The organism is Aureibaculum sp. 2308TA14-22 (genome assembly GCF_040538665.1).
In the GTDB taxonomy this organism is placed as follows: Bacteria; Bacteroidota; Bacteroidia; order Flavobacteriales; family Flavobacteriaceae; genus Aureibaculum.
Window position 1 is genome coordinate 2,101,274 of the sequence record NZ_JBEWXT010000001.1, and the last position, 922,746, is coordinate 3,024,019.

The window sequence follows — 922,746 nt, forward strand, 5'->3', positions numbered from 1 at the left end:
TTACAGAATGCTTTCCAAATCCCGATGATGAATATGATAAAGTATGGTATAATAAAGTACCGTTTTTAGATGTTCCAAACGGAGATGTAATTGCCTTTGGTGAAAAAACGGAATTTGGAAACCAAGTAGTTTATTTAAGTCATGAAGGTGACGACTTTCATGGACAAATTCTTGGCGAAAACTTTATTGACTTTATGAATAAATGGACTCAATTAGGTTGTGTAGGAACAGAGGATTGGCAATTTGAACCATTTTATGATTATGAAAAAAAGATCATGTTATCTAACAAAACAACGCTGGACAGGTGGATAAAATGGCTAGAAAAATAAACGCTTTACAACACTGTATATAGCAAATAGGGCGTTCAATGGTTTACGAAAGTTCAGCACTATTTACCAACACCGCCAAATCGTTGATTTGGCTTTTAAGAATGAATAAATTAAAAACAAAATACAACGTTTTGGCTCAGTACAAACTTGAAAGTTCATCGCTTTCAACTGCCCTACTTGCCATATACTAAACGTTAATCGAAATCTCAAAAAACTGCTAAAAACGATACCCTAAAGAAGCCCCTAGCCTTGGTACTATTTCAGTTGCATAATTTTCATTAGACTGATAAACATTTCTTCCGGCACCTCCAAAAACTTCAAAAGCAAAACCGCCTTTGCTAACAAACTTACCGCCAATAGAAATACCAAAAGCAACATTAGTTGAAGTTTCATCTCTATTTATACTAATATTTGGATCTGGCACATAATCATAAACGTAGTTATCATAATCGTCTTGAACATTAAACATTCCGAATGCTTCTAAAAAGAAACCCCATGCATATTTGCTCGAAAAATAACGTCTATAAAAAGGCGTAAAAGCAAATTTCTCTTCATAAATAGGTCCATCTTCAAAGTCACGATCATTGTCTCTATCTTGCAAATTAAAAAGAAATGAAGCTCCAATAGATGATTCTTCATTAATTAAATACTCGTAAGAAAAGTCAGCTGATTTAAAAACAATAAGATTAAACGCATTGGCTTTTAATTCATGCTTTTTTACTAGTGCATCATCATCATTTTGAGCAAAAGTAATTACGGATAATAATAAAAAAGTAACAAGAATTAGATTCTTCATAGAATGATTTTTAGGATAAGTATTTAATGTATCAAAAGTTATACCAATATAAGGTTGATTTATATTAACTGCATAGAAGATACAGTAATAAAAAAAGGTTGCTTATTATTTATATCTTTAATAGATAATGTCTTTAAGTTATCCTTCATTTAACAACATAAAAGCACCATTAGTTAGTATCTTTTTACCTTTTAAAGTTTCACTATTCAGTATTTCAGCATATGCTTCTGTTTGTTCACCTACCTTCAATTTTATTTTTTCAAAGACATATCCGTTATCCACTTTTTCATTTAATACCAAAGCATAAAAATCATTTCCAATTTCACCAACGGCCTCAATGGGTAAGGCCATACTTTTTTGAGCTTCAATAATAACTTGAGCTTCAGCAAACATACCAACAATTAAATTAGCATCTTCATTTTCTAAGTGGGCATGTACTTTTACCGTTCTGTTGGCCTCGTCAACGGTGGTACCTACCAAATGCACGTCGGCTTTAAACGTTTTATCTGAAGCTTCCGGAATTTTATACAACACCAATTGCTCCTTTTTTATTTTTAAAATGTCCTTTTCAAAAATAGTCAATTCTAAATGTAAATGTTGAGTATCCACTATTTCCAAGATATGATCAGCAGGTGAAACATACATCCCGTTACTTACATTTACCTTTGAAACCTTACCGCCGATTGGTGCATAAATATTGATTTGAGAAGTGAAATTTCCCTCCTCAACTGATTTAGGATTAATATTCATCATTCTTAATTTTTGTCGCAACCCACTCGATTGTGCCATTGCACTTTTATACGTACTCTCAGCTTGTAGGTAATTTTTTTGAGAAGTGATTCTCTCATCGAACAAGGTTTTTTGCCTTTCGTATTCAGATTTTAAATAATTGAGTTGTTCCATTATTTCGGCATATTGTTGCTGTGGTTCAACAAATTCGGTGTTTTCCAACGTTACCAACAATTGTCCTTTTTTTACTTTATCACCAACTAACAGCGGGGTTCTTTTTATGTATCCGCCTAAAAAAGTACTGACTTTTGCCCTATTTTGGGGCGGAACATCAATCATTCCATTTACTTTGATACTTTTATTAAAATCTTGTTCTGTAAATGTACCCAATTCCATTTTTTCCGATTCAAATTGTGCTTTGGTGACCATAATTTTATTATCATCAGAAATTGTTGCCTCATCATTTGCTTGTTTTTCTGAATTTCCGCAGGCCGCGTACAAGAGTGTAATTAATACTATATAGAGATTCTTCATTTTCGTTATTTTTATAAGGTTAAATAATTAATAGCAATCACCGTTTGGTTGTATTTATTGAGGTTATCTAAATACGTCAGCTGAATAGCTGTTGCCGCTTCTATGCTCTGTATGTATTGAAAGAAATCGATTTCACCATGTTTAAAACTCTTTTCGGCGGTTTTGATAATTTCTTGTGAGAGTTGTTTTCCTTGACTTTCGTAATACACAACAGCCTCATTATATTGATTCAATTTTGCCATTAGTTTTTGATATTTTGCAGATAGTTTGGCTTTAAAATCCATTTGCTCTTCCTTAATAATATCCTGAGCTATTTTAGAAGCTTTAATTTTAGATGCTTTCCCTCCAAATACCAAAGGCATTTTAATACCAAATTGATAACCTATCATTTGCTGATTTAAGGAACTATTTGAGCCTTGAAAATACTCTACGCTCAAATCGGGCAATAAACTTTGTTTTTCTCTTTGATGTAAAACTTTATAATAAGAATCAGCATTTTTATAAAAATCCAAGCCAACATTTTTATCAATGGAAATATTTTGCAACGTTAGCTTTTTCAAAGGTTGATTAACTACTGAAAGACTATCTACCTGTACAACAGCTTTTAAATCTTCATTTAACAAAATAACCTCTTGTTTTGCCTGTTTTAAGGCCATTTCTATCTGTTTTTGTTTCGATGTTGCCGTTATCATTTCCAAGTAATTGGTTTCTCCTAATTCAAATCTTCGTTTGGATGCGTTGGCAAAATTGGAGTATAAACTATCTAAAAAATGATAGGTTTTGGCTTTGTTCTTTGCATAAACAACATTGTAGTATGACAAATATACATTGCGTTTTAGCGTTTCCAATTTGATATTATAATTGGATTGCTGCATCTTATAATCAGCTTTATTTACCTTTTTATCGGCAAAATAAACCGTGGGAAACTTAAAATCCTGCTGTACACCAAAAACCCGTAATGGCAAGTTATTTGTCCCAAGGTTACTTTCATCATAGTTATAAAAAACCGATGTTTTATCAAAATCAAAAGCACTACCGATAAGTGCATCACTTTTCTCAACCATCATGGAAAATGCTTTTAGCTCAGCATTATTTTCTGTAGCTAAAGCAACTGCTCTATCAATAGTTAACGGCTCTTGCTGTGCCGATATGCCTATTGAAAGCATCAATAAAATTACTGTTGCTATTCCTTTTTTATTCATTTTTATTTCTTTTTTATCTTCAAACCAAGCGTATAAAATCGGCAAAACAACTAAAGTTAATAGGGTTGCCGTTATTAATCCGCCAATGACAACCGTGGCCAATGGCCGTTGAACTTCCGCACCTGCATTTGTAGAAATTGCCATGGGCAAAAAGCCTAAAGCTGCCGCCGAGGCTGTTAATAAAACGGGACGTAATCGTTCTGTTGTACCTCGAATGATACGTTCTTTAATATCTGAAACTCCTTGTATTTTCAAATCTTTAAAATGTTCTATCAATACAATTCCATTAAGTACAGCTATTCCGAAAAGGGCAATAAAACCGACACCTGCCGAAATACTAAAAGGCATATCTCTAATCCACAATAATAATACGCCACCTACCGCAGCAAGTGGAATTGCAGAATAGACCAACAATGCTTCCTTTACAGAACTAAATGCAAAATAGAGTAATACAAAAATGAGTAATAGAGCTATGGGTACTGCAACTTTTAATCGAGCCTTAGCACTCTGTAAATTTTCAAACTGACCACCATAAGTAATGGTATAACCAGCCGGTAATTTTAGGCTTTGATCAATAATCGCTCTGACATCATCAACAACCGATTGTAAATCTTTATTTCTAACATTTATACCAACTACTACACGCCTTTTTGTATCGTCTCTAGATATTTTAGCTGGTCCCTTAGAATAGTTGATTTCAGCCAGTTCGCTCAACGGAATTTTTTGACCACTAGGTATATCAACATATAAACTTCGTAGATTTTCTAATTCTTTACGATAATCAGCATCTAGACGTAATACCAAATCAAATCGTTTTTCGCCTTCAAAAACACTACCCAACGCTTCACCTGCAAAACCCATAGAGATTACCTGATTCAAATCTGCTATGTTTAATCCATATCTGGCAATTTTGGTTCTATTAAAATTAACACTCATTTGAGGTAATCCTTCTATTTTTTCCACAATGATATCAGAGGCTCCTTCCACATCAGAAATTAAACTTTTAATTTCATCGGCCTTGGTGGCTAAAATTTCTAAATCTTCACCAAATATTTTAATGGCCACATCTGCCCTAACACCAGTAATTAATTCATTAAATCGCATTTCGATAGGTTGTGTAAATTCTAATTCCATTCCTGGTATTACAGCCAAGGCTTCCTTAAATTTATCTGCCAACTCATCTTTGCTTGATGCTGATGTCCATTGCTTTTTAGGTTTTAATTTGATAATGACATCACTTTCTTCCATTGACATGGGATCTGTAGGTACTTCGGCAGCACCAATTCTACTGACTACCTGATCTACTTCAGGGAATTCATCCAATAAAATTTGCTCAATTTTTGTAGTGATTTCTATGGTCTTACTTAACGATGTTCCAGTTTTTAAAACGGGTTGTATTACAAAATCGCCTTCATCCAACGTTGGTACAAACTCTCCTCCCATTCTACTAAATATCCAACCGCTTAGAATTAACAGGAGTACCGAAAAACCAATGACTACTTTCTTATGAAAAAGTGCCCAACTAATAATTGGTTGGTATAAACTCGTCAAAAACTTCATCAATCTAACCGAGATATTCTTATCATTTTGTGTGCTAGGTTTTAAAAATAACGAAGCAATTACTGGGACATAAGTCAAACAAAATAACATAGCTCCAATTAAGGCAAAACTAAAAGTCAATGCCATGGGTCTAAACATTTTTCCTTCTACGCTACTTAATGATAGAATCGGAATAAATACAATCAGAATTATCAGTTGTCCGAAAATGGCAGAATTCATCATTTTTGATGCTCCATTATAAGTAACTTGATCTATTTCGGCCTGTCTTTCCTTTTTGGTCAAGTATAAAATCTCTTTACGTTGCGAGGTAATACGAAAAGCAATAAATTCCACAATTATTACCGAACCATCAATGATAATCCCGAAATCAATGGCTCCCAAACTCATGAGGTTGGCATCGATACCAAAAACATGCATCAATGAAATGGCAAATAGCAAACTCAGCGGAATTACAGAAGCCACGACCAAACCTGAACGCCAATTACCCAATAAGAGCACGACCACAAATATTACGATTAGCGAACCTAAAATGAGGTTTTCAGCTACTGTAAATGTGGTTTTACCAATCAGTTCGCTACGTTCCAAAAACCCGTTGATATAAACCCCTTCAGGTAAACTCTTTTGAATGGAAGCTACTCGTTTTTTAACGGCATCAATGATTTCGTTTGAGTTGCCATCTTTTAGCATCATTATCTGTCCCAATACTTTTTCGCCTTCTCCATTGCCAGTAATAGCTCCAAATCTGGTGGCACTACCAAAACCTACTTTGGCAATATCTTTTATATAAATGGGATTGGTATGCGTATTTTTAACTACAATATTTTCAATATCTTCCAGAGATTTCACCAAGCCCTCACCACGAATAAAAAAGGCTTGATTAGACTTTTCTATATAACCACCGCCGGCAACACTATTGTTTTTTTCCAATGCCTTATAAATATCGGCAATAGCAATATTCATAGCGTTTAATTTAGTGGGATTTATAGCCACCTCATACTGTTTTAGATAACCGCCCCATGTATTTACCTCCACCACTCCTAGAATTCCCGAAAGTTGCCTTTTTACAATCCAATCTTGAATGGTTCGCAGTTCTGTCGGAGAATATTGAGATTCAAAACCTGGTTTTACATCTAAAATGTATTGATAAATTTCGCCCAAACCCGTTGTAATTGGACCCATTTCAGGACTACCAAAACCATCAGGAATTTTCTCCAAAGCCGATTTAATCTTCTCCGCAATTAACTGTCTTGGCAAATAGGTACCCATATTATCTTCAAAAACAATGGTAACGACAGATAAACCAAATTTTGAAATGGAGCGTATCTCAATTACACCAGGCAAATTTGCCATTTCCAATTCTACAGGATACGTTATGAATTGCTCTACATCTTGTGTAGATAAATTTCTGGAAGTAGTTATTACCTGTACTTGATTATTAGTAATATCAGGCACAGCACCAATTGGTATTTTAGTCAATGACAAGATGCCAAAGCCAATAATAAATACTATAAAAAGTAGGATAATCAACTTATTGTTTAAGCTGAACTTGATAATTCTGTTTAACATAATTTATAAATAAAGTAAGGCAAGCTATGATAAAATAGCTTTAAAATAAATGACTTAAATCAATATTAAATTATGCGTGTTTTGGGGGTTGAAAAACAGAAGGTTTTTCAAAAGTAGATATAGAATCTTTATAAAAAAAGTTTAAAGGAATGGCAACAAAAGGGGTAAAGTCTAAATTAAAATTGGATGCGACAAAATTAAATGGCGAATTAATGTGTTGACTATTATTACTCCCATCTTTAAAGGGTAAACTATCATGTTCCTCATGTTCATTTCCGTTCGGCATATCATCTCCACTATAATGTTCTACCAAAAATTCTACAAAAGAATCACCATACGTTTTTTGATGGTATTCCGCATGTTCTAGCAATACCTTTAATTTAGAGACATCTTCAATACTAATATTAAAACTCTGAAAAAGGATTAATCCTGAAAATATTATGGCAACTAGTTTTGTCATTACTTACAAAGTTACGAATTTTTATAAAAAGGGTGTGTAACAAGTTTAACAAAACAATCTCAAAAACTCGCCCTCAATTGCACTGTGCCCGTATGTATAGCATTAGCAGTTTCAGATTTTCTACCTAAATAGTTAATGTTCAAATCTAAATAAGAAGTAATTCTTTTTTGTAAACTTAAATTCCAAGTATAATTTGTACCAGGTTGCAAACCTTCTAACATTTGATAGGCAACAGGTGAATTTAGATTACCATCAAAAGTGTTTAACACTAATTTGACAGATGAGTTAATGGAATATTTTTGGTTTTTGGCAAAAATAAAATTAGCCCCAAAATTATGTGACATTAGGGTTTCTAAACTCCCTAATTGATTGTCTTTGTTCTTAAAATGATACAATACTTCTAATCGCGAATTTTTACTATATAAATAAGATATTTTAGGATTTACCTCTACATTATCTAAGGTGTAATTACGACTTGTAAATCGTTCAGATGCACTTTTGTTTTCCGTAAGTGCCGTTTTAAAATCAAACAACCAAAACTTTCCAAATTTGTGGTTAAAAAGCAATTGATGCGATTGTGAGTTTTGCTCTTGATCGCCAATAGAAAAAGCATTTTTATTTTTGGTGTTTATATAGGTATAGGTTGTTGAATATTTTTGTTTACCTCGGTTAAAAAACAGGCTGTTTTTTAAATTCAAGGTCAAAGACAAAACATCATCATTAATATTAAACGGATTGAGTTCAAAATTTACTCCTTCTCTTCTCTTTTTGTTGTCAATCAGCACAAAAGACTGATTTGTAAAGTGTGAAAGCACTTTTTTAAACCCTTTTTGATTGCTCCAATTTGCTGGATAAATCGTTAGACTTTGACTAAACTTATTACGATGTGTTTTTACAAAATTGATAGTGGGCAACAATACACGCACATAGTTAGCTTCATCTTGAAATTGTGCAGTTTCAAATTCATCTAATTCTTGTATGCCGTTATTGTTGTAATCGTTCCAAGTATAAAAACCTAATCCAGTATCTACTTGTATATAACTGAACTCTTGTTGTGGCAAATTGCCCGAATTGGTTTCGTAAACCGTCTGCAAGGTAACCGCATTTTTAAACAATTGTTGACGGTAGGATAATCTAGAATTTAATGATTCTTCTTTAGTCGAATTAGAAGTAGTGTTCTTATGCTTTACCGTTCTATAATTTACAAACAGAGATAAATTTGAATTTGCTTTTTGAATTAATTGCGATCTCAAAAAATAGGTGTTAGCATTATTTACACGAGCCAATGTATTATTCTGTACACTATCCGTAGTTCTATAATTATAACCAAATTCTGCATATACTTTAGCAGTATCACCCACTCCAACATAGACTTCTGATTCTATATACTTATGACTTAAACTAGAAAGTGTATTGGTCAATTTATCGTTACGTTTATTACTTTCACTGTTCAATTTTGCTCCAATCCAACTTTTCTTAAAATGATGTTTTACATTCGTATAGCCTCTAAAAAATTGTGTCTTTGCAACATCAGAATCATTATTTAAGTAACTTCCGTTAATGTTAATTTTGGTGTTGTTTAATCTTAAATTACCTAAAAAATTATGCTTTATGCCATTATAGTTTTTACTAAAATTAAGCCAATCAAAACCGTATTCCATTTTTCCTTTTTCAGGATTAACATAACTTAACCCAACCCTTAAAAACTGTTGATTCCCTAGAGGATTTACCAGATCCCAATCACGGGCAAATTCAATGTTTCTAAAACGCTCTATGGTTTTAAAATCCTGTTGAATAAATTCATAATCTACCGAGCTTTTCAATTGCCATTTTTTATCCGATAACAATTGCCTCCAATTCAGTTTTGCAGCTACTCCTTTATTGTCATTGTCGTCAATAGACGAAAACAGGTTTTTATCACTTACACTATATGCTACTTCCGAATTAAGGCTTGTCTTTTTATTCGGATTGTAGCTCATGTTTATCATAGCAATTTGTAATTTTTCGGGAGCAACCAATTGTATAACCGGCTCATAATCTCCTTGTAAAACACCATTTATTGGAGCAACATATTCATAAACCCTTCCTGAAGCAATCGTTGTTTGAATTTGGTAGTTACCATTATTTGAACCTACATAGGTAAACCTAACATTGAACAAATTATCGTTTTCATCGTTTGAAAACTCAAAAACTTCCTCACCATTTTGGATTTCCTTTTTATACAATATTTTGTGTTCTTCATAAGTATCAGCATAAGCTGAAGACACATTCATTTTCGTAATATCATCTCCAGCAAGTGAAAGAGTTTCTTTTTGGCTATTGCTTAAATCTTGCTGTAAAGTCTGATTTTTAGCATCATTTTCATTGTAAAAATTGAAGCCAATGTTAAATTTTTCCGTTTTATACTCCGCTCCGTTATACGTTACAAATCGTGTGTAATTTCTGTCTGCTTGCTGATACTCTACCGTTATTCTCATACTTGCCGTTATGGGATAGGTGGGCATAAACGTAATTTCAGCGGTGTTGTAATCGATAATGTAATCATTACTTTCTCCACGTTGCAACAATACACCGTTAACAAAAACTCGCTCAGAGCCAGAAATCAAAAGCACATACTGCTCAGCCAATGATTGCGGATTGGCTCCCGTAATTTTATAAGGCCCTTGATTTCCCTCTTGTCCTAAAAATTGATTTTGACTGAATTGCCCCCTAACTAATGCTCCAGATGCAAAAACATTTACATCGTTTTCATCATTTTCTAAATTAACATCCACTCGTAGTCCAGCTACTTTTTTTGTAAACCGTAAAAATTGACTTTCTGTATTTTGCAAATTAATATCTCCCGCTTTTACACTCCAGTTATCACTGAACAATTCAATAAAAACACGATCAAACTCGTCCAAACGCTGAGTGTATCCATTTTCTTGCAAAGGAATATTACTGTCTGTAATTGAAGCCCTTAACTGGACTTTATCGGACAATCGTCCCGAAATTTGTAAATCCAAATTAGAGTTTACCGTAGCATCTTGATTGTTACCAACGGTAACTCCTCTAGATATGCTTCCGCTTGTATTTAAGCCCTCAAAAGGGCTAAAAATTTTGTTTTGAGTTCGACTCTTAGAACTATACAATCTCGATAAATCGGTAGAACGGGGAACTATTAAACTTTTATCAAAAACACTATAAGTTTTGGTTAAAAACGGTGGCAAAGATTTATATTCAATTGTGATATTTGGATATTTCTCGGCATCTAAAACTAGAATAGATTTAGAGAAATCAACTTTATAATTTGTGCTGTCTATTTGTTGTTTTAAGTCATTAAAAACCTTGAAATTGTAAGGGCTAATGCTAACGGAGTCAATTTGTATGGTATCAGAAACAACCTGAAAGGATTTAGTTTTAAAGCGGTTAGTGCCTTCTTGAGCACATAAAGAAACTGACAAAAAAACAAAAAATATGAAAACCCATTTCTTCATCAATTACTCAAACGTTTTATGCCTAAAAATAGTTTATTAAAAGAGGGATTGTTGCTCTGGCGGATTTTCATGCTCCAATAACCAACGTTTTCGCCATAGACCACCAGCGTATCCTGTTAGTGAACCGTCTGAACCAATTACACGATGGCAGGGTACAACTATCCACAATGGATTTTTTCCGTTTGCCGATGCTACAGCTCTAATAGCTTTAACATCACCCAAAGCTTCACTTTGTTTTAGATATGAACGTGTAGATCCGTAAGGGATTTGTTGTAAACTTTGCCAAACTTGCTTTTGAAAATCAGTTCCCTGCGGATTTAATTTTAGGTTAAAAGAGGTTCGTTTCTTCTTAAAATACTCATCCAGTTGGGTAACACAATCTTGTAAACATTTTGGAATTTCGGTTGAGCTATTTTCATCTCCATCAATTACTGTTATTGATGATATACCCGAGTTGTCACCAACAATTCTGGCCAAACCAATAGGTGTTTTGTAATATGTTATGCTATCAAATTCCAAAGACTTGTTTTGAGTTTTCTGTAGTTGTATTGGCAATTTCTTCAGGGCTTAAGTTATAAATAGTTGCCAGTTTTTCCAAGACATTTATTATATAACTACTTTCGTTGCGTTTACCACGATATGGAACTGGTGCCAAATACGGAGAATCTGTTTCCAAAACAATATGTTTTAAGTCAATTTGGTTTAAAAATTGATCAATTTTTCCATTTTTAAAAGTTACCACGCCTCCAATTCCTAATTTCATATTAAAAGAAATCGCTTTTTGGGCTTGTTCCAAAGTTCCTGTAAAACAATGAAAAATTCCATGTAGCTTATCATCATTAACTTCTTCCAGCACTTCAAAAATTTCGTCAAAAGATTCCCTACAGTGTATGACAATTGGTAATTCTTTCTCTTTTGCCCATTCAATCTGAGTTTTAAAAGCATCTTGCTGTTGTTGTAAAAAAGATCTATCCCAATACAAATCGATACCTATTTCACCAACGGCATAAAAACTCCTTTTGTCAAGCCATTTTTTAACTAAAGCTAATTCTTCCTTATAATTTTCTTTAACACTTGTAGGATGCAAACCCATCATCAAAAACACATTTTCAGGGTAATTTTGCTCCAATTGAAACATGGCATCATTATAACCAGAGTCAATAGCGGGGATAAAAAAACGAGAAACACCCAAATCTAAAGCACGTTTCATCATTTTTGCACGGTCTTCGTTAAATTGTTCAGAGTATAAATGGGTATGTGTATCGGTAATTATCATTTACAAATTTTAAGATTGCAAAGATATGATGTTATATTAGTTTTTTATAGCTTAGCACTCTATTTAAAAACATAAGATGAAAATATATCATAATAATCGTTGTAGCAAAAGTAGATGTGGGTTAGAAATTTTAAATAATTCAAAGCAAAATTTTAAAGTGGTTGAATACATTAAAAACCCCTTATCGGAAAAGGAAATCAAGGACATCTTGAAAAAATTAGGCTTTACTCCTATTCAACTGGTAAGAAAGAATGAAGCCATTTGGAAAGAGAATTACAAAGGTAAAGAGCTTTCTGACAATGAAATTATTAAAGCAATGGTTACGCACCCAAAATTGATTGAACGTCCAATTGTCGTTAAAGGAGACAAAGCCGTTATTGGCAGACCACCAGAAAATATTAGTAATTTACTAAAATAAAAAACTGCAAAACAAACTACCCAAAAACCACTATTTTTTATTTTATTTTAAACACTTAGCTTTGTAAACAAAGGGAATTGCGTTGAAAAAAATAGTCTTATTTCTTGTTACCGTTGCGTTTACCTTATCGTTGTATGGACAAAAATCTAACCAGACAATAACAATTACAGGTAAAATAATTGATGCGACAACGAGCAATCCCATAGAATTTGCTACCATATCCTTTAGGAAAGATTCATTATTTTTTGGTACAACCACAGATAAAAAAGGAAAATTTTCGATAAGTATTCCTCCAAATTCCTATACCATAAAAGCAGAATTTTTATCTTATGACCCATATGTTTTAAAGGATAAGTCGTTAACTGAATCAATAGATTTTGGTACTATTGTACTATTCTATTCTTCAAAAATTTTAAATGAGGTTGAACTTATTGGTCAACAGCGACTAACCGAATTTAAAGTTGATAGAAAAATATATAGAGCGTCGCAAGATGCTTCTAATTATGGAGGTAATGCCATAGATGTTTTAAATAATACACCCTCGGTTACCGTTGACCAAAATGGAAATGTGAATATGAGGGGAGCATCAGCCACAATACTTGTTGATGGCAGGCCACTTTTTGGTTTAGGCAACGGGTCAGATTTGTTAAGTGCCATGCCTTCAAATAACATAGATAAGGTAGAAATTATAACTCGTTCAGCCAAATATAGTGCTGAAGGTGGCGGAGGTATTCTAAACATTATCACAAAAAAAGGAAAAGGCAAAGGGCTTAGTGGTTCTATTGATGTACATGGCGGAATACCAGAAAATAATGGCGGTTCTGTATTTTTAAATAAAAGTACCAATCATATCAATTTGTTCAGTACAATCAGTTTTAATAATGGAAAGAAAATAAAATATACTGATATTGACCAAACCCATTTTGATAATTCAGAAAACATTTTAGGCTTTTTTGAGCAAAAAAGAAAAGATGAAAATCAACGAAATACGTTCTTGTTTAATATTGGCAGTGATTTTTATTTAAATAAGAACAACACCATTACTGCCTCTTTTTTAGTTAACAATCATAACAAAGATTATGTTTCAGATTTAGATCTAGATGATTTTGACTCACAAAGATCAATGAAACAATCGGCTAAAAGAAATGTAAAAGACAAAGATGATATTTCAAAGATTGAAGGGTTGTTAAACTATACCAATAAGTTAAACAAGAAGGGAGAAAAACTGTCTTTTGATTTTAAATACAGTACCACTATCTCAGATAATGAAGCTAGTATTCTTGAAAATATTTCTTTTCCCAATTCAGAAACTATTGAGCAAAAAGTAGTTAAAAATCAGAACCTAGATGATTATTTATTGCAGTTAGATTATACCTTGCCTTTTTCATTGGAAAAGATGCTGGAACTAGGATATAAAAGCACGTTCCGTTTCTATAAAAATGATTATAATGTCTCTGAATTCAACCCTAACAGTGGTAATTTTATAACTATTGGTGGGTTTACAGACCTAGTAAATTACGATGAAAAAGTGCATGCACTATATGCACAATATACTGCAACCCATGGTAGTTTTTCGTATGCATTAGGCTTACGTTCAGAACTTTCTGATGTTGCAATTGGTACTAACACTAATAACAACAATGCTAAAAATTATACCGACTTTTTTCCATCGGTATCGCTTGGATATGAATTCAAAAATAAAAGCTATTTATCATTAAATTATAGTAGGTCAGTTGATAGACCTGAAATTTATCAAATCAATCCCTTTATTTCTTTAAATGACGAACGTTATCAATCGGTTGGTAATCCAAATCTAAATCCCTATTACACTAATTTCTTTGAATTATTGTATGACATTAGTTTTAAAAAATTATTAATAACATCTTCGTTATATACAACGCATGCTGAAAATCAATTTTTACCCATTTTGCAAAGTGCTGGAGTAAATGCTAATGGTTTAGAAATTTTTACTAGAACACCCATAAATAGCGGTAATAAGATTAGTATGGGTATTGATGTGGACATAACTTACACTCCATTCAAAGGATTGAGATTAAATACATATGTTAGTCCATATAGAGAAGAAACTACAAATGCTTTAGACGATGCCTATAATGTTTCAAATACGGTTTGGTATGCAGAAGCTTCGGCATTAGTAACACTAAATAACGGTCTACGCTTTAGGGCTCAACATTATTACCAATCACCATTAATAGATGGTTTAGCAAAATATAAAACCATAAATTTTACAAACTTGATGGTTAGTGTACCTATTTTTAAAAAGAAAGCCATGCTTACGTTTAAAGTTTCTGATGTTTTCAATACCAAAAATTTTACTACTAGGTCTCTGGAAGCTATGAGTAATACTCTAAGAAATGCTCGGTTTGAAAGGCAATTTTCATTGGCGTTTACCTATCAATTTAAACAAAAAAGAAAAAGTAAAAAAGATAGAAGTAAAGATATAAACAAAGATGAGCTAGAGGATAAACAAGATATAAAAATGTAAAACCATAAATTTTTTTAATAAAAAAAGGTTGACTTTTGTCAACCTCATTTATTTCCACTTATAATTTATGAAAAATTATTCTTTATTCCTTTTAGCTTCACGCTTTAACTTTATACTTTCCATTATTGACCCAAAAAGCCAGTAAGGAACGATAAAAGCTAACGAAAAAATCAACAACCAAAACCCCATTGTAAAAACGCCCAAGAAAATTAAAAATCCTATAAATTGTTGAAATTCCATAGTTACATATTTATTCTGCGTCAAAAATAATAATTTTTTTGATTATTTACGTCTGATATTTATAAATTCTTAATTTTTTTAGATTAATTTTAAGAACAAATTAAACCTTTTTCATTTATAGATGTCATAGTATATGCAAAAACCTTAAAGAAATAGAAAAAAGGAAAATGGACTTTAAAAAAAATTTTTCGATGTTATTGCTCGTAATTGTATTTACTATGAGCAATTCTTTATATGCCCAAAAAGAAAATGCTGAAAGCAATCATCTCACTTATTTAAATGACGAGCAAAAGCAATTGTTAAAAGAGCAGCAAGAATTACTAGATAAAACTAGAGCTATTTTTAAGCAAAACTTGACTGAAAAACAATTGACAATCTTAAAAAATAAAAGCATTAGCAAAGAAAAAAGAACAGCTTTGCTTAAAAAATCCCTATCTAAAGAACAATTAGGAATCATCACTACAAATCGAAATTTACTAAAACATAAAAAAAATAGATTTAAAAAATCTCTGACAAAAAAGCAAAAATTAAGATTGCGAAAGTTTATAAATAAAAGAAATATAAATGACAGAAGGCGATTAGTGAGAAGGTTAAGAAGACTCATCCGTGATAATATGGATAGATAGTTTTGAATATAGATTATATGAAAAAAATTCTAGTTGTAATTACTTTTATTTTCATAAATCAGCTATTGTTTTCGCAAGAAAATTCTGTAGCTGATGAAGAAATTGATGAAATAATTGATAATTTAATTACTCTTGACGATGACTATTTAATTGATTTAATTAACGAATTTAACCATTATCAAATACTTATTGCATCGGTTGATTTTAATGATAAAACTTATTTTTTAGGTCGTGATTTAGGTCTAAAGCAGTTTAATGTAACATCACAGCTTATGTATAAAAATTCCAACGGAATTTATGCAGGAGCCGCAGGTGCATATTATGATAAATTTGACCCAAAATGGGATTTAACAATACTAGCCATTGGCTATGGAAAATATTTTGGAAAACTACGTAACATAAAAGGAGAATTAGGATACAGTAGATATATTTTTTCAGATTCAGAATCTAATGATTTTGAAAATAGCATTGACGGAAGTTTTAGTATTACTAACAAAAATGATAATTATGGAGCGTTGCTTGACGCTTCGTATTTATTTGGAAAAAGAACAGGCTTTCAAACTACTGCCTCTTTTTATGGCAATATAAAGTTGTTTGATTTGAATACTTCATCAGATGCTAAAGTAGTATTTGTACCTTCCATTTCTTTTATTCTTGCTAGTGAAAATATTGATACTTCACGTATTGATAGATTGGGTATTGACGTACCCTATATAAATAGGGTCGTTAATTCTTTCGAAGAATTTAGCTTACGGAATATTCAATTAAACTTACCACTTCAATTAGAATTTGATAATTTTCTTTTAGAAGCGGGTTATAATTTTAATTTTCCTAGTGCTTTTGAGTTTGAAAGGGAGGTTGAAAATACTTCTTTTTTAAATGTTGGTTTTACTTACATCTTTGACCTTAACTAGCAACAACTTATCATTTTTTTTTGAAAAATGTTTTACAAGTTCTACATTTTTCTATTCCTTCAACATTAATAGGCTAAATTAAATTGTGTTAAAGAAATCTAAAAATTAACAGTCGTTAACATAAAATAGTATTTACCCTAGTTTTAAGTGTTTATTTTTGTCAGAAATTATAAAGGAAATCTCAGAGCCACTATGCAACAATTAAAAAATATTATTTTACTGACAATTTTATCCTGTATAACTTTTACGCTCAATGCCCAAAAATTTGAAATTACGGGCAACGTAATCGACCAAGAAACCAATCAACCCTTAGAATATGCAACAATTGTTTTAAGACCAACTAACGGAGACCCAGTTGATGGTGGACTTACCGATGCAAATGGAAACTTTAAAATAGATGTAAAAAAAGGCACTTATAATATCTCAGTAGAATTTATTTCTTTTGAGTCATATAAACTACCCAATAAAGAAATAAATAAAGACACAAATTTAGGTAAAATCGTATTAAATGCGGCTGCCGAAGCATTAGATGAAGTTGAGGTCATCGCTGAAAAAACTACAGTTGAAATTAAACTAGATAAAAAAATATACAATGTTGGTAAAGATTTAACAGTAAGAGGTGGTACAGTTAGTGATGTTTTAGATAACGTCCCTTCTGTTTCAGTAGATGTTGAGGGAAATGTAGCGTTACGCGGAAATGATAACGTCACAATATTAATTAATGGTAAACCTTCAGGGCTGGTGGGTTTAAATTCTACAGACGCTTTACGTCAACTACCGGCAGACGCCATTGAAAAAGTAGAAGTAATTACCTCGCCATCAGCAAGATATAATGCAGAAGGAACTGGTGGAATTTTAAATATCATTTTAAGAAGAAGTAAATTACAAGGTCTTAACGGAGCCATTACAACAAACCTTGGGTATCCTTTTCAAGCAGGTATTTCAGGAAATATTAATTATAGAACTGGTGACTTTAACTTTTTTAACACTACAAGTTATAGCTATAGAGAATCCCCAGGTTTATCAATAACTGAGACACAATATTTTAATAAAATTTTTGATGATAATGGCAATTTGATATCTGACAATCCTGATACTTTCTTAAATGAAAGACGTGAAACCGAACGAAAAGGAAACAGTTTTAATACCAATTTTGGTTTAGAATATTATATAAATAAATCTACTTCATTAACTGCGGCAATTCTTTTCGGTAATAGAGATAGTGATAGCGAAACTAATAATAATATTAAAGAATATAATGCCAATGGTAATTTAGTAAGAGAATCTTTTCGTTTTGACCCTGAAAATGATACGGATAAAACTACACAATTTTCATTAAACTTTGATAAGCAATTCAAAACAGATGGTCATAAATTAACTGCAGATTTTCAAATAGAAAATGATTCAGAAGATGAAAACTCTATCATAACAGAAAATGGAATAGTTGATGAGAGGGTTCGTACTTATGAGGTTCAAAAAGAAGTATTGCTAATGTCTGATTATGTTTTACCTATTGGAGAAAATAGTCAATTTGAGTTTGGTTACCGTGGTGAATTCAATGATTTGGATACCGAATATCAATTAGATACTGTAAATGCTACTGGTGATTTTAGCAGAGATGATAATGTAAGTAATAATTTAATTTATAAGGAAAATGTCAATGCATTATACACCCAGTACGGAAGTAAAATAAAAGACAAGTTTTCGTATTTATTAGGTTTGCGTTTTGAAGCTACTGACGTTACGATAGATCAAAGAACAAGTAACAACTACGCAAATCAAAATTATTCAGGTTTTTTTCCAACTGTAAATTTAGGTTATGAACTCAACGAAAAACAGAGTTTGACCTTTGGTTATAATAGACGGATTAGAAGACCAAGATCTCGTTTTATAAATCCATTCCCGTCAAGAAGTAGTGCTACAAATTTATTTCAAGGAAACCCAGGTTTAACACCAAGTTATTCAAACACAGTTGATTTGGGTTACTTAAATAGGTTTGGAAAATTGACGTTAAACTCTTCAATATATTATCAAAAGGCAACTGATATTTTTACCTTTATTAGTGAAGATTCTGGTGAAACCGCCAATGTAAACGGTACCGAAATTCCAATAATTAGAAGAACGCCAATTAATTTAGCTACTAACAATAGGTTCGGTTTTGAATTTACACTTACCTACAGACCTACGAGAAAATGGAATATGAACGGTAATTTTAATTTATTTAATTCTGAAACCATTGGGAAGTACAAGGGTGTTGATTATGGTGCCGAAAATCTGAGTTGGTTTATCAGATTTAATAATAAAGTTACTCTACCAGCAAATATTGATTGGCAAACACGTTTATTCTATATGGGGCCAAGTGAAGATGCTCAAAACAAAAGAAAAGGTATGTTTTCAACCAGTATGGCCTTCAGCAAAGATATCTTTAAAGAAAAAGCTTCTGTAACTTTTAATATTAGTGATTTATTCAATACGCGTAAACGTGCCATGGAATCTTTTACTCCCACTTTTAGAAGCGATAGTGAATTCCAATGGAGACAACGCAGTTTTAATTTAGCGTTTACCTATAGATTCAATCAGAAGAAGAAAAGACAACAACGTGAACGTGGCTTTGATGATGATGATGGTGAAGGTTTTGGTGATTAAATTATAAAACAAAAAAATCAAAAGGTTAGTATTTACTAACCTTTTTTTATGCTTTTGAGATACATATTTCGTACCTTTGTTTAACAAATAAACAATCATTTACTATGAATTTTAGAATAGAAAAAGACACTATGGGCGAGGTAAAAGTACCTGCCGATAAGTATTGGGGAGCACAGACAGAACGCTCAAGAAATAATTTTAAAATTGGTGCTTCAGGCTCTATGCCCTTAGAAATAGTTTATGGTTTTGCCTATCTTAAAAAAGCCGCAGCACATACCAATTGTGAATTGGGTGTACTTACGGAAGAAAAACGTGATTTGATTTCCAAGGTATGCGATGAAATTCTAGCTGGAAAACATGATGACCAGTTTCCTCTGGTAATTTGGCAAACGGGTTCGGGTACGCAAAGTAACATGAACGTTAATGAGGTAATTGCAAATAGAGCCCATGAACTAGCAGGTAAAGAAATAGGCGAAGGTGAGAAAACCATTCAACCTAATGACGATGTAAACAAATCACAATCCTCAAACGATACTTTCCCAACAGGAATGCACATTGCTTGTTATAAAATGATTGTTGAAACCACAATCCCTGGTGTTGAACAATTGAGAGATACCTTAGATAAAAAAGCTAAAGACTTTGCTGATGTGGTTAAAATAGGTCGTACTCATTTAATGGATGCTACACCTTTAACCGTAGGTCAAGAATTTTCTGGTTACGTATCCCAACTAAACCATGGATTAAAAGCATTAAAAAATACACTGGCACATCTTTCTGAACTCGCTTTGGGCGGAACGGCCGTGGGCACGGGATTGAATACGCCAAAAGGTTACGACGTATTAGTTGCTAAAAAGATTGCAGAATTTACGGGACTACCCTTCGTTACGGCTGAAAATAAATTTGAAGCCTTGGCTGCCCATGATGCTTTGGTAGAAACACATGGAGCATTGAAACAATTGGCGGTATCTTTAAATAAAATTGCCAATGATATTAGATTAATGGCTTCTGGACCTCGATCAGGAATAGGCGAATTGATAATTCCTGCTAACGAACCAGGAAGTTCTATTATGCCAGGAAAGGTAAACCCAACGCAAGCAGAGGCCTTGACCATGGTTTGTGCACAAGTTATAGGCAATGATGTTGCCGTTACGGTAGGTGGTACTCAAGGGCATTACGAACTGAATGTTTTTAAACCTGTTATGGCATCTAATGTGTTACAATCCGCCAGACTATTGGGTGATGCCTGTGCTTCGTTCAATGAAAATTGTGCAACCGGTATCGAACCAAACAAACCCAGAATAAAAGAGTTGGTAGATAATTCTTTAATGCTTATAACCGCTTTAAACACCAAAATTGGCTACTATAAAGCTGCTCAAATTGCCAACACTGCTCATACATCAGGTACAACTTTAAAAGAGGAAGCTATCCGTTTAGGATATGTTACCGCTGAGCAATATGACGAATGGGTAAAACCTGAAGATATGACTAGTGGGCTTTAATTAGATATGAGATATGGGACGTGAGATTTTAGATATTTCTCATGTTTAAAATCTAAAAGAAATGTGCAATCAATTCAATAAAAAGTTTTTAGACGAAGCTGCAAAAGCTCAATCGGACAGTGAAAACCTAACCGATCATGAAATTTTTATGAATGAGGCCATACAATTAGCCATTGATGGAATGAACGCCAATGAAGGAGGCCCTTTTGGTTGCGTTGTTGTTAAGGAAGGTAAAATAATTGGCAGAGGAAATAATAAAGTTACTTCAACTAATGACCCGACTGCCCATGCAGAAGTTACAGCTATAAGAGATGCTTGTAAACACTTGAATTCTTTTCAATTAGAAGGCTGTACTATTTATACGTCTTGTGAACCATGCCCTATGTGCTTGGGTGCTATTTATTGGGCCAGACCCGATAAAGTTTATTTTGGATGTAAACACACGGACGCTGCCAAAATAGGATTTGACGATGCGTTTATTTATAAAGAAATTAATCTGGAATATGATAAACGCAGTATTGAATTTCAACAAATTTCTTGTGAAAATGCCTTAGAAGCCTTTAAAAAATGGTCAGAAAAAGAAGATAAAACATCTTATTGATTACGGTTTTGCCTCTCACGTTGTTTTTGCAATTGTTTGTTAGCCCAAGGTATATTCCAAATATAATGGTCGGTATTTTTACTAACATCGAACTTATAGAACTCTGCCTTATTATAATTGTCGGCCAAATCCTCATAAGAAAAATGCCTTCCAAAATTTCTTAAATTTAAGTTTATCCTTTGCTGATGGATAGATGCCTCAAATATGTCATCTACAATCATAAACTTATAGCCCGTTAATCGTAAAGGACTGACTTTTCCGTCATTCTGCTGATAATTGAGAGAACTAGTTGCAAAAATACTTTTAGGTACCGCAGTATCCTCCTCAACTGTTTTCTCTTGAGAAAAAATAGTAAAAGAAAACAGGAAACAAGCAATTACAAATATATTTCGCATAATTCAAAGGTTAATTATACTCAAATATAAGAATATTTATTGAAAGTCTAAATGGTTGTTTCCTTTACTGAATAGCTCAATATTATTAAGATAATTTTCATACTCTATCAACTTTGATAGAGTATATTTATCTTTTTTATGAGGTTTGATACGTTTTTTTCTTTTTTTGTTATGACGAAAGGCATCGTCATTTTCTGAATCGTAGTTTTTATTCATGTTTAGCGTATTTTCAATAAATAACGTAAACAAAAGTGGAATTATTACATTAACAACAGCATTAAAACAAATATCTATCTTCAATAATTTTTAAATGATGCAACAAATGACCAGAAATAATATACCCTAAAGCATTGACTGATATTGTCTTACCACTAGCATTTCCAGTTTTGACCAAATCAGATTCGTCAAAGCTTTTATAAAGCAAAATTGTAGAAGCCCTAACAGATTTTAGTTCATTTAGTAAATCCGTAAAAGGTCTTTTATTGGCACGCGAATGTGCAACATAATCATTCTCATTAAAGCTAGGCAACGTAGTTATATCGTTTCTTGCAAAGGTCAAAGCCCTGTAGCAAAATACACGCTCCGCATCGATTATGTGCTGAATCAACTCTTTGATTGTCCATTTGCCCTCGGCGTAACGGTATAATTGTTTTTCTTCTAATACATTCGAGAATAAAATAAGAGCTTGCTCTAAACTGTTTTCCAAATGTGTTATAATGGACTTAAGATCAGAACCTAATATTTCTATATAAGGCTTAAAATAAGGTGGAAATTCGTTTTCGGTCAAATAGGTTTGCATTTTTCAATTATCTTTACGGTAAATATACCAATTATGCCCACATTGATTACCAATATTAAAGAATTGCTTCAAATCAGGGACAGTTCTGTACTAAAGGTTTCAGGTAAAGAAATGAAATCTTTGCCAACCCTAAAAAATGCTTTTTTGATTATTGAAGACGACGTAATCAAAGATTTTGGAAAGATGGAAGATCTTAACGGTGTTGTGGTAAATGAAATAATAGATGCTAAAGATAAAATGGTGTTGCCCGCTTGGTGCGATAGCCATACACATATTGTTTATGCTGGGAATAGAGAAGGAGAGTTTGTAGATCGCATTAATGGATTGAGCTATCAAGAAATAGCGGCAAAAGGAGGTGGTATACTAAATTCCGCCAAAAAACTGCAAGAAACAAGTGAGAAAGAATTGTATAAACAATCTGCCATACGATTAGAAGAAATTATGGCATTGGGTACTGGTGCTATTGAAATAAAATCAGGTTATGGGCTGACCATTGAAGCCGAAATTAAAATGCTACGGGTTATTAAAAAACTGGCAGAAAATTATCCTATAACCATAAAAGCGACTTTTTTAGGGGCTCATGCTTTTCCCGAAGAATATAAAAACGACAAAGACGGTTATATCAATTTGATAATCGATAAAATGCTACCTCTAATAGCCGAAGAAAACTTAGCAGCCTTTGTAGATGTATTTTGCGAAAAAGGGTATTTCTCAGTTGCCCAAACAGAAAAAATCTTAAATGCAGCTAAAACCTATGGATTGACTCCTAAAATACATGTGAATCAGTTTAACAGCATTGGCGGTGTTCAGTTAGGTGTAAAATACAATGCATTGTCAGTAGATCATCTTGAAGTGATGAACACTAAAGATATTGAGGCATTAAAAAATACCAATACGATGCCAGTGGCACTTCCTTCCTGCTCTTTCTTTTTAGGTATTCCCTATTCTCCAGTAAGGGAAATAATAGATTCTGGATTACCTTTGGCCTTGGCCACCGATTACAATCCAGGTTCAACACCAAGCGGCAACATGAATTTTGTAGTCAGTTCAGCCTGTATTAAAATGAAAATGACACCCGAGGAAGCTATAAATGCAGCTACAATTAATGCAGCTTATGCTATGAATTTATCTAAAACCCACGGTAGCGTTGCTATAGGGAAAAAAGCCAATTTGATTATTACTAAAGAAATACCCTCTTATGGTTTTTTACCTTATGCCTTTGGAAGCAATTTGATTGACACAGTAATTATTGATGGTAAAAAAGTATGACTAATTGGTGATAAAACTAATAGATTTTATCAAAAAATAGTATTAATTTCGTTCGTAGAAAAAATAATTGTATTATCAAATATTTGTATATCATTTGAAAATAAAAATACACTTTTTGCTTCTATTACTATTTCCGGTGTTCTTATCCGCTCAAAGCAACAACTCTGCTTCAAAACTATCTTTTACTGGTGATTTTAGATTTAGAATTGAACAGGATTGGGAATCTCGTAAATCTAATGGTTCTTACCGTGAAGATAGAACCCGTATGCGATATAGAGCACGTTTTGGTGTCTTATATCGTTATAGTAATTGGTTATCATCTGGAATAAGAATTAGAACTGGAGACCCAAAAAAACAGCAAGACCCCCAACTAACCCTTGGTGATGGTTTTAAAGAATTTGGTACTTTACCCATTGCTTTTGAGAAAATTTATGCCAATTTCAACTATAAATGGTTTTCTACTTGGATTGGAAAAAATACGTTTCCTTTTGAAAAACAGAATGAGTTATTTTGGAGTGATAATGTCTTTCCAGAAGGCATTTCCCTATCTGGAAAATTTAATTTTAAAAGCGACTTATTAAACTCTTTACAAATAAATACTGGTCACTTTATTTTAGCAACTCAAGGAAAATCTCTTAGTGCCGATAGCTATTTTCAGGGAATTCAGCTAGTTTCAACTCACTTAGGAAATAGAATCAAATTATTTCCTTCTTTTTATAATTTTAATAAAATACCAAATATCCCTGATGGTAACGAGACCTTTTTCATAGATTATGCTATTGCTCATATTGGAACGAAAATTGAGTTGTTAAGACAACCTAAAATTACTGCATGTTTTGATTACTATTATAATGTTAAAAACTATAGTAATAATGATTCCATTCCGCAGCAATTAAAAAATGAAAAGCAAGGATTAGTATCAAATGTTAGTATAGGAAATTTAGCTAAAAAAGGGGATTGGAAATTACAATTAACTCATAATTATCTAGAAAAATTTGCTGCCGTTGATTTTCTTGCTCAGAATGACTGGGCCAGATGGGATTATTCTTCGCAAGGATCTCCCGACGGTAGGTTAACTAACTTTAAAGGTTTTGAAATAGCAGGTGGTTACGCTTTTGAAAAAAATATAAACCTCAAAATTAGGTATTTTATCGTTAATCAAATTTTACCTTTAGGTATAAAAAAAGAAACTGGTAACCGAATCAGGTTAGATTTTAATATAAGCTTTTAGATATCCAAAGATTATATATGGTTTTAATAATGAAAGAATTCCGAAAGCTTTCATAACAACAAAAATTATTTCAAATTACAAAGCAATTGTCTAAATGATTAGAAAAATATTCTACCTTTCCTTTTTTCTTTTTATAACTAGTTATGTTTTTGCTCAAACACCTCAAAAAACAGTTATTGCTGTTAATGGTGATGGTGTATATTCTATACTTCGTAAAAATGGTTTTGAACCAACTAAATACTTTAAAGAATTTATTAAACTAAATAAGAAAAACCTAAAATCGAATAACGGTTTACTTATTGGTAAAACGTATATACTTCCTTTTAAGGAGAAAGACAATACAACCAAGTTAGAACTACCTGAAATAAAGGACAACACACCTCTTGAAACTATAAAAAAACCTACTGATTCCGTTAAACCGCTCGAAAAATTTTACGACCCTATTTTTGGTAAAGACCATAATCCTATTGTTATAAAAGATAGAAAACTAAAGGGTGCGGTTTATTATCTTATTTCAGGACATGGCGGGCCTGACCCTGGTGCTACGGAAACATATAACGGTAACCTAATTGCTGAAGACGAATATGCTTATGACGTTACTTTACGTTTAGCTCGATTACTAATTACTAACGGAGCAACGGTTTACCTAATTATAAAAGATAAAAATGATGGAATTCGGAACGATAGGATATTAGAAGTGGATAATGATGAATTCTGTTATCCCAACGATGCCATTCCTCTAAGTCAAAAATTAAGATTACGACAACGTACAAAAGCGGTAAATAATTTATATTTAAAACATAAAGGAGTGTATCAAAGATTAATTGTAACACATGTTGATAGCCGAAACAAAGGTAAAAATATTGATGTATTTTTCTATCATGACAGTAAAAGCAAAAGCGGAAAACGGCTAGCCGAAAACATACTTAATTCCTTTAAAGAAAAATACTCTGAACATCAACCAAATAGAGTATATGCGGGTTCAATTAGCTCAAGAGGTTTATATTTAATAAAAAGTACCTATCCGCCAATGGTATATATTGAACTGGGTAATATAAAAAACAAAAAAGACCAAAAACGAATTCTTCAATATAAAAATAGAGAGGCACTAGCGGAATGGATTCATAATGGGCTATTGGTTGATTTTGATGAGCGGAAAAAATAAATTTCTTTCCGGATTACTTAAAGATTTATTTAAATGAAAAGTAAGTCTTTATTTTTCAACAATTTCCAATTCAAAAATTAAATCAGTATCTGGTGGTATAGGGCCTTTGCCTTGAGTACCATATCCTAAATGAGAAGGTATAAACAACATCACTTTATCACCTATATCCATTTTTCGCAGCCCTTCTTTAAAACCAGGTATTAATTCTGCATCGGGGCTATAATCCATCTCTTTGGGGTTGTACCCGCCTCTAGCTTCAAATCTTGGGTCGTATTTTAGAAAAAGTTCAGCAATTTCTTTTTTATTGGTAGTAAATAATTCACCAGTAGTAAAATAACCTGAATAAAAAACATTTACTACAGATCCGGTTTTTGGTTTATTATTCTCTCTGTCATTGATATAATAAATTTTTAATCCAGAATCTAAACTATCTGCTTTGGCTTCATAAGTTTCTTTTAGCTGCAGAAATTCTGCCTTGGCTTTTTTTGCCATTTTATCCTTAATTTCTGCTTCTTTCTCTAGTTCTTTAAAGTAATTGCCAAAAATACGTGGAGCATTAAATTTTTTAGACGCATCCCCAATTCTAATAATTTCAATTCTGTTCATTCTATCTCCTTTCTTTATCGAGTCAACAACATGTTGTCCTATTATAGTATTACCAAAAACAGAATGCACTCCGTCTAAGTTAGGTGTAGGGCGTTGTGTAATAAAAAACTGACTTCCGTTAGTATCAAATCCACCATTAGCCATTGATACAACTCCTTTTTTACTATGCGTCAATATTAAATCATCGTTTTCATTTACAGGAAATTCATCTTCAAATTGATAGCCAGGTCCACCTGCTCCTGTACCTTGAGGATCACCTCCTTGAATTATATAATTAGGAACAACGCGGTGAAATAGTAACCCATTATAAAAAGGTTTTTGCTTAAATCGTTTCGCAACGTAAGGATTAGTGCCTTCGGCCAACGAAACAAAATTAGCAACTGTTATTGGGGCATTTTTATACTCTAATTGCACCAAAATAGTTCCTTTGTCGGTATTTATCTCGGCATACAAGCCATCCTTTAATTCAGGATATTTATTTTGTTTACAACTTACAATTAAAAGGGAAGTAACAATAAACAGTACTTTAAAAACCTTCATTATGTCTTATTCGTTAGCAGGACTTATTTTATGTAAGGTAACCGTACAAATTAACGGTTCGTTAGATTTAATTTTTTGATAACCTGAGTATCCATATGCCTTGTGAGATGGAAATAAAAAAGTAACCGTTTCACCTTCTTTTATTAATTTTAGTCCATCTTGTAATCCAGTTATAAGCTCTTGTTTATCTACTAGATAATTTTTTTCTCCTAACTCTTCTTTTGTATAAATAACCTCATTATTTATATCTTTAATTTCATAAGTAAAAATTACTTCATCTCCAGTTTTTGGCAATTCTGACACTTCAGAATTTTTAGTATTGTAATAGTACCAAAATCCACTTTCTGAAGAAATATAATTTTTTGAAGTATCTGATTCCATTAAAGCTTTAAGAGCTTTCTCTTCAACTTTATTGATAATTTTGTTACGTTCTATAGATTCTTGTAAAAAAGAAGAAGTTTTTTGAACTACTGGTTTTCTAGGTTGTGGAGTTGTACAGGATATTAACAAAACAACTAAACTAATTCCAGACAAAAAGGAAAAATTATTTTTTATTTTAGTAAACATAAGAATTTTCTAATTCGTTTTTATAAGTTGGTAAAATCTCTAAAAATTGTTTTACGGTATTTTGCAAAGTAACTTCACTCCTACCACCAGCTGCATTTAAATGACCTCCACCGTTAAAGTGGTTACGAGCAAAATCATTAACTGAAAAGTCTCCTTTAGATCGTAATGACATCTTAATAATACCTTGCTTTTGATCTTCAATAAATATAACTGCAAAAACTACACCTTCAACAGACAAACCATAATTTACAAAACCTTCGGTATCTCCTTTTTTAAAGTTATAGCTGTTTAACTCTTTTTGAGAAATGGTAATATAAGCCGTTCTATATTTATGCAATACTTTTAAATTATTCAGTGCCGTACCTAATAGTTGCAAACGATTAAAAGAGTTTGTATCATATAAGCGATTATGTATTCTGGTATGATCTATACCAACATCCATTAATTTGGCTACAATAAGGTGCGTGACACTCGAAGTTGCTGCATATTTAAAAGAACCCGTATCTGTAACAATACCTGTGTAAATGCATGATGCAATATCATTATCAATACTTTCCAAAGCTTCTAATTTATCTAAAAAATGGTAAATCATTTCGCAAGTAGATGCTATAGAGGGGTCAGAATAAGTGAATTTTGCGTAATCATCTGGTTGTTCATGGTGATCGATCATTATGAATATTGGATTAATATTTTCCAATATGTTTTGCATCTGACTCCCCACTCTATGTAACGCATTAAAGTCTAAAGTAAATACAATCTCAGCATCTTGTAATATCGTTGAAGCCTCATCTACATTCTCATCAAAAACAATAATTTTATCTTGATTTGGTAACCATTTTAAAAAATCGGGACAATCATTTGGAGAAACAATCGAGACTTTATGATTCATTTTTGCTAAATAATGGTATAATGCCAAACTAGAACCATAAGCATCTCCGTCAGGATTTCTATGTGAAACGATAACTATTTTTTTTGGTTCTGCTAATAGCCGCTTTACCGCTTGTATATCTTTAATTTCCATTGTATGCGAATATACGATAATTTGGTATTTGGTTTAATCTAAATTTTAGATTTTATGATATTAACAAGTAAAAACAAAAAGTAAAAATGAGTTCGTTATTTTTAATAAAACTACTACTTTTGCACTTCATTAAAAGAAAATTTAAAAATGACTACAAACAGAACATTTACAATGCTTAAACCTGATTCCGTTGAAAAAGGTAATATTGGAGCAATTTTAGAAAAAATAAATGCTGCCGGTTTTAGAATAGTGGCTATGAAGTTAACACAAATGACTGAGAGCGATGCTAAAGCATTTTATGCAGTTCATAAAGAAAGACCTTTTTACGGTGATTTAGTTGAGTATATGACACGTGGTCCTATAGTTGCTGCTATTTTAGAAAAAACGAATGCAGTTGAAGATTTTAGAGCATTAATTGGAGCTACTAACCCTGAAGAAGCTGCTGAAGGTACTATAAGAAAATTATTTGCTACCTCTATTAGCGAAAATGCTGTACATGGTAGTGATAGTGACGAAAATGCTGCTATTGAAGGTGCTTTTCATTTTTCAGGAAGAGAAATGTATTAAATCCCTCCGCCTCCCGATAGCTATCGGGACGGCACTTCCCCTTAAAAAAGGGAGGAATTATAGATGAACACATTTAATATAGTAGAGCTAAACTTATCTTAAGTTTACTGAAATAAAAAAATGCCTCGAATTTCGAGGCATTTTTATTTTCCACTTATTGCATTAAATACTATTAATACTTAATTGCTTTTTTACTGAGTTCTGTACCGTTTTCAAAAGTTGTATTTAAAATAAGTACAGTACCTTTTCTAATATTCTGTGTATTAATTCTAAATTCACTTTCATTAGGTAGCATGTTCACTAACATTCTACCTGTAATATCATACATCTTTAATTCGCTTATTATTGATTTTGATTTAACTAATAATGCATTGTTTTCATTCACAATAACAAAATCGTTATGTAACTCTAAATCATCAACACCTAATGTAGACTTAGTAAATTGAAGTGTAAACCTTTCTCCGTATTCTCCATCAGAGGGTACAGTAAACATATAATCTCCTTGTTTTAAATCATGTGTTACATTCAGCTCATGGTCAACTAAATAAATATCATTATCTCTTAACACACCTTCAAAACGGTCAATACTTATAGTATAATTTACATCAGTTTCTTCAATATAGGTTTGGAATACCAACGGTACTTTTTTATCAAGGTCAAAATTGCCCAATGCTTGGATACCATATTTTAAAGTGTCTATTTTAGAATATAAATTCACCCATCCCTGGCTTATTTTAACACCGTCGTAACCCCAATCTACCCCATCAGTTGCAGTTGGAATAAACGCTACCAATATTTGACTGGCAGCACCACCTTTACTGCTCATTGCATTTAACCATACCCTATCTTTTTCATCTTCAGTAGCCTTTGTGCTTTTGGTATCTGTACCTCTAAATACTTGGGTACCAGCTTGAGTTCTCTCACGCATATCATCTGTAAAGGTTATTATACTGGCCGATGGTCTTGTTTGAATCATAAAACCTTGACCTGAAGCAATAATATTAGTAGGAGCATTAGCACCTGAGGGAGAAGGAGTGCCTACACCTCCACTTAAATTATATAAGGCATAATCATCACTGGTATATTGCTCTCCTGTTGTACTTCCGTTGTTAGGGGTTCTATGAGACCAAAACCAAAGAGAACCTGTTACCGATGCGATATTGTTCGAATTTAATATAAACTTATCTGCATTAATTGCTGAAGGATAAGGATTGCCTACTAAATTCAAATCGTCGAAGATATTTGCGTTTGGGTTATAGTGAATATGGGGGCTTCCAATTAAATCAACCGTAGTGGTATTAGGTACACCTGTAAAGGAAATTGTTGCAGTTCCTGGGTAACTTCCTGCCACTGGTCCTTGAGAAATATAGCCTTTACCAGGAATCATAATCTCCCCAGCTGCTGCTATCCATTCCCCTTTGGCTTCACTACCTCCGTTTGGGATATCATTATCTGCAGCCTGATTCCAGTAATATAACCTATCCTGATTATAAACACCTGGGGCAAAAACCGAAGATATGTTCTGACCAGCTACTGGAGAAGACCAATAGGTGTAGTCTTGCACATTATTTAAAGAAGTAGTGGTCTCTAGTTTAGTAATAGTTCCTGAAATTGTAACCGCATCACCTCCAAAATTATCTGGATCTAATGTATTAACCGTATATAAGCTTTCCTGATCTCCAATAACAACCGTTCCTGTATTCGTAAAACTTCTGTTTACTTCTACGTAATCGGTGGTACCATTATCCATATTAAGAGTACCCGTAACAGTTAAATCACAGGCTGAAATAGAGCCGTTCGAACCAGTATTGGTATATATACCACTAACAACCACCACTCTAGTTTTATCGGGTACGCCATTACTCCAAGAAGTTGTCCAAGTTGTAGTACCTGATTCTTGTGTTCCTAAAGCCATATTTGATTGACTATCAGCATTATTAACTTCTGCTAAGGATAATTCAAGATAATCATTAACTAACAATCCGCCAACACCACCAATTGTTACATCAAAAGTTCTTGTTGGCAATTCTGTAGTTCCGCAGCCTTTGATAAAGGCTTTATCCTGACCCCATGCTTGAGGAGTTCCACCAGATGGAACCATACCCATAATATCTATTCTTTCATTATAACAATTACCACCCGTTGAGGTAGATATTAAAATTACATCGTTCCCTGTAAACGTACATACATTTGTGGGTTGTACTATGGCTCCGCCTAAATTAGCAGGTAATGTTGCAGATGGGTTTCTATATAATCTTACTTGACCAGAGGTCATGGCATCTATGGGTATAAATTGTTGTGGTGGCAGTGTCTCAATATTACCATCAATAGTAGCGTTGGTATCTGTATATAAACATAGGTAATAAACGCCACCAGTTACAGGCAATGCAGATATATTTTTTACTTCAATCCATTGGTCATTAGCACCTGTACCCTCATAATACTGTGTAATAAGCAGTTGACCACTTGTAGCCACATCAGTAGCATTACCAGTAATATCAAAGTTATATGGATTTTTACCATTGGTAGTGTTGTTACTAATACTAATTTCAGCAACTTTTATACCTACAGTACTAGGATCGAAGCGAACCGTAAAGGTAGTGGTTGCATTTGGTGCTATTGGTGTGGTTGGGTTAGCAGTAACTGTAAAATCAGCAGCATCTGCTCCCGTAATATTAACTATTGGTGCTAAACTAGTTAAAACCAAATCATCAGTACCTGTATTTTCAATGGTAAATGTTCTTGAAAAACCACCCACTGTATTAATATCTACATCTCCAAAATCTGTACCATTAGTTAAGCTGGCAGCACTACCATCCGTAATAGGTTGGCCAAGACCACTCACTTCCATATCTGGTTCCGCCGGTGTTCCAACACCTTCTACTTCATAGAAAAAATCATATGTATCATCTGCAGCATCTATCAATATAAAAGAAGCGATATCTATTGGTGGAGGACTTGCGGGAGAAGTCGGTGCAAAAACAACATTAAATGTTACTGAATTACCGGCAGGTATTGTTAACGGAAAAGTTATTGCACCCAATGATACTGAAAAATCAGTACTACCAAAACCACTAGATATATTATCTATTATTAAATCAGCTGTTCCATCATTTTCAATTGTAAATTGTCTTGTAACACTTTCAACGTTAGCTACTGCCGTGCCAAAATGTGTATTGTCTCCAGGACTAGGGTTTGTTGATCCATTGATAATTTCCAAAGAATCATCTCCTGTTACTTTTATACTCGGGCTTGCTGCACCACCTGTACCTATTATCTCAAAGAAGTAACTTGTTGTCGGTCCAAATGGTGATGGAGCTGATCTAAATTCAACAATAGCAGTTTTAGGACCGCTTGTAATAGGATTGAAATTTACTACAAAAGATGATGTTGCCCCAATACCATTAACCGTAGATGGACCAGGTGAAAAGCTGGCAGAAAATTCGCTTGCATTAGCTCCAGTTATGTTTTGAAGAGCCAAGAATTGAGTCCCCCCTACTGTACTTGTAAATATAAATGTATTTTGTTGAGTACCACTAATTGCAACTGTTCCAAAATCAGTACCTTGTGCGGGCAGTGGAGTGTTTGCTGTCGGAAGAGCAGTAGTAGTAGTAATTGGTAACGCTGGGCTACCACCACTTATAGTTCCTTGTGCAGAAATAGTTCCTATTGCAATAACAGCAAAAAGAAGTGTACATAGTAATTTTTTCATCATTTTTTTATTAGTGTTAGCGTCTTTAGAGACTTTTTCTTAATCAGCAAATATACTAATTATAGAGCAATACTATATAAGCTTAACGCTTTTTATTAACATTTTATTTAACTTTTCGTTTAAAAGTTTAACTATTTTTTCTTTTCCATAACTTAATTCTTCTCGTAAAACCGAAGAAGTAAGCTTTACAACTAAAATACCGTTTCTAAATTTAAGATCGTTTGTGTAACTCACTACGCCACTACCCATTACATCTGCCCAAGCATCTTTAATCAATACTAAGTCAATGCCTTTTTGCAATTTATTTTCTCGCAAAACATCTGCCATTACCTCTTTTATGGATAGAAATTCGTTATTTCTTCTGTTACTCATAACCTAGTTTAAATCAAACATTTTATAAGGTTGATTGGTCTTTTTTATAACATTCTCAGTTCTTTCGGCATGGGTGTCGGTAATAAATATTTGTCCGAAATTTTTGTCGTTGACCAAATCTACAATTTTTGACACTCTATTTTCGTCTAATTTATCAAAAATATCATCCAAAAGCAAAATTGGTGTTTTTTTGGACTGTAATTGTATTAAATCAAATTGTGCCAACTTCATCGCGATTAAATATGTTTTTTGTTGTCCTTGAGATCCAAACTTCTTTATAGGATAACCTTCTATTGAATATAACAAGTCATCACGGTGTATTCCCACTGATGTATATTGCAAAACCCTATCTTTTTCTATGTTTTTTTGTAATAATTCTTCAAAATCTGTGTTTTTCAACTGGCTTTTATAGTCAAAACTTACATTTTCATCGTCATTACTTATATTCTTATGCCTTTTTTCGAATATAGGAGCAAAATCTTCTGCAAACTGTTTTCTTTTCTGATAAATTTTATCACCAAAAGTTATTAACTGTTTATTGTAAACATCAATATTTAAAGCATCAAAAGTATGATTTGATGCAAAGTACTTTAACAATGCGTTTCGTTGTGATAGTACTTTATTATAGGCTATTAAGTCTTGCAGGTAGTTTTTGTCTGATTGTGCAATAACACTGTCCATAAATTTTCGCCTAACATCACTACCCTCGCTAATTAAGTTAGTATCATTGGGAGAAATAATTACAACAGGAATCAACCCGATATGCTCAGAAAGTTTTTCATATTCCTTTCCGTTACGTTTAACAATCTTTTTTTGTCCCTTTTTTAAACTACAATTGATTAGTTCCTCTCTTTTATCAAGATTAAAAGCACCTTCAACAACAAAAAATTCTTTGTCGTGTTTAATATTCTGGACTGCAATAGAATTAAAATACCCTTTTGTAAAAGCCAAATGGTATATCGCATCCAAAACATTGGTTTTACCTACTCCATTGTTCCCTACAAAGCAATTTATTTTAGTGTCAAACTCAAATGCTTCCGCCTCAAAATTCTTATAATTTACTAGGCTGATTTTCTTTAGATACATGCTTTATTTACCGTTCGTTGCAAAAAAACGAAATTTACATCAATAATAAGAATATTATATCATAAAAAATTATATTTTTGCACCCACAAATTTTGACATAAAAATGGCAACATATAAGAAAAAAGGAGGCAAGGCTAATAAAGATAGAATCTCTAAAATTGAAGAAGAAAGTACAACAGCTGAAGTGTTTAATACTTTAGATGAAACAGCTTCTAGATCTGAAAAGTGGGTAGAAAAAAATAGTAAGCCACTTATGATTGGTTTAGTGACGGTTGCGGCTGTTATTTTAGGATATTTGGCGTATAACAAGTTTGTTAAAGAACCAAAAGGTATTGAAGCTGCTAATGAATTGGCATATCCAAAGAGCTTTTTTGACCAAGCTGAGTCAGGTTCAGCTACTGTTGTTGTTGACTCTCTATATAATTTGGCCCTAAACGGTGCAGATGGGAGATACGGATTATTGGACATTATTGATAATTACGGCAGTACAGACGCAGGTAATTTAGCAAAATACATGGCAGGTATTTCTTATTTAAAAACCAGTGATTATGAAAACGCTATTGAACTTTTGAGCGATTTTTCTACGGATGATGAAATTTTAGGTGCTATTGCCGAGGGCAATATAGGTGATGCTTTTTCACAAATAAACCAACCTGAAGATGCTATGCAACATTACATTAAAGCTGCCGATTTTAAAAGCAACGAATTCACCTCATCCTTATATTTGTTTAAAGCTGGGAATATTGCTATGGATTTAGGAAACTATTCAAAAGCAGAAGAATTATTTACCAAAATTAAAAATGAATATCCAAATTCTGACGAAGGGACCAAGATTGATATTTATTTGAACAGAGCAAGGCTATCTGCTCAAAATTAAGCCTTTATGGCAACTACAAACTTATCCGATTACGATAAATCGACTCTTAGCAATGCTAAAAGTTTAAAGTTTGGTATTGTCGTTTCTGAGTGGAATACTTCAATTACTGAAAATCTTTATCAAGGAGCAGTTACTACATTATTGGATAACGGAGCGTTAGCAAAAAACATCACCCGACTAAATGTTCCTGGTAGTTATGAGCTTGTTTATGGCAGTAAACACCTCTTAAAAAAAGGACAATTCGATGTCATAATTGCCATTGGATGTGTAATACAAGGCGAAACCAAACATTTCGATTTTGTTTGCGAGGCGGTTTCACAAGGTATTAAAGATTTGAATATTCAGTTTGATATTCCTACTATTTTTTGCGTGTTAACCGACAATACACTCCAACAATCTATTGATAGGTCTGGTGGAAAATACGGCAACAAAGGTGTGGAATGTGCTGTTGCAGCTATTAAAATGGCAACATTAGCATAGCTTTAACAGGTTATTTCTCAAATATTTTTTGATTGCCCCTAATAATTTCTGTAAATTTGGGTTTGGTTTAGTTTTTGGTGTTATTAAGCTAAAATTTAATTAAAATAGTATTAGTTATGGGATTTATAAAACGAACGCACAAAAAATTTGATTACACTCCCAGATATTATAAAGGTGAGGGTAATCCATACAAAATAGAACATAAATTTGACGAATTTAGGACTACGGTTGGTAAAAAAAGTCTAAAAGCAAAATTTAATCATGCTATAGAAGAATCAAAAAGCTCAAAAGGTGTAAATAAAACAATAGTAATAACAATAGCTATTTTAGTATTTATTTTTCTTTATATCATTGATTTTGATTTGTCCATTTTTCAATTGAAATAAATGTCAGACATCATTCAACTACTTCCAGATCATGTTGCCAATCAGATTGCTGCCGGCGAAGTGGTTCAACGCCCTGCTTCGGTTGTAAAAGAATTGCTAGAAAATGCTATTGATGCAGATGCTACTGAAATAAAATTACTCATTAAAGATGCAGGGAAAACCTTAGTCCAGGTTATCGATGATGGCAAAGGCATGAGTACCACCGATGCCAGATTATCTTTTGAACGCCACGCCACTTCAAAAATAAGAACTGCTGAAGACCTGTTCAACTTGAATACCAAAGGTTTTAGGGGCGAAGCATTGGCGTCTATCGCCGCCATTGCCCATGTGGAGGTAAAAACCAAACAATCTAACCAAGAATTAGGTACGCACCTAAAAATTGAAGGCAGTACAATTCAAAACCAAGATGTAATTGCCACACCAACGGGTACCAGCATTGCTGTTAAAAATTTATTTTTTAATATTCCCGCACGTAGAAATTTTTTAAAATCCAACTCCGTAGAGTTGCGACATATTAAGGATGAATTTTATCGCGTAGCCCTTACACACCCTTCCATTGCATTCGATTTTTACAGTAATGACAATGAGGTTCTCAACTTAAATAATAGTAATTTACGACAACGTATTGTTGCGGTATTCGGAAAAAAGATAAACGAAAAATTAGTCCCCATTCAAGAACACACGGATATTATAACTATTGATGGATTTGTATCAAAACCAGAATTTGCAAAGAAAAAAAGAGGTGAACAGTTCTTTTTTGTAAATAACCGATTTATAAAAAATGGGTATTTACACCATGCCGTGCTAAATGCTTTTGACCAATTATTACCGGCTGGGCATCATCCCTCCTATTTTCTATATTTAAGTGTACCGCCCAATACCATTGATATAAACATACACCCAACAAAAACAGAAATAAAATTTGACAATGAGCAGGCACTTTATGCTATTTTACGCTCAACCATAAAACATAGTTTAGGACAATATAATGTAGCTCCAGTTTTAGATTTTAATAGAGATGAAACGCTGGATGTCCCGTATTCGTTTAAGGACAAAACATCGGTTGCCACACCAAAAATAAAAGTGAACCCAAGTTTTAACCCTTTTGAAAGTGAGATTGGTTCAAAATCCTTTCAAAAACCAAAAGTTGCCCAATGGGAATCTTTATATGCTGGAACTGAAACTGCAGTTGATGTTCAACAAATTGAAGTTGAAGCTGAGATAGTAAATCAGGAATTATTTGATGATTCGGAAAATGAAATAAAATCCAAAACACATCAAGTTCATAAAAAATATATTTTAAGCGTTATTAAATCGGGGGTGGTCTATATCAATCAAAACCTAGCACACCAGCGTATTTTATATGAAGAATTATTGACCAAAATGACAGTTGAAGATACTTCTAGCCAACAACTGCTGTTTCCGTTAACATTGGTGTTTAATAAAGAAGATATTGCATTCTGCAAAGAAATAAAACTTGAACTAGAAAGCGTAGGGTTTCAATTTGCTTCTATAGAAAATGACACCGTTACCCTGAACGGTATTCCAGTAAATGTAAATCAAAACAATGTACAAGGCCTATTTGAAGAACTGTTTGAAGACATAAAAAATGAAATACCCGATTCCAGTTTTAGCCAATTGGATACTATTGCCAAAAGCTTGGCCAAAAGTTTAGCCATAAAAAATGGAACTAAATTGAACAACAAAGAACAGGAAGAGCTTTTAGAGCAATTATTTTCTTGTAAAGAGCCCAACCAATCGCCTTTTGGTAAAAAAACATTTATTACACTTACTTCTGAAGAAATTCAACTTAAATTTGACAATTAATTTACTTTACAATTACTTATAATGGGAAGAATTACCGATGCCGTAAAACATTTATTGATTATTAATGTAATATTTTATGCGGTTACATTTCTTATACCAAACATGGAGGATAAAATGTTTGAGTGGTTTGCTTTATTTTACCCTACCAGCCCATTTTTTAAACCATGGCAATTTGTTACACACATGTTTATGCACGGTGGGCTCATGCACATTATTTTTAATATGTATGCATTGTGGGCTTTTGGCTCTCCACTAGAGCAATTATGGGGTAGAAATAAATTCTTTTTCTTTTACTTTTCAGCAGGCTTAGGAGCTGCTTTGGTTTACACTCTATCAAATTATTTTTTATTAGATTATAATGCTGTGGCAGTCGGAGCATCTGGAGCAGTTTATGGAGTACTTGTAGCGTTTGCAATGAATTTTCCTAATTCCAAACTCGCTTTAATATTTTTTCCGGTACCCATAGCTGCTAAGTATTTTATTCCAATCATCCTTTTTGGTGATTTGTTTTTTGGTTTTACTAATTATTCTGTCGGAAATATTGCTCACTTTGCCCATATAGGTGGTGCATTGTTCGGTTTTTTAATTGCGTTTTACTGGAAAAACAACCAGTTTAAACGGTGGGACAAGTAAGGTTAGAGGTTAGAGGTTAGAGGTTAGAGGTTAGAGGTTAGAGGTTAGAGGTTAGAGGTTAGAGGTTAGAGGTTAGAGGTTAGAGGTTAGAAAAATAAAAAATTGAATAATTTAAAAGATAAAATAGTATACAAATTTAAAACGGCAACTATTGCTGAGCAAATTATTTATGCAACTATTATAGTTTTTATTGTAACGTTGCTATTTAGAGCGTTTTCTACCTTAATGCAATGGAACGATAATTTGTTTGTCAATTGGTTTGCTTTACCTGCACAGTTTGACGAGTTTTTAACAAAGCCTTGGTCCATAATTACCTATGGGTTTTTACATGCAGATTTTTTTCATATTTTATTTAATTTGTTGATATTATACTATATCGGGAATCTGTTTTTAGACTTTTTTTCAAAACGCGATTTTCTGATTTATTATTTATCCGGAATTGTGGTTGGTGGAATTATTTATTTAACCAGCTATAATTTTTTTCCAGCATTAAAAGGTAGCAATTCAATTCTATTAGGTGCTTCGGCGGGTGTAACCGCTATTTTAGTGGGTTTAGCAACTAAAATACCCAATTACGCTATCAACTTTAGGTTTATTGGTGCTATTAAATTGTGGTATATTGCGGTAGCCATGATTCTCAGAGATTTAATTTTACTACCTTTTGAAAATACTGGTGGGCATTTAGCTCACTTAGGTGGTGCTTTAATTGGTTTTTTATTGACCAATCAGGTTAATAAAGGCAAAAGTTTTAGTAATTTATTTGGTTTTATTTTTAAATCAAAAAAGGAAAAACCACTTAAGACTGTTTATAAAAATCCGCAAGCTCAAAAAAGTACAAAATCATCAGATCAACAACAGAAAATTGATGCTATTTTAGACAAGATAAGTAAATCGGGCTATGAAACATTGAGCAAAGAGGAGAAGGATTTTCTTTTTACCGTTGGCAAAAAATAACTTAGTAATTTAAATAGTGAAAAAACTATCCTTTTTTAATAAAATTTTATTTACCCTAAATACACTCTTTGTTCTAGGGTTGGTTTTTTCCTTTTTTTTACCAAGACTCTCTCCAAATGATTTTGGAGTAATCTCATTATTCAGCTTAATAGTACCTATACTTATTATCGGCAACGTTTTTTTTGTGTTGTACTGGATTTTAATTGGGTTTAAAAAACAATTTTTACAATCTTTTTTAATTTTGATTTTAAGCTATTTTTTTATTCCTCAACTGTATAAGTTCAACAGTAACAGCTCCCAAGAAAGTGATGACTCAATTAGTATAATGAGCTTTAATGTTAGAAAATTCAATAGGTATAAATGGATTAAAACGGATAGCCTAGAAGCAAAAATTAAAGATTTGATTAAAAATGAAAATCCTGATATTTTAGCTTTGCAAGAATATAGAAAAGTTAAAGATTTTAAATTAAACTATCCTTATTTTAGCAATCCACCTACTGAGAATTATAGTGATTCCATTAGAAGAAATAGACATAGGGTAAGTTTAGCCATATATTCTAAATATCCAATTATTAATCAAGGAATTTTAAATTATGCCGAATTATTATCAAGTGCTATGTTTGTTGATGTAGTAAAAAATAAAGACACATTAAGAGTTTATACTTTCCATATGGCTTCTTTAGGTATTATTCCTGATGCCGATTATTTTGGACATGATGATTCTGAAAAATTAGTCAAAGAAGTACGAAAATCTTTTAAAATACAGCAACAACAAATTGACACATTGAATAATCATATAAAAAATTGCAACTATAAAGTGATATTGGCTGGTGATTTAAACAACACTTCATATTCTTGGGCTTATAAAAATGTAAAAAACGAATTACAAGATTCCTTTTTAGAGGCCGGTACGGGTTTTGGTACCACCTATAAGTTTAAAAGATTCCCCTTACGAATAGACTATATTTTTGCCGATAAAAATTTCAAAATTACTTCTCATAAAAATTATGACGTAGAACTCTCAGATCATTTCCCTATAAAGGCCACATTAAAGCTCAAAAAGTAAGTTACCTTATAAAATCATAATCCCGCTCTACCTTACAAATTCTCACTTTAAAGTGCTTGTACCATAATGACCTACCCTTGTTCCTGGCTACCATATGTTCAGTATTCATTTTCCAATTTTTAATAGCCTCTAAACTTTCCCAATACGAAACCGTTATGCCTACATCTTCTCTGACTGATTCTACTCCTAAAAATCCAGGTTGTTGTTCCGCCAAGTCTACCATTTTTTCTGACATGGCTGCATAACCATTGTCATTTTCTGTTTTTAATGAAGTAAAAATCACAGCGTAATATGGTGGTTGTGGGGTTTTTGCTATCATAATTGTAGTATATATTTTTGCTCTGAAAGTTGTAAATCATTACTTATAAAATCTTCAACAAATTGAAAATTAACATTCTTAATTATTTTTAATGAAGCCTTATTATCTATAGCAACATTAGCAATTATTTTTTTTAAACCCATCGATTTACAATAATCAATCAATCCATCAAAAACTTCAGTTCCATATCCATAGCCCCAATATTCTTCTAAAAAACGATACCCTATTTCATCATCGTTATTCTCATCTTTTACTAAAGCTACAGTCCCAATAAAGGCGTTATCATGTCTTCTGACAATAGCATATATCCAAAAATTATTATCTTTTTTATCGTAAAATTCAATCAATTTAGGGAGTTCTTCTTTATTTTCTTGATAGGTCATGGCCTTACCTCTAACATATCTCATTACATTTATGTTAGATTGCATTGCATGAAAAGGCTCAAAATCTTCGGGTATAAGTTTTCTAACCAACAGCCTTTTTGTAGTATAAATGATTGACACTTTTTCGTTAAATCTTTTTAAATGAAAAACCCAATGGTTAAATCATTAACAATTATATTTCCTAACTTTGCACCTTGTAAAGATACGGTAATGCCAATAGATAAAAAAGTTGCTTTTTACACACTGGGATGCAAACTAAATTTTTCTGAAACCTCTACCATAGCAAGAGGTTTTCAGGATAAGGGTTTTGAACGTGTTGATTTTAACCAAAAAGCGGATATTTATGTCATAAACACCTGCTCTGTTACAGATAATGCTGACAAACGTTTTAAAACCATAGTTAAATCGGCATTAAAACAAAATGATGAGGCTTTTTTAATTGCTATTGGTTGTTATGCTCAATTAAAACCCGAAGAATTGGCAAAAGTAGACGGTGTTGACTTGGTGTTGGGTGCTACCGAAAAATTCAAGGTAACCGATTATATCAATAACCTTTCTAAAAATGATAAGGGTGAAGTTCACTCTTGTGAAATTTCCGATGCTAATTTTTACGAAGGTTCCTACTCTATTGGTGATAGAACAAGAGCTTTTTTAAAAGTACAAGATGGTTGTGATTATAAATGTACCTATTGTACCATTCCACTAGCTCGGGGTATTTCCAGAAGTGATACTTTAGAAAACGTACTACAAAATGCAAAAGAAATTTCAGAACGCGGAATCAAAGAAATTGTTCTGACCGGAGTTAACATTGGTGATTATGGCAAAGGTGAATTCGGCAATAAAAAACATGAACATACATTTTTTGATTTAGTCCAAGCATTGGATAAAGTAGATGGTATTTATCGTTTACGGATTTCATCCATTGAACCCAATTTATTAAAGGATAAAACCATTAATTTTGTAGCCAATTCTGAAAGTTTTGTTCCACATTTTCATATTCCGCTACAAAGTGGAAGTGATGATTTGTTGAAAAAAATGAAACGCCGTTATTTACGAAAAACCTATACGGACAGAGTTCAAAAAATTAAAGAAGTAATGCCCAATGCCTGTATTGGTGTTGATGTCATTGTAGGTTTTCCTGGGGAAACCGACGCCCATTTTTTAGAAACTTATAATTATTTAAACGAGCTGGACATATCATACCTGCACGTATTCACATATTCGGAAAGACCAAATACCGAAGCAGTTTTAATGGAAGGTGTTGTACCCAAAAACATTCGTCATAAACGTAGCAAAATGCTACGTGGGTTATCGGTTAAAAAGCGTAGGGCGTTTTACGAAAGCCAATTGGGAAATGAGTTGACCGTATTGTTCGAAAACGATAATAAAGAAGGTTATATTTATGGCTTTACCGAAAATTACGTAAAAGTAAAAACGCCTTGGAATCCGGAATTGGTAAATACGCTACACGAGATAACGCTAACTGATATTGATGAAGACGGAGTTGTTCGATTTGGTTTTGTAAAACAGCCTGTATTTGCATCATGATAGAAAAAAAACAACTCTATTTTGTACCCGGTTTAGCTGCTAGTCCAGATATTTTTGAATACTTGAGTTTACCAGAAGATCAATATGATATACATCACTTAGATTGGTTAGTCCCCGAAACTAAAGACGAAGATATTCGACATTATTCACAACGGATGTGCGAAAGAATTAAACATAAAAATCCTGTTTTATTAGGTGTTTCATTTGGGGGTGTTGTGGTGCAAGAAATGAGCAAATTGATTGACACAGAAAAAGTTATTATTATTTCTAGTGTAAAATCTAAGGAAGAAATCCCAAAACGTTTTAAATTGGCAAAAGCAACTAAAGCTTATAAACTATTGCCTACAAAAGCGGTTTCCAATATAGAAAGCTGGGCAAAATACGCTTTTGGAGATACAGTCAAAAAACGAGTAGAACTCTATAAAAAATACCTTTCCATGCGAGATGGTGATTATTTACCTTGGGCAATTCACAACGTGTTAAACTGGCAACAAGAAAAACCACTGCCCAATATCGTTCATATACATGGTGATAATGATGGGGTTTTTCCTATTAAACATGTAAAAGATTGTAAAGTAATCGAGGGCGGAACACATACAATGATTTTAAATAAAGCAAGACCAATCTCCAAATTGTTAACCGAAGTAATTTAGTATCTTTCTACTATGAAAATTGAAAAAACATTTATAAACGATTTATTGATTATTACACCTACGGTTTTTACAGACGAAAGAGGTTATTTTTTTGAGAGTTATAATAAGAAAGGTCTTGAGAACTATGTTAATGAAGAGTTTGTTCAAGACAATGAGTCTTTATCTCAAAAAGGAGTTTTAAGAGGTTTGCATTTTCAAAACCCTCCTTATACGCAAGCAAAACTGATTCGGGTTTTTGCTGGAAGTGTTTTAGATGTATCTGTCGATTTAAGAAAGAATTCACCAACTTATGGTCAACACTTTAAATGTATATTGTCTGCTGATAATAAAGTACAACTTTATGTTCCCAAGGGTTTTGCTCATGGATTTGTAGTTTTGGAAGAAAACACAATATTTTGTTACAAATGCTCTGATTATTATAATAAAGATTCAGAAAGAGCAATTTTATGGAACGATGATACGTTAAATATTGATTGGCAAATTAAAAACCCTATTATTTCTGAAAAAGATAAAAGTGCAGAAAATTTTGCTAATTTTGTTACACCTTTTTAATAATCCCCAATATTATGAACAAGCCATTACGCATATTAGTTATATTAAGTGTTATCATTATTAGTGGTATTTTAATAAACGCTACTCAACAAGATAGTGAAAATGAAACTGAAAATGCATCAGAAACTAAGATTAAAAATGATAAAGTAACAAGCGACTCTTATACTATCAAGGCGATTAAAATTCCCGAAAATCTGGAATTTGCTGGAGAAAGTGTCCCATTACACAAGCCGCATATAAAAGAACAAGTTGACCGAGAGTTTTTGGTAAATACGTATTGGCAATCTAACGGATTGCTATGGATAAAACGTTCGCACAAATATTTTCCTATAATAGAGCCCATTTTAAAAGAAAAAGGTTTACCTGATGATTTTAAATATATAGCCGTAATTGAAAGTAATCTAATGAATGTAACTTCTCCTGCTGGTGCTAAAGGCTTTTGGCAACAATTAAGTGGGGCTGCAAGGGAAAATGGATTAGAGGTTAACAGTAATGTTGATGAGCGATACCACTTAGAAAAAACAACACGTGCAGCTTGTGATTATTTATTAGACGCAAAAAAGACATATGGCACTTGGGCATTGGCTGCAGCTGCATACCATTCTGGAAAAGGAAATATTAATAAATATTTGAGAGAACAAATGGTAGATAGTTATTACGACCTACTTTCTGGACCTAATACTGAGCGTTATTTACCAAGAATTTTAGCTGCTAAGTATATTTTAAGCAATCCTGAAAAATATGGGTTTGAATTCGATGAGTCAGATTTATATACTTACCCTGAACATACAACTGTAAAAGTGGATACACCTATTACAAATATCGCTCAATTTGCAAAAGACCACAATACAAATTACAGAGAGTTGAAAATTTTAAACCCTTGGTTACGCGAAAACAAATTAAACAATAAGTCTCGTAAGGTTTATTATATTGATATACCGAAATAATCAGTGATCGGAAGCCTTTGGGTGGTAATTGGTAATAAAAGACCTCACGAGTTTTAAATCCTTTGAGGTCTTATGATAAGATTTCACTTTTAACTTTTTCAAAATCGGTCATGATTTCTTTTACAATTTCAGCTGCGGGTTTTATATCGTGTATCAATCCCGCTATTTGACCAATTTCCAGTTCACCTTCATCTAAATCACCTTCAAACATTCCTTTTTTAGCTCTGGCCCTGCCTAACAACGCTTTTAGTTCATCAATAGAAGGATTATTCTGATATAACTCTTGAACATCATCATAAAACTTATTTTTTAACAAACGAACCGGAGCCAATTCTTTTAAAGTCAACTGGGTGTCACCTTCTTTGGCTTCAACTACCTTTTGTTTAAAATTAATATGCGAAGACGCCTCATTGCTTGCTACAAACCTGCTTCCAATTTGTACACCGTCAGCACCCAACACCATAGCTGCCAACATACTTCGGCCAGTGGCAATGCCACCAGCAGCAATTAATGGAATATTGATTTTCTCTTTTACCATTGGTATTAACGTAAACGTAGTCGTTTCATCACGACCATTATGTCCACCAGCTTCAAAACCTTCAGCTACGATAGCGTCAACTCCTGCTTCTTGTGCCTTTAACGCAAATTTCACAGAACTTACTACATGTACAACGGTTATTCCGTTTTCCTTTAAAAAAGAAGTATGGGTTTTAGGATTTCCAGCCGAAGTAAAAACGATTTTGACGCCTTCTTCTATAATAATTTGTAGCAGTTTTTCAATATCAGGATAGAGCATCGGTACATTTACACCAAATGGTTTATCCGTTGCTTTTTTACATTTTTGTATATGCTCTTTAAGCACTTCAGGATACATGGACCCCGCACCTATCAAACCTAACCCACCAGAATTGCTAACGGCAGAGGCCAGTCTCCAACCACTCGCCCAGACCATACCTGCTTGAATTAACGGGTATTTTATAGAAAAAAGTTTTGTGATTTTGTTTTGCATTATAATTATTTTGAAGCAAATTTCAATGGTATATTATATTCTGTTTGCACTTTTCTATTCATATGTATCCGTGGATTCCAATAAGGTAAATTTCTAAAAAATGAAATAATTTGTTGTTCAAATTTCTTTGGGACTTTTTCGGAAATTGTAATCTCATTTATACTACCATCAAAATCAATAATGAAATCAACATATATTTTACCTTTAACATCATAACTTATTTTTGACACTAAATCACGTTTTATTAATGCAATAAATTTTTTATTACCACCTTTAAAAGTTGGTTTTTTGCAAATAATTGTGTCATTAAGCGATTTACCGTTTTCGTCCCAAACCTGGTATTTTAATATGTCATTATTTTTTGCATAAACTCTACTAGCAAGTTTTCCATTGTGGTGATAGTAATTCCAAACCCCTTCTTTTTTACCATTCTTGTAAATCCCTTTATGGGATATTGCACCATCTTTAAACCAAAAAACAGCCACACCATCCTTAAGCCCATTCTTATTGTAATTAGTTACCGCAGTAACAATCCCAGATTTAGAGAAATTTTGAAATTGGCCTTGAGGCACTTTTAAGTCTTTCGTTTTATAAAAACCTTTTCTTACTGGAAAACCTCCTCGTTTATAGATTGTCATCTCCCAAATGCTATCTCTTTTTACAATAATTCTTATGTTCCTTGCATTTTCAGCGGTAGTAACATTATTTTTTCCATCCAGAAAATTAACTATTGAATCTTGGGCATATATAGTTTTAGAAAAAAAAATGATTAATAGAAGTAAAATAATTCTCATAATTTCAAAATTTAAGAAATAACCCCAGAACCCAACAGCTCATCATCTTGATACCAAGCTACAAACTGGCCTTCGGTAATTGCTGACTGTTTATTTTCAAACTCCACATATAATCCACCTTTTACCTTGTGTAAAGTTGCTTTTTCCAATTCTTGTCTATATCTAATTCTTGCTTTAACTTGCATTTTCTCTCCGTTAGCTAACATTAAGTCTTCACGAATCCAGTGAATTTCATCATTAGCTACAAATAATACATTTCTGTATAGTCCTTTATGGTTTTTACCTTCTCCGGCATAAATAACATTTTCTTCAACATCCGTTTCTATGACAAAAAGAGGTTCAACGGTACCCCCTACTCCCAACCCTTTACGTTGACCTTTGGTAAAATAATGTGCCCCTTGATGTTTACCAACTACTTTTCCATCATTTATATTATATTGAAATTTCTCTGCTTTAAAAGCGAGCTCTTCTACTTTATTCTCAAATTTAAGTTGAGATTTTACATAAACATCAGAATCATCAGGAATCTGAATAATTACACCTTCTTTTGGTTGTAACTTTTGTTGTAAAAATTCTGGCAAACGCACTTTGCCTATAAAACATAAACCTTGTGAATCTTTTTTCTCAGCAGTTATCAAATCTAAATCCGTAGCAATTTGTCTAACCTCAGGTTTTGTTAATTCCCCAATTGGAAAAAGTGTTTTTGCTAATTGTTGTTGAGACAATTGACATAAAAAATAGGATTGGTCTTTATTATTGTCTTTACCTGCTAGCAGTTGATATATTTCTTTTTCGTTTTCTTTTACAATCCCTTTACGACAATAATGACCGGTTGCCACAAAATCAGCACCCAACTCCAAAGCTATTTTTAAAAAAACATCAAATTTAATTTCTCTATTACAAAGCACATCTGGGTTCGGTGTTCTCCCTAATTTATATTCACGAAACATATAGTCAACAATACGTTCCTTGTATTCAACACTCAAATCTACAACCTGAAAAGGAATTCCTAACTTATCGGCGACAAGCATAGCGTCATTACTATCTTCCAACCATGGACATTCATTAGAAATGGTAACAGAATCATCATGCCAATTTTTCATAAACAATCCTATAACTTCATAGCCTTGCTCTTTTAATAAAAATGCTGCAACACTTGAATCTACTCCTCCAGAAAGCCCTACTACTACTCTTTTCATTATTATTTTTTCTACAGGCAAAGATATGAATAGACTAGCAGATAAAAAACATATTTAAAAAGGTTGGTTTAATGACCAAACTTGTAGCTATGATTTGCTAAAAAAACGTTAAAATTTCAATTTTGTTTAACTATTTAAATAAAAGATTAAACATTATTTGTATATTTGTCAAAACTTTAAAACATAAACAATGAAAAAACTATCGAAATTATTTACTGGATTATTAATCTTATTCCTTGCATTCTCATTTGTATCATGTGATGACGATGACGATCCAAAACAACCAGAAATTAAAACAATTACTGATTTTGTCAAAGCAAACGAAGCCAACTATGGTCTTTTGCTTGAAGCTTTGACCAAAGCTGACGGAGGATTAGCAACTGTATTAGATGGTGCCGGACCATATACTGTTTTTGCTCCTAACGATGCTGCGTTTACAGCATTTCTCTCGGCAAATGGATTTGCAAATATAGATGCTGTACCATCTGATGTTCTATCTCAAATTCTATTGAACCACGTTGTATCGGGTGCTGTAAGATCTACAGATTTAGCAACTGGGTATATTGAAACATTATCTACAGCTGCTCCTGGATCTAACAAACTAAATATGCATGTTAATATTGAGGGTGGTGTTACACTTAATGGTGTTTCAAAAGTAACTGCTGCAGATAATATTTTAGAAAATGGTGTAGTACATTTGGTTGATGCAGTTATAGGTTTACCAACAATAGTAACTTTTGCTACGGCTGATCCGAATTTTTCAACATTGGTTGCTGCTCTAACTCGAGCTGATCAACCTGATTTTGTTTCAATTTTATCAACTCCTGATGGATCTGACCCTGCTCCTTTCACAGTGTTTGCTCCAACTAATGATGCCTTTGGAAGTTTACTAACTGAATTAGAAGCATCTGGGCTTGACGATATTGATAAGGAGACGTTAACAGCTACATTAAATCATCATGTAGTTGGTGGTGCAAATGTTTTATCAACATCTTTAAGTGATAACATGACTGTTGGAACTCTTGGTGGAGACATAACAGCAAACATCACTGGAGGTGCAACACTTACTGATGCCAACGACAGAGTAAGTAATATAGTAGCAGTTGATGTACAAGCTGCAAATGGAGTTATTCATGCAATAGATAAAGTAATATTACCTCCATTAAATTAAAAAGAAGTTTGGTTGGTTAGTTTTTGAAAGGCTTAATTGCAACTGCAATTAGGCCTTTTTCTTTTGATTTTATTGACCTTCCTTTTTCAGTTTTTTTGGGCGTGGCTTCTTTTTATTAGGCTGTTCTGTACTTACCAATTCTCCGTCAACGTAATTTTCCCAAGTACCTACCTTCTTATCGTCCTTAAACTCTCCTTTTGTTGTTAGTTCTCCCGTTTTTCTATTGTAGTAAACGGCTTTACCGTTTAACATACCATTTTTATAGTGAAAGTGTTGGTATAAATGGCCTTTTATAGAATATTTTCTGTAAACACTATCTAACTTACCATTTTTATAGTATCCAACTTCTGTTGGCTTTCCAGAATTATAAAAAGTTTTATAATCGCCTTCCAATTTACCATCAACATAGTTTTCTTCTGACATAATAGTCTTACCATCTTCATGGTAAAATTGCCACTTCCCCACTCTATTTTTACCTTTCATTTTTCCTTTGCTAAGCAACAATCCATTATCATTGTAAAAACTAACATCCGCAACACCACCTTTGCTTTTATATTCTTTTATAACATTAGGATACTCAGATTGAGCGGCGGAATAGTATTTAAAAATACCTACTTCTTTACCATGTTCAAAAGTACCTTGGTATCGTATTCTGTCGTTACTATAATACTTTTTCCAAATACCATGTCTCTTACCGTTTTCATCTAATTGATTAACGTCATTTTGCGAAAATGAGTAATGAGAACTCAAAATTGCTAAAATCAAAAAAACATAGGGTAGTTTTATTTTTTTCATAAATACTGTTGTTTTTATAACATCATACAAATAATGTTCCAAGTTTTTATATCAATTTAACGTAACATTCATCAATAAATTATAGGGCTTTATAAAGATTTCAGAAAAGCTCTATACAAAAAAAAAGTTAATAATTATAATATTTTTATATTTTTTCTGTTAAAATACATCCAAATGCAACGGTGAAAAAACATTTTAATACACTAAAGTAGTTTATGAACGCAGTAAAAAATATGAACAAATATTCTTTAATAAAAGAGCTAAATATAATCCCAAATACAAATAGAGAAAGTCTTAAGAAGCTATCAAAATTAATACTTACGGATCAATCTTTATTTGAATCTTTGGTAGAAATATCTTTTGATTACGATAACGATATTTCTCTTAAAGCTATTGCTACTTTAGAGTTAGTTGTAGAACAGCGTCTAGATTGGATTGCTTATAATTTATCCTATTTTACAAAAAATATTTCTCGGGTAAAAGATGAAAATGCTATTAAGTCTGTCTCTAAAATATGTAATTTAATAGCTCAAGAATACACTTCAAAGTATGATTCGCCAATTAAATTGATTTTAACCTACGAGCAATTATCAGAAATAATTGAAACATGTTTTGATTGGATGTTAAAAGACTACAAAGCATCTATTAAAACCAATGCCATGGACACACTGTTCCACATTGGTAAAAAAATTGGATGGATTCACTATGAGATAAAACTGATAATCGATAAAAACATTTCAGCTGAAAGTTCAAGTTATGCATCAAAAGCTAAAAAGGTATTGGAAATGATCGAAAAAACTAGTGTAGCTTAGAAAACTTCTTAAAACCTTTTCAGTTCATCCGTTTTCATTTATTTTTACAGTCTAATTAAGACTAAATGAACTTAAATGAATTGAATGCAGTATCACCTATTGATGGTAGGTATCGTAATAAAATTTCAAATTTAGCTCCTTTTTTTTCAGAAGAAGCTCTCATAAAATATCGTGTAAAAGTAGAAATTGAATATTTTATTGCTTTGACGGAAATTCCTTTGCCACAGTTAAAGGATTACGATAAAAATACCAATGTAGCTTTACGTAATATTTATACTGATTTTTCTTCGATAGATGCTCAAAAAATCAAGGATATTGAAAAAGTTACCAACCATGACGTAAAAGCCGTTGAATATTTCATTAAAGAAAAATTTGATGATTTAGGTTTAGAGCAATTTAAGGAATTTATTCATTTTGGTTTAACCTCTCAAGACATTAATAATACTGCAATTCCATTATCAATTAATGATGCTTTTGATAACGTTTATTATCCAGAACTAGCTAAACTAATTGAAAAATTAAGAACTTTGGCAGGTGATTGGTCAGAAATTTCCATGCTAGCACGCACACACGGTCAACCGGCATCACCTACACGATTAGGTAAAGAAATCATGGTTTTTGTTGAGCGTGTTGAACAACAAGTAAACCAATTACAAAATATACCCTATGCCGCTAAATTTGGTGGAGCTACGGGAAATTTTAATGCTCACAAAGTTGCATATTCAGATATAGATTGGAAAAATTTTGGTTCTAATTTTGTTGAAAAAGTTTTAGGGTTACATCATTCCTTTCCTACCACTCAAATTGAACACTACGATCATATTGCTGGTATTTTTGATGCCTTAAAACGAATAAATACAATTATAATTGATTTAGATAGAGATATTTGGACATATATTTCTATGAATTATTTTAAACAAAAAATAAAGAAAGGTGAGGTAGGTTCTTCTGCCATGCCACATAAAGTAAATCCTATTGACTTTGAAAATTCAGAGGGAAATTTAGGAATGGCCAATGCCATTTTTGAACATTTATCGGCTAAGTTACCTATTTCGAGATTACAACGTGACTTGACCGACTCAACGGTATTACGTAACGTAGGTGTACCCTTTGCTCATACACTAATTGGTTTTTCTTCTACCTTAAAAGGACTGAATAAGTTATTGCTTAACAAAGAAAAATTTGAAGAAGATTTAGAAGAAAATTGGGCGGTGGTTGCTGAAGCCATTCAAACCATTTTAAGACGAGAGAATTACCCAAACCCTTATGAAGCCTTAAAAGGGCTGACAAGAACCAATACTAAAATCAACCAAAAAACTATGGCCGATTTTATTGATGGTTTGGATGTTAATGATACTATAAAAGATGAGTTAAAAACGATTTCTCCTTCTAATTATACTGGAATTTAATGCGATATTTAATTCTTATACTTAGTTCTATATTCTTTTTTTCATGTACTGAACAAGGAGATATTAATCAGTTTAAAACAGGGACATTTAAAACTCATTTAGACGATACAGACATTAATTCTGTAGCTTACAGAAATGATTCCATTCAAATAGAAACGTATAATAATGTAAAAGATACGTTTGCCATCAAGTGGACTTCAAATTTTGAATATGAGTTGTTAAAATTAAACCCAAAAACACAATTAGACAGTACGCCTTTTATAGTTAAAATAACAGGAATTAAGGAAAATTCTTATTCCTTTTTAGCTCATTTTAAGGGTTCAAATTTTAAGCAAAAAGGTAAGGCAGTTAAACTTGAAGATTAAAAACTAGGAATATGGCATCAGGATTTTTTGCTTTGTTAGATGATATTGCCGCATTAATGGATGATGTAGCTGTAATGGGTAAAGTCGCTACGAAAAAAACAGCTGGAATTTTAGGTGATGACTTGGCCGTTAATGCAGAAAAAGCATCAGGGTTCATATCGTCAAGAGAGATTCCCGTGCTGTGGGCAATTACAAAAGGATCTTTTTTGAATAAGCTGATTATCTTGCCTATTGCATTTTTATTAAGTGCATTTTTACCTTGGGCAGTAACGTTGATATTGGTTTTAGGTGGTGTTTATTTAGCATACGAAGGGGCTGAAAAAATATATGAGTATTTTGTTCCACATCATCATGAAACGGAAAAAACTGAAAACAAAGAATTAACCAAAGAAGAAATTTTAGCACTCGAAAAAACAAAGGTAAAATCGGCTATAATAACCGATTTTATTTTATCAATTGAGATTGTCATTATTGCATTGGGAACTGTACTTGACCAACCGCTTTTGACCCAAATAATGGTGGTTTCTTTAGTTGCTATAATTGCAACCATCGGTGTTTATGGCATTGTAGCACTTTTAGTTAGAATGGATGATTTAGGTTTCAGACTTGTAAAATTGAGCAACAATAAAAAAAACCTGACCCATTATACAGGTACATTTTTAATTAATGCCTTGCCAGTAATCATTAAGGCATTAGCCGTTATTGGCACCATTGCTTTACTATTGGTTTCAGGAGGTATTTTTGTGCATTACGTAGATTTTCTTCATCATATTTCAGAAGATTATTTGTCTGAAATACCAGCAATACTAAAAGAATTTGTTTTTGGATTGATAATTGGAGCCGTGGCACTATTTTTCATGAAATTGTTTAAAGGTATTTGGAAAACAATAAAAAAATAAACTCTTTGGTGGGTTTTTACTATATTTGTGCAAGTGAAAAATAAGGTTTTACATAGTGTTTTTTCTGTAATTCTTACGACAATTGTACTGTTGCCATTTGCATTGCAAACATTGCATGCTTTTGAACAACACGAACATGTTTATTGTGGTGCAGAAAATGAAAAACACTTTCACCAAGATGAAATTGATTGTCATTTCAATCACCTAATCATTACTTACAGTTCTTTTGATTTTGATGATGATTTTACTATTATTGAACCCTTAGATTATCTTCAAATTTTTGATGACTATCATCAAACTTATTTTAATCCATCTCAAAGCTCGAAATCTTCAAGAGCACCTCCATATTTTATTGTTTAATTAGTTATTTATCAACGTTTTAATAAGCAATAAAATTTACAAAAATGAAAATTTATATTTCTATATTTATGGTATGCTGTGGCTTAATTTTAAATGCACAACGTACCTTGTCAGGAAAAATAACTGACACCAATAACCAACCTTTAATCGGTGCCGACATTTATGCTCCTGAATTACATAAAGGTACCGTCACCGACATGGATGGCAACTACACTTTTAAAAATTTACCTAAAGGAAATGTCACCATTGTCTTTTCATATATAGGATTCAATACTAAATCGGAAACATTAAAAATTTCTGAAAAAGAAATGGTTTTGAATGTAGTTTTGGAAGAATCCCCGTTTAAAATGGACGAAGTTATACTATCCACGCCATTTAACAAATTACAAAGTGAAAATGTAATGAAAGTAGAACATAAAAACATACAACAGTTGCAGCGTTCTGGGGCGGTTTCGTTGGTTGAAGGAATTTCAAATGTTGCTGGTGTATCACAAATTTCAACGGGCATTGGCATTGGCAAACCTGTAATTAGAGGCTTGAGTGGTAATCGGGTTTTGGTATATACTCAAGGTGTTAGATTGGAGAATCAACAATTTGGCGGCGAACACGGACTTGGATTAAACGATAATGGCATTGAAAGTGTAGAAGTAATTAAAGGACCTGCTTCGCTTTTATATGGATCTGATGCGTTGGGAGGTGTGCTTTATTTTATTCCTGAAAAATATGCTAATGCACATACTACTACAGCAACAGTTGATCAAAAATATTTTACCAATACTATAGGTAGCAACACCTCTTTTACATTAAAATCATCTGCAGAAAATATAAAATTTATAGCATCTATGGGCTATAATTCGCATCATGATTATAAAATTCCTGATGGAAAACGTGTTACCAACTCTCGCTTTAACGAGTTTGATGTAAAGTCCGCATTCGGCTTTGAGCTAAAAAATTTCAGCTCTGATAATCGTTTTAACCTGACTACATCGAGTATTGGAATATCGGAAGAAATTGGTGCTCAAAATACTAATATTACACCACAAAATCCTTTTCAGCGGATAGATAATTATATTGTGAGTTCACATAATCATATTTACTTTAATGATTCTAATTTAGATATCCATTTGGGTTATACCGCAAATAACAGAAAGGAATTTGAAGAGCATCACGACCATGATGAGGAGGAAGAACATGAAGAAGAAGAGCATCACGAAGACGAGCACAATGAGGCTTCATTACACATGAAATTGAAGACGTTTACTTATGATGTACAATACCACTTACCTACCCTTGGAAAATTTGAAGGCATTTTAGGTGTACAAGGTTTAACTCAAAGTAATACCAATTTTGGCGAAGAGTTATTAATACCTGATGCCAGTGTTAACGATTTGGGTGTATTTGCAACGGTAAGCACAAAATGGGATACTCATTTTTTACAAGGCGGTATTCGTTTTGACATACGTAATATAACAACTGAAGATCATTTGGTTGAACATCATGAAGAGGAAGAACATGAAGAAGAGGAGGAAGAGCATGAAGAACACGAACATGCCTTTGAAGCTATTGATAAATCTTACAAAAGTTTTACCGCTTCATTGGGTTACAAAACTACGTTGTTTAAAAAAGTAGAAACTCGATTAAACCTAGCCACAGGCTTCCGAGCCCCAAATTTGGCAGAGCTTACCTCTAATGGAGTTCATCATGGTACCAATAGATTTGAAATGGGAAATTCCAATTTAAAAAATGAACAAAACTATCAAATAGATTTAGCTTTTGAATATCAAAATGAGCATATAGAATTTTTTGCTAACGGATTTTTAAATGTGGTTAAGGATTATATCTTTTTAACACCAACAGGAATCACTATTGATAATGTTGAAGCTTACACATATGTACAAGACAACTCTAAACTATATGGTAGTGAATTTGGGTTCCATTTACATCCACACCCACTAGATTGGCTACATTTAGAGAGCAGTTTTGAAATGGTTATTGGCAAACAAGACAATGGCGATTATTTACCGTTAATTCCCGCAAATCAGTTTAACAATACTTTACGTGCAGAGTTTAATAGTAAAGAATGGTTGAAAAATGGATATGTATCTGTAAAACTGGAAAGTGTGTTTAGTCAAAACAATATTGGCCAGTTTGAAACTAAATCTGATGGTTATCAATTACTACACTTAGGCTTGGGTGGAGACATTAAACTCAACAAGACAAAATTTAATCTCAGCTTTACCCTTAATAATGCTTTAGATACGGAGTATATTTCGCATTTATCACGTTTAAAAAGTGAGGGTATATCTAATATTGGCAGAACGGCAATGTTGGGGCTAAAGTTTAATATATAAGTTTAAAAAACTTTATCTATTAAATAAATATATAGCAAATATACCGAATTCGGTATATTTGCTTGTTGGCATTAATTAGACAGAATGAACCCATTTCGGAAAATAAAAGAGATGTTTCAGCAAAATATTGCTCTTAACGAAATAATGGAGGACATGAAAGACCTAGATGAAGTTCTTCTTGAAAAACGCCTTGAAATATTTAAGGAAAAAGTTACTCCTGAATTTTCTAAAATTGGACTAACTAACTGGAATGGTAAGTATTTGTGGTATAGTGATTTTAATGAAGATGGAGTAAAACATGTGATTGAATACAATGTTTTCAAATTTTACGGTGGCTCATTTTCCTATGGTAATTGTTTCTCTTCGGTTCCAACAATTTCGGGAAAGAAACTTGTAAATCACCGAACTGACAAATCGACCAAAATTCACTTCTTCAAGCGACTTGATGGATGGCAAAGAAGTATGGAAAGTAATAGTCGAAAAAATCCTGATAAAATAAGCACTATCAATGAGCAGAAATTCAGGAACTCCCTCAATGATGTGATTGTTCGAAATTTGCCAAAGCTAAAAATGTGGTTTGAAAACTTCGAAACTCTTGAGCAAAATATAGACGGACTAGAAAAAGATGTGGAAAATCCGCCTTACGAAATAGGTCAAAGAATTATATCGTGCGAGTACATTTTAAGCTTTCTAAACAAGCAAAAAGAAGATTTAGAAACTGCTGAATTATGGCTCAAAAGGCATTTCAATAAGGACTTAAACAGTGAAGAAGAAATCGCATTACTAACAAAAAGAATAAAAAACTAATGCCAACAAAACCTAAACTGCATTAAAACGCAGCTTAGCCAAACCGTTATACCAAACAAAAAAATCCCGGATTGCTCCGGGATTTCTGCATTAATTACTAATACTAACTCAATTATAATAACTCGAAACTAATGCGTTGGCGGAATTAATACATGATTAATTACATGGATAATTCCATTTGTAGCTTCTATATTGGCAACGGTAACCGTAACCGCGTCATTTAAAATTACTTTACCATCTTTCATTTGTACCGTAATATCTCCACCCTGTTGGGTTTTTACCGTGTGCTTTTCAACTAATTCAGCTCCTGTATATTTGCCAGCAATAACATGGTACAACAATACTTCTTTTAACGCATCCCCTTCAGGAATTGCATCTAATGCTGCAAAAGCTTCGTTTGTTGGAGCAAATACAGTAAATGGCCCATCACCTTGTAAGGTCTCTACCAAATCAGCCGCTTTTAATGCATCAACTAAAGTTGAGAAATTAGGATCTCCTACTGCTATTTCTACAATTGATTTTGGTTGCATGCTTGGCGGAATTAATACACCGTCAATTACATGTACTATACCATTTGAAGCCATAACATCTGCTGTTGTAACTGTGACATTTCCATTAAGTACAACATTATCATGAATCCATTCGATGGTAACTTCTTCACCTTGCACAGTAGTAACCGTTTGTTTTTCTAACAACTCAGCACCTGTGTATTTTCCTGCAGCAACATGGTACAATAACACTTCTTTAAGAGCTTCGCCTTCAGGTATAGCATCTAAAGCGTCAAACGCATGGTTTGTAGGTGCAAACACTGTAAATGGTCCATCACCTTGTAACGTTTCAACTAAACCAGCGGCAGATAATGCTCCAACTAAAGTTGAGAAATCAGGACTTCCAGTTGCAATATCAACTATAGAAGGCAACTGCATGCTTGGCGGAATTAACACACCATCTATTACATGAATTACACCATTAGATGCCATAATATCAGCTACAGTAACCTTTACCATTCCATTTAACACTACAGTATCATCATCAAACTCAATAGTTACTTCTTCTCCTTGAACCGTTGTTACTGTTGTTCTTTCGAATAAATCATCAGCAGTCAATTTTCCAGAAGCAACATGGTACAATAATACTTCTTTCAACGCATCTCCTTCAGGAATTGCATCTAAAGCAGCAAATGCGTCATTTGTAGGTGCAAATACTGTAAATGGTCCGTCGCCTTGTAATGTTTCAACTAAATCAGCAGCACTTAATGCTCCAACTAAAGTTGAAAAATCAGGATTTCCAACAGCTATTTCTACAATAGATTTTAATTGCATACTTGGCGGAATTAACACATTGTCAATTACGTGCACAACACCATTTGAAGCTAATATATCAGCAGTTGTAACTGTAACCATTCCGTTTAATACTACCTTATCTTCCATCCACTCAATGGTCACTTCTTCACCTTGAGCTGTCATTACAGTTTCTTTCTTTAACAAGTCAGCTCCTAAATATCTACCAGATACTACATGGTATAGTAATACTTCTTTTAAGGCATCTCCTTCAGGAATTGCATCTAGAGCTAAGAAAGCATCATTTGTAGGTGCAAATACTGTGAAAGGCCCATCACCTTGCAACGTTTCAACCAAACCTGCTGATGTTAAAGCACCAACTAACAGAGAAAAATTATCGTCGCTTGTTGCAATATCAACTATAGATGGCAAGTTTAAATAACTTGGCGGAATCAATACACTCTCAATTACATGTATCATTCCATTTTTTGCTCTAATATTTGATTGGATTACTTTTACCATATCATTGATAACTATTTCGTTATCAGAATTTAAAGTAATTTTAATATCTTCTCCTTGAAGCGATGTTACCATTTCTTCTTTCAAGAGTTTTTGAGATCTTTTTTTACCACTAGTTACATGGTACAATAAAATTTGCTTTAAAATTTCACCTTGAGGAACAGATTCTAAAGCCGCAAACGCATCATTTGTAGGTGCAAAAACCGTAAAAGGTCCGTCACCATTCAATGCATCAACTAAATCAGCATCACTCAGTACTTTAACTAAAGTGGTAAATCTATCGTCATTAACTACAATATCTACAATAGTTTGACCCGGAGTTGTAACGCTTGTTAAATTAGCAGTCCAATCTCCAACGCTTCTTCCGTTGCTTGATATTAGTCTAAAGCGTCCTTTTAAATTACCATCTTCATCAGCCATACCATAGCCTCTTACATAACCATCAGCCGTTTTTACGATAAGATAAACATATCCATCACTGATCCATGCACCTCTTGCGGGAGCTATACTTCCGTCAGCAAGGACAAGATTTCCTCTAAAAATGGCAAATAATGAATGATATAAGGTAAAATTTAGTTTTAATTCACCTTCAATCATAGCACCTTTATCGGCACCGTCAGTTACTTCACCTTTAAAGTCGTAGCGTCTTCTTTCTACTGTAACGCTACTAGATTTCTCGTTGGTGTTTTCTGATTTGTTCAAAGACGGAGTATCACCATTAATTTTGGCATCAGTTAATTCGCCAGCAATGGTTTCTTCAGTCATTTTTTCTATTTCATCAAAGCTGATGATTGGAGACTCTTCAAATACACCCTCATTAAGTGGAGCTTCAATTGTCCCTAGGTCGTCGGTACAAGAACCGAATGCAATAATTAATGTTAGCAACATAACAGTTTTTAATGCTGCTTTTCCGATTAGTTTTTTCATTTACGTTAGATTTAATTAAATGATTAAAATAAATTTGTTTAACTTTTAGCATGAATTATTAAACAAATATATGTTTATTTATTCTATTAAATAGTTAAACAGAAAGTAAATTAACATAATTTTAACATAATTTCGCATGATGCCACGCTTTAAATGAAGAAATAGCTCAAAAAACAAGGGGTTTTTGTCACAGAATGTGAGCTTATCAAGTTATAAAGATCAAAAATTAATGTTTAATTATTATTAAAAATAATGAAACAAAATTAAATCAAAGATAAATTTAATGAAGAATATACATCATCACTTTACTTTTAGCAACAGTTTCCTTCCATTCACTTTCAGGATTGCTATCTTTAGTGATACCTCCGCCAACATAAATTTCAATTTGGTCATTTAATAGCTGCATGCATCTTAAGTTTACATACAAGTTTGAAGTTTTGTTTAGGTTCAACTCTCCTAAAAATCCTGTATAAAACTGTCGACTATACTTTTCGTTTTGTAGAATAAAATCTTTAGCCTCCTGCTTAGGCACTCCGCAAACCGCGGGAGTGGGGTGCAATAAATTGATAATTTTGTTTAGTGTAAAGTTTTTAGTTAATTTTCCAGAAATATCTGTACGCAGATGTAGTAAACTTCCTGCTTTTACGGTATAAGGTATAGAAACCTCAACGTCAATAGCTAACTGGTGTAAAATGAAATCTGTTACCAGCTGTTGTTCTTCCACTTCTTTTGGCTTCCAAACCACTTTACTATCAGCACCATAAATCTGTGTACCCGCCAATGCCATTGTAGAAAAGGTATTGTTAGTTACGTTTAATAAAGTTTCTGGAGTGGCACCTAGCCACAGGCCTACCTTAGGGTGAAACCAACAATACACAAAGGCATGTTTATAATTTAGAAGTAATTTTTTGAAGCCCTCAATAACATCGAACTTTTTTGGCATTATCGTTTCCTTCCTAGAAAGGACAACCTTTTTAAAATTATTCTTTTCTAAGAATTTGATCCCTTCTTTAACTAAATCTATATGTTTAGCCTTGGAATCTTCTGAACTTGATTCTAGTATAGTCTCATTCCTTTTATCTTCAATGAAACTTTTAATGATTTCAGCATTAAACCGTGCTGATTCTGAAAACGGAAATAAAATTGAAGGTTCTCTATTGTCAAAAGGAGCAAATACAAATCCTGATTCCTGATAGTCTTTGGCGTAAAAAAGTGTATCCGTTTTTTGAAAAATTGCCTTGATGAAATCACTTTTAGGGTGTCTATACACTACAAATGGCAATTCACTCTTTAAAGCATCTTCAGCTTTTTTTAAAATAATTGCCAAAGTACTATTTACATCCATACTACTTGATTGTATTTAAAATTTCGTTTTTAATCAATTCAAAATCTGACCAAATTAATTCGTGTCCACCATCTTTTATGGTTACCTTTTTAAATTTTTCAACGTCTATTTTATTTTGTAAAAATATAGAATTTTGATAAGGCACTATCCAGTCTTTATCTCCATGGATATTTATTATTGGTGATGGGCTATCATTCCACAAATCTTCATAATTAGACAAATCAGTCAAATGTGAATATTTCTCTTTTGCTGCTGCTTGAACTTTTTTAGGCAACAACCATCTTGTCAACTTCCAATCATAAATTTTCAGTCCCCAAAATATTGGTTCTAAATCTGCATCTACTGCACTAGCTAAAGACACTTTATACTTGTACTTTTTTTGTGATGCTAAAATAATCGGCCCTCCATATGAATAACCTACCAGCACAACTTTTTCTGTGGGAATATTTTTAATAGCATCATGTAAAACACCTATTTCAAAATCAATTGACCCTTGCACATTACCTGTGTTTTCTATTCCATACCCTATTCTATCATAACTCAATATATTCGCTTTAGTATTTAACAAACTGTCTTTTAAATACCTTTTATAATCCAATAAACTCCCTGGAGAACCATGCACAAAAACTAAAGTTGGTAGAATGGTATCAATTTCTTGTTGCATTGCCACAACACGATAATTAAAACCTTTATAATCATTGTGAATTATTTTTGATTGTAAATTAGTAGCAGTTAATTCTTCTAAAACATTTTTATCGGATTTGGGACTAAAAAAAACATGAGCTGCAATTAGTAACCCTAAAAAAAGAATTGTTAAGATGATACCAATAATTTTAAAAATCTTTCGGATTCTTTTCGGCATCATTACTTATTTCTGGTCAAGACAATAACGGTAAGTTTACATACAGAAATCAACTTTTCCTGTTCGTCAACTATTTTAATTTCCCACAATTGGGTGGTTCTACCTTTATGTATTGGTCTTGCAATGGCTGTTACTAGACCTTCCCGTATTCCGCGAATATGATTTGCAGCTATTTCTAATCCGCGAATTTCTTGTTTCTCCGTATTAATAGAAAAATGAGCCGCAGTACTGCCCACGCTTTCCGCCAAAGCCACTGAAGCCCCACCGTGCAATAACCCAGCTGGCTGGTGTACTTTGGCATTAACTGGCATTGTTGCTACCAAATAATCTTCTCCAATATCGGTGTAAATAATGTTCAACGTTTCCATCAACGTGTTTTTTGTCCGATCATTTAATTTTTCCAATAAAGCAGCTTTATCCATAATTATATGTTAATAGCGTCAAAAGTACTAAAAACTTTATCATTTATTTCTTGCAAATACATAACTTTGCACCAGATTAGAATGACTATGATTTACAAGATTAGATTGATATTAGATACAGAAGAAGATGTTGTTAGAGATATTGCCATAGGGTTTAACGATTCTTTAGAAGATCTGCACAATGCCATTACCAATGCTTTTGGTTTTGATGGTACAGAAATGGCTGCTTTTTACCTTACTGATGATGATTGGAATCAAGGCGAAGAAATTCCACTTTTTGACATGACCGAATCTGAAGCAAATATTTCCATGCAAGGCTTTATACTTAGGGACATTTTAACCGAAGACAAGAACAAACTGATTTATGTTTATGATTTCTTTTCTATGTGGACATTTTTTGTTGAACTGATTAGCATTGAAGAAGATACTCGTCAAATTGAATTACCTAGCTTATTACTTTCAGTAGGTTTAGTACCTAATGAAGCTCCTGATAAGGAATTTGTCAGCGAAGATATTTCTAGTGGTAATGACGATGATTATAATACCCTTGAAAATTTTGATGATTTTGACTTCGACAACTTTGATGAGTTGATGAATTAAATTCTACCTTGACACTACTTTTGAGCAAGAGAACATATTAATTATTTTTTTAGATAATTTTATTTTTTCTGTTACGAAATTAAATTTCGTTCGTCTTATTTTGTATAACCAAACAATCACAATCTTGGAAACTATCTTATCCCTTAAAAATTTAGATAAAAAATTTGGTAGCGTACATGCCGTAAACAACCTCTCTTTTGATATTGAAAAAGGTAACGTTTATGGCATTTTAGGCCCGAATGGAAGTGGAAAATCAACCACCCTAGGTATTATTTTAAATGTTGTAAATAAAACCTCTGGAGATTTCTCTTGGTTTGACGGAAACGTTTCTACACATGATGCTTTAAAAAGAGTAGGTGCTATTATTGAGCGACCTAATTTTTATCCGTACATGACGGCGGTTCAAAACTTGAAGCTCATTTGCAAAATTAAAGGAGTTTCTTATGATAAAATAGATGAAAAGCTAAAAGTTGTAAACTTATTTGAGCGTAGAGATAGTAAATTCAAAACCTACTCTTTAGGGATGAAACAAAGATTAGCCATTGCCTCCGCCCTACTAAATGATCCTGAGATTCTAATTTTAGATGAACCTACAAACGGTTTAGACCCGCAGGGAATTCATGAAATCAGAAAAATTATAAAAGAAATTGCGAGTAATGGTACCACTATTTTACTGGCTTCACATTTATTAGATGAAGTTGAAAAAGTATGTTCACATGTGGTTGTAATTCGTAATGGAATAAAACTATATTCCGGTGCCGTTGATGGTATAACCGCAACAAATGGTTATTTTGAATTGAATATAGATAGCGGCTCTGACGGGCTAGCTAAATTGCTTCAAGAGCATCCAGCAATCTCTGATGTTAAAGAAGAAGATGGTAAGTTTATTGCTACTTTAGAAAGTGAATTATCCGCTTCAGAAATAAATGCATATTTGTTTAAAAATGGCATAACGCTATCACATTTAGTGAAACGTATGCCAAGTTTAGAGCAACAATTTTTAACCCTTACCAACAACAACTAACCCACAAGCTACCACAACATGTTACGACTTTTAAATATAGAATTTCATAAATTAAAACACAATAGAGCCAGTAGGGTACTTACTATCATCTATTTTGCATTGCTTACTTCTATTGCATTAATAGCAGCCATAAAATTTGATATTGGCCCAATAAAATTTCATTTAGCAGAACAAGGTATTTTTAACTTTCCATACATATGGCACTTTAATACCTTTATGGCCTCTATCTTTAAATTCTTTTTACTATTGGTAATTGTTTCTATGATGGCAAATGAATATAGTAACAAAACCTTAAAACAAAATTTAATAGACGGCCTCAGTAAAAAAGAATTTATACTTTCTAAATTTTATACAGTAATTGTATTCGCAGCAATTTCAACGCTTTTTGTATTTGTGGTTTCGTTAATTTTAGGATTAATATATTCTGATTTTAATGAAATGAGTATCATATTTTCTGATTTAGAATATCTTTTTGCCTTCTTTGTAAAACTTACTGCTTTTTTTGCCTTTGGTTTATTTATGGGTATTTTAGTAAAACGCTCTGCTTTTGCCGTTGGAGGTATTTTAGTATGGTTTTTTGTAGAAAGTATCTTCAAAGGATTTTTGTTCTGGAAATTTAATAAAGATAAATTCGCATCAAATGATGCTGTTGATAGTAATTCTTTATCAAGCATTGGTGTTAACGACATTATGCAATTTTTCCCGTTAGAATCTATGTCAAATTTGTTAAAACAACCTTTTACTAGACTAAATGCTGTACAAAGTGTTGGAAAACAAATTGGAGAAAACTTTGCACAAGATTTTTCAGTACACTGGCAAGACCTTGTTATTTCATCAGCTTGGATATTTATATTTATCTACTGCTCTTATGCGTTGTTAAAGAAAAGAGATTTGTAAAATAGCTAGACTTAACTTATTTTAATTAAGTATTAAGAAAGTTGTGAGAGACAAAGTGTGAGAAAGAAATTAAGAAGTTAATCTTTAAATAAGGCTTCCAGCCATCCTTTAAGTAGATTAGGCCAAGTTTCGGCTGCAACATTTCCTTTACGTAAACCATAACCATGACCACCTTCGTTTCGAAAATGTAAATCAACTGGCACTTTTGCATCTCTTAATGCACCAGTCATTACCAATGCACTATTACCATAAACATCATCAGCCGTTGAAAATATAAAAAAGGGAGGTGTGTCTTTGGTAATTGTCAATTCTGGTGTAATGCTTTTATCTTTTCCTTTGTCTAAATAGGCAGGATAAATTAATACAGTAAAATCTGGTCTGCTTGAAAAAGTATCAATTTCATCAATTTTCTTATACGTATCTTCTGTAAATCGTGTTGAAGCTCTAGCACATAAACTACCACCAGCAGAGAACCCCATTACACCAATAGTGTCAGCATTTAAATTAAATTCTTTGGCCTTACTTCTTACCAATTTAATAGCTCGTTGAATATCATTCAACGCTCCTTCTTGTTTATTCGGAACACGATAATGCAATACAAATGCGGTATAACCCAACGTATTTAGCCACTCGGCTATTTCATATCCTTCTAAATCAGCCGCGAGAATATTATAGCCTCCTCCCGGGCAAACAATGATTCCAATTCCATTATTTTTGGAGTCTCCTGGCTTAAAAACCTTTAAAGAAGGATTGGTTACATCTGTTAACCGTAATACATTCCCAGTTGTATTATCAGATATTGTTGGTTTATTTTTTTTCTCCTTTTCGCCTGGCACTACATCTGGCCACAGATAAATAACTTCATTAGTTTGTGCTTGTATGAAAAGCGTTGAAATTAATAATAAAAATAAAAGTAAAAAAGGTCTCATAAGTAGATTCGTTAAAAAAATCACTGTTCTTTCAAAATTAAGCTAATTTTATAAAATGAACTCTCCTTCTGACACAAAAAATGGGCATTGCTTATAAAACAATACCCATTTATTAACTAACTAACTCAAATAATTATGATACAAATATAATACGGAATTTTACAGGTTAATGTTAAAATCCTATTAAACAATTGTATGTTTATGTTAATTATTGTTAACTTTTTATGATAACGCTTAATAAAATAGTAATTCATCAAATGATACCGTTTAGTTCATTATTTTTGTATTATGCAATTTGAATTAAAATCAGAATTTAAGCCAACTGGAGATCAACCTGAAGCTATCCGAGAAATTACAGATTCTATTGCTTCTGGCGAAAAGTACCAAACTTTGTTAGGTGTTACAGGTTCTGGTAAAACGTTTACTGTAGCCAATGTGGTTGAAAGTATTCAACGACCTACTTTAGTATTGGCTCACAACAAGACGTTGGCAGCTCAATTATATTCTGAATTCAAACATTTTTTTCCTAATAACGCGGTTGAGTATTTTGTTTCGTATTACGATTATTACCAACCCGAAGCTTATATCCCTTCAAGTGGTTTGTACATCGAAAAAGACCTGTCCATAAACGATGATATTGAACGTTTACGATTGAGTACAACATCCTCTTTATTATCAGGACGTAGAGATGTTTTGGTGGTGGCTTCAGTATCTTGTCTGTATGGTATTGGGAATCCGATAGAGTTTAAAAAGAACGTTATCCATATAGAAGTTGACCAAAAAATTGCACGTACAAAATTCTTACATCAATTAGTTACCAGTTTATATTCCAGAACAGAGTTTGAGATTAAAAGCGGAACCTTTAAAGTAAAAGGAGATACCATTACTATTTTTCCTTCTTATGGAGATTATGGCTATCGTGTTCATTTTTTTGGTGATGAAATCGAAGAAATGGAAAGCTTTGATATTGTTAATAATCAGGTGCTGGAAAAGTTTGACAAACTCACTATATATCCTGCTAACCTATTTGTTACCTCACCAGATGTATTGCAAAATGCCATTCATCAAATCCAAGAAGATATGGTGAAACAAGTTGATTATTTTAAAGAAATTGGCAAACATCTAGAAGCAAAACGATTAAAAGAACGTACGGAGTTTGATTTGGAAATGATTCGTGAATTAGGCTATTGCAGCGGTATTGAGAATTACTCGCGTTACCTTGATGGAAGGCAACCCGGCACAAGACCTTTCTGTTTGTTAGATTATTTTCCAAATGATTATTTAATGGTAGTTGACGAAAGCCATGTTACCATTCCGCAAACCCATGCCATGTATGGTGGCGACCGTTCCAGAAAAGAAAATTTGGTGGAATACGGATTCAGATTACCGGCCGCGATGGATAACCGCCCCTTAAAATTTGAAGAATTTGAAGCCATTCAAAATCAGGTGATTTATGTTAGTGCCACGCCAGCAGATTATGAATTGCAAAAAACGGAAGGTGTTTTTGTAGAACAGGTTATCCGTCCAACGGGATTATTGGACCCTGAAATTGAAATACGACCTAGCTTAAATCAGATTGATGATTTAATTGAAGAAATTCAACAACGTGTAGAAAAAGATGAGCGTACTTTAGTAACGACATTGACTAAACGCATGGCTGAGGAACTGACCAAGTACCTAAGTAGAATTCACATTCGTTGCCGATATATTCATAGTGATGTAGATACCTTGGAGCGTGTAGAAATTATGCAACACCTGCGTAAAGGATTGTTTGATGTTTTGGTCGGTGTAAACTTGTTACGTGAAGGATTAGATTTACCTGAAGTGTCATTAGTTGCCATTTTAGACGCCGATAAAGAAGGTTTTTTACGAAGCCACAGATCATTGACACAAACCGTAGGTAGGGCAGCGAGAAACATTAACGGAAGGGCTATTATGTATGCTGATAAGGTTACAAGAAGTATGCAGTTAACCATTGATGAAACCAATAGAAGACGAGAAAAACAAATTGCATACAATACCGAACATAATATTACACCAAAACAAATTAAAAAGAGTTTAGACGATAGTTTAAGTAAAAGTAATATCAGTTCTTTCCATTACGATGCTGCCGCCACGAAAGCCGCTGAAGAAGATTTGGAATACCTACCAAAACCTGAAATTGAAAAACGAATTAGAGACCGCCAAAAACAAATGGAAAAAGCGGCAAAAGCCTTGGACTTTTTAGTTGCGGCTCAGTTGAGGGATGAGATAAAGGTATTGAAAGAGCAGTTGTAATAGAAGCAAAACTTAACCAATATGTACTCAAGTTTAAGAACAACTGCTTTCTTCTTTTTATTATTCCTGACCTACAATTTATCCGCCCAAGACAACAAGGTTAAAGAAATAAAACACAAAGAATATTTTGACAACAGAAAAATTAAAGCCGAAGGTATAAAAAACGAGCTCGGTGTCCCTAATGGAACATGGACGTATTACAGAAAAGATGGATCTATCGATTCAGAAATAACCTTTAATAAAGAAGGTAATCCCGAAGGTCCATTTACAATGTATTTTAGAAATGGTAATGTTCAAACTAAAAGTTCTTATTCTGGTAAAGGTTTCTACGAAATGGATGGCGATTATGAAGACTATTTTGCAAACAGCCAACTACGATCAAAAGGAAAATACAAAAATAATAAGCCTGTTGGTAAATGGACAAATTATTGGGAAAATGGACAAATAGAATCATTGTCTTATTATAACGAAGATGGGGTTATCCGAAAAAACACCTCGTACTTTAAGAATGGTCAACTGAGAATGGATGCTGATTATAATGAGAAAGGTGATTTTACAGGCAAGATAACCATATACTATGATAATGGAGAAAAGCATATAGAAGAAAGTTTTGATAAAGATGGTAATAAAACTGGGAAATATGCCTCGTTTTATAAAAACGGAAGATTAATGGAGCTCGGCGAATATGCTGGAACGGATTACTTTCAGCGTAAAGGAACATGGAAAAGCTTTTATGAGAACGGAAAAGTAAAAAGGGAAATTACCTACGATGAGGAAGGAAACATAATAGGCGAAATAAAATATTATGATGAAAAAGGAAATCTTTTATCATCAAAAAAGAAATGATAATAAAAGTGTCATAACCCCTTATACTCCCCCAACCCTTTGGTAAATTTTTCCGGGTCAGCGGCTAGATGATAACGTGGGTCATCTATGTCTTCTACAATTACTTCACGGAATTTTGGACTTGATTTATAAAGCAATTCTTTACAATCTTCACTTAAATGTTTAAGTTTGATTTGTTTTCCTGCACCTTCATATTTGCTTACCAAGTTAAATACAGCCTCCAAAGCAGAATGGTCAGCTACACGAGATTCTACAAAGTCAATTTCTACTTTGTCAGGGTCGTTCTTAACATCAAATTTCTCGTTAAACGCAGTTATAGATCCAAAAAATAAAGGCCCCCAAATTTCATACACTTTGGTACCGTCTTCTTTCATTCGCTTTCTCGCACGAATACGTTTGGCGTTCTCCCATGAAAAGGCCAACGCACTAACAATTACACCTGCTATAACGGCAATAGCCAAATCAAATATTACGGTAAGCCCAGATACTAAGATAAGTACCAACAGATCGGTTAATGGAATTTTGTTGATGATCCTAAAACTGGACCACGCAAATGTACCAATAACCACCATAAACATTACGCCAACCAAAGCTGCAATAGGCACTTGTTCAATCAAGCCTGATGCAAAAAGAATAAATGCCAATAAAGCCAACGCTGCAACAATTCCTGACAATCTTCCTCTACCTCCTCCTTTAATATTGATGATAGATTGACCAATCATAGCACAACCGCCCATACCACCAAAAAAACCAGTTACGATATTTGCACCACCTTGTGCCAAACACTCACGGTTTGAGTTTCCTCTAGTTTCGGTCAATTCATCAACCAAATTTAAAGTCATTAACGATTCTATCAATCCAATTGCCGCTAAAATCAATGCATAAGGACCAATAAATTTTATAGTTTCCCAGGTAAAAGGTACTTTATCAAAAATAGCTGTTTGAAATTCAGGCAAGCCACCTTTTAACCCTTCTCCACCTCCATCACGAATAAAACTACCAACGGTTGCTACGTCTAAATTTCCAAAAATTGCAATACCGGAAACCACTAAAATAGCAATCAATGCTTCTGGTAATTTTTTAGTGAGTTTTGGCAGACCGAACATAATAGCCATAGTCAGAGCAACTAAACCTATCATTATATAAAGGCTTGAACCTTGCATCCATACCTTTTCACTATCTACAGTTTCTTTAAACATACCTAATTGCGACAAGAAAATAACTATTGCCAACCCATTAACAAAACCCATCATTACGGGGTGCGGAATCAACCTAACAAATTTTCCAAGTTTAAAAACCCCCGCCATCATCTGTATAATTCCCATTAAGATAACTGTGGCAAAAAGGTAATACAGCCCCAGTTGTTCATCCGGACTGCCCATGGCGTTACCTTCAGCAACCAAACTTACCATTACCACCGCTAATGCACCGGTAGCACCAGAAATCATACCGGGCCTTCCGCCAAAAACTGCGGTAATTAAACCGATCATAAATGCCGCGTACAAACCCACTAACGGATCAACACCCGCCACAAAAGCAAAGGCCACCGCTTCGGGTACCAAAGCCAAGGCCACAGTAAGTCCGCTTAAAATATCATTTTTGGCATTTGCTGCCCTTTTTCTAATAAATTCGGTCATTGGTTTTATTTTGAAGCGGCAAAAATACAGTTAATCTAAAGAAACGCAAGTCGATATCCTATTAATTTGTTTATATTTGGATTTACAAAACATTAATAGAGATGAAAAAATTAGTACTTCTTTTGATTCTCAACCCAATTTATTTTTTTGCACAAGTAAGTGATTTTATACACGTTGACCAGTTTGGTTATAAGCCTAATCACACGAAAGTGGCTGTAATTAGCAATCCGCAAACGGGTTTTAATTCCGGTCAAAATTTCACACCTAGTTCCAGTTTAGAAATTAGAAATGCAACTACAAATGCTATTGTTTTTACTGGAAGTCCAGTTAGTTGGAACGATGGTGTAACGCACAATCAATCTGGTGATAAAGGTTGGTGGTTTGATTTTAGTTCAGTTACCCAAACAGGCGACTTTTATGTTTATGATGTTGTAAATGATGAACGTTCCGCCATTTTTTCTATAAATAATACTGTCTATAACGAGGTATTAAAAGCTGCCACCAAAATGTTTTATTATAATAGATGTGGTATTGAAAAAATTACACCTCACGTATTAAATGGTTTCGCAGATGCCACTTCTTTCACACAAGATAATCAAGCAAGAGATGTCTATCAGCAATCCAATGCCGCGACCGCCAAAGACATGAGCGGCGGATGGTATGACGCTGGAGATTACAATAAATACGTAACTTTTGCAGAAAGACCTGTTCATAATCTTTTATGGGCCTATAGAGACAATTCTACTGTTTTTGGGGATAATTGGAATATTCCCGAATCGGGTAATGGTATTCCTGATATTTTAGATGAAATTAAATGGGAAACGGATTGGTTGTTAAAAATGGTTAATAATGATGGAACGGTTCACATTAAAATAGGCAGTAGAAATTATCAGGAAAACGAAGGTACACCACCAAGTGTAAACACCGATTTACGCTATTATGCACCGGTCTGTACCTCGGCGGCCATTGCGGCATCGGGAATGTTGGCACATACCGCTAAGGTTTTTTCTCAATTTTCCGGTTTAAACGGTTATGCCCTGACCTTGCAAGACAAAGCCGAACTGGCCTGGGCATCGGTATTGCCAAATTTGCAAAACAACACCTTACAAGATAATTGTGATGACGGCTCGGTAAAATCGGGAGATGCGGATCAGACCGCTCCAGACCAAAAGAAAATGGCCATTACGGCCGCCATTTACCTATTTGATTTGACAGGAGACAATCAATACCATCAATATATAAAAGACCATATTAACGATAGCGATGTAATCAACAACAACCAATGGAGCAATTATAATTTAATTCATGTAGATGCTTTATTGTACTACACTACTTTGGCTAGTGCCGATGCTTCTTTAAAAAATACGATTATCAATTCGGCCACTACCGATGCCAATAATAATTGGAACAACTATTTCGAGTTCAACGAACTGGACCTCTACCGTGCTTATGCCAATGATTGGACCTACCATTGGGGGAGTAACAACGAGAAAGCTAATTTTGGCAACCTGAATCTTGTTTTCAATAAATATGGAATTAATAGTTCGGAAAGCAACAGTTACAAGTTAAGAGCCAAAGAACATTTACATTATTTTCATGGTGTAAACCCTTTGAGTCTTGTTTACTTAAGTAATATGAGCAGTTATGGAGCTGAAAAAAGTGCCAACCAAATTTATCATACTTGGTTTGCTGATGGTTCGGTTTGGGACGATGCGGTAACCTCAACTTATGGCCCGGCTCCGGGTTTTGTGCCAGGCGGTGCCAACTCAACTTATGTGGCTGACACATCTTTGAGTCCTCCTTACAACCAACCACATCAAAAAAGTTATTTGGATTTTAATTCCATTGCCAATGCCTCTTGGGAAATTACAGAACCTGGAATTTATTATCAGGCCACTTATGTGCGTTTATTAGCTCAAATTATAAATTTAGATCAGGTTACCTTGGCAGTAAGCGATTTTGAAGCTGATATCTTAAAATATAGTTTAGTGCCAAATCCAAGTACTGATTTGGTAAAAATAGCAACAGATAAAACAAAAAGTATTACACTTTCTATCTACAATTTACAAGGTCAACTCATAAAAGAGCCATTTGCTACCACCACGAATAAAAACTTAAATTTGGATTTTCTTTCAGAGGGTATTTATTTTTTGAAAGTCAAAAACGATTCACAAACCTTTAGTTTAAAATTCTTAAAAAAATAATGAAACAACTTTTACTTTCAACCCTATTTTTATGCTTTGCAATTATCTCTTACTGTCAAGAAAAAAAAGATTTTACTACGATTTTTGAAAAAAGTAATGGCTTAGAAACGGCGACATATGACCAAACGATTGAATATTATACAGATTTAGCAAATGTTTTTCCCGAAATTCAATTGCAAGCTATTGGAGAAACCGACTCTGGTGAACCTCTGCACATTGTCACATTAAATCCTGACAAGGAATTTGATTTTGGCAACATTCGAAAAAACAAACGCATTTTATTGATAAATAACGGTATTCATCCAGGGGAAAGTGATGGTATTGACGCAACCATGATGTTATATAGAGATATTGCTCAGGGCAAAATTGAAGCTCCTAAGAATACAGTTTTAGTTACTATACCCATTTATAACGTTGGTGGTAGCCTCAATAGAAATTCACATAGCCGAACCAATCAAAACGGTCCAAAAGCTTATGGATTTAGAGGTAATGCACGTAATTTTGATTTGAATCGTGATTTTATAAAAAGTGATACTAAAAATGCAAGAACTTTCGCCAAAATTTTCCACTTAGTGCAACCCGATGTTTTTATAGACAATCACGTTAGTAATGGTGCCGATTATCAATATACACTAACACACCTATTCACCCAACACAACAAATTGGGAGGCAGTTTGGGTGAATATATTCATACAGAAATGATGCCTAAGCTCGAAGAAGAGTTGACCAAAAAGAAATGGGATATAACTCCTTATGTAAATGTATTTAATAGCACTCCAGATAAAGGATTCTCTCAATTTATGGACGGCCCAAGATATTCTACAGGTTATACAACACTTTTTAATACGTTAGGGATGATGGTAGAAACCCACATGCTAAAACCTTATAAACAACGTGTTGAAGGCACTTATGAACTAATGAAAAGTATGATAGAAATTACGGAAAAAGATGGTAATAAAATTACCATGCTCCGTAAAGACTATTATAAAAATATTTTAAAAGAAAAAATGTATCCATTAAATTGGACAATCGATACAACTAAAAATTCCATATTAAACTTTAAGGGATACATGGGCGAGATGATTCCTAGTGAAATTACTGGAAAACCAAGACTAAAATACAACAGATCCAAACCATTTACCAAAAAAGTAGCGTATCAAAATTATTTTAAGCCAACTCTAGAAATTTCAATACCTAAGGGATATGTTATTCCACAAGGTTGGCACAATGTGATTGAGCTTCTAAAGCTAAATAATATTGAAATGACAACCATTAAAAATGATACTACTTTTACCGTAGATACTTACCGTATTGCAGATTATCAAACAAGAAAATCGGCTTACGAAGGACATTATCAGCATTTTAATACAAAAGTAACATCACAAAAAAAGAAACTATCATTTAGAGCAGGAGATTTTTTAGTCTCTACTAACCAATCAGGTATTAGATACTTGTTAGAAACGTTGGAACCACAAGCTCCAGACTCTTTCTTTAATTGGAATTTTTTCGATACTATTTTACAACGTAAAGAAGGCTTTTCACCTTATGTTTGGGAAGATTTAGCAAAAGAACTCTTAGATAAAAATCCAAAACTTAAAAAATCTTTCGAAGATAAAAAATCAAACGACAACGGTTTTGCTAATAATTGGTATGCTCAATTAAGTTGGATTCACAAGCAAAGCGAGCATTATGAAAAAGCACATTTGGTGTATCCAGTGTATAGACTCAATTAGCTATTTATTTATTAAAATAGCAATTTAATATTTGCATAGGTATTTTGTAAAGCGTTTTCAACATTGGGTTTAGTAAGCCATTCTACCTTAGTAATGCCTTCCTCTTGTTGAGGATGGAGTTTGCCTTCAAAATCGGTTCTCATTTTAAACCAGTAGGAAGTTTTCAGTACATACTTTTTCTTGTACTTATAAATATGATAAGTAGTTTCTAAAGGTTTTATAATTTTTAAATTCTTTATTCCCGTTTCCTCTTCTACTTCTCTAATTGCAGCTTCTTCAATAGATTCGTCTTTTTCAATTTTACCTTTGGGTAAATCCCATTTGCCATTTCTAAATATAAAAAGAGTTTCTTTTTTTTCATTAAAAACCTTTCCTCCTGCAGCTTCAATTATTTTAAATTGATTAGAAAAATGCTGCCACAAACTTTTAAAATCATCGTCATATAAATAAACAGATTCTATTAAACCTTGCTCCATTTTATTAATAATTGATAATAGGTCAACCTCACCAATAGGATAAAAATAGGGTTCAACTTCATGTTTTAAATCTGATACCAAATGAATGGGAAGATTGTTGAAAAATACGGTCTTCATGAAATAAATTGTATTAAAATAATTGTTTAGCTTTGCCTTTATGATTTTTGAAAAAAACAAAGCAAAAGAAACCGCTGAGTTCCTATTACAAATTAAGGCAATTAAACTCAGTCCAAAAAACCCTTTCACATGGGCATCTGGATGGAAATCTCCCATTTATTGTGACAATAGAGTTGCACTTTCTCACGTGCAGGTCAGGACTTTTATTAGAGAAATTCTTTCAAAAATAATAGATCAAAAGTATGGAAAACCTGATGCAATTGCTGGCGTGGCTACTGGAGCAATTGCCATTGGAGCCTTAGTGGCACAAGAATTGGGGTTACCTTTTATATATGTACGCCCTGAACCAAAAAAACATGGCAGACAAAATCAAATAGAAGGTCAAATTGAAAAACATCAATCGGTTGTAGTGGTTGAAGATTTGATTAGTACTGGTGGTAGCAGTCTGAAAGCAGTAGAAGCACTTAGAGATCAAGAAATTAAGGTAAAAGGAATGGTTGCTATTTTTACTTATGGTTTTAAAGTAGCTGTTGAAAATTTTGCCGCAGCAAATGTAGAGCTTACAACGATAAGCGATTATGATACCTTAATTGAGCAGGCAGTTGCTAGAGAATATGTACCTGAAGAAGATCAATTTACATTACAGAAGTGGAGATTGAATCCCAGTGAATGGGAAGGTTAATTTCCATAGAAAAACAAACTAAAATAAGTTATGAATTTAGAAACCAATAAAGTAACGGTAAAAAAATCACAAAAAGAGATGTTTGAATTTTTGAGTAACGTTGAAAATTTTGAGCAAATTATGCCAGAAAATACGGACAAATTTGAAGCTAAAGAAGATTCTTTTTTGTTTGCATTAAAAGGGATGCCAGAAATTCGTCTTAAAATTGAAGAGACCACACCTAGTGAAAAAATAGTGTTAGGCTCAACCAGTGATAAATTTCCATTTACCTTAACAGGTAATATTATTAGTATAGATGATGATAATAGCGAGGTACAATTATTATTTGATGGCAAATTCAACCCTATGATGGCTATGATGATTAAAAACCCTATTCAAAAATTTATCAGTACATTAAGTGAAAATATTGAAAAACTCTAGTGTATTAATGGTTAAATTGGTTGACTAATATTTTGCTATGGCCTTTTTCTTTAGACAAGGCAAAATTTGCAAGCATAGTTTAATCTAAGGTTAATAATTTTAACGAGGTATAAAGGAAAAAAATAGTAAAATAAGTTAATGAATTTACCCATTGACACACTACGCAAATTTAATTTCCTTTAATCCAAATTCTTTTAGGCTCTCATCCTCCAATTCAACTACTAAATTACCTGCCATTGATGTGCCTACAATTTTGCCCAAAAATTCCTTTTTATCTGCACTCTTAAACATAGAGGGAATCCCTTTTTTATATAAAATAGCTTCGTATTGTTGCTTAATTTTCTTAAACTCTTGTTTTCTCACAGCAATGATTTGATATTGAATTTCCAATAAGATTTTCTCTAGCAACTCATCCTTATCAATAATTCTATTTAATATCTTTTTCAATGAGGTTGCCTGAGTTAAATGTTTTTCAAATTTGACTTGGTTAATATTTAAACCTACTCCTACAATTGCATAATTAACATTTGAATTTTTTAACACACATTCAATTAAAATACCACATATCTTTTTGCCTGCTGACAAAATGTCGTTAGGCCATTTTACGAATAATCTATCAGGAATATAATATCGCAATACATTATAAATAGCAATTGAAATACAGTAATTCAACATGTGTTCGTGAGCGACATTAAGGTTTCCGAACTTAATCAACACACTAAATGTTAGGTTTTTACCTTTTTCTGAAGTCCATTTGTTATCACCCTGTCCCTTACCTTTTAACTGCTCATCAGCAATTACTACGGTTGCATTTTCTATGTCAGTTTTTTTAATTAGATCTCTTAAATAAGAGTTTGTAGAATCTATGGCACTAAGTTTGACTATCTTCATATTATAATTGCAAATATAACACATCAATAATGATAAAATTAATACATTTGCAACAAAATCATAAAGGTAGTTAATGGCGAAAAACAAAGTAAGTACTGATCAGTTAATTTCTGAAATAATAAATGGTATAGATAAAGTTAAAGGCTTAAATGTTAATATTTTAGACTTAAGAGATATTGAAAATACAGTTTGTGATTATTTTATAGTTTGTGAAGGAGGCTCAAACACCCAAGTAAATGCAATTTCTGGCTCAATACAAAAAACAGTCAGTAAAGCATTAAAAGAAAATCCATGGCATACTGAAGGTGAAACTAATGCAGAATGGATTTTATTAGATTATATAAATGTAGTTGTTCATATTTTTCAGAAACATATCAGAGAATTTTATGACATTGAAAGTTTGTGGGGTGATGCAAAAATTACCACATTAGGAGCGTAATAGTAAACAATAACAATTTAGAACACATCGATGAGTAAGGATAATAAAAAAAATAATAACAAACCTTTTAAGGAGTTTAAGTTTAAATTCAATTTTTATTGGATTTATGGTATTTTATTTGCTTTAATAATTGGCTATCAATTCTTTAACAGTTCAGAGTTAGCTACAAGCAAATTAACTGAAAATGAATTTAATGAAATATTAAAGCAAAATGATGTTGAAAAGGTTGTAATCGTAAATAATGATGTAGCTCAGATTTTTATTAAAGAAGAATCTTTGCAAAAAGAGAAATATAACCAAAAGACTAAAAGCCCATTTTATAATTCAAAAGACCCATTATATGTTTATGACTTTGGCGATTTGCAAAATTTTGAAAAAGACTTAGGTAGTTATAAGAAAGAATATAACTTAGATTTTGATTCAAACAATAAAACAGAAACCAGTATTTGGGATGGTCTTTTTATGTGGCTGCCGTTCATATTTATAATAGCCATTTGGATTTTTATTATGAGACGTATGTCTGGATCTGGTGGCGGTGGCGGACCCGGCGGACAAATTTTTAATATTGGGAAATCAAAAGCCAAGTTATTTGACCAAGACCAAAAAGTACAAACTTCATTTAAAGATGTTGCTGGATTAGAAGGTGCAAAAGAAGAAGTTCAAGAAATTGTAGATTTCCTAAAAAACCCTGATAAATATACTAAGCTAGGCGGTAAAATTCCTAAAGGAGCATTATTAGTAGGCCCTCCTGGAACTGGAAAAACCTTATTAGCTAAAGCTGTTGCTGGTGAAGCAAAAGTGCCGTTCTTTTCATTGTCGGGTTCAGATTTTGTAGAAATGTTTGTAGGTGTTGGAGCTTCTCGTGTAAGAGATTTGTTTAAACAAGCAGCTCAAAAATCACCCTCAATAATTTTTATTGATGAAATTGATGCCATTGGTAGAGCTAGAGGGAAAAACAATTTTACAGGCGGAAATGATGAACGCGAAAATACCTTAAATCAGCTACTGACTGAAATGGATGGGTTTGGCACAGATACAAATGTTATAGTGCTAGCTGCTACAAACCGTGCTGATGTTTTAGATAAAGCCCTCATGCGTGCGGGTAGATTTGACAGACAAATCTATGTGGACTTACCAGATATGAACGAGCGTAAAGAAATTTTTGAAGTACATATTAGGCCTCTAAAAATGGACAAAGATGTTGATGTTGAATTTTTGGCAAAACAAACGCCGGGGTTTTCAGGTGCAGATATAGCTAATGTATGTAATGAAGCTGCGTTAGTTGCCGCTAGACAAGATAAAAAAGCAGTACATCATCAAGATTTCCTAGATGCCGTTGATAGAATTGTAGGTGGGTTAGAAAAGAAAAATAAAATCATTACCCAAAAAGAAAAGAAAACCATTGCTTATCATGAAGCGGGTCACGCCACAGTTAGCTGGACACTAGAACATGCTGCTCCTTTGGTAAAAGTAACTATCGTACCAAGAGGGCAATCACTAGGTGCTGCTTGGTATTTACCGGAAGAGAGAATGATTGTTCAAACTGAGCAAATGTTAGATGAAATGTGTGCAACCTTAGGTGGTAGAGCTGCAGAACAATTAATTTTTGGAAAAATTTCTACTGGTGCGTTGAGTGATCTTGAAAAAATCACCAAACAGGCTAGAGCAATGATTACGGTTTATGGACTAAGTGATAAGTTAGGAAACATAACATATTACGACTCTTCTGGGCAATCTGATTACAATTTTTCAAAACCCTACAGTGAAGAAACAGCTGTGTTAATTGATAAAGAAATATCCGAATTAATTGAAACACAGTACAAAAGAGCGATTAAAATCCTTACAGAACACAAAGAGGAATTAACCACCTTAGCAGAACTTCTATTAGAGAAAGAAGTTATTTTCAGTGATGATTTGGTGAAAATATTTGGCGAAAGACCTTTTGTAAAAGAGCCTTTGGCTGTAAAAAAAGCTGATGAGAAATCAGAAAAAAAAGTAACCAAAGAAGTTAAAGAAGAAATAAAAGACGAAAAAGATGTGAACAATGAGGGCGAGATTTCAACAGAATTAGCCTAATCTTTTCTTAAATATATATTTTTGAGAAACTCTCATAGTAAATGAATCTTTTTAAAAAAATTTTTAGCTCGGTCCCCGAAGATAATACTAAAACTACAGTTTTAGAAATGCATTCTTTAGACGAAACTTTTGTACAAAACTTTATCGATAAGGGCGGTAAATTTCTGTACTGTACCAATCAAGAAGAAGTTAATCAACATTTATCTGATATTATTAAAGAAAACAACTGGGAAAAAGTAGTTTGTTTTAATAATGATTTAAAGAAAATTTTGACAATTGTCGATTCGGATAACACATCAACTGTCATTGAGCAATATCCATTTTTCACCTATTGTGAACACTTACTTGCTGATGAGGGAAGTATATTATTTTCTTCTGAACAAGTACGCTATCACAAAATTGTGGACTTACCCGATTATTTTATCGTTTTTGCGAAAACCAGTCAAATGGTAAAAGATAAAAGTGAAGGGTTAATGGGTATTAGACAGACTTATGAAAAAAACTTCCCTACGAACATCAGTTCAATAAAAAGTTATGTACCAGAAAAAGTTGATGATGATTTTTTAAGCTTCGGTAATAATAATGCAAAAAACTTATATTTGCTGTTGTTAGAAGATTTGTAAAATGCGAGAAATCCTTATCAGGGCTTTATCAGGAATTATTTATGTAGCTATTATTATTGGAAGTATTCTTTACTCCAAAGAGTCTTTCTATCTCGTCTTTTTTATATTAATGCTTTTATGCCTTTATGAATTTAAAAACCTAATACATCTTAGTTATAAATGGACGTTTGTAGTAGCAACATTAATCTATGTAAATTATATAGATGTTCCTAGTTTAGACTATAAATATTTGCATTTTTTTCTAATTATAAGTTTATTCGTCCCAGTAATTTATCAATTATTCAAATCTAAAATCACCTTAACTTCTAGTAAATTAGGGCATTATTTTTTAGCGTTAGCCTATATAGCGTTACCTTTTGCAATGTTAATTCAAATTCCTTTTATTAACGGTAACTATCATCCTGAAATTATTATCAGTATTTTTATATTAATTTGGGTTAGCGATACTTTTGCCTATTTGGTAGGAAGTAATTTTGGTAAAACCAAGCTCTACGAAAAAGTATCACCCAACAAAACAGTTGAAGGAGCTCTGGGAGGCTTAGTGGCTGCTTTAATTGCCGGGTATATAATTTCATTATATTTGACAGAAATTGCTTTATTACATTGGATAATAATTGCTTTTATAGTATTTTGTTTTGGTCTTTTGGGCGATTTAATTGAGTCTAAATTTAAAAGAGAAGCAGGCGTAAAAGACAGTAGCAATTTTATACCCGGGCATGGCGGATTTTTAGATCGGTTAGATAGTATTATTTTTGCTGCACCTTTTGTTTACGTATATTTACACATCATTACTTAATTAATCTAAAATGTTTCATAAAGAAGGATATAAGATAATAATACTCTCAATGCTTATTTTTGCTGGGGTTGTTTTATTGGTAGATAACCTTGTACATATTGAATGGCTAAGAACCTCAATTATGGTGCTGTTTCTTATTTTATTTGTGCTTATCCTTCAATTTTTCAGAAACCCAAAAAGACTAACCGTAGAAAATGACAAACAAATAATTGCACCTGTTGACGGCAAAGTTGTAGTTATTGAAGAAGTTGAGGAGCCTGAATTTTTTAAGGATAAACGTAGGCAGATTTCGATATTTATGTCACCTTTAAATGTACACGTAACGCGATACCCTATTGGTGGTAAAATAGTTTTTAGCAAATACCATCCGGGTAAATATTTGGTAGCATGGCATCCAAAATCCTCAACGGAAAATGAGAGAACAACAGTTGTTGTAGAAAACAGTGCGGTAGGCAAGGTATTACATCGGCAAATAGCCGGAGCAATGGCCAAGCGGATTGTCAATTACGCTGTGGAAAATGATAACGCTACACAGGGAGCCGATTCTGGATTTATTAAGTTTGGGTCTAGAGTAGATGTATTTATACCTTTAGATATGAAAATAAATGTATCAATAAACGATAAAGTAAAAGGAGGTGAAACCGTAATAGCCGAATATGTCTAAACTTGATGATAGATTTAAAACCGCTTTTGATATTGCCTCAGTAATGACGCAAAGAATTCCGCCCGATATTATGTTAAAATTCTATGCATATTACAAGCAGGCAACAAAAGGCGAAAATTACAAACAACCTACTGGAGGTATTCCTTTAAAAAATGCTTTTAAACTTAACGCATGGCTTCAAATTAAAAATTTAAGCACCGATGAAGCCAAAGAAAAATATATTGAATTAGTTGAAGAAATTACAAATCAAAAAATAAATTAACATGAACTTTATTAAAAAAATAATAATTGTATCTCTAGGATTACTTTTAAGTTTCAATGCTATTTCCTGCAAAAAAGAAATTGAAAAAGCACCAGCCAAATTCTCCGTTGAAGCTAAAACCATTACTGTAAACTGGACTGGTTATAAAACTACAGATAAAGTACCTGTAAATGGTGTTTTTCAAGAAATTGTAATTAATAATGTAAAAAACGATACTTCTGCGGTAGGTGCATTAAGCGGTACAACTTTTGACATTCCTGTGAGCAGTTTGTTTTCTAAAGACCCAACTAGAGATTCTAAACTCAAAGAACTCTTTTTTGGGGTTATGGATGCTACCATATCGTTAACGGGTACGTTAAATTTAAATACTGACGGTACTGGAAATGTAGATTTAAAAATGAATGGTGTTCAACACAAAGTACCTGTAACATATATTGCTAGTGGTCAATTGGTTGAATTAGAAGGCACATTAAATTTAGAAGATTTTAAAGCAGAATCTGCTTTAGCCTCAATAAGTGAAGCTTGTTTTGATTTACATAAAGGTGCAGATGGCGTGAGTAAAACTTGGAGCGAAGTTGGCATTAGTGCTGCAGTGTATTTAAAGAAGGAGTAAATTTATTATTTATAGGATAAGGAAAAAGCAGCTCAAATGAGCTGCTTTCTTTATTTAAGCTTTATTTTTTACCCTTCAGGCTTAATCACTTTCCAAATTAAGGCACCTACAACACCTCCAATAATTGGAGCTACAATAAACAGCCACAATTGTGTTAAAGCTTCTCCTTGTACAAATAAGGCAGGACCAATACTACGTGCTGGGTTTACCGAAGTACCGGTAATTGGTATGCCAACTATGTGTATCATAGTCAACGCTAAACCTATGGCAATACCTGCAAATTTTCCATTCGCATTTTTGTGAGTTACACCAAAAATCACTAATAAAAAGATTGCGGTTAACACTACTTCTGCAATAAAAGCAGATTGCATGCCATATCCATTGGGCGAACTTGTTCCATATCCGTTTTGGCCTAATCCGTTGGCAGCAATATCATAATCTGCATGCCCTCCAGCAATTAAAAACAACACCCCTGCACCTAAAACAGCACCAATAATTTGGAAGACTATATAGCCCCCAGCGTCTTTGGCATTAATTTTTCCAGCAAATAGCATCCCAACCGTAATAGCAGGATTAATATGACATCCAGATACAGGGCCAATAGCATAGACCATTGCTAATACAGCAATACCAAATGCAAACGAAATTCCTAAAAAGCCGACGTCTCCACCAGCAATAACTGCACTACCACAGCCAATAAAAACAAGGACAAATGTCCCGAACATTTCTGCTAAATAATTTTTCATAATGTATAAAGTTTGGTTAATAATCAAGTTACAAGGTAGTCAAAAAAAGTTATGCTTTAAAAATTCATCTAATTTCAGTACCTTTGCACAAAGATTAATTATGAAATTATTATTGCTAACATTAGGCTTATTAGCCATTGCTTTTGCAGGAATTGCTATTAAAATTTGGGCAAAAAAGGATGGTAAATTTGCAGGCACTTGTGCAAGTCAGAACCCCATGTTAAATAAAAACGGCGATTCTTGCGGTTTTTGTGGTAAAACACCAGATCAGTTTGATACCTGCACTGAACCTCAACATAACTAATGCTAACTTTTTTATATGTAATTTTTATGTTGAGTGTGCTCACTCAACTATGTTTCTTTTACATATTTAACAAATTTTCTTTCTCCAAACCTCAAAAACCAACTTCGTTACAACCTAGTGTTTCTATACTAATTTGTGCTAGGAACGAAGCAAAAAACTTAAAACGAAACTTAAAAAAAGTACTGACTCAAAATTATCCTGATTTTGAAGTTATCGTTATAAACGATGCGTCTACAGATGGTACTTCTGCCCTACTACAAAAATATCAAACAACATTTTCACACTTAAAAGTTGTTGAAATTGAAGCTTCAAAAAATTATTCGGGAAATAAAAAAAATGCAATAACTAAAGGCGTAAAGGCTTCAAAATGCGATTGCCTTTTATTTACTGATGCCGATTGCATGCCTATTTCAGAATATTGGATATCAGAAATGACCTCTCATTTTTCTGATACCGAAAAAATTGTATTAGGTTATGGTGCGTATCAAAAAATCAAGAATTCTTTTTTAAATAAACTAATCCGTTTTGAAACATTAATAACCGTAGTTCAGTACTTTTCTTATACTAAAATAGGCCTTCCGTATATGGGTGTTGGCAGAAATTTGGCCTATAAAAAAGAGCTGTTCAACAAAGTTAATGGTCTAGAAAATCATATACATATCAAATCTGGTGATGATGATTTATTTATTAATCAAGTAGCCAACAAACAAAATACCGCCATTTGTTTTACCAAAAACAGCTTTACGGTTTCAAAGCCAAAAATCACCTTTAAAAATTGGATAAAACAGAAAAGAAGACATATTACCACCGCCAATTATTATAGTCCCATTCACAAATTTTTGCTAGGAATCTATTATTTATCTCAGGTCTCATTTTGGGTGTTGGCAATATTTCTCTTGGCATTTTCGTTAATTGGGCAAATGGATTCCGATAGCTATCGGGAGATTGTAATTGCATTAATTCTAATACGACTTTTAGTACACTATATTATTATTGGCAGAGCCGCACAAAAGCTAAATGAAAGAGATTTGATTTTATGGTTTCCTTTATTAGATATATATTTAGTTTTTATTCAATTTGGCATATTCATTGCAAACTTATTTAGAAAACCCAATACTTGGTAAAAAAAACAGAAAATATAATTGATAGCATAAATAAAGCTAAACAAGGTGATGAAACTTCATACACCTTTTTGTTGAACATTTTTTGGAAGGATATTTATCGGTTTATTTTAAACAAAACCAGTGATGAAAACGAAGCAGAAGATTTAACTATCAGAACTTTTGCAAAAGCCTTTGACAAAATTGACACATTCGATGAAAATTACGAGTTTAAAACGTGGTTAATATCAATTGGAAACAATTTATACATAGACCAGTTACGTAAGAAGAAGACTGAGACTATTTCTTTGCATAAAAAAAATTTAGAGGCACATAAAATTGAAGACGAAGAACCTACACCCGATGATTTATTGATTATTGAGCAAAATTTAGCCGAATTATTAGCATATATAAAACAGTTAAAACCTCATTACCAAGAAATTATAAACCTTCGTTTTTTTCAAGAAATGAGCTATAAAGAAATGGTGGAAGAGCTTGACGAACCCATGAGCAATATAAAAGTAAAATTATTAAGAGCAAAAAAATTATTGGCTGAAATAATCAATGCTTCTAAATGATATTATGGTCGGTTTGTAATTGTTCTTAAAATGGCCTATCGAAGGTTTATCGTAAAATTTGAAATAAGAGAACCGTTAAAAATTTTAGGCTGTTTGAGCTTCCAATGACCTTTAATTTAGCAGGATTTATAGAGCGAGTTCCTAAAATTTAGGTTCCGAATAATAAATTTAGATAAAGTTTCGTCAGCCTAGACTTTTTTGTTTCTTTTTTGGTCGATGAAAAAAAGAAAAAGATCTATCAAAACACGAATTTGTATTAAATCTTAAAATTTTTTTTTTGGAATAGGATAGTAATTTTGAATAAACTCGTTAATCAAAAAGTCCCAATATACAACAACTAAAAAAAAATTACTACTTTCACAAAACCTAACCACCACTTCATGAAAAAAAATTGGATCAAACAATTAGGTCCTGGTTTACTTTTTGCTGGTGCAGCAATAGGCGTTTCACATTTAGTGCAGTCAACACGAGCGGGTGCGGATTTCGGCTTTGGCTTGTTATGGGCGGTTTTGCTTGTCAATCTTTTTAAATATCCTTTTTTTCAGTATGGTCCACGTTATGCAACCGCTACAGGCGAAAGTTTAATTGATGGTTATAAAAGGCTCGGCAAGGGTGTTTTAACCGGTTATTATCTGCTCACTTTTGCCACCATGTTTACCATACAAGCTGCTGTTACCATTGTTACTGCAGGTTTAGCAGCAAATTTATTTGGAATAACCCCAGACACCACTATTTGGAGCATCATTATTACGCTAATTTGCTTAACCACACTGCTAATTGGTAAATACAAACTACTGGATAATTTAATTAAAGTGATTATTGTTATTCTTACGTTAAGTACTTTAATTGCTGTTGGTGTAGCTATATTCAATACCGAAAAAACCATTGAGCTAACACAAATATTCCCCGAGGGAGCATTAGAAATTGGTTTTCTAATTACATTTTTAGGATGGATGCCTGCACCTTTGGATATTGCCACTTGGCACTCTCTGTGGGCATTGGAAAAACGTAAAGACGGTAAAAAGGAATTTGACACTAAGCAATCTTTATTCGATTTTAATATTGGTTTTGTTGGCACGACCATTTTAGCATTTTGTTTTGTTGGCCTTGGTGCCTTAGTTATGTACCAATCTGGCAATGAATTTAGTAGTAGTGCTGGCGTATTTGCCCAACAAATTATCAGTTTATATACAGACACCTTAGGCTCACAGACAGCAATCTTTATAGGTATTGCCGCTTTTACAACCATGTTAAGTACAACATTAACTTGTCTAGATGCATCACCACGTGCTATGGCTAAATCTTCAGAATTATTATTTAATAAAAATACAAAACTCAATTATAATTTTTGGATAGCGTTATTATCAGCTGGTACTATGATTATCTTGTTTTATTTTGTTTCTAACATGATAACCATGGTTAAAATAGCTACTGTCTTATCTTTTTTAACCGCTCCGTTTTATGCCATTGCCAATTTTATGCTAATTTCGGGCAAACACACTCCAAAAGAGTGGCGTCCGTCAATGGTAATGAAAGTGCTGAGCTATATGGGTATTATATTCTTAATTGGATTTAGTGTGTGGTATCTGATGAATTTGTAACTTTGCAATGAAATAAATTAAGGAAAAGAAAATGTCTGAAGAATCTGTAATATTTCCTATAAAAAAACCCAAATGGTTACGTGTCAAATTACCTACTGGAAAAAAATATACGGAACTAAGAGGTTTAGTTGAAAAATACGATTTACATACTATATGTACAAGCGGTAGCTGCCCAAATATGGGCGAGTGTTGGGGTGAAGGCACAGCAACGTTTATGATTTTAGGAAACGTTTGTACTCGATCCTGTGGATTTTGTGGTGTAAAAACAGGAAGACCCGATACAGTTGACTGGGAAGAGCCTGAAAAAGTAGCCCGTTCCATAAAACTCATGCAAATAAAGCATGCCGTAATTACTTCCGTGGATAGAGACGATTTAAAAGATGGTGGCTCAATTATTTGGGCAGAAACCATAAATGCTATTCGCAGAGCAAATCCAGAAACTACGTTGGAGACTTTGATTCCTGATTTTCAGTTAATCCATAAAAATATCGATAGAATTGTAGAAGTAGCTCCGGAAGTAGTCTCTCATAATGTGGAAACCGTAAGACGTTTAACCAGAGAAGTACGTATTCAAGCAAAGTACGATAGAAGTTTAGCCGTGCTGAAATACCTAAAAGATAGTGGGATTAATAGAACCAAGTCCGGCATAATGCTCGGCTTAGGCGAAAAAGAAGATGAAGTTTTCCAAACTATGACCGATTTAAGAAATAACAAGGTTGATGTTGTTACTATTGGTCAATACTTACAACCAAGTAAAATGCACTTGCCTGTAAAAGAATTTATTACGCCAGACCAATTTAAAAAATATGAAGAGTTTGGCCTAGATTTAGGTTTTAGACATGTTGAAAGTGGTGCTTTGGTACGATCTTCATACAAAGCTCAAAAGCATATTTTGTGAATTTTTAACAACTTTTAACCCTTCATTAACCTATCTCACACAATTTTGGCACAACATTTGCCGTTATAGTAGTGTAAACAAAGTAATTTGTTTCATTGTATAAATTATTTGAGTTAGTTAAAATAAAGCGTCCTAGGAGTAGGACGCTTTTTTATTTGTCCTTATTTAGCTTAACCATATAAACAAACCCAACCAAATTATAGGCAAACTTTCTACGAAAAATGCACTATAATACTTGTTTTGATCTTCAGTAGTTTTCATCAAAAAAAGCAAGGTCAATACTGCCATAAAAAAATGAATGCGTAATTGTTCCGGTTGGATAGGTGTTTTTAAAAATTCCAAACCTAAAAAAAGCATCAAAAAAAACAATCCTAATATCTTCGCCTTTAAAATACCAAATGTCTGCGGTAAGGTTTTTAATTCTTCTTTATCGTAAGCAACATCCCTTATATCAAAAGGAATGGTGATTACTACCACGAATAAAAAGCGTTGAATCAACGTAACAATTTCATTAAAATCTATAGATATTTTGTGTTGAATTAACGGCAGTATAACCGTTACTCCAGCCCAAGAAATGGCAATTAAAAACAACTTTACGAAAGCGATATAACGTAAAGATAGATTATGTTTTTTTATACCAAATGGGCTTACATAAAACAGTGTAACTAAACCAAAGGGCATTACCCAATATAATGTTGTATATCTAAATCTAAAAATTAATAAAAAAGCAATAAGAGCACAAAAAACCGTAAATAATACTAAAATAAATTTATTCTTTTTTATAAATTCAAAAAACCAAGGTTGCACTTCATCAACTCTAAAAATGCGGATTAAATTATATGAAGCTATTGTTGAAAACAAACAAAATAATGGAATTAAATTGCTATTTATATCATACGATAATAATGTAATTTTCGCCAAACAAAACACAGCCAATGCCACATGAATATTACTAAAAATGTAAAAATCTAAAATACGCTTTAATAATGGCATTAGGCTAAAGTGCTAAAATGTAATTTATGCTAATAAATAGTACAATTCTAACATCAAAAATACCTCTTTTTTCGTTACTTTTGATGCTTACTAATTCGTAGATAGCTACATTAAATAATTTATTAAAATGAAAACGGATTCTTTTACTTTAAGACATCTTGGACCTCGTGAACATGATGTTCCTCAAATGCTCAACACTATTAGTGTTAAAAGCATAGATGAATTGATTGATAATACAATTCCAAATCATATAAAATTAAATAAATCGCTAAATTTACCTTCGCCCATGAGCGAATATGAATTTAGCAGTTATATTCAGAATCTTTCTAAAAAAAATAAGGAATTCAAATCGTATATCGGATTGGGTTATCATCCTACAATATTGCCAGCCGTTATTCAGCGTAACATTTTTGAAAATCCGAGTTGGTACACTTCTTATACGCCTTATCAAGCGGAAATATCTCAAGGCAGATTAGAAGCCTTATTGAATTACCAAACTGTAATTTCTGACCTTACGGGAATGGATATGGCAAATTCTTCATTGTTAGATGAAGGAACAGCCGCGGCCGAAGCTATGATTATGTTGTACAACAATCGTTCAAGAGCCCAAAAGAAAACTGATGCTCTTCAGTTTTTTGTCTCTGATGATGTATTACCGCAAACCGTTTCCATTCTAAAAACACGTTCAGAACCGTTGGGAATTGAATTAATTTACGGCCATCATGAAGAAGCAACATTTTCGTCAAATGTATTTGGTGCCATTGTTCAATATCCTACAAAGAATGGGCAGATTTATGATTATTCCAATTTTATTGAAAATGCCAATCAACAAGACATTAAAGTTATTATAGCTGCTGATTTATTGAGTTTAGCTGTTTTAAAATCGCCAGGTGAAATGGGAGCATCCATTACCGTAGGTACTTCACAACGTTTTGGAGTTCCTATGGGTTATGGCGGGCCACATGCTGGGTATTTTGCAACTAAAGAAGAATATAAAAGATCAATCCCTGGGCGTATTATTGGTGTGACTATTGATGCTGATGGCAACCGTGCTTTACGGATGGCACTACAAACCAGAGAGCAACATATTAAACGTGAAAAAGCAACATCTAATATTTGTACTGCACAAGTTTTATTGGCTGTTATGGCAGGTATGTATGCAGTATATCATGGTGCTGAAGGCTTAAAATACATTGCCAATAAAGTCCACAGTTTAACTACCATCTTAAATGATGAAGTTAAAAAATTAGGCTTAGCCCAAGAAAATACGGCATTTTTTGATACGCTAAAAATAAAGGTGAGTAATACCAATGCTGTTAAAAAAATTGCTGAGGCGTCAGAAATCAACTTTTTATACATAGACCATACTACTATTAGTGTTTCACTAAATGAAACTACTACCATTGCGGATGTTGACCAAATCATTTCAATTTTAGCTGAAGCTGAAAATGCAGAACATAAAGACTGTGCTAATTATGTGGAATTGAATTCAATTCCTGATGATATTAAACGTACTTCAGAATTTATGACACATGAGGTTTTTGAAAATTACCATTCGGAAACAGAAATGATGCGTTATATTAAAAGATTAGAAAATAAAGATATTTCGTTGACGGATTCTATGATTTCTTTGGGTTCGTGTACTATGAAGCTGAATGCCGCTTCTGAAATGTTACCCTTAAGTTCTAGTAGCTGGAATAGCATTCATCCGTTTGTGCCTATAGAACAAGCACAAGGTTATCAAGAAATGCTTACTGATTTAGAACATTCTTTAAATATTATTACAGGTTTTGCAGCCACTTCATTACAGCCTAATTCGGGTGCTCAAGGTGAGTATGCAGGCCTAATGGTTATAAGAGCCTACCACACTTCTCGTGGTGAATCACATAGGCATATTTGTTTAATTCCTGCTTCTGCACACGGTACAAATCCCGCTTCTGCGGTAATGGCAGGTATGAAAGTGGTAGTTACCAAAACGTCAGAAGACGGTAATATAGATGTGGATGATCTTCGTGAAAAAGCTGAATTGCACAAAGATAACCTCGCGGCGTTAATGGTTACCTATCCATCTACACATGGTGTTTTTGAAAGTGCCATTAAAGATATTACTGAAATCATCCATAATAATGGCGGACAGGTGTATATGGACGGTGCCAATATGAACGCACAGGTAGGGTTGACCAATCCGGCAACCATTGGTGCAGATGTTTGTCATTTGAACCTGCATAAGACCTTTGCCATTCCACATGGCGGTGGGGGACCAGGTGTTGGCCCTATTTGCGTAGCTAAACATTTAGCTCCATTTTTGCCTACCAATCCTATTGTTAAAACTGGTGGTGAACATGCCATAACGGGAATTTCAGCCGCTCCTTGGGGTTCTGCGTTGGTAGATTTAATTTCGTATGGTTATATTAAAATGTTAGGTGCTCAGGGTTTAACTAAAGCTACCGAATATGCCATTTTAAATGCCAATTATTTAAAAAGTAAATTAGAGAAGCATTTTAAAATTTTATATACGGGAGAAAAAGGTTTTGCCGCCCACGAAATGATTGTTGATTTTAGAGAGTTTAAAGCTAAAGGCATAGAAGTAACAGATATTGCGAAACGTTTAATGGATTACGGCTTCCATGCTCCTACCCTTTCGTTTCCTGTTGCTGGTACCTTAATGATTGAACCTACCGAAAGTGAAAGCAAACAAGAATTAGATCGTTTTTGTGATGCCATGATTTCTATTAAAGCTGAAATTGATGGGTATGAAGAAGGAACCGACTCCGTATTAAAAAACGCACCACATACACAAGCGATGCTGACTACTGATGATTGGCAGTTTAGCTATACCCGAAAAGAAGCTGCGTTTCCGTTACCGTATATTTCAGAAGCCAAATTTTGGCCACCTGTACGACGAGTTGATGATGCGTATGGTGATAGGAATTTAGTGTGTAGCTGTAACCCTATTGAGGATTATATGGAGGTTTAAATTTTTTAATTTTATGAAAATAAATAATGTACAACTATTGCGGATATAACCGCAATGCGGTTATGCAGTTGTTGTGTTTAATTTCGACCAACCCAAAGAATGAGTAATATTAGTCCAAATAGTCTTTTCCATTTCACGCCTAAACTGGAATATTTGACTGAAATTTTCAAAAGAGGATTTCAACCCAGATATTGTTTCGAAGACTTAAAATTAAACGACTCTCGTTCGATTCGTGGATTCAATTTTGGAATTCCAATGACCTGTTTCTGTGACATTTCTTTAGGACAAATCAGCAATCATATAAATACCTACGGCAACTATGGAATAGGAATGAAAAAAGAATGGGGAATAAAAAAAAGACTGAATCCTATAATTTATTTAAACAAAGATTCATATGTAGCAGAACCATTGAGCATTATAGCCGAAAACGCACTCAAATTGAATGAACTTAAAGATGAAAACGTGAGAAAAATAGGTGGAGATATTATGAACAGTTGGGTTTCTCTCTTAATGTACTCAAAGCCCTACTCTGGAAACTTTAAACATCAAGGCAAAGAACATAAAGATGTGAAGTTTTATAATGAAAGAGAATGGAGGTACATACCTACAAAAGAAGAAAAAGCTGCACCTCACGGTACTTTGAGTAAAGAAAAAATGGACAACCCAAAGGAATTGGAAAAAGCGAATGAAAAATTAAAGAACTATCGTTTGCGTTTTAAAGAAGATAATGTTAAATATATTTTCGTAAAAGAGGAAAGCGAAATTCATAAAATGGTTAAAGAATTAAGGACAATTAAAAGTTCGATTTATGATAATAAAACAATCGATATATTGACATCGAAAATATTGACAACAAAACAAATATTTGAAGACTTTTAAAAAACCACATACAACATTGGCTATAAGTAATTGCTTGTTCTCGCCTACTTCTGAAAATCCTCGCGGATTTTCAGCTTGGTGTGTACTTGCAAAGTTAAGTGCTAACCCACGCAACTGCTCATAGCCGAGACCGTTGGAATTCATTCAGCTATCGCTGACTAAAGTGGCTCGAACATCAAATTTTTTTCAAAAATCCGCTGCACGAGACGGATAATGGCTATCGCACTTCCGTGCGACTTAACGCCTCATTATCTTCCACTTTTTTGTATCTTCGCTCTCAAAGCAGAACTGCGTTTAGCAGGTCATTGTAACACATTTAAAACAAACTCATTAATAGAATGAATATTGAACAAAAAAATTAAAATATCACGCTCGGATTTAATTGCTAAATGTGACCAATATCTGAATGGAGAAATCGTAGAAAATGATTTTGAAAATTATGCTTGGGAATTAATCACAGAAGATTATTTTGATTGGGATGATGAAATTATATCTGATATTGTTTATCAATGGGATAGTCCTGAACTTAATTTTCCAATTACTAAAAAGAATATCCAACTTTGGAAACATCAATTGGAAACTGGCGAAGACTTATTGAAGGATTATAATTTATGGGATGTGCATATTGACTTACAAAAAGAAATTTGTGAAAAATATAAATCCAAATGGAATCCGATAAATAAAAAATTAAAAATTGGTATTGGTTCTGACCTGAATTTTAACCCAATTCACGGATTAAGACGTCCCAAAGAAGAAGGAACAACAGGGTGGTATATTTGGGCTGGAGAATATTCGGAATGTGATGATTTTTTTAAACCAATATATGCGGAGCATTTGCTTCAAATTAGACCTGATTTAATAAAATATTTCGGTCTTGACATTGGTTATCGTTTCTTAATTGACAAGAAAGGGTGTGAAGATGTATGGTTTGACGGAAAACTAAAAACAATTTAAAAAAACGCTGCACTACAAGCTAAATAAATAATAGAGAATTCCAGTCTGCTTATGAAAGTATAATAATATTCTATTCAGTTTTTATTTGCTAAATTCGTCGTTAAATCAGGTAACTAAACCCATACATTAAGTTTAAAAAATTATGAAAAAAACACTATCCCTTATTATACTCGTTTTTTGTTTACAAAGTTGCACCCTACAATCTGAATATTCTAAAAATGATGCTCTTGTTCAGTCTTTTGAATGCCTAAAAATTAAACAGGAGCTGGGTGAAGTCAGTAATTTAAGAAATCCTTATTTAATGAAATTGGGCGAAGTATTGAGAAAAGATTCAATACCTAATAAAAGTCTTACGGATAAAATTACAATGATGTCAACTAAAATAGACCAAACAATTACGAGTAGTAAAAAACGTATTGTAGCTTTAAAATCGAAACATAAAGACACGCGTTTTTTTGATGCAACTTTAGAATATCTAGAATTAAACGAGAAATTAGAAGCTAAGAATACATTACTATTTAGCAGCTTCATTAATCCCAATAGAGATAGAGATAAAGAGATGCTATTGGGTCAAGAAGTTGGTACATTAACGCAACAGGTAATGAATGAACAGGCAGCATACAAAAAAAAGGAATCTGAATTTCATAATGACTACGCTATTGTTCAACGCGAAGTAGATTCTATTATTAGTGTCATTAGGAATTAATAATTATTTCAATGGCTAAAATGAAAGCTTATCAATATGAATATAGAATAAATGCCTTCAAAAAAATCCAATTCCACAAAGTCCAATTTACATCCTCGAAACAAAAACCGAGAACGTTATGATTTAAAGGTATTGGTTAACTCAAACCCTGAATTGGCAGCTTTTGTTAAACCCAATAAATATGGCGATGATTCTATAGATTTCTCAAACCCCAAGGCTATAAAAATATTAAATAGGGCATTATTGCATCACTATTACGACATTAAAAATTGGAATTTTCCAGATGAAAATTTATGCCCACCCATTCCTGGAAGAGCAGATTATATTCACCATATGGCCGATTTATTATGTGAGCATAATTTTGGGAAAATCCCTACTGGAAATAAAATCACCTGTTTGGATATTGGTATTGGGGCAAGTTGTATTTACCCCATTTTAGGAGCTACCGAATACGGTTGGAATTTTATAGGGTCTGATATTGATTCAAAATCAATAGCATCTTCACAACAGATAATTGATGCTAACCTTTCACTCAAAGGCAAAGTTTCTTTTAGGTTACAAGAAAACCCTAAGGATGTTTTTTATGGAATACTGACCCGAGAAGATAAAATAGACATCTCTATTTGTAATCCTCCTTTTCATGCCTCTATCGAAGATGCTCGACGTGGCACACAACGGAAAGTCAAAAATTTATCGGGTAAAAAAGTAAAAACACCACAACTCAATTTTGCTGGAATTTATAATGAATTGGTTTGTGATGGCGGTGAATCTAAGTTTATTACCAATATGGTTAGAGAAAGTAAAAAATTTGGTAAAAACTGTTATTGGTTTTCAACATTGGTCTCCAAACAATCTAATCTCAACCAAATATACAAAGCATTGGACGGCTTTAACGCAATTGAAGTTAAAACTATCCCAATGGGTACAGGTAACAAATCAAGTCGAATTGTGGCTTGGACTTTTTTATCTAAATTGGAACAAAAAGAGTGGAAATTAACCAGGTGGGCTTCATCAAAAAGTTTAGCAAAAAAATAACGTGGTATCAGGCTCATAATGCCTATCTGCAAAGCACTAAAAATAAAATCCACTGTTTCTTTTAGAACTACATCTAAAATAGTATTTTTGTAATTGCGTTTGTAAATTTTACTTTTAAAGAAAATGAAGGAAATAACAAAAGAGACCTACATCAATTGGTACAAAGATATGCTGTTTTGGCGAAAGTTTGAAGATAAACTGGCCGCCGTTTATATACAGCAAAAAGTCAGAGGCTTTTTACACTTATATAACGGTCAAGAAGCAGTATTGGCGGGTGCACTGCACGCCATGGACCTGACCAAAGATAAAATGATAACCGCATATCGAAATCATGTGCAGCCTATTGGCATGGGAGAAGACCCTAAACGGGTTATGGCGGAACTATATGGTAAACAAACCGGAACTTCTCATGGCTTGGGTGGTTCTATGCATATTTTTTCAAAGGAACATCGTTTTTACGGAGGACATGGCATTGTAGGTGGTCAAATACCACTAGGTGCTGGAATTGCTTTTGGTGATAAATACAAAGGAAGTGATGCCGTCACGCTAACTTGTTTTGGTGATGGGGCTGCACGACAAGGTTCTCTGCACGAAACTTTTAACTTGGCCATGCTTTGGAAATTACCAGTTGTATTTGTCTGTGAAAATAATGGTTATGCCATGGGAACCAGTGTAGAACGGACTGCAAACCATACAGAAATTTATAAGTTAGGGTTAGGCTATGATATGCCTAGCAAGCCAGTTGACGGAATGAACCCTGTAAAAGTGGCAGAAGCTATGTACGAAGCTATTGAACATGCCCGAAAAGATGGGCCTTACTTTTTAGAAGTTAAAACGTACAGGTACAGGGGACACTCTATGAGTGATGCCCAACATTACAGAACTAAAGATGAAGTTGCTGAATACAAAAAATTAGACCCCATAACTCAAATATTGGATATTATCAAAAAAGAAAAATACGCTACCGATGACGAAATAAAGGCTATCGATAAAGAGGTTAAAGAAAAAGTAGCAGAATGCGAAAAATTTGCGGAAGAATCTCCATATCCGGATAAGCAATTATTGTACGATGTGGTTTACGAGCAAGAAGATTATCCATTTTTGAAACATAGATTATAAAAATTAAATTGGTAATAGAAAACTAGTACTAGAATAAAGTTTTAAAATAAAATTTATGGCAGAAATTATTAACATGCCCCGTTTGAGCGATACCATGGAAGAGGGTGTTGTAGCAAAATGGTTAAAAAAAGTTGGAGACACGGTTAACGAAGGTGATATTCTTGCAGAAATTGAAACCGATAAGGCTACAATGGAGTTTGAATCTTTCCATGAAGGTACATTGTTACACATTGGCATTCAAGAGGGTGAGACTTCTAAAGTAGATACTTTATTGGCTATTATTGGCGAACAAGGTGAGGATATTTCCGATTTATTGAAAGGTGCTAAAGAAGAGGCTCCTAAAGAGGATGAAAAGGAAGCTGCTAAAGAAGAAAAAACAGAAACCAAAGAAGAAGCTAAGTCTAGTGCTAGTGCCGATATTCCTGATGGTGTAGAAATTATTACCATGCCACGTTTAAGTGATACTATGACTGAGGGGACAGTGGCTACATGGCTTAAAAAAGAAGGTGATGTCGTTAAAGAGGGTGATATTTTAGCAGAAATAGAAACTGACAAAGCCACTATGGAGTTTGAATCTTTTTATGAAGGTACATTACTTCATATTGGTATCAATGAAGGAGAAACCGCAGAAGTTGATAGTGTTTTAGCGGTTGTTGGAGAAAAAGGAACTGATATTAGCGGATTAGTAAAATCTATTAAAGAAGGTGCTTTTTCAAAATCCGAGGATAAAACAGAGGATAAACCTGCTCCTAAAAAAGAAACAGCCAAGAGCGAATCGCAATCTGTTCAAAAAACAGAAACTGCTCCAGTTCAAGAAGCTAATGTTACCACAACCGAATCAGGTGGGCGTATTTTGGCTTCGCCTTTAGCTAAAAAAATAGCACAAGAAAAAGGTATAAATTTAGCTCAAGTAAAAGGTTCCGGAACTGGTGGCCGTATCGTAAAAAGCGACGTAGAAAACTTTACACCAAGTCAAGGTGGATCATCTGCAATGCCTTTTGTACCTAGTGGACAAGAGAGTTTTGAAGAAGTACCAAACTCTCAAATGCGTAAAGTTATTGCCCGTAGATTGGGTGAATCTAAATTTACGGCACCACATTACTATTTAAACGTTGAGTTTAATATGGATAATGCCATTGCTTTTAGACAGCAGTTTAATTCTGTACCTGACACCAAAATTTCTTATAATGATATGGTTGTTAAGGCAGTGGCATTAGCGTTAAAAGAACACCCGCAAGTAAATTCACAATGGTTTGATGATAAAATGAAAATCAATCATCATGTGCATATTGGTGTTGCTGTTGCTGTTGAAGACGGTTTACTAGTCCCTGTTCTAAAATTTGCTAATGAACAAAGTTTACAGCAAATTGGGGCTAAAGTGAAAGAGTATGCCGGAAAAGCTAGAAATAAAAAACTAACACCTCAAGAAATGGAAGGTAGTACTTTTACGGTTTCAAATTTGGGAATGTTCGGCATAACCGATTTTACCTCGATTATAAATCAACCGAATTCGGCAATTTTATCCGTTGGTGCCATTGTTCAAAAGCCCATTGTAAAAGAAGGTCAAATTGTAGTTGGCAATACCATGAAATTGACATTAGCCTGCGACCATAGAACTGTTGATGGTGCAACTGGTGCTGAATTTTTATTGACATTGAAAGGATATATCGAAAATCCTGTTACGATGTTGGTTTAAAAAAGTAGGCGGTAAAAAGATGATAGTGAAAAAGCCTGAAGTTTTCAACTTCAGGCTTTTTCAGTAAATTATAGCACAGAACTTTCTATTTCAATATCTGCATGTTCCCAAGCCTTTCCAAATTCCTCTTTTATTTTTTTGGCTTCTTCTATTTTACCTTGGGCTTTTAGGCTTTTATACAAACCTGTTAGCGACCATCCGTTTTGTCTTAAAACAGCCAAGTCTTCCTTATAGATTTTTTCTGCTTCTTTAAATTTTTCTGCTTTTAACAATATAGCTCCCAAATTTTGGCGGGTGGGTATATGCCAAGCAGCAGGTTCTGTATAGGTCAAACCATCTTCAAAAGCCACAGCGTTTTCAAGATGTTCTATTGCTTTTGAAAGGTTTCCTTTAAGAGCAGCCAGTTCTCCTGCCACAACTTCATAAGCTATATTGGCGGCATGGATGGATGCATTATTGGCAGTAGCCACCAATGTTTCCAGTTCTGGATCCTTTTTAAGCTCGGCAATAGCCTCCAATTCTTCCTGAGCATCTTTTATATTTCCTTTTCTAATAAAAGCAATTCCCCTAGCATAATGTTGTATCAAACTCAAATGTTTAATTTTTGGATTTGGAGTTGGAATGGTTAAAATTTCATTCCATTTTCCAAATCGCGTATAGGCTAATAAAGGAGTAGCCGCAAAATCTTGTAAAAAAGTTAGTGTCTCTAACTCGCCTGTAGGCACTTTTTCAGCAGTCTTTTTGGCAGCATCAATGGCAATGTCGCTATCACCTAGCAAACTTGCAGAAGACCATAAAAAATGAATATTATGAGGATAATACCCCAGAGGATATATTCCTTGAGCAAAACATTGAGAAATATAATCTTCGTCCGCTAATATAGCAGCTTGATTCACTTTAACGGCATCCAAATATCTTCCTACTCTAATATAAATATGTGAAGGCATATGCACGATATGTCCCGCTCCAGGCATTAACGAGGCTAGTTTATCAGCACTGGCAACTCCCATATCCGGATAAGGCAGTTCTACCATGTGAATATAGTAGTGATGTCCTCCAGGATTCTCTGGTTCAAGTTGCATCGCTTTTTCAAGAGCAAGCTTAGCCTCTTTTATATTTGGAGACGGATTTCCATCTTTATCCCAATAATTCCATGGCACGGTATTCATTACCGAAGCAGCATATAAAATTTGAATGTTAGCATCTTCAGGATATAGTTGAACTACTTTTGCCATGGCGTTCATATAATCCATATTGAGTTCTGCTACATCCTTTGTTAAGTCTTCACTGTATCTTGCCGAAAGGGCTTTAATTAAGGCCTGCTCCTTGGCAGTTGCCTTAGATGAGAATTGTTTTGCTTTAACCATTGCTTCATTGATTTTATTCAATCTCTCTTCATCTGGTTGTGGATCATTAATATTTGGTCCTAAAGCAAATGCTTGCCCCCAATAATTTATAGCCACATCAGGAGCCAATCTAGCTGCTTCCAAAAACGAACGGTGTCCTTCAGCATGGTTAAAAGCATAGCTTAATTTTATACCTTGATTAAAAAAGGCTTGTACTCTTTCATTTTTGGTACTGATAGTAAAATTAAGGTTTCCCAAATTTTCAAACAACGGTGATATCTGCCTAGTAGTGTCTATGTCTGTCAGTAAATATTTAGTTGACGTACATTTAATAAAATTAAAGCCCGTTTTGGGTGGAGCATCAGAGGTAATTCCGGCAAAGGTGCTACTTAAAAAATAGGCGATCGGCAATAGTACAATGCCTAATAAAATAAGATTAGTTTTAGTTTTCATTTGTTTGTTTTTATTAGTTTTATTGGTTAAACGGAATATCCCTTCAAACCATTTTGGTCGGCTTAATAATTGCAAATGGGCCTTTCACAATTTTAAAACTAGTTTTTATTTACTTTTTTTCAGCCTTCTTTAGCGGAGAATGGTGTTCATGAACTATTTTCCATCCATTTTCAGTTTTCAAAAACAAAAGTGTAATCTGGTCATTAACTACCACAAGATCTTCTCCAAATTTTAATTGGAAATCTGAATGAAAGGTAACATTGGCTACATCTCCATAAACTGCAATTTGCAAATCCTTTGCGTCGAAATTTACAACTTCGGTTACTGCACCAAAAACTTCACGTTCGTAAGCTTCGTTGGCCTCACCGTCATTTCTCAGTTCCCCATTTTTAAATTCTGTAAACTTTGGACTATAGGCGTGAAAGGAAATAAGTTTATCGATATCACCTTCTTTAAGACTTTGTGCAATTGCATCAAATGTCTCCATTATTTCTTGTTTTGCTTCTGGAAACTCGTCATTTAACAGATCGATTTTAACTTCAGTGACTTCTTCTTTTTGTTCCTGGTGCTCTTTTTGTTTACATCCCGTAATTAAAATTCCAATAATCATAATTAATGCAAATGTTAGTTTTGTTTTCATAATTTTTTTGTTGGTATGGTTAGTAAAAAATTCTTTTCTAAAAATAAACTTAATATTTTATCTTTCAATGAGTTAATTAACTAATAATTAACAGACAAAATCATATAGGACGAGTTCACATAATAAATGTCCCAATCCCTTATATAATTTATCAGATAAAATTTAAATTCTCAATTTACCTTGCAATTAATATGAAGTCAAGAGGGTTTTCCCCCATTTTAAAAAGGGGTTTTTCCCTTTTTTTAAATAAGTAGCAAAAAATAAAGCCTGAAATTTTTAATTTCAGGCTTTATTTATGTGCAAGTTCACATTTTTATTTATTCAGTCATTTCTATCTTTTCTGCAGGTACTTTCTCCACATCAACTAAGTTAAGTCCGTCATACTTCACTAAAAATATACCTTTATTTATAAAACCTCTATTCCCATTTTTAGTATATAAAAATTTACTTGAAATTCTTTCAGATGCACCTCCAGAAAACGCACTGTTAACCATGGAAAAAGTAGCCATACGAGCCAATGCATCATAAGTTATATCAAAACCTTTAAAAGCATATTCTGAAGGCTCAAGGTGATTTTTAGCCTTATAACTTTTAATAAATTGTTGAACATTATTATTATTTTCATCAATGAAATTTTCCGTTGCATAGTGTAAATTAACTCTTGCTAAATGTTGATTTTCAGCCTTTTCAAAGTTGCCATTGAGGTTCACATTATGATGTAGTGCAAAAAGTGTAATATTGATTTTTTCAGGCATAGCCCCTAAATTCTGGACAACATCATTCGTAACTGATGGGTCATCAGACAATAAAATTACCCAATTCTCTTTATTATCAAGTATACTTCTTTTAAAGAAATCAGGTCTGATATAACCTTTTTCAGGACTTAATATTTTTAATTTCCCTAAAGAATCTATCTTTCTTAATTCACCTATTTGCTTCGTGTATTGCAATTGATTTTCTTTGATATCGTCTTTTATAACAACCAAATTTTCATCTTTAAAATTCTCTTTAACATAATCTAACACTTTCTGAGACAACTCTTCTTCTGAAGGGGTGTCTTGTATCGTATTTTTAGAAGCAAAAACACTATGGTCTTTGGATGAAAGTGGAGAAATAATCGCAGTATTCTGACTACCTAAACTTTGCGATACAAATTTTACATTATTTAAAAATAGAGGTCCAATTACGGCATCAACATCATTAAATTGATTGGTTTTTATAATTTTGGAAACTTCAGTCAGTTTACTTTTCGTATCAAAAACTTTGGCGGAAATAGAGACCCCTTGTTTTTTTAATGAGTCTAAAGCCATTTCTGCTCCTAAATAAAAATCGGTTACAATATTTAAGGTTCTATCGGTATCAAAATCCAAACTGCTTTTTCCGGTAGTGAACGGTAGTAGAATGGCTACTTTTAAATTGTTGTTCAAGGAAAAGTTTTCGCTAAAACTTTGACTACTGTCAAGTGTCAATACTTTGGGGATTCTAATGACTTCACCTACTTTAACTCCATTCTTTAATTCAGGATTATTCAATACCAATTGTTCTTGAGAAATTTCAAACTTTTGGCTTAAACTAAAAAGGGTTTCTCCTTTTTCAATTTGGTGGGTTATACTATCATCATTTATCGCATCGGGAATTTCTTTTCTGTTGGGTACATTAATTATAGTATCAGCCTTTAGCCCCTCTTTAATCTTAGGATTCATCTTTTCCAACTCTTCGACTGAAATACCGTAACGTCTGGAAATCATATATTTGGTTTCCTTAGGTTTGACCAAATAGGGTTTTACTGTTTTATCTTCCGCTTTAACTTCTTTAACTTTAACTTTATAGCCTCTTCTTACAGGTATTTTAATTACTTGCCCTGCTTTTAAATCACCTACTCTTAGCACTTCGTTGTGTTTTCTAAGTACACGTTTAGAAGCTCCATATTCTTTTCTAAATCTAAAATAGTTTTCCTGTGGTAAAACTTTATGATATAAAAACCCATCCAACACATAATCACCATCTTCAATATTAGGTATAGCCTTATAAGCACTGTTTGGTACTATAACTACTTGATCTATACTTACCTCATTATTCTTAATATCTGGGTTTAGTTTTAAAAAATCGGCTTTTGAAATGCTAAATTTTTGAGTAATACTAAATACAGTTTCTCCCTTTTTAACTTGATGGGTTATGTATTTTTTTTCTTGAGAAAAAACACTTGCTGCTACTAAAAAAAATAACAGTATCGTTAATTTTATTTTATTCATTTTCAATTAATTAAATCCATTTTAATTTGAGGGTTTACTCCCACTCAATTGTTGCTGGTGGTTTAGAACTAATATCATATACTACTCTGTTTACCCCTCTTACACCATTTATAATTTTATTTGACGTTTCCTGCAAAAACTCATAAGGTAAATTTACCCAATCAGCAGTCATGCCATCAGTTGATGAAACGGCTCTCAAAGCTACAACTTTTTCATAAGTACGCTCATCTCCCATTACGCCTACTGAATTAACAGGTAACAACATTGCTCCTGCCTGCCAAACACCATTATATAAATTCCATTTTTTTAGACCATCTACAAAAATAGCATCTACTTCTTGTAATATCCTTACTTTCTCGGCTGTAATATCACCTAGAATCCTAATTCCCAACCCTGGGCCCGGAAAAGGGTGTCTGCCCAATAATTCAGCATCAATTCCCATAGACGTTCCAACTCTCCTAACTTCATCTTTAAAAATCATCCGTAAAGGTTCTACGATTTTTAATTTCATAAAATCTGGCAAACCGCCTACATTATGATGACTCTTAATAGTGGCAGATGGGCCACCGCTCACAGAAACCGATTCAATTACATCAGGATAAATAGTACCTTGTGCTAACCATTTTACATCTTTAATATGATGTGCTTCGTCATCAAAAACTTCAATAAATGTACCACCAATGGCTTTACGTTTTAATTCAGGTTCCGAAATTCCCTCAAGAGCTTTCAAAAAACGTGCCGAAGCATCTACGCCCTTAACGTTTAAACCCATATGCTCATACTGGTTTAATACGTTTTCAAATTCATTCTTACGCAACAAACCATTATTAACAAAAATACAATATAAATTTTTGCCAATGGCTTTATCTAAAAGTACCGCAGCAACTGTGGAATCTACACCTCCAGATAAGCCCAATACAACTTTATCATCTCCTAATTGTTCTTTTAGTCTATCCACAGTGGAGTCCACAAAAGAATCAGGCGTCCAACTCTGAGCCACCTTAGCAATTTTAACTAAAAAATTTTCTAATATCTGTTTACCATCTTTAGTATGATATACTTCAGGATGAAATTGAATGGCATAAGTATCTTCTTCTTCAATCTTATATGCTGCATAAACCACATCTTCAGTACTTGCAATATTTTTATAACCCTTTGGCAACTCTAAAATAGTATCAGAATGGCTCATCCAAACTTGACTACCTTCATTTACATTGGTGAAAAAATCTTCATTATGATCTAGGTAAGAAAGTTTTGCCCTTCCGTACTCTCTGGTATTTGACGCACCGACTTTACCACCATAAAAGTGCACTAGATATTGAGCCCCATAACAAATACCCAACAAAGGTTTTCTCCCTTTTATTTTTGATAAATCAGGTTGAGGAGCATCTTCAGCATTTACCGAACACGGACTACCGGATAAAATAACAGCTTTGTAATCGTCAGCATTAAAATTGGTACTATTATATGGGAAAATTTCGCAAAATATATTTAGCTCTCTAATGCGACGAGCAATGAGTTGGGTTACTTGTGAACCAAAATCTAGAATTAGGACTTTTTCTTGCATCTGCAAAAATAAAATTTAATTCTTAAAATTTCAGCTGCTTTCATTATTTGTTTATAAATTGTTCAAAATATACTTGTATGGTTTTAGATCGTTTTCGACTAAAGCATAAATTATAGCATTATGACCTCAAAAATTTATTTTATTTTAAGATTAGTGGTTGCATTTATTTTAGTTCAAACATTATACTTTAAATTTTCAGCACATCCGGATAGTGTTCATATATTTAGCACATTAGGACTTGAACCTTACGGCAGAATTGGAATTGGAATATTAGAATTAATTGCGGCAATTTTATTATTTATTCCAAAAACAGTTTGGATGGGTGCCTTATTATCATTGGGTATTATTTCAGGTGCTATATTCTCTCACCTCACAGAATTAGGCATTGAAGTAAATGGAGATGGTGGCAAAGTTTTTTATATGGCAATTATTGTCTTTGTTTTATCTGCTATCATTTTGCTAAAAAACAGAAAAAACATACCATTTATTAATAAAAAAGTGTAAATGGTTGATTTTCATTAATTTGCTCAATATTATTTAATATATTTGAGCTCTATCTAACTATTTTTCTAACTATCATTTTTTTAACCTTGCTATTATTCCGTATAACTTTTAGCGGAACAATGCTTAAAATTGCTATGTATGATTACAGAATTAGAAAAAAAAGTTCACAAAAACACTTTACTTATTGACGATTTACTTACAAAGTATTTTGTTAAGAATTTAGGAAGAAATGATTCAAAAACCATAACTACTCTTAATGCAAATGGTAAATTTTCCTTTGTTCAAAAAGTAAAACTATTTAGCGATTTGGTTACTATGCCTAAACTAGATAAGGCTAAATTTAAAGTCTATGCCAAAATAAATAACGATTTAGTTAGCAATGATATTTTGGACCCCAATTACTTTGATAGCATACGCAACTACCATCCCTTTTTAATGAATACCTATTTAACCGGATTAGAGGTACTCACATTAAAAGAGAAATTGCTCTTCTCAATCGACCTATTTTCTAATGATATTGTTAAGCTAACAAAAATCTATACAGAAAAACCTCAACTTTATTACCAAAAAAAGACAAAAAACATATTTTCTAGATAACTTTGGCTGAATGAAGCAAGAAGTTAGAAAAGCCGTAATGGCTATAATAGTAAACGACGAAAAAAAAGTTTTAATTGGTTCCTCTCCTAGAGATGGTGGTTATAAGTTTCCGCAAGGCGGTTTAGATAAAGGCGAATATTTTATTGATGGTATTATCAGGGAATTGAAAGAAGAGTTGGCTATTGGTATAACCGAAAAAGATATTTTACAAAGCTATACCGAAACTGTAGGTTATGTTTACCCTAATGAGGATAAATATATTTTTAAAAGACAAGAATTAAATATTGTTAAAGTACAATTTAACGATAAAATGAAACTTAAGCCTCAAGATGATGAGTTTGAAGATTTGATTTGGATTTTACCATCAGAGTTATCCAATTACAATACCTATTTTAGAGCTGAAGCTTATCAGAAAGCTTTAAAAATTTGCGGACTACTTTAAACTATTATTTTATTTCAATTTTTTCACCTAAAAAATGAGGCTCTACACCTAATAGTAAGTCAACAAAAACTTTTACTCTAGCCAAATATTCTCTTAACATCACTTTTGTTCCAGATTGCCCTCCAACATCTTTTGCATTAAAACCTATAGCTTTAATTCCATTTTTTTCGGCAAGATAAATAGCTCTTTCGTTATGAAATTTTTGAGAAATAAAAGTAACTTCAGTTAATCCGAAGATTTCCTTGGCTCTAACTACAGAATCTAAGGTTCTAAACCCAGCGTAGTCCAAAAATATTTTTTCAGCTGGAATTCCTCCTGCTATCAAATCGTTTTTAAAATCTGTTGGTTCATCGTTATCTACTGTGCAGTTATCGCCACTGACTAAAATAAATTTAATTTTTCCAGCTTTATATAATGCCACAGCGGCATCAACTCTATATTGATAGAATAAATTAATACGTCCATTTTTTAACAGCTTAGAAGTACCCAATACTAAACCAACCTTATTCGAATTTATAGTTGAAGTATCATCAAATATTTTATCTTTTGATGTACTTACAACACTATAATTAGCAATAAAAATCATCAATAATGGGATAATGACAATAGCCAATAGTACGTATTTAAAACGCTTTTTCACTACAATTGAATTATTGTAAATTTCCCTTGTAATGGATGAAGTTTTTCCATCAATGTTGGAATCAAATTATCCCCATAAGCTAAATACAATTCAGAAAAGTTACGTTGCCGTTCTTCCAAGCTTTGGTTGGGAAATAGTTCGTCCTGAAGATTTTTTACACGATCTACTTCATCCTTTAGTTTTCTTTTTTGGGCTTTTAACAATCGTTTTTCCAACTTGTCCAAACCTTTTAATTGTTTTACCTCTTGAGCTTTTACGGCACCAATAAAAGATTTATCTGTTTTATTTGCCAATACTGCTAAATCTTTAAACTGTGCCTCTAGATGGCTGCGTTGTTCGGAAAAATCAATCTTAATTTCTGAGATTTCCTTGATTTTTTTATTAACTAACTCATTTTGATTTAAAAATAACTCGTCAATAGTAACATTTAACTTTTCAGCTTTTTTACACTGTTTTTCTGAAATTATCAAAGCAGAATTTCGCAATAATAAAATAGGAAATGGAACTTTCACTGAATTAAAATAATCTTTGAGTTCTAACCAATATGCCAACTCGCCGCCACCACCTATATAACACAAATTGGGCAATATAACTTCTTGGTATAATGGTCTCATAATTACATTAGGACTAAACCTTTCAGGCATCTCCTTGAGATGTTTTAGCAATTCATCTTTACCCCAAGATATGTTAGTATCCACTACTTTGTAAACTCCATCTTCAAAAACAATACGTTCCCTAATCTCATTAGTTAGGTAAAACAAATTAATTTCACGTGGATTTACTTGAATATTATAATTCTTTTGAAGTTCTTCTATACTTTTCGATACTTTTTTAAAACTGGTTTGATGTAAAAGTTCATCTCCTACAAAAGGAATAAATAACTCTTTTAATTTTTTATCATCTCCATCAATAATTACCAAACCAGATTCGCTAAATAATTTATTGGTCAAATATCTAGTAGCCTCTGTTAAAGTATCATGTTTCAAATATGCCTCTTTAAACAACTGTATCAAATAATTAGCATTTTTTGAGGCATCTAACGTTTTTTCAAAAACAGCGGCAACATCTTCTAAACCTTTTGTAGATAAACGCCCTACTCCGCCTTTACTATCTCTATTCCAACTTATTTTCTGACCTTTAAAATTGAAATAATTAATTTCGTCAAAATCATGATCTTCGGTTGCCATCCAATAAATAGGAACAAAGTTATCATTAGGAAATTCTTCTTTTAATTGTTTGCAAAGATTAATCGTTGATATAATTTTATACAAAAAGTATAGCGGGCCTGTAAATAAATTGAGTTGATGACCCGTTGTGACGGTAAACGTATTTTCCTTTTTGAGAAGCTGTATATTTCGCTTTGTTAACTCAGAAGCTTCAACATTTTGATATTGATTTTCTAAAGAGTTGACTAAAACAGTTCTCGACTCTGCTGTAACTGACAACCGTTTTGTTTCGATTTGCTTTTTAAAACCCGAAATATTAGGAAAGTTTGAATAGAACGATTTAATCTTATCCTTTTCATCAAGATAATCACAAATAATATCAGAAAAATAGCCTGTTTTGGAAAAAGGAATCTGAGTAGTACAATCGTCTTCTATCATGTGATAAAAGTAATGAAAAGATTCAAGATTTAAAATTTAAGACTTAAAAAAGAAAACCCCTCTGTCCTTCGGACACCTCCCTTTGAATCCCGATAGCTATCGCGAGGAGAAGAACCATTTTATTTACCATTTACGTTGGAGATTGGCTCTCCGTACAAATCAAAATCACCAGCCTCTGTTATTTTTACGTTAACAAACTGTCCGAGTTGCACATAATGTTTAGTGGCATCAACAATAACGTCGTTATCAACATCGGGTGAATCAAATTCAGTTCTACCAAAAAAGTAATTTCCTTCCTTTCTATCAAAAATACATTTAAACGTTTTACCTACTTTTTCTTGATTCAGTTCAAAAGAAATTTGACTTTGAATTTCCATTATTTCAGCAACGCGTTGTTCTTTAATCGTATCCGGAATGTCATCAACCAAAGTGGCAGCATGTGTATTTTCTTCATGCGAATAGGCAAATGCCCCTAGCCTGTCAAAACGAGTTGCGATAACCCAATCTTTCAGTTCTTCAAAAATTTCTTCGGTCTCGCCGGGATATCCCACAATCAAAGTAGTTCTAATAGCCATTTCGGGGACAGCAGTTCTAAATTGTTTTATAAGATTTGTAGTCTTTTCGTGCGTAGTACCGCGACGCATGGATTTTAATATCTCCGTATTAATATGCTGTAATGGTATGTCTAAATAATTACAAACTTTAGGTTCATTTTTCATTACCTCAAGCACATCTAAGGGAAAACCCGTTGGAAACGCATAATGTAAACGAATCCATTCTATGCCCTTAACTTTTGCCAGTTCTTTAAGCAAATCTGCCAAAGCCCTTTTTTTGTAAATATCCAATCCATAATAGGTTAAATCTTGAGCAATTAAAATCAGTTCTTTAATACCTTTTTCGGCTAAACTTTCGGCTTCTTTTACCAAATTCTCAATGGGAGTAGAAATATGTTTACCACGCATTAACGGAATGGCACAAAAGGAACAAGGCCTATCACAGCCTTCGGCAATTTTTAAATAGGCATAATGCTTGGGTGTGGTGGTTAAGCGTTCGCCAATCAATTCGTGCTTATAATCGGCTTCTAAAACTTTTAATAAATTGGGCAAGTCGTGCGTGCCAAAATACGCATCAACATCAGATATTTCCTTCTCTAGATCGGGCTTATAACGCTCACTTAAACAACCGGTTACAAAAACCTTGTCCACCTCACCCTTTTCTTTTTTATGTGCATAATGCAAAATTGTATTGATGGATTCCTCTTTGGCTTTTCCGATAAATCCACAAGTATTTATGACCACAATATTGCCATCATCATTTTCATCTTCATGAACCACTTCTTTACCATTAGCTTGCAATTGCCCCATCAATACTTCAGAGTCATAAACGTTTTTAGAGCAGCCTAAAGTAACAACATTGATTTTATTTTGCTTGGTAGATTTTGTACGCATTTAGCTTTATTATTTATTGCAAAAATAGGCTATTATGCTTTAAATAAGTCCTTTTTCTTTGGCAATGCGAATAAGGTCTTCGTCATTTCCTTTTTTAACATCGAGTAGTTTTCTCAAATGACTTTTTTTCTTTTCAATAGAACTCAAAGACAGATTAATATATTGATCTAAATCTTTAGTTTTAATACCTTGTTCCAAATGCATTAAGATTTTAATATCATTATCGTCAAATTGATCCTTTTCTTTACGGAGATTGATATTATTCAGGTATTTAACTACAGTATTGCTGTAAAATGGAGGGTTTCTCAAAATGGTCTTAAAACCAGAAATAAACTCAGCGGGATTGCTATCGTTTTTAATTAATAATCCGTCAGGGTTAATCTTTGTTAATATATTATGGATACTAAGGCTATCGTTATTTAAGGTTAAAATAACCACTTTCGCCTTTGAGAAGTTCTTTTTTGCATATAAAGCTAAATCTTCCCCTGATTTATAGTTCCCATCTAATGAGGGTGGTAAATTCATATCAAAATAAAAAAGATCGTATACTTTTTCGGATACGGCCTGTTTCATTTTAGTAATGGCCTCTTCACAATCAGAAGCAATGTCAATCTGTATATTAAAATCTTCAAGATCGGCATAATTAAACATACTTTTATAAGCTTCGATAATCATTGGATTATCGTCCACTATTAATGTGTTTATTAGCTTTTTCATTACAGTAAAAGAGGAAAAGGGTATCTAACAAAGTTAGTAAATTATTATTAGATAATAGTATATGGTATGTTAACTACTATTGAAGTTCCTTTTTTCAGTTCAGAATTAAATGCTACGTTGCCATTTAGACGTTCCACTCTAGATTTAATATTTTTAATTCCTATTCCGTCTTTTTTGGCATTTGTATTAAAGCCTATTCCATCGTCAATTATTGTTAGGTGTATGGAATTATCGTCACTTTTTAATATAACTTTTACGTTATTTGCCTTAGCATATTTATTTATATTTTGAACTGCTTCTTGAACAATGCGGTAAATATTCATTTTTATATCTCCAGGTATTTCTTGCCAATTTGTATCAGTATCTGACAACAACTCATAATTATAGCCATTGGTTTTACTTTTTTGAATCAAAAGATCTTCAATTAGTTGTGTATAACCTACATCAGCATCAATGGCATTGGCATGTAACTCATGCGAGACGCTTCTTATTTCGTCAATAACATTAGAAAGACCTTCAATGAATTCTTCTCTTTTTGAAACAGCGTCAGGGTTATTTTGAGGATTTAGAACCGCTAAGTTCATTTTAATTCCGTATAAATTACCCAATACTCCGTCATGCAGTTCTTCGGACATTCTTTTTTTCTCATTTCGCTTACCTTCGTCGAGTTTGTATTGTTGCGTAAGCATTAAATTATAGATTTCTTCATTGGCTTGTTGCTGTTCTTTTTCTAATTTTAACCTGATATTTTTTAGCCGCTGGTCTCTAATTATATAAATTAAAACACCTAGTAATAAAGCTATTGAACTTATAATCAGAATGCGTTTTTTTTGTTCGGTCAGCACTTCTTTTTCCTCAGCCAATGCTTCGTTTTCCTCTATAAACTCATCAGTTTCAAAACGGATACGAGCAAATTTATTTCTGATAGCTCTTTCTTCTTTTAATAATTCATCATTTAGGGCTATATAGCGTTGTGTATATGTATCACTATTGTTTTTATCCAATTTTGATAATAATAATAATAAGGAAGCCAAAAGGTCTCTATAATTTTTTGACCGTTCTGCCAAGTCTTTAGCTTCATTTGCTAATTGTAAAGCTTTTATGGAATCATTATACGTGGCATAATATTCTGCCAAATGCAATTTATTAATGGTTTTTCCTGAAATATCCCCAATGCTATCTCTGAGCTGTAAAGATTCATGAAATAATTCACTTATGCCTATAGTATCCTTTAATTTAAACTTACTATAAGCTAAATTGTCCAACAACATGGCGTATAGCTCAGTATTCTTTTCTTTTAAGCTATCTGTTTTTAGGGCTTGTATATAATTGTTTATAGCTTTATCATGTTGATTGTTATTTTTATAAACTACACCTATATTATTTAAGGTATTGGGTTTGAAAGTATTTTTGATTGTTATTTTGGCTTCATATTCTAATGCTTTGTTATGATAAAATAATGCTTTATCATATTCTTGTAGCTCATTAAATACAATACCCAAGTTGTTATAACATTTATATAACTGTCTGTTTTTCTCCAAGGGCTTTAATAATTCAATGGCTTTTATAGCTGTCACTTCGCTACCTGTATAATCTCTAAGATCAGATTGAATAATGGCCATGTTCATTAGCATTCTACCAGAACGATAATCATCACTTCTCTCCTTATAAACCTTATGGGCTTGATAATAATAATAGTAGGCACTGTCTTTAACATTTTCTTTATTAAAAAAATTTCCCAGATCCCAATAATTAAAGGCAAGTGTTTTTGAATCTCCTAATTTAAAAGATAATTGAGTAGATAGATTATTCACTTTTCGAAACGATAAAGAATCATTTAACCTGTAATAGTTCAAAGCTATTTCTGAAAAATAAGTATTTCTAAGTGTGTCTATACTTTCTAAAAGTGTATTTTTTAATGCTTTCTCTAAATATAATTTCCTTTTTTGGATTGAAAGTTTATTATCACTTGAATAATTAATCCAAATATTTATACTATCCTTATTTTTTGTAGAATTATCTTGACCTAGAAAATTATCCCTAGGAAATGTAATAATTGAAAAGCCAATTAAAAATGTAATATAAAGATTTAAATATTTCAATCTATTTGACAATTTGATTATGCTCTACAAAGCTATCCAATAAAATCAAAAAACCCTAAGCAAATTACTTAAGGTTTTATTATAAATTTGAAAAAGTATCATTTTTTAATCATCATCCCTCTCATCAACTTCATTTCCTTGATCTCCAGTATCAGCAGAAGTTTTTACATCAAATTCTGTTTGCTCGGCTTGTGCGGCTTCATCTAATGTTGCATCTGCATCACAAGAGTAAAAAGCAACTGATAATAGTAATAGTGCAAAAATGTTTTTTAAGTTCTTCATAGTTTCTATTTTTTTAGTAGGTTATAATTAATTTTTTATTTAAGCTCGTAAATAGTGTCTTTACAAGCATTTTATTTAACTAGTTGAATTGATTTTGAAGCTTCAAATTCTGTAACAAAACTACGCTGAGACACAACCTAAAGCTAATAATTTAGCAAGGTTATAGTAGATGATAGGCAAAGAGAAGTGTATTACCCACACATGATAGTAAGTGGAAAAATTAAATTCTTAATTTAATGACAATAGTGCATTTTTAGAAATAGATTTTTCTAAAACAACGACATTTTCTTTATACGTTTTTGAAAATGGAATGGCAAAACTATTTTGCTTAATGGTGCATTTAGATTTACCAAAGTGGATTCTAGATACGTATTTTTGGTTTACAATATAGCTATTGTGGATTCTAGTAAAATTTTCAGGTAATATACCTTCAAAAAACTTAAGTGTCTTATAAGCACTAATTGTAGTGCCATCATCCATAAAGAAATCTGTGGATGTATTGTCAGCTTTTAAAAATAGAATTTCGTCCATTTCAATAAATCGGTAGTCTTTATATGACTTTAAGCATAATTTATTGGAAGGTTGTTTAGGCTCTAATTTTAGCCTAGCTACAGATTTACGCAACTCAAAATCATTTATGGGTTTTAAAATATAATCGTAAAAATTATTTTTCATACAGTTGTACGCTTCATCTTTTGTTGCTGACAAAGCGATAATATGAGGCATATCAGTAAGGTATTTGTACAATTCGTTTACAAAACTAAAGGCATTCGTACAATTATCTTTGCTGTAATCTACATCAATAAAAACAATATCTGGTGTATATTCTAAAATAGTATCAAGCGATTGGTTATAACATTCTGAAGCACCTACACATGCAAAATCTACTGTATTATCAAAAAAACTCTGTATTTTTTTGATTGTCGATTTGTTATTCTCTATTATAGAATATCTATTTTGCATAATCCCTTAATTTAGTTGCACTAAATTACGTAGTTAATTTATTTTTTCTTAGGTATTTAACCACAAAATATGCATTAAAAAACCACAAATTTTTACGGTTTAAACCGTAAAAATTTGTGGTTTTTTTTCGAAAGAATTGCGGTTTTTTATTAAATAAAGTCCTAAGTATATCGTTATATTTGTATCAGAATTGAAACAGCAAGTGTAGCTAAACACATTATGTATAATTTAGCCCCAAACCCAATGATCTACTTTCCTAAATTTCCACTTATTACTAAGGAAGTAAGATTTTTTCATAGCAAGAATTTTACTATAAATCATTGGGAAGGGCTTTTTATTACTTATTTAGAAAGAGGTGTTTTATAATTTTTGCGAAAAATAATCACTTTAATCAATTTGTTTTAATAAGGGAGTTAATGTGATAGAGGTTCGAAAGAGCCTCTATTATTTTAAATCTATGAAAATCCATTGTTACTTTTAAAATTTATGAAAAACAAATCATCTCAATTACTTGTAGTAGGATTGTTATTAGTACTGTTAGGAGCTGTCTTAAAAATTTTTAAAATGGAAATATACTCCAACACTATCCTAATTGTTGGTTTAGTCTTAGAAATTTTGGCTGGAGTATTGTTTTTCTACAATCGCGTAACGCCTAAAAGACGATAAACAAGTACTTTTTTAAAAAAATATACTTATTCCATTTCGTTAATCAGATATTAATCAAGTTATTTTTATACGTTAAACCTTTTGTTTTGAGTTATGTCTAACAATAAGTTAATATAAAACTCCATGAGACATCTTTTAACTCTTCTCTTGCTCTCGATGATTACAGCTTCATGTTCTTTAAACGACAATACTATTATCGAAGAAAATAATAATGAAATTTATTTTCCACCACTATCTGGTAATGAATGGGAAGCGGTGAGCCCTTCTTCATTAAATTGGAATACAACTGAATTAGAGGAATTATACACCTATCTAGAACTGAAAAACACAAAGGGATTTATCATTTTAAAAGATGGGAAAATTGCAGTTGAAAAGTATTTTAATGGTCATAGTCAAAACACTAGTTGGAGATGGTTCTCAGCTGTAAAAAGTTTAACGGCTACTGCAATTGGTATTGCTCAAGATGAAGAATTTATAAATATAAACAATAGAACCTCTGACTATTTAGGAAGTAATTGGTCCATATTAACAAAAGAAAAACAAGATTTAATTACTGTCAAAAATCACCTATCAATGACCACCGGTCTGAAAAACACTCCGAATAATATTTTAGCCTGGACATGTATAGCTCCACTATGCATGAGCTACAATTATGATGCTGGGACTAAATGGCAGTACCATCAAGGTGCATTTTCACAATTACAGAGAATATTGAGTCTGAATACAGGAAAGAATTTTAAAGTATACATAAAAGAAAAAATACTTGACAAAACTGGTATTTCTGGAAGCTGGGAAACATTTTTAGATGTAAATATTTTTTCTAGCAGTACACGAGGAATGGCTCGTTTTGGTCTTTTGGCACTAAATAAAGGTAAATGGGAAGAAAAGATAATAGTTAGTGAAGATTATTTTAATGAAATGACAAATACTTCTCAAAACCTCAATAAAGCTTATGGATATTTATGGTGGTTGAATGGGAAGGAGAGTTATAAAACACCACAATCAGAACAAATATATGCCGGAAAATTAATTCCAAACGCCCCAAATGATTTATTAGCAGCTCTAGGGGCTAACGATCAAAAAATTTACGTAATCCCGAGTAAAAATATGGTTGTTATTCGTTGTGGCGAAAGTGCTGAAAATGCCGAACTGGCCACATCAAGTTTTGACAATGAACTTTGGGGCAGACTAAATTCAGTAACTAATTGAATAAATTTCTTTGCTAATTTCTATTTGAAGAAACTATCTACAAATTCAACTTTATTAAAAACTTGTAAGTCATCAACTTTTTCTCCCACACCGATATATTTAACAGGGATTTTAAATTGATCTGAAATACCAATAACCACACCCCCTTTTGCCGTGCCATCTAATTTAGTAACTGCTAATGAAGTAACTTCCGTAGCTTTTGTAAACTGCTTGGCTTGCTCAAATGCATTCTGACCTGTAGAACCGTCTAAAACCAACAATACATCATGTGGAGCATCATCTATAACCTTCTGCATAACACGTTTAATTTTTGTGAGTTCATTCATTAAATTCACTTTGTTGTGTAAACGTCCGGCAGTATCAATAATTACCACATCTGCATTTTGGTTTACTGCTGACTGTACCGTATCAAAAGCTACAGAGGCAGGGTCACTACCCATTTTTTGCTTTACAATGGGCACTTCTACTCTATCCGCCCAAACTTGCAATTGGTCTATTGCGGCAGCCCTAAACGTATCACCAGCACCCAAAACTACTTTTAACCCTTGCTTTTTAAATTGAGCTGCCAGTTTGCCAATGGTAGTAGTTTTCCCTACACCATTTACACCAACCACCATTAAAACATAGGGTTTTTTATCTGATGGGATAGTAAATTCGGTTTCGTTACCTAAGTTAGTTTCAGATAAAAGACCTGCTATTTCCTCTCTTAGAATTTGGTTTAGTTCGTCTGTGCCCAAATACTTATCTTTGGCAACGCGGGCTTCAATTCTATCGATTACCTTTAGCGTTGTAGCTACGCCTACATCAGAAGAAACTAATACTTCTTCTAAATTATCTAATACATCGTCATCAACTTTAGATTTTCCTGCTACAGCTTTAGAGAGTTTGGAGAAAAAGGTAGTTTTGCTTTTCTCTAAGCCTTTATCTAAGGTCTCCTTTTTTTCTTTCGAAAATATTTTTTTGAACAAACTCATTTCTAAAGTTATTAGTTATTCTGTAAACAAATATAAAAAACAAAAGCTACTTCCATAGACTATGAAAGTAGCTTCATTAAAATTTATAAAAACGATTATTTTTTATTGAAAAAATCGTTTACTTGAGATGGATCCATTATTGACTCAACAAAAGAATATGCTCCAGTTTTTGGAGATTTTACCATTTTAACCGCTTTTGTTAACCTTTTTGAGCCTGTTTGTAACGATGCTACTGATTTCTTTGCCATTATTTTATCTCTTTATGTATAGTCATTTTCTTTAAGATAGGATTGAATTTCTTCAATTCCATTCTATCAGGAGTATTTTTTTTATTCTTAGTAGTTATATATCTAGAAGTGCCCGGTTTACCACTTTCTTTGTGTTCGGTACATTCTAATATAACTTGAATTCTATTACCTTTACCTTTTGCCATTGTATTCTATTTTTTCAAAAAGCCATTAGCTCTGGCCTCTTTAATTACGGCAGAAATGCCCTTTTTATTGATGTTTTTTAAAGCTGATGCAGATACTTTTAATGTAATCCATTTATCTTCTTCAGGAATATAAAAACGCTTTTTCATTAAATTAGCGTCAAATTTTCTTTTGGTCTTGTTCATGGAGTGTGAAACATTGTTTCCTACCATGGCTTTTTTTCCTGTTAACTCACAAACTCTTGACATTTTCTAAACTTTTAACTATGTTATTCTAAACGAGGTGCAAAAATAATAAATTAATTGAATTTACAAACAAAAATTTAAGTGTTTTTCAATAAGAATATTCTTAATAATTCCAATGCCTTTGTCGAAGCTCTTTCAATTACCTTTTCACGCGGTTGACCAAAATTAAATTCTTCTGTATTAATTTCATTCGGTGTTAAAATGCTTATAAAAACAACTCCTACAGATTTATCCGTTTTATCGGTTGTTGGCCCAGCGTTACCAGTAACAGCTATTGCATAATCGGTTTTATACAATTGTTGAATTCCTTTGGCCATTTCTTCAGCTACATCGGCACTTACCACAGAATGCTCATCAATGGTTCGTTTTGATACTTTTAAAATATCCGTTTTAATCTGCTCGTTATAACTGACCACGGATCCTATAAAATAGTTAGACGCTCCAGATACCGAAGCAATCATTTTAGCAATACTCCCTCCCGTGCAACTTTCGGCTGTTGCTATAGTCTGATTTTTAGCAACTAATAATTTCCCTATCAACGTTTCTATTGATTCTTCTCCTTCAAAACCTACAAAAATATCCTTAACGTAACTTATCAATTCATTTTCTAGCCTCAACATTTCACTCTTAAGGAGTTTTTTATCAAATCCTTTAGCAGTTAAGCGTAATCTGACTTTGCCTAAATTAGGTAAATAGGCCAACTTGATGTTTTCAGGCAATCTGTCTTCCCACTCATCCAATCTTTCAGCAATTGCACTTTCGCCTAAACCATAGGTCAATAAAGTTCTATGCAATATATATGGACGATTATATTTTTGCTGCAAATAAGGTATCACATCCTTTGAAATCAACGCTTTCATTTCGTAAGGTACCCCTGGCAACGAAATAAATACTTTATTCTTTTTTTCGAATAACATTCCTGGAGCAGTCCCAAACTTATTATTTAATACCGTTGCCTTTGAAGGGACGAAAGCTTGTTTACGGTTAACATCGGAAATTGGTGTAGTTATGTATTTGGCAAATAAATTTTCAATGTGTTTTAAAACCTCATCATTTTGAATTAAAGAATCATTAAAATATTCGCAGAAAATATGTTTGGTAATATCGTCTTTTGTAGGTCCAAGTCCTCCAGTAACTATAATTATATCAGCATTTTCTTCTGCTTCTTTTAACGATTTTAATATATGATCCCTATCATCTTGTACCGAAGTAATCTGAAAAACGGAAACACCAATTTTATTCAATTCTTGGGCAATAAATGCAGAGTTGGTGTCTACAATTTGTCCAATAAGTATCTCATCTCCGATCGTAATTATTTCTGCATTCAAATTGAAGTTCTTTATTGTGAACAGCAAATATAATCAAGTGTTTTTAAAAGGTAAGACCCTAGACTTTGCAACTATTTACATATATTTACGCCAAAATCTTATATAGTATGCAAAAAATAGCTCTTTTTTCTTTCTTTTTACTTATCTCTTTGTCTTGTAATGCTCAAACTGAAGTTGATAAAGTTAACGAAACGGTTTCAAAAAACGATATTGAAGGCCACATTTATTTTTTGGCTTCAGATGAATTAAAAGGTAGGGAAACTGGTACGCCAGAAATAGATATAGCAGCGTCTTACTTGGCAAATTCTTTTAGAAGATATGGTGTTAAGCCAGCTGGTAATGGTAGTTATTATCAAAATGTAGAACTTGAAAAAATAAGCAAGGCAAAAAATTTGTCCATTAGCTTAAACGGTACAACTTCTGACAAATTAATTCCTGTTGAAGTAGCCAATACCAGCTTTAGCGGAGAAGCCATTTATCTTAATTACGGGTTTGAAGATGATTATAAAAATAAGAATGTTAAAGGTAAATTAGTAATAGTTAAAACAGGTTCTGCCGAAAAAGACGATGCAAGATCGGCATTGGGATTTGGTAGAGAAAAAAGAAAAATAGCAGCTAAAAATGGTGCTATTGGACTAATTGAATTAAGCAGTGCAAATGATGGCATTTGGAATAGATATGCAGCTTTTTTAGGTAGAGAAAAAATAGGGCTTAAAAGTGATGATAAAAAGTTTAGTCATTTATGGTTACAAGATACTAGCGGAAATATTTCAAAATTAATAAATAGTTCTAAAAAAATTACAGGAAAATTAAATATATCTGGTATTGTTAAAAAAGCAATTCCTTCTAAAAATGTAGTAGGAATGGTAGAAGGTACCGATCCTAAATTAAAAGATGAATTTGTTATTTACTCCGCTCATTATGATCATATAGGCATTGGCAAACCCAACGCCAAAAATGATTCAATCTACAATGGAGCTAGAGATAATGCTGTGGGTACAGTTACGGTATTGAGTGCTGCTGAAAATATTGCAAAATATCCCACAAAAAGATCTGCGTTGTTTATATTGTTTACTGCTGAAGAAAAAGGATTGCTAGGTAGTAAATGGTATGTGGAGCATCCCGTAATCCCTTTAGAGCAAATGGTGTATTGTTTTAACAGTGATAATGGTGGTTATAACGATACTTCAATAGCAACCATTGTGGGATTGAACAGAACTACCGTAGGCGACCATATTAAAAAAGCCGCTTCAGATTTTGGCTTAACTGCGATTGATGACCCAGCTGGTGAACAAGGCTTGTTTGATCGTTCCGATAATGTAAATTTTGCAAAAAAGGGGATTCCCGCTCCGACATTTAGCCTAGGTTTTACGGCTTTTGATGCCGAAATAGGCAAATACTACCATCAGGCAGCTGATAACCCAGACAATTTGGATTATGATTATTTAGAACAATTCTTTAAATCGTATGTAATGGCTTGTCGATTAATTGCCAATGACCCTAAAACCCCTTTTTGGACAGAAGGCGATAAGTATTATGAGGTTGGTAAAAAATTGTATAACAAAAAGTAGGTTTTAATTTTTTTTGTAAAAAGGCTTGTTCTTGGATTACCTAACCTTTACAGATGACAATATATTTATCAAAAAATATTGAACATGACGCTATAAGTTATGATAAAGCTAATCAGAACCAATTCTCAAAACAAAGATTTTATTAAATTGGTAAAACTGCTTGATGCCGATTTGGCTATACGGGATGGTGACGATCATGATTTCTATAATCAATTCAATAAATTGGACAATATAAAACATGCAGTTGTATTATACGAAAATGAAATACCTTTAGGTTGTGGAGCAATAAAAGAATTTGAGTCAGGATTGGCCGAAGTGAAGCGAATGTTTACTTTACATAAAGCAAGAGGAAAAGGAATTGCAAGTCAAATTTTAAATGAATTGGAAAATTGGGCAACAGAATTAAGTTTTAAAAAACTAATTTTAGAAACAGGGGTAAACCAACCAGAAGCTATTGCTTTATATAAGAAGTGTGGTTTTAAAAGAATACCAAACTACGGCCAATATACCGGAATTGAGAATAGTTTTTGTTTTGAGAAAGTCCTGACTGCCAATTGAAGATTTATTTTCTCGGATGATATTTCTCTACTACTTCTTTTAAAAAAGTTTTATCTACATGCATATAAATTTCAGTTGTGGTAATGCTTTCATGCCCCAACATTTGTTGAATGGAACGTAAATCGGCCCCGTTCTCCAGTAAATGTGTAGCAAAGGAGTGTCTAAATGTATGCGGGCTTACGGTTTTGCCCAATTCAGCTTTAATCGCTAAATCTTTTATGATTATAAAAATCATGTTTCGAGTTAGTTGTTTCCCTCTTCTGTTAAGGAATAATGTATCTTCATAACCCTTTTTTATGTTAACATGGTTTCTGATTTGTTGAACATAGATATTGATATATTTCTGCGTTTCTCTATTTATTGGCACAAAACGTTCTTTGTTGCCTTTTCCTGTTACTTTAATAAAACCTTCAGCAAAAAACAGATCGGACAGTTGTAGTGTAATCAGCTCTGTAACACGCAAACCACAACTGTACAAGGTTTCCAACATAGCTCGGTTGCGTTCGCCTTCTGGCGTACTTAAATCAATTTGATTAATTAATAGGTCAATTTCTTCAATAGCCAATGTATCTGGTAATTTTCTACCAATTTTCGGAGTTTCTAAAATCTGTGTTGGGTTATCTTTTCTGTAATTTTCAAAAATTAAATAATCGAAAAAGCTACGCAAGCCTGAGATAATTCTTGATTGACTTCTGGCATTCACCTCTTTGGAAATATGATAAATAAATTGTTGAATAATTTCATCATTAATTGTTTTGGGCGAAGTTTTAATCTGGTTTTCTTCCAAAAAAAGAATAAGTTTTTTAACATCTCTAACATAATTTTCAACTGAATTCGAAGATAAGCCACGTTCAATTTTTAAGTACAATTGATAATCATGTAAAGCGTTTTGCCAAGTCATACTTAGGTGATGGTTTTTTTATATCTTGCAATATTAAATTAAAAAAAATAAAACGAGTGAAAATCATAATTATTAACGGACCAAATTTAAACCTACTCGGCAAACGCGAACCTACAATTTACGGCAATGCTTCTTTTGAGGAATATTTTAAAAGTTTACAAAAAAAATATTCTAAAGTTCAGCTTGACTATTTTCAATCGAATATTGAAGGAGAGCTAATTGACAAATTACACGAAGTAGGTTTTGATTATGATGGCATCATTTTAAATGCGGCTGCTTATACACATACCTCTGTTGGTATTGGCGATTCCGTAAAAGCTATTGAAAGTTCTGTCGTTGAAGTGCATATTTCAAATGTACATGCTCGTGAAGAGTTTAGGCATCGTTCTTACATTTCAGCAAATGCAACTGGTATTATTGTTGGTTTTGGATTGAAAGGGTATGAATTGGCTTTACAAAGCTTTATAAAATAAATGTAAAGAATTTTACACTTTCTTAATTACGCTCGTTACAATTCCCCAGATTAAAAAATCATTGTCTTCGGTAACTTTAATAGGCTTGTAATTAGGGTTTTCCGGTTGAAGCCAAACACAATTATTTTCTACTTTTAAACGCTTTACGGTAAATTCGCCATCAATAAAACAAACCGCAATTTTATTATGTTGGGGTTCTAAGCTTCTGTCAACCACTAAAAGATCATTGTTATCCAATCCGGCACCAATCATAGATTGTCCACTGACACGGGCAAAAAAAGTAGCTTCTTTATTCTTGATAAGTTCTTTGTCCAAACTAATGCGTTGCTCCTTAAAATCGTCAGCAGGTGAAGGGAAACCAGCTGAAACAGTAGCATCAACAAGGATAGCTCCTGTATTGTCAAAAGCATCGGGAGTATAAAAAATTAAATTTGGAGATGTATATAAACTCATTTTATTTAAGGTAAGAGCAATTAAAATATAATTGCATCCACTAAAGCAAATATATGTGTTTTTTTGTAGTACTGATGTGTTGATATAAGATTTAACACGAAATCTAAAATCATACCCTTACCCTTTAAAATTCTAACTTCTAATTATTATCTTTGCATCTCTAAAAATGATGTAAGCAAATGTTTTCAAATTTAAGCGATAAATTAGATAAAGCCATTCATGTTTTAAAAGGACATGGGCAAATTACCGAAATAAATGTAGCAGAAACACTAAAAGAAGTCCGTAGGGCTTTATTAGATGCCGATGTTAACTATAAAATTGCCAAAGATTTTACCAAACGTGTTAAGGAAAAAGCACTAGGGCAAAATGTATTGACAACCTTAAACCCAGGCCAATTACTCGTAAAGATTGTAAAAGATGAGTTAACCGAGTTAATGGGCGGTGAAACCGTAGGTATTAATTTAGGAGGTTCGCCTACCGTAATTTTAATGTCGGGTTTACAAGGTTCAGGTAAAACTACTTTCTCTGGTAAGTTGGCCAATTATCTGAAAACTAAAAAATCGAAACATGTATTGTTGGTAGGTTGTGATGTTTACAGACCCGCCGCTATTAATCAATTAAGGGTAGTTGGCGAGCAAATTGGGGTTGAAGTTTATGCCGAAGAAGGTAACCAAAATCCTGTTGAAATTTCTCAAAATGCAATAAAACACGCCAAAGCAAACAGCAAAAACGTAGTTATTATAGATACCGCTGGTCGTTTGGCTGTTGATGATGCCATGATGACTGAAATTTCTAACATCCATAAAGCGGTAAACCCACAAGAAACATTATTTGTAGTAGATTCAATGACAGGTCAAGATGCGGTCAACACTGCGAAAGCCTTTAACGATGTATTGAATTTTGAAGGAGTTATCTTAACCAAATTAGATGGGGATACTCGTGGTGGTGCAGCATTATCTATAAAATCGGTTGTTGATAAACCAATTAAGTTTATTGGTACTGGCGAGAAAATGGAGGCTATTGATGTTTTCCATCCCGATAGGATGGCCGAGCGTATTTTGGGCATGGGCGATGTGGTTTCTTTGGTGGAAAGGGCTCAAGAACAATATGACGAAGAAGAGGCTAGGAAAATTCAAAAGAAAATAGCAAAAAATCAATTCGGATTTGATGATTTCTTAAAACAGATTCAACAAATTAAGAAAATGGGAAATATGAAAGATTTGGTGGGTATGATTCCCGGTGTTGGCAAAGCCATGAAAGATATTGATATTGATGATGATGCTTTTAAAGGAATTGAAGCTATTATTCATTCCATGACTCCAGGCGAAAGAAGTACACCGGCAACGATTAATGCAAGTAGAAAAAAGCGTATTGCTAAAGGTTCGGGAACTTCGGTTCAAGAAGTAAATCAATTGATGAAGCAGTTTAACCAAATGAGCAAAATGATGAAAATGATGCAAGGTGGTGGAGGCAAGAAGATGATGCAAATGATGAAAGGAATGCGATAAAAATGATTTGAGACTTAAGATGTTAGACTTGAGACTCAATAAAATTTAATATCTAACGTCAAATATCTTACTCTTTGTATTATGACAATTCTTGACGGAAAAAAGACATCAGCCGATTTAAAATCGGAAATTGCCGAAGCGGTAAAACAATTAAAAACACAGGGTAAAAAAACGCCACATTTAGCAGCGGTTTTAGTTGGTAATGATGGTGCTAGTATGACTTATGTCGGTGCCAAGGTTAAGGCCTGTGAATTGGTTGGGTTTAATTCTACTTTAATTGAACTGCCTGAAGAAACCTCAGAAGAAAAGTTATTACAAGAAATTGAAAAGCTCAATACCAATGATGATATTGACGGATTTATTGTGCAATTACCGCTACCAAAACACATTGACGAACAAAAAGTGATAATGGCAGTAAACCCCGATAAAGATGTAGATGGTTTTCATCCGACCAATGTTGGAAAAATGACTTTAGATTTACCTTCTTTTTTACCCGCTACGCCTTTCGGAATTCTAGAATTATTAGAACGTTATCAAGTTGAAACCTCAGGAAAAAATGTTGTTGTTATTGGTAGAAGCCATATTGTAGGAAGGCCAATGAGTATTTTAATGAGTCAAAAGCGTAAAGCTGGAAATGCTACAGTAACTGTTGCCCATAGCCGAACTAAAAATCTAAAAGAATTGACTTTGAAAGCTGATATTATAGTAGCAGCGTTAGGCATTGCCGAATTTTTGACTGGAGATATGGTCAAGCAAGATGCAGTTATTGTCGATGTGGGAATTACTAGAGTTGATGATGCAACAAAGAAGAGAGGTTATAAATTGGCGGGCGATGTGCATTTTGAAAGTGTGAGTAAAAAAGCGAGTTTTATAACACCAGTCCCAGGTGGTGTTGGACCAATGACTATTGCCATGTTATTAAAAAACACATTACTAGCTTGCAAGAATAAAAGTTAAAAAACAGATTTTATTCTAGTGAATTCCAGATGTCAAGATACATTTTCCAATCTTGATTCTCTTTTTTCCAAACAATTACATACTTTCCCTTAAAAGCTGTAGTTGTATCATTTTTGGCATTCTTAGAGCTTCCTTCATAGTAGCCGTAATCATAAGCATAACCATCAATTACGTTTATTTCTTTTGGCGTGGCTTTATGAGATATTATTTTTATGTGTTTAGGTAATTTCCATCTTTTTTTAATGGCATCATAACCCTCAATAATATCCGATTTTTCAGGGAATATTTTACCGTCTTTGCTGTAAAAAGAAGTTAGTTTATCAATATCGCCATCTATATAAGCTTTAGAAAACGCCTTACTGCTCTTTAATATGGCACTTACATCTTCACCTTTACCAACATACTCTTGTCCATAAACGGAAGCAGTTAACAATAATAATAGAAATACAGTTTTAATTCTTAGCGACATAGTGAATTTAAGAATTAATTTAATAATGTAAGGAGTGTGATTAGTATTACAACAATTACTTTTACTAGAATCATAATATTTTAATTTTCAATAAAATTACAAATTATGATGTTTGAATAGTATTGCAAAAAAACAATTAGCAAAAATTTAACCTTTACTTTAACATAAGCAGAGCTTATTTGGCAAAAAGTTGACTTAAATCTTTAAAAGCTTTAAATTCTAGTGCGTTACCCGCAGGATCTAAAAAGAACATGGTGGATTGCTCACCTACTTCACCTTCAAACCTAACATAAGGTTCTATGATAAATTTAACATTTTTTGCTTTTAGTTTATTTGCAAAATCTTGAAAAGTATCCCAATCTAAAACAACACCATAATGTGGTACGGGCACGTTCTTGCCATCTACAGCATTGGTATGCAAATCTTTTTCCGATTTTGGTTTGTAATGGATTACCAACTGATGCCCAAAGAAGTTGAAATCTACCCAATGGTTACTACTTCTGCCTTCTTCACATTCCAGGGTTTCATTGTAAAATTTTCTGCATTCCGCTAAATTATGAACGGGAATGGCAACGTGAAATGGTTGTACTTTTGTCATGATTATATTTTTAAGATTCTCTATTTACTAAATTCATTGAAAATGCGGGATTACAAATGGCTAAATATTCGCAAGGTACATCAAAAGGATTTGAGTATTGTACTCTCGTATTTTTATTTATTTTTATGGATTGCCCCGCTTCTAAAACTATTTTCTCACCTTCAATTATAAATTGTTTTTCGCCTTTAATAATATAAGTATATTCATCAAATTTTGGAGTTTGAAAAGGCTCTGACCAATTTGGAGGAGCTATCATGTGGGCAATGCTGATATTGGAGTTGCCATCGGTTGCTAAACCAAAATGTTCTTCGATAAGTTTACCATCATCTGTTGGAACAACAAATGGTGATTTTTGTATACTGTATTTTTTACTCATTTTTAATATATCGTTTTATTATTCATTGAACAGCTGTATTGTGTAGGTCAGCAATTCAGTTCCGCCAGTTTTTCCGTGCCCAGGAATAACATATTCTATATCAGGCAACTCTTTTTTAATCTTTGCAACTGTATTAGACCACTCTGTAATGTTTGCATCTCCCAAATATCCTTTTTTTGCTCCAACTGTTTTTAATAAACAACCTCCAAAGAGTACTTTTTCACTTGGTATATAGCTCACAATATTATCTTTTGTATGTCCTTCACCGAAAAAGAGATTCTTCACTTTTTTGCCGTTGAGTTCTAAATCTTGGTCAAAATCTAAACTAACTTTAGGGATTTCTGAGTTTTGCTCTTTTGCTAATTCTATGGTTTTTTTAGAAGCATAAGATGGGATGTTACTTTTATGAAATTCGGTTAATCCACCAAGGCAATCATCATGAAAATGCGTTGCCACAACCCCTTTAACGTTGACTTTTTTGTTATTTTTTAACCAATCAATTAATTCTTTAGAAGTTACATCATTAGTTGGAGTGTCAAAAACCATAGCTTCGTCACCATTAATAAATAGCATGCCGTTACAAGCTACATTACCAAAATCTTCGGTTTTTAAATAAGAGATATGAACAAAAGTGTTTTCGGTTAATTGTTTAATGATAAGGTTTTCTGTTTTATAGACTTCCTTCTTCTGTTGAGACTTACAGGAAACTAAGGCAAAAAGAACCAAAATGCTTATTAGGTATTTAATTTTCATGGAGATGTATTAATAAGCATTAAAAATAGCAAATCCTTTACGAATTCATTAATTTTGTCAACTAATTTATTTTTGATGACCATCCAAGAAATCACAAGCAAGGCAATTAAAGCCGGATTACAAGAAATTTATAATGTTGCTATTGAGAATGTGGAGTTTCAAGCGACCCGAAAAGACTTTGAGGGCGACATAACCGTTGTGGTTTTTACATTTTTAAAGACTATTAAGGGCAACCCAGTTGAAATTGGTACCAAATTGGGCGAATACCTGACCAAAAATGTAAAGGAAATTACAAAATACAATGTACTAAAAGGCTTTTTAAATTTGGTGTTGAGCGATGCTTATTTTCTTGAAAATTTTTCAACTATTTATAAAATAGAAAATTTTGGAATTGCTCCGGTACAACCTGAAGAAAAATCGATTATGGTGGAATATTCCTCACCTAATACAAATAAACCTTTGCACCTTGGGCACATCCGAAATAATCTGCTGGGTTACTCTGTTGCAGAGATTATCAAGGCATCGGGTAAAAAAGTGTATAAAACTCAAATTATTAACGATCGCGGTATTCATATTTGTAAAAGCATGTTGGCTTGGCAAAAGTGGGGTAATGGTGAATCTCCTGAAAGCACAGGCTTAAAAGGCGATAAACTGGTCGGTAATTATTATGTGAAATTTGACCAAGAATACAAGAAGGAGATTGTTGATTTAATCTCGAAAGGCTACACCGAAGATGATGCAAAAAAACAAGCTCCACTTCTGCTTGAAGCCCAAGAGATGCTTCAAAAATGGGAAGCTGGAGATGAAGATGTAGTGAGTTTATGGAAAACTATGAACCAATGGGTATATGATGGTTTTGAACAAACCTACACAGCTTTGGGTGTTGATTTTGATAAAAATTATTACGAAAGCAATACCTATTTATTAGGTAAAGATATAGTTGCCGACGGTTTAAAGAAAGGCATATTCCTTAAAAAGGAAGACGGCTCGGTATGGATAGATTTGACCGATGAAGGGTTGGATGAAAAAATAGTGTTACGATCGGACGGAACGGCTGTGTATATAACGCAAGATATTGGCACGGCGATTCAACGAATAAAAGATTATCCGGATGTCGGTGGATTGGTCTATACCGTTGGTAACGAACAAGATTACCATTTTAAAGTACTGTTTTTGATCTTGAAAAAACTAGGTTTTGATTGGGCAAAAAACCTTTATCATTTAAGTTACGGAATGGTTGATTTGCCTTCGGGCAAGATGAAATCGCGTGAAGGTACGGTTGTTGATGCCGATGATTTACTAATTGATATGACCAATACCGCACGGGAAATTTCAGAGGAGTTGGGTAAATTGGAAGGCTATACAGATGGTGAAAAAGAAGCCTTATTTAAAATCATAGGTTTAGGGGCATTAAAATACCATATCCTAAAAGTGGACCCTAAAAAACGTATTTTGTTCGACCCAAAGGAGTCAATTGATTTTCAAGGAAATACTGGACCATTTATTCAATATACCTATGCTAGAATCCAATCCATTTTACGCAAGGCAAATTTCGACCATGATGACATGTCGAGCAGAATCGAGACACCTTTAAACGACAAAGAAAAATCGGTTCTAAAACAATTGTCTTTATTTCCAGAAGTTGTACAACAAGCGGCGGATAATTACAGTCCCGCAATTATTGCCAATTACGTTTACGATTTGGTAAAAGAGTACAATTCTTTTTATCAGAGCATTCCTATTTTGGCTGCTGAAGACAAAAATGAAAAACACTTTAGGGTACAACTTTCTAACAAAACGGGAGAAGTCATCAAAAACGCTTTTGGCTTATTAGGAATTGAAGTACCAAAGCGGATGTAACTAGAGTGATTGAATTAATGTTTTTCTGATCTTTATTAGAAAAATACTATCTTTAGAGGGTGTAGTATTAACTTTAATAAAAACATTATGAAGAACGTATTATTTTTACTCGTTTGCACTTTCTTATCCTTTAGTAGTAACGCACAAAGTTTTATTGGTGCTTGGCAAACCACAACCACTTCTGAAGACGGTGAACAAATAAAAAATGTTGTCATTTTTTCAGAAGGGTATCAAGTATTAACAGCATTTAATGCTAAGACAGGAAAATTTATAATGACCAATGGAGGCTCATGGAAACTAGAAGGAGATACTATGACAGAAAAAGTAGAATTTGACACAAATAATCCTGAACGTGTTGGAACTGAAGTAAGCTTTAAAGTTTACAACAAGGATTCTATTATGGGTATTGTTGGTGATAAAGCAATATGGAATAGAATTGATAAAGGTGACCCAGGGAAACTTCAAGGTGCATGGTTAATGTCGGGTAGAATTAGAGATGGTAAAACACAATCACGAGATACTAATAGACCAAGAAAAACTATGAAAATTTTGTCTGGCACTCGTTTTCAATGGATAGCTTACAACACAGAAACAAAACAATTCATGGGAACAGGCGGTGGAACTTATACAACCATAGATGGGAAATATACCGAAAATATAAAATTCTTTTCAAGAGATGACACCAGGGTAGGTGCTAGTTTAGAATTTGATTTTAGTATGAAAGATGGTAAATGGCATCATTCAGGTTTATCTAGTAAAGGAGACCCAATTCATGAAATATGGAGTTTAAGAGAATAGTATTTTCTTGTTACCTATTTATCTTTCCAAAAACACTATCCTATCCATTCCAGAAACCCTACCTTTGTCAGCTTATAAAATTCTATGACATTTAAAGACTTAGGCTTAATTGAGCCAATTTTAAAAGCCTTGAACCAAAAAGGCTATACAAACCCAACACCAATACAAGAACAAGCTATACCCATTCTACTGAAAGGAAAAGACCTTATGGGTTGTGCACAAACGGGTACAGGTAAAACGGCCGCGTTCGCTATTCCAATTTTACAACATATTTATAATAAGAAGCAACAAGGTAGCGATAATAAAAAAATCAAAGCCCTAATAGTTACTCCTACACGTGAGTTGGCCATACAAATTTTTGATAATTTTAAAATTTATGGTAAAAATACGGGCATTAAATGCAATGTGATTTTTGGTGGTGTAAAACAAGGTAAACAAACGGCTGCTCTAAGGCAAGGTGTTGATGTTTTGGTAGCTACTCCAGGCCGATTATTAGACTTGATGAACCAAGGTTTTATCAGCTTACGCGATATTGAGTATTTTGTATTAGATGAAGCCGACCAGATGTTGGATATGGGCTTTATTCACGATATTAAAAAGATATTGGCAAAATTGCCACACCAACGGCAATCACTTTTCTTTTCGGCTACTATGCCCAAAAGTATTGTGGACTTATCTAGAAAAATATTAGGTGATTTTGATACCGTTACGATAAAACCTGAACAAGCAACCGCTGAAAGAGTTGAACAGGCCATTTACTTTGTCCATAAAAAAGCAAAAATAAAATTGTTAATTCATTTGCTGGAAACGCAATCCATAGATTCTACGTTGGTTTTTTCAAGAACCAAGCACGGTGCTAATAAGATTGTAAAATTGCTTGATAGAGCGGGAATAAATGCTGCTGCAATTCACGGTAACAAATCGCAAGGAGCTAGAGTAAAAGCTTTAGAAGGTTTTAAAGATGGTCAAATTAAAGTTTTGGTGGCCACGGATATTGCTGCTAGAGGAATTGATATAGACGAATTGGCTTTGGTAGTTAACTATGACTTGCCAAATATTTCAGAAACATATGTGCATAGAATTGGCAGAACAGGGCGTGCTAAAGCTAGTGGCGTTGCTGTCTCTTTTTGCGATAAAGACGAAAGGGCTCATTTACGCGATATTGAAAAATTAATTAGACAGAAAATACCCGTAATTGCCGAGCATCCTTTTGTAGATTTTGTGGATAATAATCCGCAAAACGAAGAGAGGTCAAGGATGCATAATCGACCGAGAAACTCTTCTAACAGAAATAGGAACAATAGGAATAGAAACAATAATAAGGGCAATAATAACAATCATAAAAAAAGGAGTCAATCAAATTCTAGGAATAGATAAAAGGCGACAAATCAATTATGCAAATTTTTGATTTTAATAAAAATAGTGATATATCAGATTGGAAAATAACCAACGATGTGGTTATGGGTGGAGAATCCGAAGGGCATTTTATACTGAACGAAAACGGTCATGGTGTTTTTAAAGGCAATGTATCTTTGGAAAATGGTGGTGGATTCTCATCTGTTAGTTATCAATTCGAACCTATTAGAGTTAAACAGTATTCAAAAATCATTCTTAGCCTCAAAGGTGATGGCAAAATGTATCAATTTCGGGTAAAGGTTGACAGAACACAACGTCATTCATATAATTATAAATTTGTAACTAACGGCAATTGGCAAACTTTTGAAATTCCGCTAGCAAAATTTTACCCCATATTTAGAGGTAGAAAATTGGACTTACTCAACTTTTCTGAAAACATTATTTCGGAAATTACATTTTTAATTGCCAACAAAAGCGAACAATCGTTTGAATTACAAATTGCAAATATCAGTTTGGAATAATTGGCTATATTTACCTCAACAATCATTTAGCAAAATCAACTCACGTGAAAAAATCACTACTTTTACTACTCATGTTTTCCATTTTTTCTAATAATTCCGTTAAGGCTCAAGACTGGCCTAATCTTAACAAATATAAAAAAGACAACGCCTTTTTAGGAAATCCACACCAAGATGAAAATCGAATCGTGTTCATGGGTAATTCCATTACTGAAGGCTGGTTACAGTTAGATTCTACTTTTTTTGAGAATAAAAACTATATCAATAGAGGTATTGGCGGACAAACGACACCGCAAATGTTGCTTCGATTTAGAGCCGATGTTATCAATTTAAAACCAAAGGTTGTTGTAATTTTGGCAGGCACTAACGATATTGCTGGCAATACTGGCCCAATGAGTTTGGAAATGATTATGGATAATATTATTTCTATGTGCGAATTGGCATCTGCAAACAATATTAAAGTAGTCTTGTCTTCGGTACTTCCTGCTTTTGATTATCCTTGGCGAAAAGGTCTAAAGCCTAACGAAAAAATCCCAGAACTGAATAGACTCATTAAACAATATGCGGATGATAACAATCATGTTTATTTAGATTATTTTTCAGCTATGGTCGATGATAAAAATGGATTGCAAAAAAAATACACTTATGATGGTGTACACCCCAATAAAGAGGGATATCAATTTATGGCTCCGCTGGCCAAAGCCGCTATTAAAAAATTATTAAATAATTAGTATTATGATCAAACAAATCTCTTTTTTTATTATCACATTGGTTTTCATTTCTTGTCAATCTACGGCACAACAGCAAGAAAAACAACTCACTAAAATTGCATTTGGCTCTTGCGGGCATGAAACGCATCCATTGCCCATTTTTGATGTAGTGGCAAAGCATAATCCTGATTATTTTATTTTTTTGGGAGATAATATTTATGGTGACACAAAAGATATGGACGTTCTAAAGGCAAAATATCAAAAACTTGCCGATAAACCTACCTATCAAAACCTTAAAAAAAACACTGAAATCTTAGCGACTTGGGACGATCATGACTATGGCTGGAATGATGCTGGGAGGCATTACCCATTTAAGAAAGAATCCAAAGAAATATTTTTAGAATTCTTTGAGGAGCCTAAAAATTCTGAGCGGAGAAACCATGAAGGAATTTACACTTCTTATATGAAAGAGATCGGCAATAAAAAAATGCAAATCATATTATTGGATAACAGAACGTTTAGAGATGATGTTAAAAGAAATTCTGGCGAGTTTAAAGATGATAATCGTTATTTTTATGGTCTTGATTATGCCCCATATAAAACAGCAGATTCTACATTTTTAGGTGAAGCACAGTGGGAGTGGCTAGAAAAAGAACTACAAAAGCCGGCAGATTTAAGAATTATAGGTTCTGGTTCTCAGTTTGGTATTGAATTTAATGGTTACGAAGCTTGGGCAAATTTTCCGAATGAGCAAAAACGGTTGCTAAGCCTTATAAAAAAACACAAAGCCAACGGCGTACTTTTTATAACTGGAGATGTGCATTATGCTGAAATATCTAAATTGAAAGAACCCGATTTGTATCCCATTTACGATGTTACGTCAAGCGGACTTTCCTCCACTTGGCATTTTGCAACACCTAACAAAAACAGAATTGAAGGACCAGTAATGGAAAATCACTTTGGACTCATTACTATTGACTGGGCAGCGAAAATTCCTGAAATAAAAATGGAAGTGTGGGATATTAACGACAATCAACGTTTTGAATATACCATTAATTTGGATGAGATAAGTTTTAAATAATGCTATTCACTCTAACAAAGTGGTCATTCATCTAATTATATAATGGATTAAATTTTCATTGATTATTTTTATCCCATAAATTAATCATTATGAAAACTAAAGCGTTCTATTCTTATTTTTTAATTGTTTGCATTGGATTTATGGGCTTGTCCTCTTGTGAGACAAAAACCAAAAAACTTGCTATTCCAATGAATTTGGAAAATCAACAAGTAATACCCAAACCTGTATCAGTTAAAGCCACAGGTAGTTCTTTTGAAATTACTAATAAAACCGCGGTAATTTATCAAAACGAGCAAACCAAACCTATTGCCAATTATTTAGCCGAAATGTTACGTCCCGTTACGGGCTTTGACATACCGGTTAATGTAATGGAATCAAAACCATCTTCTGATCACATATTTTTAACCTTGACGGACAGCATATCAACAGATCAAGGTTATGAATTGGAAACCAAAGAAAATGGTATCATAATCAAAGCAAATAAACCTGCTGGTATATTTTACGGAGTACAAACGTTGCGTCAATTGCTTCCAGCAAGCATAGAAAAAAATTCTAAAATTTCAGATACTTTATTTGTGGCTACGGGTACAATTAAAGACAGTCCATCGTACGGTTATCGTGGAATGATGTTGGATGTTGCCCGTCATTTTTTCGGGGTTGATGATGTAAAACGTGTAATTGATCTGCTATCTATTTATAAAATGAACCGCTTGCACATGCACCTTTCCGACGATCAGGGATGGCGTATTGAAATAAAGTCATGGCCAAAACTAACAGAAATTGGAGGTAGTAGCGAAGTTGGCGGTGGCGAAGGCGGCTTTTACACCCAAGAACAATATAAAGACATTGTTAAATATGCTCAAGATCGTTTTATCACTATAGTGCCTGAAATTGATATTCCTGGTCATACTAATGCGGCATTAGCATCATATCCTGAATTGAATTGCAATGGTAAAGCAACAAAATTATATCATGGTACCAAAGTGGGATTTAGCACATTATGTATAGATAAAGAAATTACTTATAAATTTATTGATGATGTTTTTGGTGAATTGGCTGCCATGACGCCAGGAGAATATATCCATATTGGAGGAGATGAATCGCATGTAACTCCCATGAAGGACTATATTCCGTTTATGAACAGAGCTCAGAAAATTGTTGAAAAGCATGGAAAAAAAGTAATTGGTTGGGATGAAATCGCTCATGCTGAATTATTACCTAATACCATAGTTCAGTATTGGAAAATAGGTGAAAATGCCCGAAAGGGTATTAAGCAAGGTGCTAAGGTGTTAATGTCTCCGGCCGAAAGAGCGTATTTAGATATAAAATATGATTCTATTACCGAATTGGGATTGACCTGGGCAGGACTTACAGAGGTAGATGATTCTTATGATTGGGCATTGGAAACGTTTGAAGAAGGTGTCTCAAAAGAAAATATTATCGGTATTGAAGCTCCGTTGTGGACAGAAACCGTTGAAACCATAGATGATATAGAATATTTGGTGTTCCCCAGAGTGATAGGATTGGCTGAAATAGGGTGGACACCAACTTCACAAAGAAGTTGGGAAGATTATAAGGTAAGATTAGGAAATCACAAAGACCGGTTGGAAGCTTTGGATGTAAACTATTATCCATCTAAACTTGTACCATGGAAATCAGTTACTGATTTACAAAAGCACACCATTACAAAGTAAATTTTAGCCAGAACAACACACTTTAAAAACGGAATTAAAAGCCAAGCTAAAATTTTTTTACTTGGCTTTTTTAGTTAGCACTTATTTTATGAAACAAATTTTAAAATATATTCTCCTCGGTATTCTATTGATTGGTTGTTCTGAAAACAATAAAAAAAAGGACTCAAAGGTACCATCAGATGCCAATTTTAAAGTGATTGCTTATGTTCATGGATGGAATAATATTTTAGAAACCCACAAAGAAAAAGCCAATCAAATTACCCATATTAACTATGCTTTTGCCAATATAAAAGATGGTAAGGTAGTTGAGGATAAAAGTTCTGATACAGAGACACTAAAAAAACTAAATGAATTAAAGCAAGTTAACCCTGCTTTAAAGATATTGGTTTCGGTTGGCGGTTGGTCGTGGTCCAAAAATTTTTCAGACGCCGCTCTTACTGAACAGTCTAGGGAAGTTTTTGCCAATAGTGCAATTGCTTTTATGCAAAGGCACAACATAGACGGTATTGACTTAGATTGGGAATATCCAGGTCAAATTGGTGATAATAATACCTTTAGATCAGAAGATAAAGAGAACTTTACAGCCATTCTTAAATTGATTCGTGAAAAATTAGAGGCCATAAGGCCCAATACCTACTTATTGACCATTGCAACGGGTGCAAATCAAAAATACCTTGACCACACCAATATGGCGGAAGCTCATCAATATTTGGATTTTATAAATATTATGACTTACGATTATTTTACTGGAGGAGGAAGTAAAACGGGGCATCACTCAAATTTATTTGCTTCATCATTTAACTCTAATGGGATTAGTTCAGCAAAGGCAGTTGAGCAACATGTAAATGCTGGTATTCCTATTGAAAAATTAGTATTAGGCGTTCCTTTTTATGGCAGATGGTGGAAAGGTGCAAATGATGAAAATAATGGATTGTATCAAGATTCTTCGGGCGAAAGAGGTGGATATAGTTTTAAAGAAATTGAAGAAAAATATATTAATACAAACGGATTCGAAACTTTTTGGGACGATTCGGCCAAAGCACCCTATTTATGGAATGCCACCGAAAAACAATTTGTAACCTATGAAGATGCAAAATCGTTAAAGCATAAGATTGACTATATAAAAGACAACAAGATGGGTGGTATTATGTTCTGGCAATTATTTGGCGATAGTGGCACTTTATTAAATATTATTTCGGATAATTTGAAATAGTATTTAACCTATAGTGCCTGTTTAATTGTTAATAAAACCAGATTTTTTTCAGCAGGATATTTGTTGTTATTTATTCGGCTTTAGAATACTCTTTATAAATAGCATCTTTAAATACTTCCCAATGGCCATCAGTCATACGGTCAGCGTTAAATAAACAAATACCCGCAGCTCCATTTATCATAGATTGTTCAATAGCATCAACCATTTCATTTGGTGTTAATCCATGATCTTCTGGATCGGGACGATCCGCTCTTTCACCTGGAAATGGAGTAATAAACAATCCACTATAAATAGGTTTTTTACCATTTACAGAGGCTACTTCTTCTTTAACCATTTCTCCTACCCATTTTGCATCTTTTAAATAAAAATCGTTATAATTCATAGGAAAAACAGCATCTAAATTCCACTTGTTCCACTCTTGCCTTACTAATTTCTTGGCAATGGTTGGTCCAGGGAAAACAGCTGCATTTATCTTTTTATTTTTGGCATGTACTACTTCGGCAAGTCTATTCACCATATTGGTAATCAAATCATACCGAAATTGCTTCCATTCTTGAATTTGTGAAGGATCTTCGGCTTCTTTTATATCAATATCCGTCTTTTCTTTAAAGTCAGTTACACATTCATCACAATAACAGTAATCATATTCTGGAAATTCTCTATCCATTACCAAATCATACTTTTCCCATAATCCTTCTGCCAAAATAACATCAGGAAAACGAATATAATCTAAATGAATACCATCAACCTCTTCAACATCTGCTACACTACCGTATAAATCTGCTAAAAACTTATAAACACTATCCTTACTCGGGCATAAAAATTTATAATGTGATGCATAAGCGGGTTTTTCAAAAGCAGATTCTCCTTTGCCATTAATAGCATACCATTCAGGCTTTAATTTAGGATTTTCTTGTTGAATCATAGTTGGTATCCAAGTATGGAACTCCAATCCAGCATCTTTTGCAATTTTACCGACACGTTTATATGTTGCCGGGTCATGCCCCCCATGATACATAAGACCATCTATACCGTGGTCTTTAAAACCTTTAAACTTGGTTGTCAATTCACCATCTGTCGCTTCACCTGGACCACCAGTCCATGCGTAAACAGGAATTTTAGTTTTGGGATCAACTGAATCTGGTTTGTCTTTACAGGACAACACCACTACAAATACTAAAAGAAGAGTGAGAATTTTATTCATTACAAAAGGTTGATTAAATTAAGTGCTAAAGATATAAAATTTAGGATAAACTTTTTTATTAAAAAAAAAGCAACCCTTTTTTTAAACTAGTATCTAATCTTTAAAACCAAACCATGAAACGACTTATAATAATTTGCCTTATAATAACAGGCCTGACTTCTTGTACGGATGAAGATGTTTATTTAAAAAATACAGAGTTAATAGGCAAATGGAAATTAATTGAACACTATTTAGACCCTGGTGATGGTAGTGGTACTTTTATGCCAGTTAACAGTAAAAAAACCATTGAATTCTCTAAAAAAGGCATAGTTAAATCTAATGGAACGCTTTGCACAATTAGTAGCGAAACTGGCAGAGTGAGTCTTGGAATTTTCAATGACAAAGATGGAACAATAACTCCAAAAATAGGTTGCAATTCTTCTGGATATAAAATAAATTACAAACTCGTTGATGGCAAACTACAATTATGGTATCTGTGTATTGAAGGCTGTGCCCAAAAATTTGAAAAAATTAGTAATTAATAATTATGTCAAAAATATTTCAAATACAGTTGTTCGTTTTTCTCTTTGGCATTGGGTTTAGCTTACATGCTCAAGAAAACACTAAAGAAACACCCATATTATCCAATCAATCTTTAAAAAAAATAAAAATTGGTTTGTTTTATTCATTAGATAAGAATTTGAGTGATAAAAGTCAATCTACTAGCAAATATGAAGGGTATGCTGCAGAATATAATAAGCACAATTACAGTTTAGGTACCGAAATTGAATACAAACCAAATTCAAAATTTTCTATCCAATCTGGACTAACTTATTCAATTAGAGATTTTACAGGCACTTTTTATTGTCATGTTTGTGATTTTATTGCAGCTCCTCAACCTGAGGATATAAATCAGCAATTTTTAGAAATACCGCTAACAGCCAAGTATTATTTTTTATCAAAAAAAGTTTTACTTTTTGCTGAAGCTGGCTTTATAAATCAATTTATCATAAAAAACAAACTGAACGAAAACAATTATAATGCAAATGCCAAGGCAGCATTAGGAGTTGGTTATCAATTTGACAATAGTTATAGTATTGAAATCTCTACTAACTATCAAAGTGGAATTTCTAATCTATACAAAAATTCAAATTTTAAACAACAACTTTTAGGATTTAAAGTTGGAATTAAAAAAGAATTGTAACCTAATTAAATTTATTACCTTAGGAGCATAAATATATTATCATATGCGTTTTTTTCTTTTACTTATTAGTGTTTTTTATTTTTCTGCTATTTCTGCTCAAGATTCAAGAACAAACTCTAACACTATTACATTTTATGCAAAAGATTCTGTAGTTATTACCGCAGACACTTATTTTATAGAAGGTATCCCTCCAACTGTTTTATTGTGCCATCAGGCTGGATATAGCCGTGGCGAATATATTGATACCGCAAAAAAGCTTAACGAATTAGGTTTCTCTTGTATGGCCATTGACCAACGTTCAGGCAAAGGCGTAAACGGGGTAATTAATCAAACGGCAATTGATGCGGATAGTAAACTAAGAAATGTGGGGTATGCTGGAGCAAAACAAGATGTTGAAGCTGCCATAGATTTTTTATATAATAGCAATGGTAATAAGCCAATAATTTTGGTGGGCAGCTCCTACTCCGCTTCATTAGCCTTATGGATAGGTAGTGAAAATGATAGAATTAAAGCCGTTGCCGCTTTTAGCCCTGGTGAATATTTAACAGGAACCAATTTAACAAAAACCATTAAATCTATAGAAGTGCCAATTTTTGTAACTTCTTCTAAAAGAGAAGTTAGGCCAGTAGAAAAGCTCGTTAGTAAAATTAAGCCTGATTTGGTAACCCAATTTAAGCCAGAAGTAAAAGGTTTTCATGGATCTAAAGCATTATGGAATAAAAATGAAGGCCATCAAAATTATTGGGATGCTTTTAAAGCTTTTTTATTAAAATACAAATAGAATTACAACAACTCTAACACTCTTTCTAAAGCCATACTCCTAGATGCCTTAATTAATAGGGTAGTATTTTTTACTTTAAGATTTGGGAAATGTTTTTTAAAATCATCAAAAGATTTAAAAAGTGTAATGTTTTTATCTGGACTAGAGCATTTATAAAAATTTTCACCAATTAGGTATGTCTTTTCCAAAGATAGCTCCCCAATCATATCAATAATAGCTTGATGTTCATATTCAGCCGTATCACCTAATTCGAACATATCTCCCAAAATTGCAATTTTAGATTTATCAGATAATCCAGATAAGTTTTCTAAAGCAACCTGCATACTTGATGGGTTTGCGTTATAAGCATCTAGAATAATTTTATTGGAATTTTGTAAAATAATTTGTGAGCGATTGTTAGTCGGTACATAATTTTCTATAGCATCTATACAATCCACCTCTTTTATATTAAAATAACTACCCATAGCCAAAGCAGCTGCAATATTATTAAAATTGTAAGATCCTATCAATTGGCTTTTAACAACTTTTTTATTGAATTCAACATGTACAAAAGGATTAGCTTCTATAAAATTTATTGGGAAGTCGGAATTGCTACCACCAAAAGTGACCTTCTTGATGTCTTTTGTTTTTTCTAATTGCAATGTATCATTTGTATTAACAAAAGCTTTTTTATTATGCTCTTGTAAATACCTATATAATTCAGACTTACCTTTTATTACGCCTTCTACACTACCAAAACCTTCTATATGGGCTTTACCAAAATTAGTAATATAGCCGTAATCTGGTTGTGCTATGCTGCTCAAAAATGCTATTTCTTTTATGTGATTGGCTCCCATTTCAACGATTCCAATCTCGGTTTCTGGTGTCATAGAGAGTAATGTTAATGGCACACCAATGTGATTATTTAAGTTCCCTCTTGTGGCAACGGTTTTATATTTTTTTGAAATTACGGCATTAATTAGCTCTTTGGTAGTCGTTTTACCATTGCTACCGGTAAGACCAATAATGGGAATATTAAGCTCATTTCTATGATAAGTCGATAATGCCTGCAAAGTTTTTAGTACATCTTCTACCAAAATAGTATTTGGTTGCGTTTGATAAGTAGCTTCATCAACGATAGCATAGGATGCTCCTTCACTTAAAGCCTTTTCAGCAAATTTATTGCCGTTAAAATTATCCCCTTTTAAGGCAAAAAAAAGGCATCCTTTTTCAATTGTACGTGTATCAGTTGAAACTAGGTAAGACTGTTTATAAAGTTGGTAGAGTTCTGAAATGTTCATTGGCTAAAACTAAAAAAAAACTCAATACAAAATGTATTGAGTTTTAATTATTTATTTAATTGATAACTTTATTATCTTCTTGGCTCTTTACGTCTTCTTTTATAAGACATTGCTCCTAACTTATCAGTGGCACATCTAAAGCCGATATAGTTGGTTGCCATATACTCTGGCAGATATCTACGTTGTGCAGGGTCTAACCAATAAGCTCTATCTTTCCAAGAACCTCCTTTGTAAACTCTAGACTCATTGCTAATCAACGTATTTCTCTTTTTGGTATCGTACTGCTGAATGATTAATCCGCTTTCACCAATTTGCTTAGGTGTTTGGGGTGAATTATACATTCTAGGTGCATTTTCCATATCTTCTTCATCTTGATAATAATTTCTAGTTGAAGCTAAGTCCCCATCATTAATAGCAATATTATCAGCTTTTTCATAATTAGGTCTCATAAAAGCATCACGCTTAGTAATTGGCACATATTTAATACTTCCAGGTAAATCTTTTGGAACGATCTTACCGTTATCTAATGTATCAAATTCTATACTGTTATAATCTACTACTACTACTTTACCTTCTTCATCAATTAAAGGTTTTTTAAATACATTCCCTCTAAAATAATTAAAGTCGTTTGCTTCGTTATCAACTATAGGTCTGTATACATCTGCTACCCATTCTGCAACGTTACCGGACATATCATATAAACCAAATGCATTAGCATCGTAAGATTTTACTTTGATCGTAATATCAGCCCCGTCATTACTCCAACCAGCTAAACCACTATAATCACCTTTACCTTGCTTAAAGTTAGCCAATTGATCGCCACCTCTTCTTCTAGACTCATCTCTAGTAGATGTTCCGTTCCAAGAGTATTTTTTTCTACCTCTAATAGTATTGTATTCTCTATTTTCAATTTCTGCTTTTGCAGCATACTCCCATTCAGCTTCAGTCGGTAATCTAAAACGTTGTGTTAACAAACCGTCAGATGTTTTTACATGACGACCTGTAAAACCTTGATCAGATTTTCTTGATCTTCTATCTCTTCTTGATGGTTTTGAATCATCATCACTTGCAGCATCATCTACATCAGAATTTCCAGCATTTTTATCCGCTTTTCTTTCTTTTCTACTTTTCTTTTTAACTCTATCATTTGGATCTGGCAAACCTCTTCCGTAAATATCTTCATTACCATCAAATAGTAAATCAGGATTTGCTAAATAGGTGCCCGTGTCAAATCTGTTTTTACCTTCTACAGTTACAGAATCCATATCAAACAAAGACTTTAAAACACCTTTGTCCATTAGTATTTTTTCATTAACTCTATCAGTTCTCCATTTACAGTATTCTGTAGCTTGTAACCAAGATACACCTACAACAGGATAATCAGAGTAAGATGGGTGACGCAAATACGCTTCAGACAACAACTCATTAAAACCAAGAGCATCTCTCCAAACCAATGTGTCTGGCAAAGCAGATTGATAGATTTTTCTGTAATTGTCATCAGCAGGAGGATATACCTTTTCTAGATATTGTAGATAAAACAAATATTCTAAGTTTGTAACCTCAGCTTCATCCATATAAAATGAACGTACTTGTTGTTTTGTCGGTGTAGTATTCCAGTCGAACATTACATCATCTTGCACACTACCCATGGTAAATGTACCGCCTTCAATAAGTACCATTCCTGGTGGTACTTTTTGACCAGAATAATTAGTGTTAGCCGTAAAGCCACCATAAGTTGGATCGTTAAATTTCCAACCTGTAAGTTCAGAATGTGTTCTGGACTTTTTGCCACAACCTATTAAAGTAGCTGCTGCTAGTACTGTTAACAAAACTTTGTTTCCGATATACCTTCTCATATTTAAACTTCTTAATTTATTTATTTTTGAGTTGAATCTTCGGCATTAGGGGTCTAATTTTTGGACACATTATGCCTATTAATGCTAGTATAACGATAGTTTTATTTCTTTATTATATGTTGTGTTATAAAAAATAGTGTTAATTCTGTTAAATTTACGGACACATAAAATAAACCCTTAATACAAGCTGTTTAATGTTTAATATTAATATTAACAAAATATAAAATAAGTATGTTTAACTTGCGTTCCGTTTAATATATTTATGAACTCGTTCCTTTTGAAAAAGTTTGCTACTCACTTAATATACCTATTATATATAGTTCCTTTCCTTGTTTATTCACAAAACACGGTTAGAAATACTATATCTGGACTAAAATCTTTTTCTACCGTAAAAAATTCTGCTCTCTCTCAAGGTACATGGTACAAATTTGCGATTGATACTACTGGTGTTTTTAAAATTGATAGATCATTTTTACAAAGCTTAGGTGTAAATACTAATGAAATTAATCCAAAGAATATCAAAATTTTTGGTAATGGCGGGCAATTATTACCACAATTAAATAGCGATTTTAGATACGATGGATTGCAAGAAAATGCCATTTTCGTAAAAGGCGAAGATGACAATAGTTTTGATAATAACGACTACATATTGTTTTATGGAGAAGGGGCACATAGTTGGGATATAGTTCCATCTCAACCTAATCAAAGTAGGCATATCAATAATATATATAGTGATAAAGCTTATTATTTTTTGACTGTTGACAACGGAGCAGGAAAACGTATTACCAATGCTACCGAAATTACTACTGCGGCTACACAAACCATTACAACCTATAACGATTACGATTTTATTGAAAATGACAATACAAATTTATTTGCTAACGGTCAACAATGGTTTGGTAAAGACTTAAGTTTTGAAAATACAACGACAAAAATATTTCAATTTGAGAATTTAGATACTACCGAACCTATATCAGTTAGAGTAAGAGGTGTAGCTATCTCTTCTACCTCATCTTCTTTTGAGGTCAAAATAAATGGTCAAAATTTAATGACTATTAATATCCCAGCAATTCCCTCAACACCAGGCAATCTGACTTTAGCAATTCCCCGAGAAGGTTTGCAAACTACAACTGTAGGCAGTATTCCTATTGAAGTTGAAATTACTTACAATAACAATAGTAACCCTTCCGCAAAAGGATACTTAGATTATGTAGAAATAATAGGTGTTAAAAAACTAACTGCTAATGGTAAACAGTTCGCTTTTAGAAATTTTGATGCTTTAAGCAACCCTTCAATTATAGAATATCAAATTGAAAACAACAATAACATATATCAAGTATGGAATGTTACCGACCATATCAATCCTCAGATTGTATTGAATCAATCTAGCTCTGGTCAGTTTAGTTTTAAATCGAATGGTGGTTCATTACAAGAATTTATTGTATTAAATGAAAATGATTACTACGAACCCGAAATTATTGACCAACCTAAAATCCCTAATCAAAATTTACACAACCTAAAAGATATTGATTATGTAATCATCACTCAAGATTTTTTAATGAATGAAGCGGAACGGTTGGCTACTTTTCATAGAAATAATCCCAATTTAACCGTTCAAGTTATCAATTTAGATCATATTTATAACGAGTTTGGTTCAGGTTCTCCTGATTTAACAAGTATTCGTGACTTTATAAGACATTTATATATTAATGCGTCAACTGATGAAACCAGAGTTAAGTATGTTTGCCTGTTTGGCGATGCATCTTATGATTTTAAAGACAGAATCAATGATAACAATAACATTGTCCCATCCTTTCAATCTTTTGAGAGTTTTGATTTAGCTCGATCTTACGTTACCGATGATTATTATGGCATGATGGATGAAGATGAAGGAAACTTAAGTAATACCGATAAACAGGATGTAGCCACTGGTAGGTTTCCAATATCTACTCTAGACGAGGCCAAAACAACCGTTGACAAAACATTAAATTACTACAACACCGAATCTTTTGGAGACTGGCGTAATAAAATCACTTTAGTAGCAGATGATCCAGACGTGGCTAGTGAATTTGTGTTACAAGAAACGGTAGAAAAATTAGCTGATACCATAAAAAATAGAAGACCTATCTATAATTTATCTAAAATTTATGCTGATTCTTATGTACAAGAAACTTCAGCTGGTGGCGAACGATATCCTGAGGTGAATGAAGCCATAAATAATGCTGTTGAAACAGGTTCATTGGTCATTAATTATTTTGGTCACGGAGGTGAAGACGGCTGGGCAAATGAGCGTATTTTAGAAGTATCTGGAATTAATTCTTGGAACAACCTCAATAAATTACCTTTATTCATAACTGTGACCTGCGAATTTTCGAAGTTTGACAATCCACTCAGGCCAACTGCGGGCGAATCCGTTTTTTTAAACCCCAACGGAGGTGCTATAAGTTTAATTACTACCACACGTGAAATTTTTATTAGTGTTGGACAGCGTTTTAATGATATATTAACTAAAAAACTGTTTGGATTTAATGGTGAAGATTTTACCATTGCTGAAGCATTGATGGCTATGAAAAATGACCCGTCAGCACCAAATAGCAGTCAGCGTTTATTTGTTTTTTATTTAGGTGACCCTGCAATGAAACTGGCTCGTCCAAAACCTAGTATTAAGCTTACTCAAATGAACGGACAAAACATCGCTTCAGCTACCGACACACTTAAAGCATTATCAAAAATAAGTTTAGAGGGTGTTATTACCGATGCAGCTGGGAATAGCTTGACCGATTTTAACGGAGAACTTTCCGCTACCATTTTTGACAAATCAGTTGACAGAATAACCTTAGACAACAATAACTTCGGCAACAAACTCACTTTTGACGCCATAGAAAGTAAAATTTTTAGAGGAAGAGCATCCGTAAAGAATGGTATATTTAATTTTGATTTTATTGTTCCAAAAGATATTAGAATAGCTTACGGTAAATCAAAAATAAGCTTATATGCCGATAATGATAATATTGATAAAGGAGGTGTAAATCAAGAAGTTGTAATTGGTGGTATAGACCAAAATGCACCTGAAGACAATATTGGTCCAACTGTTCAACTTTTTATGGATGACGAATCTTTTGTAGATGGAGGTAACACAAGTGAATCGCCGCATTTAATTGCTGTTTTAGAGGACAGTTCTGGTATCAATACTTCCATTACTGCAGTTGACCATGATATTGTAGCAATTTTAGATGGCGATCAGGCCAATCCGTTTATATTAAATGACTTTTACGAGACCGAGTTAGACGACTTTACCAAAGGGAAGGTGAAGTTTCCATTTCGCAATTTAGAACCAGGTCTGCACACCATAAATTTTAAAGTTTGGGATACATACAATAATTCATCAGAAGCTACGTTAAATTTTGTTGTAGTAGATAACAGCGATTTGGTATTGAGCAATGTTCTAAATTATCCTAATCCTTTTATAAATTATACAGAGTTTTGGTTTAATCATAACAAACCAAATGAACCGTTAGAAGTTCAAATTCAGATTTTTACAGTTTCTGGTAAACTAATTAAAACGATCAATCAAAATGTACAATCTGAAAATCTATCTCGTTCGATTTCATGGAATGGTTTAGATGACTTTGGTAATAAAATTGGAAAAGGGGTTTACATATACAAGCTCAATGTAAAATCGACACTAACAAATACTAAAAACGAAAAATTTGAAAAACTTGTCATTTTACAATAAAGTGAATACGTTCAAAACCCCTAACTCAACTATTCTAATGAAAAATTTTCTTTTACTAATCTTAGCTTTTTTGTGCGTTAACATTGCTACTGCACAAGAAGAACCTAATCCGATAACAACGGCCGCTCCGTTTTTAACGATAGTGCCTGATGCACGTGCTGGTGGTATGGGTGACATAGGCGTGGCTACCAAGCCCGATGCCAATTCTCAACATCACAACCCTGCAAAGTTTGCTTTTTCACAATCTCAATTTTCTGTAGGTGTTAATTACACGCCTTGGTTGCGTAACTTAACCAATGATGTTTTTGTGAGTAGTTTGGCGTTCTCAAATAAAATAAATGAGCAAAGTGCTTGGGGTGCTAGTTTAAAATATTTCTCGTTAGGCACAATTGATTTGACTGATACAGGTGGAAACCCAATAGGAACAGAAAACCCGAATGAATTATCTTTTGATGGGTCTTACTCGTTAAAATTAAATGAAACTTTTGCCTTAGCCGTGGGTGTACGTTATATACGTTCAGATTTTGCTTTAAAGGTTGAAAATTCTGACTTAAAAACAGTAAATACTTTTGCTGTTGATGTTGCCGGCTATTACCAATCAGAAGAAAAAAATTATGGTAATTTTAATGGTATTTGGAGAGGTGGATTTAACCTTTCTAACATTGGACCAAAAGTTACCTTAACAGAAGGTGGCAGAGAAAGTTTTATACCTACCAATTTAAAATTAGGAGGTGGTTTTGAATTTATATTAGATGATTTAAATTCGGTTACTGCTAATTTAGAGTTTAATAAATTATTGGTACCTACTCCACCGATAAGAGATGAACAAACTGGTGAAATTATAGATGGTAAAGATGATGATGTAGGTTTTTTACCTGGTATGTTCCAATCATTTGGAGATGCTCCAAATGGTTTTAGCGAAGAACTTAAGGAATTTACTTGGGCATTGGGTGCTGAATATATGTATGACAACACTTTAGGTTTACGCCTTGGTTACTTTAACGAAAATGACTTAAAAGGAGCTCGCAAATATTTTACGTTAGGAGCCGGATTCAAATTCAAAAGTTTAAATTTAGATCTCTCTTATTTAATAAACTCTTCAGATGTTAACAATCCGTTGGAAAATACCTTGCGTTTTTCATTAACTTTTAATTTTGGAGATTTATTTGATTATTAAGAATCAAACAAATAATATAATATCAAAAATCATTTTAGTATTTTAGCTAAAATGATTTTTTTATGCAAAAAATTCAAACTACAACTGAATATATTCTTTACAATACTGTTGATGAATTAGATAATGTTGCTAAAGATTTAATGGCTGAAGCAGTAAAGGCTAGAGAAAAGGCTTACGCTCCCTATTCAAACTTCAGTGTTGGTGCAGCTATTTTATTGGATAACAATACAATAGTTACAGGTAACAATCAAGAAAATGCAGCATTCCCTTCTGGTTTATGTGCCGAACGTGTTGCTATTTACAATGCTGGAGCAAATTACCCAAAAAATAAAATTAATACCATTGCTATTTCTGCAAGTTCTACCAAGCATAAAGTTAACAAGCCTGTTGGACCTTGTGGTGCATGCAGACAGAGCATAGCTGAATACGAAAACAAGCAAAAACAATCCATAGCCATTTATTTTATGGGAGAAGAAGGACAAATTGTTAAAGTAAATGCTTTAAAAGATTTGCTGCCTTTTGGATTTGATGAGAGTCTTCTCTAAAATACGGTTTCATAGTTATGCAAGACATTAAAAATAGAAAAGACATTCATTTTTTAATTAGTGAATTTTATAAAAAATTACTTTCAGATGATTTGGTACAACATTTTTTTGAGGATATTATTAAACAAGAGTATTTAGAAGAGCATATCGAAATTATTACCGATTTTTGGAATGGTATTTTATTCAATGTCCCAGATTACAAAAGAAATGCTATGCAGCCACATCTTATATTAAACCAAACCAAGCCTTTTAAAAATAAACATTTTAAAAGATGGTTACATCATTTTAACACCTCTATAGATGATAATTTCAAAGGCGAAAAAGCAGAAATGGCAAAAACAAGAGCGTTATCCATTGCAACAATTATGGAAATAAAAATGAATAAAAAATTTTCTTAATTTAAAAGAGAACTTCAGCCAATCAAATACTAAATCAGAAATTTTTTATTTACCTCACCCGAAACTGTCGAAAATGTCATTTTCGACCTCTCCGAAGGAGAGGTAAAATTGAAAATATCTTAATATTAAAAATAAAGAAATAGCTAATCTTTATTAATCAGGTTTATTAAGTTATCTTAGCTGGTGGAAAATATATAAGCCCCTACTATGAACTCAGTTATCACCGGAACCGGTAGTTACATTCCTAAAATAATAAAAAAGAATGCAGATTTTATTGATGAACGTTTTTATGACGCTAATAATGAACCTTTTGAAGCTTCTAATGCCGTTATAATCGAAAAGTTTAAAGCCATTACTGGTATTGAGGAACGACGTTATGTCAATGACAATATGGATTCTTCAACTATAGCAACCTATGCTGCTGAAAAAGCAATTGAAGATGCCAATATTGACCCCGAAGAATTAGACTTTATTATTCTAGCTCAAAATTTTGGAGACATAAAAAAGGAGACCATCCAGACAGATATTTTACCAAGTTTGGCGGCAAGGGTAAAGCACAATTTAAAAATAAAAAACCCTAACTGTGTTGCATATGATATCATCTTTGGATGTCCAGGATGGGTACAAGGTGTTATACAAGCTGATATTTTTATAAAAGCCGGTGAAGCAAAAAAATGTTTGGTTATTGGTTCAGAAACCTTATCAAGAGTATTGGATATGCACGACAGGGATTCAATGATCTATTCTGACGGTGCCGGAGCTTGCATAGTGGAAGCAAAAGAAAATAGTGATTCTAAGATTTTAAGTCATGCTTCGGCCTCCTATACTCTTGATGAAGCCAACTATTTATTTTTAGGAAAATCTAACATCCCCAATACCGATCCAGGTGTACGATATATAAAAATGCATGGTAGAAAAATCTATGAATTTGCCTTAAACAACGTACCAAATGCCATGAAAAAAGCATTGGATAAAGGTGGTGTCTCCATAAGTGAAGTTAAAAAAGTATTTATCCATCAAGCGAATGAAAAAATGGATGAAGCTATTATTAAACGCTTTTTTAGATTGTATAAAACTGCCGAACCTGAACATGTTATGCCTATGAGTATTCATAAATTGGGTAATAGTTCTGTGGCAACTGTACCTACACTATTCGACATGGTAATTAAAGGAAAGCTTGAAAATCATGAGTTGAAAAAAGGTGATGTTATTATTTTAGCATCGGTAGGTGCTGGAATGAATTGCAATGCGGTGGTTTATAAATACTAGACACTAGATTTTAGATATGAGACATTAGACTTTAACTACCCTGATCTATAAAATTACAACTTAGTATTATGTTAAAACTCTATATCATTGGGATTTGCATTTTAATTATTGCCATATTGGCTAATGCCATTATTGTGAAAATTGGATTAAAGTCTTGGTACGATTTTTTTGAACTACTGAATCAATTAGGTACTGAAGCTTTTTCTAAACTTTCTATCTTAGATTATTTATGGTTGTTTGTTGGTTACCCTTTTGTGTTAGGTTTGGGATATTTGATTGGTTTGAGAGTTTATAATTTTATTTTTTAGATTATGACGGAAAGAGAATGGGTAAAAAGCATTTGCGAAGATTTAGAAAAAGAACTGAAAATCTTTAATGATAATTTAAGGGTTAATGAGTCCAAAAAACTACCCTACTCCAGTGAAGTTCTGGAGTATAAGGACGATCAACCATTCAGGCAAAATTATTTAAAATATGAAACTGACTTTTTGGTTTATGAAGTTTTGGATGAATGTTTATGGAAACCTAGAGTTATTATAGAAGCGAAAATAAATAGTATTACTACACATGACGCAATTACTTATAGTCAGAAAGCTCAAACACATAAAAATGTTCACCCATATTTGCGATATGGAATCTTAATTGGAAATAGGAAACACCATCCATTACCGGGCAGATTGTTTAGACACGGACAACACTTTGATTTCATGCAGTCCTGGAAATCCTATGAAAGTGATAATAGTGAATGGCTACAATTAATAGAAATATTGAAGAGTGAAATCGAAGCAAGTTATGCATTAGAGGAAATAATCTTTAACTCTAGAGCAAAAAATAGAGTCAAATATACTTTATTACATAGACCTCTAAGGCTTCAGTAGAAATCTAAGTCTATTCCTCCAAGACCTCCTCAATCACCTTACCTGTATTGGTATTTGGAGAAGTAATTTCTTAATGGATAAGATTTTATATTTATCTCAAAATTAAGGCTTTTTTTACATTTAATATTATATTTTTGATAATTGATATGAGAATTAACGTTAATTCGTTTCCAACACCATAAAATTACAATTTGATCAACTATTTTAAATATATTGGCAAGTATTTTCTTATGCTAAAAGAGGTTTTTAAAAGGCCTCAAAAAGGTTCTATTTTTAGAGAATCTATATTTAAAGAAATAGAAGACTTAGGAATTAGCTCCATAGGAATCGTTGCCTTTATTTCCTTTTTTGTGGGTGGTGTAGTTGTTATTCAAACAGCGTTAAATTTAGACAACCCGTTAACGCCAAAATACCTTATTGGGTTTGCCTCAAGAGAGTCGTTAATTTTAGAATTTTCCCCTACGCTAATTTCAATAATACTGGCCGGTAAAGTAGGTTCGTATATAGCTTCAAGCATAGGGACTATGCGTGTCACAGAACAAATAGATGCTCTTGAAGTGATGGGTGTAAATTCGCTTAATTATTTGGTGCTACCTAAAATTATTGCCAATGTTTTCTTTTATCCCTTTGTGATTATTATCAGTATATCACTGGGTATTTTTGGCGGATGGGTTGCTGGTTATTTAACAGGTTTGGTAAGCTCAACAGATTATATAATGGGTATTAGAAGTGCTTTTGATCCATTCCATTTAGTATATTCTATGATTAAAACATCTGTTTTTGCTTTTGTAATTGCTTCTGTGCCTGCCTATCACGGATTTTACGTAAGTGGTGGTGCCATTGAAGTGGGTAAAGCTAGTACACGTGCCGTTGTGTGGACGAGTATTGTTATTATTGTATTAAATTACTTTTTAACACAAATGTTATTAGGAAAATGATTGAAGTAAAAAACTTATTTAAAGAATTTGACGGCACTCCTGTATTAAAAGGTATAGATGCCACCTTTGAAAACGGAAAAACTAGTTTGGTTATTGGAACGAGTGGTTCTGGTAAAACCGTTTTTTTAAAATGCATGTTGGGTTTACTTCATCCAGAAAAAGGAGATATTTGTTATGATGGAATCAATTATAAGGACATGGGTGATGATGAAAAACGCGATTTAAAAAAGGAAATTGGCATGGTTTTTCAAGGAAGTGCATTGTTTGATAGTTCTACCGTTGAAGAAAATGTTATGTTTCCATTAAAAATGTTTACCGAACAACGGTATGAAGAAAAATTAGAACGCGTTAATGAAGTACTAGCAAGAGTAAATTTAGAAAATGCCAACAAGAAGTTTCCTGCAGAACTTTCTGGAGGAATGCAAAAACGTGTAGCCATTGCAAGAGCAATTGTAATGAACCCTAAATACTTGTTTTGCGATGAACCTAATTCAGGATTAGACCCTAAAACTTCTACAGTAATTGATAATTTAATTCAAGAAATTACCAAAGAATATAATATCACCACCATCATCAATTCGCATGACATGAATTCGGTTATGGAAATTGGCGAAAAAATTATTTTAATGAAACATGGTGTTAAAGAATGGGAAGGTACAAGCAACGAAGTTTTTAAAACTGATAACAAATCGCTGGTAGATTTTGTATATTCTTCAAACCTGTTTAAAAAAGTAAGAGAAGCTCAATTGAAAGAAGGTGGTTTGTAAACTATTTTTTTTAGAATACAACACACCGTTTTACTCCCTAATAATCTTTAAGGTATCTAAAGCTAATCTCGTTTTCAGCCAAAGTTTCAATTTTGCTTCTTGTTGGTTTATTTCCTGTTGTTTCAGCTCTTTTTTCCATTCAATACTAAAAAAAGCGATGGAATCAATCTTAGAAAAATCTGTTACCACTTTTTTAGCATAACTCATTTTTTCAATACCTTCATAATTAATTTTTGCTTCTTCACTAACTGACTGAAAAGGGATTTGATCTTTATAAAATTTATTAAGCTCACTCTCGAGTAATCGTATTCTATCTTCCTTTTCCTTTATACTTTCATCACGTGAAGTAATAATTTTTTGGTTTTGAGAATATAGTTCTTGAAGATTTTTAACCTGTTCAATCATTTCGGTATCGTCCTGTTGTTGTATTTCAAGCTCCACATCTTCTAGACCTAGTTCAACCATCCTGTCTTTCCAAATATCTACTTTAGCATCAGACACAGAATTAAACAAAGGTAACGTGATTCTCCTATTAGCATAATCAATATTTTTATCATCCTCACCAATAATAGACACCCCATTTTCCTTTAGCTCAACCACGAAAGATTTTGCAGTCTTTTTAAATTCATTTTCTCTAAATAAGTTATAAAATGAAAATATACTACCTGCTAGTATAATAAAAGCAACAATTGATGCAAACTGACCGATGCGTTTACGTTTGGCGGAATTGATGTACTTTACCATCGGAAAACGTAAAAACTTAACGATAACAAATGTAGAAAGGGCTATAAAAATAGAATTGATAATAAATAGGAACATGGCTCCAAAAAAGTAGTTCAACTGCCAGGTTGCCAATCCATATCCCGCGGTACATAAAGGCGGCATCAAGGCCGTGGCAATAGCCACACCCGCTACGGTATTGGTCTGGGGCTTGGGTCGGCTCATAGCAACAATAAGTGCCAAGCCACCCGCAAGAGCTATAAATACGTCCCTCACATCTGGTCTTGTTCTAGCTAAAATTTCTGTAGTTGCATCTTGAAATAAAGGAATACTAAAAAACAGAAATGAAGTTAACAAACTCAACACCACCATAACACTTAAATTGACCATAGATTTCCGTAACGTATCAATATCGTTTATACCTATGGAAAGTCCAATACCCAAAATAGGCCCCATTAAAGGAGCTATTAGCATGGCACCGATAACAACAGCAGTTGAATTGGCATTTAATCCTATAGAGCATATAATGATAGAGAAAACCAAAATCCATGCAGTGTGTCCTTGCATGGAAATATTATCTTTTATCATCTGCACTGTCCCTTCTTTATTGGTGTCGTGCTTTATATTTAATAATTCAACAAGAAATTCCTTTACTCCACCCAAAAGACCGGTAGCCTGTTTTTTGGCTTCTTGCTTTTTTATCTCAAGATCAACTTCAACTTTATTATTTTCTTCCATGGGGTCAATGTTTTTTCTGCTGAAGCAGTTTTATACTAAATCATCACCAAACTTATCTTTTACCTCTGCAACTATTTGTTTTATGTCTTGTTCTTTATTTTTAGGATAAATCAATAATACATCATCCTTATCAACTACAATAAAATCATCAAGACCCTGAATGATAACGTGTTTGTTTTTTGCAGTACGTATCATGTTATTCGATGAATCCTTTAATATAGTATTAGCATTAACTATTGCATTTTGCCCTTCTTGTTTTTCAAGTTTATCATATAATGAGCTCCAAGTACCTAAATCGTTCCATCCAAATTCTACGGGCAAGGTGTAAATATTTTCTGCCTTTTGCATAATACCATAATCGATAGAAATATTTTCTGCCTTCTGGTAATTATCTTTTATAAAATCATCTTCAAAATCTGTATTATACGCTTTATTTCCTTCGCAAAACAACCTGCTCATTTCAGGCAAATAATACTCAAAAGCTTTACTTATACTTTTGACGCTCCATATAAATATTCCTGCATTCCAGACATAATCACCGCTTTCCAAAAATTTTGTAGCCGTTTCAAAATCAGGCTTTTCTGTAAAATTAATTACTTTTTTTATTTCTGCATCATCATTTTCAAATTTTATATAACCATAACCAGTATTAGGGTTACTTGGTTGAATACCCAGGGTCATTAGCATATCGTTATGCTCACAAGCATCAAATGCTGTTTGGATGTTATTGACAAACTCCTGTTCATCTTCTATCCAATGGTCTGAAGGTGCAACAACCATTACTGCATTAGGGTCTTTTTGCTTAATTTTTAATGCTGCATATAAAATACACGGAGCTGTATTTCGCATGGCAGGTTCTAACAATAATTGGTTTCCCGTACAATCTGGTAATTGTTGCAACACTAGTTCTTTGTATTTAGCGTTGGTGGCGATTAGAATGTTCTCTTCAGGGATTAATTTTGCAAGCCGTTTAAAAGTACGTTGCAATAGAGAGTCTCCTTTCCCAAGCATATCATGAAACTGTTTGGGAAACTGTGAAGTACTTACTGGCCAAAATCTTGAACCTACACCTCCTGCCATTATAACTGCGTAATAATTTTTCTGCTTCAAAATATATTTTTTAGTTTTCTATTTATTTTATTTTATCACAACCTCAACCTCTGCATTTTGATGAAATAAATATCGCTTTTTAGTTTTTATTTCAATGCATTCATATCTGGTTCTTCGTTTTTCAATCATTTCAAAAATACGATTATTATGGATAAATTTACTATTGGGCGATAATTCAAAAATATAATTTAAACCATTCTTTTCATCGAATTTTTTTAGAGCTAATGATAAGTAAACATCAGCATCTGTACTTGCCTTAGGGTTTTGTAAATAACGTGCCAAATACGGTAATATTTCTTTAGGATAAATATCTGGGGTAACAAAGGGCAACATTAAATGCTGAAAATTCATTTTCCATTCAATACCATGAGGTTTTACATGCCCATTCTTTTGATGTGTTACCAAGTGGGCGATTTCGTGAATTAATGTCAATAAAAAACGATAACGGTTCAAATCGTTATTAATAGTGATTTGGTATTGACCAGTTTTTAATTTCCTAAAATCGCCATGTTTTGTTTTTCTATTATTAACTATTTTGAGATGGCATGGATATTTTTTGAGCAAATCCAGCACCAAATTAACAGAATCTTGGGGAATATATTTTTCTAGGATTTCTCTTTCCTTCATTATTAGGGTGTAGAAGATGAAACTTGCAACACTTTGCCATTATAAAACTGATGTCCTGTTAAGGAAAAATTAGCAATATAATTTGCCATTTCTTCAGCAGTTATTGGTGCTTTATATCCCGGAAAAGCAGACTCCAACATTTTTGTTTGTACCGCACCTAAAGCTAAAGTATTAAACACAATTTTTTGCTCTTTATATTCTTCTGCCAACAATTCCATTAACGTAATTACCGCTCCTTTTGAGGAACTATATGCTGAAAGTCCAGGGAATTTCATACTCCCCTGAATACCGCCCATACTACTTATTGCCACCACATGGCTACCCGATTTCAAATAAGGCAACATTGTTTTAGTCAATCCAGCTACAGCAAAAACATTAACTTTATATACTTCTAAAAATTCTTTACTACTGGTTTCTGCAAATGGTTTATTAACCAAAGCTCCTGCGTTATGGATTAATACATCAACAAATTTCCAATTATCATTGACAAACTGCGAAACTTTTTTTAGTTGATTTTCATCGGAAATATCTACCCTAATTACGGAAATATTCTTATGTGTTTTTTGTAATGCTATTAAAGTTGAAGTATTTCTGGACAGTGCTAAAACATGATGCTCTTGTCCAGCCAAAATTTTCACCATTTCAAATCCGATGCCCCTACTCGCTCCAGTTATAATTATGTTTTTTTTTGCCATGTTATTAGATTCTAATCATTTGTCAATGAAACCAATAAAAATTTAATACTTTTAAGGTTCAAATATAATCATTAACTAACCAATCTCAATCATGAAGAATTTTCTAATCAGTTTTTGTCTTTTATTCAGTTTAACGCTAGTTGCACAAAGCACGTATTTGCATTGTGGGAAATTAATCGATACAAAAAATGGAAAAGTACTAAACGAAATGACAATTATTGTTACTGGAAACAAAATTACCGATGTAAAAACTGGATACATCAATCCCAAATCAAAAAAAGATAATACCATTGATTTAAAATCCAAAACTGTAATGCCTGGACTAATTGATATGCACGTACATCTTGAAGGTCAACTGAACCCAAAACGTTATATAGAACCTTTTATACTTAATGATGCAGATGTGGCATATAATGCTCAAGGATTTGCAAAATCAACTTTACTTGCGGGATTTACAACAGTTAGAGATCTTGGCGGGAGTGGGGTTAATGTTTCATTACGAAATGCTATCAACCAAGGTAAAATTGATGGACCACGTATCCTTACTGCTGAAAAATCATTGGCAACAACGGGTGGTCACGCTGACCCAACCAATGGTAGAAGAAAAGAACTCATGGGCAATCCAGGCCCTAAAGAAGGTGTTGTAAATAGTGTTGAAGACGCTAAAAAAGCAGTAAGACAGCGTTACAAAAATGGAGCGGATATGATTAAAATTACAGCGACAGGTGGTGTATTAAGTGTTGCTAAGAGTGGACAAAATCCACAATTTACTATTGAAGAAATCAAAGCGATTACCGAAACCGCTAAAGATTACGGAATGCACGTTGCAGCACATGCTCATGGCGACGAAGGTATGCAAAGAGCCATTTTAGGAGGTGTAAAAACCATAGAACACGGCACACTAATGAGCGAAGAAACTATGGAACTAATGAAAAAACATGATGCCTATTATGTACCGACTATTACTGCTGGAAAATCTGTTGAAGAAAAAGCAAAAATAAAAGGGTATTTTCCTGAAATTATTGTTCCAAAAGCGTTGGCTATTGGACCTAAAATTCAAAGTACATTTGGTAAAGCCTATAAAAAAGGCGTAGGCATTGCATTTGGTACCGATGCGGGTGTTTTTGACCATGGCGATAATGGAAAAGAGTTTGGCTATATGGTAGAAGCAGGTATGCCAGCAATGAATACCATACAGTCCGCTACTATTACCAATGCCAAAGTACTGGAAATGGAAAGCGAGATTGGTCAAATAGCTACTGGATTTATAGCCGATATTGTGGCTACAGATGATGACCCAACCAAAAACATCAACACCATGGAAAAGGTAAGTTTTGTGATGAAGGAAGGGAAGGTTTATAAAAAGTAATTTGCAGAGACCTCACAGGTTTTGGAAACCTGTGAGGTCTAACTTATAAACTAATTCTCTTCTTCCTCAAAAATAATATGTTGATATGCTCCAATATCTGGAGTAGTGGTTCTGCTCACCTTTAAAATATCAAAAGGAACTTGTAACGCTGTGTTAACGTCAGCATTTCCATTGGCATCAGAATCATCGCCAATGATAAATTCATTTTCGTTAACATCTTTAAAATCGAGATTGCCATTTTGTATGATATTCTGATATAAAGAAGTGTTGGTAAAATCAAATAACGGATTAGTTAACAATTCGTTATTGTTGGTATTAAATTTTAGCATACAGTTTTTTACGTTAAAATTGAATTCGGCACCATCAATTTTATCTAACAAAAACTCAACATCTTGATTACCATCGATAATACAATTGGTAAAATTTGCTGCTTTTAAATCTCTCGTTTCAATAATTTCATTATTTCCTTCATCAAAATAGGTAAAGAAATTATTAACCAAAACAGAAGGAAACTGCCTAAATCCACCATTCCAATAATTGGCAAAAGTACTGTGGGTAAAGTTATATTTTCCACCAATAGTACATGCTAAAGTAGATTGTCCGCTGTTGGCAACTACTAAATTTTCTCCCAAAATATTGGTTTCTCTGCCTAAAATACCGTAGTTGGACGTATTATAAATCTGTGTGTTTTTAATAGTCAATGTAGGGTTGGTATTCCCAACAGAATCAACCAGAACACCAATTATATTGTTTTTTATGGTAGTATAATTGATACTATTATTTTTGCTTCCCGCTCGTAACCAAATGGTACCCCATTGTCCTGAAACATCTTCAAATTCAGGTTCCAATCTATCATCTTCAAACAGAACTTCATTTTCAAATTCGCCGTTTACCTTTAAGGTCGCATTCTTTTCTACAATAATACCTGAATTATCGTGAAAGTATAAGGTTGCACCCGCATTAATAGTTAACGTAGTATTTTCAGCTACGCCTACATAGCCGTAAATCAAGTAAGGTTTTTTATTAGTGAATGTGGTGTTACCAGATAATGTTGTTCCCTTAACACCCAATAATTCCCCTTCGGAATTTTGTCCTAAAATAATCGTTTCATAAATAAAACTTCCGTCAGGTTGTTGAGCTCTGTCGGGTCTGATTAGATTGACATCCAATACCAACGCCTCTAATTTAACGTCTTGTTCATTGGCATTAGACTGAAAAACTATGGAATCTCTATAAAAGAAATCCGTATTTTTTAGTTGCTCAAAGTCAACAGTTGCTTCCACAAAAACATAAATGCTATCATTGGCTAGAATATCTATGTTTTCAAAAAAATTGCCAGGAATACCATCTACATTTAATCGGTAAAATGAATTGTCCCCTCTACCTAATTTAATTTGGGGAATGGTGATAGCCTCATCGCTTCTGTTATATACTTTAAAGCTTTGTGTGCTTGAACTAATATCGTCAAAAACGCGGTTTAGCAAAAGTGTATCTGCCGAAAATTCTAAATTACCTGTGCTTACAATTGTACCAAAATCTTTACGGCAAGATGTTATTCCTAACACTACGAATACAATAAGAATTGAGTACAATAATCGCATCATTGAGACTTTATAGGATATAACTTTATGAAATTGTATTTATTGCTTTTTATTGAGCTTAATCTCAAATAAAGTATTCCATTTTTTTCCAGTAACAAAAAGACGATCGTTTTCGGCATCATAGGCAATTCCGTTTAATACATTATCATCACCTTTTTGACCCACTTTTTCTTGCAAACCTTTTAAATCGGCAATACCCTCTAAAGCACCTGTTTTTGGATTAATCATTACAATGCTATTGCGTTGCCATACGTTTGCAAAAATATTTCCATTAATAAACTCTAGTTCATTTAATTCAGGAACGGCTCTATCAATCGTGTATGCTTCAATATGAGATTCTTCAGCCCCAGTTTCTGGATTTAAAAACCAAATCTTATCAGTGCCATCAGATTTTATTAACTTTTCAGAGTTATGTGTTAAACCCCAACCTTCTTTGCTTTGAGCGTAATGGAATTCTTTTTCTTTTTCAAAAGTTTCTAGATTAAAAACAAAACCTTTTCCGCCTTGCCAAGTTAACATATATATCTTATTGTTAAAAATTGTCATCCCTTCTCCAAACAGGCTTTTATCAATATCTATTTTTTGAAGTACTTTACCTGTTTTAAGTTCTACCTTTCTCAAAGTTGATTCTCCTCTTTGCCCAGTACTTTCATATAAAAACCCGTTATGGTATTCTAAGCCCTGTGTAAATGCATTTTCATCATGTGGATATTCATTTACAATCTCATAGGTATATATTTCAGGAGACTTTTCAGCAAAAAACAATACAGTATTGGTTAATTTTTTTTGACCTTCGGGATAAAAAACGGTTGCCGAAATAGCATTTGTACCTAATTTATGATTCGAAATATCAATATTTTCATTTGTGCTTAAGCGTACACCATTTAAATAATAGCGAACAGAATCAATTGGTTTATTATCTTTTTCTGAAACAGAAACCGTTAGCTTTTCATTGGTTTTTAAACTCTTTGGTGATGTTAATTGTAGCTTATACGAATTACCGCATGAACCTAAAAAGAAAGCCGTCAAAACCAGCGATATAATAATTTTATACTTTTTCATGTAAAATACTGTGTATTATGTTTGAATTTTCAAAAATAGTATTAAATTTGCACTCTCAAAATAGCAAAGCGATTTATTTAAACTAGCTATTTTAATTTAACATTTAAAAAACTTATAAGATGAAAAAAGGAATTCATCCAGAAAATTATAGAATGGTAGCTTTTAAAGACATGTCTAACGATGATGTTTTTTTAACAAAATCTACTGCCGATTCAAAAGAGACGTTAGAAGTAGATGGTGTTGAGTATCCTTTAATTAAATTGGAAATTTCAAGAACTTCTCACCCTTATTATACCGGTAAAGTTAAATTGGTTGATAGTGCTGGTAGAATTGACAAGTTCAAAAGTAAATACGATAAGTTCAAAAAGAAGAAATAAATTTTTGAATATAGAATTTATAAAAACCTCGAAATTAAATTTCGAGGTTTTTTTTGTTTAGTATTTTCATTCACTCTTTTTAAATTCTTGAATTTACTTAGTTTTAAACCTTAATACTAAATATCCAATAGTAGCAGATAGCAACGAGCCAATAAGGATACCAATTTTGGCAGAGTCTATATACTGTGGACTATTAGAAAAAGCCAAGCTAGCAATAAAAATTGCCATAGTAAACCCAATACCCGCTAAAAAAGAAACACCGACAATCTGCTGGTTGTTAATATCATTTGGCACTTGTATTAATTTCAATTTTTTTGCTAATAAAACCACAAATGAAATACCAATACTTTTACCTAACACCAAACAAATAACAATATTGATTATTAATGCATTTTCAAATGCTATGTCACTGTTTAAAATAACGCCAGCATTAGCTAAAGCAAATACAGGTACGATAAAGTAGGCCACCCAATCGTGTAGTTTGTGCTCTAAATGCTGGAGTGGTGATTGGTATTTATTTGTCCAATCTTCTAAATTATCAATCGCTTCAATTTGCTCGTTAGAAAGAATAGGTTTTTCTAATACACTCGCTTGTTTAATATCATCAGTGATTTCTTGAAGGTTATCTACAAAATCTTTTGTTTTAATTTTCTGCATTACAGGTACTGAAAATGCTAATAAAATTCCTGCTAACGTTGGGTGAACACCAGATTTTAAAAACAATACCCATATAATTGCCCCAAGACTAATCAGTATAAACTTAGAATAAAAACCTCTGTAGGACAAAAAATATAAAACTCCTAATAGCAAAGCGGCAACTATCAACATAACAATATTGATTCCAGAACTATAAAAAATAGCAATTACTAATACGGCAGCAATGTCATCAACAATGGCAAAAGCTGTTAAAAATACTTTAAGACTTAATGGAACCCTATTGCCCAATACATTTAATACAGCCAATGCAAAGGCAATATCCGTTGCCATTGGTATACCCCAACCTTTAATAGTTTCAGGGTTTTGATTTAGAATAAGATATAAAATTACAGGAATAACAACACCTCCAACCGCCCCAAACAGAGGAAAAGCTAATTTTTTAACTGAATTTAATTCACCTATAAGGAACTCTCTTTTAATTTCTAATCCTATTAAGAAAAAGAAAATGGCCATTAAACCATCGTTTACCCATAAAATAAGGGGTTTGCTTAGCTCAAAACTTTCGGAAGTAAAACCTAGTTTATATTGCCACAAAGCTTGATAATAACTACCAAACGAAGAGTTAGCCCAAACAAGAGCAATTATGGTAGCAAGCAACAACAAAATACCGCTAAAACTTTCAATTTTAACAAACTTTTGAAACGGAGTTAACAGTACTTTTTTAATCATTATTTTAGTTTCTTATATTTTTTTCATTTGCTGCTTCATCATTTTAATCTGCTCGTTTAACACTCCGTGTTTGTCTAATTTCTTAGCTTCAGCTATTAAGTTTGTAGCTTCACGTTTTCTTCTTTTGGTCATGGCTACACCAGCCAGTTGTAGTTTGGCCATAGCTACATCATGACTCATGGACAAACCTAATTTCAACGCTTTTTTAAAATATTTTTCTGCTTGCGTCAAGTTGGTTTGAGACACCAATATGCCATTTAAAAAATTATAATACCCTTCTTGTTTTTGAACCAAAGCTGCTGACGGATTCTTAATAAAACCTAACCACTTTTGCGTACCCGCAAAATCTTGTTTTCGTAATCGCAAAAAGGCTAGTAATATAAATTCGTTTTTAAAGTAGAAAAATATAAAAACCCCTGCTAAAAATAATAAGGCTATACCATTACCAATATGCTTTTCAGCAAACTGAAAAACAGCCCATACTACTATAGCTACGGCAATTACTAATTTTATATATTTATGAAACATGTTATGTTGTTTATTGATTAAATTAATGTTGTTTGCAAAATTACATAATCTATTGAATGATTGAAAGATTTAAGCTTAAAAGATTATTGACCACACGATAATGTTAAAATGTTCATAAAATGTTTACAATTAGCCATAACTATAAAAATAATACTAGTATTGCAATCGTTAAAAAATGCAATTATTATTGTGAGAGAAATAAAATGATATGCTTAAAAAAACACTAAAATATGTAATAATTAGCTTGTTAATTTTGGCTGTTTTATTCGGTCTTTTTTTAACATCTGTTTATCATGGCGTTTTTGGTCCTATTCATACAGTTGAAGAGTTAAAAGAGTTTAAAAACCAAACTGCTACTTTAGTTTTATCTGAAGAAGGTGAATTGTTAGGTAAATTTTTTGCTGAAAACAGAACCAATATTAAGTTTGAACAGTTACCTAAACATATAGTGGATGCATTGGTAGCAACCGAAGATGCCAGATACTTTGAACACGATGGTGTAGATTCTCGCAGTTTGTTTCGCGTACTTTTTAAAACTATCCTTTTTCAAGATAAAGGTTCAGGCGGGGGAAGTACTATAAATCAGCAATTGGTAAAGAATATGTATGGTCGCAAAAACCATGGGCCATTAAGTATGCTAGTCAATAAAAGTAAAGAGGCTTTTTTAGCCTATCGACTGGAGAAAATATACTCTAAAGAAGATATTCTGACTTTGTATTTGAATACTGTTCCTTTTGGGGAAAATGTTTTGGGTATTGAAGCCGCCTCAAGACGCTTTTTCAATAAACCAATTGAGGAAATAAAAATTGAAGAAGCAGCTATTTTGATAGGTATGCTAAAAGCTAACACCTACTATAATCCAAGAATTTACCCAGAAAATGCTGTACAACGTAGGAATGTCGTATTAACTCAACTAGAAAAATACGAGTACATTACTCCACAACTTAAAGATTCTCTACAACAAATTCCGTTACAACTCGATTATGCCAACTTAGCATCTGAAGGTCCAGCTAACTATTTTTTGGTACAGGTTAAAGATGAAGTGAAGAAAATTTTAAAAAGTTACAATGCCGCAAAAGGTACAGAATATACAGCTGATAATGATGGGCTAATTATTACTACAACACTTAATTTGCATTTACAAAATCAAGCTCTAAGTGCTTTTAAAAATCATTTGAGTGTAATGCAAAACCGCTTACAGAAACAATATCGCACTGGCAGCAGTCTTAAACAATTAAATGCTTTGGTAAGCAAAGAATTAAAACGTTTAAAATTGACTTCAAAAGCTAATGAAAAACAATCGAGGCAACTGTTTAGTTGGAATGGTTTTTACACAGACTCCATTTCTGTGCGTGATAGTTTAAGGCATTCACTTACTTTACTGCATGCCGGATTATTAGCTATGGATCCGCAAACAGGAGCAATAAAAACTTGGGTTGGAGGTATTGATTTTGGCACACAACCTTACGATCAAATTTTTGCACAACGCCAGGTAGCATCGACCTTTAAACCCATTCTTTATGCTACCGCTTTAGAGCAAGGCATAACACCTTGTTCATATTTAGATAATAAACCTTTGATTATTTCTGATTTTGACAATTGGCAACCCAATAATTATGACAATTCAACAGGTGGTAATTATTCCATGGTCGCAGCTTTGGCAAAATCAATGAACATCCCTACGGTAAATTTATTCTTGAACATACCCTTTGGCAATTTAGAAAACATATGGAAAGACTTCGGTTTTACTCAAGAATTGCCAAAAAAACCTTCTGTTGCATTGGGTACTGCCAATTCAAGTATCTATGAGTTAAGTAGGGCTTATAGTGCATTTGCCAACGGAGGTTACCTCGTTCAGCCAAATACTATTATAAGTATAAAAACTGCTGATGGTACGGTTATCTATAAAAATAGATTAATAAAACATATTGAAGAAGATAGAGTTATTGACCAAAATACTTCCGTATTACTCACATCAATGCTTCAAAAAGCAATAAATGAGGGCACAGGAACCTCTTTAAAAAATAAATACGGTATAACTATTCCCATTGCTGGAAAAACAGGAACATCTCAAGATTATGCCGATGCATGGTTTGCTGCCTATACACCAAAATTGGTTATAGTTACAAGAGTAGGTGCATCTTCACCAGGCATTAGATTCAATTCGGGTACAAACGGATCAGGCAGTAAATTAGCTTTACCTTTAGTTGGTAAAACACTAAGGTATGTACAAAAAAAATATTCTGCTCCATTTACACCGCTACCAGAACAATTTACAAATGCTCTTGATTGTGAAGATTACATGGAAGACTCAAAATTCAATTTATTTTTTGAAAACCTTTTTAACAAGAATAAAACTACTCTTGATAAAGAACAACGCAGAGCTGAACGAAAAGCAAAAAGACAGCAACGCAAGGCTGAGCGTAAAGCCAAAAGAAACAACAATTAAATTTTTATTGTATCTTTACTTTAAATATTCAATCTATTAAAAATAGATACTAAATCATTTTTTCAATTTTTCCCGCTTTGAAGTGGGAATAATAATGGTTTAGTTGTTTTATTAGTGTAGAATTAAATGCAATTTTTAATTTTAACCTAAAACAAAAAACATTATGATTAAAAAACTCCCCTTATTGATGGGCTTAATATGCTTATCTTTTAATGGTTTTTCTCAAGAAAATTCTAATAAGGTTTATTGGTACACCTCTCCTGATACAGAAGGGTACATCAGTTTTCAAAAATTGGATTCTAATGACAAACCTAATGCTGGCACTACATTAAACACTGTAGTAAAAGCAAATTTCGACAATGAAGTGTTAAACTTCAATTTAAGTACGGTTACTGAATCCAAAAAAATGGTATCAGCAACAGAGTTTAAGTTTAATGGAACTATAGATGCCAATATTGACCCTGTAAGTTTTACTGGAACAAAAATTAAAGCTGATAAAAAGAATATCTCTTTTTGGCACTTTAAAGGTGATTATGTTGATGAAATGGAAACAGATCCAGATTTTCAACGCTTTACTTTTGCAAAATATAATGCAACATTAAAATTACCAGCAAGAACAATTCCATCATTTAATTTATGGGCTATTGTTCCTAAATTACCTTTTGATAGAAAAGGAACATTCAGATTTAATGCTCTGGATGAAACCAAGTTATATGTAAAGAAAAACCAAACGGTTAATTATTTAGGTACTACCACAACTAGCATAAATGGTGAAAAAATGAAACTTCACAAATTTGTACATCAAGGTAAAGGTATGAAACCTGCATATTATTGGGTAAGCAATGATAGAGAATTGATGCAGGTATTGTTAGATGATAAATACACCTTTACGTTAAGTAATAAAGAAGCTGCACTTCAAACAGCTTTACTTACTAAAAGTGAAGATTAAAGTTGAAATTTTAACTACAATAAACCGAAGTAATTTAAAATGCTTCGGTTTTTTTATTTTTTAGAATTAATCCCTTTGTTATAAATTTGTACATTTCAGATATGAAAATCAAATCAATCTATATAATAATGCTAGTTTTTGCTTTGCTGCTCGTGCTGATTTTATCAAGTGAAACTACTTGGCGTCTATGTTCGGTTTGTGGAGTTCAAGATTTTGAACGCTCATTGTTCGGTAAAAAAGTAGAATTAATAAGTACACATGAAGTTGATGAATATGGCACTTATGCAAAATGGAAAAAAGAACACGGAAAAACATGTGACCATCAATGGAAAATTATAGATGAATCTTCTGAAAAAGTCCAAAAGCACCTCGAAAATTTAAACTAGATAAAAATAATTATCTTTAGTGCATAACTTTTACAAACTAAAATTATGCAACTGCACTTAACCTACAGTAAGAGCCTTCTAAAAATAATCAGTATTACTTTATTAGTGTTTTTTACCGCTTGTAAATCAGATACAAACAAAACCATATCAACCGATACTACCGATTTTCGGTTTGAAGAAATTACCATCACCAAATTGCAGGAGGGTTACAACAATAATAAGTTTACAATAACCGAGGTTACTCAAAGCTTTATAAACCAAATAGAGAAGATAGATGACAATGGCCCTCAATTAAATTCTGTTATACAAGTAAATCCTGATGCAATAACCATTGCAGAGCAATTAGACAAAGAACTGCAAGAAGGAAAATCTAGAGGAGCTTTACATGGTATTCCCGTACTATTAAAGGACAACATCGACACCCATGACAATATGTTCACCACAGCTGGATCAAGAGCTTTGCAAGACTCCAAACCTTTACAAGACAGCCATGTAGCAAAAAGTTTACGCGAAGCGGGTGCAGTAATCCTTGGAAAAGCAAACCTGAGCGAATGGGCCAATTTTAGAGGGGAAATGTCCTCAAGTGGATGGAGCGGTATTGGAGGACAAACCAAAAACCCATATATCTTGGACAGAAATCCATGTGGTTCCAGTTCAGGATCTGGTGTTGCAGTCTCGGCAAATCTGACCGTTTTGGCAATAGGTACTGAAACAAACGGCTCTATTGTTTGCCCATCGAACAACAACGGCGTTGTGGGTATTAAACCAACAGTTGGCTTGGTGAGTCGCTCAGGAATAATTCCCATTTCATTTACCCAAGACACAGCGGGGCCAATGGCAAGGACTGTAGCCGATGCTGTTATCTGTTTAGGTACGTTGACGGGAGTTGACCCTGACGACAGTAAAACATTGGCCAGCAAAAACAATATCAAAAACGATTATACTGAATTTTTAAACAAAGATGGTCTAGAAGGCAAAAAAATTGGTATTTATACCGCACCATTGGGAAGAAATTACAAAGTGGATACTATTTTTAATAAGGCTGTTGATTTTATTAAAAGCCAAGGTGCAGAAGTAGTTGAAATCGATAGAATATCAGATAACAATGTTGGCGGATTGTCTTTTCAAGTAATGCTGTACGAATATAAAGACGGACTGAACAATTACTTTAAGTCGTTGGGCAAAGATGCAAAAATCAAAAATTTGGAAGATTTGATTGCTTTCAATAAAAAAGATTCTATTGAAATGGAATTTTATAACCAACGTTACTTGGAAATGGCTTTGGAAAAAGAAGGATTGGATAGTGATGGTTACAAAGAAACCGTATCAAAAATGCTTGAAGGTGCTAGAAAAAAAGGTATTGACAAAGTGATGGACGAACATAATTTAGATGCCATCATTTCACCCACGGGTGGACCAGCCTGGAAAACGGATCATATTAATGGCGACTCTTTTGGACTGGGTAGTTCTTCACCAGCTGCCAGAGCCGGATATCCTAATATTACCGTGCCGATGGGTTTTGTGGATACTTTACCTGTAGGGATTTCCTTTTTTGGTAGGGCTTGGAGCGAACCTATCTTGATAGAAATTGCCTATGCCTATGAGCAAGGCACAAAGCATAGAAAAGCACCAGAGTTTCTTAAAAATTAAGTCAATGGATGTTATTAATATAAAAGAAAAATTTTCTATTTTTAACGACTTTTGGTCGCCAAAAATTATAGGTCAGCTCAATGGACAAGATGTGAAGTTGGCAAAACTAAAAGGAGAATTTGTTTGGCACAATCATAAAGACGAAGATGAATTGTTCTTTATTATTCAAGGTACACTGAAGATTGAATTTAGAGATAAGATAGTTACATTGAATGAAGGGGAAATGCTTATCATACCTAAAGGAACAGATCACAAACCCATTGCAAACGATGAAGTTTTAGTGTTACTTTTTGAACCGTCAACTGTAAAACATACTGGAGAGGTAAAACATAAATTGACTAAAGAAAAGTTTGATTTTATATAATTCAATTCTTCTAAAACACTACTTTCGCACAAAATTAGATTAATGATCGCTTTAGGAAAACACAATACACTTACCGTTACTGAAAAAACAGATGAGGGACTGACCTTAAGCGATGATAACAACGAAAAAGTGCTATTGCCAAATCAATATACTCCCGAAAAATGTGAAATAGGCTCTCAAATTGAAGTTTTTATATACCATGACAATGAGGGTAAAAAAATAGCAACCACTAAAAAACCAAAGATTCAGTTGTATCAGTTTGCGTCATTACAGGTAGTGGCAATGACAAAAGTAGGTGCTTTTTTAAATTGGGGACTTGATAAAGACCTCCTCGTTCCGTTCAGTGAGCAAAAGCAAGAAATGACCGAGGGCAAATGGTATATTGTACATTTGGATCTGGACGAAAATACAAACCGACTTTTTGCAAGCAGTTATGTGGAAAAACAACTACAAAATATAAACATTACGATTTCGGAAGGAGATAAAGTTAATCTGCTCATTTATCAGAAAACCGATCTGGGCTATGTGGTCATAATTAATAATGAACATAAAGGATTGGTTTATGAAAATGAGGTTTTCTCAAAAATAAACATAGGCAATAAGACAGAAGGTTATGTAAAAAAAATCCGTGAAGACAAGCATATAGATGTTTCTCTACAGCCTATTGGTTATAGAAATTTTAATGACTCCAATAGTAATCTTATTATGAAAATCCTTGCTAAAAATAACCGTTTTTTGCCCTTAACCGATAAAAGTTCTCCAGAAGAAATTTATGAAACCTTTGGAATAAGTAAAAAGGCATTTAAAAAAGCGATAGGTTTTTTGTATAAAAGACGTTTTATTACTTTAGGGAAAGATGGAATTTCATTAACCAAATAAATAATAACTTTACTCAACTTATTTCGTACCTTCAATCAAAACCTCTAAAATGTCAATGGCCGCTTTTGATATTTTTGTACCAGGGCCAAAAACACCTACTACTCCACTGTCAAATAAAAACTGATAATCTTTAGGCGGTATAACTCCACCTGCAATAACCATGATGTCTTCCCGTTCGTAATTTTTAAGCTCTTCCAAAACTTGGGGTACTAAGGTTTTATGGCCTGCTGCTAATGAAGAAATACCCAAAACATGTACGTCGTTTTCTATTGCTTGCTTGGCGACCTCTTTTGGTGTTTGGAATAACGGACCTATATCCACATCAAAACCCAAATCGGCAAAACTGGTCGCCACTACTTTCGCACCACGGTCATGTCCGTCCTGACCCATTTTAGCGACCATTATTCTAGGACGGCGACCATCCAACTCGGCAAATTCATCCGCCAAAGCCGTAGCTTTTTTAAAATGTTCGTCGTCTTGTATTGCTTTGCTGTACACTCCTGTTATTGAATTTATTTTTGCTTTGTATCTGCCAAAAACTTGTTCCAAGGCATTTGAAATCTCTCCTAAGGTGGCTCTATGTTCGGCAGCTTCTACCGCCAAAGCTAATAAATTTCCGTTACCTGTTTTGGCACAATCACTTAATTTTAAAAGTGCTTCATCAACTAACCCTTGATTTCTATTCTCTTTTACACTATTTATTCTATTAATTTGAGCATTACGTACAGCATCATTATCAACCTCTAATGTATCCAAACTATCCTCTTCTTTAAGCTGATATTTATTTACACCAACTATAATATCTTGACCGCTATCAATTCTAGCTTGCTTTTTTGCGGCAGCTTCCTCTATTCGCATTTTTGGAATGCCTTTTTCTATCGCTTTGGTCATTCCACCAAGCTCTTCCACTTCTTGAATCAACTGCCATGCTTTTTGGGCTATATCCTCAGTTAATCCTTCCACATAATAAGAGCCCGCCCAAGGGTCAACAGTTTTGGTAATATTGGTTTCTTCTTGAATATAAATTTGTGTATTCCGTGCAATTCTTGCTGAAAAATCCGTAGGTAAAGCAATAGCTTCATCTAAAGCGTTGGTATGTAAACTTTGGGTGCCACCAAAAGCGGCGGCCATGGCTTCAATGGCTGTTCTTGCCACATTATTAAAAGGATCTTGAGCGGTTAAACTCCAACCACTGGTTTGACAATGTGTTCGTAATGCCAATGATTTTTGGTTCTTGGGATTAAACTGTTTCACAATTTTAGCCCATAACATTCTACCTGCTCTTAATTTTGCTATTTCTTTAAAATGCTCCATACCTATTGCCCAGAAAAAAGACAATCTCGGGGCAAATGTATCAATATCCATTCCCGCTTTTAAGCCGGTTTTTATGTATTCCAATCCATCTGCCAAGGTATATGCCAATTCGATTTCAGGTGTTGCACCTGCCTCTTGCATGTGGTAACCCGAAATGGAAATTGAATTGAATTTTGGCATATTTTTACTGGTATATTCAAAAATATCAGCCACAATTTTCATGGAAGGTTGCGGTGGATAAATGTAGGTATTACGCACCATAAACTCCTTGAGAATATCATTTTGAATGGTACCTGCTAATTGTTCCGTACTTACCCCCTGCTCTTTTGCCGCCACAATATAAAATGCCAAAATAGGAAGTACCGCACCGTTCATGGTCATGGAAACGGACATCTTATCTAAGGGAATTTTGTCAAAGAGGATTTTCATATCTTCAACTGAATCAATTGCAACACCTGCTTTGCCCACATCGCCTTGTACACGTTCATGATCGGAATCGTACCCTCTGTGGGTAGCCAAATCAAAAGCTACAGAAAGCCCTTTTTGACCCGCTGCTAAATTTCTCCTGTAAAAAGCATTGCTTTCTTCTGCAGTTGAAAACCCAGCATATTGGCGAATGGTCCAAGGACGGCGAACATACATAGTTGAGTATGGGCCACGTAGGTAGGGTGGAATCCCGGCGGCAAAATTTTCGTGAGGAAAGTTTCCAGGTCGGAGCTCGGAGTTTTTAGTACTTAGTTTTATATGTTGAAGGCTTTTCCGTGACATTATTCGTTCTTTAACCGTTCTTGTTCTAATTTTTCAGCCAATCTTTTTTCAATTATTGGTTTTATAACCGTTTTTCTCGGTTTAATTTTTACAAAAGGATACAGTTCCAATTCGGTTTTCATTTTATCGGTTAGGTTTGGATGCTTATTTGTTCCCAATAATACAAGTTCGCCATTATCAAACTGCTGCTGTTCTTTTGTGGCACTTTCTTCTATTTTACGTTGAATTGTTCCGGCCTGTAACTGTTTTAAAAATCCACCGTTTTTTTCAATATCCTTAAATAAATCCAAAGCCTTTTCCGCAATTTGATTGGTCAAAGCTTCTATGTAATACGAACCGTCCGCAAATTGATTAGCTTGTTTAAAATGACTTTCCTCTTGTAAAATTAAGAGTTGATTTCGGGCTATACGTTCACCAAATTCGTTCTTTTTATGGTACAAACTATCATAAGAAACGTTAGAAATTACATCTGCCCCTCCCAAAATGGCACTCATACATTCAGTGGTAGTTCGTAACATATTTACATTATAATCATATAATGTTTTATTGCGTAAACTGGGTTTTACAAATAGGTTGGCATTCATAGTTCTTCCGTACTCTTTTGCAAGTAATTGCCAGAGGTATTGAAAAGCTCTTAATTTAGCAATTTCGAAGAAGTAGTTGCTGGAGACGGCGAAGTTGAAAACAATCGATTGAATAGATTGCTTCGCTTCGCTCGCAATGACGTTTAAATACTCATTGCCATGAGCCAAGGCATAGGCAACTTGTTGCACAATAGTAGCCCCAGCGTTTTGGTAATGACCAGCATCAACAGAAAGTACTCTAGTATTATCCGTTGCTATGCTAAGAATTTTTTCTAAAACCTTATGGTCTTCTTTAATACTTTTAAACCAATTGCCCGTTTTGGCAAGATTGCCGATAATGTCCAAGTTTAAAAAGACATTGAAGGATAAGCTTATTTCAACCAGTTCAAGTAAAAAATCTTCAGAAAGAAAATTGAGTTTGAAGTAGATTTGTAAAGAATCTTCACTATTGCCCTGAACAGTAAGTTCTTTTACTAATTGCCTTATGTTAAACGGCTTATTAGCTTCAAATTCAATTGAAGTTGCTCCACGACTTAGAGCGTCTTTTGCTAAAAAATTTGCTGTTTTTTCATCAGAAACAAAAATGGACTGGCAAATAGAAAATTGTTTTCTTTCGGAATCAATACTCAAAAATTCAGTATCATTTTTATGATAAAAAGGTTTTACCTTAATACCTTCATTAGATTCCCACACTAAGGCATCATTGTAATCAGCTCCTTTTAAATCTACTTGAATTTTTTGTTTCCATTGTTTGGAAGTTACAGATTCAAATTCATTAAACAAATCATCGTTCATGGCTATTCTTTTATAGAATCGAAATCAATAATATAGATATCTTCGTCCTTACGCTTCATTTTATACTCTTCACGGGCAAATTTTTCCAAAGAATCTGGATCCATTAAATTCTTGATTAACTTTTTATCCTTTTCAACCTCAGCATCGTAAAATTCATTGGCCTTTTCCAGTTTATTTATTTCTTGATTTAACTCTCTATGATTTAGATAAGAATTTTCATCAAGAAATACCATCCAAATTAAAAATAACAACAAAATAAGAATATATCTGTTACTGAAAAATTTAACCACTTTATGTTGTCTAAACTCTTTAAAGGTCATTTACTGTAATCTTTCATTGATTATGGTTCTCACAATATCTATGGCCACCGTATTGTATTTATTGTTGGGGATAATAATATCAGCGTATTCTTTCATGGGCTCGATAAATTGTTCGTGCATTGGTTTTAATGTAGTCTGATAACGTTGTAAAACCTCATCCATGTCTCTAGCCCTTTCCGTAATATCACGTTTTAAACGACGGATGAGTCGCTCATCAGAATCGGCATGAACAAAGACTTTAATGTCCATCATATCACGTAATTCTTTGTTAGTCAATATTAAAATCCCTTCGACGATTAGCACCTTACTTGGATGTGTTTTTATAGTATCCTTGGTTCTATTATGCCTTGCAAAAGAATAAACAGGCTGCAAAACGGTTTTCCCCTTTTTCAATTGTGATAAGTGATTTACCAATAAGTCAAAATCTATTGCTCTGGGGTGATCAAAATTTATTTTTGTACGCTCTTCAATAGTTAAACTATCGGTTTCCCGGTAATAGGAATCTTGAGAAATTACTGTTACATCCTCATTGGGCAATTCGTTGATAATCTGATTTACAACTGTTGTTTTTCCGCTTCCGGTACCACCGGCTATTCCAATTACAAGCATTAAATTCAGTATTTGATTAGTGCAAATTTAACCTAAAATGCATGATTTTACTTCTCAATTTTTAAAACTTCTTCTTCGGTAAATACTTTATTATTTGAATTTCCAAAGTTATTGGTAATATAATTCATTACATCAGCAATTTCTTTGTTAGATAAACCCATAGCGGTCATAGTTCCATTATAGATTTTACCGTTTACAGTAATTTCTCCCGATTGACCAAATTTTACCGCTCTAATGCTTTTTTCGCGATTTTTCATTAAATAATCTGACTTTGCTAAAGGCGGCGTAACTTTTTCCACACCTTTGCCATCTGGTAAATGGCAATTCATGCAAAAATCTTCATAAATAATTGCTCCTCTATCTATACTTTCTACAAATTCTTTACTCTTTTTATCTTGACTATAACCAAAACAAAAGTAGAAAAATAGTATGCTAGGAAATATGATTTTAATCATACTTTTGGAACAATTTTAACTATGCCTAAATTTTCAATGCCTACATAAATATAACCATCCGGTGCCTGTCTAACACTTCTTACACGCCCTAAACTTTCAAACATTTTTTCTCGCTTAACGACTTCATTGTTTTCTAATACCAATCTTTCTAAATATTGAAATTTTAATGATCCGACAAGTAAATTTCCTTTCCATTCGGGATATTTATCTGAAGAAACTATAGTAAAGCCGCTAGGTGCAATAGATGGTACCCAATAGAACAAAGGTTGCTCCATACCGGGTAATGCAGTATGATCAGTAAATGATGTGCCGCTATAGTTTACTCCATAGCTAATTTTTGGCCAACCGTAATTTAATCCCTTTTGGATGATATTGATTTCATCACCACCTTTTGGACCATGTTCATGTGTCCAAATTTCTCCAGTTTCAGGATGCTTATACATACCTTGTGGATTTCTATGACCATAGGAATAAATTGCCGTTTTAGCATTTGACTCATCTACAAATGGATTGTCTGTAGGGATAGTACCATCTTCATTCAGACGGTAAATTTTTCCGCCATCTCTTGTGATATCTTGTGGATTTTCATCACGATTACCTCTATCGCCTACAGAAAAATAAAGAAAACCATCATTGTCAAATGCTAATCTCGATCCGAAATGTTGTCCTTTAGTTGTATTAGGGGTGGCTTTGTACAAAAGCTTCTTGTAAGTAAGTGAGTTTCCTTCTAATTTCGCTCTCATTATAGCTGTATTGCCTCCATCTCCATCACCTTCTTGAGAAGCATATGAAAAATATATCCATCCATTTTCGTTATAGTTAGGATGAGCAATAACATCCAACAAACCACCTTGGCCTCTTTGATAAATTTCAGGAAGACCACTAATGATTGTTTTTTTACTATCTTTAAAATGAATCAATTCACCCGATTTTTCGGTAATCAAAATACTACCATCAGGTAAAAACGTCATCCCCCAAGGTATATCTAATTCTTGAACAATTAATTCGGTAGTGTAATTTGTATCGCCTGGTTCTTCAGCTTTAACTTCAGATTCTACTTGTTGTGCACAAGCAGAATAGTTAATAAATACAAAAATTAGAAATGAAAATTTATAAAACTTCATAATAAGTGTGTTAATGTTTAGAGGAACTAAAATTACAAATAAATCTGTATTGTAACTATTAATAAAAACTATATATTTGCACCTCAAATTTTTAGAGGATAAATTTTGATTATTTTTCTAGAAATTTATTGAAATTTTTACACTTCGGGGTGTAGCCCCTCGACTTCGCTCGGGATAAACTACACTACGAATTTATATTTTTCGGGGTGTAGCGTAGCCCGGTTATCGCGCCGCGTTTGGGACGCGGAGGTCGCAGGTTCGAATCCTGCCACCCCGACAAATAGGGTATTAAAATAAAATATATAATACCTAAATTAATGAAAGCCAGTAAAATACATTTTTGCTGGCTTTTTTTATTTCCATTTGAACGTATATCTCTTAGTGTCCTATTTCGTGCCCTATTTTTTTGGAAATAAATTCCTATATTTATAGTTCATAGCCCGTATTTGACTTTCGTGGCGATTTGGCTTTCGTTTAACTGATTTTTTAATTAAAAACGAAAGTAATGACAACTACACACACATTTAATGTCCATTTTTGGTTGAAAAAGTCTTCAATCAAAAAAGATGAGACCGTACCCGTCTATGCCCGTATTTGGGTAGATAGTACTCCTGTTGATGTAAGTACCAAGGAAGCTATTTTAGAAGTGCATTGGTGCACTTCAGCTAGCAGAGTAAAGAAAAGAGTGAAAAACGCCAAATGCTTCAATGAAACTCTGGATGATGTACATTCCAAAATTAAAAAAGCCTACAAACAACTCAAAGAGGAAGGTAAATTCATCACAGCACAAGCTGTAAAGCTTCGGTATTTAGGTAAAGATAAAGTTATTTCAACCTGCAAAGAACTTATAGATTATCATAAAAAAGAAGAATTAAAAAAATTAGCACCTGGAACTATAAAAAATTATAGTGCTACCGAAAAGTATATTGGAAGTTTTATCAAAAAAGAATTCAAATCGGATGATGTCCATTTGTGCCAAATAGATTATTCCTTTATCGTCAAATTTGAAAGTTATCTTCGTACCTGCCCACCCCTACGCAAATCCCAACCTCTGAACAATAATGGAATCATGAAACATCTGGAACGTTTGCAGAAGTTTACAACTCTGGCATTTAAACATGGTTGGATAAAATTAAACCCATTCACCATGTACGAATTAAAGTACGAAGAATTTGATTGTCCCTTTTTAGAACAATTTGAGCTAGATGCGATTTCCGTTATTCCAATATCAGATAAAAGTATGAATTTGGTAAGGGATATTTTTGTTTTCGCCTGTTATACTGGCTTATGTTATATAGAAGTAAAGAATTTAAAAAAACAGAGTATCGTTAATGGGATAGATGGAGAGCAATGGATTATGGTAAAACGTCAGAAATCTAAAATACCAGTAAAGTTGCCATTATTGGATGAAGCCAAAGAAACTTTAGAAAAATATTACGATTACCCATGCATTGAAAACAACTATTCACTTCTTAGGGTATTTAGTGATCAAAAAGTTAACAAATACCTTAAGAAAATGGCCAAACTATGCAACATTGATAAAAACCTGACCTTTCATGTGGCACGGCACACATTCGCAACTACAATAGCACTTTTAAATGGTGTTCCTATTGAAACTGTATCTAAGCTATTAGGTCATAAAAAACTATCGACAACTCAAAAATATGCTAGGGTCATTGAAAAGAAAATCAGTAAGGATATGCAACACCTAAAAACCAAGCTGAAAACTAATTCAAGAAAAAATTTGGAGTATAGAGAAACTGAATATGGGCATTTGAAAATAGTATAATAAAATTGTAATTTGCTGATAATATGGGAAAACAATTACTATTGGTTATCATATCTCTTTTTTGGGAACTACTAAATACTCTTAGCGACCAATTATTTTTCACTTAGGTTATAGCCTCATCTCCCTATTCCCATTTTTCTCCTTAATCTGAATTGATAATTTTTCAGAATCCCCTAACGTAAATTTTGGCATCACAATTACAAACTTATACGTTTGCCCATTCAAAAAAGTTTCCGGAAGATTATATCTATAGATAGGTTGTATTTGCAATTTCTGAAAAGAAGATTTTCTTCTTTTGTTCGTATTTACGCTATAAAAGTTAATGTAATCAACTTCAAAATCAATTCCAGATCTATTATTGATTTCAATTACCGCATACACTTCCGAACGGTCATACACCAACTTTTTAAGAGAAAATAATATTGCTTTACCATGTCTTGCTTTTTGAATGAGATGTTTTTTAGTCAACAGATACTTACTAAATTTTTCAAAATATTCCTTTCGATATTCATAGGGATTTTGAGTTTGAACTTTTAGCAATGAGTCTTGTGGTACTGCACCGTTTTTATTATTCTCAGTTTTAGGAATTTCATTCCCAATACTATTTGTTTTTGGAATAAAATAATTCAACTTTTTGAGTTCTTTATTATAAGTAATTATATATGAGAAAACAGAACCGTCATCTCCAATAACCAATAAATTACTTGCTGCACCAGGCTTCGCTTGTAATAATCCTAAATATTGTTCGGTTTCTGTGTTATAGGTAAATACAAAATTTCTTGAACCAGTTATACCTTGTTTTATTGGTGTTGGAAAAAACAGAGCCACACTCTTTTGGTCATTGGCATAAATGGTGTCCAACGGTTGTTGTGCTTTCATAGAAACAGAATAAGCAAGGAGTATTAATATCAGAAATGTTTTCATGCGAGTATAATTTTAATAAAATGGCTCAATGAGGCTTTAAAATAAGTTTATAGTTATTGATGATGGTTACTTTTATCTTTCGATTATGGCGTTGAAATACTTTCGATACACCACTTACTTGTGGTACGCCTGGGATATTTACTTCATCGATTAGTTCCCCTGCCACTTCCTTAGCGATTTCTCCCTTAAAACTGTTTTCTACATAAATGCCCTCGCTGCCATCCTGAAAATCGAATGCCCTTAGTTTGGTGGGTACATGATTGATATTTTCAATTTCAATCATTGCTCGGTTTGGCTGAAATTTTATGAAACCATAGATGAGTGAATTTCTGGAAACCAACTTTCCATTGATGGTGGCATCTTTGGTCAATCGCATCCGCAATCGATAATTCTTTTTGACGACTTGATTCCCATCTACTTCTACAAAAATGGCTTTATCCGTGTTGGTCTGCTTTTTGGTATTCTTGTTTTGTGCTGGACTTGATGCGAAAAACTGCTGGTGTTCCACTCCCATTCTTTTTGCCGAGACATATTTTTCTTGAATTAATTTCAAAGAATCTTTGGTAGTATCGACTGGAATACTTTTGGTTTTCGGTTGAGAGCTATTATAACTGTTTTGGGAATAATGTAGTTGTCCGTGACGGTAAATACTATCTATGATGCGTTGTTTATCCTTATCAATCAATTCAGGATCATAAGTACCGGTAGAGTCCAACAGGCGTTCGTCATAAATACTTGGAGCATTGGTCTGTCTTACTTCTTTTAAATCATTCAGAGCATCGAGTTTCGATTCATATTGTTTTTGTTCGTCTTTGAGTTCTGGAACTGGGACTTCGTTATTTTCTATGACCGATTCTTCATCTTCCTTAAATAATGTCATGGCATAGGCTATGATATACAGCAAAATACATACTAAAATCAAAACGAATACTATTTTCTTTTTGTTAAATTTCATTAGGATTAAATCTTTAAGTTTTCAAATTGTTTTTTATTTTGGACTTTCACTCTTTTTTAAGGTTTTTTCGAAAAAATTGGTGATTAACAACCCATGTGTATTGTTCGGAAAATTACGCTCTACATGAATTAAACTTCCAGTAGTGGTCAGTTCATATGAATCGATTACCGACCCTCGGTTAATTTCAAATAAAACAGTACACTGAAAACGGTAGGGTTCTTTTTGTAATTCTACCTTGGATTCAATTTGGATAACCCGTTGTACCAAAGAATATTGTAACAATCGGTTATATACCCCATCCGACTTTTTTTGCCGATAGATCGCATCTACGGTACTATCCCCCAACCAGATTGCTTTTGCCAAGTTCTTCTCATAGTTACTGGCATCTATATTATAGAAATAGGTATGGAACAATTCCAAATGGGCCTTGGCTTCTACTTCCAGGTTTTCTTTTTGGGAAACCAATTGCAAGGGAATGACTTGGCCATCGGTATTGACCATAAAGGCATTGTTTATGGATTGCTTATAGATATGGGCTACCATAAATATAGCTACGACCGCTATGCTGGCGGATCCGATCACCACCGACAGAACGATAAATCGGTTTTTTTTTAACAAAGTGTAAATATTTTTATAAGGTGTTCTCATTTTACTATTAATTATTTTTATCATCTTTTTTTGCCAAATGTGGCTTAGCCACCAGTAAAGAGTTTTAAGGTAAATGTGGTGGCCCGTCGGTACAATTTGAACTTTAACAGTACGATAAAACCTATCGAGCCAAACTCGATTAAGGGTGCAAAATATTGCTCCCCCCAATCCGTACCAAAGAGATTGCTCCAAAAGTTGGTGTTGATTTCCGTGTAGATGTTATTGACAAATACATTGACTAGAAAGAAAGCGGGAACCAACATATAGACCCCAGCATAGAGCTTAAAAAAGTTATAGGCCAATGCCCTAAACTTTTCAAAAACCGCCAAGCTGATAACCAAAGGAAAAAACGCTTGCATAATCCCTAACAGAAAAAAACGCTCTGCCAAAAACAAGGGATAAATAAACAAATCCAATAGCCACAGAAAAACGGCAATGATAAAGGACAATACCCGCAAACCAAAGAATGGTGTTACCAGAGCTTCATATAATAATGCCATGGCTTTCTTTGCAGCATCGATAATCCCAACTTCGGTTTCTATATCAATATCTTGCAACTGTAAGGGTAGTAACGCTGGAGCGGTATCGGTATACTGGCTTTCAATATTGACCAAAATGGAATCAAAAACACCCAATAGTTGAGTCGAGAAAATGACCAAAATTACAATGGCAAAATTCTTGGCAAGTTCTGCTGGGGTCAATCCCCAAGTATAACCATCTTTTGTTGCTACACCTTCATTGTATTTTTTAAGGATATTGACCAAAAAGAAAAGCACTGCCAAAGTTTTCATTCCTGCAATAGTATATTGAGAAAAGTCACTGCTTTTAATCGTGGTAAAAACAGCATCGATATATTCCAGTCCTATGCTTAATGATATCATGGCTATGGTTTAATGTTTGGCTTCTCTGTTATTGATTTTATCTTGCATTTCCCGAAAGGCAACAATCTCTCTATACAATCTGGTTTTTTGATTGATTTCGGCTACCATTTCATTGGATTGCTTTTCTTTAGCCTTTATCATTTCCAAGCGTTCTGCATCAGTCATTTTTAGGTTATCACTTGATAATATTTCACTAATAAACTTGACATCCTTTACGGCATTATCAATAATTGCGTTAAAGGAATTACTAATCCGTTCGATTTCTTCAGGTTTGATATAAGGAGAATCCAAAATAGCTCTCAAATCATCTTTTACCACATTAAACAAGCGTTCATTGTTCTTTGCTAATTCTTTTACAGCTTTTAGCTGTTTGATGACATTGCTTACCTTTTCTATATTTTCTTTTTGTTTCTTGAGAAACTCTACCGTCTTTATCAGTTTATCGGTTTGCTTTCCTGCTTCCGTCAAGGCTTTTCCTAATTGAACATAGTTGGTATGGTCGTAAACAGGCTCACCCTGGCACGCACCGCGTGCATTTTGTAAAAGGATGAATAATGTCGCTAAGAGGATTTTTTTAATTGTATTGTTCATGGTTTTTAATGTTAACAGGCATCGCCTGATTTGTTTATTATTTGTTATGTTTATAAAATCTGTAATACTAAAACAGTCAATGACGGTGCTGGAGAAATTTAGTGATGGCCTTTTCCATATCATTGGTCTCATTATAAATGTCCTTTATGGCCTCGTTTTCCACACCATCGGTCAGATAGGCGGCATAGACTTCTGGTGGTACTTCCAATCTGAAAATATTGCTCTCCTTCCCTATTTTGATAAAGATTTCTGTATACTTCCTATCGCCAGTTAGGTTGTTCCGAATGGACTTCAATTGGTTAAGATCATGTGAGGACAGATTTAACCTTTTTTGGAGTTCGCCGTAACCTTTTTCATTGTACAGACTGTATATGACCTGTGTATTCTCCAGAATACTAGCCGAAGTAGCATTGTTCGGTAATTGGTTGATGGATTGCAGGATAATACCAATTGCCCCATTTTGTTTACGGATGGCTTGGTAGTAATATTCAACACTTTCCAAAACATTTTCAAATTTGAGTTGTTTAGCAAATTCATCAAAAAGAATAATCCCTTTTTCGGCTTTATTTTGCCAAATGGTACGTTGGATGGCAGATTTAATCAGTTTCAGCATCACCGATAATATTTCTTTGTTGTCCTTGACTTCGTCCAGTTCAAATACTATTAGGCGTTTATCTTCAATTCTATAAGTCTGGTCTTTGTTTACATTGAAAAGAAAACTATACAATCCGTTACCTACATATTCAGACAGGATATGTAGGAAATCATTGAGATTCAAATGACGTTCGTGAATGTTAAGCGTCTTTAACAATACATTCTTTTGAGCTTCAACAAAAGCATATAGTGAAGCCAACGAATGGGTGTCTTTGACACTATTTTGATAGTAATATTGTAATACCTTTTTTAAGGCTACGGACTGTGCCTTGGATGCTTCTTTTCTAGAGGCCAACAGTTCCAACAAAAAGACAGCCAAATCTTCCAATCGATCCGGGGCCACAATACCGTTGGCACTTTTGGGCATATAAAATGGATTGATTCCCAAGTTTTTACCATGCTCATAACGAAGTATCACATGGTCATTGGGATAAAGTTTTGCAAATTTGGCGTAGGATCCGCCCAAGTCAATAATGACAACTCGTGTACCACTTTCGAAATACTGGCGTAAAATATTATTGGCTAAAAAAGATTTCCCTTCTCCAGTCGGAGCAAATATGGCAAAATTTCGTGCCTTGATACGTTTCTTTTGTTCATCCCAGACATCTTTGAGTACAGGAATGTTATGCTGCCTATCATTAAAAATGACACCAGTAGCATCTGATTGATAGTTGGTATTGTTTATATATAAACACAAGGCATGTTTTAAATCGGTTACATAGACATCTTCATTGGAAAAATTGGAAGCAAAACAACAATAGCTATTGACAAAATAATGTTTGCGTTCTTCACCTTTTGGATAATAGGGTATTATATCCAGTTCCTTAAACTCCGCTTTAATATTCGAGGCAATATTACCTAGCCTCTGCGGCTCGCAGGACCAGAAAATGATGTTGAGATGCCCTCTGATGATTTGTGAAGTTTCATCTTCATTGATTTGACTTAGGATATGTTCAATCTTTTTGAGAACTACGCGGTTTTGGGTGCCAAAATTGATGCTCTTCTTTAATTCTTCAATTTTCCTTTCGAGCAGTTTTCTCCATTTGTGTTTATCATCCAAATAGAGGATTTGATTGACAATATGATTTTCATCGATACCCAATCCCAAACCATCAATAAAACCTTGGTGGAATATAAAATCGTTGGAAGTAAACTTGTCATCGGGTTTGCTGCTTTGTACAGCATCTCCAAAACACAGTTCGCTATTAACTGCTAATACATCAAAATGGTTATTACCGATTTCAATATCCGAATTGTTCAATAAAATATCTGTATCAAAATCTTGATTAAAACCATTAAAATAGGTGTCGGTTAATGATAAGATTTCGTTTTGGTTTAATTGTAGCAAAGAAACCTTTCTGCTATTGTTTATAAAAGAAACGGTATCATTGACCGCTGATATAAAAGCTTGTACAGTATGGTCGAGTTCGGTATGGATGCTTTTTTCTACACTTCGAAAAGGATTGGTATATTTTGAAGCATTTAGAGCTTTGTTATATGGTAGTATAAAAAATAGATAGCAATTATGCTTTAGATATTCCCTTCCTTTAAAATAGTCATTGGTCGCTTTCTCCAAAAAGCTTTGATTTGGCAGCATTGCTGCTTTATAGTTACTTTTTTGGTAAATATCTTGTTTATGGACAACGGTGCTTGTTGGCAATGATTTAAAAGCTTGAAACCATGTGCCATGCAATTCTTCAAAGTCTTTTTCAGAAAGTGAATAAACTTCTGGGAGTGATGTTTTATAACATAGAATGACATTTCCATTATTAGCGAAAACGACATGACCTTGGATATCAATTATGGGATGGTATGCAGAGAGATTTATTTTTTTCATGCTTAGAACTATATTTATTTTCTAATAATTATCTTTTTACTAAATCCCTCGGTGAGGGAAAGACACGCTTTTTTATTGCTAATGGTTTTTGGGAATACTTTTTTGAAATAGAAATGAGAAGGATTATTGGTCAAATAGATCAAAGCGATGTACAAGACAATATTGAATATCAATGCTGTAAGAATCACAATGAAACCAAAAGAAAAAATGATAACCATAAACGAGCCGATAATAGATGTCATCATCAGGGCAAATAAGGAAATATTCAAACCCATAATCTCAGCTTGTTTTCTCATGTTTCTATAAACTTCAAATTTTCTCAAACTCACAGAGTTTTTTATTATTTAGATTAAAAATGTATTTTTAATTATATAAATGCATCTATGATGCCTAGACTACTATTCCTATTAAATAGGTGAAGATTCCTACAACTGCACCCGCAATAAGTACAAAGACCAATACACGGGTAATCCCTTTTTTTAAATCCGAATTCTCTCCAAAGAAATGTCCAGCATTAAAAAGAAAGCCTATTAGAAAAATAACACCTAAGATGATGGGGAAAATGGAACGGACGGTTTGAGAAACATCATTTACGGAATCTTCAATACCTCCAATTTGAGCAAAAATAGAAGTGGTGATAAAAAATGCTACTGTGGTCAATGCGATTGATTTTTTCATAAGAAATCTATTTTAAATTTTTACTTGATTTTGATATATGAAAAATAATGTATATTGCTATACAAAATACTGTTAATCAGTATTTTGTGAATAAAATAAAATCTAAAAGGGATTATATCCCTTTGATGTGAATTGGCATCAAATGGTATGAAAAATGAAAAGTGTTATGTTGATAACTGTAAAAAATTGGAAGGGTATAAGGCTAAAAAACGTCGTACTTCGACTTCGCTCAGCACAAGTTTTGTTGTTATTGGTTCTCAAAATGTGTTTTGTTTTTGGACAAAATGAAGGGTCTAAAAAAGTCATTGTTATTGATCCTGGACATGGTGGAAATGATTCTGGGGCAATTGGCATAAACAGTATTTTAGAAAAGGATGTGGTTTTGAATATTGCTAAGGAAATTATCAGACTTAACGAAACGCTCTTTGAGAGCGAGTTTGATATTTATTTGACACGATATAAAGACACGCTGATTTCTCTAGGAGATAGAACTAGGTTGGCAAGAACTTTAAAAGCGGACGTATTTCTATCTTTGCATTGCAATGCGTCTATGGTCATGTCTAAAGGAATGGAAGTTTATGTACATCATTCGGATAAGCCACTTACTAAAAGTTCAATTGGGTTGGGTTTGTCTGTCCTAAATGAAAGTACTGAAAAATTGGGCTTTAAAAAACGTGGTGTTAAGTTTGCCAATTTTCAGGTATTGAGAGAAACGGTTGCTTTTTGCCCATCAATACTTATTGAAACAGGGTTTTTAACTAATAATGATGAAGCAGATTATTTTCAAGAAACTAAAAATATTAGGGCAATGGCATTGTCCATTTTGATAGGAATGTATAATTATTTAAATATATAGAATTATGAAAGAGTTTTTAGTTGAAATTGTTGAACTTTTAAAAGAATTAATTTTATGTTTCTTCAAAGAAATAATGAGAATGAAATGATTAATCTAAGCTTCGGACTATTATCCTTTGATATTTTATCTGAATTATGTTGCAATCCGCATATCCGAGGTTCATCATATCAATGCTAAAATCCATAATTTATACTTTTAAAAATTGTTCAAATAAAACTTTTGCATAATACTTCCCATAGCGATTTACTAAATACTTACTGAACAAAATTGGCAATAAATAAAGAATACCAAATCCAATACTAATATTGAATGCTAATGTATTCGGAATGAAGCTTTTAAAAAAATAAAGGTTTAGTAATGATATCAATGCTGCTATTGAGCAACCACCTATCAAATTTCTTGTAAAACCGTATTCTATATTATGTTGTAACAATAAATGATTGTCTCTTGTAGCATTCCTAACTTGAGCTACAGCACTTATAATTGTTTTACGGGCTTCTAGCACGTTTTCAGCTTCTTCAATTTTAGTAAGGAGCTTAATATCAAAATTTTCTTCAATTTTTTTATGAATACTACTTTTTATCTTTTCTGCAAAGAAAGTGCCTGAATGAAGTAAGAAATTAGTTGTAGGCATATTTATTTCATCTTTAAAAAATACTTTTTGAAATAATTCCTTAGATACAAATCTGTTTATCTGGGTCATCAGATAAATTATGGCTACTGAAATAGTTATATCACTTACCCATTTGTATCCTTTAAGAAAATCTATAAAATCAATTATTTTCTCACTAAAACCAAAATAGTAAAGTGTTAATATTGGGATAGCACAAATTATAGTAGGAAATAACCTTGCCTTTATATAATATTCTGTTGTTTTCATTAATTAAATTTTAAGGTTGTTAAGGTATATCTGGAATTCTCCATCATCTCCCAGAATTAGCATCAATGCCGGCTGTCCAATAAGTTCGGCTTCTCTTATAAGTTCAGCAAATTGTATTTTATCATCTCCACTCATATTTAAACTACAGCGTCTGGGATGGCTATGCCATTCACCTAAATATTTCAAATTCTGATTAGTTATTTGACTAATCCTTTTCAATTCATCAGAAACACCATCGATACCTCTTATGAATAAAGTAGGCCTTTCAATACTATCCTTAGGGGACAAAATAGTGTGAGTAACGTATATTTTCTTGTAATAAGTGTCAACTGTTCCAATTAAAATACCACCTGTTTCATTAGGTAGCTTATTGTTCCTATGCTTTGAAATTATATTCAGCAGGCTAATTTCATTTATTAATACTGTCCAATCACTTATCGCTACTCTATGCCACTTATCAATGGCGAAATTGAAGTGTTTTACAGAATGAAATTCATCCAATCTCCAAATTTCAATATCAGCGGTACTACTCAATAATTTCTTTTTGAAATTTTTTGAAGCAATACCAGAAAAGATAGATAGATTTTCTTGTGGTATTTTTGAAGTTATATCTCTGCAACCTCTAGCGTAACGTATTTTATTAGTCTGTTCAAATTCTAAGTGACCTACCAAATCAGAGCTTTGCATTAACTCTTTATAATATTGAATTTCTAAAATATCAAGTGGAAAATCCCCTTTTTTATCTTCAGTAAGCATTACTAAATCAGTACCACTTGGATTTAGAAAGGAAGATAATTTTCTGGGACCTTCTATCTCATTTGCTAAATACCTTTCAGCTCCAATAGATGTTGACATATCCACTATTATATCTGATTGTTCTAATATAGTTTTGTCTAAACTAGAAATGTCGGAAGGGAATGCTTTAGAAAACTCATTATCACTTAGAAGCTCATTCGCCTGCTTAGATAGGACCTCTGCTTTATTTAGAGATGTGTGTTCTTGAATATTGGTTGATGCGTGTCTAATAAAGTTATGTGGAAGAAGAACATCCTTGTCAATTAAATTCCAACAACCAAAACCATTCCTAGCTAAATTCATAAAAAATTGAGACCCCAATGCTCCTAAACCTATCAATGATATTTTACTGTCGATACAGCTACTATTCTCTATACCACTATATTTTCTAGCCCACTCTACATCTAGGTCTGGTATTGGGTTAAGTATTTCAACTTTAATTGCTCTCAGTTTTTTTTCAGAAAAATTTTCACCGGTCTGATGAATGTTTTTAGTTCCCAAAATAGTAAACCCGTATAGATTTAATATTTCGCCTAACGTGCAATCTACTTTAAAGGAAATAAAGCTCGGTTCACTTTGGTCTCTATCTCTAACAATAGGAATTTGGACATTTATGAATAGTATTGCTTCCCAAAAATCTTGGGCTTTATTTAAGGTTAGTCCGAACTCACCTAATTCTAATATTTTTGGTTTTAGAAAATTCTTAAAACTTATTCCTTTAGAATTAAACAATTCAACCAAATCAAAAAGATTATCTACTCTTTGATGTACGACTCCATTTTCTATAGGAGTAATAGAAACAAAAACTTTATGAAAACCTTTTTTTACTGGATTATCAGTACTCTTGTAAAAATTACCAGATAACTTATCAAAAAACTTATGAGTATTATTACCCATAATCATACCTCCCTTACCTATAATAAATGGTTCTAAATGCTGGTCTTCTCGATGCAATGCATCGATTGCAGTTAGCTCTAACCAATTTTTTATTGATTGTAAAAAAAATGAGCCAGACCAATTATGCTTTAACTCTTCAAAAGATTCTTCAAAAAGACAAAGACTAACTGGTCGTTCATCTTTTGTAATATTGGTATGAGGTAAGCCTAAGGGAAAATCTTTTCTTAAAGCATAAACTTTGGGTAGATTCCGGTTATTTACTGAAGTAATTACTACTAAATTTTCTTCCTGTTGTATATCGTTTATGGGGTTATTAGGAATATCAGGAAGAATATTTAAATGTAATAATTCTTGTTGTCCATTCGCATTTGATACTCCTAATAATTTAATAGTATTATCAAAAGCAGAAATTGATGATACAATTTGCTTTGAATGGTCGTTTTTTAAATCATCGACTTTTAATTCTTCACTTGAAGGTTCGGTGTAATCTTGCTCCATATTTTTAACCTGCTCTAGATGGTTTTTTAGCTCCAGCACCTATTGCAGCTGTTGCCGCTCTTTTTATGGTTGCACCGTAATCATTAATTTCAAAAACTATAGCTTTTTTATGGTCATCATAAAACTTCTGGGTGTTTTCGAAATTAGTATTTCCAACAACATCAACATATTCATTTCTAGCCGGATAGTGTGGTGGATTATCTTTATCATCAACAACTAACTTGGATGTAGCAACAACTTTTGCACCAGTTAATTTATAATTTAAAATATCTAAAGAAGTTTGTTTTGGTTCTGAATTATCAATGTCTTTATCATCGTCTTTATACGGGGTGTCATTGAAAAAAGTCCAAGAACAATGGTGGGGTGTTTGAAAAATGTCCCATTCTAAAGCTTCTGTGTTTTTATTTTTCTCTGATTTCTCTTTTATCGTAGCCCATCTGTAATGGTCTGCATCTCCACCGTGAAGAATCCTACACGAATAATCAGTTCCATTGTTTTTATAGAATCTAGCTTGGTATACAACACTTGACATATTTCTATCTCCAATGGCATTGCTTTCGACAACGTCAGCTTTGAAGGGAGCGTGAATAAACAAATCAAATAGCTCAAAACTTATACCGTTTGCTTCTGATACGATATCTCCTGGTATATGTTGGGGAACGTTTGTGAAATTACCGTTATCGTCATATCCAATCAAAACCAACCTATTGCCGCGTTCATCCCTGGAACTATCATTATTTTTATAGAGATTTCTTCTACGCTTCACCTCTTTTCTAATTACTCCTGCATCGGAGTCATCAGATATTTCGCCATCGCCTAAAATATATTCGTTAACCCATAATTCGTCAATAATAATTTTCTCATCACTATCAACATATGAGCTCACTTTTCCAGTGTGAAAATGATTGCCAAAATTCTGACAATGGTCATTGTCGTGATGAGTTAAGATGAAAATATCTGTATATGACTTGTCATCTCTTTTTTCTAATTCTTCAACAAGGTCTTTTTTGACATCATATATGTCATCTTTCACTTCTCTAATTTTACAGTCGGTTATAATGTTAGCGTTGCCGACTTTAATTAAAGTGGTATCACCATTTCCAACGGGGTAATATTTTATTTTTTTCTTACTCATAATTTATTTTTTTAACAGTATTATTTACAATTTTTAAGCCATTTTTTTTATTAAACATATGACAGAATGGCTATTTAATATCATATTATTGTATAATTATAGCAGTCCACTTGGAGAATCCACCATAATCAACCTTCTAATTAGATTTCTCTAACATTGAAACCATACCACTAAGAACAATAATAGTGCAAGACTAAAGACGATAGCTTTTACTGCGTCACCTTTTACATTTACGCAATTATTCTTATGGCAAATACTAAACTCTCCTCTGGAGAAATTAATTGAATTCATATATGAATTTTTAAATTAAACAATCTCCATTCGGAGCTGTGGAGTTCCGCTCGTTACTTTCCATTACTATCTTTTCTGTTGCTCCTGATATATTCTTTGACGGTTATTGTTTTACCACCTACTTTTCTTTTGTGTTCTGGTATTCTGTTGAACTTTTTACCTGATGAATCTTTTGCCATAATTTTATCTTTAAAGTTGTAGGAATTTCCTTATATTTGATTCTCCCTTATTACTATTAATTTTAAATAATTTGTCTTACATAGTTATATGATTAATAGTATATATGGATATAGAAACCCATTTATTAGTTATTGCCGAGAAGGGAGAGTGCCTGTCTCAGGCTGAAAAATCAATAGCCTTGCTATATGAAACCTTTAAAAAATTCGTTTACAATGTTACCTATCAACATATTGGATTCGTATTACAAAGAGAAGAAGTTTCTTTGACCGTGACTTCAGAAGTCTTTTTGAAAATATGGAACTCTCCATTAGATTGGGACTTCGATAAGAAAAAGCACGACACGCAAGAAGACGGGTTCAAGGCATATCTTGCTACTATAGCCCATTTCAAATTAATGGAAGAACTTAGGAGAACCAAAGCTCTCAGAGAAGAAGAATTTAACATAATTGATGATGAGGACAGTGATTGGAAATGGGCTTTGAATGAGCATGAGTTTGATTATCTAGATAAGGAACTGGTAAAAAAACGAAATTTAGTCGATGAGTGTTTATTGGAATTCCCTGAGCGAAAAAGAGATATAATACGAATGTACTATTTGCTGTATGACGATCAAAAACGAATGACAAAGGAAAAAATAAGTCTTATGGAGGCGATTTTTGAAACTACTTGGCAAAACATTCGTCAAATCATATCAAGGTCAAAAAAGAAGGTAGAGGAATTATTAAAAGGTAAGTTATAAACTACAAAAAAATGGCATCTAACAAAAAGGACATCGGAAAGCTCTTGAGAAAGTATGGCTATGCTATGCCCAAAAATTCTGATGAAATTACATCTTTTGAAAAAAAATTTGGTGATAATTTTACCGTCCCCAATAAATGGCCAAAAATAGAGGCTATCATTTCTGAAGAGAAAGCTGTATATAAAATTATCCCTATTAAAAAAACTGAGAATAAGGCTATGAGAAATTTAGCAATGGCAGCACGGGATGGTAAGAAAATATCTAAAAAAGACAGGGAACAAATGGACAAGGATAAAAAAAATGCAAGGAAAAAGTGAGTTTATTTCCCGAAGTGATGTGGAGAATTTGAATGATTTGGCTAGTAGTATAGCCGATTACTACTTCCCAAATGGTCAAATCGACCCTATCGTAATCGCAGAAAAAAATAATATTTCATATAGCTTTGGAAATTATTCAGATTCCTTTGATGGCCTTCTAGAATGCGAAAATGAAGATTTTCACATTTTCATAAATTTAGACAGGCTAAAACAGGCATATTCTGAAAGAGCACGCTTTACATTTGGCCACGAGCTTGGTCATTATTTTATAGATAATCATAGAAACTCTTTATTAAAAGGCTTATCTCCCAGCCACTGTTCTCTGACTGGCTTCAAAAGCAAAAATAGAGCAGAAAGGCAGGCTGATTACTTTTCTTCTTGCCTGTTGATGCCCGAGACTGGATTTCGAAAATATTGCCACAGAAAGAAATTTGAATTTAGAATAATTGAAGAGCTTTCAAAAAAATATGGCACTAGTAAGTCTTCTACTTCACTTAGGTTTTGTGCAATAGGTAATCATCCTATTATGGTGGTGTACGCCTACGCTAATGAAATTAAATGGTATTGGTCATCCAATGATTTCAGGTTTCGTTGGCTTAAATTCGGAAAAGATAAATTACCTGAAGACACTGTCGCTGGTGAATATTTTACTCTTGATAGGAAAGTATCAGGAACCGAACCTATATTTGCAATGGATTGGTTTGATATTAAATTTTCGAAACAGGCAGACCTACCGTTCAAAGAGCATTGTCTCGCAAACGGGAAACACACCCTAAGCATTATATGGGAAGAGTAGTTTTATTCTTAAGTCCTTTTGTCCTTACTACCCTTATCAAACGCCACCAAATTAAACAACTGTCGCATTCGAGAACGCACGCGATTCCCATACCATTCTTCCAATTCTTGGGCATTCAAGTTGGTCGTAGCATGAGTGATTACTTTATGCGAAACCCATAAATCATATCGACTCAATAAAATTTCACCTATCACATTACAATCATTCCCATAATGTTTTAAATTTTGTTCTATCCCCAAATCATCAAAGCAAAAAGGTTTTGTATTGGTATAATTTTCGATAATTTGATGACCGTCTTTTTGATATTCAAATGAGATGTTTCTAGCGGAGTGCATTTGGTACTGCCTTTCTTTCGGGACAATGTGCCTAATCAAGCCCATCAACGATGTTTTACCACATCCAATTGGTCCAGTTAACAGAATTCCTTTATTGAGATTTATATCGTGCTTTTTACAATTTTCTTTATCTCTGATAATATAAATCAACAGCTTGTAAATAATTTTAAAATCTTCTTCATAAATTTTAAAATGTGAGCCAAATAATAACTTTCCTTTGACATCGAGATACGTTATGGTTTTAATCAAATCATAGTAAATTGTGTTGTCCTTGATTTCTCCAAGGACAAATTCTTTACCTTTTTCCGTTATTTTATAAGGGTTCTCCATAGTTCTTGTCAGTATTTATATTGAGGTTGTCCAATTTTTGTTCTGGTGCTTTTCTTGTTTTTTCTTTTTTTATTTCATCAGCTTTTATCATCCAGTTTTTTGCCGTTGCCTGCCAATCCACAATTTTTGTTTTGCCACCCACTTTCCAGCCAATACCTTGGTAGTGGTTGTAAAATTTTTTAGCTTCTAATGTTGACCAATTTTTTTTTGAAAAAAAATTAATAACTTCATTTTCATTTTTGGGTTGGTCAAGTTTATTCTTGTTTGTTTTATTTATTCCTGTTTTGATATGTTTATCTTCAGATACCACCACTTGTTCGTAGGTTGTCTCGATATTGGTATAGTTTGGATCTAAAGGCGATTCAGAGGTTGTCCCAAAATTGAACATCCTAATTTTACTTCCTCTAAAGGGGTTATGTGAAGGTTCATACAAGATGTATTTCCAATAACTAAGCTCTTTAATACAACGATGATACGTTGTTCTAGAACCTAATTTTGATAAATCCATAACCTCACCACGATTTATATAAAATGAGGGCTTAAAACGATAATTGTTCCAAATTTGAAATAGGGCCATATATAAACTAATATGGCTTGGATTTAAACGGTTATCCTTTGAGAATTGTTCCAGAATTCCATTGAGATGTTTGATATAATTGAGATCTTCCAAAGTTGACTAGAATTTATTATGAATTTTGTTTTGTTCCAATACTTTGTTGATTTCGGCATAGTCATAATACAGCACTCCACCGACTTTGGTATAGGGTAACGTACCATTAATTCTAAGGTTCTGTAAAGTACCAGGCGAAATACCTAATAATTCTCTAACTTCTGGAGATTTCAGCCATTTCTTAACGACTGGTCCAGATTGGTTTTCTAATAGTTTTTTAATTTCATCTAGTAATTGCATTTTGAAATCTAGAAGATCTTCTGTAGTAATAATTGTTGCTGTCATTTGTAAAACGATTTTTAAAACAAAGCCGCCTGTGTTTAATTTTTTAAAGGCGACCTTGCAATGATTTGACTTTCGTTCTGCAAATTTGAGTAGGTTTATTGGGCTTTTTTCACAAGTTGCACCCAACTTGGGTAATTTTTTTATTCATTTATTTTAGTGGAAAATAGTTCTATTTAGCCAATAGGATAGCGAATTTAGCTAACAATCACCGCTAAATTATATGATAACTTGTTCAATTTTTGAACTACCAACTTGGGTACAACTTGGGTGATTTATTCATCAATATCATCCATGCGTTTTTTTAATGAATTGCTTAAATTTTCTAAAAACTTCGTCCTGCCCGTTTTACGGTTTCTGATTTCTAAAAAAGTTCTGTAAAAATCACCCAATTCAACATTGAAGATTCTTTCTGTGATGGAAGCTATTTCTTTAATGTCAGCCGCTCCACTATTGATTGCTCCACTGCTATGTAATGCATAAATTAATTCTGTCAATGCAACCTTTGAGGAAGTCCATCGTAATCTTGATTTTTTATGTACGTCAAGTGGCGATAAGGCTTTCGGGTTCTTGATACCAAAAAGTCTATTTTGGAGATAGTTCGCCAATTTATCATAACCTTTTAGCTTTGCCAAAACAATATCATGGGAGGTGCAGAATTCAGGGGAACGAAAATATGAACCATTATTACCTAGGTTAATGCCGTTGTTGTTTGTTCTTGTATAATACAGTTCATCCAAATGGGTATTTCTTTCATTTACATATTGAATAAATTCAATATTACTGTTATAAAACCGATTGATTCTCTTGATTCTTGTGTTGATATGTTTTTTTTGACACCTGACCGATACCTTTGGGAATTTCACTTCTAATGAACGAATTTCACTAAAATAAACCAGTTTGCTCAATGGATTTATCTTGGTTTTTTTGAAAAAACGAATTTCTTCGCTTTCGTTTTTAAAACCGCATTTTAGAACCAAACGGTTCATTTCTGAAAGAATAGCGTTACAAGCAAGTATTGAAAAGTTAGCTTGATTTATAATCTGCGGTTGTTCATTTTTGATTTCTGATAATCGGGCATCAAATTTTTGGAGTAGTTTTTCGAATTTCATAGGCAATTGATTTGGGAGAATTATTCATATTCCAACAAATCTATATCCTGAAATTTCGGACAAGTGTTAAAAAAATGTGATTTAACAAAGATTTATGTGAAATACTTAATAAATTTTTAACAAAAATTGTGCCTAATTGCGGGCATTTAGCACTAAATTCAATTAATTTGATGCTATATTCTAACTTTTTTTTAAATAACATAAATTTTGATTTTAAAATCGATATCTATTCAGATTACATCTCTCTTTTTATTTTACTTTAATGAAGTAAGGCAATCTATCTAAGGGTACAACAGTTGTGATCGATTTCCCTCCCCTTATAACCTCCCCTTCATCAGATTTCCATTTTCCTTTAGGTAAATAGACAACCCTTTCTAAAGTATTTTTCTCTAAATGAGGAGCTACAAGAATATTATCTCCCAATACAAACTGGTCTTGTATGTTTTCAAATCCTTCATTTGGAAATACAAAATCCATAGTTCTAACAATTGGCATCCCCGTCGTGGTTGCTAATCTTGCAAGTTTCATAATTTCAGGAACAAACTGTTTTCTTAGTTCTACTGCTTTTTTAACAGCATCAAGGTGTTCTTTATCTAAAATACGCCAAGGTGCTACCGAAAATTGCATCATAGGCATAAGTGCATGTGTTTGTGCCGAACGCACCACCAAGTCTTGATCTACACTTGATGCATTTAAAAATGAATTAAACTCTCCACCCCCTATCATATCTGGGCAAGTGAAAGCATAACCTAATAAACCTTGCACCGTGATAGATGGAATAAGCTTTTTTAAATCGTACCAAGAATGCCCTTTATCACTTAAGCGTTGTGCTAAAGGTTGTCCTGCCATTTTCCACATAGCCCTGTATTCGTTAAGCCTAAAGCTTAATCCTATTTCTCCAAATAATTTTGTGTGTTCGTTAGGCGTTATGTTTCCTTTATAACTAACCAACCTTTCTGGATAGAAACTCGTATCTCCAGCATCTAATTTATACCCATCTACTCCATATTCATCTATTAACCATTGTAATTTTCCTTTAAACCAAGCCACATCAGTTGGGTTTGACAAATCGAGAACAGCACTCACCCCATTCCACCATCTTATCATTGCTGGTGTGCCTTGTGCTACCCATGGTTTGGCAGCCTGTTCTACATTTTTAGGATTTCTTAAAAAAGCGCCTTTTTTCTCTAAAGCGCGGTATTCCTCTGTATCGGGACTTACAAATGGACACACCCAAAGCATAACTTTAAAACCTAAATCGTGTAATTCTTTCATCATGGCTTTAGGGTCTGGAAATCGCCCATGGTGGAAATTCCATTTACCATAATCTTCTTGCCAATTATCATCTATCATTAAAACTCCTAGAGGCAGTCCGTTATCTATAATAGCATGTGCATATTCCAAAATGTCCTTTTGATTTTGGTCGTACATTAACTCTATCCAAGTGTTGTATTGTGGCTGTTTAAAAAGTAATTCGTCTGGCATTTTTCCATTCGCTGGGAAATATTGTTTTGCAGCCCACTGAAAAGCTTCTTTTAAGGTTTTTCCGCCTGTGCTAAATTTAATTTTGCCTTTTCTAACTTTTATGTTAACGGTGTTCTCTGTAATGTTAATAGCAAGCGGCTCTTCAGACCAAATAACCCTTCCTCTATTTGATAGCAATAAGGGTTGTATCTGATTACCTTTATTATTTCCATACATATCAAACATGTAACCAGGTTTAAAAGGCATCTGTATAGCATCATTAACCGCTCCTCCAAACCATTTTTCGTGTTCATTGATAGTTATTACTAAAGAGTCTGAACTCTTTTGGGCAAATACAAATGTATTAGTTAAACATAAAAAAAGAATGTTTATGTAATTTTTTTTTATGAATTTCATATTTAGTAACTATTAATAGTTTTTAATTTATTAAAAATTTTCACTGGAGCTTTAAACACCGTTCCGTGTCGAGTTCCTTTAGGAAAACATATCATTTATTTCTTCCCAATGTTTCCAATCTTTGGTTTTTTTAGCACCCATATGACCTTTTCTATACTTATCAAAATACAGAATCCATTCGTTATTTAGTTTCACAACAGAAGGTCCTTCAGCCCAATACTCTTCTGTAACCGTAAAAGGTTCTATCGGTTTACTGTATGGGCCTTCAGGTTTATTAGATTCAACAACCCTTAGGTTTTTAGCTGGAGGCCATCTGGTTTCGTCTTTAATTACCATTAGGTAATTATTCTTGTTTTTAACAATTGTTCCATCTATTACATTAAAACCTTTATCAAAAAATAGTTTGGTCTTGGTAAAAGTCTTAAAATCTTTTGTTGTAGTATAATACATGCGATGGTTATAGCCATTATCTCCAGATTGATCAGTTTCAGGAAAGCGTCCAGGAATGGTAGTTGACCAACAGATTATATATTGCTCCTTTTGATCATCATAAAACAACTCCGGTGCCCAACAATTCTTCGCTTCAGTTTCATGTTCCATGACAGGTATATATTGTTGAGTAGACCAATTAATAAGATCTTTAGAATTAGCATAACCAATGCCTTTTTCACCCCAACTTATTGTCCAAACCATATGAAACACGTTATCCGGCCCCATTATTATACAAGGGTCTCGCATAAGCTTATCTTGACCTATTTGAGGTTTTAAAAGAGGTTTATCATTATTTAATGCTTCCCATTTTAAGCCGTCTTCACTATACGCTAGGTGTAAACCATCTTCTCCGTTTCCTTTAAAATAAGAAAACAATAAAGCCTTTTTTTGATTGCTACAGCTTAAAAACAAGCATAGAAATATTAATAGTGGAACATTTTTCATCAATTTATTTCTGCGGTAATGTATAGTCTATCTTACTTCCTTTTTTCACTACTGGACGTATTACAAAACTGTAATGATACTCTTTAGCAGGCAAACGAAATGGTACATGGGGCACTGCTGCAATAGACCAACTATCGTCTCCTCCCACTCCCATTTGTTTATGATCTATATTGAGTGTAATAAAATCACGGTCTGGCAAGTCAGCTATATGGCCTCTACGATCTGAAAGATCTTTAGTGCTATATGGCCAAGCACTAACACTTAATGGTTCTGCACTTATAATCTCTAAACCTTTTCCTATTACATTGGTTAATGAAGCCCAACGTACTCCAGTATAATTATTACTTTCCTGAGGGCGTACATAATGAAAGAAATCGTTCTTTACAGATTTTTTGTAGCGACCAAATGCAGCACTGGTAAGTCTATCTGAATAATTTGCATGCGGTCCTCGCCCAAACCACTGCATGGTATCGTAAGTATCATCTAACTGTACTTGCATCCCAAAACGTGGAAGGTTTGGTAGTTTTTCGTTTGGGGACAAACTACTGTATACCAAAATATCTCCATTGCCATATACAGTATAGTTTAGCTCTAAAGTTCCCGTGGCTCCTTCTATTTTATCAGAAACAGGTAAATTATATATGGCTTGAATGCTGATATGTTTATCGTTTTGATCTTTAATATTAAAACTTTTAAGTGATAAATTTTCTGAAGCTAGTTTCCAATATCCTTGTCTTTTTGGCATATTAGAACCAATATCATTATCGGTTGGAGGCCTCCAAAAATTGGGTTGCAACTTCCGTTTTATTGTTTCTAACCCTTTTACTTTTAAGGATGATAAAAATCCATTTTCTTTATTAATGGTAGCTACTACATTTTTGGTTGCTATCTGTATTTCTGAATTGGATTCGTTTACATTTAATTTAGATATAGTATTCCATTTTTTCTGGTTTGGCTTTTCATAATAAGGTAATTCAAATTGCTCCCATGAGGTTTCATGTCCTACTTTAGCCCAAGAAAATGCTTTGTTTAATTTAAAACTAATGGTTATATAATAATTTGAACCTGGCTTTATTTTAGGCTTTTTAAAATCAATTTTTAAAGTTCCTTTTTCAAGTGGTGCTAATTTTGGTGCGGTAACAATACCTTTTTGTAATGTTGTTCCGTTTTCTTCTAATTTCCAATGCACATCGTATCTACTTAAATCTGCAAAATGATGACGATTTAAAATATTAAATGTTCCAGCCTCTAAATCTGCTGCTGAAATTTCAATAGGTTGATGCACTTTTTTAGCTTCCCAAGTGGCAGGTTTTGGGGTTTGATCAGGCGAAATAACCCCGTTATTATTGAAGTTACCACTATGTATTGGTTCTCCAAAATCGCCACCGTATGCCCAAAAGTCTTTTCCTTCTTTATTTTTAGCTACCAAAGCACCATCGGTCCAATCCCAAATAAAGGCACCAATAAAGCGTTTGTATTCTTTGATAGCTTTCCAAAATCCTTGAAAATCTCCCAACGAGTTTCCCATAGCATGTGCATACTCGCAGTAAATAACAGGTCTAATATCATTAGGGTCGTTAGCTAATTTCACCATATAATTAAGCCCATTATACATCCGACTTTTCATGCCCACATATTCAGGGTCTTTGCCTCTAATATTATCCCACCAATCATTTTGTGCACCCTCATAATGTACAATTCGTGTGGGGTCGTAATCTTTCATCCACGCACCCATGGCAGCGTGATTTGGCCCCATACCACTTTCATTTCCTAAAGACCAAAACACAATAGACGGATGGTTCTTGTCTCGCTCTACCATGCGGATTGCCCGTTCTAAAAACGAATATGCCCAAAGAGTGTTGTTAGTTAATTTTCCCGTAAGTCCGTGGGTTTCCAAATTGGCTTCATCTATTACATAAATGCCATATTCATCACATAGTTCATACCAATACGGATTATTAGGATAATGCGATGTACGTACAGCGTTGAAGTTAAATTGTTTCATCAGCAACACATCTTTTAGCATTATTTCTTTTGGGACTACTTTCCCTCTAAATTGGCTATGATCGTGCCTATTTACACCATACAACAACACGGGTTTTCCATTTACAAAAAACTCTCCATCACGCAGTTCAGTTTCTCTAAAACCAATTTTAGTGCTTCGTGTTTCTATTAGTTTTCCTGAAGCGTCTTTTAGATAAAAAACTAAAGTGTATAAATTAGGAAACTCAGCTGACCATTTTTTAGGGTTTTCAACTTCAGTTTCCATAAAGCCAAATTTAACCGTACCTCTTTGTGGATACCATTCATTAATAATTTTACCAACATTACTGGATAATTTATCGTTTAAAACGGCTGTTCCAGTGGCATCAAATAATTGTGCCTCTAAAGTCCAGTTTTTAGCTTCTTCTTTATTTTCGGCACTAATTTTTGGTCTAATACTCAACGTGGCATCTTTATAATTTTCATCTAAATCGGTGCGAACATTAAAATCGTAAATAAAGGTTTTTGGTACAGCTTCTAAATACACATCTCTATGTATTCCGCTTAATCTCCAATGGTCTTGATCTTCTAAATAAGAGCCATCACTCCACCTAAATACTTTTGCTGCCAATACGTTTTCGCCTTCCTTTAAATATGGTGTAATATCGAATTCTGCTGGTAATCGGCTACCTTGGCTATAGCCTACTTTCTCACCGTTAATCCATAAGTAAAAGGCTGAACTTACACCGCCAAAATGGATAATTATTTTATTATCCGACCAATTTGCAGGTAACGTAAACGTTGTTCGATAAGAACCAACAGGACTATCATTTTTAGGAATATAAGGTGGTTTAACCGGTACAAACGGATAGGTAACATTCGTATAAATAGCTTGCCCGTAACCATGTAATTCCCAATTGGCTGGTACAGGAATGTCATCCCAATTTGAGACATCAAAACTAGGATTCTCAAAACCCTGAATGCTTTGCTCTATTACAGGTGCAAAACTAAATTTCCAGTTGCCGTTGAGGCTTTTATATCTTGGACTTTCTACACGTTGACCCTTGAGTGCCATGGCTTCATCTGGAAAAGACACCGATGTAGCTCTTGCTGGTAGTTTATTAATCCCAACAACTAAAGGGTTTTCCCAATCGTTAATTGTTTGGGCTGATGCTATAAAAACCCCTAATAATATGTAACAAAAAAAAGTTGTAATTGTTCTAAGTTTAATCATTTTAATTTTCTTATTTTTATTTAAAAGCTTATCAGTAATTAATTATCTAAATGTACGCTCTATTTCTTCCAAAGAAACCCCTAAAGTAGCCTGAGCTATAGCATCTAATTTTGCCTTATAACCTTCAAAATGAAAGGTGTATTGTATATGTGTTATACTTTCATTGGGTTGAAGTGCCGCTGCTGGTGATGATGTTTCCAACTCGTAAAAAGGGCCTAACGGCTTTCCTCCATCTACAGAGCCATCGTTATAAGAGTTTACCACATCCCCTGCAAAAGGCTTATCTTGTATTTCCCATTTAGAGTTTACATAGTCGGTTACGCCCTCTGGTTTATTATACTTAACCAATGTAAGTGTACCATTTTCGGCATCATAGCTTCCTGCTATATCTTTTGCTCTTTGTGGCGAAAGCCCTATTTTACTTCTATGTTTTCCATCAGCTTTAAAATAGGCTACACCATCTTTTTCAATCAAGCGATCATCTGATAACTTTCCAAAAGACTCATAAACATTTACGGCTTTATCAACTGCTTCTATGAAAGGCAATACTACTGTAGTTGTTTGTGAATGTTTATACATTCCCAACATCCAAATAGACAATAACCCATTGTCTTTTTCCCAAGCTACTTGACTTACGTTTTTGAGTTTGTTTTCTGTTTTATAGCCTACACTTTTTAACCCTTCTATTGATTCTATACCTAAAACTTCTTTTGTTTCATCTTCTGAAACAACAGTTACAGTTCTATCAATTTGCATATTAAATGTAAAATCTGAATAGTTTTTCAAAGACGCCGTTTTTGTAAACGAAACTTTGTTCTCAGATTGTTCTACAATATCAAAAGGCTCTAAATCTATAAGTTTGGGTGTTTCCCATAATTCAAAGATAAAATCTTCATCTTTTTCAAAGAAAATAGAGTATTGACCGCCTTCTGGCCCTAACCAAAAGCGCTCTTCCCCACCGTAAACATTAATTTGCGGATTAATCTCTCCAGACTCATAATGCCCTTTATTAATCCAACCATAACTGGTTCCAGCCATACCATTTGCGGAGCTCGTCATAACACGCCCCTGAAGTCTTGGAGCAACGGCAATCATACTTTCCCCCGATTGTAATACAATCAAGTCTTTTTCATATTGCTTCATAAAATCAACATCTTCCTGAAAAGGTTCTGTTACTTTTACCGCTTCTGTAGTTTGAGTTTGTTTACTTTCTTTTTTTTCATTTTTACACCCTATTAGTAAGATTGAAAAACATAGTATAAAAATTGTTTTTTGTAGCGGATTTAAAATTGATGTCATCATTTTCGTTTGTTTGTTAATAATTCCTTTTATAAATTTAATTTGGCTTTACCCATTTTCCAAAACCTGGCTCTGCAAATTCCATAGGTGCATAGAAAATACTTTTTTGCTCCCATTCTTTTAAGATAGGTTGTAAAGCTAACTTAAATGCTTCATAGTCCTTATTATCTTCTTGTGTCCACCCCACTTCAGCATACGCCGCAATACGCGGAAATGTCATAAAATCCATATAACCACTCTTCGGTATCCATTCGCCCCACATTTGACAGCCCAGACCTTTTATACGATTGTGATATTTTTGATCTAATCCTTGAGGAATAGGATTAAAATTATAAGCTTTTTTTAATGGAATATTTTTATAGTCATAATCTAAATAGGTTTCTGAATGCAAGGAATTAACAATATCGTATCCATTCTCTGCAGCCGAGGTCATGAGTTTAATATCACCTCGCCAAAAGTGAATCACTGAAGATTTTGATAGTTCTTTCTCTGCGCCTGTATCTTTGTCTGACTGATAATCATGTACATTATGTCCTAAAATCTCATTCCAGCCCATCATGCGTCGTCCTTTAGATTCTAAATAATTAGAAATACGATTGGTGAAAACTACTTGTAAATCAGCAAAAGTCTTCAAATTATTTTCCTTCATATAGTTTTTTACAAAATCTGATTTCTGCCAATGGTCATATTTAGCCTCATCACCACCAATATGAATTACTTTTGATGGAAACAATGTAATAACTTCATCTAAAACATCGGTTAGAAAATTATAAACTCTAGGATCTGCAACGTTATAAACATCTTTACTAACACCAAACCAAATAGGTACGTCTATATCTTTACCCGATGTTCCTAACCATGGATAGGCAGCTATTGCTGCTGATGAGTGCCCTGGCATTTCTATTTCAGGTACTATTGTAATATGCCTTTTCTGTGCATATTTTACAATCTCTTTAATATCTTCTTGTGTATAAAACCCTGCATGAGATTCTCCGGATTGTATTGGACTGTTCCATTTTAAAGGTCCTACTTGCGTGCTAGGGCGTTTAGAACCTACTTGTGTTAGTTTTGGGTATTTCTTTATCTCTATACGCCAACCTTGATCATCTACTAAATGCCAATGAAAAACATTCATTTTTAAACGCGCCATTTCATCTAAAAGCTTTAGTACTTGAGCTTTTCCTTGAAAATAACGTCCTTCATCAAGCATAAATGCACGCCATCCAAAACGAGGAGTATCATCAATTTTGACGTACTGAACTTTCCCATCGGAAGAAATTAATTGCCTTAGGGTTTGTAATCCATAAAAAAGTCCTTGTTCGGTGGCAGAAATAATATCAATTCCTTGTTTACCCACATTAAGTTTATAAGCATCTTGAGCGTTTTTATTTTTATCTAATTTGAAACGAACTACTTGGTTTCCAGTGCTTTCTGATTGAACATGAGTTTGAAGCTTAAAATCGTCTTCAAACATGTTTACAGCGTAGTTTGTTAATTGAAATAGCTCGGTATGCGTTGTAACTATTGTAAGTGTATTTTTTAATTGTAATTGCCCTTGTTTTTCTTCAACCTTATTGGGCTGTGGAATAATTCTAACAGATTGCTGAGCTTGTACATATATAGTAAAAAGCCAAGTAAAAATTAACAAAAAAAGATGTTTATTCATAATTAAATACTATTTATAAGTTGATATTATTGAAATTTTATCACCTGCTTTTAAATTTTGTTTTTTAAATTTAAAAGTTAAAGCATTGCCATAACTAGAAATACTTCCTTTTAAAGAAACGCCATTTAATATTACTTCTACTTTTGATGGTTTGCCTTGAAGCATATCTAACTTTATTTTGTTTAAAGCTAAAGTTCCGTATGCTATTTTAATGGTATTTTGTTGTTTGTCTTGAGAGCTTTTTTGTGTAAATGTTCCCCAAGCTTGACCAGATATAAAAGCCGATTTAAAATCTTCAGGAGTTATTTTAGGTGCAAAACCTATTTCTCCCTTTGGCTCGTGCAATGTAAAACCTGATGCACTTATAAAAGCACCATAGCTAGACATGGCTCTAGTATAATGGTTGCCATATTCCACTTCATTATATGGATTTCTTTTATTTGGGGAATACCTTTTGTGGATGGCTTCAATCATGGTCATCCCTTCTTCTACCAATCCTTCTGCAATCATATGTGCTGCTGCTTGATAGGTAAAACCTGTCATATTTTCACTAAAATACCCAACTACCAATTTATCCCAATCACCATTCTCAATACCTGGTGCCTTTTCTGAGCCTCCTCTTGGAAAAGAACACATTACCGTTCCTGATTCGCCAGGGAGGGAATAAAAACGGACATTTTTAATACTAGCAGTATCGAGATATTTACCCATATCTTCATGATAATTATATTTGAAGATTGATTTAAGAGCTTTTTTAGTTTCATCTTTCGGCAACACACGAGGCAATCCTGCTTGCATTGCCCAAGATTGTCCTAATACCTGATCTATATGGCATCCTATATATGAGTTAGGAGTCCTTCTGTTTTCAGGATCTAAAATATTAATAAAGTACTCTCCATTAAAAAGTTCTTTGGTCATATTCTTTTTTCCTATGTCTGCAATTTTAGCACATTTTCTCTCAAATGATTTATCTTTCATTTCTTTTGCCATGGCTTCTCCGGCTCTTAAAGCAGCATTATACATGCTACTTGTCCAAGCTATTTTACCATACCACATCTTATCTAATGTATTGTATTGAATGCCTTCTAAAATACCATCAGGACTACCTGTTTTTTCAGCATCGTGGGCAATCATATACTGAATACTCTTTTTAATTTTTGGCCAATAGGCTTTCAACATATCCATATTAGGAGACGTTGTATGCTCACGATACATGCGTAGTACTGTACCTGCGTGTCCATCTATGGCATAATCGCGCCCGTCTTGACTACCATAGCCTGGGTATTCTACACTTCTATATTTTATGATTCCGTTATCTTCGTTATAAGAAAGTCCATAATCTATCTGTGTTCTCAACTGGCGAGCTAATCCTGGAAATACACGACCTAAAGCTTGCTCGTAATGAAATACGTGTGTACAAGTACCCTCGCCTAAATATACCCCTTCCATAGTATAAAAACGCCCTTCGTTACTAGGGTCATCAGAAAGATCATCAAAACGATAACAAGCTCTTGTTGCTAATGTACTGGTGTTTAAAAAAGTCCTGTTTAAAAACCAAGTTGGTAAGCTTGCATCATACCAAGTAGCGTTCCAAGTTTTAGTTGTTTCGAGGTATTTTTCTTGGTTTTCTAAAATAGTATTGGCAACATCTGTTGAGGAACTGAATTTTTTATTATAATAATATCTTAAATTTTCTTTATTTTTTAGATCATGTAAACCACTTTCTGGACGGTGCACATTGGGGAAATACCAAGACAATACAAATGTAATGCTTTGGCTTTCTCCGGGTTTTAAAACCATTTGTTTTCCTATGGCACCTACTAATTTATTTCCTAAATTAGTTTCTGCATTGTCTTTTTTAGAAAGACTTATTTCTGTTAAATTATAACTAATATCACTTGGTGCCTTTGCATTTCCCCATACATTTTCTCCTTCAAGCAATGTTAATGTCATGTTTCCATAATCTGGCAAATCTTTATCTTTTTCGGTTACTTCCGAAGATCCAATTATTTGAATGTAATCATTAGACTTTACAATAACGTTTTTATGTTTTCCTTTGGCTTGCAAATGTGTTTGAAAATTAGCCATATTTTGCAACCATCCCAAAAGTTCTACTTCTAATTCTTTTTTTGAATCATTTGTTAATGTATATTCCATAACTATTGCAGGAAAATCTGACGATTCATGGTCTGTAGGAATAAACGGTGAATACGCATTTAGTTTTGCCGATATTGGAAAATTAGCATCTTTATAAGTTACCTTGCCCACTGGGTATTCTCCTTTAAAAGAAATGTTTGAGAACCCATCTGAATTTAAAGTTCTTATTAAAGCATTTCGCATTCCTGGGAGCACTTCTTTAACTTTTACAGCAAAAGCTTGTTCAAACCGTTTATCCTGTAGCATTGGGTTTACATAAAACTTATCATCTCCTTTACCGTAATTAATACGCCCTGTATTAAAAATATCCCAATACCAAAGCTGTCCATCTCCACCCAGGTAGACTTGCCCCGTAGTAATACCACCTATGGGCATGCCTATATATTTTAGTTGTTCTCCTGTGTATATTTCTGATGTTGTCTCTTGTGCTTGTGCTAAAAATGAGCACAAAAAACTAATAAATAATAGATGCAACTTGCTTAGGTGTTTAGCTTTCATAAAAAAATATTTATTGGTATTTCGCATTATAAGTAATTTTATTTATTGTTTAATTGTTTTCCTTTACAATAAAAGTCACATTAGTAGTTTTACTAAACACTTTCTCTTTTTTAAATTTCACCTTGCCATAACCGTTCAATGTAAATGATTTTAAGGTAATGCTACCGTTTTCAACAGTAAGCGCTACTTTTTTCCCTTTGGTATTATTTTGAATTGTTAGTGTACCATATTGATAGCCATTTGACCAAAAGTATGTGCCAGCTTTGGCATTGAAATTGATAGTTTTGTCTACAGCAGAATAATTGAAACCTGTATAACCTAATATGCCTGCCCATGCTGCCATAGCTCTTGCATATCGATGTCCGTATTCGCCTTCGTTAAAAGGGTTTCTTTTGTAACCATCATAGCGATTTCGGATATCTTTAAATATTTGAAGTCCGTTTTCAGTTTGTCCCTCATATAGCATGTGCGCCGCGGTGCTATACTCGAAACCTGTCATGAGTTCTGTGTAATATGGAAACGGAAAATCAAGTAAGGTGCCTTCATTTGGATAAGATGCCATAACAAGTCCTGCTTCTTCACCCAGAGCAAAGCTTCTAAAGGTGTTAAAATGGTCATTAAAGTTGTCAATATAATTATACTTCATAATGCTTTTTAGGGTTGTTTGCACATGGTTTTCATTTAAAACATAACCCAAACCTGCGGTATGTGATAAATATTGCCCTACCAATTGATCTACCAAACAACCTTTGCCCAATTGTGCAATTTTAGAAGTCCCTTCAGGAATATGATGTTCATAAAATTCACCGTTAAAAATATTGGCATCTATCCATTTATTACCTTTATCAAATAAGGTTTTACACGTTTTTGCAAAAGCTTTATCGCCGATATGATTTGCCATTTTTTCTGAGGCCTTTAAAGCCCCTAAATACCAAGCCGCCATTTGCGGGTTAGGACCTCTGTAAGCAATATCCATAGTGTTGTGTTGCTCGCCTTCCATAACACCGTCTTTGTCTTTATCCCAAATTCCTGTCCATGCAAATGCCATGGATTTTTTTATGTTTGGCCACATCTCTTTGAGTTTGGCATCGTCGCCAGATAATTGCCAATCTCTATATATTTTGATGAGTGTTCCCATTTGCCCATCTGCCGCTCTACCTGTGTATTTTTTTGAATTCTCGATAGGTAATGTGACTCTGTAACTTTGACCACCATCATCGTTTACCGTATGTAAAAATTCTACTTCTCTAAATTTTGTAGAAAGGTCTCCAAAAACAAACGGAACGGTGGACTCGTAATTCCAAACATGAGAACAGGTTCCGAAACCCCACCCTGAAGATTTACTTGCTCCTATTTTGGTACCTTTTACACTGCCTGTTCCTTCGTAACCAAAAGGTAATCCGTCTGCAGTACGAAATACGGTTTGACTTCGAAGGTTATTCAAATTAAAAAGTCCTGCTTCTTTTAATACTTCTGGAATATCGCTATCAACTAACTTGCTTACAAAATTTACGGTTTCTTCCTCTAAATCATCAAATTTATTAGCCGTTTTTTCGGCTACATCCCAGGCATCTTTATATTGAGTGGTATAATAATTACCTACAATAGTATCTTTACCATAACCCCAACTATAACTTACTCCTGCATCCCACGCTTTTCTATTTGGAAAATGCCATGTGAGCATAAAAGTAACTTTTTTAGATTCACCTGGTTGCAAAGTCTGCTTCACCGCAAGAGTAGCTGGTGGTGTTTCTATCTTTCCTGCTTCTGTAACATTATGGCCATCCATAAAGGTGGTTTTACCGTCGCCATCAACTACTTTTCTGCTCTCTGGGTGATCGGTTAGTTCACCATCTTCAATAAAATCATCCCAAAACTCTCTAAAAGTCCAATTCCAACCTAATCTAGCCCAAGAGGTTCTGTAACTAACTTCTCCTTGAGAAAGTGTAGTTAAAGCCATAGTACCCCAGTTCACGTCTTTTTTATCAACACCATTGGAATACATATAAAGTCCTTTTATGTCGTTAGACTCCTTATAATCGTTATAATTATCTTTCGGTTTACCTGACCAACCATCTACTCCTATATAGTTAGGTACCATGCCTACAACAGAAGTTTCAATAGGTTTGTCTGTTTTATTTGTTATCACATACCGTAATATAGCTACTGGTATACCACTTTTATCTGCATCGCCCATTATCAAAGGATTAAAGGCTTCTAAACGAATGTCTAAAGGCACATCTTTATGCTGAAAATTAATTTGCGCTAAGGGATATGCTGCTGAAAATGTAGTTTCTTCAAAACGAGGGAAACCAGAATTTACTGCATCGGCACCCCAATCACCATAATATTCTTTAGTAGATACAGGACCTTCTAAAACTTTAATAGCAGCATCTTTATTTTGTTCTTTATAATACAAGGCAAAAAATGGTCCATTAGCTATGGTTGGGCCTACAAACTTAAAAGCAGGTAGGTAGCCTAAAGCACCACGGTTCATAATTTCCCAATCGCGTAAATCACCTCTACCACCTACAGATACGGTTCCTGTACCTATACCTCCTAAAGGCATAGCTACTTCCTCGATGTACTTGCCTTCGTAAGTCTTTAAAATAGGCCAATTGTTATTCCAATTTTGGGCTATTATTATTTGTGCAAAAAAACAAATGGTAAGGACTGTAAATGTTGTTTTTTTCATTATAATTCTATACTTGTTCTGCAAATCTATGGGTTGGCATAGGTTTACCTAGGGTTAAGTGATTGAGTATTTGTATTTCGAATTGTATACCCTCCTCTGAGCAGACACTTATAACGTCGTCCATGATATCCTTTAGGGTTCCCGAACTTGTTTCTGCCCTAATATTAACAATGATATTAGCAGATACATTACTAAAAGGTGTACCTTTTAAGCTGAGTTCGTGCTTTGTTCCTGTAAGGTTAGCTTGTAATTCTGATGTGCCACTTTTTAAAAAGGTTTTCATGTGTCCGATAGCTATGTTTTCATTTTGAAAAACAGCTTGTAACAACTCTAAAAGCCTTACATTAAAGTCTGCCCACGGAATAAGTTTTCCTTCCTTGTGATAAACAAAAAATTTGGCATTATACCAACCCATTTCAGCTTCACCTTCTGCATAGATATAATAATCTACTTGGGCTATTCGGGTGCCTGATTTTTTATCGTTTTGCAAATCTTCTAACCACGATTTTAAGCCTATATTTTGTAATGCGGAAATAAATTTAACAGGGTAATCTGGAAATTTTCCTTCCAAAAACAATCGAATAGTATTTTGTTGTTTTTCGTTTAAAACATCAATTTTATTAACAACTAAATAATCGGCCTCCTCCAATTGTTTCAAATAAATATAGCCTGAACCCGCTTTGGTATTTTCTTCGGAAGCCAGTATCTCCTGTAACTTTGCAGGATCAATAAGTATTGTTAGAGGTGTTAAATCAAAATAACGCTTATAATACGATTTTATGGGCTGTAATAAAGTAGCGGACAAATCAGTACAGCTACCAACGGGTTCTGCTAAAATAATATCGCAGTGTGCAGTATCTTTTAAATAGAGTGCGGCTTCCATCAATCCATCAAAATCGCAGCAAAAGCAGCTTCCTGCTATTTCTTGAACCGGCATTCCATTTGCAGATAATACATGGGTATCTACCAGTCCCTTGGCTTGATCGTTAGTAATTAAGCCCACACTTTTACCTTCTTGCTTTACAATGTGAGCAACGGCACTTAGGAGTGTTGTTTTTCCCGCTCCTAAAAATCCGCCTATAATGATGAGTTTCGTTTTCAATTAGATTATCCTATAACTATTTTCAAATTATCTCTTGCTTTTATTGCTTGTTTTTTAAATGATAAAAGGTATTGGTTCTCTGTACCTGTATTTTCCACTGGAATATTTTCACCATTTAATTGCAGGCTTACCGCTTTTTGAAGTGTTGAATCGCTATAAATTTCAATTTTCGAAAGCACCAATTTTCCATAGTTAACATTAATGGAATTGGTTTGCTTGCCGGCATTTCTTTTCTGTATAAATGTTCCCCAACCTTCGGCTGCTGTAAATGGTGCAGTAAAATTTTCAGGTGTTATTTGAGGGTTGAATTTTATATAGCCTGCTGGTCCGTGAAAATCAAACCCACATACCGCCAACAATACGCCGTAGCTTGCCATAGAGCGACTGTAATGATCGCTACATTCTATCTCGTTAAACGGATTTCGCTTTACGGCATTATAACGATCGTGTATTACTTTAGCAGTCGCTAATCCTTTTTCTAAAAGCCCTTCCCATATCATGTGTACCGCTACCTGGTATTCAAAGCCATTCATAGCTTCATCAAAATAAATACCTGGGCCACTCCAATGGTCTGGGTTTTCTTCTCGTTTTTCCATACCTGGTACTGCTTTTTCTGCACCGCCTTTTGGCCATGTACACATAACAGTAGCAGCTTCACCTTGAGCAGCATAAATTCGAGGGCCTTTAATAGCTTTATGCGCTTTTTGATAAGCAAAGGCATCTGGTGCAAAATTGTATTTCCAAATAGATGCTAAAGCACTTTTGGTTTCTTTTTGAGGTACAACACGATCTGGCAACCCTAATTGCAATGCAAAGCTTTGTCCCAACACTTGGTCTATATGGCAACCATCATTTGAGTTAATGGCTCTTGGATGGTTTTCATAATCTGGTTTATGGATAAAATATTCACCATTAAAAACTTCTTTTACAATATTTTCACGTCCTTTTTCAAGTAAGCCATCACAAATGCTTGCAAAAGCAGTATCGTTCATTTCTAATGCCATTTGTTTTCCTGCTGCTAGGGCACCTAAATATAACGAGCTAATCCAACCCATAGGTCCATACCAAGCGGCATCTAAGGTGTTAGTTTGTTTGCCTTCTAATAAGCCATCTTTATCTTTATCTTCATCAATAATAAACTGTACTGATTTTTTGATTTTCGCATAATTTGTTCTCAAAAAAGCATCGTTATTAGATAATTTGTGTTCGCGATACATACGCATAATGGTACCACAGTGCCCATCGTGTGCTACGTGCCTTCCATTTTCAGCTCTATAAGCATATTCTCCTGTATTATCTATAAACCCAATACCCGATGCTAAATCGGTTTGTTCTCTTAAATTACGTTCTGCTTCTGGAAAAATACGTGCCATACCTTGTGCATATTGCCATACATGTTGGCAAGTACCTGGGCAACATTCTACACCTTCCCATCCCCAAACACGCCCGTTGCTAAAGCGTTGTAAAGTGGCTGTTGCCATAGCGTTGATAGATATAAAGCTTCTATCGAGCAGCCAATAGGGTAAAGTTGAGTTATAGTAAGTTTTATTCCAAAGGCGTGTGCCTCCTGCTAATTCTTCGAAATTAGAGCATATGTAGTTAGCAACGTCATCTGCAGATGTAAAACGAGTACTATAATGCAGTTTTAAATTTTTTATATCAGAGACACCCATTAAATCTCGTTTATGATTTGGTTGATTATTAAGATGCGGAAAATACCACCCTAGTACAAAAGTTACTTCTTTTTCTTCTCCTGGCTTCAGTTTAAAACATTTCCCCAAGGCATTGGTTTGTACTTTATCTAAGGAACTTGCGTAGGATGTATTTTTGTTTTTTTCTTCTAATGCTGAAAAAATATGGGACATGCCACCTTTAGTATCAACATTAAAAGCGGTTTGCGTTTTTTTAGTATTGTAAAGACTCCACGACATAGAGCCATAACCATCTTGTTTGGATAATTGTGCTTGTCCTTCGGCTTCGTAAAACAATGTGGTACGGTTGTCTCTTTTTACCAAAGTAGCTTTTCTATTACCCAAACTTGTTTCTTTAGTATAAGGGCATACGGCGTTTTCTAACCAGCCTGCTAAATTTACTTTTACTTTTTTAGATGATGTATTTTTAACTTTATATGAAAGAATGGTAGCTGGGTTTGAAGATTTATCTAATTCTCCTGGAATAAAGGGTGAAAAAGCTTCTAATTGAACCTCAACTGGCAGATCATTGGCTTTATAAGTAATTTTAGAAATAGGGTATTCTCCTCTGAAACTAATATCGCTAAAACCTTCTTTAGAAATTTTTTTGATGATGATTTTCCCATTCTGCTCAACCTTAATGGCTGCTCCTTGTATTACAGGTCGGTCTTCGCGGTCAAACATTTTATCTGGATAGGCATAATGCCCACCTTGTTCCATTCTAATTAATAATTCGCTATCGGGGTTTCTATTGTATCGTGTGCGGAAAATATGCCAAAGCCATAATTTACCATCGCCTCCCATATACAGTTGCCCACAACCTATACCACCAACGGGCATGCCTATATATTTTAGTTCATTATTATTTGATGTAAATATGTCTGGCACACCTCTTTCATACAAGGATTTTATCCAGGCTTTAGATAGTTTTTTGTCTTCTGGAATGAGGTGTCCATTTTCGTCATAAGTGAAGGGACCTGCAAATACGGGCATTGTAGGTAAAGCAAAAGCCGAAAGCCCTAGTGCTGATTTTTTTATAAAATCTCGTCTTGAATTCTTTAGTTGCCCTATTTTTATTTGTTTATCGTTTGCCACACTATTTATTATTTTAATATAGGTATTATAAAACTATAAGTATTATTTTTTTGTGTTTCTTATATCATACATTTTATCACCTATAATCTTGCTTTTGTTAATAATTTCATTGTAAGGTGTATCGCAAACATCTACAAATCCTATTTGATAATTTTCGCCATCACCTCTACCTGTAAATGCATGCTCTTGATATTGAAACCAATGCGTTCCTACTACTTGTGGATTTTCAAGGGCACTAGCTACATAGTTGTAGTAAAGTAATGCACGTTGTTTTTGATTTAATGCACTGCGCAGCCCTGTATGTGGCATGCCCCGATCTAAGGCACCAAAATGAAATTCGCCTATAATAATTGGCAAATCATTAACAGTAGTATCAAACTTTATTTCTGAAACCGTATAATTATATCTGTTAAATGATAGTACATCACAATATTTACTTGCAATTTGTACTACTTGCTTTTGATGCACACTTACGTTTGGATAGCTATGAAAATCGAGCCTACTACCTAAATATAACTTATTGGGAGCTTCTTCTTTTAAAACTTTTTTTACGGTTTTATAGTATTTATGAACCATCAAAAAATTAAAGCTTTCAACATTTTTTTTGCTACCAGGGTAAAGCGATGCATCTGTAACTGTAGCAATATCTTCCCAAGTAGAAAATGAAGATTGCCACTCATTATTTAATTCTTGAATGGCAATATATTCATCTTTTAAAAAATCTATCCAAGCTTGTTTTTCATAGGTATCCTTTTTTGCTGCTATACATGTTATTGCTATACTTTCCCAACCATGTAATTCGTTATCTACAAAATAGCCAATACAGTATGGATCTTCTGTAGTTTTTTTGTAGTCTTTAAAAGCTGCTTTTAAATTTTTTTCAAAATCTGGATTACACATATTGGGCATTTTTAAATTCCCCAAACGTTCTGGCCATTTGTACCCTATATTTGTCGTATAAGGCGTTTTTTGCATCTGATAAACTTTAGGGTCTGACCAGTTTCCTATGGTATTAACTCCCCAAGCCTTTAGCCTTTGGTGCATGCGGTTATTTGAAATTTCTTGCCAATCTTTACCATATTTCCTATACAAATTAGCCTCTGCAAAATTATACGTTTTATATGCATTGCGTTGAGAATAAAATTTTGAAAAATAGTCGGTACTATCTGGCAAAGCTTCAAAATAATCTTCTCTTTCTTGTACTTGTGTAATTGTATTTGTATATCGTACACAATTAAGCCCTTGTGACCAAAATTGATGTCCTAAAGGTGTTATTAACCACCATTTATTTTCATGTTTTTTTGTGTAAAAATGCCCTGAAGCAAAAAACATAGGTCCTTTTTTATTGCCACCATAAATATCTAAATCTTTATTGGTTTGATAAGCTTCTAATGCTTTTTGTTCTTCCTTGTCAATATCTTGTAATTGGTTATCATTAAGTATTTTCCCTTTCCAAATTTTGTGTTTGTATTGTCCATATCTATCGACAAACGGAAAAAATTCACGCTTCTTAAAACGTGCCGTATCTTGCCAAATATTCCCACCACTTTTTATTTCTGTTATTTTGAATAGTCCCCTTTTAGCATTGTGAAGTAATTGTAATTTTATACTTTTAATATTCGTTTCGTTTAAATTTTCCCATAGCCAGAGATGACCATTAGGTAATCCATTCATCCCTTTTAATTGTTTGTAGGGATTATCTTCAGGCAAGCGAGTTCCTTTAAAATAAAGTCGTAAAGAATTTTCTTTTTTAGGCGCAATAAGACTAGCTCCGTTATTCCAAAAACTATTATCTAGTTGTCCTTTAATTTTTAATGGTGAATCCGATATGTTTTTAATCAGGATATCTATATACGTTTTACCCTTAAAATTTCTTTGTAAAGAATCTATAAGTAAAACAATACTATCCTTAGAGCTGTTTAAAGTTAATTTAGGGTTTTGATTACCATCAAATTTTTCAGAGACACCATTTTTAATAGTAAAATCGATACTTTCTTTTTTTTTGCATGCCAAAAAGAAAATAACAAACAAGAATAAAAGAGTATTTCTTTTCATTTTAGTTTAATGTCTAACTTTTATAAAACCAGTAATTGTTGAGTCAATAACTTTCACAAGAATATTTCTTAATCAAAAACAGCTATTTTAAATACAGATACCGGAATATTAATATTAGGTTTATCAAATAGAAATTTTAAAGAAGTTGTTTCTAGTTCTTCTTCAAAGTCTATTTTGTTAATTGTTTGGTAATTATCTTCGCATTGATAAACCAACTTATTTTTATCATCAAATATTTTATAACTTTTGACTACTGTGTCTATTTCTGAATTTTTATGAGTCAATAAAATAGACTCTAACGAATCATCAAAATTGGCATCAAAAAACAATTTAACCTGTTTTATTTTTTGAGTTTTCTTCCATCTACACACTACGTTTGGACTTTTGTCATTTAGATTGGATACCCAAGCATTAACATAACCGTTTGATGTTGGTCGTTGTTCTAAATTATTTATATTTTCTAAATTAAACTTATCAATTGGTGGTTCAATTTGCATCGCAATATTTTGACCAGCTGGTTTTCGGTCTGGAGTCCAAAAATCAAAAGCATCAATCCCTACATCATTTGGCGGGTCTTGTCTTCCAAAATTAGAAACAGCTTTATTAACTTTTTGCTTTACAGTTATAATACCAGGATATAATTCTTCAGATAATTGTACTTGAACATCTTCATTTTTCATAAAGCATAAATAAGTGTAACAATCTTTACTAAACCCCTCTTCTAAGGTAAAAGTGATGTCTTGAATACCTTTATCTAATTCAAATTTGCTAGCTTGTATATCAATATCTGGTGTAAAGTGCTTATTTGTACTACTCCCTTTTAATGCAATAGTTAATGTTGTGTCTTTTTCTGCTTTAACAGAGACACTTATCTTGTAGGTTTTATTCGCCTCAAACGGCAATAATTGAGCTGTATTGGTGTCTAATGTCTTCCATACATCTGATGGTTTAATATTATTAAGTTTTAATTCTGAAGTGGCGATTAATTTTGCTTGCCCAACAAGATCTTTATCATCAGCAAGGGTTAATCTTGGTATGCTTTGTCCATCTTTATTTAACACTAACTGTAATTGCTCAATGTTTTCTTTACTTGCAAGTTGACGAGGTGAATAATTATTTTGCAGACATAATGCAACTGCTTTACCAACTGCTTGCCCACCATGTGCACAAGTTAACATAACTCGAGATGACCCAAAAGCTACATGCGATGCGCTAATAATTCTACCTGCTAGAAATAAATTTTTAATGTCTTTGCTGTAGTAACATCTGAAAGGAATTGAATAGACTCCTTTACTATGCCATTGTGTACATGAGTTGTGCTTACTGTAAACCCCATCAGCTGGATGTAAATCCATTGCCCAACCACCAAAAGCTACTCGATCGTAATAGTCTCTTTGTTCTACAATATCTTTTTGAGTAAGCATAAAGTCACCTTCAAATCTTCGACTTTCTCTTTTACCTGGAATGGTTCCCACCCATTCTAATGTTAGATTTTCTGCTTCAGGATATTTTCCGCTATTCTTTACATAATCCCAAATACCATAAATTACTTTCCATAATTCAAATTTTATATCTTCAGATTGATGTATGGTATCTAATCTACCTCCATATTCAACCCACCAAAGTTTACATCCATGATCTCCTAACTGATAATTTTTAATTCGGGGTAATTCAGCTGCATCATTAATAGCAAATGATGGTGCAGTGTAGCTAACTGGTTTACCTAAATCTTTAGTGTAAAAATACAAGGAATGTCCTAATAAATTACCGTAATCTTCTATGTTAGGGGAAAACCCTTCATCAAACTCTTCTGGAGGTTCAGCACCCATTCTAAAAGATGCTCCAGATTGAAATGCTACTATTCCATCTCCTGATGCATCACAGAAAAAAGGAGCCTTTAATAAATAAGTAGTTGAATTTTGGCTACAAAATGCCTTGACACCTTTAATGTTTCTATCATCTATTTTTTGAGTTTCATAAACCGATGTGTTTAATAGTAAAGTAATATTTTCCTCTTGATAAACTTTTTCTAATAATACTGTATCAAAAATTAAAGGGTTTCCCTCTTTATTACGCTTAAGGTTATCCAATAATATTTCGTTAATTAAACCGCCTTCTCTAGACCATCTATTGTTATTCCCCATATGAGACGTAGCCCCTAAAGCCCATAATCTAACCTCACTTGAGGCATTTCCACCTAATACTGGCCTGTCTTGGACTAAAATCACTTTTAAATTGTCCCTAGCCGCTGTTACAGCAGTACAAACACCAGCTAACCCTCCACCAATAACAACAAGGTCAGTTTTAAGCTCTGAAAGTTTATTATCTCTTGCAACTTTAAATTCACTTTTTATCATTTTCTTTGGATTTACTGCTCTTGGTCAATGAACATTTTTAGGTTTATAAATTTTGGTTAAATTGATCGTAATTGTTCTTTAATTTTTTCCTGAACTAAACTTTATTTTTGGGTGAATGATTAGTGCTGCTAAGATAACAATGCTACCCATAACTAAAACAATGCCGTTGGATTCTTTTGCCATTATTCCTAAAATTAATATTAGTATGCCAACAGCCATTAGAGTTATAGCTAAAACTTTTATACCAAAGGTATTTTGCTCTGTTGATGCTTCTTCTTTATCTTCTTCTGTTATCTTAGAAGCTTTTTCTAAATACATTTTATAATCTTCACTCTCATCAATTTCTTTAAATTTGGCATACAACTCATAAACAAACAACAAAGCAAAAGGCAGAAGAGCTCCTAAAAGCATTTCGTTTGCTCTTGATAATTTTTCGCCCAACACCGGTTCGGCAAAAAGCATAAATGCTATATTAATAGTAAGACTTATTAAACTGATTCTTAAAATAGATCTTCCTGTATGCCTTTTTGAGAATAGAGCCCAAATTGGTGGCCCATATAGTGAACATCCTGTTACAGCTCCAATTGTTAATACCATATTTACTATCCCTCCTGCTGCTGGCACTAACAACGCAACCCCAATAGTGCCAATACCGAATAAAATAGTAGAGAGTTTTGCTACACCCATAGTTTGTTTAAGTGTAGCCTTGGGTTTTAAGGTTTTAAAAATATCATTAGTAATAACTGATGCTGCTAAATTTAAAGTTGTGTTTACAGAACTAGCTGTAGCAAATACCATACCTCCTAACATTAGTCCTAACATCCCTAATGGCAATACTTCTTTACAAACCAGTAAATAAGCTCCTTCATTTTCTAACCCCCCTAATGTTGGGCTTAAAACTTTATAGATCATAGGTGGTAACATCCAAATAAAAGGACTTAATAAATATAGCCATCCAAAAGTAAGCCCTACTTTTTTAGCACTTTTAGCATCTTTAACACTAGTATAGCGCTGTACATAAGCCCAATTACCACCAATAAAAATAGTATTATATATAGCAAAAGCTGCTATAAAACCCCAAGAGTACTCTGTTGTAGTCCAATCGAAAAAATTATCCGGTGCCTTATCAATAAAAGCATTTAACCCACCAACTTCCTGTAAGGATAAATATACCACAATGAATACAGCTGCTGTTAATATGACGAATTGTAAAACATCTGTTATAATTACTGCCCATAATCCCCCAACAACAGTATATAATAAAATAAGTAATCCTAAAACTATAACGCAAGCTGTAATAGAAAATCCAGTAGATACATTTATTATTTTAGCCACAGGATATAAAAATGCTCCAGAATATCCTAATGATAGTATAAGTATCAAATAGGTGTAAAATTTTTGGGTTTTATCCCCCAATCTGTTCCTTACAAATTCAGCCGCTGTTAAACTATTGGTCTTACGCCATTTAGGTGCTATTAAATAAGCCACAAAAAAACCTCCTAAACACATAGCCATTTGGATGGTAATAGCTACCCAACCTAGCTCATAAGCTATTGATCCCCAAACCACAAAAGTTCCTGCTGAAAAGAAACTCATAAATAACGATAAGCCACTTATAGACCAAGGTACTGAGCCTCCAGCAGCAAAATACGACTTCATGTCTGACCCCCTTTTTCTAAAGGCTAAACCAGCCATTACAATTAATAAGGAAAACACTATTATGGTGATATAATCTATGTTGCTCATAATTACTTTAATTTTAAATTTAAATTTTAACTAAACTTACGTTTAGACTTTTCTTTCTTTTAATAACGTAAATCCAAAATAGTACAGTAATAATAATGGTCGCAAATGCACCTCCAACATACGCAGTGTTATTATTTAAGTTAAACCCTTCTGGAGCTATTAAAATATAAGTACTACATACCATGGTCATTAATATTGCAGGCACTCCAGAAATCCAGTATGCCTTTCCTTTATAAATTAAAAAGACTGTAATAGTCCAAAGTACAACGGTAGCTAAGGTTTGATTGCTCCAAGCAAAATAGCGCCATATAATACCAAAATCTATTTGTGTAAGCGCAAAGGCAATTACAAAGAGAGGAATACTTAGATATAGTCTGTTTTTAATCTTTTTTTGATTGAATTTAAAAACATCTGCCAGAATTAACCGAGCCGATCTAAAGGCTGTATCACCAGAAGTAATAGGTGCTGCTACAATTCCTAATAAAGCCAATATTCCACCTATTTTTCCTAACATATTAAGTGATATTTCATTTGCTGCCCATGCTGCATTGTTATTGTTTTCAGCCATTGCTATATTCAAGCCTTCTACATTACCAAAAAATGTCATAGCAGCGGCGGCCCAAATAAGCGCTACAATACCTTCAGTAATCATAGTGCCATAAAATATTTTTCTTCCTAAATTTTCATTTTTCATACAACGTGCCATTAAGGGTGATTGTGTCGCATGAAATCCAGATATAGCACCACAAGCAATGGTAACAAATAATATAGGGAACAAGGGCGTTTCATCTGGGTTAGATGTCATATTAACTAAATTTTCAGGCACCAATTCTGGTATTTGGTAATTTCCAAAAAATAAAGCTATTATTAATCCAACTGCCATAAGTAACATGGCTATTCCAAATATTGGGTATAGCTTACTTATAAGTTTGTCAATAGGTAATAAGGTTGATAGTATATAATAGGCTAAAATAATGGCTACCCATGTCCAAACACTCCACATGTTATTGGTCATTCCATTAATTATTTTAGCTGGTCCCATTAAAAACACAGTTCCAACAAAAATTAAAAGTACGACTGTAAATACACGCATTATGTGTTTTACATTATTTCCTAAATATTCTCCTACAACCTCACTAATACTCAAACCATCATGACGTACAGACAACATACCTGAAAAATAATCGTGTACTCCACCTGCAAAAATACTTCCCAGTACAATCCATAAAAACGCAGATGGCCCAAACATAGCTCCTGCAATGGCTCCAAAAATTGGTCCTAATCCTGCTATATTTAGAAACTGAATTAAAAAGATACGCCATGTAGGTAAGGGCATGAAATCTATATCGTCTCTTAATTTTTCGGCAGGAGTAATACGCTCTTTTTCTACGCCAAATACTTTTTCTACAAATTTGCCATAAGTGAAATAAGCAACAATTAAGATGAAAATTGAAAGTAGAAATGAAATCATTTAGCGTTTTTTAAAAATTGTTTTATCAAGTAATTATAAACATACTCTTTATTTTTACTTGCTTTTATTAGATTAGACTTAACCTCTTTATTTATTTTTTTTGAGTCTTCTTGTAAATATTTTAAATATTGATTTAATTGATTTTTTGTCATACTATCCAAATAGTTTGACAAAATATATACTACATTAGGATTTGCTATTTTTATTTTTTCAATTAAGAGCGTTCTAGAATTGATATCAACATCTGGGAATAAACTATAAAGTTGATAAGATGTATTTTGATTTGATAAAAAATTATTTGGAATCTTTTTTAAGATATAATTTCGCGTAGCAGCATCATTTGTTTTAAATATATTTATTATTTGTGTTGCATCTCTTCCAAATTTTTCTTTATCTAATTGTTTTAACGCTTGTAATTGGTAGTCTTTGTAAGGTGAGTATAAAAAGTAATTATTAAGTGCTTCAGATTGAATTGATTCTAAATAGGTTTTTATTTTACGTTTAACTTCACCATGTACTATATGCCAAAGTGTATGGCATGAATACAATCCACCTTTAACAACTGATTCTTTTACTTCTTTTTTTGTAGCTCCAGAAACAGCATCAATACGACCAAATACTATATCTGGTTTAGATACTGGTACTTCATCTATTAAATCAGACATTTTTCGCCTCTTGAGTATGGAATTATCATCCAATAACAACTTATGAAGTTTTTCATAGTCTGCTTTTTCAAAAGGATCATGTTCAAACTTTGTGAGTGGATATGTGCCATCAATACCGTAACCTACATAATTACCCAATAAATTCCAGTAAATTTTAATCTTCGCTAATTTACATTCTCCATCTGCACATACTGGAGTTTCTATATCTGAGAAAAACAATCTTGGTTCTCCTTTGTTATTTGATAACAATCTAACCTGATGTGACATTGAAGTGTTATATGTAGTATCTAAAGACTTTATTAAAAACTCAAAAACAGGTTCATCTTTTGTTATTTCTCTCCATTCATCAGTCATATTAAAAAACATAGGATTATAGTCTTTTTTCGACTGAAACCCGATGAAAATTAATATTATGATAAATAAAGGTTTATACATTATTGCTGATCTTCTATTAAATCTAAATACTCTTGAAGGTGTTCTGTATATACCGCTCTTGGGTTTACATTATGCTTTTTACATATAACAGCAGCTAAACCTACTGCAGCACCCATTTGCCCTGTTGTAAGCATAACTCTTGGACCTCCTAAACCTATATGAGAGCAGCTAAAATTTCTACCAGCCATAAATAGGTTTTCTATATTCTTTGAATACAAACTTCTATAAGGGATATAATACTTTTCTGTGTCATAAAAAATAGCTTCTGACAGAAAATCTGGTTCATTACTATCTTTTAAGTTTCTTTGAAAATGAACATCTACCGCTCTAGATTCTTCAACTACTGCATCTTTAAATTTTGTGTTATTTTTTACATCATTAAAAGTGTAAACATGGTCACCTATTAATCTTCTAGACTCTCTTTTACCAACCAAATAAGACACCCATTGCAATTTATAATACTTATTCTCTTCTAATTTTTTTGCGTTAGCAAACGATCCGTAAATGGCACGAAGCATATGATCCCTTATGTCTTCAGCATCATGAATTTGATGCAAATCGTTTCTTGAAAACTCCCAATACCACTCACCTGCTATAGCTTTATGGTCTTTGGAGATGTCTTTAGCCCAAGGAAGTTCAGGAAATTTATGCTCTTTATCAGTTTTCTCATTTTGCCAAAGTACAGATGAGCCCATAACAAAATTATCAGCTTCTTCAGGACTCCAAAGTTCTCCCCATTCATCCCATGCTTCTCCATAGGTTGCTGCGCTTTCTCTTCCATAAGAGAACTCTGCTCCAGCCCAATACCCTATCCAGCCGTCGCCTGTAGAATCAACAAAATAAGGAGCTGTAAAACGAACGCGCTCTCCTGTTGATGTATGTTTAGCATCTACATGTTTTATAATGTTATTTTCTGATTTGGCATCATAAGCTCTCCACTCTAAAAAAAGATCTATATTTCTAAAGCTCTTCATGTTTTTGTCTCTTTTCTCTTGATCGTACTTAGCTTCAAACGAACCATTAGGATAATGTTTGGTATCTATCATTTTTAAAATACGCTCATATTTACCATGAATTCCTAGAGTGTGCACTCGTATTTCTTCGCTTGCATTACCACCCAATACGGGTCTATCATGAATCAAAGCTACTTTTAACCCTTGCTCTGCAGCAGAAATTGCAGCTGCACAACCTGCTAATCCACCTCCAGTAATTACTAAATCATATTCTTTTACAATTTCTGGCACAGTAGTTTCCCCAAGCTTTGTTTTTCTCCATGTGTTTAAGTTACTCTGAGAATTTGTTGGACTAATTTTAGATGTACTAAAATAAATGGCATCGCATCTACCATTAAACCCTGTTAAGTCTACTAATTGAATTTCTACTTGACTGGATTTTACATTAACTTTATCAACATATTCCCATGTCCAACCCGCAGTTTTACCTAAAGTTGTTTTTAATTTTTTACCGTTAACAATTAATTTGAATTGCCCTGGTGCTTCCCAATTTCCTGGAATCCAGTTTTTGGTTCTTGCCCAAACATGATATTCTCCAGGTGTATTGAAATTAACTTTTGTTATTGCATTGGCTACTCGTTCTCCCATACCATGAGCCATTAAATACGGTGATCCCATTTGCTCTACAAATTGAGGATCTACTACCCAACCTCCTTTTTCAATAAAACTTTCAGCTTCTATTAAAATATCTTGTTGCCCAATAGCCTGATTAAAAATCATAACGGTGCAAATAGTTAGTAAAAGTTTTATTTTTCTCATAGTTACGCTACTTTTAAAAGATAGTATTCGTTTATTTATTATTTACCCATTAACTTAAAAGTGATAGGTCCATTACCAAGAAATTCATCTTGGACTATTAATTTTAAATGTTCATTTTCTTGTTTGTATTCTACTTTTAGTTTAGAACCCAACATCTCAACTTTATTTACTTTATAAGTTGTACTGGAATCATGACCCAAAGTCGGAATAATAAGTTCGCCTTGAGCAGGATTTAAAACTATTACATATAAATTGTTATCTCTAGTTGTAAATCGCACATCGTTAGATTCGTACAGTGGTGCATCGACAGTACGCTCGTTAAAATGCAAACCTTCTTCGCTGGCTTTTTGTCCTTCTTCGCTGGTTTCGCTAGCGGCCACTTTGTGCCTAACCGGTTTTTTTCCATGTACGCTATAGCCATCACCATAAATTTTCCAAGGACGTGTTTTGTATATGGCTTCACCGTTAGTTTTTAACCAATTACCCACTTTTTTCATAACCACTTTTTGTTCTCGTACAATGGTTCCATCAGGGTACAATTCTACACTTACTAGAAGGTTTCCGTTTTTACTTACAGCTTCAATTAATGATTCTATAATGGTTCTTTCGTTATGCCTTTCTGGTTTATCCATTTTATAAAACCAGCCCGTAAATGTTAAGTTACCTTGCCATGGTTCTTTTCTTAATTTTTTGGCTAAACCACGCTCGATATCATTAATCACTCCATTTCCAACGCCTTTTACATTAATAACCGATTGTATTTTACCATGTTTCTTTAAACTTTTATTGTAAAAATTTGCCGTTACTTTTTTGCCGTATTCGCCATAGGGGAAGTTATAACCATCAAACCATAATAAATCTAAATCGTATTTATTTACAAGTTCCAGATGCCTTTTCATCCAGTTCTCCTTCATTTTTTCTTCCCATTCTGGTGTCCTTTTTTCTGGTGGTAATCCATATAAATCTGCTGGATCGTAGCCTTCCCACCATTTACCTTTTCCGTCTTCTTTGGTCATGTGTCCATCATAAGGAATTCCTTTTTTAGGACCTTCTTTATCTGCTCCAAAAGCGGGAAGCCACCAACCCATATAACGATCATCGTGCGAACTGGTACCGTAATAAAGTCCGTATTTACGTGCCGATTTCCCAAATTCTCCAACAATATCGCGTTTAGGTCCTATATTTACAGAATTCCACGGGTGATGTGAAGAATCAAAATTATCGAAATGGTCATGATGATTTGCCATAGACACAAAATATTTAGCACCCACTTCTTTAAAAAATACCATGAGCGAATCAGTATTTAAGTTTTTGGCTTTCCAACTGTGTATTACGTCTTTAAACCCTATTTCTGATGGATGTCCGTATTGCTGAACATGATATGGATAGGCGTTTGCGCCCCATGTTTCTCGTCCTACATCTTGCATGTACATGTTTCTGGCATACCAGCCTCCGCCAACAGCAGGTTTTGTTTGTGGTCCCCAATGCGTCCATATGCCAAATTTGGCATCTCTAAACCACTCAGGGCATTCAAATTGTTCTGCTATATCATCCCATTTCGGAATGTCGCTTTGAGCTTTACAAGAAAAAAAGCATCCTATTACTATAACTAAAGCTACTATGTTTTTCATAAATTCCTTTTTAATTTATTGAAAATGTTCCTGTTTTTTCAAAATACCCTAAGCCATAACTTACACTAATGATATCGGATTTTTTTACTTGTAAAATCCCATCTTCTTTTTTTATTTTTTTACATTTAAATTTTACCTGTCCCTTTAAATATTGAGAATAAGGGCCTTCTTCTATAAGCGTAACTGTTACTTTATCGCCTCCTGTTGATGTAACTTCAATATCTAAAGTGTCTGCCTTATTTTCATCAAAATTTATAGGTGCTTTTAATCTGATTTGAATGGTTTTTTTATCTTTTTTTGTAAGCTCTATTTGGGTATCATCATGAGCCAAATACGCCATACTTACATTGAATGCGGTATTGTGTTGCACCCAGCCTTCTGTCCAACCCAGATTTCCTATTTCTGGATGATTAGGGTAATGATTGGTTTTAGGTGAGCCATCAAAAACAAAACGAACTTCTTCTAATAAACCTACGCCACCATGATGAAAAGAATACCAACCTAGTTCTACACCTTCAATTTCTCTTGGGGCATCATAAGAAAAATGTCTACCCGTTGGGTTTCTACCAAAAGCATTATCAAAGTGCGACCAAGTGATTCTATCTAACTCCTGTTTTAAATCTTTATTTTTAATGACACTTTTAGCGGCAATAGCACTAGCAGGAAGACTTAAAATATTTCCTGTTTCATTCCATCCATTAGGTACCCAATCTCCATCATCCGTATATTTTCTAAAATCCCACATATTGTTAGAGCGACTAATAGCAATTTTTGCCCATTCTTCTGCTTTTTCAACCAACCCTTTTGGTGATCTTTTAGGATATTGATGATAGAAATAAGCGAAAGCTCGCATGGTAATATGCTCAGACATACGTTGTCCTTTGGTGGTTAATGGGTCTTTCCAATCTAAATTAGCGATCATCCATTCCATTTGATTGAATGCTGCGTTAAAATATTTATCGGCATCTAATGCATCTTGCTTTTTAGCGACTTCGTACATCATTAAATTAGGAATTACAGAATGACCAGGAGGTAACTCTCCCTTATTCGTTCCCATTTTTGTTTTTAATGCCAATAGGTTGTGCTCCGGACTTTGGTCGTAACGCGTAGATCCCTTAGATACTGTTGATTTTTCCCAATTATCTACTGTGTATTTATAAACTATATCAAAATTTTGTTGTGGTAACCATTCTTTTAAATAAGGAAATGCATATAAGAAATGAGCCAATTCTGCTTTTTGCATTTCATGATGTAGTTCTTCAGAAATCTTCACATCAGCATCCCAATGTATCATTTTCACAATATCTGGCGCATCGGCTTTATACGGCTCTAATTTTCCCCATTTACCTTTATATTCTTCTGGAAAGTTACTATTAGGCACATACTTTATTTTTTTATCCAATCGTTTGTACGCCTCTGGATTAGAAAGGTATTGAGCCACCAAAGTTTGCATGGACCAGTTAAAAAAATCACCATCTCTCCAAGCCCAAGAGAGGCTTCTTATTTTATCAGTCGTGCCTAAATAATGTCTTGCCCCTATCATAAAATCTACCATATTTTGATACGTAACACGCTCTAACCAATAAGGGCCTATTCTAAAAGGATAAGAAGAAAACGAATCGATAACAACTTCATACTCATCCGATGATAATGGGTTGAAATCTGAAAAATCTCCTAAATGATTATTTACTTTTCCTTGATATTCGTTCTTTTGTGTTTTGGTGTTTTTTATATAAAATGTTGTGTTATCTGGTATTAATGGTGATGTAAATCTTTTGGGTTTTCCTAGATTATACCCGCTTTGATTTACTATAATTTCTTTTACTGGTGTGGCATCTTTTGATACATATTCTTGACCGTATATTTCAAATTCATTGACTTTTACTTGTCCGTTATCACGAATTGCCAATCGAATTCTATCTGTTAAAACTGGCTTTTTAAACTCTATAGTTATTGTTTTATCTGTGTTGTTTACAGATTTTTTTAAGTCGTTATAATATCCATTAATAAAGGTTTGAAGTGCATATGATGCTACGGATTTACCATCTACATGCTCCATATTTAAAGTCACTTTCACGACTTCTGTGGCTCCCGGTAGCGTAACCAAAACCCATTTAAGCTCGTTGGTTTCTTTACTTACCCAACAACTTTTAATATTACCATCTATGGCTAGTTTAGTTGTTATATCATCATTTCCATTACTTGATGTTGCTTTCCCTACGAGAGAAAGATTGTTTTGTCCACACATTACGCTTCCTGACAACATCATTAAAAATATTATACAAATTTTCATAAGAGTTATTCTATAAATATTACTGGTTTATAATTACTGAGTGCTTTTTTCATAAAATCTAAAATAGTCATACTGTGCCATACTCTTTTCTTGATCGTCATCGTTCCAATTGGCAGCTATTGCAGTTAGCCAAATATTTATTTTATCATGCACAAATTTATTAGCTGGGTAATGAGCAACTTTTTGAAGTTTATCATCAACATAAAACTTGATTTCTTTTTCGTCCCACTCAAAAGCATAGGTGTGCCATTTACTAGCATCAAAATTTTGAAGAGAAGTAACATCTGTTGGTGGGGTTGGTAAACGCCCCCATTCTTTTCCTGTTTCATCCCAAACAATAACATGTTGCGTAAAGTTATTGAGTCCATTTTGTTCGGGCTCGCCTAAATGCTCTGTTGGATTTTCATAGCAATCTATTTCAGTGCGCCTTATCCCTGGATAGGTTGTACCCACCTCACCATTTTCAATAACTGCTGCCATCGCCCAAAAGGAATGATGCCAACCTTCATCTGTTTTACCATCGTTATCATCATCGATTCCATCTCCTAACCTTGAGCGCACCTCATAATAACCATACCTAAATTGTTTTTTAGAAACAATACCCGCTCCTGAAGCTTTCTTTCCTTGAATAGGCTCATCAAATACATTTAAATTTAAGGTTAGAACTCCATCTTTAACTTGTATATTTTCTTTAAGCTGAATACTTCTATGTTTATTATCGGTACGATAAGCCCATTTAGAGGTGTCTAAATCTTTATTAAATTCATCAGACCACACTAACTCATAACCATCTTTCGCCATAATACTTGTAACATCTGTAGTTGCTACAGTATTATTATTTTTTGACTTACAACCTGAAATAATTATGAATAAAAAAATCAATAAATGTTTCATGTATTCTTATTAGTGGTTTTTGTCTGTATCATTTCTATTCTTTTATTAATTTCATTAATATATTTACAACTTCATTTTAAATGAATGATCCTCTATTATTTTATAATCAGAAGCTCCTTGCTCTCCTATGGTTTTAATAAAAAAATCATATTGTTTTTTAGGGTTAAGATTTTCCACGATCAATGATTCTATTAACGAAGTAGTATAGGTAAGTTCAAATTCCTGACCTCCTTTTTTCTCCATTACTTTAATATTATATCCTGTGGCTTTAGCTACCGGATTTATAATAATTATAGCTCGCTTGGGTTGCCTAATTACTCCTATAACCTTCGGAAATGATAATTCGGATTCTTCGTTTGGGGTAACTGCTATTTCATGACTCCATTGACTGGGAAATCCCCATTGTGCTCTTCTTCTGAATTGATAATAGTAGGTTTGACCATTAGAAAGGTCAGGTATTTGGCAAACCCCTACATTTCCTAAAGAAAATGAATAATCATATTCACCAGGTCTAATTCCATATCGTACGTCATAGAGAAAGTCTGTCCGATCCACCGAGTATCCTATAAAAAAACTACCGTCAGCAGGAATCGTACTTCTAATTATTGGAGGAAAGACATCTCTACCAATGGTAACTTGTCGTATTTCTGAACTGGTTTCACCAAAATTATTCACAGCTATAAGTTGTATATTATAAGACTCTCCAAATTTTAATTCTGGTATTTCAATATAATCGTTAATGGTAAGATCAGTTTCCTTAGTTAATTCCTTTAATCCATATCTTGCTTTCCATGATGTAGCCAAATCAGACTTTTTAAATATGATACGAACGCCATTAGAGCCTCCATGAATTTTTAGAATATTTGGTTTTGAAGGTTTCTTCAAGTAAGTAATTGTATCATAAACGGTATAATACTGCGGGTCTAATAATGCTATTTTGATATATTGACCACCATACCGTGGAATCTGCCATTGTATTTTTTTTTGAAATTCCTTACTTCCTGGTTTCATATCAGGTAAACGTATCAGCTTTCCATCAGCCACACGTCCTTCATTATCTAAAACATACCATATAAGCGAATACCCCTTCATGTCATAAACAGGAAAGTCATTAACGTCTCTAGGGTCTAAAATCAAAGATGTAGTTATCTTTTGACCTGACATAAGAGGCTTTGTTGAATGATCCAACTCTTTAATTTTAAATGGAAGGTATTCTTTCCTCAAGTTAAAAAATGCAAGCTTTGGTCGTCTAAAAACATCCACGACACCCCACGTCCTGTTTTGACTTGGAGGTGTAGACCAGGTCGGGCTTGCTTGCCAAGAACTTCTATAGTCATTAAATGTCCAAAAAGAGGTTCCAATAACGTATGGCTTATGTCTTAATTCTTTTAAAAGAACATCGGCATTAATAATTCCTTTATTTAGATTCTCACTATTAAGTTCTTTTCCTAACTCTGAGATAAAAATGGGTTTATTCGGATAACGTTGATTAGTCATATCTGCTCGTTTTCCCCAATTACTATAAGAATTCACCATAATTACATCACAAAATTCTGCTGGATCATTCTCTTCAGTCGGAGCAGTATCGGAAACGTATAAAGCCAAACGCGTTGAATCTAATTTTTTTGCTTCTTCAATAGCCAATTTCACATATTCTCTTACTTTCAAATTACGCCGCTTACTTCCAATCTCATTGCCAACACACCAACCTATCACTGAAGGGTGATTGAATTTTTCATGTACCATTCTTTTAAGCCATTGTTTTGGGGTTGGATGATCTGGATCAACCATCGGATCAATTTGCCAAAGGGGGACTTCTTCAAAAGTCATAATCCCTTTCTCATCCATGTAATCCAAAAATGATTTGGGCAACGGCAAATGACTCAATCTTGCCATATTGGATCCTAAAGATTTCATTAAATCAATGTCTTCCTTTATTCTCCATAGAGGAAGAGTGTTTCCAGTGGTACGATCTTCAGGTACAAGATTAAAACCTACTGGACGAATAATTTCCCCATTAAGTTTAAGCTCTAACCCATTTACTTCAATTTGTCTAATACCAAAACGATCTTGTAAGCCGTGCTTTTTTAGCTTTGCATCAGGATTATATATCTGTACTTTAGAGGTATATAAATGTGGGTAATTAAAATGCCAAAGATGAACGTTTTTTTTAGAGATCTGAAAAGTCACAGCATGAAGCTTTGTTGTTCCAGCTTCAATTTCCAAGCTACCTTCAGAGTTTTTAGGAACCACCAATTTTTCTTTGTAGTAGAGTCCTACATTATAATTGATACTTCTATCAACATAATCTTTATTGACTATTGCAAATTTTACATTCACTTTTGCCGTTCCTTTTTCTATATTCGGGGTTGCTGTAATATGTTGATAATCTAAATAAACCTTATCGGTGATTTCAACACAAACAGGTCTTCTAATTCCTCCCCAATTCCATAATGCACCTCGTTTAAATGTGTTATCTACAAGTACTGTTATTTGATTAATAACTCCATATTGCACGAACTTGGTGATATCAAATTCAAATGGCAGGAAGCCCATATCATTTTCGCCAATTAATTGACCATTGAACCATATTTTAGCATCATTATAAACACTTTCAAATTTTAAGCGTAGTACCTTTCCTTTTAGATCGATTGGTATTTTTATCGATTTCTTATACCATGCTTTACCTGAGTAATCGGCATATTCATTTTTCAAGTCCCAGTTTCCCGGAACCAGTATGTCTTCCCATGTGCTGATATCAAATTTTTCTTTGAACCAATTCTCTCTTAGTCCTTTATTGTATCTATCAACTTTAAAATACCAATTCCCATCCAACGAAATGAATTCTGAGTTTAATTTGGTATCGAGAACTATCTGATTATTATCAGTTAATTTTGATTTATCTCTATTTTTCTTTTCTAAAGAAATAACTCCATATGCTAGAGATCCACCATGAATTAGTTGCAAAAACAGAAGAGTAAATATAATTGAGATGAGTTTTTTCATTTAATGTTTTTTCCTATTTATGGTGATTTTTAATATTTACTTATTTAGTTAATTTATTGTCCTCATTAAGATTCATTACCTCAACGCTTAGTTTATTAATAGTTTCTTCATTTCTTAAAAAGGTAGCATTCTTATATTCTTCGAAAGCATAAAAAATTTCTTTCAAATTTTCTAATAACCCTTTATCATTAATATTCACCATCCAATCATCCAACTTCTTAGGCATAAAATCCAGTTGGTCTTTCCATACTGGATTTAATGTCAAATTATTTATATCCGTTTAACTTTTATATCTAATCGCTTACCAAACACACCGTAACCATATTTTAAACTCAGATTAGAATCTCCCTCTAACTGAATTGTATTAGGTAACGTTGACGATTTAAGCGAAAACTTTAATGTTGATTTATATATTGAACTACCTGGTTCTGTTTCTTTCAATGTTATTGAACTAACAAACTCTTCCCCATTATACAGATCTACTTTCAAAGTAGTTCTTTGTTGATTATTTAAAGAAACTGGTGCTTTAAAAACAACATCATAGGATTTATCAAAAATTATTTCTTGCATATTTGTACCTGTATTGTCTTGAATCTCAAACTGCATATTATGTAATGAAGCATAGGCTAAACCTACATTAAAAGCTGCATTAAAATTCACCCAACCCTCTGGCCAGCGGAAATCGTCTTTTACACCATTTACATAATGTTCAGTAGCTGCAGATGAGCTTAAGGTTCCTCTAACCAATTCTAACCGTGCACATACATCTTTTTTATATTCTTTTGGCCACCCTCGTTCTACACCTTCATAATCTTGAACGCCTCTATTTGCTGAATGGGCACTTACCGGATTTCTTCCAAAAAGATTATCAAAATGTGAAACTGCCAATGTCTTTAAACGTTTACGTTTTTGTTTGTTTTCAACTATGTGAGACAGCTCATATGCTAAAGCTGGAAATGCAGCAATATTACCCGGTTCATTCCATCCTGGATGCGACTTTGGCAGCTTATTGCCATGTCTTGGAATAGACCAAAGGCTGTCATTATATTTCCTAAAATCCCACTTGTTATTAGATCTGCTAATAATAATGTCTGCATATTTATCTAAATATTCCTTAAGACTTTTTGGAGCTAATTCATTAAACTGATTGTAAAAAGTAGTTAAACTAGTGTACAGTTTATATTCACTCATTCTTTGTCCTTTGGTAGAAATTGGGTCATTCAGGTTTAAAGAATCAATAATCCAGTTTGTTTGATCTATAGCTGCTTGTAAATATCGCTGCTCATTCAAACCTTCACGCTTAGCTACTTCATACATTAATAAATTTGGTAAAATAGAATGTCCAGGTGTTTCTCTCCCTTTAAAAGATCCTATTTCGGTTTTTACATCAAACAAGTTGGTTTTCTTCCATTGTTCAATGGTAAAAGTTAATGCCTTTTTATAAAATGCTTCTGGTATATATTTTTTATAGGTTGGGTATCCGTAAAGAAAAAATGCGAACTGTTCTATGGTTTGATCATGAATTTTATTCCCTTTTGGGTCTCCTGATGGATCATGACTATCAGGATCTAAAAGATACCAACCTACTCCCCAATGAATTAATCTTATAATGTCTGGCACATCATCACCAATTAAAGTTTCTAAATCAGTATAATATTTCCTTGCTGTTTCTAAAGCTTCGTCATCGTTAGGTTCATCTGTAATCCTGAAATCTTTAGAAAGAACCCTCTTTTTATCAGTATCATAATTAATTTCTGGAACTATATTTTCAAAATAATTTGGATTTGACAAATACAACATTACCAACGATGGCATTTCAAAAGAGTAATATGTACCATCTCTCCATGGGCACCCACCATAAGCAGAATTGTGAGTTCCAATTACACTTCTTGAGTCAATCATAAACTGAAGTGCTGGTTTATAACTAGTATAAAACATTAAATATGGGGCGATGCGAAATATATCTGATTTTACACTTCCTATTTTGATAAAGTATTCTTTATTTGCATTTTTGGGTTGAAAATCTGAAAAATCACCAATGCTATTTTTGATAATGCCTTCATATAATTGCTTTTCATTATCAGAAGCGTGCAAAGTAAATTTTGTTCCATCACTCAAATCAGAGGTTGTAAAACGTTTCGGCCACTCACTATCAAAACCACTTTGGTTAAGGTATATTTTTATATCTACCTGATTTACTGCTAGAGTATCTTTTGTTTTATTACAACTAACCAAAAATATGATGATAATAAGCATCATATTCTTTTTCAAAAGCCGATTAAACATTAAGATTTTCATTTGAATTGTTCTATTTACCAATTTTATAATTATGGTTGGGCTTTATTTCAAAACTTGCATATCCACTAACTACTTCATAATCAAAAGCTACATCCTTATTTTCTGTAATGTCTTTAACTTTTAATTTATCCTTTGATGCCCAACTACCATTGTTTGTAATTGTACTAATACTTTCTCCGTCTGGATAAGTGAAAGTATAGGTTACAGACGTATTAGATACCGGATAAACTTTTGCTTTTAGGGGTTTGCCATCAGCTGTTCTTTCAACAATAACACCTTTACCTCCAATAAAAATGGGTGTTTTATCTAGTGGTATTTCAAAACCTTTCAATGTTTGGTTGCCTTCATATTTTTCTCCTGTCTCATAATCAAACCACACGCCCTTGGGTAGATACACATCCATTTTTCCAGATTTATGATTTTTTAATAATGGCGTAGCTAAAATAGATTCACCAATCATCCATTGATAATTTGGTATGCTTGCAACATTTGTGACATCCGGATAAGCAATTGTTAATGGCGTAAGTGTTGTTGGAAAACCTGAATGATAGCCTTCTAATGCGGCACTATACATATATGGTGTTAATTTATAGTGTACATCTATTGCTTTTTTAAATAAAGCTTTTTTTTCTTTAGGCCAATTTTTGGGATATGCCCCTACTGCTATTCCTGCTGTTAGTGATAATAACCATGTATGTCTAATATTTCTATCTACATCATTTACATTATGCATATTATGCACCCCAGCAACATCTGAATATACATTAGGAAAACCACTTGCTGCATATTGCATATAAGATATAGGTATTCTTTTTGTAATATCATTTACACCAGTGTCGTTAATTCTCAGGAGCGTACCTGGAGCAGTAAACTCTCCATTTCTTGCCATTACCCAACCGCCTTTATCTGCAATTTCTACAATGGGTTTGTTAAAAATCCCCGTTAATGAATCTAGTTGCATCATGGTATCTTCTTTTATACCATCTATACCCCATTTAGCATATTGCTGCTGATACCATTTTGCAGCACCAGGCATATCTCCATCTAAAAGATTTGATGGTACAATAGGAAAAACTCTTGATGTTTTTTCAACAATATCTCCTCTACTATCTAAAACTAAGAACTTGTTTTTCTTTGCTTCTGTTGTTAATTCATTGCCATAAAATGAATCAACTTTTAAATTTTTATCACGTTTTTTTGTCTTAGGAAAATAAGGCCCTCCTTCTGGGATAAAATTGGTTCTTAAGCCTATCATCCATTTCATATCATTGGCGTGCATCCAGTCTTTTAAAAGTTTGGGTTTTGGGAATTTTTTTCCCCATCTGCCAAAACTGGTTGTGGTACCGCCTTGATCCCAAAAACCGGAACCAGTAACTGCCCATTTTATGGGATAGTCGTTATCTCTAAAGTGTTGTAGTATTTCTTGAACCGTTTTTTGGTTTGTATTCCAACCTAAAGCATCCCAAGATTCCCAGCCTAATTCAAACAACCTTGATTTTGGTTTTACATCAGCATATCCTTTTTCTTCTCTAACTTGTTTATAGTTTTTGTATATAGACTTTAAGTCTCCAATAAAGTAGTAGAAACTAGCTGCTCCTGTTTTTGAAATATTCATAGTATATTCTTTCTCATCTAGAGTCACATTTTTTTCTCCTCTATCAAAGAATACACCAGCTAAATTATTTTTTGGAAATACAACAAACGAACTAGCCCAACGTTGACCTCCTCCATCATTAATTATATTATATGATTTATTTTTGTTTTCAAGTAAATTAAAAGATTCTCTAAACGCTCCCGCATCACCTAAACCATGTGCTACTGGCATTCCTCCCAATCGTAGACTAATATTTGTATCCAAATTTGTATTAGGTTTAACAGTAAACTTAGCAATACCTGCCTTAAAGCTTACTGTTACTTTTGCTGTTTCTCCTTTTGAATTAGCAACATCAAATAATACAACATTTTCCGATTTATTTCGATCTATAATAAATGAGGATATTATAGGATAGCCATTGATAAGCAATCCAGATGAGTCTACGGCAGATGCTAAAATATCTCCATTAGTGTTTTCAAATTGAAATTGAAATGTACTTGGGTTTATTTTTATAACGTGGTTGTCATCACCAATATATATAGCTTTTTTTTCTTTCTGAGCTTTACAGCTTAAATTAAAAAAGCTTAGACATATAATAGATAAAAAAAGGTATTTAATTATATTGAAATTCATTGTGTTTAATAAAAATTGTGTGCGGTCGATTTTTATAATCTAGTATTCAGAATAATTCATTTACTTTAAGCTATTTTATTAATTGATTATTGATCTATTTGTTAGGTATTGGCATAGAAGTTTCTTCATCATCTAGACCGTCATTCCAGAATAGCTCTGACATGCGAAAATCTTCTTGATTACCCGATGAACGTGAATAGTACCATTTACCATCTAAATCTCTCATAATTTCTGCTGCATGCCATGGATTGATGCGTTTTACCAAATCATCTGTAGTCCATAAAAAAGGGGATTTGCTTTTAAATATATCTTGCCCCCCATGAGGCCACGTTGGTCTTGCTGAAAGTGTTAAATAGTAATACTCGCCTCGTTTCACTACAAATGGCGATTCTACCCCAGGGTTTTCGGTATTTTCGTCAAAACAAATTTTTGGTCCTTCCCAATTTACCAAATCTTTACTGGTACTATAACCAACTACCCAATGCTTGTCGTCTTTTAACATACTGAAATACATAATCCATTGATTATTTATCTCATCACGAAATACCATAGGGTCTTTATTTTTTTGATTATTAGTATGCTCATTACTATAAGCAAATAGTGGTTCTTCTGAAGGGTACTCCCAATTATATAAATCTTTTGAGGTAGCATATCTAATTTGGCGTGGCACACCAATACTAGTATAATACATGTAATAAGTATTTTCATGTTCCACTATGTGCGGAGCCCAAATTTCTCTATCTCCGTCATTAAATGGTTCACGCTTTTCCCAACCACGTTGGGTTAATGAATCTGCTGTGAGATGAATAAATGTTTTATGCCCTCTTTCAATTCCGTATAAATGCCATTTTTTTTCTTCTGTGTTATATATAATGGCATGATCATAGGCATATGGCAACTTATATATGGTAAACATTTCGCCTAATGTAATAGAATCTGTAACTTCATTGTTAGTAGCTTCTATCTGTGCCGTTTTGCTGTCTTCTTTTTTTACATTGTTACATTGTATAAAAAGCGCTAAGAATAAGACATAAGAGCCTACTTTTAAAATTTCTTGTAATTTATATTTCATTTTATTCTAGTTTATATATTTTTAAATTATAATAAGATAAAAATCACAAACAATGCTAAATTTATAAATTCTACGCACCGTTTACTCTCTCATATACTTATATGCTATTGATTGATACAATTATTATTCTAATGCTTAAAACTTAGTCACCACGTTTAGTTTTAATCTTTATAACACCATTTCCTCCTCGAAGACCATAAAGACCGGCATCTGCATGCTTAAGAACTGTAACAGATTCAACCTGAATTGGATTTAAGGACAACACTTGACTTTTATTTGCATTAATTCCATCAATAACAAACAATGGTTCCGGAGAAGAAGGAACTCCAAACTCAGCTTCAATAAATAGGCTAGTACTATTACCATGTCCGTTAATCCTTATTATACCAGTACCATTGTTTCGATCCTGTATATATATTCCAGGTTGATTAGCTAAATAATCTAGCATGTTTAAATAATATTTTTTAATCTTATCTTTCTTCTTTTTTCTTTTAGAAGAGGCCTTGGTAATAAATTTTTCGATGTTTTCATTAGAATTCAAGTTTACTTTTTTAAAAATAATTACAACAGAATTATTATTTTGATAGGTTATCGCTTCAGTTCCAAAATAAGGTGATTTTGCAATAATTTTTTCAGGAGATTTTTTTGTTCTAATCTTAAAAAATCCATTTGAGTTTGTTTTTGCTTTTTTTTTCGAGTTAGTGTTATCAATAAAAATGAAAATCCCTTTCATTGGAATATTTAATGAATCTTTTACAAAACCTGAAATTATAATTTTCTTGTTTACATTTTGAGCTTTTACAGATAATGTCATTGTAAGAGCAATAAATACTACCGTTAAACTGAATATTTTTCTCATAGTTTTGAACTTTAATATATCTGCTGACAATTCATTAATGAATAAAATATTTTATTTTCTAAAAACTAGTTCATTTTTATCAGCTGAAAATAATCATCATTTTTTGCAACACCTATAACTTTTAAATTATCTGATAAATTAATCAGTTGTGCATTTGCAACATCTCCTTTAACATATAATCCACTTTTATAAGGCATTAAAGGTTTAAAATTTCCTTTTCCATCGCCCTCTAAATAGAAACCGTAGCCAGCATCTTGCCTTGGAGTTTCTACCTCAAACCCGTAAATATTTCCAAAAAGCAATAAATCCAAATTTCCATCTTGGTTAACATCTTCTGAAATAATCGATGTAATTGCTGTGGTTTGAGCTTGCATTGGCAATTGTTTTATAGTGAAATTTCCTTTACCATCATTCTCAAAATAACTTGTTGCAAATGTATTCGCTTCGTACTTTAAGGCTGCATCTATATTTTCTTTACCATAAACATCTATTAACTCAGCCGAAGCAAATTCATGGTAACTCTTAAATTTCTTCTTTATAAACGGCATTTGCTGAGAACTACAACTTCTACCTCTTAAAGGAAATAGTTTTCCTTCTTGATGATAACCCAACACTATATCTAATGTACCTGTGTTATCAAAATCTTTTGCATAAACTTCAAAAGGTTCATCTGGAGTAGACTGATACTTACTGTTTAAACCTAAATTCCCTGCTATTATGTCTATATCCCCGTCATTATCATAATCAGCAACATTTAAAGAAAACCACCAACCCGTTGCTTTTTCTAAGCCTAATTCGGTTGTAATATTTGTAAATATTCCTTTGTTATTTTTTAGTACACTAACTGGCATCCATTCTCCTACTAAAACAAGTTCCTTTACATTATCGCCATCTATATCGGTCCATTCTGCATCAGTAACCATTCCTATTTCATCAAGCACCTTAGCGTTAATATTAGTGAACTTAATGTTTCCATTTTCTGAGTCATTTCTTAACAATAAGCTTGTGCCCGAAAGAGGGTATTTTTCTGGGCTTTGACGCCCACCAACAAAAAGATCTTGATCTCCATCATTATCAAAATCATAAGGTTTTACAATAGAACCACTAACAGCTGGTACATTTTCAAATGGGTTTTCAGCCTTTTTGTATATTCCATTATTATTCGTGTACAATCTATCTTGATAATACTTGGATTCTACACCATATTCATTACTACCGCTCACTACATATAAATCTAAATCACCATCATTATCGGCATCAAAAAATGATGCTCCAACATCTTCGTATTGTTTTTCTTTTATAAATAATGATTCGTTGGAATTCTTGAACTGACCGCCCCTATTTTGAATGTATAGTGCTGCTGAGTATCCTTTAGCTCCACCAATAAAAATATCGTCTAAACCATCATTATTGATATCACCAACACTCATTGCTGGTCCTTCTTGAGACATTTTATGGGGTAACAGGCTTTCTTTTATAAAGTCATTATAATCGTTTTCTTCTTGCTTGTATCTTAACTCAATAGATTCTGTGATATCCTGAAACAAAACGTTTTTAGGAGAGTCATAATAATATTTATTATTTTCATTTGGATTATAGGTAATGGTCATCTCTTTATTAACCTCAATATCAAATAACGTCTGTGACTTACCATCTGGCCAAACAATGTTTATAGAATCTACTTTTTTAGAATCTCCAAGTCCAAAATGCAATGGAATTGCCATAGCAGATTGATAGCCCCTTGTATAATAATTTTCGGCAATAAAGGTTTCTTTGTTTGCAGTAACTATAACTCTAGTTCCTAATGCATCTTTATTATTAGACGTCCCTTGTAGTTTAATCGATAAAAAGGAATTCGATTCTTGATTATTACGATAGAGTATAGGAAAGTCATCTACATTGTTAACAATAATGTCTAAATCTCCATCATTATCAAAATCTGCATAAGCTGCACCGTTAGAAAAAGTAGCCGGTTGGGTTAGATTTAATTTTTCGAATACTAAATTTTTACTATTTAAATAAAAATAATTTTTCTTTTTTCTTGTTGGCATTTTACTCAATAGATCCTTCATATATTCTTCTTGATTAACACCTCCTTTTTTAATAGCTTCTTTCTCTTTCTTACGCATGTATATTAAAAAATCGTTGTTCCTTATATCTCTCTTAATTCCATTAGAAATAAATAAATCTCGAAAACCATCATTATCCATATCTAATAATAGCGGTGCCCAACTCCAATCTGTAGCTGCTACATTGGCAAGTTGCGCTATATCAGAAAAAAGAGGAACATTGGTATTGGGTTCAAGTCCATTATTTATTTGAAGTGCATTGTACATGTATTGAGAATGAAGTCCTAAATCTTCAATGGTATGAAATTGTTCAGGGTTCATGGCACTCATACTGGCTTTTTGACTATAATTATCTTCAGCCATCATATCAAGAGATACAATATCTAAGTAGCCATCATTATTTATATCTGCTATATCATTACCCATTGAAAACGTGGGAACATGCCCAAATGATTTCAATGAGGTTTCTTTAAAGCTACCATCTTGATTATTAAGGTATAGATGATCTTTTTCATAATAATCATTACTAGTGTATACATCTGGCCAACCATCATTATTTACATCTCCAATAGCTATACCTAACCCAAAACCGATATTATTACTAATAATTCCTGCTTCTTTTGTTACATCAATATATTTTCCGTTATCATTTCTATATAACTTTTCACCAATTTTATTTGATGTTTTTCTCATTACTTCAGAAATATTATCTGTATTGTATACATCAATATTATGATTGATTAAAAACATATCAAGGTCTCCATCTTTATCATAATCAAAAAAAGACGCTTGAGTAGAATTGTGTGGTAAATCTAATCCATATTCTTTAGCTTTATTTTCAAATAAAGGAATATTATTATCATCAACTCCAATATTTATAAGTAACTCATTTCTTAACGGATCATCTGATTTAAAACGTCCAGATTTAAGCAGATAAATGTCTTTTAAGCCATCATTGTTTATATCCACAACGGTTACTCCCGTGCAAAACCCACCATCTCCTTGGGCTTTTGCGGTTACACTTACATTCTTAAATTTTAAACCTCCTTTATTAAGAAATAATTTATTTGTACTTAAGTTACTTGTAAAATATATATCCTGTAAACCGTCATTATTAAAATCTGCAACAACTACGCCAGCTCCATTATAAAAATATTCATAATACAACCAATTCATGGTTGTAGACTCCTTTAAATTATTTTTAAAAATGAGACCCGTATCATCAATGGTTAAAGCAGAAAAGAGTTCATCGTCTTTTTCTTCTTTATATGTCTGTATCTCTGAACATGAGAAGAATATAAAAACAGAACACAAAGAAATAGATTTTAATATAAAAAAGGAAAACAACTTACTCATAACAAATACAATTTAATAAAATACCAACATTTACAATTAAAAATTAAATCTGTCAAAGGATTAATGTCACTTTTAAACACAAAAACACCCTCTTAATAAAACAAATAACTCAAGAGGGTGTTTACTAATACTAACTCAATTCAAAATTTATTTTTAATACCCTGGATTTTGAGTTAAATTTGGAGCCAATAGAATATCCTTATTAGGAATAGGGTACAAATACTGTCTATTGGCATCAAAGCCCATCTCAGCAATTTGACTTGCATATCCTGCATCCGCCAGTGGTTTAAAGTCTGCTATTCCATCTTCATCTAATTGAGGTGTCATCCCCCAAAACCAGAAACTTTCTATAAAAGCAGCATTACCACCATCGTTTGGATTAGCAAGTACATCGCCCGTTAACAAACCATAATAAGGACCATTCAATACTTTTTCGGCTATACGCCATCTTATTATATCCATATACCTTAGACCTTCCATAGCAAACTCAGCACGTCTTTCATTTCTTACCACATACCTAAGTTCTGCTTGATTTGTTGTAGTAACTGTAGGATTTGAATGTACTGAACTCGCATAAGCTCTATCTCTTACAGCATTGATCGCATCTAATACACTAGCATCGATTTGATTTAGCTCAATTTTTGCTTCGGCATAAATTAATAGCACATCCGCATATCTCATGAGGATTCTATTTCCATCTGGAAGACCATCTGTCCATTCTTCATCAATAAATTTTCTATACAACAACCCTTGATAATTAGAATGCGGCGTAAAACTTTTTGTGTTTTGATTTGGCCAATCTAAAGTATTGGTAAAGTAATTAAACGCTACAGGTCTAAAAGGGTGTGGTGTTATTTCGTATCCCATATGTCTAGTTCCATCTGAAACTAATCTGCCATCACCATCTTCTAACGATCCAAAGGCAACTATAGTAGCAGCACATCTAGGATCTCTATTTTTAAATGGATTCTTAGGGTCAAACAATGGTGATTCATCAATTGGTAAGCCATCAATACATTCATACGACGCCAACAAAGACCAAGTAGGACCAGTACCTGCCCAACCTCCATTAACTCCTCGAGGTCTCCATGGTTGTAATTGACCACGTGCTGCTGATTCTGTGGTACCTTTTGATTCATCTCTAGGAATGTAAAAAATAAGCTCATCTGAGGTTCTAGTAACCGATTTGAATAAATCTAAAAAATCTGGGTGCAAATCATAAACTCCTAAATCCATACAATCCTTAGCAGATTCTGCAGCTATTGCAAAATCTCCTACATATAAAGCAGCTCTAGCTTTCATTGCCATGGCAGCTCCTTTTGTGGCATATTGCAGTCCAGATCGAGTGGTAGGTAGCTTTTCTATAGCACTATCATAAAACGCATAAACTTTTTGTAATATTTCATCTTTACTAGTTCTACCTGCATTAAATGCTTCTTCTACCGACAATTGATTCTCAAAATATGGAACATCGCCAAAACGAGTAATCATATAAGTCCAGTAGTTTGCAAGATGAAAATCTGCTTCACCTAAAAATTGTTTGGCGTCAATTTCTGTAAGTATTCCTGATTGATTTAAAATTTGAGTTCTTACAGATAGTGTCCTTGCGATTGCTTTATATAAATGCGACCAATTAGTTGCTGAAGTACCATAATCTGCATCTACAGTACCAGCTTTTATAGCACTAAGGTCTTGTCTATAATTAGAATCATCATCTATTGAAAATCTAGGGTCTTCTAACTTGTACCAAGTTTCCCTATAACTCTCATTAAGTCCTTCTCTAAATTGTTGTGTACTTGTAAATGGAGCCGAAGTGGGTGCATCTCTAGGAGTTAAGTCTAATTCCGTACAAGAGACTAAGGCTAAAATAACCAAATTTAATACTAATAACTTATTAATAAATTTTCTCATTTTATATATTTTTAAAAATTAAGTTGTACTCCAAAAACTGCTGTTTTTGTTAGGTAATATGAACCTGCATTTGTTTGCTCTGGGTCTATCCCTTTCGGTAAATTATCAAATCTAAATAAATCAATTCCAGTAGCATAAACTCTTAATTTAGTCAACGGTAATTTATCCATAACATTTTGTGGTAAAGAGTAGCCTAATGTTAAACTTTTTATCTTTAGATAAGATCCGTTTTTTATCCAGAAATCTGAAAAACGGTAATTGTTAGAATTAGATCTTAGTGATGCTCTAGGGTATTTAGCATTTAAGTTCTCTTGGGGCGTATTATAAGTACTCCAAAAATTACCATCATACAATTGCGTTTGATTTTCTACTTGAGGGTCTGGCAAAAGAATATCTCTGGTAAAATTAAAATTCTTTTTTGCTACGCCTTGAAAAACTATACCCAAGTCAAAACCTTTATAACCCATATTAAGATTACCTCCATATGTGTAATGATCTAGTGAGCTTCCTAAAAAATCTCTATCAAAGCTATTTATAACTCCATCTGGTTCACCATCAGGGCCACTAATATCCTTGTACTTAATATCACCTGGACTTACAGCTGAACTTGTAACTGGTGAGTTATCAACCTCTTCTTGAGTCTGATAAATCCCATCTGAAACATATCCATAAAGACTTCTAAACTCATGACCTTCTTCAGAAAGCGTATTTCCAACGAAAAGTCTCTTATCGTTTATATCTCCTATGATAGATTTGTCATCAAACATAAAGAATCTAGCACCGTAAGTAAAATCTTCACTAATATTATCATTCCATGAAATAGAAGCTGACCAACCTTTAGTTTGCATACTACCAACATTTACTGTAGGATCATCAAACCCAACTAAATCTGGCACACTTAAACTTAACAACATATCTTCAGTATCTTTTATATAATACTCAGCTTCTATTCCAAGTCTTGAATCAAACAATCCAAGATCAACTGCGAAGTTTTTAGTAGTTGTTGTTTCCCATCTTATGTCTGGTGTTGTTAAAAATCGTTGAGATAAACCTCTTACTTGTTCGGCAGTTCCTCCTTGATCAATTAACACGTTACCAATTTGCAGTACCGTTAAATACAAATAGTTACCTAATCTATCATTTCCTAAACTACCATAAGATCCTTTTAACTTTAAATATGATATAGGTGAATTTAAAGATTCGAAAAAGTCTTCGTTAGAAACCGTCCAAGCAGCAGATACTGATGGAAATGTACCCCATCTGTATTCACTACCAAATCTAGAAGACCCGTCATGTCTAACTGCTGCACTCACATAATATTTATCTTTATAATTGTAATTAACTCTACCAAAACCTGAAACATAAGCTACTTCATTTACCGTAGGATCATCTCCCTTATTATCGAAAACACGATCTGTAGGAGCCTGACTTAAATAAGGGAAATCTGCACTTAAATACTGGTCGGCTCTTACTCGTAAATTTTCTCTTTTAGAAGTAAAGTCCTCATAACCAGCAACTACACTTACACTATGCTCTCCAAAAGTTTTATCGTAATTAATAAAGGCTTGTTTAGTATACGTATTCATATTATCCCTTCTCTCACTTAAACTTGGTTGAAAAACTTGGAATATATACTGCGGAGCTTGTAACTGATCAGGATCATCAAATGCCCAATAAGGTTGCGGTTTACTCCATGATTTGTTCTCAACAAAAGTGAAGTTTGGTGCTAAATTCAAGGTAATCTTTAAATCATCAATAGGTTTAAAAAATACACCTATTTTTGCGTTTAAATTGTATGAATTTGTATTACTAAAACTTCCAGAGAATAATCTTGCATTAGCATTACCTCCACCTCTCCCGCCAGCGATTCTTCCATCTTGATGAAACGCATTAAATATTGGGGCAGCAGTTGTATTACGAGTAGGATCAAGAATTGGATTATCATTTTCTACCAATCTAAAAGCAACATCAGCCGTAACTCCAATTCTGTCGCTTATCTTTATATCATTATTTAAACGTGCTGTGTAACGTGTCCATTCTCTAATAGCATACAATGCATCTTGGTTTTCATACCCAAGAGAGAAATTTGTCTTTACTTTATCAGATCCTCCTGAAATATTCACATTATGCCTAGTTCCAGTAGCTTGCTTCTTAATTAAAAGAGAACTCCAATCAGTATAAGGATACATATCCCTATCAACTAAGTGCTGACCAGCTTTATACGCATCAATAGTAGCTTGATTATAAACTGGAAATTCACCACCGTCAGGATTTCCAGCATCATTCCAACGCATCTCATTAATTATTTCCATGTATCTGTCTGGACCAACAAGTTCGCGTCTTTCTGAAGGTGAGTTTATAAAATATTCCCCACTGTAAGAAGCATTTAAAGTGCCAGATTTGGCTCGTTTTGTTGTTATAATGATAACCCCTGCTGCTGCACGAGACCCATAAATAGCCGCCGCTGCACCATCTTTAAGGACAGAAATACTTTCAACTTGGTCTGCTGGCACTACATCTATAGAACTAACAGGCACATCGTCAACCAAAATTAAAGGATCATTACTTCCTTGAAGCGTTGTGTTACCACGTATTCTAATAGTACTTGAACTTCCTGGAGCAGAACTACTTCTATTAACGGTAACACCAGCCACACTACCTTGAAGTGCATTTGAAATATTAGTAGAACTTCTTTGCAATATCTCTTCTCCTTTAACGATTTCAATAGAGCCTGTGATGTCCTTTTTAGATTGAGTACCATACCCTACAACTACAACTTCATCAAGTTGAGAAGCATCCTCTATGAGGGTGATATTAATAGTAGAATTGCTACCCACAGTAATGTATTGGCTTTTAAAGCCAATAAAACTTACCACCAGAATATCTCCTTCTGATGCATTTATGGAGTATTTTCCATCAAAATCCGTTTGTGTTCCGTTAGATGTCCCTTGAACTATTATGCTCGCACCAGGCAATGGCATATTATTCACATCAATTACGGTACCACTTACCGTTTTTTCCTGTGACCACAAGAAAGTGGTACAACAAATAAAAATCAAACAAAATAAATAGTTTTTTTTCATACAAGTTAGTTATTAATTAGTTCTCAAAACTAAGTTATACAGAAAACCAAATCCGAAAATGACAATCAAAAATTAACGGAAGCGTTACCGAAAGCGGTTTAATTTTTCGGAAGCGTTACCGAAAAAATTAAAGTCATCTAAGGAAAATACTAAAATATTCTCCATATAGCTATTAAATATGAACAATAGAAACATTTAATTTTTTAGATTCTCATTTCTTAACTTTATTTTTTTTTAATTAATTTTGCCAAAACTATTACGATTTCTAATAAATATTTGTGATTTTCCGAAAATTATCAGAAATAAAATTAATTTCCGAAAACTCTATTTTATTATTTTTTATAAAAAGTATTTAAAAAGAACTAAATGAAACATGTTACAATAAAAGATATAGCGAAAAAATTAAATGTTTCTATTTCTTCCGTATCTCGGGCTTTCAATGACAAATATGATATACGAAAAGAAACTAAAGAACTCATTTTAAAAACGGCAGAAGAAATGGGTTATTTTCCAAATCCGATAGCCAAAAAATTAAGCCAAAAAAAAACTTTTAACATTGGAGTGGTAGTCCCTGAATTTGTAAATGAATTTTATTCGGAAATTATTATCGCGATACAAGCGGTTTTTATATCAGAAGGATATCAAGTTTTGGTTATGCAGTCGGACGAAAATAAGGAACAGGAACTGACAAATGTCAAAACCTTGATTCAGAACATGATGGATGGTTTAATAATAGCACCAACAACTGACGGTGAAAATATGGATTATTATCTTAAGCAACAAAGTAATGGGTATCCTATTGTTTTTATGAACAGAGTAGGGAAATCACTTCCAGCTTCCAAAGTTGTTTTTGACAATCAAAAATGGAGTTTTTTTGTCACGGAACACCTTATATATCAAGGGCACAAAAAGATTTACCATTTGGCTGGTCATAAAAACTTATGTGTTTCTAATGAACGAATCAATGGGTTTATACGAGCATTAAAAAAGCACAAAATTTCAGAAGAAAATTATAAGATAATCGAAACAGGGTTATTATCTAATGAAGGAATAGCTACTGTTGAAGATTTGATCTATAATCATGATCTTCCAGATGCTTTATTCTGTGAAAATGACCTCGTGGCTATGGGGGCAATAAAAAAGCTGAAAGATAATGGCTACAGAGTTCCAGAAGACGTTGCTGTAATGGGCTTTACCGAAACCCGTATGGCGGAACTCGTAACTCCCCAGTTAAGTAGCGTTAGACAACCAACATATGACATGGGTAAAAAAGCTGCAGAGCTTCTTCTTAAACACATTGAAAATGAATCTTTGGAGCCGGAAACCATTATTATGAATGGAGAATTAAAAATTAGAGAATCCTCCGTTAAAAATACGGCTGATTCAAAGTAAATGAATATTCACTTTAGGTTATAGATTGCAAAATCAATTTGCATAAATATCAACCTTATTATTTAATATTAAAATATGTCATCACATTTAAAATCACACCCTCATCGTCGTTATAACATATTAACCGATGAGTGGGTTTTGGTGTCACCGCATAGAACCAAAAGACCATGGCAAGGAAAAACAGAAGATTCGAGCAAAAAGAAATTTATTGATTACGATAAAAAATGCTATCTCTGTCCAACTAATAGTAGAATGGGAGGTGATATTAATCCTGAATACAAAAACACCTATGTTTTTAAAAATGATTTTGGGGCTATTTTGGAAAATACACCACTCTTTGAGTTTAACGATGGTTTACTGAAAGCTGAAGGCGAAAAAGGAATTTGTAAAGTGATTTGCTTTTCCGCTAATCATTCGTTAACCATTCCTGATATGGAGCTAAATGATTTAGTTAAAGTAGTTGAAACTTGGCAGGATGAATTTATTGAACTAGGAAGCTCTTCTGAAATTAATTATGTTCAAATATTTGAAAACAAAGGTGCTATAATGGGATGTAGCAACCCGCATCCGCACGGCCAAATTTGGGCTCAATATTCTATTCCAACTGAGATTCAAAAAAAGACCAACTCACAAAAGGCGTATTTCCAGAAAAACGGAAATAGCTTGCTAGCCGATTATATAGCACAAGAATTGAAAGCGGGTGTGCGTATTGTTTCTCAAAATGAAAATTTTGTAACTTTAGTACCCTTTTGGGCGGTTTGGCCTTATGAGGCAATGATTGTACCCAAAAGGCAACGAACAAACATAATTGGGCTGACCCATAATGAAAAACTGGATTTTGCACAACAGTTAAAAGCATTGACCCAAAAATACGATGCCCTTTTTGACACCTCCTTTCCATATTCATCCGGGATACATCAAGCACCGACGGATAACAAAAATTATGATGAATGGCACTGGCACATGAGTTTTTACCCGCCATTGTTGAGATCTGCAACCGTAAAAAAATTTATGGTAGGTTACGAAATGTTTGCTATGCCGCAACGTGATATTACAGCTGAAATAGTAGCTAAAAAATTAAAATCATTATAAGATGAAAGAAAAAGAATCAAGTACAAACAATTGGGATTTAATTATAGATTCTCCAGGAAGAATCAATATTATCGGAGAACATACCGATTATAATAACGGTTTTGTATTGCCTACGGCAATTGATAAAAAAATTCAATTCAAATTCAATAAAAATGGTAGTCAAAACACCTGTAACATTCATAGTAATAATTTTGATGTAGGCTTTACTTTCGAACTAGATGCCGTAAGTAAAAGCGATAAACAATGGGAAAACTATATTCTAGGTGTTATTTACGAATTAGAACAGTTATCTGATAAGTTAAAAGGATTTGATTGTGTTTTGGATAGCAATATTCCAATAGGTTCAGGTGTTAGTTCTTCAGCAGCATTAGAATGTGGTTTGGCTTTTGGGTTGAATGAATTATTTAATCTTGGCCTATCCAAACTAACCATTGTTGAGTTATCGCAAAGAGCAGAACACAATTATGTAGGTACTAAATGTGGAATTATGGATCAGTTTGCATCTGTAATGAGCAAAAAAGATCATGTAATCCTATTAGATTGTCAATCCTTAGATTATCAATATGTCCCAATTAAAATAGAACCTTTTAAAATACTATTACTAAACACAAATGTCTCCCATAATTTGGCTTCTGGAGAATATAATATAAGAAGATCTCAATGTGAAGAAGGTGTAAAAATTATAAAACAAAAATATCCCAAAGTAAATTCTTTACGTGATATTTCCAATACTATGTTAGATGAGTTTAAAAACGAACTTTCTGATGTAATATTCAATAGATGTAAATACGTAGTTGAAGAAAAAGAACGTGTATTAAATGCCGTTGAGGCATTAAAAAATGGTCAACTCGATAAACTCGGCGAATATATGTATGAAACCCATGAAGGGTTACAAAACTTGTACGAAGTCAGCTGCCCCGAATTAGATTTTTTGGTTGACTTTTCTAAAAAATATGACGAAGTTATTGGTGCTAGAATGATGGGAGGCGGTTTTGGCGGATGTACTATAAACATTATCCATCAAGATGTCGTAGAAAATTTTATTGATCAAGCATCTAAGGCATACTTTGAAAAATTCAATATTAAACTGACTGCTTTCGAAGCTATGCCAAGTGGTGGAACTAGTGTTAGTTATAAAGTAACTCGTTAGTTTTTATGGGTCTCAAAATTTTCATTCAAAAATAGATTTCGCTTCAGCATGAATTTTTAAAAAATTAGAATCTAAGTTAGCTCCGTTAAATTCCTTAAACTCGGGCAAACTTTTCTTGATTTTTGGAAATTTAAATTGCACCCTTTTATCCTTACCATCCGCAAAAGTGACAAATTCTCCTTGCTTTAGTCGAAAAAAAGCATCTGCTCTTGTTTTGGCAACTTCCTTCTCCCCTTTTGTAACACGAGTGTCAAAATTGAGGTTGTAACCTTTATTGATACTTCTGGTCTCTTTTTTCACAATCTCAAAAAAACGTTCATAGTACTTTGCGGTATCTGGGTCATTTGCCTTTCCAAAAAACTGATAGGATAGATTACTTAAAATAGCACGGCTTGGTTTATCTCCATACATCATATCGTTCTGAATTTTATCTTGTAACACATAAAGGGTTACAATATCATAACTTCTTAAGGTTGCCGGAATACGGTGCATATTTAACAACCGAATGGTAGAGGCTTCTTCCAACAATACAAATGAAGGATTTTGATACCTTTCGCTCATCTGTTTGGTAATAGTGTGCATTATGGTAGCAATGACTGGGGACAAAGAAGCTTCTTTTTTGGGATTATTCACAATAGAGATTACCGCTGGATTTTGAGGATTGTTGACATCCAATGGGATATCATCAGCCGAAAGCACCATAAATATTTTTTTGGTGCTGATTTTTTTAAAAGCATTAGCCAAGGTACTTTTTACTCCCGCCGTTTGCCTGTCCGAACCTACCCCACTGATAAAAGCATCCGCCATAGCTTTGGCCGTTAAATCTGCTTTTAAGAAAGTGATAAGTACCTTGGTTTCTAAATGCTGGTATAAAGCGATTAAATGTGGGATGGTACAGTAGTCCTTATAATCTGTTTTGAGCCTCCATATCAAACCACCAATTAAGCCTTCCACGGCATCCTTAAAAAATCGAGAAGTACTGTTATTATCTGATTCCTTTAATTCCAACAAATTTTCTAACAAAACCTTTGAAATTTCATAGACACTTTCTTCATCTGGTAAATACCTTGGAGCAATGGGGTTCACTCTGTGGTAAATGGAATCAAATGAAACAATATAAAAATCAGTACTGCTTTTCTGAAATATAGGATATGCCATTTCGGTAATTTCAAAATTCTTATAGTCGTGCATGACCCCGCAAAAAGCATTTTTGCCAAAGTGTTGTAAAAAATTATAGACCACACTTTCGGTCTTACCACTCCCTGCCGCTCCAATAATAGAGACTCCCCTTCGGATATTGTCTAATACAAAACGTGAACCTTTTGTATTGAGTACCACCCTAAATTCTTCATTCTTACTCTTAGTGATGTCATCTTTGGCAAAAAAGACATACAACAAAACATTTAAGAACAAAAACGGAATAATTATATATAAAAGCATCTTCATAAATGAAGAGAAATCCAGAGCATAATACCCAATCAATGATATACCGATTATACATAGACACATCAGAAAAAAACCGTAACGTACAAATCTTATAATTAGATAAGATATACAGCATAGTGTTAAACCATATAAGATCAAGCTGTAGATTTCTTCCATAATTTACGTTCTGAAAAATTAGTCTTAAATTCCTATTGACCCTGAGTTTATCATCTTTCCAACGCCTTTTTTAAGCTTTATAAATGCTTTAAATGCCAGTTGCACTTTGTTGGTAGGTATGTTGGGAATATTAGCTCCTGATTTATAGAGCAATCTAAAAGCCATTTGTTTTTCGTTCGATGGTAAGCCCACAAGTGTGGCAAAAAACGTTTTGGGATCTTTTATAAACATATTTTTGGCTCTATAACTTTCTATAAAATTCCTATTATAGCCAAAGGTGGTGTCAAATCTTTTCTCCGCGGCTTTATAAAATTTTTCCCTATGAAATCCTTGTTTTACTTTTTTGCCATTTAAGATAGTTTCTGATTCTTTATATTTTGATCCTGGGGATAGGCTAAACGAATTGGTGTTGTCCTTTCTACTGACAATAATATGGATATGGCTTTGGTAACCTTCTTTTTGCACTCCTCTCACAATGCGTTTGCCCTGTTGTTGGTGTGGGGCTTCTTTTTCCAGTTGGGTGATTTTTCTTTCCAATTTTTTGATATTTCCTGTTGATGCCCCTTCTTGAATATCCCTTATTTTAGTTTTGAGCTGGAGTATTTTCGTAGCATAGGGTTGGTTCTCTTGAATCTTTTTGTCTTGTCCTTTATAAGTACGTTCATGCTCAAGCTTGGCATAGTATTTAATATCGTCCACCGTAATTTTTTGATCCCTATAAAAAGCATTCGCATAATCCTTCATGATTTCCCGAACATACTTTCGCAATAGTTCAGGGTTGTTATTTATATGTTTTAATTCTCGTTGGCTTGGACTGACCACCAAAGAATAAAATTTAGGATCCTTTTTGGAAAGCTTGGCCGTATTGCCATCGGTTTCGGCAATTACTTCTTCAGAACTTATATTGTCGTTGTACTGGTCAAAAAAATGTTCCTGAAGCTCTATGCTTTTATCCTGATTTTCCTTTTCCAGATAATTGACAAAATCACGGACACTTCCTTTATAGTTCATACCGGATTGTTGTTTGGTAATAGCGATATACATTTTCTATAAATTTTTTAACGTTCGTTTCAATTTTATAAGCTCTGCTTCGGTGACTTCCAATTTCAAATAGTTCTTGCCAAAATTGCTCTTAACTATTTTGACCTTATCTAGCACATTGGAAAAATCTTGTTTTACCAAATTCATTTTCTCGGTCAATCGTTCATATCTGATTTTGGGCACGGTGGCTTCTTCAATCCGTGTGTTTTGTAATTGTTTATCCATAGGATTATCTGCAAACTTTTTTTCAATGAGTATAGGTTCTTCCTTTGTTTGTGATAGGTTTTCTTCAAATAAGGACATGAGCATGGCCGTTGTCGGTTTGGTCTGTTCCTTTTCTATGCTCTTGATTATGGCGATAATCGCATCGGTCCGTTTTCTGTTTTTTACGATTTCCTCTACCATACTCCGTTCAAATCGATCAGCGGGCATAAAGCCGTGCCACTCAAAAAAATTAATGACGGTTTCCAAGGTTTCCGAATAGGATTTTGATACCTTTTTGGAAAATCGTTTGAACCTTGACAGGGTTTTTCTTTTTAACCGTACCGCTTTAAAGTCATCCATTTTTCAATCTGATCCTATGTGCATTGTGACAATTTTTTTCAATGTTTTCAAGGCTTTTCAAAGGAATTGTGACAATTTTTTAAATTATTCCGAACCTTAATTTATATCAAAACCTCCATTTTATATGGCTTTTCGAAGCAAAATAAAACTGTAGCGTTGCTTTAGCACGCTACCCTCTTGCTTCTCCATTCCGCCCCGAGTTCTCGGGGCAAAATTTTCAAACAACCGAATATCTTCGGTCGCTTTTTAAAGGTATTTTATTTACTTTAAAAATGAAAACGCGGAATGATTTGAAACAGTTCGGTTTGATAACAAATTGTAGGAATTAGTGAAAATCTACAAATAAAGACGTCAGGTTTTTCTATTTGAATGTGTTTATTTTTCAAAAAAAACAATAAAAAAGCCTCTGAATATTCAAAGGCTTTTTCTTGGTTCAAATCAAATTAGATGTTAAAAACGTATTGATAAGAATACAGATTTTTAATCGCTTCCTCTTCCAATACATCATTATAATTTAAATGATGTTCTTTGGCAAAGGTTTTAAGGTCATTCCCAAATTTACGTTCGATATCTTCCTTAGATTCCAATAGTAAACGTTGTTGGGTATTATCATCGAGGTTGTTGTAATTCAAGTAAATCATAACATAAATTTTGAATTATAACAAATCGTTATCAGCAAAACTAAAGTACTCTCCATTGGGTGTAATGATAATATGGTCTAAAACTTTAACATCCAATAATTGAGAAGCCTTTTTAATTTTTTGTGTTAACTTTTTATCCGCTTCACTTGGTTTTAAAGTACCACTTGGGTGGTTATGTGCCAATATAATCCCAACCGATAATGTTTTAAGCACAATGCCAAACAGAATTCTTATATCTACTAACGTTCCCGTTATTCCGCCATACGATAGCGGAAATATGCCCTTTATCTTATTGGAATTATTTAATAATAGAATTTTAAATGTCTCGTGCAGACCAATGGTTTTTCTGTCCCAATTTTTAAAAAGTAGCTGGGCAACTTCATCAGAACTATTTACTGATTTTGATTTTAAAGTTCCTACTTTTTCTCTATAACTTATCTGTATTTCATTAACTTTGTCTTTACTCATAGCTGAATGTTTATTTTGGAATTCGTGAATCTTCGATTTCATTGTTTTTCTTTTTTAGGATTAATAATGAAAAGAGGGTGCATCTTACCACAGTAACACCCTCTTTTATTTTTGGTTCTTACTTACTGGGCTTTTCGTTTAATAGTAAGATTTCATTGGCTATAATCTCCGTTACGTATCGTTTTTCATCTTTGGCTTCATAGCTTCTCGTCTTTAGTTTGCCTACGACACCAATTTCTTTACCTTTGTTTACAAACTTTGCGATAATGTCCGCAGTCTTGCCCCATGCTATGACCGTATGCCAATTGGTTTCCGTTTGTTTTTCTCCCTTGCTATTTTTGTAGTTCTCATTGGTTGCCAATGATAAGCGGGCAACTTTCTTGCCACTTTCAAGGTTCGTAATGGTTGGTTCTTGTCCAACATTTCCGATTAACTGTACATGATTTTTAATTGTGCTCATAATAAAAGATTTAAATGATTAATAATTCCCCTTTTTAATTTAAACCGAAATCAATTTTAAGGGGTGTTTGTATGATTTCTTTCGTGCAGAGCACAATAGATGAAGTGGGTTTTGTCAAGACTTTTAGAAAACAAATCAGGTGAGTCTGCGACGTAGTAAAATCCTTGGATTTTCAGGGAAGTAGAAACCTTATTTTTTTCTAAAACTTTGTATAGTCTTTACAAGTTCCATAACGGCATTAGCAATTCTTTTAAAGCCATTTGTGACGAGAGCGTTACCGACAGTTAAGCGAATAGAACAAATGGATTTAATTTAGAATTGGTTATGTCATGCCTGTTTTTCGCTGTCCCGAAAAACAATAAAGGCTTCATCTATTATAAACCCCTTAAAATTGTGAGCCAAATACTTAATTTTTAGGGACTCTCGACAAAGACTAAAGAAGGCTTTGTTGAGAATTTCGTTAAGAAAATAATGTGTTTCGCTTTCCGCTGAAAAGCGAACTTCCTTCTGAAGTTTATAAGGTTCGATATTCAATCCAATAATGAACACAGGAACAAAAAATATATTGAAGATTATAAACTTCAGAAGGATGTTTAAGACTTTTTTTATAGAGAAGCTCTTTGTCCGAAATGCTCCCGATAGCAATCGGGAGGAGCGACAATGTGCTGAACGAAATAGTATGGCTGTAGTATAATTAAAACTCCAGTTTTGAAAGGTTCTGGAGAAACCTTTTGCAATTTTTCTTTAAACCTTGGCATATATTTCATCAAACAATCTTTTATCCAATTTTTCTTGTTGTGAAAAGGTTTTTTTCAAGGTATTATGAAGCATCCAATTGAAAGCATTGTAACCTACCCATAAATTCGGTTTTGAGTAAATCGGAATTAGTTCGTTTTCAATTAGATCAATAACCTCACGTGATTTTTTTGATGGGTCTTCGTTCTTATCACTACATTCATATCGGAACAGTTTTGTGCTTTTAAGAATTTCCTTAACGAATGCCTTGGTGTCAATGATTTCAATTTCTTCCATTTCTTTAAATTTTCGAGTAACTTGGTAATATTCGTTATTTAAAAATTTATCGAACAATAGATTAAGGCTGGGCATTATCATATTGACACTATTTTTCGTATGTCTAATTGAGAAAGCTATTTCTGATTGTGATACATGAAGTCCATTTGTACATACTTCTCTATAAAACCCAAAATGTCCAGAAGTTTTTTCACTTCCATCGTAGGAGTTTTTAAAACGTAACATAGGTAAAATCTTATCCTGTGCATTCTTTAACGAGAACTGATTATCATTCTCGATTATAAAATCGGTTATAAATGACCTATCGTTTCTATTTATTGTACGTTTATAATATTTTAGATTCGCATCTATCAATAGCTGCTCGGCTTTATTGAAAAAGAGTTCATTTGGAATATGACCATACCTCTTTGATACCACATTAACAATCTTGCCATTGGAAATAATGGCATTTTCCATTCCTCTTCTCGGTGTGATTCCCGTAATACTTTGTAAAGATTTTATTTCCGATGGAACGAAAATCTCATCTTGTTGTAAATTTTGTAAATACATACTATTTGATTTATGGTCTGTCAATTAACAGACCTGATTAAAAAAAGAAAACCTACTCTTTCGAGCAGGTTTTCATTGTTCAAGAAATTTTAAAAATTAACTACAGTTCAAATTGTACAATCTGTTCTTCAATTTCAGATTTACGCTGTTCCAATGTGGACTGTAAATGAGTTGTTACCAACTTTATCAAATTCGTATTGGTCGTCTTGAATTCCAGATTACGGGAATCTTTAAGGAAAAACGAACCTGAACCATCCTGATTGTAATTGAACTTTGTAAGTTCGGTCAACGTTTGAGCTAGTCGTTCGCGATTTGCTGCCAAACCTTTCAATTTCTCTAATCTTTGGATTCGGTCATCCAAATTGATTGTTGGTTTTTTGGCAATAATTGCCTTTTCATGGACAACGGTTTTTCCGATAGCGTCATCAGTTAACTTCTTTTGTACTTCCTTCTTAACGGTTGCATTTTCTTTTTTTGCTGTTCCGTTTTGCTTTGCTAATTTTTGCATAATTAAAATTTTTAAAGATTAAACAATATTTGAGCATTACGCAAACGGAAGACAAAATTTTGGAGCGTAAAGGAAACGGGATAAATAGTGAGCAACGAACGGTTTATGCCGTCCCTTTTTCGAGAAATATTTTGCGACGTTTATATTTCGGTAATATTGTATATATACTATAACTTCTTACTCAAAAGACAATTATTTAAAAGTCAAATTTAATTTGTTTCCGAATGATGTCATTTAAAATCAATTGATTAGATTTGTCACTTAGAAAGCTTAAAACGCTCACTTTGATGTCTTAATTGATGTCCTATTTTTAAAATAGAGAAATAAAATACTGGTATATAAGGGAATAGGTTTTAATTTCGAATCCTGCCACCCCGACAAAAGAAAACTTTTCATTTTCAATGAAAAGTTTTTTTGTTTTATAAAGATTTTAAACGTGTTGAAAGAAGTAAGAACAAAAATAATCCTACCCATCCGAAAAAGATGTTTAGAGAATATTTATGGTATGTACATTTTAATCAATATCTCACTAAGTTTTTCTATTTGTAATTTTAGTATTGACCTAATTATCTAGTTGTCTTTAATTTTCGAATAAGTTGTAAAGTTTCTTTTATTATATTAGCTAGTCCTTTAAATCTTTATTCGCTAGAATTTCTTTTATCTTACAACTCTACTTTACTCATTATTATTTATTAAAAATCTTCTATTAATAACAAAAATGGAAAAGGTATATTGCTCCGTATCAAAAAACTATAAATTGATGTGCATAAGCATATTAGTGAATATTAGTAGTTGTTATAAAAGTCTCAAATTTGCCGAAACAACCATTTTTAAAATTTTAGCATTAAAAAAGGTATTTTGAAAATAAATCTGTAATATATACTCTTTATAAATAATGAAACATTGATAGTTTTTTTAAAACTTAAAAAAGATATAACCAAATGAAAATAAATTCAGTTAACTGGGATTTGATTATAGATTCTCCAGGAAGAATCAATATTATTGGAGAACATACCGACTATAATTATGGCTTTGTTCTGCCAACTGCTATTGATAAAAAAATTCAGTTTAAATTCAATAAAAATGGTAGTCAAAACACTTGTAATATACATAGTAATAATTTTAATGTAGGTTTTACTTTTGAACTGGACGCCGTAAGTAAAAGCGACAAACAATGGGAAAATTATATTTTAGGCGTTATTCATGAATTACAACAATTATCTGATAAATTAAAAGGATTTGATTGTGTGTTGGATAGTGATATTCCAGTTGGTTCAGGTGTTAGTTCTTCGGCAGCTTTAGAATGCGGTTTGGCATTTGGTTTGAATGAATTATTTAATCTAGAGTTGTCTAAACAAACCATTGTAGAATTATCACAAAGAGCGGAACACAATTATGTAGGTACTAAATGTGGAATTATGGACCAGTTCGCATCCGTAATGAGCAAAAAAGATCACATAATCCTTTTAGATTGCCAATCGTTGGATTATCAATATGTACCCATTAAAATAGAACCTTATAAAATACTGTTATTGAATACTAATGTCTCTCATAATTTGGCTTCGGGGGAATATAATGTTCGTAGGGGCCAATGTGAACAAGGAGTGGAAATCATTAAGCAAAAATATCCTAACGTAAATTCTTTACGCGATGTTTCCTGTTCAATGTTAGATGAATTTAAGACCGAACTTTCAGAAGTAATCTTTAATAGATGTAAATACGTAGTTGAAGAAAAAGAGCGTGTTTTACAAGCAGCTGAGGCATTAAAAAATGGTCAACTCAATAAACTCGGCGAATATATGTATAAAACCCATGATGGATTACAGCATCTTTATGAGGTAAGTTGCCCGGAATTAGATTTTTTAGTTGATTTTTCTAAAAATTATGATGAAGTTATCGGTGCTAGAATGATGGGCGGTGGTTTTGGTGGCTGTACCATTAACATTATACATCAAGATATTGTAGTTAATTTTGTTGAAGAAGCCTCAAAGGCGTATTACGATAAATTCGATATTAAACTTACCGCTTTTGAAGCTATGCCATGTGGTGGAACTTCAAATTACTTGTAAAAAAAATATTAGTTTCAAATTTTGTTCACAAAATCTTTATATATAGGCTTTGGTGAAATTTTTTAAGACGGTATTAATATAGTTAACGCAAATAAAGAAAAGAGCTTTAGCTTCATATAATTTTTTTGATTTAACATATCTTTTTAGAAAACCATAAGTACTACTCTCGGAAATTTAAAAAAGATGCTAACCAATTTGACAACAATAATTATAAATATATCAGTACTATTTTCATTATTATTAATTTTGTATTTTACTTTAAATTAATTATTGAATGATAATTACTTATAAATATCAAATACTATCAACTATAGCTTTAATTGCTATATTACTAATAATAGGTCAATTGATAAAATTAGCCATTAGAAAATTTACACTTCTAAAAGCTATAGACTTAAATAGAAGAAAAGTTATCTTAAATTTACACTATTTAATTTTATATATACTCTTTGCTGTTTTTATCGCTATTATTTGGGGTGTAAAACCTAGGGAATTTACTGTTTTTATATCTTCTATTTTAGCGGTATTGGGTGTTGGCTTTTTTGCACAATGGTCTATTTTATCTAACCTTACTGCTAGCGTTATATTGTTTTTTAGTCATCCTGTAAGAATTGGCCACAGAATAAGAATTATTAACAAAGATTATGATTGGGTAGGCACAGTAATGGACATTTCTGGATTTTTTGTTTTTATGAAAACCGACAAAGGGGAAAATATTACCATACCAAATTCTATTGTCTTACAGCACGGTATTGAAATTTTAGACGATACAGAAGATGATATTGGATAATATTTCTATTTTTGCCAACCAATTTCGGGGCGTAGCTTAGTCCGGTTAAAGTGCTGGTCTGGGGGACCAGAGATCGGAGGTTCGAATCCTCTCGCCCCGACTATTAAAGCCAAAGATTTTTTTCGATTTTTGGCTTTTTTATTTATCAAAAAATGCTAAAGCTGAAATACCTTCTTCATTAACATCCACTTTTCTCCCGGTTCTGCCATAGGAAGTGCTTGCTGATACTTCCACATTAATTCTTCCCATTTTTCATTTTCGGGATATTTGGCATCTATTGCTGCTTTCTTTTCAAAAGAAAAACTATCATCTACTTCCATAATCATAAACATACGATTGCCAACTCTATAGATTTGCATATCTAAAATGCCCGATTCTTTAATACTCTGAATTATCTCAGGCCATACTTCTTTGTGATAATTTTCATAAGCTTTTATTAGCTTTTCATCATCTACCAAATCTAATGCTAAACAGTGTCTTTTCATGTTAAATGATTTTATGCAACATTTTTAGTTTCGTGCTTTTTAAAAACAGTATAACCGTACCAAGCAATATAGATAAAACAAGCCAAAGGCAAGATAAAAGAGAAGTTTACCTCTGAAACCCCAGCTATCGTAGTATCTGCAACTCCGTTACCTCCAGCATCTATTATCATTCCTTGTAATTTTGGCATTAAGGCTCCACCTACAATAGCCATAATTAAACCTGCGGAACCCACTTTAGATTGATCTTCTGTTAAATCGCCCAATGCAATACCATATATGGTTGGAAACATTAATGACATAAAGAAAGATATAGATACCAAGCAATATAGACCTACAATTCCTTCTATAAACATTGTTCCAAGAGAGAATAATAATGAAAATATTGCAAAATACATTAGCAGTTTACCTGAACTTATAAAACGGAGCATATAAGTACCAATAGCACGACCAATGAAGAATATTATAAAAACAGCTATTTGGTAGTAACCTGCGGTAACGCTATCCATACCAATCGCTTCGGCATAATGATAAATGTAGGTCCAACACATAATTTGAGCTCCTACATATAAGATTTGAGCTAACACACCTAATACGTATTTTTTATTCCTTCCGAGTGTTTTAAAAGTATCTACAATACTAGGCATACTGCCTTCATCTTTTGATTGTGGCATTTTGCTAACTACGAATAGCACAAAAACACCAATTAAAACTAACCCTAAAATAACATATGGGTTTCTGATTACCATTAAATCTGAAGTTTTCACTAAAACCTTAGAAGCCTCATCCAATGCACTAAAATCATCTATATCGTCAGATTGTAAATTTTTCAATACAAATTGCTGTGCTACCAATACACCTGCAATCAACCCTACTGGATTAAAAGCTTGAGCCAAATTCAAACGTTGCGTCGCAGTTTCCTTTGCCCCCATTGCTAATATGTAGGGGTTTGCTGCCGTTTCTAAAAATGCCAATCCGAACGTTAAGACGTATAACCCTAAACAAAAAAATAAAAAACTTTCTGACTGTGCGGCTGGATAAAACAACAATGCCCCAGTGGCATACAATGCCAACCCAATTAAAATACCAACTTTATAGGAGTATTTACGCATAAACATCGCTGCTGGTAATGCCATGCAAAAATAGCCTCCATAAAATGCCATCTGCACCCAGGCTGCTTCAGAGTTAGTAAGCTCTAATACTTTTTGAAATGCCTTTACCATGGGGTCAGTAACGGCATTTGCAAATCCCCATAAAACAAATAAGGAAGTAACCAATATAAACGGAATAAGCATCTTTTTAGATACTACTGGTATTTTGTTTGTTGTACTCATAATTAGGTGTGGTTTTAAAATTGGGTGTAAAATGTTTTATTTTAATAGTTGATTTATTCAGTCAGTAACGATCTATCTAAATGAACATATCCGCCATCAACAAAAATAAACTGTCCGGTTGTATGCGATGATTTTTCTGATATTGTAAATAAACAAGTATTAGCTATTTCTAACGGAGTTGTCATTCTATGTCCTAAAGGGATTTTTTTTACAATCTCCTTTAATTTTTCTTCTCCATTTTCTAGGGTTTTAATCCAGGTATCATAGGCAGGTGTCCAACTTTCAGCAATTAGGATAGCATTAGAGCGTATTCCGAATTTAATCAAATCAACTGCCCACTCACGTGTAAGTCCGAGTACCCCACCTTTAGATGCCGCATAACCAGAAGTACCTCCTTGCCCTGTCAAAGCTACTTTAGAACCAATATTAAGAATATTTCCTTTTGATTTTTTTAAAAAAGGTAAAGCATATTTTACCACTAAAAAATAGCTTACCATATTCAGTTTTAATGAACTCATAAACTCCTCATAAGTAGCATCTAATCCTACCCCATCGTTCACACCCACATTGTTTATTACAACATCAATTCTGTTGTACTTTTCAGTAATGGCTTTTACAGCATTCTTAATTTCATTAGGTTTAGTAACATCAGTTTGGCAAAAAATAGCATCAATACCTTTGGCTTGAATTTCTTTAACATATTCAATGCCCCTTTCATTTCTATCAATAATGGCCGGTATGGCACCTTCATTGACCAATTGCTGTAAGATGGTCTCCCCGATACTTCCTTCCAAGCCTGCAGCTCCAGTTATTACAACAATTTTATTTTTTAAGTTTAAATTCATTCTGATTGTTTATTTGGTAATCTTTATCCACAAAAATTTTCTTACAAAATCACAAAGTCGTTTGTTGTTCAAAATTGTTTAAGGCCACCCTCATCCCATTATCCAAAATAGTATTGAGATGGTCAACAATTACTAACCGTATGCCTTTATATTTATTTAAGTCCTCCTCCCAAAAATCAACATTTGCCAAAACCTTTTTTGTAAGGTCTTCTATTTCTAAATCTCCTCTATCATGTAATTCCCAGAGATTGGTAAAAAAATCTAAAACTTTTTTATCATCCTTTAGAGCAATTTTTTCTCCACATCGATCTCCTTTGTAAAAAGCAATGAGTGCCGCTAAAGAAAATAACAACTTTTTTGGCAAAGCATTTTCTCTTTTAATAAATTCTACAACAGAAGGCAAAACCCTTGTTTTGTACTTGGCAACAGCATTTAAGGAAATACTCATCAATTCATGCTCCAAATAAGGGTTTTTGAACCTATCCAATACATCATTTGCAAATTGGTCTAATTCCTTTTTAGAAAAATCTAATGTAAGGCAAATTTCATTAAAAATGGCTTCCTTTAAAAATTTCCCCACACTTACATCCTCTAAACTCTCACGTACTTTATCAATTCCGGACAGATAACCTACAGGTACTAAGGTGGTATGTGCCCCATTTAAAATTCGCACTTTTAGTGTTCTATAATTTTGAAGATTAGTAACAAATTTTACGTTTAAATCAGTTTTATCAAAAGGTAATTCTTTTTTTATGCTTTCTGAGTCTTGAGTTTCAATTATCCAACTATGATATATTTCTCCTGCAACAACTAATCTATCGCGATACTGCAATTTATTTTCTATTTCAACTATTCTGTTTTTAGGATATCCAGAAACAATTCTATCTACCAAAGTATTGCAAAAAAGATTAGCTTTCAAAATCCAATTTTTAAATTTATCACCAAGCTCCCATAAATCAGCATACTCAAGAATATTCTTTTGTAATTCTTCACCATTATTTTCAATTAATTCACATGGCAAAATGATGAAGCCTTTTGATAAGTTTCCATTAAAACACTGAAATCTTTGGTGCATTAAAATTGTCAACTTAGCAGGAAATTCTTGGGGTGGTTTATCATTATACTTATCTTCAGGATTAAATTTTATTCCGGCTTCCGTAGTGTTAGAAACAATAAAACGAAGGTTTTCATTTTTAGCAATACTCAAGTATTTTTGCCATTCTGGGTATGGGTTTATGACCTCTTGTACGCAACCGATCACTTTTTTTTCTTCAACTAATTTCTCGTTTTTGATCCCTTCTAAAACCACCGTAAATAATCCGTCTTGCTGTCTTAATTCTTTATAATTTCCTTGCTCTGTGGGTTTTACAATTATTACCCCAGCATTAAAATCTGTCTTTTCGTTTAAAACCTGAACCATCCAATCTACAAAGCAACGTAAAAAGTTACCTCCGCCAAATTGTATTATTTTATTGGGGTAAGTATTCGCTTTTATTATTTCTCTGCTTAGATTTTTCATTTATAAAGAAACACCTCTTTTCCAAGGGATAAAATCATCTTGTCCTTTTAAATTTGCTTTGACCAACACTTCACCACTAGCCACTTTAATAATGTAATTCAGTATTTTTTCACCCATACTTTCAATTGTATCTTCACCTGTTATTACAGTACCCGCATTTATATCTATAATATCATTCATTTTTTTATATAATTCAGTGTTACTTGAAGTTTTTAAAACTGGTGCAATTGGATTACCCGTTGGCGTACCTAAACCCGTTGTAAAAACAATAATGTTACAACCAGATCCTGCCAAGCCCGTTGTGCTTTCAACATCATTTCCTGGTGTACATAACAAACTGAGCCCAGGTTTTGTTACTTTTTCTGCATAGTCTAACACATCTACAACTGGTGAAGTGCCTCCTTTTTTTGCCGCTCCGGCAGATTTCATGGTATCCGTAATCAAACCTTCTTTAATATTACCGGGTGATGGATTGTTTTCAAACCCAGAACCTACCGCAACTGCTGTCGCAGCATAAGAATCCATTATATAAGTAAACTTTTTAGCATTCTCTACAGTCTCACATCTATTAATCAATTCTTGCTCTACACCATTGAGTTCAGGAAATTCTGACAAAACAGCACTTCCGCCTAAAGCAACTAATACATCTGAAGTGTGGCCAAGGGCCGGATTTGCAGAAATGCCTGAAAAACCATCTGACGCACCACACTCTAAGCCCAAAATTAATTTACTTAAAGGTGCTGGTTTACGCTTAATTTTATTTGCTTCGGTTAAACCGATAAACGTTTGTTTTACCGCTTGTTCTATAAAACTGCGTTCACTTTTACTATTCTGTTGTTCTAAAAAATAAATAGATTTAGAAAAATGGGCATCTTTCTTTTTTATAGCATCTTGCAAAATAGAAATCTGTGCATTTTGGCAGCCCAAACTCAATATAGTTGCTCCTGCAACATTACTATTAGTAATATAGCCTGCCAGCAGATTACAAAGTGTATCAGAATCTTGACGAGTACCACCACAACCTCCATTATGCTTTAAAAACTTTATACCATCAACATTCTGGAATAATCTATTCCTTTTCAGCTCCTCTTTTGGAGTAACAATAGGGGTATTTAAAATAACTTCTGCTGATGCTCCATTCTTATATTGTTCAATTAAAACATGAGTATCTACAGTAAAATCTTTTTTAGTTTGATAGCCTAAAGCTTCTGCCAAGGCACTTTCAATAACATCTATATTTCTGTTTTCGCAAAAAACCAAAGGAATTACTAGCCAATAATTTGCGGTACCTACGCTTCCATCTTTTCTGTGATAACCATTAAAAATACTGCTTTTAAATTTAGAAATATCTGGTGCTTTCCATGAGTATTTTTTTTTGGAGTCTTGATATTCTTTAGAAGTATGTTTACAATTTATGGCGGTAATTGCCATTCCTTTTTCAATTGTCTGAGTAGCTTTACCAATTAAAACACCATACATAAAAATTTCATCGCCTACATTAAAGTCGTTCAGGGCAAACTTATGTTTAGATTTTATATCTTCTTTAAGAATTACTTCTTTATTGTTGATTGTCGCTTTATAACCTTTTTTTAAATCGGATATAGCTACTACAATATTATCATGGGGATCAATTTGGATATAATTTTTTGACATCTCTATTTGAAATTTACCATAGCCTTTATAACACCAGCTTCAGTATTCAGCCAACTATCAAAGTTAGAAATCATATCTAAATAATGAACATTATGAGTAATAAAAGAATCTGTGGGAAATTGATCTAATACATTGATTACATGTTTAAAATCCTCGGTAGTGGCATTTCTACTGCACATCAAAGTCATTTCTTTGGCATGTATGGCTGGGTGGTTATATGTTAATTCACCTTTAGATAAACCAACCAATACAAACCGACCTCCATGAGCCATATAACTTGGCCCGGTTTCTAATGCCTTTTTATTACCAGAAGCATCAAATACAACAGTAGCTAGCTCGCCATTGGTTATTTCCAAAACTTGTTTCACAGGGTTATCGCTTACATTTATAATATAATCTACACCAATTTTTTCTTTTGCATATTGTAATCTATTATTGTTCATATCTAAAACAATTACCTTGGCTCCTTCTATTTGTGCCAGTTTAGCAATACCAATACCAATTGGTCCACAACCAATTACTACAACATATTCTCCTTTTTTTAACTCTGCTCTTCTAATGGCGTGAGCACCAATAGCTAAGGGTTCTACTATTGCCATTTGATTGTCACTTAAATGATTGGCTGGCAATAAAATATCTACAGGAGCTGTAATTTGTTCTTGCATACCACCATCTGTATGTATGCCTAAGACTTTTATATTTGTACAGCAATTAGTTTTACCATTTCTGCAGGCAACGCAACTATTGCAACTGAGATAAGGCATAATTACAACTTTGTCTCCAGCTTTTATCCCTTTTTCATTTTTATCAATTTCCAAAACTTCAGTTGCTAACTCATGACCTAAAATTCTTGGATAGGTGAAAAAAGCCTGATTACCAGTATACGCATGTAAATCAGTACCGCAAATCCCCACCTTTTTTATTTGTAATAGTGCTTCGCCATCCTTTCTAATAGGGTTTTCTTTCTCTTTCAGTAAAAATTCCCCAGGTTTTTTACACACAATATATTTCATCTATAATTTAGTTTTTCTGAAATTGGCGTATTTGTTGCCTAAAAGTTTTACAAATTTAAAACAACAGCCTTATAAAGCCACCAAGCAATATACCAATACCGATACTTATTTTACCTTAAAAGTAACTATTCTTTAAAACAACCTTGAACCAATGCAAAACAAATTGATGTTTATGCATTGTAAGTTAACCATTTTGGAAAACAACGTCTTTAAATTAAACTGACAATAAAATCAAATATTAATTGATAAATTCAGTTTATGTATAGTAAAGTCTGTATTATGAAAAAATTACTTATCATTTCGGTTTTTGCTTTTGGTATAATATCATGCTCTTCAGAAAGTGATGACCCTATGGAGCCGCCAGTAAAAGATGTTACCTATAAAGATGATGTAAAAAGTATAATTGATAGTAAATGTATTAGTTGCCATGCCAGTACCCCTCAAAATGGTGCTCCAATGGCATTAGTTGCATCTGCACAGGTTAAAGAGGCCATTGAAAATAGAGATTTAATTGGTAGAATTACAAATGGTTCTATGCCCCCTGGGAATGAAAATTTAACAGCTGCTCAAATACAATTAATTGAAGATTGGGAAAAGAACAGTTTTAAATAAAACTACCTTCTAATAATTAAAATTTCATCGTCAGAAAACTCCATCCAAGCAAAATCGTAAACATAATGGTACATTTTTCCATGTTTGTTACTATTAAAATGTGTTATATATTTAAAATTAAATTTCTTTTTGGCCAAGACTAATCTCTTTATTTTTTTCTGATAATTATTTTTACCCAAAAGTTCTAATAAAATTGATCTGTTTCTATGTAAAATTTTATCAATTTCTTTTGCGTTAATTTTAGTAACCCTTCTTAAATTGGTATGATAATAATTTTTGCATTTTACAGAACAAAAAATTTTATCAGTTCTTCCAATTATTAATTTTTTACAAATTTTACACTTCATAACCTCTCAAAGGTATATATTTTAATTGAAAAAACATATAGTCGTTTTTAACGGTTAACAAACGGTTAATACATTTTTACAACCTACTTTTTAATCAAGTTTGCCTAAATTTACATTCCATCACCATTCCATTAACCATAAAAACTATTGCAATGGACGTACCTATTATTTACGAACCTTTAAAAAATGCCAAACGTATAAAAATTTATATTCCCTATGAGTTGCATGAGGTAAGGAAATCGTTTAAGCAACTAAATTCTACCTATTGGCATCCCAATCAAAAGTTATGGTCTATAGTTAATACTAAAGAGAACTTGGCTCATGTAAAAAAAATATTTAACGGTAACTTTAGTACAAGTGCTGAAAAACTACCTATACCTATTAAGGAAGTTGTTTTGAACGAGAAAGCTATTGATACACTTTTAGAACTAGAAAAAACGCTGACGTTAAAGCATTATGGACAATCAACCATAAGCAATTATAAAAAAATGTTTTCTGTTTTTTTAACAAAATTTATGCACCATGATCTTAAACAAATAAGTAAAGAACAGATAGAGCAGTTTATATTTGATCTTATAAAACAAAATAATATTAGCGAAAGTTATCAAAATCAGCTTATTAACGCAATAAAAGCATATTATGAGCATGTATTGGGTTTGCCAAGAGAGTATTACGATATAGAACGTCCTAAAAAAAGTAAAAGCATACCTAATGTTCTTAGCCAACAAGAAGTTTTAAGCATATTACAATATCATACCAATATAAAGCACAAAGCTATATTATGGACTATATATAGTGCAGGATTACGAATTTCAGAGTTAATTAATTTAAGAGTGGTTGACGTACATTCAGAAGAAGGCTATCTATTTATTAAAGATAGTAAAGGCAAAAAAGACCATAAAACCATTTTATCTGACAATTTGGTTGATTTATTAAGAAAGTATTATAGACTTTATAAGCCATCATACTGGTTATTTGAAGGGAAAACCGGTGGTAAATACAGTACTACCAGCGTTAGAGCAATATTTAGAAAGGCCGTTACTGAAACTAATTCAAACCCTTGGGCAACAGTACATACTTTACGGCATAGCTTTGCAACGCATTGTATAGAAAACAATGTAAACTTAAGGCATTTACAAAATATGTTAGGACACAATTCGCCTAAAACAACAGAGTTATATACCAAAACCATTCAAATAAACAATAAAAATATAAGTAGCCCACTAGATAGTTTACTTAAAAAATAATATATTGCAACTATAACGGATATAACCGCAATGCGGTTATACAGTTGTTGGCAACAAGCTAAAAAATGACCGTTTCAGAATTAAAAAATACAGCTAAAAAACATAAAAATGAAGGCGACTTTGTTAAGTCAATGGAACTGTATGAAGAACTCTGGAAACAAGAAAAAAACGAATGGAATGGTTATTTTCTCGCTCAATTATATCGCAAGTCAAACAATTTTCATAAAGCAAGAGATTTACACAATCAACTTGCCCAAACTTATCCAAACTTCAAACCTTTAAAAACCGACAAGCTTTGGTTGGATTACAGCGAAAAAATCAAAGATTGGGATAATCCTGATTTGGTTTCAGATGCAGAAGATATTTTGTCAAGAACAAATCAACACGATCAATACGAAGGAAATATTTATAGAAAAACTGTTTTAAGTACAGTTCGCTATTTGTGTTATAAAAATGACCATAATGAGGCATATAATTGGCTGCTAAAATTAGATCAATCTAAGATTAGTAATACTGGCTTCCTATATGACGGACAATGGTTTCCTGCTGATAGAAAAGTTTACTTTATTAGACTTGCTGATGTTTTAATAATTCTTGGAAAGTATATTGAATATATCGATGATTGTTTTGAAAAATTGGATTTTTCGCCTATAAAATTAAGACAATTTAAAAGCCATTTAATCGAGTCTATCACTTATGACGATTATATATCACGTGTAAAATTGGCAAGATATATAAAGAATTTTCAAGAAGAATTCGAGTTGCGTGAAAAAAAGAATTTAAAAAACATATATAACCCTAACAAGACTATTTCAGTAAGCGATTTAAGTCAATATTTATTTTGTCCAGTTAGTTATGCCATAAATGCAACTTACGAAATAGATGCAAATGACACTTGGGAAAAGGACGAATGGCTTGGAAATCGAAGAAATTTTAGTGACAGACATAGGATTTATAATCAACATAACGATTTCAAAAAAGCATTTGACGATTCTGACATTCTCATAAATGATGAACTTAAAAAGGATTTTGACAATTTATTTAACTCAAAATTAATAGTTGACAATGTTTCAAAAAGCTTACTTCAACTTTTTACAGACAGTCAAAAATCCATTGTTGGAGCACCAGATTATATATTAAAGAATAGTAATGGAAATAACATAGTTATAACAGAGAAATTTAGCAGTATTCATTCAGCTGATTCACAGACACCTTTTGACAGCGATTTAGTTAAACATTTTGCCTATTTGGAAAAATTTGACAAAATGGATTTAGATTTTGGTTACTTCATTACTTGGTATTGGGAATTAATTGACATTGAAACAAACACAGGAAGAATTAAAAAGAAAATAAAAATAACATCTTACAGAATTGTAAAAGTTGAGCGAAATAATACCAATTCTAATAAACTTAATAACGCCTTAAACCGAGTTAAAAGCCTAAAAACTACTAAATCAATGCAAATAGATGCGGACAGAATTTCTTACGCAAATAAATGTTTTAGTTGTAGCGTATTTAGTTATTGTAATCATAAAACTGGAAGATTCGACCAAATTAATTTACCTTACGAATTGACCGAAATAAAGGAAATAAAAAAAGTAGAACCAAAAAAACCTGACAACGGAATTGAAGATGATGATTTACCATTCTGACAAAGCCAGTTGCCAACAATGTATATAAAACATAGCTATTACAGGCTTTCCGAGAGGTTTGTATGTGTTTGCAAAGACCGCCAAATTTTTAAATTTGGCTTTTAGTAAAATAAAGATAAAAAGAAAATTTAAAAATTCGGCTCGTGTATAATCCGAAAAGTTAGCGTCTATTTACACGCTACGTTTCATATACGAGACCGTTGGCAAACATTAAACAGAACTATGCGGAAATTTGAAAATGTTGAATATACAAAGCCTTTTGAATTACTGCTTTTATTTACTTCAACATTACTTGTGTTTTCTGGAATGTTATTCTTGCTAAATAGAATTATGGATTTTGGATTGATAAAAGGAATTTTAGCGTTGGTTATAGCTGGACTTTTTTTCTACATTTTCAAAAAGAAGTTTATAGTAAAAATTTCAGATTTTGAATTAACATCAAATAGATTGGAATGGAATAATAAAAGTGTTGATTTTAAAAATTTGGAGTATTATAAAATTCATTGGATGAAAGGAGCTGGAATAAAATTTAAGCTCAAAAACGGAAAAAAATTACGAATAAGCTCGAATGATAATTTCTGCAATTCTGAACAGTTTGTGAGTTTATGCCAAAATATTGACTCAAAGCTCTTGACTTATAACAACGGACAAATAATAAGAAAGAAATCATTTTTTGAATCTAAACAAGGCTATTACTTTACAGTTATTATGTCTGTTTTGTTTATAATTGGAACTATTTTTAAATCGATTACAGACGAGAAATTTAATTTTGGAAATATTACATTAATTTTTGTTTCCTTAGCAATTGTATGGAGTGGAGTTAAATGGAAAAGAAAATAACGATTTGCCAACAACGTGTATAATCAATTGCTTGGTTATCGCCTACTTGGAAATTCCTTCGGAATTTCCTCTGGTTCGTTTCTTATTTACTAACTTAGTTCCTAACCAACGCAACTAACCATACACAACAACGTTGTGTGTAATTTGAGAAATGAAGAAAATAGATAATGAAATAGCAATTGAATTTTTAGACCACGTAGCTATTCGAGTTGTTGATATGGAAGCCTCTGCAATTTGGTACGAAAAAGTATTGGGACTAAAACGTTATCAATTACCTGAATGGGGAGACTTTCCAATCTTTTTACTTTCTGGAAAATCTGGAATTGCATTGTTTCCTGCGAATACAACTGACACTAAACTTGAACCAACTTCAAAAAATGTAAAAATTGACCATTTTGCATTTAATGTGACAAGTGAAAATTTTGAAAAAGCTAAAAAAAGATATACCAAATTGAATTTGGAATTTCACATCCAAGACCATCATTACTTTGATTCGATATACACAAAAGACCTTGATGGACATACTGTTGAATTAACGACTATTAAAGTGAATGAACGAGAATTTTATAAATAAAAAACTACACACAACAACGTGTATAATTAATTGCTTTGGCAAGTGCCTATTTGGAAAATTCCTTCGGAATTTTCTCGCGTTCGTTTTTGTTTACTAAATTAGTTGCTTAAACACGCAACTAACCATACACAATACCGTTGCCAGTAATTTGAGCGAACGAACAAGAATTGAACAATGAACAAGGAAAAATGCTACAAATGTGAACGAAAAGCGACTTCAAGAGAGCACGTTCCACCGATTTGCTTATTTCCTGAAATGAAGGACACAAATGGAATTAATTTTAGAAAAGATTTAATTACAGTTCCTTCCTGCGATATTCATAATTCGAAAAAATCAGACGATGACGAATTTCTTTTATTGTCTTTATCAGGTTTAATGAAAAATAATCCTGTTGGAAATTTTCATCAATTAACTAAAGCAAACAGGTCGTTAAAAAGAAAAAATAAGGATTTTATAGAAAAGCAAATTTTGAGAAATCACAAATATGCTAAAATCAAAACCACAGATGGAAAATTTCGACTGGTTTCAATAGGAAATCCGAATTCTGAAAGACTTATTAATTGTTTAGAGCATATCGCTTATGGACTTTTTTATCAAGAGTTTAAAGAAAGATTTGAAGGAGAAACAAAAATGGTATTGGAATTTATTGAGTATGCGGACGAAAATATGCAGACATTCAAAAAGTTTCTTAAAAAGAGTTTTGAGCTAGAAAATGAACTGAATAGAGGAATTAAAGGCGAGAATCCGAAAGTTTTTTACTATCAATTTCTTGACCCAGATAATTTTGGACTGATTGGCTTGCGAATGGTTTTTTATGAAACTGCTGAAACCTATGTGTCTTTTAAAGGAAAAAATGCGACAGAACCATTTGACTTGGGAATGAAATTTATGCAAGGTGGATTTAAAACAACATTTGAAGTCGGAGATGAAAAATTTGAATTTAATAAATAAAAAACTACTGGCAACAACGTGTATAGCTCATTGCGGCTGAATTCCTATCGGAATTCAACGCTTATTCGCTATCTTTGGGCAATGGCGGAAAGAATCCTGTGGATTTTTCCGCAACGAGCCATACACAAACTCGTTACCTGCAAGCTGAAAAATGAGAATCCGAAAAAACATACAGATAATAATGATTTTGCTTATTTGCTCTTGCAATGAGAAAGCGGAAAAGCAAAAACCTGAACTGAATTCTGAACCAAATATCGAATCTAAAGCTGAATTAAAGACAGAATCGGAATTAGATACTGATTATTCAATATCTGCTGAACTTTTTGCAAAAGACGTTTTGAAAGAAAACTTAAGAAAGCATACTTTCGATATCGCAGATTTAAAAAAGCCTGTACACGCCCAAATTTTTTATAATGTTGGACTACAAAAAATAGAAGCATATTCTAACAAGAATTATCCGAAAAACTCTGAACCTAATTATTACGAACATTTCACTCTTTTTGTTGCTACTTATCATAGTGAGATTAATGCACTAAAAACATTTGAATTATTAAAGCAAGTTTCTAAAAAGAGCTTTAGTGAATGGCAACAAATTGACAAGGAAGTTTCTCTTCGAGCAATTGCACTTAATGTCGGAACAAAACCAGGCGGAATGATAATCCAATCGGGAAGACAGATATTTAGTTTAGTTAAGACTTGCCGAGAAACACCAATTGGCGGAACTTGGAGTGATTACGAAAAGAAGTTTATTAAATATTTGACTAAACGTGGTGATGAAGAATTTAAGGTTTTGAATTCACATTGTGGAATGAATAAATACGAATTAAAAACAATAAAAGCCAGCAGGTAACACCGTGTATAATTCATTGCTAGTTCTAGCCTACTTGGAAATTCCTTCGGAATTTCCTCTGGTTCGTTTTTGTTTACTAATTTAGTTGCTGAAACACGCAACGAAATCATACACAAACACGTTGTGCGTCATTTGAGAAAACCGAAATGCTAAAGATATTTAAGCAAAATATTAAATCTGAATATCAGGAAAGATTAAAAAAATCGTTTCCAAAAGAATTGCATACGGACTTGAATGAAGTTTTGAAAATATTACCATTCGAAAATAATCAAGTCAAATTATGTGATGGACAAACTCACAAAGTTGACAATCTGATTCACGAATTGGAATTGAATATTGAATTTGACAACGAAACCCTAACAATTCCTTATAGACTTTACTTTAACGAACCAAATCCAGAATTGGAAAAGTCTTTGACTGACAAACAAAAAGACATTTTAAATTGTATTTATTTGCGTCATCACAATGGATATTTAAGAGAAAAACGACTGAATTTAATATCTGATAGTTCAGAAAAGTGGACTGTTCCATTTATAATCCATTTAATTGGCGAATACGTTTATGAATTGCTTCCGATTATTGACAAAAAAATAAACGAAAATACTTTGGATTATTACGCTGAATTTAGAGATGAAAACCCTAAATATTGGCAACAGACTGAAAGTAGAATGATAAGCTATTGGAATGAATATTATAGATACAAATTCCCGAAACTGAAAGAATATTTGGGATTTGAAATTGTTAACCGAATAAAAAAACGAACGCACAACAATGGCTATAAGTAATTGCTTGTTCTCGCCTACTTCTGAAAATCCTCGCGGATTTTCAGCTTGGTATGTACTTGCAAAGTTAACCGCTAAACCACGCAACTACTCATAGCCGAGACCGTTGGCAGTAATTGAAAATGAAGAATCAAGTAGTTAAAATAAATAAAACGGAATATAAGGAAGTTGTAGATGTTTGGGAAGCTTCAGTAAGAGCTACTCACCATTTCTTAAAAGATGGAGATATTGAATATTTCAAGCCTTTAATTCTAAACAAATACTTGGATGCAGTTGAGTTAAGATCTATAAGGAATAGAAACAATGAAATCATCGGATTCTCTGGTGTGGCTAATCATAATTTAGAAATGCTATTCATTCATCCTGATCATCGAGGGCAAGGAATTGGAAAAAGATTATTAGAATTTTCCATTAATGAAATGGAAGTTGATAAAGTAGATGTAAACGAAGATAATAAACAGGCCGTCGGATTTTATCTTCATAACGGTTTCAAAACCGTAAACCGATCAGAACTCGACTCTTTGGGAAAGCCCTATCCGATATTGCATATGGAATTAATAAAATAAAAACTACTGCCAACAATACCTATAATTAATTGCTGGGGATTTTCCTGCGGAAAATCCACGCATTATTACTATGTTTAGGTTGCAGCGGGAAATCCTGCGGATTTCTAAGGTCGTTACTAATCATAGCCGAGACGTTAGGCACAAGTAAGAAAAAAACCAATATGGTAAGAAGTACAATTAATCCAGAAACACTTTTTAATTCAACCCAATACGGGTTTTCACAAATTACAATTTCAACGCCTGGGAAAATAGTATTCATCTCTGGTCAAGTTGCATGGGATGAAAACCAGAATATCATTGGAGGAAATGATTTAGAAAAACAAACTCGAAAAGCAATTGATAATCTGAAAATTGCTATTGAATCCGTAGGTGGAACTATGGAAAATATTATGATGCTAAGAATTTATAAAGTGGATTACCAGAAAGAAGATGGACCAATTATCACTTCAATACTCAAAGAAAATTTTGGTACCAGAAATCCACCTGCGAGTACATGGGTTAGTGTAAAAGGACTTGCAAACGAGGGATTTATGATTGAAATAGAGGCTCAAGCTGTCATCTAAAAATTAAATATAGAGAAAGCACTTAAAGCAATATTCAATACGTAACGGGAGAAAGCAATTGTAAAATTGAAAGAAGCCTGTGCCTAACAAAGTGTATAGTTCATTGCTTCGGATTTTTATTGAACTATCGAAAATCCTCACGGATTTTCCCTCACCCCAACTTTTTTGCTAAATTAGTTGCTACGCAACTAACCATACACAAACCATTACCTGCAAGCAAAATGAACAAACTGAAAGCTAAAATAAAAACCGAGTTTTATTTCGTAAAATAAAGCGAAGCTTTCATTTTTTTTCGGTCTATTAATTAAATAGATTATTGAAAAATTGAAGTTGAAAAAATTTTATTTATCAACTAAAACCTAAAGCGTACTCAATAAAAAACCGAACAACTATTTGCTCGGCTTTAGTTTACTAAATAAGTAATTACTGTAGTTCGTATCTTACGCTTACACTGAAAATATGATCGGTAAGGTCTCTTGTACTATAAAACCCTCTTTTGCTTTCTTCTCTATAATTATTAAGGTAAATTATCTGTCCTATTTTTTTGCCCGCACTTTTTGCAATAATAGTTGCTCTAGCTTCAGCATCAGCAATAGCTTTTTTTGACATATCTTCCACTTGTTGAGAAGATAATGGTTTATAATGAACGTATTTCTCATTTATATTTACACCTGAAAAGCCGACTGATAACAATTCGATAAATTTTTCTTGAGAGGTAGTTTCATACTGATAAACCATTCCCTTTTTTCTGTAACCTAAGACTGTATAGGCTAAAGCATCTTCCTTTAATTTGGACACATCAACATTACTACTCTTTAATTTATCAAAATAGTCGCTTTTTATTTTATCGAAAGTAATGTTTTGGTCATAACTACTATAGGCTAAATCTTCTGATACAATAATTGTAGCTGAATATTTTTCTACTTCTCTTTCATATTCAACTTGCCCATTACTATCTATATAGGGTTTATCTATTTGAGCAAAAGAAAAGGAACTTACCATTACAAAAAGTAATGCTAAAAATTTTACATTGATTAATTGATTTGTTTTTACTGATTTCATTGTTTAGTGTTTTAATGTTATTATCTTTAATTCTTTTTGAGTAACTAATTTCTATACAAATGTGAGCAAAATGCTATCCTAATATAACACCTTATTAAGGGAAATATTTTACCCCTGTTTATTGGGGTTGTTTATCTGCTTTCTATTTAGTGTTAGTAAAGTTATTTCTGGCCTCATGCCTATTCTGCCTGGAAAACCTAACCAGCCCAAACCTCTATTTACGTATAAATATTGGTTTTTATGTTTGTACAGGCCTGCCCAATGCTTGTATTTATATTGTATTGGGCTCCATTTTTTATTTCTTAGGCTAAAGCCAGCTTGCATGCCGTGGGTATGACCCGATAAGGTTAAAGCAATATTCGTTTTATCGATTACCTCCTCCGTCCAATGAGAAGGATCATGAGACAATAATATTTTAAAAGAAATATTTTTTGTGTCTTTTAAAGCTTTTTCTAAATCTCCATATTGTTTAAAGGGCGGCTTCCCCCAATTTTCCACCCCAATAATTGCTATTTTATCTGAGTTTAATAAAATTATATCGGCACTGTTTAATAACAACTTAAAGTCAATTTTTTTAAAGAAGTATTTAATTGACTCAAAATTATCTTTTTTTTCTTTTGGTGTATTCCATTCGCTATAATCTCCATAATCATGATTTCCCAAAATGGCAAACTTTCCTTGTGCAGCCTTTAATTTTTTAAAAACGGTTGCCCAGCCTTTAAGCTCCCAAGCAAAATTATTTACCATATCTCCGGTAAAAAATATAATATCGGGTTCTAAATCGTTTATAAATTTTACAGCTCTTTCTAGGATGTGGTAACGTGAGTTAAAACTTCCAATGTGAACATCAGAAATCTGAACAATTTTTAAACCTGAAAAACTTTTCGGCAAATTTTCAAATGCTATGTTCTCCTTATAGACTTTAAACCTGTAAACCGCTTTAAAAATAGCGTACACAATCACTAAAAAGGGTAAGAGTCCGGCAAATAAACTTAACAGTACTATAGGGACAAACCACTTTGTATCTACCGCTAAAGAGTTTGTAAAATAAAGTATAGCAAATACTATTACAAACAATATTTTTGGTATAAAAGAAGATATAGTAAGTCCGTAAAGTGAAGAAATTAATAGTTGCTTTCTCCCAGGGTGTATAGCGTCCATTCTAACTTTTAAAATTAAAATTGCAGTTATCAACCCAATTGTAAACAACCAAAAAGCAATATAAACAGTACTTTTAATTGTAGCCGAGTTGATATAATCTATAATGGGTTGCAAACCAATAAAAGCCAATATATCAATAATTAATATACCTAGGCACAACAACAAAATGGTAAAAAAAGAATACGATCGCATTTTTAAGATTATTATAACAATATAATTTTTTTATGTAAAAATAGAGTGTTAAATTTAGATATTATTTAATGAAGTTCAACTTTTTAAAAGTCAGAAAAAAATGGAAGTAATTGTTCAATTCGTAAAAATGCCAACTAGTGAGACCATGGAAACTTTTGTAAGAGAGCGTTTAGAAAAATTAGAAAAAAAATATGATTGGATTATTAAAGCAGATGTATTTTACAAATTAGAAAATGACCCAACAGGGAAGGGTAAAATATGTGATATTAGATTAAGCCTACCCGGCCCAAGGATTTTTGCTACTTCGGATGAAAAAAGTTGGGAAGCTGCTACTGACGAAACTATTAGAGACATAGAAAAACAGCTTAAAAAACGTAAAAGTAATATGGCAACGCATTAGTGAATCCCTTATCTTTTTTAAACAAAAAAACGAAAAGCCAATTAACAAGTTAATTGGCTTTTTTTAGTATGTAATTTATTAATAACTTCATAATAAAAATTGATAAAAACTAACTTGAATAGCAGTAAAATTATTCTAAATTTGTCATTCTAAAATTAGAAACTAATGTCAGAAAACATAGAAAGATTAAAATGCTTAATAATAGGATCTGGACCTGCAGGTTATGCGGCAGCAATTTATGCAGCAAGAGCAGATTTAAAACCAGTTATATATACAGGTTTAGAACCTGGTGGACAATTGACAACGACCACTGAAGTTGATAACTACCCAGGTTATCCTGATGGTGTAGATGGCACTATGATGATGGAAGATTTTAAAAAGCAAGCTGAACGTTTTGATACAGACGTCAGATTTGGCCTAGCTACCAAAGTAGATTTTAGCGATGAAGAAGGTGGTATACATAAAGTTACTATTGATGGTTCTAAAGAAATTGAAGCAGAAAGTGTAATTATTTCTACAGGTGCAACGGCTAAGTATTTAGGTTTACCAAGTGAAGAACGATTAAAAGGTGGTGGTGTGTCCGCTTGTGCCACTTGTGATGGATTCTTTTACAAAGGGCAAGATGTAATAGTGGTTGGTGGCGGAGATACCGCGGCGGAAGAAGCTACTTTTTTGGCCAAATTATGTAAAAAAGTAACGCTGTTGGTTCGTCGTGATGAAATGAGAGCCTCTAAGGCAATGCAGCATCGGGTTAATAATACTGAAAATTTAGAGGTACTATATTTTACGGAATTGGATGAAGTTTTAGGAGATCAAGTTGTGGAAGGTGTTAGAATTGTTAATAATCAAACAGGCGAAAAGCGTGAAATTGAAGTGACCGGAGTATTTATTGCTATAGGACATAAACCAAATACAGAACTGTTTAAAGGTATTTTAGATATGGATGAATCTGGTTATTTAATTACTAAAGGGAAATCGACAAAAACTAAATTACCAGGTGTTTTTGCTGCAGGCGATGTACAAGATAAAGAGTACAGACAAGCCGTTACTGCTGCAGGTACCGGTTGTATGGCAGCTCTAGATGCTGAAAGGTATTTGGCCGCACTAGAAAATTAAGACTACCAATCAAAAATATAAAAAGGGGCTTTTCAAATTTGAAAAGCCCCTTTTTTCAACAAAAAATGGAAAAACAACGCGTTTGATTAGTTTATCTATATTTTTTACCCTCTAATACTACCACCAGAAGAGCTATTTTTTTGAACGTTTTCTGGATTGCCAGAATATCTAACATTACCCCCGCTACTAGCACTTGCATTCAATTTTCCTGTAACATTAACTGAGATATTGGCTCCGCTAGAAACATCGGCATTACAAGATTTTGCTACTAATTCTTTGGCTCTAATATTGCTACCACTTGATGCGTTTGCCATAAACCCACCAGTGGCACCTTTTAATCGTGCATCTGAACCACTACTTGTATTGCAAATTAAGTCAGATACATCTAACATTAACCTCACACCTGCCCCACTTGAAACCCTAACATCAAACTCATCTGCTGATATTGTATTTTCTGAACGTACATCTGCTCCGCTAGTCGCTTTAATCTTAATAAGATCAGTTGCGGTTAAGTACACTTTTTTTGACTTTGCACTCCAAATATTTTTTTCAGAATAAATACGCAGCACTCCATCTTCTACTTCTGTTATAATTAAGTCGTGCAAGTTTTCATCTGCCTCTAACGATAACGAAGTTTCACTTCCCATTGTCAATTGAACATCAATACCATGACTTACAGAAATTGCATCAAAATCTGATGTGATGGTTCTGTCTTGTTTAATAACATTTCTATTTCCTTTTACGCCATCGAACATACACGATGTTGTTATAAATAGAAGTAGTACTGCTGAAATTTTAAATACGTTTTTCATTTTTTTAGTTTTAAGTTTGTTAATTCTATTTTTTTATTTGATGCAATTTCTGTTGAAAATTGTTTCATTTCAAATTTTAAATACCGAATTGTATTTTTTATAGGATGAAATGTAACAATTAATAATTCTATTCGGTTTTATGGTCATAACTCAATACTCTTTTTAACAACCACTTATCGTTTTCAATTATCCAAAGATGTGTAAAATAAGCTATACCAGTTCTTTTATCGTCTTGGTAAAATCGATGTGTCCCCTTTTGAATTGCTCCATATAATTTTCCATCGTTTTCATTTAAAGGAAAAACCTCCAACGTTTCTTCTAATAATTCTCTGCGAAGTTTATTTGGCGATTTGCAGAGTCCATTTTTAGTGTTTTCTATAAAATTGTTTTTACCTTTTAAAACTCCGGACTTGTCATGGTAAAATTCAAGGTCTTCATGTATTAATAATGCTAGAGCCTTAAGGTTGCACGTATTAAAACTTGAATCAAAAATTAAACTGTCATTTACTTTTAATGTTTTATACAATTCAGAAGTCGTTTCTACTTATGCTACAATTGAAAGTGACATAAAAGTAAAAGTAAAGCATATTATAATTTTTTTCATAAGTCAATTATTTTATAATTACACCTTCATTATCTACCTTAATTTCAGCTTTTTCGCCATCGTCTTTAAATTCAATTTTAAGACTGTCCTTGTTAATGTCAATATTTACCTCATCTTTAACTTCAATAATTGTATCTTTCTCATCATCATTACTTTCAGATTTTGGTGGTGGACAATCCAAGCATTCCAATCCCTCATCGGTCATTTTAAAATAATGCTTAACCATATCCCTGCTGTATATATTGTTGGTGGTTTTAATATGTCTTAAAAATACCCTAGCCGACTCGTCAAAATAAACCACTTGCCCTTCGGGTATGTATAAGTTTATTTTTAAATCTTGATTTCTAAATGTATTTCTACTGTCTGTTAAAAAATAACTATTGAACAGTAAATTTTTACCCATTTGTTGATAGTTATAATCAATACGTTCAGCATTTTCTCTAGCTACTAAACGCGTTCTACCGTTTGCCCTTTTATAAATTTTAGTGTAAAACTCTGTACTATCCGATTTTCTAATTGATATATTTACATCGTTAGAGTAAAATTTAATTTCGTCATTAGCATCCAACACTTTTTTGAAAAATTGACGGTTGTTAAAATTGTTGTTATTTGATAAATCTTCATTATCGACCATTTTTATGGTTAGTGTATCTGAAGGCTGAATATATAGCTCGTTTTTCTCAATTGAAGAACCTTCGTGTGCAAATTCAGCCCCTTGTCTTATTCCTAAATAAATAACAGAGAACAATGCAATAATCCAAATAGCTAGTAAAACTAACTTCGTTGCTCTACTCAATATTTTAGTTTTATTAGATAGGATAAACAACCCTAAAACAAATAACATAAATAGTGGGATGCCTGCCAAAAGTAAAGCCAGTAAGGACATTACCCAAATTGGTGCAACCGTAACATTAATCAAATCTAAGTCACCATTAAAAATACCATCTACACCAATAAAACTTGCAGTGCCCGCAGTAAACAAACTGACAACCAATGCAATTAAGCCTATTACTGAACCCACAATAAACATTACACCAATAAACTTACCGATTACCATAAAAAAGGCTACGATTATTTTGCCTATGGTACTGATAAAATCTTGTAAGCCATTTCTAGCTCTACTTCCGCTCCTTCTTAGATCTTTTTTTTTTACAGCGTTTGAAACATTTTCGTAACCATCTTTAACGGCGTCAGATACGTTACCGGCAGCATCTTTTACGCGACCAGAAACGTCTTCAAATTCCTCTCTAATTTTCTTTTCAATATTAGAAATATTAACAGCCTCACCTTCCATTTGCAATTTGTCAGCAGTAGTTTTTGCCTCAGGTAACAATATCCATAAAATGATATATAATAAGGGGCCAAAACCTAAACCAAAAGTAGCTACTAGCCAAGCAATTCTAATCCAAATAGTATCTACATCAAAATAATGTGCAATACCAGATGATACACCACCAATAAATTTGTCGTCACCATCTCTGAACAATTTTTTCTTATTTGATCTGCTACTGTAATTTCTGCCCGAATCATCTGTAAACAGTTCTTCGTCAATCATATAATCCTCTGGCTGCCCCATTACAGCTATTACTTCATCAATATCAATTTCACTAATAACTTGACGCGGGTCTTTAACCCTTTCTGATAACAACTCACTAATTCGCGATTCTATATCATTAATAATTTCGTCTCTACCTTGTGGGTCGTCACTTAACGAACGACGGATAGCATCTAAATATCTTCTTAATTTTTGATAAGCCAGTTCATCAATATGAAAAAAGATTCCCCCTAAATTTATATTTATTGTCTTGTTCATTTTTTTGTTGATTTTTTACTAGTTACTGTATTAACAGCCAGGACAAGATCTGCCCAAGTTGTGCTTAATTCTTTTAAAAACAAAATGCCTGTTTCAGTTAATCCGTAATATTTTCTTGGAGGGCCAGATGTTGATTCTTCCCACCGATAGCTTAATAAACCTGCATTTTTCAATCTTGTTAATAGTGGGTAGATTGTACCCTCAACAACAAGCAATTTAGCATCTTTAAGGCTAGAAAGAATTTCATTGGTATAAGCATCTCCATCTTGTAATATGGACAAGATGCAAAACTCCAACACGCCTTTTCGCATTTGTGCTTTTGTATTTTCTATCTTCATTTTTATCTATTTAATTACTGATTACGATTAATATAAAATTAATCAGAAAAATGAGTAATGTTGTTAAAATTTGTATCATTTTTATTTAATTTAGGTTTGTTTGTTTTAGTTAATTTTATCTCTCTTTATAAAATTTATAGTTAAAGGATAATTATAAATTTCTCCCCTACTCGCTTTTATGGCGGCTACTATAATTAGTATGAATCTTATAAATGCTATTATAGCTATTAAGCTTCCTATGCTTAAAAAACCAAAAAGGTGGTCAAAATCAAAGTGAAAATTAAAATTGTCCATATGATCAAAATCATCTATATGCCTCAAATAATTAAAAAAAGAACCAAAAGCAAAAGGGAACATTATCATTCCTAAAATGAACAAATAAAGTGTATAACTTAAGTTAAAGTTTACGGCTTCTATTCCGTTTTCATCCAAATAATTGCTCTTATCTTTACTTATTGACCACATAATTACGGGACCAATAATACTTCCGAAAGGAAAAACAAAGCTTAAAAAAGCTGATAAATGAATTAAAAATCCTGTATTTTTTTCGTTTTGAGTTAACATAATTTTGACTTGTATAATACTTTCTTATGCAAATATATATATAAAAGATAATACTATGCAATACAAAGTACTGTATTTTAACATTTTTTTAACATTTTAGTTTCGCTTGATACAGGCTTGCGTTCTATTTAAAACCTTCTTTAATTGCTGTTTTTCAGCAACTTAAATGGTTTAAAATTGTAAATAAGCCTTAAAAATAATTAGAATATATAATTTCACTATCTTGCATTAAAATTTAGTAAATGTCAAAATTCACGGTAAAAAATTTAAATAAATTCTTGTTTTTTAAACTTCCATCTGCATACATTTCAGGTGTAAGGGTAAAGTCAATATCTGAAAATGAGGCAATTGTTACGGTAAAACATCGGTGGATTAATCAAAACCCATTTAAGTCATTGTATTGGGCAACTCAAGGTATGGCATCAGAATTGGCAACAGGTATATTAGTAATGAAACAAATTGACGAAAGCGGTAAAAAAATATCCATGCTTGTTACCAAACAGAATGGAACATTTACTAAAAAAGCAACAGGAAGAATAAACTTTATTTGTAAAGACGGTCATTTAATTAAGAAAGCCATTGATAAAACCATTGCTACTGGTGAAGGTGAAACACTAACAATGATGGCCGAGGGTTTTAATGAGAGCGGAGATTCCGTTTCAAAATTCGAATATGAATGGAGTATTAAGGTACGAGGTTAGAAGTACAAGGTACGAAGTAAAAAATTTGTAACTTAGTGATCTGTTACCAATAGAACATGAGAACAGAAAAACTACAAACTAACAAACCCAAAATATGAAACGAGCATTGTTTCCTGGATCTTTTGACCCCTTAACCCTAGGGCACTACGACATCATTGAACGTGGTGTTAAAGTTTTTGATGAAGTAGTTGTGGCTATTGGTATTAATGCCGAAAAAAAATATATGTTTTCTCTAGAAAAACGTAAACAATTTATTGAAGATGCCTTTAAAGAATTTCCGAAAGTAAAAGTGGTTACTTACAAAGGATTAACGGTTGACTTTTGCAAAGAAATAGATGCGAAATTTATATTGCGTGGCTTGCGTAACCCAGCAGATTTTGAATTTGAAAAAGCTATTGCACATACCAATAGAGATTTAGCACCTGTTGAAACAGTGTTTTTATTAACCTCAGCAAAAACATCATATATCTCCTCCTCTATCGTTAGAGACGTAATTAGAAATAATGGTGATTATAAAATATTGGTTCCTGAAAGTGTAAGGGTTGATTAATTTCAAACAATTTTAGGCAAAAACACCTCCGCCATCATACATCTGGCACTTCCTCCTCCACAAGTTTCAATAGTATCAATTGGGCTAGATAATATTTCGCAATGGGTATTGATTTTAGTAATCTGCTCAGTGGTCAAAGATTTGTGTGCAGCCTCACTCATTACCAAATATCTTTTTTCGTCATTTCCTTTTACTTGCAACATATTACCCGCAAAACTGGCAACTTGTTCTTCAGTAATTGCAATAACTTCTAAACCGTCCTCTTTTAACTGTTTTAGTACGTTTTTCCGTTCTTTTTTATCATCAATACAATCCAAGCAAATAATGGCAAAGGTTTCTGCCAAACACATCATTACATTGGTATGATAAATAGGAAGCCTTTCATTTTCAACAGTTTGGTATGCCGTAAAAATAATTGGAGTGTATTCAAAGTCTTCACAAAATTCAATAATCAATTCCTCATCTGCCCTCGGCGATAATGCACAATATGCTTTTCTATGCTTTCTGTCCAGAGCCAAACTGCCAGTACCTTCTAAAAAGATGTTTTCTTCTTCGGCAGCAGTATAATCTACAATATTATTAATGACATATCCTTCTTTTTCTATTATGTCAAAAATGTCTTCTCTACGTTCTGACCTTCTATTTTCGGCAAACATCGGATAAATGGCAACATCACCATTTTCATGAAAAGAAACCCAATTATTTGGAAAGATAGAATCTGGAGTATCTTGACTTTCAACATCTTGTACAACAATAATATGTAACCCTTTAGCTCTTAATTTCTCAACAAAAGCGTCAAATTCTTTTTGAGCTTCTTTATTTATTTCACTGTTTTTTAAATCAATATCTTCTTGAAAATAATTATTGACCGCAGTCTGTTCGTTCATCCTAAATTTTATCGGACGAACCATTAAAATAGTATTGGTAATCTGTTGCATTAACGTATTCATATTTTAAGGCTCAAATCTAATCTAAAATTCAATAATATTTTACATTTTTGGTGATTCTATTAAAAATATTGTAAATTCGTATTATATAGGAGGTTACACATTAGCTATGAAAAAAATATTTTTCTGCATTTTATTGCTTTGCATAACAATAGGTTTTGCTCAAAATTCAACTATTAAGAAACCTCATTATGATAAGATAAAAAAGAACATCGCTCAAAAAACCTCAAATCTTTATTACCCAAAATTGGTAGAAAAATTTAGCAATGCAGATACTACAATGACATTGGAGGAGAAAAGGCATCTGTATTATGGTTTTATCCATCAAAAAAATTACTCACCCTACACACGGTCTGATTATACAGACAGTTTAAGAATCACTTTAAAAAAGAAAAATTATAGTCCTGATGATTTAAAAAATATTGTAAAGTTTTCTGATTCCTTGTTAAGATATAATCCATTTAGTTTAAAGGCAATTAACTATAAAATTTATGCCGAAAAGCAAATGAATGATTCTATAAACCTTTTAAAAGATTATACGAAAATGAGAATTATCACCGATGCAATGTTAAGCTCAGGTGATGGTCACTCAAAAGAAACCGCTTATTATGTTATCAGTCCAACTCATGAATATAGTTTGTTAAATCTGTTAGGCTATAAATTTGGAGGCAAACAGAGCCTTACTGATCATTATGATTATTTGACCTTAGAAGAAAATGAATATGAAATCAAGGGCTTATATTTTGATATTAGTGCAAGTCTAAACCATATGAACAATCTTTTCAGTAAAAAAGAATGAAGTACATTGTTTTTATAACTCTTTTATTATTTTTTTCCTGTACCACTAATAACCCCAAACCCAACATAGAACCTGAACCAAAAACTGAGTATATTAGTGCAGTTGACTTATCCTCTTTACCTGAAATTGAATCAAAAAATATTACTTTTTACAACAATGACAATAACTCAGAAAGTGCTATTTCTATTCTTAAAAACAATGGAGTAAATACCGTTAGACTTAGAGTTTGGAACAATCCAGAGAACAAACATTCAAGTTTTGAAGAAGTAAAATCATTTTCTAACCAACTACATAATTCAGGATTAAAAGTTTGGCTTACCGTACATTATTCTGATACATGGGCCGATCCAGGAAATCAGAACCCATCAAAAAATTGGCAAAACATTACGTTTTCAGTACTAAAGGATAGTGTTTACCATTATACCCGCAGGATTATGACTGAAATAAAACCTGATGTTATACAAATTGGCAATGAAATAAATTCCGGATTACTTTTACCATATGGAGATATTAACACTAATAAAAATCAGTTTTTAGAAATTCTAGATATAGGTACTCAAGCAGTTCGAGACATTTCAGCGGATACAAAAATAATGATTCATTTTGCCGGAATTGAAAATGCTGATTGGTTTTTTCATCAAGTTAAAACAGTTGATTATGATTATATTGGCTTATCCTATTATCCTATTTGGCACAGTAAAAATTTGAATAATGTTAAGGCTACCCTCTCACAATTAAGTAAAAAATATCAAAAAGAAATTCTGATTGCTGAAACCGCCTATCCGTTTACGTTAGACTGGAACGATTGGACTAACAATATTGTTGGTTTGGAAGAACAAATTTTACCGCAATATCAAGCATCGCCACAAGGACAGAAAGAGTTTATACTCAAAATTAAAGAATTAATTATGGCAACAGAAAAAGGAATTGGCTTTTGTTATTGGGGCGGAGAACTTGTTGCATTCAATGGTAACGAAGCAAAAAATGGCTCTCCATGGGAGAATCAAGCTTTGTTTGATTTTGACAATAAAATATTACCGGTAGTATCGGCGTTTAAATTCTAATACCATATAATTCAAAGTTATGACTAAAATCTATTATAAAACTTTTTTCTTTATTGTTATTGTTTTCTTTAGTTCTTGTGCAGAATTACAACAAGTAGTTAATGAATTACCCAATGGCACTTTAACCAATGCCGATATTGCAAGTGGTTTACGACAAGCTTTGGATAAAGGAATAGATGAGCAAGTAAAAAAATTAACGCTAGAAGATGGTTTTTATAAAAATGATTTGGTTAAAATAGGTTTACCAAATGAACTGAAAAAAGTTGACAAAGCACTAAGAGATATAGGTTTAAGTAAGTTAGCTGATGAAGGGGTAAAAATACTCAACAGAGCTGCTGAAGACGCAGTAAGTGAAGCTACTCCTATTTTTGTAGATGCCGTAAAAGGAATAACATTTACAGATACCAAAAACATTTTATTGGGAGAAGATAATGCCGCTACAGAGTTTTTGAAATCCGGTACTTCAGATGCTTTATATAACAAGTTTGAACCCGTTATTAAAACTTCTTTTGACAAAGTTGGAGCAGATAAAATTTGGTCAGATTTAATTAACAAATACAATACTATTCCGTTTGTAAAAAAGGTAAATCCTGATTTAACAAATTATGTTACACAAGAAGCGTTAAATGGTGTTTATACGATGATTGCTGTTGAGGAAAAAGAAATTAGGACTAAAATTTCTTCTCGTACAACAGCTATTTTGCAAAAGGTATTTGCTTTGCAAGATTAATTGGTTTTAAGTGTAAATACACTTTTATTCTCTAAATTCTTTTAAAAAAACATTCCCACAATTTTCATTTGTCATTACATTTAGAGTTTGTACTTTTGACAAAACCAAATAGTACATGAGCAATACCAAATATGTTTTCGTAACGGGAGGCGTAACATCATCGTTGGGAAAAGGGATAATAGCCGCATCATTGGCAAAATTGTTGCAAGAAAGAGGCTACTCGGTAACCATACAAAAATTGGATCCGTATATAAACATTGACCCTGGAACATTAAATCCTTATGAACATGGCGAATGTTATGTTACAAATGATGGAGCCGAAACCGATCTAGATTTAGGACATTACGAAAGGTTTTTAAATATCCCTACCTCACAGGCCAATAATGTTACAACAGGTAGAATTTACCAATCGGTTATAGACAAGGAACGCCGTGGTGATTTCTTAGGTAAAACCGTACAGGTTATACCTCATATTACCGATGAAATTAAATCTAGAATTCAAATATTAGGAAATACCGGTGAATATGATATTATAATTACTGAAATTGGTGGTACTGTTGGTGATATTGAATCATTACCTTATATTGAAGCTGTACGTCAATTAGAATGGGAACTTGGCGATAATAATGCTGTGGTAATCCATTTAACTTTAGTTCCTTACTTATCTGCTGCGGGCGAATTGAAAACAAAACCTACGCAACACTCGGTAAAAATGTTAATGCAGAGTGGTATAAATCCTGATATTTTAGTATGCAGAACAGAGCACCATCTTTCTGAAGATATTAAAAGAAAATTAGCTCTTTTTTGTAATGTCAAACAAGAAGATGTAATAGAGTCAATTGATGCTAAAACTATATATGATGTACCTGTGTTCATGTCTAAAGAAGGGCTGGATAATGTAGTATTAAAAAAATTAAAGCTCTCTACAGATACACCACCAAACCTAAATCAATGGAATGAGTTTTTGCGTAAACATAAAAACCCAAAGCATACCGTTGAAATTGGTTTAGTAGGTAAATACGTTGAATTGCAGGATGCTTATAAATCAATATCTGAAGCTTTTATCCATGCAGGTTCTTCTCAAGAAATCAATGTGAATTTGCATTGGATTCATTCTGAAAGTCTTACTACAGAGAATGCCGCTCAAAAATTAAAAGGACTAGATGGTGTTTTAGTAGCACCTGGTTTTGGACTTAGAGGAGTTGAAGGAAAAATAAAAGCAATACAATACATAAGGGAAAATAATATTCCATTTTTAGGAATCTGTTTAGGCATGCAAATGGCTGTTATTGAATTTGCAAGAAATGTCTTAGGATTAGAAAATGCTAATTCTACTGAAATGGATAAAGAAACACCCCATCCTGTTATCGATTTAATGGAAGAACAAAAAAACATTTCTAATATGGGTGGTACCATGCGTTTAGGGGCGTGGGATTGTAAATTAGAAAAAGACACCAAAGTTTATGACGCCTACAAAACTGAAATGATAAGTGAACGTCACCGACATCGTTATGAATTTAATAATGATTATCTGGATGAAATTACTAAAGCTGGCATGATAATTTCAGGTGTTAATCCAGAAACAAAACTGGTTGAAACTATTGAAATACCAAACCATCCTTATTTTGTAGGTGTACAATATCATCCAGAATATAAAAGTACCGTTTTAAACCCACACCCATTATTTGTGGCTTTTGTAAAAGCATGTTTAGAGGTAAACTAATTTTAGTACAAAATCAATAGATATGAAAAGAAGCATAACATTTTTGCTCATAGTATTGACTATTATTATTGTGCTTTCAAGTTGTGAACGTGATGAAATTTGTATCGACCCGATTACTCCAAAATTAGTTATTACGTTTTATGATGTTGATGAATCCGAAACAAAAAAATCGGTAAACAACTTAGCTATTGAAATTCTAGATATAAATAAAAGTCTAGACACTATAGGAACTGATTCTATAGGAATTCCTTTAAATGTTTATGAAATAAAAACCACAATCGTATTAACTACTGATAGTAAAGATAACAACCTAATCAATAGAGACACTATCCGTGTAAATTATGAGGCAGAAGATGTATTTGTAGGCAGGTCATGTGGTTATAAATCCATTTTTAAAAATGTTAGTATTAACAGAGATTTTAATGATACCGATAAATGGATAAACAGTTTGGTTGTAAATCAAACCGAAATTGAAAATGAAACCGAAGCACATGTTACAATACTGCATTAACATACTGTTTTTACTTTGGGTTACGATTTCTTTTTCGCAAGGCATCGGCTCTGAACAAAAAGACACTATCTACTTGAATAAGTATGGGTTACGTGTAGGTGCAGATTTGTATAATCCTATTCATACGGCTTTTGATAATACTAGGAAAGGATTAGAAATTGTTGGTGATTATAGAATTTCTAAGAAATACTTTGTCGCTGCAGAGTTAGGCTATATGGACAATACTACCGATGAAGATTTTATCAATTTTACAACTAATGGTACTTACATTAAATTGGGTGTTGACTATAATGCTTACGAAAACTGGTTAGATATGGAAAACATGATTTACGTAGGTTTTCGTTACGGGTTCAGTACTTTTAGCCAGACCTTAAACTCATTCACTATAAATAATGATGTGTTTTATGACGACTTAAGAACTGTTGAAGAAGGGCAAAAGTTTAATGGCTTAAATGCCCAGTGGGGCGAGATAGTTTTGGGTGTAAAAGCAGAACTGTTTAACAATATCTATTTAGGATTTAGCTTTAGCGGAAAAAAAATAATCAGCTCAAAACAACCAGATAATTTTAAAAACTTATTTGTTCCAGGGTTTAATCGTGTGTTTTTAAATAATTCAGGATTTGGATTTAATTACACACTTTCCTACTTAATTCCGCTTTATAAAAAGGCGAAATAATAATTTTTATTTATTTTTACTACTCTAAAAAATATGTTATGCAAAATATACCAAGCGTAGATTTATCAGATTTCTTATCCAATAATCCAAAAAGAAAACAAAAATTTGTTGATGAAATTGGTAAAGCATATGAAGATATAGGCTTTGTTGCATTAAAAGGGCATTTTTTAAGCGACAGCTTGGTTGATGACTTATACGGTGAAATTAAAAAATTCTTCGCTCTTCCAACAGAAACTAAACGCAAGTATGAAATTGAAGGTATTGGTGGCCAACGTGGTTATGTTTCTTTTGGTAAGGAAAGTGCTAAAGGGAAAAAGGAAGGTGACTTAAAAGAGTTTTGGCATTTTGGCCAATATGTTGAAGACAATCCTAAATTGAAAGAAGAATACCCAGATAATGTATCCGTCAACGAATTACCTGAATTTAATAACGTTGGTAAGGAAACCTACAAAATGTTGGAGAAAACTGGTGTTTTTGTGCTAAGGGCATTGGCTCTATTCTTAGACTTAGATGAACATTATTTTGATGATTATGTTAAAAATGGCAATAGTATTTTAAGACCCATACATTACCCACCAATTACCAGTGAGCCCAAAGATGCAGTTAGAGCTGCAGCCCACGGTGACATTAATTTAATTACGCTGTTAATGGGAGCCCAAGGCCGTGGTTTACAAGTACAGAATCATAAAGGCGAGTGGTTAGATGCCATTGCTGAATCTGATGAATTGGTTATCAATGTTGGCGATATGCTCTCACGACATTCCAATAACCGGTTAAAATCCACCATACACCGTGTGGTAAATCCACCAAGGGAAAAATGGGGAACCTCACGCTATTCTATTCCGTTTTTTATGCATCCAATCAGTGAAATGCCATTAAACTGTCTAGAAAATTGCATTGACGATGAGCACCCTAAATTGTATGAAGATATTACTGCTGGTGAGTTTTTAAATGAACGTTTGATTGAATTAGGATTGATAAAAAAGTAGTAAGTATAAATTGCATGGATTTACAAGATCAATTAAAAAATTTATTTCCAGATCATAAACCTGAAAAAGTAGAAAAACCAAAAGAAAAAAGTGATATTTGGCTACAAGACGATCTCATTATTTGCAAATATGAAAAACGCAAAGGGAAGCCTATTACCATTTTAGAAGGTTATACTGGTGCAACCTCAGATTTTAAAAAACTGGCTAAAGAAATTAAAACTAAATTTAGTGTTGGCGGTAGTTTTAAAGATGATAAAATTATTATTCAAGGTGACCTAAGAGATAAGATTATGGAACTTTTAAAACAAAAAGGCTTTGCTGTGAAACGTGTAGGAGGTTAAATCAGTAAACAGTCTACAAAAATTATAAATACAATAGTTAAAACTTCTAAGATTGAACGTGAAATCTAAAACTGCAAACCCTAAGCCAATACCTCCCTCTGAGCTAATTTTAAATAAAGATGGTAGCGTATATCACCTTAACCTAAAACCTAAAAACATTGCTAATACAATCATTTTTGTTGGTGACCAGGATCGAGTTGCTAAAGTTGCCAAACATTTTGATACCATCACTTTTCAAACTCAAAAGCGAGAATTTAAAACTATCACAGGAGTTTATAAAGGGAAAAAATTATCTGTAATTTCGACTGGTATTGGTCCTGACAATATTGACATTGTACTCAATGAATTGGATGCTTTGGTAAATATTAACCTAAAAACCAGAACGATAAAAAAAGAGCATCTAAAACTTTCTATTGTACGTATTGGCACTTCTGGATCGTTACAGAGACATATTCCCGTAGATAGTTTTGTATTATCAACCTATGGATTAGGAATGGATGGTACTCTACATGCTTATGATTGTGAACATATTCTTGAAAATGACATTGAAGATGCTTTTATAAAACATACCAATTGGAGTAAAAGAAAAGCCAGACCCTATATTGTTAAAGGGAGTGCTACTTTAGAAAAAATAATATCAAGTAACACAACTTTTAATGGTTTTACAGCAACTGCAAATGGTTTTTATGGCCCACAGGGCAGGGTGCTCAGGTTAAAACTACAAGATCAAGAATTAAACTCAAAAATTGATAATTTTACATATAAAGACCTAAAAATAACCAATCTTGAAATGGAAACTGCGGCTATATATGGCTTGGCAAAATTATTAGGCCATGAAGCCCTCTCCATGAACGCCATTATTGCCAATAGAGCAAATGGCACTTTTAGCGAGAATCCAGCTGAAACGATTGAAAACCTAATTAAGTACACCCTAAATAAGTTAATTAAATTATGCAAAAAATAACCATTGGTGGTGTGCCGGAACATTTTAATTTACCTTGGCATTTGGCCATAGAAAATCACAAATTCAAAAATAAAGGTATTGATTTGCAATGGAAAGAATTTCCAGGTGGTACAGGTGCAATGTGTTCTGCTTTACGTGATGGGAGTATTGATGCTGCCGTTATTTTAACCGAAGGCATCATTAAAGATATTATAGCAGGCAATCCCAGTAAAATTGTAAAAGTGTATGTTAATTCTCCCTTATTATGGGGCATTCACGTTGCAAAAAGTTCTAATTTTTACTCCGTGGCAGCTCTTGAAAACGCTAGAATTGCAATTAGTAGGTACGGGTCAGGTTCACATTTAATGGCAAAAGTAAATGCAGTAAAGCAAGGTTTTAATATTGACCAATTAGAATATGTCCCAATTAAAAATTTGGATGGAGGTGTAAACGCACTAACCAATAGTAATGCCGATTATTTTATGTGGGAACATTTTATGACCAAACCCTATGTTGATAATGGTACTTTTAGAAGAATTGATAATATTGAAACTCCCTGGCCTTGTTTTGTAATTGCAGTTCGTAATAGTACATTAGAAGATGAATCAGAAGCTATAAAAACAATTATTAAAGTAATTAACAAACAACTCGACTATTTTGAAAACGCTCTGGAAAACGAGCAATTAATTAGGCTATTTTCTAAACGTTATCAACTTCAAATAGAGGATGTTAAAACATGGTTATCCTTGACAAAATGGAATAGAAAAAAAACTATTTCATCTAAATTAATTAATAGTATTCAAAATAAATTGACTGACTATGACGTTATTAAGGAGACAGTACCTGAAAAGGTATTAATTAAAAAAATGTTTTAATTTAGTTTAGTAACAACCAACGAATCTAGGTTATTTTTTAAAATAACCGCAAAGTGCAATCAACCAACCAATCTTTAAGTCATTTTAATATTAGTATTGAAATGACTTTTTTTATATATCATTGTTTCTATTTATAAATTGAAGACTTAAACAAATTAAAAGAACTAACGGTAAAATTTATTTATATAATTTCCGTTTTATTTTGGCAAAGTTATTGTAATCTAAAAAAATAAAACAAATACTGTTAAGGATTGGTAGGAAAATAACAATTTTGAAATCGCGAATCAATTCAAATTATATCTATATTTGTTGAACCCATTTTCTAAACTAAACGACTTATTTAAAATCAATAATCTTGTATTTCTTTTTTAATACAAACTAAAAAGAAATATCTATAGATAAAATATGAGTAAAAAAATAAAAATACTTTGTTTGTTGTTTGCATTTGCCAACTATGGTTTCAGCCAAACCGATACAGAAATCTATTTATTTGATTTTGTTCAAGGTGACAGCATTATTGTGCTTGATAACCCTGTAAATATTTCTGACAATAAAGGATATGATAACCAGCCTTCTTTTTTAAATGATGGTTCTGGCGTTTTATATTCCTCAACACGCAATGGGCAAACAGATATTGCACTTTATGATATAGAGAATAATGTAAATGTATGGCTGACGGAAACTGACGCCAGCGAGTACTCTCCTATTCAAACCCCTGATAAAAAATATTTTACGGCTATTAGATTAGAAAAAGATGGTAGTCAACTGCTTTGGAATTACAAATTCAATGGCAAAAAACAAGAAGTACTAATTGAGAATTTACGTGTGGGTTACCATGTCTGGATTTCTAAAAAAATGTTGGCTTCTTTTGTAATAGGTGATCCTTCTTCTTTAGAAGTTTCAAATCTAAAATATAAGATAAAGTACCCTATTGATAAAAATATTGGCAGATCTATCTTAAAAATACCCAATACAGAACTGTTAAGTATTATTAGCTTAGAACATGAAGATCCAGAAATTTATTCTATAGATCCGATAAACAGTGATAAAGAATATATTGCAGACCCCCTAGAAGGTGCACAAGATTTAGCTTGGACACCAGACGGAACTATGATTATGGGTAAAGGTGATAAATTATATAAATTAAAACCTGGTACCGATAAAACTTGGGTAGAATTTGCCTCATTATCAACCTATGGATTAAACGGTATTACAAGATTGGCTATCAGCCCTTTTGGAAATAAACTGGCTGTAGTAGTTGATGAAGCCGAAGCCTCTGAATAAAACCCTAACTACTTTAAACTGTTCATTTATCAACTATTCAAGAGAATTTTAATAAGTTTGCGGATAACTTTTTAACTAAAATTCTACTGATGAGATTATTTGTTTATACAGCTTTAATACTACTACTAATTGTACCAAGTGCCTGTGGCAAAAAAATAGTAAAGGACAAATGGCTAAAAAAGGAAGCACCCGCTGTATTTAAGGCACGTTTTGAAACCACAAAAGGTAATTTTGATATTGAAGCTCATCGCGAATGGTCACCTAAAGCCGTAGATAGATTATATCAACTGATTTCCACTGATTTTTATACCGATATTGCTTTGTATAGAGTTGTTCCTAATTTTGTGGTACAGTTCGGCATCCATGATAACGCCGATTTAAATAAAGCTTGGAGCAGTTATAAGGTACCAGACGAAGCTGTCAAAAAAAGTAATGCTGAAGGGACTATAGCATTTGCCAGAGGCGGAAAGGAAACTAGAGACACTCAGTTATTTATTAACTTAAAAAACAATGCTAGATTAGATTCTATATTTTATAGCGGAGTTACTGGATTTCCGGTAATTGCAGAAGTTACAAACGGAATGGATGTGGTAAAATCCTTTTATGATGTTTATGGAGAAAAACCTGGAAGAAAGCAGGACTCTATTCAAAAATCTGGTAATTCTTATTTAAAATCTACTTTTCCTAAATTAGATTATATAAAAAAAGCGTATATTGTCAAATAATTGTTTGCTAAAACAAACCCTTACAAAAATATCTTTAAAGTCTAGGCACGTTATAAAAGAACATTCCGCAGCTAAGAAAATTGTAAAATTTTCATAAAACTACGGAATGGGAATTAAATGCAATAAAATAACGTGCCTTCTTTAATAAAAGTATAATTTACTTCAAAAGGTTTTGTTATTTTACACTTTTTGTACTAAAATTCCCGTTTTTTGACTTTTTCGTAGAATATATGGTCTTATCGTCTTGAATAATTAGGGGATTCCTTGGTAATCATCACATCATGTGGATGGCTTTCGTTAATACCTGAAGCAGTAATTTTAACAAATTTTCCAGTAGTTTTTAGTGTCTCGATATCTTTAGCTCCACAATACCCCATCCCCGCTCGTAATCCACCAATAAATTGATGAATGCTTTCAAACAAATCACCTTTATAGGGTACACGACCTACAATTCCCTCGGGTACCAGCTTTTTAATATCATCTTCAACATCCTGAAAATAACGATCTTTACTTCCTTGCTTCATAGCTTCAACAGAACCCATACCTCGATAGGATTTAAACTTTCTACCTTCATAAATAATCGTTTCACCTGGAGACTCTTTTGTTCCCGCTAATAATGAACCTAACATAACCGTATCTGCACCAGCGGCAATCGCTTTAGGAATATCTCCCGTATAACGGATTCCACCATCCGCAATTACAGGTACGCCGCTTCCTTTTATAGCTTCGGCAACATCTAAAACAGCTGAAAATTGTGGAAAACCAACTCCAGCCACTACTCTTGTAGTACAAATAGAACCGGGCCCAATACCAACTTTAACAGCATCAGCACCAGCTTCTACCAAATATTTTGCAGCTTCGGGTGTTGCAATATTACCAACCACAACATCTATATCTCTAAATCTCTTTTTAATCTCTTTTAGTACAGTAACCACACCTTTGGTATGACCATGAGCGGTATCAATAATAAGAGCATCTACCCCTGCATTTATCAGTGCCTCAGCCCTATCAATAGCATCAGGTGTTACACCTATTGCCGCTGCTACACGCAACCTTCCATAGTTATCTTTGTTAGCAATAGGTTTCTGTGTTACTTTAGTTATATCTCTGAAAGTAATTAAGCCTTCTAATTTGTTTCCTTCTACAATTAAAAGCTTTTCAATTTTGTTTTGTTGTAATATTTTTTCAGCATCCTTTAAAGAAGTTCCTACTGGTGCAGTTACTAGATTTTCACTAGTCATAACTTCTACGATGGGTCTATCATTTTGATGCTCAAAGCGTAAATCTCTGTTGGTAACAATTCCTTTAAGCATTCCGTTATCATCTACAATAGGAATACCACCAATGCTATGCTCTCGCATATTATTTTTTGCATCAATTACTGTTGCGGTTAAAGGTAAAGTTACCGGATCTATAATCATTCCACTTTCGGCACGCTTCACTTTACGTACTTTGATGGCTTGTTGCTCTAAAGTCATATTTTTATGAAGTACCCCTATGCCTCCTTCGCGTGCCATGGCAATTGCCATTCTACTTTCGGTTACCGTATCCATAGCGGCGGACACAATTGGGACATTTATAGTAATATTTCTAGTGAATTTTGACTGTATATTTACTTCACGTGGTAGTACTTCTGAAAAGGCTGGGACTAAAAGGACGTCGTCATAGGTTAAACCTTCACCAACGATTTTTGAATTTTGAATACTCATGTGCAATTAAAATTAGATAACAATTAATTGCACGCGAATTTACAATTATTAATTGATTTGCTCTGTTAAAAACTTTATTAATTCTAGTAAATCCATAAAAATTACCAATTAATAATTTGCAAACCTTTATTTTTTAAAAAAGAATTGGTTTTACTAAAGTGATTATTACCAAACCAATAACCACGATTTGCACTTAACGGAGAAGGATGACCACTAGTTAAGATATGGTGTTTGCTTTTAGCAATTAATCTTGTTTTTTTCTTGGCAAAGCCACCCCATAATAAAAAAACAACATTTTCTTTTTGCTCCGAAATTTGTGAAATAACAGCATCTGTAAAAGTCTCCCAACCTTTATTTTGGTGCGAAGCTGCTTGATGGGCTCTAACAGTTAATGTTGCATTTAATAATAAAACACCTTGTTTAGCCCAACGCTCTAAATTGCCGTTTGGGGGAATTGCTAAACCCAAATCTGTTTCAATTTCCTTGAAGATATTTTGTAGTGATGGCGGTATTTGTATGTTTTCTTTTACAGAAAAACATAAACCATTAGCCTGCCCTACGCCATGATAGGGATCTTGACCAATAATTACCACTTTTAAATCGTGAAATGAACAATACTCAAAAGCTGCAAAAATGTCTTTTCCTTTAGGGTAGCACGTAAATTGTTTGTATTCAGATTTTACAAAAGAAACCAAGTTTTTAAAATACTCGGAATTAAATTCTTGCTCTAAAACTGGTTTCCAACTTTCAGCTATTTTTACATTCATACATTCAGTGTTAGACTATTTTTTAGTTACTTTTGTTTAGAACTGATTTAAACTTTTCACGTTTAAGCGAAAATTAGATCTTTTTTGACCAATTGAAGACTTTTTTGAGTTGCATAGCAGAGCTAAGTAAAGAAAAAAAGGCAAAAAGTGGGCGAAAAAGAATAATTTTTTTAGCAAATGGAAAAAGTTTAAATCAGTTCTTTACCAAAAATACAATTTTGAGCAGTAAAATTACCCATAAAACACTTAAAGATTTAGAGTTTGACGTTGTGTTGAACAGCATTGCAGCTTATTGTCATTCCGATTTAGGAAGGAAGACGGTATTGGAAATTACACCTATTCAAAATAAGTTAAAATTAACCGACCAATTACAACAAACAAACGAGTATTTAGCCTCATTTGAAAATGAAAACAGAATACCAAACCATCAGTTTGATGAAATTACAAAAGAAATTCATTTATTAGGTATAGAAAATAGTTTTTTAGAGCCTAATGCATTTCAGAAAATTGCTAAAATATCTGAATCCGTTATTGAATTACGCTCCTTTTTTAAAAAATTTGCTGAATATTTTCCTACACTTTTTGGAGCTTCACAAAAAATTGAGGACACAAAAATAATCCATGAGAGCATTCATAAAATAATCAATCGCTTTGGAGAAGTATCGGACGATGCCAGTAATGAACTCAAAAGTATTCGTAAAGAAATAAGCAAAGCAAAAGGTGAAATTGGTAATAGTTTTACCAAAGCTTTAAACCACTATGCTGCTAGTGATTATTTAGATGAAATTAGGGAATCTGTAATTGACAATCAACGGGTTTTGGCTGTGCAAGCCATGCATAGAAAAAAGGTAAAAGGTGCGTTGCTCGGTAATTCCAAAACTGGAAGTATTGTATATATTGCTCCTGAAGCAACTTTAAAGCTGAATAGAAAGTTACAGGATTTAATTTATGAGGAACAGCAAGAGGTAGTTCGAATTTTAAAACTACTAACCAACCAAATTAGACCTTATAATGGCGTGTTAGAATATTATCAAAATTACCTTAGTCATTTAGATGTGGTTGCGGCCAAGGCCAATTACGCACAAAAAATAGATGGACTACTTCCAAAAATTTCTAATGAAAAAAAGGTATTATTGAGAAATGCCTATCATCCTATACTATTAGAAAGTAACACAAAAAAGAATATCGACACTGTTCCTCAGACCTTAGAGCTTAATCAAAATCAACAAATTATTGTTATTTCGGGTCCCAACGCAGGCGGAAAAAGTATTACACTTAAAACGATAGGTCTATTGCAGGTTATGATGCAGTCGGCAATCCTAATTCCCGTTCACGAACGTAGTGAGGTGTATTTTTTCGATACCATCTTAACCGACATAGGTGACAATCAATCTATTGAAAATCAAATGAGTACTTATAGCTATCGCTTAAAAAACATGCGTAACTTCTTACGTAAGTGTAATGAAAATACATTGTTTTTAATTGATGAATTTGGTACAGGAAGTGACCCAGAATTGGGCGGTGCACTGGCCGAAATATTCTTAGAGGAATTTTACAATAAGAATGCCTTTGGTGTAATTACCACACATTACTCCAATTTAAAAGTGTTGGCCAATGAGCTGGAAAACGTTACCAATGCCAATATGCAATTTGACGAGAGAACATTAGAACCGTTATTTAAATTATTTATCGGCCAAGCCGGAAGCTCTTTTACGTTTGAAGTGGCTCAAAAAAATGGTATTCCGTTCCGTTTAATAAACAGGGCAAAAAAGAAAGTAGAAAGAGGTAAAATACGATTAGACAAAACAATATCTAAACTTCAAAAAGAGCGTAATAAATTACAAAGAACTTCAGAAAACTTAGAAAAAGAGCAAAACAGGGCAAAAACTCATACCGAGAATCTTTCCGAAAAAGAACAAAAAATTCAACAAAAACTGGAAAGTTTCCAAGAACTATATGATAATAACCAAAAAATGTTATCCATTGGCAGAAAAGTAAATGAAATGAGCAATAGATATTTTCAGACCAACAACAAGAAAAAACTACTTGCTGATTTCATGAAATGGATTTTAATTGAAAAAACTAAATATACCAAATTAAATAAGCCACAGAAAAAGACCAAAGTTCAGAAAAAAAAGGAAGTTGAGGCTAAAAAAACAATCGAGAAGAAGCTAAACGAAACAAAAAATGAAGTGTTAGTTGAAGTAAAAAAGATTAGAAAAAAGAAAGCGGCAATTGAAAAAAAGGAAGAGAAAGCAAAAGCAGATTACAAATTTAAAATTAATGACAGGGTAAGGTTACCCGATGGAAAATCAGTTGGTACTATCGATAAAATTGAAAAAAATATTGCTACCATCAACTACGGATTATTCACCACAAAAACAAATACCAATCAATTAGAGTTGGTTGAAGCTGCTAAAAAATAAAGCTATCTTGTTCAAAATTATACTCTTATAAAATTTTTGCTTACTTTTAACAAAACTAAATATTAACTAAAACTACATAACATGAAGAAATTTTTAGCATTATTGCTATTTCTTTTGTTTATTATTTTGGCATGGTTTAGCTGGAAATGGTACAAAGAAACCATGCTCTGTTGCGATAACGCTGTGCAAGTTGAAACAAAAGAAAATGTAACACCAGTGGTTGATGAGGTCAAATACGGCCCATTAGTCTATAATTGGAATTCTGACAAGCCAATAACAAATGACCTTTGGCCCAACAAGAAAAATGTAATACAATCAGCTGATGCTGAAGGTAAAATTTTAAGAATAGTTGGCCCATATTATAAAGACGAAACCAACAACACTTCCTTTAAAAATATTGGTTTAGCAAGGGCTAATGCTGTAAGAGAAATACTATCTGATTCCATTCCAATGGAAAGAATGGAAATTGACAGTAAATTGATTTCCAATGCTAAAGATGCTAAAACAGCTCCTTTTGGTGGTACTATTCTAGATTGGAAAGTAAGAAATGATAACATTAAGGAAATTGATAATAAAACGTTAATCTATTTCCCTTATAACTCTGCTAAAAAGCTGGAGAATGAAAACATTAACAATTACTTGAAAGATGTGGCCGAAAACCTTAAAGGAAATAAAAAAACAATAACGTTGACAGGACATACCGACAATAAAGGCAGACCTGGATATAACATGAGGCTAGGCTTGATAAGAGCCAAAGAAATAAAAAAGATTCTGGTAAAATTAGGAGTTGAAGATAACCGGATCTCTGTTGGAACAGAAGGTGAAAACAACCCTATCACATCAAACGATACCGAAGAAGGTAGGCAGAAAAACCGAAGGGTAGAGTTAGAAATTAAATAAATCAACAATTAAAAAAATAAAATTATGTTAGCATTACAAATAAATACTACAGCATGCGATGGTTCAGATATGTTTTGGCCATGGTTTTTATGGCTATTAGGAGCTTTTATATTAGGGTTACTTTTAGGTTGGTTACTATCAAAACTTTTCGGTGATGATAATGATACAATAGACTATTCAGCTAAAATAAAAAGCTTGGAAGCAGATTTAGCAGCTTGCCGTAAAGAAAAAAGTACACTGGCAGCAAGTGCGGCAGCCACTACTGCCTCATTAGCTGCAGCCGTAGTCCCTACTAAGGAGGATGATTCTGTTAAGGATGACTTGACCAAAGTAGAAGGTATTGGTCCAAAGATCAAAGGTTTACTAAATGACGATGGAATATGGAGCTTTGTACAATTGTCTGAAGCCGAAGTTAGTAGATTACAAAAGATTTTAGATAATGCTGGACCGCGTTATAGGGTTCACAATCCTAAAACTTGGCCAGCCCAATCTAAAATGGCCGCAGAAGGCAAATGGAAAGAACTTGAAAAATGGCAAGATGAATTAAAAGGAGGGTTGTAAAATTAAACTTTAAATAATTTAGTAAAGCTCCAATTTTTAATTGGAGCTTTTTTATTCTTGATATCATTTTATCTCTTAATTGCAAGAATAACTCTTATAAGATACTCCAATTGAATAAAAATTGGAACGTACTAATTAAAATTGCCCATTAATATTTGGGCATCCTTTAGCCCGTTGGGGGGTACAAAATAAATTGACCCCCAATGTTATTTGATGGTGACCATTATTATCTAATACAATATTTCCAAACTGTTTAGTATAAGTATAGGAAAATTGAAATCTTTTATAATCAAATCCAATAATTGGGGTTAGTTGTTTAAGGTTTTCTATTACATTTTCCTCCATACTATTCCTGTAAGATAATCCAGCCCAAATTTGTTTATAATCTCCAATTTTTTTATAAGCTTTTAGATTTATATCCATTGATAATTCACTAGTCCGTTCAATAAGTTGTAACATAATCGATGGTTCAAATTGCACACCGTTATTTCTCCCCCAATAGTAACCCAAAGTAAATAAATACCGCCTTAAATTTAAAGACTTATAATTGTAATTCTTGGACTTATTGGTTTGTAAAAGAACATTTTTTATGGTTAAATAAGAAAAGGCATCTATGTAATGATAACCAATACTAAAATCGGTATTATAATAAGAGTCAGATTTTATAATTTCTGAAAGAGCAACATCTGGGATTATAGATACAAAATCACTTCCATCAACGCTATTTTGCACAAAAGCACCAGTTAAGGCCAAAGATAATTGATTTAATGCTTGCTCTCTTCCAAAATTAACGTGATATGCATAAGTAATTGATATCCCCTTTTGAGCATGATAACCATTTTTGTCGTTAAATATAACCCCTCCTAAACCAACACTCTCACCTATCCTTTGATGATAACTTAATGTCTGCAATGCTGGAGATTCAGAAACTCCAGACCATTGTTGTCTATGTGTTAATCTTAGTTTTGCACAATTTCCTATACCAGCTGCAGAAGGGTGTAACAAAAATACATTATCTGATAAATAATCTGTATAAACTGGTAAGGTTCCTTGAGCCTTTACTAGCATAAAAGTAATACTAAAGACAAAACATAATAATTGAATTTTATAATTACTAATCATTTTCCTATCAAACTAAAATGTCCTTTTAATTGTTCTCTTGATTTTAACTGGATCACATACCAATAATCTGTATTTTCCATACGCTTTCCATTATACTTCCCATCCCAAATTAAATTACCTTGAATTAATTTTGACAACACTTTACCATATCTATCAAAAATAAAAATATATTCAACAGCGTTATCATTGTCAATTACTTCCCAATTATCATTTACACCATCATTATTTGGGCTAAAAAATTTAGGTATTGTTATAGGGTTGGTAGTAGTTTGACTAGTAGTTATGAAACTTATTTCTGAACAGTTTATTGCGTTACCAACCGAATTATAAGCATCAACTCTTACAAAATAATTAGTGCTTCTATTCCATTTACTTAAATAATTATAAACATTAACATTTCCTAAATCAACTTCGTCTAATACATCTGAAGCTCCAGCACTTGTGCCAATTGAAATTCGGTATCCATCAGCATCAGATACTAAATTCCAGCTTATTGAAGAATTTAATGAAACATTGGTTGATCCATTTGATGGAGATGTTACTTCAGCACAATTGGGAATGTTTTGATTTATTACTGTTGTAAAAGTGCTTTCTGTACAGTTTATTGCATCTCCAAATGAATTATACGCATCTATCCTTACAAAATAATCAGTATTTTCCTCCCATCTATTAGAATGTGTATAAACATTAAGATCACCAACATCAACAGCATCTAATACATCTGAAGCTCCAGCACTTGTGCCAATTGAAATTCGGTATCCATTGGCATTAGACACAGAATTCCATTCTATTGAGGAATTTAACGAAACATCAGTTGCACTATTTGATGGAGATGTTACGCTAGCACAATCAGGTAAAGCTTCACAGAGTAATTCAATTTCAGATTCTGTCAATTCTCTATTCCAATACCTAAACTCATCTAAAATACCATCAAAATAATACGCTGGTAGTGCTGAATGTCCGTCTTTTCTTCCAATACTACCAGGATTTGAAGTGTAATTTACTGCTCCACCTGAACCTTGGTAAGTTCCATTATCATTTTCACAATCTATATACAATTCCATATCTGTTGGACCATTAACTATACCAACAATATGATACCATCTATTGACTTCTAGTTGAGTAGTTCCGATTTTTGATCTTCTGTTGGAACCTGTAGTATTTCCAGTATTGTCTCCATAATTGATAGCTAAATACCCTGAAGATAAATTCATCCATACACCAGTATGATTGTTTTGGGCAAAATCTGTAGTAAAAATTACAGACTTTTCATTTGAAACATCATTAAAGTTTATCCAAAAAGAAAAACTAACAGGTAAATCTGGTTTTAAGCTTACATCATTAGGGAAATTTATATATTCATTGACACCATTGAAGCTATAGGCTTCATTAGCATTTCCAAACCTATCATTAGTTAAAGTTGCATTCGACACTCCGTGGAGCCCATTTCCACTTGCATCATTAGTATCGCCAGAAAATGGATAGTAAAGTAATAAATTATCGTTGATACTTTGAGAATATAGATTTCCCAAAACCATTAGAATAATGATATTAATAATATTTTTCATCGTCAATACAAAATAATCTTAAAAAGCGAAAATTTTAAATCATTAGCAAAAAATAACGCTATTATTCCTTATCATATCGCTCCATTTCCCTATCGTAGAATGAAGAAACCTGTTCTATAAGGTTGTTAACTTCATTGGTAAGATCTTCTTGATTTTCACCTCTTGCATCTTCCAACCATTCTATTTCATCGTTGACCAAATTAATTATAAACTGTGGATAGTCGGTATGGATTATAAAAATATCATCTGGAAAATCGGTATTATCGCCAAGTAAAAATTTTGGTAATTGCATATATTAATTTATTAAATTCATTATTTCCTTATACATTTTTTCACCAACATTGTCTCCGTACAAGTTTTTGGAAAAATCAGATTTTTTTAATTTAAACCCCTCAAAAGCGGTTAACATTTTTTTGGCATGACTTCCAACAATTTTAGCGAATCCGTTTTCGGTCAACTCAATCCATTCGGTTTCTTCTCTTGCAATGATACAATGTTTTTTATTAAAATAGGCTTCTTTTTGTAGTCCTCCGCTATCGGTTAACACCATTTTACAATTGTTTAACAGGGCTAACATATCAAAATACCCAACAGGATTAATCATAGTAATATTATATGATAAATTATATTTTTGTAAAATATTCTTTGTTCTTGGATGCAACGGCAAAACAACATTACAATCCACATTAATTCTTTCTAAACCTTCAAAAATAGATTTTAACTTTTTAACATCATCAGTATTTTCTTGTCGATGTATGGTTGCCAAAATGAAATTATCTCTTTGTAAGGATAATGAATGTATAATATTCGATTTTTCCTCTAATGTTTTACTATAAAATTCAACGGCATCTTTCATAATATCGCCCGAGTTCACAATTTTACAATCAATACTTGTAAAACCCTCCTTATTTAAATTGTCAACTGCTGTTTGGGTGGGGCATAATAACAAATCGGAAATTCTATCGGTTAAAATCCGATTGATTTCTTCGGGCATGCTCATATTAAATGATCGTAACCCGGCCTCAACATGTACTACTTTAATTCCCAGTTTTTTTGCTGCCAATGCACCCGCTATTGTGGAATTGGTATCACCGTAAACCACAATTAACGCGGGTTTTTCATCCAACAACACTTTTTCAATTTTTTCGAGCATCTGCCCGGTCATAGCCCCGTGGCCCATCCCATTGATATTTAGATTGTATTTGGGCTTGGGTATTTCCATCTCTTCAAAAAAAACAGCACTCATATTACTATCAAAGTGCTGACCCGTATGTACAATTACTTCTTCAAGTTCTTTATGATTTGCAATAATTCTGCTCAATACAGCTGCCTTAACAAATTGTGGTCTCGCTCCAAGTATGGTTACTATTTTTTGCATTAATCCAATTGATTTAAAATTTTTACTAAACTTTTCGTTAAATTTTTGCGATGGTATTTTTCAATATTCTTCGTTCTAGAATATAGCGACTTATCCTTAAAATTTGAATACAAATTGAGTATAGTTTTTTTCATATTCATTGCATCATTAAAATCAACTACCGCTCCTGAACTTGTTTGGTTTATTATATCTGCTAAATCTCCATCTTTTGGACCAATTGCAAAAATAGGACGTTTAGCTTGTAGGTACTCAAATATCTTACCTGTAATAATTCCTTTAGCACTTGGCACATTGTTTACTAGCAATAATAATACTTGAGCTTTGTTATGAAAATCAACAACTTCATTATGTGGTAAATAATCTATTATTTTGGTATTAGATTTTAAATTGTTATTTTCTATACTTGCTACAACTTCATTTGCCAACTTACCGACAAGAGTAAGTTGAAAGTCTTTTGCAAAAGATTCATTTTCATTGATTAATTCAGATAATACAGTAAATAAAACTTTCGGATTCCTATCGACATTTACCATACCCACATGAACCAAACTGAATTTATTATCCAGCTCAACTTCAGAAGTATTCAGTTCTCCATCATAACCATTCGTAATTACCTCAATGTTTTTATTATACTTTAAGAAATTATGTTTCATGGTATTACCCACTACCAAAACACAATCAGCTGTACTAACAACTTCTTCTTCCAATTGATTATGTTTTTTAATACTCTTTTGGGTTAAAGGTAATTTATGAAAATAATCGATGTCCGTCCATGGATCTCTAAAATCAGCAATCCATTTTAAGCTTAAACTCTTTTTTAATTGTAAACCTATTAAATGTAAACTATGAGGTGGACCAGTGGTGATAATTACATCAACGGGGTTGTCTTTAAGATAGTCGGTTAAATAATTCAAAGACGGTTTTATCCAATATTTACGAGCATCTGGTATAAAATAATTTGCCCTAACATATTGCAATACTTTACCAAAAAAAGAGGGGTTATCAGTTAAAAATCCTGCACTTGTTTTTTTGTTCTTATTGCCAAAAAAACTTAAAATGGTATTGGGTTCTTTGATAGGCTGCTTTAGGGCATCAACAGAAACTGGAATTTCATGTTGTAAAGTATAATCTTCAATGGCGTAATTAGCATTATCAACGGTATAGACAATAGGTTCAATACCAAATTCGGTTAAGTATTTTACAAACTTTAACCAACGTTGAACGCCCGAACCACCAGCTGGTGGCCAATAATATGTAATGATTAGGACTTTCAATTTTCTAAATTTTGATAAATTTGAATCAAACTGTTTGATGTTTTTTCCCAACAAAATTCATCATCAATAAATTTTTTCCCATTTCTACCAAAGTTATCACACAAAGGTTTATCGTTATACAATTCTAAAACTTTTGTTTTAAAATCATCTGTATCTTTTTCGACATGTACCAATCCACTTTTGGTCTTTTCAACGATATTTTTTTGAGCAATTGCATTACTTACCAAAACTGGTTTGGCAAAGCTCATATATTGAAATATTTTATTGGGATAGGCCACATCATGCTGTACATTTCTATACAAAGGGGAAATACCAATAGAAGAACTTAAAATATAGGATGGAAATAAAGAAACATCTTGCCATCCCTGAAAATCAACATATTGATTTACGCCAAGTTCTGTTACTTTTTGTTTTAATATTTCATCTGCAGAGCTTGATCCAACAATTACCAATTTAATATTCGATATCGTTGTTTTTATATCTGGAATAGCCTCAATTGCGGTTAATAAACCCCTCCGAATTCCCGTATCTCCCAAATATAAGATTACAAAATCATTCTTATATTTTGATATTATACTTTCATCTTTAATAAAATCCTGATAAAACGATTGATTTACTGTATTAGGAACGACTGCTATTTTATTATTATTTATTTTAGTTCTGCTTAGTATTTCTTCTTTAAAATCATTAGACACAGTAATAACTTTATCCGCACGTTGAATAAACTCTTCCTCTTTCTTTTTCCATTTTTTTGAAGAAATCAATATATTCCCTGGGAATTTCTTAACATGAGGATAGTGCTTCATAATTTCAGGCATATTGTCATGTAAATCTAACACTACCGGTAGATTTAAGCCTTTATTTGCTTTAAAAACTGCCCCTGCCACTCTCATATCATGAATGTGAATAGCTTCAATATTATTATCTTGCAAAAAATGGGAAATCTTTTTTGATAACATATTGGAATAAAAGGGAAAAGTATAAGCTAAAGCGGATAATTTATATGTCAGCTTGTTAGAAATATATCGTTTTACATAAAAACCATTTACGGTTTCACTATCTGGTCGGTTATCATCTTTATACTTCAGGCAAAATAAAAATACTTCGAAACCATTTTTTACTAAGGAAGTTGCCTCGTTTTCAACCCGGGGATCGGGTGGAAAAGTTTTGTCGAGTATCATCCCTATTCTCATTATTTAAATTGTTTTTCAGCGTAAACAGCGTAATAGCGAGGGGTAAATTTTCTTAGAATTGGTCTAAATCCTATCTTTTTTACCGGACTAGTCCATTTTTCAGTTTCTTTTATATTCCAACCTGCTTTTTGAAGCAACCAATCGAATTGCCAATCTTCAAATTCGTGATAATGTCGGTCCCATTCCTCAGTCTTCGACCTATAGGCTTTTGCAAACCATAAATTAAGAGGAATTGTTGCAACGATTTTCGACGAATTTAACGCTCTTAATACGTTAAAGGGAGCAATTAGATGTTCAAATATTTCAAAAGCTGTAACAGCGTCAACATTGTGTTTTTTAACTACCTCTGGTAGAATATCTAAATCCTCTCCTTCTGTATTTATAACCGTGTATCCATGCTTTTCCATAATTTCACTAAAAACATTTCTTGTTCCTAAATCAAGAATTGTGGCTGGTGCAGGGACTACTTTTTGTAAAAATTCTAATGTATGTGCGTATCTTTTATTATGATGACTCATTATTCTTTTTCTTTGTATCAACTAAAAACCATCCTACAGGGACTAATAACAATAGAGCATAAGAAATCAAAGTAATAGTATTTCCCTTTTTTACAATAGTTGGTTCAAATTTAAAAACAATTTCATTTTTTCCCGCTGGTATTACCATAGCTCTCAACACATAATTTGCTCTAAAGTGTGGCGTTAACTTACCATCAATATATGCATTCCAGCCATCTTTATAATAGATGTCTGAGAAAACAGCTACTTGTTTTCTATCGGTATTACTTTCATATTTTAAGACATTGGGCTGATACGCTATTAATTTTATAGAAGCTAAGCTATCTTTAGCAAAAGGAGCTTCTTTTAGCTGACTTCTAAATTTAGCATTAACAACAACTTTTTGTTTGGTATTTAAACTATCTAACGCCTTAATTTCTTCATCAGCCGAATTCACATATTCAACATCATTTACAAACCAGGCGTTACCATTAGCTTCTTCGTTTTGCTGTAATCTTTTGACACGATTGTTATCTTCAAAAATGATGTATTTAGTATTTAACATATTTAATACTTCAACATTATTTTTGGCAATCTGATATTCAAATAATTCTTGATAACGCCTCGGTTTTGCAGCATGATAGCCACCAATTGAATTATGAAAATAAGAAGTACTACCATCATTTATAGGGTTTACGGTATAATTGGCAACTCTGTAATAAGATTTATCCTTAAGAATTTCTTTATCAATATCAGAGGCCGTAAATGGGACTTCTTCTTGTTTTTTGGACACAAAATCATCAGCATTTACATAGCGTTTATCCACACCAACCAAATCAAACAAAATCAAAACAGCAAAGGAAATAATTACTACATTCTTATTGATTTTCCCTTTTAAAAACACCCATAAAAGTCCACTTGAAATTAAAACTAATAAAAAAGAACGTAAACTATCTTTAAAAAAAATTGACTTTCGGTCTTCAATTATCGCTTCCGAAAACCCAGGAATTTGCTGTTCTAAACCCGCATCTCTAAAACTTTCAAAACTAAATAAACTTGTTCCAAACAATGTAAATAACAAAGTGAGGCCTCCTACTCCGTACAGAGCATATTTTAAATGTTTTAACTTATCGACATGGTTATCCTTATCTTTTAAAAATTGATTTAAGGTGATAATAGCCAATAATGGAACTGCTAATTCAGCAATTACTTGTATTGATGATACTGCCCTAAATTTATTATACAGTGGCACATAGTCTATAAAAAAGTTAGTCAATGCCGGAAAATGTTTACCCCAACTCAACAACAACGAAAAAATAGTAGCCGCCAATAACCACTTTTTTAGATTTCCTTTGACAAGAAACAAGCCGAGCACAAATAAAAAAATCAATACTGCACCAATATAAAATGGAGCTTCAATTATAATTTGTTCTCCCCAATAGGTAGGTAAATTTTCAGAAAATTGTTTGGCTTGTTGTCTCCCTATTTTATCTTTTAAAAACAGATAGGTATTAGAGTCTTTACCCAAATTTTCACCACTTCCACCGCCATAAAACCTCGGAATTAAAAGACTAAAACTTTCCGCAATTCCATAACTGTATTGGGTAATATACTCCCTATCCAGTCCGGTAGTTATATGTTCTTTAGGCGTGCCGTCAGAATTAATGGTCAATTCACTTTTACTACGTGTACTGTGTGCGGCATACTCATTTGTGGCCAATAAACTGGTCGCGTTAACTCCAATTGCTAATATCGCGGCTCCAGCCAATATGAGTGTACTTTTTATAAAATGTGGGATGGTTTTTTGTTTAAGTGCATCTACTAAATAGACAATGCCTAAAATCAATATCATGAAAAGCAAATAATAGGTCATTTGGGGATGGCTGGCATTTACTTCAAATGCTAAAGCAAGAGCAGTTAATATAAATCCTGACAGGTATTTTCTTTTAAAAACCAGTAATATACCCGCCAAAACCATGGGCATATAAGCAATGGCATGGGCTTTAGCGTTGTGCCCAGCACCAAAAAGGCTAATAAAATAGGTCGAAAACCCAAAAGCCAATGCACCTAAAATAGCCAGCTTCCATTCCACTTTCAGTACGTATAAAAGCACAAAAAAACCTAGAAAGTATAAGAATAAATAGTCTGCTGGTCTGGGTAAGAATCGTAAGGCTAAATCAATTTTTTTAATGTAATTATGTGGATAATATGCACTAACATTATAGGCTGGCATTCCACCAAAAGCCCTATTTGTCCAATAAGGTTCTTTATTATTTTCTTTTCTATAATCAACTATTTCTTTAGACATACCTCTAAACTGGGCTATGTCACTTTGAAAAATTTTTTTCCCTTCTAACACAGGTGAAAAATAAGCCACAGAAGCAATAACAAATACTAAAATAGCGACAACAAAAGGGATAAGTTTATTATTCATTGTATAATTTTCTGTTATTGTTTTTATTCAACATCTTCATAATCAACATATTCTCCCACATCGCTATTGCTTTTCGAATTGGCATTTGGAGTTTTATCTATTACCGTCTCACCTTCCTTTACATTTTGGTTTTGAGATGCAGTTCTTCCCTGTTGTTCATTAAACTTTTTCTCTACATTTTGCATCATTTTATTCATAAAAATAGGAAAAACATACCTGCCTATAATTTTGAGAGCATAATAAATAGCCAAAATAATGAGTATTGTTCTTATAAAATTCATAATACCAGCTTCTTGCATAAATTAAAATCTAAAAAAAGATTTTTAAAATTTGTTCCCAAAAATAACAATTTGAACGCAACAAATACGTTAAGTAATACATAAATTGGTAATTTTTAGTATTAATACTCCCGTATGAGAAAATTCATCTTGTTTTTATTCTTAAGTTTATGCTTCCAAATAAGTTTTGCACAATATACTGAGGTAATAAATTCTAAACGACCAGGTTTTTCCGATAGCCCATATAGTGTAGGAACAGGAGTTTATCAAGTCGAGGCAGGATTTTTCTATAAAAACATTGGTAATTATTTATATTACGATCAAACTCTAGAAGAAACATTTAATTACAATAGCAAGGCATACGGAACAGACGTTATGCTAAGGACTAGTCAATTTTTTGAAAGATTAGAAATTAATCTGGATTTGTCTTTTGGTCATGAAAGTAGGAATTTCACACAGCCAAACGTTTATAGCGAATCTGCTCTAGGATTGAGTAAGTTTACTGTTGGAGCAAAATATCTAGTATATTCCCCCACATATACAGATAAATCAAAAGAAATACGTAGTTGGAAAAAAAGAAATAGTTATGACTGGAAAAGATTGATTCCTGCTGTAGGGGTTTACGCTGGTTTAAATACTAATCTTTTAAGTAAGTTACATAAAAACTCAGGTGGATTAAGCCCTAGATTTGCCTTATTTACACAAAACGATTTATCCAATAAATTTGTATTGATAACAAATTTTATAATGGATAAAACCTTCACAGATGAAGCGGAAAATTCCTATATTATTACTACAACATACTCATTAACAGAAAAAGTTTCTGTTTTTGCCGAAAACCAAGGCTTTTTAAGAAAAAATGTTCCTAATGATTTTCAGTATGGAATTGGAGGTGCCTATTTGTTAACTAAAAACATGCAAGTTGATGCTGCTTTTCGTTACATAAAAGATGAACGCGGAGATGATACCTATTTTTTTGGTGCTGGAGTTGCTTGGCGATTGGATAGGCATATAGACAAGTTTAATACGTTAGATTCTGAAGGTAAGGTTACGAAAAATAAAAAAGAAGGTGGTTTCTTTTCGAGGCTATTTAACAAGAAGGATAAAAAGCAACGCAAGGTTAAAAAAGTGAAGGCTAAAAAGAAAAAGGTAAAAAAGTTGAAGCCTAAACAAACTAAAGCTCAAAAACGTTTAGAAAAAGAGGCTAAAAAGAAAGCAAAAGAGGAGAAAAAACAGGAGAAAAAAGACGCTAAGAACTACAATAAAAATTATGACCCTGACAATAATTAACTTGTCGCTAATAAATTAATTATCTATTTCTTTTTTGTAGATTTGGGCTAATTAAAAGCCTATAATTATTCTCGGATGATAACCATAAAAAAAATTACTTCAAAAAGTGATTTAAAGAAATTCGTCAAGTTTCCATTTACTATTTTTAAAGACAATCCGTATTGGATACCTCCTATTATAAAGGACGAATTAGAAGGTTTTGATAAATCAAAAAACCCTGCTTTAGATAATGCCGAGGCTCACTTTTTTTTAGCTTATAAAAACAACACCATAGTTGGTAGAATTGCGGCTATTATAAATTTTGTTGAGGTTAACCAACAAGGATTAAAAAAAATGAGATTTGGTTGGTTTGATGTTATTGATGATATTGATGTAACTGAAGCTCTCTTAAATAAAGTAAACGAAATAGGCAAACAACACAATTTAGAATATATTGAAGGTCCATTGGGCTTTTCGAATTTGGATAAAGTTGGTGTTTTAAGCGAAGGGTTTGACCAATTGGGAAATATGATTACTTGGTACAGCCAACCTCATTACAAAGTCCATTTTGAGCAATTAGGCTATTTTAAAGAAAAAGAATTTATTGAAAGTATTTTTTCGTTTAATAATGTGAAAAATCCTGAAGTTTTTCAAAAAGCACAAGCCTTAATTAAAAGAAGATATGGATTAAAAGCTATCACTTTTACTAAGACCAAGCAGATTATGCCTTATGTTGATGAAATGTTTGACCTTTTTAATGCGACCTACGCTAAGCTACCTACTTTTGTTCCAATTTCTGAAAAACAAAAGGCTTACTTTAAGAAAAAATACATAAGCTTTATAAATCCTGAATACATAAAATTTGTTGCAGACAAAGAAGGTGAAATAATTGCTTTTTCTATTGTCATGCCAAGCTTCGCAAAAGCATTACAAAAAGCCAAAGGCAAACTATTTCCATTTGGATTATTCCATCTTTTAAATGCTAGAAAAAACAGCAAAGAAGTTCTATTTTATCTTATTGGTATACGTCCAGATTATCAAAATAAAGGAGTAACTGCTATTATTTTTGATGAATATTATAAAGTTTTTAAAGAAAAAGGTATAGAAGATTGTATTAGATCATCAGAATTAGAAGAAAACCACGCTATACATCAATTATGGAAAAATTTTGACCCAGTCATAAATAAGAGGAGAAGAACGTACAGAAAGGAAATTAAAAATTAGTATTTATATTTTGCTGGCAGTAAGTGCTAAAATAACACTATGCAACTTTTTTACACATCTAAAATAACCAAAGACTCCAATACTTTTACTTTTGATAAAACAGAGAGTAGGCACATTGTTAAGGTACTTCGTAAAAAACCAAATGACCAACTTTTTATAACTAACGGAAAAGGCGAATTATTTACTTCTGAAATTAGTATAGCTAATGATAAAAATTGTACTGTTAAAATTATCAATGTTGAAACTAGAGAAAAATCTTGGAATTACTATTTACATGTTGCCATAGCTCCCACTAAGAATATTGATAGGTTTGAATGGTTTTTAGAAAAAGCAACAGAAATTGGCATTGATGAAATAACTCCAATACTTTGCGACCACTCTGAAAGAAAAATAATTAAAATGGATCGGTTGACTAGAATTTTAGAGTCTGCAATGAAACAATCACTTAAGTTTCAGTTACCAAAATTGAATAGCTTGACTTCCTTTTCTGACCTTATTATGCATAATAATAGCGAAAATTTATTTATAGCTCACTGTGAAGATTCCGATAAAAAAACACTGAAACAACTATTAAAACCTCAACAAAATGCAACCATTTTAATTGGACCAGAAGGCGATTTTTCAAACGCTGAAATTGAAACCGCTATAGATAAAAACTTTAAGCCAATTTCGTTAGGTAAAAGTAGACTACGCACAGAAACTGCTGGGATTGTTAGTTTACAAACGGTTTCAGTAATTAATCAATAAAAAAAGCATCACAAATTTGTGATGCTTTTTAACTTATTCAAATATACATTCAGTAATAAAAACGAATGATAGCTAAGCTATCCTTAATTATTTTGCTCCTTTCACTTCAACTTGAAGTTCGATATTGTCATCAATTAATTTATCTTTTGCTAAATCCGTAATTCTAGTTGATCTATATTCAATACCCCATTCCGTTCTATCAATTGTAAATGGTTCACTTTTTAAAGTAACACCGCTATCACTAACAGATACTACAGCAGGAAATTCAATATTTTTCTTAATACTTTTTACAGTTAAGTTACCTTTCACAACAGTTTTACCATCTTTTTCTTCAACTCCAGTAATTGCAAAAGCACCGTTTGCATGGTTCTCAACATCGAAAAAGTCTCCACTTTTCAAATGTCCGGTTAATTTTCCATTTTTCTCAGGGTCCTCTAGGTCTAGAACAACGATAGAGTTCATATCAATAATAAAATTACCACCAACTAATTTACCTCCTTCTACAGAAAAATTACCTTCAGAAATTTTTATAGTACCATTATGTGTACCTGTTAATTTAGACCCTTTCCATGCTAAGGTAGAACCGTCAACATCAGCAGCGTAAGATACCGTCTTTGCTGTTGTTTTTGCAACCTCTTCAGCCTCGCTAGCTTCCGTCTTGTTTTTTGCATCTTTACATGCCACCATTGCCAATCCTATAAAAAGAATTGTAACCACCTTTAAAATTTGATTTTTCATTTTATTTTAGTTTAAATTTAGAAGTGCAAAAATACAAAAGAAACTCTGATATTCAATATTGTTTTATTAACATCATATTAAATAAAAAATTAATAGATTTGTAAATATACTTTTTCATTTCTATGTATAGGTTTTTATTTTTTCTTCTTTTTTTATGTGCTTCTGCACATTCCCAAGAAGTTGCTATTTTAAAATATAAAGGTGGTGGCGATTGGTATGCAAACCCTACGGCAGTACCAAATTTGATTGAATTCTGTAATACAAATATAAATACAATAATTACCGAAAAACCCGAAACGGTTGATGCTAATAGTTTAGATATTTTTAATTATCCTATACTTTTCATGACTGGGCATGGAAATGTTTTTTTTGATGACAACGATGTTCAAAACTTAAGAAATTACTTATCCTCAGGAGGATTTTTACATATTTCTGATAATTATGGATTGGATAAATTCGTTAGAACTGAATTGGAAAAACTTTTCCCTGAGTCTGAGCTCCAAGAAATACCCTACAACCATGCAATTTACAATCAAACGTACAAGTTTGAAAGTTTACCAAAAATTCATGAACATGATGGTAAAGCACCGCAAGGGTTTGGCTTATTTGTTGAAGGTAGATTAGTCCTTTTTTATGATTACGAAAGTGATTTGAGCGATGGCTGGGAAGATGAAGCCGTTCATAACAACCCTGCACCTAAAAGAGAAAAAGCTCTGCAAATGGGTGCAAATATTATTGAATATGTTTTTAAACATTAACACGAATGAACTCGTTGACAAAGTCCAGATTAACTTTGACAGTGGCGGGCTTTGGGTATTAAACATTACCTTAGCCATTATAATGTATGGCGTTGCTTTGGGCATTACTAGTGATGATTTTAAACGTCTGTTTAAAAACCCTAAAATTGTATTGGTTGGTATTTTTAGCCAGTTTGTACTTTTCCCTTTAATCACGTTTATTTTGGTCTCAATTATTAACCCTACACCCAGTATTGCGTTGGGTATGATTATGGTTGCGGCCTGTCCTGGTGGTAATATTTCAAATTTTATGACCCAATTAGCAGGAGGTAATGCGGCACTATCCGTCAGTTTGACGGCTTTTGCCACCTTGGTTGCTGTGTTAATGACTCCTATAAACCTAGCATTTTGGGGTAATTTATATGAGCCAACTTCACAAATATTGAGAACAGTCCAGTTAGATCCTTTTACATTGGCAAAATTAGTTACCTTAATTCTGGGTGTGCCTTTAATTTTAGGTATGTTAACACGAAAATACTATAAACAGTTAGCCTTTAAATTGGCGAAAATTTTAAGACCACTATCTATCGTTATATTTTTAATATTTATTATAATCGCATTTTCCCAAAACCTTGATGTTTTTACAGAATACATTCATTTTGTGTTACTTATTGTTATTTTTCATAATATTATGGGATATCTTGGCGGATTCTATTTTGCTAAAGCCATGCGTCTTAGCTATTATGATCAAAAAACGTTGGCCATAGAAACTGGTATTCAAAATTCCGGGTTGGGTCTGTTATTATATTTTAACTTTTTTGGAGACCTAGGTTTAGGCGGAATGGCTCTTTGTATTGCTTTTTGGGGTATTTGGGATATTGCCTCAGGATTGGGTCTGGCCTATTACTGGTCTTTAAAAACCGCTAAAATTACTTCTTAGTTTTGAAACGTATTTGGTATCAGTTAGTTAAAGTTTATATTAGCACAGGACTCTTCTTTTTCTATAAAAAAATAATAGTAAAAGGCAAAAAAAATATTCCCAAAAAAGGAGCAGTTTTACTGGTTGCTAATCATAAAAATGCTTTAATAGATCCCCTTTTAATTGCCACAACCACACCTAGAGATATTCATTTTTTAACCCGAGCCAGTGCCTTTAAAATAGGTTTTGTTAAATGGATTTTGTCAACGGTTAATATGTTGCCTATTTACAGGTTAAGAGATGGTAAAGAAACCTTAGCAAAAAACGAAGCCATTTTTAATCAATGTTTTGACTTATTAAACAAGCAGCGGTCTTTATTGATTTTCCCTGAAGGTACTCACGATATTAGGCGTTGGGTAAGGCCACTTAGCAAAGGCTTTACTAGGATTGCTTTTGGTGTTTTTGATAATTATCCTAATGTGCAATTACATATTATTCCCGTTGGCCTAAATTATACCCAAGCTGATAAATTTGCAGAAAGTGTTTCTATCTATTATGGAAAACCAGTATTAGCAAATGATTTTTATGATAAAAATGATTTTAACGGTTCAGCTCTTAAATTAAAAGATGTAGTTAGAGAAAAAATGCAAGAGCTGACTACTCATATAGCTATTGAAAATTACGACGAAACGATAAACAAATTAGGAAATGTAGATTTTTTGCAACCCGAACTTGTAAATAATCAAATAGTAAATTCTAAATTCCAAAAGACAAGTATTAAAAATGGTATCAGCCAAAACGGATCTTCATTTCTTTGGAAACTATTAAAAAACATAGTCGGCATAAACAGCATCCTACCTCTGTTAATCTACAAAGCTATTGAACCCAACATACAAGAAATAGAATTTGTGAGTACCACAAAATTTGCAGTTGGTATTACTGCCTTTCCACTATTTTATACACTACAAAGTTTGGTAATTAATTATTTTTTTGGAGGTTACTTTGCCCTACTCTATTTGGGGCTAAGTATTTTATCGGTATTAATTTTAGTTAAAACTAAATAAGCTTTCTAAAAATTAAGTTTCTTAAATTCTTGTATTTTAGTGTTCTCCAATTCTTTAAGATCGATACTAAATACTTTTGGTGAAGCTAATTTGGAAAAGTTACTTGGCACATAACCCCCTAAAATATATAGCTTATCTTTATGATAATACATTTCGGGAGACTTTAATCTTAAATTAATATGATATTTATTTAGTTGGTTAGTTAATGTGTTAAAAGTCAAGAACAAATTATCATCGAAAATATAAATCATAGTTCCGTCGGTAGTTAACCCAGGTCGTTCCATCCGCTCAAATAATTTACCAATCCTCTGCCACTTTCCAGATACTAAATCGAAAGATTCGATAGTATTCAAAACATTGTTTTTAAATCCTCCAAATAAATAAAAAGTGTTTTTAACCAATATACCCTTAGCTTCTTTTGCTACTGGCATATTATTTAATTCGTGCCAATATCCAGATTCAGGGTTATAGACATGTGCTTTATTTGTAAATATCTTACCGCCACTGGTTTTTACTTTTGTAGAGCCACCCAATACAATTAGTGTACTGTCGTAAACAAAAGAAGCTGCATTTATGGCTTGGTGCGGATTAGAATTATCTATTTTTATAGTATTGGTTTCAATATCAAACCGTTCAATCTTATCATCTAAATACTCTAATTTTCTGTTTCTTGATAATCGCTTACCTCCATGTACATATATTTTGCCCTCAAAATAATTTAAATTGTGATACGCACGCTCTCTAAATTCTAGTTCAGGGTATTCCCATGCATCTCTTTCAATATCATAAATTTTAATGCTCCCATCGTACTTTTCCCAAGAAGGATTAAGCCTCAGATTCTTCATAAGACCTCCGTTCTCCATACTTTCATCTGCCGCTCTTATCGCTATATTCTCAATATATGATTTATCCCCTCCAATGATATATATTTTACCATCTATTATAATAGAACCGAAGGAATGCACTGGGTCTTTTATTGAAGAAAGTTCTTCAAAATCCAAACTATATTTTAACTTTCGCTTAGCAGAAATATTAACTTCTTGAAGTTGTTCAGTATTCTTTTTGAGACGAATGGTTACTAAACTCTTATTAAATCGTGAAAGCGGGTATTTTTTAGTAAAGTATCCTACAAAGGAAAATGCAATAGTATCTGTATTCTTAAAAGTCTTTTTTGAATCGATAAGGAATTTTCCGAGCCTATCCGTGGTAGTACCCTTAGCTATACTTTTTACATAAACATTAACATTCTGAATAGGTTCGTTAGTGATTTCGTCTATAACAACACCTTTTATTTGTTGCCCATGAACGGTTAAACCAGCTAGCAAAAACACCAACAAAACGTTTTTCATAACTTTTAATCTTTATTGAAAATGCCAAAACTTAATACTTAATCGCTTTTTTACTAATCTCAGTACCGTTTTCAAAAGTTGTATTTAAAATAAGTACAGTACCTTTTCTAATGTTATGTGTGTTTATTCTAAACTCACTATCATTGGGTAACATATTTACCAATAATCTACCTGTAATGTCATATATCTTTAATTCACTTATTATCGTTTTTGATTTAACTAACAATGCATTGTCTTCATTAACTACAATAAAGTCATTATTTAACTCCAAGTCATCAACACCTAAAGTTGATTTGGCAAATTGTAATGTAAACCTATCATCGTAACTGCCCCAACTTGGTAACGTAAAGTTATAAGGCTCTTGTTTTAAATCATGAGTTACATTCAATTCATTATCAACTAAATAAATATCATTATCTTTTAACACACCTTCAAAACGGTCTATACTAATAGTATAATCTATAGAAGTATTATCTATATAAGAATTGAAAGCCAGTGGCACTTGTTTATCAGTAGTAAAACTGCTCAAGCCTTGAATACCATATTTTAAAGTGTCTATTTTCGAGTATAGGTTTATCCATCCTTCGCTAATTTTAATACCATCATATAGTCTATCAAAATTATCAGTGGCATTTTCAAAAAAGCCAATTAAAATTTGACTAAAGGCCCCACCTTCACTACTTTCAAAATTCAACCAAACTCTATCTTTTTCGGTTGCTGACTCTTTTTTGTTATCTGAACCTCTAAAAAACTGTGTGTTTAAGTCTTTTTCACGCATAGCATCAGTAAAAGTTAGGGTATCACTTACGGACGAAATGGCTCGCACCATAAAACCTTGACCCGATCCAATATAACGAGTTGGAACTGCACCAGTTGGATTCGATGGAGATGGAGAACCAGTGCCAATACCGCCTGCTAAATTATAAGAAGCATAATCATCACTTGTGTATTGTTCACCACTCGAGCTACCATTGTTAGGCGTATAATGCGTCCAAAACCAAATTGTACCTCCTACTGACAATTTATTAGTACTATAATCAAGTAATTCATGAGCATCAATGGCTGAAGGGTATGGATTTCCAACTAAATTTAAATCGTCCAATAAATTTGGATTATCATTAAAAACCAAATCGTTACTTCCAATAAGTTGAATTTTTCCAGTATTAGGTTTGCCGGAAAAAGTAATATCTGTTGTCGAAGGGTAACTAACTCCCGTGGTTGGTCCTTGAGAAATGTATCCTTTACCTGGCGTCATTACTGAATTAGATGCATTAATCCATTCACCTAGAACTTCACTACCTCCTGTACCGTTACTATTGGCTACGGATTGATCCCAATAATAAATACGCCCTTGGTTGTAATTTGATGGTGGAAAAACATTTATTGTATTTTCATTTTCTAGTGGCGAAGACCAATAAGTATAATCGCCATTGTTTGTTAATTGCGTTGTTGTTTCTGTTTTACCAATAACACCTATTATGCTTACCAAACTATCAGGGCTAAATTCATTAACGGTATATAAAGAGGCCTTATCTCCAAGTGTTAGGAGACCACCATTACCATTATCAACAATTAAACTATCAGACACTTCAATATAATTGGTGCTTGTGTTGTTAAAATCGACAATACTTTGTATTAGTAATTTACCTGCACTTAATGATCCATAAGTTTGATCATAACTACCAGCAATAATAGCACTTCTAGTTCTGTCGGAAGTTCCATTATCCCAAATACTTCCAAATGTCCAAGTAGTTGCACCTGTATTCTGCGTACCTAAAGCAATATTCATATCACTAAGTGCATTATCAACTTCAGATAATGCTAATTCTGTATAATTAGTTGCAGTAAAAACAGTAGAAGACTCCATGGAGTTAGTATAACCTTTTGCGAAACTTTTATTTTGACCCCAATTTGGTGGTGAACCACTAGAGGCTACAACTCCTACAATATCAACCATATTATCAAAACTAGTATTGTCATTAGTGCTTGAAATTAAAATAACATCATCACCATCAAAATTACAAACTTGGTCTGAAATTGTATGTGCCGAACCTAAATTCAGTGGCGGTGGCAGAGCTGCAGACGGGTTTTTAAACAATATTACCTCTCCGGGTAAAATTGGGTTATTTAACCCTGCACTCCCTACAATCTGAACGCTTTGATCTGGATTACTTATTTGGATAGTTCCGTCTATCGCTTTTGTCTCATCAAATAAAGCCAAATAATAATCACCTCCATTTATAGGATTTGAAGAAATGTTTTTAACCTCTACCCATTGGTCGTTGTTTGCCCCTTCATAATATTGTGTTATTAATAGCGAAGGAGTAGCGTTAGATGGCGGTACTATTGGGTACCTATAGAAACTTATAATTTCAATGCCCGATGTATTAATTATAAAACCACTTGATGTATCATTTGGGTAAGGATTACCGTCTTGGCCCAAATAAGAAATTGTAGCTCCGTTACCGGGATTTGCAGATAAATGAAATAAGATTTTATTTCCTTGTGTTTTAATGCTATCAATTGTTGAGGTTAAATCATTTAATGCTGAATCTTCAAGTCTAAAATCAACCGCATTGCCGTCAATTGACAAAGCCACAGCATCGGTATCAACCACCAACGTAGTGTCGTTTTGCATAAAAGCATCGGTAATAAGAGGGGTTTCTATTTCTTGAGGAAAAGTTTCGCCATACAAATCTCTGAGTACAAGAGGGGAAATTCTGTTGGCAAAGGTTTTGTAACCATCTATATAAGGAAAATGGCACGCATCACCCATCTGACCTATTCCTTGTGTAGACATAATTGAAATATTGCCATTTTCAAATGCCATCTGCCGTTGTGCCTCTTTTATTAAGTATAAGCCATCATAACAAGCTCCATTTCTTGTTTGAAAAATATAAATATGCTCTATATTAATATAATCACTTAACCAATTATTTTTTAATGTTGTGAATTTATTCTTATACTCGGCTACAGTTAAGGATGCTGACGCCCAAGGAGTAGCAGTAGCATTACTTTCGCCTTGAGCCCAAAAAACGGCTCTAACTTTATCTCCAAGACCAGTCTTATTAAGTCGATAATCTAATTTTTGATAAACATTGTAATAATTCGGATTTGAACTATTAAAATCTTTAGCGAAATACCTGATAGGCAATCCAGGTGCAGCTCCATTAAATATGGCCACGGGAACTTGTATTGAATCTAACAACGTTTTAGCCAACGTTAGGCCCCATTGTCCAGTATTTCCATTAGAGTCATTATCACCATCGCCTTGAGCTATATACCAATTATCGTTATTTATGAGATCAACGAGTGAATTAGCGTCAGATGCTTGAGCATATACCCTTATAAAAGGGCTTTGGTTACCATTAGCACTCCCTCCATATTGTTTTGCCTGGGCATTTGATTGTCCGTTGATAATAAACGCATCACCGGCCACCAAACTATCAACCGTATGTTCTATGGTTTCTACAATACCTGTTTTACCATATATTTCAACTTTGTAATTAGCTAATTCTGCCAAAATTGGAATTTCAAAATCAAATGGAGCGTTAATTCCAGAATAAACTAAAGGTTTAGAAATTGAATCTTGAAGTAAATTATTTCTATACAACTTTACTTTAAGAGAGTCATAAGGCGTTAAGGTGTTCTCTACATTACCATTAATAATAATATCTCCTTGATTTGTAACCAAATCTCTACCTATTAACTGTTTATTTATGGGTACAGTATCATACACCACCTGTGCATAACCTACACTACACAGTAATATAAATACCAATGATGAAAGTAATTTCATAGGAATTCTTTTTCATTTGGTGGAACCATCTTAGCAGAACAGTTCAACCTATTATTTTTATAGCAACTTTTTCTTGCTGTAAAGGTATTATAATAATAGCATATAGCAAAATCATAAATCTTTAAGCCTTAATTGGATACATCTATTATCTACAGGTTGCGTACTATTCGATAAATTTTATATATAGTATATGCTTATCCATTAGTAAAACAACTAAGTGATTAATAATCCTAGTTTTCCAATTTTTATTTGAAAATGGTCAAAGCAATTATTCATTAATAATCGCATCCTGAATAATCTGTTGAGCTTCGGTTCTGATGCTATTCTTTACCAAACCTGAATTGGTTGCACTGGGGTACACTCTATTGGATAAAAATACATAAACCAGTTCCGTTTCTGGGTCGGCCCAAGTATAAGTACCAGTATAACCACTGTGACCAAAACTTTTCGGAGATACACAACCACAGGTAGCTTTTTCTCTAGGATTTATTTGAGGCTTGTCAAAGCCTAAACCTCTACGGACATTATTTTTTGAGTAATACCGTTTGTTAAATTTTCTAACAGTTTCTGCTTTAAAATAGCGTTTACCTCCATAATATCCTTCTTGCATATACATCTGCATCATTTTGGCTACATCGTTAGAATTGGCAAATAAACCTGCATTACCGTTTACACCACCAAACATGGCAGCACCCTGGTCATGTACATAACCATGGAGCAATTGATTTCTAAAATATAAATCGCGTTCGGTTGGTACTATTATTTTTTTAGAAAATCTTTCTAAAGGTTTATAGGTTAATGTTGTTGCACCCAGAGGTTTGTAAAAAAACGAATTATTGGAAACGTCCATTGTCTGTTTATATTCCTTTTCAAAATAATCTTTAAACAAGTAAAAAATAAGACCACTATATTTATATCGTTTTCTATTCAACAAAGGGGCATTGGCTATGGCTTGATACATACTATCTTTATAGTCAGTTCTCAAGTATAATTTGTTAGCAACCTGAATAGAAAACTCTTTTGAAGGTTTGTGTCTGTAATATTTATTAGAAATTTTTTGGGTAGTACTGTCAATGGTTTTTAAATAATAAGGTATCCATGACCGTAAACGACCATAATGCGATAAGGCCTCTTTAACCGTTATGTCTTTTTTATCGGTAGTATCTAAAACCTTGAATAGTTTTCCGATTGGTGTATCCAACGTAATCTTACCTTCCTCTTCAGCTTTCATAACCAATGGCAAACCGCCTAAAATTTTAGTGATAGATGCGAGATCATACAAATGCGTATTCTGAACCCTAGTTTGTTTTTTATCTGTATGGTACCCAAAACTTTTTCTATATACCACCTTACCCTTTCTTGCAACCAATACCTGTAAACCAGGTGCCATTTTAGATTTTACTACTTGCTGAGCTAGAGAATCAACACGTTCTAATTTTTTCTTACTCATGCCCACACTTTCAGGTACTCCGTAAGACAATCTGTACAAATTAGAAGAGTTTAAGCCAGAGCCAGCAGCAAACTCATTATGTATTGAAACTGGAAGTCTTCCTTTTGTACTTAATGCCCCAAAAATTTGCTGTGCAGAAACATCTTGAGCTATTTTACTATTCTGATAAGAAACCAATACACTTTCAATATTGGTAAATGTTTTAATATCTAATAAGCTATAAGCACTTGCAAAAACATTTAAAATAACACGATTGTTTCTCGCAATTTCTTGTAGCCAAACTAATTCTTTATTTGAAAATTTAAAATCTTTCCAAGCACTTGCGTTCGATTTGTGATACCCTATAATTACGAGGTTGTACTTCTTTAATTTTTTGATGACATCATCGAGTTTTTTGCCAGAGACAACATCAACCTGCGTATAATCATTTAAGCGATTGATAAAAGTAGTATTATCATCGTCATCGCCTAATTTCACATAGGCAATTTTTGCTTGAGCCAAATCTTTTACAGGAAATACATCCAATTCGTTTTTTAATAATGTTGTTGCATTTTCAACCAGTTTATGATGCAACACCTCAGCATCTTGTCCATTTAAATCATCTTGTAAACCACTTAGCTGTATGGGCTCAGCATTTCTTAATCCTGCCCAATATTTTGCTTTTAAAATCTTTTTAACCGATTCATCCAATCGTGCTATTGTAATAGTACTATCTGCAACGGCTTGTTGTAACGCCACAAACGACCCTGGAATATCCTCGGGCATGGTAATAATATCATTCCCCGCTTTAACTACCTCCAAATTAATCTCAGCCGAACTGGAAAAATTGGCCGCACCTTTCATGTTTAAGGCATCCGTAAAGATCAGGCCTTTAAAACCCATTTTTTCCTTGAGCAAATCGGTTACAATATTTTTAGATAGCGACGAGGGTAATGCCGTATTGGGTTCCAATTCCGGCACACTTAAATGAGCCACCATTAGGCTAGCTAAGCCGTTTTTAAACAATTCTTTGTATGGGTATAACTCTACAGCGTTAAGTCGTTCCTTAGAAAAAGGAATTGAGGGTAAGGCTAAATGAGAATCAACATCAGTATCACCATGTCCAGGAAAATGCTTTGCATTGGCCAAAACATTTTGACTCTGCATACCTTTTGTAAAAGCAACGGCTTTAGAAGCTACATTTTTTGGATCTTCACCAAAAGAACGGTTACCGATTATCGGGTTGGCAGGATTTATATTTACATCCACCACAGGAGCAAAATTCACATGAATTCCTAAACGACTATGGTGTTTCCCTAACATTGCACCAAATTCCTCAATTAAACTTTCATCTTGAATGGCACCCAATGTCATGTTCCAAGGAAATCGGTAGGTATTGTCCAAACGCATGTCCAATCCCCATTCGCCATCAATAGCAACTAACAAAGGTATTTTAGCCTGACTTTGAAAATCATTGGTCATCTGAGCCTGTTTTTCAGGTGTACCTTGAAAAAACACGAGCCCACCCACATGATATTTTTGTATCAGAGCCGTTACATCGGCTTCATGTTTGGCATCTCTATTAGAATAAGCGGGAATCATAAACAATTGACCTATTTTTTCGTCAATGGTCATAGATTTCATGATGCTATCTACCCAAACATTTTGACCATACGTATCAAATTTATCTAAAGGATCTGTCTCTTGTGCGATACTAATAGTAGTTATAAAAAGAAAAATAACGGAGAGAATTCTGGTATTCATAGATGAATAGTATGTTTTATAATTAATGTGCTAAAAACTTTGCATGCCAACTTTTACTCGCTTGTACTTCCCAAGCGGATTGTAAATCTGCCTTAGAATTTATCATATTGTTAAAAACGATGGTGTCAGCATTTATTTTATTTTGTGCCGCATATTTTTTAAAATCGCTTAACGAAACGGTATTTATGTTTGTACCATCTTTAAAAGAAACATTCATTTTATTTAATAAATCAATAGCAAAGGCTTTTTCTATTTCTTTGATAATATGAACCGAACTATCTATGGAGCAACCTGAAACTTCATTTACGTTTTCGTCAACAGCTAAGATAACAAACTGATTGTATTCAATTTTAAACGAAGCCGTTAAATCATCACCATGGCGTTTCCAATTTTCAACAAAATTTCTTAGATAGTCGGAAATTTGTTCCACCTCGTGCTTGGTCAATGTTCTGTCTGCTTGATACACCCAAACTCTTGAAGTATTGGGCAATTCATTAAAATTTACATACATAAGCTTACTTTAAAATAATTTAGTGTTTAAACTGCGTAATTTAATGGCAGTCAATACTTTTTTGGTGTATAACGGAAAATCTGCATTTTGTATCCATGAGTAATAGCCTTTGTCTTTTTCTAACACATCGGCTACTTTTTTTCCTTTATACTTACCAAAGGTAAAAATTTCTTCGTCTTTTTCATTAAACATAATAAAACCTGCAAAATCAGCTCGTTTTTTATGCGAAGAAAACTCATGTAAAAACTTTACATCATTTTCTAAATCGTCATATTTATCTAATTGAGCTTTTAAAATTTCGTAGGTAGCAATGGTATCTGCCTCTGCCGAATGTGCATTTTCTAAATCCTTATCGCAATAATATTTATACGCTGCACTTAATGTACGTTGTTCTTTTTTATGATAAATAACTTGCACATCAACCCCTACTCTATTCTTCATATCAAAATCAATACCAACCCGTAAAAATTCTTCAGCTAATAGCGGAATATCAAACCGATTCGAGTTAAAACCAGCCAAATCACAACCTTCAATTAATTGATTAATTTCTTTGGCCAATTCTGCAAACGTGGGTTCGGTTACTACTTTTTCATTATCAATACCGTGTATGGCAACAACCTCAGCAGGTATTTCCATTTCAGGGTTTACCAACCAGGTTTTACTTTCTTTATTTCCGTTTGGGTGTACTTTTAAAATGGAAATTTCTACAATACGGTCTTTGGCAATGTTAATGCCTGTCGTCTCTAAATCAAAAAATACAATAGGTTTATTTAGTTTTAATTTCATAGTTATTTTTAAAAAACCAAAGATACAATTTGTATCAAGATATTTTATTATTTAACATTTTGTTTATTAGTAGATATTAACTAAATTTATTGGCTCTACGAGTCGCTAAATTTAGATTTAAAAGTGTTTAAGCTTCTCGCTGGTACAAAGTGAAAACCGAAACCCAAAAATGAATAAAGAAAGAGCAATTACATATAGTTTATTATCTCACATTAGAAATAATGGAACGTTGGCAAAAGGTCCAATTGATATTTTTATTCCTTTGATTAAGCGAACCCTATCTAAAATGAATATGGAAGGAATATTTAAAGGAAAAAGTATTTTAGAAATAAAAGCGGCAAGTGAAAAACTCTATCAAATTGATTTTCCTATCCCTGTCTTAAATAAAATACTGACACAAATTTGCAATGAAATAAATTCAGATGAAATGGAACATTTCATTTTATATCAAGATGGTTCCTTCGCTCTAAATCAATATTCTTTTACTGATTATGAGGATTTAATTGAAACTCAAACAAATGAAATCAATGAACTGGAAGATTTGTTTAAAGATTTTTGTAATTCTTCCGAGTTGGAGATTGAAAATAGTAATTCAATATTCAATTTTATTGAAAAAAATAAATTTACTCTTTCAAAATACATATCACATAGTCAAGAAACAAATGCAGCTGATTATACTAAAGAAGCACAATTCATAGATTTTTTTAAGAGATTCCCAACAATATATGACAGAATCAAAAACATCTATATAGGTTCAATTATAGCTGGGTATATAGAGTATAATTCCGATGATGCAAAAAGAGAGATAATATTACTTCTTGATACTAATTTTATAATTGGCTTGATCGATTTAAACACACCCGAATCAACACATACTTGTAATACTTTATTAAAAATTGCTCAACAACAAAATTTTAAAATTCGCATATTAAAAGATACAATTGAAGAAACTATTAATTTATTAGAGGCGAAAGCAGAATATTTTGACAAATCCTTTTTACAGAGAAAAATTAATGCAGAAGATGTTTATAATGCTTGTGAGAGAAGAAATTTATCAAGAACTGATTTAGAGCGTATAGCTGACAATTTGGAAAAAACAATAGCTGAATTAGGAATTACTATTTTACATAGCACAGATAAACTGAAAAGGGAGGCAAAATATACCGATTTATATAAAGTTTTCCAAGAAGTTCGGAATTCGAAAAAATCGGCTCTTCACGATGCTGCAGCAATTCTGTACGTAAGCAAACAACGTAAAAAGAGAATTAAAGAATTTGATAAAGTAAATGCTTGGTTTGTAAATAATTCATCTTCAGTAGTTGGTGATTCAATTTTTTTAAAAAATGGTTTTCAACCAGAAACAATTAAAGCAGATGATTTATTAAATATTTTATGGTTAAGTAACCCACAAGTTAACAAATCTATAGGCACAGACGATTTAGCGGAAATTGGTTTGACTTCAGCTATTTCATTAACTTTAAGCAAGGACTTACCAAAGTCAAAAATAATTCGAGACTTAGATGACAACATACACAAATACGCTAAAGAGGAAATTAGTGATACCGATATTATTAGAGTTGCAACACGAATTACAAATAAGCAACTAAAAAATATTGAAGAATTAAATTTACTGGCGACAAATGACAAAGAAGAATTTGTAAAAAGACTTCAAGATGAAGCGAATAGACAAAAAACAATTGAAGAAAAAAGAATTCGAAAATTAGAAGAAGTATTTAAAAATATTTCAGCAAGAACAGATGAGCTAGAAAAATCAAAGAATGAATTTCGAGAAAAATCAAAAAATATTGATTCACTTTTAAAAGAAAAGGAGTCCAAAGAGAGTGAGTTAGAAGAAAAACTACTTGTTGAACAGAATAAAAACAGAGAAATATTAAGGGATACTTGGTACTCGGAACAACTAACTAAGTGGAGAAGAAAAACATGGATTGAATTCTTTATTTTTGCCTTAATTTTCATTCTTGGTATTATTTATATTCTTTTTGAATCTAATTGGAATTTAAAACAAGCTATCGCCTATTTCAAAGTATTAAAAGCAAACATTATTGTAAGTGCTTTGATTTCTTTGATTCTATTTATTTGGAACTATTTTAACATCAAAACTCTTTATGCCAAATACAGGAGTCATTCTAACATTCAAAATTTCAAAAAAGGGCTGAAGATACCTGAAAAAATGAAGGAGTTGAAGAAAGCCAAATAGTTAACAGCGATAAGTGTAATCCTAATTTTATATTAAATAAACTAAAACTCCCTATCCGTATCAAAGCCCTCTAAATACTCAGCAACACGTTTTACAAACATACCACCTAAGGCACCGTTGACCACTCTATGATCATAAGAAGTTTTGTCTGGTCGAGCGGAGTCGAGACCTATTACAACGGGAATAGTGAATAACCTCTCGACTCCGCTCGAGGAGACACTCTGACTCCACTTAAGAAGACATACCTTAAGGAATGACAGAAGTACAGAAGTAACGTGTCTTGATTTTCGCCTTTTAATGTTGTCAGGTCGAGCCTTTCGGCTCACACTTAAGACAGGATTAAGTTGAGACCTCAGTCATTTAATTTATTATCCGAATGACTTTCATTTCTGCACTGAGCCAGTAACTGCAATAAATCGTAATCGCCATTAGCTAAAGCTAACTTCTTTTTACCGCTCCATTTTTTTATTTTCTTTTCAAAATAAATAGCCTGATTAACATCATTGAATTCTTGATGGAAAACAACTTCAACAGGTCTTCTCTTGTAAGTAAAGCTAGATTTATTTAATCCTAAGTTATGTTCATCTAATCTTCGAGATATGTCATTGGTTATACCTGTATACAATAAACCATCATTGCATTTTAGTATATAAACGTAGTATAAATTCATGATAAACCTCTCGACTCCGCTCGAGGAGACATTCTGTTAATTTTAAAACTCCCTATTCACATCAAAACTCTCCAAATATTCAGCAACACGTTTTACAAACATACCGCCTAAGGCACCATTGACCACTCTATGGTCATAAGAGTGAGATAAGAACATTTTATGACGTATGCCAATAAAATCGCCTTCTGAAGTTTCAATAACTGAAGGTACTTTGCGTATAGCACCTAAAGCTAAAATGGCTACCTGTGGTTGGTTTATAATGGGTGTACCCATAACACTACCAAAACCGCCTACATTGGTAACGGTATAGGTACCGCCTTGTGTGTCGTCTGGTTTTAATTGGCTGGTTCTGGCACGTTGTGCCAAATCGTTAACCGCTTTGGTCATGCCCATTAAATTCAATTGGTCGGCATTTTTAATTACGGGTACAATCAGGTTGCCATCCGCTAAGGCAGTTGCCATCCCTAAATTGATGTTTTTCTTTTTAATTACTTTGTCGCCATCCACCGAAATATTTATCATCGGGTAATCTTTAATGGCTTTGGCAACGGCTTCCATAAAAATTGGGGTAAACGTAATTTTTTCGCCTTCTCTTTTTTGGAAACTGTCTTTTATCTTGTTACGCCAATTGACAATTTTGGTAACGTCAACTTCAATAAAAGACTGTACATGAGCAGAAGTCTGTATTGAATTTACCATATGCTGAGCTACCAATTTGCCCATTCTGGTCATTTCTATGATTTCATCTTGTCCATTAACCGAAACTGGAGCTACAGGCGTTGTTTTTTGAGATTGAGCAGGTGTTTTGGCTTCAACTGGCTTGGTTTGTGTAGCTTGTTGAGGCATATTTCCTCTATTTGCTACATAAGCCAATATATCATTTTTAGTAACTCTATTATCTTTCCCTGTTCCTATTATGGCTTCTAATTCCGCCATAGAAATATTTTCCTTTTTAGCAATGGTTTTTACCAAAGGAGAGTAAAATTTACCCGAAGGAGAATTCCCAACCTCAGCAACAGGTTCATTTATAGCTGTAACTTCTGCAATCGAATTTTGAATCTCAATAACTTCTTGTGGTTCTTCAATTTTTGCTTCTTGTATAGGGACTTCAACTTTTGTATCTTCAACTACTCCATTTCCTGAAATTTCAATAATGGCCAGTGTTTCTCCAACTTTTACAACGGCATCTACATCATATAACTTTTCAACCAAAACGCCTTCTACTTCACTTGGCACTTCTGAGTCTACTTTGTCAGTAGCAATCTCTACAATGGCTTCATCTAACTCAATAGTATCCCCAACCTCTTTTAACCAAGAAGTGATGGTTGCTTCTGCAACACTTTCGCCCATTTTAGGCAATTTCAGTTCAAATTTAGCCATTGTTAGAATCTATTTAGAGTAGTGCAAAGGTATTAAATTGATAAATTAATACCCCCTTTTATGGTCAAAATTATTAAACTCCTAAGTTTTAAACCCAATCCTTGGGATTTTGCAATACGTTAAGCAATTTCTCTTCTTCGCTTCCCTTTTCAGGTTGATGGTTATATTTCCATTGCACATGAGGCGGCAAACTCATTAGAATACTTTCGATACGTCCGTTCGTTTTTAATCCGAACAAGGTGCCTTTATCATGTACTAAGTTAAACTCCACATAACGGCCACGACGAATTTCTTGCCAATTGCGTTGTGCTTCAGTGTAGGGTAATTCTTTTCTTTTTTCTACAATAGGCACATAGGCTTCTAAAAAACTATTGCCCACTTCGGTTACAAAATTGTACCAGTTTTGCATGGACATTCCGTCCGTTTTTTTACAATAATCGAAAAATAAACCTCCCAGACCTCTGGCTTCGTTACGGTGTGTATTGTAAAAATATTCATCGCAACGCTCTTTGTATTTTGGATAAAATTCAGGATTGTGGTTATCACAAGCTTGCTTACACACTCGATGAAAATGTTTGGCATCTTCTTCAAACAAATAATAAGGGGTTAGGTCTTGACCACCACCAAACCAACTATCCACGATTTCGCCTTGCTTATTGTACATTTCAAAATACCGCCAATTGGCATGTACCGTTGGCACAAATGGATTTTTAGGATGCAACACTAAGCTCAATCCACACGCAAAAAAGTCAGCTTCTTTAACGCCAAAATGCTGTTGCATGGTTTTTGGTAATTCGCCGTGGACCGCAGAAATATTTACACCTCCTTTTTCAAAAAAGTGACCATTTTCTATAACTCTAGTTCTTCCACCACCACCTTCAGGTCGTTTCCAAATATCTTCTTTGAACTTGGCTTTACCATCAACTTCTTCTAGCTTTGAGGTTATGGTATTTTGTAAGTTTTCTATGTAGTTGTAAAATTTATCTTTCATAATCATTTTTCTAATAAATCAACTCCAACTTCCGAGTTTGAACTATTTAAATCGACTGGCGTTATCCTTTTTTCATAAAATGTCCATTATGGGCTTCATATAACTCCATGTCTAAAGGTTGTTCACCAGGAGGGGTAAATTCTTTTATTAGCGTTTTAATCCACTTATATCCGCATTTTTTAGCTACACCAACACTAGGCAAATTATCTTTATGCGAAATAATTTGTAATGTTTCTAAACCTAATGTTTCAAAGGCATAATTTGACAAGGCCTTGACGGCTTTAGAAGTTAAACCTTGGCCCTCAACTTCATATCCAATACAATACGCAAACTCTCCTTGTTTTTTCTCCCAATCTAATTCTTTAATATAAATAACCCCAGCAAGTTCCCGTGTTTCTGAATGTTTCAATGTAAAAAGAAATTCTTCTTTATTCTCAAATTGTTTTACTTTTTTTTCTACAAAGAGTTTAGATAATGTAGGGCTTAAGTTTTCGGCTAAGGTATTTGGAAAGTAACGTTGTAATCGGTCTGCATTTGCCACCATAAAATTACAGATTTTCCAAGCGTCACCCGAATGTATCGGGTTAATTTCAAAACCGTCGAATTGATCAATCATAAAACATCAGTTTTATGATTAATACGTTCAACAGTACCGATAGAAGCCGCGGTAACCGAAAATGGTAACACTAAAATTACTCCAATAATGGGAATCATTAAAAATAACATAAAAACGATGCCGTTACCAATTGCCAACCCTTTATGTTGCTTTACAAAAGTTATACTATTACTATAGTTGTAGTGTCTCTCTAACGTATAATCCATATTTCCAAACCCAGCATAATAGGCTTGAATTAAAAATAACAAAGCCGTAGTAAAAATATTAAGTACAGGAATAAAACTTAACAATAAAATTGGAATGGTAAATAGTAATTCCTTTCCTAAATTCCGAACATTAATTCTTATACCTCGCCAAAGTTGATTGCTAAACGTTGTATTTCTATGATGATGTTTGTCTGATAAAGCCACTCCAGAAAAATGAGCTTCTATTTTTTCGGAAACAGGACTCATAAAAGGAGCGGACAATGCCATAATAATGTGTTTGTACAATATCAATCCCAACACAGCAATTGACAAACCACCTATAACACTGCTTATGGTTGTGAAAGTTTCTTTGCCCCATTCCCATCTCCAAATTTTCGCAATATAGTACCCAATATTATCTGATAATCCATAAGCTAAAAAACCGATAATTATAGCCGTAACAATGCTGATTACAATAGGAATAAAAAAATATTTCCATAGTTTTAGTTTGGAGATTAATCCGAAAGATTTGGTATAAGCTTGAATACTTTTAAAAACATTCTTAATCATGTATGAAGTAACTATTTTACAAAATCAATGGTCAAGTTTTTCAATATAGACTAAATTATTACTATTCTTTTTAATCTCCTCAGTTGAATACACGAGTTTGGCGTCTGCCACTTTTTCAATTAAAACATCAATAAATTGCTGTGTCTCTCTTTCATCATTTTGAATAAATATTTTTCTACCAACATGATTATTGTGCGAGTCCATTTCTCTTTCTAACGGCTCATTTGGCGAAAATTCTTCGTGCCAATCAGTTATTTTTTGGGCAAAGCGAATAGCCTTTCTTGTATTTCCTCTCCATCTTGAGCATTTTTTTGCAATTAAAATATTCCAGAGTGCATGTCTAAAAGCATTGGTAACATTATTTTTATGATGTAGTTTCCCATATAATTGGTCAGAAACTTTTACTGTTTGATAGGTTGCCAATAGAGTTGGAATAAAGTTTAATGGATGCCTAATAAATAATAGAATAAATGACCAAGCATTACCCTTATTTACTAATTTTATGAACTCTAATTTATCCATTAACTATTATATTCTTTAACAGCTTCAATGAAGGCTTTTGCATTATCTAACGGAATGTTAGGTAAAATTCCATGCCCCAAATTTACAATATATTTATCTTTACCAAACTCATTTATCATCTGGTGCACCATCTTTTTTATAGTAGCTGGTGGGGACAATAATCGTGATGGATCAAAATTACCTTGAAGCGTAATTCTTCCACCAGACAAGTAACGTGCGTTTTTTGCTGTGATTGTCCAATCAACCCCTAAGGCACTTGCATTAGATTTTGCCATTTCATGTAATGCAAACCAACACCCTTTACCAAATGCAATGACCGGAGCATCATCTTTTAATGCCTCTATTATTTGATTGATATATTGCCAAGAAAACTCTTGATAATCAGTGGGTGATAACATTCCACCCCAGGAATCAAAAATTTGAACTACATCAACACCTGCCTTTACTTTTGCTTTTAAATAAGCTATTGTAGTATCTGTAATTTTTTGCAATAGTTGGTGTGCAGCTAACGGTTGTGTAAAACAAAATGCTTTTGCTTTATCAAAGTTTTTACTCCCTTGACCTTGCACCACATAGCACAAAATTGTCCATGGAGAACCCGCAAAACCGATTAATGGAATATCATTATCCAACAATTCTTTGGTCGCTTTGATTGCTTTATATACATAATCCAATTCCACATTTACATCAGGTACAATAACTTCATCAACTCCCTTTTGGTCTCTCACCGGATTTGGTAAATAGGGTCCAAAATTCGGTTTCATTTCAACCTCAATATTCATAGCCTGTGGTATTACCAAAATATCACAAAACAAAATGGCAGCATCCATGCCATATCTTCTGATGGGCTGCACTGTGATTTCACTTGCCAATTCGGGTGTACGACATCTTGTAAAAAAATCGTATTTCTCGCGAATAGCTATAAATTCCGGTAAATATCTACCCGCCTGACGCATCATCCAAACAGGTGGACGGTCAACAGTTTCACCTTTTAAGGCTCTTAAAAATAAGTCGTTTTTTATCATTATTCTGCTTGAAGACTAAAACTTATCAGGTTTTGAAAACCCACCGTTTCATTCGGTTTATTTAAAATTATTTGCCACGCTTTCCATGGCTTTATCAATTGCTTTTTCTGTTTTTAATAGATTTTTTTCGCTTAAAGCTGATGACAAAAACCATGCTTCAAATTGCGAGGGAGGTAAAAATATACCATTTTTTACCATTTCCCAGAAAAATACAGCAAATTTTTTGGTATCGGATTGTTGTGCTTCTTCAAAATTAGTTACGTTGCCTTTCTTAAAAAAAGGATTAATCATTGAACCAAAACGATTTACTTCAATATCAACGTCGTATTTTTTTGCTTTCTCTTTTAAAAAGTTCTCTATTTTTTCAGCAACCTCATCAAATTTCTGATATGGGTTTTGTTTTTTCAATTCGGTTAACGTAGCAATTCCTGCAGCCATGGCGATAGGGTTACCGCTTAAGGTTCCTGCTTGATACATAGCACCCAAAGGAGCCACCATTTCCATAATTTCATTTCGTGCTCCATAAGCTCCTACCGGAAAACCACCACCAATTACCTTACCCAAACATGTAATATCAGCTTCGACACCTAATAATTCTTGGACTCCTCCAAATTTTGAACGGAAACCCGTCATTACTTCATCAGCAATCAGTAACGCATTTTTAGAGGCTAAATATTCTTTTAATTTAATTAAAAAATTATCTTGTGGTAACACCACACCCATATTCCCCGCAATAGGTTCAATAATTACACCGGCGATATCATCATGCTTTTCAAAATGTGCTTTAACACTATTTAAGTCATTATAATTAGCAATCAACGTATTTTTTACCGCCCCTTCGGGCACTCCTTTGCTTCTAGGCAGACTCAACGTAGCTAAACCTGAACCCGCAGCAACCAATAAAGCGTCAGAATGACCATGATAACAACCTGAAAATTTAATGATTTTATCTTTACCTGTATAAGCTCGTGCCAGACGCAAAGCACTTAAAACGGCCTCCGTCCCTGAGTTTACAAAACGCACTTTATCCATTCCAGGAAAAGCATTACAAACTATTTTAGCAAGTTTAATTTCGTTTTTGGTTGAAGCCCCAAAAGTATAGCCATTTTTTAAGGCTTTTTTAATTGCCTTTTCAACTTTTTTATGTCTGTGTCCCAAAATAATTGGGCCATAAGACAATACATAATCTATATAGTTATTACCATCAACATCCGTAATTTTTGTGCCTTTTGCCTTCTTGATAAATAGCGGATTACCGCCGACAGAAGCAAATGCCCTCACGGGTGAATTTACCCCACCAACTAAGTGCTTTTGTCCCTTTTTATATAGTTTTTCTGAATTTTTGTAATTCATTCTTTGTCAGTATTTTAACCCCGAAAGGATTTAGAACCCTTTCGGGGTTGTTCTTAGTTAAGTCTTTTAGCAGCCTCTTTTGCAAAATAGGTAATGATAATATCTGCTCCTGCTCTTTTCATGGACAATAAGCTTTCTAGCATTACGCTTTCTTCATCAATCCAACCTTTTTGCCCAGCAGCTTTTATCATGGCGTACTCGCCGCTTACATTATAACAGGCAATTGGCCTATCAAAATTATTCTTTAGATCGCGAATAATATCTAAATATGATAATGCTGGTTTTACCATTAATATATCTGCCCCTTCTGCATCATCAAAAGTGGCTTTTCGTATTGCTTCATCTCTATTAGCGGCATCCATCTGATAGCTTCTCCGATTTCCAAAACTTGGGGCGGAATCTGCTGCATCTCTGAAAGGACCATAATATGCCGATGCATATTTTACAGAATAGGCCATAATCGGTAAATCTGAGAATCCTGAATTATCAAGAGCTTCTCTAACCATAGCAACGGTACCATCCATCATTCCAGAAGGGGCAATCATATCAGCACCTGCCTTTGCATGTGATATGGATTGTTTGGCAATATTTACCAATGTGGCATCATTATCAACATCGTTATCCTTTAAAATTCCACAATGCCCATGAGAAGTATATTCGCAAAAACAAACATCAGTAATCACATATAAATCAGGATAATTCTTTTTGATAAAACGAACTGCCTTTTGAACAATACCATCATCGCTCCAAGTTTCTTTACCTTCATCATCTTTTTCTGATGGAATACCAAATAATAAAACTGCGGGAATATTAAGGTTAACTACCTCGTCTAACTCTTTTGAAACTCTATCTAAAGAAAAACGTTTAATTCCTGGCATGGAAACAATCTCTGTTTCGATATTTTCACCTTCTTCAATGAATAGCGGATAGATTAAATCATCAACCGATAATTTAGTTTCTCTTACCAACCTGCGAATGTTATCAGATTTTCGAAGTCTTCGTGTTCTATACATGTTACTGCGATTTTACAAAGTGTAAATTTGCCAATTCTATAACACTTTCTATTGTGGGTACTTGTGCAACTTTCACTTCTTTAAAATGTTTTCTTGCCTCTGATGCTGTGGTTTCTCCAATACAAAAAGCAATTCCAACTGGATCATTTCCTTGAATATAACTTTGAACAGTAGATGGACTGTAAAATAAAATTCCATCCGTATTGTCCCTAACCTTTTGTGGACTAAACATCGTTTTATACGCCTCCACTTCATTTACTTCTACATCATTTTCTGCTAAAAAATTTGGCAGCTCATCCAAACGCAAACTACTTGTAAAATAGGTAACCTCTTTCCTTTTTATATCTTCAAGTAAAAGTGGGGCTAATTTCTTTGCGTTTTTAGCCGTCAATTTTACGGAGCCAATTTTTTTCTCAACCAATGCTTTGGTTCTACGACCTACGCAGTAAATATTTTTAAATTGTAACTCGGACAAAGAAAAATTAGTTGCCAATGATTCCACTGTGTTCTTACTGGTAATTATTACATTTTCCAATTCACTTTTTAGTACTGGTTGCGGAATTCTACTAAACCTAATTTTAATAAAATCACTATCGGTAACACTAATATCTTCATGAACCAACTTGGACTGTGAAACTGTTAATTTTTTAGTAGAACAAATTTTGAACTTCTTTTCAAATTTATCGTAATTGGGCATCAACTTTTTACCCCCTCTTTTGATGATGATTTCAGCGGTATCTTCAGCCAAATACCTATGCTTCCTTAGTTTTACAGTCTTGTTTACTTCTTTCTTACTAGTTCCATCCTCACTTAAAATAATTCCTTTCAGGGTAATTTCTTCGTCGTTAATGTAACATAGTGCACCAATAGGAGCCGAACAGCCGCCTTCTAATATATTCAAAAACTTGCGCTCTACAGAGGTACAAATTTCCGTTTCCTCATGATTTAATTTTGCACAGGCTTCTTTAGTAAACTCATCTTCTTCAAGAGCTGTCATCATAATAGCTCCTTGTGCAGGAGCAGGAATCATCCAACTTAGGGTTACTATATTTTCTGGTTTTATACCAATACGCTTTAGCCCAGCAGCAGCGAAAATAGCTCCATTCCAATCTTCGTTATCCTTTACTTTTTGTAATCGTGTATTTATATTTCCGCGTAAACCTACTACTTTGTGAGATGGATACCGATATAACCATTGTGCTTTACGTCGTAAACTACCTGTTGCAATAATAGCATCTTTTTGAGCTAGAAATTCCTCATTGTCTTTAAAAACCAATACATCTTCTGAAGGGCCTCTTCTCAATACTGCAGCTTGAATAATACCTTCGGGCAGAATTGTTGGAACGTCTTTTAATGAATGTACCGCTATGTCAATTTCATGATTAAGCATGGCGATATCTAAATTACGCGTAAAAACTCCTGTAATTCCCATTTCATAAATGGGTTTATTCTGCACTAAATCTCCCGTGGCTTTAACCGGTATTAACTCCGTCTTATAACCTAAATATTCTAATTGTTCTTGTACGGTTTTTGCTTGCCACATCGCGAGTTCACTATCGCGTGTGCCTATTCTAATTACCTTCTCCATTATGATTCATTCAGTTGAAAAACCTTTGAAATTAGTGCAATACTTTCGTCGGAGGAGGAATCATTATCTTTTAAATGATTAGCAAATTGCTTCGTTATTTTCTGAACTATTCTATCCGACAACAATTGAGCTTGTTGTTCATTAAAATCAGATACTTTTTTACGTTGATAATCAATCTCTTCTAATTTAATCTCTTCCAATCGCGATTTTAAGGCTTTTATTGTTGGAGCAAATTTACGTGTTTCTAACCAAGCCTTAAATTCTTTTTTTACGTCTTCAATAATACCTTCGGCTATTGGAATTTGTGATTTTCTTCTTTTTAACGTACTATCAGTAATTTGCGAGAGATCATCTAAATGAACCAAATTCACATTTTTCAATTCAAGCACATCATTAGATACATTTTTAGGAATTGACAAATCTAAAATCAACAACGCCTTATCCTTAGAAAGGATATCTTTAGATACTGTTGGATGTTCAGCACCAGTAGCTACGATTAAAATATCAGTTTTTTTGATTTCGTTTCTCAAATCGGAATAATCAGCCACGGTAACATCAAACTTACCTGCTACTTCCAATGCCTTTTCTTTGGTTCTATTCACCAAAGTAATATTTTTATTATGTGTATGCTTTACAAGATTATCACAAGTATTCCTACCTATTTTACCTGTTCCAAATAACAATATATTCTTATTTGAAATTTGCTCGGTGGTGTTTAAGATAAATTGTACAGAAGCGAAAGACACAGAAGTTGCTCCCGAACTAATTTCTGTTTGTGTTTTTACCCGTTTACTTGCAATAATTACGTTATTTACCAAACGCTCTAAAAAAGCATTTAATAAATTTAAGTTTTTAGACGCTAATACACTTTTTTTTAACTGACCAATAATTTCAAAATCGCCCAAAATTTGACTTTCCAGCCCAGTTCCTACACGGAAAATATGGTTAATTGCATCATTATTTTTATAAATGAATGCCACTTTTTCAAATTCTTCAACTGTTCCGTTTGAATGTTTACAAAGCAATTTAATTAGTTGAAAAGGGTGTGCAACAAAGCCATAAATTTCGGTTCTATTACATGTAGAAATAACAATAATTTCATCAATACCGTCTTCTGAAGCTTCTTTTAATAAATTTAGCCTAGTTGATTCAGTTAAACTAAAACGACCCCGAATTTCGGCATTGGCTTTTTCGTAGCTCAAGCCGATACAATAAAAAGAATGATGTTTAGAGATGTTATAACGTTGCATAATCTTTAGGTCGGAAGCAAAAATAAAATTAGTAACTTAAAAAAAACAACGCCAAAAGGGTTTTTTATATCGCTATACGTTTTTTACTTGCTTTTAAAGTATCAAATTAACTATAAACCCTATATTTGCTAACATTATGATATTTCAATCTTATCAATTTAGAACAATTCTAAATAATAAAATTTTAACAGATGCCTAAAATTATGTTAAAAAATAACGCCAAAAGTTCTCTACAAAAAAATGAAGTTGAGTCTGGTATATTGTTGCTAAAATCTCAAAATGAAAGCAATGATATTCAAATAGTTACCCACCGAACAGACAGTAGTTATATTCAATTTCATTTCTGTTTAAAAGGAGCTTCAAAATTCTTATTTAACAATGGTAATTACAGTTTTGATGTAGCTGATGAAAATTCATTATTACTCTACAATCCTCAAACCGATTTACCCCTAAATTTAGAACTAGCCGCAAAATCTTGGGTTATATCACTATTTATATCCATAAAAAAATTCCATTCGCTATTTTCAGAAGAAGCAGATTTTATTCATTTTTTAACCGATGACAACAGGGGCAAAAAATACTACGATACTAAAGCGATATCTCCAGCAATATCTGTTGTCCTTAATCAAATGGTAAACTTTAACATAAATAGTTCAGTTGAAAAGTTGTATTTAAAAGGTAAAATATATGAATTACTGAGCCTATATTTTAATCATGGCGGAGAAGCAGACATTGAACAATGCCCTTTTTTAGTAGATGAACAAAATGTACTTAAAATCAGGAAAGCGAAAGACATTATTATTGCCAATATGACGGAACCTCCAAGTTTACAGGATCTGGCCAATGAGGTAGAACTCAATTTAAAAAAACTTAAAACAGGGTTTAAACAAATATATGGTGATTCCGTGTATAGCTTTTTGTTTGACTATAAGATGGAGGTAGCTCGTAAATTATTGGAAACCAATCAATACAATGTGAATGAGGTGGGTTTAAAAGTTGGTTATAGTACCTCCAGCCATTTTATAGCCGCTTTTAAGAAAAAATACGGGACGACACCGAAGAAGTATAAAAAATAGCCCTCCCGATAGCCATCAGGACTAAATCCTTCCACAAGGGAAGGACTTCTACTCAGACGTAAAAGAAAACGCCTAATGAAACAACTTACCCATAACGAAATAGACAACAAGCAACAGAAATTTCCGATAACCATTGTTTGTGATGCAATTAGAACACCCGAAAATATTGGAATGTGTTTTAGGATTGCAGAATCTTTTGGCGTTGAAAAGATATATATTCACGAGAATTCGATAGGTTTAGAAAACAGAAAAGTTAAAAAAACAGCAAGAAATACAATACATCAAATTGAACATGAAAGATATGGCGATTTTAACAAGCTGATATCAAACCTTAAAAATGACGGGGTTTTTATTGTTGGTCTTGAAATTACCGATAAGAGCAAAAAAATTCAAGATTTTGATTTTAAAAAATATCCTAGAACAGCTCTAATAGTAGGTAGTGAACGAAACGGAATTTCTGATGTAAACTTGTTAGACCAAAGTGTTGCCATCCCCATGTATGGAAAAAACTCTTCAATGAATGTAATTCACAGTTTAGCTATTGCACTTTATGAAATTACAAATCAATTAGATAAATTTTGAATATTACTCGTCATGCTGAACTCGTTTCAGCATCTCATTACCATTTGATGATTTCAATATTATTGAAAACGACCCTGAAATCGAAGATTCATGAATTCCATTGAAAAAGAACAGGAAATTAATAATGAATACCTGCAGAAATATCGTTATATTGATTAGGGTTCAATCGCTTTCTCTTTTTATACTTAATCAAATTCAATGCCTCCTTAACCAATTCATTATCAGTTTTAGTATCGTTTAACATGACGCCCCTGTTTGCCGTTATATAATAGGGCTTTGTTTTTATGCTAGTATCTTTCTTTTCAAAAGCAATATAATACAACCAATCTGTGTTGCCATAATCATTCAGATTTTTCAATTTGAAAAAATACACATCTATAGTTTTCTCATCAATTATTATCTTTTCTTTTTTAAAGAAAGAAATTTTATCTTTCTCTTTATCATAATAGGCAGTTGAAAATAACTTGGATTGAGCATATTTTTGTTGAAACTCTTCAGTTTCTAAAACTTTTGGCAATAGCTTGTTCACCTTCAGCTTATCAATCAAAACACTAATATTTTCTATTTTACCGATCGTTTTGTCGTTCAATTTTTTTGGTATGGATAACCTTTCGGACTTTAACAATACATAGTAATCGCTCAAGGCATTTACATCGTTACTTTCTAAAAGCTTAGAATAGAATTGTTTAATATTACTATCCTCTTTAAAAGGGTATAATAGATTAACATAATAGCCCAATAACGATTCAGTAGCGTTGGAATTGCTGTATGAATTTCGATCGGTAAGGCTTCGTTTTAATTCAATTTTAGCATCATTTAAAAGTTGTGCTTTGTATTTTTTATAAATTTTTGGTTTAATTAAACTACTATCTTTAAGTCTAGACAATAAGCTATAAATTGGTTTTTTATATTCTCTTATGCTAGAGTATTTTAAAAGCTCTGGAAACAATTTCTTTTTTAAACGTAAAGAATCTTTTTTATACGGGCTATCAAAAATAGTATTCATTGAATAATTACCTATTGGAAAATCTTTCTCCAATAAATCCAATACCAACTGATATGATTCACTGTTTTTCTTATCGATTAATGCTTTTATAATATCAATCTGCGTTTCCGGTTCGCTATATGATTCTATGTATAACTGCTTTAAAAATGGTGATGTTTTTTCACTTTTTAAGTCCGACAATTCACGTATAATATATCCTTTAGCATATTTTTCGTCTTTAGAGAATTTATATGTTTTTAACATAGAAATCATTGCATCAACATCTTTTTCTGTAAAATTTATCAGATAATGAGCATTGTCGGCAATGCTATCCTTATTTTTAAGTGCTTTAAAATAATCGCCAACTTTATTTTCAAAAACGTCCTTGCCTAAAAGTGTATCTAAAGGGATAAATGTATTGTAAAAAGTTTCAACGAATTTTGAGGAAGTGCTTAAACTGTCTTCCATAGTTTTCAGTTCAAACAATACTCCTTTTTTAAGTATGTTTTTTATTCTAACACGTTTTGCACTTAAACTGTCTTTTGCCAAAAAAGAATAGGTATAAAGCCCATTTTCCTTTTTCTTTTGTTTGTTTGTCAACTTAAATCTGTAGGCATATGATTTATCTACATCACTCCATAAACTATCAATATTGGCGAACATTTGTAAATCGTGATATTTAGTTCGCTTGATACTAATGTTCTCATTGGTTTTAGAACTGTATTGCGTAGTTTTTGTTTTTGCTTGGTAAGGTTTCTCTTTTACGCCTCCACCGTAAAAATTCATAGGAAATGGTGGTTTGGTATTTGTTTTTACCGTAAAGTAAAGAGCAGTATCCTGTACTTGTTTAAATTCATCTTTATAAATAATATCTTTTAGTGTAAATGAATTAAAATAATTAATACCACTGGTTGTATCCTTTCCAACATAACCCAATAAATAATAAATCTCGTCTTTAACAATACTTTTTAAGGCTAGCTTCACATTGCTTACAGAATCTAAAATAGCTTCAGATTGATAAGTAGCATATTTATTAGAAATATCTTTTCCGTGATCTTGTTTTAATTTTAAGTTTTTATAAAAAGCTTTGTGTATGTATTCTGCTTCAAACTGATCCTCTTCAATATAATTAACATCGTGCAATGGTACTTCTTGCAAAAAGTAATATCCGTTATCGTCATAGGCATGAATCAAGTTTTTACCTGCAATATCAAAACTTTCTGAACTGTAATTTTCCGGTATTTTAATCGAGTACTTTCCAAAACTTGGCGAAAACTCAATATGTTTATTTGAAATCGGTCGGAAAACGATCGAGTTAAAAACGGAATCGGCATGTTTTAAAGCATAGTCGCCTTTACCACCTAACTTAATGATTACTATTTCTAATGGTGTTTTGTATATATGGTATTTCTGATAGTCGTTCTTTTTGGTTTTGTTTAAAATGCTGATACCAGGATAAGGCGAGGTTAATAGTTCTTTTTTGATGATTTTTCCTGGAATGTCTTCATACAGTAAATGGTCGATGTCGTCCAAATCAATTTTAGTACTTCCGTTTGTATTTAGATAATCAAAAGTGTTCATTCTTGTTATTGCCAAATATCCGCCATTGGCCATATCGGTAGCAACATAATATTTTTGATTAAAAAAATTCAATTCTAATAACTTATCAAAACTTAGAATACTTAAAAAATTATCTGGGGTCGACTCTTTTTTTAATGTTGGCTCAACAAAAGTTGATTCCAATTTATTTTTCATTGTCGTTGCCACGGAAGTTCTTCTTGAGCTTAAGGGAGTAACGGTATATCCTTTTCTTCTCAGCATTTCTATTACTCCGTTTTCTCCAGGCAAATGTGCCGCACCTATACCCGTAAAAACAGATTTACGGTTCATTAGTGTGTCTAAAACGTTAACCATATTTTCATTCCGCTGGTATAACATGTATTTTCTAAAATGCTCGGTATTTGTAGCTTCACCAATAGAATCCAGTAAATCTAAATTTCTATCTCTATACGCATCTTCTGTAAGTGTATACATTGGTTTTGTTTCATACAGCTTTCGCAACCACGTGTCTTGTTGCTTTTTCATGGCATTGTAACTTGCCTTTGTAACCAAATAACGCGATTCGTTAAAATCTTCAAGACCCACGACTGGTTTATGATTCTTTTTACCCGCTTGATAGATAAACATATCTAAATATGTTTCTTCTTCAAAATTATCAGAACCCAGCTGCTTTCTGTACAGGTAATTATTAACCAATGAATTGTCTACACGTATAGCACTTCTAAGGGCTAGTTTTTGCGGAAAGGGCAATTCAAATAAAACGGCATAAAAATCCTTATTATAATAATTACGACCACCGTAATAAGACATTCCTGCATTTATCATTTCGTAACTATTTTCTAGCCATTCTGTGGGATCAGACTCTAAAGCCACAACTTCACTTTTTTCTAACGATTTGTAAAAAACATCGTCTAAACGAAAAGCAACTTTACTACTTACGTGCATGGTTCCATATAAATAAGAATCTTTTTCAAGGTTATTCCCTGATATTTTCCAAAGCAGGCTTTGATATTTTTGTTGTGCGGAAAGCACCGTAAAAGAAAACATTAAGGATATAAGAATGATTTTTTTCATGTATTTATTTTTTACAAACATATTGATTACTACAATCAATTAAACCCCTGTTTTAAGGGGGAAATTATTAATATGTTCTTTTAGAGCTATTTAGTCGGTTAAAAACTAATTTTTATAGTGTAATGCAATAAGGCATTATTAATAATACAACAACTGAAAGAGGTTAAATCCTAATAAAGCATAAATATATTTATTAAGCTGAAGATGGCAAATTCAAAATGAGTAAAATGTACCAATCAGTTAGTTAACGGTATTTTTTCAAAAATCTTTTTGATTTACACTTTTTAAGCGGAAATTTAACGAATAATTGTATTTTTGTAAGCCAATTTGTCATCAATGAAGAAAGGAATTTTATTAGTCAATCTTGGCTCTCCAGATAGTACCAAAGTAAAGGATGTTAGAAAATATTTGGATGAATTTTTAATGGACGAACGTGTTATTGACATTCCACGATGGAAAAGATACTTACTGATAAAAGGTATTATTTTAAATACGCGACCAAAAAAATCTGCCAAGGCCTATAAAAAAATTTGGTGGAAAGAAGGATCGCCCTTGGTGGTAATTTCAGAGCGTTTTGCTAAAAAAGTGGCCGAAAAACTCGATGTTCCGGTTGTTTTGGGAATGCGATACGGTTCTATGAGCATTGAAAAGGGTATTGCCGAACTAGAGCGTAAAGGTATTCAAGAAATTTTATTAGTACCGTTATACCCTCATTATGCTATGTCTTCATTTGAAACTGTAGTAGAAAAGGCTAAGGAAATCAATAGAAAAAACTATCCCACCATAAAAATGGATGTGCTACCTGCGTTTTACAATCATCCTAATTATATTGAAGTAATGAGCAGCAATCTGAAACAACATTTATCAGATTTCGATTACGACCATATTTTGTTTTCCTATCACGGTATTCCCGAAAGGCATATTTACAAATCAGATACTACAAATTCGCATTGTAAAATAGATGACTCTTGCTGTAATACAGGCTCAAAAGCACATAGAACCTGTTATAGACATCAATGTTTTGAAACCACAAAAGGTATTGTAAAAACTTTGGGGCTCAAAGAAGGAACGTACAGCGATTCTTTCCAGTCACGATTATTAAAAGACCCATGGCTAAAGCCTTACACCGATTTTGAATTGGAACGTTTGGCTAAAGAAGGCATTAAAAATCTCGCAGTAATTACACCTGCTTTTGTAGCGGACTGCCTAGAAACGCTAGAAGAAATTGCTATGGAAGGCGAACATCAGTTTAAAAGTGCTGGAGGTGAAAAATACAAACACATACCCTGTCTAAACGATAATGACGATTGGGTTGATGTAATGGTAAATTGGGTTAATGAATGGGTTGGTGAGCCGGTTACACTTTGACTGGAGATTAACGAATAACGAGTGTTGATTGATGAATTTTTCAACAATTTAAGAATTAATTACTTATGAAAACAAGCGATTTAGAAAATAGAGTTATTAATTTTTCGGTTCTTATTATTAACATTTGTGACAATCTTAAAACCAGTTATGCGTCTAATTATTATGGAAATCAACTGATTAGATCTTCTGGAGCATCTGCTCTAAATTACGGCGAAGCAAGGAGTGCCGAATCACCAAAAGATTTTGTTCATAAAATGGGAATTTGTTTAAAAGAACTAAGAGAGAGTTATAATTGTTTACGCATTATAGATAAAGCCAACCTTTATAAAGGGAATCAAAATAAAATGGAAGAAGTGTTGGATGAAAACAACCAATTGATTTCAATTTTTGTTACAAGCATAAAGACATCAAAAAACAATAATTCAAAAGTCAAAAATCGTTAATCGTTGTTCGTTAATCAAATTTTTAAAAAGTGAACTACCTCTACCTCAAATCATTACACATTATTTTTATAACCACATGGTTTGCAGGGCTGTTTTATATTATTAGATTATTTATTTACTACAAAGAAGCCGAAGATAAGCCTGAATTGGAACAGGGCATACTGCAAAAACAGTATAAACTGATGATAAAAAGGCTGTGGTACATTATAACTTGGCCCTCAGCAATCCTTACATTTATTTTTGCCTCTTGGTTACTTTACAATCAACCTATTTGGCTATCAACCACATGGATGTGGATTAAATTAGGTTTTGTATTATTGTTATATCTTTATCATTTTTCCTGCCAGCATATGGTCAATCAAGTTGAAAAAGGACATTTAAAATATTCAGCTTTTGGATTACGAATCTGGAACGAAGTGGCTACCATTCTACTTTTTGCTATCGTATTTTTAGTAGTGTTAAAAAATTCTTTGAGCTGGGTTTTTGGTACGTTAGGTATAATTGGCGTTTCTGTTTTATTAATGTTGGGAATTAAACTCTATAAAAGAATTAGAGATAAGAAAAATTGGGATAAAGAATAAGAAGACCAGTCATAAATTGACAGGAGAAAAAGACTATTATAATTAGTTGAATAATTTAAAATATTGATTCAATGCTTAAGTTAAAAAACCTGGTACTTGCTGTAATCGCTTTTGGTGTTATTTCTTGTAGTAATAAGAATACTAAAAAAGAGCCGCAATGGCAATCTCTTTTTAATGGTAAGGATTTAGAAGGTTGGGTGCCTAAATTTTATCATCACGATCTTGGAGATAATTACGCCAACACGTTTAGAGTAAAAGATGGTGCTATTCAAGTTAACTATGACGGCTATACCGAATTTAATGACCGTTATGGACACCTTTTTTTCAACAAATCGTTTTCATCGTATCATTTAAAGTTTGAATATCGTTTTACAGACCAATGGATGAAAGATGCAGCATCATATACCTATAGAAATAGTGGTGTTATGTTTCATTCTCAAGATCCTAAAACCATTTTAAAAGAGCAAAACTGGCCCATTTCTGTAGAATACCAAATCTTAGCTGAAGAAACAGAAGGAGTGAGCAGACCAACTGGTAATATGTGCTCACCTGGAACCGAAGTCTTTGTTGATGACAAAATGGATCCAAGGCATTGTGTGCAATCTACTTCTAAAACGTATAAATGGAATGAGTGGGTAAAAGGAGAGTTAATTGTTTATAGTGACTCCTTAGTGATACATAAAGTAAATGGAAAAGAGGTCTTAAAATATACTAAGCCCCAAATAGGTGGCGGAACAGCCAATGGTTTTGACCCTAAAATTAAAATTGATGGAAAACCCTTAACCGAAGGTTATATTGGTTTGCAAGCAGAAGGACAAGGAGTGGAGTTTAGAGAGATAAAAATAAAAGAGTTTTTGTGATGGACAAATAGTCAATCTAAACCTCTTTCTTTTTAAGTCTAATTTTCCGAACATATTCAACTAAAAAATAGACTAGCCCAACATAAATGATTATTCTTCTTCCCGGAAAATCTATATGCATTAGACTAAGAATTGCTACCACAATTACTAATATTGAAAGGGCGATGTCAAATATTTTCTTCATAATATTAAAAAATTATTATAATTCGTCTCTTTCTTTTCTTTTAAAAACAGCCTTTTTACAGCCTTAACCCTTAGTTTTTTATTTTTTGATGTTAAAAAATCACTATTTTTAATATCAAGTATTTTCTTCTTAAACTTTTCATTAACACTATCTAGGTAATCTCTTTGACGGTCGTGGTGTATTTCTAAATTCATAAAATAAAAATTAACAGTTTCCAACGGTTCTACCTATCATATAAGCTATTTCTCCTGCAAATAAAATTACAGCAACAGCTGATAGTATCACAACTGATCTTTTGTTCATTTTTGAAATTTTATATTCCATAATTCGGATTTAAATTTAAAACAAGATACAAAATTATTTTAATTTGGAATTTAATTATCGATTTTACCCCTGTTTCAAACTCCCCTCAAAAGGAATTCTATTTAAGATACTTCTCCCTAAGGTAATTTCATCGGCATATTCCAGTTCATTACCTACAGCAATTCCTCTGGCAATGGTAGAAACATTTATATCTAAATCTTCCAATTGCTTGTAAATATAAAAATTGGTAGTATCGCCTTCCATGGTTGGACTTAAGGCAAAAATAATTTCTTTAATTGTACCTTCTCGTACTTTAGATACCAAACTGTCAATAGTCAAATTTTGAGGGCCAACACCCTCAATTGGCGATATTTTTCCACCCAATACGTGATACATTCCTCTAAATTGAGCTGTACTTTCAATAGCCATCACATCACGTATATCTTCAACAACACAAATTACCGTTTCGTTCCTATTGTTATTGGCACAAATTTCACAAATCTCCATATCAGAAATATTATGACACCTTTTGCACAGCTTAACTTTCTCCGTTAAATGTTGTAAAGCCTCCGTTAAATAAGTTGTACGTTCTTTAGGTTGCTTTAGTAAATGTAGCACTAAACGAAGAGCTGTACGCTTACCAATTCCAGGTAATTGAGACACTTCATTTACAGCATTTTCCAATAGTTTTGAAGAAAAATTCATGGTGGCTAATTTATAAAAATTAAACTAGAAATTCTCAGTTCAAAACTCGAAACATCAAACTAAAAAAACCTTATATTCGTATTCTATAATTAAAACTAACTTATGCAACCTTTTCATATTCTCCTTTTAATTGCTGGCTACTTTGGTGTTTTAATTTTGATTTCTTTTCTTACAGGAAAGTCAGCTACCAATGAAACCTTTTTTAAAGCGAATAATAAATCGCCTTGGTACGTAGTGGCTTTTGGTATGATAGGAGCTTCACTGTCTGGCGTTACTTTTATTTCTGTACCAGGCATGATTGGCGGGCAACAGTTTGCATATATGCAGGGTGTTTTTGGTTTTTTAGTAGGCTATTTGCTTATTGCATTTATTTTACTTCCGCTATATTACAAAATGAACGTCACCTCTATTTATCAATATTTAGAACAACGTTTTGGTAAGGTAAGTTATAAAACAGGAGCATTTTTCTTTTTACTTTCTAGAGTTACGGGTGCATCTTTTCGATTATTTTTGGTCGCCCTAGCCATGCAATATATCGTATTTGAACAAATGGGCGTTCCATTTTGGCTGACAGTAGTCATTTCAATTGTGCTGATTTGGGTGTACACATTTAAAGGCGGTATTAAAACCATTGTGTGGACGGACACTCTGCAAACCTTAACGATGCTTTCTGCGGTTGGTTTGGCAATCTACCTCATTAACGATAAAATGGATTGGACCTATTTAGAGTTTTTACAAACCGATGCCTTTGCCGAAAAAGGAAGAATTTTCTTTTTTGACGACCCAAATAGTACTACTTACTTTTGGAAATATTTTATAGGCGGTATATTTATAACCATTGCCATGACAGGTTTAGACCAAGATATGATGCAGAAAAACCTCACCTGCAAAAACAATGGCGACGCTCAAAAGAACATGATTTCGATGTCCATATTACTGGTTATTGTTAATTTTTTCTTTTTATCGTTAGGTGCATTACTTTTCATTTATGCGGAAAATTTAGGTATCAGTATTCCCGAAGTAGATGGCAGAACCAGAACCGATTTGCTATTCCCAGAAATTGCCATGAATCAAGATTTAGGCACACCCCTAGCCGTTGTATTTATTATCGGATTGATTGCCGCTGCCTATTCAAGTGCAGATAGTGCTCTAACTTCATTGACCACATCAATATCCGTGGATTTTTTAGGTATTGAAAAGCGGCAAAAAGAGGAACAAATACCATTACGCAAAAAAGTACACGTTGGTGTATCACTTTTGTTGATTATTGTAGTAATCATTTTCAATTATCTTCCTGGTAATGTGGTAAGTAACCTTTTTAAATTCGCAACTTTTACCTATGGACCTTTGTTGGGCTTATTCGTTTTCGGTATCTTTACAAAACATCAAATTAAGGACAAGTATGCTTGGATAGTAGCAATATTAGCTATAACCATTAGTTTCGGACTGACCTACTTACCTGAAAGTGTTATTGGAAAATATCAATTTCATTGGGAAATTTTACCGCTTAACGGATTAATTACTTTTATAGGATTGTGGCTTATCCGAAAGAAAGAAATAGTAACTTCGTGATATGGAAAAAGATCTAAGTAATTACAGAGAAACATATAAAAAGGACGATTTACTTAAAAAAAATACTCCAGAAAACCCTATTGAATTATTTAGAGATTGGTTTTTGGTTGCCGATAACGATGATAGCGTACATGAAGCCAACGCCATGAATATTGCCACTATCGGTTTGGATGGTTTTCCTAAGAACAGAGTGGTATTGCTTAAAAAGTTTACTTGGGAAGGTTTTATTTTTTATACCAATTATAATTCTGAAAAAGGAAAAGCAATTTTAAATAATCCTAACATTTGTTTGTCTTTTTTTTGGCCTGGGCTTGAACGACAGATTATTATAAAGGGCAAAGCAGAGAAACTGGCTAAAAACCTATCCGACGGTTATTTTGAATCGCGACCAGATGGAAGCAAATTAGGTGCTTGGGCATCCGACCAAAGTGAAGTTGTAGCATCTCGAGAGGAACTGGACAAAGCATTAAAGACTTACGAAACCAAGTTCGAAGGCAAGCAAATTCCACGTCCTGAGCATTGGGGAGGTTTTTTGGTAAAGCCTGTAAGCATCGAATTTTGGCAAGGTCGCCCTAACCGTATGCATGATAGAATCAGATATACATTAGATAATGAATTTAATTGGAAAAAAGAACGATTAGCACCATAATTTACTTTTTTAATTTACGTTTTAATTGTACCTTAGCCATAAGGTAAATTAGTGTATCAATTATAAACATCACACCATAGTTAGGTCTTAAAATGAAAACACTCTATATTGTTCGTCACGCAAAATCTTCTTGGGAATATCCATCTACAAAAGATATAGACAGACCTCTTAAAGAAAGAGGCATAAATGATGCCTATTTAATTTCCAAAGTGTTACAAAAGAAGGTAAAATGTCCTGACGTTTTTTTATCGAGTTGTGCAAATAGAGCTTTGCATACAGGAATGATATTCAGCTATACCTTTAACTATCCATTGGCAAACTTACAAATCAGTAAAGCCTTATATAGTTTTAGTGATGGTTACCTTATCAAAACCGTAATGGCTTTGGACGACGGATTTAAATCTGCCATTGTTTTTAGCCATGACCATGGTATTAATACCTTTGTAAATAAATTTGGTAGCGAACCAATCAGTCATGTTCCTACTTGTGGTGTAATAGGTATTAAATTTGACACTAAACATTGGAAAAACATTAAAAAAGGAAAAACATTTTTAATAGAGTTTCCAAAATTTCATAAATAATAAAAATGCTTTTAGTTTGAAAATAAAAAAATATGCCGCTATCGATATTGGTTCAAATGCGGTTAGGTTATTGGTTGCCAATGTAATTGAAAAAGAAAATTCAACTGCACAATATAGAAAATCGTCTCTTGTGCGAGTACCGGTTAGACTGGGAGCCGATTCATTTACGGTCGGTACAATTTCCAAAAACAGTATCAATCGTATGATAAATACCATGAAAGCCTTTAAACTACTTATGGATGTTCATGGTGTCGAAAAATACAAAGCATGTGCAACTTCAGCCATGCGAGAGGCAGAAAACGGACAAGAAGTAGTTGAAAAAATACACAAGGAAACGGGCGTAAATATTGACATTATTAATGGTAAAACGGAAGCTGCCATAATTTCAGCGACAGATTTAAACGAACTGATTTTAGGTAAAAAGTCCTATTTATATGTTGACGTGGGAGGTGGTAGTACTGAAATTACATTATTTAGTAAAGGTAAAGTTATAGCTTCTAAGTCCTTTAAATTGGGTACGGTTAGACAAATTGATAAAGAAATCAATAAGAAAATTAAAATGTGGGTTGAAGAGCATAGTGCTGGTATATCAAAAATAGCTTTGATTGGTTCTGGTGGTAATATTAATAAAATATTTAAGATGTCAGGTAGACCTGAAGGTAAACCCCTTTCGTATATATACATGAAGGCTCATTATAAGTTTTTAAAACAAATGACCTATGAGCAAAGAATAACGGAGTTGGGTTTAAACCCTGACCGTGCTGATGTAATTATCCCTGCGAGTAAAATTTATTTGAATGCCATGAAATGGAGTGGAGCTTCAACTATTTTTGTTCCTAAAATAGGATTAGCAGATGGCATTATTAAGGCATTGCACTTAGGGAAACTAGAAGAATAATCTTATTTAATTCAATGCATACTTCCACAAAATCCGCAATCCTACAATTGCAATCAACACCGCAGTCATTCTTTTAATTATAAAAGGCGAAAGTTTTGAAATACTTAATCTTGATCCTATTTGCCCACCAATAAAAACCGTTATCATCAATATTAAAGCTAAATTTGCATCAAAAGTAAAATCAGTAATATTATAGTATGTTAGATATTGCCCTAATAATCCTGCAATAGAATTTACCAATATAAAAAAGCTAGAAGTAGCTGCTATTTTTTTTGGCGTATCCCAATGGGTTAAGTGTAATAATGGAGACAAAAACACGCCTCCTCCAATTCCAACCATTCCTGAAATAAACCCAATAAAACCTCCTAAAAAACTATTTTTTGATATAGAATTTTGCTTAATATTAGCCGAACTGTCTACCAAATATTTAGAAATCCACATTAAAACCGCTGCTACAACTAAGATAACTCCTAGTAAAATAAAGAAAAAAGTTTGGCTGATTTTCAAATATCCACCCAGAAAAGCCAGTGGAACACTCATCAACGTTAACGGAATAATCTTTCGCCACTGAAAATAACCCTTTCTTATATAGATAAATGTACCACCACTCACTACAACTATATTGCATAATAAGGCAATAGCTCTAAATTGGATAAAGCTCAATCCCGTTAAAGCTAAAATTGCCAAGTAACTTGAGCCACCTCCAAAGCCTACAGAAGCATAAAGCATTGCAACTATAAAAAACAGCACTATTATTTCCCAGTATTGAAAAAAAACTGTCGAAAGTTCAGAAAATTCAACCATACGTCTAATTAATGCCACAAATTAAAGATTATATATTTATATTGCTACATATTTCACAAATTATGGCCATAGAAAAACACAATAAATATTGGAAAGAGAACTTAAAATACCTTGCTATTCTTCTGTCTATATGGTTTTTAGTATCCTATGTTTTTGGAATTTTACTAGTTGACCAGTTAAACACCATTAGATTAGGTGGATTTAAACTTGGGTTCTGGTTTGCACAACAAGGATCAATTTATGTTTTTGTTGTCCTCATTTTTGTCTATGTACGATTAATGAACAAATTGGATAAAAAATATGGCTATAACGAGTAATCTCTAAAATCAACCAACCTATGGACGTACAAACTTGGACCTATATAATTGTCTTTGCAACTTTCGGGTTGTATATTGCAATTGCCATTTGGGCACGGGCTGGATCTACTAAAGAATTTTATGTGGCCGGAGGTGGCGTATCACCATTAGCCAATGGATTAGCAACTGCCGCGGATTGGATGTCGGCGGCATCTTTTTTAGGTATGGCTGGACTTATCTCTTTTAAGGGTTATGACGGTTCTGTTTACCTGATGGGTTGGACAGGAGGTTATGTTTTATTGGCTTTACTTTTAGCTCCATACCTACGAAAATTTGGAAAATTTACGGTTCCAGATTTTATTGGTGATCGTTATTATTCAAACATAGCAAGAACTGTAGCTGTATTTTGTGCATTGATAGTTTCTTTTACTTATGTAGCTGGCCAAATGCGAGGGGTTGGTTTAGTATTCTCTAGATTTTTAGAAGTAGACATTAATACAGGTGTTATTATCGGGATGATTATCGTATTGTTTTATGCTGTTTTGGGCGGTATGAAAGGGATTACCTATACCCAAGTGGCTCAATATTGTGTACTGATTTTTGCTTTTATGGTGCCTGCTATTTTTATTTCCATTCAAATGACTGGCAATCCGATTCCCCAATTTGGTATGGGCGACAAAATAACGGGCGAAGGTGTATATTTATTAGATAAACTCGACGGTCTTTCTACGGACTTAGGTTTTGCAGCCTATACTGACGGTTCAAAATCAATGATTGATGTCTTTTTTATAACCGCCGCATTGATGGTGGGTACTGCAGGATTACCGCACGTAATCGTTCGGTTTTTTACGGTACCTAAGGTAAAGGATGCCCGTAAATCTGCTGGGTATGCACTATTATTTATCGCAATTTTATACACTACCGCACCTGCTGTTTCTGTTTTTGCAAGAACCAATTTAATTGATACAGTAAGTGAAAAAGAATATGCTGAAATGCCCGCGTGGTTTTCTAAATGGGAAAAAACAGGACTAATTAACTGGGTTGATAAAAATAATGACGGTAAAATTCAATACTTAAATGGAGATGCTTATTTGAAAAATGATAAAGGGAAACCAGATTTTACCAAACCCAATCTAAAAACCAAAAATGAATTGAATGTTGACCCAGACATTATGGTATTGGCAAATCCTGAAATTGCAAAACTACCTAATTGGGTAATTGCTCTGGTTGCTGCTGGTGGCTTAGCAGCTGCACTTTCAACCGCTGCAGGATTGTTATTGGTAATTTCCACATCGGTTTCTCGCGATTTGATTAAAAAACAAATAAAACCGGATATTTCCGAAAAAGGAGAACTCATTGCTGCTCGGCTTTCGGCTGTGGTAGCTGTTGTTATTGCAGGTTATTTTGGCATTAATCCGCCTGATTTTGTCGCCGCAACCGTTGCTTTGGCCTTTGGTTTGGCAGCAGCCTCTTTTTTTCCTGCTATTATCCTTGGTATTTTTAATAAGCGTATGAACAAAGAAGGAGCCATTGCAGGCATGGTAGTAGGTATTTTATCAATGCTATTCTACATGTTAAAGTTTAAATTTCAATGGTTCGGTGGCGGAGCAGAAGCCGATTGGTGGTTTGGTATTTCACCCGAAGGATTCGGTACAGTAGCTATGCTGATTAATTTTACAGTATCAATTATAATTTCTAAATTTACTCCTCCACCTCCGACAGAAGTTCAAGAAATTGTAGAAAATATTAGAATTCCATCAGGTGCAGGAGAAGCTTCAGATCATTAAAAGATTTAATTTATGAGTAATTACAGTATCAAACATTTAGAAGAGTACTACCAAGTTTATAGAAAATCGGTTAGAGACCCCGAAAACTTTTGGGCAGAAATTGCCGAAGAACATTTTATGTGGCGTAAAAAATGGGACAATATACTGAGCTGGGATTTTTCTAAACCAGAAATAAAATGGTTTGAAGGTGCTAAGCTTAATATTACAGAAAATTGTATTGACAGACACTTGGCTACCAAGGGAGATAAAACTGCTATTCTCTTTGAGCCTAATAGTCCCAACGAAGAAGCACAGCACATAACCTACAAACGTTTGTACGAACGTGTAAATCAAATGGCTAATGTACTTAAAGATCACGGCATCCAAAAAGGCGACCGCGTTTGCATCTATTTACCGATGATACCAGAACTTGCCATTTCCTTATTGGCTTGTGCAAGAATAGGTGCTGTACATTCTGTAGTATTTGCGGGTTTTTCTTCTAATGCTTTATCGACTAGAATTAACGATAGTGACTGTAAAATGGTACTGACTTCTGATGGTTCTTATAGAGGTCCAAAAACCATCGATTTAAAAGGTATTGTTGACGTGGCTTTAGAAGACTGCCCCTCCGTTAAAGATGTTTTGGTAGTCAACAGAATTGACTCAGAAATTACGATGAGGGAGGGTCGTGACAAATGGTTACGACCTTTGTTAGATGAAGCTTCAACAGAATGCCCTGCAGAAATAATGGATGCAGAAGACCCTTTGTTTATTCTTTACACTTCAGGCTCTACTGGAATGCCTAAAGGTATGGTGCATACTACAGCTGGCTATATGGTTTATACCGCTTATACTTTTAAAAATGTATTTCAATACAAAGAAAATGATGTGTATTGGTGTACTGCGGATATTGGTTGGATTACTGGGCACAGTTATATTGTTTACGGTCCTTTAGCAAATGGGGCTACCACAGTCATGTTTGAAGGGGTACCCAGTTATCCTGATTTTGGGCGATTTTGGGAAATTGTTGCCAAACATAAAATCAATCAATTTTATACAGCCCCAACAGCCATCAGAGCCTTAGCGAAACAAAATTTAGAGTTTACCGAAAAACATGATTTATCTTCATTAAAAGTATTGGGTTCAGTTGGTGAACCTATCAATGAAGAAGCATGGCATTGGTATAATGATATTATTGGTAAAAAGAAAAGCCCTATAGTAGATACTTGGTGGCAAACGGAAACCGGAGGTATAATGATTACCCCATTACCTTATGTAACTCCCACAAAACCGACTTATGCCACCTTACCTTTTCCAGGAATTCAACCTGCGTTAATGGATGAAAATGGTGAAGAAATTAAAGGCAATCAAGTAGATGGTAGGTTATGTATAAAATTCCCGTGGCCATCTATGGCAAGAACTATTTGGGGCAACCATCAACGTTATAAAGAAACTTATTTTACAGCTTTTAAAGACAATTATTTTACAGGTGATGGTGCATTACGAGATGAAGTAGGATATTATAGAATTACTGGCCGCGTGGATGATGTTATCATTGTTTCTGGGCATAATTTAGGTACCGCTCCAATAGAAGATGCTGTTAATGAACATCCCGCTGTGGCTGAATCTGCTATTGTAGGTTTTCCACATGATATTAAGGGAAATGCCCTTTACGGATATGTTATCTTAAAAGAAACTGGTGAAAGTAGAGATCAGGATAATGTAAGAAAAGAGATCAATCAAATAATTACAGAACATATTGGCCCAATAGCTAAACTAGATAAAATTCAATTCACGAGTGGTTTACCCAAAACACGTTCGGGTAAAATTATGCGTAGAATTTTACGAAAAATTGCAAGTAGAGATATGAGTAATTTGGGAGATACCTCTACACTTTTAAATCCTGATGTAGTAAATGAAATTAAGGATAATGTGATTTAAAGACAATCATTAATATTATATTAATTATCTGATTTTCAAACTCTTTGATATTTGGTTTTAGATTTATCATTTGGTTTTCTACTTAAAAATTCGTAAATTGCGGGTTATGATAGCAATAGACAAAACAGAAAATCAGGATTTATTAAAAGAATCGGTTACTTATGTTGAGAACTTAGGTTTTGAAAACATTAAGGCTGATATTGAAGGTTACGAAACTCCAAAATCGTATTCTCAAAAAGGTACAGATTTTTCGGTTACCCCAGATATAGTAGGCGAAAAAGCAGGTAGAAAACATTATTTTGAGGTGAGTTTAAAATCGGCAGAACCTAATCAGTTAAAATCTAAATGGCGTTTTTTGGAGGTACTAACCCGAATGAAAGATAATCGTTTTAAAATTATCACTTACAGAGGTCATTACAAATTCACCGAAGAAATGTTACAGGACATTAATCTTGAGAAAAACCTGATTAAATTATAAAAATTTAACACCTAATTGCTATAAATACCCTGGTTTTTCGGAATATTTTTTATTAAACACATCACGATTTTTCGTTCAATTTTCCTTTCAGAAGCTTGTTTTGTTCCTTCATCAAATCCGTTAGATCTGTTAACAGCTGAATATCCTTTGGAGTAACAACTGTTTTGTCTTTGGTGTCTTGAGCTTTACTACGCAATCTGTTCATAAACTTCACTACGATAAAAACCGTAAATCCGATAATCATAAAATCTAAAAACGCTTCAAACAATGCACCATATCCTAGAGCAATTTGTTCTTGAATAACTTCGCCCGAGCTATCTGTTACCGCCTCCTTTAACACTAAAATTTTGTCACTAAAGTGAACTCCATTAGTTAGATAATTTAATGGTGGCATCAGCACTTTTTTTACCAACACATCAATTACTTTATTGAAAGAAGCTCCTATAATAACACCGATGGCCATATCCATCATATTTCCCTTTACAGCAAATTCTTTAAATTCCTTAAGTAAACCCATAATCTATCTTTTTTTGTAAGATGTAAAAATATTCTAATTAAAATAGATATAAAAACTCAATAACCAATAGTTATTCAAGATGTAGTAATAATTTCTATATCTTTGTGTATATACTCCATATAACAAACTTCAATAATGAAAAAATTCTTATCTCTATTTTTTATAATAATCATCGTTATTGCTTGTGGTAGAAAAGAAGAAGCAAACGAAATTGAAAAAGTAGATTGGAAAAAAAGAACTGCAACTATTAGTCAACAAGATTCGCTGATATTCGGAAGATCATACCTATCCGTATATTCACAAATCTATAGTTTTACCGAGCATAAAACGCATAACCTTACCGCTATGGTAAGTTTGAGAAATACCAGTTTTAATGATACCATTTATATTCTAAAAGCCGATTATTACCATACCAAAGGACAGCTAATAAGGACTTACATTAAACAACCTATTTACTTAGCACCTTTAGAAACTGTCGAAATTATTATTGACGAGACGGACATTGAAGGAGGTACGGGATCTAATTTTATTTTTGATTGGAACATTCCTAAAACTTCACCCGAACCGCTGTTCGAAGGCATAATGAGTTCTACCATGAGCCAACAGGGACTTTCTTTTACTACACAGGGAAAGCGTATCAAATAATTTTTAGTACAAATTTTTAAAAAAAGTACAAAAAATTTGTTTAGTTAGGATTCCTTACTATATTTGCAATAGCAATAGTGCTAAAATTTTAAAATCTATAATTATGAGTAAATCTATTTTCTATCATGCTGGCTGTCCTGTGTGCATTAGTGCAGAGCATGACATTATCGACCTAGTGGGTTCTTCTAACGTTGATATTGTTCATTTAGGCGACGAACCCGCAAAAATTGAGACCGCGGAAAACGCTGGTGTAAAGTCAGTACCAGCTCTGGTTACACCAAATGGTAACGTATTACACATTAATTTCGGAGCATCTATGGCAGATGTAAAAGGATAATTTTTTAATCAATAAAGTTAGGATTCCTAATTTATTAAGAATTCTGACTTCATTAAAATCAATACCATTAAATAATAAAGTATGAAAAAAATAACAAAAGTATTCGTATTGACAATGCTTTTAGGCATCACATTAAACTCTTGTGCCCAAAAAAGCCAATATAACAATGACAATTTCTCCATTCAAGGAGTAACGGTAACCCATCAAGAAGATTTAGGTCTAACCGTATGGAAAATTAACGTAAAAGGGTTGGCGGGAAAAACTACACCTACCCCTGCCGGCCAAATGGACGGAGCACCTGTTTTAGGCTATGTTTTTCCAACCTCGTTAAAATCAACAGATGTTGGTTTTGGAGAAACGGAAGGTATAGTTGCACTTGCCCTAACCTCTCATCCTGATTTTGACGATACGCCTTTATGGGATGAAAATACGGACAACATTTTTGATAACGATGGTGTTATCTGGCATCCGCATTGGGTAATTTTAATTGAAGATAAACGTGTTAAAGGTGGTCTAGCGGTTAAACAATTTAAAAAAGACGATAAAACGGTAGTATTACCACCTACAAATCCCGGAATGCCAATGTACATGGATTCTCCAGGTTATCCCGTAAAAAGTACCAACAATACAATAAGAGTAGTTGTTCCAGATTATCGTATCAACAATAAAACCAATTTTAACTATGATGGTGTTGCCGCATTTATGAAAGTGAACACCTCAAATTCCGAACTACCCTTGCTCGGTGTTTACGAGGTATATAGTGTGGCCAGTGGCGACCTATCATTGCCCTATACCGTAAAATAAGTACCTTTATCTTTTATGTAATAAAATTTAACGATTAGGATACTTGGTTAACAACATTAACAACTAAAACGCCTCAAGAAGGTTTTGAATTGGCCATAAAATTGGCAAGAATGGGCGTGAAATATACCCAGCCCGATATGGACAAACTCAAACAGGGCAGAAAACAATGCGATGATAACGCCGAATTTCTAATTGCTGCCTCGCACGTTATCGCCGTACATTATCAAACCGTCGCGGCGGCAAATAATTATTGGAAGACTTAATAAATTATGGAAGTATCTGTATGGGACACCTATGTAAAAAGAGATGATGGTAAACGTATGCATTTTGATATTTTAGTGCCATCTTCATTGAACGATAAAAACACAATTTTTGAATTTGGGATTGCTTATTTAAAAAGCAAACCTTTTGAAACTGGTATGCTAACAGCAAAAGAATGTAGGTTTTGCCATGTGGAAGAAGCACCAAAAGAGGTTGTAGATGCTATTTCTAAACAGGGGTTTTATATATTGGAAATGCAAAACTGCGATTAAGTTTATTTTATCAGAAACGTCCTAAATAAATTCGTTCATTTTTTCCATTGATGAAAAAACGAACCAAAAAAATCTAGGCTGACTAAAAAAACATAAGAAAAATACTACGGAAACCCCAGCCACCGATGAAAAGAACTCGGGCTGCATTATCAGTCCTCAAACAGCTTTTCATCGTCATCCAACGCTGCTTCCTTGATTTTTAATATTTTTTTAGATAGGCCATCTAGAACTCAATAATATCTGAAATATCCATAAAATAGTGGTATTCAAAAGTTTTTGTATAAATATATTAGGACGGAATTGGTTTATTATTTAATAAGGATTACTAACTTTGCGTGTTTAGGGTAGCTTACAACAATTACCCTAAGCAAGCAATTTTTTTATGGATAATAGCATTTTTAATACCATAGCCCAACAAGAGCACCTCAGCAATAAAATTGTAGTCGGGCTTGAACGTATTTCAGAAGCTTTTAAAACCTTGCTTTGGGATCAGGCCAAAGTACTGGGATTAAGCCCCATACAGATTCAAATTCTTATTTTTATCGCTTATCATAAGGAGGAACTTTGCAATGTCAGTCATTTGGCCAAAGAGTTTAATGTGACCAAACCGACCATAAGTGATGCGGTAAAAGTGCTGGAGAAAAAAAATCTTATTAAAAAAATCCCTTCAAGCACCGATAGCAGAAGTTATAGCATTTTACTTTCCGGTCATGGCAAAAAGGTTGTAAATACAACGCATTCGTTTGCCAATCCTATAAAAAATGAAGTAGAAAAAATTGAGGATACCGACTTAGAAGTGCTATATAATTCTCTGAGCAAGCTGATATACAATTTAAACAAAGTGGGTATTTTAAATGTGCAACGTACTTGTTATGCTTGTGTCTTTTATGAAAAGAAAAAAGAAAATCATTATTGCAATTTTTTAGAAAAACCATTGGCCAATAAAGAAATTAGGATTGATTGTCCCGAATTTGAAGCAAAATTAGTAGGTAGCACTTCTTGATTCATTTGCCATGTACATATTTTACTATATTTGTTAGAAATCTTTCCAAATGAAAAAATCTACTACCCGAAGAAAATTTATTAAAAAAACTGGATTTGTAAGTTTAGGTATTCCGTTGCTAGGTTCTCAAATAATATCATACGGTTCAAAAGCAGAAGAAAAAAAGACAGAAGAAAACAAAACTGCAAAAAAATTAAAAATCCTCATTTTAGGTGGTACTAGCTTTTTAGGACCACATCAAATAGCGTATGCCATTTCCAGAGGACATTCCATCTCTACTTTTACGCGTGGCAAAACTATACCGACAATTTATAGTGAATTGTTTAAAAATGTGGAGCAACTTATTGGAGATAGAGAGAATGACCTTAAAGCCTTAAAAAACAAAAAATGGGATGTGGTAATTGACAATTCGGGACATAAAGTAGAATGGACAAAAAAAACAGCTGAATTGTTAAAGGACAATGTGGGTACTTATGTATATATTTCTTCAACAGGTGTGTATTATCCGTACCTAAGTGATAACATTGACGAAGAGACCCAACTTTTGCTTAAAGAACCTGATGTTATAGAAAATGAAGATGAAAAATTGGAATATTGGTATGGTGTTATGAAAGCCAATTCTGAACTTGAAGCCATAAAAGCATTCGGTAAAGACAGATCATTAATTGTTAGGCCAACTTATATGATGGGACCGGCCGATAGAACAGATCGGTTTACTTATTGGCCAATACGACTTTCAAAAGGTGGTGAAGTTTTAGTGCCAGGGAAGCCAAACGACCCTGTTCAATATATTGATGTGAGGGATGCTGCAGAATGGACAATTAGGTTGATTGAGGAAAAACAAATGGGTGCTTACAATGCTGTTGGCCCAAAAAGCAAACAAACCATGACGGCATTTGTGAATGAGGCTAAAACAGCATTTGATGTAGAATCAACTTTAGTAAGTGTTGACGATTATGAATTTCTAAAAGAAAACGAAATACCTTATTTAGTACCATGGATTATGCCCGAAGGTAAAAATTATGGTTCATCAAGAGTAACAAACAAAAAGGCCTTAAAAGCAGGATTAACATTTAGACCCTTAAAAACTTCCATTAAAGATATTTATGAATGGTGGAACTCAGACGCACTAACTGACGAAAGAAGAAATAAACTGGAAGCTGATCCAAAAAGCTTATTGTTGCGAGAACAATCTGTTCTTGAAAAATGGAAAAAATTAAAAAAATAATTAGCTGAAACATACTTTACAATGAATAGCATTAAAATAAGTCTAGCATTTTTACTAGTTAGCACAACACTATTAGCTCAAGACCTTACTTTTGAGGAATACAACCCAAAATCAACTTTGGTTGTACCGGGCAAAATCATTAAAAAAGCGAAATTTAAGTTTATAGATGTACACGGACATCAATATAGAATGCCAGAGCAAGATTTAACGCCTGTTGTAGCCGCAATGGACACCTTGAATATGGGCATAATGGTCAATTTAAGTGGCCGAAGCGGAAAAGATTTGCAAAAATCAGTTGAAAATATCGCTTCAAATTTTCCTAATCGTTTTGTGGTTTTTGCCAATGTAAATTTTGACGGCGTGGGGAAAAAGGATTGGGCCAAAAATACGGTAGCTCAACTGAGACAAGATGTTAAAAACGGGGCAAAAGGATTGAAAATTTATAAAAGTTTAGGCTTACGTAATAAAGATACCGAAGGCAATAGAATTGCTATTGATGATGCCAGACTAGACCCCATTTGGGCGGTTTGTGGCGAATTGGGAATTCCTGTTTTAATTCATGCCGCAGACCCAAAATCGTTCTGGGATCCTTTTGATGGCGATAACGAACGATGGTTAGAACTAAAAACACGTCCAAGAAGAAAACGTGAAGCAAACGATCCAGCACCCTGGGAGCAAATTATAGGTGAACAGCACAATATGTTTAAAAAACATCCTAAAACAACTTTTATCAATGCCCATATGGGGTGGTTTGCCAATGATTTAGGTAAATTAGGACAATTGTTAGATGAAATGCCCAATATGAATGTAGGCATTGGTGCTATAATTGCTGAATTAGGACGTCAACCGCGTTTTGCAAAAGCCTTTTTTATCAAATACCAAGACCGAATTCTGTTTGGGAAAGACAGTTGGAAACCTGAGGAGTTCCCAACGTATTTTCGGGTGTTGGAATCTGATGATGAATATTTTCCGTACCATAAAAAATACCATGCTTTTTGGCCTATGTATGGATTAGATTTGCCTGATGATGTACTTAAAAAAGTATATTATAAAAATGCCTTACGGATTGTACCGGGGTTAGATAAAAGTTTGTTTGAATCCCGATAGTTATCTGGATAGTTTAATTACTGTTATTTAGAATTTCGATATCTCATTACTATTTTATGAGAATCAGTTGTTTTTTGATGATAATACATTATGCTTTTATCAACAGTTAGCGTAGGAGCTTCTACAAGATTTGCAATTTTTTTTGAAAACAAAACTTTTGGTACTGAAAATTCTAACGAGTCATCACTTCTCACAGCAACACACATTTCAAATACGGTGTTTTCAGTAATTTCACCTTTTAAATATCTTGTATAATACAATTCCAAATTATCACTACTTATACAAGGTGCATAATAAATATAATTTAAATTGTTAATGTTTTTTAAGATTGACTCAGAATTTGAAAGTGTAGTAAATTTCGAGGAATTATCTTTTTGTGCGACTCCAATTGTTGTTTCACAGGCTCCTTGACAGTTTTCTTTATCAAATCTAGCATTAATAAAATACAAATAGTCTCCGTCTAAACTTATTCCGTGATCCATAATTAGCCAACCAGGAGTATTTTTATTAAAGTCTCCATTTACTCTTTCAATATCACTAACTTTTCCGTTACTAAAAGTCCCACGAAATAGATTATTTAATTCTGCGGGGTAATTTCTGGTGGAAGTCCAATAAAAATTCCCATTCGCATCCATATCGGCCACCGCATCTAAGTGAGGTGCTACTGTTTGGTTTGTTCCTACTAACTCTCCTACATAAGTAAAGGTTGAATCATTAACTTTTTTTGCATAATAAAGTTTAGTGTTTTTACCATCATTCAAATTATTAAAGAATAGGTAATTTCCATCAGGTGACACAAATGGCTCCATAGCATCAAAGGATAAACCATTAATAGTTACCTCAATTTCAGAACTAAATGAAGGATATATCTTTGAGTTATCAATATCATTATCACTAGATGAGCAAGAAATAAATAACAATGATATACATATTATTTTAAATAAGGTTTTCATGGGTTACGCTTTGAATTATATTCAATAAAGTATAAACACATTACACTTGTGCATATTATATATCATTAATTTTGGAATAATTTTAAAAAAGAAAAAACCGAACTAAGTATAACTCAATTCGGGTTTCTCAAATAAAAACAGAAAAATTGCTATTCTATAACCGGCGGATATTTCGCCATAATTTCTGTTACAAATTCTTTTATACGTGCTTCTTTTTTAGAAATGTCTCTTGAAGATGCTAATGCACCTGTACCCATTCCTTGCCACGCCAATTCTTTTTTGTTGGCATCTATTAGGTCTATAAATAATGTTCCTTCTGTAGATCGGGAAACGTTATTGTTAAACGCCCCCATTCCAAAACCATAAGGACCAAAACCTCCATAATACCAAGGATACCAACCCATATAATTATTGTTATACACATTAATTTTTTCTCTTGACTTGGTAAAGATATTTACAAGCAAGTCTGGATTTTCAGATTTTGTAAAACCCTTAGCCAATAAATCGGCCTCAACGGCACGTAAAATTCTACGCTTATCCAAATCGGATATATCCACTTTATCAATTCCTTTTTTATAAAAAGCAAAGGTTTTGTATTGGTTAAAATCTACTTCTTTATCATAATCTGAAGAGACCCTGACCGAAGCACAAGAGGATACTAAAAAAAGTACCACAACCACAGAAAGTAATTTTACGTATTTCATAATTTTTTAATTTTTAATCTAACAATGTATCGTCAACCATATTAGGAAGTGTAACTTTTAAATTGGGTTCTGCTTCCATTGCTCGTTTAATGGCAAAAATGGCTTCTTCGTTTCTCGCCCAACTTCGTCTAGCAATACCATTGTTAACATCCCAAAATAGCATTGACTGTAAACGTTGTTCAGCTTCTTTACTACCATCAAGAACCATGCCGAAACCACCGTTTATAACCTCTCCCCAACCTACTCCACCTCCATTGTGTATGGAAATCCATGTAGCTCCTCTAAAACCATCACCTATCACATTCTGTATGGCCATATCCGCAGTAAACTGTGAACCATCGTAAATATTTGAGGTTTCTCTGAACGGGGAATCCGTACCTGAAACATCATGATGGTCTCTTCCTAAAACAACGGGTCCAATTTCATCATTTGCAATAGCATTATTGAATGCCTTGGCAATTTTAATACGTCCTTCGGCATCAGCGTATAAAATTCTGGCCTGTGAACCTACCACCAATTTATTTTCTTGTGCCCCTTTTATCCATTGAATATTATCTGCCATTTGTTGCTGTATTTCAGCCGGGGAATCTTGCATCATTTCTTCCAAAACTTCACAAGCAATTGCATCCGTTTTTGCTAAATCTTCAGGTTTGGCAGATACACACACCCAACGGAAAGGGCCAAATCCGTAATCGAAACACATGGGGCCCATAATGTCTTGAACGTAACTTTTATATTTAAAATCAATGCCGTTTTTAGCCATAATATCGGCTCCAGCTCTAGAAGCTTCCAATAAAAAAGCGTTGCCGTAATCGAAAAAATAAGTTCCTTTTGCGGTGTGCTTGTTAATAGCATCGGTTTGTCGTCGTAAACTTTCCTTTACTTTTTCTTTAAACAATTGAGGCCGATTTGCCATCATTTTATTAGCTTCCTCAAACGAAATACCAACGGGATAATAACCTCCAGCCCAAGGATTATGCAAAGAAGTTTGGTCAGAACCCAAATCAATATAAACATCTTCTTTATCAAATTTTTCCCAGACCTCAACTATATTTCCGTGATAAGCAATAGAAACCACTTCTTTATTTGTTTTTGCTTTTTGAACTCGCTGGACCAATGCGTCCAAATCATCAATAACTTCATCTACCCAACCTTGAGAATGTCTAGTTTGCACCGCTTTTAAATTCACTTCGGCACAAATCGTTATACATCCCGCAATATTACCTGCTTTGGGTTGTGCACCGCTCATTCCGCCAAGCCCAGAAGTAACAAATAAATGAGCCTCACCCCCTAGCCCCCTCTCCGAAGGAAAGGGGGAGTCAGGCTGCTCAATTTTTCTAATTGCATTTAGTATCGTAATTGTAGTTCCATGTACAATACCCTGTGGACCTATATACATAAAGCTACCCGCTGTCATTTGCCCATATTGGGTTACACCCAAGGCATTAAATTTTTCCCAATCGTCTGGTCTGGAGTAATTGGGAATCATCATACCATTTGTAACCACAACCCTAGGTGCATTTTTATGAGATGGGAATAACCCCATCGGATGGCCAGAATACATTGCCAAAGTCTGCTCATCGGTCATCTCAGCCAAATACTGCATGGTCAGTAGATATTGTGCCCAGTTTTGAAAAACAGCACCATTACCACCATAGGTAATTAGTTCATGTGGGTGTTGTGCTACAGCATAGTCCAAATTATTTTGGATCATGTGCATAATGGCTTTTGCTTGTAATGATTTTCCTGGATATTCTTCAATAGGCCTGGCATAAATCTTATAATCAGGGCGAAATCGGTACATATAAACTCTACCGTAAGTTTCTAATTCATTTTTAAATTCTGGCAACAACTCCGCATGAAATTTTGAATCGAAATAGCGTAGGGCGTTTTTTAAAGCTAATTTTTTCTCCTTATCGGATAAAATGTCCTTTCGTTTAGGAGCGTGATTTATTTCCGAATCGTAAGGCTTTGGGTTTGGTAATCGGGCAGGAATGCCTTGTAGTATTTGCTCTTTAAATGTCATTTCTTAATAGAATTTGTCTTTTTATCATAACCGTAAGGGCAATGACGGCAACCACTCTTACAGCAGTATCCTCTTTTTAAATGGTACTTTTCCGTAAAAACTTTGTATCCTTTTTCAGTCAGATAATAATCATCAGGTTCTAGTTCCTGTGGCTTTTCAAACATGATAAAATTTTATCGGATAAATTTACTATAATTATGCTAAAATAAATTTACTATTTTCGCCTTAATATGGATTTTAATTTAAATAGTAGAAATCAATCTGTTCAGTTTTCTTTATTGAAAGATATTGAACTAGTCATTAAACGAGAAGACGAAATCCATTCCTATATTTCAGGCAATAAATTCCGAAAACTCAAATACAATTTAATTGCCGCTAAAGAACAAAGTTTAAACACTTTGCTCACTTTTGGCGGAGCATATTCCAATCATATTGCAGCAACAGCTTCCGCAGGAGCAACATTCGGATTTAAAACTATTGGCATTATTAGAGGAGAAGAACTAGTTAATAAAATTGAAGCAAATCCCACCTTGTCTTTCGCAAAAAATTGTGGAATGCATTTCAAATTCGTTTCAAGAGGTTTATACCGAGAAAAAGAAAGTTCTGAATTTATAGACAGTTTAAAAAAAGAATTTGGCGATTTTTATCTGATTCCCGAAGGTGGTACCAACACATTAGCCATAAAAGGCTGTGAAGAAATTTTGACCGAAGAAGATAAATCCTTTGATTATATTTGCACATCGGTAGGTACGGGCGGAACTATCTCGGGCACCATAAATAGTGCAGAGAATCATCAGAAAATAATAGGGTTTTCAGCCTTAAAGGGTGATTTTTTAAATGATGAAATCACCAGATGGACCACCAAAAAAAATTGGGAGTTGAAAACCAATTATCATTTTGGAGGTTACGGTAAAACAAATACCGAATTGATTACGTTAATAAATAAATTTAAAAAAGAAACAAACGTTCCCCTAGATCCTATCTATACTGGAAAAATGCTTTATGGAATTGTTGACATGGTAAAAAACAAAGCATTTAAAAAAGGTAGTAAACTTCTTGTTGTCCACACAGGTGGTCTACAGGGTATAGAAGGAATGAACAAAGTATTGAAACAAAAAAATTATTTGCAATTAGTTTAAGATGAAGTATTTAAAACTATTTATAAGTATATGTATTATAAGTTTTTTGGTAAGTTGTGGTTCTCATAAAAGAACAAGTCAAAAATATCCAACTAAAGCACCGACAACTCCAAGAACAAAAGTTGCTAAAAAAACACCAACCCCAGTAAAAATTCAGAAAATTGACGAGGCTGATGTAATCCACGCTAATTTGATTCGCAAAAAACCCAATTTGAATAAAAATACACTTGCTTATATTGATGAGTATAACGATATTGCAATCTTAGAAATGATTGCCTATAAAATACCTGCCAGCATTACGTTGGCTCAAGGTATTTTAGAATCCAACAGCGGTAGAAGCCGACTTTCTGTTAAGGGCAACAATCATTTTGGAATAAAGTGCCATAGTAGTTGGACTGGAAAACGTATGTATCATGACGATGATGCCAGACAGGAATGTTTTAGAAAATATGAACATCCTCTGACTTCATTTAGAGACCATTCTTTATTTCTTTACGGAAGAAAACGGTACGCTGATTTATTTGAACTAAAAAAGAAAGATTATAAAGGCTGGTCTAAGGGGTTAAAAAAAGCGGGTTATGCTACTGACCCCAGATATCCCAAAAAATTAATTACACTTATTGAAACCTATGAACTAGATAAGTATGACGATTTTGATGAAAGTTTTTTATATAGTGGCAAAGTGATGAAGAAGAAAGAAAATAGTTCTAAGGCCAAATATGTGATAGTAGCAAAAGGTGATACATTGTACTCCTTGGCAAGAAACAACAATTTAACCGTTGATAAATTAAAGTGGCTAAACGGATTAAAAAACAATGAACTTTCTATTGGACAAAAAATTTATGTAGAATAGTACGAGTTTTCATTATAATAATGGTATGTCATTCCGACGTAGGAGGAATCTCAATAGTATGAGTACTTATCATAAAAAGATTCCTCGTTCCTCGGAATGACAACTAAGAATGATTTGTCAATTAAAAACAGAACCTAATCTTAATTATTCTTTAGAGCCTTGCCCTTTTCTTTCTTGTCTTTTTTTGCCTTTTTGATGCTGTCTCATTTTTTTATGCTTTCGTACTTTTTTCATTTTATGAGCCTTATGTTTTCTAGACTTTTTCCAAGTTTCATATTGACTATCATTTAAAATGCTTTTCATTTCTTTTTGATGAGCCAATGCTTTATCCAATCTTGTATTTTTTCTGGTAAAAAGATCATCTCCAGTTGGTTTTTCTCCCTTTTCACGTAAAGCCATTCTTTCTTTTCTTTTTGCTTCACGCTCAATAGCGTTCTCTTTATTCAACTTATAGATCTTTTTTTGTTGAGATTCATTTAATTCCAAGCCTAACGTCATTTTTTTAGTTTGCAACTCGGCAATTTGATCTGGGGTTAGTTTGGGTTTTTCAAATTCTCTTTTTTGGTTTTGGGCAAAAGTACCTACGGTCAGTAATGCCATTAACCCGCCAATTACTAATTTTTTACCCCTAAAAGTTTTACTTTCTTTAGATTGATTGTCTGTGTGTTTTAAAATTTTCATGATGTATATTTTTATTGTTTCGCTCTTTTGACCATAGCTATAAGACAAGGTTTAATTAAAGTTCTGATTTTAACAGTAGATTAACATTACTGTCCAAAATCCAAGGTGATTAAAAATTTGATTAGCTTAGCAATTCTCTATATTTTGTGCAATTACAGCTTTAAAAATTAGGTATTGTGCCATTAGGTAGGTTAACATGATAACTATTGGAAAAAATTCGTTTGTACTATAAAACTTATTTATAGCCAGTACGGAATCAGAAATAATAAAAAGTGAAGCTCCAACTACCATAAATAATGCAGATAAACTTTTATTATTCAGATAATTCAATAATGAAACATAGCCCATAATGGCTATGGTTATTCCATAGACTACAACAGGAATAAACAAATCGTTCAAATTATTCTTTAATAAATTTATAAGTACAAAAAACAAGATTAGAAATGGTATAGCAGCTACTGCTTTTGTTTTTAAAGAAGTCTTATTGAGCCAGCATAAGACAATTTTAATATAAATAATATGTGCTAGTAAAAATGAAATTAGCCCCAGAATAAAATAAATTTCTCCTTCAAATAATAGCAATACATCACCGAAAAATGAAAATACTAATGCACCAATATACCACCCATTAAAATTACGCTCCGAAACCAAATAGAGAAGCAACAAGGTTAACATTAACAGCGGTTTAAAAACGAATCGAAGTTGATTTAAGTGGAAAATAATTCCCGCCAAATCACATAATGAAACGATTACAAAAAGTGCCGTTACAATTTTGACCTTAGTATTGTTTTTAGCGGCACTCATTATAACATGGCTAAATAATCATCTTCAGAAATAATGGAAATTCCCAACGTTTCAGCCTTTGTTTTTTTGCTTGGCCCCATGTTATCACCTGCTATAACATAATTGGTCTTTTTGGAAATAGAGCTTGATACTTTACCACCGTTATCTTCTATAGATTTTTTGAGTTCGTTTCTACTCATTTTTGTAAAAACGCCTGAAACCACAAAAGTTTTCCCTCTCAATAGTTCGGTTTGGTTTTCCAATGCCTTGGCAGAAAGTTCCAATTGTACCCCATAACTTTTTAATCGGTTTACCAATTCTATATTTAGCGGGTTATTGGCAAAATCTATAATACTTTGGGCAATTCTATCTCCAATTTCATCAACCGCAATTAATTCTTCAAAAGATGCACTGAGTAAATTATCAATGTTTTTAAAATATTTGGCCAGCTTTTTTGCAACGGTCTCTCCTACAAATCGGATACCTAAGGCAAACAATACGCGTTCAAAAGGTATTTCTTTAGATTTTTCAATACCATTAACCATATTCTCGGCAGATTTTTCCGCCATCCTTTCCAATGGAATAATTTGCTCTACTTTTAATTCGTACAAATCGGCATAATTGGCAATCAGATCTTCCTTGAATAAGAGTTCAACGGTCTCCCCGCCCAAACCTTCAATATCCATCGCTTTTCTACTGATAAAATGTTGAATCCGACCCGTAATTTGTGTAGGGCAACCGTATTCGTTAGGACAATAGTGTTTGGCATCGCCCTCGGTTCTGATTAACTCCGTATTACATTCCGGACAATTTGTTGCATAAACAGTAGGTACCGAATCCTTTGGGCGTTTTGTTAAATCTACACCCATAACTTTAGGTATAATTTCTCCGCCTTTTTCCACAAAAACGGTATCATTTACTCGAATATCCAGTTTTTCAATTTGGTCAGCATTGTGTAACGAAGCACGTTTTACAATGGTTCCCGCCAACTCAACAGGTTCTAAATTAGCAACAGGAGTTATGGCTCCAGTTCTACCCACTTGATACGAAATACTATTCAACACCGTACTTTTTTGCTCCGCTTTAAATTTATAGGCTATGGCCCAACGCGGGGCTTTGGCGGTATAGCCTAATTCCTCTTGTTGATGTAGCGAATTTACTTTTATAACCACACCGTCCGTTTCGTAAGGCAAATTAAAACGCTCAGTGTCCCAATACTTAATATAGTCTAAAATCTCATCAACTGTTTTTGCAATTTTAATCGTTTCTGGAATTTTAAATCCAGCTTTTTTTGCATCTTTCAACACCTCGGCATGTGTTTTATAGGATAATCTTTCGCCAATAACATGATATAGCAAACAGTCCAACGGACGTTTGGCCACCTCTGCACTATCCTGCAATTTTAAACTACCACTAGCTGTATTTCTAGGATTCATATAAGGATCGTCTCCGGCTTCAACTCTGACTTCGTTCATTTTTGCAAATCCGTCTAATGGTAAAATTATTTCACCTCTGATTTCAAAATTCTCAATAAAATCGTGTTTTAATTGTAAAGGGATGGACTTTATGGTTTTAATATTTGTGGTAACATTGTCGCCTTGAAAACCATCCCCTCTAGTGACCGCCTTTTGCAATTGTCCGTTTTTATAGGTTAGGTTTATTGAGGCACCATCGTATTTAAGTTCGCAAGTATATTCAATGGCTTCTGTTCCTAGTATTTTTTGAACCCGTTTTTCCCAATCCAATAAATCTTCTTTAGAGTAACTGTTACTTAAAGAATACATTCTGTTTTTATGCGTAACCGTTTCAAAATTTTTGGTAACTGCTCCGCCAACACGCTGTGTGGGGGAATTGGCATCAAAAAATTCAGGATGTTTTTCTTCTAATTCTTGCAACGCTTTGAGTTTCATATCAAAGTCATAATCAGAAATTGTAGCATTATCTAATACATAATAGTTGTAATTATGTTGACGTAATTCTTCACGAAGTTGATTGATTTGCTCTTGTACGGATGCCATTTAGGGTGTTACTTTTAAAAGTTAAAAATAAGGAAATAAATTGGGAACGTTTACATCCAAAATTGGTTTTGAAATTATCCGTTTTTACCTGCCCGACAAGTTGGCGGGACGGTAAATAAACGGATGGCTTTTCATCATTGCTCAACAAAAGCCTAAATAGTAATGCTTCTGGGCATTGCTATTAAATTAAATAAGTATCTTGCAAAACCGCAATGCGGTTATACATATGTTGTGCTTAATTAAAGAATCAAAATGAATGGAATGGAATGGAATGGCCTGACTATCATAAAACTCTAGATAACCTGAGGTTTTCCGAGGGAGCAGAAAAATCACTTAAAGAAACAAGCAATTGGATTTTAGGAATCTCGGTTGGTCTTTGCTCATTACTTTTATTTAAATCAACAGATTTTGACCTAAATAAATATGACAACGCAACGGTTTTCTATAAGGTTTTATTGATATTTTCTATAGTTACAGTTTTCATTTCTGGATTTAGCAAATTTCTGATTTTAAATAGAGAATCCAAGCTGAATATTGGACTTGGATTGTTGCAAAGAAGGCTCTATGTGGACAAAAAGGATTTTACTGAAGATGAGTTTTTTCTTCATTGGAACGAAATATTGGCGAATTGGACAAAAGAACGTAATCGATTGAACTTCGTTGCACAATTTTCTAATTTCGCGAGTATTTTAACTTTGCTATTGTTTATTTCTTCAACAATTCTCGTTATCACTTTAATATAAAATGACTAAGCACAACAACGTATCCTATGAAAAGTACTAGTTACGAAAGTCCTCACGGACTTTCTATTCAGTTTATATTTGCTAAATTAGTTTATTAAACACACAACGAAACCATACACAAACACGTTGTAAAACATTATGAAGAAAATCTTGAACATAAAAAAACACTTCATCAAATTGATTTTAATATTAGTTTGTGGAATGAGTTATGGACAAGTTGAAATAAGAGGAAAAGTAATTTCTGAATTATCAAAAGAAACTCTTTGGTATGGTTATTCAATAAAGCCGAATATAAAAGAACATCCGAAAAGTAAACCTAATGAATCTGGAGAATTTATAATTGAATATTTAGAACCAAATAAAGAATATGATATTATAATTTCTGCTGTTGGATATGAAGATCAAATATTTAAAGTAAAAACGAATGAAAGTATAACTTATAAAAATTTTGAATTAAAAGTAAACTGTTTTTATAGTTCAGAAAAAGCTGAAAATGATTGAAAAAATGGAAAACCACAATTCTTATTAATTGGTTCAATTGCACCTATTGGAAACACTAAATCTGACAATAAGTTTGAGAAAAAACACAAAATTGAATATTATGATTTTGGTTGTGAAATTTCGAACTATGAATGTATTGAACTTTACAATCAGAAAATTGCGGAATTAATGGACAAAAAATATGGAAAGAAATGGAGAAAAAAAGCAAGAAAAGATATAATCGGAATTTAAAAAACGTTTTACAATATCGTATATAATTTATTGCTTTCTTCTAGCCTACTTACGAAAAATGACTAAAATAGAAACCTACATAGTTGATTCTTTTACAGACAAACCTTTTAAAGGAAATCCTGCTGGAGTTTGTGTTTTAGATCAAAAATTGACAGATGAACAAATGCAATCTATTGCAAAAGAATTGGGACTTTCTGAAACTGCATTTATAACTCTAATTGATAAACCTAACAAATATTCAATAAGGTACTTTTCTCCAGTAATGGAAATTCCTCTTTGTGGGCACGCAACACTTGCTTCTTCAAAAGTTCTTTTTGAAATTAATCCGACAATGACTGACATTCACTTTAAGAATATTCAGGATCTAGATTTAATGATTAAAAAATATCAAGAAAAAATTGAAATGGAATTCCCTGTTTATGACACAATTCCTCTAAATACCCCTAACGAATTATTAAAAGCACTAGGAATAGAAAAAATATCAAACAGTGAGTTTAATAAAGAAACAAACATTTTACTAATTGAGATAGAAAGCTGTCAATTGTTAAATAATCTATCTCCTAATTATGAGAAATTAAAAGCTTCTCATGATTCTATAAATGGAGTATTAGTTACTGCAATATCTGACAAAAATGACTTTGACTTTGAATCGCGATATTTTTGGCCTTGGAGCGGAACAAATGAAGACCCTGTAACAGGAGGAACTCATACATTTCTAGCAAAATATTGGGCTACAAGATTGAATAAAAAGAAAATGAATTCTTTTCAATGTTCTGAAAGAAGTGGTTTTATGGAAGTAGAATTAATAAGCGAGAGTAAATTGACAATAAAAAGTGAAGCTCAAATAATTCTAAAAGGAGAATTGAGAATATAAAAACCGTTACAAACAACGTATAAAATTCATTGCCAGTGATAGCCTAGAAGCATCGGAGCTCGCGGACTTTCTATCTGTGATTTATTTGCTAACTTTAGTACTTAAACTACGCAACTAAATCATACACAAACACGCTAGAATTAAATCAGCTAAAAATAAATACCAACAACTTATATGGCCAACAAACGAGAAAATTCAATAGAAATAAGTAAGACCGAGTTTCGAAAAATTGGCTACGAACTTATAGATACTATTTCTGATTTTTTTGAGGGTATTTCTGAAAAACCCGTAACAACCAGTAAATCTCCAAAGGAATTACAACATACTTTAGGCAAAGCCTCTTTACCTGAAAATGGATTGCCAGCGGAAGAATTATTAGCTTCCGCCTCAAAATTATTATTTGATAACTCTTTGTTTAACGGTCATCCCAAATTTTTTGGATTTATAACCTCTTCGGCAACTCCAATTGGAGCTTTGGCTGATTTATTAGCGTCTTCAGTTAACCCAAATGTCGGTGGGCAAATACTAAGCCCAATGGCCACCGAAATTGAGAAACAAACTATTAAATGGCTAGCAGAATTTATTGGAGTATCACCAACCTATGGAGGTGTTTTAGTTAGTGGTGGAAACATGGCAAATTTCACTGCCTTTTTAGCAGCAAGAACAGCTAAAGCTCCAAAAAGCATTAAAGAAGATGGTCTTTCAAACGCTTCAAAACAGTTAATAACCTATTGTTCAAAATCTACACATACATGGGTTGATAAAGCAGTTATTTTATTTGGGCATGGTAGCAATTCTATCCGTTGGATACCCACTGATGCATCAAATAAAATGGATAATCACGTTTTAAAGCAAACCATAAAAGAGGATTTAAAAAATGGTCATCAGCCATTCATGGTAGTAGGTACCGCTGGTGACGTAAGCACTGGGGTTGTAGATAACCTCAAAGCCATTGCTACTATTTGTAAAGCATATGATTTATGGTTCCATATAGACGGTGCTTATGGTGTTCCTGCGGCTATTATTCCAGAATTAAAAGAATTATTTGCTGGACTAAAAGAAGCCGATTCTATTGCACTAGATCCACATAAGTGGTTGTATAGTCCATTAGAAGCGGGGTGTACTTTGGTAAAAAATCCAAAGCATCTTATTGACACTTATAGTTCACACCCAGAATATTATAATTTCAGTTTAACTGAAGAAGGCGGATCTCTAAATTACTTCGAATATGGTCTTCAGAATTCTCGTGGTTTTAGAGCCTTAAAAGTATGGCTAGCATTACAACAAATTGGAAGTAATGGCTATATGAAACTTATTAGAGAAGATATAGAGCTATCAAAATACTTTTATAAATTGGCAGAAAAACATACGGAATTAGAGCCAATAACACAAAATTTAAGTATTGCTACATTTAGGTATATTCCAGAAAATCTTGAGGTTAATGGTAAAAAAAGAAAAGAATATTTGAATACTCTAAATGAGGAATTAGTAAATGGATTACAACAAGGTGGAGAGATGTTTTTATCTAATGCCATAGTAGATCAACAATATTGCCTCAGAACATGTATTGTAAATTTTAGAACTACAAAAAAGGATATAGAAGAATGTATTGATATTATAGTTAAAGAAGGTAGAAAAATACACCTATCACTTCGAGAATAATAGGAAAGGTTTTTATTAAAGGACTAGAACATATGATAAAAAGTAAGATTTATTTGGTCTCTGTAATTTTAATTACACTCTTGCTAACTGGTTATAGCGAAAAGAAACCCAAAATATTAATTATAGGTGATTCTATTTCAATAGGATATACTCCATTTGTAAAAGAACATTTTGGGGATAGGGCAATGATTTCCCATAACCCTGGAAATGCCCAACATACCGGAACTGGATTAGAAAAAATAACCGAGTGGATAGGAGCAGAACAATGGGATATTATCCAATTTAACTGGGGGCTTTGGGATTTGTGTTATCGTCATCCAGATTCTAAAGTGCAAGGCAACAGAGATAAGGTAAATGGGCAACTAACATATAGTGTTGTGGATTATACAGCCAATCTCGATTCTATCGTTTCCACTTTAAAGAAAAAAACCAAAGCCAAATTAATTTTTGTTACTACTTCTTATGTTCCTGAAAATGAAGCAGGCAGATTTAAGAGTGACGCCATAAAATATAATAATGCGGCAAAATCAATAATGAAAAAACATTCCATTATTGTAAATGATATTTATGAGCAGTCTAAACAAATTCACAAAGAATTTGGAAAAGGATCTGATAACGTGCATTATACCAAAGAAGGCTATCAAAAATTGGGTAAATTGGTTACTGATTTTTTAGAAACCGAAATAAACTAATCTCTTATCAACGGCATTGTAGAACACCTGAGTAAACCTTCCTGTTTAGCAATTTCCGCATAAGGCACTTCTTCGACAATGAATCCCTGTTGGCGTAACCACTTATTTAATCTGGTAAAATTGCGTTCGGAAACAATTACATTTTCTGAAATTGAAAATATATTACTGTTCATATTGTACATCTCTTCTTTGGTAATTTCAAAAATATTTTCAGTGCCAAAATAGTTGACCAACCAATTGTACTCTTCTTCAATTAAAAAACCGTTTTTATGCAAAATTGCTTTATTCTTACCAATGGGTTGAAAACAGCAATCTAAATGTAGGGCGTTTTCTTTTGCATTTGTATTTGATTTTCGCAGCTCAAAAGATTTTACCTTTTTGTGAGGAAATAATTCTTGCAGGGCTTCAACCGCGTAACTATTCGTTCTTGCCGTAATCAGGTCAGGATAATCATCACCTGTATAAACTCCAATAAAAATATAATCGTTCCAAGGCATTACATCGCCACCTTCAACATGCACTTTTTCAGGTAATTTGATAACATTTTTTGGATCAATTTGTTGAACAACATGTTCGATAGCTTCAATTTCTCTATCTCTATCAGGTAGAATATTAGATTTTATAAATTTATCTTCAATTACAAAAGCAATATCCCTGGCAAAAATTTGATTGTAATTTTCAATAGGTTTTGGTCTAAACACTTGTACATCGTATTTTTTTAAAACTTCTGCAACTGCTTCCATTTCGGTTACCATATCTTTAACTTTTGGATAAGTACCCGCCAAAATATGTTCTCTAGATTTTGGATCGTAAGCTTCTTCAAAAGTTGGTGCAGAGCCATTACTAAGGGCAGTACCGAGCACTACAGCCTTTAACCTAGAAGTCTCGTTTTGTATATTTAGTTTTAACATAAAAAAAATGTCATTTTTTCCAAAAGTATGGAAAAAATGACAGTATATAATGTTCTTAAAAAATTATCTTTTATTAAGTGGTACAAATGGTCTTGACGTCTCGCCAACGTATATTTGACGAGGTCTCCCGATAGGTTCTTTATTTAAACGCATTTCTCTCCACTGTGCAATCCAACCTGGCAAACGCCCTAGAGCAAACATAACCGTAAACATATCAGTCGGAATACCTAAAGCACGGTAAATAACACCTGAGTAAAAATCAACATTTGGATATAATTTTCTATCAACAAAATATTGATCTTCCAATGCTTCTTTTTCTAATCCTTTTGCAATATCAAGTACAGGATCTTCAATACCTAAATCATTTAAAATGGCGTCAGCAGCCTTTTTAATAATCTTAGCTCTTGGATCAAAATTCTTATAAACTCTATGTCCAAAGCCCATTAGGCGAAAAGGATCTTCTTTATCTTTTGCTTTGGCCATATATTTTTTGGTATCACCGCCATCTTCTCTAATAGCTTCTAACATTTCTATTACTGCTTGGTTGGCACCACCATGTAATGGACCCCAAAGGGCAGAAATTCCTGATGCTAATGAAACAAATAATCCAGCATGTGACGAACCTGCTATACGCACTGTACTTGTAGAACAATTCTGTTCGTGATCTGCATGTAAAATTAATAACTTATCTAAAGCCTCAACAACAATAGGGTTTAGAACATAATCTTCATTAGGCTGCCTGAACATCATTCGTAAGACATTTTCTACATAGCCTAAAGATGTGCTTCCATAATTTAGGGGAAGTCCCATTTTTTTACGCATAGTCCAAGCTACCAATACCGGAAATTTACCCAATATTCTTACAATTGCATTGTACATAGCCTCTTCAGACCTAACATCTACTGAAGTTGGGTTAAAAGCCGTTAACGCACTAGTTAATGAGGATAAAACTCCCATAGGGTGTGCCGACTTAGGAAAAGCATCTAAAATCTTTTTCACATCCTCATCAACAGTAGATTGTTTTTTAATATCATTATGAAATTTTTCTAATTCATCTACATTTGGTAATTCTCCAAAAATTAGTAAGTAAGCCACTTCTAAAAAATCTGCTTTTTCAGCCAACTCTTCAATGGAGTATCCTCTATAATGTAAAATTCCTTTTTCGCCATCTAAAAAAGTAATTGCACTTTCGCATGATCCAGTATTTTTAAACCCTGGATCTATAGTAATTACACCTCCTGTACTACCACGAAGCTTACTAATATCTATGGCTAGCTCTTCTTCTGTACCTTTTATTATAGGTAATTCATACGATTTTCCGTTTACTGCTAACGTTGCTTTTTCTGACATATGTTACTTGAATTTTTATTAAAAATAGAATAAGGCTAATTTACAAAAAATTACACATAATTCTTTAAGAAAAAGAAAATGAATTTTAAGAATTACACAAAAAAAAGCGATTACTTAAAGTAACCGCTTTCATTTTATTTATACGTTATATTATTTAACCTTAAATGCTTTTTCTTGGGGATAATAAGCTACGTCGCCTAGCTCTTCTTCAATACGTAATAGTTGATTGTATTTCGCCATACGGTCAGAACGTGAAGCAGAACCTGTCTTTATTTGACCACAATTTAAAGCTACAGCTAAATCTGCAATAGTATTGTCTTCAGTTTCACCTGAACGATGACTCATTACTGTTGTATAACCTGCATCTTTCGCCATATTAACGGCAGCTATAGTTTCGGTTAGCGATCCTATTTGATTTACTTTAATTAAAATGGAATTTGCTGTTCCGCTATCAATACCTCTACCTAATCTTTCAACATTGGTTACAAACAAATCATCACCGACCAATTGTACTTTATTACCAATTTTTTCAGTAAGCATTTTCCAACCATCCCAATCATTTTCGTCCATGCCATCTTCTATAGAAATTATAGGATACTTAGTTGATAATTCAGCTAAATATTCAGCCTGTTCTTGTGATGTTCTGACAACACCAGAATCACCTTCAAACTTTGTATAATCATATTTACCGTCAACATAAAATTCAGCTGCTGCACAATCTAGAGCAATCATAATTTCATCACCTAATTTATATCCAGCATTAGAAACTGCTTTTGCAATAGTGTCTAAAGCATCTTCCGTACCGCCCGCTAAATTTGGTGCAAAACCACCTTCATCACCCACAGCGGTACTTAGGTTTCTATCGTGTAATACCTTCTTCAAATTATGGAAAATCTCCGTTCCCATTTGTAAGGCATGAGCAATGCTTGTTGCTTTTACTGGCATTACCATAAATTCTTGAAAGGCTATTGGAGCATCAGAATGCGAACCTCCATTAATAATATTCATCATGGGCACAGGTAACGTTTTTGCAGAAACGCCTCCAACATAACGATACAATGGCATACCTAATTCATTAGCAGCAGCTTTTGCCACAGCCAAAGAAACACCCAGAATAGCGTTAGCTCCTAATTGAGATTTATTTGGCGTACCATCTAAATCTATCATTGTTTTGTCGATTAAAGCTTGTTCAAATACGGAAGCTCCTATTAACTCCTCAGCAATTTTGTCATTAACATTGGCAACAGCTTTTAAAACACCTTTACCCATATAATCATCACCTCCATCGCGTAACTCAACGGCTTCATGTTCTCCTGTTGATGCACCTGAAGGTACAGCCGCTCTACCTAGTATTCCACTTTCAGTAACTACATCAACTTCTACAGTAGGGTTTCCTCTTGAATCAAAAATTTGACGTGCGTGAATGTTAATTATAATGCTCATAATTTTATTATTTATTATTATTTTTTCTATGAATTAATGTAGTGTAAAGTTACGAAATTACTAGCGTTTACATATTAAAAAACACTAATTTATACGACAACGTTTTCGATAGAACTCTATGATAACCAACCTCAAAAGAGCCTAAGGGCAGTTAAGTCTAACTCTCAATCATTTCAAAAAACTGATCAAAAAGATATTCAGCATCATTAGGACCAGGACTGGCCTCTGGGTGATATTGAACAGAAAAACATTTTTTATCTTTTATCCGAATGCCCGCAACAGTATGATCGTTTAAATGCATATGTGTAATTTCTACATTGGCATTCTTTTCAGTTTCTTCTTTATTTATTGCAAATCCGTGATTTTGAGAAGTGATTTCTCCCTTGCCTGAAATAATGTTCTTTACCGGATGATTGATCCCTCTGTGTCCGTGGTGCATTTTATAAGTGCTAATTCCGTTTGCCAATGCAATAACCTGATGCCCCAAGCAAATTCCGAATAAAGGTAAGTTTTTGTCGATAATTTCTTTTGCAACTTGTTGGGCTTCAACTAATGGTTCTGGGTCACCCGGGCCATTTGACAAGAAATAACCATCAGGTTTAAAATTATTCATTTCTTCAAAAGTAGCATTATAAGGAAACACTTTAATGTATGCATCTCGCTTAGCTAAATTCCGTAAAATATTCTTTTTAATTCCAATATCTAAAGCCGAAATTTTATATTTAGCATTTTCTTTTCCAACAAAATAAGGCTCTTTTGTTGAAACTTTTGAAGCTAGTTCTAATCCGTCCATATCGGGTACTTCTGCCAACTGCCTTTTTAACTTATCTATATCATCAACTTCAGTAGAAATTATAGCATTCATCGCTCCATTTTCTCTAATATAGGTAACTAAAGCTCTTGTATCTACATCAGATATAGCAATTAGATTATGCTTTTGGAACCAATCTTTTAAAGAGCCGTTTGCATCTACACGAGAATAATCAAAACTAAAATTTCTACAAATTAAACCTGATATTTTTATACCTTCAGATTCAACCTCTTTATCGTTAACTCCATAGTTACCAATATGGGCGTTAGTTGCTACCATTAATTGACCATAATAAGAAGGGTCAGTAAAGATTTCTTGATAACCGGTCATGCCTGTGTTAAAACAGATTTCTCCAGTAGATGAACCTTCTATCCCTATAGATTTTCCTTCAAACACAGTTCCATCTGCTAATAAAACTATTGCCTTTTTTCTAGTTTGATACTTCATTTATTTGGTTTTTACAAAAATAATATAAAAAAAAGGATAAACTAAAGTTTAGTCTACCCTTTGTTATTAGAATTATTAACTAGTTATAAAGAATTATAATAATCAAATATTATCTTTAAATCTTTGTCTTTTTTATATGACAATTTGTTTTGCTTAACATACTTTTCTATACTCTCAGAATTAAGCTTCAAAAGACCTAAAACATTCTTTTTACTCAATTTAAATTTTCCAATTTTATTATCTTTTATTAAGTAATAAGTTTTTCTAACTATATATTTATCACTTGAAAAATCCTTGTATCCTTCTGGCTTAATCTTTTTAACCTCTGTACTGTAATCTTTTAAAAGAATAAATAAATCGTTGTCCCAAATAATTTCGAATATTTTATCGTCATTTGTTTTATTAAAGTGAAAACTTTTAAACCTTTTAGAATTTACTAAGATCTCAGAACCGTTTAAATCAAAACCAACTATAGAGTCTTTATCATTTTTATATTCAAAAAAATTATTTTTAATATTGAAATTAATATTCTTAATTTTATAATACTTATCATTCTTAGCATGTATCAAACCGTGATTATTCCATCCTTTAAATAAGTGATAGGATCCTGATATTTCTTTTGGAGTTTTCTCAATACTACCAACCAAACCACCCTCTTGTTGACTATTTTCAAGCTTTAAAGTATTAATTGCACTATTATCCCCTTGTGATAATATGTTAAGTGAAAAAGTAAAAGCTAAAACGTATAAAACATGTTTCATAACTATACAGGTTAAGATTATAACTATAAAGTTATTATACTCAGCATATTTATAAATCTAATTTAACATTTTTAACACGCTCTTAAAATGCAAAAAAAGGGCAAACTAAATTAGCTTGCCCTTTTTATTAATGTATTGTTAGTGCTTTATTCTTCCTCTTCAGCTTTAGAAGCTTTTTTATCTGCAACTGGTACAGGCGGAACAACATTGGCTTTTTTACCTCTTCTACTTCTTCTTGTAGTTTTCTTTTTGTTACCATTAGGATTATAAGTTGTATTATAATCAACTAACTCTACCATAGCCATATCAGCATTATCTCCTAAACGGTTACCTAATTTGATAATTCTTACATAACCTCCAGGTCTATCAGCTACTCTAGTAGCAACTTCTCTAAATAGTTCTGTTACCGCCTCTTTTTGTCTTAAGTAACTAAAAACTACCCTTCTGTTATGTGTAGTATCTGCTTTAGATTTAGTAATTAAAGGCTCAACAAACTGTCTTACTGCTTTAGCTTTGGCAACTGTAGTATTGATTCGCTTATGTTCAATTAACGAACAAGCCATGTTAGCCAACATTGCTTTTCTATGAGCAGTTTTTCTACTTAAATGGTTAAATTTCTTTCCGTGTCTCATCTCTTCTATCCTTATTCTTTGTCTAACTTATATTTACTTAAATCCATTCCAAAAGTTAGTCCTTTAACGTTCACCAACTCATCTAATTCGGTCAATGATTTTTTACCAAAGTTTCTAAACTTCATTAAGTCATTTTTATTGAATGATACTAAATCACCTAAAGTATCCACTTCAGCAGCTTTTAAACAATTTAATGCTCTTACTGAAAGATCCATATCAATCAATCTTGTTTTTAACAACTGTCTCATGTGAAGTGATTCTTCATCATAGGTTTCAGTTTGTGCAATTTCATCAGCTTCTAATGTAATACGCTCATCAGAGAATAACATAAAGTGATGTATTAAGATTTTTGCAGCTTCTGTCAAAGCATCTTTAGGATTAATAGAACCATCGGTAACAATATCAAAGATTAATTTTTCATAATCTGTCTTTTGTTCTACACGAAAGTTTTCAACTGCATATTTTACATTTTTAATAGGTGTAAAAATAGCATCAGTAAATATAGTTCCTAAAGGAGCATTTGATTTTTTATTCTCTTCAGATAACACGAAACCTCTACCTTTTTCAATGGTAAATTCTAAATCAAGTTTAACTGATTTTTCCATATTACAAATAACCAAATCAGGATTCAACACTTGGAAACCAGAAATGAAATTTTGAAAATCTCCGGCTGTTAATTGATCCTTTCCTGTTACAGTTACTGTTACAGTTTCATTTTCAGTCTCTTCAATTTGTTGTTTAAAACGTACTTGTTTTAAATTCAACACCATTTCAGTCACATCTTCTACCACACCTTTTACTGTAGAGAATTCATGCTCAACACCTTCAATTCTTAAAGATGTAATAGCATATCCTTCTAAAGAAGATAGTAAAACTCTACGTAATGCATTACCAACTGTTAAACCATAACCTGGTTCTAAAGGTCTGAATTCAAATCTACCTTCAAAATCAGTAGATTCAATCATTATTACTTTATCGGGTTTTTGAAAATTTAATATTGCCATAAGTTCAAATACTATCTTTAATTATTTAGAGTATAATTCTACAATAAATTGTTCATTAATATTTTCTGGAATTTGAATCCTTTCAGGTACAGTTACGAAAGTACCTTGCATTGTGTCTCCATTCCAGTTTAACCACTCATATACTGCACTATTATTAGCCAATGAATTTTCAATAGCTACCAAAGACTTAGATTTTTCTCTAACACCTACAACATCACCTTCTTTTAAAGAGTAAGAAGGTATGTTAACCAACTTACCGTTAACAGTGATATGCCTATGAGATACTAATTGACGAGCACCACTACGAGAAGGAGAAATACCCAATCTATAAACTACATTGTCTAAACGAGACTCACATAATTGTAATAAAATCTCACCAGTAATACCTCTACTTCTAGAAGCCTTTTCGAATAAATTTCTAAATTGACGCTCTAGAATTCCATAAGTATATTTTGCTTTTTGCTTTTCCATTAACTGGATAGCATATTCTGATTTTTTACCTCGACGACGGTTGTTACCGTGTTGTCCTGGAGGATAATTTCTTTTTTCGAATGATTTGTCATCTCCGAAAATTGACTCGCCGAATTTACGAGCGATTTTAGTTTTTGGTCCTGTATATCTTGCCATTTCTTTTGTTTTATAAAAGGGATTATGAATTAAGGCTTATCCTTCGATAATCTATATGTCCTTTTAATTGATTAAAATTTATTATTAACAGTTACTAAATTATATTTAGTGTTTTTATTTTATTTCTTAGTTGAAATAAATCCAACTTATACTCTACGTCTTTTTGGAGGACGACATCCATTATGAGGCAATGGAGTAACGTCAATAATTTCAGTTACTTCAATACCAGCATTATGTATAGTTCTGATAGCAGATTCTCTACCATTTCCTGGTCCCTTAACATAAACTTTCACTTTTCTTAATCCTGCTTCATGTGCTACTTTAGCACAATCTTCAGCTGCAGTTTGGGCAGCATAAGGAGTGTTCTTTTTAGAACCTCTAAAGCCTTGCTTACCTGCAGAAGACCAAGAAATAACGTCTCCTTTTTTATTAGTTAAAGAAATAATAATATTATTGAATGTAGCTTGAATATGAGCTTCGCCAATAGCATCAACTACAACTTTACGTTTTTTTGAACTTGTTTTTGCCATAATTAATTATAATTATTTAGTTGCTTTCTTTTTATTGGCAACAGTTTTTCTCTTACCTTTTCTCGTTCTAGAATTATTCTTAGTTCTTTGACCTCTTAACGGCAAACCAGATCTATGACGAATACCTCTATAACATCCAATATCCATTAAACGTTTAATGTTCAATTGAGTTTCAGAACGCAATTCACCTTCAATAGTATAAGTACCTACTTGCTCTCTAATTTTACTGATTTCATCATCAGTCCAATCTTGAACTTTAGTACTTTCATCTACTTTTGCATTTGCTAATATTTCTTTAGCTCTATTTCTTCCAACACCATAAATGTAAGTTAATGAAATAACTCCTCTTTTGTTTTTTGGTATGTCAATACCTGCTATTCTTGCCATAATTATCCTTGTCTTTGTTTAAATCTAGGATTCTTTTTATTGATTACATATAATCTACCTTTTCTGCGTACTATTTTACAGTCGGCACTTCTCTTTTTTACTGATGCTCTTACCTTCATCGTTATATTTTTAGTATCTGTAAGTTATTCGAGCCTTAGTTAAATCATAAGGACTCATTTCTAATTTTACTTTATCACCAGGCAACAATTTAATATAGTGCATACGCATTTTACCTGAAATGTGAGCGGTAACAATATGACCATTTTCTAGTTCAACGCGAAACATAGCATTAGATAATGCTTCTATAATTGTTCCGTCTTGTTCTATTGCTTGTTGTTTTGCCATGTTATGCTACTGATTTTCTATTAGTTCCTGTTTTCATTAAACCATCATAATGACGATTTAATAAATGTGAATTTATTTGTTGAATTGTATCTATAGCCACGCCAACCATAATTAATAATGATGTTCCTCCATAAAAGATTGCCCATCCTGGTTGCACACCTGCCTTTACTATAAAAGCTGGTAATATTGCTAATAGTGCTAAAAATATTGAACCTGGTAATGTTATTCTAGATAATATAGTATCTAAATAATCTGCTGTTTCCTTACCTGGTCTAATACCTGGTAAAAATCCACCGCTTCTTTTCAGGTCATCAGCCATCTTATTAGTAGGTATTGTAATTGCAGTATAGAAATAACTAAAAATTATTATTAAAATAGCAAAAACTACATTATACCAAAAACCAAACATATCTTGAAATTCTATTCCTATAGATTGAATCGTTGTATTTCCAGACTGAGCCAATAAACCTGGTACAAACATTAATGCCTGTGCAAATATAATAGGCATTACACCAGATGAATTTACTTTCAATGGAATATATTGTCTAGCACCCGCTGCATCTTGAACATTACCTGCAACGGTACGCCGTGCATATTGTACAGCTATACGCCTGACTGCGGTTACTAAAAATACACAGGCCAATATAGCTACCAACCATAAAATTACTTCTATTAACACCATTAATAATCCTCCATTAGATTGTGTTACTCTTGAGGTAAACTCTTGCATAAACATTGATGGCAACGTAGCAATAATACCAATCATAATTAATAATGAGATACCATTACCAATACCTTTATCTGTTATTCTTTCACCCAACCACATGGCAAATACAGTACCTGTAGTCAATAATAAAATTGAAGAAAACCAGAACATTGGCCCTCTACCCAATAAAAATGCACTCTCAGGAATACCCAAACTCGGTAAACTAGCAATGTAAGCTGGAGCTTGTATCAATAATATACCAATAGTTAACCAACGGGTAATTTGGTTTATCTTTTTACGTCCGCTCTCACCTTCTTTCTGTAATTTTTGTAGATACGGCACAGCAATACCCATTAACTGCACCACAATGGAAGCAGAAATATAGGGCATAATACCTAACGCCATTACAGATGCTTGAGCAAATGCCCCACCTGTAAAAGCGTTTAATAATCCTAGCAAATTATTATCAGCAGTTTTATTTGCAAGATTAGTTAATTGAGAACCATCAATACCTGGTAACGTTAATTGAGCAGCTAAACGATACACAACCATTAAACCAAGTGTTAAGATAATCTTATTTCTTAACTCTTCAATTTTCCAAATATCTTGTATGGTACTTATAAATTTTTTCATTTATTTCTTATAATGTTACTGCTTTTCCTCCTGCTTTTTCAATAGCTTCCTTTGCAGTTGCAGTAAATTTATGAACAGTAATATCTAATTTTGCTTTCAATTCTCCTCTACCTAATATCTTTACTAAATCATTTTTACCAACAACACCATTAGTAACTAAAGTTTCAAATGTAACAGTATCTTTAACACTACCATTATCTACCATTTCTTGTAGAGTATCTAAATTTAAAACTGCGTATTCTTTACGGTTAATATTAGTAAATCCAAATTTAGGTACACGACGTTGAATTGGCATTTGACCACCTTCAAAACCTATCTTTTTAGAATAACCTGAACGCGATTTAGCACCTTTATGACCTCTAGTAGCTGTACCTCCTTTTCCAGATCCTTGACCTCTACCTATTCTTTTCGCTTTACCTTTAACTGCACCTTTAGCAGGTCTTAAGTTATTTAATTCCATATCGTTATCTTATTTAACTTCTTCTACAGAAATTAAGTGTTTAACTTTGTTTACCATTCCAAGGATAGCTGGCGAAGCATCATGCTCTACCACTTGATCCAATTTACGTAACCCTAACGCCTCTAATGTTCTTTTTTGGTTTTGAGGTCGTCTGATTTTACTACGTATTTGTTTTACTTTAATTTTTTTCATCACCTCTTTACTTTATCCGTTAAAAACTTTATTTAAAGAAATTCCTCTTTCCTTGGCAATCGTATTTGCATCACGCATTTGTAATAAAGCATCAAAAGTTGCTTTTACTACATTATGAGGATTTGAAGAACCTTGAGATTTTGATAATACATCATGTACACCAACTGATTCCAATACCATACGTACAGCACCACCTGCAATTACTCCGGTACCATTTGTTGCAGGTTTTAAAAATACTTTAGCACCAGCATACTTACCTTTTTGTTCGTGAGGTATCGTATTTTTAATGATAGGTATTCTTATTAAATTTTTCTTAGCATCTTCAATGGCCTTTGCTATAGCAGAGGCAACATCTTTAGACTTTCCAAGACCATGACCTACAACACCATTTTCATTACCAACAACAACAATTGCTGAAAAACCAAATGTTCTACCACCTTTAGTTACTTTAGTAACCCTTTGTACTCCTACCAAATGGTCTTTTAAATCTAAACCACTTGGTTTTACGTGTTCAACGTTTCCGTATTTTTGATACATAATCTTTTATTAAAATTTTAGTCCTGCTTCTCTTGCTCCTTCTGCAAGAGCTTTAACTCTACCGTGATACAAATATCCATTTCTGTCAAAAGCAACAGTTTCTATGCCTGCTTTAGATGCCTTTTCCGCTAATGCTTTACCCACTGCGGTAGCCACTTCAACTTTTGTGCCTTTAGCAGCAACTTTTTTATCTCTTGACGATACAGCAACCAATGTGTTACCAGTAATATCATCTATTAATTGAGCATCAATCTCCTTATTGCTTCTATATACTGAAAGTCTAGGCTTTTCAGCAGTACCTGAAACAATCTTTCTAATTCTCTGCTTAATTCTTTGTCTTCTTTGTAGCTTTGATAATGCCATAATATCTATTTATTATGCAGATTTACCTGCTTTTCTTCTTAATTCTTCTCCTACAAATTTAATTCCTTTCCCTTTATATGGTTCTGGTTTACGATAAGAACGAATCTTAGCTGCAACCTGACCTACTAACTGCTTATCAAAAGAAGTCAGTTTTACAATTGGGTTTTTACCTTTTTCAGATACTGTCTCAACTTTAACTTCTGGAGCCAAATTCAATACAATATTGTGTGAGTAACCTAGTGCCAAATCCAACTTTTGACCTTGGTGGCTAGCTCTGTATCCTACACCGACTAATTCTAATTCTTTAGTCCATCCTTTAGAAACACCTTCTATCATATTGAACATAAGAGCTCGGTATAAACCATGCTTTGCTTTATCTTCTTTACTATCTGAAGAACGTGTAACCAAAATGTTTCCGTATTCAACTTTTACAGCTACATTAGAAACCTCTTGAGTTAATTCTCCTAATTTTCCTTTAACGGTAACTGTATTTTCTTTAATATCAACGGTAACCCCTTCAGGAATTACTACTGGATTATTTCCTATTCTTGACATTTCTTATCCTTTATTAGTAAACGTAACATAAAACTTCTCCACCAACATTTTCTTGTTTGGCTTTCTTGTTAGTCATAACTCCCTTAGAAGTTGAGACTATAGCAATACCAAGGCCATTTAAAACTCTTGGTAAATCAGAAGAACTTACATATTTACGTAAACCTGGTTTACTAATTCTTTCAATTTTCTTGATTACAGGTTGTTTTGAAATTTTATCATACTTCAAAGCAATCTTAATTGAATCTTGAACTTTATTTTCTTCGAACTTATAACTTAAAATATAACCTTGATCAAACAAGATTTTGGTCATTTCCTTTTTTAAGTTAGAAGCTGGTATTTCAACAACTCTTAGACCTGCATTGGCTGCATTTCTAATTCTAGTTAAATAATCTGCAATAGGATCTGTGTACATATATATTTAATTACGGTTTTGGTTTTTAACTCCCAGAAATTGGCGTTAAACCTGAAACCAATTTATAATTTTACCAACTTGCTTTTTTAACGCCCGGTATTAAACCTTGATTTGCCATTTCACGGAATGTTACACGCGAAATTCCAAAAGTTCTCATATACCCTTTTGGTCTTCCAGTTAATTTACAGCGATTGTGTAAACGCACAGGAGAAGCATTTTTTGGTAACTTTTGTAATGCCTCATAGTCTCCAGCTTCTTTTAAAGCTTTACGTTTCTCAGCATACTTAGCTACTGTTTTTCTTCTTTTTACCTCACGGGCTTTCATTGATTCTTTAGCCATCTCTTAATTTTTTTTAAAGGGTAAACCTAATTCAGTTAATAATGATTTCGCCTCTTTATCTGTATTGGCAGATGTTACAAAAGTAATATCCATACCACTGATTTTATTTACCTTATCAATATCTATTTCAGGAAAAATTATTTGTTCAACAACTCCTAAATTATAATTACCTCTACCATCAAAACCAGTTGATTTTATACCTCTAAAATCTCTTACACGTGGCAATGATGCAGTAACCAACCTATCTAAAAATTCGTACATTTTTTGATCACGCAACGTTACTTTAACACCAATTGGCATTCCCTTACGTAATTTAAATGATGCAACATCTTTTTTAGATAGTGTAGCAATAGCTTTTTGACCCGAAATATTTGTTACCTCTTCAAGAGCGTAATCAATTAATTTCTTGTCAGCTACAGCAGCACCTACTCCTTTACTAATTACAATTTTTTGTAATTTAGGAACTTGCATTACATTTTTGTAGCCGAATTCTTCGGTTAAAGCAGCTTTAATTCTGCTATTATATTCTTCTTTAAGTCTTGGTACGTATGCCATAACTAAATAATTTCTTTTGTTTTTTTAGAGATCCTCACTTTTTTGTCGCCCTCCATTTTATATCCAACTCTAGTGGTAGTTCCATTTTCAACTAACATTATGTTAGAAATATGAATTGGAGCTTCAAATTTTGAAATTCCACCCTGAGGATTTTGGGCACTAGGCTTAGTATGTTTAGACACCATATTTACACCTTCAACAATTGCTCTGTTCTTATCTTTAAGAATTTTAACAATTTTGCCTTCTTTACCTTTATCTTCTCCAGTTGTTACTCTAACTGTATCTCCTGTTTTTACTTTTATCTTTACCATCATCTATAAATTTAAAGCACTTCTGGTGCTAGTGATACAATTTTCATGAATTGTTTTTCACGAAGTTCTCTAGCTACTGGTCCAAAAACACGAGTACCTCTCATTTCTTCTGTCGGACTTAACAATACACATGCATTATCATCAAATCTTATATAAGAACCATCTTTACGACGTACTTCTTTTTTTGTTCGTACAACAACAGCTCTAGAAACCGTTCCTTTTTTTACTGTACCGTTAGGTGTAGCATGCTTTACCGAAACTACTATTTTATCGCCAACAGATGCGTAACGTCTTTTCGTTCCGCCCAACACTCTAATAACCAGTACTTCTTTTGCACCCGTATTGTCAGCTACTTTTAATCTTGATTCTTGTTGTAACATAATTATTTAGCTCTTTCTAAGATTTCTACTAATCTCCAACGTTTGGTTTTACTTAAAGGCCTTGTTTCCATTATCTTTACCGTATCACCTTCATTGCAGTCGTTTTTTTCGTCATGTGCAACATACTTCTTCGTTTTAATAACGAACTTTCCGTACATAGGGTGCTTGGCTTTTGATACTTCACTAACAACAATAGATTTCTCCATTTTGTTACTTGAAACAACTCCTATTCTTTCTTTTCTAAGATTTCTTTTTTCCATCTTGTAAATACGAATACAATTATTGTACTTCTCTTTTAGTTAATTCTGTGGCTAATCTTGCAACTGTTTTTCTTATATCTCTCAGTTGAATTGGGTTTTCTAAAGGCGAAATAGCATGTGCCATTTTCAAATCCGTATAGTTCTTTTTTACGTCAGCCAATTTCTCTTGTATATCTGCAACAGATAATTCTTTTATTTCTGATTGTTTCATAATAATAGTTTTAAGCTTCGTTTTCGTCGTAATCTCTGGCGATAACAAACTTTGTTCTTACCGGTAATTTTTGTGCTGCTAATCTCAATGCTTCTCTAGCAGTTTCGATTGGTACGCCACCAATTTCAAATAAAATTCTACCTGGTTTTACCACAGCTACAAAATATTCTGGAGCACCTTTACCTTTACCCATACGAACCTCTAAAGGTTTTTTGGTTATTGGCTTATCCGGAAAAATTTTGATCCAAATACTACCTTGCCTTTTCATGTAACGCGTTGCCGCAATACGAGCAGCTTCAATCTGACGCGATGTAAGCAAATCTTGATCTAAAGATTTTATACCAAACATACCGTTAGAAAGTCTATGACCTCTTTGGGCATTCCCTTTCATGTTCCCTTTTGCTTTCTGTACTTTACGGTATTTTGTTCTTTTTGGTTGTAACATTTCTTAAAACTTTAAAAAATTATTTTCTTCTTTGAGGTCTTCTTCCTCCACCTTTATTACCACCTTTACCTTGTTTTTTAGATAAACCAACTAAAGGAGATAATTCTCTTTTACCATATACTTCGCCTTTCATAATCCAAACCTTAACACCTATTCTACCATAAGTAGTATGTGCCTCAACTAAAGCGTAATCTATATCTGCTCTAAAAGTAGAAAGTGGAATTCTTCCTTCTTTATAACCTTCTGAACGTGCCATTTCAGCTCCATTTAGACGACCTGAAATTTGAACTTTTATACCTTCGGCATTCATTCTCATTGTAGCCGCAATAGCCATTTTTATAGCTCTTCTATAAGATATTCTATTTTCAATTTGACGTGCAATACTTGACGCTACTAAAAATGCATCTAGTTCAGGGCGTTTAATTTCAAAAATATTTATCTGTACTTCTTTACCAGTAATTTTTTTAAGCTCTTCCTTTAACTTATCAACTTCTTGACCACCTTTACCTATAATAATTCCAGGACGAGCAGTAGTAATTGTTACCGTAATTAATTTAAGAGTACGTTCTATAATTACTCTAGAAACACTAGCTTTAGATAACCTAGTATGTATATACTTTCTTATTTTATCATCTTCTGCAAGCTTATCGCCATAATCATTTCCACCATACCAGTTAGATTCCCATCCTCTGATAATTCCTAAACGATTTCCTATTGGATTAGTTTTTTGTCCCATATCTATTTACGAATTGCTTGTATTATTTTTTTCTCCTAATATCATAGTAACATGATTTGAACGTTTTCTTATTCTATGTGCACGACCTTGTGGAGCTGGTCTCAATCTCTTTAACATTGCGGCACTATCAACATAAATTTCCTTAACAAACAGGCCTGCATCCTCAATATTTGCATCTTCATTTTTTGCTTGCCAGTTAGCTATTGCAGATAATGTTAATTTCTCTAAATTTCTAGCAGCTTCTTTTGGGCTAAATTTTAAAATAGCTAATGCTTTTTCAACATCTACACCTCTTATTTGGTCAGCTACTAAACGCATTTTTCTTGGCGATGTAGGACAACCGTTTAATTTTGCAAAAAACTTAGTTTTGCGATCTTCTTTAAGCTGCTGTGCTCTTAATTTTTTTCGAACTCCCATTGCTTATTTTTTACCTTTATTCTTTGCACCTGCATGCCCTCTAAAAGAACGTGTTGGTGAAAATTCTCCTAATTTATGACCTACCATGTTTTCAGTAATATATACTGGTACAAATTGACGACCATTGTGTACACCTATTGTTTGTCCAACAAAATCAGGTGTAATCATTGATGCTCTTGACCATGTTTTGATTACTGATTTTTTACCAGAATCTATATTAGCTTGTACTTTCTTTTCCAATTTATGGAAAACGTAAGGTCCTTTTTTTAATGAACGTGCCATATCTTTCTCTTATTTTTTTCTACGTTCTATAATGTACTTATTACTCGCTTTTGTCTTAGAACGTGTTTTATATCCTTTTGCAGGAATACCATTTCTAGATCTAGGATGTCCACCTGCTGACTTACCTTCACCACCACCCATTGGATGATCAACCGGATTCATTACCACAGGTCTAGTTCTTGGTCTTCTACCTTTCCATCTTGTTCTACCTGCTTTACCTGAAACTTCTAATTGATGATCTGAATTAGAAACAACGCCAATGGTAGCTTTACAAGTAAGTAAAATCAATCTGATTTCACCAGATGGTAATTTAATTGTTGCATATTTACCTTCTCTTGCAATTAATTGAGCAAAAGAGCCTGCACTACGTGCAATAACCGCCCCTTGACCAGGGTGCAATTCTATACAAGAGATAACAGTACCTAAAGGTAAATCCTTTAAGGTTCTAGCATTGCCAACTTCTGGTGTTGCTTTATCTCCTGAAATTACTGTTTGTCCAACTTGTAATCCAGCCTGGGCAATTATATATCTTTTTTCACCATCAGCATAGTTCAACAACGCAATATATGCTGTACGATTCGGATCATATTCTATACTTTTTACAATAGCAGGAACACCGTCTTTATCTCTCTTAAAATCAATAATACGATATCTCTTTTTATGACCGCCGCCCATATAACGCATGGTCATTTTTCCTCCACTATTTCTACCACCCGATCTTTTTTGAGGTGCCAACAAGCTCTTTTCAGGCTTATCGGTTGTTAACGTTTCAAAAGTATTTAATACTTTATGACGTTGACCTGGCGTTACTGGTTTTAATTTTCTTAATGACATCTTTTTCGTCTTAAATATTGCTATAAAAATCTATGCTATCACCTTCGGCTAACTCAATAATAGCTTTTTTGTAAGCCCCTATTTTACCTGTAACAATCCCTTTTTTGGTAAACTTTGTATTACGTTTAACCGGATAGTTTAAAGTTCTTACATTGCTAACAGACACTCCATAAGTGCTTTCAATAGCATTTTTTATTTCTATCTTATTTGCACGCTTATCAACCTCAAATGTGAATCTATTATGCAACTCACTAAGGTCATTTGCTTTTTCTGTAATAATTGGTTTTATTAAAATGCTCATGTTATTACTTGCTAAGATTTGATTCAACTTCCTCAATACTACCTTCAGTAAGCACAATTTTATTTGCGTTTAACATATTGTAAGTATTTAATCTTGAAGCACTTACAACATTAGTGCCTTTTAAATTGCGAGAGGACAAATATACATTTTTATTTGAAGCATCCAACACAAACAAAGACTTTTTGTTATCAAGCTCTAAAGCACTTAAAATAGAAGTAAAATTCTTTGTCTTTGGAGTATCAAATTCAAAATTTTCCAATACAACAATGTTATTGTCTTTTGCTTTGATAGATAATGCAGATTGTCTAGCCAAACGTTTTAAATTTTTGTTCAATTTAAAACTATAGCTTCTAGGTCTAGGTCCAAAAATTCTACCCCCACCTCTAAAAATTGGAGATTTTATAGAGCCTGCACGTGCTGTACCTGTACCCTTTTGCTTTTTAATCTTTCTAGTACTACCTTTAATGTCAGCTCTTTCTTTAGCTTTGTGCGTACCTTGTCTCTGATTTGCTAAAAATTGCTTAACATCTAAATAAACAGCATGCTTATTTGGTTCTATAGCAAAAATTGAGTCTGAAAGCTCAACCTTTCTTCCAGTTTTTTTCCCGTTGATATCTATAACTTCTACTTTCATTATTTCTGAATAGTTATATAAGCGTTTTTGTGACCAGGCACAGCTCCTTTTACTACTAAAAGATTCTTTTCTGGAATTACTTTTAAAACTCTTAAATTTTGAACTTTCACTTTTTCTCCACCCATTCTTCCTGCCATTCTCATACCTTTAAATACTCTTGCAGGATAAGATGCTGCTCCGATAGAACCAGGAGCTCTAAGACGATTATGCTGACCGTGAGTTGCTTGTCCAACACCCGCAAAACCATGACGCTTTACAACACCTTGAAAACCTTTACCTTTTGAGGTTCCGGCAACATCAACAAATTCACCTTCTTTAAAGTGATCTACGGTGATTGAATCACCTAATTTGTACTCCTCATCAAAACCTTGAAATTCGGCAACGCGATTCTTAGCATTTGTACCAGCCTTTTTAAAGTGTCCTTTTAACGCTTTAGTTGTCTGCTTTTCTGCTTTGTCATCGAAACCTAGTTGTAAGGCTTCATAGCCGTCAACTTCTTTGGTTCTGACTTGGGTAACTACACATGGACCAGCTTCGATAACAGTACAAGGAATATTTTTCCCATTGTCATCAAAAATACTGGTCATTCCAATTTTTCTTCCTATTAACCCAGACATTTTACTTATTTATTAATTAATTATTGTTTTATTAACTTTTATTCAAAAAAATAGGGTCAAAAACACTTCAACCCTGAATGTATTTTTTTCCGTTTTTCCCTTGTCAACCGCTTGGGACATGTTTTCCTGCCTTTGCAGAAATGATAATTATACTTTTATCTCAACTTCAACACCACTTGGCAATTCTAACTTCATTAAAGCGTCAATTGTTTTTGATGATGAACTGTAAATATCTAATAATCTCTTATAAGAACTTAATTGAAATTGTTCTCTAGATTTTTTATTTACGTGAGGAGACCTCAATACAGTAAATATTTTTTTGTGTGTTGGTAATGGAATTGGTCCATTGATAACAGCACCAGTACTTTTTACCGTTTTAACGATTTTTTCAGCAGATTTATCTACTAAATTATGATCGTAAGACTTTAATTTTATTCTAATTTTTTGACTCATCTTTATCTATTTAGTAAATTAACCTTTTACATTTTTAATTACTTCCTCAGCAATATTCGATGGTGTTTCTGCGTAATGCGAAAATTCCATTGTAGAAGTTGCTCTACCTGATGACAATGTTCTCAAGGAAGTTACATAACCAAACATTTCCGATAACGGAACTTCTGCTTTTACTACTTTAGATCCAGCTCTATCAGACATATCACTAACTTGACCTCTTCTTCTGTTCAAGTCACCAACAATATCACCCATGTTTTCTTCAGGTGTTAACACCTCTAACTTCATGATAGGCTCCATCAACACAGCCCTAGCGGCTTTTGCAGCATCTTTATAACCGATTTTTGCAGCTAATTCAAACGATAAAGCATCAGAATCAACAGGGTGGAAAGAACCATCCTTAAGAGTTATTTTCATAGAATCCATTTCAAACCCGGCCAATGGACCGTTTTTCATAGCTTCTTTGAAACCTTTTTCTACTGATGGGATAAATTCCCTTGGAATATTACCACCTTTAATTTTGTTTTCAAACTCTAACCCTTGTTTACCTTCATCGGCAGGCTCCATTGTAAATACAATATCAGCAAATTTACCACGACCACCAGATTGTTTTTTATACACTTCTCTATGATCAGCCGATCTTGTTAAAGCTTCTTTATATTCAACCTGAGGTTGACCTTGGTTCACTTCAACCTTAAATTCTCTTTTAAGACGATCAACAATAATATCTAAGTGAAGTTCGCCCATACCAGAAATAATAGTCTGACCCGAAGCTTCGTCTGTTTTAACCGTAAATGTAGGGTCTTCTTCAGCTAACTTACTTAACGCCATTCCTAATTTATCAATATCAGCTTTAGTTTTAGGCTCAACCGCAATACCAATTACTGGATCTGGAAAATCCATACTTTCCAAAATAATTGGGTGTTTTTCATCTGTTAATGTATCACCTGTTTTAATATCTTTAAATCCAACTGCTGCACCAATATCTCCAGCTTCGATATAATCTAAAGCTGTTTGTTTATTTGCGTGCATTTGGTAAATACGCGAAATACGCTCTTTTTTACCTGAACGATTATTCAATATATATGAACCAGCATCTAAGCGACCAGAATATGCTCTAAAAAATGCTAAACGACCAACAAAAGGATCAGTAGCAATTTTAAAAGCCAATGCAGAAAAAGGTTCCTTCACATCAGGTTTTCTAGAAATTTCATTACCTGAATCAGGATCAGTACCAATAATTGCTTCTTTATCTATAGGAGAAGGCAAATAACGGCAAACTGCATCTAACAAAAATTGTACTCCTTTATTTTTAAAAGAAGATCCACATATCATAGGAATGATAGACATATCCATAACTGCTGCTCTTAATGCTGCGTGGATTTCATCTTCCGTAATTGAGTTCTCATCCTCAAAGAATTTTTCCAATAACTCTTCATCATATTCCGCAACAGCTTCAATCAAAGCAGCTCTATATTCATGCACTTCATCAGCCATTTCAGCAGGAATATCAACCACATCAAAAGTAGCTCCCATATTCTCTTCATGCCAAATAATAGCTCTATTTTTTACTAAATCAACTACACCTTTAAAATCAGCTTCATCACCTATTGGTAAAACGATAGGAACTGCGTTAGAACCTAACATTTCTTTAACCTGATTGTTAACCATCAAAAAGTTAGAACCCTGACGATCCATTTTGTTTACAAAACCAATTCTTGGAACTTTGTAATTGTCGGCTAATCTCCAGTTTGTTTCTGATTGTGGCTCAACACCATCAACTGCAGAAAATAAAAACACCAATCCGTCAAGTACTCTTAACGAACGGTTAACTTCAACTGTAAAATCAACGTGACCTGGTGTATCAATTATATTAAAATGGTATCCTTTAGTATCGTCTAATGACTCACCATTTTGTGTTGGAAAATTCCAAGTACAAGTAGTTGCTGCCGAAGTGATTGTAATACCTCTTTCAGCTTCTTGCTCCATCCAGTCCATAGTAGAAGCACCATCATGCACCTCACCAATTTTATGATTCACACCTGTGTAAAATAAAATACGCTCAGTTGTTGTAGTTTTACCTGCATCAATATGAGCTGCAATACCAATATTTCTTGTATATTTTAAATCTCTTTGTGCCATCTATTAAAATCTAAAGTGTGAAAATGCTTTATTTGCTTCTGCCATTTTGTGCACATCTGTTCTTTTCTTAACAGCCGCACCTTCTTCTTTAGCCGCAGCTAAAACCTCATTTGCCAAACGTTGAGCCATTGACTTTTCATTACGCTTTCTAGAATATGAAATCATCCATTTCATAGCCATAGAAACCTTTCTGTCCGGTCTAATTTGCATTGGTATTTGGAATGTAGCACCACCTACTCTTCTACTTCTTACTTCAACATGTGGCATAACATTAGATAACGCTTCCTTCCAAACTTCTAAAGCGGTTTTTTCTTCGTCTTGTTTTTTCTCCTCAACTATATCCATAGCATCATAAAAAACTTTAAAAGCTACTGACTTTTTACCGTCCTTCATTAAGTTGTTTACAAAACGAGTTACTAACTGATCGTTAAATTTAGGATCAGGTAATAAATGTCTTTTCTTTGCACTTCTTTTTCTCATTACTTCTTACATTAAAGTGTTTAAATTATTTTTTAGGACGTTTAGTTCCATATTTGGAACGGCGTTGCGTTCGTCCCTCAACCCCTGCAGTATCTAAAGCACCACGTACAACGTGATATTTAACTCCAGGTAAATCTTTTACTCTTCCACCTCTAACTAATACTATCGAGTGCTCTTGCAAATTGTGCCCCTCTCCAGGTATGTAAGCATTTACTTCATTACCGTTAGTTAACCTTACCCTTGCTACTTTACGCATAGCAGAATTTGGTTTTTTTGGTGTAGTAGTGTAAACACGTGTACATACGCCTCTTCTCTGTGGACAAGAATTTAATGCAGCCGATTTGTTCTTCTTAGTTATTTGGGTTCTTCCCTTGCGTACTAATTGCTGTATAGTTGGCATATAAATTAATTGTTATTTCTTATTAAAAATAAACCTCTTTTTTAAGAGTGTGCAAATGTATAAATAAAATCCGTTTCTACAAACAGGTCTTAGCTAAAATTTATCATCATTTTAAAAACATTTTTAATTTTACATTTTTTCAACAGTTTTAAGCTAATTTTGAGCTGTTTTGAAACAGAAATTTACACCATATATATACGTATTATTTTTGATACTTGTTTTTAATCAATCTTATGGTCAAAAAAAAGTGTTAAAAATTTCTACTATCGATAGCACATCTTCGTTTTTAATTAAGGATATTCAATATCAAAAAATTCATTTTACCGAAAATACCATTTCAAAAACATTAGATTCGGTTAAGCTTCAAATTGAAAGAATGGGCTTTATAAATTACAATCTCGACAGCCTTGTTAAAGATGATAGTTTACATATTGCCTATTTCAATTTAAGGAATCAAGTGCAAAAAATTAGAGTTTATTATGATAGGAACGAAATCGACCCAAGCGTGATTTTAATTAAAAACAGAAAAACGTCATTGAACTATTTTGAAGTTAAGCCAGACAACCTACCCTCTAAACTGCAATCCATAAGTAATGCACTTGAAAATGACGGCAATTCGTTCTCGGAAGTAGTTTTAAAAAACTTATCTGTGATAAACGACACCATAATTAAAGCCAATCTATTTATAAAAACATCAACTGTTAGAAAAATTGACAAAATTATTATCAATGGATACACCTCTTTTCCAAAAACTTATATCAAGCACTTTTTAAGATTAGAAAAAAACATAATTTTCAACAAAAAAAAGCTAGATAACTATTCAGATGCGATTAATGCATTACCTTTTGTTTCAGAAATAAAACCGCCCGAAGTACTTTTTACAAAAGATTCTACGATTGTTTATCTGTACCTAAAGAAAGAAAACACAAACAAGTTTGATGGATTGATTGGTTTTACCTCAAAAAAGATTGGAAAAGGAATTTCTTTAAATGGTTATTTGGACTTATCGTTAAACAACCTATTTGATTCTGGAGAATATTTTAATTTGCTTTGGAAAAATAACGGCAGCAATAGACAGGTATTTGATTTAGACATTTCATTTCCTTACATCTTTAATTCAAAAGTATCACCTAATATTGCCTTAAACATATACAAACAAGATTCTTCTTTTGTAAATACCCTGTTTAAATTCGCTTTACCATATAGTATTAATAATAGAAGTTCCGTTGGTTTAGTTCTGCATTCAGAAAGCTCCTCTAATCTTTTGACAATTGCCGATAGTAGTATTGAAGATTACAAAAACACTTTCTACGGACTTAGTTACAATTATACTGTTCCAAACAATCATCCATTTTTTAGAACAAAATTTAATTTATTCTCCGAAGCACTAACAGGTAAAAGAAAAAGTACTTTCAAAGTCAATCAAACAAAGTTTCATTTAAAAACTAATTTTCTGTGGAGTTTGAATTTTAAAAATCATATTTTTTTTCAAAATCAAAGTGGTTTAATTAATTCAGAAAAACTAATTGATAACGAATTATTAAGAATTGGGGGAGTAAATTCCATACGCGGATTTGATGAGGAGAGTATTTTGGCATCAATTTACAGCACTTTTAATATTGAATACAGATATAACACCAACAATAATTCCTATCTATATACAGTTTCAGATTTGGGATATATTGAAAATAAAAACCTATCTTCGCAAATCTATTCTTTAGGCTTAGGCTATGCCTTTACTTCAAAACTAGGGTTTATTAATTTAAGCTATGCTCTAGGAAAGTCTTCTGAAATTCCATTTAATTTTAACAACTCAAGGTTTCATTTAAAAATTGTTAACTTCTTTTAGTTCAAAAAAGATAACAAACCTTACATTTTTTAACAATTTATTATGATTTTTTTAAAAAAATAGTCATAAAAAATTGTTTTGTTAACATTTTTTTATGACTTTTGGCAAAATTTAATTCAAATAATTAAAATATGAAAACAAAGTTTAATGGAATTTTAACGCTATTACTGGCGTTGGTAGTGCAATTTACTTTTGCACAAGAAAAAACTGTCACAGGTACGGTTTCTGATGAAACAGGACCATTACCGGGTGTTAGTGTAGTAATTAAAGGTACAACTACAGGTACTGAAACTGATTTTGATGGTAATTACACCATTCAAACTAAAGAAGGTGATGTGCTTTCCTTTAGTTTTATTGGAATGGCTCCAAAAGAAGTTACAGTAGGTGCATCTAACACTATTAATGTAGTTTTAGAAGCAGACAATGTACTTGATGAAGTAGTTGTTACAGGTCTAGGTATTAGAAGAGAGAAAAAAGCCTTAGGGTATTCTCAACAATCTGTAGATGCCGAACAACTACAAAAAGGTAAAGACATTGACGTTAACAACGCATTAGCTGGTAAAGTGGCAGGTGTGCAAATTGTTGGTCAAGCTAGTACTGGTTTTAGAGACTCTCAAATTAAATTAAGAGGTGAATCTAATGTTCTTTACGTTGTTGATGGTGTTCAAGTGTATCAAGTTGGTGATATCAATACCAACGATATTGCAGATATGTCTGTACTAAAAGGTGGATCAGCAACAGCAATTTATGGTCCCGATGGGCGTAACGGTGTAATTATCATTACAACTAAAAAAGGGAAAAGTGGTAAGGCAACATTTACAGTAGACCATTCAACTATTGTAGGTAATGTTACTAATTTACCAGAATACCAAAATGAATATGGAGGTGGTTATAGCCAAACATTTAATACATTTAGCTATGACCCAGCAGTTGATCCAGCTGATTGGGCAAGTTTTGATGGAGACCCCTATCCTGATTTTTTCGCAGATGAATCTTGGGGTCCAAGATTAGATGGAACTCCAGTACGTCATTGGGACTCTTGGATACCAGGAACTCCTGAATTTGGAGAATTAAGAGCTTGGGAACCAACACCAAATGATGTTGAGACATTTTATAGAACAAGTATAACTAACAATACTTCATTAAGTTTTGCTAAAGGAGGAGATGGTTATAATATTAGGTCTGCAATTTCTCTTATTGATAAAGGAGGTATTATTACTAATTCTGATCAAAAGACAGTAAACCTTTCTTTAAATGCTAGTTATGACATTTCTGAAAAATTTACAGTTAATGTAAATGTTAACTACCAAGATAGAAAAACTAGAAATGACCCTGATCAAGGTTATGCCAACTTAGCTTCAAACATGAACCAATGGTGGCAAAGACAATTAGATTTTGATAGATTAAAAGACTATGAACGTGCAGGACAAATTGTTTCTTGGAACATTAGAGGCACAAGAGATGCTAGACCATTATATTGGGATATGCCAGGTTTTGAATCTGAAGAAAATTTAAAACATGAATATAAAAATTCAGCATATGGTAAAATTGGAGGTACTTATACCTTCAATGATAAATTTAATGTTGTTGCAGAGGTGAGATCTACTTTTCATAATTTTGCTAGAGATGATCGTGAAACAACTAAAAGTTTGTTAGACCCTGCTTCTTACGCAGAATATCAAAGAAGATTTAATAAAGAACATTATTTTTCAATGTTAAATTATACTGATAGCTTTTTAGATGGCGACTTAGATGTGGACGCAAGTTTGGGTGGAGAAATTGTAGTTTACGATTTTAAAGGTCTTAGTGCTTCAACCAATGGTAATTTAACCATACCTGAGTTTTATAACTTAGCTGGCTCTAAAGATCCTGTATCTGCAAGTACTAGTATATCACAAGGTGAAACTAGGGGTGCCTTTATAAAAGCGTCCTTTGGGTTTAAAGATATGTTGTATTTAGATGGATCTTACAGATTAGACTGGTCATCAACAGCAAACCCGGATGACAACAGGGTAGATACTTATGGAGTTTCTGCCAGTTTCTTGGTCAATAAGTTAATCCCACAAAATGACATTATGGGCTTCTTTAAGTTGAGGGCAGGTTATGCTCAGGCACCTTATTTCCCAGGTCCATACCAAATCTCTAGTGTTTACAATGTTGGTGGACTATACCAAGGAAATGGTACCTTATCAGTTGCTGGACTTCAGAACAACCCTAACCTTGTAGGCGGCGTTAGAAACGAATTAGAATTTGGAGCTGAATTTAAATTTATTAAAAATAGAATTGGACTAGATATTACTTACTTTAATAGAATCGATGAAGATTTACCAGTTTTTGTATCATTAGATGGTGCAACTGGTTATACAGGTATAACGGTTAACTCTGGTAAGAATACTTCAAATGGTATTGAAATAGGATTGAATGGATCTATTGTTAAAACAGATGACTTTACTTGGGATCTTGGTGTAAACTTTGCTACCTTAGAAAAATTTGTAGATGCGATTTACCCTGGTGTTGATTCTTATGATATTAGTACGTATACTTCTAGTATGAAATTGCAAGCTAGAGTTGGTGAAGAGTATGGTTTATTTTACGGTAGAGGTTTTGCTACACATACTGATGGTAGTATTATCTTCACATCTACTGATAATTTTGCTAGAGAGTCTAATAAAAGATTAGGTAGTTTATTACCAGACTACACTTATGGTATAACTTCTACAATCAGATATAAGAACGTAGATTTATTTGTTGGATTTGATGGACAAAAAGGAGGATTATATTATTCAAGAACTGAAAGATATATGGACCACTCTGGTTTATCAGCAAAAACTGCTGGATTAAATGATAAAGGTAATCCTTTAAGAGATCCTGTAGCTAACGGTGGTGGTGTGCACATAGTAGGTGTATTACAGACTGGAACAGATTCGAACGGTGTACCTATTTCTGACGGTACGGTAGTTGACAAATATGTTGACGCACAAGATCACTTTAACTTAGGTAACTTAGGTAACATTTACGAAAATAACGTACATGATGCTACTTACTTAAAGTTTAGAACGGCAAGGTTAAACTATAACTTTAACCCTGATTTAGTTTCAAAAATGGGATTAGAAGCAGTTCAATTATCAGTATTTGGTAATAACCTTTGGTTAATCGACTCTGATTTGAATTGGGTTGATCCATCGGAACTTGAAAAAAGAAGTGGTGTAAACTGGGCAGAAGCAGGACAGTTGCCACAGACCAGATCTTTTGGACTTAATGTAAAATTAACATTTTAAAAAAAACTGAAATGAATAAAAAAATTAAAAACATAGTATTGATTCTTTGTATTTCTTTTATTTACAGTTCATGTGAAACTGTAGATTTTGGAGATGTAAATAACAATCCTAATGGACCCACAGCTGCTGTAACTTCACAGTTATTGACGCAAGCACAGAGAACTATACCTACTGTTAGTACTAACATGCAAGGTATTCTGTTTACTCAGCAATTGACTGAAGGACAATATCCTGGAGATTCTAGGTATGCAACATTAACTAGAAGTTATAATGGATTCTTTACAGGTTCTATCCAAAATTTGAATAGAATTATAGAGCTTAATACAGACGAAGCCACTAAAGATCAAGCGGGAGCATTTGGTGATAACAACAACCAAATAGCGGTTGCTCATATTTTAAGAGCTTACATCTTGCAATATATGACGGACAAATGGGGTGGTTTACCTTACTCAGAAGGTTTTCAAGGTATTGATAATCCACAACCAGCATTTGATACTCAAGAAGAACTATATACTATTATGTTTGCAGACCTTGAAGCTGCAATGAGTATAATTGATGCTGGTAAATCGGGACCGGCAGGTGATTTACTTTTTGATGGAGACATGAACAGATGGTGGCTATTTGCCAACTCATTAAAAATGAATATGGCAATGCGTATTTCTCATGTTAATCCAACTTTAGCTAAATCTAAATTTGAAGAAGTAATAGCTTCTGGTGTTTATATCAGTTCTAATGCTCAGAATATAGAATTTAATTATGGAACTATTGATGCTGACGATAGCCCATGGCATGATAGATGGAAAACAAGAGAGGATTATATTCTTTCAGTTACTATGATGGAGACGTTGAGATCAAATCTTGACCCAAGATTATTTAAGTATGCTGAGCCTTCAACTAATGGAACTGCCTCTAACCCAATGTTTCCTGGTAATGCAGATGCAAAATATGTAGGTGCACCAAATGGAGAAGTAAATGGTAATGTACCAGATTACTCATTCCCTACTGCAACCGTAATTTATGATGTAGATTTCCCTACACCATTATATACAGCTGCTCAAATGAAATTTAATATGGCAGAAGCTGCACTTAACGGCTGGAACGTTGGCGGTGCTACCGCTAGTGATTTATATGAAGAAGGAATTGTAGCTTCTATGGAATATTGGAATGTAGATGCTGCAGACATAGCTAGTTATGTTGCTGCTCACGCTTATACTGATATGGATGATTTAGCCTATGAAAAATGGGTTGCATTATACTTAAATGGTTGGGAAGCATGGGCTGAGTGGAGAAGATTAGATTCTCCAGCGTTAACGCCTTCAGCAAATGCTGCTGATCCAAGAATTCCTGTAAGAGATTCTTATGATACTTCTGTAGAAGATAACAACCCTGCAAATTATGCAGCAATTATTGCAGCTCAAGGAGCAGATGACAATCACACTAAATTATGGTGGGATGTAAATTAAATCTAGTTTAATTTATTCTGTTAATTGTAAAATAATTAACTAACAAACTTTTTTAAAAGCTGCCAGAAATGGCAGCTTTTATATTTTCTTAAAAAACCTACGCAACCACCTACCATTACTAACATCTTACAATATAGATGTAATTGCTAAAATTTCAATTTTAACCTAATTTATGTTAAATAGTTGTTTTATTAACATAATTTTACCATTTTTGCGGCAATTAATTCAAATAATAGATAACATGAAAACAAAGTTTAGTGGAATTTTAACGCTATTACTAGCGTTTGTGGTGCAATTTACGTTTGCACAAGAAAGAACTATTTCCGGTACTGTAACCGACGAAACTGGCCCTTTACCAGGAGTAAACATTTTAATAAAAGGAACAGCTACAGGTACTGATACGGATTTTGATGGTAATTATGCCATTCAAGCAAAAACGGGTGATATACTTGTTTTTAGTTTTGTTGGTATGGCAAACAAAGAAGTTACAGTAGGTACTTCAAATACCATAAATGTAGTATTAGAATCTGACAATCTACTTGAAGAAGTTGTAGTTACCGCTTATGGTACTCAAACAAAAGAATCCTTAACCGGATCTATTGTTGAAATTGATTCTGAAGAATTTACGAAAGTAGCCTCAGGTAATGCTGTTACAGGTCTTACTGGTAAAATTGCCGGTGTACAAATATTTTCTAATTCAGGTCAACCTGGTACTGCACCAGTTGTGCGATTTAGAGGTATTGGATCATTAAATGGTTCATCTGCCCCATTATATGTGGTTGATGGTGTTCCTTTTACGGAATCAATTACAACGATTAACCCTAATGATATTGAGTCAATGTCATTTGTTAAAGACGCTTCGGCTGCTGCCCTATACGGTAACAGGGGTGCAAATGGTGTAGTAATTATTACTACTAAAAAAGGTAAGTCTGGTAGAATGAATGTTTCTTTAGACATTAAAACCAGTATGACTGATCTTGCAATAAAAGATTATGACGTTATGACTGGAGCTGGTGAGTATTTTGAGGCATATCACAAAATGTTAAAAACCAATGAAATCGTTTTAAATGGTCTTTCAGAGTCAGATGCAGGAATAAAAGCTTCAAATGATTTACTAGATGGAACATTAGGATTGATTTACAATCCTTACGGAGGAGACAGAACTAATTTAGTTAGTCCAAATGGGCAATTTAGAGGAGGTACTCCTTTATGGGAAGATGACTGGAGAGATTATCTTTTTGAAAGTTTTAGCGGTGTAAATACTGCCTATTTAAGTTTATCTGGTGGTAACGAAAATTCAAAATATTTTGTGTCATTAGGTCATGAAGACAATGAAGGTTACAATATTAATACTGGGTTTAAAAGATCTACGTTAAAAGCAAATGTAGAAACCTCTTTTACAGATAATATATCTGCTGGTGTACAAATGAATTATGCCAACCGTGAGCAAAAAGGAACTTTAACTAACAATATTACAGGTAACTTTGCTTGGGTAAGAGATATTGCTCCTATTTATCCTGTTTTTGCTAGAGATCATGCAACTGGAGAAATTGTAAGAGATGGTCAAGGTAATCCTGAATGGGATTGGGCAGATGTTACTTCTCCTAATGCCGTAGCAGGAAGACCTTTTAACGGATTCTCAAACCCACACGCACTACAAACTTTAAATGTTAACACTGATACTCGTGACAATTTTACTTCAAGAGTATTTGCTAAGGTTAATTTTTTAAAGGATTTTACGTTTACTTATAATTTAGGTTATGACTTAGCTACATTTAATTTAGTTGATTATACTAATAAAAAAGTAGGTAGTGCAAGTTCAACTGACATTGCTGGTAGGTTAAGAGAAAGATATGGTAGAGGGACTACGATAACAAACCAACAATTATTAAATTGGAAGAAAAATTTAGGTGATGTTCATAATGTGGAAATTTTATTAGGACATGAAGCAACTAATTATGATTTTAAGGATATAGATGTAAACTTAAGAAGACAATTCTTAGCTAACGATTTATCTCCAGATTTATTTGCCTTACCTGATGGTGCAGATGCCATTTTAGGTGATTATACTGAATATGACTTAGAAGGATTTTTTGCTAGGTTAATGTATGATTATGATGGTAGGTATTATATTAATGGTAGTGTAAGAAGAGATGGATCATCAGTATTTCACCCAGACAACAGATGGGGTACCTTTTATGGTGTAGGTTTGGCATGGAGAGTTTCACAAGAATCTTTCTTACAAGATGTATCTTGGTTAAATGAATTAAAGTTTAAATCAAGTTATGGTCAACAAGGTAATGACGTTGTTCGCTATCCAAATTCTGTTAACAGAAATTACTCTCCTTTCTTAGATCAATGGGGTGTAACTAAAAATGGTGATGACTTTGATATTGAAAAGACCGTCTTTGGTAATAAAGATTTAACTTGGGAAACTTCTACAAACTTTAATGTAGGTTTTGAAGCCCAATTCTTTAATAACCGTTTACGTATTGAATCTGAGTACTTTATAAGAGAAATATCAGATTTAATTCACAACAGAGAGTTACCACCTTCTACTGGTTTCCCTTCTGTTCCTGAAAACGTAATGGATATGGAAAATAGAGGTGTTGAAGCCTTAATCTCTTATCAAATTATAAGCAAAGAAGATTTATCTTGGTCTTTTGACTTGAATGCAACACATTACAAAAACGAAATTACTGCGTTTGTACCTGGTAAAGAAAACATTGATAATGGTAGGTACAGATGGACCTTAGGTGGTACGGCTTTTGACTATTATATGAGAGAATTTGTAGGTGTAGATCCTACCAATGGTAATGCTCAATGGAAAACCGATGTTGTAGCGGATCCTGATGGAGTACCTTACAACGGTGTTACTGATGACTATTCAGTAGCAACTCAATATTTACAAGAAACTGCTTTACCTGATGTTTATGGTGGTTTTTCAACAAATGTAGTGTACAAAAATTTTGATTTTGGTGTAGATTTTTCTTATCAAATTGGTGGTAAGGCTTATGATGCCATTTACAATGATGGTTTTGATGGTAGTATTGGAGGGAATTTTCATAGAGATTTTAGCAAAACTTGGACATTCGATAATCAAACTGCTACATTACCAAGAGTTGATGAAAACACAAATAACTGGAATCAATTCTCAACTTTATTCTTAGAAGATTCTGATTATTTAAGTTTAAATAATATTTCTATTGGATATACTTTACCTGAAGATGTTACTAAAAAAATACATTTATCTAAAGTAAGAATTTATGGAAATGCAAATAATTTAGCCCTTTGGACTAAATCTGGAAGACAAGGGTTTGACCCTAGACAACGTGTAGCGGGTGATAACAACGCTGTTAGATATGCAACACTTGAGACTTATACTTTAGGTATAAACATTAATTTTTAAAAAATGAAAAACATGAAAAAAATTCTTTTATTACTAGTTGTTACAGCGTTTATGGTAAGCTGTAATGAAGATTACTTAGATACAAGCCTTCAAAGTACTGTTACTGATGAAGATATAGCTAAATTAGCTGAAGAATCTCCTGAAGCATTATTAAACGTTGCTTCTTCTTTTGATGTAGGTACGGTGAATAGTTTAAGATCTTATAACTTGGCCGGTGATGGTGGACACTTCGATTTTGGACAGAAATCTGTTGATTTAATGATGGATTTAATGTCTAGTGATATGATTAATGATGGAAACGGATGGTGGTTTGACGATTATTATAAATATACTGGTCGCACACAAGACAGACGTGAAACTGAAATTGTTTGGAATTCTTATTATACCATTATAAAAGGAGCAAACCAAACTATTAGTTTAATTGGTAGCTTAGATGAAGCACAGCTTACTGAAGCTTTAACGCATGTATTGGCAAGATCAAAAATTATCAGAGGTATGTCGTATTTGCAATTGATACAAATTTATCAAAAAGGAAAGCCAGCATTGTCTGATCCTGGTGTGCCTATTGTAGATCCAACTGCCGATTTAATTAACGGCCCTGGGTTTGGTAGATTAACTGTGGGTGATGTTTACAATCAAATTGAGAGTGATTTAATGGAAGGTTATACAAATTTGGAAGGATATTCAAGACCTGACAAAACTTCAATTAATCAAAACATTGCTGCTGGTTTTTTAGCTAGATATTATTTGCTAAGAGAAGATTATACAAAAGCGATGACATATGCCATAGAAGCTCAGTCTGAGGGTACGGTAAATGCTAATGGATTGTTAGATGGTTTTCAATTTATAACCAATTCTGAATGGATTTGGGGAGCTGATATTAATGCAGATACTACATCTTATTACGCATCGTTCTTCGCTCAATTGCAATCGTATTCTCCTGTATTTGATTCAAATGCTGGTTATACACCTGGTTACACAGGGCAGTTAGGTCATCATAAAACTATAGATAAAAATTTATATGATGCCATTTCTCCTTCAGATATAAGGTACAATTGGTTTGGTCCAGATAATGGATATATCTTACAAGGAAATGCTACTCAAATTTACAATTACAAGTTTTTTGATGATACTTTCTTTGAAGCTGATTATGTGTATATGCGTGTTGCTGAATTTCATTTAATCGAAGCAGAAGCTAAAGCGGCTATGGGTGATGATGCAGGTGCTGCTCAAGCCTTGTATAATTTAATTTCAACAAGAGACCCTAATTATACGCTTTCTACGAATACTGGATCTGACTTAATGGATGAAATCAGAACGCACAGAAGAATTGAATTGTGGGGTGAAGGATTTGGTTTATTAGATATGAAACGTTGGGGAGTAGGTTTACTACGTGATTATGCGGGATCTACACATCCAAATACTCCTGGTTCTTATTTTAATTTACCAGCTGGTTCATCAATGTTTACTTTTCAAATTCCTGAAGATGAGATAAACGCAAATGATGCTATTACTGCAGCAGATCAAAATCAATAATAATTAGATTTTATTATTAAAAACCACCTCAAATGAGGTGGTTTTTTTATATCCAAATTATATACCTTTGTTATATGAAAGAATCTTCAAACATCTTTGGTATTCGAGCAGTAATTGAAGCTATAAATGCTGGGCAGACAATGCAAAAAGTATACATTCAAAAAGGGTTAAGTGGCAATCTCTTTTCTGAACTAAATACCTTAATAAAACAACATAATATTTCCACTAGCTATGTTCCTGTTGAAAAACTCAATCATCTTTCTAAAAATCAAAATCATCAAGGCATAGTTGGCAAAATTTCTGGTGTTGAATTTTATAGCCTTGAAGATATAATGGCTTCAAATTCTAAAAAAAATCCATTATATCTTTTGCTGGATCAAATTACAGATGTACGAAACTTTGGTGCTATTTTACGAACGGCAGAGTGTACTGGTGTGGACGCCATCATAATACCTAATCAAGGTAATGCTCCTTTAAATGCAGATGCCATTAAAACATCTGCTGGTGCGGCTTTTAAAATACCTATTTGTAAAGTAAATCATTTATTAGATGCTATTTATCACTTACAGGGTGAAGGAATAGAAATAGTCTGTATTACAGAAAAAACTGATAATACACTTTATCAAGTTGACTTTAATAAACCTATAGCGTTGATTATGGGATCTGAACACAAAGGCATCTCTCCTGCTGTGCTCAAAATAACTGATGCTAAAGCAAAATTGCCTCTATTAGGTGATATAGCTTCATTAAATGTTTCTGTAGCTTGCGGTGTGGCTTTATATGAAGTAGTTAGACAACGGATTAATTCTTAAATAATTAGGTAAAATATTACTCTTCTTCATCAAATAACTCTTCTTCAATAAAGTTATCATCTTCCCACTCGTATTTAATCGGTTGTGGCCCATGCTTTCTATAAATTATTGCCAATACTATTCCAACTAAAAAACCAGACAAATGGCCTTCCCATGAAATACCATCTTTTATAGGGAGAATATACCAAATCATACTACCGTAAAGAAAAATAACAATTAATGATACCGCAATTAAACGGTAATATTTTCGGATTAATCCGCTAAATAAGACAAAACTGAACAATAAATAAACGATGCCACTGGCACCAATATGGTAAGCAGGCCTGGCAATAATCCAAGTCAACAAGCCACTTAATAGTGCTCCATAAATCAGTACGTTAAAAGCTATTTTTCTGTAAAAGTAAAATAACGATGTCATTAATATAAAAAGTGGAATTGAATTGTTAAACAAATGTTTAACACCGCTATGGATAAAGGGTGAGAACAGAATGCCACGCAATCCTTTTAGTGTTTGTGGATACAGCCCATATTTGGTCAAGTATAAATTGTAACTCCCTTCAACCCAAAAGACAATCCATAAAAACAAAACAAAATACAATGGAATGGCAATTACCATTGTTGAAAATTTAAATTGCTTATGTTCTTCCTGTAAATCCATAATTGCGTTATCACAAATATATATCCATTTTTGCTTTTAAGTACATATTGTCATAAACTTGACTAGTATAAAATTAAATATTTGTGAGAATAAAAAAACAAACCAATTATGTTTTCTCTATTTTTGTATTATGAATGCCCCTTTAGCAGAACGTATACGTCCAAAAAAGCTTGCTGATTATATCAGTCAACAACATTTAGTGGGTGAAAAAGGAGCTTTAACTGCTCATATTAAAAGAGGTGTCATTCCGTCACTCATATTGTGGGGACCTCCCGGAATTGGAAAAACAACTCTGGCCAATATAATTGCAGAAGAGTCCAAACGCCCGTTTTACACGTTAAGTGCAATAAATTCTGGAGTTAAAGATGTAAGAGAAGTCATTGACAAAGCTAAACAAAGTGGCGGGTTATTTACTACTAAAAATCCTATCTTATTTATTGATGAAATTCACAGGTTTAGCAAATCGCAACAAGATTCGTTACTTGGAGCGGTTGAAAAAGGCTGGGTTACCTTAATAGGTGCCACTACGGAAAACCCCAGTTTTGAGGTAATCCCCGCACTACTCTCTCGCTGTCAGGTCTATATTTTGAATTCTTTTGATAAAGAAGATTTAATAGCTCTTTTAAACCGTGCAATTTCAGAAGATGAAATTATTTCAAAAAAGAAGATAAAATTAAAAGAAACTGACGCTTTATTACAACTTTCGGGTGGTGATGCTCGTAAGCTTTTAAATATTTTTGAGTTGATTGTTAGTGCAGAGGGTGATTCTGTTGTAATCAACAATGATAAAGTATTAGAAAAGGTTCAAAAGAATACGGTCCGTTATGACAAAACGGGCGAACAGCACTACGATATCATATCGGCGTTTATAAAATCCATACGAGGAAGTGATCCGAATGCAGCAGTCTATTGGTTAGCAAGGATGATAGAGGGTGGCGAAGATGTTAAATTTATTGCCAGAAGATTGGTCATATTAGCATCAGAGGATATTGGAAATGCCAACCCAAATGCTTTAATATTGGCAACATCAACTTTTCAAGCGGTTTCGGTAATTGGTAATCCTGAATCACGGATTATATTAAGTCAGTGTGCAGTATATTTAGCAAACTCGCCCAAAAGTAATGCTTCATATATGGCTATAGGTAATGCTCAACAATTGGTAAAACAAACTGGTGATTTATCAGTGCCTTTACATTTAAGAAATGCCCCAACAAAATTGATGAAAGATTTAGATTATGGTAAAAATTACCAATATGCACATAACTATGAAGATAATTTTATTGACCAAGAATTTTTACCTGATGAAATTAGAAACACAAAGCTCTATGAACCTGGAAATAATAGTAGAGAAAATAACTTTAGAGAATTTCTAAAAAAACGTTGGAAAGATAAATATAAATATTAAACTCATCCCAACCCTTCCCCAGGAGAGGAGCTAGTTTCATATTAACATTTAGAACTTAATTTCTAAAGGCTTTTTGAGCAAGGCACTTTGATCGTAATATTCTACAAACCAAGTCCCGTTTTCTTTGTAAACGATTCCGCTTTTGTCTTTTAGTAAAAACACCTCCTTTTTACTTGTATTTAATAATATATACACCACTTTTGGGCTACTATCTACCAATTGGTAACCCAAAGGATTAGCTTGAGCATACAATACATTTACTGGGTTAGTTGACTTATTTGGATCAGGTTGTTCTACTACCTCTTCAATTTCTTCCACTACTTCTATAACTTCTTCTACCGGCTCTGCTTCTTCTAATACTTCTATTACCTCTTCTTCTTCTTTAACTTCTTCTGCGGCATTTTTTACAGCATCAGCTGCAGCCTCCATTTTGGCTCGTTGTGCATCTTCATCAGAACTATCTGTTTTAGTTACCTCTTGAGAAGGTGATTTTGAATACTTATAATTTTGAGCTGTAACTGACTCAAACGCCTCACGTAAAGCTTCTTGATATCCCTTTTTATAATCCTTTAGTTTACTTCTTCCTTCTTGGCTTATCAATACTTTTTGATTTTTACAATTAATCAATTCAATAACTAATTTAGTTGTAAACATATTAGATTCATTATTAACCCTTGCAGTTAATGCTAAACATACGTTGTTAGATAAATCAGCTGGCCTTTCAACATTATCATAAATTGTTGTAAATCCTTCTTTTTCGAATAAGAATTTAGCTAAATCATTTAATTGGTATTGATTTTCAGACTTCAAAAAATCAAATTTGGAGGGTATTACAACATACTTGTATTCGTTCAACGATTGCCCAATAAGTGTATTTGAAATAAAAAATATAGTGATATAGAATAATGCTTTAATTTTCATAGTACATAATTTAAATGCTAAATATAAGGATTATTTTAGTCAAAAATTAAATTTGCCCCTAAGCCAACAGACACCTTTTTTGAATTGTACAAATTAGAATACCCCAAAAGATTATCCGCCGAAGCATAAAAGTTAAATTTACCAATCCGTGTAGAAAACCCTATACCAAAATTAGAAAATGAATAATTGTCAACCGAATAAGTAACCTTAGCTTGTAAAAAATTATTGATTCTTCTACTGTAAAACAATGTCGCAGCCAATTGTGGCAATTTAGGCCTAAATATGCTATAAAATTGGACACCAATTTCATTTTGATAGTCATATAAAGAAAATCCGTTATTAGCGTGGCAGTCTATTTCAGTTGAAATTCTTCTAATTTGTTTTCCAAATCCATAATTCAAACTAGCATTTAACTTTGCAGACATCCAAGAAATATAAGTTTTGTCATTTTCCCTTCTTTCAATTTGTTGATCAAAATCAACTACTAAATTCTCCCAATATGGTATAGGGTCGTTTTCAGGGAAAAGTAAGCCTATCCCTTCTAATGTATAATCACCCTTATTTGTATATGTAGTAACGTTTTTTGAATAGGAAACGAACCCTAAATCCAATAAACTTGCCGATACTTTTGTTTTCTCGCTCAGGCGATAAGTAAAACCGACATCCATTCCCAAACCCAAATTACCTCCAGAAAAAAAATTGGTCAACAGGCTCTTTCCCGAAAGACTAAATTGGTCATCCTTTAGCAGTCCTGATGATTGAAATTTATAATCTAAGTTTTGTAATTCATTTCTGTAAATATTATCAGCACCTAATGTGGTCGTAAAGTTTCCACTGTTTTTAAGTGATTGTGCATTGAAAATACCTGAATACAACTTTGCCCTAACACCAATATTTAATTGATTGCTTATTTTTCTTGAAATACCCGCGTGAAAAACACCAAAAGCTTGTCCCTTATAATTGAGTTGACTAATATCCGTATTAGTATTTAATAAAATGTTACCATTTACGTCAGTGTTACCTTGATAAAACAAAACAGCCAAATCTTTAGGGTAATAGCCTATAAAGTCTAATTCTTGATAAAACCCGAAACTTAAATAATCTATTCCATTTTGTAATTTATAACCAATATTAATAACGTCAATCTGCTCGTTAATGGTTATAAAATCGGTTGATTTCATTCTAAAAAGTTGATTCCGTAATTTATCATTAATATCAATGCCGTCATTTGCAAATAAGTCAGTTATCGTTAAATTAGTTGACCCTACATTAAAGTACAAACCTGATAACAACGGAATGCCAATATGTTTTTTATAATTTACCTCTGTGCCAGGGTTTAACAATAAAGATTGTGGAATATCACTATTTCCGTAAAGGAATTTTTTGTTTTGGGCATAACTTTCAGATACAATAAAACACAAAAAACAAACTATATATTTTTGAAACCGAATCAATTTATCTTAAATATAAAGTTGGCGAATGACTTTATTGCGAGTTTCATTTCAGTATTTTGCATTAACATACTTGAATCTGAACTGGGTTGTAAATTAATAGTTATTCTTAGTTTTTCGGAAAATTTCAATGACAATAGATCCAAGTCTTCAAAACTTTGAAGATGTATTTGGTTACTATTATTTGGAACGCTTACGATAAAGCTGTTCATTTCGACATCATCTGTATTTAAAAAAGAAAATTCAATATCAAAACCTCTATCAAACGAATTCTCAATTTGAAAGTTGATAGTTGTCTTTACCAAATTATCTTCAAAATATTTAGAATCAAAAATATCTATGGTACTTATGTCTGTTAATATCGGAATCTCAGCACTAGCGTCTGAATTCAAAAACTTGTTTTGGTCTACATTCAGATAAATAAAAGAAGTAGTAAAATTTTGATTGAGTTCAATATTTTTCGCCTGATCAAAATCAACATCACTGGCACATGACATTAAGCCAACAAAAACAAAAATATTTAATAAATAGGTTATATACCTTTTCACATTATCAGTATTATAAGATAAAGATAGTAGTTTTAGAGATACTTCTTAATTTCTAAAAGGTTGGTAATGTTTATAATACCCTTATTATTAGTATTATGATGCTCTTTAAAATGAATAGTTTTCATACCAACCTGTTGAGCACCTAAAATATCAGCTTCATAATTATCGCCAATCATTATACTATTTTTGGCTTCGGTTTCAGCTACTTCTAAAGCATGGTAAAATATTTTTGGATTTGGTTTTTTAACGCCAACACTTTCCGAAGTAATAACTTTGTCGAAAAAATGTAAAATTCCTGACGTACTCATTTTTTTAGTTTGTACTTCTTCAAAACCATTTGTAATAATATGCAACTTATATTTTGGTAGTAAGTAATTTAAAATTTCGGGTGTCCCATCAAAGAGGGAATTGTAGTTTGGTAAATTATCGATATATATCTTACTTAAATAATCTATATCGCTATCAGAAATTTTATATGATAACAAATCGAAAGTATCTTTTAAACGCTTATATCTTAGTATTTTTTTACTTACACGCTCTTCTCTATACAATTTCCAATACCTTAAATTAATGGGTTTGTAATGCATTAAAAACTCATTAATATTTACATTTACATTACGCTCTTCAAAAATAAATTCAAATGCTTTGGCTGAATTGGTTTCGAAATCCCAAAGGGTATGATCCAAATCGAAAAAAATATGTTTTATATGAGAATTCATATCTGGTTTTAAAAATCAAAGATAAAAATTTATACCATGGGCAAATCGACTGACAGTAATTGCTTCTTAAAAAGAAGATAATATGACAAAATGAATAAAAAGCCCATTGCCAACTTTGTAAAAAATTGTAATTGGAATAAATTATCTGTCAAAAAATAAATTAACAGCTGTAAAGTGAGCACGATAACTATTTTGTAATAAAGGTTTTTCTTTGTTTTAAAAGTAGATAAAATTTCCCTATCGTAATAGTGCAACATTGCAATCAGTAAAATATAGGAAAATAAAGTTGCAATGGCAGCCCATTTGTAACCGTATAATCCAACAAAAATAGTTGTTGTAATTATATTTATAACAGCTGCTGCAATAGCAATAAAACTTAATTTTTTATACTTACTTGAAAATTTTAAGCGTAATTCATAAAAATTTGAAAGCCCCTGAAAATAGGCAGCAAAGAAAATAAAAGGCAATATGGTATAACCTACCCTAAACTCCTTACCTAAAAAAAGTGTCGCTATATCTTTAGAAAAAATGCTCAGATAAATAATTACGGGCAATCCGTATATGATAAAGAATTTAATATATTTTCTGATTAATTGTACCGAACTATCAAAGTTTGTTTCTAATTGTTTTAACAGCAATGGGTTAATTGTATTAAAAAAAACCGTTACCAAAGCTACCACAGAAATTTGACCTAATTTATAAATCTGATCATAAATACCAACATCTCCTAAATTACCAAACCAAGCAATGATGTATCTATCACTTGTGGTTATGACCAGTAAACAGATATTTAAAATTAACCCCACAGCACCATAGCTTATCAATTCTTTTAATTTTCCTTTAGATATAAGCTGGTAATTTACGGCGACTTTTGCAGGGTTATAGGCAAATAAGAACAGTAAGACCAAAACATCAAGAACCACTAAACTAGATACCAATGCACTAATGTTATAATTTAGCCAAAAAACCATGATTAGTGCTATTGAAATACTCAAAAAAGCTCTTACCGTTTGAAAAATAGTATAAAATTTTGCCTTACCCTTTAACCTTATCAAAACCATGTAAAACAGAAATAATTGGTTTAAAAGTATTTGAAAAAACGAATAAAAAATTAGTTGTTTAACCAAGTAATTATTTGAAAATCCATACCATATCAATGCTATGAAAACCAAAACCAACATTGAAACGAAATACAACAACCCTAAATTAGAATATAAGTGTTTGAGCTTATTTTCCGATTCATATCTGGAATAGAACCTCCAAATGCATGAACCTATCCAGGAAAACAAAACCATGCCCAAATAGGTAAACGTTATGCTAATAATACCTAAAAAACCATAATCTTCTTTACCAAAATGACGCGTAAATATTGGTGTTTTTGCAAAACCAATTAACAAAGGCACAAATGAGCCTAAAAAATACCAGCTAAAATCTTTAAAAAAAGCCCTGTTATTTGTTTTTCTCCCTGTCATCTAAAGCTTTATTATAAAAACCAATTAAACGGTTTAACTCTAACTCCCATTTATATTTTTGTAAAGTAACTTTCCTTCCATTTTCGCTAAACTCATTATATTTTTGCTTGTTTGTTAGCAGATTTACCATTGCTTCGGCAATTTCATTTGGATTATCAGGGTTAACCGTTACACCGCAATTATCACCTTCAATGTAATTATTTATATGTCCAAAATTACTTCCAATGATGGGCAGTCCAAAGGCCATATATTCAAAAATTTTTATTGGCATTTTAATAGTTAATGCTTTTTTAGGCAACCAAGCTATCAATCCCACTTTACTTGAATTGTAAAAATTGCTAACCGCTTTGTAGTTTACAAAAGGAAACAATTGTACATTGTTTTTCAAATTATTGCTATCGATAAAATTTTGAAGTTTTTGCTTTAAATTTTCAGGAGAATATCTGCCGACAAAGACCAAGGTTATATTGGGAATGGTTTTTTTTGCAATTTTAATAGCTTCAATTATTTTCATAGCACCTCTAGATTCTGTTATACCACCGCAATAAATAAAATCGTATTTCCTTTCAGATAAATCAGTTTGATTGTAGTTTTTGTAAATATCCGTAAAATTATAAATTACCTCAGCCTTATGATTTCCTAATTTTTTTCTAAAATTATCTCTGACAATTTCTTCGTTCGAAATAACCAAATCATAGTTTTTGGCTTTTCTTTTTTCCCAATGATCAATATAACTGGCAAACAGACCTACTAGTTTTTTTATAATTCCTTTTGCTTCGGTAAATGAAACGAAATCTTGGGCGTAAGGTTCCCGTGCGTCGTAAAAAACAACCGGTTTTTGTGGCAGGTTTTTTAATTTTTTGCCAATTCTGTTTATCCAAAGATCGTGAAAATGGTAAACGTCGGCATTTAGTTTACCCGCTAATGTCAATAGTTTCTTATAATTGTTAAACGGGTTTACCCTTTTTATTAAAAAATTAAGGTATCGGTTTTTTGAGAAGGTCTTTACTTTTAGCATTTCATAATTGATGCCTTGTTTGGTAATACCCTTTTCGTTCCTGTCTCTGATTAATAAATAATGTACATCGTATCCTTTCTTTTTGAGTGGAACGGCCATTTTCCAATAGATCCTGTCATCGTATAAATCGTGCTTGTCCGCAAGAAAACAAATTTTAATAGCTGTTTTACCGATCATAAACGATACTTTTTATAATGGTAATACATTTCTTTTTTTGCTCCAAAACTTTTATAAAAAGAGACAATTTCAGGTATCATTGAACCTTCAAAGTCTAATATTATAGGTTGGTTTACATATTTTTCTATAACAAAATCCATCAAAAAAGACATTGCTTGTTTTTTTCTCCCTTCATCATTAAGTGCCGAAAATAAGTAGGTAATTCTGGAGTTGTCTTTTAAAAAAATAGCTCCACCAATTAATTTACCGCTTTTGTTTAAAACTTCATAAACAACTGTTTTGTCCAGTTCACGTGCCTTTGCCACCAACTTTTGCAGGGTTGCGTATTCATGTTCCGTTTTTTTTAAATCCGCTCCTTTGTTGTTTTTAAATAGCTCGATTAGTGCATTTACCGTAGCAGTGGTCTGTATAACCAATTCAAACTTTTGAGCTTGTTTTATACTGCTTTTCCTACCTTTGGAATACTCTTTTTGTAATGATCGATGATTTTCGGTATTTAGCGGCAGTATAAAGTTTTCCCTTAAGTTCACATGTTTACTGGAAAAATTGTTCCCTGAATTTAACATGATGTCGATCAACTTAAATTTTCGGGGTATTTTTTGAATAAAGCTCTCAATCAAATCAGGTTTAATTTTTTCCGTTGAAAATACACCCAACTGTTGTACCCAAGGAGTTAGGTAAATATAATCAACACCTAGTTTTCTACGTCTCGGCAGGGGCATAACCGCGGTGTAATCGTCAAGAGCTAAAACACCCCAATCATCGCAAACGGCATTTAAAAACCAACTGTACCCATAAATGCGGCTATTGATAGAATTAGAAACACAGTTATCGTATTTCGATATATCTATCCGGTTTTTAGTTAAATACCTAATCATGTAACTATGCTTTAAGTTATTGGGCTTAACTTTTTAAACATATCGATATAAATTTTTCTCCAACGCCTCCACCGGTATCTATTGCTTAAGGTGTCGTTATGAAAAAGGGTTATAAAAGTACCATCAACTTTCTTAACCTGCTTTGCTAAATCTATAATTATTTCGAATGATTTTTTGTTCGGTAGTTTTAAGTAATCTTTTAAAGTACCATCCATAACCGCAAATGGATATACTTTTAACGGGGTCTGTATTTCAAATTCTAAATCATAAAAATAAAAGGGTGTACACGTACTAGCCCTAAACCCGTAATGGGCAGCATAGCCCATGGTATAGTCTTCCTTTACCTCTAGATTTATTAAATTCTGATAGGTTTCGGGCAAATAAAACCGCAAATAATGTTGCCTTGATTTTTCAATCGGTCTATTTACTATTGCCTCTAATCGCGACTTTTCTTTTTTCAATTTATTTTCATCTTTAGATGTAAAATAAGAAGGGTGCAAACCAACATTGGCATAATCCGCTACCGATTTTATCAATGATCGGTAGCTCGAATTTCTTGAAGACGTATTTTTATCAAAGGTGGTATAGTCTCCAACCGAAAAGAAAAAAACCGTTTTAATACCATATTGTTTTTGCAAACTTATCAATTCATCAAAAGTGTCGAACGGATCTTTTTTGAACCCTAAAATCACCATGGCCCTATACCACAAATCCAATATCCTAAATTTCGATAAATCCCTTAAATAACCTGCAAACGACCTTATGAGCCCTTTATGCTTAAAGCAATAGGCCAAGTCAACATCAATGGTTGAAATAAATTCAAAATTTCTTCTCTCTAGCTTGGTTGTTGGGTATTTGTCCTTTATTATTTCTTTAAACTTATACGCCCAAATATCTATCAGAGGCTTGTGCAAAAATTGATGTTTGAACGCTAAACTTTCTTCTGCTGGATAACGCTCGTGTTCATCTCGGAGATGTGGTAAATATTCTTCGTATCTACTTAATAAATAAAAGGTTGCCGCAAAAATATCAAATTGTACTGTAGCCTCTTGTCTGGTTTGAAAAAAACACTCAACTCCGTCCCAATTTCCTAATTTAATTTCTACATCATTAATACCTTGCTCAAATAACAAATCAGTACTTCTGATAAATATTTCATTTCCCAGCGGCTGTTTTCCATAGGTAAGTTTTGGTCCCTCATGGGCAATAAAATCTTCAACTTTAGTTGTAAAATCTACTTTAATCTGTAAAATTCTCGTAAAAAAGTGCTTAAAGGTATATGTTAATCTCGGTGTTATTTTTTTAGAAAAAACTAGTAGCATTTTTTGGTTTTCAGTATTCAATTTAGCAATCTACTTGAGGTTTTATAACAAAATCACATCAAATTACTATCTGCAAAGCTAAAGTAATCTTTTTCGGTTATTATTAAATGATCTAGCACTTTTATATCTAAAGTTTTACCTGCTTCTTGTATTTTCTTTGTTAAGTCAATGTCAGCTTTGCTAGGTTTTAAATTACCAGATGGATGGTTATGGCTCAGAATTACGGCAACAGCAGATATTTCCAACGCTTTTTTAAATAACATTCTTACATCTACCAAAGTTCCCGTTATACCACCGCTGCTCAATTTGTTTTTATAGATTATTTTATTGGAATTGTTCAAATAGAGCAACCAAAATTCTTCGTGTTGTATATCTCCAATGATAGGTTGCATAATTTCAAAAACCGCTTTACTACTAGAAATTTTTGGTTTTACCAAGGCTTCTTCCAGCCTTCGTCTTCGTCCAAGCTCCAGTGCCGTAATGATCGTTATGGCTTTAGCCTCTCCAATTCCCTTAAATTGCATTAGGTCGTTTACGGACAATTTTCCTAGTTCGTTCAAATTATTGTTTGCGTAGGTCAATATGCGTTTGGAAAGATCAACCGCACTCTCTTGCCTGTTTCCTGAACCTATTAATATAGCGACCAATTCAGCATCAGATAATGAATCCCTACCCTTAATCAATAGTTTTTCCCTTGGCCTGTCGTCTTCTTTCCAACTTTTAATCGACGATGGTTTTTGTTCGCTGTTCATTAAATAAAATTTCTTTAAAGATATAAAAGAAAAAACAATACTTTTGTTACTTCTTTTAATATATTGGACAATGAGAATTATTATTGCAGGGGCTGGGGAAGTTGGATTTCATTTGGCTAAGTTACTTTCTTTCGAGGCTCATGATATTACACTTATCGATGAAAAAAGGGATCGATTAAATTATGCCGATCTACGTTTGGACATAAAGGTTCTTAAAGGGAATGCCACATCAATTAGAATTCTAAAACAAGCCGATGTAAAACATACGGACCTAGTTATTGCGGTAACTTCAAATGAAACCGTAAACATAACCATAAGTGTACTTGCCAAAAGGTTAGGTGCCAAACAAACTATTGCCAGGGTAAGCAATTCTGAATTTATAGATAACAAAAATGAAATCAATTTTTCTGAATTTGGTATTGATGAACTGATTTCCACCGAAGAATTGGCTACTTCAGAAATAAAAATGTTATTGAATCAGGCAGCTTTTAACCACATGCACGAGTTTGAAGATGGTCAATTAAGTTTGTTGGGCATTATATTATCTAAAACTGCACCCTTTGTGGGCATGTCGGTTAAAGAAGCGGCGGCAACCTTTCCCGAGGTTCATTTTATGCCAATTACCATACAAAAAAATAATTCGAATTCAAGTATTATTCCTAGGGGCGATACCGTATTTAAAAGTGGGGACCTTGCATTTTTCATAACGGTTAAAAAGGGTGTAAACGATCTGTACAAACTGACCGGAAAAACCAAAGAACCTGTAAAAAACGTTATGATTTTAGGCGGTAGTTCGGTTGGGAGAAGAACAGCAAAACAGCTATGCCACCAACACTTAAACGTAAAAATAATTGAAAAAAATAAAGACAGAGCATTAGAATTAGCCGACAGGTTACCAAATGCGTTAGTTGTGCACGGCGATGGTAGGGACGTTGAACTACTTCAAGAGGAAAGCATAAAAAACATGGATGTTTTCATTGGAGCAACTGATAGTTCAGAGGCAAATATTATGTCATGTCTCATCGCCAAATCAAAAGGAGTAAAGAAAACTATTGCATTGGCCGAAATTGTAGATTATTCTAAATTGTCGCACTCCATTGGCATACATAGTATTATCAACAAAAAATTATTGGCAGCAAACAGTATTTTCAAACATGTAAGAAAAGGGGATGTACTCGAAATTGCCACACTGAACAATCTTGATGTGGAAATTATGGAATTTAGGGTACGCAAAGGCTCTAAAATTACCACTAAGATCATACGTGATTTAAATTTTCCGAGAGAAGCCACTATTGGCGGTGTAATTAGAGACGGGGTTGGAATGATCGCTTTAGGTGATTTTCAAATTCAAGCCAATGACAAGGTGGTTGTTAGCTGTCTGTCCGATATTCTTAGCAAGGTCGAAAAGTTTTTCGCTTAAGAAAAGCTCCATCCGTAATTGAAAAAAACAATAACGACCCCTAAGGGAAGGTAAAATAAGGAAAATGAAAAGTGCCCTCTTTGTGAAATTATTTGGAAAAATTTAAGAATAGTAATGAAAAATTTAAACATAAAAATCATTTTTCAAATGATGGGGTTTCTCCTCATTTTTAATGGGCTTTTTATGTTGGTTTCAGCTGTTATAAGTTATTTCTATAAGGATGGAGCTACCCAAGGGATATTCTTTGCAGGTATAATCACAATATTGGCCGGTGTAATTTCTAGGTTTACCACCAAAAATTTCAAGAAAAAAATCAACAAGCAAGAGGGCTATATTATTGTTACTTTAGGTTGGGTTTTAATGTCACTTTCTGGCTCTTTGCCATATCTTTTTTCGGAATCCATTCCCTCATTTACCAATGCTTTTTTTGAAACAATTTCTGGCTATACTACAACAGGTGCTTCCATTTTAGATGATATAGAAAGTATGCCCGAAGGAATACTTTTTTGGAGAAGTACGACTCATTGGATTGGAGGTATGGGTATTATCGTATTGACCATTGCCGTTTTACCTTTATTGGGTATAGGTGGAATGCAACTTTTTGCAGCTGAAGCCCCTGGGCCTTCAGCTGACAAACTACATCCTAGAATTACTGACACCGCAAAACGGTTATGGTATATCTACTTAGGACTTACGGTTGCTGAAGCAGTACTATTAAAATTTGCAGGCATGAGTGTTTTTGATGCAGCTAATCATGCTATGAGTACGTTATCAACTGGAGGGTTTTCTACCAAAAATGCCAGTATTGCTCACTGGAACGATCAACCGATTATACAATACATAATAACTATTTTTATGATTATTGCAGGTACAAATTTTGTATTGAGTTATTTTGCATTTACGGGAAAAATAAAAAATATAATAAGAGACGAAGAATTTAAAACCTATATGTTTAACGTTATAGGAATAGGGCTTATAGTTGGTTTGATAGTTTATTTTAGAGCAGACGTATCCAAAGTTGCTACTGAAACCCAATTGATTGCTCACCCTATGGTTAATGGCGAGCTGGAAAGTGCTTTTAGACATGCTTTCTTTCAAGTAGCTGCTATTATTACCACTACAGGTTTCGTTACGGCAGATTTTACGGTTTGGACTCCCTTTTTAACTACGTTGTTTTTTATATTAATGTTTTTTGGAGCTTCTGCTGGTTCAACATCTGGTGGTGTTAAATTCGTTCGGCACATCATAATGATTAAAAATGGCATAATAGAGTTTAAGCGTTCTATGCACCCAAGTGCTATTATACCAGTTCGTTACAATGGTAAAACTGTATCGCAAGATATTGTTTTCAATATCATGGCCTTTTTTATTTTATACCTTATTTTATTTGCACTTGGTGCGATAGTGTTCGGTATTATGGGGCTAGATTTTGTTACTGCACTTGGTGGTTCTGCATCTTCCTTAGGTAATGTAGGCCCTGCATTTGGTCAATTGAGTCCTGTCAGCAATTTTAACGTTTTACCTACAGCTGGTAAATGGTGGTCTGCATTTTTAATGCTATTAGGAAGACTTGAATTATTTACAGTATTGATTTTATTTACTCCGTACTTTTGGAAAACAGGTAAGTTTTAAACAAAAAATCCACCTTAAATTAATAAGATGGATTTTATAAAATTGGGAAGGTTTTTATTGTGGGTTTTGCACCATATTAGGATTAGCATCTAGCTCTTCACGCGGTATCAACCACTCCCAACGTATATCGCCCGCCGGAATTTCCAAGTTATTATCTGCTAACGCCGCATTATGGTTTGCACCTGTTCTATCCAAGGGTAAATTCAGTCTTTTTAAATCTAAAAATCTAAAACCTTCACCCCAAAGTTCAATTCTTCTCTGAATCATAATCTCATCGATTAATGCTTGTCCTGTATTTGTTGACAAGGTATAGGCATCATCTCTGGTTGTAACCAAATCAAATAAAGCTTGAGCAGCTGCTCCATCATTTCCATTTCTTGCCTGAGCTTCAGCCTCTATTAAATACATTTCAGCAGCTCTCATATGTGGCACATCCATACTACTATCACCATTACTTGAAGCCAAAAACTTTTGATTGGTATACGGTCTTCTTTGATGAGCATCTAACAATGATTTACCAGATGGTAAATTCAAATGTTCTCCTGTAGGATCCCACAGACCTTTTCTTACATCGGTATCTGAAATCATATCGTATAACGTTGAGTTTATAGACCTAGGATTGCCACGAATAGCGGATGAGCTAAAGTTTCTAGAAATATAAGCACCATAAGTACCAAACCCATCATTCTGGTCTGATTGAACTTGACTGGCCCACATAAACTCGGGGTTACTTTCAGATGAACTTTGAAACCCTAAAGCATAGGTTGCTTGATCCATCAAACTAAAATCAGCTCTCGCTTCTTGAGCCATTTGAATAGCAGTAGTCCAATTGCCCATCGTTAAAGCTACTCTAGCTTTTACACCTTTTGCTACCGCTTGATTGATATGAGACTTATTAGCTCTTGATAACCCTTCTAAGGCAGTAATAGCAGCATCTAAATCATTGTTGATTTCTGTATACACCTCTTCAACCGTATTTCTAGCCAACTGTTCTTCAAGCTCACTTTTCTTATAAGGAACACCTAATTGAGAGTTTCCACCGCCCGGAACATATCTTCCTCCATAAGTTTGTACCAATTGATAGTGAGACCAAGCTCTATAAACCAATGCCTGACCCAAAATTTCATTTTTCTCTTCATCAGGACCTTCGGCATTTGCAATACCATTAATTAACACATTTGCATTCGCAATAATTATATAATAGGATCTCCAAGGGAATTCAGCATAAAAGTCTGTATCACTCCTACCTGCCGTCCATTTATACACTCTATTGTGCCATTGTTCTCTGTGAACTACTTGATCTTCACCTAGTAAATCCATATGAATATATATACCACCAATTCCACAGTTACCCTGAATTGAATTCCAACGGGTATATAATGATCTATGGATTCCGTTGACTACCGATTTTGCCGTGGCTGTGGTAGCTACAGCTTCGCTAGCGGCAACTTGATCGGTAGGAACCGTTTCTAAAAAATCTTCCTTACAAGAATTAAGAACAAAAATTCCTAATGCCAGTATCATAATAAACTTTACTTTTTTCATTCTTTTATAATTTTAAATTTAAACCAAATGAGACTATCCTTGAGGGAGTAAATACATTTGAGGTATTACCATTAAACTGTTGCTGAACATTAAGCCCTTTACGAGCATTAATAGAAAAAATATTTTCTGCAGTGGCATATAATCTTAAATAAGATAAGCCAATCTTTTCCGCTACATCAGCATTAAAGGTATAAGCAAGATTTGCTTGTCTTAAATTCAAGTTTGATGCGTCCGTTAACCATCTATCCGAAGTGGCATCCCACTGTGATGCAGAAGAAGCATCCATTCTTGGTACATTGGTAATATCTCCCGGTTGTTGCCAACGGTCTAAAATATCAATATGTTTTGCCTCGCCATAAGTTCCTGCACTCATAATTCCTGCATAATTTAAATCTAAGGTTTCACCACCTATCTGATATGTAAACAATGTTGACAAAGAGAAATTCTTATACTTAAATTCATTGGTTATAGCTCCTGTTAAATCAGGAATGGCAGAACCAGCATAATGAAATTTAGCATTACTGGAAGCGGTTGTTACCGCTACACCATCTACTGTTCTAACATTAGATGCTGTTGGATCATCGGCCACGTAAAGGCCTGCCCCGTCACTAGGATCAACACCATACCAATCTCTCAACCAATAATCAAATAAGCCTTTACCAACTTGCAGTTTTTTAGTACCGTTGATAATTTCTCCTTGTGGCAATTCTGTAAATTCATTTTGAATTGTAGCTGCGTTTATATTGATATTCCAAGAAAAATTTTCGCTCTTAATAATATCGGCTGACAAACTAACTTCAATACCTCTATTGAATAACGTACCAATATTTTGTAGTTTGCTATCCGCTCCGTCAGAAAAAGCAACCGGAACATTAAATATCAAGTTTTGTGACTCTTTATTGTAATATTCTACAGAACCCCTAATCCTATTGAACAAACCAAACTCTAACGCAACATCAAAATTTGCACTTGTTTCCCATTCTAAATCTGGTGCTCCTAAGCTAGATCTTATAATACCAGGTTCAGACTGATTATTATTATCTAAGGCAAAAGTTGCTTGTGCTGGGTAATAATCAGCTACTAAAACTCCTCCAACCGTTTTTAATATCCGACTGTTCCCTAATTCACCATAAGAAGCTCTTAATTTCAATTGATTTATCCATGATACATCACTTATAAAATTTTCTCTATCTATACTCCAAGAACCACCTAAAGACCAAAATGTACCCCACCTTTTTTCATCTGTAAAACGTGATGAACCGTCAGTACGGATAGAACTGCTTAAAAAATATTTATTATCATAATTATAGTTAAGTCTTCCAAAATAACTATCATCGGTAGCTTCATCTCGTTGAGATACAAGATCAGTTGTTTCTACAAAATTGATTAGCTCTAAATTTCCTGCAGCAATTTGCGTTCTACGGGTTCCATTCAAATCATCTATCTCTAATCGTTGACTTTCATGACCACCTAACACTTCAAAGTTATGTACCTCATTAAAAGTCTTTGTGTAATTTAATAATTGATTAAAACCAACTGTTCTGGTTCTAACAAATTGTCTAAACCCTAAACCAGTAGGTGCACCATCTCCAATTATTGTATTCCAGAAAAAGGTATTATAAAAATTATCTTCTTCATAACTTAGATTTGTTCTCAAGGTTAAGCCCTCAGCTAAAGTTATGTCAGCATAGGTTTTTAAATTGATATTTGTTATTTCATCAAAGTCAACATCTAATTGTCTTTCTAAAACAACATGTCTACCAGTACTTGCACCACTTGGTCTATTGTCGTTTAAATCAAATTTTCTGTTTCCGTTTTCATCGAGTACGAATGCCCCTGTAACTGGATCATGTTCGTAAATAGGATAAATAGGTCCCATTTGTCTCGTAAATCTAAAAGCATTTCTAAAGCTGGTGTTACCACCCAAATTACTTTGGTTACTATCCGACTTACCACCCGCAAAGTTACCTCCTACTTTTAACCATTTTTTTGCTTGATAATTTACATTGACCCTAGCCGTAAATCTTTCAAAATCAGATTTTGTTATATAACCTTCTTCATCTAAATAACCAAAAGATGCAAAATAATCAGCATTTTCAGTTCTTCCTTGATAACTAATGTCGGCTGTTCTTCTAATACCTGTTCTGGTTATAGCACCTTCCCAATCAAAATCATTATATAATAATGATGCATTTGGGTTTAATTGCCCGTTAGTTCCAACTATCTGATCATTTGGAACATTGTAAGGGTTATAACCTAATATCCCAAAAATACCATCACTAGCCGCTTGATTTGCTGCATCTAAATCAGCCTGGCTACTTACACCTGGTATTGCGGAAGTATTTCTTAAGGCTTCCCACATCACCGGATAATAATCATCGGCATCAATTCTGTCATATTCTGGAATAGATCTATCCACAATACTTGTTGATATATTTACCGAAAGTTCTCCTCTACCAGTTTTACCTTTCTTAGTGGTAACCAATACCACACCATTTGTTGCTTTGTTTCCATACAACGCTGTTGAAGAAGCATCTTTTAAAATGGTAATGTTATCAATATCATTAGGATTAATGCTTGATAAATTACCGTTGATAGGAATACCATCAACTACATACAATGGTGCGTTGGTTGCTGTAAAAGAACCAAAACCCCTAATTCTAATGCTTTGGCCCGCACCTGGTTGACCACTTGCCGTGGCAATAACTCCCGGAGAAGCACCTTCAATAGCAGTAGACAAGTTTGTAATTGACCTTTTTTCAATGTCTTCCGTTTTTATTTGAGTAACAGCACCCGTTAGTGCCTCTTTACTTGAAGTACCATACGCAACTACAACAACTTCTTCTAACAAATTATCAGATTTCATTATTACATTGATAGTGCTAGATGAACCAACGGCAACCTCTTGGGTAGCCATACCCACAAAGCTAAAAACAAGAATGTCTCCTGTATTTGCTTCAATGGAGTAGTTACCATCAAAATCGGTATCGGTACCAGATGTGGTACCCTTAATAATAATACTTACTCCTGGTAATGGGCCAGAATCATCCGTTACCTTACCAGTGATTGTTCTTTCTTGAGCATAAAGCAGGGAACCGCTAAACATTACAAGAAAGAAACATAAATTGTAAAACTTACATTTCATAAATTGAATATTTGAGTTAATAAAAATTTAAAGAATGCCAAACAAAAAAGAATCAGGAAAAACAATTAATTCAAATAATCTTCTTACACATGAAAACAAAGTTTAGTGGATTCTTTATTTTTTTAAGAAGTAAGTTATCCATCGACTTTATGTTCAGCATTCAGTGACAAATGAAGTTAAAATGTTAAATTTTGAAGGAAAGGCTTATAATATTTTTCTTAGCCGAAGTAGTATTACCTGAAATTTACTTTGAAAACTGAATTTGCTTTTTTTCGTTAACATTGTTAATGAATTGTGAAGGTGTAATTCCGGTTTCTTCTTTAAAAGCTTTGTTGAATGTAACTTTATTATTATAACCAACATCATAAGCTACATCGATAATATTTAAACTATTATTACTATCGCTCTTAAATATCTCTAAGGCTTCTTGAATTCTAAACTTATTAATCAGGTTAAAAAAGTTCATATTGAAGTGTTCGTTAATAACTTGAGAAGCACTATGCCTGTTCGTTCCCAACTGTTCTGACAGAATTTCTAGATTAATATTATTTATTTTATAGATTTTTTCTTCGTGTAATAATTTTAATAACTGTTCTTTTAACTCTTGCGACAAACTTTCTGTAAGTCCGGATTTTTTATATTTATTAAAAAACAATTCACCTTTATAGTTAAGATGTTTCTTATTAAAAATATCTGGTTGAACATAAGCTTTATAGCCTACAAATAATATAAAAACAGACATTGAAATTAATTGCGGATAAATCAAATAATTTACATAGGTAAATAAAGCCAAAATTGCTACATAGAATATATGCGAAAGCACATACGCTAAATTTAAAGTCGCAATATACCCTTTCCAATTGCTTATAGTTTCTCCATATAATTTGCTCTTCTTATCTTTAACATACATTCTGTAAATTAAAACTCCATAAATTAAAAGCGATAAGACTTTTATAATTAACAAAAATTTAAGCATTGTTGGATCAAAAGCTTTTTCTCTATTTAATAATAGATGTAATTTTTCATCGGACGAGAGCAGATAATACCTAGTAAAGTAAGCAAAAAAGAAAATAAACGGCAACAAATGAAGTGCGTCTTTAAGTTTAAATTTATAGCCTTTAGTTACTCGCTTAAAATAAAAGTATAGTAATGGACCATATAAAAAATTAAAAGTGATTGTGGCATGAGCCGAATGCGGAACCAAGAACATCACATTTGTAATAAAAATACATACATGTAGTATAAAAAGTGAGCCAAGTAGTATGAACAGACTTATCAGTAAATTGGCAATACGATCAGAATTTTTCTTAAAATTTAGTATTAAAGCTAAAAATATGCCTATTAACCCTACGTAAAAATATAAAACAAACCAGAAATTAAACATAGGTTTAAATTTCTTATCTAGAGTTTTAAATGCTTGCTCACCTCTTATTTTATCAAAGGAATTGTCATTAAGCACATTTATGTTATGAGACTTTTTTATATACTTTTCAAGATAATTGCTTGCTTTTTCCGCATTGTTTAAATGACTGTAGCTAATTGCTAATATTTTTAAGTCTTCTTTGGATAAATCTGAATCCGTATTTTTGATTCTACTATAGGTGTCAATTATTTTTTGAGCATTTTGTTCATTAGCGGATGCTTGATTATAACCAAAATATAAACTATCTATCAATTTTTTCTCTTTTAAAAAGCCAGAATTCTGATCTACAGAATTAGAAGAAAAACTACTGATATAAACGAACAAAAACAATATTTTAACCACCTTTACTATGGTCATAAGACAAGATCGATTATTTGAATTATTATTAGTTAGCTTAAAATTAGGCGTAAAAATTGCATTATCTGTTAATAGTTCGTTAAAAAAAGTCTTAAAACGTAAGTGCCGATAATATTTTACTACTTACATGAATTAGACTTACCTATTAATGTTAATTTCTTGTTTATAAGTTACAAATTCTTAAATAGTTGAACTGTAATTAATTAGTAATTTTAACGTTAAAGGAATAGTCAATCTCCCAATATTAAAAAATCATGATATTATTTTCCCGATTTTTAATTCCAAAAAACTATACGGGTTTAGCCATATATCCGTTTATTTTTTTAAAAAATAAATCATTATCCAATAACTGGGTACTAATTAATCATGAACGCATCCATTTAAAACAACAATTGGAGCTACTTTGGGTATTCTTTTTTATCTGGTACACTACTGAGTTCTTACTTCGATTAATTTGGTTAAGGAACTGGAACGAAGCTTACAAGAATATAAGTTTTGAAAAAGAAGCTTATGAAAACGAAGGGAATCCCAATTACCTCAACCAAAGAAAATTTTGGTCTTTTTTAAATTATTTATAGAAACGTAATTTTCTTATCACTTACAATTATAAAATTCTCAATACTTTAATCATTCGGCTTTATAATTAAATTAATCGTAAATTGCATGGTCAAAACGAATGGTTTAAAATGGAATTGATAAAAGCCTATACACCCAAAAATAAAATAAGAATTGTAACAGCTGCCTCATTATTTGACGGACATGATGCCGCTATAAATATAATGCGTAGGATTATTCAGGCTACTGGTGTAGAGGTAATCCATTTAGGTCATGATAGAAGCGTAGAAGAGGTAGTAAATACAGCTATACAAGAGGATGCTAATGCCATAGCAATGACTTCCTACCAAGGTGGACATAACGAGTACTTTAAATACATGTTCGATTTGCTCCAAGAAAAAAATGCTTCTCAAATTAAAATTTTCGGTGGAGGTGGTGGAGTTATTTTACCCGAAGAAATCAAGGAATTGATGGAATATGGAATTGCCCGAATCTATTCACCTGACGATGGTAGAAAAATGGGTCTTCAGGGCATGATTAACGATATGGTGGAGCAATGTGATGGAGGCCCCTCCCTAGCCCTCCCCAAAGGGGAGGGAATATTAGAACTCGTTAAAAGTAAAGATGTAAATACGATTGCCAGATTGATTACTTTGGCTGAAAATGATTATGATTCTTTCACAACTATTTTTTCCCCTTCGGGGAAATTAAAAGGGACCTGTCCTGTTCTCGGTATTACGGGTACTGGCGGTGCTGGGAAATCATCGTTGGTTGATGAATTGGTAAGGCGTTTTTTGTCCGATTTTGAGAATAAAACACTTGGAATAATTTCTGTTGATCCTTCTAAAAGAAAAACAGGCGGAGCATTATTGGGAGATAGAATTAGAATGAATTCCATTAAAAACGACCGCGTTTATATGCGTTCATTGGCAACACGGCAATCAAATTTATCACTATCCAAAAATGTTTCTGATGCAATTGACATATTAAAAATAGCTGAATTTGACCTCATTATTTTAGAGACTTCTGGTATTGGGCAATCGGGTACGGAAATTATTGAGCATTCTGATGTTGCTTTGTATGTAATGACTCCTGAATACGGTGCGGCAACCCAATTGGAAAAAATCGACATGATCGATTATGCGGATATAGTTGCCCTTAATAAATTTGATAAACGTGGAGCATTAGATGCTTTACGCGATGTAAAAAAACAATATCAGCGAAATCATAACCTTTGGGAAAGTAATCCCGAGTCTATGCCCGTTTTTGGCACAATTGCTTCTCAATTTAACGATCCGGGAACAAATTCTTTGTACAGAGCCATTATTGATAAGTTGAATGAAAAAACAGATATAAACCTAAAAAGCACATTTAAAATAACCGATGAAATGTCGGAAAAACAGTTCATTATTCCACCGAAACGGACACGTTATCTTTCTGAAATTACCGATACTAATCGCAATTATAATCAGTCGAGTATTGAACAAAAGGAAATTGCTCAAAAATTGTATGGTATTTATAAGACGGTTTGTTCTGTGTGCGATGTTAGTGCTTTGGATAACAATCAAGATTTTATTACGGAAAATGGTTTGGACGAAAACGTTCTATTAAAAATACCTCTCGACTCCGCTCGAGGTGACAACCATGTGGATTTATTACAACTTCTTTTAAAAGAATTTGTTCGAATTAAAAAAGAGCTAACGCCAAAAAATTGGGAAATAATCTTAGCTTGGGAAGCAAAAAAACAATCTTACAAAAATCCTGTTTATACTTTTAAAGTTCGTGATAAGGAAATAAAAATAGATACGTATTCTGAATCGTTGTCACATTTACAAATTCCAAAAATTGCCTTGCCAAAATATGAAGCTTGGGGAGATGTTTTGCTTTGGAATTTACAAGAAAATGTTCCAGGCGAATTTCCTTTTACTTCAGGTATTTATCCGTTTAAACGGACTGGCGAAGACCCTACACGGATGTTTGCTGGCGAAGGCGGCCCAGAACGTACTAACCGACGATTTCATTATGTGAGTTTAGATATGGAAGCTAAGCGTTTGTCTACTGCTTTTGATTCGGTTACCTTATATGGAAACGATCCTGATCTACGTCCTGATATATACGGAAAAATTGGTAATGCCGGTGTTTCCATTTGCTGTTTAGACGATGCCAAAAAACTGTATTCTGGCTTTGAATTGACCAACCCAATGACTTCGGTTTCCATGACTATTAACGGTCCAGCACCGATACTATTAGGGTTTTTTATGAACGCTGCTATTGATCAGGAATGTGAAAAATATATCAGAGCAGAAGGTTTAAAAAAGGAAGTTGAGAAAAAGATTAATGCCATTTACGAAAAGAAAGGTATTCAAAGACCTCAATATCAAGGAGAACTCCCTGAAGGTAACAGCGGATTAGGTTTATTGTTATTAGGTGTTACTGGAGATCAGGTTTTACAAGATGATATATACCAAAAAATTAAGTTAGATACTATTGCTAAAGTGCGAGGTACTGTCCAAGCAGATATTTTAAAAGAAGACCAAGCACAAAATACCTGTATTTTTTCAACGGAATTTGCATTGCGATTGATGGGTGATGTGCAGCAGTATTTTATTGAAAATAAAGTTCGGAATTTTTATTCTGTCTCTATTTCTGGTTATCATATTGCTGAAGCTGGTGCAAATCCTATCTCGCAATTGGCATTTACCTTGTCAAATGGTTTTACCTATGTAGAGTATTATTTATCTCGTGGAATGGACATTGACAAATTCGGACCAAATCTATCTTTCTTTTTCTCCAACGGCATTGACCCAGAATATGCTGTAATTGGTCGGGTTGCTCGTAAAATTTGGGCGAAAGCCATGAAATTAAAATATGGAGCTAACCCAAGAGCTCAAATGTTAAAATACCATATCCAAACTTCTGGGAGATCGTTGCATGCTCAAGAAATTGATTTTAATGATATAAGGACCACATTACAGGCATTGTATGCCATTTATGACAATTGCAATAGCCTTCATACCAATGCTTATGACGAGGCTATTACAACTCCAACAGAAGAATCGGTACGTAGAGCAATGGCTATTCAATTGATTATTAACAAGGAATTAGGCTTAACAAAAAATGAAAACCCTATTCAAGGTGCATTTATTATTGAGGAATTGACTGATTTAGTTGAAGAAGCCGTTTACGCTGAATTTGATAGAATTACTGATAGAGGTGGTGTTTTAGGAGCTATGGAAACCATGTATCAACGTTCTAAAATTCAAGAAGAAAGTTTGTATTACGAAACCTTGAAGCACAATGGTGATTTCCCAATTATTGGAGTAAATACATTTTTAAGCAGTAAAGGCTCTCCAACTATTTTACCTCAGGAAGTTATTAGAGCTACTGAAAAAGAAAAAAAATATCAAATTGAAGTAGTTAAAAACCTGAATAAGGGTAATGCTGACAAATCTGAAGTACAGCTTAAGCTACTACAAGAAAAAGCGATTAAAAACGAGAATATTTTTGAACAATTGATGGAAGCTACCAAAATTTGCTCTTTAGGTCAAATTACCCATGCTCTCTTTGAAGTTGGTGGAGAGTACCGCAGAAATATGTAGAAAAAAGAGTTTAGATAAATGAATGCTTTATTAAATTTTATTAGAGAAAAAGATCTTTCTGGTTTTGAACATCATCTATCAAAATCTGACGAACTAGTTAAAAATATCAATTCAATTAATAAAGAGTATTATTCTGATTGGTTCCCTGGGATTGGATTTACACTGTTACAAATTGTTTCCTTTGTTAATCCGCTATTCGCTAATTTTTTATTAGAAAAGGGGGCGAAGCACGATATATTTTCTGCGGCGGCACTAGGAAAGTTTGAACTAGCGAAAAAAATTGCAAAGAGGAACCCTTCATTATTAAATATACCAATAGGTGGTTTTTATCCTATTCAATTTGCAATGTCATCGCCAACTATTTTTGAGTTTTTTTTAGAAATAGGAGAGTCTCCAGAAAGAGTATTAACAAGATTAGGTTGGTTTGATTGGGAAGATAACGCTATAAATAATAATCTTTCAGAATGGAAAATAATTCATATGGCGGCCTTAGGACGAAGATATCATGACAATTTAGAAATTGCTCGAATTCTATTAAAACATGGAGCCAACTTAAGTGCTTCATCTTTGCCCTTTGGGGAGTCTGCACTCCATATAGCAGCAATTTATAACAATCCAGAATTTATCGATTTTATGATCTCAAATGGGGTTGACGTAGATATAAAGACTTTGGGAGTTAAACAAACTAAAAATCATAAAAATTTGTTTAACACATCTTATTTTGAGCCATTTATTTCATCATCGGAAAAAACACCACTTATGCTTGCGTCTGGTGAAGGGCAAATTAAAGCAGCTAAAGTTTTATTGAAGCTTGGAGCGGATCCAAATAAAAAAGATTCTCTAGGTTTTACATCTCTTCATTATGCTGCTGGAAATTTTTGGGAAGAACGTTTAGATATAGTTAAATTACTCATAAATCATGATGCTAATCCTTATGTAATTGACGTTGAGGGAAGAACCCCTTCTGACATTGCCCAATTAAAGAATTATAAGAATGTATCTAAATTTTTAGATAAACACTCTATTACTTGATAGTTAGTTGAGGCAAGACCATTGCGGTTTTTTTTAATGATACTCTTCTCACAGTTTTGGAATAATATAGGATAAATATATGAGTATAAGGTAATTGAAACCAGCCGTTGATAAAGATGAAACAATTCTATGTCCTACCTCAGCACGCTCTTAGCCAGTATTAAAATTTCATAACCTTATTCTGACGTTGTTATCAAAATTGTTATTTTTTGTAAATTACACCCTTTAAAATACCTTATAGATTTATCAATGGAAAAATTCAATGAATACCTAAATATAGCCCAAGAGAAAATAGTCTTTTTTGCACCTAAAATTTTATTGGCACTTGCCATATTGTGGATAGGGTTTAAAATCATAAAAAAATTAGTTAAACTATTTGAATTAGCTCTTGAAAAAAGCGGAATGTCAGCCAATATTCGGCCATTTTTAATGTCAATAGTAAGTGTAGCTTTAAAAATATTATTACTAATAGTTGTGGCTGGTATTGTCGGATTAGAACTCACAATTTTTGCCACTATTATTGCGGCATCGGTATTTGCTATTGGAATGTCATTACAAGGTAGTTTGGGGAATTTTGCATCTGGGCTTATTGTATTATCCTTAAAACCTTACAAGGTTGGTGATTGGATTCAAATTGACGACAAATTTGGCAAAGTTGAAGAAATTGGTGTTTTTAATACCATAATTATTTCACCAGGTAATAAAACGTTGATTATCCCTAATTCAAAAATAACCGATGATGTGGTTACCAATTATTCAGAAAAAGGAATGATTCGATTGGAAATTGACGTAACCATGCCTTATGAAGAGAGTTTCCCTAAAATTAAAAAGATTATCAGTGATGCTTTATCAACTATCCCGCTTATTTTAAAAGACCCTCAACCCGAAATAGGTATTGAAAACTTTGATAGCCATACCGTACAAATAGCTGTTAGGCCTTATACTAAACCCGATGATTATTGGGAAGTTATTTTTTCTGCACATGAGCATATAAAAAAGGCATTTAGTGAACATAAAATCAAAGTTGCTTACTCTGAAGGTGTTGAGTTTGGTTCTATTGGTGAGTAGCTTTTTTAGCTGATCTTTCTTTTTCTAGAGCTACTTTTAACCAATATAATAACAGTAAGCAAACTAACGTTAATACTGTCATTATATACCAGGTATTTTCATAACCAACGTTATCCACAAATTGCAGTCCCATATTATGTCCAAAAATATGAGCAATAGAAAAAGAAACTGTGTACAAACCCATATACTCCCCTTGCTTACCTCCTTTGGCTCGTTGCATTACAAAGGTATTTGAAAAAGGAAACAATATCATCTCTCCTAAGGTCATTAAAACCATACCTATAACAACAATACCAACCCAAGCACTTAAATTTAATACTAGAAGACTGGCTCCCATCAAAATAACACCAAAAATCATTAATGCTACAATATTCAAATTGCCCTCTTCTAGTTTTTTAATTACTGGCATCTCTAGCACAAAAATTAAAAAGCCATTTAAACCCATCAACAATCCTATATGATATTCTGATAATTGCTGCACATCTTTATAGTAAAGTGGAATGGTAGAAAAATACTGTAAGAATACAAATCCGAACAATACCATAGCCGCGAAAAAAATAAAAAATAATTTATCGCTATACACCGATTTAGGATTTTCTACAATCAGATTATCCAAAATTCTTGAAGCTCTAGGTTGCAATACAATTACTAATAAAATTGCCGCTAAGATACATGTAATACCGTCAATCCAAAAAAGAAAACCATAACCAATTTTTGTTATAATTAATCCGCCAATTGCTGGGCCTCCTGAAAACCCTAAGTTAATGGCCAATCGAATTAGCGTAACTGAACGTGCTTTGTTTTCAGGTTTGCTATATGCATTTAACGCAACAAACATAGCCGGTCTAAAGGTATCTGCAACCAACATTACCAAAAACACACCTAAACAAATGGTGTAAAAAGTGGTTAAATATTGCAATCCAATAAACAGAAATCCAGTACCTATTAAACTAAATAGCATTACTTTGTAATAACCTATGCTATCTGTAAGTTTACCGCCTATCCAAGAACCAATTACAGAACCCAGCCCAAAAGCAGTCATCACCCAACCTACTTTACTCAATGTAAAGCCCATATGTTTGGTTAAGTACAAAGACAAAAACGGTATAACCATTGTACCTGCTCTGTTTATAAAAGTTATGAGTGCCAGCCACCAAACCTCTGTTGACAAACCATTAAAAGTGCCAATGTATGGTTGTACAATTTTTCTGTTAATGTAGGTTAGTAGATTCATTTCTTTTTTCTAAATCAAAAAACCCGGCAAATTGCCGGGTTTTTTATAGTATGATTTTTATACCAATCAATTTATAACACACCCGACTTGTTCGTAATCGAACAAATTAACTGGACATATTTAATTGTGGTATACATTATTCTTTGTTTGTGATTCGTCAAAACTACAAAATATTTTTAATAATTATTACCTTTACATCGAATTACAACTTTTATGCAAAGATTCATTTTATTATTTCTACTGTCAATTTCATTAGTCGCTTGTTCTCAAAAAAAGGTAATTTTTGATGATTATGTTGCTTCTATAAAAGATTATCAGCACAAAATGAACAGGGAATTTTCAGACCCAGAAGAGTCTCCTTTGACGGAAGAAGATAGAAAGAAATTTAAGAACTTAGATTTTTTCCCAATTGATTCTACTTATAAAGTGACGGCAAATTTTGTAAGAACCCCCAATGAAAAAGCTTTTGAAATGCCCACTACTACTTCTAGCACCAACATAGAAGTTAAATATGCCGAGGCTCACTTTACCTTAATGGGTAAAAAATTAAAATTGAGCATTTACCAAAGTCAATCGCTTAAATTTGAAGAACAATATAAAAATTATCTTTTTTTACCGTTTACGGATATAACAAATGGTGAAGAAACCTACGGTGGAGGACGTTATATTGATCTTGAAATCCCTGAGGGAAAAACCATCATAATAGATTTTAACAAGGCTTACAATCCCTATTGCACCTATAACCCAAGTTACTCCTGCCCTATTCCGCCCGAAGAAAACGATTTGGCTATTGCCATAAAAGCGGGTGTGAAAAATTATAAAAAATAGCTTATGGACATTAAAGAAGATATTTTAGAAAGCTATATTAGGATTTTCCCCTATATACACAACACCCCTGTTATTACTTCTAAAACTATGGATAGAATGGCTGGTGCTGAATTATTCTTCAAATGCGAAAATTTTCAGAAAATGGGTGCTTTTAAAATGCGAGGAGCAACCAATGCTATTTTGCAATTATCGCCCGAGCAAAAGCAAAAAGGTGTTGTTACCCACTCCTCCGGCAATTTTGCTCAAGCCTTGGCTTTGGCAGCTAAAAACTTGGGAGTAAAATCGTATATCGTTATGCCTAATAATGCTCCAGAAGTAAAAAAAAGTGCCGTTAGGGGTTATGGCGGAGAAATAACGGAATGTGAGCCAACTTTAGAAGCTAGAGAAACTACAGCTGCAAAAATTCAGCAAGAAAAAGGGGCAACTTTTGTTCACCCATTTAATGATTTTAATGTTGTTTTAGGTAATGCTTCGGCAGGAAAAGAATTATTAGAAACACATCCTGATTTAGATTTTATCATTTCACCTGTTGGCGGTGGCGGCTTGGTTTCAGGTACGGCATTAAGTGCTTTGGCTTTTGGAAACAACTGTAAAGTAATTGGTGCTGAACCTTTTGCGGTTGATGATGCTTACCGATCTATGGAAAGTGGTAAAATAGAACATAATGCGACAACTGACACCATTGGTGACGGACTTAAAACTTCCTTGGGAGATATTACGTTTAACCTCATCAATAACCATGTTGAAAAGATAATTAGGGTTACCGAAGAAGAAATTGTAGAAGCTATGCGGTTGATTTGGGAACGTATGAAAATTATTGTAGAACCTTCAAGTGCGGTAGCCTTGGCCGCGGTTTTAAATTCAAAGTCAGAATTTGCAACTAAAAAAGTTGGGATTATACTTTCTGGCGGTAATGTTGATTTGCAGCAATTGCCTTTTTAAGATATCGATTAAAACTTCAATTCATCTTCATCATCGCCTCCAAATAATTATTAGTAGTTAAATATTCTTTTTTGATAGCTCGTAAATGTTTTAAAATTTCTGTTCTTAAAGGGTAATTTGACTTCAGGCAATCTTTCATATTGGTATCATACACAAAAAGTGCTAAATACCAATTGCCCTTTCTTTTTACCGGAGTGTCGTCAAAAACAGGATCAAATCCATTATTCTCTAAAGCGGAATTGGCAAAAAAAGGTAGTAAATTAATCGATTTATTTGGTATTTCAACCTCATAAAAAGATAGAAAAAATTCCTGACCATTCACATGTATAGGCACATTGTACTCAACAGTCTGATGGTTTAACGAATATTTTGTGTTTATAAAATTATAGAATTCATTAGCATTTTTAGGGTCTTCAAATATGAAGGCATTATCTCTCGGCAAATGTTTTTTAAATTTTTTTCCCTTAGATAGTTTATAATCTTTTATAGTTGGAGCAATCCGTAGGGGAATACAAGAAGAAATTAATACTAAAATAAGTAAAAAGTACAAATATTTCATGGGTCTAATGCTTTGAGTAATCGCATCAAACTTTATACCATCTTGTTCAAAATTTTAAAGAAAATTATATGCCTAAAATCTTAGCATCTACGAAAAATTCTGAATGGATATTAATATGGTGATCCGCAGCAATTACCTCATCAGTTACTGCTTCAACCTTTAAGGAAAATTTATCTTTTTTAATATAATCTTTGATATCAACATCTATGGTTTCTAACTTCAATGTTTTACCTGTAGTTGCAGCCACATCTTCATTAAAAGCAATTTCTATTTCTTGAAGACCATCGGCCACTATAAAAATTTTAATCGATTCTAAAAAACTAAAATCTTCATTATCAGGTGATGTCAAAGTTAACTCCAATACTCTAAGACGTATATCTTCTATTAAATCTTTATGTGTATTGTTAGATTCAAACTCTGACTCAGAGTTACTTTGCATTTCTGGCGTATTCAATACAAATGGTAAGTTTATTCCTGTTGAAGAAGGAATGGTCATTGAGGAGTCATAATCCATATTGAATTTGGTAAGGTTATCTATTTCATCGCATGAAATTAAGGCGGTCAATACCAAAATTAAAACCAGAAAGTACTTTTGCATATCTATAAAATTACTGTTCTCTTACTTAGAACGTAATTATAGTTAGATTATTACGAGGGATTCTTTGTTTCGGCTCTTAATGACTGATGGTATTTGTAGTTATTAACCCTTTACCAAATACATCCCTAAAAAAACGGCAGCAAAACCAAGTACAAAACTAGCCACAGTATACATAAAAAAACTAGCAAAATCACCAGCTTTTAAAAACACATGGTTTTCATAAGCAAAAGTAGAAAATGTAGTAAAACCCCCACAGAAACCAGTAGCCAATAACAATGTTTGATTTTGAGATAAGGTATCGTTTTTTAATGCCAAGCCTAAAATAAGACCTATTAGTAGGCTACCAAGCACATTGGCTAAAAATGTACCATAAGGAATTCCTGTGGTCTCACTATTGAAGTATTTAGCCAATAAAAAACGAGCAATACTGCCAAAACCTCCGCCAATAAAAACAAATAATAATTGCTTCATCCCATTACAATTTTATCTTATGGGCATCATTGGCATTCCACTTCCCAGTTATAGTGCCTTTGTCTAAAATCATAATTCCCGGATTGGCACGTATCATTGTTTTTAAGGTTATATCATCGCAAAACAATACATCAAAGTCTAAGTTGTATTCCTTTTTTAGTTTTAAATAGTCCTCTTCCTTATTGGATGACATGGCATAAACATCATACCCCTCTTGTAATGCTTTGGTTGAAAACTCTTTAATTTTTGGCAATAAAGAAGTATCTGTTTTATTAAAATTGTGCATAATAATTAAGACTAACTTTTCCTTTTGCATTAAGAATTCGGTAAAATCTACACCATCACGCTCCATAGTAAAATCATGGATAGGTACTTCATAGCCTCTCTCTATTAAAACCGTTTTTCTATCTACAAAAGTGGCACCCTCAATTTCCCAGGGTTTTTCAGCTGTTGTATATTCTTTATCCTCACCATTAACATTATATATCCATGTGTCTTCGTAAACATCTTGTTTGGCACCTTCGGGAATTATCATCCCTTCTGGAATATTTTTTCCTACAGCATAAGGTCTAAAATCAATCAACGGTAAATGTTGCAATACATAATAGGCAATGAACATAAATACCATAAGTGATCCCAAAGAAATCCATTTTACAGCATTTTTGCCTAGAATAGGTTTAATGTGTTTGATGTTGAACATCAATAATATAATGAGCCCAATCAGTATTACATTTTTATAAAAGGTTTCCCAGGGTGTAAGCTTTACCGCATCACCAAAACAACCACAATCGGTTACCTTGTTGTAATAGGCGGAATACCATGTTAAAAACAGAAAAACAAGTGTAAGCACCAATAAACTCCAGATGGTAATTTTAGGCTTGAATCCTATTAACAACATAACGCCCAGCATTATTTCCGCAAGAATCAATATGACCGAAAATGGCAACGCATAAGGGCTTAAAAACTCTAAATTGAGTACATCTGCAGCAAAATAATCTTGGAATTTATAGGCCGAACCCAAAGGGTCAATCAATTTGACAAACCCAGAGAAGATGAAAGTGATTGCTACTAGTACTCTCGCTATGTGGGTTAAGATTTTCATTTCTTGTCCATTGTTTGTTCGTCCATTAAAATCAACGCGAAAACCGCATAATTTATCATATCTTGATAATTAGCATCCAACCCTTCAGAAACCAATAATTTACCTTTATTGTTTTCGATTGACTTTACACGTAAAAGTTTTTGAAGAATTAAATCCGTCAAAGAACTAACACGCATATCTCGCCACGCCTCACCATAATCATGATTTTTATTTTCCATTAACGATTTGGTAATTGCTATATGTTTATCATATAATTCCTCCGTTTCCTTTGCAGATAAATCGGGTTGCTCAGCCACACCTTTTTCCAACTGAATTAAAGCCATTATACAATAATTGATAATGCCAATAAATTCCGATTTTTCATCTTCATCTACCTTTTTTACCTCATTTTCTTGAATGGTTCTAATACGTTGTGCTTTGATAAAAATTTGATCCGTTAAAGAAGGTAAGCGTAAAATACGCCAAGATCTGCCATAATCAGTCATTTTATTCATAAAAAGTTCGCGGCAATTGGCAATTACAGCATCGTATTGTTCTGAAGTTTTAGGCATAATCAATTATTCTGGCTTCAATATTCTATTTCTAATTAGTATTGGACGAATTTATGAAAAAACTTACTAATTAGTCTTTTTCAATTGTTTATTTTTACATGGTTTACTAACTTAATTAATAATTATTATGCAGCGTATAGCCGTTTTTTGTGGATCGAGTATAGGTCATAATCCTATTTATGCCAACGAGGCCAAGAAGCTTGGCATTTATATGGCGAAAAAAAATATCGGGTTGGTTTATGGTGGTGGAAAAATTGGTATGATGGGCGTAATTGCTGATGCCGTGATGGAAAACAAAGGCGAAGTAATTGGCATTATTCCCTATTTATTGAGGCATGAAGAAGTAGCACATACCACTATAACTGAAATGATTGTTACTAAAAAAATGTCGAAAAGGAAAGTAAAAATGAGTCGTTTAGTTGATGGTTATATTGCTATGGCAGGAGGGTTTGGCACTTTAGATGAGATTTTTGAAGTACTGACGCTAGGCCAATTAGGCATTGAAAATAAACCCATCGGAGTTTTAAATACTAATGGTTATTTTGACAATACCTTACAACAATTAAACGTAATGGTAAATGAGGGCTTTTTAAAAAAGCAAAATAAAGACATGGTTATGGTAAGTGATAGCATTGAAGAACTAATTAACCTAATGGATAATTACAACCCGCCAAAAATGACTAAGGTGATTAATAAAGTTGTAAGAGCTAATATTCTAAAATAAATGAACATTAACTGTAAAGGAAATCTCATTGATTTATCTACTCCAAAAGTAATGGGAATTTTAAACCTGACTCCAGATTCTTTTTATGACGGAGGTACGTTAAAAAACGATAGGGATATTCTTAGCAAGGTTGAAAAAATGCTAAACGAAGGTGCTACATTTATTGATGTTGGTGGCTATTCTTCAAAACCTAATGCTGATGAAATTACAGAATATGAAGAATTAAAAAGAGTAATTCCCGTTATTGAATTACTAGTCAGAAATTTTCCTGATATTTTAATTTCCATTGATACGTTTAGAAGTGCCGTTGCTAAAAAAGCAATACAGGCAGATGCCTGTATGGTCAATGATATTTCTGCTGGCAACCTTGATGCAACTATGTTTGCAACCGTTGCAAAATTACAAGTACCCTATATAATTATGCACATGCAAGGCACTCCTAAAACCATGCAAGTCAATCCCACTTATGATGATATTACTAAAGATATTATGTTTTTTTTCTCTCAAAAATTAAACACGTTACGAAAACTTGGGCTTAATGATATTATTATTGATGTTGGTTTTGGTTTTGGAAAAACCTTAGAACATAATTATGAATTATTAAACAACTTAGATTTATTTAAAAATTTAGCAGTACCAATATTAACTGGTATTTCAAGAAAATCCATGTTGTATAAATTATTAGATACAATTCCTAAAGAAGCCTTAAATGCTACAACAGCTGCAAATACCATTGCCTTGCTAAACGGCACATCCATTTTACGTGTACACGATGTCAAAGAGGCTATGGAAACCATTAAAATTGTTGAAGCTTTAAAAAAGTAGCATTTCCTATTTCGGCATTATTTTTGTTACTATTTCGTTAACCTTTCCTTTTCTGAATAGCATAGAACAGTTGTGCTATTTTGCAATCTAACTTATTTTTTTAACCTCTAAAACTACAATTATGAGTGAACGAAACAACACCGAAATTAATGCCGGTTCTATGGCGGACATTGCTTTTTTATTATTAATCTTCTTTTTGGTTACCAATACTATGGATACCGAAACGGGCATTTACAAACGGCTTCCTGAAAAACAAATAAACCCTCCGCGAATAGACATAAAAGAAAAAAATGTATTGGATATTAGCATAAACACCAATGATGAAATTCTAATTGAAGGCAACCAAATAATAGGTATAGAAAACCTTAAACAAATAGTAATCGATTTTATTGACAATGGAGCGGGAACAAACAAAAAAGGTGAAAAATGTACGTGGTGCAACGGCAAAAAAGACCCAACCTCATCTGATCATCCCGAAAAAGCATTAATTAACTTACAGACAAAAAGAAATACTTCATATTCAACTTACGTCACTGTCCAAAATGAAATCTTAAGTGCTTATTCGGAGTTGCGAAATAAGGTGTCACAATCTCTTTATAGCACTACTTTTAGCCAATTAGAAAATGATCTTAAAAATGACAAAAGTAATACCGCTTTGGCTTCAAAAGTTAAATCTATAAAATCGAAATACCCACAACTGCTAATCGAGGAAACACCAGAAAAATAGATTGAATGGTTAAATGTTTTTAATCTTTTTACTACATTTACCAAAACCTTATTTTTTTGGATGCATTCAACTTTTTAGACTTTAGTTTTTTAGATATTTTAGATGTTGTTTTGGTGGCAATTCTACTCTATTATGTTTACAAACTAATTAGAGGCACTGTGGCCATCAATATATTTTTAGGTATTGCCATTGTGTATTTGATATGGAAACTGACCGTTGCTCTTCAGATGGAACTGTTAAGCGATATATTGGGTAAATTCCTAGGGGGCGGATTTATTGCGTTGATTATTGTTTTTCAACAGGAAATCAGAAAATTCTTATTAATGGTAGGCTCTACCAATTTTACTAGAAAAAAAGGGTTTCTAAAACGGTTTAAGCTACTCTCAAATATGCGTGGTACTGATGATTTTATTACAACTGATGTTGACAGCATTGTTAATGCTTGTGATGAAATGGGAAAAACCAAAACCGGTGCATTAATTATAATTCAACGTAATAATAACTTGGATTTGGTAAAACAAACTGGCGATAAAATGTATGCCGAAGTTAACAAACCACTTTTGTCTAGTATTTTTTATAAAAATAGCCCGTTACATGATGGTGCGTTAATTATTGAGGATAACTTTATTACTGCAACACGGGTAATTTTACCTATAGAAAAAGATATTTCCATCCCAGCCCGTTTTGGTTTACGACACAGAGCCGCATTGGGTATTACCATGCGTTCTGATGCATTAGCTTTAGCGGTTTCAGAAGAAACTGGGCAAATCTCTTATATAAAAGATGGAGAATTTATCTTGTTTAATGATATTAGTGGTCTAAAAGAATTGATAAAAGAGGATCTTGAATAAGAGCAAAACAGAGATCGAAAAATACAACTAACTCGCCTGGGCCGTTTCAAATTGAATTTCATACAATTTACTGTAATATCCTTTTTGCTTTAGCAGTTCTTTGTGCGTACCTTGTTCTACAATTTTGCCTTTTTCCATTACAATAATTTTGTCGGCTTTTTTAATTGTCGCCAATCGGTGTGCTATTATTATCGAAGTTCTATTTAGGGTTATGGTATTTGTTGCTTTTTGTATCAGTCTTTCGGACTGTGCATCAATTGAAGAGGTAGCCTCGTCCAAAACCAAAATTGCTGGCTTACTTACATAAGCTCTTAAAAATGCTATGAGTTGTCGTTGACCCACAGATAACATTCCGCCTCTTTCCTTTACATTATAGTGATAGTTATTAGGTAAGGTCATAATAAAATCGTGAATACCTATAACTTTTGCCGCTTCTGTAACTTCTTCCAAGTTAATATCCATATTATTTAAGGTAATGTTGTTTAGAATAGAATCCGAAAACAGAAAAACATCTTGCAACACAACACTAATTTGATTTCGCAGCGATTCTAACTTGAATGTATTCAAATCAATTCCATCTATAGTAATAGTACCTGAATTAATTCTGTAAAATCTGCTCAATAAATTAATGATAGTAGATTTTCCTGCTCCTGTTGCACCTACAACAGCGATGGTTTCTCCTTGGTTAACATCAAAAGAAATTCCTCGCAACACTGGCTCATCTTCTAAATATCTAAAATGAACATTATCAAATTTAATGTTTCCTTTTAGGTTCTCTACTTCTAATTTTCCGGTATCAATCTCTGTTGCATTTTCATCCAAAACATCAAATACCCTTTCGGCAGCTACATTCCCCATTTGTAAGGTATTGAACTTATCGGCAATTTGGCGTAAAGGCCTAAAAAGTTTATTGGTCATATAAATAAAACTGGTAATAACTCCAAATGAAGTTGCCCCTTCAACAGCAGCAGCAAATCCACCGTACCAAACAATGGTAGCTACCGTAATTGAGGATAAAATCTCAACAACTGGAAAAAATATCGAGTAATACCAAATGGTTCTTATGTGGGCTTTTTTGTGTTTATCGTTTATGTTTAAAAACTTTTTATATTCAATTTTTTCACGAGTAAAAAGTTGTACAATCTTCATTCCAGAAATCCGTTCTTGTACAAAACTATTTAAGTTAGATACCTGATCTCGCACATCCTGAAAAGTACCCTTTATTTTTATTTGGAACAGTTTAGTGGCGTAAACCATAATTGGTAGAACCGCGACTACAATTAATCCCAATTGCCAGTTCATCACCATCATAATGGTAATTATAACCAACATTTGCAATAAATCACTTATAATAGGAAACAAGCCTTGCCCAAAAATACTAGCTACAACCTCAATGTCTGAAACTACTCTTGTAACTAGCTTACCTACAGGGGTATTATTAAAGTATTGCATTTTAAACTTCAACACTTTGTCAAAGAGTTTTGTTCTAATATCTTTTATAATATGTTGTCCTAACCAGTTTGTGGAGTAGATAAACGAAAAATAGAAAATAACCTCAAAAATCAATACACCCAACATTATCAAACAGAAAACCAATAACTGTTTTACATCTTTGTTTAGAATATATTCATCAACTATAATTTTTAATAAAACCGGTCTAACGGCAGCCAATCCGGCCATTATTAAAACGGAAAACGTAGCAAAAGTAAATTGCCATTTATAATCTTTGGCGTATGTCATTAATCGCCAAAAGATTTTAAAATCAAAAGCATTACCTGTTACTTTTTTGCTCATTTTTTATTTATTATAGATTTTGGATAGTTAACCGTTGATAAAAACAAGCCTTGAGACGGAGCTGAAAATCCAGCTTCACATCTATCTTCGCTTTTAAGTATTTCAACAAAATCTTCTATTGATTTTTTATTAGTACCTACTTCAACTAAAGTGCCTACAATTGCTCTTACCATATTCCTTAAAAAACGATCTGCTTTAATATAAAAAGTCAGTTCATTATCTTTCTTGACCCATTCAGCCTTGGTAATTTTACAATTATAGGTCCTAACGTCTGTTTTAGATTTGGAAAAACATTTAAAATTAGTGTATTCTAATAATATAGCAGCGGCTTGGTTCATTTTATTTATATCCAATTTTTTTTGATACAGTTGCCAAGTGAAATCTGTTAAAAATGGATTTCTACCCAACCAAATTCTATATTCATAGCTTCTACTTACAGCATCAAATCTGGCATGAGTATTATCATCAACTAAAAAAACATTTTTCACCACTATATCCTCAGGTAAAAAAGCATTTGCTTTTTTTGTTATCTGATTTTCATCAAAAGCATTAGCAACATCAAAATGTGCAAATAGCTGCAACGCATGTACGCCAGCATCAGTTCTACCTGCTCCGATGGTATCAACTTTAACTCTTAATATGGTTGAAAGGGCTTTAGTTACCGTTTCTTGAACCGTGATAGCATTTGGCTGTGCTTGCCAACCATGATAGTTTTTACCATTATATGAAAGTTCGATAAAATATCTCAAGAAATCTTATTTTTGCTAAAAAAGCAAAGATAGGTATTCCAAACTTACCTCATTCAGAATCATCTAAAATGAAAAAAATACTTTTACTTTCTGATACGCATAGTTATATAGATAATCAAATTTTAAAGTTTGTAAAACAAGCAGATGAAATTTGGCATGCAGGAGATATTGGTGATGTAAAAGTGAGTGATACCCTAAAAAACATAAAACCGCTTAGAGCCGTTTATGGCAATATAGATAATGCAGAAATCAGGAAAGAGTTCCCTTTGAATAATCGGTTTACCATTGAAAATGTTGATGTTTGGATTACACACATAGGTGGTTACCCTAATCGATACAACGCCAGAATTAAAGAAGAAATCAAAGATAATCCGCCAAGGATTTTTATATCTGGACATTCTCATATTTTAAAGGTAATGAACGATAAAAAGCTGAACCTTTTACATTTTAACCCTGGAGCAGCTGGCAAGCAAGGGTTTCATAAAATCAGAACTATGTTACGTTTTGAAATAGACGGATCAAAAATTGAAAATCTGGAAGTTATAGAGTTGGGCAAAAGATGATGAAATTAATTTTGTTCGTTACCACTTACTTTAGGCTGAATAGGTACCAAGATAAAAATACTAGTGCCTTTGCCTCCTGAAGAAACTATGTTAAAAATACCGTTCATCACTTTAACTCTGGCATTTATATGACTTAAACCTAATCCGTTTTTGTTTTTTATAGTCTTCACATCAAACCCTACACCATCATCACTTAACCTAATACTGAGCATATTGTCTTCTCTATGCACTAACATAATTGTAGCATTTGAAGCCTTGCTATGTTTTAAAATATTATTGATTAATTCTTCAATAATATTATAAATTTTAATCTCAAAATCTTGATCGTATCTTTTTACACTTTTATCATCACTTCGTAAAGTAATTTCAGAATTGGAATATTTTTGGCAAATATCGTGCACGGCAAAAGCTAAACCGAATTTTAACAATACAGAGGAAATCAACTCGTGCGATAAATCCCTAATTTTAACCGATGCCTCATTTACAATACCTTGTGCTTTAGCTATTTCTTGAGGGGCATCAGCTTTTAACTGCGACTTTGTAGCTTGTAAATGCAAATTGGCCGATGATAATAAAGCACTAACACTATTGTGCAGAATTTCGGCAATCGTTTTTCTTTCTTTTTCTTTTGCGTCTATTGTTGCATTTATTATTCTGGTCTGTGTTTCGTTTTCTAATTGTTCAATTTTACTTTTCTGCTTTAATCTGTAATTTCTATAAAAAATATAGCCCAAAATTATAAAAGCCAGCAGAGCTAATGCAGAACCATAAAATAGAAATTGTGCCCTTAAACGCAGAGATTTTTCTTCTTCTATTTTTTGAGCTTGTATAGCCGCATTATATTTAGCTTCAATTTCAGAAATGTTCTCTGCCACATTTGCCTCATTTATACTGCTAGTTAAATCAGTGGCCTCTTCAAGATAACTGTATGCTTTTTTGAAATCTCCCAACTGTTCATTGGTATAAGCTAAATTATAAAGTGCATACTCACGGACTCTTATTGCACGTTTCGACTTCAGTTCATTTACCGCTTCATATGCCCTATAATAATTTTCTTTGGCTTTTTCAAACTCTTGTTTTTCGTAATAGATTCCGCCCAGATTCATAACCGCTGTAGCCAAGCCCACGGTATCTTTGTGCTTTTCTTTAATTTCAAATGATTTTTTATAATAATTTTCGGCCAATTGCAAATCAGATGTGCTTGCCATGATACCAAGGTTATTATAACTAAACGAAATAAAATTTTCAGTTTTAGATGTTACTGGATAGTCCAACATTTTAGTGAAATTATAAATGGCACTATCGTTTACTTCTTTTTTGTAGTAGTTTTTTCCTAAAGACAAATAAGCATCCAATATGTCTAGAGTATCTTTTAATTCTAAGGAGTTTACCAGAACCTCTTTATAGTAATTTATTGATTTATCATAATTTTTAGCTTCGTTAAATATCTGTCCCAAATACTTTCCGTATCTTATAAACAGTGGTTTTAGCGAAGGATTATTTACCAGTTCCGAATATCCTTTTAGGAGTAAATTTATAGCCTCTTCATGCTGATTAGTCTCATAAAGAAACTTAGCCTTTAATAAATTTAAGCTAAGCCTATTTTTGTCAAATTTAAGATAATTAGAATCGGTTTCTAATTTTTCAATATTGCTTAATACCAGCTCGTACTCTTTATTTTCTATACTGGTTTCAATTATTTTTTCAAGGGAATCTGTTTGGGAATACAACCAAAAACTACTTAACATACAAAAAACGAAAAGCACTATTTTGGATTGAAAGTGTAGCATCATTATTAAGCTTAGGCAGCTTTAAGTAGCCGTAAAGTTATACTATTTCGTTTTTCATAGCGAAAATGGCCAAGCCTACTGTATTTTTTACATTAACTTTTTTTATTAAGTTTTTACGATGTGTTTCCACAGTACTTTCACTGATACCTAAAGTATCCCCAATCTCTCTGGTAGTATATTGTTGGGCAATAAGTTTTAAAATTTGATATTCTCTTCTTGTTAACGAATTAATTAATACACCTTCTGGATTATCTGTATTGTGCATAGGTTTGCCCATTAGTGTTTTCATCATTTTTTCTTTAACCTCATCACTAAAATATTGTTCGCCTTTGTGCACCTCTCTAATGGCTCTGACAATATGTTCACCAGCAGATTTTTTTGGAACAAACCCCATAGCTCCCATTCCTAAAACTTCTTTTATTAGTTTTATATCATCATAACTCGATAGTATAATTATTTTAGGAACATCTTCCATACTTTGAAATTTCTTAAGCACTTCCAACCCATCCAAAATAGGCATATTAATATCTAGCACCAATATATCTGCAGAGTTTTCTTCAAACCATTCAGTGACCTGTTCGCCATTTAAAGAGTAGCCAACAACATCGATATCCCGTTCCAAACCAAGCACAGCCATAACGCCATCAATCAATATTTGATGATCGTCGGCTATATGAACGGTAATCTTGTCGTTTAAAAACTCTTTTAAATCTTCGTTAACCATACTTAAAATAGGAGGTTTACCATTATAGTATTAAACTGAATAACTCACTTTATATTGTGTGCTTTATATTATATAATGCTAAAAAAAAATCCGAAGCAGAAGCTTCGGATTTAAATTACTAAAAATTAATAAATTACTCCATTAAATATTTTGGTTTTTTCTTCCTAGTTTTTTTAGAAGGAGCCTCATCTTCATTTGAAGCTATATCAAAATTACTTTCAAAAAAACTATTAAAGTCAACACTTGATGTGTTAAAAGTAATGGTATGTGTAACCATCTTGTTGGAAAAACCATTTTCAATCAAATTGATGTGTGTTTCATTTTGATTAATGGTAGAGCTAACAACAGTATTGGCACTAACCGCAAAGGTAACTTTATACTTACCGTCTATTGCTTCAATTACAGGGTAAGATTGCAATAACGTACCATCAATGTCTTTTAAAATAATTGTTTTTTTTGTGCTGTCGGTAAAAGACGCTAATACCAAAACAGCACTCAGTGCGAGTACTAATTTTCTCATGTTAGGGGATTTTAGAGTTATTATTTAAATTTTTAATGCCAAACAAATTGGCCCCAGCTAAACAAAATATTTACACCTAATAGTGTTAATGGGTATTTTTAAAACTACCCAGAAACCACTAGTTTTTTCATTTAAAGTGTAAAATATGTCGTTTTACTAGTGTAATATAGCAAAAAAATGTTAATAAATAAGCTAATTATTGTTAATAATTTTTTAATTTTTATTTTAAAAAATTGATTTTCAATGAATTAAATTCATTTTAAAAAAAGTTATTGAATAAAGCCCAAAAATCAAATAATTAGTATATTAGCATCAGAGAAAAGAAAACTCCTATTATAAAATGGTGAGTGGTTTAACCTCTCTCCTTTCTCCCCTTTCTTTTCTCCCCTTATTACAAGGAGTATTTATTATATATAAGTGTTTAGCGACGACGAAATACTCCAATTAATACAGCCATACTTTAAGTGTGGCTGTTTTTTTATACAAAAAAAAGCTTACCGTTTCCGATAAGCTTTTCGCACAATATAACTAAGATGTTAGGTTTATCGCAATCTATCTACAGATTTTACAAGGTCTTCATCCTTTTTAATAGCTCTGTTCGCAATGGCTAGCAAAACAACAACTACAATCGGTAAAAATGCCCCAATACCCTTCTCAGAAACTTGACTTTCTCCAGATAAAGTTAGTAGATGATAAATCAATACGCCTAATAAAATAAAGTTTACTAGAATGTTTAAACGATTTATAACAAACTGATTTTTTCTTTTTTTAAACATAAAAACACTTACAATACTCATTATACCAGACGCTATAAATAGAATGGGTATAATTTTTAAAGTGAATTCATTATTAGCTATCAAATCTAAAGCATAATAAGAACTACCTGCTTTATTTATCCATAAATCAAACACATGTATTAACCCAATAGAGCAAACAGCAGCTAAAAGTAAATACAATGTTTGAATACGTTGAATCATGTTTTTTGTTTAAGATAACTTTGCAAAAATAAGTTAAAGTTTTTAAGAAATAAACCTATATATAAAATTTAATTTGTATAATTGCATCACAAATACCGCGTATTGTAAATTTTCTTCTTTTTACAATATTCACTAATTAAATTATATCATACAATTTATTTAACAACTCTCAGTTATAGGATACTCTCCTTATATTAATTAAATCACATTATTTTCAATGTTTGAAATAGAATCATTAAAAGAAAAAAAATTGCCTGAATTACAGGAAATTGCTGAAAAGATTGGTGTCCCAAAATACAAGCAACTAAAAAAATTAGATTTAGTTTATCAGATTTTAGACGTACAGGCAACTAAACCTGTAGCTTCCGAGGCCAAACAAGAACACAAACCTGCAAGAAAACCTCGTAAACGAATTGGTAAGCCTGTCCAAGTAGCTCCTCGTCAAAATGAAGAGAAAGAAACTGTAATTAAAGAAGCAACTTCTCAAAAAACAGAAAAACCCAACAAATCTGAACCTGAACCAAAACTTGCTCACAAGAAAGAGGAAAAGAAAGATAATGATGTAGAAAACAAAGCCAAGGAAAATAATTCAAAAAACCAAAGAAACCCTCGTAAAGAACATAATCAAAACGGGTCTCATCAAAGAAATTCAAACAAACAGCATAAACAGCCTGGTGGAAATAGAAGACAGGGTAAGTACAGAGATCCAGATTTTGAATTTGATGGAATAATCGAAAGTGAAGGTGTTCTAGAAATTATGCAAGATGGTTATGGTTTTTTAAGATCATCAGATTATAATTACCTATCATCACCTGATGATATATATGTATCGCAATCCCAAATAAAATTATTTGGTTTAAAAACAGGGGATACGGTAAGAGGTATTGTACGTCCGCCAAAGGAAGGAGAAAAATACTTCCCATTAATTAGAGTTTCATTAATTAATGGTTTAAATCCAAGCATTGTTAGAGATCGAGTAGCGTTTGAACACTTAACACCATTGTTTCCAAATGAGAAATTCAATCTTGCAGAAAAAGGAAGCTCAACATCAACAAGAATAATAGACTTATTTTCACCAATAGGAAAAGGACAAAGAGGTATGATTGTATCTCAACCTAAAACAGGTAAAACAATGTTATTGAAGGATATTGCAAATGCAATTGCCGCCAATCATCCCGAAGTTTATCAAATTGTTTTATTGATTGATGAAAGACCCGAAGAGGTAACAGATATGCAACGTAATGTTAAAGGAGAAGTAGTTGCTTCTACTTTTGACGAACCCGCTGAAAAACACGTAAGAGTTGCTAATATTGTATTAGATAAAGCCAAAAGATTGGTAGAATGTGGACATGATGTAGTTGTGCTATTAGATTCTATTACACGTTTAGCAAGAGCATATAATACTGTAGCTCCTGCCTCTGGAAAAATATTATCCGGTGGTATTGATGCTAATGCACTCCACAAACCGAAACGCTTTTTTGGTGCCGCTAGAAAAATTGAAAATGGTGGTTCTTTAACTATAATTGCTACTGCCTTAACGGACACAGGTTCAAAAATGGATGAAGTAATCTTTGAAGAATTTAAAGGCACTGGTAATATGGAGTTACAATTAGATAGAAATATTGCCAACCGAAGAATTTATCCAGCGGTTGATCTGGTAAAATCTAGTACACGTAGAGATGATTTGTTGTTAGATGAAAAAACTGTACAGCGTATGTGGGTTATGCGTAAATATTTAGCAGATATGAATCCAATTGAGGCTATGGAATTTATAAGTGAAAAGATTAAATTTTCTAAAGACAATCAGGAATTTTTAATTTCCATGAACGGATAACAATAAAACAATTAATTCAAGTAATTGAGAGTCAAGCATTTTTTGTTTGGCTCTTTTTTTCTTTCAAATAGTTTTTTAATAAATTAAAAAATATGTATCTTTGCCGTCCATATCGCGGGATAGAGCAGTAGGTAGCTCGTTGGGCTCATAACCCAAAGGTCACAGGTTCGAGTCCTGTTCCCGCTACTAGAAAAAAGCTTTCAAGAAATTGAAAGCTTTTTTGTTTTTTTCAATTTTTATATGGTTCCAAAAGGACAAGTGTAAAATCAGAATCAATAATTACTTTCCCCTTATTTACGTTAAGTTTTTGACCAGAGTATGCCTCACGCAACTCCATACCATCTTCAAAAATAGAAGATACATCAATTTTTTTCTCCCCTTTTTCTAATTCTAATCCAACCACAACTTTTTCAACATAGTTTCCTTTTGAAAAAGTTCGTGAAAAAACATAGGGTTTATCAGAGATCTTAACATGTCTTCCAGCTCCAACAGCTGGGTGTCGATTTCTAAATTTACCCAGCTTTTGCCAATGGGTCAAGATTACTTTGGTATTGGGATTGTTTTGAATGGAATCCCAATTCATAAAAGAACGCAAAGTAGCATCGCCCTGCGTGCCTTCGATGGTTAAATCTCGTGCGGATTCGTCGCCATAATAGGTTTGTGAAGCACCAGGCGTTAATAATAATGTCGTTGCAGTTTGATAGGGTTTACTTCTGTTGGCGTCAAAAGGCTGCCCATCGTCATGCGAGGTTAAATAATTGAGTACACTATACCCTTTTAGGTTTGTAGTTAATAGCGAATCGTACTTTACAAAAATGCTATCGTAACTTTTTTTGGCGTCATATTTTAGTTCAAAATTTATCAGTGCATTGAAGCTATTGTCAAAATAATTGACTTTTTTATCGCCAAAGTCAAATGCTTTTCCATGGCTGATACCGTAATTGTAAACTTCGCCGACCAAATAAAAATTATTGTCGTCCAACACCTTTTCGGGATTGTTTTTCTTCCATTGAGCAAAAGCGAAATCACATTCATCTCTAAATTCTTGCCATACGCTTTCTTCGGTATGCTTGACCGTATCTACACGGTAACCGTCTATTCCATATTCGGTAATATAATCGGTTAGCCATTTAATGATATAAAATCGCGGTGCTCTTGGGTATCCCGTGCGTTTAAAAAACGCATCCAGCTCGGCGACTTCCTGCTCATAACGCCCTTCATTTTTCCATTTTTCGACAAGTTGTGGCGGTAAATCAACTTCTTCATTGCTTTCGGTTCTGATATCTGGTAAATTTTCTACCAAAGTACACGCAATGGTACTTTTATAATCCTGATAGGTACAAGCAGGTTCCGTTCTCACCCATTCCGTTGGCCATACCGGATCTTTTTGGGTTACCGGTCCCGTATGGTTTATCACCGCATCCAACAAAATCCGTATTCCGTTTTTATGAGCGGTTTCCACCAGTTCTTTTACATCTTCTTTAGTTCCAAAATTAGGATCTATAGCCGTCCAATCTTTGGTCCAATAGCCATGAAAACCATAGGTTAAACCTGTACCCTCGTCTGTACCTCCGTGAATTTGTTCTACAATGGGCGTCATCCAAATAGCGTTGATACCTAAATCTGTAAAATAACCCTCTTTTATTTTTTGGGTTATGCCTTTGATATCACCTCCTTTAAAACCTCTTAATTTGGCGGTTTCTTTGGTGCGATCAAAGTTGATGTCGTTGGAAGTGTCGCCATTATTAAAGCGGTCTGTGAGCAGAAAGTAAAGATTGGCGGCTTCCCAGACAAATGGGGTTTCTGGTTTGGTGTTTTCTGCAACTTTTTGTTCTTTTTTGTCCGCACAACTTAGAAGTAAAATAAATATTAGGATTGGGATTAGGTGTTTTTTCATTTGAGTGTGTTTTTAAATTTAATATTTAGGCATAAAAAATTGATTCATTATAACAAGAAAACTTATGAGTACTATTTTGCAAGTATAAAAACCACCCCGCCCTTAAAATTCTGTCTAAAATTTTAACTTACATTTGGGCACCCCTCCTTAAAAAAGGAGGGGAATTTTACTTCTATTTTTCAACCTTTAGGATAACCGATTCCAACGGATCCAGCTCAACCCTTATAAAACCAACACCGTTTTTTACTTCTAAAACAGGTTTGTGTTTATGATAAAGTTGGTCTTCCATATTGTAAGTGCCATCTTTTAATTTCCATTTTTCAATAATATCTTTTGGGATTTGCAAATCAAATCCGTAATGATTGCTGTCGTTAAAATTGGAGACAATAATCAATTTTTCATTAGCACTCCAACGAACAAAAGAATACACTTTGTCATTGTACCATTCCGTATGCTGCCTATTGTGATGATGGACATCTTGATATTCGCCCATCAATGCGGAACTGCTGATGGTGAAATTCAACAATCGTTTATAAAAATCGCGTAATTCCTTTTCCTCTGGAGTGGACTGTCCACCATCGAATTTTTTATCGTTTACCCAACGTTGCAAATGTGGAACACCAACATAATCGAAAATGGAGGTACGCGACGGACTTCCAAATCCTGCATGTTCTGCACCTGGCTCGCCCAGTTCTTGAGCAAAATAAACCAACGTAGGCGAAGAGCTCAACGTTGCGGAAACCACTATGGCAGGTTTTCCTTTATTGGCATTTCCGGCAAATTCGGGACTAGCTATTCTTTGCTCATCATGATTTTCTAAAAAATGAAGCATTTGGTGCTCAATATCCTGCTTCCATATTTGGATTTCAGCAATATGGTCTGTAGAACCATGCCCTTGCATAATGTTCTTTATGGTATCGTAGAGTTGCACCTTATCGTATAGATAGTCCATTTTTCCTTTGCGGATATAATCTCGGTACAAATCCGGATTATAAACCTCAGCCATCAAAAAAGCATTTTCGTTTTTCATCTTAATAGCGGAATTCATATAACTCCAAAACTCAACTGGAACCATTTCTGCCATATCGTAACGGAATCCATCAACGCCCATAGCAATCCAATAGAGAGTGATATCTTTAAATTTCACCCATGAATCGGGCACGGTTTTACCGTTCCAAAAATTGAAATGCTTTTTATAATTTTTGTTTTCAAAACCCTCAGGAAGTTCGTTAAAATCTTTTCTCCCATCTGGGCTTACACCATAATTAATCTTAACAGTTTCGTACCAATCGTTCATATCTGGTTGGGATGCCCTAGCACCATTGCCCGTCCATTTTGCAGGATATTCTTCGAATTTTCCGTCAATTTTCTGGTTTTTCTCACCGCCCAAAGGCAAATACCCATTTCTCCATTCAGGTACTTTGAAGGCCTCGCCGGGAACATAGTAAAAATTGTTGTTAACCGTATATTCAACGGTTTTATTATCTTTTGCACCAAAATTCTCAACTCCTTTTGGGTTTGTTAAACTTTGGTAATTTCTAGCCACATGATTTGGAACAATATCTATGACCACTTTTAATCCTGCTTTATGTGTACGTTCTATCAAAGCTTTGAATTCATCTAATCTTTTGGCAGGATTCTCCGCCAAATCAGGATTCACATTATAATAATCTTTAACCGCATAAGGCGACCCAGCACGCCCTTTGACTACATCCGGATCATCATTGGAAATGTCAAATTCACTATAATCTCTAATGACATCGTGATGCGGAACACCCGTATACCAAATATGAGTTACACCTAAGTCTTTAATTTCTTTAAGAGCTTTATCTGCAAAATCATTAAATTTCCCAACACCATTTTCCTCAATAGTCCCCCAAGGTTTATTGGTTGTGTTCGTGTTACCGAACAATCGTGTAAACACTTGATAAACCACTTTTTTACCTTCCGTCCTTTCTGTTTTCATAGTTTGTTTTTCTTCCGTTTTTTTCTCTTTACCGCACGCCATTAAAAGGGTAACTAAAATAAAGAGTGAGATGTGTTTTTTCATTGCATCCATCAATTTTTATTTAAACAACCATCGAATTGCTTCACCAAATTCGTCCCTCCACATAGTTTCGTTATGCTTTCCACCATCTACAATTTTTTTTATAATATTTTTCTTTTTAAAACCACTTTTTTTCAGCGTTTTTGCAACTTTCTCCATTGCTTCAATAGCACTATCACCTTCTTCACTACCGATTAAAAAATAGGCTTTGATATTTGCTTTTTTACTATGCTTTTTAGTAAAATCAATCACTTTATCAGAAAACCAAAAAGAAGGCGAAAACACACCCACTTTACCGAATGTTTTTGGATATTTCATAGCTCCGTAATAAGAAATCAACCCACCCATGGAACTGCCGATAATGGCGGTATGCTTAGCCTGTGGTTTCGTTCTAAAAGAACTGTCTATTTTTGGTTTTAAGGTTTCAATTATAAATTGGATATAGGCATCTCCTTTTCCGCCACCGTAAATTTTGTTTTTCCAAGGCGAATATTCGTCCATTCTATGTTTAGAACCGTTATCAATGCCCACCACGATTATTTTTAAATGTTGTTCTTCGGCCAACCGATTCATAGTTTCATCAACAGCCCATTCCCCAGCAAAAGCGGTGGCATTATCAAATAGATTTTGCCCGTCTTGCATATAAATTACAGGGTATTTCTCTTTTGAAGATTCATAATCTGGTGGCAGATACACCCAGATTCTCCGTTTTCTTTTGAGTTGTGGAATGTGCATTGCTTTGTAGAACAGCTTTACATTTTCGGAAGCCGTAGAATTGGGGATTTTTCCCTTATTCCAATTATTTATTTCAATTTTTACGGTATCATTTGGCATAGTAAACGTGTATTGGCGATTTTCAATTTGATTAAAATCCGTGTCGGTTTCAACGGAGTCCCAAGACCCTTTTGTGAATTTGAAATTAATCGTTTCTTCTTGTTGCGGCAAGGTAATAAAATAACGATTTTTTTGCTGTTGCAATTTGTAAACCTCTTGACCGCCCGACCAGTTTTCAAAGTCCCCAGAAATAAAAATAGCATCAGTGTTTTTAGGAAATTGCTCCACAACAAAAGTTACTTGAGCGAAACTAAATTGAGAAACCAATAAAATAATAAAAGTTGATATCGGTTTTATTTTTTTCACTTTACTATTTCGTTTTATCAATTTCTGTTTTAAAATATTGAATGATAAACACACCCCTAACCTCTATCAAGAGGGAATCTGTCCCCGTTTACATTTTAGTGGTCAACAAAATCACACCTTTTTCTACAATTACAAAAGGACTGTTCCACGTTATTTGCTCTTCTGAAATCAAATTTTTCATCGGTTTTTGATCCAAGCCCATTTCTTTAAAACGGTTTAAGTCTAATTCCACTTGCTCGTCGTTTTTATTTAAAATCATCACAACAGTTTCATTACCTTCAACTCTAAAAAGCACATAAATTCCATTTTCAGGTGCAAAATGTATGGTTTTGCCCTTGTGAATGGCATTGCTTTCCTTACGATAGTTCAACACTTTTTTCAGGAAACTTTGCATTTCTTTTTGATCATCGCTCAACCCTACGCCGGTAAAACCATTTACAGTATCGCCTTGCCACCCACCAGGAAAATCAGTTCTAATCAATCCGTGGTCACCCGGCTTTTCAACATCACTAAGTAACACTTCAGTTCCGTAATAAATTTGTGGAATTCTTGGCAAAAGCAATATTGTTGCCAATGCCATTTTGGTTTTGGTAAGATCTTCATCTAACTGAGTGTAAATTCTACTCATGTCATGATTATCAGGAAAAATCATAATATCCTTAGGTTTTGTATAATGAAAATCATTGGCCAAGCCTTCATAGATTTTTACCAAACCTTTGTCCCAAGATTCTTCTTCCTTTATGGCTTCAACTATATTATGCTGCATGGGGAAATCCATTGTAGAAGTGAGATTTGACTCGTATCCATCTTTATTGTTCGAACCCGTTTGCCAATAACCAACTAACAAAGGATTTAAACTCCACTCCTCACCTACAATACTAAAATTAGGGTATTCTTTCATTATTGCTCCTGCCCAATCTGCCATAAAATCTTTGTCGGGATATGGATAGGTATCTTGTCGAATTCCTCCTAAACCAAGCGTTTCTATCCACCAAATACTGTTTTGAATGGTGTAAGTTGCCATAAAAGGATTACGTTGATTTAAATCTGGCATTGTAGCCACAAACCAACCTTCATTATTTCCCTTTCTGTCATATTCGGACGCATAAATATCTTGGTTTGTAGTTCTTCTATGATTTGAATGATTGGTATTTTTCCAGTCCCAATTGGCTTTGTTTTCTTCATAATTTTTTTGATCGTTTATCCAGTCATCAAAAGGTAGGTCTTTCATCCACCAATGTTCAATTCCACAATGGTTGGCCACTTGATCCATTATTAATTTCATCCCCTTTCCTCTCATTTTATCAGCCAATTCAACATAAGTTTCAATTGTTCCAAAACGTGGGTCTACTTGGTAATAATCTGTAATAGCATAACCATGATATGAAGATTCAGACATGTCATTGGTTAACAAAGGTGTTGACCAAATAGCGGTAAAACCCATGTCATTTATATAATCCAAATGATTTATGATACCCTTAATATCACCTCCATGTCTAAAATAATCTTGCTCTCTATTTAAAGTTTGATCCCTAAGTCCAGAAACCTTATCATTTATGGAATTTCCATTGGCAAATCTATCAGGGGTAATTAAATAAATAACATCTGAACTGTCAAAGCCAGCAAATTCTTTAGCATCCTTTTTACGCGATTTTAACTCGTAAGCATAGGTTATTTTTTTACCTTTCTTTCGTTTAAAAACAATATCAAATTTGCCTGGCTTGGTCTCTTTATCTATTTTTAGATTTAAAAATAAATAGTTTGGGCTAGTTCCTTTTTCAATGCTTATTAAGTTAACACCATCATAAGAAACACTTGGCACTGCAGAACTTATATTTTTGCCTTTTACCAACAATTGCAAGTTGTTGTTTTCAAAGCCCACCCACCAATTTAGTGGTTCAACACGTTCTATTTGGGCATTTACGGTTATACTCATAAGCAGTAATATTTGACCTATAAAAATAAATTGTTTAACAAGATAACTCATAACTTTAATCTTTTAATTTATGAAATAAAAACTATTTCATTTCCTTAATACTAATCGCATAACCACCGCCTGGCACCGACAATTGTGATAATTTTGACCTATTCGTAATCCTTTTGGTTTTAACGATAAAAGCCTGCGGATTCGTTTTAAAATGGGCATCCTTGGCATCGGCATAAATGGTTGCCATATATTTTTTACCCTTTTTGAGAAAGTTGAATTTTATGGTCGATTTTCTTGGCTCGTTTCCGTTTACATTGCCCACAAACCAATTGTTAGTTCCTTTTTCTTTTCGTGCTACGGTAATGTATTTACCGGGTTCGGCTTCCAAATAAATACTATTGTCCCAATCCAATGCCACATCTTTAATGAACTGAAAAGCGTCCATAAATTGCTCGTAATGCTCGGGCAAATCCGCCGCCATCTGCAAAGGACTGTACATGGTAACATACAATGCCAACTGATTGGCGATAGTGCTATTTACGTGTGATTCATTATTAGGACTGAACTTTTTAATGTCCATTTCAAAAATGCCCGGTGTATAATCCATCGGGCCACCTATAAGTCGTGTAAATGGCAATACAGTTACATGATTGGGCTTTGAGCCTCCAAATGCCTGGTATTCCGTTCCACGAGCGGATTCATTTCCAATTAAATTAGGATAGGTTCTAGCAATTCCCGTTGGTCTTACTGCCTCATGGGCATTAACCATAACCTTATAATCAGCGGCTTTTTCCAGAGCATATTGATAGTGGTTAACAATCCATTGGCTGTAATGATTTTCACCGCGTGGCAGAATATCGCCAACATAACCACTCTTAACCGAATTGTAGCCATTGGCTTTCATAAACTGATAGGCGGTATCAATATGGCGTTCGTAATTACGAACCGAACTTGACGTTTCGTGGTGCATCATCATTTCTACGCCTTTTGATTTTGCGTAAGCGTGAATTTCTTCAACATCAAAATCGGGATAAGGGGTTACAAAATCAAAAACATAATCTTTCGAATTTCCGAACCAATCTTCCCAACCTTGGTTCCAGCCTTCAACCAAAACAGCATCAAAACCATGTTCAGAAGCAAAATCGATATACCGTTTCACTTTTTTGTTATTTGCAGCATGCGTATTGTTGGGTCTTAACTTTGAATAATCGGTAATGCCCAATTGAACGGCGGGCAGTTCATCCGTATAATGCCATGAACTTTTTCCAGTAATCATTTCCCACCAAACACCTATATATTTTATGGGTTTAATCCAAGAAGTATCTTCTATTTTATTGGGTTCGTTAAGGTTGTATGTCATTTTTGATGCCAAAATATCACGGGCATCATCACTTACCATAATGGTTCTCCACGGCGTTTTCGCGGGAGCTTGCATATAGGCTTTATCGTCATTGGCATCAGGTGTAAGCCAGGACTCGAAAATCATATTTTTATCGTCCAAATTCAAGTGCATGGCGGAATAATCGATAAGGGCGGCTTCGTGCAAATTGATGTAGAGTCCATCATCAGATTTCATCATCAATGAAGTTTGAACACCTGTTGGCGAAAACGATTTTTGCGATAGGTTTGTCGTAACAGCATCTTCATAAAATCCCCTGATTTCCGATAATTTTGATTCGGTATAATCATATTCTTGCGTATCATAATCACCGGGTATCCAAAATGCAGTATGATCGCCCGTCATGGCAAACTGTGTTTTTTCTTCTTTAATTACAAAATAGACCAAGTTTTTTTGCATGGGGAATTCGTAACGGAACGCTAACCCTTCATCGAACATCCGAAAACGAACGAATACTATTCGTGCTGTTTCTTTTTGAGTTAAGGTAACCACCAATTCATTATAATGATTTCGGATTTCCTTTTCCTCGCCCCAAACCGGTTTCCAAGTTTCGTCAAAAGTCGATGTTTCGGTGTTTGTTATCTCAAAATCATTTAACAATGATTTTTTATCATTTTTTAGTTCCAAACCTAATGTGCTGGATTTGATAACCGGCTTGTTTTTATAAGCCAGTTGATAAGTTGCTACACCATTTTCAGTTAGCGAAAATTGCATTTGCATCTCTCCATTTGGCGATTTTAACTCTTGTGCCTTAACGGGACTATATACCAAAAGCAGTACCGAAAACATAAAAATAAAAGACTTCATTTTGGATATTTTTAATAATTATTTCTTGGTTACTTTGACCGATTTACTATTCACTAAAATATCAAGGTCGTTGCCACTTAACAATTCAAAATTGGTTTCGTCTTGACTCACATTTACTTTAATGATGTTGTTCCTAAAGTTCACTTTAAACGAATATGATTGCCATTGTTTTGGTATTTTTGTTTCAAAAGATAAGGTGTCATCTTTAATACGCATACCGCCAAAACCTTCTACAATGCTCATCCATGTACCCGCCATAGAAGTGATATGTAAACCTTCTTCAACTTCATGATTATAATCATCCAAATCCAAACGAGAAGTACGCAAATAGAATTCATAGGCCTGATCCATTCTATTTAATTTTGCCGCTTGAATACTGTGTACACAAGGTGACAAGGAACTCTCATGAACGGTAAACGGTTCATAAAAATCAAAATGACGTTCAAATTCTTCTGCGGTAAATTCATCTTCAAAGAAGTAAAATCCTTGCAGAACATCTGCCTGTTTTATATAAGGAGAACGCAAAATTCTATCCCAAGACCATTTTTGGTTTATGGGTCTTTGCGATTTGTCCAAATCGGATACCGTAATCAATTCCTTATCTAAAAAACCATCTTGTTGTAAATAAACATTATGCTCTTCTGAAAAAGGAAAGTACATATTATCCGCTACTTTTTTCCATTGCTTCAATTCTGCATCAGAAATATTAGTTGTATCAAAAATTCTCTTATAATCTGAGACAAAATCTTTCTCTACTATTTTGATATTTTCTAAGGCATAATTGATACACCATTGAGCAGTATAATTGGTGTAAAAATTATTATTTACATTATTTTCATATTCGTTCGGTCCGGTAACTCCAAGGATTACATATTTGTTCTTTGCAGCAGAAAAATTAGCACGCTGGTGCCAAAATCTTGCTATGCCTATTAAAACTTCCAAGCCTTTTTCTGGAATATAGCTGTAATCTCCGGTATAACGGTAATAATTAAAAATAGCAAAAGCGATAGCTCCATTACGGTGAATTTCCTCAAAAGTAATTTCCCATTCGTTATGGCATTCTTCGCCGTTCATGGTTACCATTGGGTATAACGCTGCTCCATTTTCAAAACCTAACTTTTCAGCATTTTCGATGGCTTTCTCTAAGTGGTTATATCTGTATTTTAATAAATTCCGAGCCACTTGCTGATCTTTGGTAGCCATGTAAAAAGGAATACAATACGCTTCGGTATCCCAATAGGTGCTACCACCATATTTTTCGCCTGTAAATCCTTTAGGTCCGATATTTAATCGTGAATCTTTACCTAAATACGTTTGATTTAACTGAAAAATATTAAATCGAATACCCTGTTGTGCCTTCACATCACCATCAATCGTAATATCCGCCATCTCCCAAATAGTTGCCCAAGATTGTTTTTGCTTATCTAGTAATCCTTCAAAACCCATTTTTTTTGCTTGAACCAAAATTTTTTGTGCTGTGTCAACCAACTTATTTTTAGCATGATTCCTGTCTACAGTATAGCCTCCAAATTTATGTATAGTAAAGGTTTCATTTTGCTTTACATCATGTTCATACATATTAGCAATAAACTTTGGCTTTTTTCTTTTAATAGGTTTAATCTCCAACACGGTTTTGTTCAGAAAAAATTGCGATTCCATAAACGTGCAGGTGTGGAATTCGGTTTTCATGGTATGTCCCTCAATAAAGGCCTGATGACCATTTTGTGTAACTTTAACGGTATTCCAAAAAGTATCGTCCCAATTAGAGTCCTCATTAGTAATACCACTATCCAAATAAGGTTCGAACAAAATATTTGCGTCACCGCTTAGCGGTGTTACCGAATAGGAAATTGCACCTACTTCATCTAAGTTCAAACTCAAAAAACGCTTAACGTCCACTTGAATTTCGATACCACTTTTTAATGTTGCTTTGAAGCTACGTGACAACCACCCCTCTTTCATGTTGAGTTCTCTTTTAAAATTCTCAACTTTTTTACATTTGAACAAATCCAATTGTTCACCGTTTATCGCCACGTTGATTCCTATCCAATTTGGGGCATTTAATACTTTTGCGAAATATTCGGGATAACCATTTTTCCACCACCCAACCCGAGTTTTATCGGGATAATATACTCCGGCAATATAACTACCCTGAAAAGTTGGCCCAGAGTATTTCTCTTCAAAATTGGCACGTTGGCCCATGGCACCGTTACCGATGCTGAACAAACTTTCGGAAGACTTTACAGTTTCAGGGTCAAATCCTTCTTCAATAATTGACCATTCATCGGGTTTTATATATTCTTGATTCATTGGTTGCTACTTGTTGTTTATTAATTTTTTTATCAGATCAATTTCTATTTTGGAAGTATCGGAAAACACATAGTCCGCTTCATGCAATGTTTCTTTATCGCCTATACCAATTGAAATCATTCCCGCGGCATTTGCGGCTTGTACCCCGGCAATGGCATCTTCAAAGACGATACAATTTTTAGGCCCTCTATTTAATTTTTCTGCGGCAATTAAAAACACTTCGGGGTCTGGCTTTGCCTTACTGACATCATTTCCATCTACAATAGCAGAAAACCGCTCATATAATCCTACTTTTTTTAATATCAAAGGTGCATTTTTACTAGCAGATCCCAGAGCAAATTTTATGTTTTCTGCCTCTAAAAAGTCTAGTAACTCAACAATGCCTGGCAAAATTTCATCAGCAGTCATTTGATTGACCTCTTCTAGATATTCTTTATTTTTTTCAATTAATAGCTCATCTTTTTTGGTATTACTTAAATTAGTGTTACCAATGCTTAATAATATTTCGAGTGATTTTACACGACTTACCCCTTTTAACTGTTCGTTTTGTTTTTCCGTAAAATCAAAACCCAGCTCATTAGCCAAGTTTTTCCATGCTAAATAATGATACTTAGCGGTGTCAACTATTACACCGTCTAGATCGAATATAATTGCTTTTTTACTCATTTAATTTTGAATCAATTTTTCATCAACATCTTTTACTTTCACAACCAACACAGCGGCAATCAAAAAACTTATACCGCTTGTTACCAATGCTAAAACCGCTTGATCGTTATACAAATGCTTTACCAATGGCCCTCCTATTAGGGCATTTATTATCTGTGGGATAACAATAAAAAAATTAAAAATACCCATATATACGCCCATCTTCTTTGGATTGATCGAACCTGCTAAAATTGCATAAGGCATTGCTAAAATACTAGCCCAAGCTATTCCAATACCTACCATAGACAGGATAAGCCAGTTCTCATTAGGCATAAAATAGATAGAAATCAGGCCTAAACCACCAATAATAAGCGAAACAGAATGTGTTTTTTTTCTGCCAATTTTTTTAGCAATATATGGTAAGGTAAAAGCAAAAATTGCAGACACTAAATTATAGACCCCAAATAAAATCCCTACCCAGTCTCCAGCATCTTGATAGGTTTTACTACTACTGTCAGATACTGGTAATCCGTAAATATGTTGTGCAATAGCAGGTACGGCAAACACCCACATTCCAAAAAGCCCAAACCAAGAAAAGAACTGTACCCAACTTAATTGTTTCATTGTAGCCGGCATTTTTGCGAAATCTTCAAAAATGTCCAATAAACTCGATTTCTTTTCTTCTGCTAACTTTTCTATAATGGCATCTTCGGCCAACACAGCTTCAATTTGTTCTAATTCTTCGGGCGAATATTCTTTGGTTGTAAAAACAGTAATTAAAATAGAGCCTACTAAAATAACCGCACCTATTACAAAGGATAAAATTAAGTTCATCGGTACACTTCCACTATCCGATTGGTTTGAAATATTAAACCAATTGGTCAATACATAAGGTAACCAAGAACCGAGTACCGCACCAAAACCGATCAAAGCTGTTTGGACACTAAACCCAGCCGTTCTTTGATCCGTTCTTAAATTATCTCCGACCAATGCCCTAAAAGGTTCCATAGCAATATTAAAGGAAGCGTCCATTATCATTAAAAATCCTGCACCTACCCAAAGAGCGGGTAAAAATGCGACAAAAATATCTGCTTGAGGCATTAATATCAGTCCAATTGAGGCTAGTATTGCTCCGACCAAAAAGTAAGGTTTTCTTCTGCCAAATTTTCCCCAGGTCTTATCACTATAATGACCAACAATTGGTTGAACTATCAAGCCCATTAACGGAGCTATAATCCAAAACCATGAAAGTTCATGTACATCAGCACCAAAAATTTGGAGTATCCGGCTGGCATTGGCATTCTGTAATGCAAAGCCCATTTGAATCCCGAGAAATCCAAAACTCATGTTCCAGATTTGCCAGAAACTTAGTTTCCTTTTTTCCATAAAAAATATCAATAAAAAGATTATAAACCAATAAAAATTATTAGCTTATTTTTTGTGTGAAGTGTAAAAAGTATATTGTAAAACTTTCGTTTTGAGGTTCAAAGATATAAATTTTTTATTTATAAGTTAATTTTTATTCCGTTTTTTCTGTCGATTCTCTAATCTTCAAATCTGTAGAAATCACTTTTTGATTAAATTTTACTACGGATTCATCTTTTTGAATTCTATCCAACAGCATTTCTGCAGCTTGCTCCCCCATCATAAAACCATGCTGCACAACTGTAGATAGAGCAGGTGTTGAAAACTGAGATATTAACCCATCGGTAAATCCCATTATAGCAACATCTTCCGGAATTTTAAGTTTTTTCTCTTTTGCAACTTTCATAGCTATAGCTGCATAAATTTCGTTCACACCTAAAACGGCATCGGGCCAAACTTCCAAACTATTAAAATAGGTTTGAATCTGTAAATTTATATCTGTCTTATCGTTTACTTTAAAAATTAAGCTATTATCAATTTCCAGACCCGCTTCTTTAATGGCTTTTTTATAACCTAGCGTCCGTAACGCACCTACGTTTACATGAGTTGGCGTAGTTAAAATACAGATTCGCTTACGTCCAATATCCATAAAATACTTAGTAGCTTTATAACCTGCTTCTTCATCATCAACCACAACTTTGTCGCAATGCACTTCCTCTGCAATCCTATCAAATAAAACGAGTGGAATATTGTAATCTTCCAACTCTTTAAAATGATCAAAATTACCTAACTCTAGGGTTTCTTTGGCAATGGAAACTAGCACTCCATCAACACTTCCGTTAGATAGCATCTCAAGGTTTAATTTTTCCTTTTCATACGATTCATTAGACACACAGACCATGACATTATAATTTTTACCGTTAGCCATTTTTTCAATACCACTGATAATTTCTGAAAAGAAATGATGCACAATTTCTGGAATAATTACGCCAATAATCATGGTCTTTTTATTCCTTAATTTTAAAGCAGTCATGTTAGGCCGATAATGATAAAAATCAGCAAAAGCTTTTATCTTTTCTCTCAACTCCTCACTAATTTCATGGCTATCATTTAATGCCTTAGAAACCGTTGAAGTTGACACCTCTAATTCTTTCGCTATATCTTTTAATGTTATTTTACCTTTCATCTATATTTTAAAAAATTCCAATAAAATTGGTTGTTTTTTATTGATTTCACTTTTTTCACACTAGAATTCAACCAAAAATACAAAAAGTTATCAACACGAAACCGTTTTCGTACTGTTTCGCATTTGTTAATGTAGTGTTTAGGGTGTAGTTTTACAACGTGAAATGTTAAAAGTATTGATTTTAATTAGTATTAACTCAAATTAAATTAAATGAGAAATTTTAAGAATGCCTTATTGGGCATGTTATTTCTTTTTCCACTAATAGCCTCGGCTCAAATTAGCGTAAAAGGAAAGGTAACCGACAAGGCCACAGGTATGGAATTACCCGGGGTGAATGTTATCGTTAAAGGTACTGTTAACGGTACTGTAACGGATTTTGACGGTTTATACACCATAGACAATGTAAATATCGGAGATATACTGGTGTTTTCATTTATAGGGTTTAACAATTTAGAAGTTACCATAAATTCTAATGCCGACATTAATGTGGCAATGGAAGAGTCTGCCGAAAGTTTGGAAGAAGTGGTAATTATAGGTTATGGTACTACTACCAAAAAAGATGCAACGGGCTCTGTTTCTTCAGTAAAGGCTGAAGATATTAATAAGGGTGCCATTGCTTCTCCTGAACAATTGTTGGTTGGTAAAGTTGCTGGTGTACAAGTAACTACTGGAGGTGGAGCTCCCGGTACGGGAAGTAGTATACGTATTAGAGGTGGTTCTTCATTAAGTGCAACTAACAATCCTTTAATTGTTATTGACGGAATTCCTATTGATAACGATGGTGTGTCTGGTACTAGAAACCCCTTAAACATCGTAAACCCAAACGATATTGAATCGTATAGTATTTTAAAGGATGCTTCTGCTACGGCTATTTATGGTTCTAGAGCATCTAACGGAGTAATTATAATCACAACAAAGAAAGGTAAAAGTGGTGGTATTAAAGCCAATTATACCGCAAATGTTTCCGTACAAGAAAACGTACAGTTTGTTGATGCTATGTCAGTAGATGATTATAAAGCCTATGTAAATGCTAATGGCACTGCTACTGATGTTGCTTTATTGGGCAATCAGAACAACAATTGGCAAGACCTTATTTTTCAAACAGGTGTTGGTACCGATCATAACATTAGCCTGTCAGGCGGTAGTAATAAAATTAACGTTAGGGGTTCTATTGGTTATACCAACTTGAATGGTACTTTAAAAACTTCTAAGTTAGAGAGAGGAACTTATGCACTTAATGTTGGTACTAAATTCTTTGATAATAAATTAAAGGTTGATGTAAACGCGAAGGCTTCATTAATTGCCAATCGTTTTGCAGATCAAGGAGCCATAGGTAATGCCATTTCTTTTGACCCTACACAACCTGTTTATGACAATAGCCTACCATTTGGTGGCTATTTTGAGTGGACAAGTGCTGTAGATGGTAGAGCGATTAAAGTAGGTGCTCCTAAAAATCCATTGGCACTGTTAGAACAAAGAAGAAATACATCAAGTGTTCAACGTCTAATTGGAAATGTTCAATTTGATTATAAATTACATTTTTTACCAGAATTGAGAGCAAATCTTAATGTAGGTATTGATAAATCAAGTTCAAAAGGCAAGAATAATATTTTCAATTCTGCGACTACAGAATTAGCAGATGGTACTAACTTAGGCAATATGGCTACATACGATCAACAAAAAGAAAATAAGTTGTTAGATTTTTATTTGAATTATGTTAAGGACATCGAGTCTATTAACAGTAAAATAGATTTTATGGCAGGTTATTCTTATCAGAACTTTTTAAATGAAGGTGGAGATATTAGTGACATACAAGACAGTAACATAAGTCAAGTAAACGACTATTCTAATGTACTGAACCTTCAATCGTTTTTTGGTAGGTTAAATTATACTCTGGCCAATAAATATTTATTTACACTTACTTACAGAACAGATGGGTCATCAAGATTTAGAGGTGATAATAAATGGGGACATTTTCCGTCAGCAGCTTTTGCTTGGAAAATGAAAGAAGAATCTTTCTTACAAGACTCCAATACTATTTCTGACCTAAAATTACGTTTAGGTTGGGGTGTTACTGGACAACAAGATATTGGAGACGATTATCATCCTGCTCTTGCTACCTACTTATTAAGTACTAATACCGCCCAATATCAATTTGGTAATGGTTTTATATCAACGTATAGAGCAGAACCGTATAATACCACATTAAAATGGGAAGAAACAACTACTTACAATGTCGGTTTAGATTTTGGTTTTATTAATGATAGAATTAACGGTAGTATTGATGGTTATTTTAGAGAAACTGTCGATCTATTAAACTTTATACCATTCCCTGCGGGTTCATCATTATCTAATGCTGATTTTGCTAACATTGGTAGTCTGGAAAATAAAGGTATTGAGCTGACTTTAAATTTAATTCCTATTCAAACCGATGATTTGGATTTAACATTATCTTTAAACGGTGCATGGAGCGATACTGAAATCACAAAATTAACTACTAACGAAAGTCCTGACTATGTTGGTGAACCTGTTGGTGGTTTTTCTGGTGGTGTAGGTAATAATATTCAAATACATACGGTTGGATATGCTCCAAACTCATTTTATGTATATGAGCAAGTTTATGATGCCAATGGTAAACCGTTAGAAGATGTTTATGTAGATCGTAATGATAATGGTATTATTGATTTAGGAGATAGATATCGATTTGAAAAACCAACTGCTGATATTACTGCTGGTTTTTCTACAGACTTAAATTATAAGAACTTTAACTTTACCATGTCTTGGAGGGGTAGTTTTGGAAACTATGTTTATAACAACGTAGATTCTAACCTTGGATTTAAACTTAATTTATTAAATACAGCCTTTCCAGAAGTTATTTCAAATGGTGTAGAAAATGTATTAGAAACAGATTTTATTAACGGTGGTACAGAAAGGTATCTATCTGATTATTATGTACAAGATGCTTCATTTGTTAAATTGGACAATGTAGGTATTGGTTATAATTTTAACAGTGTATTTGGTGAAGGTACAAACCTAAAACTAAATGCTACTGTACAAAATGTATTGATTATTACTGATTACGAAGGTTTAGACCCTGAAGTTTTCGGAGGAATTGATTATAATATTTATCCTAGACCGAGAATATACACTTTGGGTCTTAATTTAAACTTTTAAATAGATAAAGATGAAAAAACACATTTTTAAAATAACATTTTTAAGCGTAATGTTAGGTTTGTTTACCTTAACATCGTGTTTAAAAGATTTGGATACAAAACCCAATGATGATGATATCGCTTTGGCGGACGAAGTATTTGACAATCCTGCTTCTTATAAACAGGTATTGGCTAAATTATATGCAGGTTTAGCTATTAGTGGTCAACAAGGCCCGGCAGGTTTACCCGATATTTCAGGTATTGACGAAGGTTTTAGCCAGTATTTAAGACAGTATTGGTTAGCACAAGAAGTAACTACAGACGAGGCTGTTATTGGCTGGGCTGATGGTAGCTTACCTGATTATCACGAACACGATTGGAATTCTGGCAATGAATTTGTCAGAGCATTATACGATAGAATTTTTTATCAAATAAAAGCATGTAGTGCTTTTTTAAAGCAAACCACACCAGATGTTTTAAGTGGTAGAGGTGTTGATGGCGAATTATTGAACGATATAAATACCTATCGTGCAGAAGCTCGTTTTTTGAGAGCACTGAGTTATTACCACGCACTTGACTTTTTTGGCAATGTTCCTTTTATTGATGAAGATGACCCTATTGGGTTCTGGACACCTGAACAAATGAGTAGAGCTGATTTATTTAATTTTGTAGAAAGCGAGTTGTTGGCTATTGAAAGTGAATTGGTAGCTCCAAAGGCAAACGAATATGCTAGAGTAGACAAAGCTGGGGCTTGGGCATTATTAACAAGACTATATCTAAATGCAGAAGTTTATGCAGATCAAGCAAAATATACCGAAGCTATTAGTTATGCCAATAAAATTATTAATGCCGGTTATACGTTGGAATCTGAGTACGAAAACTTATTCTTAGCAGATAATCATACTGCTGATGGGGTAATTTTCCCTATAGCTTTTGATGGTTTACGTACACAATCCTATGGAGGTACAACCTTTTTAATCCATGCCGCTATAGGTGGCTCTATGGTTCCGGCCGATTTCGGTGTCAATGGAGGCTGGGGCGGTAATAGAACTACAAAAGCTTTAGTTAACTTGTTTAATTATGACTTTAATAGCACTGCTGCCAATAATGCTATTGGAGCAGCTTCAAACTGGGGTATTGTTGGTGACCTAACCGATTGGGGCGGGCAGCCGGACATGACACTTTATCAAACAGGAACGGCAAATGTATATCAAGCTTATTATCAATTACCTGATGCTGAAATTAAATTCAGGCCTGATAACACTTGGGGCAGCGATTTTGGTGATAACGGAAGTAATATTAATGTTACTGCCGGATTGTACAGAATTACAATCAATACAGCAGATCAAAGTTTTACCATGGAGCTATTGGCAGATTCAAGAGCCATGTTTCATACCGACGGACAAAATTTAGAAATTGAAGAAATCCCAACCTTTACCGAAGGTTATGCTATAACTAAATTCAAAAATGTAGATAGAGACGGCAATCCTGGATCAGATACGAAAGGGGATTTTACCGATACCGATTTTCCATTGTTCCGACTAGCAGATGTATATTTAATGTATGCAGAGGCTGTGTTAAGAGGTGGAACTGGTGGAGATGAAGCTACTGCAATAGGCTATATAAACGAATTAAGAACAAGAGCAAATAGTCCTGTTTTAGTTACCTCAATAGATTTAGACCTTATCCTTGACGAAAGAGCAAGAGAATTATATTGGGAAGGACACCGTAGAACGGATTTGATTAGATATGGAAGATTTACCGATGGTGGTTATACTTGGCCTTGGAAAGGTGGTTCTAAAGACGGAGTAAGTACTTCAAATCATTTAGATTTATTTCCAATACCATCTACAGATTTAAATTCGAATCCGAATTTGAAACAAAATTCAGGTTACTAATTATAAAAAAATAAAAGATGAAAAATATATTTTATAAATTATTACTATTAGTAGTAGCTCCACTAGTCATGGTAAGCTGTGATGATAATGCTCCTTTAACTGAGTTAAACTCAAGTGCTAGCGTTACTGCAAATTTATCAAATGCTAGCGTAGTTTTAGAACGTGACAATGCTGACGGCGAAGCATTGACTATTACATGGACACAACCTAATTTTGGCTATAACGCGGCTCCATCTTATACCATTTACATGGATAATGCAGGAGACAACTTTAGTGAGCCTGAGACTGTTACTACAGGTAAGGAATTGCAAAAATCTTTTACCGTAGCCGAGTTAAATTCTATATTGTTGAATTTGGAATTAGAGGAAGGCACAGCTACTGATGTTGAAGTAAAAGTTGTAGCCGAACTGGGTGATTACCATGGCGTAGAATCTAGTGTTATGACACTAAATGCAACAGCCTATCAAGATAAATTAGATCTATCTACAACTTGGGGAGTTGTAGGTTCTGCCACAACTAATGGCTGGGATGGTCCTGATATGCCTTTTTATAAAACAAGTACTGCTGATGTATATGTGGCTTATGTTATGCTAGCCGATGGTGAAATTAAGTTTAGAGAGAATAATTCTTGGGATTTAAACTATGGAGACACAGGTGCTGATAACACGTTGGAAGAGAACGGTGATAATATTGCCGTAAATGCTGGAACTTATAAAATTACATTTAACCTTGGTGCCTTAACTTATACTATAGAACCTTTTACTTGGGGCTTAGTAGGTTCAGCGACACCAAACGGATGGGATGGTCCAGATGTACCTTTGGAGTATGATCCTTTTTCAGACACATGGAAAGCAATTGTTAGTTTAGTTGATGGTGAAATTAAAGTTCGTCAAAATAATGACTGGGGAGTTAATTATGGAGATGCTAATGGGGATAATGTTTTAGATACGGATGGAGATAACAACATAGCGGTAACTGCCGACACTTATTTAGTTACTGTTAACTTTAATGATTTCTCATATTCATTAGAATCAATTGATGTTTGGGGAATTGTCGGTAGTGCAACTCCGAATGGCTGGGATGGCCCTGACACTAAATTCAAATTAGATTATGGTCAAGACGGTGTTTGGTACTTAAATAATATGACCTTAGTTGATGGTGAAATTAAATTTAGACAAAATGATGCTTGGGATGTTAATTATGGAGATGCTAATGGTGATAATGTATTGGATACAGACGATGGTAATAATATTGCTGTAACTGCTGGTACTTATAATTTTGTACTGGACTTTAGCGATCCTAGCAGTCCTACTTATACAATGGAATAGTTAGTTAAAATTAACTTTGTTCTTATTTTATTTAAAAGGCTGTTTGTGTTTGAATAAACAGCCTTTTTATTTATTTGTCATTCAGAGCGGAGAAAAACGAAGCGAAGAATCTCATAAATATGATCGAATATGAAAAAAATATTACTATGAAAAAAAAACTACTCGTATTATTTTTATTTACCAGCGTCTTTACTTTTGCCCAACAGCAAACAGTAACCTTTACAGTAGCCCCAACACCTTTTGAGGAAACTGATCAAATCACTATTACAGTTACTGATTTAGACCCGCAAGCAGCTTGGGGAGTAACTGATGTTTATCTTTGGGCATGGTCAACTGCAGGCGGCAGTCAAATGGATGCCCCAAATAATGGTACTTGGCAAAATTCTAATGAGGCTCATAAACTAACCAAGAGTGGCAATAACTATTCCATTACGTTTACACCAACCACCTTTTATGGAAGAACAGGAATGACCAGTATTGGTTTTTTAGTAAAAGCTAAAAATGGTGATGGCGATAAAAAATCACAAGACAAAGTAGTAAATGTAGGTACTATTATCGTACCAACCGTTACGGAAGCTCCTGTTCCGACAGGAATGTTAGACGGCATAAACCTCAATCCAACTGATAATACTAAAGCAACGTTGGTACTCTATGCACCAGATAAACAATTCGTAAATCTAATTGGCTCAATGAATAATTGGACACGTGATGACACCAATTACCTCTTAAAAAAAGACAGTTCTAAAGATAGATTTTGGGTAGAACTAACGGGACTGACCCCACAAACTAATATCATGTACCAATATTTGGTGGATGGATTGATTAGAATTGCAGACCCTTATTCTACTACGATTCTAGATGAAAGCAATGATGGTTTTATAAATGCAACAACCTACCCTAATTTACCAACATATCCAACAGGACAAACCAATCATGCGGTAACACTATTAAGAACTGGTGACACGCCATATAATTGGCAAACCACAAATTTTCAACCGCCCGCCAAAACCGATTTGGTCATTTATGAACTACTCATACGAGATTTTGATGCACTGCATAGTTTTGATGCAGTTAAAGGTAGACTAGATTATCTGCAAGACCTAGGTGTAAATGCCATTGAGTTAATGCCTGTAAGTGAATTTGACGGCAACGAATCTTGGGGTTATAACCCCTCTTTTCATATGGCGTTAGATAAGTATTATGGCACACCTACTGCTTTTAAGCAATTGGTTGACGAATGCCATTCACGAGGAATTGCGGTTATTTTAGATGTGGTGTATAACCATGCTACGGGTCAAAACCCATATTACAGAATGTGGAATACAGACAATGGTGGTTATGGTGGAAAAGCAACTACAGACAGTCCGTTTTTTAATCCAGACGCAACACATAGTTACAGTGTTTTTAACGATTTTAACCATAGTAAACAAGCCACAAAAGACTATGTAAAACGTACCGCTCAATATTGGATTGATGAATATAAAATTGATGGTTTTAGATGGGATTTAACTAAAGGATTTACACAAAACTGTACCGATAGCGACCAAAATTGTACAAACCAAGAACAAGCTGATAGAGTAGCTGTTTTAAAAACCTATGCCGATTACCAATGGGAAGTTGACAATGATTTTTATGTCATTTTTGAACATTTAGGTACCAATCAAGAAGAAACCCAATGGGTTAATTATAGGTTAGGTGAAGGCAAAGGCATTATGGTTTGGGGTAATCATAATGGTAATTATAGTGAAGCAACAATGGGCTATCACGATGCGGGAAAATCAGATTTCTCATGGATTTCCTATAAAAATAGAGGCTGGACAGTTCCTGCAAATGTGAGTTATATGGAAAGTCATGATGAAGAACGTTTAATGTATAAAAATCTGGAATTTGGTAATTCAAGTGGCACATATAATATTAAAACATTGGAAACTGCTTTAGACCGAATGGAATTAGCAGGGGCTTTCTATTTTACCATTCCCGGACCTAAAATGATTTGGCAATTTGGCGAATTGGGTTATGATATCAGCATCGATTTTAATGGAAGAGTCGGAAATAAACCAATAAAATGGGAATATTTTAATGAACCCGATCGAAAAGCTATTTATGATACTTGGACCAAATTAATCAAACTAAAAAAGCAAGTTCCTATTTTTAAAACGGATAATTTCACCTTAGATGTTGACAAAACAAACGGTCAGAAAAAGATACATCTGACAGATGACGCTACAAGCCCTGATGTAAAACATATTACCATTATTGGTAATTTTGGAGTAACTGCCCAGAATATAAGTCCCGAGTTTCAACAAACTGGAACTTGGTACGATTTGTTAAATGATAACACTACATTAACAGTATCGAGTACTAGTGCACCTATTAGTTTACAACCTGGTGAATTTAGAATTTACGCCTCTAGTGCTGTTACATTGAGCGTGGAGAATATCTCAATTAATGATTTGGTAAGTATTTACCCCAACCCCGTTACCGATGAATTTAAAATTAACCACCAAACCAATACGGTAAACATTTATGATATTTCAGGACGATTGGTAAAATCGTTTAAAGGTAATTTTGAGTCAAATAATGCATTTGACATTTCAGATTTAAAGCCTGCTTTTTATTTACTAAAATTACAATCTGAACAAGGTGTGGCAACTAAAAAATTGATAAAAAACTAATAAAAAAGACCTCACAGGTTTTCAAAATCTGTGAGGTCTTTTTTAAGCTGTCATTCAGAATATAGAATGAAATATATTGAAGACTCTATTAAATGTGTCTTTTAATTAAAAAGATTCCTCGTGCCTCGGAATGACAAAAAGTTTACAAACTCCATCCATCTCTATAGGTTCTTTTTACATACTTATTGGCCGGATCAAAATTGGTAATTTTCATATTCTCGGCATCCCACAACAATCGCTTTCTTCCATAATATTTAGAACCTCCCCAAAACCCTTTATTCTCTGCCTTAGGATCAACCTCAAAATAAGCTTTTAAAGCCAAATTTCCAATAAGTATACTTTCGGTAAACGGACCGGCATAATCAAAAGAAGAGCTAGTCTCAGCATTTCCGTATCCGGCAATACATGCATTAACCCATTGTAAATAATGACCTTCAGGGACTCTAGCAATGGTTTCTTCAACTTCAAATTGTTCATTTAACGTCAACGGAAGTAATCTAGGATTTGCACCGTAACAATCTGCCATTAATTTTCCTTTAGTACCTATAAAAAGTACGCCACCATCCCAGTTTCCTAATGCCTCATCATCACCTAATTCATCTGGGCGTTCAGGCAATAATCCGCCATCCATCCACGAAACTTTTATCGAACCCTTTCCATCAGTTCTTGGGTACTTTAAATGAATTTTACTAGAATTTGGAAAACTCTTTGGGTAATCAGCAGCTTCAAATTTTCCTTTAAAAGAATCTGAAACACTGCATTCTACAGTATCAGGATATAAAATAGGAAGTATACGGTAAACAGGATCCATAATATGGCAAGCCATATCACCTAGTGCACCCGTTCCAAAATCTGACCAGCCCCTCCAATCAAAAGGCAGATAAGCATCATTATAATCACGCATTTCTGCGGTACCTAACCAAAGATCCCAATTTAACCCTTTAGGTATTCTATGCTTTTTTGTAGGTGTTTGTAATGCTTGTGGCCAAATAGCTCGGTTGGTCCAACATTTAACAGTATGCACATCACCTATGATTCCCGTGTCATGAATTTCTTTCATTTTTCGCACTCCATCACCTGATCCACCCTGATTCCCCATTTGGGTAACTACTTTATATTTTTTTGCAGCTTCGGTAAGCATTCTGGCCTCCCAAATATCATGTGTCAAAGGTTTTTGAACATATACATGCTTACCCATTTGCATAGCTGCATAAGCAGCAACTGCATGAGTATGGTCTGGTGTAGAAACAGAAACTGCATCAATATTCTTCCCTTCCTTTTCTAGCATTTTTCTAAAATCGTTATAGTAACTAGCTTTAGGAAATGACTTTCTTGACTTAACAGCTTGTCTATCATCAACATCACAAAAGGAAACAATATTAACATTAGGACTTTTTGCGAAAGAGGCAATATCACTTGTACCTTTTCCACCAGCACCGATTCCGGCAATATTTAGTTTGTCGCTCGGCGGAACAAAACCATCACCTCCCATAACATGCCTCGGGATAATACTTATACCCGCAGCAGCTACGGCTGATTTTTTAATAAATGACCTTCTGGTTGATTTACCTTTTTTACTCATTCTTTTTTTATTTAAAATTTTGAAACTTCTTTATATGCATTAATTACGGCTTGTTCGCCTTTTTTATCTTTCATAGAATTACCATGTTCCATACCTAATATTCCTTGATAATTTTTGGAATGTATAAATTTAAAAACATTTTTATAATTAATCTCTCCAGTAGTTGGTTCCTTTCTTCCCGGATTATCACCAATTTGAAAATAGGCAATTTCATCCCAAGATTGTTTGATATTCGGAATTAAATTACCTTCTTGTATTTGTTGATGATAGATATCAAATAATATTTTACAGGATGGTGAGTCCACCGCTTTACAAATTTGATACGCCTGAGGTGATTCTGATAAAAATAAACCAGGATGGTCTCTAAAATTTAATGGTTCTAAAACCATTGTTAAGCTATGCGGTTCTAAAATGGCCGAGGCCTGTTTTAAGGTTTCAACAACATGTTCGGTTTGGTACGCCATGTTCTGACGCAGGTCAACATGACCAGGAACTACCGTCATCCATTTGGCATTTACACGTTTTGCAACCTCAACAGATGCTTTTATCTCTGATAGAAACTCTGTTCTTTTTTCTTTATTCCCAGAAGCTAAATTTGCTTCTTTCCAATGAATTGTATGAGCTACAAAAACTCCCATTTCTATACTTCGCTTTTGCATAGTTTTTGCCATGACTTCTTGTTCGGCAATCGGTCGTTTACGCATCTGATTATCTTCAAAAGCGGTAAAGCCTTGGTCGGCCATAAAATTAAGTTGGTCTATAATACTATCACCCGCCAGATTTTTAAACATCCCAGCATGTGGGGCATATTTTAGCGGAAATTCATTTTTCAAATTTGTTTGTTTTGAACGTGTAAGTGGGTAAAAAGTTGAACTTGTTAAAGCAAAAGTACTTGCTAGAGCTGTTTTTTTAAGGAAATTTCTACGTTGCATTCTTAATTTTTGGTGTTTATTCCTACAAAATCTTAGAGAACTTTTATAGGATACTTAATTAATCTTCTAACTCTAACAATTCAATATTTCTGAATTCTACAGGATGACTTTCACTTTGTAAGGATATATAACCTCCTTTTAATGCGTCTCCTATTTTATTTTTAAATTCTGCATTGTAATCATCCATATCTGCTCCACCAATTTGAGGTTTTGAATACCTGAGTACTTCTTTATCATTAATTTTATGAATAATTAATGAATCACTGTGTACCTCAACTTCTAGATTTACCCATTGATCTCCATAATAAGTTTCGGAACTAGAATTAGTACAATGTGCAGTTACCAACTCATCATCCATCACTACATTTGTTCCAGGTGTGCATAAATTTCCTGTAGCCCTACTCGCATTCTCCTTAATACCGCCCAACATCTGGACTTCTATACAAAGTGGGAATTTTTGATCTTTGGCTATTTTTTTAGGATCTTCGCAGTGTATCATAACACCGCTATTTCTGGTTGCCCAACCGGGACCATCTTTAAGTTGCGTGCCTGTAAAACGATATTGTATTTTTAATTTGTAATTTGAAAAAGGTGCTTTGTAATATAAATGTCCAAATCTATTTTTAAATTCATCTCCATACCCATCATAAGAAACTTTGATAACTCCGTTTTCAACCCGAAAAGTATTATGGATATTATCGCCATACTCATAACCTCTAATTTTTGGTGTCCAACTTTCTAAATCTTTACCGTTAAATAAAGAAACCCAATTTTCGGTTACTATATCTTCTGTTTTTGGTGCTGACTTTTCTGCTTCAGGCTTTGTTTTGCAGCTAAATACCATAAGTGAAGCTGAAATAACAATTATCAAGTTTAATTTTCTATACATCTATTTATTATTTATAGCGACCACGCCCTTCCATTTGTTTCGCTTAATGAGATACACCCCTTTTGCTCTCCTGGAACAGGGTCGTATGCCAACACATTTTTGCCAATTTCTTCACTTGTTTTATATGCCCAAACTGCTCTTCCTCGTAACCCTTCCAACGTTTTTAAAACCAATTTCTCTTTATCACTATATGATTTTTGCTGCTCTGGTTTACTTCTTAAGTATTTGGATAAAATAGTATCAAAATCTTCCGTTTTTAAAGCAGGAGGATTTTCACTTAACATCCCTAACTCTTCTAAGACAGCATTTAAGCCTTTTTTATACTTTTCTTTTCCTTCTTCTGTAGCTGTTTTTGAAACATATAAATCGATAAATTCTGGCACATTTACATCTAAAGCTCCAGGTGTAGCCTCGGTTTTAGGTAAAATTAAATCAATCAAATTTTTTAGAACATAGCCTTGCTCTTTTGATAAAAAAACTGGTATCCAAGATGCAGCTTCGGTCTTACAACTTTGAAGCATGCCTATTATTGTTGGAGTTGACACTACATAACCAAATGACAAACCTATCCCTTTTAGTGCGTCTCTTCTATTCATAATTTAAGCTTTTTTAGATTTGAATTGTTTAACTGCATATTGAGCAGCTCTTGCAGTTAATGCCATATAAGTCAATGATGGATTTTGACATCCCGCTGAGGTCATACAGGCACCATCAGTAACATATACATTAGGTACGGTATGGATTTGATTAATAGCGTTAAGCACAGAAGTTTTTGGATCTCTACCCATTCTTGCTGTACCCATTTCATGGATACCAATACCGGGTGCATGCCTTGTGTCAAAAGTTTCAACATCTCTAAAACCTGCTTTTTCTAGCATTTCAGCGGCTTGTTGTTTAATGTCTTCACGCATAGTCAATTCATTCTCTTTCCATTCAGCATCAAAAGTTACTGTTGGTAGGCCCCAATCATCTAATTTTTCATAATCCAATGTCATTTTATTATCATGGTAAGGTAAACATTCGCCGAAACCACCTAAGCCCATACTCCATCCTCCCGGTTTCAATATTGCCTCTTTATATTCGGCTCCATAACCTAATTCAGCAATATGTTCAGTAATACCATACCTTCCCCCTCCTCCTTGGTAACCATAACCTCTTAAAAAATCTTTTCTTTCTGTTTTTTTGTCTCCTAAATTTCTGAATCGTGGAATGTAAATTCCATTAGGCCTTCTTCCTTTATAATATTTATCTTCATAACCATCAACCTTTGCTCTTGCTCCAGATCCTAAGTGATGATCCATAATATTATGGCCCAATTCGCCCGAGTCGTTACCCAATCCATTAGGAAACCTATCTGATTTAGATTGCATTAAAATAGACGTAGAAGCGATTGCAGAGGCACAGCAAAAAATAATATCAGCATTAAAAACATATGTTTCTTTAGTTTCGGTATCAATAACTTTTACTCCTGTGGCTTTCTTCTGTTTATCATCATAAATAATCTCATGAACAATAGAATTTGGTCTCAAAGTCATGTTACCTGTAGCATTTGCAGCTGGCAAAGTTGAAGCATTACTGCTAAAATAACCTCCATAAGGGCAGCCCCTAATACATCTGTTTCTGAATTGACAATTTGTTCTGCCTTTGTGTTTATGATCGCCTGTAATATGTGCAGCTCTACCAATTGTTAATAATCTATCATCGTAATTATTTGCAATTTTCGACTTAAATTCTTCTTCAACACAGGTCAGTTCCATCGGCGGGCTAAAAATTCCATCTGGCAATTGTGGTAATCCCAACTTCTCACCGCTCACGCCAATATAACGTTCAACATAATCATACCAAGGTGCAATATCTTTATACCGTATTGGCCAATCTACACCATAACCGTCTTTAGCATTTGCTGTAAAATCCAGATCACTTAAACGATAACTTTGACGACCCCATGTAATGGAACGTCCACCAACATGATATCCTCGCATCCAATCAAAACGCTTAACTTCGTTATACGGATGTTTAATATCATCTACAAACCAGTGCTTACTTTCTGCCTTTGTTGTATAACCTGTTCTGCTCTGTTTTTCTTGTCTTTTTCTATCTTCTGGAGTACTACTTCCTCGTAACTCCATATCCCAAGGATCATCGTTCATTGTAGGGTATTCACCATGCTTAACCATTCTACCACGCTCTAATACCAATGTTTTTAATCCTTTTTCACAAAGCTCTTTTGCTGCCCAGCCTCCACTAATTCCTGTTCCTATTACTATGGCATCATAATGTTCGTTAAGCATGTTATTCATTTGGCTTTTAAATATTTACGTAATACTTACTTATTAAAAATAATACGATTTGATTAGGTATTGAATAATTTTAAAGCCTAAATTTAATCAAATTATTACTATTTTAATGAAACTTTTGTAATTTTATCATTCAAAAAAATAAGACAACACAATCATTTATTTAAAATATCTTAACCAAACAATTATGACAAAAAACATTCTTTATGCATTATTTGCACTTCTCTTAACTACCGCTTCTTGTAAGAAAACATCACCTAAAACCGATGAAACAGTAGAAGTTGTTTCAGCTGAAAAAAAAGCACCTTTTTTTAAAATCTCATTAGCTCAGTGGTCTTTGCATAAAGCCATACGGAATGAAAAAACCTTAGATCCGATAGGTTTTGCAGAAAAAGCCAAAGAACTAGGTTTTGAAGGTATAGAATATGTATCGGGACTGTACAATGAAAAATTAAAAACTATGAGTATGGATGCTCTTCTTGATTCTTTAAAAGCTAAAAGTACAGCTCATGGTGTTAAAAATGTTTTGATTATGGTAGACGGTGAGGGAAATTTGGCTTCAACGGATGAAAAAGAAAGAAATCAAGCTATTGACAATCACAAAAAATGGGTTGATGCTGCTGCTTTTTTAGGATGTCATGCTATTCGTGTAAACTTAAATGGTGCCACTGAAAAAGATGCTTGGATAGAATCTTCGGTTAAAGGTTTAGGCAAATTGGCCGAATATGGAGCAACCAAAAACATCAATGTAATCGTTGAAAATCACGGTGGGTTTTCTTCAAATGCAGATTTATTGAGCGAAGTTATGACCAAAATTAATATGGATAATTGTGGAACACTACCCGACTTTGGCAACTTTCGCATATCCAAAGATGAACTTTATGACTATTACAAAGGTACAGAAATCTTAATGAAGCATGCCAAAGCAGTTAGTGCTAAATCTTATGATTTTGATACAGATGGTAATGAAACTACTCTAGATTACACTCGTTTATTACAAATTGTAAAAGATGCAGGATATACCGGATATATCGGAGTTGAATATGAAGGAAGCCGTTTGAGTGAAGAAGAGGGTATTGAAGCTACCAAACAATTATTAATAAATGCTGCTAAAAAGTTAAATTAAGAATAAAAAATTAATCTATGCCAAAAAAAATAAGATTGGGAATTCTAGGTGGTGGAGGTGATTCACTTATAGGTGTGTTACATCGTGTTGCCTCACACATTAATGATAATTATAAAATTGTTGGAGCTGTTTTTAATCCTAACTATAATGACAATTTAAGTTTTGCCAAAGAAATAGACATTCCAACTAATAGAATTTATAAGGATTTTGATACTTTAATTGATGAAGAACTAAAGCTGCCCGAAGATGAACGAATTCAAGTTTGTTCTATACTCACTCCAAATTTTTTGCATTTTCCAATGGCTAAAAAATTATTGGAAAATGGATTCAATGTGATTTGTGAAAAACCAATGACTACAACTTACGAGGAGGCTAAAATTTTACAGGAAATTTTAAATGATTCTGATTTGACTTTTGCGGTTACACATACTTATACTGGCTATCCAATGACTCGCCAAATGCGTGAAATGATAAAAGATGGAGTAATTGGCAACATGCAAAAAGTAGATGCCCAATACTATCAAGGATGGATAAACCCAATCATACACGATAAGTCTAAACGTAGTTCAACGTGGCGATTAGATCCTGAAAAATCAGGAATTAGCTGTTGTATGGGTGATATAGGTGTGCATGCCTTTAATATGATTGAGTTTACAACGGGAATGCAGGTAAAGTCTATTTTAGCTGATCTCAATTACTTATACGAAGACAATAAAATGGATATTGACGGAACTGTTTTAGTACGATTTGATAGCAATGCTAAAGGCGTTATCCGTTCCAGTCAGATTGCTACAGGAGAAGAAAATGGATTGACTATTGCTGTTTACGGAGACAAAGGTGCTCTTAAATGGGAACAAGAGAATCCTAATTTTTTATATCTGTTGAGTGATGACAAACCTTTGCAAGTTTATAAACCGGGACATGCTTACAATTCAGAGCTGTCTTTAGATGGTACAAAATTACCTCCTGGGCATCCTGAAGGTATTTTTGATGCCATGGCAAATATTTATTTAGGTGTAGCCAGAGCCATAAGAGGCGAGAAGTACAATTCTGGGGAATTCCCAACAATGAGTGACGGTGTACGCGGACTTAACTTTATTGAAAGTACCGTAAATTCTCATAAACAAGGAAATAGTTGGGTAGATTTGGATTGAATTATTCTAAGAAAATTTACCCAATTTTAGTTGTTCTGTTGCATGGTTTGCTGCTCTTGCTGTAAAAGCCATATATGTTAATGATGGGTTTACACAACTTGACGAAGTCATAAATGCTCCATCTGTAACATACACATTAGGTACTGAGTGTACTTGATTATTTCTGTTTAGTATTGATGTTTTGGGATTCTCACCCATTCTTGCTCCACCCATTTCGTGAATACCTAATCCAGGGCCAGATGGTTCATCATAAGCTTTTACATCTTTAAACCCTGCCGCCTTAAACATGCTAACAATCTCTTTTTTAATGTCTTCTCGCATGTTGTATTCATTCTCTTTGAATTCAACATCAAAATCTAATTGAGGCAAACCCCATTTATCCTTTTTATCAGAACTCAACGTAACTCTATTATCATCATAAGGTAAAAATTCACCAAACCCAGTTACCCCAATTTGCCAACCGCCCGGTTTTAGTATTGCTTCTTTTAATTGTTCACCATAACCTAATTCCGCAATAGATTCTGACCAATCATGTCTGCTTGCTCCTCCCTGAAATCCATATCCGCGTAAAAAGGATTCTTTTTTTGTCTTTTCATCAAGATTCACAAAACGTGGAATATAAAATCCATTAGGTCTTCTACCTTTATAATATTTATCTAAATGACCATCTACTTTCGCTGTGGCTCCTAGTTTATAATGATGATCCATTATTCCTCTACCCAAAGCATCAGAATCATTTCCTAAACCATTAGGGAAACGTTCAGATTTTGATTGTAATAAAATACCTACCGAAGCCATAGCCGAAGCACATAAGAAAATAACCTTAGCTTTAAATTCTATTTTTTCACTAGTAACTGTATCAATAATTTTAACACCAGTAGCTCTTTTTGTAACATCGTCATACATCACTTCATATACTATTGAATTAGGTCTCAAGGTCATATTTCCTGTACGTTCAGCAGCAGGTAATGTAGAAGCATTGCTACTGAAATAAGCACCATATGGACACCCTCTCCAACACCTATTTCTATATTGACAAGGTCCACGCCCTTTAATATCAGTTGTGTTACCTGTTATGTTTGCGGCTCTACCAATAGTAAGTAATCTTCCGTCATCAAACTTTTCAGCCAAAGCGTTTTTTAAATCAATCTCTGCACAATGCAATTCCATGGGCGGTAAAAATTTTCCATCGGGCAATTGTTTTAATCCTAAATTTTCACCACTAACTCCTATATATTCCTCGACCATATCATACCATGGCGAAATATCTTTATAACGCACTGGCCAATCAATACCAATACCTTCTTTTTTATTGGCCTCAAAATCAATATCGCTCCACCTATAACTTTGCCTTCCCCAAGTTAAAGAACGACCACCTACTTGATATCCACGAATCCAATCAAAACGTTTTGTTTCCACATATGGATGATCTAAATCGTTGACAAAAAAGTGCTTACAATCTTCTTGAGGAGCCCACCCTACTCTTTTTTGAATATGATATTTTTCTAAATCCGCCGGTGATAGTTCTCCTTTTAACTCATAATCCCAAGGATCATCATTCATCGTTTTATAATCTTTAACGTGCTCTACCATTGGTCCACGTTCTAAAACTAAGGTTTTTAAACCCTTTTCACATAATTCTTTGGCCGCCCAACCTCCGCTAATTCCTGTACCCACTACAATGGCGTCATATTCTGATTGTTGATTCATTTTATTTTTTTTATGTATTATCTTATTCCTATATTTATAATCTCTCAAAAGACTATAATAATTAAGTAGAATTTTCTATAAATATAGGATAATAAAATGAAGACAATAAAAGGACCTGCTGTTTTTTTAGCACAATTTATGGGTGATGATGCTCCGTTCAACTCGTTAGACGGATTATGTAAATGGGCAAGTGATTTAGGCTATAAAGGTATTCAAATCCCTACTTGGGAAACAAGACTAATAGATTTAGATAAAGCAGCTGAAAGCAAAACCTATTGCGATGAGTTAAAAGGCAAAATAAATTCTTATGGTTTAGAGATAACTGAGCTTTCAACACATCTTCAAGGTCAACTAGTAGCTGTGCATCCAGCCTATGATATTATGTTTGACAATTTTGCACCTGACAGCGTAAAAAACAACCCTAAAGAAAGGACTAAATGGGCAGTACAAACTGTTAAAAATGCTGCTATTGCCAGTAAACATCTAGGGTTAAAAGCACATGCCACATTTTCGGGAGCATTACTTTGGCACACGATGCATCCTTGGCCACAAAGACCTCCCGGATTGGTTGAAATGGGTTTTGAGGAATTAGCAAAAAGATGGTTGCCTATTTTAAATGTCTTTGACGAAAATGGTGTGGATGTTTGTTATGAAATTCATCCTGGAGAAGACCTTCATGATGGTGATACTTTTGAACGCTTTTTAGGAGCAACAGGAAATCATAAGCGTGTAAATATTTTATACGACCCTTCCCATTTTGTATTACAACAATTAGATTATCTGGCCTATATAGATCATTATCATGAGTTTATAAAATCTTTCCACGTAAAAGATTCTGAATTCAATCCTACAGGAAAAAAAGGAGCTTTTGGCGGATACAACAATTGGGGCGACAGAGCTGGACGCTATCGTTCTTTAGGTGATGGCCAAATAGATTTTAAAACTATTTTTTCGAAACTAACTCAATACGGATGTGATGTTTGGGCTGTAATGGAATGGGAATGCTGCATTAAAAGCCCAGAGCAAGGAGCAAGAGAAGGTGCTGTTTTTATTAAAAATCACATTATTGAAGCCACAGAAAAAGCCTTTGATGATTTTGCTGGGGCGGACATTGACAAAGAAAAACTAAAAAGAATACTAGGAATTTAAAAACCACCATAACACAAATGAAAAAACTAACTATTATTTTACTTGCATTACTTACTTTTTTGGCATGTAAAAACGAAAAAAAAGAGACTGCTCAGGTAGAAGAACCTAAAGCAGAAACTCAAATTATGGCTGAAAATACAAATGAGTGGATTACACTGTTTGATGGTAGCTCTATGGATGCTTGGCGGGGTTATTTAATGAATGATATGCCTTCAGGTTGGTCTATTGAAAATAATGCAATGGCATTTACGCCTGTAAAAGGTGGTGGACAAGACATTATTACCAAGGAAAAGTTCGAAAATTTTGAATTATCCATAGAATGGAAAATTTCTGAGGGTGGTAACAGTGGTATATTTTGGGGGGTTTTAGAAGCTAAAGATGAAAAAATTTACGGATCTGCTTTAGAAGTTCAAGTGCTGGACAACCAAAGACATCCCGATGCCAAGAACGGAACGGATCGTCAGGCAGGAGCCTTATACGATTTGGTATCGCCTTCGAAAGATGTTTCTAATCCAGCCGGAGAGTGGAACAAAGCGGTAATCAAAATTAATCACAAAACCAATGAAGGTTCTTCTACCTTAAACGGAACTATAATTGCTACTTTTCCGTTGCATGGAAAAAAATGGGATGAACTAGTTGCCAATTCCAAATTTAAAACCTGGGACAAATTCGCTAAAACACCAAATGGCCATATTGGCTTACAAGATCATAGTGACAAAGTTTGGTTTAGAAATATTAAAATTAGAAAATTATAATGTATAAAAATATTATTATCATCTTCGTTAGTTTAGCTCTTTTTGGATGTAAGGAATCCCTAAAAAAAGAAAGTGAAAGCGACACAAAAATTGACACTTTACAACAAGTAGAAAACTTAGAAAAAGAACCTACTAAACCTGAAGAAACAGAAATTTGGGAGCCTAAGCCACCTAAAGTAAGTATAGATAAAAATGGTGTTCCTTCAGATGCCATAGTGCTATTTGATGGTAAAAATTTAGATGAATGGGTTGTCGATAGAGATTCGACTGAAGCAAAATGGACGCTCAATAAAGACGGAAGCATGACTGTTGTTAGTGGTTCAGGAAGTTTACAAACCAAACGAAATTTTGGCAGTATACAATTACACCTTGAATGGAAATCTCCAACCAAAATTGTTGGAGAAGGACAATCTAGAGCCAATAGTGGAGTGTTTATCCAAAAACGTTACGAAGTACAAATTTTAGACAATAACAATAATGACACTTATGTAAACGGTCAAGTTGGGGCTGTTTACAAACAATCCATTCCTGCTGTAAACGCCGCAGTTCCTACTGGAGAATGGAACAGTTATGATATTATTTTTCATGCCCCAAAATTTGACGCTGATGGCAAAAAAACAAAATCTGGAACTATCACTGTTTTACACAATGGCGTCTTAATTCAAGATCATTTTGAAATTCAAGGAGCTGTAGCCTTTATTGGTTGGCCAACCAATGAACCCCACGGCAAAGCTCCAATAATGTTACAAGACCATAATGATGGCAGCAAACCTAGTTTCAGAAATATTTGGGTCAGGGAATTAGATGATTGATTGTTGACGCTAAAATAAATTTCATCAAATTTGAAAGCCGTAATTCAAAGAGTAAACAAAGCATCCGTAACGGTTGATAATAAGATTGTTTCTTCTATTGAAACCGGCTTGTTAGTTTTATTGGGCATAACCGAAAATGATTCACAACTGGATATTGAGTGGCTATCTAAAAAAATTCTAAACCTTAGAATTTTTAACGATGAGCATGGAGTAATGAATAAATCGTTGGTTGACATTAGCGGCGACATTATAATTGTAAGCCAATTTACATTGTTGGCAAGTACAAAAAAAGGGAATAGACCCTCTTATATTAAAGCAGCAAAACCTGAAATTGCAATCCCCATTTACAATCAATTTATCCAACATACAGAGGCAGCATTTGGAAAAAAAGTAGGAACTGGTATTTTTGGTGCCGACATGAAAATTGAATTAGTAAACGACGGCCCAGTTACTATTGTTATTGATACAGAAAATAAATCATAATATGATTTTTATCATAGAATAATTTTCACCTTAACACGTTATTTGTATTACAAATGAATTTGAATATAAACAACTCAAGCTAAGCACCATATTGTTATGAATTTTAAAAAGTTACTGTTTTTTGTAGCCTTATTTTGCTTTCAATTTACTTTTTCACAAAATTTTGATTACAGTATTTTAGCTATCCCTGATAGTTTAAAACAGAATGCCAATTCAGTCGTGCTAAACTCAAATACAAAGATTACGTTGGAATCTTCTAAAAAAATGATTGTTTCTCGAAAAAAAGTGGTTGCTGTACTCAATAAATTAGGGGATCGAAATTCCCAAATTGTAATACATTACGATTCTTCAAACGAGATAAAAAAAGTAAGAGCCTATGTTTACAATGCAATGGGCGTTGAGATAAAGGATATAAAAAAGCGTGATTTTACGGACAGAAGTGCTGCAGACGGCATTTCGTTATTTAATGATGGCAGGCTTATTTATTATAACTATGTACCTACTTCATATCCCTATACCATTTATTACGAGTACGAAGTAGAATCTTCTAACACTGCATTTATTCCAAGATGGTATCCTTATGCCTCATACCATCAAGGGGTGGTCAAAAGCAGTTATGAAATTACCTACCCAACTTACTTGAGCATCCAAAAAGCTGAAAAAAATTTTGAAAATTATACTATTGCCAAATCTACAAAGCCAAATACGCTCACTTACGAAATCAACAATTCTCCTGCCATTAAATATGAAGAATTATGCCCTTCATCATTAAAGATTATGCCTTGGTTAATTGTTGCCAGCAATAAATTTAGACTAGAAAATGTTGATGGTTCTGCTAATAATTGGACAGAATTTGGCAAATGGATGTACGACAACTTAATTGTAAGTCGAATGGCATTGCCAGAAAGCACTAAAACTAAAGTAAAACAAATGGTCGATGGCATTGAAGATCCAGTTGAAAAAGCCAGAATCATATATGATTACGTACAAGAGAAAACACGATATATAAGTGTACAGGTAGGTATTGGCGGTTGGATGCCAATGTTAGCAACAGATGTGGACAAATTAGGATATGGAGATTGTAAAGCTTTAACCAATTACACAAAATCATTATTAGATGAAGTTGGAGTTGAATCATATCATGTGCTACTTTATGGCGGCCCTATTAAAAGCTTAGAAAAAGATTTAGCTTCTCCTCAGGGGAATCATATGATTTTATATGTTCCTTCTGACAAAAGGGATAATTGGTTAGAATGTACAAGTCAAATAGATCCTTTTGGTTATCAAGGCACTTTTACTGATAATAGAGATGTACTTGTAATAACTCCAGAAGGTGGAAAATTAAAGCATACTGGTATTTATAAAACTGAAGATAGTTTTCAAAACACAAAGGCAAATTATAAAATCAATAATGAGGGTAACATAGAAGCACAAATTAAGATTCGTTCGGGTGGAATTCAGTATAGTGACCATTTCATAATAGAAAATAAGTCAAAAAGAGATATTGAAGCACATTACAAATCTGATTATTGGTCATATGTCAATAATATAAATTTAAAAAATTATGCCTTTACAAACAATAGAGACAGCATAATTTTTACCGAAAATATTGAACTCGGTGCTTCAAAATATGCTTCTTTTAGCGGCGACAGAATGTTGTTTACTATAAACGCTTTTAACAGAGCATTAGATGTACCCAAACGTTACCGCAACAGAAAACTGCCTTTTGAAATAGCACGTGGTTTTATTGATAAAGACGAATTCAAAATTTCATTACCTGCCGATTACAATATTGAAGCTCTACCTAACAACATTGATGTTAAAAATAAATTTGGGAGCTATACATTAAGCATAGAAAAAATTGACGAGAAAAACCTAAAATACACCCGCGTGTTCAAATTGAACGAGGGTCTTTATCCTGCCAAGGATTACAAAGCATATAGAGATTTTAGAAAAAAAATAGCAAAACAAGATAAAAACAAAATTGTACTTATAAAATCAACCCCGTAATATCCATATTCAGGAATTTGCAAAAAATAGAATTATGAAAAAATCAGTCATTGTCTCATTATTAATGCTATTAAGTTATCAAATAATAGCACAAGATGTGAAATTTGGAAAAGTATCTAAAGAAGAGTTAACAGAAAAAGTCTATCCACGAGATTCTTCTGCAAATGCTGCAATTTTGTATAAAAAAAGAAGGTCTTATTTTGAATATGATCAAGGTCGAGGTTTTAGACTCATGACAAATATACATGAACGTATTAAAATTTACAATAAGGAAGGCTATGATTGGGCAACGAAAAAAATATTATTATATCAAGGAGATGAACACGAAAGAGTTTCAATAAAAGCCAATACTTTTAATTTAGTAAATGGAAAAATAGAAAAAACAAAATTGAGCAAAAAAGATATTTTTGATGAGAATGTAAACAAATATTGGAAACGTGAAAAATTTACTATGCCCAACTTGACAGAGGGCAGTGTAGTTGAGTGGGAATATACTATTACTTCACCCTATTATACCCGTATTGAAGATATGGAATTACAGGCGTTTATACCTATAAAATATATAGAATCTAAAGTTGAAATGCCCGAATATTTTGTTTTTAAAAACGTAACCAAAGGCTTTTATCCAATCAATATAAACAGAACTAGTAAATCTTCAGCTATTACTTTTAACAACAAGCAAAGAAGTGGAGGTAGTGGTTTCTCAACCAACGAAACTAATTACAGCCAAAATAAATTAGATTATAAAACCAATATTATTGAATGTAAATTGCAAAATGTACCAGCTTTAAAAGAAGAGCCTTACGTAAATAACATAAATAATTACCTAACGGCTTTAAAGTTTGAATTGACCAGTATCAAATATCCTGATTCGCCAGTAAAATTTTATAATACTACTTGGGAAGATGTTACAAAAACTATTTACAAGAGCAGTAATTTTGGAGGTCAGTTAGATAAAAAATCACATTTTAAAGATGATTTAGATAGTCTAATTAATATGACCGCTCCCGATAATGAAAAAATTGCTAAAATTTTTCAATTTGTAAAACAAAAAATAAAATGGAACGATTACACTTCTATTTACACTAAAGATGGGGTGAGAAAAGCTTATAAGGAAGGTGTAGGCAATGTTGCAGAAATTAATCTAAATTTAGTTTCAATGTTACGTGCTGCTAATTTAAAGGCTAACCCTATACTAATCAGTACCCGTTCTCATGGTATTCCTCTTTTTCCAACGCAAGAAGGGTTTAATTATGTAATTGCAGGTGTAGAAGTGCCTAATGGTATTATTTTATTGGACGCTACCGAACCCTATAGCACACCCAATGTATTACCTCTACGGGATTTAAATTGGATGGGAAGAATTGTTAGAGAAAACGGGAGTTCAAATGAAGTAAACTTGTTCCCTTCAGTTCCTTCCAGAGAAACTGTTTTCATAATGGCTACAATTGATAGCGAAGGATTATTAGAAGGTACAGAACGATGCAGTTATGACAACTTATTGGCCTTAAATAAAAGGCTAAGGAATAATAATTTGGCCGAAAACGAATTGATTGGTAAATTAGAAAAAGACAATAATGATATTGAGATTGGTGATTTTAAACCAAAAAATAAAAATGATATTTATAAGCCAATATCATATCAATTTAGTTTTGAAAGTGATAACCAAGCTGAAATTATTGGTGATAAAATATATTTTTCACCATTACTTTTTCATACAGAAAAAGAGAACCCTTTCAAATTAGAAAGCAGACAATTCCCAGTCGATTTTGGTGTACCTTTTCAAGAAAAATATAATATCTCAATCACAATACCAGAAGAATATCAGGTAGAATCATCTCCTGAAAGCATTGCCTTTTCTCTTCCAGATAACATCGGTTCATATCAATTTATATGTAAAGTAACAGGTAATAAATTACAAGTATCATCATCATTAAATATGAATACACCAATATTAGGTTCACAAAGTTATGCCGATTTAAAAGAGTTTTACAAACAAATGGTAGATAAACAGTTGGAAAAAGTGGTGCTGTCTAAAATTTAACACCCACAATCTGTATTACAAGCTTTACTTTTTTTAGATTTAAAAAAGAACTTTTTTATCAAAAAAAATAAAGCTAAAGCAACTGCAATATATACTAATGTAGACTGTATCATTTTTTTAACTTAATACTGTAAAGGTAATAAAAGAGGCAATATAGGCCAAAGTAGTCATCCCAAAAAGCTGTAACAAAGGCCATTTCCAACTATTAGTCTCTTTTTTTACTATGGCCAAGGTAGCAGCACACTGCATGGCAAATGCATAAAAAACCAATAACGACATCCCAACAGGGAAATTGAAACGGTTACCTCCAGTTTCTGGATTAATTTCAGCTTGCATACGCTGTTTAATAGTATTATTCTCATCATCCTCAACACTATAAATAGTCGCCAAGGTACTTACAAATACTTCTCTAGCTGCAAACGAAGTCAACAAGGCAATCCCAATTTTCCAATCGTAACCCAAGGGTTTTATGACAGGTTCAATGGTCTTACCTGCAATACCAATATAAGAATTTTCTAATTTATAGGAAGCGATTGCTTGATCTAGTTCAGCTTGTGTTAATTGACTATTTTCTACGTTATTTGTTACCGTTTCTTCTGCATTTTTAAAATTTGTGGGCCCGTTTGATGCCAAAAACCATAATATGATAGAAATTGCCAAAATAATTTTTCCAGCTCCAAAAACAAAAGCTTTTGTTTTTTCAATAACTGTAAATACAACATTTTTTAATGATGGTACTTTATATGCTGGCATTTCTATTACAAAAAAGCTTTTACCTTTTACTTTTAGGGTTTTATTCAATAACCATCCAGAAACAACAGCAGCAGCAAAACCCAAAAGATATAAAGACATTAATGCTAAACCTTGTAAACTAAATATACCCAACACTCTTTGTTGGGGAATAATTAGAGCTATTAAAATGGCATAGACTGGTAAACGTGCGGAACAAGTTGTAAATGGTGTTACTAAAATGGTTACCAAGCGTTCCTTCCATCCTTCAATATTTCTAGCGGCCATAATGGCTGGTATTGCACAAGCTGTCCCTGAAATTAATGGCACTACACTTTTCCCGCTCATACCAAAACGACGCATAATTTTATCCATCAAAAAAACCACCCTACTCATATAACCAGTTTCTTCAAGTATGCCAATAAGTAAAAATAAAATAGCTATTTGCGGTATAAAAATCACTATACCACCAATACCGGGAATAATACCTTCAGCCAATAAATTTGTAAATACACCATCTGGCAATTGATTTTTAGTCCATTCACTTAAATTGGCAAAACCAGCATCAATTAAATCCATTGGTATAGTAGCCCAATCGAAAATAGATTGAAAAATAAGCAATAAAATAAATGCAAAGATTAAATAACCAAATACTTTGTGCGTAAGTACTTTATCAATTTTATGACGTAACCCTGTTGCCTTTTCGGCATCAGTTCTATAAGTTTTTTTAAGTATGTTATTAATATATTGATACCGCAGAATAGTTTCTTTATTCTGCATTTTGGTTAATTTTACGGGGTCAGCTTTAAAATTATCAATTCTTTCTTTTAGTTTTTTGGGAATTGAAGTAAGATTATGGCTCTGTGTAACTAAAAGCCAAGCCTTGTATAATGAGGTGTCATTAAATTTTTCTTTTAATGTTTTGAAAAATTCGGTGTCAATCCTATTGGCGATATCAGCAATTTTTAGCGTGTTGGCTTTATTATAATTTAATATTGCTTTTTTTACATTGTCAATACCTAAATTTTTTCTGGCACTAATTAAAATTACTTCTGATTTTAATTCCTCCTTTAACAATTCAATATCAATAGAAATTCCGTTTCTTTTCATTCTATCCGACATGTTTATCACTAGTATGGCTGGTATCTCCAAATCTTTAATTTGACTGAATAAAAATAAATTTCGTTTCAAATTCTCAACATCAGCAACAACAACAACTACATCTGGATAGTTTTTCTTATCAATACTTAAAAAAGTTTGTAAAACAATGTTTTCGTCTAAACTTGAAGGGTTTATACTATAAGTGCCAGGCAAATCAGTAATACTGGCCTTGGTTTCATTATTAAGTTTAACCGTACCTGTTTTCTTTTCTACAGTTACGCCAGGGTAATTACTTACTTTTTGATTTAAACCCGTTAACTGATTAAACAATAGTGATTTTCCAGTATTGGGATTTCCAACCAAAGCAACATTTATGACTTCACTATGTCGCATAAATTTTTAATTTTGGTAACTTTAATTAGTGAAGCCGTTTCTTTCCGTATTGCAAGATGGCTACCGTTTACCCTAATGTACAGAGGGTCTTTCAACGGGGCTATTTGTAATAATTCCACCTCTTTCCCAGGCAAACAACCCATTTCTAATAATTTTAAGGGCACACTATCATAAGGAATATCATCAATAATTCCTATTTCGCCAATAATAAGATCTGCTAAAGTAGAATACAATTTTTATTTAGATTGATTATAAATACTGTGCGAAAATACGTAAATTTTAATAAAAAAAAGTGATAAATATCATGAAAAGTAATTCAATTTAAAAGTCTCTATTTGTTCTCTTTTAACAATTGAATATCTTTAATAATCTGTTGGATATCTTCTTTATTTGTACCGTCATAAAATCCTCTTATTCGGCGATTCTTATCAACTAAAATAAATTGTTCAGTATGAATAAAATCTTGTTCTCCCCCATCTCCTTCATCCAAAACTGCAAAATAGGATTTTCTAGCTAAATCATAGATTTGCTTTTTATCACCAGTGACCAAATTCCATTTACCATCTATTACCCCTTTTTTTTCTGCATAAGCCTTTAAAATAGATACGCTGTCAATTATAGGTGTAACTGAATGAGATAAAAATTTGACCGTACTATCCTCTTTAAAATACGTCTGTAAGTCTGTCATATTTGTTGTCATTATAGGGCAAATGGTTTGGCATCTTGTAAAAAAGAAATCAGCTACATATATTTTATCACTATAATCTTGTTGGGTTATTATATCTCCATTTTGGTTAATAAGGTTAAAGTCAGAAATTTTATGATTGTACTTAATATGCTTTACAGAATCGTCGACTAACCTTGGATTAACATCTGCAGGGTTATATACTGGCAATCTCTTTTTAGGACTCAGTAAAAAATACCCAACAATAACCATTATCACAAATAAAATGCCCATTCTTAGCACTGTTGGGAGTGATTTTTTAAAAAAGGATAAGTCCATAAAATTATTTTTTATATATTTGAGGTTCGCTTTGCTCTCCCCAACCTTTGCAAAGTTATTACTTATGAAGAAAAAATTACCCCTAATTCTATTAATTTTTTCATGTTTATTATTCAGCCAAGAAAGTTTGAATATACATGATATTTATCTACAGGAATTAATTACGGTTTCTGAGGATGAGTTTGACACAAATTTAAACGCCGAAGATTTACAATGGCGAAAAACTACTATTGAAAAAGTTACTTCTGAAAATTACAGAGAGCCTAGTTTTTTAAAAACAGCATTGGTTTTACATATGCTCAAGTATAAATTGGGCGATGAACACTATAACAATAGCATTGATGCTTATCTATTAAAATTAAACGAGAGCAATTCAGCCGCATCAATTAAGGAGTTTCAAGCCTCAACTGAAAAACTTACTGGAGAAGATCTGTCAGATTTCTTTAACGATTGGACAACAGGTAAGGGTTTTCCTTCTTACGAAATTAGTTGGTTTCAAAATGAAAAAACTAACGAAGTAAATTTTGTGGTGACTCAACTACAATCTGATGCTTCTGTGGCATTTTTTGAAATGCCTGTGCCTATAAAAGTAAGTAATGGTGATGGCGATTCTCAAATAATACGGCTAGAGCTATCTGAAAACAAACAGAGTTTTACAGGCAAGTTACCTTTTAAAATCGATAACGTTGAAATTGACCCCGAACACCACTTGATAAGTAAAAACAATACAGTTAAAAATGGTGTAGATCAAGAAATATTGAGTACCAATATTTCTTTATATCCAAATCCCGCAAAGAATGCATTAAATATTCAAAATGCTAGTGATGCGGTTGTCGAAAAAGTCTCTATTTACAATATGTTAGGCAAGTTAGTGCTAGAAGAAAGCAACCCTTTATTAGCCATAAATTTAAGACCTCTATCCTTCGGAATCCATTTGGTAAAAATTGAAACCAATCAAGGTGTTTTACACAAAACCATACTGAAAGAACAATAATTTAACAAAGTTTTTACCAGACACATTTCTAAGTAATTGGATCTAAAACCTTACATTTGCAAACTGATTTTTAAAACGATTTTATAGCAGATGGAGATTTTTATTAAGGTTTCACAATTTATACTGAGTTTATCTATTTTAATAGTACTGCATGAACTTGGTCATTATATTCCCGCTAAAATATTCAAAACACGTGTAGAAAAATTCTATTTATTTTTTGATTATAAATTTTCACTTTTCAAAAAGAAAATTGGCGAAACGGTTTATGGTATTGGATGGATTCCTCTTGGCGGATATGTAAAGATATCCGGTATGATTGACGAAAGCATGGATACCGAACAAATGCAAGAAGAGCCCAAACCATGGGAGTTCCGCTCAAAACCAGCTTGGCAAAGGTTGATTATTATGTTAGGTGGTGTAACGGTAAATTTTTTGTTGGGGATATTCATATATATTCTAATGATGAATATATGGGGTGAACAGTATTTACCTAATGATAGTTTAAAAGACGGTATTTGGGTACAAAACGAATTAGGCGAAGAATTAGGCTTACAAACAGGTGATAAAGTACTAACCATCGACGGTGAAAAAGTAGCAAGATTTAATGATCTTTTTATTGGCTTTGTAAATGGCAATTCTTATACCATTGAAAGAGATGGTAAAGTAATTGAAAAAGAGATACCAGTTGATTTTATTTCTAAATTGGTTGATAGGGAAAGGGAAGAAGCAAATTTTTTGGCACCGAGAGTACCTTTTGTTATTGGTAAAGTAGTTGACACTTTACAGAATGCAAACAGCGGGTTAAAGCCTAAAGATTTAGTTGTTGCAATAAACAAAAAGCCTATCAAATATTATGATCAGGTTGGAAATGAGTTTTCTAAATATAATAATGAAAACGTAAATATTACCGTAAAGAGAGGTGATAAAACAGAAGACATTAGCGTAAAGGTTGATGATAATGGAAAAATAGGTGTATTAACTGGTGTTCCAATGAATGATTTAGAAAGACTCGGTTATTATAAATTTGAAACCAAAACCTATAACTTTGTCGAAGCAATTCCAGCAGGAATGAATAAAGCTTGGACAACTTTTTCTGGTTATTTAAAACAACTTAAAAAAATATTTAACCCAAGTACTGGAGCTTACAAAGGTTTAGGTGGGTTTATTTCTATTGGTAGTATTTTTCCACCAACCTGGGATTGGCAGACTTTTTTAAGCATTACAGCATTTTTATCTATAATGTTAGGTGTTATGAACCTATTACCCATTCCTGCTTTAGATGGTGGTCATGTAGTGTTCACATTGTACGAAATGATTTCAGGCAGAAAACCAAGTGATAAGTTTTTAGAATATGCTCAAATTGCTGGATTTATCTTTCTAATAGCATTGCTATTGTTTGCAAATGGTAATGACATATACAGGCATCTATTCAAGTAGTATTTACTGCATCTAAAAAATACAAAAAAAATGCCGCTCAAAATTTGAGTGGCATTTTTTTATCCTATGGAGACTCACTCCATTTATTCTTTCTTAGCATCTTGTTTTTCTGCCCATTCTTTAGCTCTTTTGGCTCGTTTTGCGGAACCTGGGTGAGATGAAGTTAATGAACCCTTGCCTCCATCTTCACTTAAATCAGCTAACTTTTGAAAAGCCCCTTGCATGGCATGATAGTTCATACCGTGTTTTACCATGAACTTAAAACCGTATTCATCAGAAGCAGACTCATGGCTTTGAGAAAACTGTGCGTTGGCAACATTTTCTACAAAATTACCAATTTCTTCATCTGCCAAAATTTTGCCGGCTCCTGTGTTGGCAACTGCTAAATCTTTTGCTGCTGAAATTGAATATGCGGATTGATATCGTTTTTTAGAATGGCCTAATTTTACGTGACCTATTTCATGCCCAATAACACTTAAAATCTCATCATCGGTCATTAAATCCATTAAACCGGCCATAACTCTAACACTTCCGTCAGGTGTCGCAAAAGCATTAACATCTATTACACGATACACTTTAAAATTTAATTCTAAACCATCTTCGTTCTCTAAGCCTTTTACCAATTTGGCCAACCTATCTGCATAAGGGTCTCCCGCCTCTGCTATAGGATTATTTTCATCCATCCATTTTACAGATTGTAATGATAATATTGCCATTTCTTCGTCAGAAAGTGTAGCCGCTTTAATCAATTTTTTACCTGCTTCTACATTTTTAGTCTTTTTCAATACTTTCCCAAATTGTGCATTAGCACTCATAATCGTAAGCACCAATAAAGTAATCATTAATTTTATTTTTTTAGTTTTTATGTTAAGTTGTTGAGATAATATAAACACATATTATCCTTAATAATTTTATACCAAATTTGATGATAAATCACATTGAAATCTAACCTATTAGTAGTAGAATTTCTACCCCTGAATTTTGGGGTTGAAGAAAATATTTATCCCAAAAAAACCTCAAAAGCTAGGCTCTGAGGTTTTATATTTTTAACTATTATTTTTTAGCTATTAATCTGCCAAAATAATTACGTTGTTATCTTTTAATTCAATAGTACCTGAAGTAATTGGATATACTAAAACTTTATCATCATCAGGATGTTTTGTTAACTTTCCAGTCAACTCGTCAAATTCTTTATGTTCCTGATTATGTGTATGAATTTTAATCTGTCCTTCAGTCAATAGAGAAACTATTGGGGCATGATTTTCAAGCATTTGAAATTCACCATTTATTCCCGGTACAGTAACCGAATCAACATCAGCATTAAATATAATTGCTTCTGGGCTAACTATTTCTAATTTCATTCTTTTGGTCTTTAGTCTAGGCTTCTGCTAGCATTTTCTCACCAGCTTCAATTGCTTCTTGAATTGATCCTTTTAAGTTAAAGGCTGATTCTGGTAAATGATCTAACTCACCATTCATAATCATATTAAATCCTTTAATAGTATCTTTAATATCAACTAATACACCTGGAATACCTGTAAATTGCTCTGCTACGTGGAAAGGTTGTGATAAGAAACGTTGAGCCCTACGTGCTCTGTGTACAACCAATTTATCCTCCTCGCTCAATTCTTCCATTCCTAAAATAGCGATGATATCTTGCAATTCTTTATAACGTTGCAATAACTCTTTTACATTTTGAGCACAATCATAATGCTCTTGACCTAAGGTTTCAACATTTAAAATTCTAGATGTAGAATCTAATGGATCAACCGCAGGGTAAATACCTAACTCAGCAATTTTACGAGATAATACTGTAGTTGCATCTAAGTGAGCAAAAGTTGTAGCTGGAGCTGGATCTGTTAAATCATCTGCAGGTACATAAACCGCTTGTACAGAAGTAATAGAACCTGTTTTAGTTGAAGTAATACGCTCTTGCATAGCTCCCATTTCGGTAGCTAAGGTGGGTTGATAACCTACCGCAGATGGCATACGACCTAATAAAGCCGAAACCTCAGAACCCGCTTGTGTAAAACGGAAAATATTATCTACAAAGAAAAGCACATCTTTACCTTGACCATCTCCTGCTCCATCACGGAAATACTCGGCAATGGTTAAACCAGATAAGGCAACACGAGCACGAGCTCCAGGAGGTTCGTTCATCTGACCAAAAACAAACGTTGCTTTTGATTCTTTCATTCCTTTTTTATCTACTTTAGATAAATCCCATCCGCCTTCTTCCATAGAGTGCATAAAATCATCACCATATCTTATAATACCAGACTCTAACATCTCACGAAGTAGATCATTCCCTTCTCTAGTTCTTTCTCCAACTCCTGCAAAAACTGAAAGACCACCATGACCTTTGGCAATATTATTAATCAGTTCTTGAATCAATACGGTTTTACCAACTCCTGCTCCACCAAATAATCCAATTTTTCCACCTTTGGCATAAGGTTCAATAAGGTCAATTACTTTGATTCCTGTAAATAAAACTTCCGTTGCAGTAGATAAATCTTCAAATTTTGGGGCCTCACGGTGAATTGATAAACCATCTTTTCCTTCTTTAGGTAAATCACCTAATCCGTCAATAGCATTTCCGGTTACATTAAACAATCGTCCATAAATATCATCGCCAATAGGCATTTGAATTGGGTTACCCGTTGCAATAACTTCATAACCTCTACTTAAACCATCCGTAGAATCCATTGCAATACAACGCACTGTGTCTTGTCCAACATGCTGTTCTACCTCTAAAACTAGTATAGAACCATCTTCTCTGTATATCTCTAAAGAGTCATGAATTCTAGGAAGGTCAGAATCGGTTGAGAATTCAACATCTATTACCGGACCAATAATTTGAGCAACTTTACCTGTAACTTTAGCCATTATATCTAATTATTTTGGTTTCAATTTTGTCTTAAATTGTTGTTCAGCTAAAAAGCAAGAAAAAACAATCTCGTTTTACGAGGTGCAAAGGTAAATTATTTATACTTATTGTAAAAGTGTTTTTTTAAGTATTTTTTGTTTCTTTTTTGAGGCCAAAAAATCATCTAAAAAACTTCAAAAAAAGAGACTGTCTAAAACAATTTCAGACAGCCTTCTAATAAAAAATTATGTTTTTTTACTATTGTAATGCAGGGCTATAATTAGTCGGATAATCTCCAGCCTTAGTCATGGCTCCTGCCTCTTCAAAATTTGAACCGTATTTAGCATCGATTGCTTTCATGAACTCATTAGCTAAAAATGCATACCCTCTAGCTGTTGGGTGCACACCATCTAAAGAAAATACACCTCCTGTAACTAGGTTTGCTGTAATGCTATAATCTCCATAAGACAATCCAGTATCTGCCAACTGGTTCATTAATGCATTAGCGTCAACAAAAGCCAAACCTGCTTGGCTTGCAGCATTACTAATTGTTGCGTTAAATGCATCCGTTGCTGTTTTAATTTCTGCTTGTTCGCTTGGTAACAACACCCACTTATCTCTTAATGGATATGTTATTCCATTTACTGCCAATTGACCAGCTGTTTCCATAGGAACTCCAGCAGTAACCAATTGTGTGTAATATTCAGTATTAACCGTAGCTATAACGCTTGAACTTGGCAATACTAATAAATCATCTGCTGTAGCCTGTCTTGATTGCCCAAATTGATTTGCATAAATACCAGCTGTAACTGGATCTAAACCCCCGGCTTGTAATACTGCAGCCAATTGAACCGATATATTTGGCAAAGACTCATCATGTATAAGCACAGCACTTGCAGCATCTGTTGCAAAAACAACTTTACGCTCTGGTACTTTTAAAAAATCAAATGCTCCATTCAATGCCGCAAAAGTCGCATTCAACGTAGGTATTTGAGGTCCAAAAGCTGGATTTGTGGGGTCTAATGGATTATAAGGAACAGTTGTAAAATGAGGTATAGAGGTTACATCAGGAATGTTAGCTACAACACCGCCAGCACCACCTGAAGAAAGTGAAGTAACTAAAGTACTTATAGCAAAATCAAACGTTCCTTGATCCGTAATCGGGTTTGAACCATCACCTCCAGTTGTAGCATAACCTAAAACGTCATTATTCCCAATCCATAGTGAAAAGAAAGTAGGGTTTTGAGCCATAGCATCTTCTAGCACACTTGCATTAGGACTAGAAGCCATTCTTACAAAATATGGATTTGCCATGTTTGGCAATCCTTGAATGTTACCATAACCATTGGCCAATAAATGAAAACTTTTTGCACCAGGCACACCCATATTATTATAAGGACCAGCCACTACAGCAGAGACTTCAGTTGTGGGTGCAGCCGGTAAAACTGCCGGACCAGCACCGTTAAAGAAAAGTCTAGGGCTTGCAATTGGATTACCACCTAATAACAAACCACCAATATTATCATTTGTTAAAGGTTGTGAGAAATTACCTCCACCTGCCATTGCAAATTTTTGTGCTAAAATATTAGATAAAGAATTTTCTTGACCTATCTTAAATAAAGCTGCATCAGTATAACCAGCGGTTAAAGAGTTACCAACTGCAACAAAAGTTGAAAAATTTGCCGAACCAGCTGTTAGGTTAGGCAGTACAACTTCTTCAGGAGTTTCAACATTATTGTCCGCTAAAACATCGTCAATATCGTTACAAGCTGTAAATCCGAAAAGGATTAGTAACAACCATATATATTTAGTATTCATAAAATTATGTTTTATTATTTGTTAGTTATTTATTGTCCAAGATAGATAGTATTGGGAACCTATAAATCCAGTACCGTATGCCGTAAAGTATTCATCACCCAATAGGTTTGTTCCGCCCAATTTAAAAGTAGATTTCATACTTGGTACTCTGAAGTTAATCTGTGCATCCAATGTATGGAATTCTGGAACTACCCCATTTCCAAAAGTGGCTTCCCAGTAATAATCATCACTAAATCTATATGCTACATTAAATCCAACGTTTTTAAACAGTTCATTATTCCCAAAAGTGGCTTTGAATTTATGCTCAGGAGTATTAAAGTTAGTAGTAAAGTCTGGGTATTTATCTTTATCAAAATCTAATTTCGCGTAGGTATAACTACCTCCTAATTCAAAATTACCAAATATTTTAGCTGTTAACCCAATAGAACCTCCATAAGAACTAACAGGTGCTTTTGAATTCGTATAAGTACTATATGCTTGAAAATCATCATTTGCTATAGCAGCAACTGACAATGTGTTATCACCAACAGTACCGTAGTATGGTGATATTACTACTTCTTGAGAAATGAAATCTTTGTACTCGTTATAATAAGCACTTAAATCAACAGTTACTCTACTAATTTTAGCTCTATATCCTATTTCAGCAGAAGTTACTTGCTCTGGCTTTACTAAGGATGGGTTTGCAACTTCTAACACCGCTGGATTTCCTGTAGCTGCTAACGCTTGTACAGAAGATGCTGTAAACGAATTATTATAAGCAACCGCCCCAGTTTGTGTAATTGTTGCAGGTACTCCTAATGCTTGACCTCCACCACTTACAGTAAAATCTCTAGAATACCTATCTAAATTTGCAGGAGCCGCACCAACTAAAATCGCTCTACCGGCATCTAAACCAATAAACAAATCCTGAGTCGTTGGGTTTCTAAATCCTGTTTGAACAGAAGCTCTAATATTATGATTTCTATTTACAGTTAAACCAAGAGATAATCTAGGAGAAACGAAGCCATCAAAAAATTCTGACTTATCATAACGGGCAGAGCCTGTTATTTTTAACTCTGAACTTTCACCCAATTCAAAACCTTTCTGAATTTGAGTATAAACACCATATTCAGAATAATCGATTGGCCCATCGGCATCAGTATAAATAGTTCCAGAAGAGTTTAAACTATACTTTCTGTATGAGCCACCAACTTGAATATCTGCAAAATCTATTAAATGGCTAAAGTTATAATTGGCATCTGAATGATAATATTTAGAAGCATCTTGAAATTTAGAACCCGTAGATAAATTAGGGTCAGCTATACTTCTATTAAATGCAGCTTTAAACTCTGGAGATCCTGGTGCATAACGACCCGATTCCGCTTGAGCCCTTGCTGCCGCATGTGCCTGATCTTCTGTGGCTCCGCCCAATGTTGCTTGCACAAACGTACCCGCGTATTCACCAAACCAAGTGTTGTCATCTTTCCAAGCTCTATTAATATTTATACCTGTAAAGACCATATCATAAGAATCACCTGCTCTATCAGCAACTACATAACCTCTTAAAAAGAAATTATCATTTCTAATTTCTAATTTATGCTGCTCTTGAAAAAAGTCATCAATATTGTATCGATTAGTTCCTTGGTAAATTGTGGAACCTGTTCCTACTTTACCAACATACGAAAGTTCTAAACTATTACCTTCTATTGGTCTATAATAAAGACCCCAATCTGCTTTCACACTTTCGGCATTATAATCGGTTAAGTCACTTTCTTTATATCCTGTTCTACTCACAACAACAGATGGCACTAAAGCATTTGCTCCGGCTGGCAAAACGCCTAAGCTCTCTAACGTTTTAGCAACACCATTTATATTTGTTGAAACCTCATCACCGTATATATTAAGGCCATCATAATTCAAATCAGCCCTAGTACCGCCAACAGTAGTTTTATCTACATCGCTCGCAGCTGCCCAATCTGTTCCTTTTAAGTAACCAAAATTAATTTTTGCTGCAAACTTTTCACTAAATTTATAGGCTGCCCTAATACCAAAATCATTATAAGCGTTATCACCAGCAGCTTCTTGAGAAGTTATACCTGTTTTCATAGATACGCTAATACCTTGATGATCAAATGGGTTTTTACTACGCATAAATAGAATTCCGTTAAAGGCATTTGCTCCATACAATGCTGAAGAAGCACCTGGCAGTAATTCAACGCTCGCTACGTCTGTTTCAACCATACCTACTAAATTTCCAATCGGGAAATTTAACGCAGGAGTTGAATTGTCCATACCATCCACCAATTGCATAAATCTATTATTAGCAAAAGTGGCAAAACCCCTTGTATTAACCGATTTAAAGGTTAAACTATTGGTGTTTACATCTACACCCTTTAAGTTTTCTAAACCTTCATAAAAATCGGCAGATGCTGTTGTTTTAATATCTCTTACACCCATTCTTTCTACGGTTACAGGTGATTCAAAAATTCTTTCAGGAGTACGAGAAGCTGAGATTACCACCTCATCTAACTCATTTCCTTCTACAAGCGTAAAATCTAATGTTTGTGGATTGCTGGTTACTTCTGAAGTAACCGATTGTAATCCTAAAAAACTTGCCTGAATTGAAAAAGGAGGTTCCTGATCTACGGTCAACTTGTAAAGACCGTCAAAATCCGAAGACGTACCAATGGTAGTACCGACCACAATAATATTAGCCCCTGGTATTGGTTCTCCATTTGAATCCATCACTTTTCCTGAGACAATGGTTTGTGCACTAACTGTAAAAACTAGAAAAAAAGTAAATACAAATGCTAGATATTTAATCATAATAAAATTCAATTTGAGTTAATATTTTCGCAAAGTACAATTTTTTTGAGATAAATATACAATGCATGCATAATAAATTTTTGAGAAAATTTTACTCGTTATTAGTATAGAATAACTTTTTTCATGCCAAATGCTTTTCCTTTAGTCACCTTCAGAAAATAAACTCCTTTTGCCAAAGAATGTAAATTTATCGACTTATTAAAGTAGGAATCTATTGTAGGGTAAGTAGAACTATAGACCTCTCTACCACTAATATCGTACAGTTTAACATTCACATCTTCAGCATTAAATGCATCTAATTTTAAATTAATTTTTCCATCAGATGGGTTAGGATAAACCTTAAAGTTATTGAAACCATAATCATCTACACTAACCGTTTGATTAGTTTGACACAGCTCTATTGACCAATTATTTATTGTACCAACATCTCCGTGAGAATTATCGACAACTTTTAGTTGCCAGTTACCTAAAGATGAAAGGCTATTAAATGTAGACAATAAATCTTGTGATTTAGTATTGCCCGAAATAGCGGGGATAGCATTATTACAAATTACTGAACTGGCTTCATCATCAAAGGTAGCATTGATGTTTCGTCTTTGTTGTCCTGAAGATCCACACGTTCTATCATAAATTAATATTTCCGTTCCGTTGGGAGCTTTTAAATAAATTTGTAAATCCCACAACCAAGAATGCGTAATATCTAACGATATATTTACATCAGAGACTAAAAAATTACTCGGCACATTAATGGTTGAAACCACACCTGCTGTATTTGCATCAGGAATTGATTTGGGTACATCTGTAGATTGATACGTTGTACAAGTAGTTTGAAAATTACCAATGGATATATTTTCGCTATTTATAGCAAAGAAAATATTTGACACAGCTTGTACCATAATCCTAACGTTTGCTGAGGGCGTATTTGGCACAATAATACTTTCAATACCATCATTTGGTGTGTTTGAGACAAGGACAGTAGGAAAAGTTAACCCACCATCTAATGACAATAAGATGTTGACATTATTTTCATTAATTCCATTTGCGGTAGTACCAGCAACATCCCAAGTAATAACTTTACTATCATTTTCTACCCAAGTAATTCCAGTACTATTTTGAGAAGTAACTACAAAAGGACCTGCGGCATCGTTTACTGTTATGGTAGCATTATCTACAATAGCTTGTCCTTCGCCCACAACATTATCCCTAACGGTTAAAGCAAAGTCCATAGTTCTAGAAACACTAGGTAGTACTTCCCATGTTGAAGACCCGCCCAGAGCCAATGATTGCATGTTAGGAAAATATCTATTTGCTTCTAAAGTTGGGGTAAAAGAACGAAAAATTGCTCCTTGTGTCTGGGTTGATGAAGGAGGTATTTGAATACCATTAACTTCATTATCTATTTGTTCCCAGCAATAGGTTAAAACATCTCCATCTGCATCTGACCCTAGACCTTTTAAAACAAAAGGTGTTGATTTAGGTATTGTAAAATTGCTACCCGCGTTGGCAGTAGGTTGATGTAAATTAAATGTAAAATTTGAAACTGTGGCACATTGAGATGCTCCATTGGTTATATTATCAAATATTTCTGAAATACTAATAGTACTAAAATAACTATCACTATTACTCTGTATATTTTGTTGAGGACCGCATATTCCAGCATAGCTCATTAAGGTAGATCCACTACCTGGCTCAACAGCCGTAGTATTATTTCTATTGCCATTACCGCAATTACCTGCAGTACCGTTAAAGGTATGGTTTGCTCCAAATTGGTGCCCCATTTCATGGGCAACATAATCAACATCAAAACTATCGCCAACAGGTAGGCTGGATCCAGTTACACCTTTGGCTTTATTGCTACCACAAACCGAAGCTCTGTTGGCAACTCCTCCTCCGCCTGTACTAAAAACATGTCCAATATCATAATTGGCAGTACCAATAACATTGTCAATATTATTTTGATTCTGAATTAACATAGCAGAACCATTATTATTGGTATAAGGATCAACCCCTGAATCGGTTTCCAAATAAATAATCTGGTCGTTATTAGCCACTAATTGCATGGTTAAGGCTACATCACGCTCAAAAATTGGGTTTACACGACTCATTGTAACCGTTATGGCTGACAGTACTGCGTTAATGGAGTCGGTACGCGTACTACCAGCACCTACTCCTGCGGCATCAACGTGAAAAGTTGAATACTCTTCGGTAGTAGCAATGGCCAATCTAAATGTTCTCAATTTTAAATCGTTTGAAGCACTTTTTAAAAAGCTGTTTTTGGTCTTTGTTATTTCCTCTTCTACCGCCGAGCATATAAAACCCTTATTTGTAACAGCATCTTTCTTATAATAAACACTATACTTTTTTCTATTTTTTGTGTAGGGATCAATAAACATCGTTCCTTTTTCTGGAGATACTATCATTGCGTGCAATCCCAATTTAGTTGTAGTAAAATGAACACTTAGTGATTTATCATTAATTCCTCTGCCATAATAAGACTTTATAGATGGGAATTTTTTAGCCAATTCAGAATGTAATAAGGGTTTTTCATGAACCTTAAACTTTAAAAAATTTCCATCAACATCAGGAAATTCAATAATTTTTGAAGTTTTATTTGATTTAGAATTGAACTGAAGTTTGTTTTTCAACTGATTAATATTCAAAGTAAAAAGTTGGTGCTTTTTTATTTCAGTCTTAGTCTCAAGCAACTGCTCCGTATTATCTATAGCATTAACTTTTGACCATAGTTTTTTTTCTTGAGCGAATCCATTGGCACAAACCAAGAGTATCCCTATGGTTGAAATAAAATAAGCGTAAAGTTTCTGGTTCATACCTAATAGAATGCTATAACAAATATAATAGAAGTTTTTAAAGGAGTTTTAATATCTTTACCAAAATTGATTTTATGAGATTAATTCTCTTTAGTATTCTTATTTTTTCCTTGTTGAATTGCAAAGGCAAAAAAAGCACAACTAATTTTAACAAATTATCTGAAAATCAAATATTTAATTTAGATAAATGTGCTGTTGACACGCAATGTTCCATTGAAATAATTCCTAATGCTGAGTTAGCTGTAAAAGAAGGTGAACAACAAGATTATAACATTAATCTAGAAGATGGAGATAAAATTGTTGTTAAATACATGTTTAAAAGAAATGAATTGCCAAATACAGCTGACAGCAATTATAGCGAGTTACTTTATTTTGAAATTGATAAAAATGAAGAACAATTGTCTCTAGTTAACGAAGATTTACAAAATGTAAAAATGACTTATGGTAGATTTTGCTACTGTAAAGATGGGACTTCAGGTTATTTTAAAGTAACACAAGGTAACTTAAAGTTGATTAAGAGCAACAATGAGTTAAGTATTGACTTGAATTTTAACGTAGGTAAAATTCCACAATTACTGACTACGATTAAGGAAACAGTAAAACTTAAATAGTCTCAAAATTTGACTATTTTTGCCGTAAAACTTCTTCTTAGTGCAAATACACCATTCAACTATAGAATTTACTGGAAAAGAAAACACCTCAATTATCACGATTGGTACTTTTGACGGTGTTCATATTGGGCATCAAGAAATTATAAAAAAACTGGTAAAGCAAGGTCGAAAAAACGGTTACGCTTCGGTTATCCTTACTTTTTTTCCCCATCCTAGAATGGTCTTGCAACAAGGCACAGACTTAAAATTATTAACTACTTTAAACGAGAAAATTTCCTTATTGGAAAAAACAGGATTAGAGCATTTGGTTATTGAACCTTTTACAAAAGAATTTTCTAGGTTAACCGCAGTTGATTTTGTGAGAAACATTCTAATTAAAAGATTAAAACTAAAAAAATTGGTAATTGGTTACGACCATCATTTTGGTAGAAATAGGGAAGGTAATTTTGAACAATTGCAAGAATACGGTTCGCTTTATGGATTTACCGTTGATGAAATTCCCGCACAAGACATTAAGAATGTTTCTGTAAGCTCAACAAAAATCCGCGAAGCATTATTAGAAGGAGATATTCAAAAAGCAAATAGTTTTTTAGGTTATGAATATTTACTTACCGGAACTATTGTTCACGGCAAAGGTTTGGGCAAAAAAAATAATTATCCTACCATAAATATTAACATTAAAGAAACATACAAACTTATACCAAAGCCCGGGGTTTATGTAGTTAAAACCATTTTGGGCAAACAACATATTTTTGGCATTATGAATATTGGTTTCCGGCCCACGGTTAACGGAAAACATCAGACCATAGAGGTGCATTTACTGGATTTTAATGCAGACCTGTACGGCGAAATTATTCAAATATCCATTGCCCATCGCTTACGTGACGAGCAAAAATTTGATTCTTTAGAAAATTTGTTCACCCAGATTAAAGTTGATGAAAAGCAAGCTAGAAAATTGATTGAAACTGGCCAAGTTTCGTTTAGTTAAAAGCAATTTTAATCCTTATCTTTGTCGGCTTAATACCAAAAACATGTTACAAGTAGCTTTTATTAGAGAACATAAGGATCTTGTTTTAAAAGGTTTGGCAAAACGGAATTTTACCGATGCAGAAAACATTATTGAACAGGTCATTTCAACTGACGAAAATCGAAAATCTATTCAAACTGAATTAGACACTGTTCTGGCAGAATCCAATAAACTTTCAAAAGAAATAGGGTTGCTGTTTAAGTCTGGAGAACAACAAAAAGCTAATTTGTTAAAAGAAAAAACAAGTCAGTTAAAGGAGAAATCCAAACAGCTAAACGAGCAGCTAGTAACAGCTCAAAACAATTTGGATAATTTACTGTATCAAATCCCCAACATCCCAAATATATTGGTTCCTGAAGGAAAAGGCGAAGAAGATAATGAAGAAATTTTTAGAGAAGGCGATATTCCAAAATTGCACGATAAAGCTTTGCCACACTGGGAGTTGGCTAAAAAATACGACATTATAGATTTTGAATTAGGCAATAAAATAACAGGTGCCGGCTTTCCGGTTTATAAAGGTAAAGGAGCAAAATTACAACGTGCACTAATCAATTATTTTTTAGATAAAAATACGGCAGTTGGCTATCAAGAAGTTCAAGTACCTTTGCTAGTTAATGAAGCATCAGGATTTGGAACCGGGCAATTACCAGACAAGGAAGGACAAATGTATCATGTTACGGGTGATAATCTGTATTTGATTCCCACAGCGGAAGTACCTGTTACCAATATTTATAGAGATACTTTACTAAAAGAAAGTGATTTCCCTATTTTACACACTGGTTATACGCCTTGTTTTAGACGCGAGGCAGGTTCTTACGGAGCACATGTTAGAGGTTTAAACAGGTTGCATCAATTTGACAAAGTAGAAATTGTAAGAATTGAACATCCTAATAATTCTTATGATGCACTTGACAGGATGGTAAATCATGTAAAAGAAATGTTGCAAGAGTTAAAATTACCGTATAGAATTTTAAGATTATGCGGTGCTGATATCGGGTTTACTGCTACCCTAACCTATGATTTTGAGGTCTTTTCAACAGCTCAAGATAGGTGGTTAGAAATAAGTTCAGTTTCAAACTTTGAAACTTTTCAGGCCAATCGTTTAAAATTGCGTTTTAAAAATTCAGAGGGTAAAAGTGAACTGGCTCATACGCTAAATGGAAGTGCATTAGCATTGCCCAGAGTACTGGCAGGAATTTTAGAAAATTATCAAACCGAAAATGGAATTAAAATTCCAGAAGTGTTACAAAAATATACTGGGTTTGATAGTATAAACTAATTTGCTACTACTGCTACCATTAATTTTTTATAGCGTTGTATTTCTAACAATGCATTAAAATAATCATTAATCTGACCATTTTTCATATAAAAAGTAGCTTGTTCTTTAGCAATTTGGTGCTGATGTTTTAACTCGTTCATGGTAAAAAAATTAGTTGCTTTTAAGCTTAAGGCAATAGTTGTGCCAAAATGCAAATTGGGTTAAGTAATTTTTTTATCTCACGTATTATTTTTAATTAGTTAAAACTTCTTTTAGTACCTTTGAAGTATATGTCAAATAAATTTCGACAAAAGCTATAACGACATGTCATCTAAGATTATTGTACTGTTTTTTTTAATATCTTCATTTTGTATTGCACAAAATGCAAATTTGGCTAACATGTATTTTGAACGTGGCGACTATGTTCAGGCCGCAGCAATCTACAAAAAACTATATCAGAAAAATGATGTAAGGCAAGACTATTTTAAACGATTACTCTCCTCTTATCAAGCACTTGAAAAATTTGAAGTAGCTTCTAAATTATTGAGCCAACATCAAAAAAAATTTAGAAGACAAAATAATTTATGGGTAGAAATTGGTTATAATTTACAACTGCAAGATAAAACAGAAGAAGCCAAAACGTATTATCAAAAAGCTCTGAAAATTATTGAAGATGATCCATTTCAAGGAAGTGGTATAGGTCGTGCTTTTGAGCAAAATCATTTAATTGATTATGCTTTGCAATCTTACAAAAAAGCAATGGCCCTTAATCCTAAATTAAATTTTGATCTTAACGTAGCTTATCTTTATGGTGAAAAAGCGGATATTGAAAATATGTTTGACAGTTACTTAAATCTAGTAGCAAAGAATGAACAGTACTATTCAACCGTACAACGATATACAGGTAGATTTATAACTGAAGATAGTGAAGACTCAAACAACAAACTATTTAAAAAACTAGTTTTAAAAAGACTTCAAAAAAATCCGAACAACTCATGGAATAAATTATTAAGCTGGCTCTACACTCAGCAAAAAGAATACAATAAAGCCTTGATTCAAGAGAAAGCTCTATACAAAAGAAATGAGGATACACTGTCAAGGATAATTGAATTGGGTGATATTGCTTTTTATGATGAGGATTACACTACAGCAAAAGAAGCATTTACCTATATTTTAGAAAATACTAAAGACCCAAATCTAATTTTAAATGCCAATTCTTATTTATTGGAAGTGGCCACAAAATTGGCATCAACCAAGAAGGAAGTTGAAGCTATAGAAGAAAAATTTCAAGAATTGTTTTCTGTATATGGTCGTACCAACTCAACCTTGGAATTACAAATGGCCTATGCCGATTTTTTGACATTTACCAAAGATGAGCCTGAAAAAGCAATATCCATTTTAAAAGAGGCTTTAACCCAAACAACTTCTGATTATCAACATGGTGATTTTAAACTAAAGCTAGGAGATGTTTTGGTTTACACCAACAGGTTTAACGAAGCTCTGATTAATTACTCACAAGTTCAAACGGACTTAAAAAACAGTACATTGGCACAAACGGCACGTTTTAAAGTAGCACAGACTTCTTATTTTAAGGGCGATTTTAAGTGGGCATTATCACAACTTAAAGTGTTGAAAAAGTCAACTTCTCAATTAATTGCAAATGATGCATTGGAGTTGCATTTATTAATTTCTGACAATATTGTTGGCGACACGCTGCATACTGCTCTTAAAATGTATGCCAAGGCAGATGTATTGGCGTATCAAAACAAAAATAAATCTGCAATTGACAGCCTAGATATTGTGCTAAAGAAATTTAAAGGTGGAGCCATTGAAGACGAAGCCCTATACAAACAAGCAAAAATATATACTAAAATTAAAAAGTACGATTTGGCCGAAGCTAACTATTTGCAGCTCATTGAATTTGATAAAACGGGCATTTTAGTGGACAATTCCTATTTTAAGTTAGCGGAACTTTACAAAAACTACCTCAACAAACCTGATAAAGCCAAAGAAATGTACCAAAAGATTATTTTTGAATACCCAAATAGCATATTTTTGGTTGAGGCAAGAAAACAATTTAGGAAGTTAAGAGGAGACATAATCAACTGATGTTGATAAATCTCAATCCCGATAGTTATCGGGACAAATAACAAATTCCAATGATTCCGGTAATTGGAATTTAGAATTTTAATAATTGAATTTTTTAACATATGTACATCTATAACGTAACCGTAAATATTGACGAATCCGTAGAGCTAAAATGGCTCAATTGGATGCAGAACGAACATATACCCCAAATGCTGGACACCGGTAAGTTTTTTGAGGCAAAAATGTGTCAGGTAATGGTAGAAGAAGATATGGGCGGTGTTACCTATTCTGTGCAATATACCACTGAGGATAAAGAAACCTTAGAGAGATATTATAAAGAAAATGCAGATCAGCTTAGACAAGAGGCTGTTAAATTATTTGGCAATAAGTTTGTCGCTTTTAGAACAGAATTAAAAGTGGTTAATCACGTTAAAAATTTTATTAAATCGTAAAATGTATTAATGTCGGTAAGAGCAAAAAAACATTTAGGCCAACACTTTTTAAAAGATGAAAACATAGCAAAAAAAATTGCTGATACACTTACCGAAACCAAATACGATACCGTTTTAGAAATAGGTCCTGGAATGGGCGTACTGACCAAATATTTACTCCAAAAAGACCTAACAACCTATGTTATTGAAATTGATTCAGAATCGGTAGAATATCTAGAAGCCCATTATCTCAATTTAGCAAGCCGAATCATTTCAAAAGATTTTTTAAAAACAGACATCAGTACGCTATTTGCTGACACACAGTTTGCCATCATAGGTAATTTTCCATATAATATATCTTCGCAAATTGTTTTTAAAACATTAGAAAATAGAAATCAGATTCCTGAATTATGTGGTATGTTTCAAAAGGAAGTTGCTCAACGTATTGCTGAAAAACCAGGAAGTAAAGCCTATGGAATATTATCTGTATTAACACAAGCATTTTATGATGCCGAATATTTATTTACTGTTCCACCAAGTGTTTTTAATCCGTCACCAAAAGTAGATTCGGGGGTCATCAGATTGATACGTAAGGAAAATTATGCACTGCCCGTAGATGAAAAATTATTTTTCAAGGTAGTAAAAACCGCTTTTAACCAGCGAAGAAAAACCATCCGTAACAGTTTAAAATCATTGAATTTATCAGATAAATTAAGAGAAGATACTATATTTGCCAAACGCCCTGAACAATTATCTGTTCAAGAGTTTATAAATCTTACTAAAAGCATAGCCAAAGATGCCATTTGAAATTACAGATGAACTAATCGAACAAATTCAAAAGCTTATCTTAAATCAAGATGACAAGGCTATTTTGGGTTTGTTGGCAGATGAGCATCACGCCGATATTGCCGAATTGCTCGAGGATCTAACGCTAGATGAGGCCACCTACATTATTAAATTACTGGATAGTGAGCTGACTTCCGACATTTTGGTGGAAATGGACGAAGATGATCGTGAAAAAGTGCTAAAAAACCTTTCAGCGAAAGAGATTGCCAAAGAATTAGAGGAACTCGATACCGATGATGCCGCCGATATGGTTGCCGAACTTCCCGAGGAGCGTCAAGAAAAAGTGATTTCAAAGATTGAAGATGAAGAACATAAATCTGAAATTGAAGAGCTTTTAAACTATGAAAAAGATACTGCAGGTGGTTTAATGGCCAAGGAACTGGTCAAGGTTTATGAAACTTGGACCGTTGCCGGATGTTTACGAAGAATCAGGGGCCAGGCCAAAGACGTAAAGAGGGTACACTCCATTTACGTGGTCAATAAGGAAGAGCAATTGATTGGTCGTCTTTCTTTACGAGATTTAATCACCGCTAAAAATGAACAAAAAATAGCGGATATTTATATTTCAAATGTTGATTCAGTACATGTAAATGATGATGATGAAGAAGTTGCAAAAGTTATGGCCAAATACGATTTAGAGGCCGTGCCTGTTGTTGATGATGACAATACACTATTAGGAAGAATTACTATTGATGATATTGTTGACGTTTTAAAAGAAGAAGCAGACAAAGATTATCAGTTAGCCGCGGGTATTACGCAAGAAGTTGAGGCCGATGATAGTATTTTTGAACTCTCAAAAGCTCGTTTGCCCTGGTTGATTTTAGGTCTTATTGGCGGTTTGGGATCTGTTGTAATAATGGAAGGTTTTGAAAATGCACTATCAAAATACAAAGAACTTTTCTTTTTTACACCTTTAATTGCTGCCATGGCAGGAAATGTAGGTGTACAATCTTCAGCAATTATTGTACAGGGTCTAGCTAATGATAACGTAAAAGGAAGTTTACTAAATAGGCTCTTAAAAGAAGTTGGATTGAGTTTAATAAGTGGTGTAGTGTTGGGCATATTGGTAATTATTGCAGGTTTTTTCATGCAACTTGAAATACGTTTTAGCATTACCATTGCAATTTCTATGATGTGTGTAATTATTGTTGCCGCCTTGGTGGGTACTTTTGTCCCAATAATTTTAAACAAAAGAGGTGTTGACCCTGCCATTGCTACAGGTCCGTTTATTACTACCAGTAATGATATTTTTGGCATTTTCCTTTTCTTTTATATCGCAAAGCTTATGCTTGGGTTTTAAGAACTAATAAAAAGAAGCTGCATCACTTATTTTTCATTATTTTTGCTCTTCAAATTCTAATTAATGTCTGAAGAAAAAAAATCGCTTAATTTTTTAGAACAAATTGTAGAAGAAGATTTGGCAAATGGTCTTGATAAAGACAAATTGCGTTTTCGGTTTCCGCCAGAGCCTAATGGGTATCTGCACATTGGCCACGCTGCATCCATTTGTTTGAATTTTGGGTTGGGGCTAACCTATAACGCTCCAGTAAACCTACGTTTTGATGATACCAATCCCGCCAAAGAGGAACAGGAATATGTAGATGCTATAAAAAAAGATATACAATGGTTAGGCTTTCAGTGGGCAAATGAATTGTATTCTTCAGATTATTTTCAGCAATTGTATGATTGGGCTATAGAATTGATAAAAAAAGGTTCAGCTTATGTTGATGACCAATCTTCTGCTACAATAGCGGAACAAAAAGGTACACCAACTGAAGCCGGAACTAACAGTCCGAACAGAGACAGACCTATTGAAGATAACTTAGCACTTTTCGAAAAAATGAAAAATGGTGAATTTCCAGAAGGTTCCCATGTGTTACGTGCAAAGATAGATATGACATCTCCAAACATGCACATGCGTGACCCCATTTTATATCGTGTTTTGAATAAAAAGCATCATAGAACCGGAACTATATGGAGCATTTACCCAATGTACGATTGGGCTCATGGACAATCAGATTATATCGAGCAAATTTCGCATTCGTTATGTACGCTGGAATTTAAAAGCCATAGACCACTTTATGATTGGTGTTTAGATCAAGTGTGTTCTGGTGATGATTTACGTCCAAAACAACGTGAATTTGCCCGTCGAAATTTGAGCTATACCGTAATGAGCAAACGTAAACTCTTACAATTGGTAGAAGAGGGTCATGTAAATGGCTGGGATGACCCTAGAATGCCTACTATTTCTGGATTGCGAAGAAGAGGCTATACACCAAATGCTATTAAACAATTTAGCGAAGTTTCAGGAATATCGAAACGTGATAATGTTACTGATGTAGCTTTATTGGAATTTTGCATCAAAGACGATTTGAACAAAACTGCACCTCGTGTTATGGCAGTATTGAATCCTATAAAGGTAGTGATTACCAATTATCCAGAAGGAAAAGAAGAATTTATTGATGCATCATACAATGACTATGCAGAGGGTTTTGGTAGTAGAGAAGTTCCTTTTTCAAGGGAACTATTTATTGAAAAAGAAGACTTTAGAGAAGAAGCTAATAAAAAGTTCTTCCGGCTAAAATTAGGTAAAGAAGTACGATTAAAAAATGCATATATCATAAAAGCGGAATCTGTTGTAAAAGATGAAAACGGCGAAATAACCGAAATACATTGCAATTACGATCCGTTGAGCAAAAGTGGTAGCGGCACAGAAGAAAGCAAACGTAAAGTGAAAGGCACTTTGCATTGGGTCTCTGTACCTCATGCGGTGAAAGCCGAAGTACGATTGTATGACAGGCTATTTAGTGATGAAGCTCCAGATAGTCATAAAGACAAAGATTTTAAAGAGTTTATCAATCCAAATTCATTGGAAGTTATAAATGCTTTTGTAGAACCGAGTTTACAATCGGCAAAAGTTTTGGACAGGTTCCAATTTCAACGTTTAGGCTATTTTTGTGTGGATGATGATAGTACGGCTGAGCATTTAGTGTTTAATAGAACTGTACCTTTAAATGATAGTTGGGCGAAAATAGAACAAAAAGACAAAAGTGAAAAACCTATAACTAATAAAAATATTGATGATTTATTAGCTCTTTCTAGCAAATATTTAAAGTCAAAAGAGAAAAATCAGAGATTAGATTTATTAGATCAGATGTCTGAATTAAGCAAAAATGTTGAATTACAAGACTTGCTTGATGTTTTGAAAACTGCCATTAGCAATAAAGAATATTTTACTTATTTAATTACCTTCAATAAATCAAATATTTTAGTGCGTTTGAACAAGGAATATTCTGATACAGTGACAGAATTTATAGGTTATGCCTTAAAAATGAAAAATTCTTATGTTCGATATCAAGCAGTAGATTTTATTAATAATAATCGTGATTTTAAATATAAATTTATCACACTTCTAAAAAAAATGGAAGTAGAAGAAAAAAACTCAACCATTTCTGAGCGATTAAAACTTGTTTTAAATGAGTAAATCTGGAATTTAAGATTTAATTTCTACCAATGCTATCACAATTAATGTTTCGATGAAAATCATAGAACAAATAAAGCTTCCCATTAAAGCGGAAATGGAATTCTTTGAAGATAAATTCAAAGCTTCTATGATTTCTAATGTCCCTTTATTAAACAGAATTACTCACTTTATAATCAATAGAAAAGGCAAACAAATGCGGCCTATGTTTGTTTTTCTGGTGGCTAAAATGGTTTCTGGTGGTAAGGTTAACGACCGTACTTACCGTGGGGCTTCATGTATTGAATTGATTCATACGGCAACTTTGGTGCACGATGATGTGGTAGATGACAGTAACCGACGTCGTGGATTTTTCTCGATTAACGCTTTATGGAAAAATAAAATTGCGGTTTTGGTTGGCGATTTTTTATTATCAAAAGGTGTTTTACTTTCTATAGATCATGGTGATTTTGACATTTTAAAACTAATTTCTGTAGCTGTACGTGAAATGAGCGAAGGCGAACTGTTACAGATCGAAAAAGCCAGAAAATTAGATATAACAGAGGATGTCTATTTTGAAATTATCCGCCAAAAAACAGCAACATTAATTGCTGCTTGTTGCGGTATTGGTGCCACATCCGTAAATGCTACACAGGAAGAAGTTCAAAAAATGCGAAAGTTTGGCGAAATTATAGGTATAGCTTTTCAAATAAAAGATGATCTTTTTGATTATTCTGAAGCAAAAATTGGTAAGCCAACTGGTATAGACATCAAAGAACAAAAAATGACCTTACCGCTAATTTACACGTTGAACAATTGCTCTGAGCGAAATAAAAAATGGCTCATCAATTCAGTTAAAAATAAAAACAAGGATAAAAAACGTGTAAAAGAAGTTATCGCCTTTGTAAAGGATAATGGTGGTATTGAATATACCATCCAAAAAATGAAAGATTATCACGAAGAAGCTATGTCTATTTTAAATTCGTACCCTGATTCTGAATATAAAAAATCGTTAACCGAAATGGTTAATTATGTGATAGAAAGGAAGATATGATTAACTCCCGCACTTTTGCAACAGTAGCTTCACCTAGAAATAAAAATTATCAATTTTCTAAAAAATAATTCGTTTTTTTAATAATTTGGAATGAAAATTGATGCCTTTCCATCAATTGCTGCTAAGAAAAGAAACATCCTTTACTAAATTAAAAATATTCTTATGCGAAAAATCATGTTTTTGTTTTTAGCAACAATTTGTTTAAATTGTAATGACTTAGAATTTTCAGGAAATAATGAAATAAATGACGATAGCGAGTTTATTATAGATCCAGAAAATCAAAATTTTGGAGCAGAAGGTTCATTTTGTTATGGATTTTCGGAACCGACTACAGGCAACAAAGCAACTATTGATATTCCATCGGAATTTCCAGAATCAGTTGATCTTTCCTCTTTTTTACCACCTGTTGGCAATCAAGGTAAACAAGGCTCATGTGTTGCTTGGGCAACTGGTTATTATCTTAAAGGGTATCAAGAAAATGTTGAAGACACCAATAGCGGTATTCCAAACCCTAATAATTTATTGAGTCCCGCATTTATTTACAATCAAATTAAAGTAGCAGATTGCAGCAGTGGCTCTCAAATACCAAGTGCCTTAGAGCTTATTTTTGATACAGGAATAGTTACGCTAAACGAAATGCCTTACAATGAAAATGAGTGTGACATACAACCCACTGAAACACAAGTTAACCTAGCAGAAGAGAATAAAATAACTTCATTTTCTTATTTGGATGGCAGTACGTTATTTGATCAAGCTAAGGCTTTCTTAAATAATAATCAACCTATAGTCATTGCTATTTCTATTGATAGAAATCATTTTGGAAAAATAGATGCTAATGGAGATGCCGTTTACCGAGAATTTGAAACCGCTGACGGAGCACATGCCATGTTGGTTGTTGGTTATAATGATACAAAAAATGCGTTTAAAGTAGTAAATTCTTGGGGGACCAGCTGGGGCAATAACGGGTTTGTATGGATAGACTACAAAGCTTTTCAAGAAGTTTTGGACGCTGACTCTGATTTCAAAATTTTATGTGAAGCTTGGGTTGCTGAAGATGAAGTTCCTGCAAGTAGTTAACTACAGACTTTACAGTCTTCTTTACTTTTAATTTCTCCAACCAATTTACCTTTTTCATTTAATTGGTAACCGCAACAATCCATAAAGCCTTGAGCAATCATTTTCCTGGCTCGCTGTATTTGCGATTTTACAGTTGGCAATGGCAACTTTAAAATTTCAGCTATTTCCTGTTGTTTATAGCCTTGTATGTCCGACATAAACAAAGGGTCTCTATATTTTTTATCCAAGCTTTTAACAATTCCGTACAAACAATCATGTTCGGTATGTTCATAAAAGTCAGCAGTTTGATTGTCGAAATCTTCAATATCTTTTTTTGCAATATTGTCATCAAGCGTAACATGATTTTTTTTGGTCGCTCTAAAATAATCCATGACGGTATTATTTGCTACTGTAAATAACCACGATTTTATTTTAGTAAGATCCTGTACATTGGAAATTTTGGTATGTACTTTTATAAAGATTTCTTGCAACAAATCGTCCGTAATCGTTTCGTCCTTGGTTTTGGAAAGAATAAAACGCTGTACATCATCTGAGTAGGTTTTCCAAATTGTATTCGTTTCTTTCATTAGGTCTTCTCAATTTTATTTCTTTTGAAAATTAAGTTTTAATCACATAAAAACCCCTCCGCCTCCCGATAGCTATCGGGACGGCACCTCCCCTTGAAAAAAGGGGAGGATTTTCGTTATTCCAATTAAATTTCTTCTGCGATTAACAATTACAACCAGAACAGCTACAATTTTCGCAAGTACAATTGGCACAAGTTCCATTTTTACATCCTTCGCAGTTGCAAGTACATGTTGTATTTTTCATAATAGTTGTTTTAAATTAAATTTCAATTACACCCATAAGACGTAAAACGGTAAAAAAAGATGCAGTTTTAGGCAAATTTCTTTGAAACTGAAATTTCTAACAATTCTTCCATAAAATCCCTACTGTTGGAGAGCCTTGGTACTTTATGCTGTCCGCCCAATTTATTTTTTAACTTTAGCCATTTGTAGAACAATCCTTTTTCTGCAGCGTGGACTTTTGGCATTTCCAGGGTCATATCATTATAACGCTTGGCCTCGTAATCGGAATTAATAGCCTTTAGGGCATTGTCCAATAGTTCTGTAAAATAATCAATACTTTTTGGTGTTTTTTTAAATTCGATCATCCATTCATGCGAACCCTGTTTTTTACCGTCCATAAAAATAGGGGCCACGGTATATTCCATAATCAAACTACCCGTCTTTTCACAAACTTGTTTCAATGCTTCTTCGGCATTTTCAATAATCAGTTCCTCGCCAAAAACATTTATAAAATGTTTGGTTCTTCCCGTAATCCGTATCCGATAAGGGTCAAGCGAAACAAACTTAACCGTATCGCCAATTAAATAACGCCATAGTCCCGCATTTGTGGTAATGACAATGGCATAATTTACACCCAATTGCACTTCTTCCAACGGAATGGCGGTGGAATCTTCACCGTTAAATTCGGACATGGGTATAAATTCGTAAAAAATACCATAATCCAACATTAATAATAGGTCTAATGAATTGTTTTCATCTTGTAGGGCAAAAAAACCTTCAGATGCATTATAGGTTTCGTAATATTTAAAATCTTTTTTCGGAATCAGTTTTTTGTACTGTTCGCGATAGGGATTAAAATTTACACCACCATGAAAATAGACTTCTAAATTTGGCCAGACCTCCAAAATATTGTTCTTATCCGTTTTTTCCAACACCGCATTTAACAATACCAACATCCACGAAGGTACACCAACCAAACTGGTAATATTTTCGTTTATGGTCTCATTAACAATTGCCTCCATTTTTGTTTCCCATTCACTCATCAAAGCGGTTTCGGTTTTTGGTGCGGAACTAAAATCGGCCCAAAAAGGCATATTTTCAATAATTATGGCGGATAAATCTCCAAAATACGTATTGTTATCCTCGTAAATATCACTACTGCCACCCAAACGCAGACCACGTCCGTTAAACAAACCAGCATCCTCATTATTGTTAATGTACAAGGCCAACATGTCCTTACCTGCCTTTAAATGACAGTTCTCTAATGCCTCGTTACTTACGGGAATAAACTTACTTTTTGCATTGGTAGTACCGCTAGATTTTGCAAACCATTGAATGTGCGTTGGCCAAAAAAGGTTTTGTTCACCCTTTCTAGCACGTTCAATTAAAGGTTCAAAAGTTTCGTATTGTTGAACGGGAACTTGCTCTCTAAAGCTTTCATAATCATAAATAGTAGCAAAGTTGTAATGCTTGCCAAACTCCGTGTTTTTAGCCGTATCTACCAAACGTATCAACAGTTCGTGCTGGACATCAATAGGGTATTTTAGAAAAAGCTCCATTTGATGCTTTCTCTTTTTTAAAAACCAAGAAACAACCGTGTTAAATAAAGGTAACATTTTCTAAATTTCTATTTGATGTTTAATAACGATAACACTATCTTTGGACAATAAAAGTACGAATATTCTTCGTATTGAAATTCAAAAACACCAAATTATGGCTAAAGTAGGGATTATAATGGGTAGCAATTCTGACATGCCTGTGATGCAAGATGCGATTACAATTCTTCACGAATTTAACATAGATACTGAAATCGATATTGTTTCTGCACACAGAACTCCCGATAAATTATATGATTATGCCAACAATGCTCATAACCGTGGCATACAGGTAATTATTGCTGGTGCAGGAGGTGCTGCACATTTGCCTGGAATGGTCGCTTCTATGAGTCCGTTACCCGTTATTGGTGTACCCGTAAAATCGAGCAATTCCATAGATGGTTGGGATTCTGTTTTATCTATTCTTCAAATGCCAGGAGGTGTTCCTGTTGCTACAGTTGCCCTAAACGGAGCAAAAAACGCTGGAATATTAGCCGCACAAATCTTGGGAAGTAGTGATAAAGAAGTACAGCAAACCATTATTGAGTATAAGGAAGAGTTGAAGAAGAAAGTAAATAAAGCTTCCGAAGATTTGAAGAAATGAATTTCAGGTTTACATGTCATTCTGAGGTCCGAGGAATCTCATGAATTCAACTAGAATAAAAAGATTCTTCGCTTTAGCCTGTCTTGAGCGACAGTCGAAAGGCTCTGAATGACAAGTCTAATTCAATGAATTGCAACATAATAAAACAATGAATAATCCACTTTTAGAACAATTCAATACCCCACATACAACAGCTCCATTTTCACAACTAAAAAATGAGCATTTTAAACCTGCTTTTGAGGAAGCTATAAAAAAGGCCAAAGCGGAGATTGATGAAATAACAGATAATCCTGAAGCTCCAACTTTTAAAAACACCATAGAAGCCTTAGATTTTTCGGGTTATACCTTGGACAGATTGTCTTCCATATTCTTTAACCTTAACTCGGCAGAGACCAATGATGAAATCCAAAAAATTGCTCAGGAAGTTTCACCGATGTTATCCGAGTTTTCAAACGATATCCGGTTGAATGAAAAATTATTTAAACGTGTAAAAGCGGTTTATGATGATAAGGGTAATTTAGAATTAACCGTTGAACAAGAAACACTTTTAGATAAAAAATACAAGGGTTTTTCCAGGAACGGTGCAAATTTAAATGATAACGATAAAACCAAATTGAGGGAAATTGATATGAAATTGTCAAAATTATCCTTGCAATTTGGCGAAAACGTATTGGCAGAAACCAATGCTTTTCAAATGCATTTAACGGATGAAAATCAACTCAAAGGGTTGCCAGACGGAGCAAAAGAAACAGCAAAAATGACTGCTAAAGAGAAAAAATTAGAAGGATGGGTAATTACCCTAGATTACCCAAGTTATATTCCTTTTATGACCTATGCCGATGATAGAGCCTTAAGAGAAAAATTAGCTAAGGCTTTTGGAGCTAGGGCTTTTCAAAACAACGAGAACAATAACGAGCAAATTGTATTAGACATTGTCAAACTCCGTCACGATCGTGCTAATTTACTAGGTTATAAAACTCACGCCCATTTTGTATTGGAAGAACGTATGGCAGAAACACCTGAAAAAGTGTTGTCCTTCTCCAATGATTTATTGGAAAAAGCAAAACCGGCTGCCGAAAGGGAATTTAAACAATTAACCAATTTTGCTAAAAAAGACGGTATTGAGCAACTGCAAAAATGGGATGGTGCTTATTATACCGAAAAGCTAAAAAAACAATTATTCGATTTAGATCAGGAAGCATTAAAACCTTATTTTAAATTGGAAAATGTAATAAATGGTGCGTTTACCATTGCCCATAAACTTTTTGGACTACAATTCAATGAAGTCGATACGATTGACAAATACCATAAAGATGTCAAAACCTATGAAGTTTTTAATTCAACAGGCGATTTTATTTCCGTTTTTTATGCTGATTTCTTCCCAAGAAAAGGCAAACGTAATGGTGCTTGGATGACTTCCTATAAAAGTCAATGGAAAAAAGATAATGACAATTCCAGACCGCATATTTCCATTGTCTGCAATTTTACAAAACCTACGGAGACCAAGCCTTCACTATTAACTTTTAATGAAGTTACAACTTTGTTTCATGAGTTTGGGCATGCTCTGCATGGTATGTTAGCTGACACAGTTTATCCAAGCCTATCTGGCACGAGTGTGTATTGGGATTTTGTAGAACTCCCCAGTCAATTATTAGAAAACTGGTGTTACGAAAGAGAGGCTTTAGATTTATTTGCAAAACATTATGAAACCAATGCACCTATCCCCATGGAATTAGTTCAGAAAATAAAAGATTCATCAAACTTTATGGAAGGGATGCAAACCTTACGCCAGCTTAGTTTTGGGCTGCTGGACATGCAATGGCATGGTGCTGGCGAGTCGCCAGATACTATAAAAAGTGTAAAAGAATATGAACTTAAAGCTTTTGAAGGCACACAATTGTACCCTGATGTTGCCGAAAATTGTATGAGCACGGCTTTTTCACATATTTTTCAAGGTGGTTATTCTAGTGGATATTATTCTTACAAATGGGCAGAAGTGTTGGATGCCGATGCTTTTGAATATTTTAAAGAAACGGGAATTTTTAACAAAGAAACGGCAACTAAACTTTTAGAGAATGTATTATCTAAAGGTGGTACAGACAAGCCTATGGATTTATACAAGCGATTTAGAGGTAATGAACCCAGCAATGAGGCTCTGTTGAAGAGGGCGGGGCTTTTGCCAGTTGGTAACCCTTCGCAATAGATATGGGTTATGAAATAGTAGGTGCCATTTACAACTAAAAATATTTAATTTTTTATGCATAGGTATATCCTATTTTTACTTTTTTCCTTTACAATTTCAGTACATGCTCAACATGTAATTAATGGGATTGTTTTATCAGAAAAAAACACTCCGTTAGAAGATGCTACGGTATATTTAAATAACACTACTATTGGTACTACTACAGGCCAAAATGGTAAATTTCAGTTAACAATACCCAACAAAAATCATGAGTTAATTATTTCCTTTTTAGGATATAAAACGGCTCAATACAAGGTATCTGAATTAAAATTGACAACACCATTAACTATAAGATTAATACCTGGAACAAATATTCTCGATGAAGTTATTGTACAAAAAACGAAATATGATGACGATTGGTATTACAATTTATCTCGTTTTAAAAGAGCTTTTTTAGGGAGGTCAAAACTAGCTTTAACTTGTTCTATTTTAAACCCTAAAGTGCTACATTTTGAATATAATTTTAAAACTAAAACACTGATAGCATCTGCAAGAGAACCACTAAAAATAAAACATAAAGGATTAGGTTATCTTATAACTTATGATTTGGTTGATTTTTCACTTGGTAATGAAAAAATGTTTTTTAGTGGTTACGCTCAATATAAAAACTTAAAAAAACCTGTAAAGAAAAAATGGGCCAAAAATAGATTGACAGCATTTAATGGATCCCGAATGCATTTTCTGCGTGGTTTAATTACCGAAAACCTAAAAAAAGATGGATTTGTTGTCAATCAGTTTAAACGTGTTCCAAACCCCGACCTACCTTCTACTAAAGATATAAAAAAGGCTAGAGAAGTAATTAAATTGTACAAAAAACCCATAAATTTCAATACAAAATTTACAGAACCAAAAACAGCTTTGGATAGTGCTTTAGTCATATTGAAAGAAAGCAGAAAACCAAAGTATAGAGATTACCTGTACAAAAAGAACGTTTCTTATAAGGATATAATAACACTTGAAAACGGAAAGCCTATTTTAAATTTTAAAGATCATTTATCTATCATTTACACCAAAGAGCCTGAAGAAAGAAATTATCTGATTGGAATGTTTGGAAAGCAAAAAAAAGCATCAGGCGTACAAACCTCAAACATTGTTTTATTAATTGATAAGGTCGAGATAGGTAAATCTGGAATTTTGGCATCTCCGCATGCTATTTTTAACGAAGGCTATTGGGCATTTGAATCTTTTGCAGATATGTTGCCTTTAGATTATCAACCACCAGAAGAATGATTGCTCTCCTTTTCCTCAATCCACTTAGAAAGATACTTGGTACTCATCAACGAATGATGTTGCAACATACTCCCTACAAAATTTTGGGCTCTATGAGCTTCTAAACCTTGTTTAATTTGATGAATCTTATTATTCAATTTTTCTGCTAATTGTTTTTTTGGATAAATAGTATTGATAATTTCAATTCCATTTTGCTGTGCATGTAGCCAAATAGCTTTATCATTAAACAACTGAACGGCTTTATCGGCAAATGCTTTGGGTTTATCGGCAATAAATCCACTCCAAGGTAAATTATTGTGCATACCCTCTGCCCCTATGGTAGTTGTTACTGATGGTGTTCCATTAAGCATAGCATCAATGTGCTTACCTTTGAGTCCTGCTCCAAATTTCAATGGTGCAAGCAAAACCTTTGCGTTAGCAATAACTTCATGAGCGTCTTCCACCCTACCCTTTACAATAAAGCCTTCTTTTTCGTTATGTAAATCTGTTACTTTTTGTGAGGGATACGCTCCGTAAATCAATAAATTTACGCTAGGCAATTGCTTACGAATCAATGGCCAAATGGTTTTCTTTAAATACAATACAGATTGCCAATTGGGTTCGTGTTTAAAATTGCCAATGCTTATAAAATCTTGCCGTTGTTCAAAAAATCGTTTTTGCTCAATTGCTTTATCTGGGATTTCATCTAACATAAATGGCAATTCCGTCAAAATAGCTTTGGGAATTTTAAAATGTTCAACGAGCAGATTATATTCAAAAGGAGAAATTATCAGCGACAGATCGCAACGGTAAATACAGGCGATTTCACGTTTGGTAATATTTAGTTTATTGAGTTGTTCTAATTCAAATTCTTTATCTTCTTTAAAAGCCTCAAATCTTCCCTGCCTCAGACAATGCAAATCTTCTGTATCTAAAATCCGAATGGCGTTAGGACAGTTTTCAGCAACCCTCCACCCGAATTGTTCTTCAGTTATAAAGCGGTCAAAAACGACAATTTCTGGATGCAAATCTTTAATAAAATCATCAAAGTTAGCATTGTTCAGTTCAATAGAAACTTTGTCAATTCCTAAACTTTCTAAATCATCAACATAATCAGTTTGTTGTGCCGCACTAGCAAAAGTGATTTGATAGTTCTGCTCCAAAAAAAAATGCAATAATTGCAGCATTCTACTTCCAGCTGCCGTGGAAGCCGATTCTGGAAAAACCAATCCGATACATAGTACTTTTTGCATTCTGCTAAAATATAAAATTGATTACTCTTAACTCCATTTTTTAGAAAATGTACAAAAATAAACTTTCAATAATTATTGAAAGTTTAAAAATAATCGTATATTTGCATCGTTAATACTATTGAAATGGAATATCAAGAAGCAAAAGAAAAATTTATCAGTACTTGGGGAAGCTTAGGTACTATGTGGGGTATAAACAAAGCCATGGCCATGATACAGGCTTTGCTTTTTGTTTCTACCAAACCACTTTCTATGGAAGATATTATGGAAGAATTACAGATATCCAGAGGTAATACGAGTATGAATTTACGACAATTAATGGATTGGGGCATAGTAACCAAGGAAATTATTCCCGGTGAACGGAAAGAGTATTTTACAACGGAAAAAGACGTACAGGAACTGGCTAGGCAAATTGCCAAAGAAAGAAGTAGGAGGGAAATTCAGCCCGTAATCAAAGTGTTAAAAGAAGTTTCAAGTATTAAAGACGATAAAACCGCAAAAACCAAAGAACTGATAAAACAAACAAAAGCCTTGCACGATCTGACCGAAAATGCGGACAAGATGTTAAATAAATTGGTAAATCAAGAACAAAATTGGTTGACAAAATCTTTGTTTAAACTTATTAAATAAAAAAAAATTAAACTTTACTTTCAATATTTTCTGAAAGTTTAAAAATTTAAAATGAACTTGAATCTTATTGCATATAGTGTCTATTTACCAATCATCAGTTTAATCACTATTAAAACGGGTTGGTCTTTATATAAAAATGGAAAACTCTTTTTAGCAAACCTTTTTAACAATGATAAAGTTCTGGTTCAACGAATCAATAAAATTCTATTAATGGGTTATTACCTCGTCAATCTAGGTTATGCAATAATTACAATATCCTATTGGGCAAAAATAAAAACTGAAGTAGAGTTAATTAATTCATTAACATTTACCCTCGGCAAACTGATTTTAATACTCGCCATTTTACATTACAACAATATATTCTGGCTCAAACAAATACAAAAAACAAATCTTTTAAATCAATAATTATGGAAAATTCAAAAATTATTATCGGCTATTTAATTTACTTACCTATTGCTATCGGATTGACAATTTATGTATCTAAGATGTTATTCAAAAATGGAAAATCTTTTATGATGGATATTTTTAGAGGGAATGCAGAAATTGCATTAGCTACAAACAAACTATTCGAAATTGGGTTTTATCTTATTAATATTGGATGGGCATTGTTAATATTAAAGATAACATATTACGGGACTACGAACATTAGTAACCAAGCTTTAATTGAGATTTTAAGCAAGAAAATCGGTGGATTCTCAATTTACTTGGGGGTTATGTTATTTCTAAACCTACTTCTATTCTTAAAAGGCAGGAAAAAGGCCAATCATAAACCAATTGAGATTTCAAAACCTGAAAACTTGTAAAACCATAATCATGAAAACTTTACACTATATAAACCTTGCAGCTCTTCTCATAACAATAGGTCTTTATGCTAGCATTAAATTTGTAATGTATGGAATGATAGCTTCTTTCTTTTTAGGGATTATTCAGCTCTTTTTAGGAATCATATTGATAGTCTATTATCAAAATTTTAGTACAATACATCAAAATTATCTAAAAACATATTGGGCTATTGTTATTCTAGATATAACAGCAATCATAATCATATCAGATTTTAGTGTTAATCATTTTTATTCAATGATAATTGTACAAATAATCCCCATGTTAATTGCAACTTATTTTGTATTTCTAACCTATCAAGTTCAAAAATTATGAAAACAATTATAATAGCTGGAGGCAGCGGTTTCCTAGGTCAAGTTTTAGAAAATCATTTTACCAAAATTGGGTATGCAGTAAAAATATTAACTCGTAATCCGAAAAAAGAAAATCACATTTTTTGGGATGCCAAAACCATTGGAAAATGGACAAACGAATTGGAAAGGATTGAAGTTCTTATCAACCTTTCGGGAAAATCGGTCGATTGCCGTTACACGGATAAGAACAAAAAAGAAATTTACGATTCGCGTATTGATTCCACACAAGTTTTGGGCAAGGCCATTCAGCAATGTGAGCGACCACCAAAGGTCTGGATGAACGCTTCAACAGCAACTATTTATCGTCATTCTTTAGATAAAGAAATGACCGAGAAAAATGGTGAAGTCGGCATTGACTTTTCTATGAACATAGCTAAATCTTGGGAAAAAGCATTTAATGAATTTAAGGCTCCAGAAACAAGAAAAGTGATTTTACGAACCTCCATAGTGTTAGGGAAAAACGGTGGAGCGTTTATCCCATTAAAAACATTGGCGAAATTTGGCCTAGGAGGTAAACAAGGTAACGGCAATCAAAAAGTAAGTTTTATTCATGAAGAAGATTTTGCAAGAGCTATTGAGTTTATTCTAAACCATAATGAGCTCAATGGAATTTTTAATGTGACAGCTCCAAATCCAACAATTAATAAAACCTTAATGAATGTCATCCGAAAAGAAATGGGTATGCCTCTTGGAATTTCTCACCCGAGTTGGCTACTAGAAATAGGTGCAAAAATTATCGGTACCGAAACCGAATTGGTTTTAAAAAGTAGGAATGTAATTCCAGAAAGATTATTGGGATCTGGTTTCGTTTTTAACCATCCAACAATAGAAAACACCATGTCCAATTTATTAAATTAAAACACGTTATTCAATTACACATATTATCGTTATTTTTGCGGTAATAAAATAAAATAAATTTATGAGTAATTATGATGTAGCCATTATTGGTTCTGGTCCTGGGGGATATGTTGCTGCCATTCGCTGTGCACAATTAGGCATGAAAACTGCCATCATCGAAAAATACGATACCCTTGGTGGCACCTGTTTAAATGTAGGTTGTATCCCTTCAAAAGCATTGCTAGACTCTTCGCATCATTATCATGATGCTATTACACATTTTGAGGAACACGGCGTTGAAATTTCTGGTGAAATCAAAGCCAATCTTAAAAAGATGATTGACCGTAAGAAAAGTGTAGTTGACACCAACACAAGCGGTATTAAATACTTAATGGATAAAAATAAAATCACGGTTTATCATGGCTTGGGTTCTTTTGTGGATGCAACACATATAAATGTCAAAAAATCAGATGGCAAAAAAGAAACCATTGAAGCCAAAAACACCATCATTGCTACCGGTTCAAAACCCTCAACATTACCTTTTATCAAACTGGATAAAAAACGTGTAATAACATCTACCGAAGCATTAAGCCTGACCGAAATCCCCAAGCACATGGTCGTAATTGGTGGTGGTGTTATCGGACTAGAACTCGGACAAGTATATCGTAGATTAGGTGCCGAAGTTTCTGTTATAGAATATATGGATAGAATCATCCCAACTATGGACGCTGCTTTATCTAAAGAATTACAAAAAGTACTCAAAAAACAAGGTGTAAAGTTCTACACCAAGCATAAAGTTACTGCTGTAAAAGCAGGAGCAAAAGAAGTTACTATTACCGCTGATGATAAAAAAGGAAATCCTGTTGAATTTAAAGGGGATTATTGTTTGGTTTCAGTAGGTAGAAGACCATACACGGACGGATTAAACCTTGATAAAGCGGGTGTAAAAGCCAATGATAGAGGTCAAATTGAAGTTAACGATCATTTGCAAACTAATGTCTCAAATATTTATGCCATTGGCGATGTAATTAAAGGAGCTATGTTGGCTCATAAGGCTGAAGAAGAAGGTGTTTTTGTGGCCGAAACATTGGCAGGACAAAAACCACATATCGATTATGATTTAATTCCCGGTGTTGTTTATACTTGGCCCGAAGTTGCTGCAGTTGGAAAAACGGAAGAGGAACTTAACGAAGCTGGAGTTGACTATAAAAAAGGACAATTCTCCATGCGTGCTTTGGGTAGATCAAGAGCGAGTGGTGATATTGACGGATTTGTAAAAATATTGGCAGATGCAAAAACCGATGAGGTGCTAGGTGTACATATGTGCGGGGCAAGAGTAGCGGACTTAATTGCAGAAGCAGTTGTTGCTATGGAATTTAGGGCATCAGCTGAAGATATAGCGAGAATGAGTCATGCCCACCCAACCTATGCAGAAGCAGTTAAAGAAGCAGCATTGGATGCTACTGATAAGAGGGCGTTGCATAGCTAATTTTAAAACAATAGAAGATGAAATTTTTTATAACAATTGCATTACTGATGGTAATATCTCTTACTGCTTGTAAGAGTACAAAAGCCACGTCTTCTAACTATGCCACTTCTGTAAAAGAAATTACTCAGATGCTAAATCAAGATGCTAAGCATTGGAGTGATGGTAATGTAGAGGCTTTTATGGGAAGCTATATCAAATCCGATAGTTTGGTTTTTATAGGCAAAAATGGCTTAACCTATGGTTGGCAACAGACCTTGGACAACTATAAAAAAGGATATCCAACCAAAGAGCATATGGGCACTTTAAAGTTCGACTTATTAGAATTTAAAGAATTAGCAGTAGATGCTTTTCTTGTAATTGGAAAATACAACCTTAAAAGAACCATTGGAGATGCAAGTGGATATTTTTCCATTATCTTAAAAAAGATTGATGGAAAATGGAAGATAATAGCTGATCATTCTTCATAAGATATATTTGCGATTTTCAAAAAAAATAAAACTTCAAAATCCTGCTGAGTTTAAGGAAAAAGTGTTGATTTGGGCTCAACAATTTGATGAGTTTACTTGGCTCGACAGTAACAATTATCCACAACACTACTCAAACTACGATGCAGTACTTGCAGTTGATGCTCATACCGAATTGAATTGTAGTTACAAGGATGCTTTCAATAAGTTAAAATCCTACAAAAATCAAAGCAACGATTTTATATTTGGTTATTTAAGCTATGATTTGAAGAACGATACCGAAAATCTGACTTCAGAAAACCTCGATGGTTTACACTTTCCAGGCCTCTGTTTTTTTCAACCTAAAAAACTGTTCTTTTTTAAAGATGATGTGCTGGATGTTCAGTATTTGAAAATGTTTAAGGACGAGGTTGATGAAGATTTAAAGAGTATTGAGAAAATTGATAAAACTTCCAACGCTTTGAATCAGTCTGATGTTAAAATCAAAAAGAGAATAACAAAAAAGCAATACTTAAAACAATTAGATAAAGTTTTAGAACATATTCGTAGAGGTGATATTTACGAAGTTAATTTTTGTCAAGAATTTTATGCGGAAAATACTATTATAAATCCTTTACAAGTCTATCATCATTTAAACGAAATTTCTAATCCGCCTTTTGCCAGTTTTATAAAATTCAAAGATAAATTTGTAATTTCTGCTTCCCCAGAACGCTTTGTAAAGAAGGAAGGGAATAAAATTATTTCTCAACCTATAAAAGGAACTGCCAAAAGATTGACGGATAAAAAAGCGGACAAAAAACTCGCTTTGGCATTATCAAATGACCCAAAAGAACGTTCTGAAAATATTATGATAGTCGATTTGGTACGTAACGACTTATCTAAAACTGCAATAAAAGGTTCAGTAAAAGTTGAAGAATTATGTAAAGTATATTCCTTTGATCAAGTACATCAATTGATTTCGACAATTAGTGCAGAAGTTGAAGTAAAAACCGATGGCGTTGCCATTATAAAAAGTTTATTCCCCATGGGTAGTATGACTGGGGCTCCCAAACTATCGGCAATGCAAATTATTGAAAAATTAGAAGCAACCAAACGTGGTGTTTATTCTGGAGCAATCGGTTATTTTACACCTGATGGTGATTTCGATTTTAATGTAGTTATCAGAAGTATTTTATATAACGAAAGTAACAACTATTTATCTTATTCAGTTGGTGGTGCTATTACTGCGAAATCCGATCCTGAGAAAGAATATGAAGAATGTTTGTTAAAGGCTATTGCGATGAAAAAGGCGTTGAAAAGCTAATTATAAATTCACATTACCAAATCCTTTCACAATGCATCTTTCATTTTTTTCGCTAAATCGTTATAACTGTATAAAACAAAATCATTACTATGATTTTCTAATGCCAGTTTTACAGTTTCATGGATAAAATTATTATGATTCCCTGCAATACCAATAAGTTTAGGGTCTTTTATTTTAACCTTATATTTATCATATACCCAATCTGCATTTTCTTTGGAAGAAAAATATCTTTTATACCCTTTTAATTGACCAAGTAAGTTTTGCCCATAACTACTAAAACGAGCATTACTCCAATTTCCAAGTGCAAAATCATAAGATAATAATCCTACTTTTAAATCTAAAAAATCGTAAAACCCATCTTCCCTTTCAAGCATAAAATCTGGAATTAACTTCAGATTTTTCTCGAATTTATCTTTATGAACCTGCAACTCTAAATTTATATTACTTTTTGCAGATTTATATCCTAACGCTTTTGCAAATAAATGAGAATTTAATTGTAAAAATTTATCAATTGTGGTTTCATGAACTTTATGATATGCTAAACTCTTTAACTCTGAAATAATGTCAGATTTCTTCCTCCAACCATTTAAGGATTTATTTTTTCTAAAATCATTTATATTAAATATTGAATTTAGGATTTTATTAAATTGTCGAATATTAGTATTTTTTGTTATAATAATTGTTGAAGAATGTCTTCTGAATGAATAAATACCCTCCATTTTACTAAAGACTAAGAAATTATTAAAAAACAAACCTGTTGTGTCATTATTTACAATAAATGGTAAATCAGAATCATCACTATTAAAATATGGGTAATCATCAACTATTTCATCAAAATTCTTTTTCAAAAACCCCTTATCACTTGTCGAGGCAAAAACAAAATTTACAAAATGTATGTGACTAGCATTATTCGAAACTTCTATTGCCGGTTTAAAATTTGAATAATCATTAGATATTTTTCCTCCATTCAAAAGGTAATTTATGTTGTAAGAAAATGTTTTATCTTCAATAACAAACTTAGGTTTATTAGCTATTTTTTGAAATCCTAATAATTCTATCACATAATGATATTCAAGACTATTTATGATTATATAATTGCCAAAACCAGCATCACTATGAATTTTCAAACCATTATATAATATTTCAGAATATATTACCTTGACCCAATTAGTAAAAAAATCATATAAAACTGATCTAAGTTCGCGAACAATCATAAGTTTTATTTTTCTAATTAACTTTCTTCATCTTCTCTCTGATCTCATCCAAGCATAAATTACCAATACTACCTAAATGCGTGTGGTTTACATTTTTATCGGGTATAAACTCGCCTTTTTCTACTTTTGCTCCTACAATTTTATAGGCATCTCTAAAAGCAACACCATCTTGCACCAGTTTATTTACTTCCTCAACAGTAAATAAATAATCATACTTTGGGTCATCTAAAATTTCTTTGTTTACCTGTACGTTTGCAATAGAAAAGGTCATCATTTCCAAACACGATTTTAACGTTTGGATGGCTGGTAAGACCGCCTCTTTTAACAACTGCAAATCGCGTTGATAACCGCTTGGTAAATTACTAGAGATTAAAGTCAATTCATAGGGTAATGCCTGAAGTGCGTTACATTTTCCCCGTATCAATTCAAACACGTCAGGATTTTTTTTGTGCGGCATAATACTGGAGCCCGTAGTCAACTCGTCCGGAAAAGATACGAAGTTAAAATTCTGGCTCATATACAAACAAATATCCATAGCAAATTTTGACAATGTTCCTGCAACCGTACTCATTGCTGATGCTAATGCTTTTTCGGTTTTCCCACGACTCATTTGAGCGGCCACTACATTGTATTTCAAGGTTTCAAAGCCAAGCAAATCCGTGGTCATTTGACGGTCAATATCGAAAGAACTTCCATAACCTGCCCCAGAACCTAGCGGATTCTGATCTGCAAGTTTATATGCGGCATTCAATAAATAAACATCATCTATTAAACTTTCGGCATACGCGGAAAACCACAATCCAAACGAAGAGGGCATAGCCACTTGCAAATGCGTATAACCAGGCATCAACACGTTTTTATGTTCTTCAGCTTTTGATAATAACTCATCAAATAATGCCTTTACCAAGCCCTTTATCTCTTTGATTTCATCTTTAAAATAGAGGTGTAAATCGACTAAAACCTGATCATTTCTTGAACGTGCTGTATGGATTTTCTTTCCAGTATCACCCAACATTTCCGTTAACAAAAACTCCACCTTTGAATGTACATCTTCAAAAGTATCTTCAATTACAAAATTGCCCTTTTCTATATTATGCAAAATGCTGTTCAATTTAGCTTCAATGATAGAGATCTCCCTATCCTTTAAAATCTCTATTTTGTGTAACATTTTGGCATGTGCAATAGAACCTAAAACATCGTATTTTGCAATAATTAAATCCAATTGCCGATCGTTGCCAACCGTAAACATATCTATTTTTTTATTGGTACTAAAGCCTTTGTCCCAGAGTTTCATATTTTGCTATTTTGAATTATTAATGAGGTCTCTCCCGAAATAATCGGGACGCTCAACCTAACAATCGTAATTATTATAAAATTTTCTCTACTATTTTAATATATAAATCAATTCCTTCCTCAATTTCTTTAACATAGATAAATTCATCCGCAGTATGTGAACGTAAAGAATCACCAGGGCCTAATTTTAAGGATGGGCAATTTAAAACCGCTTGATCTGATAATGTCGGCGAACCATAGGTTTCTCTATCCAACTCTATTCCAGCTTTTACTAAAGGGTGTGTTGCTGGTATGGATGATGAATTTAAGCGTAAAGATCGTTCTTTTACATCAACTTGAACATTGCTTTTTACAATTTCAAGCACTTCTTTATTACTATACGCATCAGTTATACGAATATCTACCACAAAATGACACTCTGCCGGAATCACATTATGCTGATTTCCAGCCTCAATCTGTGTTACAGTCATTTTAATCTTGCCTAGAGTTTCAGAAACTTTTGGAAACTCATAATTTTTAAACCAATTTATAGCTTCGACCGCTTTGTAAATGGAATTATCGCCCAAACCATGGGCCGCGTGACCAGCTTTACCATGGGCGTAGCAATCCAGCACCAACAATCCTTTTTCCGCAATGGCCAATTGCATTAAAGTAGGTTCGCCAACAATGGCAACGTCAATTTTAGGCAATAATGGTAAAACGCTATTCAACCCTAATTGTCCTGAGCTTTCTTCTTCTGCGGAAGCCACAATAATCAAATTATATTTTAAATTTTCATGATTATAATAAAAGGTAAATAATGCCAAAAGCGAGACTAGGCAACCTCCTGCATCATTGCTTCCTAAACCATATAATTTTCCATCGCTAATTTCAGGAATAAATGGATTTCGGGTATATGCTGAATTCGGTTTGACCGTATCGTGATGAGAGTTTAATAACAATGTTGGTTTAGTAGCATCAAAATACTTATTTAGTGCATACACATTATGATTACTGCGTTTAAATTTAATATCATGTGCAATAAACCAATCCGCAATTAATAGAGCGGTCTCAGCTTCTTCGCTTGAAAAAGATTGGGTTGCAATAAGCCGTTGTAAAAGGGCAATAGCCTCTTTGGTCAGTTTTTTAATCATAAACTTAATATTGTGTGCTGTGTGTTTTTATCTGTTATAAAATTTGTATTTGCAATGTGAATTTCAGAAACCCCTTTACCTAAGGCATTAAAACAATTTTTTAATTTCGGCAACATTCCGTCTGCAATAATACCATCACTTTTCAATAATTTATAACGGTCTAAATCTATATTCTCAATTACCGAATCTTCATCATTAATATTTCTTAAAACTCCTTTCTTTTCAAAAATGTAGGTTAGACTTACCTGATAGATTTCCGCTAAAGCAGAAGCCAGTTCTGATGCAATAGTATCAGCATTGGTATTTAATAATTGCCCTCTTTTATTATGTGTAATGGCACAGAAAACAGGAGTTAAATTAGCATTCAATAATAACGAAATTGTTTCAGTATTTACAAAATCTACATCTCCTGCAAAACCATAATCAATGTCTTTAACAATCCGTTTATGAGCTTTTATCGTATTTCCATCTGCACCAGAAAGCCCTATAGCATTACAATTATTTTGTTGCAATTTTGCTACTATGTTCTTATTGAGCAAGCCGGCATAGACCATAGTCACCACTTCCAAATTAGCAGTATCTGTAATACGCCTTCCTCCGATCATTTTTGGTGCTAACAGCAATTTATTTGCCATTTCGGTAGCTTTTTTTCCACCACCGTGAACTAAAATTTTCAATCCATCTAGTTTGGAAAAATCAGCTAGAAATGATAATAACACTTCTTCATTATCTATAACATTGCCGCCTATTTTTACAATATGTAGTTTTGGGTTACCCATTTTCCAACATCTTTTTTAATACAATTTGTGCTGAAAAAGTTCTATTATTAGCTTGTTCAATTACTAAAGAATTTTCACTATCCAGCACAGCATCATCAACAACAACATTTCTTCTGACTGGCAAACAATGCATAAATTTAGCATTGTTTGTCAATTTCATTTTTTGCTCGGTAATCATCCAGTTTTTATCCCTTAAGAGAATTTTTCCATATTCGTTAACCGAACTCCAATTTTTTGCATAAATAAAATCAGCATTTTCAAAGGCTTTGTCTTGGTTGTATTCAACTTTAGAATTTTTAATTATCTCTTTATCCAATTCATATCCTTTTGGGTGGGTAATTATAAAGTCTGCATTTTGTAATTGCATCATTTGAACAAAAGAATTGGCAACTGCTTGTGGCAATGCTTTAGGATGTGGTGCCCAGGTCAAAACCACTTTTGGTTTATTCTTTTTTTGATGTTCTTTAATAGTAATGGCATCTGCCAAAGCCTGCAAAGGATGACCTGTGGCACTTTCTAAACTTACAATGGGTACAGTTGTATATTTTACAAAAGAGTTTAGTACCTTTTCGCTATAATCTTCTTCTTTGTTTTTTAATCCAGCAAATGCTCTTATGGCAATTATATCTGCATATTGCGACACTACTTGTGCAGCTTCTTTTATATGCTCAGCAGCAACACTATCCATAGTTGATCCATCTTCAAATTCCAATACCCATCCATCACTGGAAATATTCATTACCATAATTTCCATTCCCAATTGTTGAGCAGCCTTTTGAGTACTTAAACGTGTTCTTAAACTAGGGTTAAAAAATAACATGACCAAGGTTTTTCGTTTTCCTAAGTTTTCAAAAGCATACGGATTTTTCTTTAGTTGAATAGCTTCATCAACCAACTTTGAAAGTGATGTAATATCAGATATGGAAGTGTATTTTTTCATTGGTTAAAAATATTTATAAACAGTTTTTTAAAGCCTCAAAAAATGTATCAACATGCTCTTTTTTAATTGTCATTGGAGGTAAAATTCGTAATAACTTTTTATTGCTGGCTCCTCCTGTAAAGATATGGTGTTCATAAATTAGTTTTTTTCGCAACTCGGCAATTTCAAAATCAAACTCAAGCCCTAACATTAAGCCTTTACCCTTTATTTTTTTTACCTGTGGAAATTGTTTTGCCTTTTCAATAAAATAAGCTGAAACTTTATTTACATTCTCCAATAAATCTTCTTTTTCAATCACGTCCAACACCGCCATAGAAGCTGCACATGCTAAATGATTCCCTCCAAATGTGGTACCTAACATGCCATAACTTGCTTTTAGTTTTGGTGAAATTAAGATTCCGCCAACAGGAAATCCATTGCCCATACCTTTGGCAATTGAAATGATATCTGGTTGAATAGTATGATATTGGTGAGCAAAAAACTTTCCACTTCGCCCATAACCAGATTGAATTTCATCAGCAATTAAAATAACATCATATTTACCACATAATGTTCGTAAATTTTGAAAGAAAACTGTTGTTCCTTCATCTAAACCTCCAACACCTTGAATGCCTTCAATAATTACAGAACATACATCTCCTTTTGACAATTCTTTTTCAACTAAATCGCTTTTATTTAAAGGTAAAATAGTAACTGGGTTGCAACTATTTATTGGTGCATTAATATTGGGGTTATCTGTTACAGAAACTGCTGCTGATGTACGTCCATGAAAAGAATTTTGAAAAGCTATTACCCTCTTTTTATTGGTATGAAACGATGCTAATTTCAGAGCATTTTCATTCGCCTCTGCACCGGAATTACATAAAAACAAATTATAATCGGGATAACCAGATATTTTTCCCAATTTCTCAGCCAATTCAACCTGCAAAGGGTTTTGTACTGCATTCGAATAAAATCCAAGATTATCTAATTGTTGTTTCACTTTTTTTACATAATGTGGGTGTGAATGACCTATTGAAATAACGCCGTGCCCACCATATAAATCAAGATAGCCTTGGCCTTTTTCATCTGTAACAATTAAATCATTAGCCTTTACAGGAGCAACATTATAAAGTGGATAAACATCAAAAAGATTCATAATTCTGCTTTAGAAATTTGATTTATTTTATTAAAAGATGTCACCAACCCTTTGATTAATGACGAACTCAATCCGCTATGTTCCATTTCATTTAACCCTTCTATGGTACAACCTCCTGGAGTAGTAACCCTGTCTATTTCCTCTTCTGGGTGACTGCCAGATTCTACCAATAACGTTGCAGCACCCAAACAGGTTTGCATGGCCATTTCTTGGGCTATTTCAGCTTCAAAACCAAGTTGAATTGCCCCTTGGGTAGTTGCTCGTATCAATCGCATCCAAAACGCGATACCACTGGCACAAATTACAGTAGCCGCCTGCATTTGCTCTTCGGGAATTTCAATAGAAGTTCCCAGTCTATTGAAAATAGCGGTGGCTATATCTATACGCTTCTTTCCTTGGGCATTGCTACATACACAGGTAATGGATTTGCCTACCGATATTGCGGTGTTTGGCATGGAACGGATAATAAAATTTTCTTTGCCAACAACGGATTCAATACTTTCAATTTTAAACCCTGTAATCGTTGAAATTAGCACGTGCTTTTCTGTCAGCAAATCGGTAATCTCTTTTAAAATGTTTTCAAAATGTCTTGGTTGTACTGCAAAAATCAATATATCGGAGTTACTAACCGCTTCTCTATTATCTAATGTTAATTGAACATTGTCATACTCTCCCCATTCTGCTATGCTTTCCGTATTTCTTTTAGTCAAGTACAAGCTTGTATAAGCATTATTTACAATAAGCCCTTTTGCTATTGAAAGACCTAAATTCCCTGTTCCTATAATTGCTATTTTCATTGTTTTAATTTTACTTTAATACGATTATTAAAAATAAGTAGCTTTTAAGCTCAAGCCTTCTTTTTCATTAAACCCAAACATCAAATTCATATTATGTACCGCTTGTCCCGATGCTCCTTTTAATAAATTATCCGTTATACTGCTAATCAATAATTTATTATTATGTTTATGCAAATACACCAAACACTTATTCGTATTGACTACTTGTTTTAGATGCAACTCGTTATCTGATATAAAAGTAAAAGCAGCGTTATTGTAAAAATCTTTATATAGTTTTTTAGCCTCTTCTAAACTACCATCAAACTTGGTATAAGCCGTGGCAAAAATACCTCGGCTAAAATTGCCCCTGTTGGGCATAAAATTCAGTTCACTTGAAAGAGTTGGTTGCAGCTGTTGTAAGCTTTGATTAATTTCTCCTAAATGCTGATGTGTAAAAGGTTTGTAATACGAAAAGTTATTATCACGCCAAGTAAAATGTGTAGTTTTGGATAACGAAGTTCCCGCTCCTGTCGCTCCAGTTACAGCATTAATGTGGACATCATTCTGTAATAAACTATGTTTGGCTAAAGGTAATAATGCCAATTGTATTGTGGTTGCAAAACAACCAGGATTTGCAATATAATTAGTTGACTTTATAGCTTTTTTGTTCAATTCTGGCAACCCATAAACAAATTGTTTGCCCTGAAATATGCTGTCTTTTTCTAACCTAAAATCGTTGCTTAAGTCGATTATTTTTGTGTGATCTGAAAATTGGTTTTGCTCTAAAAATGATTTAGAATTTCCATGTCCTAAACACAGAAAAAGCACATCAACATCGCTATTTATGTTTCTTGTAAATTTTATATCAGTTTCACCAATCAAATCTTGATGAATACTGCTAAAGTCGTTACCCGCATTTGAGGTACTATACACAAAGTTAATTTCGACTTTTTGGTGATTTAACAATATCCTAATCAACTCACCAGCGGTATAACCAGCTCCCCCTATAATTCCAACTTTTTTCATTCCTTTAAATAAATTTAAGTGTTTGATATTTAAGCATCTCTGATTGTAGAGCGTTTGGTTTTTTACCAAACCCCTCAATGAGGGTCACTCTGAATTGTTTATTTGGTTAAAAATTTTATTTTGATTAGATAAAATTTTGATAAAACCTTTAGCATCATCTGCTGTCCACCCCTCGTTCATTTCACCATAAGCCGCTACTTTTGAGTTCATCAAATCATGTGGAGACTGAATACCGTCTAACGTAAAGCGATAAGGATGCAATGTCACCATAACATCACCGCTTACATTCTCTTGGGCGTCTTCCATAAATGCTTCTATATTACGCATTACAGCATCTAAGTATTGACCTTCATGTAACATAGTTCCATACCAATTAGATAAATATTCTTTATGATGTTGTTGCCATTTGGTAAGCACGTGTTTTTCCAATAAATGGTGTGCCTTAATTATAATCAAAGGAGCTGCTGCCTCAAAACCTACTCTACCTTTAATCCCAATAATTGTATCTCCAACATGAATATCTCTACCTATAGCATATTTAGATGCTATTTCGTCAAGAATTCTAATATTTTCAACTGGACTATTTTTCACATAATTGATGGCTATCAATTCACCTTTTTCAAAGCTCAACTTCATATTTTCAGGCTCATCTTTTTCTAATTGGCTAGGGTAGGCACCTTCAGGCAAGGGTTTATTGGATGTCAAAGTTTCTTTTCCGCCAACACTTGTACCCCAAAGTCCCTTATTGATAGAATATTGGGCTTTTTCCCAAGAAAGTTCAACACCGTGTTCCTTTAAAAATTCTATCTCTTCTTGTCTTGATAACTTTAAATCTCTAATTGGTGTTATAATTTCAATTTCAGGAGCTAAAATTTGAAAAATCATGTCGAAACGTATCTGGTCATTACCTGCACCAGTACTACCATGTGCTATAAATTTTGCTCCAATTTTTTTAGCATGAGTTACTATTTCAATGGCTTGAATAATTCTTTCTGAACTTACGGATAAAGGATATGTATTATTCTTTAATACATTCCCAAAAATTAAGTATTTAACCACTTTTTCGTAAAAAGTTGAAATGGCATTAATATTTGTATAAGACTTAACCCCTAAGGCATAGGCTTTTTCTTCTATTGCATTAATCTCCTTGTCGGTAAAACCTCCTGTATTTACACTTACAGCATGTACTTCATAACCTTTTTTCGCAGATAAATATTTTGCACAATATGAAGTGTCTAATCCACCGCTATATGCTAAAACTAACTTGTTCATTATTTCTTTTTATTTTTTAAGAATACTGTTTCTTTTATGTTTTTTAATCTTTGTAACACCTTTTTATTGTAAGGGTGTTTTGGCTTCTTTTCAATTTTAGGTCTTTTATCTTTTGGATCATAAAGCATACCTGTACACAAGCACATTTTACGTTCGGTTCGAGTTAAAATATCGTAATTTTTGCAAGTTTGACAGCCTTTCCAAAAAGCATTGTCGGTTGTCAGTTCCGAAAATGTGACTGGTTTGTAACCCAATTCGTAATTTATTTTCATTACTGCCAAACCTGTGGTAATACCAAACATTTTGGCATTGGGGAATTTCTTTTTAGAATAATCAAAAATTACTTTTTTTATTTTTTTTGCCAAGCCCTGTCCTCTATAATCAGGATGTACAATTAAGCCAGAATTGGCCACAAACTTACCATGTCCCCAAGCCTCTATATAACAAAAACCTGCAAATTTATCACCGTCTAAGGCAATAACGGCATTATCATTTTCTAGCTTGGTGATTATATATTCTGGAGTACGCTTGGCAATTCCCGTCCCTCGTACTTTTGCCGACTCTGCTATAGTGTCGCAAATAATGTTAGCATATTTACTATGCTTTTTTGTTGCAATAACAATATCCATACTATTGGATTTGATTATTAAAATGTGTTTGAAAAATTATGTGCTTGAAAAAAGAACCGGACTCACCTAAGTTCAATGAAATATAAGATACCCTTACGGGCGACGGATACGTCTAGGACGAATAGAAAAAGTAGTAATTGTATGTAGTTGTACTGTTTTCACAAAGCAATATTACAACTTTTTCTTAAATACATAAAAACATTATCTGATTTTATTTTAATAATCACCTATTTATTTGCAGTTAAACAATTTAATCACCTTAAAATTATCTTATTACTAAATTTAAGTTGAATTTACTGCGCATTTTTCAAATTTTAAAACACGCTTTTTTGTAACTTGCTAGATATCTGAACCTTAAGCCTAAAGTTTTTAGCTTTAATTAACATTTTTGCAATTAAACTCAGTTGCTTTGCTATTTTTGAAAAGCTATAGAACCTAACTGACCTCTATGAAAAAGTTGTTGATTTTTATTTTTGCATGCAATTACGTTTTAGTATTTGCTCAACATACACCCATTGAAGATTTTGACAACCAAACAAACATAAAACAAACTGCTACAATCAATTCCATTGGCGATAATGAATTTAATACATCCCACAACAATTTAACAAGCACGATTAATAATGAAGTTTTTACTTCGATGGTGTTAAAGGAAAGACTTAAAATTTTAAATACCAAAACACCTTTTGATGTACCTTATAATGCAACTGTCGAGCGTTTTATCAGATTGTACCTAAAAGAGAACAAAGCTGCAATTTCTAACTTAATGGACAGAGCAAATTATTACTTCCCAATTTTTGAAAAATATTTGGATAAGCACGACATTCCGCTGGAAATAAAATATTTGGCGGTAGTAGAATCCGCATTGTTGCCTACTGCTAAATCACATGCCGGAGCCAAGGGCATTTGGCAATTTATGTACCATACGGGCAAACAATATGGTTTAAACGTAACTTCTTATGTTGATGATCGTAACGACCCTTTAAAGGCCACCGAGGCTGCTTGCCTTTATTTAAAAGACCTTTATGAACGTTTTAACGATTGGGATTTGGCCTTGGCAGCATACAACTCTGGACCTGGCAATGTAAACAAAGCTATTAGACGATCCGGTGGAAAAAGAAATTATTGGAATATTAGACAGTACTTGCCTAAAGAAACCAGTAGCTATGTTCCCGCATTTTATGCAACATTATATCTATTTGAATATGGTGAAGCTCATCAGATATACCCTAACGATACAGAAATTGATTATTTTGATACCGATACCGTTCATATTAAAGAACAACTCAGTTTTTCGGAAATTGAAAAAAGAACTGGGGTATCAAAGAAATTTTTAGCCTCATTAAACCCGCAATATAAACTAGGTGTAATTCCATATCATAAAGAAAAAAATTACGTATTAACCTTACCAAAAAGTGCAATTGATAGATTTATGAACATAGAATTGACCGATAATAAAACTTTGGAGGATAAAGAAAAACAAATACATATAGTAGCAACTACCTACAATAGCTATGTGGTGCAAAAACTGGACAACCTCCCAAAAATTGCCAGAAAATTTGAAATTACTTTACAGCAATTAAAAAAATGGAACGGATTGCAAACCGATTTTCTGATTGAAGGTCAACGTTTGGTTGTTACCGATAAAAAAAGTGAAGTTGCTATGCAAGTGCCTACCCAAAAAATTCACGCCCAAAAAAGCTCTTCCAAGCCTCAAGTTTATGAAATTTATACTGTAAATGAAGGCGATTCCCTATTTATCATATCTAAAAAATTCCCAAATGTTACCATCAATCAACTTCGTAATTGGAACAATATTTGGGGTGTACCTCACATTAAACCTGGAACAGAACTTAAAATTTTAACAAGTACTGAATAATTTGCCATAGCATTTTGCGTTATTCTTACAGTTCGATAGCACAAACTAATTTTAAATAACTAATATACAGTCACTTAAGAAGTTATTTTAATTAGAAATTAGGTTTGCGAGATTGACTTAAAATAATTTTTATATTTTTGTTTTCTTCTAACCCTAATTTTTAGCTGTCAATTGTATTTAAATAGTTAAGTATTATGAGATTTATTTATGTATTTGTTTTATTACTATTGACTAACGTTATTTTTGCTCAAAAAAATGACGGTCAAGTTATTGAAATTAAGGACGTTAATAAAACCAAGACCTTGAAAATTAGTGCGGATAGCCTAAAAAACAATGTACCTGAGTTAATTGACCATAGCGATGCCGATTTAATTGATAGTTTATGGATAGCTAGGTTAAAGGAGTCGTCTTTGAACCATGATTTTCAATATGTAAACCCCGATGAAGAAATTTCAGATGCTTCAAACATTGAACTTTCAACTGAAGTGCTTAAAGAAAGGTTGGCCCACCTGAATAGTACAACACCCTTTAATGTAGAATACAATTCTTCCTTAGAACGATTAATCAAACATTATTTAAAAACCCGAAAAAAAACACTGGGCAATTTAATGGGCAAAGCGGAATACTATTTCCCAATGTTTGAAGAACATTTAGACAAATACAATATCCCAATGGAAATTAAGTATTTAGCTATTGTTGAGTCAGCTTTAAGACCAAGAGCCCGATCTAGAGTAGGTGCTTCGGGTTTATGGCAATTTATGTATTATACCGGAAAACAATTTGACCTTGAGGTAAATTCTTATGTTGATGAAAGACATGACCCCTTAAGAGCAACTGAAGCTGCTTGTAAATTTTTATCGCAACTCTATAAAACTTTTAACGATTGGGATCTTGCTTTAGCGGCTTACAATTCTGGTCCGGGTAATGTATCAAAAGCTATAAGACGATCAGGAGGAAAAAGAAATTATTGGAATATCAGACATAATTTGCCTCGTGAAACAGCTGGTTATCTGCCTGCTTTTTATGCTACATTATATTTAATGGAATACGCCAAAGAACATGACATTAAACCTCAAAAATTTATAACCAATAGGTTTGAAACCGATACAATTGTAGTTAAGCAGCAAATTACTTTTGACCAAATTAATAAAATATTAAATACGGATAATGAACTGTTAGAACATTTGAATCCGCAATACAAGTTAAATATAATTCCGTTTGTGAAAGAGAAGAATTATACATTACGCTTACCGGTACATTTAATAGGTAAGTTCGTGTCTAACGAGGAGCAAATTTATGCTTACGCAAAAGAAGATTTAGCAAAACGAGAAAAGCAATTACCAAAATTTCAAACAGCACCAGGTAAAATACGATACAGAGTAAGAAATGGTGACTATCTTGGTAAAATTGCACAACGTTACGGTGTTGGCGTATCTCAAATAAAAAGGTGGAACGGTTTACGCTCAAACAATTTAAGAATAGGACAACGTTTAACCATTTATCCAAGAAATTATAAAACAGCATCTACAAAAAGTAAAAAGGCGTCTACAAAAAAAACCACTACTAAATCTACGCCAAAGGGTAAATACACCACCTATACCGTTAAAAAAGGAGACTCTTTATGGATAATATCAAAAAAATTCCCAAAAGTTTCTGTAGAACAAATCAAAAGTTGGAACAATATTTGGAGGGTTAAAAGTCTAAAGCCAGGAATGAAACTTAAAATCTATAAAAGTTAATCTTTTCGGGCTTAAATAAAGTTAAATCTCTAATTTTAAAACTAATTTAAACCTATGAAAACACTATTATCAATTGTATTAGTAAGTGTGTTTTTTATCTCGTGCAATTCAAAAAATACAGAACTAACATTAAAAGAATCCAACAGTAGGATAAACCATTTAACAATAGTTATTGAAAATGACCTTTGGAAAGGTCAAATTGGCGACTCTCTTAGGGAAATTATAGGGGCTCCTGTTTTGGGACTACCTCAAGAAGAAACCCAATTTACAGTTAACCAAGTAACCCCTACAGCTTTTTCAAATTTATTTAAAAGAAACAGAAATATATTGTTTATAGGTATTGATGATAAAGAAGGTTATTACTTAAAAAATAATGTTTATGCCGCTCCTCAATTAACAATGACTATTTTTGGTAAAGACACAAACTCATTAAAGAAGTTAATTCAAGAACATAAAAAAGACATTATCTCTGTTTTTAAAGATTCTGATTTGGCTCTGTATCAAAAAGAAAAAACCAGAAGCCATCTTGATGTGAAAAACATTAAAACCCTGACTAATTTTGGAGTAAAACTGAATATACCTCACGACTACGCTATCGTTGATGATACAGGTGATTTTTTATGGTTACGGCAAGAAATTTCTAAAGGAAGTTTAAACATTATTGCTTATACCTTACCCTTAACAGTAAAAGATAGTATTGCTAAAAATATTGTTAAAATTAGAGATACTATTGGAAAAAAACACATTCCTGGTCCTTCAGAAGGAACTTTTATGATTACAGAAGCTGCCTATACACCGTTTACCAAAGAAGTTGAATTTGGTAATAAACCCGCATTTGAAACTAGAGGTACCTGGGAAGTGCCTAAAGAATTTATGGCAGGGCCTTTTTTAAACTACACTATACTAGATAAGGAAAACAATAGATTACTGGTTTTTGAAGGATTTACCTACGCTCCTTCAATTAACAAACGTGACTTTATGTTTGAGCTTGAAGCTATAATAAAAACCTTAAAAGGTTAAGGTTGAAAACGTTTCAATTTCGCCTTTATCATTACTGTAAATAATAAATGCCTTTAATTGGTTTTGGTTTTTCAAGAAACTTTTAGCTTTTTCTAAAGGCATAGCCATAATTGCAGTGGCGTAAGCATCAACATCTGCACAATCTAATTTCGCTATTATAGAAACGCTCAATAAATTACTTTGTGCTGGATAACCCGTTTTTGAGTTAATTATGTGTGCATACTTTTTACCCGTAATTGAATCGATTTTAAATTTACGATAATTGCCCGAAGTTGCCATTGTCTCATTATTTAATTCAACTACCTTTTCAATAGAACGTGTACCGTCAAAATTCGGATTTTCTATACCAACCTTCCAAGGTTTATTCTTAACTTTATTTAATCCTCTGGAACGCAGTTCACCGCCTATTTCAATTAGATAGTTGGTAATTCCTTTGGTTTCTAAAAATTTTCCTGCTATATCAACTGCATAACCTTTTGCAATAGCATTAAAATCAAAATAAATACTATCGCTCGTTTTGGTTATTTTATTTTTTTTGAGCTCAACTTTATTAAAACCCACAAACTTTAATAAGTGTTTAACACTAGCTGAATCAAGATTATTTAAAGGTTTTTCCGGACCAAAACCCCAAGCATTAACCAAAGTACCAATTGTTGGGTCAAAAAAACCGTCAGTATCCTTATATATTTTTGATGATTTTTGAAATACCTCTTTAAAATAAGCATCTACCAAAACAGTTCTGTCCCCATTATTTATCTTTGAAATATCCGAACTAGGAATATATGTTGACATTGATTTGTTGACAAGATAAAACAGGCTATCCATAGATTTGGTAAAATCAATGTGACCTTTATCAAAATAAGTAATGTTATAAGTAGTACCGAAAGCTAAACCCTGTAATTTTAAAGGTTCGGTTCTTTTATCGTCGTCCCTACAAGAACATAAAATGACAAAAATCACTAAAAAAGCAACAATTCTATTATGCAATAAGCCCATTCTGAATAAAATTTTATATTTTAGAGCAATGCAAAGGTAAAGTTTTATTTTATAGATGTACTTTGTTAAAATCTTACTAAAATATTCTTTGCTCAAAAAAAAATTTAATAACTTCGCCTACTAATTAAACAAAATTTAAATCATGAAAAAAATACTTTTTCTTTCTCTATCATCTGTAATTTTATTATCATCGTGCGTATCTCAAAAGAAATATGACGATCTTATGAGTCAGTACGATGCTGCAAAAACCGAATTAACCGAAGCTAAAGCCAAAGTTTTAGACTGTCAAGTTGAAAAGGATAAATTTGCAGGCATGGTGGCTAACTTAGAAGCACAAAACAAATTTTTACAAGAAAACCATGCTCAATCAATCAGGCAGATTGAAAATTTAACTACATTATCTCAATCTGCAAGTAGCAATATAAAGGATGTGGTTGCTCAATTGAGTGAAAAAGATAAATATATTAATGGCATACGTGGTGCCATGTCTAGAAAAGATTCAGTAAACTTAACGTTAGCTGTACACTTAAAAAGTGCATTGTCAGATGGCATTCAAGATGAAGATATTATTGTAAATGTTGAAAAAACTGTAGTTTACGTAGAAATCAATGATAAATTATTGTTTAGAAGCGGTAGTTCAGTAATTTCATCAAAGGCTAAGGCCTTATTGGACAAGGTGGCTACAGTCATTGCCAGCAGACCTGATATGGAAGTAATGGTTGAAGGTTATACAGACAACCAACCTATTAGCACTGCTATTACTAAAGATAACTGGGATTTAAGTACACAACGTGCCACTGCAGTTGTAAGAGTGTTACAAAATGATTTTAAAATAGACCCTAAAAGATTAATTGCCGCTGGTAGAAGTGAATATTTACCACTAGCTACAAACAATACTAAAGAAGGAAGATCTAGAAATAGAAGAACAAGAATTGTTATTTTACCAAAATTAGATCAGTTCTTTGATGTGTTGGAGCAAAAACCGGATGGTACTCCAAAATCTGAAGAATAAAAAGAGATTTAAATTAGAATAAAAAAGCGAAAGGATTATATTAACCTTTCGCTTTTTTTTATTCTAACAGTTCTTTTAATTTTTTATGATATTCTTCATATTGCAAGAGGTTGTTATGACTTCCTCCTTCTATGGTTACAAACTCTTTTTCTTTAACAGTAACCTCTTCAAATAACTTTTTACTGTCGTCATAAGGCGTAATCCAATCTTCGGTACCATGAAAAAAAGTAATCGGGCAAACTACCTGTTTTATATGCTCATTAGTCATAAATTTATAATTCAATAAAAATATAGGAGCAAACGGAAAGCGATGTTTACCGGCAGCCGCCAAATTATAAAAAGGCACTTCTAAAATAAGTTGTTGGGGCGAATTATCCGCAGCCACTTTTGTGGCAAATGTTGTACCTAAAGATTTACCATAAACAACAATTTTATCTTCATCATACTGCTTTTTTAAATAATCGTAGCATAGTTGGGCATCGGTATACATTTTTTTCTCATCAAAACCCCCTGTACTTTTGCCATAGCCTCTATAGTCCATAACAAAAGCGTCATAATTAAAATTACCAAAGTATTGTGTAACCTGTCCCCAACCGTTTAAACTACCTGAATTCCCATGAAAATATAACACTATGCCTTTTGGCTGCTCTACTTTAAAATGTAATGCATTAATAATAGCACTATCAGGCGTTTTCAGATTTACTTCTTCAAAATTTCTGTCAAAATTAAAAACATAATCTTGCGGTAGTACTTGAGGTTGAAAAATCAGTTTTTCTTGAAAAAAGTAAGCCAGTACAGTTATAAAAACATATACAATTACTAACCATTTTAAAATTTTAACTATTATCCGCATTTACTATTTCCTTTTCTTTCTAACAAAATCTATACTTGTATTTTCCCTGTCAATGGCGGCTATTTCTTTAGACTGTAAAATTTCTTTTAAAGCTCTATGGTAATCCTCAAAGTTGTGTAAGTTTTTATGCCCGCCTCCAATTACCAAATACAACCTCGATAATTTTGGGTTTAACCGAGATAATCTAATACTTGATTTCATAGGTATAATTCTGTCATTAGTACCATGAATCAATTTTATAGGACATTTTACATACTTAATCCACTTATAGGTAGGCATGGAATACCGCATAATTAAACCTAAGGGAATAAAAGGCAAATAACGCTTTGCATTATTGGACATGCTATAATATGGACAAGCTAAAATTAGTATTCTGGGGTTATTAACCGAAGCCAATTTTGTAGCTAAACCAGTGCCTAACGATCGCCCATAGACAATAATATATTTTTCGTCAACTTTTTGCTTTATAATGTTGTAAATAGCTTGCACATCCTCTTTCATGGTTTGCTGTGTACGTTTACCTTTACTCTTGCCAAAACCCCTGTAATCTATCATTAGCACATCCCAATTGTGATGCGTAAAATCAATGGCAAACTTGCCCCAGCCTTTTATACTTTTGGAATTTCCTTTTAAGTAAAAAACAACACCTTTAGGGTTTTTGGTCTTAAAATGAAGTCCGTTAATGGTTACTTTATCGTTCAATTGAATATTGTACTCCTCAACTTCTTGGTTTTCATATTCAAACTTAAAATCGTCCGACAGTTTTTCGGGCTTAAATATAAATTTTTCCTGAAAAAAATAGAAAATAAGACTTATAGCCAGTACTGTAATTACAAAAATGGTTATGATTAGGCTGTAGTTCATTAGAATTTAAAGATACAAAACTTAAACTAGTCCAATATTTTCACTAACTCTTCAAAAGCAACATAATAGGGTTGGTCTTTAAAAACAGGCATTTCTACACTTTCTGCATTGGCAATGCCAACACCAGCAAACCATACTTTGGCATTTTGTTTTAGGGCATGCTGCTTAAAGGTTTCCATCCAGATAACATCGTAATCTTGAGCATTTTGAAGATTAGAAGTAACTTTTACCAACACAAAAATGGTAGGTTCGTCCTTTTTGTACAATACATATTGAGGATGCTTTTTTAACTTACTATTTATGGCCACAAATTCGTAACCCATTTGTTGCAGCTTTTCACCAACAATGTTCATTCCTAAATTATGTAGTTCTTGCTCAGTAAGTGGAGTCATTGCTTTTTATGATTATAATTTATTTAGAAGCTAAAAATACAAAATTTAATAGGTAGCTTACTTTTTTTATGTTAAGGCAACCATTCCATTAGTTGATAACTAATAAAAACTCATAAAAAAACGACATTCAATAGTTAGTATATTTATTCCCTATTACTTGGCAGTAATAATAACCAAAAAAATAATTTTCCTATGAAAAAAATACTACTTATCTCCCTTTGCATTTTTACTTTTAAGCCCGTCTTTTCACAAAAAACCATTGAGGTTATTAGCTCAAGGGATCAAAAAATTGAAACCTATTACGTACTAGATTCCGATAGAAAGACCAAACACGGCAATTATTTATTGACTTGGGATGCTAATTTATACAAGTCCGTAATTGAAGAAGGTACTTATAAAAACAATAGTAAAGAAGGCGTTTGGAAAACGTACCATCCATTTAAAGGCAAATACGACAAAAACGATATGCGAGTACAATACCTAACCACCTATAAAAACAATAAAAAAGACGGTCTCTTTGTAGAATTTGGATATGACAGGGACACCATTGAGGTAGGCGAGTTTTTAGCAAATAAAAGAGCAGGTATTTGGAAAAAATATGAAAATGGAAAATTAGTGGCGAAATATGATTTTACCAACAAGAATAATTTAATAGATAAGGTTGAAATTAAAAAACAAGGGTCTTATCAGTTACCAAGTTTACTTAAAGACAATTTAAATGTATATCTGATAAATAATTTTAAGCCTGTAAACCATAAAAAGATAAAAAGATTGTTTGGCATTATAGAAGCCACCATGACTATTGACAAATATGGAAGTGTTGGCAATGTTGTAGTTACAGGTGCAGAATACCCAGAGTTGGAACAAGAATTTATTTCCGTTTTAAAATCTACTTACGGATTATGGAACCCAGCCCTAAAAAATACTGAAAAGGTAACCGTAACTATTGCTGTACCCATAAAGTTTTTAATTGAGTGGAAAAAAAAGGGACCTAGAGTAGGTGTACAATCAGGCACTATGGAAATTATTGAATAGCCAAAGCTTTTCTATTTTTTATAAATATTTTTCGATTATTTAGTTTAATCAACTAGTAATCAGCATTTAATAATTATCCGTTTTTAACGGTTAACAAACGGATAGCTTACTAATCATTGCTCAACAAAAGCCTAAATAGCAATGCTTCTGGGCATTGTTATTAAATTAAATAAGTATCTTGCAAACATAACGGATATAACCACAATGCGGTTATACAGTTGTTGTGCTTAATTATGACGAACACCTAAAATTATGACAAAAGGATATAATAAGGCAGATGCTTTTGGCAAACTATATTGGGTTCTAGAAAAGGAAGAAGTAAAAAATCGAGCTTGTGTATTTTTGAGTCACAAAAAAGAAGATAAACCTGCTTGTAGAAAAATTGCAGAATATTTATCAAAAGCTGGAATAGACTATTATCTGGATGAAGAAGATAGAAACCTTCAACAAGCTGTTGGTTCTGGTGACGCTCATAAGATAACTGAAAGTATTAAAAAAGGTATAACAGAAAGTAGTCATATGCTTGTTGTAGTTTCTGAAAAAACATATAAATCACAATGGGTTCCTTTTGAAGTAGGTTATGGACATTCTTCATTAGTTGATGGCACAAATGATAAACTCAAACTTTCCATACTAACGTTAAAAGACCTTTCAGAAAAGGACTTGCCAACATTTATGCAAGTTGGAAATATTGTAAGAGGAACAAAATCTTTAAATCAATATATTTCTGAAATATCTAATAAACTTGAAAAATCTATGATTAACGAAACGAGATTATTTTCACACTCGCAGAGTAATCATCCATTAGATAATGTTTTAAATTGGAAACTATAATGAATTTGACAAAACATAAAGTATTTATCAGTTATCATCACGCTAACGACCAATGGTATAAAAATGAACTTTTAAGATTAAACAGCTTACATAATATTTTCATTGATGGTTCTGTAGATACTGGAGATATTGATGAAAGATTAGACAATGAAACTATAAGACAAATAATTAGAGATTATTATTTAAAAGACAGTACAGTAACCATTTTACTTGTCGGAACTGAAACTAAAAATAGAAAACACATTGATTGGGAATTAAAATCCAGTATGATAAATGGTTCAGTGAATAAAAAATCTGGAATTCTTGTCATTAATTTACCAAGTACTGGCTGTACTTATTATACTGCAACTCATTCAAGGGAAAAAGAAATTATTTATCCGGAAAATAAATCTTGGACATCAATTGATACAAGAGCTGAATATGAAAGGAGATACCCTTATTTGCCTGCGAGAATAATAGATAATCTCTTAAAACCAGAAGCTAAAATCTCAGTAGTTAATTGGAATGAACTTAATATCGAAAAACTTAGATTTTTGATTCACGCGACATTTGAAGATAAAGGAAACTGTGAATATGATTTAAGTAGAACAATGAAAAGAAACAACTCATAAAATTAAACTTCTATGGCAATAGCAAAATTATCAGAAACAAAATTTAAAATAAATCTTGGGTTTTTAGAATTAGAAACAACTTGGGAGATTGACGAGTTGCAAAAGAATGCAGCTTGGGAAATGTACGTTGAATTAGCTACTAGAATAACAACCGCTGAGTTAAAAGAAAATGATGGGCTCTTAAGAGAAGCTTTAACCTCATTAAATTCATTGTTTGCTACAACAAGAGAACTACTTAAAAGATGTGGCCCACATATTGCCACACCTGGAAATCCTGAAGATACAACACTTGGACATCTTGCTGTTAACATTTTAAATAAAGTATTACGTCCTTTATTAGCTAAATGGCATCCGTTATTATTGGACTGGGAACAGCAGAAGCCAATTGATAAAACAACAAAACAACACGAATTAGAATGGGAATACAATAAAGAATTGAGAGAAGCTCTAAATAAAATAAGAATGCAGTTAATTGAATATGCAAACGTATTAGGAACTGTATCAGGAGTGGCTAATTTAATAGAAAATAACTAAGCACAACATTGGCTATAAGTAATTGCTTGTTCTCGCCTACTTCTGAAAATCCTTGCGGATTTTCAGTTTGGTGTGTCCTTGCAAATTTAACTGCTAAACCACGCAACTACTCATAGCCGAGACCGTTGTGTGTAATGCGGAAAAAACAGAAATTAAATGTCAGATAGAACGGCAATAGATACAATAAAGGGATATTTTTATCAATTTGATTTATCAATTCTTAAATTATTAGAATTGAAGGATGAAAACCACCAAATAACTGTCGAAGGAATTGAGGATGTTGATATTGACAATGCTACTACTGAAACCGCTGTTCAATGTAAATACCATTCAAAAACAGAATATAACCATTCTGTAATAGCAAAACCTATTAGATTAATGTTGAATCATTTCAATCAGGTTTTGAAAGGAAAAGAAAAAAAGGTTAAATATTACTACTACGGTCATTTCAAGTCTGGTCAATCAAAATTAAGCTTTCCGATAACTGTAGAGTTTCTTAAAAAACATCTTCTGACTTACACAAAAGCAAAAACTCAACACAGGCATTTTGATGAACTTAACTTAAGTGATAACGACTTAGAGGAATTTCTAAAACAGTTGGAAATTGATGTAAATGCTAAATCTTATGAAGACCAACTTTCTCAAATATATGAGCTACTAAAAAAACAAGACTTATTTGAAGCTGATGATTTTGAAGCTGAAAATTATTACTATAATAATGCCTTAAAATCAATAAGTTTTTTAGCTGTAAAAGACAAAAAAAATGATAGAACAATTAGTAAGAAGAAATTTTTAGAAGAAATAAATTCAAAAAGAGTTTTATTCCACAAATGGTTCGTGGAGTTTAAAGGAAGGAAAAAACTTTTGGCAGATTTAAGGAAAGAATATTTTACCTCATATAACATATCCCCTTTCGAAAGGTTTTTTCTTATTGAAGTCAAGGCTAATTATTCTAAGAGCGAATTGAAGAATGTTATCCTATTGATAGCGAAGAAATGGTCAGATATTAAATCCGTAAAAAATCCAGATACATTTTGCCCATACATCTTCATCAATGGTTTAAAGAAGACTGAACTAATCAGTTTAAAGACTGAACTTCATAATGAAGGATTTAAGTTTACTGATGGATATAACTTTAGCGGTTCACCTTTCAATGCAGATGTAATAAAGCAAAAAGCTACATTTCATAACAAAATAACTCTTAAAATAATAAATGAGTTGATTTTTATAGAGCAGTTGATAAATAGCATCTCTAAAACAAAAGAAATTTATCAATTTTTCTACAAAGAACCGTTCTTTAAAACAGATTTAAAGAATGTTGATGTAGTTAATATTCAAATTGATAATTTAATTGATATTAAAAGTATAGTATAATGAGTTCTGAACCTATAAATGCGGAAGTTATTGCCGTTTTTCCAAATAAAGTTAAAATTAAGGTTGATAAACTAGAAGATTTCAAGATTGCAGACCAATCGCTTCGCGTGGGTTCGTATTTGAAAATTTATGGTAATGATAATGCAATCTTAATGGCTATCATTGAAAACTTTTCAATAGATGTTTCTGAAAAAGATGGAGTAGCAACTCGCACACATTTAATCGAAGCAAGTCCTCTAGGAATAATAAAAGATGATTCATTTACGAGAGGTGGTGATGACTTAACTATTCCACCAAAAAAAGTAGAGCCTGCAACAGAAGAAGAGATTAAAAAAATTTACATTGATTCAGTCAAGCAAAATGAGCAGTTTACTTTTTCTTCACTATCATCAAATAAAAACATAAGAATTCCAGTAAATGGAAATAAATTTTTCAATAAGCACATTGCAGTTGTAGGTTCTACCGGTTCTGGTAAATCTCATACTCTTTCGACTATAATTCAAACAGCAGTCAATTCAAAAAGTGGAAACTTCAGTTTAAATAATTCGCACGTAATAATTTTTGACATACACTCTGAATATAAGTCTGCTTTTCCCGAAGCGAACTTAATCGATATCTCTAATCTTAATTTACCATATTGGTTATTGAACAGCGAAGAATTAGAAGAAATTTTACTTGATACAGGAGAAAGAGATAATTACAATCAATCTTCTGTTTTCAGAAAATTAGTAACAGAAAACAAAAAGAAATATAATAAGGATATAGAGAAAATATTTTATGATTCGCCTCTGTTTTTTGATATAAATGAAATTAGGAACGCTCTTTACAATCTTAAGAACGAAACTAAAAACTCGAAAAACACAAACAGAATAATGGTAATTGATGACTCTTATAGTTGTGATGACAGTAAGACAACTGTTGATACAGGACTGCTACTTTCAGAAGAGGAAAAAATCAATAAATATTTTGAGAAAGAATTTGAGTTCCACACCCCTAAAAGCCAAAATATTACAAAAGGAGACTATGCAGACGGTACTTTGGATAAGTTTTTTGTACGATTTCAAGAAAAAATAAATCAAGATAGACTTACGTTTTTATTTGGTGATAATGCAAAAAATATTTCATTTGAGGACACGTTGAAAAACCTTTTAGGTTATAATAAAAATAAGAATGTAACAGTAATCGATTTAAGCGGTGTACCTTTTGAAGTATTGAGTATTACCGTTTCCTTAATTTCAAGAATTATTTTCGAATACGGCTATATTTATAAGCGATTAAGAAATCGTATTAATCCAAATGAGAAAATAAATAATGATATTCCCATTTTATTAGCATACGAGGAAGCTCATAAGTATGTTCCAAATAGCGAATTAGTAAAATATCGCTCATCAAAAAAGTCAATTGAGCGTATTGCTAAAGAAGGTCGGAAATATGGAGTTACTTTACTTTTAGCTAGTCAGAGACCGTCAGAAATTTCAGAGACAATATTTTCACAATGCAATAATTTCATAGCTATGAGATTAACGAATCCAGTGGACCAAGGATATGTCAAAAAACTTCTGCCAGATACATTAGGTTCTTTAATTGAGAAAATGCCATCATTAAAACAAGGAGAAGCTTTATTGATAGGAGAATCAGTCATACTTCCTTCAATCGTTCAAATTGACAGGTGTAAAAAAGAACCTTCCTCAAATGACATACCTTATTGGGAACTTTGGAAGGAAGAGTGGAAAGAGATGAAAATTAAGGAAATTAAGGAGGAATGGTACAAGTAAGCACTACACACAACATTGTGTATAAGTAATAGCGGTTTAAGTGAAGAAACCAAAGTATGAAAATAAAATAAAGGTCAGTACAAAACCGAAAGGTTTGTGAGTAGAAATCCGCTACTACTCATACACGAGACCGTTAGCCTCAACTTAAAAACATTACAAACTACTTAGAGTTTCTTTCATTAGCAAAAGCACCCCAATCAGCAACAAGCTTGATTAAAGGAATTAATGTTTTACCAAAATCCGTTAAAGAATACTCAACCTTAAGTGGCGGTTTTGAATAATAAACTTTTCTTTTAATTATTCCATCTTCGGCTAATGATTTCAACTGTAAACTTAGAGTACGCTCCGTAGCAGTTGACATTTTCTTTCTTAGCTCATTGTATCGTAATGTTTCATTCATCAAATTATACAAAATAGCTGCTTTCCACTTCCCACCAATAATCCCCATAGTTAAAGTTGAACAGCAAGGGTAATTTTTCCCATTAAAACTATACATAATTTCACATTTATTTAAACTATCCTTTTTGACCGTTATTGCAAATATAACTAACTTTAAATAGTTTTGTAACTATACTTTCTATAGTATTTTTATATCACATAAATAGTTAACAATACTAAAAACAAAGAAAATGATTGAAACAACAAACAAATTAGACGAACTTTTGATAAAAACGAAAGAGTACATTTCTAAATCATCGGATACAGAATTAAGTCTTAAAGCAAATCCTGAAAAATGGTCGAAAAAGGAAATAATTGGACATTTAATTGATTCCGGAATCAATAATATAAAACGTTTTACAGCAGTTTTAATTGAAAAAGAACCGTATAGAATAAGTCCAATGAAACAAGTTGAACTAGTGAAAGTAAATGATTATCAGAATTCTGAAATAGAAGAACTTTTAGCTTTATTATTCGCAATCAATATTCGAATAAAAAAACTGATGCTTCTCCAAAATACTCAAACACTAGCTACAAAAATTGAATTATATACTGAAGGAAATATGTCTGATTTGAGATATTTGATGGAAGATTATGTTAAACATTTTGAGCAACACATAAATCAAATATTAAAGCCAATAATTGAATAGTAATGAAGTTTATCTAAATATACTTGCAAATAAGCAGCTGCTAACAAAGAACTGTGGTAAAAAACAAGTAAAATTTCATTAATTTACCAATAAAGTACTTCTATAATTTTGGTCGTAGGCTACTCTTGATTTTGCGATTGCAAAAGCCTGTGTATAATTTATTGCTAGTTCTCGCTTATTTCTGAAAATCCTCGCTCCCGATAATTATCGGGATTCTGTTTATATTTATATTTGCTAAATTAGTTGCTTAATTATATAACATTTATAAACATTCTATTAAAATAACATTTATGAAAAATTACTTAACATTTCTAATAGTAGTATTATGTATTAGTTGTAAAGATGACAAAAAAGTAAATTCAGACATAATTGAAGTCAATCAAAAAACGCTTAGCAAACATATTGAACGCCTAGCATCTGATGAATTTTTAGGAAGAAAACCATTTACTGATGGTGAGACAAAAACCGTAAACTATTTAAAAGATGAATTTGAGAAACTAGGTGTTTTACCAGGAAATGGAGATAGCTTTTTTCAAAATGTACCTATGGTAGAAATTTCTGGAACTCCCTCTGAAAACATGGTAATTTCAGGAAAAAATACAAGTTTTAATTTTAAAGCGTTAAAAGATTTTGTAGCCACAACCAATAAAGCTGAAGCTGATGTTAGTCTTGATAACTCTGAGCTTGTTTTTGCGGGTTATGGTATTGTTGCCCCAGAATATGGATGGAACGATTATGAAGGCATTGACTGGAAAGGAAAAACCGCTGTGGTGCTAATTAATGATCCAGGTTTTAAATCAGGAGATTCAACCTTATTTAAAGGAAACGAAATGACCTATTACGGGCGTTGGACTTATAAATATGAAGAAGCGGCAAGACAAGGTGCCGATGGGCTAATCATTATTCATGATACCGAACCCGCTTCCTATGGGTGGAATGTAGTTGAATCTGGTTGGAGCGGTGCTAGATTAACAATTGAAAGTGACGCCCCTCTTTTAAATGTTGAATCTTGGATAAGTAGTGAAAGTGCTAAAAAAATGTTTGATGCTTCCACTATGAAAGATCAAGATTATAAAACGCTATCTAGAAATAAAGACTTTAAACCAATTCCCTTAGACTTAACTGTTTCTGTAGGAATTAAAAATAAAATTAAAAAAGACGTTTCTAAAAATGTAGTGGCTCTTATACCCGGTACGGACAGAAAAGATGAGTATATTATTTACTCTGCACATTGGGATCATTTTGGTATTGGTAAGTCTATTGATGGTGATTCAATCTATAATGGTGCTGTAGATAACGCATCTGGAACTGCAGGCTTATTAGCTATGGCTGAAGCGTTTAAGAAAAGTAAAGAAACAAAACGTTCTATTGTATTTATAGCGGTAACTGCGGAAGAACAAGGTTTATTAGGGTCTTCCTATTATGCAGCATACCCAATCTTCAATCCTAAAAAAACAGTAGCAAATATTAATATTGATGCTCTAGACAGTCCAGGAAAAATGAAAGATTTGACGATTACTGGTTATGGGCAATCTGAAATGGACAGATATGCCAAAGAAGCCGCCGAAAAACAAAACAGATACATTATTCCCGACCCTGAAGCTGAAAAAGGTTATTTCTTTAGGTCTGACCATTTTAATTTTGCAAAAATTGGCATTCCTGCTTTATATGCCAGTGGTGCTTATGAAGGATTTGATAAAAGCATTGAAGACATAAAAAAGTACAATGATTATTATCGCATTAATAAATACCATCAACCATCGGATGAATACAGTGCTGAAACTACGGATTTAAGCGGTGTACGATTAGACTTGCAGTTATTTTACAATGTAGGATTAAAATTAGCTAATGAAGATTATTTTCCGAAATGGTATGACGGTAGCGAGTTTAAAGCTGCAAGAAAGTAAAACTATTCAGTAATGTATAAAGAAAAACTAGCCATTTACGATAAACTGGTAGCCAAATGCCCAAGATTTGAAAGAAAAGGCAAAACCATGCCCTATACTTCCGCTAATGGTTATATGTTTTCGCTTTTAAACAAGGATGGTGAACTAGGCTTTAGATTCTCTAAAGAAGTACAACAAAAATACATTGAAGAATTGAACACAACCCTATTTAAATCTTATGGAGCGGTAATGCGAGGTTATATTTTAATTCCTGATAGTATGCAAAAAGATTTGGATAACTTAGCAAATTATTTGAACGAAAGTTATGACTATGTGATGTCTTTGGAACCAAAGTAAAAAATGAAACTAATTGAATTTTTGCAAATAGCTGGTGTTAAACTATCTTCTGAATTACAACAGGATTTATTAAAAACGCTCATTAAAAAAGAATACAAAAAAGGAGATTTTTTTCATAAGGAAGGTCGTGTTTGTAAAGAACTTGGTTTGCTAACTAAAGGTCAGGTGGCGTTAATTCACCTAGTTGACGGAACAGAATTTACCCGTTGGGTAGGCATTAAAAATACATTTATAACTTCTTTAGGTAGTTTTATTAATGAAATTCCAAGTATTAACGGTTTACAATTTTTATCCGATGCAGAAGTTGAAGTAATGACCAAAAAAGATTTTGACAGGTTATCAAGAACTTATCCTGAATTTCAAGAATTTGTAGTAAAAGCCATAAGCCAAGATTTAGTAAAATACCAGTATTTAGCTGATTTATTTATTACAACAAAGGGCACGGAACGTTATCAAAAATTTCAAGAAAAATATCCTCAACTTGTCAAAGAAGTTCCGCAAAAATATATCGCTACTATTTTAGGAATGAATCCGCGTCACCTAAGTAGAATACGTAAAAAATTAGCTTCAGAATCAAAATAGACAAATGTCCTTGTCAACAATTTTATTTATTTTCATTTTTGAATAAGATTTTAGCCATTACCTTAATTCTGTCAAATAAAAATAGGTATTATGATTGCAAAGACATTCTTTAAAGTATTATTCTCGGCAACTATTCTATTGTCTGTTGTTGCTTCTTGCGAGGAAATTTCTCAAGAAGAACCCCCAATGGACGATTGTAAATACAGCTTCCTCAATGAACCTATAGGATTCTGTGGTTTCGATTTTGATAAAGTACCTTATTGTACGGATTGCCCAGATGAAGAAGGTAAGTTGGGTACTTATAATATTCTAATTGACCAACCCAATGATAAATATAATGATGCAGTACCGCTCAGACCCACGGTTTTAGCCGTGCATGGTTACTTACCAAATACTGAAGAACCCAATGACCCTTGGGGAGCTTGGACCTTAAATTTAATGCGTAAAAATTTTTGCAAATATGGATATACCGTAGCTTCTTTAGAGTATCGTCAAGATATAAAGGATTTTTCTAAGCAACCTATTTGCGAAATTCCCGAAATGGAAATCATAAAAACGCATTATAGGGCTATTCAAGATTTAAGAAAAGCCATTGATAGAATTTATCAAAACCCTGCTGATTATGGTATTGATATCAATAATTTATTCTTATTGGGCAACAGTCAAGGTGGTATGACTGTATTAAATGGGATGCTGGCCAAAGATGAGGATGAGTGGTTGTCCGCTTTCCCATCTGAATTTGGCACTATAAAAAATGAATTAGGTCCTTGGGAAGCAAGACGCCCTATAAAAGGTATAATTTCAATTGCCGGATCAGTGTATAATCTAGATTTTTTTGACGAAAGCGATAACATTCCTCTTTTCTTGGCCCATGGTGTTTGTGATGAAGCCGTACCCTACAAAATGGGAGCTTATTATGATTGCTCTTCTGATATAAAAATTCACGGAAGTTATGATATAGCATGTAAGGCAAACCAATTGAACAAGCCTTATAGCCTACATAGTGTGAAAGGGCTGGGGCATGATTGGACCGAAGAAAAGAACGATGAAATAGCTATAAAAATACGTAATTGGATAAAAGACCAAGTTGTTTGTGGTGAACCTAAACAAGAAGAATTTACTACAACAGCTAATGAAGTGAATTGCCCAGAAACAAGTTCAAGCGTTGTAGATTGCAATTAAGTTCAGAGATAAAAAAACCGATACGTTCTGTATCGGTTTTCTTTATTTTCTAATGTGATGCTTTTATCCTCCAAAGTCATCAAATCTGATGTGTTCATCAGGAATTCCAAAATCCTCACCCATTTTTTGAACCGCTTGGTTCATTAAAGGGGGTCCGCAAAAATAGAGCTCAATGTCTTCCGGGGTTTCGTGATGGTTCAAATAATTATCGATTACACAATTGTGAATAAAACCAACAAAACCATCACCAGGAGCGTCAATATCTTCTTTAACTTTCCAGTTATCTTCCTCTAAAGGTTCTGACAAGGCCATGTAGAATTTAAAATTTGGGAAATCCTTCTCTAAATCTCTAAAATGATCTATGTAGAAAAGTTCGCGTTTAGAACGCCCACCATACCAATAGGTAACTTTCCTACCTGTTTTAAGCGTTTTGAATAGATGGTACAAATGCGATCGCATTGGTGCCATACCGGCTCCACCTCCCACATACAACATTTCGGCATCGGATTCATTGATAAAAAACTCACCATAAGGTCCGGAAATGATTACTTTATCACCTGGTTTTTGATTGAAGATATAAGATGAAGCGACACCAGGATTAACATCCATCCATCCATTTTTATTTCTATCCCACGGCGGTGTTGCAATACGTACATTTAACATAATCTCTCTTCCTTCTGCTGGATAGGATGCCATGGAATAGGCACGTTCTACCACCTCATCGTTCTTCATGGTCAACGGCCAAAGATTAAACTTATCCCATTCTTCTTGAAATTTGTCAGGCGTTTCATGTTCTTCGGGATGTGCGGTAATATCCATGTCTTTGTAGTTAATAACACATGGTGGAATTTCAATTTGGATATATCCTCCAGCCTTATAACCCATATCTTCGGGAATTTCAACAACAAATTCCTTAATAAATGAAGCAACGTTATAATTTCTTACTACCGTAGCTTCCCATTTTTTTATACCAAAAACCTCTTCGGGTATGGTAATGTTCATGTCTTGTTTTACTTTAACCTGACATGAAAGTCTTGCACCAGCTTGTAATTCTTTACGTGTAAAATGTGGTGTTTCAGTAGGTAGTGCTTCTCCGCCTCCCTCTAATACATGACATTCGCATTGAATACAAGTTCCACCACCACCACAAGCAGATGGCAAAAATATTTTTTGACCGCTTAAGGTAGTAAGTAAAGTATCGCCTGAAGGCACTTCTATTTCTTTCTCTCCGTTAATGGTTATTTTAACAGGACCAGATGGTGCCAGTTTTTGTTTTACAACTAATAAAAGAGTCACCAATAACAAAATAATCATTAAAAATGCAATTACCGTAGCTATGATAACTCCTGATGTACTTACTGCTAATAACATATTATTCATTTAAAGCGGTTGTATTTTCTTCTAATTCTTCTTCCTTATCTTTTAAAATGTCGGCATCATTATCTTTTTCATTATCCATCTGAATGGCTTGTTCAGTTGCCACAGGAGCATCACTTCCATCATCGCCACCAGTTAACATTCCTCCAAAGCTCATAAATCCAATTGCCATTAATCCTGTAAGGATAAATGTTATCCCTAAACCTCGCAATGCTGGTGGTACTGATGAATATCTGATTTTTTCGCGAATGGCCGCAATAGCCAATATGGCTAAAAAGAAGCCGATACCAGAACCAACACCATAAGTTAAGGCTTCAGATAAGGTTGGAATTTCACGAGACTGCATAAATAATGAGCCTCCTAAAATAGCACAGTTTACTGCAATTAACGGTAAAAATATACCTAATGAATTGTATAACGCAGGTGCAAATTTCTCAACTACAATCTCAACCAATTGCACCATTGTTGCGATGGTTGCTATAAACATGATAAAGGATAAAAAGCTTAAATCGTAAGCGGCATATTCTTCGCCCAACCAAGATAAAGCTCCTTCTTGCAGTATGTATTGATCTAACAACCAGTTTAACGGTACCGTTACCGCCAATACAAAGATTACGGCAGCACCAAGACCTACTGCGGTCGATACTTTTTTAGATACCGCTAAGTAAGAACACATTCCCAAGAAATATGCAAATACCATGTTATCTACAAAAATCGATTTAAAAAATAATTCTAAATATTCCATATATTATTTATTGAGATTCTGAAACGAGTTCAGAATGACGCTCTGCGTCTAATGTTCTTCTATTAACTCTTTATTTCTACTACGCTGTACCCAAATTATGATTCCAACAACAATTAATGCCATTGGAGGCAATACCATAAAGCCGTTATTTTCATAGCCTATGCTGTATAGTCCTGTTTTTTCAACAGGGTCACCTAACACTTTAAGTCCGAACAACGTACCAGAACCTAATAATTCTCTGAAAAAACCAACAATAATTAAAATGATACCATAACCAGCGGCATTACCAATTCCGTCAAGGAAAGACCGCCATGGTTTCTCGGCCAAGGCAAAAGCTTCAAAGCGTCCCATAATAATACAGTTAGTAATAATCAGACCAATGAATACCGATAATTCTTTACTTAGGGTATATGCAAATGCTTTTAATACTTGATCTACAATAATTACTAAGGTAGCAACAACAATCAATTGAACGATAATTCTAATTTTTGATGGGATAATATTTCGCATCAATGAAATAACGACATTACCTACACCCATTACAAACATTACCGATATTGCCATTACTATAGACGGTTTTAACTGTGCGGTAATTGCCAAAGCGGAACAAATACCCAATACCTGTATGGTTATAGGGTTATTGTCCGTTAGCGGATCGCTCAAGAGTTTTCTGTTTTTTTTGGAAAACAAAGGTTCTTTAGGAGCTTTTATTACTTCTTTTTCTGCTACTTCTGCCATAATTATTTTAATGTTTTAAAATAAGGTACATACATTCTTAAATCTTTCTTTATCATTGCGGTAACACCATCACCCGTGATGGTTGAACCTGCTATAGCATCTACTTCATGATCGTTTTTATCGTTATTTTTAGGATCTGCATTTGCCTTAGCAACCGTAATACCTTTAAACATACCTGATTCATTTAATAAGTGCTCGCCAGAAAAATCATCCATAAAATAGCGTTGTTTAATCTCTGCACCTAACCCAGGTGTTTCCCCTTTATGATCAAAAAACACCCCTTGTACAGTCATTGATTTATCCAAGGCTACAAAGCCCCAAATAGCATCCCATAATCCTTTACCACGAATAGGAACTACATAAATTGGCTCACCCTCTTTTTCTCCTTCAAACAAAGGCAATCTACGTTGATAGTCCGGATCTTTAGCTTTTGCTTCTTCCTTTTTTATATCTATCAAATACGCTTCAGGCTCTTCGATAACTTCATCTCCTTGAATTACATATTGCTTTTTGATGGTGCTATTAAAAACTTCTTCAACCCTATCTGTTGAAACAAAAGCTACATCATTAGCCCCTTCATTGTCGTTAATACCCATTGCGTACAATATGTTCTGTTGTTTTTCAAAACGTTCATTGGCTTTAACCAAAGGTTTTAACCCTTGTGCCAGTCCCGCCAATATAGAACCTACTACAAATACCATTACGATGGCAAAAATAACGGTATAACTATTTTTATCTGTGTTAATTGCCATAACTTAAGCTGTTTTTAATTTTGCTCTTCTTAATCTTTTTTTGACATTGCCCTGCACCACATAATGGTCTATTGTTGGTGCAAATACATTCATTAATAATATTGACAACATAATACCTTCTGGATAAGCGGGGTTAAATACGCGAATCATAATAGCAATAAAGCCTATCAGGAAACCGTAAATCCATTTTCCTTTATTGGTTTGCGATGCAGTTACCGGATCGGTAGCCATAAAAACAACACCAAATGCAAATCCTCCTATGAGTAGGTGCCTCCAAAATTCCGTACTCATTAATCCGTAAAATTTACTGGTTTCGGTAATCCATCCCGCATCTACAACCATATTGAAAATATAACCCATTACCACGGCACCAAGAACTGCACTAAGCATAATACGCCAACTTCCAATTTTAGTAAAAATTAGAAACGCAGCTCCAAGAAGAATCAATAGTGTTGATGTTTCTCCAATAGACCCTGGAATAAAACCAAAAAAGGCATTCCATGAATCTGCGGCCGTATCCATAGTGCCAGCAACATTTTGTGCTAAACTACCCATGATAGTTTCGCCCGAAATGGCATCGGCAGTTGAGCCATTTGCAATTTCGTTAGCTCTTTCTTTTGCACCGTGTACCCAAACTTTGTCACCACTCATCCAAGTCGGGTAGGCAAAGAATAAAAAGGCTCTAATGGTTAAAGCGGGATTCAAAATATTCATTCCCGTACCACCAAATACTTCTTTTCCGATAACTACACCGAAAATTACAGCGATAATCAACATCCAGTATGGTGTATCTATTGGTATAATTAGCGGTACTAACATCCCTGTAACCAAATACCCTTCTTCTACTTCATGTCCCTTAATTACAGCAAAAACAAATTCAACCGCTAGACCAACACCATAAGAAATGATGATTAATGGAAGGGTTTTCCAAAAACCGAGGCTAAAATTTTGAAGTGTCCAAAATTCACTGCTAAAAAAACCGCTAGATACCGCTTGTATTTCGCCTGTGGCCAAATAGTGCTGGTAACCGGCATTGAACATACCAAAAATCAAACACGGAATCAATGCCATAATTACGGTATTCATGGTCCGTTTTAAATCATCAGCTGCTTTAATGTGAGTGCCTGCGTGTGTGGTTTCGTTAGGTGAATATAAAAAGGTATGTATTGCATTAAAAGCCGGAGCCATTTTTGTACCTCTATATTTTTCCTTTATTTTATGTAAGTTCTGTTTTAAACCCATTGTCTTTTATTTATTCTCTCGACTCCGCTCGAGATGACATTTCAATTGACTTTTGTTATTTTTTAACCTATTTCTTCAAACATTAAATCTAAACCTTCTCTTATAATTTTTTGATGGGGTTGTTTGGAAACACATACAAATTCTGTCAAAGCAAAATCTTCCGGTGCAACCTCGTACATTCCCAAGGCTTCCATTTCATCCAAATCTTGATACATGCACGCTTTAAGAATTTGCATTGGGTAAATATCTAAGGGAAATACCTGTTCGTAATTACCCGTTAACACAAATGCTCTATGTTCTCCGTTTGTATTGGTATTTAAGTCGTACTTTTTATTAGGTGTTAACCATGAAAAAGTTAATGCTCTTGTATTAGAAACTTTATTAAAAACTGGTTTGTTCCACCCAAAAAATTCATAATCGTCACCTTCTGGAATTGCTGTTAACTGATTATCATAATATCCCAAATAATCTTCTTGAGATACTTGTTTTCCAGAAAGTACATTACCACTTATAATTCTTGTGTTACTATCTAAATTTTCTGAAACAATATCAGCAATACTAGCTCCGGCAACAACCTCTACATAATTATTTTTAATAAATTGAGATCCTGTCAAAGCAATGGTTCTTTTGATGTTAAACTTACCTGTAAGCAGCAATTCGCCCATAACAACCAGGTCTTGTGGTGTAACCACCCAGACAACTTCGCCTTTATTTATCGGGTCTAATTTAGCGATTTGAGTTCCCACATTACCACTTGGGTGTGGTCCAGAAACCTTGTGAATTTCCGCACCAGATACGTTAGCCAGTGGTGAATTGGATTTTTTACCTATACTTATATGTACTTTACCTTCAGTTAATTTTGACAATGCTGTTATCGCAGCCTGCAATTCAGCTTCTTTGCCCTGTAAGGTATAATCATAATCAGCAGCTAACGGGGCACTGGCATATGCGGAAATAAATATAGCTTTTGGTGCTTCATTAGGGTTTGCAATAACATCATAAGGACGTTTTTTAATAAATGGCCAACAACCTGAGGCTAATAAGTGTGTTTTAATTTCTTCAGCAGTTAAATCATTAGCATTTTTTTTACCAAAGTCTTTATATTCCTGTTGCTTGTCTGCTAAAATTTTAATTTCTAAAATTCTTCGTTTAGCACCTCTAACAATTTCTATTACCTCTCCACTTACAGGCGAGGGAAACATCATATCTTCATGCTGTTTAGAATGAAAAATAGCTTCACCAGCTTTAACTTCTGCTCCTTCTCTTACGATAAGTCTAGGTGTAATTTTGTGGAAATCTTCAGGCTTTAAAGCATAAACATTAGCAAAGGGAAGTGTGTTTGTTACCTTTTCGGCTTCGCCCACAAGCCTAATATCTAAGCCTTTTTTGATACGAATGTCTTTTGACATATTAATTTAGTATAGTTAATTATCAATAAAAAACGGTGCAAATTTAATTATTTTGTACGTGTTTTCTATGTTTTTATATGATAAATTATTATTTATAATAATTCTAAATAACAATTTATTTATCCATAAGAAACTTATAAAATCAAACCCTTTTAAGAAAACCAAATTAAATGATTAGTTTTGGTATAACTTTTGTTTTATTTACCCAAAATAATCAATGTTGCATTATAGATTACATTTTATAGTCACTTTATTTTTTCTAGCATCAATTGGCATAAGCAATGCTCAATCTGGTGTTATTATTAATCCTCCGGAATATATAAAAACAATAGTACTGAGATCAAGACAGGTAAATAATTACGCACCTATTGTAAAATTAGGTGAACCCTTAATTTTAATGTTTGACGATCTTAGCGATAGCCAAGCAGAGTATTCTTATAAAATTGAACATTATGATTATGACTGGAAAATTTCTAAGTTAATAGCTACAGAATTTATTAATGGATATGATAATGATTGGATTAGAGACTTTGAAAACTCTTTTAATACGCTACAGCCCTACACACACTACAGGCTAACTATTCCAAATGAAAAAACACAAATAAAATTAAGTGGCAATTACTTGATTACCGTTTTAGATGAAAATGATAAAATTTTATTTACCAGACCTTTTATAATTTATCAACCGTTAGTTAGTGTTGGTGTGAGTACACATAAAAGTAGGGATGTTGCAACCATTAACTCAAAACAAAATATAGAATTTAGTGTCAATCATCCTGATTTACTTATCAACAATCCTAGTCAAGAAATAAAAGTAGCAATCTATCAAAATAATGACTGGAATACAGTTGTAAAAAATATAAAACCACAATTTTACAGAGGTACACAGTTGTTATATAAGTATTCGGAAAAAGCTTCGTTTTGGGCTGGAAATGAATATTTATTTTTTGACACCAAACAAATTAGAACTGCCAACAACAATATCGCTAAAAGTCGTCTTGACGGGCTGTTCAACACATATTTATACACAGATGAAATGCGTAAAAACAAACCCTATACGTTCTACCCTGACGTTAATGGTAATTTTATAATTAGGACTATTGATAGTGATACAAATGCTACTGAAGCCGATTATTCTTATGTACATTTTACTCTTGAAGCCCACACCGATACTGGCGAAGATGATATTTATGTTTATGGCGATTTTAACGATTGGCAACTGACTGATGAAAATAAAATGTACTATAACGAACGTCTTAAATTATATACCTGCACTATTTTGCTAAAACAAGGTTTTTATAATTATACCTATGTAACCGCAGATGATAAAGGTCAAATAAATAACCACGCCATTGAAGGTTCTTTTTACCAAACAGAAAACGATTATTCTGTACTTGTTTATTATAAACCAATTGGAAGCAGATACGACCAAGTTATTGGCTATGGCCGAGCCAATTCTGAAAACTTACGCAACTAAAACCTTTTCTCTGTATCTACTTTGTACAAACTCTGAATGTTTGAATAAAAATATTCTTATATTTGTGATAATATTCACCACTATTTAGCTATGGTACAGCAAGTAACAAAAGGAATTAAAATATCTGTAAAGACAAAATTTGAAGGCATTAGCCATCAGAGCAACAGACTATTTTTTACCTTTAGCTACCAAATTACCATTGAAAATCAAAGCAATGCGTCTGTTCAATTAATAAGCCGCCATTGGAAAATATTCGACGCTTTAAAAAGTCTCGAAATTGTAGAGGGAGATGGTGTTATTGGTAAAAAACCCGTTTTAGCACCAAAAAAATCTTATACATATAGCTCTTATTGCAACCTTACTTCGCCAACAGGAGCCATGAAAGGGTTTTACAATATGATTAATTTTACCAATACCAGTAGGTTTAAAGTTCAGATACCTTCTTTTCAATTGACCGTGCCGGCTATATTGAATTAGATAGAAGCCTTCCCTAACCCCTTTCAAAGGGGTTGGAATTATTACTCGTTTTTTTGTAGTTTAGCTTTACCAAATTTAGAATGGAATTTTTAAGATTCATTCTCGAATGATTTATGAAATCAACTACCAGATTTTCAAAAAACAAACGTGGTATAGAATGCTTAAACTGTAAGCAACCTATATCTGACAAAGATAATTTCTGTTCTAATTGTGGTCAGGTAAATGACGAACTTCCATTAAGTATTAAGCAGTTTATTTCAGAATTCTTTTCAGGGTTTTTCTCATTTGACACACGATTCTTTAAAACGTTTTTACCTTTATTATTTAAACCAGGTAAGGTTACAAATGATTATGTTGAGGGTAAACGCAGAAGATATGTAAACCCCTTTCAGCTCTATCTGCACGTAACTATTGTTTTCTTTTTGCTTCAAGGACTATTTTCTACAATTGATGAATATAAAATATCAGGAGTTTCCTCTATGGATAAAGCTGAAACTTCATTAGATACGATAAATGCGAAAGATTCTAATGATGACAAAATTAATTTAATCAAGGATAGTGCGTTGGCAAATTTACCTCTTTTTAAAACTAAGGATAGTTTAGTAAACTATAATACTGAAGGAATAAAGAAAAATTCTACTAAAACGAATACACTCAAACAAAAACTACTTTTCAGAATTGATTCTATTTTTATGACTACTGATTTTTTAAACAAACTAAAAAGTGACGCTATTTCAGAAGATGAAAAAGATTCTATTTATGAGGATTTTTACAAATCTAACATCAAATTTATTTCGATACAGGTAAATGATGATGCTAAAAATGATGAGTGGGAAGATGTTCAAAAAATGTCTGCATTAAACGAAGATGCCAATAATTATACACGGCAAATATTTACGACAAAAGAGGTAAACTACATTATACCTGAGGAGTTTACCCTAGCATTGGAAGATCGGGCCATAAGTAATTTCGTTGGACAAAAACTATTTAAGAAAATCAGTGATTTTTTAAAATATAACAAAGAAAATAAAGAGGCAACCGCCATGGAAGCCATAGAAGATTTAGGTTTAGAAAAAACAAGATGGAATGCTTTTTATTACAAAATAGCTCAAAATATTAATAAAGCTAAAGACGATGCTGAATTTAGGTCAGCTTATGGTAAAAAAATCATATCGAATATATCATTAGCTTTATTCTTCTTACTTCCTATTTTCACCCTATTAGTTTCATTACTTTATATAAGACACAAATGGAATTATACAGAGCATTTGGTATTTGTTTTTAATGTACAAACCGTATTCTTTTTGTTGCTTATTTTCTTTAATATATTTGATAGAATACTAGATACAGACCTTGGTATTTTAATATTTATTCCACTGTTTTTGTTTTATTTGTTTAAAGCCCTGCGTAATTTTTACGAGCAACATTGGTTTAAAACCTTCATAAAATTTATTATACTCAATAGTTTTTACTATATTTTATCTGCTATAGGTTTACTCATTGTTTCCTTTGTCGCCTTCGTTTTGTAGATTATTGTTTAATCAATTTTCCTAAGAAGTTTCGATTTGTATTTTTAAGATTAATTTTTAAAGAGAATTCGTTGTTCTCTGTCCAATCCAATTTTGTAGTCTTAACTAATTTAAGAAGTTTTTTCTGATCTTTATTTAACGGAATATCAAGTGGATTTTCCATATATTTTTCAGCATTAAAGTAAAAATTTAGTTTTGAGGTTGTAACCATAGAAGCTGACTGTTTCTTTTTTTCTGTAATATACAATTCAAAATTTTCTTCAACATCAGCAGCCAAAAATTTATAGATAGGAATAGCTGTAAAAACAGTGTCATTTTCTATTATTTGAATTGCATTTTTACTGTAAAAATAATCTGATAGACTAGAAGACTTTTCTTGCCCTAAGATTAAGCTGAGTGTTGGAATCTTCTTTTTTTGTGTAGATTTTATTTCAACTTTATTAAAATCATCATCATACTCATAAGAAACTATGGTATCTGTTTTTTGTTCTATAGAAGCGATGTTCATATTAAGTTTACCGTTCCATTTATCAATTATAGAATCTAATGACAAATGAGTTATTTCATTAAACTTTTCTTTTTTATCTGCCAAAAATTGTTTGAAAGTTGAGTTATGTCTATTTATTTTTCCTGACAACGAAACAATACCATTTTCATTTGGTGTTTGATTTACATTAGTAACAAACAAATCAGAATCTAAAGCACCTTGAAGTTCAAAAAACCCTTTATTGAAGTCAGCTTCCAACCAATCATCGCCTAAAGAAAAGCTAATATCACTTTCACTATTTATCAAAGGTTTTAAAATAGTATCGTCTTCACGTAAATAATCTTTTATATCAAACAATGAAATTAATAGCGGAAAAATAGTAGCCTTTTTATCTGACTTTAATCCCAGAATCAATTGTTCATCTTTAATAGCCAATACAATATTGGCTTTGGTGTAAAAAATGATTTTGTTCTCTGTATGCTTAACGAACTTCTCTTTTACTAAAAAACGAGACAATTTTTCCAAATCAGTAATGCCAATAACGCTACTAAACCAATTGTCTTTAAGTTTATTTGAGTTGGAATAAAACAATATATTCCTGGGAATACTAACCCCATTGTTAAGCGAGACTCTTGGTTTTTTTAAAGAATCTTTTCTTTTGCGAGGTTTTAAATAGGTAATAGGGTTTGCTAAAAAATCGAACAACAAATGATTTTCTATTTGCCTAAGGTTTACATTAACCACTTTGGTAGCATTGGCAGGAACTCTATTTTCAAACACTTGCGATTGTTTATATCGCCATAAATAAAGTACAACTATAATAACAGCAAATACAATAAAAAAATAGAGTGCCTTCTTACGCATAATTGCCGGATATTACATCATAAAATCAATAAAATCTAGTAATACCTTTAAAGAGTTTTCGCGATTATTTGCAGTTTCTAAAACAAATTCAGAAACCATATTGTTACCCTTCATCTTACCTGATTTGTAATAAACATTGTTTAAATTATCAGTAGCAAATGAAACCATTTTCTTCTCGTCTTTTCTTAACTCTTCAGCAGGAATTTTAGCGAGTAATTTTTTAACATCTAAATACATAACCGCTGCATTTTTGCGAATCATTTTTTTATGATCTCCCAATACTGAAATTGGATTAGCACTCACAATATTAGCTATTTGCTTTTCCGAAGACGTAATAAATACTATTTCATCTTTGATTACGGCATATAAATCAAAAGGTGTTTTGTTAGGCAAATTCATTTTATAATAATTGGAATTTTGTTCCAACGCCTTATGCTTAACACCTAGTTTAATTAACTTAAAAAGCAATGTCTCGTTTTCTGAGCCTATCATAAAAGTAAATTCAGGGCTCATTTCCATTTTTGTTTTTTCAACTTTCGTTTCGTTATAATCATCATCATACTCATAAGTAGAATAAGTAACTTCTTTTTCGCCCAAATCATTTAAAATAAATAACATATTTCCAGTAACCAAGTCACCAATAGCCTCCTCGTCTAATAATATTGAGAACAACTCAGAGCTAACTTCCATTTCATCTTTAAAATCAGGCAACATACCTCCATAAATGTCTGATATTAAGTTGGGATACTCATCTAAAACAGCCTCGGTATTCATAGCTATACTAGTGTAGCCTATAATTTCATTTTCATTAAAATAGTTGAAAAACGATTGGTCTATTTTTGACTTGTACATCTTTTTTATAGCTTTTTTCCATCTATCGTTAACTTCCATGTTATAAGTAAGTCTTGCAGCGTCTTTTTCAAAATAAAGATTACCGCTCATGGTTCCAAAACCTAAATTATTGTAATTCATATTTAAACCGCCTGCTCCTGCTAAATAACCTAAACCACCCATCATTCCACTCATTAGTTCTCCATAACTATTGACCCAAGCCGATGCTGCCGCATTTTTATCTATAGATTTTAAATAGCTTTTGTTAGCTAGTACTGAAGCACCGTTATAGTTGAATAATTTAGCAGTGTAATTAGTAATCCACTCACCAACAATTCTTCTTTTAAGTATGTAAAGATCTTCCTCTTCACTCTCAGCTTCCTTCATAAACCGCTCTTTATGTTTATCAAAATAGCTATATGACCTGTCACCTACAGTAAATAAAAGTGTATTATTATTCCACTTAATAGAAGTGTCATACTCTAAAATACTATTTACATCTCCTGTTTTTACAATTTTACTTGAAGTTGAGGAATCCAATACTTTTTCAAAAGCATTCCTATCTTTTAACTTAATTATAAAATTATGATATGAAATACTATCAGTGGGTTGATAAAAATAAAAAGCTTTTGATTTTAAATTAAACCCAAAATCAGCTAGACTGTTAAAATCAGGATTTTTTCTACCTACTTCTTTAATAATTTCTTTAGCCAAAGCATTATTATTAAACTCTGTTAAAGAAATTAATTCGAGCAAATTTTCACCGTTAACGGAAATCACTGCTTGGGCGTTAGCTGGAATTTTACTTTCTAATCGTTGTGCAAAACCAATTGTGGTTGCAACTAAGGCTAGGGTCAGGATTATCTTTTTCATAACTTATTTATCTAATTTAATTTGATTTTTGATTGATTTTTTTTGATTGATAATATCTTGAGCAGATATTTTAAGCATAATAGCTTTCTTACTTTTTGAAATTTTAGCTACATTATTTTTAGTTGAAGCTATTGGATGCGGAAAACGATAAATAGTTGTTATGGATGCCGTTTTAAACACCTCTCTGTCTTCCATTTTTGTTTTTTTAATTTCCTTTGCTAAATCGTAATGATAGCTTCTTGTAAAAAGTTGATTGACCTTATTGTAATCAAAATGTTTATGGTTTTTTATCCTTTTCGCCTCTTCTTTAGAACTAAAATTAGAAACTACCGTATTTAGGGCATCTACATCATTAAAATTACATGAAAGTGTAAAAATGAATTCCTCCATATCAATTGAATTAGTAACATTGCTAATACCTTCTGTATTTTTAACTGTCTTTACCATTTCGGAAAAATGTTTTCTAATTTCTTGCTCCGATGGCACTTTGTAGTTATTTACACTATCCAATAACATCATTGAGTTTATTTTTGTTTTGCTTCGGCTTAAGTTTAGTGTTAATGTGACCTTTCCAGAGCCGTCATCATTTAAAGACACCTCTTCAATTATCTCGAAGCAACTAGAACAAATTAGTAGCAGAGCAAAAACAAAAATAGATTTGATTTTTTTAATCATAATATTTAATACGCATTTATAACGTACTTTTTTTAGTTGAATTACATAACCTCTCCCGGAATTACAAAAAAAGCAATTCTGACCTCTCCTGAGGAGAGGTAAAGCGGAAAGTATTTACATTTCAATTATTAATTTAGATTTTTTATTATCCCTAACATCTTCATAAACCATACCTAAACTATTTTGTTCTTTAAAAATTGAAGTAATACTTACGGTTCCTCCTTTTTTTCTACCCATCATCACATCAATTTTTGGATCACCAATTCCAGCAGTGTGATGAAATTTTAAAATACTCTCTTGAGTTATTTCATTCTTCTTTTGCCATTTCTCAAACCAATCCCACCGTAATTGTTTCACATCCTCATCATATAAAGTTGAAGACGACCAAATTTGAGGTTTTTGTGCTTTTGCTTTTAGATGTTTTTCTTCACCATCCCAAACAAATTCCAATAATTTCAAATCGACATTCCAATCGACAATTACTAACGTAAATTGTTCTACTCCATTCAAATCAATAGCATTCAATCCTTTACGGACATCATCGATTTTAAGCAACTCTTTTACAATTAACCCTCTACTCTTTTTATAACTGGCCAACGAAGTGTGATGCACATATCCCCCGTTTAACAAGCAAATCAACCTGTTTTTTGAACTTGTACCAATCCATGATCCACCCGCTTTTCCGTCTTTGGGGTACCAAAGTTTGACACCATCTTCAACATATTCCTTAGGATGCGAAGCCTTTTCACGAGAAAACGGAATATCCCTACTCGAGGTCAGGATAAAATCCGTTTTGCTTAAAGGGAGAAAGGTAACTGTACACATTAATTAACTATTGGTTAGGGTTTGATGTTAAAATTTAATAGTACAAATATGAGCTTAAATTGCAAGTTAAAAAACACTCAAAACCGTAAAAATTAAACCCCTGAAAATGGGGTTATGTAATTTATTATTGGTGCTTGGTTTTTGTTGTTTACTATTTGTAACTTTGCGGCAAAATTAGTCGAATTTTATAAAAATACATAACATATGGCAAGCGGATTTTATAACGTACCCAAAGCGGTAAATGAACCTGTAAAAACTTATGCACCTAATAGCCCTGAAAAAAAGAGTCTATTAGATACTTATAAAAAAATGTACAATGAAAAGGTAGATATTCCTTTTTATATAGGTGGAAAAGAAATAAGAACTGGCAATACGGTTTCTATACATCCTCCTCACAATCATAAACATACCGTAGGTCAATACCATAAAGCAGAAAAAAAGCATGTAGAACAAGCTATTGCAAATGCACTTGAAGCACGTAAAACTTGGTCAAAAACTTCATGGGAACACCGTGCTGCTATCTTTTTAAAGGCTGCTGAATTATTGGCTGGACCCTATAGAGATAGAATGAATGCCGCCACAATGATAGGACAATCAAAAAATGTAATGCAAGCAGAGATTGATGCCGCCTGCGAAATGATAGATTTCTTTAAATTCAACGTTGAATTTATGACGGAAGTTTACGCTAATCAGCCCATTTCTAGCCCTGGAATTTGGAACAGAATGGAATATAGACCTCTGGAAGGATTTACCTATGCAATTACGCCTTTTAACTTTACGTCAATTGCAGCCAATCTCTGTGCCGCACCTGTAATGATGGGTAATGTATGTGTTTGGAAACCTTCAGATAGTCAAGTGTATTCTGCACAAGTGATTGTTGATTTATTTAAAGAAGCTGGCGTACCAGATGGTGTTATAAATGTGGTTTATGGCGACCCTATAATGATTAGTGATACCATTTTAAGCCATCCTGATTTTTCGGGCTTGCACTTTACAGGCTCTACACATGTGTTTAAACTATTATGGAAGCAAATTGGTAACAATATAAATTCTTACAAAACCTATCCAAGAATTGTTGGAGAAACTGGAGGTAAAGATTTTATTTGGGCTCATGCCTCTGCGAATGCCAAACAAGTTGGTACAGCCATTGTAAGAGGTGCTTTTGAATACCAAGGGCAAAAATGTTCAGCGGCCTCTAGAGCATATATACCAAAAAGTTTATGGGCTGATGTTAAAAAAACAGTTACTGAGCAGGTTAAATCCATCAAAATGGGAAGCCCTGATGACACATCAAACTTTGTAAATGCGGTAATACATGAAGCATCTTTTGATAAAATTTCAAGCTATATAGATCAAGCCAAAGCGGATAAAAATGCTGAGATTATTGTTGGAGGTGGTCATGACAAAACCAAAGGGTATTTTATTGAACCTACTGTTATTGTTACAGATGACCCCAAATACACAACTATGTGTACAGAATTATTTGGACCCGTAATTACCATTTATGTGTATGATGATGTAAAATGGAAAGAATCTTTACAATATGTTGATGAAACTTCAGAATATGCTTTAACCGGTGCTATTTTTAGTGGAGATAGGTATATTATTGATTATGCCACAAATGCATTAGAAAATGCTGCTGGTAATTTCTACATCAATGATAAACCCACAGGAGCTGTAGTTGGACAACAACCTTTTGGTGGTGCTAGAGGCTCTGGTACTAATGACAAAGCGGGCTCTGTTTGGAACTTGTTACGTTGGGTTAGTAACAGAACTATAAAAGAAACTTTTGTACCGCCTACGGATTATAAATATCCCTTTTTAGGTGAGTAAATAATCTCAAAATATTGATATAAAACCGCGACTTAAGTCGCGGTTTTTTGTTAATTAATCTAATCATTATTCCAATTGGGTAATTAAATTGTTAATTTTAAGGTCTAAAGCTTTTATAATGAAAAATACTATTAGTTTATTAACTCTTTGTCTTTTTTTTACGATCAATTACGCAAACGCTCAAGATTCCTTAGCTGTAAAAATAACGACAAAAGATAGCATTAATATTAGTGCAACTTACCATTTGCCGAAAATTAAAAAAGCCAAAATTCCAGCAATTATACTAATCCACCAAGGCGGTTCTTCAAGAGAAGAGTGGTACGGACTATCAATTATTGATAAATTATTAACCCAAGGTTACGCTGTATTTGCTTATGATGTAAGACTACACGGTGACTCTGATAAAGACGAAGGCTCACTTTCAGATCTTTTTAATAACCCCAACCGAGCTCCAAACGATTTACAGGCAGTTATAAAATTTCTACAAAACGATTCACGAATAGACAAAAACCGTATTGGTATTATAGGTGCGTCTATAGGTGGTAATTTGGCATGTATGGCTTCAGAAAACGAAAATATTAAATCTGTAGTTGTGCTATCTGCTAAAACAAGTGCCGCTCAAAATTTAAGTGGAAAAACCGATCCAATTGTTCCAAAAAACGCCTTTTACATAGCCTCTGAAGAAGAACAAAAAGGAATGCGAAAAAAATGGGCTGAAGAATTATATAAAATAACATTGGGCGAAAAACGAATAGAAATAACAAAAGGCAACAAACATGGCTCTTATATTTTAAGAGATTTTAAAGACACTGAAGACCATATTATAGATTGGATATTAAAAACACTCTAATTGCATTAACCCTATGAAAAAATTAACACTCTTATTGGCAGTTATTCTAATTAGCAATTCTATGCAAGCACAAGAACAGGTAAAATGTTTAATTGACACTTCTCTTGGCAAAATAGAAATTGAATTGTATCAAGATAAAGCACCTATTACTGTTGGTAATTTCTTACAATATGTCGATAATTCCGCCTACGATAATAGTAGCTTTTTCAGAACCTGTACTGCCGAAAATGAAGCAGATAGGGAAATTAAAATTGAAGTGATACAAGGCGGAAATATCCCAGAAGAAAAACAACAACCGCCAATTAAAATTGAAACTACGGAAACGACAAGTATTTTACATAAAAATGGTACAATTTCTATGGCAAGAAGCAAACCTAACAGTGCCACAAGCAGCTTTTTTATCTGCATAAACGATCAACCAGAATTAGACTTTGGTGGTAAACGAAACCCGGACGGACAAGGTTTTGCAGCTTTTGGACAAGTAACTAAAGGTATGGATGTAGTTTTGAAAATTCAATCACAAAAAAGCGAAAATCAATACTTAACAAAACCCATTGAAATTTACTCTATTAAGAGAATTACTAAATAAAATCTAACCTTATTATTTCGTCATCATGAAAAAACTAGTCAATTACTTTTTACAAGGTTTATTATATATTGCTCCACTAGGCATTACAGCATATATTATTTATGCTGTTTTTACCTTTTTAGATGGTTTACTGCAAGATTTATTGCTCAAATTTTTTGATACTAAAATTCCAGGTTTAGGTGTTTTAACATTGATATTATTTTTAATTTTTGTAGGTTTTTTAGGTCGTACTATTATTGCCGACCCATTACGAAAAGTATTTAAAAACTTGTTGGCACGTATCCCGTTATTAAATTTTATTTACTCCGCTTTTAATGATCTGTTTTCTGCTTTTGTGGGTAAAGAAAAAAAATTCAGCGAACCCGTTTTGGTAAAAGTCAATCTGAATTCCGATTTAGAAAAACTGGGCTTTATTACTGAAGAAAATTTAGAATTATTACACCTAAAAGATAAAGTTGCTGTATATTTTCCACATTCCTATAATTTTTCTGGCGAATTGTTTATTGTTCCAAAGGAAAATATTACACCAGTTGACATTAACTCTAGCGATGTGATGAAATTTGTAGTGTCTGCTGGGTTAACAGGTTGGAACAAAGAGGAGGTTGAGCAAGCTGAAGAGTAGTGAAAATCATAACTTTTGATTTGATTTTTTCAATAAAAAATACGACCTTCGTTTAACGTCAATTAAAAAACATAAAAACGATTTTTTACTAAGTCGTTGCCAGTAATTTGACCAAAACCGTAACCAATGAAAAAAGGTTGTAAAATAACCCTAATAATTATTGCTTTTATTTTCATAGGCGGACTAATTGGCGGATACTATTTCTTGAAAAAACTAGGCGAAGCTTTCGGTGCCGAATGTGAATTAACTAATGAATGGACATTTAAAGAATATCAAATCAAAGAATATCGATGTATAGGTTGGGCCGGACCACCTTGGTATCCGATGGACATTTATAAAGACGGAAAAGAAATTGCCAGTGATGTAATAAGACAAGATTCCTGCCTCATACGGTTTCGAAAAAATAAGCAACAGTATGTTGACCTCAATACTTGTGAAAATTCAGTTAATACATTTAAAGCGGATAAAACCTTGCTTAATCTTTCGGCAATTGATTCTATTCGGATATACTCGAATAAAGAGAATCGGACAAAAATGTTGAATAAAAGCGAAACAAAAAGAATAGTGCGTGATTGGAATACAAGCAAAGTATTCGATTTTAGAGACAAACCATTTGACTCAATTTTCTATCCGGATTTCGATTACAAACTTTATATTTATCAATATGGACAGAAAACGGAATTTATAACAGGTAGTCATCTAATGGCGGGAAAAAATAATTGGACTTATTTGATGTCACCTGAAATGGATACGGATTATTTTAATAATATTTGGAATGAGGAATAAAAAATTACAGGCAATACTGTGTCTAATTCATTGCTTGGTTATAGCCTACTTACGAAAATCACTATTTTTACATTATAGCAAACAAAAACAGGTTTACATATGAAAACAACGCAAATATTAAAACTCCTAATCTTATTTGCAAGTGTTGCGTTTTTGTCTTGTGCCAATAAAAACAATGAAAGTTTAACTTCGGCAGATGTTGTTATCTATGGAGGCACTTCAGCAGGTATATCAGCTGCTATTGAAACTGCACGGCTTGGTAAATCGGTTATTTTAATAGAACCGACAAATCGGCTAGGCGGACTTACTACCGGAGGTCTTGGGCAAACCGATATTGGTAATAAGCAGGTTATTGGTGGTATTTCTCGCGAATTTTATCAAAACATAAAAAAGCATTACGAAAATTCCGATAACTGGGTTTGGCAAAAAAGATCGGAATATAAAGACGGTGGACAAACACAAACCACAAAAAATGAAGATGCCATGTGGACATTTGAACCCTCAGCAGCCTTAGAGGTTTATCATGAAATGATAAAAGGTCTTGACATTAAAATTGTTTACAATCAACGTCTCGATAGAAAAAATGGAGTTTCAAAAAATGGAAAGTCTATCACATCCATCACAACGGAATCAGGCGAAAAATATACAGGGAATATGTTTATAGATGCAACTTACGAAGGTGATCTATTGGCAACGGCAGGAATATCATATACTGTTGGAAGAGAATCGAATACCAAATATGGTGAAACTCTAAACGGAATTCAGGCTAGTAAATTTGGCACAACCCTAAATGGTTCAGTTTCTAATAATAGTGTTTATCATAATTTTATTGCTGGTGTTGATCCTTATGTAGTAAAAGGCGATTCATTAAGTGGACTTCTTCCTTTTATTTCTCAAAATGGCTCTGGTATTGAAGGGCAAGGTGACGAAGGAATACAAGCGTACTGTTTCCGAATGACCCTAACGGATCATCCTGAGAATAGAATACCTTTTACAAAGCCAGAAAATTATAATGAACTGGATTATGAATTACTATTCCGTAACTATGAAGCCGCCAAAGGACCTATTGAAGAAATGTATTCTTATGGTGACCGCCTAGTACCTTGGATTAATTCTGCAATGCCCAACCGAAAAACAGACACCAACAATCAAAAAGGATTTTCAACTGATTTTATTGGACAAAATTGGGATTATCCTGAAGCTTCTTACCAAGAGCGTGAAAAAATTATTGAACGGCATCGTCAGTATCAACAAGGGTTAATGTGGACATTGGCCAATCATCCTCGTATTCCAAAAAAAGTAAAAGATAAAGTATCGCAATGGGGTACATGTAAAGATGAATATGAACGTGAAGATGGTTGGCAACAACAACTGTATATCAGGGAAGCCAGGCGAATGGTAGGTGATTTTGTTATGAGTCAAAAACATTGTGAACGCATTGAGGTTGTACCCGACGGCATTGGTATGGCAGCCTACGGGATGGATTCTCATCACATAAAGCGTTATGTAAATGCTAAGGGTTATGTAGCCAATGAAGGTAATGTAGAAGCTCATGTAAAAGGTCCATATCCCATTAGTTATCGCTCTATTGTTCCTAAAAAAGAAGAATGTTCTAATCTATTGGTTCCAATATGTTTGAGTGCCTCTCATATTGCTTTTGGGTCTATCCGTATGGAACCCGTATTTATGGTTTTGGGCCAAAGTGCTGCGGTTGTTGCCAGTTTAGCCATTGATGAAGGTAAAGCAGTTCAAGATTTAGAATATAACGATATAAAAGAGGTATTGCTTCAAAATGGTCAAATACTAGAGTAAAATTAATTGAAAATAATAAAACGATTTTTTACTAAGTCGTTGTGCACAATACGAAAAATGATATTCCGGAACATATTTATCATCCTAATTTTGATTTTAGTTTCGTGCAAATCAGCCAAAGTGGAAACTCAAACCGAAAAGCCGAAATCTGAAATAATTGAGTCGGAATTTCCTAAACAAATCGGTTTTGTAAACGACTTTGAAAATATCTTTACCGAAGAGGAAACTAAATTTCTGGAAAATTTACTGATTTATTATAAAGAAAATTCTAATAGACAAGTTGCAGTCATTACATTAGATTCGATTCCAAAAAACACGGAATTTGAACAGTACGCAATCAGAATGTCTGACAATTGGAATATTGGAAAAAATAATGACGGAAACGGACTTACTGTTGTATTGAGCAAATCGTTGCGAAAAATAAGAATATCGACAACCGAAAAAACTCGTTACTATTTGACAGACGAGTTTTGCAAAAAAGTAATTGATGAAAATATGATTCCCGAATTTAAAAACGGAAAATATTACGATGGACTTTTACTCGGACTTAATGAATTGCTAAGGAAATGGATATAAAAGTACTGTGTACAACAATGCATAACCGCAATTACGGCGGATTCGACTACGTCCGAATCCACTCGGAATTGCTAAAGTCTGTGTTAAACCGAAAATAATCGCTAATTTAACCCGTAACTGACGGTTATACAAGACCGTTAAACGAAACCCCATTTAAGGCCTATATTTCAACGGCAAATGCACCACTTTTTTAGTCTTAAAAAAATCTTCGGTAAAATAATCGGATAAATTATAAATAACGGCTTTCGGAAAATTGGCAAGTTCTTGGGTCAAATCGCCCCCTTTTAAGTAGAGAATTCCATTTTTGAGTTCGTGCCTTTGTTTTTTAACCGTTTTTTTGCGTGTCCATTTTACAAAATCGTCCATATTGGTAACGGCACGGCTAACGATAAAATCGAATTCACCTTTTACGCTTTCTGCTCTGGTATGTTCGGCTTTTACATTTTTTAACCCCAAGGCATTGACAACTTCTTTTACTACTTTTATCTTTTTACCAATGGAATCTACCAATAAAAAATGCGTCTCGGGGAATAAAATGGCTAACGGAATTCCAGGAAACCCACCACCTGTTCCAACATCCAAAACCTTGGAATTCGGTTTAAATCCCTGTACTTTGGCAATCCCTAACGAGTGCAATACATGCCTTTCATATAAGGTGTTAATATCCTTTCTGGAAATGACGTTAATCTGAGCGTTCCAATACGTATAGAGCTGCTCCAATTGCTTAAACTGATTAACTTGTTCATCAGTTAAACCTTTAAAATAGGTTAAAATTTTTTCCATAAAATTGAATTGCAAAATTACAATAAAAAATTTCTAAAACAGGTAATATTTGTATTAGCTAAAGAAATATGAATTTTTTATTTTGCCTCTCCCAGAACTACAAAAAAAGTAGTTCTGACCTCTCCGAAGGAGAGATAAATTTGGAAATCCTCTGGTAAAAACATCGGGAATTATTTTAGTTTTATTGTTAAAAAATATACAAATTAGATTTCAAAACCGTTGGAACAATAAAAATTATTAAATTTGTACCTTACTTTAAATAGACTTCAACGTATGTCAAATACCACCATTAAATTTTCCAGAGTAGATTCCGCAAAATTTTTTAGAACACTTAACAAGCGAATCAATACCTATTTTAAAGAAAGAAACCTAAAAAAAACGGGCAATTGGAAACTGTACCTAAAAGCTGTTTTTATGTTTGCTTTATTAATTACGCCTTTAGTTTTAGTACTTACATTGCCTTTGCCTTGGTGGGCACAAGTTTTATGTATGATGTTGGTAGGTGTTGGCATGGCAGGTGTGGGGATGAACGTTATGCACGATGCCAATCACGAGTCTTTCTCTAGCAAAAAATGGGTAAACAAACTGATGGGCAGCAGTATCTACATCCTAGCCGGAAATGATTACAACTGGAAAGTACAGCACAATGTACTACACCATACATATACAAACATTCATGAACATGACGAAGATATTGATGCCGGCAGGGTTATTCGATTTTCAAAACATGCCAAATGGCACAGGTTTCATAAATATCAAAAATATTATGCCTTTTTATTGTATGGATTGTTAACCGTAAACTGGGCCATAACAACGGATTTTAAGCAAACCTATCAATATCTAAAAAAGAAATTATCATACGGTAAAATGCCAAATGCGGCTACACAATGGACCAAATTGATTATCGGTAAAATAATTTATTATGCCATATGGATAGCCCTACCGTTAGTTGTGGGTATTGCTTGGTGGAAAGTACTTATCGGGTTTTTTATTATGCACTATACCGCAGGTATTATTTTAAGTGTAATTTTTCAATTGGCCCATGTTATGCCCAACACAGAAATGCCGTTACCGGATGGTGAAGGCAATATGAAGAACACTTGGGCAATTCATCAATTATACACTACTTCTAATTTTGCTCCTAAAAACTGGTTGGTACGCTTTTTTACAGGTGGTTTAAATTATCAAGTTGAACATCATTTATTTTCTAATATCAGTCATATCCATTACAAAAAATTGGCTGAGATTGTTAAAAGTACTGCAAAGGAATTCAGCCTTCCTTATAATGAATACAGAACATTTAGAAAAGCCGTAATAGAGCATTACAGGCAATTGGATGTTTTGGGGCGTAAACCGTCAATGGCATAAATTATTTTACATTTTTTATTAATTGGTTTAAAATCTAACTTTTAAACCAATTAATAAGTATTTACTAAAGTTTCTGCTTTTTAATTTTTAATTTTGTTGCTCAATTTTTTAGTAAATAATTATGCAACAACTATCCGATAGAATCAACAACCTTCCCGTATCAGAAACCTTGGCAATGGCAGCTAAAGCCAGAGAACTTAAGGCTGAAGGCAAAGACATTATAAGTTTAAGTTTAGGTGAACCCGATTTTAACACGCCCGACTTTATCAAAGAAGCCGCTAAACAGGCCATTGATGATAATTACAACTCTTACACTCCCGTCAATGGCTACCTAGAATTGCGAGAAGCTATTTGTAGAAAATTTAAGCGTGATAATAACTTAACCTATAACCCGAACCAGATTGTAGTTTCTACAGGGGCCAAACAATCTATTGCCAACGCGGCTTTGGTATTGCTAAATCCTGGTGATGAGGTTTTATTGCCTGCTCCCTATTGGGTAAGTTATTCGGCCATTGCAACTCTGGCAGAAGCTACCTATAGAGAAATTCCTTCGAGCATTGAAACCGATTTTAAAATTACACCTGAGCAGTTAGAAGCGGCAATTACACCAAAAACAAAATTGATATTTTTCAATTCTCCAAACAACCCAAGTGGTACCGTTTATACCGAAAACGAGTACAGGGCATTTGCTAAAATATTAGAAAAACACCCTAATATTTATATCTTATCAGATGAGATTTACGAACATATAAATTATGGTCAACCTAATTTTAGCTTTGCCAATATTGATAGCATGTACGATAGAACCATTACCGTAAATGGTGTGGCCAAAGCATTTGCCATGACCGGATGGAGAATTGGTTATATGGGAGCTCCAGAATGGATAGCAAAAGCCTGTAATAAAATGCAAGGACAAGTAACCTCTGGGGCAAATTGTATTGCACAACGTGCAACAATTGCGGCCTTGGATGCCCCTGTTTCTAAAATTCAGTTTATGGTCGATGAGTTTCACAAAAGACGAGATTTGGTATTAGACCTACTATCAGAAATAGAGGGCATTAAGACCAACACACCAAAAGGAGCTTTCTATGTTTTTCCCGATGTATCTTCCTATTTTGGTAAAACCATAGATGGTGTAACCATTAACAATGCTGGAGATTTTTCCATGCTACTTTTAGAAAAGGCAAATGTTGCCACAGTTACCGGAGGGGCTTTTGGTGCTCCAAATTGTATCAGGCTATCTTATGCCGCATCAACCGAAGAGTTAAAAGAAGCTTTTAAGAGAATTAAAAATATACTGAATTAATGGCATTTAAAATTAAATTTCATACAAAATGGGCAGATTTTGATGCCAATAGACATATGCGTCATACCGCTTATAATGATTATGCTGCGGAATGTAGAGTTCGTTTTTTAACAGAAAACGGTTTTGGTATTGAACGTTTTGAAAAAGATAATATTGGTCCGGTTCTATTTAAGGAAGAAACCACTTTTTACAGAGAGATAAAGTTAGGTGAAGATATAACCGTTGAACTGTTTTTAGCTGGCATGTCCAAAAATGGCGAACGTTTTAAAATGTTCCATAAAATTTTTAGAGAAGATGGTGTCTTGGTAGCTGAAGTAAAAATATATGCCGCTTGGCTGGATTTGGAAAAAAGAAAGCTGATATCCCCTCCAACCGATTTGGTAGAAAAAACCTTGAACAATTTAGAAAAGGTTGAAAACTTTGAGGAAATTACTTTAAAAAACAAATCAGAGGTTTGAAAAGAAAAGCCATTGTTTATCCTATTGTTATTCTTTTATTGAGTTTAATCGTTTATCTTTTTTATCCTGAAAACAATAAAAATGATACCGGGATAAATACAGTTCAAAATTCGGAATTTAACTACTTGCCCACTTCTACAACCAACGTAATTATTGAGCATCAAAATTATGCACTTTCATATAATGAAGAATATGAACAAGCGGAATGGGTGGCCTACGAATTAAAAAAAGAACATCTTTCAAATACAAACCGAAAACGCCCTTATTTTATTCAAGATAAAAAAGTAAAAACGCAATCGGCAGATTATAGAAATTATAAAAACTCGGGTTACACTAAGGGTCATTTATGCCCTGCTGGAGACAGAAAGTTTTCTAAAGCAGCTTATGACGAAACTTTTTTAACCTCAAATATTTCTCCACAAAAAAGTAATTTTAATGCTGGGGTTTGGAATAGGTTAGAGCAAAAAACACGTTATTGGGCAGGCAAAGACAAACAACTATTTGTTGTTACTGGAGGTGTTCTTGAAAAGAATTTACCCAATATAGGTCAAGAAAAAGTTGCAGTACCCAGAAAGTTTTATAAAATATTACTGGACTATTCTGAGCCGGAAATTAAGGCAATTGCTTTTCTCGTTCCGCATAAACAATCAAAAGCACCGCTCTATTCTTTTGTAGTTTCTATTGACAGTATCGAAAAATTGACCAATATTGATTTTTTTCCGGCATTACCGGATGATTTGGAATCAAAATTAGAAGCCGGTTCCAGTTATAAAGACTGGAGTTTTTAGTATTAGATTTCAGTACTTGTTTTCAATAGTGTAAGCAATCTGGTCATTTCTTCGTTCTGATTGGTAAAAAGTAGCAAAGCCAATAACGGAAGGGCAATTAAATAATTAACAAAATTTATACATAGCTTGGTAATTCTTTTTTTCATTTTTGGGCCGGTTTAGCGGTTGATAAATAGCTAACGTAAAACTCCCCGGGAAAATTGTTTTGATAAATAAAAACTTTTCGGTTTACTAAAGGTTTTTTTTAAAGTAAAGGCGGAGAGACTCGAACTCTCACATCTTGCGGCACTAGATTCTAAATCTAACCGAGGTAGAGAGAAAAGCTCTAAATGTTTAGTTTTTACTTGTGCTTTACAATATCTTGCCGTTTTCGTCCGTATAAATTTTGATTTTATTACTGTGTTTACTCAAGTACAGCTTGTAGCGAATGTTTTCTTCTTTACCGGCTTTATGCTTCATTTTGTAAATGTCTTTTGTGATGGTCCATCTAGGGTATTCTTTGGCAACCATATTTCTAACTGGGGCTGGTAATGGTACATTTACACCTTTTTCCGTGGTATAGATAAGTTTTCCGTCCTTTATTGTACAGGGCTGTCAACACATCATTGCCTTTTTTGAGTTTTATTTCGTAACTGCCATAGTTACCTTTACCAACTTGTCCGTTTCGATGATAATATCCTCTTCAATAAAGTTTACTGGTATGGTGTAGAATTCATCTAGTTCATAATCTGGAAAATCTTCTATGACTTCATCAATTATCACTATGGGTAACTCTTCCTTGAGGATCTTCGCTTTAAAGATGACCTCTTGGGCGAATGATTGTAAAGAAAAACTTATCATAATAATTGATGCAAGAAGAATTTTTGGGACTAATGCTCTTTTGTTTTCATTTTTTCTCTATTTAAATGATTAATAATTGTTAATTACATAACAAAGTTCCAAAAGAGAGAAAGGCATTCAAAGCGATTGAGGCATCTGTAAGTACACATTTCTGATTTTTGAACTAGAAAGGTCAAAATATGCTTCAGTTTAGGCTTTTGGAAAAAAAAGAATTTAAACCGAACCAAAGTCAAACACTATTTTAACTTTGTATTTTAATTTAATGCCGACCAGTATAAATGACCTTACACAGAAAACGTAACAAAAACCTTGGCCTTGCCGAGTTAATCGCCATAGCTTTAGGTGGAATGGTGGGTGGGGGAATCTTCACCATACTAGGAATTTCCGTTTCAATGATTGGAAACCTTACTCCGATTGCCATCATTATTGGTGGTATAATAGCCGCTCTTGCTGCGTATTCCTATATAAAACTTGGGCTTTTCTACAAAGACGAAGGTGCAACATATTCTTTCTTTAAGCGTACGTATCCTGGCTCACCATTCGCCGCTTCCGTAATAGGATGGTACGTGGTTTTTGGATATATCAGTACCTTGGCATTATATGCTTATACATTTTCTTCCTACGCTATAAGCAGTACATCTTTCGCAGAAGATATTTGGGTACGTAAAGGTGTGGCTTGGGCGGTAATTGCAGTATTTACAATCATCAATGTTTTAAGCGTAAAAGGAATGGGTAAACTGGAAGATTTAATGGTTTACACCAAACTGCTTATTCTTACTATAATATCCGGTGTACTCATCAGTAATGGTAATACTACTTTTGAAGTATTTATTGACAATTTTGCAAAGGACGTCGAGAGCTCTAGTATTTTAAGCATATTAATTGTATCGTCAATCACCTTTGTTGCCTATGAGGGGTTTCAATTGGTAATCAATGCGGTTAACGAAATGTCAAATCCAGATAAGAATATTCCTCGGGCCATTTATTCTGCCATTGTACTTGCCATACTAATCTATGTGGTTATTTCTGCAGGAGCACTATTTGCGATACCAACAGAGGACATTATCAAAAATAAAGAATATGCCTTGGCGGCAGGTGCGGGAAATGCTATTGGAACGCTAGGTACCAACCTAGTGATTTTGGGTGCTATATTGGCCACAAGTAGTGCCATTAGTGGTACTGTCTTCGGCTCTTCGCGTCAGGTCGCGGCCATTGCCTCTGATGGCTACTTGCCCAAACTACTATCTATTCACAAAAAGCAAATCCCTGTCAATGCCATTATAGCCATGTCTTTGACCGCAAGTATTATGATATTGATTGGTGGACTAGAGCTAATTTTAGAATTTGGCAGTATTACATTTTTGTTGGTTTCGCTCTTAATGGCCATAGCCAATCATAAAATTAGAGCAAGAACCAATTCGTCTTCTGTAATAACTATCGCATCCATTATTGGTCTGGGTTTTGGTGGTGTCTTAATCCTATACTATGAATTCTCACGAAAGTGGAACGAAATGTTGATTATAGTCTTGTTATATATTGTCTTGCTATTTGGTGCTTGGTTCTATGCAAAATTAAAGCACAAAAAGCTTATCTTTAAAAAGGAAAATAGTGTACCCAAACAAAAAAACCCTCAAAAATGAGAGGTTTTAAGACTGCAATTTAACAGTTAAATAAGTGCGGGCGGAGAGACTCGAACTCACACCTCGCGGCACTAGATACTAAGTTCAGGAGAAATCTAGCGTGTATATAATTAAATATCTCATAATTAAATTTTTAGACTTTTCAAAGTTCAATAAAATTTGATTGAATTTATCCTATTTTGAACGTTTGTTGTACCTATGTTGTTGTACCTTAAATCATCTATACTTCAACTATTTTCTTCTTAGATTATTGATTCATTGCCATTTCGTGGTCGTATTGACAACAACCTGGTAAATCTTTATAGGCTTCTTCACTTCCTGCTACTTTTTCAGTATCATAACCTGAAGCTGCAATTGCCTTGTGAATTGCCATTGCGTCTGTTTTGGTATCATCAAAAGAGACATCAATTTTCTTTTTATCGACATCCCAATTGGCACTTGTAACACCTTCAACACTATTGGCAGCTTTTTCAATGGTTTTTTTACACATTCCGCAATTACCTCTTACACCAAAAGATAGCTCTGTCATAGCCATTTCTTTTGACATTTCAGTAGTTGATGATTCAGTTTCTTTTTTGGTTTCGTTTTTACAACTTGTTAAACCTAATGCTGCTATTACAGCTACACTTAAAATTACTTTCTTCATTGTTTTAAAATTTAATTGTTATTACTTGATTTATTATTATTCTATTATTTGTTTTACTTCTCCACAGGTTAGCATAGCATCACCAAAATATGGATTGAATACTTTTTCTTCTTTGCTCAACCAGTATGCACCATTGTTATTATCTGCCATTGGACAAAATTCCACATACACTTTTTCCTTAACACCAAACAGTTGTACAACATTTATTAAGTGTGATGATAGATGTTTGAAATGGTCTCTTTGTGCTTTTATATCGGACGTTTTAGAAATAGATGTAGCAGAAGATTTTATTTCTTTTACTAGTGACATCCAATGTGTGTGAGCGTTATTCTCTGATAATAATTTCATATCAACTTTGCTTAAATTGTTTAATAAACTTGTTGCATTATCTGAAGTGTTTTTTGAATCTTCTTTAACTAAAGCATCTTTTAAATTGATATAGTCATTGTAAACAACTTTTAACTGTTCTTGAAATTTATCTGATACCGGTAATCGTTCATTCATATTGGTATGGTCACTTTCTTTTTTTGAGGCATTATTATCCATTCCTAAGTGCCCTTCGTGACCAGTCATTGTTTTACCACTATCTTTATTCATCATAGATTTTTTACCTTGTAATTGTGCTGCTGCATCTACTGTAAATGTTCCGTTAGTTACTATTTCATTTCCAACAAATAAGCCTTCTAAAACTTCATATTCATTACCAATTTGATTACCTAAAACAACTTCACGCATTTCAAAAACGGTTTGGTCTGGATTTGTTTTTAAATAGACAACAGAACGTTCACCTGTCCATAATACAGCAGATGCTGGAATTGTTAATACCTCACCATTACTGCTTGAAATTCGTTCAATAGTTGCGGTTACAAACATTCCTGGTTTAAATACATCATTTTTATTAGTAAGCACTACGCGTAAGGTTACTGTTCTTGTTTTGGAATTCAAAATTGGGTCAATAAAATCTACTTTCCCTTTAAACTTCTTATTGGCGTAAGCGTTGGTAGTCACTAACACTTCTTGTCCCTTTTTAAATAAATCAATTTGATTTTCATAGACATCAAAATTTGCCCAAACCGTATTGAGGTTTGCAATTTTAAGCAATGGTTGTCCTTGTTTAATGTAATCGCCTTGTTCTACTAATTTTTCGGTAACTGTTCCTGAAACGGTTGCATAGACTGGAAAGTTTTCTTTTACTTTTTGGGTTTCTTCAATCTGATTGATTTGATTGTCAGAGAGCTTCCATAGTTTCAATTTATTACGAACCGCTTTGTATAATGCTGGCTGTGATTCTTTTAAAGAAGCTGCCGTAATCAGTTCTTGTTGTGCTGCATACAATTCTGGTGAATAAATAGTTGCCAATAGCTGACCCTTAATTACTTCTTCGCCTGTAAAACTGATATTCAAACGTTCTATTCTACCTGAAAAATAACTGACTTGTACTGCATTAGCTTCTTCATTTTCAGCAATTTTACCAGATAATTTAATCGTGTTGCCATCAACATTTCCTTTGCCTACTACTGTGGTTGTTTGAATATTAGCCAATGCCATAGCATTTTCAGTTAACTTGAATTGGTCTGCCAACAATCCATCACTTCCACTTTCCGCAGGAATTAAATCCATACCACAAATGGGACAATCACCTGGTTCTGGTTGCATAATTTGTGGATGCATTGAACACGTCCACATTTGATTGATTTCTGAAATGGCATCGTGATTATGTTTTGCTTCTTTTTTTGATGAACCACCAAAAATCAACCATCCTAACAACAACCCAACTACCAATATTCCGAAGTAAATTATATATTTTTTCATAGTGCTATATTTTAATATTTCTTAATCTTAATGCGTTTACTATTACAGAAACAGAGCTAAAACTCATTGCTAACGCCGCTATCATTGGTGATAATAGAATGCCGAAGAATGGGAATAATACTCCGGCTGCAATAGGTACTCCTAATGTGTTATAAATAAGTGCGAAAAATAAATTCTGCTTTATATTCTTCATTACAGCATCACTTAAATTTCTGGCTTTTACGATACCGTGTAAATCGCCTTTTACTAGCGTAATCATTGCACTTTCTATCGCTACATCTGTTCCCGTGCCCATTGCAATACCTACATCGCTTTTTGCCAATGCTGGTGCATCATTAATACCATCACCTGCCATCGCCACAACGTGTCCTTGTTCTTGTAATTTGTTGACTTCTTCCAGTTTGTTTTCTGGTAACATTCCCGCCTTGAAATGGGCAAGATTTAATGCTGAAGCAACGGCTTGTGCGGTATCGCGATTGTCACCAGTGAGCATCACTACATCAATACCTTTATCTTGAAGTGCTGCAATGGCCTTTGCACTTGTTTCTTTTATTTTATCTCCTATAACTACATACCCAACAACGGTTTTGTCTATTGATAAATAAGAAACTGTTTTACCTTGCCTTTGGTAAAATTTAGCTTCATCTTTCATTTTAGATGTAATGTCTGCTTTTGCAAACTCCATCATTTTAGGATTTCCCAATGCTATTTTTTTATCATTTATTATGGCTTCAACACCTTTTCCTGTAACAGCACTAAAATCTTCGGACTTTAGTATTTCAGTATTGTGTTCTTTTCCATATTTAACCGTCGCTTCTGCTAAAGGATGTTCGCTATTGGTATTTAAAGAAACAATGTATTGAAGTATTTCTTTTTCGCTTAAAGCATCATTAAAAGCACCTACGGTTTCAACTGTTGGTTTTCCTTCTGTAATTGTTCCTGTTTTATCAACTATAAGTGTATTTACCTTGTCCATTTTTTCAAGAGCTTCTGCATTTTTAATCAAGACACCATTTTGAGCTCCTTTACCCACACCAACCATTACAGACATTGGTGTTGCTAAACCTAAAGCACAAGGACACGCAATGATTAGAACTGCAATTGCATTCACAAACGCATAGACGTAAACTGGTTCTGGTCCCCAAATAGACCATACAATAAATGTGATAATTGAAATAAAAACTACAACTGGCACAAAGTAACCTGATACCTTATCTGCTAAATTTTGAATAGGTGCACGACTTCTACTGGCATCATTAACCATATGAATGATTTGAGATAACAAGGTGTCACTTCCTACCTTTTCGGCTTTCATTAAAAAGGATTGATTGCCGTTGATTGTTCCGCTACTTACTTTATCATCTTTAGCCTTATTTACAGGAATAGGTTCTCCCGAAATCATTGATTCATTTACAGTTGTACTTCCTTCTGTTATGATGCCATCCACAGGAATTTTATCGCCTGGTTTTACACGCAATATATCGCCTACCTTAATTTGGTCAATTGAAACTTCTTCTTCATTTCCATCAACCACACGCACCGCTTTATTAGGTGCAAGTTTTAACAGTTCTTTTACTGCGGAATTGGTTTTACTATGTGCTCTTGCTTCTAAAACTTGACCCATTAGCACCAAAGTAAGTATGACGCTTGCTGCCTCAAAATAAACGTGAACTGCACCAGATTCTGTTTTAAACTGTGCAGGAAACACATCTGGAAATAACATTCCAAACACACTAAATAACCAAGAAACACCAGCACCAATACCTATAAGTGTGAACATATTAAGTTTCCACGTTTTAATGCTTCGATAAGCACGTTCAAAAAACATCCACGTTGCATAGAACACAACAGGAATTGAAAGTGCAAACTGAACCCAATTCCACCATTTTTGTTCCATTATATTGTATAACGGATTATTGGGAATCATTTCGCTCATTGCAATCAAGAATACTGGTAATGTGAAACCAAGTGCTATCCAAAATTTCTTTACCAACTTTTTATAGGTCTTCTCTTCTGCTGAAAGGTCGGGTTGCAGTGGCACTAAATCCATACCGCAAATAGGACAAGAACCTGCTTCATCTTTTACAACTTCTGGGTGCATTGGACACGTCCAGCCTCCCCCTTTCTCCTTCCCAAGGAGGGGGGATTGCTCTTGAACCAAATCCATGCCGCATACAGGGCAGTCGCCTGGTTTGTCGTAGGTTTTGTCGCCTTCGCAGTGCATAGGGCAATAGAAGCCCCCCGACCCCCAAAGGGGGAGTTGCTCCTCTGATTTATTGTTTTTGCTCCTCCCCTTCGGGGAGGTTGGGAGGGGCTTTTCTTTTAAATTATGGATGCTATACCTATCGCCATCAATTTTTAAGGCTTCTTGAAATGTTTCTATAGGAATATGTGATTCCATTTCGATTGTAGCTTCTGCTTTTTCTAAATTAACTGTTGCTTTTGAAACCCCTTCTACTTTTGAAAGTGTTTCTTCTACGTGAGTACGACAACCGTTGCAAGTCATTCCATGTATATGATAGGTATGTTTCATTGTTGTTGGGTTAAATAATTAATTATCGTGGTTTCTATATAATAGGCCTTTACCGATTTAATTTGGTTCATTTGAAACTTTAGTTGCAGTTCTTGAATATCCAAAACATCATTAAAATCAATGGTGCCAGTTTCATAGCTTTTGATTAAAATTTCTTCAGCATCTTTGGCTTGTTTTAAGTTCTTGGTTTGCGTAGCATAACTTATTCTTGCAGAAATACGTTCATTAATCGCTTTACTTAAAAGTGTTTCCAAAGTATTTAAGCGTTCTTGTTTCTGTGCAGTTATTTCCTGCTGTTGTAACTCGTTTTGCTTTGTTTTCGATTTATATTTTTTATTAAAAATTGGGATAGAAACCGAAACCATAGGCATCACAATATCTTTACCGTTATCCGAGAAATTCATATCTGGTCTTGGCTCTACATTGATATAGTCTAATCCAAAACCAATCATTGGACTACTTTCTTTTTGGTTTAGTAATTCTGATTGCTCTATGGATTGAAATAGTTTATCATACTTTAACAATTCGGGATGTAATGCTAAATTTTTAGTAGTGATTTCAAAGTCTTCTGAAGGCATCATTAAACTATCTACCACAATAACAGCAACATTATTTTCCCTGTTCAAAAGGTTATTAAGATTAGTTTGTTCCGCTAAAAATTGTTGTTGCAACACTTCTTTTAGTTGTTGCATTTCATTTTGACGCATTTGTAATCGCAACACATCTACAGCAGATGCTTTACCTACCTCAACAGAGGTTAGTGCTAATATCTCATAGGTTTCTAATAGCTTTATATTTTCAGTTAGCACCTCTTGCTTTGATTTGTTGGCGTATAAATTATAATAGGATTGTGATACCGAAGCCATCAATTTTCGCTTTGCAATAACAATGTCCTCATATTTTGCATCAGCTAATGAACTCACATAATTTTCTCTCGATGTTATGGTTCCAAACCAAGGCAACATTTGTTTAGCGGAAACTTTAAAGCGTTGTGCTCCGGTTCTTGTCTCAGGTTCGCTTACAAAGTACCCAACACCAAATTCGGTATTAGGAATGGTATTGACTTCGTTTACTTTTTCTGAAGCTCTTTTGTATTGTAATTCGAATTTTTGAATCTCCGGATTGTTTGTTAATGCTTCATTAATGTACGTTTCTAGTTCTTGACTTTGAATTGTAAGAACAAAGAATAAAGCACAAGGAACAAAGACCTTTTTTATATTGATTTTTATGTATTTCATTTTGTTGCTCTTTTAAGTTGAAATTCTTGTTTCCAGCTATATAATACCGGAACTACAAATAAGGTTATTAAGGCAATGAGCATTCCACCAAAACTTGGTATTGCCATTGGAATCATAATATCGCTTCCTCGTCCTGTAGAGGTTAGTACTGGTAATAATGCCAAAATTGTCGTAGCAGTAGTCATTAAACAGGGTCTGATTCGTTTTTCTCCAGCTTCAACAATTGATGCTCTAATTTCTTTTCTGTTTTCTGGTGTATTTCTATGGAATGTTTGCGTTAAATAGGTTGCCATTACAACACCATCATCGGTAGCAATACCAAATAAGGCTATGAAACCGACCCATACCGCTACACTTAAATTGATGGTATGCATTTGAAATAGGTCTCGTAAATTTTCACCAAAGAAACTGAAGTTTAAAAACCAATCCTGTCCATACAACCATATCATTATAAAACCACCAGCAAAAGCCACGGCAATTCCTGAAAATACCATCAAAGATGTGGCTACCGAACGAAACTGGAAATACAGAATTAAAAAGATTATTGCCAATGCTAATGGTACAACTACGGATAAGGTTTTTTCTGCTCGTAATTGATTTTCATAAGTTCCTGTGAATGTATAGTTGATTCCTTTTGGAACTATCAATTCACCAGAATCTATCTTTTCTTGGATAAGTGCTTGTGCATTTTCAACAACGCTTACTTCTGCAAAACCAGCTTGTTTATCAAACAACACATAACCCACTAAAAAAGTATCTTCACTTTTAATAACTTGCGGCCCTTGTTCGTAACGAATGGTTGCCAATTCGCTTAATGGCACGGAACTGCCTTTTTCAACAGGAATATAAATTTGCTCTAAATCGGTTGGGTTTGCTCGTAATTCTCTTGGGTATCGCACACGAACACCATATCGCTCACGACCTTCAACCGTTTGTGTTAAGACCATACCACCAACTGCTACTTTTAATACATCTTGAACATCTTGTATAGAAATGCCATAACGTGCAATTTTCTCTCTATCTATATCAATCAACAAATACGGTTTACCAACAATACGGTCAGCAAAAACAGCTTCTTTTTTAACACCTTCTGCTTCCTTGATAATGTTTTCTAATTGCACTCCAAACGCCTCGATTTGCTTTAAGTCTTGACCTTTCACCTTAATTCCCATAGGTGCTCGCATTCCTGTTTGAAGCATTACCAATCGGGTTTCAATAGGTTGTAGCTTTGGTGCTGAAGTAACACCTGGCAATTTTGTAACTCTTACAATTTCATTCCAAATATCGTCTGGTGATTCAATTTCAGGTCGCCAATTACGGTAGTATTCACCACCTTCGTCTGGAATGAGTTGTTCCTTGGCCTTTAGAGATTGCCACGCTTCACGTTGTTTCGCTCGTAATGACATTCCGTTTTTTAAAATGTATTCTCCATCCTCATTGACTTTGTAGCGTTGACGCTCTCCATTTTCATTCAGCATATATTCTGGTTTATACTGAATGATATTTTCATACATTGATAGTGGTGCTGGGTCTAACGCTGATTCTGTTCTACCTGCTTTACCAACAACGGTTTCAATTTCTGGAATACTGGCTACTGCCATATCCAATTGCTGTAAAACTCGTTTGTTTTCTTCCACACCAGAATGAGGCATTGAAGTTGGCATTAGTAGAAATGAGCCTTCATTTAAGGATGGCATAAACTCTTTGCCTGTGTTCTTCATAATGAAAAACCCTGCAATTACAATAGCTGTTGGTACAGACAAAAACAACAATTTATTATCTAAACACCACCTTAAAATACGTGTGTAGTATTTGATGAATAGCGAAAAAACTCCTAATAAACCAAAGCATATAACACTTACAAAAATGAGATTCCAGAATATGCTTTTATCTACTCCTAATGGTCGCCAATATTCGGCTAACAAGAATACTATTGCTGATGCTGAAATAAGCCCCTCTGCCTGCGGCATCTCCCCAAAGGGGAGAATTTTTCTTTGTCTTAAAATTGGTAATACACCAAATGCTATCAAAATCAATCCTAACCAATAACCGTAAACTATTGCTACTATTCCTAATGCTATTAAAACACCATTTAAAATAGTTTTAAAATTGGTTTTAATGCTTTTCTTTCTGAATAAAAATGCTGCAAATGGTGGTATTAAAAATAAAGCGACAATAATAGATGCTGTTAACGCAAAGGTTTTTGTAAAAGCTAATGGTCTGAATAATTTTCCTTCTGCACCAATCATTGTAAATACAGGAATGAAACTAATTATTGTTGTCATTACTGCGGTTACGATGGCCCCAGAAACTTCTGCTGTGGCGTTATAAACTACCGTATTAATGGATTGTGTTCCATCATCTTCATCCAAATGCCTTATAATATTTTCTGAAAGTATGACACCAACATCTACCATGGTGCCAATGGCAATGGCAATACCCGATAAAGCCACTATATTAGCATCTACGCCAAAGAGTTTCATAGCGATAAAAACCATTAAAACCGCGACTGGTAGTAGTCCAGATATAAGTACCGATGCTCGAAGATTAAATACCATTATGATAATGACCAAAATGGTAATTAGAATTTCTAAAGTCAATGCTTCGTTAAGTGTGCCTAAAGTTTCTTGTATGAGTTCTGTTCTGTCATAAAAAGGAACAATGGTTACTTGTGATGTGCTTCCATCTGCTAACACTTTTGAAGGTAGTCCCGCACTTAATTCGTTAATTTTCTCTTTTACGTTATTGATAACCTCCATAGGATTTGCTCCATAACGTGCCACAACAACAGCACCAACAACTTCAGCTCCTTCTTTGTCTAATAAACCACGTCGTGTTGCAGGACCTAATGATACTTTACCAATATCTTTAATTCGTATTGCAGTATAATCTTCGGAAGTAACGACTGCATTTGCTATGTCTTCAATAGATTTTACATAGCCTAAACCACGAACTAAATATTCTGCATTGTTAATTTCAATAGTTTGTGCACCAATGTCCTTGTTACTTTCCTTAACTGCTTTTACAATATGATTCAATCCAATATTGTATTGACGCATCAATTCAGGATTAACATCCACTTGATATTCTTGAACATAACCACCAATGGAAGCTACTTCTGATACACCACTTGCAGAGGATAGTGCATACTTAACATAGTAATCTTGAATACTGCGTAATTCCTGTAAATCCCAACCACTTGTTACATTTCCATTTTCGTCACGACCTTCAAGCGTGTACCAAAATATTTGTCCCAATCCTGTGGCATCTGGCCCCAAAGCAGGATTAACACCTTCTGGTAATAAACCACTTGGTAATGAGTTTAGTTTTTCGAGAATACGACTTCTGCTCCAGTAAAATTCAATATCTTCTTCAAAAATGATATAGATACTTGAAAAACCGAACATTGATGAACTACGAATGGTTTTCACTCCAGGAATACCTAACAAGGAAGTTGTTAGCGGATAAGTAATTTGGTCTTCTATATCTTGAGGCGAACGACCATCCCATTTTGTAAATACAATTTGTTGGTTCTCACCTATATCTGGAATAGCATCTACAGCAACTGGATTACTTGGTAAAAATCCAGTATCCCAATTAAAAGGTGCATTTACAGTTCCCCAACCTACAAAAAGGACGAGTAGCAAAACTGCTACGAGTTTATTTTCTATTAAAAATTTGATGCTTTTATTGAGCATAATATTTGATAATTAAACCATTAGACAATGATGTTTTGACAACACCGAGTACCTGTCTGCCGACAGGCAGGCAACAAATTATCCTTACGACATTGCAGTCATAGGATAAAAAAGTCTATTGTTTAAAAATCAAATTAAATACGTCTCGTCTAGCTTGAAGATTTGCCTGACGACGAGTGGCGGTTTGTATTCTTCGTAAGAAGATACATTATTTTCTAAACCTTCAAAAAGGTTAATATATGTGTAAACAAATGAAGCAATGAATACCTGTTGTTCAAATGAAATCTTGTCAACTTGTAATTGTAGTTCGTCTTGACCTTCAATTGCTAATTGTTTATCATCGCAACAATTTTTCTTGGTAATAGAACATCCATCAGTAGAAGGTTTTTCCATTTCCATTCCGCAACCTTCGGCTTTATGGAAAATAGCCGTTTCCACTAAAGTATCTCCACAATAATGCATATTTACAGTAAATGACAACGTAGAAAATAACACTACGAAAGCCATTGCTAAAGACATTATTTTATGGAATATTTGTTTCATTTGTGACACAAAGTTACGAAAATCAACAGTTATTTTATTAAAAAATTTGTTAAAACTGGGAGTTATATCAATGGCTGATACGATTTGAACATAAATGATTTGTTTGAGAATCTAACCCAGTATAGAACCAAATGAATAGTATTTATCATTATTTAAAATTAACTCCTTAAAAATGGAAAAATGTTGTACCTATATTGTACCCAAACAAAAAAACCTCCCAAAATTGAGAGGTTTTATGACTACAAATTTGTAGTTGAAAAAGTGCGGGCGGAGAGACTCGAACTCTCACACCTCGCGGCACTAGATCCTAAGTCTAGCGTGTCTACCAATTCCACCACGCCCGCATAAATTTATGAATTGGGCTGCAAATATAATCAATCTTTAGAAAAAGCAATACCGTTCATTTATATTTTTATTACTTTTGAGAGCATTAAAACTTAAACTAAATATGGACAACTTAAAAGCTTATGTGCAACAGCACAAAGAACGATTTATAAATGAACTCGTAGAAATTTTAAAGATTCCATCGATCAGTGCAGATTCGGCTTTTAGCCAAGATGTAATTGACATGTCCGAAGCTACAAAAACAGCTCTGGAAAATGCGGGTTGCAACCATGTTGAAATTTGTAAAACCCCAGGGTATCCCATTGTATATGGCGAGAAAATAATCGACAAAAGCTTACCAACCGTTTTGGTTTATGGTCATTATGATGTACAACCTCCAGACCCATTAGACCTCTGGACATCGCCACCATTTGAGCCCGTTATTAAAAAAACTGAAATTCATCCCGATGGAGCTATTTTTGCGAGAGGAGCATGTGATGACAAAGGGCAATTTTATATGCATGTTAAGGCATTAGAATACATGACTCAGAATGACAATTTGCCTTGTAATGTAAAGTTTATGATTGAAGGTGAAGAGGAAGTTGGTTCTGAAAGCTTAGCATGGTTTGTAAAACAAAACCAAGAGAAATTAGCAAATGACGTTATACTAATTTCTGATACGGGTATGATTAGCAATACGCAACCTTCGATTACTACCGGTTTACGTGGTTTAAGTTATGTTGAAGTTGAAGTTACAGGACCTAACAGAGATTTACACTCTGGTCTTTATGGCGGTGCGGTGGCCAACCCTATCAATATCCTTGCAAAAATGATTGCTTCGTTGCATGACGAAAACAACCACATAACCATTCCCGGATTTTATGACAAAGTGAAAGAACTATCCGCCGAAGAGCGTGCAGAAATGGCTAAAGCTCCTTTTTCCTTAGAGGATTATAAAAAATCTATAAATATTAATGCCGTTTATGGCGAAAAAGGTTACACCACTAACGAAAGAAATTCTATTAGACCTACTTTAGATGTAAATGGTATTTGGGGCGGTTATACTGGCGAAGGTGCTAAAACCGTCATTGCTAGTAAAGCATTTGCAAAAATTTCCATGCGTTTAGTTCCTCACCAAGACTGGACAGAGATTACTGAATTATTCAAAAAACACTTTGAAAGTATAGCACCAGAAGGCGTTCATGTTGAAGTAAAACCTCATCATGGTGGACAAGGTTATGTAACACCAATAGATAATATTGGCTATAAAGCCGCTGCAAAAGCTTATGAGGACAGTTTTGGTGTCCCTCCTATTCCACAACGTAGCGGTGGCAGTATTCCTATTGTTGCCCTATTTGAACAAGAACTTAAAAGCAAAACCATTTTAATGGGATTTGGATTGGATAGTGACGCAATTCACTCACCTAACGAGCATTTTGGTGTTTTTAATTATCTAAAGGGCATTGAAACCATTCCTTTATTCTACAAATATTTTACAGCATTAAAAACTAATAATTAACTTACAATCATGATAAAATCAACAATCAAAGTCTTATTATTTTTAGTTATCTGTTCATCTTTATTTCTTTCATGTACAACTGAGGTGGCATCAAATGATAAGGAACAATTAACCAAACAAGATTATGCCAATGCTGCAAAGCATTTAGGTGATACTATGGATAAATTTGTAACCAATACCATCGCTTCTAATAATTGGTTAGATGAAAATACATTCATTTATTCAAAAACTACTGACCAAGGTAAAAAGTTCTACATTGTTGATGCGTTAAAAAAAGAAAAGAAAATAGCTTTTGACCATGAAAAATTAGCCTCAAGCCTTTCAAAATTAATGAATGAAGAAGTTAAAACATATAAATTACCTTTTTCAAGTTTTGAATTTAAAAACAATAACAAAGCCATTTCTTTTAAAGTAAAAAACGAGCATTACCAATGTAATTTGGAAGATTATTCTTGTCAAAAAACAGAAAATAAAAAAGCTATAAGTAAAGATGAAATTCTATCGCCTGATGGCAATTTGGCTGCTTATATTGATAATTTTAATCTTTGGGTTAGAAATATAAATACTGGTAAACAAACCCAACTTACTTTTGATGGTGTAGAAGATTATGGTTATGCAACAGACAATGCTGGCTGGAAAAAAAGCAATAGACCTGTTTTAACTTGGTCACCAAATTCAGCTAAGTTAGCAACATTTAGACAAGACGCTAGAGATGTTGGAGAAATGTACCTTACTTCAACAAACGTTGGGCATCCAAAATTAGAGGCATGGAAACACCCGTTACCTGGAGATGAAAAAGTTTTCAAGTTGGAGCGGGTCATTATAAATGTTGCTAATGCTCCAAAATTGATCAAACTACAAAAAGAACCCGACTATCAACGCTCAACTATTACCGATCATGTCGCTGGAAGAAATGGCGAATTTTTAGATGTTCAATGGAATAAGGATGCTACAAAATTAGCCTTTGTATCTTCTTCACGAGATCATAAAATTGCACATTTGCAGATAGCAGATGCCCAAACCGGTAAGATTTCATCGATATTAACGGAAGAGGTTGACACCTACTTTGAATCAGGAGTTAGAAAAATTAATTGGCATGTTTTATTTGACAGTAATGAAGTCCTTTGGTTTTCTGAAAGAGACAATTGGGGACATATGTACCTTTATGACATTGAGGGAAATCTTAAAAATCAAATAACTAAAGGTGATTGGGCTGTTTTACAAGTGTTGAATATTGACGAAAAAAATCGTGAATTAATATTTACAGCTGGTGGCAAAGAAGAAGGAAACCCTTACCATCAGTATTTATACAAAATTGGTTTTGACGGAAATAATATGGTCAATCTGACTTCGGATAAAGGACATCACAGCATATCAGCATCAACTGATTTTGACTACTTTGTTGACACTTATTCAACAACAACAAATCCTCCAATTTCTATACTAAAAAATAGAAATGGAGAAAAAATATTAGACTTAGAAACGGCTGATATTTTAAAACTAAAAGAAAGCGGGTGGCAACAGCCTATTGAGTTTACGACCAAAGCCCGTGACAATGAGACAGATTTATATGGTATAATGTATTTACCAAGTCATTATGATGAAAATAAATCATACCCTATATTAAATTATATTTATCCAGGTCCGCAATCTGGAAGTGTAGGTAATTATTCGTTTAGAGCAGCAAGAAGAGATTATCAGGCAGTGGCCGAATTGGGTTTTGTGGTAGTAAGCGTTGATGCTATGGGTACACCAGCTAGATCCAAATCTTTTCATGATTTTTATTACGGAAATATGGGAGATAATGGCATACCTGATAACATAACTACCATTAAACAGTTGGCAGAAAGATATAAAGGTATGGATTTAGAACGCGTCGGTATTTGGGGTCATTCTGGTGGTGGATTTGCCTCTACTGGAGCTCTATTTAGATATCCTGAATTTTATGATGTAGCCGTTTCGGGTGCTGGAAATCATGATAATAGAAATTATGAAGCCGATTGGGGCGAAAAATGGCACGGATTACTTGTTGAGGGCAATATTGAAGGTAAAGCCGACGGCACAACTAATTATGACAGCCAAGCAAATCAATTATTTGCAAAAAACCTTAAAGGAAAACTATTAATAACGCACGGTACAATGGACGATAATGTTCCACCATCAAATACATTATTAGTTGTTGAGGCACTTATAAAAGCCAATAAAGATTTTGATATGATTTTGTTCCCAAATAAAAGACATGGTTATGGTGATATGACGGACTATATGACCAGAAGAAGATGGGACTATTTTGTAAGGCATCTGAAACATGCTGAACCACCTAAAGAGTTTTCTTTCAGTGAATAAAACAACAAAGCCGATAAATTAATTTATCGGCTTTGTTGTTTTATTATAAATGATTTTAATGGTTCATAGAAAGTACCGCCCAAGATTCTGGACAAACTTTTTCTTTGGATACAAATTGGTTGAAATCCAAAGGCCATGTTTTGTCTTGTCTTTTTTCCTTTTTATTTGAAATCATTCTTTTATATTGATTTGTTAAATGCATGTTGAATTTACTTTTTTTAGTTTTCATTTCTATAGTCGTTGCCATAATTTTAGGTTTTTTAGTTTATTATAGAACAACCTAATGTAACAAACTCCTACCATCTACTACTAATGCTTTAAATTTTAACATATAATTATCAGTATGTTAAACAATAGCTACCTTTTTAAAATCGTTTAAACAATTTAACCCCTTTATTATGCTAAAAAACTTCTTTTGGATGTGTTCTGGTGCAGATCCAGACTTATTAAACGAAAGCCCAAAATCTGAACAAATAAAATATGCTGGCATTGGCGGAACAGTTTTTTTTACCGCCGTTATGGCTTTTATTGCAGGGTCTTATGCTTTATATACAGTCTTTGATAATGTTTATATCGCCATTGCTTTTGGCTTAGTTTGGGGATTGCTTATTTTTAACTTAGACCGCTTTATTGTTTCTACAATTAAAAAGCGTGACAATTTTTGGCAAGAACTTTTACAAGCATCTCCAAGGATAATTTTAGCAATAATTATTGCCGTAGTTATCTCTAAACCTTTAGAGATGAAAATATTTGAAAAAGAAATAAATCAAGTATTATTAGAACAAAAAAATGAACTAACACTTCAAAACCAAAATCAAATAGCAGAACAATATACGCCTGAAATTAGCAGAATACAATCTGAGATTAATTCCTTAAAAGGCGAGGTTGACAATAAGGAAAAAGAAGTAAATGATTTATACGATACCTATATTACTGAAGCTGAAGGGACTTCTGGAACTATGAAACTTGGTAAAGGTCCTGTTTATAAAGAAAAAAGAGAGAAGCATGATGCCTTATTGCAAGAATTGCAACAAACTAAAGAAAATAACGCCGTAATAATTTCTGAAAAAGAAGCCACTATAGCTCAATTAAGGAATAAAAAAGACCTTCAAGTTAGCACAAGCCAACCTATTATTGATGGATTTGACGGGTTAATGGCTCGTATTAATGCTTTAGGCGAATTGGCATGGTTTCCTTCGTTTTTTATTTTTCTACTGTTCGTTGCCATAGAAACCGCTCCGGTATTAGCAAAGGTAATGGCCCCTAAAGGAGCTTATGACCTAAAATATGAAGAACAAGAAGATGCCCTAAGTGTTTGGGTTGCACAACAAAAAAACCAAAGGGCTTCCCTATTATCTACTGATACTACATTAAACGAAAAAGTATATTACGATGTGGCCGAAGATGAGGAAATCTATAATTACAAAAGACAAAAAGCAAAAGACTTGTTAAAGCTACAGTCTGATAAATTTTATAAAAAGCAAAGCGATATTATCGGATAACAACGAAAAGTAATCCTTAAAAGGGTAAATTATCAAATGATAACTTGTGAGTACCTGTAATATTTAAACAAAAAACTTAGAAACTATCTTTAGCTTTTAGTTTTATGAGAAGGCTGTTTTGATTGTTGATATTCTTCCTGAAGCTTATTTAGAACTCGCTCAGCAAAATTATAATCTACTTTTCTGAATCTATCTCTGGCATAGGCATTGTAACCGCTTCTAATAGATTTAGTTTCCTTTAAAATTAAACCATCGTCATAAGGATTAAACCCTACAATGGTGTACATTTCATTTTCTTTAAGATTCCCTAATTTATACCATCTGCGTCTAGCATCGACACAAACAACTATTTCACCAATTTTAAACATAAGTTATTTAATTTTTCCCGATGGAAAGATAATAATTTTATTTTAATTGGTAAAATTAAATTAATACTAAATAATTAATTTAATGAAGAAAGTTCAAATTTTTGAGGTTGTAATTCTGGCTCAACTTCAGGTTGAGGTATTGGTTGTTGTTGAGATTGCATTTCTTCTAAAATGTTAGTAGCAAAAGCATAATCTACTTTTCTAAATCTATTGGCCGCAAAAGCGTTATAACCACTTCTTGGACTTTTTACTTCTTTTAATATCAATCCGCCATCATAAGGGTTAAAGCCGGTAACTGTATACATTTGGTTTTTTTCTAAACCACCTAATCTATACCATCTTCTTCTTGCATTTACACAAACTACTATTTCTCCAACTTTAAACATAATTTCCAATTTTATTAATTAATTGCTTTCATATTTAAAACAATTATCAAGTAAGAATTCCCCTTAATTAGCCAACTTTTTTTTATTAAAAACACCTAAGTGGTTAATAATCAATAAAAAATAAATCTCTTATGTAGATATAAACGAACTCCTACCTCGAATATTTTATAAACATAATGAATGAATCTAAAGGAAATCTAAAGATTCTTTAAAAGAAAAAGATAAACGTGTGATTTTTAGAATTTCCTTTGAGGATTAAAAGAATTAATATCCATAGAAGTTTTTTTATCGGTAATAATTTCTGAAACCAATTTACCTGTTGCAGGGCCCAAGCTCCACCCCATCATAGCATGACCAGCGGCAATGGTCAAATTTTTATACAAATTTGCTCTACCTATATAAGGTAAACCATCTGGAGAAACAGGACGTAAACCACACTTTGCACTTTCTATATTATGTGCGGGAATTTTTAGGTTTTTATAATATTGTTTCGCTCCGCTTGCAATTGTATGGACGCGTGCTTTGTTTATATTGTGATTGATTCCCGACAGTTCCATAGTACCTGCAAATCGGGTAAAGCCTACCATGGGCGTAATGGCCACTTTCTTCTCCATTAGAATGGCAGGATATTGAATTCCTGTTTCTTCTTCTACATCAATACGGTAACCTTTGCCTCCTTCCATTGGTAAATTTAATTTTAATTTTTTAGCCAATTTACCACTCCAAGAGCCAGATGCCAAAATAATTTCATCTGCTTTATAGCTTCCTTTATCGGTTTTTACCTTACTAATTTTATTGCTTTTTAAAGAAAAGTCAATTACGGTTTCTTTCTTTTTAAATACTACACCACTATTTTTTAAATGAGTTTTTAGGTTTTTCATTACCTGAACTGGACTCGTATGATAATCGCATAGGTAATGTACCGCTCCTTTTACATCTGAGCTTATGTTAGGTTCTATTTTTTGCAGTTCATCAGCATTCAAAATATTGGAATCTAACCCTAAAGCCTGAGCTTTTTCCGCGATATTTATTTCGGATTCCCCCACACTATTGTCTTTATATAGCATTAATAATCCTCTCTTGTCGAGTTGAAAACTACCTAAATCATTTGAACTTAAAAGCTCTTCGTACAACTCTCTGCTCATTAGATTGATGTCCCGTATTACTGTCATGGCACGATCGACCTTGACTTTAGTGGCCGATTTTTTGAATGCCCATGTCCATTTTATAAAATCAAAATCCAACCGCGGTTTCATATAAAAAGGACTGGTACTATTGAACATGTATTTAATACCTTTTGAAATCATTCCAGGTGCTGCCAAGGTAATTATATGGCTAGGTGTTAAATATCCTGCATTAACATAAGACGCACCGCCCTTTGCACCATCCATATTGGTTTGATCTATAACGGTTACTTGGCAACCTTCTCTTTGAAGATAATAAGCGGCACTTAAGCCGATAATGCCACCACCAATAATGATACAGTTTTTCAATTTAAATAATATTATCGTTTATATAACCTGAAACCCATAAGCATAAGGATCATCGTCATCAATTGAAATAGTATTATGTCCGTACACTTTTGCCCATCCTTGTATGCTAGGCACTATCGCTTTGATTCCATTAGCTAAAATAGTTTCTTTTTCAACACGACCGATAAATTTACTACCAATAAAACTTTCGTGAATAAATGGTTCTCCAACTTGTAGCTTTTCTTTTGCATGCAATTGTGCTAATCGAGCAGAAGTTCCTGTTCCGCAAGGACTTCTATCTATGGCTTTATCGCCATAAAACACAGCGTTTCTACCAGAAGAAGTTGAATCTATAGGGTTTCCTGTCCATAACATATGTGTTACATCCCTAATGGTGTTGTTTTCTGGATGAATGAACATATTTGGGTATTTCTCATTAATTCTATTTCGAACTACTTGAGAATATTGAATAATTTTTGAAGCTGTAAAATCATGAACTCCAGAAAAGTTTTTCTGTAGATCTACAATAGCATAATAATTTCCGCCATAAGAAACATCAAAAATAATTTCACCTAATTCTGGACAATCTATTGTTAGATCTTGAGCTGCTAAATAACTTTTCACATTGGTTAATTTTACCCAATCTACTTTGTTTCCTGTTTGCTGATATTCAATTTCAACCAAACCTGCTGGAGTTTCCATTTTTATCTTTCCCGGAACTTTTGGAGTCACCAATTTCTCTTCAATAGCTATGGTAATAGTACCAATTGTTCCATGACCACACATGGGCAAACAACCGGAAGTTTCAATAAACAGAATAGCAAAATCGTTTTCTGGATTATGTGGTAGAAACAAAATACTCCCGCTCATCATGTCATGACCGCGAGGTTCGAACATTAATCCACGTCTAATCCAATCATATTCTTTAAGGAAATGTTGGCGTTTTTCACTCATATTCGTACCAATGAGATCTGGACCACCTTCCGCAATGACACGAACCGGATTACCGCAAGTATGAGCGTCAATGCACTTAAAAATATGCTTACTCATTTTTCTTACGCTTTATATACGCGTTAATTCTATCTTCTAAAATAGGCAAGGTTACCGTGCCTTGCTCTAAAATTATTTCATGAAATTCGCGAATATCAAACTTGTTGCCCAACTCTTTTTCTACTTTATTACGCAGTTCTCTAATTTTTAATTCACCTATTTTATAGGATAATGCCTGACCTGGCCATGAGATATACCTGTCTGTTTCTGTATTGATTTCGTGCAGCGACAAGGCTGTATTTGAAGACATAAAATCAACCACTTGCTCACGAGACCATCCTTTAGCGTGTATTCCAGTATCAACAACCAATCGGCAAGCACGCCACATTTCGTAAGTAAGTTGACCAAATTTTTCATAAGGCGTGGTGTACATACCCATTTCATCTGCTAAAAATTCAGAATATAATCCCCAACCTTCTCCGTAGGCTGATAAATATAAATTTTTTCTAAATTGAGGAATACTATCTCCCAACTCATTATTCAAACTCCCTTGTAGATGGTGCCCAGGAACAGCTTCATGAACGGTTAATGAAGGTAACGTATAAAGTGTTCTGCTTTTTAAATCGTAAGTGTTTACCCAATAATAACCGGGTTCTGTACTATTTTTTGAAGTACCTATATATCTTCCGCCAGTATATTTGGGGGCAATGGCATCTGGAACAGGTGCAACACCATAAGGTTTCCTGGGTAATGTTTTAAAGAATTTCGGCAATTGAGCATCTGCTCTTTTCGCCATATCTCTGGCAATCATTAGCAGTTCTTTTGGTGTTTTTGCGTAAAATTGCTCGTCTGTTCTTAAAAAATTAAAGAAGTCGGAAAAGCTACCTTTAAAGTCTAGGTCGGCTATAATTTTTTCCATTTCAGCCTTAATTCTGGCTACTTCTTTCAATCCTATTTGATGTATATCATCAGCCGTATATTGCATACTTGTGGTGTAATAATTTATCCTGTTTTGATAAAATTCTTTACCGTTAAGTATTTCGGATACACCGATACTTTTCCTTGCTTTGGGAAAATACTCGTTTTCAAAAAAGGCTTTTATCCTTTTAAACTGAGGAATTACTTTGGTTTCTACCACTTTTTTTGCAGCGTTTAAAACAGAATCCCTTTGAGGATTACTCAACATAGATGGCAAATTCTTAAAAGGCGAATAAAAAAAGTTGTCTTCAAAACTATCTGTAATATGAGTATCGTAAGATGATTCATAACCTTTAAAAATAACTTTGGGCTGTGTAATTCCTTTTTCTATACCTAATTGCAACAAATCTAGGTGTTGATCTACAAAAACAGGCAGAGCATTGAGTTTTTTCAAATAGTTCTTTGCATCATCATAGGTATTCAACGGACGCACCATATACGGTAAACTTACGTGAAACCCAGCATCGGAAAGTAATGGATTTAGATAATGCTCAAAAGCATTGAAATCAATAGTTTCTTGCAACTGAAATTTTAAAAGGCTTAAAGATATTTTTTTAGTTTCCGATAAATTTTCACTCTTAATTTTATTTAATACTTTTAATTTTTCTTTAGCAAAATTAGCTTCAGCTTGATAGTGTTCCTTTGTAAATAGCCCCAGTGGAAATTCATTATCATCATACCCTTTATATTCCTGATATGCAGTAATAATTTGGTCAAGTTGAACTGATGCATTATTTATAGTGGAATTATCTTCTTTACAACCAATAAAAAGTAAAGAGAAAAAAAGCGATAAACTTATAAGTTTTGTCATATTCTGGAAACTCTTAGACCTCTAATTTACCGTTAACAAGTCTTGTTATATTCAGCGGGTTATCATCTTTTAACTCATCAGGCAATAATTCTTGCGGCCAATCTTGATAACTAAAAGGCCTTATCCATCTTTTAATCGAATGAATTCCTACTGCCGTAAATCTACTATCAGTTGATGCTGGATATGGCCCTCCGTGGTTCATTGACGGACAAACCTCAACACCAGTTGGTACACCGTTAAAGATAATCCTACCAACTCTATTTTGTAGAGCATCTACTACTCCAGCGTAATTATTAATCTCATCGTTGTCAGAAATTACAGTTCCGGTCAGTTGCCCTTCTAATTTTGAAATTATAGTTTCTAATTGTTCAGCATCTTCACATTGCACTACCATTGAAAATGGCCCAAACACCTCTTGATGCAATGTTGTGTTTTCTAAAAAGGTTTTGCCTTCAACAGTAGTTATGGCTTGTCTTGCATAATTTGGTTTTATGTCGGAATCAAAATCTGCCGTTACTTTTAGACCAGATTGTGCTAACGCTCTTTCTTTATTTTTTTCATAAGCACCAACAATATTAGGGTGTAACATTACAGAAGGTTCAATTTTTACGATTTCTTGCGATAATTGATTAGTAAAGTCAGTTAGCTCTTGACTCTTAATTCCAAATATTAATCCTGGATTGGTACAAAACTGACCTGTACCCAATGTAACAGAACTTGCATAGGTTTTTGCTAAGGCTTCTGCTCTATTTTTTAACGCTTTTGGTAACATCACTACTGGATTTACACTGCCCATTTCGGCAAAAACAGGAATAGGTTCATCACGTTGCGATGCAATATCAAACAAGGCTCGTCCACCTTTAATACTTCCTGTAAAACCTACTGCTTTTACGCCAGGATGTTTTACCAACTGCACACCTACTTCAATACCACTACTATTCAAATTTGAAAACACACCATTAGGCATACCTGTTTTTTCAACTGCATTTAGTATTGCCGAAGCCACCAACTCACCCGTGCCTGCATGCATTGGGTGCGATTTCACAATAACAGGACAACCAGCGGCCAAAGCTGCTGCCGTATCACCACCAGCTGTAGAATAAGCTAATGGAAAATTACTCGCTCCAAAAACCACTACAGGCCCAAGCGGAACCATCATTTTTCTAATATCTGATTTTGGCATTGGTTCTCTATTAGGTTTAGCAGTATCGATAGTTGCTTCTACCCACGAACCTTCTTTTACCAACTCAGCAAATGAACGTAATTGTCCAACAGTTCTGCCCCGTTCTCCTTTGGCACGCCCCTCAGGTAAACCTGTTTCAGAACAATAGGTTTGAATCAATTCATTGTCTAACGCTAAAATTTCATCGGCAATGGCATTTAAAAATGCTACTTTTTTAGCTCCAGATACACTTCTGAAAGTTCCAAAAGCTTTTGTAGCCAAATCAACTGCTGCATCAATTTCTTCTGATGTTGCTTCTGTAAAAACGGAATCATTTTCGGTATTCAATAATGGATTAATCGTTTTATACGTTTTTGACCCTTTGGCTGACAATGTGTTGCCTATGTAGTTTTTTCCAGTAATCATTAATATATTTTTTATTAAAATGTATTATTTATTACAAAACATTGCCTCGCTTTTTAGCATGGCAATGTTTTATTTTAATTAAAATAATTATGTATAAAGTTACATAATTATGCTAGAACTGATAAATTTTTATATTCAGGTAAAGTTGGTCTTACAGCTAACGCATCAGTAATAACTTTTTCTATTCTTTTACGCTCTTCACCCTTTAAAATTAATCTTGGAGCCCTTACATACTCGTTTCCAATACCAGTATGTACTGATGCCATCTTGATGTATTGTACTAATTTAGGATGAATATCTAATTCTAATAAAGGCATAAACCATCTATAAATAGTAATTGCCTCTTGTACTCTTCCTGCTTTTACTAGTTCATAAATTGCAACTGTTTCTGCTGGAAAAGCATCTACTAAACCTGCAACCCAACCATCGGCACCTAAAACTAAACTCTCTAAAGCCAAGGTATCAACACCAGTCATAATTGCTAATCTGTTACCAAATCTATTTTTAATTCTCGTAATATTTGTTGTGTCTCTTGTAGATTCTTTTACTGCTTGTATATTTGGGCAAACATCCAAAAGTTCTTGAAACATATCTAAAGTTACCAATAGCTTGTAGTCTATTGGATTATTATAAATCATAATTGGCAGTGATGTACTATCTGCAACTGTTTTAAAATAGTGCACAATTTCTGCATCACTTGCTTTATATCGCATAGGTGGTAACATCATCAAACCACTTGCTCCATCTTCTTCAGCATTTTTAGCTAAAGCAATTGCCCCTTTGGTAGTTTGTTCCGCAATATTCATTAAAACGGGCACCCTACCATTAACATACGTAACAGTTTCTTTGGTCAAAATTCTTCCTTCTTCTTCAGATAGTGTGCTTGCTTCTCCTAGTGTTCCCCCAAGAACAATACCATGTACTCCAGCATCTAACTGTGCTTGAATATTCACTTTAAACATTTCTAAATCTAACTCATCATTTGAGTTAAATTGTGTTGTTACTGCTGGCATTACACCTTTCCATGTTATATTCATTTTTCTAGTTTTTAATTTGGTGTAAAATTAGATTCAATAATTAAGTCTTTCTAGCCTCGTTTTATCCAATAATAATACTATATTATCCATTTTACAATTATTTATAATACATTTGAATAATTAATGCAAGAATGAAAGTACTTCCATTTAAAATTCCAAAACCAGAATATGATGCCCTGGTTTATCAAGAGGATATAGGTAATTCCTTTTATGATAAATTACATCAACACGAAGAAATTCAAATTAGCCTTATTTTTGAAGGAGAAGGTACCTTAATTGTTGGAGATACCATTAATTATTATAAACCAAATACTATTTTAGTTATTGGCGGAAACTTACCTCATATTTTTAAAAGTGATACAAATACCAATAACAAGTCGGTAATGTTGAGTCTTTTCTTCACTAAAAGCTCATTTGGAAATCATTTTTTTGAATTGGAAGAAATGCGAGCTTTACAGCCTTTTTTTAAGAGAGCAACACATGGCTTTAAAATGATAACACAACAAAAAAAGGCAAAAAAATTATTTTTAAAGTTAAAGAAGGCCAACAAGCTAAATAGATTTTTGATTTTAATTGAGTTATTAAAAATAGCAGCTACTTGCCGATACAAAAGTCTGTCATCTTTTATTTACGAAAAACAATTTTCTGATAATGAAGGAAATAGAATGCGAAATGTTTTTGGCTTTACTATGAGTAATTATAGAAGAGAAATTTACCTTGAAGACGTTGCCGAAATTGCCAATATGACCAAAAATGCTTTTTGCAAATATTTTAAAAAGCGGACTAATAAAACCTATTTTCAATTTTTATCCGAATTGAGAATAGAACACGCCAGTAAACTATTATTGTCAGAAAACAATTACAGCATTTCCGAAATTGCTTTTGAATCTGGGTATAAAAATATCTCAAATTTTAATCGGCAATTTAAAACAGTGAAAAAGTGTAGCCCGTCAAACTATAAAAGGAAAACTAACCTTTAACTTCAATATATTTAGTTCTCTCTCAACTACTCGGGACACTCGAATGGACAAGTTATGTAATCAATTTAAGAAATAAAATTCAAAATTATTTCGAAATAGTTTGTCTATTCAATTTTTTATTCTACATTTGTAGAGTTAATTCTAAAAACGTAGAGCAATGTCCCTGTCAAAAACCGAAGAACAATTAATGCAATATTTATGGAAGCTTGAAAAAGCTTTTATGAAAGACTTGTTGGAGATTTATCCCGAGCCAAAACCTGCGACCACAACAATTGCCACTTTGCTAAAGCGAATGATAGGCAAAGGTTTTGTGGCGTATAAATTGTATGGAAATGCAAGAGAATATTACCCTATAGTAAAGAAGAAAGACTACTTCTCTAAACACGTAAACGGATTAATTAAAACCTTTTTTAATGATTCCGCCTCTCAGTTTGCTTCATTTTTTACTGAAGAAACCAATCTGACTAAAGAAGAATTAGAAGATTTGAAAAAACTAATTGACAAACAAATTAAAGAAAAATAATCATGGCAGCATATCTATTAAAATCAGGGATTATTTTGACAATATTTTATTTGTTTTACAAACTACTATTGGAAAAAGAACCCATCCATATTTTTAAACGAATTTATTTATTGTGCGGTTTGCTATTAGCTTTCACAATTCCATTAATCACTTTTACCACAGTTGTAGAAGTTGAGTCTATTGAATTTATTCCCTATATGGTATCTGAAATTCCTATTGACCAACAAACAACAACTGAATTAGCGACAATAAATTATTGGCCCATCATATTATGGACGGTTTATGGATTTGGAGTAGTACTATTTGGGTTGAAATTCTTAATTAACCTTTTGCAAATTGGTTTAAAAGTTAGAAGAAATACTAAACAAAAAGTAAACCAATTTACTCATGTTTTATTACAAAACCTGACGACCCCACACACCTTTTTTAGCTATATATTTTTAAACAAACATAGGTATATACAACATCAAATTCCACAAGAAGTGTTTTGGCATGAAGAAACCCATGCCAAACAAAAACACAGCTTAGATGTGATTTTAATTGAGTTGCTACAAGTGGTATTTTGGTTTAACCCACTGCTCTACTTTATAAAGAAAGATGTAAAACTGAATCACGAATTTTTAGCAGATAGAGCTGTGTTAAACAAAGGTGTTCCGCTTACAGCTTATCAAGAAATACTATTGACTTTTTCAACGAGTCCAACCGAACCTGCATTAGCCAATGCATTAAATTATTCATCCATTAAAAAAAGATTTACCATTATGAAAACAAGAACATCAAAAAAAGCAGTTTGGATTAAAAGTTTGATTCTGTTGCCGTTGGTTGCGGTGTTGATATATAGTTTTAGCGAGCAAAAGATTGTTGAAGTAGAAAAACGTAAAGAGACAGCAGCTCAATCGATTAATACAAATTTAACAATAAATAATATTGAGATATTAATTAATAAAAATGGCAATTATTTAGTAAATAATATTCAGACAAGTATAGAAAACTTAAAGAAAAGGTTCAATGAAATAAATCCTGATATTACAATTCGGGACAAAGAAAATATTACTGCGAACATCCATACTGATATAAACACAAAAATGGCTTCCATTACAGATTTAAAAATCATTTTGAGGGACTATGGAATCAAGAAAGTGAATATCAACGGGGCACAAAATGTTATAAAACAAAATAGGTTATATCCGAAACCTACCTATAAAGGCAAACCTACTCAAGACACCTACTATGCTGGAGCGAGACTTCTTTCTTACAGTAAAGGAATTCAATATAAAGACACTATAATTGGAGAAGGGCTTTTAATGGAGAAACTTTATGAGGAATTATCAGAAAAGGAGAAAAAAATGTTTCCAATGCTATCATATATACCAGAACCCAAACGAAAAAAAGCACCAACACAGAAAGATATTAATGAATATAAAAAATCCAATTTATATGCTATCTGGATTGACAACAAGAGCGTACCAAATTCCGAATTAGACAAATACCAATTAAGCGAGATAGCATATGTATCTGGCCCAATGACAATTACAAAAACGGGTAGGTCTAAAAAATATCCTCAACCTTTTTGGTGTACTTTTTATACACACAAATATTTTGACCAGAAAGAACTTGGAAAACAAATAATGACTTATGGTGGTGAAAGAATAATAAATTACAGATCAATTGAAAAAATAAATAAAAAGTTTAATAAGTTAAGCTCAGATGGCTTTCAACAGAAAGAAGCCAATCCACAAGAACTAGAAGAATACAACAAATTGGCAAAAAAATACAATGCACAACCCGAGGACAAACGTGTAGTTCAATTAAAAGACTTAAACCGTTTGGAGTCTATTTTTAATAAAATGACGGTACAACAAAAAGGAAATGCTGAGCCTTTTCCGAATTGTCCGCCGCCGCCAATAAAAAACCAAGACAAAGCTACAAAAGAGCAAGTTGCTGAATATAATAAGTTAGCAAAACACTATAATAGTATGTCAAAAAACAATATGGTTGTTAAAGTAACTGACGTAAATCGTCTAAGTTATATTTATAACCTAATGACTAAAAAGCAAAAACAGAATGCCGAGCCATTTCCTAATTTTCCGCCTCCGCCTCCACCAGTAAAGATTGGAGAAAAGGTTTCCGAAGGATATGAGTTACCACCACCTCCGCCACCAGCCCCTAGCCAGAAAACGATAGAAAAAGGTTCAAAAAAATTGCAAAAAGCTTTTAAAAACTTTTCTAAAGAAACTGAACTATATGCTAAAGCTGTGAGAAAATATAGAACTGACAAAAAAGGGTTGGACAACATAGAAAATCAATACAAAAATGTAATGGAACTTCATAAAGCGTATTCAACATTAGCAGAAAAAGAAGGGGTTTTACCAACTCCTCCACCGCCACCTCCTATTCCTGAAGACACAACAGATCATATGATTCAGATGGCAAAAAAAGGAGCATTATTTTATTATGAGGGTAAAAAAATAACATCAGATAAGGCGATTGAAATTACTAAGAAAAACAAGAGCATTAATATTCAAGTGTTAGGGCATGGTTCTAGTAAGCCTATAGTGAAACTCTCTAAGAAGCCTATTACGGTTGAAGAATAACCCCTCCGTCCTTTATCTTTTTTACAAGCTATAAACTATGTAACTGGATACCTCCCCTTGAAATAAGGGGAGGAGCTTTATCCCAAGATTAATCTATAATTTCTTTACAAATTTTGTAATAATTACAATCTGCTGCCCATCAACCTTGCCTTCTATATATTCGGCATTTTCATGGTCTAAAGATATTCGTCTGACGGCCGTACCTTGTTTGGCAACCATACTAGAACCTTTTACTTTTAGATCCTTAATCAGTACAACGGAATCACCAACCTCAAGAATTGCACCATTACTATCCCTATGCACTATAGCATCTTGTGTATCCAAATGTTCGCCAGTCTGCCTTGCAAAAGCCAAGGCTTCATCATCTAAATACATCATATCCAGCAAATCTTGCGGCCAACCTTCAGAGCGTAAGCGTTGTAACATCCGCCAAGAAAGAATTTGTACAGGTCGATGTTCGCTCCACATACTATCATTTAAGCATCGCCAATGGTTGGCGTCCATATTGTCGGCATCTTCAATTTGTTCCAAGCAGGTATTGCAAACCAATACGGCTTCATCAATCGTTTCGTTAAGTGCCGGTGGCAACTTATAAACGGATAGATTTTCCGTTGCTTTGCACATTTCGCAAGTAGAATTACTTCTTTCTTCTAGGTTTTTTAATATACTCATTGTTGTAATTAATTGTTATTTGTATTAGGTTAATAATTTTGTTGTCATTCAGAACGAAGCATATGAGTGTTTGAACATTATCACCATTTTAAGCGAAGTGAAGAATCTCAAATTTACAACGACGAATTCAACAGATTCCTCGTGCCTCGGAATGACACTCTAAATTATCATTTTCATCTCTTTCAAAGCGTTTCTCTTAATTTTTTGGGCAATTTGGCGACAACCAAATCATAAGAATGATCAATAAGTTCTGGGAGCAAGGATTTTGGCAATCGGTTATCAAAAATTATAGTGTTCCAGAGTTTTTTGCTCATGTGGTAACCGGGAATGATAATACCATCATACTCTTCGCGAAGTGCAATGGCTCTTTCGGGGTCGCATTTTAAATTTACTTGTGTGGGTTTTCTTGTTAATCCTGTTAAGGCAAACATTTTACCAAGCACTTTAAAAACAAGTGTATGTTCATCAAAAGGAAAACTTTCGGTAACCCCTTTTTTTCTTAAACAATATTCGCGAAATTCTTCTATGTTCATCATTCCCTTTTTCCTATTTTACCCAAATGGGTATTGTTAAAACTATCATTGAATTTAAGTCCGTAACCAAATACCCTGTCAAAAGCGGAATGTCCAAAAAATACAATCCCGATCATTTGCAAAACTTCACTTTGCAAATAAATTCCCACTAAGTACAACAATATCATAATCCCTTTATGATGCAATATATTATACGTTAATGCTCCAATTTTAGAGTTAATAGCATAACCTACAAAGCCAACATCCGGCAAGAAAAACAGCAATAAATACCACCACCAATCAAAATTTAACAATGAAAACAAGTAAATAGAAAGAGCAAACAATACTATCTCTTCAAATTTAAGAATATTCTTCATCATCATTTTTTAATTTAAAACCTCATATAAAATGGGCTTACTAGGTGAGGCGTTATTTTCAAATGGGGCAATTTGTAGGTTTAAAAAATACTTCCCGTCTTTGATACTATTGGGTACAAAAATAAACTCAGTTATGGTTGCACTTTTTCTTACCCTACCATTGGTATTCCAAAAAGCATTATGAGCTAATAATTTACCACCATCTTTTTCTTTATCTACTGATGGTAGGTCGATTAACAAGTGTTCTATGCCCTTATTCTTTAAATGCTCCACAGCTTCTTCCAACAAATAAGGTGGATTGGTCTTGGAGTAGTTTCGCTTTAATTTGTCGCTAGTATTTGGCATAGTGCGTATAATTATGGCCTCACGTTTTTTATTGCCTAACACAAACTGTATTTGTTTTTTAGATATAACAAAATCGCCATCAATTTTCTCCGGAGCAACGGTAACTACTTCTGCCAAAAAGAAAAACTGTTTTAAAGACTGATTGAGAGAAATAAATTCTTTGGTTATATGACCAACACATTCAGTATGCGTACCATGGGCATGCGGCTTAAAATAAATGGAATTAAAATTTGAAGAATGCTTTTTTTTGATACTTCTCATTTTTTTTAACCGTGGGCTTTTTTGATTCCAGGCCAGTACTCCTACATTGTCTCGTGTTAAGGGCAGAGGTATTGAAATATCTAAAGGTTCGGATAAGTTTATCTTTAATTTTTGTGATCCGTATTGTATTGTTGTGAGCATATTCTTTTGCGTCATTTATTATAATTCCAAATATAAGGATTAAATAAAGTTTCACGCAAAGGAAGCAAAGATTTTCGCAAAGGTTTACCCTAATCAATTATAAAAAGTTCACTAGCTAGACCATCTGCCAAAAATTTACCTTTTTTAGTCGTTTTTAGTTTCTCTTTATTTGTTACCTGCAACAAATTTTGTTCGACAAATTTTTGAGCTTTTTTTAGTAAATCGCTCTTATAGTTTTTACCAAATTCATTTTCTATTTTTTGTAAATCTACGCCCCAAATGGTTCTCAGACCGGTCATTATGGCCTCGTTGAACCGATTGTCTATCGATAATTCTTCTATTTCTCTAGGGATTTTATGCTGTTGAATTGCCTTTAGGTACTTTACATTATTGGAAACGTTCCAACTCCGTTCTTTCCCGTTAAAGGAATGTGCCGAAGGCCCAATACCCAAATACGATTTACCAAACCAGTAGGCCGTATTGTGTTTTGAAAAATAATTGGGCTTGCCAAAATTGGAAATTTCGTAATGCACAAACCCTTGTTTTTCGGTTTCAGCAACCAAAATATTAAAATGCTCCAATGCCAGTTCTTCAGATACGTCGGGATATTTTCCTTGGTGGATAAAACTTTCCAATGCCGTTTTTGGTTCCACCGTTAAGGCGTAGCTTGAAATATGGTTGATACCGAAATCAAAAACAGTTTTCAAGTTTTCTTTCCAACGTTTATTTGACATGTTTGGAATGCCATAAATCAAATCAACTGTAATATTGTTAAAGTATTTTGTAGCTTCTTCTAAGCATTTTTTAGCTTGTGTTGCATTATGTGAACGGTTCATAATTCGCAAATCTTCATCAAAAAACGATTGGATTCCGATACTTAATCGGTTGATTTGGGAAGATGCCAGTTCCTCAATTTTTCCAATGGTTAAATCGTCAGGGTTAGCCTCCAAGGTAATTTCAGGTTTTTCAATTACTTCGTAATTTTCATAAATCGCAGTTAATAAAATTTGCAACTCCTCAGCAGTCAATAAGGAAGGTGTACCGCCGCCGAAGTAAATGGTTTCAACCTCTTCATTAAGTTCATTTTTACGCAACACCAATTCGGTTGCTAAGGCTTGTACCATTTCTTCTTTTCGTTTTAACGAAGTAGAAAAGTGAAAGTCACAATAATGGCAAGCTTGTTTGCAGAAGGGAATATGGAGATAAATACTAGACATTAACTAGTTTTTAACCAAACTATTAAAAATGAAAGTCCGTACCCTATTATCATATAAAATATCACTGAGATAAAATATATAAAAATGATCTTAATAATATTTAAAAAACTTATCCTTTGAAAAAAGGATAGCAATGCATAAATCATATAAAAAAGCATAACTATAAATGGCACCATTCTATATTGTGCACCTACATATTGTAAACCAAACATTAATACAGTCGTTATTACAATATAAAAACCAATAACATAAAATGAAATTGCAATATATTCAGCAAATGTATACCTTTTAAAAAATAATAATTTAACAGCAACAGCAAATGTGAAAACAAAAGTAAAAATGATATTATTTACGTTTTTTGCCATAAAAACTCCAGCATTAGTAATTAAGTTTTGACTCACTCCTATGCCTCCAGCTTCGACCATATTCTGCATTGGATCGTAATTCAATAGTGACTTTACAAGTACAAAAATCAGTGTTACTAAGATAAAAAATGGAACTGGTTTATAATACGTTTTTCTTTTTCCATTTAGATACTCCCTAAATAGCTTTCCTGGGTTTACCACTAATAATTTAAGCGTAAGAAGTAAAGGTGAATTTACTGAAAAAACAACATCGATAAAATCTTGAAGCGTCTCTTTAAATGTAACTTTATGTACGGATGCTCTTTGACCACATTTACTACAATAGTTAGCAATCAAATTACTTTGGCAGTTTTTGCAATATGTTGGTTCTTTTCTCGTAATCATATTTATTTCCCTACCCTTTTCTCATTATTCTTTACAAAACTAGACCAGCCCGAATAACTTTTATCTCCCACAACCTTTCCATCATTATAAAAATGACAAACGGCAGCTGCTAAACCATCGGTGGAATCCAAGTTTTTTGGTAGTTCTTTTAAACTCAATGTACTTTGTAGCATTTTGGCAACCTGTTCTTTACTGGCATTTCCGTTTCCAGTAATTGCCATTTTTATTTTTTTGGGGGAATATTCCGTAATGGGTATTTGCCTTGAGAGACCCGCGGCCATAGCTACACCCTGTGCACGACCCAGCTTTAACATACTCTGCACATTTTTACCAAAAAAAGGGGCCTCAATGGCAATTTCGTCAGGGTGATAATTGTCAATTAATTCTATTGTACGTTCAAAAATAAGTTTGAGTTTAACGTAGTGATTGGAGTATTTTTTGAGTTGCAATTCGTTCAATTGCATAAACTGCATTTGTTTGTTCACCACTTTTATTAACCCAAAACCCATAACGGTGGTTCCGGGATCAATGCCTAATATTATTTTTTCTGAATTCAAGTTCTCTCTTTAACTATGTTTACAAAACTAAACAATTCTACGTTGCCAAGGCATCTAATGTCGAAGTTCAAAAGTAGTCACCACTATACCATGATCGGAAGGATACATAATTTCTTTACCGTTAATAATCAAAGGTTCATCAAGAAAAGCATTGTACGATTCCGATTTTACAGCTTTTAATTTTGGACTTTTATAAAAAATATAATCTATTCTGTGTTCATCCCTTTTACCTTTACCATCCCAAGTAATCCCAGGATGTGAAATAGGGTCGGGGTTTACTTCGCGATAAGAATCTATCAAGCCTATTTCTTCTAGCACCTTAGTGGCATACCACGGCACAACTAGATTATTATGGATTGTCGCGGTTTCCTTGCCCCAATCTAAATGTGATGGCGTATTCATATCTCCCCCAAAAATCATCGGAATAGAATCAGCTTGCGAAGCATATTTCTTGATTGTTGGCAGCACTTTCTGAATCATATTATACCTAGTCTCTGTTCGCTCCCATTCCAATAATTCTTCTGCGGTCTTACCCATTTTTTCAGGTTCATTATTCCAAGGTAAATAATGAAACCAATTAGAAAAAACATTCATTTTTTGATTGTTAATAATAACTTCTCTACCACCGAGGTAAAAAGGAAATTCGGTATCAATCCTTTCTCCAAAAGGAAACTTAGAAAAAATAGACAGATTCACACTTTTATCATCTAAAGCTGTTCCTTCTGGGGCAATCAAATGAAAGTTATATCCTAAAGAGTCAGCTATCATTTTACCAGAACCATAGGTCTCTACCATTACAATAATATCAGGATTTATTTCTTTAATAATTTTTATGGCGTTTTGAGGTCCGTTTTCAATATCATTAGCTCCGTGCAAAATATTCCATGCCATTACTTTAAAAGCACTCGTTTGTTCTTGTGTTCTACAACTAACCATTAAAATAAAAAAGGTAAAGAAAATAAGTAATCGTTTCATTCTATTTGTATTTCAATTTTCAAATATTAGTTTTACTTTGCACTAAAATACAATTCGTTGCCAAATAAAACCAAACATTTCTTCTTTTTTCTGATAAAATTGGCCATTGTGGTCGGGGCGTTTTATTTTATCTACAACAAAACCATTCATAATGATCAGCTTAGTATTCAAGATTTTACCAATCAACTTGAACAAAGTGTCTTTACAAGCTATAAATCCATCTTATTATTATTGATTTTAACAATCTGTAATTGGTTATTTGAAATTTTAAAATGGAAAACATTGGTTTTAAGCATCAAAAAAATATCCTTATATGATGCTTTTCGACAAAGTTTAGGTTCATTAACTGCATCCTTATTTACCCCCAACCGAATTGGCGAATACGGTGCAAAAGCTTTTTATTTTAAAAAAGGGAATAGGCGAAAAATACTATTGCTCAATCTGCTTGGAAACATAAGTCAAATGTCAGTTACAGTAGTTTTAGGGTTAATCGGATTGGTTTATGTGGTAACCCATTTTGATGTTGACATTGATTTTCATCGGTTTAGGAAAATAGGTTATATTTTAGTATTAGTTGTACTATTTTTAATTGGTGGAAGCCTCAAAGGGTCAAAAAAAATCAGAGGTTTTTATATTGATAAAATAACTGATTTCATAAAAAATATGCCAGTAGATTTACATCTAAAAATTATATTGTTCTCATTAGTTAGGTATATTATTTTCTCGCATCAGTTTTATTTTTTACTCACTATTTTCGGGGTTAACGTTGATTATTTAACTTGTATGAGCTTAATTACATCTATGTATTTTCTAGCTTCAATTGTGCCTAGTTTAGCACTGCTAGATTGGCTGGTAAAAGGCTCTGTTGCCATTTGGGTATTTAGTCTAATTGGTGTAAATGAATTGGTAATTGTAACTATTTCCTTATTAATGTGGATATTAAATTTTGGAATACCAGCAGTTATTGGCAGCTACTTTGTATTAAATTTTAACACCGCTCAACAAAGATGATACTGCCTTCAATTATCATAGTATTGTGTTATGGAGTGTTAATAATCACTCTGGGTATCGGATTTAATAAGGTAAAGGAATTTACACCATCTGTTGAAATCCCCAAAACTAAATTTTCGATTATTATTCCCTTTCGGAATGAAGAAAATAATCTGACTGAACTACTTAATAGTCTTTCATTACTCAATTACCCTAAAGAACTTTTTGAAATTTTGATGATTGATGATGATTCTGATGATGATTCAATAAAAATCATCGAGCTGTCTAAAACCAGATACCCCAATTTACCCATTCTCATTTTAGAAAACTTAAGAGAGTCTACTTCTCCCAAAAAAGATGCTATTGAAACTGCCATAAATAAAGCACAATTTGACTGGATTATCACTACCGATGCCGATTGCATTGTACCAAAAAATTGGCTACAAACTTTTGATGCTTTTATACAAACCCATCAACCTAAATTAGTGGCTACACCAGTAACTTATATAGTTGGAAACTCATTTTTAGAACAATTTCAATTGTTTGATTTCTTAAGTCTGCAAGCAGCAACTATTGGAGGATTTGGTCTTAACAAACCCTTTTTATGCAACGGAGCCAATCTTTGTTATCAAAAATCGGTATATTTTGAAGTAAACGGTTTTGAAGGCAATGCACACATTGCCAGTGGTGATGATATTTTTTTAATGGAAAAAATAAAAAACAAATTTCCTAATGGTGTTCAGTTTTTAAAGTCTAAAGATGCTCTCGTTTATACGAAACCTCAACCTACACTCAAATCTTTAATTTCACAACGTGTACGTTGGGCGGCAAAAACATCATCGGTCAAGACTACTTTTACCAAATTGGTAGGAGTTATAGTTTTTATAATTAATTTTTTATTGGTTTTGACAGTATTTATGGTTTTGGCCAAGCTAGTTTTATGGCAACATCTACTCCTCCTATTTATGGTTAAATTGGTTTTAGACCTTTCCCTGTTATTAAAAGTGTTCTTCCTTTTTAAACAACCTTTTAATGTTCCATTGTATTTGCTGAGTAGTTTATGCTACCCATTTTTTAGTATGTTTGTGATTGCTCTTTCTTTCAACAAAGGATTTCGATGGAAAGGAAGAAGCTTTAAAAAATAACCAATGGCAAACCTAAACTACAACACTTCAAATCCCGTTTTTAGCCGCTATATCTGGAAATACGGTCGAAGTTCGGCTTCAAAAATGACCTTAAACGGCATTTTTATAAAGTCGCTATTTTCCATAATGCTAGTTGGGGTAACAACGTGGTATGTATGGGATTTAGTTAACAAAGGGCAAGATGTACAATATTACACCTATGGAGGATTAGCAGCAGCGGTTGTATTTAGTATTATAACTTCTTATAAAAAGAAATGGTCGCCCATTACAACTCCACTTTACGCCTTATCAAAAGGGTTGTTTTTGGGCGGTATTTCTGCGTATGCTGAAATTCGTTTTGAAGGCATGCCTATGCGTGCAGTTAGTGTCACTATTCTTACTTTTTTTATTATGCTTTTGCTTTATAAAGCAAGAATTGTTGTGGTTACCAAACGGTTTAGAAGTGTTATAATTACATCCATCATAACCATAATGAGCATTTATGTTATCAGTTGGATATTAAATTTCTTTGGTATTGCCACACCTTATATTTGGGGAACTTCCTATTTTGCCATTGGGTTTAATATTATTGCCGCAATGGTTGCATCATTCTCCTTAATGCTCGATTTCGATTTTATAGACAGAAAGCTCTACAAAGCACCAAAATATTACGAATGGGTGGCTACTTGGGGCTTATTGGTTACATTGATATGGTTGTATGTAGAAGTATTACGGTTGATGAAAAAATTAGCAATTAGGTTCTAACCTAAATCGTCTTCACCTCAACCGCCATTCTATATTGCGATTTTACAAAAATGCCACGCTTAACAGCAGGTTTCATCGTTGGTAAACGGTCAATACTTTGTTCTAGTATTTGTTTAAAATCAGGAATCTGATCATCAATAGCAGCCGTAGAATTTACATTTACCAAACTTGCCCTGCCTGTATTATCAATCAGAATATCTATCCATGCTGTATCGTTTATTGCTTTTTTGACCTTAATATCTTCTTGTCCCAAAGATTCAGTCAATTTTTGGGGCAACGTTTTGTAAAAACACGTTTTTTGATTATCATTTTCAGCGTAATTTTCACATTCCGGAAATATAGGGTACGTATCTACTTTGGTAAAATCAATGATAGAATTAGAAACTTCCAAATTACTTTTTGACGTAGAAGAACTAGTCGAAAAATACTCACATGAAGTAAGTAAAAGTATAAAAAAAAGAAAACTGAAGGTTCGCCTTAGCATTGTTTGTTCTAAAACAACGAAAGTACAATTTTTTGATAAAATAATCTTATTTCTCAGGCTCTGCTTTCATAAAAAGTTCTTTCTTAATGTCTTTAATACGAGATTTCGCGTATAAAGTAGATTTTTTATCATAAGTGGAGAATTTTTCTACATACTTTTCAAAGTGCTTTAAGGCAATCTTTTTATCCTTATAAAAATCGTCTGATAACATTGCTATTTGAAACAATAGTTGGTAATTTCTAGAGTTATTTTCAAAACCTTTCTGAAAAGATGCTATAGCTTTTTTAACTTCTTTTTGTTCTAATTGCACCTTACCTAGTTCAAAATAATTCTTGTCAACATCTGGTTTTTGAAATGCAATAGACATGTGAAAAGTCATTTCTGCTTTTTTATATTCTTTCATAGCCGCATGCACCAACCCTATATTAAATAGATTATTTGCATCCCTAAAATCTGACTTTCTTACTTTATTAAAATACAGAAGAGCGTTTTCATAGTCTTCTAATTTAAAATAACTTAACCCAAATAATTTATTGACAAAAGGTGTTATAAAATTTTGGCTCTCTAATTTTTTTAGATAAACCAGCGTACTATCATATTCTTTTTCTAAAAATTCGTATTGAGCTTTAAGTTGTAAAAAATTCAGATTATCAGCATTAATTGCTAAACCTCTATCTATAAAAATTCCTGCGGAATCCCTAACCTTTACCTTATTGAAAAATTTAGCCAATTGATAAATACTTTTAACGTGAGCTGAATCTAATTTATAAGCTCTTAAATAAGATTTAGTAGGGTCTTTTTTAATTTTTTCATAAGCTTCACCCAACTCATAATGATAATTAGGATTGGTCGAATCTTTCTCAACTAAACCATTTAGCAAATCAATAGCTTTAGCCGTTTTTCTGTTTGCGGCATACAGCTTTGCTAAATTGTACTGTAATAATAAATTATCTGGGTTGGCTTTTAATACTTCACTTTGCAGTTTAATTGCTTTTACGGTATTGCCCGTATATTGATAGCATTTACCTAATTGTTCTTTTATTTTGTCGGATGGTTTTAAATTATAAACCTTATTATAGTAATCTATGGCATTCGCATAATTGCCCGTTTTACGGTAAATATCTGCTATTTTTTGTAGCACCTCGGCAGTTGGGTTTTCTTCGGCTTTTAATTTTTGCAACGCCACTTGATAATCACCCTTTTCTAAATACTCATCTGCAATAACCAAAACCGATGTTTGAGCATCAGTTTTGGCTATACATATTATAAAAAGCAATAGAACTAATTTTTTTCTCATAGTAAAAATCAATGGTACTACATTGTAATTTTATAATTGTTGTTTTCATTTATTTTAAATTCCGTTTGTGGTAATCCTTTAAAATTAAAAACTAGAGTTTCACCTTTATTAGCCTTAATTTTAAAATTTCCATCAAAATCAGTAACAACAGCTGCACTTTTACCTTTAACAGAAATAGCAACTCCCGGAAGCCCTTTTAATTTTCCTGAAACGTTGCCGTTTACATTACCATAAATTACACCCTGTTTTAGAGTGTTGTTAATTGAAGCTAATACTTTAGGTTGGCTTTCAAGTTTACTTTTTTGATAATTAACACCATGTTTTTGATCTTCGCTATTGGTAACCATTAAGGTAATGGGCAAGGTATATTTTACCGCTACTTTTTTTCCTTCATATTCACCCGGAATCATTTTAGGAAGGCTTTTTATCACTCTTATGGCCTCTTTCACTAAATCAGCATGTGGAGCACGAGCTCTTACTGCTGTAACACTTCCATCCTTGCCAATCTTAAACTGTACATAAACCTTGTTTTCTCCTGGTTCTAATTGCAATGTTTTGGTTAAGCCCATATTAAATTTCTGGCCAACATATTTTTGAATGCTTTCTTGAAAGCATTTTTTAGGATCTTCAGCATTTTCGCAATCAGGAAAAATAGGTGCATTTTCTATGGCAGCAAAGGGTACGCCATTTTTTATAACAATCTCATCAATAGGCCTAGATTCTACTTCTTCTTTTCCTGAAATATGACTATTGACTTCTTCTTTTTTTTTGAGCAAATATAAATAAAGTGCCTCTTTTGTCATTTGCTTCCTATCATCATTTCCATTATCCGCCTTTTTCAATTCTTCAATAATCTTATTCAATCTTTCATCAATAAATTTTTTTGTTTCAGGACTCTCTATTGTTATTTCTTCAAGTGGAGTTTCCTTCTCAATAATAGGTTCCGCCTTTTCACAGGAAGTATAGGCCAACATTCCTAGCAATGCAGGTATTAACAATGCATACTTAAATTTTAACAGTTGTTTTGATTTGTTTTTGTTTAACATAACGATACGTTTTTTAAGTAATGATTTTTTAAAAAATGGGTTAATAAATGATATATTTTGTGTGCTAAAAGTTTCAGCCAATAAATTATTGAAATAGATTGCTTTGCTTTCAGCTTTTATTGCTTTTGAGTCGGCTATAAATTCATGAAGTTCTGCTACTCTGGCCTGGTACAAATAACTATAAGGGTTGAACCAAAACACAATTTTTTGGAGTTCAAAAAATAACAGATCTAAGCTGTGTTTTTGTTTAACATGCACCAGTTCATGTTCAATAATCTGTGATTTATTGCTACGCTCTTTACCTAAAAAAATATAGTTAAAGAAAGAGAAAGCCTTGTTGTTTTTTAACCATACCAAATAATAACTAGAGGTAAACTCTTTATCATTGGTAGTAATTAATTTTATAATCTTATAAAGTCTTAAGACAAAAAAAGTTTTAGCGACCAAAACACCAAACCAAAAAATAACTTTTAAGACCAAAAAGAACAGCATTGACCAATCGAATTGCTGCTCTATTACCGCAGATGGATTTAATACCACCTCGGGCAATAGTACCAAATATTCTTGAGGTATCATTTCTTGGACTTGATTAATTTTAATTGACGGTATAACATAAGCCAAAACTGAAGTAGCCAATAAGTAAACTCTATTCCATTGAAAAAAGGTCTCTCTTTTCAACAACAAATCATAAAACGCTAAAAATAGTGTTTGGAACAATAACACTTTGATAATATAGTCTAACATAATTGTTTAATTCTCTGACTCTTTGTCATTAATTTCCTTTAAAATTCCTTCTAATTCTTTTAAGCTCACATCGTTTTTTTCTACAAAAAAGGACACCATACTTTTAAAAGAACCTCCAAAATAGCCATTCATGAGCTTGTGCAAACTCTGATTGCTGTACGATGATTTTTCCACCAAAGGAAAATATTTATAGCCCTTGCCATGCGTTTCGTGATCAACGAATTTCTTATCCTCCAAAATTCTAACTATCGTAGAAACAGTATTATACGCGGGTTTTGGTTCAGGAAATTTTTCAATAATTTCTTTTACGTTACATAATTTTAATTGCCACATAATCTGCATAATCTGCTCTTCTGCCTTTGTTAATTGTTTCATTTTTTAGGTTTTGAATGAATTTTATTTGACAAATATAACTAAATATTTAGTTTAAACTAATTTTTTAGTTATATATTTTGTAACAAACTTTATTTATCTTCGTCAAATAAGTAAAAAATTAAATGGATATATTTTTATTAATTCTTGGTGGATGCCTAATGTTTCTAGGCTTGGTCGGCTCTTTTTTACCTGTACTACCTGGGCCTTTTACCGGATGGCTAGGTTTACTAGTACTACACTTAACTGATGCCGTACCTATGAATTGGACTTTTTTAGGAGTAACTTTAGGCGTTGCCTTATTTATTTGGATATTAGATTATATAATTCCTGCTATGGGTACTAAAAAATTTGGTGGCAGTAAATCTGGAGCCATTGGCACCACAATTGGATTACTAATAGGCTTATTCTCACCCATACCTTTTGGCTTCATTATAGGAGCATTTGTTGGTGCTTTTATTGGGGAAATGATGCACGATAGCAAAGACACCAAGCGAGCCGTTAGGGCTAGCTTCGGTTCTTTTTTAGGTTTCCTATTCTCTACAACTGTAAAATTTTTGGTGAGTATGGTATTTTTGGTATTGTTTGTAAGTAAGGCTTATGACCATTGGCACCTCATAGTTGGATAAATAAAAAAAGACTTTCCAAAAGTGAAAAGTCTTATAAATATGAATTGGGTTGTAAATTTTGTTATCTCCGTCGAGATATTTCTTTTTCTGTTGATTATTTGTTGTAAATGTTTCTTTTTAGGGACTTTTAAAAAGTTTACTTTATGTTTCACTTACACTAATAGAACAATTAAGCTCTAAAAGTTCCTACAATAAATTTAAATTATTTTTTATTTTGTTTTTAAATAACTGGTTATGAGCATATTAAATTTACTAAAAATTTACAGAATTTAAACTTAAGGCATTATAATTTGTAGTAAATGAACTAGCAAATCCATTAAAATTAGATATATTGTAGCAATATTGATAGCAGGTAATATGATTCACGAGATTATACAACAACAAAAAGGCTTCTTTAATTCACAACAAACAAAAAACATTGCTTTTAGAAAGAAGTCTTTAAAGCGACTGCAGCGAGAAATTATAGCAAGAGAAAATGATATTTGTGATGCTCTTTATGCTGATTTTAAAAAACCTGTCTTTGAAACCTTAGCGGCAGAGACGCAATTTGTACTAGCAGAATTAAAACTAGCCTTAAAAAAAATAGACGAATGGGCAAGCCCCGAAAGCGTAGCTTCTACATTAATGAATTGGCCTTCTTCAGATTCTATTTATAAAGAACCCTATGGCTCTGTTCTAATAATTGCTCCATGGAATTATCCCTTTCAACTAGTTTTTGCTCCATTAATTGGAGCAGTAGCCGCCGGAAATACCGCGATTGTAAAACCTTCAGAAATTACTCCACATACAGCAAGCATAATTTCAGAAATTGTAAAAGCTGTATTTGATCCAGAGCATGTAACTGTTGTTCAAGGCGGTGTAGAAACATCACAACAATTATTAGCCGAAAAATGGGACTATATTTTCTTTACAGGAAGTACTCGTGTAGGAAAAATTGTATATGAAAGTGCAGCCAAACATTTAACTCCCGTTACTTTAGAACTTGGCGGGAAAAACCCTTGTATTGTTGATGAAACAGCTTCAATTTCACTAGCCGCAAAACGCATTGTTTGGGGCAAGTTTTTAAATGCAGGCCAGACTTGTATCGCTTCCGATTATATTTTGGTACATAAAAACGTAAAAAAGAAATTGATTGAAGCTCTTAAAAAACACATTATCAAGTGTTACGGAGAAAATATAGAGGTTTCTCCCGATTATGCCAGAACGGTCAGTAAAAAACATTACGAGGGGTTAAAAGAAATGTTGCACGATGAAGAAATTCTTTTTGGAGGAAAAACCAATGATGACGATAATTACCTATCGCCAACTTTAGTCAATGAACCAACGTTCGACAGCAAACTAATGGAAGACGAAATTTTTGGCCCAATACTGCCCATTATCGCTTATGAAAATGAATCGGATGTTGACACATATATTTCCAACTATGGTAAACCCTTAGCGGTTTATGTCTTTTCAAACAAAAAATCATTTCAGAAAAAAATAATTCAAAAGTACAGCTTTGGTGGCGGGGCAATTAATGATACCGTTATACAAATCACTAATAAGCGTTTACCTTTTGGTGGCGTTGGACAAAGCGGAATTGGTGCGTATCACGGTAAAACTTCTTTTGATATTTTTTCGCATCACAAGGCCATTATAAAAAAAGCAAATTGGTTGGATATCCCCTTGCGATATCCGCCTTATAAATTACCGTTAAAATGGATTAAAAAAATAAAACATCTTTTTTAAATATTAAATTTTATTACCTTTAAAATCAAAATAAAACAGTTTACAATGAAAAATTTATTAAAAACAAGTATTCTTCTTTTTTCAATAGTACTTCTTTCAAGTTTCATATTAACAGATGCAAACTCAGACATTAAAGATGTAATTGGCACTTGGAATTACTCAGTACCCAATGCTCCTGTAGAGTACCAAATAGGCGAATTAATTCTTGAAGACAAAGAGGGAGAATTATATGGTTACACTTTGATAGGAGAATATAAAAATGAGATTATAAAGCCCAAACTTGAAGGTAATAATCTTACTTTTATTATGTACATAGAAGATACAGACGTTTCATTCAACCTTAATTTTAAAAAAAATCAATTTACCGGAATAGTTTCGTATTCCGAAGGTACTCTTGATATTACGGGCGAACGCAAAAAATAAGAGCCTAACTATACACCTATTATCTTAGTGCTTATTTAGCTCCAGCCAGCAAATTTAGCATCAAATAATTTGTCAAAATTTCTTTTAAATGTCTTGATGTATTTTCACCTTCACGAATACTATGACTACGGTTTGGATAAGACATCATAGAAAATATTTTATTGTGCTTTATCAATTCGTTGACTAATCGTTCTGTTCCTTGGTAATGTACATTATCGTCTCCAGTACCATGCACAACTAGCAAATTACCTTCTAAGTTTTTAGCATAATTTATGGGAGAGCCTTTTTGATAACTTTCAGGCATTAATTGAGGTACACCCGAGTATCTTTCTTGATAAATATTATCATACAATCTTTGATCTGGAACAGGTGCAACTGACATGCCTGTTTTATATATTTTGGGATATCTGAACATCATATTTAACGTCATAGAGCCACCACCACTCCATCCCCAAATACCAATTCTATCAGCATCAACAAAAGGGTAGGTTTCTATAATTTTTTTCGTTGCTTCCGCTTGGTCTTGCGATGCTAAAACACCAATTTGCCCATAAACAGATTTACGCCATTCACGCCCTTTTGGCCCAGGCGTACCACGGTTATCTATACTCATTATTATATACCCTTGCTGAGCTAAATACTGATGCCAAAGATAACGTGATCCTCCCCAGGCATCTTTTACGGTTTGCCCAGCTGGTTCACCATAGACGTAAAACAGTACTGGATATTTTTTTGAAGTATCAAAATTTGGTGGTTTAATCATATACCCATCTAAACTTGTACCGTCATTAACTTTTACTTTAAAAAATTCCAAAGCACCCTTATCTATTGCGGCTACTTTTTGTTTTAAATCACTATTGCTCACCAAGGTTTTTATTACCTTGTGGTTGGGCAATGAAATCAACTCGGTTATGGGTGGCATTTCTGCGGATGAATAGGTGTGTTTGGCAAACTTACCATTGGGCGAAATATCATAGCTATGCGTTCCTGATTGATTCTTTGGTGTTAATCTTTCAGCTCTTTGCTTACCATTCATTTTTGTTCTGTACAGGTATTTCTGAGTTGCATTATCTGGACTGGCCATAAAATACAGCCAATTAGATTTTCGTCAATCAATACAACATTAATCATATCGTAATCCGAAGGCGTTAATTGTATTTCTTTGCCTTTGCTAATTTTATAAGCCGATTTCCATCCACTCTTTTGACTCACCCAAGTAAAGGCTTCACCATCCTTTAAATATTGAAAATCGTTAACAGCATCAAGCCAAGTTGTTTCTTTATCTTCGTAAATAACATTAACCGCTCCGGTTTTGGCATTGCATTCCGTAACCTTGTTATGGTTTTGTTGGCGGTTCATATGCTGTACTAACACCGCTTCTGAATTCGGTTTCCAAATCATTCTTGGAATGTATTGGTTTGCTGCATCACCTGGAAGTTGCATCCAAGTAGTTTTACCACCCATTGCACTCACCACACCAACTTTAGCTTCCGATGGTTTTTCACCAGCTTTAGGATATTGTACAGGGATAGTAAATGAATATAAAGAATCTGTATTGTTAATCATCAAAAAGTTCTTGATAGTAGAAGCATCAATTCGCCAATAGGCAATTTTAGAACCATCCGGACTCCATCTAAAACCATCTCTACAAGCAAACTCTTCTTCGTAAGCCCAATCGAAAGTACCGTTGATAATTTTGTCTGTTCCGTCGGTTGTTAAAGCAGTAATTTTATTGTCAACCAAAGATTCCACATAAATATTATGTTCACGCACATAGCCTACGTTGTTAACGTCAGGTGAAAATTTTGCAAACATTAATGTAGATGGTTTCGCTTTTGTTCCTCCTAATTTTTTAAGGTTTTTGGTTTTTAGATCTAACACCCAATAATCGCCTTTGGTATGGTATCTCCAAACACGAGCTGTATTTGTAAAAATCAACACTTTACTTTTATCTTCTGACCATTGATAATTTGAAATTGACAATGGTTTATTGCTCCCTTCTGGAATTAACCATTCTGCCAGAATCATAACTTCTTGTGTACCTTTTAAGGTATTTGTTTTAACAATGTCAAATCCACCTTCGGTTTTTGCAGATGTTTCTAATGTTGTAAAGTCATTACCACCATTAAACCAACGTAAAGATTTTGAACGTTCGGATTGAAATTCGTTGGAACTAAATATCCGTTCTAACGATAATTTTGAATCTTGGGCAGCTAAGGTTGACGTTGTAACTAAGAAAAAAAAGGTTAGGATTATTTTTTGCATCTTTATATATTCTAAGAATTAGATGATCTAAAAGTACAGAAATTATCTTTAGATTAGAGCAATGAACTTCAATAAATAAAAATAGCAAATTAACGCTTGAATAGATGAAACGACGTAAATTTATAAATCAATTAGGTTTAGGAGCTGCAGCCTCATTAGCACCTACAACGCTATTGTCATTTACACCATCAATCTCAAATGGTAAAACGGCTAAAAATTTAACTTTTGGTATTGTTACTGATGTGCATAAAGACTTAATGCCAGATGCCGATAAACGCTTAGAAACCTTTATACACAAAGCACAAGAACGAAATGTAGATTTTATCATTCAAATGGGAGATTTTTGTTTTGCTGAAACTAAAAACAAGGACTTCTTAAAAATTTGGGAGCAATTTAAAGGTTCAAGGTATCATATTTTAGGAAACCATGATATGGATAGGCATTCTAAACAAGAAATGCTAGATTTTTGGGGCATGCCTAAAACTTATTATTCTTACGATTTTGGAGGCTATCATTTTATCGTCTTGGATGCTAATTTTATTTACCAAGATGGAAAATTTATAGATTATAACAAGGCGAATTTTTACATAGAGGATAATGCTAGAACTTATATTGACAACGAACAAATTGAATGGTTTAAAGCTGATTTAGAAACTACTAAATTACCAACTATTGTATTTTCACATCAAAGTTTGTGGCATTATCAGTGGGGTGTAAAAAATCGTTTAACGCTACAAAAAATCATGGAAGCTCAAAAAGAAAAAGTAATTTGTTGCTTAAATGGCCATAACCATATAGATTATCACCACCATCAAAACGGAATAGATTATGTGGAAATAAACAGTATGTCTTACCAATGGATGTCTGATAAATACAGTAGCAAAAAACGTTTTTCAAAAGAACTATACAAAGAATATAGTAATTTACACCATATTGCAGGTTACAAAGACCCATTATATGCCTTCGCAACTTTAAATTCAAAAGGAACAATGGCTATTGAAGGTGTTAAAAGTGAATGGATGTCACCTTCTCCCTACGAAATGGGCATGCTTAAAGGTATTGATGGGATGGCATCCTCTGCAGAGATATCTGATTATCAGGTTAATTTTTAAATATTCTATAAAACAAAAAAGCAACCCAAATTTAGGGATGCTTTTCACAGACTAGGTTTACTAAATCATATTAAGATTGGAAATTTTCCATAATAATTTTCTTTACTTTTTTATTCAGCGAAGCCATAGCATTATAACTGGTATGTTCTAAAATAATAACCACCAATTCGTCTTCTTGGTATTGCGTAAGCCCTGTGCTAAAACCATTCCATTTACCATAATGATAAATCATATTTTGGTCTTTGGTATTAATTCTTAAGCCAAAACCATATGGTACTTTTTTACCATAAACAGTTTCTCCTCTAGCATACATAAGATTCACAGATTCTTTTGAAAGTAATTTTCCGTTATTTAAGCCATTTACCCACTTATATAAATCTCTGCTTGAAGAATAAACATTCTTATCGCCTACAATGGCATCATTAACCGTATTATTAATTTTTAAATGTCTCCAACCTCTATATAACCTATAACCTTCTAGATGATTTTCTACGGTGCGTTCGTTTTCTGAACTTAAAACAAAAGAGTCATTCATATCTAGTGGTTCAAAAATATTTTTAGTTACAAAAGTACTAAAACTTTCACCTGAAACTTTTTCAACTATAGAGGCCAATACAAAATAACCAGTATTAGAATAGTCAAATTTCCGCCCAGGCTTAAAAAAGCGTTGTGCTTTGCTTGACTCCAACAAGGTCATCATTTCACTATTTGTTGGTGCTTTTTTCTGTTTCCATTCATGCTCAGCAACCCAAAAATATTTTGGCAATCCTGAAGTGTGATTTAGCAGGTTTTTAATAGTTATATCCTCATATGGAAAGTCTGGAAAATACTTGTTTACAGTATCTGTAAGTTGAATCTGATTCCGTTCATACAATAACATAATAGCCGCTGCAGTAAATTGTTTACTTACTGAAGCCAATTGAAATACGGAACGTTCATTTAGTGGTTCTTTCTTTTTAAAATTTGCATAACCGACGTGGCTGTCATAAAGGATTTTTCCATTCTTTGCAACTAATAATGATCCGTGAAAATCGTGCCTCTTGTTAATACGGTGTAATAAAGAATCTAATTTATTACTCACCTTTTTCGTTTGTTTTAAAGGGTACTTTTCAATTAAAATAGGGCTTTCCTTTTCAATTTGAGTCGCTATTGTGGTAAAAGGCTCACCCACATCTTTCTGTGTAGAAAGCGGTTTTGCACCTAAGAAAAAGCTACTCAAAACAACTAATAAAGTTAACAATATGACTACAAAATATTTTTTCAAAATAATCATGTATAAACGTGTAAAGCGATAATCACCTAAGATTTTTTATCAGTTCACACTTACTAACGTGAATTTCATGGTTTTATGATAACATGTAACAAATCTGGAGGAATTTAACTCGTCAACACAAACAAGAAAAAAAGTTTGGGGATAACTTTGTTAACTGAAAAGAATGAAGTATTCAAAACATATCACAATCTGCTTTAAACAAAAAAGCATCCCAGTTTTGGGAAACTTTTAACTTAATAATTTAGAGTAATTTGCATACCCCGATTTTTTGAGAAATACACCAGCACAACACTTTAGTTTGGTATCTGGACAAGATAATTTAAACAGACTCTTTTAGCAAGACTTAGAATTAACGAAATTTAATTAATTTGATCTTTTTATTTAAAGAACTACTTTCGTATTAAAAAATTAATTGTATTTTAACGAAATAATAACAACGTTTTTTATTAAAAGAACTAATTTTATATATTCTTTAAAACATATATTTAATATTGGATAAAGAAGAACATATTGCAAAACTTCCAAATTCACCTTTACAAGAGGTAGTTTTTGAACTTCACCTAGAAGAAGATATTAATGCAAAGGGTATCCGAACAAATGAAAATTTTGATTTTGCTTTGGGATTGTTTGCTGAAAAAATTAAAAATGATTTTCCTAAAAGAATATCTTTTCCTAAACATGACAAAATCAGAATATTTCCCAATATATCATTTCAGTTTTGGAAAGATGAAGGTGTTTGGCCTGTAATACAATTAGGTGATGGATTATTAACCGTAAATGATACAGAAAAAAATTATATCTGGTCAGAATACAGTTATTTGGTTAGGGATTGTATGACTAAATTATCTAATAGTTTTAGTGAACCTGTAAAAATAAGGCAGGTTTCTTTAAGGTATATTGACGCAATAGAAATGAATGAAATGACGTTTGAGCAGAAACAAAAGTTTATTAATGAAAATTTTAAAGTGTCTTTAGACAACAATTTTAAGGTATTAAATGGTGAATCTTCTGGGATGAATATTACCAGTAATTTTAAGATAAATGACGGAAGTACAGTAAATTTTGTAATTTCAAACGGTAAGAGTAAACAAAATAAACCTGCTATTGTATGGCAGTACCAAATTTTTAACAATATAGTAACATCTTTTGATGATGTTAATAAATGGTTGGACGCTGGCCATGATATTTTAAGTGATCTTTTTAAAAATTCAATAACAAGTAAATTCTATGATAGCTTCAAGTGATTTAAGTACATTTATTATTCCTGAGTATGACAGTACAAATCCTACAACGATCACTAACGATAGTTTCAAGGTAAGCGACAGTCATTTTCTATCATTTCCAACACCTAGTATTTCAATTTCATTAAAATTTCGAGGAAGTTTATCTTATGACAACTATTTATTGTCTCATCAAATAAAATCATTTCGTTTTTTAGAAGAAAATTGGGATCAAGATGGAGCAAAGAAAATTCCGAGTTCCACCATTGATAAATCAATTTCAGTGCTAAAACAATTTAATGAGTTTAACCTAAACGGTTATTTGGCATCTCCCGGTCCCAATGAAGAAGTTCTAATACTTTTTAAAAATAAACTAAGGGAAATGGAACTAATAATATACCCAGATAAAATAAAATTTGTGAAGTTTGAAAATAATAAATTCATTGATCAAGGCAATTACGAAAATTTTGAACTACAAAATTACGTCAGATGGCTTGAATAAATTAAACCCTGGAGATAAAATTGAAGATGAAACTGAAAACTTTTATCGTAGAGTATATCGGAAAGATAAAAGGTATATAGATCATAGAACAGGAAGACCAACTTCAAGAGCTTTTACACCAAGGCCAAAAGATGATGGCAAGTTATCTGTAGATTTGGCTTCACTAACGACTCCATTAAAGAGCATTGCCAATTCAAGTCGATTTTGTCTTTGGTTGATTAATAATAAAACCATTCTTGATTTAAAATTGTCAGCAATTTATGATCCTGTGAAAAATAACGACGTAGACAATCCATCTCACTGTATAATAATTGGTTTTAACGAAGAGGATGAAAGTGTTCCTGGCATTCTATCAAGAACTTCAACAAAAGTCAATATATAGAAATTTCAATTAGATTAAAAGTCCTATACTAATTTATCAGTAATAAGATATAAACAACTTAGTGGAGTTTTAGGAGTAGGCATGCGGAGTGTTTGAATAAACTAAAACCTCGCTAAAACAAAAAAGCATCCCAAATTTAGGGAAGCTTTTCATCGACTAACTTAACGTTAGAGTAGTTTATATGTAAACTACTAAAAACAACACAACGTTATTAAAATTTCTTTAACCCGAGAAATTTTAGCGGTCTGGACGGGACTCGAACCCGCGACCCCCTGCGTGACAGGCAGGTATTCTAACCAGCTGAACTACCAAACCGTTGCTTAAAGCGAGTGCAAATATAAACTCGTTTTTTAAATTGGCAAAACCTTTTATGAAATTTATTACAAAAATCTTTTTCTACTAATTAAATATGTAGTCAGCACCTGTTCAAAGCCTTGGTTAATATCGACAGGAACATAATCAATTTTATACTGCATGCATTTCATTTTCAGGTTATTAAAATAGTTATCAAGTATAGTTTTATAACCCTCCTTTACCGTATCCGGATAAAGATTAATATGCTCTCTTGTTTCTACATCAACAAATCTTTTTGGAGTATTATCAAAATCAAAATTTAGTTCTTTTTTTCCATCAAAAGTATGAAACAGCACCACTTCGTGCTTATTATATTTTAAGTGGCGTAGAGCTTCAAACAATAATTCTTCATCCCTGTCCGCCTGAAACATATCTGTAAATAAAAATATCAGAGAACGTCTGTGTATTTTATCTGCTATCTCATGTAAAGCTGCAAATGTTTTGGTTTTGGTTTTTGATTCTTTTTCCAACAACAATTCTAACTGATTCAGTAACATTCGCCTATGACGTTCACTACCTTTAGCGGGAGCATAATATTCATTACCTTCAGAATAGACACTTAACCCATAAGCATCACGTTGTCGTTTTAAAATATCTAACAAAGCAGCTGAAGCGATTACTGAAAACCCTATTTTATTAAGTCGTTCCAAAGAAGGATTTTTTAATTGTGGATAATGCATTGAAGCCGAATTATCAATAATTAAATGACATCTTAAATTGGTTTCCTCTTCATATCTTTTTACAAAAAGTTTATCTGTTTTGGCATACAGTTTCCAATCTATATGCTTAGTACTCTCCCCTTTATTATACAACCGATGCTCGGCAAATTCCACAGAAAACCCATGGAAAGGACTTTTGTGCATTCCCGTAATAAAACCTTCAACTACCTGATTAGCCAGTAGTTCTAAGTTTTTGATTCCGTAAATGTTTTTTGCTTCTTTAACAGACATTAAGCACAAGTTATAAAAAAAGGTTTGAATCTGACTATGTCTGAAACAAACCTTTTATATTTTTTAAAACTGAAATTTTAAACTAAAGCCTCTAGTTTTTCTGTATATGTAGCCTTTGGAGCTACGCCAACTTGTTTATCTACAACCTCTCCTCCTTTAAAAATTAAAATAGTAGGTATATTTCTAACACCGTATTTTGCAGCAAATTCTTGATTTGCATCAACATCTAATTTTGCTATAACCGCTTTACCTTCAAAATCGGTACTTAATTCATCAACTGTTGGAGCTAACATTCTACAAGGCCCACACCAAGCAGCCCAAAAATCTACTAAAACAGGTTTTTCTGATTTTAATACTACTTCGTTAAAAGTAGCATCTGTAACTTCTAATGCCATATTATTTAAATATTATTGTTATAATTTTACATTACAAAAATAGCAATTATTTTGCCAATCAAAACAATAGATAATTGCTTTTGCTTATGTTAGTATTTAAAATAGCTATATCCTTACAAAACCTTTAAAAAACATCCCTTGCTACGGCTTTAATATTGTCAGATTTTCCCATTGAATAATAATGTAACACAGGTACTCCAGCATCTAATAATTCTTTAGACTGTTTAATACACCACTCTACACCAACTTGGCGAACGGCTTTATTATCTTTACACTTCTCTACCTCTTTAATTAATTCTTCCGGCAAATCAATTTTAAATACCTGAGGTAATAACTGTAAATGTCGTTTTACTGCTATAGGCTTAATTCCTGGAATTATCGGAACAGTAATTCCTGATTTTCTAGCCGCATCTACAAAATCGAAGAATTTTTTATTGTCAAAAAACATTTGTGTAACCACATAATCTGCACCAGTATCCACTTTTTGTTTTAAGCGTTTTAAATCTGTTTGTAGTGATGGAGCTTCTAAATGCTTTTCAGGATAACCCGCAACACCGATACAAAAATCGGCTTTATCATCTGCATCAATTACGTCGTGCAAATATTTACCAGCGTTTAAGTTTTGAATTTGTTCTACTAACTCTGAAGCAAATGAATGTCCACCATTACATGCTTTAAAATATTGCTCCTGCTTCATAGCGTCTCCTCTTAGAGCCATAACGTTTTCAATACCCAGATAATGACAATCCACTAATAAATATTCCGTTTCTTCTTTAGTAAAACCTCCACACAACACATGTGGTACAGTATCAACATTGTATTTATGCTTTATTGCAGCACAAATACCTACCGTACCTGGACGCATTCTAGTAATTTTTCTATCGAGCAAACCCCCTTCTTTATCAATATAAACATACTCTTCTCTTGAAGTAGTTACATCAATAAATGGAGGTTTAAACTCCATTAAAGGATCAATATTATTGTATAACGCTTGAATATTCTTCCCTTTTTGAGGTGGAATAATTTCAAAAGAAAACAACGTTTTTCCTTTAGCTTGTTTTATATGTTCTGTTATCTTCATTTTTATAAGAATGAGGTTCTAATTTATTCTTCAGCCAAATTCGGATTTAGCCATTTTCTAGCTTCATCTAGCGAAATATTTCTTCGTTCTGCGTAATCAATCAACTGATCCTCTTTTATTTTTCCTAAACCGAAATACTTGGCTTCTTCGTTTCCAAAATAATACCCTGAAACACTTGACGCAGGCCACATGGCAAGGCTATCAGTGAGTTTCATACCTATGCTTTCTTCAACGTTTAAGAGTTTCCAAATTGTTTTCTTTTCTAAATGGTCAGGACAAGCAGGATAACCTGGTGCCGGCCTAATACCTTTGTAACTCTCTTTAATTAATTCTTCGTTAGATAAATCTTCATTAGCAGCATATCCCCAATATTCTGTTCGTACTTTTTTGTGCAAGTATTCTGCAAAAGCTTCTGCCAGTCTATCCGCCAAGGCTTTTACCATTATAGCATTGTAATCATCTAGTTTTTCTTTAAACGTGTTGACCAATTCGTCTGTGCCAAAACCTGTAGTTACCGCAAAGCAACCTATATAATCTTGTTTTTCTTTCGTTTTCGGAGCTATAAAATCCGCCAAGGCATAGCTTGGAATACCTTCACGTCTTTTTAATTGTTGACGTAAAGTCAAGAAAGTTTCTAGCACATTACTATTTTCATCATAAACTTCAATATCGTCATCATTAACAGAATTTGCAGGGAACAAACCAAATATGGCTTTGGCATTTAATAATTTTTCATCAAAAATACGCTCCAACAACATTTGGGCTTCCTCAAATATCACTGTTGCCTGTTCACCTACAACCTTATCGGTTAGGATGTTGGGGTATTTACCGTGCAACTCCCAACTTCTAAAAAACGGACTCCAATCAATAAAATCTTTTAAAAGGCTTAAATCAAAATCTTCAATAATGGTAACTCCTAATTTTTTGGGTTTTGTAATATTAGATGTTTGCCAATCAATGTTGAATTTTCGTTCTCTTGCAACTTCAATGGTTGTATATTCTTTTGCTTTTTTACGGCTTAAAAAGTTCTCTCTAAAACTATCATACTCTTCTCTAATTTGCTTTTTAAAGTCTTCGCTATTTTTATCTAACAAATTACCCACAACCGTAACGGCTCGTGAAGCATCATTAATGTGAACCACCGTATTGTTATATTTTGGCGATATTTTCACTACAGTATGGGCTTTTGATGTGGTTGCACCACCAATTAATAATGGAATATTCATTTGGTTCTTTTCCATTTCCTCTGCCATATACGCCATTTCATCTAATGACGGTGTTATCAATCCACTTAAACCAATAGCATCTACTTGGTGTTTTTTTGCTTCGGCAATAATTTTTTCAGGAGGTACCATCACACCTAAATCAACAATTTGGTAATTATTACAAGCCAAAACTACTGCTACAATATTTTTACCAATGTCGTGAACATCACCCTTCACGGTCGCCATCAATATCTTTCCGATTCCCTCGGCTGGTGCCTCGGGATCTTTTGCTTCCTCAATAAATGGATTAAGATACGCCACTGCTTTTTTCATTACACGTGCAGACTTTACAACTTGCGGTAAAAACATTTTACCGCTTCCAAAAAGGTCGCCCACTACGTTCATTCCGGTCATTAAATTACCTTCTATAACTTGGATTGGCTTGTCGGATGCTAATCTGGCCTCTTCTACATCTTCAATAATAAAGGCGTCAATTCCTTTGACTAAAGCATATGTAATTCTATCCTGAAGGGAATCGTTACGCCATAAATTTTTGGTATTATCATCAACCTTATCTTTACCTACAACGGTTTCTGCAAACTCCAACAATCGTTCGGTGGCATCATCCCGTTTATCGAATAGCACATCTTCTACTCGTTCTAATAAATCTTTTGGAATATCATCATAAACCTCTAACATAGTTGGGTTTACAATACCCATGGTCATTCCATGTTGAATAGCATGATATAAAAAAGCAGCATTAATGGCTTCTCGTACAGGATTATTTCCTCTAAACGAAAACGAGACATTGCTCACACCGCCACTGACGTTAGCATGAGGTAGATTTTCTCGAATCCACTTTGTCGCTTTGAAAAAATCCAAAGCATTTAATCTATGCTCTTCTAATCCTGTTGCTACGGGGAAAATATTAGGATCAAAAATGATATCCTGAGCAGGAAATTTGACTTTATCAACTAAAGTATCATAGGAGCGTTTACAAATTTCAATTCTACGATCATACGTATCGGCCTGACCCTCTTCATCAAACGCCATAATAATCAAAGCGGCACCATAGCGTTTTACCAACTTCGCTTGGCGGATAAATTCTTCTTCACCTTCCTTTAAACTAATGGAATTTACCACACATTTACCTTGCACCACTTTTAATCCAGCTTCTATAATGTGCCATTTAGAACTATCAATCATTATTGGTACTCTGGCAATGTCAGGTTCGGAAGCAATTAGATTTAAGAACTTTACCATGGCCTGTTCTCCATCAAGCATCCCTTCATCCATATTCACATCTATGATTTGGGCACCACCTTCTACTTGATCTCTAGCAACACTTAAGGCCTCTTCGTATTTTTCTTCTTTTATTAGTCTTAAAAATTTTCGAGAACCCGTAACATTGGTACGCTCACCAACATTAATAAAATTACTTTCTGGAGTTAGTATTAAGGGTTCGAGACCCGATAAGGTTAAATATTTTTTACAGTCTGTATCCATTAACAAATTTCAACATTTAATTTTCTTGGCTCATATTTCTGAGCAACTTCAGCTATTGCTCTAATATGTTTAGGGTTTGTACCACAACATCCTCCAATAATATTAATCAAATTATCTTTTAAATAACTCTCTATCAAATCTTGCATTTCCTCAGGAGTTTGATCATATTCTCCAAAAGCATTTGGTAAACCCGCATTAGGATGAGCCGAAGTAAAAAACGATTTAGTTCTAGATAATCGTTGTACATAGGGCTTTAATTGATCTGCTCCTAATGCACAATTAAATCCAACACTTAACAATGGAATATGAGAAATTGAAATTAAAAAAGCCTCAACGGTTTGTCCCGATAAAGTTCTACCTGAGGCATCAGTAATTGTACCTGAAACCATTACAGGTATATCAATATTCTTTTCTTCTTTTACCTCTTCAATGGCAAATAAAGCAGCCTTAGCATTTAAGGTATCAAAAATAGTTTCTACCAATAACAAATCTACTCCACCATCAATTAATGCTTCCACTTGTTGTTTATAGGCAATGCTTAATTCATCGAAAGTTACGGCTCTAAAAGCTGGATCGTTCACATCTGGAGACATACTAGCTGTTCGGTTTGTTGGTCCAATTGAACCTGCGACAAAACGTGGTTTATTGGGTTCATTTTTTGTAAATTCATCTGCAACTTCTTTCGCTAATTTGGCAGATTGATAATTGAGTTCATAAACAATATCTTCAAGTTCATAATCCGCCATGGCTATGGTTGTGCTAGAAAACGTATTGGTCTCAATAATATCTGCTCCAGCCTCAAAATACTTAGCATGTATGTCTTTTATAGCTTGTGGTTGCGTGATAGATAACAAATCGTTATTTCCTTTTAATGGTAGGTGAAAATCTTTAAAACGCTCGCCTCTAAAATCTTCTTCAGAAAATTTATAGTCTTGTAGCATAGTACCCATAGCACCGTCTAACACTAAAATCCGTTTTTGTAATTCTTGTAGAATATCTTTCATTAATTTAACGCCTGTTCTAAATCTTCAATAATATCATTTACATGTTCCAATCCTACCGAAATCCGTACCAGGCCATCCGTAATTCCAGTTTCCAAGCGGTCTTCTTCACTCAATTTACTGTGCGTAGTTGAGGCAGGATGGGTAATAATGGTTCGGGTATCCCCTAAATTGGCTGACAAAGAACATAATTTTATGGCATTTAGAAAATTTTTGCCCGCATTAATTCCACCTTCAATTTCAAAAGCCACAATATTCCCCCCCGCTTTCATTTGTTTTTTGGCGATTTTATGTTGTGGATGCGATTTTAAAAAAGGATATTTTACCCAGTTTATTTGTGAGTGTTTCTCCAAAAATGCAGCAATTTTAAATGCATTTTCACAATGCTTCTCGACTCTGACTGCTAATGTTTCTAAACTTTTAGATAATACCCAGGCATTAAAAGGTGATAACGCCGAGCCCGTATTTCTAGAAAACAAATAGATTTCTCTAATTAAATCTGCTTTACCAACTGTTATACCACCTAACACTCTACCTTGACCGTCAATTAACTTAGTGGCGGAATGGATAACTAAATCTGCTCCGAACTCAATTGGTTTTTGTAAATAAGGAGTGGCAAAACAGTTGTCAATTACCAACAACAAATTGTGTTTTTTAGCGGTTTTACCGAGCAGTTCTAAATCTAAAATATCAACTGCGGGATTGGTTGGGCTCTCCGCATACAGAATTTTTGTATTCGGCGTGATTAGACTTTCAATTTTATCAACTTCATCTACTTTAAAGTAACTTGTAGTGATATTCCATTTTGGTAAAAACTTAGTAAACAACGTATGTGTAGAACCAAAAACTGAACGTGCAGAAACAATATGGTCACCACTATTTAACAATGCCGCAAACGTTGAAAATACGGCTGACATGCCCGAAGCAAAAGCAACTCCATTTTCCGCCCCTTCCATTTTACAAATTTTATCTACAAATTCAGAAGCATTTGGATTGGTAAAACGGCTATAAATATTTCGTTCTTTTTCTTCAGCAAAAGAAGCTCTCATATCTTCAGCATCTTCAAAAACAAAACTAGAAGTTAAATACATTGGGCTAGAATGTTCTAAAAATTGTGAACGTTCAATTTGAGTTCTTATCGCTTCCGTTTCAAAATTTTTCTTTTTCATTAACTGATATTTAATTAGGATTGCATTTTTTCTGTCAACCTCAAAATATCACCAAAAACACCTCTTGCGGTTACAGCAGCTCCTGCTCCTGCTCCTTGGATTACTATTGGTTGTTCACCATAAGACTCTGTGTAAATCTCAAAAATCGAATCGCTACCTTTTACTTGCCCCAACGGACTGTTTTCAGCTACTGATTCTAATTTTACTTCTAAAATTGCACCATCATCTTTGGATAGATCACCGTGCAGATCGCCAACATATCGCAGGACATAATTTGGCTTTTGATCTTGCTTAACCTTAATATAAACTTCATCCAAATCTGAAATTCTATTTAAAAACTCATCAGAAGAAACCGTTCTTAAATTTTCGGGAATTAGGTTTTGAATTTCCACATCTTCCAATTCGTTTTTTAAATCTAATTCGCGAGCTAAAATCAACAACTTTCTGGCTACATCATTACCGCATAAATCTTCTCGGGCATCTGGTTCGGTAAATCCGCTATCAATTGCTTCTATTAAAATTGTACTAAACGGCTTTTCCTTAGCAGAAAAATTATTGAACAAATAACTTAACGAGCCCGAAAACACTCCTTTAATTCTTGTAATATTTTCGCCAGATAAATGTAATAATTGTATCGTGTCAATTAATGGTAAACCAGCACCAACATTCGTTTCATAAAGGTAATTTTTCTGGTTTTTCACTAATACTTCTCTTAATTCATCGTAAAAATCTAATCCGATAGTATTGGCAATCTTATTCGAAGATACCAAATCAAACCCATTCTCTGCTAATTTTATATAATTGGAAACAAAATCTTTACTGGCTGTATTATCAATGGCAATTAAATTCTCTAAATGATGTTGTTTTGCATAATCAATTACATCATCAACTTCGTAGGATTTTCCATTATCTACAATAGTTGTTTTCCAATTTTCTGAGACACCATTTCTATTAAAAAGTACTTTTTTAGAGTTGGCAACAGCAAAAATATTGAGTTTTATTCCTTTTCGTTTTTCTATATCATCTTTAGAATTAATAATTTGATTAATTAGTGTACCACCAACCCATCCATGTCCAAAAATGGCAATATTTATTTTTTTAGAAATTCCAAATATCTCGCTATGAATTACATTAACCGCTTTATGTAGTTGGTCTTTTTTAACAACTATACTTACATTTTTACCAGAAACGGTATTATTAAACAATAACGGAACTACTTGGTTTTTAATCAGTGAATTAAATGGTTTATGAAAAGAACTCAAATCAATTCCAATTAACGAAATAACCGAAACCTGATCAATTACACTAATTTTATTCACATCCTGTGCGTAAAAATCATTTTCAAACTCTCTTTCTAAAGCAACTACAGCTTCCGTAGCTTTATCAGCATCTACAATTAAACCAATACCTCGCTCCGAAGAACCTTGAGAGATTATGCTCACACTAATATTTTGATTACCCAATGCTCTAAAAATTCGAGCATCAACACCTACTTTACCTAGTAAGCCACGACCTTCAAAATTGATTAAAGCGGTATTTTCTAGGATTGACAATGACTTTATTCCATCAGAACTAGACCTGGCCGTTATTAATGTTCCTTCATCATCAGGATTAAAAGTGTTTAAAATCCTAAGGTTTATATTCTTTTCAATTAGTGGAATTATGGTCTTGGCGTGCAAAATTGTCGCTCCAAAATTTGCTAATTCATTGGCTTCACTATATGAAAGTTCTTTTATTTTTCTGGCATCAGCTACCAAATCAGGATTGGCAGTATAAATACCATCAACATGTGTGTAATTTTGCAACTCTTCTGCATCTAAATAGTTAGCTAATAAAGAAGCTGTGAAGTTACTTCCGTTTCTACCTAAAGTAGTTGTTTCATTTTTCTCGTTAGAACCAATAAATCCAGTAACAATATTTACGGTAGAGCCATTATACTTCTTGAAATGAGCAATTACATTTTCTTTCGACAATTTGCTTACAGGTTGAGCATTACCAAAGTTTTCATCTGTTTTAATTAAAGTTCTAGCATCAGTAATATTTGTATTAATACCTTGTTCTTTCAATACATTTGCTAGTAATTTTACCGACAATAACTCTCCCTGTGCCAATACTTGGTCTTTAATTTTATGGCTGTAGTCTCCCAATAATTGAACACCATTAAAAAGTTTGTCCAATGTATCAAACTCATCAGAAAAATCAATTGTATCATAAATATCACTTTGATATTTTTTAAAAGCCGACAAGGCTTCCTGATAAGGTTCGTTTTTAACCGCTTGTTCAAGTATTTTTTCAAGCTCATTGGTAGCATTACCGCGAGCAGAAACAACTACCGCAATTTTATCGCCGTGGTTTATCTTGTTTTCAATAATGGAAACCACTTTGTTGATTCCTTCTCCATTAGCCAAAGATTTACCTCCAAATTTTAATATTTTCATTCTTTTGTTTTCTGATGAAGGTTTAAAAACACCTTCAATAATTTTTTCTAATTGATCAAATTCTATTAAAAAAGCATCGTGCCCATGTACGGAATTAATTTCATTATACGTAACATTAGGGTGCGTTAACGCTAGTTTTAATTGTGTTTCCCTGTTTTCTTCAGCAGTAAAAAACAAATCCGAATCCACACCTATTAAATGGATATTCGCCTCGATAGTATCCAAAATTTTATCGGTATTATCCTTGGATGCATCAATAGTTTTCAACAACTGATTCATTAATTTATAAGCCGATAATTGAAAGCGTTCTTGCAACTTTTTACCATGATGTAACAACCAGCTTTCTACATTAAAAACATCTAATTCTTCATTTTTTGAACGGTGGAAGCGTTCTTTAAAAGATTCTGGAGTTCGGTAACAAAGCATTGCGTGCATCCTTGCATCGTGTACTGGATTACTCGAATTTAACAGAAACTGTTCCTGAATTTGGCAATTGGCAATTAACCAATCTGTCGATTTCCAATCTGAAGCAACAGGAATTAAATGTTTGGTAATTTTTGGAGACAACACTGCCATTTCCCAAGCAATTCCTCCGCCCAACGATCCTCCAATAATGGCAAAAAGCTGATTTACTTTTAGTTCTTCTAATCCCAATAAAAAAATTCGGGCAACATCTCTCGCTACAAAATCTTTATAATTTTCAATGACAAATCCATCATATCCATTGCCAGGAATATTAAAGGCTAAAACCGTATATTTTTGAGTGTCAATAACTTTATCATCACCTATTAAATCTGTCCACCAGCCATTCTTTCCAGCAACATTACTATTACCAGTTAGTGCATGGTTAACCAAAACTATTGGTGCCGAATGCAATGGTTTCCCAAAAAGTTGGTAAGACAGCCGTATTGAAGCCGTCTTACCGCTTTCTAAATTAAAATCCGCTATTTGAATAAACTGAAGTTTAGTCATTATTCATGTGGAATATAATTTTTTGTAACACTTATTTTTATTGGTGTTTCATTTGTTAAATTGTCTTTCACAGGGCATCTATCTTCAACAATTTTTAACCACTGTGATAAGATTTCAATATCTGCATCAGTTTCTGGAATTAAATTTAGATTTATATTCTTAAAACCTGCACGCTCCTCAGAAGAAGTCCCAAAAAGCCTATTCGGATTTATAGCTCCATTAACTTCAATTTTTAACTTTTTAATTGTAAAGCCTAATTCTTTAGCTACAATATGCCCTACAACATTTAAGCAACCTGCCAAACCTGCCAAAATATATTCTACAGGATTAGCATCTTCATTTGTGCCGCCTAATTCTTCCGGCTCATCTATAATTAGCTTAAAATTTCTTGTATTTGCTACAAATTGTGCGGGAGAATTACTTTCACCCTGCACACTAAATATTAAATCGCTCATACTTTTTGTCTTTTTATAATTAAGCTAAAACACTTTTATCTATTTTGGCAAATGCTTCTTTTAAATCAGACTTTAAATCATCTATATCTTCTAAGCCAACTGATAATCTGATTAAATCTTGAGAAACCCCCGCAGCAGCTTGCTGTTGCTCATCTAATTGTTGATGTGTTGTACTCGCTGGATGAATAATTAGTGACTTTGTGTCTCCTATGTTTGCCAACAACGAAAACAACTGTGTTTCATCTGCTATCTTCTTAGCCGTTTCATAACCACCTTTGGCTCCAAAAGTAACAATTCCACTTTGCCCTTTTGGCAAGTATTTATCTGCCAAAGACTTGTATTTACTACTTTCTAATCCTGGGTAGTTTACCCAAGCCACTTCATCTTGTGCTTCCAGCCATTTTGCTAGTTCTAATGCATTTTCACTATGCTTTTTTATTCTGACGTCTAAGGTTTCTAATCCTTGAATAATATTAAAAGCATTTGTTGGACTTAATGCCCCTCCAAAATCACGTAGACCTTCTAAAATCAACTTAAAGGTGTAAGAAGCTGCTCCTAGTGCTTCGTGATATACCAAGCCATGATATCCGGCTGAAGGCTCAGTGAATTCAGGGAATTTTCCGCTAGACCAATCAAAAGTTCCAGCATCTACAATTACACCTCCCAAAGAATTGCCTTGTCCGCCAATATATTTGGTTAACGAATGGATAACAATATTTGCTCCATGTTCAATCGGATTTAACAAAGCTGGTGTAGCAACTGTATTATCAACTATAAATGGTATTCTCGCTGCTTTTGAATGCTTTGAAATACCTTCCAAGTCCAATACATCTAATTTCGGATTTCCTAAAGATTCAACAAAAAATGCTCTTGTATTTTCTTGAACAGCTTCAGCAAAGTTATCTGGATTTGAAGCATCTACAAACGTTGTGGTAATGCCCAATCTCGGCAAGGTAACGCTTAATAAATTGTACGTACCTCCATACAAGCTGCTAGAAGCTACAATATGGTCTCCAGCCTTTAACAATGTTAATAATCCTGTTGCAATTGCAGCCGTACCCGAAGCAAAAACTACTGCTCCAATACCGCCTTCTATAGCTGCTAAACGGTCTTGTAAAATTTGATTTGTAGGGTTATTAAGCCTTGTGTAAATAAATCCTAATTCTTTTAATGAAAAAAGATTGGCAGCATGTTCTGCATCATTAAAAACATACGAAGTTGTTTGATAAATTGGAACGGCTCTTGTTCCTAATGTTTGTTTTACATCGTGCCCTGCGTGCAACGCATTGGTTGCTAATTTTTGTGTACTCATTTTTCTTACTTTTTTAAGTTAATAAATTAAATTAAAAGTCAAATGCACCTTGTTGTGGTGTACTTAGTAGAAAAATGTTATTAAGAAATACATAGAAATTACTGGATGTAATTTCGTCTGAGTTATCTATCCTAAAGTTTAAAAACCTTTTGGTAGAATTTAGCACCTTCTTTAAAGATTAAAGGGTTGCTAAGGCTTCAACGGGTCTAATCCCTCAGCCTTTCTTGATAACAATTTCAATAAGTAATTGAACTTACTGTGCAAATATTGTAAAAGAAATATCAAATAACCAAATTTTTTTCAATGTTTTTTAAAATTCGCTCATTATAATTGAATTTCAAACAATTAAAAATTTAACGTTACTTTTAGTAAAGTAATTTCTTGGAATATTTTTTTAGCTCAAAAATATATGTACTTTTGCCCAAAATCTAGAGGATAAATTTGACTGATTGCAACCTCTTTAAAAATGCTAAAGCAGTACTCTTACTCCTTTAGGCCATTTGCAATCTTTTTTGTATAAAATCGTTACCATTTAAAATAGTAATATGGCATATTTATTTACATCAGAAAGTGTTTCAGAAGGACATCCTGATAAAGTTGCAGATCAGATTAGTGATGCATTGTTGGACAATTTTTTGGCCTTTGACCCTGAGTCAAAAGTGGCTTGTGAGACCTTAGTGACTACTGGACAAGTAGTGTTAGCAGGTGAGGTTAAGAGTGAAACTTATTTAGACGTTCAGGAAATTGCAAGGAAGGTTATCAATAAAATTGGCTATACCAAAGGGGAATATCAATTTTCGGGTGATTCTTGTGGCGTTATTTCATTGATTCACGAACAATCTCAAGATATTAATCGTGGTGTAGACAGAGCGACCAAAGAAGAGCAAGGTGCTGGTGACCAAGGAATGATGTTTGGTTATGCTACTAACGAAACTGAAAACTATATGCCTTTGGCTCTTGATATTTCTCACAAAATATTACAGGTACTGGCAGAATTACGAAGAGAAAATAAAGAAATTACGTATTTACGCCCTGACGCTAAAAGTCAGGTTACCATTGAATATAGTGATGACAACAAACCACAACGCATTGATGCTATTGTGGTTTCTACACAACATGACGAATTTGATGCTAATGACGAAAAAATGTTAGCAAAAATTAAGAGTGATATCATTTCTATTTTAATTCCTAGAGTAAAAAAATTATTCCCGGCTAAAGTACAAGCCTTGTTTAATGACGACATTTCTTATCATATCAATCCTACAGGTAAATTTGTAATTGGTGGCCCACATGGTGATACAGGTTTAACAGGAAGAAAAATTATTGTAGACACCTACGGTGGAAAAGGAGCTCATGGTGGTGGTGCATTTTCAGGTAAAGACCCAAGTAAAGTAGATAGAAGTGCAGCCTATGCCTCTAGACATATTGCTAAAAATTTAGTGGCTGCTGGAATTGCCAATGAAGTAGAAGTGCAAGTAAGTTATGCTATTGGTGTGGTTGAACCGACATCCATTTATATAAACACTTATGGAACTTCAAACGTAGATTTCACAGATGGTGAAATTGCCAAAAAAGCAGCTGAAATTTTTGATATGCGACCTGCGGCTATTGAAGAACGTTTAAAGTTACGTAACCCTATTTATTTAGAAACGGCTGCTTACGGACATATGGGTAAAGAACCTCAAACCATTACCAAAATTTTTGAAAGCCCTTATTCTGGTAAGGTAGAAAAAGAAGTAGAGTTATTTACTTGGGAAAAATTGGATTTCGTAGATAAAGTGAAGATTGCTTTTAATTTATAGAAGTCGATTCTAAATTCTTCTTTACTGGAAGGATCAAGAAACCATTTATTTATATAAAAACCTCAAGGGGTTATAAAGACCTTAGAGGTTTTTTATTTGATCGCGGAATGTGTTTTTCAAATAAAAAGCCGACCTTCGTTTTATAACAATTATAAAATCTTCGTAATGAATATTACAAAATTACTCCTAATAGGTGGTGTTTTCGGCCTAATCTCTTGTCAAAATTCTAAGAAAAACAAACAACCCAAAACCGAAACGAAAGTTGCAATTGACATAACAACCATCAATTTAGATGAGGCTATTAAGAACTGTGAGTCGCAACTGGAAATAGCAGCACCGAAACTTACCGATTTAACAAAACATCCAAGACTAATTGAAACGGATCAAACTGAATGGAAAGAGATACCCAATGGGAGACTAGTTTGGACCTCTGGTTTTTATCCAGGTATACTTTGGTACATGTACGATTTGACTAAAGATGAAAAATGGAAACAGGAAGCCATAAAAAGAACCGAAGTCTTTAATGATTTTAAGACCATTACCGAACACCATGATATTGGTTTTATGATGTTTCCTGGCTATGGAAATGGCTATGCATTAGGTGGAAAAAAGGAATATAAAGATATCTTATTAACTTCCGCCGCTTCTTTAGCATCGCGGTATAATCCGAAAGTAGGAACCATAAAATCATGGTCCAATAAGATGCATCCCAGATGGCAACAACATATTACTATAATAGATAACATGTTGAATTTAGAGCTTTTGTTTTGGGCGGCCAAGAATGGAGGTGATTCCACATTTAAAGATATTGCTATAAAACATGCCGAAACTACAATGGAAAATCATTTTAGAAATGATTATACTTCATGGCACGTATTGGAATATGATTCCATTTCAGGAAAAATATTGAATAGGCACACCAAACAAGGTTATTCAGACGATAGTCGATGGTCGCGGGGGCAAGCATGGGGAATTTATGGGTATACGATGGTATACAGGGAAACGGGAGATAAAAAATTCTTAGATTTTGCTCAAAAACTGACGGATGCATATCTTAACTTCTTACCAGAAGATTATATCCCTCATTGGGATTTTGATGTGCCAAATCTCGAAAATGAAGAAAGAGACGCTTCAGCTGCTGCAATTGTCGCCTCTGCCTTGTTAGAGCTGAGTACCTTTACTGAGGACAAAAACAATAAAGAAAAATATTATAATGCAGCATTAAAAATGTTAAGTTCTTTAAGTTCTGATAAGTACTCAGCAGTTGGCAAAGCTGATTCATTCCTTTTACATTCTACTGGGGCAAAATCGTTAGGTAAGGAAATCGATGTAGCCTTAATTTACGCTGATTACTATTATATAGAGGCATTAAATAGATTGAATAAAATGAGCCGTTAAAAACATTTCATCAAAATAATTCTTAATGAGTTAATTAAGGGTGCTAGTATAGCTAAAATCAATAAACGAAAGCATGAAAAAACCTTATAACTCGATTGAAATGAGGTTTTTTATTGTTATAATTATAAGAAAAAATGGCTACATTTATTTATAAAGTATCTTTATAACTATTAAAACTTAATATATTTACATTCTTATATAGTTTTTATGCTTAAAACAGTAGCTATAACTTTTTCTTATACCAGAGAATCTTCTTTTAATTTTCCTGATATTGAGCTATCTAATAGTCAATCATTGTTAATTCTTGGAAAATCGGGTATTGGTAAAACCACGCTTTTACATTTATTGGCAGGGATTTTAAGTCCGGATAATGGAAATATTTTCATCAACGATACCGATATTACCAGTATTGGCAGTAAAAAATTAGATACTTTTAGAGGAAAGCATATTGGTATTGTTTTTCAAAATACCATTGCGATTTCTTCATTGACCGTTTATGAAAACTTAAAAGCTAGATTGTATTTTAGCGGTATTTCAAAGCAAAAAGAAGCGATTGATAACATTTTGGAACAATTGGATTTAGTTTCCGTAAAAAATCAAAAACCCAATACCTTAAGTACAGGTCAATTGCAACGTTTAGGGATTGCTTTAGGTGTTATTCATAAACCAGATATTATTCTTGCAGATGAACCTACTTCAAGTTTAGATGATGAAAACTGTGAATTAGTAATTGATTTATTGAAAAGTCAGGCAAAAAAGTCGAATGCGAATTTGATTATCATCACTCATGATCAACGTATAAAAAATTCATTTACTAACACTATTGTTTTATGAACATTGTAAAGCTTAGTTATAAAAATATTCTTGCCAAACCGTTACAAACTTTTTTAACGGTTTTAATACTTTCTTTAAGTATTGGACTACTCCTTGGAGTAAAACAACTGAACAAAGTTTTTGAATCTCAATTACAGCAAAGTTTAAACGGAGTTGATATGGTTGTTGGTGCTAAAGGAAGCCCTTTACAATTAGTCCTTTCTGCTGTTTTACATATTGACAATCCCACTGGAAATATTTCTTATAATGAAGCAAAAAAGATTGGAAAAAACAAGTACATTAAAGATGCTATTCCAATTTCAATTGGTGATAATTATGAAGGCTATAAAATTGTTGGTACTTCTGCCGGTTTCGTCGATCTACATAAAACCAGTATAGAAGCTGGAACTATGTTCAATACCACCAATGAAGCTGTTATAGGTAATGTTGTTTCTAAAAACTTGAACTTAAATATTGGCGATACTTTTTACAGCACGCATGGAATGATTGAAAATGCTGTTGAAAGTCATGATGAGCATCCGCTAAAAGTTGTAGGAATTTTAAAACCTACACAAAATGTTATTGATCGATTGATTTTGACAAATCTAGAAACTATTTGGCATCTCCATGAGCATGAAGATGAAAGTGATAACCCTGATCACAATCATGACGACGAAGAGATAACAGCATTATTAATAAAGTTTAAAAACAAAAGGGGCTTGCTATTTCTCCCAAGAAATATTAATGAAAACACCCCATTTCAAGCAGCCTTACCAAAATATCAGCTAGATAAACTTTTTCAATTTACAGCAATAGGCACAAAAGCAATTACATGGATTGCTCTTTCTATTCTACTTGTTTCTGGTATAAGTATGTTTGTTAGTTTATATAGAATGGTAAAAGAAAGAGCTAAAGAATTGGCTTTAATCAGAACCTATGGTGCTAGTAGAAACAAATTAATTTTGCTTGTATTTTCTGAAGGTTTATTAGTTGGTGTTTTTAGTTTTTTCCTTGGTGTTTTATTAGCTACTTTTGGTTTACAAACTATTATTTCTTTAATTAAAGACACTTATAAACAACAAATCTATTTATTAAAATACCAAAATGACATCTTAGAATTGTTATTGTTTATCTTTGGCATAATTATTATTGCAACATTAATAGCTATTCGTCCAATATTTAAAATGGATATTTCTAAAATTATAAGTCATGAAAGTTAAATCTGTATTATTTCTCTTACTTTTTACTTTATTTTATACTAGTGCTTTTAGTCAAGAAAAAATAACTTGGAAAGAACTCACTACCATATATCGCAAAGAAATGTTATCTAAAAAAAGTGACGATAAAAAAGCAACTTCCAAATTTTACAAAGATATTATTTCTAACAAAAGCGACACTAAAAAAACAATATCCCTAAAAGATGTAGAAGGAAAAAAAGTTACCATTAGAGGCTATTTTTTAGACTTAGGTGCAGATTCCTTGTGGTACATGCTCTCAAGATTTCCTTTTGAAAATTGCTTTTTTTGTACTGGTGTTGGTCCTGAAACGGTTGTTGATCTTGAGGATTTTCTAAACGAGAAATCAAAATTTAAAACCGATGACATTGTTACCGTTACAGGCACACTATATTTAGTAGAAGAAGACGATGAATATTTTTATACTTTAAGAAATTGCACTGTAAAGCTTTCAGAATCTTAATTCAACATTTTTTGAGTTAAATTAAAAAGCCTTCTCGTAACGAGAAGGCTTTTTAATTTATTATTTATGTAAAAAAAATTACATTCCACCTTTTCTATTTGGTGATCTTTGAGTAGGCCAATCGCGACGTTCTCCCGTTCCTGGATTAATTGGCATTACCATTTTTTCATTTGAGACTCTTTCTGGATCTTCAGATGCCATATAAGCTAAAATAACCGTTAGAATAACATTATTGCGAACATCATCAAAAACTATTTTATCATATGTATCACGATTTGTATGCCATGTATAGTCCCAGTATGACCAGTTTAACGCACTTAAGTTAAATGCGGGTGCATCAGCAGCTAAAAACGATGCATGGTCTGTTCCTCCCGTACTTGGTGTTCCAGGAAAGCTGGTTTCTATATGGTCTGTAACACTTCTTGGCACAGCATTTAGCCAACGCCCTAAATATTCGTATGAATGTAAGAATCCAGAACCTGAAATATTCACAACACGTCCTGTACCATTATCTTGATTAAATAATGCTTGTGTGTTTTTTACTATTTCCGGGTTATCTTCCACAAAGCCTCTGGAACCATTTAGGCCTTGTTCTTCACCTCCCCAATGCCCCACTAAAATAGTACGTTTTGGATTAGGATACATTTTCTTTAAAATACGCATGGATTCCAACATTACTAAAGTTCCTGTTCCATTATCGGTTGCTCCGGTTCCACCATCCCAAGAATCGAAATGTGCAGAAAGTACAACGTACTCATTAGGTTTTTCGCTTCCTTTAATTTCTCCAATAACATTAAACGCCGGTACTTCTCCCAAGTCTTTAGATTCTGCAACTATTTTAAGCTCTGGTTTGTTACCAGATTCTGCTAATCTGTATAGCATCGTGTAATCTTCTAATTCTATATCTACTGTGGGAATCTTTTTGGTTCTAGAACTAAATATTTTATTGACCCCAAAACCTCTAGACCAGTTACATGCCAGAAGGCCTGCAGCACCTGCTTCTTCTAAGGCAGGGATAATTGTACGCGTATTGTATCCTGTTCTACGAATATTTGCTCTCCACTCTCTTACCATTTCATCACGATTATCCTTCATTTTTTGAAAAGATTCTTCGGTTGCAAATTCTTCCCAGTTATAATCTGGACGACCTGTTGGTTGATTCATAGAAATCATCACTAACTTTCCTTTCACATTTGGCAACCACGCTTTAAAAGCTACTTCATCCGCAAAATTAGGCATCGTAATTGCCTCGGCTGTAACGCCTTTTTTCCCTGTACTTGGGTTCCAAGCTAATTGCGTACCATCTAGTGATTGTACACGAGGCGATACCATGTCAATATGCGTAATACCGCGTTCCCAACCACGCCAGGTTCCGTAGTTTTCTTGTCTTGCCTCTATTCCCCATTTGGCATATTGTTCAATGGCCCATTTACTAGCGTGTTCCATTTGAGGCGTACCAACAAGTCTAGGCCCTACAACATCTAAAAGTTCGTGTGCTAATCGCTCTAAATTTGAGTTTTCAGTAGCTTCTTTAATGATATTCTCTACAACAGGATCTTTTTCTTGTGCAGTAATACTAACGCTTAATAACATAATAGCTATAAAGCAGAAATTAAATAGTTTTTTCATTTTTAGGATTTGTTTAGTTATTATTTGAATGGATGAATTTACAAATAAATTATTGTATAGCAAAAACCTGAAAAGGTCAATGAAATATATTAAAGGTTATATCTTACTCTAAACGTAGTAAACCTTGGTTGGATAAAATATTCTGTGGCTCTTACCGAAATATCAGAACTGGAACTGCTATTTTGAGATTTTGTGTCCAATAAATTACTCGCTTTTAACTCAAACTCCCATTTGCTGTCTCGGTTTTTTCGATAAGATAGCGAAGCATCCCAAAACTGGTAATTATTTATCGTTCTATCTTCATCTTTAAAATTGGTATAGGTATAATCCGTTTTAAACGTAAGTGTTTTGAAAATCAAAGCATCAAATCCTAATGTTGGAGCGTGTGTATAGAACTTAGTCCTATTCTCCCCTTGGTCGTTATCTTGTATTCTGTAATTATACTTTATTTCAAAATTTGGGGCTTCCCTAAAATTGGTACGCAGTTCCGCTCTGTAATTTTGGGTATAATTCTCATTTACAGAACGCCTATTGTTAATAAATTGATTGAATTTATTATAGTTAAAACTACCTCGTAACGTTGCTCTAAATTTACCAAAACTACGTTGAAACCTTCCACTAGCTGTTACACTTTCATCGGCAAAATTAGAATTAAAAGGTGAGCTTACTCGTACAACACTCCCTGGCTCAAACTGGCCTGAAGTTCTAATCCTATCTATGGCGTTACTATAATTTATATTTGCAAAAACATTGGTGTAATTGAACAAATTAAAACTAAAATAAGACAAATTCAGGTTATGCGTCAATGCATTTTCCAATTCGGGATTACCCGAAAAAATAGAATTGTAATTGTTCAACACCAAACCTTTTGCCAAGTTAGTAACATCTGTAAACTGATTTTGCATGCGGTAATTAAAAATAATTTGTTCGCTCTTTTTCAACTGAATTCGGGTATTAAAATCGGGTAAAATTCTTACAAAATTGTCTTTATACTCGCTACCTAGTTGCTCATTTTTTGTACTATACGTATGTGCAGAAATACCTGGAGTAAAAGTAAAAATACCCGTTTTAAAACGATAGTGAACTCCTAAATACGTATCGTTAAAAGTATAATTTACATCATTTGAATCAATTCCGTCATTTATTGTAGGAGTAGGGTTATAGAAATAATCAGTATCATTAAAAAACTGAAAAATATCAGAGTCGAATTGCTGGTTGCTAAACATTGACCCCACAGTAAAGTTGATGTCACTTTTTTGATTGATAACATACCAATAATCTAATTTCGCATCTAACTGATTTGATTTTACTCTTTTTTCTTGTGTAATATTGTAACCCTGCTGGCCACCGTCTAATAACCCTAAGCTATTTGCAGTCCCTTCGTAGTTCATTTCATCTTCTAAAATAGCATTATAAAATGGATCTTCATCTTTAAGCAAATGCTGCACTTCTAAAGCAAAAATATTTTTTTCGTTTAGTGTGTAATAATAATTCAAATTCTGGTTGATACTAAATGGTTTTGAATTTTCTAATTGATTGATATTACCAATTACTGATGAAAAAAAGTTTTGATCTTGAGATTCCTTAGACAATCGTCCTAAAATATCATAATCTAATTGATTGTTCGCATTTGGCTTGTATTTAGCACTTAGTTTTAACATACCCAAATCACTTTTCTGAGAAGTAGCACTCTCCGTATTTTCATCAGGAATACCTAAATCAGCATTGGTATATTGCACAGAGTTGTTTTCTTGAAGTTCTGTTCTCGCACTAGAAAAAATAGCAAACCCACTAATATCTAAAGTCTTTTTGGGAGCATAACTAAAGTTAGCAGCTCCAAATTTAGTATTGATTTCTTTAGCTCTGTTGTTTTGACTTAATAAAAAACCTATTCCATTATCTCCTAAGTTAAGGGTAGTACCGCTACCTCTGCTTGGAGCTCTAAAGCCTCCTGTAAAGTTGAAATAATCTCTCCGTGTAAAAGCAATTTCACCGATATTATTTATATCACCAATAAAATTAATACTGTATTTTGGACTATAATAAAAAAGCTTGGGTTGGGCTAAATAGAGCTCACTATCTGGTGCAAAACCTCCACCTGCAGTAACATCTCCAAACCAAAATTTATTTTTACCTTCCTTTAATTTGATATTGATGGCTATATTATCTTGATTATTGGTAACACTACTTAACTGACCAACTTCTGCATAATTTTTTAATACTTGTACTTTATCAACGGCATTTGAAGGTATATTCTTTGTGGCTAATTTACTATCGCCATCGAAGAATTCTTTGCCTTCAACCATAACTTTTGATACTTTTTTTCCCTCAATTTCAATATTACCATCATCATCTATTTCAACACCTGGCATCTTCTTTAATACATCTTCCAATTTACGTTCGGTTCCACTTTTAAAAGAGTCGGCATTATAGACTATGGTATCACCCTTTATGGTAACGGGCATTTCGTAAGTAAGCTCAACCTCATCTAATGTATTATCACCTTTCAATGAAAAATTTCTATCAATATCTGTTTCTTTTGTTGAAATGATTTCATCAAGAGTGGTAAAACCAATAAAACTAATTGATATTTTATATGAGGAATTTTCTTTTAAATTGAGTTTATAACGCCCTTTGTCATTAGTAATAGCATAAGCGTCTAATTTTTTAGTTTCTTGATTTATTGCAATTACATTGGCTAATTCCAGCGGCTTTCCAACAGTATCTTTTACAACACCTTCTAGTTTAACTTGGGCAGTAAGTGTTACCACCGCAAAAAACAAAATTGCGGTTACAATATATTTCATCTGTAAAATGTTTTTTTAATTAAAAAGTGTTCTTACTTGTTTATCTTACTGTCTTCTTCCACCTCCTCTATTTCTACCACCATACATCTCACGCATTTCTTCCATTTTTTTCTTTACAATATCGTTGTACTCTTTTTTAGTAACTTCTTTTCCTTTTGAAGGAGCTTTGATATCTTCCTTTTCATCCGGATTCATTACAATTTTAGAGCATAGTATTGTAGTTCTTCCTGAAGACACTTCCAATATCAATCCTGGCAAACCCCAATACTCTCCTGGCCCATGACTTACAGGTACTTGAGGCGTGTACCAAGCGGTAACCACAACTTCTTTAGGCACTTCAATTTCATCCATCGGATTATCACTTTTGGTAGAATCTTTTGGTTTTTCCGTATCATTGTTTCTATTTCTTCTCCTCATATTACTGAAATCCATTTCATCTACTTTTTTAACAGCTGTAGCCTTAATAGCCATGTATTGACCTATTTGTTTGGTTTCACCATCCATAGTCCATTCCAACTCAGGCAATGAATCTTTAATTAAAAACTGTTTGCCAAAAAACTCTTGGTCTTGCAGTAACTGTTTGTCCTTTACATTTTTATATTGTTTGCCTGCTGTAAAACTGCCCATCACTCTAAATCCTCTACCTCCACCACCTGGTGCATCTAACTTTTCTTCTTCCTTATACATCGACTCAGAAGCATTAAAAGTCAGTATGTAAGTTTTTTCAAACATACTTTTCATACGTTCCGCAATTTGTTTTTTTCGCTCTTCGCTCATTTGTCTACCACCAAAATTATCCATATCTACAGTGGTTTTGGATTGGTAGTAAGCTTTACCTTGAAAATTTTGTGCTATTAAACTGTAATTTGAGCATAGCAATAGCAATGCGGTTGAAGTAAGAAATTTTTTCATTTTTTTAAATTTTAACTACCACAAATATAACAACAATAATACCACACAAAAGTTAACGACTGTTAACGATTGTTAACCGATTAGTTTTACATCAGATTTGTATTTAACTTTGAATCATGAACAAAAAAAACTACAAATGGGTAGTGGGATTAATTGTCTTGATAATTCTGGCAACTATAGGAGTACAGTTGTTTTGGAATTTTAGAGAATATCAAATCAATAAACAAAACCTAATAAACAATGTACAAAAGAGTTTAGACAATTCTGTAGAGGCCTATTTTGCTAATATTACAAGAACAGGAATTATAAAGTACAATGTTGATTTAGAGGAAAGGGCAGATACTATTTTTGTTAATAGCCTTTCAAGAAACGCATTACGCACAAAGATTGATAGTACGTTAAAAAATATCTCGAAATTAGAAAATGAAAAACCTATTCTTATAAAAGACTTTAGAAACAGGAATTTTCCTTTTTACACAACAAATAACGTTTTACCCAAAAACATTGATAGTTTAATTTCTAAAGTTTTTATTTCTATTTCTAGAGATAGTATGGACTTAGAAAAGTTGGACAGTCATCTGTCAGAAGAATTATCTCGCCATCGTCTTAATATAAATTATGCCCTAAAATATGACTATTTAAGACGAGATTCTCAAGACAGTTTAATAAAAGAATCAAGAAGCTTGAATCTCGAAAATTTTCCAAAAAAATACTTAACAGCAACTTCTAAATCTACCTTTTTACCCAGAAGGGGTAATTTAGAACTTTTATTTACCAATGAAGTTGCTATTTTGCTCAGAAAATCTTTAGTCAGCATTTTATTATCTTTTTTATTATCTGCAGGTATTATTGCCAGTTTAGTATTCTTATTAAAAACAATTTACAAACAAAAGCAATTGGCAGAAGTTAAAAACGATCTTATCAATAATATTACCCATGAGTTTAAAACGCCCATTGCTACTATTGGCGTGGCATTAGAAAGTATTATGAATTTTAATGCTATTGACGATAAAGAAAAAACAAAAACATATCTAAACATGTCAACCGATCAATTGTCTAAATTGAATATTATGGTTGAAAAGTTATTAGAAACAGCCTCATTAGATAGTGATACTCTTAATTTAAATTTTGAAAAGATAAATAGTACTGAATTAATTGAAAACATAATTGCCAAACATGATTTTCAGTTAGAAAATAAGACAATTGTATTTGAAAAGGGTGATGCTGATATGATTATAAAAGTAGATGCATTTCATTTTGAAAATGTAGTTAACAATATTATTGATAATGCCATAAAATATGGTGGTGACGCTATTACCGTTACGGCCAAACAAGTAAAAAATAAATTTGAGCTTTCTATTTCTGACAATGGCAATTCCTTAACAAAAGCAAACAAGGATAAAATTTTTGAGCAATTTTATAGAGTCCCAAAAGGAAATACACATGATGTGAAAGGTTTTGGTATTGGACTCTATTATGCAAAAAAAATCGTAGAAAAACACAATGGCTCTATTTCTGTCATTTTAGGTAAAAGCTTAACAACGTTTAAAATAACTATTCCTAATGGGTGAAAAGGTTACCATATTATTGGCTGAAGATGAACCTGCATTAGGACAAATCATAAAAGACAGCTTGGAAACAAGAGACTTTAATGTGTTGTTATGTGCTGACGGAGAAATTGCATTAAAAACATATAAAGAAAACGAGCCAAAGTTGCTCGTTTTAGATGTTATGATGCCCAAAAAAGATGGTTTTACCTTGGCGAAGGAAATTAGAAAAGAAAATGATGAAATTCCCATTATTTTTTTAACTGCTAAATCTCAAACTAAAGATGTTGTAGAAGGCTTTACCATTGGCGGTAACGATTACGTAAAAAAGCCTTTTTCTATTGAAGAATTAATTGTTCGTATTAATAGTTTGTTACAACGAACAAATTTGCAAAAAACCACAGAAATTATACAACTCGGAGATTATACTTTTGATTTTAGGAGGCAAATCTTACAATTTAAAACGGAAAAAGAAGTTCAACTAACGCATAGAGAAGCTCACTTATTATTTCATCTGTATAAAAATAAAAATGAAGTGTTAAACCGTTCAATTATTCTAAATAAACTTTGGGGTAATGATGATATTTTTAGTTCAAGAAGTATGGATGTTTTTATAACAAAACTTCGCAAAAAACTAAAACAAGATGAAACTATTCAAATTTTAAACGTTCGAGGATTTGGGTATAAGTTGGTTTGTTGAATCCTCTCCTTGTTTGATTCTTATACTATTTTATGCTAACTTCGTACGTATCGATAGTTGTTCACTAAAATAACAATATGCTCTTATTGCGTACTTTCGTTAAAAATAAGTTTACATATAAAAGTAAAGTATTAGTCAAAAAATATGAAATTATCACAGAAGTTATTAGTTAGTTTTGGTTTAGTCATTGCTACTAGTTTCTTATCAGGGTCATATTATCCTACAAATACTGTAAAGAAAACTCCTAAAAAACCAAATATACTTTTCTGTATTGCTGACGATTGGGGTTGGCCACATGCCGGTGCTTATGGAGATAAAGTAGTAAAAACACCTACATTTGACAGACTTGCTAATGAGGGTGTCCTTTTTGACCATGCTTATGTTTCCAGTCCGTCATGTACACCGAGTAGAAGTTCTATTCTCGCGGGTCAGTATCATTGGCGTTTGGGTGAGAGTGCAAACTTATGGTCAACGATGGATGTGGATACACCCGTTTATCCTTTGTTATTGGAAGAAGCAGGTTATCATGTTGGTCGTTGGCGAAAATGTTGGGGTCCTGGAGACTTAAAAGCTGGAGGTTATATTGACAAAAATCCTGGAGGGAAAGAATACCCAGAGGGATTTAAACAATTTCTGGAAGCAAGGGAGGATGGAACTCCATTTAGTTTTTGGTTAGGAGCATCTGACCCACATAGAGGATATGAAAAAGGCAGTGGAAAGGCTTCAGGAATTGATATAGATAAGGTTCAAGTACCCAAATTTTATCCCAATGAAGAAGAAATACGCTCAGATATTGCAGATTACTATTTTGAAGTTCAACGATTTGATAATGATGTAAATAAGGCCATACAGCTATTGGAAGAGATTGGGGAATTAGAAAATACGATTATTGTAATGACGGGCGACCATGGAATGCCTTTTCCGAGATGTAAAAGTAACTTATATGATATGGGTGTTCGTGTGCCATTGGTGATAAGATGGGGAGAAAAGGTGAAAGGTAACAGACGAGTGAAAGACTTTGTTTCACTTACCGATTTGGCAGCTACTTTTCTAGAAGTTGCAGATGTAACTATTCCTGATCAAATGACAGGAAAATCATTAAAACCAATTCTTTTATCAAAAAAAGAAGGCTGGATTGAACCAAAACGCGACCATGTTATTTTTGGAAAAGAACGCCATGTTCCCGGACAGCTCGCACCATCCTTAGAAGGTTATCCTAGTAGGGGCATACGAACCGAGCATTACTCATATATTCGTAATTTTTACCCTGAAAGATGGCCAGTCGGAGTTCCAGAAGGTTCTTCTCACCCGATGAATACTTTCCCAGACTGTGACAATGGACCTACAAAAACATTCCTTATTGAACATTCCAATGACTCCAATTATAAGCAATATTATCAATGGAGTTTTGCAAAGCGACCAGCTGAAGAATTGTACAATATAAAAGTAGACCCAGATCAACTTAACAATCTTGCGGACAATCTTGAATATAAGAACATCAAAAAAGAGTTATCTGAAAAACTCATTATGCTCTTAACTGCTTCAAAAGATCCTCGTATGACAAGTGATGGGGAAAAATTTGATGAATACCCTTACAGGGCACCTTATAAACTTAATGACGGAAATAAAAACTGAAAAAAGGTTTCTTTAATAATACAATTTAGTTTGATTCTTAATATTTTTTCCAATAACTTCGCTATATGTGCTGAACTCGTTTCAATATCGGTGGATATAAACCATTGAAACGAGTTCATATCCTTATCGTTGTAAGTAAAGCACGAAAACCAACAAACCAAGTGAATAAAACAATATTTGAGATAACAAAAATGGATTGTCCTTCAGAGGAAAATCTAATCCGAATGAAATTGGACGGAATTTCGAGTATTGCGAATTTGGACTTTGATATTCCGAACCGAAAATTGACCGTTTTTCACAGCGGAGAAATTGACCAAATCGAAAAGTCCGTTATCGAACTGAATTTAGGCGGAAAAAAAATCTCAACGGAACAAACCGACCAAACGGTATTTAAAGAAAACGAAAACCAGAAAAAACTACTTTGGTCTGTACTTGCCATAAATTTTGCGTTTTTCATTATCGAAATGACAACAGGAATTATCTCAAAATCAATGGGACTTGTTGCCGATAGTTTGGATATGCTTGCGGACAGTTTTGTTTACGGAATTAGTTTGTTTGCGGTTGGCGGAACTTTAATCAAGAAAAAACGGATTGCCAAACTTGCTGGATATTTTCAAATAATACTTGCGATTATTGGATTTATAGAAGTTTTGAGAAGATTTTTCGGAGCCGAGAAACTTCCCGATTTTTCAACAATGATTATCGTTTCGATTTTAGCACTTATCGCAAACGGAATTTGTCTTTACATTTTGCAAAAGTCAAAGAGCAAAGAAGAAGCACATATGAAAGCGAGTATGATTTTCACTTCTAATGATGTCATTATAAATTTAGGAGTAATAATCGCTGGAATTTTGGTAAATTGGTTGAGTTCAAATAAGCCAGATTTGATTATTGGAACAATCGTTTTTGCGTTGGTAATTCAAGGAGCATTTCGGATTTTGAAATTAAGCAAGTGAATGAAAAAAGCACTACTTACAACAACATATAAAAATAATTGCTATTTTGTGCTTAAATAAAGGTAGTTGCGTATTTGCTACATCTGAATTTCCTTCGGAAATTCCTCGCACGCAAACACGCAACTATTCTTATACAAGACCGATAGCGAAAATCAAAAATCAGTCTTGCCATTCTGCAATAAACAAGTTGGTATCTAACTTTTTATATTTCAGAATGTCAATCCTTTTAGTCCTGCCATTCTGCAATAAACAAGTTGGTATCTCTACCACCTCCATTATTTCTATTTGAAGAAAAAATCAGTTTTGTACCATCATTAGAAAATACCGGGAAAGCATCAAAAGTTTCTCCATGTGTAATTCGGGTCAGATTTTTTCCATCAAGGTCAATCATATATAAATTGAATGGAAAACCACGTTCGGCTTCAAAATTCGATGAAAACAATATTTTCTCTCCTGAAGGGTGAAAAAACGGACTCCAATTTGCATTGCCCAAATTGGTCAGTTGGCGTAAGTCGGAACCGTCTGCATTACAAATGTAGAGTTCCATTTCAGTAGGCATTACCAAACCTTCTGCCAACAACTCTTTGTATTGCTTTATTTCTTCTTCTGTTTTTGGTCGTGAAGAACGGAATATTAATTTTGTACCATCAGGTGAAAAGAATGCACCGCCATCATAGCCTAGCTCAAAAGTAATCTGTTTTACATCAGAGCCGTCAATATTCATGGTATACAATTCTAAGTCGCCACTCCTGTCAGAAGTAAATACAATTTTATCACCTTGTGGCGAAACAGTAGCCTCTGCATCATAACCTTTTTCAGTCGTTAGTTGTTTAGTAATATTTCCTTCAAGGTCAGCCACAAAAATATCATAACTACTATAAATTGGCCAAACATATTTTCCTTCTTTACGCAACGGAGCATCAGGACATTCCTCACCTCCCAAATGGGTAGAAGCATAAACAATACTTTTATTGTCTGGTAAAAAATAAGCACAAGTGGTTCGTCCTTTCCCTGTACTTAGCATAGGTGGAGCAACTAAACTATCCAAGGTTTCATTAGCATTCATCAAAAACATTTGATCGCATTCAACACCCCATTTTTTATGGTTAGATTGAAATACAATTTGTTTATCGTCAAAACTCCAATAGGCTTCGGCATTGTCACCGCCAAAAGTTACTTGTCGTAAGGTTTTAAAATGAGTTTCTTCCGGGTATATTAATGCCGTTAGAGCTGAATCAACTTTAACTTCCGTTTCCTTTGTGTTATTTTGCTCCGTTTTTTTATCGTTTTTACAAGATATTGTTAAAACCATGATCCCGATAGTTATCGGGATTAAAAAACCTAATATTCTTACTTTTACCATAATACTGTTCTCAAATAATTTTATAATAAATGACAATTATTGCCTAATTTTGCGGTTGCAAAAATAAGATATATAAAATGATTAGATTAAAATTATCAGTAATTTTTATTGGATTAGCATTTTTAGTTACAGGGTGTAAAAAAGAATATACTCCAGAAAACAAAATAAAAGAAGATGTAGCTTTTTTAGCCGATGATAAATTAGAAGGTAGGCAAACAGGAACAAAAGGAGAAAAAGAGGCCGCTAAATACTTGGCAAAACGTTTTAAATCGTTAGGACTTCAACCAAAAGGAACGGATGGTTACTTTCAGGACTTTACATTCAAGCCAAAAACAAATCCACATCAAAAGGTAAAATACACAGACGTAAATGCCGACAGTACAATTACTGGAAGAAACGTTTTGGGTTTTATAAACAATAATGCTGCTGAAACCGTTATCATAGGTGCACATTACGATCATTTAGGTTATGGTGGCGAAGGTTCTTTGCACAGAGGTGAAGATAAAGCCATTCACAACGGTGCAGACGACAACGCCAGCGGTGTTGCCGTAATGTTGAATTTGGCAAGTAAACTTAAAAACACCAATAATAAGAACAATTACCTTTTTATGGCTTTTTCTGGTGAAGAAATGGGCTTATTGGGTTCTAATTATTTTGTAAAAAATGCAACGATAAATCTAGATTCTGTAAACTATATGCTAAATATGGATATGGTAGGTAGATTAAAAAAAGACAGCACGTTGGCAGTTTATGGAGTGGGTACTACACCTATTTTTAAACAGGTAATTACTGCAAGCAATAATAAATTCAAACTCATTGAAAAAGAATCTGGAGTGGGCCCGTCGGATCATACTTCATTCTATTTAAGTGATATTCCTGTATTACACTTTTTTACAGGCCAGCATGAAGACTACCATAAACCTGGAGATGATGCTGAAAAGCTGAATTATGAAGGAATGGAATCTGTATCAAATTATATTTTTGACATTATTACCGATTTGGACGACAACGGTAAGTTAGCCTTTAGAAAAACCAAAAACGAAAGTGATGAAACACCTCGTTTTAAAGTTACACTAGGTGTTGTACCAGATTATATGTTCGACGGAAAAGGGATGCGTATTGATGGAGTAAGTGAAGACAAGCCCGCCCAAAAAGCAGGGTTGCAAAAAGGTGATGTAGTATTACAATTAGGAGATAGTACTATTGTTGATATGATGGGTTATATGAGAGCATTGTCCGCTTTTAAAGTAGGAGATGCTACTACTGTAAAAGTGAAGCGAAACGGAGAAGAAATAGAAAAGGAAGTAACGTTTTAAGCTAAAGAAATTTTGACTGTAAGAGGCAAAAAATAAAGAGACCTCACAGGTTTTTGAAACCTGTGAGGTCTTTCAAGTAAAAAGGGATAATATGATTAGAAACAAGTCTGACTTTACCAATAAAATCCATCTAATCATTTCTGTATTGATTGTTATTCCTGTTGCTATTGTTTACGGATTTCAACCTGATTTGGTATTTGATATTCGATTCAACAGTATTGACGAATTTAACTTCTCCAAAGCCATTATGGGCTTGTACTTAGGGTTCTCTGTACTTTGGATTTTAGGAATTTTTAAGTCTTCCTTTTTTAAAGCAGCCATCATAACCAACATCGTTTTTATGTTAGGCTTAGGGTTTGGCAGAGCATTAAGTATTTTTTTGGATGGCAACCCCTCTTCAATCTATATTTTTGGATTAATAGCAGAGTTGTTTTTAGGGTTTTATGGAGTTTGGGTATTGAGGAATAGTACTACTTCAAATTAGCATTCTATTTTCTTAGAAAAAATGTACTTTTGCACGGAATTAGAACCACAGACCAGACCTCACAAGTTTTCACTTGTCAACCGAAGCTTTTTGCGTAGGCGGAAAACCTGTGAAGTCTAATTAAAAAAAGAAAATAGATTTGGTAAAAATAGGCAACATAGAACTTCCTGATTTTCCTTTACTTTTGGCACCTATGGAAGATGTTAGTGACCCGCCGTTCCGTGCATTGTGCAAGGAGCAAGGTGCTGACGTGGTCTATACCGAATTTATTTCTAGTGAGGGTCTTATTCGCGATGCAGCAAAAAGCACCATGAAACTAGATATTTACGAAAAAGAACGCCCTGTTGGTATTCAGATTTTTGGTGCCAATTTGGATAGCATGCTGCAAACTGTTGATATTGTTGAAAAATCAAATCCTGATATTATCGATATTAACTTTGGTTGTCCCGTAAAAAAAGTAGTAAGTAAAGGTGCTGGTGCTGGTATTTTAAAGGACATTGATCTTATGGTAAAATTAACGGCAGAAATGGTAAAAAGAACGCATTTGCCTATTACCGTTAAAACACGTTTGGGTTGGGATCACAACTCCATAAAAATAGTAGAAGTTGCGGAACGATTACAAGATGTAGGTTGTAAAGCTATTGCCATTCACGGTAGAACACGAGCTCAAATGTATAAGGGTGATGCTGACTGGAAACCAATTGCCGAAGTAAAAAACAACCCTAGAATGCATATTCCTGTTTTTGGAAATGGTGATATTTCTTCTCCTGAAAGAGCACTAGAAATGCGTGATCAATATGGATTAGACGGAGCCATGATTGGTAGAGCTACCATAGGCTATCCTTGGTTTTTTGCAGCCGTAAAACATTTTTTTAATACCGGAGAGCATTTACCACCGCCCACTATGTCGGAACGAGTTGAAGTAGCCCGTAGGCATTTGCAAATGGCTATTGATTGGAAAGGTGAACGTTTGGGTATTGTTGAAACAAGAAGGCATTATACAAACTATTTCAAAGGTATTCCGCACTTTAAAGAATATCGTTTAAAAATGGTTACTACTGATGACGCCGAAGGTGTATTTGCAGTTTTTGATGAAGTAATTGAAAAGTTTGGCAACTTTCAGTTTACGTAAATTAAATAATAATTATCTATTAATCTTAAGCTAACTGAGCAATGTCAATGTCTTTCATTTTGCCATTCTCCAATTTTCCTAAAATAGTTACATCTTTAGTCTTTTCGTATTCCTGTATAGCTATTAGCAACTGCTTTTTATTATCACGGCGTATTTTAATACCACCTGATTTTTGATTCTTATTTTTGATTTCTATATAATATCCGTCTCTTAACTTCTTAGGTTTCGTTGCAGGTCTTCCCATAGTACTATTGCTTTTATCTTTTCAAATTAAACTTATATTGTCGGCGACAATATACATTAATCTGTTAAATATAGGTAATTAAAGTCGTTAAACATTAGTTAATGTAAAAAATTTATGAGATTGATTTATTTGGTGTACTTATTTTATTAAAATTACAAAATTTAAAAGACTGATTATCAAAATCTAAACTTAAACCCAATTAGAAAATCACCTTTACCTCCACTAAAAGTGAGTTCCATATGTTCTTGTTGATAAGGTGTCGTAAATAGATAAGTACTTCCAATTCCAATTACTGCCCCAGCTAATACATCAAAAATATCATGTTTGTCTGCTTGTATTCTACTGTAGCCCGTGTAACTAGCCAGCAAATATGCTGGTATTCCGTATTTCCACCCATATCTTCTTTGTATAAATGAAGCACTTTGAAAGGTAAAAGATGTGTGACCAGAGGGAAAAGAATTATCATTTTCCATATTTGGTCTTTTCTTACTTATTATCTGCTTTAATCCATAAGTTATAGCAAAATTAACTACCGCTCCTTTTGTAAATTGCCAAGTACCCCTAGTATCGCCCTTAATAATTGTTGAGCCTAAGACTATTGTGGGCATCGCATATAACAGAACATCACCTGAAGTCTCAATAGTTTTATTTTGGGAAAATATGGTTTGAAAGCAAAGCGAAAAAGCAAAGACTATTACTAATTTATTCATTTATAGAATGATATAAATTTAAAACGGTTAATTAAAAATTATATTTTAAAATCCAAAACCTAAACCAAACGAAAATCGGGCTCCATCAACAGCATTAAACAGAGACACCTGAAATGTGATGATATCAGCTGCATTGGCAAATACTCCACCGCCATAGGAGTTGTGCCATTTATCAGAATCTTCACTATTAAACCAAACTCTTCCATAATCAAACCCGCCATAAACACCAATGTGTAAGGGTAATAATCCTGTTCTAACTTTTCTTAGGTTTAATCGCAAATCTGTACTTTGATAAAATGAAGATTTTCCTGTAAAACGTTGATTTCTGTACCCTCTTAATCCGTCATTCGCTCCAAGCGAAGCTGCTTGGTAAAATTCAAAATTATCACCAAAAATAACATTTCCTTTGAGTTTTGTTGCCAACACTAAATTGCCTGATGGCACCAATTTATAGTCAAAGCCAATTGAAGGAATAATATATCCAAACATATTGGACTTCTCTAAATTGGCTTTGTAACCAACTTGTAAGCTAGCATGCATACCCATAGTTGGAAAAGCGTTATTGTCTCTATTTTCAAAACTAAATTCTACATCTGCACCTAAAAATTGATTTTCGTTTTCAATTTCAGTTTGATTATAAAAATCGTTGATGAATCTATCCTCTGTTTCTTCAACTTCAATGGACTCATAACTTGCCCCAATTTTAAACTGAGTACCATGCTTCCCATTTTTAATTAATGATGGTTTAAATGAGATACTACTTATTTTTACACGATTGAAATCTATATCAAAGGTATCATCATCTATAACATTAGGGTTAATCGTTTCATTTCCATAATCAAAAAAGTTAATACTGTAATTAGGGCTAGTAAGGCTAGCTTCAAAACCCAAGTTCCATGAACCTATAAAATTGGCAAACTCGCCATGATATATAAGTTCAAAACCATTGGTGGCAAAATAATAAGACCCAGAAAGCGAGTGCTGAGAAGTAAATGGATTTCGCTCAAAACCATAAGTAGTAAACGTATTTGAAACACCTATTTTAACTCCATCATCAGGATTAAAACCTATAGTTGGTGTAATTTGATTTATATTGTTCTTTAATTTGGTATAATCATAAACATTAGTTTCATAATCATCTGTCAGTTTTTTTCTACCTCTTTTAGTGGGAAATTTATTTTTCTTTGATTTATAATCATAAAGCACAACCCTCTTTCCATTTTCAATTTGGTATGTGTCGTTATTTTGCCCGCCAATAATTCTTATTTTAATTAAATCATTCCCTTCTCCATAGGTTTTAAATACATCTTCATCATCTAGACCATAAATCCAAATTTCTTTAGTATCATGTTTTAAATAGGTTCTTTGATGAAAGACATCTTTCTTTTTTCCATTTTTAATTCTATAGCCCGTAACTTTAGTAGCTCCATTTGATAATCTTTCAATATCAAACCAATCGTCCTTGTCTGTACCTCTAATTACAGCGAATTTACTTATGATTTTATAATACTCATCGGCAGTTTTAGAAAGACCTTTAATTCTAGATAATAAAACCCTCTTTATTTCAGTGATAGTTTCATCTTGAACTTCTTTTGGCATCATTTTTAAAGCATCATCAATTACATCAGAAGTTAAATTTTTTTGAATAAACTTAGCCTGTTCTTGCCATTGTTTTTTATCGGTCTGACTAATCATAATCATATCTAAAGAATATGGACTGGAGTTAAAACCTTTCACATTTCTAATTTCATCATTAAACCCTTCCATCAATTTTAAAGGTGGTACAATTCTAGTTGCAATTTTCATTAAAAACCCGTCTCCCATAATAGAAAATGCTTGATCTCTATCTCTAGGTATAGGTTTATAGATTACCTTATCTGTTTTTTTGTCTTTAAACTCTGCCCAACGCCACTGATCAACATGTCTGTCCCAATCACCAATAACCATATCAAACAGCCTAGCTCTTAGGTAGGTAGCATCATCAACCACATATTTCTCATCCTTTCTTAATTTTTTTAATAAATCATCTGTACTTTCAATTTTTTTGGTAAAACCATAACTTTTTAGGTTTTGATGGCTATCGGAAACATGCTCTTCAATCATATACAATTCATCTCCAAACTCATCATTAAATGACCCTAAAATTTCTTGTTTTGGGACATAATATAATACTGGATTTGTATGGAAAAGGTCAACTGCATCAGATAATACTCCTGTGGCAAAAGGAGCATAGGGATGTGATCCAGTATAAAAGTCTTGCAATAAATTTTCGGTAAAAGTATCTTCAAACTCACCAATAATATATTGCTCTTTAAAAGCCATAGCTTGTAAATAAACCTCGGCACTTTTACGCAAAGCACGCATAACATATTGCCTTCCTTCTTTATCTATCAACCGTAAAGATTTAGACTGGTGACCACCTCCTTTTCTGATAGGTTTTAAACCACCAAACATCGTATCTAAATTTACTGTAGGAGCATTAACTTTTGTACCATAATATTTACGATAACGTTCTCCCCAAATACTTTTATGAAATCCGCTTTTATCAACTTCTTTATCGGTATAAATTGATGCTTTAGCGGCTGGTGGTGAATTATAAGTATACGATTGACTCTCAGCTGACGCATTAGAAGGAATAACTTCAGTTTGAAATATTACGCCATTAGTTTTAGCTGAAAAGAATTTTACCGAAGAAGAGCCATCTTTAAATATATTTAATATGGCGTATCCCGAATCGCTAGAGGTAAATTCTGCTGACACATTTTTAGTTGCAGTATTTTTTGAACCAGAGCCACTTATTATTTGAGGTATATTATCTTTCTTAAGATATTGTAAATTATGATCGTGCCCAGAAACAAAGATTACTTTTTCATTTTCCTGAGCCAAAGTTACTATCCTTTTTATGAATTTATTATATGATCGATTTTGAATATCCGCAGGTGAAACCCCGCCAGTTTTTCTAATCAGATTTTTTAAAGTTCCCAAAACTGGTAACGGTTTCATATGTGAAGCAAAAGAGTATTGACCTCCATGTGGTCCATTGCTAAACATAGGATGATGTAAAGCTATAAGCGTTGTTTTTCCACTAGATTTTTTAATTAGACCTTCAAATTCTTCAAAAAACTTGGTACGTGTTCTTATCTCGCAATCATCATTAATTGTTGGATGTTTATCCCAATCAGTTAAATACCATTCGCTATCTATTACAATCAATACTGTATTATCGTTAATATCTATTTTTTCAATAGGACATCCGTTTTCGGGCAAAAAAGTGTTTCTGCCTAAAATTTTCTCAATATATTCTTCTTGACGTTTTAGCCCCTTTAACCCAGAGTACCAATCGTGATTTCCGGGAATAAAAATGGTTTCGCCTTTAAAATTTTTAACCGCATCAGTTTGAACATTAAGTTGATGCTCAGCAAAAGTTCTATTTTTATGACTTTTCTTTGGTAATCCTTTAGGGTAAATATTATCTCCTAAAAATATAGCCGTACTATTTTTTGAGGCATTAGAAAGTTCTTTTTTAAAAGACTGTAAAGCAATTGAAGAAGTACCCATTTCTGAATTACCAGCATCACCAATTAAATAAAAAGTATGTTCAATTTCTCTAGTAGGAAATTTTATACTTGTAACTCCTTTTTTTATTTGAGTGTTGTAGGTTGCACACGCATTGAGTAAAAAAATAAAAACAACTGTTACTACAAGTTTGTAATAGTATCTCATAGGTTCATTGTTTAATTAACTTGGATAAGCCATTTGAAATGAAATTGCAAAAGCAATAACCGACAAAATAATTCCCAATAAAAAAATGGTATATGTAATTCTTAAAATTTTATACTTTTTATGCAAAACCAATCCCAAAAAATAAAGGTCCTTTTTCATTGAAGAATATAAATAGTCTCTATCTTGCATCATTTCTCCCATTGCCCATTCAAATTCATCCAAGTTTACTTTATGAAAATTACCAAAGAACAACAGGTTTACTTTCTTCTGTTCAACATCTTTTTTGGTAAACTTTCCACTAGTAACATTTGGTCTTGTAGCCAATACCGATAACCCCATAGAAACCAAACTAAATACAACAAAAATAACCGTTGGAACTATTAAATATTGATTTGATGGGTTATCTAGTTTTGGAATTAAGTTTGACAATGCCATTGAAATAATTATGGCATTTACCGATAGTAATATGTTAGCTTTGGTATCGGCAATATTACTCAAATTAATATGGTTTCTAAGGGTAACCCTAAACATAGTTTCTATACCACGCTCTGGTGTACTTGCCTTCCTTTTTTTTAGTTTTAATTCTTCTGCTTTAATACTATTTTTTTGTTCATCTTTTTTTAATTTCTTTTGAGATTTATACAGTTGAGCTAAATTTTTGTCTTTGGCTAATTGCCAATTTGTTAAAGCGTAATCTGTGTAATATTGGTGATGATTGCTTAAAAAGTTAATATTTTCCTGAATCCAATCGGCATCTGTAAAGACTTTCAATTCCTGCTGCTCCCATTCTTCGCGAAGTAAATCACTCAATTCTGAAAACCCTTTATTACCTATATGTGCACAATCGGCATCTAAAATTATTTTCTCTAATAAATTTTCAGGTTCTTTTGTTTTGGCGGTAGCTAAAATTAACTGCTGAACTTTAGCAATAGTGGTTTCTGTAATTTTTTCACGCTGTAAAAAAATCTTTGCCATTTCTGCTCCTAATCTTTCATGATTTTCAGGACTTTTAATATATCCGATATCATGAAACCATGCCGCCATTTCTAAAATTTGGGCATCTCTAGCAGTAACTTTTTCGTTTTCAATTAACTCTTTAACATAACTAACTACCCTACGTGTATGGCTAAGGTTATGATAAATACAAGTCTTAGGTAAATTTTCGGTGAGTTGAGAAACCACATAGTTTTCAACCTTTTGCAATATTGTCATAGACTATTATGCTTTTATATCTTCGATTAATTGATCTATAGTTATAGTAGTTTTTTCATTAAAATCTTGCTTATAAATAACCTCTACACGTAAAGCCTTTAAACCTGAAACACCTTGTAAATCTTCTAATTCTAAACTTTCAACTTTCCCTAAATAATTTTTTGATTGCAAATATTTAATATACTTTTTATACTCAATTGCATCTTTTTCTTGAGAATATACAATCGCAATTTTTCCTGGCACAGTTAACCGTTCATCAGTACCTTTTATATGTGCTTTATCTATTCGCTTTTTAATAATTTCATAACGAATATTATAGGCACCATCAACATCAAACTGTTTCTCGTCCATTCTAAATTTAATGGCCATAGCATTACTATGTACCAATATAAGTGATGCTATTTCTAAATCATACTCAAGAGTATCTTTAAGTTGATGAGCAAGGTTTTCCATTTCAAACATTACTTGCAATTGCCATAAACGGAGATTATATAGATATAATGAATTGTATTCTTTATTGTTTACCAAAGATTGTCCAATGTACATATTATACTCAACTCCATCTGTTTTGTAACGTTCAAAATAATGAGGAAACATTGATTGTGCTTCTTCTTGTTTTTTGTCCAGAAAGTCAGCTAGCTTCTCATTTAGAACTGTTACACTTTCTTCATAAGCTTTTCGTTGTTCATAAACCACATGTAATTTAGAATCTAATCTGCTCATATAAACAGTGACTAAATTTTCTAAATGAGAATTTAGTTCCTTTACATGATTAAAAACTGGATAAATTTCACGTTTTAAAAAATCAAGAATCCCAATTTCATCACCAGCATGGAGCCCTTTTTTAACTTCTAATAAATACTCCTCAACTCTAAACATTAACTCATTGTAAATTGGCAACTGCTCTACATCACACGCATTTTTTAAGACGTCTACTGCCAAATTAAGTTGAACACTCAAATCATTCTTAATTGCATTATTCCTCGCAATAGACGACCCTTTAATATCTGATTGACCATACAGTGGATATACGTTATCGAAAACAATATCATCGAGTTTAGGGCTTTCAGAACCATGAATTTTATCATTAAAATAATTTTCTGCGGCCTGATAAAAACGCCATTTTACCGTAGGATGTATTGAAGTGTAATGCTCTTGAATAGTAGCTTCAAGAATATTTTGATGTTCTTCGGAAGAACGTTTTACCGCTGCTTCAAAAACTGGAATAAGATCTTTTAATTTGTTTTGATTGATAGAATTCAATTCATAAGGTCTTGGCGATGCAATTTCCAAAACGGCCAAATCATTATTATCAGTAGCTTTAATAGGTATTAAAATTAGGCTTTTAATTCCATTTCTTTTTAAATTCTTATAAAAAGGGTTTTTATTAGTTGCTATACCATACTTTTCAACATCTGATATAGTCATAGCCTGTATTTTATTAAAAACATTGTGTACTACTCCTTCACAAAAATATTGACCACAATTAATTTCAGATTCAGTATTCAAAATCAAGCTATCCGATTTTTTAATTTTCGTGTCACACAACTTAATATTGATTGCATCAAAAATTGAAAACCCAAGTTTTAGATCTTTTATGTTAAAAAATTCCCTCAGGTTTTGCTGCATATCAGCAATTAGGTTATCATCTTGTCTTAATAAACTCTTCGTTAGAGAAGATATAGTTTCATCGGCCGTCACATCAAAGAGATTCATTATGCCAAAGCCCTTGAAGATATAACTATTAGGCGGAAATTTCTTTTTCCAAACTTCTATATCGTCATAATTATCCAATAATAATTTATAATCTTCATCTGTAATTTTTGGTGCAGTTTTAGTGGGTATCACATCAGCAAAATCACCGTTAAAAGCCACTCGATAATGTTTGGTAATTCCTAAGTTTTTATCAGGAATATCAAAAAAGAAAGGCCTTTTTAAATCAATATTATAACCATAACAATAGGCTAAAATCATTACACAGCCATGGATATACAATTCATCTTTATCAAAATTTCTGATACTAAATTCATAATCTTCACCCGCATTTTTTAAAATATTCTTGAACCTATTTGTAGACTTAAAAGTTGTAAACGAGAATGGAATACTAGCTGTTTTAATCTCATTATCTGTTAAAATTTCTGGGAACAGCCCATCAAGCATTAAATCAATTTGATCTTTGTATTTCTTCAATAATGAAATATCTGTAAATCCATCAACCAATTCAGGATAATTTTTTAAATAGGTAGTGATTTCTTTTGCAGACTTATGGTAAGGGTGTTTTTCATCTTCAGTATACTTTTGATAAAATGAAAATACTTTTTCAAAACTTATTTGAAGCTCTAAAGGAAAGTCTAACTCTTTTAAATTTTCCGATTGTTGAATCATCATAAATAGAATATTTAACTTACTAAATTACAAATTTTTTAAGTAAGTCGTAAAACTACGTTGTTTCTAACAAAAGTATGGGTTACAATTAGTGTATCGTTGGTATCAGGCAATTAGCTTCTTAGAAATCCTTGAACTAGCTATCAATGCCGCTAAATACCCTAAAGCTAAAATTGTAAAAAATACAATCACCACATTAAATAAGGTAAACTTTACTGGATAGGCTAAAGATTGGTTAATCATAATAAACCCAAACTGCTTTTGTAATAACACAAAGGTAATTGCTAAAATTAAACCTAATAACAATCCGAAAAGAGATAGTAAAAAGCCTTGATAAATAAATATTTTTTTAATTTCTTTAAGACTTGTTCCTAAATTAAAAAGGGTTTTTAAATTTTCGCGTTTATCTAAAATCATCATAACAATAGCTCCAATGACATTAAATAAGGCAATTATTAAGATTAAAGTAAAAATTAGATACGAAACTAAATTTTCAGTGTTCAGCATTTTATGAAAAACAGCATTAAGCTGCTCTCTAGTTTCTATTTTAAAATTATCACTTAATTTTTGCTTCAGAATTCCGATTGTTTCGTTACGACTAGCATTAGCCGTTAATTTTAATTCTATAGCCGAAATCTGATTGGGTTTATAATTTAACAAACTTTGTGCTATAGTTAAATGAGAAAAAACATATTTTCTATCTAACTCTTCTGTTAGCCTAAAAACACCAACAGGTTGTAGGTTAAGACTGTTAAATGCCGTTTTCGGGTTACTTACATAACCTTTACCGGGCTTTGGAACAGAAACCTTTAAAGATTCAGAAAAATCATAAGTACCAAGTGATAATATTGCAGAAACACCATTACCAATAACTACTGAGTTGATGATTTCTTTGTCCAACCAATCTCCAACATAAAGTGCTGTATCAATATTATTTACTGACAAATAATTATCATCAACCCCTTTTATACTAGCAATATGCGATTTTTCATTGTAACTAAAAAAAGCCCTCTCTTCAACTACCTTGCTGTAATATTCAATGTTCTTATCATCTAAAATTTCAGCAATTGAATCATTAAAAAAAAATGATTTACCTTCCGTAGCACTTATCTTTAAATCTGGATCAGAAACTCTTATAAAATCTAAACTAAAGTCTTTTAAACCTGAAAAAACAGATAATACAATAAATAGTGCCATAGTACCCACCACCACTCCAGTAGCTGCAATTATTGTAATAATATTTATTGCGTTATTACTACTTTTAGAGAACAAATACCGTTTAGCTATGTATAAAGGAAATCGCAATTTATCGTTTTTGTCTTTTTGCTAAAATATCAGGATTTTTTATAGGGTTTTCTACATCTCCTTTTAAAGATTGATCTATTCCGTCTATATAATCTAAAGAATCGTCTATATAAAAAGTAAGCTCAGGCATTCTACGCAACTGATTTTTTGTCCGTTGTGCTAATTCATGTCTAATTAGTGGAGTGTTTGATTTTATGCCCTTAATTAATTCGGAACTTTTATCCGTAGGAAATATACTCAAATACACCTTAGCATCTGACAAATCTGAAGTAACATTTACCTTAGTAACTGATATAATTATGCCTTTCATCCCATCTTGTGCTGCATGTTGCAGCACATCAACCAAATCTTTCTGTAAAACACTGGCAATTTTCTTCTGTCTATTTGTTTCCATACTGCAAAAATAAGGTATAAAACTGAACTTTTTATTTTAGCATATGTTTTAACAATAATATTGATTATTTTAATTTGAATTTTAACTAAATTTACAAGACTTAAATTATGGTGAAAAATGAAAAAAATAGAGCATATTGGTATAGCTGTTAAAGATCTAGATACTTCAAACACATTATTTGAGAAGCTTTTTGGTAAACCAGCATATAAATTAGAAGAAGTAGCTTCCGAAGGTGTTATAACCTCGTTTTTTAAATCAGGTCCAAATAAAATCGAATTATTGGCTGCTACAAGTCCTGATAGTCCTATTGCAAAATTTTTAGAAAAAAACCGAGAAGGAATCCATCACATAGCCTTTGCTGTTGATGACATTAAAGAAGAAATAAAAAGACTTAAAAATGAAGGGTTTATCATTTTAAACGATAAACCTAAAAAAGGAGCTGATAACAAATTGGTCGCTTTTTTACATCCCAAAAGTAGCAATGGGGTTTTAATTGAATTGTGTCAAGAAATTAAGTAAAAATAAGTATATTGCAACACATTTTTTGATACAATTTATTAATGAGCACATCTTTTGAAAAATATCAAAAAAGGCGTTTAAAATCGTCCTATTTTTCTGTAATTTTAAGTATCGCTTTTGTGTTGTTTTTATTAGGATTATTTGGACTTTTAGTGTTAAATACCAAAAAGATTTCGGACTATTTTAAAGAACAATCATCCATCACAATTTTTCTTAAAGATGATGCGGACAATCAAAAAGTCAAAAACTTACAGACACTTTTAAAAAGTGAGCCATATACAAAATCAATTACCTATATTTCTAAAGATGAAGCCGCTAAAATAGCAACTGAAGAAAATGGAGAGGATTTTATGGAGTTTTTAGGTTACAACCCACTAAAAAACGCCATAGACTTATATATTAAAGCGGATTTTGTTTCACTTGAAAAAATGAGTGAAATTGAAAACAGCTTAGTAAAAAACAATGTGGTTCATGAGGTTTCTTATGATAAACCTCTAATCGGCTTATTGACAAAAAATATAAAGCGTATAACACTTTGGGTACTTATATTCAGCAGTGTTTTTGTATTAATAGCCATGCTTTTAATTAATAATTCCATTCGCCTTTCGGTATATTCTAAAAGATTTACCATTAAAACCATGCAATTAGTTGGAGCAACTAAACGTTTTATTAGAAAACCATTTGTTTGGAGCAGTATAAAATTAGGAGCCTTAGGAGCTTTCGTTGCATTAATAGCTTTGGCAATTGCCATGTATTATTTAAATATTAATTTCCCTGAATTTGGCTTCTTAGAAAATACCGAATTATTAGCCATATTATTTGTTGGTATTTTTCTAATTGGTATTGTTATCTCTTGGATAAGTGCATTTTTTGCCACACAGCGTTTTTTAAATTTAAGAACAGATCAATTATATTATTAAAAAGATGAGTAAAAAAGAATCTAAACAAAATCACAATAACGAATTCCTTTTCGGGAAAAAGAATTATATGATTATGCTTATTGGCCTTATTGTAATTGCACTCGGTTTTATATTAATGGCCGGTGGAGGTAGCGATGACCCAACTGTTTTTAATGAAGAAATCTATAATTTTCAAAGAATTAGATTAGCTCCCACCCTCGTTCTTATTGGTTTGGCTATAGAAATTTATGCCATTTTGGTTAATCCGAAAAAATAGCAATGAGTTATTTAGAAGCTATTATTTTAGGCCTAATTCAAGGCTTAACCGAATTTTTACCTGTATCTTCAAGTGGACATTTAGAATTGGCTAAAGCCTTATTTGGTGATAATTCCTTACCAGAAGAAAGCTTAACCTTTACCGTAATTTTACATTTTGCTACCGCATTAAGCACATTAATTATTTTCAGAAAAGAAGTGCTTCAAATTTTAAAAGGATTGTTCCAATTTGAATGGAATGATGAAATGATTTTTTCTTTAAAAATTATTCTATCAATGATTCCAGCAGTTATAGTTGGATTATTATTTGAGGAACAATTGGAATCTTTTTTTGGTGGAAAGATTCTTTTAGTAGGTTGCATGCTATTAGTTACTGCTCTTTTATTACTACTTGCTGATAAAGCAAAAAATACTACAAAAGATGTTTCCTATCCAAATGCATTTATTATCGGTGTATCTCAAGCAATTGCCATGTTACCCGGAATTTCAAGATCAGGAGCCACTATTTCTACTTCTGTATTACTAGGTGTGGACCGTACCAAAGCTGCTCGTTTTTCTTTCTTAATGGTTGTTCCGTTAATTTTCGGAAAAGTAGCCAAAGACTTTATGGGTGGGCATGTAAATTTTGAAAGTGCCCAATTTGGGCAAATGGCAGTTGGATTTATTGCTGCTTTTGTTGCAGGGTTATTTGCTTGTACTTGGATGATATCTTTAGTTAAAAAAAGTAAATTATCTTATTTTGCCATCTATTGTGCTCTTATAGGTCTAATAGCTATTGGTTATGCAATATTCTACAACTAATGACGGTAGAAGATTATAAAAACGGACAAGTTCTATTAATCGACAAACCCTTAAAGTGGACTTCCTTTCAGGTTGTAAATAAAATACGTTGGGCTATAAAACAACAATTTAATTTAAAGAAAATAAAAGTTGGCCATGCTGGCACTTTAGATCCTCTAGCTACAGGACTACTAATTCTTTGCACAGGAAAGTTCACAAAAAAAATCAATGAATTTCAAGCCCAGGTAAAAGAATATACGGGCACATTTACCGTAGGTGCCACTACTCCATCCTATGATCTTGAAACTGGAATCGACCATTATTTTAAAACGGACCATCTAACGGATGAGGTCATCTATAATACCACAAAACAATTTATAGGCGAAATAGAGCAAAAACCGCCTGTTTTTTCAGCCTTGAAAAAAGATGGCAAAAGACTTTACGAACTGGCCAGGGCTGGGGAATCCGTTGAGATAAAATCCAGAAAGGTAACGGTATCGGAATTTGAGATTACCAAAATAGACCTGCCCAAAATCGAATTTAGGGTAGTTTGTAGTAAAGGTACGTACATCCGTTCACTAGCTTATGATTTTGGCAAAGCACTAAATTCGGGTGCACATCTGTCCGCATTACGACGTACAAAAATCGGTGAATTTAATGTGGAAAATGCACAGCGTATCGATTCTTTTCTAGATACAATTTAATCCCAAAAGTTGCAATAAATCACTTTCAATATTTTTCCCTTTATCGGTATTGTACCAAACTTGCAATCGTTCTTTAAAATCAGCATCTAAAACTCCAAACTTTTCTTTTTGCTCAGCTACCATTTTTGTAGCTTCACTTGGTCTCGGACCCCAAGAATTTACAACTTTATTAGTTTCGGTTTCCAATAGAATTAGTTTAGGAATTGACATACTTCCATTGGTTAAAAACAGATTCATCAATGCTTCGTTTTCATCACGCAAAACAATTTTTAAATCAATTGTTGAAGAAGCTTCCGCAACTTTATTGATTATGGGCAATACCTGTGCCGCATCACCGCACCAGCCTTCGGAAATTACCAAAAACGTGTATTTTTTGATTAAATTTTGAGTACAAGAAATTGTTTTATCAGATAGGGTAAAGGTTTTATCCAGCCTTTTCATTCTGCTATTGTTTAACTTGCTGTAATGCAACAAATCATCAGATTGGTTCGGTCCTGTTGACTTTCCTTCTTTTAAAAGACCTGTAACTAAATTTCTATATTCTTGATACGAAATTGCTTTTTCTAAACTGTTTTTTATGATAGTATCCATCAAAATTATTATTTAAGATTACAAATTTATGGATAACTTAGTCTCTAGAATGTTACAAATATTACAGTAAATAGTATTTACTTTGATTCATTTAATAATTTTAAATTCCTTAACATCACTTCCGTCATCTTATCCAAATCAAAAGTATGCTTCCAGTTCCAATCTTTTTTAGCTTGGCTATCATCCATATTTTGTGGCCAGCTATCAGCAATTTGCTGTCTAAAATCAGGTGTATAATTTATTTTAAAATCTGGGATATGCTTTTTAATAGATTCGGCAATCTCTTTTGGCGTAAAATTGGTAGCGGAAATATTATATGCTGCAAAATTTTCTGGTAAGTCAGCTGCCATCAAATTAACAGTAGCATCAATGGCATCATCCATATACATCATCGGTAACCTTGTGCTTTCCGACAAAAAACAATCATATAAACCATCTTCTAAGGCTTTATGATAAATTTCCACTGCGTAATCAGTTGTACCACCGCCAGGAGGTGTTTTCCAACTAATAATACCGGGATAGCGTACGCTCCTTACATCAATACCATATTTGGTTTTATAGTATTCGCACCAGCGTTCGCCAGCTAATTTACTGATTCCGTAAACTGTAGAAGGCTCTGTTATAGTTACCTGAGGAGTGTTTATATTTGGAGTTGTTTTACCAAATACAGCAATAGAACTAGGCCAAAAAACTTTTTTTAAATAGCCCTCTTGGGCGAGTTCCAACACGTACAGCAAACTATTCATGTTTAAATCCCAAGCTCTATGTGGATACTTTTCTGCAGTTACCGACACCATAGCTGCCATCAAATAAACTTCGGAAACATTGTGCTTTTTTATAATATTTAAGATAGCTCCTTTATAGGTGGCATCTAATATCTCAAAAACTCCGTTTTTCATCGATTCATCGGTATAGTCTTTAATATCAGACGCCACAACGCGTTCATTCCCATAAATACTACGTAATTTAAGCACAAGTTCAGACCCAATTTGTCCGCAAGCACCTATAACCAGAATTGAAGATTTATTCATCTATTTTATTTTATAAGAGCTACAAATCTAATAAAATAATTAGCTTCAATTTACCTTAAAAGTTACTTATTTAGTTAACTTTGCTTAGAGCCATTTTGGATTTAACAGTATGAGTTATTTAAAAATTTTCTGCCTTTCAGTTTTTACTGTATTGTTTGTTTCTTGTCAAGACAATAAGAATAATACAATGGACAAAAATAATACACTGAAAGATTCAATTTTTGATACTGATAAAAAAATAATAAGAGCAATAGGTGAAACGCTAACACCAGATGCTAAAAAAAAGGTTGAAAATTGGGAAGAATACCACCAATTAGATAATTTTTTAGATAATTTTTACAGTAGTTCACCTAACGAGGTATTAAATCTCTCAAAAGAATTATCTGTAACAACAAAACAGCTTAAAGATTCTTTAAAAATTGATAGGTTTAAACAACCAGATGTTAGCATTAGAATTAATGTACTTCATAATTATGCCTTACGTTTAGCTGATATGTCAACCATACCAAGTATTAAAGTAGAAGAAGTACAGGAGGAAACTCAAAATGTTTTAGATGCATTTTCTGCCTTAAATTCTAAAATTAATAATTTGACTAAACAAGAAAAGTTGGAAAAAGAATTGAAAAACTTTACTGCACCTATAGAAATTGAAAGTGACGAAAGGATTATATTTAATTGACGTCTAAATAAGAATTAAAATAGAGTAGATAAAATTCTAACCTTAAAAAACAAGAATTTCGAGGTTTTATAGGTATCACACACACAAACATTTTTAATAAAACGGAATAATTTCACTAAATTTGGTGAATTCAATTAATTCAAATTATCATATATGTATAAAAAATTACTTCTCATTATATTTTTATTGTTCTCTTTTAACCCTGCTTTTTCGCAAGAATTACCTCTGGATGTAAATAATGCTAACAGCAATCTTAAAAAGAAAAGTACTAACAATACTTTTGAAAATACTGTTAATCAGTATGAAAATTATTTCTCAACAAAAGACATTGCAAAAAAAGGTAGTGGTTATAAGCCTTTTAAAAGATGGGAATACCATTGGAATCGATATCTTCAAGAAGACGGAACTATTGCTCCAGCAAAACATTTATGGAATGCTTGGGAGCAAAAGCAGAAAATGTCGAAGTCGACAAAAGCTGCAAGCAATTGGACAGCAGTTGGTCCAATTTCTCAATCTAGCAAAAGTGGTCTTGGTAGAATAAATACTGTTTTTGTAGATCCTAACAATGCTAACACTATTTATGTTGGTGCTCCAGCAGGTGGTTTATGGCGATCTACCGATGCTGGGGTAAATTGGACACCCTTAACTGATGACCTACCTCAAATAGGCGTTTCAGGAATTGCCGTTGATCCTAATAACTCAAATGTAATTTATATCTCAACTGGGGACGATGATGCTGGTGATTCTTACTCTGTTGGTGTTTTAAAATCGACAAATGGAGGAACTACATGGAATCAAACTGGATCATTAGGTGGTATAAATGGGGATAATGGTTATAGTACAAGTAACGAAATTTTAATAGATCCCTCTAATTCAAGTATAGTTTGGGTAGCGACTGGTAATGGATTGTTTAAGTCTACGGATGCGGGTGCAACTTGGAGTAATACAATCCCTGGAATTCATATCAGAGATTTTAAATTAAAGTCCGGAACACCTAATACCATATATGCAGTATCAAGTAGTACATTCTACAGATCCACAAATGGAGGTACTACCTTCACTTCTTCATCCTCTGGTTTACCAAATGCCAATTCTACAGGAAGATTAAGAGTTGAAGTTACCTCAGCAACTGGAGCGACTGATAATGTTTATATTTTGGCAACTGACAGGAGCTGGGCATTTGTAGGGGTATATAAATCTGTTAATAATGGTTTAAATTTTACAAAAACTGCCGAAAATGATGATATTTTCGGGAGTACTCAGGCATGGTTCGATTTGGCTTTTGTAGTATCTCCGATAAATGCAGATGTTATGTTTGTTGGTGTGCTAGATATTTGGAAATCTATTAACGATGGTAATAATTTTGTTAAAATTAACTCTTGGTTTCAACAAACTCCTTCTTATACGCATGCAGATATTCATTTTTTAAGATATTATAACGGTGACTTATATGCTGGTACTGATGGAGGTGTTTATAAATCGACCAATGATGGTAGTACGTTTACTGATCTTACTGAAAATTTAGCGATTAGTCAATTTTATAAGCTTTCTGTTGCCAAACAGACTTCAACCAAAATGTCTGGAGGATTACAGGACAATGGAGGGTTTTCTTTAATTAATAACAACTGGCACAATTATCATGGTGGTGACGGTATGGACTCTGCAGCTGACCCAAATAATGAAAATACTTTTTACGGCTTTACACAATATGGTAGTAATTTAACCAAAACTACTGACGGCGGTTTAAGCGGTACCACTATTGCAAGTGCTCCATCTGCAGAAACAGGTCCTAATGATAGTGGCGGAAATTGGGTTACTCCATTGGTAATTAATAAGGCTGGAGAAATTTATGCTGGGTATAAACAACTTTATCAATTGATTAACAACGGTTGGGTTCAAATTTCCAATCACAATTTTGGATCTAATTTAGACGCAATAGAAATAGATCCGAGCAACAATAATAATATAATAGTTTCTAGAGGTAGAACAATTTACATAAGTAATGACAAGGGTAAAACTTTTACTACTCGTAATTCTCCACAAACTGGAATTTCAGGCACGCATGTTAGCTCTATAGAATTTCATCATTCTAATAGTAATATTGTTTGGTTAACTACTACCGGAGTTAGTAATATTGCAGGACCTAGTAGTGGGCATACTGGTGGTGGAGTATATAAATCTACTGACGGTGGTTTAACCTTTACTGATATTTCTGCTGGGCTACCCAACGAATCTAAATTTGTAGTTAGGCACCATCCGTTTACCACAAATAATTCTATTTATGTGGGAACGGCTTTAGGAGTTTATCATTTAAACGATGACTTAACATCATGGGAAGTTTTTTCTACTAACTTACCAAATGTAGCTGTGCCAGATATTGAAATTAACCCCTATGATGCGAAAATTACGGCTGCAACATATGGTAGAAGTGTGTGGCAATCTAGCATACCGTCTATTTCGCTACCCGCTAAAGAAGTGGAATTAACAAAAATAAGTTCACCAAACAATAGTGTAACTTGTGGTCAGGTTACTCCTAAATTATTGGTTACCAATAATGGACAAAATACCTTGACTTCTTTTACTGTCAATTATGCTATTGATGGTGGGGCTAACCAAACATTTAACTGGACCGGAAGCATTGCTTCAAATGCAAATACTACAATAGAATTGCCAACCATTGCAGCAGCAAGCGAAGGATCACATACATTACAAACGGATATTGTTTTAGCTGATGATTTTAATACTTTTAACAATTCAGCTACTACATCGTTTACAACTAACAAATCTCAAGAAGGACAAGTAATTAATAGTTTTGATGATGTAAACACTGATAAATGGATTGTTTCAGATAATAATTTATGGCAAATTGGCACACCAACCACAACACTGCTAAATAATAAAGTAGCATCAGGTTATGTAACAAATCCTTCAGGAAATTACCCTGATCAGACCACTAGTTATTTAACATCTCCTTGTTATGATTTATCGCGTTTGGAAAACCCTGTTTTAAAATTTAAAATGGTTTTTGACCTTGAAGAAAACTGGGATATTGTTTATTTAGAATATTCTACAGACCAAGGTGCTAATTGGCAAGTTTTAGGTACTGCCAACGATCCCAATTGGTATAACAGTAACAGAACCAATGCTTCTTCAGGAGCTGCTGACGATTGCCAAAATTGTCCTGGTGCCCAATGGACTGGCACCGATACAACCTTGAAAGAATACAGTTACAACCTGTCTCCTTTAAATGGTGAAACGAATGTTATCTTTAGGTTTTCATTTATTTCTGACCCATTCACAAATAATGAAGGTGTTGTAGTTGATGACTTTCAAATTGATGCAACGGCTATTTTAGCAGTTGATGATTTTGAAGAAGGAGAATTTTTAATTTACCCTAATCCTTCTACATCAATTTTTAATATAAAAAGAAGAAATACCGCTGGCCAGAACATGAATATAAATGTTTTTGATGTTACCGGAAAGTTAATAAAAAAACATACAAATATTACCGAAGGAAACTATCAACTACAGATGAACGGGGTAGCCAAAGGTGTCTATTTTATAAAAATTAATATTGACAATAAAAACTTAGTAAAAAAATTAATATTGAATTAATTATTAGCACTAAATAATTTATAAATTCTACCCCTATATTATAAAATACTTATAATATCTTTGCCTAGAATTTAGATTTAGCAGATTAATGAAAAATATATTTTTAGTAGTAACATTATTTAGTGTATTTTATGTTAATTCACAGGCATTTTATGGAAAAGATGACAGCAAGTTTCAAGTAGGTGTAAACTTACAGCATAATGCAACTTCTATAAATGTTGCTTACGATTACGGACTAGGTGAAAATTTTTCCGTTGGAGTTGTTTCTTCTTATGCCTTAGGTGTTCCAAAAATATTAGATGCAAAATTTGATGATCGTTTTGATTTAAAAGCTCGATTTAATGCAAATATTGGAAGCGTTTTAAATATTGATGAAAATTTTGATTTTTATCCGGGTTTAAATTTCAGTTTCAAGAATTTTGGTGCACATGCTGGAGCCCGATATTTTTTTAGTGATGGATTCGGCATTTTCTCCGAAGTAAACTTCCCTATATCAAAATACAGTTCAGATGAACTAACTGATGCACAGAAATTACATAATCAATTTACATTTGGTATTGGTACCGTATTCAATTTGAACTAAGTTTAAGAAGTCAATTCTGTTATTTTAGCATACACCAAATTAGATTCCCAACCTCTGTACAATAAATAATCTGCTAATTTTTTTCTTTTTTTCTGAATATTTTTCTCTGTTATTTGAGTGAATTTTTTTTCTGCCAATTGAGTAAATGTATTAATATATTCCGTTTTATCAATCTCGCTTAAAGCTTTATTTATGTTATAATCTGTGATTTTTCTATATCTCAATTCTCTGGCTATTCTTATTTTTCCCCATTTTTTTATAATAAATTTCCCTCTAGCAAAAGCTTTTGAAAAACGCTCTTCATTTAAAAAATCGAGTTCCAATAAATGTAAAATTAAAGTCTCCCTTTCTTTAGGTGATAAATTCATTTCATAGGTTTTCCTCTCAACCTCAACATGACAACGCTCTTGGTAAGCACAATAATTCTCTAGCCGTCTTTTTGCCTCTTCAAATGAATAAAATTTCTTGTTATACATAATAGATTGTAAATCAATAAATACTACGTAGGAAAATACTACGTTAGGTTGTTATAGTAATGTGGAAATTATAAATAACTAGATTTTTCAGGACTTAATTCCATAGGTAAGCAATATAATATATTTTATCATGAAATATAAAATAATATTATCATTAAGCATACTATTGCTTAGTGTTAGTGGATATACTCAAATACTACAAGAAGGTTTTGAAAACCCCTTAACAGGGTGGACACAGTACCAAATTAATGGAAGTGTTCCTTTTAGCAGAACTACTGCACAGGCTAATACAGGTAACTATTCAGAATTTACCTATACGCCAAATGCAGTTGGTTTTTTTGGAACAGCTAATAATCAAGTTTGGTTAATTTCTCCAAATTTAGACTTATCATCTGCGGATGATATCGAACTTTCATACTTTGAAAGAAATAGAACCCATCCAAGTTCAGTACCTACTAATCCAACACAACAAGTATTATATTCAACCAATTATAGTGGTTCTGGAAATCCTAATTCTGCAACTTGGACAGTCATAAACTCAACAAATGCAACTAACAATTGGACAAAGAAGACTATTCTGGGTCTAATTCCAGCAAGTACAAATGTTTATATTGCCTTTAGATACGTTGGCAGTAGTTTTAACTTTTTTGTTCCATTTACAGATAGAGAATGGTATATTGATGATATTGAAATTTTAGAATTACCTTGTTCTTATACTACCACATGGAATGGTTCTTCATGGAATAATGGAGCACCGAATGCAAATACATCAGCAATTATAAATGGTAATTACAATACAAATACTCATGGCAGTTTTGAGTCATGTAGTTTGACTGTTAATTCAGGAAGAACCGTTAATATTAGACCCAATACCCATATTATTGTAAATAATGATTTAACAATAAATGGAACCATGCAAGTTAGAAATAGAGGCTCTTTATTAATGAGAGATGATGATGCTGAAATATCGGTAAACGGTACATTTAGAGTTCATAAAAGAACAACTACCTTAAACGATAGTGATGATTACACCTATTGGTCATCACCAGTAGAGAATATTAACATATCATCAGTTTTTACACCAAGTAGTTATCAGCAAACACGGTTGTACTATTGGGATCAATCAAAAGCGAATGTAATTCCTGGCGGAGGAAGTGAAACATTAGGTGAATGGATTCCAGCGGCTGGACAAACCATGGAAGAAGGTAGAGGTTATATTTCACAAGGGCCAACATCAGGTACTTATCCATTACAAGCTAATGTTCGTTTTACTGGCAAACCTAATAATGGCGAGATTGAACTTACCGGTAATGCCGCAGTATATAATCCTGGAAATCCTAATGACGATTTGAATTTAGTAGGTAATCCGTATCCTTCGGCTATAGATGCTGATGAGTTTATAACTCAAAATAATACTGACATAAGCGGTACAATTTGGTTTTGGACACATAATACGGCCAACAATCAAAATACTACGGGTGAACAATATACGGCCAATGATTATGCTTCTTATAACTTGTCAGGAGGTACAAAAGCCACATCAGGGGGTATTACACCTAATCAATATGTAGCATCTGGGCAAGGGTTTATGGTAGAAACACTTTCAACTGTTAGTTCAATTAAATTTAACAATTCCATGCGAATTGAAAATAACAACAATCAGTTTTTTAGAGGTACCGATGTTAAAAACCCTAACGTTTCAGAAAAAGATAGAATATGGTTAAACGTAGAAAGTAGTAATGGCGGAGCATTTAGTCAAATTTTAGTTGGCTTTTTTGAAAATGCAACTGATGGAATTGACCAAGGCTATGACGGAACGAAAATTTCTGAAGGATGGGTTAATTTATATTCAAAAATTGATTCACTAAAATATGCTATTCAAGGGTTGAGTAGCTTTAACTCAGATAAGAAAGTAGCATTAGGCTTTCAAACTTATATTGAAGACCCTGCAATGTTGTACAGTATTAGCATCGAAAAATTTGAAGGTGCTTTAAAGAATAGCGACGTGTTTTTAGTGGATAATGTTTTAAATATTACACACGATTTAAAACAAGGTAATTACAACTTTACAGTGAAGGAAGCTGGTAATTATCCTAACCGGTTTTCGTTGCAATTTACTCATGCCACTTTAAGCTCAGAAGATATAAAAACCAATAACGAGTTTTTAGTTATTAATAGGGATAACACTATTAATGTAAAAGCTAATAATACTATTAATTTTGTAAAAGTGTATGATATAACTGGTAGGTTATTAATTGACAAAAATGTCAATAATAGTGAGGTAAATATAAATACACAATCATTAACACAAGGTTCAGTTTTAATAGTAAATGCTTTTTTTGAAGATAATAGCTCATTATCTAAAAAAATAATTTTAGCAAGATAAAAACAAAAAAAAACCTACAAATTAAATTTGCAGGTTTTTTATGATATAATACTACCTTATTTTATCTCATTACCATCTTTATCAAAAAAATGATATTCAAGATATTGGTAAGCATCTCTTGGTAAAACTTTAATCCACTTTTTATATTTAAAAAACCATTTTTGCTGAATTGAGGGCATCCCCTTTTTAAGATAAGATTCCACAAAAGAATGTGCATGAAGCGTTAATCCTTTTTTTGATTTATCTATAATTCTGTCTAAATGATTTTCAATTTTATCCACTAAAACTATAGGAGCCTCGACCTCTCCATTTACGTTTGGATTCTCTTCTTGTGTTTTTATAACCATTTCTGGTCTTACACGTTGTCTGGTAATTTGCACCAAACCAAATTTACTTGGCGGTAAAATTTTGTGTTTAGTTCTATTTGACTTCATTTCCTTTTTTAAATGGTCAAAAAGTTTTTGTCTATGACCTGCTGTGTGCATGTCTATAAAATCTACCACAATAATTCCACCCATATCACGTAATTGCAATTGACGTGCTATTTCTGATGCTGCAATTAAATTTACTTCTAATGCTGTATCAGCTTGTGAATTTGCTTTGTTTGAACGATTTCCGCTATTTACATCAATTACATGTAACGCTTCTGTATGTTCAATAACCAAATACGCTCCTTTAGGCATTGATACTGTTTTACCAAATGCTGTTTTTATTTGTTTCTCTATACCGTATTTTTCAAAAATCGGCAACTTTGATTTATAAAGTTTAACTATAGAAACTTTTTTAGGAGCAATGCGTTCTAAATATACTTTGAGTTCATCATATAACTGAGCATCATCAGTAACAATACTTGTAAATGAATCATCAAAAATATCACGCAAAATAGAGGAACCTCTATTTAATTCAGACAACACTTTTGCCGGAGCTTGAGCTCTTGGCAACTGTTTGCTTAAGTTTACCCAACGTTGTAGAGAGTTTTGCAAATCTCTATCTAGTTCAGCGACTTTAATACCCTCGGCCACCGTTCTTAAAATAACGCCAAAGCCTTTGGGCTTAATACTTTTTGCAAGTCGTTTTAGTCTTGCTTTTTCTTTATTGTTCGATATTTTTTGTGATACCGAAACTCTATCAGAAAAAGGTACTAACACCAAATATCTACCAGCAATAGAAAGTTCAGAACTTATTCGAGGTCCTTTAGTAGATATTGGTTCTTTAACAACTTGTACTAATAAATTTTGACCTGCTTTAATAACTTGGTCAATTTTCCCATTCTTATTTATGTCTTTTTCTAAATGGAAATCTTTTAAAGTGTAATCTTTTAGTTTACCCGTGCTTACTAACTTAATGTACTTAGTTAAAGACAACAATTGAGGTCCCAAATCATGATAATGTAAAAAGGCATCTTTTTCACTGCCCACATTTACAAATGATGCATTTAAGCCTGACAACGTTTTTTTAATTTTGGCTAAAAATATATCACCAACATTAAAATTATTGTCATTTGTTTCTTTGTGTAACTCATTAAGTCTACCATCTTTTAATAAGGCAAAATCTATATCAGAGGAACTTGATCTAATGATTAATTCTGTTTTCACTCTGTATAAGTTTTGTATCCATACTAAATTTTCATAGTAGGGATTGATTAAAAAAATGTTTACGAGTTAAATAACCCGATGAAATTTGTTTTTGCAAATTTCTTTTTCAAAGAACGATTTGTATTAACAAAAGAAAAAATAGCTTAAGCTATTTTTTCTTTTTGTGTCTGTTTTGTCTACTTCTTTTTTTACGCTTGTGAGTAGATATTTTACTGCGTTTTCTTTTTTTACCACTTGGCATAATCTATATCTGTTTTTATTTGTGAATACTTATTTTACCGGTACGTTCTTTTTAACACCCTCTACAAACACTTTAGCTGGTTTAAAAGATGGAATATTATGTGCCGGAATTTTAATTGTGGTATTTTTAGAAATATTTCTACCTGTCTTTTCGGCTCTGGTTTTTATAATGAAACTTCCGAAACCTCTTAAATATACATTTTCGTCATTTTCAAGTGAACTTTTTACTTCTTTCATAAAGTCTTCCACCACTCTTAGTACATCAACCTTTTCAATACCAGATTTTTCTGAAATGCTGGCTACAATCTCTGCTTTTGTCATGCTTAATTTATTTTATTATTGTTATAAGTGTATTTTTCAGGGTGGCAAAGATAAAACAATTAATCAATTTTAACTAGCCAATCTGTTAAAATTTAATAAGATAAATCCTTAATTTTGCGTGTTTTACTAAAATTATGAATTTTTCTAAACTATTAATAAACTGGTATTTACAAAATAAGCGAGACTTGCCTTGGCGTAAAACCAAAAATCCTTACCATATATGGCTATCTGAAATTATTCTACAGCAAACAAGGGTCAGTCAAGGGCTTGATTATTATGAAAAATTTATTACAACATTTCCTACTGTTTATAATTTAGCTAGTGCTGATGAAGAAAAGGTGCTTAAATTATGGCAAGGCTTAGGTTATTACTCTAGAGCTAGAAATCTTCATTTTTCAGCTAAGTACATCGTTAATGAATTAGACGGGAAATTTCCTGATACATATAAAGATATTTTAAATTTAAAAGGAGTTGGCGATTACACTGCATCTGCAATTGCGTCTATCTGTTATAACGAACCTTGTGCCGTTGTAGATGGTAATGTTTACAGGGTTTTAGCTCGTTATTTTGGTATTGACACGGCCATTAATAGTACCAAAGGAGCAAAAGTTTTTAAAAAATTAGCACAAGAACTTTTAGATGTTGAAGACCCAGCAACATTCAATCAGGCTATTATGGAATTTGGAGCTAGGCAGTGTAAGCCTAAAAACCCTGATTGTTCTATTTGTCCTTTTCAAAATTCTTGTAAAGCTTTAGAAGAAAATAAGATAGCAACATTACCATTTAAAGATAAAAAAGTTACAGTCCGTAATAGATTTTTCAATTATCTAGTCTTTGTTAGTCCAACCAATAAAACTGTCTTAAATAAACGCGAAAGCAAAGGTATTTGGAGAAATTTATACGAGTTTCCATTAATTGAAACTTCTAGCGAAATTGATGTGGATGAACTTATAAAGCTTAAGGAATTTCATGAAGCCTCTACGTCAGACAAAAATGAAATTAAGCTTTTCAATAAAAATCCCGTAATACATAAATTATCACACCAACATTTATCTGTTAAATTTTGGGTGATCCGCACAGAAAAAGAGATTGAAAATGGTGTGTCAATCAGCAATTTTGAGAAATACCCAATACCTATTTTGATTCATAGATTTGTAGAAGCTTATTTTTAACTTTTGTATTTAATCTTTTTAAGATATAAGATTTATATTTTCATTATCTTTGACACACAATTCTATCATCATGGCAGGCACGTTAAATAAAGTAATGTTAATTGGACATTTAGGAGATGAAGTAAAAATGCACTATTTTGAAGGCGGCAACTCAATTGGTCGATTTCCTGTAGCTACCAATGAAAGTTATACAAACAGACAGACTGGAGAAAGAGTTACCACTACAGAATGGCATAACGTTGTGGTAAGAAATAAGTTAGCTGAAATTTGCGAAAAATTTTTAAGCAAAGGTGATAAGGTTTATATCGAGGGACGGATTAAAACCCGTCAATGGGATGACCAAAATGGCAATAAAAGATACACTACAGAAGTTCATGCTGCTGAAATGACCTTTTTAACCACAAAAAAAGAGTTGGATAGTGGCCGATCAAAAAGTAATCCGCCCGCACCTTCAGACACTAAAACTTCAAAACCTAAAAGTGATGAGGTTCCTAAAGAAGTTGATGATGATTTACCATTTTAAGTTTAATTAAACAAGATTTGTATTGGATCCTGAACCCCCGAGTTTATTTTTACTAATTACCATAGATTGGTCATTTACCACTGGAATAATTGCTCTTTTAGTCTTGCTTTTAATATCAGCCTTAGTTTCTGGGTCTGAAGTTGCATTTTTTTCGTTATCAAAAACAACCTTAAATGAAGCTGAAGAATCCAAAAAAACAGCTTTGGTTTCTAAACTTTTAGACAGCCCAAAAAAATTATTGGCCACCATTTTAATTACCAATAATTTTATTAATATTTTAATCGTTTTGTTATTTGCATATCTTGGCGATTTTTTCTTTGGAGATATAATCAATACTGGTTTACGTTTTTTATTGGAAGTAATACTAATCACTTTTTTAATTTTATTGTTTGGTGAAGTTCTACCTAAAGTCTATGCCAACAGAAATGCCCTAAAGTTTGCTTCATTAATGGTTACTCCTATTAATATGTTAAGTGTAATGCTTACACCTTTAAGCATTCCGCTATTAAATTTAACCAGTATTGTAGAAAAAAGATTGGGTAGAAAAAATTCTGATTTTTCAGTAGAAACACTTTCGCAAGCATTAGAATTAACCTCTGAAGAAGGAACTTCCAAACAAGAGCAAAAAATTTTACAGGGCATTGTAACTTTTGGCAATACAGAAACGGTTCACGTTATGTGTCCAAGGACAGATGTTTTTGCTTTACCCGATAGTGATAATTTTATTGAAGTAGTAGCAAAAATAATTAAAAACGGTCACTCCAGAATACCCGTTTACGAGGATAACATTGACCAAATTATTGGTATTCTATATTCTAAAGATCTGTTACCGCATCTCAATAAAAAAACATTTAACTGGAAAAAAGTAATTAGACAGCCTTTTTTTGTGCCCGAAAACAAAAAGCTGGATGATTTATTAAAAGAGTTTCAAGAAATGAAAAATCATCTGGCCATAGTAGTTGATGAGTATGGCGGAACCTCTGGTATTGTAACCTTAGAAGATGTTATTGAAGAAATTGTAGGAGACATTAGTGATGAATTTGATGATAATGATTTGAGTTATTCTAAACTCGATACCAATAATTATGTATTCGAGGGTAAAATTGCCTTAAAGGATTTTTATAAAGTATTAAAAATTGATGAATCCATTTTTGAGAAACATAAAGGTGAAGCCGAAACATTGGCAGGGTTTATATTGGAGATTAACGAAAAATTTCCCCAATTAAATGAGCAAATAACTTTTGATGATTATAAATTTAAGATAGAAATAGTAGACAAAAAACGTATTAAACAAATAAAAGTAACTAAACCCGATGAGCAAGATGTTGCCACAACTTAAAAAGTTAATACTACTAACACTAATAGTATTAATACAAACCTCATGTTCTAATGAGGAATATTTACCTAAACCCAAAGCATTTTTACGTTTAGATTATACTGATACCAACTATAAAGCTGTTGCTAACAATTGCCCTTACAGCTTCGAAACATCTGAGAATGCAGAAGTCAGTTTTAATGAAAAATGCTGGGTAAACATTAAGTATCCCAAGCTTAGAGCATCACTTAATATTACCTATAGATCAGTAGAAAATAATTTGCCAGAACTATTACGTGAAACTGAGAAACTTACCTATAACCACACCATTAAAGCTGATAATATAATTTCTAATAATTATGAAAATACAAACTCAAAAAAGTATGGAGCCTTAAGAGAAGTAATTGGCAATGCAGCATCTTCGTTACAATTTCATTTAACCGACAGTACTAAGCATTTTATTACTGGAGCATTGTATTTTGAAGCCAAACCAAATTACGATTCTATTCTACCAGCGGTAAAATATATTGAAAAAGACATTCAGCACATTATGGAGTCCTTAAGTTGGAAATAAAATATTTTTGATTTGACAACTAAGAATTATAAATACACAAAAACCATTAGAATATGGTTAATTATCGGTCTGATTATGCTAATAGGACAGGTTGTTCTTGGTGGTATAACCAGGCTAACTGGCTCTGGGCTATCAATTACCCGTTGGGATATAGTGAGCGGCACAATACCTCCACTGAATGCTGAACAATGGCAAGAAGCTTTTGACCTATATAAAGAAACACCTCAATATCATAAAATAAATTCTCATTTTAGCCTAAAGGACTTTAAGTTTATCTATTTCTGGGAATATTTTCATAGGCTATGGGTTAGAGTTTTAGGCTTTATTTTTCTTATTCCCTTCATCATATTTATAGTAAGAAAAAAAATAAATTTTTATCTCATTAAAAGATTATTTTTAGTGGTTTTATTTGCTGCTTTAACAGCCTCGGCAGGGTGGATTATGGTAAAAAGTGGTTTGGTAAATAGGCCTTGGGTAAATGCGTACAAGCTAACACTTCATTTTATCTTAGCATTGATTTGCATTACTTTTATGGTAAAAACTATTGCCGATGTATATAACTATAAAGATAATACTTTAAAAAAGAGAAGTAATTTTTTGCCTGTTTTAATTCTAATCACTTTTATCCAAATGGTATTTGCAGGGTTGATGGCTGGTATGAAGGCAGGATTATATTATCCATCATGGCCAGATATGAACAGTTATTTTTTACCAGAAGTATTACAAAAAGTTGAAAATTGGAAGTTAATTAACCTAACAAATTATGATTCTTTCGTTTTTGCTCCAGCACTAGTACAATTTACACATCGTTTATTAGCCTACTTACTAGTTGTTATGACCTTGTATCTATTTTTTAAATATCGAAAAAAGGGTATATCTAAAGTTTCACAGTCTTGGTTACAAGCAACCACAATTTTAATTTTTGTGCAACTTATACTGGGTATAGTAACTGTTTTAAACATTAAGCCAGGCATACCGTTGGTTTATGGTGTGCTACATCAATTAGTAGGTTTACTCTTTTTAATAAGCTTACTCTTTTTTTACTTTTCATTAAGAACCAAAAAGATTGTGTAATAAAAAAGGCCTCCAATTTGGAAGCCTTTTCATAGTGTTTTTGATGTTAAGAATTAGTTCTTCACAGCTTCTTTAACATCTTCAGCTTTTTCCTTAGCTGCATCAACTGCTTTTTCAGCACCCTCTTTAACGTTTTGAGCACCTTCCTTAACAGCATCAACTGCATCACCAGCTTTAGCTTTAACTGAATCAATTACTTCTTCAGCAGTATCTTTCACGTCTTTTGCAGCTTCTTCAGCTGAATCTTTTACGTCTTTTGCAGTTTCTTCTACTTTATCAGCAGCGTCTTCTGCACTTTCTTTAGCTTCTTTACAAGAAACAGCAATCAAACTTACCAGTACAATTGCAAATAATCCTTTAATTAATTTCATTTGTTTTAAATTTAGTTTTTTAATACGTTAACGAAACGCAAAATAACTAATAATATTTTATATGAACAAAAGTTTTTTCTTGGTTTTTTTATTCTGCTTTTTTTAACTGATTTACTTTGTACAAGTCTCCGCCTGCAATTTGCTCAACAATTTTAACTATCTGATTTTCAGATATTTTGTTCGAATCATATTCAACCATTCCGCTTTTTTCTTCAAAACTTATTTTAGCAGATTTAACTCCATCCGCTTTAGAAAGTTTGGATTGAATGGTTCTGGCACAGCCAATTTCACAAGTCATTCCGTCAATTTTTAAAGAAACCTTTTCAAAATTTGCAATTATTTCTTTATTATTCTGACTAGTTTTTCCATTTTCTAGCTTAGAATTTTCACTGGCATTAGAATTGGTTCCACAAGAAAATAGCAAACCTATGACAGACAGTAATGACATTATTCTTATTACTTTCATTTTTTATTGATTTAAAAACGTAAAATTAATGAAAATAATAGCACTAATTATATAATGTTATCTTAAAAAACGAATAATTTTATTTACTAAATCAGCAATAAAAACTGACAAGGTCAAATCGTTAAATAAATTTTAAACTTCAGTTGTTGATTATTTATAAAATTGAAGTATATTTGCACCCGCTTATTATAAAAATAAGCTTATTTAAATAAAATAAAACATTAATTTATGTACGCAATTGTAGAGATAGCAGGGCAGCAATTTAAAGTTGCTAAAAACCAGAAGGTTTTTGTACATCGTTTACAAGATAAAGAAGGATCAAAAGTTACTTTTGACAATGTTCTTTTATTGGATGATGGCAAAGTAACCCTAGGTGCCCCGGCTATAGAAGGTGCAGCAGTAACTGCTAAAATCCTTAAACACCTTAAAGGTGACAAAGTAATCGTTTTTAAGAAAAAACGAAGAAAAGGTTACAAAGTAAAAAATGGACATCGCCAATATTTATCTGAAATTCAGATTGAGAATATTGTAGCTAGCGGTGCAAAAAAGGCCAAAAAGGAAGAACCAAAAAAGGAAACTCCTAAAAAAGCTGAGCCAAAGAAAAAAGCAGCTCCAAAAGTAGCAGCTACTCCTAAACCTGCGGCTAAAAAAGCTCCTGTAAAAACAGCTAGTGCAGATGATTTAAAGAAAATAGAAGGTATTGGCCCAAAAATTGCTGAAATTTTTGCAGAGGCTGGTATTGACACTTTTGCCAAATTAGCAAAAGCCTCTCAAAAAGAATTGAAAGCTATTTTAGAAGGTGCCGGTTCAAGATATGCATCAAAAAATCCTGGTTCATGGCCAAAACAAGCTAAAATGGCTGCTGAAGGTAAATGGGACGAGCTAAAGAAATGGCAAGACGAAACTAAAGGTGGTATTGAAAAATAACGCTTCAGAAAATATTTAACAATTTAAAACTATAAATTATGGCACATAAAAAAGGTGTAGGTAGTTCTAAGAACGGTAGAGAATCAGAATCGAAACGACTTGGCGTTAAAATTTTTGGAGGTCAAGGTGCTATTGCGGGTAATATAATTGTTCGTCAAAGAGGTACAAAACACCATCCGGGCGAAAATGTATATATGGGCAAAGATCATACTTTACATGCTCAAGTTGACGGTATTGTAAAATTTACTAAGAAAAAAGACAATAGATCTTATGTTTCTATTGATCCAATAGAAGCTTAACCATTTTTCAAAATAGAATATACAAACCCTTACCATTTTGGTGAGGGTTTTTCTTTTATATTTGTTGTTGTTATAAAAATTAGATTTGAGTTCGTTACAACGCTTTTTTAAAGACACAATTATTTATGGAGTTGCGGCAGTGCTGCCCAAAGCCATTAATATACTTTTAACAAAATTACATACCGAAAAGCTTGAAACCGATAAGTTTGCCGAAAACACTTGGTATTTTGTTTTTGCTGCTTACTTCATTGCTTTCTTAACTTTTGGATTGGAAACCGCATTTTTCAGGTTTTTTTCTAAAGAAAAAGAAAAGGGCAAAATCGTTTCTACATCTTTTATAACCCTGCTAACATCAATAAGTTTATTTTTAGTTGTTTTACTGGTCTTTAACAATCAATTATCTGATATACTAGGGTTTGACAACCCGTTGCATTTAAAAATACTGACTTTTGTTACCGCTTTTGATACGCTTGTAGTAATTCCTTATGCTTATTTACGAGTAACCAATAAACCAATTAAATTCGCTTTTTACAGAATATCGAATATTTTAATATACGCATTTTTCAATTTGTTTTTTTTATGGTTTATACCATATGCCATAAAAAATAGCATTGCTTTGCCAGCATCTGTAGTTGATTTTTATAACTCAACACCAACAGTAGTCTTCATTTTTATAGCCAATTTAATTGCCAGTTTTGTTACGTTCTTACTTTTATTGCCGTCAATGTTTAAATTCGGTTTTGCTTTTGACAAAAAAGTCCTCCTGAAAATGTTGGCTTACGGCATCCCGATTATGATCGGTAGTTTGGCCTATGTTACCAACGAAAACTTAGACAAACTTTTATTAGGCGATATGATAGGTAAAGACCAAATGGGTATTTATGCAGCCTGTTACAAGTTAGGGGTTTTTATGACCTTGTATATTACCGCTTTTAAATTGGGGGCAGAACCTTACTTTTTTAATCAGTCCGATAAAGCGAATGCCAAAGAAAATTATGCTAAAATCCTAACGTGGTTTACCATAATCGGGGCATTTTTTATGTTGTTTGTTGTTGTATATATCGATTTTTTAGCAAGTTTTATCATTGCCGATGAATATTTTGGGGCATTGGCCATTGTGCCCATTATTTTATTAGCGAATTTATTACTCGGAGTTTACAATAATTTATCGGTCTGGTACAAGTTAACCGACAGAACCAAATACGGCATGTATTTTTCGATATTCGGAGCGGTTATCACAATTGCCTTAAATCTTATTTTTATTCCCAAATATGGGTTTATGGCATCGGCCTGGGCCACCTTGACGGCTTATGGGGGCATGACGTTAATATCTTATTTTTATGGCAAAAAATATTATAAAGTACCTTATAAAATGAAGAAGGTACTGTTTTATATTTTGCTGTCTTTTGGCCTGTCAATGCTCTCTTATTACCAATTTAAGGACAATTATTATATTTCAACATTCTTTATACTTGCATTTTTAACTTTTATATTTATCAACGAGAAAAACGAAATCAAAACCATCTTAAAAAAATGATTGTAAAAATTATCAATAAATCAAAACACGCATTACCTAATTACGAAACCGTTGCTTCTGCAGGTATGGATTTACGAGCAAATTTAGATGAATCTATCACCTTAAAACCATTAGGTAGAGCAATTATTAAAACTGGCCTTTTTATAGCGTTACCTGTGGGTTATGAAGCACAAGTCAGACCTAGAAGTGGGTTGGCAGCAAAAAAAGGAATTACTGTATTGAATGCTCCAGGAACTATCGATGCTGACTACCGCGGCGAAATTGGTGTTATTTTAGTCAATTTATCAAACGAAGATTTTAAGATTAAAGATGGAGAGCGTGTTGCCCAATTAGTTATTGCACAATTTACCCAAGCTAAATGGGAAAAAGTTGAAATTTTAGATGAAACAAAGCGTGGTGCCGGTGGTTTTGGGAGTACGGGTGTTTGATTCAATTTGAGACTAACAAATAACACTTTTTGTTATCTTTCCGAACTGTCAATCTTATCCTCAATTACACTATCAATCTTATCCATCGTTTTATCGGGCAATAAGCCTTGAGCAGCCAAAAAAAGGCCAAATATCATTAAAGCGATACCCATTCCTCTTTTAATTTTTCTGATAACAATTGGCGTTAACTTATTTTTTAATTGTTTAGCCAGTACTATTTTAAGTAAATCAGTAGCAAAATAAGCTAATAATACAACTGTAAAATACGTAAAAATCCGTGAATCGTCCATCTCCAATTTCGGACTAACAACTACAATCATTCCCAGCCAAAAAGCCAATACTCCTATATTAATGAAGTTTAACAGAAATCCTTTAAAAAATAAGCCAAAATAGTTGTTCTTTTCTACCACTACCAAATCGTCATCAGTAATGATCGGCTTTCTCCTCTTGAAAAAGATAAGCAGCCCATAAACAAATAATATACCACCGCCCAATAAAAACAATCTGGGGTCGTCTTTAATTTTTTCCAATAGTGTACGGCTTCCAAAATAGGCAAAATAAATAAAAATTATATCTGCAATAATTACCCCAATGTCAAAAACCAATGCCGCCCTAAATCCTTTTGTGGCACTTGTTTCCAACAATACAAAAAAGACAGGGCCTATCATAAACGCTAAACCGATTCCTATGGGTATGGCATTTATAATATCGTTCATTTATCTAATCTTGTTATTTTAAACATCATCGTAATCAATGCTTATATTAGCAGTAGTTGGATGTGCTTGGCAAGTTAAAATAAGACCATCTTCAATCTCATCATCCGTTAAAATAGAATTTTTATCCATTACCGCCTCTCCTTCTGTAATCTGAGCCAAACACGTACTGCAAATGCCTCCTTGACAGGAATATGGAGCATCTAATCCTTGCTTTAAGGCTACTTCTAAAATAGTTTTCCCTCTTTCCATTTCAAAACTGTGTTCATCATCATCTAACAATACTTTAACTGTAGTTCTCCCATCTATATCGGCATCACCCACTTTATCATCAACTGTAGTAGAAAACAACTCAAAATGAATATTTTTTTCTTCCACTCCCTTTTCCAATAAATTTGATTTTATCAAGTTTATCATGGGTTCAGGACCGCACAAAAAATAATCGTTAAACATTACATCTTTACATTTGTTATTTAAAATGAAGTTTAACACTGATGAGTCTATTCGTCCAAAAAGTGTACCATTTTCTTCGTACTGGCTAAATACATATTGTACTAAAAAATTATTCGGATACGCATCTACCAAATCATCTATTTCTGACTTAAACATTACATCAGCCACCGATTTATTTCCATATACCAAGACAAAATAACTTTCTTTTTCTTCTTCCAACACCGACTTTATCATTGACAAAACTGGTGTAATGCCACTTCCGGCAGCAAAAGCTGCATAATTCTTTTTATGATTACTATTGGGCATTAAATCGAAACGGCCTTCAGGTCTTGAAACCTCTAAAATATCTCCAACCTTTAACTCATTTACTGCATATTTAGAAAACAAGCCTTTTTCAACCTTTTTTACTGCTATCTTAACAGAATTACTCTGTAATGAAGAACAAATGGAATAGGCACGTCTAACCTCATTTCCATCTAATATTTTTTTGATGGTTATATACTGACCCGGTATAAATTTGAATTTTTCTTGAAGGTCTTCGGGTATAGTAAAAACAATAGAAATCGAATTTTTTGTTTCTTGCTGAATCTCTTTTACGGAGAGCTTATAAAATGTTGACATTAATTACTTTTTTGTAATTACAAAATTACAAAAAACTTATCGAAGAGTGTAATTCTACTAGCTTAAAGATATGGAATCTGGCAATTCGTTTTTATCATTTTCTTGATAAGGAAAATAGTGTTTTAACTTAAGCCCCGTTTCTAAAATGCCTTGCTTTAAGCCTTGAGCGTAATTACCCTTTTTAAATTGATTTATAACAGTATCTCTAACACTGTCCCAAAAATGGTTTGGCACTGCAGTATCAATTCCTTTGTCACCTAAAATGGAAAATTTTTTATCGTCAACAGCTACATAAAACAACACTCCATTTTGCTGTTTTGTTGCATCCATTTTTAAGTAATAAAAAACTTCTTTTGCTCTTTCTAAGGGCTCTTTATCAGTAGTTTTTTCTAAATGCACACGAATTTCACCAGAAGTATTTTGCTCTGCGGAACGTATAGCTTCAATAATCTCCTGTTCTTGTGCTGATGTTAGAAAGTCTTCTACTTTAGACATAATTTTTAAGTACTAAGTTTTAGGCACTAAAAAAATACAAACACCAAATTCCAAAATCTATATTTTTACTGCCAACTGAAGAGTAAACTATTCTTTCTTATCACTGCCAAAATCAAAATCTACATCTGGAGCATTTTCGGAACCTGGATCAGCTTGGTAACGAGACATTTCGTCAAATCCAAATAATCCCGCTAATAATTTGCCTGGGAATTTAGTAGTATGGATATCGTAAATATTTACTTTTTCGTTAAAACGATCACGAGCAACATTTATTCTATTTTCTGTACCTTCTAATTGACTCTGCAATTCCAAAAAGTTTTGATTGGCTTTTAATTCAGGGTATCTTTCTACCACAACCATTAATTTACTCAATGCACCAGTTAAGCCGCTTTGAGCCTGTTGAAATTTGGCCATATTTTCTGGAGTTAAATCTCCAGCATTTATTGTTGTTTTGGTAGCCTCTGCTCTCGCTTGTATAACCCCTTCCAACGTTTCTTTCTCAAAATCAGCAGCACCTTGCACGGTTTTTACCAAATTCCCAATCAAGTCATTTCTACGTTGATAAGAACTCTCTACATCAGACCAAGCCGTTTTCGCGTTGGCCTCATACTCTACTGCAGTATTGTTAAATCCAACCGCCCATTGGTAAAGTGCAAATCCGATTACAGCCAGTATTATAATAGGAATCAATAATTTTTTCATGATATTCAGTTTATAGTTGATTTTTAATTTTTATGAGTTCTCCTTTTATAGATTCTAAACGAGAAATAATATCGTAATTCCCTTTTATTTCCTCTGGTTTAGATTTTAATTTTTTACGAGCACCATCTAGTGTAAAGCCTTTTTCTTTTACCAAATGATAAATCATCTGAAGATTTTTAATATCATTAGGCGTAAACATCCTATTCCCCTTTTTATTCTTTTTAGGTTTGAGTACGTCAAATTCCTTATCCCAAAATCGAATTAAAGAAGCGTTTACATTAAAAGCTTTGGCAACCTCGCCAATTTTATAATATCTTTTATCTGGTAAGTTTACATTCATTAATCAAAAGATTGTCCTTCTTGAGCAGCCATTTTTAACATTTGTTCAAACTCATCTGGTGTTAAGTTTCCGTAATAGAAATTAATCGGGTTAATGGGTTTTCCATTTTTATGCACTTCGTAGTGTAAATGTGGTCCTGAAGACCTTCCTGTATTTCCAACAAAACCAATAAGATCGCCACGTTTTACTTTCTGACCTCTCTTTACATTATATTTACTTAAATGAGCATAAATTGTTTTATAACCGTAGCCGTGATCTATTTCTATATGTTCACCAAAACCTGAAGCTCTATTATCTGCTCTATCCACAACACCATTCCCTGAAGCATAAACTGGAGTCCCTGTTGGTGCAGTAAAATCCATTCCTTTATGCATCTTCCGTGCTTTCGTAAACGGATCCGAACGCCAACCATAACCAGATGCCATACGCGTTAAGTCCTCATTTTTAACAGGTTGAATTGCTGGAATGGAGGCCAATAATTTTTCCTTATCCTCTGCCAAATCAATAATCTCATCTAAAGATTTTGATTGAATATAAAGCTGTTTTGATAGGATATCCATTTTTTTGGTAACATCAATTATCATTTCAGAATTTTCAAAACCCTCCAAAGATTCATATCTGTTCACACCACCAAAACCTGCTTTTCTTTGCTCTTCTGGTATTGGGTTTGCCTCAAAATACAAACGATAAATATCATTATCTCTATGTTGAATGCCGTCTAAAACATTTTCAATTTGTGCCATCTTTTTGTCCAACAAGCCATAACGTAATTTTAAATTTTCTAATTCACGTTTTTGAGCTTTTTCCTTAGGGGATTCAATAAACTGAAATGAAATAAACATAAAAATTAGACCAAAAGAAATTGCCCCTAAAAAAAACACTAGGAATTTTTTAAATTTATCGCGTTTTCGTAATACTACCTTTTTATAAGATAAAGTATCAGAATCGTAATAATATTTTACTTTCGCCATAGTTTAAAATATGCTATTTTTGTAGCATTAAAAGACGCTTGTTAATTTGCTTAACAAACAAAGTTACAAAATGTTTTGCAAATTAAAAGTACTTAATTTTTTTTGTTAATAATCAGTACCATATGACTTCACAAAAAATCAGACAACAGTTTTTAGATTTTTTTAAAGACAAACAGCATAAAATAGTTCCGTCAGCACCTTTAGTTTTAAAGAACGACCCTACGCTAATGTTCAATAATGCAGGTATGGTGCCTTTTAAGGAATTCTTTTTAGGAGAAAAAACTATTAAAGATAAACGTGTAGCCGATACCCAGAAATGCTTACGTGTTTCAGGTAAGCATAACGATTTAGAGGAAGTAGGTATAGATACCTACCACCACACATTATTTGAAATGTTAGGTAACTGGAGTTTTGGTGATTACTTTAAAGAAGAAGCTATTGCATGGGCTTGGGAATTACTTACCTACGTTTATAAAATTGACATAGACAAGCTATATGTTACCGTTTTTGAGGGGGATAAAGAAGACAACTTGAGTTTTGACCAAGAGGCTTACGATTTTTGGAAAAAACACATTAGTGAGGATAGAATCATAAATGGAGACAAAAAGGATAATTTTTGGGAAATGGGGGCTCAAGGTCCTTGTGGTCCATGTTCAGAAATTCATGTTGATCTAAGAACTGATGAAGAGAAAGCTAAAATACCTGGCAAAGAATTAGTAAATAAAGACCATCCACAAGTTGTAGAAATTTGGAATCTGGTTTTTATGCAATACAACCGAAAAGCTGATGGTTCATTGGTAGATTTATCCGCAAAGCATATTGATACTGGAATGGGTTTTGAGCGACTTTGTATGGCATTACAAGGTGTTACTTCTAATTACGATACCGATGTTTTTACACCAATAATTCGTGAAATTGAAACCATTACCAATAAAAGTTATGGAAAAGATGAAAAGACAGATATTGCTATTCGTGTGATTTCTGACCATGTTCGAGCCGTTGCATTTTCTATTGCTGATGGTCAATTACCTAGTAATACTGGAGCAGGATATGTAATTCGTAGAATTCTACGTCGTGCAGTGCGTTATGGTTTTACTTTTTTAGAGAAGAAAGAACCTTTCATCTACCGATTAGTAGAGGTACTTGTTAAAAAAATGGGAACAGCTTTTCCCGAATTAAAAACACAAAAACAATTGATTGAAAATGTGATTAAAGAAGAAGAAACTTCTTTTTTAAGAACACTTGATCAGGGTTTACTTTTACTTGACGGCATAGTTTCTAAAGCAAAATCTAAAGAAATATCAGGTAAAAAAGTGTTTGAATTAAAAGACACTTATGGTTTTCCAGAAGATTTGACTGACCTAATTCTACGAGAAAAAGGCTATACTTATAATTCCGATGAGTTTCAAGAAAAATTAAAAGAACAGCAAGAACGTGGTAAAAAAGCTTCCGAATTAAAATCTGATGATTGGACTATTTTAATAGAAGATGATGAGCAGGAATTTATAGGTTATGATACAATTGAGGCTAATGTTAAAATAACCAGATACAGAAAAGTTACCTCTAAAAAAGATGGTGAAATGTATCAGTTAGTTTTTAATTTAACCCCCTTTTATGCAGAAGGTGGTGGACAAGTAGGTGATAAAGGGTATTTAGAAGATATTCATGGAGATGTTATTTATATATTAGATACTAAGAAAGAGAATAATGTAATCATTCATTTTACTAAAAATTTACCAAAACACTTAAATGAAACATTTAAAGCCGTTGTAGATTCAAAACAACGTTATAGAACGGAATGCAATCATACGGCAACGCATTTGTTACATCAGGCATTAAGAGAGGTTTTAGGAGAACATGTAGAACAAAAAGGATCCGCAGTACATTCAAAATATTTACGTTTTGATTTCTCTCATTTTTCAAAAGTTACCGTAGAACAATTACGTGAAGTAGAAAACTTTGTAAATCGAAGAATTGAAGGCAAATTACCATTAGAAGAAAACAGAAATGTACCCATGGATAAAGCTATATCAGATGGTGCTATGGCTCTGTTTGGCGAAAAATATGGCGATACTGTACGCACCATACGTTTTGGACAATCGATAGAGTTATGTGGTGGCACCCATGTAAAAAACACAGGTGATATTTGGCATTTTAAAATAAAATCAGAAAGTGCTGTTGCAGCTGGAATAAGGCGTATAGAAGCTATTACCAATGATGCGGTTAAAGATTTCTATTTTGAAAACAATAGAGCTTATTACGAAATGAAAGATTTGCTTAATAACTCAAAAGAACCTGTTAAAGCACTTCAAAACCTTCAGGAAGAAAATGCTAATTTGAAAAAACAGATAGAAGACCTCTTAAAAGACAAAGCTTCTAATCTTAAAAGCGAATTAAAACAAAAAGTTGAGCAAATAAATGGTATAAACTTTATTAGTGCTGAAGTAAATTTAAATGCCAATAGTGTTAAAGATTTAGCTTTTCAGCTTGGTGGAGAAATTGACGACCTCTTTTTTATAGCGGGGTCAAATAATAGTGAAAAAGCTATTTTAACTATTTATATCTCTAAAAATATTGCCAATGACAAATTACATGCTGGCAATATTGTTAGGGAGCTTGGCAAACTGATTCAAGGTGATGGTGGTGGACAACCTTTCTTTGCAACTGCTGGTGGTAAGAATCCTGCTGGGATTAAAGACGCGTTGGAAAAGGCGAAAATGTACATCGTTTAATTGTTGATTTGTTTAAGCATTGAACTATCATTCCGACGTAGGAGGAATCTATTAAAATCATACTTCTAATTCAAGAGATTCCTCGTGCCTCGGAATGACAAATATTGTAAAGTATTCTAATCAATTCTTACTTAATGAAACTCAAAACCGAAATACCTATACAAAAACAGAGTAATCCTATTACTTATAATAGTAATATCATTCTTATTGGTTCTTGTTTTTCGGATAATATTGGTAAGCAGTTGGATTATTATAAGTTTAATACTATTGTGAATCCTAATGGTATTTTATTTAATCCTGTTTCTATTGAAAACGTGATTAAAGATGCTGTAAACAAAAAGCAATATACCGAAGACGACCTAATTACTCATGATGGATTATGGCACAGTTTTAACCATCACTCCAAGTTTTCTAGACCAACTCCTGAATTCAAAGAGCAAAACGAAAATGTAATCGAATTTTATGAAGTCTTAAAAGCTTCTACCCATATTTTTATAACATTGGGTACAGCTTGGGTATATCGATATTTAGAAACGAATACTGTTGTTGCCAATTGCCATAAAATACCTCAACAGGAATTTAAAAAAGAATTACTCTCAATAGCGGAAATAGAAAAAAGTTTGCTTTCAACTATTAAGCACGTTAAAATAGTAAACCCAACTATCTCAATAAGTTTTACTGTCAGCCCAGTACGACATTTAAAAGACGGTTTTATAGAAAACCAACAAAGCAAAGCCCATTTACTGTCTGCTATTCATAAAATAGTAAATGGTGGCGATGCTACTTATTTTCCTGCTTATGAGATTATGATGGACGACCTACGCGATTATCGCTTTTATAAGAAAGATATGATACATCCAAACGAATTAGCCATCAATTATATTTGGGATAAATTTACTAGGGCTTTTATGTTGGAAAACACATTAAAAATAATGTCAGAAGTTGACCAACTTAAAAAAGATCTAGCACATAGACCCATTCATCCAATAAGTGATAGTCACAAAAAGTTTATGGAGGCAACGGAAAAGAAATTGGAAAATTTTAGAAAAAAATATCCTAATATCGAGTTTTAGACTTTTTAAGCAATATGCTTTGCCACGTTTTGCCAAGGACCTCCGTTAATGCAATCAATATCATGTGCCTTTAAAATATTTGCGGCATTTCCACTTCTAGCACCACTTCTACAACAGGTAATAACGGGTTTGCCAAAAGCTCTTATTTCGTCAATATGATTTTGAATAGTATCTAATACAATATTTTTTGAACCTTCTACATGTCCATCGTTATATTCGGCAACAGTTCTTACATCAATAACAACTGCACCTTTTTCAAGATACTGGCTTACATTATCTGTTTTATCCGATTTGAAAATATTAAATAATCCCATAATTTTGGTCTTTAAAATTTAGGCAACAAATGTAATTAATAATTCTTTTTGTTAAGTAACAGAAGTTACGCTTTACTTTTTATTCAAATAATCTAAGGTCAGATTAACAAAGGTTTTTACGCCTAATTTCATACCACTTTCGTCGATAAAGAAATCGGGGGTATGATGGTCAGAAGCATCTTCTGGTTTTACATCTAAAGGTTTACCACCTAAGAAAAAATAAAGCCCTGGAACTTTTTTTTGAAAAAAGGAAAAATCTTCAGCACCAGTAATAGCGTTAATCAATTCGACATTTTCTTTACCAGCAGATTTTTGCAACGTTGGCAACATTTTATTTGTTAATTCAACATCATTATAGGTTATTGGATAGCCTTCAGCAATTTCAATAGTTGCTTTTGCCCCAAAAGCCTCCGCAATAGCCGGGACTCTCCTTTCCATTTCGGCATTCAGTTTTTTTTGCATGTCATAATCTAAAGTTCTAATGGTGCCAATCATTTCAACTTCTTCGGGAATGATGTTATACCGGACTCCCGCTTTTACAACTCCAACAGTAATAACTGCGGCTTCCTTAGTTAATTCGGTATCCCTACTAATTATGGTTTGCAGACCATTAATTATTTGAGCAGCAATAACAATTGGATCATTGCCCTGCCACGGACTAGAACCATGAGCTTGTTTTCCCTTAATTTTAACCACAAAACGTTGTGAAGCTGCCATTATTCCTCCAGTTTTATAATTAATTTTACCAACATCCGTCCCTGCACTTATATGCAAACCGAAAATAGCATCTACGTCGGGGTTCTTCAAGACTCCTTCTTCCACCATCATTTTTGCCCCTCCTTCTTCGCCTGGTGGTGTGCCTTCTTCTGCAGGTTGAAATATAAATTTTACTGTGCCTTTTATGTCCTTTTTCATTTTAGAGAGTACCTCGGCAGTTGCCATTAAAATAGCAATATGTGTATCATGGCCACAGGCGTGCATTACGCCCGTTTCTTTATCATTATAGGTGCTTTTTACTTTTGAAGCAAAAGGCACGGGTGTTCTTTCAGTAACTGGTAAGGCATCAATATCCGCACGTAATGCAACGGTTGGCCCAGACTTTGATCCTTTTAAAATACCTACAACGCCTGTATGTGCAATTCCTGTTTGCACTTCAAGACCCAAGCTCTTTAAATGTTCTGCAATTTTTTCAGCAGTTTTAAACTCTCTGTTTGACAATTCAGGATTTTGATGAAAATGTCTCCTCCACTCTATCATCTGTGGTTCAATATCATCAATAAGTTTTACTATTTTTTGGTTTTGGGCAATTAGTCCAAAAGTTGATAATGCGAGGAATAAGGTAATTAGTTTGTTCATCTTGATTTAATTTTCATTAAAGATATAAAAAATCCCGCTCAAGGCGGGATTTAGTTTTATTATAAGAAATCTTAACGCGTAAAAAGCATTTCTCTGTATTTAGTTAAAGTCCAAAGTTCATCATCTATCATTATTTCTAATTTATCACAATGGTATCTTATTTTATCAAAATAAGGTTTTACTTTATTACAATAAGCATTTGCAGCCTTTTGCCCTTCTAATTTATTTGCCTTTTTACGCTCTTCAATCATTGCTGTAATATTTGAATTTATTTCAGCAATATGCAAAGAAATTTCTTTAATCAATTCAATTTGCTCACCAGCCACTTTTTTGTAGTCGTGCTCAAAAATTTCTTTAAGCCCTTGTACATTCTCTATTAATGTGTTTTGATATTGTACAGCTGTTGGAATAACATGATTTCTAGCAATATCACCCAAAACTCTACCTTCAATTTGAATACGCATAGTATATTCTTCTAACTCTATTTCATGTCTAGCTTCTATTTCAATTTTACTCATTACCTCCATTTCGTCATATAAATCAACCGTTTTTTTAGAAATTTGAGCTTTTAAAGCTTCTGGAGTGGTTTTATTATTGCTCAATCCTCTTTTCTTAGCTTCTTTTTCCCATTCCTCACCATAACCGTTTCCTTCAAACAATATCCTTTTGGAAGCTTTAATATACTCTCTTAGCACATTAAATATAGCTTCATCTTTTTTCAAGTCTTTCTTTTTGATCAAAGCGTCAACTTCTACTTTAAAATCCTTTAGTTGTTTGGCTACTATTGTATTTAAAACCGTCATTGGTATAGCACAGTTCGCAGTAGAACCTACGGCTCTGAACTCAAACTTATTTCCCGTAAAGGCAAATGGCGAAGTTCTGTTTCTATCTGTATTATCCAATAATACATCAGGAATCTTACCAACTACATTCAGTTTTAAATCCGTTTTCTCTTGTGGAGAAAGCTTACCATTGGTTACACTTTCCAACTCCTTTAAAACTTTTGTTAGTTGCTCACCAATAAATACCGAAATAATAGCTGGTGGTGCCTCATTTGCACCTAATCTGTGATCATTACTTGCAGAAGCAATAGTAGCTCTTAACAACTCTTCATTATCGCAAACTGCTTTTATGGTATTCACAAAGAAGGTCAAAAACTGTAGATTGCTCATCGGCGTTTTTCCAGGAGCCAATAAGTTTACACCTGTATCGGTAGAAAGTGACCAGTTATTATGTTTACCCGAACCATTTACACCTGCAAATGGCTTTTCATGAAATAGCACTTTAAAATGGTGACGTGAAGCAACCTTGCCCATTACGTCCATGAGCAATGAATTATGGTCAACTGCTAAATTAGACTCTTCATAAATAGGTGCCAATTCAAATTGATTGGGAGCTACTTCATTATGACGTGTTTTTACGGGAATACCTAATAACATACATTCAGTTTCCAAATCACGCATAAAGTTGAGGGCTCTTGTAGGTATAGATCCAAAATAATGATCATCTAATTGTTGTCCCTTAGCAGGAGAATGACCCAATAAAGTTCGTCCTGTTAAAATAATGTCTGGTCTTGAAATTGCTAATGATTTGTCAATTAAAAAATATTCTTGTTCCCATCCTAAAGAAGAGGTAACCTTTTTTACATTTCTATCAAAATACTTACAAACTGCCGTAGCGGATTTATCAACGGCCTGCAATGCTCTAAGTAATGGAGTTTTATTATCTAAGGCCTCACCCGTATAGGCCACAAATATTGTAGGAATAGATAAAGTCGTACCGTATATAAATGCAGGAGAAGTTGGGTCCCAAGCAGTATATCCTCTTGCCTCAAAAGTATTTCTAATTCCGCCATTAGGGAAACTGGAAGCGTCTGGTTCTTGTTGTACCAACTCAGATCCTCCAAACTTTTCAATAGCCATGCCATTACCAACTGTTTCAAAAAAGGCATCATGCTTTTCAGCTGTACCTCCGGTTAACGGCTGAAACCAATGCGTATAATGCGTTACACCTTTAGATAAAGCCCAGTCTTTCATTGAAGCAGCTACTTGATCTGCAATTTTCCTATCAATTTTTGTACCGTGCTCTATAGCACTCTTAACACCTTTGTAAGCTTCTTTGGTTAAATACTGACGCATTGTATTTTCGTTAAACACATTTTGTCCGAATAACTCAGAACGCTTTATGCTCTCATCAACCTCAACTGGTTTTCTATTTAAAGCTTCTTTTAAAGCATTGAATCTAATTTCTGCCATTTTTTACAATTATTTTGATTTTTAAGTAGCAAAAATAAAAAAAATATTGTTTTAAAGGGTTGTGCCCCCTAAAAAAATAGGGGTAAAACTTTATTTTTAATTAAAATTCAAAATACACCCTCAAATATTTAAGATACCTTAAAGGAAAGGTATATAAAAATGATATATGCTAATAATAGTATTAACCCTTTGTAACGGGATATTTCTAACTTTTTTGGCAAGAAAACTAATGGTAGAAGCACTATCGCTATCGCTAACATCCAAAAAATATCATTTGAAAGTATTTTTGGTTCTGTTACAGGAATTGGTTTAACTATAGATGTAATACCTAATACCGAACCAATATTGAATATATTAGATCCAATCAAATTACCCAAAGATATTGCTTTCTCTTTTTTAACTACTGCAATAACCGATGCAGCCAACTCAGGGACACTAGTCCCAATTGCAATTACAGTAACACCAATTACTCCTTCGCTAACACCAATTGATGCTGCAATAGCTTTGGCTCCTTCAACTAACCATACACTACCAAAATAAAGTGAAGCTGATCCAATAACTAACCATCCAAATATTTTCAAGTTAGAAACCGTAGCCAAACTTTCGTCTACTTCTTCAATAACGGTATCTTTCTTAGCACCTCTGATTAATATGATTAAAAATAGAATAAGTCCGCCAAATAATATGACACCTTCAACAAGTGTAAGTATACTATCATTTTGAAGAAAATAATACAGCAACAAGGAAAAAAATACCATTACTGGCCAATTTAGCCTATAAAAAGACTTATCGACCCCAATAGCTCCTATTGAAGCTGTAACTCCTAATACCAAAGCAATGTTTGCAATATTAGATCCGACAACATTATTAATTGCAATAGCAGGAGAACCTGTTAGAGCAGCTTGCAAGCTAACCAATAATTCTGGTGCTGAGGTAGCAAAGGATACTACCGTCATACCAATTACCATTTTAGAAAGGTTCAGTTTAAAAGAAAGACCAACTGAAGATCTAACTAAAAATTCACCTCCAACTACCAATAATATAAATCCAGCTATTAAATAAAAAATGCTCATATTTTTCAATTTGTCGCAAATATACCACTAGATTTCATAATTAACCATTAACCGCAAAACGTGTTAAAAATTTATTAAATAACTATTTTTATAGTTACAAAACTAAATTAATAGTTTACATTTGCCTAAATTATAAGGTAAATGGAAAAACTTACTACTAAAGAAGAGGAACTTATGCAGGTTCTATGGAAGCTTGAAAAAGCTTTTGTTAAAGAGGTAATAGCCGAAATACCTGAGCCTAAACCACACTACAATACCGTTTCTACCGTAATACGTAAAATGGAAGATAAAGGTTTTATAGATCATGAGGCTTTTGGTAATACACATAGGTATTATCCAAAAATTTCAAAAGAAGAATACAGAAAGCGTTATTTTTCTAATGCTATTGATAATTATTTTGAAAATTCATATAAAAGCGTCGTTTCATTTTTTGCTAAAGAAGAAAAGATAAGTGCAGATGAATTAAGAGAGATTATCAGCATAATCGAAGCTAAAAACAACTAAGACGATGGAATATTTTTTAAAGGCCAACGGATTGGTTATTTTACTGTGGTTGTTTTATAGTCTAGTTTTAAAAAACGAAACTTTTTTTAAAGCGATACGTGGTTATTTTTTGTTAGGGTTAGTAATTATTATTGCAATACCTTTAATTGAAATTCCTGTTTATGTAGAAAAAGCTGTATCAAATTTTAATGGGTATGTTGTAGAGGGTATGCAAACTACGAATACATATGTAGCACAAAAGTTTGATTGGTTTAACCTTTTAATGATTTTATATTTTGCTGGTATCGTTTTTTTTAGTTTTAAATTTATTCTTCAGTTATTTTCTCTGGGAAAATTATTGACAAGTCATAAAATAACCAGACAGGGAAGGTATAAATTGGTAGAAACCGATAAGGAAATCTCTCCTTTTTCATTTTTAAATTTTATAGTTTACAACAAAAGTAATTTTACCGTAGAAGAAATTAGCCATGTGCTTAATCATGAAAAAACCCATGTAAATCAATGGCATTCTATAGACACTCTGCTTACCAATATATTTCAAATTGTTTTTTGGTTTAATCCGTTTGCTTGGTTATATAAAAAAGCTGTACAACAAAATTTAGAATTTTTAACGGATAATCATGTGTTCAACATATCAAAATCACAACAATCCTATCAAAAATTATTAGTAAAAACAAGCACGCCTAATTATCAAATGGCATTGGCCAATAACTTTTATAATTCATTCTTAAAAAAACGAATACTCATGTTACATTCAGAAAAATCAAATAGAAAATCGCAGTTGAAATTTGCACTAGTACTTCCCTTACTTATAGCTTTTATTTTCGCATTTAACACAAAAACAATTGCCCAAGAGAAAGAAAAAGAACACAAGACCATTGTCAAAAAAGTTGAAATTCATGCAATGATTTTAACCAAAACAACTCATTCGGATGATTTAGACAAGATCAGTAAATCTTTTGCAGAAAAAGGGCTTAAAGTTGAATTTAAAGGAATTAAAAGAAACAAAGACAACGAAATAACGTCCATTAAAATTGATGCCAAGGCCAATAACGGGAAAACTTCAGCCTCATATTCAGCTGATGAAAACGAAGGTATTAACCCAATTAAAATAGAATATGATAGTGAAAACAATAGCTTAAGTATAGGATCGTCTAATTCCAACTATTCTCGTGGTTATGCTTTTTCCAAAGAAGGAAAAAAGAAAATAATAAAACAAAAAGGCAAGGGTAAAAGTTATGTATTTATCTCCGATGACGGGGATAGCGAGGAAAATAAATCTACCAAAATTTGGGTAACCAAAGATGGAGATACAGTAAAAATTCAATCCAAAAAAATAATTATTGAAAATGAAGAAGACGAAGATGGAGAGCATGAAGATGCATATGAAGTTATAATTGATCAGGGTGACGAAGAATCTTGGGGCAAATTAAAAATACAAGCCTCGGGTAAAGATGAACCTATATACATTTTGAATGGCGAAGAAATAACAAAAAAAGAAATAGACAAACTTAGTCCTAATAAAATTAAAAGTATGAATATTATAAAAGGTAAAAAAGCCGAAGAAAAATATGGAGACAAGGGGAAAAATGGAGTTATTGAAATTACCTTAAAAAAAGAATAATATAAGATATTTAACTCAATTTGTTTAGCTCTCTGTTTTACAGGGAGCTTTTTTGTTTAATTTTGTATTGTGAAGAAAAAGTTTTTCAAAATATTGGCTAGACTAAACAAATGGTTGCTACCTAGTTTATCAAAAAATGATTTTGATATGGATAAAGCCACCAAGGCACAATTGACTTTAATTGGTTGGCGGTATTATGTTACTAAAAACAGTTTAGATTCAGATTAAACTTTTGTATCTTTACTCAAAACCATCTCTTATGGACGATAATTCAAAACATATAAAATTCTTTACAGGTTCGTTAATTCAAATTCAACGTTTACAATTAGATTTAGACGACCAACAAATACCTTCTTTGGTAAAAAATAATTTTGAATCAGGCTTACGATCAGGTTTTTATGGAGGTTCTCCATCTCAAGTACAATTGTTTATCTATCAAGAAGACCTAGAAAAAGCAAAGCCTATTCTTGAAAATTTCAAAACGGATTTAGGACTTTAAATTTGTTGTCCATATTCTTTTATTAACTTAAAAAAAGAAATATATTTGCCTCCCATTAAAAATGGCCTCGTAGCATAACTGAATAATGCACTTGATTACGGCTCAAGAGATTACAGGTTTGAATCCTGTCGAGGTCACATAGAGCACAAAGTCCATTCCTCTTTTGGAATGGATTTTTAGTTTTATGTAATGTCAAAAGCAAAAGCTTTTGAAAGTGCAATAGAATTAAAAAACAATCGCTTTTGCGATTGGACTTTGTATTATAAAGATAGGAGTTTATTCAGGATTATAAAATAATCCTATCGAGATCACTTCACTTACAAAATCACCCTCCTTATATTATTATCAACTAAAAAGAAGACGGTCAGGTAAATATGCTAAGTTTCTTTACACATGATTTCTTATTCTGAAAAGCCATCTACATTTTGTTCAATTAATTAGCTTGTTATTTTTTATTACAAATACATTTTATAAAACAAATATTTTTTAATTCTTCTTTATTAAGTCAATTCTAAACTTCTTTAAAAAGTAAAAAAACTGCTTTGGATGTTTAGTTGTATCCTTTTGAATTTTTAATGCTTCTAAGCATATTAAATTTGTCTTTAAAATAAATATAATATTATTTTTTTTAACTAAAAAATTATAATATATTTGGCGAACCAGTTTGGTTCACCAGTTTGGTTCACCAATTAAATACTAACTTAAGTTAAATAATTATGACGAAAAACAAAGTGAAATTAGTCAGGGCTTACTTTTTGATATTTCTGCTCTTTGCGGCAACAATTGTAAATGCTCAAGAAAGCATCACTGTTACTGGTACAGTAACAGATGCTAAAGATCAGACACCCATTCCAGGTGCAACTGTGTTAATTGTGAACACTACTAAAGGTGTAACAACAGATTTCGATGGGGTTTATGAAATTGAAGCAAATAAAGGAGATGTGCTTCAATTTTCATTTATTGGGTATGTTACTCAAAACGTTACCGTTTCAGATCAAACAACTATTAATGTGGTGTTAGTGGAAGATGCCGCAGAATTGGATGAAGTTGTCGTAGTTGGTTATGGTGCTCGTAGGAAAAGTGATGTAACAGGTTCAGTTTCTTCTGTAAAATCGGATGAATTAACTGCTTTTCCAGTATTAGATGCTGAACAAGCACTTCAAGGACGTGCCGCTGGTGTAGTCGTACAATCTAATAATGGTGGTGAGCCTGGTGCTCCTATTAGCATTTCTATTAGAGGTAATACCTCTATTAATGCAAGTAGTTCCCCGCTTATTGTTGTAGATGGTTTTGTAGGTGCTGCTATGCCCCAAGCAGGGGATATTGAATCCTTACAGGTTTTAAAAGATGCCTCTGCAACCGCTATTTATGGTTCTAGAGGATCTAACGGTGTTATTTTGGTAACTACTAAAAAAGGTAGAAGTGGCAAATTAAATGTTGAATTAAATTCTACATATGCTGTTCAAAATACTGCAAATAGTTTAGATTTATTGAATGCAAGTGATTTTGTAGATTACCAAAACCAGATAAGAGCAAATCAAGGCAACACTACTCCTTTTCCTCAAGGATCAGCGGATATAGATTGGCAAGACGAGATTTATAGATCAGGTAGTACTCAAAATCATCAACTATCTTTTTCAGGAGGTTCTGAAAAAGTAAACTATTATGCTTCTGGTACTTATTTTCAACAAGATGGTATTCTTGTTAATTCTAGTTATGAAAGAGTAAATTTCTTATCAAATTTAGATGCACAAGTAACCGATAAATTAAAACTGGGGCTTAATTTAACTGGTGCGTTAAGTAAGAAAAATGGCGTTGCCACGCAATCAACAGGTGCAAACGGTGTTGGTGCTGGTGGTGATGATGTTGTGGCTTTAGCAATGCGATTTCCTTCTGACCAAGGCATTTTTAATGATGATGGATCCTTTTCAATAAACGATAGAATAGGGGATCAAGTTGATAATCCATGGGCTGTTGCCACTCAAAGGGATGATGACACAGAAACGGAAAGATTCAGAGCAAACTTTTATGCAAATTATGAAATTATAGAAGGCCTTACTTTTAAAACAACCTTTGGTTTAAGTAGTCGTAACGATTTTAGAGGACTTTATTTGCCTCGTACTTTGCAAGTTTCTGCTGGAGGTGTTGGCGGAAGAGCTATTATAACGGAAGATAAAACTAGAGGCATCTTGAGTGAAAATTACTTAACGTATACTAAAGAAATAGGGAAAGGAGATTTAACTTTATTGGCTGGTTATTCGTATCAAAAAACAACTAGAAAAGGGTTTTATAGCGAAGGTACTGGAACTATTTCAGATTCTTTTTCTTACTACGGTTTATGGACTGCTACAACTTTAATAAACGGTCAGTCTGGTGATATTTATACAAACGATACAGAAATCCAATCTCAATTTGGTAGGGTAAATTTTGATTGGGACGATAAATATTTATTTACTGCTACAGTAAGACGAGACGGAGCTTCTAACTTTGCTGAAAATGAAAAATATGCTATTTTTCCTTCAGCAGCTATAGGTTGGAAAATCTCTAATGAAAGCTTTTTACAAGACAGTGAAACCATTTCTAATTTAAAACTAAGAGCTAGTTATGGTGTTACTGGTAACCCATCAATTGGTGCTTACGAATCTTTAGCAAGCTTGGCGAGTATTTATGCCTCTAACAATGGTATAACGGTACCAGCCGTTACACCAAACCAACCTTCTAACCCAGATTTAAAATGGGAATCGTCTTACCAAACAAACATTGGTTTAGATTTAGGGTTGTACAATAATAGAGTATCTCTTTCTTTAGATTACTATAATATCGATACTAAAGATTTAATTATGATTGATAGAGGTCTACCGTGGTATTTAGGTTTCTACAATGATGAAATATTAAAGAATGTTGGAGAGATTAACAATAAAGGGTTTGAAGTTTCTCTAAATACTAGAAATATTTCTAACGACAATTTTAGTTGGACTACAGATTTAGTTTTCGCTAAAAACAAAAATACGGTCGAAACCTTAATAAACGGTGATGATTATTTTCAAAATGGTGCTCCAAGTTATTTTAGTGTTAGCAACAATGCTATCTTAAGAGAAGGTGAAGAAGTAGGGTTATTTTATGGATTTGATTATGCAGGTGTTTATCAAGGTGGTGCTTTACCAACTGGCACTGCTACCATAGCGGGTGGTGTAGCTGGTGACCCGTTATTTTTAGATATAGATAATAGTGGTGATATCACTAATGATGATAGACAAATTATTGGTAATCCAAACCCTGATTTCACATGGGGTATTACAAATAGCTTTAGCTATAAAAACTTTGATGCAAACATCTTTTTTCAAGGTTCTCAAGGTGGCGAAATTTTTAACATGACAAATGTGCAGTTAGCAAATGGTGATGCTAATACTACTTACGATTATTTTAATAATGCGTGGACACCAACAAACACAGACACAGATCAACCTCGTGTAGGAAATAATAGCTTTAGAGAAATTTCTTCACGTTTTGTCGAAGATGGAAGTTATATTAGATTAAAAAATATAGCTTTAGGTTATAACTTTGCTCCTGAAGTGGTTGAAAAGTTTGGTATGGAAAAATTGAGACTGTCAGTAAGTGCACAAAACCTATTTACAATTACAGATTACTCTGGTTTAGATCCTGAAGTTAATTACTATGGCTCTGCTGGAAATAACAACACAGCGAGTAATACTGTTAGAGGTTTTGATTTTGGAAATTACCCAACGGTTAAATCGGTAAGTTTCAGCCTTAATTTAACATTTTAAGAAATATTATAAAAACATATAAAATGAAAAAAACAAAATATATATTTTTATTGATACTAGGATTATCAATAATAGGATGTTCCGACTTAGAAGAAGAGCCTGTAGGGTTATTGTCTCCAGAAGGATTCTTCTCAACTCCAGAAGATATACAATTAGCTGTAAATGCTTCTTTTACGCATGCGATTAATGAAGAGGTTTGGGGAAGAAAACTATCTGTAGCACTAATGTTACGTTCTGATATGGTAAATCTTAATTCTACTCAAACAAGAAGGGTAGAGATGAATATGCATACTATTACAGGAGATAATGAAATGGTATTTGATCCTTGGACAAGAATTTATCTAGGAATTGCTGCTGCCAATAACGCTATTGCAGGAGCTGAACAAGTAGATGCAGATGAGGATGCTAAAAACCCAGTGATTGCACAAGCATATTTTGCAAGAGCATTTTATTATTTTCATTTGGTAAGACTATTTGGTGATGTTCCTTATTTAGATTCTCCTGTTTCTGATATAGATGCCGCTACTAATTTAAGTAATACTCCAGAAGCTGAAGTATACGAAAGAATTATTTCAGATTTGGAATATGCTGAGCAGTGGTTGCCGAATACAGTATCTACAAGAGCAACACCTTCCAAAGCAGCTGCAAAGTCATATTTAGCATTAGTATATTTAACGAGGGCGGGTAACAACTCGGGAAGTCCTGATTTTCAAATGGCTTATGATAAAGCCAAAGAGGTAATCACCAATAAAGGTACTTATGGAGTAGATTTAGATCCTGATTTTCAGACTTTATTTAATGCAAATAAAATTGACGGTTCACCAGAACCAATCTTTGTATTAGATTATAATAATAATGAAGCTCCTGATAATGCTTATGACCAAATAGCTCCTATGACGGGCATAAGAGGTGATAATGATGGTGGAAATGGAGGTTGGTCGGTTGCAACTCCTACTATGGCTGTATACGATTCTTTTGATCCAGACGATTATAGAACACGTGTTAGTTTCCAAACAGAAGCTTTAATTAATGATACTACTGTAGATTATACAAATTTTCAGAGTAGTGGACACGAGCATGCTGTTAACGCACCATACATAGCTAAATATATACGCTTTCCTGGAGAATATGCCAGAGGAAATAAAAGAGCAACAAGTCATAATTACTCTATGATACGCTATGCAGAAGTATTGTTAATTGCTGCAGAAGCAGGTGTAGAAATAGGTGCTGTGGACGCTTTAGATCTTTTAAATGAAGTAAGAGGAAGAGCGAGAAATGGTGGTGAATCTACAAACGGAGGATATGTAGCAGAAACTATTGCACCAAGTGCAGTTCCTGCGGACCTTACTTCAATAACTGTTGCTGATGTACTAGAAGAGCGTAGAATGGAATTTGCTTTTGAATGTAAAAGATGGTATGACATTAAGAGAAGACAGTTAGGTGACCAAGTCTTTAGTGCTACTGGTTACGAAGGAGAAAAACCGGACTGGAATTCTTCTGTAGATTACGATACACCAATACCACAAGATGAGATAGATAGAAATCCTAATCTTGCTAACTAAGTCTTAATAAATTTAGTTACCTAAGGTATTAGGATAAGAAAATATTATTTGAGTTAGTTGAATTAAAAGGCGTATATACTTGTAAAGAGTTATACGCCTTTTTTTATTGACTAAAATTTACTTACATTTAAATGAAAATATAAAAGAATCAAATATCCGCTTCAAAAATTTTAATTCTAGAACTATATGGGCAATAATCGGAAAAATCAAAATGTTTCAATAACAATACAATTATTACTCTGCATTACCTTATTTTTCACTTCTTGTAAAAATTCTACCAAAGAGAATAATGCGAATGAATCGATTGATATAGATTCACTCTTAGCAACAAGGTATCAAAAGATATTAGACTACCCTGTTAAAAAAGATGGTTTCCCTAGGAGCATGGATGCAAAAACTGGAGAAGTAAGAGAAGTACCTTCCAAAGATTGGTGCAGCGGATTTTTTCCAGGCAGTTTATGGCAATTGTATAAACTGACTGATAATGATGTCTATAAAGAAAAAGCTACTAAATGGACTACCAATATGGAAGACCAAAAATTCAATGGTGGTACCCATGATATGGGTTTTAAAATGTATTGCAGTTTTGGTGAAGGTTATGAAGTAACAAATAATGAAAGCTATAAAGATATTTTAATTACTAGTGCAAATACACTGCTTACCCGTTTCAACAAAAATGTGGGTTCATTGCGGTCATGGGATTTTAATCAGGATATTTGGGAATTTCCCGTAATTATTGATAATATGATGAATTTGGAATTGCTATTTGAAGCAACAAAAATATCGAGAGATAGTATCTATCATAAACTTGCAATAACGCATGCTAATACAACGTTAAAAAATCAATTTAGGGCAGATAATAGTGCCAACCATGTAGTTGTTTATGATACTATTAACGGCAGTGTTAAAATGAAAGTTACCCATCAGGGAATAAACGATGAATCCTCCTGGGCTAGAGGGCAAAGTTGGGCTATCTATGGATATACAATGGCGTATAGATATACTAAAAATCCTGCATACCTTGCACAAGCAGAAGCTACTGCAAAGTTTTTTATGGAACACCCTAATTTGCCTGAAGATGGTATTCCTTATTGGGATTTTAATCATCCTGATATTCCAAACGTACCCAGAGATGTTTCCGCAGCGACAATTATAACTTCTGCTTTATTTGAAATGCATAATTATACAAAAAACACAACCTATCTCGATTTTGCCAATAAGGTATTAAACACTTTGCTATCGACTAATTACCTCTTAGCTAAAGATATTGATGCACCTTTCATTCTAGATCACAGTACTGGAAATGGCCCTAAGGATGATGAAATGGATGGTCCAATTTCGTATGCCGATTATTATTTCCTTGAAGCTCTTTTGAGAAAAAAAGATCTTAAGTAAATGTATACTTATGAAATACTCATATATCAAACTTATTCTTATATCATTTATAAGCTTATTTTTTATAAATAGCTGCAATGACCAATTATCAAATTTTGACCTTGTTACCATTGAAAAAGAAAGGGTCTTAGAATTAGCAGATACTTATTTCAATGTAAAACCCATAACCGTTGCAAATTTTGCTTGTGAGAGAAGTGCAGGAAGCATTAACGATTTTTATTCGGAGGGCGATTATTGGTGGCCAGATCCAGGCAATCCCAATGGACCCTATATTAGAAAAGACGGCTTAACTAATCCTGAAAATTTTACTGAACATCGAAAAGCAATGATCCGGTTGAGTCAAATTTCGGGTTCTTTAGCTTCTGCCTATGTTATTACAAAAGACGAGAAATATGTAAATCAATTAATTCCTCACTTAAAAGCTTGGTTTATTGACGAGGCCACTAAAATGAATCCTAATTTATTGTTTGGACAAGCAATTATGGGTAAAGTTACTGGTCGAGGTATAGGTATAATTGACACTATTCATTTAATGGAGGTGGCCTTAGCCATAAAAGCAATTCAAGACTCAGCAGCTATTTCAAAAGAAAATAGTGCTCAATTAAAATCTTGGTTTAGCGAATATTTGATATGGCTTACCACCCACGAATTCGGTATAAAAGAAAAAAATAATGGTAACAACCATAGCGTTTGCTGGGCTACACAAGTGGCTGTTTTTGCTGATGTGACAGATAATGATGAAATTTTAGAAGAATGTAGAACATTTTATAAAAACAACCTCTTGCCTAATCAAATGGATAAAAAAGGTGCATTTCCATTGGAATTAGCTCGTACAAAACCTTATTGGGTATTCTTTATTTAATTTAGACGCGATGACTACATTATGCCAAGTTTTATCTTCAAAAGATGATAATCTATTTAATTACCAAACCAAAGACGGAAAAAGTATTGGATTGGGTATCTCTTTCTTATTTCCTTTTATTGAAAATAAAGAGTCATGGCCATATAAACAAGATGTTATGTATTGGGAAGATTGGCCAGTAAGGCAACCTGCTTTGCTCTTTGCGGGTCTAGCTTTACAAAACAATGAATATTTAAATACTTGGCAGTCGTTAGATGCCAATTTTACTGAACAGGAAATCATAAGAAATATGCCTGTTAGGTATCCTTTACTTTGGATAAAGTAATTGTTTTAAATTAGGATCCATCTCATTCGAAAATATTACGATTTTATGATACTTTTTTAAAGTTTATACTTTTGAGTATCTAGGGAATAAATAGGAGTTGAATTATATCAACAACATCTTTATCAATAAAAAGTCAAGTTGGTGGATAACACAATAACATTTTTGATTTAATTTTTGATTTAAACGTAATTTCCTCAATTGCTGCAGAAAAGAAAATTTCATCACCTTGTTTATAATCATATATTTTTCCGTGACAAATAATTGAGCCTTCACCAAAATAAATGACTACTACATAAAAACTTCCATTCTCTTTTATTTTATAATCTCCGTCTAAATAAAGTTCTTTAAGTCCAAAACAACTAGTATGAACTTCATTAAAAATTGATTTTAATTTGTAGGTACTAGAACTATCTATAACTTCTGGTTCCACTTTCCAGCGTCTAATCGCTTCATCGTATGAATAGTTATCATAATGAAAACATGTTAACATTTTATCTACACCAACTCCTTGATGAATGAGTTCATCAGAAATTTCTAACCCAGCAGGGGTTATTTTCTCAACACGCATGGTATAATCTGTTGGTTCTTGTACTTCCATTAAAAAGCAACCACTACCAATGGCATGTGGTACGCCACCATAAATCATAAAAGCATCACCTGGCTTTACTACTATTTTATGAAGACAACTTAACATCCCATCAATATCCTGATTTACAAAATGCTCTTTCCATAGTTCTTGAGTAACTCCTTCTTTAAACCCCATATATACAACACTCTTTTCACCATTTATCTCACGTGTATTTAACACATACCAAGATTCTGTTTTACCAAAAACAGAATTTAGTATTGTACTTGAATATTCTTTGTCAGGATGAACTTGTATAGTTAACCGTTCTTTTGAGTCCAGCATTTTAATCAAAACACCTGTAGTTCCATACTTTTTAGCAAGTTTTTCTCCTAAGAAAAGTTCTTTATCATATTCAACTAATTCCTTAAGTGATTTTATACCATCAGGCGTATCTAATAAGGTTAAGCCTTCATTTTCAGGTCTCCCATCCCCTCTAGCCGTAACTGTAGACATAATCCATTCTTCAGGAAAACTACCATCAATTTCTGGTGTATCCTTTTTCCATTGATCAATCAATGCTCCACCTTCATAAGTACGCCAAACTCTATTTGATTTCTGTTTTAATGGCATATAAGCATATTGCCCTAAATCATCACTATTAGTTTGCATAATTCTAATTGATTAATTGAATTACTCCTTTAATTCCTATAAAAGAAGTGAAAATTGAAAACAATAAAATTAAAACCAAAAACACATTAGTTAAGGTTGAATTTTTATATTTTCCCATTAAGTCTTTTCTATTACTTAGGTAAAGAATACCTCCAACAGTTGCTGGTAGAATCACTGAGTTTAATGCCTGAGAAATTATCATTACAAAAACAGGACGGGCATTAAAAATTGGTACAATTAAACCCAATAAAGAGATTAATAGTACCATAATACGGTATTTTGGAAGCGTCATTTTACGCTCTGTATTATTATAATCGCATAATAACCATGGTAACATTAATATATTTGGAAATTGAGATGAAACTCCTGCGGAGATAATACCAATAGCAAACACAGATGTTGCGAAACTACCAGCTAAAGGTTTTAATAATTCAATCATTTGAGATGCTGTAGATAAACCAATACCTTCTACATATAAAGTTCCTGCTGCAGCTGCCATTATTGACGCACTGATAACAAACATGAGGGTTACAGATATAATGGCATCATTTCGTTGTTTTTTAAAATCGGTTACTTTCCATCCAGCTTCTTTTACTAAAGTAGTACGAATAATAAATAACCCAGAAAAAACCGTAGTTCCTACTAAAGATGCTATAATTAAAAATGGTTTATCACCTGAATCAAGTGTGTCCGGAATATTAGGAATAAGTCCTTTTATTATATCCATTGGTGGTGGCATCATTATAAAAAAGTTTAGCAAAAAACTTGCAGACATAATAGCTACAATTATTGCTAAGGCTCTTTCAAAAAATTGTGTTTTCCCATTCCAAAAAATGTAGTATACCAATGCTATAAATATACTTGCCCAATAAATGGGAGCTATACCACCTTCAACTGCACTTTTAGACCATACATAACAAATATCAGCCACAATACCCATTACACCCATAACGCTACCACAGACACCTGCAGTTAATGCCACAATAAAGAATATACCAACCCAGGGATGAATATGTTTTCTAAAAGCCTGCAGGGCGGTTTCACCAGTTACTAAGGTATAACGCCCATATAAATTAATCATAAAATAAGTTGTTAAACATGATGCCACTATGGTCCATAATAATTCCATGCCATAAGTAGCTCCTGCTTTCGCCATTGTGGTAACGCTACCCGTACCTATATTTAGGCCAAGTAAAAATATTCCCGGTAAAAACAAGGCTATCCATTTTAAAAACCTTTTACGAAAAGTTGTTTTCATACTATTTTGTTCTCAATTTAATAACGATATGAAAAAACAAAAGAATTACTTTTGTTTCTATCAGAACATTACAAACTTTAGGCGACATTACACAAGAATATTCAAGATTAAATATTTTTAATCTTGACCTGGTTTTCGAGAGGAAAGTAGAGGAATAATTAAGTTTACAGAAAACTCTGGATACCTAGATTAAGCTTTTGAGTAAGATTATAATTTAAGCATATAAACAAGATATATTCCATTTAGTAAAATTCATTATTACTTTCGAACCAATTTAATAATTTCTAATGCTTCTTTGACTTTATTCTCCAATCCTTCAAAATCTCTATTGGCCAATATCTCTTTTGAGATTAATTTAGAGCCCATACCTACACAAGTTACCCCTGCATTAAACCAACCTGATAAATTTTCTTCTGTTGGTGACACGCCTCCAGTTGGCATTATGCTAGTCCATGGTTGAGGGCCTTTTACCCCTTTTACAAATTGAGGACCGTAAATATCTCCTGGAAACAATTTCACAATCTCACACCCTAATTCTTCAGCTCTTGTAATTTCCGTCAATGTACCACAACCTGGAGACCATAATACTTTTCTTCGGTTACAAACAATAGCTATGTCTTCTCTTAAAACTGGTGTTACTATAAAATTAGCACCCAATTGCATATACAATGAAGCGGCTCCCGCATCGGTTACTGAGCCCACACCCATAATCATTCCAGGTAATTCCTTTATGGCATATTTTGTCAATTCACCAAATACCTCATATGCAAAATCACCTCTAGATGTAAACTCCATAAGCCTTGCACCACCATTGTAACACGCTTTTAAAACTTTTTTACTCAATTCAATATCAGTATGGAAGAATAAAGGAATCATTCCAGTATCTTTCATTACTTGTGCTACTTCTAGTCTTGAAAATTGTGCCATTATTTTAGATTTAATCGTTTTGGAATTTGTTTTTGTAATAATTCATTATCGTGCTACCCTTCCGGATGCATCACCACCCATTAATTTTTCTACTTCCGATACCTTTACTAAATTAGCATCACCTTTGATGGTGTGTTTTAAACAAGAAGCGGCAACTGCAAAATCCAAGGCGTTTTGATCATCCTCAGGGTATTTTAATAACCCATAGATTAAACCGCCCATAAATGAATCACCTCCACCTACTCTGTCTACAATATCTGTAATTTGATATTGACGGGTTTCATACATTTTTTTGCCATCATACAATACGCCAGCCCATGTATTATGTGATGCAGAAATAGATCCTCTCAAGGTTGTAATTACTTTTTTAGCTCTTGGAAATTTTTCCATCATCTGTTTACATACTGATAAAAAAGCTTCTGCTTTAACATCGTGCCCGTGTTTATGAACATCCAATCCTTCTGGATGAATACCAAAGTGTTTTTCAGCATCTTCTTCATTACCTAAAATGATATCGCAGTAAGAAGTTAATTCAGTCATAATCGCCTCTCTATCTCCTCCATAGTTCCATAATTTCGCTCTATAATTTAAATCTGTAGAAATTGTTATTCCTTTTGTGCTTGCAGCTTTTACCGCTTCCAAACATACGTCAGCTGCTCCTTGAGAAATTGCGGGTGTAATGCCAGTCCAATGAAACCATTCAACACCATCAAAAACAGCATCCCAATCAATCATACCTGATTCAATTTCCGAAATTGCAGAATGTGCTCTATCATAAACCACTTTACTTCCTCTACTTACCGCTCCAGTTTCTAAAAAGTAGATTCCTAAACGATCACCTCCATAGACAATTTTATCTACACCTACACCACGTTTACGCATTTCCATCATGGCACATTCGCCAATATCATTTTTAGGCAATCGGGTTACAAAATCAACCGAAACACCATAATTGGCCAATGATACTGCAACATTAGATTCACCTCCTCCGTAAACAACATCAAAATTATTGGCTTGTGAAAATCTTAAAAACCCCTGAGGAGCCAATCTTAACATGATTTCTCCGAAAGTAACTACTTTACCCATTTTGTTTAAATTTAGTTCTATTAATTAAGTTTGGTTAATCGTTTAAGCAAGAAATGAAAATAAAATCAAAATGGAAGCATTTAGCTAAAATTTTGATTATTCGTACAAAGGCATTACATTTGTTTAAACGATTAAGCAAATATATAAAAAATTTATGAAAAAAAAGAAAACCACGATAAAAGATATTGCTAATGTTTTAAATATATCTGCTGCCGCCGTTTCAAAAGCTTTACATAATGATTCTCGTATTAGCGAGAAAACGAAAAAAGCGGTTAAACAAGTTGCAAAAAATCTAAATTATCAACCCAATCATTTAGCAAGTGCCTTAAGAAGTGGTAAAAGTAAATTAGTTGGTGTTATTGTTCCTAGAACAAATAGTAATTTCTTTTCGTCAGTTATTCAGAATATTGAGGAGGTATTAAATAAAAAGGGGTATAACATTATTATTACCCAATCTAACGAATCCTATAAGAAAGAATGTGATAGTATAGATACACTACTTTATACGCAAGTTGATGGAATAATTGCTTCAATGGCTAATGAAACTGTTGATTTGAGTTACTATGAGAAGGTGAAATCTAAAGGTATTCCTTTAATATTATTTGATCGTGGTGAGAATGATTTAAATGTTGATTACATTGGTATTGATGATTATGACAGTAGTCACTTAATTGTTGAACATTTAGTAAACAAAGGATGTAAAAGAATTGCTCACATTGGCGGATATAAACGAACAAGAATTTATAATAACAGAATTCGAGGTTATAATGATGCTTTAAAAAAGCATAATTTACCATTAGATAAAGAATTACTTACCGAAAGTGGCTTAACTATTGAAAATGGGAGGAAAATGATGCATCAGTTATTAAATCTCGAGAAAAAACCAGATGCCGTTTATGCAGCTGGGGACTATGCGGCTTTAGGGGCTTTACAAGTTTTAAATGAAGAAAATATAAAAGTTCCAGAAGAAATTGCCTTAGTTGGTTTTGGTAACGAGCCTTTTACCGATATGGTTACACCAAGAATAACAAGTGTTAATCAGCATAGCGGAGAAATAGGAAAACGAGCCGCAAAAGCATTTTTAAAATATAATAAAGAAGAAATAGTGCAACAAACTTTGAATAAAAATATTTTAAATGCTGAATTAATTGTAAGAGATTCTTCAAACAAAAAAACCTCTCTTCAATAAAAAGAAAGGCTTTTTAAACTCAAAAAAATATTTTTTTATATCCCTAATGCCTGTCCGCCACCAATTTGAATAGTTTCAGCTGTTAAGAAAGATGCATCATCACTCGCTAAGAAAGAAACAACAGACGCTACTTCTTCGGGTTGCCCTAACCTTCCTAACATGATACTGTTTTTCCAAGTGGCAAATACTTCTGGCTTAGTTGATTTTATTTGAGCATGGAAAGGTGTATCAATAGTACCTGGTGATACTGCGTTTACCCTAATTCCATATTCGGCCAAATCTTTTGCTAAAGCTCTTGTTATTGCATGTACTCCAGCTTTAGATGTTCCATAGATTCCGGCTCCTGGTCCACCTGCATTCCACCCTGCATTTGATGTATAGTTAATGATTGAGGAATTTTCTCCTTTTTTAAGGAAAGGAATAGCTGCTCTTGAAGCAAAAAATACAGAGTCAAGGTTTAATGCCATTACGAATCTGTAAAATTCAGTGGTCATTTCTTCAAATCGAGATCTTCCACCTAATCCACCAGCATTGTTTACAAGCACATCAATTCTTCCATACTTCTTGCCAATTTTGTTAATATTTGCAGTTACTTCTTCCTCTTTAGTAACATCGAATCCATAATACTCAGCAGTGATTCCTTCCGCGGCAAGCTCTTCAACTCTTTTAGCCCCTGCTTCATCTTCAATACCATTTAGTACAACCGTATATCCATCTTTGCCAAGACGTTTTGATACTTCGAACCCAATTCCACCAGTTGCTCCAGTAATTACTGCTACTCTTCCTTTATTTTTACTCATTTTAATATTATTTTATTTATTATTCAATATGCTTATGTTATATTTTTTTTGCTATTGGCTCAACCTTCGGTACTAATATCCAAATACTAGCCAAGGTTAAAATAGCTAAGGCAGCTCCGATAACAAAGGCTGGAGTATAATTCCCGCCGCTTGTCAACCATGGCACTAGATATGTTAAACCCGCGGCGGTAAGTTTAGCTGCCATACCAGAAAATCCTGCCAACGTACCTACGGTTTTACCGCTAAAAAGATCACTGGGTAAAGTTTGAACATTTCCTATTGCAGTTTGGAATCCGAATAAAATTACTGCCATAATAATTACAGCCATTGTAGGTCCTCCAGGACTAGCCATTGCAAGAAGTGCTGGTAACATTATTACACATCCAAGAGTAATTACCATTTTACGTGTTCTATTAATACTCCAACCTACCTTTAATCTATTTTGTGCTAATAGTCCCCCAAACCAAGCTCCCAGCATGGCTCCAACATACGGAACCCAACCATAAAGACCAATAGATTTAACATCCATACCATATACCTCATTTAAGTAAATAGGTATCCAGAAAACGAATAGCCACCAAATAGGATCAATAGCTGCTGACGCCAGTATTACACCCCAACTCTGTTTATGAGATAGTAGCTCTGCAGTATTAGGGTCATATGCTTGATCTTCAACCCCATCTCCATCAAAATCTTCATTTTTTTGACCCGTTAAAATATATTCTCGCTCCTCATCCGTAATCCAAGGATGCTTTTTAGGAGGGGCTTTTACAAAAATTAACCAGGGTATTAACCAAAGTAAACCTATTAAACCAATCAAAATAAATATTGATTTCCAGCTAAAATATATCGTTAAAAATGCGATTAGCGGTATAGAGATAATTCCACCTATGGCTGCTCCTGAATTAAAAATTCCTTGAGCGAGAGCACGTTCTTTAGTAGGAAACCACTCTGCATTTCCTTTGGTAGCTCCTGGCCAGTTACCGGCTTCCGCAACACCCAAAATTGCACGAAATATTCCAAAACTTAACACTCCTCTTGCTAAAGCATGCAATGCTGTCGCAATAGACCATACTCCAATAGATAATACAAATCCCATTCGTGTACCTATCCAATCGAAAATTTTACCAAATATTGCTTGTCCAAAAGCATAAGAAAATACGAAAATGATTGAAATAAGAGCATAAATTGCCTTTGTCTCATCAGGTGTATGCCCAGGATATAGTTCATTAGCAATTTCTGGCCAAAGAACACTTAATGACTGACGATCAATGTAATTAATAATAGTAGCAAGAGCAATTAACCCAACTATCCACCATCTTAAACCTTTTATTTTCATTTTGTATAAATTTTTACATTATTTTGTTAATAATACAGAGCGTATAAATTTCATTTTTGATTATTCTTCTTTACCATTATAGCAATATTGATATAACGTTTTAAAATGGTCTTTCATTTTTTGTTTTGCTAATTGTGAGTCCTGATCTTTAATCGCATTATAAATATCGGTATGCTCCTGTATTCCCAAAAAAGCTTGGTTTTCATCACAGACATGATACTTTTCGAAATTTGTTATAATCTCAGGAGTTATTATTAACATTAAGGTATTTAAAGTACTGTTGCCACTTGCTTGAGCTATAGTCAAATGAAATAATAAATCTTCTTGTACGGCATCTTCACCTTTCAACACTTTTTCACTATAAGCATCAAGAGCATCTTTAATTTTATCTAAATCCTTATCAGATCTTCTAGTAGCCGCTAATCCAGCAGTTTTTAATTCCAACAAAATTCTGGTTTCAACCAATGATTTAAAATCAGGTGCTTCTAAACTTAAAATATCATCTATCATCCCATTCAAAGCCGTAATTCCAATGTTTGCTACAAATGTTCCGCTTTGAGGTATAGATCTTAATAAACCATAAAATTCCAATTTCTGAATGGCTTCTCTTACGTTACTCCTACTCACTTCAAACTTTTCAGATAACATGCGTTCAGAGGGTAATTTCTCACCAGGTTCTAAATTTTTGTAATTAATTAGGTCCCTTATTTTTGAAATAATACCATTTAGAGCATCTTGATTATCATTTTTTGTAATTACTTCTAACTTCATGTGTTGCAAATTTTTATTTTTCTAAACTGGTTAACCAGTTTTCAGTGATAAATCTATAAAAAAAACCTCACCTAATTGTTGATTTATCTATTTCTTTTAAAAATTTAGATTTAACCGACCCTGTTCACGAGTCGGTTAAAGTCTAAAGGAACTAACTCAACTATTTATCTTCTAATAAATTCTATTTTTTAGATTAATGACTTACTTCTAATTCATAAAACCTAACCTTTGAAAACGAACCTTCATCTCTTGATTGAAAGTAATTACCAGCCTTAAAGTAATTCTCAAATACACCCCATCTTCTAATATGAACATTCTCATAAACTTTATATTCACTTCCATTTAGAATAATTACCATTTTACCTTCAGAAACCTTAACTTCTAAGGTGAATTTTCTAAAACCTACTTCTTGTTCAAAATTAAACCCGTCATCATTATCCCATGCATCTTCATGTAAAATTTCCTCATCAGTAGCGTTCAAATTTTTAAGGATTTTAGTTTTTACACGAATTTTACCTTTATCCCAATAAATCTTTAAAATGGGAGGAGCGTTATTGTCTTTAGCTCCAATTAAATCACGCTGTTCATCTGTTAAACGCCCATGTATTTGCATAATAATGGTTCTATGGTATTTACCGTCAGAATCTCTTGTTGTTTGATCCATAGCCAACTTACCTTTCATTATTCCACCTTGTTTAAACGTCCAATTAACATTATTTTCTCCTGGTACCATTTGTTCTCTTAATTCTGACCGCGTATACTTCGTATTTGCAGTCTTAGAATTAGTTGGCATAGCATGAAAAACAATAGCTCCTTTTGTAGAATCTATATACATATAAGGTTGAGCTTTTTGATTTTTTGCAAAATCAAGAATCTCTGGGGGCTCAATTTCATAGGGTTTTCCCTTTTCATTCAATACTGGTAAAGTCACTTTCCAATGGCTTAAATCAATATTAGGAAGCTTAACTTTTTTCTTCCTCTTTTTTTTCTTCTTTTTATCTTGTTTTTCAATTTTACTATCCGATTCTGAAACGCTACTTCCCTTATTTTGAGCAGTAGCGTTAACAGATAAGAATATTGTTAATACAATAACTAATAGTTCTTTTCGGAAGTTTTTCATGATAATATTTTACTGTGCTGGATAAACTTTAACATTATCTACAAAAGCATCTACATCTGTAAATGCGTAAATAAATATAGATACTTCACCTACAGAATTAGATCTAAACTGAAGTTTAACTGTTGTACCACCTGAACAAGAATTGTCAGCAAACTTTCCTTTAGCCTCAGTCCCAACATGCTCTACCAAAGCATTGCTAGCAAGGGCAACATCGCTATCACTAAAATGACCATTTAAGATTGCCGCAACTACACTGTTAGTTTCAGCCCCTCCAGTTTTTATAGCATATTCATACTCAAAAATGTAATCTGTATTAGGGCTTAATGTAACTGCTTGGTATGCATATCTAGTATCACCAGGGTCAGCAGTACCGTCTGCATCATCAGCACTATTGCCAGATGACCATTTTGCTCCTCTTGTTTTAGAACCAGTTTCTGTTCCGTCATATTCTGTACAAGATCCATCAGAACTACCACTAAAAGGGTTTGAACTTCCCGGAGTGTTAGCTATTTTCCAAGGAGGGTATACGTCACTAGAACCTCCATTAAAATCTCCCCACAAAATTTCTGGATTAATAGGACCCGCTGGTCCACCAACAATAACTTCTTTTGTAACAGAAGTGGGTTTATTAAGAGAATTTGTAGTTGTTAACGTAACCATGTATGTCTTTTCCAAACCATCATTATTATAACTATGTGTTGGGCTTGCATCTGTTGAGCTATTACCATCTCCAAAATCCCAACTATGACTAGTTGCAAGTTCAGAAGCATCTGTAAAGGTAACATCATAATCACTAGCTACCTCATCAAAAGTAAATTCAGGAACTGAAAGTGGAGCCCTATAAAGATAAATGTTATCTACATTAAGAGTTGCCTCATTACTTGCAGTACCGCCTGTACCTAATTCTAATTTTATGTCGTCAATTTGAGTAATTCCTTCAGAAGCAAAATCAATATCGACACCTGTCCAAACACCATTCGTTAAAGTTTGTTCAAAAGTTTTACCTCCCAATGTTATTTTTACTTTATCAACACCTATATCATGTAAAGAATGAAGGTCTAAGTGAATGGAATCTGCAGAAGCACCAGTTCCAAAAACATCTGCAATAACTATAGCAGGGTCAAAAGAAATAGATGCAGCAACAGTACCATGAAGCCTAGAATACTGAATTACTTTATTTTTTATATCTCCAACCTCTACTTCATTATACTCTGCATCACCATCATCAAAATTAGAACTTGAAAATTTGTTTGAATAGGGAGCAAAAACACCACCAGTTTCAATACCATCACTGAAAATAACATATGCATTTTGATCAAGTATAGTTGGTGATAAAGGTACCGAAGATATATCAGTAACTTTATGTGTAATTGTTACATTCTTAGTCTGAGTAACACTCGCAAGACCTTTATTTGATATTGCAGTTACTGTTACCGTATATGTAACTTCTTCAACGTCATTAGGATAATCGTAAGATGCCGTACCTGCATCTTCTGTAATTGTTATTACATCAGTTGTGCTATTTGGGTCTCCAAAATCTACCTCATAAGAAGTTGCTCCCAAACCTTGCGGACGTACGGTAACCATAGTTCCGTCTCCATCTTCTACTTTTAAAGTTATAGCATGACTTGGAAATGTAATTTCCGTAAGCCCTGTTCCTTCTAATGACGTTGGAGATTCTTTTACAAACTCATCTTCACATGAGACTGCAAGGCCTGTTATAAGTAAGGCAAATATTCCTTTTTTTAATAAATTCATAATTTCTACTTGTTTATTATTATTTTGTTATGGTTTTGGATATACTTTAACATTATCGATATACGCGTCTTGATCTGTATCACCAAAAATCCAAATCGAAATTAAACCGCTTGCATTAGACGTAAATTCCTTTTTAACTATTGTAAAGTTTCCTTTGCCATTAAGTTCATTAGCAACTGACTCTGCCAAAGGCGTACTCGCTAAAGCATCAGCTCCATCTTCAAAGTGACCATCTAAAATTTGCACCGTTATGTTACTTCCAGGAGAAGCAGCCACCTTTATAGCATATGCGTATTCTATAATATATTTAACAGTGCGATCAGCTGTTGTGGGCGATACAGTTAATGCCTGATATGCATATCTTCTACTACCTGGATTTCCAGGATCAGAAGTGCCTGCAGCAAATTTCATACCTTTCGTTTTAGAACCCGTATCTACCTCATCATAATTTATAGGAGAACCATCACTAGAAGTGTTAACTGTCGTTGTAGTTCCGCCCGTAAATTTATCTATTTTCCAACTAGGAGTAAAACCTGTTTCCATATCTCCATTAATAACAATTGGATTGATAGGAACAAATACATCTCTCACTTCTACCATTTGTGTAGTAATTCCTGACGCATTATTTGCATCAAGAGCTGTTAATGTTACTTCGTAATCACCTTCACCAGCTTCAAAAATATAGATAGGATCTTTATCTGTTGACGTATCTCCTCCGCCAAAATCCCAGATATAATTTGTAGCTTCACTTGATGTATTGGTGAATTTAATTTTTCTAAAGTTCTCAGCGTCTGGAGTGGTACTAAAGTTTGCTTGTGGTAAAACCAAATCAGGTATAGAACCTGCCTCTGGCAAATCAAACTCAAAAGCTTCTTCGCAGCTTACCACGAAAAATATCGCTGATATGCCTAACACAATCTTTATAGCACTCTTCAAAGTATTCAATTTTTTTTTCATGTTTTCTAATTTTTGTATTATTAATAACCAGGATTTTGTGTTAAAAGTCCCTTACTTAAATTAATTTCTCTTGATGGAATTGGCAATAGTAAGGCTCTGGCATTATAACTAGGATAAACTGATATGTCATCATCGTCATCTTCGTTAGCATGATTTTGCAATACAGCATCCGCAACTCCAAACCTTAACAAATCAAAGAAACGCTGATTTTCAAAAGCCAATTCTACTCTTCTTTCCAATAATAATTCCTCCTTTGATATTACCCCGTCTGCATCATTAGGTAAACCTGCACGATTTCTAACAGCGTTGAATGAACTTAATGCCTCTGCAGTATTAGCATTACCAGTAGCTCCCATAATTGCTTCTACATGCATCAACAATACATCAGCATAACGTAACACTATCCAATCATTACCCGCATCTTTAGGACTAGCACCATAAGTTGGAGCGGCTGGATCTGTAGTAATATCAGAGCCATCAGGTAAAAACTTCGTTACTTCAATTTTCGGATCATCTGGATCACCAAAAACAGCATAAGAAACTGCTGTTCTATTCCCTCCATTTGCATCAAAAGCAGCTACCAAATTAGGATTAACATAGTTTAAACCATCCTGTCTACCTTGACGTTTAAACCCCGTGAACTCAGCCGAGAAACCTTGACTTTCATTTGGATTTCCAAACTCATATCGAATAGCAAAAATAATTTCGTCATTCAATTCATTATAAAATACATCGTTAAAATCAGCCTGTAAATTAAAATTTCCACTGGCTACAATAGCCTCGCATAACTCTTTAGCTCCAGCATAGTTAGGGGTAGGCTGTGATAAATATACTTTTGCCAAAATGCCTTGTGCCGCCGCTTTTGAAGCTCTGGCCTTATAACTATTATCTAAATTGGCAACAGCTTCTTGTAAGTCTGCTACAATTTGTTGATAAACTGTTGCTTTAGGCACTCTGGTAAAAAGTAATTCATCTTGATCAGAGGATACCACCTCGGTTACCAATGGAACAGCACCAATTGCATCATCATCACTTCCATATAATCTAACCAAATTAAAATAGGCATAAGCTCTTAAAAATTTAGCTTCTGCTGTGTATTTTGAAATGTTTGAAGCATCTGCGGCATCAATATAATTAAGAATATTATTTGCTCTAAAAATAATTTCGTACATAGATTGATAATAATCTTCTGATTGAATGTTGTTTGCATCGGTTACATACCTATGAAAATCAGCTCTTGAACCTTCGAGAGTAGCACTTCTTGTATTGTCAGAGCGGTGCTCTGTCAAAAGATATTCAAATTGTACACCCCTATTGAAATCTGAGTTGCTCGATTCTGTATTTTCATTAACTCCCTGTATAGCGTCATAGATTCCATAAATTCCAGCCAATACATCTGCGTCTGTTTTAAAGAATCCATCCGAAGCAACAGCAGTATCTGGTAGTGGATTTAAAAACTCATCTACATCACAAGAAACAAAAATAGCTCCTATTGTTAATGCAAAAATTAAAAATTTTATATATTTCATAATTAATGTTTTTTTATATTAAAAATTAATGTTCAAACCAACTGAGTAAGTACTAAACAAAGGCGTACCTGCTCTTTGAGAGCCATAAGTTATAGGCGTATTATTGGAGTCAATATATTCAGGATTAAAACCGTGATAATCATCAGAAGTAATATAGAGTACATTCTGTCCACTTGCATACAATCGCAATGATGATATCCCTAATTTTGATACAGCATCCTTTGGTAAATTATAACCAATATTTACATTACGTAATGAAAAATATCCTGAATTTTGAACAATATCGTTTGTAAAAATTTTCGGTTGAAGAAAAGAGACATCAGAAATAATTCCTTCAGCCACCATTTGTTCTGCACCGCCATCAATAGTGGCACCACTAAAATGATAGAAATATTGATCTCCAACGTTTCTTACTTGCCCCCCTTGACTCCCTTGAATCATAAAAGAAAAATCCAAGTTTCCATATTTAAAATCATTGGTCAAACTCCAAACGATATCTGGATAAGGGTCTCCCAAAATGGTCTTATCACCATCTGTAATTAAACCATCTCCATTCAAATCTTTTACAATAATATCCTCAGCCTGTCCGTTAATTCGATTATAAGGCGTATCCCAATATTGTGTTGATATTTCCTTATCAACAACATAGCCATAAAAGGAAGAAATAGGATTACCAACCAAGTTTATCCATTGTGTATTTCTATCAAATCCATCTACGCCAAGGTTTCCATTGTCATTTCCAAAATCAATTAATTCATTCGTGTTGGTTGATGCGATAAATGTTGAACTCCACGAAAACTTTTCCATGGCAACATTTTTGGTTCTCAATTCAAGTTCCCAACCTCTATTTTCTACTTCTCCTTTATTTACGATTCCTCCACCAAATCCGGTAACATAAGAAACATCTTGATTTAACAATAAGTTATCACTTGTTCTCTTGTAGTAATCTAAGGATCCCGTTATCCTATTGTTAAAAAACCCAAAATCTACTCCGGGATTAATTTCCTCAGAAGCTTCCCATTGTAACAATGCATTGGCAATATTTCGCGGAGAAAAACCTGAAGCGACAGCACCATCATCCGTAACCGCATTGGCACCTTGTAATAGTGCCAAATAAGGCCAAGTATTGGTTAAACCATCTCCTACATTAAAATTTTCAGCACCCGTAAGACCATAACTAGCTCTGAACTTTAATGTACTTAAGAAATTACTATCACTTAAGAAATTTTCATTGTGTACATTCCATCCTACAGATACTGCAGGGAAATTACCCCACTTAGAATCTAAACCAAAAACTGAACTACCATCTCGTCTAATTGAAGCATTCAATAAATATTTATCTGCATAAGCATAGGTAAACCTGCCAAAATAACCAATCTTTCTAATACTAAGATTGATTTCGCCATCTGCAGGTTTGGTAATAATTGTTGCTCCTTGTAAGTTTTTAAGCAAATCATTAGAATATCCACTGGCATTAACAGTACTAATTTCATCATTTCTCTTTTGAATTGTTGCACCCGCTAATACATTAATTTCATGATTACCAATTACCTTATTATAAGACAGGGTATTATCTGAAATTAATCTAGTTCTAAATCTATTTCTCAACTCATAATCTGCTCCATTCGAATGATGATACTTTGTCCCATTCCATCTTGTTCTTTTACTCTGTTCTAAAGTAACCCCAAAACTTGTTTTTGCTGTTAAACCATCAAAAAGTTCATAACTTAAATAAGTAGAACCTAATAATTTAGTCTTAAACTCATAATGTTCTCTTTCAACATATTGTGCATAAGGATTTTGATCTCCTGAAGTACGAGGTGTTGTATTACTGCCATCACCATTTATGTCTAACTCATCCAAATGATCTTCTCGAAAATAATCACCCACCCCAACATCTGGATAAGCATCTCTATCAATAAACTGAAGCGTTTCTTCTGTATGATAAATAGGTAACCAAGGTGATTGTCTTATTGGGTTATGTATAGATGTAGGTAATCTTCTTTGTTTTGAATAAGAAGGTGTCGCACTCAATCCAAATTTAAGCTTTTTGCTCAATTTGGTATCTACTTTAATTTTTGCAGAATACACCTTATAATCATCCGTTATCACCACACCTTCATCATGAAGATATCTTAAAGCCGTACTAAATTTTGTATTTTCAGTACCCCCTCTTGCTGAAAGAGAATGACTTACAATATTACCTCCATCAAAGAAAACATCTTGCCAATCTCTATCAATACCGGTTACCTCTATTAGTTTTAGTGCGTACAAGTTACCATTACTAATGGAACCTGTTTCTGCCAATTCTTTAGCTGCCCAATCGGTAGCATTTCTCCTATAATCATCACTCCCGAAAGCTGATTTATAACCCGTGTAAACCTCATAACCAAATTTTGTTTTTCCTTCTTTTCCTGTTTTTGTAGTAATTAGAATTACCCCATTAGACCCTTCACTACCATAGATAGAAGCAGATGCTGCATCCTTTAAAACCTCAAAAGATTCTACATCATTCATATCTAGAGTTCCAAGAAAGTCAGAATCTACTATCACCCCATCTACAACTACTGCAGGTCCTGCATCAGATGATATCGACCCTGTACCTCTAATTCTAATAGTAGGTGCTCCGCCAGCTTCTGCATTTGACGCAGAAATGTTTACCCCAGATACTTGCCCTATTAAAGCATCATCAACCCTTGCTACCGCTATTTGGTCTAAACTTTCGTTTACAACTTTTGAAATAGAACCAGTAAGGTGAGATTTTTTCTGAGTTCCGTAACCCACAACAACAACTTCATCCAATTGGTTGCTGTCCTCAGCCAAAGATATATTGATTGTTTTTTGGTCTTCGATTATAATAGTTTGAGATACATACCCTATAAATGAAAATTGTAGCACATCGCCACTTTTAACTTCTAAAGAATAATTACCATCAAAATCCGTAGTGGTACCCTTACTGGCACCCACAATTAATACAGTTGCACCTGGAATTGGCGATTGATCAGCCTCAGCTATAACTGTACCCGTTAATGTATAGCTATCTTGAGCAAATAATGTAATATTTACAAGCAAAGCTATCATTAGAGCTAGTATTGATTTAAATTTCATCATTGATTTTATTATGTTAGTAATATTTGATTTTAGTACTATTAAAAAGTACTTCTAAATGAGAATATTTCTTCTCATTTCTTAACATAACCTTAGACAAAGTTTAGAACTAAAAATCAACTGATTTTTGTATTTTTGTAGAAAGCATGTTTTTAGCAAAGTAATTTCATGTATTTAATATTACTTCCCCGACAAAAGAAGTAATACAAATGGAGGATAGGCATATGTCTATCCTTTTTTTATTAAGTAGAGTTTTTCATTGTTTATTGAGTTGAGTTAGTATTAATATTGTTAAGAACACTATTTAATTGGTTTTCCAAACTGGTAAACCAAATTGGTTTTCCAAAGATATGTTATTTTTTCGTTAAAAAAAATATTTTTTCAATTTTACTCCATAAAAACTCTCTAATAGGGCAATATATATCTATTAAAATGCCTGCTTTAGTACATTTTTCTCCGTGTAATACGTGAGGTAGAATGTATAAAGAATTTCCATAAAAAAATAAAACTGTACTATTCTCTCGTAATATCTAACAGAATTATTCTATGACTTATCTCCAAAATAAGATACTCCATCACCACTTAAGAAATCTTCTCTTACTGGACTAAAGGTGTCAATTAGCATCCCTTCTTCTAAGCAAACTGCACTATGCAATAAATTAGGTTCGATATATACTCCATCTCCTGCTTCTACAATTTGTTTTACTCCATCAATTTCAAATTCAAATTTACCAGAAACACAATAGGTAGCTTGTGTGTGAAAATGTTGATGTGGAGCACCTAATGCTCCTTTTTCAAATTTTACTTTTACCATCATGATTTGGTTATCGTAACCTAAGAATTTTCTTGATACTCCACCACCAAGTTCTTCCCATTGCATGTCTTTTGTAATGATATACTTTTCACTAAATCGTTGTTTCATATGTTTATTTTTTTTGTTTTTATTTAAAATAATAAGAACCTGACCACTCATAATTCTTATTGTTAATGTTTAAGTTATGTTTTGCTTCTTTTGAAGCATTAGTATTTGCTGTTATAAATATCTTGGTGTTATCACTTATAGTTGTTATTGCAATTGCTGTGTAATCTACTGTATCTAAAATTACTCGAATTTCTTTAATACTACTTTTTGAATTTACAGCAGATTCTGAAACCGGACTATAACTACCATGAGATTCAATAATTGAAACAAAAGTTGTATTTTGTGAATTTTTTCTTCTTAATAGCATAGCAGGATCTCTTCTTAAATTAAATTCTGGGTCATTTGCTCCGATTCTTGTAAAAAACATTGCATCTTCAGTAGTAGTTAAAGTTGTTAAAGTGTAAAACTTGTTATTATTTAACCAAGAGAACTTTGAACTGTTGTTATCAGCTTTAGCAATACCTTCCACAAATAAATGTTGGTAACCATTTTTGGTTCCTAATGGTTTTAATATTTGAGGTGTTGTATATTCAAAATTGGTTTGTAACACCTGTCCGAAATAGTAAAACGGCAAGTCATATTGATTCGATTTTTCTGAAATTACCTTCATAATATCCAACATAAAAGGCTTTTCAAATTCATCATCTTTAATGATTGCCATAGTGCGAAGCATTTCGGTTCCAGGGTATGCATTCTCTTCTTTTGCACTCACAACTTGCACACTTTCATTTTCTGATGAAAAATAATGTAAAACGGAATGATATTGACTCCCGATTTCATACTTTCCATTAAAATGAGAGATTTCATTTTGTGTTACTGTATTATGAGCGATAGTTTGTTTTGCCCATGTTTTATTTTCCTTTAAGTAATTTCCACCACCTTTTTGTTCAATATTTACAAAACGTGCCAACCCATAATCTTGAATTACTTCTTCTCCATTTTCATATAATGAGTACGATAACTTATCATAATGACCATGACTAGACCCTTGAGCAGCGTATTTAAAAACAAGTTCTAGCTCTTCGTTTCTTAATATACCAACTCCACCTTGTGTTCCATCTGGTCCATCAGACAAATTAATTGATTTTTTATCAAATGGTTTGGCTTTCCCATTTTTTATACCCAATGCAACTGCCAAACCAGAATCATCTAATAAAACCTGATTTTGTTCTTTTGCAATAGATAATAATCCTGGATCTTGTTCACCATAATGATAAGAAATATCTACGGCAGTAACTAAAGCATTATTATAATATGACATTCCTTTTTGACCATCGTTGAGTGGAAAAAAATCGCCGTCTGCATCAGATAAATTAAGTAGTGCATTTATTGATTTTAAAAGTACACCATCTTTATATTCAAAAATCTTTAATTCTGGTTTTACGTTATGTAATCCTTCAGCAAAAATTAAAAAAGGATACATTGCATAACGCTGATAATAGGGTCCTTCATTGTAATAACCATCTGGCGAAAAAGGCTCTTCTATATTCGCTAAAAAACCCGCTTTTCCATCTTTATTTAAAAATCCACCATCATCATCTTTAGCCTTTGAATCCAATTTTAAGTCCTTTATACCATACAAAGCACGATCTATTAATTCTTGGTCATCCATTACCAAACCAATCATACCAACTGCTGCATTACCCCAAGTACTATGATTATGGACTCTCTGATAAAATTGTGGACTATCTACTGAAATATGGTCTGCGAAAGGTCTGAATAGATTAGTTTCAAGTTTGTTACGCTCTTCTTCAGATAAATAATTATAGATACAATCGTAAGCTTGGCTCACATAAACTAACCAATTAGAATCGTTTAAACATTGCCAGAATAATTTCCCTCTTGCATATGATCTTGTTTTTGGGTGTAATGGCAAGGTTTTATAAAGTTCCTCATATTGCATCAGCATATCTTTTACATACTTTGCATATTTTTCATCGTCCAAAATTTGATATAAAAGACCTGCTTTTTGTAGTACAAACCAATTACGTTTGTGTCTTACATGCGTGTAACCTCCAGAATAATCTTTAGGAATAGGCACCTCTATTCCTAAAGCAATTTCGGCATCAATTTCTTCTTGAACTGCTTTCAGTGTGTTATCAAAAATTGGAATACTACCCAATTGTGCTCTAATATCTTTTACACCTTCAGAAGTAAGGATTAAACTTGGATGCTGAGACTCAGAATTTGCATTTGTTTTTTCATTTGCATTCGTTTTATTAGAAACATCTTTTTTACAAGAAAAAAGAATTAAGACTAAAAAAAGAATTAAAAACCTTGGTTTTATACATTTTGATGTTTTCATTCTTATTGTGTAACAAGTTTTCATACTTACTGTATTAGTATTCTTTTAAATCCATTATTAACTTTTAATATATACATGCCCTTAGAAAGGTTCGTTACATCTATTTTTCCGGTAGGTGAAGCGATATAATTTTGCTGTACAGTTCGTCCGAGTAAATCAAGAACTTTAATGGATCCTATATTTTCATTTTTTTTTGATAAGGTCAAATAGTTACCTTCTACTGGATTGGGAAATATTTTCAATTCTTCGTCTAGATTAAATTCAACTAGACTCAAGGTTTGATATGCACCAAAACCAATTTTTACACCTACATCAGCTTGCGAATAAGGCAGGTTTGTACCTACTGAATTAAACTCTTCTGCACCAGCATCAAAGTCTGATGGTCTTAAGCCACCAAGGATGTCTACTGTTAAAAATGAGTATGACCCCAGTCCAGAATTTATGGCAGCACTTCCTGTTGCTAACCTATAAAAATTACTTCCACTAGATAGTAGCCCAGAAGTAACAGTTTGGTTAGAATTCACTCCATCTATTAAATCCCAATCTCCGTTCTGAGTTATGTTTCCTTCATAAATTGAAATTAAGGTAGGTGCTGTAGTTTCTTCTAAAGCAGAATCGCTAGAATTTAGCATTATATTATTTGCAATCACTAAGTTTTCTGGAGCTAATGTTAAATCGCTTTTAACCTTAGTTCCTACTCTTATTGCCAAGTCACAGTTAACTAGTGTATTATTTACTATTTGTACGTTTTTAACTTGGTAATACTCATTTAATTCTGAATTCAGTTTTCCATTACTAACATTTATACCTCCTGTAGCACCAGAGCTATTACCATTTGGTTTTCTATGATTAACACCTTCAATATAGTTGTTATATATTTTATGATCTTCACCTATAACTCGAATTCCACCTGAGAATGAATTATTATTGGCAAAAAAATAGTTACCATAAACTTCAGTATTATTACCATGCCTTAAAGTTAGGGTTCCTTGATAATCTCTAAAAGTGTTGTTATAATATTTATTACTACCGCATTTGTTTGAAATGATTTCTACTTCACCTGACCAATTATAGAAAAAATTATCATAGACTTCTGTAAATGAATCTGAAAGGGAAGTTGTACTCACCCCAATTCGTATAGCATCTTGATCATTTAATCCATTAATATCATTACCTACAGGAACTCTATCGGCAAAATAGTTATGATGAATTTTAGAATAATCGGGAGTTGAGTTATTATGATTATCATTAATAATACTGCCAACGCCATTTTTTCCAATGAAGGAAGAATAACTTACTTCGTTATATTCCCCATAAATAATAATCCATTTAAATTTAAGTGTTTCTTGACTTGCAGTACCATTATATGAATCAATCTTGATATTTCTAACGAGGCAATTTACGCAGTCATTATTACTCGTATCCCTAAACTCAATAATGGGTTCAATTTTGTCACCATCGGTTATAAGACCAGATGCATTTTGAAAAACAACGCCTTCAAAAATAATGTAAGAACCTCCCAAACTAATATTTGATCGACCTTCAAAAAATACACTTCCAGGAGTTTCTGCCTTAATCGTTATCGGGTTTGATGCCGTTCCAGTTTTATTGATATTAATTTGAACATCGGTCCATGTTTGGTTTGCCAATATGATGGTTGTACCAGCTGAGGCATTGGATATAGCTGTGTTTAATTGAGAACTTGTTTCAACAAGTTGACCGTAAACCGACATACAGCATAAACAAATAATGATACAAAAAGAAAGTAAAGATTTACTCATGTTTTAAAGCAAAAAAGTTAAATGTATAATGATATCAGGTATATCATATAATTGGTTTACCAGTTTGGTTTACCAAAAATACAAATATTTTTTGATTTATCGCTTATTTAATTTTTTAACAAAAAAATAATCAGAATAATCTTTAAAACTAATACTTTTTCACTTTCAATTGCATAAGATCCAATATACAATTTAACAATTAACTACATGTTGTAAACACCGCCATTGATATCCAGTGTAGCACCATTAATGAAGCCGTCATACTCGGATGCTAGATATAAAACCGCTCGTGCTACGTCAGCTGGGTTACCTGCTCGCCGGATTGGAATACCAGCAGTTGTTTCATTTGCGGATTCTTTTGTTGTATGAGTATTGTGAAATGAAGTTCCAAGGATAAGACCCGGAGCAACGGCGTTGACCCGAATTCCTTGTGGTCCCAATTCTGAAGCTAATGCTCTTGTAAAAGTTAAAATTGCACCTTTACTTGTTGCATAAGCTAATGATCCTGGATGACCACCTTTACGACCAGCCAATGATGCCAAATTAACAATACTGCTGTTCTTTTTTTTTGCCAAATATGGTGAGGCTGCTCTGGTAACAAACATCATGGAAGTTAAATTAATATCCATGACTTTATGCCAAAATTCGGTATCCATTTCACCAATCATTTTACGTGCGACTAAAGATCCTGCATTGTTGATTAACACATCTAAACTACCAAATACGTCAACTGTTTTTTCTACAACTGCATTAGCATCTGTTTCATTGGTTAAATCACCACTTATAGCTATAGCTTGTTGACCATTACTTTTTGCATAATCCACTAATGCATTTGCTGAATCTGCACTAGAAAAATAGTGAATGGCAACATTTGCTCCGCTATCAATAAAGTGTTTAGAAATGGCTTCGCCAATACCTTGTGCACCAGCTGTGACTAATACGTTTTTAACTTTTAGTTTATGAGTTATCATAGGATTAATTATTATTTTGCTTTATCGTTTTTACTGAAATAACCTTCGTTAGACACCGTATTTTCGCTAACTTTAATGCTTCCTGACTTAAACCAAACCTCAGCATAGTTGCCATCTGCATATTGTTTTTTAACATCACCTCCATGAGTCTCTGCACCAGAACACCAGTTTCTATTTTCTTCAGGTGATTTACCATTCGTTTGATTATAAGCACCAAGTTTAAAAAAACAACCTTCGCTCGCATAAGCCTCTTTTCGTTCCACACCATCTTGACCAATTGGAAAAAATAATTTCTGAATTTGTTCTGGGATATCTGCTTTTGTTGCGTATTCCGATTCGATTAAGTTTTTGGTAAAGGTTTTGGTTTCGTGTCCTTCACTAGTAAATGTTAAGTGCATGATGCCATCTTTTACTTCAACTTCATAACTAAATTCCTCACCCAAAGCAATTCCATCTTTTGGTTCTTCGGGATAGGTATTTGCTGAATCTCCAACTACTGAAAAATCGTGTCCCCAAACGGCTGTTGAAAAATCCCATCGTCCTGAATTATCATCACCTCTTGTATTGATTTCATAATGCCAAAACACTGAGCCTTTAGTATGACCAGGAAACTTTTTGTAGAATATCTTTAATGGTTCGTTTTCATGTCCATCTGCACTATGGATTTGACCTACTACTACTGAATGCGAAGCTGCAACGCGAGCATCACCAGTTGCAGAGACATTCATTACTTTTAATGTTGCTGATAATTTATCGTTAGCAGCCTTAGGATACCATTTTTTGATTTGTGCTAATTCTGTTCTGGTATTATTAGATGTCCCATGTGTGTTTCCACCATTTGGTGTTTTAAACACGACCCAATCTCCTAGGCTGTCTGTTGCTGTGTAAAAGTAATCTTCATGTTCAAATGAATTAGCGATGCCGACATTAGCTCCATCTCCTAAAATTAATTTCCAATGATCAAAAAACGGAATCACATTACTTGCATATAATGTTTCCTCTTTTTCTTCGATTATATCTTCTACTTTCTTATCTGTGTTTTTACAACTATTCAAAATAAAAAAAGCACTTAGAATAATAAGTGATGATATTGTGATTTTTTTTTTCATTTTTATATAATTTAAAAATACTCTGTTAATGCCATTATTCCGTTATACGAAATTACTAGTGAAAAGAACAATGCAGCAAACAAGCCTATATTTATCCAAAATCCAGTTTTATGACCTTTCATAACCTTTTTGTTATTCACAATTAAAATAATACCTAAGACTACAGCTGGTAAAACAAATACATTAAATACTTGTGATAATATTTGAACTTCAATTGGATTAGCTCCAAAAGCTGGACCAATTAAAGCGACTAAACAGGCTATAAACGTAATAATTCTGAATTGCTTTGAGTTTGTATCTAATTCACCAGATTGATAATCAGCAATTAATAAAGGAGCAATTAATAAACACGGAAAAATAGAAGATAAACCAGCACTCAAAGCACCAAAAAAGAATATTGTCACTGCCCATTTACCTGCAACTGGCTCCAATGTATTTGCCATGTCTAAGACTTGTGTTACCTCTTTTCCTTGATAATACAACGCTCCAGCAGCAACTGCCATAATTACACCACTAATCATAAAAATTAAAATGGCAGCTGTAATAGAATCCTTTTTTTGCTGATCCAAATTTTTAATGGTCCATCCTTTTCCTTTCACAAATAATGGTCTAGACAAAAATGTAGCGGAAGCCATAGTAGTACCTACAAAGGCGGCTACCAACATTTTACCACCTGGAATATCTGGAACAGTAGGTATTAATCCTTTAACAACATCTAACGGCAAGGGTTGCACAAAAAACAATGATAGCACAAACGAGAGCCCCATCATGGTTACAAAAATAACGAGAATCTTTTCGAAAAAGGTGTACTTTCCTACCAACAATAGTAGATAAAATATTACAATTACCGTAATGGCAATTATTAGTATCGTTTCATATTCATAAGCTCCCAAACCTTCAAAATTCAATGCTAAAATCTCGTAGATAATGTTAGCTGAAATACCTAAGATTCCCATTAAAGAATTCCATTGTCCAAATGTGACTCCTATTATAATTAATATTGCTAATGTTTTACCATATTTTAAATGTTTTTTAAATCCATAAAGTGCAGTTTGGCCAGTTATTAATCCGTAATTTCCGTATACAAACATCAATATTCCTGAAAACAAACAACTTAAAAAAAGCACCCATAATAACTGCATATTAAACTTACTACCTGCAACAATCATAGAGGTAACACTACCTGTTCCAATAGTATATCCAATAGCAAAAATACCAGGACCAAACCCTAATATTATGTCCATAATTTTTTTAAGAAATGATGCTTTTGTTCGATTGGCTTCCATAATATTGGTTCGTATTTAGTTCCAGTTGGTGTGATAATTTTTTCCAGAAGAATCATCTAAACGTTGATAGGTATGTGCTCCAAAATAATCACGTTGTGCTTGTATGATGTTAGCGGATGCATACTTTGTTGTTATTCCGTTTAAAAATTGAATAGCTTCACTTAACGCTGGAATTGTTATTTCATTAATCACACATTGCGACACTACTTTTTTAGCTGAATGATTGTATTGATTTATGCGTGAAATGAATTCTTGATGTGCTAATATATTTGTGGTGTTTTTAAAAACTTTAACCAGCTCATACATTAATGAAGATTTTATAATGCAACCGTTGGTCCAGATTCTTGCAATTTCACTAAAGTTTAAATCCCATGAAAATGTAGCTGACGCCTCAGCAATCAATTTAAACCCTTGATAATGATTAATAATTCTAGCAAATTGGTAAGCTTCTAAAATGTCTTTGGTTGTAAGATTTAATTCTGAAGTATCTGATTTTTTAAATATTGAATGTAACTGAACTCGTTCCTCTTTATAAAAAGACAAGTATCTTGAAAATAAAGCTGAAGCAATTAACGTACTTGGCACGCCTAATTCTGCTGAAGCAATGGTCATCCAGTTTCCTGTCCCCTTATTACCAGCTTTATCTAGAATTTTATTTACCAACCAATCATCACCTTCCTTTTTCCTGAAAACGGTAGATGTAATATCCAATAAGTAACTACTTGCAGTATTTTTCCAACTTTCAAAAATATTAGCAATATCGTCTGGATTGTTGCCTAAAGCTTTTAAAATTGTAGCAACTTCAGTCAATAATTGCATTTCTACATACTCTATACCATTGTGCACCATTTTTATAAAATGACCACTGCCCTCTGGTCCAACATAGGTACAACACGGTAAGTTGTTTTGGTCTTTTGCTGCAATTTTTTCTAAAAAAGGCTTCACCTTATTATAAGCTTCTAAATCTCCACTTGGCATGATAGATGGTCCATTTAACGCACCTTCTTCACCACCTGAAACACCTGCTCCAATAAAATGAATGCCTTTATTTTTTAAATAATTATTTCTTTCTTTCGTATTTTGATAATTTGAATTTCCGCCATCAATTAATATATCGTTTTCAGATAAATGTGGTAGTAAGTCTTCAATCACATAATCAATAGTTTTACCAGCATTTACCATAAACATGATGCGTCTTGGTTGTTGTAAAGAATTTACAAAAGCTGAAATATCATCAAAAGCAGAAGCTTCAGATAATTCAGGATGATTGGCTTTAAATTTTTTAGCAACGTTGACCTCAACATCTTCTAAATGTCTGTTAAACATGGAGATTTTAAATCCGTTATTGGCTAGATTTCTGCACAAGCTTTTTCCCATAACGCCAAGTCCAAATAATCCAAATTCTGAGGTGTATTCTAATTGATTTTTCACTTGGTCTATAATTTCTTTAGATTTTAGACTGACATCTATTGTTATAGCATTTTCTGGGTTTTCGAGAGTATCAAATTGAGATTTCAGTAATTCTGAAGGCATAAAATGACCTGTTCTATTGTTCAACCTTTTAAAAATCTGATCGAATGTCCCTGACAAATGCACCCATTTGGTTTGACTTTCAATACCTGAACTCAGCGTATCACGATACTTTTGCTTTAACGCAGAACAGCCAATAACACAACTGTTTTTTGCTAGTTCTTGTTTTGCCAGATCATTTAAAGTTTCTAACCAACCTTGTCTGTCATTATCATTTAACGACTGTCCTTTAGACATTTTTTTGATATTACTTTCTGGATGAAAGTCGTCACCATCAAAAAAAGGAATACTTAATTCTTCTGCAAGTAATTTTCCTATAGTGCTTTTTCCACTTCCTGAAACGCCTATGATGAAGATTACTTCGTTCAATGGTTTAATTTTTATTTGGTTCAGTACTTTTGCCTACAGTTGCTTCTTTAAACCAAACTTCTGCATAGCTTCCGTTTTTATATTGTTTTGTAATGTCTCCACCATAGGTTTCTGATTTGGTAGATTCACCATTTGCTTGATTATACGCACCCTGTTTAAAGTAATTGAGTTCACCCGCATAAGCTGTCTCACGTTCAACTCCACCTCCTTTTTCTCTATTTTCATACACTTTGATTACTTGTTCAGGAATATCTTCTTTTGTTGCAAATTCTGATTTAACTAGGCTTTTAGTGTACTTAATAGTTTCATGACCTTCACTTTTAAAAGTTAAATACATTATGCCTTGATGTACGTTGACTTCGTAACTAAACTCTTCACCTAAAGTGATTCCATCATTTGGCTCTTCTGGATATTCTGTTGGACTTGAACCAACTACAGAAAAATCGTGTCCCCAAACTGGTGATGAGTAATCAAATCTGCCAATATTGTCGCCTTCTGTATTAATCTCATAATTCCAAAACACAGAACCTTTTGTGTGTCCAGGAAATTTTTTGTAATAAATTTTTAGTGGTTCGTTTTCATGACCTTCGTCACTATGTATTTGTCCAATGACCACTGAAAAGGAAGATGCTCTAGTAGCATCTCCTGTAGTGGAAACATGCCGTACTTTTAACGTTCCTGTTAATTTTCCTCCAGTCTCTGGTATCCAATGAGCTTTTTGACCTAATTCTGTTCTGGTGTTACTTGAAGTTCTTGAAGTGATACCTGAATTTGGTGCTTTATAAACTACCCAATTCGTTTTTCCATCGTTTTCCACATAAAAGAAATCGTCTTTTTGGTAATTTACCAAATCATCAACATATGTTCCATCACCTAAAAGAACTTTCCATTGATCCATAAACGGAATGACTTCACTTGGGTATTTTACTGTTTTTTCAGTTTCAACTTCAGCTTTTGTTTCCGTTTTTTTTGCTTCGCTTTTACATGAAAAAACTGTAAAAATTATGAGTATAATGTATAATGCTTTTTTCATTTTTAGTGTTTTATTGTAGTATTTACGATTCCTTCCCGATAGCTATCGGGGTTCATAGGAATAAATTAATACATTAGAGTCATAACTAAATTTTCTTCACTCTTAATTTGTCCCGAATTGATTATTGTGTTATCTGAGGCTACATTGTTTTTAGCTCCCCAAAGAATAGAAATAAATTGTACAGGATTGTTTTTAAACGTGTTTTTTGTAATATTTACATTCACAATACCATTATGATTAAATAGTCTTTTGTTTTTCTCTTTTACACCACAATTGGTAAAAGTGCTGTTAGATACTAAAAGGTTTCCTCCAATAGTAGACTCGTCATAGCCACCTCTATAATAATCAATAACATTTTGTTTTACGTTATTGAAATTACAATTGTCAATCGTTAAATATTCAGTGTTATAATCACCTCTATCGTTTGTTTCTTCAGATAATTCTATTCCATTTTCACAATTTGAAATGGTAGTGTTTTCAAAAGTTACACGTTCAGAAAAGGATTGTTTATACACTTTTAAAACATAATTAAAATCGCTTATATCAGAATTTGAAACCGATAATCCGAAATGGTTAGACATATTCTCTTTTAAACTAGCAAATGCATAATTAGAAGCGTTTCCTTTAAGTTTAACGTTTTTTAGAGATAATTTTCCATAAGGATTCAAAGAAAAAGCTGGTGTGTTTGCGACTCCTTCATATATAATTTCGGTATTCCCTTTAGATTGAATTGTTATTGTTTTATCAATAATTAAAGATTCTGAAATCTCGAAAACTCCATCGTTCAATTCTAAAACATCTTCACTTTCAGCTTCTTGAAGTTTAGCTATTAATTCGGAAGTATTAGAAACCTCATGTGTCTTAGCCTCTTTGGTTTCTATTTCATTTGAATACCAATCAGCACCATAATTGGCTTTATTTAAAATATCTAAATTGATATTTTCTACATTTAAAATCGCACCTATTTGATTTGATTTACCTCTCGAATTTCCTAATAAATCATGAGTAATTGTTTCAAAATCAAAACCTTTATAAACTTCTATATCTTCGAAACCAGAAGTTGGAACAGAAATATTTGTACCAATATCTGTTAAAGATAATTCTTTAGAAATTAAACCATGACCGTTTGTAATTTCAACACCGTTATTGTAAATAATATTACTTGCAAAAGTTACACCATCGGCTTTGTCGTATTCTATAATTGGATTGGCATCACCAACAGAATTATATATTACATTATTTACAACTTCTGTTCTTAATGGTCTGGCCGAACGAATTTCTGATTTAGGCAAAACATCCGCTTGCGAAATGTTTGTACCAACTCCAAACTGCCAAGGCGAATCTGAATCTACAAAAGTATTGTAAGCAACTACCACATCTGTAACCTGATTATATCTATTTAATGGCGACTTTGGAATTCCATTCATAATTGCTATGGGACTTCTAAAGTTCTTTCCTTTTATTTTATAAAAAAGATTATTTATAACCCAATGGCCTGTGTTAATAATTCTAATTCCACCATATTGATCATTCTCGCCATCACCAATAAAATAATTACCATCCACCGTAACGTAGTTGCCATGACGTGTTACCACAGAACCTTCACTTTTATAAAACACATTGTTTTTTATGATGTTGAAATTAGTCTTGCTCGATATAATTTCTACTTCTCCGTTACATTCTTCAAATAAATTATTGGCAATCGTTGTATTACTAGGTGACATAGATGTGAAACTACTTCCTAATTGAATTGTTTCTCCTCTTGCTCCACCTTTTCTTGGTCTTGGGCCAAAATGATTATTTATAATTTTATGATAGTTTCTTATACTTTGGTTTCCCTTTAAATCTACCCTAACTGTTGGCCCGCCATTAGTTTTACCAGCAATATAACAGTTGCTTAACTCATTGTATTTTCCGTAGAATTGTACCCAAAGATTATCTTGATCTCTTTCTAAATTATTGAAATCTAGAATGACACAATTTGTAACTTTAGAGTGATTTGCAACTTCTTTGTCACTGGTTCTAAAAGCAATTACGTTAGTTTTAGGCGAATAACCATTTCTAAAAAACAAACCACTTACTTCTAAATAATTTCCACTAAGTTCTAAACTAGAAACACCTTCAATAAAAACTTTTCCAGGTGTTTCAGCCTTAATTGTGATTGGGTGTGCTTTTGTGCCATCTCCAGTAAATTTTATTTGAATATCTTTCCAAATACCATTGGCCATTACAATATTATCTCCGGGTTCGGCGTCCAAAATTGCTGATTCCAGTTCGGAAATATTCTTTACAGTGTTTGTTTTAGTCTCAAGTTTATCTTTACAGCTAAACATCAAAATCATTAAACTTACAAAAATTAGGTTCCTATTAATACACATTTTATAATTTGAAATATTATTCATTTTTATTAAAATCATTAAGTTTAAAACTAGTCTTTGTTATGCATTTTTCCAAAATTCTTGAATGGTCGATAAATCTTTTTTCATAGCGTTAAATACCTCTTTTTTATCAATTGAAATTTTCTTTTTTCCTTTTTCCGCACCTCCCAAATCGTATTCAAGATGAAGTGACACAGGTGGATTTAATTGATATTTCTTAAGGAGCTTAAAATATTTGTCAAAATCAACCATACCTTCACCTATAGGTGTATTAACAGCTTTCCATTTACCGTTTATCTTACCCCATTTAAAATCTTTTAATACTATAGTTTTGATATGAGACTTAAGAAGTTGTAAGCCGTTTTCCCAGGAAAATCCACCTTCAACCATGGCATGGCGGATATCATATTGTGTGCCAAAATAATCTGATTCTACGGTTTCTAAAATTTTCTTTATTTCCCAAAATGAAGCACCTACACTAGTTCCCGCATGATTTTGATAACATCCAATCAATCCCAACTCTTTATTTACTTCACCTAATTCCTTAATTTGAGTTTGGTATGTTTCTAGTGCTTCTTGCAATAATTGGTCATTAGGATATTTAAACCAATTGGTTCTATAATATTTTACTCCCGACGCTGAAGTCGCCTCCAACACATCCATATCAAGAGGATTGTTGACACTTTCAATACTCGTAGTAATGAGTTCACAATTTGAACCGCCTTCTTTAATCTCTCTTACTGCTTTGGGTAAATCGGTTTTAACTGAATGTGGTAATACATGACCTTTTGGCCTAACCGTTAAATCAACACCAGAAAATCCCATTTCAGCTGCCATTTCACCGGTATTTCTGTAATCTAAAAATTGGAGGTGTTTAGAAAAAATATTGACTGAAAGTTCTTCTTCTGAATTTGTTTCGGCCCATAATTCTAGAGGTACACTCATAAAGGGAATTAGACTTGCCGATAAGCAAGTTTTCTTAATAAAATCTCTTCTTGAAGTAGGGCTCACTGTAAATTATAAATTGGTTTACCAGTTTGGTTTACCAAATATATGTATATTTGTTTGTTACACAATGGTTTTATATCAATAATTTACAAAGTATGCCAACATTATCAAAAAATTCTCGTGAAAAATTACAAAAAATAAGTACTGCAACTATTGCAACATGCCTTTTTAAAAAAGGGCTAAAAAATCAGTTTATTCAGAATGTAGTACCACTTAAAAAAGGCAAACTTAATATGGTAGGAGAAGCATTCACCTTAAGATATATTCCTGCGAGAGAAGATTTAAACCATATTGGTGTTTTTACTGACCCAAAACATCCACAACGCGTTGCGGTAGAAACTTGTCCTAAGGGAGCTATATTAGTTATGGATAGTAGAAAAAATGCAAGAGCAGCTTCTGCGGGTTCTATTTTAGTTACGAGATTAATGAAACGCGGTGTTGCTGGAATTGTTACGGATGGAGGATTCAGAGACTCGGCTGAAATAGCTGAATTAAATATTCCTTCTTATCATCAACGTCCTTCTGCTCCTACAAATTTGACTTTACATCAAGCTTTAGATATAAATATTCCTATAGGCTGCGGAGATGTTGCTGTATTCCCTGGTGATGTTTTGGTTGGTGATGATGATGGCGTAATGGTAATTCCTTCAGAAATAGTAGATACTGTTGCCAATGAGTGTACAGAAATGACGGTTTATGAAAATTTTGTGTTGGAAAAGGTAAATGAGGGTCAGTCTATTATCGGTTTGTATCCACCAACAAATGAGGAAACTCTGGTTGCATTTGAAAATTGGAAAGCGGACAAATCGTGAATATTATAAATATCTTTAATTTTTAAATTAGATTTGAATTTTTCCAAAAAGAGAAATACAAATAAAATAAGTAATGGTCACTTCGCAATATCCCCGTGAGCAGGCTTTATTATTATATCTTTGAAATAAACTACCATATTAGGTCCTTTATGAACTTGTAAAGCGATAACACCTCCATCCGATTTCTTACTAATTTCCCTGTCAATAACATCAATGGTCTTTTTACCATTAATAAAATGTTGTAAATGGTTTTCTTTAGCAACGATTCTATAATTATTCCATTGATCTTGATTAATTATAGCCTGGATATTTTCACTCTTTTCAAATTGCTCAACTGTTTTCTTTCCATCTTCATTAATAGTAATTTTCTCTCCCCTTAATGCCATTATCCCTCTCCCATTTTCCTCATATAAAATTCCTGAATATTGAATTCCTGCCTCCATGTCTGCCTGATACCCAGCCACAGCAAAATCATCTTCACCCAAAACTTTAGCACGGTATTGAATGCCGCTATTGCCGCCTACAATTTTATATTTTAAGTTCAATTCAAAATCAGAAAACGAAGATTCATAAATTAAAAATGTGTTCTTATCTATCTTAATCTCATCGGTAGTTCGACCTACAATGCTGCCTTCTTCAACAGACCAAACACGAGCATCTCCTCTCCAATTATCAAGATTCTTTCCGTTGAATAAGGAAATGGTTTTTGAATCAACTTCTTCTTTTGCCTTTTCAGATTTACATGATACCGTGATGACACAAATCAATAAAACGATCAACTTTAATTTTTTCATTTCATATTTATTTTTTGTAAATCTCATGATTTTCATCCCCTCCAGAAAGTAAATAGGCAATAAAATCATTCAGTTCTTGCTCATTAAACCTATTTATTAGACCCAGTGGCATTGGTGAAATAGCAGATTCTTTTTCTGCTTTTATATTGCTTTTTTTGATGGTAGTAGTTATACTTGGAGAAAATGCACTCGTACTTATTTCAATTGCATCATCAGGCTCAGCTACCACTCTTCCAGTAACTGTATTTCCATTATTAAGAAGGTATTCATGGTATTGATATCGGTCTGAAATGGTTGATGAAGGATTTACAATGGCCTCTGCTAAATCTGTTAAAGAAAATCGAGTACTAATTTGCGTTAGATCTGGGCCTGTATCACCACCAATGCCTTTCATTGTATGACAATTAATGCATAGAGCTGCACGGTAAAGACCTTCTCCATTTTTAAAATTAGCCTTAGAAGAGTTCTTGCTGTAAGCAGACTTCACAGCTGCAACGGTCCAATTTTGACCAGGGCCTTTGGGTTGTTCCACACCTTCCATCCAATCTTTTGTTGCCTTAATGTCTTGATTGGCCAAAGATTCGTAATACGATGCTAATTCTTTAGGAGCATTTTTTATAGCATTATCTTGAATAGCTTTAATAAACTTAACATAAGAACGTCCTCCAGATTTTTTACGGGCAATATTGAACCACTTAAAATATCTAAATCGTAACTCATCATTCCATCCACTTCTTATTACACTTAAACTATTGGCATAACTTATGTTTTGTGCGTTAGGCATATTGGCAAGCATATTTTCTACATCTACGCCGTACTGTTCACTCCTTTTTGAAATATCTTCCGATAAGTATATTGACTTTAGATCTGAAGTAACGGTATCATTTTCCATACGCTCCAAGGTAGATTCAATAATATCTGACGCTTGTAAAAAGCTTAATGTTTTGCCCAACTCTTCATTGATAATTTTTGAACTCGCTAAATAGGAAGGCAATAAAATTGTTTTTATCCGTTTCTTTATACCTTCAGAAATAGGTTTTTTTTGCCTATTCAAAATCAACTGTAACGTTCTTACAAAATCGATTTTATTGGCATCAGTCAATGCAGACCAATCGATAGTTAATACTTTATTTAAGGCATTTAATCGATCAATATCATCTCCAAATCTAGCCGTAGATAAAGCCAATACAATAGTTTTTAAAGAAGTATTGTCTTCTTTTATTTTATCCTTCCAAAGGTTATAATCTTGATTTTCCAATGCAACTCTAGCTGCAAAACGTGTAAATCGATCTGAATGATCTAAATTTTCCAAAATAAAATCTAATTGGTCTGCATCTTTTTTAGCATGTAAAGCTTCTAATTTTTGACGAAATTCTCTTTCCCTTTTTCCTTCTGTGTTTTGAACGAATTCAATTTCATTTGTAGAAGTGTTGCCAACGTAACTTAATTTATACAAGGCTGATTCTAATCTTCTTCCTCCAGTTAGAAAATATAATGCTCCGTCATCTCCTACAATTCCGTTAGTTAGTGGCAGCGGAACTCCTGATAAAAACTCTGTTACTTCGGCCTCATAACTGCTCCCTTTTGGTTTTAAGTTGGCAAAATACATTGTACCATAACTCCAATCAAAAAGAAAAAGTCCATTCTTGTATTTTTCTGGAAATTTAAGTCCTTTAGAACTAAGTAATCCTGTTGGAGATCCTTGCCCTAAATTTGCTATTCCGGGCAAGTTATCTGGGTATTCTGCCATGAATTTTCCCGTTCCAGTACGCCAACCAAATTCCGCTCCACTAGTAAAATGACATAAACGAATTGGTCTATACCAAGGCATCCCGATATCATATTCCATATCAGAATCAAAACCAAATAATTCACCATCATCATTAAAAGCAATATCATAAGTGTTTCTCGTACCTACACTATGCAATGTCCATTTTTCTGTATCAATATCCACCTTTGCGACCCATCCACCAGGTGCCTTTATATCATTAGCATGCCCGCTTGGGTCCTTAATAATAGGCAACAAATTATCTTCTCCCCAAACTCTAGGCACAAGACTATTCATATCTTTCGGAATTTCAACATGGTTACCTACAACTAGATACATAGATTTCTTATCAGGTGATAGTTCAATATTATGTGGGCCATGTTCTCCAAAACTCCCCTTAAATATCATAAGTGTATCTACTTTATCAAACTCACTGTCATCATTACTATCAGTCATTTTGTAGAATCCACTATATATCTTTAAATCACGTTCAATATTTGCATTAACCATAGCATAAAGTGCTTCATTGTGCCATAGCAACCCCTGAGCCTGACCTATATTCATATCTAATTTTTTTACCGACGCACTATCTAACTTGTTCTTGGCATTGGGTAAAGTAACATGATATAAATGACCAAATTGGTCTGAAGTGTATAATCTTCCTTCATCATCTTTGGTAATACTCACCCAAGAACCTTGCTCGTGGTTGTTGGGATGATATAATATTTCAAGTTCAAACCCTTTAGGAATGGTTACATTGTGCATAATAATGGGTTCATCAGAAACATGTTCCTTCTCCTTTTTACATGAAATAAAAAAGAAGCTTATTAGGGCTATAAAAATGGCTTGATAACAATTGCTTTTAAGGTTCATTTTAGAAATTTATAAGGTTTAATAACAATATTACTTTAATTAATTGTTAAATTTATTGAATTCTCATTACAATTCTTCAAATACTATCAAGTTTCAGGTATTTTCTTTTGATTATTAAAAGAAACTTAAACTAATTGTTAAAAAGATTTGTAGTTAAAACTATTACTTAATCTTGTAAGGTTGGTACTAACGAATTTCTGATTCCCATTTCCAATCCACATAATTCAGCGAGACCCTTCATTCTCCCAAGCGTTGAGTAACCTGGGTAAAACTCATCTTTAATACCGACATCACTTAACAACAAATGACCATGATCTGCTCTTAGAGGTATAGCTACGTCTTTACTATTTTCATATTTTCTCCTAATCTGCTCCTTAACTATAAATTCCATGACTTTTGCCATAGGTGCACTACCTTCTAAATGGTTAGCCTCATAAAAACTTCCATCCTTTTCTAATTGAACACTTCGCAGATGTAAAAAATGAACTTTATTTGCAAAAGCATTAAAAATTTTAATCAAATCATTTTCCTTTTTGGCTCCTAATGAGCCTGTACAAAATGTTAGTCCATTGTAATAAGATGAGGAACAGTTTAAAAGAAATTTAATATCACTGCTATTACTTACAATTCTAGGTAAACCTAAAATAGGATATGGTGGATCGTCTGGGTGGACGCACATCTTAACTCCTAGTTTTTCTGCTTCTGGAATAATAGCTTTTAAAAAATAAACCAAATTTTCTTTTAGTTTTTGAGCATCAATATTTTCGTATTTTGCTAAACGATTTTTAAACTCTTCCATCTCCAAAACCTCTCTAGTACCTGGAAGACCAGCCATAATGGTGTTTTTTAATTTTTTAAACGATTTCTCATCCAAAGTATTTAAATAATCTTTTGCTTTATGCCTTGTTACAGCATCATATCCCTTAAAAGCAGCCTCTCGTTTAAGAATATACAACTCAAAAGCAGCAAAAGCGATAGCATCGAAACGTAAAGCTGAAGAACCGTTTGGTAATATGTAATTTAAATCGGTCCGTGTCCAATCTAATACTGGCATAAAATTATAGCAAACCGTTTTAATATCGTTATTTGCAAGATTGTGAAGGGTTTCAATATAATTATCTATATGTCTTTTAAAGTCTCCCGTGGCAGTTTTTATACTTTCACTTACATTAACACTTTCAACTACCGACCATTTTAGTCCACTGTTTTCAATCTCATTTTTACGTTCTTTAATAGCTTCGCTACTCCATACTTCACCAGCTGGTAAATGATGCAACGCATTTACCACTCCCGTTGCCCCAGTTTGTTTTATATCTTGAAGGGTAACGCCAAAATCGGAGCCAAACCATCTGAATGTTTTCTCTAAATATTCCATAGACTTTAAAAAATAATTAGACCCCCGAAAAAGAGCTAAACCCTCCGTCAACAGAAATAATAGTACCTGTTACAAAAGAGGAAGCATCACTCAGTAAATAATGTACCGCACCATTTAATTCAGAGGCATCTCCAAATCTTTTCATGGGTGTTTTGTTAATTACTATATTACCTCTTTCAGTGTAAGAACCATCTTCATTAGTCAACAATCGCCTGTTTTGATTTCCAATAAAAAAACCTGGAGCAATTGCGTTTACCCTTATTTTATCGTTAAACTTTGTAGCCAATTCCGTGGCTATCCATTTTGTAAAAATCTCTATACCAGCCTTGGCCATTGAATAACCCAACACTCTTGTAATAGCCTGCTTGGAAGCCATAGATGATATGTTTATTATTACGCCCGACCCTTGTTCTGCCATTTTTTTCCCTAATGTTAGAGATGGCAGTACAGAACCTAATAGGTTGAGATCAATTACTTTTTTTAAATCTCCTACAGAAATGTCAAAAATAGTTTGATCTGGGTTTACTGTCGCACCAGGCATATTACCACCCGCAGCATTAATTAAACCATCCAATCTACCGTATTTTTCGATAATTTTTTCAGAAATTTCAATTAATAAATTTTCATCCAATACGTCTGCTTCATAACTAATTGAAGAATTGGCAACAATTGCATTTAATTCATCAACACGCTTTAGGTTATTATCTCTATTATGCCCTAAAATGATAACTTTTGCACCGTTTTGGACTAAATATCCAGCCATAGAGCCTCCTAAAACACCAGCTCCGCCGGTAATTGCGATTACTTTATCTTTTATTGAAAATTTTTCGTTCATTATATTTTGTTAAGAAAGGTGATTTGATTCACTGAATTGAAATCTATTTTAGTATAATTAATTATAGACATACTTATGGTATAAAATTTCGACCTCTTTAAAGTATAACAAAAAGTTTTTTTGAATTTAATTGTTGCATCCATTAAAGTTTTTAGGTATTCCAAGTTTAAAATATTGTAACTGTTTAGTACTTTTTTTTACGCAAATAGGCCTTCAAGATACGTTTTTTTAAAAAAAAGTTTACTTAAAAAAGTATAAATTGTATTTAGGCTTTTTGTATTACGCTCTAGATACAGAAAAATATAGTTTCTCTTGTGTGAAAATAAAAAAAGCCCACTCTTCAGTGGACTATTTTTCTCTAACTAAACTATCAACTTAAACTAAATTTTATACTCTTTAAATGAGTGATTTTTTAGGGAAGCGAATTTGCCTAATCTAATCAGGCAAATTCACAAAATAAATTATAGCAATTTTCCCATTTTCGCTTTTATACTGTAATTGACTTAAATTTGGTAATAAATGTTTCTTTTTAGGGACTTACAAAAAGTTTACTTTATGTTTCATCTATTAATTTAATGTCAAGAGTATTAAAAGTTATATTTTTTTTAACTAATTAGTTACGACTCTTCATGTATAAAACAACAACCGTGCTAAAATTCCTACCACTAATCAAAAATATTTTAAACTAATTATTAATCAATTGAATAACAGTACAATAAAATTCAAAAAAAGTTATATTTTTTTTCAATCTATAACCTTTTAGAAAAAAATTGCACCCTCAAAAATCTTGTATAAAACCTATTAATTCTATTAAAAAGACAATTGTCAATCTTTCCTTTACTAATATGTTAAAGGTTTTTGGTTATATATTTCTGGCGTCCAAAAACAATAATTTATACCACTTTGTAGTTATTAGAGTGTTTATAAATGGAAATACATTAGGAAATAACCAAATAGATTGTACTTCCATTTGCTATTTAAAAGAGCCATAAATCAACCAAATACTAAATAAATTTTATCAACTATATGGTACAATCTTTAAATACCAATGTTTGTGAAGAGCATATTTTTTCTAATATATTCAAGACCCTTTCTAAAGATGTACATAACTTTTTACGTTATAAATATGGAGATGGCCTAAACCCAAAAGACAAGGTTCAAGAAGCTTTTATTAAACTTTGGGATAATTGCAAAAATGTAAGTCCTGAAAAAGCCAAGTCCTTTTTATTTACAACGGCAAACAACATGATGCTTAATGAAGTTAAGCATCAAAAAGTGGTATTAAAACATCAGCAAGTTAAACCCAAGCACTATACAAACGAGAATCCTGAGTTTATAATGGAAGAATCTGAGTATATGAAAAAATACCAACGAGCATTGGGTAATTTGACCGAAGCACAACGAGAAGCTTTTTTAATGAACAGAATAGAAGGTAAAAAACATAAAGAAATAGCCGAGGAATTAGGCATTTCCAGAAAAGGTGTAGAAAAGAGGATTTATGGTGCCTTAGAGAAGTTAAGAAAAGAAATTGATGGAATTTAATATCTATTTGGTAGGAATTTATGCCAAGTAATTGTTACATAGATGAAGTAGCCCAAAAAAGAAATTTAAATATTTCTGTATATTAGGGTAGGAAAAACCGGACTTCAGTTGTTATGTAATAAGAAACACTAATATGAAAAAAGAACTTTTAATACAAAAATGGTTAGACGGTGAGCTAAACGATGCTGAGCTGAAGGCTTTTAAAGCATTGGACGAATACTCATCTTACACCAAACTCTCCGAAAAAGCCAAGCTTTTTGAGGATACATCTTATGATGTCGAATCTGAATATGGTAAATTAAATACAATCATTAAAGAACGTCGGCAAGAAACTCCTGTGAAAACATTAAACTGGATTAAACCATTAATGAGGGTAGCCGCCATATTTTTATTTGGTGTAGCCATCTATTATGCACCTATTTATGGAGATACAACTACAGTTAAAACATTGGCAAGCAATCAAAGAACTTTAGAGTTACCTGATAATTCTAGAGTAAAACTAAATGCAGCTTCATCTTTACAATTTAAAAAAGGTAAGTGGGACAATAACCGTGAAGTTAATTTAGTTGGAGAAGCCTATTTTAAAGTTGCTAAAGGGTCTCAATTTGATGTTAACACTTGGCTAGGAAAAATTAGCGTTTTAGGCACACAATTTAACGTAAAACAACGTGCCAATTATTTTGAAGTAACCTGTTATGAAGGTTTAGTAAGCTTAAAATATAAAGGTAAAGAAATAAATCTTCCTGCAGGTAAGTCTTTTAAAGTTGTTGGTAACGAAACTTTTGAAATTGACACTGAAGAGAATTTGCCTGATTGGTCTGGAGAAGTTAATAACTAAAAGTGCAAACAATAAATCAAAGATAATACTTATTAAAAGTAAATAAAAAACAGAGCTAAAATTTTAGCTCTGTTTTTTATTTATAGACGTTTTTTCCTATGCTTATAATTGTTTTGGCAAATATTAATTTTCAGGGTAATCAATAAAAACAAAAACCCCTAAGGATTAGGAGTTTTCTTAAACAATTATCTTATTCTATTGTAATTACGCATTTTCCTTTTTAATCAAATTCAATGCAGAACCTTCTCTAAACCATTGTATTTGACTTTCATTATACGTATGGTTTGCTTTGATGGTATCTTCGCTACCATCAGCATGTTTTACCAAAATAGTTAATGGTTTTTCAGGGGCAAAATCTACCAAATCAATAAAATCGAAAGTATCATCTTCTTTAATTTTATCATAATCAGCTTCATTGGCAAAGGTCAGTCCTAGCATTCCTTGTTTCTTCAAGTTTGTTTCGTGAATTCTAGCAAACGATTTTACTAACACGGCAATAACCCCTAGGTGTCTTGGTTGCATAGCGGCATGTTCACGAGAAGAACCTTCGCCATAATTGTGGTCACCAACCACTATAGTGGGTACTCCCGCTTTTTTGTAAGCCCTAGCCGTGTCAGGCACTGCACCATATTCGCCAGTCAATTGGTTTTTGACCATATTGGTCTGCTTGTTATAGGCATTTACCGCACCAATTAATGTATTATTGGAAATATTATCTAAATGTCCTCTATAACGCAACCAAGGTCCGGCCATAGAAATGTGGTCGGTGGTACATTTTCCAAAAGCCTTAATGAGTAATTTAGCTCCAGTAATATTTTCTCCGTCCCAAGGTTTAAAAGGAGTTAACAATTCTAAACGTTCACTATCTTCAGCAACTTTAACTTCGACTGAGCTTCCATCTTCTATAGGTGCTAAGTAGCCATTATCATCTACATCAAAACCTTCTGGTGGTAATTCAATTCCTCTAGGTTCATCCAATTTTACTTCTTGACCCTCTTCATTTAACAACGTATCGTTCATGGGATCAAAATCTAATTTTCCAGAAATTGCTATTGCGGCTACCATTTCTGGAGAACCTACAAAAGCATGTGTATTTGGATTGCCATCCGCACGTTTAGAAAAATTTCTATTAAATGAGTGGACGATGGTATTCTTTTCGTCGCCTTTAAGATCACTTCTATCCCATTGTCCAATACATGGTCCACAAGCATTCGTAAATATGGTAGCTCCCAAATTTTCAAATACATTTAAAAGTCCGTCGCGTTCAGCAGTAAATCTGATCTGTTCAGAACCTGGATTGATACCAAAGTCACTTTTGGGTTTTAGTTTTTTATCAATAGCTTGCTGGGCGATAGACGCTGCTCTAGTTAAATCTTCGTACGATGAATTTGTACAAGAACCTATCAAACCCCAATCTACTTTTATGGGCCATTCATTTTTTCTAGCTTTTTCGCCCAATTCGCCAACTGGTGTTGCCAAATCTGGCGTAAATGGTCCATTTAAATGTGGACGTAATGTAGATAAATCAATTTCTATAACTTGATCAAAATACTTTTCTGGGTCAGCATATACCTCATCATCTCCTGTTAAATGCTCCCTAATTTTATTGGCTTCATCGGCAATATCATTTCTATCGGTAGCACGTAAAAAACGTTCCATAGCATCATCATAACCAAATGTTGATGTTGTTGCTCCAATTTCTGCACCCATATTACAAATAGTACCTTTACCCGTACATGATAAATTTTTAGCTCCTTCTCCAAAATATTCTACAATGGCACCTGTTCCTCCTTTTACAGTTAAAATTCCCGCTACTTTTAAAATAACATCTTTAGAAGCCGTCCATCCGTTTAGTTTTCCAGTTAGCTTAACACCGATTAATTTTGGGAATTTTAATTCCCAAGGCATTCCCGCCATTACGTCAACTGCATCAGCACCACCAACACCAACCGCAACCATTCCTAAACCTCCTGCATTAACTGTATGTGAATCGGTACCAATCATCATTCCACCAGGAAAAGCATAATTTTCTAACACTACTTGATGGATTATCCCAGCACCTGGCTTCCAAAAACCAATTCCGTATTTATTAGAAACAGATTCCAAGAAATTAAAAACCTCACTACTTGTTTCATTAGCTCGTTTTAAATCAGGGGTGGCACCTTGTTTCGCTTGAATCAAGTGATCGCAATGTACTGTAGTAGGCACAGCAACTTTAGGCTTACCTGCTTGCATAAATTGTAATAAAGCCATTTGAGCTGTAGCATCTTGACAAGCAATTCTATCTGGTCTAAAATCAACATATGATTTACCACGTTGGTAAACTTGAGTGGGCATACCTTCATCTAAATGAGAATATAAAATCTTTTCTGCCAATGTTAATGGCTTTCCAGTTAAGGTTCTAGCCTTGTTAATGCGTTCACCCATTGTTTTGTAAACGCCTTTTATCATTTCAATGTCAAATGCCATAATAATTGTCTGTTTCTTAAAATTAATGCACACAAAGGTAATTAATAAATAAAACTTTATAAAATATTCCTAAAATAAAATACCTAAAAGCACATGATATTAAAGAATCTTTAAAAAAATAGTTTTTAATTGCACAAAATGCAACTCGATTGAAGTAATTTTATCAAGTTAGAAGTGTTGAATTTACCGAAAAGCCCTTATTTCAAACGATTTCGGCAGAGAGTCCTAAATTCAATAATCTGGTACAACGGGGCTTCAGTTCGTCATATTCTCCTGATTTAACAGCACATTTACCTTTAAAATGTACCAAATAAGCACATTGCTCAGCTTGAACAGAAGTATGGTTGCAAACATCTATCAGAGATTCTATGACATGCTCAAAAGTATTAACATCGTCATTAAAAAGGATAATTTCATGTAGATTCAGTTCTTGTTCAAGAACGTCAAAATCTTCCTGTTTTTTATGTTGATTACTCATAACGGGGATAAATGTAAAAAAAAAATCTAAATTCTAACTATTTTTAACAATTTAGGCTTTCAAATACTCTAAGGCTACCCAATTGTTTCTTTCTATTATTTCTTCTAATTTCAAATTGTATTTAGAAGCTTCAGCATCTATGATAGAGATATCTTCTTGATAAAATCCACTTAATAATAAAATCCCTTTATCATTTAGACAATCAGCATAAATTTTAATATCACTGAGTAAAATATTCCTATTGATATTGGCAATAATTACCTCGTACTTTTTATTGATTAGCAATGATGCATCTCCTTCAAAAACACTTATATGCTTGCAATTATTACGTTCAACATTTTCTAATGAGTTTTCATAACACCAATTATCAATATCAATTGCGTCTGTAGGATTGGCTCCTTTCATTTCAGCGAAAATTGCCAAAATTCCAGTTCCACAACCCATATCTAATACTTTTTTACCTTTTAAGTCTAATTTTAAAAGATGTTGTACCATCATATGCGTGGTTTCATGATGCCCAGTACCAAAACTCATTTTTGGTTCTATGACGATGTCGTATTTTAAATTGGGATTAGGATGAAAAGGTGCTCTAATGCTTACTAAATTATCTACTTGAATGGGATTGAAGTGTTGCTCCCACTCACTATTCCAATTGACTTGCTCTATTTCTTCTTTGGTGAATGAAATTTCAAACTCGTCACTTTGCAGCACATAAATTTCGTCCAAAATGTTGTCAGCATCTTCTTCTTTTTGGATATAGGCAACGAAACCTCCTTCGTTTTCAACAAAACTTTCAAATCCGACATTGCCCAATTCGGCAATAAGAATTTTCGTGGCAGGTTGTAATGGAGAAACAGTAAAATTATAGGCAATATAGGTATTAGGCATCTTTAATTAAATAGCTTCAATAAGTGCTGAGAAATCTTCTGCTTTCAACGATGCCCCACCAATTAAACCACCATCTACATCTTCTTTAGAAAATATCTCTTTAGCATTATTGGGCTTCACGCTACCGCCGTACAATATTGAAACATTATTTGCTATGTTGGCATTATATTTTTTAGCAATTAAATCACGAATGAAAGCATGCATTTCTTGTGCTTGGTCTGGACTAGCAGTTTCACCCGTACCTATTGCCCAGACAGGTTCGTATGCTAAAATAATTTTTTTCCACGCATTGGTATCTAAATGAAACAAAGCATTCTTAATTTGAGATTCAACTACGTTAAAATGTTTTTCGCTTTTTCTTTCTTCCAGCTTTTCACCAAAACAAAAGATAACTTCCAGCTTGTTTTTTAAGGCTTGGTCTACTTTTTCAGTCAATAGTTTATCCGTTTCGCCAAAATACTCTCTTCGTTCTGAATGCCCTAAAATGACTGTTTTTACACCAATATTCTTTAACATATTGGCAGAAATCTCCCCTGTAAAAGCACCGCTGTCCGCTTGGTGCATGTTTTGGGCAGCTACCTCAATAGTTGATTTTTTAGCCTTTTTTACCACAGCTCTTAAATTAACATAGGTCGGAGAAACAATAACTCTTGTGTTTTTCAGTTTTTTCTTTTTAATTGCCTTTTTAATACCTTTCACTAATTTTTTTGATTCAGACAAATTATTGTTCATTTTCCAGTTTCCGGCAACTATCTTTTTTCTCATTTTGTGGTGTTTAAATTCTAATTTAAATAAAGTACAAATATAAGAACTCGTGCTGACATTTTGTTTTGTAAACAGAAAAGAATATCTATTATTAATCCTTATTTTTGTGAAAATTTATTGATTTTTATGACTAAAAAGCAACTTATTGAGCAAATTAGATTAAAAAAGTCTTTTTTGTGTATTGGTTTAGATGTTGATTTGGATAAAATTTCCGACCATTTAAAAGATTTGGACGATCCAATTTTTGAGTTCAACAAACAAATAATAGATGCCACACATCATTTAACAGTTGCCTACAAGCCCAATATTGCTTTTTACGAGGCCTATGGCATTAAAGGTTGGCAATCGTTGGAAAAAACCATTAACTATCTGAACAAAAACCATCCCGAAATTTTTACCATTGCCGATGCCAAACGTGGCGATATCGGTAACACCTCAACGCGTTACGCCAAAGCATTTTTTGAAGATCTTAATTTTGATTCCATTACCGTAGCACCTTACATGGGTAGAGATTCCGTTGAACCATTTTTAGCATTTGACGATAAGTTTACTATACTTTTAACATTAACTTCTAATGCAGGTGGGTTAGATTTTCAAACCTTAGAATACAACCAAGAACAGCTTTACCAAAGTGTTCTTAAAACTTCACTCAACTATAAAAATTCAGAAAACCTAATGTACGTAGTTGGTGCAACGCGTCCAGAATATTTTCAAAAAATCAGAAAGATTGTCCCAGATCATTTTTTATTAGTCCCAGGTGTGGGTGCTCAAGGTGGAAGTTTGCAAGATGTCTGCAAATACGGTTTAACGGATGATATTGGCTTATTGGTAAATTCTAGTCGTGGAATTATTTACGCATCTAATGGTAAGGATTTTGCTGAAAAAGCAAGTGAAAAAGCATTGGAATTACAACAAGAAATGGCAACATTGTTATGAGCATTATGATAGTGTTTCCTTAACAAACTCATCCATTTCCACCATTTGATTATAGCCTTTCTTTTTACCTAACTGCCCAAAAACATAAAAAAGCACCCAAATAATAGGCATGGCAATGCACATATACATAGCAAATTGATACTCTTGTTCTAAACTGAATTGTGTGTAAGCCATAATTAAAAAAATAATAAAAGCAAGTGCTACGGCAAAGTGAAAGAACATAAATAGGGTCCAAACTTGAGGTTTAGGTCCAAATAATCCTTTTAAAATGGTTTTATCATCCTCTTCTACAATTTCAATCTGCAATTGAGGCGACCAAAAATGATCCTCTTCCTTTGGCACATCAATAACTATATGGTTACCAACTAATTTAGTTTTAAATTTATACTCTTTTTTTGCAAAAACTGCTTCAAATTTATTTAACACAGCAGTTTTACTTTCCTTTAATTCCTCCCTAAAACGAGGCTTTAAAAGAATGGCGTTAATTTTATTATCGTGAATCGGTTGGTTCAAAAGGTTATTGGTTTTCTACTTCTGGTTAAAATTAGTAAATAAATTAGAACTGTCATTAGCTTTTTAACTTTTGTCTTCAGCCTCCATACTTCCAGCTTTTTCTCCTATCTTTGCACCCAATTTTTTATCCTTATGAGTATAGTTGCCATTGTAGGAAGACCTAATGTAGGAAAATCCACTTTTTTTAATCGTTTAATTCAGCGACGTGAAGCTATTGTTGATGCTGTAAGTGGCGTTACACGCGATAGGCACTACGGAAAAAGCGAATGGAACGGTCGTGAATTTACCTTGATTGATACAGGTGGCTATGTTAAAGGTTCCGACGATATTTTTGAAGCAGAAATTGACAAACAAGTCGAACTTGCCATTGAAGAAGCCGATGCCATTATTTTTATGGTAGATGTGGAAACCGGTGTAACTGGTATGGACGAGGATGTTGCCAAATTGCTTCGTAAAGTAGACAAACCAGTTTTGTTGGCGATTAACAAGGTGGACAACAGCAAACGAAATGCCGATGCCGTTGAATTTTATGCTTTGGGCTTAGGGGAATATTACACCATTGCGAGTATCAACGGAAGTGGAACCGGAGATTTGCTAGACGCTTTGGTAAAGGTACTGCCCGAAAAAGAAGACGAATCTGATAATAACCTTCCTCGCTTTGCAGTTGTGGGTCGTCCAAATGCAGGAAAATCATCATTTATCAATGCATTGATTGGCGAGGAACGCTATATTGTAACTGATATAGCGGGAACTACAAGAGATGCCATAGATACTAAATACAACCGTTTTGGTTTTGAGTTCAACCTAGTGGATACTGCAGGAATAAGACGGAAAAGCAAGGTAAAAGAAGACCTTGAATTTTATTCGGTTATGCGTTCGGTTAGAGCTATTGAACATTGTGATGTAGCTATTTTGGTATTAGATGCCACACGCGGTTTTGAAGGACAAGACCAAAATATTTTTTGGTTAGCGGAAAAGAACAAAAAAGGCATTGTAATCCTCGTCAACAAATGGGATTTGATAGAAAAAGACACTAAAACTACTAAAGCATTTGAAACCAAAATCAGAAAAGAATTAGAGCCTTTTACAGATGTACCCATTCTGTTTGTTTCCGTTCTGACCAAACAGCGTATTTTTAAAGCTATAGAGACTGCTGTTGAAGTTTTTGAAAAAAGAAAAAAACGAATTTCTACTAGTAAATTAAATGATACTTTATTAGATATTATAAAACAAAATCCTCCACCAGCTTATAAGGGAAAATATGTTAAAATAAAGTTCTGTACGCAGTTGCCAACACCAACCCCCCAATTTGCGTTTTTCTGCAACCTACCCCAATATGTAAAACCACCTTATAAAAGGTACTTAGAAAATAAAATGCGTGAAATTTTTGATTTTCACGGTGTACCAATAGTGATTTATTTTAGACAAAAGTAAGTAGAGAATCCATGCCTATGGCATGGTGTGAATCACTTATTCCGAACGACCGATAGGGAGATTCGGGATCTCATTATTTTGACTCATGAAGACAAATTGAAAAATAAGTAAAAAAGTTATTTCACAATATTCAGAAGTAACATTCAAAAGATTGCTTCGTCGCTTACAGAATTAGGGATAACAAAAGTGATTTTTTTGTCATTGCTCCTCGCAATGACCATTTTCAATTGAATACGTCTAAACTTTCCCTGGCTTCCCAATATACAATCCTGAAAGCAGTTTTAGCACGGCGATCACCAATAACAAAATCAAGGCATACAACCAACTACCTGTAAAGTCAAAAACACTTGCAAAAATAAAAGGACCGGTAGCAGCGATAACATACCCAATAGATTGTGCCATTCCTGAAAGTTCAGTAGCTGATGCCGTATCGTGAGATCGCAATACTATAAAAAGTAAGGATAATCCAAAAGAACCGCCTAGCACAAACCCGATAAACGAAACCCACAATGCAACCTCTCCAAACTGCGGTAACATAAGTCCAACTATTCCTATTAATTCCATTAATATTAACACAAAAACAATAGCTCGCTGATCTGTTTTTTTACCTGCTATTGTTGGCACAATTAAAGACCCCAAAATTCCTGTTGCCTGAGATAAGGAAAGCATCCAGCCAGAAAAATTAGCATCATAGCCTCTACTTATTAAAATAGCTGGTAACCAAGCCAAAATAACATAAAACGTCATAGATTGTAAACCCATAAACAATGCTACTTGCCAAGCTAAACGGGACCTATTTAACGATTTCATAGCTTTAATATAATCGTTCTTTTGTGGTGGTTTTTTTAACCTTCTAACTTGCGGAGACCAAACAATTGCCGCTAATAAAGCCAATAATGCCCAAACTATTAACGAACCTCTCCATCCAAAGCTTTCAATTTTAGTTAGTGGCACACTTATGCCTGCGGCCAATGATGCCCCAACAGCCATCACAGAAGAATAAATACTTGTAATAAAACCAGAATTTTCAGAAAAATTCCTTTTGGTTATTCCCGGTAACAGCACATTGCCAAAAGCAATTGCAATTCCAAATAATAAAGTTCCAAAATACAGATAAAAATTTCCTTCAATAGACCTGATTAAAATGCCTATCGTTAACAAAACCATTGCACCAAACAACGTTTTACCAATCCCGAAACGATTTGTAAATAAGGGTGTAAGCATTGAAATGATACCAAAAGCAATAAGTGGCAATGTAGTTAACAGACCTAACATTGAATTCGAAAGTCCAGTTGCCTCTTTAATATCATCAACTAAAGGGCCTACTCCCGCAAGGGCAGGACGCAAATTAACAGCAATAAAAAGAATACCTACTAATAATAAAATATTAGTTGATTTTGTTGTTTTATTTATTGTCATTTTTTATCACCTGTAAAATGAATGGCGAAAGTATTAAACCTTAATGACAAATAAGCATATATAGATAAAATTCAAATTGGATATTTTTTAACAAAACTTTAAACTACTATTTTAGTTGTTCTATATAAAAAACAATTCCTTTGCTCTATTGAAACCCACCATCAGCCCATAATGAAAAAACTTATTACCTGCATAGCTATGCTATGTACCGTTGCTATTTTCGCTCAATCAAAAAACTATGAAATATCTGGAAAAATTGTTTCTGAAAATGATCAAAAACCGCTAGAAGCTGCAACCGTTTATTTAGAAAGAGCCAAAGATAGCACACTTATTACTTACACTATAACAGACAAAAATGGCAACTTTAAATTAGAAGGAAAATCTCCATATAAAGATTTAAGATTAAACGTTTCTTTTATAGGTTATCAATCATACGCCAAGCTAATTAATTATAGAGGTGAACCAATGAATTTAAACACTATTTCTTTGGCTGATGCCAATATATTAGATGAGGTAGTACTTAAATCTAGGTCTCCTATTACCATAAAAAAAGATACGGTAGAATTTAATGTAAGTTCTTTTAAAACTAAAAAAGATGCCAATGTTGAAGATGTCTTAAAAGAATTACCAGGTGTAGAAGTAGATGAAAATGGAAAAATAACAGTTAATGGAAAAGAAGTGAATAAAATATTGGTAAATGGCAAACCCTTTTTTGGGAACGACCCTACTATAACCACACGAAATCTGACCAAAGATATTATTGAGAAAATTCAAATTACAGATACCAAAACCAAAGCACAAGCCTTTTCTGGTGAAGACAGTGAAGGTGAGGATAAAACCATCAATCTAACCATAAAAAAAGAAAATAATAAAGGTGTTTTTGGACGTGTCTCGGCTGGGGGTGGAACAGATAAACGCTGGGAAGCCGCAGGAATGTTCAATTATTTTAATAACGATAGACGTATTAGTGTATTGGCTGGTGGTAATAACACCAACTCACCGGGTTTTAGTTTTGGTGAGATTCAAAAAATGTTTGGTGGTCGCGGTAATTTTAGCATGAACGTAAGAGGTGGTCAAGTTTCTTTTGGTGTAAATGGTCTCAATTTTGGTGGTGGTCAAGGTATTACAACGTCAAAAAATACAGGTTTTAATTATGCCGACCAAATTGGAAAAAAAGTAGAGATATCTGCTGATTATTTTTATTCAACTAGTGATTCTGAAGACAAAAATGCAACACAGAGAGAAAACTTTTTACCAGACTCTAGATATTTTACAGATTCAGAGTCTACATCCTCAAATCATAATGATAACCACAGTGCCAATTTAGATTTTGAAATAGAAATAGACACTACTTTACTAATCAATATTAAACCATCCTTTAGGTATTCAACTAATAAAAGAGAATTTGACCGAGAAGAAGAGTCTAGAGATGAAGCAAATATTGTGACCAATCAATCAAATACATCTTCATTTTCAGAAAGTAAGGCTAATAATTTTAGCAATGACTTTGATGTTACTAAACGTTTTGGTAGTGAAGGTTCTTTTCTACGCATAAACCTAGACAATGAATTTAGTGCTAATAATTCTGATAATTTTTTAAGTTCAGAAACTTCTATTTTTGGTAATAATCCTGAAAACATTTCGAGAGATCAATTTTCGGAAAACAATGAGAATACAAATAGTTTTTCTTCGAGGCTTACCTATAGGTTACCACTAGTAGGTAAAAAAGTTTATTTAGATTTTAGATATACTTACGGTTTTGAAAATACAGACAATGAAAAAAGCACCTATGATTTTAATAATGCCACACAAACATTTTCAGACTTTAATACAGAGCTAAGTACTGATTTTGAATATAAAAATTTTAGAAATGTACCAGGTTTACGCTTAACTTATAATAAAGATAAGTTTAATATAAATTTTGGAAGCGATATGGTATTTAGAACCTTAGAAAGTGAGGACTTTTTAAGACCTCAACTAAATTTAAAACGCAACTTCAGTAATTTAGAGTTAAACTCAAGGGTTCGCTATCGTTTTAGTTCAAAAAGATCATTATATGTAAGATACAGACTGGACAATCAAGTACCACGACTAAGGCAATTACAACCTTTTCAAGATGTTTCAAACCCACTAAATATTATTACTGGAAATCCTGCACTTGAGCCCACCAATAGACATAGTTTGAATTTTAGTTTCAATAACTACGATTTTCAGAAAGGCACAGGTATTTATACGTACATGGGAGGAGATATTTCAAACAATGATGTTGTATCTAATAGTACAATTGATGAAAATTTTGTAAGAAACACTACTTATACAAATGTTAATGGGAATGGAAGTTTATACGTTGGAAGTGGTTACTCTAAGACAATTAAATTAGATACAATAAGAACCCTAAAATTGAATTTAGGACTGGGACTCAACCTAAGAAGATCTAACAATTTCAATAATGGTACAAAATATCTTGCTAAGAACAATTCAATATCTCCGAACTTTGGTTTAACCTATACTTGGAAAGATGTGTTAGAAATTCGCCCTAATTATAGAGTATCTTTTAACACAAATAAGTTTGACCTTGAACAATTTGATAATAGAGAATTTGTAACTCATAATTTAAGAATCTCAACGAGAACATCAGTACCTAAAAATTTAGAATGGGAAAATCAAATTAGCTTTAATTATAATTCTAATATTGCTGATGGGTTTCAAAAAAGTGCTTGGTTTTGGAACTCAACACTATCATATTCAATTATGAAAAATCAAGGTATGATAACCTTAAAAGCCTATGATCTGTTAAATCAGAATACCAATGCTAGAAGAATTTCTAATGAAAACTATATTCAAGATTCGCAAAGTACTGTATTACAACAATACTTTATGGTCGGTTTTAGCTATAAATTCAATACGTTAGGTAAAGCTGGCGAAGTAAGAAAAGATAGGTTTAGAATGTTTTAAAAATTAAAACTAAATTTATAATCATTTTTTAGTTTCTGAAAACATCTCATTTAATTCCGCTTCGGTATATTCCATTCCTCCCTTAGACTTAATGTTACGAAGCTGCTTTATTTTATCAGCGGGCAACCATTTAGACTGGTCAGTAAATGCATTGGTTATGTAATTAATAATATGTGATAAATTCTCGTCAGAAATTTGTTCATTATGAATCAAACCAGGCATAGTACTATTAAAATTATATAATGTGCCGTTTACATTTATTGGGCCTTTTAAGCCATGCAATAAAATAAGTCCAAGCCTTTCCATATTGGTTTTTAAGTATTCTGAATTTAATAGCGGTGGTGCCAACTCGTCAATTCCTTCACCTGTTGGTCCATGACAAGCGGCACAGATTTGACCGTACAGTTTCGATCCTTCTGTTCTAGCATCTTTATTTGGAAGGATTTTAACAAAAAGTTTATTAGGCTTTTTATCATTGAATTGTTCAATATTTTTAGACAAAACTTTACTAAATAGTGTGTTTTGAGCAATTTCATTTTTTATCAAATTTCGTTGTAAATCAATACTCTTAGTGGAAAGTCCACTCACCAAAGCTTCTTGAAAAAATTTATGATCCTTGTATTTTACGCTTAACGATTTCATGTTTGGAATAAATTGTTCTTTATCAATATTTGCCCAAACCCCTAGAGTAGAGCTTATATAAAAATCAATGGTCATACTATTTTTACCGACAAGCTCCTTAAAAAGGTTAGAAATTATTTCAGAATTTTCTTTTTTCACAAAGCTTTCTAGTAAAATAATGGTGTGAGCACCAACCTCCTCATTTCCATTTTTAGCAACTGCAATTAGGGTTTCAATATCTAAAGCGTTTAATCCCTCTAAAACATACAATGCATGAACTTGAGCAAGAGGGTACTCCACTTCCATAACCAATTGATTAAGCAACGGTATTGCTTTTTTATCATTTTTATAAATAATGATTTGCTGTGCTCTATCTCTTAACCAACCGTTATCACTTTTTAATAAACCTATCAATTCATCCGTTGACAAACTATTTAAATTCGTCATAACTTTTCGCTTAACCCCTTTTTTTGAAACCTTTAAAATACGTCCAAAATCAACTAAGGAGTCTAATCCATACTCTCTTGATTTATTTTTTAAATAGGGACTTAAAAAGGCATGATGTTGAATAACTCCACGGTGAATATCTACAATATACATATTCCCGTCTGGGCCATTATTTAAATTAACGGGTCTAAAACCTTCATCTGACGATACTAAAAATTCTTTGCCTTGCCATGCTTGATTGGCTTCTGTATAAACACCATTAAAGGTTAGAATGTTTCTTTTTACCAAATTCGCCGCCGGCTCGCAAACAAAAACATTTTGATTATAATCTTCAGAAAAATTGCTACCACGATACACTAGTGGTCCACAAGCCGCAGTAACATTAACGAGGAAGCTGTCTTTGTTCAAAACACCCTCACTATAACCACGATTTACTGGAGTAGGATGAATTGGATATACACGTTGGTCGTCAGTCAATCTTTTATTAAGTCCTTCTTTAGGAGTGTAAAATTTATTACGAATTAATCGGTTTGGCAATACATAATCTCCTAATAATTGTTGGCCATTATTGTTATAATACAGCCTACCAAAATTATCTTTTGTAATACCCCATTGGCCACGATAAGAAGTGGGTTCTTTTATCCATTTACCGTCTCTTTGTTGATATCTAAAATTTGTACTTCCATTGTAAATCCAATTGTCAATATTCATTAATAGACCATTGGGTTGATGCTCAGGATTTCCATCTGGTGCATACAAAGAATCCACCAGTATTTTGTGTTGTACCTTATCGTTTTTAATTTCTGCAAACCATAAATTAGGAGGCTCAGCATATAATAAGCCACCATAAACCAAAGCTAAGGCCCTTGGCATTACTAAACTGTCCACAACGATTTTTGCATGATCGGCAACTCCGTCATTATCTAAATCTTGTAAAATTTTAATGGATCCCGTGGGTTCGGTCTCTCCAATCATAAATCCAGGCATATCCACTACCCAAATACGACCTTGGTTATCAAAATCAATGGCCACAGGCGAATCCAATAGCGGTTCTGAAGCCACAACCTCTAATTCAAACCCTTCTTCAATTTTATAAGCATCCAATGTAATTATTGGTTCTTCAAAATTGGGCTTACAGCTCAATAGTAATAAACAGAAAAAAATACAAGAAAAAATATATTTCATTAACAGAATTGTAGCTTAATAGTAATTTTTATGCTACAAATTAAACGAAATCAATTAACTATAAAAAATCCAAATGAATAAATTATTATAAATCTATAGTCATACCCTGTTTGGCTGTATTAAAACCTTTTTCAATTACTGTTTTTTGAGCTTTACTTCCGTTAATTAGCAACGGATTGGTGTGGTTAAAATGGATAAAGTGAACTTTATTTTTATCTTTTTCTGATAAGTTTTCCAACAATGTCATACTTTCTTCCACAAAAGGATGCGGAACTTCGTTCATATCCCTATTAATTTCGCCATCTTTAAAAAAAGTAGCATCTAACAAGGCAATATCAACTTCTTTAATGTAATCGACAATATTTCTATCCCATTTTTCCCATTTATCAATATCTGGAATAAACAAGGCTTTTTTCTTTTGATTATTGATAATAAACCCAACCGTTTCAGTAAATTCATCTCGATGCGGGACTTGAATAGGTGTTACAGAAATTCGTTCGTTTAATTCAATAATTGAGTCCTCTTGCAAAGGTTTTAAATCAATATTATTTAGCTTTACCAATTGGCTCCATGGACCATTTTTGGTCAAATAAGTTTTCATTTTGGGCATGACATACACAGGCATATTTTTTGCTCCAAGTGCTTCTCTTCCTAAAAACATCAGTCCCGTATAATGGCCCATATGTCCGTGGGTTAAGAAAATACCGTCAGGCAATGGTTTATCTTTTAAATGTGCCGATAATAGCTGAGTTTGAGCGGTAAAATCAGGCGTAGCATCAAAAATCCAACTTTCATTAGAAACAGAATCTACCAATGCAATTGAACTTACAAACCTTTTCAATTCAGTGTTTTTAGCAACACGTTCGCAACATTCTTTTTGACAGGCAATTTGTGGATAGCCGGCATCTTGGGCAGTACCTAAAACTAAAATGTAGGGATCAGTTGGATTGGGTGCAGTATCCGTTTTTTCTTGTTTCTTATTACAAGAAAAAAGAGAAATCAGAATAAAAATAAAGGTGATTTTTCTCATAATAAAGTCATTTAAAAGTCCTTCCCTTTTGGGAAGGATTTAGGATAGGCTATCTTACCAACTTCCAGAAGCACCGCCTCCTCCGCCCATACCACCGCCAAATCCGCCAAATCCGCCGCCACCAAAACTTCCTCCTCCAGAACTACCGCCAAAGCCTCCACCACCACCAAATCCTCCACGACCAGAACGACTCAAGATAATAGCTTCTAAAATAGAACGTGCAACGTCATCTCTTCTATTGCCACGGTTTCCTTTATTACCACGGTTTCTTTTATTGCGATTGGAAAGAATAATAAATAGAATAATCAGAAAAAGTATGATAAAGACAAAAGGGATACCATCTCCACCATCATTACTCCGTTGTGGTGAGCCTTTATACTCACCATTCATAATTTGAATTATAGCAGATGTACCTTTATCTAAACCACTGTAAAAATTACCTTGCTTAAATTGAGGAGTAATGATATTAGTTATTATCCTTTTAGAAAGAGCATCTGTTAATAAATGTTCAACACCATACCCCGTAGATATCGCTATCTTTCGTTGATTTGTGTCCAAAACCAACAAAATACCATTGTCTTCTTCTGCTTGTCCCAATCCCCACTCAGTTAGCATTTTTGCCGCATAAAAGTTGATATCATCTTTAATATCGTTTCTTATTGCTATAGCTATTCCAGTAGAAGTAGTATCGGCATAATTTTTTAGTTTTATATTTAATAATCGCTGCTCATCCTCAGATAATAAGTTTATGTAATCTTGAACTGCTTTATCTGGATGCTTCTTCTCAGGAATTTCTTGACAATAACCTTCAAAACTAAAGCTCAATAAAAAAATAGCGAAAACTATAAAATGAAAATATATGGATTTAGTTTTGTGCATTTGTAGTAAAGAAAGGTTCTAAAATAATTCTAGTGCAATATACCAAAAATGTAGCAACAAAACAGGTTGTAACCTAGTGGCACGAAAACCGCAAATACCAAAATTGGTTTTCATAAAAATATCAACTACTTTAGTAGCTCTTTTAACCAAACTAAATCATGAAAAAATTTACTTTACTTGCCTTTTTTATTACAACAATTATTTCTGCTCAACAATTAGACCTAGAAAAGCTGAAAAGCATGAAACCTAGGGCTATTGGCCCCGCTGGAATGAGTGGACGAATTACAGCAATTGATGTTGTAAATAATAATCCCGATATCATATATGCTGGAGCAGCTTCTGGCGGTGTTTGGAAATCGGAAAGTGGGGGTATAGACTGGAAACCTATTTTTGACAAACAACCTCTTCAAGGTATAGGTGCCCTAGCAATTCAACAAAGCAATCCAGATGTTATTTGGGTTGGTACAGGTGAAGGAAATCCTCGAAATAGTCTTAACGGCGGATATGGTATTTATAAAAGTTTAGATGCAGGAACCACTTGGCAATTGATGGGCTTAGAGAAAACACGAAATATTCACAGAATAATTATTGATAAAGATAATCCTAATACGGTGTATGTTGCAGCAATTGGTTCTCCTTGGGGCGAGCATCCTGAACGTGGTGTTTTTAAAACTACTGATGGCGGTAAAACGTGGACAAAATCACTTTTTGTAAATAATAAAACAGGAGCGGCCGATTTGGTGGTAGATGCTACCAATCCCAATAAATTGATAGCTGCCATGTGGGAACACCGGCGTAAACCTTGGACTTTTAACTCGGGTGGAGAAGGATCTGGATTGTATATTACCTATGATGGTGGTGAAAATTGGACAAAAAAAACAGATGAAGACGGACTACCAAAAGGAAATTTGGGCAGAATCGGTTTGGCAATAGCACCTAGCAACCCAAAAATTGTGTATGCGTTAATCGAGTCCAAAAAAAATGCATTATATAAATCTGAAGATGGAGGTATTAAATGGAAAAAAATAAACGACAAATCAGGAATTGGAAACCGCCCGTTTTACTATTACGATTTGTTTGTCGATTCTAAAAATGAAAATAGATTATACACAGTTTTTACCTACGTAAATGTAAGTGATGATGGTGGTAAATCGTTTAAACAATTGATGCCAGCGTACAATTCCAATGCGGGTATTCATCCTGATCATCATGCTTGGTATATCCATCCTGAGGATCCTAGTTTTATGATAGATGGTAACGATGGTGGATTGAATATTACACGTGATAAAGGCAAAACATGGCGTTTTGTCGAAAATTTGCCAGTGGGACAATTTTATCATATTGCTTATGACATGGATTACCCCTACAATCTTTATGGTGGAATGCAAGATAATGGTTCGTGGATTGGCCCGGCCTATGTGTTAAAAGCACAAGGTATACGGAATTCATATTGGCAAGAATTGATGTTCGGCGATGGTTTTGATGTGATTCCTGATCCTAAAAATTCGCGATACGGTTATGGAATGTCGCAACAAGGTTATGTAGGCAGATACGATAGAGAAACAGGAAGTACAAAGATGATTCGCCCTACGCATCCAGACCCTGATGTAAAATTGCGTTTTAACTGGAATGCTGCCATTGCTATGGATCCGTTTGATAGTGAAACATTATACTTTGGAAGCCAATTTGTACATAAAACAACTAACAAAGGCCATGAATGGGATGTCATTTCTCCAGATTTGACTACTAACGACCCCGAGAAGCAAAAACAGCACGAAAGTGGTGGATTGACAATGGATGCTACAGGTGCAGAAAACCATACTACCATTTTGGCCATTACGCCCAGTACGTTAGAAAAAGGATTGCTTTGGGTAGGCACCGATGATGGACAGATACAAATTACTAGAAATGGTGGCGAAACATGGACTAATGTTACACCTGTTAAGCATAAAAAATTTACAAAAGGTAGTTGGATAGCTCAAATCAAAGCTTCTACATTTAATGCTGGTGAAGCCTATGCCGTTGTAAACAATTATAGAAATTTTGATTTTAAACCCTATTTATTCAGAACCAGAGATTACGGCAAAACTTGGGAAAGCTTGTTGGACAAAAAGGATGAAACTTTTGGATATTCCTTAGCATTAATTCAAGACCCAATAGAAAAGAAATTAATTTTTCTGGGTACCGAAAATGGTTTATATGTCAGTTTAGACGAAGCCAAAACCTGGACCAAATGGACCAATGATTACCCAAGTGTATCAACCATGGACTTAGGTATACATCCTCGTGAACACGATTTGGTTATTGCCACTTTTGGGCGTTCTATGTATGTGTTAGATGACATTAGGCCATTAAGAACGTTAGCAACAGAAGGTACCCAAGTGTTGAATAACACTTTAAAAGTATATGATTCACCAGATGCGTTTATTCACCTTATTCAGCAACCTTCAGGTTCTCGTTTTGGCGGAAATGCATTGTTTAACGGAGAAAACAGGTCAATTAGAGGGGCAAAAATCAACTATAGCATCAATAAACCAACAGATACCGCAAAAAGCAAAAAATCGGATTCTATTACGTTAAAAGTTTATAATTCTAAAAACGAATTGATCAGAACCCTAAAACAAAAAACTCCTAAGGAAAGCGGTTTACACAAAGCCAGTTGGTATTTGGCAGAAAAAGGAGTAAGAGGTCCTTCCAGAAAGTTGGCGAAAAAAAATGCTTCCGAACCTAGAGGTGTAACCGTATTGCCTGGAAATTATAAAGTAGTGTTGCACTACGGAAAACATAAAGATTCTACTACAGTTAATGTAGCCTACGACCCAAGGGTTGAAATGCCTTTTGAGGTATTAAAAAGTAAATACGATTTACAAAAGCAATTGGAAAAACAATTTGAACGGACGGGAAAAGCGGTTGCTCAACTCAACGAATCTAAAGAAATTGCAAGTACTTATAAAAAACAATTTAAAGAGGTTGATAAGAAAAAATATAAAGACGCCATTAAAAAAAGTGACTCCATTGTGAAATCCATCAACACATTAATTGATGCTATGATCGGTAAAGAAGACAAACGACAAGGTATTACCCGAAACCCAGAACTTACACCAATGAACTATTTATATACAGCAAGGAGTTATGTAGGTAGTTTACAAGAAAAACCTGGAAAAACACAACAACAACTAATAAAAAATGCCAATGACAAAGTGGATGAGGTAATAAATAAAATTGATGATTTCTTTAAAACTGAATGGCCAACATATAGAAAGGAAATTGAGGGGATGGATTTTTCGTTGTTTAAGGATTAAAAAATCTGACCTCACAGGTTTTGAAAACCTGTGAGGTCTTTTTTAATTCACAAACTTCCTAAACTGCTCAATATTTTCTTGGCTACCTTGTATAAACAACAAATCGTTTTGGTAGATTTTTTGATCGGGGTGTATATCATCTATAATTTTATCACCATGCGAAACCGCCAACACACTTACCCCGTATTCTGCCCTAATATTGGCTTCTTTTAATGTTCTGCCATTGATTTTACTGCTATCAGAGGTTACTCGCACACAGGTAATGTTAAAATCGGGAATTGAAGTGGGTGCAAATGTTTTAGGCACTTTTTTCTTCATTTGAAATACTTCATAATTATCCGCTCGTACAAAATCAACCAAATTCTCTATCTGGCTTTCGGGCACCAAAAACGTGTGCATTACCCTTGAAAATATTTCAATGGAAGTTTCAAACTCTTCGGGTATCACATCGTCCGCCCCAAGAGCAACCAATTCACTTATTTCCCTAACATATCTTGTCCGCACTAAAATATGCACAGTTTGCGACGTTGCCCGTATATTCCTAATAACGGTTTTAGTGGCCTCTTTATCAGAAATAGCAATAACTACCGAGCGTGCCTTAGAAAGATTTACCGTATCTAATATATGCGGTTCAGAAGCATCGCCAAATAGTATAGGAACACCATCTGCTTTACCTTTTTTAACTATTGACGGATTCATTTCGATTACGACATGAGGTATATTAGCGTATCTAGCCGCTTTTTCCAAATTAGTCCCATTAATACCAAAACCAATTATTATTAAATGATTAGAAATTTCGTTATCAATAATTGTTTCGTTTTGTTCTTGATTTACTAAGGTTTTATCGATTTTCTTACCCAATTTGGTCTTTAAAAACCGATCTGCTATCGTATGCGAGAACATAATTACGAAAGGAGTTAAAATCATGGAAACTATAGAAACTGCCAGAAAGTATTGGTTGGTTTCTTCACTCAATAAATTGTACTGAACGCCTACTTTAGAAAGTATAAAAGCAAATTCTCCAACTTGAAATAAAGATAGAGCCGTTAGTAAAATAGTTCTTGGTGGATATTTCAGTACCGCAACCGCTATTGAAATTACAAATGTTTTTATAGAAAAAACAATGACCACAAGTAACAGAACTACGCCAACATTATTAAGGAAAAATGTTAAATCTAACAGCATCCCAATCGATATAAAAAAGATACTGGTAAACAGTTCTCTAAACGGCAAAATAATACTCGTTGATTGATGTGAATATTCTGATTCAGAGATAATTAGCCCTGCCAAAAAAGCACCCAAGGCCAAAGACAAACCAGCTTCAGAAGTTAAAAAAGCGACGGCAAAACAGATAGCAATAGTAGTCAATAAAAAAAGTTCTTTACTATTGGTTTTTGCCACCGCGTACATCAATTTAGGTACAACATATCGGGCACTTACAATGGTAATAATTACCACAATAACTGATTTTACAACCAAGGATAAAACACTCATAGCAATATTGTCCGAAGCTCCAGCTAATATTGGTGTTATCAACATCATCGGGACCACGATAATGTCCTGAAAAATAAGTATTGCCAAGGCATTCCGCCCGTGAGCGGTCTTCATTTCATTTCTATCTTGTAGTATTTTTAGCACAATAGCTGTACTGGATAGCGAGAATAAAAACCCTACAAAAACGGCTTCTTCAATAGCATTTCCAAGAAAGTAATAGGCAAACCCTGAAATTAAGATGGTCAACCCGACTTGAAGGGAGCCACCAATAAAGACCGTATTTTTTATGGAAGCTAGTTGTTTTAAGGAAAGTTCCATACCGATAACGAACAAGAGCAGAATTACACCAATTTCAGATATAATTTCTATGTCCTCAGCTTTTATCAAATTAAAACCAAAGGGGCCAATTATAATTCCCGTAATTAGAAAACCTAATATTGAAGGCAATTTTAACCGTTGCAACAAAAACACGATTAGGATGGAAAATCCTAATAGAATTACAAAATCCTGTAATAACGGTATATGGTGCATATTCTAATGTATTGCGTTGAGTTTGTTGCTAAAATAAGACAAAAAGGATTAAATGAAGTCATTAATACGAAGTTAATTGGTTGGCACCAAACACTTATCGTTTTCCCATTTGCCTTTTAGGGAATTAATGGGAATAATTTGCCCTTTACAATCTAAAAAGTTACCTGAAGCATCCTTTTTTAGCATTCTTAATTTACCTTGACGGATAGCAACTAACAAATGATTTATGACGGTTTTTTTTGAAGCTTTCTTATATTGTTTGCCTAAACTTGCACCAACGTGGTTGTTAAACAAATCCATATCTGAAGCTGGTTTGTCCGGTGCTATTCCATCTTCCAACTGTCGTTTTTTAAAGGTTTGATAATTACCTTTTTCATGGGCTCTACCTAAACTCAACGCTGCATTTTTACCAATACTTTGTGCAGATTTTGCCATCCAAAAACTATGCTTAAAGGCATCTAATTGTCCGCCATTCATATCATTCCCAATAGTGTTTTCTTTGCCTATAGAATCAGCTGTGATTAATGCCTCTCTCGAAATTTGATACGCTTTTTTTGCTTTAAACGGATGAAAAATAACCCATGTCCGTTCAGGTTTTGACAAGCTGGAATAGGACTGTTTTAGCTTAGGAGAACAACTCGTCAATAAAGCAAAAAGCAAAATAGGAATTCCAATTTTCTTTAGTGAAGTAGCTAACATGCTATTTTAAAGATTTAATATATTTTTCTGTTTGCTTTGTTAATTTGTCTTTTGCTTTGTTAATTGCCCTGTTCAAATCTTCATTAGGTTCATAAGCCATATCTCGTAAAGAATCAAATGTTTTTTGATACCAATCGTTCCATGCATTTAGGATTTTAATTTCAACATTCAAGTCATCTCCTTCTTTTACCGCTTGTTGCGATAATAGAAATTCAGCTTTCAATCTTTTTTCTGCTCTAGATTTAATGTTCTCCAATTCCGTCAAAGCAGCAGTAGCATCTGAATTTAACAATGAAAAGGCACTTGTTAATGCACCGATTCCAACATTTTTTAAGGTTTCTTGAGACACCTTGTCTATCCTGTCATTATCGGTGTGGTAAAATTGATCCGTAAAATGCCATAAGAGTAATCCGGGAATATCAGCTCTTAAAAACGGTGTATGGTCACTACCACCTTCAAACGGATTTGTGTTTACCTCCCAATTGGCAAATTTTCCTTGCTCTTCAAAAATATTTATTATAAAATCATTCAGATAATGTGGTTTCATATCTTTTAATTTCAATGGTCTTCCGCCCCATTCGGAATGTTTGTCGTTACCACGTGTCCATATTGCACTTGGGTCTGGCATTTTTTCAATTAAAAATGAGCCTCCCGTTATAGCTGTATTTTCGCCCACCATGTCTAAACTGATTCCCCATTTAATATTTGATGCTCTAATACTATCTTCTTGAATATACCTTCGTGTAGAAACAATTTCATCCCCCCATAAAAAAGTAAGGGTTCTATCTAATTTTACAGTCTTATCTTTAATAAACTTAGCTGCTATTTGAGCCATTTCTAATTGAACACCTACCCCTGAAGCATTATCATTTGCTCCTGGTTCTTGCACATGGGCACTAAAAACGAGTCTTTCATTGGGGTTCACATCACCTTTTATATCGGCAACAATGGTCAGTTCTTCGGACGGATAAATTTTAGTATTGATAACGGCTTTTACATTTACAGTTCCTTTATCCAACTCCTTTTTTAATTTTTCTTTAGCTTGATAAGACAAGGCTATACCCCACAAATTTTTCTCATTATAGGGAATACTCCTAAATTGTATAGAAGTAATATTTTTTTCGGGTTGCAAATAATCGGGCATATCGTAAGTTAGCATTCCTACTGCACCTTTTTTCATTGCCGTTTTATAGAGTGTATAAGGACTCATTTCAGCAAAAATAACTTTGCCTTTTATGTCTGTTTTCTCTAGTGATTTTTTATCTTTTATATAAACTACCTCAGCAGTAACACCTCCTTTTGGAGTTGATATTGAGTTTAAATAAGTCATGTTTCTATTAGTAGCTGATTCTAATATTGGCGAATCTTGACCTACAATAGTTAAACTGGAACTAACAGTTTCCCAAGTGGGTTTTTTCATAGGTCTTTTTTCAATCCTGTACGTCAGTTTATTATATTCCAAAGCATCGCTTTCTAAAACATAGCCTGCTCTTTCAAGACCTTCTGCAATATGGTAGATACTTTTATTGAATCCAGTATTACCAACCACTCTCCAATATTGGGCTACAAATTCTGTTGTTTTGTAAGCCTGATCTCCTATAAATTCCGCTCTCACCACGTCAAAATATTCTGATGCCATTTTATTTGTGTTTTGAGCAGTGCTTATCGCAACCAATAATAGGGCAACATAAAAAAATAACTTTCTAATCATAATCTAAAATTAATGACCGAAAACTACTAAATTAATCTGAATTACACGCCCAATACTCTTTAAGATTTAATAAATTTGTGAGGCAAACATTAAAATGTGATAAGATGAAATACTTTCCAATAGACAATAAACTTTTTATAAAAAATCGCAAAAATTTTATGTCCAAAATGAAGCCCTGTAGTTTGGCGGTTTTTAATTCTAATGATATTTACCCGATAAGTGCGGACAGTACTATGCCTTTTCAGCAGCATCGCGATATTTTTTATTTAAGTGGTGTAGATCAAGAGGAAAGCATTTTAGTACTGTTTCCTGATTGTCCAAAAGAAAAACATCGTGAAATTCTCTTTTTAAAGGAAACCAATGAGCATATTGCTGTATGGGAAGGCGAAAAACTAACCAAAGAAGCCGCTCTTAAAACCAGTGGTATCAAAACCGTATATTGGCTACAAGACATGGAAAAAATAATGTTTGAACTAATGTCGCAATGCGATACGGTATACATTAATACCAATGAGCATTACCGAGCTTCGGTTGAAACAGAAACCCGTGAAGACCGTTTTACAAAATGGCTAAAAGACAAATATCCTGCACATTCGGTTGCTAAAAGCAATCCTATTTTACAACGCTTACGTTCTGTAAAAGATCAGATTGAAATTGATTTGATTCAACAAGCATGTGATATTACCGAAAAAGGATTTAGACGAGTACTCAATTTTACAAAACCCGGAGTTTGGGAATACGAAATTGAAGCAGAATTTATGCATGAATTTTTAAGAAATAGATCCAAAGGTTTTGCCTACACGCCCATTATTGGTTCGGGCAATAATGCCAATGTATTGCATTATATAGAAAATAACCAACAATGTAAAGAGGGCGAATTGATACTAATAGATGCTGGTGCTGAATATGCAAATTATGCAAGTGATATGACCCGTACAATTCCCGTTTCAGGAAAATTTAGTAAAAGACAAAAAGCCGTTTACAATGCTGTAAATCGTGTAAAAAATGAAGCTACAAAAATGTTGGTTCCCGGTACTATTTGGGCAGATTATCATATAGAAGTTGGTAAATTAATGACTTCTGAATTGTTAGGGTTAAAACTACTTGATAAAGTTGATGTTAAAAATGAAGACCCTGAATGGCCTGCGTACAAAAAATATTTTATGCATGGCACTTCTCACCACATGGGTTTAGACACACATGATTATGGAATTTTAACGGAACCTATGCAAGCCAATATGGTATTTACTGTAGAACCGGGAATTTACATACCTGATGAAGGTTTTGGAATTCGATTGGAAGATGATGTAGTAATTCAAGAAAAAGGAGAGCCTTCTAACTTAATGCGTAACATACCTATTGAAGTTGAGGAAATTGAGGATATTATGAACGGTTAATTACTATCATTCGGAGCGTGTATAATAATAGTTTTAAAACCTAAAAATAAAATACAATAAAAAAACAAGTTTATTAATTGCATTTTTAATGATCGTAAGTTTATCGTTAAACGCACAAGAAGAAACTACTTCTAAACCAAAGTTTGAAATTAAGGTAATTACTAGTGTAGAGTCGATAGTGCCAAGCGGTTTAGGTAGATCAAGAATTATATCCTCAAATGTTGACCGTGATTATAAAGATTTTACTTCTGAACAAACTGAAGATGATAACAGCAGTAACAAATCTAAAAGAAAAGACATTCGCGTAAAGGATTTTGATGAAACCAAACTTTTAAATTTTTACAATATTGCTGGTATTCGTTTTCAAAATATCGCCGCTAATGATGCTGTAATCTCTTCAAAATTGACAGATATGTTGACCAAAGGTTGGGACTTAATGTTTGTAACCTCTGCTGTTGAAAGTGATGCTGGAGATAAAGACGGACAAGGTATTTTTATTACGCGTTATATTTTTAGACGAGCGTTGTAAGGAGTTTGTTATTGTAATTCAGAACGCTGTGCAACAGAGTGAAGAATCTAAAAAACGTTTACTTATCGCAGAATAACAAAGCATTTAATTCACTCAAAAAAGTAAACCCTTGAACTTTAAATTATTAACCTAATATTTAATTCCCTTCAATGCAATAAAACCAGGGCGTTAAACGTTATTTGATTATAATCGCTAAACACAATTTTTATTGCCAAACTTTACTTTAAAAATAGTTGCTTTTTATATTAAAATTCTGGTGCTTACTTTTTACCTACTTTCAGCACCCAGTATCAGTTATGCCCAATCGCTAAAAGACACACTAAAAATTAAGGAATTTAAAAACCCTAGCATCGAAGATTACGAGCAAATGGTTTTTGAATCTACCCAGTATCTTTTAAGCAACCCTGTTGATGAAAATTCAGCAGAATTTGTAAGTGCTTCTAAGGTTGTTTGTTTTTGGATGCATCAAGAAACCGGCTATGGAATACCCTTAGGCGGTAATTTTTACTATAAACTTAGAAATGATGATAACCAACAGTATTTTTATGCGGTTAGCATGGTAAATTATCTGTTAGACCAAAAAATAAACCATAAACGTATTTTAAATTGTTTACCCATAATCGGACAAAATTATAGTGATCAAGAAGATGTAAAAGAAGTACGGTTTAAGGCTGCGGAAATATTTTTGGCCTTTGCTAAAAAACGTAAAAACAATATAAAATTGACCGTTAGGGCAAGAAAATACTTAAAGCACTATCGAAAAGGAACACTTAACGAAAAATTTTTAGAAGACCTTGAAGAGCCTCCAAAACTAAAAGAAATTAACTCTCCGTTTATAACGTATGTTATGCCTAATTAAAATATAGTTAGATTATGGTATACTATTTGTATATTACACCATAAAATAATTATTGTGATGAACAAACTTATACTACTTTTCGTAATTACCCTATTTTCAAGCAATCTTGTAACTGCACAAGAAACCAAAAAAAGCATAAAAGATTATGTTAATACAGAAATTAGCATCGAAAACAATTGGGCTGGCGAAAGCCTAACACTTGTTAAGGAAAAAGATACTTATTTTGTAATCCGAAAAATAAAGGGTTCAGGTGTTGAAGTGGTTAAAACGCTAAAGTACGCCGTAGATTTTAAAAGCGATTACCGTGTAGAATTCTCAGAAGTAGTTGAACCTAAAGATACCAAGACCGATAACGAAAAATTTAGCATAATGGTTGAAGGAAATGAAATTTCCGTAACCTTAAATGGACTTAGCGTGGTTACTAAAGTAAAATAAATAACTACGGATCAAGTATCTTCTTATTGTTAAATTTATTTATACTACGTTGTGATGACAACTAGACTAAAATATTTTAAATGAAACTATTTTCAACTTTAAGTCTTTTAATTGTGTTTTGTAGTGCATTTGGACAAAGTTCTGACTGTGCTAAATTCAGAATAGGAAAATACAAGATGGAAGACCCTAAAACAGGCATCAATTTTATAACCAGAAACGATTCGATTCAGATAGAATACGTACCTAAACTTGAGGTAAAAGTAAAATTAAATGTAATTTGGACTGATGACTGCACAATGGAGCTATCATTAAAAGAAATTTTAGAAAATCCAAAAAAATTATCTATCTCTGACTTTGTTTTAATTTCAGAAATAATAGAATCAAAAGATAGTTCATATATAATGAGATCAACCGTAGGTAATTCGGAAATTGTATTGACTAGAGAGTTTTTTAAAGTTGAATAAAGTTAGGTCGCTAAGCAAATTGCCCATTTTCTCTCTTCTTAACGAAGCTTTAAAAATTAGATTTGTTTTAGTTGCTATTTGGATGTCAATAAAACCATACAGATTTTCGCTAAATATCTAAAATGAGTAAAGTAAGAAACTTTCTAGCCAAATTAGATGATTATGAATTAGCATATTTTGCAAAATTTAAGCTAAACACTTATTTAGAAGAAACGCAATCGGAAATACAGCAATATCTAACCGAACGTAATTTACATAAATCAAAAATTGACCGACTAATTTCTGAAAATCCCAAATCAAAACTGAAAGACAAAAAACAAAGGTGTTCTAGGTGCTATTCGGACAAAATACGAAAAGATAAAGTGCAATGGACTGAAACAGCCGATGGATTTAGCTTAAAAGATGAGATTGCCGTAGCAGATGGTTTTAATGGAAAAGCGACTTATAAGAACGAGGTTATTTGTAATGTGTGTGGCTTTTGGCTTGAAGACCCTAACCATGAGAAAAAAAAGCCATTTTGGCATAACATAGCAGACTTTTTTGTTGAATTATTTATCCGTAGCTAAGAAACACCACAGCATTAATTTATTTTGCTTCTAAATAAATTAAACTTTATATTTGTACGTGGTCGCTAAGTGAATTGCCCATTTTCTCCCTTCAACCCGAAATTTTAATATTTCGATTTGTTTTAGTTGGCAACTAATTAATATTTAAATCAATTAATCGCGATGTGGTTTGCTTTTGTTAAAAATAAATAACTCGAAAAAAATGAAAATCATAACTTTAATATTATCCTTATTTCTTTTTTTAAATAACTATGGGCAACAAAAATCAAAAGTTAACCAAATAGAGCTAATAAGTGATATTCAAATATGGGATAAAGATAATGACAAAATGAAATTGTCTTTTTGGATTCCCTCAAGTTATTGGAGAATTTCATTAGAAGGCAACTCAGATATTTCTGAAGAAATAATTGAAAAGATAGAATCTACATTTGATGATTACATGGTGTTATGTTTGGCTGACATAGAGGTGAATGGCGATAATTTGACATACACTTCTAAGTCAGATTTAGAAAAAACGGCTACAATTATTGATAAAAACAAAAAGTCCTATACACCTCTTTCTGATGAAGTTATACCACATGAAACTAATGAAATTTTAAAAAGTATAAAACCTATGTTTGCCCAAATGTTTGGTCAATTGGGTAAGGGAATGCATTTTTTCCTATTTAAGGTTAAGTATGAAAACAATGAAAATATAATAAATGAATTTAAAGAAGGTGAATTTATTGTAAAGCACTCTGGCAAAGAATTTAAATGGACTTTACCACTTCCAGCATTATTACCAAATAAATATTGCCCAATTGACAATGAAGAAATGAAAGGGAATTGGGTTTTTTGTCCTTTTCATGGTGAAAAACTAAACAATTAGTAAAAAATATCTGAGGTCATAAAGCTTATATGGAATTTTGATTGTTTCTAAAAGAATTAACAAGTTCTCGCAAAGCAAATTACCCTTTAGGGCAAGGAAATAAACCGTTAATTATCAAACAATTTAATTTACTAAAACATAAACTCAAATAATTCCTATCTTGCATTCTTAACCCTTCATTTTTACAAGCTATGCGTCTAAAAAATTAAAAATATGAAAATCCTACTATCTATTTTACTGTTAACTTCTTCACTTTGTATTAGCCAAACGGGTTTTATAGAAATTGAAGTTAGAGATACTATTCAATTAAAACCTATTAAATTTGAGTATAATGTTCAGATAAGCGATTCCAAATTTTTAAGATTTAATGAAAAAGGCGGGGTTAGTAAAGACTCTTCTAAAGTACTATTGAAAGAAAAGTACAAAGAACTAGGTACGTTTTTAAAAAATAAGAAATATGAAATCCGCCCTTCAACCAATGCGAATTATCAAATACATGATTACATTGGGTTTTGGAAATATGGTTATGTTATTACATTAGAACAAGCCTCAGATTTACAAAAATTAACTTCGGAATTAAAGGAACTAGACTACATAACCGGTTCATTAGGACAAATGGAATATGCAAATGAAGAAAAAGCCGAAGAAAGGTTGTTTAAAAAATTGTTGGATAAAGCTAGAAAAAAAGCCAGTACAATTGCCAAATTATCGGATTTAAAATTGGGCAAAATAATAGAGTTCCATGAGGTTAGAGAGGTTGACAATATGGCTTATAATATGTTAGATATGTATGCGGTTGCACAACGTAATAAAAAGTGGCAATCAGGCAATAATGAATTATACGGTCAAAAATCTAAGGCTATTGTGGTAAAATTTTTGGCGGAATAAATGAAAAACAGGCCAATTTTAATTTCTGCGATAATTTTAGTCATAATTATCGAAGTTGTTTTGATGATTTTGGTGTATCATAAAATTGGTGATGAAAGACTTCCAGGGCAAGTTGTGCGTTTGCTATTTCAGCTCATTCTTATAGCATTTATTTTGATTAGAAAATCTAACATTGCACTTCTTATTTTATCAGGATACTATATAATTACAGGCATTTATGCACTTTATATGTTAAGCAATCCGAATTCAATTGAACTAGCATATGGTCTTTACATTATTGGTATAGGAATACTAATCTATTTTCATGATTGGATTGAAAGTAAATTGGGAATGAATAAGGTTTCAAAATAATCAACTAAACTAAATATTCTTATCTTGCATACATAACCTTTCATTTTGTTAGCAATGCGTATTAAAAAATTAAAATTCCCCACGGCACAAACTATTTTAATAATCATTGCAGGTTTGGTTGCCCTACTCACTTGGGTGGTACCTGCTGGTAAATATGACAGTTTAACCTATAATAGTACTGATAAAACCTTTACCAAAACAAGTTTAGAAACTACTACGGCGTTACCCGCCACACAGCATACCTTAGACAGTTTACAAATTAAAATACCCTTAGAAAAATTTACCAGTGGTGCTATTTATAAACCCATTGGCATCCCCAATACCTACCAACAATTAGAAGCCAGACCACAAGGTTTTGCCGCTTTTGTGCAATCGCCCATTAAGGGTATCATTGCTGCAGCTGATATCATTTTTCTGGTCTTAATTATTGGCGGTCTTATCGGTATTATGAATCTTACTGGAGCTTTTGACGCTGGTATTGCTTGGCTGGCAAAAACCTTAAAAGGAAAAGAATTTATTCTCATTATTCTGGTTACTTGCCTAGTGGCCGCAGGTGGTACCACTTTTGGTTTGGCAGAAGAAACCATTGCCTTTTTTCCTATTTTAATTCCCGTTTTTATTGCCGCAAAATATGATGCCATGGTAGGTTTGGCGTGTATTTTTCTAGGTTCTTCTATTGGCACCATGTGCTCAACGGTAAATCCGTTTTCAACCATTATTGCCTCAGACGCGGCAGGCATCAATTGGACAACTGGACTCAACGGCAGGTTTATGATGCTTTGCATTGCACTTATCATCAGTATTTGGTATATCCTCAGATATGCCAAACGTGTAAAAAACGACCCTACTAAATCCATTATTTATGACCAAAAAGAACAAATAGAAGCCTTATTTCATTTAAATACTTCAACTAAAAGCCTAAAATTAACTGGCAGATTACGTTTAATTCTATTGGTATTTACCTTAAGTTTTGTAATCATGATTATAGGGGTTTCTAAATTAGATTGGTGGTTTGTAGAAATGACGGCTACCTTTTTAGTAGGTGCCATTATCATCGGGTTTTTAGGTAAAATAAAGGAATACAATTTTGTAGAAGCTTTTTCAAAAGGAGCTGGAGATTTGTTAGGTGTAGCTTTTATTATTGGTATTGCCAGAGGCGTTTCCGTACTTATGGATGATGGCTTAATTAGTGATACCATGCTCTATCATGCCAGTACCGTAACCGAAGGCATGAATAAAGGTGTTTTTGTAAATGCTATGCTATCTATTTATGGAGGCTTGTCCTTTTTTATTCCCTCATCTTCTGGTATGGCGGTTTTAACCATGCCCGTAATGTCTCCATTAGCAGATACAGTCGGTATAGGGAGGGAAATTATTGTAAATACATACCAGTACGGAATGGGTCTCTTTTATTTTGTAAACCCTACAGGGCTTATTTTGGCTTCTTTAGCCATTGTAAAAATTGGTTATGACAAGTGGTTAAAATTTGTAATGCCATTATTTATTACGTTGATTTTAGTAACCATGGTAGTGCTGACTATTTCTGTATATTTATAATTTTAGCTATCATTTTAAGTAGTATTTTTTTGGCTCCTTCCCTTAGACAAGGGAAGGTGGATTTTATCCTTTTTAGGGATAAAAGACGGAAGGGTCTGAACTTGAATAATAATTTATTGTAACTTAGAAGTCCCTTAACCGAACAACCATGAAAAAATCAATTTTTACTTTTCTGTTCGCATTTTGTACACTGGTAACTTATTGCCAAACCGCTTCAATTCAAAAATCACCCCCACTTTCTGAGGCTGCACCGAGTAGCGTTGGCATGTCATCAGAACGATTGGCACGTATAGATGCCATGTGCAAAGCAGCAATTGAAGATAAACAAGTTCCTGGCATGGTAGCTTTAGTAGCCAGAAATGGAAAAATAGTGTATCATAAAGCTTTCGGAATGGCAGATAATACCACCAGTAACCCATTAAAAAAAGATGCTATTTTTAGAATTGCCTCTCAAACTAAAGCCATAACGGCAACCGCAGTAATGATGCTTTGGGAAGAAGGGAAATTTCAATTAGATGATCCTATTTCAAAATACATCCCTGAATTTAAGGACGCACAAGTGCTTGACACTTTGTACAAAAACGGTACTTATGATACTAAGCCAGCTAGTAAACCCATAACCATAAGGCATTTACTATCTCATACTTCTGGTATTGGCTATGGTGTTATTGATGGTGATGAACGAATTAAAAAAATCTATAAAAAAGCAGGTATAACCGATTTATTTACCACAGAAAATATAAGTATTGAAGAAAGTGTTAAAAAATTGGCAAAGTTGCCCTTACATCATAATCCTGGTGAAAGATTTACTTATAGCGAAGGCTTAGATGTGTTAGGGTATTTTATAGAAATTGTTTCTGGAATGCCCTTTGACAAATTTTTAAAAACCAGAATATTTGACCCGTTAGGCATGGAAGATACATGGTTTTATTTACCCAACTCTGAACACCATAGATTGGTTACTATTCAAAAAATGGAAAATGACAAATGGATACCTTTTCCTGTAACATTTTATGATCCTGATTATCCTAAAAAAGGAGCAAAACGCTTTTTTTCTGGAGGTGCAGGATTGTCTAGCACAGCAAAAGATTATGCTGCTTTTTTACAAATGTATTTGAACAATGGTGAGCTAAATGGAAAACGCTTGCTAAGTAGAACTACCATACAGTCTATAATGGGCAATCAAATTGGAAAGCATTGGGGAGATTCTGGTGCTTATTACGGATTGGCTTTTGGAGTTTTAGATGAAAAAGGACAAGACATGGGTGGCAGAGGTAGTAAAGGAACTTTTGAATGGGGAGGCTACTTTAATACACAATACTTTGCTGACCCTAAAGAAAACATTATTGGAATATTGATGAAGCAAACGCAACAAACCACCAACGATCAGACAGGCTGGAAATTCAAAATATTAGTGGGTCAAGCCATTGATGATTAAACGTAATAAAACTGAAAACTATGGACAAAGCATTACAAACTATGATTGATAATATGCCTGAAAAAACAGGCAAGTCATTAGAACAATGGAAAAAGATTTTACAAACAAAAGACTTTGCCAAACATGGTGAAGCCGTTAAGTATCTTAAAAGCGAACATCAAGTTACACACGGCTTTGCGAATACCATTGTTACGCTTTCAAAAGATAACAATGACTCTGCCGATGACTTAGTTACCAATCAATATAAAGGTAAAGAAAGTTTATTTCCTATATATGAAAAACTGATTGCTACGGTTAGTGCATTTGGCAATGACGTTACCATAACTCCAAAAAAAGGAAGTGTGAGTATTATTAGAAAAAGACAATTTGCATTGATAAAACCAGCCACCAAAACTCGTATTGATTTAGGGTTAAAACTAAAAGATAAACCTATTACGGATAGGCTTGGTAATTCTGGTCCTTTTGGTACCATGTGTACACATCGCGTACAAATCCATTCAACTGCTGAAGTTGATGAGCAATTGATTAATTGGTTAACGGAAGCCTATCAAAAATCAGTATAACTATTGCTTAAAGGACTCGTTTAGAGCTATTTTAATGTCTTTTTATTTGTTTTTTAGTGGTTAAGTTTATACATTAGCAACGTATTTAATCGCTAAACATGATCTCCCCAGTCTCCCCTTATTGTTTATTCGAAGTTTTCTGTATTGAATCGTTAATGGATTTTCCGTTAGCATATAATTTCGTGCAACAATTTCTTGAAGATACTGACAATCCTCATACTAATCAACCTAATTAAAAATAAACATGCCACATCGCAATTCACACCGGAAAAAGAAGTTCATGGAGCATTACAGTAAGTTAAGTGAACACGACTACAAATTAGAACTACTCTATTCTCAGCAAATGACACGTAATAAGCTCGAAAAAATAAGAGCCAATTTGAAAATTATTATTTGGACAATGGCCTGTTTTATTCTGGTAGCAATAATTTGTACCTTTTTTGTAGTTTATAACACTAAATTCTAGAGTTTTACGACAGGAGTAACATTTTGCAATTCCTAAATTTTTGAATACACCTTAGCTTAGACCAGTGTTTTATTCATTCAAGGAAAATTTAGGTTTTGATTGCCATACTATGTTAATGCTTTTCCAACCCTCTTCTGTATTTACCATATTTAAATAATCAATACCCCATACAGCAGTAACTTTTACTACAGCAATTTTATCAGAAATTTCAAGAATTTTAACTTCCCTAGGACTATCAGGTTTAATTCGGTCACCCTTCGCATTCCATCGTTTAGCTAAACTAATTAACCTATCAAAAGACATTTCTGAAGCATCAGAGTATCCACTTTTTTTATCATCATACCACCAGCCTACTTTTCTTAAATCCTTATGTACGCTTTTATAAGCCAGTGTGGTATCTACTTTATAAAAAGTATCTATATAGTTATAAGCGGCTTGGGTTACATCTTTTACTGCCTGTTCTTTTTCTTGAGCGGTTACTTGTAGTGTAAAAAGTAAGGCAATGAGTATAGTTAGTGGTTTCATTATAAAAGGTTAAAGGTTTTATTCAAAAATAAGGAATATGAAAATGTAATAGTGTTAAGAAAGTCTTAAACTAAAAACGTTTACAAGTATAAAAGTTAAGAAAGCGGGCAATACCCAACCCAAACTATATTGAGCTAAAGGAATAATACTTTGTACTCCCTGCAAATTTTCAGCAGGAATAATAAACTTTAAAAAATCAGGAATACTAAACAGAAAAGTAACCAACACTACCATTCTAAAAACCGTTTTTGAAGCATATTTATCTGACACTACGTTTAATAAAATAAGTACAATTGTTATAGGGTAAATAAACATTAAAACAGGCAAAGCAATCATAATAATGGAATGAAAGTCTAATTGCCCAACCAAAATTCCAAAAGCACAACCCAACACAGCTGTAATTAGATATGCTATTTGCGAGTTTTTAAACAAGCCCTTAAAGTAATCTGCTGTACCTGTAACAATACCCACCGCCGTAGTAAAACAAGCCAACGCAATTAAAACACTTAAAAATGTTTTACCAATGCTTCCTAAAGTTCGTAGGCTAATTCCCATTAACAGATTGGCCCTCTGCATATCATTACTTAAAGCGTCATCAATAAAAATTTCTGAGCCATAAAATGCTCCTAACGAAATCAATCCGGCATAAATAATGAACAACCCTGAACCAGCTATAAATCCAGCTTTTTTTATGATCTCTTTTTTAATCTCAAAGGACTCGTTTTTATTATGAATATTTAATGATACAATTATTACTGCTCCAACCACAACAGCACCAATGGCATCAAAAGTTTGGTATCCTTCCAATAAACCATCTACAATGGGTGTACTAAAATTAGATGGATTCATTAACATTTCGCTAGAGAAAATACCTATTCCAATTACTAAAAAGAGAATTAAAACAATTAATGGCGTTAAAAATTTACCAATAAGGCTCAATATCCTAGAGCGGTTTAAGACAAATACCAAAACTAACCCAAAATAGATACTACTTGTTAATAATGGGTTGGTTTCAAAAATGGGGTAAATAGCAATTTCATGTGTTGCTGCAGCTGTTCTAGGTGATGGTATTGTAATCGAAATAATATAGACAATGACACAATAAATTATGCTGAAAACTGGCGATACTTTTTTACCAAAATCAAACATAGTACCTTGTAATTTAGCATGAGCCAAAATACCAAGTATGGGGATTACCACAGCGGTTATCATAAATCCAAGAGAAACCCAGAACCAATCTGAACCAGCTTTATAACCTAATAAAGGAGGTAGTAATAAATTTCCAGCACCAAAAAACAATGAAAATAAGGCGAATCCAGTAATTAGTATTTTTTTAGTTTTAGTCACTAAGAATTTATTTAATAAGAATAAGTAGCCCAATATAGTTATTTTTGTGTGATGGATAATTTTTTTACCTACAAAAACACCACAATTAGATACCGTATTTCTGGTAAAGGAGCCGCAGTAGTTTTACTCCATGGCTTTCTTGAAGATTTAACCATGTGGGATACTATTACAACAGTACTTTCAAAAAGAAACCGTATTGTTGCAATTGATCTATTGGGACACGGAAAGTCGGAAAATTTAGGTTATATCCATACGATGGAGGAACAAGCAGAAATGGTAAAAGCGTTGCTAAAGCATTTAAAGCTGAGAAAATATACCTTTATTGGGCATAGTATGGGCGGTTATATTAGCCTCGCTTTCTCGAAAATCTATCCAGATTCGATTAAAGGAATCTGTTTGATGAATTCTACTGCTGAAGCAGATACCAAAGAAAAAAAGACAAATAGGGATAGGGCAATTAACGCTGTAAAACACAACCACAAAATTTTTGTAAAAATGTCTATTCCAAATTTATTCTCCGAAGAAAATAGAATTATTTTTAAAGATGAAATAGAAAAATTAATAAACAGTGCTTTGCAATTATCCGTTCAAAGTATTGTAGCTTCGTTAGAAGGAATGAAAATCCGTAAAAACAGCACTAAGTTATTTAGTGAAGCTTCGTTTAAGAAAATGCTTATTATAGGTGAAAAAGACCCCGTTTTAGATGCTAAATCTTTAAGAAACCAAGTAAAGAATAGTAATATTAAAGTAGTTGAATTCCCTGACGGACATATGAGCCATATAGAAAATGAGAACGAATTGATTGAAACGTTGAAAGGTTTTATAAATTCTTGTAATTAAATAATTTGAAAATCGACAAATAGATACCTTTTTTGATTATCTCCTAAGAAAAAGGTTTAAAGTTAAGGTTGTCCCCTTGAGGGGACTTTAGGGGTGTTTTCACAAATTAAACTTATGAATAAAATTCTTTTTTTACTGGTACCAATTCTTTTTTCTGCTTGTTCAGAAAAAGAAAAACCCGTTTTCACAATACAAGGTCAGATTGAAAATGCTACAAGTGATTATATTATTCTAAATCAAGAAAGTGATATTGAACGAAAAATAGCAACTACAATAGACACTATTTATTTAGATAACAACGGAAGTTTTAAAGCTGAATTTAATAATGAGCCTCACTATTATACTTTAGTAATAAATGATAGTAAAACTATACCATTGATTATAGACAAAGGTCAAGAAATTATCATAAATAGTGATGGTTCCGAAACAAAAATTACGGGTTCTAAAGACACTGATTTATTTATGGAGTACGAGAGTTTAAGAAAAGAATCTTTAGACCGTTTAGTAGAATCCATAAGAAAGCAAATTTCAAGTGAAAGCAAAACCGAAAGTCCAAATCCAAAGACTATTGACTCTTTAGGAAAATTAGAATTAAAAAATTACGACCTACATTTAGAGGAATTGAATACTTTTATTAAAGAAAAAATGGGAACAAGTATTGCTTTGTACCCAACTTCTTTGCGATGGAAAGGAAAAGAGAATATTGATTTTTTTGACAACTTAGTTACAAATTTTGAAAAAGCACATCCTAACCTTAAAGTTACAAGCAGATTAAGAGAAAAAGTTACCCGTTTGCAACAAACTGAAATTGGTGGCATTGTCTCCGATATTGTTTTAAATACCTCTGAAGGCAAATCGGTCAGTTTATTTTCAATACATAAAAAATACACTTTGATTGATTTTTGGGCTAGCTGGTGTGGTCCATGCCGAAGAGAAAGTAGTTTGCTCGCCAATTTATACGATACCTACAAAGATTCAGGGTTTCAAATTTATGGGGTATCGTTAGATACCAACAAAGAGCAATGGATCAAGGCTATTGAAAAAGATAAGCGTATTTGGCCCAATGTTTCTTCATTGGACGGATTTGCTTCAAAGGCCGCTTACGATTTTACAATTACCGCATTGCCCGATAACTATTTAATAGATGGCGACGGAAAAATTATAGCCAAAAATTTACATGGGGAAAAATTGGAATTACTAATAGATGAACTTATGAAAGAGTAATTATATATTTAACCCCGAAAGGGTTTCGAACCCTTTCGGGGTTAGAGATTACTTCATTGCATTCCACCCCTGAGCGGTCAGTTCCACTTTTTGATCGCCCCTGGTTATCAAGTGCATACCTTCGTTTTTTTCGGTTATGTGGCCGATAACCGTCAAATTGGGATTCCCTTTTATCTTATCAAAATCGTCTAAGCTAACAGTAAACAACAATTCATAATCCTCTCCTCCACTTAACGCAACTGTTGTGCTATCCAAATTAAATTCTTCACAGGTAGAAATTACTTGTGGGTCTAACGGAATTTTATCCTCAAACAAATTGCATCCCGCATCACTTTGACTACAAATGTGAATGATTTCAGATGACAACCCATCGCTAATATCAATCATAGCCGTTGGTTTTACATCTAATTCTTTTAATAAATTCGGAATGTCTTTTCTAGCTTCTGGCTTTAATTGCCGTTCAACTAAATAGGTATAATTATCCAATTCAGGTTGTGCATTCGGATTTGCTTGAAAAACTTGCTTTTCACGCTCCAACACTTGTAGGCCTAAATAAGCAGCTCCTAAATCTCCAGTAACTACTATTAAATCGTTAGGTTTTGCTCCATTTCTATATACAATATCTTCTTTAGAAGCTTTGCCCAATGCAGTTACACTAATCAATAATCCTTTGGTAGAAGAACTTGTATCTCCACCGATCAAATCAACATTATAAATTTTACAGGCTAAATGAATTCCCGCATACAGTTCTTCAATGGCCTCTAAAGGAAAACGGTTGGAAACTGCCAACGAAACGGTTATCTGAGTTGCGGTACCGTTCATTGCAAACACATCCGATAAATTAACCATTACAGCCTTGTAACCCAAGTGTTTTAAAGGCATATACGATAAGTCAAAATGCACACCTTCTACCAATAAATCAGTAGTTACCAAAACTTGTTTGTCTTTAAACTCTAGTACGGCGGCATCATCACCGACACCTTTTATGGATGACTTATGTGTCAATTTAACCTGATTAGTTAAATGTTTTATCAAACCAAACTCGCCTAGTTCAGCTAATGAAGTTCTTTGTTCGTTTTTATCTTCTAGCATTATTATTTGTTAACCTGTCATTCCGAGGCACGATGAATCTCATTAATTTGAATACTTTTTTAAGATTCCTTCTTTTCCAGAATGGCAATTCTTATTTATCGTTCTTTTTATTTTCTATATCCTCTAGCACCCATTCCAGTTCTGGGTCAATATTATGTAATCTATCTTCAATAGTAGGAATAATCTGTACATCGGGCTTTATTCCATAACCATCAGGATTGGTAGAATATGGTGCTTCAATTTGAGCTAAACCGATATTCATTTTTACTTTTGAGTTTGGCAATTCAATGTATTTAAATAATCCTGCAACTGTTCCGTTATAAGCACCGCCTGTTTCTTCTCCAACAAAAGTAGCTCTTTTATTAGCATGTAAATTTGTAGATAATATAGATGAAGCGGAAAACGAGGCTCCATTAATCAATACATAAATTTCTCCTTTAAAATTTAACGGATTTGGTTTTTTAAGTTTAGAACTAGAAAACGAATAATATTTTTTTCCATCCTTTTTCCCAGATTTAAACAAATTATGTATAGCCATAAAAGGTGATAGCAACGTTGCTCCTATTTTTATGAATGTAGGATTGTTTTTAGACAGCATAGAGGTTAAAAAAGGTTGGCGTGTTAGTACTTCTGCTTTTTCAATTAACTGGTAGTTTTTATTAGTTAGATATGAGTATAGTTTATCAATTTCATCAAGTCTACCACCTGTATTGTCCCTTAAATCTAATATTAGATATTCCGTTTTAGCGGAATCCATAACAACAAAACTTTTTTGATAAAACTTCTTATAGTTACCATTTCCAAAACCTCTTATTTTCATAATAGCTACACTGCTATCTTTACCTATAAAATTAAAGTTTCTGGTATATCTATCTCTAGCTTTTTCATATCCATAAATGTAATCTTTTTCCCTTTTCTGTTTCTCTTTGAGCTTTTGCTCTTTCTTTTCTGACTCAGTAAGTTTTTTTGGTTTTTTATGTAGGGAATCTATTTTAATTTTTCCTGGAACCGAGTCTTTTGGAATTCTTCTTAAGACTTTCGTAAATAATGAATCTCCTTTTTTTAAAGTCAGCGACAAACTATCCACAAACCCTTTATCTCTATAATAAAAACCTGAAAACCGAGAAGCTACAATTCTATTTTGAAAGGTTGAATTGTATCCATCAGAAGAGAATAACTTTTTATACTTATTGAATAATTTATCAACATTTTCACCATCAATTTTGAGGGTTTTACTGCCTACTAAGATGGAATCAGCACCTCTAGTATTTACAATCCATAAATTATCATTTAAAAATTCAAAATCTAATTCATAAAACTCAAACTTTTTTTTATTGAGTAATTTTCTTTCTTTATTATTGAAACGTTTAAGAGGAGGGTTAACCGAAATGTGACCTTGTCTTACCTCAGCAATAACTGGTGCCAGTTTTTCATAAAATTGTTGACTGGATAAAGGTTTAACAATAGTTTTTTTTAAACTATCGAATTTAGATTCTAATTTAGGTTTTGATATGTATTGATATAACCTTGGGTGCAGCTTTTTCAGCCTTTTATAAGCAACATCAACATCCTTTTTTAAACTGCGTACGGAATGATTTACTGCAATCTGTTCATTGTACGTTTTTACACTTGTACAAGAAAACAATAATAAGCATATACCAAAAAAGTATACTATCTTTTGCATCTAATTCTATTTAATTGGTAAAAATAAGTTGATTTTTTTTAACTAGAAAAAACACGCCGACTTAATAACGAATCCAACAGAATAATCTAATAATTGAGATTCCGGCTAATTTTGAATATTTAACTACATTTGTTCTAAACTCAAGCGGTTACAATTATTTATAAAAACATTGCATGGTTTTTGATAACTAAAATTACTTATATCCTATTTATGGTTTCAAAGAAAAAAATAATTACATTTTTAAGTATCACAATAGTTGCATTTTTCACCTTTAGTTGTAGTACATCTAATGAACCCATGGAAGATTTATCAAAAACTGATTCTGACAAGGATGGAATTCTTGATAGTAATGATAATTGTTTAACATCTGCAAATTCAAATCAAAATGACATAGATGGAGATGGAATAGGAGATGCTTGTGATACCGCTTTTACTTTTAAAACAACTCCTTGTACTGGAGGAATGGCTGATATCTACCCATGTAATAATTATGACTTGCTTCAGCATATTCCATTGAGTTATTTACATGCAGAATCTGCTAATGATTCTTGGGGTTGGAAAGATCCTGAAACTGATAAAGAATATGCAATTATAGGACTTGATAATGGTACCGCATTTATTGATATAACTAATGCCAATGAAGCAATCTACTTGGGTAAATTACCAACTGCAACTCAAAACAGCTCTTGGCGAGATATAAAAGTCTATAATAATCATGCTTTTATTGTTAGTGAAGCTCAAGGCCATGGCATGCAAGTTTTCGATTTATCAAAATTGAGAAACGTTGACAGTCCTCCTAAAACTTTTGCAGCAGATAACCATTATACTGGTTTTGGTAATGCACACAATATGGTAATTAATGAAGCTACTGGTTATGCATATCCCGTAGGTACTAGCAGAACTGGACCCTATTTAGGTGGTCCATTGTTTATAAATATTCAAAATCCTACCTCTCCAATTGATGAAGGTGGTTACGCAATGGATAATTACAGTCATGACGCCCAGGTGGTAACCTATAAAGGAACTGATACAGAGCATATAGGTAAAGAAATTTTAGTCGGTAGCAATGAAAATGAAGTGGTTATAGTAGATATAACAGACAAATCAAATCCAAAAAATATTTCAAAAATTTCTTATGCCAATGTTGGCTATACGCACCAAGGTTGGTTTACTGAAAATCATCAGTATTTTATCTTGGGTGATGAATTGGATGAACGAAATTTTGGGTTTAATTCAAGAACCTTAGTATTTGATTTTACCGACTTAGATAACCCTAAATTAAAAACTACATACACCGGGCCAACCCCTGCAATAGACCATAACGGTTATACAAAAAATAATGTTTTCTATTTAGCCAACTATACCGCAGGAGTTCGATTTATTGATATTTCTGACATCGAAAATAGCACACTTAACGAAGTGGGATATTTTGACACCTATCCTGCAAATGACAACGCCGCCTTTAGCGGAGCATGGAATGTATTTCCGTATTTAGAAAGTGGTAAAATTATAGTTAGTGATATCGAAAGTGGGTTATTTATCATCAAAAAAAAGTAAACCATTTTAATGTTAGCATTCAAAAAATATCGAATTATATTCTCTTCTATTTTCCTAAGTTTTATTTGGCTCAGCTGCACAACAAATTCTGAATTGCCTATATCATCATTATCCGGAAAAATTGAATGGCAAAAAACCTTTGGTGGCTCAGGTGATGATGTTGCTAGAGGTGTCATTGAAACCAACGATGGCGGATATGCTGTTATCGGCTATACCAATAGCATTAATGGAGACATTGTCGATAAAACCAACGAAGAAAATGATTTTTGGGTATTAAAATTGGACAAAAATGGTACTATTGAATGGAATAGAACTTATGGTGGCAGCGGTGACGACAAAGGTAGAGCAATTATTCAAACTTTAGATGGTGGATATGCCATTACTGGGCCAAGTAAAAGTGCAGACGGTGATGGTTCTAATAACCAAGGGCAACACGATCATTGGTTGGTAAAGTTAGACGCAAGTGGATCCATCCAGTGGGAAAAATCTTACGGTTTTGCTGGCCATGACCATAGCCATTCTTTATTTCAAACCGAAGATGGTGGCTATTTTATTGGTGGATATTTGGATGTTGACGGCTCTAATGGTTTGGGCAACGAAACTGTAAATACAAAACATGGAGTTGGAGAATTTTGGGCTCAAAAATTAGATGATAAAGGCAATTTAGAATGGCGTAGGTATTTTGGTGGATCTAACAATGATCGTATTTATAAAGTTTTACAAGCTCATGACGGAAATTTTCTTTTAGTTGGTTCAACCGAAAGTGATGATTTTGATATTAGTAACAGTAATGGTAGTTACGATTTTTGGGTTATCAAAATTAATACTAAAGGCGAAATGCTTTGGCAAAAAACATATGGAGGTTCAGGTATAGATGATGCTTACGGGGCTATTGCTACCGTTGATGGTAATTACATTATCGTTGGTTCCGCAATTTCTGATGATGGTAATATTTCGTCAAGTAAAGGGAATTCAGATTTTTGGGTGATTAAAATAAATGAAAGCGGAGATCTGCTTTGGGAAAAATCATACGGAGGATCTTCATTTGATGCCCCTTTTGATATTGCAAAAGCTCATACTATTTTCAGCTCATATCTTATTGCCGGAAATTCTAAAAGCAGTGATGGAGATGTTATCAAAAATAATGGTGAAAATGACTTCTGGATTATAAAAATTGATGAAGTGGGCAATTTACTTTTTGAAAAATCTTTAGGTGGCTCTGGTTTAGATTTTGCCTATGGTATCATTGCAACTTTGGATCAAAAAATAGTTGTTGTTGGTGAAACTGAAAGTACTGACAAAGATATCTCTTCAAACAAAGGAAAAAAGGATGTTTGGATAGTTAAAATAAAGTAATTTCGCATATATTTATGGTTGTATGATGCACTCTATTCTTGATAACGCTTTTAAAAATGCGAAGCCTTTAACTATAAACAAAGATTCTAAAATTATACTTTTTAGTGATGTGCATAAAGGCGATAATAGCTATGCAGATGATTTTTTGCATAATATGGTCATTTACCAACATGCCATACAAGAGTATTATCAAAAAAACTTCACCTATATTGAATTGGGCGACGGCATAGAGCTTTGGGAAAATTACTCCTTTGAACCCATTTACAAAGCCCATAAAAGTACTTTTGAGTTGCTAAAATTGTTTTATGACGATAATCGTTTGTATTTACTTTGGGGCAACCACGATATGATATTTGGCGACCCATTAACGGTAGAAAAAATGTTATACGAAGTTTTTCCACCCAAAAATATTGAAGAAAAAGAGCGTCTTTTTAATTTAGAATATCATGAAAGTATGTTGTTACAGATTGAAAATACAGATAAAAAAATATTTTTGATTCATGGGCATCAGGCAGACTGGTTCAACTATAGGTTTTGGAAAGTCAGCCGGTTTTTTGTACGCTATTTATGGATGCCTTTACAAAAATGGTTTACAATAAAAGATCCAACCAGTCCCGCAAAAAATAATATTACACTCAACAGAATTGAGAAAAAACTAAAAGATTGGATGTTAAAAAACAATAATCAAATGGTTATTGCCGGGCATACGCACAGACCCCGTTTTCCTGATCCAGGGCTATTGCCTTATTTTAATGACGGTAGTTGTGTACATCCAAATTCCATTATTGGTTTAGAAATTGAAAATCTAGAAATAGTTATGGTAAAATGGCATTTTGAACAAGATGAGAATGGAGAAAATACCATTGTAAAAACAATTTTGGCTGGACCACAACCTTTGAGTTTATACTTATAAAAAATTACATTCCTCGTTCCGCCTGTATTTGCTCATAAGCTTTTTGTATTTGCCTAAATTTTTCTTCAGCACCTTTCTGATGTTCTTCACCTAAATGTCTTAATTTATCAGGATGATGCTTTTTTACCATTTTTCGATAGGCTTTTTTAACCTCATCATTAGTAGCTGATTTTGTTATTTCCAAAATTTTATAAGCGGTACTACTGCTATATGAAGCTCCGGACGATGAAGAAGAAGCACCATAAAACATTGCCCTTATTGATTCAAAATCACGATTACTGATATATAAATAGACCGAGATTCGTTTTATAGCATCGCTTTCTGTCTGACTAACCGCACCGTCTGATTTTGCAATTCCGAACAGAAAATGTAACAATTGTAATCGAGAGGCATGTGTCATGTGTTGCCTTATCTGAATACAGACCTGTCGCGTAGGTATCGTTCCTTTTTTTCGTATTTCGTTAAACAGTTTAAATGCGTTATTAGCTCTTTGTTTTCCGTACATTCTAATAAAATTATCACGTACATAATCCAATTCTTTTTTACTAGACCTACCATCGGCTTTAATTACCACGGCAGCCAAAACCAATAAACTGATTTCAAAATCGCCCGCTTCTGTTCGCGAAGATTGTCTTGGATTTTGCCCCATGGTATTAATGTCCACATCAGTAAATCCATCAACTAAACTACCCACAATAAAACCTAAAATCCCACCAATAGGTCCGCCCAAAGACCATCCAAGTGTTGCACCAATCCATTTTGAAAAACTCGCCATAAAAATAATTTGTTATAAAATTCAAAGATACATTTATCTTAGAACTATTCTTAATAATCATTATCTTTGCAATTCAAATTTTAAAAGAAAAGATTATGTATCCAGAAGAAATAGTAAAACCAATGCGTCAACAATTAGTAGATGCAGGTTTTCAAGAATTAAAATCAGCAGACCAAGTTGACACTATATTAAATGAAAAAGGGACAACTTTAGTAATGGTAAATTCTGTTTGTGGTTGTGCTGCAGGTACCGCAAGACCAGGAACAATTTTATCCATACAAGGAGATAAGAAGCCAGACCATTTAACTACGGTATTTGCCGGAAATGATGTTGAAGCTGTTAATAAAGCAAGAGAACACATGGTTCCTTTCCCTCCATCTTCTCCAGCTGTTGCATTATTTAAGGATGGTGAATTGGTGCACATGTTAGAGCGTCATCACATTGAAGGCAGATCAGCCGAAATGATTGCTGAAAACTTAGCAGGAGCTTATCAGGAGTTTTGTTAAACTTTTTAAGACCAACCCTCTTCCCTTAAAGAAGAGGGATTTTTATTTACAAAAATGCAAAAACTTCTAGCCTATCCATTATCTGTTTTATATTACCTCTGTTTTGGATTAACACTGGTTCTATTCCATCCTATTTTATGGATTAGCAATAACGTATTTGGTTACACCGGTTTAAAGAAAAGTGTTGATGTTTTTCAATTTTTTTTATTACGATGTCTTAATATTTTAGGTACACGTTTTACTTTTACTAATCCGCATAATATAGAAAATAATCAGCCTTTAATAATAGTTTCAAATCATCAGAGCATGTACGATATTTCACCAATAATATGGTACATGCGTAAGCATCATCCTAAATTTATTAGTAAAGTTGAATTGGGCAAGGGCATACCGAGCGTATCTTATAATTTACGACATGGAGGTTCAGCTTTGATTGATAGAAAAGATCCAAGACAAGCCATTACGGCAATAAAGGAATTTGCATCATCTGTAAAAAATAATAATTGGGCCGCAGTCATTTTTCCAGAAGGCACAAGAAGTAAAAATGGTGTGCCAAAAGACTTTCAAAAAAGAGGACTACTAACTCTGTTTAAAGAAATACCTAACGCTACCGTTGTACCAATTTCTATCAATAATTCTTGGAAAACAGTACGTTATGGAAAATTTCCTATGGGCATTGGCACGCATATGACTTTTACTGTACATAAACCAGTAAAAATTGCTACCTTTACGGATAGTGAAGCCTTATTAAATCAAATTGAAACCACCATTAAGAATGGTGTTCATCTCAAAAAAACAGTTAATGTCATTAAAAAATAAAAGATTAGAAGTAATGCAGTTTTTGGAAAAAGACGTTGATGCTCTTATTCAAAAATATTTAATTCCTATAGATACTATTTGGCAACCTTCTGATTTTTTACCAGATTCTGAAAGTGATACTTTTTTTGATGAAGTTACAGAAATTCGTGAATTGGCTAAAGAATTACCTTATGATTTCTGGGTAGTTTTGGTCGGTGACATGATTACAGAAGAGGCTTTACCAACTTACGAATCTTGGCTAATGGATGTTGAAGGTGTAGATCAAGTTGAAACAAATCCTTGGGGAAAATGGGTACGTCAATGGACTGGAGAAGAAAACCGTCATGGAGATGTTTTAAACAAATACCTTTACCTGTCAGGAAGGGTAAATATGAGAGAAATTGAAATAACCACACAACATTTAATTACTGATGGTTTTGACATTGGCACCGATAGAGATCCTTATAAAAACTTTGTATATACCAGTTTTCAAGAATTGGCAACTTATGTGTCTCACAATCGTGTGGCAAAAATCGCTAAAAAGAAAGGCAACAAGCAATTGGCAAAAATGTGCCGTATTATTTCAGGCGATGAAATGCGTCATCACAATGCGTATGCGGATTTTGTGGAGCGAATTTTTAAAGTTGACCCTAGTCAAATGATGATGGCCTTTGAATATATGATGAAGCGAAAAATTGTTATGCCTGCTCAATTTTTAAGAGAATCCGGAGAAAAAATAAGTACAGCTTTTGAAGAATTTTCTAATACTGCACAACGTATTGGTGTCTATACATCATTAGATTATGTTGATATTTTGGATAAACTGATAAAGCGATGGGAAATAGAAAAAATTACTAACCTTTCTGATGAAGCTGAAAAAGCACGGGATTATTTAGTCCGTCTTCCTGCAAGAATGTTGCGTTTGGCTGAGCGTATAAAAATTCCTGAAAACTCATTTCAGTTTAAATGGGTAGAGCCAGCAATTAAGTAGTTGAAACAGGTTTTTTAGATTAAAATACTCTTGAAAGGTTAAACCCAAAAAAGACATCTCCCTCACCCCAATCGCCTATACCCTCTCCTAAAAACCCATTGGCATTCATAGGTTGTGCGTTCGTAAAATGTAATTGGAACACATGTCCTCCAGTTTCCAAATCAAAACCTATAGATAAGGGATTCTTAAAAGGAGCGTTTTCTATCCTGTTTAAATGGAGTCCGTAATCTATATTAACAGACCATCTTTTGGTTAATTTATGTCTTCCGCCTAGACCCAAAACATATTGTGAATTACTTTGCCCGTCAATTTTTACTAAATTTTCGTAAAAAAAAGTTGGCATTAGCTGCAAAGAAAAATTATTGTTAAGTTTTCTTGAAATTAATACTTGAGAGACATAAGCTAATCGGTGCTTAAATTCTAATCTCGGGAAAACATCCTTACTTAAACTAGTATTTACAGTCATACTATTATAACCAACAATGGTAAAGGGAAATCCATTATTTTTTTGCCTGACCAGCCTGTATTTTAACGACCCTTCATAAGTTCTTTGATATGAACTTCTAGAGATTCCAATATTAACCGCATCACTTATTCCGTAGATAAAGTTTAATCGCGTTACCGCTTGGTCTAATCCAAAAAAGTCTTCAATCCCGGTTTTTACCGAACCAAATCGGTGCGAAACCACCAAATATAATTGTTTGTCATACGCCAATTTTGTCGATTCAAAATTAACAATCTTTAATCCTTTAAACGCTGCGTTTTCAAACTGGTTGTCTGTAGCAAGAGTATCAATCTCATCGAGTAAATCTTCTTGAGAAAAGGATAATACAGGTAATAAAAATATAAATAGTAGTAGTTTTTGCATTATATAAAGTTTAGTTTCTATTTATCTATAATAGTAGCTTGATCAATTTTTAGCACTTCTAATAAATCATCATAACCAACGTATCTCCCTTTTACAGTTTGAGTGCTCTTTAATATAATTTGAGCATTTAGAGTATCTTTAAACAACACATATACCTTATCATCTAATACTAAACTGGTTTCATCTATTTCGGTTATTTTACCTTCTATTTCAACTACTTTGTCTAAATGTTTTGTGTTAAATCTATCTGTATTTTTAACAAAATTAGAATGAAAATTCAAAGCCTTATCAGAAAACAAAGCCTCTTCTTCCGCTATATTTCTATGTTCTTTATAAATATAATTATAGGTAAGAATTCCTGCCACAATAATTAAAATTGAAATGAAAACTACTATTTTATGTTTCATTTCTTTTTCAATTGAAAATCAAAACTAACATTAACTTCCTTGGTAATTTTATTACGGACAATACTAGGTATATCAATTTCAAAATCTTGTGGTGTAACTACAAAACTACCTGTTAATGAAATAACATTATCATTCATAGAAATTGAAGTTGTTGAATTTACCTCTTTCACTTTACCGTGAAATTCTAAACTCCCTTTTAGATTAAAATCTTTTCTAACTTCAGATAATTCTTCTAAATTAAAATTAATTATATCACCAGAAAATTTAGCCTTTGGATACGTATCTGAATCAACATAATTTTCATTGAAATGCTCTTCCATTAAGGCATTTTTAAATCGAAACTCTTTAACAAGAGCTACCGAAGCAATTTTACCAGTTTCCGTATCTAAAATTACTGTGGTAGATTTATTAACCGCCTTAACTTCTTCAAATGCTTTTTCAGAAGCCTCAAAAGTAATTTGCCCTTTTTTATCAATGTATTTATCCTGTGCAAACAAGATATTTGTTGAGAAAAAAGTACAGAAAATTACCAATACTAATATTCTATTTTTCCAATAATCCATCTTTAATCCACTGATCTATAACATTTATAGTTGCTTGAGGTAATTTCCCTGATTTTGGCATCCTACCAGCCGACATAGCCGCAAGTACCGAATTTGCTCTACCCTTTACCTCATCATAAGTAGTTAATGAAAATGGGGCTCCATTAGAAGTTGGATTTCCATGACAACCTGTACAACTAGAACTCATTATGGGTTTTACATTCGCATTATATGTAATTTTTTTATCCCCTGGATCAATAATATCATCTTCACTACTGCTGGAGCAACTATAAATAAATAGTGAAACTACAATAAGCATTAACATTTTAAAAAAGGTTTTCATAATTTCTAGAGTTTAAATTAATATTATTTACTATTTTTAGATTGCAATAAAAATTAACAATCATTAAACATTCTATTCGTTTAGATAAATTTTCCTCCAAAAGGTTACAAAATTTTTGCCTTTTTTCAAACATAATGTTAAAAATTTAAATATTAGCTATGAAATATGTTAAAACAGAAGATTTTTCAAACATCAGCGATATCGATATTATTAACCGAATATTGAGTGGTGAAAAACCACTTTATCAACTATTATTGAGAAGAAATAATCTAAAATTATATAGAGTTATTAGGTCTTATCTCCTTAAACATGAAGATATTCAAGACGCTATGCAAAATACCTATCTTAAAGCTTATGAAAATTTAGGAAAGTTTAAAAGTAATTCCTCTTTTTCCACTTGGTTAATTAGAATTGGAATTAACGAATCGTTAGCAAAATTAAAAGCAAAAAACAAACAGGTTTCTTTAAAAGATAGTGGTACTGAAGAAATTGATAAACAAGTCATAAAACTCTTTAATCATCAACAAAATAATCCAGAAAATAAAATTATTATAGAAGAGGTTAAAGAATTGTTAGAAAAAGTTATAGATCAATTAGAACCAAAATACAAAACAGTTTATATTCTACGTGAAATAGAGGATATGTCAATTTCGAATATTGCCGACTGTTTGAAAATATCTGAATCTAATGTTAAGGTTAGATTACACAGAGCTAAACTTAAAATAAGAGAAAATTTATTTGATTTGATTCCAAAATCTGAACTCTACAATTTTGGTGCTGAGAATTGTGATAATCTTGTAACCACAGTATATTCTAACATACAGTATGAATAAAAATCAAATTATTTCTAATACAATTGACTTTGTGAAAGAAAAATTAATTGGTGCAGAAGGAGGACATGATTGGTTTCATACCGAAAGGGTATTTAACAATGCCAAATTGATTGCCAAAACTGAAAAAGCAGATGATTTTATTGTTGCCCTCGGGGCTTTATTGCATGATATTGCTGATGCCAAATTCCATAAAGGTGATGAAACTATTGGGCCAAAAATTGCACGCGAATTTCTTTTTAAACAGAATATAGACAGCTTAATTATTGAGCATGTAGTTAAAATTATTGAGAATATTTCTTTTAAGTCATCACTTTCTACAACCCAAAATAGGTTTACTTCTATTGAGTTAGAAATTGTACAAGATGCTGACAGGTTAGATGCTATTGGAGCCATTGGCATTGCACGTTGCTTTAACTATGGTGGTTTTAAAAATAGGGAGATTTACAATCCCGACATTAAACCCAATTTAAATATGACCAAAGAGCAATATAAAAAGTCAACCGCTCCTACAATCAACCATTTTTATGAAAAATTATTGCTACTAAAAGACAAAATGAACACCAAAACAGGGCAAAAACTCGCTAAAAAGCGACATAAATTTATGGAAGATTATTTGGAACAATTTTTTGGGGAATGGAATGGTAAGGTTTAACGATTTCTATAAATGATTATAGCAAAAAAAAGACCAACAGAAATAGTATCCTATTGGTCTTTATCATCTATTATTTTTTACTCCATTACTGGTGTCACTTTATAACCTTCTTTTTTTAGTAGTTGAATAACTCCCTTTTCACCACCTAAATGTCCTGCTCCCACTGCATAAAACACTTTTTTGTCTTTAGAAATTTTTGGTATTTCTTTTACCCAGTTTTCATTTCTATTGTAAAGTAATTTATCAATCATTTCTTTATCATTATCAAAAAAATCATCCATGTAATCAAAAAGATCATTAATATTTTCTGATTTATACTTTTCTACCATCTTTCCATAAAGCTCTTTAGTCTCTTTAGGATCATTAAGCATCTCTACTAATTCGTCTAACTGCTCTTCATAAGGAATACTATCAAATACAGACATTTGATCTGCTACGCTTTCCAACCCCTTCAATTCTTTTTTTGCTTCTTTAGCCATACCGACAAATGTAACTTCATAACTGGCAACATTTTTTCCAACCATTGAAGTCATAATCGTTGAGGACATATACAGCGGCTTAAACCTGTTAAATTGAGCAAAACCTAAACCTACGTTTTCTTTTAAATAATTATCTAAAAGTTTATACTCAGTAGAATCTACATGGTTTGATAAAAGGTCTTGTTCTTCTATCATCATCTGTTTCATCATTTCTTGCATCATTTCTGGACTATCCATATCTAGCTCTAAGTAGATTTCGTCTGTTTCGGCAAAAGCATCTTTTACTTTTTGATGCATTGAAAAATCTTTTTTTGGTAATAAATGTATTGTACCAAAAATATAGGAAGTTTGAATATTATCCCCTTCTACTTTCCATAGCAGACTGTTGGTTTCTTGTGCGTTTGCACTAGTAATCAATAAGCACAATGCTGTAAATATTGTTATTATTTGTTTTCTCATTTTTAAAATTATTAGAAAATTTCATTGATAATAAAGTGGGAAAACCAATATGGAAATCCCACTTTTAATATGTTAAACCTTATTTTAAAGAGGTAGTAATTTTTGCATTGCCCATAGCTGGTATAACCTGCTCAATTTTACTCGCCATTTTTTTGTCAGCATTAACCAACATTGTGGTTAGCTCTTTTTCATTTTCTACATTATAAATGTTTACTTTCCATTTATTATTCTCTTTCCCAACAACGCTTAACTTCATTGTCTTTAGTTTTTGAGACATCATATCTAAATTATAAAAAGAAGTTTCATATCCTTCTGCTAATGGTAAACGTGCCACCAGTAAATCATATCCCGCACCATTTGTCAAGAAAGCTCCATCTAAAGGAAATTCAGTGGTTTTACCCATCATAGTCAATGAAATTTTATCATTTGAGTAATTAATTTCAAAAGTTTGACCTCCTTGCTTAATAATTCTTTTTACAGGTGCCATGTTTTCTAAATAAATAACGTCTTCTGTATTACCCATGGCAGATGTTGACGCATCTTTAACAACCCATTGTGTTCCTTCTTTTTTAATTTCTCTGGTAGATTGCATGGGTATTTTTTGACCTTGCACTTCAACGGTTACATCATATTGATTTGTTGACGCTACTAAATCATCACTCAATTCAGGCAATGTTTTGGCAACACTAACTTTTTCAGCCTTTTTATAAACTACTTTAGAAACATCTTGTGTAATTTCTTTAAGACGTTTAGCCACTTCCTCAGTCATATCTTTTTGATAACGTCCATCTAAATGTTTGGCTAAAAACTTCTCAATAGCTACCCACATTGCCATATTATTATTTGGCTTTCTAAAACCATGACCTTCATCGTCTGCCAAGATATATTCAACATCCTTTCCAGAGTCTCTCATAGAAACAACTATTTGGTCACTCTCTGCCTGTTTAACTCTAGGGTCATTAGCTCCTTGAATAATTAACAAAGGTTTTGTTATTTTATCGGCATGAAATAATGGGCTAGCCTCTTTGATTAGTTTTTTTCCTTCTTCTGTTTCAGGATCGCCAGTCATTTCATACAAACTTTTTCTAAAAGATTCCCAATATGCTGGTATAGACTCTAGTAGTGTAAACAAGTTACTTGGTCCAACAATATCAACACCACAAGCATAAACATCAGGTGTAAAAGCCAAACCGGCCAACGTTGCATAACCACCATAACTTCCACCCATAATGGCCACTCTATCTTTATCTGCAATACCCTCTGCAATAAAATGTTTTACGCCCCATGTAATATCATCTTGCATTAATTTACCCCATTGTCTGTCACCAGCATTTAAAAATGCCTTACCATAACCTCCACTTGCTCTAAAGTTTGGTTGTAAAACAGCGTAACCTCTGTTTGCCAAAATCTGGGCATAAGGATTATAACCCCAGTAATCTCTTGGCCCTTTTGGTCCACCATGCACTAAAACCACCATTGGTAAATTCTTCTTTTCTGCACCCACAGGAACGGTTAAATATCCTGGAATTTCCAATCCATCACTACTTTTGTAAGAAACTGGTTCCATTTTAGCTAAGTATTTCTCTACCTCTTTTAAGCGTGGTCTTGGAGTATATTGATGAACTAATTTTTTAGTATCCCAATTAAAATAATAAGTTGCGGAAGCAGAATTATCACTACTAACAGAAATCAACATCTGCTTATAATCTGCCGTAGAACTGGTAATACCTAACTCTTTGCCTTTAAATTTACCCTTAAGGTAATTGTACATCTTTTCCCATTTCTTATTTTTCCAAAGAATTTCACTTTTATCATAAGTATAAGCCGTGTATATTATTTCACGTGTATTGTTTTCTAAAAATAATCCTCCAAAATCTACTTTGTTTTTTGGGTCACTTTCAATTTTTTCAATTTTTAGCGTTTTCGGATCCATAGTGTACAATGTAGAAAAGTTAACATCGCCTTTATTAGACACCAAATACATTTTGGTATTATCTTTATTCCAACCCGCTACATAAGCACTTTCTTGTAAGTTTGTTTCATATATTTTTGTGAATTTATTATCGCCATCAATTCGATGAATTTCTGAAAAACCAGCTTCATTGGTTCTGTAGGCTAAACGGGGATTTTCATCCCAATCAAAATTCCATCCGGTAATTCTATTTTCATTTTTATATAACAACTCTAATTTACCTGTATTTATATCTAGCTTGTACAAATCGTGCCATGCTTTATCGCGATCATTAATACCAACCATTATTTCATTTGGATTTTTTCTACTTACCTGAAAAATTTGAACCCTTACATCTTTCATTGGGCTTAAGTTTTTTGATGATGGCACACCTGTTGCTTCATCAGCTACAGCATCGGGTTTTACTCCATAAATATTATAGTTTTCGTCACCTTTATTGTCCTTAACGAATAAGATATTTTTACTATCATAGGTCCAAAAGTATCCACCAATGGGTCTTTCGTTATTAGTCAATGGTTTTGCCTTATCAAAAGATTCATCAAATTTTTTCACCCAAATGTTCATAATGCCATCATATTCTTTAAGGAAAGATATCCATTGCCCATCAGGGCTCAACTGACCGGCAGATATTTCAGGATTTCCGAAAAATATTTCACGGTCAATTATCGGTACATTACTTTGTTGGCTAAATACTTGTAACGAAAAAAGTACAAGTACTAATAAAAATATTTTTTTTGTTTTCATAATATAGTTTTTGTTTAGTTCGTATTTTAAAAAGTGCATGGTATTTAGTTTTGGATGTTAAAAATATGAATTATTCTTTGTTTTATAGAGGTATATTCTTAAAGAATTAAGTACTCTGAAATACTTGTCTTAAAATATAACTGCCTCAATTATTTTAACGATTACTTCTATTACTACTACTATCATTTTTTTGAGTTTTAAATTAATTATTGGATGACACCATTTTTTATAGTTACGGTCTCGCGATTTAAGTTATTGCTAAACTCTAGTGTTAACAAATCAAATGTTGCAAAATCTTTTACTTCTTTTTTTAAGATTTTATTAATACGAATAGCTTCTTCTTCTATTGACTTATAATTACAGTCTATTAATTCGTATTCAGCTTTTTCGGTAGAAATTCCATCTTTTCCAAGTTGTAATCCTTTTGCATAGATTAATTGACTCACCTCTTTACAATCACAATTATCTTCTAATACTTCGGTAATTAGTATTGACTTGTCTGCGGCATCTTGATAGCCATCTAAAAATCCATTTACAAATACAGCAACTAAAACCAATACAAGTATTATAATTCCTGTTTTTACATAAGTGTTCTTGTTTATCATAATATTACATTTTTGAGCTACTAATTTCTCAATGATTTCTGAAACAAATAACCTTCTAAAAAAAATGTAAAACAAGCAAAGCTAACCTAGTTTTAGAAAAATAGGGTTAATTTTTAAGCGTTAAAAAATTGACATTCAAATAATTAACAATGATTTGTGCAATTAGTATAAGTAAGAAGTATAGCAACCCTAAATTTATAAATTTGGGGTTAAAGAAAGAATTTTAAGAAAGAGAATTTAATTGTTTTATGTAAAAAGAAGGATTTAAACCTGTACGTAATTTGAAGTATTTTGTAAAAGAATCTGCACTTTTATAACCCAACTCTTCAGCAATAGATTGAACGGAAAATGAACGAAACCTACTGTCGTTTTTTAATCGTAAAACAGCATAATTAATTCTCAAATCATTGATATAGGTATTAAAGTTTTTTTCAAAATGCGAATTAATTACTTTAGAAAGGTAGGATGTATTTGTCTTTATTTTTTTTGCAACGTTATATGAATTACATTCCTGTTTTAAAAAGTATTCTTGTTCTTTTAATTTTTGAAGACCAGATAAAATTTGTTCGGTAGTCTCTTGGTTTACTTCTGCTGAAACTTTTTCTTCTAATACACTATCTTTTGTATCAATAATTTCAAGTTTAGCAGCACTATCCTGATTTGTTTTCACTACTAAATTTTTAAATTTTATAGCGTTTTTCTTTTTCTCTTTAAAAAGATAAAGAACCAAAAACAGCAAACCCAGTGCTACTAGAGACACTAAACCCACCACTAAGGAAAATTTATTCTTTTGAGATGATTTCTCTCTTTCTAAATTTGATAACTGCTTTGCATGAAATGTTGAAGAAATAGTGTCTTTACTCTTTTCTAAAGCAGTTTGATTTAATATGTATTTCTCAAAATTTTCATTTGATTTCTCTAGATTACCTACTTCCTTATAAATTTTTGCCAATAACTTATAGTCTTCTGTAAGGTAAATTTCTTTGGTTCTTTGTTTCTTTACGTCAATCCCTTTTTCTAAAGTAGTAATTGCATTATCGTAATTTCTTAGGTTATAATAGGTTTCTGCTAGTGGTAGGCTAACCATAGCTGGTGCTAAAACCGAATCATATCGATAAGCTATTTTTTCTGCTTCTTTTAAATAAATAAGAGCTTTCTCAAATTCTTTTTTTTCTAGGTAAACTTTACCGCGTTGGGCTTTGAAACTTGTTTTAATAGATAGCTCTAGCGTGTCTAATTTCTCTTTTACGCCCTTATCTAATACCCAAAGTGCCGAATCTTTTTCATTTAACTTTAAGTAGGTGTTACTCATAGAGAGAATTATAGCTCCACTATTATAAATCCTAGTGTTTTCAGTTATATCATCTACAGACTTCAGTCCGTTAAAAGATTCTTTATGTCTTGCTAAAGCCTCTTTATAGTTACCTATAGTATAATGCAAATCGGCAATAATTGTTGGCATTATTGCTTTGTAAAACTCTAAATTTTCTCTTTGGGCTATTTTTACACACTCATCATAGGTGCTAAAGGCTTTTTTAATTTGACCAAGTGTAGCATAGTTTTGACCTAATTGAGCTAAGACTTCAATTTGTGTATACTTTGAAATATTATCAAATAACGTATCTTTTTTAATATCAAAACGCTTTAATAAACCTAACTCTCTTTTAAAATATACTACAGACTCCTTAAACTCTGCAATAAATTGAGTGTTTCTGCCAATTTCATGTAACGCAATTATAATCTTAGTTGTGTCCTTATATTTTTCTGCTAATTGCAATTGTTTTTTAGCGAACTCAATTGCCAAACGGGAATTATCTTTTCTGTGCTTAGCTACAGAATCGCCAAGTCTATTATATTCTTTAAAATTATCTTTAACATCTTGAGCATAACCTTCTCCCACATTAAAAAATAAAAATGAAATTAGAATTACAGCTATTTTAGAAAATGGTTTCAAAAGGTTTGTAGTTTACTATTACTAAAAATTAGCTTTTCGCTTTTCCAAAAATGCAGTAGTACCTTCTGTAAAATCATCTGTACCAAAACATTTTCCAAATTGCTTAATCTCTTTATTATAACCATTAGTGCCTTCTTTAAATCCAGCATTTACAGCTTTTATGGCAGAAGCAATTGCCAGAGGGGAATTTTGTATAATCTTATTCGCTAATTTTTCGGCCAATGGCAATAATTCTTCTTGAGTTACATTATAATTTATCAAGCCAACTTTTAAGGCTTCGTCGGCATTAATCATCCTAGCAGTCATAATCATTTCCATAGCTTTACCCTTACCAACTAATTGTGGCAAACGTTGGGTGCCTCCATAGCCCGGAATAACACCTAAACTGGTTTCTGGCAAACCCATTTTAGCATTATCAGAGGCAATTCTAAAATGACAAGCCATTGCCAATTCTAGTCCACCCCCAAGAGCAAAACCATTGATAGCTGCAATTACCGGAGTAGATAAATTTTCTATAAAATTGAAAACCAATTCTTGTCCGTCTTTTGCTAATTGAGAACCTTGTTTAACATCAAAATCGGCAAATTCGGCAATATCCGCCCCAGCGACAAAAGCTTTTTCTCCGCTACCTGTTAAAATAATAACGCGAATATCTTCATCTGAATCAGCCATAGAAAAAGCGTTATGCAATTCCGAAAGCGTTTCTTTGTTTAGAGCATTTAATTTACTTGGACGGTTTACAGTAATTGTAGCAATTTTACTTTCTTGCTCAATTAGAATATTGTTGTAAGACATGTTTTTAATTTTTTGGAATGGTAACGGTAAAGACCGAACCAACTCCTAATTCTGATACAAAGGTAATATTTCCGTCATAAGCCTCAACAATATTTTTTACCATTGCCAAGCCCAAGCCCATGCCGCTCGATTTTGTAGTAAATTTAGGTTCAAAAATTTTATTTTTCACTTCTTCATCTATTCCCAAACCATTATCCGCAACAGTAATAATAACCTTTTCGTTTTCCTCAGCCACCCTTACTTCAATTTTTGCGTCTTCTTTATTTTCAGTTGATTGAACCGCATTTTTAATCAAATTGGTAACAACTCTAATTAATTGTGTTTTATCTAATTTAGCTACAATTTCATTATCTTCATGAAAATAATGGACATCATCTTCATTAAAAATATCTAATGCTAGTTTTACAACTTCAACAACATTTAAGCTTTCACTATTTTGCTTGGGCATTTCAGCAAAATTAGAAAATGCCGAAGCTATAGAACTCATGGTATCTATTTGCTGAATTAGGGAATTACTAAATTCATGAATTTTAGATTTTATGTTAGGATCTTTAGCATCAAAACGTTGTTCAAAACTCTGAACCGTTAGCCGCATTGGGGTCAGCGGATTTTTAATTTCATGTGCTACTTGTTTTGCCATTTCACGCCAAGCCTGTTCACGCTGGCTTTTTGCCAATTTAAGAGCACTATCTTCAAGTTCATCAACCATATCATTATAGGCATTGACCAAATTGTAAATTTCTAAACTGGCATTATCTAAAATAATTTTTTCATTACTCTTTCCCAAAGCCGTTTTTGCCATTTTTTCGCTTACGGTTTTTATTGACTGTGTTATGTATTTAGAAACAAAATAAGCAATACCAATCGCTATAAGCAACATAAACAAATAGACAAAAGCCAATCGTGATAAAAATTCCTTAAGCTCTTCTTGTTGAAAGGAGTTGTCTTTTAAATAATGAACGTGCAAAATTCCTACAGGCTTAAACTTTCTATCATTAAAATAAGTGTAAGATGATTTATATTTTATACCGCTTGGAGTTTGATCTTCAACAACTACTCTATGGTTTGGGCTTTCGGCCAATTGAGTTAACACTCTCTGAGATATTTTATGCTCCGTGGTATCCTCTGTAAAATCAGATGAAGAGCTAATTTGTAGTTCACCAGCCAAGTTGAAAATCATAATATCCAACTGATTTATGTCAGAAATATCATAAATTTTATCTTTAAATATTGAATGCAAATATTTCTCTTCTACTGGGAAAGTAGTTCTACGCTGCAATTCAATATCGATACTGGCCTTAACTGCATTTTCTTTACGCAACAAACGATCTTCATGATAATCTTTGGTCTGCTCGTTATACTGATAAATAGCAGTCAGTGCAATCAAAATAGAAGCTATAACCACCAATAGGATCATAGCAAAAAAGATTCTGCTCCGTAAGGAGAATTTTTTGAGTTTCATCTAGGCGTAAAGATAGCAAATATCGTACCTAAAAAAGTATTTGGTATTGAACTATTTTTTTGGGAATTATAGTTGTGGCTATATCTTAATAAACTTAGAAATACTTCCTTTATTAACCTTAAGGTAATAAACACCAGGTTTAAGGCTTTCGGTTTTAATTTTAATCTGATTATTTTCAGTCGCTATTGAAGAATTTTGATGTACAAGCTGACCTAGGTTGTTAAAAATATGAACCGTATTTACAGCATCACTTTTAGCATTTAAAGTACCAATAATCAGAACTTCTTTTACAGGATTAGGAAAGATTTTTAAGGCTCTTTTTTCTAAATTGGTTACCTTATTCTCAAGGTTTTTTTTAGGAATGGTGTCAGTTGTTTTTAAGAAATCTTCTGAATCATTTAGTTCCAATTGACCAGAACCAGTTATTGTAAAAAGAAAGATAGGGGCAAAAAGCAGCAAGCTTAATAATTTTTTTATGCCCATTTTGATAATTAGTTTTAGAGTTATTTGAACAAATTTTATTTGGCAAAAGTACAAAAAATCTTAATGGGTTGATTTAATTGGAGTTAACTATTTAAAATATTGCTAACAAATTTATTAACACTATCTACACCAAAACTTGTCAAATGTTTTATAAATGCCGATCCAATAATTGCTCCTTTAGCATGGTTGGTAGCTTGTGTAAACGTTTTATTTTCAGAAATACCAAAACCAATAACTTGCGGATTCTTTAAATTCATTTTTTCAATACGTTCAAAATATTCTGTCTGTTCCTTACCAAAACCCGATTGGCTACCCGTAACACTGGCACTACTAACCATATAAATAAATCCGTTTGAAATAGAATCAATAAAACGGATGCGTTCACTAGAAGTTTGTGGTGTAATTAAAAATACATTTATTAAACCGTGTTTCTCAAAGATATACTTGTATTTTTCGTTATAAACATCTACAGGCAAATCTGGAATTATCATTCCGTCAATACCAATACCTTCACATGTTGCACAGAACTTTTCAACACCATATTGTAATATTGGGTTAAAATATCCCATAATTAATAAAGGAATATTTACTGATTTTCTGATGCTTCTAAGTTGTTCGAATAAAATTTCACTTGTCATTCCATTTTTTAGAGCTTGGGTAGAACTGGCCTGTATTGTTGGGCCATCCGCAAGAGGATCGCTAAACGGCAAACCGATTTCGATCATATCCACACCTGATTTTTCCAGGTTTTGGATAATGGTTACGGTATCTTCCAAATTAGGATAACCTGCTGTAAAATATATAGAAAGTAAACGTTTGTTTTCTTTTAATTTTTGATTTATTCTGTTCATATTGCATTTTTATTAACAGACCTACAAGGTTTTGAAAACCTTGCAGGTCGGGTACATTTTACAATTCAAAATAGTTGATATATGTTTCCAAATCTTTATCACCACGCCCAGACAAACTTAAGACAACCACATCATCCTTTTTAAACTTTTTCTTTTCAAAAACCGCTAACGCATGCGAACTTTCAATTGCAGGAATAATCCCTTCCAATTTACTTAATTCTAATCCAGCTTGCATGGCTTCATCATCAGTAACAGAAATAAACTCCGCTCTTCCCGATTTATATAAATGTGCGTGCATTGGTCCTACACCAGGATAATCCAATCCCGCTGAAATAGAATACGGCTCAGTTATTTGTCCGTCATTAGTCTGCATCAATAAGGTTTTACTTCCATGAATAATTCCTTCTTTACCTAACACTGAAGTTGCAGCACTCTCACCAGAGTCAACACCTAAACCTGCTGCTTCAACAGCAATCAATTTTACATCCGTGTCTTCTAAATAATGATAATAGGCTCCAGCGGCATTACTACCTCCACCAACACAAGCAATAACATAATCAGGTTTAGTTATCCCTTCTTTCTCTTTTAATTGCCATTGTATTTCTTCCGAAACTACTGCTTGAAAACGAGCTACCATATCCGGATATGGATGCGGCCCAACCACTGAACCAATAATATAATGTGTGTCAACAGGGTTGTTAATCCAATCACGTATGGCTTCATTTGTGGCGTCTTTTAGGGTTCTACTTCCTGATAAAGCTGGTATAACTGTCGCTCCCAACATTTTCATTCGGGCAACATTTGGAGCTTGACGAGCAATATCAATCTCGCCCATATACACAATACATTCCAAACCCATTAACGCACAAACTGTAGCCGTAGCCACACCATGTTGACCCGCACCAGTTTCCGCAATAATTCGGTTTTTACCCAGTCTTTTTGCCATCAAAATTTGCCCAATGGTATTATTGATTTTGTGTGCACCCGTATGGTTTAAATCTTCACGTTTTAAATAAATTTTTGTGTTGTATTTTTCTGATAATCGTTTTGCAAAGTACAATGGCGATGGCCTGCCCACATAATCTTTTAGCAACTGCTGAAATTCTTTTTGAAAATCACTTTCAGCCATTACTTTTAAATAGTTTTGGCGTAACTCTTCTACGTTTGGATAGAGCATTTCTGGAATATATGCTCCACCAAATTCACCATAATAGCCTTTATTATCAATATTATAACTCATTCTTATCAATTAATTCAATATAATTAGGTTTTATTTTATTAATGAAGTTTATGCAGTACACAAACTGTTTTTCTAGATCGAACCCAAGAGCATTTCGCAAAGATTCTATAAATGATTCAAACATTTCTTCTCTATTAGTTTTCATATGTACCAACTCTTTTCTTATATTATTGAGATTCAAAAGAGAATCATAAATTAATTTATCTTCTTTTTCGTTAATGTTAAAATTCACATCAGTCAATTCATCACTTAAAAATCTAAGTTTATCTTTAAATGATAGTTCTTTTTCAATTTGTTTTTTAGTTTTCTCTTCATTTTTATATAATAGTTTACCTTCAGGAATAACAGAATTCATAAAAGCTTCTATCGATGTTTGAAGCATTATAATGGAATTTAATTTTAATTGCATAAAAACGGAGAAGTCATGAGTATTTACAATTTTAATTTCCGAAGTATCATGTTCAACCCTAAAGTCCAATTTAGCTTTCTTGGCACCATTATAAGTATCATATGCTTGAGTAAAAAAAGTTAAAATTGGTTCATAAAACATTGAAGCAAAAATATCTTCTCCATCAGTAATCTGGAGTAGAAAGTCTAACTCTTTTGTCCCAGGATTAATTGCTAAAAGAACCCCAGAATCCTCCCTTTTTAATTTATTTATGAACTTCTTCTTATCATAATCAGTTTTGGCAATCGGAACTCCTTTTACTGCATTAGGTGATATTTTATAATTTCCAAATGTTCTAAGTTTTACTGTTTTCATTCTATATTTAATAAGTCCGTAAACTTTTTTAGCTTCTCAACATCTTTTAATCCTGCTTCTATTTCAAATTTACTATTTACGTCTATTACTTGACAATGTCTGGATGCATCGCTTTTTAAAAATGTTTCTAACTTTTCTATTTCTTCCAAACCAATTCCACCACTTAAAAAATACGGTTTTGTAGATGGGTAATCTCTTAAAACACTCCAATTAAAAGTATAACCATTTCCGCCTGGGTTTTTTCCTTTGGTATCGAACAGAAAATAATCACAAACGGATTCATATGGTTTTAGAATGCTAAAATCAAATTTATCTTTTATGGAGAATACTTTGATGATTTCTAACACAGACCCTGAAATAAATTCAGGGTGACGCTTGAGAGCCTTGCAAAATTCAGGTGATTCTTCTCCATGTAATTGAACAGCTTGAAGGTTATATCTTTCTATTTTACTAATAACCTCATCAATACTAGCATTTACAAAAACCCCTACTTTTTTAATCGTCTTTGCTAAATCAGGTAAAGTACCTTCAAAATTTCGTGGTGATTTATCATAAAATATAAAGCCCATATAATCAGGTTGCAATGCAGCAACCTCAATTATATTCTCATGATATTTCATCCCACAAATTTTCAACCTCATATTTTTTCGTTTACGTAACCCTGAATTTAGTTAAGGGTCGCATTACACTAATTGTTTCCAAATTAGGATTTTTCTCTTTTATCAAATTTACTTTCCAATCGTGATGCCAATTTTTTAATTGTTTTTCTCTTTTTATCGCTAAGTTAACGTCTGTAAATTCTTCAAAATACACAAAATCCGTTAGATTATATTTTTTCGTGAATTTAGACCCTAAACCTTCTGCATGATTATTTACACGTTCCATTAAATTAGAAGTTACGCCTATATAAAAAGTGGTTCGGTATTTATTGGTCATTATGTAAATATAACTTAATTGCATCGCTCGTTGTTATTTGATGCTGAAACGTGTTCAGCATGACGTACTATTTCGAATTCAGTTTGTCTATAAATTCCTTTGCACTTTTACCAGCATCATCGGTTTTCATAAAATTTTCACCAATTAGAAAACCCTTATAACCATGAGGTTGTAATTCTTTTATAGCTTCGACACTACTAATTCCACTTTCTGAAACTTTTACAAAATCATTTGGTATTTTGGAGGCTAGTTTTTTACTGTTATCTAAACTTACCTCAAAGGTTTTTAAGTTTCTATTATTTACACCCAACATGTCTAAACTAGGCATGATAGATTTTTGCAATTCTTCTTCATTATGTACTTCTAGCAAAACTTCTAGTCCAAGGCTCTTAGCAAATTCAGAAAAATGCTTGATTTCTTTTTGTGATAACACAGCAGCAATCAACAAAACTACATCTGCTCCATAGGCTTTCGCAACTAATAATTGATATTCATCAATAATAAATTCTTTTCGCAACAAAGGCAGGTAACAATTGGCTCTGGCTGATAATAAATCGTCTAATGAGCCCCCAAAATACTTAGCATCTGTTAAAACGGACATACCAGATACTCCAGCCTCTTCATAGCCTCGGGCTACGTCAAAAACATTAAAACCAGTATTTATGATAGATTTTGATGGTGAACGTCTTTTATGTTCAGCAATAATTCCCGTATTACTCTCTTTTAATCTTTCTGCTAATGAGATCGTTTTACGTTCAAAGAAAACAGACTTTTCCAATTGCGACACTGGCAACACCCCTTTGCGAAGTTGAACTTCTAAGTATTTATCTGCTATAATTTTTTCTAGTATCGTCATTTTTTAGTTCTTACTATCTCATTCTACGTAGCCTTTGGCTAAATAGAGCTAATTGCTTGTAACTTCTTTAAGGTTTTTAATCCCTTACCACTTAAAAGTGACTCTTTTGCTAATTCAAACCCTTCTTTTGGTTGTAAATTTTTAACGGTTGCTATTGCCATTCCAGCATTGGCAGACACTACATTGTTTTGGGCATCAGTTCCTTTTCCACTGATTACTTCCATGAATATCTTGGCGGATTCTTCAACTGAATTTCCACCAAATATTTCTTCTGGTGTAATTGGTTGTACTCCAAAATCATCAGGACTTAACATTGCCTCTGAATGATTGGTTATTGTTTTTGTAGCTCCAGTTAATGAAATCTCATCGTAACCATCTAGAGCATGTAAAATTGTAAAATTTTTATCTGTATTTTGATATAAATAACTATACATCCTTGCCAATTCCAAGTTAAAAACACCTACAAGTTGATTTTTTGGAAATGCTGGGTTCACCATTGGACCCAACATATTAAAAAAGGTTTTTACACCTAATGCTTTTCGTATGGGTGCTACATTCTTCATAGCGGGATGAAATAAAGGAGCATGTAAAACACAAATTCCTGTCTCATCTAAACTCCTTCTTAAAAAATCTTGCTCATTGCTAAATTTTATTCCTAAATATTCCATAACATTACTTGAGCCAGAAACTGAAGAAACTCCATAATTACCGTGTTTGGTAACGTTAATTCCTGCACCTGCAGCTACAAAAGATGATAAAGTAGAAATATTAAATGTGTTTTTACCATCACCACCTGTACCGCATAAATCAATCGTATTATAATCGGAAAAATCAACTGCTAAACACAAATCTAATAATGCGTCACGAAAACCTTCTAATTCTTCAACAGTAATACTTCGCATCATATATACTGTTAAAAATGCTGCGATTTGACTCGGGTTGTATTCTCCTTTAGAAATGTTTACCAATACATTTTTAGCCTCTTCTTTTGAAATGGTTTCATGATTGATTAATCTATTTAATAATTGTTTCATATTTCGACATTAAGAATTTAACCAATTTTCCAATAATTGCTTTCCGTTTGGGGTAAGCACTGATTCAGGGTGATATTGCACTCCTTTTACATCGTACTTTTTATGTCTTAACGACATTATTTGGCCATTTTCGTCATAAGAAGTGGCTTCTAACACATCGGGTAAATTAGTATCAACAACCCATGAGTGGTAACGACCCACTTCAAAGTTTTTTTCTAAACCTTTAAACATTGGTTCATCATCAACCGTAAGTTCAACATTTGTGGCAACACCATGATAAACCTCTTTTAAATTGATGATTTTACCTCCAAAAACTTCACCAATTGCCTGCTGTCCTAAACAAACTCCCAAAATACTTTTAGTTGGAGCATATTGTTTGATAATTTCTTTTAATAGCCCTGCTTCATCGGGTATTCCTGGCCCAGGAGAAAGCACAATCTTATCAAATGCTTCAACTTCACCTAAGGTCAATTGGTCGTTTCGTTTTACGGTAACCTCACAACCTAAATCTTCTAAATAATGTACCAAATTATAGGTAAAACTATCGTAGTTATCTATGACTAATATTTTCTTCATTCCTATACACGTTCAGCCAACTCTATGGCATGGGTTAATGCTCCTAATTTGTTATATACTTCTTGCAATTCATTTTCTGGGTCTGATTTTGATACTAATCCCGCACCGGCTTGCCAATGTAATTCGTGATTCTTGCTTAAAAAAGTACGAATCATAATGGCATGGTTAAAATTACCATCAAAATCCATAAAACCAATAGCACCTCCATAAAAAGCCCTGCTTGTTTTTTCGTATTGTTCAATCAGCTGCATCGCCCTATGTTTTGGTGCACCGCTTAATGTGCCAGCAGGAAAAGTGTCAGCAACAACTTGCATTGTAGAAGTGTTCTTCTCTTTTTTTCCCGTAACCTTACTTACCAAATGAATTACATGAGAAAAGAATTGAACTTCTCTATATGTATCAACTTTCACCTGACTACCGTGACGGCTTAAATCGTTTCTAGCCAAATCCACCAACATTACGTGTTCGTCGTTTTCTTTGTCGTCTTGTGATAGTTTTTTTGCCAATATAGCATCTTGTTCATCATTCCCAGAACGTTTAAAAGTCCCTGCTATAGGGTGAATTTCTGCTAGCCCATCTTTTACTACCAATTGTGCTTCAGGGGAACTACCAAATATTTTAAAATCACCATAATCAAAATAAAAGAGGTATGGCGAAGGATTAATACTCCGCAAAGTTCTATAGACATTAAATTCATCTCCTTTAAAAGATTGTTTAAATTTTTTGGACAAAACCAATTGAAATACATCACCCCTAGCACAATGCTTTTTGGCAATTTCTACATGCTCCTTATATTCATTATCTGTTAAATTAGAACTAATCTCACCATCTTTTGTAAATTTATATGTAGTAAAATTCTGTGCTTTAACCAATTGATGCAAATCTTCTATATTGCTTTTTTCGTTATAATCATGTGCAAAAATATAGGCATGATTTTTAAAATGGTTTATCGCGATAATATTCTGATAAACAGCGTAATATATATCAGGAATTACAATAGAATCTTTCTTCTTTGAAATCTCTACATCTTCAAAATACCGAACAGCATCATACGCAGTGTAGCCAAAAATTCCGTTATGGATAAATTTAAAACCTTCATCTTTTTGTACATCAAAACGTTGAGAAAATTTATGAATCTCTGTAGGAACATCTGTTTCATTAGTAATTTCCATTATTTTGCTTGTTCCGTCAGGAAAAGTCTGAAAAATCTTTTCATTTTCAACTTTAATGGTCGCAATTGGATTAAAACAGATGTATGAAAAACTGTTGTCATTAGCATGATAATCACTACTTTCGAGCAGAATACTATTGGGAAAACGATCGCGAATTTTTAAATACACGCTCACTGGTGTAATGGTATCAGCAATTATTTTTTTTGACGATGTGTTTAATTTGAATTTATTCATAATAAAAAAAGCTTGTCGTGAATGACAAGCCTTGTTATTTTTAATTTAAATATACAATGGTTTAGTTCACGAATTTGCGTTTCGAGAATTCCACCACCAGGTATTATTTAAAATTGTATTCATAATTGATTTGTTATGACAAATGTAGTAAAATATTTAAACAATCAAAAAAATATTAAAGTAATGATACTTCTTTCCATTCAGTGCCATTATGAAAATATAGTTTATTGTCGGTAGAGTTGACATACATATCTCCTAATGCTCCAGTTGGTGCTGCAGCTTGAGGCTCTAAACGCATTACACCGTTAACATGTAATTTTTGCTGAGGGCTTTTGGTTCCTACTCCAATACTACCTTCAAAATAAGAATCGGCATCAGAAGCAGAATGTATGGCGTAATTTTCATTGGTTCCTTTGTTAAAACTGGCGTCTATATGAAGACCATATGAGTCAGTTGTTGTGCCTGAACCATAATAAAAAATATACTGACCATATGTTTTCGAAATTGTTCCTTCATTTCTTATAATTACTGTCGAAGTAAAGGCATTATCAATAGTCCCAAAATTTTCAATTTCAGCTAAAGTCGATTCTGCAGTGGTAATAGTGGCTCCAGTTTTATTTTTTATTATGCTTCTAGTACCAATACCAAATCCAATAGTACCTGTACCATTGTTTTCAACGGTATTTGCATTTGCATATGTAAATCCATTGGAACCTGCACCATCATATATCGCTTTTACATTTACTAATGTAGTTGATCCATCGGTTGATTTTTTACCTTCGACCCATAGTTTATGAGCATCTGAAAAAGCATTTCTTCCAATACCAACTCTACCATCAAAATAAGCAATTTCAGGAGAAGCTCCATCCACAAATTTACCTGCTCCACCACCACCTTCTACCCAAGCAGTTCCATCATAATTCCAAATAGATTTTGTATCTGTATCATAAACCAATAAACCCAACGCAGGAGTTGCAATTGCCGCTCTTTGAACAGTTGTCATTCTTGGTATTAACAAGCCTTTGTCGGTTGATTCGATTTCCAAAGCCGAAGAAGCGTCAGGAGTGGTAGTGCCAATACCTACTTGTGCAAAACAAGTAGCAGATGCTATAATTGTGAAAATAAATAGTATTATTTTTTTCATAACTCTATAAATTATTTTATTAATATTTTTTTAGTTACTTTTTTACCTTCGTGTTCAAACTTTAATAAGTAAATCCCGCTTTTTAAATTTGGTTTTATGATTGAACCACGATTGTTTGAAACGGAAATATTTTTTTGATTACTTATTTTTCTACCTAATAAGTCAAAAATGGTAACTTTAAGGTTGACTAGATTAGCTGAAACAAATTGAATATGTTCTGCATCGTTATCTATAGGATTTGAAATAATCCGAATATCATTGGTAATAAATAAATCGTCAATACCTAATACTGCTTGGTGGTCGATCCCAAATGTATATTCTGAAAAACCACTTAAAACAACTTCATTAGCATTATCTGTTGTAACTGTTCCATTGGACAGGTCTCCAGTAACCACATTCGTTTCTGTAGCACTTACTAAATTCCAAACTCCACCATTTAATCCTACCACAGCAACCGAACTTAACTTGCTGCCGTTATCATTTACTAAAGTTGTAATATCACTTGCGGGAATCCAAGGCAAGGTTACTACACCTTGACCGTTCAACTCCCAATATTCTTTATCAGAGACGGCATCAACATCAGTACCATTTGTGCCGCTTGTAGGTGTTGCATTAAAATATTGTGCTTCTGAATTTATAGAATGATTTAACATTACCGGGGCATAAACGCCGTTATCGCCCACAGGCAATTTGGTTTCTCCAGTTCCGTAGGCAACTACTTTTCCATTTACGTATTCTTGGTCAGTACCCCAAACAGAGCCTGCTTCGACCGAAAAAACACCAGTTGAACCTAGTGTAACAACGGTATTACTTGTAGTAAAATCTAAATCCTTTTTCAAGTGAAATTCAACACCAGATCCCACATAAAGCTCTTGTGCAAAAACATTAACACCTAATAAAGAAAGCAATAAAAAAGAAAAAAGCTTGTAAAAGTGTTTCATAAACAACTATTTTACCCAAAAGTAATAAAAAATACAACTACTTATAAGTCAATTTAAAATAAATTAGCAGTAACGATAATGCGGCCGTAATACTATTTGTGACCATCATTGCTAAACTATTTACATAAATACCGTAAATCAGCCATAAAATAATACCTACAAAAAATACCATAAACATTGTTAAGGAAAGACTATCGGCCGACTTACTTTTATACGTTTTATACACCTGAGGCACAAAAGCAGCGGTAGTCAGCCCACCAGCTAGTAATCCCAAAATTTCTATGGAAGCCACCATTAACCTACTATATTTACAATTTTACCGGGCACTATAATTACTTTTTTAGGCGTTCGACCTGCCAATTGAGCTTGTGTTTTTTCATGAGTCATTACGGCTTCTTCAATTTGCTCTTTGGTTAAATCTAAAGATAAATCCATAGTAAAACGCATTTTACCATTGAACGAGATAGGATAGGTCTTTGTGCTTTCCACCAAGTATTTCTCTTCAAATTTAGGGAAAGGAGCGGTTGAAATAGACTCGGTATGACCCAACTTACTCCATAATTCTTCTGCAATATGCGGTGCATAAGGCGAAATTAATATCAACAAAGGTTCTAAAATTGCCCTATTGTTGCATTTTTTTGCTGTCAATTCATTTACTGCAATCATAAAGGTAGAAACCGAGGTGTTAAAAGAGAAATTCTCAATATCTTCTTCTACTTTTTTGATGGTTTTGTGTAGGGTTTTAAAAGCCTCTGGGGTAGGTTCAACACCTCCCGAGCCCCCCTCAAGGGGGGAATTAGTCACGTAAAAAGCACCGTTTTCACCGGAATGATACAATTTCCATAATTTTTTAAGAAAACTGTGTACACCCGTAATACCTGCAGTATTCCAAGGTTTCGCTTGTTCTAATGGGCCTAAAAACATTTCATACATACGTAAACTGTCTGCACCGTATTGCTCACAAATAGCATCTGGATTTACGACGTTTAGCCATCTTTTAGACATTTTTTCAACTTCTGAATATGTTTTAAATTCGCTAGAGCCCTGATTAAATAATTCATGAAATTTTCCCTTATGCCAATAACCCTTTTGAACCACAAAAATTGAATCTTCATAATACTGATTACTATTTCTATAATTTTCAATATCAAGAACATTACTTTTTACGTAATTAACATCAAAACGATGTGGAATAATTTCATTAAATGGGACAGCTAAACTTCCTTCCTTATACTCATCTACATACTCATAATCAGCACTGAAAAAAACATACTTTACATCTTTAGTATAGTGAGAAAAGTGTACCTTTTCTCCAAATTCATTTTCTTGTAACAGAAAAATAGTATTAGACGCTTTTTTACCCTCAAAATCATTTGCTCCTTTATAACCAGTAACATATGCCAATTCACTCGTCCCCAATATCATCCCTTGGTTAATCAACTTCTTCGCAAATTCATCTTGAGGCACTAAACCTTTATCAAACATGAATTTTTGCCAAAAACGGCTGTACAGCAAATGGCCTGTGGCATGCTCGCTACCACCGATGTACAAGTCGACGTCTTGCCAATAATTAATGGTATCTTGCGAGAAGATTTCATTCTCGTTATGTGGATCCATATAACGGTTAAAATACTGCGAACTGCCCGCCCAACCGGGCATGGTATTGAGTTCTAAAGGGAATACTGTTTTCTTATCGATTTGACTATTTTCAACTATCTTGTTTTGCTCAATGTCCCAAACCCAAGCCTCGGCATTTCCTAATGGTGGTTTACCGTCTTCGGTAGGTAAGTATTTTTCTACTTCAGGTAAAACAATAGGTATGTGTTTTTCATCAATCATTTGCGGCAAACCATTGACATAATATACCGGAAAAGGCTCGCCCCAATAGCGTTGACGACTAAAAACCGCATCACGCATTCTATAATTTATCTTTTTATAACCAAATCCACGTTTTTCAATTTCGTAAATAATGATTTTCATTGCCTTTTTATATGGCAAACCATTCAGGAAATCAGAATTGGCAATCACTGATTTTTCCTTTTCAGCAAAAGCTTCTTCAGAAATATCAACACCTTCAAAAATATTGGGAATCGGAATATCAAAATGCCTAGCAAAATCGTAATCACGTTGGTCGCCACAAGGGACAGACATAACTGCACCTGTTCCGTAACCCGCAAGCACATAATCACCAATCCAAATAGGAATAGGCTCTTTTGTAAACGGATGTTCAGCATAAGCCCCAGTAAATGCTCCAGTTATGGTTTTTACATCTGCCATTCTATCTAATTCACTCCTTTTGGCAGTAGCTTTTATATAGGCTTCAACATCTTCCTTTTGAGCATCAGTTGTTATTTTTGGCACCAATTCATGCTCTGGTGCTAAAGTCATAAAAGAGACTCCGAAAATGGTGTCGGGTCTTGTAGTAAATACATCTATCTTAGGAAGGTTTTCTCCATCAATAATTGAAAAAGAAACCATAGCCCCTTCACTTCTTCCAATCCAATTGGTTTGGGAATCTTTAAGTGGTTGCGGCCAATCTATCTTATCTAAACCATCCAACAATCGCTGAGCGTAAGCGGAAATACGCATGCTCCATTGTTTCATTTTTTTACGCACAACTGGGTGTCCACCACGTTCTGAAACGCCATTTACAATTTCGTCATTTGCCAAAACTGTTCCCAATGCAGGACACCAATTTACTTCGGTATCCGACAAGTAGGTCAATCGATATTGCAATAAAATTTGTTGCTGTTTTTCTTTAGAAAAATCATTCCATTCACTGGCAGTAAACTGTCCAACATCATCATCTGATTCAGCATTAACGGTAGTATTTCCTTCTTTTTCAAAAGTGGAAACTAAGCTTGAGATATCTTCCGCTTTATCGGTATTTTTGTTATACCATGAGTTGAATAATTGGATGAAGATCCACTGTGTCCATTTATAATAGTTGGGGTCTGAAGTACGGACTTCGCGAGACCAATCGAATGAAAAACCAATCTGATCAAGTTGACGTCTGTATGTTTTAATATTTTCAGCAGTTGTTACCGCGGGATGTTGCCCTGTCTGAATAGCATATTGCTCAGCAGGCAAACCAAAACTATCATACCCTTGTGGATGCATTACGTTAAAGCCTTTGTGCCTTTTATATCGAGCATAAATATCAGAAGCAATATAACCTAATGGGTGCCCAACATGTAAACCCGCACCACTTGGGTACGGAAACATATCTAACACATAAAATTTGGGTTTTTCAGCACCTTTCTCACCAGGATTTGCAGCCTTAAAAGTTTGATTGTCCGCCCAATATTTTTGCCATTTGGCCTCTATTTCATTAAAATGGTAACTCATTCAATATCCTATTTTTCAAGCGGCAAAGTTACGTTTTAACTATTAAAAGAGAAAAAATTTAAAGGTTCAATTGCTCTAGTGATTTTTTCATACTTTTAACAATCAGAAAATCACACCTTATCATGAAGAAAATTATCCTTTTAGTTTCCGCACTTTTTTTATTAATTGCTTGTGAAAAACAAGAAAAAGCTGATGTATTGGTTATTAATGCCAATATTTATACCGTCGATGATTCATTCTCAAAAGCGGAAGCGGTTGCCGTAAAAGAGGGTAAATTTATTGCCGTAGGCACAACTGCTGAATTAAAAAAGAAATATGTTGCCGAAAAAACAATTGATGCCGAAGGGAAAACAATTGTCCCCGGATTAATAGATGCCCATTGTCACTTTTATGGTTTGGGTTTGTCAGAACAAAAGGTAAAACTTGAGGGTACCAAAAGTTATAGTGAAGTTTTAGAACGGTTAGCTTCCTTTCAAAAAGAAAAAAATGTAAGTTATATTACCGGACGCGGTTGGGATCAAAATGATTGGGAAGTAAAAGAATTCCCGACAAAAGAAAGGCTTGACTCTTTATTTCCTGATACTCCAGTTGCCATAAGACGTGTGGACGGTCATGCGTTGTTGGCCAATCAGGCAGCAATTGATTTGGCTGGCGTTACCGTTAACACCCCTTTTTCTGGAGGGGATATTCTCAAAAAAGATGGAAAATTAACAGGAGTTTTTGTCGATAACCCTATGGGATTGATCGGTTCCAAAATTCCTGGGCCTAGTTTACAAGAATCCGTTCAGGCATTAAAAGATGCTGAAAAAATTTGTTTAGCACATGGTCTAACCACTGTCAATGATGCCGGTCTTTCAAAAGGAACAATTGAATTAATAGACAGTTTACAACAAGCTGGCGAACTAAAAATTAAAGTTTACGCAATGGTTTCTGGCTCTAAGCGAAATTTAGATTATTATTTGAACAAAGGCATTTATAAAACAGATAGATTGAATGTACGTTCTTTTAAAGTATATGGCGACGGTGCCTTGGGTTCAAGAGGGGCAGCCATGCGAGAACCATATAGCGATAAACCAGGTCATTTTGGAGCGTTGGTTAATACTATCGAAAACTTAAAAGAAATAGCAGAGCGTATCGCCGATTCAGATTTCCAGATGAATACCCATGCCATTGGTGATTCTGCCAACCATTATTTATTAGAAACGTACAAAGAAGTTTTAAAAGATAAAAAAGACCGCCGTTGGAAAATTGAACACGCTCAAATTATTTCTCCTGAAGATTTTGATTTTTTCAAAAATATCATACCATCAATTCAACCGACACACGCTACATCCGACATGTATTGGGCAAAAGACCGTGTTGGTTCAGAACGTATTAAAGGGGCTTATGCCTATAAAGACTTGTTAAAACAATATGGTAAAGTAGCTTTAGGAACTGATTTTCCCGTTGAACAAGTGAGTCCGATGCTAACTTTCTACGCCGCAGTAGCCAGAAAAGATTTGAACAATTATCCCGAAAATGGTTTTCAGATGGAAAACGCTTTATCAAGAGAAGAAACGCTAAAAGGCATGACCATTTGGGCAGCCTATTCCAATTTTGAAGAAAATGAAAAAGGCAGTATTGAAGTCGGTAAAATGGCCGATTTCATTATCCTAAATCAAAATATAATGGAAATACCAGTTAAAGATGTTCCCAATATAAAAGTGGTGGAAACTTACGTTAATGGTGAAAAATTAAATTAACATCCTTACTCCTTATGTCACCTCGAGCGGAGTCAAGAGGTAGTTATGTGAGCAAATTATAATAGGTCTCGACTTCGCTCGACCTGACAAACAAAGTTAATTAATTTGAAACGATTACTGGCTCTTTTTCAAATTTTATGGGAACGTTAACTCTAACGGTATCCCAGCCCAATATCATTTTAGTAGCGTCATTTTTCTCTTTAAAGGTTATTGTAAAATCCTTTAAAGGCTCTCCTTTTTTTACAGGAACAGCAATTTCCGCAACATTAAAAATTGGATTGTATTGAAAAGATCCCCAAACATCTGTTTGAGAATTTAAAATAACAAGCCAATCATTCTCTCCTGGAATAGTAACCAATACATAAGTACCAGCTTTTACTTTGCAATTGCCAAATTCCACATCTTTATAGAATTTAACTTCAGTAGCTTCATTGGCACCAGTTCGCCATAATTTATTATATGGAACAAGATTGCCAAATACTTCTTCATCATTTTTTTGAGGTCTGCCATAAAGTACTTTAGCCAAAGGAGGTGTTATTTTGCTTTCCCTATAGTATGATATATCATGTGGAATATCATCTACAGCCACAAAGCCTTGACCTCTAGCTTCAGAGGTAAATAAAAGCATTAAAAAGAGGGAGATTATAGTTGAAATGTAAAGTTTTACCATGCAATAATTTAGTTTAGTTGGCTTAACAACGTTATTTTTGCCGCTTTAGTATTAAAAATTTAAACTAAAAAGATAATTAGTGTTTTTAAAAAATTACATATTTATACTAAAAATAACTTAATTGTATTAATTTGTAATCATATTATTATTTTTTATTTATAAATTGAAATAAAAAATGAATTTTTGCATCGAACTAGTCTTGACTTATTGTTTTTTACCGAAAATGAGATAAAATTTGTTCAGATGAGGTAGTTTTTGCAATTCATAGCAGAGCTACGGATAAAAAAAGTAACGAAATATGAGCGAATTTTGGCAATTTTTTAGGGAAAAGAAAAAATCAAGACGAGTTCATTAATAAAATTAGAAACTTAAATTATGTGTGGAATTGTATGTGCTTTTGATTTAAAGCAAAAATCTGAAGAATTGAGACCTCAAGTATTAGAGATGTCTCAAAAAATCCGTCATCGTGGGCCAGATTGGAGTGGAATTTATGCTGACGACAAGGCTATTTTAGCTCATGAACGCCTGGCTATTGTCGATCCTGCTTCTGGAAAACAACCTTTATTTAGCGAGGATAAAAAATTGATATTAGCTGCCAATGGCGAAATTTATAATCATCGTGAGCTGAGAAAACAATTTGAAGGCAATTATAATTTTCAAACGGAATCGGATTGTGAAGTAATTTTAGCTCTCTATCAAAAAAAAGGAGTCGACTTTATTGACGAAATGAACGGAATTTTCGGTTTTGCGATTTATGATGTAGAAAAAGACGAATATTTTATTGCTAGAGATCATATGGGTATTATTCCATTATATATAGGGTGGGATGCCAACGGAACGTTTTATGTAGCTTCTGAATTAAAAGCTTTGGAAGGTGTTTGTACAAAAATTCAATTGTTCCCTCCTGGACACTATATGTCCAGTAAAGATGGAGAATTTGTACAATGGTACAAAAGAGATTGGACGGAATATGATGCGGTTAAGGATAACAAGACTTCAATTCAAGAGTTAAAAGAAGCTCTAGAAGCTGCCGTACACCGTCAATTAATGAGTGATGTGCCTTATGGTGTTCTACTTTCTGGCGGATTAGATTCATCTGTTACTTCAGCTATTGCCAAAAAATATGCTGAAAAGCGTATTGAGTCTGGAGATACCAAAGCCGCTTGGTGGCCACAATTACACTCTTTTTCTGTGGGGTTAGAGGGTTCACCTGACCTGGCGGCTGCTCAAAAAGTAGCAGACCATATTGGTACGGTACACCATGAAATTAAATTTACCATACAAGAAGGTTTGGATGCCATACGTGATGTTATCTATAAAATAGAGACCTATGATATTACTACAATTCGTTCTTCCACACCTATGTATTTAATGGCAAGGGTTATTAAATCTATGGGTATAAAAATGGTATTGTCCGGTGAAGGAGCCGATGAAATTTTTGGCGGATATTTGTACTTTCATAAAGCACCTAATGCCAAAGAATTTCATGAAGAAACTGTACGTAAATTAAGCAAACTGCATATGTACGATTGTTTGCGTGCCAATAAAAGCTTAGCTGCTTGGGGTATTGAAGGCCGTGTTCCTTTTTTGGATAAAGAATTTATGGATGTTGCTATGCGTATCAATCCAAAAGATAAAATGATAAATGGTGAACGTATGGAAAAGTGGGTGGTTAGAAAAGCATTTGAAGATATGATACCCGATAGTGTAGCATGGAGACAAAAAGAACAATTTAGTGATGGCGTAGGGTATAGTTGGATAGATACGTTAAAAGAAATTGTAGAGAAAGAAGTAAGTGATGAACAATTGGCGAATGCTAAGTATAAATTCCCAATTCAAACACCAACAACGAAAGAAGAATTTTATTACAGATCTATTTTTACAGAACATTTCCCAAGTGACACGGCAGCATTATCAGTACCGCAGGAAGCTTCTGTAGCCTGCAGCACACAAATTGCTTTAGATTGGGATGAAAGTTTTAAAAACATGAACGAGCCTTCCGGAAGAGCCATTGCAAATGTTCATGACGATGCTTATTAGAAGAAAAAATAAATTTTTAATAAAAAACGCTGCTTTTGGCAGCGTTTTTGTTTTTTATATATCTTTGATAACAACAAAACTAAAGATAATGAAAAATTACTCCCTAGTCATTGTACTTGTTACGATGGTATTATTCCCTTTAAATATGTCTGCCCAAGACAAACTAAAAGGCAATAAAATAGTAACTACAGAAAACAGATATATTGAGGGCTTTTCTAAAATTGAAACGCACGATAAAATTGAAGTTATTATTACTCAAGGTATGGAACAATCCGTTACCGTTGAAGCAGATGAAAATTTACACGTAGCAGTTTATACGGAAGTTAGAGATAGTACGTTGATTATTGATCTCACCAAACGTATCACCAGAAAAAAAGAGTTGCGGGTATTGGTTACTATAGACCAATATATTGATGAAATTATAACTAAAGATAAATCTGAAATTACTTCTTCTGGCACATTAAAATTTGACCATTTAACTATTAATGCCGAAGACGATTCCAAGTTAACATTAGATTTCCAAGCTTCTAAACTCGTTTTAAATAATAACGAAAGTGCCAATGCTAAATTAACCGTTAATGCTGATGATGTTTTTATAAATGCCGACAAATCTGGAAAAGCTAAAATTAATCTTTCCTGTAATATTGTTGAAGCCACTATTCAAGGAGGGTCAACTACTGATATTTCTGGAGGATGCTCCGAACTATATGTGAATGCTGAAGATAGAAGTAATTTTAAAGGCGAAAGCCTAGAAAGCAATGATATAATTGTAGAAGCTACAGATAATGCAGATGTACAAATAAATGCAAAAAAAGAGGTTATTATTTCTGCTGCGGATGGTGCTGAAGTTTATATTTTTAACAACCCTAAAATAACTATTGAAAAATTTACGGATAAGGCTATTTTAAGAAAAAAATAAGAAAACACATTGCACTTGTTTGTGTAAATAATTCCATTTTTGTAGATAACTCTAAATTTTAAAAAATGAAAATATTAATAGTTGAAGACGAAGTCGAATTGCTAGATTCAATGGCAAGCTATCTTAAAAATGAAGACTTTATTTGCGAAAAAGCCACTTCTTTTTTTGATGCAGAAGATAAAATCGTAAGTTTTAAATACGATATAATTATACTTGATATAACATTGCCAGATGGTAGTGGCATTGACTTATTAAAATTAGTAAAAGAACAATCTTCTAAAACTGGAGTTTTAATTGTTTCCGCTAAAGACTCTTTAGATGATAAGTTAAAAGGGTTAGATCTAGGTGCAGATGATTACATTACCAAACCTTTCCATTTGGCAGAATTAAACTCACGGATTAATTCGTTAATTAGACGCAGAAATTTTGATGGCGATGAGTTTATTGAATTCAATGAAATAAGAGTAGATCCTAGCTCCAAAGAAGTAACCGTTCATGGAAAGCCTGTCGAAGTGACCAAAAAAGAATACAATTTATTGCTCTATTTTATCACTAATAAAAATAAAGTATTAACTAAAGAATCTATAGCAGAACACCTATGGGGTGATGATATAGAAATGGCAGACAGTTACGATTTCATTTACACACACATGGGTAATTTACGTAAAAAAATAAACAAATTAGGCGGAAATAATTACTTACAAACAATGTATGGCCTTGGTTATAAATTCACAGATACACTTAAGTAAATTCAAATTATACTTTTTTAAAAACAACCAATGAAACTAATAGAAAGAACAAGTAGAACTTACCTCTGGCTATCTATTATAATATTTATAGTTTCTGCTGGGATGTTAATTTTTGTCTTAACCGTTGTAATGAACAATAGATTGGATGAACAACTTCGTTACAGTAAAGATGTTATTGCCAAAGCTATCAAATATGATTATCCTCATATCATTTTTGAAGAGCCAAGAAAGCTAAACGAAACCGAATTAAAAAAATTTCCAAATGATACTGTAATATACAAAGACACGTTAATTCTTAGGGCTATTGAAGGTGAAGGGATTGACGAATTTGAAAAATACAGACAGTTAACCGCTTATGAAACTCTCCATAATCAAAGATGGAAAATTGTTACAAGAAATTCGTTAGTTAGAAATCAAGATTTTATTTGGGTGATAGTAGTTTCTTCATTTATAATTATTCTACTTTTATTAATAGGGTTATGGATTTTAAACACTAGAATATCTAAAAAAATATGGCACCCTTTTTACACTAATATTAATAGACTTAAAAACTTTTCGGTACAAGATCAAAAACCTATCGAGCTAGAAAATTCTAAAATTGATGAGTTTAAAGAGCTGAACAATTCAATACAAAACTTAACCCAAAAATTACAGTCAGACTTTAGTAATTTAAAAGAGTTTTCAGAAAATGCTTCGCATGAAATGCAAACGCCCTTGGCCATAATGCAGTCTAAAATTGAATTGTTATTGCAGTCGGAAAATATAAACAAAGAACAGTCAGAACAGTTACAATCTATATACCAAGCAGGTAAGCGTTTATCAAAATTAAATAAGACATTGTTATTACTGGCAAAAGTTGAAAATCAACAATTCAGCACCAAAGAAGAAGTGTCTTTTAAAAACTTGATTGAAAAGCAATTAGAGAATTATGAAGATTTTATTCTGAATAAAAACATTAAGGTAAACAAAAAATTATCGGGCCATATTACCACAACCAACACAACATTGGCAGATACATTAATTTCAAATTTATTAAGTAACGCCATAAAACATAACATTGATAATGGCACTATTTCAATTGTTTACTCAGAGAATCAATTAATTTTTTCTAATACAGGTGAGTCATTAAAAGGAAATCCCGAAGACCTTTTTAACCGTTTTAAAAAACAAAGTACTCGTAAAGATTCATTAGGTTTAGGTCTGGCCATTATTAAACAGATTTGCGATGTTAACCAATGGCAATTAAATTATTTTTACGAAGACAAACTGCATACACTTAGTGTAAACTTTAATATAGATATCACTACAAAAAACGATTAATCATAATCAACCTTATTATCATCAAATTTTAGTTTCGTTTATATTTCCATAAGACAAATCACAATTAAATGTTAAAGTAAAAATCTTTACTTTATCTTAAGAATCTCTTTAGAATCTGCCCCTACATTTGTCCCAACAAAACAAATAAAACTAAATATTAATTAATTTAAAAAACACAAAATCATGAGAAAGTTAAGTTTTCTAGTAGCATTTGCAGTACTAAGTTTAATAAGCACTGCCACTTTTGCACAAGAGGTAGAAGAAACAGTAGAAATTGTTGAGGCAGCTGCACAACAACAAGACAAAGTTGAAATACAGGTAAGCGAATTACCTGAAGCAGTTACAGCTACTATAGCTGCTGATTTTGCAGATTATTCTGCTGACAAGGCATACAAAACTACAAAAGACGATCAAGAAGTTTATTGGGTAGTTTTATCAAAAGAAGATGCAAAAATCAAAGTTCTTTTTGATGCGGCTGGTAAAGTTATTGAGCAAAAAGCTGCTGAACTTTAAAAAAAAGCAAATTGGGTTGATTGCTTTTAATTGAAACAGCTTGACACACTTCGTTAAGCTGTTTCTTTCACTAAAATATTATTTGAGTTAATTAAAAACACACTCCTTACGAGTGTGTTTTTTGTTTTTTGACAAATACCAGTTTTTTTCGTTTGTACATTAGGGCTCTTAAATATCTGTTAAATTTATAATGGACTGATTATCTTAAGAATATCTTTAGAATCATCCTTTACATTTGACTTAATAAATTTAAGAACAATGAAAAACGAAAAAGATCTATTTTATGTAACCATAGCCAATCAAAATGCCAAAGTTAAATTTGTATTTGACATGAATGGACAATCGTTTAAGAAAGACGATTTAAAAGCTATAATTCCACAACGTTTAATTGGAGCATTTTAATTTTTTTCAATTCTAGTCAAAACTTTAGAATATCTTTAGATTCTAGTAGTACATTTGAACTATCAAAAAACACTAAACTAAAAACAGAGCAAATTGGGTTGATTGCTTTTAATTGAAACAGCTTAATATATTACTACACATTAAGCTGTTTCTTTTTCTTAATTAAACCACTATGCCAAACAATAAAACACTCTAAATTTAAATACCTCTCTTTTGTAGAGAATTTGTTAATAACTTACGTTATTTAACGACATTGAAAACACGCTCAACCGGGCGTGTTTTCTTATATTTGTATGTTTTTGAAAATACATAAAAAAGAGAACTAAAAATATGAGCGAAGAAGCAAAAAAACAGAATTATTCAGCCGATAGTATTCAGGCCTTAGAAGGGATGGAACACGTTAGAAAACGTCCCTCAATGTACATAGGTGATGTTGGTGTCAGAGGCTTGCACCATCTGGTTTATGAGGTGGTTGATAATTCTATTGATGAGGCAATGGCTGGGCATTGTGATGCTGTAAGTATTATTATCAACGAAGATAATTCTGTCACCGTAAAGGATAATGGTCGTGGTATTCCTGTAGATATCCATAAAAAAGAAGGTGTTTCTGCTCTAGAGGTAGTAATGACCAAAATTGGAGCCGGGGGTAAATTTGATAAAGACTCTTATAAAGTTTCTGGTGGTTTACACGGTGTTGGAGTTTCTGTTGTTAATGCTCTTTCTTCAAATTTAAAAGCTACAGTGTATCGTAATGGTAAAATTTACGAGCAAGAATATGAACGTGGAAAAGCATCATATCCTGTAAAATCAGTTGGTGAGACTAAAGAAAGAGGTACTATGGTTACCTTTATGGCAGATGATACTGTTTTTCAAGCGGATATAGATTTTAATTATGAAACGTTGTCTACTAGGCTTAGAGAATTATCTTTCTTAAATAAGAAGATAAAACTTTCTATAACGGACAAAAGAAATAAAGATGAAAAAGGCGAGTTTATCCATGAAGAATTTTATAGTGAAGTTGGTTTGCCCGAATTTATTAAATATTTGGACGGAAACAGAGAACAACTTACAGCTGATGTAATTTCTCTGGAAAGTGAAAAATCAGGTATTCCGGTTGAGGTTGCAATGGTTTATAACACTTCGTACGCAGAAAACCTGCATTCTTACGTAAATAATATCAATACACACGAAGGCGGCACACATTTGTCTGGTTTTAGAAGAGGACTTACTCATACCTTAAAAAAATACGCCGAAAGCTCTGGAATGCTCGACAAATTAAAGTTTGAGATTTCGGGTGATGATTTCCGTGAGGGATTAACCGCTATTATTTCAGTAAAAGTAGCCGAACCTCAATTTGAAGGTCAAACAAAAACCAAATTAGGAAACAGAGAAGTTACCTCAGCGGTTAGTCAAGCCGTTTCAGAGATGTTGACCGACTACCTAGAGGAAAACCCTAATGATGCTAAAATAATCGTTCAAAAGGTGATTTTAGCAGCTCAAGCACGCCATGCAGCTAAAAAAGCTCGTGAAATGGTACAACGTAAAACGGTTATGTCTGGAGGAGGATTGCCTGGTAAGTTATCCGATTGTGCTTGGACAGAGCCTGAAAAATGTGAAATATTTTTAGTTGAGGGAGATTCTGCGGGTGGTACTGCAAAACAAGGAAGAGATAGAAACTTTCAAGCCATTTTACCCTTACGTGGTAAAATTTTGAACGTTGAAAAGGCTATGCAGCACAAAGTTTTTGAAAACGAAGAGATCAGAAATATGTACACCGCATTAGGTGTTACCATTGGTACCGAAGAGGATAGCAAAGCTCTTAACCTTGAAAAATTGCGTTACCATAAAATAGTGATAATGTGTGATGCCGATGTAGATGGGAGCCACATTGCTACCTTAATTTTAACGTTCTTTTTTAGGTATATGAGAGAATTAATTGAGGAAGGCTATGTATTTATTGCTGCTCCACCATTGTATTTGGTTAAAAAAGGTGCTAAAAAGGAATATGCTTGGTCCGATAAAGAACGTGATGATCTGCTTAAAAAGTTTGATGGAGGTACAATACAACGTTATAAAGGTCTAGGTGAGATGAACGCAGAACAATTATGGGATACTACCATGAACCCAGAGTTTAGAACCATGCGTAGGGTTACTATAGATAATGGTACAGAAGCTGACAGAGTGTTTTCTATGCTTATGGGAGATGAAGTGCCACCAAGAAGAGAATTTATTGAGAAAAACGCGGTTTACGCAAATATTGACATATAAAAATAATATTAAAATGAAAGTAACTATTGTAGGTGCAGGAGCTGTTGGTGCAAGCTGTGCTGAGTACATTGCTATTAAAAATTTTGCATCAGAAGTTGTAATTTTAGACATTAAAGAGGGTTATGCAGAAGGCAAAGCCATGGATTTAATGCAAACCGCTTCGCTAAACGGATTTGACACAAAAATTGTTGGTTCAACCAGCGATTATACCAAAACAGCAGGTAGTAATATCTGTGTAATTACATCGGGTATTCCTCGAAAGCCTGGGATGACCCGTGAGGAATTGATTGGTATTAATGCAGGAATCGTAAAATCGGTTTCCGCTAGTTTGATAGAACACTCTCCAAACACCATTATAATTGTAGTTTCCAACCCAATGGATACAATGACTTATTTGGTGCACAAAACAACCAACCTACCAAAAAACAGAATTATCGGTATGGGTGGTGCATTGGATTCGGCTCGTTTCAAGTACAGGTTGGCCGAAGCCATGGAAGCTCCAATTTCCGATATTGATGGTATGGTTTTGGGTGGCCACTCAGATACTGGTATGATTCCTTTAACAAGTTTAGCTACGCGTAACAGCGTTCCAGTAAGTAAATTTTTATCTGAAGACAGACTAAATCAAGTAGCTGAAGACACTAAGGTTGGTGGTGCAACATTAACAAAATTATTAGGTACCTCAGCATGGTATGCTCCTGGAGCAGCAGTTTCAAGTTTAGTTCAAGCAATTGCTTGCGATCAGAAAAAAATGTTCCCTTGTTCTACAATGCTAGATGGAGAATACGGCTTAAATGATATTTGCATCGGTGTACCCGTAATCTTAGGTAAAGATGGCATTGAAAGAATAGTAACGATTGACCTTTCAGATGCTGAAAAGGACAAAATGAAGACCAGTGCAGAAGCAGTTAGTAAAACAAATGGCTTGCTAGAATTGTAACATAAAAACAAAATGAACAACTAATAAAGGCTGCTCTTACTAAAGGAGCAGTCTTTTTTATATATTTACAAAAAATTTAAAAACAAAAAAATGAAGAAAATTATTTTACTAGTTCTAGTAACTATGAGTATGGGCGTTTTTGCTCAAAAAGAAATTAAAGAAGGTGTAATGACAAATAAAGTTACTATGTCTTCTGATAACGAGCAAGTTAACGCATCTTTTGCTATGATTGGTGATATTAGTGCCACTACTCATTTTAAAGGTAACAAAGCACGGACAGAACAGAGTAATCAGATGACGGGAACACAGATTTCGATTGTTGATCAAGATGCTCAAAAATTTCTTATGTTAATGGAAAACCCTATGCTTGGTAAAAAATACCTTAAACAAGATACTGAAAAATCAGAAGAGGAATTAAAAAATGTTTCTGTGACTGCTAACGGAGAGACCAAAACCGTTGTTGGGTATGAGTGTAAAGGTTATGATGTGGTTACCAAACAAAATGGACAAGAACTTAAAATGAAAATGTTTGTTACTGATAAAATTTTAGCTCAGGAACAATACACTTCTATGTTGGGAGGTAAATTAAAAGGATTTCCTTTATATATGGTGGTATCTATGAATCAAGGTGGAATGGCAATGGATATTACCGTAGAAGTTACTGAAATAAAAGCTGAAAGTGTAGATGATAGTAAATTTGACATGACCGTACCTGAAGGCTATACTGAAATGGCTATCCCAAAATAATAAATAGAGTTTATATTTTAAAAAAAGCCCCAAATTGGGGCTTTTTTATGTTTGAATTTTATCGATTTAAACTTTAAGCCCAAGACTCAATACTCTTTTCTACGAAAGCCCAGAAATTTTACCGTTTTTATCAATAACCATATCTTCAGAAGCAGGCTTTGATGGTAAGCCTGGCATACGCATCATTTTACCTAAAATAGGAATTAAAAACTGAGCTCCTGCAGCAATTTCTATTTCACGTACGGTAATGGTAAAGTCTTTTGGTCTTCCAATCAATTTATCATTATCAGAAAATGATTTTTGTGTTTTTGCCATACAGATGGCAAAATCGTTAAACCCTAAATTATCAACTCTTCTTAGATTTAATCTCGCTTTATTATCATATACTACAGCATCTGCACCATAAATTTCTTTTGCTATTTTTTCAATCTTATCTTTAACTGGTGATTTCCAGTCATATAAGGGTTTAAATTCAGCCGCTTTATTTTCTACAACATCAACAACAGCTTTTGCTAAATCTTGAGTACCATTACCTCCTTCTGCCCATCCTCTAGAAACAACTGCATGCACACCTAAAGCTGAGCATTTACTTTTTATTAAATTTACCTCATCATCCGTATCGCTAATAAATGAATTAATAGCTACTACTGGCTCAATATTAAACTTTCTAATATTTTCGATATGCTTTTCCAGATTTACAAACCCTTTTTCAACTCGATCCACACTTGGAGTATTATACTCTTCTTTAGGCGAACCTCCATGATGGCGTAATGCTCTAATCGTAGCTACCAGCACAACACATTTAGGACTTAACCCAGCTGAAGCACATTTAATATTCAAGAACTTTTCCGCACCCAAATCCGCACCAAAACCAGCCTCTGTAACCACATAATTGGAAAGTGAAAGTCCCATTTTAGTCGCAATAATACTATTGGTTCCTTGGGCTATGTTAGCAAAAGGACCACCGTGAATAATAGCAGGGTTTTTCTCTAATGTTTGCACCAAATTAGGCTTTATTGCATCTTTTAAAAGAATAGTCATGGCGTTTTCGGCCTTTAAATCACGAGCAAAAATCGGTTTTCTATCAAAAGTAAACCCAACGAAAATATTTCCCAGTCGTTCTTTAAGATCTTCCACATTTTTTGCCATACATAAAATCGCCATAACTTCAGAGGCCGGTGTTATGTTAAATCCGTCCTCTCTAGGTATACCGTTAGCGGTACCTCCCAAACCGATGGTTATTTGGCGTAATGCCCTATCGTTCATGTCAATAACACGTTTCCAAGCAATGTTTCTAGGATCAAGGTTTAAGTTATTGACTTTACTTTGTAAATTATTATCAATCAAAGCAGCTAATAAATTATTGGCCTTTTCAATAGCGTTAAAATCACCAGTAAAATGTAGATTGATATCCTCCATAGGCACCACTTGCGAATATCCTCCGCCTGCAGCTCCTCCTTTAATTCCAAATACAGGACCTAATGAAGGTTCTCTCAATACTACTGTAGCCTGCTTACCAATTTTATTTAAACCTTCGGTCAACCCAATAGAAACAGTAGTTTTCCCTTCTCCTGCCGGTGTCGGGGTCAAAGCAGTAACCAAAACCAAGTTGTTATTTTTTATTTTCTCATTATCGATAAGATCCAACGGAAGTTTCGCCTTGTGCTTTCCGTAAAGCTCAAGATTGTCTTCGGAAATATTTAATTTTTCTGCTATGTTTTTAATGTGGGTTAGCTCTGTTTTTTGAGCAATTTCAATATCTGAAAGTGGTTTCATGAGTTAATATTTATTGTTTTTTAATGGACACATGCAGTTCGCTATTTTTCATTTATTTAGGTGATAAAAATTTTAGCTTGCTCGTTTCATTTAGGTTTGAATTTAATTAGCGAATGTAATGAATTTTTGCAGCTAAGCCAACTATAAAAAACCTAAAAACAATTGCCTATTCTCTTTTGTTACTATATATTTGCACGTTAATTAAAAAATCAAGATATTTTAAATACAAAGTAGATGCAAAACAAAGGACTAATTAAAACTTTTGCTATTTTATTTGGATTAATCTGTGTGTACTATTTATCATTTACATGGGTTAATAATAGAATTGAAAATGATGCAAAAGAATTTGCAAATGGAGATATTGTAAAACAAGAGGCATATTTAGATTCTGTAGCCAACGTTCCTGTAGCCAATTACTTATACGCAGATTACACACACAGCGAAATTCAAGATAAAGCCATAAATCTTGGTTTAGATTTAAAGGGTGGTATAAACGCAACATTAGAAGTATCTGTTAGAGATATTTTGATGGGATTGTCAGACGACTCAAAAAACCCAGTTTTCAACAAGGCTTTAGCAGACGCTACAGCTGCCCAAACAGGAAGTGACAAAACCTATTTAGATTTATTTCTTGAAGCATTTGAGGCAGAAAGTAAAGGTTCAGTAAAATTAAGTGATCCTTCAATTTTTGGAAACAAATCTTTAAAGGATAAGGTTAATTTTAAAATGACCGATGAAGAGGTTAAGACTATTTTACAAGAAGAGGTAAAAGGCTCAATAGGAACTGCTTTTGAAGTATTGAGAAACAGAATTGACCGTTTTGGTGTTACTTCACCTAACATTCAACGTATTGGCGAATCTGGTAGAGTATTAATTGAGTTACCAGGGGCTAGAGATATTGACCGTGTAAAAAAATTACTTACAGGTACTGCCAAATTACAATTCTGGGAGACTTATGATAATACTGAAACAGCCAACTTTTTTATTCAGGCTAATACCAAATTAGTAGAAATTTTAGAAACTGAAGTTGAAGAAGAAACAGAACAAGAATCAGATTCAATTGCGTCTGAAGATTCTGAAATAGACGATTTACTGGGCAAAGTACAAGATTCTGTTGACACTAAAGCGGCCAGTCCGCTGTTCTCGGTTATGTTTCCGAGCATACCTCAAGATCAGTCTCAAAGAAGTTCTGTTATTGGTTCTGCCAATGTAAAAGATACAGCTACGGTAAACAAGTATTTGGCCATGAAAGAAGTTAGGGCCTTATTACCTAGCAACATGGTTTATACCAAGTTTTTATGGGATGCCAAACCTATCGACAAAACAGAAGTAATTAATTTATATGCTATAAAATCTAATAGACAAGATGTTGCTCCTATTGAAGGGGATGTTGTTTCTGATGCCAGTCAAACATTTGACCAATTGGGCGTTAACCCTGAGGTTAGTATGACTATGAATAGCAAAGGTACAAAGTTGTGGGCCAAAATGACGGAAGAAAATGTAGGTCAGTTTGTAGCTGTGGTATTAGATAACTTTGTCTATTCTGCACCTAATGTAAATGGTCCAATACCTAATGGTAGAACATCTATTATGGGTAACTTTACCATTGAAGAAGCACAAGATTTGTCCAATGCATTAAAGTCAGGTAAATTACCAGCTGCAGCAAAAATTCTCGAATCATCGGTAGTTGGTGCATCGTTGGGTCAAGAAGCTATTGACAGTAGTACAATAGCCTTTATTTTAGCATTATGTATTGTATTGGTATGGATGATTTTCTATTATGGTAAAGCTGGTATTTTTGCAAATATTGCTTTATTGGTCAACATCTTATTTATTTTTGGAACACTTACAGCCTTTGGAGCCGTGTTAACCTTACCAGGTGTTGCGGGTATTATTATTACAATTGGTATGTCTGTTGATGCCAACGTAATTATTTACGAACGTATAAAAGAAGCTTTGCATAAAGGCAAAGTGCTAAAAGAAGCCGTAAAAGAAGGGTTTAGTTTTAAAGGAGCATTATCTGCAATTATTGATGCCAATATTACTACCTTTTTAACAGGTATTATTTTATATATTTTTGGATCTGGACCAATTAGAGGTTTTGCTACAACTTTAATGATTGGTATAGCAACATCGTTAATTACTGCAGTATTTATTACAAGAATGTTAGTGGACTGGTATGCGGACAAAGATCGTTCAATGTCATTTAACACCAATATTACTAAGGGATGGTTCCAAAATATTAGAATTGACTTTTTAAAGAAACGCAAAATAGCTTATATCATTTCCGCTGTTATCATTGCAGCCGGTATAGGTTCTTTGGTTATAAATAGTTTAAACTATGGTGTTGATTTTACTGGAGGTAGAACGTATACCGTTCGTTTCGATCAACCTACAAGTTCCACTGAAGTAGCTAATACCTTAAAAGATGTTTTTGGTGATGCTCCTGAAGTAAAAACATATGGTGCTGCCAACCAATTAAAAATTACTACGAATTATAAAATTGAAGAAAACTCTGTAGAAGTTGGTGATGAAGTTCAAGCATTATTATTTAATGGGTTACAATCATATCTTCCAGATGGCACTACTTTAGATAGTTTCAAAATCAGTAGTACTGATACTGAAAATAAGATTGGTTTAATGAAATACCTAGAAGTTGGACCAACCATTGCCGATGATATTAAACAAGCAGCCATATGGGCAATTTTAGGTTCATTGATTGTAGTATTTTTATACATCTTATTACGATTTAGAAAATGGCAGTATAGTTTAGGTGCCGTTATAGCTGTTTTTCATGATGTTTTAATAGTGTTGACCATATTTTCATTATTCTATAAAGTATTACCTTTTGATATGGAAATTGGCCAATCGTTTATTGCTGCCTTATTAACTGTAGTGGGATATTCTTTAAACGATACCGTGGTTATTTTTGATAGAATTAGGGAGTTTGCAAACAAACATCAATCGTGGCCTTTTATGAGGGTGGTAAATGCTGGTTTAAGTAGTACTTTAGGGAGAACTATTAATACCTCTTTAACTACATTATTAGTATTATTATCTATTTTCTTATTCGGTGGTGATTCTATAAAAGGCTTTATGTTCGCAATGATTGTGGGTGTAATTGTAGGTACGTACTCATCATTGTTTATTGCATCGCCAATTATGTACGATACCACAAAAAAGCTCAGTAAAGAAAAGTAAAATAAATACAATATGGTAAAAATCGTTTTGTGTTCCTGAATCAAATTCAGTAATTACAAAACGATTTTTCTTTTTATAATGACTAAAATAAAGTTACATAACAAATATTTTAAACCTTACATTTCAGCAAAAAAAATAAAGATTGCTATTGATAACATGGCAAGTTTAATAGCAAAGGACTGTGAGGGCGAAGTTCCCATTTTTATCGGAATTTTAAATGGTTCGTTTATGTTTGCTGCTGATTTTGTAAGAGCTTATAAAGGCAACTGCGAAATGTCTTTTGTGAAATTAGCATCCTATCACGGCACAGATTCTACTGGAAACGTAAAGCAACTGGTCGGACTTAATGAAAATCTGGAAGGCCGAACCGTTATTATTTTGGAAGATATTATCGATACTGGCACCACACTTGAGGAAATTTATAATATCTTTAGAAATCAAAATATCAAAAAATTAAAAATTGCAACGTTATTTTTTAAACCCGATGTTTTCCGCAAAGCATTACACATAGACTATATTGGCCTTTCTGTTCCCGATAAGTTTATTGTCGGTTACGGATTAGACTATAATGGTTTAGGAAGAAACCTCACAGATATATACCAATTAACGACACACAACATGACAAACATTGTATTATTTGGCCCTCCAGGAGCCGGAAAAGGAACTCAAGCTGAAGTATTAAAGGATAAATATAATTTGGTACATATTTCTACTGGAGATGTGTTCCGATATAATATTAAAAACCAAACTGACTTAGGTAAATTGGCAAAATCGTATATGGATAAAGGCGATTTAGTTCCTGACGAAGTAACCATTAATATGCTAAAGGCAGAAGTAGAAAAAAATGACGATGCCAACGGTTTTATATTTGACGGTTTTCCAAGAACGGAATCGCAGGCCAAAGCCTTGGACACATTTCTTGAAGAAAAAGGTCAATCCATTAACGGAATGGTAGCTTTGGAAGTTCCGGAAGACCTATTGGTCGCCCGTCTTTTAAAACGAGGGGAAACCAGTGGCAGACCTGACGATCAAGACGAATCTAAAATTAGAAATAGATTTAACGAATACGAAACAAAAACTGCTATTTTAAAAAATTATTATACTGATCAGGACAAATATTTTGGCGTAAATGGTGTAGGAAGTATCGAAGAAATAACAGAACGGTTAAGTACTGTTTTTGATACTTTATAGTTAGCGGTTTTGCAACATAATGCATTCGCCTATTTTCGTCGCATCAAAATAATTCTTAACACAATAACCTAATAACTTATTTAATGGTTGAAGGCAACTTTGTAGATTATATAAAAATACATGCTGCATCTGGTAAGGGTGGTAAGGGCTCTGTGCATCTACATCGTGAAAAATATATCCAAAAAGGTGGTCCTGATGGTGGTGATGGCGGTCGTGGTGGTCATGTGATTATCCGTGGCAGTAAAAATATGTGGACGCTTTATCATCTAAAATTCAAAAAACACTTTAAAGCTGAACATGGCGGAGACGGAAGCAAAAGCAGAAGTACTGGTAAGGACGGTAATGATATTTATATAGATGTACCTTTAGGTACTGTAATAAGGGATGGGGAAACTCAAGAAGTTGTCTTTGAAATTACCGAAGATGGCGAAGAAAAAATATTGATGGAAGGTGGTATGGGAGGACGTGGTAATTGGCATTTTAAATCGTCCACTAACCAAACCCCACGCTATGCACAACCTGGTATTGACGGACAAGAAGGTTGGTTTCAATTGGAGCTTAAAATTTTGGCAGATGTTGGTTTAGTAGGATTTCCCAATGCTGGAAAATCGACTTTGTTATCAGTAATTACTTCTGCAAAACCCAAAATAGCCGATTATGCCTTTACTACCTTAAAACCCAATTTAGGTATCGTTGAGTATCGCGATTTTCAGAGTTTTGTAATGGCAGATATCCCAGGAATAATCGAAGGTGCGGCAGAGGGAAAAGGCTTGGGTCATCGATTTTTACGCCATATTGAACGAAATTCAACGCTATTGTTTTTAATTCCTGCTGATTCAGATGATATCAATGAGGAGTATAAAATATTACTAAACGAACTCAAAAAGCACAATCCCGAATTGTTGGATAAAGACCGATTATTAGCAATTTCAAAATCAGATATGTTGGATGAAGAGCTTAAAAATGAAATTAAAAAAGAACTTCCTAAAGGTATAGATTATTTATTTATTTCTTCGATAGCACAAGTAGGCCTTTCCGAATTAAAAGATAAATTGTGGTTAATGCTAAATGATTAATTTACTGATAATCAATTGGTAAATTAACTTCCTCTAAAAGAAAAGAAAGCAAATAAAGTAATAAATAGTGTTGTTTTAACGTTACTACGGTTAAACTAAACTATTATGACAAAGTTACTTAACAAATCTGCTGTATTTATACTATTTCTCGGACTCATCTTGAGTTCTTGTGCTACAACCAATAAAATGACAATGGGCGTACTTGAACCAGCACCAGTGTATATGCCAAAACATAATCAAAAAATAGGTATTATAGACAGAAGTTTACCCTCAGAAAATAATGCTGAATTAGACAAATTAGATAAAGTCTTATCTGCTGAAGGTAAAAATTTAGATAAAGAAGGAGCTCACAGAGCTGTTTTAGGATTGTCTGATAAATTGGGTAAAAATCAAAATTTTGATGAAGTTAAAATTATTGAGGACGCTAATTTAAGAAGTCCAGGATCTGGTGTTTTTCCAGCTACATTACCATGGGAAACCGTACAGAAAATTTGTGATGAAAACGGTGTAGATGCTCTTTATGTATTATCATTTTACGATACCGATTCCAAAATTGATTATAAAACCGTTCAGAAAAAAATTAAAAACCCTTTAGGTGTAGAAATTTCAGTTCCAGAACATCATGCTACTATACATACCTTATTAAAAACAGGATGGAGAGTTTATGATCCGAAAAATAAACTTATACTTGATGAATATAGAGCTAATCAAAATTTAACTTCAATAGGAAAAGGTATTAATCCTGCTAAGGCAATTGCAGCTATTGCTGGAAGAAAAGAAGCTGTTTTAGAAAAAAGTAATACTATTGGTTACAACTACGGTGCAAGAATTCTTCCTAGAAGGGTTCGTGTTTCTAGAGATTATTTCATAAAAGGAACTGATAATTTTGAAGTTGCAAATCGTAGAGCTATTGCCGGTAAATGGGATAGTGCTGCCGAATTATGGAATGAAGAAGTCTCAAATAGCGATAGTAAAATTGCTGGTAGAGCTTGCTATAACATGGCTATTATAAATGAAATAAATGGTAATTTAGATGAGGCAATAGAATGGGCACAAAAAGCCTATGCAGATTATGAGATTAAAGAAGCCATACGATATATCCGAATCTTAAAGAACCGTAAAGAAAAAAACAGATTGTTGGCGTCTCAAAATTAAAATAGACATATTCATCAATCAAATAATAAGGTTGACTTTAACATTTTAAATAGTTTATATTTGGATGTTAAAGTCAACTTTTTCTATTTATGTCAAATAACCCCACGGACAAACCAATATCCAAAAGACATATAATTTGGGCAACTTTAGTTTTGACATTTCTGTTTACCTATGCAGGTGTTAAAGAAAGTATTTGGGAATCTTTTACTGACATAGGCTTTAATATAAATTTTATTCTCAATTTTGTTCAGATTTACTTATTAATTAGACTTACGTATTACTTACATTTTACTAAGAAATCTGTACTTTGGAAATCAATTGCTATTTCTTTAGGAGTTTTTTATCTATTGCAACTACTTCAAGTAAATATTATTGATTATGAAGCAGATGATTATACAGAGTTATATTCAATTACATTGCCCTTTGGTAGTTTAATACTACTAATCTTCAATTTTTACTATAACTTAATTAATAAAAAGAGTAATTCTTTGTTAGATGATAATACGCCAGAACCTATATGGTTAGATACTTCGACTGGCCGTGTTAAGTTATTTGCTAACACTATTAAATATGCTTATTTAACTGATGTCTATTTAGAAATTCATACAGAAAGTAACCTTTTAAAAACGTTTTACTCGTTAAAACAACTGGAAGAATTACTCAGTAACGAAAACTCTTTTTTCAGACTGAATAAACAATATTTATGTCAAAAAAATGCCATTTCTACTTTTAAACCATTATCTGATGGAAGGTTAGAATTAACACTTTTTAATAATGAAAAATGTATTGTAAGCAAAAATAAGGCTTCGTCATTCAAAAAGTGGATTAACGAAACTTAAAAGTCAATTCGTCTTAACAAATCAATTCTTCGTCTTTAAGATTTTTCCTATAATTAGCACTTGTCTTGGTATTCTTCTTGGTTCTATGTTTGTAAATCAAAAAAATAGAAATCATGAAAAAAATCAAATTAGTAGTAACAGTTATAATTGCCATTTCTCTTGTCGCAATGTCTTGTGATGGAAACGACATAAGCCTTGAACCTAAAAATACGATAGAATGTAATCCTGTTGGGTTAGGAGAAAGTCATCCTTACCATAAAGATTATCGGAAAATACTTGATAACTACATTTCTAAAGGGTTTCCGGGTATTACGGCCGCAATATATACTCCAGAAAATGGATTATGGGTCGGTGCATCTGGTTTATCTGATATAAAGAATAGGGTAGCTATGAATACATGCAATACTTTATTTTCAGGTAGTGTAGCCAAACTTTATACAGTTACCGCAGGTATGATTTTGTACGAACAAGGTAAGTTAGATTTGGATGCCAAAATTTCGAACTTTTTACCACAAAATGTTGTCGATAATCTGCCAAACGCAAAAGAAGCTACAATCAGACAATTGATGAATCATACCGCAGGTATGCCAGATCATGATGATGAAGAAGGCCTTAATGATTATATTGAGAGTAATGAGGGTAATTTACCTTCAGCAGAAGAACAATTAGCATATCTATTTGATGATGATCCTCTTTTTGTACCTGGAGAATCGGTTCAATATTCTAGTGCACATACACTTACCTTGTCTTTGGTAATTGATAGTATTGCAGGTGAACACCATTCTAATATCATATCAAAAGAAATTATTCAAAAGGTAGGCTTAACAGAGACTTTTTATAAAAATGAAACTGGATATCCTTCACCAAAAAACTTAGTAAATGGTTATTTGAATTCAGCATCTAAAAATAACGATATTACTAAAGAATCTATTAATTATTGTAAAGGAAGTCACGGTGATGCGGGTATTATCGCATCAGCAAATGATTACTTATTGTTTATAAAAGCCCTTATAGAAGGGGAAATTGTATCGCAAAATACACTTGATACTATGTTAACTCCAGTTTGGGGCTATAATCAATCTGATTATTCGATTGGATTTGGTTTAGGATTTATTATGGGAAGTACAAAAAATATACTCAATAAAATAGGTCATAGTGGTGCTACTGCTGGTGGTATGTCTCATGTTTATTACTACCCAACGAAAAAGGCATTCATTGTACTGCTGACAAATACGCTGGCAGAAGATGATGAAAAATTAATACAGGATTGGTCAGGTAACTTTGTTGTAGGTGCTGGAGGAAATTCTATAATGGAGGATTTAGAAAGCATTCATTTTTAATAAAACGATTACTCTTGCTGATTCATTTTTCTTTTTTTAAGATAATTAGCAAGAGTTAAATAATTTGTAATATTGCCAATATTCTAAACTATGCAAGGCAATTCCAGAAAAAATATCAAAATAGGTCAGCAGGTAGCTATTGTGTTAAAACAAGACCAACGTTCGGGCAGACTCACCGAAGGTGTTATAAAACGTATTTTAACAAATTCCGCTAACCATCCTCACGGTATTAAAGTAATGCTCGTTTCTGGAAAAGTGGGCAGGGTTAAAGAAATTTTAGAATAGTAAATTTCTTTTACTAAATTTATGCCTCATCTAAATTTAGTATTATGATCCGAATTGCTACCCTTTGTTTTCTGTTTATTTCCACACTTTGTTTTTCTCAAAACAAAACCCATTTTCAAAATCTTGATGTTTTTGAGTTGGAATGGGCCGTAAATCCTGAAATTTCCCCTGATGGAAATCGTATAGTTTATCAGCGTTACGGATTTGACATTATGAATGACAGAAAGCAATCACGGCTTTGGATGATGAATGCAAATGGCACCAATAATTTTAAATTAACAAGCAATGAAGTAAATGAGTCTAATCCAAAATGGTCTCCTGATGGCACTAAAATTGCTTTTACAAGTAGCACTGAAAATGGTTCGGAAATTTTTGTCTATTGGTTGGCAACAGGAAAAACGGCTAAACTGACACAATTGGAGAAGTCGCCCAGTGGATTACGTTGGTCTCCAGACGGAAAACACATCGCTTTTTTAATGACCGTACCGGAAGCTCAGCCCAAATTGGTAAAACCACCAAAAAAGCCCAAAGGAGCAAAATGGGCAGACCATCCAAGGGTAACTACACGGTTTAAGTATGAAGCCGATGGCTCTGGATATATACAACCTGGATTTAAACATATATTTATTGTTTCCGCTGAGGGTGGAACGCCTCGTCAAATTTCTACGGACAACTATAAATTTGGTAGTCCGCATTGGGCAAAAGATGGGAAATCGCTTTATTTCAGCGGTAATTTGATCGATGATTGGAATTACGACTTCAGGAATTCCGAAATCTACAACATTGATATTGCCACAGGAAAAACCACCGCTTTAACAAATAGAAAAGGCCCTGACAGCGGCTTGACCCTATCGCCCAACGGCAAACAAATTGCCTATGTAGGCTTTGATGATAAAGTTCAAACCTATCAAGTTCGCCACATTTATTTAATGGATGTTGATGGTACTAACAAAAAAGAAATTAAAACCAATTTAGATAGAAATCCGTCTAATTTAACATGGAGCAATGATGGCAAAGGGCTTTATTTTCAATATGACGATAAGGGCAACACAAAAATTGGTTATACTACCCTATCTGGTAAAACATCTAAAATAGCCGATAATTTAGGGGGTACGGCTATTGGACGCCCATACGGTGCTGGTTCTTATTCCTTATCTCAAAATGGTAATATTGCTTATACTCAATCCACACCTAATTATCCTGCCGAAATTGCGGTTGTACAAAAAGGAAAAACACGTAAAATATCTAAATTAAATGATGACATTTTACCCTACAGAACCTTGGGTGAGGTAGAAGAAGTTTGGTATAAATCGACCATTGATGGTAACAATATTCAAGGATGGATCGTATATCCGCCCGATTTTGATGCTTCTAAAAAATATCCACTATTGGTTGAAAATCACGGTGGTCCTATTTCCAATTATGGTGATCGGTTTTCTCCAGAAATGCAATTGTACGCCAGTGCAGGTTATGTGGTTTTTTATCCCAACCCGAGAGGGAGTACCAGTTATGGCGAAAAATTCGGAAATCTACTTTATCATAATTATCCCGGTAACGATTATGACGATGTTATGGATGGTGTAGATGCCGTTATCGCTAAAGGAAATATTGCTACTAACGAGTTATATGTAACCGGTGGAAGTGCTGGTGGCATAATGACCGCTTGGATGATTGGTAAAAACAATCGTTTCAAAGCCGCTGCTGTTATTAAACCTGTTATGAACTGGATTAGTAAAACCCTAACTGCCGATAATTACTACGGTTATGCCGATAGCCGTTATCCAGGGCAACCCTGGGAGAATTTTGAAACTTATTGGAAGTTTTCGCCCATATCTTTAGTCGGTAATATAGAAACGCCTACTCTAGTAATGGTTGGTACGGAGGACAGACGTACACCACTTTCCGAATCAAAGCAATTATACAGTGCTTTAAAAATTAGAAAAATTGAAACGGCGTTAGTGGAAATTCCTGGAGCTTATCACTTAATCGTTAACCGCCCCAGCCAGTTAATTACTAAAGTTGACCATATTGTGGCTTGGTTTGAGAAGTATCGGAATAAGTAAAAGAAATTTTTGACCATACCAATTTTACTTCTGCAAAAGTTCAACAGAGACCACTCCATTACTACTTCCAGAACCAAACCTAGTAGCCGCCGCACCGTGAAGCATTCTAATGTTTTTTATTTCCATTAGGTTTAAACTTTTTAATGTTTCAAAATTAATCAATACACCATTCAAGACAATTAATGCATAGTTGCTTGTAACCTCCGATGAAGTATTATAACCTCTAATTATAACACCTTCATCTGAAACATTTGCATTGGGAAACTTATTCTTAAGTAATTCCACAATATTGCTAAACCCGAAACTATAAGGTTGTACCGTATTAAATAACACCTTAGCTTTTTTTAATTCTTTACTATTAATATGCCCATTTGCAAATGCCAAGTCAAGGTCGCTTTCTTCACCATCTACTTCAAGGTTAATTTTTACTGGATTTTCACTATTCTTTACTTTAACTATTTTTGATTTAAAGCCTTTCGCTGAAACCACTAATTTGTCTTTACCTCCACATTTTAATTTAAAATAACCTAAAGAATCAGTAAAAGTCATCTCTTTTGTTTTCTTTACTGTGACTTTGGCACTTTTAAGGGCTATTTTTTTATAGGTAGTTACCTTTCCTTCTACAACTTTGTCTTGAGCAAATACAGGATAGACCATTAATAGTATTACTATTAAAATTGCAATATTTTTTTTCTTGGAAGTTTTCATATCTGTTTTATTACTCTCAAAAATAGTCAAAATGTGGCACATAATAGTTAATTATTTGAGTTCAAATATTAATTTAAGTAGCTACTTGTGAGTTAGATATTTTAACTTTGAATTCGCTAATAAAAATAAAATGCAAAAATTAATACTATTATTTTTTCTAATCTCATTTATGGCTATGGCACAAAACCCAACCGAGGAAGACATTGTGGGTTCCTACAGGTTGCCAAGTAGCGATCCTCAAGGTGGTCAATGGGTAACTATTTTTGAAAATAAAACCTTTGCTACTTTCTATTTTGGTGGAGCTTTAAAAGGTACCTGGAAAATTGAAGGCAATCAGGTAAAATTTAAAACTACTGCTCATCCTAAATTCTATTTATATGGACGTAAATTAGAATCCTTAATTGATAGTACACATTTAAAGTTTAGCTGCGAAGAGAGCTCTTTAGTTAATCTAAATTCTAAAACAAGTGATACTTTTCAGCCTTTGTTTAATCAGGACGCTAATTGCTTTGATTATCCCTATATACTCAAAACAGCTAACCAATTTTCAGAGGTTGCATTTACTGAGAAAGCTTATGGACAGAATGCAAATAATTCAGAGCTATATCAATTTAAAATCCCTAAAGATTTTAATGATTTGGTAGTTGTAGGGTTGTCCAATCAATATACCGAGGTAATTGAATTTGCAGCTACTTATAAAAATGGGAATCTCTATTTTGACTCCAATAAAAAAGCAGCCTCTAAAAGACCTGCCTCAATTGAAGATAGCGAGGATGAGAAAGCTTATATGGACGAATTTATGAAAAAAGAACTAATACCAGAATTATTAGCGTATGGCAATGAATTTTTCCCTCGTTACGATAACCCTAGGGACGAACAGTTGGCTCCATTTACTAGAATCACTCCTATAAAAATAGAGAAAGGCAACATTAAAATTGGAAAAAATAATTTATTTACAGCAATTTGTAATTAATGTCCTCTACCCAAGTATTAATAAATAACTTCATAAAAAAGACCTAACAGGTTAAACCTATTAGGTCTTTTAAAACTCAAATAATTAAAAAAGCAGTAGTTTATTTATTGAGATTACCTATCAATATAGACAATTCCGAATGGATTACCACCTGAAGCGTCAGAGGATAAATATTCAATATCTCCTTCAACAACCTTAAAAAAGTCAACTGTTGAGCCTCCAGATCGTGTTAATGCCAAAATTTCTTTATCAAAATTATACGATACGTTATGTGCAACACCATCAGCAACTGGAGCATCGGCAACAGAACTTATGCTTTGGGTTCTGATATCATAAGATGCCACTCTTTTATCGGCAATGTTCGTTAAAAATAAATTATTGTCCTTACCTAAAGTTACACCATGTACATCGGCCAAAGAGCCATCTCTATTTGTTGACCGTAAATTGGCGTATTTATATTCTTTAATAGAAGAGTCCACTTGAGATAGTACATACAAAAATCGGTGTGATGACACCAAATGAGGGTCTCCACCTACTTCAATATGATTTTTAAGCTTGAAATTACGAGCATTATACTGTAATAGATAATTAGCCCCTGTTTTAGAAAAGACACTTACATAAGCAAAAGCTCCATTTGGAGAAATAGTAACATCATGTTGTGCGGCATCATCAGCAAAATTTATATTGTCTGGTAATGATAAAGTTGCCAATGTTCTACCATTTCGTAAGCTGATAACAGAAGTGGTTTTATCTACAATATTGTTTACCCATAGTTGGTTAGAAAAATTATTCAACCACATATGGAAAGCTCCATTTCCAACAGGGTATTCTCCAACTTTTGAAAAATCTGAGCCCTTGTAAACATTTATTTTAGCATTGTTAAAATCGGCTACATATAACCGATCTCTTTTAGTACTGTAAACTACATACGTTGGTGCTGCGTTTTCATCTTCAAGTGTAATTGTAGTCGATTGTTCTTGAGTATCGGCATCATAAATAGTAACAGTTCCATCGCCACGATTGGCAACTGCAAAATAATCAGTCTTACCATTGTTGGAATCACCCCCGTGTAAAATATCATCTAAGGTATCAAACCTTACACATGAAGAAAGCAAAAGTGTGCCCATTAAAAGGCTAAGTGTTAGTTTTTTCATTTTTTATAAGTTTTTGTGTTAATAGTTGAGTTATAGTCGAAATAAAGACAAAAAACTTACAATATCGTAAAAAAAAGTATTAAAAAATAAATATTTGATAATGAGAATTGAGCCAAAAAAAAGATTATAGACAGTCTTCTAAAGCATCATCAATCCACTCGTATTGAAATTGAAACCCTTGGTATTTTATTTTATCATTAATTAAATGTTGGCTTTCTAAAACAATAGCTGACATTTCTCCCAGCACCAATTTTAATACAAAAGAAGGAACATTTGGCAGCCAAATGGGTTTATTAAGCTGTTTTGCAATGGCTTCGGTAAGTTGTTGATTCGAAACAGGGTTAGAAGCCGAAGCGTTAAAAACACCACCGCTATTATGTTCAATTATATACAGATACATACTTGCCATATCAGCTATGTGAATCCATGACTGAACTTGCTTACCATTGCCCAAAGGTGCTCCCATATACCATTTTACGGGTTTTTTCATTTGCTCTAAGGCTCCACCTTTTGCCGATAATACAATTCCCGTTCTCAGTTTAGAAACCGTAATCCCTAAGCTTTCAATAGTATCCATCTCATCTTCCCATTTTTTAACTACTTCTCCTAAAAAAGTAGCATTGATAACAGTATCGTCCTTTTCTCTGTATTTAGCCTCTAAAGATGATGGATAAATACCCAATGCAGAAGCCGAAGAAAAATGAGTTACGTTATGTTCATTTTCAGAAAGTAATTTATATAGTAATTGAACGGTATCAATTCTACTGTTTAGCATATTCTCTTTATGCTTTTCTGTCCAACGTTCAGAAACAGAAGCTCCTGCCAAATTAATTATAGCATTAACACCATCTAAACAGGTTACATCAATTTCTTGTGATTTAGGATTCCAATAAAACCCTTTTTTTGAGGTAGTATCTTTAATTTTATCTTTACTAGTGGTAAGATAATGAACAAAATAATTCTTCTTTTCACAAAGCTTTATAATTTCGGCACCAATTAAACCAGTTGCTCCGGTAATTAAAATTTTCATAGTATTAATCGAATAAACGTGCAACCAAACCATCTGCGTTTAACCATAAAAGAATTACCAAGAGCAACAATATAATCAGAAGCATTGCTCTCTTTTGGTTGGGTTGTTTACGCGGTCGCATTCTTCTAAACTCCATAATACAGATATAAAATTGTACTCAAATTTACAATTTTTATAGGAAGATGCATAATTGGCTATTCGTTTTGTAGCAATATTAAAAACAGTATCTTTGTTCACTTATTTTTAGGACTGAATGAAGAACATCCGTAACTTTTGTATTATCGCTCATATTGACCATGGTAAAAGCACCTTGGCGGATAGATTGTTGGAATTTACTGGCACCATAACCGATCGTGAAAAACAAGATCAGCTGTTAGATAATATGGATTTAGAGCGTGAGCGTGGTATTACTATTAAAAGTCACGCCATACAAATGGATTATGTTTACGAAGGCGAAAAATATACCTTAAACTTGATTGACACCCCTGGCCATGTCGATTTTTCTTATGAAGTGTCACGTTCTATTGCAGCTTGTGAAGGTGCGTTACTCATTGTTGATGCCGCTCAAAGCATCCAGGCTCAGACCATTTCTAATTTGTATTTGGCATTAGAAAATGATTTAGAGATAATTCCCGTTCTAAATAAAGTCGATTTACCAAGTGCAAATCCTGAAGAAGTTACTGATGATATTGTAGATTTGATTGGTTGCAACCCTGAAGATGTAATCCCTGCAAGTGCTAAAACAGGATTAGGTATTGAGGATATTTTGGAAGCTATAATCCATCGTGTCCCCGCTCCAAAAGGCAATCCTGACGAATCTTTACAGGCCTTAATTTTTGACTCGGTTTACAATCCATTTCGTGGTGTAGAAACCTATTTCAGAGTGATAAATGGTTCCATTAAAAAAGGGCAGCACATCAAATTCATTGCAACGGACAAAACCTATTATGCCGATGAAGTAGGCACATTAAAATTAAAACAGGTTATTAAAAATGAAATTAAAGCTGGTGATGTTGGTTATTTAATTACGGGTATAAAAGAAGCTAAAGAAGTTAAAGTTGGTGATACCATTACAGATGCTAAAACGCCAACTACCAATGCTATTGAAGGTTTTGAAGATGTAAAACCTATGGTTTTTGCAGGTATTTACCCTGTGGATACTGAAGATTATGAAGAACTCCGAAACTCCATGGAAAAATTACAATTGAACGATGCTTCATTGGTATTTACTCCAGAAAGTTCTGCCGCATTAGGGTTCGGGTTTAGATGTGGGTTTTTAGGAATGTTACACCTGGAAATTATTCAAGAACGTTTAGAACGTGAGTTTGATATGACGGTAATTACTACCGTACCTAACGTATCGTATCATGCCTATACCAATAAAGAGCCCGATACCATGATTCTGGTTAATAACCCTACGGATTTACCAGACCCTTCTAAATTAAATAGAGTTGAAGAACCTTATATTAAGGCCTCAATCATTACAAAATCTGATTTTGTTGGTAATGTAATGTCCTTGTGTATAGAAAAAAGAGGTGAAATTACAAACCAGACCTATTTAACTACGGAACGTGTTGAACTCAGTTTTGACATGCCGTTGGCAGAAATTGTATTCGATTTTTACGATAGGTTAAAAACCGTTTCCAAGGGATATGCTTCTTTTGATTACCATCCCATTGGTATGCGAGCTTCAAAATTGGTAAAAGTTGATATTTTACTCAATGCACAACCTGTTGATGCCCTTTCGGCTTTATTACATTCCGATAATGCGTATGGTATTGGTAAAAAAATGTGTGAAAAGCTACGAAAGTTAATTCCACGTCAGCAATTTGATATACCCATACAAGCGGCTATTGGTGCAAAAATTATCTCAAGGGAGACCATAAAAGCACTCCGTAAAGATGTTACTGCCAAATGTTATGGTGGTGATATTTCCCGTAAACGTAAGCTCTTAGAAAAGCAGAAAAAAGGTAAAAAACGTATGCGACAAGTAGGTAATGTTGAAATACCTCAAGAAGCCTTTATGTCTGTATTAAAGTTGAATGATTAAAAACACTATTTTGAAAAAAGTACTAATTCTATTTTTCACACTACTCATACAGCAAAGTTTTTCTCAAAAAAAGTTTAGTATAGAAGTTTTATCTGGTTTCGGATATAATAAGGAGCTAACACTGGTAAATGAAGAAGTAGATAATGATAATGTAACTACATTTCAATTAAATGCAAACTATAATTTTAAAGTTTTTAAAAAGGTTTTTGTTGAAACCGGTGTAGGAGCACAATGGTTTTTTAGCTCTGGAGGCGTAAGAGTTTCCCAGTTTAAGACAACAAGCTTACGCCTAAAAATACCTGTTTTGATTGGGTATAATTTATTTAAAAAGACTAATGTTTATACTGGCGTTGCGTTGTTTAATAACAGAGATTTAAACACGTTTGATTCCAAGAAAAATTTTAACTTTAGGACATCCCTTTTAGTAAAGGGTAGTTATTCAATTAAAAACAATTTAGACATTATCTTTTTACTTCAGAAAAACCTTTCTAGAATTCCTGATTTATATTTTTTAAATCAACCTTATATTGATATTTCTGCGGGTATTTCTTATAAATTATTTTAATATGCGAGTAAAACTTATATTTTTAACCATTTTTATAATAACTGGTTGTACAAAATTTACCGAAAACTTAAATGGTGATTTTATAGATTATAAAGAGGCTAAAGTTTCTGATTTTAATACAGAATTTCCCGTAATTAATATAGAGGTAAATCAAGATGAATTTGATAAAATGTATACAAATTTTAATGAGGATATTGAAATTGAAGGCAATTTAAATGTTTACAGAAAAAATGAACAGATAATTTTTAATGAACTAGTAGAAATTGAAATTAAAGGGAGTTTCTCTGCTAGCCTTGATCTAAAATCGTTAGGTATAAAATTTGATAAAACATTTAAAGAAGAGGGGGTATTATTAAATCCTGAAAAAGTATTACCAAATCATTCTTTAAAAGAAATTAAAGCTTTTAGATTGCGAAACTCAGGAAACGATTTTACTAAAACATTACTTAAAGATATTTCTTACACGCAATTAGCCATAAATGCTGGGCTAAACCTAGATTTAACATATTTTGAACCTTCCATTGTGTTTGTAAACAGCAAATTTTTAGGAATCATGAATCTGCGTTCCGAAGCAAATACAAACGGAATCTCTAGACTAAGAGATGCAAAAAAGAAAGACATTACGTTAGCAAAAATTAATAATCCTGCAGAGTTAGAAAAAAAAGATGGCGATTTTGATAGAATTGATGCCTTTATAGTGGCAATTGAAGAACAGAATTTAGAGTATTTAAAAGCTGAAATAGATATAGACAATTTTATTGATTATATTATTTTTCAATCATATATTGCCAATGTAGATTGGCCGTACAATAATGTTCGTTTTTATGCTGTTAAAGATGGTCCTTTTAGGTTTGTTGTCTATGATTTAGATTGGGTAAATTTAAGAGAAACTGACCATCATCCTTTAGAGTTCATTAGAAAACCTACAAGGCTTTCGTCTAATAAAGTAATAAAAAATCCTATCACAGACTTGTTTAATGTGTTGTATTCTGATGAAAATTTTAAGACCAAATTTAACCAAAGATATTTAGAAATTATTAACACTAAATTACTTTATTTCGAAGAATTTAACCGCATTGTAGATGTTAATTTTAGCACTATTGAACAGTATATGCCAACTCACTTACAAAAATATACAGACATTAAAACCATGATAGACTGGTATAGGAATATTGAGTTATTAAAAGCGAATTTTAGAAAAAGAGAAAAGCATATATTTTCTATGGATAAAAATTTTTGATAAAAAGGAATATGACAAATGCCTTTTCACTAGTCAATGATGGTTAATCAAAACCATTTCATTTTAATTCTTTGAACTTCATACTACCTCACATCACCACTATACCTCTTTCTTTAAACTGCGTAAATACAGATTGGTCGGTAGCGTCATCTGTAATAACAACATCTATATCTTCAACCGGAACTACGGCGTATCGGCGAGATTTCATTATTTTAGTACTTATACACATGGACACAATATAATCAGAGGACTCAATCATACTTTTTTTGATATGGGCTACTTCCCAATCAGATTCCGTCATACCTCTTTCTAAATTCAATGCATCTGTACCCATAAAACAAATGTCTGCTCTTAGTTTGGAAAGTGAATTCATAACATCTATACCAACAGTTACTTGAGCCGATTTATTTAATTTACCTCCAATAAAAATTACTTCAACCTGTGGGTGTTGTGTCAATTGCAATGCAATAGGCAAACTATAAGTAAATATGGTAGCACTTATAGAAGAAGGAATTAACTTGGCCAGTTCTAAATTAGTTGAACTTCCGCTCATAATTATGACTTGACCCTCATGAATTAAATTTACCGCTTTCAAGGCAATTTCTCTCTTTTTATCTAAGTCAGATCCGCTACGTTCATCATAACTAGGAATTTTATTTTCTATAGATAAAGCTCCGCCATGTACCTTATACAACAATTGCTGAGCCTCTAATTCTTTTAAATCTCTCCGTACAGTATCTTCAGATACTTTTAATTCGTTGCTTAAAATTGCCGATAGTACTTTTCTATTGACTTTAAGTTTATCTAGAATGATTTGATGTCTTTCTTGTTTTAACATGTTACAATAATAAATAATATTTTTTATTTGACGTAAGGATACAAACTTCCTTAAATATTTTGTTAAAAAATGTTAAAGTCCGAACAAAAACGCAAAAACGCAAGTAAAAACGCAAAAAGATGCGTTTTTTTTTATAGCTTTACCTTATATCTAACACAAATTATTTACTTATGAGAAAAAAAATTACATTTTCTTTTCTTGTTTTCTTTACAGCTACATGCTCATTATTATTTGCACAGAACATTACCGTAAGCGGTACCGTAACTGATGCAAGCGGAATAGCATTACCTGGTGTAAACATTCAAGTAAAAGGCACAAACACAGGAACTTCAACTGATTTTGATGGTAACTATCAATTATCAGCTTCTGAAGGAGATGTATTGGTATTTTCCTTTCTAGGTTTTAAAACCAAAGAAATTCCAATTACAGGATCAACACTAAACGTTAGTCTAGAAGAAGACGCTGCTACTTTAGATGAGGTAGTAGTAACGGCTTTCGGTGTAGAAAAGAAACAGAAATCTTTAGGATATTCTGTAACACAAGTTAAAGCCGAAGATTTAAATTTGGCAGGGCAAGCCAATGCGTAGAAGCACTTCAAGGTAGGGTTGCTGGTCTACAAATCAACAGAACATCGGGTTCTTCAGGTGGTGGAGTTGATATCTTAATTAGAGGTATTACCTCTGTTAACCCTGACAGAAACAACCAACCATTAATTATTGTTGATGGTATTGCACTTAACAATGACACCTTTTCGGGTAATGTTGGGCCTAGTGCGGGTTCTAACTCACCTAGCAGTGCAGAACAATTTGGATTTTCTAACAGAATGGGTGATATAAACCCTGAAGATATTGAAAGTTTTAACGTATTAAAAGGTGCTGCTGCAACTGCTCTTTACGGAGTAAGAGCTTCTAATGGTGCAATTGTTATTACTACTAAAAAAGGTAAAATTGGTAAAGCAAAAATTACGTTAACCGCTTCAACTTCTTTTAGGAATCTTAAAACGGTACCTGAACTTCAAGAAACGTATCGTGAAGGTTGGAGAGGTGAACCAAGAACATTATATAAGCCAGATTCTGATACTGGTTTTATTAGAATTCCGCCTACCAGAACTTCTTTTTATTCATGGGGTCCAAAATATTCTGACGACACATGGGTAGATCCTGATGACCCTACCAATACAGTAGATATATCAGATGACCAATTTTATAGTCCTTACAACTTATTTAAAACAGGAATTAATACACAAGTAAACTTAAGTGTAAGCGGAGCAAGTGAAAAATTAGATTATTACTTCTCTATGGGTAACAACCAAGATGAAGGTATATTGCCTAATACGAAATACGATAAAACCAATTTTAGGTTAAAAGGAGGTTATAAAGTAAGTGATAAGTTTACCATAAACTCCTCTGTTACTTTTGCAAAATCTGGAGGAGTAAGAGCAAATTCAGGTGATAAATCGGTAATGAGTTCTTTAAGTTACTATTCAGGTACTTTTGATATTAACGACTATCAAAATCCAGACGGTACACAAAGAAATTTTTCTTTTGGAATTATTGATAATCCTAGATACTTTATGGAAAAAAGTAGTTTAACCGACAATGTAAACAGATGGGTTGGAAATGCTACTTTTATTTATAACCCAGTTGATTGGTTGAATATTACGTATTCAGCACAAATTGACAACTATTCAGATCAACGTAACAGATTTGTACCACCAGATTTAGATGTAGGTACTCAAGTTGGTGGATTTATCGTAAAACAAAATATCAACTTTACAGGATTAGAATCTAATTTCTTAGTGTCAATGAACAAAGATTGGTCTGATGATTTTAACACCTCACTTACTTTAGGACATCAAGTTTCAGATACCAAAAGAAATTATGACGAAATTAGAGGAGAAACATTAAATGTTCCTGGTATTAACGAATTAGGTAATACCATAAATACGTTCGCCGATAATAGTATAGTTCAATTAAGAAATGTAGGTGTATTCGGAGAATTAAAATTAGAATACAAGGATCAACTTTTCTTAACCTTTACAGGTAGAAATGACTGGATATCTACTTTACCTAAAGAAAATAGATCTTTTTTCTATCCTTCTGTAAGTTTAGCTTATGATATTTCAAAGTGGTTTGAAGGCAGCGATATATTCAGCTTTGGTAAACTAAGAGCATCTTGGGCAGAAGTTGGAAAAGGACCTTTATTTGGAAGAATTGGTCATAACTTTGTTGTTGATGGAGATTTTCCTTTCGGAGGTGCAGGCGGATATCGCTCAAGTACTCGTTTAGGAGATTTAAATATTACTCCTGAAAAAAATCAATCTACTGAGATAGGACTAGATTTTAGATTCCTTAAAAACAGATTAAGATTTGACTATTCATATTATACAACAAGAGTTAAAGATCAAATTTTTAGTGTAGGTACGGCTTATTCTTCAGGTATTGCAAGCATTGTTAGAAATGCTGGTGATTTTGAAGTTTCAGGTCATGAATTCTTAATTTCTGCTGATATTGTAAAATCAGAAGATTTAACTTGGGAAGTCTTTGTAAATTACTCTACTAATGAAGGTAAAGTATTAGATTTACCTGAGGATATAGAAGCAGTAATTTTTGCAAATGCAGGTTTTCCAGGTGTAACATCTGAAGTTAGAGAAGGTGATAAAATGGGGACTTTATATGGATGGAAATGGAGATATGAAAATGGCGAAAGATATATTGGTAGTGACGGAAAGCCTAGAGTTGATTTTGACGCCAGACAAAAAGTAGGTAATGCTTTTCCTGACTTTGTATCATCTATAGGCAATAGTTTAAAATGGAAAGGTTTAGGCTTCAACTTTTTGTTAGAATACAAAAAAGGTGGAGATGTTTATGATGCTGGTAGAAGAAATTCTATTAGAAACGGTATTCTTAAACTGACTGAATTTAGAGATGTTACTACGGTTTTAGATGGTGTTATGGATGATGGTAGTGGTGGTTTTGTACCTAACACACAAGAGGTAGTAATAGATCAAGACTATTATAGAAGTTCAACGAGATACAACAGAGCCTCTGAAATTTTAATACAAGACGCATCTTGGGTTAAATTAAGAAACATAGGCTTATCTTATGATATTAATGCAGGTTTTATGGAAAAACTTAATATTGACAGATTGTCTCTATCTGCAAGTGCAAATAATATACTGATTTGGACACCTTACGAAGGTTACGACCCTGAAGGAAATCAGTATAGTGCAGGTAGTAATGTTTACGGTTTTACTGGATTAAACATTCCGCTATCGGAAAGTTATACTTTTGGAATAAATGTCGGATTTTAAAAAATAAAAATGATGAAAAAATATTTTAATAAAATAATAATATTAGTACTATTTGCACTGGTTTCAGTAGGCTGTAGCGATGAGTATTTTGACGTTAATACGCCCTCAAATACTGCAACCATTGACCAACTACGAATGGGAGATTTATTAGCTCCTGTTATTCATAGTACTATGGAAGGACAACGATCTGCCGAACTGGCATTTGGTAACTACGTGCAGTATTTCGTTTCTCAAGGTGGAGGTGCTTTAGGGCAAACTGAAGCCAGTGGTCTTTGGTCGCAAGTTTATCTTTATGTTTTGCCAAATACAAAAGCGTTAAGAGAGAAAGCCACCGAATTAAATGCTACACATTATAAAGCCGTTGCAGATATATTAGACGCAATTAACTTGGGTATAGCAACTGATACTTGGGATAATATTCCCTACTCAGATGCTACACAGTCACCAGCAAATAATTTCCCTACTTTTGATACGCAAGAGCAAATTTACAGTACTATTTTTGCCTTGTTAGACGGTGCTATTTCAGCATTATCTGCTGAAGACAATTCAGGTTTTACTCTTGGTAGAGATGATTTAATTTATGGAGGTGATATGGAAAAATGGCTCAGAGCTGCCTATACCATTAAAGCCCGTTATCAATTGCATTTGGTTAATAAAGGTACGGTTTCTCCTAATGAGGTTTTAACTACTATTGCTAACGGATTTGAATCTAATGCTGATAATTTCTTAATGTTCTATGATGATAAAAATATCAATCCTTGGTATTCAGGTGAAATTTTAGCAAGAAATACTGGAAATTTCCATCGCGATATTGCCAGTCAATTGGTAAGCTCTATGAATGGAGATTATTTTCCGTTCCAAAGTGGATTAGAAGTTGACCCAAGATTACCTCGTTTTGCTGAAAAACCTGACGGAGAAGATTGGAAAGGGTTTGTTAGTGGTGCTGCTGGATTGGCACCAGATGGTTCTGATGCAAACACTGGATTTGCTGTTGATGGCTATTATACTAGTATAGATTCCCCATTAATGTTAATCAGTTATGCAGAAGCTATGTTTATCAAAGCAGAAGCTGCTTTTTGGGCAAATGGTGGAAATACAACAAGTATTGGTAGTAACGCCGATACTTACATGGCATATATGGCAGGTGTTCAAGCCAGTATGGATATGTATGGTGTAGACGGATCAGCTTATACCGCTGACGGTGCTATTGATGTTGGTGAAGCCAATTTAATGCTTCAGCATATTATGAAAGAAAAGTATATTCATAACTTCTTAAATCCTGAAACTTTTGTTGACCAAAGAAGGTACGATTTTTCTGATGACGTGTTTAAGGGACTAACTATTAGAGAGGAAGAAGAAGCAGATGATAATGAGTTCTTTGGGCAATGGTTCAGAAGAGCTATATACCCGTCATCTGAATTAAATAGGAACGAAGCCAATGTTCTTGCAAACCAACAAACTCCTGTAACCCCAGTTTGGTGGGACCAATAAAATATATATTTATTTGAATTAATTATATATTAAACCAAAATCCTCGGCAAATGCCGAGGATTTTTTATTTTAAAAGTTTATTTGATATCTCCTATCTATTTAAGGGTATAACAAATATTTTTTTCGCATTTTTTTATAATTAGTTAATCCTGGTTCCCAGCTAGCTCGTATTTCAGCTTCCGGTACACCATCAATAATTTGTTGTCTAAACAAACCAGAGCCAATTTGAATTTCAATATTGTTCATTTGATTGCTCAAACTACCATCAAAGAACTTTTCCTTTTCTGGACTGCTTTTATACAATTCCATAATCCATTCTAGGTTAATTTGTTTGCTTTCTCGTAATAAATCAGTATCGTAATTTCGCAAATCAATACCATAACAAACTTCATCCATAAATATAGGGGTCATTGCCATACCTTTTATGCTTTTAGGTGTAAAAGAAAAGTCATAAATACCCTTATAAGCAGGACTACCAAACACCGTAAAAGGGAAATAAGTACCTCGCCCATGATTAATATATGTACCTTCAAACATACACGTTGATGGGTATAAAAGTACAGATAGTTCCGTATTTAAATTGGGCGAAGGTGACACTGGCAACGTATAAGGCATATCGTGGTTGTAATTAGCAACAGGAATAATCTTCAGCTTACATTGTACGGCTTTTCCGTCAGATTTAATCCACCCTTCTCCATTTGCCATTTGAGCAAATTCGCCAACCGTTAGTCCGTGTGACATCGGTAATGGAAACATCCCAATGCCTGATTTGTATTTCATGTCCAATACAGGACCATCAATCAAATAACCATTGGGATTTGGACGATCTAAGATTAACATCTCCTTATCATTATCATAACAAACTTCCATCAAACGTGCCAATGCGTTTATATTGGTGTAAAATCGGACACCTACATCTTGCAAATCATAAATGAGTACATCCACGTTTTCCATATCCTTGGCTGAAGGCTTTCGTTTAGCCCCATATAAAGAAACAATTGGGATACCGGTTTTTTCGTCTATTTCATCTTTTACATGAACACCAGCCCCAACATTACCACGAAAACCATGTTCAGGGCCAAATACTTTTACGATATTAATCCCCAAACGTTGAAGGCTATCTACCAAATGCCTATCACCAATGATGCTGGTAGGGTTGGCCATTATAGCCACTCGTTTTCCTTTTAAGTAGGGTACATATTTTTCTGTTTGTTCAGCCCCCGTAACAATTTTTTCATTTTTTAGTGCATTATTGCTTTGTGATGTTGATGATTTGCACGATACCAAAAACAGCGTAAAACAAAATAATAGTGGATTTTTAAATAGGCGTTTCATAAAAAAAATTTAAGTAAATTATTTTTCAAAATACTTTATCTCTGTGGTAACCTCAGCAAATTGTCTGAACATTTCCATAACACCACAGTATTTATCTACAGATAAATTTACGGCTTTTTCTATTTTATCTTTTTTTAAATCTGAACCATAAAAATTGTATGTTACATTGACCTTATCATAAAACTTAGGATGCTCCTCGGTTAAATTAGCTTCAATATCCATTGTAAATTCATCAACTTCAGCTCGCATTTTCTTTAATAAAGAAACAACGTCTAAACCCGAACAACCTGCCAATGATGATAACATTAATGATTTTGGCCCATACCCTTTTTCATCGCCATCGGCCATAAATAAATTACCCCCACGGTTGGTAGATTCAAATTGATTATCGCCTTTCCAAGTTGTTTTTACTGTATTTGTCATTTGTTTACATTTTTGTATTAAGTATATTTACTAACTGCTCTAGGTCTTTGTCGGTATGATTTGCCGTAATTACAATACGGTTCATTTTCTTTTTATAGGTAGGGTAATTGAAGCTGGTTATTACAATTCCTTCGTTTAAAAATAGGTCATAAGCAGCGTCGTTTTCAATATACATTGCTGGATAGTTTTTATCGGCAATTATGTTCTTGTTCTTTAAATGGGCAGTTATATACGCCAAGTTTTTGTTGAGTTTTTGGCGTTGTCGAGCATAAATGTCCTGAGCATCCAAATACGTCTGCAAATATGCGGGATTGGCCGCGGATGAAGATATAAAAACGGATTCTCCCTTTAATGCATCAATAAATTTTCGTGTTCCAGCAATACTGCCTCCAGAAAGCCCCAACGCTTTGCCCAATGAACAAACCATAATCTTGTTTAAAATGACCGGATGCTTAATCGTTTTGAAAATTCCGTTACCATTCTTTCCTGTTACGCCCAAACTGTGTGATTCATCAACCACTAAAGTGATTTTTTTTTGAGGTGATATTTTATCCAAAAAATCCATGACCGTTGGCTTGACCTCACGACCGGAAACCGCATCAACGGTAATTACGATGTCTTCCTTTTTATCGTTCAATAATCTGGCATTCAAATGAACCCCATCAAACAAAGGCAAACTGCTTTTTGCCAATATAGCCGGATGTGTTTTGGGATAATGAAAGAAAACAGGACTTGTTTTTTCTAAAAAATCGATAACCAACCTACCCGCTAATGTTCCCGAAGAAACCGTTAATGAAGCTTCTGCACCTATTTGCTGTGCAAAAAAATCCTCAAACTGATTATAAACGGAAAGTTTAATGTTAGAATTTCGAGAACTACCGTAAAACGTTCCCCATTTTTGGATAGATTTCATTAAAATACGCTGAAATTCAGGATGAGTTGCTAGTCCTAAATATCCTGTTCCACCAAAATAGAGATAGTCTTTCCCATTTATGGCAATGGTTCTATCTGGAAAATTTTTTACGATCATTAACGGGTCAGTTTAACTCCAGTACCGTTCAAATCACTATACGTAATTACGCCGTTTTCAATCACCACACCATCGGCAGTATCGTTTGTAATTAATATAGCTCCGTCCATATCAACATAATCTAACAAGGGTAATAAGTGAGCAATAGCAGAGATTCCCACAGATGATTCTGTCATACAACCCACCATAGTTGACATGCCTAATTTTCTAGCTTTTTCTAACATCCGTTTGCCAGAAGTCAATCCTCCGCACTTGGTCAATTTAACATTTACTCCATGAAAGTGATTGTGGCATTTCATAACGTCAGCTTCTACCATGCAACTTTCATCGGCTACAATGGGTAAAACCGATTTTAAAAATAAAGTTTTATGTCCGCCCCAATCCCCTGCTTTTAATGGTTGCTCAATAAATTCAACACCTAACTTTTTTAATTCAATAGCATTTTTTAAGGTTTCGTCAACGGACCATCCACAATTAGCATCTACTCTAAAAACAGCATCAGTATGTTTTCTTAATTCTTTGATTATAGCAATATCATCTTCCGTTCCCAATTTTATTTTATACAACGGCCAGAGTTTTTCTTTTAATTTAGACACCATTTTTTCTATGGTATCAATACCTATAGTATAATCAGTTATTGGATTATTGCTAATATCAAGTCCCCAATATTCATATAGTTTCATTCCTTTTTTTCGTGCATACAAATCGTTATACGCTAAGTCTAATGCACATAATGCGAACATGTTTTCTCTTAACTCTTGATACATAACTTGCCAAAAAGCTGCAGGTTCTAACTCTTTGTTTGCATTAATTAATGGTTCTAAAGCTTTTAAATCGGACGACATTTTTTCAATAGTAGCTCCGTAATAAGGATTAGCGGTAGCCTCACCATAACCTGAGAACTGCCCATCTTTTAGCTCAACGACTAAACTTTCTTGCACATCTCTAGCTTCTCTAGAAATTCGAAAAGTATGTTCCAGTTTTAATTCGTAAGGTCTTAATATCAGTTGCATAAAATCAATTTTATCAAAGAATAAATTTACTAAAAATAATATCAAGTTCTTGGTATTTATTGTACTTTAGAAATCGAATTTTTAAAATCATAATAAATGCCATTAGTTACTCCTTTATCATCAGAACACGATATAGAAACCAAAAAATTAGCTGAATTTTTTAATGAAACTTTAGGTTTTTGTCCTAATTCAGTTTTAACAATGCAACGCCGACCAGCAATTAGCAAAGCTTTTATCAATTTAAATAAAGCAGTAATGGCAAATGAAGGTAGAGTAACCTCCGCCTTAAAACGAATGATTGCCTGGGTAAGTAGCAACGCTACAGGTTGTCGTTATTGCCAAGCTCATGCCATTAGAGCTGCTGAACGTTACGGAGCGGAACAGAAACAATTAGATAATATTTGGGAGTACAGAACGCATTCTGCATTCAATGAAGCCGAACGTGCTGCTCTTGATTTTTCATTGGCTGCAAGCCAAGTGCCGAATGCTGTTGATGAGGAAATCAAAAAAAGATTATATGAGCATTGGGACGAAGGCGAAATTGTAGAAATGCTAGGCGTTATTTCTCTTTTTGGATACCTAAACAGATGGAATGACTCCATGGGCACCACAGTAGAAGAAGGAGCTATTGAAAGTGGCAACCAATATTTAGGAAAACACGGATGGGAAAAAGGAAAACACATTTAATTAGATAAAGTAAGTTATATGCGTTGGACGTTTAAACCAGTACCGCCTTCAGAAAAAGTGAGTCAATTAGCAAAAGAGTTGTCTCTTGATAATCATTTGACTACGCTTTTAGTGCAACGCGATATTGAAACTTTTGACGAGGCTAAGACTTTTTTTAGACCTAATTTATCAGAATTGCATGATCCTTTTCTTATGCAAGACATGCAAAAAGCGGTAAATCGAATTAAAACCGCCATTGCTAACAACGAAAACATTTTAATTTTTGGAGATTATGATGTTGATGGCACAACTGCGGTTTCATTAGTTTCTTCTTACATAAAAAGTTATTACCCAAATGTTGCTACGTATATTCCCGATAGATATGCCGAAGGTTATGGTATTTCTTTTCAAGGAATTGACTTTGCCGACGACAATGATTTTTCTTTAATCATTGCGTTAGATTGTGGTATAAAAGCCATTGAAAAAGTGGATTACGCCACTAAAAAAGGCATAGATTTTATTATTTGTGATCATCACAGACCAGGTGCAACCCTTCCAAAAGCAGTTGCCATTCTCGACCCAAAAAGAGAAGATTGTAATTATCCTTATAATGAATTGTGTGGTTGCGGAGTTGGTTTTAAATTGGTTCAGGCATTGGCTTCCAAACGAAATCAGACTATTGAAGATTTAAAGCCCTATTTAGATTTAGTGGCAACTGCTATTGCCGCAGATATTGTGCCCATGACTGGGGAAAACAGAACACTTGCTTATTTTGGTTTAGAGCAGATAAATACAAATCCGAGAAATGGTATAAAAGCCATAATTCATCATATAAAAAAAGAAATTCTAACTATAACAGATGTTGTTTTTATTATTGCTCCGCGTATCAATGCAGCAGGAAGAATGAAACATGGTAATTATGCCGTTGAATTACTTTGCGAAGAAGATTTTGACAATGCAAAAAACATGGCTGCTGGAATTGAAGTTTTTAATACCAATCGGCGTGATTTAGATAAATTAACAACTATTGAGGCTTTGCAACAAATAGAAGAAAATAAGGAAACTCAACATTTTTCATCTGTTGTCTATCAAGAAGATTGGCATAAAGGCGTTATCGGTATTGTGGCATCTCGTTTAACGGAAACCTATTACCGACCTACACTCGTCTTTACAAAAAGTGGCCATAAATTAGCAGCTTCTGCCCGCTCTGTAAGTGGGTTTGATGTTTATAATGCCTTAGAAGCTTGCTCAGAATATATTGAACAATTTGGTGGACATAAATACGCAGCGGGGCTTACCCTTTTGGAAAAAAATTATCAGAATTTTAAAGACAAATTTGAAGAAGTGGTTAAGGATAGTATTTCTAAAGAATTATTAGAGCCCGAAATAAAAATTGATTTAGAGCTAGAATTAGCTGACATTACACCTAAATTTTACAGGATTTTACAGCAATTCTCCCCTTTTGGTCCACAAAACATGAAACCTGTTTTTGTAAGTAAAAATGTAAAAGACACAGGCTATTCCAAAAAAGTTGGTGCAGACGGAGATCACTTAAAATTGAGTATTATTTCGGAAGAGGGTATAAAATTGAACGGCATAGGTTTTAATCTGGGTAATAGGTATAAAGAAATTTCTAACGGTAAACCTTTTGACCTTGTCTATACTATTGATGAAAATACGTGGAATGGAAATACTTCGCTACAACTAAATGTTAGGGATATAAAAATAGTCGAATAAATATTTTCGGAGTAATTGTCCCCTTGAGGGGACCTTAGGGGTGTTAAACATAAATATGCGAAACAAAATAATTCCATACAACCCAGAATTAAAAATATTAGCTCGTCAACTAAGAAAGAATAGTACTTTGCCAGAAGTATTATTATGGCAAAAAATAAAGAAAAAATCTCTAGGAGTTCAATTTCATAGACAAGTACCAATGCTCAATTACATTGTTGATTTTTACTGTCATGAGATTGGCTTAGTAATAGAAATTGATGGTAAAAGTCATGATTTTAACTTTTTGAACGATGCAGACAGACAAGGTAAAATTGAAGCCTATGGAGTTCAATTTTTGAGATTTTCTAATGATGACATATTGAATAATATGTTTAGTGTGTCGTTGATTCTTGAAAAGAAAGTTAATGAATTATTAGAATAAAACAACCATTAAAAACACCCCTAAAGTCCCCTCAAGGGGACAATCGTTACGATTCAATTCACTTTAATTTATTTTACAAAAATATCTTTTGAGAGATATGTGTAAACTTTTAATATTTTAATTTTCCCTTCTGAATTGCGTTTTTTTAAGAAAACTATGTCTTCAATAACACCATTAAATACAATATCTCCATGTTTATTGGGGTTAATTTTAAAATTGAACAACCCACTTCCTGTAGTATCTAAAAAAATTTTGTGATTTGATGCTTTTATAGAATCCAAATCGCTAATATCTGTTTCCGTTGTGATATGAAAAAATGAATATCTTTTATCAATTTCAGATTTTTTTAATCCATCTAAGTCATAATCATAAATGACTTCTCCTATTATATTTTCATTAGAAAAAACCGTATCTGGTATTCTATAATCTATAATTTTGCTATTGTTTTTATTAATTTTAACCTCTCTATCTTGAGCTTTATTTTTCGCACATGTTATAAGAACAATTGCCGACAATAAAAAATAAGTAAATCTATTCGGTTTCATTTCTAGCTTTTCTTCAACCCAGCAATCGTTTCTTTCGGATGCTCACTCTTAAACACAAAACTACCAGCAACCAACACATCTGCACCAGCGGCAACAAGTTTCGGTGCATTTTTATCGTTTACGCCGCCGTCAATTTCAATCAATGCTTTTGAGCCTGATTTTTCAATTAAATCTTTAAGCTGTATTACTTTTTTGTAGGTATTTTCAATAAATGATTGTCCACCAAAACCAGGGTTTACGCTCATTAATACTACCAAATCCAAGTCGCGTATAATATCTTCCAGCACAGCAATTGGAGTGTGGGGGTTCAATACCACACCTGCTTGCATCCCTTCTGCTTTTATGGCTTGAATGGTTCTGTGTAGGTGATTACACGTTTCGTAATGCACCGTTAAAATATCCGCTCCAGCATTTTTAAAGTCTTTTATATACCGATCTGGATCTACAATCATTAAATGTACATCCATAGGCTTTTTAGCATACTTTTTAATGGCTTTTATAACTGGAATTCCGAATGAAATATTAGGTACAAACATGCCGTCCATTACATCAATATGAAACCAATCGGCATCGCTATGATTTATCATTTCTACATCGCGTTGTAGGTTGGCAAAATCGGCCGCTAAAATGGAAGGAGCAATTAAGTGACTCATACGTTCTGTTTTTTACAAAAGTATGAAATAGACTTTAGTAGTTAGTAGTTAGTGCTTAGTTTTTTTATGGATGGTTGATGGAGATTCTATGCAAAATGGAGCTTCATAGAGTTGACCGCATAAAAAAACGCTTAACAAATAAATGTTAAGCGTTTTCTAATCATTATTTTTAGCGTATAAATATTACCCCAAATAGGTTCTTAAAATTTTACTTCTTGAAGTATGTTTTAATCTTCTAATAGCTTTTTCTTTAATTTGACGTACTCTTTCGCGAGTTAAATCGAAAGTTTCACCAATTTCTTCTAACGTCATTGGTTGAGCTTCACCCAATCCAAAATACAAAGCAACAACATCAGCTTCTCTCGGTGTTAAGGTTTCTAAAGCACGCTCTATCTCAACTTTTAAAGATTCGTGTAATAAGCTTTTATCTGGATTTGGAGATTCACCAGAACGCAATACATCATATAAATTAGAATCTTCTCCTTGAATTAAAGGAGCATCCATAGATACATGACGACCTGCATTTTTCAACGACTCTTTTACATCGTTAATGGTCATATCCAACTCCTTTGCAATTTCCTCTGCAGAAGGTGGTCTTTCATTATCTTGTTCTAAACGAGCATAGGTTTTATTAATCTTGTTAATAGAACCAATTTTATTTAAAGGCAAACGTACAATTCTAGATTGCTCAGCCAATGCTTGTAAAATAGATTGTCTAATCCACCATACCGCGTAAGAAATAAACTTAAAACCTCTAGTTTCATCAAAACGTTTAGCAGCTTTAATCAAACCTAAATTACCTTCATTAATTAAATCGGGTAAGGTTAAGCCTTGATTTTGATACTGCTTGGCAACAGATACTACGAAACGCAAGTTAGCCTTAGTCAAACGCTCTAAAGCCACTTGATCTCCAGCTTTAATACGTTGAGCTAATTCCACTTCCATATCAGCAGTAATTAGATCTACCTTACCAATTTCTTGTAAGTATTTATCTAATGATGCTGTTTCGCGATTAGTTACCTGCTTTGTAATTTTAAGTTGTCTCATGTATTCTCTGCTGTTTTAATTAATACTAAAATTTTGTTGTGTACTTATATATACGTTACTAGTTACGGAAATGTTACAATTATTTCACTTTAATATTAAAAAAAGATGTAATTACCGTTAAGAAACCGCTTAATTAGAACAATTAAACATGAAAAACTCCTAAAATATTTAACAATAAAATCAAAAAAAACCTGTCAATATACATGTTGACAGGTTTTAACTTTAATGAAAAAATGAGAATTAATCTCTTCTTCTTCTATCATCGCGACGGTTATCACGCCCACGATTATCTCTACCTCTATTATTGTCTCTTGGAGGTCTTTCTACAAAACCTTCAGGTTTTGGCAACAATGCCTTACGCGATACTTTTTCTTTACGCGTACGCTTGTCCATACCAAAATATTTTACATCAAAAACATCACCCATATTAACAACGTCAGATACATTTTCTGTACGTTCCCATGCTAATTCAGATACGTGTAAAAGTACTTCGTTACCAGGAGCATCCGTATATTCTACAACAGCACCAAAATCTAACATTTTGATCACTTTTACTTCATATACGCTACCCACTTCTGGCTTAAATAATAAAGAATCTATTTTAGCTAGTACTGCTTCAATACCTTTACTTCCAACACCTAAAATTTCAACAATTCCTTCTTCAGTTACTGGATCTTCGTTGATAACGATAGTAGTCTCCGTTTCTTTTTGCATTTCCTGAATTACTTTTCCACCAGGACCGATTAAGCCACCGATAAATTCATTAGGAATACGTCTAGTTACCATAGTTGGAGCATGTTCTTTCACCTCAGCATTTGGAGTAGCAATAGTATCTGTTAATTTCTCTAAGATATGCAAACGACCCTCGCGAGCCTGTTTTAGTGCATTCACTAAAATCTCATAAGACAATCCTTTTACTTTAATATCCATTTGACAAGCGGTAATTCCGTCTGCTGTACCTGTAACTTTAAAATCCATATCACCCAAGTGATCTTCATCACCCAAAATATCAGATAATACAGCATAGTTACCAGAATCTGCATCAGAAATTAATCCCATTGCAATACCAGAAACTGGTTTTTTTAATTGTACACCAGCATCCATCATAGCCATTGTACCCGAACAAACCGTTGCCATAGAAGACGAACCGTTAGACTCTAATACTTCAGACACAACACGTACTGTATAAGGACAATCTTCAGGAATCATACCTTTTAAAGCACGTTGAGCTAAGTTACCGTGACCAACCTCTCTACGTGATGTACCACGGATAGGTCTTGCCTCTCCTGTTGAAAAAGGCGGGAAGTTATAGTGTAAATAGAAATTTTCTTCACCTTCAAAGGATGGCATGTCTATTTTATTTGCATCTCTAGATGTGCCTAGAGTTACAGTTGCTAAGGCCTGAGTTTCACCTCTAGTAAAAATTGCAGAACCATGTGTAGATGGTAAATAATCAACTTCACACCAAATAGGTCTAATTTCGTCAGTCTTACGACCATCCAAACGTAAACCCTCATTTAAAGTAAGGTCACGGACAGCAGCTTTTTCAGCTTTATAATAATATTTAGAAATTAAATTACCATAATCTTCTTGCTCTTCTTCAGAAAAAGTAGCTTTAATTTCTTCTTTTATTTCATCAAATGCTGCACTTCTTTCATGTTTAGCAGAACCTGCTTTTGCAATAGCATATACTTTATCATATGCCATATCATGAATCTTTTTTGCTAAATCTTCTTCTTCACGCTCACCTTCATATTCGCGTACCTCTTTCTTTCCAAAAGCTTCAGCCAATTTTACTTGAGCAGCACATTGTACTTTAATGGCTTCATGTGCAAACTTGATAGCTTCTGTCATTTCTTCTTCAGAAATTTCATCCATTTCTCCTTCCACCATCATTACCGAATCCGCAGAAGCACCAATCATCATATCAATGTCAGATTCGGCTAATTGAGCTCTTGTAGGGTTGATTACAAATTTTCCATCTACACGAGCAACTCTTGCTTCAGAGATAGGACATTCAAATGGGAAATCTGATAATTGGATAGCAGCAGAAGCAGCTAAACCTGCCATAGCATCCGGCATAACCTCATCGTCATGAGACATTAACTGAATCATAACTTGTGTTTCAGAGTGATAATCTTTCGGGAATAATGGACGTAAAACACGATCTACTAGACGCATTGTAAGCACTTCGCCATCACTCGGTCTTGCTTCCCTTTTAAAGAAGCCCCCTGGATATCGTCCAGCAGCGGCAAATTTTTCGCGATAATCTACCGTTAATGGTAAAAAATCAACATCACTTTGTTTATAATTGGAAACAACTGTACATAATAACATACATTTTCCTGATTGAACAACAACGGAACCATGAGCCTGTTTGGCCAACTTTCCTGTTTCTATAGAAATGGTCCTTCCATCTCCTAAATCGATAATTTCGGTAAAAACCTTAGGTATCATAAATAAATTTTTTAACCCATCTTTTTGATAGGCTTAATTAAACAATTGGTTTTTGTTGTGTTGTGTGTTAACCAATGAAAAGAAGTACGCTTTTTTTATTCCGAATATGATTCGGAATCAATAAAAAAGAGGCATAAAGCCTCTTTTAATTATTTTCTAATCTTTAATTCTTTAATTAATTCACGATATTTTACAATATCCGTTTTAATTAAATAATCCAATAAATTTCTACGCTTTCCAACTAATTTTACTAGAGAACGTTCTGTATTAAAATCTTTACGATTATTTTTTAAATGCTCTGACAAATGGTTAATTCTGTGAGTAAATAAGGCTATTTGTCCTTCCGTTGAACCTGTGTCTTTTTCAGATTTTCCGTATTTTTTGAAAATCTTCGCTTTTTTTTCTGGTGTCAAATACATGCTAACATTAAGTTTTTTAATTAATAATTTTTATGTATCGAATAATTTCGAGCGGCAAATATAAGGTTATTATTTTGATTGGCAATAGTACTTTTTAGAGTAAGTTTATATAGAATCAAATTGAGTTTGGCATTTAATTACTTACTTTTTTATCTTGCTCCCAAAGACCTTCATAAATTAATATCCCATTCTTATCAAATAATTTACCTTCACCGTGCCTTTTGTTTTTAACAAAATCGCCTTTATACGTTTCGCCTGTGGCATAGTTTAATTGGCCTTTGCCGTGCATTAGTGAATTAATAAATTCCCCCTCATATTCAGAACCGCTTTTCCACTTAAAAATACCTTTACCATCAACCCTTTTGCCATCTTTAAATGTTCCTGTAAATTTATTTCCGTCTTTCCAAGTTAAAGTACCCGTTCCTGTTCGCTTATCCTTGATCCATTTGCCATGATATTTATCTCCGTTTTTCCAAAAATAATAACCCTTTCCTTCTCTAAAACTGTTCTTAAAATAGCCAGTATAAGTATCACCGTTGGCGTAGCTTTTTGTACCAAAACCATTTTGACAGTTACCACTTAGGCAGATAGCTTTTTTATTGTTATTGGTGGGATTAAAACTAGTAGAAAACGCCCCGTTTATAGCATAAGTTAAATAATAATATCCTGAATTGTTACTCGGGTCTAAATCGTTAACACGAACATCTAAATAGCCATCTTTTGTTGGTTTAATGCTCTTTTGGGTACCGATGAGAAACCATTTGCCTTTTGACCCGATTCTACCCAACAAGCTTCCATGTGGAAATCCTCCCACCGCGTTGTACAGTTCATAACCTTTAATACCATTTGGACCAGAACTACCAGCAAAAACACCTACGCTAATTTTCCCAGAAGCTTTCAAGGTAATTTTTTCGCCTTTTTTTAGCTTAATAGGTGTTAAGGTTGAAAAAGAGCTAACTTGATATTTTCTATTGCCTAAATTTACTACTGGAAGCGGATATTCTAACCTTCTGTTGTAGGCTACCGTGATTGTGAATTTATCTTTTTCTTTATCATAATTGGGCAATATTATGTAAAGTCCGTTCTTATAATAAAGTTTACCGCTTTTGGTGTACTTATTTTTTAAATCATTCATATATGATTTCACCAATCTATCTGAAGGGTTTTTGAGTATAAATGCCACATATTTCGATTTACCCGAATTGGTTCTAGAGGTTATAAAATAATTACCAAATTTATCATCAAAAGTATAAAAATCATCAACTTTTAGAGCTGTATAGCCTACATTCTGTACATAATCGCGTACCGCATAAATATCGTCGTTATTAAGTTTAAAGCAAATTTTTTCCAATTGGGACAATGTAAAATAGTGCTGTGCATAAGCACTTGAAAACACCAAAAACACAGCAATGAGAAGTACTATTTTTTTCATTTTTCTAATAACTTTTAACGAGTTTGTCCGATGCCCAAACACCTTTCAATTCTGAATGGTTTTCTCCGTTCCTATAAAACCCAAGACCCTGTTTTTGTCCATTTTCAAATTTACCACGATAATAACTTTTATTTTTCCATAAAAAATAACCGCTACCTGAAAACTTGTAATTAGCAGTAAGTTCACCTCTGTAAAGTTGACCTCCAGTAAAATTATACTCACCTAAAAAGGGTTTGCCATTACGGAAAAATCCCGTATAATAATGACCATTATCAAAAATAATCCGACCATAACCATCTTTACAATCACCATAAGTACAGCCTTTATTTGTTTTGTTAAAGTCAAATTTGAATTTAAAAGCTAATACACCAAGTTGCCAAATTCCCCTAGAATAGTTGCCGTTTTTATCCTTTTTATAACCATAACCGTTGAATTTATTTTTTGCCCATTTTCCAATATAAAACGATGTCTTTGAAAAGAAATGTTCGCCATAGCCACTTCTCTCATTATTTTTCCAATCACCAAAATAAAATTGCCCATCGTTCCAAGAATAATAGCCATAACCGTGGCGATTCCCATTTTTAAAGAAGCCTTTATAGTAGCTATTGTCATATCTATAGTAGCCATAACCATTAGTACAATTACCACTTATACACCCTTTTTTTGATACAGTTATAGACTTTTTATAAGGGTTGTTTAAAGGAACAAATATTTTATCCAATACAAATACATTTTTTGCCAATAATTGGTCGAGTTCCTTATTTGTTGGTTTTAAAACATGTGCCATTTGAGCATCGTTGTAAGAATAGTCAAATATCAAATCTTTAAGAACCATCTTGCTCTTCTTGTAGGCATTGGCTCTGTAAAAATGCAGGTTGCCATTGCGTAACAGAACATTTCTGACAGAATAAAAGTTAACACCTTTAGGTTTAATGCTTATGAACAAATTGAACTTATAATTTTTGGCGTAGGTGTCTTTGTTCAATTGACCAGAAGTTCTTTTGTAATTTGTACTATCTTTTTTGTAAACATACAAAAATTGATCTTTGGTCACGTACAATGAATCCAAACGAGTTTTGCTGTCGACGTAAACACCTCTTAGCTCTTTAGGGAATTCCGTAAGGTTTTTACCTCCATATGTTGGTAAAGATTCTTTAAAAACTACCGAATCGCAAGAGGTAAAAATCAAAAACAAGAATAATATTGTTAGTTTGATCTTCATAATAAGCCTTATAAATTATTCTATCAGTTGAACGACAATATCGTCTTCCGTAATAGACTGGATTTTAAACGCTTTTCTTGTTTTTTCTGGAACGGATTGCCATAAATCATCAGCTGTTTTTTTATAAACGACGGCTATTTGAGCTTGATTATTGTTGAAGGTTTTTGATGGGTCTTTTACTCCTTTGGCCTTGGAAATAGCTTTGTAAAGTGCATTTAGGTTTTCATTGCCATATTCAATTTGACCTATACTTATCGTTACCGTTCCTTTTGCTTTCTTATTTTTGTTCTTTTTTGGAAAAAGAATATTGACAGTTTCTTTCAGGTCTTTAGCGGTTTCTTTTGTAGTTTGCACTGTTTCTTTAGTGGCTTGACTGGCTTGCCTTACCGTCTGGTTGACACTTTCCACTTCTTTTACCGCTTTGGGTTTGTTAGATTCCTCCTCTTTCTTTTTCGTTTGAGCCAATAGATTACTAGCTGTAAACAGCATTACTAAAAGTATAATTTTTATTGAATTTTTCATGAGGTCTTGTTTTTTATTGTTCGGTCAATGTGTAAGGAATTTTCTTAAATTTTCCGTTTGTGGCTTTGTATTTTTTACCCGTATCTTCATCTACAACAGTAAAACTAAACTCTCCTGAAATTGTTTTTTTACTCTTGTCAATTGATGTGATTTTTATGTAAATGGCTTCGGTGAGTTCAGCACTAAAATCGTTTACTTCGCTGTTTCCATCATCTTCTGAATATGCTGCTCTTGCTTTATTTACTTCATTGTCGCTACCAGCCTCATCCCATGTTTTGCCTGAATTCATCACGTTAAAATCTTCGCCTGAAGCAACCAGCACCAATCCTTTTAATTTACTAATTCCTTCGGCATCACCTGCACTTAAGGCAATAATATAAACACCTGAAACGGTGGTAATTTCTACTTTATCGTATTCAACAGCACTTTCAAACTTGTTGCCATTTATTGTCGCGGTAATATTACCACCACCTAAAATATCATCTGGGACAACATCATCTACGGAGCAGGAAGTACTTACAATTATTAAAATGAATAACAATAACCCGCTTTTTAATACTGAACATTTTGTGTTTTTCATAATCTGATTTTTTTTGGTTTTAGCTATTAAATATAGTCATGCTAGTTAAAATTTGTATAATCTGTTTAGTATTCGTTACTCATTGTTTAGAATTCGTTTATTTTAATTAATTTAACAGAAAGCATGTTGTTTTATTAGTATTTCAATCAAATAGTTCTATTTTTACTAATCCATAATCAAACTTATTTTCATGCTTCAAAAGTTATCTTTTTTCTTTTTGCTTTTCGTTTTTACTAATACGGCTTTTTCACAAAACAAAGTGTTAGATTCATTAGAAAATCAACTCAAACTACATCAAAAAAAAGATACTTTACGGGTAAAATTGTTAATCAATGCGGCCAATAATTGTCAACATGAATCGCCTGAAAAGGCATTAAAATATATAGACGAAGCTAGGCAAATAGCCGAACATATAGATTGGCTAAAAGGAAAAGCAGCAGCACTAAGACAAAAAGGTATTGCTTATTATTATCAGGCAGATACAGAAAGGGCTATGGATATTTGGCAAGAAGCCCTAAAGGTTGCCGAACCTTTAAATGACAAAATTTTTAATGCTAGTATTTATAATAACCTAGCGAGCATTTTTGCAGATATGAAACAAAATGATCGTGCTTTAGAAGAATACAATAAATTATTAATTGCAGCAAAAGAAGCAAATCACAAACCCTATTTAATAAATGCGTTATCAAATATTGGTGTTGTATACAATGATATAAACGAATCGGAAAAAGCATTACCTTATCTAAAAGAAGCTCTTGAAATTGCAGAATCAGAACAGAGCAATTATTTTGCAGCGGTCATTAAAAATAATCTAGGGTTGGTTTTTTTAAAACAGAAAAAATATTTAGAAGCGAAAAAACAATTTGAAAATGCAGCCTCAATGGCAATTTCACTTAAAAATAAATATATTGAAGCATCTGCGAGAAATAGTATAGGTAAGATTGATTTACAATTAAATAATTTTAAAGAAGCAGAAATTGAGAGCAAAAAGGCTCTGCTTTTGGCCAAAGAAATTGATGCAGTAGAATGGCAGGCAGAGTCTTGGCAAGTATTGAGCAAAGTTTATACCCAAAAAGAAGATTATAAAGAGGCATTTACTGCCTATCAAAACTATATTCAATTCAGAGACAGTGTTTTTAGTGAAGATAAGAAAGCTGAAATCACTAGAAAAGATATGCAGTTTCAGTTGGAAAAGAAAGAGGCCTTGGCAGATGCTGAAATTAAACGTCAAAAAATTATAAGAAACTCGGCAATGGCTGGTGGTGGTATATTATTATTAACCGCAATTTTAAGTGGTGTTTTTTATAAAAAAAGAAGGGATGACGCAGAAAAAATAAAGCTATCTAAGTTTGAGGCCAAAGTTGCCGACACCGAACTTAAGGCATTGCGAGCACAAATGAATCCACATTTTATATTTAATTCTTTAAATTCCATAAACGATTTTATCGCAAAAAACAACACAAAACAAGCCAATGATTATTTAATAAAATTCTCAAAACTAACGAGAGCTATTCTTGAAAATTCCGATAAAAAATGGATTTCACTAGAAGAAGAAATTGAATTGAGCGAACTTTACATGCAATTAGAATCGTATCGATTGAAAGACAAATTCAGCTATCGTTTTAATATTGATGATAAAATCGATAAAGAAAACACATTAATTCCGCCTCTGATTTTACAACCATTTATTGAAAATAGCATTTGGCACGGTATTGCCCCACTTAATGGTGATGGAAACATTGAGATTGGCATCAAAGAAAAGAACAATATGCTAATTTGTATGGTTGATGATAATGGTGTCGGTAGAAAAGCAAGTAATAATAGAGTACTGCCGAAAGAATCGAAAGGAATTTCTATTACTAAAAGTAGGTTGGATATTTTAGGAAAAGGAAGCGTTGACTTTATTGATAAAACAAAAGGGTTAACAGTAACACTCACATTACCATTAAAACATCAATTTTAATAAACTACTTATGTTTAAAGCGTTGCTAATTGATGATGAACAACATTGTATTGACAGATTGTCGGAGCTATTAGATAATCTAAACGGAATAGTGGCCAGCTATTTTTCCTGTTATACTGTTTTGGAAGCTGAAAAAATACTAGCGAACAAAAAAATTGATGTTATTTTTTTAGATGTACAATTACAAAATGAAACAGGTTTTGATTTACTTAAAAAGTTAGCTTCTAAAATTACATTTGAAATTATTTTTACCACCGCTCATGATAAATATGCAGTTAAAGCTTTTAAATATGCCGCTTTAGATTATTTATTAAAGCCAATTGATGAAATAGATTTAAAACGAGCTCTTATCAAATTAAAAACCAAACAAACTTTATTGAACACTAACAAAAAAATAGAGGCACTTCTCTATAACCTTAATGAGGAAAATACTGATAAAATAATAAATCTGACCAATGCCGAAGGCGTACATCTAATAAAAGTAAATGATATTTTAAGGTGCAATGCCGATGATAACTATACCCATGTTTACTTTAATCCCGGCAAGAAAATTACTATAGCCAAAACTTTAAAATATTTTGAAAACTTACTACAACCGTATTCTTTTTTTAGAACGCATCAATCACATCTTATAAATCTAAATTATATAAAAAAATTTATCCCTAAAAAAAGGGTAGTTATTTTATCCGATACCACTGAAATAGAGGTTTCCGTCAGAAAAAAAGAGGCATTAATTAAAGTATTAAGAAACAGATAAAGCTACAATTTTAAACCTTTTCTTATTTAACTTGTCATAGAAGTATAACTTATAAAACTAATATGATGAAAAAACAAAAACTGAAATTTGGACTAATACTGTTGATGCTATCAGCAACGTTTTTTATTGCATGTGATAAAGACGACGAAATGCAAGAAGACTTAACTGTTGAAGCAATTGATTTAAAAACTGCAGAAACTGAAGCTGTAATTGACGAGGCATCTGATGAGGCGAGTGTAATTATTGAAGAAGCTTATCAGACAGAAGAGTATCCAGCAACCAAAAGCAATGCCTTGGAAAGGTACTTACCCGATTGTGTAACCATTACCAAAGTAATTACTCAAAATATGAAAACAGTCACCATAGATTTTGGTGAGGGTTGTGAACTACGTAATGGTAATTTTGTAAGTGGTGCAATTATTATGGAATATGAAAAAAATCCTGAAGTTGCTACCAAAACTATTTCTTATACATACAGAAATTTCTATTTCAATAGAAAGCATGTTGAGGGCGGCGGTTCTATTTTAAGAGAACGAATGAATTCAAATGGAAATCCTCAATCTACAAAAACATTTGATGTTACTGTTACATGGCCAGATGAATCATATGCAAAAAAAGAAGGTGTCAAAATTAGAGAAATGATTGAAGGTAAAGGGACAAAAGCTTGGGGAGATAATGTGTTTTTAATTACGGGAAATTGGAAATTTACAAGGAAAAATGGTACTGTTTTATCCGCTACAGTTATTGAAGCATTAAGAAGAGAGTTAGCTTGTAAATTTTTGGTAAGTGGAGTTATTGAACTCGTTAAAAATGAAAATACCGCATTGCTATATTACGGAGATGGTAGCTGTGACGATTTAGCCACAATAAGTGTTAATGGAGGACCTAGAAGAGAAATTCATTTAAGTAATTTATAAAGAGGAAATTGTATTTTGAGTTTGAGCCTACAAAATTGTACAATTTTGTAGGCTTTTTATTTCTGCTCTTCTTTTTTTTCTCCTCTAATCGGTAAGTTTTGAATTAAATCAATATATAAATTGATTTGTTTTTTTAAATCTTTACGCTCTATAATTTTATCTAAAAACCCGTGTTCTAAGACAAATTCAGAACGTTGAAAGCCTTCAGGTAAATCTTTACCAACAGTGTCTCTTACAACTCGTGGTCCAGCGAAAGCAACAAGAGCATTAGGTTCTGCAAAGTTAACATCTCCTAGCATAGCATATGAGGCTGTTGTACCTCCAGTTGTAGGATCAGTACACAAAGAAATATAAGGAACACCAACTTCAGCCAATTGTGCCAATTTAGCCGATGTTTTTACCAATTGCATTAAAGAATAAGAAGCTTCTTGCATTCTTGCCCCGCCCGATTTAGAAATTAACAAAAAAGGAATTTTGTTCTTGATGGAATACTCAATAGCTCTAGCAATCTTTTCACCGACAACACTACCCATAGAACCTCCGATAAATGAAAAATCCATCGCGGCAATAACCAATTCTTTACCATAAGATTTGCCTACCGCGGTTCTAATGGCATCTTTTAATTTTGTTTTTTCTTGGGCTTCTTTTAGTCGGTCGGTATATTTTTTAGTGTCTTCAAACTTTAAAGGATCCTTGGCGGTAATCTTTGCATTTAGTTCTTCGTATTTATTTTCATCAAACAAAATTTCAAAATACTCATTACTTCCAATTCTTACATGATAGCCATCCTCTGGACTCACATAAAAATTTTCTTTCAACTCATCCGTATCCACTATTTTACCACTAGGCGTTTTGTACCAAAGTCCTTTAGGTACATCCTTTTTATCCTCAGTAGCAGTTTGAATTCCCTTATCTTTTCTTTTAAACCAAGACGACATATTGTATAATTTTTATAAGATGCAAGTTAATAAAAAATAAGAAAGCCCAATAAAAAATCTATTTTATTGGGCTTTCTTGATAAAAAGTCTTTTACAATGTATCTACGTTATTTAAGTCTTCAAAAGCTTTTTTAAGTCTTTCAACAAAAGTAATCTCTCCTTTACGTAGCCAAACTCTTGGGTCATAATGTTTCTTATTAGGAGAATCTGCTCCGTCAGGACTACCAATTTGCGATTTCAAATAATCAGCTTTTTCGTTCATATAATCTCTAACACCAGTCATAAAAGCATATTGCATATCCGTATCAATATTCATTTTTATAACGCCATAACCAATAGCTTCTCTAATTTCTTCAACGGTTGAGCCAGACCCGCCATGGAAAACAAAATCGATATGATTATGCTCTACACCGTATTTTTCAGAAATATATTCTTGTGAATTTTTAAGAATTTTTGGGGTTAACTTTACGTTACCAGGCTTATAAACACCGTGGACGTTACCAAAGGCAGCAGCAACGGTAAATTTATCGCTCACTTTTGAGAGTTCTTCATAAGCGTAAGCTACTTCTTCTGGTTGCGTGTATAATTTAGATTCGTCAACATCACTATTATCAACCCCGTCTTCTTCACCACCTGTAATACCCAATTCAATTTCTAAGGTCATTCCCATTTTACTCATACGAGCCAAATATTTTTTACAGATTTCGATGTTTTCCTCTATCGGTTCTTCGGAAAGGTCTATCATATGGCTACTGTACAACGGCTTACCTGTTTCTTTGTAATGTTGTTCGCTAGCATCTAACAAACCATCTATCCAAGGTAGCAATTTCTTTGCACAATGATCTGTATGCAAAATTACTGGAACACCATAAGCTTCCGCCAATAAATGGATGTGCTTAGCACCAGCTATAGCACCGACTATGGCAGCTTTTTGATTTTCGTTACTTAGACCTTTACCCGCATTGAACTGAGCACCTCCGTTGGAGAACTGAATGATAACTGGAGCATTCAAATCTCTAGCTGTTTCTAGTACTCCATTTATAGTATTTGATCCTATTACATTGACCGCCGGTAGAGCAAATCCTTTTTGCTTTGCATAGTTAAAAATCTCTTGTACTTGGTCGCCCGTAGCAACTCCTGGTTTTATATTGTGAGCCATAATTTATTGATTGTTGTTGAACTACAAAATTACGAAATTTAAATTAGGATGTGCGTGTGAGTATGTCTAAAAATACGAAAACGTTGTATTTTACGGTGAATACTTTTGATGTTACAGAATCTATTGTTTTTAACTAAAGAAAGTCTAACGGCCAGAGGCTACGCAACCAACCTAAAATGGATAATTGATGCCTATATTATAAACAGCATTACCAAAGTTGTAATTTTGAAACCACTTATTGTTAGTATCGAGATAGGGTTCATAGGTTTTAAACCCAGCATCTAAACGCAATACCAAGAAGCTGAAATCATAACGAATACCAAACCCAGAGCCTACGGCAATATCCTTTAATGAAGATAGTCCGTTAAATTTCCCTTTGCTAGAGGTAACATTTGAATTTGTAATATCCCAAATATTACCTGCATCAACAAAAAGAGCACTATAAAAATTGTTGACCAACTGAAAACGGTACTCTAAATTTGAAGTTAGTTTTAAACTTCCTACATTAAATTCCAAACCACTTCTTTCAGAACCTGGCCCTAGTTTAAAAGTATTCCAAGCTCTTATATCATTAGATCCGCCAGCACGATAACTCCGACTAAAAGGTATATCAGAATTTCCAATAGGAAAAGCTGCACCAATAAATGTTCTATGTACTAACGATGTATTTGAATTTACTGCCCAATACTTTTTATATTCAACTTCGGTTTTTAAATATTGAGCTATATCTAGACCAAAAAGCTGCTTTTTTGAACCGTCTGTTGGTTCTTTAACAAAAAGTGAGGTAATATTTCCCGAAGAAATTAATCTTGCAGTAAAACCCGAAAAGCTATTGTCGGTAAAACCCTCTCTGTTACTGTAATTATAGGTGTAAGACATTACAGGCACCAACACATCTTCCGTTAAAATACTTCTGCGTTCTTCAACATCTTTAGCTTTTTCATATTCCTCTGGATTGGAAATTGAAAACCCCTGATTAGGATCAATTAGATAACCAAGATAATTACTATGTTTTAAATCGTCTTTTGTAATATCAAACAATGGTATTATTTCTCCATTTTCATTGGTATAAGTTAGATCTGGAACAATAACTTCAGCTATTTTATTAAGCTTCCTAGCTTCTGACCTGAAAATTGTAAAATACCTATCGGTTCGTAAATGATTTATATACTGTACATTTAATAATTCAAATTTGTGATCTGTTGTATTAGAACTCTGCCAAGTATAGCCAATACCACCCGTAATATTTTGTCTATCTAAACCAATATTACGCTGTAGAGCAATACTTAAACCAATATTGGTCTTAGGTGTCATTCTTTTCGGAATAATACCGTTGGTGTTTATTGGAAATAAGATTCTTGGAATTTTTAAGGTAGCACTTGAACCGACTTCCCAAGCATTAAAGAGTTTAGAATTGTCAGAGATTTCTCTGGCAACATTTAAAAAAGAGCCTTGAAAGGATAATTCTAATACCTCTGCCCCTCTAAATACATTTCTGTTCAGCCACGAAAGCTTTCCTAAAATACCAAATGGTTTTATATTAGAGGTTATATACTCGTTATCAAACCCAAAAGAATATTTTTTTTGCGGTGTTAAATTTATGTCGGCTCTAAGTGAGCCATCAGCTTTTTCTTTATAAATAATATCTAACGAAGGTTTAAAATTTTGAAGCTCTCTTAAATATTTCCTTGTTAGTTGACCTTCGGTAGCCCTGTAAATGCTATCGGGTTGAATTATTATAGAATTTGCCAAATATTTTGGATTATATGCCAATTTTTCTGATGCATAAAAATTATAGCCTTTATACGACTTATGGTCTTTGTAATCTTCTATATCCCTTTTTTCAGTATAAGTAAAATCAGTAAATACATTTACTTCACTTACTTTTCTGATCTTAAATGGTTCTGTGTAAGCACTATCGTTTTCCTCTACAATTCTGTCATTTATTTCTAAAAGCACACTGGTTTTGTATGGTGATAACCCCAATGTATCTATCCAATATTCCATATTATTTTTTCCAAAATAATATACACCAGAATTTCTGAAAATATTTATAAGGCGATTTTCTTCATTTTCAAACTTGGTATAATCAATTTGATCATCCACAACAACCATTGATTTGTCTTTGTGTAATTGATATAGCGAATCCAATACAGGCGAACTGATTTCAGTTGTAAGGCTATCTATAAAATAAGGATTGTTTTTAGTAACTAAATAATCTACCGTAATTTTCTGATTGTCTTTTTTTATTTGTTTAAAAGTGACCTCAGCATCAAAATAACCCTTACTCTGATAATATTTGGTCAAAGAGTTTGCTGATTTTTTAATTTTTGTGCTATCTGAAATTACCGGGGCGTTACCGTTTTTTAAAAACCAAGCGTTTATGCCATTATAAGCTTTCTCTAAAGCCTTTACCTGCTTTTTAGAAAAAACATTAGCTAATTTTTGTTCTCTGTTGGGTTTTTTATCTAACCACTCTTGAAATTTAATTTCATAGTTAGGTTTAGCAAAATTGTAAATATGTAAAGAAATAGGTACTCCGAGTATTTTTGTATTTGGGGTTTGTCTTAAATAACTAAGAACATCTGGATTATTAATCTTTTTATCATCAACTATAATCGTGTTTTTTGACAACAGATATTTATCCTCAGGAATTCGTTTGGTTGCACTACAAGAAATAATAACTACAGTTATTATTATAAATACTATTATTTTAGCAAAATAGTTAAGCAATACAATTTTAGATTTAAAGGGTTCCCGTTTTCACGGGAATGACATGAATGATTCAATTTTTTTATACAAACACCAAAAATACTACTATTTGAATGTTAAGCAAAAATGAACTCAAGTTAATAACGAGTTTACAGCGAAAAAAGTACCGAATTCAGCATCAATTGTTCGTTGCTGAGGGCATAAAGGTTGTAAACGAATTTTTAAACTCCAATCTTCAAATCCAAAAATTATTTTGTGTTGAAGATTATTACCAATCAATATCAAAATATAAGCCAGAACTCATTTCTGAAAAAGAATTATTAAAACTTAGTAGCTTATCAACACCCAACAAGGTTATTGGCGTTTTTAAAATTCCTCAAAATGGTATTTTACAGACAAAAGGGTTAATAGTTGCTTTAGATGCTATTAACGATCCAGGAAATTTAGGTACAATTATTAGGTTATGTGACTGGTTTGGTGTATCTCAACTAGTATGCTCATCTGACACTGTTGATTGTTACAATAGCAAAGTGGTACAAGCATCTATGGGTTCTTTAGCCCGAACATCAATTGTTTACACAGATTTAAAAAACTATTTAGGCAATACAGAAATGCTTATTTACGGTGCGGTAATGGATGGGGATAACGTAAACAATACTAAATTGGGAAAAAACGGAATTTTGGTAATGGGCAACGAATCCAATGGTATTTCTCCGGAAATAGAAAAGTTATTAAGTCATAAAATAACTATTCCAAGGTATAGTAAAGATAATACTCCCGAAAGCTTGAACGTAGCAACGGCAACGGCTATTTTATTGAATGAGTTCAGACGTTAAAAACTATTCAAAGGTGAGGTTTAAAAAAATGCCTCTTGTGCCATAATAGTCTATGGGCAAGGTCCAAGGGCTACTTGGATTGTCATCACGAACTATTTCGTTGTTAATTGCAAAAATTCCTCTAATAGATGGTGAAAATTTAAAGTGCGGTAGATAAAAATCTACACCTAAACCAATTTCATACATAAAGTTATTGGTTTTCATTCTAAACTCACCTTCAAAATTATCATCTGAATTTTTCTGGTTACTGGAAAAGTTATAATCGTAAGACACACCTCCAATAACAAAAGCCCGCATATTATCTAAACGGTCTGTTCTGAATTGAAGTAACAATGGAATTCTAAAATAGGTAGCAGGAACTTTTCTTACCCTATCATTTTCGGTATCAGGTATCGTTGGGTTTGAAAAAGTTAACACTTTTGAATTACTAGACAGGCCAGGTTCCAATCTTACGTTGAAATTATCATTTAGATTATAGCCTAACACTAAGCCAATATTAAAACCATACTTATCTTCAACATCTACAAAAGAGTTTTCAATTTCATAACTGATTTTAAAACTCTTTTTATTTATCCCTAAATAATACCCATAGTGGATTTTTTTCTTGTCCTTATTTTCAAGATGGATAATCTTATCTTTTTGAGCAAATGTATTGCCAATAAAAATCAGTACACTAACTATACACAAAAATGATTTGTTCATTCTTTAAATATTATATATTACAACAAAATTCTACTTCCATTTATTTTGTTGCGGTATAAATAGAGGCAGATCCAAAAGTTAAGGGTTTGTTAGTTGCATTATTAAACCCATTTTTTTCTAAAATATTGTTGAACTTTTTGCCATATGGAAAAATAGCTGCAGATTCTGGCAAATAAGTATAAGCTCTTTTGTCCTTAGAGCCTAATTTACCAATGGTTGGGATAATATATTTTGAATAAAAATTAAACAGTTGTTTTACAGGAAATTTTTCAGGTTGTGAAGTTTCTAGCACCACAAAAATTCCTTCGGGTCTTAGTACACGATGAATTTCTTGTAAGCCTTTGTCCAGATTTTCAAAATTTCGAACTCCAAAACCAACGGTTATGGCATCAAAAGTGTTGTCCTCAAAAGGCAGATTTTCAGAATCTCCAATAACCATTTCAATCAATCCCTCAAGGTTTTTCTCTTTAACCTTTTTAATCCCTACTTCTAACATTCCTTTAGAAATGTCCAGACCTACTATTTTTTCAGGTTTTAAATCTGATAACATTATGGCAAAATCACCAGTCCCTGTTGCAATGTCTAAAATGGTTTTAGGCTTTTTTTCTCCTACAATTTTAACTACTTTTTTACGCCATTTTATATCAATACCAAAGGTCATTATCCTGTTTAAGAAATCGTAATTACCCGAAACATTATCAAACATTTCAGCAACTTGCTCTTTTTTACTTAGTTCAGAATCCTTATATGGCGTAACTTTAATGCCCATACTATATTTTTTGCTCTCCTTCGTCAAGAATTTGGAGTATGAAGATGCAAAGATAAGGATTCAAGGTAAATTAATAACCTTATTAATTTTAATATAGCTACCAAATAAAACGCTTTAAATAATATAATTAGCCAAACACTTGACAAAGGGTATATGTATATTGTATATTTGCCTTCGTTTTTTTAAACCCAGCAAAACCCGTATACTACATATGAAATTATCACATTTTAAATTTGATTTACCAGAAGAATTATTAGCAAGCTACCCTTCAGAGCAACGAGATGAAGCAAGGCTAATGGTCTTAGACAGAAAAACACAAAAAATTGAACATAAGCAATTTAAAGATCTCGTACATTATTTTGATGAAGGTGATGTAATGGTTTTTAATAATACAAAGGTTTTTCCAGCAAGGCTATATGGAAACAAAGAAAAAACCGGAGCTAGAATCGAAGTTTTTTTATTACGCGAATTAAATGCAGAAAGCAGATTGTGGGATGTGTTGGTAGATCCAGCACGAAAAATTAGAATTGGTAACAAATTATTTTTTGGAGATAATGACGATTTAGTTGCAGAGGTTATCGACAACACTACTTCTAGAGGTAGAACGTTGCGATTTCTATTTGATGGATCTTACGAAGCATTTAGAAAAAAATTAAAAGAGCTAGGTGAAACTCCATTGCCAAAGTATATAAAAAGAGATGTAGAACCTATAGATGATGAAAGATACCAAACTATTTATGCAAAACATGAAGGGGCTGTTGCCGCACCTACTGCTGGGTTGCATTTCTCTAAGCATCTTTTAAAAAGATTGGAAATTAAAGGAATAAATTTGGCAGAAGTAACTTTGCATGTTGGCTTGGGTACTTTTAACCCTGTTGAAGTAGAAGATTTATCCAAACACAAAATGGATTCTGAGGAAATAGATATTCCTGAAAATGCTTCTAAAATGGTTAATACAGCAATTGATACTAAAAAAAGAGTTATAGCCATTGGTACTACGGTTATGAGAACCTTAGAAAGTTCTGTTTCCGCCGACCATCACCTTAAACCATTTAACGGATGGACAAATAAGTTTATTTTTCCACCTTACGAATTCAGTATTGCCGATGCTATGGTCACCAATTTCCATACGCCAAAATCTACATTAATGATGATGACTTCTGCATTTGCAGGCCATGATTTTCTAAAAGAGGCCTATGCTGAAGCTATTAAAGAAAAATATAATTTTTATTCTTATGGTGATGCCATGCTAATTATCTAATTAGTTTTTACCATCAAATAAAATAGAAAAGCCTTATATTCTAATGATATGAGGCTTTTTTAATACCTTTACGAAAATTGCCCAATTCAACGGGTTTAAAAAAATTGTCATTTTGAAA

General features: G+C 33.2%; 831 protein-coding genes, 6 tRNA genes, 4 pseudogenes and 1 riboswitch (2 of these 842 only partly in view). Of the genes and pseudogenes, 385 read left to right on the plus strand and 456 right to left on the minus strand.

Annotated elements, in window-relative coordinates; all coding sequences use genetic code 11:
- On the plus strand, nt 1–329 hold the final stretch of the coding sequence (locus U5A88_RS09365; RefSeq protein WP_354205826.1) for an SMI1/KNR4 family protein. Its footprint begins 331 nt before the window's first position; the window shows 329 of its 660 coding nt (coding positions 332–660); its start codon lies beyond the left edge, outside the window; it ends in the stop codon at nt 327–329.
- Nucleotides 330–546: 217 nt separating this feature from the next.
- Here U5A88_RS09365 and U5A88_RS09370 read toward each other — a convergent pair whose 3' ends face one another.
- The 7 genes from U5A88_RS09370 to U5A88_RS09400 form a co-directional block, all read right to left on the minus strand.
- A complete protein-coding gene (locus tag U5A88_RS09370; RefSeq protein WP_354205828.1) occupies nt 547–1,125 on the minus strand; it encodes a DUF3575 domain-containing protein in 579 nt (192 codons plus the stop codon).
- A 138-nt stretch (nt 1,126–1,263) separates the two neighbouring features.
- Nucleotides 1,264–2,388, minus strand: coding sequence for an efflux RND transporter periplasmic adaptor subunit (locus tag U5A88_RS09375; protein ID WP_354205830.1), 1,125 nt, complete (start codon nt 2,386–2,388; stop codon nt 1,264–1,266).
- Between the two features lie 11 nt (nt 2,389–2,399).
- Complete coding sequence (locus U5A88_RS09380) at nt 2,400–6,716, minus strand: CusA/CzcA family heavy metal efflux RND transporter (protein ID WP_354205832.1); 4,317 nt, start codon at nt 6,714–6,716, stop codon at nt 2,400–2,402.
- A gap of 70 nt (nt 6,717–6,786) precedes the next feature.
- The gene (locus U5A88_RS09385; RefSeq protein ID WP_354205834.1) at nt 6,787–7,176 is read right to left on the minus strand and encodes a hypothetical protein; all 390 of its coding nucleotides are present in this window, start codon (nt 7,174–7,176) and stop codon (nt 6,787–6,789) included.
- A 59-nt stretch (nt 7,177–7,235) separates the two neighbouring features.
- The gene (locus tag U5A88_RS09390) at nt 7,236–10,652 is read right to left on the minus strand and encodes a hypothetical protein (RefSeq protein WP_354205836.1); all 3,417 of its coding nucleotides are present in this window, start codon (nt 10,650–10,652) and stop codon (nt 7,236–7,238) included.
- 36 nt (nt 10,653–10,688) lie between these two features.
- Nucleotides 10,689–11,171 carry a methylated-DNA--[protein]-cysteine S-methyltransferase gene (locus tag U5A88_RS09395; protein WP_354205838.1) on the minus strand — a complete coding sequence of 161 codons (483 nt, stop codon included), beginning with the start codon at nt 11,169–11,171 and terminating at the stop codon, nt 10,689–10,691.
- On the minus strand, nt 11,161–11,928 hold the full coding sequence (locus tag U5A88_RS09400; RefSeq protein ID WP_354205840.1) for a TatD family hydrolase: 768 nt from the start codon (nt 11,926–11,928) through the stop codon (nt 11,161–11,163). Before U5A88_RS09400 ends, U5A88_RS09395 begins: the two co-directional genes overlap by 11 nt.
- A 76-nt stretch (nt 11,929–12,004) precedes the next feature.
- On the opposite strand from U5A88_RS09400, the gene arsC reads away from it, so the two are divergent.
- A complete protein-coding gene (arsC, locus tag U5A88_RS09405) occupies nt 12,005–12,346 on the plus strand; it encodes an arsenate reductase (glutaredoxin) (protein WP_354205842.1) in 342 nt (113 codons plus the stop codon).
- Between the two features lie 82 nt (nt 12,347–12,428).
- Nucleotides 12,429–14,852, plus strand: coding sequence for an outer membrane beta-barrel family protein (locus tag U5A88_RS09410; protein ID WP_354205844.1), 2,424 nt, complete (start codon nt 12,429–12,431; stop codon nt 14,850–14,852).
- A gap of 75 nt (nt 14,853–14,927) precedes the next feature.
- Here the strand turns inward: U5A88_RS09410 and U5A88_RS09415 are convergent, their stop codons facing one another.
- The gene (locus U5A88_RS09415; RefSeq protein ID WP_354205846.1) at nt 14,928–15,092 is read right to left on the minus strand and encodes a hypothetical protein; all 165 of its coding nucleotides are present in this window, start codon (nt 15,090–15,092) and stop codon (nt 14,928–14,930) included.
- A gap of 218 nt (nt 15,093–15,310) precedes the next feature.
- On the opposite strand from U5A88_RS09415, the gene U5A88_RS09420 reads away from it, so the two are divergent.
- The 5 genes from U5A88_RS09420 (at nt 15,311) to U5A88_RS09440 (ending at nt 21,378) form a co-directional block, all read left to right on the plus strand.
- On the plus strand, nt 15,311–15,718 hold the full coding sequence (locus U5A88_RS09420; protein ID WP_354205848.1) for a hypothetical protein: 408 nt from the start codon (nt 15,311–15,313) through the stop codon (nt 15,716–15,718).
- Between the two features lie 17 nt (nt 15,719–15,735).
- Entirely contained in the window at nt 15,736–16,632 is an 897-nt protein-coding gene (locus tag U5A88_RS09425) for a hypothetical protein (protein WP_354205849.1), read from the plus strand.
- Between the two features lie 192 nt (nt 16,633–16,824).
- Nucleotides 16,825–19,278 carry a TonB-dependent receptor domain-containing protein gene (locus tag U5A88_RS09430; RefSeq protein WP_354205850.1) on the plus strand — a complete coding sequence of 818 codons (2,454 nt, stop codon included), beginning with the start codon at nt 16,825–16,827 and terminating at the stop codon, nt 19,276–19,278.
- 104 nt (nt 19,279–19,382) lie between these two features.
- Nucleotides 19,383–20,777 carry a class II fumarate hydratase gene (fumC, locus tag U5A88_RS09435; RefSeq protein ID WP_354205852.1) on the plus strand — a complete coding sequence of 465 codons (1,395 nt, stop codon included), beginning with the start codon at nt 19,383–19,385 and terminating at the stop codon, nt 20,775–20,777.
- A 148-nt stretch (nt 20,778–20,925) separates the two neighbouring features.
- On the plus strand, nt 20,926–21,378 hold the full coding sequence (locus tag U5A88_RS09440) for a nucleoside deaminase (RefSeq protein ID WP_451963477.1): 453 nt from the start codon (nt 20,926–20,928) through the stop codon (nt 21,376–21,378).
- Here U5A88_RS09440 and U5A88_RS09445 read toward each other — a convergent pair.
- From U5A88_RS09445 to U5A88_RS09455, 3 genes are all read right to left on the minus strand, one after another.
- Nucleotides 21,372–21,773 (minus strand): hypothetical protein, encoded by a 402-nt coding sequence (locus U5A88_RS09445; RefSeq protein WP_354205855.1) that lies wholly within the window; start codon nt 21,771–21,773, stop codon nt 21,372–21,374. The two genes, U5A88_RS09440 and U5A88_RS09445, sit on opposite strands and share 7 nt — an antisense overlap.
- 36 nt (nt 21,774–21,809) lie before the next feature.
- On the minus strand, nt 21,810–21,989 hold the full coding sequence (locus U5A88_RS09450; protein WP_354205857.1) for a hypothetical protein: 180 nt from the start codon (nt 21,987–21,989) through the stop codon (nt 21,810–21,812).
- Nucleotides 21,990–22,050: 61 nt separating this feature from the next.
- Complete coding sequence (locus U5A88_RS09455; RefSeq protein ID WP_354205859.1) at nt 22,051–22,572, minus strand: DinB family protein; 522 nt, start codon at nt 22,570–22,572, stop codon at nt 22,051–22,053.
- Between the two features lie 33 nt (nt 22,573–22,605).
- On the opposite strand from U5A88_RS09455, the gene hutI reads away from it, so the two are divergent.
- From hutI to U5A88_RS09470, 3 genes are all read left to right on the plus strand, one after another.
- Nucleotides 22,606–23,841 (plus strand): imidazolonepropionase, encoded by a 1,236-nt coding sequence (gene hutI, locus U5A88_RS09460; RefSeq protein WP_354205861.1) that lies wholly within the window; start codon nt 22,606–22,608, stop codon nt 23,839–23,841.
- Nucleotides 23,842–23,956: 115 nt separating this feature from the next.
- Nucleotides 23,957–25,072: a putative porin gene (locus U5A88_RS09465; protein ID WP_354205863.1), complete on the plus strand. Its 1,116-nt coding sequence runs from the start codon at nt 23,957–23,959 to the stop codon at nt 25,070–25,072.
- Nucleotides 25,073–25,166: 94 nt separating this feature from the next.
- A complete protein-coding gene (locus tag U5A88_RS09470) occupies nt 25,167–26,237 on the plus strand; it encodes an N-acetylmuramoyl-L-alanine amidase family protein (RefSeq protein WP_354205865.1) in 1,071 nt (356 codons plus the stop codon).
- 48 nt (nt 26,238–26,285) lie between these two features.
- Here the strand turns inward: U5A88_RS09470 and U5A88_RS09475 are convergent, their stop codons facing one another.
- From U5A88_RS09475 to U5A88_RS09485, 3 genes are read right to left on the minus strand one after another with little or no spacing between them, the layout of a single operon-like run.
- Complete coding sequence (locus U5A88_RS09475) at nt 26,286–27,383, minus strand: peptidylprolyl isomerase (protein WP_354205866.1); 1,098 nt, start codon at nt 27,381–27,383, stop codon at nt 26,286–26,288.
- A gap of 6 nt (nt 27,384–27,389) precedes the next feature.
- Entirely contained in the window at nt 27,390–27,950 is a 561-nt protein-coding gene (gene gldI, locus U5A88_RS09480) for a gliding motility-associated peptidyl-prolyl isomerase GldI (protein WP_354205868.1), read from the minus strand.
- Nucleotides 27,940–28,971 (minus strand): DHH family phosphoesterase, encoded by a 1,032-nt coding sequence (locus U5A88_RS09485; RefSeq protein ID WP_354205870.1) that lies wholly within the window; start codon nt 28,969–28,971, stop codon nt 27,940–27,942. The genes gldI and U5A88_RS09485 overlap by 11 nt, the downstream gene beginning before the upstream one ends.
- 147 nt (nt 28,972–29,118) lie before the next feature.
- Between U5A88_RS09485 and U5A88_RS09490 the strand changes: the two genes are divergently transcribed.
- Nucleotides 29,119–29,538 (plus strand): nucleoside-diphosphate kinase, encoded by a 420-nt coding sequence (locus tag U5A88_RS09490; protein WP_354205871.1) that lies wholly within the window; start codon nt 29,119–29,121, stop codon nt 29,536–29,538.
- A 172-nt stretch (nt 29,539–29,710) separates the two neighbouring features.
- Here the strand turns inward: U5A88_RS09490 and U5A88_RS09495 are convergent, their stop codons facing one another.
- From U5A88_RS09495 to recF, 3 genes are all read right to left on the minus strand, one after another.
- Entirely contained in the window at nt 29,711–33,253 is a 3,543-nt protein-coding gene (locus tag U5A88_RS09495) for a choice-of-anchor D domain-containing protein (protein ID WP_354205873.1), read from the minus strand.
- A gap of 69 nt (nt 33,254–33,322) precedes the next feature.
- Nucleotides 33,323–33,622, minus strand: coding sequence for a DUF721 domain-containing protein (locus U5A88_RS09500; RefSeq protein WP_354205875.1), 300 nt, complete (start codon nt 33,620–33,622; stop codon nt 33,323–33,325).
- A gap of 3 nt (nt 33,623–33,625) precedes the next feature.
- Nucleotides 33,626–34,708 (minus strand): DNA replication/repair protein RecF, encoded by a 1,083-nt coding sequence (recF, locus tag U5A88_RS09505; RefSeq protein ID WP_354205877.1) that lies wholly within the window; start codon nt 34,706–34,708, stop codon nt 33,626–33,628.
- Nucleotides 34,709–34,811: 103 nt separating this feature from the next.
- On the opposite strand from recF, the gene U5A88_RS09510 reads away from it, so the two are divergent.
- The 7 genes from U5A88_RS09510 (at nt 34,812) to U5A88_RS09540 (ending at nt 40,931) form a co-directional block, all read left to right on the plus strand.
- A complete protein-coding gene (locus tag U5A88_RS09510) occupies nt 34,812–35,585 on the plus strand; it encodes a tetratricopeptide repeat protein (RefSeq protein ID WP_354205879.1) in 774 nt (257 codons plus the stop codon).
- 6 nt (nt 35,586–35,591) lie between these two features.
- Nucleotides 35,592–36,065, plus strand: coding sequence for a 6,7-dimethyl-8-ribityllumazine synthase (ribH, locus tag U5A88_RS09515; protein WP_354205881.1), 474 nt, complete (start codon nt 35,592–35,594; stop codon nt 36,063–36,065).
- A gap of 116 nt (nt 36,066–36,181) precedes the next feature.
- The gene (locus U5A88_RS09520) at nt 36,182–36,451 is read left to right on the plus strand and encodes a riboflavin synthase subunit beta (RefSeq protein ID WP_354205883.1); all 270 of its coding nucleotides are present in this window, start codon (nt 36,182–36,184) and stop codon (nt 36,449–36,451) included.
- Nucleotides 36,452–38,278, plus strand: a complete 1,827-nt coding sequence (gene mutL, locus U5A88_RS09525; RefSeq protein ID WP_354205884.1) for a DNA mismatch repair endonuclease MutL — start codon at nt 36,452–36,454, stop codon at nt 38,276–38,278.
- A 21-nt stretch (nt 38,279–38,299) separates the two neighbouring features.
- Complete coding sequence (locus tag U5A88_RS09530; protein ID WP_354205886.1) at nt 38,300–38,911, plus strand: rhomboid family intramembrane serine protease; 612 nt, start codon at nt 38,300–38,302, stop codon at nt 38,909–38,911.
- Between the two features lie 102 nt (nt 38,912–39,013).
- Nucleotides 39,014–39,865, plus strand: coding sequence for a rhomboid family intramembrane serine protease (locus U5A88_RS09535; protein WP_354205888.1), 852 nt, complete (start codon nt 39,014–39,016; stop codon nt 39,863–39,865).
- Nucleotides 39,866–40,190: 325 nt separating this feature from the next.
- Complete coding sequence (locus tag U5A88_RS09540; protein ID WP_354205890.1) at nt 40,191–40,931, plus strand: endonuclease/exonuclease/phosphatase family protein; 741 nt, start codon at nt 40,191–40,193, stop codon at nt 40,929–40,931.
- A gap of 1 nt (nt 40,932) precedes the next feature.
- Here the strand turns inward: U5A88_RS09540 and U5A88_RS09545 are convergent, their stop codons facing one another.
- Nucleotides 40,933–41,250, minus strand: coding sequence for an antibiotic biosynthesis monooxygenase family protein (locus tag U5A88_RS09545; protein ID WP_354205892.1), 318 nt, complete (start codon nt 41,248–41,250; stop codon nt 40,933–40,935).
- Nucleotides 41,247–41,753, minus strand: a complete 507-nt coding sequence (locus U5A88_RS09550) for a GNAT family N-acetyltransferase (protein WP_354205894.1) — start codon at nt 41,751–41,753, stop codon at nt 41,247–41,249. Before U5A88_RS09550 ends, U5A88_RS09545 begins: the two co-directional genes overlap by 4 nt.
- Before the next feature lie 90 nt (nt 41,754–41,843).
- Here U5A88_RS09550 and mtaB point away from each other — a divergent pair, with 90 nt between their 5' ends.
- The 4 genes from mtaB to U5A88_RS09570 are packed head-to-tail and all read left to right on the plus strand — an operon-like array spanning nt 41,844 to nt 45,333.
- The gene (gene mtaB, locus U5A88_RS09555) at nt 41,844–43,181 is read left to right on the plus strand and encodes a tRNA (N(6)-L-threonylcarbamoyladenosine(37)-C(2))-methylthiotransferase MtaB (RefSeq protein WP_354208169.1); all 1,338 of its coding nucleotides are present in this window, start codon (nt 41,844–41,846) and stop codon (nt 43,179–43,181) included.
- Nucleotides 43,178–43,834, plus strand: a complete 657-nt coding sequence (locus tag U5A88_RS09560) for an alpha/beta hydrolase family protein (RefSeq protein ID WP_354205896.1) — start codon at nt 43,178–43,180, stop codon at nt 43,832–43,834. The genes mtaB and U5A88_RS09560 overlap by 4 nt, the downstream gene beginning before the upstream one ends.
- 12 nt (nt 43,835–43,846) lie before the next feature.
- Complete coding sequence (gene rfbC / locus U5A88_RS09565; protein WP_354205898.1) at nt 43,847–44,386, plus strand: dTDP-4-dehydrorhamnose 3,5-epimerase; 540 nt, start codon at nt 43,847–43,849, stop codon at nt 44,384–44,386.
- A gap of 14 nt (nt 44,387–44,400) precedes the next feature.
- Complete coding sequence (locus tag U5A88_RS09570; protein WP_354205899.1) at nt 44,401–45,333, plus strand: lytic transglycosylase domain-containing protein; 933 nt, start codon at nt 44,401–44,403, stop codon at nt 45,331–45,333.
- 70 nt (nt 45,334–45,403) lie between these two features.
- Here U5A88_RS09570 and U5A88_RS09575 read toward each other — a convergent pair whose 3' ends face one another.
- The 3 genes from U5A88_RS09575 to mnmA are packed head-to-tail and all read right to left on the minus strand — an operon-like array spanning nt 45,404 to nt 48,335.
- Nucleotides 45,404–46,342 (minus strand): NAD(P)H-dependent flavin oxidoreductase, encoded by a 939-nt coding sequence (locus U5A88_RS09575; protein ID WP_354205901.1) that lies wholly within the window; start codon nt 46,340–46,342, stop codon nt 45,404–45,406.
- A gap of 5 nt (nt 46,343–46,347) precedes the next feature.
- On the minus strand, nt 46,348–47,136 hold the full coding sequence (locus tag U5A88_RS09580; RefSeq protein ID WP_354205903.1) for a toxin-antitoxin system YwqK family antitoxin: 789 nt from the start codon (nt 47,134–47,136) through the stop codon (nt 46,348–46,350).
- 11 nt (nt 47,137–47,147) lie between these two features.
- A complete protein-coding gene (mnmA, locus tag U5A88_RS09585) occupies nt 47,148–48,335 on the minus strand; it encodes a tRNA 2-thiouridine(34) synthase MnmA (RefSeq protein WP_451963160.1) in 1,188 nt (395 codons plus the stop codon).
- A gap of 190 nt (nt 48,336–48,525) precedes the next feature.
- Between mnmA and U5A88_RS09590 the strand changes: the two genes are divergently transcribed.
- Nucleotides 48,526–49,506, plus strand: coding sequence for a fasciclin domain-containing protein (locus U5A88_RS09590; protein WP_354205907.1), 981 nt, complete (start codon nt 48,526–48,528; stop codon nt 49,504–49,506).
- 69 nt (nt 49,507–49,575) lie between these two features.
- Here U5A88_RS09590 and U5A88_RS09595 read toward each other — a convergent pair whose 3' ends face one another.
- On the minus strand, nt 49,576–50,301 hold the full coding sequence (locus U5A88_RS09595; RefSeq protein ID WP_354205909.1) for a toxin-antitoxin system YwqK family antitoxin: 726 nt from the start codon (nt 50,299–50,301) through the stop codon (nt 49,576–49,578).
- Between the two features lie 215 nt (nt 50,302–50,516).
- On the opposite strand from U5A88_RS09595, the gene U5A88_RS09600 reads away from it, so the two are divergent.
- The 7 genes from U5A88_RS09600 (at nt 50,517) to U5A88_RS09630 (ending at nt 57,304) form a co-directional block, all read left to right on the plus strand.
- The gene (locus U5A88_RS09600; RefSeq protein WP_354205910.1) at nt 50,517–51,113 is read left to right on the plus strand and encodes a hypothetical protein; all 597 of its coding nucleotides are present in this window, start codon (nt 50,517–50,519) and stop codon (nt 51,111–51,113) included.
- Nucleotides 51,114–51,178: 65 nt separating this feature from the next.
- The gene (gene purB / locus U5A88_RS09605) at nt 51,179–52,522 is read left to right on the plus strand and encodes an adenylosuccinate lyase (protein WP_354205912.1); all 1,344 of its coding nucleotides are present in this window, start codon (nt 51,179–51,181) and stop codon (nt 52,520–52,522) included.
- Nucleotides 52,522–52,887, plus strand: coding sequence for a hypothetical protein (locus tag U5A88_RS09610; RefSeq protein ID WP_354205914.1), 366 nt, complete (start codon nt 52,522–52,524; stop codon nt 52,885–52,887). Before purB ends, U5A88_RS09610 begins: the two co-directional genes overlap by 1 nt.
- An 11-nt stretch (nt 52,888–52,898) precedes the next feature.
- Nucleotides 52,899–53,786: a DUF808 domain-containing protein gene (locus U5A88_RS09615; protein ID WP_354205916.1), complete on the plus strand. Its 888-nt coding sequence runs from the start codon at nt 52,899–52,901 to the stop codon at nt 53,784–53,786.
- A gap of 33 nt (nt 53,787–53,819) precedes the next feature.
- Nucleotides 53,820–54,146 carry a hypothetical protein gene (locus tag U5A88_RS09620; RefSeq protein WP_354205918.1) on the plus strand — a complete coding sequence of 109 codons (327 nt, stop codon included), beginning with the start codon at nt 53,820–53,822 and terminating at the stop codon, nt 54,144–54,146.
- A 44-nt stretch (nt 54,147–54,190) separates the two neighbouring features.
- Nucleotides 54,191–56,497 carry a TonB-dependent receptor gene (locus U5A88_RS09625; RefSeq protein WP_354205919.1) on the plus strand — a complete coding sequence of 769 codons (2,307 nt, stop codon included), beginning with the start codon at nt 54,191–54,193 and terminating at the stop codon, nt 56,495–56,497.
- A gap of 84 nt (nt 56,498–56,581) precedes the next feature.
- The gene (locus U5A88_RS09630; protein WP_354205921.1) at nt 56,582–57,304 is read left to right on the plus strand and encodes a hypothetical protein; all 723 of its coding nucleotides are present in this window, start codon (nt 56,582–56,584) and stop codon (nt 57,302–57,304) included.
- A gap of 128 nt (nt 57,305–57,432) precedes the next feature.
- Here the strand turns inward: U5A88_RS09630 and U5A88_RS09635 are convergent, their stop codons facing one another.
- From U5A88_RS09635 to U5A88_RS09650, 4 genes are all read right to left on the minus strand, one after another.
- Nucleotides 57,433–60,030: a fasciclin domain-containing protein gene (locus U5A88_RS09635; protein WP_354205922.1), complete on the minus strand. Its 2,598-nt coding sequence runs from the start codon at nt 60,028–60,030 to the stop codon at nt 57,433–57,435.
- Nucleotides 60,031–60,310: 280 nt separating this feature from the next.
- A complete protein-coding gene (locus U5A88_RS09640) occupies nt 60,311–61,375 on the minus strand; it encodes an isochorismate synthase (RefSeq protein WP_354205924.1) in 1,065 nt (354 codons plus the stop codon).
- Between the two features lies 1 nt (nt 61,376).
- A complete protein-coding gene (locus tag U5A88_RS09645; protein WP_354205926.1) occupies nt 61,377–62,240 on the minus strand; it encodes an alpha/beta fold hydrolase in 864 nt (287 codons plus the stop codon).
- The gene (locus tag U5A88_RS09650; RefSeq protein WP_451963479.1) at nt 62,240–62,665 is read right to left on the minus strand and encodes a hotdog fold thioesterase; all 426 of its coding nucleotides are present in this window, start codon (nt 62,663–62,665) and stop codon (nt 62,240–62,242) included. Before U5A88_RS09650 ends, U5A88_RS09645 begins: the two co-directional genes overlap by 1 nt.
- A gap of 81 nt (nt 62,666–62,746) precedes the next feature.
- Here U5A88_RS09650 and U5A88_RS09655 point away from each other — a divergent pair, with 81 nt between their 5' ends.
- The 3 genes from U5A88_RS09655 (at nt 62,747) to U5A88_RS09665 (ending at nt 65,180) form a co-directional block, all read left to right on the plus strand.
- On the plus strand, nt 62,747–63,259 hold the full coding sequence (locus U5A88_RS09655; RefSeq protein WP_354205929.1) for an IS1096 element passenger TnpR family protein: 513 nt from the start codon (nt 62,747–62,749) through the stop codon (nt 63,257–63,259).
- A gap of 124 nt (nt 63,260–63,383) precedes the next feature.
- Nucleotides 63,384–64,283: an ABC transporter ATP-binding protein gene (locus tag U5A88_RS09660; protein WP_354205931.1), complete on the plus strand. Its 900-nt coding sequence runs from the start codon at nt 63,384–63,386 to the stop codon at nt 64,281–64,283.
- Between the two features lie 18 nt (nt 64,284–64,301).
- Nucleotides 64,302–65,180, plus strand: a complete 879-nt coding sequence (locus U5A88_RS09665) for an ABC transporter permease (protein WP_354205933.1) — start codon at nt 64,302–64,304, stop codon at nt 65,178–65,180.
- A gap of 77 nt (nt 65,181–65,257) precedes the next feature.
- Here the strand turns inward: U5A88_RS09665 and U5A88_RS09670 are convergent, their stop codons facing one another.
- Nucleotides 65,258–66,109, minus strand: coding sequence for an alpha/beta hydrolase (locus tag U5A88_RS09670; protein ID WP_354205935.1), 852 nt, complete (start codon nt 66,107–66,109; stop codon nt 65,258–65,260).
- 288 nt (nt 66,110–66,397) lie between these two features.
- Here U5A88_RS09670 and uvrB point away from each other — a divergent pair, with 288 nt between their 5' ends.
- The gene (gene uvrB / locus U5A88_RS09675) at nt 66,398–68,386 is read left to right on the plus strand and encodes an excinuclease ABC subunit UvrB (protein WP_354205937.1); all 1,989 of its coding nucleotides are present in this window, start codon (nt 66,398–66,400) and stop codon (nt 68,384–68,386) included.
- A gap of 21 nt (nt 68,387–68,407) precedes the next feature.
- The gene (locus tag U5A88_RS09680) at nt 68,408–69,232 is read left to right on the plus strand and encodes a toxin-antitoxin system YwqK family antitoxin (protein ID WP_354205939.1); all 825 of its coding nucleotides are present in this window, start codon (nt 68,408–68,410) and stop codon (nt 69,230–69,232) included.
- An 11-nt stretch (nt 69,233–69,243) separates the two neighbouring features.
- On the opposite strand, the gene U5A88_RS09685 is transcribed toward U5A88_RS09680, so the two are convergent.
- Nucleotides 69,244–70,869: a SulP family inorganic anion transporter gene (locus U5A88_RS09685; protein WP_354205941.1), complete on the minus strand. Its 1,626-nt coding sequence runs from the start codon at nt 70,867–70,869 to the stop codon at nt 69,244–69,246.
- Between the two features lie 101 nt (nt 70,870–70,970).
- On the opposite strand from U5A88_RS09685, the gene U5A88_RS09690 reads away from it, so the two are divergent.
- Both U5A88_RS09690 and U5A88_RS09695 read left to right on the plus strand, forming a co-directional pair.
- A complete protein-coding gene (locus tag U5A88_RS09690) occupies nt 70,971–73,073 on the plus strand; it encodes a glycoside hydrolase family 9 protein (protein WP_354205943.1) in 2,103 nt (700 codons plus the stop codon).
- Nucleotides 73,073–74,806, plus strand: coding sequence for a M14 family metallopeptidase (locus U5A88_RS09695; protein WP_354205944.1), 1,734 nt, complete (start codon nt 73,073–73,075; stop codon nt 74,804–74,806). The genes U5A88_RS09690 and U5A88_RS09695 overlap by 1 nt, the downstream gene beginning before the upstream one ends.
- Nucleotides 74,807–74,817: 11 nt before the next feature.
- Here the strand turns inward: U5A88_RS09695 and U5A88_RS09700 are convergent, their stop codons facing one another.
- Complete coding sequence (locus U5A88_RS09700; RefSeq protein WP_354205945.1) at nt 74,818–75,399, minus strand: NUDIX hydrolase; 582 nt, start codon at nt 75,397–75,399, stop codon at nt 74,818–74,820.
- Between the two features lie 40 nt (nt 75,400–75,439).
- Here U5A88_RS09700 and pyrE point away from each other — a divergent pair, with 40 nt between their 5' ends.
- Both pyrE and U5A88_RS09710 read left to right on the plus strand, forming a co-directional pair.
- Nucleotides 75,440–76,081 carry an orotate phosphoribosyltransferase gene (gene pyrE / locus U5A88_RS09705; RefSeq protein ID WP_354205947.1) on the plus strand — a complete coding sequence of 214 codons (642 nt, stop codon included), beginning with the start codon at nt 75,440–75,442 and terminating at the stop codon, nt 76,079–76,081.
- Nucleotides 76,082–76,111: 30 nt separating this feature from the next.
- Nucleotides 76,112–76,501 (plus strand): SRPBCC family protein, encoded by a 390-nt coding sequence (locus tag U5A88_RS09710; protein ID WP_354205948.1) that lies wholly within the window; start codon nt 76,112–76,114, stop codon nt 76,499–76,501.
- Nucleotides 76,502–76,660: 159 nt separating this feature from the next.
- Here the strand turns inward: U5A88_RS09710 and U5A88_RS09715 are convergent, their stop codons facing one another.
- Nucleotides 76,661–77,392 carry a biotin--[acetyl-CoA-carboxylase] ligase gene (locus tag U5A88_RS09715; RefSeq protein ID WP_354205949.1) on the minus strand — a complete coding sequence of 244 codons (732 nt, stop codon included), beginning with the start codon at nt 77,390–77,392 and terminating at the stop codon, nt 76,661–76,663.
- Nucleotides 77,393–77,465: 73 nt separating this feature from the next.
- On the opposite strand from U5A88_RS09715, the gene rsfS reads away from it, so the two are divergent.
- The 7 genes from rsfS to U5A88_RS09750 are packed head-to-tail and all read left to right on the plus strand — an operon-like array spanning nt 77,466 to nt 82,865.
- Nucleotides 77,466–77,831, plus strand: a complete 366-nt coding sequence (rsfS, locus tag U5A88_RS09720) for a ribosome silencing factor (RefSeq protein WP_354205951.1) — start codon at nt 77,466–77,468, stop codon at nt 77,829–77,831.
- A gap of 30 nt (nt 77,832–77,861) precedes the next feature.
- Nucleotides 77,862–79,907, plus strand: coding sequence for an ATP-dependent zinc metalloprotease FtsH (ftsH, locus tag U5A88_RS09725; protein WP_354205952.1), 2,046 nt, complete (start codon nt 77,862–77,864; stop codon nt 79,905–79,907).
- Between the two features lie 41 nt (nt 79,908–79,948).
- A complete protein-coding gene (locus tag U5A88_RS09730; protein WP_354205953.1) occupies nt 79,949–80,530 on the plus strand; it encodes a hypothetical protein in 582 nt (193 codons plus the stop codon).
- 1 nt (nt 80,531) lies between these two features.
- Complete coding sequence (locus U5A88_RS09735) at nt 80,532–81,326, plus strand: phosphatidate cytidylyltransferase (RefSeq protein ID WP_354205955.1); 795 nt, start codon at nt 80,532–80,534, stop codon at nt 81,324–81,326.
- Nucleotides 81,327–81,336: 10 nt separating this feature from the next.
- Nucleotides 81,337–81,990, plus strand: coding sequence for a phosphatidylserine decarboxylase family protein (locus U5A88_RS09740; protein WP_354205956.1), 654 nt, complete (start codon nt 81,337–81,339; stop codon nt 81,988–81,990).
- Nucleotides 81,983–82,252: an acyl-CoA-binding protein gene (locus U5A88_RS09745; protein WP_354205957.1), complete on the plus strand. Its 270-nt coding sequence runs from the start codon at nt 81,983–81,985 to the stop codon at nt 82,250–82,252. The genes U5A88_RS09740 and U5A88_RS09745 overlap by 8 nt, the downstream gene beginning before the upstream one ends.
- A 1-nt stretch (nt 82,253) precedes the next feature.
- Entirely contained in the window at nt 82,254–82,865 is a 612-nt protein-coding gene (locus U5A88_RS09750; RefSeq protein ID WP_354205959.1) for a YceI family protein, read from the plus strand.
- A 68-nt stretch (nt 82,866–82,933) separates the two neighbouring features.
- Here the strand turns inward: U5A88_RS09750 and aqpZ are convergent, their stop codons facing one another.
- Nucleotides 82,934–83,611 carry an aquaporin Z gene (gene aqpZ, locus U5A88_RS09755; protein WP_354205961.1) on the minus strand — a complete coding sequence of 226 codons (678 nt, stop codon included), beginning with the start codon at nt 83,609–83,611 and terminating at the stop codon, nt 82,934–82,936.
- A 100-nt stretch (nt 83,612–83,711) separates the two neighbouring features.
- On the opposite strand from aqpZ, the gene U5A88_RS09760 reads away from it, so the two are divergent.
- The 5 genes from U5A88_RS09760 to lipA all read left to right on the plus strand — a co-directional run bounded on the left by U5A88_RS09760 (nt 83,712) and on the right by lipA (nt 88,092).
- On the plus strand, nt 83,712–83,915 hold the full coding sequence (locus U5A88_RS09760) for a membrane or secreted protein (RefSeq protein ID WP_354205963.1): 204 nt from the start codon (nt 83,712–83,714) through the stop codon (nt 83,913–83,915).
- On the plus strand, nt 83,915–85,039 hold the full coding sequence (locus tag U5A88_RS09765; RefSeq protein WP_354205965.1) for a glycosyltransferase: 1,125 nt from the start codon (nt 83,915–83,917) through the stop codon (nt 85,037–85,039). The genes U5A88_RS09760 and U5A88_RS09765 overlap by 1 nt, the downstream gene beginning before the upstream one ends.
- Nucleotides 85,033–85,593 carry an RNA polymerase sigma factor gene (locus tag U5A88_RS09770; RefSeq protein ID WP_354205967.1) on the plus strand — a complete coding sequence of 187 codons (561 nt, stop codon included), beginning with the start codon at nt 85,033–85,035 and terminating at the stop codon, nt 85,591–85,593. The genes U5A88_RS09765 and U5A88_RS09770 overlap by 7 nt, the downstream gene beginning before the upstream one ends.
- A 380-nt stretch (nt 85,594–85,973) precedes the next feature.
- On the plus strand, nt 85,974–87,194 hold the full coding sequence (locus U5A88_RS09775; protein WP_354205969.1) for an Nramp family divalent metal transporter: 1,221 nt from the start codon (nt 85,974–85,976) through the stop codon (nt 87,192–87,194).
- Nucleotides 87,195–87,225: 31 nt separating this feature from the next.
- On the plus strand, nt 87,226–88,092 hold the full coding sequence (lipA, locus tag U5A88_RS09780; RefSeq protein WP_354205971.1) for a lipoyl synthase: 867 nt from the start codon (nt 87,226–87,228) through the stop codon (nt 88,090–88,092).
- A 165-nt stretch (nt 88,093–88,257) separates the two neighbouring features.
- Here the strand turns inward: lipA and U5A88_RS09785 are convergent, their stop codons facing one another.
- Nucleotides 88,258–89,085, minus strand: coding sequence for a UbiA prenyltransferase family protein (locus U5A88_RS09785; protein WP_354205973.1), 828 nt, complete (start codon nt 89,083–89,085; stop codon nt 88,258–88,260).
- Nucleotides 89,086–89,212: 127 nt separating this feature from the next.
- Here U5A88_RS09785 and gcvP point away from each other — a divergent pair, with 127 nt between their 5' ends.
- The 7 genes from gcvP (at nt 89,213) to U5A88_RS09820 (ending at nt 98,451) form a co-directional block, all read left to right on the plus strand.
- Nucleotides 89,213–92,062, plus strand: a complete 2,850-nt coding sequence (gene gcvP, locus U5A88_RS09790) for an aminomethyl-transferring glycine dehydrogenase (RefSeq protein WP_354205974.1) — start codon at nt 89,213–89,215, stop codon at nt 92,060–92,062.
- A gap of 99 nt (nt 92,063–92,161) precedes the next feature.
- Nucleotides 92,162–92,941 carry an abortive infection system antitoxin AbiGi family protein gene (locus U5A88_RS09795; protein WP_354205976.1) on the plus strand — a complete coding sequence of 260 codons (780 nt, stop codon included), beginning with the start codon at nt 92,162–92,164 and terminating at the stop codon, nt 92,939–92,941.
- 345 nt (nt 92,942–93,286) lie between these two features.
- Nucleotides 93,287–93,895, plus strand: a complete 609-nt coding sequence (locus tag U5A88_RS09800; protein ID WP_354205978.1) for an immunity protein Imm33 domain-containing protein — start codon at nt 93,287–93,289, stop codon at nt 93,893–93,895.
- Nucleotides 93,896–94,037: 142 nt separating this feature from the next.
- The gene (locus U5A88_RS09805; RefSeq protein ID WP_354205980.1) at nt 94,038–94,601 is read left to right on the plus strand and encodes a hypothetical protein; all 564 of its coding nucleotides are present in this window, start codon (nt 94,038–94,040) and stop codon (nt 94,599–94,601) included.
- A 51-nt stretch (nt 94,602–94,652) separates the two neighbouring features.
- Nucleotides 94,653–95,636: a 23S rRNA (adenine(1618)-N(6))-methyltransferase RlmF gene (rlmF, locus tag U5A88_RS09810; RefSeq protein WP_354205982.1), complete on the plus strand. Its 984-nt coding sequence runs from the start codon at nt 94,653–94,655 to the stop codon at nt 95,634–95,636.
- Nucleotides 95,637–95,759: 123 nt separating this feature from the next.
- A complete protein-coding gene (gene pdhA / locus U5A88_RS09815) occupies nt 95,760–96,755 on the plus strand; it encodes a pyruvate dehydrogenase (acetyl-transferring) E1 component subunit alpha (protein WP_354205984.1) in 996 nt (331 codons plus the stop codon).
- Between the two features lie 55 nt (nt 96,756–96,810).
- Nucleotides 96,811–98,451 carry a pyruvate dehydrogenase complex dihydrolipoamide acetyltransferase gene (locus tag U5A88_RS09820; protein WP_354205985.1) on the plus strand — a complete coding sequence of 547 codons (1,641 nt, stop codon included), beginning with the start codon at nt 96,811–96,813 and terminating at the stop codon, nt 98,449–98,451.
- Between the two features lie 68 nt (nt 98,452–98,519).
- Here U5A88_RS09820 and U5A88_RS09825 read toward each other — a convergent pair whose 3' ends face one another.
- The 4 genes from U5A88_RS09825 to guaA all read right to left on the minus strand — a co-directional run bounded on the left by U5A88_RS09825 (nt 98,520) and on the right by guaA (nt 104,709).
- The gene (locus tag U5A88_RS09825; RefSeq protein WP_354205987.1) at nt 98,520–100,250 is read right to left on the minus strand and encodes a tetratricopeptide repeat protein; all 1,731 of its coding nucleotides are present in this window, start codon (nt 100,248–100,250) and stop codon (nt 98,520–98,522) included.
- Between the two features lie 109 nt (nt 100,251–100,359).
- Nucleotides 100,360–100,890 (minus strand): nuclear transport factor 2 family protein, encoded by a 531-nt coding sequence (locus U5A88_RS09830; RefSeq protein WP_354205989.1) that lies wholly within the window; start codon nt 100,888–100,890, stop codon nt 100,360–100,362.
- Nucleotides 100,891–101,207: 317 nt separating this feature from the next.
- Complete coding sequence (locus tag U5A88_RS09835; RefSeq protein WP_354205991.1) at nt 101,208–103,142, minus strand: LysM peptidoglycan-binding domain-containing protein; 1,935 nt, start codon at nt 103,140–103,142, stop codon at nt 101,208–101,210.
- Between the two features lie 34 nt (nt 103,143–103,176).
- Nucleotides 103,177–104,709, minus strand: a complete 1,533-nt coding sequence (guaA, locus tag U5A88_RS09840; protein WP_354205992.1) for a glutamine-hydrolyzing GMP synthase — start codon at nt 104,707–104,709, stop codon at nt 103,177–103,179.
- A gap of 120 nt (nt 104,710–104,829) precedes the next feature.
- Here guaA and U5A88_RS09845 point away from each other — a divergent pair, with 120 nt between their 5' ends.
- The 3 genes from U5A88_RS09845 (at nt 104,830) to U5A88_RS09855 (ending at nt 106,252) form a co-directional block, all read left to right on the plus strand.
- The gene (locus tag U5A88_RS09845) at nt 104,830–105,213 is read left to right on the plus strand and encodes a DoxX family protein (protein WP_354205994.1); all 384 of its coding nucleotides are present in this window, start codon (nt 104,830–104,832) and stop codon (nt 105,211–105,213) included.
- Nucleotides 105,214–105,351: 138 nt separating this feature from the next.
- A complete protein-coding gene (locus U5A88_RS09850; RefSeq protein ID WP_354205996.1) occupies nt 105,352–105,810 on the plus strand; it encodes a hypothetical protein in 459 nt (152 codons plus the stop codon).
- Between the two features lie 10 nt (nt 105,811–105,820).
- Nucleotides 105,821–106,252 carry an NUDIX hydrolase gene (locus U5A88_RS09855; RefSeq protein WP_354205998.1) on the plus strand — a complete coding sequence of 144 codons (432 nt, stop codon included), beginning with the start codon at nt 105,821–105,823 and terminating at the stop codon, nt 106,250–106,252.
- Between the two features lie 4 nt (nt 106,253–106,256).
- Here U5A88_RS09855 and U5A88_RS09860 read toward each other — a convergent pair whose 3' ends face one another.
- The 7 genes from U5A88_RS09860 to U5A88_RS09890 all read right to left on the minus strand — a co-directional run bounded on the left by U5A88_RS09860 (nt 106,257) and on the right by U5A88_RS09890 (nt 114,008).
- Complete coding sequence (locus U5A88_RS09860) at nt 106,257–106,892, minus strand: SanA/YdcF family protein (RefSeq protein ID WP_354206000.1); 636 nt, start codon at nt 106,890–106,892, stop codon at nt 106,257–106,259.
- A complete protein-coding gene (gene bshC / locus U5A88_RS09865) occupies nt 106,892–108,496 on the minus strand; it encodes a bacillithiol biosynthesis cysteine-adding enzyme BshC (protein WP_354206002.1) in 1,605 nt (534 codons plus the stop codon). Before bshC ends, U5A88_RS09860 begins: the two co-directional genes overlap by 1 nt.
- Before the next feature lie 119 nt (nt 108,497–108,615).
- On the minus strand, nt 108,616–109,944 hold the full coding sequence (gene rimO / locus U5A88_RS09870; RefSeq protein WP_354206004.1) for a 30S ribosomal protein S12 methylthiotransferase RimO: 1,329 nt from the start codon (nt 109,942–109,944) through the stop codon (nt 108,616–108,618).
- A gap of 39 nt (nt 109,945–109,983) precedes the next feature.
- Complete coding sequence (locus tag U5A88_RS09875) at nt 109,984–110,661, minus strand: response regulator (RefSeq protein ID WP_354206006.1); 678 nt, start codon at nt 110,659–110,661, stop codon at nt 109,984–109,986.
- A 47-nt stretch (nt 110,662–110,708) separates the two neighbouring features.
- Nucleotides 110,709–112,763, minus strand: coding sequence for a tetratricopeptide repeat-containing sensor histidine kinase (locus U5A88_RS09880; protein ID WP_354206008.1), 2,055 nt, complete (start codon nt 112,761–112,763; stop codon nt 110,709–110,711).
- A gap of 105 nt (nt 112,764–112,868) precedes the next feature.
- Nucleotides 112,869–113,045: a hypothetical protein gene (locus tag U5A88_RS09885; RefSeq protein WP_354206010.1), complete on the minus strand. Its 177-nt coding sequence runs from the start codon at nt 113,043–113,045 to the stop codon at nt 112,869–112,871.
- Nucleotides 113,046–113,273: 228 nt separating this feature from the next.
- Nucleotides 113,274–114,008, minus strand: a complete 735-nt coding sequence (locus U5A88_RS09890) for a LytR/AlgR family response regulator transcription factor (protein WP_354206012.1) — start codon at nt 114,006–114,008, stop codon at nt 113,274–113,276.
- Between the two features lie 486 nt (nt 114,009–114,494).
- Here U5A88_RS09890 and U5A88_RS09895 point away from each other — a divergent pair, with 486 nt between their 5' ends.
- The gene (locus tag U5A88_RS09895; protein ID WP_354206014.1) at nt 114,495–114,674 is read left to right on the plus strand and encodes a hypothetical protein; all 180 of its coding nucleotides are present in this window, start codon (nt 114,495–114,497) and stop codon (nt 114,672–114,674) included.
- 123 nt (nt 114,675–114,797) lie between these two features.
- Nucleotides 114,798–115,883 (plus strand): serine hydrolase domain-containing protein, encoded by a 1,086-nt coding sequence (locus U5A88_RS09900; RefSeq protein WP_354206015.1) that lies wholly within the window; start codon nt 114,798–114,800, stop codon nt 115,881–115,883.
- A 20-nt stretch (nt 115,884–115,903) separates the two neighbouring features.
- Here the strand turns inward: U5A88_RS09900 and ftsY are convergent, their stop codons facing one another.
- From ftsY to U5A88_RS09925, 5 genes are all read right to left on the minus strand, one after another.
- Nucleotides 115,904–116,857, minus strand: coding sequence for a signal recognition particle-docking protein FtsY (ftsY, locus tag U5A88_RS09905; RefSeq protein WP_354206017.1), 954 nt, complete (start codon nt 116,855–116,857; stop codon nt 115,904–115,906).
- A gap of 95 nt (nt 116,858–116,952) precedes the next feature.
- Nucleotides 116,953–117,105, minus strand: coding sequence for a DUF4295 domain-containing protein (locus U5A88_RS09910; protein WP_354206019.1), 153 nt, complete (start codon nt 117,103–117,105; stop codon nt 116,953–116,955).
- A complete protein-coding gene (rpmG, locus tag U5A88_RS09915) occupies nt 117,105–117,290 on the minus strand; it encodes a 50S ribosomal protein L33 (RefSeq protein ID WP_138948851.1) in 186 nt (61 codons plus the stop codon). Before rpmG ends, U5A88_RS09910 begins: the two co-directional genes overlap by 1 nt.
- Nucleotides 117,291–117,296: 6 nt before the next feature.
- Nucleotides 117,297–117,536 carry a 50S ribosomal protein L28 gene (gene rpmB / locus U5A88_RS09920; RefSeq protein ID WP_123896535.1) on the minus strand — a complete coding sequence of 80 codons (240 nt, stop codon included), beginning with the start codon at nt 117,534–117,536 and terminating at the stop codon, nt 117,297–117,299.
- 74 nt (nt 117,537–117,610) lie between these two features.
- Complete coding sequence (locus U5A88_RS09925) at nt 117,611–118,861, minus strand: competence/damage-inducible protein A (protein WP_354206022.1); 1,251 nt, start codon at nt 118,859–118,861, stop codon at nt 117,611–117,613.
- Between the two features lie 107 nt (nt 118,862–118,968).
- On the opposite strand from U5A88_RS09925, the gene U5A88_RS09930 reads away from it, so the two are divergent.
- Nucleotides 118,969–120,432 (plus strand): M28 family peptidase, encoded by a 1,464-nt coding sequence (locus tag U5A88_RS09930; protein WP_354206024.1) that lies wholly within the window; start codon nt 118,969–118,971, stop codon nt 120,430–120,432.
- 99 nt (nt 120,433–120,531) lie between these two features.
- Nucleotides 120,532–120,990 carry a GNAT family N-acetyltransferase gene (locus U5A88_RS09935; RefSeq protein ID WP_354206025.1) on the plus strand — a complete coding sequence of 153 codons (459 nt, stop codon included), beginning with the start codon at nt 120,532–120,534 and terminating at the stop codon, nt 120,988–120,990.
- A gap of 4 nt (nt 120,991–120,994) precedes the next feature.
- Here the strand turns inward: U5A88_RS09935 and xerD are convergent, their stop codons facing one another.
- A complete protein-coding gene (xerD, locus tag U5A88_RS09940; protein WP_354206027.1) occupies nt 120,995–121,891 on the minus strand; it encodes a site-specific tyrosine recombinase XerD in 897 nt (298 codons plus the stop codon).
- 56 nt (nt 121,892–121,947) lie between these two features.
- Between xerD and aroQ the strand changes: the two genes are divergently transcribed.
- Nucleotides 121,948–122,364 (plus strand): type II 3-dehydroquinate dehydratase, encoded by a 417-nt coding sequence (gene aroQ, locus U5A88_RS09945; protein WP_354206029.1) that lies wholly within the window; start codon nt 121,948–121,950, stop codon nt 122,362–122,364.
- 12 nt (nt 122,365–122,376) lie between these two features.
- On the opposite strand, the gene U5A88_RS09950 is transcribed toward aroQ, so the two are convergent.
- Nucleotides 122,377–122,817: a LexA family protein gene (locus U5A88_RS09950; protein ID WP_354206031.1), complete on the minus strand. Its 441-nt coding sequence runs from the start codon at nt 122,815–122,817 to the stop codon at nt 122,377–122,379.
- A 179-nt stretch (nt 122,818–122,996) separates the two neighbouring features.
- On the opposite strand from U5A88_RS09950, the gene ffh reads away from it, so the two are divergent.
- The gene (gene ffh / locus U5A88_RS09955; protein ID WP_354206033.1) at nt 122,997–124,325 is read left to right on the plus strand and encodes a signal recognition particle protein; all 1,329 of its coding nucleotides are present in this window, start codon (nt 122,997–122,999) and stop codon (nt 124,323–124,325) included.
- An 81-nt stretch (nt 124,326–124,406) separates the two neighbouring features.
- Entirely contained in the window at nt 124,407–125,282 is an 876-nt protein-coding gene (gene folD, locus U5A88_RS09960; RefSeq protein ID WP_354206035.1) for a bifunctional methylenetetrahydrofolate dehydrogenase/methenyltetrahydrofolate cyclohydrolase FolD, read from the plus strand.
- Nucleotides 125,283–125,292: 10 nt separating this feature from the next.
- Here folD and U5A88_RS09965 read toward each other — a convergent pair whose 3' ends face one another.
- The 4 genes from U5A88_RS09965 to bla form a co-directional block, all read right to left on the minus strand.
- The gene (locus U5A88_RS09965) at nt 125,293–125,751 is read right to left on the minus strand and encodes a YybH family protein (protein WP_354206037.1); all 459 of its coding nucleotides are present in this window, start codon (nt 125,749–125,751) and stop codon (nt 125,293–125,295) included.
- 175 nt (nt 125,752–125,926) lie between these two features.
- The gene (locus U5A88_RS09970; RefSeq protein WP_354206039.1) at nt 125,927–126,349 is read right to left on the minus strand and encodes a VOC family protein; all 423 of its coding nucleotides are present in this window, start codon (nt 126,347–126,349) and stop codon (nt 125,927–125,929) included.
- A gap of 10 nt (nt 126,350–126,359) precedes the next feature.
- Nucleotides 126,360–126,725, minus strand: a complete 366-nt coding sequence (locus tag U5A88_RS09975) for a cupin domain-containing protein (protein WP_354206040.1) — start codon at nt 126,723–126,725, stop codon at nt 126,360–126,362.
- Between the two features lie 18 nt (nt 126,726–126,743).
- Nucleotides 126,744–127,478: a subclass B1 metallo-beta-lactamase gene (gene bla, locus U5A88_RS09980; RefSeq protein WP_354206042.1), complete on the minus strand. Its 735-nt coding sequence runs from the start codon at nt 127,476–127,478 to the stop codon at nt 126,744–126,746.
- A gap of 75 nt (nt 127,479–127,553) precedes the next feature.
- Between bla and argS the strand changes: the two genes are divergently transcribed.
- From argS to U5A88_RS10020, 8 genes are all read left to right on the plus strand, one after another.
- Nucleotides 127,554–129,338, plus strand: coding sequence for an arginine--tRNA ligase (argS, locus tag U5A88_RS09985; RefSeq protein WP_354206044.1), 1,785 nt, complete (start codon nt 127,554–127,556; stop codon nt 129,336–129,338).
- An 87-nt stretch (nt 129,339–129,425) separates the two neighbouring features.
- Nucleotides 129,426–130,136, plus strand: a complete 711-nt coding sequence (locus U5A88_RS09990; RefSeq protein ID WP_354206046.1) for a membrane or secreted protein — start codon at nt 129,426–129,428, stop codon at nt 130,134–130,136.
- 84 nt (nt 130,137–130,220) lie between these two features.
- Nucleotides 130,221–131,513: a DEAD/DEAH box helicase gene (locus U5A88_RS09995; protein ID WP_354206048.1), complete on the plus strand. Its 1,293-nt coding sequence runs from the start codon at nt 130,221–130,223 to the stop codon at nt 131,511–131,513.
- A 17-nt stretch (nt 131,514–131,530) separates the two neighbouring features.
- Nucleotides 131,531–132,013 (plus strand): CIA30 family protein, encoded by a 483-nt coding sequence (locus U5A88_RS10000; protein WP_354206050.1) that lies wholly within the window; start codon nt 131,531–131,533, stop codon nt 132,011–132,013.
- Nucleotides 132,014–132,057: 44 nt separating this feature from the next.
- Complete coding sequence (locus U5A88_RS10005) at nt 132,058–132,741, plus strand: SGNH/GDSL hydrolase family protein (RefSeq protein WP_354206052.1); 684 nt, start codon at nt 132,058–132,060, stop codon at nt 132,739–132,741.
- Nucleotides 132,742–132,745: 4 nt separating this feature from the next.
- Nucleotides 132,746–133,801, plus strand: coding sequence for an alkaline phosphatase D family protein (locus tag U5A88_RS10010; RefSeq protein ID WP_354206053.1), 1,056 nt, complete (start codon nt 132,746–132,748; stop codon nt 133,799–133,801).
- 89 nt (nt 133,802–133,890) lie between these two features.
- Nucleotides 133,891–135,495 (plus strand): beta-N-acetylhexosaminidase, encoded by a 1,605-nt coding sequence (locus U5A88_RS10015; RefSeq protein WP_354206055.1) that lies wholly within the window; start codon nt 133,891–133,893, stop codon nt 135,493–135,495.
- 88 nt (nt 135,496–135,583) lie between these two features.
- Entirely contained in the window at nt 135,584–136,708 is a 1,125-nt protein-coding gene (locus tag U5A88_RS10020; RefSeq protein ID WP_354206057.1) for a glycoside hydrolase family 18 protein, read from the plus strand.
- Between the two features lie 70 nt (nt 136,709–136,778).
- Here the strand turns inward: U5A88_RS10020 and U5A88_RS10025 are convergent, their stop codons facing one another.
- Nucleotides 136,779–137,912 carry a hypothetical protein gene (locus U5A88_RS10025; protein WP_354206059.1) on the minus strand — a complete coding sequence of 378 codons (1,134 nt, stop codon included), beginning with the start codon at nt 137,910–137,912 and terminating at the stop codon, nt 136,779–136,781.
- 113 nt (nt 137,913–138,025) lie between these two features.
- On the opposite strand from U5A88_RS10025, the gene U5A88_RS10030 reads away from it, so the two are divergent.
- From U5A88_RS10030 to U5A88_RS10040, 3 genes are read left to right on the plus strand one after another with little or no spacing between them, the layout of a single operon-like run.
- A complete protein-coding gene (locus U5A88_RS10030) occupies nt 138,026–138,433 on the plus strand; it encodes a hypothetical protein (protein ID WP_354206061.1) in 408 nt (135 codons plus the stop codon).
- Nucleotides 138,434–138,438: 5 nt separating this feature from the next.
- Entirely contained in the window at nt 138,439–139,095 is a 657-nt protein-coding gene (locus U5A88_RS10035; RefSeq protein ID WP_354206062.1) for an outer membrane beta-barrel protein, read from the plus strand.
- Between the two features lie 43 nt (nt 139,096–139,138).
- Nucleotides 139,139–139,876, plus strand: coding sequence for an alpha/beta hydrolase (locus tag U5A88_RS10040; RefSeq protein ID WP_354206063.1), 738 nt, complete (start codon nt 139,139–139,141; stop codon nt 139,874–139,876).
- Nucleotides 139,877–139,878: 2 nt separating this feature from the next.
- Here the strand turns inward: U5A88_RS10040 and U5A88_RS10045 are convergent, their stop codons facing one another.
- Both U5A88_RS10045 and gldJ read right to left on the minus strand, forming a co-directional pair.
- The gene (locus U5A88_RS10045) at nt 139,879–141,156 is read right to left on the minus strand and encodes a UDP-N-acetylmuramoyl-tripeptide--D-alanyl-D-alanine ligase (RefSeq protein ID WP_354206065.1); all 1,278 of its coding nucleotides are present in this window, start codon (nt 141,154–141,156) and stop codon (nt 139,879–139,881) included.
- 71 nt (nt 141,157–141,227) lie between these two features.
- Entirely contained in the window at nt 141,228–143,012 is a 1,785-nt protein-coding gene (gene gldJ / locus U5A88_RS10050; RefSeq protein ID WP_354206067.1) for a gliding motility lipoprotein GldJ, read from the minus strand.
- A gap of 262 nt (nt 143,013–143,274) precedes the next feature.
- On the opposite strand from gldJ, the gene porU reads away from it, so the two are divergent.
- The 9 genes from porU to U5A88_RS10095 all read left to right on the plus strand — a co-directional run bounded on the left by porU (nt 143,275) and on the right by U5A88_RS10095 (nt 152,720).
- Nucleotides 143,275–146,748 carry a type IX secretion system sortase PorU gene (gene porU, locus U5A88_RS10055; RefSeq protein ID WP_354206069.1) on the plus strand — a complete coding sequence of 1,158 codons (3,474 nt, stop codon included), beginning with the start codon at nt 143,275–143,277 and terminating at the stop codon, nt 146,746–146,748.
- 37 nt (nt 146,749–146,785) lie between these two features.
- Entirely contained in the window at nt 146,786–147,925 is a 1,140-nt protein-coding gene (gene porV / locus U5A88_RS10060) for a type IX secretion system outer membrane channel protein PorV (RefSeq protein WP_354206071.1), read from the plus strand.
- A 62-nt stretch (nt 147,926–147,987) separates the two neighbouring features.
- On the plus strand, nt 147,988–148,470 hold the full coding sequence (gene cdd, locus U5A88_RS10065) for a cytidine deaminase (RefSeq protein ID WP_354206073.1): 483 nt from the start codon (nt 147,988–147,990) through the stop codon (nt 148,468–148,470).
- Nucleotides 148,471–148,487: 17 nt separating this feature from the next.
- On the plus strand, nt 148,488–148,868 hold the full coding sequence (locus U5A88_RS10070) for a group III truncated hemoglobin (protein ID WP_354206075.1): 381 nt from the start codon (nt 148,488–148,490) through the stop codon (nt 148,866–148,868).
- Nucleotides 148,869–149,075: 207 nt separating this feature from the next.
- Nucleotides 149,076–150,137 carry a 3-oxoacyl-ACP synthase III family protein gene (locus U5A88_RS10075; protein ID WP_354206077.1) on the plus strand — a complete coding sequence of 354 codons (1,062 nt, stop codon included), beginning with the start codon at nt 149,076–149,078 and terminating at the stop codon, nt 150,135–150,137.
- Between the two features lie 68 nt (nt 150,138–150,205).
- Nucleotides 150,206–150,445: a DUF7672 family protein gene (locus U5A88_RS10080; protein ID WP_354206079.1), complete on the plus strand. Its 240-nt coding sequence runs from the start codon at nt 150,206–150,208 to the stop codon at nt 150,443–150,445.
- A gap of 3 nt (nt 150,446–150,448) precedes the next feature.
- A complete protein-coding gene (locus tag U5A88_RS10085) occupies nt 150,449–151,015 on the plus strand; it encodes a hypothetical protein (protein WP_354206081.1) in 567 nt (188 codons plus the stop codon).
- Nucleotides 151,016–151,245: 230 nt separating this feature from the next.
- Nucleotides 151,246–151,953, plus strand: coding sequence for an MlaE family ABC transporter permease (locus U5A88_RS10090; RefSeq protein ID WP_354206082.1), 708 nt, complete (start codon nt 151,246–151,248; stop codon nt 151,951–151,953).
- A complete protein-coding gene (locus tag U5A88_RS10095) occupies nt 151,950–152,720 on the plus strand; it encodes an ABC transporter ATP-binding protein (protein ID WP_354206084.1) in 771 nt (256 codons plus the stop codon). Before U5A88_RS10090 ends, U5A88_RS10095 begins: the two co-directional genes overlap by 4 nt.
- A gap of 30 nt (nt 152,721–152,750) precedes the next feature.
- Here U5A88_RS10095 and U5A88_RS10100 read toward each other — a convergent pair whose 3' ends face one another.
- Genes U5A88_RS10100 through U5A88_RS10115 form a run of 4 tightly spaced genes read right to left on the minus strand, consistent with a single transcriptional unit; the run spans nt 152,751 to nt 156,610 of the window.
- Nucleotides 152,751–154,178: a TIGR00341 family protein gene (locus U5A88_RS10100; protein ID WP_354206086.1), complete on the minus strand. Its 1,428-nt coding sequence runs from the start codon at nt 154,176–154,178 to the stop codon at nt 152,751–152,753.
- Nucleotides 154,179–154,208: 30 nt separating this feature from the next.
- Nucleotides 154,209–155,258 (minus strand): mannose-1-phosphate guanylyltransferase, encoded by a 1,050-nt coding sequence (locus U5A88_RS10105; RefSeq protein WP_354208171.1) that lies wholly within the window; start codon nt 155,256–155,258, stop codon nt 154,209–154,211.
- 57 nt (nt 155,259–155,315) lie between these two features.
- Nucleotides 155,316–155,915, minus strand: a complete 600-nt coding sequence (locus U5A88_RS10110; RefSeq protein ID WP_354206088.1) for a SprT-like domain-containing protein — start codon at nt 155,913–155,915, stop codon at nt 155,316–155,318.
- Nucleotides 155,916–155,917: 2 nt separating this feature from the next.
- Nucleotides 155,918–156,610: an SDR family NAD(P)-dependent oxidoreductase gene (locus U5A88_RS10115; protein WP_354206090.1), complete on the minus strand. Its 693-nt coding sequence runs from the start codon at nt 156,608–156,610 to the stop codon at nt 155,918–155,920.
- A 91-nt stretch (nt 156,611–156,701) separates the two neighbouring features.
- On the opposite strand from U5A88_RS10115, the gene U5A88_RS10120 reads away from it, so the two are divergent.
- On the plus strand, nt 156,702–157,979 hold the full coding sequence (locus tag U5A88_RS10120) for a metal-dependent hydrolase family protein (protein ID WP_354206092.1): 1,278 nt from the start codon (nt 156,702–156,704) through the stop codon (nt 157,977–157,979).
- Between the two features lie 50 nt (nt 157,980–158,029).
- On the opposite strand, the gene U5A88_RS10125 is transcribed toward U5A88_RS10120, so the two are convergent.
- Nucleotides 158,030–159,583: a hypothetical protein gene (locus U5A88_RS10125; protein ID WP_354206094.1), complete on the minus strand. Its 1,554-nt coding sequence runs from the start codon at nt 159,581–159,583 to the stop codon at nt 158,030–158,032.
- Between the two features lie 36 nt (nt 159,584–159,619).
- Nucleotides 159,620–160,642: a glutaminyl-peptide cyclotransferase gene (locus U5A88_RS10130; protein ID WP_354206095.1), complete on the minus strand. Its 1,023-nt coding sequence runs from the start codon at nt 160,640–160,642 to the stop codon at nt 159,620–159,622.
- Nucleotides 160,643–160,761: 119 nt separating this feature from the next.
- On the opposite strand from U5A88_RS10130, the gene U5A88_RS10135 reads away from it, so the two are divergent.
- Nucleotides 160,762–161,019, plus strand: coding sequence for a type B 50S ribosomal protein L31 (locus U5A88_RS10135; protein ID WP_354206096.1), 258 nt, complete (start codon nt 160,762–160,764; stop codon nt 161,017–161,019).
- Nucleotides 161,020–161,112: 93 nt separating this feature from the next.
- Here the strand turns inward: U5A88_RS10135 and nhaA are convergent, their stop codons facing one another.
- Both nhaA and U5A88_RS10145 read right to left on the minus strand, forming a co-directional pair.
- The gene (gene nhaA, locus U5A88_RS10140; RefSeq protein WP_354206098.1) at nt 161,113–162,405 is read right to left on the minus strand and encodes a Na+/H+ antiporter NhaA; all 1,293 of its coding nucleotides are present in this window, start codon (nt 162,403–162,405) and stop codon (nt 161,113–161,115) included.
- Between the two features lie 12 nt (nt 162,406–162,417).
- A complete protein-coding gene (locus U5A88_RS10145; protein WP_354206099.1) occupies nt 162,418–162,933 on the minus strand; it encodes a DUF2892 domain-containing protein in 516 nt (171 codons plus the stop codon).
- Between the two features lie 208 nt (nt 162,934–163,141).
- Between U5A88_RS10145 and U5A88_RS10150 the strand changes: the two genes are divergently transcribed.
- From U5A88_RS10150 to U5A88_RS10175, 6 genes are all read left to right on the plus strand, one after another.
- Nucleotides 163,142–165,382, plus strand: coding sequence for a transglycosylase domain-containing protein (locus tag U5A88_RS10150; RefSeq protein ID WP_354206101.1), 2,241 nt, complete (start codon nt 163,142–163,144; stop codon nt 165,380–165,382).
- Nucleotides 165,383–165,545: 163 nt separating this feature from the next.
- Nucleotides 165,546–166,331, plus strand: a complete 786-nt coding sequence (locus U5A88_RS10155; protein ID WP_354206103.1) for a hypothetical protein — start codon at nt 165,546–165,548, stop codon at nt 166,329–166,331.
- A 101-nt stretch (nt 166,332–166,432) separates the two neighbouring features.
- Nucleotides 166,433–166,717, plus strand: coding sequence for a hypothetical protein (locus U5A88_RS10160; protein WP_354206105.1), 285 nt, complete (start codon nt 166,433–166,435; stop codon nt 166,715–166,717).
- A gap of 45 nt (nt 166,718–166,762) precedes the next feature.
- Nucleotides 166,763–168,367 (plus strand): amidase, encoded by a 1,605-nt coding sequence (locus U5A88_RS10165; RefSeq protein WP_354206107.1) that lies wholly within the window; start codon nt 166,763–166,765, stop codon nt 168,365–168,367.
- Between the two features lie 4 nt (nt 168,368–168,371).
- Entirely contained in the window at nt 168,372–168,731 is a 360-nt protein-coding gene (locus U5A88_RS10170) for a cupin domain-containing protein (RefSeq protein ID WP_354206109.1), read from the plus strand.
- Between the two features lie 42 nt (nt 168,732–168,773).
- Nucleotides 168,774–169,610 carry a CvfB family protein gene (locus U5A88_RS10175; RefSeq protein WP_354206111.1) on the plus strand — a complete coding sequence of 279 codons (837 nt, stop codon included), beginning with the start codon at nt 168,774–168,776 and terminating at the stop codon, nt 169,608–169,610.
- A gap of 18 nt (nt 169,611–169,628) precedes the next feature.
- Here the strand turns inward: U5A88_RS10175 and scpA are convergent, their stop codons facing one another.
- The 6 genes from scpA to U5A88_RS10205 are packed head-to-tail and all read right to left on the minus strand — an operon-like array spanning nt 169,629 to nt 175,579.
- A complete protein-coding gene (gene scpA, locus U5A88_RS10180; RefSeq protein WP_354206113.1) occupies nt 169,629–171,692 on the minus strand; it encodes a methylmalonyl-CoA mutase in 2,064 nt (687 codons plus the stop codon).
- A complete protein-coding gene (locus tag U5A88_RS10185; protein WP_354206115.1) occupies nt 171,692–173,071 on the minus strand; it encodes a methylmalonyl-CoA mutase subunit beta in 1,380 nt (459 codons plus the stop codon). The genes scpA and U5A88_RS10185 overlap by 1 nt, the downstream gene beginning before the upstream one ends.
- A 2-nt stretch (nt 173,072–173,073) precedes the next feature.
- Nucleotides 173,074–173,391: an FtsB family cell division protein gene (locus U5A88_RS10190; RefSeq protein WP_354206117.1), complete on the minus strand. Its 318-nt coding sequence runs from the start codon at nt 173,389–173,391 to the stop codon at nt 173,074–173,076.
- On the minus strand, nt 173,392–174,000 hold the full coding sequence (gene udk, locus U5A88_RS10195; protein ID WP_354206119.1) for a uridine kinase: 609 nt from the start codon (nt 173,998–174,000) through the stop codon (nt 173,392–173,394).
- 47 nt (nt 174,001–174,047) lie between these two features.
- Entirely contained in the window at nt 174,048–174,455 is a 408-nt protein-coding gene (locus U5A88_RS10200; RefSeq protein ID WP_354206121.1) for a c-type cytochrome, read from the minus strand.
- Nucleotides 174,452–175,579, minus strand: coding sequence for a PQQ-dependent sugar dehydrogenase (locus U5A88_RS10205; RefSeq protein ID WP_354206123.1), 1,128 nt, complete (start codon nt 175,577–175,579; stop codon nt 174,452–174,454). The genes U5A88_RS10200 and U5A88_RS10205 overlap by 4 nt, the downstream gene beginning before the upstream one ends.
- Before the next feature lie 202 nt (nt 175,580–175,781).
- Here U5A88_RS10205 and U5A88_RS10210 point away from each other — a divergent pair.
- Together U5A88_RS10210 and U5A88_RS10215 are read left to right on the plus strand one after the other, a co-directional pair.
- Nucleotides 175,782–175,856, plus strand: a tRNA-Pro gene (locus U5A88_RS10210).
- A gap of 228 nt (nt 175,857–176,084) precedes the next feature.
- Nucleotides 176,085–177,368, plus strand: a complete 1,284-nt coding sequence (locus U5A88_RS10215; protein ID WP_354206125.1) for a site-specific integrase — start codon at nt 176,085–176,087, stop codon at nt 177,366–177,368.
- A 108-nt stretch (nt 177,369–177,476) separates the two neighbouring features.
- Here the strand turns inward: U5A88_RS10215 and U5A88_RS10220 are convergent, their stop codons facing one another.
- The 6 genes from U5A88_RS10220 to U5A88_RS10245 all read right to left on the minus strand — a co-directional run bounded on the left by U5A88_RS10220 (nt 177,477) and on the right by U5A88_RS10245 (nt 183,858).
- Nucleotides 177,477–178,292, minus strand: a complete 816-nt coding sequence (locus U5A88_RS10220) for a DUF4138 domain-containing protein (protein ID WP_354206127.1) — start codon at nt 178,290–178,292, stop codon at nt 177,477–177,479.
- A 25-nt stretch (nt 178,293–178,317) separates the two neighbouring features.
- Nucleotides 178,318–179,247: a conjugative transposon protein TraM gene (gene traM, locus U5A88_RS10225; protein ID WP_354206128.1), complete on the minus strand. Its 930-nt coding sequence runs from the start codon at nt 179,245–179,247 to the stop codon at nt 178,318–178,320.
- A 33-nt stretch (nt 179,248–179,280) separates the two neighbouring features.
- Nucleotides 179,281–179,895, minus strand: a complete 615-nt coding sequence (locus tag U5A88_RS10230; RefSeq protein ID WP_354208173.1) for a conjugal transfer protein TraK — start codon at nt 179,893–179,895, stop codon at nt 179,281–179,283.
- 44 nt (nt 179,896–179,939) lie between these two features.
- Nucleotides 179,940–180,776: a hypothetical protein gene (locus U5A88_RS10235; RefSeq protein ID WP_354206130.1), complete on the minus strand. Its 837-nt coding sequence runs from the start codon at nt 180,774–180,776 to the stop codon at nt 179,940–179,942.
- Between the two features lie 9 nt (nt 180,777–180,785).
- Nucleotides 180,786–181,367, minus strand: coding sequence for a conjugal transfer protein (locus U5A88_RS10240; RefSeq protein WP_354206132.1), 582 nt, complete (start codon nt 181,365–181,367; stop codon nt 180,786–180,788).
- A gap of 76 nt (nt 181,368–181,443) precedes the next feature.
- Nucleotides 181,444–183,858 (minus strand): TraG family conjugative transposon ATPase, encoded by a 2,415-nt coding sequence (locus tag U5A88_RS10245; RefSeq protein ID WP_354206133.1) that lies wholly within the window; start codon nt 183,856–183,858, stop codon nt 181,444–181,446.
- Nucleotides 183,859–183,971: 113 nt separating this feature from the next.
- On the opposite strand from U5A88_RS10245, the gene U5A88_RS10250 reads away from it, so the two are divergent.
- The gene (locus U5A88_RS10250; protein WP_354206135.1) at nt 183,972–184,115 is read left to right on the plus strand and encodes a hypothetical protein; all 144 of its coding nucleotides are present in this window, start codon (nt 183,972–183,974) and stop codon (nt 184,113–184,115) included.
- A 133-nt stretch (nt 184,116–184,248) separates the two neighbouring features.
- Here the strand turns inward: U5A88_RS10250 and U5A88_RS10255 are convergent, their stop codons facing one another.
- Nucleotides 184,249–184,536: a hypothetical protein gene (locus U5A88_RS10255; RefSeq protein ID WP_354206136.1), complete on the minus strand. Its 288-nt coding sequence runs from the start codon at nt 184,534–184,536 to the stop codon at nt 184,249–184,251.
- A 154-nt stretch (nt 184,537–184,690) separates the two neighbouring features.
- Here U5A88_RS10255 and U5A88_RS10260 point away from each other — a divergent pair, with 154 nt between their 5' ends.
- Nucleotides 184,691–185,392 carry an N-acetylmuramoyl-L-alanine amidase family protein gene (locus U5A88_RS10260; RefSeq protein ID WP_354206138.1) on the plus strand — a complete coding sequence of 234 codons (702 nt, stop codon included), beginning with the start codon at nt 184,691–184,693 and terminating at the stop codon, nt 185,390–185,392.
- A gap of 187 nt (nt 185,393–185,579) precedes the next feature.
- Here U5A88_RS10260 and U5A88_RS10265 read toward each other — a convergent pair whose 3' ends face one another.
- The 4 genes from U5A88_RS10265 to U5A88_RS10280 all read right to left on the minus strand — a co-directional run bounded on the left by U5A88_RS10265 (nt 185,580) and on the right by U5A88_RS10280 (nt 190,067).
- Nucleotides 185,580–186,272, minus strand: coding sequence for a hypothetical protein (locus tag U5A88_RS10265; protein WP_354206139.1), 693 nt, complete (start codon nt 186,270–186,272; stop codon nt 185,580–185,582).
- Between the two features lie 3 nt (nt 186,273–186,275).
- Nucleotides 186,276–188,462 (minus strand): ThiF family adenylyltransferase, encoded by a 2,187-nt coding sequence (locus U5A88_RS10270; protein WP_354206140.1) that lies wholly within the window; start codon nt 188,460–188,462, stop codon nt 186,276–186,278.
- Nucleotides 188,463–188,466: 4 nt separating this feature from the next.
- Nucleotides 188,467–189,597 carry a hypothetical protein gene (locus tag U5A88_RS10275; protein WP_354206142.1) on the minus strand — a complete coding sequence of 377 codons (1,131 nt, stop codon included), beginning with the start codon at nt 189,595–189,597 and terminating at the stop codon, nt 188,467–188,469.
- 344 nt (nt 189,598–189,941) lie between these two features.
- Nucleotides 189,942–190,067 carry a hypothetical protein gene (locus tag U5A88_RS10280; protein WP_354206144.1) on the minus strand — a complete coding sequence of 42 codons (126 nt, stop codon included), beginning with the start codon at nt 190,065–190,067 and terminating at the stop codon, nt 189,942–189,944.
- A 179-nt stretch (nt 190,068–190,246) separates the two neighbouring features.
- Here U5A88_RS10280 and U5A88_RS10285 point away from each other — a divergent pair, with 179 nt between their 5' ends.
- From U5A88_RS10285 to U5A88_RS10295, 3 genes are read left to right on the plus strand one after another with little or no spacing between them, the layout of a single operon-like run.
- A complete protein-coding gene (locus U5A88_RS10285; RefSeq protein ID WP_354206146.1) occupies nt 190,247–190,807 on the plus strand; it encodes a sigma-70 family RNA polymerase sigma factor in 561 nt (186 codons plus the stop codon).
- Nucleotides 190,808–190,818: 11 nt separating this feature from the next.
- Nucleotides 190,819–191,124, plus strand: coding sequence for a hypothetical protein (locus U5A88_RS10290; RefSeq protein WP_354206147.1), 306 nt, complete (start codon nt 190,819–190,821; stop codon nt 191,122–191,124).
- Nucleotides 191,108–191,920 (plus strand): ImmA/IrrE family metallo-endopeptidase, encoded by an 813-nt coding sequence (locus tag U5A88_RS10295; RefSeq protein ID WP_354206148.1) that lies wholly within the window; start codon nt 191,108–191,110, stop codon nt 191,918–191,920. Before U5A88_RS10290 ends, U5A88_RS10295 begins: the two co-directional genes overlap by 17 nt.
- An 8-nt stretch (nt 191,921–191,928) precedes the next feature.
- Here U5A88_RS10295 and U5A88_RS10300 read toward each other — a convergent pair whose 3' ends face one another.
- The 31 genes from U5A88_RS10300 to U5A88_RS10450 all read right to left on the minus strand — a co-directional run bounded on the left by U5A88_RS10300 (nt 191,929) and on the right by U5A88_RS10450 (nt 246,086).
- The gene (locus tag U5A88_RS10300) at nt 191,929–192,585 is read right to left on the minus strand and encodes an ATPase (protein WP_354206149.1); all 657 of its coding nucleotides are present in this window, start codon (nt 192,583–192,585) and stop codon (nt 191,929–191,931) included.
- Nucleotides 192,569–193,255: a hypothetical protein gene (locus U5A88_RS10305; RefSeq protein WP_354206150.1), complete on the minus strand. Its 687-nt coding sequence runs from the start codon at nt 193,253–193,255 to the stop codon at nt 192,569–192,571. The genes U5A88_RS10300 and U5A88_RS10305 overlap by 17 nt, the downstream gene beginning before the upstream one ends.
- Before the next feature lie 6 nt (nt 193,256–193,261).
- Nucleotides 193,262–193,540 carry a helix-turn-helix domain-containing protein gene (locus U5A88_RS10310; protein WP_354206152.1) on the minus strand — a complete coding sequence of 93 codons (279 nt, stop codon included), beginning with the start codon at nt 193,538–193,540 and terminating at the stop codon, nt 193,262–193,264.
- Nucleotides 193,541–193,812: 272 nt separating this feature from the next.
- Entirely contained in the window at nt 193,813–194,649 is an 837-nt protein-coding gene (locus U5A88_RS10315; RefSeq protein ID WP_354206154.1) for an RteC domain-containing protein, read from the minus strand.
- Between the two features lie 249 nt (nt 194,650–194,898).
- The gene (locus U5A88_RS10320) at nt 194,899–196,530 is read right to left on the minus strand and encodes a glycoside hydrolase family 31 protein (RefSeq protein WP_354206156.1); all 1,632 of its coding nucleotides are present in this window, start codon (nt 196,528–196,530) and stop codon (nt 194,899–194,901) included.
- A 78-nt stretch (nt 196,531–196,608) separates the two neighbouring features.
- A complete protein-coding gene (locus U5A88_RS10325; RefSeq protein WP_354206158.1) occupies nt 196,609–197,466 on the minus strand; it encodes a glycoside hydrolase family 43 protein in 858 nt (285 codons plus the stop codon).
- 4 nt (nt 197,467–197,470) lie between these two features.
- Nucleotides 197,471–200,683: a glycoside hydrolase family 2 TIM barrel-domain containing protein gene (locus U5A88_RS10330; protein WP_354206159.1), complete on the minus strand. Its 3,213-nt coding sequence runs from the start codon at nt 200,681–200,683 to the stop codon at nt 197,471–197,473.
- A gap of 42 nt (nt 200,684–200,725) precedes the next feature.
- Nucleotides 200,726–201,985, minus strand: a complete 1,260-nt coding sequence (locus U5A88_RS10335) for a DUF6786 family protein (RefSeq protein ID WP_354206161.1) — start codon at nt 201,983–201,985, stop codon at nt 200,726–200,728.
- A 34-nt stretch (nt 201,986–202,019) separates the two neighbouring features.
- A complete protein-coding gene (locus U5A88_RS10340; protein ID WP_354206163.1) occupies nt 202,020–203,648 on the minus strand; it encodes a beta-N-acetylhexosaminidase in 1,629 nt (542 codons plus the stop codon).
- Between the two features lie 9 nt (nt 203,649–203,657).
- Nucleotides 203,658–206,303 carry a GH116 family glycosyl-hydrolase gene (locus U5A88_RS10345; protein WP_354206165.1) on the minus strand — a complete coding sequence of 882 codons (2,646 nt, stop codon included), beginning with the start codon at nt 206,301–206,303 and terminating at the stop codon, nt 203,658–203,660.
- A 49-nt stretch (nt 206,304–206,352) separates the two neighbouring features.
- Nucleotides 206,353–208,998, minus strand: coding sequence for a GH116 family glycosyl-hydrolase (locus U5A88_RS10350; protein ID WP_354206167.1), 2,646 nt, complete (start codon nt 208,996–208,998; stop codon nt 206,353–206,355).
- Nucleotides 208,999–209,005: 7 nt separating this feature from the next.
- Nucleotides 209,006–210,100 (minus strand): GTP-binding protein, encoded by a 1,095-nt coding sequence (locus tag U5A88_RS10355; RefSeq protein ID WP_354206169.1) that lies wholly within the window; start codon nt 210,098–210,100, stop codon nt 209,006–209,008.
- 5 nt (nt 210,101–210,105) lie between these two features.
- Nucleotides 210,106–212,886: a GH116 family glycosyl-hydrolase gene (locus tag U5A88_RS10360; RefSeq protein WP_354206171.1), complete on the minus strand. Its 2,781-nt coding sequence runs from the start codon at nt 212,884–212,886 to the stop codon at nt 210,106–210,108.
- Between the two features lie 42 nt (nt 212,887–212,928).
- Entirely contained in the window at nt 212,929–214,941 is a 2,013-nt protein-coding gene (locus U5A88_RS10365) for an alpha-amylase family protein (protein ID WP_354206172.1), read from the minus strand.
- A 68-nt stretch (nt 214,942–215,009) separates the two neighbouring features.
- Nucleotides 215,010–217,298 carry an FAD-dependent oxidoreductase gene (locus U5A88_RS10370; protein WP_354206174.1) on the minus strand — a complete coding sequence of 763 codons (2,289 nt, stop codon included), beginning with the start codon at nt 217,296–217,298 and terminating at the stop codon, nt 215,010–215,012.
- 78 nt (nt 217,299–217,376) lie between these two features.
- A complete protein-coding gene (locus U5A88_RS10375; protein WP_354206176.1) occupies nt 217,377–219,044 on the minus strand; it encodes a sodium:solute symporter family protein in 1,668 nt (555 codons plus the stop codon).
- A gap of 19 nt (nt 219,045–219,063) precedes the next feature.
- Entirely contained in the window at nt 219,064–220,515 is a 1,452-nt protein-coding gene (locus U5A88_RS10380) for a carbon starvation CstA family protein (RefSeq protein WP_354206178.1), read from the minus strand.
- On the minus strand, nt 220,512–221,615 hold the full coding sequence (locus U5A88_RS10385; RefSeq protein ID WP_354206179.1) for a hypothetical protein: 1,104 nt from the start codon (nt 221,613–221,615) through the stop codon (nt 220,512–220,514). The genes U5A88_RS10380 and U5A88_RS10385 overlap by 4 nt, the downstream gene beginning before the upstream one ends.
- Nucleotides 221,615–223,387 carry an FAD-dependent oxidoreductase gene (locus U5A88_RS10390; RefSeq protein ID WP_354206180.1) on the minus strand — a complete coding sequence of 591 codons (1,773 nt, stop codon included), beginning with the start codon at nt 223,385–223,387 and terminating at the stop codon, nt 221,615–221,617. The genes U5A88_RS10385 and U5A88_RS10390 overlap by 1 nt, the downstream gene beginning before the upstream one ends.
- Nucleotides 223,388–223,425: 38 nt before the next feature.
- Nucleotides 223,426–225,018 carry an alpha-L-fucosidase gene (locus U5A88_RS10395; RefSeq protein ID WP_354206182.1) on the minus strand — a complete coding sequence of 531 codons (1,593 nt, stop codon included), beginning with the start codon at nt 225,016–225,018 and terminating at the stop codon, nt 223,426–223,428.
- A 10-nt stretch (nt 225,019–225,028) separates the two neighbouring features.
- Complete coding sequence (locus U5A88_RS10400) at nt 225,029–227,311, minus strand: discoidin domain-containing protein (RefSeq protein WP_354206183.1); 2,283 nt, start codon at nt 227,309–227,311, stop codon at nt 225,029–225,031.
- A 33-nt stretch (nt 227,312–227,344) separates the two neighbouring features.
- Nucleotides 227,345–228,205, minus strand: a complete 861-nt coding sequence (locus U5A88_RS10405) for a glycoside hydrolase family 16 protein (RefSeq protein ID WP_354206185.1) — start codon at nt 228,203–228,205, stop codon at nt 227,345–227,347.
- A gap of 63 nt (nt 228,206–228,268) precedes the next feature.
- Nucleotides 228,269–231,211: a glycoside hydrolase family 2 protein gene (locus U5A88_RS10410; RefSeq protein ID WP_354206187.1), complete on the minus strand. Its 2,943-nt coding sequence runs from the start codon at nt 231,209–231,211 to the stop codon at nt 228,269–228,271.
- A gap of 40 nt (nt 231,212–231,251) precedes the next feature.
- The gene (locus U5A88_RS10415; RefSeq protein WP_354206188.1) at nt 231,252–231,476 is read right to left on the minus strand and encodes a hypothetical protein; all 225 of its coding nucleotides are present in this window, start codon (nt 231,474–231,476) and stop codon (nt 231,252–231,254) included.
- A 5-nt stretch (nt 231,477–231,481) separates the two neighbouring features.
- Complete coding sequence (locus U5A88_RS10420; RefSeq protein WP_354206190.1) at nt 231,482–233,509, minus strand: hypothetical protein; 2,028 nt, start codon at nt 233,507–233,509, stop codon at nt 231,482–231,484.
- A 10-nt stretch (nt 233,510–233,519) separates the two neighbouring features.
- A complete protein-coding gene (locus tag U5A88_RS10425; RefSeq protein WP_354206192.1) occupies nt 233,520–235,736 on the minus strand; it encodes a TIM-barrel domain-containing protein in 2,217 nt (738 codons plus the stop codon).
- Nucleotides 235,737–235,830: 94 nt separating this feature from the next.
- Nucleotides 235,831–236,808 (minus strand): family 43 glycosylhydrolase, encoded by a 978-nt coding sequence (locus U5A88_RS10430; protein ID WP_354206193.1) that lies wholly within the window; start codon nt 236,806–236,808, stop codon nt 235,831–235,833.
- Nucleotides 236,809–236,950: 142 nt separating this feature from the next.
- Nucleotides 236,951–237,667, minus strand: a complete 717-nt coding sequence (locus tag U5A88_RS10435; RefSeq protein WP_354206195.1) for a TonB-dependent receptor plug domain-containing protein — start codon at nt 237,665–237,667, stop codon at nt 236,951–236,953.
- Between the two features lie 65 nt (nt 237,668–237,732).
- Nucleotides 237,733–241,092 carry a VCBS repeat-containing protein gene (locus U5A88_RS10440; protein WP_354206196.1) on the minus strand — a complete coding sequence of 1,120 codons (3,360 nt, stop codon included), beginning with the start codon at nt 241,090–241,092 and terminating at the stop codon, nt 237,733–237,735.
- Between the two features lie 153 nt (nt 241,093–241,245).
- Entirely contained in the window at nt 241,246–243,003 is a 1,758-nt protein-coding gene (locus U5A88_RS10445; RefSeq protein ID WP_354206198.1) for a RagB/SusD family nutrient uptake outer membrane protein, read from the minus strand.
- An 11-nt stretch (nt 243,004–243,014) separates the two neighbouring features.
- Nucleotides 243,015–246,086 (minus strand): SusC/RagA family TonB-linked outer membrane protein, encoded by a 3,072-nt coding sequence (locus tag U5A88_RS10450; protein WP_354206200.1) that lies wholly within the window; start codon nt 246,084–246,086, stop codon nt 243,015–243,017.
- A gap of 366 nt (nt 246,087–246,452) precedes the next feature.
- Here U5A88_RS10450 and U5A88_RS10455 point away from each other — a divergent pair, with 366 nt between their 5' ends.
- The 3 genes from U5A88_RS10455 (at nt 246,453) to galK (U5A88_RS10465) (ending at nt 249,720) form a co-directional block, all read left to right on the plus strand.
- Nucleotides 246,453–247,478, plus strand: coding sequence for a LacI family DNA-binding transcriptional regulator (locus U5A88_RS10455; RefSeq protein ID WP_354206202.1), 1,026 nt, complete (start codon nt 246,453–246,455; stop codon nt 247,476–247,478).
- Nucleotides 247,479–247,553: 75 nt separating this feature from the next.
- The gene (locus U5A88_RS10460) at nt 247,554–248,570 is read left to right on the plus strand and encodes a UDP-glucose--hexose-1-phosphate uridylyltransferase (protein ID WP_354206204.1); all 1,017 of its coding nucleotides are present in this window, start codon (nt 247,554–247,556) and stop codon (nt 248,568–248,570) included.
- A 1-nt stretch (nt 248,571) separates the two neighbouring features.
- On the plus strand, nt 248,572–249,720 hold the full coding sequence (gene galK / locus U5A88_RS10465; protein ID WP_354206206.1) for a galactokinase: 1,149 nt from the start codon (nt 248,572–248,574) through the stop codon (nt 249,718–249,720).
- A gap of 21 nt (nt 249,721–249,741) precedes the next feature.
- Here the strand turns inward: galK (U5A88_RS10465) and U5A88_RS10470 are convergent, their stop codons facing one another.
- The 8 genes from U5A88_RS10470 to U5A88_RS10505 form a co-directional block, all read right to left on the minus strand.
- Nucleotides 249,742–251,322: a type IV secretory system conjugative DNA transfer family protein gene (locus U5A88_RS10470; RefSeq protein WP_451963205.1), complete on the minus strand. Its 1,581-nt coding sequence runs from the start codon at nt 251,320–251,322 to the stop codon at nt 249,742–249,744.
- 24 nt (nt 251,323–251,346) lie between these two features.
- On the minus strand, nt 251,347–252,366 hold the full coding sequence (gene mobB, locus U5A88_RS10475; RefSeq protein ID WP_354206209.1) for a MobB family relaxase: 1,020 nt from the start codon (nt 252,364–252,366) through the stop codon (nt 251,347–251,349).
- Between the two features lie 3 nt (nt 252,367–252,369).
- Complete coding sequence (locus tag U5A88_RS10480) at nt 252,370–252,927, minus strand: BfmA/BtgA family mobilization protein (protein ID WP_354206210.1); 558 nt, start codon at nt 252,925–252,927, stop codon at nt 252,370–252,372.
- Nucleotides 252,928–253,370: 443 nt separating this feature from the next.
- Nucleotides 253,371–253,568 (minus strand): hypothetical protein, encoded by a 198-nt coding sequence (locus U5A88_RS10485; RefSeq protein WP_354206212.1) that lies wholly within the window; start codon nt 253,566–253,568, stop codon nt 253,371–253,373.
- Nucleotides 253,569–253,583: 15 nt separating this feature from the next.
- Nucleotides 253,584–254,078 carry a JAB domain-containing protein gene (locus tag U5A88_RS10490; RefSeq protein WP_354206214.1) on the minus strand — a complete coding sequence of 165 codons (495 nt, stop codon included), beginning with the start codon at nt 254,076–254,078 and terminating at the stop codon, nt 253,584–253,586.
- 76 nt (nt 254,079–254,154) lie between these two features.
- Nucleotides 254,155–254,496, minus strand: a complete 342-nt coding sequence (locus U5A88_RS10495) for a single-stranded DNA-binding protein (protein ID WP_354206216.1) — start codon at nt 254,494–254,496, stop codon at nt 254,155–254,157.
- Between the two features lie 744 nt (nt 254,497–255,240).
- The gene (locus tag U5A88_RS10500; RefSeq protein ID WP_354206217.1) at nt 255,241–256,077 is read right to left on the minus strand and encodes a DUF932 domain-containing protein; all 837 of its coding nucleotides are present in this window, start codon (nt 256,075–256,077) and stop codon (nt 255,241–255,243) included.
- Between the two features lie 100 nt (nt 256,078–256,177).
- Nucleotides 256,178–256,585 carry a hypothetical protein gene (locus tag U5A88_RS10505; protein WP_354206218.1) on the minus strand — a complete coding sequence of 136 codons (408 nt, stop codon included), beginning with the start codon at nt 256,583–256,585 and terminating at the stop codon, nt 256,178–256,180.
- A 941-nt stretch (nt 256,586–257,526) separates the two neighbouring features.
- On the opposite strand from U5A88_RS10505, the gene galK (U5A88_RS10510) reads away from it, so the two are divergent.
- The 3 genes from galK (U5A88_RS10510) to U5A88_RS10520 all read left to right on the plus strand — a co-directional run bounded on the left by galK (U5A88_RS10510) (nt 257,527) and on the right by U5A88_RS10520 (nt 259,544).
- On the plus strand, nt 257,527–258,654 hold the full coding sequence (gene galK / locus U5A88_RS10510) for a galactokinase (protein WP_354206220.1): 1,128 nt from the start codon (nt 257,527–257,529) through the stop codon (nt 258,652–258,654).
- Between the two features lie 274 nt (nt 258,655–258,928).
- Nucleotides 258,929–259,444 carry a mechanosensitive ion channel domain-containing protein gene (locus tag U5A88_RS10515; protein ID WP_354206222.1) on the plus strand — a complete coding sequence of 172 codons (516 nt, stop codon included), beginning with the start codon at nt 258,929–258,931 and terminating at the stop codon, nt 259,442–259,444.
- Between the two features lie 25 nt (nt 259,445–259,469).
- Nucleotides 259,470–259,544, plus strand: a tRNA-Pro gene (locus U5A88_RS10520).
- Nucleotides 259,545–259,599: 55 nt separating this feature from the next.
- Here the strand turns inward: U5A88_RS10520 and U5A88_RS10525 are convergent.
- The 6 genes from U5A88_RS10525 to U5A88_RS10550 are packed head-to-tail and all read right to left on the minus strand — an operon-like array spanning nt 259,600 to nt 266,290.
- On the minus strand, nt 259,600–259,929 hold the full coding sequence (locus U5A88_RS10525) for an L-rhamnose mutarotase (protein WP_354206224.1): 330 nt from the start codon (nt 259,927–259,929) through the stop codon (nt 259,600–259,602).
- A gap of 11 nt (nt 259,930–259,940) precedes the next feature.
- On the minus strand, nt 259,941–261,260 hold the full coding sequence (fucP, locus tag U5A88_RS10530; protein WP_354206225.1) for an L-fucose:H+ symporter permease: 1,320 nt from the start codon (nt 261,258–261,260) through the stop codon (nt 259,941–259,943).
- 53 nt (nt 261,261–261,313) lie between these two features.
- Nucleotides 261,314–262,105, minus strand: a complete 792-nt coding sequence (locus U5A88_RS10535) for an SDR family oxidoreductase (protein WP_354206227.1) — start codon at nt 262,103–262,105, stop codon at nt 261,314–261,316.
- A 49-nt stretch (nt 262,106–262,154) separates the two neighbouring features.
- Nucleotides 262,155–263,624: a tagaturonate reductase gene (locus U5A88_RS10540; RefSeq protein ID WP_354206229.1), complete on the minus strand. Its 1,470-nt coding sequence runs from the start codon at nt 263,622–263,624 to the stop codon at nt 262,155–262,157.
- Complete coding sequence (locus U5A88_RS10545; RefSeq protein WP_354206231.1) at nt 263,625–265,277, minus strand: UxaA family hydrolase; 1,653 nt, start codon at nt 265,275–265,277, stop codon at nt 263,625–263,627.
- A 2-nt stretch (nt 265,278–265,279) separates the two neighbouring features.
- Nucleotides 265,280–266,290 (minus strand): zinc-binding alcohol dehydrogenase family protein, encoded by a 1,011-nt coding sequence (locus U5A88_RS10550; RefSeq protein WP_354206232.1) that lies wholly within the window; start codon nt 266,288–266,290, stop codon nt 265,280–265,282.
- Between the two features lie 279 nt (nt 266,291–266,569).
- Here U5A88_RS10550 and U5A88_RS10555 point away from each other — a divergent pair, with 279 nt between their 5' ends.
- Nucleotides 266,570–266,902: a c-type cytochrome gene (locus U5A88_RS10555; protein ID WP_354206234.1), complete on the plus strand. Its 333-nt coding sequence runs from the start codon at nt 266,570–266,572 to the stop codon at nt 266,900–266,902.
- 2 nt (nt 266,903–266,904) lie between these two features.
- Here U5A88_RS10555 and U5A88_RS10560 read toward each other — a convergent pair whose 3' ends face one another.
- Nucleotides 266,905–267,249 (minus strand): hypothetical protein, encoded by a 345-nt coding sequence (locus U5A88_RS10560; RefSeq protein WP_354206236.1) that lies wholly within the window; start codon nt 267,247–267,249, stop codon nt 266,905–266,907.
- A gap of 152 nt (nt 267,250–267,401) precedes the next feature.
- On the opposite strand from U5A88_RS10560, the gene U5A88_RS10565 reads away from it, so the two are divergent.
- From U5A88_RS10565 to U5A88_RS10605, 9 genes are all read left to right on the plus strand, one after another.
- A complete protein-coding gene (locus U5A88_RS10565) occupies nt 267,402–268,496 on the plus strand; it encodes a tyrosine-type recombinase/integrase (RefSeq protein WP_354206238.1) in 1,095 nt (364 codons plus the stop codon).
- Between the two features lie 65 nt (nt 268,497–268,561).
- Nucleotides 268,562–270,148, plus strand: a complete 1,587-nt coding sequence (locus U5A88_RS10570; RefSeq protein ID WP_354206239.1) for a hypothetical protein — start codon at nt 268,562–268,564, stop codon at nt 270,146–270,148.
- A gap of 222 nt (nt 270,149–270,370) precedes the next feature.
- Nucleotides 270,371–270,988, plus strand: a complete 618-nt coding sequence (locus U5A88_RS10575; RefSeq protein WP_354206241.1) for a hypothetical protein — start codon at nt 270,371–270,373, stop codon at nt 270,986–270,988.
- 151 nt (nt 270,989–271,139) lie between these two features.
- On the plus strand, nt 271,140–271,562 hold the full coding sequence (locus U5A88_RS10580) for a VOC family protein (protein WP_354206244.1): 423 nt from the start codon (nt 271,140–271,142) through the stop codon (nt 271,560–271,562).
- Between the two features lie 174 nt (nt 271,563–271,736).
- Nucleotides 271,737–272,513: a hypothetical protein gene (locus U5A88_RS10585; protein WP_354206245.1), complete on the plus strand. Its 777-nt coding sequence runs from the start codon at nt 271,737–271,739 to the stop codon at nt 272,511–272,513.
- A gap of 151 nt (nt 272,514–272,664) precedes the next feature.
- On the plus strand, nt 272,665–273,363 hold the full coding sequence (locus U5A88_RS10590; RefSeq protein WP_354206246.1) for a hypothetical protein: 699 nt from the start codon (nt 272,665–272,667) through the stop codon (nt 273,361–273,363).
- A gap of 146 nt (nt 273,364–273,509) precedes the next feature.
- The gene (locus tag U5A88_RS10595; RefSeq protein ID WP_354206247.1) at nt 273,510–274,148 is read left to right on the plus strand and encodes a hypothetical protein; all 639 of its coding nucleotides are present in this window, start codon (nt 273,510–273,512) and stop codon (nt 274,146–274,148) included.
- A gap of 119 nt (nt 274,149–274,267) precedes the next feature.
- A complete protein-coding gene (locus U5A88_RS10600; RefSeq protein WP_354206249.1) occupies nt 274,268–274,711 on the plus strand; it encodes a GNAT family N-acetyltransferase in 444 nt (147 codons plus the stop codon).
- Nucleotides 274,712–274,872: 161 nt separating this feature from the next.
- Nucleotides 274,873–275,274 carry a RidA family protein gene (locus U5A88_RS10605; RefSeq protein ID WP_354206251.1) on the plus strand — a complete coding sequence of 134 codons (402 nt, stop codon included), beginning with the start codon at nt 274,873–274,875 and terminating at the stop codon, nt 275,272–275,274.
- Between the two features lie 423 nt (nt 275,275–275,697).
- On the opposite strand, the gene U5A88_RS10610 is transcribed toward U5A88_RS10605, so the two are convergent.
- Both U5A88_RS10610 and U5A88_RS10615 read right to left on the minus strand, forming a co-directional pair.
- On the minus strand, nt 275,698–276,336 hold the full coding sequence (locus U5A88_RS10610) for an SIMPL domain-containing protein (protein WP_354206253.1): 639 nt from the start codon (nt 276,334–276,336) through the stop codon (nt 275,698–275,700).
- Nucleotides 276,337–276,444: 108 nt separating this feature from the next.
- Entirely contained in the window at nt 276,445–277,689 is a 1,245-nt protein-coding gene (locus U5A88_RS10615) for a metallophosphoesterase (protein ID WP_354206255.1), read from the minus strand.
- Nucleotides 277,690–277,789: 100 nt separating this feature from the next.
- Between U5A88_RS10615 and U5A88_RS10620 the strand changes: the two genes are divergently transcribed.
- Nucleotides 277,790–278,089 (plus strand): HPF/RaiA family ribosome-associated protein, encoded by a 300-nt coding sequence (locus tag U5A88_RS10620; RefSeq protein ID WP_354206257.1) that lies wholly within the window; start codon nt 277,790–277,792, stop codon nt 278,087–278,089.
- A 165-nt stretch (nt 278,090–278,254) separates the two neighbouring features.
- On the plus strand, nt 278,255–279,205 hold the full coding sequence (gene trxB, locus U5A88_RS10625) for a thioredoxin-disulfide reductase (protein WP_354206258.1): 951 nt from the start codon (nt 278,255–278,257) through the stop codon (nt 279,203–279,205).
- Between the two features lie 104 nt (nt 279,206–279,309).
- Here trxB and U5A88_RS10630 read toward each other — a convergent pair whose 3' ends face one another.
- The 5 genes from U5A88_RS10630 to U5A88_RS10650 all read right to left on the minus strand — a co-directional run bounded on the left by U5A88_RS10630 (nt 279,310) and on the right by U5A88_RS10650 (nt 283,336).
- Entirely contained in the window at nt 279,310–280,017 is a 708-nt protein-coding gene (locus tag U5A88_RS10630) for a head GIN domain-containing protein (RefSeq protein WP_354206260.1), read from the minus strand.
- Between the two features lie 127 nt (nt 280,018–280,144).
- The gene (locus U5A88_RS10635) at nt 280,145–280,543 is read right to left on the minus strand and encodes a nuclear transport factor 2 family protein (RefSeq protein ID WP_354206262.1); all 399 of its coding nucleotides are present in this window, start codon (nt 280,541–280,543) and stop codon (nt 280,145–280,147) included.
- Nucleotides 280,544–280,628: 85 nt separating this feature from the next.
- Complete coding sequence (locus U5A88_RS10640) at nt 280,629–282,434, minus strand: PspC domain-containing protein (protein ID WP_354206264.1); 1,806 nt, start codon at nt 282,432–282,434, stop codon at nt 280,629–280,631.
- Nucleotides 282,431–282,772 carry a PadR family transcriptional regulator gene (locus U5A88_RS10645; RefSeq protein ID WP_354206265.1) on the minus strand — a complete coding sequence of 114 codons (342 nt, stop codon included), beginning with the start codon at nt 282,770–282,772 and terminating at the stop codon, nt 282,431–282,433. Before U5A88_RS10645 ends, U5A88_RS10640 begins: the two co-directional genes overlap by 4 nt.
- Nucleotides 282,773–282,877: 105 nt before the next feature.
- Nucleotides 282,878–283,336: a DUF4870 domain-containing protein gene (locus tag U5A88_RS10650; RefSeq protein WP_354206267.1), complete on the minus strand. Its 459-nt coding sequence runs from the start codon at nt 283,334–283,336 to the stop codon at nt 282,878–282,880.
- Between the two features lie 242 nt (nt 283,337–283,578).
- On the opposite strand from U5A88_RS10650, the gene U5A88_RS10655 reads away from it, so the two are divergent.
- Both U5A88_RS10655 and coaD read left to right on the plus strand, forming a co-directional pair.
- Nucleotides 283,579–284,037 (plus strand): DUF4442 domain-containing protein, encoded by a 459-nt coding sequence (locus U5A88_RS10655; RefSeq protein ID WP_354206269.1) that lies wholly within the window; start codon nt 283,579–283,581, stop codon nt 284,035–284,037.
- Between the two features lie 94 nt (nt 284,038–284,131).
- On the plus strand, nt 284,132–284,587 hold the full coding sequence (gene coaD, locus U5A88_RS10660; RefSeq protein ID WP_354206271.1) for a pantetheine-phosphate adenylyltransferase: 456 nt from the start codon (nt 284,132–284,134) through the stop codon (nt 284,585–284,587).
- A 2-nt stretch (nt 284,588–284,589) separates the two neighbouring features.
- Here coaD and ctlX read toward each other — a convergent pair whose 3' ends face one another.
- The gene (ctlX, locus tag U5A88_RS10665; protein ID WP_354208175.1) at nt 284,590–285,525 is read right to left on the minus strand and encodes a citrulline utilization hydrolase CtlX; all 936 of its coding nucleotides are present in this window, start codon (nt 285,523–285,525) and stop codon (nt 284,590–284,592) included.
- A 118-nt stretch (nt 285,526–285,643) separates the two neighbouring features.
- On the opposite strand from ctlX, the gene U5A88_RS10670 reads away from it, so the two are divergent.
- The 12 genes from U5A88_RS10670 to U5A88_RS10725 all read left to right on the plus strand — a co-directional run bounded on the left by U5A88_RS10670 (nt 285,644) and on the right by U5A88_RS10725 (nt 296,194).
- Nucleotides 285,644–286,333, plus strand: coding sequence for a DUF4919 domain-containing protein (locus U5A88_RS10670; RefSeq protein ID WP_354206273.1), 690 nt, complete (start codon nt 285,644–285,646; stop codon nt 286,331–286,333).
- On the plus strand, nt 286,330–287,397 hold the full coding sequence (locus U5A88_RS10675; protein ID WP_354206275.1) for a glycoside hydrolase family 53 protein: 1,068 nt from the start codon (nt 286,330–286,332) through the stop codon (nt 287,395–287,397). Before U5A88_RS10670 ends, U5A88_RS10675 begins: the two co-directional genes overlap by 4 nt.
- 19 nt (nt 287,398–287,416) lie before the next feature.
- The gene (locus U5A88_RS10680; RefSeq protein WP_354206277.1) at nt 287,417–288,127 is read left to right on the plus strand and encodes a DUF4197 domain-containing protein; all 711 of its coding nucleotides are present in this window, start codon (nt 287,417–287,419) and stop codon (nt 288,125–288,127) included.
- A gap of 115 nt (nt 288,128–288,242) precedes the next feature.
- Entirely contained in the window at nt 288,243–289,850 is a 1,608-nt protein-coding gene (locus tag U5A88_RS10685) for a CTP synthase (protein WP_354206279.1), read from the plus strand.
- Nucleotides 289,851–289,872: 22 nt separating this feature from the next.
- Entirely contained in the window at nt 289,873–290,361 is a 489-nt protein-coding gene (locus U5A88_RS10690) for a DUF6452 family protein (protein ID WP_354206280.1), read from the plus strand.
- On the plus strand, nt 290,327–291,037 hold the full coding sequence (locus U5A88_RS10695; protein ID WP_354206282.1) for a DUF6048 family protein: 711 nt from the start codon (nt 290,327–290,329) through the stop codon (nt 291,035–291,037). The genes U5A88_RS10690 and U5A88_RS10695 overlap by 35 nt, the downstream gene beginning before the upstream one ends.
- A gap of 38 nt (nt 291,038–291,075) precedes the next feature.
- Complete coding sequence (locus tag U5A88_RS10700) at nt 291,076–292,026, plus strand: isopenicillin N synthase family dioxygenase (RefSeq protein ID WP_354206284.1); 951 nt, start codon at nt 291,076–291,078, stop codon at nt 292,024–292,026.
- A 14-nt stretch (nt 292,027–292,040) separates the two neighbouring features.
- Nucleotides 292,041–292,367 (plus strand): translation initiation factor, encoded by a 327-nt coding sequence (locus U5A88_RS10705; protein WP_354206286.1) that lies wholly within the window; start codon nt 292,041–292,043, stop codon nt 292,365–292,367.
- A gap of 52 nt (nt 292,368–292,419) precedes the next feature.
- A complete protein-coding gene (locus U5A88_RS10710) occupies nt 292,420–293,331 on the plus strand; it encodes a nucleoside phosphorylase (protein WP_354206288.1) in 912 nt (303 codons plus the stop codon).
- Nucleotides 293,319–294,185 carry a substrate-binding domain-containing protein gene (locus U5A88_RS10715; RefSeq protein WP_354206290.1) on the plus strand — a complete coding sequence of 289 codons (867 nt, stop codon included), beginning with the start codon at nt 293,319–293,321 and terminating at the stop codon, nt 294,183–294,185. Before U5A88_RS10710 ends, U5A88_RS10715 begins: the two co-directional genes overlap by 13 nt.
- Nucleotides 294,186–294,590: 405 nt before the next feature.
- Nucleotides 294,591–295,469 carry a TolB family protein gene (locus U5A88_RS10720; RefSeq protein ID WP_354206292.1) on the plus strand — a complete coding sequence of 293 codons (879 nt, stop codon included), beginning with the start codon at nt 294,591–294,593 and terminating at the stop codon, nt 295,467–295,469.
- Between the two features lie 89 nt (nt 295,470–295,558).
- Entirely contained in the window at nt 295,559–296,194 is a 636-nt protein-coding gene (locus tag U5A88_RS10725) for a peptidylprolyl isomerase (protein WP_354206294.1), read from the plus strand.
- Between the two features lie 236 nt (nt 296,195–296,430).
- On the opposite strand, the gene guaB is transcribed toward U5A88_RS10725, so the two are convergent.
- Both guaB and U5A88_RS10735 read right to left on the minus strand, forming a co-directional pair.
- Complete coding sequence (guaB, locus tag U5A88_RS10730; protein WP_354206296.1) at nt 296,431–297,903, minus strand: IMP dehydrogenase; 1,473 nt, start codon at nt 297,901–297,903, stop codon at nt 296,431–296,433.
- 101 nt (nt 297,904–298,004) lie between these two features.
- Nucleotides 298,005–298,670 carry a uracil-DNA glycosylase gene (locus U5A88_RS10735; protein WP_354206298.1) on the minus strand — a complete coding sequence of 222 codons (666 nt, stop codon included), beginning with the start codon at nt 298,668–298,670 and terminating at the stop codon, nt 298,005–298,007.
- Between the two features lie 218 nt (nt 298,671–298,888).
- On the opposite strand from U5A88_RS10735, the gene U5A88_RS10740 reads away from it, so the two are divergent.
- From U5A88_RS10740 to U5A88_RS10750, 3 genes are all read left to right on the plus strand, one after another.
- Complete coding sequence (locus tag U5A88_RS10740; protein ID WP_354206300.1) at nt 298,889–301,096, plus strand: endonuclease MutS2; 2,208 nt, start codon at nt 298,889–298,891, stop codon at nt 301,094–301,096.
- A gap of 81 nt (nt 301,097–301,177) precedes the next feature.
- Nucleotides 301,178–301,996, plus strand: a complete 819-nt coding sequence (locus U5A88_RS10745) for an OmpA family protein (RefSeq protein ID WP_354206302.1) — start codon at nt 301,178–301,180, stop codon at nt 301,994–301,996.
- Between the two features lie 24 nt (nt 301,997–302,020).
- Nucleotides 302,021–302,557 (plus strand): hypothetical protein, encoded by a 537-nt coding sequence (locus U5A88_RS10750; RefSeq protein WP_354206304.1) that lies wholly within the window; start codon nt 302,021–302,023, stop codon nt 302,555–302,557.
- Between the two features lie 135 nt (nt 302,558–302,692).
- Here U5A88_RS10750 and U5A88_RS10755 read toward each other — a convergent pair whose 3' ends face one another.
- From U5A88_RS10755 to U5A88_RS10795, 9 genes are all read right to left on the minus strand, one after another.
- Nucleotides 302,693–303,679: a PorP/SprF family type IX secretion system membrane protein gene (locus U5A88_RS10755; RefSeq protein ID WP_354206305.1), complete on the minus strand. Its 987-nt coding sequence runs from the start codon at nt 303,677–303,679 to the stop codon at nt 302,693–302,695.
- Nucleotides 303,676–305,247 (minus strand): T9SS type B sorting domain-containing protein, encoded by a 1,572-nt coding sequence (locus U5A88_RS10760; RefSeq protein WP_354206307.1) that lies wholly within the window; start codon nt 305,245–305,247, stop codon nt 303,676–303,678. The genes U5A88_RS10755 and U5A88_RS10760 overlap by 4 nt, the downstream gene beginning before the upstream one ends.
- A 61-nt stretch (nt 305,248–305,308) precedes the next feature.
- Nucleotides 305,309–305,539: a hypothetical protein gene (locus tag U5A88_RS10765; RefSeq protein ID WP_354206309.1), complete on the minus strand. Its 231-nt coding sequence runs from the start codon at nt 305,537–305,539 to the stop codon at nt 305,309–305,311.
- Between the two features lie 3 nt (nt 305,540–305,542).
- The gene (gene wecB, locus U5A88_RS10770; RefSeq protein ID WP_354206311.1) at nt 305,543–306,625 is read right to left on the minus strand and encodes a non-hydrolyzing UDP-N-acetylglucosamine 2-epimerase; all 1,083 of its coding nucleotides are present in this window, start codon (nt 306,623–306,625) and stop codon (nt 305,543–305,545) included.
- Nucleotides 306,625–307,899 carry a glycosyltransferase gene (locus tag U5A88_RS10775; protein ID WP_354206313.1) on the minus strand — a complete coding sequence of 425 codons (1,275 nt, stop codon included), beginning with the start codon at nt 307,897–307,899 and terminating at the stop codon, nt 306,625–306,627. The genes wecB and U5A88_RS10775 overlap by 1 nt, the downstream gene beginning before the upstream one ends.
- Entirely contained in the window at nt 307,896–309,080 is a 1,185-nt protein-coding gene (locus tag U5A88_RS10780) for a glycosyltransferase family 4 protein (protein WP_354206315.1), read from the minus strand. Before U5A88_RS10780 ends, U5A88_RS10775 begins: the two co-directional genes overlap by 4 nt.
- Before the next feature lie 11 nt (nt 309,081–309,091).
- The gene (locus tag U5A88_RS10785) at nt 309,092–309,610 is read right to left on the minus strand and encodes a class I SAM-dependent methyltransferase (RefSeq protein WP_354206317.1); all 519 of its coding nucleotides are present in this window, start codon (nt 309,608–309,610) and stop codon (nt 309,092–309,094) included.
- A complete protein-coding gene (locus U5A88_RS10790) occupies nt 309,597–312,023 on the minus strand; it encodes a YfhO family protein (RefSeq protein ID WP_354206319.1) in 2,427 nt (808 codons plus the stop codon). The genes U5A88_RS10785 and U5A88_RS10790 overlap by 14 nt, the downstream gene beginning before the upstream one ends.
- 23 nt (nt 312,024–312,046) lie before the next feature.
- Nucleotides 312,047–312,322, minus strand: a complete 276-nt coding sequence (locus U5A88_RS10795; protein WP_354206321.1) for a DUF4834 family protein — start codon at nt 312,320–312,322, stop codon at nt 312,047–312,049.
- A 114-nt stretch (nt 312,323–312,436) separates the two neighbouring features.
- On the opposite strand from U5A88_RS10795, the gene U5A88_RS10800 reads away from it, so the two are divergent.
- From U5A88_RS10800 to U5A88_RS10810, 3 genes are all read left to right on the plus strand, one after another.
- Nucleotides 312,437–313,591, plus strand: coding sequence for a transporter (locus U5A88_RS10800; RefSeq protein WP_354206323.1), 1,155 nt, complete (start codon nt 312,437–312,439; stop codon nt 313,589–313,591).
- A gap of 75 nt (nt 313,592–313,666) precedes the next feature.
- On the plus strand, nt 313,667–314,794 hold the full coding sequence (locus tag U5A88_RS10805) for a GTP cyclohydrolase (RefSeq protein WP_354206325.1): 1,128 nt from the start codon (nt 313,667–313,669) through the stop codon (nt 314,792–314,794).
- A 39-nt stretch (nt 314,795–314,833) separates the two neighbouring features.
- Nucleotides 314,834–315,541, plus strand: a complete 708-nt coding sequence (locus U5A88_RS10810; protein ID WP_354206327.1) for a 16S rRNA (uracil(1498)-N(3))-methyltransferase — start codon at nt 314,834–314,836, stop codon at nt 315,539–315,541.
- An 87-nt stretch (nt 315,542–315,628) separates the two neighbouring features.
- Here U5A88_RS10810 and U5A88_RS10815 read toward each other — a convergent pair whose 3' ends face one another.
- Nucleotides 315,629–316,279 (minus strand): YceI family protein, encoded by a 651-nt coding sequence (locus tag U5A88_RS10815; RefSeq protein WP_354206329.1) that lies wholly within the window; start codon nt 316,277–316,279, stop codon nt 315,629–315,631.
- 122 nt (nt 316,280–316,401) lie between these two features.
- Here U5A88_RS10815 and U5A88_RS10820 point away from each other — a divergent pair, with 122 nt between their 5' ends.
- Genes U5A88_RS10820 through U5A88_RS10830 form a run of 3 tightly spaced genes read left to right on the plus strand, consistent with a single transcriptional unit; the run spans nt 316,402 to nt 318,999 of the window.
- Nucleotides 316,402–317,037, plus strand: a complete 636-nt coding sequence (locus tag U5A88_RS10820; protein ID WP_354206331.1) for a DUF4159 domain-containing protein — start codon at nt 316,402–316,404, stop codon at nt 317,035–317,037.
- Entirely contained in the window at nt 317,021–317,956 is a 936-nt protein-coding gene (locus tag U5A88_RS10825) for a bile acid:sodium symporter family protein (RefSeq protein ID WP_354206333.1), read from the plus strand. The genes U5A88_RS10820 and U5A88_RS10825 overlap by 17 nt, the downstream gene beginning before the upstream one ends.
- Nucleotides 317,957–317,958: 2 nt before the next feature.
- Nucleotides 317,959–318,999, plus strand: coding sequence for a lysophospholipid acyltransferase family protein (locus tag U5A88_RS10830; protein WP_354206335.1), 1,041 nt, complete (start codon nt 317,959–317,961; stop codon nt 318,997–318,999).
- 5 nt (nt 319,000–319,004) lie between these two features.
- On the opposite strand, the gene U5A88_RS10835 is transcribed toward U5A88_RS10830, so the two are convergent.
- The 5 genes from U5A88_RS10835 to U5A88_RS10855 form a co-directional block, all read right to left on the minus strand.
- Nucleotides 319,005–320,348, minus strand: a complete 1,344-nt coding sequence (locus U5A88_RS10835) for a Kelch repeat-containing protein (RefSeq protein ID WP_354206337.1) — start codon at nt 320,346–320,348, stop codon at nt 319,005–319,007.
- Between the two features lie 31 nt (nt 320,349–320,379).
- Nucleotides 320,380–324,147, minus strand: coding sequence for a sialate O-acetylesterase (locus U5A88_RS10840; RefSeq protein WP_354206339.1), 3,768 nt, complete (start codon nt 324,145–324,147; stop codon nt 320,380–320,382).
- A gap of 268 nt (nt 324,148–324,415) precedes the next feature.
- Complete coding sequence (locus U5A88_RS10845; RefSeq protein WP_354206341.1) at nt 324,416–327,340, minus strand: glycoside hydrolase family 3 N-terminal domain-containing protein; 2,925 nt, start codon at nt 327,338–327,340, stop codon at nt 324,416–324,418.
- A 22-nt stretch (nt 327,341–327,362) separates the two neighbouring features.
- Nucleotides 327,363–327,851, minus strand: a complete 489-nt coding sequence (locus tag U5A88_RS10850) for an ABC transporter ATPase (RefSeq protein ID WP_354206343.1) — start codon at nt 327,849–327,851, stop codon at nt 327,363–327,365.
- A 9-nt stretch (nt 327,852–327,860) separates the two neighbouring features.
- Complete coding sequence (locus U5A88_RS10855; protein ID WP_354206345.1) at nt 327,861–328,637, minus strand: exonuclease domain-containing protein; 777 nt, start codon at nt 328,635–328,637, stop codon at nt 327,861–327,863.
- Nucleotides 328,638–328,806: 169 nt separating this feature from the next.
- On the opposite strand from U5A88_RS10855, the gene U5A88_RS10860 reads away from it, so the two are divergent.
- Entirely contained in the window at nt 328,807–330,855 is a 2,049-nt protein-coding gene (locus U5A88_RS10860) for a coiled-coil domain-containing protein (protein ID WP_354206347.1), read from the plus strand.
- Between the two features lie 41 nt (nt 330,856–330,896).
- Here U5A88_RS10860 and U5A88_RS10865 read toward each other — a convergent pair.
- From U5A88_RS10865 to hemA, 12 genes and pseudogenes are all read right to left on the minus strand, one after another.
- Nucleotides 330,897–330,995, minus strand: a pseudogene (locus tag U5A88_RS10865) (2-oxo acid dehydrogenase subunit E2); the annotation flags it as partial.
- A gap of 212 nt (nt 330,996–331,207) precedes the next feature.
- A complete protein-coding gene (locus U5A88_RS10870) occupies nt 331,208–331,525 on the minus strand; it encodes a GIY-YIG nuclease family protein (RefSeq protein ID WP_354206349.1) in 318 nt (105 codons plus the stop codon).
- 42 nt (nt 331,526–331,567) lie between these two features.
- Nucleotides 331,568–332,905 (minus strand): dihydrolipoamide acetyltransferase family protein, encoded by a 1,338-nt coding sequence (locus tag U5A88_RS10875; protein WP_354206351.1) that lies wholly within the window; start codon nt 332,903–332,905, stop codon nt 331,568–331,570.
- A gap of 88 nt (nt 332,906–332,993) precedes the next feature.
- Nucleotides 332,994–333,896: an oxygen-dependent coproporphyrinogen oxidase gene (gene hemF / locus U5A88_RS10880; protein ID WP_354206353.1), complete on the minus strand. Its 903-nt coding sequence runs from the start codon at nt 333,894–333,896 to the stop codon at nt 332,994–332,996.
- Between the two features lie 61 nt (nt 333,897–333,957).
- Nucleotides 333,958–334,512 (minus strand): GNAT family N-acetyltransferase, encoded by a 555-nt coding sequence (locus U5A88_RS10885; protein ID WP_354206355.1) that lies wholly within the window; start codon nt 334,510–334,512, stop codon nt 333,958–333,960.
- Nucleotides 334,509–335,267: an EI24 domain-containing protein gene (locus tag U5A88_RS10890; RefSeq protein ID WP_354206357.1), complete on the minus strand. Its 759-nt coding sequence runs from the start codon at nt 335,265–335,267 to the stop codon at nt 334,509–334,511. The genes U5A88_RS10885 and U5A88_RS10890 overlap by 4 nt, the downstream gene beginning before the upstream one ends.
- Nucleotides 335,268–335,291: 24 nt before the next feature.
- Nucleotides 335,292–335,789: a DUF6973 domain-containing protein gene (locus tag U5A88_RS10895; RefSeq protein WP_354206359.1), complete on the minus strand. Its 498-nt coding sequence runs from the start codon at nt 335,787–335,789 to the stop codon at nt 335,292–335,294.
- Nucleotides 335,789–336,814: a uroporphyrinogen decarboxylase gene (gene hemE / locus U5A88_RS10900; protein ID WP_354206361.1), complete on the minus strand. Its 1,026-nt coding sequence runs from the start codon at nt 336,812–336,814 to the stop codon at nt 335,789–335,791. Before hemE ends, U5A88_RS10895 begins: the two co-directional genes overlap by 1 nt.
- A gap of 57 nt (nt 336,815–336,871) precedes the next feature.
- Nucleotides 336,872–338,167 carry a glutamate-1-semialdehyde 2,1-aminomutase gene (gene hemL / locus U5A88_RS10905; protein WP_354206363.1) on the minus strand — a complete coding sequence of 432 codons (1,296 nt, stop codon included), beginning with the start codon at nt 338,165–338,167 and terminating at the stop codon, nt 336,872–336,874.
- 53 nt (nt 338,168–338,220) lie between these two features.
- Nucleotides 338,221–339,180 carry a porphobilinogen synthase gene (hemB, locus tag U5A88_RS10910; protein WP_354206365.1) on the minus strand — a complete coding sequence of 320 codons (960 nt, stop codon included), beginning with the start codon at nt 339,178–339,180 and terminating at the stop codon, nt 338,221–338,223.
- Nucleotide 339,181: 1 nt separating this feature from the next.
- Nucleotides 339,182–340,768, minus strand: coding sequence for a hydroxymethylbilane synthase (hemC, locus tag U5A88_RS10915; RefSeq protein WP_354206367.1), 1,587 nt, complete (start codon nt 340,766–340,768; stop codon nt 339,182–339,184).
- On the minus strand, nt 340,768–342,018 hold the full coding sequence (gene hemA, locus U5A88_RS10920; RefSeq protein ID WP_354206369.1) for a glutamyl-tRNA reductase: 1,251 nt from the start codon (nt 342,016–342,018) through the stop codon (nt 340,768–340,770). Before hemA ends, hemC begins: the two co-directional genes overlap by 1 nt.
- 203 nt (nt 342,019–342,221) lie before the next feature.
- On the opposite strand from hemA, the gene U5A88_RS10925 reads away from it, so the two are divergent.
- Nucleotides 342,222–343,094 (plus strand): AraC family transcriptional regulator, encoded by an 873-nt coding sequence (locus tag U5A88_RS10925; protein ID WP_354206371.1) that lies wholly within the window; start codon nt 342,222–342,224, stop codon nt 343,092–343,094.
- Between the two features lie 75 nt (nt 343,095–343,169).
- A complete protein-coding gene (locus U5A88_RS10930; RefSeq protein WP_354206373.1) occupies nt 343,170–343,676 on the plus strand; it encodes a TrmH family RNA methyltransferase in 507 nt (168 codons plus the stop codon).
- A gap of 118 nt (nt 343,677–343,794) precedes the next feature.
- Here the strand turns inward: U5A88_RS10930 and U5A88_RS10935 are convergent, their stop codons facing one another.
- Nucleotides 343,795–347,295, minus strand: a complete 3,501-nt coding sequence (locus tag U5A88_RS10935) for a TraB/GumN family protein (RefSeq protein WP_354206375.1) — start codon at nt 347,293–347,295, stop codon at nt 343,795–343,797.
- Nucleotides 347,296–347,631: 336 nt separating this feature from the next.
- On the opposite strand from U5A88_RS10935, the gene hemH reads away from it, so the two are divergent.
- From hemH to U5A88_RS10955, 4 genes are all read left to right on the plus strand, one after another.
- On the plus strand, nt 347,632–348,663 hold the full coding sequence (gene hemH / locus U5A88_RS10940; RefSeq protein ID WP_354206377.1) for a ferrochelatase: 1,032 nt from the start codon (nt 347,632–347,634) through the stop codon (nt 348,661–348,663).
- A gap of 65 nt (nt 348,664–348,728) precedes the next feature.
- Nucleotides 348,729–349,106: a four helix bundle protein gene (locus U5A88_RS10945; protein ID WP_354206379.1), complete on the plus strand. Its 378-nt coding sequence runs from the start codon at nt 348,729–348,731 to the stop codon at nt 349,104–349,106.
- A 29-nt stretch (nt 349,107–349,135) separates the two neighbouring features.
- On the plus strand, nt 349,136–349,687 hold the full coding sequence (locus U5A88_RS10950; protein WP_354206381.1) for a CopD family protein: 552 nt from the start codon (nt 349,136–349,138) through the stop codon (nt 349,685–349,687).
- Nucleotides 349,688–349,758: 71 nt separating this feature from the next.
- Nucleotides 349,759–350,547: a 3-keto-disaccharide hydrolase gene (locus U5A88_RS10955; RefSeq protein ID WP_354206383.1), complete on the plus strand. Its 789-nt coding sequence runs from the start codon at nt 349,759–349,761 to the stop codon at nt 350,545–350,547.
- A gap of 16 nt (nt 350,548–350,563) precedes the next feature.
- On the opposite strand, the gene U5A88_RS10960 is transcribed toward U5A88_RS10955, so the two are convergent.
- The 3 genes from U5A88_RS10960 to recR all read right to left on the minus strand — a co-directional run bounded on the left by U5A88_RS10960 (nt 350,564) and on the right by recR (nt 351,739).
- The gene (locus U5A88_RS10960) at nt 350,564–350,731 is read right to left on the minus strand and encodes a hypothetical protein (protein WP_354206385.1); all 168 of its coding nucleotides are present in this window, start codon (nt 350,729–350,731) and stop codon (nt 350,564–350,566) included.
- Entirely contained in the window at nt 350,728–350,925 is a 198-nt protein-coding gene (locus tag U5A88_RS10965) for a hypothetical protein (protein ID WP_354206387.1), read from the minus strand. Before U5A88_RS10965 ends, U5A88_RS10960 begins: the two co-directional genes overlap by 4 nt.
- 193 nt (nt 350,926–351,118) lie before the next feature.
- Entirely contained in the window at nt 351,119–351,739 is a 621-nt protein-coding gene (gene recR, locus U5A88_RS10970; RefSeq protein ID WP_354206389.1) for a recombination mediator RecR, read from the minus strand.
- Between the two features lie 102 nt (nt 351,740–351,841).
- On the opposite strand from recR, the gene U5A88_RS10975 reads away from it, so the two are divergent.
- From U5A88_RS10975 to U5A88_RS10990, 4 genes are all read left to right on the plus strand, one after another.
- Nucleotides 351,842–353,311, plus strand: coding sequence for a sodium:solute symporter (locus U5A88_RS10975; protein ID WP_354206391.1), 1,470 nt, complete (start codon nt 351,842–351,844; stop codon nt 353,309–353,311).
- A gap of 1 nt (nt 353,312) precedes the next feature.
- On the plus strand, nt 353,313–353,960 hold the full coding sequence (gene pdxH / locus U5A88_RS10980) for a pyridoxamine 5'-phosphate oxidase (protein ID WP_354206393.1): 648 nt from the start codon (nt 353,313–353,315) through the stop codon (nt 353,958–353,960).
- A 92-nt stretch (nt 353,961–354,052) separates the two neighbouring features.
- A complete protein-coding gene (locus U5A88_RS10985; protein ID WP_354206395.1) occupies nt 354,053–354,541 on the plus strand; it encodes a SixA phosphatase family protein in 489 nt (162 codons plus the stop codon).
- Between the two features lie 16 nt (nt 354,542–354,557).
- Nucleotides 354,558–355,439: a Ppx/GppA phosphatase family protein gene (locus tag U5A88_RS10990; RefSeq protein ID WP_354206397.1), complete on the plus strand. Its 882-nt coding sequence runs from the start codon at nt 354,558–354,560 to the stop codon at nt 355,437–355,439.
- A 6-nt stretch (nt 355,440–355,445) separates the two neighbouring features.
- Here the strand turns inward: U5A88_RS10990 and U5A88_RS10995 are convergent, their stop codons facing one another.
- Nucleotides 355,446–356,261, minus strand: coding sequence for a sulfite exporter TauE/SafE family protein (locus tag U5A88_RS10995; RefSeq protein ID WP_354206399.1), 816 nt, complete (start codon nt 356,259–356,261; stop codon nt 355,446–355,448).
- Between the two features lie 44 nt (nt 356,262–356,305).
- Here U5A88_RS10995 and U5A88_RS11000 point away from each other — a divergent pair, with 44 nt between their 5' ends.
- From U5A88_RS11000 to U5A88_RS11015, 4 genes are all read left to right on the plus strand, one after another.
- A complete protein-coding gene (locus tag U5A88_RS11000) occupies nt 356,306–356,560 on the plus strand; it encodes a DUF4212 domain-containing protein (RefSeq protein WP_354208177.1) in 255 nt (84 codons plus the stop codon).
- 20 nt (nt 356,561–356,580) lie between these two features.
- Nucleotides 356,581–358,326, plus strand: a complete 1,746-nt coding sequence (locus tag U5A88_RS11005; protein WP_354206400.1) for a sodium:solute symporter family protein — start codon at nt 356,581–356,583, stop codon at nt 358,324–358,326.
- A 12-nt stretch (nt 358,327–358,338) separates the two neighbouring features.
- Nucleotides 358,339–360,246, plus strand: coding sequence for an acetate--CoA ligase (gene acs, locus U5A88_RS11010; protein WP_354206402.1), 1,908 nt, complete (start codon nt 358,339–358,341; stop codon nt 360,244–360,246).
- Nucleotides 360,247–360,352: 106 nt separating this feature from the next.
- Nucleotides 360,353–360,724, plus strand: coding sequence for a hypothetical protein (locus U5A88_RS11015; protein ID WP_354206404.1), 372 nt, complete (start codon nt 360,353–360,355; stop codon nt 360,722–360,724).
- A 61-nt stretch (nt 360,725–360,785) separates the two neighbouring features.
- Here the strand turns inward: U5A88_RS11015 and mscL are convergent, their stop codons facing one another.
- A complete protein-coding gene (mscL, locus tag U5A88_RS11020; protein ID WP_354206406.1) occupies nt 360,786–361,241 on the minus strand; it encodes a large conductance mechanosensitive channel protein MscL in 456 nt (151 codons plus the stop codon).
- Nucleotides 361,242–361,376: 135 nt separating this feature from the next.
- Between mscL and U5A88_RS11025 the strand changes: the two genes are divergently transcribed.
- The 8 genes and pseudogenes from U5A88_RS11025 (at nt 361,377) to U5A88_RS11060 (ending at nt 366,898) form a co-directional block, all read left to right on the plus strand.
- Nucleotides 361,377–361,886: a DUF3124 domain-containing protein gene (locus U5A88_RS11025; protein WP_354206408.1), complete on the plus strand. Its 510-nt coding sequence runs from the start codon at nt 361,377–361,379 to the stop codon at nt 361,884–361,886.
- A gap of 103 nt (nt 361,887–361,989) precedes the next feature.
- Complete coding sequence (locus U5A88_RS11030) at nt 361,990–362,223, plus strand: thioredoxin family protein (protein WP_354206410.1); 234 nt, start codon at nt 361,990–361,992, stop codon at nt 362,221–362,223.
- An 81-nt stretch (nt 362,224–362,304) separates the two neighbouring features.
- The gene (locus U5A88_RS11035) at nt 362,305–363,027 is read left to right on the plus strand and encodes a hypothetical protein (protein WP_354206412.1); all 723 of its coding nucleotides are present in this window, start codon (nt 362,305–362,307) and stop codon (nt 363,025–363,027) included.
- A gap of 53 nt (nt 363,028–363,080) precedes the next feature.
- Nucleotides 363,081–363,290: pseudogene (locus U5A88_RS11040) on the plus strand (hexameric tyrosine-coordinated heme protein); the annotation flags it as partial.
- A gap of 6 nt (nt 363,291–363,296) precedes the next feature.
- A complete protein-coding gene (locus U5A88_RS11045; protein ID WP_354206413.1) occupies nt 363,297–363,560 on the plus strand; it encodes a DUF2024 family protein in 264 nt (87 codons plus the stop codon).
- A gap of 382 nt (nt 363,561–363,942) precedes the next feature.
- On the plus strand, nt 363,943–364,563 hold the full coding sequence (locus tag U5A88_RS11050; protein ID WP_354206415.1) for a MarR family winged helix-turn-helix transcriptional regulator: 621 nt from the start codon (nt 363,943–363,945) through the stop codon (nt 364,561–364,563).
- A gap of 49 nt (nt 364,564–364,612) precedes the next feature.
- Nucleotides 364,613–365,791, plus strand: a complete 1,179-nt coding sequence (locus U5A88_RS11055; protein WP_354206417.1) for an NAD-dependent epimerase/dehydratase family protein — start codon at nt 364,613–364,615, stop codon at nt 365,789–365,791.
- Between the two features lie 21 nt (nt 365,792–365,812).
- Nucleotides 365,813–366,898 (plus strand): amidohydrolase family protein, encoded by a 1,086-nt coding sequence (locus U5A88_RS11060; RefSeq protein ID WP_354206419.1) that lies wholly within the window; start codon nt 365,813–365,815, stop codon nt 366,896–366,898.
- A 23-nt stretch (nt 366,899–366,921) separates the two neighbouring features.
- Here the strand turns inward: U5A88_RS11060 and U5A88_RS11065 are convergent, their stop codons facing one another.
- From U5A88_RS11065 to U5A88_RS11080, 4 genes are all read right to left on the minus strand, one after another.
- The gene (locus U5A88_RS11065; RefSeq protein WP_354206421.1) at nt 366,922–367,851 is read right to left on the minus strand and encodes a hypothetical protein; all 930 of its coding nucleotides are present in this window, start codon (nt 367,849–367,851) and stop codon (nt 366,922–366,924) included.
- Nucleotides 367,852–368,000: 149 nt separating this feature from the next.
- Nucleotides 368,001–368,555, minus strand: coding sequence for a DUF4136 domain-containing protein (locus tag U5A88_RS11070; RefSeq protein ID WP_354206422.1), 555 nt, complete (start codon nt 368,553–368,555; stop codon nt 368,001–368,003).
- A gap of 13 nt (nt 368,556–368,568) precedes the next feature.
- Nucleotides 368,569–370,581 (minus strand): urocanate hydratase, encoded by a 2,013-nt coding sequence (locus U5A88_RS11075; RefSeq protein ID WP_354206424.1) that lies wholly within the window; start codon nt 370,579–370,581, stop codon nt 368,569–368,571.
- Nucleotides 370,578–370,745, minus strand: a complete 168-nt coding sequence (locus U5A88_RS11080; protein ID WP_354206425.1) for a DUF5522 domain-containing protein — start codon at nt 370,743–370,745, stop codon at nt 370,578–370,580. Before U5A88_RS11080 ends, U5A88_RS11075 begins: the two co-directional genes overlap by 4 nt.
- 66 nt (nt 370,746–370,811) lie before the next feature.
- Between U5A88_RS11080 and U5A88_RS11085 the strand changes: the two genes are divergently transcribed.
- Together U5A88_RS11085 and U5A88_RS11090 are read left to right on the plus strand one after the other, a co-directional pair.
- On the plus strand, nt 370,812–371,720 hold the full coding sequence (locus U5A88_RS11085) for a 1-aminocyclopropane-1-carboxylate deaminase/D-cysteine desulfhydrase (RefSeq protein WP_354206427.1): 909 nt from the start codon (nt 370,812–370,814) through the stop codon (nt 371,718–371,720).
- Between the two features lies 1 nt (nt 371,721).
- Complete coding sequence (locus tag U5A88_RS11090) at nt 371,722–372,573, plus strand: glucosaminidase domain-containing protein (RefSeq protein WP_354206429.1); 852 nt, start codon at nt 371,722–371,724, stop codon at nt 372,571–372,573.
- Nucleotides 372,574–372,717: 144 nt separating this feature from the next.
- Here the strand turns inward: U5A88_RS11090 and U5A88_RS11095 are convergent, their stop codons facing one another.
- From U5A88_RS11095 to ligA, 3 genes are all read right to left on the minus strand, one after another.
- The gene (locus U5A88_RS11095; protein ID WP_354206430.1) at nt 372,718–373,254 is read right to left on the minus strand and encodes a hypothetical protein; all 537 of its coding nucleotides are present in this window, start codon (nt 373,252–373,254) and stop codon (nt 372,718–372,720) included.
- A gap of 126 nt (nt 373,255–373,380) precedes the next feature.
- Nucleotides 373,381–374,058 carry a lysoplasmalogenase gene (locus tag U5A88_RS11100; RefSeq protein ID WP_354206432.1) on the minus strand — a complete coding sequence of 226 codons (678 nt, stop codon included), beginning with the start codon at nt 374,056–374,058 and terminating at the stop codon, nt 373,381–373,383.
- Nucleotides 374,058–376,055, minus strand: coding sequence for an NAD-dependent DNA ligase LigA (gene ligA, locus U5A88_RS11105; protein ID WP_354206434.1), 1,998 nt, complete (start codon nt 376,053–376,055; stop codon nt 374,058–374,060). The genes U5A88_RS11100 and ligA overlap by 1 nt, the downstream gene beginning before the upstream one ends.
- A gap of 266 nt (nt 376,056–376,321) precedes the next feature.
- Here ligA and U5A88_RS11110 point away from each other — a divergent pair, with 266 nt between their 5' ends.
- The 6 genes and pseudogenes from U5A88_RS11110 to U5A88_RS11130 all read left to right on the plus strand — a co-directional run bounded on the left by U5A88_RS11110 (nt 376,322) and on the right by U5A88_RS11130 (nt 380,758).
- Nucleotides 376,322–376,798, plus strand: coding sequence for a hypothetical protein (locus tag U5A88_RS11110; RefSeq protein ID WP_354206435.1), 477 nt, complete (start codon nt 376,322–376,324; stop codon nt 376,796–376,798).
- A 138-nt stretch (nt 376,799–376,936) separates the two neighbouring features.
- The gene (locus U5A88_RS11115; protein ID WP_354206437.1) at nt 376,937–377,299 is read left to right on the plus strand and encodes a peptidase associated/transthyretin-like domain-containing protein; all 363 of its coding nucleotides are present in this window, start codon (nt 376,937–376,939) and stop codon (nt 377,297–377,299) included.
- Nucleotides 377,300–377,311: 12 nt separating this feature from the next.
- Nucleotides 377,312–377,530: pseudogene (locus U5A88_RS15910) on the plus strand (FEKKY domain-containing protein); the annotation flags it as partial.
- A gap of 58 nt (nt 377,531–377,588) precedes the next feature.
- A complete protein-coding gene (locus U5A88_RS11120) occupies nt 377,589–378,404 on the plus strand; it encodes a PhzF family phenazine biosynthesis protein (protein WP_354206439.1) in 816 nt (271 codons plus the stop codon).
- Between the two features lie 174 nt (nt 378,405–378,578).
- Complete coding sequence (locus U5A88_RS11125; RefSeq protein ID WP_354206441.1) at nt 378,579–380,066, plus strand: pyridoxal phosphate-dependent decarboxylase family protein; 1,488 nt, start codon at nt 378,579–378,581, stop codon at nt 380,064–380,066.
- Nucleotides 380,067–380,098: 32 nt separating this feature from the next.
- Nucleotides 380,099–380,758: an SGNH/GDSL hydrolase family protein gene (locus U5A88_RS11130; protein WP_354206443.1), complete on the plus strand. Its 660-nt coding sequence runs from the start codon at nt 380,099–380,101 to the stop codon at nt 380,756–380,758.
- Here the strand turns inward: U5A88_RS11130 and U5A88_RS11135 are convergent.
- From U5A88_RS11135 to rpsL, 37 genes are all read right to left on the minus strand, one after another.
- Complete coding sequence (locus U5A88_RS11135; protein WP_354206445.1) at nt 380,755–381,669, minus strand: dimethylarginine dimethylaminohydrolase family protein; 915 nt, start codon at nt 381,667–381,669, stop codon at nt 380,755–380,757. The genes U5A88_RS11130 and U5A88_RS11135 overlap by 4 nt on opposite strands.
- Nucleotides 381,670–381,732: 63 nt before the next feature.
- Complete coding sequence (locus tag U5A88_RS11140) at nt 381,733–383,019, minus strand: citrate synthase (protein WP_354206446.1); 1,287 nt, start codon at nt 383,017–383,019, stop codon at nt 381,733–381,735.
- 150 nt (nt 383,020–383,169) lie between these two features.
- Nucleotides 383,170–384,462: a phosphopyruvate hydratase gene (eno, locus tag U5A88_RS11145; protein ID WP_354206447.1), complete on the minus strand. Its 1,293-nt coding sequence runs from the start codon at nt 384,460–384,462 to the stop codon at nt 383,170–383,172.
- A 157-nt stretch (nt 384,463–384,619) separates the two neighbouring features.
- Nucleotides 384,620–385,720, minus strand: a complete 1,101-nt coding sequence (gene carA / locus U5A88_RS11150; protein WP_354206448.1) for a glutamine-hydrolyzing carbamoyl-phosphate synthase small subunit — start codon at nt 385,718–385,720, stop codon at nt 384,620–384,622.
- A gap of 83 nt (nt 385,721–385,803) precedes the next feature.
- Nucleotides 385,804–386,481 (minus strand): hypothetical protein, encoded by a 678-nt coding sequence (locus U5A88_RS11155; RefSeq protein WP_354206449.1) that lies wholly within the window; start codon nt 386,479–386,481, stop codon nt 385,804–385,806.
- A 146-nt stretch (nt 386,482–386,627) separates the two neighbouring features.
- Nucleotides 386,628–387,113: a 50S ribosomal protein L17 gene (rplQ, locus tag U5A88_RS11160; protein ID WP_354206450.1), complete on the minus strand. Its 486-nt coding sequence runs from the start codon at nt 387,111–387,113 to the stop codon at nt 386,628–386,630.
- 11 nt (nt 387,114–387,124) lie between these two features.
- Entirely contained in the window at nt 387,125–388,117 is a 993-nt protein-coding gene (locus U5A88_RS11165) for a DNA-directed RNA polymerase subunit alpha (RefSeq protein ID WP_321975172.1), read from the minus strand.
- Between the two features lie 21 nt (nt 388,118–388,138).
- Entirely contained in the window at nt 388,139–388,744 is a 606-nt protein-coding gene (rpsD, locus tag U5A88_RS11170) for a 30S ribosomal protein S4 (RefSeq protein ID WP_354206451.1), read from the minus strand.
- 146 nt (nt 388,745–388,890) lie between these two features.
- Entirely contained in the window at nt 388,891–389,274 is a 384-nt protein-coding gene (rpsK, locus tag U5A88_RS11175; RefSeq protein WP_354206452.1) for a 30S ribosomal protein S11, read from the minus strand.
- A gap of 12 nt (nt 389,275–389,286) precedes the next feature.
- Entirely contained in the window at nt 389,287–389,661 is a 375-nt protein-coding gene (gene rpsM / locus U5A88_RS11180) for a 30S ribosomal protein S13 (protein WP_354206453.1), read from the minus strand.
- Between the two features lie 2 nt (nt 389,662–389,663).
- Nucleotides 389,664–389,780 carry a type B 50S ribosomal protein L36 gene (gene ykgO / locus U5A88_RS11185; protein ID WP_013305171.1) on the minus strand — a complete coding sequence of 39 codons (117 nt, stop codon included), beginning with the start codon at nt 389,778–389,780 and terminating at the stop codon, nt 389,664–389,666.
- A 10-nt stretch (nt 389,781–389,790) separates the two neighbouring features.
- Nucleotides 389,791–390,006, minus strand: coding sequence for a translation initiation factor IF-1 (gene infA / locus U5A88_RS11190; RefSeq protein ID WP_117879376.1), 216 nt, complete (start codon nt 390,004–390,006; stop codon nt 389,791–389,793).
- Between the two features lies 1 nt (nt 390,007).
- Complete coding sequence (gene secY / locus U5A88_RS11195; RefSeq protein WP_354206455.1) at nt 390,008–391,345, minus strand: preprotein translocase subunit SecY; 1,338 nt, start codon at nt 391,343–391,345, stop codon at nt 390,008–390,010.
- A 7-nt stretch (nt 391,346–391,352) separates the two neighbouring features.
- Nucleotides 391,353–391,805 (minus strand): 50S ribosomal protein L15, encoded by a 453-nt coding sequence (rplO, locus tag U5A88_RS11200; RefSeq protein WP_354206457.1) that lies wholly within the window; start codon nt 391,803–391,805, stop codon nt 391,353–391,355.
- A gap of 9 nt (nt 391,806–391,814) precedes the next feature.
- Entirely contained in the window at nt 391,815–391,997 is a 183-nt protein-coding gene (gene rpmD / locus U5A88_RS11205) for a 50S ribosomal protein L30 (RefSeq protein ID WP_354206459.1), read from the minus strand.
- Nucleotides 391,998–392,009: 12 nt separating this feature from the next.
- Nucleotides 392,010–392,534 (minus strand): 30S ribosomal protein S5, encoded by a 525-nt coding sequence (gene rpsE, locus U5A88_RS11210; protein ID WP_321975179.1) that lies wholly within the window; start codon nt 392,532–392,534, stop codon nt 392,010–392,012.
- 9 nt (nt 392,535–392,543) lie between these two features.
- Entirely contained in the window at nt 392,544–392,897 is a 354-nt protein-coding gene (gene rplR / locus U5A88_RS11215) for a 50S ribosomal protein L18 (protein WP_354206462.1), read from the minus strand.
- A 12-nt stretch (nt 392,898–392,909) separates the two neighbouring features.
- The gene (gene rplF / locus U5A88_RS11220) at nt 392,910–393,452 is read right to left on the minus strand and encodes a 50S ribosomal protein L6 (RefSeq protein ID WP_354206463.1); all 543 of its coding nucleotides are present in this window, start codon (nt 393,450–393,452) and stop codon (nt 392,910–392,912) included.
- A gap of 13 nt (nt 393,453–393,465) precedes the next feature.
- On the minus strand, nt 393,466–393,864 hold the full coding sequence (gene rpsH, locus U5A88_RS11225) for a 30S ribosomal protein S8 (RefSeq protein ID WP_354206465.1): 399 nt from the start codon (nt 393,862–393,864) through the stop codon (nt 393,466–393,468).
- 70 nt (nt 393,865–393,934) lie between these two features.
- Nucleotides 393,935–394,204 (minus strand): 30S ribosomal protein S14, encoded by a 270-nt coding sequence (gene rpsN / locus U5A88_RS11230; protein ID WP_354206467.1) that lies wholly within the window; start codon nt 394,202–394,204, stop codon nt 393,935–393,937.
- A 3-nt stretch (nt 394,205–394,207) separates the two neighbouring features.
- Entirely contained in the window at nt 394,208–394,759 is a 552-nt protein-coding gene (gene rplE / locus U5A88_RS11235; RefSeq protein WP_354206469.1) for a 50S ribosomal protein L5, read from the minus strand.
- A gap of 2 nt (nt 394,760–394,761) precedes the next feature.
- Nucleotides 394,762–395,070, minus strand: coding sequence for a 50S ribosomal protein L24 (gene rplX, locus U5A88_RS11240; protein ID WP_354208179.1), 309 nt, complete (start codon nt 395,068–395,070; stop codon nt 394,762–394,764).
- A gap of 11 nt (nt 395,071–395,081) precedes the next feature.
- Nucleotides 395,082–395,450 carry a 50S ribosomal protein L14 gene (gene rplN, locus U5A88_RS11245; protein WP_354206471.1) on the minus strand — a complete coding sequence of 123 codons (369 nt, stop codon included), beginning with the start codon at nt 395,448–395,450 and terminating at the stop codon, nt 395,082–395,084.
- 2 nt (nt 395,451–395,452) lie between these two features.
- The gene (gene rpsQ / locus U5A88_RS11250) at nt 395,453–395,710 is read right to left on the minus strand and encodes a 30S ribosomal protein S17 (RefSeq protein ID WP_321975186.1); all 258 of its coding nucleotides are present in this window, start codon (nt 395,708–395,710) and stop codon (nt 395,453–395,455) included.
- Nucleotides 395,711–395,729: 19 nt separating this feature from the next.
- Nucleotides 395,730–395,921 (minus strand): 50S ribosomal protein L29, encoded by a 192-nt coding sequence (rpmC, locus tag U5A88_RS11255; protein ID WP_354206474.1) that lies wholly within the window; start codon nt 395,919–395,921, stop codon nt 395,730–395,732.
- A 10-nt stretch (nt 395,922–395,931) separates the two neighbouring features.
- Nucleotides 395,932–396,366, minus strand: a complete 435-nt coding sequence (gene rplP, locus U5A88_RS11260; protein ID WP_354206476.1) for a 50S ribosomal protein L16 — start codon at nt 396,364–396,366, stop codon at nt 395,932–395,934.
- Between the two features lie 19 nt (nt 396,367–396,385).
- Nucleotides 396,386–397,102 carry a 30S ribosomal protein S3 gene (gene rpsC / locus U5A88_RS11265; protein WP_354206478.1) on the minus strand — a complete coding sequence of 239 codons (717 nt, stop codon included), beginning with the start codon at nt 397,100–397,102 and terminating at the stop codon, nt 396,386–396,388.
- 6 nt (nt 397,103–397,108) lie between these two features.
- Nucleotides 397,109–397,519: a 50S ribosomal protein L22 gene (gene rplV, locus U5A88_RS11270; RefSeq protein ID WP_354206480.1), complete on the minus strand. Its 411-nt coding sequence runs from the start codon at nt 397,517–397,519 to the stop codon at nt 397,109–397,111.
- A gap of 3 nt (nt 397,520–397,522) precedes the next feature.
- The gene (gene rpsS, locus U5A88_RS11275) at nt 397,523–397,801 is read right to left on the minus strand and encodes a 30S ribosomal protein S19 (RefSeq protein WP_354206482.1); all 279 of its coding nucleotides are present in this window, start codon (nt 397,799–397,801) and stop codon (nt 397,523–397,525) included.
- A 9-nt stretch (nt 397,802–397,810) separates the two neighbouring features.
- Nucleotides 397,811–398,635, minus strand: a complete 825-nt coding sequence (gene rplB, locus U5A88_RS11280; RefSeq protein WP_354206484.1) for a 50S ribosomal protein L2 — start codon at nt 398,633–398,635, stop codon at nt 397,811–397,813.
- A gap of 10 nt (nt 398,636–398,645) precedes the next feature.
- The gene (gene rplW / locus U5A88_RS11285; RefSeq protein WP_354206486.1) at nt 398,646–398,936 is read right to left on the minus strand and encodes a 50S ribosomal protein L23; all 291 of its coding nucleotides are present in this window, start codon (nt 398,934–398,936) and stop codon (nt 398,646–398,648) included.
- 4 nt (nt 398,937–398,940) lie between these two features.
- Nucleotides 398,941–399,570: a 50S ribosomal protein L4 gene (gene rplD, locus U5A88_RS11290; RefSeq protein ID WP_354206488.1), complete on the minus strand. Its 630-nt coding sequence runs from the start codon at nt 399,568–399,570 to the stop codon at nt 398,941–398,943.
- Entirely contained in the window at nt 399,570–400,187 is a 618-nt protein-coding gene (rplC, locus tag U5A88_RS11295; protein ID WP_354206490.1) for a 50S ribosomal protein L3, read from the minus strand. The genes rplD and rplC overlap by 1 nt, the downstream gene beginning before the upstream one ends.
- Nucleotides 400,188–400,334: 147 nt before the next feature.
- Nucleotides 400,335–400,640 carry a 30S ribosomal protein S10 gene (gene rpsJ / locus U5A88_RS11300; RefSeq protein ID WP_117879398.1) on the minus strand — a complete coding sequence of 102 codons (306 nt, stop codon included), beginning with the start codon at nt 400,638–400,640 and terminating at the stop codon, nt 400,335–400,337.
- 18 nt (nt 400,641–400,658) lie between these two features.
- On the minus strand, nt 400,659–402,779 hold the full coding sequence (gene fusA, locus U5A88_RS11305) for an elongation factor G (protein WP_354206492.1): 2,121 nt from the start codon (nt 402,777–402,779) through the stop codon (nt 400,659–400,661).
- Between the two features lie 3 nt (nt 402,780–402,782).
- A complete protein-coding gene (gene rpsG, locus U5A88_RS11310) occupies nt 402,783–403,259 on the minus strand; it encodes a 30S ribosomal protein S7 (RefSeq protein WP_354206494.1) in 477 nt (158 codons plus the stop codon).
- 25 nt (nt 403,260–403,284) lie between these two features.
- Nucleotides 403,285–403,659 carry a 30S ribosomal protein S12 gene (gene rpsL, locus U5A88_RS11315; protein WP_117879401.1) on the minus strand — a complete coding sequence of 125 codons (375 nt, stop codon included), beginning with the start codon at nt 403,657–403,659 and terminating at the stop codon, nt 403,285–403,287.
- A gap of 169 nt (nt 403,660–403,828) precedes the next feature.
- Between rpsL and U5A88_RS11320 the strand changes: the two genes are divergently transcribed.
- From U5A88_RS11320 to rlmB, 6 genes are all read left to right on the plus strand, one after another.
- Nucleotides 403,829–405,508: a ShlB/FhaC/HecB family hemolysin secretion/activation protein gene (locus U5A88_RS11320; protein ID WP_354206496.1), complete on the plus strand. Its 1,680-nt coding sequence runs from the start codon at nt 403,829–403,831 to the stop codon at nt 405,506–405,508.
- A gap of 131 nt (nt 405,509–405,639) precedes the next feature.
- Nucleotides 405,640–408,786 (plus strand): SusC/RagA family TonB-linked outer membrane protein, encoded by a 3,147-nt coding sequence (locus U5A88_RS11325; RefSeq protein WP_354206498.1) that lies wholly within the window; start codon nt 405,640–405,642, stop codon nt 408,784–408,786.
- 11 nt (nt 408,787–408,797) lie between these two features.
- Nucleotides 408,798–410,249 carry a SusD/RagB family nutrient-binding outer membrane lipoprotein gene (locus tag U5A88_RS11330; RefSeq protein WP_354206500.1) on the plus strand — a complete coding sequence of 484 codons (1,452 nt, stop codon included), beginning with the start codon at nt 408,798–408,800 and terminating at the stop codon, nt 410,247–410,249.
- A 241-nt stretch (nt 410,250–410,490) separates the two neighbouring features.
- Nucleotides 410,491–413,658, plus strand: a complete 3,168-nt coding sequence (locus tag U5A88_RS11335) for a SusC/RagA family TonB-linked outer membrane protein (RefSeq protein ID WP_354206502.1) — start codon at nt 410,491–410,493, stop codon at nt 413,656–413,658.
- A gap of 12 nt (nt 413,659–413,670) precedes the next feature.
- Complete coding sequence (locus U5A88_RS11340) at nt 413,671–415,194, plus strand: RagB/SusD family nutrient uptake outer membrane protein (RefSeq protein ID WP_354206504.1); 1,524 nt, start codon at nt 413,671–413,673, stop codon at nt 415,192–415,194.
- A gap of 74 nt (nt 415,195–415,268) precedes the next feature.
- Nucleotides 415,269–416,006 carry a 23S rRNA (guanosine(2251)-2'-O)-methyltransferase RlmB gene (gene rlmB / locus U5A88_RS11345; protein WP_354206505.1) on the plus strand — a complete coding sequence of 246 codons (738 nt, stop codon included), beginning with the start codon at nt 415,269–415,271 and terminating at the stop codon, nt 416,004–416,006.
- A 16-nt stretch (nt 416,007–416,022) separates the two neighbouring features.
- Here the strand turns inward: rlmB and U5A88_RS11350 are convergent, their stop codons facing one another.
- Nucleotides 416,023–416,664, minus strand: a complete 642-nt coding sequence (locus U5A88_RS11350) for a rhomboid family intramembrane serine protease (protein WP_354206507.1) — start codon at nt 416,662–416,664, stop codon at nt 416,023–416,025.
- A 130-nt stretch (nt 416,665–416,794) separates the two neighbouring features.
- Here U5A88_RS11350 and U5A88_RS11355 point away from each other — a divergent pair, with 130 nt between their 5' ends.
- Entirely contained in the window at nt 416,795–418,069 is a 1,275-nt protein-coding gene (locus tag U5A88_RS11355) for a replication-associated recombination protein A (protein ID WP_354206508.1), read from the plus strand.
- Nucleotides 418,070–418,117: 48 nt separating this feature from the next.
- Here U5A88_RS11355 and U5A88_RS11360 read toward each other — a convergent pair whose 3' ends face one another.
- The 9 genes from U5A88_RS11360 to radC are packed head-to-tail and all read right to left on the minus strand — an operon-like array spanning nt 418,118 to nt 427,327.
- Nucleotides 418,118–418,990: a hypothetical protein gene (locus U5A88_RS11360; protein WP_354206509.1), complete on the minus strand. Its 873-nt coding sequence runs from the start codon at nt 418,988–418,990 to the stop codon at nt 418,118–418,120.
- Nucleotides 418,991–419,025: 35 nt separating this feature from the next.
- On the minus strand, nt 419,026–420,411 hold the full coding sequence (locus U5A88_RS11365; protein WP_354206511.1) for a DUF5723 family protein: 1,386 nt from the start codon (nt 420,409–420,411) through the stop codon (nt 419,026–419,028).
- A gap of 29 nt (nt 420,412–420,440) precedes the next feature.
- Nucleotides 420,441–420,989, minus strand: coding sequence for a hypothetical protein (locus U5A88_RS11370; protein ID WP_354206513.1), 549 nt, complete (start codon nt 420,987–420,989; stop codon nt 420,441–420,443).
- A gap of 32 nt (nt 420,990–421,021) precedes the next feature.
- A complete protein-coding gene (locus U5A88_RS11375) occupies nt 421,022–421,708 on the minus strand; it encodes a YjjG family noncanonical pyrimidine nucleotidase (protein WP_354206515.1) in 687 nt (228 codons plus the stop codon).
- 29 nt (nt 421,709–421,737) lie between these two features.
- Nucleotides 421,738–423,180 (minus strand): lipopolysaccharide biosynthesis protein, encoded by a 1,443-nt coding sequence (locus tag U5A88_RS11380; RefSeq protein ID WP_354206517.1) that lies wholly within the window; start codon nt 423,178–423,180, stop codon nt 421,738–421,740.
- On the minus strand, nt 423,158–424,375 hold the full coding sequence (locus U5A88_RS11385; protein WP_354206519.1) for a glycosyltransferase family 4 protein: 1,218 nt from the start codon (nt 424,373–424,375) through the stop codon (nt 423,158–423,160). The genes U5A88_RS11380 and U5A88_RS11385 overlap by 23 nt, the downstream gene beginning before the upstream one ends.
- Nucleotides 424,372–425,253, minus strand: a complete 882-nt coding sequence (locus tag U5A88_RS11390; RefSeq protein WP_354206521.1) for a GNAT family N-acetyltransferase — start codon at nt 425,251–425,253, stop codon at nt 424,372–424,374. Before U5A88_RS11390 ends, U5A88_RS11385 begins: the two co-directional genes overlap by 4 nt.
- Nucleotides 425,254–425,264: 11 nt before the next feature.
- Nucleotides 425,265–426,575: a polysaccharide deacetylase family protein gene (locus U5A88_RS11395; protein ID WP_354206523.1), complete on the minus strand. Its 1,311-nt coding sequence runs from the start codon at nt 426,573–426,575 to the stop codon at nt 425,265–425,267.
- Between the two features lie 53 nt (nt 426,576–426,628).
- Nucleotides 426,629–427,327, minus strand: coding sequence for a RadC family protein (gene radC / locus U5A88_RS11400; protein ID WP_354206525.1), 699 nt, complete (start codon nt 427,325–427,327; stop codon nt 426,629–426,631).
- Nucleotides 427,328–427,397: 70 nt separating this feature from the next.
- Here radC and trkA point away from each other — a divergent pair, with 70 nt between their 5' ends.
- Both trkA and U5A88_RS11410 read left to right on the plus strand, forming a co-directional pair.
- Entirely contained in the window at nt 427,398–428,747 is a 1,350-nt protein-coding gene (trkA, locus tag U5A88_RS11405) for a Trk system potassium transporter TrkA (RefSeq protein ID WP_354206527.1), read from the plus strand.
- 114 nt (nt 428,748–428,861) lie between these two features.
- A complete protein-coding gene (locus tag U5A88_RS11410) occupies nt 428,862–430,379 on the plus strand; it encodes a TrkH family potassium uptake protein (protein WP_354206529.1) in 1,518 nt (505 codons plus the stop codon).
- Between the two features lie 54 nt (nt 430,380–430,433).
- On the opposite strand, the gene U5A88_RS11415 is transcribed toward U5A88_RS11410, so the two are convergent.
- From U5A88_RS11415 to U5A88_RS11425, 3 genes are all read right to left on the minus strand, one after another.
- The gene (locus U5A88_RS11415; protein WP_354206533.1) at nt 430,434–431,924 is read right to left on the minus strand and encodes a RagB/SusD family nutrient uptake outer membrane protein; all 1,491 of its coding nucleotides are present in this window, start codon (nt 431,922–431,924) and stop codon (nt 430,434–430,436) included.
- Nucleotides 431,925–431,928: 4 nt separating this feature from the next.
- On the minus strand, nt 431,929–435,069 hold the full coding sequence (locus tag U5A88_RS11420) for a SusC/RagA family TonB-linked outer membrane protein (RefSeq protein ID WP_354206536.1): 3,141 nt from the start codon (nt 435,067–435,069) through the stop codon (nt 431,929–431,931).
- Between the two features lie 244 nt (nt 435,070–435,313).
- Nucleotides 435,314–436,849 (minus strand): helix-turn-helix domain-containing protein, encoded by a 1,536-nt coding sequence (locus tag U5A88_RS11425; protein ID WP_354206538.1) that lies wholly within the window; start codon nt 436,847–436,849, stop codon nt 435,314–435,316.
- 254 nt (nt 436,850–437,103) lie between these two features.
- On the opposite strand from U5A88_RS11425, the gene U5A88_RS11430 reads away from it, so the two are divergent.
- The 4 genes from U5A88_RS11430 to U5A88_RS11445 all read left to right on the plus strand — a co-directional run bounded on the left by U5A88_RS11430 (nt 437,104) and on the right by U5A88_RS11445 (nt 443,103).
- Entirely contained in the window at nt 437,104–437,427 is a 324-nt protein-coding gene (locus U5A88_RS11430) for a hypothetical protein (RefSeq protein WP_354206540.1), read from the plus strand.
- A 108-nt stretch (nt 437,428–437,535) separates the two neighbouring features.
- A complete protein-coding gene (locus tag U5A88_RS11435) occupies nt 437,536–441,003 on the plus strand; it encodes a methylmalonyl-CoA mutase family protein (RefSeq protein ID WP_354206541.1) in 3,468 nt (1,155 codons plus the stop codon).
- 18 nt (nt 441,004–441,021) lie between these two features.
- A complete protein-coding gene (locus U5A88_RS11440; RefSeq protein ID WP_354206543.1) occupies nt 441,022–442,035 on the plus strand; it encodes an ankyrin repeat domain-containing protein in 1,014 nt (337 codons plus the stop codon).
- A 249-nt stretch (nt 442,036–442,284) separates the two neighbouring features.
- Nucleotides 442,285–443,103, plus strand: a complete 819-nt coding sequence (locus U5A88_RS11445) for a mechanosensitive ion channel family protein (protein WP_354206545.1) — start codon at nt 442,285–442,287, stop codon at nt 443,101–443,103.
- Here U5A88_RS11445 and U5A88_RS11450 read toward each other — a convergent pair.
- Nucleotides 443,090–444,337: an MDR family MFS transporter gene (locus U5A88_RS11450; RefSeq protein ID WP_354206547.1), complete on the minus strand. Its 1,248-nt coding sequence runs from the start codon at nt 444,335–444,337 to the stop codon at nt 443,090–443,092. The genes U5A88_RS11445 and U5A88_RS11450 overlap by 14 nt on opposite strands.
- Nucleotides 444,338–444,550: 213 nt before the next feature.
- Here U5A88_RS11450 and U5A88_RS11455 point away from each other — a divergent pair, with 213 nt between their 5' ends.
- Nucleotides 444,551–445,165: a DUF1684 domain-containing protein gene (locus U5A88_RS11455; RefSeq protein WP_354206549.1), complete on the plus strand. Its 615-nt coding sequence runs from the start codon at nt 444,551–444,553 to the stop codon at nt 445,163–445,165.
- A 3-nt stretch (nt 445,166–445,168) separates the two neighbouring features.
- Nucleotides 445,169–446,107, plus strand: a complete 939-nt coding sequence (locus U5A88_RS11460; protein ID WP_354206551.1) for a pyridoxal-phosphate dependent enzyme — start codon at nt 445,169–445,171, stop codon at nt 446,105–446,107.
- 16 nt (nt 446,108–446,123) lie between these two features.
- Here the strand turns inward: U5A88_RS11460 and U5A88_RS11465 are convergent, their stop codons facing one another.
- The 5 genes from U5A88_RS11465 to U5A88_RS11485 form a co-directional block, all read right to left on the minus strand.
- A complete protein-coding gene (locus U5A88_RS11465) occupies nt 446,124–446,666 on the minus strand; it encodes a hypothetical protein (RefSeq protein ID WP_354206553.1) in 543 nt (180 codons plus the stop codon).
- Between the two features lie 64 nt (nt 446,667–446,730).
- Nucleotides 446,731–447,264 carry a hypothetical protein gene (locus U5A88_RS11470; protein ID WP_354206555.1) on the minus strand — a complete coding sequence of 178 codons (534 nt, stop codon included), beginning with the start codon at nt 447,262–447,264 and terminating at the stop codon, nt 446,731–446,733.
- A 102-nt stretch (nt 447,265–447,366) separates the two neighbouring features.
- Entirely contained in the window at nt 447,367–447,735 is a 369-nt protein-coding gene (gene crcB, locus U5A88_RS11475; protein WP_354206557.1) for a fluoride efflux transporter CrcB, read from the minus strand.
- Nucleotides 447,736–447,739: 4 nt separating this feature from the next.
- Nucleotides 447,740–448,837, minus strand: a complete 1,098-nt coding sequence (locus tag U5A88_RS11480) for a BT_3928 family protein (protein ID WP_354206559.1) — start codon at nt 448,835–448,837, stop codon at nt 447,740–447,742.
- A complete protein-coding gene (locus U5A88_RS11485; RefSeq protein ID WP_354206561.1) occupies nt 448,834–449,388 on the minus strand; it encodes a DUF1599 domain-containing protein in 555 nt (184 codons plus the stop codon). Before U5A88_RS11485 ends, U5A88_RS11480 begins: the two co-directional genes overlap by 4 nt.
- A gap of 127 nt (nt 449,389–449,515) precedes the next feature.
- Between U5A88_RS11485 and U5A88_RS11490 the strand changes: the two genes are divergently transcribed.
- The 4 genes from U5A88_RS11490 to U5A88_RS11505 all read left to right on the plus strand — a co-directional run bounded on the left by U5A88_RS11490 (nt 449,516) and on the right by U5A88_RS11505 (nt 452,515).
- Nucleotides 449,516–450,112, plus strand: a complete 597-nt coding sequence (locus U5A88_RS11490) for an LOG family protein (protein WP_354206563.1) — start codon at nt 449,516–449,518, stop codon at nt 450,110–450,112.
- On the plus strand, nt 450,113–450,937 hold the full coding sequence (gene folP, locus U5A88_RS11495) for a dihydropteroate synthase (protein ID WP_354206564.1): 825 nt from the start codon (nt 450,113–450,115) through the stop codon (nt 450,935–450,937).
- A 121-nt stretch (nt 450,938–451,058) separates the two neighbouring features.
- Entirely contained in the window at nt 451,059–451,664 is a 606-nt protein-coding gene (locus U5A88_RS11500) for an ExbD/TolR family protein (RefSeq protein ID WP_354206566.1), read from the plus strand.
- A gap of 56 nt (nt 451,665–451,720) precedes the next feature.
- The gene (locus U5A88_RS11505) at nt 451,721–452,515 is read left to right on the plus strand and encodes a diadenylate cyclase (RefSeq protein WP_354206568.1); all 795 of its coding nucleotides are present in this window, start codon (nt 451,721–451,723) and stop codon (nt 452,513–452,515) included.
- A gap of 27 nt (nt 452,516–452,542) precedes the next feature.
- Here the strand turns inward: U5A88_RS11505 and U5A88_RS11510 are convergent, their stop codons facing one another.
- Both U5A88_RS11510 and truA read right to left on the minus strand, forming a co-directional pair.
- Nucleotides 452,543–454,309, minus strand: a complete 1,767-nt coding sequence (locus tag U5A88_RS11510) for an ABC transporter ATP-binding protein (RefSeq protein ID WP_354206570.1) — start codon at nt 454,307–454,309, stop codon at nt 452,543–452,545.
- Nucleotides 454,306–455,058, minus strand: coding sequence for a tRNA pseudouridine(38-40) synthase TruA (gene truA / locus U5A88_RS11515; RefSeq protein WP_354206572.1), 753 nt, complete (start codon nt 455,056–455,058; stop codon nt 454,306–454,308). Before truA ends, U5A88_RS11510 begins: the two co-directional genes overlap by 4 nt.
- A 68-nt stretch (nt 455,059–455,126) precedes the next feature.
- Here truA and U5A88_RS11520 point away from each other — a divergent pair, with 68 nt between their 5' ends.
- Entirely contained in the window at nt 455,127–455,621 is a 495-nt protein-coding gene (locus U5A88_RS11520; protein WP_354206574.1) for a metallophosphoesterase family protein, read from the plus strand.
- Between the two features lie 5 nt (nt 455,622–455,626).
- Here the strand turns inward: U5A88_RS11520 and U5A88_RS11525 are convergent, their stop codons facing one another.
- The 4 genes from U5A88_RS11525 to U5A88_RS11540 all read right to left on the minus strand — a co-directional run bounded on the left by U5A88_RS11525 (nt 455,627) and on the right by U5A88_RS11540 (nt 459,632).
- Nucleotides 455,627–457,414: a tetratricopeptide repeat-containing sensor histidine kinase gene (locus U5A88_RS11525; protein WP_354206576.1), complete on the minus strand. Its 1,788-nt coding sequence runs from the start codon at nt 457,412–457,414 to the stop codon at nt 455,627–455,629.
- Between the two features lie 34 nt (nt 457,415–457,448).
- Nucleotides 457,449–458,135 carry a response regulator transcription factor gene (locus U5A88_RS11530; protein ID WP_354206578.1) on the minus strand — a complete coding sequence of 229 codons (687 nt, stop codon included), beginning with the start codon at nt 458,133–458,135 and terminating at the stop codon, nt 457,449–457,451.
- Between the two features lie 133 nt (nt 458,136–458,268).
- Nucleotides 458,269–458,655 (minus strand): hypothetical protein, encoded by a 387-nt coding sequence (locus U5A88_RS11535; RefSeq protein ID WP_354206580.1) that lies wholly within the window; start codon nt 458,653–458,655, stop codon nt 458,269–458,271.
- 542 nt (nt 458,656–459,197) lie between these two features.
- On the minus strand, nt 459,198–459,632 hold the full coding sequence (locus tag U5A88_RS11540; RefSeq protein ID WP_354206582.1) for a DUF4293 domain-containing protein: 435 nt from the start codon (nt 459,630–459,632) through the stop codon (nt 459,198–459,200).
- A gap of 217 nt (nt 459,633–459,849) precedes the next feature.
- Between U5A88_RS11540 and rho the strand changes: the two genes are divergently transcribed.
- The gene (gene rho / locus U5A88_RS11545) at nt 459,850–461,466 is read left to right on the plus strand and encodes a transcription termination factor Rho (protein ID WP_354206583.1); all 1,617 of its coding nucleotides are present in this window, start codon (nt 459,850–459,852) and stop codon (nt 461,464–461,466) included.
- 113 nt (nt 461,467–461,579) lie between these two features.
- Nucleotides 461,580–461,652 (plus strand) — tRNA-Met (locus U5A88_RS11550).
- Between the two features lie 43 nt (nt 461,653–461,695).
- Here U5A88_RS11550 and U5A88_RS11555 read toward each other — a convergent pair.
- The 9 genes from U5A88_RS11555 to U5A88_RS11595 all read right to left on the minus strand — a co-directional run bounded on the left by U5A88_RS11555 (nt 461,696) and on the right by U5A88_RS11595 (nt 476,189).
- Entirely contained in the window at nt 461,696–463,363 is a 1,668-nt protein-coding gene (locus U5A88_RS11555) for an alpha-amylase family glycosyl hydrolase (protein ID WP_354206585.1), read from the minus strand.
- A 172-nt stretch (nt 463,364–463,535) separates the two neighbouring features.
- Entirely contained in the window at nt 463,536–465,413 is a 1,878-nt protein-coding gene (locus U5A88_RS11560; protein ID WP_354206587.1) for an alpha-amylase family glycosyl hydrolase, read from the minus strand.
- 15 nt (nt 465,414–465,428) lie between these two features.
- Nucleotides 465,429–466,550 carry an alpha/beta hydrolase gene (locus U5A88_RS11565; protein WP_354206589.1) on the minus strand — a complete coding sequence of 374 codons (1,122 nt, stop codon included), beginning with the start codon at nt 466,548–466,550 and terminating at the stop codon, nt 465,429–465,431.
- 88 nt (nt 466,551–466,638) lie between these two features.
- On the minus strand, nt 466,639–468,537 hold the full coding sequence (locus U5A88_RS11570) for a glycoside hydrolase family 13 protein (RefSeq protein WP_354206591.1): 1,899 nt from the start codon (nt 468,535–468,537) through the stop codon (nt 466,639–466,641).
- A 31-nt stretch (nt 468,538–468,568) separates the two neighbouring features.
- Nucleotides 468,569–470,683 carry a glycoside hydrolase family 97 protein gene (locus U5A88_RS11575; RefSeq protein ID WP_354206593.1) on the minus strand — a complete coding sequence of 705 codons (2,115 nt, stop codon included), beginning with the start codon at nt 470,681–470,683 and terminating at the stop codon, nt 468,569–468,571.
- An 18-nt stretch (nt 470,684–470,701) separates the two neighbouring features.
- Complete coding sequence (locus U5A88_RS11580; RefSeq protein WP_354206595.1) at nt 470,702–472,993, minus strand: glycoside hydrolase family 65 protein; 2,292 nt, start codon at nt 472,991–472,993, stop codon at nt 470,702–470,704.
- A gap of 6 nt (nt 472,994–472,999) precedes the next feature.
- Nucleotides 473,000–473,659, minus strand: a complete 660-nt coding sequence (gene pgmB, locus U5A88_RS11585; protein WP_354206597.1) for a beta-phosphoglucomutase — start codon at nt 473,657–473,659, stop codon at nt 473,000–473,002.
- Complete coding sequence (locus U5A88_RS11590; RefSeq protein ID WP_354206599.1) at nt 473,660–475,024, minus strand: MFS transporter; 1,365 nt, start codon at nt 475,022–475,024, stop codon at nt 473,660–473,662. It abuts the gene before it with no gap.
- 133 nt (nt 475,025–475,157) lie between these two features.
- Complete coding sequence (locus U5A88_RS11595) at nt 475,158–476,189, minus strand: LacI family DNA-binding transcriptional regulator (RefSeq protein ID WP_354206601.1); 1,032 nt, start codon at nt 476,187–476,189, stop codon at nt 475,158–475,160.
- A gap of 210 nt (nt 476,190–476,399) precedes the next feature.
- Between U5A88_RS11595 and U5A88_RS11600 the strand changes: the two genes are divergently transcribed.
- The 4 genes from U5A88_RS11600 to U5A88_RS11615 all read left to right on the plus strand — a co-directional run bounded on the left by U5A88_RS11600 (nt 476,400) and on the right by U5A88_RS11615 (nt 485,242).
- Nucleotides 476,400–479,363, plus strand: a complete 2,964-nt coding sequence (locus U5A88_RS11600) for a SusC/RagA family TonB-linked outer membrane protein (protein ID WP_354206603.1) — start codon at nt 476,400–476,402, stop codon at nt 479,361–479,363.
- A 10-nt stretch (nt 479,364–479,373) separates the two neighbouring features.
- Entirely contained in the window at nt 479,374–481,239 is a 1,866-nt protein-coding gene (locus U5A88_RS11605) for a RagB/SusD family nutrient uptake outer membrane protein (protein WP_354206605.1), read from the plus strand.
- 17 nt (nt 481,240–481,256) lie between these two features.
- On the plus strand, nt 481,257–482,567 hold the full coding sequence (locus U5A88_RS11610; RefSeq protein ID WP_354206607.1) for a SusE domain-containing protein: 1,311 nt from the start codon (nt 481,257–481,259) through the stop codon (nt 482,565–482,567).
- Between the two features lie 146 nt (nt 482,568–482,713).
- Nucleotides 482,714–485,242, plus strand: a complete 2,529-nt coding sequence (locus U5A88_RS11615; protein WP_354206609.1) for an alpha-amylase family glycosyl hydrolase — start codon at nt 482,714–482,716, stop codon at nt 485,240–485,242.
- Nucleotides 485,243–485,384: 142 nt separating this feature from the next.
- On the opposite strand, the gene U5A88_RS11620 is transcribed toward U5A88_RS11615, so the two are convergent.
- From U5A88_RS11620 to U5A88_RS11640, 5 genes are read right to left on the minus strand one after another with little or no spacing between them, the layout of a single operon-like run.
- Nucleotides 485,385–486,824, minus strand: a complete 1,440-nt coding sequence (locus U5A88_RS11620) for a Gfo/Idh/MocA family protein (RefSeq protein ID WP_354206611.1) — start codon at nt 486,822–486,824, stop codon at nt 485,385–485,387.
- 11 nt (nt 486,825–486,835) lie between these two features.
- Complete coding sequence (locus tag U5A88_RS11625) at nt 486,836–487,756, minus strand: hydroxypyruvate isomerase family protein (RefSeq protein ID WP_354206613.1); 921 nt, start codon at nt 487,754–487,756, stop codon at nt 486,836–486,838.
- Between the two features lie 58 nt (nt 487,757–487,814).
- A complete protein-coding gene (locus tag U5A88_RS11630) occupies nt 487,815–488,645 on the minus strand; it encodes a 3-keto-disaccharide hydrolase (RefSeq protein WP_354206615.1) in 831 nt (276 codons plus the stop codon).
- Between the two features lie 11 nt (nt 488,646–488,656).
- The gene (locus tag U5A88_RS11635; RefSeq protein WP_354206617.1) at nt 488,657–489,241 is read right to left on the minus strand and encodes a gluconate 2-dehydrogenase subunit 3 family protein; all 585 of its coding nucleotides are present in this window, start codon (nt 489,239–489,241) and stop codon (nt 488,657–488,659) included.
- 3 nt (nt 489,242–489,244) lie between these two features.
- Nucleotides 489,245–490,945 carry a GMC oxidoreductase gene (locus U5A88_RS11640; protein WP_451963260.1) on the minus strand — a complete coding sequence of 567 codons (1,701 nt, stop codon included), beginning with the start codon at nt 490,943–490,945 and terminating at the stop codon, nt 489,245–489,247.
- A gap of 184 nt (nt 490,946–491,129) precedes the next feature.
- Between U5A88_RS11640 and U5A88_RS11645 the strand changes: the two genes are divergently transcribed.
- Nucleotides 491,130–492,068: a sugar phosphate isomerase/epimerase family protein gene (locus tag U5A88_RS11645; RefSeq protein ID WP_354206620.1), complete on the plus strand. Its 939-nt coding sequence runs from the start codon at nt 491,130–491,132 to the stop codon at nt 492,066–492,068.
- Nucleotides 492,069–492,085: 17 nt separating this feature from the next.
- Nucleotides 492,086–493,222, plus strand: a complete 1,137-nt coding sequence (locus tag U5A88_RS11650) for a Gfo/Idh/MocA family protein (RefSeq protein WP_354206622.1) — start codon at nt 492,086–492,088, stop codon at nt 493,220–493,222.
- Between the two features lie 6 nt (nt 493,223–493,228).
- On the opposite strand, the gene U5A88_RS11655 is transcribed toward U5A88_RS11650, so the two are convergent.
- Nucleotides 493,229–494,932 (minus strand): GMC family oxidoreductase, encoded by a 1,704-nt coding sequence (locus tag U5A88_RS11655; RefSeq protein WP_354206624.1) that lies wholly within the window; start codon nt 494,930–494,932, stop codon nt 493,229–493,231.
- Between the two features lie 96 nt (nt 494,933–495,028).
- Between U5A88_RS11655 and U5A88_RS11660 the strand changes: the two genes are divergently transcribed.
- The 6 genes from U5A88_RS11660 (at nt 495,029) to U5A88_RS11685 (ending at nt 502,185) form a co-directional block, all read left to right on the plus strand.
- Nucleotides 495,029–496,081 carry a sugar phosphate isomerase/epimerase family protein gene (locus tag U5A88_RS11660; protein WP_354206626.1) on the plus strand — a complete coding sequence of 351 codons (1,053 nt, stop codon included), beginning with the start codon at nt 495,029–495,031 and terminating at the stop codon, nt 496,079–496,081.
- A gap of 17 nt (nt 496,082–496,098) precedes the next feature.
- Nucleotides 496,099–496,836 (plus strand): 3-keto-disaccharide hydrolase, encoded by a 738-nt coding sequence (locus tag U5A88_RS11665; RefSeq protein WP_354206628.1) that lies wholly within the window; start codon nt 496,099–496,101, stop codon nt 496,834–496,836.
- Nucleotides 496,836–497,648, plus strand: a complete 813-nt coding sequence (locus U5A88_RS11670; RefSeq protein ID WP_354206630.1) for a 3-keto-disaccharide hydrolase — start codon at nt 496,836–496,838, stop codon at nt 497,646–497,648. Before U5A88_RS11665 ends, U5A88_RS11670 begins: the two co-directional genes overlap by 1 nt.
- Before the next feature lie 30 nt (nt 497,649–497,678).
- A complete protein-coding gene (dtd, locus tag U5A88_RS11675; RefSeq protein ID WP_354206632.1) occupies nt 497,679–498,131 on the plus strand; it encodes a D-aminoacyl-tRNA deacylase in 453 nt (150 codons plus the stop codon).
- A 96-nt stretch (nt 498,132–498,227) separates the two neighbouring features.
- Entirely contained in the window at nt 498,228–500,141 is a 1,914-nt protein-coding gene (locus tag U5A88_RS11680) for a DUF3857 domain-containing protein (RefSeq protein ID WP_354206634.1), read from the plus strand.
- A 34-nt stretch (nt 500,142–500,175) separates the two neighbouring features.
- Nucleotides 500,176–502,185 (plus strand): DUF3857 domain-containing protein, encoded by a 2,010-nt coding sequence (locus U5A88_RS11685; protein ID WP_354206635.1) that lies wholly within the window; start codon nt 500,176–500,178, stop codon nt 502,183–502,185.
- A 117-nt stretch (nt 502,186–502,302) separates the two neighbouring features.
- On the opposite strand, the gene feoB is transcribed toward U5A88_RS11685, so the two are convergent.
- From feoB to U5A88_RS11700, 3 genes are all read right to left on the minus strand, one after another.
- Entirely contained in the window at nt 502,303–504,408 is a 2,106-nt protein-coding gene (gene feoB, locus U5A88_RS11690; protein WP_354206637.1) for a ferrous iron transport protein B, read from the minus strand.
- Complete coding sequence (locus U5A88_RS11695; protein ID WP_354206639.1) at nt 504,387–504,641, minus strand: FeoA family protein; 255 nt, start codon at nt 504,639–504,641, stop codon at nt 504,387–504,389. The genes feoB and U5A88_RS11695 overlap by 22 nt, the downstream gene beginning before the upstream one ends.
- A gap of 98 nt (nt 504,642–504,739) precedes the next feature.
- The gene (locus U5A88_RS11700; RefSeq protein WP_354206641.1) at nt 504,740–505,411 is read right to left on the minus strand and encodes an SCO family protein; all 672 of its coding nucleotides are present in this window, start codon (nt 505,409–505,411) and stop codon (nt 504,740–504,742) included.
- A 64-nt stretch (nt 505,412–505,475) separates the two neighbouring features.
- On the opposite strand from U5A88_RS11700, the gene U5A88_RS11705 reads away from it, so the two are divergent.
- The gene (locus U5A88_RS11705) at nt 505,476–506,405 is read left to right on the plus strand and encodes a T9SS type A sorting domain-containing protein (protein WP_354206643.1); all 930 of its coding nucleotides are present in this window, start codon (nt 505,476–505,478) and stop codon (nt 506,403–506,405) included.
- A 90-nt stretch (nt 506,406–506,495) separates the two neighbouring features.
- Nucleotides 506,496–507,842, plus strand: a complete 1,347-nt coding sequence (gene rseP / locus U5A88_RS11710; RefSeq protein WP_354206645.1) for an RIP metalloprotease RseP — start codon at nt 506,496–506,498, stop codon at nt 507,840–507,842.
- A gap of 83 nt (nt 507,843–507,925) precedes the next feature.
- Here rseP and U5A88_RS11715 read toward each other — a convergent pair whose 3' ends face one another.
- From U5A88_RS11715 to U5A88_RS11740, 6 genes are all read right to left on the minus strand, one after another.
- On the minus strand, nt 507,926–508,684 hold the full coding sequence (locus U5A88_RS11715) for a M48 family metallopeptidase (RefSeq protein WP_354206647.1): 759 nt from the start codon (nt 508,682–508,684) through the stop codon (nt 507,926–507,928).
- Nucleotides 508,685–508,909: 225 nt separating this feature from the next.
- Nucleotides 508,910–509,203, minus strand: coding sequence for a F0F1 ATP synthase subunit epsilon (locus tag U5A88_RS11720; protein WP_354206649.1), 294 nt, complete (start codon nt 509,201–509,203; stop codon nt 508,910–508,912).
- A 16-nt stretch (nt 509,204–509,219) separates the two neighbouring features.
- A complete protein-coding gene (gene atpD / locus U5A88_RS11725; protein ID WP_354206651.1) occupies nt 509,220–510,728 on the minus strand; it encodes a F0F1 ATP synthase subunit beta in 1,509 nt (502 codons plus the stop codon).
- A 238-nt stretch (nt 510,729–510,966) separates the two neighbouring features.
- On the minus strand, nt 510,967–512,526 hold the full coding sequence (locus U5A88_RS11730) for a G-D-S-L family lipolytic protein (protein WP_354206653.1): 1,560 nt from the start codon (nt 512,524–512,526) through the stop codon (nt 510,967–510,969).
- A gap of 21 nt (nt 512,527–512,547) precedes the next feature.
- Nucleotides 512,548–515,331 (minus strand): TonB-dependent receptor, encoded by a 2,784-nt coding sequence (locus tag U5A88_RS11735; RefSeq protein ID WP_354206655.1) that lies wholly within the window; start codon nt 515,329–515,331, stop codon nt 512,548–512,550.
- Between the two features lie 101 nt (nt 515,332–515,432).
- Complete coding sequence (locus tag U5A88_RS11740) at nt 515,433–518,159, minus strand: T9SS type A sorting domain-containing protein (protein ID WP_354206657.1); 2,727 nt, start codon at nt 518,157–518,159, stop codon at nt 515,433–515,435.
- Between the two features lie 74 nt (nt 518,160–518,233).
- On the opposite strand from U5A88_RS11740, the gene U5A88_RS11745 reads away from it, so the two are divergent.
- From U5A88_RS11745 to serS, 3 genes are read left to right on the plus strand one after another with little or no spacing between them, the layout of a single operon-like run.
- Complete coding sequence (locus U5A88_RS11745; protein WP_354206659.1) at nt 518,234–518,770, plus strand: hypothetical protein; 537 nt, start codon at nt 518,234–518,236, stop codon at nt 518,768–518,770.
- 40 nt (nt 518,771–518,810) lie between these two features.
- On the plus strand, nt 518,811–519,758 hold the full coding sequence (locus U5A88_RS11750; RefSeq protein ID WP_354206661.1) for a bifunctional riboflavin kinase/FAD synthetase: 948 nt from the start codon (nt 518,811–518,813) through the stop codon (nt 519,756–519,758).
- A 43-nt stretch (nt 519,759–519,801) separates the two neighbouring features.
- Nucleotides 519,802–521,076: a serine--tRNA ligase gene (serS, locus tag U5A88_RS11755; protein ID WP_354206663.1), complete on the plus strand. Its 1,275-nt coding sequence runs from the start codon at nt 519,802–519,804 to the stop codon at nt 521,074–521,076.
- On the opposite strand, the gene U5A88_RS11760 is transcribed toward serS, so the two are convergent.
- Nucleotides 521,073–521,216, minus strand: coding sequence for a hypothetical protein (locus tag U5A88_RS11760; RefSeq protein WP_354206664.1), 144 nt, complete (start codon nt 521,214–521,216; stop codon nt 521,073–521,075). The genes serS and U5A88_RS11760 overlap by 4 nt on opposite strands.
- Before the next feature lie 163 nt (nt 521,217–521,379).
- On the opposite strand from U5A88_RS11760, the gene U5A88_RS11765 reads away from it, so the two are divergent.
- From U5A88_RS11765 to U5A88_RS11795, 7 genes are all read left to right on the plus strand, one after another.
- Nucleotides 521,380–523,164: a tetratricopeptide repeat protein gene (locus U5A88_RS11765; protein WP_354206666.1), complete on the plus strand. Its 1,785-nt coding sequence runs from the start codon at nt 521,380–521,382 to the stop codon at nt 523,162–523,164.
- 101 nt (nt 523,165–523,265) lie between these two features.
- Nucleotides 523,266–523,595 carry a DUF4286 family protein gene (locus U5A88_RS11770; protein ID WP_354206668.1) on the plus strand — a complete coding sequence of 110 codons (330 nt, stop codon included), beginning with the start codon at nt 523,266–523,268 and terminating at the stop codon, nt 523,593–523,595.
- 9 nt (nt 523,596–523,604) lie between these two features.
- The gene (gene rsmA, locus U5A88_RS11775; protein WP_354206670.1) at nt 523,605–524,381 is read left to right on the plus strand and encodes a 16S rRNA (adenine(1518)-N(6)/adenine(1519)-N(6))-dimethyltransferase RsmA; all 777 of its coding nucleotides are present in this window, start codon (nt 523,605–523,607) and stop codon (nt 524,379–524,381) included.
- Entirely contained in the window at nt 524,371–525,720 is a 1,350-nt protein-coding gene (mgtE, locus tag U5A88_RS11780; protein WP_354206671.1) for a magnesium transporter, read from the plus strand. The genes rsmA and mgtE overlap by 11 nt, the downstream gene beginning before the upstream one ends.
- Nucleotides 525,721–525,783: 63 nt before the next feature.
- Nucleotides 525,784–527,904, plus strand: a complete 2,121-nt coding sequence (locus U5A88_RS11785) for a glutamine--tRNA ligase/YqeY domain fusion protein (RefSeq protein WP_354206673.1) — start codon at nt 525,784–525,786, stop codon at nt 527,902–527,904.
- A 52-nt stretch (nt 527,905–527,956) separates the two neighbouring features.
- Complete coding sequence (locus tag U5A88_RS11790; RefSeq protein ID WP_354206675.1) at nt 527,957–528,934, plus strand: polyprenyl synthetase family protein; 978 nt, start codon at nt 527,957–527,959, stop codon at nt 528,932–528,934.
- Between the two features lie 162 nt (nt 528,935–529,096).
- The gene (locus tag U5A88_RS11795) at nt 529,097–530,011 is read left to right on the plus strand and encodes a C1 family peptidase (RefSeq protein WP_354206677.1); all 915 of its coding nucleotides are present in this window, start codon (nt 529,097–529,099) and stop codon (nt 530,009–530,011) included.
- Here the strand turns inward: U5A88_RS11795 and U5A88_RS11800 are convergent.
- Together U5A88_RS11800 and U5A88_RS11805 are read right to left on the minus strand one after the other, a co-directional pair.
- Nucleotides 530,008–530,577, minus strand: coding sequence for a sigma-70 family RNA polymerase sigma factor (locus U5A88_RS11800; RefSeq protein ID WP_354206678.1), 570 nt, complete (start codon nt 530,575–530,577; stop codon nt 530,008–530,010). The two genes, U5A88_RS11795 and U5A88_RS11800, sit on opposite strands and share 4 nt — an antisense overlap.
- Nucleotides 530,578–530,888: 311 nt before the next feature.
- Nucleotides 530,889–532,415, minus strand: coding sequence for a GH3 auxin-responsive promoter family protein (locus U5A88_RS11805; RefSeq protein WP_354206680.1), 1,527 nt, complete (start codon nt 532,413–532,415; stop codon nt 530,889–530,891).
- Nucleotides 532,416–532,512: 97 nt separating this feature from the next.
- On the opposite strand from U5A88_RS11805, the gene purE reads away from it, so the two are divergent.
- The 3 genes from purE to U5A88_RS11820 all read left to right on the plus strand — a co-directional run bounded on the left by purE (nt 532,513) and on the right by U5A88_RS11820 (nt 536,470).
- Nucleotides 532,513–532,998 carry a 5-(carboxyamino)imidazole ribonucleotide mutase gene (purE, locus tag U5A88_RS11810; protein WP_354206682.1) on the plus strand — a complete coding sequence of 162 codons (486 nt, stop codon included), beginning with the start codon at nt 532,513–532,515 and terminating at the stop codon, nt 532,996–532,998.
- Between the two features lie 148 nt (nt 532,999–533,146).
- Nucleotides 533,147–535,201: a M3 family metallopeptidase gene (locus U5A88_RS11815; protein WP_354206684.1), complete on the plus strand. Its 2,055-nt coding sequence runs from the start codon at nt 533,147–533,149 to the stop codon at nt 535,199–535,201.
- Between the two features lie 54 nt (nt 535,202–535,255).
- On the plus strand, nt 535,256–536,470 hold the full coding sequence (locus tag U5A88_RS11820) for a carboxypeptidase-like regulatory domain-containing protein (RefSeq protein ID WP_354206686.1): 1,215 nt from the start codon (nt 535,256–535,258) through the stop codon (nt 536,468–536,470).
- On the opposite strand, the gene U5A88_RS11825 is transcribed toward U5A88_RS11820, so the two are convergent.
- Nucleotides 536,452–537,702, minus strand: a complete 1,251-nt coding sequence (locus U5A88_RS11825) for a glycosyltransferase (protein WP_354206688.1) — start codon at nt 537,700–537,702, stop codon at nt 536,452–536,454. The two genes, U5A88_RS11820 and U5A88_RS11825, sit on opposite strands and share 19 nt — an antisense overlap.
- Before the next feature lie 123 nt (nt 537,703–537,825).
- On the opposite strand from U5A88_RS11825, the gene U5A88_RS11830 reads away from it, so the two are divergent.
- From U5A88_RS11830 to pabB, 8 genes are all read left to right on the plus strand, one after another.
- Nucleotides 537,826–538,329 (plus strand): GbsR/MarR family transcriptional regulator, encoded by a 504-nt coding sequence (locus tag U5A88_RS11830; RefSeq protein WP_354206690.1) that lies wholly within the window; start codon nt 537,826–537,828, stop codon nt 538,327–538,329.
- A 51-nt stretch (nt 538,330–538,380) separates the two neighbouring features.
- The gene (locus U5A88_RS11835) at nt 538,381–538,734 is read left to right on the plus strand and encodes a hypothetical protein (protein WP_354206691.1); all 354 of its coding nucleotides are present in this window, start codon (nt 538,381–538,383) and stop codon (nt 538,732–538,734) included.
- A gap of 2 nt (nt 538,735–538,736) precedes the next feature.
- Nucleotides 538,737–539,132: a hypothetical protein gene (locus tag U5A88_RS11840; protein ID WP_354206693.1), complete on the plus strand. Its 396-nt coding sequence runs from the start codon at nt 538,737–538,739 to the stop codon at nt 539,130–539,132.
- 10 nt (nt 539,133–539,142) lie between these two features.
- Nucleotides 539,143–539,484: a hypothetical protein gene (locus tag U5A88_RS11845; RefSeq protein ID WP_354206695.1), complete on the plus strand. Its 342-nt coding sequence runs from the start codon at nt 539,143–539,145 to the stop codon at nt 539,482–539,484.
- The gene (locus tag U5A88_RS11850; RefSeq protein ID WP_354206697.1) at nt 539,481–540,380 is read left to right on the plus strand and encodes a TIGR01777 family oxidoreductase; all 900 of its coding nucleotides are present in this window, start codon (nt 539,481–539,483) and stop codon (nt 540,378–540,380) included. The genes U5A88_RS11845 and U5A88_RS11850 overlap by 4 nt, the downstream gene beginning before the upstream one ends.
- Nucleotides 540,381–540,441: 61 nt before the next feature.
- Nucleotides 540,442–541,848, plus strand: coding sequence for a dihydrolipoyl dehydrogenase (lpdA, locus tag U5A88_RS11855; protein ID WP_354206701.1), 1,407 nt, complete (start codon nt 540,442–540,444; stop codon nt 541,846–541,848).
- Between the two features lie 17 nt (nt 541,849–541,865).
- Nucleotides 541,866–542,315, plus strand: coding sequence for a YybH family protein (locus U5A88_RS11860; RefSeq protein ID WP_354206703.1), 450 nt, complete (start codon nt 541,866–541,868; stop codon nt 542,313–542,315).
- Nucleotides 542,316–542,322: 7 nt separating this feature from the next.
- A complete protein-coding gene (gene pabB / locus U5A88_RS11865) occupies nt 542,323–543,615 on the plus strand; it encodes an aminodeoxychorismate synthase component I (protein WP_354206705.1) in 1,293 nt (430 codons plus the stop codon).
- 26 nt (nt 543,616–543,641) lie between these two features.
- Here pabB and U5A88_RS11870 read toward each other — a convergent pair whose 3' ends face one another.
- From U5A88_RS11870 to U5A88_RS11915, 10 genes are all read right to left on the minus strand, one after another.
- The gene (locus tag U5A88_RS11870) at nt 543,642–544,742 is read right to left on the minus strand and encodes a hypothetical protein (protein WP_354206707.1); all 1,101 of its coding nucleotides are present in this window, start codon (nt 544,740–544,742) and stop codon (nt 543,642–543,644) included.
- Nucleotides 544,743–544,842: 100 nt separating this feature from the next.
- Nucleotides 544,843–546,123, minus strand: coding sequence for an argininosuccinate lyase (argH, locus tag U5A88_RS11875; RefSeq protein ID WP_354206708.1), 1,281 nt, complete (start codon nt 546,121–546,123; stop codon nt 544,843–544,845).
- A gap of 73 nt (nt 546,124–546,196) precedes the next feature.
- On the minus strand, nt 546,197–547,255 hold the full coding sequence (locus U5A88_RS11880; protein WP_354206710.1) for a M20 family metallo-hydrolase: 1,059 nt from the start codon (nt 547,253–547,255) through the stop codon (nt 546,197–546,199).
- Nucleotides 547,252–548,034 (minus strand): acetylglutamate kinase, encoded by a 783-nt coding sequence (gene argB, locus U5A88_RS11885; protein ID WP_354206712.1) that lies wholly within the window; start codon nt 548,032–548,034, stop codon nt 547,252–547,254. Before argB ends, U5A88_RS11880 begins: the two co-directional genes overlap by 4 nt.
- Entirely contained in the window at nt 548,027–548,974 is a 948-nt protein-coding gene (locus U5A88_RS11890; protein WP_354206714.1) for an N-acetylornithine carbamoyltransferase, read from the minus strand. Before U5A88_RS11890 ends, argB begins: the two co-directional genes overlap by 8 nt.
- 13 nt (nt 548,975–548,987) lie before the next feature.
- Complete coding sequence (locus U5A88_RS11895) at nt 548,988–550,112, minus strand: aspartate aminotransferase family protein (RefSeq protein ID WP_354206715.1); 1,125 nt, start codon at nt 550,110–550,112, stop codon at nt 548,988–548,990.
- A complete protein-coding gene (gene proC / locus U5A88_RS11900) occupies nt 550,109–550,909 on the minus strand; it encodes a pyrroline-5-carboxylate reductase (protein WP_354206716.1) in 801 nt (266 codons plus the stop codon). Before proC ends, U5A88_RS11895 begins: the two co-directional genes overlap by 4 nt.
- A 27-nt stretch (nt 550,910–550,936) precedes the next feature.
- Nucleotides 550,937–551,914 carry an N-acetyl-gamma-glutamyl-phosphate reductase gene (gene argC / locus U5A88_RS11905; RefSeq protein WP_354206718.1) on the minus strand — a complete coding sequence of 326 codons (978 nt, stop codon included), beginning with the start codon at nt 551,912–551,914 and terminating at the stop codon, nt 550,937–550,939.
- Nucleotides 551,915–551,998: 84 nt separating this feature from the next.
- Nucleotides 551,999–553,186 carry an argininosuccinate synthase gene (argG, locus tag U5A88_RS11910; RefSeq protein ID WP_354206720.1) on the minus strand — a complete coding sequence of 396 codons (1,188 nt, stop codon included), beginning with the start codon at nt 553,184–553,186 and terminating at the stop codon, nt 551,999–552,001.
- Nucleotides 553,186–553,815, minus strand: a complete 630-nt coding sequence (locus U5A88_RS11915; RefSeq protein ID WP_354206721.1) for a GNAT family N-acetyltransferase — start codon at nt 553,813–553,815, stop codon at nt 553,186–553,188. The genes argG and U5A88_RS11915 overlap by 1 nt, the downstream gene beginning before the upstream one ends.
- 448 nt (nt 553,816–554,263) lie before the next feature.
- Between U5A88_RS11915 and U5A88_RS11920 the strand changes: the two genes are divergently transcribed.
- The 3 genes from U5A88_RS11920 to U5A88_RS11930 all read left to right on the plus strand — a co-directional run bounded on the left by U5A88_RS11920 (nt 554,264) and on the right by U5A88_RS11930 (nt 558,453).
- Nucleotides 554,264–555,694, plus strand: coding sequence for a lytic transglycosylase domain-containing protein (locus U5A88_RS11920; RefSeq protein ID WP_354206723.1), 1,431 nt, complete (start codon nt 554,264–554,266; stop codon nt 555,692–555,694).
- A gap of 194 nt (nt 555,695–555,888) precedes the next feature.
- Nucleotides 555,889–557,433: a lytic transglycosylase domain-containing protein gene (locus tag U5A88_RS11925; protein ID WP_354206724.1), complete on the plus strand. Its 1,545-nt coding sequence runs from the start codon at nt 555,889–555,891 to the stop codon at nt 557,431–557,433.
- Between the two features lie 54 nt (nt 557,434–557,487).
- Nucleotides 557,488–558,453 carry a DUF4837 family protein gene (locus tag U5A88_RS11930; RefSeq protein ID WP_354206726.1) on the plus strand — a complete coding sequence of 322 codons (966 nt, stop codon included), beginning with the start codon at nt 557,488–557,490 and terminating at the stop codon, nt 558,451–558,453.
- Here the strand turns inward: U5A88_RS11930 and U5A88_RS11935 are convergent.
- Nucleotides 558,442–559,449, minus strand: a complete 1,008-nt coding sequence (locus tag U5A88_RS11935) for an FAD:protein FMN transferase (protein WP_354206727.1) — start codon at nt 559,447–559,449, stop codon at nt 558,442–558,444. The genes U5A88_RS11930 and U5A88_RS11935 overlap by 12 nt on opposite strands.
- A 142-nt stretch (nt 559,450–559,591) precedes the next feature.
- On the opposite strand from U5A88_RS11935, the gene U5A88_RS11940 reads away from it, so the two are divergent.
- Nucleotides 559,592–560,461, plus strand: a complete 870-nt coding sequence (locus U5A88_RS11940; protein ID WP_354206729.1) for an OmpA/MotB family protein — start codon at nt 559,592–559,594, stop codon at nt 560,459–560,461.
- A 58-nt stretch (nt 560,462–560,519) separates the two neighbouring features.
- Here U5A88_RS11940 and U5A88_RS11945 read toward each other — a convergent pair whose 3' ends face one another.
- From U5A88_RS11945 to U5A88_RS11955, 3 genes are read right to left on the minus strand one after another with little or no spacing between them, the layout of a single operon-like run.
- Entirely contained in the window at nt 560,520–561,314 is a 795-nt protein-coding gene (locus U5A88_RS11945) for an alpha/beta hydrolase (RefSeq protein ID WP_354206731.1), read from the minus strand.
- A 3-nt stretch (nt 561,315–561,317) separates the two neighbouring features.
- Nucleotides 561,318–562,178, minus strand: a complete 861-nt coding sequence (locus U5A88_RS11950; protein WP_354206733.1) for an alpha/beta hydrolase — start codon at nt 562,176–562,178, stop codon at nt 561,318–561,320.
- A gap of 26 nt (nt 562,179–562,204) precedes the next feature.
- A complete protein-coding gene (locus tag U5A88_RS11955) occupies nt 562,205–562,570 on the minus strand; it encodes a Na(+)-translocating NADH-quinone reductase subunit F (RefSeq protein WP_354206734.1) in 366 nt (121 codons plus the stop codon).
- Nucleotides 562,571–562,762: 192 nt separating this feature from the next.
- On the opposite strand from U5A88_RS11955, the gene U5A88_RS11960 reads away from it, so the two are divergent.
- The 6 genes from U5A88_RS11960 to herA all read left to right on the plus strand — a co-directional run bounded on the left by U5A88_RS11960 (nt 562,763) and on the right by herA (nt 568,733).
- Entirely contained in the window at nt 562,763–563,605 is an 843-nt protein-coding gene (locus tag U5A88_RS11960) for an energy transducer TonB (protein ID WP_354206736.1), read from the plus strand.
- A gap of 252 nt (nt 563,606–563,857) precedes the next feature.
- A complete protein-coding gene (locus tag U5A88_RS11965) occupies nt 563,858–564,439 on the plus strand; it encodes a toll/interleukin-1 receptor domain-containing protein (protein WP_354206738.1) in 582 nt (193 codons plus the stop codon).
- Nucleotides 564,439–565,050, plus strand: coding sequence for a TIR domain-containing protein (locus U5A88_RS11970; RefSeq protein ID WP_354206740.1), 612 nt, complete (start codon nt 564,439–564,441; stop codon nt 565,048–565,050). The genes U5A88_RS11965 and U5A88_RS11970 overlap by 1 nt, the downstream gene beginning before the upstream one ends.
- A gap of 12 nt (nt 565,051–565,062) precedes the next feature.
- Nucleotides 565,063–565,584: a hypothetical protein gene (locus tag U5A88_RS11975; protein ID WP_354206742.1), complete on the plus strand. Its 522-nt coding sequence runs from the start codon at nt 565,063–565,065 to the stop codon at nt 565,582–565,584.
- A gap of 156 nt (nt 565,585–565,740) precedes the next feature.
- Complete coding sequence (locus U5A88_RS11980; RefSeq protein WP_354206743.1) at nt 565,741–566,958, plus strand: DUF4297 family anti-phage-associated protein; 1,218 nt, start codon at nt 565,741–565,743, stop codon at nt 566,956–566,958.
- A complete protein-coding gene (gene herA, locus U5A88_RS11985) occupies nt 566,958–568,733 on the plus strand; it encodes an anti-phage-associated helicase HerA (RefSeq protein WP_354206745.1) in 1,776 nt (591 codons plus the stop codon). The genes U5A88_RS11980 and herA overlap by 1 nt, the downstream gene beginning before the upstream one ends.
- Before the next feature lie 160 nt (nt 568,734–568,893).
- On the opposite strand, the gene U5A88_RS11990 is transcribed toward herA, so the two are convergent.
- A complete protein-coding gene (locus U5A88_RS11990) occupies nt 568,894–569,229 on the minus strand; it encodes a winged helix-turn-helix transcriptional regulator (RefSeq protein ID WP_354206747.1) in 336 nt (111 codons plus the stop codon).
- A gap of 133 nt (nt 569,230–569,362) precedes the next feature.
- On the opposite strand from U5A88_RS11990, the gene U5A88_RS11995 reads away from it, so the two are divergent.
- The 5 genes from U5A88_RS11995 (at nt 569,363) to U5A88_RS12015 (ending at nt 573,828) form a co-directional block, all read left to right on the plus strand.
- Nucleotides 569,363–569,821 (plus strand): DinB family protein, encoded by a 459-nt coding sequence (locus U5A88_RS11995; protein ID WP_354206749.1) that lies wholly within the window; start codon nt 569,363–569,365, stop codon nt 569,819–569,821.
- A gap of 290 nt (nt 569,822–570,111) precedes the next feature.
- Complete coding sequence (locus U5A88_RS12000; protein ID WP_354206751.1) at nt 570,112–571,728, plus strand: M28 family metallopeptidase; 1,617 nt, start codon at nt 570,112–570,114, stop codon at nt 571,726–571,728.
- Between the two features lie 12 nt (nt 571,729–571,740).
- A complete protein-coding gene (locus tag U5A88_RS12005) occupies nt 571,741–572,064 on the plus strand; it encodes a hypothetical protein (RefSeq protein WP_354206753.1) in 324 nt (107 codons plus the stop codon).
- A gap of 3 nt (nt 572,065–572,067) precedes the next feature.
- A complete protein-coding gene (locus U5A88_RS12010) occupies nt 572,068–572,646 on the plus strand; it encodes a Crp/Fnr family transcriptional regulator (RefSeq protein WP_354206755.1) in 579 nt (192 codons plus the stop codon).
- A gap of 90 nt (nt 572,647–572,736) precedes the next feature.
- The gene (locus U5A88_RS12015; protein WP_354206756.1) at nt 572,737–573,828 is read left to right on the plus strand and encodes an alpha/beta hydrolase family protein; all 1,092 of its coding nucleotides are present in this window, start codon (nt 572,737–572,739) and stop codon (nt 573,826–573,828) included.
- A gap of 63 nt (nt 573,829–573,891) precedes the next feature.
- Here U5A88_RS12015 and nqrF read toward each other — a convergent pair whose 3' ends face one another.
- The 6 genes from nqrF to U5A88_RS12045 all read right to left on the minus strand — a co-directional run bounded on the left by nqrF (nt 573,892) and on the right by U5A88_RS12045 (nt 580,091).
- Nucleotides 573,892–575,199 carry an NADH:ubiquinone reductase (Na(+)-transporting) subunit F gene (gene nqrF, locus U5A88_RS12020; RefSeq protein WP_354206758.1) on the minus strand — a complete coding sequence of 436 codons (1,308 nt, stop codon included), beginning with the start codon at nt 575,197–575,199 and terminating at the stop codon, nt 573,892–573,894.
- Nucleotide 575,200: 1 nt separating this feature from the next.
- On the minus strand, nt 575,201–575,950 hold the full coding sequence (gene nqrE / locus U5A88_RS12025) for an NADH:ubiquinone reductase (Na(+)-transporting) subunit E (protein WP_354206760.1): 750 nt from the start codon (nt 575,948–575,950) through the stop codon (nt 575,201–575,203).
- Nucleotides 575,951–575,998: 48 nt separating this feature from the next.
- Nucleotides 575,999–576,688 (minus strand): NADH:ubiquinone reductase (Na(+)-transporting) subunit D, encoded by a 690-nt coding sequence (locus tag U5A88_RS12030; RefSeq protein ID WP_354206762.1) that lies wholly within the window; start codon nt 576,686–576,688, stop codon nt 575,999–576,001.
- A 2-nt stretch (nt 576,689–576,690) separates the two neighbouring features.
- The gene (locus U5A88_RS12035) at nt 576,691–577,440 is read right to left on the minus strand and encodes a Na(+)-translocating NADH-quinone reductase subunit C (protein WP_354206764.1); all 750 of its coding nucleotides are present in this window, start codon (nt 577,438–577,440) and stop codon (nt 576,691–576,693) included.
- 3 nt (nt 577,441–577,443) lie between these two features.
- Nucleotides 577,444–578,682, minus strand: a complete 1,239-nt coding sequence (locus tag U5A88_RS12040) for an NADH:ubiquinone reductase (Na(+)-transporting) subunit B (RefSeq protein WP_354206766.1) — start codon at nt 578,680–578,682, stop codon at nt 577,444–577,446.
- A gap of 62 nt (nt 578,683–578,744) precedes the next feature.
- Entirely contained in the window at nt 578,745–580,091 is a 1,347-nt protein-coding gene (locus U5A88_RS12045; RefSeq protein WP_354206768.1) for a Na(+)-translocating NADH-quinone reductase subunit A, read from the minus strand.
- A gap of 217 nt (nt 580,092–580,308) precedes the next feature.
- Between U5A88_RS12045 and U5A88_RS12050 the strand changes: the two genes are divergently transcribed.
- The 3 genes from U5A88_RS12050 to U5A88_RS12060 all read left to right on the plus strand — a co-directional run bounded on the left by U5A88_RS12050 (nt 580,309) and on the right by U5A88_RS12060 (nt 583,574).
- Nucleotides 580,309–581,568, plus strand: coding sequence for a type IX secretion system plug protein (locus tag U5A88_RS12050; RefSeq protein ID WP_354206770.1), 1,260 nt, complete (start codon nt 580,309–580,311; stop codon nt 581,566–581,568).
- 90 nt (nt 581,569–581,658) lie between these two features.
- Nucleotides 581,659–582,045 carry a Co2+/Mg2+ efflux protein ApaG gene (apaG, locus tag U5A88_RS12055; protein WP_354206771.1) on the plus strand — a complete coding sequence of 129 codons (387 nt, stop codon included), beginning with the start codon at nt 581,659–581,661 and terminating at the stop codon, nt 582,043–582,045.
- Between the two features lie 113 nt (nt 582,046–582,158).
- The gene (locus tag U5A88_RS12060; protein ID WP_354206773.1) at nt 582,159–583,574 is read left to right on the plus strand and encodes a DUF3667 domain-containing protein; all 1,416 of its coding nucleotides are present in this window, start codon (nt 582,159–582,161) and stop codon (nt 583,572–583,574) included.
- Nucleotide 583,575: 1 nt separating this feature from the next.
- On the opposite strand, the gene U5A88_RS12065 is transcribed toward U5A88_RS12060, so the two are convergent.
- From U5A88_RS12065 to U5A88_RS12080, 4 genes are all read right to left on the minus strand, one after another.
- Entirely contained in the window at nt 583,576–584,925 is a 1,350-nt protein-coding gene (locus U5A88_RS12065; protein ID WP_354206775.1) for a hypothetical protein, read from the minus strand.
- Nucleotides 584,926–584,937: 12 nt separating this feature from the next.
- A complete protein-coding gene (locus U5A88_RS12070) occupies nt 584,938–586,629 on the minus strand; it encodes a hypothetical protein (RefSeq protein WP_354206777.1) in 1,692 nt (563 codons plus the stop codon).
- Nucleotides 586,630–586,632: 3 nt separating this feature from the next.
- Nucleotides 586,633–587,304 carry a hypothetical protein gene (locus tag U5A88_RS12075; RefSeq protein ID WP_354206779.1) on the minus strand — a complete coding sequence of 224 codons (672 nt, stop codon included), beginning with the start codon at nt 587,302–587,304 and terminating at the stop codon, nt 586,633–586,635.
- Nucleotides 587,305–587,418: 114 nt separating this feature from the next.
- The gene (locus tag U5A88_RS12080; RefSeq protein WP_354206781.1) at nt 587,419–588,129 is read right to left on the minus strand and encodes an NRDE family protein; all 711 of its coding nucleotides are present in this window, start codon (nt 588,127–588,129) and stop codon (nt 587,419–587,421) included.
- 204 nt (nt 588,130–588,333) lie between these two features.
- Between U5A88_RS12080 and pruA the strand changes: the two genes are divergently transcribed.
- The 7 genes from pruA (at nt 588,334) to U5A88_RS12115 (ending at nt 595,197) form a co-directional block, all read left to right on the plus strand.
- Nucleotides 588,334–589,962, plus strand: coding sequence for an L-glutamate gamma-semialdehyde dehydrogenase (pruA, locus tag U5A88_RS12085; RefSeq protein WP_354206783.1), 1,629 nt, complete (start codon nt 588,334–588,336; stop codon nt 589,960–589,962).
- Nucleotides 589,963–590,080: 118 nt separating this feature from the next.
- Nucleotides 590,081–590,812, plus strand: a complete 732-nt coding sequence (locus U5A88_RS12090; protein WP_354206785.1) for an alpha/beta fold hydrolase — start codon at nt 590,081–590,083, stop codon at nt 590,810–590,812.
- A gap of 13 nt (nt 590,813–590,825) precedes the next feature.
- Nucleotides 590,826–591,401, plus strand: a complete 576-nt coding sequence (locus tag U5A88_RS12095) for a peptidylprolyl isomerase (protein WP_354206786.1) — start codon at nt 590,826–590,828, stop codon at nt 591,399–591,401.
- Between the two features lie 25 nt (nt 591,402–591,426).
- Nucleotides 591,427–592,023: a DUF502 domain-containing protein gene (locus tag U5A88_RS12100; protein ID WP_354206788.1), complete on the plus strand. Its 597-nt coding sequence runs from the start codon at nt 591,427–591,429 to the stop codon at nt 592,021–592,023.
- Nucleotides 592,024–592,149: 126 nt separating this feature from the next.
- The gene (locus U5A88_RS12105; RefSeq protein ID WP_354206790.1) at nt 592,150–592,809 is read left to right on the plus strand and encodes a hypothetical protein; all 660 of its coding nucleotides are present in this window, start codon (nt 592,150–592,152) and stop codon (nt 592,807–592,809) included.
- Between the two features lie 99 nt (nt 592,810–592,908).
- Complete coding sequence (locus tag U5A88_RS12110; RefSeq protein ID WP_354206792.1) at nt 592,909–594,621, plus strand: FAD-dependent oxidoreductase; 1,713 nt, start codon at nt 592,909–592,911, stop codon at nt 594,619–594,621.
- Between the two features lie 120 nt (nt 594,622–594,741).
- Nucleotides 594,742–595,197: a TPM domain-containing protein gene (locus U5A88_RS12115; RefSeq protein ID WP_354206794.1), complete on the plus strand. Its 456-nt coding sequence runs from the start codon at nt 594,742–594,744 to the stop codon at nt 595,195–595,197.
- Nucleotides 595,198–595,350: 153 nt separating this feature from the next.
- Here the strand turns inward: U5A88_RS12115 and rsmG are convergent, their stop codons facing one another.
- Entirely contained in the window at nt 595,351–595,980 is a 630-nt protein-coding gene (rsmG, locus tag U5A88_RS12120; RefSeq protein WP_354206796.1) for a 16S rRNA (guanine(527)-N(7))-methyltransferase RsmG, read from the minus strand.
- A gap of 273 nt (nt 595,981–596,253) precedes the next feature.
- Between rsmG and U5A88_RS12125 the strand changes: the two genes are divergently transcribed.
- The 4 genes from U5A88_RS12125 (at nt 596,254) to U5A88_RS12140 (ending at nt 599,900) form a co-directional block, all read left to right on the plus strand.
- On the plus strand, nt 596,254–597,348 hold the full coding sequence (locus U5A88_RS12125; RefSeq protein WP_354206798.1) for a fatty acid desaturase family protein: 1,095 nt from the start codon (nt 596,254–596,256) through the stop codon (nt 597,346–597,348).
- Between the two features lie 118 nt (nt 597,349–597,466).
- The gene (locus U5A88_RS12130) at nt 597,467–598,654 is read left to right on the plus strand and encodes a pyridoxal phosphate-dependent aminotransferase (protein WP_354208181.1); all 1,188 of its coding nucleotides are present in this window, start codon (nt 597,467–597,469) and stop codon (nt 598,652–598,654) included.
- Entirely contained in the window at nt 598,654–599,112 is a 459-nt protein-coding gene (locus U5A88_RS12135; RefSeq protein WP_354206800.1) for an acyl-CoA thioesterase, read from the plus strand. Before U5A88_RS12130 ends, U5A88_RS12135 begins: the two co-directional genes overlap by 1 nt.
- The gene (locus tag U5A88_RS12140; protein WP_354206802.1) at nt 599,109–599,900 is read left to right on the plus strand and encodes a DNA/RNA non-specific endonuclease; all 792 of its coding nucleotides are present in this window, start codon (nt 599,109–599,111) and stop codon (nt 599,898–599,900) included. Before U5A88_RS12135 ends, U5A88_RS12140 begins: the two co-directional genes overlap by 4 nt.
- Nucleotides 599,901–599,902: 2 nt before the next feature.
- Here the strand turns inward: U5A88_RS12140 and U5A88_RS12145 are convergent, their stop codons facing one another.
- On the minus strand, nt 599,903–600,046 hold the full coding sequence (locus tag U5A88_RS12145; protein ID WP_354206804.1) for a hypothetical protein: 144 nt from the start codon (nt 600,044–600,046) through the stop codon (nt 599,903–599,905).
- Nucleotides 600,047–600,521: 475 nt separating this feature from the next.
- A complete protein-coding gene (locus tag U5A88_RS12150; RefSeq protein WP_354206806.1) occupies nt 600,522–600,740 on the minus strand; it encodes a hypothetical protein in 219 nt (72 codons plus the stop codon).
- Nucleotides 600,741–601,018: 278 nt separating this feature from the next.
- Between U5A88_RS12150 and U5A88_RS12155 the strand changes: the two genes are divergently transcribed.
- A complete protein-coding gene (locus U5A88_RS12155) occupies nt 601,019–602,380 on the plus strand; it encodes an APC family permease (RefSeq protein WP_354206808.1) in 1,362 nt (453 codons plus the stop codon).
- 247 nt (nt 602,381–602,627) lie between these two features.
- On the opposite strand, the gene U5A88_RS12160 is transcribed toward U5A88_RS12155, so the two are convergent.
- From U5A88_RS12160 to U5A88_RS12190, 7 genes are all read right to left on the minus strand, one after another.
- The gene (locus U5A88_RS12160; RefSeq protein WP_354206810.1) at nt 602,628–603,026 is read right to left on the minus strand and encodes a heavy-metal-associated domain-containing protein; all 399 of its coding nucleotides are present in this window, start codon (nt 603,024–603,026) and stop codon (nt 602,628–602,630) included.
- A 36-nt stretch (nt 603,027–603,062) separates the two neighbouring features.
- A complete protein-coding gene (locus tag U5A88_RS12165; protein WP_354206812.1) occupies nt 603,063–604,838 on the minus strand; it encodes an efflux RND transporter periplasmic adaptor subunit in 1,776 nt (591 codons plus the stop codon).
- A gap of 4 nt (nt 604,839–604,842) precedes the next feature.
- Nucleotides 604,843–607,371 carry a heavy metal translocating P-type ATPase gene (locus tag U5A88_RS12170; protein WP_354206814.1) on the minus strand — a complete coding sequence of 843 codons (2,529 nt, stop codon included), beginning with the start codon at nt 607,369–607,371 and terminating at the stop codon, nt 604,843–604,845.
- Entirely contained in the window at nt 607,368–608,609 is a 1,242-nt protein-coding gene (locus U5A88_RS12175) for a TolC family protein (protein ID WP_354206816.1), read from the minus strand. The genes U5A88_RS12170 and U5A88_RS12175 overlap by 4 nt, the downstream gene beginning before the upstream one ends.
- Nucleotides 608,606–612,307 carry an efflux RND transporter permease subunit gene (locus U5A88_RS12180; protein ID WP_354206818.1) on the minus strand — a complete coding sequence of 1,234 codons (3,702 nt, stop codon included), beginning with the start codon at nt 612,305–612,307 and terminating at the stop codon, nt 608,606–608,608. Before U5A88_RS12180 ends, U5A88_RS12175 begins: the two co-directional genes overlap by 4 nt.
- A 129-nt stretch (nt 612,308–612,436) precedes the next feature.
- Nucleotides 612,437–612,850 carry an HYC_CC_PP family protein gene (locus tag U5A88_RS12185; RefSeq protein ID WP_354206820.1) on the minus strand — a complete coding sequence of 138 codons (414 nt, stop codon included), beginning with the start codon at nt 612,848–612,850 and terminating at the stop codon, nt 612,437–612,439.
- A 262-nt stretch (nt 612,851–613,112) separates the two neighbouring features.
- Nucleotides 613,113–613,194, minus strand: a tRNA-Leu gene (locus tag U5A88_RS12190).
- Between the two features lie 104 nt (nt 613,195–613,298).
- Here U5A88_RS12190 and U5A88_RS12195 point away from each other — a divergent pair.
- Complete coding sequence (locus U5A88_RS12195; RefSeq protein ID WP_354206822.1) at nt 613,299–614,693, plus strand: dipeptidase; 1,395 nt, start codon at nt 613,299–613,301, stop codon at nt 614,691–614,693.
- Between the two features lie 9 nt (nt 614,694–614,702).
- On the plus strand, nt 614,703–617,039 hold the full coding sequence (locus U5A88_RS12200) for a S9 family peptidase (RefSeq protein WP_354206824.1): 2,337 nt from the start codon (nt 614,703–614,705) through the stop codon (nt 617,037–617,039).
- 55 nt (nt 617,040–617,094) lie between these two features.
- Here U5A88_RS12200 and U5A88_RS12205 read toward each other — a convergent pair whose 3' ends face one another.
- On the minus strand, nt 617,095–617,286 hold the full coding sequence (locus U5A88_RS12205; protein WP_354206825.1) for a hypothetical protein: 192 nt from the start codon (nt 617,284–617,286) through the stop codon (nt 617,095–617,097).
- Between the two features lie 151 nt (nt 617,287–617,437).
- Between U5A88_RS12205 and U5A88_RS12210 the strand changes: the two genes are divergently transcribed.
- Complete coding sequence (locus U5A88_RS12210; protein WP_354206827.1) at nt 617,438–618,541, plus strand: DUF4407 domain-containing protein; 1,104 nt, start codon at nt 617,438–617,440, stop codon at nt 618,539–618,541.
- An 89-nt stretch (nt 618,542–618,630) separates the two neighbouring features.
- On the opposite strand, the gene U5A88_RS12215 is transcribed toward U5A88_RS12210, so the two are convergent.
- The 7 genes from U5A88_RS12215 to U5A88_RS12245 form a co-directional block, all read right to left on the minus strand.
- Nucleotides 618,631–618,909 (minus strand): hypothetical protein, encoded by a 279-nt coding sequence (locus tag U5A88_RS12215; RefSeq protein ID WP_354206829.1) that lies wholly within the window; start codon nt 618,907–618,909, stop codon nt 618,631–618,633.
- Between the two features lie 74 nt (nt 618,910–618,983).
- Complete coding sequence (locus U5A88_RS12220) at nt 618,984–619,295, minus strand: hypothetical protein (protein WP_354206831.1); 312 nt, start codon at nt 619,293–619,295, stop codon at nt 618,984–618,986.
- A gap of 236 nt (nt 619,296–619,531) precedes the next feature.
- A complete protein-coding gene (locus U5A88_RS12225; protein WP_354206833.1) occupies nt 619,532–620,788 on the minus strand; it encodes an NAD(P)/FAD-dependent oxidoreductase in 1,257 nt (418 codons plus the stop codon).
- 18 nt (nt 620,789–620,806) lie between these two features.
- On the minus strand, nt 620,807–621,817 hold the full coding sequence (locus tag U5A88_RS12230; protein WP_354206835.1) for a 4-hydroxyproline epimerase: 1,011 nt from the start codon (nt 621,815–621,817) through the stop codon (nt 620,807–620,809).
- Complete coding sequence (locus tag U5A88_RS12235; RefSeq protein ID WP_354206836.1) at nt 621,810–623,546, minus strand: DUF885 domain-containing protein; 1,737 nt, start codon at nt 623,544–623,546, stop codon at nt 621,810–621,812. The genes U5A88_RS12230 and U5A88_RS12235 overlap by 8 nt, the downstream gene beginning before the upstream one ends.
- Nucleotides 623,547–623,559: 13 nt before the next feature.
- The gene (locus U5A88_RS12240; protein ID WP_354206838.1) at nt 623,560–625,134 is read right to left on the minus strand and encodes an aldehyde dehydrogenase (NADP(+)); all 1,575 of its coding nucleotides are present in this window, start codon (nt 625,132–625,134) and stop codon (nt 623,560–623,562) included.
- A 107-nt stretch (nt 625,135–625,241) separates the two neighbouring features.
- Nucleotides 625,242–626,171 carry a dihydrodipicolinate synthase family protein gene (locus U5A88_RS12245; protein ID WP_354206840.1) on the minus strand — a complete coding sequence of 310 codons (930 nt, stop codon included), beginning with the start codon at nt 626,169–626,171 and terminating at the stop codon, nt 625,242–625,244.
- Between the two features lie 131 nt (nt 626,172–626,302).
- Between U5A88_RS12245 and U5A88_RS12250 the strand changes: the two genes are divergently transcribed.
- The 3 genes from U5A88_RS12250 (at nt 626,303) to U5A88_RS12260 (ending at nt 630,268) form a co-directional block, all read left to right on the plus strand.
- Nucleotides 626,303–627,151: an AraC family transcriptional regulator gene (locus U5A88_RS12250; RefSeq protein WP_354206842.1), complete on the plus strand. Its 849-nt coding sequence runs from the start codon at nt 626,303–626,305 to the stop codon at nt 627,149–627,151.
- Nucleotides 627,152–627,308: 157 nt separating this feature from the next.
- The gene (locus tag U5A88_RS12255) at nt 627,309–627,674 is read left to right on the plus strand and encodes a BlaI/MecI/CopY family transcriptional regulator (protein WP_354206844.1); all 366 of its coding nucleotides are present in this window, start codon (nt 627,309–627,311) and stop codon (nt 627,672–627,674) included.
- A gap of 2 nt (nt 627,675–627,676) precedes the next feature.
- Complete coding sequence (locus U5A88_RS12260) at nt 627,677–630,268, plus strand: M56 family metallopeptidase (RefSeq protein WP_354206846.1); 2,592 nt, start codon at nt 627,677–627,679, stop codon at nt 630,266–630,268.
- 93 nt (nt 630,269–630,361) lie between these two features.
- Here U5A88_RS12260 and U5A88_RS12265 read toward each other — a convergent pair whose 3' ends face one another.
- The 8 genes from U5A88_RS12265 to U5A88_RS12300 all read right to left on the minus strand — a co-directional run bounded on the left by U5A88_RS12265 (nt 630,362) and on the right by U5A88_RS12300 (nt 636,074).
- Nucleotides 630,362–630,940, minus strand: a complete 579-nt coding sequence (locus U5A88_RS12265) for a PhnA domain-containing protein (RefSeq protein ID WP_354206848.1) — start codon at nt 630,938–630,940, stop codon at nt 630,362–630,364.
- Nucleotides 630,941–631,122: 182 nt separating this feature from the next.
- The gene (locus tag U5A88_RS12270) at nt 631,123–631,473 is read right to left on the minus strand and encodes an MmcQ/YjbR family DNA-binding protein (protein ID WP_354208182.1); all 351 of its coding nucleotides are present in this window, start codon (nt 631,471–631,473) and stop codon (nt 631,123–631,125) included.
- Nucleotides 631,473–631,835 carry a DUF4260 domain-containing protein gene (locus U5A88_RS12275; RefSeq protein WP_354206849.1) on the minus strand — a complete coding sequence of 121 codons (363 nt, stop codon included), beginning with the start codon at nt 631,833–631,835 and terminating at the stop codon, nt 631,473–631,475. The genes U5A88_RS12270 and U5A88_RS12275 overlap by 1 nt, the downstream gene beginning before the upstream one ends.
- 3 nt (nt 631,836–631,838) lie before the next feature.
- Nucleotides 631,839–632,576: a cyclase family protein gene (locus U5A88_RS12280; protein WP_354208184.1), complete on the minus strand. Its 738-nt coding sequence runs from the start codon at nt 632,574–632,576 to the stop codon at nt 631,839–631,841.
- An 89-nt stretch (nt 632,577–632,665) separates the two neighbouring features.
- A complete protein-coding gene (gene hemW, locus U5A88_RS12285) occupies nt 632,666–633,793 on the minus strand; it encodes a radical SAM family heme chaperone HemW (RefSeq protein ID WP_354206851.1) in 1,128 nt (375 codons plus the stop codon).
- Complete coding sequence (locus U5A88_RS12290; protein WP_354206853.1) at nt 633,793–634,542, minus strand: DUF3667 domain-containing protein; 750 nt, start codon at nt 634,540–634,542, stop codon at nt 633,793–633,795. The genes hemW and U5A88_RS12290 overlap by 1 nt, the downstream gene beginning before the upstream one ends.
- 2 nt (nt 634,543–634,544) lie before the next feature.
- A complete protein-coding gene (ruvC, locus tag U5A88_RS12295; RefSeq protein WP_354206855.1) occupies nt 634,545–635,099 on the minus strand; it encodes a crossover junction endodeoxyribonuclease RuvC in 555 nt (184 codons plus the stop codon).
- Nucleotides 635,100–635,153: 54 nt separating this feature from the next.
- The gene (locus U5A88_RS12300; protein WP_354206856.1) at nt 635,154–636,074 is read right to left on the minus strand and encodes an endonuclease/exonuclease/phosphatase family protein; all 921 of its coding nucleotides are present in this window, start codon (nt 636,072–636,074) and stop codon (nt 635,154–635,156) included.
- 57 nt (nt 636,075–636,131) lie between these two features.
- On the opposite strand from U5A88_RS12300, the gene U5A88_RS12305 reads away from it, so the two are divergent.
- From U5A88_RS12305 to U5A88_RS12315, 3 genes are read left to right on the plus strand one after another with little or no spacing between them, the layout of a single operon-like run.
- Nucleotides 636,132–637,085: a lysylphosphatidylglycerol synthase domain-containing protein gene (locus U5A88_RS12305; protein WP_354206858.1), complete on the plus strand. Its 954-nt coding sequence runs from the start codon at nt 636,132–636,134 to the stop codon at nt 637,083–637,085.
- A complete protein-coding gene (locus U5A88_RS12310; RefSeq protein ID WP_354206860.1) occupies nt 637,082–638,209 on the plus strand; it encodes a glycosyltransferase in 1,128 nt (375 codons plus the stop codon). The genes U5A88_RS12305 and U5A88_RS12310 overlap by 4 nt, the downstream gene beginning before the upstream one ends.
- A 3-nt stretch (nt 638,210–638,212) precedes the next feature.
- Nucleotides 638,213–638,953 carry a Bax inhibitor-1/YccA family protein gene (locus U5A88_RS12315; RefSeq protein WP_354206862.1) on the plus strand — a complete coding sequence of 247 codons (741 nt, stop codon included), beginning with the start codon at nt 638,213–638,215 and terminating at the stop codon, nt 638,951–638,953.
- 1 nt (nt 638,954) lies between these two features.
- Here the strand turns inward: U5A88_RS12315 and U5A88_RS12320 are convergent, their stop codons facing one another.
- The 4 genes from U5A88_RS12320 to U5A88_RS12335 are packed head-to-tail and all read right to left on the minus strand — an operon-like array spanning nt 638,955 to nt 642,899.
- Entirely contained in the window at nt 638,955–639,437 is a 483-nt protein-coding gene (locus U5A88_RS12320; protein ID WP_354206864.1) for a hypothetical protein, read from the minus strand.
- Nucleotides 639,438–639,483: 46 nt separating this feature from the next.
- Nucleotides 639,484–640,734, minus strand: a complete 1,251-nt coding sequence (locus tag U5A88_RS12325; protein ID WP_354206866.1) for a tetratricopeptide repeat protein — start codon at nt 640,732–640,734, stop codon at nt 639,484–639,486.
- 17 nt (nt 640,735–640,751) lie between these two features.
- Entirely contained in the window at nt 640,752–642,524 is a 1,773-nt protein-coding gene (locus U5A88_RS12330; RefSeq protein ID WP_354206868.1) for a carboxypeptidase-like regulatory domain-containing protein, read from the minus strand.
- A gap of 6 nt (nt 642,525–642,530) precedes the next feature.
- Nucleotides 642,531–642,899: a BlaI/MecI/CopY family transcriptional regulator gene (locus tag U5A88_RS12335; protein WP_354206870.1), complete on the minus strand. Its 369-nt coding sequence runs from the start codon at nt 642,897–642,899 to the stop codon at nt 642,531–642,533.
- Between the two features lie 122 nt (nt 642,900–643,021).
- On the opposite strand from U5A88_RS12335, the gene U5A88_RS12340 reads away from it, so the two are divergent.
- The 3 genes from U5A88_RS12340 (at nt 643,022) to U5A88_RS12350 (ending at nt 645,676) form a co-directional block, all read left to right on the plus strand.
- The gene (locus tag U5A88_RS12340) at nt 643,022–643,525 is read left to right on the plus strand and encodes a DUF456 domain-containing protein (RefSeq protein ID WP_354206872.1); all 504 of its coding nucleotides are present in this window, start codon (nt 643,022–643,024) and stop codon (nt 643,523–643,525) included.
- 357 nt (nt 643,526–643,882) lie between these two features.
- Entirely contained in the window at nt 643,883–645,253 is a 1,371-nt protein-coding gene (locus U5A88_RS12345) for an aldehyde dehydrogenase (protein ID WP_354206874.1), read from the plus strand.
- Nucleotides 645,254–645,298: 45 nt separating this feature from the next.
- Nucleotides 645,299–645,676 (plus strand): hypothetical protein, encoded by a 378-nt coding sequence (locus U5A88_RS12350; RefSeq protein WP_354206876.1) that lies wholly within the window; start codon nt 645,299–645,301, stop codon nt 645,674–645,676.
- A 31-nt stretch (nt 645,677–645,707) separates the two neighbouring features.
- On the opposite strand, the gene U5A88_RS12355 is transcribed toward U5A88_RS12350, so the two are convergent.
- A complete protein-coding gene (locus U5A88_RS12355; protein WP_354208186.1) occupies nt 645,708–646,598 on the minus strand; it encodes an alpha/beta hydrolase family protein in 891 nt (296 codons plus the stop codon).
- Between the two features lie 51 nt (nt 646,599–646,649).
- Nucleotides 646,650–647,941: pseudogene (locus U5A88_RS12360) on the minus strand (DPP IV N-terminal domain-containing protein); the annotation flags it as partial.
- A 104-nt stretch (nt 647,942–648,045) separates the two neighbouring features.
- On the opposite strand from U5A88_RS12360, the gene U5A88_RS12365 reads away from it, so the two are divergent.
- Entirely contained in the window at nt 648,046–649,053 is a 1,008-nt protein-coding gene (locus U5A88_RS12365; protein WP_354206878.1) for a metallophosphoesterase family protein, read from the plus strand.
- 70 nt (nt 649,054–649,123) lie between these two features.
- Here U5A88_RS12365 and U5A88_RS12370 read toward each other — a convergent pair whose 3' ends face one another.
- Entirely contained in the window at nt 649,124–650,326 is a 1,203-nt protein-coding gene (locus U5A88_RS12370; protein WP_354206880.1) for a serine hydrolase domain-containing protein, read from the minus strand.
- 491 nt (nt 650,327–650,817) lie between these two features.
- On the opposite strand from U5A88_RS12370, the gene U5A88_RS12375 reads away from it, so the two are divergent.
- The 3 genes from U5A88_RS12375 to U5A88_RS12385 are packed head-to-tail and all read left to right on the plus strand — an operon-like array spanning nt 650,818 to nt 652,430.
- A complete protein-coding gene (locus tag U5A88_RS12375) occupies nt 650,818–651,570 on the plus strand; it encodes a TIGR04255 family protein (protein ID WP_354206882.1) in 753 nt (250 codons plus the stop codon).
- Complete coding sequence (locus tag U5A88_RS12380; RefSeq protein ID WP_354206884.1) at nt 651,554–652,048, plus strand: hypothetical protein; 495 nt, start codon at nt 651,554–651,556, stop codon at nt 652,046–652,048. Before U5A88_RS12375 ends, U5A88_RS12380 begins: the two co-directional genes overlap by 17 nt.
- Nucleotides 652,041–652,430: a hypothetical protein gene (locus U5A88_RS12385; protein ID WP_354206886.1), complete on the plus strand. Its 390-nt coding sequence runs from the start codon at nt 652,041–652,043 to the stop codon at nt 652,428–652,430. Before U5A88_RS12380 ends, U5A88_RS12385 begins: the two co-directional genes overlap by 8 nt.
- Before the next feature lie 241 nt (nt 652,431–652,671).
- On the opposite strand, the gene U5A88_RS12390 is transcribed toward U5A88_RS12385, so the two are convergent.
- The 10 genes from U5A88_RS12390 to U5A88_RS12435 form a co-directional block, all read right to left on the minus strand.
- Nucleotides 652,672–652,745: transfer RNA gene (locus tag U5A88_RS12390), tRNA-Asp, on the minus strand.
- Nucleotides 652,746–652,810: 65 nt separating this feature from the next.
- Nucleotides 652,811–653,734 carry a DUF58 domain-containing protein gene (locus tag U5A88_RS12395; protein ID WP_354206888.1) on the minus strand — a complete coding sequence of 308 codons (924 nt, stop codon included), beginning with the start codon at nt 653,732–653,734 and terminating at the stop codon, nt 652,811–652,813.
- 77 nt (nt 653,735–653,811) lie between these two features.
- Nucleotides 653,812–654,129, minus strand: a complete 318-nt coding sequence (trxA, locus tag U5A88_RS12400) for a thioredoxin (protein ID WP_354206890.1) — start codon at nt 654,127–654,129, stop codon at nt 653,812–653,814.
- A gap of 124 nt (nt 654,130–654,253) precedes the next feature.
- The gene (metF, locus tag U5A88_RS12405; protein ID WP_354206892.1) at nt 654,254–655,210 is read right to left on the minus strand and encodes a methylenetetrahydrofolate reductase [NAD(P)H]; all 957 of its coding nucleotides are present in this window, start codon (nt 655,208–655,210) and stop codon (nt 654,254–654,256) included.
- Between the two features lie 23 nt (nt 655,211–655,233).
- Nucleotides 655,234–657,921, minus strand: a complete 2,688-nt coding sequence (gene metH / locus U5A88_RS12410; RefSeq protein ID WP_354206894.1) for a methionine synthase — start codon at nt 657,919–657,921, stop codon at nt 655,234–655,236.
- On the minus strand, nt 657,921–658,925 hold the full coding sequence (locus U5A88_RS12415) for a homocysteine S-methyltransferase family protein (protein WP_354206895.1): 1,005 nt from the start codon (nt 658,923–658,925) through the stop codon (nt 657,921–657,923). The genes metH and U5A88_RS12415 overlap by 1 nt, the downstream gene beginning before the upstream one ends.
- Nucleotides 658,925–660,091 carry a trans-sulfuration enzyme family protein gene (locus tag U5A88_RS12420; RefSeq protein WP_354206897.1) on the minus strand — a complete coding sequence of 389 codons (1,167 nt, stop codon included), beginning with the start codon at nt 660,089–660,091 and terminating at the stop codon, nt 658,925–658,927. The genes U5A88_RS12415 and U5A88_RS12420 overlap by 1 nt, the downstream gene beginning before the upstream one ends.
- Before the next feature lie 14 nt (nt 660,092–660,105).
- Nucleotides 660,106–663,501, minus strand: a complete 3,396-nt coding sequence (gene thrA, locus U5A88_RS12425; RefSeq protein WP_354206899.1) for a bifunctional aspartate kinase/homoserine dehydrogenase I — start codon at nt 663,499–663,501, stop codon at nt 660,106–660,108.
- Complete coding sequence (locus U5A88_RS12430) at nt 663,501–663,956, minus strand: OsmC family protein (protein ID WP_354206901.1); 456 nt, start codon at nt 663,954–663,956, stop codon at nt 663,501–663,503. Before U5A88_RS12430 ends, thrA begins: the two co-directional genes overlap by 1 nt.
- A 19-nt stretch (nt 663,957–663,975) precedes the next feature.
- A complete protein-coding gene (locus tag U5A88_RS12435) occupies nt 663,976–665,268 on the minus strand; it encodes an O-acetylhomoserine aminocarboxypropyltransferase/cysteine synthase family protein (RefSeq protein ID WP_354206903.1) in 1,293 nt (430 codons plus the stop codon).
- A 119-nt stretch (nt 665,269–665,387) separates the two neighbouring features.
- A riboswitch (SAM riboswitch) is annotated at nt 665,388–665,502 on the minus strand.
- Nucleotides 665,503–665,813: 311 nt separating this feature from the next.
- Between U5A88_RS12435 and metK the strand changes: the two genes are divergently transcribed.
- From metK to U5A88_RS12460, 5 genes are all read left to right on the plus strand, one after another.
- Nucleotides 665,814–667,070: a methionine adenosyltransferase gene (metK, locus tag U5A88_RS12440; protein ID WP_354206905.1), complete on the plus strand. Its 1,257-nt coding sequence runs from the start codon at nt 665,814–665,816 to the stop codon at nt 667,068–667,070.
- Nucleotides 667,071–667,235: 165 nt separating this feature from the next.
- Nucleotides 667,236–668,468 (plus strand): glycoside hydrolase family 88 protein, encoded by a 1,233-nt coding sequence (locus U5A88_RS12445; RefSeq protein ID WP_354206907.1) that lies wholly within the window; start codon nt 667,236–667,238, stop codon nt 668,466–668,468.
- 207 nt (nt 668,469–668,675) lie between these two features.
- The gene (locus U5A88_RS12450) at nt 668,676–669,302 is read left to right on the plus strand and encodes an ABC transporter ATP-binding protein (RefSeq protein ID WP_354206909.1); all 627 of its coding nucleotides are present in this window, start codon (nt 668,676–668,678) and stop codon (nt 669,300–669,302) included.
- A complete protein-coding gene (locus tag U5A88_RS12455) occupies nt 669,299–670,501 on the plus strand; it encodes an ABC transporter permease (RefSeq protein ID WP_354206911.1) in 1,203 nt (400 codons plus the stop codon). Before U5A88_RS12450 ends, U5A88_RS12455 begins: the two co-directional genes overlap by 4 nt.
- Entirely contained in the window at nt 670,491–670,979 is a 489-nt protein-coding gene (locus tag U5A88_RS12460) for a hypothetical protein (protein ID WP_354206913.1), read from the plus strand. The genes U5A88_RS12455 and U5A88_RS12460 overlap by 11 nt, the downstream gene beginning before the upstream one ends.
- Before the next feature lie 78 nt (nt 670,980–671,057).
- Here U5A88_RS12460 and U5A88_RS12465 read toward each other — a convergent pair whose 3' ends face one another.
- The 3 genes from U5A88_RS12465 to U5A88_RS12475 all read right to left on the minus strand — a co-directional run bounded on the left by U5A88_RS12465 (nt 671,058) and on the right by U5A88_RS12475 (nt 676,327).
- On the minus strand, nt 671,058–672,608 hold the full coding sequence (locus tag U5A88_RS12465; protein ID WP_354206915.1) for a M20/M25/M40 family metallo-hydrolase: 1,551 nt from the start codon (nt 672,606–672,608) through the stop codon (nt 671,058–671,060).
- 89 nt (nt 672,609–672,697) lie between these two features.
- On the minus strand, nt 672,698–675,415 hold the full coding sequence (locus U5A88_RS12470) for a TonB-dependent receptor (RefSeq protein ID WP_354206917.1): 2,718 nt from the start codon (nt 675,413–675,415) through the stop codon (nt 672,698–672,700).
- 45 nt (nt 675,416–675,460) lie between these two features.
- The gene (locus U5A88_RS12475) at nt 675,461–676,327 is read right to left on the minus strand and encodes a GLPGLI family protein (RefSeq protein ID WP_354206919.1); all 867 of its coding nucleotides are present in this window, start codon (nt 676,325–676,327) and stop codon (nt 675,461–675,463) included.
- A 116-nt stretch (nt 676,328–676,443) separates the two neighbouring features.
- Between U5A88_RS12475 and U5A88_RS12480 the strand changes: the two genes are divergently transcribed.
- From U5A88_RS12480 to U5A88_RS12495, 4 genes are all read left to right on the plus strand, one after another.
- Nucleotides 676,444–677,898 (plus strand): sensor histidine kinase, encoded by a 1,455-nt coding sequence (locus tag U5A88_RS12480; protein WP_354206921.1) that lies wholly within the window; start codon nt 676,444–676,446, stop codon nt 677,896–677,898.
- Nucleotides 677,891–678,574: a response regulator transcription factor gene (locus tag U5A88_RS12485; protein WP_354206923.1), complete on the plus strand. Its 684-nt coding sequence runs from the start codon at nt 677,891–677,893 to the stop codon at nt 678,572–678,574. Before U5A88_RS12480 ends, U5A88_RS12485 begins: the two co-directional genes overlap by 8 nt.
- A gap of 144 nt (nt 678,575–678,718) precedes the next feature.
- Entirely contained in the window at nt 678,719–680,209 is a 1,491-nt protein-coding gene (locus U5A88_RS12490; RefSeq protein WP_354206925.1) for a sulfatase family protein, read from the plus strand.
- 161 nt (nt 680,210–680,370) lie between these two features.
- Entirely contained in the window at nt 680,371–681,165 is a 795-nt protein-coding gene (locus U5A88_RS12495; RefSeq protein ID WP_354206926.1) for a cation transporter, read from the plus strand.
- A gap of 226 nt (nt 681,166–681,391) precedes the next feature.
- Here U5A88_RS12495 and U5A88_RS12500 read toward each other — a convergent pair whose 3' ends face one another.
- Nucleotides 681,392–682,477, minus strand: a complete 1,086-nt coding sequence (locus U5A88_RS12500; protein WP_354206928.1) for a TolB family protein — start codon at nt 682,475–682,477, stop codon at nt 681,392–681,394.
- A gap of 128 nt (nt 682,478–682,605) precedes the next feature.
- On the opposite strand from U5A88_RS12500, the gene U5A88_RS12505 reads away from it, so the two are divergent.
- The 3 genes from U5A88_RS12505 to dusB all read left to right on the plus strand — a co-directional run bounded on the left by U5A88_RS12505 (nt 682,606) and on the right by dusB (nt 685,460).
- Nucleotides 682,606–683,844, plus strand: a complete 1,239-nt coding sequence (locus tag U5A88_RS12505; RefSeq protein WP_354206929.1) for a M28 family peptidase — start codon at nt 682,606–682,608, stop codon at nt 683,842–683,844.
- A gap of 91 nt (nt 683,845–683,935) precedes the next feature.
- Nucleotides 683,936–684,328, plus strand: coding sequence for a DUF4345 domain-containing protein (locus tag U5A88_RS12510; RefSeq protein ID WP_354206931.1), 393 nt, complete (start codon nt 683,936–683,938; stop codon nt 684,326–684,328).
- A 139-nt stretch (nt 684,329–684,467) separates the two neighbouring features.
- Nucleotides 684,468–685,460, plus strand: a complete 993-nt coding sequence (dusB, locus tag U5A88_RS12515) for a tRNA dihydrouridine synthase DusB (protein WP_354206933.1) — start codon at nt 684,468–684,470, stop codon at nt 685,458–685,460.
- Nucleotides 685,461–685,485: 25 nt separating this feature from the next.
- Here the strand turns inward: dusB and U5A88_RS12520 are convergent, their stop codons facing one another.
- From U5A88_RS12520 to rbfA, 7 genes are all read right to left on the minus strand, one after another.
- On the minus strand, nt 685,486–685,704 hold the full coding sequence (locus U5A88_RS12520; RefSeq protein WP_354206934.1) for a hypothetical protein: 219 nt from the start codon (nt 685,702–685,704) through the stop codon (nt 685,486–685,488).
- A 176-nt stretch (nt 685,705–685,880) separates the two neighbouring features.
- A complete protein-coding gene (locus U5A88_RS12525; RefSeq protein WP_354206936.1) occupies nt 685,881–686,414 on the minus strand; it encodes a phosphatase PAP2 family protein in 534 nt (177 codons plus the stop codon).
- Between the two features lie 45 nt (nt 686,415–686,459).
- The gene (locus U5A88_RS12530; RefSeq protein WP_354206938.1) at nt 686,460–690,137 is read right to left on the minus strand and encodes a metallophosphoesterase; all 3,678 of its coding nucleotides are present in this window, start codon (nt 690,135–690,137) and stop codon (nt 686,460–686,462) included.
- 15 nt (nt 690,138–690,152) lie between these two features.
- Nucleotides 690,153–691,349 (minus strand): Pycsar system effector family protein, encoded by a 1,197-nt coding sequence (locus U5A88_RS12535; RefSeq protein WP_354206940.1) that lies wholly within the window; start codon nt 691,347–691,349, stop codon nt 690,153–690,155.
- Nucleotides 691,350–691,355: 6 nt separating this feature from the next.
- Nucleotides 691,356–693,737: a GAF domain-containing protein gene (locus U5A88_RS12540; RefSeq protein ID WP_354206942.1), complete on the minus strand. Its 2,382-nt coding sequence runs from the start codon at nt 693,735–693,737 to the stop codon at nt 691,356–691,358.
- Between the two features lie 102 nt (nt 693,738–693,839).
- A complete protein-coding gene (locus U5A88_RS12545) occupies nt 693,840–695,039 on the minus strand; it encodes an ABC transporter permease (RefSeq protein ID WP_354206944.1) in 1,200 nt (399 codons plus the stop codon).
- A 1-nt stretch (nt 695,040) separates the two neighbouring features.
- Entirely contained in the window at nt 695,041–695,433 is a 393-nt protein-coding gene (gene rbfA / locus U5A88_RS12550; RefSeq protein WP_354206946.1) for a 30S ribosome-binding factor RbfA, read from the minus strand.
- Between the two features lie 117 nt (nt 695,434–695,550).
- Here rbfA and mce point away from each other — a divergent pair, with 117 nt between their 5' ends.
- From mce to truB, 5 genes are read left to right on the plus strand one after another with little or no spacing between them, the layout of a single operon-like run.
- Entirely contained in the window at nt 695,551–695,952 is a 402-nt protein-coding gene (mce, locus tag U5A88_RS12555; protein ID WP_354206948.1) for a methylmalonyl-CoA epimerase, read from the plus strand.
- A 41-nt stretch (nt 695,953–695,993) separates the two neighbouring features.
- Complete coding sequence (locus tag U5A88_RS12560; RefSeq protein ID WP_354206950.1) at nt 695,994–696,872, plus strand: cell division protein FtsX; 879 nt, start codon at nt 695,994–695,996, stop codon at nt 696,870–696,872.
- 4 nt (nt 696,873–696,876) lie between these two features.
- A complete protein-coding gene (locus U5A88_RS12565) occupies nt 696,877–697,128 on the plus strand; it encodes a DUF3098 domain-containing protein (protein WP_354206952.1) in 252 nt (83 codons plus the stop codon).
- 2 nt (nt 697,129–697,130) lie between these two features.
- Nucleotides 697,131–697,928 carry an undecaprenyl-diphosphate phosphatase gene (locus U5A88_RS12570; protein WP_354206954.1) on the plus strand — a complete coding sequence of 266 codons (798 nt, stop codon included), beginning with the start codon at nt 697,131–697,133 and terminating at the stop codon, nt 697,926–697,928.
- Nucleotides 697,928–698,611 carry a tRNA pseudouridine(55) synthase TruB gene (gene truB, locus U5A88_RS12575; protein ID WP_354206956.1) on the plus strand — a complete coding sequence of 228 codons (684 nt, stop codon included), beginning with the start codon at nt 697,928–697,930 and terminating at the stop codon, nt 698,609–698,611. Before U5A88_RS12570 ends, truB begins: the two co-directional genes overlap by 1 nt.
- On the opposite strand, the gene U5A88_RS12580 is transcribed toward truB, so the two are convergent.
- Nucleotides 698,597–699,202, minus strand: coding sequence for a thioredoxin family protein (locus U5A88_RS12580; RefSeq protein ID WP_354206958.1), 606 nt, complete (start codon nt 699,200–699,202; stop codon nt 698,597–698,599). The genes truB and U5A88_RS12580 overlap by 15 nt on opposite strands.
- 77 nt (nt 699,203–699,279) lie before the next feature.
- A complete protein-coding gene (locus U5A88_RS12585) occupies nt 699,280–700,233 on the minus strand; it encodes an NAD-dependent epimerase/dehydratase family protein (RefSeq protein ID WP_354206959.1) in 954 nt (317 codons plus the stop codon).
- A 109-nt stretch (nt 700,234–700,342) separates the two neighbouring features.
- Here U5A88_RS12585 and U5A88_RS12590 point away from each other — a divergent pair, with 109 nt between their 5' ends.
- From U5A88_RS12590 to U5A88_RS12600, 3 genes are all read left to right on the plus strand, one after another.
- Entirely contained in the window at nt 700,343–700,912 is a 570-nt protein-coding gene (locus U5A88_RS12590) for a hypothetical protein (RefSeq protein ID WP_354206961.1), read from the plus strand.
- Nucleotides 700,913–701,065: 153 nt separating this feature from the next.
- Nucleotides 701,066–704,527 (plus strand): T9SS type A sorting domain-containing protein, encoded by a 3,462-nt coding sequence (locus tag U5A88_RS12595; protein WP_354206963.1) that lies wholly within the window; start codon nt 701,066–701,068, stop codon nt 704,525–704,527.
- Between the two features lie 88 nt (nt 704,528–704,615).
- Nucleotides 704,616–705,110, plus strand: a complete 495-nt coding sequence (locus tag U5A88_RS12600) for a DUF6646 family protein (RefSeq protein WP_354206965.1) — start codon at nt 704,616–704,618, stop codon at nt 705,108–705,110.
- 2 nt (nt 705,111–705,112) lie between these two features.
- Here U5A88_RS12600 and U5A88_RS12605 read toward each other — a convergent pair whose 3' ends face one another.
- Nucleotides 705,113–705,586, minus strand: a complete 474-nt coding sequence (locus U5A88_RS12605) for a regulatory protein RecX (protein ID WP_354206967.1) — start codon at nt 705,584–705,586, stop codon at nt 705,113–705,115.
- 130 nt (nt 705,587–705,716) lie between these two features.
- Between U5A88_RS12605 and U5A88_RS12610 the strand changes: the two genes are divergently transcribed.
- The gene (locus tag U5A88_RS12610) at nt 705,717–707,972 is read left to right on the plus strand and encodes a hypothetical protein (protein ID WP_354206969.1); all 2,256 of its coding nucleotides are present in this window, start codon (nt 705,717–705,719) and stop codon (nt 707,970–707,972) included.
- A 56-nt stretch (nt 707,973–708,028) separates the two neighbouring features.
- On the opposite strand, the gene U5A88_RS12615 is transcribed toward U5A88_RS12610, so the two are convergent.
- Both U5A88_RS12615 and U5A88_RS12620 read right to left on the minus strand, forming a co-directional pair.
- Complete coding sequence (locus U5A88_RS12615) at nt 708,029–709,567, minus strand: ribonuclease E/G (protein WP_354206971.1); 1,539 nt, start codon at nt 709,565–709,567, stop codon at nt 708,029–708,031.
- A 270-nt stretch (nt 709,568–709,837) separates the two neighbouring features.
- On the minus strand, nt 709,838–710,128 hold the full coding sequence (locus U5A88_RS12620; RefSeq protein ID WP_354206973.1) for an HU family DNA-binding protein: 291 nt from the start codon (nt 710,126–710,128) through the stop codon (nt 709,838–709,840).
- 134 nt (nt 710,129–710,262) lie between these two features.
- Between U5A88_RS12620 and mutY the strand changes: the two genes are divergently transcribed.
- The 5 genes from mutY to U5A88_RS12645 all read left to right on the plus strand — a co-directional run bounded on the left by mutY (nt 710,263) and on the right by U5A88_RS12645 (nt 714,786).
- Complete coding sequence (gene mutY, locus U5A88_RS12625) at nt 710,263–711,300, plus strand: A/G-specific adenine glycosylase (RefSeq protein ID WP_354206974.1); 1,038 nt, start codon at nt 710,263–710,265, stop codon at nt 711,298–711,300.
- A 70-nt stretch (nt 711,301–711,370) separates the two neighbouring features.
- On the plus strand, nt 711,371–711,823 hold the full coding sequence (locus U5A88_RS12630; RefSeq protein ID WP_354206976.1) for a single-stranded DNA-binding protein: 453 nt from the start codon (nt 711,371–711,373) through the stop codon (nt 711,821–711,823).
- Between the two features lie 22 nt (nt 711,824–711,845).
- The gene (gldE, locus tag U5A88_RS12635) at nt 711,846–713,162 is read left to right on the plus strand and encodes a gliding motility-associated protein GldE (protein WP_354206978.1); all 1,317 of its coding nucleotides are present in this window, start codon (nt 711,846–711,848) and stop codon (nt 713,160–713,162) included.
- The gene (gene gldD, locus U5A88_RS12640) at nt 713,146–713,712 is read left to right on the plus strand and encodes a gliding motility lipoprotein GldD (protein ID WP_354206980.1); all 567 of its coding nucleotides are present in this window, start codon (nt 713,146–713,148) and stop codon (nt 713,710–713,712) included. The genes gldE and gldD overlap by 17 nt, the downstream gene beginning before the upstream one ends.
- Before the next feature lie 12 nt (nt 713,713–713,724).
- The gene (locus tag U5A88_RS12645; protein ID WP_354206982.1) at nt 713,725–714,786 is read left to right on the plus strand and encodes a COX15/CtaA family protein; all 1,062 of its coding nucleotides are present in this window, start codon (nt 713,725–713,727) and stop codon (nt 714,784–714,786) included.
- A gap of 53 nt (nt 714,787–714,839) precedes the next feature.
- Here U5A88_RS12645 and U5A88_RS12650 read toward each other — a convergent pair whose 3' ends face one another.
- Both U5A88_RS12650 and U5A88_RS12655 read right to left on the minus strand, forming a co-directional pair.
- Nucleotides 714,840–715,157 carry a hypothetical protein gene (locus U5A88_RS12650; RefSeq protein WP_354206984.1) on the minus strand — a complete coding sequence of 106 codons (318 nt, stop codon included), beginning with the start codon at nt 715,155–715,157 and terminating at the stop codon, nt 714,840–714,842.
- Between the two features lie 88 nt (nt 715,158–715,245).
- Nucleotides 715,246–715,623: a heavy-metal-associated domain-containing protein gene (locus U5A88_RS12655; RefSeq protein ID WP_354206986.1), complete on the minus strand. Its 378-nt coding sequence runs from the start codon at nt 715,621–715,623 to the stop codon at nt 715,246–715,248.
- A gap of 228 nt (nt 715,624–715,851) precedes the next feature.
- Between U5A88_RS12655 and rplU the strand changes: the two genes are divergently transcribed.
- The 4 genes from rplU (at nt 715,852) to dut (ending at nt 718,814) form a co-directional block, all read left to right on the plus strand.
- A complete protein-coding gene (gene rplU / locus U5A88_RS12660; protein ID WP_354206988.1) occupies nt 715,852–716,550 on the plus strand; it encodes a 50S ribosomal protein L21 in 699 nt (232 codons plus the stop codon).
- A gap of 38 nt (nt 716,551–716,588) precedes the next feature.
- Nucleotides 716,589–716,849: a 50S ribosomal protein L27 gene (rpmA, locus tag U5A88_RS12665; RefSeq protein WP_321975720.1), complete on the plus strand. Its 261-nt coding sequence runs from the start codon at nt 716,589–716,591 to the stop codon at nt 716,847–716,849.
- Nucleotides 716,850–716,934: 85 nt separating this feature from the next.
- Entirely contained in the window at nt 716,935–718,386 is a 1,452-nt protein-coding gene (locus U5A88_RS12670; RefSeq protein WP_354206990.1) for a lipopolysaccharide biosynthesis protein, read from the plus strand.
- Complete coding sequence (gene dut, locus U5A88_RS12675; RefSeq protein ID WP_354206992.1) at nt 718,383–718,814, plus strand: dUTP diphosphatase; 432 nt, start codon at nt 718,383–718,385, stop codon at nt 718,812–718,814. Before U5A88_RS12670 ends, dut begins: the two co-directional genes overlap by 4 nt.
- 32 nt (nt 718,815–718,846) lie before the next feature.
- Here dut and U5A88_RS12680 read toward each other — a convergent pair whose 3' ends face one another.
- The 6 genes from U5A88_RS12680 to U5A88_RS12705 form a co-directional block, all read right to left on the minus strand.
- On the minus strand, nt 718,847–719,530 hold the full coding sequence (locus U5A88_RS12680; RefSeq protein ID WP_354206994.1) for a LysE family translocator: 684 nt from the start codon (nt 719,528–719,530) through the stop codon (nt 718,847–718,849).
- 18 nt (nt 719,531–719,548) lie between these two features.
- Nucleotides 719,549–720,601 carry a 2Fe-2S iron-sulfur cluster-binding protein gene (locus tag U5A88_RS12685; protein WP_354206996.1) on the minus strand — a complete coding sequence of 351 codons (1,053 nt, stop codon included), beginning with the start codon at nt 720,599–720,601 and terminating at the stop codon, nt 719,549–719,551.
- Between the two features lie 57 nt (nt 720,602–720,658).
- Nucleotides 720,659–721,096, minus strand: a complete 438-nt coding sequence (locus U5A88_RS12690) for a TPM domain-containing protein (RefSeq protein WP_354206998.1) — start codon at nt 721,094–721,096, stop codon at nt 720,659–720,661.
- Between the two features lie 87 nt (nt 721,097–721,183).
- Entirely contained in the window at nt 721,184–721,798 is a 615-nt protein-coding gene (locus U5A88_RS12695; protein ID WP_354206999.1) for a LemA family protein, read from the minus strand.
- Nucleotides 721,799–721,808: 10 nt separating this feature from the next.
- Nucleotides 721,809–722,138, minus strand: coding sequence for a MerR family transcriptional regulator (locus U5A88_RS12700; RefSeq protein ID WP_354207001.1), 330 nt, complete (start codon nt 722,136–722,138; stop codon nt 721,809–721,811).
- On the minus strand, nt 722,138–723,109 hold the full coding sequence (locus U5A88_RS12705; protein WP_354207003.1) for a M23 family metallopeptidase: 972 nt from the start codon (nt 723,107–723,109) through the stop codon (nt 722,138–722,140). The genes U5A88_RS12700 and U5A88_RS12705 overlap by 1 nt, the downstream gene beginning before the upstream one ends.
- Before the next feature lie 122 nt (nt 723,110–723,231).
- Between U5A88_RS12705 and alaS the strand changes: the two genes are divergently transcribed.
- Both alaS and U5A88_RS12715 read left to right on the plus strand, forming a co-directional pair.
- A complete protein-coding gene (gene alaS / locus U5A88_RS12710) occupies nt 723,232–725,841 on the plus strand; it encodes an alanine--tRNA ligase (protein ID WP_354207005.1) in 2,610 nt (869 codons plus the stop codon).
- Between the two features lie 134 nt (nt 725,842–725,975).
- Entirely contained in the window at nt 725,976–726,914 is a 939-nt protein-coding gene (locus U5A88_RS12715; RefSeq protein WP_354207006.1) for a GSCFA domain-containing protein, read from the plus strand.
- 5 nt (nt 726,915–726,919) lie between these two features.
- On the opposite strand, the gene U5A88_RS12720 is transcribed toward U5A88_RS12715, so the two are convergent.
- The 4 genes from U5A88_RS12720 to U5A88_RS12735 all read right to left on the minus strand — a co-directional run bounded on the left by U5A88_RS12720 (nt 726,920) and on the right by U5A88_RS12735 (nt 731,912).
- A complete protein-coding gene (locus U5A88_RS12720; protein ID WP_354207008.1) occupies nt 726,920–727,228 on the minus strand; it encodes a rhodanese-like domain-containing protein in 309 nt (102 codons plus the stop codon).
- Nucleotides 727,229–727,300: 72 nt separating this feature from the next.
- Nucleotides 727,301–728,584, minus strand: a complete 1,284-nt coding sequence (locus U5A88_RS12725) for an amidohydrolase (protein WP_354207010.1) — start codon at nt 728,582–728,584, stop codon at nt 727,301–727,303.
- Nucleotides 728,585–728,655: 71 nt separating this feature from the next.
- The gene (locus U5A88_RS12730) at nt 728,656–730,839 is read right to left on the minus strand and encodes a glutamine synthetase III family protein (RefSeq protein WP_354207012.1); all 2,184 of its coding nucleotides are present in this window, start codon (nt 730,837–730,839) and stop codon (nt 728,656–728,658) included.
- A 128-nt stretch (nt 730,840–730,967) separates the two neighbouring features.
- Nucleotides 730,968–731,912: a calcium/sodium antiporter gene (locus U5A88_RS12735; protein WP_354207014.1), complete on the minus strand. Its 945-nt coding sequence runs from the start codon at nt 731,910–731,912 to the stop codon at nt 730,968–730,970.
- A 141-nt stretch (nt 731,913–732,053) separates the two neighbouring features.
- Between U5A88_RS12735 and U5A88_RS12740 the strand changes: the two genes are divergently transcribed.
- The 10 genes from U5A88_RS12740 to U5A88_RS12785 all read left to right on the plus strand — a co-directional run bounded on the left by U5A88_RS12740 (nt 732,054) and on the right by U5A88_RS12785 (nt 742,468).
- Nucleotides 732,054–732,416 carry a BlaI/MecI/CopY family transcriptional regulator gene (locus tag U5A88_RS12740; protein ID WP_354207016.1) on the plus strand — a complete coding sequence of 121 codons (363 nt, stop codon included), beginning with the start codon at nt 732,054–732,056 and terminating at the stop codon, nt 732,414–732,416.
- A gap of 4 nt (nt 732,417–732,420) precedes the next feature.
- The gene (locus tag U5A88_RS12745; protein WP_354207018.1) at nt 732,421–734,040 is read left to right on the plus strand and encodes a M56 family metallopeptidase; all 1,620 of its coding nucleotides are present in this window, start codon (nt 732,421–732,423) and stop codon (nt 734,038–734,040) included.
- Nucleotides 734,041–734,109: 69 nt separating this feature from the next.
- Nucleotides 734,110–734,268, plus strand: a complete 159-nt coding sequence (locus tag U5A88_RS12750; protein ID WP_354207020.1) for an SsrA-binding protein — start codon at nt 734,110–734,112, stop codon at nt 734,266–734,268.
- 31 nt (nt 734,269–734,299) lie between these two features.
- Complete coding sequence (locus U5A88_RS12755) at nt 734,300–734,539, plus strand: putative signal transducing protein (RefSeq protein WP_354207022.1); 240 nt, start codon at nt 734,300–734,302, stop codon at nt 734,537–734,539.
- 63 nt (nt 734,540–734,602) lie between these two features.
- A tRNA-Arg gene (locus U5A88_RS12760) sits at nt 734,603–734,676 on the plus strand.
- A gap of 579 nt (nt 734,677–735,255) precedes the next feature.
- A complete protein-coding gene (locus U5A88_RS12765) occupies nt 735,256–738,324 on the plus strand; it encodes a SusC/RagA family TonB-linked outer membrane protein (protein ID WP_354207024.1) in 3,069 nt (1,022 codons plus the stop codon).
- A 23-nt stretch (nt 738,325–738,347) separates the two neighbouring features.
- The gene (locus U5A88_RS12770; RefSeq protein WP_354207026.1) at nt 738,348–739,886 is read left to right on the plus strand and encodes a RagB/SusD family nutrient uptake outer membrane protein; all 1,539 of its coding nucleotides are present in this window, start codon (nt 738,348–738,350) and stop codon (nt 739,884–739,886) included.
- 186 nt (nt 739,887–740,072) lie between these two features.
- Entirely contained in the window at nt 740,073–741,281 is a 1,209-nt protein-coding gene (locus tag U5A88_RS12775; RefSeq protein WP_354207027.1) for a glycoside hydrolase family 88 protein, read from the plus strand.
- A 10-nt stretch (nt 741,282–741,291) separates the two neighbouring features.
- The gene (locus U5A88_RS12780; protein ID WP_354207029.1) at nt 741,292–742,143 is read left to right on the plus strand and encodes an alginate lyase family protein; all 852 of its coding nucleotides are present in this window, start codon (nt 741,292–741,294) and stop codon (nt 742,141–742,143) included.
- A 10-nt stretch (nt 742,144–742,153) separates the two neighbouring features.
- A complete protein-coding gene (locus U5A88_RS12785; protein ID WP_354207031.1) occupies nt 742,154–742,468 on the plus strand; it encodes an alginate lyase family protein in 315 nt (104 codons plus the stop codon).
- Between the two features lie 133 nt (nt 742,469–742,601).
- Here the strand turns inward: U5A88_RS12785 and U5A88_RS12790 are convergent, their stop codons facing one another.
- The 4 genes from U5A88_RS12790 to U5A88_RS12805 all read right to left on the minus strand — a co-directional run bounded on the left by U5A88_RS12790 (nt 742,602) and on the right by U5A88_RS12805 (nt 746,976).
- Nucleotides 742,602–743,705 carry a type I phosphomannose isomerase catalytic subunit gene (locus U5A88_RS12790; protein WP_354207033.1) on the minus strand — a complete coding sequence of 368 codons (1,104 nt, stop codon included), beginning with the start codon at nt 743,703–743,705 and terminating at the stop codon, nt 742,602–742,604.
- A gap of 4 nt (nt 743,706–743,709) precedes the next feature.
- Nucleotides 743,710–744,963, minus strand: a complete 1,254-nt coding sequence (locus U5A88_RS12795) for an Nramp family divalent metal transporter (protein ID WP_354207035.1) — start codon at nt 744,961–744,963, stop codon at nt 743,710–743,712.
- 258 nt (nt 744,964–745,221) lie between these two features.
- Nucleotides 745,222–745,890, minus strand: coding sequence for a bifunctional 4-hydroxy-2-oxoglutarate aldolase/2-dehydro-3-deoxy-phosphogluconate aldolase (locus U5A88_RS12800; RefSeq protein ID WP_354207037.1), 669 nt, complete (start codon nt 745,888–745,890; stop codon nt 745,222–745,224).
- A gap of 45 nt (nt 745,891–745,935) precedes the next feature.
- Nucleotides 745,936–746,976: a sugar kinase gene (locus tag U5A88_RS12805; protein ID WP_354207039.1), complete on the minus strand. Its 1,041-nt coding sequence runs from the start codon at nt 746,974–746,976 to the stop codon at nt 745,936–745,938.
- Nucleotides 746,977–747,130: 154 nt separating this feature from the next.
- Between U5A88_RS12805 and U5A88_RS12810 the strand changes: the two genes are divergently transcribed.
- Nucleotides 747,131–748,165 (plus strand): LacI family DNA-binding transcriptional regulator, encoded by a 1,035-nt coding sequence (locus tag U5A88_RS12810; protein WP_354207041.1) that lies wholly within the window; start codon nt 747,131–747,133, stop codon nt 748,163–748,165.
- Nucleotides 748,166–748,200: 35 nt separating this feature from the next.
- Here U5A88_RS12810 and U5A88_RS12815 read toward each other — a convergent pair whose 3' ends face one another.
- The 18 genes from U5A88_RS12815 to U5A88_RS12900 form a co-directional block, all read right to left on the minus strand.
- Nucleotides 748,201–748,965 (minus strand): SDR family NAD(P)-dependent oxidoreductase, encoded by a 765-nt coding sequence (locus U5A88_RS12815; protein WP_354207042.1) that lies wholly within the window; start codon nt 748,963–748,965, stop codon nt 748,201–748,203.
- Between the two features lie 37 nt (nt 748,966–749,002).
- Nucleotides 749,003–750,304, minus strand: coding sequence for an MFS transporter (locus tag U5A88_RS12820; RefSeq protein WP_354207044.1), 1,302 nt, complete (start codon nt 750,302–750,304; stop codon nt 749,003–749,005).
- A gap of 60 nt (nt 750,305–750,364) precedes the next feature.
- Nucleotides 750,365–751,075 carry a FadR/GntR family transcriptional regulator gene (locus tag U5A88_RS12825; RefSeq protein ID WP_354207046.1) on the minus strand — a complete coding sequence of 237 codons (711 nt, stop codon included), beginning with the start codon at nt 751,073–751,075 and terminating at the stop codon, nt 750,365–750,367.
- Between the two features lie 193 nt (nt 751,076–751,268).
- Nucleotides 751,269–752,195, minus strand: a complete 927-nt coding sequence (locus U5A88_RS12830; RefSeq protein ID WP_354207047.1) for a polysaccharide lyase family 7 protein — start codon at nt 752,193–752,195, stop codon at nt 751,269–751,271.
- Between the two features lie 9 nt (nt 752,196–752,204).
- A complete protein-coding gene (locus tag U5A88_RS12835) occupies nt 752,205–753,953 on the minus strand; it encodes a PKD domain-containing protein (RefSeq protein WP_354207048.1) in 1,749 nt (582 codons plus the stop codon).
- A gap of 27 nt (nt 753,954–753,980) precedes the next feature.
- Complete coding sequence (locus tag U5A88_RS12840; protein WP_354207050.1) at nt 753,981–754,910, minus strand: PKD domain-containing protein; 930 nt, start codon at nt 754,908–754,910, stop codon at nt 753,981–753,983.
- A gap of 20 nt (nt 754,911–754,930) precedes the next feature.
- Nucleotides 754,931–756,439 (minus strand): RagB/SusD family nutrient uptake outer membrane protein, encoded by a 1,509-nt coding sequence (locus U5A88_RS12845; RefSeq protein ID WP_354207051.1) that lies wholly within the window; start codon nt 756,437–756,439, stop codon nt 754,931–754,933.
- A gap of 18 nt (nt 756,440–756,457) precedes the next feature.
- On the minus strand, nt 756,458–759,550 hold the full coding sequence (locus U5A88_RS12850) for a SusC/RagA family TonB-linked outer membrane protein (protein WP_354207053.1): 3,093 nt from the start codon (nt 759,548–759,550) through the stop codon (nt 756,458–756,460).
- A gap of 541 nt (nt 759,551–760,091) precedes the next feature.
- A complete protein-coding gene (locus U5A88_RS12855) occupies nt 760,092–760,469 on the minus strand; it encodes a cupin domain-containing protein (RefSeq protein ID WP_354207055.1) in 378 nt (125 codons plus the stop codon).
- A gap of 19 nt (nt 760,470–760,488) precedes the next feature.
- Nucleotides 760,489–762,774: an alginate lyase family protein gene (locus U5A88_RS12860; RefSeq protein WP_354207057.1), complete on the minus strand. Its 2,286-nt coding sequence runs from the start codon at nt 762,772–762,774 to the stop codon at nt 760,489–760,491.
- Between the two features lie 26 nt (nt 762,775–762,800).
- Nucleotides 762,801–764,555, minus strand: a complete 1,755-nt coding sequence (locus tag U5A88_RS12865) for a chondroitinase-B domain-containing protein (RefSeq protein WP_354207059.1) — start codon at nt 764,553–764,555, stop codon at nt 762,801–762,803.
- Nucleotides 764,556–764,758: 203 nt separating this feature from the next.
- Nucleotides 764,759–765,526 carry an SDR family NAD(P)-dependent oxidoreductase gene (locus U5A88_RS12870; protein WP_354207061.1) on the minus strand — a complete coding sequence of 256 codons (768 nt, stop codon included), beginning with the start codon at nt 765,524–765,526 and terminating at the stop codon, nt 764,759–764,761.
- Nucleotides 765,527–765,537: 11 nt separating this feature from the next.
- Entirely contained in the window at nt 765,538–766,635 is a 1,098-nt protein-coding gene (locus U5A88_RS12875; RefSeq protein WP_354207063.1) for a polysaccharide lyase family 7 protein, read from the minus strand.
- 11 nt (nt 766,636–766,646) lie between these two features.
- Nucleotides 766,647–767,879: an Nramp family divalent metal transporter gene (locus U5A88_RS12880; protein ID WP_354207065.1), complete on the minus strand. Its 1,233-nt coding sequence runs from the start codon at nt 767,877–767,879 to the stop codon at nt 766,647–766,649.
- Nucleotides 767,880–767,936: 57 nt separating this feature from the next.
- Nucleotides 767,937–769,820, minus strand: coding sequence for an NADP-dependent phosphogluconate dehydrogenase (gene gndA / locus U5A88_RS12885; RefSeq protein WP_354207067.1), 1,884 nt, complete (start codon nt 769,818–769,820; stop codon nt 767,937–767,939).
- A 4-nt stretch (nt 769,821–769,824) separates the two neighbouring features.
- Nucleotides 769,825–770,853: a polysaccharide lyase family 7 protein gene (locus U5A88_RS12890; RefSeq protein ID WP_354207069.1), complete on the minus strand. Its 1,029-nt coding sequence runs from the start codon at nt 770,851–770,853 to the stop codon at nt 769,825–769,827.
- A 65-nt stretch (nt 770,854–770,918) separates the two neighbouring features.
- Nucleotides 770,919–773,255 (minus strand): chondroitinase-B domain-containing protein, encoded by a 2,337-nt coding sequence (locus tag U5A88_RS12895; RefSeq protein ID WP_354207071.1) that lies wholly within the window; start codon nt 773,253–773,255, stop codon nt 770,919–770,921.
- A gap of 36 nt (nt 773,256–773,291) precedes the next feature.
- Nucleotides 773,292–774,176, minus strand: coding sequence for a sugar phosphate isomerase/epimerase family protein (locus tag U5A88_RS12900; protein ID WP_354207072.1), 885 nt, complete (start codon nt 774,174–774,176; stop codon nt 773,292–773,294).
- A 158-nt stretch (nt 774,177–774,334) separates the two neighbouring features.
- On the opposite strand from U5A88_RS12900, the gene U5A88_RS12905 reads away from it, so the two are divergent.
- Complete coding sequence (locus tag U5A88_RS12905; protein ID WP_354207074.1) at nt 774,335–775,051, plus strand: ribonuclease activity regulator RraA; 717 nt, start codon at nt 774,335–774,337, stop codon at nt 775,049–775,051.
- Nucleotides 775,052–775,128: 77 nt separating this feature from the next.
- On the opposite strand, the gene U5A88_RS12910 is transcribed toward U5A88_RS12905, so the two are convergent.
- The 4 genes from U5A88_RS12910 to U5A88_RS12925 all read right to left on the minus strand — a co-directional run bounded on the left by U5A88_RS12910 (nt 775,129) and on the right by U5A88_RS12925 (nt 780,696).
- Entirely contained in the window at nt 775,129–775,845 is a 717-nt protein-coding gene (locus tag U5A88_RS12910; RefSeq protein WP_354207076.1) for a 3-keto-disaccharide hydrolase, read from the minus strand.
- A gap of 7 nt (nt 775,846–775,852) precedes the next feature.
- Nucleotides 775,853–778,486, minus strand: a complete 2,634-nt coding sequence (locus tag U5A88_RS12915; RefSeq protein ID WP_354207077.1) for a hypothetical protein — start codon at nt 778,484–778,486, stop codon at nt 775,853–775,855.
- Nucleotides 778,487–778,652: 166 nt separating this feature from the next.
- Nucleotides 778,653–779,861, minus strand: coding sequence for a mannonate dehydratase (uxuA, locus tag U5A88_RS12920; protein ID WP_354207079.1), 1,209 nt, complete (start codon nt 779,859–779,861; stop codon nt 778,653–778,655).
- Nucleotides 779,862–779,877: 16 nt separating this feature from the next.
- On the minus strand, nt 779,878–780,696 hold the full coding sequence (locus tag U5A88_RS12925; RefSeq protein WP_354207081.1) for an SDR family oxidoreductase: 819 nt from the start codon (nt 780,694–780,696) through the stop codon (nt 779,878–779,880).
- A gap of 1,026 nt (nt 780,697–781,722) precedes the next feature.
- Here U5A88_RS12925 and U5A88_RS12930 point away from each other — a divergent pair.
- Nucleotides 781,723–782,238, plus strand: coding sequence for an RNA polymerase sigma factor (locus U5A88_RS12930; protein WP_354207083.1), 516 nt, complete (start codon nt 781,723–781,725; stop codon nt 782,236–782,238).
- A 133-nt stretch (nt 782,239–782,371) separates the two neighbouring features.
- Complete coding sequence (locus U5A88_RS12935) at nt 782,372–783,076, plus strand: FecR family protein (protein WP_354207085.1); 705 nt, start codon at nt 782,372–782,374, stop codon at nt 783,074–783,076.
- A gap of 204 nt (nt 783,077–783,280) precedes the next feature.
- On the opposite strand, the gene U5A88_RS12940 is transcribed toward U5A88_RS12935, so the two are convergent.
- From U5A88_RS12940 to tpiA, 4 genes are all read right to left on the minus strand, one after another.
- A complete protein-coding gene (locus U5A88_RS12940; protein ID WP_354207087.1) occupies nt 783,281–785,545 on the minus strand; it encodes an aconitate hydratase in 2,265 nt (754 codons plus the stop codon).
- A 202-nt stretch (nt 785,546–785,747) separates the two neighbouring features.
- Nucleotides 785,748–786,023: an ATP-dependent Clp protease adaptor ClpS gene (locus tag U5A88_RS12945; protein ID WP_354207089.1), complete on the minus strand. Its 276-nt coding sequence runs from the start codon at nt 786,021–786,023 to the stop codon at nt 785,748–785,750.
- 51 nt (nt 786,024–786,074) lie between these two features.
- Nucleotides 786,075–786,911 (minus strand): 50S ribosomal protein L11 methyltransferase, encoded by an 837-nt coding sequence (gene prmA / locus U5A88_RS12950; protein ID WP_354207090.1) that lies wholly within the window; start codon nt 786,909–786,911, stop codon nt 786,075–786,077.
- A gap of 6 nt (nt 786,912–786,917) precedes the next feature.
- A complete protein-coding gene (tpiA, locus tag U5A88_RS12955) occupies nt 786,918–787,676 on the minus strand; it encodes a triose-phosphate isomerase (protein WP_354207092.1) in 759 nt (252 codons plus the stop codon).
- Nucleotides 787,677–787,802: 126 nt separating this feature from the next.
- On the opposite strand from tpiA, the gene pyrF reads away from it, so the two are divergent.
- Nucleotides 787,803–788,612: an orotidine-5'-phosphate decarboxylase gene (gene pyrF / locus U5A88_RS12960; protein ID WP_354207094.1), complete on the plus strand. Its 810-nt coding sequence runs from the start codon at nt 787,803–787,805 to the stop codon at nt 788,610–788,612.
- Between the two features lie 3 nt (nt 788,613–788,615).
- On the opposite strand, the gene U5A88_RS12965 is transcribed toward pyrF, so the two are convergent.
- Entirely contained in the window at nt 788,616–789,125 is a 510-nt protein-coding gene (locus tag U5A88_RS12965; RefSeq protein WP_354207096.1) for a GTP-binding protein, read from the minus strand.
- A gap of 132 nt (nt 789,126–789,257) precedes the next feature.
- On the opposite strand from U5A88_RS12965, the gene der reads away from it, so the two are divergent.
- Complete coding sequence (der, locus tag U5A88_RS12970) at nt 789,258–790,559, plus strand: ribosome biogenesis GTPase Der (protein WP_354207098.1); 1,302 nt, start codon at nt 789,258–789,260, stop codon at nt 790,557–790,559.
- 237 nt (nt 790,560–790,796) lie between these two features.
- Here the strand turns inward: der and U5A88_RS12975 are convergent, their stop codons facing one another.
- Nucleotides 790,797–791,978, minus strand: coding sequence for a CynX/NimT family MFS transporter (locus tag U5A88_RS12975; protein WP_354207100.1), 1,182 nt, complete (start codon nt 791,976–791,978; stop codon nt 790,797–790,799).
- 171 nt (nt 791,979–792,149) lie between these two features.
- Between U5A88_RS12975 and U5A88_RS12980 the strand changes: the two genes are divergently transcribed.
- Nucleotides 792,150–794,933, plus strand: a complete 2,784-nt coding sequence (locus tag U5A88_RS12980) for an outer membrane beta-barrel protein (protein WP_354207102.1) — start codon at nt 792,150–792,152, stop codon at nt 794,931–794,933.
- Nucleotides 794,934–794,954: 21 nt separating this feature from the next.
- Here U5A88_RS12980 and U5A88_RS12985 read toward each other — a convergent pair whose 3' ends face one another.
- From U5A88_RS12985 to U5A88_RS12995, 3 genes are all read right to left on the minus strand, one after another.
- Nucleotides 794,955–797,186, minus strand: a complete 2,232-nt coding sequence (locus U5A88_RS12985) for a DUF7133 domain-containing protein (RefSeq protein ID WP_354207104.1) — start codon at nt 797,184–797,186, stop codon at nt 794,955–794,957.
- An 85-nt stretch (nt 797,187–797,271) separates the two neighbouring features.
- Nucleotides 797,272–798,216: an MBL fold metallo-hydrolase gene (locus tag U5A88_RS12990; RefSeq protein ID WP_354207106.1), complete on the minus strand. Its 945-nt coding sequence runs from the start codon at nt 798,214–798,216 to the stop codon at nt 797,272–797,274.
- A 54-nt stretch (nt 798,217–798,270) separates the two neighbouring features.
- Nucleotides 798,271–799,095 carry a TPM domain-containing protein gene (locus U5A88_RS12995; protein ID WP_354207108.1) on the minus strand — a complete coding sequence of 275 codons (825 nt, stop codon included), beginning with the start codon at nt 799,093–799,095 and terminating at the stop codon, nt 798,271–798,273.
- A 158-nt stretch (nt 799,096–799,253) separates the two neighbouring features.
- Between U5A88_RS12995 and U5A88_RS13000 the strand changes: the two genes are divergently transcribed.
- Nucleotides 799,254–802,397 (plus strand): WD40/YVTN/BNR-like repeat-containing protein, encoded by a 3,144-nt coding sequence (locus U5A88_RS13000; protein ID WP_354207110.1) that lies wholly within the window; start codon nt 799,254–799,256, stop codon nt 802,395–802,397.
- A gap of 42 nt (nt 802,398–802,439) precedes the next feature.
- On the opposite strand, the gene U5A88_RS13005 is transcribed toward U5A88_RS13000, so the two are convergent.
- The 3 genes from U5A88_RS13005 to U5A88_RS13015 form a co-directional block, all read right to left on the minus strand.
- On the minus strand, nt 802,440–804,338 hold the full coding sequence (locus tag U5A88_RS13005; RefSeq protein ID WP_451963328.1) for a cation:proton antiporter domain-containing protein: 1,899 nt from the start codon (nt 804,336–804,338) through the stop codon (nt 802,440–802,442).
- A 156-nt stretch (nt 804,339–804,494) separates the two neighbouring features.
- Nucleotides 804,495–805,121 (minus strand): DUF6973 domain-containing protein, encoded by a 627-nt coding sequence (locus U5A88_RS13010; protein ID WP_354207114.1) that lies wholly within the window; start codon nt 805,119–805,121, stop codon nt 804,495–804,497.
- A 1-nt stretch (nt 805,122) separates the two neighbouring features.
- Nucleotides 805,123–806,832: a M28 family peptidase gene (locus U5A88_RS13015; RefSeq protein WP_354207116.1), complete on the minus strand. Its 1,710-nt coding sequence runs from the start codon at nt 806,830–806,832 to the stop codon at nt 805,123–805,125.
- Between the two features lie 104 nt (nt 806,833–806,936).
- Here U5A88_RS13015 and U5A88_RS13020 point away from each other — a divergent pair, with 104 nt between their 5' ends.
- From U5A88_RS13020 to U5A88_RS13075, 12 genes are all read left to right on the plus strand, one after another.
- Nucleotides 806,937–808,229, plus strand: a complete 1,293-nt coding sequence (locus U5A88_RS13020) for an aminopeptidase P family protein (protein ID WP_354207117.1) — start codon at nt 806,937–806,939, stop codon at nt 808,227–808,229.
- 88 nt (nt 808,230–808,317) lie between these two features.
- On the plus strand, nt 808,318–808,758 hold the full coding sequence (locus U5A88_RS13025) for a hypothetical protein (RefSeq protein ID WP_354207119.1): 441 nt from the start codon (nt 808,318–808,320) through the stop codon (nt 808,756–808,758).
- Between the two features lie 208 nt (nt 808,759–808,966).
- Nucleotides 808,967–809,617: a hypothetical protein gene (locus tag U5A88_RS13030; protein ID WP_354207121.1), complete on the plus strand. Its 651-nt coding sequence runs from the start codon at nt 808,967–808,969 to the stop codon at nt 809,615–809,617.
- Between the two features lie 57 nt (nt 809,618–809,674).
- On the plus strand, nt 809,675–810,052 hold the full coding sequence (locus U5A88_RS13035; protein ID WP_354207122.1) for a hypothetical protein: 378 nt from the start codon (nt 809,675–809,677) through the stop codon (nt 810,050–810,052).
- A gap of 80 nt (nt 810,053–810,132) precedes the next feature.
- Nucleotides 810,133–810,516: a hypothetical protein gene (locus tag U5A88_RS13040; RefSeq protein ID WP_354207124.1), complete on the plus strand. Its 384-nt coding sequence runs from the start codon at nt 810,133–810,135 to the stop codon at nt 810,514–810,516.
- A gap of 122 nt (nt 810,517–810,638) precedes the next feature.
- Nucleotides 810,639–811,082 carry a hypothetical protein gene (locus U5A88_RS13045; RefSeq protein WP_354207126.1) on the plus strand — a complete coding sequence of 148 codons (444 nt, stop codon included), beginning with the start codon at nt 810,639–810,641 and terminating at the stop codon, nt 811,080–811,082.
- A 202-nt stretch (nt 811,083–811,284) separates the two neighbouring features.
- Complete coding sequence (locus U5A88_RS13050) at nt 811,285–811,950, plus strand: hypothetical protein (RefSeq protein WP_354207128.1); 666 nt, start codon at nt 811,285–811,287, stop codon at nt 811,948–811,950.
- Between the two features lie 213 nt (nt 811,951–812,163).
- Nucleotides 812,164–812,838 carry an SIMPL domain-containing protein gene (locus tag U5A88_RS13055; RefSeq protein ID WP_354207129.1) on the plus strand — a complete coding sequence of 225 codons (675 nt, stop codon included), beginning with the start codon at nt 812,164–812,166 and terminating at the stop codon, nt 812,836–812,838.
- Nucleotides 812,839–813,189, plus strand: coding sequence for a hypothetical protein (locus U5A88_RS13060; protein ID WP_354207131.1), 351 nt, complete (start codon nt 812,839–812,841; stop codon nt 813,187–813,189).
- 60 nt (nt 813,190–813,249) lie between these two features.
- The gene (locus tag U5A88_RS13065; protein ID WP_354208188.1) at nt 813,250–814,746 is read left to right on the plus strand and encodes a YfcC family protein; all 1,497 of its coding nucleotides are present in this window, start codon (nt 813,250–813,252) and stop codon (nt 814,744–814,746) included.
- Nucleotides 814,747–814,894: 148 nt separating this feature from the next.
- Nucleotides 814,895–816,184, plus strand: coding sequence for a serine hydrolase domain-containing protein (locus U5A88_RS13070; protein ID WP_354207132.1), 1,290 nt, complete (start codon nt 814,895–814,897; stop codon nt 816,182–816,184).
- 20 nt (nt 816,185–816,204) lie between these two features.
- The gene (locus U5A88_RS13075; protein ID WP_354207134.1) at nt 816,205–816,747 is read left to right on the plus strand and encodes a DUF4287 domain-containing protein; all 543 of its coding nucleotides are present in this window, start codon (nt 816,205–816,207) and stop codon (nt 816,745–816,747) included.
- Nucleotides 816,748–817,282: 535 nt separating this feature from the next.
- On the opposite strand, the gene U5A88_RS13080 is transcribed toward U5A88_RS13075, so the two are convergent.
- Nucleotides 817,283–817,738 (minus strand): nuclear transport factor 2 family protein, encoded by a 456-nt coding sequence (locus U5A88_RS13080; RefSeq protein ID WP_354207135.1) that lies wholly within the window; start codon nt 817,736–817,738, stop codon nt 817,283–817,285.
- A 54-nt stretch (nt 817,739–817,792) separates the two neighbouring features.
- Nucleotides 817,793–819,085 carry a branched-chain amino acid transport system II carrier protein gene (brnQ, locus tag U5A88_RS13085; RefSeq protein ID WP_354207137.1) on the minus strand — a complete coding sequence of 431 codons (1,293 nt, stop codon included), beginning with the start codon at nt 819,083–819,085 and terminating at the stop codon, nt 817,793–817,795.
- 51 nt (nt 819,086–819,136) lie between these two features.
- On the opposite strand from brnQ, the gene U5A88_RS13090 reads away from it, so the two are divergent.
- Nucleotides 819,137–819,925 carry an alpha/beta fold hydrolase gene (locus U5A88_RS13090; RefSeq protein ID WP_354207138.1) on the plus strand — a complete coding sequence of 263 codons (789 nt, stop codon included), beginning with the start codon at nt 819,137–819,139 and terminating at the stop codon, nt 819,923–819,925.
- A gap of 114 nt (nt 819,926–820,039) precedes the next feature.
- Nucleotides 820,040–821,149, plus strand: a complete 1,110-nt coding sequence (locus U5A88_RS13095) for a TlpA disulfide reductase family protein (protein WP_354207140.1) — start codon at nt 820,040–820,042, stop codon at nt 821,147–821,149.
- 48 nt (nt 821,150–821,197) lie between these two features.
- On the opposite strand, the gene thiL is transcribed toward U5A88_RS13095, so the two are convergent.
- Both thiL and U5A88_RS13105 read right to left on the minus strand, forming a co-directional pair.
- Nucleotides 821,198–822,241, minus strand: coding sequence for a thiamine-phosphate kinase (thiL, locus tag U5A88_RS13100; RefSeq protein ID WP_354207142.1), 1,044 nt, complete (start codon nt 822,239–822,241; stop codon nt 821,198–821,200).
- A 91-nt stretch (nt 822,242–822,332) separates the two neighbouring features.
- Entirely contained in the window at nt 822,333–823,925 is a 1,593-nt protein-coding gene (locus U5A88_RS13105; RefSeq protein WP_354207143.1) for a S41 family peptidase, read from the minus strand.
- 297 nt (nt 823,926–824,222) lie between these two features.
- Between U5A88_RS13105 and U5A88_RS13110 the strand changes: the two genes are divergently transcribed.
- From U5A88_RS13110 to U5A88_RS13120, 3 genes are all read left to right on the plus strand, one after another.
- Nucleotides 824,223–825,482: a choice-of-anchor B family protein gene (locus U5A88_RS13110; protein ID WP_354207144.1), complete on the plus strand. Its 1,260-nt coding sequence runs from the start codon at nt 824,223–824,225 to the stop codon at nt 825,480–825,482.
- Nucleotides 825,483–825,575: 93 nt separating this feature from the next.
- The gene (locus U5A88_RS13115) at nt 825,576–826,838 is read left to right on the plus strand and encodes a hypothetical protein (RefSeq protein WP_354207146.1); all 1,263 of its coding nucleotides are present in this window, start codon (nt 825,576–825,578) and stop codon (nt 826,836–826,838) included.
- Between the two features lie 22 nt (nt 826,839–826,860).
- Nucleotides 826,861–827,751 carry a metallophosphoesterase gene (locus U5A88_RS13120; protein WP_354207148.1) on the plus strand — a complete coding sequence of 297 codons (891 nt, stop codon included), beginning with the start codon at nt 826,861–826,863 and terminating at the stop codon, nt 827,749–827,751.
- 4 nt (nt 827,752–827,755) lie between these two features.
- On the opposite strand, the gene U5A88_RS13125 is transcribed toward U5A88_RS13120, so the two are convergent.
- A complete protein-coding gene (locus tag U5A88_RS13125; protein ID WP_354207150.1) occupies nt 827,756–828,526 on the minus strand; it encodes a molecular chaperone DjiA in 771 nt (256 codons plus the stop codon).
- Between the two features lie 95 nt (nt 828,527–828,621).
- Between U5A88_RS13125 and U5A88_RS13130 the strand changes: the two genes are divergently transcribed.
- Genes U5A88_RS13130 through U5A88_RS13140 form a run of 3 tightly spaced genes read left to right on the plus strand, consistent with a single transcriptional unit; the run spans nt 828,622 to nt 830,821 of the window.
- Nucleotides 828,622–829,032 carry a BrxA/BrxB family bacilliredoxin gene (locus tag U5A88_RS13130; protein ID WP_354207152.1) on the plus strand — a complete coding sequence of 137 codons (411 nt, stop codon included), beginning with the start codon at nt 828,622–828,624 and terminating at the stop codon, nt 829,030–829,032.
- A gap of 54 nt (nt 829,033–829,086) precedes the next feature.
- Nucleotides 829,087–829,851 (plus strand): lysophospholipid acyltransferase family protein, encoded by a 765-nt coding sequence (locus U5A88_RS13135; RefSeq protein WP_354207154.1) that lies wholly within the window; start codon nt 829,087–829,089, stop codon nt 829,849–829,851.
- Complete coding sequence (locus U5A88_RS13140; RefSeq protein WP_354207156.1) at nt 829,835–830,821, plus strand: acyl-ACP desaturase; 987 nt, start codon at nt 829,835–829,837, stop codon at nt 830,819–830,821. The genes U5A88_RS13135 and U5A88_RS13140 overlap by 17 nt, the downstream gene beginning before the upstream one ends.
- A gap of 19 nt (nt 830,822–830,840) precedes the next feature.
- Here U5A88_RS13140 and U5A88_RS13145 read toward each other — a convergent pair whose 3' ends face one another.
- From U5A88_RS13145 to U5A88_RS13160, 4 genes are read right to left on the minus strand one after another with little or no spacing between them, the layout of a single operon-like run.
- On the minus strand, nt 830,841–831,689 hold the full coding sequence (locus tag U5A88_RS13145; RefSeq protein ID WP_354207158.1) for a DUF5777 family beta-barrel protein: 849 nt from the start codon (nt 831,687–831,689) through the stop codon (nt 830,841–830,843).
- A gap of 17 nt (nt 831,690–831,706) precedes the next feature.
- Complete coding sequence (locus U5A88_RS13150; RefSeq protein ID WP_354207160.1) at nt 831,707–832,096, minus strand: OB-fold protein; 390 nt, start codon at nt 832,094–832,096, stop codon at nt 831,707–831,709.
- Nucleotides 832,093–832,659: a YceI family protein gene (locus tag U5A88_RS13155; RefSeq protein ID WP_354207162.1), complete on the minus strand. Its 567-nt coding sequence runs from the start codon at nt 832,657–832,659 to the stop codon at nt 832,093–832,095. Before U5A88_RS13155 ends, U5A88_RS13150 begins: the two co-directional genes overlap by 4 nt.
- Nucleotides 832,640–832,981 (minus strand): hypothetical protein, encoded by a 342-nt coding sequence (locus tag U5A88_RS13160; protein WP_354207164.1) that lies wholly within the window; start codon nt 832,979–832,981, stop codon nt 832,640–832,642. The genes U5A88_RS13155 and U5A88_RS13160 overlap by 20 nt, the downstream gene beginning before the upstream one ends.
- A gap of 158 nt (nt 832,982–833,139) precedes the next feature.
- On the opposite strand from U5A88_RS13160, the gene U5A88_RS13165 reads away from it, so the two are divergent.
- Both U5A88_RS13165 and U5A88_RS13170 read left to right on the plus strand, forming a co-directional pair.
- Nucleotides 833,140–833,814: an RNA polymerase sigma factor gene (locus U5A88_RS13165; RefSeq protein WP_354207166.1), complete on the plus strand. Its 675-nt coding sequence runs from the start codon at nt 833,140–833,142 to the stop codon at nt 833,812–833,814.
- A complete protein-coding gene (locus tag U5A88_RS13170) occupies nt 833,807–834,466 on the plus strand; it encodes an HD domain-containing protein (protein WP_354207168.1) in 660 nt (219 codons plus the stop codon). The genes U5A88_RS13165 and U5A88_RS13170 overlap by 8 nt, the downstream gene beginning before the upstream one ends.
- A 77-nt stretch (nt 834,467–834,543) precedes the next feature.
- On the opposite strand, the gene U5A88_RS13175 is transcribed toward U5A88_RS13170, so the two are convergent.
- The 20 genes from U5A88_RS13175 to U5A88_RS13270 form a co-directional block, all read right to left on the minus strand.
- Nucleotides 834,544–835,404, minus strand: a complete 861-nt coding sequence (locus tag U5A88_RS13175; protein ID WP_354207170.1) for a TraB/GumN family protein — start codon at nt 835,402–835,404, stop codon at nt 834,544–834,546.
- Between the two features lie 79 nt (nt 835,405–835,483).
- The gene (locus U5A88_RS13180) at nt 835,484–838,120 is read right to left on the minus strand and encodes a S9 family peptidase (RefSeq protein WP_354207172.1); all 2,637 of its coding nucleotides are present in this window, start codon (nt 838,118–838,120) and stop codon (nt 835,484–835,486) included.
- Nucleotides 838,121–838,326: 206 nt separating this feature from the next.
- A complete protein-coding gene (locus U5A88_RS13185) occupies nt 838,327–838,725 on the minus strand; it encodes a hypothetical protein (RefSeq protein ID WP_354207174.1) in 399 nt (132 codons plus the stop codon).
- 223 nt (nt 838,726–838,948) lie between these two features.
- Complete coding sequence (locus U5A88_RS13190; RefSeq protein ID WP_354207176.1) at nt 838,949–840,679, minus strand: AraC family transcriptional regulator; 1,731 nt, start codon at nt 840,677–840,679, stop codon at nt 838,949–838,951.
- A gap of 21 nt (nt 840,680–840,700) precedes the next feature.
- The gene (locus tag U5A88_RS13195) at nt 840,701–841,474 is read right to left on the minus strand and encodes an enoyl-CoA hydratase/isomerase family protein (RefSeq protein ID WP_354207178.1); all 774 of its coding nucleotides are present in this window, start codon (nt 841,472–841,474) and stop codon (nt 840,701–840,703) included.
- A gap of 4 nt (nt 841,475–841,478) precedes the next feature.
- Nucleotides 841,479–842,936: a sensor histidine kinase gene (locus tag U5A88_RS13200; protein ID WP_354207179.1), complete on the minus strand. Its 1,458-nt coding sequence runs from the start codon at nt 842,934–842,936 to the stop codon at nt 841,479–841,481.
- Between the two features lie 78 nt (nt 842,937–843,014).
- Nucleotides 843,015–843,419, minus strand: coding sequence for a T9SS type A sorting domain-containing protein (locus U5A88_RS13205; RefSeq protein WP_354207181.1), 405 nt, complete (start codon nt 843,417–843,419; stop codon nt 843,015–843,017).
- Nucleotides 843,420–843,502: 83 nt separating this feature from the next.
- The gene (gene trpA / locus U5A88_RS13210; protein ID WP_354207183.1) at nt 843,503–844,270 is read right to left on the minus strand and encodes a tryptophan synthase subunit alpha; all 768 of its coding nucleotides are present in this window, start codon (nt 844,268–844,270) and stop codon (nt 843,503–843,505) included.
- A 58-nt stretch (nt 844,271–844,328) separates the two neighbouring features.
- Nucleotides 844,329–845,510, minus strand: a complete 1,182-nt coding sequence (gene trpB / locus U5A88_RS13215; protein WP_354207185.1) for a tryptophan synthase subunit beta — start codon at nt 845,508–845,510, stop codon at nt 844,329–844,331.
- Nucleotides 845,500–846,273, minus strand: coding sequence for a hypothetical protein (locus tag U5A88_RS13220; protein ID WP_354207187.1), 774 nt, complete (start codon nt 846,271–846,273; stop codon nt 845,500–845,502). The genes trpB and U5A88_RS13220 overlap by 11 nt, the downstream gene beginning before the upstream one ends.
- Nucleotides 846,270–846,914 carry a phosphoribosylanthranilate isomerase gene (locus U5A88_RS13225; protein ID WP_354207189.1) on the minus strand — a complete coding sequence of 215 codons (645 nt, stop codon included), beginning with the start codon at nt 846,912–846,914 and terminating at the stop codon, nt 846,270–846,272. Before U5A88_RS13225 ends, U5A88_RS13220 begins: the two co-directional genes overlap by 4 nt.
- Before the next feature lie 10 nt (nt 846,915–846,924).
- Nucleotides 846,925–847,233 carry a GIY-YIG nuclease family protein gene (locus U5A88_RS13230; RefSeq protein ID WP_354207191.1) on the minus strand — a complete coding sequence of 103 codons (309 nt, stop codon included), beginning with the start codon at nt 847,231–847,233 and terminating at the stop codon, nt 846,925–846,927.
- Nucleotides 847,234–847,276: 43 nt separating this feature from the next.
- Nucleotides 847,277–848,065, minus strand: a complete 789-nt coding sequence (gene trpC / locus U5A88_RS13235) for an indole-3-glycerol phosphate synthase TrpC (protein ID WP_354207193.1) — start codon at nt 848,063–848,065, stop codon at nt 847,277–847,279.
- A 38-nt stretch (nt 848,066–848,103) separates the two neighbouring features.
- A complete protein-coding gene (trpD, locus tag U5A88_RS13240; protein WP_354207195.1) occupies nt 848,104–849,099 on the minus strand; it encodes an anthranilate phosphoribosyltransferase in 996 nt (331 codons plus the stop codon).
- Nucleotides 849,100–849,108: 9 nt separating this feature from the next.
- Complete coding sequence (locus tag U5A88_RS13245) at nt 849,109–849,675, minus strand: anthranilate synthase component II (RefSeq protein WP_354207196.1); 567 nt, start codon at nt 849,673–849,675, stop codon at nt 849,109–849,111.
- A 2-nt stretch (nt 849,676–849,677) separates the two neighbouring features.
- Entirely contained in the window at nt 849,678–851,081 is a 1,404-nt protein-coding gene (locus U5A88_RS13250; protein WP_354207198.1) for an anthranilate synthase component I family protein, read from the minus strand.
- A gap of 175 nt (nt 851,082–851,256) precedes the next feature.
- Nucleotides 851,257–852,225 carry a hypothetical protein gene (locus tag U5A88_RS13255; RefSeq protein ID WP_354207199.1) on the minus strand — a complete coding sequence of 323 codons (969 nt, stop codon included), beginning with the start codon at nt 852,223–852,225 and terminating at the stop codon, nt 851,257–851,259.
- 11 nt (nt 852,226–852,236) lie between these two features.
- Nucleotides 852,237–853,166, minus strand: coding sequence for a T9SS type A sorting domain-containing protein (locus U5A88_RS13260; RefSeq protein ID WP_354207201.1), 930 nt, complete (start codon nt 853,164–853,166; stop codon nt 852,237–852,239).
- Nucleotides 853,167–853,203: 37 nt separating this feature from the next.
- The gene (locus tag U5A88_RS13265) at nt 853,204–853,461 is read right to left on the minus strand and encodes a SemiSWEET family sugar transporter (RefSeq protein ID WP_354207203.1); all 258 of its coding nucleotides are present in this window, start codon (nt 853,459–853,461) and stop codon (nt 853,204–853,206) included.
- Nucleotides 853,461–856,514, minus strand: a complete 3,054-nt coding sequence (locus U5A88_RS13270; protein WP_354207205.1) for a leucine--tRNA ligase — start codon at nt 856,512–856,514, stop codon at nt 853,461–853,463. The genes U5A88_RS13265 and U5A88_RS13270 overlap by 1 nt, the downstream gene beginning before the upstream one ends.
- A 122-nt stretch (nt 856,515–856,636) precedes the next feature.
- Between U5A88_RS13270 and U5A88_RS13275 the strand changes: the two genes are divergently transcribed.
- The gene (locus tag U5A88_RS13275) at nt 856,637–858,256 is read left to right on the plus strand and encodes an amidohydrolase (protein ID WP_354207207.1); all 1,620 of its coding nucleotides are present in this window, start codon (nt 856,637–856,639) and stop codon (nt 858,254–858,256) included.
- A gap of 100 nt (nt 858,257–858,356) precedes the next feature.
- Here the strand turns inward: U5A88_RS13275 and U5A88_RS13280 are convergent, their stop codons facing one another.
- The gene (locus U5A88_RS13280) at nt 858,357–858,926 is read right to left on the minus strand and encodes a DUF2911 domain-containing protein (protein WP_354207209.1); all 570 of its coding nucleotides are present in this window, start codon (nt 858,924–858,926) and stop codon (nt 858,357–858,359) included.
- Between the two features lie 375 nt (nt 858,927–859,301).
- Between U5A88_RS13280 and asnB the strand changes: the two genes are divergently transcribed.
- The 9 genes from asnB to U5A88_RS13325 all read left to right on the plus strand — a co-directional run bounded on the left by asnB (nt 859,302) and on the right by U5A88_RS13325 (nt 868,824).
- On the plus strand, nt 859,302–860,966 hold the full coding sequence (asnB, locus tag U5A88_RS13285; RefSeq protein ID WP_354207211.1) for an asparagine synthase B: 1,665 nt from the start codon (nt 859,302–859,304) through the stop codon (nt 860,964–860,966).
- Nucleotides 860,967–861,054: 88 nt separating this feature from the next.
- A complete protein-coding gene (locus U5A88_RS13290) occupies nt 861,055–861,885 on the plus strand; it encodes a GIN domain-containing protein (protein ID WP_354207213.1) in 831 nt (276 codons plus the stop codon).
- A 65-nt stretch (nt 861,886–861,950) separates the two neighbouring features.
- Nucleotides 861,951–862,634 (plus strand): response regulator transcription factor, encoded by a 684-nt coding sequence (locus tag U5A88_RS13295; protein WP_354207214.1) that lies wholly within the window; start codon nt 861,951–861,953, stop codon nt 862,632–862,634.
- Between the two features lie 30 nt (nt 862,635–862,664).
- The gene (locus U5A88_RS13300) at nt 862,665–863,954 is read left to right on the plus strand and encodes a sensor histidine kinase (RefSeq protein ID WP_354207216.1); all 1,290 of its coding nucleotides are present in this window, start codon (nt 862,665–862,667) and stop codon (nt 863,952–863,954) included.
- 183 nt (nt 863,955–864,137) lie between these two features.
- Nucleotides 864,138–864,467, plus strand: a complete 330-nt coding sequence (locus tag U5A88_RS13305) for a hypothetical protein (RefSeq protein ID WP_354207218.1) — start codon at nt 864,138–864,140, stop codon at nt 864,465–864,467.
- Nucleotides 864,468–864,725: 258 nt separating this feature from the next.
- A complete protein-coding gene (locus U5A88_RS13310; protein ID WP_354207219.1) occupies nt 864,726–864,869 on the plus strand; it encodes a hypothetical protein in 144 nt (47 codons plus the stop codon).
- 330 nt (nt 864,870–865,199) lie between these two features.
- Nucleotides 865,200–867,137 (plus strand): DNA topoisomerase (ATP-hydrolyzing) subunit B, encoded by a 1,938-nt coding sequence (gene gyrB, locus U5A88_RS13315; protein WP_354207221.1) that lies wholly within the window; start codon nt 865,200–865,202, stop codon nt 867,135–867,137.
- 13 nt (nt 867,138–867,150) lie between these two features.
- On the plus strand, nt 867,151–868,077 hold the full coding sequence (locus tag U5A88_RS13320; protein WP_354207222.1) for a malate dehydrogenase: 927 nt from the start codon (nt 867,151–867,153) through the stop codon (nt 868,075–868,077).
- Nucleotides 868,078–868,167: 90 nt separating this feature from the next.
- Nucleotides 868,168–868,824: a hypothetical protein gene (locus U5A88_RS13325; RefSeq protein WP_354207224.1), complete on the plus strand. Its 657-nt coding sequence runs from the start codon at nt 868,168–868,170 to the stop codon at nt 868,822–868,824.
- Between the two features lie 99 nt (nt 868,825–868,923).
- Here U5A88_RS13325 and U5A88_RS13330 read toward each other — a convergent pair whose 3' ends face one another.
- On the minus strand, nt 868,924–870,600 hold the full coding sequence (locus U5A88_RS13330) for a formate--tetrahydrofolate ligase (protein ID WP_354207226.1): 1,677 nt from the start codon (nt 870,598–870,600) through the stop codon (nt 868,924–868,926).
- A 234-nt stretch (nt 870,601–870,834) separates the two neighbouring features.
- On the opposite strand from U5A88_RS13330, the gene secDF reads away from it, so the two are divergent.
- From secDF to U5A88_RS13370, 8 genes are all read left to right on the plus strand, one after another.
- Nucleotides 870,835–873,801, plus strand: a complete 2,967-nt coding sequence (gene secDF, locus U5A88_RS13335) for a protein translocase subunit SecDF (RefSeq protein ID WP_354207227.1) — start codon at nt 870,835–870,837, stop codon at nt 873,799–873,801.
- 78 nt (nt 873,802–873,879) lie between these two features.
- On the plus strand, nt 873,880–874,992 hold the full coding sequence (locus U5A88_RS13340) for an adenylate kinase (RefSeq protein WP_354207228.1): 1,113 nt from the start codon (nt 873,880–873,882) through the stop codon (nt 874,990–874,992).
- A gap of 83 nt (nt 874,993–875,075) precedes the next feature.
- Nucleotides 875,076–876,068 carry a GTPase ObgE gene (gene obgE, locus U5A88_RS13345; RefSeq protein WP_354207229.1) on the plus strand — a complete coding sequence of 331 codons (993 nt, stop codon included), beginning with the start codon at nt 875,076–875,078 and terminating at the stop codon, nt 876,066–876,068.
- Between the two features lie 105 nt (nt 876,069–876,173).
- Nucleotides 876,174–877,223 carry a DUF6340 family protein gene (locus U5A88_RS13350; RefSeq protein WP_354207231.1) on the plus strand — a complete coding sequence of 350 codons (1,050 nt, stop codon included), beginning with the start codon at nt 876,174–876,176 and terminating at the stop codon, nt 877,221–877,223.
- An 89-nt stretch (nt 877,224–877,312) separates the two neighbouring features.
- Complete coding sequence (locus U5A88_RS13355) at nt 877,313–878,062, plus strand: LytTR family DNA-binding domain-containing protein (RefSeq protein WP_354207233.1); 750 nt, start codon at nt 877,313–877,315, stop codon at nt 878,060–878,062.
- 113 nt (nt 878,063–878,175) lie between these two features.
- Nucleotides 878,176–879,402, plus strand: coding sequence for a serine hydrolase domain-containing protein (locus tag U5A88_RS13360; protein ID WP_354207235.1), 1,227 nt, complete (start codon nt 878,176–878,178; stop codon nt 879,400–879,402).
- Between the two features lie 90 nt (nt 879,403–879,492).
- Nucleotides 879,493–879,687: a YwbE family protein gene (locus U5A88_RS13365; protein ID WP_354207237.1), complete on the plus strand. Its 195-nt coding sequence runs from the start codon at nt 879,493–879,495 to the stop codon at nt 879,685–879,687.
- 44 nt (nt 879,688–879,731) lie between these two features.
- On the plus strand, nt 879,732–881,750 hold the full coding sequence (locus U5A88_RS13370) for a S9 family peptidase (RefSeq protein ID WP_354207239.1): 2,019 nt from the start codon (nt 879,732–879,734) through the stop codon (nt 881,748–881,750).
- Nucleotides 881,751–881,774: 24 nt separating this feature from the next.
- Here U5A88_RS13370 and U5A88_RS13375 read toward each other — a convergent pair whose 3' ends face one another.
- Nucleotides 881,775–882,458 (minus strand): carboxypeptidase-like regulatory domain-containing protein, encoded by a 684-nt coding sequence (locus U5A88_RS13375; protein WP_354207241.1) that lies wholly within the window; start codon nt 882,456–882,458, stop codon nt 881,775–881,777.
- 130 nt (nt 882,459–882,588) lie between these two features.
- Between U5A88_RS13375 and U5A88_RS13380 the strand changes: the two genes are divergently transcribed.
- Nucleotides 882,589–883,431, plus strand: coding sequence for a hypothetical protein (locus U5A88_RS13380; protein WP_354207242.1), 843 nt, complete (start codon nt 882,589–882,591; stop codon nt 883,429–883,431).
- 113 nt (nt 883,432–883,544) lie between these two features.
- On the opposite strand, the gene U5A88_RS13385 is transcribed toward U5A88_RS13380, so the two are convergent.
- A complete protein-coding gene (locus tag U5A88_RS13385; RefSeq protein WP_354207244.1) occupies nt 883,545–884,585 on the minus strand; it encodes a YncE family protein in 1,041 nt (346 codons plus the stop codon).
- Between the two features lie 124 nt (nt 884,586–884,709).
- Nucleotides 884,710–885,615 (minus strand): TIGR01777 family oxidoreductase, encoded by a 906-nt coding sequence (locus tag U5A88_RS13390; protein ID WP_354207246.1) that lies wholly within the window; start codon nt 885,613–885,615, stop codon nt 884,710–884,712.
- 253 nt (nt 885,616–885,868) lie between these two features.
- On the opposite strand from U5A88_RS13390, the gene lepA reads away from it, so the two are divergent.
- From lepA to U5A88_RS13405, 3 genes are read left to right on the plus strand one after another with little or no spacing between them, the layout of a single operon-like run.
- Nucleotides 885,869–887,665: a translation elongation factor 4 gene (gene lepA, locus U5A88_RS13395; protein WP_354207247.1), complete on the plus strand. Its 1,797-nt coding sequence runs from the start codon at nt 885,869–885,871 to the stop codon at nt 887,663–887,665.
- A gap of 10 nt (nt 887,666–887,675) precedes the next feature.
- Nucleotides 887,676–888,230 carry a hypothetical protein gene (locus U5A88_RS13400; protein ID WP_354207248.1) on the plus strand — a complete coding sequence of 185 codons (555 nt, stop codon included), beginning with the start codon at nt 887,676–887,678 and terminating at the stop codon, nt 888,228–888,230.
- Between the two features lies 1 nt (nt 888,231).
- The gene (locus U5A88_RS13405; protein ID WP_354207250.1) at nt 888,232–889,470 is read left to right on the plus strand and encodes a CotH kinase family protein; all 1,239 of its coding nucleotides are present in this window, start codon (nt 888,232–888,234) and stop codon (nt 889,468–889,470) included.
- Nucleotides 889,471–889,558: 88 nt separating this feature from the next.
- Here U5A88_RS13405 and U5A88_RS13410 read toward each other — a convergent pair whose 3' ends face one another.
- A complete protein-coding gene (locus U5A88_RS13410) occupies nt 889,559–890,308 on the minus strand; it encodes a DeoR/GlpR family DNA-binding transcription regulator (RefSeq protein ID WP_354207252.1) in 750 nt (249 codons plus the stop codon).
- A 170-nt stretch (nt 890,309–890,478) separates the two neighbouring features.
- On the opposite strand from U5A88_RS13410, the gene U5A88_RS13415 reads away from it, so the two are divergent.
- The 3 genes from U5A88_RS13415 to U5A88_RS13425 are packed head-to-tail and all read left to right on the plus strand — an operon-like array spanning nt 890,479 to nt 895,112.
- Complete coding sequence (locus tag U5A88_RS13415) at nt 890,479–890,895, plus strand: carboxypeptidase-like regulatory domain-containing protein (protein ID WP_354207253.1); 417 nt, start codon at nt 890,479–890,481, stop codon at nt 890,893–890,895.
- Between the two features lie 32 nt (nt 890,896–890,927).
- Complete coding sequence (locus U5A88_RS13420; protein ID WP_354208190.1) at nt 890,928–893,621, plus strand: SusC/RagA family TonB-linked outer membrane protein; 2,694 nt, start codon at nt 890,928–890,930, stop codon at nt 893,619–893,621.
- Between the two features lie 9 nt (nt 893,622–893,630).
- Nucleotides 893,631–895,112, plus strand: coding sequence for a SusD/RagB family nutrient-binding outer membrane lipoprotein (locus U5A88_RS13425; RefSeq protein ID WP_354207254.1), 1,482 nt, complete (start codon nt 893,631–893,633; stop codon nt 895,110–895,112).
- A gap of 99 nt (nt 895,113–895,211) precedes the next feature.
- On the opposite strand, the gene U5A88_RS13430 is transcribed toward U5A88_RS13425, so the two are convergent.
- The 4 genes from U5A88_RS13430 to U5A88_RS13445 are packed head-to-tail and all read right to left on the minus strand — an operon-like array spanning nt 895,212 to nt 898,913.
- Nucleotides 895,212–896,447 carry an exo-beta-N-acetylmuramidase NamZ family protein gene (locus U5A88_RS13430; protein ID WP_354207255.1) on the minus strand — a complete coding sequence of 412 codons (1,236 nt, stop codon included), beginning with the start codon at nt 896,445–896,447 and terminating at the stop codon, nt 895,212–895,214.
- Nucleotides 896,448–896,465: 18 nt separating this feature from the next.
- Nucleotides 896,466–896,870 carry an OsmC family protein gene (locus U5A88_RS13435; RefSeq protein WP_354207257.1) on the minus strand — a complete coding sequence of 135 codons (405 nt, stop codon included), beginning with the start codon at nt 896,868–896,870 and terminating at the stop codon, nt 896,466–896,468.
- 4 nt (nt 896,871–896,874) lie between these two features.
- Nucleotides 896,875–897,900 carry an aminotransferase class I/II-fold pyridoxal phosphate-dependent enzyme gene (locus U5A88_RS13440; RefSeq protein ID WP_354207258.1) on the minus strand — a complete coding sequence of 342 codons (1,026 nt, stop codon included), beginning with the start codon at nt 897,898–897,900 and terminating at the stop codon, nt 896,875–896,877.
- Complete coding sequence (locus tag U5A88_RS13445) at nt 897,900–898,913, minus strand: dipeptide epimerase (protein WP_354207260.1); 1,014 nt, start codon at nt 898,911–898,913, stop codon at nt 897,900–897,902. The genes U5A88_RS13440 and U5A88_RS13445 overlap by 1 nt, the downstream gene beginning before the upstream one ends.
- Nucleotides 898,914–899,009: 96 nt before the next feature.
- Between U5A88_RS13445 and U5A88_RS13450 the strand changes: the two genes are divergently transcribed.
- Genes U5A88_RS13450 through U5A88_RS13460 form a run of 3 tightly spaced genes read left to right on the plus strand, consistent with a single transcriptional unit; the run spans nt 899,010 to nt 901,737 of the window.
- Nucleotides 899,010–899,600, plus strand: coding sequence for a carboxymuconolactone decarboxylase family protein (locus tag U5A88_RS13450; protein WP_354207262.1), 591 nt, complete (start codon nt 899,010–899,012; stop codon nt 899,598–899,600).
- A gap of 18 nt (nt 899,601–899,618) precedes the next feature.
- Nucleotides 899,619–901,316 carry a single-stranded-DNA-specific exonuclease RecJ gene (gene recJ / locus U5A88_RS13455; protein ID WP_354207264.1) on the plus strand — a complete coding sequence of 566 codons (1,698 nt, stop codon included), beginning with the start codon at nt 899,619–899,621 and terminating at the stop codon, nt 901,314–901,316.
- A gap of 55 nt (nt 901,317–901,371) precedes the next feature.
- Nucleotides 901,372–901,737 (plus strand): endonuclease domain-containing protein, encoded by a 366-nt coding sequence (locus U5A88_RS13460; RefSeq protein WP_354207266.1) that lies wholly within the window; start codon nt 901,372–901,374, stop codon nt 901,735–901,737.
- 68 nt (nt 901,738–901,805) lie between these two features.
- On the opposite strand, the gene U5A88_RS13465 is transcribed toward U5A88_RS13460, so the two are convergent.
- From U5A88_RS13465 to U5A88_RS13505, 9 genes are all read right to left on the minus strand, one after another.
- Nucleotides 901,806–902,282, minus strand: coding sequence for a hypothetical protein (locus tag U5A88_RS13465; protein WP_354207268.1), 477 nt, complete (start codon nt 902,280–902,282; stop codon nt 901,806–901,808).
- A gap of 2 nt (nt 902,283–902,284) precedes the next feature.
- Nucleotides 902,285–902,935 carry a ribulose-phosphate 3-epimerase gene (gene rpe, locus U5A88_RS13470; protein ID WP_354207270.1) on the minus strand — a complete coding sequence of 217 codons (651 nt, stop codon included), beginning with the start codon at nt 902,933–902,935 and terminating at the stop codon, nt 902,285–902,287.
- A 183-nt stretch (nt 902,936–903,118) separates the two neighbouring features.
- Entirely contained in the window at nt 903,119–903,982 is an 864-nt protein-coding gene (locus U5A88_RS13475) for a sigma-70 family RNA polymerase sigma factor (RefSeq protein WP_117879914.1), read from the minus strand.
- Nucleotides 903,983–904,222: 240 nt separating this feature from the next.
- Nucleotides 904,223–906,439: a polyribonucleotide nucleotidyltransferase gene (locus U5A88_RS13480; protein WP_354207272.1), complete on the minus strand. Its 2,217-nt coding sequence runs from the start codon at nt 906,437–906,439 to the stop codon at nt 904,223–904,225.
- Nucleotides 906,440–906,588: 149 nt separating this feature from the next.
- The gene (rpsO, locus tag U5A88_RS13485) at nt 906,589–906,858 is read right to left on the minus strand and encodes a 30S ribosomal protein S15 (RefSeq protein WP_354207274.1); all 270 of its coding nucleotides are present in this window, start codon (nt 906,856–906,858) and stop codon (nt 906,589–906,591) included.
- A 133-nt stretch (nt 906,859–906,991) separates the two neighbouring features.
- Nucleotides 906,992–908,290, minus strand: a complete 1,299-nt coding sequence (locus tag U5A88_RS13490) for an MORN repeat-containing protein (protein WP_354207276.1) — start codon at nt 908,288–908,290, stop codon at nt 906,992–906,994.
- A 4-nt stretch (nt 908,291–908,294) separates the two neighbouring features.
- Nucleotides 908,295–909,512: an MORN repeat-containing protein gene (locus tag U5A88_RS13495; protein WP_354207278.1), complete on the minus strand. Its 1,218-nt coding sequence runs from the start codon at nt 909,510–909,512 to the stop codon at nt 908,295–908,297.
- A 15-nt stretch (nt 909,513–909,527) separates the two neighbouring features.
- Nucleotides 909,528–910,034, minus strand: coding sequence for a hypothetical protein (locus tag U5A88_RS13500; RefSeq protein ID WP_354207280.1), 507 nt, complete (start codon nt 910,032–910,034; stop codon nt 909,528–909,530).
- Nucleotides 910,035–910,047: 13 nt separating this feature from the next.
- Nucleotides 910,048–910,614, minus strand: coding sequence for a DUF6252 family protein (locus U5A88_RS13505; protein ID WP_354207282.1), 567 nt, complete (start codon nt 910,612–910,614; stop codon nt 910,048–910,050).
- Between the two features lie 190 nt (nt 910,615–910,804).
- Here U5A88_RS13505 and U5A88_RS13510 point away from each other — a divergent pair, with 190 nt between their 5' ends.
- The 3 genes from U5A88_RS13510 (at nt 910,805) to U5A88_RS13520 (ending at nt 914,251) form a co-directional block, all read left to right on the plus strand.
- Nucleotides 910,805–912,577, plus strand: coding sequence for a tetratricopeptide repeat-containing sensor histidine kinase (locus U5A88_RS13510; protein ID WP_354207284.1), 1,773 nt, complete (start codon nt 910,805–910,807; stop codon nt 912,575–912,577).
- A 10-nt stretch (nt 912,578–912,587) separates the two neighbouring features.
- Nucleotides 912,588–913,334: a LytR/AlgR family response regulator transcription factor gene (locus tag U5A88_RS13515; protein ID WP_354207285.1), complete on the plus strand. Its 747-nt coding sequence runs from the start codon at nt 912,588–912,590 to the stop codon at nt 913,332–913,334.
- A gap of 62 nt (nt 913,335–913,396) precedes the next feature.
- Nucleotides 913,397–914,251 carry a hypothetical protein gene (locus U5A88_RS13520; protein ID WP_354207287.1) on the plus strand — a complete coding sequence of 285 codons (855 nt, stop codon included), beginning with the start codon at nt 913,397–913,399 and terminating at the stop codon, nt 914,249–914,251.
- Between the two features lie 56 nt (nt 914,252–914,307).
- Here the strand turns inward: U5A88_RS13520 and accD are convergent, their stop codons facing one another.
- The 3 genes from accD to tamL all read right to left on the minus strand — a co-directional run bounded on the left by accD (nt 914,308) and on the right by tamL (nt 919,081).
- On the minus strand, nt 914,308–915,189 hold the full coding sequence (accD, locus tag U5A88_RS13525; protein ID WP_354207288.1) for an acetyl-CoA carboxylase, carboxyltransferase subunit beta: 882 nt from the start codon (nt 915,187–915,189) through the stop codon (nt 914,308–914,310).
- Between the two features lie 91 nt (nt 915,190–915,280).
- Entirely contained in the window at nt 915,281–916,348 is a 1,068-nt protein-coding gene (fbaA, locus tag U5A88_RS13530; RefSeq protein ID WP_354207290.1) for a class II fructose-bisphosphate aldolase, read from the minus strand.
- Between the two features lie 171 nt (nt 916,349–916,519).
- The gene (gene tamL, locus U5A88_RS13535) at nt 916,520–919,081 is read right to left on the minus strand and encodes a translocation and assembly module lipoprotein TamL (RefSeq protein WP_354207292.1); all 2,562 of its coding nucleotides are present in this window, start codon (nt 919,079–919,081) and stop codon (nt 916,520–916,522) included.
- A gap of 92 nt (nt 919,082–919,173) precedes the next feature.
- Here tamL and U5A88_RS13540 point away from each other — a divergent pair, with 92 nt between their 5' ends.
- Nucleotides 919,174–919,896 (plus strand): TrmH family RNA methyltransferase, encoded by a 723-nt coding sequence (locus U5A88_RS13540; protein ID WP_354207294.1) that lies wholly within the window; start codon nt 919,174–919,176, stop codon nt 919,894–919,896.
- Between the two features lie 3 nt (nt 919,897–919,899).
- Here the strand turns inward: U5A88_RS13540 and porT are convergent, their stop codons facing one another.
- Complete coding sequence (porT, locus tag U5A88_RS13545; RefSeq protein WP_354207296.1) at nt 919,900–920,598, minus strand: type IX secretion/gliding motility protein PorT/SprT; 699 nt, start codon at nt 920,596–920,598, stop codon at nt 919,900–919,902.
- Between the two features lie 40 nt (nt 920,599–920,638).
- Nucleotides 920,639–921,367, minus strand: coding sequence for a bifunctional demethylmenaquinone methyltransferase/2-methoxy-6-polyprenyl-1,4-benzoquinol methylase UbiE (ubiE, locus tag U5A88_RS13550; RefSeq protein ID WP_354207298.1), 729 nt, complete (start codon nt 921,365–921,367; stop codon nt 920,639–920,641).
- 211 nt (nt 921,368–921,578) lie between these two features.
- Between ubiE and queA the strand changes: the two genes are divergently transcribed.
- Nucleotides 921,579–922,628, plus strand: coding sequence for a tRNA preQ1(34) S-adenosylmethionine ribosyltransferase-isomerase QueA (queA, locus tag U5A88_RS13555; RefSeq protein WP_354207300.1), 1,050 nt, complete (start codon nt 921,579–921,581; stop codon nt 922,626–922,628).
- A 112-nt stretch (nt 922,629–922,740) separates the two neighbouring features.
- Nucleotides 922,741–922,746 carry the 5' end (the start) of a T9SS type A sorting domain-containing protein gene (locus U5A88_RS13560; RefSeq protein WP_354207302.1) on the plus strand. Its footprint extends 1,689 nt past the window's final position, so only the first 6 of its 1,695 coding nucleotides appear in the window; the start codon lies at nt 922,741–922,743; its stop codon lies beyond the right edge, outside the window.

Bases quoted from the DNA above. Each gene is read 5' to 3' on its own strand.
- U5A88_RS09370 (WP_354205828.1), bottom strand. From the start codon at position 1,125: ATGAAGAATCTAATTCTTGTTACTTTTTTATTATTATCCGTAATTACT.
- U5A88_RS09375 (WP_354205830.1), bottom strand. From the start codon at position 2,388: ATGAAGAATCTCTATATAGTATTAATTACACTCTTGTACGCGGCCTGC.
- U5A88_RS09380 (WP_354205832.1), bottom strand. From the start codon at position 6,716: ATGTTAAACAGAATTATCAAGTTCAGCTTAAACAATAAGTTGATTATC.
- U5A88_RS09385 (WP_354205834.1), bottom strand. From the start codon at position 7,176: ATGACAAAACTAGTTGCCATAATATTTTCAGGATTAATCCTTTTTCAG.
- U5A88_RS09390 (WP_354205836.1), bottom strand. From the start codon at position 10,652: ATGAAGAAATGGGTTTTCATATTTTTTGTTTTTTTGTCAGTTTCTTTA.
- U5A88_RS09400 (WP_354205840.1), bottom strand. From the start codon at position 11,928: ATGATAATTACCGATACACATACCCATTTATACTCTGAACAATTTAAC.
- arsC (WP_354205842.1), top strand. From the start codon at position 12,005: ATGAAAATATATCATAATAATCGTTGTAGCAAAAGTAGATGTGGGTTA.
- U5A88_RS09415 (WP_354205846.1), bottom strand. From the start codon at position 15,092: ATGGAATTTCAACAATTTATAGGATTTTTAATTTTCTTGGGCGTTTTT.
- U5A88_RS09420 (WP_354205848.1), top strand. From the start codon at position 15,311: ATGAGCAATTCTTTATATGCCCAAAAAGAAAATGCTGAAAGCAATCAT.
- U5A88_RS09425 (WP_354205849.1), top strand. From the start codon at position 15,736: ATGAAAAAAATTCTAGTTGTAATTACTTTTATTTTCATAAATCAGCTA.
- U5A88_RS09430 (WP_354205850.1), top strand. From the start codon at position 16,825: ATGCAACAATTAAAAAATATTATTTTACTGACAATTTTATCCTGTATA.
- fumC (WP_354205852.1), top strand. From the start codon at position 19,383: ATGAATTTTAGAATAGAAAAAGACACTATGGGCGAGGTAAAAGTACCT.
- U5A88_RS09440 (WP_451963477.1), top strand. From the start codon at position 20,926: ATGAATGAGGCCATACAATTAGCCATTGATGGAATGAACGCCAATGAA.
- U5A88_RS09445 (WP_354205855.1), bottom strand. From the start codon at position 21,773: ATGCGAAATATATTTGTAATTGCTTGTTTCCTGTTTTCTTTTACTATT.
- U5A88_RS09450 (WP_354205857.1), bottom strand. From the start codon at position 21,989: ATGAATAAAAACTACGATTCAGAAAATGACGATGCCTTTCGTCATAAC.
- U5A88_RS09455 (WP_354205859.1), bottom strand. From the start codon at position 22,572: ATGCAAACCTATTTGACCGAAAACGAATTTCCACCTTATTTTAAGCCT.
- hutI (WP_354205861.1), top strand. From the start codon at position 22,606: ATGCCCACATTGATTACCAATATTAAAGAATTGCTTCAAATCAGGGAC.
- U5A88_RS09470 (WP_354205865.1), top strand. From the start codon at position 25,167: ATGATTAGAAAAATATTCTACCTTTCCTTTTTTCTTTTTATAACTAGT.
- U5A88_RS09475 (WP_354205866.1), bottom strand. From the start codon at position 27,383: ATGAAGGTTTTTAAAGTACTGTTTATTGTTACTTCCCTTTTAATTGTA.
- gldI (WP_354205868.1), bottom strand. From the start codon at position 27,950: ATGTTTACTAAAATAAAAAATAATTTTTCCTTTTTGTCTGGAATTAGT.
- U5A88_RS09485 (WP_354205870.1), bottom strand. From the start codon at position 28,971: ATGGAAATTAAAGATATACAAGCGGTAAAGCGGCTATTAGCAGAACCA.
- U5A88_RS09490 (WP_354205871.1), top strand. From the start codon at position 29,119: ATGACTACAAACAGAACATTTACAATGCTTAAACCTGATTCCGTTGAA.
- U5A88_RS09495 (WP_354205873.1), bottom strand. From the start codon at position 33,253: ATGATGAAAAAATTACTATGTACACTTCTTTTTGCTGTTATTGCAATA.
- U5A88_RS09500 (WP_354205875.1), bottom strand. From the start codon at position 33,622: ATGAGTAACAGAAGAAATAACGAATTTCTATCCATAAAAGAGGTAATG.
- recF (WP_354205877.1), bottom strand. From the start codon at position 34,708: ATGTATCTAAAGAAAATCAGCCTAGTAAATTATAAGAATTTTGAGGCG.
- U5A88_RS09510 (WP_354205879.1), top strand. From the start codon at position 34,812: ATGGCAACATATAAGAAAAAAGGAGGCAAGGCTAATAAAGATAGAATC.
- ribH (WP_354205881.1), top strand. From the start codon at position 35,592: ATGGCAACTACAAACTTATCCGATTACGATAAATCGACTCTTAGCAAT.
- U5A88_RS09520 (WP_354205883.1), top strand. From the start codon at position 36,182: ATGGGATTTATAAAACGAACGCACAAAAAATTTGATTACACTCCCAGA.
- mutL (WP_354205884.1), top strand. From the start codon at position 36,452: ATGTCAGACATCATTCAACTACTTCCAGATCATGTTGCCAATCAGATT.
- U5A88_RS09530 (WP_354205886.1), top strand. From the start codon at position 38,300: ATGGGAAGAATTACCGATGCCGTAAAACATTTATTGATTATTAATGTA.
- U5A88_RS09540 (WP_354205890.1), top strand. From the start codon at position 40,191: ATGAGCTTTAATGTTAGAAAATTCAATAGGTATAAATGGATTAAAACG.
- U5A88_RS09545 (WP_354205892.1), bottom strand. From the start codon at position 41,250: ATGATAGCAAAAACCCCACAACCACCATATTACGCTGTGATTTTTACT.
- mtaB (WP_354208169.1), top strand. From the start codon at position 41,844: ATGCCAATAGATAAAAAAGTTGCTTTTTACACACTGGGATGCAAACTA.
- U5A88_RS09560 (WP_354205896.1), top strand. From the start codon at position 43,178: ATGATAGAAAAAAAACAACTCTATTTTGTACCCGGTTTAGCTGCTAGT.
- rfbC (WP_354205898.1), top strand. From the start codon at position 43,847: ATGAAAATTGAAAAAACATTTATAAACGATTTATTGATTATTACACCT.
- U5A88_RS09570 (WP_354205899.1), top strand. From the start codon at position 44,401: ATGAACAAGCCATTACGCATATTAGTTATATTAAGTGTTATCATTATT.
- U5A88_RS09575 (WP_354205901.1), bottom strand. From the start codon at position 46,342: ATGCAAAACAAAATCACAAAACTTTTTTCTATAAAATACCCGTTAATT.
- U5A88_RS09580 (WP_354205903.1), bottom strand. From the start codon at position 47,136: ATGAGAATTATTTTACTTCTATTAATCATTTTTTTTTCTAAAACTATA.
- mnmA (WP_451963160.1), bottom strand. From the start codon at position 48,335: ATGAAAAGAGTAGTAGTAGGGCTTTCTGGAGGAGTAGATTCAAGTGTT.
- U5A88_RS09590 (WP_354205907.1), top strand. From the start codon at position 48,526: ATGAAAAAACTATCGAAATTATTTACTGGATTATTAATCTTATTCCTT.
- U5A88_RS09595 (WP_354205909.1), bottom strand. From the start codon at position 50,301: ATGAAAAAAATAAAACTACCCTATGTTTTTTTGATTTTAGCAATTTTG.
- U5A88_RS09600 (WP_354205910.1), top strand. From the start codon at position 50,517: ATGAACGCAGTAAAAAATATGAACAAATATTCTTTAATAAAAGAGCTA.
- purB (WP_354205912.1), top strand. From the start codon at position 51,179: ATGAACTTAAATGAATTGAATGCAGTATCACCTATTGATGGTAGGTAT.
- U5A88_RS09610 (WP_354205914.1), top strand. From the start codon at position 52,522: ATGCGATATTTAATTCTTATACTTAGTTCTATATTCTTTTTTTCATGT.
- U5A88_RS09615 (WP_354205916.1), top strand. From the start codon at position 52,899: ATGGCATCAGGATTTTTTGCTTTGTTAGATGATATTGCCGCATTAATG.
- U5A88_RS09625 (WP_354205919.1), top strand. From the start codon at position 54,191: ATGAAAATTTATATTTCTATATTTATGGTATGCTGTGGCTTAATTTTA.
- U5A88_RS09630 (WP_354205921.1), top strand. From the start codon at position 56,582: ATGAACCCATTTCGGAAAATAAAAGAGATGTTTCAGCAAAATATTGCT.
- U5A88_RS09635 (WP_354205922.1), bottom strand. From the start codon at position 60,030: ATGAAAAAACTAATCGGAAAAGCAGCATTAAAAACTGTTATGTTGCTA.
- U5A88_RS09640 (WP_354205924.1), bottom strand. From the start codon at position 61,375: ATGGATGTAAATAGTACTTTGGCAATTATTTTAAAAAAAGCTGAAGAT.
- U5A88_RS09645 (WP_354205926.1), bottom strand. From the start codon at position 62,240: ATGATGCCGAAAAGAATCCGAAAGATTTTTAAAATTATTGGTATCATC.
- U5A88_RS09655 (WP_354205929.1), top strand. From the start codon at position 62,747: ATGATTTACAAGATTAGATTGATATTAGATACAGAAGAAGATGTTGTT.
- U5A88_RS09665 (WP_354205933.1), top strand. From the start codon at position 64,302: ATGTTACGACTTTTAAATATAGAATTTCATAAATTAAAACACAATAGA.
- U5A88_RS09670 (WP_354205935.1), bottom strand. From the start codon at position 66,109: ATGAGACCTTTTTTACTTTTATTTTTATTATTAATTTCAACGCTTTTC.
- uvrB (WP_354205937.1), top strand. From the start codon at position 66,398: ATGCAATTTGAATTAAAATCAGAATTTAAGCCAACTGGAGATCAACCT.
- U5A88_RS09680 (WP_354205939.1), top strand. From the start codon at position 68,408: ATGTACTCAAGTTTAAGAACAACTGCTTTCTTCTTTTTATTATTCCTG.
- U5A88_RS09685 (WP_354205941.1), bottom strand. From the start codon at position 70,869: ATGACCGAATTTATTAGAAAAAGGGCAGCAAATGCCAAAAATGATATT.
- U5A88_RS09690 (WP_354205943.1), top strand. From the start codon at position 70,971: ATGAAAAAATTAGTACTTCTTTTGATTCTCAACCCAATTTATTTTTTT.
- U5A88_RS09695 (WP_354205944.1), top strand. From the start codon at position 73,073: ATGAAACAACTTTTACTTTCAACCCTATTTTTATGCTTTGCAATTATC.
- U5A88_RS09700 (WP_354205945.1), bottom strand. From the start codon at position 75,399: ATGAAGACCGTATTTTTCAACAATCTTCCCATTCATTTGGTATCAGAT.
- pyrE (WP_354205947.1), top strand. From the start codon at position 75,440: ATGATTTTTGAAAAAAACAAAGCAAAAGAAACCGCTGAGTTCCTATTA.
- U5A88_RS09710 (WP_354205948.1), top strand. From the start codon at position 76,112: ATGAATTTAGAAACCAATAAAGTAACGGTAAAAAAATCACAAAAAGAG.
- U5A88_RS09715 (WP_354205949.1), bottom strand. From the start codon at position 77,392: ATGAAGATAGTCAAACTTAGTGCCATAGATTCTACAAACTCTTATTTA.
- rsfS (WP_354205951.1), top strand. From the start codon at position 77,466: ATGGCGAAAAACAAAGTAAGTACTGATCAGTTAATTTCTGAAATAATA.
- ftsH (WP_354205952.1), top strand. From the start codon at position 77,862: ATGAGTAAGGATAATAAAAAAAATAATAACAAACCTTTTAAGGAGTTT.
- U5A88_RS09730 (WP_354205953.1), top strand. From the start codon at position 79,949: ATGAATCTTTTTAAAAAAATTTTTAGCTCGGTCCCCGAAGATAATACT.
- U5A88_RS09735 (WP_354205955.1), top strand. From the start codon at position 80,532: ATGCGAGAAATCCTTATCAGGGCTTTATCAGGAATTATTTATGTAGCT.
- U5A88_RS09740 (WP_354205956.1), top strand. From the start codon at position 81,337: ATGTTTCATAAAGAAGGATATAAGATAATAATACTCTCAATGCTTATT.
- U5A88_RS09745 (WP_354205957.1), top strand. From the start codon at position 81,983: ATGTCTAAACTTGATGATAGATTTAAAACCGCTTTTGATATTGCCTCA.
- U5A88_RS09750 (WP_354205959.1), top strand. From the start codon at position 82,254: ATGAACTTTATTAAAAAAATAATAATTGTATCTCTAGGATTACTTTTA.
- aqpZ (WP_354205961.1), bottom strand. From the start codon at position 83,611: ATGAAAAATTATTTAGCAGAAATGTTCGGGACATTTGTCCTTGTTTTT.
- U5A88_RS09760 (WP_354205963.1), top strand. From the start codon at position 83,712: ATGAAATTATTATTGCTAACATTAGGCTTATTAGCCATTGCTTTTGCA.
- U5A88_RS09765 (WP_354205965.1), top strand. From the start codon at position 83,915: ATGCTAACTTTTTTATATGTAATTTTTATGTTGAGTGTGCTCACTCAA.
- U5A88_RS09775 (WP_354205969.1), top strand. From the start codon at position 85,974: ATGAAAAAAAATTGGATCAAACAATTAGGTCCTGGTTTACTTTTTGCT.
- lipA (WP_354205971.1), top strand. From the start codon at position 87,226: ATGTCTGAAGAATCTGTAATATTTCCTATAAAAAAACCCAAATGGTTA.
- U5A88_RS09785 (WP_354205973.1), bottom strand. From the start codon at position 89,085: ATGCCATTATTAAAGCGTATTTTAGATTTTTACATTTTTAGTAATATT.
- gcvP (WP_354205974.1), top strand. From the start codon at position 89,213: ATGAAAACGGATTCTTTTACTTTAAGACATCTTGGACCTCGTGAACAT.
- U5A88_RS09795 (WP_354205976.1), top strand. From the start codon at position 92,162: ATGAGTAATATTAGTCCAAATAGTCTTTTCCATTTCACGCCTAAACTG.
- U5A88_RS09805 (WP_354205980.1), top strand. From the start codon at position 94,038: ATGAAAAAAACACTATCCCTTATTATACTCGTTTTTTGTTTACAAAGT.
- rlmF (WP_354205982.1), top strand. From the start codon at position 94,653: ATGCCTTCAAAAAAATCCAATTCCACAAAGTCCAATTTACATCCTCGA.
- pdhA (WP_354205984.1), top strand. From the start codon at position 95,760: ATGAAGGAAATAACAAAAGAGACCTACATCAATTGGTACAAAGATATG.
- U5A88_RS09820 (WP_354205985.1), top strand. From the start codon at position 96,811: ATGGCAGAAATTATTAACATGCCCCGTTTGAGCGATACCATGGAAGAG.
- U5A88_RS09825 (WP_354205987.1), bottom strand. From the start codon at position 100,250: ATGAAAACTAAAACTAATCTTATTTTATTAGGCATTGTACTATTGCCG.
- U5A88_RS09830 (WP_354205989.1), bottom strand. From the start codon at position 100,890: ATGAAAACAAAACTAACATTTGCATTAATTATGATTATTGGAATTTTA.
- U5A88_RS09835 (WP_354205991.1), bottom strand. From the start codon at position 103,142: ATGAATAAAATAAAATTAACGATACTGTTATTTTTTTTAGTAGCAGCA.
- guaA (WP_354205992.1), bottom strand. From the start codon at position 104,709: ATGCAAGAAAAAGTCCTAATTCTAGATTTTGGTTCACAAGTAACCCAA.
- U5A88_RS09845 (WP_354205994.1), top strand. From the start codon at position 104,830: ATGACCTCAAAAATTTATTTTATTTTAAGATTAGTGGTTGCATTTATT.
- U5A88_RS09850 (WP_354205996.1), top strand. From the start codon at position 105,352: ATGATTACAGAATTAGAAAAAAAAGTTCACAAAAACACTTTACTTATT.
- U5A88_RS09855 (WP_354205998.1), top strand. From the start codon at position 105,821: ATGAAGCAAGAAGTTAGAAAAGCCGTAATGGCTATAATAGTAAACGAC.
- bshC (WP_354206002.1), bottom strand. From the start codon at position 108,496: ATGATAGAAGACGATTGTACTACTCAGATTCCTTTTTCCAAAACAGGC.
- rimO (WP_354206004.1), bottom strand. From the start codon at position 109,944: ATGCGTACAAAATCTACCAAGCAAAATAAAATCAATGTTGTTACTTTA.
- U5A88_RS09875 (WP_354206006.1), bottom strand. From the start codon at position 110,661: ATGAAAAAGCTAATAAACACATTAATAGTGGACGATAATCCAATGATT.
- U5A88_RS09885 (WP_354206010.1), bottom strand. From the start codon at position 113,045: ATGAAGAACTTAAAAAACATTTTTGCACTATTACTATTATCAGTTGCT.
- U5A88_RS09890 (WP_354206012.1), bottom strand. From the start codon at position 114,008: ATGCAAAATAGATATTCTATAATAGAGAATAACAAATCGACAATCAAA.
- U5A88_RS09895 (WP_354206014.1), top strand. From the start codon at position 114,495: ATGAAAAACAAATCATCTCAATTACTTGTAGTAGGATTGTTATTAGTA.
- U5A88_RS09900 (WP_354206015.1), top strand. From the start codon at position 114,798: ATGAGACATCTTTTAACTCTTCTCTTGCTCTCGATGATTACAGCTTCA.
- ftsY (WP_354206017.1), bottom strand. From the start codon at position 116,857: ATGAGTTTGTTCAAAAAAATATTTTCGAAAGAAAAAAAGGAGACCTTA.
- U5A88_RS09910 (WP_354206019.1), bottom strand. From the start codon at position 117,105: ATGGCAAAGAAATCAGTAGCATCGTTACAAACAGGCTCAAAAAGGTTA.
- rpmG (WP_138948851.1), bottom strand. From the start codon at position 117,290: ATGGCAAAAGGTAAAGGTAATAGAATTCAAGTTATATTAGAATGTACC.
- rpmB (WP_123896535.1), bottom strand. From the start codon at position 117,536: ATGTCAAGAGTTTGTGAGTTAACAGGAAAAAAAGCCATGGTAGGAAAC.
- U5A88_RS09930 (WP_354206024.1), top strand. From the start codon at position 118,969: ATGCAAAAAATAGCTCTTTTTTCTTTCTTTTTACTTATCTCTTTGTCT.
- U5A88_RS09935 (WP_354206025.1), top strand. From the start codon at position 120,532: ATGATAAAGCTAATCAGAACCAATTCTCAAAACAAAGATTTTATTAAA.
- xerD (WP_354206027.1), bottom strand. From the start codon at position 121,891: ATGACTTGGCAAAACGCTTTACATGATTATCAATTGTACTTAAAAATT.
- U5A88_RS09950 (WP_354206031.1), bottom strand. From the start codon at position 122,817: ATGAGTTTATATACATCTCCAAATTTAATTTTTTATACTCCCGATGCT.
- ffh (WP_354206033.1), top strand. From the start codon at position 122,997: ATGTTTTCAAATTTAAGCGATAAATTAGATAAAGCCATTCATGTTTTA.
- folD (WP_354206035.1), top strand. From the start codon at position 124,407: ATGACAATTCTTGACGGAAAAAAGACATCAGCCGATTTAAAATCGGAA.
- U5A88_RS09965 (WP_354206037.1), bottom strand. From the start codon at position 125,751: ATGTCGCTAAGAATTAAAACTGTATTTCTATTATTATTGTTAACTGCT.
- U5A88_RS09970 (WP_354206039.1), bottom strand. From the start codon at position 126,349: ATGACAAAAGTACAACCATTTCACGTTGCCATTCCCGTTCATAATTTA.
- U5A88_RS09975 (WP_354206040.1), bottom strand. From the start codon at position 126,725: ATGAGTAAAAAATACAGTATACAAAAATCACCATTTGTTGTTCCAACA.
- bla (WP_354206042.1), bottom strand. From the start codon at position 127,478: ATGAAAATTAAATACCTAATAAGCATTTTGGTTCTTTTTGCCTTAGTT.
- argS (WP_354206044.1), top strand. From the start codon at position 127,554: ATGACCATCCAAGAAATCACAAGCAAGGCAATTAAAGCCGGATTACAA.
- U5A88_RS09990 (WP_354206046.1), top strand. From the start codon at position 129,426: ATGAAGAACGTATTATTTTTACTCGTTTGCACTTTCTTATCCTTTAGT.
- U5A88_RS09995 (WP_354206048.1), top strand. From the start codon at position 130,221: ATGACATTTAAAGACTTAGGCTTAATTGAGCCAATTTTAAAAGCCTTG.
- U5A88_RS10000 (WP_354206050.1), top strand. From the start codon at position 131,531: ATGCAAATTTTTGATTTTAATAAAAATAGTGATATATCAGATTGGAAA.
- U5A88_RS10010 (WP_354206053.1), top strand. From the start codon at position 132,746: ATGATCAAACAAATCTCTTTTTTTATTATCACATTGGTTTTCATTTCT.
- U5A88_RS10015 (WP_354206055.1), top strand. From the start codon at position 133,891: ATGAAAACTAAAGCGTTCTATTCTTATTTTTTAATTGTTTGCATTGGA.
- U5A88_RS10020 (WP_354206057.1), top strand. From the start codon at position 135,584: ATGAAACAAATTTTAAAATATATTCTCCTCGGTATTCTATTGATTGGT.
- U5A88_RS10025 (WP_354206059.1), bottom strand. From the start codon at position 137,912: ATGAATAAAATTCTCACTCTTCTTTTAGTATTTGTAGTGGTGTTGTCC.
- U5A88_RS10030 (WP_354206061.1), top strand. From the start codon at position 138,026: ATGAAACGACTTATAATAATTTGCCTTATAATAACAGGCCTGACTTCT.
- U5A88_RS10035 (WP_354206062.1), top strand. From the start codon at position 138,439: ATGTCAAAAATATTTCAAATACAGTTGTTCGTTTTTCTCTTTGGCATT.
- U5A88_RS10040 (WP_354206063.1), top strand. From the start codon at position 139,139: ATGCGTTTTTTTCTTTTACTTATTAGTGTTTTTTATTTTTCTGCTATT.
- U5A88_RS10045 (WP_354206065.1), bottom strand. From the start codon at position 141,156: ATGAACATTTCAGAACTCTACCAACTTTATAAACAGTCTTACCTAGTT.
- gldJ (WP_354206067.1), bottom strand. From the start codon at position 143,012: ATGAGAAGGTATATCGGAAACAAAGTTTTGTTAACAGTACTAGCAGCA.
- porU (WP_354206069.1), top strand. From the start codon at position 143,275: ATGAACTCGTTCCTTTTGAAAAAGTTTGCTACTCACTTAATATACCTA.
- porV (WP_354206071.1), top strand. From the start codon at position 146,786: ATGAAAAATTTTCTTTTACTAATCTTAGCTTTTTTGTGCGTTAACATT.
- cdd (WP_354206073.1), top strand. From the start codon at position 147,988: ATGCAAAAAATTCAAACTACAACTGAATATATTCTTTACAATACTGTT.
- U5A88_RS10070 (WP_354206075.1), top strand. From the start codon at position 148,488: ATGCAAGACATTAAAAATAGAAAAGACATTCATTTTTTAATTAGTGAA.
- U5A88_RS10075 (WP_354206077.1), top strand. From the start codon at position 149,076: ATGAACTCAGTTATCACCGGAACCGGTAGTTACATTCCTAAAATAATA.
- U5A88_RS10080 (WP_354206079.1), top strand. From the start codon at position 150,206: ATGTTAAAACTCTATATCATTGGGATTTGCATTTTAATTATTGCCATA.
- U5A88_RS10085 (WP_354206081.1), top strand. From the start codon at position 150,449: ATGACGGAAAGAGAATGGGTAAAAAGCATTTGCGAAGATTTAGAAAAA.
- U5A88_RS10090 (WP_354206082.1), top strand. From the start codon at position 151,246: ATGCTAAAAGAGGTTTTTAAAAGGCCTCAAAAAGGTTCTATTTTTAGA.
- U5A88_RS10095 (WP_354206084.1), top strand. From the start codon at position 151,950: ATGATTGAAGTAAAAAACTTATTTAAAGAATTTGACGGCACTCCTGTA.
- U5A88_RS10100 (WP_354206086.1), bottom strand. From the start codon at position 154,178: ATGGAAGAAAATAATAAAGTTGAAGTTGATCTTGAGATAAAAAAGCAA.
- U5A88_RS10105 (WP_354208171.1), bottom strand. From the start codon at position 155,258: ATGGCAGGAGGTGTAGGTTCAAGATTTTGGCCAGTAAGTACTTCACAG.
- U5A88_RS10110 (WP_354206088.1), bottom strand. From the start codon at position 155,915: ATGAAGGAAAGAGAAATCCTAGAAAAATATATTCCCCAAGATTCTGTT.
- U5A88_RS10115 (WP_354206090.1), bottom strand. From the start codon at position 156,610: ATGGCAAAAAAAAACATAATTATAACTGGAGCGAGTAGGGGCATCGGA.
- U5A88_RS10120 (WP_354206092.1), top strand. From the start codon at position 156,702: ATGAAGAATTTTCTAATCAGTTTTTGTCTTTTATTCAGTTTAACGCTA.
- U5A88_RS10125 (WP_354206094.1), bottom strand. From the start codon at position 159,583: ATGATGCGATTATTGTACTCAATTCTTATTGTATTCGTAGTGTTAGGA.
- U5A88_RS10130 (WP_354206095.1), bottom strand. From the start codon at position 160,642: ATGAAAAAGTATAAAATTATTATATCGCTGGTTTTGACGGCTTTCTTT.
- U5A88_RS10135 (WP_354206096.1), top strand. From the start codon at position 160,762: ATGAAAAAAGGAATTCATCCAGAAAATTATAGAATGGTAGCTTTTAAA.
- nhaA (WP_354206098.1), bottom strand. From the start codon at position 162,405: ATGATTAAAAAAGTACTGTTAACTCCGTTTCAAAAGTTTGTTAAAATT.
- U5A88_RS10145 (WP_354206099.1), bottom strand. From the start codon at position 162,933: ATGTTTCATAAATATATAAAATTAGTAATTGCCGTAGCTATAGTAGTA.
- U5A88_RS10150 (WP_354206101.1), top strand. From the start codon at position 163,142: ATGCTTAAAAAAACACTAAAATATGTAATAATTAGCTTGTTAATTTTG.
- U5A88_RS10155 (WP_354206103.1), top strand. From the start codon at position 165,546: ATGATTAAAAAACTCCCCTTATTGATGGGCTTAATATGCTTATCTTTT.
- U5A88_RS10160 (WP_354206105.1), top strand. From the start codon at position 166,433: ATGAAAATCAAATCAATCTATATAATAATGCTAGTTTTTGCTTTGCTG.
- U5A88_RS10165 (WP_354206107.1), top strand. From the start codon at position 166,763: ATGCAACTGCACTTAACCTACAGTAAGAGCCTTCTAAAAATAATCAGT.
- U5A88_RS10170 (WP_354206109.1), top strand. From the start codon at position 168,372: ATGGATGTTATTAATATAAAAGAAAAATTTTCTATTTTTAACGACTTT.
- U5A88_RS10175 (WP_354206111.1), top strand. From the start codon at position 168,774: ATGATCGCTTTAGGAAAACACAATACACTTACCGTTACTGAAAAAACA.
- scpA (WP_354206113.1), bottom strand. From the start codon at position 171,692: ATGTCACGGAAAAGCCTTCAACATATAAAACTAAGTACTAAAAACTCC.
- U5A88_RS10185 (WP_354206115.1), bottom strand. From the start codon at position 173,071: ATGAACGATGATTTGTTTAATGAATTTGAATCTGTAACTTCCAAACAA.
- U5A88_RS10190 (WP_354206117.1), bottom strand. From the start codon at position 173,391: ATGACCTTTAAAGAGTTTAGACAACATAAAGTGGTTAAATTTTTCAGT.
- udk (WP_354206119.1), bottom strand. From the start codon at position 174,000: ATGCTTGTAATTGGAATAGCCGGTGGTACCGGAAGCGGAAAAACAACA.
- U5A88_RS10200 (WP_354206121.1), bottom strand. From the start codon at position 174,455: ATGATTAAAATCATATTTCCTAGCATACTATTTTTCTACTTTTGTTTT.
- U5A88_RS10205 (WP_354206123.1), bottom strand. From the start codon at position 175,579: ATGAAGTTTTATAAATTTTCATTTCTAATTTTTGTATTTATTAACTAT.
- U5A88_RS10215 (WP_354206125.1), top strand. From the start codon at position 176,085: ATGACAACTACACACACATTTAATGTCCATTTTTGGTTGAAAAAGTCT.
- U5A88_RS10220 (WP_354206127.1), bottom strand. From the start codon at position 178,292: ATGAAAACATTTCTGATATTAATACTCCTTGCTTATTCTGTTTCTATG.
- traM (WP_354206128.1), bottom strand. From the start codon at position 179,247: ATGAAATTTAACAAAAAGAAAATAGTATTCGTTTTGATTTTAGTATGT.
- U5A88_RS10230 (WP_354208173.1), bottom strand. From the start codon at position 179,895: ATGAGAACACCTTATAAAAATATTTACACTTTGTTAAAAAAAAACCGA.
- U5A88_RS10235 (WP_354206130.1), bottom strand. From the start codon at position 180,776: ATGATATCATTAAGCATAGGACTGGAATATATCGATGCTGTTTTTACC.
- U5A88_RS10240 (WP_354206132.1), bottom strand. From the start codon at position 181,367: ATGAACAATACAATTAAAAAAATCCTCTTAGCGACATTATTCATCCTT.
- U5A88_RS10245 (WP_354206133.1), bottom strand. From the start codon at position 183,858: ATGAAAAAAATAAATCTCTCTGCATACCATCCCATAATTGATATCCAA.
- U5A88_RS10250 (WP_354206135.1), top strand. From the start codon at position 183,972: ATGAGAAGGATTATTGGTCAAATAGATCAAAGCGATGTACAAGACAAT.
- U5A88_RS10255 (WP_354206136.1), bottom strand. From the start codon at position 184,536: ATGAAAAAATCAATCGCATTGACCACAGTAGCATTTTTTATCACCACT.
- U5A88_RS10260 (WP_354206138.1), top strand. From the start codon at position 184,691: ATGAAAAGTGTTATGTTGATAACTGTAAAAAATTGGAAGGGTATAAGG.
- U5A88_RS10265 (WP_354206139.1), bottom strand. From the start codon at position 186,272: ATGAAAACAACAGAATATTATATAAAGGCAAGGTTATTTCCTACTATA.
- U5A88_RS10270 (WP_354206140.1), bottom strand. From the start codon at position 188,462: ATGGAGCAAGATTACACCGAACCTTCAAGTGAAGAATTAAAAGTCGAT.
- U5A88_RS10275 (WP_354206142.1), bottom strand. From the start codon at position 189,597: ATGAGTAAGAAAAAAATAAAATATTACCCCGTTGGAAATGGTGATACC.
- U5A88_RS10280 (WP_354206144.1), bottom strand. From the start codon at position 190,067: ATGGCAAAAGATTCATCAGGTAAAAAGTTCAACAGAATACCAGAACAC.
- U5A88_RS10290 (WP_354206147.1), top strand. From the start codon at position 190,819: ATGGCATCTAACAAAAAGGACATCGGAAAGCTCTTGAGAAAGTATGGC.
- U5A88_RS10295 (WP_354206148.1), top strand. From the start codon at position 191,108: ATGCAAGGAAAAAGTGAGTTTATTTCCCGAAGTGATGTGGAGAATTTG.
- U5A88_RS10300 (WP_354206149.1), bottom strand. From the start codon at position 192,585: ATGGAGAACCCTTATAAAATAACGGAAAAAGGTAAAGAATTTGTCCTT.
- U5A88_RS10310 (WP_354206152.1), bottom strand. From the start codon at position 193,540: ATGACAGCAACAATTATTACTACAGAAGATCTTCTAGATTTCAAAATG.
- U5A88_RS10315 (WP_354206154.1), bottom strand. From the start codon at position 194,649: ATGAAATTCGAAAAACTACTCCAAAAATTTGATGCCCGATTATCAGAA.
- U5A88_RS10320 (WP_354206156.1), bottom strand. From the start codon at position 196,530: ATGAAATTCATAAAAAAAAATTACATAAACATTCTTTTTTTATGTTTA.
- U5A88_RS10325 (WP_354206158.1), bottom strand. From the start codon at position 197,466: ATGAAAAATGTTCCACTATTAATATTTCTATGCTTGTTTTTAAGCTGT.
- U5A88_RS10330 (WP_354206159.1), bottom strand. From the start codon at position 200,683: ATGATTAAACTTAGAACAATTACAACTTTTTTTTGTTACATATTATTA.
- U5A88_RS10335 (WP_354206161.1), bottom strand. From the start codon at position 201,985: ATGATGACATCAATTTTAAATCCGCTACAAAAAACAATTTTTATACTA.
- U5A88_RS10340 (WP_354206163.1), bottom strand. From the start codon at position 203,648: ATGAATAAACATCTTTTTTTGTTAATTTTTACTTGGCTTTTTACTATA.
- U5A88_RS10345 (WP_354206165.1), bottom strand. From the start codon at position 206,303: ATGAAAGCTAAACACCTAAGCAAGTTGCATCTATTATTTATTAGTTTT.
- U5A88_RS10350 (WP_354206167.1), bottom strand. From the start codon at position 208,998: ATGAAAAAAACAACATTTACAGTCCTTACCATTTGTTTTTTTGCACAA.
- U5A88_RS10365 (WP_354206172.1), bottom strand. From the start codon at position 214,941: ATGAAAAGAAATACTCTTTTATTCTTGTTTGTTATTTTCTTTTTGGCA.
- U5A88_RS10370 (WP_354206174.1), bottom strand. From the start codon at position 217,298: ATGATAAAAAGTGAATTTAAAGTTGCAAGAGATAATAAACTTTCAGAG.
- U5A88_RS10375 (WP_354206176.1), bottom strand. From the start codon at position 219,044: ATGAGCAACATAGATTATATCACCATAATAGTGTTTTCCTTATTAATT.
- U5A88_RS10380 (WP_354206178.1), bottom strand. From the start codon at position 220,515: ATGATTTCATTTCTACTTTCAATTTTCATCTTAATTGTTGCTTATTTC.
- U5A88_RS10385 (WP_354206179.1), bottom strand. From the start codon at position 221,615: ATGTATAAACCTTTATTTATCATAATATTAATTTTCATCGGGTTTCAG.
- U5A88_RS10390 (WP_354206180.1), bottom strand. From the start codon at position 223,387: ATGAGAAAAATAAAACTTTTACTAACTATTTGCACCGTTATGATTTTT.
- U5A88_RS10395 (WP_354206182.1), bottom strand. From the start codon at position 225,018: ATGAAAAACATAGTAGCTTTAGTTATAGTAATAGGATGCTTTTTTTCT.
- U5A88_RS10400 (WP_354206183.1), bottom strand. From the start codon at position 227,311: ATGAAAATTTGTATAATATTTTTAATGATGTTGTCAGGAAGCGTAATG.
- U5A88_RS10405 (WP_354206185.1), bottom strand. From the start codon at position 228,205: ATGAAACATTTATTGATTTTTTTATTCATAATTATTTCAGGTTGTAAG.
- U5A88_RS10410 (WP_354206187.1), bottom strand. From the start codon at position 231,211: ATGAAAAAACTCATCTCAATTATATTTACTCTTCTGTTTTTGCAACTA.
- U5A88_RS10420 (WP_354206190.1), bottom strand. From the start codon at position 233,509: ATGAAAATCTTAATGTTTAATCGGCTTTTGAAAAAGAATATGATGCTT.
- U5A88_RS10425 (WP_354206192.1), bottom strand. From the start codon at position 235,736: ATGAATTTCAATATAATTAAATACCTTTTTTTATCTATTATATGTCTA.
- U5A88_RS10430 (WP_354206193.1), bottom strand. From the start codon at position 236,808: ATGAAATATAAATTACAAGAAATTTTAAAAGTAGGCTCTTATGTCTTA.
- U5A88_RS10435 (WP_354206195.1), bottom strand. From the start codon at position 237,667: ATGAGAAAAATATTCAGTTTAACGGTAGTATTTATTGCTCTTACAATG.
- U5A88_RS10440 (WP_354206196.1), bottom strand. From the start codon at position 241,092: ATGAGTAAGTTGTTTTCCTTTTTTATATTAAAATCTATTTCTTTGTGT.
- U5A88_RS10445 (WP_354206198.1), bottom strand. From the start codon at position 243,003: ATGAGAAAATTTATTAATAAGTTATTAGTATTAAATTTGGTTATTTTA.
- U5A88_RS10450 (WP_354206200.1), bottom strand. From the start codon at position 246,086: ATGAAAAAAAACTATTTATTTTGTTTGATTTTTATTTGTTGTACCACT.
- U5A88_RS10455 (WP_354206202.1), top strand. From the start codon at position 246,453: ATGAAACATGTTACAATAAAAGATATAGCGAAAAAATTAAATGTTTCT.
- U5A88_RS10460 (WP_354206204.1), top strand. From the start codon at position 247,554: ATGTCATCACATTTAAAATCACACCCTCATCGTCGTTATAACATATTA.
- galK (WP_354206206.1), top strand. From the start codon at position 248,572: ATGAAAGAAAAAGAATCAAGTACAAACAATTGGGATTTAATTATAGAT.
- U5A88_RS10470 (WP_451963205.1), bottom strand. From the start codon at position 251,322: ATGGAAGAAATCTACAGCTTGATCTTATATGGTTTAACACTATGCTGT.
- mobB (WP_354206209.1), bottom strand. From the start codon at position 252,366: ATGTATATCGCTATTACCAAACAACAATCCGGTATGAACTATAAAGGA.
- U5A88_RS10480 (WP_354206210.1), bottom strand. From the start codon at position 252,927: ATGGATGACTTTAAAGCGGTACGGTTAAAAAGAAAAACCCTGTCAAGG.
- U5A88_RS10485 (WP_354206212.1), bottom strand. From the start codon at position 253,568: ATGATTTACTTGAATTACAACAACCTCGATGATAATACCCAACAACGT.
- U5A88_RS10490 (WP_354206214.1), bottom strand. From the start codon at position 254,078: ATGAAATCGAAGATTCACGAATTCCAAAATAAACATTCAGCTATGAGT.
- U5A88_RS10495 (WP_354206216.1), bottom strand. From the start codon at position 254,496: ATGAGCACAATTAAAAATCATGTACAGTTAATCGGAAATGTTGGACAA.
- U5A88_RS10500 (WP_354206217.1), bottom strand. From the start codon at position 256,077: ATGTATTTACAAAATTTACAACAAGATGAGATTTTCGTTCCATCGGAA.
- U5A88_RS10505 (WP_354206218.1), bottom strand. From the start codon at position 256,585: ATGCAAAAATTAGCAAAGCAAAACGGAACAGCAAAAAAAGAAAATGCA.
- galK (WP_354206220.1), top strand. From the start codon at position 257,527: ATGAAAATAAATTCAGTTAACTGGGATTTGATTATAGATTCTCCAGGA.
- U5A88_RS10515 (WP_354206222.1), top strand. From the start codon at position 258,929: ATGATAATTACTTATAAATATCAAATACTATCAACTATAGCTTTAATT.
- U5A88_RS10525 (WP_354206224.1), bottom strand. From the start codon at position 259,929: ATGAAAAGACACTGTTTAGCATTAGATTTGGTAGATGATGAAAAGCTA.
- fucP (WP_354206225.1), bottom strand. From the start codon at position 261,260: ATGAGTACAACAAACAAAATACCAGTAGTATCTAAAAAGATGCTTATT.
- U5A88_RS10535 (WP_354206227.1), bottom strand. From the start codon at position 262,105: ATGAATTTAAACTTAAAAAATAAAATTGTTGTAATAACTGGAGCTGCA.
- U5A88_RS10540 (WP_354206229.1), bottom strand. From the start codon at position 263,624: ATGAAAAATCTAAGCAGAGAAATAATAAAAGCGAATACTTACCCCAAT.
- U5A88_RS10545 (WP_354206231.1), bottom strand. From the start codon at position 265,277: ATGTCAAAAAATTATATCCAAATTGATCCCCATGATAATATTGTAGTA.
- U5A88_RS10550 (WP_354206232.1), bottom strand. From the start codon at position 266,290: ATGAAATATATTGTGTGTAAAAAACCTGGGGAATTTTTACTGAAAGAG.
- U5A88_RS10555 (WP_354206234.1), top strand. From the start codon at position 266,570: ATGAAAAAATTACTTATCATTTCGGTTTTTGCTTTTGGTATAATATCA.
- U5A88_RS10560 (WP_354206236.1), bottom strand. From the start codon at position 267,249: ATGAAGTGTAAAATTTGTAAAAAATTAATAATTGGAAGAACTGATAAA.
- U5A88_RS10565 (WP_354206238.1), top strand. From the start codon at position 267,402: ATGGACGTACCTATTATTTACGAACCTTTAAAAAATGCCAAACGTATA.
- U5A88_RS10570 (WP_354206239.1), top strand. From the start codon at position 268,562: ATGACCGTTTCAGAATTAAAAAATACAGCTAAAAAACATAAAAATGAA.
- U5A88_RS10575 (WP_354206241.1), top strand. From the start codon at position 270,371: ATGCGGAAATTTGAAAATGTTGAATATACAAAGCCTTTTGAATTACTG.
- U5A88_RS10580 (WP_354206244.1), top strand. From the start codon at position 271,140: ATGAAGAAAATAGATAATGAAATAGCAATTGAATTTTTAGACCACGTA.
- U5A88_RS10585 (WP_354206245.1), top strand. From the start codon at position 271,737: ATGAACAAGGAAAAATGCTACAAATGTGAACGAAAAGCGACTTCAAGA.
- U5A88_RS10590 (WP_354206246.1), top strand. From the start codon at position 272,665: ATGAGAATCCGAAAAAACATACAGATAATAATGATTTTGCTTATTTGC.
- U5A88_RS10595 (WP_354206247.1), top strand. From the start codon at position 273,510: ATGCTAAAGATATTTAAGCAAAATATTAAATCTGAATATCAGGAAAGA.
- U5A88_RS10600 (WP_354206249.1), top strand. From the start codon at position 274,268: ATGAAGAATCAAGTAGTTAAAATAAATAAAACGGAATATAAGGAAGTT.
- U5A88_RS10605 (WP_354206251.1), top strand. From the start codon at position 274,873: ATGGTAAGAAGTACAATTAATCCAGAAACACTTTTTAATTCAACCCAA.
- U5A88_RS10610 (WP_354206253.1), bottom strand. From the start codon at position 276,336: ATGAAATCAGTAAAAACAAATCAATTAATCAATGTAAAATTTTTAGCA.
- U5A88_RS10615 (WP_354206255.1), bottom strand. From the start codon at position 277,689: ATGCGATCGTATTCTTTTTTTACCATTTTGTTGTTGTGCCTAGGTATA.
- U5A88_RS10620 (WP_354206257.1), top strand. From the start codon at position 277,790: ATGGAAGTAATTGTTCAATTCGTAAAAATGCCAACTAGTGAGACCATG.
- trxB (WP_354206258.1), top strand. From the start codon at position 278,255: ATGTCAGAAAACATAGAAAGATTAAAATGCTTAATAATAGGATCTGGA.
- U5A88_RS10630 (WP_354206260.1), bottom strand. From the start codon at position 280,017: ATGAAAAACGTATTTAAAATTTCAGCAGTACTACTTCTATTTATAACA.
- U5A88_RS10640 (WP_354206264.1), bottom strand. From the start codon at position 282,434: ATGAACAAGACAATAAATATAAATTTAGGGGGAATCTTTTTTCATATT.
- U5A88_RS10645 (WP_354206265.1), bottom strand. From the start codon at position 282,772: ATGAAGATAGAAAATACAAAAGCACAAATGCGAAAAGGCGTGTTGGAG.
- U5A88_RS10650 (WP_354206267.1), bottom strand. From the start codon at position 283,336: ATGTTAACTCAAAACGAAAAAAATACAGGATTTTTAATTCATTTATCA.
- U5A88_RS10655 (WP_354206269.1), top strand. From the start codon at position 283,579: ATGTCAAAATTCACGGTAAAAAATTTAAATAAATTCTTGTTTTTTAAA.
- coaD (WP_354206271.1), top strand. From the start codon at position 284,132: ATGAAACGAGCATTGTTTCCTGGATCTTTTGACCCCTTAACCCTAGGG.
- ctlX (WP_354208175.1), bottom strand. From the start codon at position 285,525: ATGCAACAGATTACCAATACTATTTTAATGGTTCGTCCGATAAAATTT.
- U5A88_RS10670 (WP_354206273.1), top strand. From the start codon at position 285,644: ATGAAAAAAATATTTTTCTGCATTTTATTGCTTTGCATAACAATAGGT.
- U5A88_RS10675 (WP_354206275.1), top strand. From the start codon at position 286,330: ATGAAGTACATTGTTTTTATAACTCTTTTATTATTTTTTTCCTGTACC.
- U5A88_RS10680 (WP_354206277.1), top strand. From the start codon at position 287,417: ATGACTAAAATCTATTATAAAACTTTTTTCTTTATTGTTATTGTTTTC.
- U5A88_RS10685 (WP_354206279.1), top strand. From the start codon at position 288,243: ATGAGCAATACCAAATATGTTTTCGTAACGGGAGGCGTAACATCATCG.
- U5A88_RS10690 (WP_354206280.1), top strand. From the start codon at position 289,873: ATGAAAAGAAGCATAACATTTTTGCTCATAGTATTGACTATTATTATT.
- U5A88_RS10695 (WP_354206282.1), top strand. From the start codon at position 290,327: ATGAAACCGAAGCACATGTTACAATACTGCATTAACATACTGTTTTTA.
- U5A88_RS10700 (WP_354206284.1), top strand. From the start codon at position 291,076: ATGCAAAATATACCAAGCGTAGATTTATCAGATTTCTTATCCAATAAT.
- U5A88_RS10705 (WP_354206286.1), top strand. From the start codon at position 292,041: ATGGATTTACAAGATCAATTAAAAAATTTATTTCCAGATCATAAACCT.
- U5A88_RS10715 (WP_354206290.1), top strand. From the start codon at position 293,319: ATGCAAAAAATAACCATTGGTGGTGTGCCGGAACATTTTAATTTACCT.
- U5A88_RS10720 (WP_354206292.1), top strand. From the start codon at position 294,591: ATGAGTAAAAAAATAAAAATACTTTGTTTGTTGTTTGCATTTGCCAAC.
- U5A88_RS10725 (WP_354206294.1), top strand. From the start codon at position 295,559: ATGAGATTATTTGTTTATACAGCTTTAATACTACTACTAATTGTACCA.
- guaB (WP_354206296.1), bottom strand. From the start codon at position 297,903: ATGAGTATTCAAAATTCAAAAATCGTTGGTGAAGGTTTAACCTATGAC.
- U5A88_RS10735 (WP_354206298.1), bottom strand. From the start codon at position 298,670: ATGAATGTAAAAATAGCTGAAAGTTGGAAACCAGTTTTAGAGCAAGAA.
- U5A88_RS10745 (WP_354206302.1), top strand. From the start codon at position 301,178: ATGAAGAAATTTTTAGCATTATTGCTATTTCTTTTGTTTATTATTTTG.
- U5A88_RS10750 (WP_354206304.1), top strand. From the start codon at position 302,021: ATGTTAGCATTACAAATAAATACTACAGCATGCGATGGTTCAGATATG.
- U5A88_RS10755 (WP_354206305.1), bottom strand. From the start codon at position 303,679: ATGATTAGTAATTATAAAATTCAATTATTATGTTTTGTCTTTAGTATT.
- U5A88_RS10760 (WP_354206307.1), bottom strand. From the start codon at position 305,247: ATGAAAAATATTATTAATATCATTATTCTAATGGTTTTGGGAAATCTA.
- U5A88_RS10765 (WP_354206309.1), bottom strand. From the start codon at position 305,539: ATGCAATTACCAAAATTTTTACTTGGCGATAATACCGATTTTCCAGAT.
- wecB (WP_354206311.1), bottom strand. From the start codon at position 306,625: ATGCAAAAAATAGTAACCATACTTGGAGCGAGACCACAATTTGTTAAG.
- U5A88_RS10780 (WP_354206315.1), bottom strand. From the start codon at position 309,080: ATGATACTCGACAAAACTTTTCCACCCGATCCCCGGGTTGAAAACGAG.
- U5A88_RS10785 (WP_354206317.1), bottom strand. From the start codon at position 309,610: ATGAGTCATCATAATAAAAGATACGCACATACATTAGAATTTTTACAA.
- U5A88_RS10790 (WP_354206319.1), bottom strand. From the start codon at position 312,023: ATGAATAATAAACTTATCCCTTTTGTTGTCGCTATTTTAGTATTTGTT.
- U5A88_RS10795 (WP_354206321.1), bottom strand. From the start codon at position 312,322: ATGCAAGAAGCTGGTATTATGAATTTTATAAGAACAATACTCATTATT.
- U5A88_RS10800 (WP_354206323.1), top strand. From the start codon at position 312,437: ATGAGAAAATTCATCTTGTTTTTATTCTTAAGTTTATGCTTCCAAATA.
- U5A88_RS10805 (WP_354206325.1), top strand. From the start codon at position 313,667: ATGATAACCATAAAAAAAATTACTTCAAAAAGTGATTTAAAGAAATTC.
- U5A88_RS10810 (WP_354206327.1), top strand. From the start codon at position 314,834: ATGCAACTTTTTTACACATCTAAAATAACCAAAGACTCCAATACTTTT.
- U5A88_RS10815 (WP_354206329.1), bottom strand. From the start codon at position 316,279: ATGAAAAATCAAATTTTAAAGGTGGTTACAATTCTTTTTATAGGATTG.
- U5A88_RS10820 (WP_354206331.1), top strand. From the start codon at position 316,402: ATGTATAGGTTTTTATTTTTTCTTCTTTTTTTATGTGCTTCTGCACAT.
- U5A88_RS10825 (WP_354206333.1), top strand. From the start codon at position 317,021: ATGTTTTTAAACATTAACACGAATGAACTCGTTGACAAAGTCCAGATT.
- U5A88_RS10835 (WP_354206337.1), bottom strand. From the start codon at position 320,348: ATGAAAAACGTTTTGTTGGTGTTTTTGCTAGCTGGTTTAACCGTTCAT.
- U5A88_RS10840 (WP_354206339.1), bottom strand. From the start codon at position 324,147: ATGAAATTACTTTCATCATTGGTATTTATATTACTGTGTAGTGTAGGT.
- U5A88_RS10845 (WP_354206341.1), bottom strand. From the start codon at position 327,340: ATGAATACCAGAATTCTCTCCGTTATTTTTCTTTTTATAACTACTATT.
- U5A88_RS10850 (WP_354206343.1), bottom strand. From the start codon at position 327,851: ATGTATGTAAATTTTAATGAATTGCCCAATACTTCAAGAGTTTGGGTG.
- U5A88_RS10855 (WP_354206345.1), bottom strand. From the start codon at position 328,637: ATGAAATTAAAACTAAATAAACCTATTGTATTTTTTGATTTAGAGACG.
- U5A88_RS10860 (WP_354206347.1), top strand. From the start codon at position 328,807: ATGAATAAAGAAAGAGCAATTACATATAGTTTATTATCTCACATTAGA.
- U5A88_RS10870 (WP_354206349.1), bottom strand. From the start codon at position 331,525: ATGAATTTATACTACGTTTATATACTAAAATGCAATGATGGTTTATTG.
- U5A88_RS10875 (WP_354206351.1), bottom strand. From the start codon at position 332,905: ATGGCTAAATTTGAACTGAAATTGCCTAAAATGGGCGAAAGTGTTGCA.
- hemF (WP_354206353.1), bottom strand. From the start codon at position 333,896: ATGAAAGATAAATTTTACAACTACATAGAAAACTTACAAAATACCATA.
- U5A88_RS10885 (WP_354206355.1), bottom strand. From the start codon at position 334,512: ATGATTGATCAATTCGACGGTTTTGAAATTAACCCGATACATTCGGGT.
- U5A88_RS10890 (WP_354206357.1), bottom strand. From the start codon at position 335,267: ATGATTAAGAATGTTTTTAAAAGTATTCAAGCTTATACCAAATCTTTC.
- U5A88_RS10895 (WP_354206359.1), bottom strand. From the start codon at position 335,789: ATGGATAAATTAGAGTTCATAAAATTAGTAAATAAGGGTAATGCTTGG.
- hemE (WP_354206361.1), bottom strand. From the start codon at position 336,814: ATGATAAAAAACGACTTATTTTTAAGAGCCTTAAAAGGTGAAACTGTT.
- hemL (WP_354206363.1), bottom strand. From the start codon at position 338,167: ATGAATTACAAAAATTCAGAAAAACTATATAAAAAGGGACAAAAGCAC.
- hemB (WP_354206365.1), bottom strand. From the start codon at position 339,180: ATGTATAGAACACGAAGACTTCGAAAATCTGATAACATTCGCAGGTTG.
- hemC (WP_354206367.1), bottom strand. From the start codon at position 340,768: ATGGAGAAGGTAATTAGAATAGGCACACGCGATAGTGAACTCGCGATG.
- hemA (WP_354206369.1), bottom strand. From the start codon at position 342,018: ATGCAACGTTATAACATCTCTAAACATCATTCTTTTTATTGTATCGGC.
- U5A88_RS10925 (WP_354206371.1), top strand. From the start codon at position 342,222: ATGTTAAAAAATAACGCCAAAAGTTCTCTACAAAAAAATGAAGTTGAG.
- U5A88_RS10930 (WP_354206373.1), top strand. From the start codon at position 343,170: ATGAAACAACTTACCCATAACGAAATAGACAACAAGCAACAGAAATTT.
- U5A88_RS10935 (WP_354206375.1), bottom strand. From the start codon at position 347,295: ATGAAAAAAATCATTCTTATATCCTTAATGTTTTCTTTTACGGTGCTT.
- hemH (WP_354206377.1), top strand. From the start codon at position 347,632: ATGAAGAAAGGAATTTTATTAGTCAATCTTGGCTCTCCAGATAGTACC.
- U5A88_RS10945 (WP_354206379.1), top strand. From the start codon at position 348,729: ATGAAAACAAGCGATTTAGAAAATAGAGTTATTAATTTTTCGGTTCTT.
- U5A88_RS10955 (WP_354206383.1), top strand. From the start codon at position 349,759: ATGCTTAAGTTAAAAAACCTGGTACTTGCTGTAATCGCTTTTGGTGTT.
- U5A88_RS10960 (WP_354206385.1), bottom strand. From the start codon at position 350,731: ATGAAGAAAATATTTGACATCGCCCTTTCAATATTAGTAATTGTGGTA.
- U5A88_RS10965 (WP_354206387.1), bottom strand. From the start codon at position 350,925: ATGAATTTAGAAATACACCACGACCGTCAAAGAGATTACCTAGATAGT.
- recR (WP_354206389.1), bottom strand. From the start codon at position 351,739: ATGAATTTTTCTTCAAAACTATTGGAAAATGCTGTAAATGAAGTGTCT.
- U5A88_RS10975 (WP_354206391.1), top strand. From the start codon at position 351,842: ATGCAACCTTTTCATATTCTCCTTTTAATTGCTGGCTACTTTGGTGTT.
- pdxH (WP_354206393.1), top strand. From the start codon at position 353,313: ATGGAAAAAGATCTAAGTAATTACAGAGAAACATATAAAAAGGACGAT.
- U5A88_RS10985 (WP_354206395.1), top strand. From the start codon at position 354,053: ATGAAAACACTCTATATTGTTCGTCACGCAAAATCTTCTTGGGAATAT.
- U5A88_RS11000 (WP_354208177.1), top strand. From the start codon at position 356,306: ATGGCCATAGAAAAACACAATAAATATTGGAAAGAGAACTTAAAATAC.
- U5A88_RS11005 (WP_354206400.1), top strand. From the start codon at position 356,581: ATGGACGTACAAACTTGGACCTATATAATTGTCTTTGCAACTTTCGGG.
- acs (WP_354206402.1), top strand. From the start codon at position 358,339: ATGAGTAATTACAGTATCAAACATTTAGAAGAGTACTACCAAGTTTAT.
- U5A88_RS11015 (WP_354206404.1), top strand. From the start codon at position 360,353: ATGATAGCAATAGACAAAACAGAAAATCAGGATTTATTAAAAGAATCG.
- mscL (WP_354206406.1), bottom strand. From the start codon at position 361,241: ATGGGTTTACTTAAGGAATTTAAAGAATTTGCTGTAAAGGGAAATATG.
- U5A88_RS11025 (WP_354206408.1), top strand. From the start codon at position 361,377: ATGAAAAAATTCTTATCTCTATTTTTTATAATAATCATCGTTATTGCT.
- U5A88_RS11030 (WP_354206410.1), top strand. From the start codon at position 361,990: ATGAGTAAATCTATTTTCTATCATGCTGGCTGTCCTGTGTGCATTAGT.
- U5A88_RS11035 (WP_354206412.1), top strand. From the start codon at position 362,305: ATGAAAAAAATAACAAAAGTATTCGTATTGACAATGCTTTTAGGCATC.
- U5A88_RS11045 (WP_354206413.1), top strand. From the start codon at position 363,297: ATGGAAGTATCTGTATGGGACACCTATGTAAAAAGAGATGATGGTAAA.
- U5A88_RS11050 (WP_354206415.1), top strand. From the start codon at position 363,943: ATGGATAATAGCATTTTTAATACCATAGCCCAACAAGAGCACCTCAGC.
- U5A88_RS11055 (WP_354206417.1), top strand. From the start codon at position 364,613: ATGAAAAAATCTACTACCCGAAGAAAATTTATTAAAAAAACTGGATTT.
- U5A88_RS11060 (WP_354206419.1), top strand. From the start codon at position 365,813: ATGAATAGCATTAAAATAAGTCTAGCATTTTTACTAGTTAGCACAACA.
- U5A88_RS11065 (WP_354206421.1), bottom strand. From the start codon at position 367,851: ATGAAAACCTTATTTAAAATAATATGTATATCATTGTTATTTATTTCT.
- U5A88_RS11070 (WP_354206422.1), bottom strand. From the start codon at position 368,555: ATGAAATACGTAAAATTACTTTCTGTGGTTGTGGTACTTTTTTTAGTA.
- U5A88_RS11075 (WP_354206424.1), bottom strand. From the start codon at position 370,581: ATGACATTTAAAGAGCAAATACTACAAGGCATTCCTGCCCGATTACCA.
- U5A88_RS11080 (WP_354206425.1), bottom strand. From the start codon at position 370,745: ATGTTTGAAAAGCCACAGGAACTAGAACCTGATGATTATTATCTGACT.
- U5A88_RS11085 (WP_354206427.1), top strand. From the start codon at position 370,812: ATGGATTTTAATTTAAATAGTAGAAATCAATCTGTTCAGTTTTCTTTA.
- U5A88_RS11090 (WP_354206429.1), top strand. From the start codon at position 371,722: ATGAAGTATTTAAAACTATTTATAAGTATATGTATTATAAGTTTTTTG.
- U5A88_RS11095 (WP_354206430.1), bottom strand. From the start codon at position 373,254: ATGAAAATTTTAAAACACACAGACAATCAATCTAAAGAAAGTAAAACT.
- U5A88_RS11100 (WP_354206432.1), bottom strand. From the start codon at position 374,058: ATGAGTGCCGCTAAAAACAATACTAAGGTCAAAATTGTAACGGCACTT.
- ligA (WP_354206434.1), bottom strand. From the start codon at position 376,055: ATGGCATCCGTACAAGAGCAAATCAATCAACTTCGTGAAGAATTACGT.
- U5A88_RS11110 (WP_354206435.1), top strand. From the start codon at position 376,322: ATGGAATGGCCTGACTATCATAAAACTCTAGATAACCTGAGGTTTTCC.
- U5A88_RS11115 (WP_354206437.1), top strand. From the start codon at position 376,937: ATGAAGAAAATCTTGAACATAAAAAAACACTTCATCAAATTGATTTTA.
- U5A88_RS11120 (WP_354206439.1), top strand. From the start codon at position 377,589: ATGACTAAAATAGAAACCTACATAGTTGATTCTTTTACAGACAAACCT.
- U5A88_RS11125 (WP_354206441.1), top strand. From the start codon at position 378,579: ATGGCCAACAAACGAGAAAATTCAATAGAAATAAGTAAGACCGAGTTT.
- U5A88_RS11130 (WP_354206443.1), top strand. From the start codon at position 380,099: ATGATAAAAAGTAAGATTTATTTGGTCTCTGTAATTTTAATTACACTC.
- U5A88_RS11135 (WP_354206445.1), bottom strand. From the start codon at position 381,669: ATGTTAAAACTAAATATACAAAACGAGACTTCTAGGTTAAAGGCTGTA.
- U5A88_RS11140 (WP_354206446.1), bottom strand. From the start codon at position 383,019: ATGTCAGAAAAAGCAACGTTAGCAGTAAACGGAAAATCGTATGAATTA.
- eno (WP_354206447.1), bottom strand. From the start codon at position 384,462: ATGAGCATTATAATTAACATTCACGCACGTCAAATTTTTGATTCAAGA.
- carA (WP_354206448.1), bottom strand. From the start codon at position 385,720: ATGAAGTATCAAACTAGAAAAAAGGCAATAGTTTTATTAGCAGATGGA.
- U5A88_RS11155 (WP_354206449.1), bottom strand. From the start codon at position 386,481: ATGAAACATGTTTTATACGTTTTAGCTTTTACTTTTTCACTTAACATA.
- rplQ (WP_354206450.1), bottom strand. From the start codon at position 387,113: ATGAGACACGGAAAGAAATTTAACCATTTAAGTAGAAAAACTGCTCAT.
- U5A88_RS11165 (WP_321975172.1), bottom strand. From the start codon at position 388,117: ATGGCAATATTAAATTTTCAAAAACCCGATAAAGTAATAATGATTGAA.
- rpsD (WP_354206451.1), bottom strand. From the start codon at position 388,744: ATGGCAAGATATACAGGACCAAAAACTAAAATCGCTCGTAAATTCGGC.
- rpsK (WP_354206452.1), bottom strand. From the start codon at position 389,274: ATGGCAAAAACAAGTTCAAAAAAACGTAAAGTTGTAGTTGATGCTATT.
- rpsM (WP_354206453.1), bottom strand. From the start codon at position 389,661: ATGGCAAGAATAGCAGGTATTGACATACCAAAAAACAAAAGAGGAGTT.
- ykgO (WP_013305171.1), bottom strand. From the start codon at position 389,780: ATGAAGGTAAGAGCATCAGTAAAAAAGAGAAGTGCCGACTGTAAAATA.
- infA (WP_117879376.1), bottom strand. From the start codon at position 390,006: ATGGCAAAACAACAAGCAATAGAACAAGACGGAACAATTATAGAAGCA.
- secY (WP_354206455.1), bottom strand. From the start codon at position 391,345: ATGAAAAAATTTATAAGTACCATACAAGATATTTGGAAAATTGAAGAG.
- rplO (WP_354206457.1), bottom strand. From the start codon at position 391,805: ATGGAATTAAATAACTTAAGACCTGCTAAAGGTGCAGTTAAAGGTAAA.
- rpmD (WP_354206459.1), bottom strand. From the start codon at position 391,997: ATGAAAAAAATTAAAGTAAAACAAATACGTAGTAAAATCAGACGACCT.
- rpsE (WP_321975179.1), bottom strand. From the start codon at position 392,534: ATGTATCAAAAATACGGAAACGTTGAACACGTAAAACCAAGTGGTTTA.
- rplR (WP_354206462.1), bottom strand. From the start codon at position 392,897: ATGGCATTATCAAAGCTACAAAGAAGACAAAGAATTAAGCAGAGAATT.
- rplF (WP_354206463.1), bottom strand. From the start codon at position 393,452: ATGTCAAGAATAGGAAATAATCCAGTAGTAATTCCTGAAGGGGTTACC.
- rpsH (WP_354206465.1), bottom strand. From the start codon at position 393,864: ATGTACACAGATCCTATTGCAGATTATTTAACTAGAATTAGAAATGCA.
- rpsN (WP_354206467.1), bottom strand. From the start codon at position 394,204: ATGGCTAAAGAATCAATGAAAGCCCGTGAGGTAAAAAGAAGAAAAACA.
- rplE (WP_354206469.1), bottom strand. From the start codon at position 394,759: ATGGCATACGTACCAAGACTTAAAGAAGAATATAATAGCAGAATTAAA.
- rplX (WP_354208179.1), bottom strand. From the start codon at position 395,070: ATGGTAAAGATAAAAGTAAAAACAGGAGATACAGTTAGAGTAACAACT.
- rplN (WP_354206471.1), bottom strand. From the start codon at position 395,450: ATGTTACAACAAGAATCAAGATTAAAAGTAGCTGACAATACGGGTGCA.
- rpsQ (WP_321975186.1), bottom strand. From the start codon at position 395,710: ATGGAAAAAAGAAATCTTAGAAAAGAAAGAATAGGAGTTGTTTCAAGT.
- rpmC (WP_354206474.1), bottom strand. From the start codon at position 395,921: ATGAAACAATCAGAAATAAAAGAATTATCTGTTGCAGATATACAAGAG.
- rplP (WP_354206476.1), bottom strand. From the start codon at position 396,366: ATGTTACAACCAAAAAGAACAAAATACCGTAAAGTACAGAAAGCAAAA.
- rpsC (WP_354206478.1), bottom strand. From the start codon at position 397,102: ATGGGACAAAAAACTAATCCAATAGGAAATCGTTTAGGAATTATCAGA.
- rplV (WP_354206480.1), bottom strand. From the start codon at position 397,519: ATGGGAGTTCGAAAAAAATTAAGAGCACAGCAGCTTAAAGAAGATCGC.
- rpsS (WP_354206482.1), bottom strand. From the start codon at position 397,801: ATGGCACGTTCATTAAAAAAAGGACCTTACGTTTTCCATAAATTGGAA.
- rplB (WP_354206484.1), bottom strand. From the start codon at position 398,635: ATGTCATTAAGAAAATTAAAACCAGTAACGCCAGGTCAACGTCATAAA.
- rplW (WP_354206486.1), bottom strand. From the start codon at position 398,936: ATGAGCATTTTAATAAAACCAATTATTACAGAAAAAGCAAATGACCTT.
- rplD (WP_354206488.1), bottom strand. From the start codon at position 399,570: ATGAAAGTAGAAGTTATAGATATCAACGGGAAAAAAACTGGAAGAAAG.
- rplC (WP_354206490.1), bottom strand. From the start codon at position 400,187: ATGTCTGGGTTAATAGGAAGAAAAATTGGAATGACCAGTATTTTTGAT.
- rpsJ (WP_117879398.1), bottom strand. From the start codon at position 400,640: ATGAGTCAAAAAATTAGAATAAAATTAAAGTCTTACGATCATAATTTA.
- fusA (WP_354206492.1), bottom strand. From the start codon at position 402,779: ATGGCACAAAGAGATTTAAAATATACAAGAAATATTGGTATTGCAGCT.
- rpsG (WP_354206494.1), bottom strand. From the start codon at position 403,259: ATGAGAAAAAGAAGTGCAAAGAAAAGACATTTATTACCTGATCCTAAA.
- rpsL (WP_117879401.1), bottom strand. From the start codon at position 403,659: ATGCCAACTATACAGCAATTAGTACGCAAGGGAAGAACCCAAATAACT.
- U5A88_RS11325 (WP_354206498.1), top strand. From the start codon at position 405,640: ATGAAAACAAAGTTTAATGGAATTTTAACGCTATTACTGGCGTTGGTA.
- U5A88_RS11330 (WP_354206500.1), top strand. From the start codon at position 408,798: ATGAATAAAAAAATTAAAAACATAGTATTGATTCTTTGTATTTCTTTT.
- U5A88_RS11335 (WP_354206502.1), top strand. From the start codon at position 410,491: ATGAAAACAAAGTTTAGTGGAATTTTAACGCTATTACTAGCGTTTGTG.
- U5A88_RS11340 (WP_354206504.1), top strand. From the start codon at position 413,671: ATGAAAAAAATTCTTTTATTACTAGTTGTTACAGCGTTTATGGTAAGC.
- rlmB (WP_354206505.1), top strand. From the start codon at position 415,269: ATGAAAGAATCTTCAAACATCTTTGGTATTCGAGCAGTAATTGAAGCT.
- U5A88_RS11350 (WP_354206507.1), bottom strand. From the start codon at position 416,664: ATGGATTTACAGGAAGAACATAAGCAATTTAAATTTTCAACAATGGTA.
- U5A88_RS11355 (WP_354206508.1), top strand. From the start codon at position 416,795: ATGAATGCCCCTTTAGCAGAACGTATACGTCCAAAAAAGCTTGCTGAT.
- U5A88_RS11360 (WP_354206509.1), bottom strand. From the start codon at position 418,990: ATGAAAATTAAAGCATTATTCTATATCACTATATTTTTTATTTCAAAT.
- U5A88_RS11375 (WP_354206515.1), bottom strand. From the start codon at position 421,708: ATGAATTCTCATATAAAACATATTTTTTTCGATTTGGATCATACCCTT.
- U5A88_RS11380 (WP_354206517.1), bottom strand. From the start codon at position 423,180: ATGACAGGGAGAAAAACAAATAACAGGGCTTTTTTTAAAGATTTTAGC.
- U5A88_RS11385 (WP_354206519.1), bottom strand. From the start codon at position 424,375: ATGATCGGTAAAACAGCTATTAAAATTTGTTTTCTTGCGGACAAGCAC.
- U5A88_RS11390 (WP_354206521.1), bottom strand. From the start codon at position 425,253: ATGATTAGGTATTTAACTAAAAACCGGATAGATATATCGAAATACGAT.
- U5A88_RS11395 (WP_354206523.1), bottom strand. From the start codon at position 426,575: ATGCTACTAGTTTTTTCTAAAAAAATAACACCGAGATTAACATATACC.
- radC (WP_354206525.1), bottom strand. From the start codon at position 427,327: ATGAACAGCGAACAAAAACCATCGTCGATTAAAAGTTGGAAAGAAGAC.
- trkA (WP_354206527.1), top strand. From the start codon at position 427,398: ATGAGAATTATTATTGCAGGGGCTGGGGAAGTTGGATTTCATTTGGCT.
- U5A88_RS11410 (WP_354206529.1), top strand. From the start codon at position 428,862: ATGAAAAATTTAAACATAAAAATCATTTTTCAAATGATGGGGTTTCTC.
- U5A88_RS11415 (WP_354206533.1), bottom strand. From the start codon at position 431,924: ATGAAAAAAGTAAAGTTTATTATGATACTGGCATTAGGAATTTTTGTT.
- U5A88_RS11420 (WP_354206536.1), bottom strand. From the start codon at position 435,069: ATGAAATGTAAGTTTTACAATTTATGTTTCTTTCTTGTAATGTTTAGC.
- U5A88_RS11425 (WP_354206538.1), bottom strand. From the start codon at position 436,849: ATGACCATAGTAAAGGTGGTTAAAATATTGTTTTTGTTCGTTTATATC.
- U5A88_RS11430 (WP_354206540.1), top strand. From the start codon at position 437,104: ATGATATTATTTTCCCGATTTTTAATTCCAAAAAACTATACGGGTTTA.
- U5A88_RS11435 (WP_354206541.1), top strand. From the start codon at position 437,536: ATGGAATTGATAAAAGCCTATACACCCAAAAATAAAATAAGAATTGTA.
- U5A88_RS11440 (WP_354206543.1), top strand. From the start codon at position 441,022: ATGAATGCTTTATTAAATTTTATTAGAGAAAAAGATCTTTCTGGTTTT.
- U5A88_RS11445 (WP_354206545.1), top strand. From the start codon at position 442,285: ATGGAAAAATTCAATGAATACCTAAATATAGCCCAAGAGAAAATAGTC.
- U5A88_RS11450 (WP_354206547.1), bottom strand. From the start codon at position 444,337: ATGAATCTACTAACCTACATTAACAGAAAAATTGTACAACCATACATT.
- U5A88_RS11455 (WP_354206549.1), top strand. From the start codon at position 444,551: ATGCAAAGATTCATTTTATTATTTCTACTGTCAATTTCATTAGTCGCT.
- U5A88_RS11460 (WP_354206551.1), top strand. From the start codon at position 445,169: ATGGACATTAAAGAAGATATTTTAGAAAGCTATATTAGGATTTTCCCC.
- U5A88_RS11465 (WP_354206553.1), bottom strand. From the start codon at position 446,666: ATGAAATATTTGTACTTTTTACTTATTTTAGTATTAATTTCTTCTTGT.
- U5A88_RS11470 (WP_354206555.1), bottom strand. From the start codon at position 447,264: ATGCAAAAGTACTTTCTGGTTTTAATTTTGGTATTGACCGCCTTAATT.
- crcB (WP_354206557.1), bottom strand. From the start codon at position 447,735: ATGAAGCAATTATTATTTGTTTTTATTGGCGGAGGTTTTGGCAGTATT.
- U5A88_RS11480 (WP_354206559.1), bottom strand. From the start codon at position 448,837: ATGAAAATCTTAACCCACATAGCGAGAGTACTAGTAGCAATCACTTTC.
- U5A88_RS11485 (WP_354206561.1), bottom strand. From the start codon at position 449,388: ATGCCTAAAACTTCAGAACAATACGATGCTGTAATTGCCAATTGCCGC.
- U5A88_RS11490 (WP_354206563.1), top strand. From the start codon at position 449,516: ATGCAGCGTATAGCCGTTTTTTGTGGATCGAGTATAGGTCATAATCCT.
- folP (WP_354206564.1), top strand. From the start codon at position 450,113: ATGAACATTAACTGTAAAGGAAATCTCATTGATTTATCTACTCCAAAA.
- U5A88_RS11500 (WP_354206566.1), top strand. From the start codon at position 451,059: ATGAGTGAACGAAACAACACCGAAATTAATGCCGGTTCTATGGCGGAC.
- U5A88_RS11510 (WP_354206570.1), bottom strand. From the start codon at position 454,309: ATGAGCAAAAAAGTAACAGGTAATGCTTTTGATTTTAAAATCTTTTGG.
- U5A88_RS11520 (WP_354206574.1), top strand. From the start codon at position 455,127: ATGAAAAAAATACTTTTACTTTCTGATACGCATAGTTATATAGATAAT.
- U5A88_RS11525 (WP_354206576.1), bottom strand. From the start codon at position 457,414: ATGATGCTACACTTTCAATCCAAAATAGTGCTTTTCGTTTTTTGTATG.
- U5A88_RS11530 (WP_354206578.1), bottom strand. From the start codon at position 458,135: ATGGTTAACGAAGATTTAAAAGAGTTTTTAAACGACAAGATTACCGTT.
- U5A88_RS11535 (WP_354206580.1), bottom strand. From the start codon at position 458,655: ATGAGAAAATTAGTACTCGCACTGAGTGCTGTTTTGGTATTAGCGTCT.
- U5A88_RS11540 (WP_354206582.1), bottom strand. From the start codon at position 459,632: ATGATTCAACGTATTCAAACATTGTATTTACTTTTAGCTGCTGTTTGC.
- rho (WP_354206583.1), top strand. From the start codon at position 459,850: ATGTTTGAAATAGAATCATTAAAAGAAAAAAAATTGCCTGAATTACAG.
- U5A88_RS11555 (WP_354206585.1), bottom strand. From the start codon at position 463,363: ATGAAAAAACACCTAATCCCAATCCTAATATTTATTTTACTTCTAAGT.
- U5A88_RS11560 (WP_354206587.1), bottom strand. From the start codon at position 465,413: ATGAAAAAACACATCTCACTCTTTATTTTAGTTACCCTTTTAATGGCG.
- U5A88_RS11570 (WP_354206591.1), bottom strand. From the start codon at position 468,537: ATGAGTTATCTTGTTAAACAATTTATTTTTATAGGTCAAATATTACTG.
- U5A88_RS11575 (WP_354206593.1), bottom strand. From the start codon at position 470,683: ATGAAGTCTTTTATTTTTATGTTTTCGGTACTGCTTTTGGTATATAGT.
- U5A88_RS11580 (WP_354206595.1), bottom strand. From the start codon at position 472,993: ATGAATCAAGAATATATAAAACCCGATGAATGGTCAATTATTGAAGAA.
- pgmB (WP_354206597.1), bottom strand. From the start codon at position 473,659: ATGAGTAAAAAAGCAATTATATTCGATCTAGACGGTGTAATAGTTGAC.
- U5A88_RS11590 (WP_354206599.1), bottom strand. From the start codon at position 475,024: ATGGAAAAAAGGAAACTAAGTTTCTGGCAAATCTGGAACATGAGTTTT.
- U5A88_RS11595 (WP_354206601.1), bottom strand. From the start codon at position 476,189: ATGAAAGGTAAAATAACATTAAAAGATATAGCGAAAGAATTAGAGGTG.
- U5A88_RS11600 (WP_354206603.1), top strand. From the start codon at position 476,400: ATGAGAAATTTTAAGAATGCCTTATTGGGCATGTTATTTCTTTTTCCA.
- U5A88_RS11605 (WP_354206605.1), top strand. From the start codon at position 479,374: ATGAAAAAACACATTTTTAAAATAACATTTTTAAGCGTAATGTTAGGT.
- U5A88_RS11610 (WP_354206607.1), top strand. From the start codon at position 481,257: ATGAAAAATATATTTTATAAATTATTACTATTAGTAGTAGCTCCACTA.
- U5A88_RS11615 (WP_354206609.1), top strand. From the start codon at position 482,714: ATGAAAAAAAAACTACTCGTATTATTTTTATTTACCAGCGTCTTTACT.
- U5A88_RS11620 (WP_354206611.1), bottom strand. From the start codon at position 486,824: ATGAGTAAAAAAGGTAAATCAACCAGAAGGTCATTTATTAAAAAATCA.
- U5A88_RS11625 (WP_354206613.1), bottom strand. From the start codon at position 487,756: ATGCAACGTAGAAATTTCCTTAAAAAAACAGCTCTAGCAAGTACTTTT.
- U5A88_RS11630 (WP_354206615.1), bottom strand. From the start codon at position 488,645: ATGTATAGAAAATTAAACTTGATAATTGTTATTTCAGCTTCACTTATG.
- U5A88_RS11635 (WP_354206617.1), bottom strand. From the start codon at position 489,241: ATGAATAGAAGAGACGCACTAAAAGGGATAGGTTTGTCATTTGGTTAT.
- U5A88_RS11640 (WP_451963260.1), bottom strand. From the start codon at position 490,945: ATGAATAACATGCTTAACGAACATTATGATGCCATAGTAATAGGAACA.
- U5A88_RS11645 (WP_354206620.1), top strand. From the start codon at position 491,130: ATGACAAAAAACATTCTTTATGCATTATTTGCACTTCTCTTAACTACC.
- U5A88_RS11650 (WP_354206622.1), top strand. From the start codon at position 492,086: ATGCCAAAAAAAATAAGATTGGGAATTCTAGGTGGTGGAGGTGATTCA.
- U5A88_RS11655 (WP_354206624.1), bottom strand. From the start codon at position 494,932: ATGAATCAACAATCAGAATATGACGCCATTGTAGTGGGTACAGGAATT.
- U5A88_RS11660 (WP_354206626.1), top strand. From the start codon at position 495,029: ATGAAGACAATAAAAGGACCTGCTGTTTTTTTAGCACAATTTATGGGT.
- U5A88_RS11665 (WP_354206628.1), top strand. From the start codon at position 496,099: ATGAAAAAACTAACTATTATTTTACTTGCATTACTTACTTTTTTGGCA.
- U5A88_RS11670 (WP_354206630.1), top strand. From the start codon at position 496,836: ATGTATAAAAATATTATTATCATCTTCGTTAGTTTAGCTCTTTTTGGA.
- U5A88_RS11680 (WP_354206634.1), top strand. From the start codon at position 498,228: ATGAATTTTAAAAAGTTACTGTTTTTTGTAGCCTTATTTTGCTTTCAA.
- U5A88_RS11685 (WP_354206635.1), top strand. From the start codon at position 500,176: ATGAAAAAATCAGTCATTGTCTCATTATTAATGCTATTAAGTTATCAA.
- feoB (WP_354206637.1), bottom strand. From the start codon at position 504,408: ATGCGACATAGTGAAGTCATAAATGTTGCTTTGGTTGGAAATCCCAAT.
- U5A88_RS11700 (WP_354206641.1), bottom strand. From the start codon at position 505,411: ATGGACTTATCCTTTTTTAAAAAATCACTCCCAACAGTGCTAAGAATG.
- U5A88_RS11705 (WP_354206643.1), top strand. From the start codon at position 505,476: ATGAAGAAAAAATTACCCCTAATTCTATTAATTTTTTCATGTTTATTA.
- rseP (WP_354206645.1), top strand. From the start codon at position 506,496: ATGGAGATTTTTATTAAGGTTTCACAATTTATACTGAGTTTATCTATT.
- U5A88_RS11715 (WP_354206647.1), bottom strand. From the start codon at position 508,684: ATGATTACTTTATTGGTGCTTACGATTATGAGTGCTAATGCACAATTT.
- U5A88_RS11720 (WP_354206649.1), bottom strand. From the start codon at position 509,203: ATGAAATTAGAAATAGTTAGCCCAGAAGCAATTATATTTAATGCTGAT.
- atpD (WP_354206651.1), bottom strand. From the start codon at position 510,728: ATGGCTAAAGTTACAGGTAAAGTTGCTCAAATTATTGGTCCGGTAATA.
- U5A88_RS11730 (WP_354206653.1), bottom strand. From the start codon at position 512,526: ATGAATACTAAATATATATGGTTGTTACTAATCCTTTTCGGATTTACA.
- U5A88_RS11735 (WP_354206655.1), bottom strand. From the start codon at position 515,331: ATGATTAAATATCTAGCATTTGTATTTACTTTTTTTCTAGTTTTTACA.
- U5A88_RS11740 (WP_354206657.1), bottom strand. From the start codon at position 518,159: ATGAACCAGAAACTTTACGCTTATTTTATTTCAACCATAGGGATACTC.
- U5A88_RS11745 (WP_354206659.1), top strand. From the start codon at position 518,234: ATGAGATTAATTCTCTTTAGTATTCTTATTTTTTCCTTGTTGAATTGC.
- serS (WP_354206663.1), top strand. From the start codon at position 519,802: ATGTTACAAGTAGCTTTTATTAGAGAACATAAGGATCTTGTTTTAAAA.
- U5A88_RS11760 (WP_354206664.1), bottom strand. From the start codon at position 521,216: ATGAACGAGTTAAAACATCAGCACCAAATTGCTAAAGAACAAGCTACT.
- U5A88_RS11765 (WP_354206666.1), top strand. From the start codon at position 521,380: ATGTCATCTAAGATTATTGTACTGTTTTTTTTAATATCTTCATTTTGT.
- U5A88_RS11770 (WP_354206668.1), top strand. From the start codon at position 523,266: ATGTACATCTATAACGTAACCGTAAATATTGACGAATCCGTAGAGCTA.
- rsmA (WP_354206670.1), top strand. From the start codon at position 523,605: ATGTCGGTAAGAGCAAAAAAACATTTAGGCCAACACTTTTTAAAAGAT.
- mgtE (WP_354206671.1), top strand. From the start codon at position 524,371: ATGCCATTTGAAATTACAGATGAACTAATCGAACAAATTCAAAAGCTT.
- U5A88_RS11785 (WP_354206673.1), top strand. From the start codon at position 525,784: ATGTCTGAAGAAAAAAAATCGCTTAATTTTTTAGAACAAATTGTAGAA.
- U5A88_RS11790 (WP_354206675.1), top strand. From the start codon at position 527,957: ATGAAAATCATAGAACAAATAAAGCTTCCCATTAAAGCGGAAATGGAA.
- U5A88_RS11795 (WP_354206677.1), top strand. From the start codon at position 529,097: ATGCGAAAAATCATGTTTTTGTTTTTAGCAACAATTTGTTTAAATTGT.
- U5A88_RS11800 (WP_354206678.1), bottom strand. From the start codon at position 530,577: ATGAAAGAAACGAATACAATTTGGAAAACCTACTCAGATGATGTACAG.
- U5A88_RS11805 (WP_354206680.1), bottom strand. From the start codon at position 532,415: ATGTTACCTTTATTTAACACGGTTGTTTCTTGGTTTTTAAAAAAGAGA.
- purE (WP_354206682.1), top strand. From the start codon at position 532,513: ATGGCTAAAGTAGGGATTATAATGGGTAGCAATTCTGACATGCCTGTG.
- U5A88_RS11815 (WP_354206684.1), top strand. From the start codon at position 533,147: ATGAATAATCCACTTTTAGAACAATTCAATACCCCACATACAACAGCT.
- U5A88_RS11820 (WP_354206686.1), top strand. From the start codon at position 535,256: ATGCATAGGTATATCCTATTTTTACTTTTTTCCTTTACAATTTCAGTA.
- U5A88_RS11825 (WP_354206688.1), bottom strand. From the start codon at position 537,702: ATGCAAAAAGTACTATGTATCGGATTGGTTTTTCCAGAATCGGCTTCC.
- U5A88_RS11830 (WP_354206690.1), top strand. From the start codon at position 537,826: ATGGAATATCAAGAAGCAAAAGAAAAATTTATCAGTACTTGGGGAAGC.
- U5A88_RS11835 (WP_354206691.1), top strand. From the start codon at position 538,381: ATGAACTTGAATCTTATTGCATATAGTGTCTATTTACCAATCATCAGT.
- U5A88_RS11840 (WP_354206693.1), top strand. From the start codon at position 538,737: ATGGAAAATTCAAAAATTATTATCGGCTATTTAATTTACTTACCTATT.
- U5A88_RS11845 (WP_354206695.1), top strand. From the start codon at position 539,143: ATGAAAACTTTACACTATATAAACCTTGCAGCTCTTCTCATAACAATA.
- U5A88_RS11850 (WP_354206697.1), top strand. From the start codon at position 539,481: ATGAAAACAATTATAATAGCTGGAGGCAGCGGTTTCCTAGGTCAAGTT.
- lpdA (WP_354206701.1), top strand. From the start codon at position 540,442: ATGAGTAATTATGATGTAGCCATTATTGGTTCTGGTCCTGGGGGATAT.
- U5A88_RS11860 (WP_354206703.1), top strand. From the start codon at position 541,866: ATGAAATTTTTTATAACAATTGCATTACTGATGGTAATATCTCTTACT.
- argH (WP_354206708.1), bottom strand. From the start codon at position 546,123: ATGAAACTCTGGGACAAAGGCTTTAGTACCAATAAAAAAATAGATATG.
- U5A88_RS11880 (WP_354206710.1), bottom strand. From the start codon at position 547,255: ATGATTAAAAAACTGACCAAAGAGGCTATTGCCCTTTTACAACGGCTT.
- argB (WP_354206712.1), bottom strand. From the start codon at position 548,034: ATGGGTAACCCAAAACTACATATTGTAAAAATAGGCGGCAATGTTATA.
- U5A88_RS11890 (WP_354206714.1), bottom strand. From the start codon at position 548,974: ATGAAAAAATACACTTCCATATCTGATATTACATCACTTTCAAAGTTG.
- U5A88_RS11895 (WP_354206715.1), bottom strand. From the start codon at position 550,112: ATGAATCTTTTTGATGTTTATCCACTTTATAATGTTGCTCCTGTAAAG.
- proC (WP_354206716.1), bottom strand. From the start codon at position 550,909: ATGAAAATAGCAATTATAGGAACAGGGAATTTAGGTCTTTCAATAGCA.
- argC (WP_354206718.1), bottom strand. From the start codon at position 551,914: ATGAAAAAAGTTGGAATTATAGGGGGAGCTGGTTATACCGCTGGTGAG.
- argG (WP_354206720.1), bottom strand. From the start codon at position 553,186: ATGAACAAGTTAGTTTTAGCATATAGCGGTGGATTAGACACTTCATAT.
- U5A88_RS11915 (WP_354206721.1), bottom strand. From the start codon at position 553,815: ATGGATATTGTTATTGCAACAAAAAAGCATAGTAAATATGCTAACATT.
- U5A88_RS11920 (WP_354206723.1), top strand. From the start codon at position 554,264: ATGAAAAAGTTGTTGATTTTTATTTTTGCATGCAATTACGTTTTAGTA.
- U5A88_RS11925 (WP_354206724.1), top strand. From the start codon at position 555,889: ATGAGATTTATTTATGTATTTGTTTTATTACTATTGACTAACGTTATT.
- U5A88_RS11930 (WP_354206726.1), top strand. From the start codon at position 557,488: ATGAAAACACTATTATCAATTGTATTAGTAAGTGTGTTTTTTATCTCG.
- U5A88_RS11935 (WP_354206727.1), bottom strand. From the start codon at position 559,449: ATGGGCTTATTGCATAATAGAATTGTTGCTTTTTTAGTGATTTTTGTC.
- U5A88_RS11940 (WP_354206729.1), top strand. From the start codon at position 559,592: ATGAAAAAAATACTTTTTCTTTCTCTATCATCTGTAATTTTATTATCA.
- U5A88_RS11945 (WP_354206731.1), bottom strand. From the start codon at position 561,314: ATGCGGATAATAGTTAAAATTTTAAAATGGTTAGTAATTGTATATGTT.
- U5A88_RS11950 (WP_354206733.1), bottom strand. From the start codon at position 562,178: ATGAACTACAGCCTAATCATAACCATTTTTGTAATTACAGTACTGGCT.
- U5A88_RS11955 (WP_354206734.1), bottom strand. From the start codon at position 562,570: ATGACTCCACTTACTGAGCAAGAACTACATAATTTAGGAATGAACATT.
- U5A88_RS11960 (WP_354206736.1), top strand. From the start codon at position 562,763: ATGAAAAAAATACTACTTATCTCCCTTTGCATTTTTACTTTTAAGCCC.
- U5A88_RS11965 (WP_354206738.1), top strand. From the start codon at position 563,858: ATGACAAAAGGATATAATAAGGCAGATGCTTTTGGCAAACTATATTGG.
- U5A88_RS11970 (WP_354206740.1), top strand. From the start codon at position 564,439: ATGAATTTGACAAAACATAAAGTATTTATCAGTTATCATCACGCTAAC.
- U5A88_RS11975 (WP_354206742.1), top strand. From the start codon at position 565,063: ATGGCAATAGCAAAATTATCAGAAACAAAATTTAAAATAAATCTTGGG.
- U5A88_RS11980 (WP_354206743.1), top strand. From the start codon at position 565,741: ATGTCAGATAGAACGGCAATAGATACAATAAAGGGATATTTTTATCAA.
- herA (WP_354206745.1), top strand. From the start codon at position 566,958: ATGAGTTCTGAACCTATAAATGCGGAAGTTATTGCCGTTTTTCCAAAT.
- U5A88_RS11990 (WP_354206747.1), bottom strand. From the start codon at position 569,229: ATGTATAGTTTTAATGGGAAAAATTACCCTTGCTGTTCAACTTTAACT.
- U5A88_RS11995 (WP_354206749.1), top strand. From the start codon at position 569,363: ATGATTGAAACAACAAACAAATTAGACGAACTTTTGATAAAAACGAAA.
- U5A88_RS12000 (WP_354206751.1), top strand. From the start codon at position 570,112: ATGAAAAATTACTTAACATTTCTAATAGTAGTATTATGTATTAGTTGT.
- U5A88_RS12005 (WP_354206753.1), top strand. From the start codon at position 571,741: ATGTATAAAGAAAAACTAGCCATTTACGATAAACTGGTAGCCAAATGC.
- U5A88_RS12010 (WP_354206755.1), top strand. From the start codon at position 572,068: ATGAAACTAATTGAATTTTTGCAAATAGCTGGTGTTAAACTATCTTCT.
- U5A88_RS12015 (WP_354206756.1), top strand. From the start codon at position 572,737: ATGATTGCAAAGACATTCTTTAAAGTATTATTCTCGGCAACTATTCTA.
- nqrF (WP_354206758.1), bottom strand. From the start codon at position 575,199: ATGTTATTAGCAGTAAGTACATCAGGAGTTATCATAGCTACGGTAATT.
- nqrE (WP_354206760.1), bottom strand. From the start codon at position 575,950: ATGGAATATTTAGAATTATTTTTTAAATCGATTTTTGTAGATAACATG.
- U5A88_RS12030 (WP_354206762.1), bottom strand. From the start codon at position 576,688: ATGGCAGAAGTAGCAGAAAAAGAAGTAATAAAAGCTCCTAAAGAACCT.
- U5A88_RS12035 (WP_354206764.1), bottom strand. From the start codon at position 577,440: ATGGCAATTAACACAGATAAAAATAGTTATACCGTTATTTTTGCCATC.
- U5A88_RS12040 (WP_354206766.1), bottom strand. From the start codon at position 578,682: ATGGGTTTAAAACAGAACTTACATAAAATAAAGGAAAAATATAGAGGT.
- U5A88_RS12045 (WP_354206768.1), bottom strand. From the start codon at position 580,091: ATGTCAAAAGACATTCGTATCAAAAAAGGCTTAGATATTAGGCTTGTG.
- U5A88_RS12050 (WP_354206770.1), top strand. From the start codon at position 580,309: ATGTTGCATTATAGATTACATTTTATAGTCACTTTATTTTTTCTAGCA.
- apaG (WP_354206771.1), top strand. From the start codon at position 581,659: ATGGTACAGCAAGTAACAAAAGGAATTAAAATATCTGTAAAGACAAAA.
- U5A88_RS12060 (WP_354206773.1), top strand. From the start codon at position 582,159: ATGAAATCAACTACCAGATTTTCAAAAAACAAACGTGGTATAGAATGC.
- U5A88_RS12065 (WP_354206775.1), bottom strand. From the start codon at position 584,925: ATGCGTAAGAAGGCACTCTATTTTTTTATTGTATTTGCTGTTATTATA.
- U5A88_RS12070 (WP_354206777.1), bottom strand. From the start codon at position 586,629: ATGAAAAAGATAATCCTGACCCTAGCCTTAGTTGCAACCACAATTGGT.
- U5A88_RS12075 (WP_354206779.1), bottom strand. From the start codon at position 587,304: ATGATTAAAAAAATCAAATCTATTTTTGTTTTTGCTCTGCTACTAATT.
- U5A88_RS12080 (WP_354206781.1), bottom strand. From the start codon at position 588,129: ATGTGTACAGTTACCTTTCTCCCTTTAAGCAAAACGGATTTTATCCTG.
- pruA (WP_354206783.1), top strand. From the start codon at position 588,334: ATGGCAAGCGGATTTTATAACGTACCCAAAGCGGTAAATGAACCTGTA.
- U5A88_RS12090 (WP_354206785.1), top strand. From the start codon at position 590,081: ATGAAAAATACTATTAGTTTATTAACTCTTTGTCTTTTTTTTACGATC.
- U5A88_RS12095 (WP_354206786.1), top strand. From the start codon at position 590,826: ATGAAAAAATTAACACTCTTATTGGCAGTTATTCTAATTAGCAATTCT.
- U5A88_RS12100 (WP_354206788.1), top strand. From the start codon at position 591,427: ATGAAAAAACTAGTCAATTACTTTTTACAAGGTTTATTATATATTGCT.
- U5A88_RS12105 (WP_354206790.1), top strand. From the start codon at position 592,150: ATGAAAAAAGGTTGTAAAATAACCCTAATAATTATTGCTTTTATTTTC.
- U5A88_RS12110 (WP_354206792.1), top strand. From the start codon at position 592,909: ATGAAAACAACGCAAATATTAAAACTCCTAATCTTATTTGCAAGTGTT.
- rsmG (WP_354206796.1), bottom strand. From the start codon at position 595,980: ATGGAAAAAATTTTAACCTATTTTAAAGGTTTAACTGATGAACAAGTT.
- U5A88_RS12125 (WP_354206798.1), top strand. From the start codon at position 596,254: ATGTCAAATACCACCATTAAATTTTCCAGAGTAGATTCCGCAAAATTT.
- U5A88_RS12135 (WP_354206800.1), top strand. From the start codon at position 598,654: ATGGCATTTAAAATTAAATTTCATACAAAATGGGCAGATTTTGATGCC.
- U5A88_RS12145 (WP_354206804.1), bottom strand. From the start codon at position 600,046: ATGAAAAAAAGAATTACCAAGCTATGTATAAATTTTGTTAATTATTTA.
- U5A88_RS12150 (WP_354206806.1), bottom strand. From the start codon at position 600,740: ATGATAAGTTTTTCTTTACAATCATTCGCCCAAGAGGTCATCTTTAAA.
- U5A88_RS12155 (WP_354206808.1), top strand. From the start codon at position 601,019: ATGACCTTACACAGAAAACGTAACAAAAACCTTGGCCTTGCCGAGTTA.
- U5A88_RS12160 (WP_354206810.1), bottom strand. From the start codon at position 603,026: ATGAAGAAAGTAATTTTAAGTGTAGCTGTAATAGCAGCATTAGGTTTA.
- U5A88_RS12165 (WP_354206812.1), bottom strand. From the start codon at position 604,838: ATGAAAAAATATATAATTTACTTCGGAATATTGGTAGTTGGGTTGTTG.
- U5A88_RS12170 (WP_354206814.1), bottom strand. From the start codon at position 607,371: ATGAAACATACCTATCATATACATGGAATGACTTGCAACGGTTGTCGT.
- U5A88_RS12175 (WP_354206816.1), bottom strand. From the start codon at position 608,609: ATGAAATACATAAAAATCAATATAAAAAAGGTCTTTGTTCCTTGTGCT.
- U5A88_RS12180 (WP_354206818.1), bottom strand. From the start codon at position 612,307: ATGCTCAATAAAAGCATCAAATTTTTAATAGAAAATAAACTCGTAGCA.
- U5A88_RS12185 (WP_354206820.1), bottom strand. From the start codon at position 612,850: ATGAAACAAATATTCCATAAAATAATGTCTTTAGCAATGGCTTTCGTA.
- U5A88_RS12195 (WP_354206822.1), top strand. From the start codon at position 613,299: ATGGACAACTTAAAAGCTTATGTGCAACAGCACAAAGAACGATTTATA.
- U5A88_RS12200 (WP_354206824.1), top strand. From the start codon at position 614,703: ATGATAAAATCAACAATCAAAGTCTTATTATTTTTAGTTATCTGTTCA.
- U5A88_RS12205 (WP_354206825.1), bottom strand. From the start codon at position 617,286: ATGGCAACGACTATAGAAATGAAAACTAAAAAAAGTAAATTCAACATG.
- U5A88_RS12210 (WP_354206827.1), top strand. From the start codon at position 617,438: ATGCTAAAAAACTTCTTTTGGATGTGTTCTGGTGCAGATCCAGACTTA.
- U5A88_RS12215 (WP_354206829.1), bottom strand. From the start codon at position 618,909: ATGTTTAAAATTGGTGAAATAGTTGTTTGTGTCGATGCTAGACGCAGA.
- U5A88_RS12220 (WP_354206831.1), bottom strand. From the start codon at position 619,295: ATGTTTAAAGTTGGAGAAATAGTAGTTTGTGTAAATGCAAGAAGAAGA.
- U5A88_RS12230 (WP_354206835.1), bottom strand. From the start codon at position 621,817: ATGAGTAAGCATATTTTTAAGTGCATTGACGCTCATACTTGCGGTAAT.
- U5A88_RS12235 (WP_354206836.1), bottom strand. From the start codon at position 623,546: ATGACAAAACTTATAAGTTTATCGCTTTTTTTCTCTTTACTTTTTATT.
- U5A88_RS12240 (WP_354206838.1), bottom strand. From the start codon at position 625,134: ATGATTACTGGAAAAAACTACATAGGCAACACATTGTCAGCCAAAGGG.
- U5A88_RS12245 (WP_354206840.1), bottom strand. From the start codon at position 626,171: ATGAATATAACATGGAAAGGTGTAATGCCAGCAGTAACAACACAATTT.
- U5A88_RS12250 (WP_354206842.1), top strand. From the start codon at position 626,303: ATGAAAGTACTTCCATTTAAAATTCCAAAACCAGAATATGATGCCCTG.
- U5A88_RS12255 (WP_354206844.1), top strand. From the start codon at position 627,309: ATGTCCCTGTCAAAAACCGAAGAACAATTAATGCAATATTTATGGAAG.
- U5A88_RS12260 (WP_354206846.1), top strand. From the start codon at position 627,677: ATGGCAGCATATCTATTAAAATCAGGGATTATTTTGACAATATTTTAT.
- U5A88_RS12265 (WP_354206848.1), bottom strand. From the start codon at position 630,940: ATGAGTATATTAAAAAACCTAGAAGAAAGAAGTAATTCTACTTGCGAA.
- U5A88_RS12270 (WP_354208182.1), bottom strand. From the start codon at position 631,473: ATGAACATAGAAGAATTTCGCGAATATTGTTTAAGAAAAAAAGGGGTT.
- U5A88_RS12275 (WP_354206849.1), bottom strand. From the start codon at position 631,835: ATGATGATGAAGAATATTCTTAAATTTGAAGAGATAGTATTGTTTGCT.
- U5A88_RS12280 (WP_354208184.1), bottom strand. From the start codon at position 632,576: ATGCTCACAACAATACAATACGGATCACAAAAATTAAAGATAAACTTA.
- hemW (WP_354206851.1), bottom strand. From the start codon at position 633,793: ATGTCTAGTATTTATCTCCATATTCCCTTCTGCAAACAAGCTTGCCAT.
- U5A88_RS12290 (WP_354206853.1), bottom strand. From the start codon at position 634,542: ATGATTACGAGAAAAGAACCAACATATTGCAAAAACTGCCAAAGTAAT.
- U5A88_RS12300 (WP_354206856.1), bottom strand. From the start codon at position 636,074: ATGAAACGATTACTTATTTTCTTTACCTTTTTTATTTTAATGGTTAGT.
- U5A88_RS12310 (WP_354206860.1), top strand. From the start codon at position 637,082: ATGATACTGCCTTCAATTATCATAGTATTGTGTTATGGAGTGTTAATA.
- U5A88_RS12315 (WP_354206862.1), top strand. From the start codon at position 638,213: ATGGCAAACCTAAACTACAACACTTCAAATCCCGTTTTTAGCCGCTAT.
- U5A88_RS12320 (WP_354206864.1), bottom strand. From the start codon at position 639,437: ATGCTAAGGCGAACCTTCAGTTTTCTTTTTTTTATACTTTTACTTACT.
- U5A88_RS12325 (WP_354206866.1), bottom strand. From the start codon at position 640,734: ATGAGAAAAAAATTAGTTCTATTGCTTTTTATAATATGTATAGCCAAA.
- U5A88_RS12330 (WP_354206868.1), bottom strand. From the start codon at position 642,524: ATGTTAGACTATATTATCAAAGTGTTATTGTTCCAAACACTATTTTTA.
- U5A88_RS12335 (WP_354206870.1), bottom strand. From the start codon at position 642,899: ATGAAACAATTAACAAAGGCAGAAGAGCAGATTATGCAGATTATGTGG.
- U5A88_RS12340 (WP_354206872.1), top strand. From the start codon at position 643,022: ATGGATATATTTTTATTAATTCTTGGTGGATGCCTAATGTTTCTAGGC.
- U5A88_RS12345 (WP_354206874.1), top strand. From the start codon at position 643,883: ATGATTCACGAGATTATACAACAACAAAAAGGCTTCTTTAATTCACAA.
- U5A88_RS12350 (WP_354206876.1), top strand. From the start codon at position 645,299: ATGAAAAATTTATTAAAAACAAGTATTCTTCTTTTTTCAATAGTACTT.
- U5A88_RS12355 (WP_354208186.1), bottom strand. From the start codon at position 646,598: ATGCCACCCATAACCGAGTTGATTTCATTGCCCAACCACAAGGTAATA.
- U5A88_RS12365 (WP_354206878.1), top strand. From the start codon at position 648,046: ATGAAACGACGTAAATTTATAAATCAATTAGGTTTAGGAGCTGCAGCC.
- U5A88_RS12370 (WP_354206880.1), bottom strand. From the start codon at position 650,326: ATGATTATTTTGAAAAAATATTTTGTAGTCATATTGTTAACTTTATTA.
- U5A88_RS12380 (WP_354206884.1), top strand. From the start codon at position 651,554: ATGATAGCTTCAAGTGATTTAAGTACATTTATTATTCCTGAGTATGAC.
- U5A88_RS12395 (WP_354206888.1), bottom strand. From the start codon at position 653,734: ATGTCTGTTAAAGAAGCAAAAAACATTTACGGAATCAAAAACTTAGAA.
- trxA (WP_354206890.1), bottom strand. From the start codon at position 654,129: ATGGCATTAGAAGTTACAGATGCTACTTTTAACGAAGTAGTATTAAAA.
- metF (WP_354206892.1), bottom strand. From the start codon at position 655,210: ATGAAGATAACAGAACATATAAAACAAGCTAAAGGAAAAACGTTGTTT.
- metH (WP_354206894.1), bottom strand. From the start codon at position 657,921: ATGGATACAGACTGTAAAAAATATTTAACCTTATCGGGTCTCGAACCC.
- U5A88_RS12415 (WP_354206895.1), bottom strand. From the start codon at position 658,925: ATGAAAGATATTCTACAAGAATTACAAAAACGGATTTTAGTGTTAGAC.
- U5A88_RS12420 (WP_354206897.1), bottom strand. From the start codon at position 660,091: ATGAAAAAGAAAAATTTTGAAACGGAAGCGATAAGAACTCAAATTGAA.
- thrA (WP_354206899.1), bottom strand. From the start codon at position 663,501: ATGACTAAACTTCAGTTTATTCAAATAGCGGATTTTAATTTAGAAAGC.
- U5A88_RS12430 (WP_354206901.1), bottom strand. From the start codon at position 663,956: ATGAGCGATTTAATATTTAGTGTGCAGGGTGAAAGTAATTCTCCCGCA.
- U5A88_RS12435 (WP_354206903.1), bottom strand. From the start codon at position 665,268: ATGAGTACACAAAAATTAGCAACCAATGCGTTGCACGCAGGGCACGAT.
- metK (WP_354206905.1), top strand. From the start codon at position 665,814: ATGGCATATTTATTTACATCAGAAAGTGTTTCAGAAGGACATCCTGAT.
- U5A88_RS12445 (WP_354206907.1), top strand. From the start codon at position 667,236: ATGAATATTACAAAATTACTCCTAATAGGTGGTGTTTTCGGCCTAATC.
- U5A88_RS12450 (WP_354206909.1), top strand. From the start codon at position 668,676: ATGCTTAAAACAGTAGCTATAACTTTTTCTTATACCAGAGAATCTTCT.
- U5A88_RS12455 (WP_354206911.1), top strand. From the start codon at position 669,299: ATGAACATTGTAAAGCTTAGTTATAAAAATATTCTTGCCAAACCGTTA.
- U5A88_RS12460 (WP_354206913.1), top strand. From the start codon at position 670,491: ATGAAAGTTAAATCTGTATTATTTCTCTTACTTTTTACTTTATTTTAT.
- U5A88_RS12465 (WP_354206915.1), bottom strand. From the start codon at position 672,608: ATGAAAAAACTATTTAATTTCTGCTTTATAGCTATTATGTTATTAAGC.
- U5A88_RS12470 (WP_354206917.1), bottom strand. From the start codon at position 675,415: ATGAAATATATTGTAACCGCAATTTTGTTTTTTGCGGTGGTAACACTT.
- U5A88_RS12475 (WP_354206919.1), bottom strand. From the start codon at position 676,327: ATGAAAAAATTTCTTACTTCAACCGCATTGCTATTGCTATGCTCAAAT.
- U5A88_RS12480 (WP_354206921.1), top strand. From the start codon at position 676,444: ATGAACAAAAAAAACTACAAATGGGTAGTGGGATTAATTGTCTTGATA.
- U5A88_RS12485 (WP_354206923.1), top strand. From the start codon at position 677,891: ATGGGTGAAAAGGTTACCATATTATTGGCTGAAGATGAACCTGCATTA.
- U5A88_RS12490 (WP_354206925.1), top strand. From the start codon at position 678,719: ATGAAATTATCACAGAAGTTATTAGTTAGTTTTGGTTTAGTCATTGCT.
- U5A88_RS12500 (WP_354206928.1), bottom strand. From the start codon at position 682,477: ATGGTTTTAACAATATCTTGTAAAAACGATAAAAAAACGGAGCAAAAT.
- U5A88_RS12505 (WP_354206929.1), top strand. From the start codon at position 682,606: ATGATTAGATTAAAATTATCAGTAATTTTTATTGGATTAGCATTTTTA.
- U5A88_RS12510 (WP_354206931.1), top strand. From the start codon at position 683,936: ATGATTAGAAACAAGTCTGACTTTACCAATAAAATCCATCTAATCATT.
- U5A88_RS12520 (WP_354206934.1), bottom strand. From the start codon at position 685,704: ATGGGAAGACCTGCAACGAAACCTAAGAAGTTAAGAGACGGATATTAT.
- U5A88_RS12525 (WP_354206936.1), bottom strand. From the start codon at position 686,414: ATGAATAAATTAGTAATAGTCTTTGCTTTTTCGCTTTGCTTTCAAACC.
- U5A88_RS12530 (WP_354206938.1), bottom strand. From the start codon at position 690,137: ATGAGATACTATTACAAACTTGTAGTAACAGTTGTTTTTATTTTTTTA.
- U5A88_RS12535 (WP_354206940.1), bottom strand. From the start codon at position 691,349: ATGACAATATTGCAAAAGGTTGAAAACTATGTGGTTTCTCAACTCACC.
- U5A88_RS12540 (WP_354206942.1), bottom strand. From the start codon at position 693,737: ATGATGATTCAACAATCGGAAAATTTAAAAGAGTTAGACTTTCCTTTA.
- rbfA (WP_354206946.1), bottom strand. From the start codon at position 695,433: ATGGAAACAAATAGACAGAAGAAAATTGCCAGTGTTTTACAGAAAGAT.
- mce (WP_354206948.1), top strand. From the start codon at position 695,551: ATGAAAAAAATAGAGCATATTGGTATAGCTGTTAAAGATCTAGATACT.
- U5A88_RS12560 (WP_354206950.1), top strand. From the start codon at position 695,994: ATGAGCACATCTTTTGAAAAATATCAAAAAAGGCGTTTAAAATCGTCC.
- U5A88_RS12565 (WP_354206952.1), top strand. From the start codon at position 696,877: ATGAGTAAAAAAGAATCTAAACAAAATCACAATAACGAATTCCTTTTC.
- U5A88_RS12570 (WP_354206954.1), top strand. From the start codon at position 697,131: ATGAGTTATTTAGAAGCTATTATTTTAGGCCTAATTCAAGGCTTAACC.
- truB (WP_354206956.1), top strand. From the start codon at position 697,928: ATGACGGTAGAAGATTATAAAAACGGACAAGTTCTATTAATCGACAAA.
- U5A88_RS12580 (WP_354206958.1), bottom strand. From the start codon at position 699,202: ATGGATACTATCATAAAAAACAGTTTAGAAAAAGCAATTTCGTATCAA.
- U5A88_RS12585 (WP_354206959.1), bottom strand. From the start codon at position 700,233: ATGAATAAATCTTCAATTCTGGTTATAGGTGCTTGCGGACAAATTGGG.
- U5A88_RS12590 (WP_354206961.1), top strand. From the start codon at position 700,343: ATGAGTTATTTAAAAATTTTCTGCCTTTCAGTTTTTACTGTATTGTTT.
- U5A88_RS12595 (WP_354206963.1), top strand. From the start codon at position 701,066: ATGTATAAAAAATTACTTCTCATTATATTTTTATTGTTCTCTTTTAAC.
- U5A88_RS12600 (WP_354206965.1), top strand. From the start codon at position 704,616: ATGAAAAATATATTTTTAGTAGTAACATTATTTAGTGTATTTTATGTT.
- U5A88_RS12605 (WP_354206967.1), bottom strand. From the start codon at position 705,586: ATGTATAACAAGAAATTTTATTCATTTGAAGAGGCAAAAAGACGGCTA.
- U5A88_RS12610 (WP_354206969.1), top strand. From the start codon at position 705,717: ATGAAATATAAAATAATATTATCATTAAGCATACTATTGCTTAGTGTT.
- U5A88_RS12620 (WP_354206973.1), bottom strand. From the start codon at position 710,128: ATGACAAAAGCAGAGATTGTAGCCAGCATTTCAGAAAAATCTGGTATT.
- mutY (WP_354206974.1), top strand. From the start codon at position 710,263: ATGAATTTTTCTAAACTATTAATAAACTGGTATTTACAAAATAAGCGA.
- U5A88_RS12630 (WP_354206976.1), top strand. From the start codon at position 711,371: ATGGCAGGCACGTTAAATAAAGTAATGTTAATTGGACATTTAGGAGAT.
- gldD (WP_354206980.1), top strand. From the start codon at position 713,146: ATGTTGCCACAACTTAAAAAGTTAATACTACTAACACTAATAGTATTA.
- U5A88_RS12650 (WP_354206984.1), bottom strand. From the start codon at position 715,157: ATGAAATTAATTAAAGGATTATTTGCAATTGTACTGGTAAGTTTGATT.
- U5A88_RS12655 (WP_354206986.1), bottom strand. From the start codon at position 715,623: ATGAAAGTAATAAGAATAATGTCATTACTGTCTGTCATAGGTTTGCTA.
- rplU (WP_354206988.1), top strand. From the start codon at position 715,852: ATGTACGCAATTGTAGAGATAGCAGGGCAGCAATTTAAAGTTGCTAAA.
- rpmA (WP_321975720.1), top strand. From the start codon at position 716,589: ATGGCACATAAAAAAGGTGTAGGTAGTTCTAAGAACGGTAGAGAATCA.
- dut (WP_354206992.1), top strand. From the start codon at position 718,383: ATGATTGTAAAAATTATCAATAAATCAAAACACGCATTACCTAATTAC.
- U5A88_RS12680 (WP_354206994.1), bottom strand. From the start codon at position 719,530: ATGAACGATATTATAAATGCCATACCCATAGGAATCGGTTTAGCGTTT.
- U5A88_RS12685 (WP_354206996.1), bottom strand. From the start codon at position 720,601: ATGTCAACATTTTATAAGCTCTCCGTAAAAGAGATTCAGCAAGAAACA.
- U5A88_RS12690 (WP_354206998.1), bottom strand. From the start codon at position 721,096: ATGTCTAAAGTAGAAGACTTTCTAACATCAGCACAAGAACAGGAGATT.
- U5A88_RS12695 (WP_354206999.1), bottom strand. From the start codon at position 721,798: ATGAAAAAATTATTGATTCCTATTATAATACTGGCTGTAATCGGATTT.
- U5A88_RS12700 (WP_354207001.1), bottom strand. From the start codon at position 722,138: ATGAATGTAAACTTACCAGATAAAAGATATTATAAAATTGGCGAGGTT.
- U5A88_RS12705 (WP_354207003.1), bottom strand. From the start codon at position 723,109: ATGGCGAAAGTAAAATATTATTACGATTCTGATACTTTATCTTATAAA.
- alaS (WP_354207005.1), top strand. From the start codon at position 723,232: ATGACTTCACAAAAAATCAGACAACAGTTTTTAGATTTTTTTAAAGAC.
- U5A88_RS12715 (WP_354207006.1), top strand. From the start codon at position 725,976: ATGAAACTCAAAACCGAAATACCTATACAAAAACAGAGTAATCCTATT.
- U5A88_RS12720 (WP_354207008.1), bottom strand. From the start codon at position 727,228: ATGGGATTATTTAATATTTTCAAATCGGATAAAACAGATAATGTAAGC.
- U5A88_RS12725 (WP_354207010.1), bottom strand. From the start codon at position 728,584: ATGAACAAACTAATTACCTTATTCCTCGCATTATCAACTTTTGGACTA.
- U5A88_RS12730 (WP_354207012.1), bottom strand. From the start codon at position 730,839: ATGGCAGAAATTAGATTCAATGCTTTAAAAGAAGCTTTAAATAGAAAA.
- U5A88_RS12735 (WP_354207014.1), bottom strand. From the start codon at position 731,912: ATGAGCATTTTTTATTTAATAGCTGGATTTATATTATTGGTAGTTGGA.
- U5A88_RS12740 (WP_354207016.1), top strand. From the start codon at position 732,054: ATGGAAAAACTTACTACTAAAGAAGAGGAACTTATGCAGGTTCTATGG.
- U5A88_RS12745 (WP_354207018.1), top strand. From the start codon at position 732,421: ATGGAATATTTTTTAAAGGCCAACGGATTGGTTATTTTACTGTGGTTG.
- U5A88_RS12755 (WP_354207022.1), top strand. From the start codon at position 734,300: ATGGACGATAATTCAAAACATATAAAATTCTTTACAGGTTCGTTAATT.
- U5A88_RS12765 (WP_354207024.1), top strand. From the start codon at position 735,256: ATGACGAAAAACAAAGTGAAATTAGTCAGGGCTTACTTTTTGATATTT.
- U5A88_RS12770 (WP_354207026.1), top strand. From the start codon at position 738,348: ATGAAAAAAACAAAATATATATTTTTATTGATACTAGGATTATCAATA.
- U5A88_RS12775 (WP_354207027.1), top strand. From the start codon at position 740,073: ATGGGCAATAATCGGAAAAATCAAAATGTTTCAATAACAATACAATTA.
- U5A88_RS12780 (WP_354207029.1), top strand. From the start codon at position 741,292: ATGAAATACTCATATATCAAACTTATTCTTATATCATTTATAAGCTTA.
- U5A88_RS12785 (WP_354207031.1), top strand. From the start codon at position 742,154: ATGACTACATTATGCCAAGTTTTATCTTCAAAAGATGATAATCTATTT.
- U5A88_RS12790 (WP_354207033.1), bottom strand. From the start codon at position 743,705: ATGCAAACTAATAGTGATGATTTAGGGCAATATGCTTATATGCCATTA.
- U5A88_RS12795 (WP_354207035.1), bottom strand. From the start codon at position 744,963: ATGAAAACAACTTTTCGTAAAAGGTTTTTAAAATGGATAGCCTTGTTT.
- U5A88_RS12800 (WP_354207037.1), bottom strand. From the start codon at position 745,890: ATGGCACAATTTTCAAGACTAGAAGTAGCACAAGTAATGAAAGATACT.
- U5A88_RS12805 (WP_354207039.1), bottom strand. From the start codon at position 746,976: ATGGGTAAAGTAGTTACTTTCGGAGAAATCATGTTAAGATTGGCTCCT.
- U5A88_RS12810 (WP_354207041.1), top strand. From the start codon at position 747,131: ATGAAAAAAAAGAAAACCACGATAAAAGATATTGCTAATGTTTTAAAT.
- U5A88_RS12815 (WP_354207042.1), bottom strand. From the start codon at position 748,965: ATGAGTAAAAATAAAGGAAGAGTAGCAGTAATTACTGGAGCAACTGGT.
- U5A88_RS12820 (WP_354207044.1), bottom strand. From the start codon at position 750,304: ATGAAAATAAAAGGTTTAAGATGGTGGATAGTTGGGTTAATTGCTCTT.
- U5A88_RS12825 (WP_354207046.1), bottom strand. From the start codon at position 751,075: ATGAAGTTAGAAGTAATTACAAAAAATGATAATCAAGATGCTCTAAAT.
- U5A88_RS12830 (WP_354207047.1), bottom strand. From the start codon at position 752,195: ATGAAAAACTTCCGAAAAGAACTATTAGTTATTGTATTAACAATATTC.
- U5A88_RS12835 (WP_354207048.1), bottom strand. From the start codon at position 753,953: ATGAATTTATTAAAAAAAGGAATATTTGCCTTACTTATAACAGGCCTT.
- U5A88_RS12840 (WP_354207050.1), bottom strand. From the start codon at position 754,910: ATGAAAAAAAAATTGAATACTTTGAAGAGTGCTATAAAGATTGTGTTA.
- U5A88_RS12845 (WP_354207051.1), bottom strand. From the start codon at position 756,439: ATGAAATATATAAAATTTTTAATTTTTGCATTAACAATAGGAGCTATT.
- U5A88_RS12850 (WP_354207053.1), bottom strand. From the start codon at position 759,550: ATGATGAAATTTAAATCAATACTAGCTCTAATGATAGCTTTGCTTGTA.
- U5A88_RS12855 (WP_354207055.1), bottom strand. From the start codon at position 760,469: ATGAAACAACGATTTAGTGAAAAGTATATCATTACAAAAGACATGCAA.
- U5A88_RS12860 (WP_354207057.1), bottom strand. From the start codon at position 762,774: ATGAAAACATCAAAATGTATAAAACCAAGGTTTTTAATTCTTTTTTTA.
- U5A88_RS12865 (WP_354207059.1), bottom strand. From the start codon at position 764,555: ATGAGTAAATCTTTACTTTCTTTTTGTATCATTATTTGTTTATGCTGT.
- U5A88_RS12870 (WP_354207061.1), bottom strand. From the start codon at position 765,526: ATGATAACTCATAAACTAAAAGTTAAAAACGTATTAGTCACAGCTGGT.
- U5A88_RS12875 (WP_354207063.1), bottom strand. From the start codon at position 766,635: ATGAAAAAAAAAATCACAATATCATCACTTATTATTCTAAGTGCTTTT.
- U5A88_RS12880 (WP_354207065.1), bottom strand. From the start codon at position 767,879: ATGGACATAATATTAGGGTTTGGTCCTGGTATTTTTGCTATTGGATAT.
- U5A88_RS12890 (WP_354207069.1), bottom strand. From the start codon at position 770,853: ATGAAAAAAGCATTATACATTATACTCATAATTTTTACAGTTTTTTCA.
- U5A88_RS12895 (WP_354207071.1), bottom strand. From the start codon at position 773,255: ATGAATAATATTTCAAATTATAAAATGTGTATTAATAGGAACCTAATT.
- U5A88_RS12900 (WP_354207072.1), bottom strand. From the start codon at position 774,176: ATGAGTGTACCTCTAGAATTATGGGCCGAAACAAATTCAGAAGAAGAA.
- U5A88_RS12905 (WP_354207074.1), top strand. From the start codon at position 774,335: ATGCCAACATTATCAAAAAATTCTCGTGAAAAATTACAAAAAATAAGT.
- U5A88_RS12910 (WP_354207076.1), bottom strand. From the start codon at position 775,845: ATGAAAAAATTAAAGTTGATCGTTTTATTGATTTGTGTCATCACGGTA.
- U5A88_RS12915 (WP_354207077.1), bottom strand. From the start codon at position 778,486: ATGAACCTTAAAAGCAATTGTTATCAAGCCATTTTTATAGCCCTAATA.
- uxuA (WP_354207079.1), bottom strand. From the start codon at position 779,861: ATGGAATATTTAGAGAAAACATTCAGATGGTTTGGCTCCGATTTTGGC.
- U5A88_RS12925 (WP_354207081.1), bottom strand. From the start codon at position 780,696: ATGAACGAAAAATTTTCAATAAAAGATAAAGTAATCGCAATTACCGGC.
- U5A88_RS12930 (WP_354207083.1), top strand. From the start codon at position 781,723: ATGGTACAATCTTTAAATACCAATGTTTGTGAAGAGCATATTTTTTCT.
- U5A88_RS12935 (WP_354207085.1), top strand. From the start codon at position 782,372: ATGAAAAAAGAACTTTTAATACAAAAATGGTTAGACGGTGAGCTAAAC.
- U5A88_RS12940 (WP_354207087.1), bottom strand. From the start codon at position 785,545: ATGGCATTTGACATTGAAATGATAAAAGGCGTTTACAAAACAATGGGT.
- U5A88_RS12945 (WP_354207089.1), bottom strand. From the start codon at position 786,023: ATGAGTAATCAACATAAAAAACAGGAAGATTTTGACGTTCTTGAACAA.
- prmA (WP_354207090.1), bottom strand. From the start codon at position 786,911: ATGCCTAATACCTATATTGCCTATAATTTTACTGTTTCTCCATTACAA.
- tpiA (WP_354207092.1), bottom strand. From the start codon at position 787,676: ATGAGAAAAAAGATAGTTGCCGGAAACTGGAAAATGAACAATAATTTG.
- pyrF (WP_354207094.1), top strand. From the start codon at position 787,803: ATGACTAAAAAGCAACTTATTGAGCAAATTAGATTAAAAAAGTCTTTT.
- der (WP_354207098.1), top strand. From the start codon at position 789,258: ATGAGTATAGTTGCCATTGTAGGAAGACCTAATGTAGGAAAATCCACT.
- U5A88_RS12975 (WP_354207100.1), bottom strand. From the start codon at position 791,978: ATGACAATAAATAAAACAACAAAATCAACTAATATTTTATTATTAGTA.
- U5A88_RS12980 (WP_354207102.1), top strand. From the start codon at position 792,150: ATGAAAAAACTTATTACCTGCATAGCTATGCTATGTACCGTTGCTATT.
- U5A88_RS12985 (WP_354207104.1), bottom strand. From the start codon at position 797,186: ATGAAATATATTTTTTCTTGTATTTTTTTCTGTTTATTACTATTGAGC.
- U5A88_RS12990 (WP_354207106.1), bottom strand. From the start codon at position 798,216: ATGAGAAAAATCACCTTTATTTTTATTCTGATTTCTCTTTTTTCTTGT.
- U5A88_RS12995 (WP_354207108.1), bottom strand. From the start codon at position 799,095: ATGCACAAAACTAAATCCATATATTTTCATTTTATAGTTTTCGCTATT.
- U5A88_RS13000 (WP_354207110.1), top strand. From the start codon at position 799,254: ATGAAAAAATTTACTTTACTTGCCTTTTTTATTACAACAATTATTTCT.
- U5A88_RS13010 (WP_354207114.1), bottom strand. From the start codon at position 805,121: ATGTTAGCTACTTCACTAAAGAAAATTGGAATTCCTATTTTGCTTTTT.
- U5A88_RS13015 (WP_354207116.1), bottom strand. From the start codon at position 806,832: ATGATTAGAAAGTTATTTTTTTATGTTGCCCTATTATTGGTTGCGATA.
- U5A88_RS13020 (WP_354207117.1), top strand. From the start codon at position 806,937: ATGAAATACTTTCCAATAGACAATAAACTTTTTATAAAAAATCGCAAA.
- U5A88_RS13025 (WP_354207119.1), top strand. From the start codon at position 808,318: ATGATCGTAAGTTTATCGTTAAACGCACAAGAAGAAACTACTTCTAAA.
- U5A88_RS13035 (WP_354207122.1), top strand. From the start codon at position 809,675: ATGAACAAACTTATACTACTTTTCGTAATTACCCTATTTTCAAGCAAT.
- U5A88_RS13040 (WP_354207124.1), top strand. From the start codon at position 810,133: ATGAAACTATTTTCAACTTTAAGTCTTTTAATTGTGTTTTGTAGTGCA.
- U5A88_RS13045 (WP_354207126.1), top strand. From the start codon at position 810,639: ATGAGTAAAGTAAGAAACTTTCTAGCCAAATTAGATGATTATGAATTA.
- U5A88_RS13050 (WP_354207128.1), top strand. From the start codon at position 811,285: ATGAAAATCATAACTTTAATATTATCCTTATTTCTTTTTTTAAATAAC.
- U5A88_RS13055 (WP_354207129.1), top strand. From the start codon at position 812,164: ATGAAAATCCTACTATCTATTTTACTGTTAACTTCTTCACTTTGTATT.
- U5A88_RS13060 (WP_354207131.1), top strand. From the start codon at position 812,839: ATGAAAAACAGGCCAATTTTAATTTCTGCGATAATTTTAGTCATAATT.
- U5A88_RS13070 (WP_354207132.1), top strand. From the start codon at position 814,895: ATGAAAAAATCAATTTTTACTTTTCTGTTCGCATTTTGTACACTGGTA.
- U5A88_RS13075 (WP_354207134.1), top strand. From the start codon at position 816,205: ATGGACAAAGCATTACAAACTATGATTGATAATATGCCTGAAAAAACA.
- U5A88_RS13080 (WP_354207135.1), bottom strand. From the start codon at position 817,738: ATGAAACCACTAACTATACTCATTGCCTTACTTTTTACACTACAAGTA.
- U5A88_RS13090 (WP_354207138.1), top strand. From the start codon at position 819,137: ATGGATAATTTTTTTACCTACAAAAACACCACAATTAGATACCGTATT.
- U5A88_RS13095 (WP_354207140.1), top strand. From the start codon at position 820,040: ATGAATAAAATTCTTTTTTTACTGGTACCAATTCTTTTTTCTGCTTGT.
- thiL (WP_354207142.1), bottom strand. From the start codon at position 822,241: ATGCTAGAAGATAAAAACGAACAAAGAACTTCATTAGCTGAACTAGGC.
- U5A88_RS13105 (WP_354207143.1), bottom strand. From the start codon at position 823,925: ATGCAAAAGATAGTATACTTTTTTGGTATATGCTTATTATTGTTTTCT.
- U5A88_RS13110 (WP_354207144.1), top strand. From the start codon at position 824,223: ATGGAAGATTTATCAAAAACTGATTCTGACAAGGATGGAATTCTTGAT.
- U5A88_RS13120 (WP_354207148.1), top strand. From the start codon at position 826,861: ATGATGCACTCTATTCTTGATAACGCTTTTAAAAATGCGAAGCCTTTA.
- U5A88_RS13125 (WP_354207150.1), bottom strand. From the start codon at position 828,526: ATGGCGAGTTTTTCAAAATGGATTGGTGCAACACTTGGATGGTCTTTG.
- U5A88_RS13130 (WP_354207152.1), top strand. From the start codon at position 828,622: ATGTATCCAGAAGAAATAGTAAAACCAATGCGTCAACAATTAGTAGAT.
- U5A88_RS13135 (WP_354207154.1), top strand. From the start codon at position 829,087: ATGCAAAAACTTCTAGCCTATCCATTATCTGTTTTATATTACCTCTGT.
- U5A88_RS13140 (WP_354207156.1), top strand. From the start codon at position 829,835: ATGTCATTAAAAAATAAAAGATTAGAAGTAATGCAGTTTTTGGAAAAA.
- U5A88_RS13145 (WP_354207158.1), bottom strand. From the start codon at position 831,689: ATGCAAAAACTACTACTATTTATATTTTTATTACCTGTATTATCCTTT.
- U5A88_RS13150 (WP_354207160.1), bottom strand. From the start codon at position 832,096: ATGAAACATAAAATAGTAGTTTTCATTTCAATTTTAATTATTGTGGCA.
- U5A88_RS13155 (WP_354207162.1), bottom strand. From the start codon at position 832,659: ATGGATTATTGGAAAAATAGAATATTAGTATTGGTAATTTTCTGTACT.
- U5A88_RS13160 (WP_354207164.1), bottom strand. From the start codon at position 832,981: ATGAAAACCTTTTTTAAAATGTTAATGCTTATTGTAGTTTCACTATTT.
- U5A88_RS13165 (WP_354207166.1), top strand. From the start codon at position 833,140: ATGAAATATGTTAAAACAGAAGATTTTTCAAACATCAGCGATATCGAT.
- U5A88_RS13170 (WP_354207168.1), top strand. From the start codon at position 833,807: ATGAATAAAAATCAAATTATTTCTAATACAATTGACTTTGTGAAAGAA.
- U5A88_RS13175 (WP_354207170.1), bottom strand. From the start codon at position 835,404: ATGAGAAAACAAATAATAACAATATTTACAGCATTGTGCTTATTGATT.
- U5A88_RS13180 (WP_354207172.1), bottom strand. From the start codon at position 838,120: ATGAAAACAAAAAAAATATTTTTATTAGTACTTGTACTTTTTTCGTTA.
- U5A88_RS13185 (WP_354207174.1), bottom strand. From the start codon at position 838,725: ATGATAAACAAGAACACTTATGTAAAAACAGGAATTATAATACTTGTA.
- U5A88_RS13195 (WP_354207178.1), bottom strand. From the start codon at position 841,474: ATGTCTTACAACAATATTCTAATTGAGCAAGAAAGTAAAATTGCTACA.
- U5A88_RS13200 (WP_354207179.1), bottom strand. From the start codon at position 842,936: ATGAAACTCAAAAAATTCTCCTTACGGAGCAGAATCTTTTTTGCTATG.
- U5A88_RS13205 (WP_354207181.1), bottom strand. From the start codon at position 843,419: ATGGGCATAAAAAAATTATTAAGCTTGCTGCTTTTTGCCCCTATCTTT.
- trpA (WP_354207183.1), bottom strand. From the start codon at position 844,270: ATGAACAGAATAAATCAAAAATTAAAAGAAAACAAACGTTTACTTTCT.
- trpB (WP_354207185.1), bottom strand. From the start codon at position 845,510: ATGAGTTATAATATTGATAATAAAGGCTATTATGGTGAATTTGGTGGA.
- U5A88_RS13220 (WP_354207187.1), bottom strand. From the start codon at position 846,273: ATGAAAACAGTAAAACTTAGAACATTTGGAAATTATAAAATATCACCT.
- U5A88_RS13225 (WP_354207189.1), bottom strand. From the start codon at position 846,914: ATGAGGTTGAAAATTTGTGGGATGAAATATCATGAGAATATAATTGAG.
- U5A88_RS13230 (WP_354207191.1), bottom strand. From the start codon at position 847,233: ATGCAATTAAGTTATATTTACATAATGACCAATAAATACCGAACCACT.
- trpC (WP_354207193.1), bottom strand. From the start codon at position 848,065: ATGACGATACTAGAAAAAATTATAGCAGATAAATACTTAGAAGTTCAA.
- trpD (WP_354207195.1), bottom strand. From the start codon at position 849,099: ATGAAACAATTATTAAATAGATTAATCAATCATGAAACCATTTCAAAA.
- U5A88_RS13245 (WP_354207196.1), bottom strand. From the start codon at position 849,675: ATGAAGAAAATATTAGTCATAGATAACTACGATAGTTTTACCTATAAT.
- U5A88_RS13250 (WP_354207198.1), bottom strand. From the start codon at position 851,081: ATGAATAAATTCAAATTAAACACATCGTCAAAAAAAATAATTGCTGAT.
- U5A88_RS13255 (WP_354207199.1), bottom strand. From the start codon at position 852,225: ATGAAAAAAATAATACTATTTATTTTCACAATTATAGCATCTGCTACT.
- U5A88_RS13260 (WP_354207201.1), bottom strand. From the start codon at position 853,166: ATGAAACACTTTTACAAGCTTTTTTCTTTTTTATTGCTTTCTTTATTA.
- U5A88_RS13265 (WP_354207203.1), bottom strand. From the start codon at position 853,461: ATGGTGGCTTCCATAGAAATTTTGGGATTACTAGCTGGTGGGCTGACT.
- U5A88_RS13270 (WP_354207205.1), bottom strand. From the start codon at position 856,514: ATGAGTTACCATTTTAATGAAATAGAGGCCAAATGGCAAAAATATTGG.
- U5A88_RS13275 (WP_354207207.1), top strand. From the start codon at position 856,637: ATGAAGAAAATTATCCTTTTAGTTTCCGCACTTTTTTTATTAATTGCT.
- U5A88_RS13280 (WP_354207209.1), bottom strand. From the start codon at position 858,926: ATGGTAAAACTTTACATTTCAACTATAATCTCCCTCTTTTTAATGCTT.
- asnB (WP_354207211.1), top strand. From the start codon at position 859,302: ATGTGTGGAATTGTATGTGCTTTTGATTTAAAGCAAAAATCTGAAGAA.
- U5A88_RS13290 (WP_354207213.1), top strand. From the start codon at position 861,055: ATGAAAAATTACTCCCTAGTCATTGTACTTGTTACGATGGTATTATTC.
- U5A88_RS13295 (WP_354207214.1), top strand. From the start codon at position 861,951: ATGAAAATATTAATAGTTGAAGACGAAGTCGAATTGCTAGATTCAATG.
- U5A88_RS13300 (WP_354207216.1), top strand. From the start codon at position 862,665: ATGAAACTAATAGAAAGAACAAGTAGAACTTACCTCTGGCTATCTATT.
- U5A88_RS13305 (WP_354207218.1), top strand. From the start codon at position 864,138: ATGAGAAAGTTAAGTTTTCTAGTAGCATTTGCAGTACTAAGTTTAATA.
- U5A88_RS13310 (WP_354207219.1), top strand. From the start codon at position 864,726: ATGAAAAACGAAAAAGATCTATTTTATGTAACCATAGCCAATCAAAAT.
- gyrB (WP_354207221.1), top strand. From the start codon at position 865,200: ATGAGCGAAGAAGCAAAAAAACAGAATTATTCAGCCGATAGTATTCAG.
- U5A88_RS13320 (WP_354207222.1), top strand. From the start codon at position 867,151: ATGAAAGTAACTATTGTAGGTGCAGGAGCTGTTGGTGCAAGCTGTGCT.
- U5A88_RS13325 (WP_354207224.1), top strand. From the start codon at position 868,168: ATGAAGAAAATTATTTTACTAGTTCTAGTAACTATGAGTATGGGCGTT.
- U5A88_RS13330 (WP_354207226.1), bottom strand. From the start codon at position 870,600: ATGAAACCACTTTCAGATATTGAAATTGCTCAAAAAACAGAGCTAACC.
- secDF (WP_354207227.1), top strand. From the start codon at position 870,835: ATGCAAAACAAAGGACTAATTAAAACTTTTGCTATTTTATTTGGATTA.
- U5A88_RS13340 (WP_354207228.1), top strand. From the start codon at position 873,880: ATGACTAAAATAAAGTTACATAACAAATATTTTAAACCTTACATTTCA.
- obgE (WP_354207229.1), top strand. From the start codon at position 875,076: ATGGTTGAAGGCAACTTTGTAGATTATATAAAAATACATGCTGCATCT.
- U5A88_RS13350 (WP_354207231.1), top strand. From the start codon at position 876,174: ATGACAAAGTTACTTAACAAATCTGCTGTATTTATACTATTTCTCGGA.
- U5A88_RS13355 (WP_354207233.1), top strand. From the start codon at position 877,313: ATGTCAAATAACCCCACGGACAAACCAATATCCAAAAGACATATAATT.
- U5A88_RS13360 (WP_354207235.1), top strand. From the start codon at position 878,176: ATGAAAAAAATCAAATTAGTAGTAACAGTTATAATTGCCATTTCTCTT.
- U5A88_RS13365 (WP_354207237.1), top strand. From the start codon at position 879,493: ATGCAAGGCAATTCCAGAAAAAATATCAAAATAGGTCAGCAGGTAGCT.
- U5A88_RS13370 (WP_354207239.1), top strand. From the start codon at position 879,732: ATGATCCGAATTGCTACCCTTTGTTTTCTGTTTATTTCCACACTTTGT.
- U5A88_RS13375 (WP_354207241.1), bottom strand. From the start codon at position 882,458: ATGAAAACTTCCAAGAAAAAAAATATTGCAATTTTAATAGTAATACTA.
- U5A88_RS13380 (WP_354207242.1), top strand. From the start codon at position 882,589: ATGCAAAAATTAATACTATTATTTTTTCTAATCTCATTTATGGCTATG.
- U5A88_RS13385 (WP_354207244.1), bottom strand. From the start codon at position 884,585: ATGAAAAAACTAACACTTAGCCTTTTAATGGGCACACTTTTGCTTTCT.
- U5A88_RS13390 (WP_354207246.1), bottom strand. From the start codon at position 885,615: ATGAAAATTTTAATTACCGGAGCAACTGGTTTAATTGGTGCCGAAATT.
- lepA (WP_354207247.1), top strand. From the start codon at position 885,869: ATGAAGAACATCCGTAACTTTTGTATTATCGCTCATATTGACCATGGT.
- U5A88_RS13405 (WP_354207250.1), top strand. From the start codon at position 888,232: ATGCGAGTAAAACTTATATTTTTAACCATTTTTATAATAACTGGTTGT.
- U5A88_RS13410 (WP_354207252.1), bottom strand. From the start codon at position 890,308: ATGTTAAAACAAGAAAGACATCAAATCATTCTAGATAAACTTAAAGTC.
- U5A88_RS13415 (WP_354207253.1), top strand. From the start codon at position 890,479: ATGAGAAAAAAAATTACATTTTCTTTTCTTGTTTTCTTTACAGCTACA.
- U5A88_RS13425 (WP_354207254.1), top strand. From the start codon at position 893,631: ATGATGAAAAAATATTTTAATAAAATAATAATATTAGTACTATTTGCA.
- U5A88_RS13430 (WP_354207255.1), bottom strand. From the start codon at position 896,447: ATGAAACGCCTATTTAAAAATCCACTATTATTTTGTTTTACGCTGTTT.
- U5A88_RS13435 (WP_354207257.1), bottom strand. From the start codon at position 896,870: ATGACAAATACAGTAAAAACAACTTGGAAAGGCGATAATCAATTTGAA.
- U5A88_RS13440 (WP_354207258.1), bottom strand. From the start codon at position 897,900: ATGATCGTAAAAAATTTTCCAGATAGAACCATTGCCATAAATGGGAAA.
- U5A88_RS13445 (WP_354207260.1), bottom strand. From the start codon at position 898,913: ATGCAACTGATATTAAGACCTTACGAATTAAAACTGGAACATACTTTT.
- U5A88_RS13450 (WP_354207262.1), top strand. From the start codon at position 899,010: ATGCCATTAGTTACTCCTTTATCATCAGAACACGATATAGAAACCAAA.
- recJ (WP_354207264.1), top strand. From the start codon at position 899,619: ATGCGTTGGACGTTTAAACCAGTACCGCCTTCAGAAAAAGTGAGTCAA.
- U5A88_RS13460 (WP_354207266.1), top strand. From the start codon at position 901,372: ATGCGAAACAAAATAATTCCATACAACCCAGAATTAAAAATATTAGCT.
- U5A88_RS13465 (WP_354207268.1), bottom strand. From the start codon at position 902,282: ATGAAACCGAATAGATTTACTTATTTTTTATTGTCGGCAATTGTTCTT.
- rpe (WP_354207270.1), bottom strand. From the start codon at position 902,935: ATGAGTCACTTAATTGCTCCTTCCATTTTAGCGGCCGATTTTGCCAAC.
- U5A88_RS13475 (WP_117879914.1), bottom strand. From the start codon at position 903,982: ATGAGACAACTTAAAATTACAAAGCAGGTAACTAATCGCGAAACAGCA.
- U5A88_RS13480 (WP_354207272.1), bottom strand. From the start codon at position 906,439: ATGATACCTAAGGTTTTTACCGAAATTATCGATTTAGGAGATGGAAGG.
- rpsO (WP_354207274.1), bottom strand. From the start codon at position 906,858: ATGTATTTGACACCAGAAAAAAAAGCGAAGATTTTCAAAAAATACGGA.
- U5A88_RS13490 (WP_354207276.1), bottom strand. From the start codon at position 908,290: ATGAAAAAAATAGTACTTCTCATTGCTGTGTTTTTGGTGTTTTCAAGT.
- U5A88_RS13495 (WP_354207278.1), bottom strand. From the start codon at position 909,512: ATGAAGATCAAACTAACAATATTATTCTTGTTTTTGATTTTTACCTCT.
- U5A88_RS13500 (WP_354207280.1), bottom strand. From the start codon at position 910,034: ATGAAAAATTCAATAAAAATTATACTTTTAGTAATGCTGTTTACAGCT.
- U5A88_RS13505 (WP_354207282.1), bottom strand. From the start codon at position 910,614: ATGAAAAACACAAAATGTTCAGTATTAAAAAGCGGGTTATTGTTATTC.
- U5A88_RS13510 (WP_354207284.1), top strand. From the start codon at position 910,805: ATGCTTCAAAAGTTATCTTTTTTCTTTTTGCTTTTCGTTTTTACTAAT.
- U5A88_RS13515 (WP_354207285.1), top strand. From the start codon at position 912,588: ATGTTTAAAGCGTTGCTAATTGATGATGAACAACATTGTATTGACAGA.
- U5A88_RS13520 (WP_354207287.1), top strand. From the start codon at position 913,397: ATGATGAAAAAACAAAAACTGAAATTTGGACTAATACTGTTGATGCTA.
- accD (WP_354207288.1), bottom strand. From the start codon at position 915,189: ATGTCGTCTTGGTTTAAAAGAAAAGATAAGGGAATTCAAACTGCTACT.
- fbaA (WP_354207290.1), bottom strand. From the start codon at position 916,348: ATGGCTCACAATATAAAACCAGGAGTTGCTACGGGCGACCAAGTACAA.
- U5A88_RS13540 (WP_354207294.1), top strand. From the start codon at position 919,174: ATGTTAAGCAAAAATGAACTCAAGTTAATAACGAGTTTACAGCGAAAA.
- porT (WP_354207296.1), bottom strand. From the start codon at position 920,598: ATGAACAAATCATTTTTGTGTATAGTTAGTGTACTGATTTTTATTGGC.
- ubiE (WP_354207298.1), bottom strand. From the start codon at position 921,367: ATGGGCATTAAAGTTACGCCATATAAGGATTCTGAACTAAGTAAAAAA.
- queA (WP_354207300.1), top strand. From the start codon at position 921,579: ATGAAATTATCACATTTTAAATTTGATTTACCAGAAGAATTATTAGCA.